The organism is Tamlana carrageenivorans, from assembly GCF_002893765.1.
Classification (GTDB): domain Bacteria; phylum Bacteroidota; class Bacteroidia; order Flavobacteriales; family Flavobacteriaceae; genus Pseudotamlana; species Pseudotamlana carrageenivorans.
In genome coordinates this window covers 1441787-2285000 of sequence record NZ_CP025938.1, presented here as the reverse complement: position 1 = coordinate 2285000, position 843214 = coordinate 1441787, and the positions used below count along the sequence as shown (strand labels likewise).

Annotated in this window: 703 protein-coding genes, 7 tRNA genes, 1 rRNA gene, 16 pseudogenes and 3 riboswitches (2 of these 730 cut by a window edge); of the genes and pseudogenes, 328 read left to right on the top strand and 399 right to left on the bottom strand. The window is 35.4% G+C overall.

Annotated features, from left to right (window positions below; all coding sequences use genetic code 11):
- The 5 genes from C1A40_RS10090 to C1A40_RS10065 form a co-directional block, all read right to left on the bottom strand.
- Positions 1 to 514 (bottom strand): 16S ribosomal RNA (locus C1A40_RS10090) (it extends 1009 nt beyond the left edge of the window).
- Positions 515 to 1504: 990 nt separating this feature from the next.
- On the bottom strand, positions 1505 to 2821 hold the full coding sequence (locus C1A40_RS10080; protein ID WP_102997191.1) for a TolC family protein: 1317 nt from the start codon (positions 2819 to 2821) through the stop codon (positions 1505 to 1507).
- A complete protein-coding gene (locus tag C1A40_RS10075) occupies positions 2811 to 6008 on the bottom strand; it encodes an efflux RND transporter permease subunit (protein ID WP_102995795.1) in 3198 nt (1065 codons plus the stop codon). Before C1A40_RS10075 ends, C1A40_RS10080 begins: the two co-directional genes overlap by 11 nt.
- Positions 6008 to 7141 carry an efflux RND transporter periplasmic adaptor subunit gene (locus tag C1A40_RS10070; RefSeq protein ID WP_102997190.1) on the bottom strand — a complete coding sequence of 378 codons (1134 nt, stop codon included), beginning with the start codon at positions 7139 to 7141 and terminating at the stop codon, positions 6008 to 6010. The genes C1A40_RS10075 and C1A40_RS10070 overlap by 1 nt, the downstream gene beginning before the upstream one ends.
- Positions 7142 to 7216: 75 nt before the next feature.
- Entirely contained in the window at positions 7217 to 9130 is a 1914-nt protein-coding gene (locus C1A40_RS10065) for an ABC-F family ATP-binding cassette domain-containing protein (RefSeq protein ID WP_102995794.1), read from the bottom strand.
- An 86-nt stretch (positions 9131 to 9216) separates the two neighbouring features.
- On the opposite strand from C1A40_RS10065, the gene C1A40_RS10060 reads away from it, so the two are divergent.
- Positions 9217 to 9603 carry a DUF983 domain-containing protein gene (locus C1A40_RS10060; RefSeq protein WP_102995793.1) on the top strand — a complete coding sequence of 129 codons (387 nt, stop codon included), beginning with the start codon at positions 9217 to 9219 and terminating at the stop codon, positions 9601 to 9603.
- A gap of 181 nt (positions 9604 to 9784) precedes the next feature.
- Here C1A40_RS10060 and C1A40_RS10055 read toward each other — a convergent pair whose 3' ends face one another.
- The 8 genes from C1A40_RS10055 to C1A40_RS10020 all read right to left on the bottom strand — a co-directional run bounded on the left by C1A40_RS10055 (position 9785) and on the right by C1A40_RS10020 (position 20483).
- Entirely contained in the window at positions 9785 to 10837 is a 1053-nt protein-coding gene (locus C1A40_RS10055) for an NAD(P)/FAD-dependent oxidoreductase (RefSeq protein WP_102995792.1), read from the bottom strand.
- 181 nt (positions 10838 to 11018) lie between these two features.
- The gene (porN, locus tag C1A40_RS10050; protein WP_102997189.1) at positions 11019 to 11909 is read right to left on the bottom strand and encodes a type IX secretion system ring subunit PorN/GldN; all 891 of its coding nucleotides are present in this window, start codon (positions 11907 to 11909) and stop codon (positions 11019 to 11021) included.
- 151 nt (positions 11910 to 12060) lie between these two features.
- Positions 12061 to 13623: a type IX secretion system motor protein PorM/GldM gene (gene porM, locus C1A40_RS10045; RefSeq protein WP_102995791.1), complete on the bottom strand. Its 1563-nt coding sequence runs from the start codon at positions 13621 to 13623 to the stop codon at positions 12061 to 12063.
- A 53-nt stretch (positions 13624 to 13676) separates the two neighbouring features.
- Positions 13677 to 14315 carry a type IX secretion system motor protein PorL/GldL gene (gene porL / locus C1A40_RS10040; RefSeq protein ID WP_102995790.1) on the bottom strand — a complete coding sequence of 213 codons (639 nt, stop codon included), beginning with the start codon at positions 14313 to 14315 and terminating at the stop codon, positions 13677 to 13679.
- A gap of 59 nt (positions 14316 to 14374) precedes the next feature.
- Positions 14375 to 15739 carry a T9SS ring complex lipoprotein PorK/GldK gene (gene porK / locus C1A40_RS10035; RefSeq protein WP_479685324.1) on the bottom strand — a complete coding sequence of 455 codons (1365 nt, stop codon included), beginning with the start codon at positions 15737 to 15739 and terminating at the stop codon, positions 14375 to 14377.
- Positions 15740 to 15903: 164 nt separating this feature from the next.
- A complete protein-coding gene (locus C1A40_RS10030) occupies positions 15904 to 17070 on the bottom strand; it encodes a formimidoylglutamase (RefSeq protein WP_102995788.1) in 1167 nt (388 codons plus the stop codon).
- 6 nt (positions 17071 to 17076) lie between these two features.
- Positions 17077 to 19584, bottom strand: a complete 2508-nt coding sequence (gene topA, locus C1A40_RS10025) for a type I DNA topoisomerase (RefSeq protein WP_102995787.1) — start codon at positions 19582 to 19584, stop codon at positions 17077 to 17079.
- 137 nt (positions 19585 to 19721) lie between these two features.
- Complete coding sequence (locus C1A40_RS10020) at positions 19722 to 20483, bottom strand: hypothetical protein (protein WP_102995786.1); 762 nt, start codon at positions 20481 to 20483, stop codon at positions 19722 to 19724.
- 186 nt (positions 20484 to 20669) lie between these two features.
- Between C1A40_RS10020 and miaB the strand changes: the two genes are divergently transcribed.
- The 8 genes from miaB (at position 20670) to C1A40_RS09980 (ending at position 28927) form a co-directional block, all read left to right on the top strand.
- Positions 20670 to 22109 carry a tRNA (N6-isopentenyl adenosine(37)-C2)-methylthiotransferase MiaB gene (gene miaB, locus C1A40_RS10015; protein WP_102995785.1) on the top strand — a complete coding sequence of 480 codons (1440 nt, stop codon included), beginning with the start codon at positions 20670 to 20672 and terminating at the stop codon, positions 22107 to 22109.
- Between the two features lie 115 nt (positions 22110 to 22224).
- A complete protein-coding gene (locus C1A40_RS10010) occupies positions 22225 to 23496 on the top strand; it encodes a sigma-54 interaction domain-containing protein (protein ID WP_102995784.1) in 1272 nt (423 codons plus the stop codon).
- A 43-nt stretch (positions 23497 to 23539) separates the two neighbouring features.
- On the top strand, positions 23540 to 24049 hold the full coding sequence (gene lptE, locus C1A40_RS10005; protein WP_102995783.1) for an LPS assembly lipoprotein LptE: 510 nt from the start codon (positions 23540 to 23542) through the stop codon (positions 24047 to 24049).
- A gap of 28 nt (positions 24050 to 24077) precedes the next feature.
- Positions 24078 to 25040 carry a hypothetical protein gene (locus C1A40_RS10000; protein ID WP_102995782.1) on the top strand — a complete coding sequence of 321 codons (963 nt, stop codon included), beginning with the start codon at positions 24078 to 24080 and terminating at the stop codon, positions 25038 to 25040.
- A gap of 2 nt (positions 25041 to 25042) precedes the next feature.
- Positions 25043 to 25393, top strand: coding sequence for a preprotein translocase subunit SecG (gene secG / locus C1A40_RS09995; RefSeq protein ID WP_102995781.1), 351 nt, complete (start codon positions 25043 to 25045; stop codon positions 25391 to 25393).
- 154 nt (positions 25394 to 25547) lie between these two features.
- A complete protein-coding gene (locus tag C1A40_RS09990) occupies positions 25548 to 25823 on the top strand; it encodes a co-chaperone GroES (protein ID WP_067144628.1) in 276 nt (91 codons plus the stop codon).
- A gap of 103 nt (positions 25824 to 25926) precedes the next feature.
- The gene (gene groL / locus C1A40_RS09985; protein WP_102995780.1) at positions 25927 to 27555 is read left to right on the top strand and encodes a chaperonin GroEL; all 1629 of its coding nucleotides are present in this window, start codon (positions 25927 to 25929) and stop codon (positions 27553 to 27555) included.
- 178 nt (positions 27556 to 27733) lie between these two features.
- Positions 27734 to 28927, top strand: a complete 1194-nt coding sequence (locus C1A40_RS09980; RefSeq protein ID WP_102994202.1) for an IS256 family transposase — start codon at positions 27734 to 27736, stop codon at positions 28925 to 28927.
- Between the two features lie 200 nt (positions 28928 to 29127).
- Here the strand turns inward: C1A40_RS09980 and C1A40_RS09975 are convergent, their stop codons facing one another.
- The 6 genes from C1A40_RS09975 to xrtF all read right to left on the bottom strand — a co-directional run bounded on the left by C1A40_RS09975 (position 29128) and on the right by xrtF (position 33880).
- Complete coding sequence (locus C1A40_RS09975) at positions 29128 to 29529, bottom strand: hypothetical protein (RefSeq protein WP_102995779.1); 402 nt, start codon at positions 29527 to 29529, stop codon at positions 29128 to 29130.
- A 160-nt stretch (positions 29530 to 29689) separates the two neighbouring features.
- A complete protein-coding gene (locus tag C1A40_RS09970) occupies positions 29690 to 30052 on the bottom strand; it encodes a heavy-metal-associated domain-containing protein (RefSeq protein ID WP_102995778.1) in 363 nt (120 codons plus the stop codon).
- Positions 30053 to 30081: 29 nt separating this feature from the next.
- Entirely contained in the window at positions 30082 to 32328 is a 2247-nt protein-coding gene (locus C1A40_RS09965) for a TonB-dependent receptor (RefSeq protein ID WP_102995777.1), read from the bottom strand.
- Between the two features lie 115 nt (positions 32329 to 32443).
- Positions 32444 to 32845, bottom strand: a complete 402-nt coding sequence (locus tag C1A40_RS09960) for an HYC_CC_PP family protein (protein WP_102995776.1) — start codon at positions 32843 to 32845, stop codon at positions 32444 to 32446.
- Positions 32846 to 32913: 68 nt separating this feature from the next.
- Entirely contained in the window at positions 32914 to 33342 is a 429-nt protein-coding gene (locus C1A40_RS09955) for an exosortase F system-associated membrane protein (protein WP_102995775.1), read from the bottom strand.
- The gene (xrtF, locus tag C1A40_RS09950) at positions 33329 to 33880 is read right to left on the bottom strand and encodes an exosortase family protein XrtF (RefSeq protein ID WP_102995774.1); all 552 of its coding nucleotides are present in this window, start codon (positions 33878 to 33880) and stop codon (positions 33329 to 33331) included. The genes C1A40_RS09955 and xrtF overlap by 14 nt, the downstream gene beginning before the upstream one ends.
- Before the next feature lie 136 nt (positions 33881 to 34016).
- Between xrtF and C1A40_RS09945 the strand changes: the two genes are divergently transcribed.
- The 8 genes from C1A40_RS09945 to def all read left to right on the top strand — a co-directional run bounded on the left by C1A40_RS09945 (position 34017) and on the right by def (position 42752).
- Positions 34017 to 34472 (top strand): GAF domain-containing protein, encoded by a 456-nt coding sequence (locus C1A40_RS09945; RefSeq protein WP_102995773.1) that lies wholly within the window; start codon positions 34017 to 34019, stop codon positions 34470 to 34472.
- A 219-nt stretch (positions 34473 to 34691) separates the two neighbouring features.
- Entirely contained in the window at positions 34692 to 36224 is a 1533-nt protein-coding gene (gene purH, locus C1A40_RS09940; protein ID WP_102995772.1) for a bifunctional phosphoribosylaminoimidazolecarboxamide formyltransferase/IMP cyclohydrolase, read from the top strand.
- Between the two features lie 191 nt (positions 36225 to 36415).
- Complete coding sequence (locus tag C1A40_RS09935; RefSeq protein WP_067144647.1) at positions 36416 to 37444, top strand: rod shape-determining protein; 1029 nt, start codon at positions 36416 to 36418, stop codon at positions 37442 to 37444.
- Positions 37445 to 37462: 18 nt separating this feature from the next.
- On the top strand, positions 37463 to 38287 hold the full coding sequence (gene mreC / locus C1A40_RS09930) for a rod shape-determining protein MreC (protein WP_102995771.1): 825 nt from the start codon (positions 37463 to 37465) through the stop codon (positions 38285 to 38287).
- Positions 38280 to 38786: a rod shape-determining protein MreD gene (locus tag C1A40_RS09925; protein ID WP_102995770.1), complete on the top strand. Its 507-nt coding sequence runs from the start codon at positions 38280 to 38282 to the stop codon at positions 38784 to 38786. The genes mreC and C1A40_RS09925 overlap by 8 nt, the downstream gene beginning before the upstream one ends.
- Positions 38783 to 40738: a penicillin-binding protein 2 gene (mrdA, locus tag C1A40_RS09920; RefSeq protein ID WP_102995769.1), complete on the top strand. Its 1956-nt coding sequence runs from the start codon at positions 38783 to 38785 to the stop codon at positions 40736 to 40738. The genes C1A40_RS09925 and mrdA overlap by 4 nt, the downstream gene beginning before the upstream one ends.
- Positions 40719 to 41996, top strand: coding sequence for a rod shape-determining protein RodA (rodA, locus tag C1A40_RS09915; RefSeq protein WP_102995768.1), 1278 nt, complete (start codon positions 40719 to 40721; stop codon positions 41994 to 41996). The genes mrdA and rodA overlap by 20 nt, the downstream gene beginning before the upstream one ends.
- 117 nt (positions 41997 to 42113) lie before the next feature.
- Positions 42114 to 42752, top strand: coding sequence for a peptide deformylase (def, locus tag C1A40_RS09910; protein WP_102995767.1), 639 nt, complete (start codon positions 42114 to 42116; stop codon positions 42750 to 42752).
- Here the strand turns inward: def and gldC are convergent.
- Positions 42749 to 43087 (bottom strand): gliding motility protein GldC, encoded by a 339-nt coding sequence (gene gldC, locus C1A40_RS09905; protein ID WP_067144659.1) that lies wholly within the window; start codon positions 43085 to 43087, stop codon positions 42749 to 42751. The two genes, def and gldC, sit on opposite strands and share 4 nt — an antisense overlap.
- On the bottom strand, positions 43087 to 44043 hold the full coding sequence (gene gldB, locus C1A40_RS09900) for a gliding motility lipoprotein GldB (RefSeq protein WP_102995766.1): 957 nt from the start codon (positions 44041 to 44043) through the stop codon (positions 43087 to 43089). Before gldB ends, gldC begins: the two co-directional genes overlap by 1 nt.
- A gap of 92 nt (positions 44044 to 44135) precedes the next feature.
- On the opposite strand from gldB, the gene nadE reads away from it, so the two are divergent.
- Entirely contained in the window at positions 44136 to 44921 is a 786-nt protein-coding gene (nadE, locus tag C1A40_RS09895) for an NAD(+) synthase (RefSeq protein ID WP_102995765.1), read from the top strand.
- A 106-nt stretch (positions 44922 to 45027) separates the two neighbouring features.
- On the top strand, positions 45028 to 45657 hold the full coding sequence (locus tag C1A40_RS09890) for a response regulator (RefSeq protein WP_102995764.1): 630 nt from the start codon (positions 45028 to 45030) through the stop codon (positions 45655 to 45657).
- Here C1A40_RS09890 and dnaG read toward each other — a convergent pair.
- Positions 45652 to 47610, bottom strand: a complete 1959-nt coding sequence (dnaG, locus tag C1A40_RS09885) for a DNA primase (RefSeq protein WP_102995763.1) — start codon at positions 47608 to 47610, stop codon at positions 45652 to 45654. The genes C1A40_RS09890 and dnaG overlap by 6 nt on opposite strands.
- A gap of 258 nt (positions 47611 to 47868) precedes the next feature.
- Between dnaG and C1A40_RS09880 the strand changes: the two genes are divergently transcribed.
- The 3 genes from C1A40_RS09880 to C1A40_RS09870 are packed head-to-tail and all read left to right on the top strand — an operon-like array spanning position 47869 to position 51210.
- Positions 47869 to 49311 carry a circularly permuted type 2 ATP-grasp protein gene (locus tag C1A40_RS09880; RefSeq protein WP_102995762.1) on the top strand — a complete coding sequence of 481 codons (1443 nt, stop codon included), beginning with the start codon at positions 47869 to 47871 and terminating at the stop codon, positions 49309 to 49311.
- A 14-nt stretch (positions 49312 to 49325) separates the two neighbouring features.
- The gene (locus C1A40_RS09875; RefSeq protein ID WP_102995761.1) at positions 49326 to 50252 is read left to right on the top strand and encodes an alpha-E domain-containing protein; all 927 of its coding nucleotides are present in this window, start codon (positions 49326 to 49328) and stop codon (positions 50250 to 50252) included.
- A gap of 4 nt (positions 50253 to 50256) precedes the next feature.
- The gene (locus C1A40_RS09870) at positions 50257 to 51210 is read left to right on the top strand and encodes a transglutaminase family protein (RefSeq protein WP_102995760.1); all 954 of its coding nucleotides are present in this window, start codon (positions 50257 to 50259) and stop codon (positions 51208 to 51210) included.
- A gap of 48 nt (positions 51211 to 51258) precedes the next feature.
- Here C1A40_RS09870 and C1A40_RS18650 read toward each other — a convergent pair whose 3' ends face one another.
- From C1A40_RS18650 to C1A40_RS09770, 21 genes and pseudogenes are all read right to left on the bottom strand, one after another.
- A complete protein-coding gene (locus C1A40_RS18650; protein ID WP_277871400.1) occupies positions 51259 to 51690 on the bottom strand; it encodes a DUF2254 family protein in 432 nt (143 codons plus the stop codon).
- Between the two features lie 53 nt (positions 51691 to 51743).
- A complete protein-coding gene (locus C1A40_RS18645) occupies positions 51744 to 52511 on the bottom strand; it encodes a DUF2254 family protein (RefSeq protein ID WP_277871374.1) in 768 nt (255 codons plus the stop codon).
- An 83-nt stretch (positions 52512 to 52594) separates the two neighbouring features.
- Positions 52595 to 53572 (bottom strand): polyprenyl synthetase family protein, encoded by a 978-nt coding sequence (locus tag C1A40_RS09860; RefSeq protein ID WP_102995759.1) that lies wholly within the window; start codon positions 53570 to 53572, stop codon positions 52595 to 52597.
- A 46-nt stretch (positions 53573 to 53618) separates the two neighbouring features.
- Positions 53619 to 54659 (bottom strand): dual-specificity RNA methyltransferase RlmN, encoded by a 1041-nt coding sequence (rlmN, locus tag C1A40_RS09855; protein ID WP_102995758.1) that lies wholly within the window; start codon positions 54657 to 54659, stop codon positions 53619 to 53621.
- Positions 54660 to 55273: 614 nt separating this feature from the next.
- Positions 55274 to 56323, bottom strand: coding sequence for a tRNA preQ1(34) S-adenosylmethionine ribosyltransferase-isomerase QueA (queA, locus tag C1A40_RS09850; RefSeq protein WP_102995757.1), 1050 nt, complete (start codon positions 56321 to 56323; stop codon positions 55274 to 55276).
- 80 nt (positions 56324 to 56403) lie between these two features.
- Positions 56404 to 57627, bottom strand: a complete 1224-nt coding sequence (gene aroA / locus C1A40_RS09845; RefSeq protein WP_102995756.1) for a 3-phosphoshikimate 1-carboxyvinyltransferase — start codon at positions 57625 to 57627, stop codon at positions 56404 to 56406.
- Between the two features lie 32 nt (positions 57628 to 57659).
- Complete coding sequence (locus C1A40_RS09840; protein WP_102995755.1) at positions 57660 to 57986, bottom strand: nucleotide pyrophosphohydrolase; 327 nt, start codon at positions 57984 to 57986, stop codon at positions 57660 to 57662.
- Positions 57986 to 59572 (bottom strand): transglutaminase, encoded by a 1587-nt coding sequence (locus C1A40_RS09835; protein ID WP_241910376.1) that lies wholly within the window; start codon positions 59570 to 59572, stop codon positions 57986 to 57988. Before C1A40_RS09835 ends, C1A40_RS09840 begins: the two co-directional genes overlap by 1 nt.
- Before the next feature lie 421 nt (positions 59573 to 59993).
- Entirely contained in the window at positions 59994 to 61694 is a 1701-nt protein-coding gene (locus tag C1A40_RS09830; RefSeq protein ID WP_102995753.1) for a DUF3857 domain-containing protein, read from the bottom strand.
- Between the two features lie 60 nt (positions 61695 to 61754).
- Positions 61755 to 62663: pseudogene (locus C1A40_RS09825) on the bottom strand (IS256 family transposase, variant Zn-binding type); the annotation flags it as partial.
- A 391-nt stretch (positions 62664 to 63054) separates the two neighbouring features.
- Entirely contained in the window at positions 63055 to 63594 is a 540-nt protein-coding gene (locus C1A40_RS09815) for a metal-dependent hydrolase (protein WP_102995751.1), read from the bottom strand.
- Positions 63594 to 64046 (bottom strand): D-aminoacyl-tRNA deacylase, encoded by a 453-nt coding sequence (gene dtd / locus C1A40_RS09810; RefSeq protein ID WP_102995750.1) that lies wholly within the window; start codon positions 64044 to 64046, stop codon positions 63594 to 63596. Before dtd ends, C1A40_RS09815 begins: the two co-directional genes overlap by 1 nt.
- Positions 64043 to 64993: a ribosome small subunit-dependent GTPase A gene (gene rsgA, locus C1A40_RS09805; RefSeq protein ID WP_102995749.1), complete on the bottom strand. Its 951-nt coding sequence runs from the start codon at positions 64991 to 64993 to the stop codon at positions 64043 to 64045. The genes dtd and rsgA overlap by 4 nt, the downstream gene beginning before the upstream one ends.
- Positions 64994 to 65262: 269 nt before the next feature.
- Positions 65263 to 68583, bottom strand: coding sequence for a proline dehydrogenase family protein (locus C1A40_RS09800; RefSeq protein ID WP_102995748.1), 3321 nt, complete (start codon positions 68581 to 68583; stop codon positions 65263 to 65265).
- Positions 68584 to 69072: 489 nt separating this feature from the next.
- On the bottom strand, positions 69073 to 69249 hold the full coding sequence (locus tag C1A40_RS18170) for a hypothetical protein (RefSeq protein ID WP_158651334.1): 177 nt from the start codon (positions 69247 to 69249) through the stop codon (positions 69073 to 69075).
- Between the two features lie 124 nt (positions 69250 to 69373).
- Positions 69374 to 70378 (bottom strand): IS30 family transposase, encoded by a 1005-nt coding sequence (locus C1A40_RS09795; protein WP_102994224.1) that lies wholly within the window; start codon positions 70376 to 70378, stop codon positions 69374 to 69376.
- A 13-nt stretch (positions 70379 to 70391) separates the two neighbouring features.
- Entirely contained in the window at positions 70392 to 70697 is a 306-nt protein-coding gene (locus C1A40_RS09790; RefSeq protein WP_102995747.1) for a hypothetical protein, read from the bottom strand.
- 254 nt (positions 70698 to 70951) lie between these two features.
- On the bottom strand, positions 70952 to 72034 hold the full coding sequence (locus C1A40_RS09785; RefSeq protein ID WP_102995746.1) for a bifunctional 3-deoxy-7-phosphoheptulonate synthase/chorismate mutase type II: 1083 nt from the start codon (positions 72032 to 72034) through the stop codon (positions 70952 to 70954).
- 10 nt (positions 72035 to 72044) lie between these two features.
- Positions 72045 to 72896 carry a prephenate dehydrogenase gene (locus C1A40_RS09780; protein ID WP_102995745.1) on the bottom strand — a complete coding sequence of 284 codons (852 nt, stop codon included), beginning with the start codon at positions 72894 to 72896 and terminating at the stop codon, positions 72045 to 72047.
- A gap of 2 nt (positions 72897 to 72898) precedes the next feature.
- Positions 72899 to 74044 (bottom strand): pyridoxal phosphate-dependent aminotransferase, encoded by a 1146-nt coding sequence (locus C1A40_RS09775; protein ID WP_102995744.1) that lies wholly within the window; start codon positions 74042 to 74044, stop codon positions 72899 to 72901.
- Positions 74041 to 74868, bottom strand: a complete 828-nt coding sequence (locus C1A40_RS09770) for a prephenate dehydratase (protein ID WP_102995743.1) — start codon at positions 74866 to 74868, stop codon at positions 74041 to 74043. The genes C1A40_RS09775 and C1A40_RS09770 overlap by 4 nt, the downstream gene beginning before the upstream one ends.
- Before the next feature lie 335 nt (positions 74869 to 75203).
- On the opposite strand from C1A40_RS09770, the gene gldA reads away from it, so the two are divergent.
- The 4 genes from gldA to C1A40_RS09750 all read left to right on the top strand — a co-directional run bounded on the left by gldA (position 75204) and on the right by C1A40_RS09750 (position 80646).
- Complete coding sequence (gene gldA / locus C1A40_RS09765) at positions 75204 to 76100, top strand: gliding motility-associated ABC transporter ATP-binding subunit GldA (protein ID WP_102995742.1); 897 nt, start codon at positions 75204 to 75206, stop codon at positions 76098 to 76100.
- Positions 76101 to 76251: 151 nt separating this feature from the next.
- Positions 76252 to 78342, top strand: a complete 2091-nt coding sequence (gene pta, locus C1A40_RS09760; RefSeq protein WP_102995741.1) for a phosphate acetyltransferase — start codon at positions 76252 to 76254, stop codon at positions 78340 to 78342.
- 2 nt (positions 78343 to 78344) lie between these two features.
- A complete protein-coding gene (locus C1A40_RS09755; RefSeq protein WP_102995740.1) occupies positions 78345 to 79532 on the top strand; it encodes an acetate/propionate family kinase in 1188 nt (395 codons plus the stop codon).
- Between the two features lie 517 nt (positions 79533 to 80049).
- Positions 80050 to 80646, top strand: coding sequence for a YceI family protein (locus C1A40_RS09750; protein WP_102995739.1), 597 nt, complete (start codon positions 80050 to 80052; stop codon positions 80644 to 80646).
- Positions 80647 to 80737: 91 nt separating this feature from the next.
- Here C1A40_RS09750 and C1A40_RS09745 read toward each other — a convergent pair whose 3' ends face one another.
- From C1A40_RS09745 to C1A40_RS09640, 22 genes are all read right to left on the bottom strand, one after another.
- The gene (locus C1A40_RS09745; RefSeq protein WP_102995738.1) at positions 80738 to 81484 is read right to left on the bottom strand and encodes a head GIN domain-containing protein; all 747 of its coding nucleotides are present in this window, start codon (positions 81482 to 81484) and stop codon (positions 80738 to 80740) included.
- Positions 81481 to 82578, bottom strand: a complete 1098-nt coding sequence (locus tag C1A40_RS09740; protein WP_102995737.1) for an acyloxyacyl hydrolase — start codon at positions 82576 to 82578, stop codon at positions 81481 to 81483. Before C1A40_RS09740 ends, C1A40_RS09745 begins: the two co-directional genes overlap by 4 nt.
- Positions 82579 to 82612: 34 nt before the next feature.
- A complete protein-coding gene (gene metF / locus C1A40_RS09735; RefSeq protein ID WP_102995736.1) occupies positions 82613 to 83569 on the bottom strand; it encodes a methylenetetrahydrofolate reductase [NAD(P)H] in 957 nt (318 codons plus the stop codon).
- 408 nt (positions 83570 to 83977) lie between these two features.
- On the bottom strand, positions 83978 to 86677 hold the full coding sequence (gene metH, locus C1A40_RS09730; protein WP_102995735.1) for a methionine synthase: 2700 nt from the start codon (positions 86675 to 86677) through the stop codon (positions 83978 to 83980).
- Complete coding sequence (locus tag C1A40_RS09725) at positions 86674 to 86985, bottom strand: four helix bundle protein (RefSeq protein WP_241910374.1); 312 nt, start codon at positions 86983 to 86985, stop codon at positions 86674 to 86676. The genes metH and C1A40_RS09725 overlap by 4 nt, the downstream gene beginning before the upstream one ends.
- A gap of 241 nt (positions 86986 to 87226) precedes the next feature.
- Positions 87227 to 88240, bottom strand: a complete 1014-nt coding sequence (locus C1A40_RS09720; protein WP_102995734.1) for a homocysteine S-methyltransferase family protein — start codon at positions 88238 to 88240, stop codon at positions 87227 to 87229.
- Positions 88241 to 88296: 56 nt separating this feature from the next.
- Positions 88297 to 88422, bottom strand: a riboswitch (SAM riboswitch).
- Between the two features lie 79 nt (positions 88423 to 88501).
- Positions 88502 to 89392 (bottom strand): cysteine synthase CysM, encoded by an 891-nt coding sequence (cysM, locus tag C1A40_RS09715; protein ID WP_102995733.1) that lies wholly within the window; start codon positions 89390 to 89392, stop codon positions 88502 to 88504.
- A complete protein-coding gene (gene epsC / locus C1A40_RS09710; protein WP_102995732.1) occupies positions 89382 to 90119 on the bottom strand; it encodes a serine O-acetyltransferase EpsC in 738 nt (245 codons plus the stop codon). The genes cysM and epsC overlap by 11 nt, the downstream gene beginning before the upstream one ends.
- 319 nt (positions 90120 to 90438) lie before the next feature.
- A complete protein-coding gene (locus C1A40_RS09705; protein WP_102995731.1) occupies positions 90439 to 91494 on the bottom strand; it encodes an NAD(P)/FAD-dependent oxidoreductase in 1056 nt (351 codons plus the stop codon).
- A 16-nt stretch (positions 91495 to 91510) separates the two neighbouring features.
- Positions 91511 to 92089, bottom strand: a complete 579-nt coding sequence (locus C1A40_RS09700; RefSeq protein WP_102995730.1) for a precorrin-2 dehydrogenase/sirohydrochlorin ferrochelatase family protein — start codon at positions 92087 to 92089, stop codon at positions 91511 to 91513.
- 3 nt (positions 92090 to 92092) lie between these two features.
- On the bottom strand, positions 92093 to 92854 hold the full coding sequence (cobA, locus tag C1A40_RS09695; protein ID WP_102995729.1) for a uroporphyrinogen-III C-methyltransferase: 762 nt from the start codon (positions 92852 to 92854) through the stop codon (positions 92093 to 92095).
- A 27-nt stretch (positions 92855 to 92881) separates the two neighbouring features.
- Positions 92882 to 94972 carry a HEPN domain-containing protein gene (locus C1A40_RS09690; RefSeq protein WP_102995728.1) on the bottom strand — a complete coding sequence of 697 codons (2091 nt, stop codon included), beginning with the start codon at positions 94970 to 94972 and terminating at the stop codon, positions 92882 to 92884.
- Between the two features lie 200 nt (positions 94973 to 95172).
- On the bottom strand, positions 95173 to 96420 hold the full coding sequence (locus C1A40_RS09685; RefSeq protein WP_102995727.1) for a sulfate adenylyltransferase subunit 1: 1248 nt from the start codon (positions 96418 to 96420) through the stop codon (positions 95173 to 95175).
- A 180-nt stretch (positions 96421 to 96600) separates the two neighbouring features.
- Positions 96601 to 97524, bottom strand: coding sequence for a sulfate adenylyltransferase subunit CysD (gene cysD, locus C1A40_RS09680; protein ID WP_277871399.1), 924 nt, complete (start codon positions 97522 to 97524; stop codon positions 96601 to 96603).
- Positions 97525 to 97528: 4 nt separating this feature from the next.
- Positions 97529 to 98149: a phosphoadenosine phosphosulfate reductase domain-containing protein gene (locus tag C1A40_RS09675; RefSeq protein WP_102995725.1), complete on the bottom strand. Its 621-nt coding sequence runs from the start codon at positions 98147 to 98149 to the stop codon at positions 97529 to 97531.
- A gap of 10 nt (positions 98150 to 98159) precedes the next feature.
- Positions 98160 to 98417: a DUF2061 domain-containing protein gene (locus tag C1A40_RS09670; protein ID WP_102995724.1), complete on the bottom strand. Its 258-nt coding sequence runs from the start codon at positions 98415 to 98417 to the stop codon at positions 98160 to 98162.
- A gap of 160 nt (positions 98418 to 98577) precedes the next feature.
- A complete protein-coding gene (locus C1A40_RS09665; RefSeq protein WP_102995723.1) occupies positions 98578 to 98997 on the bottom strand; it encodes an RrF2 family transcriptional regulator in 420 nt (139 codons plus the stop codon).
- Between the two features lie 119 nt (positions 98998 to 99116).
- On the bottom strand, positions 99117 to 100154 hold the full coding sequence (locus tag C1A40_RS09660) for a polysaccharide lyase family 7 protein (protein WP_241910373.1): 1038 nt from the start codon (positions 100152 to 100154) through the stop codon (positions 99117 to 99119).
- 110 nt (positions 100155 to 100264) lie between these two features.
- On the bottom strand, positions 100265 to 101059 hold the full coding sequence (locus tag C1A40_RS09655) for a PhzF family phenazine biosynthesis protein (protein WP_102995721.1): 795 nt from the start codon (positions 101057 to 101059) through the stop codon (positions 100265 to 100267).
- A 12-nt stretch (positions 101060 to 101071) separates the two neighbouring features.
- Complete coding sequence (locus C1A40_RS09650) at positions 101072 to 102241, bottom strand: trans-sulfuration enzyme family protein (RefSeq protein ID WP_102995720.1); 1170 nt, start codon at positions 102239 to 102241, stop codon at positions 101072 to 101074.
- A 229-nt stretch (positions 102242 to 102470) separates the two neighbouring features.
- Entirely contained in the window at positions 102471 to 105869 is a 3399-nt protein-coding gene (gene thrA, locus C1A40_RS09645; RefSeq protein ID WP_102995719.1) for a bifunctional aspartate kinase/homoserine dehydrogenase I, read from the bottom strand.
- A 57-nt stretch (positions 105870 to 105926) separates the two neighbouring features.
- Positions 105927 to 107201 (bottom strand): O-acetylhomoserine aminocarboxypropyltransferase/cysteine synthase family protein, encoded by a 1275-nt coding sequence (locus tag C1A40_RS09640; protein WP_102995718.1) that lies wholly within the window; start codon positions 107199 to 107201, stop codon positions 105927 to 105929.
- Between the two features lie 188 nt (positions 107202 to 107389).
- A riboswitch (SAM riboswitch) is annotated at positions 107390 to 107489 on the bottom strand.
- 168 nt (positions 107490 to 107657) lie between these two features.
- Here C1A40_RS09640 and C1A40_RS09635 point away from each other — a divergent pair.
- Positions 107658 to 108059 carry a hypothetical protein gene (locus C1A40_RS09635; protein ID WP_102995717.1) on the top strand — a complete coding sequence of 134 codons (402 nt, stop codon included), beginning with the start codon at positions 107658 to 107660 and terminating at the stop codon, positions 108057 to 108059.
- Positions 108060 to 108068: 9 nt separating this feature from the next.
- Here C1A40_RS09635 and C1A40_RS09630 read toward each other — a convergent pair whose 3' ends face one another.
- A complete protein-coding gene (locus C1A40_RS09630; RefSeq protein ID WP_102995716.1) occupies positions 108069 to 109625 on the bottom strand; it encodes a hypothetical protein in 1557 nt (518 codons plus the stop codon).
- A gap of 148 nt (positions 109626 to 109773) precedes the next feature.
- Here C1A40_RS09630 and C1A40_RS09625 point away from each other — a divergent pair, with 148 nt between their 5' ends.
- Together C1A40_RS09625 and leuB are read left to right on the top strand one after the other, a co-directional pair.
- Positions 109774 to 110949: a 2-isopropylmalate synthase gene (locus C1A40_RS09625; protein WP_084399362.1), complete on the top strand. Its 1176-nt coding sequence runs from the start codon at positions 109774 to 109776 to the stop codon at positions 110947 to 110949.
- A gap of 57 nt (positions 110950 to 111006) precedes the next feature.
- Positions 111007 to 112125, top strand: a complete 1119-nt coding sequence (gene leuB, locus C1A40_RS09620) for a 3-isopropylmalate dehydrogenase (protein WP_102995715.1) — start codon at positions 111007 to 111009, stop codon at positions 112123 to 112125.
- Positions 112126 to 112435: 310 nt separating this feature from the next.
- Here the strand turns inward: leuB and C1A40_RS09615 are convergent, their stop codons facing one another.
- The gene (locus C1A40_RS09615) at positions 112436 to 113605 is read right to left on the bottom strand and encodes an IS4 family transposase (RefSeq protein WP_102995714.1); all 1170 of its coding nucleotides are present in this window, start codon (positions 113603 to 113605) and stop codon (positions 112436 to 112438) included.
- Positions 113606 to 113799: 194 nt separating this feature from the next.
- Here C1A40_RS09615 and C1A40_RS09610 point away from each other — a divergent pair, with 194 nt between their 5' ends.
- Positions 113800 to 114999, top strand: coding sequence for an IS4 family transposase (locus C1A40_RS09610; protein WP_102995713.1), 1200 nt, complete (start codon positions 113800 to 113802; stop codon positions 114997 to 114999).
- Between the two features lie 179 nt (positions 115000 to 115178).
- Here the strand turns inward: C1A40_RS09610 and C1A40_RS09605 are convergent, their stop codons facing one another.
- The 20 genes from C1A40_RS09605 to ilvD all read right to left on the bottom strand — a co-directional run bounded on the left by C1A40_RS09605 (position 115179) and on the right by ilvD (position 138830).
- Positions 115179 to 115865, bottom strand: a complete 687-nt coding sequence (locus tag C1A40_RS09605; RefSeq protein WP_102995712.1) for a potassium channel family protein — start codon at positions 115863 to 115865, stop codon at positions 115179 to 115181.
- A 7-nt stretch (positions 115866 to 115872) separates the two neighbouring features.
- Complete coding sequence (locus C1A40_RS09600; RefSeq protein ID WP_102995711.1) at positions 115873 to 117621, bottom strand: TrkH family potassium uptake protein; 1749 nt, start codon at positions 117619 to 117621, stop codon at positions 115873 to 115875.
- A gap of 124 nt (positions 117622 to 117745) precedes the next feature.
- Entirely contained in the window at positions 117746 to 119020 is a 1275-nt protein-coding gene (gene argH, locus C1A40_RS09595) for an argininosuccinate lyase (RefSeq protein WP_102995710.1), read from the bottom strand.
- Positions 119021 to 119409: 389 nt separating this feature from the next.
- The gene (locus tag C1A40_RS09590) at positions 119410 to 120471 is read right to left on the bottom strand and encodes a M20 family metallo-hydrolase (protein WP_102995709.1); all 1062 of its coding nucleotides are present in this window, start codon (positions 120469 to 120471) and stop codon (positions 119410 to 119412) included.
- Positions 120468 to 121250 (bottom strand): acetylglutamate kinase, encoded by a 783-nt coding sequence (gene argB, locus C1A40_RS09585; RefSeq protein WP_102995708.1) that lies wholly within the window; start codon positions 121248 to 121250, stop codon positions 120468 to 120470. The genes C1A40_RS09590 and argB overlap by 4 nt, the downstream gene beginning before the upstream one ends.
- On the bottom strand, positions 121243 to 122181 hold the full coding sequence (locus C1A40_RS09580) for an N-acetylornithine carbamoyltransferase (RefSeq protein ID WP_102995707.1): 939 nt from the start codon (positions 122179 to 122181) through the stop codon (positions 121243 to 121245). The genes argB and C1A40_RS09580 overlap by 8 nt, the downstream gene beginning before the upstream one ends.
- A 4-nt stretch (positions 122182 to 122185) precedes the next feature.
- On the bottom strand, positions 122186 to 122950 hold the full coding sequence (gene proB, locus C1A40_RS09575) for a glutamate 5-kinase (RefSeq protein WP_102995706.1): 765 nt from the start codon (positions 122948 to 122950) through the stop codon (positions 122186 to 122188).
- Between the two features lie 89 nt (positions 122951 to 123039).
- On the bottom strand, positions 123040 to 124236 hold the full coding sequence (locus C1A40_RS09570) for a glutamate-5-semialdehyde dehydrogenase (RefSeq protein ID WP_102995705.1): 1197 nt from the start codon (positions 124234 to 124236) through the stop codon (positions 123040 to 123042).
- Positions 124237 to 124247: 11 nt separating this feature from the next.
- Positions 124248 to 125414: an aspartate aminotransferase family protein gene (locus C1A40_RS09565; RefSeq protein ID WP_102995704.1), complete on the bottom strand. Its 1167-nt coding sequence runs from the start codon at positions 125412 to 125414 to the stop codon at positions 124248 to 124250.
- A gap of 240 nt (positions 125415 to 125654) precedes the next feature.
- Entirely contained in the window at positions 125655 to 126632 is a 978-nt protein-coding gene (argC, locus tag C1A40_RS09560; RefSeq protein ID WP_102995703.1) for an N-acetyl-gamma-glutamyl-phosphate reductase, read from the bottom strand.
- On the bottom strand, positions 126632 to 127810 hold the full coding sequence (locus tag C1A40_RS09555) for an argininosuccinate synthase (RefSeq protein WP_102995702.1): 1179 nt from the start codon (positions 127808 to 127810) through the stop codon (positions 126632 to 126634). The genes argC and C1A40_RS09555 overlap by 1 nt, the downstream gene beginning before the upstream one ends.
- A gap of 31 nt (positions 127811 to 127841) precedes the next feature.
- Complete coding sequence (locus C1A40_RS09550) at positions 127842 to 128414, bottom strand: GNAT family N-acetyltransferase (RefSeq protein ID WP_158651333.1); 573 nt, start codon at positions 128412 to 128414, stop codon at positions 127842 to 127844.
- A gap of 1 nt (position 128415) precedes the next feature.
- A complete protein-coding gene (locus C1A40_RS09545; protein ID WP_102995700.1) occupies positions 128416 to 129063 on the bottom strand; it encodes a GNAT family N-acetyltransferase in 648 nt (215 codons plus the stop codon).
- Between the two features lie 475 nt (positions 129064 to 129538).
- Complete coding sequence (gene azu, locus C1A40_RS09540; protein ID WP_102995699.1) at positions 129539 to 130039, bottom strand: azurin; 501 nt, start codon at positions 130037 to 130039, stop codon at positions 129539 to 129541.
- Between the two features lie 144 nt (positions 130040 to 130183).
- Positions 130184 to 131776: an NADP-dependent glyceraldehyde-3-phosphate dehydrogenase gene (locus tag C1A40_RS09535; RefSeq protein ID WP_102995698.1), complete on the bottom strand. Its 1593-nt coding sequence runs from the start codon at positions 131774 to 131776 to the stop codon at positions 130184 to 130186.
- 165 nt (positions 131777 to 131941) lie between these two features.
- A complete protein-coding gene (ilvA, locus tag C1A40_RS09530; RefSeq protein WP_102995697.1) occupies positions 131942 to 133204 on the bottom strand; it encodes a threonine ammonia-lyase IlvA in 1263 nt (420 codons plus the stop codon).
- Positions 133205 to 133215: 11 nt separating this feature from the next.
- Positions 133216 to 134691 carry a ketol-acid reductoisomerase gene (gene ilvC / locus C1A40_RS09525; protein ID WP_102995696.1) on the bottom strand — a complete coding sequence of 492 codons (1476 nt, stop codon included), beginning with the start codon at positions 134689 to 134691 and terminating at the stop codon, positions 133216 to 133218.
- A gap of 17 nt (positions 134692 to 134708) precedes the next feature.
- Positions 134709 to 135242, bottom strand: coding sequence for an acetolactate synthase small subunit (gene ilvN, locus C1A40_RS09520; RefSeq protein WP_102995695.1), 534 nt, complete (start codon positions 135240 to 135242; stop codon positions 134709 to 134711).
- Positions 135243 to 135347: 105 nt separating this feature from the next.
- Complete coding sequence (gene ilvB, locus C1A40_RS09515) at positions 135348 to 137078, bottom strand: biosynthetic-type acetolactate synthase large subunit (protein ID WP_102997188.1); 1731 nt, start codon at positions 137076 to 137078, stop codon at positions 135348 to 135350.
- A gap of 69 nt (positions 137079 to 137147) precedes the next feature.
- Positions 137148 to 138830 (bottom strand): dihydroxy-acid dehydratase, encoded by a 1683-nt coding sequence (ilvD, locus tag C1A40_RS09510; RefSeq protein ID WP_102995694.1) that lies wholly within the window; start codon positions 138828 to 138830, stop codon positions 137148 to 137150.
- Between the two features lie 628 nt (positions 138831 to 139458).
- Here ilvD and metK point away from each other — a divergent pair.
- Entirely contained in the window at positions 139459 to 140712 is a 1254-nt protein-coding gene (gene metK, locus C1A40_RS09505) for a methionine adenosyltransferase (protein ID WP_068601536.1), read from the top strand.
- Positions 140713 to 140769: 57 nt separating this feature from the next.
- Here the strand turns inward: metK and C1A40_RS09500 are convergent, their stop codons facing one another.
- The 7 genes from C1A40_RS09500 to C1A40_RS09470 all read right to left on the bottom strand — a co-directional run bounded on the left by C1A40_RS09500 (position 140770) and on the right by C1A40_RS09470 (position 150098).
- Positions 140770 to 141372 carry a hypothetical protein gene (locus C1A40_RS09500; RefSeq protein WP_102995693.1) on the bottom strand — a complete coding sequence of 201 codons (603 nt, stop codon included), beginning with the start codon at positions 141370 to 141372 and terminating at the stop codon, positions 140770 to 140772.
- A complete protein-coding gene (locus C1A40_RS09495; RefSeq protein WP_158651332.1) occupies positions 141362 to 142192 on the bottom strand; it encodes a peptidoglycan-binding domain-containing protein in 831 nt (276 codons plus the stop codon). Before C1A40_RS09495 ends, C1A40_RS09500 begins: the two co-directional genes overlap by 11 nt.
- Before the next feature lie 203 nt (positions 142193 to 142395).
- Positions 142396 to 143088, bottom strand: coding sequence for a hypothetical protein (locus C1A40_RS09490; protein ID WP_102995691.1), 693 nt, complete (start codon positions 143086 to 143088; stop codon positions 142396 to 142398).
- Complete coding sequence (locus tag C1A40_RS09485; protein WP_102995690.1) at positions 143085 to 145976, bottom strand: M23 family metallopeptidase; 2892 nt, start codon at positions 145974 to 145976, stop codon at positions 143085 to 143087. Before C1A40_RS09485 ends, C1A40_RS09490 begins: the two co-directional genes overlap by 4 nt.
- An 8-nt stretch (positions 145977 to 145984) precedes the next feature.
- Entirely contained in the window at positions 145985 to 146455 is a 471-nt protein-coding gene (locus C1A40_RS09480) for a PAAR domain-containing protein (protein ID WP_102995689.1), read from the bottom strand.
- 100 nt (positions 146456 to 146555) lie between these two features.
- The gene (locus C1A40_RS09475) at positions 146556 to 149057 is read right to left on the bottom strand and encodes a DUF5686 and carboxypeptidase-like regulatory domain-containing protein (protein WP_102995688.1); all 2502 of its coding nucleotides are present in this window, start codon (positions 149055 to 149057) and stop codon (positions 146556 to 146558) included.
- Between the two features lie 63 nt (positions 149058 to 149120).
- The gene (locus C1A40_RS09470; protein ID WP_102995687.1) at positions 149121 to 150098 is read right to left on the bottom strand and encodes a pyruvate dehydrogenase complex E1 component subunit beta; all 978 of its coding nucleotides are present in this window, start codon (positions 150096 to 150098) and stop codon (positions 149121 to 149123) included.
- Between the two features lie 186 nt (positions 150099 to 150284).
- Here C1A40_RS09470 and C1A40_RS09465 point away from each other — a divergent pair, with 186 nt between their 5' ends.
- The 6 genes from C1A40_RS09465 (at position 150285) to C1A40_RS09440 (ending at position 157089) form a co-directional block, all read left to right on the top strand.
- Positions 150285 to 151454 carry an IS4 family transposase gene (locus C1A40_RS09465; protein ID WP_102995256.1) on the top strand — a complete coding sequence of 390 codons (1170 nt, stop codon included), beginning with the start codon at positions 150285 to 150287 and terminating at the stop codon, positions 151452 to 151454.
- A gap of 410 nt (positions 151455 to 151864) precedes the next feature.
- On the top strand, positions 151865 to 152611 hold the full coding sequence (locus C1A40_RS09460) for an electron transfer flavoprotein subunit beta/FixA family protein (RefSeq protein WP_102995686.1): 747 nt from the start codon (positions 151865 to 151867) through the stop codon (positions 152609 to 152611).
- A 154-nt stretch (positions 152612 to 152765) separates the two neighbouring features.
- Positions 152766 to 153725 carry an electron transfer flavoprotein subunit alpha/FixB family protein gene (locus C1A40_RS09455; RefSeq protein WP_102997187.1) on the top strand — a complete coding sequence of 320 codons (960 nt, stop codon included), beginning with the start codon at positions 152766 to 152768 and terminating at the stop codon, positions 153723 to 153725.
- 116 nt (positions 153726 to 153841) lie between these two features.
- On the top strand, positions 153842 to 154459 hold the full coding sequence (locus C1A40_RS09450) for a bifunctional nuclease family protein (RefSeq protein WP_102997186.1): 618 nt from the start codon (positions 153842 to 153844) through the stop codon (positions 154457 to 154459).
- Between the two features lie 16 nt (positions 154460 to 154475).
- Positions 154476 to 156002, top strand: coding sequence for a NupC/NupG family nucleoside CNT transporter (locus C1A40_RS09445; RefSeq protein ID WP_102995685.1), 1527 nt, complete (start codon positions 154476 to 154478; stop codon positions 156000 to 156002).
- A 262-nt stretch (positions 156003 to 156264) separates the two neighbouring features.
- A complete protein-coding gene (locus C1A40_RS09440; RefSeq protein WP_102995684.1) occupies positions 156265 to 157089 on the top strand; it encodes a thymidylate synthase in 825 nt (274 codons plus the stop codon).
- Positions 157090 to 157238: 149 nt separating this feature from the next.
- Here the strand turns inward: C1A40_RS09440 and C1A40_RS09435 are convergent, their stop codons facing one another.
- Positions 157239 to 157535, bottom strand: coding sequence for an isoamylase early set domain-containing protein (locus C1A40_RS09435; RefSeq protein ID WP_102995683.1), 297 nt, complete (start codon positions 157533 to 157535; stop codon positions 157239 to 157241).
- A gap of 302 nt (positions 157536 to 157837) precedes the next feature.
- On the opposite strand from C1A40_RS09435, the gene C1A40_RS09430 reads away from it, so the two are divergent.
- From C1A40_RS09430 to C1A40_RS09410, 5 genes are all read left to right on the top strand, one after another.
- On the top strand, positions 157838 to 158758 hold the full coding sequence (locus C1A40_RS09430; RefSeq protein ID WP_102995682.1) for a dihydrofolate reductase: 921 nt from the start codon (positions 157838 to 157840) through the stop codon (positions 158756 to 158758).
- A gap of 255 nt (positions 158759 to 159013) precedes the next feature.
- On the top strand, positions 159014 to 160570 hold the full coding sequence (locus C1A40_RS09425) for an NAD(P)/FAD-dependent oxidoreductase (protein WP_102995681.1): 1557 nt from the start codon (positions 159014 to 159016) through the stop codon (positions 160568 to 160570).
- Positions 160571 to 160882: 312 nt separating this feature from the next.
- Entirely contained in the window at positions 160883 to 161770 is an 888-nt protein-coding gene (fabD, locus tag C1A40_RS09420) for an ACP S-malonyltransferase (protein ID WP_102995680.1), read from the top strand.
- Between the two features lie 5 nt (positions 161771 to 161775).
- Positions 161776 to 162285, top strand: a complete 510-nt coding sequence (lspA, locus tag C1A40_RS09415) for a signal peptidase II (RefSeq protein ID WP_102995679.1) — start codon at positions 161776 to 161778, stop codon at positions 162283 to 162285.
- Positions 162286 to 162462: 177 nt separating this feature from the next.
- On the top strand, positions 162463 to 163728 hold the full coding sequence (locus C1A40_RS09410; RefSeq protein ID WP_102995678.1) for an NAD(P)/FAD-dependent oxidoreductase: 1266 nt from the start codon (positions 162463 to 162465) through the stop codon (positions 163726 to 163728).
- A gap of 69 nt (positions 163729 to 163797) precedes the next feature.
- Here C1A40_RS09410 and galE read toward each other — a convergent pair whose 3' ends face one another.
- Together galE and C1A40_RS09400 are read right to left on the bottom strand one after the other, a co-directional pair.
- On the bottom strand, positions 163798 to 164823 hold the full coding sequence (gene galE, locus C1A40_RS09405; protein WP_102995677.1) for a UDP-glucose 4-epimerase GalE: 1026 nt from the start codon (positions 164821 to 164823) through the stop codon (positions 163798 to 163800).
- A complete protein-coding gene (locus C1A40_RS09400; RefSeq protein ID WP_102995676.1) occupies positions 164816 to 165949 on the bottom strand; it encodes a DegT/DnrJ/EryC1/StrS family aminotransferase in 1134 nt (377 codons plus the stop codon). The genes galE and C1A40_RS09400 overlap by 8 nt, the downstream gene beginning before the upstream one ends.
- Before the next feature lie 230 nt (positions 165950 to 166179).
- Between C1A40_RS09400 and C1A40_RS09395 the strand changes: the two genes are divergently transcribed.
- Together C1A40_RS09395 and C1A40_RS09390 are read left to right on the top strand one after the other, a co-directional pair.
- Positions 166180 to 167418, top strand: a complete 1239-nt coding sequence (locus C1A40_RS09395) for a 3-deoxy-D-manno-octulosonic acid transferase (RefSeq protein ID WP_102995675.1) — start codon at positions 166180 to 166182, stop codon at positions 167416 to 167418.
- A gap of 75 nt (positions 167419 to 167493) precedes the next feature.
- The gene (locus C1A40_RS09390) at positions 167494 to 167817 is read left to right on the top strand and encodes a hypothetical protein (RefSeq protein ID WP_102997185.1); all 324 of its coding nucleotides are present in this window, start codon (positions 167494 to 167496) and stop codon (positions 167815 to 167817) included.
- A 458-nt stretch (positions 167818 to 168275) separates the two neighbouring features.
- Here C1A40_RS09390 and C1A40_RS09385 read toward each other — a convergent pair whose 3' ends face one another.
- The 3 genes from C1A40_RS09385 to C1A40_RS09375 all read right to left on the bottom strand — a co-directional run bounded on the left by C1A40_RS09385 (position 168276) and on the right by C1A40_RS09375 (position 170190).
- On the bottom strand, positions 168276 to 168605 hold the full coding sequence (locus C1A40_RS09385; protein ID WP_102995674.1) for a 2Fe-2S iron-sulfur cluster-binding protein: 330 nt from the start codon (positions 168603 to 168605) through the stop codon (positions 168276 to 168278).
- A 201-nt stretch (positions 168606 to 168806) separates the two neighbouring features.
- On the bottom strand, positions 168807 to 169049 hold the full coding sequence (locus C1A40_RS09380; protein WP_102997184.1) for a NifU family protein: 243 nt from the start codon (positions 169047 to 169049) through the stop codon (positions 168807 to 168809).
- Between the two features lie 4 nt (positions 169050 to 169053).
- Complete coding sequence (locus tag C1A40_RS09375) at positions 169054 to 170190, bottom strand: Mrp/NBP35 family ATP-binding protein (protein ID WP_102995673.1); 1137 nt, start codon at positions 170188 to 170190, stop codon at positions 169054 to 169056.
- Between the two features lie 429 nt (positions 170191 to 170619).
- On the opposite strand from C1A40_RS09375, the gene C1A40_RS09370 reads away from it, so the two are divergent.
- On the top strand, positions 170620 to 171009 hold the full coding sequence (locus tag C1A40_RS09370) for a hypothetical protein (protein WP_102995672.1): 390 nt from the start codon (positions 170620 to 170622) through the stop codon (positions 171007 to 171009).
- Here the strand turns inward: C1A40_RS09370 and C1A40_RS09365 are convergent.
- The 3 genes from C1A40_RS09365 to trmB are packed head-to-tail and all read right to left on the bottom strand — an operon-like array spanning position 171001 to position 172648.
- Positions 171001 to 171345, bottom strand: a complete 345-nt coding sequence (locus tag C1A40_RS09365; protein WP_102995671.1) for an MGMT family protein — start codon at positions 171343 to 171345, stop codon at positions 171001 to 171003. The genes C1A40_RS09370 and C1A40_RS09365 overlap by 9 nt on opposite strands.
- A complete protein-coding gene (locus tag C1A40_RS09360) occupies positions 171342 to 171971 on the bottom strand; it encodes a LysE family translocator (protein WP_102995670.1) in 630 nt (209 codons plus the stop codon). Before C1A40_RS09360 ends, C1A40_RS09365 begins: the two co-directional genes overlap by 4 nt.
- Before the next feature lie 2 nt (positions 171972 to 171973).
- Complete coding sequence (gene trmB, locus C1A40_RS09355) at positions 171974 to 172648, bottom strand: tRNA (guanosine(46)-N7)-methyltransferase TrmB (protein ID WP_102995669.1); 675 nt, start codon at positions 172646 to 172648, stop codon at positions 171974 to 171976.
- A gap of 283 nt (positions 172649 to 172931) precedes the next feature.
- Between trmB and C1A40_RS09350 the strand changes: the two genes are divergently transcribed.
- Complete coding sequence (locus C1A40_RS09350; RefSeq protein WP_102995668.1) at positions 172932 to 173978, top strand: glycosyltransferase; 1047 nt, start codon at positions 172932 to 172934, stop codon at positions 173976 to 173978.
- On the opposite strand, the gene C1A40_RS09345 is transcribed toward C1A40_RS09350, so the two are convergent.
- The 3 genes from C1A40_RS09345 to C1A40_RS09335 all read right to left on the bottom strand — a co-directional run bounded on the left by C1A40_RS09345 (position 173961) and on the right by C1A40_RS09335 (position 177051).
- A complete protein-coding gene (locus tag C1A40_RS09345) occupies positions 173961 to 175004 on the bottom strand; it encodes a sensor histidine kinase (protein ID WP_102995667.1) in 1044 nt (347 codons plus the stop codon). The genes C1A40_RS09350 and C1A40_RS09345 overlap by 18 nt on opposite strands.
- Positions 175004 to 175684: a response regulator transcription factor gene (locus tag C1A40_RS09340; RefSeq protein ID WP_102995666.1), complete on the bottom strand. Its 681-nt coding sequence runs from the start codon at positions 175682 to 175684 to the stop codon at positions 175004 to 175006. The genes C1A40_RS09345 and C1A40_RS09340 overlap by 1 nt, the downstream gene beginning before the upstream one ends.
- Positions 175685 to 175851: 167 nt before the next feature.
- Entirely contained in the window at positions 175852 to 177051 is a 1200-nt protein-coding gene (locus C1A40_RS09335; protein ID WP_102994434.1) for an IS4 family transposase, read from the bottom strand.
- A gap of 197 nt (positions 177052 to 177248) precedes the next feature.
- Here C1A40_RS09335 and C1A40_RS09330 point away from each other — a divergent pair, with 197 nt between their 5' ends.
- Positions 177249 to 177590 carry a T9SS type A sorting domain-containing protein gene (locus C1A40_RS09330; protein ID WP_102995665.1) on the top strand — a complete coding sequence of 114 codons (342 nt, stop codon included), beginning with the start codon at positions 177249 to 177251 and terminating at the stop codon, positions 177588 to 177590.
- Between the two features lie 115 nt (positions 177591 to 177705).
- On the top strand, positions 177706 to 178944 hold the full coding sequence (locus tag C1A40_RS09325; RefSeq protein ID WP_102995664.1) for a T9SS type A sorting domain-containing protein: 1239 nt from the start codon (positions 177706 to 177708) through the stop codon (positions 178942 to 178944).
- Between the two features lie 114 nt (positions 178945 to 179058).
- Here the strand turns inward: C1A40_RS09325 and C1A40_RS09320 are convergent, their stop codons facing one another.
- Entirely contained in the window at positions 179059 to 180228 is a 1170-nt protein-coding gene (locus tag C1A40_RS09320) for an IS4 family transposase (protein ID WP_102995663.1), read from the bottom strand.
- 165 nt (positions 180229 to 180393) lie between these two features.
- Between C1A40_RS09320 and C1A40_RS09315 the strand changes: the two genes are divergently transcribed.
- Entirely contained in the window at positions 180394 to 181371 is a 978-nt protein-coding gene (locus tag C1A40_RS09315; RefSeq protein WP_102995662.1) for a LuxE/PaaK family acyltransferase, read from the top strand.
- 188 nt (positions 181372 to 181559) lie between these two features.
- On the opposite strand, the gene tyrS is transcribed toward C1A40_RS09315, so the two are convergent.
- Positions 181560 to 182855 carry a tyrosine--tRNA ligase gene (gene tyrS, locus C1A40_RS09310; RefSeq protein WP_102995661.1) on the bottom strand — a complete coding sequence of 432 codons (1296 nt, stop codon included), beginning with the start codon at positions 182853 to 182855 and terminating at the stop codon, positions 181560 to 181562.
- 86 nt (positions 182856 to 182941) lie between these two features.
- Between tyrS and C1A40_RS09305 the strand changes: the two genes are divergently transcribed.
- Positions 182942 to 183868, top strand: coding sequence for an NAD-dependent epimerase/dehydratase family protein (locus C1A40_RS09305; protein ID WP_338418044.1), 927 nt, complete (start codon positions 182942 to 182944; stop codon positions 183866 to 183868).
- 75 nt (positions 183869 to 183943) lie between these two features.
- Here the strand turns inward: C1A40_RS09305 and C1A40_RS09300 are convergent, their stop codons facing one another.
- Genes C1A40_RS09300 through C1A40_RS09290 form a run of 3 tightly spaced genes read right to left on the bottom strand, consistent with a single transcriptional unit; the run spans position 183944 to position 186465 of the window.
- Positions 183944 to 184345 carry a DUF4296 domain-containing protein gene (locus tag C1A40_RS09300; protein WP_277871398.1) on the bottom strand — a complete coding sequence of 134 codons (402 nt, stop codon included), beginning with the start codon at positions 184343 to 184345 and terminating at the stop codon, positions 183944 to 183946.
- 44 nt (positions 184346 to 184389) lie between these two features.
- Positions 184390 to 185736 (bottom strand): dihydroorotase, encoded by a 1347-nt coding sequence (locus C1A40_RS09295; protein WP_102995659.1) that lies wholly within the window; start codon positions 185734 to 185736, stop codon positions 184390 to 184392.
- Between the two features lie 6 nt (positions 185737 to 185742).
- Positions 185743 to 186465 carry a polyprenol monophosphomannose synthase gene (locus C1A40_RS09290; protein WP_102995658.1) on the bottom strand — a complete coding sequence of 241 codons (723 nt, stop codon included), beginning with the start codon at positions 186463 to 186465 and terminating at the stop codon, positions 185743 to 185745.
- Positions 186466 to 186583: 118 nt separating this feature from the next.
- Between C1A40_RS09290 and C1A40_RS09285 the strand changes: the two genes are divergently transcribed.
- Both C1A40_RS09285 and C1A40_RS09280 read left to right on the top strand, forming a co-directional pair.
- Positions 186584 to 187231, top strand: a complete 648-nt coding sequence (locus C1A40_RS09285; RefSeq protein WP_102995657.1) for a DUF4271 domain-containing protein — start codon at positions 186584 to 186586, stop codon at positions 187229 to 187231.
- Between the two features lie 21 nt (positions 187232 to 187252).
- Positions 187253 to 188002 carry a uroporphyrinogen-III synthase gene (locus C1A40_RS09280; protein ID WP_102995656.1) on the top strand — a complete coding sequence of 250 codons (750 nt, stop codon included), beginning with the start codon at positions 187253 to 187255 and terminating at the stop codon, positions 188000 to 188002.
- Positions 188003 to 188080: 78 nt separating this feature from the next.
- On the opposite strand, the gene pckA is transcribed toward C1A40_RS09280, so the two are convergent.
- Together pckA and C1A40_RS09270 are read right to left on the bottom strand one after the other, a co-directional pair.
- Complete coding sequence (pckA, locus tag C1A40_RS09275) at positions 188081 to 189697, bottom strand: phosphoenolpyruvate carboxykinase (ATP) (RefSeq protein WP_102995655.1); 1617 nt, start codon at positions 189695 to 189697, stop codon at positions 188081 to 188083.
- 54 nt (positions 189698 to 189751) lie between these two features.
- Complete coding sequence (locus C1A40_RS09270; protein ID WP_102995654.1) at positions 189752 to 190153, bottom strand: DUF423 domain-containing protein; 402 nt, start codon at positions 190151 to 190153, stop codon at positions 189752 to 189754.
- A 107-nt stretch (positions 190154 to 190260) separates the two neighbouring features.
- Here C1A40_RS09270 and C1A40_RS09265 point away from each other — a divergent pair, with 107 nt between their 5' ends.
- Together C1A40_RS09265 and C1A40_RS09260 are read left to right on the top strand one after the other, a co-directional pair.
- Positions 190261 to 191601 (top strand): saccharopine dehydrogenase family protein, encoded by a 1341-nt coding sequence (locus tag C1A40_RS09265; RefSeq protein WP_102995653.1) that lies wholly within the window; start codon positions 190261 to 190263, stop codon positions 191599 to 191601.
- Positions 191602 to 191809: 208 nt separating this feature from the next.
- Complete coding sequence (locus C1A40_RS09260) at positions 191810 to 192280, top strand: Lrp/AsnC ligand binding domain-containing protein (RefSeq protein WP_067144832.1); 471 nt, start codon at positions 191810 to 191812, stop codon at positions 192278 to 192280.
- 54 nt (positions 192281 to 192334) lie between these two features.
- On the opposite strand, the gene C1A40_RS09255 is transcribed toward C1A40_RS09260, so the two are convergent.
- Positions 192335 to 193879 (bottom strand): glycine--tRNA ligase, encoded by a 1545-nt coding sequence (locus C1A40_RS09255; RefSeq protein ID WP_102995652.1) that lies wholly within the window; start codon positions 193877 to 193879, stop codon positions 192335 to 192337.
- Between the two features lie 120 nt (positions 193880 to 193999).
- Between C1A40_RS09255 and C1A40_RS09250 the strand changes: the two genes are divergently transcribed.
- Positions 194000 to 194677 (top strand): ComF family protein, encoded by a 678-nt coding sequence (locus C1A40_RS09250; protein WP_102995651.1) that lies wholly within the window; start codon positions 194000 to 194002, stop codon positions 194675 to 194677.
- Between the two features lie 57 nt (positions 194678 to 194734).
- Positions 194735 to 196336: an Ig-like domain-containing domain gene (locus C1A40_RS09245; protein ID WP_102995650.1), complete on the top strand. Its 1602-nt coding sequence runs from the start codon at positions 194735 to 194737 to the stop codon at positions 196334 to 196336.
- 75 nt (positions 196337 to 196411) lie between these two features.
- Here C1A40_RS09245 and C1A40_RS09240 read toward each other — a convergent pair whose 3' ends face one another.
- The 4 genes from C1A40_RS09240 to ald form a co-directional block, all read right to left on the bottom strand.
- Positions 196412 to 197191 carry an amidohydrolase gene (locus C1A40_RS09240; protein ID WP_102995649.1) on the bottom strand — a complete coding sequence of 260 codons (780 nt, stop codon included), beginning with the start codon at positions 197189 to 197191 and terminating at the stop codon, positions 196412 to 196414.
- A gap of 59 nt (positions 197192 to 197250) precedes the next feature.
- Positions 197251 to 199023: a MutS-related protein gene (locus C1A40_RS09235; RefSeq protein ID WP_102995648.1), complete on the bottom strand. Its 1773-nt coding sequence runs from the start codon at positions 199021 to 199023 to the stop codon at positions 197251 to 197253.
- A gap of 82 nt (positions 199024 to 199105) precedes the next feature.
- Entirely contained in the window at positions 199106 to 199801 is a 696-nt protein-coding gene (locus C1A40_RS09230) for a zinc metallopeptidase (RefSeq protein WP_102995647.1), read from the bottom strand.
- Positions 199802 to 199972: 171 nt separating this feature from the next.
- On the bottom strand, positions 199973 to 201067 hold the full coding sequence (gene ald / locus C1A40_RS09225; RefSeq protein WP_102995646.1) for an alanine dehydrogenase: 1095 nt from the start codon (positions 201065 to 201067) through the stop codon (positions 199973 to 199975).
- 267 nt (positions 201068 to 201334) lie between these two features.
- On the opposite strand from ald, the gene C1A40_RS09220 reads away from it, so the two are divergent.
- The gene (locus C1A40_RS09220) at positions 201335 to 202504 is read left to right on the top strand and encodes an IS4 family transposase (RefSeq protein ID WP_102995645.1); all 1170 of its coding nucleotides are present in this window, start codon (positions 201335 to 201337) and stop codon (positions 202502 to 202504) included.
- Between the two features lie 404 nt (positions 202505 to 202908).
- On the opposite strand, the gene leuS is transcribed toward C1A40_RS09220, so the two are convergent.
- Positions 202909 to 205770, bottom strand: coding sequence for a leucine--tRNA ligase (leuS, locus tag C1A40_RS09210; protein WP_102995643.1), 2862 nt, complete (start codon positions 205768 to 205770; stop codon positions 202909 to 202911).
- Between the two features lie 149 nt (positions 205771 to 205919).
- Between leuS and C1A40_RS09205 the strand changes: the two genes are divergently transcribed.
- The 3 genes from C1A40_RS09205 to C1A40_RS09195 all read left to right on the top strand — a co-directional run bounded on the left by C1A40_RS09205 (position 205920) and on the right by C1A40_RS09195 (position 208159).
- On the top strand, positions 205920 to 206837 hold the full coding sequence (locus tag C1A40_RS09205) for a DMT family transporter (RefSeq protein WP_102995642.1): 918 nt from the start codon (positions 205920 to 205922) through the stop codon (positions 206835 to 206837).
- 99 nt (positions 206838 to 206936) lie between these two features.
- Entirely contained in the window at positions 206937 to 207815 is an 879-nt protein-coding gene (locus C1A40_RS09200; RefSeq protein ID WP_102995641.1) for a cell division protein FtsX, read from the top strand.
- A gap of 89 nt (positions 207816 to 207904) precedes the next feature.
- Positions 207905 to 208159 (top strand): DUF3098 domain-containing protein, encoded by a 255-nt coding sequence (locus tag C1A40_RS09195; protein WP_102995640.1) that lies wholly within the window; start codon positions 207905 to 207907, stop codon positions 208157 to 208159.
- Between the two features lies 1 nt (position 208160).
- On the opposite strand, the gene C1A40_RS09190 is transcribed toward C1A40_RS09195, so the two are convergent.
- On the bottom strand, positions 208161 to 209285 hold the full coding sequence (locus C1A40_RS09190) for a glycerate kinase (RefSeq protein ID WP_102995639.1): 1125 nt from the start codon (positions 209283 to 209285) through the stop codon (positions 208161 to 208163).
- A 198-nt stretch (positions 209286 to 209483) separates the two neighbouring features.
- Between C1A40_RS09190 and uppP the strand changes: the two genes are divergently transcribed.
- The 3 genes and pseudogenes from uppP (at position 209484) to C1A40_RS09175 (ending at position 211741) form a co-directional block, all read left to right on the top strand.
- Entirely contained in the window at positions 209484 to 210281 is a 798-nt protein-coding gene (gene uppP, locus C1A40_RS09185) for an undecaprenyl-diphosphatase UppP (protein WP_102995638.1), read from the top strand.
- A pseudogene (gene truB / locus C1A40_RS09180) lies at positions 210281 to 210975 on the top strand (tRNA pseudouridine(55) synthase TruB). The gene uppP and the pseudogene truB overlap by 1 nt, the downstream one beginning before the upstream one ends.
- Before the next feature lie 49 nt (positions 210976 to 211024).
- On the top strand, positions 211025 to 211741 hold the full coding sequence (locus tag C1A40_RS09175) for a hypothetical protein (protein WP_158651330.1): 717 nt from the start codon (positions 211025 to 211027) through the stop codon (positions 211739 to 211741).
- Here the strand turns inward: C1A40_RS09175 and C1A40_RS09170 are convergent.
- On the bottom strand, positions 211719 to 212342 hold the full coding sequence (locus C1A40_RS09170) for a thioredoxin family protein (RefSeq protein WP_102995636.1): 624 nt from the start codon (positions 212340 to 212342) through the stop codon (positions 211719 to 211721). The two genes, C1A40_RS09175 and C1A40_RS09170, sit on opposite strands and share 23 nt — an antisense overlap.
- A 113-nt stretch (positions 212343 to 212455) precedes the next feature.
- Between C1A40_RS09170 and C1A40_RS09165 the strand changes: the two genes are divergently transcribed.
- A complete protein-coding gene (locus C1A40_RS09165) occupies positions 212456 to 213022 on the top strand; it encodes a DNA-3-methyladenine glycosylase I (RefSeq protein WP_102995635.1) in 567 nt (188 codons plus the stop codon).
- Here C1A40_RS09165 and C1A40_RS09160 read toward each other — a convergent pair.
- The 3 genes and pseudogenes from C1A40_RS09160 to C1A40_RS09150 all read right to left on the bottom strand — a co-directional run bounded on the left by C1A40_RS09160 (position 213019) and on the right by C1A40_RS09150 (position 215258).
- A pseudogene (locus C1A40_RS09160) lies at positions 213019 to 214003 on the bottom strand (2-hydroxyacid dehydrogenase). The gene C1A40_RS09165 and the pseudogene C1A40_RS09160 sit on opposite strands and share 4 nt — an antisense overlap.
- A 47-nt stretch (positions 214004 to 214050) precedes the next feature.
- Positions 214051 to 214680, bottom strand: coding sequence for a leucyl/phenylalanyl-tRNA--protein transferase (gene aat / locus C1A40_RS09155; protein ID WP_102995634.1), 630 nt, complete (start codon positions 214678 to 214680; stop codon positions 214051 to 214053).
- 200 nt (positions 214681 to 214880) lie between these two features.
- Positions 214881 to 215258: a DUF3127 domain-containing protein gene (locus tag C1A40_RS09150; RefSeq protein WP_067144851.1), complete on the bottom strand. Its 378-nt coding sequence runs from the start codon at positions 215256 to 215258 to the stop codon at positions 214881 to 214883.
- Between the two features lie 391 nt (positions 215259 to 215649).
- Between C1A40_RS09150 and C1A40_RS09145 the strand changes: the two genes are divergently transcribed.
- Together C1A40_RS09145 and C1A40_RS09140 are read left to right on the top strand one after the other, a co-directional pair.
- Entirely contained in the window at positions 215650 to 216801 is a 1152-nt protein-coding gene (locus C1A40_RS09145) for a sensor histidine kinase (RefSeq protein ID WP_102995633.1), read from the top strand.
- 2 nt (positions 216802 to 216803) lie between these two features.
- Positions 216804 to 217145 carry a hypothetical protein gene (locus tag C1A40_RS09140; RefSeq protein ID WP_102995632.1) on the top strand — a complete coding sequence of 114 codons (342 nt, stop codon included), beginning with the start codon at positions 216804 to 216806 and terminating at the stop codon, positions 217143 to 217145.
- Here the strand turns inward: C1A40_RS09140 and C1A40_RS09135 are convergent.
- From C1A40_RS09135 to C1A40_RS09125, 3 genes are all read right to left on the bottom strand, one after another.
- Complete coding sequence (locus C1A40_RS09135) at positions 217131 to 217529, bottom strand: HIT family protein (RefSeq protein ID WP_102995631.1); 399 nt, start codon at positions 217527 to 217529, stop codon at positions 217131 to 217133. The two genes, C1A40_RS09140 and C1A40_RS09135, sit on opposite strands and share 15 nt — an antisense overlap.
- 171 nt (positions 217530 to 217700) lie before the next feature.
- Positions 217701 to 218174 carry a transcription elongation factor GreA gene (gene greA, locus C1A40_RS09130; RefSeq protein ID WP_067145578.1) on the bottom strand — a complete coding sequence of 158 codons (474 nt, stop codon included), beginning with the start codon at positions 218172 to 218174 and terminating at the stop codon, positions 217701 to 217703.
- A gap of 225 nt (positions 218175 to 218399) precedes the next feature.
- The gene (locus tag C1A40_RS09125; RefSeq protein WP_102994235.1) at positions 218400 to 219569 is read right to left on the bottom strand and encodes an IS4 family transposase; all 1170 of its coding nucleotides are present in this window, start codon (positions 219567 to 219569) and stop codon (positions 218400 to 218402) included.
- Positions 219570 to 219764: 195 nt separating this feature from the next.
- Here C1A40_RS09125 and C1A40_RS09120 point away from each other — a divergent pair, with 195 nt between their 5' ends.
- A complete protein-coding gene (locus tag C1A40_RS09120; RefSeq protein ID WP_102995630.1) occupies positions 219765 to 220193 on the top strand; it encodes a hypothetical protein in 429 nt (142 codons plus the stop codon).
- A gap of 199 nt (positions 220194 to 220392) precedes the next feature.
- Here the strand turns inward: C1A40_RS09120 and C1A40_RS09115 are convergent, their stop codons facing one another.
- The 8 genes from C1A40_RS09115 to C1A40_RS09080 form a co-directional block, all read right to left on the bottom strand.
- Entirely contained in the window at positions 220393 to 222579 is a 2187-nt protein-coding gene (locus C1A40_RS09115; protein WP_102995629.1) for a TonB-dependent receptor, read from the bottom strand.
- 316 nt (positions 222580 to 222895) lie between these two features.
- Positions 222896 to 223303 (bottom strand): alternative ribosome rescue aminoacyl-tRNA hydrolase ArfB, encoded by a 408-nt coding sequence (gene arfB / locus C1A40_RS09110; protein WP_068601413.1) that lies wholly within the window; start codon positions 223301 to 223303, stop codon positions 222896 to 222898.
- Positions 223303 to 224853, bottom strand: a complete 1551-nt coding sequence (locus tag C1A40_RS09105; RefSeq protein WP_102995628.1) for a DUF4301 family protein — start codon at positions 224851 to 224853, stop codon at positions 223303 to 223305. Before C1A40_RS09105 ends, arfB begins: the two co-directional genes overlap by 1 nt.
- A 7-nt stretch (positions 224854 to 224860) precedes the next feature.
- Positions 224861 to 225421 (bottom strand): AAA family ATPase, encoded by a 561-nt coding sequence (locus C1A40_RS09100; RefSeq protein WP_102995627.1) that lies wholly within the window; start codon positions 225419 to 225421, stop codon positions 224861 to 224863.
- The gene (pnuC, locus tag C1A40_RS09095; protein ID WP_102995626.1) at positions 225382 to 226014 is read right to left on the bottom strand and encodes a nicotinamide riboside transporter PnuC; all 633 of its coding nucleotides are present in this window, start codon (positions 226012 to 226014) and stop codon (positions 225382 to 225384) included. The genes C1A40_RS09100 and pnuC overlap by 40 nt, the downstream gene beginning before the upstream one ends.
- Positions 225998 to 226258 (bottom strand): thiamine-binding protein, encoded by a 261-nt coding sequence (locus tag C1A40_RS09090; RefSeq protein WP_102995625.1) that lies wholly within the window; start codon positions 226256 to 226258, stop codon positions 225998 to 226000. The genes pnuC and C1A40_RS09090 overlap by 17 nt, the downstream gene beginning before the upstream one ends.
- Before the next feature lie 63 nt (positions 226259 to 226321).
- Positions 226322 to 227068: a phosphoglycerol geranylgeranyltransferase gene (locus C1A40_RS09085; RefSeq protein ID WP_102995624.1), complete on the bottom strand. Its 747-nt coding sequence runs from the start codon at positions 227066 to 227068 to the stop codon at positions 226322 to 226324.
- 91 nt (positions 227069 to 227159) lie between these two features.
- Positions 227160 to 227789, bottom strand: a complete 630-nt coding sequence (locus C1A40_RS09080) for a 4'-phosphopantetheinyl transferase family protein (RefSeq protein ID WP_102995623.1) — start codon at positions 227787 to 227789, stop codon at positions 227160 to 227162.
- 129 nt (positions 227790 to 227918) lie between these two features.
- On the opposite strand from C1A40_RS09080, the gene ahcY reads away from it, so the two are divergent.
- A complete protein-coding gene (ahcY, locus tag C1A40_RS09075; protein ID WP_102995622.1) occupies positions 227919 to 229235 on the top strand; it encodes an adenosylhomocysteinase in 1317 nt (438 codons plus the stop codon).
- 72 nt (positions 229236 to 229307) lie between these two features.
- Here the strand turns inward: ahcY and C1A40_RS09070 are convergent, their stop codons facing one another.
- Both C1A40_RS09070 and C1A40_RS09065 read right to left on the bottom strand, forming a co-directional pair.
- The gene (locus tag C1A40_RS09070) at positions 229308 to 230138 is read right to left on the bottom strand and encodes a type IV pili methyl-accepting chemotaxis transducer N-terminal domain-containing protein (RefSeq protein ID WP_102995621.1); all 831 of its coding nucleotides are present in this window, start codon (positions 230136 to 230138) and stop codon (positions 229308 to 229310) included.
- A gap of 298 nt (positions 230139 to 230436) precedes the next feature.
- Complete coding sequence (locus tag C1A40_RS09065; RefSeq protein WP_102995620.1) at positions 230437 to 230709, bottom strand: hypothetical protein; 273 nt, start codon at positions 230707 to 230709, stop codon at positions 230437 to 230439.
- A 96-nt stretch (positions 230710 to 230805) separates the two neighbouring features.
- On the opposite strand from C1A40_RS09065, the gene C1A40_RS09060 reads away from it, so the two are divergent.
- The 3 genes from C1A40_RS09060 to tamL all read left to right on the top strand — a co-directional run bounded on the left by C1A40_RS09060 (position 230806) and on the right by tamL (position 238690).
- A complete protein-coding gene (locus C1A40_RS09060; protein ID WP_102995619.1) occupies positions 230806 to 231285 on the top strand; it encodes a DUF1569 domain-containing protein in 480 nt (159 codons plus the stop codon).
- Between the two features lie 380 nt (positions 231286 to 231665).
- Positions 231666 to 236375: a translocation/assembly module TamB domain-containing protein gene (locus C1A40_RS09055; protein WP_102995618.1), complete on the top strand. Its 4710-nt coding sequence runs from the start codon at positions 231666 to 231668 to the stop codon at positions 236373 to 236375.
- Positions 236376 to 236446: 71 nt separating this feature from the next.
- Positions 236447 to 238690 carry a translocation and assembly module lipoprotein TamL gene (gene tamL, locus C1A40_RS09050; protein WP_241910518.1) on the top strand — a complete coding sequence of 748 codons (2244 nt, stop codon included), beginning with the start codon at positions 236447 to 236449 and terminating at the stop codon, positions 238688 to 238690.
- Positions 238691 to 238813: 123 nt separating this feature from the next.
- Here the strand turns inward: tamL and C1A40_RS09045 are convergent, their stop codons facing one another.
- The 5 genes from C1A40_RS09045 to rplU form a co-directional block, all read right to left on the bottom strand.
- The gene (locus C1A40_RS09045) at positions 238814 to 239821 is read right to left on the bottom strand and encodes a phytase (RefSeq protein ID WP_102995616.1); all 1008 of its coding nucleotides are present in this window, start codon (positions 239819 to 239821) and stop codon (positions 238814 to 238816) included.
- 155 nt (positions 239822 to 239976) lie between these two features.
- Positions 239977 to 242814, bottom strand: coding sequence for a TonB-dependent receptor (locus C1A40_RS09040; protein WP_102995615.1), 2838 nt, complete (start codon positions 242812 to 242814; stop codon positions 239977 to 239979).
- 154 nt (positions 242815 to 242968) lie between these two features.
- A complete protein-coding gene (locus tag C1A40_RS09035; RefSeq protein ID WP_102995614.1) occupies positions 242969 to 244537 on the bottom strand; it encodes a tetratricopeptide repeat protein in 1569 nt (522 codons plus the stop codon).
- A gap of 154 nt (positions 244538 to 244691) precedes the next feature.
- Positions 244692 to 244952, bottom strand: coding sequence for a 50S ribosomal protein L27 (gene rpmA / locus C1A40_RS09030; RefSeq protein ID WP_013869859.1), 261 nt, complete (start codon positions 244950 to 244952; stop codon positions 244692 to 244694).
- Positions 244953 to 244977: 25 nt separating this feature from the next.
- Positions 244978 to 245478, bottom strand: coding sequence for a 50S ribosomal protein L21 (rplU, locus tag C1A40_RS09025; protein ID WP_102995613.1), 501 nt, complete (start codon positions 245476 to 245478; stop codon positions 244978 to 244980).
- A gap of 310 nt (positions 245479 to 245788) precedes the next feature.
- Between rplU and C1A40_RS09020 the strand changes: the two genes are divergently transcribed.
- Positions 245789 to 246295: a heavy-metal-associated domain-containing protein gene (locus C1A40_RS09020; protein WP_102995612.1), complete on the top strand. Its 507-nt coding sequence runs from the start codon at positions 245789 to 245791 to the stop codon at positions 246293 to 246295.
- Between the two features lie 246 nt (positions 246296 to 246541).
- Here the strand turns inward: C1A40_RS09020 and gldD are convergent, their stop codons facing one another.
- The 3 genes from gldD to C1A40_RS09005 are packed head-to-tail and all read right to left on the bottom strand — an operon-like array spanning position 246542 to position 248931.
- The gene (gene gldD / locus C1A40_RS09015; RefSeq protein WP_102995611.1) at positions 246542 to 247123 is read right to left on the bottom strand and encodes a gliding motility lipoprotein GldD; all 582 of its coding nucleotides are present in this window, start codon (positions 247121 to 247123) and stop codon (positions 246542 to 246544) included.
- Positions 247124 to 248428 carry a gliding motility-associated protein GldE gene (locus C1A40_RS09010; RefSeq protein ID WP_102995610.1) on the bottom strand — a complete coding sequence of 435 codons (1305 nt, stop codon included), beginning with the start codon at positions 248426 to 248428 and terminating at the stop codon, positions 247124 to 247126.
- 50 nt (positions 248429 to 248478) lie between these two features.
- On the bottom strand, positions 248479 to 248931 hold the full coding sequence (locus tag C1A40_RS09005; RefSeq protein WP_102995609.1) for a single-stranded DNA-binding protein: 453 nt from the start codon (positions 248929 to 248931) through the stop codon (positions 248479 to 248481).
- Between the two features lie 270 nt (positions 248932 to 249201).
- Between C1A40_RS09005 and C1A40_RS09000 the strand changes: the two genes are divergently transcribed.
- The gene (locus tag C1A40_RS09000) at positions 249202 to 250326 is read left to right on the top strand and encodes a Fic family protein (RefSeq protein WP_102995608.1); all 1125 of its coding nucleotides are present in this window, start codon (positions 249202 to 249204) and stop codon (positions 250324 to 250326) included.
- Positions 250327 to 250346: 20 nt separating this feature from the next.
- Here the strand turns inward: C1A40_RS09000 and mutY are convergent, their stop codons facing one another.
- Entirely contained in the window at positions 250347 to 251387 is a 1041-nt protein-coding gene (gene mutY, locus C1A40_RS08995; protein ID WP_102995607.1) for an A/G-specific adenine glycosylase, read from the bottom strand.
- Between the two features lie 139 nt (positions 251388 to 251526).
- On the opposite strand from mutY, the gene C1A40_RS08990 reads away from it, so the two are divergent.
- Positions 251527 to 251817, top strand: coding sequence for an HU family DNA-binding protein (locus tag C1A40_RS08990; RefSeq protein ID WP_013869848.1), 291 nt, complete (start codon positions 251527 to 251529; stop codon positions 251815 to 251817).
- Positions 251818 to 252312: 495 nt separating this feature from the next.
- On the top strand, positions 252313 to 253860 hold the full coding sequence (locus C1A40_RS08985) for an Rne/Rng family ribonuclease (RefSeq protein ID WP_102995606.1): 1548 nt from the start codon (positions 252313 to 252315) through the stop codon (positions 253858 to 253860).
- A 291-nt stretch (positions 253861 to 254151) separates the two neighbouring features.
- Here the strand turns inward: C1A40_RS08985 and C1A40_RS08980 are convergent, their stop codons facing one another.
- Positions 254152 to 255447 carry a DUF445 domain-containing protein gene (locus tag C1A40_RS08980; RefSeq protein WP_102995605.1) on the bottom strand — a complete coding sequence of 432 codons (1296 nt, stop codon included), beginning with the start codon at positions 255445 to 255447 and terminating at the stop codon, positions 254152 to 254154.
- A 369-nt stretch (positions 255448 to 255816) separates the two neighbouring features.
- Between C1A40_RS08980 and C1A40_RS08975 the strand changes: the two genes are divergently transcribed.
- Positions 255817 to 256194, top strand: coding sequence for a hypothetical protein (locus tag C1A40_RS08975; protein ID WP_102995604.1), 378 nt, complete (start codon positions 255817 to 255819; stop codon positions 256192 to 256194).
- A 198-nt stretch (positions 256195 to 256392) separates the two neighbouring features.
- On the opposite strand, the gene C1A40_RS08970 is transcribed toward C1A40_RS08975, so the two are convergent.
- From C1A40_RS08970 to C1A40_RS08960, 3 genes are all read right to left on the bottom strand, one after another.
- The gene (locus C1A40_RS08970; protein WP_102995603.1) at positions 256393 to 257433 is read right to left on the bottom strand and encodes an aldo/keto reductase; all 1041 of its coding nucleotides are present in this window, start codon (positions 257431 to 257433) and stop codon (positions 256393 to 256395) included.
- A 248-nt stretch (positions 257434 to 257681) separates the two neighbouring features.
- A complete protein-coding gene (locus tag C1A40_RS08965; RefSeq protein WP_102995602.1) occupies positions 257682 to 258644 on the bottom strand; it encodes an OmpA/MotB family protein in 963 nt (320 codons plus the stop codon).
- A gap of 30 nt (positions 258645 to 258674) precedes the next feature.
- Complete coding sequence (locus C1A40_RS08960; RefSeq protein ID WP_102995601.1) at positions 258675 to 259436, bottom strand: exodeoxyribonuclease III; 762 nt, start codon at positions 259434 to 259436, stop codon at positions 258675 to 258677.
- 178 nt (positions 259437 to 259614) lie between these two features.
- On the opposite strand from C1A40_RS08960, the gene C1A40_RS08955 reads away from it, so the two are divergent.
- Positions 259615 to 263037: a hypothetical protein gene (locus C1A40_RS08955; protein WP_102995600.1), complete on the top strand. Its 3423-nt coding sequence runs from the start codon at positions 259615 to 259617 to the stop codon at positions 263035 to 263037.
- Between the two features lie 93 nt (positions 263038 to 263130).
- Here the strand turns inward: C1A40_RS08955 and C1A40_RS08950 are convergent, their stop codons facing one another.
- From C1A40_RS08950 to C1A40_RS08930, 5 genes are all read right to left on the bottom strand, one after another.
- Positions 263131 to 264036, bottom strand: coding sequence for a M28 family peptidase (locus C1A40_RS08950; RefSeq protein WP_241910517.1), 906 nt, complete (start codon positions 264034 to 264036; stop codon positions 263131 to 263133).
- A 103-nt stretch (positions 264037 to 264139) separates the two neighbouring features.
- Positions 264140 to 264883: a succinate dehydrogenase/fumarate reductase iron-sulfur subunit gene (locus C1A40_RS08945; protein ID WP_102995598.1), complete on the bottom strand. Its 744-nt coding sequence runs from the start codon at positions 264881 to 264883 to the stop codon at positions 264140 to 264142.
- Positions 264884 to 264899: 16 nt separating this feature from the next.
- Complete coding sequence (locus C1A40_RS08940; RefSeq protein WP_102995597.1) at positions 264900 to 266912, bottom strand: fumarate reductase/succinate dehydrogenase flavoprotein subunit; 2013 nt, start codon at positions 266910 to 266912, stop codon at positions 264900 to 264902.
- An 11-nt stretch (positions 266913 to 266923) separates the two neighbouring features.
- Positions 266924 to 267604, bottom strand: a complete 681-nt coding sequence (locus tag C1A40_RS08935) for a succinate dehydrogenase cytochrome b subunit (RefSeq protein ID WP_102995596.1) — start codon at positions 267602 to 267604, stop codon at positions 266924 to 266926.
- Between the two features lie 138 nt (positions 267605 to 267742).
- Positions 267743 to 269611: a zinc-dependent metalloprotease gene (locus C1A40_RS08930; protein ID WP_102995595.1), complete on the bottom strand. Its 1869-nt coding sequence runs from the start codon at positions 269609 to 269611 to the stop codon at positions 267743 to 267745.
- 112 nt (positions 269612 to 269723) lie between these two features.
- Here C1A40_RS08930 and C1A40_RS08925 point away from each other — a divergent pair, with 112 nt between their 5' ends.
- Entirely contained in the window at positions 269724 to 271016 is a 1293-nt protein-coding gene (locus C1A40_RS08925; RefSeq protein ID WP_102995594.1) for an aminopeptidase P family protein, read from the top strand.
- Between the two features lie 110 nt (positions 271017 to 271126).
- Here the strand turns inward: C1A40_RS08925 and C1A40_RS08920 are convergent, their stop codons facing one another.
- Positions 271127 to 272449 (bottom strand): aspartate kinase, encoded by a 1323-nt coding sequence (locus C1A40_RS08920; protein ID WP_102997183.1) that lies wholly within the window; start codon positions 272447 to 272449, stop codon positions 271127 to 271129.
- Between the two features lie 108 nt (positions 272450 to 272557).
- Here C1A40_RS08920 and C1A40_RS08915 point away from each other — a divergent pair, with 108 nt between their 5' ends.
- On the top strand, positions 272558 to 273214 hold the full coding sequence (locus C1A40_RS08915) for a hypothetical protein (RefSeq protein WP_102995593.1): 657 nt from the start codon (positions 272558 to 272560) through the stop codon (positions 273212 to 273214).
- A gap of 202 nt (positions 273215 to 273416) precedes the next feature.
- On the opposite strand, the gene C1A40_RS08910 is transcribed toward C1A40_RS08915, so the two are convergent.
- Positions 273417 to 275108 (bottom strand): FAD-dependent oxidoreductase, encoded by a 1692-nt coding sequence (locus C1A40_RS08910; RefSeq protein WP_102995592.1) that lies wholly within the window; start codon positions 275106 to 275108, stop codon positions 273417 to 273419.
- Positions 275109 to 275461: 353 nt separating this feature from the next.
- Between C1A40_RS08910 and C1A40_RS08905 the strand changes: the two genes are divergently transcribed.
- Both C1A40_RS08905 and C1A40_RS08900 read left to right on the top strand, forming a co-directional pair.
- Entirely contained in the window at positions 275462 to 276238 is a 777-nt protein-coding gene (locus C1A40_RS08905; RefSeq protein ID WP_102995591.1) for an alpha/beta fold hydrolase, read from the top strand.
- A 62-nt stretch (positions 276239 to 276300) separates the two neighbouring features.
- Positions 276301 to 276576, top strand: a complete 276-nt coding sequence (locus C1A40_RS08900) for a hypothetical protein (protein ID WP_102995590.1) — start codon at positions 276301 to 276303, stop codon at positions 276574 to 276576.
- Between the two features lie 29 nt (positions 276577 to 276605).
- On the opposite strand, the gene thiL is transcribed toward C1A40_RS08900, so the two are convergent.
- Positions 276606 to 277652, bottom strand: coding sequence for a thiamine-phosphate kinase (gene thiL / locus C1A40_RS08895; protein WP_102995589.1), 1047 nt, complete (start codon positions 277650 to 277652; stop codon positions 276606 to 276608).
- Positions 277653 to 277733: 81 nt separating this feature from the next.
- Here thiL and C1A40_RS08890 point away from each other — a divergent pair, with 81 nt between their 5' ends.
- The 15 genes and pseudogenes from C1A40_RS08890 to C1A40_RS08820 all read left to right on the top strand — a co-directional run bounded on the left by C1A40_RS08890 (position 277734) and on the right by C1A40_RS08820 (position 291178).
- Positions 277734 to 279089, top strand: a complete 1356-nt coding sequence (locus C1A40_RS08890) for a choice-of-anchor B family protein (RefSeq protein ID WP_422395603.1) — start codon at positions 277734 to 277736, stop codon at positions 279087 to 279089.
- An 8-nt stretch (positions 279090 to 279097) separates the two neighbouring features.
- Positions 279098 to 280438 carry a hypothetical protein gene (locus C1A40_RS08885; RefSeq protein ID WP_102995588.1) on the top strand — a complete coding sequence of 447 codons (1341 nt, stop codon included), beginning with the start codon at positions 279098 to 279100 and terminating at the stop codon, positions 280436 to 280438.
- A gap of 1 nt (position 280439) precedes the next feature.
- On the top strand, positions 280440 to 281210 hold the full coding sequence (locus C1A40_RS08880) for an MbnP family protein (RefSeq protein ID WP_102995587.1): 771 nt from the start codon (positions 280440 to 280442) through the stop codon (positions 281208 to 281210).
- A gap of 3 nt (positions 281211 to 281213) precedes the next feature.
- Complete coding sequence (locus tag C1A40_RS08875) at positions 281214 to 282278, top strand: cytochrome-c peroxidase (RefSeq protein ID WP_199287752.1); 1065 nt, start codon at positions 281214 to 281216, stop codon at positions 282276 to 282278.
- A 197-nt stretch (positions 282279 to 282475) separates the two neighbouring features.
- The gene (locus C1A40_RS08870) at positions 282476 to 282805 is read left to right on the top strand and encodes a HesB/IscA family protein (RefSeq protein WP_102995586.1); all 330 of its coding nucleotides are present in this window, start codon (positions 282476 to 282478) and stop codon (positions 282803 to 282805) included.
- A gap of 342 nt (positions 282806 to 283147) precedes the next feature.
- Entirely contained in the window at positions 283148 to 284596 is a 1449-nt protein-coding gene (sufB, locus tag C1A40_RS08865) for a Fe-S cluster assembly protein SufB (RefSeq protein ID WP_068601335.1), read from the top strand.
- A 37-nt stretch (positions 284597 to 284633) separates the two neighbouring features.
- Positions 284634 to 285020, top strand: coding sequence for a hypothetical protein (locus C1A40_RS08860; RefSeq protein WP_102995585.1), 387 nt, complete (start codon positions 284634 to 284636; stop codon positions 285018 to 285020).
- 4 nt (positions 285021 to 285024) lie between these two features.
- Positions 285025 to 285777, top strand: a complete 753-nt coding sequence (gene sufC / locus C1A40_RS08855) for a Fe-S cluster assembly ATPase SufC (RefSeq protein ID WP_067144904.1) — start codon at positions 285025 to 285027, stop codon at positions 285775 to 285777.
- 32 nt (positions 285778 to 285809) lie between these two features.
- Positions 285810 to 286157, top strand: a pseudogene (locus tag C1A40_RS08850) (four helix bundle protein).
- A gap of 102 nt (positions 286158 to 286259) precedes the next feature.
- Entirely contained in the window at positions 286260 to 287573 is a 1314-nt protein-coding gene (gene sufD / locus C1A40_RS08845; RefSeq protein WP_102995584.1) for a Fe-S cluster assembly protein SufD, read from the top strand.
- Positions 287574 to 287700: 127 nt separating this feature from the next.
- Positions 287701 to 288915, top strand: coding sequence for an aminotransferase class V-fold PLP-dependent enzyme (locus tag C1A40_RS08840; RefSeq protein WP_102995583.1), 1215 nt, complete (start codon positions 287701 to 287703; stop codon positions 288913 to 288915).
- A gap of 58 nt (positions 288916 to 288973) precedes the next feature.
- Positions 288974 to 289489, top strand: coding sequence for a hypothetical protein (locus C1A40_RS08835; protein ID WP_158651329.1), 516 nt, complete (start codon positions 288974 to 288976; stop codon positions 289487 to 289489).
- A 13-nt stretch (positions 289490 to 289502) separates the two neighbouring features.
- The gene (locus C1A40_RS08830) at positions 289503 to 289862 is read left to right on the top strand and encodes an ISAon1 family transposase N-terminal region protein (RefSeq protein WP_102994345.1); all 360 of its coding nucleotides are present in this window, start codon (positions 289503 to 289505) and stop codon (positions 289860 to 289862) included.
- Positions 289863 to 289881: 19 nt separating this feature from the next.
- Complete coding sequence (locus C1A40_RS08825) at positions 289882 to 290835, top strand: ISAon1 family transposase (RefSeq protein ID WP_102995422.1); 954 nt, start codon at positions 289882 to 289884, stop codon at positions 290833 to 290835.
- Between the two features lie 25 nt (positions 290836 to 290860).
- Positions 290861 to 291178 carry a transposase gene (locus C1A40_RS08820; protein ID WP_158651328.1) on the top strand — a complete coding sequence of 106 codons (318 nt, stop codon included), beginning with the start codon at positions 290861 to 290863 and terminating at the stop codon, positions 291176 to 291178.
- Positions 291179 to 291272: 94 nt separating this feature from the next.
- On the opposite strand, the gene C1A40_RS08815 is transcribed toward C1A40_RS08820, so the two are convergent.
- The 7 genes from C1A40_RS08815 to C1A40_RS08780 all read right to left on the bottom strand — a co-directional run bounded on the left by C1A40_RS08815 (position 291273) and on the right by C1A40_RS08780 (position 297652).
- Positions 291273 to 291347 (bottom strand) — tRNA-Val (locus C1A40_RS08815).
- 65 nt (positions 291348 to 291412) lie between these two features.
- The gene (locus C1A40_RS08810) at positions 291413 to 292630 is read right to left on the bottom strand and encodes a bifunctional folylpolyglutamate synthase/dihydrofolate synthase (protein WP_102995580.1); all 1218 of its coding nucleotides are present in this window, start codon (positions 292628 to 292630) and stop codon (positions 291413 to 291415) included.
- Between the two features lie 3 nt (positions 292631 to 292633).
- Positions 292634 to 293509 (bottom strand): energy transducer TonB, encoded by an 876-nt coding sequence (locus tag C1A40_RS08805; RefSeq protein WP_102995579.1) that lies wholly within the window; start codon positions 293507 to 293509, stop codon positions 292634 to 292636.
- A gap of 1 nt (position 293510) precedes the next feature.
- Positions 293511 to 293903, bottom strand: a complete 393-nt coding sequence (locus tag C1A40_RS08800) for an ExbD/TolR family protein (protein ID WP_102995578.1) — start codon at positions 293901 to 293903, stop codon at positions 293511 to 293513.
- Between the two features lies 1 nt (position 293904).
- Positions 293905 to 294606 carry a MotA/TolQ/ExbB proton channel family protein gene (locus tag C1A40_RS08795; RefSeq protein WP_199287751.1) on the bottom strand — a complete coding sequence of 234 codons (702 nt, stop codon included), beginning with the start codon at positions 294604 to 294606 and terminating at the stop codon, positions 293905 to 293907.
- A gap of 100 nt (positions 294607 to 294706) precedes the next feature.
- The gene (gene nhaD / locus C1A40_RS08790) at positions 294707 to 296101 is read right to left on the bottom strand and encodes a sodium:proton antiporter NhaD (protein WP_102995577.1); all 1395 of its coding nucleotides are present in this window, start codon (positions 296099 to 296101) and stop codon (positions 294707 to 294709) included.
- A gap of 486 nt (positions 296102 to 296587) precedes the next feature.
- On the bottom strand, positions 296588 to 297652 hold the full coding sequence (locus C1A40_RS08780) for an anhydro-N-acetylmuramic acid kinase (RefSeq protein WP_102995575.1): 1065 nt from the start codon (positions 297650 to 297652) through the stop codon (positions 296588 to 296590).
- A gap of 95 nt (positions 297653 to 297747) precedes the next feature.
- On the opposite strand from C1A40_RS08780, the gene C1A40_RS08775 reads away from it, so the two are divergent.
- The 7 genes from C1A40_RS08775 to C1A40_RS08745 all read left to right on the top strand — a co-directional run bounded on the left by C1A40_RS08775 (position 297748) and on the right by C1A40_RS08745 (position 305932).
- A complete protein-coding gene (locus C1A40_RS08775; protein WP_102995574.1) occupies positions 297748 to 298890 on the top strand; it encodes an acyl-CoA dehydrogenase family protein in 1143 nt (380 codons plus the stop codon).
- A 129-nt stretch (positions 298891 to 299019) separates the two neighbouring features.
- Positions 299020 to 299355: an arsenosugar biosynthesis-associated peroxidase-like protein gene (locus C1A40_RS08770; RefSeq protein ID WP_067147219.1), complete on the top strand. Its 336-nt coding sequence runs from the start codon at positions 299020 to 299022 to the stop codon at positions 299353 to 299355.
- A gap of 66 nt (positions 299356 to 299421) precedes the next feature.
- Positions 299422 to 300477, top strand: a complete 1056-nt coding sequence (gene arsS / locus C1A40_RS08765; RefSeq protein WP_102995573.1) for an arsenosugar biosynthesis radical SAM (seleno)protein ArsS — start codon at positions 299422 to 299424, stop codon at positions 300475 to 300477.
- Between the two features lie 41 nt (positions 300478 to 300518).
- Positions 300519 to 301016, top strand: coding sequence for a rhodanese-like domain-containing protein (locus tag C1A40_RS08760; protein WP_102995572.1), 498 nt, complete (start codon positions 300519 to 300521; stop codon positions 301014 to 301016).
- A complete protein-coding gene (locus C1A40_RS08755) occupies positions 301009 to 301617 on the top strand; it encodes a TIGR04282 family arsenosugar biosynthesis glycosyltransferase (RefSeq protein ID WP_158651327.1) in 609 nt (202 codons plus the stop codon). The genes C1A40_RS08760 and C1A40_RS08755 overlap by 8 nt, the downstream gene beginning before the upstream one ends.
- A 141-nt stretch (positions 301618 to 301758) precedes the next feature.
- On the top strand, positions 301759 to 304680 hold the full coding sequence (locus C1A40_RS08750) for a PEP/pyruvate-binding domain-containing protein (protein WP_241910516.1): 2922 nt from the start codon (positions 301759 to 301761) through the stop codon (positions 304678 to 304680).
- A gap of 4 nt (positions 304681 to 304684) precedes the next feature.
- Positions 304685 to 305932: a serine hydrolase gene (locus C1A40_RS08745; protein ID WP_102997178.1), complete on the top strand. Its 1248-nt coding sequence runs from the start codon at positions 304685 to 304687 to the stop codon at positions 305930 to 305932.
- Positions 305933 to 306055: 123 nt separating this feature from the next.
- Here the strand turns inward: C1A40_RS08745 and C1A40_RS08740 are convergent, their stop codons facing one another.
- Together C1A40_RS08740 and C1A40_RS08735 are read right to left on the bottom strand one after the other, a co-directional pair.
- Complete coding sequence (locus tag C1A40_RS08740) at positions 306056 to 308872, bottom strand: Npt1/Npt2 family nucleotide transporter (protein WP_102995570.1); 2817 nt, start codon at positions 308870 to 308872, stop codon at positions 306056 to 306058.
- 11 nt (positions 308873 to 308883) lie between these two features.
- Entirely contained in the window at positions 308884 to 309798 is a 915-nt protein-coding gene (locus tag C1A40_RS08735) for a serine hydrolase (RefSeq protein ID WP_102995569.1), read from the bottom strand.
- A 190-nt stretch (positions 309799 to 309988) separates the two neighbouring features.
- Here C1A40_RS08735 and C1A40_RS08730 point away from each other — a divergent pair, with 190 nt between their 5' ends.
- From C1A40_RS08730 to C1A40_RS08705, 6 genes are all read left to right on the top strand, one after another.
- Positions 309989 to 310801 (top strand): purine-nucleoside phosphorylase, encoded by an 813-nt coding sequence (locus C1A40_RS08730; protein ID WP_102995568.1) that lies wholly within the window; start codon positions 309989 to 309991, stop codon positions 310799 to 310801.
- Positions 310802 to 310933: 132 nt separating this feature from the next.
- Complete coding sequence (gene arsM / locus C1A40_RS08725; protein WP_102997177.1) at positions 310934 to 311902, top strand: arsenosugar biosynthesis arsenite methyltransferase ArsM; 969 nt, start codon at positions 310934 to 310936, stop codon at positions 311900 to 311902.
- 160 nt (positions 311903 to 312062) lie between these two features.
- Positions 312063 to 312965, top strand: a complete 903-nt coding sequence (locus tag C1A40_RS08720) for a sterol desaturase family protein (protein ID WP_102995567.1) — start codon at positions 312063 to 312065, stop codon at positions 312963 to 312965.
- A 4-nt stretch (positions 312966 to 312969) separates the two neighbouring features.
- On the top strand, positions 312970 to 313722 hold the full coding sequence (locus tag C1A40_RS08715; RefSeq protein WP_241910515.1) for a DUF547 domain-containing protein: 753 nt from the start codon (positions 312970 to 312972) through the stop codon (positions 313720 to 313722).
- Entirely contained in the window at positions 313715 to 314425 is a 711-nt protein-coding gene (locus C1A40_RS08710) for a TIGR04283 family arsenosugar biosynthesis glycosyltransferase (RefSeq protein WP_102995565.1), read from the top strand. The genes C1A40_RS08715 and C1A40_RS08710 overlap by 8 nt, the downstream gene beginning before the upstream one ends.
- Before the next feature lie 74 nt (positions 314426 to 314499).
- Positions 314500 to 316014 (top strand): carboxypeptidase-like regulatory domain-containing protein, encoded by a 1515-nt coding sequence (locus C1A40_RS08705; RefSeq protein WP_102995564.1) that lies wholly within the window; start codon positions 314500 to 314502, stop codon positions 316012 to 316014.
- A 2-nt stretch (positions 316015 to 316016) separates the two neighbouring features.
- Here C1A40_RS08705 and C1A40_RS08700 read toward each other — a convergent pair whose 3' ends face one another.
- Complete coding sequence (locus C1A40_RS08700; RefSeq protein WP_102995563.1) at positions 316017 to 316751, bottom strand: metallophosphoesterase family protein; 735 nt, start codon at positions 316749 to 316751, stop codon at positions 316017 to 316019.
- A 280-nt stretch (positions 316752 to 317031) separates the two neighbouring features.
- On the opposite strand from C1A40_RS08700, the gene C1A40_RS08695 reads away from it, so the two are divergent.
- The 4 genes from C1A40_RS08695 (at position 317032) to C1A40_RS08680 (ending at position 322596) form a co-directional block, all read left to right on the top strand.
- Positions 317032 to 318339: an NAD(P)/FAD-dependent oxidoreductase gene (locus C1A40_RS08695; protein ID WP_102995562.1), complete on the top strand. Its 1308-nt coding sequence runs from the start codon at positions 317032 to 317034 to the stop codon at positions 318337 to 318339.
- A 9-nt stretch (positions 318340 to 318348) separates the two neighbouring features.
- Positions 318349 to 319956, top strand: a complete 1608-nt coding sequence (locus C1A40_RS08690; protein WP_102995561.1) for a 4Fe-4S binding protein — start codon at positions 318349 to 318351, stop codon at positions 319954 to 319956.
- A 460-nt stretch (positions 319957 to 320416) separates the two neighbouring features.
- A complete protein-coding gene (locus C1A40_RS08685; protein ID WP_102995560.1) occupies positions 320417 to 321109 on the top strand; it encodes a glycosyltransferase family 2 protein in 693 nt (230 codons plus the stop codon).
- On the top strand, positions 321106 to 322596 hold the full coding sequence (locus C1A40_RS08680) for a cellulose synthase family protein (RefSeq protein ID WP_102995559.1): 1491 nt from the start codon (positions 321106 to 321108) through the stop codon (positions 322594 to 322596). The genes C1A40_RS08685 and C1A40_RS08680 overlap by 4 nt, the downstream gene beginning before the upstream one ends.
- Here the strand turns inward: C1A40_RS08680 and C1A40_RS08675 are convergent.
- Positions 322593 to 323141: a hypothetical protein gene (locus C1A40_RS08675; protein ID WP_158651326.1), complete on the bottom strand. Its 549-nt coding sequence runs from the start codon at positions 323139 to 323141 to the stop codon at positions 322593 to 322595. The two genes, C1A40_RS08680 and C1A40_RS08675, sit on opposite strands and share 4 nt — an antisense overlap.
- Positions 323142 to 323243: 102 nt before the next feature.
- On the opposite strand from C1A40_RS08675, the gene C1A40_RS08670 reads away from it, so the two are divergent.
- Positions 323244 to 324677, top strand: coding sequence for an MptA/MptB family glycosyltransferase (locus C1A40_RS08670; protein WP_102995557.1), 1434 nt, complete (start codon positions 323244 to 323246; stop codon positions 324675 to 324677).
- Between the two features lie 40 nt (positions 324678 to 324717).
- Here C1A40_RS08670 and C1A40_RS08665 read toward each other — a convergent pair whose 3' ends face one another.
- The 8 genes from C1A40_RS08665 to C1A40_RS08630 form a co-directional block, all read right to left on the bottom strand.
- Positions 324718 to 327312, bottom strand: a complete 2595-nt coding sequence (locus tag C1A40_RS08665) for a carbohydrate-binding protein (RefSeq protein WP_102995556.1) — start codon at positions 327310 to 327312, stop codon at positions 324718 to 324720.
- A 210-nt stretch (positions 327313 to 327522) separates the two neighbouring features.
- A complete protein-coding gene (locus tag C1A40_RS08660) occupies positions 327523 to 328302 on the bottom strand; it encodes an RMD1 family protein (protein ID WP_102995555.1) in 780 nt (259 codons plus the stop codon).
- Between the two features lie 20 nt (positions 328303 to 328322).
- A complete protein-coding gene (locus C1A40_RS08655) occupies positions 328323 to 328544 on the bottom strand; it encodes a hypothetical protein (RefSeq protein ID WP_067147184.1) in 222 nt (73 codons plus the stop codon).
- Positions 328545 to 328565: 21 nt separating this feature from the next.
- Entirely contained in the window at positions 328566 to 328886 is a 321-nt protein-coding gene (locus tag C1A40_RS08650) for a hypothetical protein (protein WP_067147183.1), read from the bottom strand.
- 42 nt (positions 328887 to 328928) lie between these two features.
- Complete coding sequence (locus C1A40_RS08645; protein WP_102995554.1) at positions 328929 to 330464, bottom strand: bifunctional GNAT family N-acetyltransferase/carbon-nitrogen hydrolase family protein; 1536 nt, start codon at positions 330462 to 330464, stop codon at positions 328929 to 328931.
- A gap of 3 nt (positions 330465 to 330467) precedes the next feature.
- Positions 330468 to 331442, bottom strand: a complete 975-nt coding sequence (locus tag C1A40_RS08640; protein WP_102997176.1) for a deoxyhypusine synthase family protein — start codon at positions 331440 to 331442, stop codon at positions 330468 to 330470.
- On the bottom strand, positions 331432 to 332370 hold the full coding sequence (gene speB / locus C1A40_RS08635; protein ID WP_102995553.1) for an agmatinase: 939 nt from the start codon (positions 332368 to 332370) through the stop codon (positions 331432 to 331434). The genes C1A40_RS08640 and speB overlap by 11 nt, the downstream gene beginning before the upstream one ends.
- The gene (locus C1A40_RS08630) at positions 332360 to 333757 is read right to left on the bottom strand and encodes an arginine decarboxylase (RefSeq protein ID WP_102995552.1); all 1398 of its coding nucleotides are present in this window, start codon (positions 333755 to 333757) and stop codon (positions 332360 to 332362) included. The genes speB and C1A40_RS08630 overlap by 11 nt, the downstream gene beginning before the upstream one ends.
- Before the next feature lie 1353 nt (positions 333758 to 335110).
- Between C1A40_RS08630 and istA (C1A40_RS18795) the strand changes: the two are divergent.
- The 4 genes and pseudogenes from istA (C1A40_RS18795) to C1A40_RS18785 all read left to right on the top strand — a co-directional run.
- A pseudogene (istA, locus tag C1A40_RS18795) lies at positions 335111 to 336817 on the top strand (IS21 family transposase); the annotation flags it as partial.
- Between the two features lie 21 nt (positions 336818 to 336838).
- Positions 336839 to 337417, top strand: a pseudogene (locus tag C1A40_RS18790) (Mu transposase domain-containing protein); the annotation flags it as partial.
- Between the two features lie 37 nt (positions 337418 to 337454).
- Positions 337455 to 338195 (top strand): IS21-like element helper ATPase IstB, encoded by a 741-nt coding sequence (istB, locus tag C1A40_RS08615; RefSeq protein WP_102994337.1) that lies wholly within the window; start codon positions 337455 to 337457, stop codon positions 338193 to 338195.
- 94 nt (positions 338196 to 338289) lie between these two features.
- Positions 338290 to 338580: pseudogene (locus C1A40_RS18785) on the top strand (IS1380 family transposase); the annotation flags it as partial.
- Positions 338581 to 338935: 355 nt separating this feature from the next.
- Here the strand turns inward: C1A40_RS18785 and C1A40_RS08610 are convergent.
- Positions 338936 to 340360, bottom strand: coding sequence for an SDR family oxidoreductase (locus C1A40_RS08610; RefSeq protein WP_102995550.1), 1425 nt, complete (start codon positions 340358 to 340360; stop codon positions 338936 to 338938).
- 258 nt (positions 340361 to 340618) lie between these two features.
- On the opposite strand from C1A40_RS08610, the gene C1A40_RS08605 reads away from it, so the two are divergent.
- Positions 340619 to 341818, top strand: coding sequence for an IS4 family transposase (locus C1A40_RS08605; protein WP_102994751.1), 1200 nt, complete (start codon positions 340619 to 340621; stop codon positions 341816 to 341818).
- Positions 341819 to 342297: 479 nt separating this feature from the next.
- Here the strand turns inward: C1A40_RS08605 and C1A40_RS08600 are convergent, their stop codons facing one another.
- The 11 genes from C1A40_RS08600 to C1A40_RS08545 all read right to left on the bottom strand — a co-directional run bounded on the left by C1A40_RS08600 (position 342298) and on the right by C1A40_RS08545 (position 351412).
- Positions 342298 to 343155 carry a pseudouridine synthase gene (locus tag C1A40_RS08600; RefSeq protein ID WP_102995549.1) on the bottom strand — a complete coding sequence of 286 codons (858 nt, stop codon included), beginning with the start codon at positions 343153 to 343155 and terminating at the stop codon, positions 342298 to 342300.
- A gap of 217 nt (positions 343156 to 343372) precedes the next feature.
- A complete protein-coding gene (locus C1A40_RS08595; protein WP_102995548.1) occupies positions 343373 to 343663 on the bottom strand; it encodes a sll1863 family stress response protein in 291 nt (96 codons plus the stop codon).
- 335 nt (positions 343664 to 343998) lie between these two features.
- Complete coding sequence (locus C1A40_RS08590; RefSeq protein ID WP_102995547.1) at positions 343999 to 344901, bottom strand: geranylgeranylglycerol-phosphate geranylgeranyltransferase; 903 nt, start codon at positions 344899 to 344901, stop codon at positions 343999 to 344001.
- Between the two features lie 50 nt (positions 344902 to 344951).
- Positions 344952 to 345881, bottom strand: coding sequence for a mevalonate kinase family protein (locus C1A40_RS08585; RefSeq protein WP_102995546.1), 930 nt, complete (start codon positions 345879 to 345881; stop codon positions 344952 to 344954).
- Between the two features lie 37 nt (positions 345882 to 345918).
- Positions 345919 to 346272: a four helix bundle protein gene (locus C1A40_RS08580; protein WP_102995545.1), complete on the bottom strand. Its 354-nt coding sequence runs from the start codon at positions 346270 to 346272 to the stop codon at positions 345919 to 345921.
- Between the two features lie 9 nt (positions 346273 to 346281).
- Positions 346282 to 347403, bottom strand: coding sequence for a diphosphomevalonate decarboxylase (locus tag C1A40_RS08575; RefSeq protein WP_102995544.1), 1122 nt, complete (start codon positions 347401 to 347403; stop codon positions 346282 to 346284).
- 62 nt (positions 347404 to 347465) lie between these two features.
- Complete coding sequence (locus C1A40_RS08570) at positions 347466 to 348002, bottom strand: DUF1697 domain-containing protein (protein WP_102995543.1); 537 nt, start codon at positions 348000 to 348002, stop codon at positions 347466 to 347468.
- 259 nt (positions 348003 to 348261) lie between these two features.
- Positions 348262 to 348507, bottom strand: a complete 246-nt coding sequence (locus tag C1A40_RS08560) for a hypothetical protein (RefSeq protein ID WP_102995541.1) — start codon at positions 348505 to 348507, stop codon at positions 348262 to 348264.
- Between the two features lie 138 nt (positions 348508 to 348645).
- Complete coding sequence (locus tag C1A40_RS08555; protein WP_102995540.1) at positions 348646 to 349863, bottom strand: BaiN/RdsA family NAD(P)/FAD-dependent oxidoreductase; 1218 nt, start codon at positions 349861 to 349863, stop codon at positions 348646 to 348648.
- Entirely contained in the window at positions 349860 to 350546 is a 687-nt protein-coding gene (locus tag C1A40_RS08550) for a glycerophosphodiester phosphodiesterase (protein WP_102995539.1), read from the bottom strand. Before C1A40_RS08550 ends, C1A40_RS08555 begins: the two co-directional genes overlap by 4 nt.
- A complete protein-coding gene (locus C1A40_RS08545) occupies positions 350543 to 351412 on the bottom strand; it encodes an acyl-CoA thioesterase (RefSeq protein WP_102995538.1) in 870 nt (289 codons plus the stop codon). Before C1A40_RS08545 ends, C1A40_RS08550 begins: the two co-directional genes overlap by 4 nt.
- A gap of 130 nt (positions 351413 to 351542) precedes the next feature.
- Between C1A40_RS08545 and C1A40_RS08540 the strand changes: the two genes are divergently transcribed.
- Complete coding sequence (locus C1A40_RS08540) at positions 351543 to 352343, top strand: hypothetical protein (protein WP_102995537.1); 801 nt, start codon at positions 351543 to 351545, stop codon at positions 352341 to 352343.
- Positions 352344 to 352476: 133 nt separating this feature from the next.
- Here the strand turns inward: C1A40_RS08540 and C1A40_RS08535 are convergent, their stop codons facing one another.
- The 5 genes from C1A40_RS08535 to msrB all read right to left on the bottom strand — a co-directional run bounded on the left by C1A40_RS08535 (position 352477) and on the right by msrB (position 359886).
- Positions 352477 to 356172: a metallophosphoesterase gene (locus C1A40_RS08535; protein WP_102995536.1), complete on the bottom strand. Its 3696-nt coding sequence runs from the start codon at positions 356170 to 356172 to the stop codon at positions 352477 to 352479.
- 58 nt (positions 356173 to 356230) lie between these two features.
- Positions 356231 to 357172, bottom strand: a complete 942-nt coding sequence (locus C1A40_RS08530; protein ID WP_338418087.1) for an aldo/keto reductase — start codon at positions 357170 to 357172, stop codon at positions 356231 to 356233.
- A 167-nt stretch (positions 357173 to 357339) separates the two neighbouring features.
- Positions 357340 to 358902 (bottom strand): protein adenylyltransferase SelO, encoded by a 1563-nt coding sequence (locus C1A40_RS08525; protein ID WP_102995534.1) that lies wholly within the window; start codon positions 358900 to 358902, stop codon positions 357340 to 357342.
- Entirely contained in the window at positions 358899 to 359435 is a 537-nt protein-coding gene (msrA, locus tag C1A40_RS08520) for a peptide-methionine (S)-S-oxide reductase MsrA (RefSeq protein WP_102995533.1), read from the bottom strand. Before msrA ends, C1A40_RS08525 begins: the two co-directional genes overlap by 4 nt.
- Positions 359428 to 359886, bottom strand: a complete 459-nt coding sequence (gene msrB / locus C1A40_RS08515; protein ID WP_102997175.1) for a peptide-methionine (R)-S-oxide reductase MsrB — start codon at positions 359884 to 359886, stop codon at positions 359428 to 359430. Before msrB ends, msrA begins: the two co-directional genes overlap by 8 nt.
- A gap of 202 nt (positions 359887 to 360088) precedes the next feature.
- On the opposite strand from msrB, the gene C1A40_RS08510 reads away from it, so the two are divergent.
- On the top strand, positions 360089 to 361285 hold the full coding sequence (locus tag C1A40_RS08510; RefSeq protein WP_102995532.1) for a Pycsar system effector family protein: 1197 nt from the start codon (positions 360089 to 360091) through the stop codon (positions 361283 to 361285).
- On the opposite strand, the gene C1A40_RS08505 is transcribed toward C1A40_RS08510, so the two are convergent.
- The 11 genes from C1A40_RS08505 to C1A40_RS08455 form a co-directional block, all read right to left on the bottom strand.
- On the bottom strand, positions 361282 to 363654 hold the full coding sequence (locus tag C1A40_RS08505; protein ID WP_102995531.1) for a GAF domain-containing protein: 2373 nt from the start codon (positions 363652 to 363654) through the stop codon (positions 361282 to 361284). The genes C1A40_RS08510 and C1A40_RS08505 overlap by 4 nt on opposite strands.
- A gap of 286 nt (positions 363655 to 363940) precedes the next feature.
- Entirely contained in the window at positions 363941 to 364594 is a 654-nt protein-coding gene (fsa, locus tag C1A40_RS08500) for a fructose-6-phosphate aldolase (RefSeq protein ID WP_102995530.1), read from the bottom strand.
- A 2-nt stretch (positions 364595 to 364596) separates the two neighbouring features.
- On the bottom strand, positions 364597 to 366642 hold the full coding sequence (locus C1A40_RS08495) for a transketolase family protein (protein WP_102995529.1): 2046 nt from the start codon (positions 366640 to 366642) through the stop codon (positions 364597 to 364599).
- 426 nt (positions 366643 to 367068) lie between these two features.
- Positions 367069 to 367839: a T9SS type A sorting domain-containing protein gene (locus C1A40_RS08490; protein ID WP_102995528.1), complete on the bottom strand. Its 771-nt coding sequence runs from the start codon at positions 367837 to 367839 to the stop codon at positions 367069 to 367071.
- Between the two features lie 19 nt (positions 367840 to 367858).
- Positions 367859 to 369766, bottom strand: a complete 1908-nt coding sequence (locus tag C1A40_RS08485; protein WP_102995527.1) for a sulfatase-like hydrolase/transferase — start codon at positions 369764 to 369766, stop codon at positions 367859 to 367861.
- Positions 369767 to 369935: 169 nt separating this feature from the next.
- Positions 369936 to 371432 carry a sulfatase-like hydrolase/transferase gene (locus C1A40_RS08480; RefSeq protein WP_102995526.1) on the bottom strand — a complete coding sequence of 499 codons (1497 nt, stop codon included), beginning with the start codon at positions 371430 to 371432 and terminating at the stop codon, positions 369936 to 369938.
- A gap of 145 nt (positions 371433 to 371577) precedes the next feature.
- Positions 371578 to 372906, bottom strand: coding sequence for a hypothetical protein (locus C1A40_RS08475; protein ID WP_102995525.1), 1329 nt, complete (start codon positions 372904 to 372906; stop codon positions 371578 to 371580).
- Positions 372907 to 372964: 58 nt separating this feature from the next.
- Positions 372965 to 374404 (bottom strand): carbon starvation CstA family protein, encoded by a 1440-nt coding sequence (locus tag C1A40_RS08470; protein ID WP_102995524.1) that lies wholly within the window; start codon positions 374402 to 374404, stop codon positions 372965 to 372967.
- Complete coding sequence (locus C1A40_RS08465) at positions 374401 to 375519, bottom strand: hypothetical protein (RefSeq protein WP_158651325.1); 1119 nt, start codon at positions 375517 to 375519, stop codon at positions 374401 to 374403. The genes C1A40_RS08470 and C1A40_RS08465 overlap by 4 nt, the downstream gene beginning before the upstream one ends.
- Positions 375520 to 375530: 11 nt before the next feature.
- Positions 375531 to 377453, bottom strand: a complete 1923-nt coding sequence (locus C1A40_RS08460; RefSeq protein ID WP_102995522.1) for an FAD-dependent oxidoreductase — start codon at positions 377451 to 377453, stop codon at positions 375531 to 375533.
- A 75-nt stretch (positions 377454 to 377528) separates the two neighbouring features.
- Positions 377529 to 379127, bottom strand: coding sequence for a sulfatase (locus tag C1A40_RS08455; protein WP_102995521.1), 1599 nt, complete (start codon positions 379125 to 379127; stop codon positions 377529 to 377531).
- 143 nt (positions 379128 to 379270) lie between these two features.
- On the opposite strand from C1A40_RS08455, the gene C1A40_RS08450 reads away from it, so the two are divergent.
- Positions 379271 to 380878: a helix-turn-helix transcriptional regulator gene (locus C1A40_RS08450; RefSeq protein ID WP_102995520.1), complete on the top strand. Its 1608-nt coding sequence runs from the start codon at positions 379271 to 379273 to the stop codon at positions 380876 to 380878.
- 58 nt (positions 380879 to 380936) lie between these two features.
- Here C1A40_RS08450 and C1A40_RS08445 read toward each other — a convergent pair whose 3' ends face one another.
- The 16 genes from C1A40_RS08445 to C1A40_RS08370 all read right to left on the bottom strand — a co-directional run bounded on the left by C1A40_RS08445 (position 380937) and on the right by C1A40_RS08370 (position 407330).
- Positions 380937 to 381878 carry a family 16 glycosylhydrolase gene (locus C1A40_RS08445; protein ID WP_102995519.1) on the bottom strand — a complete coding sequence of 314 codons (942 nt, stop codon included), beginning with the start codon at positions 381876 to 381878 and terminating at the stop codon, positions 380937 to 380939.
- 28 nt (positions 381879 to 381906) lie between these two features.
- Entirely contained in the window at positions 381907 to 384288 is a 2382-nt protein-coding gene (locus C1A40_RS08440) for an alpha-amylase family protein (protein WP_102995518.1), read from the bottom strand.
- Between the two features lie 129 nt (positions 384289 to 384417).
- On the bottom strand, positions 384418 to 385452 hold the full coding sequence (locus C1A40_RS08435) for an SMP-30/gluconolactonase/LRE family protein (protein WP_241910514.1): 1035 nt from the start codon (positions 385450 to 385452) through the stop codon (positions 384418 to 384420).
- A gap of 34 nt (positions 385453 to 385486) precedes the next feature.
- On the bottom strand, positions 385487 to 387343 hold the full coding sequence (locus C1A40_RS08430) for a CRTAC1 family protein (RefSeq protein ID WP_102995517.1): 1857 nt from the start codon (positions 387341 to 387343) through the stop codon (positions 385487 to 385489).
- A 3-nt stretch (positions 387344 to 387346) separates the two neighbouring features.
- Positions 387347 to 388990, bottom strand: a complete 1644-nt coding sequence (locus C1A40_RS08425) for a T9SS type A sorting domain-containing protein (RefSeq protein ID WP_102995516.1) — start codon at positions 388988 to 388990, stop codon at positions 387347 to 387349.
- A 12-nt stretch (positions 388991 to 389002) separates the two neighbouring features.
- Positions 389003 to 390691, bottom strand: coding sequence for a sulfatase (locus tag C1A40_RS08420; RefSeq protein WP_241910513.1), 1689 nt, complete (start codon positions 390689 to 390691; stop codon positions 389003 to 389005).
- A gap of 8 nt (positions 390692 to 390699) precedes the next feature.
- Positions 390700 to 391476, bottom strand: a complete 777-nt coding sequence (locus tag C1A40_RS08415; RefSeq protein ID WP_102995515.1) for an HpcH/HpaI aldolase family protein — start codon at positions 391474 to 391476, stop codon at positions 390700 to 390702.
- Positions 391477 to 391813: 337 nt separating this feature from the next.
- Positions 391814 to 393394 carry an MFS transporter gene (locus C1A40_RS08410; RefSeq protein WP_102995514.1) on the bottom strand — a complete coding sequence of 527 codons (1581 nt, stop codon included), beginning with the start codon at positions 393392 to 393394 and terminating at the stop codon, positions 391814 to 391816.
- 9 nt (positions 393395 to 393403) lie between these two features.
- Positions 393404 to 395269: a CRTAC1 family protein gene (locus C1A40_RS08405; protein ID WP_102995513.1), complete on the bottom strand. Its 1866-nt coding sequence runs from the start codon at positions 395267 to 395269 to the stop codon at positions 393404 to 393406.
- Between the two features lie 28 nt (positions 395270 to 395297).
- Positions 395298 to 397238, bottom strand: a complete 1941-nt coding sequence (locus C1A40_RS08400; protein ID WP_102995512.1) for a glycoside hydrolase family 127 protein — start codon at positions 397236 to 397238, stop codon at positions 395298 to 395300.
- Positions 397239 to 397277: 39 nt separating this feature from the next.
- The gene (locus tag C1A40_RS08395) at positions 397278 to 398699 is read right to left on the bottom strand and encodes a sulfatase-like hydrolase/transferase (protein ID WP_102995511.1); all 1422 of its coding nucleotides are present in this window, start codon (positions 398697 to 398699) and stop codon (positions 397278 to 397280) included.
- A 253-nt stretch (positions 398700 to 398952) separates the two neighbouring features.
- Complete coding sequence (locus C1A40_RS08390) at positions 398953 to 400668, bottom strand: RagB/SusD family nutrient uptake outer membrane protein (protein WP_102995510.1); 1716 nt, start codon at positions 400666 to 400668, stop codon at positions 398953 to 398955.
- A 17-nt stretch (positions 400669 to 400685) separates the two neighbouring features.
- A complete protein-coding gene (locus C1A40_RS08385; RefSeq protein ID WP_102995509.1) occupies positions 400686 to 403865 on the bottom strand; it encodes a SusC/RagA family TonB-linked outer membrane protein in 3180 nt (1059 codons plus the stop codon).
- A 681-nt stretch (positions 403866 to 404546) separates the two neighbouring features.
- Positions 404547 to 405404, bottom strand: coding sequence for an AraC family transcriptional regulator (locus C1A40_RS08380; RefSeq protein ID WP_102995508.1), 858 nt, complete (start codon positions 405402 to 405404; stop codon positions 404547 to 404549).
- A gap of 108 nt (positions 405405 to 405512) precedes the next feature.
- Positions 405513 to 406601, bottom strand: coding sequence for a sugar kinase (locus C1A40_RS08375; protein ID WP_102995507.1), 1089 nt, complete (start codon positions 406599 to 406601; stop codon positions 405513 to 405515).
- Between the two features lie 51 nt (positions 406602 to 406652).
- Entirely contained in the window at positions 406653 to 407330 is a 678-nt protein-coding gene (locus C1A40_RS08370; protein WP_199287750.1) for a bifunctional 4-hydroxy-2-oxoglutarate aldolase/2-dehydro-3-deoxy-phosphogluconate aldolase, read from the bottom strand.
- Positions 407331 to 407570: 240 nt separating this feature from the next.
- Here C1A40_RS08370 and C1A40_RS08365 point away from each other — a divergent pair, with 240 nt between their 5' ends.
- From C1A40_RS08365 to C1A40_RS08325, 9 genes are all read left to right on the top strand, one after another.
- On the top strand, positions 407571 to 408581 hold the full coding sequence (locus tag C1A40_RS08365; RefSeq protein WP_102995506.1) for a family 16 glycosylhydrolase: 1011 nt from the start codon (positions 407571 to 407573) through the stop codon (positions 408579 to 408581).
- Between the two features lie 30 nt (positions 408582 to 408611).
- Complete coding sequence (locus C1A40_RS08360) at positions 408612 to 408968, top strand: hypothetical protein (protein WP_102995505.1); 357 nt, start codon at positions 408612 to 408614, stop codon at positions 408966 to 408968.
- Between the two features lie 429 nt (positions 408969 to 409397).
- Positions 409398 to 412418, top strand: coding sequence for a SusC/RagA family TonB-linked outer membrane protein (locus C1A40_RS08355; RefSeq protein ID WP_241910512.1), 3021 nt, complete (start codon positions 409398 to 409400; stop codon positions 412416 to 412418).
- A gap of 4 nt (positions 412419 to 412422) precedes the next feature.
- Positions 412423 to 414213 (top strand): RagB/SusD family nutrient uptake outer membrane protein, encoded by a 1791-nt coding sequence (locus tag C1A40_RS08350; protein WP_102995504.1) that lies wholly within the window; start codon positions 412423 to 412425, stop codon positions 414211 to 414213.
- Between the two features lie 14 nt (positions 414214 to 414227).
- Complete coding sequence (locus C1A40_RS08345; protein ID WP_102995503.1) at positions 414228 to 415985, top strand: hypothetical protein; 1758 nt, start codon at positions 414228 to 414230, stop codon at positions 415983 to 415985.
- A 21-nt stretch (positions 415986 to 416006) separates the two neighbouring features.
- On the top strand, positions 416007 to 416435 hold the full coding sequence (locus C1A40_RS08340) for a hypothetical protein (protein ID WP_102995502.1): 429 nt from the start codon (positions 416007 to 416009) through the stop codon (positions 416433 to 416435).
- Between the two features lie 43 nt (positions 416436 to 416478).
- Complete coding sequence (locus tag C1A40_RS08335) at positions 416479 to 417606, top strand: mandelate racemase/muconate lactonizing enzyme family protein (RefSeq protein ID WP_102995501.1); 1128 nt, start codon at positions 416479 to 416481, stop codon at positions 417604 to 417606.
- Between the two features lie 20 nt (positions 417607 to 417626).
- Positions 417627 to 419081: an NAD-dependent succinate-semialdehyde dehydrogenase gene (locus C1A40_RS08330; protein WP_102995500.1), complete on the top strand. Its 1455-nt coding sequence runs from the start codon at positions 417627 to 417629 to the stop codon at positions 419079 to 419081.
- An 83-nt stretch (positions 419082 to 419164) separates the two neighbouring features.
- Positions 419165 to 420382, top strand: coding sequence for a T9SS type A sorting domain-containing protein (locus C1A40_RS08325; protein WP_102995499.1), 1218 nt, complete (start codon positions 419165 to 419167; stop codon positions 420380 to 420382).
- 371 nt (positions 420383 to 420753) lie between these two features.
- On the opposite strand, the gene C1A40_RS08320 is transcribed toward C1A40_RS08325, so the two are convergent.
- Positions 420754 to 421767, bottom strand: a complete 1014-nt coding sequence (locus C1A40_RS08320; protein WP_102995498.1) for a T9SS type A sorting domain-containing protein — start codon at positions 421765 to 421767, stop codon at positions 420754 to 420756.
- 329 nt (positions 421768 to 422096) lie between these two features.
- On the opposite strand from C1A40_RS08320, the gene C1A40_RS08315 reads away from it, so the two are divergent.
- On the top strand, positions 422097 to 422789 hold the full coding sequence (locus tag C1A40_RS08315) for a DUF2490 domain-containing protein (protein WP_158651324.1): 693 nt from the start codon (positions 422097 to 422099) through the stop codon (positions 422787 to 422789).
- A 108-nt stretch (positions 422790 to 422897) separates the two neighbouring features.
- Here C1A40_RS08315 and C1A40_RS08310 read toward each other — a convergent pair.
- Positions 422898 to 427511 (bottom strand): annotated as a pseudogene (locus tag C1A40_RS08310) (DNA repair ATPase); the annotation flags it as partial.
- Positions 427512 to 427606: 95 nt separating this feature from the next.
- On the opposite strand from C1A40_RS08310, the gene C1A40_RS08305 reads away from it, so the two are divergent.
- Positions 427607 to 428800 (top strand): IS256 family transposase, encoded by a 1194-nt coding sequence (locus C1A40_RS08305; RefSeq protein ID WP_102994202.1) that lies wholly within the window; start codon positions 427607 to 427609, stop codon positions 428798 to 428800.
- Positions 428801 to 428867: 67 nt separating this feature from the next.
- On the opposite strand, the pseudogene C1A40_RS08300 reads toward C1A40_RS08305, so the two are convergent.
- Both C1A40_RS08300 and C1A40_RS08295 read right to left on the bottom strand, forming a co-directional pair.
- Positions 428868 to 429137 (bottom strand): annotated as a pseudogene (locus tag C1A40_RS08300) (DNA repair ATPase); the annotation flags it as partial.
- Between the two features lie 192 nt (positions 429138 to 429329).
- A complete protein-coding gene (locus tag C1A40_RS08295; protein ID WP_241910510.1) occupies positions 429330 to 431327 on the bottom strand; it encodes a flotillin family protein in 1998 nt (665 codons plus the stop codon).
- A 126-nt stretch (positions 431328 to 431453) separates the two neighbouring features.
- On the opposite strand from C1A40_RS08295, the gene C1A40_RS18160 reads away from it, so the two are divergent.
- The 3 genes and pseudogenes from C1A40_RS18160 to C1A40_RS08285 form a co-directional block, all read left to right on the top strand.
- A complete protein-coding gene (locus tag C1A40_RS18160) occupies positions 431454 to 431597 on the top strand; it encodes a hypothetical protein (protein ID WP_158651323.1) in 144 nt (47 codons plus the stop codon).
- A 14-nt stretch (positions 431598 to 431611) separates the two neighbouring features.
- Positions 431612 to 432774, top strand: a protein-coding gene (locus C1A40_RS08290; protein WP_102995494.1) for an IS3 family transposase whose coding sequence is annotated in 2 segments (ribosomal slippage) — positions 431612 to 431849 and positions 431849 to 432774 — 1164 coding nt in all. Because the reading frame shifts where the segments join, the coding sequence is not laid out codon by codon here.
- 44 nt (positions 432775 to 432818) lie between these two features.
- Positions 432819 to 433910, top strand: a pseudogene (locus tag C1A40_RS08285) (IS4 family transposase); the annotation flags it as partial.
- A 145-nt stretch (positions 433911 to 434055) separates the two neighbouring features.
- On the opposite strand, the gene C1A40_RS08280 reads toward C1A40_RS08285, so the two are convergent.
- Positions 434056 to 434137 (bottom strand) — tRNA-Leu (locus C1A40_RS08280).
- Positions 434138 to 434239: 102 nt separating this feature from the next.
- On the opposite strand from C1A40_RS08280, the gene C1A40_RS08275 reads away from it, so the two are divergent.
- Positions 434240 to 435628, top strand: coding sequence for a dipeptidase (locus C1A40_RS08275; protein ID WP_102995492.1), 1389 nt, complete (start codon positions 434240 to 434242; stop codon positions 435626 to 435628).
- Between the two features lie 345 nt (positions 435629 to 435973).
- Here C1A40_RS08275 and C1A40_RS08270 read toward each other — a convergent pair whose 3' ends face one another.
- From C1A40_RS08270 to C1A40_RS08230, 8 genes are all read right to left on the bottom strand, one after another.
- Positions 435974 to 436252, bottom strand: coding sequence for a hypothetical protein (locus tag C1A40_RS08270; protein ID WP_102995491.1), 279 nt, complete (start codon positions 436250 to 436252; stop codon positions 435974 to 435976).
- A 675-nt stretch (positions 436253 to 436927) separates the two neighbouring features.
- A complete protein-coding gene (locus C1A40_RS08260; protein ID WP_102995490.1) occupies positions 436928 to 437506 on the bottom strand; it encodes a PhnA domain-containing protein in 579 nt (192 codons plus the stop codon).
- A 67-nt stretch (positions 437507 to 437573) separates the two neighbouring features.
- Positions 437574 to 438395, bottom strand: a complete 822-nt coding sequence (locus tag C1A40_RS08255; protein WP_158651322.1) for a hypothetical protein — start codon at positions 438393 to 438395, stop codon at positions 437574 to 437576.
- A gap of 118 nt (positions 438396 to 438513) precedes the next feature.
- Positions 438514 to 438882, bottom strand: a complete 369-nt coding sequence (locus C1A40_RS08250) for an MmcQ/YjbR family DNA-binding protein (RefSeq protein ID WP_102995488.1) — start codon at positions 438880 to 438882, stop codon at positions 438514 to 438516.
- 19 nt (positions 438883 to 438901) lie between these two features.
- The gene (locus tag C1A40_RS08245; RefSeq protein ID WP_102995487.1) at positions 438902 to 439651 is read right to left on the bottom strand and encodes a cyclase family protein; all 750 of its coding nucleotides are present in this window, start codon (positions 439649 to 439651) and stop codon (positions 438902 to 438904) included.
- Between the two features lie 12 nt (positions 439652 to 439663).
- Entirely contained in the window at positions 439664 to 440869 is a 1206-nt protein-coding gene (gene hemW / locus C1A40_RS08240) for a radical SAM family heme chaperone HemW (RefSeq protein ID WP_102995486.1), read from the bottom strand.
- A 21-nt stretch (positions 440870 to 440890) separates the two neighbouring features.
- A complete protein-coding gene (gene ruvC / locus C1A40_RS08235) occupies positions 440891 to 441475 on the bottom strand; it encodes a crossover junction endodeoxyribonuclease RuvC (RefSeq protein ID WP_102995485.1) in 585 nt (194 codons plus the stop codon).
- Positions 441475 to 442113, bottom strand: coding sequence for a cell envelope biogenesis protein OmpA (locus tag C1A40_RS08230; protein ID WP_102995484.1), 639 nt, complete (start codon positions 442111 to 442113; stop codon positions 441475 to 441477). Before C1A40_RS08230 ends, ruvC begins: the two co-directional genes overlap by 1 nt.
- 8 nt (positions 442114 to 442121) lie before the next feature.
- On the opposite strand from C1A40_RS08230, the gene C1A40_RS08225 reads away from it, so the two are divergent.
- Both C1A40_RS08225 and C1A40_RS08220 read left to right on the top strand, forming a co-directional pair.
- Positions 442122 to 443114, top strand: a complete 993-nt coding sequence (locus C1A40_RS08225) for a lysylphosphatidylglycerol synthase domain-containing protein (protein ID WP_102995483.1) — start codon at positions 442122 to 442124, stop codon at positions 443112 to 443114.
- Positions 443111 to 444235: a glycosyltransferase family 2 protein gene (locus C1A40_RS08220; RefSeq protein WP_102995482.1), complete on the top strand. Its 1125-nt coding sequence runs from the start codon at positions 443111 to 443113 to the stop codon at positions 444233 to 444235. The genes C1A40_RS08225 and C1A40_RS08220 overlap by 4 nt, the downstream gene beginning before the upstream one ends.
- 1 nt (position 444236) lies before the next feature.
- On the opposite strand, the gene C1A40_RS08215 is transcribed toward C1A40_RS08220, so the two are convergent.
- The 5 genes from C1A40_RS08215 to C1A40_RS18150 all read right to left on the bottom strand — a co-directional run bounded on the left by C1A40_RS08215 (position 444237) and on the right by C1A40_RS18150 (position 448410).
- Entirely contained in the window at positions 444237 to 444713 is a 477-nt protein-coding gene (locus C1A40_RS08215) for a hypothetical protein (protein WP_102995481.1), read from the bottom strand.
- Positions 444714 to 445251: 538 nt separating this feature from the next.
- A complete protein-coding gene (locus C1A40_RS08210; RefSeq protein ID WP_102995480.1) occupies positions 445252 to 445926 on the bottom strand; it encodes a response regulator in 675 nt (224 codons plus the stop codon).
- A 9-nt stretch (positions 445927 to 445935) separates the two neighbouring features.
- Positions 445936 to 447924: a tetratricopeptide repeat-containing sensor histidine kinase gene (locus tag C1A40_RS08205; RefSeq protein WP_102995479.1), complete on the bottom strand. Its 1989-nt coding sequence runs from the start codon at positions 447922 to 447924 to the stop codon at positions 445936 to 445938.
- Positions 447925 to 448066: 142 nt separating this feature from the next.
- Positions 448067 to 448237: a hypothetical protein gene (locus C1A40_RS18155; protein WP_158651321.1), complete on the bottom strand. Its 171-nt coding sequence runs from the start codon at positions 448235 to 448237 to the stop codon at positions 448067 to 448069.
- 26 nt (positions 448238 to 448263) lie between these two features.
- Positions 448264 to 448410 (bottom strand): hypothetical protein, encoded by a 147-nt coding sequence (locus tag C1A40_RS18150; RefSeq protein ID WP_158651320.1) that lies wholly within the window; start codon positions 448408 to 448410, stop codon positions 448264 to 448266.
- A gap of 102 nt (positions 448411 to 448512) precedes the next feature.
- On the opposite strand from C1A40_RS18150, the pseudogene C1A40_RS18780 reads away from it, so the two are divergent.
- Positions 448513 to 448785 (top strand): annotated as a pseudogene (locus C1A40_RS18780) (IS1/IS1595 family N-terminal zinc-binding domain-containing protein); the annotation flags it as partial.
- Positions 448718 to 449911: an IS256 family transposase gene (locus C1A40_RS08200; RefSeq protein WP_102994202.1), complete on the top strand. Its 1194-nt coding sequence runs from the start codon at positions 448718 to 448720 to the stop codon at positions 449909 to 449911. The pseudogene C1A40_RS18780 and the gene C1A40_RS08200, both read left to right, overlap by 68 nt.
- A gap of 347 nt (positions 449912 to 450258) precedes the next feature.
- Here C1A40_RS08200 and C1A40_RS08195 read toward each other — a convergent pair whose 3' ends face one another.
- Entirely contained in the window at positions 450259 to 451221 is a 963-nt protein-coding gene (locus C1A40_RS08195; RefSeq protein WP_422395607.1) for an IS30 family transposase, read from the bottom strand.
- A 285-nt stretch (positions 451222 to 451506) separates the two neighbouring features.
- Here C1A40_RS08195 and C1A40_RS18490 point away from each other — a divergent pair, with 285 nt between their 5' ends.
- From C1A40_RS18490 to C1A40_RS08180, 4 genes are read left to right on the top strand one after another with little or no spacing between them, the layout of a single operon-like run.
- Positions 451507 to 452172, top strand: a complete 666-nt coding sequence (locus tag C1A40_RS18490) for a helix-turn-helix domain-containing protein (RefSeq protein ID WP_241910488.1) — start codon at positions 451507 to 451509, stop codon at positions 452170 to 452172.
- A 58-nt stretch (positions 452173 to 452230) separates the two neighbouring features.
- Positions 452231 to 453061, top strand: coding sequence for a Mu transposase domain-containing protein (locus C1A40_RS18485; protein WP_241910487.1), 831 nt, complete (start codon positions 452231 to 452233; stop codon positions 453059 to 453061).
- 37 nt (positions 453062 to 453098) lie between these two features.
- Positions 453099 to 453839: an IS21-like element helper ATPase IstB gene (gene istB / locus C1A40_RS08185; protein WP_102994337.1), complete on the top strand. Its 741-nt coding sequence runs from the start codon at positions 453099 to 453101 to the stop codon at positions 453837 to 453839.
- Between the two features lie 33 nt (positions 453840 to 453872).
- Positions 453873 to 454499, top strand: coding sequence for an IS256 family transposase, variant Zn-binding type (locus C1A40_RS08180; protein WP_102995477.1), 627 nt, complete (start codon positions 453873 to 453875; stop codon positions 454497 to 454499).
- An 85-nt stretch (positions 454500 to 454584) separates the two neighbouring features.
- Here the strand turns inward: C1A40_RS08180 and C1A40_RS18145 are convergent, their stop codons facing one another.
- The 3 genes from C1A40_RS18145 to C1A40_RS08170 form a co-directional block, all read right to left on the bottom strand.
- Entirely contained in the window at positions 454585 to 454731 is a 147-nt protein-coding gene (locus C1A40_RS18145) for a hypothetical protein (RefSeq protein ID WP_158651319.1), read from the bottom strand.
- Positions 454732 to 455023: 292 nt separating this feature from the next.
- The gene (locus tag C1A40_RS08175) at positions 455024 to 456025 is read right to left on the bottom strand and encodes a LacI family DNA-binding transcriptional regulator (protein WP_102995476.1); all 1002 of its coding nucleotides are present in this window, start codon (positions 456023 to 456025) and stop codon (positions 455024 to 455026) included.
- A 101-nt stretch (positions 456026 to 456126) separates the two neighbouring features.
- Entirely contained in the window at positions 456127 to 456492 is a 366-nt protein-coding gene (locus C1A40_RS08170; RefSeq protein WP_102995475.1) for a PKD domain-containing protein, read from the bottom strand.
- A 220-nt stretch (positions 456493 to 456712) separates the two neighbouring features.
- Here C1A40_RS08170 and C1A40_RS08165 point away from each other — a divergent pair, with 220 nt between their 5' ends.
- Positions 456713 to 457570, top strand: a complete 858-nt coding sequence (locus tag C1A40_RS08165) for a BamA/TamA family outer membrane protein (RefSeq protein ID WP_102995474.1) — start codon at positions 456713 to 456715, stop codon at positions 457568 to 457570.
- A 2-nt stretch (positions 457571 to 457572) separates the two neighbouring features.
- On the opposite strand, the gene C1A40_RS08160 is transcribed toward C1A40_RS08165, so the two are convergent.
- Both C1A40_RS08160 and C1A40_RS18775 read right to left on the bottom strand, forming a co-directional pair.
- Entirely contained in the window at positions 457573 to 458493 is a 921-nt protein-coding gene (locus C1A40_RS08160) for an ISAon1 family transposase (RefSeq protein ID WP_277871404.1), read from the bottom strand.
- A 52-nt stretch (positions 458494 to 458545) separates the two neighbouring features.
- Positions 458546 to 458776: an ISAon1 family transposase N-terminal region protein gene (locus C1A40_RS18775; protein ID WP_422395606.1), complete on the bottom strand. Its 231-nt coding sequence runs from the start codon at positions 458774 to 458776 to the stop codon at positions 458546 to 458548.
- Between the two features lie 99 nt (positions 458777 to 458875).
- Here C1A40_RS18775 and C1A40_RS08150 point away from each other — a divergent pair, with 99 nt between their 5' ends.
- Together C1A40_RS08150 and C1A40_RS08145 are read left to right on the top strand one after the other, a co-directional pair.
- Entirely contained in the window at positions 458876 to 459226 is a 351-nt protein-coding gene (locus tag C1A40_RS08150) for an ISAon1 family transposase N-terminal region protein (protein ID WP_102995473.1), read from the top strand.
- Positions 459227 to 459257: 31 nt separating this feature from the next.
- The gene (locus tag C1A40_RS08145; RefSeq protein ID WP_479685330.1) at positions 459258 to 460202 is read left to right on the top strand and encodes an ISAon1 family transposase; all 945 of its coding nucleotides are present in this window, start codon (positions 459258 to 459260) and stop codon (positions 460200 to 460202) included.
- Between the two features lie 412 nt (positions 460203 to 460614).
- Here the strand turns inward: C1A40_RS08145 and C1A40_RS08140 are convergent.
- The 7 genes and pseudogenes from C1A40_RS08140 to C1A40_RS08110 form a co-directional block, all read right to left on the bottom strand.
- Positions 460615 to 460688: transfer RNA gene (locus C1A40_RS08140), tRNA-Asp, on the bottom strand.
- Between the two features lie 148 nt (positions 460689 to 460836).
- The gene (locus C1A40_RS08135) at positions 460837 to 461766 is read right to left on the bottom strand and encodes a DUF58 domain-containing protein (protein ID WP_102997170.1); all 930 of its coding nucleotides are present in this window, start codon (positions 461764 to 461766) and stop codon (positions 460837 to 460839) included.
- Positions 461767 to 461915: 149 nt separating this feature from the next.
- Positions 461916 to 462458: a ClpP family protease gene (locus C1A40_RS08130; protein WP_102995471.1), complete on the bottom strand. Its 543-nt coding sequence runs from the start codon at positions 462456 to 462458 to the stop codon at positions 461916 to 461918.
- Between the two features lie 89 nt (positions 462459 to 462547).
- Positions 462548 to 462865 carry a thioredoxin gene (trxA, locus tag C1A40_RS08125; protein ID WP_067147038.1) on the bottom strand — a complete coding sequence of 106 codons (318 nt, stop codon included), beginning with the start codon at positions 462863 to 462865 and terminating at the stop codon, positions 462548 to 462550.
- A gap of 1267 nt (positions 462866 to 464132) precedes the next feature.
- A complete protein-coding gene (locus C1A40_RS08120; RefSeq protein ID WP_102995470.1) occupies positions 464133 to 464702 on the bottom strand; it encodes a class I SAM-dependent methyltransferase in 570 nt (189 codons plus the stop codon).
- A gap of 157 nt (positions 464703 to 464859) precedes the next feature.
- Positions 464860 to 469245 carry a DNA polymerase III subunit alpha gene (dnaE, locus tag C1A40_RS08115; protein ID WP_102995469.1) on the bottom strand — a complete coding sequence of 1462 codons (4386 nt, stop codon included), beginning with the start codon at positions 469243 to 469245 and terminating at the stop codon, positions 464860 to 464862.
- A gap of 266 nt (positions 469246 to 469511) precedes the next feature.
- Positions 469512 to 469856: pseudogene (locus tag C1A40_RS08110) on the bottom strand (ferritin-like domain-containing protein); the annotation flags it as partial.
- A gap of 300 nt (positions 469857 to 470156) precedes the next feature.
- Between C1A40_RS08110 and C1A40_RS08105 the strand changes: the two are divergent.
- From C1A40_RS08105 to rimM, 3 genes are all read left to right on the top strand, one after another.
- A complete protein-coding gene (locus C1A40_RS08105) occupies positions 470157 to 471221 on the top strand; it encodes a lactonase family protein (RefSeq protein ID WP_102995468.1) in 1065 nt (354 codons plus the stop codon).
- A gap of 95 nt (positions 471222 to 471316) precedes the next feature.
- Positions 471317 to 471823: a 30S ribosomal protein S16 gene (locus tag C1A40_RS08100; protein ID WP_102995467.1), complete on the top strand. Its 507-nt coding sequence runs from the start codon at positions 471317 to 471319 to the stop codon at positions 471821 to 471823.
- Positions 471824 to 472113: 290 nt separating this feature from the next.
- Complete coding sequence (gene rimM, locus C1A40_RS08095) at positions 472114 to 472641, top strand: ribosome maturation factor RimM (RefSeq protein ID WP_102997169.1); 528 nt, start codon at positions 472114 to 472116, stop codon at positions 472639 to 472641.
- 161 nt (positions 472642 to 472802) lie between these two features.
- Here the strand turns inward: rimM and C1A40_RS08090 are convergent, their stop codons facing one another.
- Positions 472803 to 473258, bottom strand: coding sequence for a PA2169 family four-helix-bundle protein (locus tag C1A40_RS08090; protein ID WP_102995466.1), 456 nt, complete (start codon positions 473256 to 473258; stop codon positions 472803 to 472805).
- A gap of 346 nt (positions 473259 to 473604) precedes the next feature.
- Between C1A40_RS08090 and C1A40_RS08085 the strand changes: the two genes are divergently transcribed.
- The 4 genes and pseudogenes from C1A40_RS08085 (at position 473605) to C1A40_RS08070 (ending at position 480704) form a co-directional block, all read left to right on the top strand.
- Complete coding sequence (locus C1A40_RS08085) at positions 473605 to 474321, top strand: tRNA1(Val) (adenine(37)-N6)-methyltransferase (RefSeq protein ID WP_102995465.1); 717 nt, start codon at positions 473605 to 473607, stop codon at positions 474319 to 474321.
- A gap of 107 nt (positions 474322 to 474428) precedes the next feature.
- Positions 474429 to 475607: an acyl-CoA dehydrogenase family protein gene (locus tag C1A40_RS08080; RefSeq protein ID WP_102995464.1), complete on the top strand. Its 1179-nt coding sequence runs from the start codon at positions 474429 to 474431 to the stop codon at positions 475605 to 475607.
- Between the two features lie 191 nt (positions 475608 to 475798).
- Positions 475799 to 479254, top strand: coding sequence for a PPi-type phosphoenolpyruvate carboxykinase family protein (locus tag C1A40_RS08075; protein WP_102995463.1), 3456 nt, complete (start codon positions 475799 to 475801; stop codon positions 479252 to 479254).
- A 254-nt stretch (positions 479255 to 479508) separates the two neighbouring features.
- Positions 479509 to 480704 (top strand): annotated as a pseudogene (locus C1A40_RS08070) (IS256 family transposase).
- 86 nt (positions 480705 to 480790) lie between these two features.
- On the opposite strand, the gene C1A40_RS08065 reads toward C1A40_RS08070, so the two are convergent.
- Together C1A40_RS08065 and C1A40_RS08060 are read right to left on the bottom strand one after the other, a co-directional pair.
- Complete coding sequence (locus C1A40_RS08065) at positions 480791 to 482749, bottom strand: YgiQ family radical SAM protein (RefSeq protein ID WP_102995462.1); 1959 nt, start codon at positions 482747 to 482749, stop codon at positions 480791 to 480793.
- A 367-nt stretch (positions 482750 to 483116) separates the two neighbouring features.
- Positions 483117 to 484748: an ABC-F family ATP-binding cassette domain-containing protein gene (locus tag C1A40_RS08060; protein ID WP_102995461.1), complete on the bottom strand. Its 1632-nt coding sequence runs from the start codon at positions 484746 to 484748 to the stop codon at positions 483117 to 483119.
- A gap of 221 nt (positions 484749 to 484969) precedes the next feature.
- On the opposite strand from C1A40_RS08060, the gene rplM reads away from it, so the two are divergent.
- The 12 genes from rplM (at position 484970) to C1A40_RS08000 (ending at position 498408) form a co-directional block, all read left to right on the top strand.
- Positions 484970 to 485425, top strand: coding sequence for a 50S ribosomal protein L13 (gene rplM, locus C1A40_RS08055; RefSeq protein ID WP_067145100.1), 456 nt, complete (start codon positions 484970 to 484972; stop codon positions 485423 to 485425).
- Positions 485426 to 485812, top strand: a complete 387-nt coding sequence (gene rpsI, locus C1A40_RS08050) for a 30S ribosomal protein S9 (protein ID WP_067145102.1) — start codon at positions 485426 to 485428, stop codon at positions 485810 to 485812.
- Between the two features lie 240 nt (positions 485813 to 486052).
- Positions 486053 to 486823 (top strand): 30S ribosomal protein S2, encoded by a 771-nt coding sequence (gene rpsB, locus C1A40_RS08045; RefSeq protein WP_068601023.1) that lies wholly within the window; start codon positions 486053 to 486055, stop codon positions 486821 to 486823.
- Positions 486824 to 486908: 85 nt separating this feature from the next.
- On the top strand, positions 486909 to 487883 hold the full coding sequence (tsf, locus tag C1A40_RS08040; RefSeq protein WP_102995460.1) for a translation elongation factor Ts: 975 nt from the start codon (positions 486909 to 486911) through the stop codon (positions 487881 to 487883).
- 183 nt (positions 487884 to 488066) lie between these two features.
- Positions 488067 to 488774, top strand: coding sequence for a UMP kinase (gene pyrH / locus C1A40_RS08035; RefSeq protein WP_102995459.1), 708 nt, complete (start codon positions 488067 to 488069; stop codon positions 488772 to 488774).
- A 39-nt stretch (positions 488775 to 488813) separates the two neighbouring features.
- Positions 488814 to 489371 carry a ribosome recycling factor gene (gene frr, locus C1A40_RS08030; RefSeq protein ID WP_067145109.1) on the top strand — a complete coding sequence of 186 codons (558 nt, stop codon included), beginning with the start codon at positions 488814 to 488816 and terminating at the stop codon, positions 489369 to 489371.
- 81 nt (positions 489372 to 489452) lie between these two features.
- Positions 489453 to 490703: a DUF5686 family protein gene (locus C1A40_RS08025; protein ID WP_241910509.1), complete on the top strand. Its 1251-nt coding sequence runs from the start codon at positions 489453 to 489455 to the stop codon at positions 490701 to 490703.
- A 46-nt stretch (positions 490704 to 490749) separates the two neighbouring features.
- Positions 490750 to 493155, top strand: coding sequence for an efflux RND transporter permease subunit (locus tag C1A40_RS08020; protein ID WP_102995457.1), 2406 nt, complete (start codon positions 490750 to 490752; stop codon positions 493153 to 493155).
- Positions 493156 to 493283: 128 nt separating this feature from the next.
- Positions 493284 to 494717 (top strand): asparagine--tRNA ligase, encoded by a 1434-nt coding sequence (gene asnS, locus C1A40_RS08015; RefSeq protein ID WP_102997168.1) that lies wholly within the window; start codon positions 493284 to 493286, stop codon positions 494715 to 494717.
- Between the two features lie 252 nt (positions 494718 to 494969).
- Positions 494970 to 496169, top strand: coding sequence for an IS4 family transposase (locus C1A40_RS08010; RefSeq protein WP_102994434.1), 1200 nt, complete (start codon positions 494970 to 494972; stop codon positions 496167 to 496169).
- A gap of 173 nt (positions 496170 to 496342) precedes the next feature.
- Positions 496343 to 497803 carry an RNA polymerase factor sigma-54 gene (gene rpoN, locus C1A40_RS08005; protein ID WP_102995456.1) on the top strand — a complete coding sequence of 487 codons (1461 nt, stop codon included), beginning with the start codon at positions 496343 to 496345 and terminating at the stop codon, positions 497801 to 497803.
- The gene (locus tag C1A40_RS08000) at positions 497803 to 498408 is read left to right on the top strand and encodes a hypothetical protein (RefSeq protein WP_102995455.1); all 606 of its coding nucleotides are present in this window, start codon (positions 497803 to 497805) and stop codon (positions 498406 to 498408) included. The genes rpoN and C1A40_RS08000 overlap by 1 nt, the downstream gene beginning before the upstream one ends.
- Before the next feature lie 259 nt (positions 498409 to 498667).
- Here C1A40_RS08000 and C1A40_RS07995 read toward each other — a convergent pair whose 3' ends face one another.
- From C1A40_RS07995 to C1A40_RS07955, 9 genes are all read right to left on the bottom strand, one after another.
- A complete protein-coding gene (locus tag C1A40_RS07995; protein WP_158651318.1) occupies positions 498668 to 499111 on the bottom strand; it encodes a hypothetical protein in 444 nt (147 codons plus the stop codon).
- An 11-nt stretch (positions 499112 to 499122) separates the two neighbouring features.
- A complete protein-coding gene (locus C1A40_RS07990) occupies positions 499123 to 499815 on the bottom strand; it encodes a porin family protein (RefSeq protein ID WP_102995453.1) in 693 nt (230 codons plus the stop codon).
- Positions 499816 to 499917: 102 nt separating this feature from the next.
- Entirely contained in the window at positions 499918 to 500394 is a 477-nt protein-coding gene (locus tag C1A40_RS07985; protein WP_102995452.1) for an ExbD/TolR family protein, read from the bottom strand.
- A 22-nt stretch (positions 500395 to 500416) separates the two neighbouring features.
- Positions 500417 to 501004, bottom strand: coding sequence for an ExbD/TolR family protein (locus tag C1A40_RS07980; RefSeq protein ID WP_102997167.1), 588 nt, complete (start codon positions 501002 to 501004; stop codon positions 500417 to 500419).
- A 4-nt stretch (positions 501005 to 501008) separates the two neighbouring features.
- Positions 501009 to 501440, bottom strand: coding sequence for a hypothetical protein (locus C1A40_RS07975; RefSeq protein ID WP_102995451.1), 432 nt, complete (start codon positions 501438 to 501440; stop codon positions 501009 to 501011).
- Between the two features lie 27 nt (positions 501441 to 501467).
- A complete protein-coding gene (locus tag C1A40_RS07970; RefSeq protein WP_102995450.1) occupies positions 501468 to 502238 on the bottom strand; it encodes a MotA/TolQ/ExbB proton channel family protein in 771 nt (256 codons plus the stop codon).
- A gap of 75 nt (positions 502239 to 502313) precedes the next feature.
- Positions 502314 to 502401 (bottom strand) — tRNA-Ser (locus tag C1A40_RS07965).
- Between the two features lie 73 nt (positions 502402 to 502474).
- Entirely contained in the window at positions 502475 to 503506 is a 1032-nt protein-coding gene (locus C1A40_RS07960) for an asparaginase (protein ID WP_102995449.1), read from the bottom strand.
- 3 nt (positions 503507 to 503509) lie between these two features.
- The gene (locus C1A40_RS07955; protein ID WP_102997166.1) at positions 503510 to 504277 is read right to left on the bottom strand and encodes a TatD family hydrolase; all 768 of its coding nucleotides are present in this window, start codon (positions 504275 to 504277) and stop codon (positions 503510 to 503512) included.
- An 85-nt stretch (positions 504278 to 504362) separates the two neighbouring features.
- On the opposite strand from C1A40_RS07955, the gene C1A40_RS07950 reads away from it, so the two are divergent.
- Entirely contained in the window at positions 504363 to 504806 is a 444-nt protein-coding gene (locus C1A40_RS07950; protein WP_102995448.1) for a retropepsin-like aspartic protease, read from the top strand.
- Between the two features lie 10 nt (positions 504807 to 504816).
- Positions 504817 to 505461 carry a response regulator gene (locus C1A40_RS07945; protein ID WP_102995447.1) on the top strand — a complete coding sequence of 215 codons (645 nt, stop codon included), beginning with the start codon at positions 504817 to 504819 and terminating at the stop codon, positions 505459 to 505461.
- 549 nt (positions 505462 to 506010) lie between these two features.
- Here C1A40_RS07945 and odhB read toward each other — a convergent pair.
- Both odhB and C1A40_RS07935 read right to left on the bottom strand, forming a co-directional pair.
- Positions 506011 to 507219 carry a 2-oxoglutarate dehydrogenase complex dihydrolipoyllysine-residue succinyltransferase gene (gene odhB / locus C1A40_RS07940; RefSeq protein ID WP_102995446.1) on the bottom strand — a complete coding sequence of 403 codons (1209 nt, stop codon included), beginning with the start codon at positions 507217 to 507219 and terminating at the stop codon, positions 506011 to 506013.
- A 36-nt stretch (positions 507220 to 507255) separates the two neighbouring features.
- Positions 507256 to 510000 (bottom strand): 2-oxoglutarate dehydrogenase E1 component, encoded by a 2745-nt coding sequence (locus tag C1A40_RS07935; protein ID WP_102995445.1) that lies wholly within the window; start codon positions 509998 to 510000, stop codon positions 507256 to 507258.
- A 156-nt stretch (positions 510001 to 510156) separates the two neighbouring features.
- On the opposite strand from C1A40_RS07935, the gene C1A40_RS07930 reads away from it, so the two are divergent.
- Both C1A40_RS07930 and C1A40_RS07925 read left to right on the top strand, forming a co-directional pair.
- Complete coding sequence (locus C1A40_RS07930; protein WP_338418083.1) at positions 510157 to 510690, top strand: alpha-ketoglutarate decarboxylase; 534 nt, start codon at positions 510157 to 510159, stop codon at positions 510688 to 510690.
- A gap of 123 nt (positions 510691 to 510813) precedes the next feature.
- Entirely contained in the window at positions 510814 to 511314 is a 501-nt protein-coding gene (locus C1A40_RS07925) for a c-type cytochrome (RefSeq protein ID WP_102995443.1), read from the top strand.
- Positions 511315 to 511447: 133 nt separating this feature from the next.
- Here C1A40_RS07925 and C1A40_RS07920 read toward each other — a convergent pair whose 3' ends face one another.
- From C1A40_RS07920 to C1A40_RS07900, 5 genes are all read right to left on the bottom strand, one after another.
- Positions 511448 to 511741, bottom strand: coding sequence for a F0F1 ATP synthase subunit delta/epsilon (locus C1A40_RS07920; protein WP_102995442.1), 294 nt, complete (start codon positions 511739 to 511741; stop codon positions 511448 to 511450).
- A 97-nt stretch (positions 511742 to 511838) separates the two neighbouring features.
- The gene (gene atpD, locus C1A40_RS07915; RefSeq protein WP_102995441.1) at positions 511839 to 513347 is read right to left on the bottom strand and encodes a F0F1 ATP synthase subunit beta; all 1509 of its coding nucleotides are present in this window, start codon (positions 513345 to 513347) and stop codon (positions 511839 to 511841) included.
- Between the two features lie 301 nt (positions 513348 to 513648).
- A complete protein-coding gene (locus tag C1A40_RS07910) occupies positions 513649 to 514845 on the bottom strand; it encodes a hypothetical protein (protein WP_102995440.1) in 1197 nt (398 codons plus the stop codon).
- 324 nt (positions 514846 to 515169) lie between these two features.
- Entirely contained in the window at positions 515170 to 517926 is a 2757-nt protein-coding gene (locus C1A40_RS07905; protein WP_102997165.1) for a TonB-dependent receptor, read from the bottom strand.
- A gap of 307 nt (positions 517927 to 518233) precedes the next feature.
- Complete coding sequence (locus C1A40_RS07900) at positions 518234 to 518626, bottom strand: carboxypeptidase-like regulatory domain-containing protein (RefSeq protein ID WP_102995439.1); 393 nt, start codon at positions 518624 to 518626, stop codon at positions 518234 to 518236.
- Between the two features lie 189 nt (positions 518627 to 518815).
- Between C1A40_RS07900 and C1A40_RS07895 the strand changes: the two genes are divergently transcribed.
- Together C1A40_RS07895 and C1A40_RS07890 are read left to right on the top strand one after the other, a co-directional pair.
- Positions 518816 to 520156 (top strand): deoxyguanosinetriphosphate triphosphohydrolase, encoded by a 1341-nt coding sequence (locus tag C1A40_RS07895; RefSeq protein ID WP_102995438.1) that lies wholly within the window; start codon positions 518816 to 518818, stop codon positions 520154 to 520156.
- A gap of 85 nt (positions 520157 to 520241) precedes the next feature.
- A complete protein-coding gene (locus tag C1A40_RS07890) occupies positions 520242 to 521099 on the top strand; it encodes a cupin-like domain-containing protein (RefSeq protein WP_102995437.1) in 858 nt (285 codons plus the stop codon).
- A gap of 23 nt (positions 521100 to 521122) precedes the next feature.
- Here C1A40_RS07890 and C1A40_RS07885 read toward each other — a convergent pair whose 3' ends face one another.
- Positions 521123 to 521596, bottom strand: coding sequence for a regulatory protein RecX (locus C1A40_RS07885; protein ID WP_102995436.1), 474 nt, complete (start codon positions 521594 to 521596; stop codon positions 521123 to 521125).
- A gap of 94 nt (positions 521597 to 521690) precedes the next feature.
- On the opposite strand from C1A40_RS07885, the gene C1A40_RS07880 reads away from it, so the two are divergent.
- From C1A40_RS07880 to C1A40_RS07870, 3 genes are all read left to right on the top strand, one after another.
- Positions 521691 to 524132, top strand: a complete 2442-nt coding sequence (locus tag C1A40_RS07880; RefSeq protein ID WP_102995435.1) for a hypothetical protein — start codon at positions 521691 to 521693, stop codon at positions 524130 to 524132.
- 407 nt (positions 524133 to 524539) lie between these two features.
- On the top strand, positions 524540 to 525514 hold the full coding sequence (locus tag C1A40_RS07875; protein WP_158651317.1) for a hypothetical protein: 975 nt from the start codon (positions 524540 to 524542) through the stop codon (positions 525512 to 525514).
- A gap of 78 nt (positions 525515 to 525592) precedes the next feature.
- Positions 525593 to 526315, top strand: a complete 723-nt coding sequence (locus tag C1A40_RS07870) for a hypothetical protein (RefSeq protein WP_102995433.1) — start codon at positions 525593 to 525595, stop codon at positions 526313 to 526315.
- 28 nt (positions 526316 to 526343) lie between these two features.
- On the opposite strand, the gene recO is transcribed toward C1A40_RS07870, so the two are convergent.
- The 3 genes and pseudogenes from recO to gdhA form a co-directional block, all read right to left on the bottom strand.
- Positions 526344 to 527063 carry a DNA repair protein RecO gene (gene recO / locus C1A40_RS07865; RefSeq protein ID WP_102995432.1) on the bottom strand — a complete coding sequence of 240 codons (720 nt, stop codon included), beginning with the start codon at positions 527061 to 527063 and terminating at the stop codon, positions 526344 to 526346.
- Positions 527063 to 529371: pseudogene (porZ, locus tag C1A40_RS18830) on the bottom strand (type IX secretion system anionic LPS delivery protein PorZ). Before porZ ends, recO begins: the two are co-directional and overlap by 1 nt.
- Before the next feature lie 198 nt (positions 529372 to 529569).
- A complete protein-coding gene (gdhA, locus tag C1A40_RS07855; protein WP_102995431.1) occupies positions 529570 to 530913 on the bottom strand; it encodes an NADP-specific glutamate dehydrogenase in 1344 nt (447 codons plus the stop codon).
- A 195-nt stretch (positions 530914 to 531108) separates the two neighbouring features.
- Here gdhA and C1A40_RS07850 point away from each other — a divergent pair, with 195 nt between their 5' ends.
- On the top strand, positions 531109 to 531912 hold the full coding sequence (locus C1A40_RS07850) for a THC0290_0291 family protein (RefSeq protein ID WP_102995430.1): 804 nt from the start codon (positions 531109 to 531111) through the stop codon (positions 531910 to 531912).
- Positions 531913 to 532005: 93 nt separating this feature from the next.
- The gene (locus C1A40_RS07845) at positions 532006 to 532746 is read left to right on the top strand and encodes a DUF3298 and DUF4163 domain-containing protein (protein ID WP_102995429.1); all 741 of its coding nucleotides are present in this window, start codon (positions 532006 to 532008) and stop codon (positions 532744 to 532746) included.
- Here the strand turns inward: C1A40_RS07845 and C1A40_RS07840 are convergent.
- Positions 532735 to 533199: a DinB family protein gene (locus C1A40_RS07840; RefSeq protein WP_102995428.1), complete on the bottom strand. Its 465-nt coding sequence runs from the start codon at positions 533197 to 533199 to the stop codon at positions 532735 to 532737. The genes C1A40_RS07845 and C1A40_RS07840 overlap by 12 nt on opposite strands.
- 57 nt (positions 533200 to 533256) lie before the next feature.
- On the opposite strand from C1A40_RS07840, the gene C1A40_RS07835 reads away from it, so the two are divergent.
- The gene (locus C1A40_RS07835; protein ID WP_102995427.1) at positions 533257 to 533607 is read left to right on the top strand and encodes an arsenate reductase family protein; all 351 of its coding nucleotides are present in this window, start codon (positions 533257 to 533259) and stop codon (positions 533605 to 533607) included.
- 124 nt (positions 533608 to 533731) lie between these two features.
- Here the strand turns inward: C1A40_RS07835 and istB (C1A40_RS07830) are convergent, their stop codons facing one another.
- Both istB (C1A40_RS07830) and istA (C1A40_RS07825) read right to left on the bottom strand, forming a co-directional pair.
- Entirely contained in the window at positions 533732 to 534472 is a 741-nt protein-coding gene (gene istB, locus C1A40_RS07830; RefSeq protein ID WP_102995426.1) for an IS21-like element helper ATPase IstB, read from the bottom strand.
- A 37-nt stretch (positions 534473 to 534509) separates the two neighbouring features.
- Positions 534510 to 536063: an IS21 family transposase gene (istA, locus tag C1A40_RS07825; RefSeq protein ID WP_102995425.1), complete on the bottom strand. Its 1554-nt coding sequence runs from the start codon at positions 536061 to 536063 to the stop codon at positions 534510 to 534512.
- 356 nt (positions 536064 to 536419) lie between these two features.
- Here istA (C1A40_RS07825) and C1A40_RS07820 point away from each other — a divergent pair, with 356 nt between their 5' ends.
- The 4 genes from C1A40_RS07820 (at position 536420) to C1A40_RS07805 (ending at position 538546) form a co-directional block, all read left to right on the top strand.
- Positions 536420 to 536848 carry a PID-CTERM protein-sorting domain-containing protein gene (locus C1A40_RS07820; RefSeq protein ID WP_102995424.1) on the top strand — a complete coding sequence of 143 codons (429 nt, stop codon included), beginning with the start codon at positions 536420 to 536422 and terminating at the stop codon, positions 536846 to 536848.
- A 161-nt stretch (positions 536849 to 537009) separates the two neighbouring features.
- Positions 537010 to 537183 (top strand): transposase, encoded by a 174-nt coding sequence (locus C1A40_RS07815; protein ID WP_277871395.1) that lies wholly within the window; start codon positions 537010 to 537012, stop codon positions 537181 to 537183.
- Positions 537184 to 537213: 30 nt separating this feature from the next.
- Positions 537214 to 537573: an ISAon1 family transposase N-terminal region protein gene (locus C1A40_RS07810; protein WP_102994345.1), complete on the top strand. Its 360-nt coding sequence runs from the start codon at positions 537214 to 537216 to the stop codon at positions 537571 to 537573.
- A gap of 19 nt (positions 537574 to 537592) precedes the next feature.
- Positions 537593 to 538546 carry an ISAon1 family transposase gene (locus C1A40_RS07805; protein ID WP_102995422.1) on the top strand — a complete coding sequence of 318 codons (954 nt, stop codon included), beginning with the start codon at positions 537593 to 537595 and terminating at the stop codon, positions 538544 to 538546.
- A 161-nt stretch (positions 538547 to 538707) separates the two neighbouring features.
- Here the strand turns inward: C1A40_RS07805 and C1A40_RS07800 are convergent.
- Together C1A40_RS07800 and rseP are read right to left on the bottom strand one after the other, a co-directional pair.
- A tRNA-Asn gene (locus C1A40_RS07800) sits at positions 538708 to 538781 on the bottom strand.
- A 73-nt stretch (positions 538782 to 538854) separates the two neighbouring features.
- A complete protein-coding gene (gene rseP, locus C1A40_RS07795) occupies positions 538855 to 540198 on the bottom strand; it encodes an RIP metalloprotease RseP (RefSeq protein ID WP_102995421.1) in 1344 nt (447 codons plus the stop codon).
- 200 nt (positions 540199 to 540398) lie between these two features.
- Between rseP and C1A40_RS07790 the strand changes: the two genes are divergently transcribed.
- The 5 genes from C1A40_RS07790 to C1A40_RS07765 all read left to right on the top strand — a co-directional run bounded on the left by C1A40_RS07790 (position 540399) and on the right by C1A40_RS07765 (position 546616).
- Positions 540399 to 541064 (top strand): SCO family protein, encoded by a 666-nt coding sequence (locus tag C1A40_RS07790; RefSeq protein WP_102995420.1) that lies wholly within the window; start codon positions 540399 to 540401, stop codon positions 541062 to 541064.
- Between the two features lie 554 nt (positions 541065 to 541618).
- Positions 541619 to 541855, top strand: coding sequence for a FeoA family protein (locus tag C1A40_RS07780; protein WP_067145183.1), 237 nt, complete (start codon positions 541619 to 541621; stop codon positions 541853 to 541855).
- Positions 541848 to 543947 (top strand): ferrous iron transport protein B, encoded by a 2100-nt coding sequence (gene feoB / locus C1A40_RS07775; RefSeq protein WP_102995418.1) that lies wholly within the window; start codon positions 541848 to 541850, stop codon positions 543945 to 543947. Before C1A40_RS07780 ends, feoB begins: the two co-directional genes overlap by 8 nt.
- 20 nt (positions 543948 to 543967) lie before the next feature.
- Positions 543968 to 544105: a FeoB-associated Cys-rich membrane protein gene (locus C1A40_RS07770; protein WP_102995417.1), complete on the top strand. Its 138-nt coding sequence runs from the start codon at positions 543968 to 543970 to the stop codon at positions 544103 to 544105.
- Between the two features lie 267 nt (positions 544106 to 544372).
- Entirely contained in the window at positions 544373 to 546616 is a 2244-nt protein-coding gene (locus tag C1A40_RS07765; protein ID WP_102995416.1) for a TonB-dependent receptor, read from the top strand.
- A gap of 420 nt (positions 546617 to 547036) precedes the next feature.
- Here C1A40_RS07765 and C1A40_RS07755 read toward each other — a convergent pair whose 3' ends face one another.
- Positions 547037 to 547486: a DUF3157 family protein gene (locus C1A40_RS07755; RefSeq protein WP_102995414.1), complete on the bottom strand. Its 450-nt coding sequence runs from the start codon at positions 547484 to 547486 to the stop codon at positions 547037 to 547039.
- Between the two features lie 101 nt (positions 547487 to 547587).
- On the opposite strand from C1A40_RS07755, the gene C1A40_RS07750 reads away from it, so the two are divergent.
- The 6 genes from C1A40_RS07750 to bioB all read left to right on the top strand — a co-directional run bounded on the left by C1A40_RS07750 (position 547588) and on the right by bioB (position 554165).
- Positions 547588 to 548739: an aminotransferase class I/II-fold pyridoxal phosphate-dependent enzyme gene (locus C1A40_RS07750; RefSeq protein ID WP_102995413.1), complete on the top strand. Its 1152-nt coding sequence runs from the start codon at positions 547588 to 547590 to the stop codon at positions 548737 to 548739.
- Positions 548736 to 549149 carry a putative signal transducing protein gene (locus C1A40_RS07745; RefSeq protein ID WP_102995412.1) on the top strand — a complete coding sequence of 138 codons (414 nt, stop codon included), beginning with the start codon at positions 548736 to 548738 and terminating at the stop codon, positions 549147 to 549149. Before C1A40_RS07750 ends, C1A40_RS07745 begins: the two co-directional genes overlap by 4 nt.
- Positions 549150 to 549197: 48 nt before the next feature.
- Positions 549198 to 549818, top strand: coding sequence for a dethiobiotin synthase (bioD, locus tag C1A40_RS07740; protein WP_102997164.1), 621 nt, complete (start codon positions 549198 to 549200; stop codon positions 549816 to 549818).
- 152 nt (positions 549819 to 549970) lie between these two features.
- A complete protein-coding gene (bioA, locus tag C1A40_RS07735; RefSeq protein WP_102997163.1) occupies positions 549971 to 551236 on the top strand; it encodes an adenosylmethionine--8-amino-7-oxononanoate transaminase in 1266 nt (421 codons plus the stop codon).
- A 496-nt stretch (positions 551237 to 551732) separates the two neighbouring features.
- On the top strand, positions 551733 to 552935 hold the full coding sequence (locus tag C1A40_RS07730; RefSeq protein WP_102997162.1) for a beta-ketoacyl synthase N-terminal-like domain-containing protein: 1203 nt from the start codon (positions 551733 to 551735) through the stop codon (positions 552933 to 552935).
- Positions 552936 to 553064: 129 nt separating this feature from the next.
- The gene (bioB, locus tag C1A40_RS07725) at positions 553065 to 554165 is read left to right on the top strand and encodes a biotin synthase BioB (RefSeq protein WP_102995411.1); all 1101 of its coding nucleotides are present in this window, start codon (positions 553065 to 553067) and stop codon (positions 554163 to 554165) included.
- Between the two features lie 115 nt (positions 554166 to 554280).
- Here the strand turns inward: bioB and C1A40_RS07720 are convergent, their stop codons facing one another.
- Both C1A40_RS07720 and C1A40_RS07715 read right to left on the bottom strand, forming a co-directional pair.
- On the bottom strand, positions 554281 to 558159 hold the full coding sequence (locus tag C1A40_RS07720) for a discoidin domain-containing protein (RefSeq protein ID WP_102995410.1): 3879 nt from the start codon (positions 558157 to 558159) through the stop codon (positions 554281 to 554283).
- A 476-nt stretch (positions 558160 to 558635) separates the two neighbouring features.
- Positions 558636 to 562775 carry a LamG-like jellyroll fold domain-containing protein gene (locus C1A40_RS07715; protein WP_102995409.1) on the bottom strand — a complete coding sequence of 1380 codons (4140 nt, stop codon included), beginning with the start codon at positions 562773 to 562775 and terminating at the stop codon, positions 558636 to 558638.
- Between the two features lie 311 nt (positions 562776 to 563086).
- Between C1A40_RS07715 and C1A40_RS07710 the strand changes: the two genes are divergently transcribed.
- Entirely contained in the window at positions 563087 to 563563 is a 477-nt protein-coding gene (locus tag C1A40_RS07710; RefSeq protein WP_102995408.1) for a CAP domain-containing protein, read from the top strand.
- A gap of 159 nt (positions 563564 to 563722) precedes the next feature.
- Positions 563723 to 565276, top strand: a complete 1554-nt coding sequence (amaB, locus tag C1A40_RS07705) for an L-piperidine-6-carboxylate dehydrogenase (protein WP_102997161.1) — start codon at positions 563723 to 563725, stop codon at positions 565274 to 565276.
- Positions 565277 to 565460: 184 nt separating this feature from the next.
- On the opposite strand, the gene C1A40_RS07700 is transcribed toward amaB, so the two are convergent.
- Genes C1A40_RS07700 through C1A40_RS07685 form a run of 4 tightly spaced genes read right to left on the bottom strand, consistent with a single transcriptional unit; the run spans position 565461 to position 567353 of the window.
- The gene (locus C1A40_RS07700) at positions 565461 to 565760 is read right to left on the bottom strand and encodes an endonuclease/exonuclease/phosphatase family protein (RefSeq protein ID WP_158651316.1); all 300 of its coding nucleotides are present in this window, start codon (positions 565758 to 565760) and stop codon (positions 565461 to 565463) included.
- Positions 565718 to 566335, bottom strand: coding sequence for a hypothetical protein (locus C1A40_RS07695; RefSeq protein WP_102995406.1), 618 nt, complete (start codon positions 566333 to 566335; stop codon positions 565718 to 565720). The genes C1A40_RS07700 and C1A40_RS07695 overlap by 43 nt, the downstream gene beginning before the upstream one ends.
- Complete coding sequence (locus C1A40_RS07690) at positions 566332 to 566892, bottom strand: YciI family protein (RefSeq protein ID WP_102995405.1); 561 nt, start codon at positions 566890 to 566892, stop codon at positions 566332 to 566334. The genes C1A40_RS07695 and C1A40_RS07690 overlap by 4 nt, the downstream gene beginning before the upstream one ends.
- Positions 566880 to 567353 carry a CYTH domain-containing protein gene (locus tag C1A40_RS07685; protein ID WP_102995404.1) on the bottom strand — a complete coding sequence of 158 codons (474 nt, stop codon included), beginning with the start codon at positions 567351 to 567353 and terminating at the stop codon, positions 566880 to 566882. The genes C1A40_RS07690 and C1A40_RS07685 overlap by 13 nt, the downstream gene beginning before the upstream one ends.
- A gap of 95 nt (positions 567354 to 567448) precedes the next feature.
- Here C1A40_RS07685 and dinB point away from each other — a divergent pair, with 95 nt between their 5' ends.
- The 3 genes from dinB to C1A40_RS07670 all read left to right on the top strand — a co-directional run bounded on the left by dinB (position 567449) and on the right by C1A40_RS07670 (position 572594).
- Positions 567449 to 568546, top strand: a complete 1098-nt coding sequence (gene dinB, locus C1A40_RS07680) for a DNA polymerase IV (protein ID WP_102995403.1) — start codon at positions 567449 to 567451, stop codon at positions 568544 to 568546.
- A 260-nt stretch (positions 568547 to 568806) separates the two neighbouring features.
- Positions 568807 to 571221 carry a TonB-dependent receptor gene (locus C1A40_RS07675; protein WP_102995402.1) on the top strand — a complete coding sequence of 805 codons (2415 nt, stop codon included), beginning with the start codon at positions 568807 to 568809 and terminating at the stop codon, positions 571219 to 571221.
- Positions 571222 to 571232: 11 nt separating this feature from the next.
- Entirely contained in the window at positions 571233 to 572594 is a 1362-nt protein-coding gene (locus C1A40_RS07670; RefSeq protein ID WP_102995401.1) for a hypothetical protein, read from the top strand.
- 186 nt (positions 572595 to 572780) lie between these two features.
- Here the strand turns inward: C1A40_RS07670 and pyk are convergent, their stop codons facing one another.
- The 5 genes from pyk to C1A40_RS07645 all read right to left on the bottom strand — a co-directional run bounded on the left by pyk (position 572781) and on the right by C1A40_RS07645 (position 577171).
- Positions 572781 to 574223 carry a pyruvate kinase gene (gene pyk, locus C1A40_RS07665; protein ID WP_102995400.1) on the bottom strand — a complete coding sequence of 481 codons (1443 nt, stop codon included), beginning with the start codon at positions 574221 to 574223 and terminating at the stop codon, positions 572781 to 572783.
- Entirely contained in the window at positions 574223 to 574708 is a 486-nt protein-coding gene (locus C1A40_RS07660) for an IPExxxVDY family protein (protein ID WP_102997160.1), read from the bottom strand. The genes pyk and C1A40_RS07660 overlap by 1 nt, the downstream gene beginning before the upstream one ends.
- A gap of 118 nt (positions 574709 to 574826) precedes the next feature.
- Positions 574827 to 575567 (bottom strand): ribonuclease III, encoded by a 741-nt coding sequence (rnc, locus tag C1A40_RS07655; RefSeq protein WP_102995399.1) that lies wholly within the window; start codon positions 575565 to 575567, stop codon positions 574827 to 574829.
- Positions 575568 to 575664: 97 nt separating this feature from the next.
- On the bottom strand, positions 575665 to 576915 hold the full coding sequence (fabF, locus tag C1A40_RS07650) for a beta-ketoacyl-ACP synthase II (protein WP_102995398.1): 1251 nt from the start codon (positions 576913 to 576915) through the stop codon (positions 575665 to 575667).
- Positions 576916 to 576937: 22 nt separating this feature from the next.
- Positions 576938 to 577171 (bottom strand): acyl carrier protein, encoded by a 234-nt coding sequence (locus C1A40_RS07645; RefSeq protein ID WP_007647141.1) that lies wholly within the window; start codon positions 577169 to 577171, stop codon positions 576938 to 576940.
- A 275-nt stretch (positions 577172 to 577446) separates the two neighbouring features.
- On the opposite strand from C1A40_RS07645, the gene purN reads away from it, so the two are divergent.
- From purN to C1A40_RS07625, 4 genes are all read left to right on the top strand, one after another.
- Complete coding sequence (gene purN / locus C1A40_RS07640) at positions 577447 to 578013, top strand: phosphoribosylglycinamide formyltransferase (RefSeq protein ID WP_102995397.1); 567 nt, start codon at positions 577447 to 577449, stop codon at positions 578011 to 578013.
- A 160-nt stretch (positions 578014 to 578173) separates the two neighbouring features.
- Entirely contained in the window at positions 578174 to 578815 is a 642-nt protein-coding gene (locus tag C1A40_RS07635) for a ribonuclease H1 domain-containing protein (protein ID WP_102995396.1), read from the top strand.
- A gap of 143 nt (positions 578816 to 578958) precedes the next feature.
- Positions 578959 to 579885, top strand: a complete 927-nt coding sequence (locus tag C1A40_RS07630) for a PfkB family carbohydrate kinase (RefSeq protein WP_102995395.1) — start codon at positions 578959 to 578961, stop codon at positions 579883 to 579885.
- 114 nt (positions 579886 to 579999) lie between these two features.
- Entirely contained in the window at positions 580000 to 581898 is a 1899-nt protein-coding gene (locus C1A40_RS07625; protein ID WP_102995394.1) for an amidophosphoribosyltransferase, read from the top strand.
- A gap of 470 nt (positions 581899 to 582368) precedes the next feature.
- On the opposite strand, the gene C1A40_RS07620 is transcribed toward C1A40_RS07625, so the two are convergent.
- The 7 genes from C1A40_RS07620 to C1A40_RS07590 all read right to left on the bottom strand — a co-directional run bounded on the left by C1A40_RS07620 (position 582369) and on the right by C1A40_RS07590 (position 593201).
- The gene (locus C1A40_RS07620) at positions 582369 to 584408 is read right to left on the bottom strand and encodes a carbohydrate-binding protein (RefSeq protein WP_102995393.1); all 2040 of its coding nucleotides are present in this window, start codon (positions 584406 to 584408) and stop codon (positions 582369 to 582371) included.
- A gap of 215 nt (positions 584409 to 584623) precedes the next feature.
- Positions 584624 to 585508: a hypothetical protein gene (locus C1A40_RS07615; protein ID WP_102995392.1), complete on the bottom strand. Its 885-nt coding sequence runs from the start codon at positions 585506 to 585508 to the stop codon at positions 584624 to 584626.
- A 366-nt stretch (positions 585509 to 585874) separates the two neighbouring features.
- A complete protein-coding gene (locus tag C1A40_RS07610; protein WP_102995391.1) occupies positions 585875 to 586114 on the bottom strand; it encodes a PoNe immunity protein domain-containing protein in 240 nt (79 codons plus the stop codon).
- Between the two features lie 364 nt (positions 586115 to 586478).
- Entirely contained in the window at positions 586479 to 586934 is a 456-nt protein-coding gene (locus tag C1A40_RS07605) for a hypothetical protein (protein ID WP_102995390.1), read from the bottom strand.
- A 297-nt stretch (positions 586935 to 587231) separates the two neighbouring features.
- Positions 587232 to 589874 carry a hypothetical protein gene (locus C1A40_RS07600; RefSeq protein WP_102995389.1) on the bottom strand — a complete coding sequence of 881 codons (2643 nt, stop codon included), beginning with the start codon at positions 589872 to 589874 and terminating at the stop codon, positions 587232 to 587234.
- Between the two features lie 19 nt (positions 589875 to 589893).
- A complete protein-coding gene (locus tag C1A40_RS07595; protein ID WP_102995388.1) occupies positions 589894 to 591432 on the bottom strand; it encodes an SEL1-like repeat protein in 1539 nt (512 codons plus the stop codon).
- Positions 591433 to 591656: 224 nt separating this feature from the next.
- Positions 591657 to 593201, bottom strand: a complete 1545-nt coding sequence (locus C1A40_RS07590) for a transglutaminase domain-containing protein (protein ID WP_102995387.1) — start codon at positions 593199 to 593201, stop codon at positions 591657 to 591659.
- Positions 593202 to 593256: 55 nt separating this feature from the next.
- Here C1A40_RS07590 and C1A40_RS07585 point away from each other — a divergent pair, with 55 nt between their 5' ends.
- A complete protein-coding gene (locus tag C1A40_RS07585) occupies positions 593257 to 595041 on the top strand; it encodes an O-antigen ligase family protein (RefSeq protein WP_102995386.1) in 1785 nt (594 codons plus the stop codon).
- Between the two features lie 71 nt (positions 595042 to 595112).
- On the top strand, positions 595113 to 596471 hold the full coding sequence (locus C1A40_RS07580) for a hypothetical protein (protein WP_102995385.1): 1359 nt from the start codon (positions 595113 to 595115) through the stop codon (positions 596469 to 596471).
- Between the two features lie 554 nt (positions 596472 to 597025).
- On the opposite strand, the gene C1A40_RS07575 is transcribed toward C1A40_RS07580, so the two are convergent.
- Positions 597026 to 597634 carry a superoxide dismutase gene (locus C1A40_RS07575; protein ID WP_102995384.1) on the bottom strand — a complete coding sequence of 203 codons (609 nt, stop codon included), beginning with the start codon at positions 597632 to 597634 and terminating at the stop codon, positions 597026 to 597028.
- Between the two features lie 123 nt (positions 597635 to 597757).
- Between C1A40_RS07575 and C1A40_RS07570 the strand changes: the two genes are divergently transcribed.
- The 6 genes from C1A40_RS07570 (at position 597758) to C1A40_RS07545 (ending at position 608992) form a co-directional block, all read left to right on the top strand.
- Positions 597758 to 600895: a UvrD-helicase domain-containing protein gene (locus C1A40_RS07570; protein WP_102995383.1), complete on the top strand. Its 3138-nt coding sequence runs from the start codon at positions 597758 to 597760 to the stop codon at positions 600893 to 600895.
- Between the two features lie 21 nt (positions 600896 to 600916).
- Positions 600917 to 602110 (top strand): glycine C-acetyltransferase, encoded by a 1194-nt coding sequence (kbl, locus tag C1A40_RS07565; protein ID WP_102995382.1) that lies wholly within the window; start codon positions 600917 to 600919, stop codon positions 602108 to 602110.
- A 146-nt stretch (positions 602111 to 602256) separates the two neighbouring features.
- Positions 602257 to 603618 (top strand): OmpA family protein, encoded by a 1362-nt coding sequence (locus C1A40_RS07560; protein ID WP_102995381.1) that lies wholly within the window; start codon positions 602257 to 602259, stop codon positions 603616 to 603618.
- A 75-nt stretch (positions 603619 to 603693) separates the two neighbouring features.
- Positions 603694 to 606447: a PD-(D/E)XK nuclease family protein gene (locus tag C1A40_RS07555; protein ID WP_102995380.1), complete on the top strand. Its 2754-nt coding sequence runs from the start codon at positions 603694 to 603696 to the stop codon at positions 606445 to 606447.
- Between the two features lies 1 nt (position 606448).
- Positions 606449 to 607288 carry an alpha/beta hydrolase family protein gene (locus C1A40_RS07550; RefSeq protein WP_102995379.1) on the top strand — a complete coding sequence of 280 codons (840 nt, stop codon included), beginning with the start codon at positions 606449 to 606451 and terminating at the stop codon, positions 607286 to 607288.
- Positions 607289 to 607312: 24 nt separating this feature from the next.
- Positions 607313 to 608992, top strand: coding sequence for a glycerol-3-phosphate dehydrogenase/oxidase (locus C1A40_RS07545; protein ID WP_102995378.1), 1680 nt, complete (start codon positions 607313 to 607315; stop codon positions 608990 to 608992).
- 226 nt (positions 608993 to 609218) lie between these two features.
- On the opposite strand, the gene C1A40_RS07540 is transcribed toward C1A40_RS07545, so the two are convergent.
- Both C1A40_RS07540 and C1A40_RS07535 read right to left on the bottom strand, forming a co-directional pair.
- Positions 609219 to 609458 (bottom strand): hypothetical protein, encoded by a 240-nt coding sequence (locus tag C1A40_RS07540; RefSeq protein ID WP_102995377.1) that lies wholly within the window; start codon positions 609456 to 609458, stop codon positions 609219 to 609221.
- Positions 609459 to 609524: 66 nt separating this feature from the next.
- Positions 609525 to 609770 carry a hypothetical protein gene (locus C1A40_RS07535; RefSeq protein ID WP_102995376.1) on the bottom strand — a complete coding sequence of 82 codons (246 nt, stop codon included), beginning with the start codon at positions 609768 to 609770 and terminating at the stop codon, positions 609525 to 609527.
- Between the two features lie 136 nt (positions 609771 to 609906).
- Between C1A40_RS07535 and C1A40_RS07530 the strand changes: the two genes are divergently transcribed.
- Positions 609907 to 610779 carry a helix-turn-helix domain-containing protein gene (locus C1A40_RS07530; RefSeq protein ID WP_102995375.1) on the top strand — a complete coding sequence of 291 codons (873 nt, stop codon included), beginning with the start codon at positions 609907 to 609909 and terminating at the stop codon, positions 610777 to 610779.
- 12 nt (positions 610780 to 610791) lie between these two features.
- Here the strand turns inward: C1A40_RS07530 and C1A40_RS07525 are convergent, their stop codons facing one another.
- Positions 610792 to 611349, bottom strand: a complete 558-nt coding sequence (locus C1A40_RS07525) for a hypothetical protein (protein ID WP_102995374.1) — start codon at positions 611347 to 611349, stop codon at positions 610792 to 610794.
- Between the two features lie 8 nt (positions 611350 to 611357).
- Positions 611358 to 611780 (bottom strand): hypothetical protein, encoded by a 423-nt coding sequence (locus tag C1A40_RS07520; protein ID WP_102995373.1) that lies wholly within the window; start codon positions 611778 to 611780, stop codon positions 611358 to 611360.
- 241 nt (positions 611781 to 612021) lie between these two features.
- Here C1A40_RS07520 and C1A40_RS07515 point away from each other — a divergent pair, with 241 nt between their 5' ends.
- The 17 genes from C1A40_RS07515 to flxY all read left to right on the top strand — a co-directional run bounded on the left by C1A40_RS07515 (position 612022) and on the right by flxY (position 630344).
- On the top strand, positions 612022 to 612351 hold the full coding sequence (locus C1A40_RS07515) for a YtxH domain-containing protein (protein WP_102995372.1): 330 nt from the start codon (positions 612022 to 612024) through the stop codon (positions 612349 to 612351).
- A 6-nt stretch (positions 612352 to 612357) separates the two neighbouring features.
- Entirely contained in the window at positions 612358 to 612705 is a 348-nt protein-coding gene (locus C1A40_RS07510; RefSeq protein WP_102995371.1) for a hypothetical protein, read from the top strand.
- A gap of 1 nt (position 612706) precedes the next feature.
- Complete coding sequence (locus C1A40_RS07505; RefSeq protein ID WP_102995370.1) at positions 612707 to 612919, top strand: hypothetical protein; 213 nt, start codon at positions 612707 to 612709, stop codon at positions 612917 to 612919.
- Between the two features lie 217 nt (positions 612920 to 613136).
- On the top strand, positions 613137 to 613469 hold the full coding sequence (locus C1A40_RS07500; RefSeq protein ID WP_102995369.1) for an ArsR/SmtB family transcription factor: 333 nt from the start codon (positions 613137 to 613139) through the stop codon (positions 613467 to 613469).
- 48 nt (positions 613470 to 613517) lie between these two features.
- On the top strand, positions 613518 to 613991 hold the full coding sequence (locus C1A40_RS07495; RefSeq protein ID WP_102995368.1) for a DUF6428 family protein: 474 nt from the start codon (positions 613518 to 613520) through the stop codon (positions 613989 to 613991).
- Positions 613992 to 614030: 39 nt separating this feature from the next.
- Positions 614031 to 614648 (top strand): arsenate-mycothiol transferase ArsC, encoded by a 618-nt coding sequence (locus tag C1A40_RS07490; protein WP_102995367.1) that lies wholly within the window; start codon positions 614031 to 614033, stop codon positions 614646 to 614648.
- A gap of 1 nt (position 614649) precedes the next feature.
- Positions 614650 to 615681 carry an ACR3 family arsenite efflux transporter gene (gene arsB, locus C1A40_RS07485; protein ID WP_102995366.1) on the top strand — a complete coding sequence of 344 codons (1032 nt, stop codon included), beginning with the start codon at positions 614650 to 614652 and terminating at the stop codon, positions 615679 to 615681.
- 324 nt (positions 615682 to 616005) lie between these two features.
- Positions 616006 to 617541, top strand: coding sequence for a flexirubin biosynthesis tyrosine ammonia-lyase FlxA (gene flxA, locus C1A40_RS07480; RefSeq protein ID WP_102995365.1), 1536 nt, complete (start codon positions 616006 to 616008; stop codon positions 617539 to 617541).
- 17 nt (positions 617542 to 617558) lie between these two features.
- A complete protein-coding gene (flxB, locus tag C1A40_RS07475) occupies positions 617559 to 618293 on the top strand; it encodes a flexirubin biosynthesis SDR family reductase FlxB (protein WP_102995364.1) in 735 nt (244 codons plus the stop codon).
- A gap of 11 nt (positions 618294 to 618304) precedes the next feature.
- Positions 618305 to 619522, top strand: coding sequence for a beta-ketoacyl-[acyl-carrier-protein] synthase family protein (locus C1A40_RS07470; protein ID WP_102995363.1), 1218 nt, complete (start codon positions 618305 to 618307; stop codon positions 619520 to 619522).
- A gap of 7 nt (positions 619523 to 619529) precedes the next feature.
- Positions 619530 to 619772 carry an acyl carrier protein gene (locus C1A40_RS07465; protein WP_102995362.1) on the top strand — a complete coding sequence of 81 codons (243 nt, stop codon included), beginning with the start codon at positions 619530 to 619532 and terminating at the stop codon, positions 619770 to 619772.
- 314 nt (positions 619773 to 620086) lie between these two features.
- Positions 620087 to 621283 (top strand): DUF2062 domain-containing protein, encoded by a 1197-nt coding sequence (locus C1A40_RS07460; RefSeq protein ID WP_102995361.1) that lies wholly within the window; start codon positions 620087 to 620089, stop codon positions 621281 to 621283.
- A complete protein-coding gene (locus tag C1A40_RS07455; RefSeq protein ID WP_102995360.1) occupies positions 621276 to 624956 on the top strand; it encodes an MMPL family transporter in 3681 nt (1226 codons plus the stop codon). The genes C1A40_RS07460 and C1A40_RS07455 overlap by 8 nt, the downstream gene beginning before the upstream one ends.
- 2 nt (positions 624957 to 624958) lie before the next feature.
- Entirely contained in the window at positions 624959 to 626503 is a 1545-nt protein-coding gene (locus tag C1A40_RS07450; protein WP_102995359.1) for a phytoene desaturase family protein, read from the top strand.
- Between the two features lie 4 nt (positions 626504 to 626507).
- A complete protein-coding gene (locus tag C1A40_RS07445; RefSeq protein WP_102995358.1) occupies positions 626508 to 627383 on the top strand; it encodes a cupin-like domain-containing protein in 876 nt (291 codons plus the stop codon).
- 1 nt (position 627384) lies between these two features.
- Positions 627385 to 629058, top strand: coding sequence for a C45 family autoproteolytic acyltransferase/hydrolase (locus C1A40_RS07440; protein ID WP_102995357.1), 1674 nt, complete (start codon positions 627385 to 627387; stop codon positions 629056 to 629058).
- Complete coding sequence (flxY, locus tag C1A40_RS07435) at positions 629055 to 630344, top strand: flexirubin biosynthesis putative acyl-CoA ligase FlxY (protein ID WP_102995356.1); 1290 nt, start codon at positions 629055 to 629057, stop codon at positions 630342 to 630344. The genes C1A40_RS07440 and flxY overlap by 4 nt, the downstream gene beginning before the upstream one ends.
- A gap of 844 nt (positions 630345 to 631188) precedes the next feature.
- Here flxY and C1A40_RS07430 read toward each other — a convergent pair.
- Positions 631189 to 631262: transfer RNA gene (locus C1A40_RS07430), tRNA-Ala, on the bottom strand.
- A 259-nt stretch (positions 631263 to 631521) separates the two neighbouring features.
- Between C1A40_RS07430 and C1A40_RS07425 the strand changes: the two genes are divergently transcribed.
- From C1A40_RS07425 to C1A40_RS07390, 9 genes are all read left to right on the top strand, one after another.
- Positions 631522 to 632085: a TetR/AcrR family transcriptional regulator gene (locus tag C1A40_RS07425; protein ID WP_102995355.1), complete on the top strand. Its 564-nt coding sequence runs from the start codon at positions 631522 to 631524 to the stop codon at positions 632083 to 632085.
- A gap of 70 nt (positions 632086 to 632155) precedes the next feature.
- Positions 632156 to 632722 (top strand): carboxymuconolactone decarboxylase family protein, encoded by a 567-nt coding sequence (locus tag C1A40_RS07420; RefSeq protein ID WP_102995354.1) that lies wholly within the window; start codon positions 632156 to 632158, stop codon positions 632720 to 632722.
- Positions 632723 to 632856: 134 nt separating this feature from the next.
- The gene (locus C1A40_RS07415) at positions 632857 to 634149 is read left to right on the top strand and encodes a cellulase family glycosylhydrolase (protein ID WP_102995353.1); all 1293 of its coding nucleotides are present in this window, start codon (positions 632857 to 632859) and stop codon (positions 634147 to 634149) included.
- Between the two features lie 275 nt (positions 634150 to 634424).
- A complete protein-coding gene (locus C1A40_RS07410) occupies positions 634425 to 636278 on the top strand; it encodes a DUF4139 domain-containing protein (RefSeq protein ID WP_102997159.1) in 1854 nt (617 codons plus the stop codon).
- Positions 636279 to 636412: 134 nt separating this feature from the next.
- On the top strand, positions 636413 to 636973 hold the full coding sequence (locus tag C1A40_RS07405) for a hypothetical protein (protein ID WP_102995352.1): 561 nt from the start codon (positions 636413 to 636415) through the stop codon (positions 636971 to 636973).
- Between the two features lie 132 nt (positions 636974 to 637105).
- Positions 637106 to 637606: a DUF6646 family protein gene (locus tag C1A40_RS07400; RefSeq protein WP_102995351.1), complete on the top strand. Its 501-nt coding sequence runs from the start codon at positions 637106 to 637108 to the stop codon at positions 637604 to 637606.
- Between the two features lie 241 nt (positions 637607 to 637847).
- The gene (locus C1A40_RS07395) at positions 637848 to 639182 is read left to right on the top strand and encodes an MATE family efflux transporter (RefSeq protein WP_102995350.1); all 1335 of its coding nucleotides are present in this window, start codon (positions 637848 to 637850) and stop codon (positions 639180 to 639182) included.
- Between the two features lie 28 nt (positions 639183 to 639210).
- A complete protein-coding gene (locus C1A40_RS18290) occupies positions 639211 to 639375 on the top strand; it encodes a hypothetical protein (RefSeq protein WP_199287749.1) in 165 nt (54 codons plus the stop codon).
- A gap of 76 nt (positions 639376 to 639451) precedes the next feature.
- Positions 639452 to 640651 carry an IS4 family transposase gene (locus tag C1A40_RS07390; protein WP_102994434.1) on the top strand — a complete coding sequence of 400 codons (1200 nt, stop codon included), beginning with the start codon at positions 639452 to 639454 and terminating at the stop codon, positions 640649 to 640651.
- Between the two features lie 319 nt (positions 640652 to 640970).
- On the opposite strand, the gene C1A40_RS07385 is transcribed toward C1A40_RS07390, so the two are convergent.
- Complete coding sequence (locus C1A40_RS07385) at positions 640971 to 641873, bottom strand: IS1595 family transposase (protein WP_277871393.1); 903 nt, start codon at positions 641871 to 641873, stop codon at positions 640971 to 640973.
- Between the two features lie 302 nt (positions 641874 to 642175).
- Positions 642176 to 642817, bottom strand: coding sequence for a 2OG-Fe(II) oxygenase (locus tag C1A40_RS07380; RefSeq protein WP_102995349.1), 642 nt, complete (start codon positions 642815 to 642817; stop codon positions 642176 to 642178).
- Between the two features lie 274 nt (positions 642818 to 643091).
- Here C1A40_RS07380 and C1A40_RS07375 point away from each other — a divergent pair, with 274 nt between their 5' ends.
- The 5 genes from C1A40_RS07375 (at position 643092) to C1A40_RS07355 (ending at position 648371) form a co-directional block, all read left to right on the top strand.
- Entirely contained in the window at positions 643092 to 643547 is a 456-nt protein-coding gene (locus tag C1A40_RS07375; RefSeq protein ID WP_102995348.1) for a 6-pyruvoyl trahydropterin synthase family protein, read from the top strand.
- A 98-nt stretch (positions 643548 to 643645) separates the two neighbouring features.
- On the top strand, positions 643646 to 644371 hold the full coding sequence (locus C1A40_RS07370) for a hypothetical protein (protein WP_102995347.1): 726 nt from the start codon (positions 643646 to 643648) through the stop codon (positions 644369 to 644371).
- A gap of 394 nt (positions 644372 to 644765) precedes the next feature.
- Entirely contained in the window at positions 644766 to 646409 is a 1644-nt protein-coding gene (locus tag C1A40_RS07365) for an FAD-dependent oxidoreductase (protein ID WP_102995346.1), read from the top strand.
- Between the two features lie 232 nt (positions 646410 to 646641).
- The gene (locus C1A40_RS07360) at positions 646642 to 647715 is read left to right on the top strand and encodes an endonuclease/exonuclease/phosphatase family protein (RefSeq protein ID WP_102995345.1); all 1074 of its coding nucleotides are present in this window, start codon (positions 646642 to 646644) and stop codon (positions 647713 to 647715) included.
- 110 nt (positions 647716 to 647825) lie between these two features.
- A complete protein-coding gene (locus C1A40_RS07355; RefSeq protein WP_102995344.1) occupies positions 647826 to 648371 on the top strand; it encodes a dihydrofolate reductase family protein in 546 nt (181 codons plus the stop codon).
- 138 nt (positions 648372 to 648509) lie between these two features.
- Here C1A40_RS07355 and C1A40_RS07350 read toward each other — a convergent pair whose 3' ends face one another.
- On the bottom strand, positions 648510 to 648884 hold the full coding sequence (locus C1A40_RS07350; RefSeq protein ID WP_102995343.1) for a cupin domain-containing protein: 375 nt from the start codon (positions 648882 to 648884) through the stop codon (positions 648510 to 648512).
- A 304-nt stretch (positions 648885 to 649188) separates the two neighbouring features.
- On the opposite strand from C1A40_RS07350, the gene C1A40_RS07345 reads away from it, so the two are divergent.
- The 3 genes from C1A40_RS07345 (at position 649189) to C1A40_RS07335 (ending at position 650731) form a co-directional block, all read left to right on the top strand.
- Entirely contained in the window at positions 649189 to 649437 is a 249-nt protein-coding gene (locus tag C1A40_RS07345; protein ID WP_102995342.1) for a DUF6364 family protein, read from the top strand.
- The gene (locus C1A40_RS07340) at positions 649434 to 649859 is read left to right on the top strand and encodes a type II toxin-antitoxin system VapC family toxin (protein ID WP_102995341.1); all 426 of its coding nucleotides are present in this window, start codon (positions 649434 to 649436) and stop codon (positions 649857 to 649859) included. The genes C1A40_RS07345 and C1A40_RS07340 overlap by 4 nt, the downstream gene beginning before the upstream one ends.
- Before the next feature lie 119 nt (positions 649860 to 649978).
- Positions 649979 to 650731 carry a UDP-2,3-diacylglucosamine diphosphatase gene (locus C1A40_RS07335; protein ID WP_102995340.1) on the top strand — a complete coding sequence of 251 codons (753 nt, stop codon included), beginning with the start codon at positions 649979 to 649981 and terminating at the stop codon, positions 650729 to 650731.
- A gap of 18 nt (positions 650732 to 650749) precedes the next feature.
- On the opposite strand, the gene C1A40_RS07330 is transcribed toward C1A40_RS07335, so the two are convergent.
- The 3 genes from C1A40_RS07330 to C1A40_RS07320 form a co-directional block, all read right to left on the bottom strand.
- Positions 650750 to 652018, bottom strand: coding sequence for an MFS transporter (locus C1A40_RS07330; RefSeq protein ID WP_102995339.1), 1269 nt, complete (start codon positions 652016 to 652018; stop codon positions 650750 to 650752).
- Positions 652019 to 652190: 172 nt separating this feature from the next.
- Positions 652191 to 653882, bottom strand: a complete 1692-nt coding sequence (gene recJ, locus C1A40_RS07325) for a single-stranded-DNA-specific exonuclease RecJ (RefSeq protein ID WP_102995338.1) — start codon at positions 653880 to 653882, stop codon at positions 652191 to 652193.
- A gap of 155 nt (positions 653883 to 654037) precedes the next feature.
- Positions 654038 to 654460: an OsmC family protein gene (locus C1A40_RS07320; RefSeq protein WP_102995337.1), complete on the bottom strand. Its 423-nt coding sequence runs from the start codon at positions 654458 to 654460 to the stop codon at positions 654038 to 654040.
- Positions 654461 to 654710: 250 nt separating this feature from the next.
- On the opposite strand from C1A40_RS07320, the gene C1A40_RS07315 reads away from it, so the two are divergent.
- The gene (locus tag C1A40_RS07315) at positions 654711 to 655166 is read left to right on the top strand and encodes a hypothetical protein (RefSeq protein ID WP_102995336.1); all 456 of its coding nucleotides are present in this window, start codon (positions 654711 to 654713) and stop codon (positions 655164 to 655166) included.
- On the top strand, positions 655166 to 655363 hold the full coding sequence (locus C1A40_RS07310) for a helix-turn-helix transcriptional regulator (protein WP_067145390.1): 198 nt from the start codon (positions 655166 to 655168) through the stop codon (positions 655361 to 655363). Before C1A40_RS07315 ends, C1A40_RS07310 begins: the two co-directional genes overlap by 1 nt.
- On the opposite strand, the gene C1A40_RS07305 is transcribed toward C1A40_RS07310, so the two are convergent.
- The 4 genes from C1A40_RS07305 to C1A40_RS07290 form a co-directional block, all read right to left on the bottom strand.
- A complete protein-coding gene (locus tag C1A40_RS07305) occupies positions 655360 to 655929 on the bottom strand; it encodes a uracil-DNA glycosylase family protein (protein WP_102995335.1) in 570 nt (189 codons plus the stop codon). The two genes, C1A40_RS07310 and C1A40_RS07305, sit on opposite strands and share 4 nt — an antisense overlap.
- Before the next feature lie 299 nt (positions 655930 to 656228).
- Entirely contained in the window at positions 656229 to 656573 is a 345-nt protein-coding gene (locus tag C1A40_RS07300; RefSeq protein WP_102995334.1) for a HopJ type III effector protein, read from the bottom strand.
- Positions 656574 to 656607: 34 nt separating this feature from the next.
- The gene (rsmI, locus tag C1A40_RS07295; RefSeq protein ID WP_102995333.1) at positions 656608 to 657279 is read right to left on the bottom strand and encodes a 16S rRNA (cytidine(1402)-2'-O)-methyltransferase; all 672 of its coding nucleotides are present in this window, start codon (positions 657277 to 657279) and stop codon (positions 656608 to 656610) included.
- A 36-nt stretch (positions 657280 to 657315) separates the two neighbouring features.
- Positions 657316 to 658098, bottom strand: coding sequence for a hypothetical protein (locus tag C1A40_RS07290; RefSeq protein WP_102995332.1), 783 nt, complete (start codon positions 658096 to 658098; stop codon positions 657316 to 657318).
- A gap of 107 nt (positions 658099 to 658205) precedes the next feature.
- On the opposite strand from C1A40_RS07290, the gene C1A40_RS07285 reads away from it, so the two are divergent.
- The 4 genes from C1A40_RS07285 to C1A40_RS07270 all read left to right on the top strand — a co-directional run bounded on the left by C1A40_RS07285 (position 658206) and on the right by C1A40_RS07270 (position 661622).
- Positions 658206 to 658853, top strand: coding sequence for a thymidine kinase (locus C1A40_RS07285; protein ID WP_102995331.1), 648 nt, complete (start codon positions 658206 to 658208; stop codon positions 658851 to 658853).
- Positions 658846 to 659955 carry an alanine racemase gene (alr, locus tag C1A40_RS07280; protein WP_102995330.1) on the top strand — a complete coding sequence of 370 codons (1110 nt, stop codon included), beginning with the start codon at positions 658846 to 658848 and terminating at the stop codon, positions 659953 to 659955. Before C1A40_RS07285 ends, alr begins: the two co-directional genes overlap by 8 nt.
- A 129-nt stretch (positions 659956 to 660084) precedes the next feature.
- Positions 660085 to 660486 (top strand): large conductance mechanosensitive channel protein MscL, encoded by a 402-nt coding sequence (gene mscL, locus C1A40_RS07275; RefSeq protein ID WP_102995329.1) that lies wholly within the window; start codon positions 660085 to 660087, stop codon positions 660484 to 660486.
- 146 nt (positions 660487 to 660632) lie between these two features.
- Positions 660633 to 661622 (top strand): aspartate-semialdehyde dehydrogenase, encoded by a 990-nt coding sequence (locus C1A40_RS07270; protein ID WP_102995328.1) that lies wholly within the window; start codon positions 660633 to 660635, stop codon positions 661620 to 661622.
- A 338-nt stretch (positions 661623 to 661960) separates the two neighbouring features.
- On the opposite strand, the gene istB (C1A40_RS07265) is transcribed toward C1A40_RS07270, so the two are convergent.
- The 16 genes and pseudogenes from istB (C1A40_RS07265) to C1A40_RS07190 all read right to left on the bottom strand — a co-directional run.
- Positions 661961 to 662701, bottom strand: coding sequence for an IS21-like element helper ATPase IstB (gene istB / locus C1A40_RS07265; RefSeq protein ID WP_102995327.1), 741 nt, complete (start codon positions 662699 to 662701; stop codon positions 661961 to 661963).
- A 163-nt stretch (positions 662702 to 662864) separates the two neighbouring features.
- Positions 662865 to 664292 (bottom strand): IS21 family transposase, encoded by a 1428-nt coding sequence (gene istA / locus C1A40_RS07260; protein ID WP_241910505.1) that lies wholly within the window; start codon positions 664290 to 664292, stop codon positions 662865 to 662867.
- A gap of 554 nt (positions 664293 to 664846) precedes the next feature.
- Positions 664847 to 665629 carry an enoyl-CoA hydratase/isomerase family protein gene (locus tag C1A40_RS07255; protein WP_102995326.1) on the bottom strand — a complete coding sequence of 261 codons (783 nt, stop codon included), beginning with the start codon at positions 665627 to 665629 and terminating at the stop codon, positions 664847 to 664849.
- Between the two features lie 119 nt (positions 665630 to 665748).
- Positions 665749 to 667164 (bottom strand): sensor histidine kinase, encoded by a 1416-nt coding sequence (locus tag C1A40_RS07250; RefSeq protein ID WP_102995325.1) that lies wholly within the window; start codon positions 667162 to 667164, stop codon positions 665749 to 665751.
- A 144-nt stretch (positions 667165 to 667308) separates the two neighbouring features.
- Positions 667309 to 667857: a CopD family protein gene (locus C1A40_RS07245; RefSeq protein WP_102995324.1), complete on the bottom strand. Its 549-nt coding sequence runs from the start codon at positions 667855 to 667857 to the stop codon at positions 667309 to 667311.
- Positions 667858 to 667878: 21 nt separating this feature from the next.
- Complete coding sequence (locus C1A40_RS07240; RefSeq protein WP_102995323.1) at positions 667879 to 669231, bottom strand: MATE family efflux transporter; 1353 nt, start codon at positions 669229 to 669231, stop codon at positions 667879 to 667881.
- A 14-nt stretch (positions 669232 to 669245) separates the two neighbouring features.
- The gene (gene hemH / locus C1A40_RS07235) at positions 669246 to 670265 is read right to left on the bottom strand and encodes a ferrochelatase (protein WP_102995322.1); all 1020 of its coding nucleotides are present in this window, start codon (positions 670263 to 670265) and stop codon (positions 669246 to 669248) included.
- Positions 670266 to 670528: 263 nt separating this feature from the next.
- Positions 670529 to 671278 (bottom strand): hypothetical protein, encoded by a 750-nt coding sequence (locus tag C1A40_RS07230; protein WP_158651315.1) that lies wholly within the window; start codon positions 671276 to 671278, stop codon positions 670529 to 670531.
- A gap of 465 nt (positions 671279 to 671743) precedes the next feature.
- Positions 671744 to 672592, bottom strand: coding sequence for an IS982 family transposase (locus C1A40_RS07225; RefSeq protein WP_102995320.1), 849 nt, complete (start codon positions 672590 to 672592; stop codon positions 671744 to 671746).
- 26 nt (positions 672593 to 672618) lie between these two features.
- Positions 672619 to 673563 (bottom strand): ISAon1 family transposase, encoded by a 945-nt coding sequence (locus tag C1A40_RS07220; RefSeq protein WP_479685329.1) that lies wholly within the window; start codon positions 673561 to 673563, stop codon positions 672619 to 672621.
- Positions 673564 to 673594: 31 nt separating this feature from the next.
- Positions 673595 to 673945, bottom strand: coding sequence for an ISAon1 family transposase N-terminal region protein (locus C1A40_RS07215; protein WP_102995318.1), 351 nt, complete (start codon positions 673943 to 673945; stop codon positions 673595 to 673597).
- Positions 673946 to 674293: 348 nt separating this feature from the next.
- Positions 674294 to 675493, bottom strand: coding sequence for an IS4 family transposase (locus C1A40_RS07210; protein ID WP_102994434.1), 1200 nt, complete (start codon positions 675491 to 675493; stop codon positions 674294 to 674296).
- Positions 675494 to 675623: 130 nt separating this feature from the next.
- Positions 675624 to 677072 carry an outer membrane beta-barrel protein gene (locus tag C1A40_RS07205; protein WP_102995317.1) on the bottom strand — a complete coding sequence of 483 codons (1449 nt, stop codon included), beginning with the start codon at positions 677070 to 677072 and terminating at the stop codon, positions 675624 to 675626.
- Positions 677072 to 677614, bottom strand: a complete 543-nt coding sequence (locus C1A40_RS07200) for an RNA polymerase sigma factor (RefSeq protein ID WP_102995316.1) — start codon at positions 677612 to 677614, stop codon at positions 677072 to 677074. Before C1A40_RS07200 ends, C1A40_RS07205 begins: the two co-directional genes overlap by 1 nt.
- A 40-nt stretch (positions 677615 to 677654) precedes the next feature.
- Positions 677655 to 678068, bottom strand: a complete 414-nt coding sequence (locus tag C1A40_RS07195; protein WP_102995315.1) for a hypothetical protein — start codon at positions 678066 to 678068, stop codon at positions 677655 to 677657.
- A 110-nt stretch (positions 678069 to 678178) separates the two neighbouring features.
- Positions 678179 to 678538, bottom strand: a pseudogene (locus tag C1A40_RS07190) (recombinase RecA); the annotation flags it as partial.
- Between the two features lie 412 nt (positions 678539 to 678950).
- Here C1A40_RS07190 and C1A40_RS18140 point away from each other — a divergent pair.
- The 4 genes from C1A40_RS18140 to C1A40_RS07175 are packed head-to-tail and all read left to right on the top strand — an operon-like array spanning position 678951 to position 681391.
- Positions 678951 to 679088, top strand: coding sequence for a hypothetical protein (locus tag C1A40_RS18140; protein ID WP_158651314.1), 138 nt, complete (start codon positions 678951 to 678953; stop codon positions 679086 to 679088).
- Between the two features lie 41 nt (positions 679089 to 679129).
- The gene (locus C1A40_RS07185; protein ID WP_102995314.1) at positions 679130 to 679423 is read left to right on the top strand and encodes a hypothetical protein; all 294 of its coding nucleotides are present in this window, start codon (positions 679130 to 679132) and stop codon (positions 679421 to 679423) included.
- A 38-nt stretch (positions 679424 to 679461) separates the two neighbouring features.
- A complete protein-coding gene (locus C1A40_RS07180; protein WP_102995313.1) occupies positions 679462 to 680805 on the top strand; it encodes a hypothetical protein in 1344 nt (447 codons plus the stop codon).
- Positions 680806 to 680824: 19 nt separating this feature from the next.
- Positions 680825 to 681391 (top strand): hypothetical protein, encoded by a 567-nt coding sequence (locus C1A40_RS07175; protein ID WP_102995312.1) that lies wholly within the window; start codon positions 680825 to 680827, stop codon positions 681389 to 681391.
- 255 nt (positions 681392 to 681646) lie between these two features.
- On the opposite strand, the gene recA is transcribed toward C1A40_RS07175, so the two are convergent.
- Complete coding sequence (gene recA, locus C1A40_RS07170; protein ID WP_102997158.1) at positions 681647 to 682648, bottom strand: recombinase RecA; 1002 nt, start codon at positions 682646 to 682648, stop codon at positions 681647 to 681649.
- A gap of 343 nt (positions 682649 to 682991) precedes the next feature.
- On the opposite strand from recA, the gene trhO reads away from it, so the two are divergent.
- From trhO to C1A40_RS07115, 11 genes are all read left to right on the top strand, one after another.
- Complete coding sequence (gene trhO, locus C1A40_RS07165) at positions 682992 to 684056, top strand: oxygen-dependent tRNA uridine(34) hydroxylase TrhO (RefSeq protein ID WP_102995311.1); 1065 nt, start codon at positions 682992 to 682994, stop codon at positions 684054 to 684056.
- Positions 684057 to 684059: 3 nt separating this feature from the next.
- Positions 684060 to 685064, top strand: a complete 1005-nt coding sequence (locus C1A40_RS07160; protein WP_102995310.1) for a radical SAM protein — start codon at positions 684060 to 684062, stop codon at positions 685062 to 685064.
- Positions 685065 to 685085: 21 nt separating this feature from the next.
- On the top strand, positions 685086 to 686330 hold the full coding sequence (locus tag C1A40_RS07155; RefSeq protein ID WP_102995309.1) for a peptidase U32 family protein: 1245 nt from the start codon (positions 685086 to 685088) through the stop codon (positions 686328 to 686330).
- The gene (locus C1A40_RS07150) at positions 686330 to 686560 is read left to right on the top strand and encodes a ferredoxin (protein ID WP_102995308.1); all 231 of its coding nucleotides are present in this window, start codon (positions 686330 to 686332) and stop codon (positions 686558 to 686560) included. The genes C1A40_RS07155 and C1A40_RS07150 overlap by 1 nt, the downstream gene beginning before the upstream one ends.
- 215 nt (positions 686561 to 686775) lie before the next feature.
- The gene (locus C1A40_RS07145) at positions 686776 to 688161 is read left to right on the top strand and encodes a PSP1 domain-containing protein (RefSeq protein WP_102995307.1); all 1386 of its coding nucleotides are present in this window, start codon (positions 686776 to 686778) and stop codon (positions 688159 to 688161) included.
- Positions 688148 to 688645: a gliding motility lipoprotein GldH gene (locus C1A40_RS07140; protein ID WP_102995306.1), complete on the top strand. Its 498-nt coding sequence runs from the start codon at positions 688148 to 688150 to the stop codon at positions 688643 to 688645. Before C1A40_RS07145 ends, C1A40_RS07140 begins: the two co-directional genes overlap by 14 nt.
- Positions 688646 to 688702: 57 nt before the next feature.
- A complete protein-coding gene (locus C1A40_RS07135) occupies positions 688703 to 691042 on the top strand; it encodes a penicillin-binding protein 1A (RefSeq protein ID WP_102995305.1) in 2340 nt (779 codons plus the stop codon).
- 33 nt (positions 691043 to 691075) lie between these two features.
- Complete coding sequence (locus C1A40_RS07130) at positions 691076 to 691534, top strand: RNA methyltransferase (RefSeq protein WP_102995304.1); 459 nt, start codon at positions 691076 to 691078, stop codon at positions 691532 to 691534.
- A 244-nt stretch (positions 691535 to 691778) separates the two neighbouring features.
- Entirely contained in the window at positions 691779 to 692498 is a 720-nt protein-coding gene (locus C1A40_RS07125) for a CoA transferase subunit A (protein ID WP_102995303.1), read from the top strand.
- A 113-nt stretch (positions 692499 to 692611) separates the two neighbouring features.
- On the top strand, positions 692612 to 692965 hold the full coding sequence (locus C1A40_RS07120) for a four helix bundle protein (protein ID WP_102995302.1): 354 nt from the start codon (positions 692612 to 692614) through the stop codon (positions 692963 to 692965).
- 78 nt (positions 692966 to 693043) lie between these two features.
- A complete protein-coding gene (locus C1A40_RS07115; protein ID WP_102995301.1) occupies positions 693044 to 693697 on the top strand; it encodes a 3-oxoacid CoA-transferase subunit B in 654 nt (217 codons plus the stop codon).
- A gap of 299 nt (positions 693698 to 693996) precedes the next feature.
- Here C1A40_RS07115 and C1A40_RS07110 read toward each other — a convergent pair whose 3' ends face one another.
- From C1A40_RS07110 to C1A40_RS07090, 5 genes are all read right to left on the bottom strand, one after another.
- Entirely contained in the window at positions 693997 to 695676 is a 1680-nt protein-coding gene (locus C1A40_RS07110; protein ID WP_102995300.1) for an ABC transporter ATP-binding protein, read from the bottom strand.
- Complete coding sequence (locus C1A40_RS07105; RefSeq protein WP_102995299.1) at positions 695676 to 696389, bottom strand: 3'-5' exonuclease; 714 nt, start codon at positions 696387 to 696389, stop codon at positions 695676 to 695678. Before C1A40_RS07105 ends, C1A40_RS07110 begins: the two co-directional genes overlap by 1 nt.
- Positions 696382 to 697536: a serine hydrolase domain-containing protein gene (locus C1A40_RS07100; RefSeq protein WP_102995298.1), complete on the bottom strand. Its 1155-nt coding sequence runs from the start codon at positions 697534 to 697536 to the stop codon at positions 696382 to 696384. Before C1A40_RS07100 ends, C1A40_RS07105 begins: the two co-directional genes overlap by 8 nt.
- 73 nt (positions 697537 to 697609) lie before the next feature.
- Entirely contained in the window at positions 697610 to 698083 is a 474-nt protein-coding gene (locus C1A40_RS07095) for a methylated-DNA--[protein]-cysteine S-methyltransferase (RefSeq protein WP_102995297.1), read from the bottom strand.
- A complete protein-coding gene (locus tag C1A40_RS07090; RefSeq protein WP_102995296.1) occupies positions 698084 to 699172 on the bottom strand; it encodes a CNNM domain-containing protein in 1089 nt (362 codons plus the stop codon). It lies immediately after the preceding gene.
- A gap of 276 nt (positions 699173 to 699448) precedes the next feature.
- On the opposite strand from C1A40_RS07090, the gene C1A40_RS07085 reads away from it, so the two are divergent.
- The 4 genes from C1A40_RS07085 to C1A40_RS07070 are packed head-to-tail and all read left to right on the top strand — an operon-like array spanning position 699449 to position 704076.
- A complete protein-coding gene (locus C1A40_RS07085) occupies positions 699449 to 700762 on the top strand; it encodes a TolC family protein (protein ID WP_158651313.1) in 1314 nt (437 codons plus the stop codon).
- 4 nt (positions 700763 to 700766) lie between these two features.
- Positions 700767 to 701750 (top strand): HlyD family secretion protein, encoded by a 984-nt coding sequence (locus tag C1A40_RS07080; protein ID WP_102995294.1) that lies wholly within the window; start codon positions 700767 to 700769, stop codon positions 701748 to 701750.
- Positions 701747 to 702910: an ABC transporter permease gene (locus C1A40_RS07075; protein WP_102995293.1), complete on the top strand. Its 1164-nt coding sequence runs from the start codon at positions 701747 to 701749 to the stop codon at positions 702908 to 702910. Before C1A40_RS07080 ends, C1A40_RS07075 begins: the two co-directional genes overlap by 4 nt.
- Complete coding sequence (locus C1A40_RS07070) at positions 702907 to 704076, top strand: ABC transporter permease (RefSeq protein ID WP_102995292.1); 1170 nt, start codon at positions 702907 to 702909, stop codon at positions 704074 to 704076. The genes C1A40_RS07075 and C1A40_RS07070 overlap by 4 nt, the downstream gene beginning before the upstream one ends.
- A gap of 34 nt (positions 704077 to 704110) precedes the next feature.
- Here C1A40_RS07070 and hemB read toward each other — a convergent pair whose 3' ends face one another.
- The 8 genes from hemB to hemA all read right to left on the bottom strand — a co-directional run bounded on the left by hemB (position 704111) and on the right by hemA (position 712791).
- Positions 704111 to 705103: a porphobilinogen synthase gene (hemB, locus tag C1A40_RS07065; RefSeq protein ID WP_102995291.1), complete on the bottom strand. Its 993-nt coding sequence runs from the start codon at positions 705101 to 705103 to the stop codon at positions 704111 to 704113.
- A gap of 7 nt (positions 705104 to 705110) precedes the next feature.
- Positions 705111 to 705497 (bottom strand): YchJ family protein, encoded by a 387-nt coding sequence (locus C1A40_RS07060; protein WP_102995290.1) that lies wholly within the window; start codon positions 705495 to 705497, stop codon positions 705111 to 705113.
- Positions 705498 to 705547: 50 nt separating this feature from the next.
- A complete protein-coding gene (gene hemF, locus C1A40_RS07055) occupies positions 705548 to 706450 on the bottom strand; it encodes an oxygen-dependent coproporphyrinogen oxidase (protein WP_102995289.1) in 903 nt (300 codons plus the stop codon).
- 33 nt (positions 706451 to 706483) lie between these two features.
- Positions 706484 to 707833 (bottom strand): Na+/H+ antiporter NhaA, encoded by a 1350-nt coding sequence (gene nhaA, locus C1A40_RS07050; protein ID WP_102995288.1) that lies wholly within the window; start codon positions 707831 to 707833, stop codon positions 706484 to 706486.
- A 4-nt stretch (positions 707834 to 707837) separates the two neighbouring features.
- Positions 707838 to 708584: an EI24 domain-containing protein gene (locus tag C1A40_RS07045; RefSeq protein ID WP_102995287.1), complete on the bottom strand. Its 747-nt coding sequence runs from the start codon at positions 708582 to 708584 to the stop codon at positions 707838 to 707840.
- Between the two features lie 98 nt (positions 708585 to 708682).
- A complete protein-coding gene (hemE, locus tag C1A40_RS07040; RefSeq protein WP_102995286.1) occupies positions 708683 to 709708 on the bottom strand; it encodes a uroporphyrinogen decarboxylase in 1026 nt (341 codons plus the stop codon).
- A gap of 250 nt (positions 709709 to 709958) precedes the next feature.
- Complete coding sequence (gene hemC, locus C1A40_RS07035) at positions 709959 to 711536, bottom strand: hydroxymethylbilane synthase (RefSeq protein WP_102995285.1); 1578 nt, start codon at positions 711534 to 711536, stop codon at positions 709959 to 709961.
- Positions 711529 to 712791: a glutamyl-tRNA reductase gene (gene hemA, locus C1A40_RS07030; RefSeq protein ID WP_102995284.1), complete on the bottom strand. Its 1263-nt coding sequence runs from the start codon at positions 712789 to 712791 to the stop codon at positions 711529 to 711531. The genes hemC and hemA overlap by 8 nt, the downstream gene beginning before the upstream one ends.
- Before the next feature lie 190 nt (positions 712792 to 712981).
- Between hemA and C1A40_RS07025 the strand changes: the two genes are divergently transcribed.
- From C1A40_RS07025 to C1A40_RS07015, 4 genes are all read left to right on the top strand, one after another.
- Positions 712982 to 713881: a helix-turn-helix transcriptional regulator gene (locus C1A40_RS07025; RefSeq protein ID WP_102995283.1), complete on the top strand. Its 900-nt coding sequence runs from the start codon at positions 712982 to 712984 to the stop codon at positions 713879 to 713881.
- Between the two features lie 8 nt (positions 713882 to 713889).
- Positions 713890 to 714063: a hypothetical protein gene (locus C1A40_RS18135; RefSeq protein WP_158651312.1), complete on the top strand. Its 174-nt coding sequence runs from the start codon at positions 713890 to 713892 to the stop codon at positions 714061 to 714063.
- A gap of 137 nt (positions 714064 to 714200) precedes the next feature.
- Positions 714201 to 715172 carry a DUF4372 domain-containing protein gene (locus C1A40_RS07020; protein ID WP_102995282.1) on the top strand — a complete coding sequence of 324 codons (972 nt, stop codon included), beginning with the start codon at positions 714201 to 714203 and terminating at the stop codon, positions 715170 to 715172.
- A gap of 201 nt (positions 715173 to 715373) precedes the next feature.
- A complete protein-coding gene (locus C1A40_RS07015) occupies positions 715374 to 716252 on the top strand; it encodes an IS982 family transposase (protein WP_102995281.1) in 879 nt (292 codons plus the stop codon).
- Positions 716253 to 716567: 315 nt separating this feature from the next.
- Here the strand turns inward: C1A40_RS07015 and C1A40_RS07010 are convergent, their stop codons facing one another.
- Together C1A40_RS07010 and C1A40_RS07005 are read right to left on the bottom strand one after the other, a co-directional pair.
- A complete protein-coding gene (locus tag C1A40_RS07010) occupies positions 716568 to 717182 on the bottom strand; it encodes a hypothetical protein (RefSeq protein WP_102995280.1) in 615 nt (204 codons plus the stop codon).
- Between the two features lie 2 nt (positions 717183 to 717184).
- Positions 717185 to 717523: a PadR family transcriptional regulator gene (locus C1A40_RS07005; protein WP_102995279.1), complete on the bottom strand. Its 339-nt coding sequence runs from the start codon at positions 717521 to 717523 to the stop codon at positions 717185 to 717187.
- Between the two features lie 203 nt (positions 717524 to 717726).
- Here C1A40_RS07005 and C1A40_RS07000 point away from each other — a divergent pair, with 203 nt between their 5' ends.
- A complete protein-coding gene (locus tag C1A40_RS07000; protein ID WP_102995278.1) occupies positions 717727 to 718782 on the top strand; it encodes a ferredoxin--NADP reductase in 1056 nt (351 codons plus the stop codon).
- 49 nt (positions 718783 to 718831) lie between these two features.
- Here C1A40_RS07000 and C1A40_RS06995 read toward each other — a convergent pair whose 3' ends face one another.
- Both C1A40_RS06995 and C1A40_RS06990 read right to left on the bottom strand, forming a co-directional pair.
- Positions 718832 to 719812, bottom strand: a complete 981-nt coding sequence (locus C1A40_RS06995; RefSeq protein ID WP_338418082.1) for a glycosyltransferase family 9 protein — start codon at positions 719810 to 719812, stop codon at positions 718832 to 718834.
- A 173-nt stretch (positions 719813 to 719985) separates the two neighbouring features.
- Positions 719986 to 720591 (bottom strand): DUF4254 domain-containing protein, encoded by a 606-nt coding sequence (locus tag C1A40_RS06990; protein ID WP_102995276.1) that lies wholly within the window; start codon positions 720589 to 720591, stop codon positions 719986 to 719988.
- A gap of 71 nt (positions 720592 to 720662) precedes the next feature.
- On the opposite strand from C1A40_RS06990, the gene upp reads away from it, so the two are divergent.
- Positions 720663 to 721322: a uracil phosphoribosyltransferase gene (gene upp, locus C1A40_RS06985; RefSeq protein WP_102995275.1), complete on the top strand. Its 660-nt coding sequence runs from the start codon at positions 720663 to 720665 to the stop codon at positions 721320 to 721322.
- Here the strand turns inward: upp and C1A40_RS06980 are convergent.
- Entirely contained in the window at positions 721311 to 722237 is a 927-nt protein-coding gene (locus tag C1A40_RS06980; RefSeq protein WP_102995274.1) for a DUF6427 family protein, read from the bottom strand. The genes upp and C1A40_RS06980 overlap by 12 nt on opposite strands.
- A gap of 73 nt (positions 722238 to 722310) precedes the next feature.
- Between C1A40_RS06980 and C1A40_RS06975 the strand changes: the two genes are divergently transcribed.
- Positions 722311 to 722538 (top strand): DUF6341 family protein, encoded by a 228-nt coding sequence (locus C1A40_RS06975; RefSeq protein WP_067146676.1) that lies wholly within the window; start codon positions 722311 to 722313, stop codon positions 722536 to 722538.
- Positions 722539 to 722555: 17 nt separating this feature from the next.
- On the opposite strand, the gene purD is transcribed toward C1A40_RS06975, so the two are convergent.
- Complete coding sequence (gene purD / locus C1A40_RS06970) at positions 722556 to 723827, bottom strand: phosphoribosylamine--glycine ligase (protein ID WP_102995273.1); 1272 nt, start codon at positions 723825 to 723827, stop codon at positions 722556 to 722558.
- A gap of 179 nt (positions 723828 to 724006) precedes the next feature.
- Here purD and C1A40_RS06965 point away from each other — a divergent pair, with 179 nt between their 5' ends.
- Positions 724007 to 725314 carry a phenylacetate--CoA ligase family protein gene (locus tag C1A40_RS06965; protein ID WP_102995272.1) on the top strand — a complete coding sequence of 436 codons (1308 nt, stop codon included), beginning with the start codon at positions 724007 to 724009 and terminating at the stop codon, positions 725312 to 725314.
- Between the two features lie 59 nt (positions 725315 to 725373).
- On the opposite strand, the gene C1A40_RS06960 is transcribed toward C1A40_RS06965, so the two are convergent.
- From C1A40_RS06960 to C1A40_RS06885, 17 genes are all read right to left on the bottom strand, one after another.
- A complete protein-coding gene (locus tag C1A40_RS06960; RefSeq protein WP_102995271.1) occupies positions 725374 to 725787 on the bottom strand; it encodes a hypothetical protein in 414 nt (137 codons plus the stop codon).
- A gap of 17 nt (positions 725788 to 725804) precedes the next feature.
- Positions 725805 to 726581 (bottom strand): glycosyltransferase family 2 protein, encoded by a 777-nt coding sequence (locus C1A40_RS06955; protein WP_102995270.1) that lies wholly within the window; start codon positions 726579 to 726581, stop codon positions 725805 to 725807.
- An 18-nt stretch (positions 726582 to 726599) separates the two neighbouring features.
- Positions 726600 to 727952: an undecaprenyl-phosphate glucose phosphotransferase gene (locus tag C1A40_RS06950; RefSeq protein ID WP_102995269.1), complete on the bottom strand. Its 1353-nt coding sequence runs from the start codon at positions 727950 to 727952 to the stop codon at positions 726600 to 726602.
- Between the two features lie 261 nt (positions 727953 to 728213).
- Complete coding sequence (locus tag C1A40_RS06945) at positions 728214 to 729329, bottom strand: glycosyltransferase family 4 protein (RefSeq protein WP_102995268.1); 1116 nt, start codon at positions 729327 to 729329, stop codon at positions 728214 to 728216.
- Positions 729307 to 730458: an O-antigen polymerase gene (locus C1A40_RS06940; protein WP_158651311.1), complete on the bottom strand. Its 1152-nt coding sequence runs from the start codon at positions 730456 to 730458 to the stop codon at positions 729307 to 729309. The genes C1A40_RS06945 and C1A40_RS06940 overlap by 23 nt, the downstream gene beginning before the upstream one ends.
- Positions 730459 to 730561: 103 nt before the next feature.
- A complete protein-coding gene (locus tag C1A40_RS06935; RefSeq protein ID WP_102995266.1) occupies positions 730562 to 731893 on the bottom strand; it encodes an MATE family efflux transporter in 1332 nt (443 codons plus the stop codon).
- Positions 731856 to 733034 (bottom strand): O-antigen ligase family protein, encoded by a 1179-nt coding sequence (locus tag C1A40_RS06930; protein WP_206748206.1) that lies wholly within the window; start codon positions 733032 to 733034, stop codon positions 731856 to 731858. Before C1A40_RS06930 ends, C1A40_RS06935 begins: the two co-directional genes overlap by 38 nt.
- 61 nt (positions 733035 to 733095) lie before the next feature.
- Complete coding sequence (locus tag C1A40_RS06925) at positions 733096 to 733359, bottom strand: hypothetical protein (RefSeq protein WP_102995264.1); 264 nt, start codon at positions 733357 to 733359, stop codon at positions 733096 to 733098.
- A complete protein-coding gene (locus C1A40_RS06920) occupies positions 733343 to 734143 on the bottom strand; it encodes a hypothetical protein (RefSeq protein WP_102995263.1) in 801 nt (266 codons plus the stop codon). Before C1A40_RS06920 ends, C1A40_RS06925 begins: the two co-directional genes overlap by 17 nt.
- A complete protein-coding gene (locus C1A40_RS06915; RefSeq protein ID WP_102995262.1) occupies positions 734112 to 735305 on the bottom strand; it encodes an O-antigen ligase family protein in 1194 nt (397 codons plus the stop codon). The genes C1A40_RS06920 and C1A40_RS06915 overlap by 32 nt, the downstream gene beginning before the upstream one ends.
- A 10-nt stretch (positions 735306 to 735315) precedes the next feature.
- The gene (locus C1A40_RS06910; RefSeq protein WP_102995261.1) at positions 735316 to 736053 is read right to left on the bottom strand and encodes an acyltransferase; all 738 of its coding nucleotides are present in this window, start codon (positions 736051 to 736053) and stop codon (positions 735316 to 735318) included.
- 3 nt (positions 736054 to 736056) lie between these two features.
- On the bottom strand, positions 736057 to 737355 hold the full coding sequence (locus C1A40_RS06905; RefSeq protein WP_158651310.1) for a glycosyltransferase: 1299 nt from the start codon (positions 737353 to 737355) through the stop codon (positions 736057 to 736059).
- Position 737356: 1 nt separating this feature from the next.
- Complete coding sequence (pseI, locus tag C1A40_RS06900) at positions 737357 to 738379, bottom strand: pseudaminic acid synthase (RefSeq protein WP_102995259.1); 1023 nt, start codon at positions 738377 to 738379, stop codon at positions 737357 to 737359.
- On the bottom strand, positions 738372 to 739844 hold the full coding sequence (gene pseG / locus C1A40_RS06895) for a UDP-2,4-diacetamido-2,4,6-trideoxy-beta-L-altropyranose hydrolase (RefSeq protein ID WP_241910533.1): 1473 nt from the start codon (positions 739842 to 739844) through the stop codon (positions 738372 to 738374). The genes pseI and pseG overlap by 8 nt, the downstream gene beginning before the upstream one ends.
- A gap of 5 nt (positions 739845 to 739849) precedes the next feature.
- On the bottom strand, positions 739850 to 741163 hold the full coding sequence (locus C1A40_RS18285) for an aminotransferase class III-fold pyridoxal phosphate-dependent enzyme (RefSeq protein WP_199287748.1): 1314 nt from the start codon (positions 741161 to 741163) through the stop codon (positions 739850 to 739852).
- Positions 741164 to 741192: 29 nt separating this feature from the next.
- A complete protein-coding gene (locus C1A40_RS18280) occupies positions 741193 to 741960 on the bottom strand; it encodes a cytidylyltransferase domain-containing protein (RefSeq protein ID WP_199287747.1) in 768 nt (255 codons plus the stop codon).
- A gap of 1 nt (position 741961) precedes the next feature.
- On the bottom strand, positions 741962 to 742621 hold the full coding sequence (locus C1A40_RS06885) for an aldo/keto reductase (RefSeq protein ID WP_277871394.1): 660 nt from the start codon (positions 742619 to 742621) through the stop codon (positions 741962 to 741964).
- 100 nt (positions 742622 to 742721) lie between these two features.
- Here C1A40_RS06885 and C1A40_RS06880 point away from each other — a divergent pair, with 100 nt between their 5' ends.
- Positions 742722 to 743891 carry an IS4 family transposase gene (locus tag C1A40_RS06880; protein WP_102995256.1) on the top strand — a complete coding sequence of 390 codons (1170 nt, stop codon included), beginning with the start codon at positions 742722 to 742724 and terminating at the stop codon, positions 743889 to 743891.
- A 22-nt stretch (positions 743892 to 743913) separates the two neighbouring features.
- On the opposite strand, the gene C1A40_RS06875 is transcribed toward C1A40_RS06880, so the two are convergent.
- From C1A40_RS06875 to C1A40_RS06820, 12 genes are all read right to left on the bottom strand, one after another.
- Entirely contained in the window at positions 743914 to 744183 is a 270-nt protein-coding gene (locus tag C1A40_RS06875; protein WP_102995255.1) for an aldo/keto reductase, read from the bottom strand.
- Positions 744176 to 744700 (bottom strand): GNAT family N-acetyltransferase, encoded by a 525-nt coding sequence (locus tag C1A40_RS06870; protein ID WP_102995254.1) that lies wholly within the window; start codon positions 744698 to 744700, stop codon positions 744176 to 744178. The genes C1A40_RS06875 and C1A40_RS06870 overlap by 8 nt, the downstream gene beginning before the upstream one ends.
- Positions 744697 to 745845, bottom strand: coding sequence for a UDP-4-amino-4,6-dideoxy-N-acetyl-beta-L-altrosamine transaminase (gene pseC, locus C1A40_RS06865; RefSeq protein WP_102995253.1), 1149 nt, complete (start codon positions 745843 to 745845; stop codon positions 744697 to 744699). Before pseC ends, C1A40_RS06870 begins: the two co-directional genes overlap by 4 nt.
- On the bottom strand, positions 745845 to 746864 hold the full coding sequence (gene pseB, locus C1A40_RS06860; protein WP_102995252.1) for a UDP-N-acetylglucosamine 4,6-dehydratase (inverting): 1020 nt from the start codon (positions 746862 to 746864) through the stop codon (positions 745845 to 745847). The genes pseC and pseB overlap by 1 nt, the downstream gene beginning before the upstream one ends.
- Before the next feature lie 130 nt (positions 746865 to 746994).
- The gene (rfbD, locus tag C1A40_RS06855) at positions 746995 to 747840 is read right to left on the bottom strand and encodes a dTDP-4-dehydrorhamnose reductase (protein ID WP_102995251.1); all 846 of its coding nucleotides are present in this window, start codon (positions 747838 to 747840) and stop codon (positions 746995 to 746997) included.
- Positions 747840 to 748385, bottom strand: coding sequence for a dTDP-4-dehydrorhamnose 3,5-epimerase (gene rfbC / locus C1A40_RS06850; protein WP_102995250.1), 546 nt, complete (start codon positions 748383 to 748385; stop codon positions 747840 to 747842). Before rfbC ends, rfbD begins: the two co-directional genes overlap by 1 nt.
- Before the next feature lie 81 nt (positions 748386 to 748466).
- Entirely contained in the window at positions 748467 to 749333 is an 867-nt protein-coding gene (gene rfbA / locus C1A40_RS06845) for a glucose-1-phosphate thymidylyltransferase RfbA (RefSeq protein WP_102995249.1), read from the bottom strand.
- Between the two features lie 121 nt (positions 749334 to 749454).
- Positions 749455 to 750498 (bottom strand): dTDP-glucose 4,6-dehydratase, encoded by a 1044-nt coding sequence (rfbB, locus tag C1A40_RS06840; protein ID WP_102995248.1) that lies wholly within the window; start codon positions 750496 to 750498, stop codon positions 749455 to 749457.
- Between the two features lie 189 nt (positions 750499 to 750687).
- Positions 750688 to 751755 (bottom strand): hypothetical protein, encoded by a 1068-nt coding sequence (locus C1A40_RS06835; RefSeq protein ID WP_102995247.1) that lies wholly within the window; start codon positions 751753 to 751755, stop codon positions 750688 to 750690.
- A gap of 9 nt (positions 751756 to 751764) precedes the next feature.
- On the bottom strand, positions 751765 to 753453 hold the full coding sequence (locus C1A40_RS06830) for a DUF6909 family protein (RefSeq protein WP_102995246.1): 1689 nt from the start codon (positions 753451 to 753453) through the stop codon (positions 751765 to 751767).
- A gap of 45 nt (positions 753454 to 753498) precedes the next feature.
- Positions 753499 to 754986, bottom strand: a complete 1488-nt coding sequence (locus C1A40_RS06825; RefSeq protein ID WP_102995245.1) for a GH3 auxin-responsive promoter family protein — start codon at positions 754984 to 754986, stop codon at positions 753499 to 753501.
- Positions 754987 to 755856 (bottom strand): M23 family metallopeptidase, encoded by an 870-nt coding sequence (locus C1A40_RS06820; protein ID WP_102995244.1) that lies wholly within the window; start codon positions 755854 to 755856, stop codon positions 754987 to 754989.
- A 137-nt stretch (positions 755857 to 755993) separates the two neighbouring features.
- On the opposite strand from C1A40_RS06820, the gene tatA reads away from it, so the two are divergent.
- Positions 755994 to 756182: a twin-arginine translocase TatA/TatE family subunit gene (gene tatA, locus C1A40_RS06815; RefSeq protein WP_067146628.1), complete on the top strand. Its 189-nt coding sequence runs from the start codon at positions 755994 to 755996 to the stop codon at positions 756180 to 756182.
- A gap of 106 nt (positions 756183 to 756288) precedes the next feature.
- On the opposite strand, the gene C1A40_RS06810 is transcribed toward tatA, so the two are convergent.
- The 4 genes from C1A40_RS06810 to dusB form a co-directional block, all read right to left on the bottom strand.
- Positions 756289 to 757269, bottom strand: a complete 981-nt coding sequence (locus C1A40_RS06810; protein WP_102995243.1) for a DUF4837 family protein — start codon at positions 757267 to 757269, stop codon at positions 756289 to 756291.
- A gap of 23 nt (positions 757270 to 757292) precedes the next feature.
- A complete protein-coding gene (locus C1A40_RS06805; protein WP_102995242.1) occupies positions 757293 to 758882 on the bottom strand; it encodes a lytic transglycosylase domain-containing protein in 1590 nt (529 codons plus the stop codon).
- A gap of 80 nt (positions 758883 to 758962) precedes the next feature.
- A complete protein-coding gene (locus C1A40_RS06800; protein ID WP_102995241.1) occupies positions 758963 to 760150 on the bottom strand; it encodes a phosphoglycerate kinase in 1188 nt (395 codons plus the stop codon).
- Positions 760151 to 760562: 412 nt separating this feature from the next.
- Positions 760563 to 761558 (bottom strand): tRNA dihydrouridine synthase DusB, encoded by a 996-nt coding sequence (gene dusB, locus C1A40_RS06795; RefSeq protein WP_102995240.1) that lies wholly within the window; start codon positions 761556 to 761558, stop codon positions 760563 to 760565.
- A gap of 141 nt (positions 761559 to 761699) precedes the next feature.
- On the opposite strand from dusB, the gene C1A40_RS06790 reads away from it, so the two are divergent.
- The 3 genes from C1A40_RS06790 (at position 761700) to lepA (ending at position 766444) form a co-directional block, all read left to right on the top strand.
- Positions 761700 to 762236, top strand: coding sequence for a zinc metalloprotease (locus C1A40_RS06790; protein ID WP_102995239.1), 537 nt, complete (start codon positions 761700 to 761702; stop codon positions 762234 to 762236).
- Positions 762237 to 762430: 194 nt separating this feature from the next.
- Positions 762431 to 764506, top strand: a complete 2076-nt coding sequence (locus C1A40_RS06785; protein ID WP_102995238.1) for a GEVED domain-containing protein — start codon at positions 762431 to 762433, stop codon at positions 764504 to 764506.
- A gap of 141 nt (positions 764507 to 764647) precedes the next feature.
- Positions 764648 to 766444 carry a translation elongation factor 4 gene (gene lepA / locus C1A40_RS06780; RefSeq protein ID WP_102995237.1) on the top strand — a complete coding sequence of 599 codons (1797 nt, stop codon included), beginning with the start codon at positions 764648 to 764650 and terminating at the stop codon, positions 766442 to 766444.
- 111 nt (positions 766445 to 766555) lie between these two features.
- Here the strand turns inward: lepA and C1A40_RS06775 are convergent, their stop codons facing one another.
- Positions 766556 to 766804 carry a hypothetical protein gene (locus C1A40_RS06775; RefSeq protein WP_102995236.1) on the bottom strand — a complete coding sequence of 83 codons (249 nt, stop codon included), beginning with the start codon at positions 766802 to 766804 and terminating at the stop codon, positions 766556 to 766558.
- Positions 766805 to 767190: 386 nt separating this feature from the next.
- Between C1A40_RS06775 and C1A40_RS06770 the strand changes: the two genes are divergently transcribed.
- The 9 genes from C1A40_RS06770 to C1A40_RS06730 all read left to right on the top strand — a co-directional run bounded on the left by C1A40_RS06770 (position 767191) and on the right by C1A40_RS06730 (position 778499).
- Positions 767191 to 768606, top strand: a complete 1416-nt coding sequence (locus C1A40_RS06770) for a glycogen synthase (protein ID WP_102995235.1) — start codon at positions 767191 to 767193, stop codon at positions 768604 to 768606.
- 1 nt (position 768607) lies between these two features.
- A complete protein-coding gene (locus tag C1A40_RS06765; protein ID WP_102995234.1) occupies positions 768608 to 769873 on the top strand; it encodes a glucose-1-phosphate adenylyltransferase in 1266 nt (421 codons plus the stop codon).
- A 3-nt stretch (positions 769874 to 769876) separates the two neighbouring features.
- Positions 769877 to 771784, top strand: coding sequence for a 1,4-alpha-glucan branching protein GlgB (glgB, locus tag C1A40_RS06760; protein WP_102995233.1), 1908 nt, complete (start codon positions 769877 to 769879; stop codon positions 771782 to 771784).
- A 513-nt stretch (positions 771785 to 772297) separates the two neighbouring features.
- A complete protein-coding gene (locus C1A40_RS06755) occupies positions 772298 to 773197 on the top strand; it encodes a polysaccharide lyase family 7 protein (protein ID WP_102995232.1) in 900 nt (299 codons plus the stop codon).
- A 34-nt stretch (positions 773198 to 773231) separates the two neighbouring features.
- Positions 773232 to 773933, top strand: coding sequence for a Dph6-related ATP pyrophosphatase (locus C1A40_RS06750; protein WP_102995231.1), 702 nt, complete (start codon positions 773232 to 773234; stop codon positions 773931 to 773933).
- 25 nt (positions 773934 to 773958) lie between these two features.
- Positions 773959 to 774327, top strand: coding sequence for a DUF2200 domain-containing protein (locus C1A40_RS06745; protein WP_102995230.1), 369 nt, complete (start codon positions 773959 to 773961; stop codon positions 774325 to 774327).
- 95 nt (positions 774328 to 774422) lie between these two features.
- The gene (locus C1A40_RS06740; RefSeq protein WP_102995229.1) at positions 774423 to 774842 is read left to right on the top strand and encodes a DUF3995 domain-containing protein; all 420 of its coding nucleotides are present in this window, start codon (positions 774423 to 774425) and stop codon (positions 774840 to 774842) included.
- Positions 774843 to 774917: 75 nt separating this feature from the next.
- Positions 774918 to 775883 carry a tRNA dihydrouridine synthase gene (locus C1A40_RS06735; protein WP_102995228.1) on the top strand — a complete coding sequence of 322 codons (966 nt, stop codon included), beginning with the start codon at positions 774918 to 774920 and terminating at the stop codon, positions 775881 to 775883.
- A gap of 210 nt (positions 775884 to 776093) precedes the next feature.
- Positions 776094 to 778499, top strand: a complete 2406-nt coding sequence (locus tag C1A40_RS06730; protein ID WP_102995227.1) for a glycoside hydrolase family 31 protein — start codon at positions 776094 to 776096, stop codon at positions 778497 to 778499.
- A gap of 325 nt (positions 778500 to 778824) precedes the next feature.
- Here the strand turns inward: C1A40_RS06730 and C1A40_RS06725 are convergent, their stop codons facing one another.
- Positions 778825 to 780672 (bottom strand): cation:proton antiporter, encoded by a 1848-nt coding sequence (locus C1A40_RS06725; protein ID WP_102995226.1) that lies wholly within the window; start codon positions 780670 to 780672, stop codon positions 778825 to 778827.
- Between the two features lie 305 nt (positions 780673 to 780977).
- Between C1A40_RS06725 and C1A40_RS06720 the strand changes: the two genes are divergently transcribed.
- The 14 genes and pseudogenes from C1A40_RS06720 to C1A40_RS06650 all read left to right on the top strand — a co-directional run bounded on the left by C1A40_RS06720 (position 780978) and on the right by C1A40_RS06650 (position 796412).
- Complete coding sequence (locus C1A40_RS06720; RefSeq protein ID WP_102995225.1) at positions 780978 to 781841, top strand: MBL fold metallo-hydrolase; 864 nt, start codon at positions 780978 to 780980, stop codon at positions 781839 to 781841.
- 34 nt (positions 781842 to 781875) lie between these two features.
- Positions 781876 to 783486 (top strand): S8 family peptidase, encoded by a 1611-nt coding sequence (locus C1A40_RS06715; protein ID WP_102995224.1) that lies wholly within the window; start codon positions 781876 to 781878, stop codon positions 783484 to 783486.
- A gap of 183 nt (positions 783487 to 783669) precedes the next feature.
- A complete protein-coding gene (locus C1A40_RS06710; RefSeq protein ID WP_422395602.1) occupies positions 783670 to 785499 on the top strand; it encodes a M1 family metallopeptidase in 1830 nt (609 codons plus the stop codon).
- Positions 785500 to 785732: 233 nt separating this feature from the next.
- Positions 785733 to 785827: riboswitch (TPP riboswitch) on the top strand.
- Between the two features lie 112 nt (positions 785828 to 785939).
- Positions 785940 to 786143 carry a sulfur carrier protein ThiS gene (gene thiS, locus C1A40_RS06705; protein WP_102997157.1) on the top strand — a complete coding sequence of 68 codons (204 nt, stop codon included), beginning with the start codon at positions 785940 to 785942 and terminating at the stop codon, positions 786141 to 786143.
- A gap of 103 nt (positions 786144 to 786246) precedes the next feature.
- A complete protein-coding gene (gene thiC, locus C1A40_RS06700) occupies positions 786247 to 788106 on the top strand; it encodes a phosphomethylpyrimidine synthase ThiC (protein ID WP_102995222.1) in 1860 nt (619 codons plus the stop codon).
- An 87-nt stretch (positions 788107 to 788193) separates the two neighbouring features.
- Positions 788194 to 788796, top strand: a complete 603-nt coding sequence (locus C1A40_RS06695; RefSeq protein ID WP_102995221.1) for a thiamine phosphate synthase — start codon at positions 788194 to 788196, stop codon at positions 788794 to 788796.
- Positions 788797 to 789131: 335 nt separating this feature from the next.
- Positions 789132 to 789938 carry a hydroxymethylpyrimidine/phosphomethylpyrimidine kinase gene (locus C1A40_RS06685; RefSeq protein WP_102995219.1) on the top strand — a complete coding sequence of 269 codons (807 nt, stop codon included), beginning with the start codon at positions 789132 to 789134 and terminating at the stop codon, positions 789936 to 789938.
- 34 nt (positions 789939 to 789972) lie between these two features.
- Entirely contained in the window at positions 789973 to 790338 is a 366-nt protein-coding gene (locus tag C1A40_RS06680) for a four helix bundle protein (protein WP_102995218.1), read from the top strand.
- 73 nt (positions 790339 to 790411) lie between these two features.
- A complete protein-coding gene (gene thiE / locus C1A40_RS06675) occupies positions 790412 to 791068 on the top strand; it encodes a thiamine phosphate synthase (protein WP_102995217.1) in 657 nt (218 codons plus the stop codon).
- A gap of 46 nt (positions 791069 to 791114) precedes the next feature.
- Positions 791115 to 791885 (top strand): thiazole synthase, encoded by a 771-nt coding sequence (locus C1A40_RS06670; RefSeq protein ID WP_102995216.1) that lies wholly within the window; start codon positions 791115 to 791117, stop codon positions 791883 to 791885.
- Between the two features lie 111 nt (positions 791886 to 791996).
- Positions 791997 to 793121, top strand: coding sequence for a 2-iminoacetate synthase ThiH (gene thiH / locus C1A40_RS06665; protein WP_102995215.1), 1125 nt, complete (start codon positions 791997 to 791999; stop codon positions 793119 to 793121).
- Positions 793122 to 793369: 248 nt separating this feature from the next.
- Positions 793370 to 794277: pseudogene (locus C1A40_RS18770) on the top strand (IS256 family transposase, variant Zn-binding type); the annotation flags it as partial.
- A 114-nt stretch (positions 794278 to 794391) separates the two neighbouring features.
- Positions 794392 to 794769, top strand: a complete 378-nt coding sequence (gene rnpA, locus C1A40_RS06655) for a ribonuclease P protein component (protein WP_067151716.1) — start codon at positions 794392 to 794394, stop codon at positions 794767 to 794769.
- Positions 794770 to 794777: 8 nt separating this feature from the next.
- Complete coding sequence (locus C1A40_RS06650) at positions 794778 to 796412, top strand: S41 family peptidase (protein WP_102995214.1); 1635 nt, start codon at positions 794778 to 794780, stop codon at positions 796410 to 796412.
- Positions 796413 to 796652: 240 nt separating this feature from the next.
- Here the strand turns inward: C1A40_RS06650 and C1A40_RS06645 are convergent, their stop codons facing one another.
- A complete protein-coding gene (locus C1A40_RS06645; protein ID WP_102994439.1) occupies positions 796653 to 797531 on the bottom strand; it encodes an IS982 family transposase in 879 nt (292 codons plus the stop codon).
- Positions 797532 to 797654: 123 nt separating this feature from the next.
- Between C1A40_RS06645 and C1A40_RS06640 the strand changes: the two genes are divergently transcribed.
- The gene (locus C1A40_RS06640) at positions 797655 to 798515 is read left to right on the top strand and encodes an OmpA family protein (RefSeq protein WP_102995213.1); all 861 of its coding nucleotides are present in this window, start codon (positions 797655 to 797657) and stop codon (positions 798513 to 798515) included.
- A gap of 14 nt (positions 798516 to 798529) precedes the next feature.
- Here C1A40_RS06640 and C1A40_RS06635 read toward each other — a convergent pair whose 3' ends face one another.
- From C1A40_RS06635 to C1A40_RS06615, 5 genes are all read right to left on the bottom strand, one after another.
- Positions 798530 to 799411 carry a sugar phosphate isomerase/epimerase family protein gene (locus C1A40_RS06635; protein WP_158651308.1) on the bottom strand — a complete coding sequence of 294 codons (882 nt, stop codon included), beginning with the start codon at positions 799409 to 799411 and terminating at the stop codon, positions 798530 to 798532.
- Between the two features lie 29 nt (positions 799412 to 799440).
- A complete protein-coding gene (locus C1A40_RS06630; RefSeq protein ID WP_102995211.1) occupies positions 799441 to 801354 on the bottom strand; it encodes a S9 family peptidase in 1914 nt (637 codons plus the stop codon).
- 156 nt (positions 801355 to 801510) lie between these two features.
- Complete coding sequence (locus C1A40_RS06625) at positions 801511 to 801960, bottom strand: GNAT family N-acetyltransferase (protein WP_102995210.1); 450 nt, start codon at positions 801958 to 801960, stop codon at positions 801511 to 801513.
- 104 nt (positions 801961 to 802064) lie between these two features.
- Positions 802065 to 802982 (bottom strand): cation diffusion facilitator family transporter, encoded by a 918-nt coding sequence (locus tag C1A40_RS06620; protein ID WP_102995209.1) that lies wholly within the window; start codon positions 802980 to 802982, stop codon positions 802065 to 802067.
- Complete coding sequence (locus C1A40_RS06615; RefSeq protein ID WP_102995208.1) at positions 802983 to 803417, bottom strand: RpiB/LacA/LacB family sugar-phosphate isomerase; 435 nt, start codon at positions 803415 to 803417, stop codon at positions 802983 to 802985.
- A 1092-nt stretch (positions 803418 to 804509) separates the two neighbouring features.
- On the opposite strand from C1A40_RS06615, the gene rnr reads away from it, so the two are divergent.
- Complete coding sequence (rnr, locus tag C1A40_RS06610; protein WP_102995207.1) at positions 804510 to 806708, top strand: ribonuclease R; 2199 nt, start codon at positions 804510 to 804512, stop codon at positions 806706 to 806708.
- Between the two features lie 73 nt (positions 806709 to 806781).
- The gene (locus C1A40_RS06605) at positions 806782 to 807453 is read left to right on the top strand and encodes a head GIN domain-containing protein (RefSeq protein WP_102995206.1); all 672 of its coding nucleotides are present in this window, start codon (positions 806782 to 806784) and stop codon (positions 807451 to 807453) included.
- A 69-nt stretch (positions 807454 to 807522) separates the two neighbouring features.
- Here the strand turns inward: C1A40_RS06605 and C1A40_RS06600 are convergent, their stop codons facing one another.
- On the bottom strand, positions 807523 to 808719 hold the full coding sequence (locus tag C1A40_RS06600) for an IS256 family transposase (RefSeq protein WP_102995205.1): 1197 nt from the start codon (positions 808717 to 808719) through the stop codon (positions 807523 to 807525).
- Between the two features lie 240 nt (positions 808720 to 808959).
- Here C1A40_RS06600 and C1A40_RS06595 point away from each other — a divergent pair, with 240 nt between their 5' ends.
- The 7 genes from C1A40_RS06595 to C1A40_RS06565 all read left to right on the top strand — a co-directional run bounded on the left by C1A40_RS06595 (position 808960) and on the right by C1A40_RS06565 (position 823414).
- Positions 808960 to 811770 carry a helix-turn-helix and ligand-binding sensor domain-containing protein gene (locus C1A40_RS06595; RefSeq protein WP_102995204.1) on the top strand — a complete coding sequence of 937 codons (2811 nt, stop codon included), beginning with the start codon at positions 808960 to 808962 and terminating at the stop codon, positions 811768 to 811770.
- A 229-nt stretch (positions 811771 to 811999) separates the two neighbouring features.
- Entirely contained in the window at positions 812000 to 815014 is a 3015-nt protein-coding gene (locus C1A40_RS06590; protein WP_102995203.1) for a SusC/RagA family TonB-linked outer membrane protein, read from the top strand.
- Positions 815015 to 815026: 12 nt separating this feature from the next.
- The gene (locus C1A40_RS06585; protein ID WP_102995202.1) at positions 815027 to 816505 is read left to right on the top strand and encodes a RagB/SusD family nutrient uptake outer membrane protein; all 1479 of its coding nucleotides are present in this window, start codon (positions 815027 to 815029) and stop codon (positions 816503 to 816505) included.
- A gap of 17 nt (positions 816506 to 816522) precedes the next feature.
- Entirely contained in the window at positions 816523 to 818604 is a 2082-nt protein-coding gene (locus tag C1A40_RS06580; RefSeq protein WP_158651307.1) for a hypothetical protein, read from the top strand.
- Positions 818605 to 818615: 11 nt separating this feature from the next.
- Positions 818616 to 820271: a family 16 glycosylhydrolase gene (locus tag C1A40_RS06575; RefSeq protein ID WP_102995200.1), complete on the top strand. Its 1656-nt coding sequence runs from the start codon at positions 818616 to 818618 to the stop codon at positions 820269 to 820271.
- Positions 820272 to 820275: 4 nt separating this feature from the next.
- Positions 820276 to 822567: a beta-glucosidase BglX gene (gene bglX / locus C1A40_RS06570; RefSeq protein WP_102995199.1), complete on the top strand. Its 2292-nt coding sequence runs from the start codon at positions 820276 to 820278 to the stop codon at positions 822565 to 822567.
- A gap of 166 nt (positions 822568 to 822733) precedes the next feature.
- Positions 822734 to 823414 carry a LysE family translocator gene (locus C1A40_RS06565; RefSeq protein ID WP_102995198.1) on the top strand — a complete coding sequence of 227 codons (681 nt, stop codon included), beginning with the start codon at positions 822734 to 822736 and terminating at the stop codon, positions 823412 to 823414.
- A 272-nt stretch (positions 823415 to 823686) separates the two neighbouring features.
- On the opposite strand, the gene C1A40_RS06560 is transcribed toward C1A40_RS06565, so the two are convergent.
- The 3 genes from C1A40_RS06560 to C1A40_RS06550 form a co-directional block, all read right to left on the bottom strand.
- A tRNA-Cys gene (locus C1A40_RS06560) sits at positions 823687 to 823757 on the bottom strand.
- A 76-nt stretch (positions 823758 to 823833) separates the two neighbouring features.
- On the bottom strand, positions 823834 to 824196 hold the full coding sequence (gene folB / locus C1A40_RS06555; protein ID WP_102995197.1) for a dihydroneopterin aldolase: 363 nt from the start codon (positions 824194 to 824196) through the stop codon (positions 823834 to 823836).
- Positions 824197 to 824198: 2 nt separating this feature from the next.
- Entirely contained in the window at positions 824199 to 824405 is a 207-nt protein-coding gene (locus tag C1A40_RS06550) for a zinc ribbon domain-containing protein (protein WP_068605033.1), read from the bottom strand.
- A 141-nt stretch (positions 824406 to 824546) separates the two neighbouring features.
- Here C1A40_RS06550 and C1A40_RS06545 point away from each other — a divergent pair, with 141 nt between their 5' ends.
- The 3 genes from C1A40_RS06545 to C1A40_RS06535 all read left to right on the top strand — a co-directional run bounded on the left by C1A40_RS06545 (position 824547) and on the right by C1A40_RS06535 (position 828500).
- Entirely contained in the window at positions 824547 to 826541 is a 1995-nt protein-coding gene (locus C1A40_RS06545) for a glutamine--tRNA ligase/YqeY domain fusion protein (protein ID WP_102997156.1), read from the top strand.
- 273 nt (positions 826542 to 826814) lie between these two features.
- Positions 826815 to 827273, top strand: a complete 459-nt coding sequence (locus C1A40_RS06540; RefSeq protein ID WP_102995196.1) for a DUF1761 domain-containing protein — start codon at positions 826815 to 826817, stop codon at positions 827271 to 827273.
- A 72-nt stretch (positions 827274 to 827345) separates the two neighbouring features.
- Positions 827346 to 828500, top strand: coding sequence for a GNAT family N-acetyltransferase (locus C1A40_RS06535; protein ID WP_102995195.1), 1155 nt, complete (start codon positions 827346 to 827348; stop codon positions 828498 to 828500).
- Between the two features lie 435 nt (positions 828501 to 828935).
- On the opposite strand, the gene C1A40_RS06530 is transcribed toward C1A40_RS06535, so the two are convergent.
- Positions 828936 to 829859, bottom strand: a complete 924-nt coding sequence (locus C1A40_RS06530; protein WP_102995194.1) for an SPFH domain-containing protein — start codon at positions 829857 to 829859, stop codon at positions 828936 to 828938.
- A 72-nt stretch (positions 829860 to 829931) separates the two neighbouring features.
- Here C1A40_RS06530 and C1A40_RS06525 point away from each other — a divergent pair, with 72 nt between their 5' ends.
- The 3 genes from C1A40_RS06525 to C1A40_RS06515 all read left to right on the top strand — a co-directional run bounded on the left by C1A40_RS06525 (position 829932) and on the right by C1A40_RS06515 (position 831596).
- Positions 829932 to 830315: a hypothetical protein gene (locus tag C1A40_RS06525; protein ID WP_102995193.1), complete on the top strand. Its 384-nt coding sequence runs from the start codon at positions 829932 to 829934 to the stop codon at positions 830313 to 830315.
- Positions 830316 to 830377: 62 nt separating this feature from the next.
- A complete protein-coding gene (locus C1A40_RS06520; RefSeq protein WP_102994439.1) occupies positions 830378 to 831256 on the top strand; it encodes an IS982 family transposase in 879 nt (292 codons plus the stop codon).
- A 1-nt stretch (position 831257) separates the two neighbouring features.
- Positions 831258 to 831596, top strand: coding sequence for a hypothetical protein (locus tag C1A40_RS06515; RefSeq protein WP_158651306.1), 339 nt, complete (start codon positions 831258 to 831260; stop codon positions 831594 to 831596).
- A 68-nt stretch (positions 831597 to 831664) separates the two neighbouring features.
- On the opposite strand, the gene gltX is transcribed toward C1A40_RS06515, so the two are convergent.
- Positions 831665 to 833182, bottom strand: a complete 1518-nt coding sequence (gene gltX / locus C1A40_RS06510) for a glutamate--tRNA ligase (RefSeq protein ID WP_102995191.1) — start codon at positions 833180 to 833182, stop codon at positions 831665 to 831667.
- 151 nt (positions 833183 to 833333) lie between these two features.
- Here gltX and C1A40_RS06505 point away from each other — a divergent pair, with 151 nt between their 5' ends.
- From C1A40_RS06505 to C1A40_RS06485, 5 genes are all read left to right on the top strand, one after another.
- Positions 833334 to 836729 carry a DUF4175 family protein gene (locus C1A40_RS06505; protein ID WP_102995190.1) on the top strand — a complete coding sequence of 1132 codons (3396 nt, stop codon included), beginning with the start codon at positions 833334 to 833336 and terminating at the stop codon, positions 836727 to 836729.
- The gene (gene ybeY, locus C1A40_RS06500) at positions 836722 to 837132 is read left to right on the top strand and encodes an rRNA maturation RNase YbeY (RefSeq protein ID WP_102995189.1); all 411 of its coding nucleotides are present in this window, start codon (positions 836722 to 836724) and stop codon (positions 837130 to 837132) included. The genes C1A40_RS06505 and ybeY overlap by 8 nt, the downstream gene beginning before the upstream one ends.
- Before the next feature lie 78 nt (positions 837133 to 837210).
- The gene (gene mnmG, locus C1A40_RS06495; RefSeq protein ID WP_102997155.1) at positions 837211 to 839082 is read left to right on the top strand and encodes a tRNA uridine-5-carboxymethylaminomethyl(34) synthesis enzyme MnmG; all 1872 of its coding nucleotides are present in this window, start codon (positions 837211 to 837213) and stop codon (positions 839080 to 839082) included.
- Positions 839083 to 841187: 2105 nt separating this feature from the next.
- Positions 841188 to 842036 (top strand): class I SAM-dependent methyltransferase, encoded by an 849-nt coding sequence (locus C1A40_RS06490; protein ID WP_241910502.1) that lies wholly within the window; start codon positions 841188 to 841190, stop codon positions 842034 to 842036.
- Positions 842037 to 842272: 236 nt separating this feature from the next.
- Positions 842273 to 842785, top strand: a complete 513-nt coding sequence (locus C1A40_RS06485; RefSeq protein ID WP_102995187.1) for an OmpH/Skp family outer membrane protein — start codon at positions 842273 to 842275, stop codon at positions 842783 to 842785.
- Positions 842786 to 843008: 223 nt separating this feature from the next.
- Here the strand turns inward: C1A40_RS06485 and C1A40_RS06480 are convergent, their stop codons facing one another.
- A protein-coding gene (locus tag C1A40_RS06480; RefSeq protein ID WP_102995186.1) for an SDR family NAD(P)-dependent oxidoreductase crosses the window boundary here: on the bottom strand, positions 843009 to 843214 show its 3' end. 490 nt of this gene lie beyond the right edge of the window; the window shows 206 of its 696 coding nt (coding positions 491-696); its start codon lies off the right edge, out of view; the stop codon is at positions 843009 to 843011.

Here is an 843214-nt window from a genome sequence, read left to right as displayed (position 1 = left end):
CACGGAGTTAGCCGATCCTTATTCTTACAGTACCGTCAGAACGCTACACGTAGCGTGGTTTCTTCCTGTATAAAAGCAGTTTACAACCCATAGGGCAGTCATCCTGCACGCGGCATGGCTGGATCAGAGTTGCCTCCATTGTCCAATATTCCTCACTGCTGCCTCCCGTAGGAGTCTGGTCCGTGTCTCAGTACCAGTGTGGGGGATCCCCCTCTCAGGGCCCCTACCTATCGTTGCCTTGGTATGCCGTTACCACACCAACTAGCTAATAGGACGCATAGTCATCTTTTGCCGTAACCTTTAATCATAAATACCATGCAGTAATATGATACTATACTGTATTAATCCAAATTTCTCTGGGCTATCCAGTAGCAAAAGGTAGATTCTATACGCGTTACGCACCCGTGCGCCGGTCGTCATCAAAAAAGCAAGCTTTTCTATGTTACCCCTCGACTTGCATGTGTTAGGCCTGCCGCTAGCGTTCATCCTGAGCCAGGATCAAACTCTTCATCGTTAAATTTTTATGCGCTACCTATAAGGTAACAGCTTTAACAACTAATTAGAATCTCTAGTACTCAAAATGGTCTATTCTCTTTGTTGAATTAAATCGTTTCCAATTCAATTCTTACGCTGTCAATTCAATATGTTTATGAACTTGTTTCTCTTTTCTTTAGCTCGTTTCCTTGCTAAGCGGGTGCAAATGTAAAACCCTTTTTTTAAACTCACAATGTTTTTTTGATATTTTTTTTAAAGTTTTTTTCGCTTTAAATCTTAACAACCAAAACTGCTTTATGAACTCCTCACCTCCAACAGACCTGCTGTTTTTAGCGGCTGCAAACATACAACCTTTTATTAAACCCACAATGCTTTTTTTTTGATTATTTTTTAAAAGTTTTTTTAACCTTATTTTAATACCAAAACAACTCAATGAACTACCGCTTTATAAGACTGACGCCTTCGTTAGCGGGGTGCAAATATACAAACCTTTCCTTCTCCCAAACAAACTTTTTATCGCTTTTTTTTAAAGTTTTTTTGATGATGGAATTAACTCTCAGTAAACGTGTTATTTACATTGTAAACTTTTGACTATTGACTATTGACTATTGAAAATTGAAAATTGAAAATTGAAAATTATCAACCCAACAATTACCAACCAAATTCTACATTTAACTTTTAATATCTAAACTCTACCCTTATTTGCCCTTCGACAAGCTTAGGGTGACAACCGTTAGTAGGCTTCAGCTGGAAACCAAACTAAAAAAAACATGCACTCCCCTCATATTATAAATATGAAATACCAATGATGAAACTTAACGCGAATACTTCCGCCGAAAGGCTAATTAAGATCGTTATGCTTATTTTCTCCTAAAAAAGAAAGGTTATATAAAGATTAAGCATCCTTATATAACCTTATATTTTTGAATATCACTTTACCTAATATATAGGTTAATGACAAAGTTGCGCGCCTCTCCCCTCTAATGGCTGTTTAAGATACAGTGATTCTTTAAAATTCTACATTTAAAAGTTCACCACTAATTTGTAGCATTTCTAATTCGGCAATTTTAGCCAGGTACTTGGCTTTGTTTCTATTGAGTTCTGCATTTAACAAGTTGAGTTGCGCCTGACGAAACTCGATAGAATTAACTTGCCCGAGTTTGAATTTCTCTTGTGTTCGATCGAAGTTGTTTTGAGAGGTTCGAATGTTATCTTCTTCCAGTCTAAAAATATTTAAACGGTTGTGATAATTATCCCAGGCATTATTAAAGTCGCGTTCTAAAGTTACAAGTAACTGTTCCTTTTGAATTTTCTGAGCTTCTAAATTAATTTTGGCATTTTTAACACGGGTGATCGTACTACCGCCATCAAAGAGATCCCACCTTAGGTTAACGCCTCCCGAAAGTCCGTAGCTGGTAGAAGTTGACACGAAAGATGCCGCATTATTATCATTTTGATTCCATCCATAGCTTCCTACCAAGCCAACAGTTGGCAAGAAAGCCGATTTCTCGGAATTAATACCGAGCATACTAATGTCGATATTTTTATTGGCTTGTAATATACTAACGTTGTTTGCTATGGCTTTTTGTTTAAGCGCTTCCTTATCATAAATGGTATTAAAACCGATATTGGTATCGACATCAAATTCATTTGGAACGGTATTTCCTAAAACCAAGTTTAAGTCTCGTTTAAAATTTCTAAGTTGTTGCCTTGTATTTAAAAGTGTGATACTATCATTATTGATATCCACTTCGGCATTAAGGACATCTAATTTTGTGTTTTGACCGTACTCAAATTGATACTGCGATCTTTTTAATCGGTCTTTAGAAATCTCGAAGGTTTGAGAGATCGCATTATAGTTATCGGCAATCTCGGCTACATTATAATATATGGTAAACAATTGCATAACCGTATTTTCTATGGTTGCACGGGCTTGAAGTTCGGTTAGTGCTTTCGTTTCTTTTAAGCGTTTGTAATTATATGAACGGCCTAGGCCATCGAACAACACATAATTTAAATCTACAGAAGCATTATATCGTGAACTCTCGGCGCCTTTAAGTTCGGTAACCCTGCCATCTGAAAACTCGGCCTCTGTATTATCCTTATTAATGGTAGCACCAGCACTTCCTGTTAACGTAGGTAGATAGCCCGAATTTAATATATCGGCATTGTTTGTAGCTATTTCTACATCCTTACCAACCAATTTAATACCATAGTTATTTCCTAAGGCCAAGCTTACTGCTTTTTCCTGGGTAAGGACTTCTTGAGCTACTAGCGATGCGTGTGTAAATAATAAAATCGTAGCAACAAAGGTTTTAATGTGCATTTTCTTCATTTTGCTCTTTTATCGCGCGTTCAACTTCTTCTTTTGTAACTTTTTCACCTGTTACTAACCATTTGATATGTCTTTTAATATCGTTACTAAATGACAAAAACAAAGGGAGTACTAATAAGGTTAAAATGGTAGCGTATGCAATTCCGAAAGAAATAGAAATGGCCATTGGTTTTAAAAACTGGGCTTGCCTACTTTTTTCTAGCAACAATGGTGCTAATCCTGCTACGGTAGTTAATGAGGTTAAGAATATGGCTCTAAACCTTGATTTTCCAGCTTCGGAAAGGGCGTCATCAAAAGTCATCCCTTCTCTCAAATTACTATTAAACTTTCCTATTAATACCAGGCCGTCGTTTACCATAATACCAATTAAAGCAATGATACCCAAAAGGGAGAGTACATTTACTGGAAACCCAAGTAACCAATGTCCCCAACCTACCGCTGTTAAACTAAACGGCACTAATAGAATTAGTAAAATAGGTTGACTATAACTTCTAAAGGTAAAGGCTATGGTAATATAAATAAGTAACAATATGGGAACACCTGCTTTTGTTAATGAAGATGATAATTTATTAGCTTCCCTTTTTTGACCTTCGAATGAGGCTGAAATTGTAGGGTATTGCGATTGAATTTCAGGAATTATACGGGCTTTAATATCGTCTAAAATATCTGTCGAACTTGTACTCGGGTCTTTTAAATCGGCCGACACCTGAATTTCACGTTGTCCTGACAAGTGATTAATGGCAACATCACCACGTTCGATGGTATAGGTTGCTATATCTTTTAAAGTAACACGGCTACCTGATGGCGTGACAATGCGCATATCATCCAAATTATTTATAGATTCTCGGTTGGAACGATCGTAACGCACCCAAACGCGGATTTCATCTTGACCACGTTGAAAGCGTTGTGCTTGTACACCAAAAAAACCAGCACGCACTTGTTCCATAACGCTTCTTAAATTCAAATTTAATAAATAGGCACTTTCTTTTAGTTCTAAACGAATTTCTTTAATACCTGCAGGATCGTTATCTTCAACATCTTTTAATAAGGGGTTTTCCTGAAGGACTTTTTTCAAGGCTACTTTAGCACCTTTTAAGTCATTAATATTATTACTTAACAGTGACACCGAAACAGGACTACCACCAAAATTACCTCCTGAACCAAAAATTAAACGCTCGGTACCTATTACGGGCCCCACCAATTCCCGTAATCGGTTGGCGACCAAACTAGCACTAATGGCATCCGGACGCTCTTCACCAGGAAGCATGTTTAATTGCAAGGTAGCACTAGAGGAACTGTTTAGTTTTAATATGGTGTTTTCAAACAATTCTTTATCGGTACCTTTTAAATAGGTTTCGGTAAACTCTTTATTTACAATAAAAGCCTTTTGCTCAATCATAGAAATTATAGAATCTGTGATTTTCACATTGGTACCATTAGGCATATCGAGTTGCACACTTACACGATCGCTTGCAATGGAAGGAAATATAGTCATCCCGATAATTCCACCACCAATGGCGCCAAAGGTTAAAACTAATATGGCCACAAAAATTCCGAGTGATAACATCTTAAATTCTAAAACAAAATCAAAAACAGGACTATAAATCTTGTCTCTAAGGAAAGTCATAATCTTATCCCCTAGTTTATTGATACCTCTCATTTTAGCAAAAAACAATTTGATTTTTGAAGGGTTTTCTTCTTCAACAGGTTTCATTAAGGCTTTGGAATGCGCCAAGTGCGCCGGAAGAATAATGAGAGCTTCTACTAATGAAACTACTAAGGTTAGAATAACGATGACTGAAACTTCACTGAAAAATTCTCCGATTCTACTATCTAAAAAAAGAAATAACGAAAATGCTAAAAGCGTGGTAATAATGGCTGATACCACTGGAGGGATCACTTCCATAGTACCATCGATGGCTGCTTGAATAGGCGATTTTCCTTTTTCGTAATGCTGATAAATATTTTCGGCAATTACAATACCATCATCAACTAAAATTCCAATGACGATAATCATACCGAAAAGAGACAACACATTAATGGTGACATCAAACTGCCCTGCAAAAATAAACATCCCCAAGAAAGACACGGGTAATCCAAAAGCGACCCAAAAAGCCAGTCGGGTATTTAAAAACAAAGACAAAAACGTTAAAACCAATAGCATTCCTACAATAGCATTCTCGGTTAATAATTGCGTACGTTGTTTTAGGGTGATCGATCGGTCTTGAACAACATTAAGCCTCACGTTAATATGGCTTTGATTATACCCTTCTATATAAGCTTTAACTTTATCGGCTGAAGAAATTAAATCTTCTGAATTTGTACTTGTTACGGTAACATTTACTGCTAAATCTTCATTAAAAAATGTGGCGTTTGGCGTTTCCGAAAATCGATCGCGAATAATAGCGACATCTTTAAGTCTAACTGTTTTTCCGTCATTAGTAGCCTTAACCACAATATTGGATAACTCGTCACCATAATAGGCCCGGTTGTTTGCACGAATTAAATATTCTTCGGCATCTGTTTTAATATTCCCACCAGTAACCAGAATATTAGAGCCACTAATAGCCTGTGATACATCGGAAAAACTAATATTATAAGCCAATAAACTACTTTCGTTTACGGCTATTTCTATTTCTTCTTCTGGGTAACCGGTCACTTCAATTTGTGAAATGCCTGGTATGGCTCTTAAATCGTTTTCTACTTGCATCCCAATTTGCTTTAGCGTGGCAAGCGGCACATTTTTTCCGCTTAAAGCGAAAGAAATCGTTTCGCGAACCTCCTCGCGCTTGGCTACAATTAAAGGTTCCATTCCTGTTGGAAAGGACGGTACACGATCTACGGCATTTTTAACTTCCAAAAGCATGAAATCTATATTTTCACCCTTTTCAATTTCTACTGTAATGGTACCACTATTTTCCCTAGAAACCGAAGTTACACGATCGATACCTCGAAGACCTTTAAGGTTGTCTTCTATTTTTAAAACCACACCCTCTTCAATTTCTTGTGGAGAAGCCCCTGGATAAGCAATACTAATATTAATAATTTTAGAATCTACTAAAGGGAAAAAAGACGATTTAAGTGAAAACAAACCAATAACACCAAATACAAAAAACGCTAAAAGAAACACGTTAACAGCAACGTGATACTTAATAAAATAGGCTATTAATTTCCTCATTACTTAGCGTCTTTTTTAGATATTACTTCTTTAAATGGTTTTACTAGCATTCCTGCATATGCTCCTGGAACATTTTTTTCTAGTATCACGGTTCCGTCTGGAATATTTTTTAAAACAACACTGGTTTCCGAAAAATGAACAGGTTTTACGGGCATGGTATCTAAAATACTATCACGCACCACAAAAACTTGATCGTTTTCCAATAATAAGTTCCTATCAATTTCAATAGCATTTTCTTCCTCTTTAGCATTAATTTCTGCTTCTAAATACATGCCTTCTTTTAAGGTTTCATTTTCAACATCAATATAAGCGGTAATAGTTTGCGTGGTGGCATCGATACTTCCATTTACTCGAGAAACGAGCCCTTTATAGGTTTCGGTATCATCTAAACTATTTAAAATAACTGGCTCACCAACTTTTAACAAACTGGCATAATTTTCACTTAATGCCACTTCCATCTCATAAACCGACGGATCGATAAATTCTCCTAATTTTTGACCACTTCGAACTAAAGAGCCTTGTGTTACCAATGCTTGAGTAAGTACTCCCGTAAAAGGTGCAGAAATTCGATATTTTGCCAAGCGTTGTTCCAAATTTTTAACTTTGTAATAGCTAGAAACAATACCACGACCCGTGATGAAATAATTTTCCTTATCGGAGGACATTTTCGGCAATGCAGGCGTGCTTTTATTTATGTTATAGCCATTAAGATAGTTTTGCCACTTTTGATAAACTTCAGGGAAATCGAGTCGTAAATCGGGCATGATTGCAGACAAGCTGTTGTAAAGATTACTTTTTTCGGCCTGCACGCTAGCGTAATATTCATTAGCATCAATATGTATTAATGTTTGCCCTTTCGTATAGGTTTGGCCAGGCTTAAAAAGTTTATGCGAAGGTTTAAAAACGCCTTGTACTTCGGCATATAATTCTACGCGACGCTTGGCTACTAAACTTCCTGTTGCAGGAATAACAATTTTTATGGTGGTATTCTTTACTGTATCGGTAAATACCGTTTTAATAATCTTTTCCTTTACAGGCCTTGGCTTGTTTTTACTGGCAATCAATTTTTGAGCTCCGATGAAGGAAAAGATAATAAGCAAAACGCCTATTACAGAAAGTATAATTTTTCGCATGGTCAATATTTTAGCGGTGTAGTCGCCAAAATTACCCAATACTTTTCCTCAAAAAGTTAAAAAAACCTTAAATATCTATAACTCAAAAGCATCTATTTCCATGTGAATAGCTTCCCACTTCTCTACAAGCGCTTCCAAATCCGTTTTCTTTTTCTGGTAGTTATCAAAAAAATTAGGTTGCGATGTGGTTTCTTCGTAATTCACTTCAAGTTCGAGATCAATGGCTTTAATATCTCGTTCTAACTGATTGATTTTAGACTCTACATTACTCAGCTTATTATTTAAAGACTTGAGTTTCTTTTGATCTTCGTAAGAATGCTGTTTTTTCTCCTTTGGCACTTCTGTTTTAACCACGGTGCGCTTTTCAACTTCTCTTAAACTTTCTACTTGTCGCTGCTCTAGGTAAAAATCAATATCACCCAAATACTCCTTAAGTTTATGATCTTTAAACTCGTAAACCACATTTGTTAAGCCTTGCAAGAAATCACGATCGTGAGATACTAAAATTAAAGTCCCTTCAAAACGTTTTAAAGCATCCTTCAGTACATTTTTAGATTTAATATCCAGGTGGTTGGTAGGCTCATCCATAATCAAAACATTGAATGGTTGCAGCATTAATTTGGCTAAAGCTAAACGATTTCGCTCACCACCAGAAAGCACACGCACATACTTATCGGCTTCTTCACCACGAAATAAAAAGGATCCTAAAATATCACGTACCTTACTTCTATTGGTTTCATTAGCTGCATCAACCATGGTATCGTAAACGGTTTTATTTCCGTCTAGGTACTCGGCTTGATTTTGGGCGAAATATCCAATTTGAACATTATGCCCCAGCTTTAAATGTCCGTTATATTTCACATCACCAACCATAATTTTGGCTAGTGTTGACTTTCCTTGTCCGTTTTGACCAACAAAAGCAGTTTTACTATCGCGTTCAATCAATAAGTCAATATTCTTTAAAACCTGATTATCACCATAGCTTTTAGAAACACCTTCAGCCTCAACAACCACTTTCCCTGGCGTAATAGATACCGGGAAATTAAGCGTCATAACACTATTATCATCCTCATCAACTTCAATTCTATCAATTTTATCCAGCTTTTTAATTAAGGATTGTGCCATAGTGGCTTTAGAAGCTTTAGCACGAAACTTTTCAATTAACTTTTCAGTTTGCTCAATTTGCTTTTGCTGATTTTTCTGCGAAGCCAGTTGTTGGGTTCTCAGTTCTTCACGTAATACCAAAAATTGCGAATAAGGTTTTGGATAATCGTAAATACGTCCTAATGAAATTTCGATGGTTCGGTTTGTAACGTTATCTAAAAACATTTTATCGTGCGACACAATAGCCACGGCACCCGAATAATTTCTTAAAAACCCTTCCAACCAAATAATAGATTCAATATCGAGGTGGTTGGTAGGCTCATCCAGAAGTAATATATCGTTATTCTGAAGTAATAATTTCGCCAATTCAATACGCATACGCCATCCACCCGAAAAAGTATCGGTTAACTTATCGAAGTCTTCACGCTTAAAACCTAAACCTTGAAGTATTTTTTCGGTATCGCCTTGGTAGTTATAGCCTCCTAATATCTCATATTGGTGTTGAAGCTCATTGATATCGACCATTAATTGATGATAACCTTCACTTTCATAATCGGTACGCTCTGCCATTTCATTATTTACGGCAGCCATTTTAGCTTCAACTTCTTTAATCTCGGTAAAAGCCTCATAGGATTCTTCTAGAACAGTTCTACCTAAAATAAAATCGATGTCCTGCTTTAAAAATCCAATTTTAAGATCTTTATCGGCCGCAATTTGTCCGGTATTAGGCTCCATTTCTTTCGATAAGATTTTAAGCATTGTCGATTTACCGGCACCATTTTTCCCTATTAACCCTATACGATCACCATGACCCAGTTTGAATGTAATATCTTCAAACAGGTATTCCCCTTGAAATGAAATCGATAAATTATGAATGTTCATCATAGAAATGTAACTTTTATCACAAGTGTTATATGTTTAATATGCTATTTTTGTCTTGCGATTGAAGCCGCAAAAATACATTAAATTATATGTTTAAAAAAGGATCTAAATTATATAGTATTTTCACAGGAGCCTGTCCGAAATGTCATGAAGAATCTATGTTTAAAAACAAAAATCCTTACATCCTCTCGGAAGCCTTAGATATGCATGAAAAATGCTCGCATTGTCATACTAAATACAAAATCGAACCTTCTTTTTTCTACGGTTCCATGTATGTAAGCTACGCTGTAGGTATTGCTTTTGCTGTGGCCGCATTTGTTATCGCTTTTTTTGTATTTAACGCTGGAGTAAACGCTATTTTTATATCCATAGTCATCACGTTAATTGTATGTATGCCCATTATTTTAAGGCTTTCCCGAAACATATGGATTAATATTTTTATGCACTACGATAAAACGATTACCAAGGAAAATTAAGGTTTTGGCGTTACTACAAGGGTCGGGCTTTATTCACTGTTTTCTATATTAAATTAAAGAGCTCATGAATATAAATATTTCGGCAGTCGCTTTTTTTTTTGAGAAAAACAAAAAAAGAGCTTCAACAAATGCCTCAATCCCTAACGCAAGCATCGATTAACTTGTACCAACACCTTTTTATTTAAGTCATCAAACCCTGAAATCTTTTGATATCTATGTCGTCTTCTAAAGGCGTCTGATGTTCAATATAGTCATACAACTGCTTTGCTACATAAGGACCTATCATCACGCCTCGGGTGCCTAGTCCGTTTAAAACATAAAGATTTTTAAATTCAGGATGTTGTCCCACCAAAGGACGACGGTCTTTCACGGTAGGTCGAACCCCTGCAACTTGAATAACGACTTCAAACGGACAATCAATCAGTTTTTTTAATTTTGATAAAAGTTCTGTTCGAGCCTTATCTGACGTTTTATTTATTAAATCCTTCCACTCATAAGTGGCCCCTACAATGTATTGATCGTTATCTAATGGAATTAGGAAGACTCCAGCTTTTAGTACATAGTTAATTTTAAGTTCAGGTGCATGAATAATAAGCAACTCCCCTTTTGCAGGAACTAATGGTAAGTAATTAAAAAAGGGGTTTTGTTTAATACCAAAGCCTTCCGAGAAAACAATGTGTTTCGCTTGAATAGCCTTATACTGTATCGAATCAGGTTTATTTATGAGCAAATCATAGTCAAAACCTTCTTCAATAAACAAATCTCCCTCTTTTAACCTTTGTTGGTAAGTATCTACAAGCGTCTTAACATCGATTCGTCCGGTATCCAATACTTCACCAAAACCAAAAGGCGCATCAATAGCCGCATTTGAATTTTTAATGACTTTGGGAGAAAGCCATTTAGAAAGTAAAGGTTTATCACAGGCCGAGAACCAATTGTTTTGTTCTTCCAATGAAGCAAACTTACGGTACACAGGAATTTTATAATCCAATTTAACGACTAGTTTTTCTTCTAACTGCTGATAAAAAGGCAAAGCTAAGGCTAATTGTACATCGCTTTTCCAAACCGAGGTAAAGCGTTTTAAAACAACTGGATTGTATAATCCACCTGCAACTGCAGATGACTTTTGTGAGCCATTGTCTAACACAACGAAGCTTTTCCCTTGAGCACTTAACAACTCACAGAAACAAATGCCTGCAATACCAGTACCTACAACTATATAATCTACTTTCATACTTACAAAATTACGCATCTTAAAAAGATATATCTAATGAAGTAATAAGTTAAATTAAAACTGAAATAAAAACGAAAATCTCATACCAAAACCTGAGATTAACATATTACCTATAGACAGGGTAAAACAAAAAACGCCTACTTAAAAAAGTAGGCGTTTTTTATTATTAACTGAATTCAGATTAGTATGTCCACATATCTAACTCAAAATCTCTAATTTTATCTTTAATTCGTTGCGATTCTAACAATTGCATTAAAGCGTTATCGGAAACGTATTCTGAAATGGCTCTATCACCCTGTACATTTTCCTCTCTATAAATATAGCCATGGAAGCGGCGTGCATTTAAAACGTGATCGAATGAAAATGGTATAGAACTATTTTCATTGTTAAAGGATTTCGCTTCGTGCAAAACCTCTCTAGCATCTGGGAAGAAAATCCAAAATAATTCTACGAGATCAGGTTGATCTGTATCAATAAAGTTAACATCTGGAGCCACTGCAGCAATACCTAATAGGCGGTATTTCATTTCAGCTTGACGCTTATCAAAATACCATAATCCTTTTATATGATACTCTTTAATATCAGCAGCTGTAATGTCTCTTCTATTAATATACTCAGCCGATAATTCTTCACCTGCATTAATTTGCTCGATACCTAGCTCGGTCGTATCAACCATAGCTAAAGAAGCTTCAATATCTTTAAGTGTTCTTTTTGTTGTAAAATAAGAATCACTGTAAATATTTTCAATATCTCCATTTTGAATACTCTTCATAAGCACGTCGTACATCGAACGTCTATCATGACCGATATTATTCGTATCAATTGGGTAATACAAAGGAAAATTGGCGCGTTCATCAAGCACAATCTTTTCCCAAACCATTTTTGAAAATAAGATATCTCTATCATCAACATAGCCATATTCCAAAGGTTTATCGTTATCTACAGCTTTTTGTCTTTCTGTTCTAACACCAATTTCATCAGGGCTTTTTGCATTTAATATATTCGCCTGAGCAAATATATTAGAGGCTGTAAAAACAGCTACAAGGGTTAATAAAAAATTTCTTAATTTCATCTGCTTATATTTATTATTTCTAATGGTATTATAAAACATCCGTATGGTTTCAGTTGCAAGCAACATCGCTTTTACGGATGTTATATATTTTATATTTACCTTAAACACTTAAAGAATTAAACGTTAAGACTACTGTAATATTTTACGACTTTTAATTTGTAAGCTCAATAAATACTGGAGATACTTTCTTAAGTATCACACTTACTCCTGTAGCCTTAGCTTCAATGTCAAATATTTGAACACCAGATCCACGTTTAGCACGTGCTAAAGCTTGTTGTGCTCTACTATCCAACTTATTACCATTAACATTAATGGTTGGTTGTCCTGGCACTTTAAATTTAAATCCAATAACACGCAAAGGTAATTCGAAATCGAAATCGTCAAACTTAGCACCAATAGTGGAAATTTTCAAACTATTACGTTGCATTTTAATTGATCCATCTTCACCTCTAACTGTTCCTGTTGGTTTTGGTAAATCTTTAATTCTAAATTTAGCTTTGTCTCCAACTTTAGTTCCATCAGGCAACGTTCCTGTAACATTAATCGTTACTTCTCTACCTTTAATACGAGTCGCATCCATCACGTAAGAACTTCCAGATTTTCTAGATAGACCAGATGCACTAGCATTTACTTTATTATCTGGGATACCTGCGAATGAAATAGTCATAGGATTTTTAACACCTCTATAAACCACATTCATTTTATCGGCAGAAATAGTTGCTGCATTGGGTTTAGAAACTGTTGCAAAAGATGAATTAACAGGGACTTCAACCTCTTCACCATCTTGAGCGAAAATTAATTTACCTTCAATTTTATGTTCTCCTACATTACCTGTTCCAACTTTTAACTTGACTTTACCTTCTTCAATAACATATTGCTTTTCAGTAAGTGGTCTTCCATCCAAAGTTAATTCGACACGCGATGGTTTTGTTGAAGCATCTTTACGTCCTAAAACAATTTGTCCATCAAATTCTTCTCCATTAAAGTAAGCCGATTTAGTTGTTTCCATTAAGGTCGTATAGTTTGTCATAGACACTTCGCTAGATAAAGTACCTTGTAACATCGTAGATAAAACTTCAGACTCTGTAGTTTTAATATCTGCTTGAAGTTGTGTCATTTTAGTTAATGAAGCCACTAAAGGAAAGCCTTTATAATGGTATTCTAACCAGTTTACTTCTATACCGTCTCTGTTAGTCTCAGGATCGGTACTAAACTCGTCTTGCACATCTCTAATAACAGATTCCATACCTTTTTCATCTTTTAAAAGGTTTACTACACCATCTCTAAAAGTTGCAATTTGGCTTAAGAACTCTTGACCATCTGCTTTGATTTTATCGCCTTGAAAGAAGTTTTCATCAAGGTAATCGCCTTTATCCATAATCTCATAATCGGTAGGATTATCAATTTTAGCGGTCATTTTACCCTTTAATTCTTCTAAATAAGCATCGAAGTTTTTAGCTAAGGCATCAATTTTTACCGCTTTAGCCTTTAATGGCTCATATTTTTCTGGTTGATCTGTAGCTTTCTGCTCTAAATTTGCCATGAAACTGTTATTTTGAACAGTACTTGACACATTAGATTTTGTAAGCTTCTCATTCATTAATCCGAAGGCTGAAAGCACTTCTTTTGACATATTTAAAGCTAGCATTGCTATAAATATTAAATACATCAGATTAATCATTTTCTGTCTAGGTGATAAATTTCCTCCTGCCATGTTTATTAATTAGGTCTTAATTAGTTATTTAAATTTGAGATTAACTCCCCTAATTATTTACTCATTGCAGATAACATCCCACCATAAACTCCATTTAAAGAAGATAAGTTAGATGCTAATGCTTGCATTTGCTCTTTTAACTTAGCTGCATTTTCAATAGACTCTTGATTGATACTAGCTTGTTTGTTAACACTTTCTAATTGTACCTTGTATAAGCTATTTAAAGATTCCATTTGAGCAGCTGCTAATGACATCTCTTCTCCGTACTTTTTAGTGGCTTGAATAGAATCGACTGTTGGGCTGATGTTTTTAGCAGCACCTTCGAAATTCTTAATGCTATTACCTAGGCTAGCAATTAATTCGCCATCAATTTTAGCTTCTTTTAATAAGTCATCTAATTTTTTAGATAATAATCCCTGTGCGTCTTGTTTTGCTTCAGCTTTATCTGCTTTAGCTCCACCTGCTAATTCTGGGTATACTAAAGCCCAATCTAAATCTTCATCAACTGGTTCGAATGCTGATAATGCGAAAATAATTGCTTCAGTTACAAGACCAATTGTTAACATCACGTTACCAGTTAATGGTCCGATTTCGAAGTGAATAATTTTGAATAATGCTCCAACGATTACGATTGCGGCCCCTAATCCGTATGCCATATTCATAAATTTCTTGCTTGCTTTTGACTTTGCCATAATGTTCAGTTTTAAATTTTTAGTAGGTTAATTTTAATTATTTTAAAAAAATTGGAATATTACTTTTGACCGTTCGCTGTTACTTGTGTCCCCATATAATCTTGAACGGATCTAAAGCCTATATAACTTCTTGCTGAATCTGCGTATTCGTAATCTCTTGAACTTACTTGTAAGAAGTAAGCAACATCTTTCCAAGACCCCCCTCTAACGATTTTACGCTGGTTATTGGCATCGTTAACACTTGGGTTTATTGTAGATGTGTATTCGTAAGCAGAAGGATCGTAAGAGGCGTTTACCCATTCTGAAACGTTCCCTGCCATATTATATAAATTATAATCGTTAGGGTCGTAAGATTTAGCTTCAACAGTATATAAAGCTTGATCGGCTGCATAATCCCCTCTTACAGGTTTAAAGTTTGCCATAAAACACCCTCTATCAGATTTAGTATAAGGCCCACCCCAAGGATACGTTGCTGCTTGCAACCCACCTCTCGCAGCGTATTCCCACTCTGCTTCAGAAGGTAATCTGAATGTGTTTACAGGAGAAGATCCTGGTTTAGATTTTTGGTAAGAATTTTTCCAAAGTGTTCTCCACTCACAAAAAGCTTTGGCTTGTTTCCAAGTCACACCTACTACAGGATACTCACTAAAGGCATCATGCCAGAAGTAATCGTTATGCATTGGCTCGTTATACGAGTAAGCAAAATCTCTAATCCACACAGTGGTATCTGGATAAATCTCAATTTCTTCTTTCAAGATAACATCTTTACGCTTCACACCTCTATTTCTAGCGGCTTCTTGAATATCCATGTGGTTATATTGAAATTTAAATTTCGTTACATCCCAAGTACGTTGCCCATTAAAAGACTCTTCTAAAGGCAAGTACATCGTATCCATAACTTCGGTATAATACTCATCTGGATACTCTGCCGTATCGAAAATCAAATCAACATCTTTATTAATCTTTCTTCCTTCATAACCTGTTGGCCCTAATCCTGTATAGTTTTCAAACATATACTTTTCATAAACAGACATATTGGTTGTATCTACATCTTTAAATGCATACTCTCCAATACCTCCATCTTCAGGCGTTAAACCAACCTCATCAGCTAAAACAGCTAATTTCATTCTTAAAATTGAATCTCTTACCCAGTTTACAAACTGACGGTATTCGCTATTAGTAATTTCTGTTTCGTCCATATAAAAAGAACGTACAGTAACCGTTTTCGCAGGTGCATCATGTACGCCAGCCAGATCATCATCAGCCTTACCCATGATAAATGCGCCACCAGGAATAAGCTGCATCCCATAAGGCTTTTCTGGATGCCATTTTTTTCCTTTAACACCAACTAGCTCGCCCCTATCTTTAGAGCCACAACTGGCAAGAACAGCTAGCACTGTGGTTAATAATAATAACTTCTTCATATCCATAGTAAACTCGAGGTTAATTTATTTAGCTTTTCGATTCCGAGAGCGTAAACATATTTATATATTTTTTAAAAAACAACTATTTATCTAAAAAAATAACGTTTCATCGTGAAAAAATAACACTTCAACGGTAGTATGTCTGGTTAACGCATCTACGCTTGCTATACACAATTTTTCTGAAACGCTTTATACCAACGTTCGGGAATTATATTATTGCAAGCATCTTTATAATCTTGGTGCGTGCATGGTAATAACGTATGTCTCTTCAATTTATTATTAACCTCCGATAAAAAAGGTATTTCTATCCACCAACGACCAGTTTTATTGCTTTTATAGAAGACTAAGTCCTCCTCTTCGATAAGCGTTGTGAACTTTTGATAATTATTTTCATCCGAAAAATCATCATCTAACACTCTGTAATTCACACCTTCTATAAAATACCATAGCATTTGAGCTATGAGTAAGGAAGTCATATCATCATCTTTTGAAGGCTTATATTCATAAATCCCAAAAGAACTCACCTTATTGCTAATCCCTGCATAACGGGCAATGGCGCAGATTTCTTTGCCGTCCAATCCGTTTGGGGAATACCTTTGATTAAGCCCCAATTCGGACCCTTTAATGACGTTAAGATCGATACTCACGATATTGGCATCTCTTAAGGCGGGTTCTACCGAAGTTATATCATGCGATACCTCGCCAAGTCGGTAAGACTCAAAATATAGGCTATCCATAAGGTCCAATTCCTCCCGAGCATTAAAGTAAGTTTGATAACCAATGGTAGCGTAATTAAAAAGATTATAAGGTTCGTCGAGAATAATTTTACCTACAAAACTGTTGTTTTTTATAGGTTTTGTTGAATCTCCTAAGTTAAATTGCGCATCTACATTTACAATATTAACCATTGGGATTAAGTCGTCGTAAGCACGATAATTCGCATAGGTCAAATCCTGAGACCCTCCTAGAATAACAGGTATGATTTTCTTTTGCACCAAAACACTAATAGCCTCTTTTACAGCAAAATAAGTATCTTCTACCGTTTCTCCTTTATGAATATCACCCAAATCGGCAACGGTAGTATTCCAACTACCAGGAAACAAACTATAGAAGGCTTTACGAATTTCATTTAACTGAAATTCCTCGCCAATATAATTGATATCATTTCTATTTTCTAAAACACCAATAATGGCAATATTAACATCTTTTAGATCTGGAATCCCGAGTTGGGCAGAATGTATTTTAAGTTTTCTTCCTAGAGCTTGTGTTGATAATAATTCGCTATGAGCTAATACTAAATCTGAAACTGGAGAAAGGAAATTAAAATTCATCTAATACTATTTCTTTTTAGCAGCAGGCTTCTTCTTAGCTGCTGGTTTTCTTTTGGTTGTTTTTTTCTTTGGTGTGTTGGCTTCAATAATGCCTTGAGCTTCTTCTAAAGTCATGTCGGTAACATCAACCGTTTTAGGTAATTCTACTTTAATTTTACCTTTTAACACGTTATGTCTTCCCCATCGGGCCTTCTCTACACGAATACCTTCATCTTCCCAATTATGAATAACCTTATCGATTTCCTTTTGAATTTTCGTTTCAATTAATTCAACAATATCCTCATCTGATAGGTTATCCCAATCGTATTTTTTATTCACATTAATGAACATGTTGTTCCATTTAATAAATGGTCCGAAACGCCCTTTACCTTTTTGAACAGGTAAATCCTTATACATATAAATAGGCGCATCTGCTTTTTGTTTTTCTTTAATTAAAACAATAGCATCATCCAGTTCAACGCTTAAAGGGTCAACACCTTTAGGTAGCGATACAAACGCATCACCAAACTTCACATAAGGTCCGAAACGTCCATTATTCACCAACACCTCTTCACCTTGAAAATCCCCTAAAGTTTTAGGAAGCTGGAATAAATCCATAGCCTCTTCATAAGTGATTGTTGTTAATTGCTGATCTGGCCCTAAACTCGCGAATTGCGGTTTTTCTTCATCGTCAACCGTTCCAATTTGCACCATAGGTCCGAAACGTCCTAAACGCACGCTAACCTGCTTGCCTGTTTTTGGATCTTTACCCAAAATACGTTCACCAGATTCACGATCGGCATTCTCTTTCACATCTTCTACTACAGGATGAAAATCTTTATAGAAGTTTTTCATCATCTTGGTCCAGTCTTCATTCCCTTCAGCAATTTCATCAAAATCTGCTTCTACTTTTGCAGTAAAATTGTAATCTAAAATCGCATCAAAATGATTCACAAGAAAATCGGTAACAATCATACCGATATCGGTAGGCACTAATTTCCCTTTATCTGAACCTACTTTTTCAGTAAGGGTTTTATCTTTTACTTGTCCGTTACTTAGTGTAAGTTGCGTATAGTCACGTTCTACGCCATCTACGGTACCTTTTTCGATATAATTTCTATTTTGAATGGTAGAAATCGTAGGCGCATAAGTTGATGGACGACCAATACCAAGTTCTTCCAACTTCTTAACCAATGAAGCCTCTGTATATCGTGCTGGAGGACGTGTATAACGCTCGGTAGCTGTGATATAATTATTAAGTAGTGTTTCATTAACCCGTAAAGCAGGTAACATTCCTTCATGTTCTACATCTTCATCATCTGTTCCTTCTAAATATACTTTTAAGAAACCATCGAAGGTGATCACTTCGCCGTTAGCTGTGAATGTTTCTTTATGCGTTGACGCATTAATTTTCACATTAGTACGTTCCAATTCAGCCTCACTCATTTGCGATGCAATGGCACGTTTCCAAATTAAATCGTATAAACGAGCTTGATCTCTATCGATGTCTACCGAATGGGTTGCAAAACTCGTTGGACGAATCGCTTCGTGAGCCTCTTGCGCCCCTTTGGACTTTCCTTTATAATTTCTTGGCTTGCTATATTCTGCTCCGTAGGCATTTTTGATTTCAGCTTCGGCACCTTGACGGGCTTCATCTGATAAATTTACACTATCGGTTCTCATATAAGTAATTAAACCCGCTTCATACAGGCGCTGCGCCATAGTCATGGTTTTACTTACTGAAAAATACAGTTTACGAGAAGCTTCTTGTTGAAGTGTTGATGTTGTAAATGGTGCTGCTGGCGATTTTTTAGCAGGTTTCTTTTGAAGATCTGCAACTTTAAAATCGGCTGTAGCATTTTGTTCTAAAAACTTTTGAGCCTCTTCTTTGGTTGAAAAGTTTTTAGGAAGTTTTGCTTTAAAGGTTTGTCCGTCTTCATTTGAAAATTCGGCATCGATTCGATAAGAAGCCACGGGGGTAAAACCTTCAATTTCGCGTTCTTTTTCAACAATCAAACGCACAGAAACCGACTGTACACGCCCTGCTGACAGGCCTCCTTTAATTTTTCTCCAAAGTACCGGTGACAACTCATAACCTACAATACGATCTAGGACACGACGGGCTTGCTGGGCATCAACCAAATCGTAATCGATACCTCTAGGGTTTTCAATGGCTTTTTGAATAGCTGATTTAGTAATCTCATGAAAAACAATACGTTTTGTTTTTTCTTTATCTAATTTTAGCGTTCCGGCTAAATGCCATGCAATAGCCTCTCCTTCACGATCCTCATCACTTGCCAACCAAACCATTTCGGCCTTTTTCGCTAAGTCTTTCAGTTTTTTTACAACTGCTTTTTTATCTTTTGATACTTCGTATTTTGGTTTAAAGTCACCTTCAACATCAACGCCTAATTCCTTGGATGGTAAATCGGAAATGTGTCCGAAACTCGATTCAACTTTAAAATCTTTACCTAGAAATTTTTCAATGGTTTTTGCCTTTGCAGGTGACTCTACGATCACTAAATTCTTCGCCATACTTCACTTTTTGAGGCTACAAATGTATATGAAAAAAACGTTATCTGTAACATTTTGGTCATTATCTGTTAATTAATTAAATAAAAAACGGTCTTTTTTCAGATTTGAGAATTGTCAATTTTAAAAAACAAGGCCTATTAAAAAGTAGAACCAATTTCGTCAATCGGACTTTTTTCTTCAAAACCAACGACCTCTTTATATATAAACAGCACCGGTAAATAAGCTATGGCTATGGTAAATATAACCCCTATTCCACAACCTAAAATGCCTAGCATCCCCATTAACGCACCAACAAACATGGTTCCGAAGGAAATTAACCACTTTTTATTTCCCAATTTAAAACTCGCTTTCACAATTTCAATTTCGGTTAAATCGGGATTGAAAGCAAAAATAACAGCGATATACGACAAGGGTACGTATACATATATTAATGGTATCAAAAACAATAACTGAGCGATGGTAGAAATTGTTGTGTAAATCATCCCTAAAGTTAAAAGCTTGGAAAAGTACCCGTTTTTAAAAAAGTAAAAATAATCCACTTGATAAGGTTTTTCAAATAACTCGAAGCTACACATTCTATAAAAGGCGGCTAAAAATGCCATAGTTAAAGTGCTTAATAAAATATTTTGCGGCACACTATATAAAGTATTCTTTGAATATGAGTTTACAACCCCTTCAATATCAAATTCTCCATTTACAAAAATCTCACCTGCAGGCGCAAGCCCTATCAAACTAAATAAAACAGCAACTATAGCACCGCAGGCCATCATTAACAAAAAAAGTACAGCACCTTTTTGCCATATCTTTTTATATAAGGTAATGGTATTATCTATAATAATTCCAAAATCTAATGCTTTTGCGTTTTCAATTTTATTAAATAGGCGATCTAATGTATTCATACAATATTGATGGTTCTTATTAATTTCCCCTAAAATTAATTTTTTTTAGCACAAACTAAAGCAATACTCCTAATATATGTAAAAACGTTCTTAATTCTCTCCTAAAATAAAACTGTCACTTTGTCACAAATCATTAATATATTGTATCTTTGCGTGCTTATTGACCGTTAAAGGTTTCAGTAAATTATGGAAAAGATTATAGACGAAAACAAACAAGGAAACACCTTAGTTTTAGAGCAAAAAACCGAAAATAAACGCAAACTTTTTATTGAAAGTTATGGGTGCTCAATGAATTTTAGTGACAGTGAAATCGTAGCTTCAATTATGGCCGACCAAGGCTTTAATACCACTCAAAAATTGGAAGAAGCCGATTTAGTTTTAGTAAACACCTGCTCCATTAGAGACAAAGCCGAACAAACCGTTCGCAAACGCCTTGAAAAATACAATGCTGTAAAACGCGATCAAAATCCGAAAATGAAAGTTGGGGTTTTAGGCTGTATGGCCGAACGACTAAAAACCAAATTTCTTGAAGAAGAAAAAATTGTTGACTTAGTTGTTGGTCCAGATGCTTACAAAGATTTACCAAACTTACTTGCTGAAGTGGATGAAGGCCGCGACGCCATTAATGTGATTCTTTCCAAGGAAGAAACTTATGGTGATGTTTCTCCAGTACGACTTAACACCAACGGCGTAACTGCTTTTGTTTCTATAACCCGTGGTTGCGACAACATGTGTACTTTTTGTGTGGTACCTTTTACCCGTGGACGTGAACGCAGTAGAGATCCTCAAAGTATTCTCGAAGAAGTAAACGACTTATGGCAAAGAGGTTATAAAGAAATCACTTTATTAGGACAAAATGTAGACAGTTACCTATGGTATGGTGGCGGACTGAAAAAAGATTTCGTTAAGGCTACCGACATGCAAAAGGCTACGGCTGTTGACTTTGCAAAACTATTACAGATTTGTGCTAAAGCGCAACCTAAAATGCGTATTCGTTTTTCTACCTCTAACCCTCAAGATTTAACCCTAGATGTGGTTGAAACTATGGCGAAATACGATAATATTTGTAAACACATTCATTTACCAGTACAAAGCGGAAGCAACCGTATTTTAAAGGCCATGAACCGCCTGCATACCCGTGAAGAGTATTTTGAATTAATCGATAATATTCGCCGCATCATTCCCGAATGTGCCATTAGTCAAGATATGATTGTTGGATTCCCAACAGAAACCGAGGAAGACTTTAAAGACACCGTGTCTTTAATGGAATACGTAAAATACAACTTTGGTTATATGTTTACCTATTCGGAACGCCCTGGAACGATGGCCGGAAGAAACATGGAAGATGATGTGCCTGAAGAAACTAAAAAACGTAGACTACAGGATATTGTAGACTTACAACGTATTCATAGCGAAATTAGAACCAGAGAGCACTTAAATACTATTGTGGAAGTATTGATAGAAAAAGAATCTAAAAAATCACCCGATCAATGGTCTGGCAGAACGTCTCAAAATATTGTTTGTGTGTTCCCTAAAGCCGATTATAAAATTGGTGATTTTGTAAATGTTAAAGTCACCGATTGTACCAGTGCAACACTTATAGGAGAGGGAATAAGCCCCTCCTAACCTCCTCTAAGGGGAGGAATTCTTACTCAAATGAATAAATATAAGTATGACTCAAAATAGAAAGAATCAAAATATTCACTTTTTAAATTCCCCTTTTGGGGGCTAGGGGCTAATTATGGAATCAGTTCAAGCTATAAAACAACGATTTGGTATTATTGGAAATACGCCTGCTTTAAATCGCGCTATTGAAAAAGCTATTCAAGTAGCACCAACAGACATTTCGGTTTTAGTTACTGGAGAGAGTGGCGTTGGTAAAGAAAGTATTCCTAAAATAATACACCAATTATCACATAGAAAACATAACAAATACATTGCTGTTAACTGTGGCGCCATTCCTGAAGGCACTATTGACAGTGAACTATTTGGACATGAAAAAGGTGCTTTTACAGGTGCCACCCAAACCAGAGCCGGTTATTTTGAAGTTGCCGATGGTGGAACCATTTTTTTGGATGAAGTTGGCGAGCTGCCTCTAACCACACAAGTACGTTTATTACGTGTGTTAGAAAATGGCGAATTTCTAAAAGTGGGTTCGAGTAAAGTTCAAAAAACCAATGTGCGTATTGTAGCGGCAACCAATGTTAATATGTTTGAAGCTATCGAGAAAGAAAAATTTCGCGAGGATTTATATTATCGTTTAAGTACGGTAGATATCAACCTACCGCCATTACGCGAGCGCCAAGGTGATATTCATTTGTTATTCAGGAAATTTGCCAGCGATTTTGCTTTAAAATACAAAATGCCTACCGTAAAACTTAGTGACAATGCGATAACCATGCTTACAAAGTTCCGATGGGGCGGTAATATTCGTCAGCTGCGAAACATTGCCGAGCAACTTTCTGTTTTGGAGCAAAACCGTACGATCACTTCAGAGATTCTACGTAGTTATTTGCCAGATTCAGCATCAACCAACCTACCTGCAGTTATAAAAACATCAAAATCTGAAAGCGATTTCAGTAGTGAACGTGAAATTCTGTATAAAGTCCTTTTTGATATGAAAAGTGATTTGAACGATTTGAAAAAACTCACTATGGAATTGATGAAAAACGGAAACACTAAAGATGTTGAAAAAAACAACGAAAGTTTAATTCAGAAAATTTATGGTGATACCGATGATGAAGACACAGATTATGAAGAATCGATAGACACCAATACAGAATTGATCTCCATTCCAGAACATACGGTGGAGGAGGATTTACAACCAGTACAAGACAAATATCATTTTGCTGAAGAGATTGAGGAAGAAGAAACCTTATCGCTACATCAAAAAGAGCTAGAGCTTATTAAAAAATCTCTAGAACGTCACCAAGGAAAACGTAAATTAGCAGCTCAAGAATTAGGCATTAGCGAGCGTACATTGTACCGAAAAATCAAACAATACGATCTTTAAATTTACACCCATACCCCTATCAATAAAACCAAGAGTTCTTAGAATGAGAAAATACATTATCCCCTTCACCCTTATCCTTATTAGTTTCACTTTTATAGGTTGTGGCATCTACTCTTTTACAGGCGCTTCCATACCGGCTGGTGTAACTTCATATCAAGTAAATCGTTTTGAAAACACCTCATTACTTATAGAACCAGGATTAGAGCGTGACTTCAAATTAGCGCTAGAAGACTTAATTCAAAATCAAACCAATTTAAATTTAGTACCTTCAGGAGGTGATTTGGTATATGAAGGTGAAATTACCGAATACAGAATTTCTCCAACAACAGCCACTTCCGATCAAATAGCTGCTCAAAACCGATTAACTATAAGTGTAAGTTTGCGATATTACAATAAGAAAAAACCAGATGACGACTTAGAACAGCGTTTTTCATTTTTCTATGACTATCCAGGAACCGATCAACTTGTTGGTTCTTTAAAAACAACAGCCCACGAAGAAATATTTGAGCGTATCACGCAAGATATCTTTAACGCCACATTAGCCAAATGGTAATAGGCCAGGCTTAAAATTTAAACCACAAATGACACAAGCAGATTTTATACACATCCTTCAAAAGCCTCAAGAGTTGACTCATGAGCAAACCGATGGATTAAAATCTATTCTTGAAAAACACCCCTACTTTCAAGCAGCCAGAGCTATTTACCTTAAAGGCTTAAAAGATCAAAGTAGTTTACAATACAACCAAGAACTTAAAATTACAGCCGCTTATACAACGGATAGAAGTATTTTGTTTGATTTTATTACTTCGGAAGTATTCTTTCAAAATGAAATTTCGGAGACCATAAAAAGCAACAGTAATTATTTAGGTGACCTTAATGTTGAAGCTGAAGATCTTTCCATCAATAAAAAAGTATCGATCGACGATGGTTTAAATCAGCAAATTAATGATACAGATGGTGTTTTAGACCCGGCGCTCTTTGAACCCAAAGAACCAAGACCGTTAAAAGAAACCCCTATAATTTCGCCCCCTTCGGAAAAGGATCAAGAAAAACAACCAGACTCCAGACCCGACCAAAAATCAGCCGAAGCCATTTTAGAGTTAGGGAAACCTCTACCTTTTAATAAAAAAGAATCACATTCTTTTAACGAATGGCTACAACTTACCAGGTTTCAACCTATTGAAAGAGAACCAGAAAAAGAAAAGCTGGATACAAAAAGCGATGAGCATTTACCAAAACCGACGCCTACAACCGATTTAGACAAGGAGAAAAAATTCAAACTTATTGATAAATTCATTGCTGAAAACCCTAAAATCAGTCCGAAAAAACCATTAATGCAAAAGGGAAATTTAGCGCAAGCCCAAATGATACAACCCGAAGCTTTAATGACAGAGACTTTAGCACGTATTTATGTCGAGCAGAAAAACTTTAAAAAGGCAATTCAATCTTATAAAATTTTAAGTTTGAAATATCCAGAAAAAAGTAGTTTCTTTGCAAACCAAATTAAAGCAGTAGAGCAATTACAAGAACAAAATAATAAATAACAATGAGTACGTTTACAATATTTTTAGTCCTTATAGTGGTGGTAGCGTTTTTACTAATCGTAGTAATCATGGTTCAAAACCCTAAAGGTGGCGGATTATCATCATCTTTCGGTGGTGGTGGCACACAACAATTAGGTGGTGTAAAAAAGACCACAGACTTTTTAGACAAAAGTACATGGTACTTAGCCACTTTACTTTTAGTATTAATTTTAGCGTCTAATGTAGCTATTAACAGAGGACCTGGTACAGCCGAATCTAAAGCATTAGATACTGAAGCTGCTCCAGCACCTGTAGCTTTACCTGAAACACCAGCTGCAACTAATAACGCAGCTCCTGTTAAAGAAGCAGAATAAGTATTCATTGTACAACCTATACAAGACAAAAAATGCCAACTTAAACAGTTGGCATTTTTTATTTCTGCAAGTTTGTCAGTTATATGCTATTGGCATATTTTTCGTTACCATGGAGTCTAGTAATTTAAACTTAATAATTAAAACATAAATTAAAATGGGATTAAACATTAAACCTTTAGCAGATCGTGTTCTTATAGAACCTGCTGCAGCAGAAACTAAAACCGCTTCAGGAATTATCATTCCAGATAATGCAAAAGAAAAGCCTCAAAAAGGGACTGTAGTAGCCGCTGGACCAGGAACAAAAGACGAGCCCATTACTGTAAAAGTTGGGGACACCGTTTTATATGGTAAATATGCTGGTACAGAGCTAAAACTAGAAGGTTCTGATTATTTAATCATGCGTGAAAGCGATATTTTGGCAATCGTTTAAATAACTTTTTCCGTTCCCGTGAAGACGGGAACCTCATAAAACACACTAAATTTTAATAATTAGATTCCCTTCTACAAGGGAATAAAAAAAATTAAACATAATCATGGCAAAAAGTATAAAATTTGATATTGAAGCACGCGACGGTTTAAAACGTGGTGTCGATGCATTAGCAAACGCTGTAAAAGTAACTTTAGGTCCTAAAGGACGTAATGTCATTATTTCAAAAAGTTTTGGAGCACCTTCTGTAACCAAAGATGGTGTATCGGTAGCTAAAGAAATCGAATTAGAAGACGAGCACGAAAACATGGGTGCTCAAATGGTAAAAGAAGTCGCTTCAAAAACCAACGATTTAGCTGGCGACGGAACAACAACTGCTACCGTTTTAGCTCAAGCTATCGTAAAAGAAGGATTAAAAAATGTAGCTTCTGGTGCAAATCCTATGGATTTAAAACGTGGTATCGACAAAGCTGTTGAAGCCATTGTTAAAGATCTTGAAGCTCAAGCTCAAAAAGTAGGAAACTCTTCAGAAAAAATAAAACAAGTAGCTGCTATTTCAGCAAATAACGAGGATACAATTGGCGAATTAATTGCTACTGCTTTCTCAAAAGTTGGAAAAGAAGGTGTGATTACTGTTGAAGAAGCTAAAGGAATGGATACTTATGTAGACGTTGTTGAAGGAATGCAATTTGATAGAGGCTATTTATCACCTTACTTTGTAACCGATTCTGATAAAATGGTTGCCGATTTAGAAAATCCATACATTTTATTATTCGATAAGAAAATTTCTAACTTACAAGAGATTCTTCCAATTTTAGAGCCTGTTGCACAATCTGGTCGTCCTTTATTAATTATTGCTGAAGATGTAGACGGACAAGCCTTAGCTACTTTAGTGGTTAATAAATTACGTGGCGGTTTAAAAATTGCTGCTGTTAAAGCTCCTGGTTTTGGTGACAGACGTAAAGCTATGTTGGAAGACATCGCTATTTTAACTGGTGGAACTGTGATTTCTGAAGAACGCGGATTTACTTTAGAAAACGCAGATTTAAGCATGTTGGGTACTGCTGAAACCGTAACTGTAGACAAAGACAATACAACTATTGTAAACGGTTCAGGTGATGGTGAAACGATTAAGGCTCGTGTTAACCAAATTAAAGCTCAAATTGAAACAACAACTTCAGATTACGATAAAGAAAAACTTCAAGAGCGTTTAGCGAAATTAGCTGGCGGTGTTGCTGTACTTTATGTTGGTGCGGCTAGTGAAGTGGAAATGAAAGAGAAGAAAGACCGTGTTGATGATGCTTTACATGCTACTCGTGCTGCCGTTGAAGAAGGTATTGTTGCTGGTGGTGGTGTTGCTTTAGTAAGAGCAAAAACTGTTTTAGCTAAAATTACTACCGAAAACTTAGATGAAACTACAGGTATTCAAATTGTAAACAAAGCGATTGAAGCCCCATTAAGAACTATTGTTGAAAATGCTGGAGGCGAAGGTTCTGTAGTTATCAATAAAGTATTAGAAGGCGAAAAAGACTTTGGTTACGATGCCAAATCTGAATCTTACGTAAACATGCTTAAAGCAGGAATTATCGATCCTAAAAAAGTAACTCGTATTGCTTTAGAAAACGCTGCTTCTGTAGCTGGAATGATCTTAACTACAGAGTGTGCTTTAATCGACATTAAAGAAGACGCTCCGGCAATGCCTCCAATGGGAGGTGGTATGCCAGGAATGATGTAACGGCACTGCCTTAAATAGATTATACAAAAACGCTTCAATCCAGACAATATAGGGTTGAAGCGTTTTTTTATGTCAAAATTAAAAGGGACTGTAAACTATTTTGTGTTTTTGCTGTTAGTTAGTTTAAAAATGATTTTGAAATTCATAGGCAAAAAATTTACTTTTAAATTTTTATTTTATGAACTCAGACTTAGAAAAACAATTAGACGCCTTGATCGGCAAAATCAGCAACAAGGAGGACTTTGACCAGGTCAAGGAACAGTTGCTTAAACGTGGTATTGAATCACTTTTAAAAGCAGAAATGACTGCCCACTTAGGGTTTCAAAAAGGAGGTTCTGTAATTGAGAACAACCAGCGCAATGGTTTCTCAGAGAAAACTATCAAGACTCATAACGGCGAACAACGCATCAAAATCCCCAGAGATCGTCAAGCGAGCTTTGAGCCTGTTATTGTCCCCAAACATCAATCGATTAGTCAAGAATTAGAAGATTGTATTCAACTGCTTTACGCCAAAGGTATGAGCAATAGCGATATTATTGATTTTATTGAAAGTACCTATGGAGTGCAGTATTCCACATCACAGGTATCCATTATCACCAATCAATTATTGGAAGACATCAAACAATGGCAGAATAGACCTTTAGAAGACGTATATCCCATTGTCTGGATAGATGCTATTCATTATAAAATACGTCAAGAAGGCAAGGTAATATCTAAAGCCTGTATGATAGTTTTAGGGGTGAATACCGAAGGGCAACAAGATATTTTGAGCATGAGTATTGTGGAGACAGAAAAGGCAGCTGCTTGGATGTCCATTTTAGACGATCTGCGCTCTAGAGGCGTAAAAGATATCTTCTTTCTGTGTTCGGATAACCTCTCTGGATTAGATAAAGCTGTAGAAGCTATTTTTCCAGGTAGTATACGTCAAATATGTATCGTACATCAAATTAGAAACTCTTTAAAATATGTGAGCTATAAGGACCGTAAATCAATAATGGTCGATATTAAAGCTATTTATCAAGCCGATAATGAGAAATTCGCTTTAGAGGCTTTCGAAGTCTTTAAACAAAATTGGGAAGATAAATACCTCTCTGCCGTACAGTCTTGGGAAAACAATTGGGATAATTTGACCGCGTTTTTAAACTACCCAAAAGAGATTAGAAAACTTATATATACTACCAATATCATTGAGAGTTTTAATGCCAGTTTAAGAAAATATACACGCAACAAAAAAGTCTTTCCTCATGATGATGCAGCACTGAAATCCATATATTTAGCAGCTCAAAGCATCAGCAAAAAATGGAAGAAAACACGATTTAAATGGGGCCAAATTTACAATCAATTGTATATTTGTTTTCCAAACAGGTTATAATCTATATTATTTTAACCTATGAATTTTGAAATTATTTTTCAAAAACACAAAATTTTGGATAAACTCAATTAAAACGATATAAATGCTATAAGTTCAACTACATGAAAAGCGAACTTAACACCAAATAAATTTTTTAAGATATCGACCTTTAAAGTAATAGTACACTTATCCTTTTTGAAGAAAACCGCGATGTAAAAACACTATGGTCTTGAAGCATATTGCAACAGTTCTTGCTCGATTTGGGTTGGAAATTTTAAAACACCTTGATACCAAAAATTATAGTCGGTCATTTCATCTACACCAAACTCATGCCTCTTAACAGCCTTAAAAAGTTTTAATTCCTTTGTACGCAGCTTTTTTAGTTGCCTTAAATATTTTGATTCTGAAATTTGCTTCGTGGAAAATAAATGTTTCTGTTTTTTAAAAGTACGTTGAATACCTTCAAAACGAGATTTCAAGGCTTCAGTAGTTGATCCAGCTTGATTAATATGAACAAGTTCAGCAACACTTAAACCGCTCAAATTCAAGGCTGTGTTTTCCGCCGCAAGGCAAATACTAAAAAACATCAAAAAGGTTACTAAAGCTATTTTGTAATTTCTCATACTTCAAAAATAGCGAAAGTACGACAACATAACTTTATTTAGCTTTTGAAACACTACAAAACACTAAACAACAACTTGAAAGAATATTCATAGAAGTTTGTTTAAAAAAACCTCTAAGACATGACATCTTAGAGGTTTTATAATAACTTAAAAAGATGAACTAATCCGCATCTTCACGATGATCGTCTTTTACAGCTTCGTCTCGATATTTACAGCATGGATGAACACTAGCATAAGCCTCATCGGTTGCTTTTTGATCTTTTGTATCATGCCCTACCTCAAGTACACTCGCTTTTATAGTTTCTAAATTTGTTTTTCTTTCATCATAAATCAAGCTAAGTTCATGGGTTTTCACATCCCATACTGCAGATTTTACACCTTTGGTTTTAAAGCAGGCTTTTTCAATACGGGTTTTACACATTAAACAAACACCATCAACTTCTATGGTTGCTCTAGCATTTTTGTTTTGGGCAAAGGACAAGGCCCCTATTAGACATATGATAAGACATATTGTTTTTTTCATTTTTTATTGTTTTTAAATGGTTACTGTAATTATAATTTTAAACGGAAACCTGCATAATACAAGCTTCCAAATATAGGTCCGTACACAAAAGTAGTATCAAAATTCGCTCCAAATGGGTCGTTTGCTGCCATAACCGGATTTGACTGCCTTAGATTGGTTATATTTTCCCCTCCAAAATAAACCTCAAATTTCGGAGAAAAAACGCGAGTCACCTGAGCATTTAAGGTTGTTACAGTAGGCGTATATTCCGGTAATTGATACGCTACAGGATTGCTTACTGTAGAAGAAAAGCGCTGTTCACCTAACCAATTAAAAGTGGTATCGAACTTCCAATGTTTGCCATTTTCACTAAGTTGTGTTTCATAAGATAGATTGGCAAACAAACGATGTTTAGGCACTAAAGGTTTATCTAGCAGTCCAGACTTATACGCTGTTTTAACTTCATAATATTTATAAGCTAACCTCATATCGAATTGTTCAAAAGCATTATAATTCAATTCAGCTTGAAAACTATTCGCATAACTTTTACCTTCTAAGTTATAAAAAGTAACTTCTAACGGATTTTCATAATCTACAACCACCTGATTTGTAAAATCCGTTTTATAATAGTCTAAAGTAATATCGGCTTTTCTCCCAAATAAATTAAAACCTTGTAAATAAGACACGCCGTAATTCCAAGCAATTTCAGGATCTAATCCGTAAATATTACCAGTGGAGTTCAAAATATTAAAGGCACGAGATGTAGCAAACATATTTTGATTTTCAGCAAAAATATTAGCGCTTCGCTTACCTCGACCAAAAGACATACGGAAGGCCGACTTTTCCCATGGCGTATATTTAGCATGAAACCTAGGCGTAATAAAAGTGCCTAACAAATTATGATGATCGATACGCACACCAGCCGTTAAGTTGAGTTTTTCCAAATTATCATAATTATACTCAAAAAATGCGCCTATAGCGTATTCTGTTCTTTCATAATTATTATCCAGGTTTAGGGCATTTACAAACTCATCATAATGATCGTAAGCATAACTCAATCCCGTTTTAATTTTATGTCTAGAATCGCTAATTATGGAATTATAAATAGCAGTGGTATACAGGCTATTCTGTGTAATATTATAGGTATTTAAACCAAAATAAGATTCCTGTTCATGACTACTAAAGGCAGCTTGAACACCGATACTTTGATAAGGAATATTAGGGTTGACGTACCCAATTTTTCCGGAAACTTCATAACGACGTGTATCAATCTCACTTCCCCAAGCATTGGTTGTCAGTTTATCGGTATTAGGATCAAAATTTAATTGTCCCGTTTGTTTTTCATCATTTAAAAACTTTAAATTAATAAAACTAACCAGACCCTTTTCTGGATTGGTGTATTGCCAGCGATTCATCACATTAATCTGATTATACTTAGGCATGTCTAGAAAACCATCGTGATTTACATCATGTTCAGCTTGATGCGAATTACCGTGTAAATACAATCCTGTATCCCAGCGTTCACTAACTTTTTTGTTAATATGGGTATTTAACTCCGTGCGTAAACTAGAAGCGCCGTAACCATTTACGTATACACGATCGTCGGTCGCTGGCTTAACTAACTCTGCGTTTATCTGCCCTGCAATACTTTCATATCCGTTAACCACACTTCCTGCGCCTTTTGTTATTTGGATACTCTCTACCCAAGTTCCCGGAATAAAACTCAAACCAAAGGCTTGTGACGCACCACGAATGGAAGGTATATTTTCGGTTGCAATTAAAATATACGGACTTGTTAGTCCCAACATTTTTATTTGTCGCGTTCCTGTAAGAGCATCTGCAAAGTTCACATCTATTGATGGGTTAGTTTCAAAACTTTCGGCAAGATTACAGCAGGCCGCTTTTAGCAACTCATCGCTACTCACGGTAAAAGTATTGGTTGCTTTCAAATATGATTTTGCAGTGGCTTGCTTACGAGATGTCACAGTAACTTCCTCCAAATTATCAGTTGGTTTCAACCAATGCTTTATATGTTTTGCACTGCTTACGGTAATGGTATCGGTTTGAAAACCGATGAAACTAATAACAAGTTTTTTATAATCGAGTTGATAAGGAATTTTAAACCTCCCATCAATATCTGTTACGGCTCCAACTGTTGTATTGAGCCAATAGACATTGGCTCCTGCTAGAACAAGATTTTTATTTTCTTTATCTGCTTCTAATATGACGCCTTCAATTTGCTCTTGCGAAAAGAGCCAGGCTGGCATGAGTAAAAGCATAAATATAATAGCTTTCATATTTAAGGATATATAATTTTTAATTCAACTAATTTTCGTGGTTACAAACCACTTTCCACGCTTAACAATTAAAGTATGCGTGTTCTTTTTAGAACATTGGATAATGAATTATAAATCAAATGATGAAAACCTGATCTAACACCTGAATATCGGAAACTATAAGGGGTGGTGAATAATTGGCGTGCGGAACCTTTTGTTTTGGTAAACTTTCAAAACCAAATATAAGGCTATAGGTGAAGGCGTAAAGAAATTGTTGCTGCTCTAAATCTAAATCATCTATAGATGACATACTCAGTTCATCTTGCCCTACAACAACATCAACTTCATCTTTACAACAGTTTTTCTTCTGAAGTGTCTCTAAAGCTTCCATTTCGCATTTTTCAGCTTCAACAAAAACCCCAACATCTACTAACACATCACCGCAAAAATGTTTTTCAACAGTAAATGAAACCGTTGAAAACAATACGATTAAGGCTAACAAACTTGTAAACACTTTATGTAACATTAACTTTATCACGCTACAAAACTACAAAAATGACTAACTAATAAATGTTTTTTTAAAATGTTTAACATTCTAAAAGACTTTCATTTTATCATTTTTTGGTAGTAAAATGCTGGCAAAAGCAATATTAAAATGATGGGTTGAATTAAAAACCGTCGTACATTAAAAAACATGTAATAATCCTCTTGTCTAGGATGCACTACAAAATATAAATAGATTAACATAAGAACGATAAAAGCTAATACATAAATAACTGCAGAAAACTTAACGATGTTTTTGTCCGTAAATATCACAGCTATGATAGCTAACGAAATTATACTATTTAAAAAATACCTCAAGGAAGTAAAACCAACGAGTTTAGCCAATTCCCTGCGTGGGCTATCGATATATAAATAATCATTTTTAAAAAAAGACAAATACGGATCGTAAAACAGGATGCCTTCAAAATATCGAATTAATATTAGCAATAGAAATAGAACAGAAAGCAGTATCATTTTATTAATTCGCGACATTACTCTTCTTTAGATTAGAAAACATATTAACCCAAATTACCCAAAGTAAAAATACCATTCCATAAATAATTCCTGGAAAAATGATATTGTGCAAGACCTCTTCATACTTTGGATAATGAAACATCCCTATCCCCAAAATGGTGATACGAAATAAATTTACGATATAAATAAAAACGCTTCCCGTTAGCACATAAATAAGGGTTGGTTTTAGTCTTGTTGAAAATGCTATAATAAAAGAAGCAAATAATATAATAACACTAAAGGCATTACAACCTTCGACAATACGCGCTAAATACTGCCCATTTACAATAAGTTTTAAAGAGGGCTCATTAGGATGCTTAACTACCTCACTAGAAAAACCAAAAAACTCTAATAATTCTACACATTGTAATCCTACCAAATGGGTTAAATAATCAGGATAAAAAACGCTGCCATCGGAAAGCTTCAAATAAAAACTATAAATAACCGATAAGGTAATATATACCACTAAAAAGGTGATTATAAATCTAATAACCGCCTTGTTTTTTTTAAAAGAGATGACACTGATTTTTCTTCAATTTTTATATTTTCGACTCCTTTGTCACAGAATTTCCGATTAAGAAATGTATTAATCTTATCTTAATGAAAGATCAAATTACGTCTTTTTAAATACTTTTACCAAAACTTTTAAAATTATGATTTTTGAAGCATTAAAACCACAAGTCGAAGCCATTATTTCAAATAAGATAAAAACGGTTGATGAACGCTTATTCAGTATTTGTGAATTACTTAAAAAAAACATTGCCTATTACAATTGGGTAGGCTTTTATTTTAGTCACCCTTCAAAAGAAGAACTTCACCTGGGTCCTTATGTAGGCGAACCTACAGATCATACAATTATTCCCTTCGGAAAAGGTATTTGCGGGCAAGTCGCTTTAAGTAACAAGAACTTTGTTGTGCCCGATGTAAAAGCTCAAGACAATTACATTGCTTGTAGTATTACGGTAAAAGCTGAAATAGTTGTACCTATTTTTGTAAGTGGTAAAAATATAGGGCAAATTGATATCGACTCCAATACGGCCGATCCTTTTACAGAACTAGACGAGCAGTTTTTAGAATTTGTTTGTGAAAAAGTAGCAACTATACTATAGTAAATTAAAAACATAACATAGCCTAGTTGTTTTCAACTTAAAATTCAGAAATTCATCTCTAAAACATTAATCCTAATCGTCTTTTTTTAACAATTCAAGGCTAGTTTTTTAGAAGAAATAAGTACTTTTGCACTTATTTTAGAAACCCAGTGCAACACACTGATAAACAACGTAAAGTTATTTTTAATAACGGACAATTAAAAACATAACACATTAGGAATGAGCAACGAGAAAACAATTAAGTCGGCCTTAATTTCAGTATTCAGTAAAGATGGTTTAGAACCCATAGTTAAAGAACTTAACAAACAAGGTGTTACCATTTACTCTACAGGTGGTACAGAAAAATTTATAAACGATTTAGGTATTAACGTTGTTCCTGTTGAAGATGTTACCTCGTACCCTTCTATTCTTGGTGGACGTGTTAAAACATTACACCCGAAAGTTTTTGGTGGTATTTTAAATAGACAAAATCATGAAGGTGACGTTGCTGAATTAGCAGAATACGACATTCCACAAATTGATGTAGTTATTGTTGACTTATATCCTTTTGAAAAAACCGTAGCTTCGGGAGCAAGTAACCAAGATATTATTGAGAAAATTGATATTGGTGGTATTTCTTTAATTCGTGCTGCGGCAAAAAATTATGCTGATGTGATTTGTGTATCTTCAGTTAACGATTATGCTGAGTTTTTAGAAATTATTTCTGAAAACAACGGAAGCATTTCTGAAGAAGACAGAAAACGTTTTGCTGGAAAAGCCTTTAACGTATCTTCACATTATGATACGGCCATCTTCAATTATTTCAACCAGAATAATGAAGAAACCGTTTTAAAAATTAGTGATCAAAACGGCAAAATGCTTCGCTATGGAGAAAATCCTCACCAAAAAGGTTTTTTCTTTGGAAACTTTGATGAATTATTCACAAAACTTAACGGTAAAGAATTAAGCTACAACAACTTATTAGACGTTGATGCTGCTGTTAACTTAATGAATGAATTTAAAAATGATGCACCTACTTTTGCCATATTAAAACACAACAACGCCTGTGGATTAGCACAGCGTGACACTCTACATCAAGCATATGTAGACGCTTTAGCTGGCGATCCTGTTTCAGCTTTTGGAGGTGTTTTAATTTGTAATACAGAAATTGATTTAGCTACAGCAGAAGAGATTCATAAATTATTCTGTGAAGTGGTTATAGCACCTTCTTTTTCAGCGGAAGCTTTAGAATTACTTCAAGGTAAAAAGAATCGCATTCTATTAGTAATTCACGATATTGAATTACCACAAACCAATGTTAGAAGCTGCCTAAATGGTGTTTTAGTTCAAGACAGAAACAACGTTACAGATAAAGCTGATGATCTTACAAACGTAACTAATTTAGCACCAACGCAAGCTCAAATTGACGATTTGTTGTTTGCTTCAAAAATTTGTAAGCATACCAAATCGAACACGATTGTACTTGTAAAAAACAATCAATTATGCGCTAGCGGTACTGGACAAACAAGTCGTGTAGATGCCTTACAACAAGCCATTCATAAAGCAGAATCCTTTAACTTCGATTTAAATGGAGCGGCTATGGCAAGTGATGCATTTTTCCCTTTCCCTGACTGTGTAGAAATTGCTAAAAATGCTGGAGTCACATCGGTTATCCAACCAGGCGGATCTATAAAAGACCAATTAAGTATTGATTATTGCAACGCGAATGATGTGGCTATGGTTATGACAGGAACCCGTCATTTCAAACACTAAATAATAAATAAAAAATGATCTCATCGGTTTTTAAATGTATTTTCCTAGCATCTAAAAACCGATGAGTGTCGTATAAGATTCAGAACATATATTTTAATCATAAAATGAAGTCGGTAAAAGGTGTATATTTATATACTTTTATTACATTTACGGAATTCGATTTTAAACTACTTTTAAACTATTATTAGCACATGGGCTTTTTTGACTTCCTTACCGAGGAAATAGCGATGGACTTAGGTACCGCGAATACTCTTATTATACACAACGACAAAGTCGTAGTTGATGCGCCTTCCATAGTTGCTCGAGATAGGATTTCAGGAAAAATTATAGCTGTTGGACAAGAAGCCAGCTTAATGCAAGGTAAAACTCATGAGAACATTAAAACCATTCGCCCGTTAAAAGATGGTGTGATTGCCGATTTTGATGCTTCCGAGCAAATGATGAGTATGTTTATTAAAAATATTCCAGCGTTAAAAAAGAAGTTCTTTACCCCTGCCTTGCGATTGGTAATCTGTATTCCTTCTGGAATTACAGAGGTTGAAATGCGCGCCGTAAAAGAAAGTGCAGAGCGTGTTAACGGAAAAGAAGTTTACCTAATTCACGAACCTATGGCTGCGGCTATTGGCATTGGAGTAGACATCATGCAACCTAAAGGAAATATGGTGGTCGATATAGGTGGTGGTACTACCGAAATTGCTGTTATTGCTCTTGGTGGTATTGTTTGCGACAAATCGGTTAAAATTGCAGGTGATGTATTTACTAGTGATATCGTGTATTACATGCGTACACAACACAATTTATATGTTGGTGAACGTACTGCTGAAAAGATAAAAATTCAAATTGGTGCCGCTACTGAAGACTTAGAATTGCCCCCAGAGGATATGAGTGTTCAAGGACGAGATTTGCTAACGGGAAAACCGAAACAAGTATCTATTTCTTATAGAGAAATTGCGAAGGCTCTGGATAAGTCAATTTTAAGAATTGAGGATGCCGTGATGGAAACTTTATCTCAAACCCCTCCTGAATTGGCTGCAGATATTTACAATACAGGAATTTACTTAGCCGGTGGAGGCTCTATGCTTCGTGGTTTAGATAAACGTTTGTCTCAAAAAACAGATTTACCAGTGTATATTGCCGAAGATCCTTTACGAGCTGTTGTTAGAGGCACAGGAATTACACTTAAAAATTTACCTAAATTTAAAAGCGTATTGATAAAATAAGATTCTTTATAAAACACCATGCAACAAATTATTAATTTTATAATTCGGTTTAAAAACTTTTTACTGTTTTTGTTGCTGTTTTGTATCGCGCTTACCTTTACTATTTTATCTCATTCCTACCATACCAGTAAGTTTATTAATTCTGCTAATTATTTCACAGGTGGTTTTTACGAATCTTTTCATCATATTAATAGGTACTTAGATTTAAACACGCATAACGACTTATTAGCCGAGGAAAACAAAAACCTTCGTGACGCTTTATACAACAAGGTCCTTACAACTGATTCTACTTTTATAGACACCGCCTCATATGAACGTAATTATAAAGTCTATACCGCAGAAGTTATAAAAAACAGCTATTCCATATCCAATAACATCATTACTTTAAACAAAGGGTATTCTGATAGCATCCAACAAGATTTTGGGGTTATTTCCTCAAAAGGAATTATTGGAATCATAGAAAATACAAGTGCTAACTATGCTAGCGTGCTCTCTATTTTAAACACGACTAGTAGGATTAGTGCTCAATTAAAAAAAACCAATCACTTTGGCACTCTATTTTGGGAAGGCGATTCGCCTGCTTTCATTAAGCTAATTGATATTCCTAAAATAGCTCCAGTACAAGCTGGCGATACCATTATTACATCAGGCCGTTCATTCATATTTCCTAAAGGGGTTCCTATTGGAACCATAAGCCATTTTAATTTAGATCGTTCTGAAAACTACTATGAAATTAGCGTCAAGTTATTTAATGACATGACCAATCTTGAACACGTTTATATTATTGAAAGTTTAGGCGCTGAAGAAATCAAAAACCTTTTAAACGACAATGCCGATGAATAGTATATTATCTGTCCATACCGTTCGTTTTATCGTTCTGATTATTTTTCAAGTATTAGTGCTAAATCACATCAATTTTTTAGGATATATAAACCCTTACCTATACATCCTTTTCATTGCCTTATTTCCTATAAAAAACAACCGTTTAATTATTATTATACTCAGTTTTTTATTAGGACTGATTTTAGATATTTTTCTAGATTCAGGTGGTATTCATGCTGGAGCATCGGTTTTTATCGCATATGTAAGGCCGGTATTTTTGAAATTTGCATTCGGTAGTATGTATGAACATCAAGTTATTAAATTTAATACTGTAGAGTTTGGTTCCAAGCTAACTTATTTCTCACTACTTACTGTAACGCATCATTTTATTCTATTTTTATTAGAGGTTTTTAGTTTTTCAAAAATAATTTTTATACTAGAAAAAACGTTATACTCAAGTATATTTACTATTTTATTAGGCGTTTTAATGACCATTATTTTTAGTCGAAAAATTAAATGAGACAATTTTTATTATTTATAACCATAATTGTAGTTGCCCTAATATTTATTTCTAGACTTTTTTACCTTCAAATTTATACCGCAGGTTCTCACAGTCTTTTTGAAGATAATGCTATTAGGAAAGTTTACGACTACCCAAAACGAGGCTTTGTTTACGACCGAAACGGCCAACTCCTTGTTGCCAACCAACCATCTTACGATGTGATGGTCATTCCTCGTGAAGTAGAACCTCTAGACACTTTAGAGTTCTGTTCATTATTAAAAATAGATAAAGAGCGCTTTCTAAAACAATTTAACAAAGCCAAACATTATTCTCCTAGGCTGCCTTCTGTTTTTGTTTCACATTTATCCAAAGAAGATTATGCTGTATTACAAGAAAAGATGCGCAAATTCCATGGGTTTTATATTCAAAAACGATCTCTAAGAGATTATGAAACCAGTATAGGTGCAAATGTTTTAGGCGACATAGGCGAAGTAAACAATCGTATTATAGAGAAACAGCCTTACTACAAAATGGGCGATTTAATTGGGAAACAAGGTGTTGAAGCTTCTTACGAGAAAACCCTACGTGGTGTTAAAGGCATCAAATTCATTCAAAAAGATCGTTTCAATAGAGACATTGGCCCCTATAAAGACGGGCAATACGATACCATTCCTGAGCCCGGAAAAGATATCACTATTACCATTGATGCCGACCTGCAAGCCTATGGTGAAATCCTAATGAAAAACAAACGAGGAGGCGTTATTGCTATAGAGCCCTCAACTGGTGAAATTCTAGCTATGGTTGCAGCACCTACCTACGACCCCAATATATTAGTTGGAAGGGACCGCTCTAAAAATTTCACAAAACTCTATAACGACTCCATAGCCAAACCGCTTTTCAACAGAAGTTTGCAAGGTGTTTACTCTCCGGGTTCACCTTTTAAATTAATGAATGCTCTAATTTCTTTACAAGAAGGGGTAATGTCACCTCCAGATATCGTTACATGTTATCGAGGTTATCATTATGGAGGAAGCTTCATGAAATGCCACTGTGCTTATGGTACCAGGAATAATTTAATTTCAGGTATACAACACTCCTGTAATGCATATTTCGCTACGGTTTATCGTAAAATATTAGATAAAAACGGAAATGCTTCGAAAGGCATAGATGTTTGGGCCGAACATGCTAAAAGTTTTGGGCTAGGAGAATACTTAAATAACGATTTATTTGTTGGTCAAAAAGGAAGAATTCCGGACCGTGAATACTATAAATACGCCTATCCTAAATCATTTTATTCTTCATATACGGTTTCCAATGCTATCGGACAGGGTGAAGTTGCTACGACTCCTATACAATTGGCTAATATGGCCGCTGCCATTGCTAATCGCGGACACTTTTATACCCCACATATCATTAAAAAAATAGAAAACGAAACGTTACCTGATCAATTTACCGTGCCTAAACATACGACAATTGACAAGCAACATTTCGAGCCAGTAATTGAAGGCATGTTACAAGTATACAGAAGAGGTACGGCTGCTGCGTTACAAGTGAAGGACATTGATATTTGTGGTAAAACAGGTACTGTAGAAAATTTCACCAAAGTTGATGGCGTCAAAATGCAGCTCACCGATCATTCCATTTTTCTTGCTTTTGCACCAAAAGACGATCCGAAAATTGCTATAGCTGTGTTTGTTGAAAATGGTTATTGGGGAAGTCGATATGCTGGAAAAATTGCCAGTTTAATGATTGAAAAACATATTAAAGGCTACATCACAAGAACAGATTTAGAAACCTGGCTACTTAAACACAGCTTAGAAGCAGAGTATGCAAAACCATATTCGGGAAAACCTTTTGGAATAAACGGTCACTCTGCATTCCAGGTTGTTTCAGATGAGGAATACCACAAACTGAAGTCTAAAGTAGATGCACTAGATAATACGAAAAAGGATGGTAAGGGAGACAAATAGATATTTTAAATTCGATTGGATTACAATTTTATTATTTCTTTTATTAGCTGGTTTTGGGTGGCTAAATATACTATCTGCATCCCATGTAGGCAGCGAAGTAAATTATTTTGATTTCTCCCAACCTTACGGTAAGCAACTTGCTTTCATAGCCTTTACCCTTGTCATGATTGTTTTTATTTTAGCGATTGATGCCAAGTTCTATGAACGTTTTGCCAGCGTGATTTATATCATATCCATGCTCTCGTTGGTAGGCCTCTTTATTTTTGGAAAAAATGTAAACGGAGCTACCTCTTGGTATGGCATTGGAAGTTTTACCTTGCAACCTAGCGAATTTGCTAAAACAGCTACGGCCCTAGCTGTGGCTAAATACGTAAGTGACCTAAATACCAATATGGCGTTCTTTAAAGATCAGCTTAAAGTCTTGGCTATTATCGCAACGCCTGCAGTTTTAGTATTACTTCAAAATGACACAGGAAGTACTATTGTTTATGGCGCCTTCTTTTTTGTATTGTATCGCGAGGGTTTACCAAAATTTTATTTAAATATTGCTGTATCCCTCATTTTAATAACTGTTTTATCCCTGAAATTTGGAGCCGTTATCACATCGATCTTAGCTGTAATTGTCACCTTACTAATTTATTTTTTCAATAAAAAGAAATTTAGAATTTACCACATAATTTTAATTCTTATTGCTGCAATTACCATTTCATTTAGCATTAAAATATTTTACAACAATGTATTACAACCCCACCAAAAAGACAGAATAAGCTTATGGCTACGCCTTGAAAAAGATCCGCTAAAGCTTGAAAAAATGAAACATACCTTTGCATATAACCTTAACGAATCTGAAAAAGCTATCAGTTCTGGAGGCTTATCTGGCAAGGGCTTCATGCAAGGAACTCGAACTACAGGTAAGTTTGTCCCAGAGCAGCATACCGACTATATTTTTAGCACGGTTGGCGAAGAATGGGGTTTTATAGGGAGCAGCATGGTAGTGCTTACTTTTCTATTCTTATTATTAAGAATTCTTCATTTAGCTGAATTGCAAAAATCACAGTTTAGCAGAGTTTATGGTTATAGTGTAGCCGCCATTGTTTTTATTCATTTCATGATTAATATTGGTATGGTTATGGGCTTAATTCCAACCATAGGTATTCCTTTACCCATGTTTAGTTACGGAGGCTCCGGACTTTGGGCTTTTACCATTTTGATTTTTATTTTTGTGAAATTAGACTCTAACCGCATTAACGAGTGGTAAGTATTACGCATTAATAAGGCACTTCTTGACCGAAATGAGCATTATTAAATTGAGCCCGCAAGTCATTTATTTTAATTACATTACTGAAAAATCAATATTTAGTTAAATCCAAATTTGATGAAGTATTTATCTTTTTTACTACTAGCAGCGCTCCTTGCTGCGAGCTGTTCATCTTCACATTCTTTTACCGAAGAAGAAACAAAGCTCATTATGAACGCAGATAGCTTAACCCCTATGCGCGTATATAAAATTACCAATAAACAAGATTCTTTGCTTCTTCGAACCAAAAGTAAAGCGATAAAAGTAGATCCTACCAACCCTGTTATTAAACATTTTGTAAGCAGACTTTATGCTACCGTGCGCGATAGTATGTCTTTAGGAGTTGGTATTGCTGCACCACAAGTTGGCATTTTAAAACAAATTATTTGGGTCCAGCGCTTTGATAAGGAAAATATTCCTTTTGAAGTATATTTAAATCCCAAAATTACCCGTTACTCACAGAAAAAGCAGTCGGTAAAAGAAGGCTGTCTCTCCATTCCAAACCGTACTGACTTACTAAATTGTCGTTCTAAAAGTATAGACATTGAATACGACACTATGGAAAACGAGCACAAGAAAGAAACCGTTGAAAAATTTACAGCAGTTATTTTTCAGCATGAAATAGACCACCTCAGCGGCATACTCTATTTAGATCATCTAGAAAAAGAAATGCAAGACGCCAAAACCGCTTCTAAAAAAACAATCAATAAAGATTAATTTTTCTTCAGCTCCAGCTTTTCTGCAAAATAGTCGCAAAAATCCTTCATAGTCGCACTCATTTTTTCATCCTGCGTGGCGCGATAAAACGTATCACTCATCGACACTAAGGTTTGATGAAAAAACACTTTCATATCATCTACAGGCATATCTTTAGTCCACAAGTCGATACGTAGAGCTTCCTTAGCATTAGCATCCCAAACGGCAAGCATCATGGCTTTAGCTTCTTCATTAGTAATACCACCATCCTCAGCGGTCCAATGGAGTGTTTCCGGAATACGGTTTTCATCAAGTTCTACATTAAGTTCAATTCTAGATTTATGTGTATTAGCCATTATTTGTTTGGTTTAAACTTTGAATTATTAAAAATCTCTTCACTACTTTTTAGGAGCATGTCTTTAAAGGTCACCTCATTATTATCCATATAAGCTCTAACGATTTGCCAACCCATATATTGACCGATTTGTCCTGGGGAATCTGCATCAATTTCGGCAAGATAAAATTTAGAAAAAGGGGCAGGGTTTATAAAACGACTTGGAAGCTTAGAATCGGTACTAAATAAGAGTTCGCGTTCTACAAAATAACGCCAAATATAGGCTTCGTTAACTTGAGCCCAATCCAATTGCGCTTCCGTATAACCTATACGTTGGGCTTCGGTTTTAAATGGAAGAATAACATCTTTAAAGTAGAGCTGTTTTCCAGAATAAATCATTTCATCTAAAAATGATTTCCGTTTTGGCTGAAAGATAAACTTCTCGGAATACGCGTTAGCCATATCGACAACGATTTGCTTTTTATCCAGTTGCCCCCTTAAATACATGGGAATACTACCATAATATTTATGATCCCGCCCTAAATAAGCATCAAGAGCAATAACCGCAATGGTATCGGTAACGATGACACGGTTTCTATAATCCACATCATTTGTTACCGTAATCACGCGTGGCGTTTTAAATTCAGGGAAATAATATTTTAAATGATTAAATAGGGATTCGATTTCGAATTCTACAGAATCGAAATTAGAAAACGTGTGATGTACTTCACCAAACAATTCTATCTGCAAAGAATCTTCTTTCTTCTCTAACCAAAAGTCATCTGTATATTTATCTGAAAACAAAAACGGATATTCCTGCTTTAATTTTCCTAAGTTTTCGGGCGTAGTTTCTGCAAATAACCTATCAAAGCGCTCTACTTGTATATCTGTGTTTATTTTTGCTATGGTGTGCTCTAAAGCATTTTCAGTCTTACAAGAAACCACTGTTGCCATAATAAACACAACCAATAATTTCATTAAAAACTTAAAGGCCATAAATTTTTATTAATTAAGTGTTTGGGTTATTTTTGTTTGCAAAGGTACTATTCTTTGACTTAAATTCATTTAAAATGCAAACAGAAAAAGTAATTGATCACATCGTAAATTGGCTAAAAGATTATGCTACTAATGCTGGAGTAAAAGGTTTTGTAATAGGGATTTCAGGAGGCATTGACTCTGCAGTTACCTCGACCCTATGTGCCAAAACTGGACTTAATGTATTATGTATTGAAATGCCCATTCACCAAGCAGAGAGCCATGTGTCTAGAGCACAAGAACACATAGCACAGCTAAAAGATCGTTTTAACAATGTTAGCGATACCAGAACAGATTTAACACCTGTTTTTGAAGAATTTAAAACAGAAGTATTTTTTGATGGCGAACAGGCCACTATAGACATGGCTTTAGCCAATACGCGTGCTAGATTACGTATGACAACACTGTACTATTATGCAGGCCTTTACAATCTTTTGGTTGCCGGAACTGGAAATAAAGTAGAAGACTTTGGTGTAGGCTTTTACACTAAATATGGTGATGGCGGTGTAGATTTGAGTCCAATTGCCGATTTACTAAAATCACAAGTTTATGAACTCGGAAAAGCCTTAAATGTTCCTGAATCTATATTAAATGCCACACCAAGTGACGGATTATTTGGGGATGCAAGAAGTGATGAAGATCAAATTGGAGCGAGCTATCCCGAATTGGAATGGGCCATGCAAATGGACGCTGAAGGCAAGGTTTTTAGCGACTTTTCCGACAGAGAGCAAGAAGTGTTTAACATTTACAAACGTTTTAACAATGCTAACAAACACAAAATGATTCCTATACCAATCTGTGAAATACCTACAAATTTATAATAAGAATTGTAATTATTGTATAAAATCATTACTTTTGCAGTAAGCTTTATCTCTCAATGTAACTCGCTCTCTAATTTGTTACATAAAACGAAGCTCTCTTAAAATTATGATAAATTTATTAATAGCAGACAATCACCCAATTACGAGAAAGGGACTCGAAGTACTTTTCTCGGCATCTCCTAACATTAATATTGTTGGTAGTGTAGACGATGGCGATGCCATCTTAGAATTTGTAAAGAAGAACCCAGTAGACATTATTCTAACGGAAACCGATTTTCCAAAACTTAATGGATTAACGGTATTACGTTATTTGAAAAATGACTACCCGGACATTAAAACGATTATTTTTAGTGCTCAACCAGAAGAAGTTTATGCCATAAACGCCATAAAAGCTGGAGCATCAGGGTACTTAAACAAATCGGTTAATGTTATTACCATTAATGAAGCCATCTTAAAAGTTGCTGATGGCGGTATTTACTTAAGTAACGACCTCACACAGCAATTAGCATTTGGATCTCGAGTTAATAAAGGCGGGGCATTTTACAAAAAGCTTTCTACTAGAGAATCGGAAGTTTTAAAACTTCTTACAATAGGTAAGAAAAACAAAGAAATTTCGAAGGAACTAGATATTAACGAAAAAACAGTTAGTACTTATAAAGCACGTTTAATGCGTAAACTAAAAGTAACTAACTTGGTTGATTTAGTTAATCAAGCAAAACTGACTCAGCAGTTATAATACGCGGTTAAGTTTTCTTGACAACAACATTTTTAGACTCGAATAGTCTTTTACTTCTTCAAGTATATTTCTATTCGTGTCTATTTTATTTTTTAAGGTTTCCTGTTGGAAACCTTTTACTTTTTGATCAATTAAGAAACAACGCAAACTCAATATCGTTTCACTTACAATTTGAGCCACAGTAGCCTCCTTTTCTTTAGGAAAAATATCCATGCGATTCCAATTATCTAGCGTGTAACGCTCATCCTCCATTAGAATAGATGTGATTTCGTTAGCCATATCTTGATCTACAGAATTTACGAAAGATTTTAAATCGAATTCGACATCTTGATTTAACCTTTCAATAATCGTGTAGTAAATTAATTTAAACTGCGGATTACTAAATTCCATCTCATCATCTTGCAAATCCAAAAATATTTTTTCAAATACTTTAGCTTGTTGAATAACGGGTTCTAATTCCAATTCGCCACTCTCGGATTCCTTAAGAACTAAATCTTCAAAATCTTTAGTTTTATTACCATAAAGAAGCAACAGTTCAATTATTTTTCGCTCCAAAATGTACTGAACGTCAACTTTTTTCGGAGCCTCTTGGTTTTTTATTACTTCAAAAACCTGTTGATCCGGTTGTTCTCTTTTATTTACGTCTTGATGGTCCTTTTTATTAATCTGGGCTAAAGTTGAAAACAACACGGCTTCACTTATGTCCATGATTTTAGCGCATTCCTGAATGTAAATTTCCTTTTTTATACGATCGGGAATCTTAGAAATACTATTAACAATATCCCTAACGGTTTCTGCCTTTTTAATCGGATCATTTTTCGACTCCTCAAATAGCACTGAAGCCTTAAATTGAATAAAATCTTTCGCATTACTATTCAAATAATCCGATAGTTCTTCTAAGGTATTTTGCTTAGCAAAGCTGTCTGGATCTTCCCCTTCTGGAAACGTACAAACCCTAACATTCATTCCTTGCTCAAGAATTAAATCAATACCACGAAGCGAGGCACGCATCCCTGCGGCATCACCATCAAAAAGCACGGTGATATTTTTGGCTAACCTATTAATCAATCGAATTTGCTCGGAGGTTAATGCCGTACCCGAGGAAGACACCACATTATGAATTCCTGTTTGGTGAAACTGAATCACATCGGTATAACCTTCAACTAAATAGCAATTATCTTCTTTGGCGATACTTTGCTTAGCCAGATGAATACCGTATAACACCTTACTTTTATAGTAAATCTCACTCTCGGGAGAGTTCACATATTTGGCAGCCTTTTTGTCGGTAATTAAAATTCTACCTCCAAAACCTAAAACACGACCACTCATGCTTTTTATAGGAAACATAACGCGGCCTTTAAAACGGTCAAAACGCTTATCTTCCTTAACAATAGTGAGTCCGGTTTTAGCCAAATAATCGATGTTGTATCCCTTTTTTAAAGCTTCATCGGTAAAGGCCTGCCACTCATTTAATGAGTAACCCAGATCGAACTTATCTATAGTCTCTTCGGTAAATCCACGCTCTTTAAAATAACTAAGCCCTATAGATTTCCCTTGATCGGTTTTATGAAGAATATTTTTAAAGTAATGACTAGCAAACTCACTAACTAGATATAAACTTTCCTTCTCGTTTGCCTTTTCTTTCTGTTCATCAGACTGAACCGTTTCTTCAATTTCAATATTATACTTTTTTGCTAAGTACCTTAAAGCTTCAGGGTAGGTAAAATGCTCATGCTCCATTAAAAAAGACACGGCTGTTCCCCCTTTGCCAGTAGAAAAATCCTTCCAAATCTGCTTCACTGGCGAAACCATAAAACTAGGAGAACGCTCGTCGCTAAAAGGACTCAAGCCTTTATAATTACTCCCGGCTTTTTTTAATTGTACAAAATCGCCAATAACCTCCTCAACACGGGCGGTTTCAAAAATTTGATCTATAGAAGATGGTGATATCAAAATGTAGTTATAATATTATGACACAAAATTAAAGAATTCTATTCGTATAATTAACTTTAAACCAGCTTCATTCATAATACCCTTATATTACTAGAATTAGCCCTTACTAAATGAATAAATAACAAAATTACTATCCAAAATTCAGTTTTAACAATAAAATGTTTACCATTTTTTAAGAATTCATGATTAATTATTTGCTAACAATACAATTCGTTGAATTTAATTCAAATTTAACTATCTTTAAAAAAAGTGAAGCTAATGACCAATAAACAATTATTTTCTTCATACCAATTACTTCCTAACACTTGGGATGAAATGTACAGCGACAATAACAACATTCGTTCGCAGTACGAGATTATCAATGACTATTTACGAAATACGTCGACCAAAGTTTTATATAAAAAAGAAGAGCTTTCCAGACAGTTATTTATGAGTCAGGGTGTGACTTTTACCGTTTACAACAACAAAGAAGGCGTTGAAAAAATATTTCCTTTTGATATTGTGCCGAGGATCATTACCGCATCAGAGTGGGATCATATCGACAAAGGTATTAAGCAACGTTTAAAGGCCCTAAATTTATTTATTAAAGATATTTATCACGACCAGTTTATTATTAAAGATGGCATTATCCCTGCGGAATTGATATACTCCTGCCCCTATTTCCTTCGTGAAATGAAAGGTATTCATGTGCCTCATGACATTTATGTACATATTGCGGGGGTCGATTTAATTCGCAATAGTGATGGTGAGTTTTATGTTCTTGAAGATAATTTACGAACGCCTTCTGGTGTCAGTTATATGCTTGAAAACAGAGAAATTTCTAAACGTATCTTCCCTGGCATTTTACCTAAAAATAATATCAGGCCAGTATCAGACTATCCGAATTTATTATATCGAAAACTTAAGGAGCTATCCTACCAAAGTAATCCTAATGTTGTGCTTCTAACGCCTGGAATTTATAATTCGGCCTATTATGAGCATACCACTTTAGCTAGACTTATGGGTATAGAATTGGTTGAGGGCAGCGACTTGGTGGTTCAGGATCATGTGGTGTATATGAAAACGACCAGCGGACTGCAGCGGGTTGATGTGATTTACCGTCGTGTGGATGATGATTTTCTAGATCCCTTAGAGTTTAATGCATCGAGTGCTTTAGGTGTAGCTGGTATCATGGCAGCGTATAGAAAAGGCAATGTTAATATTGTAAATGCTCCAGGAACTGGGATAGCAGACGATAAGGCTATTTATATTTATGTGCCAGATATGATTCGATATTACTTAAATGAAGAACCTATTTTAAACAACATCAAAACATACCAACTTGCCAATCCTGAAGACTATAAATATGTAGTTGAGAATATAAAGAAAATGGTTTTAAAAAAGACTGATGGTAGCGGTGGTTACGGCATGCTCATGGGCCACGAAGCTTCAGATGAAGACATTGCCGATTATTTAGCTACGGTAAACAAAAAACCAGAAAACTTTATTGCTCAACCCATACTCAGTTTATCTACCGCACCGTGCTGCATCAATGGCGTTTTATCGCCAAGATGTATCGATTTAAGGCCCTTTGCTTTAACAGGCACCGATGGTATCGATATTACACCAGGTGGCTTAACTCGTGTAGCCCTAAAAGAGGGTTCGTTGGTGGTAAACAGCTCGCAAGGTGGCGGTAGTAAAGACACCTGGGTTATTCAATAATTAAAAAATAAAATATGCTTAGTAGAGTTGCAAATAATTTAATTTGGTTAGAACGTTATATGGAGCGCGGCCATGGCATATTGAGTTTGCTTAAAGTTAATTTTTATGCAAACCAAGATTCTCCAGAGCTTTTTCCATGGACACCCATTATAAAAAATTACACCGATTTAAATAACACTTTTTATACAGAGAATACCGTAGAGTGCCTAGATTTCATGGTTTTTAATGCAGAAAATCCTAATTCCATTTTAAATATTGTTACCCGAGCCAGAGAAAACGCCCGAGGTGTACAAGAACATATTTCTAGAGAATTATGGATTTGCTTAAATAACTACTACCTTTTTCTAACTAAAAAAAACCTGCGTAAAAAACTTATTAGCGGAGACCCTATAGAATTTATAGACAACCTACGAAATTTTCACTTGATGTTTTATGGTACTATGGATATCACTCAAGAGCGCGGGGCTCCCTATTATTTTTTAAATCTAGGCAAGTACTTAGAACGGATGATTTTAGTTTCCGATTTTACAGCGATTAAATTAACGGAAATATCCAAAACTACCGATAAACTAGAACAGAGTTTCTATTGGAAAAACTTACTACTCTCTATGGGAGGTTACCAGTTATATTTAAAAAAATATAAATCGGCCTTTAAAGAAGACCATATTATATCGATGGTTTTTCAAGAAAAGCTTTTTCCCAGATCGCTGTATTATTGCGTTAACAAATTAAACTTTAGCGTTGGAAAACTTATTGATGGTGGCCAATTAGGAAAAAACCACATCGAATTTTCTTTAGGAAAATTAGAAAGCACCATTAAATACACCACTATTGAAAGCATTAATAATCAAGGTCTTGATAATTTTATAACACAAATTAAAAAAGACATTCGAGATATTTCAATTAATATAAACACCATCTATTTTTCTGAAATTAATTAGACTTATGCCAACATTTTATATCAAACATCTTACGGAATATAATTATAGCGATTTGGTTTACGATGCCGCAAGTCAAATTATGCTAAACCCTATTCAAGACGAATACCAAAACATTCCTTCGCATACATTAAGCATAACCAATAATCCTAAAATTGAAACGCGTAAAGATTTTTACGGTAATACCGTGGCCACTTTTATGATTATCGAACCTCATAACCAACTCTCTATCATATCGGAAATTGAGGCCGTAACCTTCGAAAGAGCCTTACCAGATGACCAGGCGCCACTAAAGCAACAGTGGGATACTTATAAACAATTACAATACAGTCCATCTTTTATGGATTTTCTAAACCATAAACCTTTCGATGGTACAAGTGTAATTTCAAGTTTTATAAACGACGAAAAACTATTGAGCAGCTCCCCTTTTAAGGCTACTATGAGTCTGTGTGATTACGTTTACAACAACTTTAAGTACATACAAGGCATTACCAATGTGGAATCGAACCTAAATGATATTTGGGCCCTAAAAGCAGGAGTATGTCAAGATTTTTCAATATTATTAATTCAACTGGTGAAAATGCTAGGCATACCTGCGCGTTATGTTAGCGGTTATATTTGTCCGAATCAAGCCGGTTCTCGGGGTGAAGGTGCCACCCATGCCTGGGTAGAAGTCTATATTCCCTTTTACGGTTGGTTAGGTTTAGACCCAACAAATAATGTGATTGCTAATCAATATCATGTACGTTTGGCTGTGGGGAGAAATTTTAAAGATTGTACGCCCGTTAAAGGTGTTTATACCGGTCAAGCCGAAGAAGACCTATTCGTTAAGGTTGAAATTAATACTACCAAGAGTATGCTCAATCCAAACCTTTATCATCATAATGAAGGAGAACACGTAAAGAATCGAAACAGTTACAGACAAAGTCTTCAAAACATCCCAAACCAACAGCAACAATAAATAAAAATTGAGATGTGTTAACCTATAAGAACAACCCAGCTGAAAAATCTATTTTCTAAACAAAGATGCTTTTTCTAAAATTTCGAGGTCTTCTTCCATATCCATGGCGATTTGAGCTCTTGTAAAAGCATATTTAGAATGTTGCTTTGAGGCCGTTTTTATAGCGTCATGATTTATCTTTTCTAAAGCACAAAATGTCTTTTGTAGGCGTAGGATCACTTCCATAAATCCAGTACCATCTCTAGAAATTGGCTTAAAAGCATCATCAAAAAAGTTACTTATTTCTATTTGAGCAATTTCCAAACGATCGTATAACAGGTCATTTTCTGTGTTTTCAGGATTGTTCCATAAATAAAATAGCTTCTCATGACAACCAATAATTTGAATAGCGGTTCCCGGATCATTAATCCAAGTAGACAAGGCTCTACTTGCAATTTCTGTTAATGTTATGAGTCCGAATCGTGGATCTCCATCAAACAGCCTGGCATGGCCAATTTCTATGGTTTTATTTATTTCCTTTTCAACCTCCTGAGCTATTTCAGAGCCGCCGGTTGAACGTATATGTACGATCTAAAATTTTCATTTACAAATTTTCCGAGCAAGCAATTCAATCTAATTTTTAAATCTAAGGATTCTGCCAACTCCTGTAAAGTCTCCATGTTTATCTTTTGAACATAGCCCGTTTTATGTTCCAATATGGCTTGTCCACCTATAAATTTTACAGAAATAGGTAAGGCATTCCGTAGCGGATTTTTAATATACTTGGATAAGGATTTCACCGCCACTTCTTCAACTTGCAAAATAGTATGCTCTAACCTGCCCAATCTTGAAATACGGTCTACCCACCTTAAAAAAATGAGAATCACTGCGGTGAAAAATATCAAGGTAATCACAAACAGGATAAACTTTCCTGCTTTATTGTAATAGCCATTGCCTAAGGCCACAGTGGCTACAATACTGAATATAAAGGTTCCTATAAATGTTGAAAGCGCGTATTGGGACACATCATCGGTAATGATAATTTTAAACGAACGTGGTGTTGCCGTCCTTCCTGCTGCTGAATATGCCGACAGCATAGAACCTACAGCAAAAATGGCGATTACCAACATACTCCCTGATAATATATCCAAGAGATCTTCAATCGATTCTGTTTTAATTTCGGGAACCAAATCGTTAAGTGCCGTATCATCGGCTTGATACGCAAAAAGCGCTGCCGCGACCGATAATACACAGAAAACAAAAGGCCTAAACCATAAATGTTCTTGAATTCTATTAATTAAAATAACAAACTTTGTTTTCATAGCTTGATAAAAAATTGATGTGAAATGTCACAACGTACCAAGCATGAAGTTACGTTTTCTTTTAGTAAAACGATAATTTAATGTTACTTCTTCCTATCAATCACATAATTGACCATAAGCTCTAAGGAATCTTTATATTTTGAGCTTGGGTAGGTATTTAAAATCTGAAGTGCTTCAGCTTGGAATTGTTTCATTTTTTCAACAGCGTAATCTAAACCACCGTTATTTTTCACAAAAGCAATCACTTCTTTAACACGTTTTGTGTCTTTATTATGATTTTTAATGGAGTTGATCAACCATTTTTTATCTTCTTTAGAAGCTTGATTTAGTACATAAATCAAGGGTAGCGTCATTTTTTGCTCCTTAATATCGATACCTGTCGGTTTCCCAATTTTAGTATCGCCATAATCAAACAAGTCATCTTTAATTTGAAAGGCCATACCAATAAGCTCTCCAAATTTACGCATGGTTTCTACATGGGTAGATTCTGGTTTTACCGAAGCAGCTCCCAAACTGCAACAAGCAGCAATTAAAGTTGCGGTTTTCTGACGAATAATTTCGTAATAAATGTCTTCGGTAATATCTAGTTTTCTAGCCTTTTCAATTTGAAGCAGTTCACCTTCGCTCATCTCACGAACAGCAATAGAAATGATTTTAAGTAAATCAAAATCATTGTTATCGATGGATAACAACAGGCCTTTTGACAGTAAAAAGTCGCCAATTAAAACGGCAATTTTATTTTTCCAAAGGGCATTTACAGAGAAGAATCCGCGACGACGGTTACTATCGTCCACTACATCATCATGAACCAAAGTTGCGGTATGTATAAGCTCAATAACCGAAGCTCCGCGGTAGGTGCGCTCGTTAACCTCATCGATAGAGACCATTTTAGCCACTAGAAATACGAACATGGGTCGCATTTGCTTCCCTTTTCGATTTACAATATAAGTGGTAATGCGGTTAAGTAAAGCCACTTTACTAGACATTGATAACAGGAACTTTTGCTCGAAAAGATCCATTTCAAAGGCTATGGGCTGTTTAATTTGCTCTACTATTTTCAAACTCTGCGATTAAGAAGATTCAAATATAAGGATTGAAAATAATATTTTAAGATTTATTCGCTAATTGTCCGCATGCAGCGTCGATATCCTTACCACGACTGCGACGTACATTTACGACAATTCTGTTTTTCTCTAAGGTGGAAATATAATTTTCTAGAGCATCGTTACTAGCCTGCTGAAATTCGCCATCATCTATAGGATTGTACTCTATAATATTTACTTTACAAGGCACATATTTGCAAAACTTCACAAAGGCATCGATGTCTTTTTGAGTGTCATTAATCCCCCTCCAAACAACATATTCGTAACTTATTTTACGTTTTGTTTTGAGGTACCAATATTCTAAAGCTTCGCGCAAATCATTAAGCGGAAAGGTTTCATTAAAAGGCATGATGGCGGTTCTAACCTCATCAATGGCAGAATGCAGGGATACGGCTAAATTAAACTTCACGGCATCATCGGCCATTTTTTTAATCATTTTTGGCACGCCTGAAGTAGAAACCGTGATACGTTTTGGCGACATGCCTAAGCCTTCTTCCGAAGTGATTTTATCGATGGCTTTAATCACGTTATTATAATTCATGAGCGGCTCACCCATACCCATAAAAACGATATTACTTAAGGGACGGTTATGATACAAACGACTTTCGTTATCAATGGCCACAACCTGATCATAAATTTCATCAGGGTTAAGATTTCGCATGCGTTTTAAACGTGCGGTGGCACAGAATTTACAATCTAAACTGCAGCCCACTTGACTGGAAACACAAGCTGTTGTTCGGGTTGCGGTTGGAATTAAAACGGACTCTACAATTAAGCCATCATGAAGGCGAACGGCATTTTTAACCGTACCATCATTACTGCGTTGCATGGTGTCCACTTCGATATGATTTATAACGAAATTATCCTCAAGCATTTGTCGTGTTTCCTTTGAGATATTAGTCATATCATCAAAAGTATGTGCCGATTTTTGCCAAAGCCACTCGTAAACTTGATTGCCACGAAAAGCTTTATCGCCTTCTTTTACGAAGAATTCTCGAAGTTGCTCCTTAGTTAGTGCGCGTATGTCTTTTTTCCCTGTTGCCATAGTGCTGCAAAAATAGTGAAAATTAAAACCTACTTGATTGTATATAGATGGAAAGTATAAAAACACCTCCCTTAATCCCTCCTTGTTAGGAGGGAAACTGTTATGCTTGAGTTTCCCCTCTAAAAAGAGGGGACTAAGGGGTGTGTTTGCGAAAAGTTTATAGCAATGGAATTTAAACAACAATTAAACCTCTAAAAATCATCGACACGAATACAGAAAGAAATACCTAACTTAATTAAACGGTGTAAATACAATATCACTTATTCTTTAGATGAAAATCAAAAACACCTCCCTTAATCTCTCCTTGTTAGGAGGGAAACTGTTGCGCTTGAATTTCCCCTCTAGAAAGAGGGGACTAAGGAGTGTGTTTCTCGAAGATTCAAATGCATTTAAATTGAAGTTGTGTGTCGCATTAGGCCTGCCTGCCGATAGACAGGTATGCCACACAAAAAAGCGACTGCCGAAATATTTAAATTCATGAGCTCTTTAATTTAATATAGAAAACAGTGAATAAAGCCCGACGCTTAGGTAATGTCCAAATCATTAAAACAGAAATTAATAGGCACAAAAAAAGCCCCTTTAAAAAGAGGCTTTATGTTTTAAATATTTTGTTATTAGATGATTAACATCGCATCACCGTAACTATAGAATTTATATCCTTCTTTTACAGCTTCATCGTAAGCACGTTTCATAAAATCGTGACCTGCAAAAGCTGACACCATCATTAATAATGTCGATTTTGGCGTATGGAAGTTAGTAATCATACTGTTAGCGATACTAAAATCGTAAGGAGGGAAAATAAATTTGTTAGTCCAACCTTCAATCTCGTTTAATCTGCCATTTGAAGAAACAGCACTTTCGATAGCACGCATCGCGGTAGTACCAACGGCACAAACACGACGTTTTTCATCGATACCTTTATTTACGATACTTACGGCTTTCTCGTCAATTTTAAGCTCTTCGCTGTCCATTTTATGTTTAGATAAATCTTCAACCTCAACTGGGTTAAAAGTTCCTAAACCAACGTGTAAAGTCACTTCTGCAAAATTAACACCTTTAATTTCTAGACGCTTTAATAAGTGTTTTGAAAAGTGAAGTCCGGCAGTTGGAGCCGCTACAGCACCTTCGTTTTTAGCGAAAATGGTTTGGTAACGCTCCTCATCTTCTGGTTGTACTTCTCTTTTAATGTATTTTGGAAGTGGAGTTTCACCAAGTTCATTAAGTTTTAAACGGAATTCTCTATAAGATCCGTCGTAAAGGAAACGTAGGGTACGTCCTCTAGAAGTTGTATTATCGATAACCTCGGCTACTAACGTATCGTCGTCACCGAAATATAGTTTGTTTCCAATTCTAATTTTACGTGCTGGATCTACTAAAACATCCCAAAGGCGTTGTTCTTCGTTTAATTCTCTTAATAAGAAAACTTCAATTCTAGCGCCTGTTTTCTCTTTATTACCATATAACCTCGCTGGAAAAACCTTCGTGTTATTCAATATTAATACATCATCCTCGTTAAAATAATCAATTAAATCCTTAAACATTCTGTGCTCAATGGTTTGCTCTTTTCTATTTAAGACCATTAAGCGAGACTCATCTCTATTTTCAGCAGGGAATTCTGCTAATAATTCATCAGGTAAATTGAAACCGAAGTTTGATAATTTCATAGGTGTTCTGTGTTATTTAATATAAGAAAGTTGCAAATATACAATCTGCAGATAGGCGTTGTCAAGTAATTGGATGATTATTATTTAGTTATTTCGAATCCGAGTGTAGCTAAATCGTCCCAAAACGTAGGGTATGACTTTGAAACCACCATGGCATCTTCAATAATGATCGGTACTTTTAAAGCTAAAGGCGCAAAAGCCATCGCCATTCTATGGTCGTTGTACGTGGCTATAGAGACCAAACTTTTTGCTTCCGAAGCCCCCTTTAAATGTAAAGAATCATCAGTAATTCTAACTTCGCCTCCTAACTTTTCGATTTCGGTTTTTAAGGCCACCAAGCGATCAGTTTCTTTAATTTTTAAGGTATGCAAACCTGTTAAATAACAAGGCATCCCTAAAGCAAAGCAGGATACGGCAATGGTTTGGGCGATATCTGGTGCGTTTCTTAAATCTAAGTGCAAACGCCCATCGTCTTGGCCTTCTTTTTTTATGGTTAAAGCGTTACCGTTAAATGTTACCGAAACGCCAAAGCTTTTATAAATGTCGATTAATGCCGAATCACCTTGTAGTGAATTTTCTTTATATGATGAAATGGTCACTTCGGTACCAATGTCGCTTAATGCCACAATACTGAAATAGTAAGATGCAGAGGACCAATCGGATTCCACCGTTAAGGTTTTTGGTGTTAAAGCTTTTGTGTTTGGTTGCACTGAAATCACATTGCCTTCAAAAGAGGATTCTACCCCAATTTCATCTAATAAAGCTAAAGTCATTTTAATATATGGCACTGAAGTTATTTCACCTTCTAAGGTTAACTCAATACCATTCTCTAACTTAGACGCAATTAATAATAGCGCAGAAATATACTGGCTGCTTACATTAGCGTTTAAGGATACTTTATTTTTTAAAAGTTTTTTTCCTGTAATTTTTATTGGAGGGAAGCCTTCGTTTTGCTCATAACTAATTTCTGCTCCTAAACTTTGAAGGGCTTCCACTAGAATTTTAATCGGACGCTCTTTCATACGCTTTGAGCCCGTTAATATGGTTTCACGACCTTCTTGAATGGAGAAATAAGCCGTTAAAAAACGCATGGCTGTTCCGGCGTGATGAATATCTACTATTTCTTCAGAAGAACTTAATGCATTAGTCATTAAGTTACTATCATCTGAATTTGAAACATTTTCCAATTGAAACTCTGGATATAAAGCTTGGAGCAATAACAATCGGTTCGATTCACTTTTAGAACCTGTAATCTGGACAGAAGATTGTTTTGCTATTATAGATTTTTGAAGTGTAAAATGCATGCTTAGTAAGTTCGTTTAAAGAATTGGTAAATTTACTTTAATTTTTCGTTATTATGATGCCTATCGTGATCTCGTTTTCCTTTCTTATACATTCTGGCATCGAAAGCTTTTTGTAAATCGACTCCCGTTTGATTGGCCAAACATAAGACTACGAAAAGTACATCGGCTAATTCTTCACCCAAATCTTTATCTTTATCACTCTCTTTTTCACTCTGTTCGCCGTAACGTCTGGCAATAATACGGGCCACTTCACCAACTTCTTCGGTAAGCTGCGCCATATTGGTTAATTCATTAAAATATCGAACACCGTGTTCGTTAATCCATTCGTCTACTGCTTGTTGTGCGTTTTTAATATCCATTATATTTTACTTAAAACAATTTGCTCGCCTTGTTTCTCAACGAGCTGGCTAAAATACGCTTTTAATGCTTGATAATAGGCTGGCGTTATAACAGATTCACTAATATGAGACTCTACTGCTAATTGCAACTTATTCCCTTTTGAGGAGATATTATATTTAAATACCCCTAAGTTATCTGGCATTACAAAAGCACCTGGCTCAGGAACACTTTCAACCGCATAACCTTCAGGAATTCCAATAAATATTTTATAACTGGTTACTGATGGATAAACAAAGTCGACAGGATAGTCTCGTTTTTCCAGCTTAAAAGGATTTTCGGTATCTCGTAAAAAGAACATTGGAGAAAAATAGATTTTATCGCCAATAATATCTGCCTGACTTTCTTTCACAAATTTATAAGACTCGGTAACTGGCTTAGCTAAATCCAAATCGTTTTTTACTTGGTAATCGGAAATTTCCATTCCATTATACTTGTTCTCAAGTTTCTCCAAATAATCATCCAAATTAGTTCCAATATAGCCTTCTCTAAAACTAAGTGCTCTATGATTGGTTTTCATACTTCTATACCCTCCTTCTAAATTACCATCTTCATGGAGCTGGGCCATCATAAAAATATTGTTTTTAGATTTTTCTTTAGGGTACAAATCGATTAAGGTAGATCCGCCATGTTCGGAAATCATGCGCCCTTGCCAGTTTAATGCTTTTAGCGGCAATACATTTGGCACGGCAAATTTATTAGTGGCATCTAACAACATATCGCCTTCAGGAAAACGCACACAACTTATTACGTAATTATAACCTTCTCTTGTTGGAAAAAGTGGCACACCATGACTTCTAGTACTCACCAATACAGGATAAGCTCTAAGACCGGCATGACGCAACATTGAAGTTAGCATTAAGTTAATTTCTGCAACGTTACCAATTTGTTCCTTATACGCTTTTTTAACGCCTTTATCGGTGTAATATCCATGAAATTCATTCCATTTCATTCGAGACTTTACAAAATCAAAAATGAGGTAAGCCCTTTTTACTGGGTCGGAAATCGAACCAATTAATGCATCGATATCTTGTTCATAATAGCCTGTCTTATTTAATTCACTACCAAAACTCGAATTTTCATAAATATTTTTAACCACATCTTCCCATGTTGTTGAGTAATAGTCGATAGGTGAATGAGGATACTTCACATAAGACAACTCATATTTTACTGCCGATCGGTAGTTATTGATGTTATTTACATACGGCTCTTCTTTTAAAGCTGGAATATCTGTTAGCTCAAAAGAAGTTACGTTCTTCATATATTCTACCCTTTGAGTTTCAAACGACGACGTTCCTGAACTACGCCCAGATGCTCTTGTTATTGAATTAGAAGTTATATTGCCTCGTCGTTTATCAGTAGTCGGGCGAATGGGAAAATAACCTTTGGCATTACTTTTATATACAAAGTATTCTGGAGCTTCAAATTCTGCCTCTAATTTTTTAATAGGAATATCGGCTTGAAAAACGAACTCATCAATATTTGAAATATAAGGCGAATAAATATGGTATCGCAACTCAATAATACAGCCCTTTTTAATATTTGGCATGGTAAACTTTTGTTGCACCCAATGACTAGACATTTCGGTTTCGAATATATTATCTTTATCAAGCTTAACCTCCTCTACTTTATCATTTTCTAAATAGTAAGTATACGCTTTTAAATTGCTTAATTCTTCTTTTACACCCCCACTTTGATAAAGGTTTATTTGTTTTGTAGCATAATCAAAACCTTCTTGTTTATAAATTTTAATACGCTCATAAACTTCGGTAATTACTTTAAATCCGTTATCCTGAAAATATTGAAAATGTGTTTTTCTGTTTTTATATAAATAAGCTGCTACTGCAGAGGAATCTATAGGGTTAACGGTTTCTTCAAGTTCTTCTTTAGAAACTTTACCAAAGCGGTAATCTTGAGAAAACAGGGATACTGAAATAAAAAAGTTAATACGGTGGTTAGGATAATTCTCATTATAGATTGGTTTTAATTAGGGCAATTTTAGAGTTATCTAGTTTTGATACTTCTTTATAAAAATTTCTAAAAGCATTATAATCTTCCTTAGGATAAACGCCATCGTTCATTATTAGTTCACGTTTATAAATGAGCGTGGTTTCATTTAAAGCTTCCAGAGTCATTGTATAACTTCCAAATTTGTTTTTGATGGTTAAATCTTTCGGTTTAGACTCTACTTGATAGCCGCTAGGCAGTTTAATTTCCACCTCATCAACATCTTTAAAACCTCTACTAATTTTTACGGGCCATTTTCTATTTCTATACCTGTCTGGTATCTCAGTAAACCGATTAAATACATTTAAAGTTACAAGGATGCGATCACCTACCTTTCTGGCGTAACCGCCAGCACTAAAACGCACATCTTCAGTAAAGGATATATCCGTTTTATTGTTTTCGATGTGCATATTCTCAATAACTAGCCTATTGATATAGCCCCAGCGATGCTTATAGGCTTTATCCAGTTCGCGCGTGGTTTCAGTTTCTAAGCTATACTTATCATCATATTGAATCCCCCTAGAAACTATTTGGGCTTGTGCTTCAATAGCGCCATCTTCTAAGACTTTATAATCCCCCTTAATGTATTGTGAGTTTTCTTCGGTGCTGTATTTTTTTGTATGTTTAATAACACCGCCTTCGGGAGTCACTACCAGTACATCTCTATCGTCTGTAAAATCGCCAATAAAACCAAAAGGTAATTTTTGACTGGTACATTCTAACCAAATGTCACCTCCTTCATTAGGGATATTAAGAATGGCATGGTTACCCTGCATAGCAGCAAAGTCATTTTCGAAATTTCTTTTTGCAGCTCCTGCATAAACCACAGTATAATAGGAAGGAATCCCTGCGGCATCGAGAAGCGCCATAGTGTAATTTGTTAAACCTTTACAGTCCCCATAACCTAATGCATCAACTTCTGATGCATTGAAAGGTTTCCACCCTCCAATACCTACTTGAACACTGATATATCGGGTTTTGCTTTGGACATATTCGTATATTTTTTTTGCTTTGGCCAGGTTGTTTGGTTCCTCTTGAACCAGCTTAACGATCTCAGCCTTTTGACTCTCAGATAAATCATGCGTATCGGCTATTAAGTCATGATAAATCCATTTCCCAAAGTCATTCCAACTATTAACTTTTGTAAAAACCCCTTCTAAATTAAATTCTGATAAGGCAAATAAAACCTGTGGCGCTATTTCAAAGAATTCTGGCCCATAAGTTTCCGATTTAAAAGCTTTGATGTGGTTTGCTTCATATTGAAGCCCTCCTTCATGTTCTTGTTTTACGATATTGAAATCTTGAAAATTTATTTCCTTTAGTCTCAATGTCATTTCTGGAGAACAACTTATAGTGTAATTACTTTTTTCAACACTTACCAAATAGTCTGACACAGGCATGAATGATCTGATGAATGCCGTACTTTCATTAACGTATTCGTAATTATACTCAATGGTGTAAGGGTAATTTACTGGCGTATATTCAAAATACTTCACACGGGAATCGGAGTAAAGTGTACCACCTCCAACAGCACTAACATCGTTAAAGTCTCCTTCTTTTATCTTATCGATTTGATCTCCGAAAGCGTCAAATACCAAAATTTCAAGATCTTTAATTTTAGTGCTATTATCATAATATGCATAAGTTTGAGGCCTAATAGACAAAATGATTGGTCTTTTAACTCTTTAATTTTCATGTGGACAAAATGGTTGGTCTTTTAACGCCTATTCTTGTACGTCTATTTTTGCTTTTAAAAACTCATTAATAAATTTGATTTTTCTTTGTTTGGTTAATCCGTTATGATTTCTGAGTTTGTTTTTTAAATCAGAAAAATGCCCATCAATCATATTGGTTGTATTAGGAATATTTAAATCGTAATTATCATACCATGTAAATAACCATGTCATATTCGTATTAAGACTTCTATACGCACTCCTAAGTCGTTTATGGGTAAAATGACTCTTGCCTGTTTCATTATTAATAGTTCGCTCATTTAAAAAGCTTTCCCACTTAATAAACCACATATTTAATCCTCCTTCGAAAGATTCTTTATCTGTATTTTTGAGCATAGCTACATGCGTTTTTAATTCAATTGAAGCAAGCATTTTCGGGTTCTTAGTTATATATCTTCTTATTGCAGCAACTTGATGAAATTGACAGAGCTGGACAGGTATTCCTTTAAACGTACCAACCAAGCCTTTTCTACCATCACATACAATAGCAACAATCTCAAAACCTTTAGATTTTAGCTCATTAATCCCCTTTATATACAAAGCGTTAGTTTCTGATTTGACGTAATACCAAAGAAGATTCTCCTTGCTGTAAGCATCCTTAAAGAGCATTAATCCAAAGCTTCTCCCCCAATATGTTGTATCCATTAAGACAATAACTTTCTTAGGTGTTATCTCTACGTCCTTTACTTGATGAAGATCTAGTTTACGTTGTATAGTTCGCTTTGAACATCCATATTTCTGAGAAAGCTGTAAATAGGTCTGCTTTCCTCTGGTATATTCATCCCAAAGAGAGTCTACTTGAATTTCTTTTCCTCCAGTAAAAACACTTTTACAATTCAAACATTTATAACGCTGTTTTTCTAATCTAACACCATATTTATGGGTTAGTAAGCTATTACAAAATTTACATTTTTTTTATTCAAAGCCTTTGATTTGCTTCAAAGCTAATAAACATAAGCTCTTCGAAAGGATTTACCAACCATTTTGTCCATTACATCAAGTTTGAACATGTTTATCACCGCGTTTATTTAGAACGGTAATAACCTTCCGGCCTTTAATATGCATGTCATCGACCGCATTTATATCGACATCAATTTGGTGCAACCGAATGACGGCATTCGCATTTTCTTTCAGTTCGGCAGGGATGGTTAACGAAGTATACAGGCCCTCTTGCCCGAAAACCAATAACGTTGTGAATAGAACATAAATATTCACACAAAATTTTAAATTCATTCTTGGGTGTTAGTTATTATGTTGGTTTAACAGTAAATGGTTGGTTTACTGTCATATATTAGCGAAAAATAATACTATTTTTTAAGAGAGAGGTGTTTGATAATTTTCGCACGACTAATATAAGAAAACAGGGCATAAATACATATATAAATTCGCTAAATAGCACTTTTAATCCCCAATTAGTAAAAAAACGCTTTATTCCAATTGGTGACACGTTTATAGGTCTAAATGAAAAAAAATAACGTGAATTATTGAAGGGAATAAAAAAACCAACACCCTTTCCTCCTATGGTCATGGCATCTAACAAACCATGAGAAAGCGTGGCGAGAAAAATAACCAAAAACCAAATGAGTTTGTTTTTTCGACCTAAAGCGAACATTAAAATTAAGGCCCAAAACAAGGCAAACAAGATAGAATGCGAAAATCCGCGATGGCCTAATGCATGTTCATAAGGTATTCCAAAATGAAACGCCAACACATCTAAATCTGGCAGAATGGCTGAAATAATTGCACACAGCAATAACCATTTCAAATCTTTTTGACCTATGATTTTGGATAAGGTATACCCCATCATACCATGCCCAAAAACTGAAGCCATTATTCTTTGTTTTTTGAATCGATGATAATAGTAACAGGACCATCATTAACAAGAGCTACTTTCATATCGGCACCAAACTTACCCGTTTGAATAGTTTTTCCTAAATCGGAATGTAGTTGTTTTATAAAAGCTTCATATAGAGGAATGGCAACATCTGGCTTTGCTGCTTTAATATAGCTAGGGCGATTTCCTTTTTTGGTAGCCGCATGCAGTGTAAACTGACTCACCACAATAACATCTCCCCCAACATCCTTTAGAGAAGTGTTCATGACGCCTTGATCATCTTCGAAAATACGCAGATTCACGATTTTATTCGACAACCATGTGATATCGTCTAAAGTATCGTCATTCACGATACCCAATAAAACTAATACGCCTTGATTTATTGCCGCTACTTTTTCGTTTTCAATGGTAACACTGGCTTCAGTAACCCGTTGAATGACTATTTTCATACTTTATCCCAAATATCGGTTCTGTAATGCTCGTCTTCACCTTCAATAATTTGTAAATAACTACGGTATCGAGAATATTCAATATCGCCATCCTCTAAAGCTTGCTTTACGGCACAATGGGGTTCTTGAACATGCAAACAATTATTAAACTTACAATCCTGTTTGAGTTTAAAAATTTCAGGAAAATAATCGCCAACCTCTTCTTTATCCATATCTACAACACCAAAACCTTTAATACCTGGGGTATCAATAATTTTAGCACCAAAATCTAAATCGAACATTTCAGCAAAGGTTGTGGTATGCTGTCCTTGCATATGTTGGGTTGAAATGGCTTTGGTTTTAATATTCAATTCAGGCTCAATGGCATTCACTAGTGTAGATTTCCCAACACCGGAATGTCCGGAAAACATGCTCACTTTATCTTTCATGAGCGCCTTAACTTTATCGACATTCTTACCCGTTACAGCTGAAACACCGAGACACTCATAACCTATTTTTCTGTAGATATGAGCTAGGTAGCGAACTTCATCTAAAGTTTCTTGATCGTAAACATCAATTTTATTGAAAAGTAAAACCGTTTTAATAGAATAGGCTTCTGCAGTAACTAAAAACCGATCGATAAAACTACTTAGCGTTGGCGGATTGTTAATGGTAATCATTAAGAAAACCTGATCTAAATTAGCTGCAATAATGTGTGTTTGTTTAGATAGGTTTACCGACTTCCGAACAATATAATTACTTCTATCATGAATATTATAAATAACACCAGACTCCTGATTATTATCGGTTTCAATTTCAAAATCTACAATATCGCCAACAGCAATGGGATTGGTGCTTTTTATACCTTTGATACGAAACTTCCCTTTGATACGACATTCGTAAACATGCCCCAATTCGTTTTTAACTGTGTACCAGCTTCCTGTAGATTTATATACTTGTCCTGTCATTTATTAGCTCTATTACTGCAAATTAACAACTTTTAAGCAAAAGAAATAATAATATTCGTTGATGATTGCCCTTTAACTGTTGACCATGGACTGTTGACGGTTGACTATTGACCTTTGACAAATTGTATGTCACACCAAACTTTTAACTTATTTTACCTTTTTGTTGAACTGGAAACATGAGTCCTTGCCCCCTCGAGGGAGTTGGGGTGTTATTTTACAATTTTAAACACCCCTATAATCCCCTCAAGAGGATAATCACCCCTGTGCTTTTAATAAAACTTTGGTTTTTCTTCTGGGTTATATTCGACACCCATTAAGTTTCCGTAACGGTGGTAGTTATGTGAATAACTCTGTTCTATTAAATAATTTAACAACTCAATTCGCCCACTATTTCTAGGTTCATTTTGATAAACAGGAATCGCGTTTTGGTGACATCTAATTAAAAAGTGATCGGATAAAACACCTAAAGCTCTAACACAAGTAAAATCTTTTGGATGATGTTTTAAAGCGTTTCCACAGGTATCTTTAATTAAAGGAATATCTAAAAACTCGGCAATAAACTCAATTTTATCAATATGTTTTTGAGGCGTGTGTACATCATAAAGTAGTAAAATCTCTTTGTACTTGGTGTAACTACAAATATTAGATTGCCCACGAAGATTTACATAGTCGATTTTTTTACTAAACAGTTCGTCATACCATTTTTTATAATCGGCTTTCCAATCTTCTACTTTAGAATGGATGTTAGTAAACTGAAGCACATAATTTATACCACCAGCCTTCATTCCGAAGCCAAAACAAGATGCTTTAATACCTCCAAAAGGTTGTCTTTGTACGATAGCCCCTGTTGTAGATCGGTTTACATATTTGTTTCCTGCTTCAATATGTGCGTTCCAATACTCAATTTCATTATGATCTAAAGACTCTAAACCTGCTGTTAAACCATACTCTACACTATTAGCAATTTCAACAGCTTCTTTTAAGTCTTTAGCTTTTAACACAGAAAGTATAGGTCCAAACAACTCATTTTGAAACGGGTAATCATCGGTGGTTACATTCCAAATTACACCAGGAGTTAACATGTGATTGCCGTTTAATTTAGGTTTTACTAACCATTGATCATCCGGCGTGTTTCTAATAACATGCTTTAATTTCTCAGATAATTGAACCGCTAACGGTCCGATTTCTGTGGCATAATCCCAAGGGTTTCCAAAAGTTTTACTTTTAGTAGCATCCTTTAAAAGTGCTTTAAACTCCTTATCGTTAAACACATCTTCTGTTAAAATCAACAAGGAAGTAGCCGAACATTTTTGACCTGCATTACCAAAGGCAGATTGCACAATATTGATAGCGGCTTGTTCTTTATCGGCTAAGCTTGTAACAATGGTACTATTTTTACCTCCTGTTTCGGCATATAAATTTAACTGCGGATTTCTTTCTAAAAGGAAGTGTGCTGTTTCGGTACCACCTGTTAAAATTACGGCATCAAAGATATTTCCAGTCGTTAAAAAGTCATCAAGAATAGACTCTTCACAAGGTAAAAAGTATAACGCATCTTTAGGGATTCCAGCTTCCCATAAGCACTTACAAGTTAAATACGCACAAGCTGAAGCATTGGTTGATGGTTTTAAAATAACCTTTTTACCTGCTGCTAACGAAGCTAAAGCACCACCAATAGGAATGGCAATTGGGAAATTCCAAGGCGACAATACCAAGTTAATTCCAACATCTTCACTGGTAAATTCTTTAGCAATATCCAAGCTACTTTCAGCATAGAAATTAGCAAAATCTATGGCTTCAGAAACCTCAACATCGACCTCTTTAACGGTTTTACCGAGTTCGGCTACAGCCACACCAATTAAATCGGCTCTCTTTTTTTCTATTTCTACAGCTGCTTTCTTTAAAAGTTCTGCTCTTTTTTCAACGCTATAATTTTGCCATTCGGAAGTGGTATCAATAGCTTTTTGGTAATCTTCCTTAACAGACATTTCATAATCCCAAGGTGGCGTACCAGACCAGTTATTTACTTTTACAGTATATCGCTCATTATCATCCAAAACACCAACAACTGGAATGGTTTTTCCAATGATATTTTCTGGGGTTTCCCAGTCGGTTTTAATTTTTTGAGCCCACTCGATATTTTGTGGTAAATTCCAATCGGTATTAGGTACATTATGGAAACCTTCCATAATCTGAGGCACATCGTTATTTCTGTCCTGCTTTCTACTAGGCGTGGTATTTAAATTTTGCATTAAAGACAGTGAATGCAAAAATTCATCTTTTAATTCATGCCATTTCTCCGAGCCCACTTGCAAATCATAACCTTCTTTTAAAAAGTTTCCTGGTTGGGTTCCTTCATCCAGACGTCTAACCAAATAAGCAATCGCAGCATTATATTGATTCTCCTTTACTGTTGGTGTATACAATAAAAGGTGTACTTTTTCTGCTAACAGATTGTCAACCGTTTGATTCGCCATACCTTCTAGCATTTCAAAATCAACACAGTCTTCAAGCTGATTTTCTTTCACCAAATTTAAGGCGTAGGAGATATCGAAAATATTATGAGACGCCACCCCTACGTTTACAACACGAGCAGAATCGGTTGTTAACATTTCAGATAGAATCTTTTTATAGTTAGCATCGGTTTCAGGCTTTGTGCTATATGTTGCTAATGGCCAATCCTCAATAGAAGATTCGGTCATTTCCATTTCCATATTAGCACCTTTTACCAGTCTTACTTTTATTGAAGACCCACCATTATTCACACGTTTTTGAGCCCAAGTAAACAGTTTACGGTAATAGTGAATCATTTCAGGAATATATGCCTGAAGCACGATTCCTGCTCTAATATTCTTATATGCTGGTAAAGACAACGTTTTAATAAAAACATCAAACGTGATTTGTAAATCCTTATACTCTTCCATATCAAGATTTACAAATTTTTGGACACCCGTTTCTTTTTCTATGCGTAAGATTTCATCATAAAACATGGCTAATCTAATCGATAGTTTTTCAACGGTATCTTCATGAGCCAGTGATGAGATTTGAGAAAATATAGTAGAAACCTTAATAGAAATATAGTTAACATCCTTTCTATTAAGCAAAGCCAAATAGCCTAAAATTCTTTTTTGAGCATCGTCTTCTCCAATTAAAGCTTCTCCAATAAGATTAACATTTAAGGTAATATTTTGCTCTTTTCTTTTCTGAGCATGCTTTTTGAACTTTTTACTATTGATAAAAAACACGACATCACTAGAGGTTGCTTGAATTTTTTTAAGCATGATAGACACACTAAGCGAGGGTATCATTTTACCCACTACCGCAAAAGACTTTAGCATGGCGTTCTCTACAGGCGTAAACAACGACTCGTAATTCTTTTTGGTATTTAAAAGATAAATAACATGATCGGCAACCTTTTTGTAATTTTTAGAACGAAAGGCAACATCCATCATTTGGATTAAAAAATGTTTACTCTCGGGCTCATCAATAATTGTTTTAAGGCGATCTGCAAAAGGATTTTTTTTCGCTCCGCTTTGATTGCCTTGTAACTTTTCGGCGAGTTTTAGTGTGTTTTCTACCGCTTTATCCATAGATTTTCAATTTAAATAAAATGGCTCCCATAGCCAAATTGGGTGTATTAACTTTTAAATTTATAAGCAACTCGCTATCTTATACAACCGTAAAATATTAAAGTGATACTTATACTATGTAATCTGAATTTCAATTCGGCAAATTAAAGTCTTTTCAAGTGATTATATTTAGTGCTAAAAAAATATTAACATATTTTTAAATATTTTGGAAAAAAATTAAGCAATTATCGGTTATAGCTATTATTTTCAAACCATTATAAGCAATAAATATAAAAATCTATTAATTTAAAACAGATTGAATCCGGTAAGTTTTAAACCTTATAACGTTTAAAAAATCATGATTTAATCTAAAAAGGAGAAAAAGTATAATGCAGGTGATTTAAACCCAAAATAACATCCCTAAAAGTTGGACGCATATTAAGTTATTAAAATATATGGGAGTATCGCATAAACGCTTACCCTTAGACCAAAAATCTGGTAGCAAGCTCTTTAGAAACGTTTTCCAAGGCCAATACTTAGGCCCCAGGTTACATATTCTTGTTTATAATCAAAATTTAACGTTGGTAACAACAACCAAGACTCACCCAAATCGATTTTATATTCTGTTGCTAAACGCATTACAAATAAGTTCTTATTTTCTTCAAATTCTATAACTGGACCAGCCAAAACCCCCCAATGTTCTGAAAGCTAGTAACCAGCAAGCACACCAACTAAAAGGGCGCGATTTCGCTCTAGACCTTGCTGCATTCAAGGTTCTAACGCAACAAACGTTGCTTTTTTTTGTATGAGTCTAAGCTACAATTTTTAGTTCTTTTATCATAACTTCATTAGGGGTTTTAAATCCAATAATTTTACGAGGTCTATTGTTTAATTTTTCTTGAATTTCGATGAATGTATTTAAGTCAATTTTGTTAAAATCTGTTCCTTTTGGGAGGTACCTTCTGATGAGTCCGTTAGTGTTTTCATTGGTACCTCTTTCCCAAGAAGAATAGGGGTGTGCAAAGTAAATTTTCATACCTGTTTTCTTGGTAATTGTTTCGTGTCTTGCCATTTCAATTCCATTATCGTAGGTCATAGATTTTTTGAATATGGGATCTAGTTTGTTAAGTTCTTTAGAAAACATTTTAGCAATTTCCTTAGAGTTCCTGGCTTTTAGTTTGATAATTAATGTATATCTAGATTTGCGTTCTACGATAGTTCCAATAGCCGATTTTTGATCCTTCCCAATCATTAAATCTCCTTCCCAGTGTCCGATTTCATTTCTTAGGTTAATATGCTCGGGCCTTAGGTCTATACTGACTTGGTTTAATATTTTAGATCCTGTTCTGCGTCTTTTTTTAGAGGGTCTACGTCTTGTTTTTTTGCGTACGAGGAGTTTAATTAGTTTTTTATTTAAACTAGCTTGAGGCTTTGCATATATGTACCTATAAATTGATTCGTGAGAAATAGACATTATAGGATCATTTGGGAATTCTTCTTTTAGTCTTCCAGCAATTTGTTCAGGAGTCCATTGTGATAATAAGCCCCTATAGACATAAATTCGAAGTCTAGGGTACTTAGATATTTTATCAATATTTCTTTTGTTTAGGTAATCATCTTTGGCGCACCAATGAGCTAGTTCTGCTGAGTATTTATCTCTATCTGTTTGCACCCATTTATTAACTTCTCTTGTAACCGTAGATCGAGCTCTGTTAATGGTTATAGCGATGTATGATTTATTCTTTTTTTCAGTTAAAAGAGTCTCAATCTGTATTCTTTCTTTAAGGGTAAGTCTACCTGTTTTTTTTCGTACCATAATTACAAATCTATTAATTTAGATTTGTTGCGTTAAGTTCTTGAATACGGACTTCCCTGTTGAAATTCACCACATAATTGGCTAACTCTAAATCTAAAACAGCTCCTACAGCCCATTTTTCATTTAATTCTCGAAAATAATCTATACCAATGGTTGGCACAAAAACTTCCTTTTCGAATTCCCCCTCTTCAAAGGCACTAGGGATATGTGTGTAACCAAAAACAAAGTTTATTTGATTCCTTTTTTCTTCGCCTTCTTGAGCCGATGTTTGTAAAATGATGATTAATAAAAATAAAGTGGTAAGTATTGTTCTTTTCATAACTGAGGGATTAACGGATGAACATTATGACTAATTTAGCCATAATTGATGTAACATGAAACGTAAAAGAAAAAAAAATAAAACACACCAATAAAAAAAGGCTGTCTGAAAAGCCAGTAAAACTTGATTTATCAGGTTGAGCTTGTCGAAACCGATAAAGATTATCGGGTATAATTAAGAATATTTCGACAGGCTCAAAATGACATCAAGGATACTTTTCAGGCAGCCTATTTGTGATTAAAACGCTTAAAAGATTATCCGTTTAGAATTTTTTCTTGATGATTGATAGATTCTTGGTGAATGGCTTTAAACATTTTTAAAATAAACTCTTCACTTAAACCGTACTGCTGTCCTTCAAGAACCATTTTACCTAAAATTTCATTCCAACGTTTCGACTGAAGCACCGCTACGTTTTTGTCCTTTTTCAACTGTCCGATACCATCAGCAGCCTTCATACGTTTTCCTAACAATTCGATAATTTGGTTATCCACCACATCGATTTGGGCTCTTAAATTCTCTAAAGAAGTATTGTAATCTTCTTCGGCATTCGTTTCTTTTCTAATTTTCAAATCTCTCATAATTTGAACTAAGGTAGATGGCGTAACTTGCTGTGCCGCATCACTCCAAGCATTTTCTGGATCGTAGTGCGTTTCTATCATTAAGCCGTCGAAATTTAAATCTAAAGCCGATTGAGACACATCAAAAATCATATCTCTTTTTCCTGTAATATGCGACGGGTCGTTAATTAAAGGAATATCTGGGAATTTATTTTGAAATTCGATAGCCAATTGCCATTCTGGATTATTTCTATATTTTGTTTTTTCGTAAGTTGAGAACCCTCTATGGATGGCTCCAATATTTTTAACACCAGCTGAATAAATACGCTCAATACCACCTAACCATAAGGCTAAATCTGGGTTCACCGGATTTTTAATTAATACAGGCTTATCTGTACCTTTTAAAGCGTCGGCAATTTCTTGCATGATGAATGGGCTTACTGTAGAACGCGCACCAATCCATAACATATCAACATCGTGCTCTAAGGCTAATTTTACGTGTGCTGCATTAGCAACTTCCGTACAAATTTTCATTCCAGTTTCAGCCTTAACCTTTTGTAACCATTTTAAGCCTAAAGCCCCAACACCTTCAAACATTCCTGGACGTGTTCTTGGTTTCCAGATGCCCGCTCTAAAATACGTGACATCGGTATCTTTTAACTCATGTGCAATTTTTAATACTTGTTCTTCAGTTTCTGCACTACATGGTCCAGCAATTACCAAAGGATGATCTAAATTTAAATCATCTAACCATGCTCTCATTTCTTTGTTGTTTTCCATAATTTTAAGCTTAACTTATTCCTTTTAAAATCTCTTTAATATAATTGGTATTTTCCATCTCACTATAAATCGCATCAAAATCATCTTTTTTCATGAGCTCTTTAAATTGCGTGAGGTTATTAATATATTCTTCTAATGTTTCTATAACATTGGTTTTATTTTGTTTGAAGATTGGAGTCCACATTTCTGGCGAACTCTTTGCCAAACGCACTGTGGAGGCAAATCCACTGCCCGCCATATCAAAAATATCGCGTTCGTTTTTTTCTTTTTCTATCACGGTTTTCCCCAGCATAAACGAACTAATATGCGACAAATGCGACACATAGGCAATGTGTTTATCATGGGCTTCAGGATTCATATAACGAATACGCATCCCGATATCTGTAAACAGTTTTAAAGCTTTTTCTTGAAGCTTAAACGTTGTTTTTTCGACCTCACAAACGATATTGGTTTTACCCACAAACAAACCTTCTAAAGCAGCCGTTGGCCCAGAGTGTTCTGTACCAGCAATGGGGTGCATGGCTAAAAAGTTTCTACGTCTTGGGTGGTCTTCAACCGCCTTACAAATATCTACTTTTGTAGATCCGGCATCAACAACTAAAGTGTTGTCCGATATTTTATCCAAAACTGTTGGCAACAGCTTCACGGTGGCATCAACAGGGATTGAGATAATAACCAAATCGGCATTTTCTAAATCATCTAAAGTCGCTTTTTCATCAATAATATTAAGCTCTAATGCTTTCTCTAAAGTACCATCTTTTCTACTAATACCATGAACAATCGCCTCAGGATTATTCTTTTTTATATCAATAGCGAGACTTCCCCCTATTAAACCAACGCCTATAGCATATATGTTTTTCATAACTATTTTACTCTTGCTATGGTTTCTTTAATGGCTTCGCTTGTAGCACATAATGAAAACCTGATATATCCTTCACCTTGCGTACCGAAAACGGTTCCCGGTGTTATAAAAATATTTTTTTCTATTAAAATTTTATCGATAAACGCTTCCGACTTCACACCTTCTGGTAGTTTCGCCCAGATAAACAATCCCGAAGCATTTTTATCATAAGTACAATCTAATGCATCGGCTAATTCCCAAACCAATTTTCGGCGTTCTTCATATACTTTATTCAATTCAGAATACCAGCTATCAGCACAATGTAAGGCCTCGATAGCTCCTTTCTGAATTCCGAAAAACATCCCAGAATCCATATTACTCTTCACTTTTAATATGTGATTGATATGTTCTGCCGATCCCATAACCATACCTACACGCCATCCAGACATGTTAAAGGTTTTACTTAAGGAGTTAAGCTCTAAGCATACATCTTTTGCGCCTTCAACGGCTAACAAACTTTTAGGAGCATCGTTTAATATGAAACTATAGGGATTATCATTTATAATTAAAATATTGTGACGTTTTCCAAAAGCAACCAAATCTTCAAACACCGTTTCTGTTGGTTTTGCTCCTGTAGGCATGTGTGGATAATTTACCCACATAAGTTTCACTTTAGTCAAATCTGATTTTTCTAAAGCCTCAAAATCTGGCATCCAGTTATTCTCAGCATCCAGATTATAAAAAACGCCCTTAGCGCCTACCAAATTTGTAACCGATTGGTAAGTTGGATAGCCTGGATTTGGGATTAAAACGGCATCACCTTCATTTAAGAAAGCCATAGAAATATGCATAATACCTTCTTTACTACCCATTAACGGTAAAATTTCGGAGGCCGGATTTAACTCTACAGCAAATTGTGTTTTATAAAATGTTGCCATCGCTTCACGCAATTCTGGCAAACCTTGATAACTCTGATATTTATGCGCATTAGGGTGGGTAAAACTTTCAGAAATAGCTTCTAAAACTTTTGGTGGCGGAGGCAAATCTGGGCTCCCAATTCCTAAACTGATAATCGGTTTTCCACTAGCCGCTAGGGCTGCAACTTCCCTTAATTTTTTTGAAAAATAGTATTCTTCAACCGTTTGTAACCGCTTTGCTACTTCAATCATAACTTTGCATTTTTATATTCTCCTAACACTTTAAAAGCATCTCCCATAATATCAATAATGGCTTTAGCTTTCTTAAAATCTTCGTAACTCTCAAATGTAACATCTACGAAAAAGGCGTATTTCCAAGGGGTTTCAATAATAGGAAGGGATTGTATTTTGGTTAAATTCAACCTACAATCACTCATTACATTTAAAATCGTTGCGAGACTCCCGCGTTTATGGTTTGCTTCAAATTTCACTGAAGCTTTATTTATTTCATGTTCGGGCACTGCCGAATTCTTACGCGTTACAATAACAAAACGCGTTTCATTATTTTTAATCGTTTGAATACTCTCTGCTAGAATATCTAAATCAAAAATTTCTGCGGCTGCTACGCTGGCAATCGCTCCAATACCTTTAAGTTGATTTTCATGAATACGTTGTGCCACTTCGGCCGTATCCTTATCTTCAACCAACTTAATATGTGGATATTGCCTGAAAAACTTTTTACATTGTAATAAAGCCATAGGGTGCGAGTATACCTCTTTAATATCTTCAATGCGCTGCCCTTTTAAAGCCATTAAATTATGCTGAATATCTAAATAATGCTCTCCCACGATGTGTAAAGCATTTTTATCGATTAAGGCATAATTTGGAATTATAGAACCCGCAATCGAGTTCTCTAAGGCCATGACTCCAGCATCACTTTCTTTGGATAACAATGAATCGACCACCCTATCGAAGGTCATACACTCGATAGAATTTACTGGGTTTTCAAAAAATTGTTGAGTAACAATATGATGAAAAGATCCTTTTACACCTTGTATGGCAACTGTTTTAATCAATGTTCAAATTTTTATAAATTTCTAATAATTTAGAACTCGTTTTTGTAATCCTTAAACAAAAAAAAGTCTCGATTTTCATCGAGACTCATATCAATAATCTATATTTATAAATTATACATACAACGCCTCGTTTCTTTTGCTAAAAAAGAAATAGTTGTTAAAATATGTATAATATACTGTTGCTGTCATAATTACGACGCTAAAGTAATTATTATTTCGAGAAATCAAAACACAAAAAAATATTTTTTGCTTTGTAATTAAAAGTTTTAAAGATTTTACAGTAAATCTTCCTTTACATTATATATTCATTTATTTTTGAACAAATAAATTTAATTATGTCCATTGAAGTCCTCGGTGTTTCAAAACTTTACGGAAAACAAAAAGCGCTTAACAACATTTCATTTCGTGTTGGCAAGCCCGAAATCGTAGGTTTCTTAGGCCCTAACGGTGCTGGAAAATCTACTTTAATGAAAATATTAACCACATATATTGGTGCCAACGACGGACAAGCCATCGTAAATGGTTTTAATGTTAATCAAAACCCCAAAGCGGTACAACAAAGTGTAGGCTACCTCCCCGAACACAACCCTTTATACCTCGAGCAATACGTTAAAGAGTATCTTACTTTTAATGCGCAAGTTTACAAAGTAAGCAAACAACGCATTGAGGAGGTTATTGCGCTAACCGGTTTAACTCCAGAAGCTCATAAAAAAATAGGACAACTATCTAAAGGTTATCGCCAGCGTGTTGGTTTGGCCAATGCCTTATTACACGATCCTGACGTTTTAATATTAGATGAGCCTACCACGGGATTAGACCCCAACCAATTGATTGACATTAGAAATCTCATTAAATCTATTGGAGAAACTAAAACCGTTTTTCTTTCTACACACATCATGCAGGAAGTAGAAGCCATGTGCGATCGCGTTATCATTATTAATAAAGGTGAAATTGTAGCCGACAAAAAACTAAAAGATTTAAGAAACGAGGCCGAACAGGTGGTAATTGTAGAATTTGATTATCGTGTAGAAAACGCATTTCTATTAAAAATCCCTAAAGTAGAAAGCGTAAAAAACACTTACGATTTTGTATACGAAATCACCTTCAAAACCACCCAGGATATGCGATCTCATGTTTTTGATTTTGCTCATGATAATGAACTAAAAATTCTTCAGCTCAATCAAAAGAATGCTAGCCTTGAAACACTATTTTGGAATTTAACTTCAAAATAGGTATCTTCAAGAACGATTATGACAAATATCATCTTTATATAAACAACTACCTACTAATTTTGCTCGAGGAAATAATCCTTTAGCAATTTCAATTCATTCATTTAATTAAAAGTGACATAAATTAACTTGTTAAATTAGTAAACAAAACAAAATGAGTAAAGGAATTTATGTAGCAACCATTGAACCCAATAGCGGAAAATCTGTTGTTGTTTTAGGTTTAATGCGTATGCTACTTGGAAAAACAGCGAAAGTAGGATACTTCAGACCTATTATTGAAGATACTGAAGAAGGCGAAGTAGATAACCATATTAACACGGTGATGTCTTATTTCGAAATTGACATCAACTACAAAAAAACATACGCCTTTAAACGTAGTGAAGTCCTTGATTTATATAACAAAGGAAAATCGGGAGATGTTATTGATGAAGTTATTAAAAAATATAAATACTTAGAAGAACGCTTTGATTTCATTTTAGTTGAAGGTACCGATTTTTCGCATGAAAATTCAAGTTTAGAATTGGACATCAACACGCTTATTGCTAAAAACTTAAGCTTACCTGTTATTCTTGTATCCCGCGGTGATAAACCTGCTATTTCTGAAATTGCCGATAATGTACAGCTAGCCTACGACACCTTTAAACAAGAAGTCGAGGTGATATCTATTATGGCTAATAAGGTAGCTTCAAACTCTGTTAACGAGTTAAAAAAGCTATTAGATGAAAGAATTCCTGAAGGCACCGATGTTTCTGTTATTCCAAACATACCAAGTTTAGCCAACCCAACCATCAAGGAAATCATTAAACAAGTGGATGGCGAAGTGCTTCTTGGAAAAGACACCCTAAATAACCAAGTAGATACGGCTATTTTAGGAACTATGCAGTTACGCAACTTTTTAAGACACATAAAAGAAAACTGCTTAATTATCACTTCTGGTGATAGAGCCGACATCCTTTTAGGTGGTATGCAAGCGCATGTTTCCAAAAACTACCCTAAGGTGGCTGGTATAGTTCTTACTGGTGGTTTAATTCCAGAAGAGCCTATTTTAAAATTAGTAGAAGGTCTCTCTAGTGTGGTTCCAATTATTAGTGCTAAGGAAGGCACTTTTGCTACAACCAACAAAATAGGAAAGATTAAAACTAAAATATACGCCGATAATATTGAAAAAATTGAAACGGCTATTGCCTCTTTCGAAAAACACGTAGATACCGATAAATTGGCTAATGATTTAATCACCTTTAAATCTGGAATTTTCACACCAAGAATGTTCCAATATAACTTGCTTCAACGTGCCTTAAAAAACAAAAAACATATTGTTTTACCTGAAGGCTACGACGAGCGTGTATTAAGAGCTGCCGCACGATTAATTGATGCGCATGTGGTAGACTTAACTTTAATTGGTGAAAAAGACAAAATTCAAGAGATCATTACAAGACAAGATATCCCTTTAAATTTAGAGGATGTAAATGTGATTACTCCACAAGAATCTGAACATTTTGAAGATTACGCTATTACGTTTTATGAATTAAGAAAGCATAAAAATGTAAACCTTCAAATGGCCAAAGATACCATGTGTGATGTTTCGTACTACGCGACTATGATGATTTATAAGGGTCATGCAGATGGTATGGTTTCTGGAGCTGTACATACAACACAACATACTTTAAGACCTGCACTTCAGTTTATAAAAACTAAACCAGGAGTAAATATTGTTTCGTCAGTATTCTTTATGTGTTTAGAAGATCGTGTATCTATTTTTGGAGACTGTGCGATTAACCCGAATCCGAATGCAGAACAGTTAGCTGAAATCGCCATTTCTTCTGCTGAAACCGCTCAAAATTTCGGAGTAGAACCTAAAGTGGCTTTATTGTCTTATTCTTCTGGATCATCAGGAAAAGGTGAAGAGGTTGATAAAGTTAGAAAAGCTACAGAAATTGCCAAAGAAAAAGCGCCTCATATGAAAATTGAAGGCCCTATCCAGTATGATGCCGCCGTTGATATGCGTATTGGGAAAAGTAAATTACCAGATTCTGAAGTTGCTGGACAAGCAAGCGTGTTGGTTTTCCCAGATTTAAATACGGGTAACAACACCTATAAAGCCGTACAAAGAGAAACTGGTGCATTAGCTATAGGCCCCATGTTACAAGGTTTAAACAAACCGGTTAACGATTTAAGTAGAGGTTGTACTGCCGATGATATTTACAGTACAGTAATAATAACAGCTATTCAAGCTCAAGATCAATAAAAATGCAAGTATTAGTATTAAATTCGGGGAGTTCATCCCTAAAGTATCAATTAATTTCAATGCCAGAAGAAACCGTTTTATGCTCAGGAATTATTGAGCGTATCGGTTTAGATGATGCCATTTTTAAATATAAAACTGATAAAAATTCTGTAGATTTAGTGACTTCAATTCCTAATCACAAAGTAGGATTAGAATTAGTTGCTAAACAATTATTGGATGCCGAAACAGGTATTATTAAATCTACAGACGATATAGCCGTTGTAGGACATCGTGTGGTACACGGTGGAAAATATTTTAGTGACACCACTGAAATAACCGAAGAAGTTAAAGAGAAAATAAAAGCTTTAATTTCATTAGCACCTTTACACAACCCTGCAAACCTAGAAGGTATTATAGTCGCAGAAGCTATTTTTCCTAACGCTAAGCAAGTCGCTGTTTTCGATACAGCCTTCCATCAATCTATTCCTGAGAAAGCTTATTTATATGCCATTCCTAAAGCCTATTCAGACGAACACAACATTCGTTTATACGGATTTCATGGTACCAGTCATAAATATGTTTCAGAAAAAGCTACCGAATATTTAGGCGATAAGGCGTCAAACGTCATTACCATTCACTTGGGTAACGGTTGTAGCATGTCGGCTGTAAAAGACGGTAAATGTATCGATCACTCATTAGGCTTCTCTCCAGTAAATGGATTAATTATGGGAACGCGTTCTGGTGATATCGATCAATCCATCATCTTTTATTTAGCTAAAAAGCTAAATTATTCGTTAGACGAAATCAATACCCTTTTACAAAAGAAAAGTGGAATGCTTGGTCTAACTGGTTATAGCGATTTAAGAGATATTCAAGCTGAAGCTGAAAAAGGCAATAAAGACTGCCAGCTTGCTTTAGCCATGAACACCTACCGCATTAAAAAATACATTGGTAGCTATGCTGCCGTGTTAAACGGATTAGATGCGATTGTTTTCACGGCTGGAATTGGTGAAAACTCCGATGTAATTCGTGAAATGGTATGTGAAGATATGGACTTTTTCGGATTGGAATTAAACAAGGAAGAAAATGCAAAACGTTCTGGTGAGATTCGCGAGATTAACTTACCTACATCAAAAGCAAAAATTTTAGTGATTCCTACTAATGAAGAACTAGAAATCGCAAAACAATCGGTTGATTTATTCGAAAATTAATCGCCTCAAACTGATATTATATCATTTTGTAGCATAAATCAATCTTACATCATAAACCCGCAGCTAAAATTTTAGCTGCGGGTTTCTTTTTGGGTTTTAATACCAATCTTAAAATTACATCAGTTTTTGGTTGAAATTACTGTTAATGAAAATAGCCTAGTTATGGTTTCCTTTTATTATTCCTAAAGAAAAAGTAAAAAAGAGTTTTGGGCTACACCATAACGTTCTGCAAGTTGCATACGCGATAAACTTTTGCTGCTTGTTATCAATTCAAAAACAAAACAAAAGGCATTTTTTAAACCTAATTTAACTTTAGGAAAAAAGTATTTGTTATGAAAATAACTTAGCCTGTTAAAAATATAGGATTTTAGTTAAAAAAATTGCAATTATGTAATATTCAAAATTTAATTAAAAATTATCCATAATTTACGAATTCAACAATAAAAACATGACTTAAATCATAATTTAATAATGGTAAAGATTGGATATTTACATCATAATCTAAACACATTAACTCATGAATACGCAAAATATCTTAAAAAGACTAGTAAGCTTAATCGTTGTAGTAGGTTTCACTATGAATTACTCCCAAGCACAAATGTTAACGCTTGAAAATCAAAAATCACAACTTACAGTATTTGGAAGTTCTAATCTGCATGGTTGGAAAGTAGATGCTAAAACTACACATGGTTCTATCGGTTTTAATGATTTAGAATCTTGTGACATTACTCACTTATCAATTGCTGTATTAACCGAAAGTTTAAAGGGCGTAAAATCAGGAATCACTGAAACTGCAACTGAGACGCTCAAATCTGATCAATACAAATACATTTTATTTACCTTAAGCGAAGTGACTCATGTAACTGCTAAAGGTAATGGTCAATTTACTGTCCAGACTATTGGCGATTTAGTAATTGCAGGTACCAGCAAAACGATACCGTTAGATTTTAATGTGAACATAAAAAAAGGAAAGGTAACCCTTGTAGGCAACGCAAAATTAAAACTAACTAGTTTTAACCTAACACCACCAAAAGCATTGATGGGAACTATTAAGGCCAAAGATGACATTTTTTTAAGATTTGAAACTAACTTCTCTGAACCAACTATTTTATAAACCATAAAAACCTTTACTTCAGTTATTTGAATTAGTCTATGAAGTAAAGGTTTTTTTTATGTCTAAATTTACCGGCTGTCCTCACGATAACCTACTCAAAAATTAATCGGCCTTTATAAACTTCTTCAACCTCAACAACAGGAGGTCTATTAATAGAAATAACATCACCCGTACTTATAATCTTTCCTTTAAGTTCTTGGTACGGGTTTATTATAATGTCATTGGAGCTACGGCTATACACCCAAACCTTTTGAGCTTCTAATGCACGCCCTTCAAAACGAGAGGTTCCCGAATAAAACGACACACTCAAACTTTCTGTTTTACCCTTCACATAAGCATTAGAAAGGTTATTAAACACGAATTTCAAACTGTTATTATCAACCTCTAAATAAAATTCGCCATTGGTGTAGGTTTCTGGTGCGCTGTAATTCTCGGATACCAATGAGAGTTCTGGGTAAGTTAAAACACCATCAGATTTTATATCCCGCTGGGTACTACTTCTAATTTCTGTAATATGGGGAGCCGTCACATAAACAATTGTGGTATGATAGTCACGAATAAGGTTACAACTATTAGCATCGGTAAGGGTTAATTGGCCATTTTCAACAATAGCGCTTACGTCGGGCATTAAATTTTTCCCAGTTTCAATAAGGACTTTTTGAGGCGAACCTTCTTTAATGATAAGCTCAATGTCTTTGTTCACTAATATGGTTTCAAAAGAATCTACAGTCACCTCTTTTTGAATTACCGTTCCTCCTGTTTGAAAACAGTCGTTTGCAGATTCGCTATCACAAGCGAAAATTAATATACAGCTTATTATGTAGAACAGTTTTTTCATAATCTTACCCCCACTCCAAACTCAACAGCTTCCGCTTTAGCGCCATGTGATTTAATACTTACTTTTCCGAAAAATTTGTTTCCAAAATATTGCTTAATTCCTAACCTCATATATACGCGTCCTTCAAAATCGTAGGGATAATAAGCATAATAGCCCAGTTGTCCGATAACCGACATCTTATTTACAAATAATTCATGACCTATAAATACACCAACGCGCTTATAATCTTCGTCGCCAGAAACATTAACTTCAGGAAAAGCCACGCTGTAATATTCAATTAATTCTTTTAGAGCTTTGGTTATAAACACTTCGGTTCCTAATTGAAAAGCACTTTTTCTAGTAATGCGTTTATCTACAGCAAAGGAGAGGTTATAAAACGGAAATTGCCCACTGCCTACCACATCATTTTCAGAAACCCCACCACTAAAAGTCATGTTATAGCGTAAAGGTTCGGTAAATTTACCATCATTTTCATCCAAAGTATATTGGTATGACAAAGGCTCCTCATCAATATTATAGGTAAGACCAACATTAAGCAACATTGAGTTGGTACTGGTATTAGGCGATTTCACACTACCGTTGGAATAATGAATAATGGTTACACCCGCTTGCAGTCCAAAGCGATCAAAAAGACGTTCCTTTCTATAGTTAAGCATCACAAAAGTACTGCTTAACAATTTTGAACCAAAAGCCACATTTCTATAATTCTCGACTTTATCGTATGGATTTTCGGTATAAGCCACCCCTTGTCCAATTCGAAACATGAGATGCCGTTTTAAGAAATACACATAATAATGCGCATATAGAGCCGCTAAACTCCCCAGGTACTCATTTTTCATGTTTTGATAGGCGTAAGTGACCCCAAAATCTGGATAATTATAACGCTGTTCCCAGTCTTCAAAACCGAAAGTTTTCCGATTCCAACTTAACATATACCCTTCAGGATGCCCAGTAATTAAATGGGCTATATCCGGATTATGCTCGGCAATATTTCCGTAGAAATAATTTAAATCGATGGTAGATGTATGTTTTTTTTCTTGTGAAAATCCAACAGAAAAAATCAAGCAACACAAACAAGCACAAAAAAACTTCATTAACCGACTTCTAAAACGACAAATGTAAATGAATTTAAAACAATGCAGAGGCAATCGCCTTTATGTTGTCGCTCTTACCCATAGAATAATAGTGTAAAAATGGCACACCTGCATCTCTTAATTCTTTAGACTGCTGAATAGCGAATTCAATCCCTACTTCACGTACAGCCTTGTTGTCTTTACAGCCTTCAACAGCCTCAATTAATTCTTCTGGTAAGTCAATTTTAAAAACTTGAGGTAAAATTTGTAAATGACGTTTTACGGCAATAGGTTTAATCCCCGGAATAATAGGTACTGTAATACCAATGGTACGCGCCTTATCTAAAAACTCAAAGTACTTTTTATTATCAAAAAACATTTGGGTCACCACGTAATCCGCTCCCGCATCTACCTTAGCTTTTAAGCGTTTTAAATCGGTATTTAACGATGGTGATTCCATGTGTTTTTCAGGATAACCTGCTACACCCACACAAAAATCGTAATTGTGCTCTACCTTAATATCGTCATGTAAATACTGGCCTTTATTCAAATTTGAAATTTGCTGAACCAATTCGCTAGCATAGGCGTTTCCGCCCTCGGTTGGCACGAAATACGATTCGTCTTTTCTGGCATCACCACGTAAAGCCACCACATTATCAATGCCTAAATAATGGCAATCGACTAACACATATTCGGTTTCTTCTTTAGTAAATCCACCACAAAGCAAGTGCGGAATAGCATCCACCTTATATTTATGCATGATAGACGCACAAATACCAACGGTTCCCGGACGCATACGCGTGATGCGCTTGTCCAATAAACCATTCCCTCTATCGACATACACATATTCTTCTCTAGAAGTTGTGACGTCTATAAATGGCGGATTAAACTCCATTAACGGATCGATATTATTGTATAAATCTTGAATGTTTTTTCCTTTTTGAGGCGGAATAACTTCAAAAGAAAATAATGTTTTTCCGTTTGCTTTTTTAATGTGATCTGTTACTTTCATAAGAGGTCTCCCTTAATCCCTCCAAAGGAGGGAAACTGTTACGGGATATGTGTTATTATTTTATACTTTTTCTTTTCTTTCTTTCTAGTGTTCCTCCCTAAGCCTGCATTGCGCGCAGTCGAAATGGGGAAGTTAGGTGTTTTCTAAAATTTGGGCGTTACCACAAGGGTCGGGCTTTACGCTGCAATCCCTAACGCAAGCTGCACGTGTTAAAAGACCTTTCAGGTTTTTAAAACCTGAAAGGTCTAAAAAACTTATCTTATAACAAAACCATTACAATGGTCAACATCATAAGCCTCAACTAATCGCTCCAGAAGAGGGAAACTGTTACGGGATATATGTTATTATTTTATACTTTTTTCTTTTCACTCGAGTGTTCTTCCCCTTCGGGGAAGTTAGATGGGGCTTCTAATCTGCAATATTAGCGTGCAACCATTTTCTAGCTTTCTCCTTAGTAATACCTTTACGTTCGCAATAATCGGTGACTTGGTCGTCGGTAATTTTACCTAAACCAAAATATTTAGCTTCAGGATTTCCAAAATAGTAACCAGAAACAGCTGCTGCTGGCCACATGGCTAAACTTTCGGTAAGTGTCACGCCTATTATTTTTTCAACATCTAACAATTCCCAAATGGTTTCCTTCTCTAAATGATCTGGACATGCTGGGTAACCCGGCGCCGGACGAATACCTTTGTAACTTTCTTTAATTAAATCGTCGTTACTTAAATCTTCATTAGCGGCATAGCCCCAATGTTTCGTTCGTATTTGTTTGTGTAAATATTCTGCGAAAGCTTCCGCAAAACGATCGGCAATAGCTTGTGCCATAATACCATTATAATCGTCATCTTTTGCTCTATAACTATCGGCTAGTTCTTGCGCTCCAAAAATACCCACACAAAAAGCGCCCATGTAATCGGTTTTACCAGATTCTTTAGGTGCAATAAAATCGGCTAAAGCATGATTAGGAATCCCTTCTCGTTTCTTTAATTGCTGACGCAACGTTCTAAAAACAGCGATTTCCTCACCTTTTTTCTGAATAGAAATATCGTCATCATTTATGGAATTCGCTTCAAACAACCCAAAAACAGCTTTTGCTTTTAAAGATTGTTTGGCTATGATTTCTCGAATCATTACCTGAGCTTCGTTGTACATGATAGTCGCTTGCTCGCCAACTACCTCATCAGTCAAGATATCTGGATATTTTCCGTGTAAATCCCAGCTTCTAAAAAACGGACTCCAATCTATAAAAGGCACTAAGTCCTTTAAACTGATTTGTTTCAACATCTGAATCCCTAATTCGTTAGGTTTTACAATTTCAGAGGTTTCCCAATCAATTTTATATTTTCTTTTGCGGGCTTCTTCAATAGAAATATATGATTTTTCTTTACCACGCTTTAAAAACTTGGTTCTAAAATCATCATAATCGGCCTTCATTTTTGCCACGTATTCGTGCGATGTTTTCTTATTCAGTAAATCACCAACAACGGTTACGGCTCTCGATGCATCATTTACATGCACTACAGCATTGTTATACTGCGTATCAATTTTTACAGCCGTATGTGCTTTAGAAGTCGTTGCTCCACCAATAAGCAAAGGCAATTTGAAATTTTGACGCTGCATTTCCTTGGCTAGGTACACCATTTCATCAAGCGAAGGCGTAATTAATCCTGATAACCCGATAGCATCTACACGTTCGCTTATAGCTGTTTCTATAATTTTTTCAGGCGGCACCATAACCCCCATATCTACAATCTCGTAGTTATTACAAGCCAAAACAACACTCACGATATTTTTACCAATATCGTGTACATCACCTTTTACTGTGGCCATTAATATTTTACCAACAGGTTCTTGTTTGTCTGTTTTTTCAGCTTCAATAAACGGATTTAAATAAGCCACGGCTTTTTTCATCACTCGCGCCGATTTTACCACCTGAGGCAAGAACATTTTTCCTGCTCCAAATAAATCACCAACAACGTTCATCCCGATCATCAAATGACCTTCAATAACATCAATGGGTTTTTCGGCTTCTTGTCTGGCTTGTTCAATATCTTCAATAATAAAAGCATCAATACCTTTAACTAAGGCATGCGTGATTCTATCTTGTAATGGGTTTTCACGCCACGTTAAATCGACTCCTTTTTCTGTTTTTGATCCTTTTACGGTTTCAGCAAAATCCAATAAACGCTCGGTAGCATCGTCGCGACGGTCTAAAATCACATCTTCAACATGCTCTAATAAATCCTTAGGAATATCATCATAAACTTCCAAAAGTGCTGGGTTTACAATCCCCATATTCATACCAGCCTGAATGGCGTAGTATAAAAATACCGAGTGCATCGCCTCACGAACACCATCATTTCCTCTAAATGAAAACGATACGTTACTCACACCACCACTCACACTTACATTTGGTAAGTTTTCACGAACCCAACGCGTGGCTTCGATAAAATCGATTGCGTTTCTGCGGTGTTCTTCCATTCCTGTTGCTACAGGAAATATGTTTAAATCGAAAATAACATCTTCAGAAGGGAAGCCTACCTCATTAACTAAAATATCATACGAACGTTTTGAAATTTCAATACGACGTTCGTAATTATCGGCTTGACCAACCTCATCAAAAGCCATAACAATTACAGCGGCACCATAACGTTTTATTAATTTGGCTTCTTGAACGAATTTTTCTTTTCCTTCTTTTAATGAAATGGAATTAACCACACATTTTCCTTGCACCACTTGAAGTCCAGCTTCGATAATTTCCCATTTCGAACTATCGATCATGATCGGCACACGACAAATATCGGGCTCGGCAGCAATTAAATTCAAGAAACGAATCATGGCCTCTTTACCGTCAATTAATCCGTCGTCGAAATTAATATCAATAATTTGCGCACCTCCATCAACTTGATGACGTGCAATATCCAAAGCTTCATCGTACTTTTCTTCTTTAATTAAACGAAGAAATTTACGGGACCCCGCTACGTTAGTACGTTCTCCTACATTTATAAAATTGCTGTTTTCGTTCTGAACTAAAGGTTCTAGTCCTGAAAGCTTCATATATCGTTTTTGGTTTTTGGTTTTTGGTTTTTGGTTCGCTTCGTCAATCATAGTTTTTTGTAATAATTAATAAAACCGTTTAACAGCTTTTTACTTGAAATTACAGTTCCCAAGATATTTTTTAATTCTGCTTCTGAAATATATTCTAAATCAAAAGACAAATATAATTGTGTTTCTACTTCTTGCAATGAGCCTTTAGCTATATATAAAAAATGAATAGTCTCTTTATTTGATTGTCTTCCTATGCCCTCTGCAATATTTGAAGGCACAGATACAACAGATCTTCTTATTTGGTTTGTTAATCCATATAATTCTTCTTTTGGATATGATTTTGTTAACACATAAATTAACTTAACCAATTCTCTCGAATATTTTCAAACATCTAATTCAGTATATGAATTCATTTCTTATTTATTTCTTGAACTGATTTAAACTTTTCCATTTGTTAAAAAATCGTTCCATACGTAATAACGCAAAAACGATAAATCAGTTCATTATTCATTTTGATTAATACATTATTCGTTCTTATTACTTTTCAACCCAACAACCAAAAACCAACAACTAACAACCAAAAACCATCCTTGGTTCGTACTGCGCTGCTTAATGAGATACTGAAACAAGTTCAGCATGACGGCGTGGCTTATATTTAGCAGCCAACTTTGCAATAACGCTAATATGTTCTGGCGATGTTCCGCAACAGCCACCAATAATATTTATTAAATTTTTCTTGAGGTATTCTTCAATTTGCTCGCCCATTTCCTCTGGTGTTTCATCATATTCTCCAAAAGCATTTGGTAAACCTGCGTTAGGGTGTGCTGAAATAGCAAAATCGGTTTTATTAGCAATCGCTTCTAAATGCGGTTGTAATAAATTAGCACCTAAAGCACAATTAAATCCGACAGACAATAACGGAATATGTGATACTGAAATTAAAAAAGCTTCGGCCGTTTGCCCCGAAAGTGTTCGTCCAGAAGCATCGGTAATTGTACCACTTAACATGATAGGAATATCGATATGGCGTTCGTCCTTTACTTCTTCAATAGCAAATAAGGCTGCTTTGGCGTTTAAAGTATCAAAAACGGTTTCCACTAAAAGTAAGTCTGCACCACCATCCATTAAAGCTTCTACTTGTTGTTTGTACGCGATGCGTAATTCATCAAAAGTAACCGCTCTATAACCAGGATCGTTAACATCTGGCGACATACTTGCTGTACGGTTAGTTGGCCCTATAGAACCTGCTACAAAACGTGGTTTGTGTGGTTCTTTAGCGGTGAATTTATCGGCAACTTCCTTGGCAATTTTGGCTGACTCGTAGTTAAGCTCGTAAACCAAATCTTCCATTTGATAATCGGCCATAGCAATAGTGGTTCCCGAAAAGGTATTGGTTTCTACAATATCGGCACCTGCTTCAAAATATTTGGCGTGAATGGTTTTTATGGCTTCAGGCTGCGTGATAGAAAGCAAATCGTTATTACCCTGCAAAGGCGTTGGGTAATCTTTAAAGCGTTCGCCTCTAAAATCTTCTTCAGTAAATTTATACGCTTGTAACATGGTGCCCATGGCGCCATCTAAAACCAAGATGCGTTCTTTTAAAGCCTGTTTTATGTCTGACATTTGTTTGATATTATTTTAAATCTATAATATCATCAAGAAAAGTAAATAAATACTATTCGTTATCTGTCTGATTGATTCCTGAATAAACTCAGCACAAGCAGTAGAACGTAGCACCTTCTTTACCAGATAAAGGGTTGCCAAGGCTTCACTGGGTCTAATCCCTCTACCTTTCTTGATAACATTAAAACGTTAATGAACTGGCGAACAAAAGTACTAACTATATTCTTTTATTCACACTAATTTTATAAAAATTGCTGAATACTAATCGAATAGTGTTGAAGACAAATAACGATCGCCTCTGTCGCAAATAATAGCTACAATAATGCCTTCTTCTATTTGTTGAGCTATTTTTAGAGCACAAAACACCGAACCACCGCTGCTCATTCCCGCAAATATCCCTTCTTCCTTAGCTAAATTAATGGTTGTTTGTTTGGCATCTTCTTCCGAGACATCGACAATAACATCAACCTTTTTAGGGTCGAAAAATTTAGGCACATATTCGGGCGACCATTTTCTAATTCCTGGAATTCTAGCGCCATCGGCAGGCTGAGCGCCAACAATGGTAATATTTTTATTTTGCTCTTTTAAAAAAGTTGACACACCGGTTATGGTTCCGGTTGTTCCCATAGCTGAGACAAAATGTGTGATATTATGATTGGTAGCTTCCCAAATTTCTGGTCCTGTGGTTTGGTAGTGCGCTTTCCAATTGTCTGGATTTTCAAACTGATTTAAAAGCACATAGCCTTTTTCATCGCGAAGTTTAAAAGCCAGATCACGAGAGCCTTCTATACCAATATCGGCAGGCGTTAAAATAACCTTAGCACCATAAGCGCGCATGGTTTTAACACGCTCTTCGGTAGAGTTCTCTGGCATGATAAGCACCATATTTAAACCCAACAACCTAGCAATAAAAGCTAAAGCTATACCGGTATTTCCGCTTGTAGCTTCAACTAAAGTCCCTCCTTTTTTAACATCACCACGTTTTAACGCCTCATTAATCATGTTAAAAGCAGCACGGTCTTTAACACTGCCGCCAGGGTTATGCCCTTCTAATTTTAAAAACAAACGCACCCCTTTTTTTGAAATAAGGTGGGTTGCTTCTACTAATGGTGTTTTTCCTATTTGACCAATGATACTATTTTTATATTCCATTCTTCCTAGGTCTAATTTTTATTTCAGTTTGATAAGTTACCAACGAGTTTTTAGGAACTGATTCTGTAATCCAAACATTCGCACCAATGATACTATTTTCACCAATTACAATATCGCCCCCCAAAATGGTTGCATTTGCATAAATACAAACATTATCCTCGATAGTAGGATGCCTTTTTGTGGAAGCTAAACTTTTAGCTACAGAAATCCCTCCTAAGGTTACACCTTGATATATTTTAACATTTTCGCCAATAATAGATGTTTCACCAATAACAATACCTGTACCATGATCTATATAAAACGATTTACCAATGGTAGCTCCTGGATGAATATCTACGCCTGTAATGCCATGAATATATTCACTCATCATTCGAGGTAAAATATGCACTCCTAACTTATAAAGGGCATGACTTAATCTATAAACTGAAATGGCATAAAACCCAGGGTAAGCCAAATAAATTTCGGCTAATGAATGAGATGCAGGGTCATTACTTTCAAAAGCAATAGCATCTAAATCTAATTTTTTTCTAATTTCAGGAAGTTCTGCTTTAAACTGTTTCCAAATTTCCTTACCATTATCTATTTCTAATTTGGACAGAATTTTTAAAAATTTTCTCTTCAAGTAATCCTCATGAGCTTTTTCTTGCTCACAATCAAACAAAGAGTAAAACAGTCTTTTAGTAAATGTTTTTGCGGTGTCTTTAAGGCAAACGTTGTAACTTTTCATAAATGCTATAGACTTTATTCGTTAAATACCATTCCTCATTTAAAATGACCTAAAAAAAAGCGTCTTTTTACCTTAAAAGAGCTCATCATTTTGCTTTACAGTTATTTTAAACATGAATTCGTATTAATAATTTTAGATTATAAATGTAAAACTTATCCTTTTAAATCCTTGCTATGTTATGCCAATTCTCATATAATATAACCTTAAAATAAAATTGGCATTAAAAACTAAATCCTACAAAGTTTGCACAAACTTTGTAGGATTAGCATATTGATTTCTCAGCCTTTAAATTCAAGTCTAAAAGGTGTCATTGCCCTTATTAATTAATAGCTTGAACAACTGCTTTTGGAGCCTCTTTACGAGAACCATCAAAACCATTTACACCAGAGACTGTAGTATATTTTAAAACATTTTTCTTTCCTGGGTGTATTATTTTATAGGCTGCTTGGCACATGATAGTAGCTTCATGAAAACCACATAGTATTAATTTTAATTTACCAGGATAATAATTACCATCTCCAATAGCAAACAGTCCTGGAATGTTAGTTTGATAATCTAATGCATTATTAACTTTAATTGCATTTTTCTCAATCTCTAACCCCCAATTAGCAATTGGTCCTAATTTAGGTGAAAGTCCAAATAAAGGTATAAAATGATCTGTTTCTAATGTAAAAGGATCTTCGCCATTTTTAGTTATTTCAAGACCTGTAACTTTATCATCTCCTAAAATATCGGTTACCTCTGCAGGGGTAATAAGGTTAATTTTCCCGGCATCTTTTAACTCTTGTACTTTTTCAACAGAATCTAAATGGCCTCTAAATTCATTACGTCTATGAATAAGTGTCACACTTTTAGCGACATCAGCCAAATATATAGACCAGTCTAAAGCAGAATCTCCTCCACCAGCTATGACTACGTTTTTATCACGATACATCTCTGGTTCTTTAATCATATATTCAACACCCTTATCTTCAAACTTAGCCAAATTTTCAAGTTGTGGTTTTCGAGGTTCAAAACTACCCAAACCACTTGCTATAGCAACAACTGGCGCTTGGTGTTGTGTTCCTTTATTGGTAGTTACAATAAAAGTACCGTCTTCTTGTTTTTCAACCGTATCAGCACGTTCACCTAAAGTGAACCCTGGCTCAAACTGTTTCCCTTGCTCTAACAAATTCTTTGTTAAATCTCCGGCTAAAATTTCTGGGAAACCAGGAATATCATAAATCGGTTTTTTTGGATATAATTCTGAGCATTGCCCTCCTGGTTGAGGTAATGCATCTATTAAATGACATTTCAATTTTAATAATCCAGCTTCGAATACTGTAAATAGTCCTGTTGGCCCCGCGCCAATTATTATTATATCTGTTTTAATCATTGTATGGTACTTTTACTTATTTTTCAATTAATCCTTTAGTGAACTCGTTAAGTTTTTCAACCTTTTGTTCGAAATCACCTTTTATAGTTTTTCTATATTCATTTAAGTTCTTCACTAAATCATCTACATTTTCGGGGATGACATCTTCAAAAAACTGGCGTAAACGTTTTGCTGTTGTTGGCGACTTTCCATTGGTTGAAATCGCAACTTTCACATTTCCTTTAGTCACGATACCACCCATATAAAAATCGCAATAAGGCGGATTATCGGCTACGTTTACCAACAAGCTTTTTGCTCTACAGTGTTTATGAACTTTAATATTTACTTTAGGCTTATCGGTTGTTGCAACAACAATATGTTGACCTTTTAAATATTTTTTCTTGTACTTATCTTTAATTAAGGTAACATCACCTTTTTTCGCTAGGGCTATGGTTTCTTCGCGAAACATTTTAGACACCATTGTCACATGGGCATCGGGACTTGATTTTAACAGAAAAGTTAATTTCTCTTCGGCCACATAACCACCACCAACAATAAGAATATTTAAACTTTTAGCTTTTAAGAATATTGGATACAGGTTGTTTCTTTCTTCCATCACCTAGGCTTCTTTTGCTTCAGAATAAATACGACTTAAAACGGCGCGTTCCTTTACCACATCACCAATTACGATAATGGCTGGAGAAGAAAGCTCTTTTTGAGCAACAATGTCTTGAATGGTTTCTATAGTACCAATACCTACCTTTTCATCTTCTCGTGTACCATTTTGAATAATCGCAATGGCCGTATTTTGTTTGTTTTCAGCTGAAAAAATAGTTACAATTTCATCCAATTTACTCATCCCCATCAAAATCACAACCGTTGCAGTCGATTTAGCCGCTAAGGCCACATCGCTAGAAATTTGATGTTTTTTCGTGGTTCCAGTAATCACCCAAAAACTTTCTGATGCCCCGCGTTTTGTAAGCGGAATCCCTTGGTATGCTGGTGCTGCAACAGATGATGATATCCCAGGAACAACAAAGGTTTCTAACCCAAATTGTCTCACAAAATCAATCTCCTCGGCACCGCGACCAAAAATAAATGGATCACCACCTTTTAAGCGTACTACATGGCCTTTTTCTTTGGCTTTAGCAACAATTAATTCGTTAATTTGCTCTTGTTGAAACGCATAACACCCTTTGCGTTTCCCTACAAAAATAAGCTCTGCATCTTTGGAAGCATATTTTAATAAGGCTTCGTTTATAAGGGCATCGTATAAAATCACATCGGCAGCCTCAATAGCTTTTATGGCTTTTAATGTAATTAAATCTTCGTCACCTGGGCCAGCGCCTACAACAGTTAATATAGGTGTTTTTTTACTCATCTTTTTGGTTAGCAATACTGGTTGTTTTTAAATAGCAGCGGTATCTTTTTCTCTAAACGCTTTTACTTTTCCTAAAAAGTCTTTCGCATTTTCAATATACTTTGCCGCAAACTCTTGGGTTGGTGCAAATTTATTGATTTGATATATTAAATCGGCGAAAGAAACACCTAAATTAATTTTTCCGCTAGCCACAAACATTTCATCAAAATCTTTAATGATACCTGCATGGGTATTTGTTTTCGCATTATCGGCTAATAATAACGCTTTCGCGGAATTAACTAAAGACTGGTATGCATAATAAATAGCTCCTGAATACACTTTATTATCGAATGACTCTTGAGCATTATTAATTTTTTCTTCACTTTCTAAAAATAAAGTCGCAATTAAATCGATCACCACACCGGCACATTCTCCAACACCAATTTCTTTAACATATGTTTCGTGCGTTCCCCAATCGATAAAATCTTCTGGAGTTAAATTCGTTACATCTTGTAAATCATTTAACAAATCGTAGAAATAACGATCGCCTGTTTCCTTGTAATACTCAACAAACTTTTTACCATTGGCATTGGCTTCAAAATCGTTTAAGATTCTTCTTAACGCTTCAGGCCCTCTTTTACTTGGTACTTTCACCACTTTATCTGCAAAAGTAGCATGACCATCTCCTAAATTACCACCACCAAGTAATACTTGTAAAGCCGGGGCAACTAATTTATCTGGCGTACGAACCGACATTCCTTGGAAACCAATATTGGCCATATTATGTTGTCCACAAGCATTCATACATCCACTAATCTTGATAACCACATCGTCGTTTTTAAGATATTGTGGGTACTCTGCTTTAATAACGCGTTCTAATTCATCGGCAATTCCTGTACTACTTGCAATACCTAAATTACAAGTATCTGTTCCAGGACAAGCAGTAATATCAACCGCTTTATTATATCCCGCTTCTACGAATCCTAATTTTTCTAATTCGGTGTAGAAAAACGGTACTAAATCTTCCTTAACAAAAGGAATAACGATGTTTTGACGTAATGTTAAACGCACTTCACCAGCAGCATACTTATCAATTAAATCGGCTAATAATCGTGCTTTATCGGTATAAAAATCACCTAATAACACTTTAATTCCAATCGCTACATACCCTTCCTGCTTTTGCGGAATTAAGTTTGTAGATTTCCATAAATCGAAAGCCGCTTGGTCTTTTATGTCTACCTGAGGCACTTCAACCGAAACTGGTTTTGAAGATATATACGCATCGGCATCAATAGCTACCGATTTAAACTCAATCGCATTTTGTTCTTCATCAATTAATGCTCTAAAAGCCTCTAAACCGATATCTTTTACTAAGAATTTCATACGGGCTTTAGCACGACTTTTACGTTCACCATAACGATCGAAAACTCTTAAAATGCCTTCCATGATTGGAATGATTTTATCGGTTTCAACAAAATCATACAACACATCGGCATGACGTGGTTGTGACCCAAGTCCACCAGCTACCATAACTTTAAATCCGCGAACACCATCCTTCTCTTTAGCGATATACCCGATATCGTGTAGGTAAGACAGCCCAGTATCTTCGTCTGTAGACGAGAAAGACACTTTAAATTTACGTCCCATTTCTTGACAAATTGGGTTACGTAAAAAGAATTTAAAAATAGCTTCAGCATAAGGCGACACATCGAAAGGTTCGTTAACATCGATTCCAGCCGTTTCTGAAGCCGTAACGTTTCTTACCACGTTTCCACAAGCTTCACGAACCGTAACTTCATCTTTTTCTAATTCTGCCCAAAGCTCAGGAGTTCTATTTAAATCCACATAGTGAATTTGAATATCTTGACGGGTTGTGATGTGTAAACGACCACGAGAATATTCATCAGAAACCTCAGAAATTCTACGTAACTGATTACTTTTAAGTTTTCCGTAAGGAATCTTAATACGAATCATTTGTACGCCTTCTTGACGCTGACCGTAAACACCACGAGCCAAACGAAGACTTCTAAATTTTTCCTCATCAATTTTACCATTGTTGAAAAGCTCGATTTTTCTTGCTAATTCAATGATATCCTTCTCTACAATTGGGTTCTCTATTTCTGATCTAAATGTTTGCATACAAAAGCCCCTCCTAACCTCCCCATTTCAACTGCGCTCAAAGCAGGCTTAGGGAGGAATTCTTACTCGGGCGGAGTAAGAATATTGTTAATGGTTTTATTTTTCAAAACTTACAAAATATTTAAATTTTATAAGTCGTTTGGTCTGTTTGGTTTTAACTATCTAGCTAACCTCCCCTTTGGAAGCTAAGGGATTTTTATTTACTGAATAAACCCTGCTGCTACCGTATTGTTACTTTGTGGATCGATTAAAATAAAAGACCCATTTGTACGGTGGTTTTTAAATTGGTCGTAAAAAATTGGTTTATTTAACTTAAAAGTTACCGAAGCAATATCATTTACACCTAAAGAGGTAGCCCCTTCTTCAATCCCTGAATAATCTGGGTGAATTTTATGGTTAATCTTATCTACCTTAGCTAATACTTTATTAACACCGTGTTGTACAATGTACTTACCACCAGCTGTTAAATTCGTGGCATCCATCCAACAAACGTTTGCTGTAAATTGCTTTTCAATCGTTGGAAGATCGTCTGCTTTTACAATCATATCGCCACGGCTCACATTAATATCGTTCTCTAAAGTAATGGTTACCGAAGAACGTCTTGAAGCTGTTTCATACTTTTCGTCGTAGAAATAAATATCTTTAATCTTCGATTTCGTTTGTGATGGAAGCACCACAATATCATCTCCAACGCTTAAATTTCCACCATAAACTTTACCGGCATAGCCTCTAAAATCGTGAAATTCTTCAGTTTTAGGACGGATTACATACTGCACTGGGAAACGCGGTGTACCTACGTTAAAGATATCGGCTTTATCCAATTGCTCTAAATGCTCCAACAAAGCTTCACCTTTATACCAAGGCATTTTATCAGTTTTATTTACAACATTATCTCCTTTTAAAGCACTTACTGGAATGAACGTAATTTTTTGATCTTGATAATCACGTTTGCTCATTAATTCAGTGAAATCAGCTTTAATTTTATTATAAATTTCTTCAGAATAATCTACTAAATCCATCTTGTTTATCGCTACTACCACGTCTTTAATACGTAATAAGTTATTGATAAAAAAGTGACGGTTTGTTTGCTCGATCACCCCTTTTCTAGCATCAATTAAGATGATAGACGCTTGCGATGTTGAAGCACCAGTTACCATGTTACGCGTATATTCTACGTGACCCGGTGTATCGGCGATGATGTAACTTTTCTTTTTAGTTGAAAAATAGATATGTGCCACATCAATGGTAATACCTTGTTCTCTTTCTGCAACTAATCCATCGGTAGCTAAAGAAAAATCTAAGTAGTCGTATCCACGTTGCTTACTTGTTTTTTCGATAGCCTCTAATTTATCGGTAGTTAATGATTTTGTATCGTAAAGAATACGTCCGATTAACGTACTTTTCCCATCATCTACACTTCCTGCTGTTGCTATTTTTAATACTTCCATAAATGAAGCCCCTCCTAACCTCCCCTAGGGGAGGGATCCTTACTCGGGCGAAGTAAGAATATTGTTAATATTTTTCACTTAGTATCAATACTATAATATTGTATCTATATTAAGTTTTTAGTTTAGTCCTTTTTATCCGCAAACTTGCTAATCCCCCTTCGGGGGTTAGGGGGCTTTACTCTAGAAATACCCTTGTTGTTTACGTTTCTCCATAGCGGCTTCCGATCTTTTATCGTCGATACGAGCGCCACGTTCTGAAATTGAAGAATCTCTAATCTCCTCAACAACTTTGGTAATGGTAGACGCTTCCGATAAAACGGCTGCTGTACAACTCATATCACCTACGGTTCTAAAACGCACCATTTCTTCAATCACCTCTTCATGGTCATCTCTGTAAACTACTTCATCTTCAGCAGACCAAATCATACCGTCTCTTAAGAATACTTTACGTTTGTGAGCGAAATAGATTGAAGGAATTTCAATATTTTCCTTTTCGATATACGACCAAACATCTAGTTCTGTCCAATTTGAAATTGGGAATACACGAACATTTTGACCATGCTCGATATCACCATTTAACATATCGAATAACTCTGGACGTTGGTTTTTTTCGTCCCATTGTCCGAAATCATCACGAACAGAAAAAATACGTTCTTTAGCTCTTGCTTTTTCTTCATCACGACGTGCACCACCAATACAAGCATCAAACTTAAACTCTTCGATAGCATCTAATAAGGTTGTAGTTTGTAGTATGTTTCTACTTGCATATCTACCAGACTCTTCTTTTACTTTGCCTTCATCAATAGAATCTTGCACGTTTCTTACAATCAATTCTAAACCTAGCTCTTTACACAAACGGTCTCTAAATTCGATAGTTTCCGGGAAATTATGCCCTGTGTCGATATGCATTAAAGGAAATGGCACTTTTGCAGGATAAAAGGCTTTTACCGCCAATCTTACTAATGTAATAGAATCTTTTCCTCCTGAAAATAATAACACAGGCTTTTCAAACTGTGCTGCTACTTCTCTCATAATATATATCGCTTCGTTTTCTAGCGAGTTTATATTTGATGTGTCTTTTTTCATCGTATTCTGTTTATCAATTTTATTAAGCGTGTAAACCACACTCTCTATTTTCTAATGCTTTTGTGGGATCGAAATATTTAAACTCGTTTGGCAAGTTATTTTCTTTTAAATAAGCATCTAACTTTTCGTCAGACCAAAAGTAAAACGGACTCACTTTTAAAACGCCATCTTTACTCAGACTAAAAATACCAATACTATTTCTGAAGGCTGTTTGCCCTTGACGTAAATTAGTAAACCAAACTTTAGGCTTGTGTTCTGCCATCGCTCTTGCAAAAGGCTCTAACTTTACTTGCTCTGTAAATAAAGCGTGCTCTGGCTGGTCAACGGTTGGAATACCCATAACCACATCGCGGTGCGCCGATGTTTGTTTTGGCACATATAAAAACACATTTAAGTTTAAGTCTTTTATAACCTGCTCTGCATGCTTATAAGTTTGAGGTGTATTATAACCGGTATCACACCAAATTACTGGTACATCAGGTTTAACCTTACTCACGACATGTAAAATTGCAGCTTCGTATGGTCTAAAATTTGTTGTTACCACTGCCTCATTATTAAGCTCGTAAGCTTTAGCAATAATTTCAGCTGGTGTAGCATCTTTAAATGCGTGGTTTAATACCTCTATTTGCTCTTCTGTAAACATAATTCTTTTTTTATTTCCCCCATTTTATCGAGTTCCACACTCTTTCATGGAAAAAGTACAACACCATTTTTGTTACTAATTCGATAGACCCTATCGAAAACGCTAAAGTTAATTCACCGGTTACTATCCATGAAATTAAAATCGTATCTAAAGTACCGATAGTTCTCCAACTTAGTGATTTCACAACACTTCTTAGTGGTTTTTCACTTGCACTATCTTCTTTATACGTAGACTTTTCTTTATTTTTCAATAACATTTGCGCAATCATTTGTTGATGTATTACATTAACCCTATCGATTTACTAGGGATTACAAATGTACTATATTTTGTTACATAAAAAAATTTATTCCAATTTTTTAGCATATTGAAAAAAAATCCAACAATAGCCTAAAAATTAGTATGGAAAAGCAATAAATATTAGGAATATTTTAGTCTTTTGGGCGAGATAAATCTGCTAAAGTGGTATTTCTAAAAACATTAAGCGTGCTATCACGTACCTGAAGCATCAATTTATTTACGCTGCAGGTTTCTTCATCGACACAGTCGTCACACTTTTCGTAGTAGTTCAAGCTTACACAGGGCACCATAGCAATGGGTCCTTCAAGAACACGCATTACATCGGTCATTAAAACCTCTTCAGATGGCTGTCTTAAATAATAACCGCCATGCTTTCCTTTTTTAGAGCCTAAAATGCCCGATTTTCGGAGTGTTAATAGGATACTTTCTAAAAATTTCTGTGGAATATGCTCATTTTTAGCAATTTCGGCTACTTGCAATGGCACATCGCCTTCGCTTCGCGCTATAAAGGTAAGCGCTTTTAATCCGTATTTAGTTTTTTTAGATAGCATGATGCGAAGATAAAGATTTTAATAATCCTACAACTAAAAAAATGTAACACACAAAAAAACCGTTACATTTTGAGTTGGAACACAAAATATAACGGCTCTAATTTTATGACTATAGGATGTTATAACATGGTATGGGATTTTTCTAAAGCATAAAAAGTTGCTTGTACATAATCGTTATCTTCACCTGAATTATTCTGATTATAAACACCGGCTTTAAAATACATGTACTGTCCGCCCACATTAAATCCGCTATTTTTCATATCTACCGTTTTAGATACATCATCTTTACCTTCTCTAGAAATAGTTACTGTTAAAGCATCGCCTTCTACGTGAATTTTATAGCTAAATTTCTCATTTAAAGCAATACCATCAGAGGGGTTAGAAGCACTATTACTTCTAGATCCAATAAGTTCATGCCATTGTTCTGATCCATTTCCATCGGTAGGTTCGTGGGCAAAATATATAGAACCCAATTCGTTATTAGGTAATTTTCTATAATAAATACGAACAGGCTCATCGTCGTTAGCATGAATTTGACCAACAATTACGCGTCCAATATGGCTGTTTTTTCCTGTAGTGGTTACATGGTTTACTGCTAAAGTTGCGGTCATTTCTCCATCATAACCATAAGCCGCCTTAATATCTTCTTCAGGTGCTGTTCCAAAAACCCAGTTGTTTTTAGTAACTCCTTGTGTAGGAATTCCTGTGTTTGTACCTCGTAACATTTCACGAAGTTCTACACGGGTATACGACGTATTTGCAGACGTTTTAAAACCTTTATTCGGACATTTAAACACCATGCCGCCATCTTCGGCAGTGTAAAAGTACACACCATCTTTATAACCATTATTTAATGTTGCCACACTAATATTTAGTGCTGTACCATTTCCGTTATTTATTGGAACACTTAAATTCCAGGTCGATAAATCGAAATTTTCAGAAGGTGCAAGGTTCGGGTTTAGCTCGCCATTATCGTAATCCTCTTCTGGTTCCTTGTCTTCCTCTGGTTCTTTTTCATCCTCTGGGTCTGTATCCTCTTCTGGAGTTGTTGGCGTTTCTTCTTGTTCTACCTCATCTAAATCATCAGTATTACTACTACAATTAAAGGTTAAAAAAGAAACCAAAAGTAAGACAAAAAGGTAGGGTAATTTCTTCATAGCTAAGCGCATATATTATAAAATAAAACGGTGCAAAGATACAAATAACTGGTTGACCAATTTGTAAGACTTTTGTTAAAGTCTTTGTAAAGTTCTTATAAACGCACTATTTAAAATGACCAATCTATGAGCATTTCAGACATGATAACGCAGTCGCCTCGAAGCAATACCCTTTGATTATCAGTAATCTCATAATGAACCACTCCGCCTCGTTTCGAGGCTTGATAACCTACTAATGTAGATTTATTAAGTTTTCCAGCCCAAAAACTAGCCAAATAACAATGTGCTGAACCCGTTACAGGATCTTCATCTATACCTATCGCTGGCCCGAATACACGAGACACAAAATCGTGGTGTTCCTGTTTCGATTTTGCGGTTATCACAACTATTTTTTTATGATGCGAACGCAGCAAACTAAAATCTGGTTTGAAGTTTTTCACATGATCTTCATCGGCTAACTCTAAAACACACCAATCTTTATCAACGTTTATAGATAAGGGTTTTTCATTTAGAAATTTCTCAAGAATTACATCTGATTCCTGTAAAGGCTTCAACTGCCCTAACGGAAAATTCATTTGTAGCACAGTATCCTTCTTTTCAACCTTTAAAATCCCACTTTTAGTTTCAAACTCCAAAACTTTATTTGGCATCTGAAGTTTATCAAACAAGATTTTAGCCGTCGCCAATGTAGCATGACCGCATAAATCAACTTCATTTTTAGGTGTAAACCACCTTAATAAAAAAGTTTCCCCTTTAGGCACAACAAAAGCAGTTTCCGAAAGGTTCACTTCCTGAGCTATTTTGAGGTAATCCTTATTAGAAAGTGCCCGTTCCAATATACAAACCCCTGCAGGATTTCCGCAAAAAGGCGTATCAGTAAAAGCGTCAACTGTAAAAAGTCTCATGAATAATAAATCTTAGCCTAAAGCTTGTTTTAAATCGGCAATAATATCATCGACATGCTCTAATCCTGCCGAAATACGCACCGAACCATCGGTAATCCCAACAGCGGCTTTAACTTCTGGCTCTACTTTGGCATGTGTGGTACTTGCTGGATGTGTTACAATAGTTCTAGTATCCCCTAAATTAGCTGAAAGCGAACACATTTTTATATTATCGAAAAAGGCGCGGCCACCTGCTACCCCACCTTCTACTTCAAAGGCTACAATACTACCGCCTAAACGCATTTGTTTTTTAGCAATATCGTACTTAGGGTGTGATTTTAAAAACGGATATTTTACCCATTTCACTTTGGGGTGTGCTTCTAAAAACTCGGCAATTTTTAGTGCATTTTCACAATGCTTTTCGGTACGTACCGCTAAAGTCTCAAGAGATTTAGATAACACCCAAGCATTAAACGCACTCATCGCAGGCCCTGTAAGGCGTGAAAACAAGTAAATTTCTCTAATTAATTCCTTTGAACCCACCGTAATACCGCCGAGAACACGCCCTTGACCATCCATTAATTTAGTTGCCGAATGAATCACTAAATCGGCGCCATGTTTAATTGGATTTTGTAAATAAGGTGTAGCAAAACAGTTATCAATAACCAATAAAAGTCCGTGTTTTTTACAAATAGCACTAAGCAAATCTAAATCTAAAACATCCACTCCAGGGTTGGTTGGTGTTTCTGCATAGATAAATTTAGTATTCGGTTGAATCAAACTTTCAATGGTATCTACTTCATTAATATTAAAGTAGGAACATTCTATATTCCATTTTGGGAAATATTTGGTAAACAAACCGTGGGTAGCCCCAAAAACTGAGCTACAAGATACCACATGATCGCCAGCATCCAATAAGGTTGCAAACGTTGAAAATACCGCTGCCATACCACTAGCAAAGGCATAACCAGCCTCAGCCCCTTCCATTAAACAAACTTTTTCTACAAATTCGTTCACATTTGGGTTGCTATAACGGCTGTATAAATCACGTTGTTTCTCTTCAGCAAACGAAGCACGCATTTCTTCGGCATCATCAAACACAAAGCCTGAGGTTAAATACAAAGGCACTGAATGTTCAGAAAACTGTGTGGTTTCAGATTGGGTTCGTACTGCTAAAGTTTCAAATTTCTTGTTATTACTCATAGTTCGTTTTAATCATTTATTTTATGGCATTTCCCTATCGGGGCGGGCTATCCTCTAAATCTTTTTTCGTCTTTTTGGAGGCGAAAAAAGGCTCCCAAATGCGCTTATCTACAAAGTTAGTTTTTTATAACCCAGCTTACTGTTTATCTCGTAAACTCTTGATATTTTCTAAACCTTCTTTGGACCTATATTTTTTACACTTCTTGAGATTTCCGCCTTCGCGTGAATTTTAATTAATGTGTTTCGATAATCGTAAAATATCTCCAAACACGCCTCTTGCGGTTACTTCGGCTCCTGCTCCAGCACCTTGAATGACGATGGGTTGCTCGCCATAGGATTCTGTGAAAATTTCAAAAATCGCATCCGAGCCTTTTACGTGGCCCAAGGTACTGTCTTCTGGAATGGATACCAGTTTCACTTCCAGTTTCCCTTTGTCTTTGGATAAATCACCCGACAAATCACCCACATAACGCAGTACATAATCTGATTTCTGATTATCTTTTATTTCCTGATATTGGTCGTCTAAAACATCTAACTGCGTTAAAAACTCGGCAACAGAAATATTTTGATACGCCTCTGGAATAAGGTTTTGTACCGAAACATCTTCAAATTCATTTTGTAAATCTAACTCTCTGGCCAGGATAAGCAGTTTTCTAGCCACATCATTTCCAGAGAAATCTTCACGAGGATCAGGTTCTGTAAACCCTTTATCGATGGTTTCCTGAATAATCTCACTAAACGGCTTGTCTTCAACAGAAAAATTATTGAATAAATAACTCAATGTTCCAGAAAACACGCCACGAATTCTAGTGATATTTTCTCCCGATTCGTGTAATAATTTTATGGTATCGATAAGCGGAAGCCCTGCTCCTACAGTCGTTTCGTACAGATACTCCTTGTTATTTTCTTTCAACTGAACCCTTAAATCTTTGTAAAATTCATGAGATACCGTATTGGCCACTTTATTTGAAGACACCAAATCGAAACCAGCTTCAATAAGCGGTACGTAGTTTTGATAAAAGGTTGAACTTGCTGTATTATCAACAGCAATTAAGTTCTCTAAATGATGTTTTTTGGCAAAGGCAATGATATCGGCAATCGAGCTTTCGTTGGTCGTTGTTTTAATATCATCTTCCCAAGTTAGCCCAACACCATTTTTAGATAAAAGTTGTTTTTTAGAATTCGCAATGGCAAACATATTTAAATTGATGCCTTTGCGTTTTTCTATATCATCTTTAGATTTTAATATCTGATTAATTAGTGCACCACCAACACCGCCGTGGCCAAAAATAACAATGTTTATTTTTTTAGAAATGCCAAAAACTTCACCGTGAATCACATTAACGGCCTTATGCAGTTCATGCTTTTTAACCACCAAACTCACGTTTTTACCAGTTACCGTATTATTAAATAATAGCGGTGTAATTTGGTTTTTTATTAAGGCATTGAAAGGTTTATGAAATGAACTCAGCTCAATACCTACAATGGAAATCACCGAAACATCGTCCACCACATCAATTTTATTCACGTCTTGCGAATAGAAATCACCTTCAAACTCACGCTCTAACGCTATAACCGCCTGAGTGGCCTGATCGGAATTGATAATCAATCCGATACCGCGCTCCGAAGAGCCTTGAGACACAATACTTACACTAATACCGTAATTACTTAAGGCCTTAAAAATTCGCGCATCAACACCAATTTTACCAAGTAAACCACGGCCTTCAAAATTTAAAAGCGCTACATTATCTAAAACCGATAACGAAGTCACTTCTTTTGTGCTAGGTCTTGCGGTAATAAGCGTCCCTTCATCATCAGGATTGAATGTATTTAAAATACGAAGACTGATATTTTTTTCAACTAATGGAATAATGGTTTTAGCGTGTAACACCGATGTTCCGAAGTTAGCCAACTCATTAGCTTCACTAAAAGACAACTCTCTAATTTGTTGCGCATCGGCTACCATACTAGGGTCTGCGGTATAAATACCGTTAACGTGGGTATAATTTTGAAGCTCTTCGGCATCTAAATAATTGGCGATTAAGGCCGCTGTATAATTACTCCCATTTCGACCTAAAGTTGTGGTTTCATTCTTTAAGTTAGATGCGATAAATCCTGTAATAATATTCACGGCATCTTTATGCTTTTTAAAATAAGCCTGAGTGTTTTCTTTAGATAACTTTGCCAAAGGCTGGGCGTTTCCAAAAATGGCATCGGTTTTAATCAAATCACGAGAATCGGTAGCATTCGCTTTAATACCGCGCTCATTTAAAATGCTTGTTATAAGTTTTACCGACAGCAATTCACCTTGGGCTAGAATATTATCTTTGGTTTTACTACTGTAATCTCCTAATAAACTCACCCCTTCAAAAAGCTTGTCTAATACTGCAAATTCCTCAGAGAAATCTACGGTTTTAGCAGGCTCGGTTTGATAAGCTTTAAAAGCCTCTAAAGCGTCCTTATAAATTTCACCTTTTGCGGCTTTATTTAAAATCGCTTCCAAATCGTCGGTAGCCGAACCTCTTGCCGAAACCACCACACTAATACGATCACCGGCAGCTACTTTATTTTCTATAATGGAAAGCACGGTATTTAAACCTGTGCCGTTTGCTAAAGATTTGCCTCCAAATTTTAATACTTTCATTCTTTTTCTTTTAGAATTTGGCACAAAAATGCCTTCTATTATTTTTTCAAGTTGGTCGTACTCCATTAAAAACGCATCATGACCATGAACCGAATTAATTTCGTTATAGGTTACATTAGGATGCGTTAAAGCCAACTGTTTTTGAGTTTCTCTATTTTCTTCTGCGGTAAAAAACAAATCGGAATCCACACCTATAATATGGATATTCGCCTCAATATTTTCTAACACATTAAAATTTTCAGTTCTCCCTTTGGTAACATCAATGGTTTTAAGGAGCTGATTCATTAATTTATAAGCTGAAAGCTGAAAACGTTCTTGCAGCTTATCGCCATGATGCAACAGCCAACTTTCCACATTAAAAATCTCTAAATCATCATTTTTAGACCGCTGAAAACGCTCTTTAAACGATTCTGGCGTGCGGTAACATAACATGGCATGCATGCGCGCATCGTGAACAGGGTGCTTCGAATTTAACAAGAACTGCTCCTGAATCTGACAATTTGCGATAAGCCAATCTGTAGATTTCCAATCGGTTGCCACTACGACCAAATGCTCGGTTAAATCGGGTTTTAAAACAGCCATTTCCCAAGAAATTCCTCCACCTAACGACCCACCAACTACGGCAAATAGTTTTCCTGTTTTTAGTTTATCTAACCCAATAAGAAAGATGTTGGCAATATCTCTAGCCACAAAATCTTTGTAGTTATCAATAACAAAACCATCAAATCCGTTTCCAGGGATATTAAATGCCAAAACCGTATAAAGTTTGGTGTCTATCACTTTATCATCGCCTATTAAATCACTCCACCAGCCACCTTCACCGGCCACATGGCTATTCCCCGTAAGGGCATGATTAACCAAAATTATAGGCGCATCACCAATAGGTTTACCAAAAACTTGATAACTTAATTTGATTTCGGGATTAACAACCTGACTTTCGGTTACGAAATCCTTAATTACGATATGTTGCAAGGTCTGCTCCAATGGGTTTTGTTTTATTAAGTTTAATTTTCTCGCTTTCGCGGAATTACTTATTACTTTTTAGATGGTTTTAAAAGCCTCGGTTAAATCTGCTTTTAAATCTTCAATATCCTCAATACCAACCGATAATCTAATTAAATCTGCACCAACGCCTGCCGAAGCTTGTTCCTCCTCATTCAATTGCTGATGCGTTGTACTAGCTGGATGAATGATTAAAGATTTTGTGTCGCCAATATTAGCCAATAACGAGAACAATTTCGTATTATCTGCTATTTTTTTTGCAGCTTCAAATCCGCCTGTATGACCAAAAGTAACGATACCACTCTGGCCCTTAGGCAAATATTTATCTGCTAATTTTTTATACTTACTACTTTCTAATCCTGGGTAGTTCACCCATGCTACCTCATCCTGAGCTTCGAGCCATTTTGCTAAGGCTAAGGCATTTTCACTATGCTGTTTGATACGCACAGGCAGGGTTTCCAAACCTTGTATAATTTGAAAGGCGTTAAACGGACTTAAAGCACCGCCAAAATCTCTTAAACCTTCCAAAATTAATTTGAAGGTATAAGCCGCAGCTCCTAAGGTCTCATGATACTTTAAGCCGTGATATCCTGCTGAAGGCTCTGTAAACTCAGGGAATTTCCCATTAGCCCAGTCAAAAGTACCGGCATCTATTATCGCACCACCTAACGACGTCCCTTGTCCGCCAATATATTTAGTAAGCGAATGAATTACAATATTCGCGCCGTGCTTAATAGGATTTAGCAATGCTGGTGTGGCCACGGTATTGTCTACAATAAATGGCACGCCTGCCGCTTTAGAATGGGCTGCTATAGCTTCAAGATCTAAAACGTCTAATTTCGGATTCCCTAAAGATTCTACAAAAAAGGCACGGGTATTATCTTTTACAGCATCTTTAAAATTATCTGGTATTGAAGCATCTACAAAGGTCGTTGTAATACCTAATCTTGGCAAAGTTACGCTTAGTAAATTATAGGTTCCACCATATAAACTGCTAGAAGCTACAATATGATCGCCGGCTTTTAATAAGGTTAACAAACCTGTTGAAATAGCCGATGTTCCCGAAGCAAAAACCACAGCCCCAATACCACCTTCTACAGCCGCTAAACGGTCTTGCAAAATTTGATTGGTAGGGTTGTTTAATCGGGTGTAAATAAAACCTAATTCTTTTAATGAAAAAAGATTCGCCGCATGATCGGAATCTTTAAAAACATACGATGACGACTGGTAAATTGGAACTGCTCGTGTTCCGCCATTGGCTGCAAAATCATGCCCTGCATGTAAGGCGTCTGTTGCTAATTTTTGTGTACTCATTTTTCTAATATTTTTTAGTTAATAATAATCCCCAAAATGGCGAGGATGAAAATTTCAAAGGATTCAGAAAAGATAAGCATTCCTGAAAGTCTTTGAGAAACAAAAAAGCCAAAATGCACGTTTTTAAGCGTGCACCTAATAGAAAAATGTTATAAAGAATTTAGAAATTACAGGAAAGCAATTTCGTTTAGTTATCTATCCGTTAGGGTAGAATTTAGCACCTTCTTTACAGATAAAGGGTTGCTAAGGCTTCATTGGGTCTAATCCCTCTGCCTTTCTTGATAACATTTCAGTAAGTTTTTTTTGAACTTTGTGAATGCAAATATTCGTTCAGAAAAATTTAATATCCAAATTTTTCGGATGTTATTTTAGATTTTAAGAATTCATTATTAAAAAACATAGGCTTAAACGCAACCCTTTAGTAAAAAGCGCATCTTCTATAAAAATCCCAGGTCTATGAAACCCATTTTAAACATCACGATGTTATTATTTTTATTTATTACTATCTTAAGCTGTGATAAAAATGACGATTTCGACATCGCTTTTGAAAAAGAAACTCCTGCCCGTTGGGAGCTCATTGCGACCTATATAGAAGGTCAAGATACACAATACATGATCGAAACCGAGTATGGTATACACTACAACTTTTCAAACGATGGCACTTTTGCATCCAATCATAGCGAAGGCGGCAAATTTGGACACTTCTATATGGAAGCTAATCATTTAATTTTAAGCTACACTAACACCTGTAATTTAGAATACAGAAACAGTGAAACAAAACCATTAACATTAGCTAAAAACACGGTTATTTCAGTGGAAGGACAGCGTTATATCCATAAAAAAGCACAATCCTTTTAGCGCCCGGCGCTATAGGTTCGCATTTTGCTCCTTTAAATAAAACTTGTTTCGGATAATCTCTCCAATAGGTTTGTTTTCAATTTTAGATTCCAACCAAGAAATAATATCTAAATATAAAAAAGCACGACTTTGATAGGGGTCATTCTCAAACTCCTTTAGCTTTTTATGCAACTTAACAAACTCATTTTTAACTTCATGCGGATAAATATCGCCAAGACCACGTAAAAACTTAATAAACTCCTTTTGCACTTCATATAAATCTTCCATTTTAATCAAAAATTTATAGGTGCTTTTTATTAAAACATCAAGGTTATAATCCAAACCTGCCTCATAATGTGCTACTAAATTGAGTATTCGAGAAAAACATAGTAAATCTTCTCGCATTTGAAGTGATTTATTACTTATAATCTTATCTAAAAAGTAAATACATTTTCTGTTATCGCCTGCACCAAAATACATACTTGCCATTTTATAATAAAATACCATAATATGGTGCTCATCAATACGGTCATTAAACTTTTTTAAGCGCTCTAAAACCTCATCAATTAAAGGCAAGCCCTCATTAAAACTCCCTTCTAAAAAATGTAAATTGAACTTATTATTATACAAGAATAAAAATCCTAGGCCTTCCAAGTTATCATCAACAGGAAACCATTTTTCTTGAATGACATGTTCAAACCGAGCTAAGGACTCCTTAAACTTTTTATATTGCCTTAGGTAATAAAGTGATTCTAACAAATAGTTATTGCCTCTTAAGAAAAATACAGGATTCAAAAGAATCATATCTTTATTTTCATAAAATAATTCTACCCACTTTTTAGAATATTTATAACACGCTAAAAAATCATGAATTAAAAAACTATACCATAACCGCGCCTTGTAAAGCCATAACTTTTCTCTAAAACCTAATTCATTAATATCGAATTTTGGCAATCTGGCTTTAAAGTATTCGGTGATACGTGTGGTTTCACCTTTATTCTTAACATACCCTGTTTTTAAAAACTGACCATATAATTGAAGGGATAAATTAGATAGTTTACTCGCTAAAACATTTTGTCGGTTTAGTTCTTTAGCTTCAATAGACAATTGGTCGGCTCTGTTGTTAAGACTTCGGGTAATGTACTGCGATTCTATAATTTTTTCAAGATCTACAATTTCATAGGCCGCATTTTTTTCTTCATTAACCATAGCCAGATTTTTAGCCTTATCCAAAATCTTTAAACTTTGTTTATAAAGTCCTTTATGATAAAGAATTGTAGCAAAATCGAGTTGTTCACGAATTTGTATACGGATATCTTGATGTGACGGGTTTAATCGTAAACTAATTAAAATCTGCTTATATAAATGCGCTTTTAAATTAGAGAGTTGTTGTTTTTTTACGATGCCTTTTTTTAATATCGCCGCTTCATCATATACCGATAGCTTATCTAAAATATTAAATAACATTAAAAATTTAGAATCTTCATTTACCCCCAATCGACCAACATAAAGTTTAAACTGGCGTTTTTCGGATTTAGAAAGTGACTTAATTAAAACAAATAAATTATCTTTTTGATCTCTTGTCATAGTTATAAAAACAGATATAAAACCCTGTTTTACAGCATGTTAAATATTATATCAATGTGTTTAACATCGTAAAAAACAAATGTAGTATTCAATTTTTACAAAACCAAAATATACATTCGTAGAACAATACGAAAATATATTTTAATAAATGTCTGATAATAAAGTCCAAATTTTTGATACAACCCTTAGAGACGGTGAGCAGGTCCCAGGATGTAAACTTAACACTGAACAAAAATTAATTATAGCCGAGCAGCTTGATTATTTAGGCGTTGATATTATTGAAGCTGGTTTTCCTGTATCGAGTCCGGGTGATTTTAAATCGGTTGTAGAAATTTCTAAGATTGTAAAAAATGCTACAGTTTGCGGCTTAACACGCTCTGTAGAAAACGATATAAAAGTAGCTGGTGAAGCTTTAAAACTCGCTAAGAAAGGGCGTATCCATACAGGAATTGGAACTTCCGAATCACATATAAAATTTAAGTTTAACTCAACACAAGACGCGATTATAGAACGCGCTGTAAAAGCGGTTGCTTACGCTAAAACTTTTGTAGAAGATGTTGAGTTTTATGCCGAAGATGCTGGGAGAACCGATAACGCCTATTTAGCACGTATCTGCGAAGAAGTAATCAAAGCAGGTGCTACGGTTTTAAACATTCCCGATACAACAGGATACTGTTTACCAAGTGAGTACGGTGCTAAAATTAAATACCTTAAAGAAAATGTAAAAGGTATCGATAAAGCTATTTTATCATGCCACTGCCATAACGATTTAGGATTGGCTACAGCAAATTCTATTGAAGGCGTTATTAATGGTGCACGACAAATTGAATGTACTATTAATGGTATTGGCGAGCGTGCAGGAAACACGGCTTTAGAAGAAGTGGTGATGATCCTGAAACAACACCCTTACTTAAATCTTGATACGAACATAAAAACCGAAATGCTTTACGGTTTAAGTCAGTTAGTTTCAGATAGCATGGGTATTTATACGCAACCAAATAAAGCGATTGTAGGAGCAAACGCTTTTGCTCATAGTTCTGGAATACATCAAGATGGCGTGATTAAAAATCGTGAAACTTACGAGATTATCGATCCTAAAGATGTTGGTGTAACCGAATCGGCTATTGTTTTAACGGCACGTTCTGGAAGAGCAGCCTTGGCATACCGAGCAAAAAACATTGGATACGAATTAACCAAACTTCAGTTGGATGAAATCTATACGAGCTTTTTAGATTTCGCCGACAAGAAAAAAGAGGTTGATGATAATGACATCCACAAAATCATAGAAAGCAGTAGAATTTATAAAGAAATTATTTCTGCTTAACATGAAAATCTGTTTGTTTTCGCTTTCGCGGAAGGAGACAATTAAAAAGAGTACGATATGAAGTTAAATATTGGCGTATTACCAGGAGATGGCATAGGACCAGAAGTTACAGCTCAGGCCGTTAAGGTTTTGAAGGCTATCGCTATTGAATTTAACCACATATTTACTTTTGATAAAGCCTTAGTTGGAGCCGTAGCCATAGACAAAACCGGCTCGCCTCTACCTGATGAAACTATTGAAATTTGTAAAAAAGCAGATGCCATATTATTTGGAGCCATTGGCAACACCAAATACGATGATGATCCCGATGCTACAATACGCCCAGAACAAGGTCTTTTAGGGCTACGGAAAGCATTGGACTTACATACCAACATTAGACCTGTTATTGCTTACGAAGATTTACTCAATAAATCCTCGTTAAAAGTAAAAGCAATAAAAGACACCAACTTAGTTATTTATAGAGAACTAACCGGTGGCATCTATTTTGGAGAACAGAAACTCAGTGCCGATGGCAACATCGCATCAGACACCTGTGAATACCAACGTTTTGAAATTGAACGCATTGCTCATAAAGCATTTAAAGCCGCACAGTCACGAAAACGTAAATTAACTTTGGTAGACAAGGCTAATGTTTTAGAAAGTTCTAGACTATGGCGCCGTGTGGTGAAAGACATTGCCAAGCAATACCCCGATGTAAAACTAGATTACACGTATATCGATAATGCAGCCATGGATTTAATCATCAATCCCAGACAGTTTGATGTCATTTTAACCGAAAATATGTTTGGTGATATCCTTTCGGAAGAAGCCAGCGTTATTGTGGGATCTATTGGCTTATTGGCTTCTGCTTCTATTGGCGACAACCATGTGATGTTCGAGCCTATTCATGGTGCTTATACTAAAGCTGCCAACAAAGGTATTGCAAACCCTATAGCCTCCATCTTATCGGCAGCTATGTTGTTGGATCATTTTGGATTAGATGAAGAAGCAAATCGTGTGAGAGAGGGTGTAGACAAATCGTTAAAACTTCATATTACCACCCCAGATTTAAATAACAAATACGATCATATAAGCACAACAAAAGTTGGCGATTTTATAGAGGATTTCATTCATAATCCCGATGAAACCAATCTAAACTTTACTAATATCCATTTAGGACAATCCACTATTATTTAATTATTTTGAGTTAGTCAACAAGCAAATTAAACTAGAGAAAGTCCTTAAAAGCGCATTTAACCAATGCGCTTTTTAAATTTATTTTTTTGGGTAAACCAATCCATACCACCATCTTAGTCTACATCTAAAAAAGCTACGAATTACAACTTACTTCATGCTTTATTTGAACTAAACTAGTTCTTTAAATTGAACATTTTGCACCAAATACAATGGCGTAATTAATGTTAGAAAAACAATCCTGTCCTAAACATTTTTGATCTAATCAAAAGTCAACGATTTTACTGGTAATTAGCCATGTTTTTTATCTTTTTCAAAAAAGAACCCCTTGTGTATAATTTTGTTTGGGGGGAGGCTGCTCGTTAAAAGGGCTGTCAATCCATTTTTGCAAATCCACTTTGACAAAAAGGTTAAGTCTTATAAAAGCTACTAAATTGGACAAGTACCAATTATATTTTGCATTTGCTTTTAAGGCTTTTAGGATGAGTATAGTAATAAGAGCCGTCCATATTTGTATCATTACGGCATTTTCAGAAGTTCCTATAAACGATTTAGTATGTAGCTGTTGTTTGATGTCTCTAAAGAATATCTCAATATCCCATCTAGCTTTGTAGAGTTGGCTAATTGTGTTTGCTGTCCAAGACATTTGGTTGGTAATAAGTTCTATTTCCTGGTTATTTTTATCGTCCCATACAGCTATTCTACGTAGCTTCTTTGGGTATTTTGTTTTTGATTTAGCCCCTGTTAGCTCAATGATTTCATCTTTTAAAACATGATGATGTCTATTTTCTGGCAATTCTTTTTCTTTAATACTCTTAAATTGGATGTTTTCTTTGTGCCTAATTACAAAAAACACTTGGTTGCTGTCCCAAACGTTAAGTAACGAAAAATCATTATAAAATCGATCTGCGACAATAACCGAACGGCTAATCAAAGGAATATCGTAAGCTCCTTTATTATCTGCTGTTTTACCATCGCTAATATTTACATAGTGCGGTAAATTACCATCATAATCAAGCAAGGTGTGCATTTTTACAGCTCCTTTGTGGGTTTTGTATTTTGCCCAATCAAAGAGACTTAAACATAGACTTATCGTTGTAGAATCTAATAGAAATATCTTGGATTTAATTTTGAATTTAACACGTTTTAAGTGAGGGTGCTGTCCAAAACTTTTTAAAAGAACATAGTAGTAATCTCGATAAAGCGTCCAGTCTCGATGTTTGTTTTGATAGCTTATCGTTGATTTAGAAGGTGCTTTCTGTATGCCTAAATGATTAAGGTTTCCTGTGGCAGAGCGAAGTCCATTACTTATATCTCGGACGGATTGACTTTTTGCAAATTGACAAAACAACATGGAGACTAAATGTGTCCAACTATTAAATCCTTTTTGATGTTTATCTGTTCCCTTGGCTTTTACAAGTTTAGAAAAACTAGAACGGTCTAATTTGGAGATTATCTGAGAGAACAATGTTATATTTGTCATGGAGAAAGGTTGTTTTTTGTTGTGCAACTCAAAAATAATATTTTGAGATACAAAATCCCTTTCTCTTTTTAAGCGTTTTGGACGCTATTGTTAGAAAAAAATCATTAGTGTCCGATAAAAGATTTAAAAAGCGGGATTTCCAAGATAGGATTTCCCGCTTATTTTGTATCTTGAAGTTATCACACATCCAAGATATGAATAAAAGTAAAAACTTTAGCAGACACCCCATAATCAAACAGGTATTAAATTTCATTTTGCCCAAAGATGTTCATCGGACAGCCAAAAAGCACAACAGCGATCGCTATACCAAAAAGTTTACCACCTATGAGCATTTGGCCACTATGGTATTTACCGTGATCAGTGGCTGTAGCTCACTTCGTGAGGTTTCCAGTATTATGCTTGCCTGCGAGGGAAAGATCAACCATCTAGGACTCACGGACTTTCCAAAACGCAGTACCTTGTCAGATGCTAACAGGAGAAGAAGCTCTGAAGTATTTGCCGATATTTATCATTTACTCTACAAACGTTACCATCGCTTTTTATCGGACAGCAGACCCTTAGAACCTGCAGTGAAGAACCTTAAAATCGTTGATTCCTCGACCATCCCCCTATTTAGTGACATTCTTAAAGGTGTAGGAAGGAACCCGCTCAACGGCAAAAAGAAAGGAGGTATCAAGATGCATACTATGATAAACGCCATGGAAGACGTTCCTTGTCTGATTAAGTTTTCAAGCGCGGCCACGCACGACCACACCTTTTTAAAAGACCTGGAACTCAAGAAGGGCTCTTATGTGGTTTTTGACAAAGGGTATGTGGATTATGAGCAATACCAAAAATGGACACTGGAAGATGTTTACTTTGTGACTCGGCAAAAGGACAATGCTCGCTATACAAGCCTTGAAGAGTTTGATATCTCCAATAAAGTGGACGATGCTGTCCTAAAGGACGAAAAAATAGGGCTTACGGACAAAAACGGCAATGCTTTTTCCCTGAGGAGAATCGCTTTTTGGCACGAAAAGCACCAAAAAGTTTATGAGTTCATCACTAATAATTATGATCTTGATGCAGACAAAATAGCCGACATCTATAAAAATAGGTGGCAGATTGAGACGATGTTCAAGCGGCTTAAACAGAACTTTCCGCTAAAGTATTTTTTGGGAGACAATCAAAATGCCATCGAAATACAAATCTGGGTCAGTTTGATAATCCAGCTCATTATGCTTGTGATCCAAAGAAAAGCCCAAAGAAACTGGGCTTATTCCAATATGATGTCCGTCATACGATACCATTTGATGACATATATCGATTTGTTCAAATTCCTGAAAAACCCAGAAGCTAATTGGGAAGAGATTACAACCAAAAACATTGGGCAATTAAGCCTTTTTGACCCATAAGGAGGTTCTGTTTTCAAAATAAAGAGTGCGATCAATAAAAAAGGCCAACACCAAAGCTTTTTTAGCTAATTCTGTTTTTTATCGGACAACAATAGAAAAAAATACTTGTTGTTTAGTTTTTCTGTTCAAGGTTTGGAATTAGGGCTAAGCATTTAAAAATTCATCTTAGTTGTACAACATCAATACTCATTTAAAAACCTTTTAATGTCTTTATTCGATCCATAAATAACAAGAATACCATCTTTATATAGGATATCATCGGCACCAGCTACACCTTTAACCTTTGTAATATTTCTGGTTTTCCCAACGGTGCTTTTAATTTCTGTATTTGCAATAGTAGTTAAAACCAATAAGTTATATACTTTTCGAATATCGATCTCTCTAATGTTTTTTTGATCAAATTTTTCAGGAACATGAACTTCCATAATACTATAGTCATCATTTAATTCAAACGAATCGATAACACCCTTTAAAGACAACTTTTTTGCCCATCTTTCTGCCGATTCCTCTTCGGGATGCACAATATCGTTAACTCCAATGGCGTTGAGCACCTTTTCGTGCAAACCGTCAATGGCTCGGCTTATTAAGCGTTTTACTTTTAAGTTTTTTAGTAATGCAGTTGCCATAATATTGGCGCCCTTATCTTCGCCAATAGCTACAACCACTACATCGGTATCACTTAAAGGAAGTCCAGATACCGTAAACTCATCTGTGGCATCCAAACAAATGGTATGAGATAAATGTTCTTTCAGCAAATCAACCTTTTCCATTTTGCTATCAACACCAATAACTTCATTGCCTTGTGAGGTTAATTTCTTTCCTAAAGATGCGCCAAAATTTCCTAGACCTACAATAATATATTTCATGTCATTTTTAATTTATGGTGATTTCTTCGCTAGGATAGCGATAATTTTTATGCTTTATTTTTTTGAAAAGGGCTACCATAATAGATAGCATGCTAACCCTGCCAATAAACATAATAGCAATAAATACAAATTTACTTGCGGTACTTAAATCGGCGGTAATACCAAGACTTAAGCCTACGGTACTATATGCCGAAAAACATTCGAACGCAATATTTAGTAATCCCATTTCTGGGTTAAAAATACTAATACAAACAATGCCAGAACCTATAACAATTAGAGACAAAGCAATGGTAGCAAACGCTCTTTTTACTGAAATTTCGGCAATTTCTCTTCTATAAACTTCAATACGCTGTTTCCCTTTGGCTAAACTTAAAACATTAAGCGTGGCTATAGCAAAGGTACTGGTTTTAATACCACCACCGGTAGAAGTTGGAGATGCTCCAACCCACATAAGCAAAAGAGTAATAACTACGGTAGGAAATGACAAATCACTCATGTTAACCGAATTAAAACCAGCCGTTCGAGGAGTGGTAGCTCCAAAAAGTGCATTTACTAATTTTCCTGATAAATCGTGTTCGGCAAGCGTATTATCATATTCAAAAATCAAAAACAATATAAAACCTACTGCCGTTAGAGAGAACGTCGTCACTAAGGTAATTCTGCTATTAATGTTTAGAACCCAAGGCTTATACGTTCTATTTTTTGCATTGAAAAAGAAAATATTAATGCATTTATGTTTGATAAGTCTAATAATATTAACCACGATTGGAAACCCCAAACCACCTAAAACAAAAGTGACTACAATAATAAGTTGCAAGGCGTAGTTAAATCGGAAACCTGTTTCGTAAATGCTATTGGATAAGGTTGAAAAACCAGCATTACAAAAGGCTGAAATCGCGTGAAATATTGAAAAAAACACGCGGTTAGACAAACCACTAAACAAAGCTTTATCTAAGGAAAAGAAAATAAAAATAGCCGCTATCACTTCAACAATAGTTGTAATAACGATAATATTTTTTAGAGTACTAAATACATCACTAATTTTATCGGAATTTGTCATTTCTCCTAAGGTCAATTGGTTTTCGTAGGTACTTCCTCCTTTAAAAAAGTAACTGAAATAGCTTGCAAAAGTTAGGATACCTAAGCCTCCAATTTGTATCAAAAACATGATAATAGCTTGTCCGAAAAGGGTAAAATAAGTTCCTGTATCCACAACAACCAATCCTGTTACACAAACCGCGCTTGTTGATGTAAATAAGGCATCTATGAATGACAGACCTTGGTGTGTTGCCTTTGGCATCATTAATAGAAAGGAGCCTAGTAAAATAATGACTAAGAAGCTTAATATGAAAATTTGTGCTGGGTTAAGATAGGTTCGATGCAGATTTAGTTTTTGTTCTGAAAACTCCCTAATAAAAGACAGGATGACAGCCAAAACCACCCATATGGGATTTTCTAATATCAAATCGGTTTTAAATGCCTCACCATGAAAGAGGTACATATAAAAAACACACAGGCTAAAAACCACTGAAATCAAATCAAAAACAGCAACCCTACGTTTTAGCAACTGCTTATTTTCAAAATATCTAGCGAACGTTGCTCCTAAGCCTAAAGCAATAACTATGAAATAAAACGCATCAATGATTTGTTGCGTTAATACCGTTTTCGAAAAACCAAAATCAAAAATAAAGGCGAGCATTCCAAAAACGCTCGCCCAAAATGCAATGCTATATAGTTTTTTTAGATTGTAGTTCATTGCTCAAAAATAGTTTATTCTTTTTCTCTACTGCTCATTTTTTTTAAGCTGTATGCTTGTCTATCAAAACTAAGCCTACGACAATAAATAAACAATAAAAAAACCTATTTTCAACAATTACGATCTACCCAGGAAACTTATCGCGAATTTTATCTAAGCATAAATTATGAATACTTCCAACATGGGTGTGTTTTTTAGATGTGTCTGGCACATAGGTACCATCTTGCACTTGACCCCCAATTTTTTGATAGGCTTCTCTAAAAGTTTGTCCTTCTACTACTAAGGTATTAATGTTATCTACTGTAAATAAGTATTTGTATTTATCGTCGTTGATATCGATATCTTTCACAATAATTTGTTGAATCGAATAATTAAAAATATCCAAAATGTCTTTAATATCCTCAAAAGCCGCAATAATATTTTCTTTTAATAACTGAAAATCGCGGTGATAACCACTAGGCAAGTTGTTGGTTATTAATATCATTTCACTTTGCAAGGCTTGTATTTTATTACATTTCCCGCGGATTAACTCAAACACATCAGGATTCTTTTTATGCGGCATGATGCTACTTCCTGTAGTTAACTCGTCTGGAAAGGAAATAAACCCGAAATTCTGACTCATATACAAGCAGGTATCCATAGCAAAACGCGCCATAGTATTTGCCAAACTACCTAAAGCAGCAGCAATGGTGCGTTCGTTTTTACCTCGTCCCATTTGCGCGGCAACAACGTTGTATTTTAGAGTGGCAAAGTCCATTTCTTTAGTGGTAACCTCGCGATCGATAGGAAAAGAACTGCCGTAACCCGCTGCCGAACCTAGCGGATTTTGATCCACCGTTTTTATGGCGGCATCTAATAAAAACACATCATCAATCATTAATTCGGCATAGGCTGAAAACCATAACCCGAATGATGATGGCATAGCCACTTGTAAATGCGTATAGCCAGGAAGCACCTTATCTTTATAAGTCTCCGCCTGATTAATTAAGGTATCAAAAAGTGTTTTGGTTTTGGATTTTACAGCTTGCAACTCTTCTTTAAAATACAAATGAAGGGCCACTAAAACTTGATCGTTTCTAGAACGTGCCGTGTGGATTTTTTTACCGACATCACCTAAAGACTTCGTTAATTCAAATTCAATTTTAGAATGTACGTCTTCAAACTGTTCGTCGATAACAAAAGTTCCATCTTCAATTTGATTGGCTAAAACCTGAAGTCCAGAAAGCAATTTTCCCAATTCTTCTTCAGAAAGAATACCAATTTTTTGAAGCATTATGGCATGCGCACGCGATGCAATAACATCGTATTTTGAAATATGAATATCTATTTCTCGATCGTTTCCAATAGTAAATTGCTCTATTTTTTTATCTATTGATATGCCTTTATCCCAAAGTTTCATTTTTTTTGATTTGTGTATTTGTGTATTTGTTGAAGTGTTTAATCGTGAGTGAAAAACTTTAATTGAGATAGACCATCATATTTTCTCTCTACCACGTTACACCTAACTTTTAATCCTCCTTTAATCCGTTTTCAGTTTTAAAACCGATAATTAATTTTATATAACTTCGTTACCTCTTCGACAAGCTCAGAGTGACTGTACGCTTCTATTTGTGATTAGTTGCTCGTTGATTTATTTAATCATGATTTAGGTGTTTTTTCTGAAACGACAAGAAACCTACCTCTTTATCATTTACTCTTAATTCCTGACTCTTGATTCTTCCGTCTCCCGACTTCTGTCTCCCGTCCTACTTCGTAACCCTTTCACCTTGAAACTCTGCTATTCCTCACTTACATCACCCTCTCAAGTAATTCAACATATATTTTAACCCCTTCTTCTATTTCACTAATATAAATAAATTCATCAGCCGAATGAGATCTCGTACTATCTCCAGGGCCTAATTTTAAGGACGAACAGCTTAATACTGCTTGATCGGATAAAGTTGGCGACCCGTAAGTCGTTCTTCCCATTGCGATTCCTGCTTTTACCAAATCGTGATCCATAGGAATGCATGAAGAGTTCAAACGTAAACTACGTGGTATAATTCGTGTTACTGGCGCCTGACTTTGTAAAATCTCAGCAATCTCGGCATTAGAGTAAGCATCGTTCACACGCACATCAACAACCATATCCACATGACCAGGCACTACATTATGCTGTGCACCCGCATTAATTTGAGTTACCGTTAGTTTCACGTCTCCTAAAGCTTCAGAGCTCTTTTCAAACTTGTAATCTTTAAACCATTGCAGGGCTTCAATACTGTTATAAAGGGCATTATCATCATTTGGATGCGCGGCATGACTTGGTGTACCCTCAACCACGGCGTCAAAAACAACTAATCCTTTTTCAGCAACAGCTAAATTCATCAAAGTAGGTTCACCCACAATTGCCACATCCACTTTAGGAATGATAGGAAGCATACTGTTTAGTCCGTTTGGACCACTGCTTTCTTCTTCCGCGGAAGCGACAATAACCAAATTGTATTTTAAGTTTTCGTGATTATAAAAATACACAAAGGTGGCCATAAGCGACACCAAACAACCGCCGGCATCGTTACTTCCTAACCCATATAATTTTCCATCTTCAACAATGGCTTTAAACGGATCTTTGGTATACGCCGAATTGGGTTTTACCGTATCGTGATGTGAGTTTAGCAACAAGGTTGGCTTGCTCTCATCAAAGTGTTTGTTAAGCGCCCAAATGTTATTTTTAGTACGATTATAATCGATATTGTGATTTGTAAACCATGCTTCGATATGCCCTGCTGTCTGTTCTTCTTCGGAAGAAAAAGACTGGGTTTCGATGAGCTTTTTTAGTAAAGCAATGGCGTCTTGTGTTAACTGCTCTATCATAAAAATAAGGTGGTAAACTTTTGATTCTTGTTACTAATAATACTTGGATTTCCAATAAAAACCCTAGACACACCGGCTTCAATAGCGTGGTAACAGTTCTCTAATTTAGGAAGCATCCCATCATGAAAAACACCTTTATGCTTCAATATTTCGTAGGTACCAGAATCCATAAAATCGATAACCGAGTTATCATCATCAACTTCCATAAGTACACCGTTTTTATCAAAACAGTATACCAGTTCTACTCGATATAATTTTGATAGCCCAATCGCTAATTCTGAAGCAATAGTATCGGCATTGGTATTGAATAGTTGTCCGTTTTCATCATGCGTAATGGCACAAAAAACAGGTGTAAAATCAGCTTCAATAAGTTTATTAATGCTTATGTGATTTACTTTTTTAACATCACCAACAAAACCATAGTCTATCTCTTTTACCGGACGTTTTTTTGAAGCGATACTATTAATATCTGCGCCTGTTAAACCAATGGCATCGGTATCCAAACTTTGCAGCTGAGCCACAATATTTTTGTTTACTAATCCGCCATAAACCATAGTAATCACTTCTAAGGTTTCGGCATCGGTAATACGACGACCATTCACCATTTGAGATTCAATCCCTAACTTTGAAGCGATGTGTGTGGCACGTTTTCCGCCGCCATGCACTAAAACTTTCTTCCCTTCTAATTCTGAAAACTGCTCTAAAAAAGTCGCTAAAGCCTCTGGATTTTCTATAACATTCCCACCAATTTTTACTACTGATAATTTCTCTTTAGCCATTTTCTAATATTTTTTTAAGTACCAATTGTGCAGCGTAGGTTCTGTTATTAGCTTGCTGAATCACCAATGAGTTATCGCTATCTAAAACGGCATCTTCCACAATAAGATTACGTCTTACCGGTAAACAGTGCATAAATTTGGCATCACCTAATTTTTCTTTTGTGATGGTCCAATTGGGGTCTGTATTTAACACTTTGCCATAATCGTTGTAGGAACTCCAATTCTTAACATAAACGAAATCGGCATCCTTAAATGCTTCTTCCTGACTGTGAACAATAGGCGTATCTTTAGTGATCTCCGGACTTAAATTATAACCCTCTGGATTTGCAATCACAAAATCCACATCCATTTTTTGCATGGCTTGAACAAAACTATTTCCTACGGCATGCGGTAACGCTTTAATATGAGGCGCCCAACTTAAAACCACTTTAGGTTTATCTTTTTTGGTATGCTCTGAAATGGTTATCGCATCTGTTAAAGCTTGTAGTGGATGTCCTGTAGCACTTTCCATATTCACCACAGGTACCGAAGCGTGTTTTACGAAGGCTTTTAAAACCTGCTCGCTTTCATCTTTAACCTTATCGGTTAAGGTTGGAAAAGCTCTTACAGCAATAATATCACAATATTGCGACACCACGGCAGCGGCTTCTTTTATATGTTCTGCTGTGTTACCATTCATTACCGTACCATCTTCAAATTCGATTCCCCAAGCATCGCCAGAAACATTCATCACTATAGGATCCATACCTAAATTTAATGCCGCTTTTTGCGTACTTAAACGTGTACGCAAACTAGAGTTAAAAAACAATAAACCTAAGGTTTTGTGTTTACCGAGTTCAACATTTTTAAGGGGATTCTGCTTTAAAGCTTTAGCTTCTTCAATCCATGCCTTGATGTTATCAATATCGTTTATGGATGTGTAATTTTTCATATTACTATGCTTTTATTTTGGTAAATGCTACTTTGTTTTCCATCGCATTAATGATGAAATGATCTTCGAGTCCGTTTACAATCCAAGTTTCTATTTTTGTGTTTTTGGCTAATGCTGCTGCTTCTACTTTTGAAGCCATACCACCACTACCATGCGTAGATTTTGAGTTTACAACTTCGGCTTTTAAAGCATCGAAATCGACAACCTCTGAAATGGTTTCTGGAGTGTTATTTTCAAATGAAGCTTTGGTATATATGCCGTTGGTATTGGTTGCTATGATAAACAAATCGACGTCTAAAAGTGATGCCGTTAACGCGCCTAGTTTGTCGTTATCTCCAAATTTAATTTCGTCGGTAGCCACCGTATCATTTTCATTAATGATAGGAATGTAGTTGTTGTTAACCAAAACGTTTATAGTATTCACAATGTTTATTTTACTTTCCTGTTTCTCGAAATCGGAATAAGACAACAAACACTGGGAACTTAACAGACCATATTCCCTAAAAATTTCTTGATAAATACGAATTAAATGCGGTTGCCCAATAGATGCTAAAGCCTGTTTAACGAATAATTCTTCTCGCTGGCTTTCTAGTTTTACAAACTGTTTCGCCACAGCAATAGCCCCTGAACTTACAATTATAAATTCGTATCGGTCTTGAAGCTGCGCGATTTGACTGGCAATATCTTCAATTTTACCTCTAGAAATATTATCGGTTTCCTTGGTAAGCGTATTGGACCCTACTTTTAATAAAATGCGTTTTTTCTTCATTTATTTAAAACGCCACTTGTGATAATTTTAAAAATTGATCTTACCACAAGTGGACGCTTATTTTTTTTTGCTGGTATGCCCAGGCATACTTATCTTATTTGTCCGTTACCATGAACATACCACTTATTGGTTACTAAATGCTGTAAACCAATTGGGCCACGTTGGTGTAACTTATCGGTACTGATAGCCAACTCACCACCTAAACCTAACTGACTACCATCGGTAAATCGTGTTGAGACGTTGTGATATACGGCAGCCGTATCTACATTTTCCATAAAGGTTTTAGCAACAGCTTCATCGGTAGTGATGATTGATGCCGAGTGACCTCCTGAATATTTATTAATCATGGCGATGGTATCTTCAACTCCAGCAATTTCTCCTATAACGATTTTGTAATCTAGGAACTCTTCATACCAGATATCATCAGATTCAAACTGACTAATTTCATCGTATTTAGCCGTTTTTTCATCACCTAAAATTTCAACATCAAATGCCTTTAATTTAGAAATTAAGCGTTTCATGAAAGCCTCTTTTTCAGGAAGATTTTCATCAATTAAAACTTTATCTACGGCGTTACAAGCTGAAATTTTTGCTGTTTTTCCGTTAATAATCACATCCATAGCGATATCTAAATCGGCTTTAGGGTGTACATACACAAAATTGTTTCCTCTACCACTAATAATAACAGGGCAGTTGGCATGTTTTTTTACGAAAGCGATTAAACGTTCGCCACCTCTAGGCACCATTAAATCTACTTTTTGAGTTGGATTTTCCAAGAAAGCTTGGGTTTCCTCTCTGTTGAATTGTAAATACTCTACCCAATGGGTAGAAGCACCATTCGCTTTTAAAGCCTCGTGCCACAATTCAACAATTTTTAAGTTTGAACGTAAAGATTCCTTTCCGCCTTTTAGTAAAATTTTATTTCCAGATTTAAATGCGATTCCTGCAGCTTCAACTGTAACATCAGGACGAGATTCATATATGATTAGAACGGTTCCAAACGATGCTGTTTTATTGTAAACCTGCATGCCATTATCATGTTTAAAAGCAAAGCGTTCTACGCCAACGGGGTCGTCTTGTGAAGCTAAATGGGTTACCGACTTAATCATTTCATCGACCTTCGAATCGTCAACTTTTAAACGATCGTACATTGAAATATCATCGCCTTTATAAGCCTCTAAATCTTCTTTATTGATATTAATTATAGTTTCTCGTTCCTTTTCTAATAGCACGCCCATTTTAAGCAGTACTGCGTTTCTTGTTTCTATAGTTAATAAAGTGTTCATTTTTCTTTTTTTTAAATTTTTTGTGCCTGCAGTTCCTCTGCAGATTCCACCTCTGGTAACACTTCAATTAGGGCTTCAAAAAACATATTGATATGCTCTTTCCTAACGGTTAACGGAGGTAATATTCTTAATAATTTTTTGTTTGAAGCACCACCAGTAAAAATATGATTTTCATAAATTAAGCGTTTTCTTAAGTCGCCAACTTCAAAGTCAAATTCTAATCCGAGCATTAAACCTTTTCCTTTAATATTTTTTATCTGCGGAATGGTTTTAGCGATTTTTATAAAATACTCAGACATCACTTGCACATTATCTATCAGTTTTTGGTCTTCAATAACCTCTAAAACCGATAAACCAGCAGCACATGCCAAGTGATTACCGCCAAAAGTGGTACCTAACATACCAAATTTAGCTTCTATACTCGGGTGGATTAAAATTCCTCCCATAGGGAAACCGTTACCCATACCTTTTGCTATCGATATAATGTCTGGTGTAACATTATAATGCTGAAAAGCAAAAAACTTACCTGAACGTCCGTATCCCGATTGCACCTCATCGGCGATAAAAAACGTGTTGTTAGCTTTACAAAGTTTATCAACTTCATTGAAAAACTTAGCCGAGCCTTGATCCAGACCCCCAACGCCTTGAATAAACTCAACAATAACAGCACATACATCCCCTTTTTCTAATTCGGCTTTTACGCCAGCAATATCGTCTAATTCAAGAAAAGTCACTTCTTGTTGCGCATTAATTGGCGCAACGATACCCGGATTATCGGTCGCTGCAACCGCAGCCGATGTACGTCCGTGAAAACCATTTTTAAACGCCAGAACTCTAGAATTCCCTGTTTTAAATGACGCTAATTTTAGAGCATTTTCATTAGCTTCTGCTCCAGAATTACACAAAAACAACTCGTAATCTTTACAACCTGAAAGCGCTTCTAACTTATCGGCCAATTGAACCTGAAGCGGATTTTGGATGGCATTGGAATAAAATCCGAGTTCGGATACTTGACAAGAAATAGCCTCTACATATTTTGGGTGTGCGTGCCCTATTGAGATCACAGCATGCCCACCATAGAGGTCTAAATACTCTGTTCCATTCTTATCGTAAACATAAACACCTTTTCCTGAAACTGGTGTTACATCGTACAGCGGATAAACGTTAAATAATGGCATAATTACATATTTATTAGTTGGTTTGTTTTTTAAAAGACGTTTCTTTCTTTATTAGAAGTTATGCTAACCCCTATAATTTGTTTGGTTGTCGCGCAAAAGTAAGGATTTTAGAAGGTTTTTCTGTAATTAGACTGGCTTAAAACCAGCCTCAACTATTATAACAAAAAGCCTTTTCTTGTTGTTTAAGATTTTACTCCTAATCTTTTGCTTGTATTTCCCTAATCTGGGAAGTTTAGCGACTTAAAAATAAGTCGCCTTTAATCCTAATCCTGTGGTTTCTTCTAAACCAAACATTAAGTTCATATTCTCAACAGCTTGTCCCGAAGCTCCTTTTAACAGGTTATCGATAATGCTTGTTATTAAAAGCTTCCCTCCATGTTTATGCAAGTGAATTAAACATTTGTTTGTGTTTACCACTTGTTTTAAATGTAAAAAATCGTCGGCTACAAAAGTAAATTCAGCATCTTTATAAAAAGCTTGATACATGGCCTTCGCGTCTTCTACAGCACCTTCAAAATCGGTGTAAATCGTTGCAAAAATGCCTCGTGAAAAATTCCCGCGATTTGGCATAAAAAGGATATCTGAAGCAAAATCACCTTGCAACTGTTTAACCGATTGATTAATTTCTCCTAAATGCTGATGCGTAAAAGGTTTATAGTACGAGAAATTATTATCACGCCACGTGTAATGTGTGGTCGCAGACAATGAAGTCCCAGCGCCTGTTGCCCCTGTTACGGCATTAATATGTACATCGTTATTTAGCAAATTGGCTTCAGCTAAAGGTAAAAGCCCCAACTGGATGGCTGTTGCAAAACAACCAGGATTCGCTACATAGTTTGCTTTTTTAATAGCTTCTCTTTGTAATTCTGGCAAGCCATATACAAAGGTTTTTCCATTAAAAACTTTATCGGCCTCCAGTCTAAAATCGTTTCCTAAATCGATGATTTTAGTATCCTCAGAAAAAGTGTTAGCTTCTAAAAACTTCACCGAATTCCCATGGCCTAAGCATAAAAACAACACGTCTACATTTGGATTTACGGTATCTGTAAATTCAAAATCTAAAGACCCTACTAAATCTTGATGCACTTTACTTAATTGATTTCCTGCATTACTGGTGCTATACACAAAGTTCATTTCAGCTTCGGGGTGATGAATAAGTAATCTTATTAACTCGCCTGCTGTGTACCCTGCGCCACCTATAATTCCAACTTGGATCATTATTTTGAATTTACTTGTTGATAGATTTTATTCTGATTACCTAGAATTTTGATAAAGCCTTTAGCGTCATCAGCGGTCCACGCTTTGTTCTCCTCACCGTAGCTTCCAAATTTCGCACTCATCAAGTCATGGTCAGACTGAATACCATCTAGTGCAAAGTGGTAAGGTTTTAAAGCTACAAACACATCACCTGAAACTTTATCCTGACTGCTTTCCAGGAAAGCTTCAATATTTCGCATTACAGGGTCTAAATACTGCCCTTCATGCAAGTGCATTCCGTAGAAACTTGACAAATATTCTTTGTGTTGTAACTGCCATTTAGTTAGGGTATGCTTTTCTAACAAATGATGAGCTTTAATAGTAATAAGGGCTGCTGCGGCTTCAAAACCAACACGTCCTTTAATACCAACAATTGTATCGCCAACATGGATATCTCTACCAATGGCATAAGCCGAAGCTAAATTATTTAGCACTTCTATATTATTTTGAGGCGAATTTTCAATACCGTTTACCGCTACTAACTCGCCTTGTTTGAAGGTTAATTTTACTTTTTCTTCCTCGGTGTGTTTCAATTGAGACGGATAAGCTTCGTTAGGCAATGCCTTATCGGATGTTAAAGTTTCTGAACCTCCAACACTCGTTCCCCATAGCCCTTTGTTAACAGAGTATTTTGCTTTTTCCCAGTTCATATCGATACCATTTTCTTTCAAATAGTCGATTTCTTGTTGTCTGGTTAACTTCTCGTCTCTAATTGGGGTAATAATTTTGATATTTGGTGCCAAAGTTTGGAAAATCATATCAAAACGCACTTGATCGTTTCCAGCCCCTGTACTACCATGAGCAATATATTCGGCGTCAATACTTTTAGCGTATTCAATAATTTCAATCGCTTGAATGATACGCTCGGCACTTACCGATAAGGGGTATGAATTATTTTTTAATACATTCCCAAAAATAAGATACTTAACTACTTTTTCATAAAAAGTAGAAACGGCATCAATATTTTTATAAGTCGTAACACCCATTTTGTAGGCGTTACTCTCTATATGACTAATTTCTTCTTTAGTAAAACCACCTGTGTTTACACTTACGGCGTGCACATCATATTCCTTTGATAAACTTACTGCACAGTATGACGTATCCAATCCACCACTGTATGCTATTACTAATTTTTTCATCTTACACTATTTATATAACTAATTTTCTATTCTATTTTAACTGACCTATTTCTGAAGCAAAACAGGCATTTACATAATATCTATAATTCAATTCATCACGTAATTTCCCTAATTTCTCGAGCTCTTGCACGAGCTGGGCCGACATTTTAGACAAGGTCACGTGAGTCATACCAAGCAGCTCATTATACTGATGCACTTTAGGAGTTTGGGCGATAGAAATGAGAAAAGTTTCACTAAAAAACTCGGTCATTCTTGCCATTAACAATAAACCTAAATTGCAATTTCTATACGTACTATCCACCCATAATGAAGAGCGCTCGTATACAAAATGCTCTTTAACTTGATGTTCATGCACGAAGATGTGCCCAATTATCTCGTCATCTTTCTTCAAGATAAAACATCCGTTTTCGGCACGTTTTTTAAGCATTTCTACACTCACATAATACAATGTAGAAAGCGTTTTAGATCTTTCGGAAATAATCTCTAATGATTTGTTGGAAAGTTTATATACCAATTTGATTTCGATACCTTCCTTTTCGCAAAAGGCTTCAGCTTGTTCGATAAGCTGATCGATTTCAGTATCGATATCTAGTAATGTATTCATTTTAATCTGTGTCAATGTTAGTAGGCTCTGTTCCATCATTTTTTTCATGCTTTAAAAACAGAGCGCGTTTAATTCGTTTTAATCTTGCAAACACATTATTTTTTATAGGTTTTACGGCCTTATCTTTTAAATTAGGGTCGTACAACATACCTGTACACAAACACATTTTGCGGTTTGTTCGCGTTAAAACGTCATAATTTTTGCAAGTTTGACAACCATCCCAAAAGGTTTGGTCGTCGGTTAACTCGGAAAATACCACTGGTTTATAGCCTAAGTCGCTATTCATTTTCATAACTGCGGATCCGGTAGTGATACTAAAAATTTTGGCGTCAGGAAATTTTGTTCTAGAGTGTTCAAAAATCTTATGCTTGATGAGCTTAGCTAATCCGATGCCTCTATAATCGGGATGCACAATGAGACCAGAATTGGCCACAAACTTTCCGTGCCCCCACTTTTCGATATAACAAAACCCTGCAAATTTACCTTGATCTAAGGCTATAACAGCATTTCCATTTTCCATTTTAGTAGCAATATATTCTGGAGAACGTCTAGCAATCCCCGTACCCCTAATGGCGGCAGACGATGCAATGGTTTCGCAGATGATTTCTGCGTATTTCACATGAGACTTATCGGCTATTACAACCTTCATTTCCTAGTATATATTGTTTGTCATTTATTACTCTTTTTTGATAGCTGAACTGGACACACCTAGTTCAAAAAATAAAACCCACCCTTACGGGCGACGAAAAAAAGTACGGCGCACAGAATGGGTGTTAACTTCTACTAAATTAACCTTATTTTGAAATGCTATGAAATTATTTTTGGACACTATGAAAAAAATTAAAAACTACGTTTTGGGTTTGGGTTTATTCATCTAAAAAATTAGAAGCTGCGGCGAAAGCGCGCAGACCAACCGGGTGTAGAACAACGTAATGTATTTTTTAATGTTTCCATATCGTAAAATTAAAACATCTTTAAGACAATAACAGACTTTCCTAATTTTAATTTTAAAAAATTATTAATATCTCTAATTTTGAAGCCTCAAAATCTCAATCTTTCAATATTTTTCAAAAAACATTAAATGATTAATTATTGAAAGCCTCTAAAAACGCCAGAAAAGGGCTTTATTTTACTATAAATTTACCTTTCATGATCGCAAAATGCCCAGGAAAGCTACACAGAAAATCATAAATCCCTGATTCTGGGGCATTAAACTCAATGGTTGTAGATTCACCTCCACCAATGAGTTTGGTGTGCACAATCACATCATCACCATCGTTAGGAATAAATTCCGAATCGGTTGCAGTAGCAGCTTCGGTACCAAAATCGGTAAGATCCACGCCTTTTTTTAGTAAGACGAAATTATGCCCCATGACGGTTTTCGGCATTTTACCAGTATGAGTCAAAGTAAGTCTTACTTTTTCACCGGCATTAACCTCAATTTTATTTTTATTGAACTGCATGGCATCGCTTGCAGTAAGGTTAATAGTTGTTATAGTCTCACTTGAAGCCGCTTTCGTTTCGGTTTGCGACGGACTTTGATTCTGCTTTTTTTCTTTCTTTCCGCAAGCCATTAAGGTGACACAAAAAAGAAAGAACATTAAAATATGTTTTGCTGCTTTCATCTAAAATATTTTAAAAAGTTATTGCGATGCATTTTCTAAACGATTAAACCAAAGATAATCATATAATAAAAAAGCAGCATTCAATTTCAATTAAGATATGAATGCTGCTATTATTTAAATCAAGCTTTATACAAAAGCCTTTCTTTATAAAATATAGTCGGTACTAATAAAGTTCGACGTTTTTCTTTCGAGCAACTCTGTTAAAATGGCATTGTTATATTCGTTATCCTTAGAAGCCACAAAAGTTCTAATAGAGAACGAACGCAATGCATCATGTACACTTAATGTTCCTGAAGCCGAATCTTTTCGTCCTGTAAATGGGTAAACATCTGGTCCTCTTTGGCAAGAACTATTTAAGTTTACACGACATACTAAATTTACCAGGGTATCGATAAGTGGTGATAAGGTATTAATATTTTTACCAAATAAGCTCACTTGTTGTCCGTAATCCGACTCCGCCATATCATCTAAAGGCTCTTCAATATCAGAAAAAGAAATCACCGGAATTACGGGTCCGAATTGCTCTTCTTTATAAACACGCATCTCTTTAGACACCGGATATAACACCGCTGGAAAAATATAATTCTCGGAAGTTTCACCACCTTTTTTATTGATGATGCTTGCTCCTTTTTCTAGAGCGTCGTCAATAAGTTCTTGAATATATGCTGGCTTATCCGTTTCTGGAAGCGGCGTTAATTTCACACCTTCCTCCCAAGGATTTCCAAATTTAAGCTGATCAACTTTATAAGCAAATCGACGGTTAAATTCTTCAACAACCGATTCGTGAACATACAATACTTTTAATGCTGTACAACGTTGTCCGTTGAAAGATAAAGTACCGGCAATACACTCATCGACCGCTAAATCTAAATCGGCATCTGGTAATACAATCGCCGGATTTTTAGCTTCCAAACCTAAAACCATACGCAGTCTGTTTCCTTTCGGGTGCTGCGCTTGAAGGATGTTAGCCGATTTACTATTTCCAATTAAAGCCAACACATCGATAGCGCCAGATTTCATAATTGGTGCCGCTAAAACTCGTCCGCGACCATACACAATATTCACTACCCCTTCAGGGAAACTGCTTTGAAAAGCTTCCAATAAAGGCGAAATTAATAGAACACCGTATTTAGCAGGCTTGAAAATTACGGGGTTCCCCATAATTAAAGCCGGAATCAATAAGGCAAACGTTTCGTTAAGCGGATAATTATAAGGCCCCAAGCACAAAACCACACCTAGTGGACCACGACGGATATGCGCATAAACGCCAGAGTTTTTTTCAAATTTTGCAGAAGACCTGTCAATTTGTTTATAAGCTTCAATAGTATCATAAATGTACTCTACAGTTCTATCGAATTCTTTTTCAGAATCAGGCAAATTTTTCCCTATCTCCCACATTAAAAGTTTCACAACTTCTTCACGCTTGGTTTTCATTTGCTCTACGAAAGTTTCCATACAAGCAATTCTATCGGCAACTTTCATTGTTGGCCATAAGCCTTTTCCATGATCGTAGGCCGAGGTTGCAGAATCCAAAACCTCCATAGCCTCTTTTTCACCTAATTGCGGAATAGTCCCCAAAAGTGTTGGTTTATAATCTGAGGTTGATGAAATGGTAGAATATACCTCAGCAGTATCTCCTTCCCAACTTTTCAACTCTCCGTTTACCAAGTATGTGGTTTGATGTAAAAGTGATTTTATTTTATAAGCTTCAGGAATATCTTGAAAAGCTGTTTTCATAATATTTATGTTTATAGTAGTTGTTGTGGTTTGGCTGTGTGTTTATAATAAATATCACACTTGCATTTTACCCCAAAGTAAATGAAATTTACCTGAATTTAGGAGATTAACTGTTTATTATTTATTGGATTAAAACGAAAACGATTTCGTTCTAACCGGACTATTTTATACTAAAAACTCAAATAAATCAGGCTTATTGTTTAAATAGTCACCAAAAAAATTACGCTTTTTCATTCTTGAAATAAGTGGTTCTAAATCTTCTGAAGCTTTTAGCTGCACGCCTACTACCGCCGAACCATTTTCGCGATTGGTTTTTTTAGCGTATTGAAAGTAGGTGATATCATCGGTTTCACCCAGAATATCGACTACAAATTCTTTTAAAGCTCCTGCGCGCTGCGGAAAATTAACTATAAAATAGTGCTTCAAATTCGCGTATAACAAAGCACGTTCTTTAATTTCTGGTGTTCTGGTGATGTCGTTATTACTGCCACTAACCACACAAACCACGTTTTTACCTTTTATGTCATCAGCAAAAAAATCTAAAGCTGAAATACTTAAAGCACCTGCAGGCTCTACTACAATAGCATCTTTGTTATAGAGTTCTAATATGGTTTCACATACCTTACCTTCGGGTACGGCTATGGTATCATCGAGGTTTTCTTTACATATGGCAAAGTTTAAATCGCCAACACGTTTTACGGCAGCACCATCGATAAATTTTTCAATCTCGTCTAAGGCTGTGTTTTTATTATTTTTAATGGATACCGTCATGGAAGGTGCGCCTTCAGGCTCCACACCAATAATTTTAGTTTTTGGCGATAAAGCTTTAAAAACGGTAGACAACCCTGAAGCTAAACCACCGCCGCCAATAGGAATAAATACATAATCGATAGGGTTTTTAGCTTGCTCTATAATTTCCAGTCCCACAGTAGCCTGTCCTTCTATTACTTTTTCATCATCAAAAGGGTGAATAAAGGTTTTCTCCAACTGTTCACATTCTAGAAGCGCCGCTTTACTTGCATCGTCGTAAGTATCACCAATAAGTTTGATTTCAATAAAATCCTCACCAAACATTTCAACCTGTTCTACCTTCTGTTTCGGTGTTGGTGTAGGCATAAATATCGTGCCTTTTATCTTCAATAATTTACAAGATAGCGCGACCCCTTGCGCATGATTCCCTGCACTGGCACAAACCACGCCGCAAGCCGATTGCTTTGGCGTTAACGAACTAATTTTATTATAGGCCCCACGAATTTTATACGAACGCACTTGCTGAAGGTCTTCACGCTTCAAAAACACCTGCGCTTCAAACTGTTTAGAATACCTTAAGCTATGCCCTAAAGGCGTAACTGCCGATACGTTTTTAATCGTATCGGCAGCTACCTTTATATCACTTAACTTAGGAAAATATGTGTTTTCCTTGTTCATTAGGATACGTTTTAAACTATTGGCTTCATAGCCGTCATAGATGACCTTAAGAATTCTCCAACTTTTTCAACTGGGTGATTTCTTAATGCTTTATTAACAGCGATAAGTTTTGCGTTATCAACACCTTTACCATTATCTTTAGCATAAGCTTTACCAATTACATCGGTATTAACCGTTTTCATGAAATCGGTTAATAAAGGCTTACATGCGTGATCGAATAAGTAACATCCGTACTCGGCCGTATCAGAGATTACACGGTTCATTTCGTATAATTTCTTTCTAGCAATAGTATTTGCAATTAATGGCGTTTCGTGTAACGATTCGTAGTATGCAGAAGCATCGATAATTCCAGAGTCTACCATCGCTTCGAAAGCCAATTCAACACCAGCTCTTACCATAGCAACCATTAATACACCGTTATCGTAGTATTCTTGCTCTGTAATCTCAACATCTCCAGCAGGCGTTTTTTCAAATGCCGTTTCAGCAGTTGCAGCTCTCCATCCTAATAAATCTTTATCATCGTTAGCCCAATCTGCCATCATTCCAGCAGAAAAACGTCCCTCGATAATATCATCCATATGCTTTTGGAATAACGGACGCATAATATCTTTTAACTCTTCCGATAATTCAAAAGCTTTAATTTTTGCAGCGTTAGAAAGACGGTCCATCATGTTAGTAACACCACCGTATTTAAGACCTTCGGTAATGGTTTCCCATCCGTATTGAATTAATTTAGAAGCATAACCTGGCTCGATACCTTCTTCAACCATTTTATCGAAACAAAGGATAGAACCTGTTTGTAACAATCCACAAAGAATGGTTTGCTCACCCATTAAATCCGATTTCACCTCAGCAATGAAAGAAGATGCTAAAACACCAGCTCTATCACCACCAGTTGCAACAGCATAAGCCTTAGCTTGTGCCCATCCTTTTCCTTCTGGATCGTTTTCTTCGTGTACCGCTATTAAGGTTGGCACACCAAAACCTCTTTTATATTCTTCACGAACTTCCGAACCTGGCGACTTAGGCGCTACCATGATTACCGTAAGATCTTCACGAATTTGCATGCCTTCTTCAACAATATTGAAACCATGAGAATACGCTAAAGTAGCTCCTTTTTTCATTAAAGGCATAACCGCTTTAACTACATTAGTGTGTTGCTTATCTGGAGTAAGATTTAGTACTAAATCTGCTTTTGGAATAAGCTCTTCGTAAGTACCAACTTCAAAACCATTTTCTGTTGCATTAACAAAAGAAGCACGTTTTTCAGCAATAGCAGAATCACGTAAAGTATAAGAAATATCTAAACCTGAATCTCTCATGTTTAAACCTTGATTTAAACCTTGAGCTCCACAGCCTACGATAACAATTTTCTTTCCTTTTAAAGCGTCCACTCCATCAGCAAATTCTGAAGTGTCCATAAATCTACATTTCGATAATTGATTTAATTTATCTCTTAACGATAATGTGTTAAAATAATTTCCCATTTTTAATTTACTTGTTATTATTGATTATTGAATGCTGAAAGCAATTCAGTTATTTTCATTTCATCTTTAGTTACTGCAATACGTCCAGAACGTACAAATTGCATGATACCAAAAACATTTAAATCGCGACGTAAAGATTCTATTTCATTTCTTCTACCCGATTTTTCAAGTACAAAAAACTCTTTATTTACCGTTACAATACGCGTGTTACTTTCTTTAATGATGTTTTGGATTTGAGGCTCTTCGAAAAGCAATTCCGACTTAATTTTAAACATACAAGACTCGGTAAAAATCGTTTCCTCATCGGTATGATAATACGCCTTTATGGTTTCCACTTGCTTTTCAATTTGCTTCACTATTTTTTCAGCATTGGTCTTGGTCACATTAACCACAATCACAAAACGATTCACACCGTCTATTTCTGATTGCGAAGTGGTTAAACTTTCAATATTAATATGTCGGCGCTGAAAAATAGCTGAGATACGATTTAGCAATCCGATATTATTTTCGGTATACACAGAAATCGTAAATGTTTTTATGTCTTCACTCATGTTTTTTAGTTGGATATTAAAAAAAGATGATGCTTTTTATAGCGCTTCCGCGGAAGAACACACTGGCCAGTTTCATCTTTTTCTTCTGATTTACATGCTTTTTTATTAACTTAATCGTACATCTGAAACCGATGCTCCCGAAGGAATCATAGGAAACACATTATCTTCCTTTTCCACACAAACTTCTAAGAAATATGAGTTTTCTGAAGCAATCATCTCCTTAACAGCGGCTTCCATATCCTTACGGTTTGAAACGCGTTTTCCTTCTATTTGATAGCCTTTAGCAATCGTTACAAAGTCTGGATTAGTCATTTCGGTAGACGCATAACGTTTATCGAAAAACAACTGTTGCCATTGGCGAACCATACCTAAAAATTCATTGTTTAAAACCACGATTTTCACAGGTACTTTTTGCTGAAAAATAGTCCCTAATTCTTGGATATTCATTTGGAAACCACCATCACCAATAACAGCTACAACCTCTCGATCTGGAGCTGCCATTTTAGCACCAATAGCTGCCGGAAGCGCAAAGCCCATAGTTCCTAATCCGCCCGAAGTGATGTTACTTTTAGACATCTTAAAATCGGCATAACGACAAGCAATCATTTGATGCTGTCCCACATCGGTTACAATAGCAGCATGACCTTCAGTCTGTATATTAATTTGCTTAATAACCTCCCCCATGGTTAAGCCTTGTTTGGTAGGGTTTAGGTCTTTATTAATAACACTATCAAACTCCACTTGATATAAGTCTCTAAATTCCTGTAACCAAGCCTCATGAGAATTTTCATTTAAAGCATCAAACAACATGGCTAAACTCTCTTTAGAATTCCCTAGAACAGCTACATCAGATTGTACATTTTTATTAATCTCTGCTGGATCAATATCAAAATGAATCACTTTAGCTTGTTTTGCATAGGTGTTTAAATCGCCTGTAACACGATCGTCGAAACGCATTCCAATAGCGATAAGTACATCACACTCATTGGTTAATTTATTGGGCCCGTAGTTACCGTGCATACCAACCATACCAACGTTTAATGGGTGTGACGATTCTAGAGCCGAAGCCCCTAAAATAGTCCAAGCCGATGGAATTCCAGCTTTTTCAACAACCGCTTTAAGCTCCGCTTCAGCTTCACCTAAAATCACGCCTTGTCCCCAAACAATCATGGGTTTTTTCGCAGCATTAATTAATTCCGCGGCAGCGTTAACAGCATCCTGACTGGTTTTTGGAACAGGTAAATAACTTCTTACCCCTTTGCATTTTTCATATTTAAAGTCTAATTCTCCAAACTGCGCGTCTTTGGTAATATCGACTAAAACAGGCCCTGGTCTTCCGCTTTTAGCGATATAAAAGGCTTTAGCGATAGCTGCAGGAATGTCTTCTGCTTTTGTAACCTGACAGTTCCATTTTGTAACTGGCGTAGAAATCCCAACGATATCGGTTTCTTGAAAAGCATCACTACCAAGCAAATGCGACGCTACCTGACCAGTAATACATACCACAGGGGTCGAATCGATTTGTGCATCGGCAATTCCAGTAATTAAATTGGTGGCTCCAGGACCAGAGGTCGCTAGTGCGACACCAACGCGGCCAGAAATTCTTGCAAAACCTTGAGCAGCATGCGCTGCACCTTGTTCATGACGCGTTAAGACGTGATGAATTTGATCTTGAAATTTATACAATTCGTCGTAAACGGGCATAATAGCACCTCCAGGATATCCGTAAAGAATATCAACACCTTCGGCTATTAAAGACCTTACAACTGCTTCGCAACCTGTAATACGCTGTGTTTTTTCTGCCACTTCTTTTTTATTTAATGTTTGTGTTTCCATAGTTCCCATTTATTGAGAGTTCCCATTTATTGAGATTTCCGACTTCACGGAAATGAAAAAATCCATTACTTATGCATCTGTAACACAACCTTTTGAAGCCGATGCTACCGATTTTGCATATTTATATAAAATACCTTTTTTATGTTTTAATTCTGGCTGTACCCATGCTGCTTTTCGCTGTGCTAATTCTTCTTCAGAAATTAACACATTAATAGAGTTATCTTCAGCACTAATTCTAATAGTATCTCCAGTTTTAATAAGTCCGATAGCCCCACCAGTTTGCGCTTCAGGCGTAATATGCCCAACTACAAAACCGTGTGTTCCACCAGAAAAACGACCGTCGGTAATTAAAGCCACCGATTTCCCTAAACCAGCACCCATAATTAATGAGGTTGGCTTCAGCATTTCTGGCATTCCTGGACCACCTTTAGGTCCGACATAACGGATAACAACCACATCACCTTTAGCAACTTCACCGTTTGAAATACCTGTATTTGCCGCTTGCTCACCATCGTAAACCACTGCTTTACCTTCGAATAACAAGCCTTCATTTCCAGAAATTTTTGCAACCGCACCTTCTTCAGCTAAGTTTCCGTAAAGGATTTGTAAGTTTCCTGAAGATTTTAAAGCCTTGTCTTTAGGGAAAATCACATCTTGATCATCTTCAAAAGTTAATGGCTCTACATCTTTTAAGTTTTCAGCTAGCGTTTTTCCTGTTACGGTCATACAGTCGCCGTATAAATACCCGTTATCTAAAAGGTATTTCATAACTGCTGGCGTACCACCAATACCATGAACATCTTCCATTAAATATTTACCACTAGGTTTTAAATCGGCAATTAATGGCGTTCTATCACTTACACGTTGAAAATCTTCCAGTGTAAAATCGATATCTGCTGCATGAGCAATCGCTAAAAAGTGAAGTACCGCATTAGTAGATCCTCCAAGGGCGTTTACCAAAGCAATCGCATTCTCGATAGATTTTTTAGAAATGATATCTAAAGGTTTTAGGTCTAATTCTAAAAGATTTTTAATCGCGCGTGCTGTTCTTTCACTTTCCGATAATTTATTCGGATTTTCAGCAGGAATTGAAGAGTTATAAGGCAGTGCAAACCCCATACACTCAATCGCCGAAGCCATGGTGTTTGCTGTGTACATACCACCGCAAGCTCCAGCACCTGGAATGGCACTTTTTATAATTTCTCTATATTCTTCTTCGTCAATTTCTCCGGCTACTTTTTGTCCTAGAGCTTCAAAAGCAGAAACAATATTTAGTTTACGCCCTTTATATTTCCCTGAAGCAATCGTTCCACCATACATCATAATAGACGGACGGTTTAAACGTAGCATGGCGATAACAGCACCTGGCATGTTTTTATCACAGCCTACTACAGAAATTAACGCATCATAACTTTGTGCATTCATTACAGTTTCAATAGAATCGGCAATAATATCACGAGAAGCCAAAGAGTAATTCATCCCTGAGGTTCCCATAGAAATACCATCACTAACACCAATAGTATTAAACCCTAAACCTACTAGACCAGCTATATTACACTCTACTTTAACCTCATCTTTCAATCCGTTTAAGTGCATGTTACACGGGTTTCCATCATAGCCTGTACTAGCAATTCCAACTTGAGCTTTGCTCATATCCTCATCAGTTAATCCTACAGCATACAACATGGCTTGAGATGCTGGCTGCGATTGATCTTGCGTTAGTCTTCTACTATGTTTATTAAGTTCTTTCATATTTATTGCAAATAATTTTATGCTTTTTCTTAATTTATGTCACTATTCTAAGTTTTTAAGACTTTTTAATAAAAACTCTTTAAAATCCAAATTAAGATCCGAAAGTAATTTATTAAGTCCTCAATTCACTTAACCTTGATTTTTTCTAGTTAAATTCACAAACATAAAAAATAAACTAAACCACTGATTAACAAGGTTTTAAATTAATATTTTTATGATGTTCAAAAATGAAAAAAAGTGCATAAAAAAAGCCTTCCATTTTGGGAAGGCTTTTTAATTTATAGGTTTTAAATTATCGCATTCCCTAGCCTTGTGAAATAATCACAATAACTATAATAGAAATGACTTGTATAATTTGTTTTCTCATCTTGATGAAACAAATATTCGAAATTAATATATAACCACCAACATATTTTGTTTAAAAAATAAAAAAGCCCTGTTCATTTTCTTTTATTTTTTTACTTTTGCGGCACAAAACAACAGAGGAAAGATTTGACTGATTGCAACCTCTTTGTGTTAAACGGAATTTCATAAAATACATGAAACACCTTAACCCAAGAAAAAATGCTAAAGGCAGTGTAAACTTCCTTCGACGTTATCGTCAAATCTTACTATAATTTAAATTATTATGGCTTATTTATTCACTTCGGAAAGTGTTTCTGAAGGGCATCCAGACAAAGTAGCAGATCAAATTAGTGACGCTTTAATAGATAATTTTTTAGCTTTTGATACCGATTCAAAAGTAGCATGCGAAACCTTAGTGACAACAGGACAAGTAGTACTTGCCGGAGAGGTTAAATCGACCACTTATTTAGATGTTCAAAAAATTGCTCGTGATACGATTAATAAAATTGGATATACTAAAGGTGAATATATGTTCGACGGAAATTCATGTGGTGTATTATCAGCTATTCACGAACAATCGGAAGATATCAACCAAGGTGTAGATCGTGGTAGTAAAGAAGAACAAGGTGCTGGTGACCAGGGAATGATGTTTGGCTATGCGACTAATGAAACGGAGAACTTCATGCCGTTAGCTTTAGATTTATCGCATTTAATTTTAAGAGAATTAGCTGATTTAAGACGTGAGAATAACGAGATTACTTACTTAAGACCAGATTCTAAAAGTCAGGTAACCATTGAGTATGATGATGATAACATCCCACAACGTATTGAAGCCATAGTGGTGTCTACCCAGCATGATGATTTTGCTGATGACGAAACGATGTTAGCAAAAATTAGAAAAGATATCGTGGAGATATTAATCCCACGTGTGATTTCTAAACTTCCAGAAGCGATCCAAAAGTTATTTAATGACGATATTAAATACCACATTAACCCTACTGGAAAATTTGTAATTGGTGGTCCTCACGGTGATACCGGATTAACAGGTCGTAAAATTATTGTGGATACTTACGGCGGAAAAGGCGCTCATGGTGGTGGTGCTTTCTCTGGAAAAGACCCAAGTAAAGTTGATAGAAGTGCCGCTTATGCCACCAGACATATTGCCAAAAACTTAGTTGCTGCAGGTGTTGCCGATGAAGTTTTAGTGCAAGTAAGTTATGCCATTGGTGTTGTAGAACCTATGGGTATTTTTATTGACACTTATGGTACTTGTCCGTTTAACATGACCGATGGCGAAATCGCAGAAAAAGTAAGTCAGATTTTTGACATGCGCCCGTTTGCTATTGAAGAACGCTTAAAATTACGTGCGCCTATTTACAGTGAAACCGCTGCTTACGGTCACATGGGACGTAAAAATGAAACGGTAACTAAAACTTTTACACAGCCACAAGGTGATAGTGTAACCCTAGACGTAGAATTATTCACTTGGGAAAAACTAGACTATGTGGACCAAGTAAAAGCTGCTTTCGGATTGTAAATTCGAGTAGTTTTTAGATTGAAATATTTAAAAGCCCTGCAGTTATTGTGGGGCTTTTTATTTGGCTATAACAAATTCTCCATTTGTTGATACATTTAATTCTTTCAAAAAAACTTTTTCATCCCTGAATCCGTTATACACCTTTATGATATAATCCTTATTTATATCAAATGTAGTTATATCATTTTCATCTCCAATATGACCAATTTCTTGCATATCGTTTATTTCATAGGAATTTGCTGAAATAAGAAGATAGTAATTTGAATCACCTCTCGCTACGTTTACCAAAAACACATTAAATTTATAGACAGAAGGCAGAACGAAACACTCATATGATTCTCCTTCATAATCGCTTTTTTTCAGAAAATCTTCTAATTTATCAGTAATTCTGTAATAAGTATATGTTGTTTCGGGCGTATTGTTCTCATAATATAAATCAAACAAAAATGGTAATTCATGAATTTCAAACCTCGTTCCACTACTGAGCTTTACCCACTTTTCAAGAGATTTATCTTTTTTAGGAACAACAAATGGTTCTTCTTTTTCAATTACTTCTGGAGACTCAACTATTTTAGACTCATTTACGTTAACAGATTGTTTACACGATAATACTGTTGTTAAACAGATTAATAGATAAAATAATTTATTTTTATAATTCATTTAATGGTTTTCCTTTAATTAAACTTTGTTTCTTAACGAAAAATTTATCAGTCAAATATTTCTGTTCGTATTTTGTAACATCCATATGGATCCAACTATAGGATTGATCTTTCCCTAATCCAATGGGCTCTAGTCTAAAATTATTCTTTCTCCCTGCCCACCCTTCTACTGAATTTAAGTGATTTATATAAAATTTATCTCGTATCTCTTTTAATGGCACAAGATTAGATAGCTTTTTCGACCTTATTTTATTGCCGTTCTCATAATATTGTATATCTACTGCTTTCCCCATATGATTTGTTGATTTTCTTGGGATCGAGTTATTATGTGCCCAACATCTATAACCTGCAGAAGTGTTCGAATATGCATATTTTTTTTGTTCAGACAAATAAAATTTTAAGGCGCTTATGCTCCATAATAGACTTCTATGCATACCAGGGTGTTCATTTTTACCGCCCTTACCATAACCAGTACATCTATTATTCAATGAAACTTTTGAACTAGGTGTGTGACATAGACATTTATAAGTAATTATATTTTCTAACCATTTTTCCGAAAACTCATCAATAGCTATTATAGTTTCATTATCAACAATCCCAGTCGGCGCAATTTTCATATAATCTTTTTGAAATTGAATTACTGTTTTCTCTGTGCGTTCTGTAAAGTCTTCGTCGGGCACATTTCCACCAAAACCTGCCAATCGAATATTTATCTCTTGAAGTATTTTTCCTTTTTCTGAACCTTTATCTCCTTTTTTATAAACTTTCCCAACCATCATCTTCATCTGCTCCACAAAAGCAATCGGATGAAAATGATACACATTAGAGTCCTTAAGAAATTGTCGTTTTACACGTTGTTCTTCTAACTGTTCGAAATCGTTCGCTAGGTTTTGCTCTTCGGAAGTGAGGTCATCGGTAATTCTGAAACTAGGATTGTGCTTGCGATGAGCAACGATATATTGTTGTTTGCGTTCTTCTTTCGGACTATAAGTCTGCGCTATCGGGCAATTCTAATTCTTATATATTATTCCAACCTAAGAAAAGCTTTTTTCTCTATTTTATTCTCTTTTCCTATGAGCTTCATATAATTTATATAATTCCTATAACTTTCTCTTGATTTCACAACATCCTGAGATTGCCAATAATAGTCACCCAAATTAAGATACGGTATTGGGTTAGTCGGGTTTTTACTTATTATTAACTCAGCAACATATACCATTTCATCTTCCCAACAATCTTTATAAGGCTGCCATACTTCACTAATTTGGCCAACATTTAAACTATCAATATAAATTTTATCATTAATACTCCAGTATCCTTTATTTCTATTAATCAATTTAAAAACATAATTTTCATTAGCTTTTTGATGTCTTTCTCTTCCTTTAACTATTATTCTTTTATCACTAGAGACTACATCTTTTACAATCATAGTATATTCTTCTTGTCCGAAGTTTTCCCAAACGGAGTCCTTAAAAACTTTAATAGTATTTATTTCCGCATCACAATAATGATATAATATATCTAAAGAATCTGTTTTAGTTACTAAAAAGAAGGTTTTATTAAAGACTTCATTTTCTCGAACTCTAGACAATGTTAAATCTACTTTCTCTAAAGCATTATCTTTATCATCATAGACATTAATTTCTTTATTAGTCCTTCTATTTTCACATGAAAACAAGACTAACACGATCAAAATTAATAAACCTATTCGTTTCATATCTTATTTTTTCTTACTTGAGTTAATGTATATTTCTTATTTGACACTGGCTTATTACCAACCAATCTAAAATTATCCTGTAAGTAAAGTCTATTGTTCGGGTTTACACCTTTTATTTCTTTATTCTGAGCTAATGTTCCAACCTCAAAAAACCTATAATACAAACCATTTTCATCTGACTTTCTACCTGTTATAACTATAAAATGTTCGGTGGTGTTATCCTTGTTATATGTTTTATTAGCCTCTCTATCCACCCCAATTACAATAGGACGTCCTCCTTCTAATTCATGATCTAAATACTTTATAGCTTCTTCCGTATATTCTGTGTTTTTTAAAACCCCATCTGGCATTTGTACAACAGCTTGAATAACATTACTCCATTGATTCGTTCCGTTTTCATACCTCTTTTCTAATTTTACCCCTAATCCTCCTGAAGTAGCACCAAATCTACCAACAACAATAACACTAGTCCTATAACAGGCCTGACTAGGATTAACCGGATTATCAAATTGTGACATCCACTTATCTGGATCCGACAAATCAATATCTTCTTTCCCAACAATCACCTTCATTTGCTCCACAAAAGCAATTGGATGAAAATGATACACATTAGAGTCCTTAGGAAATTGTCGTTTTACAAGTTGTTCTTCTAACTGTTCGAAATCGTTCGCTAGGTTTTGCTCTTCGGAATTGAGCTCATCGGTAATTCTGAAACTGGGACTGTGCTTGCGATGAGCAACGATATATTGTTGTTTGCGTTCTTCTTTCGGGGTTAAATCACCTGTTTTTATCTCATCCCAGAAGCATAAACTTTCTATCTTATCTTTTAAGACCTCTATTTTTTGATCCCGCTGGGTTTCTAACTTTTGTTTGAGGTCGTTACCTTCGGTGTCGGTGCCTTCGGCTTCATTAATCCCTTTTTCAAAAAGAGCTTGGAGTTCCGTTTCGAACTTTTCGAGTTTCGCTCGCATGTTCCATTCACTTTCATGCTTACAAACAAGCTTAGATATTGCCTCTAAGTGGTCTTTATTTTGCATCACTTGTTGCAGCTCGAAATTAGACAACACCCGATCGCCATTAGTATCGGCTTGCTTCCAGATGTCTTCCACGAAGGCATGTGGACTACTTTTCTCTACAAACTCCCCAAACATGTAAAAATATTGGTCGCCGGTATTATCCAGGATCTTCCAGCCGAAATCTGACCAATTATAAGGGTTCTTTTCTGTTAGTTCACTTTTTTTAACCCAACCAGATTCCTGTTTTGTTTTAACATGCCACCACAACACGCCTTGGCTATCTTTAGCTTCTGCTGTTTTTCTTACTTTTGAGGTTTTTAGTACCTCAACTGTTTCAGAATGATCACTAGGCTTGTTTTCAAACACCATATTAATAGGTGTACTTAAATCTTTCCAGTTATTAATACCTCCTGTTAACTCCTCAGATTTTACCCAAAACTTTTTTCCTGAGTATTTCATGCCATAACCTATGGTTCTGTTGACATTGTCTGCTCCTGTTTTATTTATATAATAGACTTCAGCCTTTTTATCTGGCAAGACATGGTTTAATTTTAAATTGATTTCGTCAAAATCCGCCTCCTTAATAGTGTAAACATTGTTCCTTACTTTAACGCCATTGACATAGGTTTTCGTTTTTTTATTTTTATCATTCAATACTGCATAAGGCACAACGGTGGTTTCATCTTCAAATCCGATTTGCGTGTAATCCCCATCAGATTTAAAAATTTTGACTTTGGTATTTGCTTTTAAAAAATCGCAAGGCTTTCCCTGTTGCAGCTTTTTACCTTTGTTTACCTCAAAAGCGATTTTAGACTTATCTTTCGTATTATTTATAAAATCTTTTAAGTTTTCATCATCTGTAAATACTTCCAAATGCAGTGTTTTGTAGGACTTTCGAAAATCAGATTCATAAGCACCAAGAGCGCCAATAATTTGACCCGCTTTTATAGGAACATCAACATTTTCAACTTTATTGAAAACCACATCATCTTTTATTTTTTTTATGATTTTACTACAATCTTGAGCTAAAACGTATTGTTCGGTGCCTTTAATTTTATACCACGCTTTATTTTTTGTAGTTTCTATTTCAAGCTCCGTGTTTTTACATGCCATACTAAGATAACGCCCTTCAATAGCGTCAAACATCATGGTTCCCATATGATCATCTTCCCCAAAAACATTAACCTCATTAGCTTTATAATGATCTATTTTAACATACCCATCCACCTCTTCAGTTAAGTAACCTTTATATACACAGAATACTTTATTGTTATAAGAACAAAAAACATATGAAGGATTACCACACATCCAATGCTCTTCTGGAAGGCATATATCATACTCCATTTTCAGCTTAGTTCCTTTAGAAAAAAAATGGGTTTCTTTTTTCTGTTTTTCAAGAATTTCAGGGCTATACTCACGAACTTTCAATCCCATTTCCCTAGAATTCAATTTTGTTTTTACAACATACTTTGCATACAAATCGGGAATGTTTTCCCCTGCTTCACTCGCTTCCATTTCTATTTTAGGCTGTAAGTGCATATACAAGCTATAAAATCGGAGTTTTACTTTTTCGGGCGTTTCAAAATCATGTTGGATGAGAATAAAACCGTTGGAGTATTTAGCATCGGTGCTATACTTTTCTAGAGTATAATCTTCTGGTATACGGTAAGCTATGATACGACCATCGGCAATGGCTCTTACTTTAGTGCCTATACCTTCAAGATGAATCCCACCATGCCACGTGTTATGCACACCTAAGGGAAAAAATCCCGCTCGGTTGTAATGTCCGAAATAACGTTCTATAGTTTTGGACTTATCAGTTTCGGTAGCATCATTGGCATACTCAGGGAGAATAGGATAATCGACTTTCATGGGGTTTACTAAATACTAAAATCGACTTCAACTAAATAACCACGATTCCTAGAGGCTTCCTGATTTCGCTCTGCTATTTTAAGGCTTTCACCCTGACCAACAACGACTGATTTTAAGCGATCAATCGTGCTAATTTTAGGAAATGGGATTTTTTCGGCAGGCAAGACCTTTGATGGTTCCACCAGACTGCTTCCAATTAAAATATTAGCTTCTCCCATAACTACTATTCCGCCGTGAGCCGAAGAATCCCCCACGCAAGCCATAGGCTTACCATTTATCAAAACCGTTGGGTTCCCAGAAATAATAGTATCAGGACCACCTACACAAGTACATAAACTACCTAAAGTAGCTGCAGGTTTGCTATTAAACAATACATTAACCTCGCCTTTAATTACGGGTCCGCCCACATGAGGCGTCGTACCACTACACATGGGACACGTATGATGACTTCCTAAAGTTGCGGCTGGTTTTCCAGGCATGATTTATACATTTGATAGATTTGAATCGCTCAAATGTAATCAATTTTTATTTATTTGTAGGATTTTGCTTATCTTTTTAATGTAAGCAGTCTCATGAAGATTAAAAACTAAATCCAAACGCGCCAGTGATACCAAATTGTCGGGCATTCGGATTTTGAACCTCATCCAGATAATTGCCTCGGAAATTGAAGTCCAAACGGAATACTTTAAAAATATTTCCGATACCGAAACTGTATTCGTAATAAGGGATTTCAGATGGTGCTTGATACACCAGACCTGAAGCATTCAAGTCGATATTATCTTGAGAAATACTTCCTATTACTGTTCTAAATCCAGCGATGGCTCTTAAATTGAGTTTCTTAACCAAAGGAATTCTAGAAAATAGGCGGCCGTTAAAATTATGCTCTACATGCACCGAAGTATAAGCATCGGTTACAAATTCATAAAAATCAATTTGCGAGAAGGTGTTATAAATCGAGAAATAACTCTGATTCCCAGGAATTACACTTAACAGACCGAGTGGCACGGTTCCAAATGTTTTTCCCGCTTCAATGGTCGTGTAAAGTCTTCCAAAACCACCAATTTGCCAAGGTTGCACATAGCGAAACTGAAGTTTAGTATAGTCAAAATTATCATTATCCCTGCCTTTCACACCGCGAGTAAATAAAGCAAATATTTGCGCATAATCGTCGTTAGCAGCCAAACGTTCCACTCCAAACCCAGTCATTTTTCGTCCTGGAAAAAATGACATTAATAATTCGGTTTCATATTGTTTAATTTCAGAAGAAATACCTGTTGGAGAATTGGGATCGTAATAATCTAAACTAAAGGTATCTGAAGCCGACTCCAAGGTTCTGTAACTCCCACCCAATCTCACCGTGAAATTTTTTACAGGCTCAAATTCTAGGGCTAAAGTCGATAAATTGATATTAGTAAGTTTATCGTTAGTAGCGGTTGTAAAAAGACCAGATGAAGCAAAACTACGTCCTAGCACATCGGTAGAATTTGTTAAACTCGCCCCTATTTGTTCGATATCACGACGGTTACCTCCTGAAATAATCAAACGCGTTTTTTTGTCTAACAGCACTTTTCCTGAAATACCATACTTAAACTTATCATCTCGAAACCCATAAGCCATAAAACCTTCAATACGCCATAAATCGTTTCTACCAAAATACGTACGACCACCAACACGGGTTCTAATCCCTTCAACGTCATTGTATCCAAATGACGAAAATACAGGACCATAATCCAAAGGCAAGGTATTAAACTCATAATAGCCAGAAGCCAAAACAGTACCTGCGCTATACAGGTTTTTAAACTTTTTTACCGTTTTTAAAGTATCGAGCATTTTATAAACACCCTTTTCGTCTTTACTAAGCTGCTCCATGCGATTTTCATCCCAAAAGGCATCATCACGGTTATAGACATCTTTATCGTAGTAGTTTACTTCTTTCTCGTAAAATTTCTTGTCCTTTACAATATCGAACTCGTAATTATCCAAGAGCGTTGTTCGCTTTCCGTAGAGTCCGCGTGATTTCTCCTTTTTACTCGGCGCAAAATCCGACATCATATAATCACGTTTCACTAAGAATAACGAATCGTTAAGCACTTCAAACTCCTGTTCGATATAAATTTCTTTTACCCAATTTATATTAGCACTTTTTGAGGCTTGCAGGTTTATTTCCTTAATGGCATACGTGGTATCGGCTACCCAAAAATCACCTTTAAAAGTAAGTTCATTTTTCCGTCTGGGATAGTAAATAATATTATAACACCATTTATTATCAATATAAGCGCTATCGGCTAAAACGTAGTTATAGGTATTAATACCTGTTCTTGACAGCGGACTCACAAAGCTTTTATCGAAAAATTTCAGGTAATTATCATACACATTGATATCGGCATACAAATCCTTTACAAAATCGATAAGACTCTGGTTATCACTAAACCCCGAGTTTTTATTTCCTTGAAGTATTTCTTTGTATTTCTTTAATACATTATCGCCATAGACTTTAGAAACGGCCTCATTTACAAAAATGGGCAGGTAAGTTTTTCCGGTGACTTTAGAGGTGTCTACCTCTTCAAAAACAAACTCCATACCTTTAAACAATTTACTATTTATAAGCGCACTGTCTATGGTATTGATATCAAACTCGAGTTTTTCGTATTTGTTATATTGATACTGTTTGAATTGTTTTAAGCCGTTACTACGCTTATGCTCCCATATTTTACGCAGTAAATCTATAGCCGGATTATTTTTTTTTGGCTGCTTACCTGATACAATTAACACCTCGTTTAACTGAGAACGAGCCTCCACCAGTGTGAATTTTAAATCGTAGTTAATTCTTTTTTCTAGCGGTATTTTTAAGGTTTCATAACCGATAAATGACACGGTTACACCAGACCATGTTTCATCCGACTCTAAGTAAAAACGACCATCCTCATTGGTTATAGTACCCTGAGTTGTTCCACTAAAAATAACGTTTGCAAAAGCAATGGGGTCGTTATTTTCATCAAAAACATAACCACTAACTTTAGTTTGCGCGAATACCGCACAAAAACATGTAAAAAATAAAGCTAGAAAAAGTCTTATGGTCATAATAAAAAAAACTTCACCAACACAAAATGCTGATGAAGTTTATATTAAGGTAAAAAATACGTTTTATTTATACATCACCTTTTTTACCGCCTTAATTACCTCGTCTTTGTTAGGTAACCATTCTTCCAATAATACTGGAGAATACGGTGCAGGTGTATCTGCTGTGTTAATTTTAATAACAGGAGCATCAAGATAATCGAAAGCTTCAGATTGTACTAAGTATGTAATTTCAGTAGCTACACTTCCAAAAGGCCATGCTTCTTCTAAAACCACTAATCTGTTTGTTTTCTTTACAGATTCTACAATCGCTTTTCTATCCATTGGACGTACCGTACGTAAGTCGATAATTTCACAAGAAATACCTTCTTTCTCTAACTCGTCGGCAGCTTTGTAAGCTTCTTTAATGATTTTACCAAAAGATACGATGGTTACATCGGTACCTTCACGTTTAATATCGGCAACACCTAAAGGAATAATGTATTCCCCTTCTGGCACTTCACCTTTATCGCCGTACATTTGCTCACTTTCCATAAAAATAACCGGATCGTCATCGCGAATAGACGCTTTTAACAAGCCTTTGGCATCGTATGGATTAGATGGCACAACGACTTTTAAACCTGGGGTATTAGCAAACCAGTTCTCAAAAGCCTGAGAGTGTGTTGCTCCTAACTGACCAGCAGAAGCTGTAGGACCACGGAATACAATCGGACAATTGAACTGCCCACCAGACATTTGTCTGATTTTAGCCGCGTTATTTATAATTTGATCAATTCCAACTAATGAAAAGTTAAAGGTCATATACTCTACAATTGGCCTATTTCCAGTCATTGTAGATCCTATAGCAACACCAGCAAAACCTAGCTCTGCAATTGGTGTATCAATAACACGTTTAGCGCCAAACTCGTCTAACATGCCTTTTGATGCTTTATAAGCACCATTGTACTCTGCTACTTCTTCACCCATTAAGTAAACGCTCTCATCTCTGCGCATTTCTTCGCTCATTGCTTCGCAAATAGCTTCTCTAAATTGAATTGTCTTCATTAAAGTTTATTTTTATTCGAATAGCAAAAATAATAATTATTGACCATACTATACCATAAAAATCATGTGTAAAATTCAGGAAAAATAGTTTTTAGTCAATAGCGTCCAAAACGCTTAAAAAGAGAAAGGGATTTTGTATCTCAAAATATTATTTTTGAGTTGCACAACAAAAAATAACCTTTCTCCATGACAAATATAACATTGTTCTCTCAGATAATCTCCAAATTAGACCGTTCTAGTTTTTCTAAACTTGTAAAAGCCAAGGGAACAGATAAACATCAAAAAGGATTTAATAGTTGGACACATTTAGTCTCCATGTTGTTTTGTCAATTTGCAAAAAGTCAATCCGTCCGAGATATAAGTAATGGACTTCGCTCTGCCACAGGAAACCTTAATCATTTAGGCATACAGAAAGCACCTTCTAAATCAACGATAAGCTATCAAAACAAACATCGAGACTGGACGCTTTATCGAGATTACTACTATGTTCTTTTAAAAAGTTTTGGACAGCACCCTCACTTAAAACGTGTTAAATTCAAAATTAAATCCAAGATATTTCTATTAGATTCTACAACGATAAGTCTATGTTTAAGTCTCTTTGATTGGGCAAAATACAAAACCCACAAAGGAGCTGTAAAAATGCACACCTTGCTTGATTATGATGGTAATTTACCGCACTATGTAAATATTAGCGATGGTAAAACAGCAGATAATAAAGGAGCTTACGATATTCCTTTGATTAGCCGTTCGGTTATTGTCGCAGATCGATTTTATAATGATTTTTCGTTACTTAACGTTTGGGACAGCAACCAAGTGTTTTTTGTAATTAGGCACAAAGAAAACATCCAATTTAAGAGTATTAAAGAAAAAGAATTGCCAGAAAATAGACATCATCATGTTTTAAAAGATGAAATCATTGAGCTAACAGGGGCTAAATCAAAAACAAAATACCCAAAGAAGCTACGTAGAATAGCTGTATGGGACGATAAAAATAACCAGGAAATAGAACTTATTACCAACCAAATGTCTTGGACAGCAAACACAATTAGCCAACTCTACAAAGCTAGATGGGATATTGAGATATTCTTTAGAGACATCAAACAACAGCTACATATTAAATCGTTTATAGGAACTTCTGAAAATGCCGTAATGATACAAATATGGACGGCTCTTATTACTATACTCATCCTAAAAGCCTTAAAAGCAAATGCAAAATATAATTGGTACTTGTCCAATTTAGTAGCTTTTATAAGACTTAACCTTTTTGTCAAAGTGGATTTGCAAAAATGGATTGATAGCCCTTTTAACGAGCAGCCTCCCCCCAAACAAAATTATACACAAGGGGTTCTTTTTTGAAAAAGATAAAAAACATGGCTAATTACCAGTAAAATCGTTGACTTTTGATTAGATCAAAAATGTTTAGGACAGGATTGGTTTTTAGTAAAAAAACATAAATAACTCACTATAAATAGGAATATATGAATAAGCAAATGGCTTTTGTTTTAATTTAAGATTACACAATTGTAAAACTTGGCATTATTTGTTTTATATTTTTGTCAATTCACAAAGTTTAACGGTCTTATTTTAGCTTTTTACTAGAGTGCCATATCAAATAATCAGAATAAAATAATTAACTTCGTCTCCTGAATTTTTCAGAAGATTTTACTTAAAACTTCTTAAGTCCTTACCTTAAATCAAGATTTAATTAGATTATCTACAGGATTAAGGTATGACTTGGAGATCTAATCATTATAAATTTTATACAAATGAAAATATTAGTGTGTATAAGTCATGTTCCAGACACCACCTCGAAGATTAACTTTACCGACGACAACACGGCTTTTGATTCGACTGGCGTACAATTTGTAATTAATCCTAACGATGAATTTGGATTAACTCGAGCCATGTGGTTTAAAGAAAAACAAGGCGCTCAGGTTACCGTAGTAAATGTTGGTACTGCCGACACCGAACCAACTTTACGTAAAGCGTTGGCTATTGGTGCCGATGCAGCCATTCGTGTGAACACTCCTGCTACCGACGGTTTTTCAGTAGCCAAACAATTAGCTCATGTGGCTAAGGAAGGTGCTTACGATTTAATTATTGCCGGTAGAGAATCGATCGATTATAACGGTGGTATGGTTCCTGGAATGCTTGCCGGACTTATAGACGCTAATTTTGTTAACAATTGTATTGGTTTGGAAGTTGAAGGTACTTCAGCGAAAGCGATAAGAGAAATAGACGGTGGTAAAGAAACCGTTTCTACGGCATTACCTTTAGTTATTGGTAGCCAAAAAGGTTTAGTGGAAGAAAGCGATTTACGCATCCCGAACATGAGAGGTATTATGATGGCCAGAAAAAAGCCTTTAACTATAGTGGAACCCGTAAGCTCGGAGGCTGAAACTACCTCTGTAGCCTTCGAAAAACCAACACCAAAAGGCGCGGTTACTTTAGTTTCACCAGATAATTTAGACGAATTAGTAAACTTACTTCATAACGAAGCTAAGGTAATATAAGTCTCCCCTAACCCTTTTATGGAAGGGGAATTGATTACAGAGATGTTCGTTAAAATATCGAAATTATCTTGAAATCCTGAAATAAATTCAGGATGAAAAAACAAAATTAATTAATGAGATTTCCGCTTTCGCGGAAATGAAAAAAAGTATATTTATGTCCGTTTTAGTATATACAGAATCAGAACAAGGCACATTAAAAAAAGCCGCTTTCGAAGTGGCATCTTACGCTAAAGCCGTTGCCGATCAACTAGGAACAAGTGTTACCGCTATTGCTATTAACGCTAACGACACGGCCGAACTTGGCAAATATGGTGTAGACAAAGTACTTCAAGTTAACCAACCGGAACTCGATAAATTTACAGCAAAAACTTATGCCGCTATTATAAAACAGGCTGCAGAAAAAGAAGGCACTAAAGTGGTTGTCCTAAGCTCTAGCGCCGATAGCAAGTATTTAGCGCCGTTATTAGCGGTAGGCCTTTCGGCAGGTTACGCTTCCAATGTTATTGAAGTCCCTACCAACACCAATCCGTTTACTGTAAAACGTACGGCGTTTACCAATAAGGCTTTCGAATCCATTCAAATCAATACCGATGTTAAAATTTTAGGTGTTTCCAATAATGCCTTCGGATTGGTTGAAAATAGTGCTAGCGCTTCCGCGGAAGACTTCTCGCCAGAAATACCAAGTGCTGGTGTTACTGTAGAATCGGTAGACCGAGCTACAGACAAAGTTACCATTGCCGATGCTGAAATCGTTGTTTCTGGAGGAAGAGGATTAAAAGGTCCTGAAAACTGGGGTATGATTGAAGAATTAGCTGAAGTTTTAGGTGCTGCAACTGCTTGCTCGAAACCTGTTTCCGATTTAGGATGGCGCCCTCATGGCGAACACGTTGGACAAACTGGAAAACCTGTTGCTTCAAATTTATATATTGCTATTGGTATTTCTGGAGCTATTCAGCATTTAGCTGGTGTTAGCGCTTCTAAAACCAAAGTGGTGATTAATACCGATCCTGAAGCGCCTTTCTTTAAAGCTGCCGATTACGGTGTTGTAGGCGATGCCTTTGAAGTGGTTCCTGCCCTTATAGAAAAATTAAAAGCTTTTAAAGCTCAACAATAATTTATTTTTTATAAATTGTGTAGTCCTAAAGAACTGCTTAATTTAGCATTTTATACCAAATGGGTACGCTCGGCTGGTTAAGTTCTAAATTAAGCGGTTCTTTACGTTTTAAATATATGAGTTTAGTAAGATTAAATATAAAAGGAATTTCCTATAGCCAAACGCAAAATGGCGCGTACGCATTAATTTTAAATGAAGTTGACGGCGACCGCAAACTCCCTATCGTTATTGGTGCTTTTGAAGCCCAATCTATAGCCATTGCCTTAGAAAAAGAAATTAGCCCGCCAAGACCCTTAACACACGACTTGTTTAAAAATTTCGCCGACCGATTTGATGTAGTGGTTAAACAGGTGATTATACACAAACTTGTTGATGGTGTTTTCTATTCTAGCTTAATTTGTGAGCGCGACAAAATTGAAGAAATCATTGACGCCAGAACCAGCGATGCTATTGCTTTAGCCCTACGCTTTCAAGCGCCTATTTTTACTTATAAAAACATTCTTGATAAAGCAGGCATCTACTTAAAAGTAAATCCAAAAAAAGAAGATGAAAATCAAGAAGACAGCGTCATTTTAGATGAGCTTGTTGCTAATGAAATGGAACCTAATGAGCAACGTGACACCTATAAAGGTAAAACTCTAGAAGAACTTCAAAAATTATTAGAAGAAGCTGTTGCCACAGAAGATTATGAAAAAGCAGCTCATATTCGAGATGAAATTTCCAAACGCGAATAATCCTTATTTTTAGACTATGAAAAAGTTGTTTTTGGGTATTGCTACCATTTTTTTATTAACATCAACACTAGGGTATGCCCAAGAAACACAAAACAACATTGTTACTGAAGCCGTTCAACAAAGTATTGCTACAGATTCCACACAAACACTTATAGAGCATATCAATGAAGAAATTAGGCAAACGCATACTACTGAACCTGCAAAAGCCAGTATAAGCAACCCCATTCAACCAAGTCAAGGTTTTTCCATAAGCAGTTTATGGCGCGGTGTTTTAGGAATGATTTCACTTATTGCGCTTGCTTTTTTATTCAGCAGCAACCGCAAAGCCATCAATTGGAAAACCGTTGGTATTGGTTTATCCTTTCAATTGATAATAGCTATTGGCGTTTTAAAAGTTCCGTTTATTCAAAACATCTTTAAATATCTAGGAAAGGCCTTCAATAAAATATTAACCTTTACAGAAGCTGGCACCGAATTCTTATTCAAATCATTTATATCGGGCACCATTGAAAGTCCGCTTATAAATTTTGCGGTCACGATATTACCAACTATTATATTCTTTTCTGCCCTAACCTCGGTACTTTTCTACCTGGGTATCATACAAAAAGTAGTAAAAGCTATGGCTTGGTTACTCTCTAAACTATTGGGGATTTCGGGAGCTGAAAGCTTAAGTGTTGCCGGAAATATCTTTTTAGGACAAACCGAAGCGCCCTTAATGATAAAAGCCTACTTGGAAAAGATGAATAAATCGGAAATTCTTCTGGTTATGATAGGCGGAATGGCTACTGTTGCCGGTGGTGTACTTGCTGCTTACATTCAGTTTTTGGGTGGTGACGACATGCAATTGCGTGAATTTTTTGCCAAACACTTACTTGCAGCCTCCGTTATGGCTGCGCCAGGAGCCATTGTCATTTCTAAAATATTATACCCACAAACCGAAGCCATAGAAACCGATGTTATGGTTTCTAAACAGAAAATTGGCGACAACATTCTAGATTCTATCGCTATTGGAACTACCGAAGGGTTTAAACTTGCAGCCAATGTGGCGGCCATGCTTTTAGTATTTGTAGCCTTTATTGCCATGTTAAACTACGGCCTTTTAAAAATTGGTAGTATAGGAAATTTTAATTTGTGGGTTAGCGAAAACACACCTTACAATGCCTTGTCTCTTGAAGCGGTTTTAGGAACTGTTTTTGCCCCACTAATGTGGCTTATAGGTGTTGCCAAGGAAGACATTATGATGATGGGGCAACTGCTAGGTATTAAATTAGCAGCCAGTGAATTTGTAGGTTACATTCAGCTTAGTGAATTAAAAAACACAGCAAACGCGATCCATCTTAATTACGAAAAATCGGTGATTATGGCTACCTATATGCTTTGCGGTTTTGCAAATTTTGCTTCTATAGGCATACAAATTGGAGGCATAGGTTCCTTAGCTCCTGGGCAACGTAAAACCCTATCGCAATTTGGCATGAAAGCTTTAATTGGCGGCACAATCGCTTCTTTAATTTCGGCTACCATTGCAGGGATGATTATTGGGTAACAAATTATAGGGCTCATTTTAGGTTATACATGGTATAAGAATAGCATCCCAATTCCTTCAAATAAAACAGCTCCATTTAGCCCAATACAATTCTAGCTTCCTACCTACCAGCTACAGAGGTTAATAACTTTTAATATCTAAGTTTGTTAAAATCTACTTAGAATCTATCAATTTCCTTAAATTCGCCATTGCAGAATTTATTCATTCTTTTTTACGAAATTTTCACCTTTTAAGAGATTCCTGCCTGCGCAGTAATAGGCCTATGAAACAATATCACGATTTAGTTAAGCACGTTTTAGAACACGGAAACCTAAAAGAAGACCGTACAGGAACTGGAACGAAAAGTGTTTTTGGTTACCAAATGCGATTCGATTTAAGTGAGGGTTTCCCTATGGTTACCACCAAAAAACTACACTTAAAATCGATTGTTTATGAATTACTTTGGTTCTTAAAAGGCGATACCAACATCAATTATCTTACGGAAAACGGTGTTAGAATTTGGAATGAATGGGCCGATGAAAATGGCGATTTAGGCCCCGTTTACGGCCACCAATGGCGTAACTGGAACAGCGATGAAATAGACCAAATTAAGGAGGTTATTAGCAGCTTAAAAAACAATCCGGATAGCCGTCGCATGCTAGTTTCGGCGTGGAATCCTTCTGTTTTACCTGACACCTCAAAATCCTTTAGTGAAAATGTTGCTAATGGAAAAGCTGCACTTCCACCATGTCATGCTTTTTTTCAGTTTTATGTAGCTAACGGCAAGCTTTCTTGCCAACTCTACCAACGTAGTGCCGATATATTTTTAGGCGTGCCTTTTAACATTGCATCGTACGCCTTATTCACCATGATGATGGCACAAGTTTGCGGCTACCAAGCTGGAGAATTTATCCACACCTTTGGTGATGCCCATATTTACAACAATCATTTTGAACAGTTAAAACTACAATTATCCCGAGAGCCGAGACCACTTCCTACCATGAAAATAAATCCGGAAGTAAAAGATATTTTCGACTTTAAATTTGAAGACTTTACCTTAGAAAATTACGATCCACATCCTCATATTAAAGGTCAGGTGGCTGTATAATTTAAAATAACCTAAAAAGTCGTCATTCCTTAAATATATTTATCAGTTTGAGCCCGCCGAAACTCAAATTATACTTGGGTTCATCAAGATATTTCGACAGGCTCAACCTCACTCAGAATCTAACATTATGATAGTCAGAATTTTATATATTACAAGTTTAAAACGCTATTTTCTGCGCCTGCATAATCGTTCCATGCATAGGCATCAGCGTCTGTATCATTAACATAAACGCCATCTACTAGGTACTTAAACTCATACGTGTTTCCTGTATCTAAATCAACTGTTCCTTTAAAGGTGCCATTTTTAAGCTTTTTCAAGACTGCCTTTTTTTCATTCCAGTCGTTAAAAGTTCCTACAACCGAAACTTTTTTTGCCGCTTCAGCTTCAATTGCAAACGTTACCTTACATACGGGTTTTGTTTTTAAATATTGTTTTTTGATAGCCATAATTAAATTTTTTCTGTGTTGTTATAACAACTAATTTATGAAGATTTTAGCACAAATAATCATTTAGAAGACTCATAGTGAAAGAATTATCATTTTAATAATTTGGGTTCAAAAAAAATAATACTTACAAAATATTTTAATCATAAATTTATCGTATTACCAATAATCGCCGTAGCTTATATATTCATTTTCAACAACTTTTAAGCTTTTAAATTTTAAGTTATATCAGAAACAAGCATTCTCAATTATAGATTTTAAACTCCATAAAAAAGCATTAACTTTACCATAATTATTTTATACGTATGTTCGGCAAAAAAAAACCAACCCCACAAATAGACAAAGAGCAATTAGAACTTATTAAAAATGCTCAAAAACGTATTAAACAAAAAAAGAAGCTATATTTCCACTTTGTTTTATTCTTAATTGGTAGTGCCTTTTTAATACTTGCCAATACCGTTCTAGGTATGGGTACAGAATTAACAGAGATTTTGGGTGCCGAATGGTTTGTTTTTGCTATCCTTATTTGGTCATTTTTTTTTGTGTATCACGCCTTTAATGTGTACGTTACTCATAAATTTATGGGTAAAGACTGGGAACAAAAGCAATTAGCTAAACTGGTAGACAAGCAAAAAAAGCGTATTGAACAACTGCAGGCGGGACTACCTAAGGAAGAGGTCGTAAAGAAAACCTCAGAAATTAAAGCCGCTATAGCACCTACAAAAACGACTCCAAACCAAGAACTTACTATTATTGTCGCTGCCGCGGAAAACAACGCGATAGGAAAAGACAATAAATTAATTTGGCATTTAAGTGACGATTTAAAACGATTTAAAAGTTTAACTAGCGGACACCATATTATCATGGGACGTAAAACCTTTGAAAGCTTTCCGAAACCACTACCAAATCGTACACATGTTGTAATTAGCAGACAACAAGATTACACAGTACCGCAAGGCGTTATTGTTGTAAACAGTCTTCAAGAGGCTATTGATTTTTGTAAAAACGACCCACAACCATACATTATTGGCGGTGGCCAAATTTATGAACAAGCCTTAACGGTAGCCGATAAAATTGAATTGACTCGTGTACATAAAAGCTTTGAAGCCGATACCTTTTTTCCTGAAATTGATAAAAAGATATGGAAAGAAACCCAACTTAAGTTTCATCCTACCGATGATAAAAATGAATACGAATTTTCATTTATCACTTACGTTAGAAAATAATAACCTTAAACACTTTGGAAATAGATAAAACAGAAGCTTTATTGCAAAAATTTAATTATAGTTTCGAGAGAAAGCATTAAAAGTATATTAGTGGATTGGAACAAATTAATAATTTATCAGATTTACTCTTAAAACATTTAGATTTTAATTAAACATTCTAAAGCTATATAAAGCTTGCAAAATCATCAACTTGATTCTGCAAGCTTTTTTATTTGTGATTCTCAAAAGCAATACAATTTTCATTAATTTCGCAGTATGGTAAAAGAAATTCAACTTCGTATCACGTTAGCAGAGGAAGAGCGTAGCGATATTCTGGTGTTCAAATCGGCCATAAAGCTCGATATAGACAGAGAAGACATTACTGGCGTAAAGGTGTTACGCAAATCTATTGATGCTCGAAAACCAAAAATCATTTTTAATTATAAAGTGGCGGTATATATTCGCGAAGCTTTACCTAAAACCTCCGAATATCAGTTTGACTACAAAGATGTTTCAAAAGCCAAATCGGTTCATATTATTGGATTTGGTCCAGCAGGCATGTATGCTGCTTTACGTTGTATAGAGCTCGGCATGAAACCCATTGTATTAGAACGCGGTAAAAATGTACAAGACCGCCGAAGAGACTTAAGAGCTATAAATCAAGAGCACTTTGTAAATGAAGATTCCAATTATTGTTTTGGTGAAGGTGGAGCAGGAACTTACAGCGACGGTAAACTATACACCCGAAGTTTAAAACGTGGCGATGTGCGGCGTATTTTTGAAAACCTTGTGTATCACGGCGCCACCGATCAAATTTTAATCGATGCGCATCCGCATATTGGCACCAATAAATTACCTAAAGTGGTGAAAAACATTCGTGAAACCATTTTAAAATATGGTGGCGAAGTTCATTTTGAAACCCGAGTAACCGATTTCAAAATAAAAAATAATAGCATTTACGCCATTCAAATTCAAAACGGCGAAGAACTAGCCGTTGAAAAAGTCATCCTAGCCACCGGACATTCGGCACGAGATATTTTTTATTTACTTCATAAGAAAAACATTGCCTTAGAGGCAAAATCTTTTGCTATGGGTGTTCGTGTGGAGCATCCTCAGCATATTATAGATTCTATTCAATACCACTGTTCAGGTAAACGTAGTGAGTTACTTCCGGCGGCTTCATACGGTTTAGTGCAGCAAGTAAACAACCGAGGCGTATATTCATTTTGTATGTGTCCTGGCGGATTTATTGTTCCTGCAGCTACTGCCAATGGGGAGGTGGTTGTAAACGGCATGTCGCCTTCAAAACGAAATAATTTATATGCCAATTCGGGTATTGTTGTTGAAATTAATGTAGACACCGATTTACCTAAGTATGAAAAATTCGGCGTATTAAAAGGTCTAGAATACCAAAAAAACTTAGAGCGTTTGGCTTTTACCGCAGGCGGAAGAAGTCAGGTAGCCCCAGCACAACGTCTAACAGATTTTGTGGAAGGTAAATTTTCTAACCGTTTGAATGACTGCTCTTACCAACCTGGATTAAATTCGGCGCCGCTTCACTCCTTACTTCCAAAATTTATTGGAGGACGATTACGCAAAGGTTTTGAGGCCTTCGGACAAAAAATGAAAGGTTATTATACTGAAGAAGCCAATATTGTTGGCGTAGAATCCAGAACCTCATCGCCGGTTTCCATTCCTAGAACGGAGCATTTGGCACATCCTCAAATTACCAATTTATATCCATGTGGCGAAGGTGGTGGTTATGCTGGAGGCATTGTTTCAGCAGCCATGGATGGTGAACGCTGTGCTGAAGCTGCCATTGCTGCTTTCTAAATTCAAAATACTATGACAGGAAAAGAGAAACTGTTAGCCGGCGACACTCCCTCTAGAATTTAAAGATAGAAACAGCTGCAAGGAATACGCAATACATAATTATTGTCCATAATGTTTGGATGGGGAGCCCTGCTACTATTTGTTCGAGCGTCACCTTAGTTAATAATGTTGTCGTTGGCTCTGGATAGGTAAGAACAAAAAAGTTTTCCAAATGATATTGCGGTTGCAGGAAATCCTGCCAAAATTATTAAAAGCATATATAACGACTAAATTTATAATGCTTATTTTTGCAGCTCTAAAAAATTAAAAACAATGAATGCATATATTTTTCCTGGTCAAGGCGCACAGTTTACTGGAATGGGTTTAGATCTTTATGAAAACTCTGCCTTAGCACAAGAATTATTTGAAAAAGCCAATGATATTTTAGGTTTTAAAATTACAGACACCATGTTTGAAGGTTCTGCAGAAGACTTGAAGGAAACCAAAGTGACTCAGCCTGCTATCTTTTTACATTCAGTGATATTAGCCAAAACATTAGGAGATAGTTTTAAACCAGATATGGTTGCAGGACACTCTTTAGGAGAGTTTTCAGCATTAGTTGCCAATGGTGCTTTAACTTTTGAGGACGGATTGAAACTTGTATCTCAACGTGCTTTAGCCATGCAAAAAGCTTGTGAATTACAACCAAGTACTATGGCCGCTGTTTTAGGTTTAGAAGATAACCTGGTTGAAAATATTTGTAAACAAACCGAAGGTGTTGTGGTTGCAGCTAACTACAACTGTCCTGGTCAATTGGTGATTTCAGGGGAAATTGAAGCTATTAGCAAAGCTTGTGAAGCCTTAAAAGATGCTGGAGCAAGACGTGCTTTAGTATTACCTGTTGGTGGCGCTTTTCATTCACCACTTATGGAGCCTGCACGTGAAGAGCTTGCTGCAGCTATAGAAAACACGACTTTTAGCAAACCAAACTGCTCAATTTATCAAAATGTAACGGCCAATGCGGTAAGTGATGAAGCCGCTATAAAAGCAAACTTAATTTCTCAGTTAACAGCTCCAGTACGTTGGACGCAGTCTGTTGAGCAAATGATTGCAGATGGCGCCACTTTATTTACTGAAGTTGGTCCTGGGAAAGTTTTACAAGGTTTGGTTAAAAAGATTAATAGAGCCTCAGAAACTGTTTCGGCTACTTTTGAAAATTAATTTAGATGAAAATCACAAAACGTTCCATCTACATTTTTTTGGTTATTTTTCTAACCATTGCTGCCGATCAAATTTCAAAAGTGATTGTTAGAGCAACCATAGTTGGTAGAACCGATACCCAACCGGGCGAACGCATTCCTATTATTGGAGACTATTTCACTCTTATGAATGTGGAAAACACAGGCGCCTTTTTAGGCATGGGAAGCGATTTGAATCCAACCCTTCGTATCATTCTTTTGTTAATATTACCTATTGTTGTATTAGGTCTTGTATTAAGACACATTTTAAAAGACAAAACACTAGATAATTGGTCGCTTTTTGCATTTGCCAGTATTATTGGTGGTGGTATTGCCAATGTTTACGATAGAATTGTATATGGTTCAGTAACTGATTTTTTGTTTATAGACTTGGGTGGCGTTTTTAAAACAGGCATCTTTAATTTAGCTGACATGTCGGTGAGCGCTGGAATGATTATTTTACTTTTAATGAGTTTTAAAAAGCAGAAATCGGCTTAAAAATACAGCATATATAAAATTTAAAAACGGACTAAAATCAACTTTTTTTAGTCCGTTTTTGTATTTATAAAACACTAGAATCCATCAAAGTTTATCCACTCCTCACTTACATTTTCAAGAAAACACATGTATCTTTGTAACAACTAAACATTGTTACACAACTACCAAAATTGTTCTATGAAAAAAGAAAAAACCATTATCATTGTTGGTGGAGGCTTTGCTGGTTTACAACTGGTCGATCAACTAAAAAATCAAAGTCATTTTAAAGTCATTTTAGTCGATTTAAACAATTACAACTTCTTTCCTCCGCTTTTATACCAAGTTGCTGCAGGATTTATGGAGCCTTCGGCGATTAGTTACCCCTACCGAAAAATATTACGAAACAAAAACGTAGGCTTCCGAATGGGCGAACTGCAAGAGGTTATCCCTGAAGAAAACAAAATCATTTTAAGCAACGGTGAATTGCACTACGACATTTTAGTCATGTCTACAGGTGCTGAAACCAATTTTTTTGGCAATGAAAATATCGCCAAACTTAGCTTACCGATGAAAACCATTTCGGATGCTCTTGCCCTTCGAAATTTAATCTTTACACGACTCGAACGCGCAACACGTATTACCGATCCCAACAGAAGAAAAACCTTATTATCTTTTGTTATTGCGGGAGCGGGCCCTACAGGCGTAGAGCTTTCAGGGTTATTTTCTGAAATGCGTGCGCATATTTTAGCGAAGGACTACCCTGAATTAGACACCTCCGACTTAGGTGACATTTATTTAATTGATGGGCAAGATGCTGTATTGGCAGCTATGTCTAAAAAAACACAAGAATACACCTATGATAAATTAAAAGACTACGGCATCAATATTAAACTAAACACCTTTGTAAATGACTTTAAAGATGATGTCGTTTACCTTTCAGATGGCACAGAAATTCATTCTAGAAATTTAATTTGGGCCGCGGGAATTTCAGCAAGAACCTTTAAGGGTTTTAAAGAAGCATCTTATGGTCGTGGCAAACGCTTAAAAACAAACGGTCATAATTTAGTTGAAGGCTACAACAATATTTATGCGATTGGTGATGGTTCTATAGTTATGGATGACAAAAAATATCCCGATGGACATCCACAATTGGCACAAGTAGCCATTCAACAAGCGCTTAATTTAGGAAGAAATCTATTATCTAACGATTGGAAAGCCTTTAGTTACAACGACAAAGGATCGATGGCCATTATTGGCACCAACAAAGCAGTTACCGATGGCCCCAACCAAAAATTCTTTTTAAAAGGATTTATAGCATGGTGGGTTTGGATTTTTGTACACATCATGTCTTTAGTTAATTTTAGAAATAGAATGCGTGCCTTTTACGATTGGATGGGCTACTACATCAACAAAGACCAATCTTTTAGAATGATTATTCGTCCGAAGGAAAAGAGTCAGAAATAGTTATAAAAAAAGCATTAAAACTTCAACTTGAGGTTTTAATGCTTTTTTAATTTTAGTAAAAACAAAAACTTACTGTTCCGCTCTTACTTTTTGTTCCCACTTCCAAGCCGAACGCATCGCATCGTCTAGAGAAAGTTTTGTTTTCCAACCTAACTCATCGTTAGCTTTATTCGTATCGGCATAAGCAGAGATAATATCTCCTGCTCTTCTACCTACGATTTTATAATTTAATTTTTCACCAGAAACCTTTTCAAAAGACTTTACAACTTCTAAAACCGAACTTCCCGTTCCTGTTCCTAAGTTAAAGGTTTCATAGTTCGCTTTGTTTTTTCCTTCTAACAAACGTTTTAAGGCTACCACGTGTGCTTCAGCTAAATCTACTACGTGAATATAATCACGAATACAGGTACCGTCTGGCGTAGGGTAGTCATCACCAAAAACAGACAATTGCTCACGTAAACCAATGGCTGTTTGGGTAATAAATGGCACTAGATTTTGAGGTACTCCAATAGGAAGTTCTCCAATTGCTGCCGATTCATGAGCGCCAACGGGATTGAAATAGCGCAGTGCTATAGCTTTTAAGCTTGGCACCACATTACAGGTATCACTAATAATTTCTTCTCCTATTTGTTTGGTGTTTCCATAAGGGGATTCAGCCTGTTTTACAGGGGCGTTTTCTGTGATTGGCAATTCATCGGCTTGACCGTAAACCGTACAAGAAGAACTAAAAATAAAGGAGGCTTCAGGTAGTTTTTTCAACTCTTTTAAAATATAAACTAAGGTGCTTATATTGTTTTCATAATACAATAAAGGCTCTTGCACACTTTCGCCAACAGCTTTACTTGCTGCGAAATGTATCACACCTTTGATGTCGTTATGTTTAGCAAAAAAAGCTTCAACGCCAGCTTTTTCTTTTAAATCTAACTTTTCAAAAAGTGGTGTTTTACCTGTTATGGCTGTAATGCCGTCTAATACTTTTTCAGAAGAATTCGATAAATCATCAATAATTACGACTTCATATCCTTCATTCTGAAGTTCTACTACAGTATGCGAACCTATAAAGCCTAGGCCGCCTGTGACTAAAATTTTACTCATTTAAATAGCTTATTATAGTTGTTGTTATAAAATGTATTTGTTCGTCGTCCAATTCGGTGTGCATAGGTAATGAAATCACTTCCTTAACCAATTGATTAGTCACTTCAAAATCGGCTTCATGATAACGCTCATCTACATAGGCTTTTTGTCTATGCAGTGGAATTGGATAATACACACCACAAGGAATGTCATTTGCATTTAGGTGCTTTACTAAAGCATCGCGATCTACACCCTTTACTTGTAAGGTATATTGATGGAATACATGATTATCTAAATCGCCATAGCGATAAGGTGTAACGATATTTTCAACGTCCTTAAAAGCCGCATCATATTTATTAGCAGCTTCAATTCTACGATTATTATACTGATCTAAAAGTGGTAGTTTAGCATCTAAAACCGCGGCCTGAATACTGTCTAAGCGTGAATTAACCCCCACGACATCATGATGATAACGCTCATACATACCGTGGTTTACAATACCGCGAATGGTATGGGCTAAAGCATCATCGTTTGTAAAAATAGCACCACCATCACCGTAACATCCTAAATTTTTTGAAGGAAAAAAAGAAGTTGCACCAACATGTCCAATAGTGCCTGCTTTTACTTTTGTACCATCAGCATAGGTATAATTGGCGCCTATAGCTTGGGCGTTATCTTCAATTACAAATAAATTATGAGCTTTTGCTAGCTCCATTATCGCTTCCATATGGGCACATTGCCCAAAAAGATGCACTGGTACAATTGCCTTTGTTTTTGGCGTAATAGCGTTTTTAATCGCTTCTATATTAATATTGAAATCATCTGCATTCACATCAACTAAAACGGGAGTTAATTGCAGTAAGGCAATCACCTCAACCGTAGCGGCAAAGGTAAAATCGGCTGTAATCACCTCATCGCCTGGCTTTAACCCTAAGCCCATCATGGCAATTTGAAGGGCATCGGTACCATTGGCACAAGGAATAACGTGTTTTACACCTAAATAATTTTCTAAATTTTTCTGAAATTCGTGAACTTTAGGACCGTTTATAAAGGCGGTGTTTTCTATAACTTCTTGAATGGAAGGATTAACAATATCTTTAATCTCACTATATTGACCTTTAAGGTCTACCATTTGAATTTTTTTCATCTAAAAAAAGAGTTGAGCCCGCTAAATCATAAGATTAGCAAAGACTAATTTTAATGAAACTCAAACTGAGTTTACAGTACACAAATTTACAAAATGATTGGGTTTCTAGAGCCTTATAAAAAGAATAATATGGATGATGTCTAGTTAAATTCCAGTCATAAATTTTAACAAATTATGCTTTTAATTCTCATAATATTTTAAAGTCATGTATTTTAGCACAAAGAAAAATAGTGGATTTACTTTATAATTTAGGCACACAAATAACCAACGCCATACTACCCCTTAGCGGTATTTTTAGTGACAAACTAAAAAAGGGCGTTATAGGCAGAAAAAACACCTTTTCTGTATTAAAAGACGGATTAAATTCTAGCGACAAAACGCTTTGGTTTCATTGCGCTTCTTTGGGCGAGTATGAGCAAGGCCTGCCTGCTTTCCAGGCCTTACGCCAACACTATCCGACGCATAAAATTGTGCTGAGTTTTTTTTCGCCATCGGGCTATGAAATTCGAAAAAACAGTCCTATTGCCGATATTGTCGTTTACTTACCCATAGACACCAAAGCCCATGCTAAACGTTTTTTAAACCTGGTACATCCCGAGCTTACTATTTTTGTTAAGTACGATATTTGGCCCAATTACTTAAAAGAATTAAAAAAACGTGAGGGTAAAGCCGTTTTAATCTCGGCGGCTTTTCGAGAAAACCAACCCTATTTTAAATATTACGGTAAACCTTTAAGAGATGCCTTATTTGCTTTCGAGCATATTTTCACTCAAAACGAAGCCTCTCAAACCTTACTTCATTCTATAAACTATCGAAATACAACCATTACTGGCGACACTAGGTACGACAGGGTTTACAACCAATTAAGCATCGATAATACTTTAGATTTTATTGAAACTTTTAAAGATAATAAGTTGTGCATTGTTGCTGGTAGCACATGGCCAGAAGGCGAAGCAATGCTAATAAATTTCATCAATAACCATAGCGATAAAGACGTCAAGTTTATCATTGCGCCCCACAATATCAAATCTGATCAGATAAACCATATTCAAAAGCAAATTAAAGCGCCAACCGTACTTTATTCTAATAAACAAAGTAGTAATTTGGTTCAGGCCAAAGTTTTTATTGTAGACACCATTGGCATACTTACAAAAATATACAACTATGCCGATATCGCTTATGTAGGCGGTGGTCTAGGTCATACCGGATTACACAACACTTTAGAACCTGCTGTTTTTGGTATTCCCATTATTATAGGCAATCACTACGACAAATTTCCAGAAGCCAAAGCGCTCATAGAAAACGGAGGGATGTTCTCGGTTGCCACCCAAAATCAATTTGATACCATTTTAACAGATTTGATTGAAAACGAAAACAAACGACACGCTACTGGTATACAAAACGAAGTATTCATTAAAAAGAATAAAGGAGCAGTAATCCAAATCTTAAATTATTTGCGTATATTATAGCGTTTAACGCAACACTTTTTAGTTACTGTGTTAAATACATGTTTAAAACTAATTATTAACACAAACCCAAAAAAAATGAAAAGAATCATTTTAAGTACCGTTTTATGCGCATTTTTAACTCTGGGATTCACTTCTTGTAGAGATTCAAAAAAAGCAGATTCAGCTAAAGAAGCCATGAAAGAATCGGCCGATAAAGCAGGTGAAGCTATTGAAGACGCTGCTGATGCCACTGGAGAAGCTTTAGAAGATGCTGCACACGCCACCGAAAAAGCCGTCGACCACGCTGTAGACGCCACAGGAAAAGCCATAGACCATGCAGCTGATGCTACCGAAGATGCCATTAAAAAAACCTCGGATAAGGTAAAAAAAGAAGTAGATAAAATTGGTGACGACAACTAAAACGTCTCCCTGGTTTACCTTTTAAATTAACTGGATTAGATTATAAAAGCACAATTTCTTTTTATCTCGGTTTTTTATTTCTAAACGGGTGAAAAACAAGGGCCTCCTTTTTTGAGCTAAAAAAGTTATTAAACTTGGCCTAAGAAACAATCGATCTATTAAAACAAAATGAAAAATTATTAAAAATCTATTGTCAATATTTTTGTTCTGGCAAAATTCTTATACTCTGATGGGTAAAGTAGTTTCTAAATCTATAACCTTTTGAGGACACCAAAAAGAAGTAGAAACTGCGGTTGAAAAATTTGCGGATTCCCAAAAAAATAAATCCACAAATTAAAATCACCAGAAAATACCCGAAACATTTTAATTTGGATCTAAAAAAACCCGTAAAAACGGGGTTTTTTTAGGTCTAAATTTATTTTTTAAAAGGGTGTATAAAACCTTTAAATGGATTGCAATTAACTTTCTGGAGCCAATTCCACTTCTAGTCCTTCCATTTCTGGAGTCATTTGAATTTGACAACCTAAACGACTATTGTCTTTAACATCGAATGCCTCCGAAAGCATCGCTTCTTCATCATCACTCATTTCCGGTAAAACCGTATCACTCAGCACGTAACATTGACAAGAAGCGCACATCGCCATACCTCCACAAACTCCAATTGTTCCTTCTGGTGCTAGTTCATAGGATCTTACTACTTCCATAAGATTCATTGCCATATCAGTTGGCGCAACAATGTCATGAGTGACACCATCTCTATCTGTTATTTTGATATTAATATCTTCCATTACTTAATTTTTGTTCGGGTAAACGCAAGTCTTTTTTAATTTCGAATACAAATTTAATCGAAGCACCTTTATTATAATAAGTTTTATAAGGCTAATTAAAAAAAGTTTCTAAAAAATATTGAATTTATAAAATTCTATATTTTTTAGAAACCCTTTTACATTGAAACAATCATTTAACTGAAGCTTTTACAGCGCATTCAATTAGTTTTCAATATTAATAACCTGCTCTATTTGAGGCGCATATTTTTTTATGGTCATTTCCACACCAGATTTAAGTGTCATTTGATTCACACTACACCCAACACATGCTCCTTCTAAACGCACCTTTACTAAAGTATCATTTTCAATAGACAGCAATGAAATATCACCACCATCACTTTGTAAAAAAGGTCGAATTTCTTCAAGTGCTTTTTCAACATTTATTTTTAACTCTTCTGATGTCATATCCTTATTTTTTAACCACTGCACAACCAGCCATTGTTGTTATTTTAATAGCCTCTGTAGGCGGTAAATCATCGTTTCTACGAACAACTTCTTGAACCACTTGCTGTGTGATTTTTAGGAAGGCATCTTCTAGAGCTGTTCCTGTTTGAAGTGCAGCCGGGCGACCAACATCACCTGCTTCTCTAATACTTTGCACAAGAGGCAACTCACCTAAAAACGGTACTTTTAAATCTTCGGCCAAATGTTTTGCACCTTCTTTACCAAAAATATAATATTTGTTGTCTGGCAATTCTTCTGGTGTAAAATACGCCATATTTTCTATCAATCCTAAAACAGGCACATTGATACTATCTTGTTGAAACATAGCAACGCCCTTTTTAGCATCAGCCAAAGCCACATTTTGGGGTGTACTCACTATTACGGATCCCGTAATAGGCAAAGACTGCATGATGCTTAAGTGAATATCTCCTGTTCCCGGAGGAAGGTCTAATAATAAAAAATCAAGTTCTCCCCAATGGGCATCAAAAATCATCTGATTTAAAGCCTTGGCTGCCATGGGGCCTCTCCAAACTACTGCTTGGTTAGGTTGGGTAAAAAAGCCAATAGATAAGATCTTTACCTCATAACTTTCAATGGGTTTCATTTTCGATTTCCCATCAACATTTACTGCTAAAGGTTTGTCATTTACCACATCAAACATGATGGGCATCGATGGTCCATAAATATCAGCATCTAGAACACCAACTTTAAAGCCCATTTTTGCCAAAGACACCGCTAAATTGGCTGTAACCGTAGATTTCCCTACACCACCCTTTCCGGATGCCACTGCTATAATATTTTTGATTCCTGGTACTGGTTTACCTTTTATCACGTTGAGTTTCGGACTTTCAGGCGCTTCAACTTTTACATTGACTTTAATTTTAGCCTTCTCGTAAACCTTTTCATGAATGGTTTTTAAAATATCAACTTCAGTACGTTTTTTCGCCTGTAAACTTGGGTTCTTTATGGTAATTTCAACAATAACTTCATCTCCAAAAGTTACTACATTTTTAACAGCTCCACTTTCCACCATATTTTGTCCTTCTCCTGGAACTGTAATGCTTTCGAGTGCTGTTAAAATATCTTTCTTATTAAGCTTCATTTATTCAAATTAATTCTAGCTACAAAGATAATTAATAATGTACTACGACGAAACTTCTATCTTATAAGTTTTGTTTATAATTAACTTTAGCGCAAGGGCGTATAGCGCTATCTTTTCCAACCTTAAGAGCTATTATTATTAGGAAAGGCCTTATTAAAACAACAGTGTTATTATGTAACACTAGCTTTTTAATCAGTTATTTTTAAATTAAAATCATGAAAAATTAGTAGCTAGATAAGACCCATATTTTTATGTATACATAACAAATTTGTTTAAAGAATTTCGTATCTTAGTAAAGACCAGGCTAGTAAAAAAACGACTTTTCCAATATATACCAAATCGTATATTGATGTTTTTATTACTCATATAGGTTTACACAACCTAAGACACCTACATCATAACAGTTTAATATAACTAATTATGTTTAAGATGTTTAACTTCGAAAGCAAGGCCACCCGGGAAGATTGTAAATTCATAATTGACATTATAAAGAACTATTCGGAAGATCAATCAATCAAAAAATTAATTTCACCTATTTCTGATGAATACTATTTATTAGATGAAAAAAATCAAGTTTCAATCTGTATTGCCGATGACGAAATAATACTTGCAAATCACATTTACCTTTACAAAAAAGCTTTTAACTTAGCATTTACCAGCGACCTTAAAAAAATAATTAAGAAGCAAATGGAAAAAGAAATGCAGGATTTAAAGAAAACACTCTTTAAGAATGAAATTAATCTTTTAGATAAAATTCTGAATCTTTCTGCTCGTAAGAAAAAATCGCTTACTATAACGCCTAACTTAAAATCAAGCTAACTGATATGGAAATGCTTCAGATGGGTTCCAAAACACTTTCTCGAAATTCTGAATTTGGTTGTCTTTTACCACAACCCCTTCATTTTCGAGAAGCTGCTGCATTAAATGTGTACCTCCAAAGTGATGCTTGCCCGTTAATAAACCCTTACGGTTTACGACACGGTGCGCAGGCACGTCCTTATCATGCGCATTATTCATGGCGTAACCAACCATTCTTGCGCTTCGCGCAGCTCCCAAATAGGCTGCAATAGCGCCATAGCTCGTTACGCATCCGAAAGGAATTTGCCTGACTACTTCATATACACGTTCGAAAAAACTTAGAGTATCTGGTTTCATGACCCCTTTATAATCCCTATGATGGTTACTATAGACATGATTGCTGTGATACCTCCTATAAGACGATTCATGTTTTTTTGAGAGGTAAGCGCCTTACTTTTAATTTTATCAAAAAAGAAAATATACAAATACAGCGTTGCAAACGATCCCATTACAGCTCCAGCAACATACGAAATCACACTAATTTTTTCAAAAGTTATCCAGCCCAATGAAGCCAATGAAATGGTCATATAAGCTTGATAAGGTATAGGAAATACGTTTAACGCCGACATCAATACACCTTGAAAAAAACGACTGTGCTTGCTTCTTTTTTGCAGCTTGACCTCTTTGGGTTCTTTAGATTTTGCTATAAACAAAAAGTAAATGGTAATTAAAATAAAAATAACAACCGCAACCCGCCTTAGCACATCAACAACTTCGGGATGTATACTTAAATAACTAGCAAAAATGGAAGCGATATAGGTTTGACCTAAAACCACAATACAGGCACCAATGGAAAACATGATACCGCGAACATGTCCTTCCTTTAGGCTAATTTTTGCTGCGGTCATATTCAATAAGCCAGGAGGAATTACACCTAAAAATGCAAAGATAAAACCTAATAAAAATACAACTGTAATCTCCAAACTTATTTGATTTTAAACCTGATATAGGTTATCGCTTTGTTTTGCTCCAAATACTGAGATTCATAAAATGTCTGAATAGATGTAACTTCTTCTGGACTCCCCTCTTGTTTGTAAACATTATGATTTGCATAAAGCACTTCATGCCCAGCACCATGTAACAAACCAAGGGTGTAACCGTGCATAAATTCACTGTCTGTTTTGAGATTAACCACGCCTTCAGGTTTTAATATTTTCTTATAACGCTCCAGGAATGTTGCATTGGTCATACGATGCTTGGTACGCTTGTATTTTATTTGTGGGTCTGGGAAGGTAATCCAGATTTCATCGACTTCACCTTCGGCAAAAGCATGATCAATAAGCTCTATTTGAGTTCGTAAAAAAGCCACATTAGAAATCCCATCTTCTAGTGCTGTTTTTGCCCCACGCCAGAAGCGTGCCCCTTTGATATCAATTCCAATGAAATTTTTATCTGGGTATTTTTGAGCTAAAGCCACAGAATATTCTCCTTTTCCGCAACCTAACTCTAAAACCAAAGGGTTGTTATTTTTAAAAACTTCAGTACGCCAATGCCCCTTTAAATTGAATTGAGATTCCACAAGCTCATCTCTTGTAGGTTGAAATACATTTGAAAATGTTTCGTTTTCCTTAAATCTTCTAAGTTTATTTTTGCTTCCCAAGGTATGCTTACTATTTTTAATTATTTAATTTCACTGCTGTAATAACTTGCAAAAGTATGACAACGTTAAACTATTTTAAAACAATGAATTAACAATTAATTATTATTTGAAATAGATTTGGTAAAATTAAGGAAATATAAAAGAGTGATAATACACTTACCTTTGAAATTATAAAAATTTTCACAAGCTGCATTACGAAGTAAATATATAATTAAATTTAAGGTTCGGTGTTGCGAAGATGCAGCACTTTGCTTCATGCAAAATGAAATAATAACACCCAGCTATGAAAAAGCAAGTTTTGGTCGCTCCATTAAATTGGGGCCTAGGTCATGCCACCCGATGCATACCCATTATAAACGCTTTAATTGCCGATAATTTCATCCCCATTATAGCTAGCGATGGTGCTGCATTAGATTTGTTAAGAAAAGAGTTTCCGAATATATCGACTATCGAACTGCCTTCGTATAACGTGACTTATGCCAAAAACGGAAAACACTTTAAATTAAAACTAATTAAAGACTCTCCTAAGCTTCTAAAGGCTATAAAAAGGGAAAAAAAAGCAGTTGCTGAAATTCTAGACACACACGATATTGCTGGAATTATTTCAGATAACAGAATAGGGGTAAGAAACAAAAAAGTACCTTCTGTTTTTATAACACATCAATTATATGTTTTAAGCGGAAGCACCTCTTGGTTAAGTACTAAAATGCATCAAAAATTCATAAAGAAATTTGACAGATGCTGGGTACCCGATATTCCTGGAGAACCGAATTTAAGTGGTAAACTAGGTCATGTAAAAACATTCGATATCCCTACGGAATACATAGGGCCTTTAAGCCGATTTACAGCATCAAACGAGGTTATTAAAAATGATTTGATGGTTTTAATTTCGGGGCCAGAACCGCAACGTTCTTTTTTAGAAGAAAAGCTTTTACAAGAACTTAAAAGCTACACAGGAAAAATTGTTTTTGTAAAAGGCCAGATGGAAGCCCAACAAACCAAAGAAGTTATTGGAAACATCACCATTTATAATTTCATGACCTCAAAATTGCTTGAAAAAACCATCAATGAAAGCGCCTTAATCATTTCGCGTTCTGGGTATACCACCGTCATGGATTTAGCAAAACTTAACAAAAAGGCCTTTTTTATTCCAACCCCCGGACAATTTGAACAAGAGTATCTTGCAGAAAGGCTTTGGGAATTAAGTATGGTTCCTACATGTCATCAGGATGAATTTACCATAGATAAATTAGAAGAAATTGTAGCCTATGAAGGACTGAAAGCCTTTGATTTTACGCCAAATTATAAAGCCCTATTCAGCTTTTTCTAAAGTAAAGGAGAACTCACTACCAATACCTTCTTCACTTTCTACATAGATTTTCTCTTTATGCGCTTCTATAATGTGTTTTACAATAGACAAACCAAGACCTGACCCACCTTCTTTTCGTGACCCACTTTTATCTACGCGATAAAAACGTTCAAACAAACGTGGTAAATGCATTTTAGCTATACCTTCACCATTATCGGTTACCCGAATGATTATTTTATTTTTTATAAGGTTTTCTATACTTATTTCGGTGGTGCCTCTTTCACTTCCGTATTTAATCGAGTTCACAATTAAGTTTGCTAAAACTTGCTGCACACGTTCTTTGTCTGCACGAACAAAAACCGGGGTGATATATTTTCTATCAAAAGTTAAGGTAATGTCTTTTTTATTAGCCTTCATTTCCAGCATGTCAAAAACTTGCCTGATAAGCTCTACGATATTAAAAACCTCGTATTGCAACCTAAGGTCTCCCACTTCAAGCTTGGTAATCATATCCAGGTCTTTGATAATAAATCCAAGTCTTTCAATTCCTTTACTGGCGCGTTCTAGATATTTTTTTCGAATTTCCTTATCGTCTGCTGCACCATCTAACAAAGTTAAAATATAGCCTTGAACTGTAAATAAAGGCGTTTTTAATTCATGAGACACATTTCCTATAAACTCTTTTCGATACTCCTCTCTAACCCTTAAAGTTTCAATTTCTATCTTTTTATCCTTAGCATAACGATCGATATCCTCGGTAAGAGTTTGAATATTTGTTGTTATAGGTCCTTTAGATAGTTTGGCAGACTCGAGCAAGGTTAAATCGTCGTATATTTTCTTAATACGCTTATAGATAAACCGCTCAACATTAAACTGAATAATCACTAACGCAAATACAAACAAAATGATACTAAATAGAGCGAGCCAGTACCACCTAAAGACTTCGAGATAATACAAAAAAACACCCATTACGAGTGTTGTATAAAAGACTATCAACAACGATGTTCTTACCGCGAAACGATATGATTTTTTAAATTGTGAAGACATTAATCAACAAACTTATAACCCACGCCTTTAATAGTTTTAAAGCTATCATCTCCTAGTTTTTCACGAAGCTTTCTAATGTGAACATCAATGGTTCTACCACCCACGACTACTTCATTTCCCCAAACAGCATCTAAAATTTCATCTCTTTTAAATACTTTCCCTGGTTTAGAAGCTAATAATGAAAGTAATTCAAACTCTTTTCTAGGCAGAATGATTTCAACACCTTTAGAAGTAATTTTATATTCATCACGATTAATAATTAAATTACCAATTTTCATGGTATCGGCAACGTCTTCCTCTTTAAAGCGTCTTAAAAGCGCTTTCACCTTACTAACCAAAACTTTTGGCTTTATAGGCTTCGTAATATAGTCATCGGCTCCAGCATCAAAACCAGCTACTTGCGAATAATCCTCACCTCTAGCCGTTAAAAAGGTAACAATCGTATTTTTTAAGTCCGGATTTTTTCTAATGATTTCACAAGCTTCAATACCATCCATTTCGGGCATCATAACATCTAGTATAATAAGATGCGGCAATTCTTTTTTAGCCTTTTTAACCCCCTCATGTCCGTTTTCGGCCGTAATGACTTGGTAGCCTTCACTAGATAAATTATATCCAACAATTTCTAAAATATCTGGTTCATCATCAACCAGTAAAATTTTAATATCCTTTTTATTCATTACGGTATCTCTTGTTTGATTTAGTAAATATAAAACATATCCAATAATTTAATCTAAATAATTTAATTAATAATATTGTTGTCCGATAAAAAACAGAATTAGCTAAAAAAGCTTTGGTGTTGGCCTTTTTTATTGATCGCACTCTTTATTTTGAAAACAGAACCTCCTTATGGGTCAAAAAGGCTTAATTGCCCAATGTTTTTGGTTGTAATCTCTTCCCAATTAGCTTCTGGGTTTTTCAGGAATTTGAACAAATCGATATATGTCATCAAATGGTATCGTATGACGGACATCATATTGGAATAAGCCCAGTTTCTTTGGGCTTTTCTTTGGATCACAAGCATAATGAGCTGGATTATCAAACTGACCCAGATTTGTATTTCGATGGCATTTTGATTGTCTCCCAAAAAATACTTTAGCGGAAAGTTCTGTTTAAGCCGCTTGAACATCGTCTCAATCTGCCACCTATTTTTATAGATGTCGGCTATTTTGTCTGCATCAAGATCATAATTATTAGTGATGAACTCATAAACTTTTTGGTGCTTTTCGTGCCAAAAAGCGATTCTCCTCAGGGAAAAAGCATTGCCGTTTTTGTCCGTAAGCCCTATTTTTTCGTCCTTTAAGACAGCATCGTCCACTTTATTGGAGATATCAAACTCTTCAAGGCTTGTATAGCGAGCATTGTCCTTTTGCCGAGTCACAAAGTAAACATCTTCCAGTGTCCATTTTTGGTATTGCTCATAATCCACATACCCTTTGTCAAAAACCACATAAGAGCCCTTCTTGAGTTCCAGGTCTTTTAAAAAGGTGTGGTCGTGCGTGGCCGCGCTTGAAAACTTAATCAGACAAGGAACGTCTTCCATGGCGTTTATCATAGTATGCATCTTGATACCTCCTTTCTTTTTGCCGTTGAGCGGGTTCCTTCCTACACCTTTAAGAATGTCACTAAATAGGGGGATGGTCGAGGAATCAACGATTTTAAGGTTCTTCACTGCAGGTTCTAAGGGTCTGCTGTCCGATAAAAAGCGATGGTAACGTTTGTAGAGTAAATGATAAATATCGGCAAATACTTCAGAGCTTCTTCTCCTGTTAGCATCTGACAAGGTACTGCGTTTTGGAAAGTCCGTGAGTCCTAGATGGTTGATCTTTCCCTCGCAGGCAAGCATAATACTGGAAACCTCACGAAGTGAGCTACAGCCACTGATCACGGTAAATACCATAGTGGCCAAATGCTCATAGGTGGTAAACTTTTTGGTATAGCGATCGCTGTTGTGCTTTTTGGCTGTCCGATGAACATCTTTGGGCAAAATGAAATTTAATACCTGTTTGATTATGGGGTGTCCGCTAAAGTTTTTACTTTTATTCATATCTTGGATGTGTGATAACTTCAAGATACAAAATAAGCGGGAAATCCTATCTTGGAAATCCCGCTTTTTAAATCTTTTATCGGACACTAATGAATTAATAACACTAAGGTAACACATAGCTTACACCTTGTTAAACTTTTGGTAAACAAGACATATATTTGGCACTACTTTTGCAATAATTTAGTATATTTAAACGTATGAAAAAAGGCTACTTTTTCTTTTTTACCTGTATCATCTGTTTGTTTTTTGTGCAAAATACGAATGCACAAAAAGCAAGTACGCCTATTCATCATCAACAGTCTATTGAGGGTTTAAGCTTTTATCCTAATCCTGTTAAAAGCGAAACAGGCTATATCACTATTTCAAGTAAATTAAATAGCATTAAAAAAATAGACATTTATAATGTACTTGGCAAACAATTACTTACTTTAAAACTAAAAAGCAAAGAGTTAAATATTTCTAATCTTAAAAAAGGAGTTTATATCTTAAAAATTACCGAAAACAACGTGAGTGAGACTAGAAAGTTGATTGTTCTCTAGAATAGAGTCTGATTTTCATCTTGAATAACAATTGCTATACATCGATTTTTTGTTATGTTTTTTTGTTAAAACATATAATATCATTAGTTTTCGCAACTAATAAAAAACTTTTTTAATGAAAAAAATTACATTTTATCTTTTTACCCTATTATTAAGTTCCTTGTCTTTTGGGCAAACTATTACTCTTATTGATGCTCCTGCCAGTGGTTCTGATATTATTGCCGATCCAGAATATTCTGTAAGCCCTAGTATTGACTTTGAGGTTACCAATTTTAACATGCCTTCTGAAGGCTCATTAGAATGGAGCTTAAAAATAGACAGTAACGGTACTACCGTAGATTCAGGAAATACTACAAATTCTTCAGGAGAGATCATCTTACCTGCTCTTAATAACGGCACCAAATATGTTTTTACAGCAGAGTTGGTAGATTCAAATAGTAACTCTTTAAATCCAGTTGCTCTTTACTCTTTTAAAGTTACTTTTGCAGAATACATTGATGTTTTAAATTTAACTGAACTAATATCTAATAATACAAATCCTGATGTATATTATAGAGTTACTGGCGAGGTTATTGGTACTTACAGCATTGATATTCCAAATGTCGCTCAGTTTTTTTTCTTTCAAGATGACACTGCTGGTATTCGTGTATTTGACCCTGATTACTCTCAAGGAACGTTTTACACCAACGGAGATGCTATTAGCAACATTAGAGGAAGACTTATAACTAATGATGGAGGTGAAAAAGAATTTGTTCCATCTGACGTAGAATGGGGAGCTCCTACTTCTACAGGCAGCACGCCATCTATCCCTACTGTAACAATTACTGATATTACTGGTAATGTTCCAACTTATGAAAACAGATTGGTTAAAATCAACAATGTTACATTTGCCCCTGATTCATTTCAATTAGACGCCCAGCTTGACATAACTGACGCGTCAGGTACAATGAAATTTAGAAGCGCTTTCCCTACCGCTGATTATTTAGGTGACAACACACCTACTGGAGCACAAGATCTTACAGCCATTGTGATGAATTTAGACAACTCATTACCAACTGTTACAGCACGATATTCATTAGATTTTAGCCCTACTCTTAGCGCAAACAATTTTGATTTAAAAAACTCTTTTTCAATTTACCCAAACCCTACAGAATTAGGGTATGTAAATATTTCAAAGAAGAACGATTCAGATGTTAGTGTTAAAATCTATAATGCACTAGGTAAAAACGTTCTTGAACAAACACTACCTAGCTCACAATCTCAATTAAATGTATCAAGATTAAGTTCTGGAATTTACATTTTAAAGCTTACCCAAAATAACACTTCAACAATTAAAAGATTAGTTATTCAATAACCTTTTAATTAACCACTTTAAAAAATAGGTTAAACTCCAATCCTGTCCTAAATAAATTTTAGACAGGATAAATCCAACCATTTTACTAGTTTAATAGTTTATATTTTTGAATTTTCAAAAAAGAACCCCTTGTATGTGCTTATTGGGTGGTGGTTGTTCTTTTGCAAACGGATTATCTAGCCATTTATGTAAATTTACTTTCACAAAAAGATTTAATCTAATAAAGGCTACTAAATTAGATAAATACCAAGGATGCTTTGCTTGTGTTTTTAGCGCTTTTAAAATGAGAATGGTAATTAATGCCGTCCAGATCTGTATCATAACCGCATTTTGACTAGTTCCAATGAAAGACTTGATGTGTAATTGCTGTTTGATGTCTCTAAAAAATATTTCCACTTCCCATCTAGCCTTATAAAGCTCCGTAATAGTGTTTGCTGTCCAAGACTTCTGATTGGTAATAACCTCAATAGTTTGTCCATTTTTATCATCCCACAAGGCAACCCTGCGAAGTCTTTTGGGATATTTCTCTTTTGTCTTAGCGCCTGTTAATTCAATGATTTCATCTTTTAGAACGTGTTGATGCCTGTTTTCTGGCAATTCTAACTCTTTGACTGATTTAAATTGAATATTGTCTTTATGTCTGACTACAAAATTGACTCCGTTGCTGTCCCAAATCTTTAGTAAATCAAAATCGTTGTAAAACCGATCAGCAACAATAACACTTCCTTTTAAAAGCGGGATGTCGTAAGCCCCTTTATTATCCGCTGTTTTGCCATCTGTAATATTTACATAAGCTGGTAAATGACCATCATAATCAAGCAAGGTGTGCATTTTTACAGCTCCTTTTTTAGTCTTGTATTTTGCCCAATCAAACAAACTTAAACAAAGACTTATCACGGTTGCATCTAATAAAAATATTTTGGACTTTATTTTGAAATTAGTACGCTTCATTCCTGCTTGCTGTCCTAAACTCTCTAATAATACATAATAGTAGTCTCTGAAAAGCTCCCAGCTTCGATGTTTATTTTGGTAGCTTATAGTAGATTTTGAAGGCGCTGCTAACATGCCTAAATGATTCAGGTTTCCTATTGCTGAACGCAATCCGTTGCTGATATCTCTAACAGATTGACTGTTCGCAAATTGACAAAACAACATCGATACTAAGTGAGACCAACTGTCAAATCCTTTTTGATGTTTATCTGTGTTATGAAACCTGACTAATTTATTGAACCTTGACTTTTCTAATTTTGTGATTATTTGAGAAAACAGCGTTATATTTATCATCTGAGAAAGGTTTTTTTGTGGTGCACCACAAAGGTAACTTTGCGGAACAAAATTTCCTTTCTCTTTTTTAATCGTTTAGGACGCTATTGGTTAAACTCTATTTAAAAAGCATTGCTCTAGCAATGCTTTTTAAATTTATATACTTTTGCTTTTTTATACTATAAGGTGAAAACAGAAACTATTTTTAAAATAAAGAATGCATCAGATTTTGAAAAGACAGCTCTAGAAGTGTTTAAGCATCAATTTGACAACAACCGAGTTTACAGAGCTTTTTGCGATTTGTTATACATTCACCCTAGTGAAGTTACTAGCATAGAACAAATACCTTTTTTACCAATTCAGTTTTTTAAAACGCGTGACATTTTAAGTTCGCAATCTGCCATACAAACAACCTTTACCAGCTCTGGAACTACGGGCATTGCCACCAGCAAACACCATGTTACAGATCTTGACGTTTACAACAAAAGTTTTACTAAGGGTTTTGAATACTTTTATGGCCCTATTGAAGATTATGTTATTTTAGGACTTCTACCCTCCTATTTGGAGCGTCAGGGCTCGTCGTTAATATACATGGTCGATGCGATGATTAAAACCTCTAAACATCCTGAAAGCGGATTTTATTTGAATAATCTTGAAGAATTAAAAGAAGCCCTTATTAGACTAGATGCTGAAGGCAAAAAAGTTTTATTAATAGGCGTTTCATTTGCCTTGTTAGATTTGGTTGAAACCTATCAGTTTCAATTAAAAAACACCATAATTATGGAAACCGGAGGCATGAAAGGCAAACGTAAAGAACTAATTAGAGATGAACTTCATAACATCTTAAGAGCGGGTTTTGGTGTGAACAATATACACAGTGAATATGGCATGACCGAACTATTAAGTCAGGCGTACTCCAAAGGACAAGGTGTTTTTAACTGTCCGCCATGGATGAAAATACTAACACGAGATACCGAAGACGCCCTAAGCATTCAAAAACCAGGTAAAGCTGGCGGCATGAATATTATTGATTTAGCGAATATTAACTCATGCTCATTTATTGCCTCGCAAGATTTAGGTCGCGTTAACCCGAACGGTTCTTTTGAAGTTATTGGTCGTTTTGATAATTCAGACATTCGTGGTTGCAACCTTATGGTTTTATAAAAAAATTAAAACCAGTGAAAGGTTTGGTATGTACGTACGACTATAACAACAGCTAGAAAAAGAAAAATTACTATTTATTTTTAAAGTAGAACACCTGATTTTTAATAAAATCAGGTGTTCTTGTTTTATAATTGTTTTCACTAATATAGCTATAAAAAGAGGGTCTCCAACACTGCCCTTAAATTAAACTACACTACTTGTAACACAAAGTAATTCTTCTTACCGCGTTGTAAAAGCACGAACTGATCATTAATTAAATCTGCTGATGTAATTTTATAATCGTCCTTTACCTTTTCTTTATTTACAGAAATCGAGTTCTCTTTTAAGGCGCGTCTGGCCTCACCGTTTGACTTTAAAAACCCGCCTTTTTCGGCCAAAGCAGCAATAATATCCAAGCCCTTTTCAATCTCCTCTTGTGCAATTTTTGTTAAAGGCACGCCATCAAACACATCCAAAAAAGTTGCTTCGTTTAAAGCTTTTAAATCTTCACTGGTAGACTTTCCAAAAAGAATATTACTTGCTTTAATAGCATTGTCTAAATCTTCTTTAGAATGTACCAAAGTCGTAATTTCTTCAGCTAAACGTTTTTGTAATAACCTTAAATGTGGTGCTTGTTTATGTTCTTCAACAAGAGCTTCAACAGCTTCTTTATCTAAAAAAGTAAATATTTTAATATACTTCTCGGCATCTTCATCACTAGAATTCAACCAATATTGATAAAACTTGTAAGGCGACGTTCTTTTAGCATCAAGCCATACGTTACCACCTTCGGATTTTCCGAATTTAGAACCGTCTGACTTTGTAATTAACGGACATGTAATAGCATAACCTTTACCTCCAGAAATTCTTCGAATTAATTCTGTTCCTGTAGTTATGTTGCCCCATTGGTCGCTTCCGCCCATTTGAATGGTACAATTCTTATTTTTATACAAGTGAAGAAAATCGTAGCCTTGAACCAACTGATAGGTAAACTCGGTAAAACTCATACCTTCGGATGATTCTGAAGAAATTCTATTCTTTACAGAATCTTTAGCCATCATATAGTTTACAGTAATATGCTTACCAACGTCTCTAATAAATTCTAAGAACGAAAACTCTTTCATCCAATCATAATTATTCACCAACTCGGCTGCATTAGGCGCATCACTTTCAAAATCTAAAAAATGTGCTAATTGCCCTTTAATCGCTTCTTGGTTATGACGCAGTGTTTTTTCATCTAACAAATTACGCTCGTTAGACTTCCCGGAAGGATCGCCTATCATACCAGTGGCACCACCCACTAATGCAACAGGTTTATGTCCGCAACGCTGGTAATGTGCTAAAATCATGATTGGAACAAGGTTTCCTATGTGTAAAGAATCTGCCGTTGGATCAAATCCAATATAAGCACTCTTCATACCTTCCATTAAGTGGTCTTCTGCTCCTGGCATGACTGTATGTATCATACCTCTCCAAGTCAATTCTTCAACAAAATTCTTTATCATTTTAGCTTAAATTTAAAAACATCAGCAAAGATAAAAATACAAGTATAATAAGTCGGCAATTATGAATAATTCTTTAATTTAGTTGCATGATTTTAGTAACAGGAGGAACCGGTTTAGTTGGCGCACATTTACTCTTCAAACTTATTTCGGAAGGAGAAAAAGTTAGAGCCATATACAGAAGTGATAAAAGTTTAAAACACACTAAGAATGTATTTTCTTGTTATTCAAAATCTCCTGAAACCTTAATAAATTCCATTGAATGGGTTAAGGCCGATATTTTAGACATCCCTGCCTTAACGGAGGCTTTTAAAGGCATTACCCTGGTTTACCATTGCGCTGCTCTGGTCTCTTTCGAACCTGATAAATATCATCAATTACGAAAAACAAACATTGAAGGCACGGCTAATTTGGTTAATTTATCACTTAGTCATGCGGTTAAAAAGTTTTGCTTTGTAAGTTCTATTGCCACTTTAGGAAACACATTAAACCAATTACCCATAACCGAAGACCGCATTTGGAATCCTGAAGAAGACCATAATGATTACGCCATAACAAAATATGGGGCCGAAATGGAAGTTTGGCGTGGTACACAGGAAGGTTTGGATGCTATTATTGTAAATCCTAGTGTAATTTTAGGTCCTGGAATTTGGAAAAATGGAACAGGAAAACTATTTAAAAAGGCCTTTAAAGGCATTAAATACTACACAGCAGGAACCATTGCATTGGTCGACGTAGAAGATGTCGTTAACATCATGATAACACTTACAAACAGCACCATTAAAAATGAACGTTTTATTTTAGTAGCCGAAAACTGGCACTACAAAAAATTTATTACAGCCCTTAGTAATGCTGTGCAAGCTAAGCCTCCTAAAAAATTAGCCAGCAAAAGGCTTTTAAGTATTTTATGGCGTTTAGATTGGCTGAAACACCAACTTACAGGAAAAAAAGACAACTCACCAAGCATCTCTGTCAGGCTTTATACACTGAAAAAAATTACAGCAGTAAAAAAATAAAAACCGCCTTAAACTACAAGTATAAAGCGGTTGATGCAACTATCGTCGATATAGGAAAGCATTTTTTAAGCTAACTCAATCCATTATTGGTTTTATAAACTTTAAAGAATCTCTTTTAACACCTCGCTCTATTGGTTCATCTATCTCCTTTTGGGTTTGAGCTTTCCACTCTTCAGCTTGAAGGTCTTTTAATTGTTCATACAATCGATTTAAACTATCAATCGCTTTGTTATAAATAGCATCGTAAAGATCGATGTGAAAAGCATAATAGGCGTTACTATCAGCAAATTGCAGACTATCTATTTTATATTTTTGATACACATAAGTATTCACATCTAAATTGCTATCAATCAGGGTTCTTTTATTAGCAGAATTCGCAGAACTAAGCAATTTAGAATCGATTAATATGTTAATCATTTTATCCTGAGGAATTAGGTTTTCAGGCTTTTTGGGACCTTTAAACCTGTTGCAAGCCATAAAGCACAGCAACATACCCAAACATAAGATTATGCGTTTTAAAATCATCTTGTAAAAGTTAATCGCTTTGCGGCTTTTACATTTTTAAATTCGGCATTCTGATACACCAAGCTACCATTTAAAAAGGTGTGAGTTACCCGAGATTTAAAGGTGGCACCTTCAAAAGGCGACCAACCGCATTTATATAAAATATTTCCTTTATTAACTGTCCATGGTGCATTTAAATCGACTAAAACCAAGTCGGCAAAATAACCTTCTTTAATAAAACCACGTTTTTCAACTTGAAATAAAATAGCTGGGTTATGACACATTTTTTCAACCACTTTTTCTAAGGAAATTTTACCGCGGTGATACATTTCCAACATGGCGGGCAAAGCGTGTTGAACTAAAGGACCTCCAGAGGGGGCTTTCGTATAAACATTATCTTTTTCTTGTTTGGTATGCGGCGCATGATCGGTAGCTATTACATCAATTCTACCATCGAGTAGCGCTTTCCAAAGCTGTTCTCTATCGGAAGCTGTCTTCACTGCAGGATTCCACTTTATTAACGTCCCTTTTTTATCGTAATCTTCATCTGAAAACCATAAATGATGTATACAAACTTCTGCTGTTATTTTCTTATCCTTTAAAGGTATTTTATTGGTAAACAGACTTGTTTCCTTCCCTGTAGATAAGTGAAAAATATGCAAACGCGCACCTGTTTTCTTGGCCAGTTCAATGGCTTTTGAAGACGACAAATAGCAGGCCTCTTCACTTCTAATTAAATGATGATACTTCACAGGAATATCATCACCATATTGGTCGTGATAAGTCTTAAAATTAGCCTTAATAGTGCCTTCATCTTCACAATGCACTGAAATAAGCAAATCGGTATTTTTGAATATATTTTCTAAAACTTCAGGATTATCTACAAGCATATTTCCTGTGGAAGAGCCTAGAAATAATTTTAATCCAGCAACATTGGTTTTATCAACTTTTAAAATTTCATCCAAATTGTCGTTGGTTCCACCAAACATAAAAGAATAATTAGCCAAGGACGTTTCGGCAGCAATAGCAAACTTTTCTTCTAGTTTTTCAATAGTGGTGGTTTGCGGATTGGTATTTGGCATTTCAATAAAAGACGTGATACCCCCAGCAATTGCTGCTCTGGATTCGGTTGCAATAGTTGCTTTCTCGGTTAAACCAGGCTCTCTAAAATGCACTTGATCGTCTATAACCCCAGGTAAAATATATTTTCCTTCTGCATCAACAACATTAACATCGGGAGATTTAGCACTTATTGATTCGTCAATTTGCTTAATAAATTCACCTTCAATTAATATATCGCCGCTAAACACTTTACCTTCATTGATAATTTTAGCGTTTTTAATAAGTGTAGTTTTCTCTTTCATTGGTTTCTACTTTTTAAATAGACTTTTTATCTTCATTGAAATAACTCCAAAGATAGCTTCAGAGATTATGCTTGAACTTAGTTTGGATTCGCCACGTGTTCTATCTGTAAAAATAACGGGCACTTCAATAATTTTGAAACCTTTTAAATAGGCTTTAAATTTCATTTCAATTTGAAAGGCGTAACCAATAAATTTAATGGTTTTTAAATCGATGGCCTCTAAAACCTCTCGCTTATAACATACAAATCCAGCAGTGGTGTCCTGAATATTCATACCCGTAATAAACCGCACATATTTTGATGCTAAATACGACATTAGCACCCGTCCCATAGGCCAATTTACAACATTAACTCCAGTAACATATCGAGAACCTATTGACAAACCTGCACCTTCTTTATGACAAGCCTTATAGAGTTTGATGACATCTTCTGGGTTATGAGAAAAATCGGCGTCCATTTCGAAAATATATTTATAATCCCTCGCCAAGCACCAATTAAATCCGTGAATGTAAGCTGTTCCTAAACCAGATTTTTCTTTTCTAGTTTCTAAAAACAGTTTGCCTTCAAATTCCTTTTGAAGCTTTTTAACTTTTAGCCCTGTTAAATCTGGCGAATTATCATCAACAATGAGAATATGTAAATCCACCGGTTGTGCGAATACGGCTCCAATAATAGCTTCTACATTTTCAATCTCATTATACGTTGGAATAATAACAACTGTATCAGGCATATTTTTTAATTATCGCAATCCATTTTATTTTGACAAATGTACATGATTAAGGCATTATATTTTTTAAAAAATCCCTAATAATACGCTGAAAAACTAAAATTTATAATAATTTTATGCCATGCTTCGTAACATAATTTCAAACGAGATATTTACAATATTAATTATTGTTGGATTAGCCATCGTGGCTATGGCTAAATTATTGGCTCCAAAACGCTTTCATGATTTTATGTTGGTTATAGGCAACGCGCGTTATCTTAAAATACACGCTAGAGATCAAAAGTTTTTCGATATGTTTGATGCCTTGCTTTTTGGTAATTTAGCCATTTCTCTATCGTTATTTTGCTTTATTATTTATAGGCAAATCACAACAGTAAGCAGCATACCCATAAACGACATGCTAAAATTTATCATTTGTTTAGCTGTTTTCATTTTTATAAAAGTGTTAATAGAGCGTTTAATTGGGAGTATTTTTGAAATTGATAAACTTACCGATCATTATTTATTTCAAAAAATAACCTTTATAAATTACTTAGGCGTTTTATTACTACCTATAAATGCGATCTTATTGTACAGTTTCCAACCTACATGGCCTGTAATTTACGGTATCATTATATTGTTGTTAATTATTAACACCATTGGCTTAATTAGTTCATTTAAAACCTATCAAAATTTAATTAAATTAAACTTGTTTTATTTTATTTTGTATCTTTGCACTCTCGAAATCGCGCCATATATCATATTGTATAAGGCGTTTGTTTCTAATTAAAGACAATCGACCAGATCCCTTATGAAAGTAAAAACAATTTTGGTATCTCAACCGGAACCTAAAATAGAGAATTCTCCCTACTTTGATTTACAACAAAAACAACGTGTGAAAATTGATTTTAGACCTTTTATTCATGTTGAAGGCGTGTCTGCCAAAGAAATTAGACAACAAAAAATCGATTTAAAAAACTACACTGCTATTATTCTAACTAGTAGAAATGCTGTAGATCATTTTTTTAGAATCGCCGATGAGATGCGATTTAAAGTTCCGGATACTCTAAAATATTTTTGTCAGTCTGAAGCTGTTGCTTACTACTTACAAAAATATGTGGTATATAGAAAACGTAAAATTTATGTTGGAAAACGTAGTTTTTCTGAACTTTCTCCACTTATTAAAAAATATAAAGACGAAAAGTTTTTATTACCTAATACCGACAAAGTAAAACCTGAAGTTCCTAACACCTTAGACGCTTTGGGTGTAGACTGGAAACAAGCTACTTTTTACAAAACCGTAGTTAGTGATTTATCTGATTTAGCTAACGTGTCTTACGATGTTCTTGTGTTTTTTAGCCCTTCAGGAATCGAATCTTTATTTCAAAATTTCCCTGATTTCAAGCAAAACGACACACGTATTGCGGTATTTGGAAATACAACCATTAAGGCTGTTGAGGAAAAAGGTTTACGCGTAGATATTGCTGCGCCAACCCCTGAAACTCCTTCCATGACTATGGCTTTAGAAAAATATATTGAAAAAGCCAATAAAGGAAAATAATAACACACATTATAAATAACAGATAAAAAGGGGATGATTTAAAAAAATCATCCCCTTTTTAGTAAGCTATATTTTAATTTAAAAAGCATAACGTTGCGGCCCACCGCGTCTTATTTCTTCTGTACAGTAGTCCTCAAATTTTTTAAAATTCTCACGAAACGCATTCGTTAATTTAAAAGCCGTTGTATAATAAGCTTCATCGTCGTTCCATGTGGCTCTAGGACTTAACACATCGGTTGGGACACCTGGACAACTTCTAGGTTGCGCCACTCCAAAAACCGAATGAATATGATAATCGTCGTAGTTATACAGGCCTAAATCACCATTAAGCACAGCATTAATCATGGCGCGTGTATATTTTAATTTCATACGGGTTCCCACTCCATAAGGCCCACCAGTCCAACCCGTATTAACCAACCATACATTAACACCAGCATCGGTCATTTTATCACTTAGCATTTGGGCGTATTTAGCAGGATGTAAAGGCATAAATGGGGCACCAAAACAAGCTGAAAATGAAGGTACCGGCTCTACAACACCGGCTTCAGTCCCGGCTACTTTTGCCGTGTAACCAGAAATAAAATGATACGCCGCTTGACTTGGAGTTAATTTTGAAATGGGCGGAATTACCCCAAAGGCATCAGCCGTTAAAAAGAATATATTTTTAGGGTTTCTACCTATAGACGGCACTTGTATGTTTTCAATATGATGAATCGGGTAACTCACTCTGGTATTTTGAGTGATGGACGTATCGGCAAAATCGACTTTACCGCTGTCATCTAAAACAACATTTTCTAAAATGGCACCTTTTTTAATGGCATCAAAAATTTCAGGCTCCTGATCTCTAGACAAGTTAATGACTTTAGCATAGCACCCACCTTCAAAATTAAAAATGGTATTTTCTTTAGTCCAACCATGTTCATCATCACCTATTAAACTTCGATTCGGATCGGTTGAAAGTGTTGTTTTACCAGTACCAGACAAACCAAAAAACACAGCGGTATCGCCCGATTTACCAACATTTGCACTACAGTGCATAGGCATGGTTTCTTTAAAAACAGGTAAAATAAAATTCAAGGCAGAAAAAATACCTTTTTTAATCTCACCAGTATAACCTGTACCTCCTATTAAGGCTATTTTTTTAGTAAAATCTAAAATCGCAAAATTATGCTGCCTGGTTCCATCCACTTCAGGGTCGGCCATAAAGCCTGGAGCATTAACAATAATCCACTCCGGATTAAAATGATTCAACTCGGCTTCCGTTGGACGCAAAAACATATTATAAGCAAACTGGTTGCTCCAAGGATATTCATTAATGACACGAATATTCAACTTATAATTTTCATCCGCGCAAGCGTAGCTATCTCGCACATAAACTTCTTTATTCGATAAATAATCGACCACTTTATTATAGAGTTTATCAAACTTTTCAGGTTCAAAAGGAATATTTACTTTACCCCACCAAATGCGATCTTTAGTCACATCGTCCTTTACTATGAAGCGATCTTGAGGCGAACGCCCAGTAAACTCACCTGTTTTTATAGCCAATGCTCCAGAATCGGCCTCAACACCTTGTCCTTTTTCAATAGCTATCGCCTGTAGCGCTTCTGGAGATAATTGATAATTAATTTTAGTGTTTTTAATACCATATTGATCTAACGAAATAGTTTTTATAACCTGATTTTCACTTTCCATATCTGCCTTAAATTATTTATTCCGTAAAATTAATATATTTTATTTACATAAAATTTAATTATCACCAATTTTAGACTTGTTTTTTATCAAATTCACAACCGCAAAACCCCAAGCCAAAATTAACAACAAGCCCCCAATTGGTGTAACAAACCCTATAATTTTAAAATCAAATGATGTTAAGGTGTTTGTAGATAAACCATAAATTGATCCGGAGAAAAGAATCACCCCAACTAAAACCAACCAATAGACACTTTTTTTAGCTTTGAGGCTCACAAAATTTGTTCCTCCAACAATAAGCAATAAAAAGGCATGATACATTTGGTAACGCACACCAGTTTCAAAAGTTTGAATTGATGATTCTGCAATCAAAGTCTTTAATCCATGAGCGCCAAAAGCACCAAAAACAATACTGAGCATTCCTAAAACAGCTCCGGTAATTAACAGTCGTTTATTCATTTATCTCACAATATAGTTTATAATTATTTTTAATATTCATATTTTAGTAACAAACCGCTTCTATACAAATGGTCGCGTGTCACAAAATTACCTAAACATAAATTAATATGAGACAGATTTTAGTGATTGGCTCCGGAAAATCGACCTCTTACCTCTTAAAGTATTTATGTGACCATGCATTTTTGGAAAACTTATTCATTACAGTTGCCGATCTACATACTGAAAACGCCCAAAGTTTAATTAATAACAACACCCGAGCACAAGCTGTTAAACTTGATATTTTCGATGCCATTTCCCGATTTGATTTGATAAAAAAAGCCGATATCGTCATTTCCATGCTTCCTGCCCACCTTCATATTGAGATTGCTAAAGACTGCTTAAAAGCTAACAAACATATGGTTACTGCCTCTTATGTGAGTCCCGAAATGCAGGCCTTAGATTTAGATGTACGGGCTAAAAACCTTGTTTTTCTAAATGAAATTGGTGTCGATCCAGGTCTAGATCACATGAGCGCCATGCAGATACTTGATCGCCTACGAGAAAATGGAAGTGAAATATTTGCCTTTGAATCGTATGCAGGAGGTTTAATCGCACCTGAGAGCGACAACAACCCTTGGCGTTATAAGTTTACATGGAATCCCAGAAATGTCGTACTCGCAGGACAGTACGGAACTGCAAAATATTTAAAGGAAGGTAGCTATAAATACATACACTACAACCAACTTTTTAAGCGGGTACAACCTCTTAATATAAAACCTTACGGTGAATTTGAAGTATACGCCAATAGGGATTCGTTACAATATAAAGACCTATATAAGTTGGATCAGATTAAAACGCTTTTACGAGGCACTATTCGACGAAAGGGGTTTTGTGAAGCTTGGCACGTTTTTGTCACTCTAGGCATGACCGACAATAGCTACACCATGACAGGTAGCGAGTTTTTAAGTCATCGTGATTTCTTAAACGCTTTTCTGCCATACCACCCAAACAAATCGGTTGAATCAAAATTAAAGGACGTATTACTTATAGATAACCATCATCATATCTGGGAAAAACTAGATTGCCTAGATCTTTTTAGTAACAGCTGTTATTGCGGTATTACCAACGCAACTCCGGCACAAATGCTTGAAAAAATATTAACGAATTCTTGGTCTTTAGAAAAAACAGACAAAGACATGCTTGTTATGTATCACAAGATTGGTTATAAGAATAATAATAAAAAGCACGAATTGCATAGCCATTTAATTGTTACAGGAGAAGACAGCACCTACACAGCCATGGCAAAAACGGTAGGACTTCCCATTGCGATAGCCACTTGTGCCATTTTAAACAAAAAAATAACAAGTGCTGGCGTACAAATACCTACAGCAAAATCAATTTACACCCCGATACTGAAAGAACTACAAGATTTTAAGATCATTTTTAATGAAAATGAAAAATTTTATTAGGAATAATCTTGTTAAAAAAAACAATTTAACCAAAATTTAAAGCTTCCCTAATTTAGATTGATTTTTTTAACATTTTAAAATAAAAGTTAATACCTATTGTAAATCAATTAGTTAGACAACAACACACATTCCACTCTCACCGTTAGCCTTAAAAAAAAGTTTCAATTTAAAATCAAATGTTTACATTTATGCTTTAAACTATAACCAAATGAACACAAAACCAAAAACTATAGCCATTGATGGTATAGACAAAAAAATTCTGCGCGTATTGACGGAAGACGCCAGAACGCCTATACTTGAAATAGCCAGAAATGTAGGGATTTCTGGAGCAGCCATACATCAGCGATTAAAAAAACTTGAAAAATCAAAACTTTTATCTGGATCAAAATTTGTTATTAACCCTAAGGTATTGGGGTATTCCACTATGGCTTTCGTAGGGGTGTATCTGGATAAAGCAGCAAATACAGATGACGTAGTAAAAGCATTAAGGCGTTTTCCAGAAGTTTTGGAATGCCATTTTACTACTGGTAATTACAATTTATTTATCAAATTACTATCGATTGATAATGAGCATTTAATGCATCTCCTTAATAAAAACATTCAATCTATTGAAGGCGTTTTAAGAACAGAATCGCTCATATCTCTAGATCAACAAATAGACAGACAAATACTAGTATAAAAAAAAGAGGCCTTTTAAAAAGCCTCTTTTTTTTTGCATCTATTTTGTTATAGATTATTTCATTTTCATCAACCAAGAACGCATATCTACTGCCTCTTTAATGATGTTTCTTAAATCTGAAATTTTCACGCGTTCCTGCTCCATCGAATCTCTATGACGAATAGTAACCGATTGATCTTCTAAAGTATCATGATCTACGGTGATACAGAATGGCGTACCGTTGGCATCTTGTCTTCTATAACGTCTACCTACAGCATCCTTTTCATCATAAACCACATTGAAATCCCACTTTAAGTCTTCAATAATTTCTTTGGCAATCTCAGGTAAACCATCTTTTTTAACTAAAGGTAAAATCGCTGCTTTAACTGGTGCTAATACACTTGGTAATTTTAAAACCGTTCTTGTGGTGCCATTCTCTAATGCTTCTTCTTGTAAAGCGTTTGAGAATACTGCTAAAAACATACGGTCTAATCCAATAGAAGTTTCTAATACGTAAGGCACATAGCTTTTGTTTTCTTCCGGATCGAAATATTGTAATTTTTTACCAGAGAATTTTTCATGTTGCGATAAATCGAAGTCAGTTCTTGAGTGAATGCCTTCTAATTCTTTAAATCCGAATGGGAATTTAAATTCGATATCGGCAGCCGCATCAGCGTAATGAGCTAATTTCTCATGATCGTGGAAACGGTAATTATCTTCACCCATACCTAAAGACAGGTGCCATTTTAAACGTGTTTCTTTCCAGTGCTCATACCACTCTTTTTGAGTGCCAGGCTTAATAAAAAATTGCATTTCCATTTGTTCAAACTCACGCATTCTAAAAATAAACTGTCTTGCAACAATTTCATTTCTAAAGGCTTTTCCTGTTTGAGCAATTCCGAAAGGAATCTTCATACGTCCTGTTTTCTGAACATTTAGGAAGTTCACAAAAATACCTTGTGCCGTTTCTGGTCTTAAATATAGGTCCATAGCACTTTCCGCGGAAGCGCCAAGTTTTGTTCCAAACATTAAGTTAAACTGCTTAACGTCGGTCCAGTTTTTACTTCCGGATAACGGACAAGCAATTTCTAATTCTTCAATTAGGGCTTTTACATCGGCTAAATCTTCATTTTCAAGAGATTTGGCCATACGTGAAAGTGTGGTATTTATTTTTTCTTGGTATCCTAAAACACGAGGGTTCGTAGAAACAAACTCTTCTTTATTAAAAGCATCACCAAAACGCTTAGCTGCCTTGGTTACTTCTTTATCTATTTTAGCTTCTATTTTAGCACAATAGTCTTCAATTAAAACATCGGCTCTATAGCGTTTTTTCGAATCTTTATTATCAATTAAAGGATCGTTAAACGCATCAACGTGACCAGAGGCCTTCCAGGTGGTTGGGTGCATAAATATTGCAGCATCTAAACCTACAATATTGTCATGCATTTGCACCATGGCTTTCCACCAATAGTCGCGAATATTTTTCTTAAGCTCAACACCATTTTGAGCATAGTCGTAAACTGCACTTAGTCCGTCGTAGATCTCGCTACTTTGGAACACGTAACCATACTCTTTTGCGTGAGAGATTACTTTTTTAAATTGATCATCTTGATTTGCCATCCTGCAAAAATAAAAAACCGCAGTAAACTAATAGCCTGTTTAATAAAGATTTTTTGAAACAAAATAACCCTAAAAAGCGCCATTTTTTAACTATGTTTACGAGTAAGATTTTTCACATACATGTTTCAAGCTATAATCGACTTATTTTTCCCTAGAGTGTGCTGCGCCTGTTTAAAGGCTTTAAACGACCGTGTTGAAATGATTTGTCTAGATTGCCGTCACGATTTACCAGTAACCAATTTTCATTTCACCAACGACGAAAGCGTCAAGAAAGTACTGTATGGCAGAACGAAAATTGAACATGCTACCGCTCTTTTTAGGTTTGAAAAGAAAAGTAACGTACAACAACTCATTCATAATTTAAAATATAAAAACCAGGAAGAAATAGGTGCTTTTTTAGGAAACTGGTTGGGCGCCGAATTACAAGACATTAAAGACTATAAGGACATCGATTTGGTTATTCCGGTGCCACTTCACCGAAATAAATTAAAAACCCGTGGCTACAACCAGGTTGCTAAATTTGGGAAACAGATTGCTAAAGCCTTACATGCCGAATATAGAGATGATATTCTACTAAAAGTTACAACATCCAGATCGCAAGTACACAAAAAACGATTGGCGCGTTGGCAAAATAACACCGAACAATTTACCTTAACAAACCCAGATCCCATAACGGGAAAGCACATTTTAATAGTCGATGACCTTATAACTACGGGCGCGACCTTAGAATCCTGTGCATCGGTTTTAAATTTAGCAAATAATATAAAAATAAGTATCGCTACCATGGCTATAGCCTAACAGACTACCTAATATATCTTTAAAATTATGTAGGTTTGTAAAAATTTTGATTCTTTAATGAAAAAGACGCTTTTTAATTTTGCTCTAGTCCTTTTAATCACCTCTGTATGTATCAATTGTGCCAACCGAGGCACTCCTGGTGGCGGGCCTAAGGACGAATTACCACCGGTGATTATCAAATCTAATCCTGAAAATTATTCAACCAATTTTGAAGGCAATGAAATTGAAATTACTTTCGATGAGTATATCAAAATTAAGGACCTCCAAAAGCAATTAATTATTTCACCGCCCATGGAATACCAACCCGACATAAGTCCGTTGGGTGGTGCCAGTAAAAAGGTGGTTATCAAAATAAACGATACACTAGCCCCCAATACCACATACGCCTTCAACTTTGGCAATAGTATTACCGATAATAATGAAGGCAATCCGTACCCATACTACCGTTATGTTTTATCAACAGGCAGTTACATCGATTCTCTAAAAGTAACAGGAAGCATTGTTGATGCCATGAAGAAAAAACCTGAAACCTTTATTAATGTAGGGCTTTATGAAGTAGATTCCACATTTACCGACTCGATCATTTTTAAAGAAAAACCCAAATATATTACCAATACTTTAGATAGTGTTACCACTTTTGCCATTGAAAATGTGAAGCCTGGAAAATATTTATTGATAGCCTTAAACGATGGCAATGGCGATAATAAATTTCAGCAAAAGTCCGATCAAATTGCATTTCATAATAGTTTTATTAATGTACCTACCGATTCGACATACACCCTAAAACTGTTTAAGGAAGAGGCTACTTTTAACGCCACCAGACCAAAGCTCATTTCTGGAGAAAAAATTGTTTTTGGCTATGAAGGCGATTATAAAGGCATGAAAATAAAAATGCTATCCGAAACACCAGAGGATTTTAACTACCGCATCACAAAAGATCCAAAAACAGACTCATTAATGTACTGGTACACTCCAAGAATGAAAGTCGACTCCTTACTTTTTAAAGTCCAAAAAGATGATTTTGAAAAAGATTTCACAGTACGTATTAGTGAGCAAAAAAGAGATTCCTTAACAGTAGACATCCTTACAGGAAACAGCATAGGACTAAAAGAACCGTTGCAATTAACAGCAAACACACCATTTGTAAAATTTGATGCTTCAAAAATATCTTTAATGGATAAAGATTCAATAGCTATTTCGTTTGATACTAAATTTGACACACTAACCAATACTTACGATTTCAATTTCGATAAAACCGAAGATAACCTTTATAAGATGCAAATTCTCCCTGAAGCTTTTGTCGATATTTTCGATTACAAAAATGACACGCTGAATGTTGCGGTAAAAACCAAAAAAAGTTCCGATTATGGTTACGTACGCTTCACTTTAGCAAACGCAACATTTCCAATTATTATTCAGCTTACGGATAAAGACGGCAAATTAAAATACGAATCTTATGTTACCGAACAAAAACCTGTAGATTTCTTAGACCTTAATCCGGCTGTATATGCCATTAGGGTTATACACGATGCCAATGGCAACCAGAAATACGACACAGGAAGCTATTTAGAAAAACGCCAACCTGAGAAAATAAGTCATTTTAAAGATGTTGAAATTCGAGCCGACTGGGGGATTGAAGAAACGCTGGAATTTAAATAGCCGCGCGATTGAGTGTAAAACCACCAGTTGAAAACTGGCGGGAGCGCTAAATTGCGGTAGCAATGCATCACAAAACTAAAGTATAGTAAACCGATCCCGATCGTTTAAAAACTTGAACTTATTGCGGTAAGCTTCAATATGACGTTTTTCTAGAGTAACAGTCTCTACCGATACTTCATTTGGTCTTAGTTCGGAAATTAAATTCCCGAGAACATCATAAGCAGCAGAGTGTCCTGAATACACAGCATTGACCCCATCTACACCAACGCGATTCACACCTATACAATAACTCATGTTTTCTATGGCTCGAGCTTTTAACAAGGTATCCCAGGCTAAAATTCGTGGCTTTGGCCAATTGGCTACATAAATTAAAAGATCGTAATCATCGGTGTTACGTGCCCAAACCGGAAAACGTAAGTCGTAGCATATTAGCGGACAAATTTTCCAGCCTTTATAATCTACAATAATTTTTTTTGCGCCTGCTGTATAAGTTTTCTCTTCACCTACCAAAGTAAAAGTGTGTCGTTTATTGTAGTACGTGATTTTCCCAGAAGGCTCTACAAAAAGTAAGCGGTTGTAAAAGTTATCATCTTCGGAAATCACCAAACTCCCCGTAATCGCCGTGTTGTAAGTTAAAGCCATGTGCTTTAACCACGAAACAGTTTCGCTTTCCATGGTTTCGGCGACTTCAGCAGCATGCATTGTAAATCCTGTGGAGAACATTTCAGGTAAAATAACAAGATCTGTATCATTTGAAAGGCTTTCAAAATGCTTGCTAAACGCTACTCTATTTTGTTGCGGATTTTCCCAAACCAAATCGGTTTGCATCCAACTTACTTTAAATTGGTCTTGCATAATGGTAAAGATAAAAACTTCCTTTGGGAAATTTGCCTTCTATACAAAGTGAATTTCAGCTAAACGATTTCCATTTTCTTTAAGAGGAAAGACGCATTCATGTTTTTACAAACACCATGTTTTAGCGTATAGTCAAAATACAATTCATCATGGATAATCTCGGCATCAAAATAGTAGTTTTTAACCTCTTTAAGTTCCTTTTCCATCTCACACAAACTTAAATCGTGTGTTGCTATAATGCCTGTTGCGTTTGAAGCCACGAGTTTTTCAACAAATTTTTTCGAGCCAATGGCTTTATCGGTGCTGTTCGTGCCTTTTAAAATTTCATCGAGAATGATAAAATACGGTTCTTGTTGAATGGCATCGACTATGAATTTTAATCGTGTTAATTCTGAAAAGAAATATGAGCTTTCGTCTGCTAAAGAATCTGTGGTACGCATACTCGTAATGAGTTTTACAGGTGCATATTGACTCTTTTTGGCGCAAATTGGTAATCCTGCATTTGCCATAACAATGTGCAATGACACGGTTCGTAAAAAAGTACTTTTGCCTGCCATGTTTGCTCCAGTAACAATAAAGAATTCTTCGTTTTCTATGATGACATCGCTGTCTACGCGTTTAGCTTTATTCAATAACGGGTGCCCTAATCCTTCGGCTTTTATAACAGGTCCGTTTTTAACAATTTCTGGAAACACAAATTCAGCATGATTAAACGCATATGTACCAAAACTGTTATAAGCATCAAAAAAGGCAACCACCTCAAACCAATCGACTACTTTTTCACCGTATTGTGCCATCCACTGCTCTACCTTATAAGAGTTTTTAATATCGGTTAGAAATAAACCGTTGCCAAAAATAGCACCTATAAGGTTGTTTCGGTTATCTAAAGCATCCAATGATTTTGAAAAAGACCTGAAAATAGTCGAAGCTTTTTCATCTTCAAATTGAATCATTTTTTGTTTTTCTTCCAACAATACAGACGTAAAGGTTTCCTTTTCAATTAAATCCAATAAGGTCGCATACTGCCTAAACGTATCGCGAACCTTATCGCTGTTTGAAGCCAACACATTTACTTTTTTTAAGTAAATACTTGAAACCCCCAAGCCTACAAACATCCAGTAGCCAATTATTGCTTTATTGGTAATCGCATCAAAAAAAGTAAGCACGAGAATTAAAAGCGAGATCATTCCAAAAACAACCCCTACCCAATACATGGTTTTACTGAGAAACAATTGATGGTTTTTCAGCCAATCTAAAATAGATTTCGCTGGTGTTTCAACCTGAACCAAATTTGAAGTTGCCGAATAAAACTGTCGGAATTTAGCCTTTTCCGAAAGTTCTTTAATTGCTGCTTGTCGCCCTTCAATATTTGAGACATCATTCGCTTTTAAAGCCTCAGCAAGTGTTTTAGCCCCTTCCAGACTTGTGGTTCTATTCATAAATTGATAAAAAGAACCGCGACCAAATAAATCGATATCTAAGCTGTAAAAATGCTTGGGGTATTGAAACTGAAGTCCTTGATCCCGATCATGAAAATTGCCCGACGCGATTTTAATTTCATCTTCATTAATAGCAACCAATGCTTTATTAAACGCGCGGGTATGTTTTACATCGGTGTATCTAGACAGCAAATAGATGAATATGGCAATCCCTAAAACAGCAATAGCTATGCCTATTTTCCATTGTTCCATGAACATATAAACACCAAAACCAGTAAGAACAAAAACCAATAAACGTAGCAAACTAATGCTTGCCATTTGTTTAAAAAGGCGTTTAACCTCGGTTTGATAAATTTCTAAGTGTTTTTTATAATAATCTAAAGGCTGTTTCATGTGGTAACAAATTGGGCATAAAGTAACAAAAAAGCCCTGAAAATGTTCAGAGCTTTTAATGTATGTTTTGTATTTGTGTATTTTAATCTCTTCCTCCAAAAAGCTGAAGCGCCCAATAAAGCAAGTTTGCTAAGGCACCAATAGCAGCTACTAAATAGGTTCTAGCCGCCCATTTTAGAGAATCTTCGGCACCAGCATATTCTTCTGGAGCCAACATATGTCTGTTTTTTAACCAAGCTAAAGCACGGTTACTCGCATCGTATTCTACAGGTAAAGTGATAAAGCTAAACAAGGTTGCAAAGCCCATAAAAACCACACCTAAAACGGCAACCCACCAGCCTAATCCAACACCAGCGGCTCCACCTAGTACAAGTCCACCAATAATAAGCCACTGCGACATACCAGAAGTTACACTCACAATAGGCACTAAAGCCGAACGCATTTGTAACCAATTGTAGGCCTGAGCATGTTGCACCGCATGCCCACATTCGTGAGCAGCAACGGCCGCCGCAGCTGCATTTCGTTGATTGTATACGGACTCACTTAAATTAACCGTTTTATTTTTCGGGTTATAATGGTCTGTTAATCGTCCTGGTGTAGAAATAACTTCTACATCGTAAATACCATTGTCAGCAAGCATTTTTTGTGCTATTTCGGCACCACTCATACCGTTGCGTAAATGTATTTTAGAGTACTTTTCAAACTTACTTTTAAGCTTGTTACTCACCAACCAGCTTACTAAAGCAATGGCCCCAATAATTATATAATATCCTAACATGATTTCTTTTTTAAGTTTTAATTTCTATAGTAAATATAGCAAAAATAACGCCATAAAGATATTATGAAAATTTGTCAGACTTTTTCAGTTTAACTTAAGATTATAAACAAAAAAAACGTCTAGACTTTTAAAACAAGTACTAGACGTTTGATTTATTGAAATTTAAATAACTTAAGCCATTTCCATATCGAAAGCTTCAGCAATCTCTTTATAAACGATTTCTCCTTTAACAATATTTAATCCTTTTTCTAATGGCGCGTTATTCTCGCAAGCCTTTTCCCAACCTTCGTTCGCTAATTTAACTACGTAAGGTAACGTAACATTGGTTAAAGCCATTGTAGATGTGTAAGGTACAGCACCTGGCATATTTGCTACAGTATAGTGTACAACCTCATCTATAATATAAGTTGGGTCTTGGTGTGTTGTTGGTTTTGTTGTTTCAAAACAACCACCTTGATCTACAGCAACGTCAACCATTACGGTACCTGGCTGCATCTCTTTAAGCATATCTCTTGTAATTAATTTAGGTGCTTTGGCTCCTTTAATTAATACACCACCAACGATTAAATCGGCATCTTTAATATGTTTTCTAATATTATATTCACTAGAAAACTCACTAATAACATTATTTGGCATCGAATCACTTACATAACGTAGCGCTTTCATGTTTATATCCATGATTACCACGTGAGCTCCTAAACCAGCTGCCATTTTAGCCGCTTGATATCCTACAATACCAGCACCTAAAATAAGTACTTTTGCAGGAGGCACCCCAGGAACACCACCTAATAAAATACCACGACCTTTAATTGGTTTCTCTAAATATTTTGCACCTTGTTGAATAGACATTCTACCTGCTACTTCCGACATTGGGATTAACAATGGCAGGGTACCATCGGCATCTTCAACAGTTTCGTAAGCAATACAAATAGATTTGCTTTCAATCATGGCGTTTGTTAAAGCCTCGCTCGATGCAAAGTGAAAATAAGTAAATACTACTTGGTTTGGCTGAATTAATTTGTACTCTGGCTCGATAGGCTCTTTAACCTTAACGATCATTTCTGCAATAGCATAAATCTCTTCAATTGTATCAAGAATTTTAGCTCCAGTCTCTATATAATCTTCATCTAAAAAACCACTGTTAAAACCAGCATTTTTCTGAACGAAAACTTCATGATCTCTTTTAGTTAATTCAAACACCCCAGAAGGCGTCATACCCACTCTATTCTCGTTGTTTTTTATTTCAATAGGAACACCAATTTTCATAAGCGATTTATTTTAAAATTTTAATTTTTGATAACGGACGCAACAAAGCTAAATTAAATGATTTAAAAAAAGTTTTAAAACCCATTTTTTATTATATTTTCTATAACACTTTTAACTTTTTATTAAGAATTGCATAATATATATTAATTTACTAGGATTTTATTACACATTCCATATCAATAGCGTCCAAAACGCTTAAAAAGAGAAAGGGATTTTGTATCTCAAAATATTATTTTTGAGTTGCACAACAAAAAACAACCTTTCTCCATGACAAATATAACATTGTTCTCTCAGATAATCTCCAAATTAGACCGTTCTAGTTTTTCTAAACTTGTAAAAGCCAAGGGAACAGATAAACATCAAAAAGGATTTAATAGTTGGACACATTTAGTCTCCATGTTGTTTTGTCAATTTGCAAAAAGTCAATCCGTCCGAGATATAAGTAATGGACTTCGCTCTGCCACAGGAAACCTTAATCATTTAGGCATACAGAAAGCACCTTCTAAATCAACGATAAGCTATCAAAACAAACATCGATACTGGACGCTTTATCGAGATTACTACTATGTTCTTTTAAAAAGTTTTGGACAGCACCCTCACTTAAAACGTGTTAAATTCAAAATTAAATCCAAGATATTTCTATTAGATTCTACAACGATAAGTCTATGTTTAAGTCTCTTTGATTGGGCAAAATACAAAACCCACAAAGGAGCTGTAAAAATGCACACCTTGCTTGATTATGATGGTAATTTACCGCACTATGTAAATATTAGCGATGGTAAAACAGCAGATAATAAAGGAGCTTACGATATTCCTTTGATTAGCCGTTCGGTTATTGTCGCAGATCGATTTTATAATGATTTTTCGTTACTTAACGTTTGGGACAGCAACCAAGTGTTTTTTGTAATTAGGCACAAAGAAAACATCCAATTTAAGAGTATTAAAGAAAAAGAATTGCCAGAAAATAGACATCATCATGTTTTAAAAGATGAAATCATTGAGCTAACAGGGGCTAAATCAAAAACAAAATACCCAAAGAAGCTACGTAGAATAGCTGTATGGGACGATAAAAATAACCAGGAAATAGAACTTATTACCAACCAAATGTCTTGGACAGCAAACACAATTAGCCAACTCTACAAAGCTAGATGGGATATTGAGATATTCTTTAGAGACATCAAACAACAGCTACATATTAAATCGTTTATAGGAACTTCTGAAAATGCCGTAATGATACAAATATGGACGGCTCTTATTACTATACTCATCCTAAAAGCCTTAAAAGCAAATCCAAAATATAATTGGTACTTGTCCAATTTAGTAGCTTTTATAAGACTTAACCTTTTTGTCAAAGTGGATTTGCAAAAATGGATTGATAGCCCTTTTAACGAGCAGCTTCCCCCCAAACAAAATTATACACAAGGGGTTCTTTTTTGAAAAAGATAAAAAACATGGCTAATTACCAGTAAAATCGTTGACTTTTGATTAGATCAAAAATGTTTAGGACAGGATTGATTCCATATTTAAATTTCTTGAATGTTTTTTGGGCGCCTGCCTGCCGGCAAGCAGGTTACCACAAGGGTCAGGCTATTCGTTACAATCTTTTTTATTTGGTTATTGGTTGGTGGTTTTTGGTTTTTGGTTTTAGCTGTAAGCTCGAGCTGCTGTTTACTGATTATAAAAAAGGATTTCCACTGCTATCCTTAATGCAAGTAGCATGTCTATAAAACAACAAACCCGAAGCCATCGACTTCGGGTTTGTTAATTCAACAATATAATAAAGAAAAGCAAAGTCCAAACTTTCAACTTTTAACTTTTAACTTTTAATATCTAACTTAAATCTACCCTACAATATTCACAATCTTTCCAGGCACCACAATCACTTTTTTAGGTGTTCTACCTTGTAATTGTTCTTGTGTTTTTTCGTGAGCCATGACTGTTTTTTCGATATCCTCCTTACTCATATCCAAAGGCAATTCTAAAGTAAATCGCATTTTACCGTTAAATGAAATCGGGTAATTTTTAGCGCTTTCAACCAAATGACTAGCGTCAAATTCTGGGAAAGCAGCTGTTGAAATTGACGTTTCATGACCTAACTGACTCCATAATTCTTCAGCAATATGTGGTGCATAAGGCGAAATTAAAACCAATAAAGGTTCTAAAACAGCTTTGCTTGTACATTTTTGAGTACTCAATTCGTTTACCGCAATCATAAAAGTTGATACCGAGGTATTAAACGAAAAGTTCTCAATATCTTCTTGAACTTTCTTAATCGTTTTATGTAATGTTTTTAAAGCATCTTTAGTTGCAGGAGCGTCATTTACTTTTAAACCGTTATCATCGGCATATAATTTCCATAGTTTTTTCAGGAAGTTATGTACCCCAGTAATTCCAGCGGTATTCCATGGTTTGTATTGCTCTAATGGCCCAAGGAACATTTCGTAAAGTCTTAAACTATCGGCACCATATTCGGCAACAATATCATCTGGGTTTACGACGTTGTATTTCGATTTGGACATTTTTTCCACATCGCGACCTACTTTGTAAACACCATTTTCTAGAATGAATTCGGCATCTTTATAATCTTCACCAAACTCACTATCATTTTTTAAACCTTCAATATCCAATTCATCCGAAGCGTTTATATATTTTACTTTCACGTGAATAGGTTGTACATTTTTGTCTTTTGCTAATCCCGCTGAATAATAGGTGTTCGTTCCTTCTTCTCTATAAACAAAAGCACTTGTTCCTAAAATCATCCCTTGGTTAATCAGTTTTTTAGCAAACTCATCAACAGGAACCACGCCTTTATCGAACAGGAATTTTTGCCAGAAACGCGAATACAATAAGTGTCCGGTTGCATGCTCACTTCCACCAATGTACAAATCAACATCTTTCCAATAATTCAAGGCTTCTTGACTCGCAAATTCGTCAATATTCGTTGGATCCATGTAGCGGTTAAAGTACCAAGAGCTTCCTGCCCAACCTGGCATGGTGTTCAGTTCTAAGGCCCCACCTAGCCTCCCCGAAGGGGAGGAATTCTCAAACTCCTCTTTAGAAACTATTTTAGCCTCATCACCATATTGTAACCAATGCCATTTTAAAGCGTTACCCAATGGTGGCTCGCCAGTTTCTGTAGGCAAGTATTTTTCAACTTCAGGTAATTCTATAGGCAAAAACTTGGTGTCTATCATTTTTGGCATGCCATGCTCATCATAATACACAGGAAATGGCTCACCCCAATAACGCTGACGCGAAAATACAGCATCACGCAAACGGTAATTGGTTTTTCCTTCGCCTACCCCTAATTGTTCCAATTCGTAAATGGCGCGTTTGGTGGCTTTCTTATAGTTCATCCCGTTAAGGAAATCACTATTAGCAATTACTGTTTTATCCTTATCTGAAAAAGCTTCTTCAGAAATATCGACTCCTTCAAAAATATTAAGAATCGGAATATTAAAATGCTTCGCAAAATCGTAGTCACGTTGATCACCACAAGGCACCGACATAACAGCTCCTGTTCCATAACCCGCTAAAACGTAGTCACCAATCCAAACTGGAATCGGTTCTTTTGTAAAAGGGTGTTCCGCGTAAGCGCCAGTAAAAGCACCAGAAATGGTTTTTACATCGGCCATTCTATCACGCTCACTACGTTTAGCAGTCGCTAAAATATAGGCTTCCACTTCTTCCTTTTGTTCAGGTGTGGTTATTTGCGATACCAATTCATGCTCTGGCGCTAAAGTCATAAAACTTACTCCAAAAATAGTATCAGGACGTGTTGTGAATACAGATATGGTTGCTGGTTTTTGGTTATTGGTTGTTGGTAGCACGTTAAAAGTAACCGAAGCTCCAACCGATTTTCCAATCCAATTACGCTGACTCTCCTTTAAAGAATCGGTCCAATCAATTGTTTCTAAACCTTGTAGTAAACGCTCGGCATAAGCCGAAATTCGCATACTCCATTGGGTCATTTTTTTACGAATCACCGTATGTCCACCACGTTCGGATACGCCGTTTACAATCTCATCGTTAGCTAAAACAGTACCCAATGCTGGACACCAGTTCACTTCAGTTTCAGCCAAGTAGGTTAAACGATATTGTAATAATATTTTTTGTTGCTCTTCTGATGAAAAGTTCTGCCACGCTTCCGCGGAAAAAACCTCAACATCGGCATCACAAACAGCATTCACATTGGCATTTCCTTCCGAAGCAAACACTTTAACCAATTCTGAAATATCTTCAGCTTTATTTGAATCGTTATTGTACCACGAATTAAACAACTGAATAAAAATCCATTGTGTCCATTTATAGTAACTCGGATCGGAAGTTCTCACTTCACGCGACCAATCGAATGAAAAACCTATTTGATCTAACTGTCGGCGATACGTTTTTATATTTTCAGCGGTAGTAATAGCTGGGTGCTGCCCCGTTTGAATCGCATATTGCTCGGCAGGCAAACCAAAACTATCGTAACCTTGCGGATGTAACACGTTAAATCCTTGATGACGTTTGTAACGCGCATAAATATCGGAAGCGATGTAACCCAACGGATGCCCTACATGCAATCCGGCACCACTAGGATAAGGAAACATGTCCAAAACATAATACTTTGGTTTGTCACAATTATTTTCGGCTTTAAACGTTTGGTTTTCGGCCCAATATTTTTGCCATTTGGCATCGATTTCGTTGAAATTATACGTCATTATCATCCTTATTTTAAGAAGTTGCAAATTTACGTTTTAATTAGAAACAGGAGGTCTTAATGAATAAAAAATGACTTTGCTTAATCATTTAAATTAATAGAATTACTTTTGGCTCGCTATTTATTCACCTCCTAAAACCACAAATTTCTTTGATAAAAGCAAACATTATAAAAGCGCATCTTGCTTTATTTGGCGGCCATGTTATTTATGCGGCCAATCATTTTATTGCAAAAGGGATTATGCCCGAAAAGCTAGACCCAAGACCCTTTGTGTTGTTTCGTGTTTTAGGAGCTGGCATCCTATTTTGGTGTATAAAATTATTTATTAAGGAAAAGGTTGAGAAGAAAGACTTTTTCAGACTCATACTATGCGGACTTTTTGGTGCATCATGTAACCAACTATTTTTCTTTGAAGGGCTGAGTATTACATCGCCAATTGATACGTCCATAATCATGACGTCCTCGCCAACTGTTACATTTATTTTAAGTATGATTTTCTTAAAAGAAAAAACAACTACCAATAAAATAATAGGATTAAGTATTGGTGCTATAGGCGCCATTGGTTTGGTGTGGTACGGCCAGGTAGCCGAAGGCACTAGTAGTTTTTTAGGCAACCTTTTTATTTTTCTAAACGTTGTAAGTTTCTCACTTTACCAAGTGACTGTAAAACCCTTGATGAAGAAATATCATTTTATAACCATTATTAGTTGGGTGTTTTTATTCGGACTTTTATTCACAATACCTTTTGGTTTAAACGATGCTGTTTTTAATACCGATTACAGCCTATTTACCACAAACACCTTTCTGGTTATTGGCTATGTTATCCTGTTTACTACCTTTTTAACCTTTCTATTTAACATCTATGCCTTACGTCAAGTTTCGCCGTCGGTAGCTGGAAGTTACACCTACATACAACCAGCGGTTAGTTTTGCCATCGTATTGATGTTAGTTTATTTTTTTAATAACGATACTTACAGTGAGGACATCAATCTGGTAAAGGTCTTGTCATGTCTTTTTGTAATTATTGGTGTGTATTTAATTAGCAAAAAAACGAAGTCTTCAGCATAATTATTTATTGGTTTTACAACATTATTAATTTGTTTTGGTTTATATAAATACAGATTAATAATACTTTATTATTTTTACCGTGTTAATCCAAGAAAATTTATGAGTTCATCATTTGAAAAGCACCAAAAACGCAGACTTATTTCCTCTTATTTTTCAGTAGTTTTAAGTATTGCTCTGGTTTTATTTTTATTGGGATTATTAGGCTTGTTAATTCTAAATGCTAAAAAGGTTTCCGATCACTTTAAAGAGCAAGTTGTAGTTACCATTTATTTAAAAGACACTGCCAAAGAGGTTGAAACCAAACAGCTTGAAAAGAGTTTGGCCATGGCCGATTATGTAAAATCTACCGAATACGTTTCTAAAGAGCAGGCTGCCGAATTTATGAAAGCCGATAACGGCGAAGATTTCATGGATTTCGTGGGTTATAATCCATTACAAAACTCTATCGATGTACATTTAAAAGCCGATTTCGTTACATCAGAACATCTTGAAAAAATTTCTACCGAAGCCCTCAACAAAGACTTTGTTGAAGAGGTAACTTACGATAACGACTTAGTTAACTTGATGAACGACAACGTTAAAAAAATTAGCTTTTGGGTACTCATTATCAGTAGTATTTTTACTTTAATTGCGGTATTATTAATAAACAGCTCCATCCGATTGGCGGTTTACTCCAAGCGTTTCACGATTAAAACCATGCAAATGGTTGGCGCAACCAAACAATTTATAAGACGACCCTTTGTTTGGCAAAGCGTCAAACTCGGTATTATTGGTGCTATTTTAGCGCTTATTGGTATGGCCGTAGTACTTTACTATTTAGACAAAACCTTTATAGAACTCAACCTTTTAGGGCAGCCCGTTTTTGTAGCTTTGCTTTTTGCATTTATTTTTGGGCTAGGCATTATAATCACTTGGATTAGCACACATTTCGCAACGCAACGCTTCTTAAATTTAAGAACAGACCAGCTGTACTATTAATAGTGAGAGAATAATTTAGAATGAGATTAACAATAAAAATTAAATAAATCTGTTACTTTGCATAAAATTTATGCCTCAGCTTTTTAATTATGGGAGAACAAAAACGAAAAGAAGCTTCTAAACCACATTTCATCTTCGGAAAGAAAAACTATAAATTCATGTTTATAGGTTTAGCCGTTATTGCTTTAGGCTATATTTTAATGTCTGGTGGCGGAAGCGACGACCCGAATATCTTTAACCCTGAAATTTTTAGCTGGATACGTATTCGATTAGCACCAACTTTAGTGCTTATTGGGTTTGGCATTCAAATTTATGCCATTCTTTTAAATCCTGATAAGAAGTAAATTACAGGTGTTTTTTAGCAAATATCCGAGCCATTTCTACAAGATACGCTTTCCCATTTTCCATGGCGTCGTTTAAATTTTCCGAGTAGTTTAAAACGCTATCTGCGTAATCTATCCCGAAGTCTCTTAGTTTATTTTCGTTCAAATCGATGGCACCACATAATGCAGCGACTTTTATTTTTTTCGCTTTCGCGGAATCAAGCACGCCACGAATCGTCTTTCCAGACAAGGTTTGAACATCCAACTTCCCTTCACCCGTAATTAGCCAAATGGCACCTTGTATTTGATGATCAAAATCTACTAAATCTTTCACCAAAGTAATTCCAGGCTCCAAAATACCATTTAAAAATACTTTGGATGCGATGCCCATACCTCCTGCTGCACCACCTCCTTTTACAGATTGCACATCCATATTAAAATGATTTTCAAGAACTTTTGAAAAATCTTGCAAACCCTGCTCAAGCAATACCCTATCTTTTTTGTTTGCGCCTTTTTGTTTGGCATAAACCTGAACGGCACCGTTTTTTCCGTATAACAGATTTTCAACATCGCAGGCTATTTGAAACTTAACAGACTTTAATTTAGCATGAATATATGACGCATCAATCCTTTTTATTTTAGATAAATTGGCACCAATAGGTTTTACTTCTTTATCGTTTTCATCTAAAAACCGATAACCCAAAGCCGATGCCATACCAATACCACAATCGTTTGTAGCACTTCCGCCTATTCCTAAAATAATTTGTTCAGCACCTTGATTTAAAGCATCAACAATCAGTTCGCCGGCTCCTAAAGTGGTGGCATTTTTACAATCTAATTCTTCAAGTTTCAGTAGTTTTAAACCTGAAGCTTCAGCCATTTCAATAAAAGCTGTTTTAGATTTTTCAGCAAATAAATAAGAAGCAGAAATCCTTTCAAAAAAAGGATTATGAACCTGCACGGAAACAAATTCCCCTTTTAAATAAAAATTGATAATATCTATGGTGCCATCGCCACCATCGGCAAGTGGTAATGAAACAACCTTTAAATCTGGACGGATTTCTTTCAGACCAGCTTCAACAGCTTTACAGAATGCAAACCCTGAAACCGAATTTTTAAACTTATCTGGTGCTAAAACTATTTTCATTACTTAAAAACAAACAATATTAAGCACACACCCCTTAATCCCCTCTTACTAGAGGGGAAGCCGTTGAGCATGAGTTTCCCTCCTAAAAAGGAAGGACTAAGGGAGATGTAAACACTACCTACTGCATAGATTCTTAAATAAGCTTTTATTATTGAGGAACATCTGTTGAATATAGGAGTATTTTAATATTTTAGCGCCATGGAAATTATAGATGCAATTATTTTAGGTATCATTCAGGGACTTACTGAATTTTTACCCGTTTCTTCAAGTGGTCATTTGGAAATAGGAAAAGCTATTTTAGGCGAAGACCTAGAAGCCAGAACCAGCTTACTTTTTACAGTCGTATTACATTTTGCTACGGCTTTAAGTACTTTAGTAGTTTTTAGAAAAGACATTTTAGACCTTATAAAAGGGGCTTTAAAATTTAAATGGAACGAAGATTTACAATTTATTACCAAAATTGCCATTTCTATGATTCCTGCCGTTATTGTAGGCTTATTTTTTGAAGAACAACTAGAACAACTTTTTGGCGGTAACATCATGTTGGTTGGATTTATGCTTATTATTACGGCCATATTACTGTACTTTGCCGATAAAGCTAAAAACACCAATAAAAAAGTTTCTTTTAAAGATGCTTTTATTATAGGTGTTTCCCAAGCCATTGCGATGCTTCCAGGCATTTCTCGTTCGGGAGCAACCATTTCGACCTCTGTGTTGTTAGGTAATGATAAGACTAAAGCAGCTCGTTTTTCATTTTTAATGGTCGTTCCTTTAATATTTGGTAAAATTGCTAAGGACGTTTTAAGTGGAGATTTAGCTTATGATAGTAATAATTTTACTTCCCTATCTATAGGATTTATAGCGGCATTTGTCGCCGGACTTTTTGCCTGCACATGGATGATTGCCCTAGTTAAAAAAAGTAAACTTATATATTTCGCCATTTACTGCGCCATTGTTGGCCTTATTGCCGTAATATTTTCAATGTTAAATGCCTAATGAAAACCCTTGAAGATTATCAATCTGGCCAGGTTTTGCTCATCGACAAGCCTTTAAATTGGACCTCCTTTCAAGTGGTTAATAAGCTGCGTTGGGAAATTCGACAAGCCTTCAAAATAAAAAAGATAAAAGTAGGTCATGCTGGAACTTTAGACCCTTTAGCTACAGGTTTGTTAGTGCTTTGCACAGGAAAAATGACCAAGCAAATTGACACCTTCCAAGGGCAAATTAAAGAGTACACGGGCACCATTGTATTAGGGAGTACAACCCCTTCATTCGATCTAGAAACCGACATTGATAAAACCTATCCCACAACACACATCACAGAAGCATTAATTAAAGAAACCACCAAGCAATTTATAGGGGACATTCAACAATATCCTCCTATATTTTCAGCTTTAAAAAAGACGGAAAACGCTTGTATGAATTCGCCAGAGCTGGTGAGGATGTTGAGATAAAACCACGTACCGTTTCAGTTTCTGAATTTGAAATTACAAATATTGATGAATTTTATATATCTTTCAGAGTTATTTGTAGCAAAGGCACTTATATTCGTTCCTTAGCCAACGATTTTGGAAAAGCCCTAAACTCTGGTGCGCACCTATCTTCCCTCAGGCGTACTAAAATAGGTGATTTTAAGGTTGAAAATGCCACGAGCATTGAAGCCTTTATCGAATCACTAAAAACTAATTAATATAATTTTACGTATATTAAATAAACTTAAACCTTTAACAATCAAAGATTTGAATCTCACAAATCAACATAGAGCCCTACTTATTACCCTTCTAATTTCTGGAACGGTCATTCTTATGGTTTTTAATTTAAGCCTAAATAAAAAAAAGGAATTTGCATCAGAGAGTTACTATGAAATAGAACCCGAAAAGGAACCCACTTTAGAAGAATTAAAAGAAATCGAAGCCTTAGAAAATCAGAATCAAGCTAAAGCAGAAACTAATAACGCTTTTAATGAAACTGAAAAAGTAAAGCATTTTGCACAAGCCTTTAAGCCTATTGCACCACCTGAAGACTATCAACCTAAGTCTGAAGACCAAGGAGATGCATCGGAGACTAGTGAAAAAACAGATCTAAAACCTGACACAGATGCTTCTTTAAACCAGGAAGAACTGGCTAAATTTAGCAAGGTTAATGAATTGCTTAAAAAACAACGTGCGCAAAACAATTCACGTAGTAGCATTAGTTACTCTTTACCAAACCGAACAAAAATTCACATTCCCATTCCTATTTATCTTTGTGAGGTTGACGGGAAAATCATTGTTAATGTTGCTGTTAATGCCAATGGCGATGTTGTAGATTCGTATGTAAACACTTCATCTACTTCCAATAACGAATGTTTAATGGAACGCGCCTTAGAATATGCCAATCAATCGCGATTTAGCAAGGATCCCAATCAAAAAAGCCAACTGGGAACGATTACTTTTATGTTTGTTGGCAAACGGTAGTTTGTAACTTTCCAAGCATTTGGATGATATCATCGATAACATTTTCCCCTTTATTATCGTTATACCAATACTGTAAATCGGCCTTAAAAGCAGGAGTAAGTTTTCCATTTTTGGCTTTAAAGCGTTTCACGTAATTTGCAGCTTCACTCGGTCTTGGCCCATAGGTTTTAAGAACTTCTCCTGTGTGATTATCAATCACAATTAGTTTCGGAATAGAAGCACTTCCATTAGTTAAAAACAAATCCATAAGCTTCAGATTTTCATCGCGAATAACCACTTTAAAATCAATATTATCATTAAGTGAAGCCATTTTGTATAACACTGGTAGTACATGTGCTGCATCACCACACCAACTTTCGGTAATAACCAACCAGGTTACATTTTGCTGAAAGTCCTTCATGCAACGTTTAGCTTGTTCGGTAAGCTTTATCGTTTTATCCCAGCGCTTCATGCGTCTTTCATTCAACTTCGTAAAATCGGCCAATTCTTCCGATTTACTAACGCCAGTATTCGAATGCTCATCAACTAATTGTTTTACTAAAGCACGGTACGCTTCATAGGACATGCTACGCTCTAAACTTTCTTTTATAATGGATTTCATAGGCCTTATGTTTAAAATGGAAAATATTTTAACGAAACAAATTTAGCATCTTAACAAGATAATTTTGATGACATTTGTCATAATTCAAATTTAAAACCAACAGAATCAAACACATGAACACGAAAACCAAATGCTCTTGGTGTCAAGGTGATACATTATACGAAGCTTATCACGATAAGGAATGGGGTGTTCCTATTCATGATGATCAATTATTATTTGAGTTTTTAATTTTAGAGACTTTTCAAGCAGGATTAAGTTGGATTACTATTTTACGAAAACGGGAAAATTTCCGAAATGCTTTTGATGCTTTTGATTATAAAAAAATAGCCCATTACCAGCAAGATAAAATCGACGCTCTACTTTTAGACGCAGGTATTATCAGAAATCGGTTAAAAATAAAAGCGACCATAACCAATGCTCAAGCTTTTATAAAAATACAAGAGGAATTTGGAAGTTTTAACAGCTATATATGGGGTTTTGTAGATGGAAAACCTATAAAAAACCATTTTAAAACCATGGAAGAAGTTCCAGCCAACACCCCGCTTAGTGATACCATAAGTAAAGATTTAAAACAACGTGGCTTTAAGTTTGTGGGATCAACCGTGATTTATGCTCACATGCAAGCTACAGGTATGGTTAACGACCATATGGTAGATTGTTTTAGATACAAAGAAGTTTAAACCACTTCATTATTTAATTTCTCCCCGTTTATAAAGGCTTTAATATTTTCTAAGGTTGTGGTTGCAATTTCAAACATGGCTTCTTTTGTGAAAAACGCTTGATGAGATGTTATTAAAACATTTGGAAAGCTGTTTAGACGCAACAATAAGTCGTCATGAATGATGCTCTCCGACAAATCTTCATAAAATAAATTTTCTTCTTGCTCATAAACATCGATCCCCAAATACCCTATTTTATTCTGAGATAAACCATCAATAACATCTGCCGTCTCAATTAACGCACCTCTACTGGTATTAATAATCATGACACCCTTTTTCATCAGTCTTAAAGAATCTTTATTAATGATATGCTTAGTAGATTCGAGCAGGGGGCAATGCAATCACATCCGAATGTTTAAACAAATCGTCTAAAGCAACATATTTGACACCCTGTTCTATCAACTCTTCCGAGGGATACACATCATAAGCTATAATCTCACAGCCAAATCCGCTTAAAACCCTACAAAAAGTAGCACCAATTTTCCCTGTTCCAATAACGCCAATGGTTTTATTACTTAAGTTAAAACCAATGAGTTTATTAAGAGAAAAATTACCCTAACGTACTCTTTTATAGGTCTTATGGGTTTTACGATTAAGCGTTAAAATTAAAGCCAAAGTATGTTCGGCAATGGCCTCTGGAGAATAGGCTGGCACACGAACCACCTTAATTTGATGTTTTTTTGCTGCATCTAAATCTACATTATTAAATCCTGCACAACGCAAAGCGATTAATTTGACATTATTTAACGCTAAAACAGCCATGGTATTAGCATTTAATTTATCATTTACGAAACAGCAAATAGCATCAAAACCCTTGGTTAAATTGGCCGTATGACTGTTAAGTGGTGTTTCGAAGAACGTAAAATCGAAATTGTAATCGGCATTATATTTTTCAAAATATTCCTGATCGTATGGTTTTGAACTAAATAAGGCTATTTTCATATATTAAGCTTTATAATTTCAATGAAGATATTAATTTCTTTAAAAAATTAGCCTTCTAAATAATTTAAGAAGGAGGTTCTAGACATATTTTCTGCCCCTAAGCTTTCTAGATGCTTGGTATAAACCTGGCAATCAATCAATTTATAATGATGATTTTGAATCAAGGAAATGAATCCTACTTTACTGGCATTACTCACCTTAGAAAACATGCTTTCGCCACAAAATACGCCATTTCCTAAGTCGATGCCATAAAGCCCGCCCACCAGTTCATTATCTTTCCAAACTTCAACCGATTTAGCATAACCTAATTCGTGAAGCTTGGTATAAGCAGAAATCATACTTTGGGTAATCCAAGTATCGTCCTGACCTTCACGTTTTATTTTGGAGCAGGATTGCATCACCTCAACGAATGTCTTATTTTCGGTAACTTTAAAGCCACCATTCCTTAGCACTTGCCGCATGCTTTTGGAGACTTTTAACCGCTCTGGAAACAACACAAAACGGGGGTTTGGCGACCACCATAAAATAGGTTCACCCTGACTAAACCAAGGAAAAATACCACTGCGATAAGCCAATAACAAACGCTCAACCGATAAATCGCCACCAACTGCAAGTAAACCGTCGGCAAAAGCTTTACCAACATCTGGGAACCACAAGTCTTTAGAGAGGAAGTACATAATAAATTTCTAAAAAACAAAAGGCTGCCTAAAAAGTCGTTTAACGTGATACTTGTCAGGTGGAGCTTGTCGAAACCACAATAAATATGTGTATTTATGATATTTCGACAGGCTCAATATGACAAAGTTCTTAACTTTTTAGACAGCCTATTTGTGTTATATGATATTTACGCTTTCGCGGAAATGAATGTGTTTACATTTTAGAAAGGTAAATCGTCTGAATCATCTTCTTTTAAATCACCTGCAGGCTCAAAAGCATCAGCTGGTGGTACAGGAGGCATGTTTGCTCCTCCGGCTTCAGCTTGAAGCGCCTCGATTCTCCATCCTTGAATAGAGTTAAAGTATTTGGTTTCGCCTTGTGGATTTACCCACTCTCTACCACGTAAGTTAATACTAATTTTTACTTGTTGTCCAACTTGGTAATTATTTAATAAATCGGTTTTATCTTGAACAAACTCCACCATAATATGCTGTGGGTATTGCTCGTCGGTAGTGACTACAATTTCTCTTTTTCTAAACCCATTACTTCCGAATGATTGCGTCTCTCCAACCATTTTAATTCTTCCTTGAACTTCCATTTACTCGTATTTATATTTGATATTATTTCTTAAACTAAAAACATAAGACCATTGATCTACTATAATGTTGTAATATACCATGGTGTAAAAAGCTACATCCCGTAAGATACTAACTTATAGACACAAACGAAAAAATCCTGTAATTTATTGACGAAATGCCATTTTAGATTTACGTAGAATATTTACCCCAATATATTTGCACAAAACTAATTAAAAAAATCATGAAAAATGAATCTAGTTTTCAACAATAACGAAATGTTTCTTTATCATTTTTCACATATCAACTTACACCCCATCATGGTGGCGTGTCCCACAAAAAATCAATTTGCCTTTTATTTGCGCAATAATATCATCAGATTTACATTATATTACCGATCAAATTTTAGAATTAATGATTTTTGCCAAGTATAGCAATACATTTCGTTGGGCGATTATTATCGCATCTTTCGCCATTGTCTCTCTTATTTTATGGAAAACCTATGAGTTCTTTCAGCATTTTAAAGAGGAAGAGCGCATAAAAATGGAGATTTGGTCCTTTGCTCAAACCGATTTAATTAATTCGGACGACAATACCAACCTAGACCTCACACTTAAAGTCCTTAACAGCAACACCACAACTCCAGTTTTAGAAATTAACAGGGACGGCAGTATTGGCAGTTACCTCAATATTGACGACAAACGTTTTTCAGACCAAAAATATGTCAACCAATTAATTGCGACTTTTAAAAGTGAAAACACACCCATTGAGGTTATTTTTGAAAACGAATTAAACAGCACCATTTACTATGGAAATTCCCCATTAATTAACAAGCTCAAGTACTACCCTTTAGCCTTGTTACTTATTGTTTTTCTTTTCGGAGCTGTTATTTTCTTCTTTTATCGCAGTAATAAAAATGCCACCCAAAACAAATTGTGGTCGGGTATGGCAAAAGAAACAGCACACCAAATAGGCACACCACTATCCTCATTAATTGGATGGACCGAAATTTTAAAAACCGAAAATATCGATCCCGATTATATCATGGAGATGGAAAAGGACATCGAACGTTTAAAAACCATCACCGAGCGATTTAGTAAAATAGGCTCCCTGCCCACACTAGAACGATCGGATATCGTGGAAGAAACCATAAAATCGTATGACTACTTAAAAGCCAGATCGTCCGATCTTATAGAATTTGAAATTCGTGTGCCAAAAGAAAAAATTTTCATAAATTTAAACAAACAACTATACAGTTGGGTTATTGAAAATTTAGTAAAAAATGGTATTGATGCCATGAAAGGTCGCGGCAAGCTTATTATTGAAATTACGCAGCTTGAAAACCAGGTAAAAATCTGTGTTACCGATACTGGAAAAGGGCTCGCTAAAAAACATTTTTCAAAAATTTTCGAACCTGGTTACACCACGAAAAAACGTGGTTGGGGCCTAGGATTATCATTAACAAAGCGTATAATTGAAGATTTCCATGACGGAAAAATTAAAGTATTACAATCTGAAATTGGAAAAGGAACCACTTTTCAAATCAGTTTAAAAAACACCTTATAACTATGCCAGAAAAACTAATCGACATTAAAGAAGTGCCCCTAAATAACAATTGTCCCGAATGTTACAACACAAAGGGATTGCATTTACTTTTTAAGCAGAAAGTGGTAGAAACCGCCTTTTATAAAGCGATTACTTCTGAAATTCATCATGAATTAAACTGTAAAACTTGCGAAACCGCGATTTACCCAGAACAATGGACTGATGATATTGATCGCGTTGTAGATTATCAGAAAAAAGTATTTGTTCCTAAAACCCCATTCAGAAAAATAAAGCAAATGACTTGGGCTTTAATTGCAGGTGGGCTCTCTATAATTGGGATTGGTGTTTCGTTATTCCTTCTTTAATTGGGCATTAATGGCATGAGCCAATGCTTGAAACTCCTCTGTAGACATACTTACTTTTTTTATAAAACGCGCATCATCCATAGTTTGTAAAGGAATAAGGTGCACATGAACATGAGGAACTTCTAAACCAATCACACCAACACCAATGCGCTTACAAGGCACTGCTTTTTCTAAGGCCAAAGCAACCGTTCTAGAAAAGGCCATTAAACCCTTATAAGTGGCTTCATCTAAATCAAATAATTTATCAACTTCCTTTTTAGGAATACACAAGGTATGCCCTTTGGCATTCGGATTAACATCCAAGAAAGCTAAAAAGTCATCGGTTTCGGCAACCTTGTAACAAGGAATTTCGCCATTTACTATTTTAGTGAAAATTGATGCCATAATATGGTGGTTTAATTTGAGCGTTCATGTAAATATAAAAAGAAAATCCATTAGGTTAGCTAACCTAATGGAGTGTTTGTCAAGCTGAGCCTATCGAAGCCCTTGTTAACGATACGTAATCAAAATAATTCGACAGGCCTAAAATGACTTAAAATTTAACGCTTCAAAAATCTATCTTGAAATTTCAATAATATCGAATTTCATTACCCCGTTTGGCACTTGAATTTCGGCAACATCTCCAACAGATTTTCCTAATAAGCCTTTACCTATGGGTGAATTTACAGAAATTTTTCCTGAAGCTAAATTCGCTTCACCATCGGCAACTAAGGTATAGTTCATTTCCATACCATTGGTTTGGTTCTTAATTTTCACTTTAGAAAGCACTAACACTTTAGATGTATCCATTTGCGATTCATCAATAACACGTGCTCCTGCTAAAGCATCCTCTAACTTGGAAATTCGCATTTCTAACATGCCTTGTGCTTCCTTAGCTGCATCATATTCGGCATTTTCACTTAAATCTCCTTTATCTCTTGCTTCAGCTATCGCTTTTGATGCTTTTACACGCTCAACATCTTTAAGTTGCCTTAATTCATCTCTTAATTTTTTTAATCCCTCAGGTGTATAGTACGATGCTTTACTCATAACTTCATTATTTAACATTATAAAAGATGCTGAAATACTCCAACAAAACGGCGTCAAAGGATTCAGCAAACAAAAAAATCCCGTTTTCACGAGATTGTCCAACAAATATACAAAATATTTAAATCATTTATTTTTTAATATTTTAAAACAATCCTGTCCTAAATAAATTTTAGATAGGATAAATCCAACCATTTTACTAGTTTAATAGTTTATATTTTTGAATTTTCAAAAAAGAACCCCTTGTATGTGCTTATTGGGTGGTGGTTGTTCTTTTGCAAACGGATTATCTAGCCATTTATGTAAATTTACTTTCACAAAAAGATTTAATCTAATAAAGGCTACTAAATTAGATAAATACCAAGGATGCTTTGCTTGTGTTTTTAGCGCTTTTAAAATGAGAATGGTAATTAATGCCGTCCAGATCTGTATCATAACCGCATTTTGACTAGTTCCAATGAAAGACTTGATGTGTAATTGCTGTTTGATGTCTCTAAAAAATATTTCCACTTCCCATCTAGCCTTATAAAGCTCCGTAATAGTGTTTGCTGTCCAAGACTTCTGATTGGTAATAACCTCAATAGTTTGTCCATTTTTATCATCCCACAAGGCAACCCTGCGAAGTCTTTTGGGATATTTCTCTTTTGTCTTAGCGCCTGTTAATTCAATGATTTCATCTTTTAGAACGTGTTGATGCCTGTTTTCTGGCAATTCTAACTCTTTGACTGATTTAAATTGAATATTGTCTTTATGTCTGACTACAAAATTGACTCCGTTGCTGTCCCAAATCTTTAGTAAATCAAAATCGTTGTAAAACCGATCAGCAACAATAACACTTCCTTTTAAAAGCGGGATGTCGTAAGCCCCTTTATTATCCGCTGTTTTGCCATCTGTAATATTTACATAAGCTGGTAAATGACCATCATAATCAAGCAAGGTGTGCATTTTTACAGCTCCTTTTTTAGTCTTGTATTTTGCCCAATCAAACAAACTTAAACAAAGACTTATCACGGTTGCATCTAATAAAAATATTTTGGACTTTATTTTGAAATTAGTACGCTTCATTCCTGCTTGCTGTCCTAAACTCTCTAATAATACATAATAGTAGTCTCTGAAAAGCTCCCAGCTTCGATGTTTATTTTGGTAGCTTATAGTAGATTTTGAAGGCGCTGCTAACATGCCTAAATGATTCAGGTTTCCTGTTGCTGAACGCAATCCGTTGCTGATATCTCTAACAGATTGACTGTTCGCAAATTGACAAAACAACATCGATACTAAGTGAGACCAACTGTCAAATCCTTTTTGATGTTTATCTGTGTTATGAAACCTGACTAATTTATTGAACCTTGACTTTTCTAATTTTGTGATTATTTGAGAAAACAGCGTTATATTTATCATCTGAGAAAGGTTTTTTTGTGGTGCACCACAAAGGTAACTTTGCGGAACAAAATTTCCTTTCTCTTTTTTAATCGTTTAGGACGCTATTGATTTTAAAAGTACTTTCGTTATCTCTTACGTGTAACCAATAGGAAAGCAGAAATAAACGCCAGTGGATTTGCTTTTTATTGTTAAATTGCCATTTATTTTACAACGATGAAATCACTATATTTTATTCTTTTTCTTACTGTATTATTCGCTTGTAGCAGCGATAACAACAACGATAACAATTGTAATTACTTACTTAATATTAATGTGAATTACAGTATAGATTTATCCTTACCACAATACTCAACGCTAAACAGCCCAGGTAATTCCATATACATTCCTAATGTGGGAAACAGAGGGATTATTTTGGCCAATACCGGCGCCAATATTTTGGCTAGGGATGCCAGCGACCCGAACCATGCACCAAGCGAATGCTCGGCAATTATTCCTGATGGTCTTTTTGGCACATGTGGCTGTGGTGATGAAAACCGTTATAATTTTATAACTGGAGAAGCAGACAACAACGATGCCTTAACTTGTGCTTTAAAATTCTACCCAACGAACCGTAGTGGCAATATTCTTTATATTTCGAATTAACCTATTTAACATAAATTGCTAAAAAAAAGACCTTTCAGGTTTTTAAAACCTGAAAGGTCTGATAAACGGTTTTTAAATCATTAAACGTTGTAATTCTCTACACGGGTTTCGAGAAGCTCAACCTGACAAACACCACATGAAAAGACTTTTTAAATCGTTCGACACGAGTCTATAATTAACCACTTCAAAATCAAAAACACTAAAACTTCAAATTCACCCCTACTAAAAAGTTTGCTGTTGCCTGCGGATAATAACCTGCATAATAACCTGTGGTGGTTCCTGTAGGACTTGATAGATCGGTGTAATCGTAAGAACCAAAATAACCGTTAGACACATATTCACGGTTAAAAATATTATTCGCTAATCCAGAAATAATAATAGATCTAAAGATTTTCTTAGGTATGATTTCGTAAGTAACACTTAAATCGTTCACAAAATAATCAACTAATTTAGAATCGTCATTATCGGTATTCCCCATGTACTGTTCGCCAACATACTTACTTAAAAGCGATAATTGTAGGTGATCTATGGGTGAAAAATTTAACGCATTTCCAACCACAATATTGGGTGATAAAGAGATATTGGTTTCACCCAAATTCACCAATTCTCCATCAATAGACATGGTAAAATCTTTGTTTTTATTTTGACTTAAAGTCACGTTAGAATTCATGCTAAACCAGTTGTTAAACAAGATATTGGCATCAACTTCCAGACCTAAGCGATAACTTTTACCACTGGTGGCACGAATAGCGCTCCCTACATCGTCTAGTTCGCCGGTTAAAACCAACTGATTTCTATAAAACATGTAGTACATATTGGTATTTACCTGAAGCTTCTTACTGTTATAACGCCAACCTAATTCCAAATCGTAAAGCGTTTCGTTTTCGGTAACTCCTGCTTCAAAATCATCTCGATTAGGTTCGCGGTTAGCCACAGCAAAAGAGGTGTAGAAACTATTAAAATCGCAGTGTTTATAGGTTAAACCAACTTTAGGGTTAAAAAAACTGAAATTTGCATCGGTTACAAAAGGCGCGCCGTCGGAGTTAATCCCATCGGTTTTATAGTGCACAAAACGTTCTTGTAAATCCACAAACCCTGTAAACTTTTGTGCAAATTTAAAAGTAACTTTAGAGAATACACTATAATCAATTTTTTTAGCATCCCCTTCATAGTAACGATCTCTAATTTCGGCATCGGGAGCAAAGGCTCTAGCCCAAATCACTTCGCCAAAATGATCACCAGAGTAGGTGTTAAATGACATTCCTGAAATGACCTCAACAGCATTGTTTTTAAAAGTAACATTCGCATTTACCACATAAAAATCGTTGTCTAACCAACGTCTACGAATTAAATCTGTAACGGGATCGCCATCATCATTGGTATCGGTAGCCACTACAATACCATTGTATAAACCAATATCGGTAGTTTCAGCCTGATACTGTTCAAAATACCCTTTTCCTTTGGTGTAGTTTAATCCTAAGTTTGTAGACCAGTTATTATCAAAACGCTGGTTCCAGTGCAATTGGTAATGATCTTGCCAATAGGCATCAATTTCATTGTCGTAGGTATATGGATTTTGACGACGATCTTCCTCCAACTCATCGGCCGTTAAGCCATACCAAGCCTGATAAGTTCGCTCTTGATTCCCGAAAGTTAAGGCTTTAATTAAAGTATTATCATCTTTATAAACCCCTTGAAGGAAATAAGATTTCAAATCGGTAAAAGCACGATCCACATAACCATCAGAATCAATTTTTGAAAACCTTCCGGAGACCTCAAAATGATCGTTGATAAGTCCGGTACTCATCTTAACGGTGTGTTTTCTGGTATTGAAACTTCCGAAGCTATTGGCAATTTCCGCGGAAGCGATATCCGACACCTTATCGGTTAACAAGTTTAAACTCGCACCAAAAGCTCCCGACCCATTGGTAGAAGTTCCTACTCCACGTTGTAATTGTAAACTCTCGGTTGAAGAGGCAAAATCGCCTAAATTCACCCAAAAGGTACCCTGACTTTCTGGATCGTTATACGGAATCCCGTTAATAGTGACGTTAACACGAGTGGCATCGGTACCACGTACACGAATACCAGAATACCCTATACCGGCTCCGGCATCACTGGTGGTAACCACCGATGGCAAATAATTTAATAAGGTGGGAATATCTTGTCCGAGATTACGTTTTTCCAGTTGTTCTTTAGTCATATTGGAGTGTGTAATGGGCGCATCGGCGCTTACACGTACGGCTTTAACTAAAACTTCGTCAAGATTTTCGGTTACCGTAGAGTCTACCGGCTTATCATTTTCTTGAGCATAACTACTAAATGACAATAATAAAACAGCAAGAATGAAAAGCGGTTTTATTAATTTTTTCTGATTCGATTTCATACAAATTCTATTATGATGATCGAATAAAAAGAGGCTATTATTCTTTAAATTATTGGTTTGTTTATAGAATTAAATGGGACGTTTTAAAATCTTCATTAATTCAAATCCCTAAACAGCATGACCTGTTCCAGGTTCAATGGGTATGATCTCAGCCCTTTTGGAGTTAAAAATTAAAAGTTAATAATGAATAATTAATGGCCTTACAACAAACCTATTCAATAAAAACTCAAATCGTTCACTGGCATGGGCACCCCTTTATGAGAACGCTGCAAAATTACTAAGCAATTTGTAAATAGCTCACTTTAAACAAAGTTTTTTAATCCCAGTCAGGTTTTCGCCTATTCACCTTTTTATCAGACAGTTGCTTTTTACTTTTAAGACGTTTTTTTATGACTGATTTTGGAATTTTAGTAGGAATACGGCGTTTTCTTACTTTTAAGGCTTGTTCTAGCAAGTCTAAAAATCGAGAAATAGCCAGGGTTTTATTTTTATGCTGGCTCCTACTTTCATCACAGAATAGAATTAAAAGACCATCTTTTGTCAATCGGTTTTCTAGTTTTTTAAACAGGCGTTCTTTTTGAACATCAGAGAGTGCTAGTGAAGCATTCAAATCGAAACTCAATTCAATTTTTGAAGCCACTTTATTAACATGTTGTCCGCCACTACCCGAACTGCGAATGGCCTTAAAATTTAATTCCTTTATGATGTTTTCCTTATCAAACATTAGGATGCTTGATGTTCTGGCTTCAACAAATCATTCACCGTTTTTACCGGATTAAAGGTTTCAAGAGGTACTTCAACAAAAATAGAATTCCAATAGGCCATACTTCCGTTCCATAGCCCTGGTAACTCCAAAGCTTTTATATCGATGCCATTATGCGTTTTAGAGGTGATAAAAGCAGCTTCGGGATCAACAAAATCTTTAAGATTGAATTTATTCCCCTTATAATCTTTCACACCACAAACCAAATCGGTTGGATTAAAGTGTGTGGCTTTATAAACGATGCCTTGCTGTACGGTTTTACTAAAATCGATTTGCGCGAATTCTACAATTTGAAGTGAAACTTCGTCATTTTTATCTTTCACCCAAAATGGCCCACCCCCAGGTTCACCCTGGTTTTTAACCATACCACAAACACGAATAGGACGATTAAACTTATCTATTAAATAAGCCGTTTTTTCTTCAAAAGTATAGGTGTCAAAATCGACACTCACCGGTACATTTAATCGGTAACGTAAAAAGAGTACCATTAAGTTAAAATCGGCTTCTTCAGCAGTACCTTCTGTTAATTTTTGCAAATAAGCAAACACCTTTTCTTGTGCTTCTAATAAAACACCCGCTAATAGTTTTTTATAATTAGATACTTCACTATTTTTATCGGCAACAACAATATTATCAATGTTTTTAATGAAGATAATATCGTGATCTAAATCGTTTAAATTCTCTAATAAGGCACCGTGTCCTGCTGGCCTGAATAAAATAGAACCATCTTCATTTTTATAAACCTCATCTTTAGCTGTAAGTGCAACAGTTTCGGTAGCTTCCTTCTGAAAAGAAAATGAAATATTAAAAGTTACACCAGTTTCGGCTTCTAAATCCGATTTAATCGCTTTAAGGGTCTTATCGAAATATTCCTGATGTTTTTCTGAAACCGTAAAATGTAAATTTGCTTGGTTTTTTGAAGAGGCATACAAGGTCGCTTCAAACAAATGTTCTTGAAAAGCGGTGACTATTTTCCCATTATATTGATGAAACGGCAGTAACCCTTTTGGAAAAAAACTGTAATTTAAAGCATCTTCATCTAGCATCATTTTTACGAAATACAAGCAACGTTCACCTCGAGATAAATTATCAAAATTCGGATTAGTATCACGGACTTTGGTAAGTACTTCATCATAAAAAGGGAACTGTTTCAAATTAGAAATAAAGGTTTCCACTTGGCTATTTGCCTCCTTACCGATGTAAGACTCAATTGTTTCTTTGGAAGGATTGTACTTTTGTAAAAATTGAAATAAAAATTTAAACATTCTTGTAGCTGCACCCGAAGCTGGTACAAATTTTAAAATGCTTAAGTTTTCTTTCTTCGCTTCGTATAACTGTATTAATTTTTCGGTTTCAGAAGCATCATAGCGTTCTATTCCTTTTCCTATGGTAGCGGCTCCAATTAAAACAGAATGGGTCATACCATCTTCTAATCGAGCGACTTGAGCTTTAATTTGGTTTAGAGTAATGCCTTTGCTATAGATTTGTTGAATATCTCTATCTTCAAACATGAGGGTTTTATTTTAATAATTTATCAATATGTTTTACGGCGGTTTCAAGGCGTTGTTTTTTACTCCCTTTTAGTAAAACATAGGGTTTATTATGTTTAATTAGTTCGTTTTGAAAAGCTTCAAACATGGCTTCGCGTTGGTCTGGCTTATCCCTTAAATCGTCTGCTTCCCAAGGCGTATCAATATAGGTCAAAAAATACAAATCGTAAGTATTTTCCAAAGCATATTTTTCAAGTATGGGATCGCAAGATCCTAAATAGTAAACTTCAGAATACACTTTAGTTTCCAATAAATCGGTGTCGCAAATTAAAACCGTATTTGTTTTTTGAGCCAGTTCGTTTTCTAAGCGCATTTGGCCTTCGGCAATGGGTAGTAAATCTTGCGGCTCACAGGTTTTGCGCTCGTTATTCCATTTGTTTTGAAGATACTCACGGGCATACTCGGGCACCCAAACCGAATTGTAATATCGCGCAAGTTGTCTAGATAGCGTGGTTTTTCCTGTGGATTCGGGCCCAAACAACACCACTTTTATAACATTTGAGGGCTGTTGTTTAAACTTTTCTTCCATGCTTTATAACCATAAATGGCAATTATTGTAAAAATTAAATATTGAAAGGATGTAAACATTAATCCTTTGTAATAGTATAAGGGCACCGAAATGATATCACCAATAATCCAATACACCCAGTTTTCTAGTTTCTTTTTAGCCATAAGCCACATGCCTACAAAAAATATGGCTGTTGTTAAGGTGTCAATATAGGCCGTCCAAGAGTTAAATTTATCATTATATAGATAGATAAAAATCACAAAAACCATGGTTAATAAAAAAATAACCACACTCCAAAGATGCTCCTTTTTAGTTGTTTTAGTTACAGGAACTTCATTATCATTTTGGTCTTTTCGTGTCCAATAATACCATCCATAAATGCTCATTGTAAAATAATAGGCATTAATAAACATATCGCCTAAAAGTCCGTAAACATATAATATGTATACAAAAATAGCTGTACTGATAATGCCAGTTGGGTATACTAAAATATTTTCTTGCTTAGAATACCAAACACTCAGAAAGCCAAAAAAGACCCCAATGAGTTCCAAAACCACAAGGTGTGTTGGAGTGCCTTGATATTGCGAAAAAAACCAATCAAAAATGTGGTTCATAGTCGTGTCTATCCGATTTTACAATTTTCATAAAAAGTAATCCACGTTCAATCAATTCGAAAGCTTCTTTTATTTCGGAAGTAAGCAAGGCCATCACGGTATCATAATCGCCATACACTTGTGTACTTAACGGATTTTCAAGAACCGTTAAACCCGAATCACGCAATTTTTTAATAAAATGAATGATGGCTGGCTCGTAATTGTCCTGAATGGGTGTTAAGGTTAATTCAACGGATATTTTCATCTATTTAAATTTTTTCAAGAACCTCTGGTTCCGTTATTTAATCATTTCGGTGGGTAATGCCCATTATGGACTTTCATAATGTTTCTCTCTTTTTAATTCTTCAAAAAATGTGGTATGCTCTTCAAATGCGGTACCAATTACCACCAAATCGGCTCCAGCCTTGTAAGCTTCATCAAGCTGTTGTTTACTTCTTATACCACCACCAACGATGAGAGGAATATTTAAAGTTTTTTTGACTTCAGAAATCATAGTCCTCGTTAAAGCTGATTGAGCTCCACTACCCGCCTCTAAGTAAATGAGTTTCATGCCTAACAATTGTCCGGCGTAAGCGGTATCAGCAACCTCTTGGATGTTCGATCGACTTAAAGGCTTTTCGCCTGTAACCCGTTCTACAGCAGTCACTTTTCCACTTTCAATTAATAAATAGCCTGTTGGAACAACCTCCAAGGTGCTCCTTTGCAATTTTGAAACCGCTTTAATATGTTTTCCAATCAAATACTCTGGATTTCGCCCAGAAATAAGTGACAAGAATAAAATAGCATCGGCTTTATTGGTAATTTGTGTCACATCACCAGGAAATAAAACCACAGGTAATTGGGTGTATTTCTTTATTTCAAGGACTAATATTTCGGTCACAAAATCATCAACCGTACTACCTCCAACAAAAACATGCGTGGCTTGAGAGGTGTTTACTTTTTGCAGAAAAGAAGCAGCGTTTTCAACAGGAAATTTATCAGGATCTATTAAAACCGCTAATAGCTTTTTTTTCTCTAAAACCGATTTTAATATGTTTTGGTATATGTTATTCACCACAAATATTTCTCTAACGTTTAACGCCTTAATGTTTAACTATAAACTGTTAACTATTACCTATTAATTGTTAATTGTTAATTGTTCACTATTAACTATCAACAGCGTAAGCGCAGGTAAAACCTTCAAATTCTAAAAAATGAATATTATAAGGATGTTTTTTATCTCTATAATCAATCCATGCCTTCGTTTCTTCATCTTTCAACTCAAAAGGAATCACTAAAAAGTAGTCTTTAAAACTCAATCCTGGCGTTGCAAATAATTTATATAAAGACTCTTTAACGCACCAAATGGTGGTGAGTTTCCTAATATAATCGGGAGCATCCTTCTTTAAATAATCAAACTCATAATCTATAAACTTATGGGCGATCACTGGAATTTTTTCACGTTGTTTTTCAATATCGATACCCACAATGCTATCGGAGATAATCACCGCAGAAAAAATAAACGAATGGGTTATGGAAATCTGTTTACCATCTTTTAAATGAGGCTTTCCGTTTTCATCGTAAAACAAATCGAAATCATCATACCCCAATTCGGCCAGTAATTTACGGACACTAAGGAAACCGCGCTGGTGTAATGCACTCTTCATGCCCAAAACACGTTGTAAGGTTTCTGGTTTTAAAGCTACTGAATCTAATAAATCGTTGTAGGATTCTTCAATCTTCCAGATTTTAACAGTAGTTTGCGAATTTGGTGTTATGGTTTTATAAAGAGGCATTTAAAATCTAAAACTTATTGATTACCTTTGCAGCTCCTAAATATTTCAGGGCTTTATTGACAAGCGAATTTAAGTATTTTAAGTACTATTCACAATGAAGTTTAGGTTTTAACAAAAAGAAAAATTGATATGAGTACAAAAACAATTCCATACGTAGCAAATAAGGTAAAAGATATCACACTTGCCGAGTGGGGTAGAAAAGAAATAGAATTAGCCGAAGCTGAAATGCCAGGACTAATGAGTTTGAGAGAAGAGTACAAAGATTCTCAACCACTTAAAGGAGCTAGAATTGCTGGTTGTTTACACATGACCATTCAAACGGCGGTTTTAATTGAAACTTTACAAGCCTTAGGTGCCGAAGTAACATGGAGTTCTTGTAACATTTTTTCTACTCAAGATCAAGCTGCTGCTGCTATTGCTGCTGCTGGAACTGCGGTTTACGCTTGGAAAGACATGACCGAAGAAGAATTTGACTGGTGTATCGAGCAAACTTTATTTTTTGGTGAAGACAGAAAACCACTAAACATGATTCTTGATGATGGTGGCGATTTAACCAATATGGTTTTAGACAAATACCCAGAGTTAGCTGCTGGAATTAATGGCCTTTCTGAAGAAACAACAACAGGTGTTCATAGACTTTACGAGCGTGTAAAAAACGGCACTTTACCAATGCCAGCTATAAACGTAAATGATTCGGTAACAAAATCGAAATTCGATAACAAATACGGATGTAAAGAATCTGCTGTAGATGCCATTCGTCGTGCTACAGATATCATGCTTGCCGGTAAACGTGTAACCGTTTGTGGTTATGGCGATGTTGGTAAAGGAACTGCTGCCTCTTTTAAAGGCGCTGGAAGTATTGTAACAGTAACCGAAATCGACCCAATTTGTGCCCTTCAAGCAGCCATGGATGGTTTTGAAGTTAAAAAACTAGAAACTGTTATCGGTAATACCGATATTGTAATCACTACCACAGGTAATAAAGATATCGTTCAAGGCAGACACTTCGAAGCGCTAAAAGACAAAGCCATCGTTTGTAACATTGGACACTTCGATAATGAAATCGATATGGCTTGGTTAAACAAAAACTATGGTCATACCAAAAACACCATCAAACCTCAGGTTGACAAATACACCATCGACGGAAAAGATGTTATCATCCTTGCCGAAGGTCGTTTAGTAAACTTAGGTTGTGCTACAGGTCACCCAAGTTTTGTAATGAGTAACTCATTTACCAACCAAACGTTAGCACAAATCGAGCTTTGGACCAATGCTGATGCTTACGAAAACAAGGTTTACATGTTACCCAAAGCTTTAGACGAAAAGGTTGCGAAATTACACTTAGCTAAAATTGGTGTAGAATTAACCGAGTTACGTGAAGAGCAAGCCAGTTATATTGGTGTAACCGTAGATGGTCCTTACAAACCAGAACACTACAGATACTAAAAATACACTTTTGATAAAAACCAAACACCCTCATAAAACATTTTATGAGGGTGTTTAATTTTAAAATAAACGCTATTTCTTTTTACTAATTTGCTCAAATAACCCTGTTACTTTATTGAATCTTTTAGTTAATTCATTAGTAACATTATACACATCAATTAAATCAAAATCACCATTTAAAAACTGTCTTTTATTAGATTGATACGGCTCCCATAAAGCCATAATTAAACCTATTTCTTCTTCAATTTCTGTTGTATTAAAAGTACTTATTAATAAATCTCCTATTACATAAGAGAATTCATCAAACACCTTCCCTAAAACTTCTTTAAATTCTTCTTTGTTTTTAGGGAACTCATTAATAGCAGCAAAATACAAACACATCCTTTGTGATAACATTCTTTGTTTTCCAGATACATTAATCGTGTTAATCAATTCTTGATCATTATTCTCAAAAAACTTATTATTGTAATTAGAACTTCTTTCTATACTTAAAACAACTTGATGACAGTTTTTAAGCAATTCGGTGTTTAATGACATAATGCGTAAAGCATTAACCGTGTTTGCTTCTTGATTTATGAGCTTCTTAAAATCATCCCAAACATTATTCACTTGTTTTAAATAAAGTCTTGTTGATGAACTTTCACTGTTTTTTTTTAAAATTTCTAATTGTTTTTCAAAAATAAACTTACTAGCATTTAACTCTTTATTTATCATGTCGTTAGTAATACCCTGAGACTTTAATAAATAAGCCTTAGCCATTTTTTGAGACAGCATTCTTTGTTTTCCTGATATATTTATAGCTTTATTGTAGTCTATGTCTCCATAAGTTTGGCTTTGGCCCAGGGCTAAACTTATAAAAAATAGAAAAAAGATAACATTTAAAATTGTAGGTTTTTTGTTCATTTTGAGTGGTTTTAATGAGGTTAAACTTATATCAAACTAAGTAAATGTACGTAATAATATTACGTAATAAAAACCAGACATATCACACCATGCGAGAGAAGAACAAAAAAACCTAAAAAAACACCAACAGCAGTATTTACCTAGTATTTTTGAGGCATCAAAAATGTTAAATAGGTAAAATAGCCCCTTTTTTTTTCTAAATCATCAAAAATAAAAGATATACGTATTTTTTAAAAAAACTTAAAAAACAGGGATTCAACACAAAGAATGAGAAAAAACTAAGTATCGTAATAACTTTTTATTCATCTACCATATCTTCTTCAAAATACCACCATAAACTGGAATCGATAGAAGATTTCATTTTATCAATATCCACATGATCTTTTAAATAAATAGTAATGTTTTCACTTTCTCTATTTTGCCCATGACTCTCTCTTATTTCTGTCAGCTCAATATCACTAAAATGGTCTAAATGTTTTTTAATTCTAGGCACTAAAGTTTGATCGCTTAAAAATATTTTAATGGTAGGATGCGATGGCGAATTTCTAATTTCAGATCTAAAGGGAAGCATATTTTATTAGTTTTAAATGAAACAATAGTTTGAATATAGCCGGAATTGTCTTAAAGTTAAGGATTTAATTAATATCTTTTAGAAATATTTTAGAATATGACAAACAGATCTTTACAAAAACTTCAATCACTTTTATTAGAAATTGAATCAAACATCATTAATAAAAACATCAAAGATTCAAGCATTTCTAAAGCAACTGTAGGTTGGCAACTGGATCATAGTCTAAAAGTCTTTAATGTGGTTTGCGAAGTATTGGCAGAATCAAATCCTAGTGACTATAGCTCAAAATTAAATACTAAGCGATGGCTTATTTTCACACTAGGAACCTTCCCTAGGGGTCGAGCCAAAGCACCACAGAAAGTAGTTTCTAAAAATATAAACATTTCTGAAAAGGAACTGCACCAACGGTTAGAACGCGCAAAAACAGGATTAAACATTATAAAAACACTGGAACCACATGCGTTTTTTAAACATCACGTGTTTGGAAATTTATCTAAAAAACAGACGATGCGCTTTTTAGAAATACACACCAATCATCATTTAAAAATTGTACGAGAAATTTTATGCAGTCACTAGAGAAAATAATCTTAAAATACATTACTTTTAATATTTAAAGCATTAAAAACCTACCACTGAAAGAAGAAGCAGCAAACATAACAAAAAAAACGCCCACCCCTAAAACAAGGAAATACCGAGGCTTAAAACGTCTTGGCAGGGTTTTTATTGGTTTTGTTCTATTTTTTATCCTTCTGGTATTCCTTATTAGAACCCCTTGGGCGCAAAATTTTATTAAGGACAAAGCGATAAATTATGTTTCCTCTAAAACAAACACCAAAATTGATATTGAATCGCTGTTCCTAACTTTTGATGGTGATATAAAAATTACTGGATTATACTTAGAAGACACCCAGCAAGACACTTTAATTTATTCTAAATCTTTAGAAGCAAACATCGCCATGCTCCCTTTAATTACTGGTGAAAGTTTTGGTCTTGACGATTTATACTGGGAAGGCGTTCGGGCACATGTATGGAGAAAAGACACCATTCAAGGTTTTAATTTTAATTTTTTAATCGATGCGTTTGCTTCCCAAGACCCTAATGCAGTTACCGAAGTAGACACCAGCTCTACAAGCATCAAGCTGATTCTAAGGAATTTAGATTTAAAAGACTTCGAAATATCTTTCGACGATGAACTTATTGGCATTAATACCAAAGCAAAGTTTAACGAACTCTTTCTAGATTTAAAGAAAATAGACCTTGATAGGATGGTGTTTAACGCTCCCGAGGCCAAAATTTCTGAAGCTAAAATTGATGTCATTCAAAACGAATCTAAAATTATTGATAACGATACCACAAGTAGTGTTCTGCCTTCCTTTTTGGTTGAATCGTTTGTTTTAGAAGAGGTAAAAGTACATTACAAATCGAATACCTCTAATTTAGAATTAAATACCACGATTAACGATTTTTCTGCAGAATCGACCGATATTAACTTAGAAACTAATCGTATTTATTTAGATGAAATTGCTTTAAGGCATTCTAGAGTAAAACTCCAATTAAACGACGTTGCAAATAATTCTGAGCCTGCAGAAACAAATAATTCTGAAGCTTTTGAATGGCCTGATTTTGACATCAAAGTTAACCAGGCACATATAGAAAATAACGATATCGGTTATTTTGTAAATAACCATAAAGCTCAAAAGGGCGTTTTTAATGCCGATGCCTTAGACTTTAAAAACCTCAGCCTTATTACCAAAACCGCTTATATGAATAAAAGTGGTGTGGGTATTCACATTGAAAAAGGTCAATTTCAAGAAGGTTCGGGATTACACTTAAAACACTTGAGCACAGAAGTCATTTTTGGCAATACCAACTTGGCTCTTACAAATTTGGATATTGCTATTAATAATGATTTAGTTCTTGGTGATTTGAATATGGAATATTCAGAGATTAATAGCTTCATGAATACTCCTGAAAAATCGAAAATTGACCTTGTACTTTCAAAATTCCGGTTCGATTTTAATGATATTTTTCTTTTTCAACCCGATTTAAAAAGCAATGAATATTTACAAATATTAAGTAAAAAACGGCTGTCCGGCCACGCCAAAGCATCAGGATATGTTTCAGACATTCAAATCCCAAGTTTTAATGTGTCTTGGGGTGATTCTACCAAATTAGTATTGAAAGGTCAAATTAAAAATGCGACACAAACAGACTCTTTAAAATATAAGGTTCCTAATTACCGGTTTACCACAAATAAATCAGACATTGAACGCTTTGTAGCCCTTTCAGAATCTACGATAAGCATCCCTAATAACATGATCTTATCTGGTAAAATTTCTGGTTCATTGAATGCTCTAGCAACCGATAGCAAACTAGCATCAGAACAAGGATTTGCGAGTATCGAAGGGCAGCTTGAAAACCTTAACGACATTCATTTTAAAACCCATATTACGGTTGAAGAATACGAATTAAACAAACTTTTAAATATTGAAAAACTAGGAAATTTATCCCTTACAGTTGATGCAGAAGGCAGCGGAAAAACCATCAACAATTTAAATGGCAACTTAAAAGCCGTAGTGAATAATTTCAGCTATAATGAGTATCCCATTGAAAATTTGGAAATAGATGGTAACATTATAAATGGACAAGGTGACATTACATCCGCTTATAAAGACTCAAATATTGATATCGTCCTAGATGCTTTTGTTATTCTAGATTCTATAGTCCCAGAATTAAAAATGGACCTACATTTAGCTGGCGCAAACCTCCAAGCCCTCGGCTTAACAGATCAAAGTATTAAAACAGGGTTTACGCTAAGCGGAAATTTCAAAGGAGACTCTAAAAGTTTCGACGCTGGCGCCATGTTAAGTGATGGTGTTGTGGTTTATGACAGTCAAACCTATTTGTTAGGCGATTTGAAAGCCAACGCACATGTTCGGGAAGACACCACATCTGTTCAAATTGAAAACAAAATAATAAACCTTGATTTACAATCTAACGCCACGCCCCTTGTATTTAGCAAAGCCCTTAAACATCATGTGTTAAGCTATTTTTACAGACAAGACAGAAGTGCTACTTTCGACACGCTTCAAAACCCTGTAGAACTTAAATTACATGCCCAACTCTCGGAATCGCCCGTAATAAATAACGTGTTTTTAGTAAACTTAAAAAACCTTGATACGGTTAAAATAGACATTGCTTTCTCAGAAATTGACAGACAGTTAATGGCTATAGTAGACGCACCACATATAAACTACAGTAACAATACCATTGACAGTTTATCCCTATTTATTAACACCTATAAAGATGAGTTTCTTTTTAACTTAGGATTTAAGGAAATTAACGCAGGACCATTATTACTTCCTGAAACCTATATAACCGGCGTACAAAAGAATAACGAATTGCAGTTAGATTTTAATGCCTCTTATAAAGGCACCGAACTTACAGATGTTAGAGCTGTTGTAACAGGTGTTGAAAACGATATTAAATTTCATATTTTCCCTGAAGATTTAAAGCTAAACAAAGAAAATTGGAGCATCCCTGAAGACAATGCCGTCTTGTTTACAAAGGATAAAATCTCATTTAACAACTTTAAAATCACCAAAAACGAACAGTCGGTAGAAGTCACTGCCAAATTACCCAAAGTGCAAACAGACCATATCGCGGTTGAATATAAAAACTTTAAAATAAATGAAATTTTAGAATATTTCAACCCTGAAACTCCCTTGGCTGAAGGGGTTTTAAACGGTGACTTTATTGTTGAAGACCCACTTAATAAGCCCGGAATTATTGCCGACTTAGACATCTCACAACTTAACGTTAAAAATATAAATATGGGGCGCTTAAGTTTGCATGGAAAATCGGTTGGGGCTAATAACTATACCTTAGAAAGCACACTTTCTGGAGGCGAAATTGATTTAGACCTTAGCGGAACTTATAGAGCAGAAAGCAATAAAGCCAATTTAAGCTTAGACCTCAATCTTAACACCTTCAACATGCATGCCTTAGAAGGCTTTACCGATGGAGAAGTTTCAGAAACTGAAAGCTTTTTTAAAGGTCGTTTTAAAATTAGCGGTACTACTGAAAAGCCTAATTATGATGGAACCATAAATTTCAGCAATGCAAAATTTAAGATTGTTAAATTCAATACCGCTTTTGCTCTACTAGATGAAACTTTAAAAATTGATAACAAAGGTGTTTATTTTACTGATTTCACGGTTCAAGATGAAAATAATAACACCTTCGACATTGCTGGAAATATCGGCACAGAATCCTATATTAATCCGACTTTCGATTTAAGTCTGAGTGCCAAAAACTTTCAAGTTTTAAATGCTACAGAAGCGGATAACGACATGCTTTATGGCAAAGTTGTTTTTGATGCTGATGCAAAAATTACCGGTGATATGGAAATCCCTAAAGTAGACATGAAACTTACAGTAGATTCTGAAACAGATGTGACGTACGTTATGCCGTCATCATCGGTAGATATCGAATCTCGCGATGGGATAGTACGTTTCGTAAATAAAAATAATCCCGATGCGATATTAACACAAACCACCGAACAAACATCCACGTTTACTGGTTTTGAAATTTCAAGCTATTTAAAAGTTGGAAACAATGCCGCCTTTACCATTGTTATTGACGAGCAAACCAACGACAATTTTAAAGTATTTGGTCAAGGAGAATTTGATTTTACAATGAGGCCAAACGGACAAATGAATCTGTCTGGAATATACAACGTCTCTGGTGGGCATTACCAAATGAGTTTATATCATTTAGTAAACAAGCGTTTTGAACTGGCCCCGGAAAGCCGAGTAACATGGTCAGGCAACCCTTTTGATGCCGCCATGGATATTCGTGCCATTTACAAGGTGGAAACTTCGGCCGCTGGCCTTATGGCTTCTGCTTCTTCGGGGGCAGACATTTCCGACCAAGGCAGGTACCAACAAGTTTTACCATTTTATGTATACTTGAATATTGATGGCGAATTATCGGCCCCTGCTTTATCTTTCAATTTAGACATGCCTGAAGCTAACCAAGGTACTGCTAATGGCCAAATTTATGGGCGGGTACAACAAATTAACCAAGAACCCGATGCCCTTAACAAACAAGTTTTCTCCCTATTAGTACTAAACCGTTTCTATCCAGATTCTAACAGTGATGGTAGTGCAGGTGGCTTCAACACGATCGCTAGAGACAATTTAAACAGTGCGCTCTCCGATCAACTTAATGTGTTTTCTGACAAACTATTAGGAAACTCAGGATTCGATTTGGATTTTGGTTTAAACAGCTATACCGACTACCAAGGAGATTCGCCCGAAGATCGTACAAATTTAAATATAGCTGCCCAGAAAAAACTATTTCATGACCGTCTCATTGTTAAAGTTGGTAGTGAAGTTGCCATACAAGGTAGTACAGAAAGTAGAGAACCAACACCGCTTATTGGTAACGTGAGTTTAGAGTATATACTCACAAAGGATGGTCGTTACAAACTTCGTGGTTTCAGAAAGAATGAATATGAAAATGTGATAGACGGACAAACCATTGCAACTGGAATTGCCATTCTTTTCACACAAGAGTTTAATAAATTTAAAGAGCTTTGGGATTCTATGTTTAAAGCCACCAAAGATGAAGCAGAGGATGATGATTCCAAAACCGACAACTAAACAAAATCAAAAACAAACCAAATAGAGAACCTTTAAATATGTCGTGTAAAAACTTTTTAATCTTATGTGCTATGGTGCTCCTGTGTTATGCTTGTAGCATAACACAATACATCCCAGAAGATGAGCGCTTGTACACTGGTGCTACGCTAGAGGTAGAAAGTGATTCCACCATATCCGACAAATCTAAAGATGTTATAAAAACAAACCTTAATTCGGTGCTAAACCCAGAACCGAACAGTAATATTTTAGGCATGTATTTAGGTTTGTATTTTTACTATCAAAACCAGAAAGAACACCCAGGCTTTATAAACAGATGGCTTTATAAAAATTTTGGAGAAGAGCCCATATACCAAAGTGATGTTAATCCTATAGAAGTAGAGTCTCTATTAATAAACCGTTTGGACAACCGAGGATTCTTCTACAGTTCAGCATCATCAGAATTCATTGAAGATAAAAAAAAGGCTTCCGCAGCTTATCATGTTGAAGTTGCCCAACCTTATAAAATGGAAAGTTACGCTCTAGATAGTTTGCCACAACCCATTGGTTCCAATATTAAAGCACACCTCAATAAAACAGTTTTAAAAAAGGATATGTGTTTTGATTTACCCTTAATGCAATTAGAACGTAAGCGTATCGATCAATCCCTTAAACAAAGAGGGTATTATAACTTCAATGAAAGGTTTTTACTTTTTGAAGCTGACACAAATCAATACAAAAACAAGCGCTTTGATTTGTATTTAAAATTGAAAGAGGAAACACCAAAACAAGCCATTGTTCCTTATGAAATTTCTCGCATAAACATTTATCCGCACTATAATTTAGAAACCGATTCTTTAAATGTTCCTGCAGATACTTATAATGATAAAAATTACTATCAAGATGAATTGTATTTTAAACTGAAACATCTTGACCCTTTTATAACTCTTAAAAAGGGGCAGTTGTACAACGCTGAAACCTCTAAAAACACAGCAAGGCGCCTGTCTCAAATTGGAACCTACAAATTTGTTAATATCCAGTATAAAGAAATAGACTCCACACTAAGCGACAGCTTAGGTCATTTAGAAGCTAACATTTACTTATCCCCACTAAACAAAAGATCATTACAAGCCGAATTACAAGGGGTCACCAAATCCAATAACTTTACTGGGCCAGCCATTTCAATTTCATCGATAAACCGAAATTTATTTAAAGGTGGAGAAACCTTTAAACTGAGTGCTAAATTTGGTTACGAAGCGCAATTCACAAGAGGTAGTCAGGACAGCGAAAAATTAAGCAGTACGCATCTGGGAATAAGCGGAGAATTATTTTTTCCAAGAATTATTTTCCCCGTAAAAGTTGGCCCGCATTTTTTCAAGTACAACATTCCAAAAACCAAAACCTCGTTAAGCCTTGATTATTTAAACCGTAAAGAATATTATAGTTTATTTTCGGCAACAGCCTTATTTGGCTATACCTGGGATGCCAACAAACTGGTTACTTATGAATTAAATCCCATAACCGTTAGCTACACCAAACCATCGAAAATTAGTGACGCCTTTAAGCAAATTTTAGAAGACAATCCTTATATGCGAGATAGTTTTGAGCAGGAATTTATAAGTGGTCTCACCTTTTCCTTTACCTATAATGGCTTGTTAGAAACACGTAAACGCAATCAAATCTATTTTAACGCCAAATTGGATATTGCTGGAAACACTTTAAGTTTATTAAAAAAAGAACAAGCTGATGGGAGTCCGAATGAAATTTTTGGTTTAGAGTATGCGCAATACGCCAAGGCCGATATAGATTTTTACTATCACCATAAATTTAACAAAGATAATATTTTAGCCAGTCGTATATTTGCTGGTTACGGCATTGCCTATGGCAACTCCACACTATTACCTAATGTAAAACAATATTTTGCAGGTGGCCCTTATAGTGTTCGGGCCTTTAGAATACGCTCTTTAGGACCAGGAACTTTTGATGGTTCAACCGTTAGTGATACCTACTTTGATCAAACTGGTAACATTCGTTTAGAAGCCAATTTAGAATACCGTTTCCCTATCTATTCATTTCTTAAAGGGGCGGCCTTTGTGGATGCTGGAAATATTTGGAACTCGGAAGAAAACCCATCCTTACCAGGCGGTAAATTTTCGCGCTCTTTCATGCAGGAATTAGGTATGGGTGTTGGCCTTGGGGCCCGAGTTGATTTTCAAGGATTTGTAATTCGTGTCGATTTAGCAACGCCATTTCATAACCCAGCGCTTCCTGAAGGCGAACGCTATAATTTTGATACTCAAGAATCGGTTTTAAACTTCGCCATTGGTTATCCATTCTAATAGTCTTACTTCAAAAAAAGCCGAATAAAACGAAACGGTATTCCGTTGTTATTCGGCTAAACTCAACCACTAAATTGTGAAATTATGTGGTACAAAAACAAAACGTATTTAATCTGAGTTTTACTATTCTAATAGTTTCAATTTGGCTAAATCGTGAAAGAAAAAGTTTCTATCATCATTCATGGAAACAAATAATCCGTTTGGAAATTTACCTCCTAAAGCCACGGTAGTGACATCGCAACCATCGGTTTCAACAGTTCCTAAATTAAGTTCTTTAATAAAGGCGTTGGTTTCTAAGTCAAAAATATTAAAAGTATGCGCTTGCTGGTTTGACACAATAAGGAATCCTTTATTTTCGTATTGAGCAATGGCAATGCCTTCAATATCTTTCTTAAAGTGATCGCCACCAAAGCATGAAATTTCTTCATCACCTTTTGATGGTTCTGCGTAATATTTTCGAATACAATGCATTTCATCAGCATAATAAACGATGCCATTTTTATTATCGACGGCAATAGCTTCAATTTCCTTTTTACCGCTAAATTTTCCAAATTTTCTAACCAATTTAGCATGTACCCCTATACTATCGCTATACAGTTCGTATTGATGTAAATACCCTTCTAAAGGGCCATTTTTCCTACCTACAATTGCATATATTTTATTGGATACCTGCGATTTGTAAAGTGCAATTCCCATAGGTAAATCGCCTTCTGGTTCTTGTGCATTTTTAAAAACAGAAAATCCGCCACCATCTAAAGGAATCATCTCTGGAAGGGCGTACAAACGCATTTTTTTACGCTCTCTTTCGGTAAACGCTATAATGGCTGTTTCGGTAGAATCGTTGATTTTAAAACCGTATTCCAAATCCACATTGTTCGGTCGCTTTAACCCTCTTATGGTTTTATCTTCAATAATTTTTCCTTCTAAATCGAAAGCATAAATGGCGCCATCTGTATTTTTATCGGTACCAAAAACAATGCTTTTCGATGGGTCGTTGGGGTTAATCCAAATGGCCGGATCATCAGAATCGTGCAAGGTATGTTCTGTGATAACATCGGGTGCTATTTTCGGTAAATTGTTATGACATGAACTTGCTAAGGCTAGCAAGCCTACAAAAAATAATTTCTTCATTAATTTCTTTTAAAAGAGGCCGACTAAAAATCATCCTTGTTGTTATATTGAGCGGGTAGAAATATTTTAAAAACCCATTCTTAACTTAGGTTTCGACAAGCTCAACCAGATAAATCAAATCTAATTGACTTTTTAGTCAGCCTCCAATTTATATTTTATTTCTTTCTTTTAAATAAATCGTATTTAATACCACATGTGAAGCGTCTTCCATAAAATTCAGCTTGCATGGTTCTATCTTTATGACCTTGAAAATAACGTAATGGTTGATTGGTGATGTTATTTAAATCGGCATAAACACTTAAGTTATCGGTAATATTAAAACCAGCGTTAAAATCTAAGAAAAACTGTTGATCGTAGTATCTATCTTCAAAGGCATTCCCACCAATTTCATCAATATAAGCATCAGAGAAGTTTGCCGATAATCTGGCACTAAACGTTTTATCGCTATAACCTAAAGAACCATTAAATATGTTTGGTGCTGTGTTAGGTAAATCCAAATCCGAACGCTCCTCGCCATCTTCATTTTTTATCCCTTCAGCATCCGATGCTACGTGTGTGTAGTTAGCATAAACACTAAAGTTTTTAGCAAAACCTGGCAAGAAATCTAACTGACGTTGGAAAGAGAATTCCATACCAAAAACAGAAGCTTTATCGCCATTTAAAGGCTGATAGACATCGTACCCAGTGGTTCCATTTCCAAAGCTATCGTCTTCAGTTTCATATTGTGAAGTGTAAATAAATTTTTTGATGTTTTTATAGAAGGCTCCACCTGAGATGATACCAACACTTTTAAAGTAGTGCTCTGCCATAATATCGAAGTTCATAGACGTTGTTGGATCTAAGTCTGGATTTCCAATAAAAATTTCAGAATCACTGTGAACGATATCTACCGTAGGCACAATATCTACGTAGTTAGGTCTAGCCAATGTGTTGGTCCATGCAAAACGTAAAACCGTAGCTTCGGAAGCATTAAATTTAAAGTGTAAACCAGGCAGCACATTACTATATGAACTTTTTCGAGTTACTTCGCGAATAAAAGTATCTTCATCTTCAATTTCGTTACCCGTTGCCGTTAAGTTAGTGCTTTCTAGTCTTACCCCTAAAATAACGCTTAAATTTCTCGTTAATTTCTGATTAGCCATAAGATATGCTGCATATACATCTTCTTTAACATCGAAATTTTCACGCAAATACTCATCTGGAACCGGGTCACCTCCCATTAAGTTTAAGCTACCTAGCCAAGCTTTTGAAGCGTATGAACCCGCTTTATATTTACTTCCTACTAAATAGTTGCGATCTGTTAAATCCTGCGTAGGCACATCGGCAAGTGTAGGATATTGTGCTTCTAAATCAATTTCAAAAAAGTCGTTGTTTCTGTTTTTATTCTTAAAACGGCCACGACCTCCAAATTTAATAGTTCCTTCTCCTTGTCCGAATAAATCTAAAGGCCATTCAAAGTTTAAAAAGGTATTGATATCCTGTTCTTCGGTATATTGATTTTCTTCCGTAATTTCATCATATTCGAAAGCCGATAAATCATTAGCATCACTAGGTTTCGTAGCCGTAAATAGCGGGTATCTAGAATTAGAAATATCGTTATTAATGATATATTCAGACTGGAACACTGCATAACGCTCGTTTAAGCGTTCTTCTGAAGCCTTGGCGTAAGATCCCATCCAATCAACTTTTAATTTACCCACTAAATGGTTACCACCTAAATTGTAATTTTGCATACGTTGATCTTCTAAACGCGTGTTTTTGTTACGGTTATTATCAATACCACCTTTGGTTTCTCTTTTTACTTCAACCGGGAAACGTGTAGGTATGTTATTTGTAATATCAAAATCCCCTATTTCGATATCTTCAGCATCTAAAATCTCATGTTCTAAAACATAACGGTTTTCACGATCGTCTCTCCAATTGTATATGGTTTTTAAGTAGATACTATTATTGGCATCAAAATCGTAATCAAAGTTTGCTGAAAAACTCCTTCTTACACGTTGAACGATGTAGTTACGCTGCTCATACACATTTACATACGGATCGACATCAACTTCTTCAACATCGCTACCGTTGAAATATTCAAATTCATCCGACCATTCTGCTTCCACATCATGAGACCCAAAATCGTTATCGTTAATAGAAGCCGAAAGCATCCAACCAAATTTATCATTTTTACTACGATCCCCTAACAAAAAAGAACCGTTTAAAATTCTTTTTTCTGAAATAAAGTTAACACCAGATCCCGCAGTTGCAGATAACCTGAATCCTTCTGGCGATGTTCTGGTTACTAAGTTTACAGATCCCCCTAAGGCATCGGCATCCATATCTGGAGTTACGGCTTTACTTACTTCGATAAGTTGAATCATATCGGCTGGAATTAAATCCATTTGTACATTTCGGTTATCACCTTCGGCCGATGGTATACGACTTCCGTTTAAAGTTACCGAGTTTAATTGAGGCGCTAAACCGCGTACAATAATGTTTCTAGCCTCACCTTGATCGACTTGCATAGTTATGCCAGGAATACGTTTAACCGCATCACCAATATTTGAGTCTGGAAATTTACCAATTTGGTCGGTAGACACAATGTTAGTAATGTTAGCCTTGTTTTTCTGTGCGTTTAACGCTTTAGCCTGTCCACTATTGTATCCTGTAATTAAAACACCCTCTAGAGCTACCGATGTTGGTCTAATAACAATAACAAGCTCGGCTGTTTGTCCGGCCATAACATCAACCATGGTTTCGGCGGTTGTATAACCTATATAAGTTATTTTTAAGGCATGCTGGCCAGCAGGAACATCTATAATAGTAAATTTCCCATCTTCATCCGATAAATTCCCTTTGCTTAAAGATTCAATAATTACGTTACTATAAGGAACAGAAAGCCCATTCTCATCGATCACTTTTCCTTGAATATTTCCATTTTGAGCAAAACCCCAAAACGAAAAACACATTATGGTTAATAATAATGCATACTGTTTTTTCATCATGTTAGTATTTTTTGTTTCGAACAAAACTAGATGTCAAGGATGGTTTTAATCTAAAATCTGTATTAACAAAAGGTAACTTAGAGCCCCAAATAAGCGTTATTGCATAGCAACATTAACCTACCCTTAACATGGGATTAAACTTTATGAAACATGCTTAAAGACTCAGCAAATAGGCTTGCAAATCGACCTTCGAATCGATAGGAAGTTTTTTTCGAAGCCTATAACGCGCAATACGAACACTTTCGGCTGTGATATGAAGAATAGAAGCGATCTCTTTTGACGTTAAGTTTAAACGCAATAACATACAAAGTCGCAATTCTGAGGTCGACAAGGCCGTGTTAACTTCCGATTTTAAATTTTCAAAAAAGTTAGGATGAATTTTCCCAAAGTACCCCATAAGTTCGGCCCACTCATTACCACGAGTCAAATCGAAATCGATGTCTTTGGCTAAGCTTTCAATTTTTGATTTTACAAAATCGGGATTTCTATTTTTCAAATTGTTTAAGGTTTTTGAAACATGAGAAAGCATTTTGTTTTTATGAGCGATATGGAGACTGTAATTAGTTAAGGCAGATATTTTGGATTCGATTTCACGTTTTAGTGACGCTTCTTGGGCAATTTTAATATCCAAATCGGCTTGAAGAATTTGCTGCTTATATTTCGAGATGTTTTGTTCTTGTTTTTTGCGCTTCTTTAAATACACCAACCAAACTATAAAAACAATAAACATGGCACAACTAGCTATGACAATGGCAAATTGTCGTGTTTTATTAATTTGATTTTGCTTGTTAAGCAAACCAAGCTCGGCTTCCTTTTCTTTAACATGGTATAGCACTTCCATAGCACTCACCAAATCGACATTTCTTCGTTTAAAGGCTTTATCGTTTAAAACCTTTTGTTTGTTTAGACAATGATAAGCTTCTTTGTAATTCCCCATTTCGGCATAGGCACGAGCTAAATCTTTTAATCCGCTTTCTTCTTGTTCAATATTATGCGTGCGTCTAGCAAGATTTAAGGCTTGCTGAGTATATTGTAGTGATTTTTTAATATGACCTCGTTTTCTATTAACATCGCCAAGATTGTTTAAAATATTAATTTTTAGGTCTGAGGTTTCGTTAGACTCATAATCGTAGGCTTTTTTAAAATAGCTGTACGCTTTATCGAATTGCTCCAAATCTTCATAAATACTTCCAATATTTTCGTTGGTAATAGCTAGGCCAGTACTGTCTTTTAATGCTTGAAAAATTTCCAAACTGGTATATTGGTAAGACAAGGCCTCTTGGTAATTTTCTTGTTTTTCGGCGACGCCTCCTAATAAGGTACTAGCCGTAGCAAGTCCTTTTTGATAAAACATGTTTTTAGATAGGTTAACGCTTTCGTTGAGATATAAAATAGCATCGTCAAAGTTTTTTAATTTATGATGAATGGAAGCCATATTATTATTAACGTCAATATAGAAGGTATCCTTTTTTTTATAGAGTGCTTGTGCCTCTCTATAATTTTTTAAGGCCTCACTTTCTAAACCTAAATTTTTGTAGTAATTAGCCAAATGCACATGTTCTTGAGCCATTTTAACCGAATCTTCCAATTGTTCGGCACGATTAAGGGCGTTTTTAATACGGTTTATTTTTGTTTCATGAGCGAGGGCATTTTTGTTTTGGGCAGGTAACAACGACGTTGTGGCAAAAACACTAATATAAAGCAGGTTTTTAATTAAGTTCACGGTATTTTTCTGATTTACAAATGGATATAAAGTAAACCTCTAGACATTAACAAAACATCACTAAAAAACTATGTTTAGATTAAAAATACTGGTAAACACAAAAAGCCCTTTCTGAAAAACAGAAAGGGCTTTTTAATATTTTAAGAAAAATTTCTTAAGCCTCGAAAGGCTCGATAGAAACGTAAGATTTATTATCTTTTTTCTTTGTAAATTTCACAAGTCCATCAACTTTAGCGTGTAAAGTATGGTCTTTTCCTTGGTATACATTTTCACCTGGGTGATGTGTATTACCACGTTGTCTTATGATAATGTTTCCAGCAATAGCAGCTTGACCACCAAAAATTTTAACGCCTAGACGTTTCGATTCTGATTCTCTACCATTTTTCGAACTTCCGACTCCTTTTTTATGTGCCATTTTATTTCGATTTTAGATTTTAAAATTAACTTAAAGCAGCAATTAATTCGGCTTTCTTCATTGAAGATATTCCTTCAACACCTTTTTCTTTTGCTAAAGTTTTTAATTCAGCAACAGTTAATTTACTCAAATCTTGAGACTCTTCAACTTTTGGTGCTTCAGCCTTAGGCTCTGCTTTCTTTTCTGCTTTAGCTGGGGCAGCTTTTTTAGCTCCAGAAGCAGTAATACTTTCAATTACAATTTCTGTTAAAGATTGACGGTGACCGTTTTTCACACGGTATCCTTTACGTCTTTTCTTCTTAAAAACTATAACTTTATCACCTTTAAGGTGCTTTAAGACTTTGGCTCCTACTTGAGCTCCGTCTATAGCTGGGGCGCCTACAGTAACATTGTCACCTTCACCTACTAAAAGAACGTTATCGAAAGAAACTTCCTTACCTTCTTCAGTTTGTAAACGGTTAACAAAAACTTTTTGGTCTTTTTCAACTTTAAATTGTTGCCCTGCTATCTCTACAATTGCGTACATAGCGTAACGTTTTTATTTATTAATTTTGTTCAAAAATGAGTGCAAATATACTTCTAATTAATTAAACTACAAATGTTTTACTTATTAATGACGAATATTTTTCGCAGCTTTTTATATAAAACCACCAATCCCTAGATAAATACAGACTTAAAAACCAAGCAACTTACTGGTTAACTTACAATTAATCATGGTGTTTTTACAAAAATATCAACCTTTATTGCGCTGCATAGGTGACACAAATCCTAATTTATTTAACACAATAAAATAGGTTAATTTAGTAGCTTTGCTGAAACATTATTTTCGAGAACTTATGAAAACTTTAAAACACTTTTTAATACTTACTTTAATTGCAACTTTTACAATTAGTTGTAAAAACAAAAATGCTGAAGTTAAAACTGTTGAAGTTGAAACAGCTACAGAAACTACAAAGGCATTAGACCCTAACGCGACTTACGCTAAAGCAGAATTTACCATTGAAGGTATGACCTGCGCTATGGGCTGCGCTGCTCAAATTCAAAAGAAAATCACTAAAATGGACGGTGTAAAATCGGCTAAAGTAGATTTTGACAACAAATTAGCCATGGTTGAGTATGATGAGGCTAAGGTAACACCAGCATCATTAGAAGAAACGGTAGTAAACGTTTCAGACACTTATTCGGTTCATGACATGAAAACTGTTGACGATTTTTCAACAGCAAAGAAAGCTTGTGGAGCCGATTGTAAAGGCAACTGTTGCAAATCCGATAAGGAAAACCCGAAAAAAATAGCTTGTAAAGAAAATTGCGACAAAGCTTGTTGCACTAAAAAAGCTGCTTAAATAGATAAAACATCTATTTAAATTTATAAAAAAAGAGGCTGTTTGAAAAGTTATAACAAGCGTCATTCTGTGCTCGACACAGCATCTCATGATTTTGAAATTCAATGTTATGAGAATCTGAAATAAATTCAGATTGACGTGAAAAAGGCTTTTAAGACAGCCTCTTTCTATTTCCATAAAAAGTAAACATTCAGCACAGAAAGCTCAAAAGCCAATCTCAAAAGTAATCAGGAAACTTCGCCTTCTTTACTTCCACTTTACGGTTTCCATAATATGACGAATATCTTTTTCAATATAATGTGCGGCAGGTAAAATAGAATCGTAATTCGGTTTGGCATAAAAATACAGCGAACCAGTTAAAAAATGCTGTACACTATCGGTCACATAAAACTGCGCTGGCGAAGCCACATCGCCTTTTACTTCCGCGAAAGCGCCATAAACTTTACGCTTAAAATTCTCGTAAGGTCTTACTGGAATTTCATCGGCCTTAATGGTATGTTTTTGGGTGAAGTTTTGGGCATCTCTAAGGAAATCCTTTAAATTCTCTTCGCTATTCTCAATCGACTTGTAGGTTAAAAACACCGTCCCTTTTAACGATGGATATTCCAAATTAACACCATAACTCTCGGTTGGGGCTTCAACTTTTTGAAATTTTATTTTTGAGGCAAGTTCGTTAATTTCAAAAGTAACCGGCATATCGAAGGTGGATGTCTTATACACGGCCTCTGGATATTCTAATCGTAAAAATCCGTTAGGCTTAGGGACATGATCTTCTTCACAAGAAAAAAAGCAAAGTACCAGAACCAAAACGTATATTATTTTCTTCATTTATAGTATTGTAAATTTTACAAGCTTGATGCGTTTTTTATCGAGCGCTTCAATAGTAAAAACGTAATTTTCGAAATTTATTTTACTGTTTAATTTTGGAAAACTTCCAGAGATCTCTAAAACAAAGCCGGCTACTGTTTCGGCTTCACCTTTGTTTGATTCGAAAACCGTTTCGTCGTCCATTTTAATAATCTTATAAAAATCTTTTAAGGCTGTTTTGCCTTCAAAAACATAATTGTTTTCGTCCAATTTCGAATAAGTCAAATCTTCATCGTCAAACTCATCACTAATATCACCAACAATTTCTTCGATGATATCTTCTAATGAAATAAGTCCCGATGTGCCGCCATACTCATCAACCACAACCGCTAAATGCACTTTCTTTTCTTGGAATTCGGTCATTAAATCATCCAACTTTTTGTTTTCTGGCACAAAAAACGGATCGCGTAACAAACTCGTCCAATCAAATTGTTTTCTATCGATATAAGGCAATAAGTCTTTTACATACAAGATGCCTTCTATGGTATCGATATTATCGCGATACACGGGAATTCGCGAGTAGCCGTTAGCAATCACTTCGGGCATAATATCGGCATATTTCTGTTCGATGTTTAAAGCAAAAATATCAATTCTTGGGCGCATCACTTGCTTGGTATCGGTATTTCCAAACGACACAATGCCTTTTAAAATTTTATGTTCTTCTTTGGTGGTATCTTCCTCGCTGGTAAGCTCTAAAGCTTGGGAAAGTTGATCGACACTAATATTCGATTTTTGCCTACCTAATTTACTATGAATTGCTAAAGTAACACTACGCATTGGTAAACTTATTGGCGACAACAAAACATCTAACACCCTTAACGGATAAGCCATAAAAACAGCAAATTTGAGGTTGTTTCTACTGGCATAAATTTTTGGTAAAATCTCACCAAACAGTAAAATTAAAAAAGTAACGACAACAACTTCTACAAAAAACTTAAGTTTTGGACTCGCTATATGCTCGAATAAAATATCCCCCAAAAAGGCAAATAGAATAACAACGGCAATATTTATAAAATTATTAGCGACCAAAATGGTGGCCAATAGTTTTTTGGGACGCTCTAAAAGCTTGGCTATAATTTGTATGGCTCGGGATTTATTTTCAAAACCCTCTTCAATATCGGTTCTAGTTAATGAAAAAAGTGCGACTTCGGCACCAGAAATTAAGGCAGAACACACTAAGAGCACAAATAACAAAACAAAGCCAAGAACTACGGGAAGATCTACGGCAACAAAAAGTGCAATAAAACTGGCAGGATCAGGATCCAATGGCTATTGGTTTGGTTAAACTTAAATCTTGAAAAATCATGGTTTTCATATTAAAAAGGAAGATCATCATCGGCACCTTCATCCCTCGAGTTAGGCTCTAGACCTGTTGGCGCTTCTGTTTTTTGTGGGGTTGCTGGGCTTGCACTAGGCTGGTTTCCGCTTTCCCCTTTTGTGATTAAAAAGGTAAAATCGGTACAGTGAATTTCGGTAGAGTAACGCTCTAGACCCTTATCATCCATCCACTTCCTAGTTTTTAAGCGGCCTTCGATATATACCTTATCACCTTTACTCAAATACTTTTCGCAAATTTCGGCAGCTTTATTTCTAACCACAATATTATGCCACTCGGTATTGGTAATACGCTCGTTAGTTTGTTTATTGGTATAGGTTTCATGGGTAGCCAACGGAAATCGCCCAATACAATTACCACCTTCAAAGTAGTGCATTTTCACTTCATCACCCAAATGCCCAATTAGCATCACTTTATTTAACGTTCCAGACATAATTTATTATAAAATTAGAAAAGCAAAAATAACCCAAATGCCTCACATGATTTTAAAATTAATAAAAAAATATAGGTGTATTCGAGTTTTGATTCGAAAATAAGAAATTCTACAACAACAACCATATATATAAATTGAACAGCATTAAATAGATTACCCTCTTAATTAAGATTTGAAACACATACTTAATTTAAACCATTCCTTATTTAATATTTTATAAATATTCTTAACTAATACATATCTTTGTTTAAGTTTATACTTAAATAAATTATGAAAACATTCAAATCTGGCAACTATATAAACCAAGGAAATCACAGAAGCTTTCAGCCTACTAAAATAAATCAGCAGTGGACAATTGATGATATGGAAGTATTAACTCTTTTAAGTCAGGCAGACAGACAACTTGGTAGACTTGATATGTATTCAGAATACATTCCAAATATCGATTTATTTATCAGTATGCACGTATTAAAAGAAGCAACTCAATCAAGTAAAATTGAAGGAACAAAAACAAACATAGAAGATGCTTTATTAGATAAAGAGGACGTAATTGATGAAAAACGAGATGATTGGGAAGAAGTACAAAATTATATTGAAGCATTAAACTCTGCTATCAAAAGTTTAGAAAAATTGCCTTTTTCATCTAGATTAATTCGAGAGACTCATAAAATACTACTTCAAGGGGTTAGAGGAAAACATAAACTTCCAGGAGCATTTAGAACCAGTCAAAACTGGATTGGAGGAGCAAGCATAAATGATGCAACCTTTATACCTCCCATTCACACAAGCGTTAACGAATATATGAGTGATTTAGAGAACTTCGCCCATAATTCCGAATCATTTTTTCCTGATTTATTAAAGATTGCTTTAATTCATTATCAATTTGAAACAATTCATCCTTTTTTAGATGGTAATGGTAGGGTGGGTAGATTGATGATTACACTGTATTTAGTTGAAAAAGGAATATTAAAAAAACCTATCTTATACCTTTCTGATTTCTTCGAAAGAAACAGAATGTTATATTATGACAACCTAACAAAAGTTAGAGAGAAAAATGACCTAAGTCAATGGTTCAAATTTTTTCTAGTTGGAGTCATTGAAACTGCAAAAAGTGGTATTAATACTTTTGATAGCATTTTAAAACTTCAAAAAGAAGTTGAGCACAAATTACAAGCCTTAGGAAGCCGCTCACACAATGCTCAATTGATTTTAAACCATCTATATCAACGCCCAATTATAAATGCTCAAAAAGCTAAGGAATTAACTAGTTTATCATCGCCTTCTGTATATAAATTAATAGAAGAACTTGAAAAACTAGAAATTTTAACTGAAATAACTGGTGGAAAAAGAGGGAAAATTTACTTATTTAAGGATTACTCCAACCTATTTAAATAAGAGTATTGAAATTCCCTAGCTTAAAAACTAAACTCCTCTATAAAATTACCAATTAATATAGGAACCGCATAATCTCTAATACTATTAATAGGTATTGTTTGAGCATTTAGTTCCTTTATATTGATAATCCAAAATCTGGTGTATAAATGTTGATGCGATAATTTATGCACAATCGCATCCTTATTATATAGACTCCATGTATAATCTTGTCCTTTTAACAAGCTATGCGCACTTAAATGTTCTTGAAAAACAGTTTCACTAATATCGCTTGGCGTTTCAATTAAGGGAAACTGATACAGGTTTTGCCAAATGCCTTTGCCTTCGCGTTGCTCTAAAATGGTTTTACCATCGTCACTAATAAACACTAAAAAATTAAAATATTTTTTTTTCGCTTTCGCGGATTTAATTTTAACGGGCAATGCATCAACGCGATTTTCATTAAATGCCACACAGGTATCCTGAAAAACACAAGCTAAACAATCGGGATTTTTAGGCTTACATTGTATGGCCCCAAACTCCATAATGGCTTGGTTATATTCGGAAGGATTATTTCCATCTATCAACTCCTGAGCTAAAGCTTTAAACGCTTTACTTCCTTTTGAAGAATTTATAGGCGTATCGATACCAAAGTAGCGCGACAATACGCGGTAAACATTCCCATCGACTACAGCAGTAGACTCGTTGAAACAAAATGATGCTATGGCGCTGGCCGTATAATCACCTACCCCTTTTAATTTTAATAACTCCTTATAATTATTCGGAAATACACCTTGCAATTCATTCGCTACATATTTTGCTGAAGCATGTAAATTTCGAGCGCGAGAATAATACCCTAATCCTTGCCATAATTTTAAAACTTCGGCTTCGTTTGCTTCGGCCAAATGAAAAACTGAAGGAAAATGATTCACAAAAGCTTCATAAAATGGTAACCCCTGGTTCACTTGTGTTTGCTGTAAAATAATTTCAGACAACCATATATGATATGGATTTTTAGTTTTACGCCACGGCAAGTCACGCTTATTATTTGAATACCAGTAGGTTATGTTTTTTGAAAAATTCATGAATAATTTAAAATAAGGGCATAAAAATAAACGTTTATAATATTAAATTTAAGTGAATTAGGTTTGAAATATTGAATATTAAATCCTTATATTTGCATCCCTTTTAGAATTTATAGTAACCCATAATAAAATATTAAAAATGACGAAGGCTGATTTAGTAGCAAAAATTTCTGAGAAGTTAGGAATTGAAAAAGGTGATGTTCAAGCAACGGTTGAAACATTCATGGAAGAAGTAAAAACTTCTTTAGAAGCTGGTGACAATGTTTATTTAAGAGGTTTTGGAAGCTTTATAATCAAAACAAGAGCTGAAAAAACAGGAAGAAACATTTCAAAAAATACAACTATTAAAATACCTGCTCATAATATCCCTGCATTTAAGCCTGCAAAAGTTTTTGTTGAGGGCGTTAAAACAAATGTGGACGTAAAATAAAAATGCATTAGCTGAATTTGATTTCAGCATTAAAACGAATTATTAATCTTAAAAGACACTATTTATGCCAAGTGGTAAAAAACGTAAAAGACATAAGGTAGCGACACACAAACGTAAGAAACGTAGACGCGCTAACCGTCACAAGAAGAAAAAATAAATCAAAAAAGTAGTTAGATTAACTACTTTTTTTGATTTAAGAAACAAAGAGTTCTTTGAAATGAGTTTTAAGACTTTAAAAAAAGCCTATAAAACTCCACGGATTTTAAAAAATCCTGTGGTCTGGTGTGCAAACATCAGATAAAAATAATGTATAATCCATCTATACCATTTGGTTGGTGGTTATTGGTTTCTGGTTACTAGTTAATGGTTGCTGGTTTTTAGTTATTGGTTTGTAAAGTATCGTGCTTTTAACCTTAAACTTCTAATCTCAAACTATTAACTTTTAACTCTTAACTTTTAACTTCTAACCAGACTGTATGGATAAAAATTAACGCAATGGATAAAGAATTGATTATTCGATCTAGTTCCGACAATGTTGATTTTGCCTTATTAAAAGATGGAAAACTTATTGAATTACAAAAGGATGAAGATAGTAACGACTTTTCTGTTGGCGATGTGTTTATAGCCAAAATAAGGAAAGCTGTTCCTGGACTAAATGCTGCATTTGTTAATGTAGGTTATGAGAAAGATGCCTTTTTGCATTATCATGATTTAGGTCCAAAATTACCTTCTCTTTTAAAATTCACAAAACGTGTAAGCACAGGTAAACTAAAAGATTTTTCTTTAAAAAATTTCCCATTTGAGAAAGATATTGAGAAAGACGGCAAAATTGTCGACGCCTTAAAATCTAATCAGTCTCTATTAGTACAAATTGTAAAAGAACCTATCTCTACCAAAGGCCCTAGGATAAGCTCAGAGCTTTCTATTGCCGGTAGATATATTGTTTTAGTCCCTTTTTCCAACCGCATTTCTATTTCTCAAAAAATAGAAGACCGCGAAGAAAAAGACCGATTAAAACGCCTGGTTAAAAGCATTACGCCTCCAGGTTTTGGGGTTATTGTTCGTACTGTAGCACAAGGCAAAAAAGTAGCAGAACTAGATAAAGATTTACAAAATTTGCTTAGTCGTTGGACGGCAATGTGTAAAAAGCTACACAAAGCACATCATCCCAGTAAAGTATTAGGTGAAATGAATAAAGCCTCTTCTATTTTAAGAGACATATTCAACGATACCTTTACAAGTATTCATGTTGATGATGAAACGCTTTTTTATCAAATTAAAGATTATTTGCAAGAAATTGCACCAAAAAAAGAATCAATAGTGAAATTGTATCAGTCTAATGTTCCGATTTTCGAGAAATTTGGAATCGAAAGACAAATTAAAACTTCCTTTGGCAAAACCGTTTCTATGGCAAAAGGCGCCTACTTGGTGATAGAACACACCGAAGCCCTGCATGTTATAGATGTAAACAGCGGAAACCGTTCTAACAAAGCCAACAACCAGGAGGACACAGCACTAGAGGTTAATCTTATTGCGGCTACAGAAATGGCGCGCCAATTACGTTTACGTGATATGGGCGGTATTATCGTAGTCGATTTTATAGATATGACCAATGCCGAAAACAGGCAAAAACTTTTTAATCATCTTCGCGATGAAATGAAAGACGATAGAGCCAAACACAAAATATTACCTCCAAGTAAATTTGGATTGATACAAATTACAAGACAGCGTGTACGTCCAGAAATGAACATTAAAACACGAGAAGAAAATCCAGATGCCATTGTCAATGGTGCCGAAGTAGAAGCGCCAATAGGCATTGTACAAAAGATAAACTTCGATCTTGAAAAACTATTTAAAAAAGACTATAAAAAGGTGACCCTAAACACACATCCTTTCATAGCAGCCTTCTTAACAAAAGGCATTCCATCTGTACGTTCTAAATGGTTTTTAGAACATAAAAAATGGGTGAAAATATTACCAAGAGATGCTTACACATATTTAGAATACCACTTTTTCGATAAAGATGGTAATCAAATTAAATAACCTAAAACCTCATACTATTCATTTAGTTTGGGGTTTTTTGGTTATATATTCTTTCTGAAACACGTAACATCGCTCTTAAATAACTTGTTTTATTTCTATTTGGGCAATTGCTAGCACCGCGCTTGATGTTTATCCTGAGCGAAGTCGAAGGGCTATATCTTTTTTGTGCAACACATAGTTTGGAAAAAACATTAAGCCTCGTTTTTAGATCCAAGTAAGCGTTTAAACAAAGTTTTCAACAAGCACAAAAAAGGATGCCGCTTCAATCCCTATTGCAGGCTTCGATTCCATTTAAGCATGTAAGTCCAATACAAACAGATTAAAAATCATAATAAGCATACCAACAATACCTCCAACAATAGCACCGTTTAAACGAATATACTGAAGATCTTCGCCTACCTTACTTTCAATTTGTTTTACCAATTCCACATTAGATAGTTTTTGCAGACTTTCGTTTACCAATTCCCCTATTTTATGATGATGTGTTTCTATAAGTTGTAAAATGGTGGTTTTTAACCAAGCATCAGTCTGCTGTAATTTTGAAGTATCGTCGTGAAAAGATGTAAGCATATCATTCACCTTATCTTTAATAAGCATGGTGTATTCGTTGTCATTTTCAAATAAATGTGTTTTTATCATGCTTTTAACTCGGGTTAATGCTTGCAACACAATTCCCGAATCGATTAAACGTTCCAAAAATTGTTCTCCAAAGGCATTAACATCGGCCTGAGCTTTTTCATCACCAGAGCTCAAACGCTCTCCGTAGTTATAAAGCTGCTCATCCAAGGCTTTAATGATTTTATGCTCTCCCGGATTGCTTTGAATTTCTTCAATAAGCTTAACCAACTGTTCCTGTATGCCTTCGGCAATGCGTTGCGGTTTTATAGCGCCCAAAACTTTACCGGCCTCCACGAGAAACCCTTTAATAACGGTACCTTGTTTTTGTTTATTAACCAAGGTATGCACTTCTGCAACTAAAAACTCTAAAGTCGATGCCGAAGCTATTTTCTCCTTTAAAACTTCTAGAAACACATGTAGAACAGCATAATGATCTTTATGAGTTACCGTTTGTTTTAATAAGTTCCCTAAAGGCACGGCCACATTATTACCTTTTACAGCTGGCCTAATAACGCCTTCTAAAGTCTGCACAACATCCTCATGATCCAACTTCAAGACCAAGGCTTCTAACTCTGGTTTTAATGTTTTTCGTATCGATTCTTGATTTTCCTGAATAAGTAAATAATCTACAATGGGTTTTGCCATAGACACCCCAGCAATCTTATCGCGAATCATGTCTTTAGACAACCATTCATTATTCACCAAATCGACAATCCCTGCCGATAATTTCTCTCTACTTTTTACAATAATGTTCGTGTGCTTTTTAACAACCGGAATAGGAATCTCCTGAAACAAAGCACGGACTGCAAACCAATCGGCAACACCCCCAACCACAGCGGCCTCGAAACCTGCAAGTAAAATTTCTAACGTATATCCTTGGTAGATATTAAAGTATTTTAAAACCAAGCCTCCTACCATACAAATGACAGCAATGGCTAACGAACGGTTTCCTAATCTATTTTTTTTCATACATTTTTTAATCTGAGTCTATCTTAAAAGCTACTGATTTAATGTGCTTACAGTTCCTTTTCGTGGACTAGTTGTTATGCAGACGAAAAATGAGGAAGAATCTCCTTAACACGAAGATATCTCGTCGCTCGTTCCGCCCTTTGTCGAAATGACGAGAAACAATTCATTCCACCTATAAAAACAAAATCTACTTTTCGGACTCATGTAATTTTAATCTAAAATACAAAAAGCATCTTAAGAACACCACTCCCATAGAATAACAGTTAATCTACAAAATTTTTGTTAAAAACCTTAAAAGCCTGTTAAACTATAAACTTTTAGGGATTTTGGGTTCGTAGCTACACCAAACGTTTAACTAAAACATTTAAAATGAAAAAACTAATTAAAACATGTAGCTTAATTGCCATCGTAACATTAATTTTCACTTCTTGTAGTAAGGATGATAACCCTGCCGATAACATTTTATTTGCTGGTACTTACCGAGGTGAGATAGGATATAACAGTGAGAATACTACAGTAAGCACAGAAAACGGAAGTGTTTTTGTGACAAAAATCGACGATAAATATGATTTTGATTTTTCCAACGACGACATCCCGAGTATTCGAGGTATAGAGTTTGAAGAAGGTGAAGAAACCAATATTAATATAGGTGGTAGCGAAACCAGTTATATTAAAATTGACGAAAGCACTTTAAATATATTTTACAACGAAAATGGCGAAACCTGGACTGCAAATTGCACTAGGTAAATTATAAAATTTTCAAAGTAAAAGAGGCTGTCTTAAATTAGAATCTACGTCAATCTGAATTTTTTACAGATTCTCATAATTATTGTATTACCATGTTATGAGATTCTGTGTCAAGCACAGAATGACGTTTGTATCAACTATTAAGACAGCCCTTTTTTTTTAATCGAATAGCTACTAAAAATTCCTTTAATATAATTCCTAAACCGCAGGATTAGGAATTTCGGCATGTACGGCATTGATTTGCTCCATGATGTCATTGGATAATGTGACATGGATACTATCGATGTTTTCCTTTAACTGCGCCATAGTTGTTGCTCCAATAATATTACTCGTTACAAAGGGTTGCTGATTTACAAAAGCCAAACTCATTTGCGCTAAAGTCATATTATTTTCTTCGGCAATTTTTAAGTACTTTTTAGTAGCCTCGGTACATGATGTACTACTATATCGTGAAAACCTAGGAAAGAGATTTAATCTCGACTTATCGGTAGCCGTGCCTTTAATATATTTTCCTGACAACACACCAAAAGCCATCGGCGAATACGCTAACAGTCCCAGATCTTCCCGCATTGAAATTTCTGCCATATCGCCTTCAAAAGCGCGATTAATTAAGCAATAGGCATTTTGAATGGTACGCATTCTAGGTAAACTATGTGCCTTAGACTCTTCCAATAAACGCATAGCTCCCCAAGCTTTTTCGTTAGACATTCCAACATAACCAATTTTACCCGCACGAATTTGATCATCTAGTTTCGTTAGAACTTCATGAAAATTATCTTTCCAAAAATCGTCTGGATTATGCTTGTAATCTCTAGTACCAAAAGTGTTAGTATCGCGTTCTGGCCAATGGATTTGATAAAGATCGATATAATCGGTTTGTAAACGTTTTAGCTCTTTATCGACGGCCTCTTGGATGGAATTTCCGCTTAAGGCCGTGGTTCTAATGTGCGCAGAATAATCGCTTGAACGTCCAATAATTTTACTGGCTATAATAACCTGGTCGCGTTTTCCTGATTTTTTCAACCAATTCCCTATAATCGTGCTTGTGGCTCCCGAAGTTTTTGGAGTTGCTGGCACCGGGTACATTTCGGCGGTATCTAAAAAATTAACCCCTTCACTTAAGGCATAATCCAACTGTTTGAAGGCCTCGGTTTCGGTATTTTGATTTCCGAAAGTCATGGTGCCCAAACATATTTTACTAACTTTTATATTGGTTTTAGGCAGAATACTGTATTTCATACGGTGTGATTTTCTGATGTATTAAGGCGAAAATTTGCCCTTAAGTATCATTTTATTTAATTAATAAAGTTAAAAAAACCTTTCAGCTATCCATGTATCTGAAAGGTTTAAATATATGATCAACTTGCGTTAGCGATTGCAGTGGAAAGCCCACAGCGAGGTACGAGCGCGGACTTGCAACCTTTCGACTACGCTCAAGATAAACTATTGCGCGACCCTTGGGTAACGCCCAAATCACTAAACTACAATTAATGCTGCTCTTGTAACAATCTGGATAATTCGTCTAATTTAGGGGTTAAAATCACTTCTATACGACGGTTTGTAGCACGACCAGATGGTGAATCGTTAGAGGCAATTGGTGCAAATTCACCACGGCCTGCTGCCGTTAAATTTTCTGGATTAATCGCTTTGTTCTCTCTAAGGATATTCACAATAGAAGTCGCTCTTTTGGTAGATAAATCCCAGTTGGTAGTTAGGGGACCATTACCTGAATAAGGTACATTATCGGTGTGACCTTCGATTAACACGGCAATATCTGGATTCTGACCTAAAACAACACCAAGTTGTTGTACGGCACGACGGCCTTCGCTACCTACAGCCCAACTTCCGGAATTGAAAAGCAATTTGTTTTCCATAGACACGTAGACTTTCCCGTCTTTTTGTTCTACAGTTAACCCTTTACCTTCAAAATCGGTTAAAGCACTAGAAATAGCGTCTTTTAATGTATTCATAGCAGCATCTTTAGCAGCAATAACACTTTCTAATTCGGCCACACGATTGGAACGATCTTCTAGCTCTTTTTTAAGACGCTCAAGACGTGTAATTTCGGCAGATAAAGCTTGTTCTTTCGCCTCTAACTGCGCCAACAATTCACGGTTTTTCTCCGAATTTGAAGCGATGGCTCTGGAACTATTTTTCTCAAGTGCCGCATACGAATCCTTTAAAGCCTCTAGATTAGCCGCAGTAGCATCGTAATCGGCTTGCAGCTTATTGCGCTCGGCAAGGGTTTCGTCGTAAGCCTTTTTGGTTTGTTTAAAATCGTTTTCGGCCTGGGCTTTCGATTTTAATAAAGATTCGTAATCTTCATTTAACTTGCGGTTTTCTTTCTTTAACTCGGCGTATTTAGCTTCTAGATCCTTGTATATTTTAGGAGATACACAAGAGGCTAAAATAGCCATTGTAAAAATGGTAAAAACACTTTTTTTAATCATGTTCATTAGGTTCTATAATTAGTAATTTAGTTAACTTTCAAGTTCTAGTAAAATCGGACAATGGTCGCTGTGTACCGCTTCGGTTAGTATAACGGCTCTTTTAATTTTTTCTTGTATGGTTTTTGACACCATCGCGTAATCTAATCGCCAACCTTTGTTATTCGCTCTGGCATTGGCACGGTAGCTCCACCAGCTATATTGTTGTAATTCGGGATTCACAAAACGGAAAGAATCTACAAATCCACTGGCTATAAAATCGCCAATCCACTCACGCTCTACCGGTAAAAATCCAGACACCCCTTTCATTTTAGGGTTATGGATATCAATTTCTTCATGGCAAATATTATAATCACCACAAATAACAAGATTCGGGTGCTCTAATTTTAACTGATCGATATAAGCTTGAAACATACTCATGTACTCTAATTTATGCTCTAATCTGGCATCATTAGTGCCTGATGGCAAATACAAACTTATGATGGAAACGTCGTCGAAATCTACTCTTATATTACGACCTTCGAAATCCATAGATTCTATTCCTGTACCATATTCCACATGATTGGGCTCTTTTTTACACAAAATAGCCACGCCACTATACCCTTTTTTTTGAGCGCTAAACCAATAGTGATAATTATATCCTGCATCTTCAAATAGCGTTACATCCAACTGTTCTTTTAAGGCTTTAATTTCTTGTAAACAAATAACATCTGGATTGGCACTTGTTAACCATTCTATAAAACCTTTATTTAAAGCGGCTCTAACCCCATTTACATTGTATGATATAATTTTCATTCGATTCTTTTTACTATTAAAATGCCCCTAAAATTGTATGAAGCCGTTAGTTTTTCGACAAAATTGTACAGATTGCCGCTAAAATAAATAATACGTTACTTTTACGCTATTATTTTACGGCAGTTTTAACAAGTTACACTTTCAAAATAAATCTTGTTTTTTTTAGTTTAAGTATCCGATGAAATTTTTTACTTCTATACTATTTGTTTTTATAGGTTTTTGTGGGTTTGCACAAAATCTACCTAACAACTATAGATCTAAAAAAGTAGCTGTAAAAGACTCTATTTTTATAGAACCTGTTAGTATTAATTCTAGCGTGTTTTCTGTTAAAACTAAGGACAGTACCATAATTGATTCAAGCTACTATACGGTAGATTTCGCCAAGGCACTTTTAACCTTTAAAAAACCCGTAGACACCGATACTATTATTATCAATTATTTAAAGTTCCCTGACTTCCTTACCAAGACCTATAAAAATTTAGATGAAAATATTATTGTAAATAACAACAACGCTCAGCGAAATTTATATAAACTAAAACAGCCTAATAGCTCGAATCAATTTATTCCGTTTGATGGCTTATCGACTTCGGGAAGTATTTCGCGAGGTGTTACCGTTGGTAACAATCAAAATTCCGTACTAAATAGTGAGTTAGACCTTCAAATTATAGGGAAATTAAACGAAAAAGTATCTTTACGTGCCTCCATTCAGGATGCTAATATTCCGTTACAAGAAAGTGGTTATTCGCAACGTTTGGATGAATTTGATCAGGTTTTTATTGAAATGTTTAGCGACCGTTGGAACATACGTGCTGGTGATATTGACCTTGTGAATACCGACTCCTATTTTGCCAAATTCTCTAAGCGTGTGCAGGGATTAAACTTTAACATAAACCTAGGCCCCGAAGAGAAGGAAACTCATCTTTTTGCAGCTGGCGCTTTGGTTCGCGGACAATTTACACGCAGCCAATTTACCGCTCAAGAAAGCAATCAAGGTCCTTATAAATTACAAGGTCCAAATGGCGAATTGTTTGTATTAATCGTATCGGGTAGTGAAACCGTGTATGTCAATGGTGTGGCCTTAAAACGTGGTGAGAACGAAGATTATATTATCGATTATAACGCTGGTGAGATTATTTTTAATTCCACCTTTCCTATAACCTCCGAAATGCGTATTACCATCGACTACCAATTTAGTGAGCGCAACTATACCCGTTTTGTAGGTTATGGCGGTGGCCGCTACGAGAGTAAAAAATTTAGTTTAGGGGTTTCTATCTACTCTGAAAATGATGCTAAAAACCAACCCCTGCAGCAAAATCTCTCGGAAGACCAAGTGGACATTTTAGCACAGGCCGGAAATGATCGAACCAAAATGGTGGCCCCATCAGAGTCCCGGGCAGAATACAACCAAAACCGCATACTTTATAAAAAAGAACTTATTAACGGCGAAGAAGCTTTCGTGTTTTCAAACGATCCGGATGACGAATTGTACAACGTAACCTTCACTTTGGTAGGCCCAAACCAAGGTGCTTATGACCTAAGTAGCATTAATGCTATTAATAATATTTATGAATATGTTGGCGACGGACTAGGATTATACGCGCCCATAATACAACTTGTGGCGCCTAAAAAATTACAAATTGCTGTTGTAAATGGAGCTTATAACCCCACCGAAAAAACAAGCATACGTTTTGAAGGTTCCGGAAGTAAAAACGATCAGAATTTATTTTCGGATATCGATGATGATCAAAATGATGGTCTGGCCGGAAAAATAACCATCAATCAAGCCCTCGTAAAAAAAGAAAATCAATGGAATGTTAACCTATTTTTAGATCATGATTACGTAAGTGCCAATTATCGAAATATTGAAGGATTGTACAACCCAGAATTTAATCGTGATTGGAACTTAGATCCCACACCATTAAACGGGATAGGCTATAATTTAGGAAATCAAAACTTATTAAATACAGGTATTAAACTCTTTCAAAAGCAAAAGGGACTTATCGATTATACCTATGAACATCTTAATTTCGCTGACGGTTTTAACGGTAACAGGCACGTAGCGCATATTAATTTACAGCTAAACAAATTCAATATAAGCTCCTACTCTAGTTTTTTAAATGCCAATGCTCTAATAAACAATTCCACCTTTTCAAGGTCATATAACCGCATGACGTACAATATGAATAAAAGCTGGGTGGGCACAAAAATAGCTTTTGAAGACAACGTGCAAAAAAACAACCGCACTCAAGAACTCACGGCTTTAAGTCAGCGATTTAAATCCTACGATGCCTTTGTTGGGGTTGGCGATAGCACCAAAGTTTTTGTTGAAGTAGGTTATATAAACCGTACAAACGACAGTATTAGAAACAACACCCTTCAAAAGGTAAACACTTCCAATACGCTTTATCTGGATTCGAAACTCATTCAAAAGCAAAATACCAATTTAAGTTTGTATGCCAATTACCGTAGTTTGAAAGATGAAGATGATACTATTGATGACGAGCATTCTTTAAACTCGAGGTTGCAGTTTAGTCAGAAATTATTCAACAATATTATTTTCTTTAGCACCATTTTTGAAACCAATTCGGGTAGTTTACCGCTTCAGGATTTCACTTACGTGGAAGTTGAGCCTGGCCAAGGTTCATACACATGGATTGACTACAATGGCAATGGCATCCAAGAGCTCGAAGAGTTTGAATTGGCTCAATTTCAAGACCAAGGCACCTATATCCGCGTGTTATTACCCAATCGTGTCTATGTAAAAACACACCAAAACCGATGGAGTCTATCCCTAACCTTAAACCCTGCCCAATGGTCGGTTTCCAATCATAAAACCAAAAAATTTTTATCGCATTTTTATAACCAAACCAGCTATTTAACCGATAGTAAATTGCGACGCGAAGGCAGCCGATTTAACTTAAATCCTTTTGAAAATAGTGAAGATAACTTATTAGGCTTACAGCTTAACTTTAGAAATGTTTTCTTTTTTAATCGCGGTAAACAACATTACACGACCTCATATACCTATCTGGAAAACAGCACCCGAAATTTACTTTCGGTGGGCTTTATTGAAAATAGTTTAAGCAGCCATCAATTAAACTTCAATCATAAAATTGCCGAAAATTGGTTAGTTAACCTGTTATCGGCATTGAACACGAATGAAAGTGAAAGTGAAAATTTCACAAGTAAAAATTACAACTTAGACGAAACGGTTTTAAATCCGAAGTTATCTTACTTATTCAACACCAATTCCAGTTTCGATATTTATTACCAAAGCACTACAAAAACCAATACGATTGGCGACCAAGAAACCTTAAAACAACAAAAGTACGGGAGTTCGTTTTCCTTGGGAAACAGTGAGAAAAGCGCAATAAACGGTGAGTTTAATTTTATTTCAAATGCGTTTAACGGTGATTCTAATACTCCAGTAGCCTATCAGATTCTAGAAGGTTTACAACCTGGGAAAAACTTTACTTGGAGCTTATTGGCTCAAAGAAAACTGACTAAATTTTTGGATTTGAATTTGAGTTACCTCGGAAGAAAAACAGAAACTAGCCGAACCATTCATTCAGGATCGGTACAATTGAAGGCTTATTTCTAGACTCAAATCATGTCCTTAATAATTGGGAAGACTCACGCTTCAGAATTAGTACCCCATAAAATTGAAGGCAAAAAATTTGGCTGGAAAAAAGAACTAATAATAGAGCCTTAAATCATCAACTTTCTCAAAATAGTTGATCATAGTTTTAACCGCATTGATATAAAATTGAGGTTGAATTTTATCAAAAGTATCTGTGGGTTCGTGATAATCATCATGATCGTCTACTCCAAAATATAGAAAAGGAATATTTTCCAAAAAGAAACTCATATGATCTGAAGCATAGGTCCAATCCTCTCGGCCATCAAGACCGTCATGACCTGCTTCCAAAATGATACCGCATGCGAGTTTATTCTTTTTATAAATCCATTTTAAACGAGCATTGTGTGAAGTTCCAACCACAAATAAGGTATTGGTTTCGCTTCGACTCACCATATCCAGGTTTAAATTAAGTACTATTTTGGTGGACTGAGCTACACCACTCTTCATAAAGTATTTGGATCCCTGTAAATTTAATTCTTCAGCATCAAAGGCAGCAAAAATCACGGAGTGTTTAGGCGGGTATTTTTTAAAGTATTCTGCAAAACTTAAAAGTGCACAGACACCAGAAGCATTATCATCGGCACCATTATAAATTTCTCCGTTTTTAATTCCTTCGTGATCGTAATGCGCACTAATAACCATATAGGAATCGGGAAAATGGGTGCCTTTAATTTCACCAAGAATATTTGTTCCTTTATAGTGAACCTTTTCTTTGTAAAAACTAAATCTTTGTTCGTAATTTTTAGTAAAAGGTAAAACGCCTAAAGCATGAAATTGATTTACAATAAACTGCTTCGCTTTTATAGCACCTGCCGTTCCGGTACGCCGACCTTCAAAAGCATCAGAAGACAATGATTTTATGTGCTTGAGTAAGGTTGCTTCAGAAAAATAACTGGATTCACAATTTGATGTTTGAGCCTTTAGGTTTACAAAAAAGCATAAACCTATAAAGTATGACATAAGATATGCTCTAAACATGGCAATTTTTTTAGACTAAGGGATTATTTACAAAAAAGCCCATATCTAAAAACGATATGGGCTAAATTTCATTATTGAATGCGTCTTATTTAAGCGCTGCTTTCATAAGTTCTCTATTCATTCTTGCGATATTGTCTAATGAAATTCCTTTAGGACATTCCACCTCACATGCTCCAGTGTTGGTACAGTTACCAAAACCTTCAAGATCCATTTGTGCTACCATGTTTTTAACACGTTCGGCAGCTTCAACCTGACCTTGTGGTAATAATGCATATTGCGATACTTTAGCACCTACGAATAACATCGCAGAAGAGTTTTTACAAGTCGCCACACAAGCACCACAACCAATACAAGTTGCAGCATCCATAGCCTCATCGGCAGCGATTTTAGATATCGGTAATGAGTTAGCATCTTGCGTATTACCCGAAGTATTAACAGAAATATACCCTCCAGCGTGTTGAATACGCTCAAAAGCCATTCTATCAACAATTAAATCTTTAATTACAGGGAAAGCTGCAGCTCTCCAAGGCTCGATAGTAATGGTATCACCATCTTTAAACATTCTCATGTGTAACTGGCAAGTAGTAACTCCTCTATCAGGACCGTGTGCTTCACCGTTAATATATAAAGAACACATACCACATATTCCTTCACGACAATCATGATCGAAAGCTACTGGCTCTTCACCAGAGTTTACCAGTTGTTCGTTTAAAACATCCATCATTTCAAGGAAAGACATATGTTCTGAAATATCAGTTACTTTATAATCGACCATTTGACCCTTTGCATTTGAGTCTTTTTGTCTCCAAATTCTAAGTGTTAAATTCATATTCATAATGTCAATCTTATTTGTATGAACGTTGTTTCAGTTCAATGTCTTTAAATTCTAATTCTTCTTTGTGTAATACCGCATCTGCAGGCTCTCCTTTATACTCCCAAGCAGCAACGTAAGCATAATTCACATCGTCACGTTTTGCTTCTCCTTCTTGTTCGCCATCAAGCTCAACAGACTCTTCTCTAAAGTGACCACCACAAGATTCAGCTCTGTTTAAAGCATCTTTAGCAAATAACTCACCTAACTCAAGAAAATCTGCTACACGTCCAGCTTTTTCTAATTCAGGATTTAACTCATTCGCATTTCCTGGAACTTTAACTTCTTTCCAGAATTCTTCACGAATCGCTTTAATTTCAGCCATAGCTTCAGTCAAGCCTTGAGCATTTCTAGACATCCCTACTTTATCCCACATTACTTTTCCAAGTTTTTTGTGGAAGTAATCTACAGATTTTGTTCCCTTGTTGTTTATGAAGAAATCTATACGATCTTTCACTTCTTTCTCAACAGCATCAAATTCTGGAGTATCGGTTGGGATTTTTCCTGTTCGAATATCGTGAGATAAATAATCACCAATCGTATAAGGTAATACGAAATAACCATCGGCTAAACCTTGCATTAAAGCCGAAGCCCCAAGTCTGTTTGCACCGTGATCGGAGAAGTTAGCTTCACCAATACAGTATAAACCTTCAACCGTTGTCATTAAGTTATAATCTACCCAAACACCACCCATGGTATAGTGTGTTGCAGGATAAATCATCATTGGCGTTTTGTATGGATTTTGATCGACGATCTTCTCATACATTTGGAATAAGTTTCCATATTTAGCCTCTACTATTGCTTGTCCTAATTCGTAGATTTTCTCTGCAGAAGGATTTGCGATGTTATGAATTTTTGCCTGCTCTTTACCATAACGCTCAATGGCCGAAGCGAAATCTAAATAAACCGCTTCACCTGTAGCATTTACACCATAACCAGCATCACAACGCTCTTTAGCGGCTCTAGACGCTACATCACGTGGTACTAAGTTACCAAAGGCAGGGTAACGTCGTTCTAAGTAATAATCGCGATCTGCTTCGGCAATTTCAGTAGGTTTTAATTTCCCTTGCTGAATGGCTTTAGCGTCTTCTAATTTTGCAGGTACCCAAATACGACCATCGTTACGTAAAGACTCCGACATCAATGTTAATTTAGACTGGTAGTCTCCCGAACGTGGAATACAAGTTGGGTGAATTTGTGTATAACAAGGGTTTGCGAAATACGCCCCTTTTTTATGAATTTTCCATGCTGCAGTAGCATTAGAACCCATGGCATTTGTTGAAAGGAAATAAACGTTTCCGTAACCCCCTGTTGCAATAACAACAGCGTGTGCCGAGTGACGCTCAATTTCACCTGTAATTAAATTACGGGCGATAATTCCTCTAGCTTTTCCGTCTATTTTAACAACGTCAAGCATTTCATGACGGTTAAACATTTCAATTTTACCACGAGCAATTTGTCTGTTCATCGCAGAGTAAGCCCCTAACAATAATTGTTGTCCGGTTTGTCCTTTTGCGTAGAATGTTCTTGATACAAGCACCCCACCAAACGAACGGTTATCTAATAATCCACCATAATCACGTGCAAAAGGCACCCCTTGAGCCACACATTGGTCGATAATATTTCCTGAAACCTCAGCTAAACGATAAACGTTAGCCTCACGAGATCGGTAATCCCCTCCTTTTACAGTATCGTAAAACAATCTGTAATTAGAATCGCCATCACCTTGGTAATTTTTTGCTGCATTAATTCCCCCTTGTGCTGCAATGGAGTGCGCACGACGCGGTGAATCTTGGTAAGCAAATGCTTTTACATTATATCCTAATTCGGCTAATGTTGCAGATGCCGAACCTCCTGCTAAACCAGTTCCAACAACAATAATATCAATATTACGCTTGTTTGCAGGGTTTACTAAATTAATATGATTTTTATAATCTGTCCATTTATCTTTAAGTGGACCTTTTGGTATTTTTGAATCTAAAGCCATTCTATGTAAGATTAATGGTTAAATAAATGATGATAAAGCGCAATAAAAATAAATCCTAAAGGAATAATTATTGAATAGGCTTTACCTATAGTTTGTAAGGTCTTTTTTCTTCCTGCCGTACCTCCCATAGATTGGAAAGCCGAAGTAAATCCGTGTAATAAGTGTAATGCTAAAAACACAAAAGCTAAAACATAAGCACCTACGCGTACAGGGTTCACGAATTTGTGAACTAGTTCTTCATAATAACGATAGCCCTCTACACCAGCCATGGTGCCAGACCAATCGCCTTTGATAAACTTCGTATTAATTTCAGGAAACCAAAAATCAATAAAGTGTAAAATGATAAAAGCTAAAATAGCTACCCCGCTCCAAATCATGTTTCTGCTTACCCATGATGAGTTTGCAGCGCCATTATTTTTAGCATAAGGGACACCATTTGCTTTTTTGTTTTTTATTTCTAATATGAATCCCATGACGAAATGAAAAATCACACCAAAAAGTAAAACAGGTTGTAACGCAAATTGTATTAATGGGTTTGTCCCCATAAAGTGAGACACTTCATTAAAAAGTTCAGGACTGAAAACCGATAAAATATTAATAGCAAAATGCTGAAGTAAGAAAAACATAAGGAAGAATGCAGAAAGCGCCATGGCTACTTTTCTTCCTATCGAAGATTTAAAAAATCCGCTCATTAGTTAAGTTATTTTTAAGATTCTAGCAAAGGTAGGTTACAACCAAATTATAGACAAGTACATTTATCGGGTTTTCCTTATTTAGAATGATTTTAAGCTACTAAGTATTTATACTTAAAAAATACGTAGACACACTACTTAATCTAGTATGATTTTTTTAGTTAATGCCCCGTCTTTACCAGAAACCTTAACAAAATAAACGCCTTTTGACATGGAAGAAAGATCGATAACTTCTTTAGAAGAAGGTATAAAATCTATTTTTTCAAAAACTGTTCTACCACTCAAATCATAAACCCATAAACTTTCTACTCTAGCTGCATCTGCGCCATGCATGTAAAGTACGCCTTTGGTAGGATTAGGAAAAAACTTTAATCCCGCCTGGCTCACGTTGTTTGAGATAACCCCAAGTGTACAATTTGCGGGACTCACACCAATCATGGCCGTTTTACCTCCAAAACAATTTGAAAAAGGAAGACTGGCTTCGCTATCTGCCTGAATAGCATTTGCCGCCATGCGATTTTCATTAGAAAGACTACGTATTTGTTCTCCAAAGGATATCGAATAATGCATCACATCGTTAAACTGGTTAATTACATGCCCCAATTGATGCGCATGGCCAATTTCATGCAAAGCCACCCCTTGAAAATCAACTAAAAAACCGGGCGATCCACTGCCAAAGTACCAATCGGCTTCATTATCAAACACCATATCAATGGCCGTTGGAAACACCTCCGAAGTATTCAAAATATCATTTTTATTACCACAAAGTGTAAAAGAATAGGAGGTATTTCCCAAGGTACCTTCTGGCAACTCTTTACCATTATCAAAACGAATAATATTAACACCATCGGTAATATCTGCCTTATCCACAGAAGACACCCCGCCAATATTAAAATTAACACCAGTTTCACAACGCCAGGTCTCTAAAGCCGTAAGAAAATTGTCTTTCGCTCCAGGATGTTCTTTATCGGCATTAAAACTGGTTTCCAATTTAAACTCATAGCCACCACTCCCGTCGTTATTAACCAATCGGGTTGGAAAAGCATAATTTTTCGATGTGCCACCAATTTCAACACTAAAAACAACATTTAGCAAAGCATAAGTTATCGTTAAATCGGCTGCCGACTCAATCACATTAGCATTTGCATCGGTTACACGTATGGTTCCTGTACCTGCTTCAGCTGGAACTTCAACAATAATAGATGTGGGCGACCAGCCTACTATTTGAGTATCAAGCGCATCAATAAAAGCAGCATTCCCCATATCGTCTTCACCTCCTGTGTCGGCATCTCTAAAACTAACTTTACCTTGTGCGCTACCAAAATTGCCTGTAGCTCCGTTAGCGAGAGATATGGTTATCGTAGAACCCGTTCCTGCTGTTGTACTTGTAGGTGCAAAAGATATTCCTGTAGGAACCATTACCTGTTTAGATTGCACTAATTTTGAAGTTTCATCTGAAACACTAAACGGTTTAACCACGACATAATCTCTTTTAGCATAAGCCGAAAGCTCCTCATAAAAACCTTTCACTATACCAGACTTGGCGGTGAGGGCATTTGCAACCACATCTTTATACAAATTATATTTGTAAAACCCTTGAATACCACTGTAAACTCTAAAAAGAGAATCGTCACTCATACCAACCTTAGCACTTTTAACTAAAACAAAAACACCTAAATCTTTAGGCTTTAATTGTAAACTATGGGTTACCAACTGGCAATCGTAGCCCACGGTACCTCCTCGAGTTATCACATTAACCGTAGCGATAGACTCTCCCTTAAACACCTTATAAACTTCAATCGTGTTTTTTGTATAAATCTGATCATCATTTCCCCAAAACGATTTTTTAGAAATGACTCTACCTTCAACAATTAACTCCGACTGTTCAACTTGCTGTTCTAAGGCGATTTCTTTGAAATAAACCTGAGAAAAAACAAATGGCCCCGTCAGAAAAATTAAAAGCCAAGTGAAGTTTATTGCTGCAAAAGTATTTTTTTTAATCCCCATAATACCATGTATATAACTAAACACGAATGTGTTAACCTCAAAAATACTAAATTATACGGTATAATTTATTTAGAATCACTACTTTTATCCTCCTTTTAAATTTCCTATAAAAATGAAATACACACCTATTAATAGTAAGCTATTTGTAAAAAATCGTGAAAATTTTAAAGCAAAAATGCTTCCAAACAGTTTAGCTGTTTTCAACTCTAACGATATTTATCCAGTAAGTGCAGACAGTACACTACCTTTTGAACAGCATCGCGACATCTTTTTCTTAAGTGGTGTAGACCAAGAAGAAAGCATTTTAGTTCTTTTTCCGGACTGCCCAAAAGAGAAACACCGTGAGATTTTATTCCTAAAAGAAACCAACGAACATATTGCGATTTGGGAAGGCGAGAAATTAACCAAAGAAAAAGCCTTTGAAACCAGTGGTATAAAAACCGTTTATTGGTTACAAGACATGGAAAAAATCATGTTTGAAATCATGACGCAGTGCGACACGGTGTACATTAACACCAACGAGCATTACCGAGCTAATGTTGATGTTGAAACTCGTGAAGATCGCTACACCAAATGGTTAAAAGACAAATACCCTGCACACCGTGTAGCTAAAAGCAATCCTATTTTACAACGCTTACGATCGGTTAAAGACCCTATTGAAATCGATTTAATCCAACAAGCCTGTAACATTACCGAAAAAGGTTTTCGTCGTATTTTAAGTTTTGTAAAACCAGGCGTTTGGGAACATGAAATAGAAGCCGAATTTATGCACGAGTTTTTACGAAACCGTTCAAAAAAATTCGCATACACCCCTATTATCGCTTCTGGAAACAATGCTAATGTTTTGCATTATGTTGAAAACAACCAACAGTGTAAAGCTGGTGAGCTTATTTTAATGGATGTAGGCGCCGAATACGCTAATTATTCTAGCGACATGACACGCAGCGTTCCTGTGTCTGGAAAATTTTCTAGTCGTCAAAAAGATGTATACAACGCCGTTTTAAACGTAAAAAAACAAGCCGAAAGCATGCTTATCCCAGGAACCGACTGGGCACAATACCATGTTGAGGTTGGCAAATTAATGACGAGCGAATTACTCGGCCTTGGATTACTAGACAAAGCTGATGTACAAAATGAAAATCCAGAATGGCCTGCATATAAAAAATACTTTATGCACGGTACTTCACATCATATTGGATTAGACACGCATGATTACGGTATTTTAACTGAGCCTATGGAAACTAACATGGTATTTACGGTTGAACCAGGCATTTATATTCCTGAGGAAGGTTTTGGTATTCGACTTGAAGATGATTTAGTTATTCAGGAAACAGGAGCACCAATTAATCTTATGAAAAATATCCCTATTGAAGTTGAAGAAATAGAGGATATTATGAATGCTTAACTCCTTATAGATCCGTATTCAATACTTTTTTCATTGAATCGAACAAAAAGAAAGAGGTTGCTTGATAAACAAGACAGCCTCTTTTTGCATACAAATACTGAGATATATTTTTAAAGAGTGACTAATTCAAATAAATAATCGTTTAGTTTTTGCAGCGTGTTAATTTTATCCTTAGAATCAATTAACAAAGAAATATTGTTTTGACTTCCTCCATAGGAAATCATTCTAATTTTCACATCCTGTAAGATTTTAAATAATCTGAAGGTATCATCATGATTTACAACTTCATGTCCTACCAAGCAAACAATACTTTGGTTTTTATCCACTTCAATAGTTGCAATTTTATCCAATTCAACTAAAATAGCATCGAGATTAGAATCATCATCAATTGTTAGTGACACAGCAACTTCAGAAGTTGTAATCATATCAATAGATGTTTTATAAGTTTCAAAAATCTCAAAGACTTTCTTTAAAAACCCGTGCGCCTGTAACATTCTGGCCGACTTAATTTTTATAGCCGTAATACCATCTTTAGCAGCAATAGCTTTTATACCATCGCCCGTTGTGATGTTAGAAATTAAAGTACCATGAGCTGAAGGTTCCATGGTATTTTTTAAACGCACTGGAATATTATCAGCTCTAACAGGAGTTACCGTTTGAGGGTGCAATATTTTAGCACCAAAATACGCTAACTCGGCAGCTTCATCGAATGACAGGTTTGAAATTGGATGTGTATTTTCAACATGTCTTGGATCATTATTATGCATCCCGTCAATGTCAGTCCAAATTTGAACTTCATCTGCAATAAAAGCAGCACCAATAATGGTAGCCGTATAATCACTTCCACCACGTTGTAAGTTTGAAATTTCCCCTTCAGTATCTAGACAAATAAAACCTTGAGTAATATAAATTTCAGAGTCTTTAGTATTTTCAAAAACCGCTTTAAAATTTTCTTTAATGTAAGCGATGTCTGGCTCTTTGTTTTCATCAATACGCATAAAACTTAACGCAGGCAATAACGCCGAACTCACACCTTCTTGGTTCAAATACGCATTAAACATATAGGTTGAAAGCAATTCACCTTGAGCCACAATTTGATTGGCTAACCCTTCAGAATATGGTTTTGACGTACATTGGTCTAAAAAACTAAAAACCTCAGCAACATATATTTTCACCTCAGCATTCAATGCTTCATTCTGCAACAAATCATCGATAACCACTTTATAATTTATATGAAGCGCAGAAACTTTTGCTGCAGCATCTGCTACATTTCCTAATTTAATATCCTGCCCAATAGCTACCAATTGATTTGTAGTTCCAGACATAGCTGAAAGCACAACTACCTTTTTCTCACCATCGTTAATAATATTTTTAACGTTGGCCATATTTTCCACCGAACCTACCGATGTCCCTCCAAATTTTAATACTTTCATGGTCATTAATTTGACAGCGAAATTATAATTCATTTGCGTAACCACGATGTTTATTAAAAAAAAAGTTTATTTTTACACATATTGTTAAATAATTAACATAAAGTACTCATGAAAACGGTATCGAATTGTGTTGAAGACATTTTAATCACACAACCTTATTTAGAAGAAGCCTTATCCAGAAACATCATAAATTTTAGTGCGCTTGCCATAGAATTAGTAGAACCTATTAGCGACATGCTTAAAAAAGAAGTGAAACCTGGAGCCATTATGATGGCTCTGAGGCGTTATAATCCACCAGCCACCTTATCGAATTCGGTAAAGATGAAAAAAGCCATTCAAAACTTAGGTGATATCACGGTGCGCTCCAATTTAACGGATTTTACAGTTAAAAACTCCGACACCCTTATTGATAACCACACTAAAATTTTGGAACGCATTAAATCGGAGTCGAAACCCTTTTACACCTTCACCAGAGGTATTCATGAAAGCAATCTTATTATTTCGAGCAGTTTAAACGATTTTATTAAAGACAAACTGGAAAAAGAAACGCTACTTGCTGTCCAGGAAGGTCTTTCGGCTATAAGCATAAATTTACCTCAAGACAACTCTAAAATAGCTGGTTTATATTACCACTTTTTCAAACGTTTAGCTTGGGATGGTGTGGTGATGTACGAAGTTATTTCTACCACCAATGAATTTACCATTTTAGTAGAAGATGAGTATGTAGATAAAGCCTTTACTGCTATTAAACGCGTAAAATCATAGTCCCTTCAAGCAAACAAACTCATTTTCCATACAAGATATAATAAAAGAGACTGCCTGAAAAGCTCGTAAACCTTGATTTATCAGGTTGAACTTGTCGAATTCAAAATTGATTATTCATTGAATAGAAATATTTCGACAAACGCAATATGACATCAAGGATACTTTTCAGGCAGCCTTAACTTACTTGCTATTAATTTTCGCCTTAAACAGCGTGATTTTTTTTAGGAAATTCAATTTGGGTGCTATACATGTTCCAAATTTTAAATCCGCCAGCAACATTGGCAATATCTTGAATTCCATTATTTCTTAAAATAGATTCGGCTAAATAACCTCTAAGCCCTTTTTGACAAAAAATGATCACTTTTTTATTTCTGTTTTTCACAGCATGAACATGATTTCTTAAATCATCAAGAGGAATATTTATGGCACCAGGAATGGTTCCTTTTTCATGTTCATTAGCTGTTCTAACATCCAATAACATATAATCATCTTGAGCTGTAGCCTTCATAAAAGCATCTAAATCTTCAACCGAAATTTGCTCACTTTTCCCAAGACGCACATTTTCAGCTACAAAACCAGTAACCACAACAGGATCTTTAGCAGGCGAAAAAGGTGGCGCATAAGCTAAATCCAACTGAGACAAGTCGGCCATCTTTAGTTTTGCATAAATTGCCGTACTTATAACGTCAATACGTTTATCAACCCCAACTTCACCAAATAATTCTGCTCCTAAAATCTCATCTGTTTTAGGATCATAATAAATTTCGGATATCAAATCCTTCTGCCCTGGATAATATCCCGGTGTTGCACCAGCTACCGTTAAAACCGTTTTAAAAGCTCTACCCATGGTTTTTAAAACCGTAGGATTCAATCCTGTTCTTGCCAAAGTATAATCAAATACCTTGACGATAGCTGTTTTATATGCCCCATTAAAAACCCTGTGATTTCCAGAAACAGCATTAGCACCTGCAGCACGACCCGCTTTATTAGAATGTGTTCCCAAAGGGAAATAATCATCACTATCTGTTTGCAAATTTTTTAAAGATATATTATCTCCGGCCGCATAAACATCTTTAATAGAGGTTTCCATATGCGCATTCACTTTTAATGCACCGTTTTCAATAGACGCTGCACCTTCAGCAATTAATAAATCTGTATTTGGTTTAATACCTGTGCTTAAAATCACAAAATCTGTGGGTATACTTTGACCTTCTTTAGTAACGACCGACAAAATTTTACCGTCTTCATCAATATTAAACTTCGAAATTAACGTATTGGTTAACACTTCAACACCCTCTGATCTTAAAATCTGCTCGGCAAAATTTCCAAATTTTTGTTGCCACATGTTTAAAACATGAGAAGACCCTTCAATAAGTGTCACCTTTTTACCAGCTTCAATTAAATTTTCGGCAACTTCAACACCAATCAACCCGGCACCTACAACTGTAATATGCTTAGACTCCTCGGTTAACCCAAGCTTCATGATTTTATCAAAATCGGGCATGGACCTACAAGTAGACCAATTATTCGCCAATTTAATATTTTCAATAGGCGGTACAATCGATTTTGCACCCGTAGCAAAAATCAGTTTATCATACGTATAAACACCTTTACTAGAAAACACTTTTTTTGCAGCGGTGTCTATTTTAATTATTTCCTCATTTAATCGTACATCAATATTAAAACGGTTTTGTAACAAAGCAGGTTTTACAACCATTAACTTATCTCTACTTTCTATAACTCCCGAAAAAGCATACGGCATACCACAAGTCGCATAACTAATGTTTGCACCTTTTTCAAATAGAATAATTTCTGCTTGTTCGTTTTCTCTTCTTGCTTTTGCGGCTGCCGAAGGCCCTGCCGACAAACCACCAATCACGATTATTTTTTTCACCTTATGTATAATTTTGATGCAAATTTCGATAAATTCAATGGTTTTGTGTGTAACCTAGATTACAAAGCATTATTAACAGCTTTAAAAGTCAAGCATAATAAAACAAAGCCATCGAAAACAATGAAACGGTTCTAAACCATAAATTTCAATAAAACAGGCTCTCATAACTTTTTACATAGCTAAACCACTTCCTTGTAAGCACTATGATGCCACATCAATTTAAAGCATCAGAGACGCTTTTAGTTCCAAACCTTAAACCTAGCCGAGAACAGTGGTTAAATCTAAACACATGCCTTATCCAATAATTATTATTTACAACTTATATTTGACCAGTATATTTAAACCATACAACTATGACCATCCCTTTTAAAGGCACAAACATTTACTTTACCGATTCTGGTAAAGGGAGCGCTTTAGTTTTGCTTCATGGCTTTTTAGAAAGCACGGAAATATGGCACCAATTACAACCAGAATTGTCTAAAAAATTTAGAGTTATTTGCATCGATTTATTGGGACACGGCCAAACGGGCTGCATCGGTTATGTACATAGCATGGAACAAATGGCCGAAGCTGTTGAGGCTGTTCTTAAACATTTACGCATTAGGCGTTCTACCATGATTGGACATTCCATGGGCGGTTATGTAGCACTCGCTTTCGCGGAAAAAAAGCCAGATGATTTAAAAGGACTTTGCTTATTAAATTCGACTGCCAGTGCCGATAGCGCCGAAAAAAAAATAAATCGAGAGCGCACCATTGAAGTGGTTAAAAAAAACCACCACACCTTTATTAAAATAGCCATAACCAACTTATTCCGCCCCAAAAACCGAATTATTTTCAAGGAAAGTATAAAAACACTGATAGCTCATGCCAAAAAAACACCACTACAGGGTATTATAGCAGCACTAGAAGGCATGAAAATTAGAGACGACCGCGAAGCACTACTTCATTTTACACCTTTTAAAAAAATGATTATTGCTGGAAAAAAAGATCCGGTATTGGACTACAATACCATTGTAAAACAAGTAGAAGGAGCCCAAGTAAAACTTGTAACCTTTCCTGATGGCCATATGAGTTTTACAGAAAATGAAAGTGAATTACTACAAGCTATAATGCGTTTCATCGAAAAATAGCACCCTTTGTCGTTTTGTTTGGATTTCTTTTATACATTTAAAGCACCCCAAACCAAAAAACCATGAAAATAACGTCAAACAAACTAGCGTTAATTACTAAAATGTATTGCACTCTTTTTGGTCATGAATATCAGGTTTCTAAAAAAGTAACGTCTCATGTTAAAGAATACTGCTGCAAATATTGCAAAAAGGAATTAACCACAGATAGCAATGGAAATTTAACCGAGTTAACGCCAACTTTTAGAGAAATTAATGCCATTTTAGAACGCATCTATCAATCTAAAACAGAACGTTTAAAAGAAAAAGTCATTAATTCCTCGGCTTATCAACAAGTTTAAACAAGCAATGCTTTCCTCATAACACTTGTTTATTCATTAAAATTTTTCCAGCCTTGTGATTTTATCGGAATTCGAGTATCTGCCCTTGTTACTAGATGCAAGCCTTCTTTGGATTCCTTCATATAACCTATGACTGTTAAATTTGGATTGGCCTTAATTTTAGGGTAGTCTTCCTGAGCAATCGTGAACAACAACTCATAATCTTCGCCGCCATTTAACGCCACCGTCGTACTATCGATATTGAACTCCTCACAGGTAGAAATTACTTGAGGATCTAAAGGAATTTTTTCTTCATATAAATCGCAGCCTACATCACTTTGTTTACAAATGTGCATGATTTCTGAAGACAAACCATCACTAACATCGATCATAGCCGTTGGCTTAACGTCCAATTCTAACAATAATTTCGGAATATCTTTTCGAGCTTCAGGCTTTAACTGCCTCTCTATAATATAAGTATAGGGCTCTAAATCGGGCTGATTGTTAGGATTCACTTTATACACTTCCTTCTCTCTTTCAAGTACTTGCAAGCCCATATATGCCGCACCTAAATCACCCGAAACTACTAGCAAATCATTTGGCTTAGCGCCATTTCTATAAACTTCCTGTTCCGCTTCAACCTCACCAATAGCCGTCACAGAAATAAGCAATCCAGAAGTCGAAGAAGTAGTATCACCACCAATAACATCAACATTATAAATATTAGCCGCAGTTTCTATACCGTCATATAAGGCTTCCAAAGCCTCCAAAGGAAAACGGTTGGAAACCGCGATAGAGACCGTAATCTGAGTCGCTTTGGCATTCATCGCATAAATATCAGACAAATTTACAACGACCGACTTGTAACCTAAATGCTTCAATGGGGCATAACTTAAATCAAAATGCACCCCTTCTACCAATAAATCGGTGCTTATCACAACACGTTTATTATCAAAATTTAAAACAGCAGCATCATCACCTATGCCTTTTATTGTGGAAGTTTGCTTAATTTTGAAATTTTGAGTTAAATGCTCTATTAACCCAAATTCACCTAATGCACTTAATGGCGTCCGTTGTTGATTTTTATCTTCTATCATATTGCAAAAATAAGAAGCTATTTTTGTTTTTACTACCTTTATACTAAAACAAACCCTAATAAGTTAATTAATAAAAATATCTTGAAAATATTCTTAAAACACCTCAGCTTCGTTTTTACTCTCCTATTTCTCGTAACAGCATATTCCTGTAAAACAGAACCCATTGATGATTCGACAGAAATCACAGACAGTGATAGCGACGGCATTGAAGATGCAAACGACAACTGTCCGGAAACTGCAAATCCAGATCAAGAAGATAGCGACAACGATGGTATTGGTGATGTTTGCGACACCGATTATCCGTTTGAACCACAAGCTTATTGCGAGGATGGTTTTGCAAATATCTACCCCTGCAAGGACTACAATTTAATGGCTCATATCCCTATTGAAATACTCGCTGAAGTTGGCGCTTCGGGAACAGACTGTTGGGGATGGACCGACCCAACAACTCAAAAAGAATACGCCTTATTTTGCGCATCTAGTGGGGTTGCTTTTGTAGACATTAACATACCAAACGCTCCTATTTTACTTGGCAAACTCCCTACAGCAACCATTAATAGTTCATGGCGCGATGTAAAAGTTTATAACAACTATGCCTATATCTTGGCCGATAATGCTAACGATCATGGCATGCAAATTTTCGATCTTACCAGACTTAGAAATGTAAACAATCCTCCAGAAACATTTGCTGCCGATAGCCGTTACACAGGTTTTGGTAGCGCTCACAATATGGTTATTAACAAAGATTCTGGTTTTGCCTATGCCGTTGGCACAACGAGATCGGGTATTTATGCTGGAGGACCACTATTCATAAACATTCAAGATCCTATTAACCCTTCCGATGCTGGCGGTTTTCCTGGCTATGCACATGATGCTCAAGTGGTAACCTATAATGGTCCTGATACGCGGTATACTAATAGAGAAATCCTTATTGGTAGTAATGAAAATGAAGTCGTTATTGTTGATGTTACAAACAAATCTAACCCAACAAAAATATCATCCATAACTTACAATAACGTGGGCTACACCCATCAAGGTTGGTTTACTGAAGATATGACTTATTTTATTCTAGGAGATGAATTGGATGAGGTTAACATTGGTAACCAAACCAGAACCATTATTTTCAATTTCACCAACTTGGAAGCCCCTAAATACCACATGGACTACTTAGGCCCAACAGCGGCTATAGACCACAATGGTTATGTTAAAGAAAATGTTTATTACCAAGCAAGCTATACAGCTGGTTTTCGTGAAATCAACATTTCTAATATTGAAAGCAAAACCATTTCGGAAACTGGCTATTTCGATACTTATCCAGAAAACGACAATACCAGTTTTAACGGGGCTTGGAGTGTATATCCATTTTTTCCTAGTGGTAATATTATTGTAAGCGACATTAACCGCGGCTTGTTTGTGATAAGAAAAAAAGACCTGTAATTTAACCTATGCGTTATTTAAAACTTTTCATTGCTCTAGTTTGCTTCTACGCATCAAGCTGCTCTAATAACCACGACTCGCAAGAAAAGCCAGACTACAATCCTGGAGATATTGACTTTGTAAAAACTTTTGGCGGCACCTTAAATGACAGTGGAAAATCTATCATTAAAACCAACGATGGCGGCTATGCCGTTTTTGGGCATACCCAAAGCAACGATCTCGATATTACCAATAAGCCCGACGATTCGTTTGACTATTGGCTTCTAAAATTTAATCAAAATGATGTGCTAGAGTGGCAAAAATCATACGGCGGCAGCCTTGATGACAGAGGTACAAGCTGCATTCTAACATCAGATGGCGGCTATGCTATTTTTGGTTATAGTCAAAGTAGCGATCGCGATGTCTCGGAAAATAACAGCGCTACAAATTTCTGGATGACAAAACTTAATACAGCTGGCGATATCCTTTGGGAAAAATCTTACGGCTTTGCAGGTTCCGATAACGGCAGAAAAGTGATTCAAACAGCAGATGACGGCTACCTCCTTATTGGTGACCTAGACGTTACAGCTTCAGGCGGTGAAGGCATTAGCAAATTTGCTTTTTCAAAATTACATGCAGGAGGCGATTATTGGGCGATAAAACTAAATCCCTTAGGAGAAAAACAATGGAGTCATTATTATGGCGGTACATTTACCGATACGCCTTACGATGTGATTCAAACCGAAGATCTTGGCTATCTTATTATAGGATCCTCCGACAGTGATGATGTAGACATAACCAACAACAAAGGGTCTTACGATTTTTGGGTGGTAAAAATAAACGCCACTGGTACTTTAGTTTGGGAAAAATCTTTTGGAGGCTCTGGTATCGATGAAGCCTTTGCTATTACAGCAACTCACGATGGTGATTATATGATTGTAGGGGATACTAGAAGTGACGATTTAGACGTTACTTATAATCATGGTGCGGCCGATTTATGGGTAATTAAAATATCGCCAGACGGCACACTCATTTGGGAAAAAACTTATGGCGGAACAAGTTTCGATTCGGGTCGATCAATTTCTAAAACGCAAGACCAAGGCTTTCTTATTTCAGGAAACTCAAGAAGTATAGATGGCGATGTATCGGAAAACAAAGGCCAAAATGATGCATGGATTATAAAAATCGATGCTTCAGGAAACTTGATTTGGGAAAAAACTATTGGAGGAAGCGCTATTGATTTAGCTTTTGATGCCATCATACTTAATAACAATAACATTATCGCTGTTGGAGAATCGAACAGTTCCAACGAAGACATCCCTTCAAACAAAGGGTTTTCAGATTTACTACTTTTCAAGCTAAAACAATAACATGAATAAAACACTTGCTACAACTTGCCTCTTATGTATGATCCTGTGCTCATGCCACAAAGATTTGGACGATGACGTTTTTCCGACTTCAGTCACATTCAATTTTAACCATTCATGGGACGACACACATGTAACAGCTTCCGATTTTAACAGCTTAGAATTCACCAATGCACATGGTGAACTGCTTAGTATTTCAAAATTACGCTACCTCATTTCTAGGATTACTTTTGAAAAACCAAATGGCGAATATTTTACTTTTGACGACTATTTCCTTGTCGATCTCTCTCAAGAAAACACTCTATCACTCACCCCAAATAACACCATACCACCAGGAGAATACAGCCATGTATATTTCACTTTTGGTTTTAATAATGAAGACAATTACATGAATTACACCGATTTGAATTCGGCATCATGGAACGTTCCAGAAATGCTTGGTGGCGGCTATCATTTTATGCAACTAGAAGGCAAGTTTATAGATGCAACCAACACTGAAACTGGCTATGCGTATCACTACATAAGAGCGGTGAACAACACCCAATCGCCATTGGTTTTTGAAGACACCTTTTTTACTGTTGATATAGGAGCTATTAACCTGATTCAGAGCACAAATTTTAACATTAATATGAATATTTCCGAATGGTTTAAAAACCCAAACACCTGGGATTTAAACCAACTAAACAATAGGCTAATGCCTAACTTTGACGCTCAAATTATGATGTATCAAAACCGTCAAAACGTATTCAGTTTAGAATCTGTAAATCCGATTTAAACTTTGAAAAAATGGCCCACATACCTTTTTACCCTTATCATTTTCATAAGCACAGCTTGCTCTAAAGAAAATGAAGCCAGCTATACCCCTACTCCTAGTCCTTTAAACATTCCACCTTTATTTGAATCGCTTATTTTATCACCTGTCATACCACCAAACAATCCCCAAACGGTAGAAGGCATTGCACTTGGTAAAAAGCTTTTTTTCGATCCTATTTTATCGGTAGACAATAGTTTAGCCTGTGCCAATTGCCATGCGCCAACACTGGCATTTTCAGATGCAGAGCGCTTCAGCTCGGGTGTTAACGCAACTTTAGGTGACAGAAATGCTATGCCTCTTTTTAATTTAGCCTGGAATTACGACGAGCTTTTTTTCTGGGATGGCAAAACGTTTAGCTTAGAACACCAAGCATTTGCTCCTGTTACAGATCCCTTGGAGATGCAAAACACCTGGCAAACCGTTGAACAGCATTTGCAGCAACACGACGAATACCCAGAGCTGTTTGAGAAAGCCTTTGGAACTTCAAAAATTGATTCGGTCTTGGTTACAAAAGCCATAGCCCAATTTGAACGCAGCCTAATTTCTGCGAATTCAAAATTTGACAAATATTTGCTTGGTGAAGCCCAATTAACCCCAGAAGAACGCAACGGTTTTGATGTTTTTATGGATGAAAACCGAGGCGATTGCTTTCATTGCCACGGCAGCGACAAAAATCCGTTATGGACAGACAATGCTTTCCACAACAACGGCTTAGATGAAAAATTTACAGATTTAGGATTAGGCGCCATAACTGGGGATCCTGCCGATAATAGCAAATTTAAAACCCCTTCTCTTAGAAACCTAGCATTCACAGCGCCCTATATGCACGACGGACGCTTCCTTACTCTGGAAGACGTTATTAACCACTATAGCGAAGGCTTAAAACATTCAGCGACCATAGACCCCCTCATGAAAAAAGTAGCCAATGGCGGTGTAAATTTATCGGATAAAGACAAAGCCGATTTAAAAAAATTTCTACTTTCCTTATCTGATTATGAATTTGTTAATAATTCGGCTCTTAACGAATAATAATAAAAATTTATAAAACTATAAACTAATATAATGTTAGGTTATATGGTAATGCATGACTTATATTGTATATTTGCAATCTGTCTTTAGAATCTATCTAAACAAAAGCGAAATTAGTTTTTTAACTAACTGATTTTAAAGAAAATAAGATCGCATTTATAACTCAACTGGTTATATAATAAAATCGAAAAATAATTATGATAAAAGTTTCTGAAACTGCTAAAAAGAAAGTGATTGAGCTTATGACCGAAGATGGTTATAATCCCTCAACAGATTATGTGCGTGTTGGTGTAAAAAGCGGTGGTTGTTCTGGTTTGTCCTACGATTTAAAATTTGACAAAGAACAACAGGACGACGATAAAGTTTTTGAAGACAATGACATTAAAATTATTGTTGATAAAAAAAGCTTTTTATATTTAATTGGCACCACCTTAGAATATTCGGGTGGATTAAACGGAACAGGATTTGTTTTTAACAACCCTAACGCTAACCGTACTTGTGGTTGTGGCGAATCTTTTTCACTGTAATTTTAAAATTAAGCATTAATAACACCTCTTTTTCTAAAGATTTTAGAAGAAGAGATCAAATAAAAAGACCAAACATTTCAATTTCTTCCAAAACAACCGAAGGCGTTGAAAAGAAACAACAAAAACGTTCATTCATATTATAGTGCATCAAAACACTAACTGGAGAATTTCGTTCACCATGCTAATTAAGTTTTGATTTAAGCTATATCACAATTGAACAATTTGAAAAATTAAAGTTAAAAGTAAACGAAGTTTCAAAACTGTTAAGTGGGTTAATAAAATACCTAAACTAAACTTTATAACTTTAAACTTTAAACTTTACAAACTATATTACAAAGATATATGAGCAAGTATACCGAGGATGATTTACGCGAGGAGCTAAAAACCAAAGAATACGAATACGGATTTTATACAGATATTGAGTCTGATACGTTTCCTAATGGGTTAAACGAAGATATTGTACGCGCTATTTCTAAAAAGAAAGAGGAGCCACAATGGATGACCGATTGGAGACTTGAAGCTTTTAGAGTTTGGAAAGAAATGACAGAGCCAGAATGGGCAAACGTACATTATACAAAACCAGATTTTCAAGGGATTTCATATTATTCTGCCCCAAACAGCAAGCCTAAGTACGATAGCATTGATGAAGTAGATCCAGAATTATTAGCGACTTTCGAAAAGCTAGGTATTTCTCTTGATGAGCAAAAGAAATTAGCAGGTGTAGCCATGGATGTGGTTGTCGATTCTGTTTCTGTTGCTACAACATTCAAGAAAACTTTAGGCGAAAAGGGTATTATTTTTATGAGTATTTCTGAGGCTATTAAAGAGCATCCAGAATTAGTGAAAAAATATTTAGGGACTGTAGTGCCTCAAAAAGATAATTTCTATGCCGCTTTAAACTCGGCCGTATTTAGTGATGGTTCATTCTGTTACATTCCAAAAGGCGTAAAATGTCCTATGGAATTATCAACATATTTCAGAATTAACCAAGCAGGTACCGGACAATTTGAGCGTACGCTGGTTATTGCTGATGAAGGAAGTTACGTAAGTTACCTAGAAGGTTGTACCGCTCCAAGTAGAGATGAAAATCAATTACACGCCGCCGTTGTGGAGCTTATTGCTTTAGACGATGCAGAAATTAAATACTCCACCGTACAAAACTGGTTCCCAGGAAATGCCGAAGGTAAAGGTGGTGTTTACAACTTCGTAACCAAACGTGGTTTATGTGAGAAAAACGCAAAAATTTCATGGACACAAGTAGAAACAGGGTCGGCTGTAACGTGGAAATACCCATCTTGTATTTTAAAAGGTGATAACTCGGTAGGTGAATTTTATTCTATTGCCGTAACCAACAATTACCAACAAGCCGATACAGGAACTAAAATGATTCATTTGGGAAAAAACACCAAATCAACCATTATTTCCAAAGGAATTTCGGCAGGAAAATCACAAAACAGTTACCGTGGATTAGTGCAAATTAATTCTAGAGCAGAAAACGCCCGTAACTTTTCACAATGTGATAGTTTACTTATGGGTAACGAATGTGGTGCACACACGTTCCCATATATAGAAGCTAAAAATAAAACGGCTAAAATCGAACACGAAGCTACAACAAGTAAAATTGGTGAAGATCAAATTTTCTACTGTAACCAACGTGGTATCGATACCGAAAAGGCCATTGCTTTAATTGTAAACGGATTTAGTAAAGAGGTTTTAAATAAACTTCCAATGGAATTCGCTGTTGAAGCACAAAAATTATTAGAAATTAGTTTAGAAGGTAGTGTTGGATAAAAATTCTGGTGAAACCAGGAATCTATAGCGATTTATAATGAAAAAATTTTTATTTATCACATTAATTCTTACAGCTTTTTTTAGCTGTAAAACCGAATCGAAATCAGAAAACACCGTTTTTAACAACGACGAACTCACAACAATAAAAGGTGAATTTGTGTATTTTGACGGCGTCGGAGTTATCCAAACAAACCACCAAATTTATGGCGTATTAGGCTCGAAAAAATTAGAGGAACTCAATAGCCAAGCAGATAAAATCAAAACAGAACCAACCGATATGGTTTTAGTGGAGATTAAAGGAAAAGTTACAGATCAAAAAGACGACGTTATACTTTGGGAAAATAAGGTTGACATAGTAGAAATACTTAAAGTAGCCCCTAACCCAAAAGAAAATAACGAAGTTGTAAAAATAGGAAACGAATAGAAGTATGTTAAAAATTGAGAATTTACACGCACGTGTTGAGGATAAAAACATTTTAAAAGGTATTAACCTTGAAGTAAAACCAGGTGAAGTTCATGCCATTATGGGACCAAACGGTTCAGGAAAAAGTACACTTTCTTCTGTTATCGCAGGTAAAGAAGAGTATGAAGTTACCGAAGGTAAAATCTATTTTGAAGGTGAAGACATTGAAGAATTAGCTGCTGAAGAACGCGCACATAAAGGTGTGTTTTTATCGTTTCAGTACCCAGTTGAAATCCCTGGTGTATCGGTAACAAACTTTATCAAAACGGCTATTAACGAATCTAGAAAAGCAAAAGGTTTAGAGGAAATGCCTGCTAAAGACATGCTTAAGCTTATTCGCGAAAAGTCTGAAATGTTAGAAATCGATCGTAAATTTTTATCACGTTCGTTAAATGAAGGTTTTTCTGGTGGTGAGAAAAAACGTAATGAGATTTTTCAAATGGCGATGTTAGAACCTAAATTGGCTATTCTTGATGAAACCGATTCTGGACTAGATATCGATGCCCTTCGTATCGTTGCAAACGGTGTAAACAAATTAAAGAGTAAAGACAATGCTGTAGTTGTTATTACACACTACCAACGTTTACTTGATTATATCGTTCCAGATTTCGTACACGTTTTACACAACGGAAAAATTGTAAAATCTGGTGGTAAAGAATTAGCTCACGAGCTAGAAGCCAAAGGTTACGATTGGATTAAAGAAGAAGCCTCTTTATAGTTTTTCTGTTTAAGGTTTAATGTTTCAAGTTCATGGCAACGATAACTAAATTTGAAGATTTAGAAACATGGAAAGAAGCTAGGCGTCTTTTTAATCAAATAAAAGACATTGCTAACGAAACAGATTTAAAAAGAGATTAGCGATTAAAAGACCAAATAAAAGCGTCATCCGGATCCGTAATGGATAATATCGGTGAAGGCTTTGAAAGAGATGGAAATTTAGAATTTCGTCAATTTCTTTCAATAGCAAAAGGCTCTGCTGGAGAAACAAGGTCACAATTATATAGGGTTTTTGATTCAGAATATATTTCAGAAGAAAAACTTAGAACATTAGTTTCAGAATATGAACAATTAAGCAAGCGTTTATCTGCTTTTATTTAATATCTGAACAAAAAAGATTTTAAAGGAAACAAGTTTAAGTAATTAGGTTCGAGTAATCAACTTGAAACTTTTTAAACCTTAAACTTGAAACGATTTATAACAATGGATTTAAAAGACAAATTAGTATCATCATTTTTAGCATTTGAAAACAAGGTCGATGTAGACACTTTCGTTCATAATGTGAGATCTGAAGCTATAAAAATATTTGAAGAAAAAGGCTTTCCTACGAAAAAGGAAGAAGCTTGGAAATATACCTCTTTAAATAAATTATTAAAAGAAGATTATAGTGTTTTCCCTAAGCAAGAAAATGCGTTGGATTATAAAGATGTTAAAAAATATTTCATCCACGAAATCGACACATATCATGTGGTTTTCATCGATGGAAAATATTCTTCACATTTATCGAACACCACACATGATGGTATCGATGTGTGCTTAATGTCTTCTGCTTTAACAAATCCTAAATACCGTTTAATTATTGAAAACCATTTCAATAAAGCGGCCACTACCGATAGTTTACCATCGTTAAACACGGCATTTTCACAAGAAGGTGTTTATGTACACATTCCTAAAAATAAAATTGCCGATAAACCGATTCAGTTTATCAATTTTTCAACAGGAAACGAATCGGCAACCTTACTTCAACCTCGTAACTTAATTGTTGCTGAAGAGAATGCGCATGTTCAAATTATCGAGCGTCACCAAAGTTTAACAGAAAACCCTGTTTTAACTAATAGTGTAACCGAAATTTTCACCAAAAAACGTGCTATTGTCGATTATTACAAAATTCAAAATGATGGCGAAAATGCCTCATTAATTGATAATACCTTCATTAAGCAACAACGTGAAAGTATTGCTTCGGTACATACATTCTCATTTGGCGGAAAATTAATTAGAAATAATCTTAATTTCTTCCAAGAAGGAGAACGTATCGATTCTATATTAAAAGGCGTAACTATTCTTAGCGACAAACAACATGTCGATCACAATACTTTGGTACACCATATCGAACCTAATTGTGAGAGTCATCAAGATTACAAAGGTATTTTTGGTGATAGCTCTACAGGGGTTTTCAACGGAAAAATTATTGTAGAAAAAGAAGCCCAAAAAACCAACGCTTTCCAAGCGAACAACAATATTTTAGTAAGCGATAAAGCATCTATAAACACCAAACCACAATTGGAGATTTTTGCCGACGACGTAAAATGTTCTCACGGTTGTACCATTGGTCAGTTAGACGAAAGTGCCATGTTTTACATGCAATCGCGTGGTATTCCTAAAAAAGAAGCTAAGGCACTTTTAATGTATGCCTTTAGTAATAACGTGTTAAGTTCGGTTAAAATCCCTGAAATTAAACAACGTATCAATAAAATTATAGCTAACAAATTAGGGGTTAGCATCGGTTTCGACCTTTAAATTCTCTTAATTAAATTATTTTTTGAGCTCCTTCCCGCTTTCGGTAAAAGCACCAAAAGCGGGATCTAAGGACTTTCTGAGAGGAGCTTCAATAAACGCCTGAATCGGGGCCCAGACCAAACAAGCCATGATAAACGTAGAAGACATAAGAAAAGATTTTCCCATTCTTTCTCGCAAAGTAAATGGCAAACCTTTAGTATATTTTGATAATGCAGCAACATCACAAACCCCAAAACAGGTTATTGATGTTATTGTAGACTACTATTCAAATTACAACGCCAATATTCACCGCGGCGTTCATACTTTAAGTCAGGAGGCCACCGATTTATACGAGCAAGCCCGTTATAAAATACAAGCGCATTTTAATGCTAAGTTTTCACATGAAATTATTTTCACTTCGGGAACAACTCACGGTATCAATTTAGTCGCAAACGGATTTTCATCACTTTTAAAAAAAGGTGATGATATTATTGTGTCGGCCTTAGAGCACCACTCTAATATTGTGCCTTGGCAAATGCTTTGTGAGCGTACGGGTGCCGAGTTGAAAGTCATTCCTATGAATGACGATGGCGAATTGGTGATGAGTGCATTTGACAAGCTCCTTTCTACAAATACGAAACTCGTTTTTACAAATCACGTTTCAAACGCATTAGGAACCGTAAATCCGATTGAATACATTATTGAAAAAGCCCATGAAGTTGGAGCAGCCGTTCTTATTGACGGTGCACAATCTGCGCCACATATTAAACCTGATGTTCAAAAATTAGACGTCGATTTTTACGTGGTTTCTGCCCATAAAATGTGTGGTCCTACAGGCATTGGCGCTTTATATGGTAAAGAAGATTGGCTAAAAAAACTACCGCCATATCAAGGTGGTGGTGAAATGATTGCCGAAGTTACTTTTGAAAAAACAACCTACGCCGAATTGCCACATAAATTTGAAGCTGGCACACCAAACATCGCTGGAGGTATTGTTTTTGGTGCTGCTATCGACTATATGAATAACATTGGTTTCGAGTCCATTGCTACTTACGAAAATGAGCTTTTGGAATATGCCACTAAAAAGCTTTTAGAAATAGAAGGCTTAAAAATTTATGGTACCTCAAAACATAAAACTTCAGTGATTTCATTCAACTTAGAGGGCATTCACCCTTATGATGTAGGTACTATTTTAGACAAGCTGGGTATTGCTGTTAGAACAGGACACCACTGTGCACAGCCAATCATGGATTACTACAAAATTCCAGGAACGGTCAGAGCATCATTGGCTTTTTATAACACGAAGACTGAAATTGATCTTTTAGTAGAAGGCGTTAAAAAAGCAAAAATGATGTTGGCGTAAAACGCTTTTCAATTTCTTTTTGTAAGTTTAACCATAATTCACAATTAAGAACTTGATTATGAAACTCGTAAGCATTCTTATTTTCGCCTTAATTTCATTAAAAACCTGTAATTCAAACACTGCAAAAGCTGAAAATCAAGACCGTATATCTAAAGAACAGCAAGCAACTTCCGAAGACTTAATTACTTTTGAATATCTCGCTACCAGTAGAAATTCATACTATAAAATAAGAGTCATTAAAAATCTGGTTGTAGTGACCAAAAAACAAGGTAAACCAGGAGCGCCCGAAACACTCGACGCTTCAGAGTGGAACCATTTATTAGAAATTTTAGAAGCCATTCAAATAGAAAAAATTCCAGATTTAAAAGCACCTAGCAAGAATTACGCTTTTGACGGAGCAGCCAAAACAACCTTAAAAATCAGCGTTAACGAACATACTTACCAAACTCAAGCTTTCGATCATGGCAATCCGCCAGAAGCCCTTAAAGCACTAATAGCAAAACTGTTGGTTATTGCTGGCTATGAGGGATCAAGCACAAAAGTTGGGGAGTATTTAAAAAAAGAAGATCTTTGAATAAAAATTTTTAATGTCATCAGATTCATTATTAGCCATAGCCAATTTATTACTTCCAGAAATACTTATGAAGTATTTTGATTTGGACAAGCACGAAATTAAAGGAGAAGCACTACATTTTTATTTTACAGAACTAAACACGATTCCCGAAGAATTTAATGGAACTAAACTTCATTCCAAAGGCTTCTTTTCTGAGGCTACCGTTCAAGACTTCCCTATACGAGGTAAAAATGTTTACCTTCATATAAAACGCCGCAGATGGCTGAATAAGCAAACCAATGAAGTGGTTCATAGAGATTGGAATTTAGTAGCACAGGGAACACGGATGACCGCCGAGTTTGCTGATTTTTTAAAAGAAATTAGTCCATACTAAAGCTACGGATTGCCACACCATTGGATTTTTCTACGGTGTTAACGGCAAGAAACTGCAACGCCAGTACAAAGATCACTTAAGTGATTTTAAATCTTGGGATCAAAAAGCCCATGCAAAAGATTGGCTATTGTACCCTGAGAATCTAGGAAGCTACCTATCGCTTGACGAAACCGCTTTTTGCAATGGCGAACTCTACACCATCTTAACCAATAAAGATGCCAAAGGAAAGAAAGGCTCTATAGTAGCTATAGTTAAAGGAACTAAAGCTGAAACAGTGATAAAAATACTTCATGAAATTCCTTTAAAACAAAGAAATAAAGTTAAAGAAGTGACTCTGGATATGGCAGGAAACATGGGACTCATTGTTAAAAAATCATTCCCCAATGCCTGCTTAGTTATAGACCGTTTTCATGTGCAGAAATTAGCATTGGACGCTTTGCAAGAAATAAGAATAAAACACAGGTGGGAAGCCATCGATTTTGAAAATGATGCCATAGAAGACGCTAGAAGTAAATCTTTAAAATACACACCTGAAATACTTCCAAACGGAGATACATTAAAACAACTACTGGCAAGAGGAAGATATTTACTCTATAAGCCAAGCAATAAGTGGACTGAAAACCAAGCTAAAAGATCAGTGATACTATTTAAACACTATCCTGATATAGAAAAAGCATACAAACTATGCCAGAACTTATCTTGGATTTTTAACAATACTCAGGATAAAACTTCCGCACTAACACGATTAGCTAAATGGGATGAAAAAGTTAGACAAGCAGCCTTTAAAAGCTTTAATACTATATCCAGAACCATGTCTGTTCACTATCAAAACATTCTAAACTATTTTGATAATAGAAGTACCAACGCTTCAGCAGAAGCTTTCAATGCTAAAATTAAGGCTTTTAGAGCACAGTTCAGAGGCGTAAGAAACGTAAAATTCTTCCTCTATAGATTAACTACTATTTTTGCTTAATTCTAAAATCCCCCAACTTTTGCTCTTGATCCTGATAAAGGAAGCTTATGACTTGTCAAACCAGCTAAGAGTAATTTATAATACTTGTACAGACAAAAATATAGCAATGACTAAATTGGCACTTTGGTACAATCAAATTGAAAATAGTGGCTTTAAAAGCTTTAGAGTTGTTATGAACACAATCTCCCTAAATTACAGGGGAATATTAAACTATTTTGACAACAGAAGTACCAATGCGGCCGCTGAATCTTTTAATGCAAAGATCAAAGCCTTTAGACAACAACTTAGAGGTGTGAGAAATAAGGAATTCTTCCTCTTTAGATTAGCACAAATTTATGCCTAGTCCCCAACTTTTAGGACTGATCCCATATTTTGAAATAGCGACAGTAATAAAATCAAAAAAGCTTGATGAAAAATCATCAAGCTTTTTAATTCTGTGGGCGCGAAGGGATTCGAACCCCTGACCCCTTGGGTGTAAACCAAGTGCTCTGAACCAACTGAGCTACGCGCCCTATCACTTAGGAGCTGCAAATATACACTACTTTTTCACTTTGCAAAAACTTTTTTAAAAAAATTTTCAAATTATTTCTGCTACCACAAAAGTACTCCCTCCAACATAAATAAAATCGTTAGAATTAGCTTGATTTAAAGCAGAATTATAAGCCTCATTTACAGAATTATAAGCATCTCCCTCTAGTCCATAAGCGTAAAAAGCAGCTTTTAAGTCAGTCGCAGCTAAACCACGAGGAATATTTGGTTTGCAAAAATAATAAGTGGCATTTTTAGGTAATAAATCGACAATTGACGTCAAATCTTTATCATTAACCACTCCAAAAACAATATGCAAGTGCTCAAATTCTTCTTTTGAAAGCTGATTCATGACTTCTATTAGACCATCTTTGTTATGACCGGTATCACAAATAACCTTGGGATTAGCATTTAAAATTTGCCATCTACCTAAAAGTCCGGTATTTTTCACCACATGTGACAAGCCCTCTTTTAATTGTGTTTCGGAAATCAAAAAACCTTGTTCCCGAAGTTCTTTTACTGCTAGCATGGCCGTTTTAATATTTTTTATTTGATAACTTCCTATCAAATCGGAAGCATAAACTGCTTCAACCTCTTGATCGGCAAAAACAATTTTAGCATGACGTTCTTTAGCTAAACCTTCAAAAACAGGCGCTGTCTCTATTTGAGTTTCACCAATCACAACAGGCACCCCTTCTTTAATGATACCGCCTTTTTCAAAAGCAATAGCTTCTAAAGTATCTCCTAAAAACTGGGTGTGATCTAATCCTATATTGGTAATAACCGACAGTTCAGGAGTAATAATATTAGTAGAATCTAGTCGTCCACCCATACCTACTTCAATAACAGCGATATCAATCTTTTCTTCTGAAAAATATTGAAAAGCCATACCCACAGTCATTTCAAAAAATGACAAGGTATGAGACTTAAAAAAAGCTTTATGTTTCGCAATAAAATCGATCACAAAGTTCTCAGAAACAGGAAGACCGTTAATTTTAATACGCTCTCTAAAATCCTTTAAATGTGGTGATGTATACAAACCTACTTTATAACCTGCCTCTTGCAATATTGAAGCAAGCATGTGGCTTGTTGACCCCTTACCATTGGTTCCAGCCACATGAATTGATTTGAACGTATTATGAGGGAAATTTAAATGCTGGTCAAGCAGCACTGTATTGGTTAAGTCTTTTCTAAAAGCCGAACCACCTTGTTTTTGATACATGGGGAGTTGAGAAAACATCCACTCAAGCGTATCGTTATAGCTCATGTATTATTCAGAAATTTTAAAGTTTACACTTACAAAGCCAACCTGACGCACAGGTGCTTTAGGATCGGCTGGCCACTTATGAGAAAGGGCTATTTTTTTAGCTGGTTCTAATAAACATGGCGCTGTATTAGTAGTTCCCTTAACACCCGGTGTAGCCAAAACCACATTACCCGCTTGATTTACTTCAATTTTTACAATGACCAAGCCCGATTCATTACAGTCTTGCTTCATTCTTGTGAAGGAAGCCTTACCTCTACCGTTTAAGCCGTAACCTACGCCGCCACTTCCGAAACCTTGTCCGCCAAAATAACTAGAAGCATAAGGATTTCCATCCAATTGGCCTTTATCACCAGATTTACTATCATTACCTTCTCCGCCTGTTTCTGAGCCATCAGACTTTTTTACACCACCTATTAGGGCGTCTAACTTTTTCCTTTTTTCGTCTTGTTCGCGCTTTTCTTTAGCCCTTTTCTCTGCTTCAACCTTCGCTTTAGCTTCTGCTTTAGCTTTAGCATCAGCGATCGCTTTTGCCTTAGCTTCAGCTTCCTTTTGCTTTTTTATGGCTATTTCTTCCGAGTTGTCTGCTGTTAAAACCTCCTCTTTGGTTTCTGTAGGCTGTGCTGGTTCTGGTTCGGCTTCTTCAGGAACATCAGGTTGTCGAGGTTCTTCAACCACTCTAGGTTCGGATTTTACAGGTTTTAATGGTTGTACATCACCCTTACCGAAATCTGAATTACCAAAGTTTACAGCCACACCATATTCCTCTGGAGGATCCATATATTTAGTACCAACCACAAATAAAAGAAGCAAAATTATGATACTAATTAACGCCGTTAATTTTGCTGAATTCCGTTCGTGCTTGGTTCTTAAGTATTTCATGTTATTTAGGCTTAACAGCTAAAATGACTTTAAATTTATTTCTATTGGCTATATCCATAACCTTTACAACATTTTCAACGGGCACCGATTTTTCTGCTCGTAAAATAATGGTTGGTTTTTCTGCAGAAGATAAAGCTGCAAGCAGCTCATTTTCTAATACACTTTCGCCAACACGTTTTTGATCGATGTAATACGTTAAATCTTTTTTAATGCTTACCGCTACAGATTTTTTATTTTCAGTTTTTCCACTAGCCTTAGGCAATAATATATCAATAGCATTGGTGGTTACTAAAGTAGAAGCAATCATAAAAAAGATAAGTAGTAAAAATACAATATCCGTCATAGACGACATATTGAATTCTGGCGTTACTTTATTTCTTCCTCTAAGATTCATATTAAGTTGGCTCGTTTAAGTGATCTAAAAACTCTAAAGAATGGGCTTCCATTTGATACACCACCTTATCGGTTTTCACCACCAAGTGATTATAAGCCATATAGGCGACAATACCAACAATTAGACCTGCCACAGTAGTGGTCATGGCCGTATATAAACCACTAGCTAAAACATCCATTTGAATACTTCCTCCTGCGTTTGCCAATTCGAAAATCGCCAAAATCATCCCTACTACCGTACCAAGAAAACCAATCATTGGTGCAGCTCCAGAAATGGTGGCTAGCACACTAACGTTTTTTTCTAGTCCGTAAATTTCTAAACGTCCTGCATTTTCTATTGCCGTATTAATATCGGCCAGAGGCTTACCAATTCTCGAGATCCCTTTTCCGATTAATCGAGACACTGGCGAGTTAACTTGACTACATAATTGTTGGGCCGATTCAATTTTACCATGACTCACATGGTCTTTAATTTGATTCATAAAATTAGCATCTATAGTCGATGCCGCTTTTATAGCAAAAATACGTTCGAAATAAATGTAAATAGCAGCTACCAGCAATAAGAACAAAATGGCAATAATTACCTGTCCCGCTACGCCTCCGCTAGCAATTAATTCAATAATTGAAAGTGTTTTTTCTACCGATTCTCCCTCTGGAATCGCATCAACACCACCTGGTGTTTCTTGTAATAAAATATTCAGCATATACTTGGGGTTTAATGCAACATTATAACGCTGCTTTTTTTGTTAAAGTATAAATCTAAATGAGACTCATCCTTTTTAAATTTTTTTATTGTTTTATAGATTAGAATAAGGTTCTGGTTACCATAAACACTGCAGATCCCACTAAGAAACCGATTAGGGCTAACCATGACATCTTTTTTAAATACCAAAAGAAATCAATTTTCTCCATTCCCATAGCAACAACGCCTGCTGCCGAACCAATAACTAACATACTACCACCGGTTCCTGCTGCAAATGCAATAAAGTGCCAAAGTTCGTTATCGGTAGCTTCATGAAACATCCCTAAACTTGCTGCTACTAATGGTACGTTATCAATAACCGCCGATCCTGCACCTAGCAAAAGAACCACTAAATCTGAAACGCCCTCACCATCATGAATTTCGGTACCAATCATAGGCATTATTTCTTGTAATCCACCGGCAAAACCAAATAAAATCCCGAGCGACTCTAACGCTGCTACGGCCATTAAAATACCCAAGAAGAATAAGATACTTGGCAACTCTATTTTTGATAACGAATGGTGCACCGGACTATGGTGTGCCTCCGATTCACTTTCGGCATGATCTATATCGGTAATACTAAACTTAGACTTACTATATATTTCTGCAAAAACCGCTACTATGGCTAATGACAACATCATTCCAACATAAGGAGGCAAATGCGTTACCGTTTTAAAAATTGGCACAAAAACAATAGCTCCTAATCCTAAATATAGCATGATACTACTTAATCTTGAAGGTTTTGGATCTACCCCTTCATCCGATTGCAGCTCTCCTTTAAACACAGGTAAAAAAGAAGCAATAAACGTAGGCACAGCCATACACATTAACGATGGCACGAATAAATAACCTACTAAATGCCCTGTAGTCACTTTGTTTCCTATCCATAGCATGGTTGTTGTCACATCACCAATTGGAGACCATGCTCCACCAGCATTAGCGGCAATAATAATTAAACCAGCATAATACAAACGTACCTCTTTATCTTTAACAATTTTTTGAAGGATAGAAATCAGTACAATAGTTGCTGTAAGGTTATCAATAATCGCAGATAAAATAAAAGCTAAGATTGAAAATATCCATAATATTTTAGTCTTTTTCTTGGTGGTTATAAACCCTTTAATTGTGGAGAAACCATCAAAATAATCGATAATTTCAACAATGGTCATAGCTCCTAAAAGAAATACTAAAATTTCGGCTGTTTTACCCAAATGATGCAATAAGGTTTCCTCCATAAGATGTTTTTTCTCCTCTAGAGGAAAACTACTAAAAGCATCTATTAAAGTATGTGTAGAAGAATCAAACCAGTTAGGAAACAAATCTAAACCTAAAGCAACCAATGCCCAACAAATAGCCATCATGACCAAAGCCGGGATTAATTTATCAATCTTTATACTATGTTCCATTGTAATGGCTAAATAACCCAATACAAATACTAAAATAATTGCTGCTTCCATAAATTCTGTTTGTTAGTTTGTTGCGTGCTATTGTAATACGGCAGCACGTATTTCCGCTTTTTTAATCTTGTTTGTTTTTAAATGGTTCGTTATAAATCAATAAAAAAGGCTGCAATGGTTATTTGCATGTTCTTCCTTAAACACACATACACATGAGCCGTTTTTAAATTTAAAAAGGTAATATATAACCTGCGCTATTAATCATGGTTCTAGAAAATAGCTTCGTTTTTTAACAAGGTTTTTCAAAGAAAACTCAAAAACAACGCGATGTTATTTTTAAATTTTAAGCTTGCACCCGTTTTAGCATTACCCTTCCTCATCAATAATCTTATGCTCCAACCTACATACCTACTCATTTTCAACGCATTAACAATGCCGCAGTTTAAACTGAGTCTAAATAAAAGCTGGTAAACCTTAGATTTCATAAAATCATCAACCGAACAAATATAAAAAACAAAACACTTTGACTTTACTTTTTTAGAATTTTTAGGGAAGAAAAATTTTTCCAGAACTATGATTTTTAGACGAACCTGTTACACTTTGTAAACAATTCACTTCATTTCTTAGCTTTAGAACACCAAGAAAACCAAAAATAAGCGCCTCTTTAAAATCAATAACCTCTTTGGAAGGAACAATCAGTTCACTATCTACGTAATACTCAATTCTATGCAACAGAAAATTATGATAAGCACCGCCACCAGTAACTAAAACCGAAGCGTCGTTTAAAGCTTTAAGCTCTGTAGCTACCTGAATAGCGATATGCTCAACAAAGGTTCTTAGAGTATTTTTAACATTTAACTGATAAGCATCAATAAGCGGGAAAACAACGTCTTTAACCCACTCAAATCCTAAAGACTTAGGAAATGACTTTTTATAAAAATCTAACTCACCTAAATCGTCAAGTAATTGGACGTCAACCTCTCCTTCTGATGCGATTTTCCCGCCATCGTCATACGCTAAACCAAGGGGCTTAACATAATAATTCAGTACGATATTCATAGGACAAATATCGTAGGCGATTCGCTTATCATGTATTACCGTAGAAATATTGGCAAAGCCTCCTAAATTGAGACAAAAATCATATTCTGGAAATAAAAGTTGATCACCGATAGGTACTAAGGGCGCTCCTTGTCCGCCTAGTTCCACATCCTGAACTCTAAAATCACACACCACTTTTTCATTAAGTATTTTAGCCATTTCGGGCAGATTCCCTATTTGGAAGGTCAACTTTTTTGAAGGCTGATGTAATGCTGTATGCCCATGCGAACAAACCGCGTCAATATCTTGGATATTATGTTTTTGAATGAAGCTTTTAATAACATCAGCAAGATATTTGGTATAGGCGACATCAAGGTTATCCAAGGCTTTTTTTGAAAGCGACACCAATTCGGTCAACTGGGTTTTCCATGCCTCGGTATAAGCCATAGTTTCGGCATTAATAATTTGAAATTGCCATGTCTTATCTAATTTAAATTGCAGCTCAACCAGATCTATTCCGTCTAGTGAAGTTCCAGACATCACGCCAATAATATGGTATTGTTTCTTTAACATATGGTGGTAAAAATAGCAAAGCAAATTAAATAATTTATACTAAAAAGCTATATTTGATAAAAAAAACAACTAAATAACCTAAATAATTACGAATTATGAATTTTACACTCTCAGAAGAACACCTCATGATTCGCGATGCCGCTCGCGATTTTGCTCAAAACGAATTACTCCCTGGCGTAATTGAAAGAGACAATAACCAACATTTTCCAGATGCATTGGTCAAAAAAATGGGGGAACTTGGTTTTCTAGGCATTATGGTGAACCCAAAGTATGGTGGAAGCGGTATGGATGCCATTTCCTACGTGCTTATTATGGAAGAACTCTCTAAAATAGACGCATCAGCATCCGTAATTGTTTCGGTTAACAATTCTTTAGTATGCTATGGTATTGAATGTTATGGCACAGAAGCACAAAAACAGAAATACTTAACCAAACTGGCTACAGGTGAATTTATTGGTGCATTTTGTTTAAGCGAACCCGAAGCTGGAAGTGATGCCACCTCACAAAAAACTACGGCTATAGACAAGGGCGATCATTACCTGCTTAACGGAACAAAAAACTGGATTACAAGCGGTGGACGTGCCGATGTATATTTAGTCATAGCACAATCTGATAAAGAAAAGAGCTCCCATGGCATCAATGTTTTTATTGTTGAAAAAGGCGCTGAAGGATTTCACGTTGGTCCTAAAGAAGATAAGCTAGGTATCCGCGGAAGCGACACACACACCCTACAGTTTAATGATGTTAAAGTTCCGAAAGAAAACCGAATTGGCCCGAATGGCTCGGGATTTCGCTTTGCGATGAAAACACTCTCGGGAGGACGTATAGGCATTGCAGCTCAAGCCCTTGGTATTGCTGCTGGCGCTTATGAACTCGCACTAAAGTATTCGAAAGAACGCAAAACTTTTGGTGTTGAAATTTGCAATCATCAAGCCATCGCCTTTAAGCTTGCTGATATGGCTACCGAAATTGAAGCCGCCAGAAACCTCGTTATGAAAGCTGCCTGGGAAAAAGATCAGGGTATGAATTACGATTTTTCGAGTGCCATGGCCAAGCTTTACGCCTCAAAAGTAGCTATGACGCAAACCGTAGAAGCTGTCCAAATTCACGGCGGTAATGGTTTTGTTAAAGAATACCATGTGGAACGCCTAATGCGTGATGCAAAAATCACTCAGATTTACGAAGGCACTTCAGAAATTCAAAAAATCATCATTTCAAGAAGTATAACACGAGATTAGCACATACTTCAACTATTAAGTAATAAATCCGTTGCCACTATTTTCAAAATATTACAGCGGATTTTGTTATGTTAAAAGTAACTTATCGACTTAAAATTATAGATTTACCCCAAGACATAATAAAATATCATGCAGAAATCATATTACGACCCAGCCGATTTAAAAAAATTTGGTAAAATAAGTGAATGGAATGAAACATTAGGTGAAAAATTTTTCGATTACTACGGAAAAGTTTTTGAAGAAGGCGCGCTTACCGCACGTGAAAAAGCTTTAATCGCTTTAGCCGTTTCTCACACCGAACAATGCCCCTACTGCATCGATGCATACACCAAGGATAGCTTACAGCGCGGCATTACTAAAGAAGAAATGATGGAAGCCGTTCATGTAGGCGCTGCTATTAAAAGCGGAGCGACTTTAGTCCATGGGGTTCAAATGATGAACAAGGTGAATAAATTGGAAATGTAATTTGATTAGCAAACTACTTTTATTTCAATGCCTTTTTATAACCGACGCTAAAAATTAAACACATCAATGCCTATACAGTCTTTAAACAAAAGAGAAAGCGCTTTAAAGCAAAGTGAAGCACAGCTTAAGATTCTGTCTAACGGAATTTTCCAAAATGGTGAACTACCTACCTTTAAGGCTAAAATTTCGGAAACACAACAATATCCTCTAAAAGCAAAAAAACTAGAAATTCTACAAATTAATTTAGGCTATATGTGCAACCAAGTTTGCGCACATTGCCATGTTGATGCGGGTCCAGACCGCAAGGAAATCATGACCCGCGACACCATGCAACAGTGTTTGGATGTTATAAAAAAAACGGGGGCTCATACTTTAGATCTTACTGGTGGCGCTCCAGAAATGAATCCGAATTTTAGATGGTTTGTAGAAGAAGCTACCAAAGCAGGCATCCAAGATTTTATTGTGCGTTCCAACCTAACCATTATTCGTGCCAATAAAAAATACCACGACCTGCCTCTATTTTTTAAAAAACATAAGGTACACGTGGTAAGTTCGATGCCGCACTGGACACGAGGAAAAACAGACAAACAACGCGGTGATGGGGTTTTTGATAAATCCATTCAGGCCTTAAAAGACCTCAACGCTATAGGTTATGGTATACCTAACAGTGAACTAAAATTAGATTTGGTTTACAATCCATCAGGCGCGTTTTTACCAGGTGATCAAGCGTCGTTGGAAAAAGATTTCAAAAAGGCTTTAAAAGAAGATTTTAACATCGAATTTCATCACCTATTTGCCATTACAAATCTTCCTATTTCAAGGTTTTTAGATTACCTAGTTGCTTCTGAAAACTATGAAGATTACATGTACGCCTTAGTAGAAGCCTATAACCCATTAGCCGTTAAAAGCGTTATGTGTACCAACACAATTTCTGTTAGTTGGGACGGGGTTTTATATGATTGCGATTTTAACCAAATGCTGGAGCTTCCAGTGAATAGCCCTGTGAAGCATATTTCCGACTATAATGAAAACTTGTTAGAAGGGAGACATATTACGATTTCCCAACATTGTTATGGTTGTACAGCTGGAGCAGGAAGCAGTTGCCAAGGTGTGGTTACTTAAATTTCTGTGGAAAAAGCAACTAAAACACAAGTCTCATACACATGAAATTACCCATCATTTTTTTCGTAGGTTTTTTTAGCTGCTTACCTCTTTATGGTCAAAAAACCCTAGAAAAACTTTTAGAGAAATACCATCAAAACACCATCCCGTATTTATATGTTGATTCGCTTGCCAAGCATTACAATAAGTTTGTGCTTTTAGATTCCAGAACACCAAAAGAGTACCAAGTTAGCCACCTTGAAAACGCTATATTTATTGGCTATCATTCTTTTAGTCTAGATTCTGTGATACAAAAAATCCCAGACAAAGACACAGAATTAGTAGTATATTGCTCTTTAGGAATGCGTTCGGAAAAAATAGCCAACAAGCTTAAACAGGCCGGATACATTCATGTCAATAATCTTTACGGCGGTATTTTTCAGTGGAAAAACAACAACTTGCCAGTATATAATAACCAAAATAAAAAAACCGATAGCATTCATGCGTTTTCAAAATCATGGAGCAAATGGTTAAAAAATGGCATTAAAGTTTATGAATAAAGCACTCGTTATTGTTTTTGTTAAAAATGTAAAACCAGGAAAAGTTAAAACACGATTAGCCAAAACTATCGGAAATGAGAAGGCTGCTAAGATTTACCAAGCTTTACTAACAATTACAGAAAAGGCCACTAAAAATATTATGGCCGATGTATCAATACAGTATTCTGAAACTATAGATAACAGTCTTTGGAAAGACGCCCACAAAACCACGCAACAGGGCAAAGACTTAGGCGATCGTATGAAAAATGCTTTCGAAAATGCCTTCAAACAGGGTTACCAACCTGTGGTTTTAATTGGTTCGGATTTGCCAAGTTTAACAAAAGAGCACCTTAACAACGCTATAGAAAAACTCAAAAAAACTGAAGTTGTTTTCGGACCCGCTCAAGATGGCGGGTATTACCTTATTGGTTTGAGTCAAATGCATAATAGCATCTTCGAAAACAAACCTTGGAGTCAAACCCAGCTACTTGAAGTAACTTTAGAAGAGCTAACACAAAAATGTATACCGTTCTCAAAACTAGAAACTTTAAACGATATTGACACTTTCGAGGACTTAAAACCGCATCAGCACCTTTTAAAGCTGCTTTATTCAGAAAAGTAAAACAGTAAAGCTCACTTATTAAAACAAAAACTTAGGCTAATTCGCAAATAGTGATATGTTTACATGTATTCTGTGCTGTAAAATTTATATCTTTATTTAATTATAAATTAATTTAACTAACATAAACTCCCTTATTCGTATATGAAATTACCAACCTTCCAGAAGTTAACAACCAAACTCATGGTATTGGGTTGTCTTGGACTTAGTTCGCTTGTAACTGCTCAGGACTTACCAATTGAAAAAATTAAATCTCAAATTGAAGCTTACAAAAAAGATGTTAGAGGGCCATACCACCGCATAAAATGGTATTGCGACGATGGCACGATGCGCGAACCTAAAGATCCTTGTCCAGATAATATTGGAGGTATTCAACATGCCAGCCTTAAAACTGAAGTTGAAAAACTAGGCAACGATCATCATATATATTTTTCCAATATTCTTGCTCAAAATGAAAACGAAGCCTTTTGGGATGAAGCACACAACAATAGCCGATTAAAGCAATACCAACTTGTAAAATTTTTGCAGAATGCAGATGACGGTTGGATTTACAGACGCGGACAATTTTATCGCGGGGCTATGCAATCGGAAGACGAACAGAATTGGGGCTTGGAGTTTTACGAATGGTTATTAAAAAGCAACCAACGCACCAAAGGACATTTCTTATTATTAAAGCAGTCTTTAACAGATATTCCGCATTCAGGAGACACCAATTTGGCTCAAAAAATGCGTAGCGAATCAAAAGTTCTAGGTAACGAGGTACCTTCGTTTATGAAGCTTAGAATTAAAATTCATGGGAATCCAGAAAAAAGAGATATCGCTTCAGTAAAAGACTATGTATCTAAACACAGTTCGACACTTTCTGCAAACCAAAAAAAGGAGTTCAATACGTTGATAAACACCATGGAGGATTACTACAAACCTCTTGATATCAAGGACATTAAAAACCTAACAAATAAACTTTCTTCAACACATAAATCTAAAATTACGGAGTTATTGAATGCTTACAGCGAAAACGCTTCTGCTAAAGATCAAATTTCTGCATTAGGCTCTGTATTGATGTATATTAGAAAACACTTTGATGCATTAAGTTCAGCCAAAGACAAACTTTATGCCTTAGATATTTCTAATAAAATTGAAAAAACAGTTTTCCAAACTTCACAAGAATGGCAACCAAGCCACCTAAGTGACATGCTTGAAAAAATAGATTACTTAAGCTACATCGCCGCTGCAACTGGACTTATTGAACCTTGGGAATACGACAAAGCCAATCACAATTTAACGTTATACAAAGACAAAAACCACTTAACCATCGCCGAGTTAAATGATGTTTTAGGAACCTCTAGAAGTATTGTAGAATGGAGTGCTGGTATGGTAAAAGCTGTTTATAGTGAAACTGTTGAAACTTACTCGCAGTTTGAGCCTAAAGCTTATGGTTTTATTGATGATAGAATTCGTTCTTCTATAGCCTTAGATTTAGGAAATAGCGTGGCTATTTTAGGTAAATATATCTCTGAAAAATCATCCATTAAAAATGAAGTGATTGGTGTTTCTAAACCTGCTACCATTAGAGGATTAAACCCTGGTTATGCTTATGGTGAATTGGTAGTGGTAGAAGGATCTATTGAAAACATCGACTTTTCTAAAGATAAAATTTATGTATTTAACAGACCGCCTTCAGGCTTAAAACCTGTAGCTGGTATCATGACAGTTTCTGAAGGCAACTTGGTTTCACACGTACAGTTACTTGCAAGAAACCTAGGGGTTCCTAATGCAGCACTTTCGCAGGGTAACCTAGATGATTTAGCTAAATACAATGGTAAAAAAGTATTCTATGCTGTTTCTACAAAAGGGAATGTGCTTTTAAAAACGGAAAAACAAATGACTTCCGAAGAAAAAGCCCTTTTCAGTAAAGTGGAGCGCAGCACTAATAAAATTACAGTTCCTGTAAATCGCATTCAACTAGATCAAACCGATATTTTAAATATGCGCGAGGTGGATGCTTCCGATTCAGGAAAACTTTGCGGACCAAAAGCAGCTAATTTATCACAATTAAAACACATGTTTCCTGATCACGTTGTTGAAGGTTTTGTAATTCCTTTTGGAATTTTCAGAAAACATCTTGACAACCCTATGAAGGGACAAAATATGACCTATTGGGAATATTTAAAACAAACGTATCAAGAATGTGAAAACATGAAAAAGGCTAATAAAACTGAAAATGAAGTGGAAGCTTATCAGTTTAGTCGCCTAAGTGTTTTAAGAACAGCTATTATTAACATGGATTTAAACCGTGATTTTATTGCCCAGTTACGTGAGCATTTCAAAAAAGCCTTCAACAAGCCTATTGGAGAAACTCCTGTTTTTTTACGAAGTGACACCAACATGGAAGACTTAAAAGAGTTTACCGGTGCTGGACTCAACTTAACCTTATTTAATGTCCTTTCTGAAAAGAACATTATTGATGGCATTAAACAAGTTTGGGCATCACCATATATGGAAAGAAGCTTAAAATGGCGTCAAAAATATTTACTTAACCCAGAATATGTTTTCCCTTCAATTCTTGTTATCCCAGGTGTAAACGTAGATTATTCTGGCGTAGTAGTAACAACTGGAATTAATGCTGGTGGTAAAGATGATTTAACCATAGCCTTTAGTAAAGGTGCTGGTGGTGCTGTAGATGGGCAATCGGCAGAAACAAGAATGGTTGCCAGTCATTCGAACCAATTATTATCCCCTTCAAGGGAACCAAGTTTTTTAAGCTTACCAAAAACAGGCGGTACCAAACGTGAATACACCACATTTGAAGCGCCTATCTTATCTGAGAAAAACATGCAGTCTGTAAGAGACATGGTGGCTCAGGTTCGTGAAAAAATGCCTGAACAAACTGGCTCGGACTATAGAGGTCCGTACGATATGGAAATGGGATTCAAAGATGATAAACTTTGGTTATTTCAAATACGACCATTTGTTGAGAATAAAAAAGCATCTAGTTCTGAATACCTAAAATCAATTACACCAAAAATTGATTACAAACAACACATTGATCTCAATTCAAAAATTTAACACCATGCAAAAACTTTTATTTTTAGGCCTTGGCGTATCTCTTGGTTTTTTAAGCCTAATTTACCCAATTGACGGTTACGAATCGACAGGAATAGCCCGATTACTCTATGTGCAAAAAGCCGTAAACAGTGAAAAAGGCTATAGCCGAATTCCTAAAGGAGCGCTTTTAAAACTTGAAGATATTAAACTCAATTTGGTATCCTGTAACGGCGAGTCTGCAGAAGATATGCTTGTTGAAGATAAGGCGTTTTCGAATGAAATAAAAAAAGTGATTCCTCACGGTAATTACTCCCTTACCGCTTTAGACATGACAGATCCGAGCAATCTTAAATACGCCGCATACAACGAGAACCGTGGCTATCAGCCAGGAAGTGTGGGCAAACTTGTTGTTTTAAATGCATTCTTTTCAGAATTAAAAAAATTATATCCAGACTCATGGGATAAAAGAACCGCTTTGATGCGTGATAAACGTGTGGCTTCGGGAATTTTTGGAACTGGAGACCACCATACCATTCCGGTTTATGATATTGAAAAAGACCATCAGGTAAAACGTAAAGTAGTTGCTAGTGATGTATTTTCATTATACGAATGGCTAGATCACATGGTTTCTGTAAGTAATAACGGCGCGGCTACGGTAGTTTTTAGAGAGGTAATGCTTATGAATCATTTTGGAAAAGACTACCCCAAACTTACCGATGAAGAAGCTTTAAACTACTTTAAAGAAAACCGTCATGACACACTCACAAACCGCGCTCACCGTGTAATAAACCAACCTTTAAGAGACATTGGGATCTCTGAAAACGAATGGCGATTAGGAGGTATGTTTACACACGCATCGGCAAAATATGTAGGCCGCAAAGACGGCAGCAGTGCTACACCTAAAGGACTAATGAAATTTTTAGTCCTATTAGAACAAGGTAACATCCACGACAAGGAAAGTAGTTTAGAAATGAAACGCCTTATTTACCTTACCGATAGACGTATTAGATATGCGCAATCACCAAGATTAAAGGATGCCGCTGTTTATTTTAAATCCGGAAGTTTTTATAAATGTGATCGTGTAAAAAACCCAAGTTGTGGCGACTACCAAGGGAATGTTTTTAACTATATGAATTCTGTAATTATAGTAGAACATCCTAATGGCAAAAAGTATATGGTTTGTTTAATGACCAATGTTTTAAATAAAAATTCGGCTTGGGAACACCTTAATTTAGCTAATAAAATTGACGAGATTATAAACCCTGAGGTTTAATCTCGCCATAGCCTGTTTTACAAGATTAGTAGAGATTGCAAACTAAAACCTTCGATGCTCATACTAACAGAAAAATATAATAAAAAACCAAGTTATCAGCCTTGAGTTATAACTTAAGTTAGATTAAGACTTATTGGCTTCTAAAATCTGCAACGCCTTAGAACAAATAACGTCATCTTTATGATGGGTTAATTGTTTTAAGGCGTTTTTAAATGGCTTAATATCATCTAGATGAACCACCAAATTTAACACCGCCTTTTTCACGTCAATGGTACCATCCTTTAATAGCTTATTGATACAGTTTGTAGCACTTCCTAGGGCTTCTGTTACCTCAGCAAGAGCATTGATTTCTTGTTCTTGTATAAAATGATACTCTATTATGGGCATTAAATCAGACTTCAAACCAATGCTTAGTAAGTTGTCTAAAAATTCAATAGAATTCACTTTAACACTTTCCGATTCATCTCTTAAACCGAAATAAGCGATTTCCATATCGTCTTCACTTAGTACTAAAGCTAGCACTTCGAAAACCACATTCATACTACAGTCTAATTCCAGACGTAATAAGCCAATTAGCTGTTCTAGACTAATTTCTAATTCGGCATTATTAGGATCTGACACTAAAGTAGACTCCTGAAGTATATTTACAATAGCCAAATGTTCTAGGTAATACCCACACTCACTAAGTACCGTTTGAGTAACACGCTCTTTATCTATTTTAATACCCCCCTCTTTAAAATGCAAATCAACCATAGTTTTAGCTGCTTCATGTCTAATAAATGGATCACTAGAAAGCGCTAATCGCATTAAAACTTTTAAAGAGTCTTGTGTTCTAATAGAAGCAATAGCTTTAGGAAAATGCTTTCTTATATTAATATCGAAAGAATTATATACATCGTGTTCTATTATATATTTAGGCACATCATTTCCAAAGTTTTTTAATGCGGTAACTACAGCCGGCCTAATGGCATCAATTTTCAATAAATCTAAAAGAGTTCCTATAAAAGGTTTATACAGTGATACCCCAGCTCCCTTAACAGCATGCTTCAACAAATAATAGTTATCCGACTTTAAATAGTCAGTAATAAAATCAAAAAACTTGGGGTTACGAGCATAACCTAAGGTGACTAAAAATCCGGCAATTTCTTCTTGACTATGTTCTATATCAGGATTTTTAATGGCGATAATTCGTTTATCAATACGTTCAAACAAATTATAATTTTTAACCAATTTCTTATTGTCAATCGCTAATTCCGCCAAACATAATAAAGCAGCATCTGCTATATATGGTTTCTTATGATCCAAATATTTCTTGAACAGCTTATCTTCATCAATATGGTTATGCAACAAAAGGTATTCCACGGCTTCATAAACCACCTCGGCATCATCGTTAGTTTCAATAAGTTGAGCTACTTTATCCGCGGCAGCGCCATGTTTAAAGAAATAAATTTCTTTTATAGCTGCAGCTTTCACTTCATTGGAAGGATGATCTAGGAGCTTCACGATATGAGGCTTATGCACATCGACAATGGTATCGCCTAGGCTTTCTAACAAGGAAATGATTTCTTGATCGGTACCTTTATTTAGGATTTTTATAACCGACGCATGAAGCGATTTTTTAGTGCTTCGCAAACCATCTATGTCATGACTCCCTATGGCGCTTAAAATATTCTTTTTGAAGGTATCGAAATAAGCTCCTTTTAGTTGATAGATCAAAATGATCCAAACAAACAAAAAGAATAAAATAATGACAGTGATGTAATGCGAATGCAAATCTAATTTCTTTACAATAAAAATAAGTAAGCAACCTGCTATACCCGTAGCGATACTATCAACCACCACATCAATAAACGATTTTGCTTGTTTTTTGTCTTCATAAGGAATTGGCATAATAGAAAGCTCGACAGCAGCCTTATTAATAGACTGTTTAAAACTACCATCCATACCTTTTAGTAGGATAAGTACCCATAATTCAGGAAAGATCAAGAATAACAAACAACCTGCTGCTATCCCCAAGGGTAGTAACAACAAATTAGAGGTAACCCCTAGCCACGCTAAAAGTCGGTTGGTTAAAAACAGTTGAATAACCAAAGACAACACATTAAACGTAGAGAACCAAAAGCCGAAAAACGACGCTAACTCATCAGGGTCTGATATTTTTATTTGAGCAAAATCACTAAACTGATAATCGACCAATTTAGCCATGATTACCGATACACCAACTGTTAAAGCCAAATAGGTTAAATGTTTTGAGCTTGAAATAAGTTTTAATGCAGAATGGTGTTTTTTTGGTGTCGGTTTTTGAGTTTTACCTGTTTCTGTATCGGTAGTATTATGCAATCTATGGTTCCATACCCACATGATGATAGGAATACAAAACAACAACAATATGGAAGCTAACAGAATGACATAAATACTCCCAAAAGTTTGAGATAAAATGGTTGTTAAATACCCACCAACAATACCACCAATAATAGCTCCTGCTCCAATTAAACCAAACAAGCGTTTAGCCTCCCTAGCGTTATATATCATGTTGGCGATAATCCAAAATTGAGAGGTTACCACCACACCAAAAATAGCCACACTCAAATAATATGCATATAGAATAAAATCGTTACTTAAATTATTATATAAGATATAGGCTAGTAAAAAAAAGCATAAACTAAAACTGACTAAAGAGACTATGGCGATTTTTTTTATGCTAAAAAACTGTAAAGATTTATCATAAAAAAAGGCCGTTATAACCGCGGTAAAGGCCACTAAAAGATAGGCTTTAGGTAATTCTTCGGCACCTAAACGGGATAAAAATAAGGCATTTATTGTAGGCTTAACCAAAAGCAGCACTGTAATCACTAGAAAGATATACAGCTGCATGAACATGGATATCTTAAATTCACCTTCTCGAATATGAAAGGTTTTCTGAAACAGTCTTTTTACCATGTTATGCTAGTTTATTTTGAACAATTTAAGGTTTTCGAATTTTTTAAAACTTTTTCTACAGGCTTAACTAAATTTCTAACAATTTTTTCCCCTCTAGGATCTTCTATTAAAGCCACTAAAATATACCTTCTTTCAGGCCCCCATACGAGCACTGAATCGGAATGATAATTTTTCCATGATCCCGATTTACGATATAGTTTAGCATTAGGTGCAATATCTCTAAGGGTATACACAAATTTATGCCCCAACTCTGGATCTTTTAATATTTCTAACATTTCGGCAGAACGCTCAAAGCTTATAAGTTTACCAAAAACCAGGTGGTAATAAAAATTTGCTGCTTGATAAGAAGTCGCTGCATGACTTAGCCCTTTAATAGGATCTGGATAGCGCTTTCCTGCTGCTGCATACCGTTTTCCTACCCATAATCCGCCTCCTGTCCCTGGATCATATAAAGAGTTTCCCGCTTTACGTAATACCGCTTCAATCTTTTTATAACCTACCAAATCGATCATTCTGGTTGATGCAGCGTTATTAGACTTGGCAATCATAAGTTTTAAATCTTTACGGATTTCTGGAGTGTCTTTAACCTCTCCTTTATCGATAGCGTCAATAACCGCATATAAAACAGCAATTTTAGGCAAACTGGCGGCATACATCATGTTATTTCCATTAACTCCAGCATATTTTATGTCATGTTGACTTAAATCGACCACAGCAATAGACATTTTCTTATTGGCTATAAGTGATTTCCATTTACTATTTTTGGATAACTCTGCTTTTAAATTCTTCTCAAGAGCCTTACATTTGTTGGTGTTTAATTCTGTAACTTCAGCTTTATGGATGGGTAGGGTGTTTTGCGACCATGCTATCGTAACAACCGCGAAAAACAGGATAGATAAAACAAATTTAGATTTTAAAGTTTTCATACCAATAGGTATTTAATTAAACTATTAGCGCATCATACAATTTTTGTATCTGCACCCGTTACTAACAAATATAAAACAAAATACACCTCGAAAGGCTTTTTCGCAGTCACAAAACAAGTAGATTTAAGTTTTTCTTGAATCACAAAAGCATGAAATCGCAAAACCAAGAAACAATTAAAAAGATTATTTTATGATTAATCAAATAGAAAAAACAACCGAATATTTAATAGAAAAAGGCTTTGACAAACCAGAAATTGGCATTATTCTGGGCACAGGATTAGGCCAATTGATTAATGAAATTGACATTATTAAAGAAATAAGTTATAACCACATACCCTATTTCCCAACTGCAACGGTAGAGTTTCACAAAGGAAAATTAATTTTCGGAATGCTCGAAGGCAAAAAAGTGGTGGTTATGCAAGGACGTTTTCATTTGTATGAAGGCTATACTTTACAAGACGTAACCTATCCGGTTCGTATTATGGAAAAACTAGGCATTCATACCCTTTTAGTATCAAATGCTGCTGGAGCGATAAACTTAAACTTCAAAAAGGGAGACATTATGCTTATTGAAGACCACATCAATTTACAAGGCAGTTCACCTCTTGCTTTTAATGGGGTAGAAAAAATGGGCGAACGTTTTGTTGATATGAGCGCTCCTTATAATGCAGAAATAAACACCAAATTTAAAAATATCGCTAAGGCTCACAACATTAATCTACACCAAGGTGTTTATTCGAGTGTTGTTGGTCCGCAATTAGAAACGCGCGCCGAATACCGTATGCTAAAAATTATTGGTGCCGATGCCGTTGGAATGAGTACGGTTCCAGAAATAATTGTTGCCAATCATTTAAAATTAAAAGTAGCTGCCGTGTCAGTTTTAACCGATGAATGCGACCCAGACCACTTAGAACCTGTAAATATTGAAGACATTATTGCCATGGCACATAAAGCCGAACCAGATATGATCACCCTATTTAAGGAGCTAATAAAGAGTCTTTAGGATCTCGTTGAGTGTTGACCTTTGACTGTTGAGTGTTGAGTGTTGACCTTTGACTATTGACCTCTGACTGTTGATTATTGACTATTGATTATTAACAAGTTCAAACCAACAACTAAAAACAACAACGAAAAAATGAGTTATTTAGAAACCACCCACAACGTCTACAAAGAAGCCGCATTAACTCCAGATGTTGGTTTATGCTGTACTACAAACCCTATTTGGGAATTACCAGGATTAAAAATCCCTAAAATCATGCAGGAGATGAATTATGGTTGTGGTTCTACTGTGCATGCTCGCGATTTAACCAACAACCCAAAAATGCTTTATGTTGGTGTTGGAGGCGGTATGGAACTATTACAATTTGCCTATTTTAATCGTCAGAAAAACGGCGTTATTGGTATTGATGTTGTCGATGAAATGCTTGAAGCATCTAGAAAAAACTTTAAAGAAGCTGAAGCGCAAAATCCTTGGTTTAAAAGTGAATTTGTAGACCTTAAAAAAGGGGACGCCATGAATCTTCCGGTAGAAGATAACAGCATAGACGTTGCCGCACAAAACTGTTTGTTTAATATTTTTAAAGCTGAAGATTTAAAGCAAGCCATTGCCGAAATGTACCGCGTTTTAAAACCACATGGACGTTTGGTTATGAGTGATCCTACTTGTGAACAACCTATGAATGAAGCGTTAAGAAACGATGAAAGGTTACGAGCGTTATGCTTAAGCGGAAGTTTACCTATTGCTGAATATGTAAAAGCATTAACAGATGCTGGCTTTGGCACCATTGAAATTCGCGCTAGAAAACCTTACCGAATTCTCGATCCTAAAAATTATCCGACTAACGAATTAATTTATATCGAATCCATTGAAGTAGCCGCTATAAAAGACCCTATGCCAGAAGATGGACCATGTGTTTTTACGGGTAAAGCCGCTATTTACTATGGTGAATCCGATTATTTTGATGATAAAAAAGGTCATGTTTTACTTAAAAATCAGCCTTTAGCCATTTGCGATAAAACGGCTGCCGCTCTAGAAAGTTTAAACAGAGATGATATTTTTATTAGTCCGTCGACTTTTCATTATGATGGTGGCGGGTGTTGCTAATTCCTGCGAAAGCAGGAATCTCATAAATTGAAATGAAAAACACCATCGGAAGTACTAGGCAAACTATTTTTAAAAGCGTTTTTTGAATTAAAACAAGGTTTACTAAGTTTTTACAACCTCAACAACAATCAAAAATATCCCCGACCACGCGGGAACTGGGATGGAAAAATACATTAACATCATAAAAAAAGCCTATTCAGGATACTGGAATTACCTTAAACACGAGGTGCAATTCCCGCCTCATTGGGATAATTATTTTTATGGTTTAATCATCATTTCATTAATCGTTTGGGGTTTGGAAATGCTGTTTCCTTGGCGTAAAAATCAATCGATTTTCAGGAAAGATTTTTGGTTGGATACGTTTTATATGTTCTTCAATTTTTTTCTATTAAATCTTATTATTTTAATAGCCTTATCCAATACGGCAGCCGAACTATTTAACGATCTTTTGGGCACTTTGGGACTTTCCCTCTCCAGTTTTCAAATTTTCGATGTTAACCAATTACCAACCTGGTTAGGCTTATTAATATTCTTTCTGGTTTCCGATTTTATTCAATGGAATACCCATCGCCTACTACACCGCGTCCCATGGCTATGGAATTTTCATAAAGTACATCATTCGGTGAAAGAAATGGGCTTTGCGGCACATTTACGCTACCACTGGATGGAGCCCATTGTATATAAATCGTTGCTTTATATTCCATTGGCTCTTATAGGGAACTACAGCTCCAAAGATGTTGCTTTTGTATATTTTTTCAGTATTGTTATTGGACACTTAAATCACGCCAATCTGGGCTGGGATTATGGTGTTTTAAAATACATTTTGAACAACCCTAAAATGCACATTTGGCATCATGCGAAATCCTTACCAAAACATTTAAAATATGGTATGAACTACGGCCTCACCTTAAGCATTTGGGACTATCTTTTTAAAACGAAGTACTTACCACATAGTGGAAAAGACATTGAACTGGGTTTTGAAGGTGATGAAAATTTCCCAAAAAACTTCATCAATCAGGAGCTTTACATAAGCGATGCTTCAGCACAAAAAACAAAAAAATAAGCGTATGAAATGGTTCATTTTTTGGATTTGTTTAGTATCGACAATGGCTTGTTTTTCTTTACAAACCCCAGATATAACTTCCAAAACAAACACGGTTTCAACCGAAAATCGAAAGTATTTTAATCATCGTTTATGGCATGATTTACTTCAAAAACATGTATCAAACCAAGGTAAGGTGAATTATAAAGGCTTTATAAAGGATGAAAAAAAATTACAAGATTACATCAACCAGCTTGGTAAAAATACACCTCAGTCGGAATGGAGTCGCGAAGAAAAACTAGCCTACTGGATAAACGCTTACAATGCTTTGACCATAGATCTTATTATTAGAAACTACCCTATTGAAAGCATTAAAGACATTAAACATCCGTGGAAACAAAAACTATGGACGCTTGGTGGAGATACTTACAACCTTCATGATATTGAACATAAAATCTTAATAAAAATGGACGAGCCACGCATACATTTCGCGATTGTGTGTGCCGCAGTATCGTGTCCGAAACTACAAAATAGCGCTTTTATAGCTTCCAAATTAAAGCTTCAGCTAAATCAAGCGGCTACAGATTTCCTAAATGATTCAACAAAGAATAGCATTTCAGAAAACGACTTAGAACTTTCAAAAATATTCCAGTGGTTTACAAACGATTTCAAGCAAAACGGCACGTTAATCGATTTTATAAACCAATATACAACTGTACCCATTTCCGCGAAAGCGAAAATTCAATATAAAAGCTATATTTGGAAACTCAATGAGTAAACAAATTTCGATTATAATTCCGGCTTTAAATGAAGCGCCTTTTATCCAGAAGCTACTAAAACTGCTTTTAGATAACGCTTCCGCGGAAAACATTGCTGAAATTATAGTGGTTGATGGTGGCAGTACCGATGAAACTCCTAAGTTAGTTTCGGCATTAACTCATAAAAAAATACGCTTACTAAACTCTGAAAAAGGCCGTGCCAAGCAGATGAATTATGGAGCCAAACAGGCCACGGGCGATATTCTTTACTTCCTTCACGCCGATTCTTTTCCGCCTAAAAACTTCGACGAACTTATTATTAATGAAGTAGAAAAAGGCCATGCCGCAGGTTGTTTTAGAATGAAATTTGACAGCAACCATTGGTGGTTACAATTAGCAGGTTGGCTCACCCAATTTAACTGGCGCGCTTGTCGTGGTGGCGACCAAAGTCAGTTTATTACCAAATCCCTTTTTGATGAGATTGGTGGCTATGATGAAAATTATATCATTTACGAAGACAATATCTTGATTAATGAACTCTTTGCTCGAAAGCAGTTTGTAGTGATTAATAAACCCTTAAAAACATCGGCCCGTTGCTATAATAAACACGGTGTTTGGAAACTTCAATATTTATATTGGTCCATTTATGTAAAAAAGTGGTTTGGCGCTTCTGCCCAAGATTTACACAACTATTATAAAAAACATGTAAATATTAAAATATAATAAATTTCCTTAATAAAAAATTAAATGTTACAAAGGTGTGTGTTATTCGTTATACATTTATAAAAACGAACTTCATGAAACACCTTTATATTTTAATTTTTATAACCCCTTTTTTTCTGCAAGCCCAAGAAGCCATACAAGCTAAAATATTAGATTCGGTTTCAAAAAAACCCATTCCATACGCCACGATTTCTGTAAACGAAAAAGCGGGTGTTATTAGTAATGAAAACGGCGATTTTTTACTGTATTTAACTAAAAAACCATCAAAAACCGATTCCTTAAAAATCAGGTCTCTTGGTTATGAAACGAAACAGTATTTGATTGAAGATTTTCAAGATACCATCATTCTATTAAGTGAAAAATCCATCGAACTCGAAGAAGTATTGGTGTCTAATAAAAATTACTCTGCCGAGGAAATCATTGAAAAAATAAACGAAAACTTAGAAAGTAATTACAACCACAACCCTATTAAAAGCAGACTTTTTTATCGAGCTTCTAACTTTAATCATATTTTAAAAAACGACGTCGAGATTAAAAAATCAAGCATTCCCGAACTCAACCAACAATTTGTAGACAGCGTATTATCAGACTTACCTAAAAATGCCGATGATTACACCGAAATCTTAGCCGATATTTATGGTAAATCGGGGATTAAAAGCGAGCAGAAATTAGACATTATTAAAGCCTCCCATTTATACGACAAAAGCAATGAGGTTACTTTTGAGGCTTACGAAGAAAAGTTTAATAACATTTTAAAAAAACATATAAAACGCGATTCTTACTTTAAAATAAAATATGGCTTTTTTGGAACTAAGAGTGATATGGACACAACCTTTTTTGATACCATTGACAACGACCAAGTCGCCAAAACAGATGCCTTGCTAGAAGCAGAAAAGAAAAAAGAAAAAGAGCGTAAAGAATACTTTTTAAAATATAGAAAATCTGCCATATCCAACTTACAGCGCGAAAGCTTTATTTTTGAAGACAGCGATTTTAACTTTCTTAGCAAATCCAACCGTTACGAATTTAAACTAGAAGATTACAGCTTTTTAAACGACAATTTCGTTTATAAAATACGTTTTAATCCCAAACGCAGCGAAGATTACAAAGGTGTTATTTATGTAAACGTTGACGATTTTGCCATTGTACGCTTAGATTATGAAAATGTAAAACCTTTGAAAAAATTTAATTTACTAGGCATTTCATACAGGCATTACCTTAAAAAAGGCACCATTATTTACGCCAAAAACAACGAAGGCACTTACGATTTAAAATACGCCGATAGCGAAGATGGCTCCACATTCGAGATCGAGCGTCCGTTAAAAATCATTGAAAAAAATAAAAACACAAAAGGCAGAAGAAAGCAAAATGAATTGTCTACCGATGTGCATTTTGAGGTCTCAAATATCGAAAAAAGTGAGTTAATTATTTTTGATAACGATGCACTCACAACTGCAGATTTTGATGCCTTTACCGAAAAACCTAAAGTAAAACCGGTGTACTTACCTGCTTACGACCCTGAGTTCTGGAAAGGTTATAATGTTATTGAACCTAACCAAGCCATTAAGGATTTTAAGAGTATAGAGTAAGTCTAACTCTTGTTTCTTCCCGGTTCGTCTGGATATAAATCGGGTAAGTTATCACTTTGATAAAACGCCTTAGTATCGATATTTAAAGCCGTTACTTTACCTTTAAAAGCGGCCCCTGTATCAATATTCCAAACATTCAGTACATTCATAGGAACATCAACACCGAAATTTGTAGTAGGCGTGTGACCGATATAAATCTCTTTGTAAAGTTTTAATCGTTTAGGAAAAATGGAATCGTCTTCAGGAATATCGGTCTTCATGGTAAGTGCCATTTCCCAAAGGGTACGATCTAGGTAAAAGTATTCTGGATTAATTTCGGCTTCTACACCTTTAACAGAGGTAAATCCAGCATGAAGAAACAAGCGGTTTTCATCATCTAAATGATACAAAGGCATGTTTTCAAAAAAGTTTAAGTGAATCTGTTTCTCTTCATCTGAAAACCCTTCGTAGCTTTCCATGGTTTCTTTACCACCGTGCATGTACCAAACCGGATTCACCTCTCCAGAACGCAACCAGGCTTCAGTCCAAACATCATGATTTCCTTTTATACATACACATGTTACTTTTTCGGAAAGTTCGACTAAAAGCTGAATAACTTGAGCGGCTTCACTCCAACCATCAACATAATCGCCAACAAAAATAAGTTTATCTTCATCTTTAACCTCAACTTTATTTAACACCTGGGTTAAGGCTCTTAATCCGCCGTGAATATCTCCAATAGCAATGGTACGCTTCATGTTTATCTGTTTTCAGCAAAACTAACAGTTTCTTTTTAAAATATTAAATGCAAAGGTCAAGGAAATATTATAATTCCCGTCCTAAGTAAAAAGCATAACGCTTCATTTTTTTCACTGATGAAGAAACGAACCAAAAAAATGTGGTTTATCAATTTAAACCAGTTCTAAATTGAAGTCCACTTTTAAGTTATTACCTTTATCTACGACCCATAAATCAACTTTAGCATACTAGAGTAGGCTTTAAAAGTTTCAAAACACAAAAAACAAGCATTTTTTATCCATGGAAGAACATGTTGTAATTATAGGAAATGGCATAGCAGGCGTTACGGCGGCTAGGCATATTCGTAAATTTTCTAATAAGAAGATTACCATCATTTCTTCGGAAACCGAGTATTTTTTCTCCAGAACCGCATTAATGTACATTTATATGGGCCACATGACTTTTAAGCATACACAGCCCTATGAAAATTGGTTTTGGGAGAAAAACCGCATAGCATTAAAAAAGGCTTTTGTTGAAAAGGTTGAAAGCGACACAAAAACGCTGTATTTTGAAAATGGCGAAACTCTAAATTACGACAAACTCATTATAGCCACCGGAAGCAAGCCCAATAAATTTGGTTGGCCAGGACAAGACCTGGAAGGCGTTATGGGACTGTACCACAAACAAGATTTAGACCTTTTAGAAAAATATGCTCCCGATAATCAATCCTGTAAAAGGGCCGTTATTGTTGGAGGCGGTTTAATAGGCATTGAGCTTGCCGAAATGCTAAATTCGCGAAACATCCCGGTTACTTTTTTAGTGCGAGAACAAAGTTTCTGGAACGGTATTTTACCACAGGGCGAAAGTGACATGATTAATCGTCACATTAAAAATCACCATATCGATTTACGGCTTGGCACAAACTTAAAGGAAATTGTTTCTGATGAAAATGGCCAGGTTAAATCGGTCATTATTGAAGAAACGGGCGAAGAAATCCCTTGTAACGTCGTTGGACTTACCGCTGGTGTTTCACCGAATATCAATTTTGTTAAAGATTCTGATATTGAAACCAACAAAGGCATTAAAGTGAATCGTTTTTTAGAAACCAATATTCCTGATATTTATGCTATTGGCGATTGTGCCGAACAAATAGAACCTGTAGGCCAACGCCCTCCAGTTGAAGCGGTTTGGTACACAGGGCGTATGATGGGTGAAGCTTTAGCCCAAACCATTTGCGGTAATCGTATGGCTTACAATCCCGGACATTGGTTTAACTCAGCCAAATTTCTAGATATTGAATATCAAACTTATGGTTGGGTTCATGGTAAAAAAGGCAAACCAGATTACGAAAAGCATTTCCACTGGAAACATGACGATGACACCAAATGCATCACGGTAGCTTATCATGAAAATACCAATCAATTTTTAGGCATCAATACTTTTGGTATTCGTATGCGACACGAAACCTTTGACAAATGGCTCACCGAAAAGCGAGATGTTCATTTTGTTATTAATCACTTAGCTGAAGCCAATTTCGACCCCGAATTTTATAAAACCTACGAAGGTGACATTCTTTCAGCTTATAACCAGACCTTGCAAACAGTATAAAATCCCTACATGAACGACAAACAACACCATAGCATTTCGTTAACACCTTCTGAAACGTTCAGCCTTTCTACAAAGGAAAAAATCGCCGTATTTATAGGCGTTGTTGGACTGTTCATTTTAGCACTAGCGCTTTTTAATACCGATTTTCCTTATAAAACGTTGGGTTTAAGTCTGTCGTTGGGTTTAATCACTGCAGGCACCCTACTTTTTTCACACAGTTTATACACCACCAAATTAGAAGGTATAAAAAATGATCGTGTTTGGTTTAAATCTTTAACCTCTCGTGGTGTAACTGCTTGGATTTTAGGCATCGTGTTAACCGGATTTTATTTGGTGTTGTATTTTTTTCCGCAGTATTTAGGACAAGGAAGTTCGGGAGAAGCTAATACCGGACTCATAGCCCTTTTCGATCCTTTAAGCTTTCTGTTAAGCGGTCGACCAGCGAGTCAATGGTTTGTTTATGGCACCCTTTACACACTCGCTATTTTAATATTCGGATATAAGTTTATTTTAAAATACCGTCATAATCGGTATCAACAACTGCGTACGGTTTCTGTGATGTTTTTTCAGTTGGGCTTCGCCTTTTTAATTCCTGAATTTATGGCCCGATTAAACGAAAGCCCAGAATACAACTTACCTTACTATGATATAAAAAGTATGTGGCCGCTTAACTATTATTTATTTGACCGCTGGTCGGTAAACGGCTTTATAAATTCAGGAAACCTTGGGCTAGCACTTTTAATTTTTGGTATACTTTCCATATTTATCATTTCGCCTTTTCTTACTTATAAATATGGAAAACGTTGGTACTGCTCATGGGTTTGTGGTTGCGGCGGATTAGCAGAAACTGCTGGAGATCCCTTCAGACAATTAAGCAGTAAAAAATTATCGGCTTGGAAATTGGAACGCTGGTTAATTCATGTTGTTTTAGTTTTTTCTGTAATTATGACAACAGCTGTTATTTACAGTTATTTAGGTCATGACTCCACAAAATATTGGCTAACCAAATCTACGTTCCTATTAGGAGTTGGCGGCTTATTAACCCTTGTATTTGCCCTAACTTTGATTTTTAAGCGCCATGAATTGGGTAAAGACGCTAATTATGGAGCATTAGGCTTCTTTGTTATTATCGCTGCGCTGTTTATCATGCATTACACAGGTACGAGTGAACGTCTGTTCTTTGTAAAATCTAGCGTCCTACGCTCTGCCTACGGCTTGTATATTGGATCTATTTTTTCGGGGGTCATTGGTACGGGCTTCTACCCTATTCTAGGAAACCGTGTTTGGTGCCGATTTGGTTGCCCGATGGCGGCTGTATTAGGATTTCAGCAACGGATGTTCTCAAAATTTAGAATTACCACCAATGGCGGACAATGTATATCCTGCGGAAATTGCTCCACCTATTGTGAGATGGGTATTGATGTACGTGCCTATGCCCAAAAAGGCGAAAACATTGTACGTTCAAGTTGTGTGGGCTGCGGTATTTGCGCTGCTGTTTGTCCGAGAGGTGTTTTAAAACTTGAAAACGACAGCATGAAGGAACGTATCAATTCTAATGATGTTTTACTCGGGAATGATGTGGATTTGATGGATTATGTGAATAGTAAGTCATTCTAGTTGGTTGTTATACTCGTGATTTTTGCAACACAACTATTATTACACGGAAACACACTGAGATACACAAAGACACACAGAGGAGTTACTCCTTAAATATCTCTGTGAAATCTCTGCGAAAACTCTGTGATTCTCTGTATTAAACCTATTATTACACGAAGTTGCTCGGAGATACACAGGGACACACAGAGAAGCTTCTTCTTAAATATCTCTGTGAAAACTCTATGAATCTCTGTTTTAAAACTATTATTACACGGAGAAACACAGAGACTCACAAAGGCACACTGAGTAATGCCTCCCTAAATTACCCTGTGAATCTCTAAAAAAAACCGCTATAAACCTATGCACCACGTAAAAAATCCTACACAAAAATCAACTAGAATTTAGGAATTTAACAAATAATTAAATTAAAAAATTACCTTTGCGGCAAACTTAACCCAAAACCCAAATCACAACCCTGCAAATGACTCATATTAAAGTCATTATTCCTGCGTACAATGAAGCTGACTCTATCGGCCTTGTTGTGAATGCTATTCCATCTTTAGTTGATGAAATTATTGTGGTAAGCAATAACTCTACAGATAATACTGAAATTAATGCAAAAAAGGCTGGAGCCACGGTATTAACAGAATCCAACAAAGGTTATGGATATGCCTGTTTAAAGGGCATGCAGTACATTGCAGAACAGCCTAGCAAACCAGATATTATAGTTTTTTTAGATGGCGACTACAGTGATTTCCCCGAAGAATTAGTTAAAATTGTAGCACCAATTATTAATGACAATATTGATTTTGTTATTGGTGCACGCGATAAAAAGCTTAGAGAAAAAGGCGCTATGACCACACCTCAAATTTTTGGAAACTGGCTAGCCACATCACTAATGCGCTTATTTTTCAATGCCAAATTCACCGACTTAGGTCCGTTTAGAGCTATTAAGTACGATAAACTACTGGCGCTCAACATGGAAGACAAAACCTATGGCTGGACGGTAGAAATGCAACTTAAAGCATTGAAGTACGATTTTTCATATACAGAAGTCCCTCTAAATTACAGAAATAGAATTGGCGTTTCAAAGGTGTCTGGTACGATAAAAGGTGCTATATTTGCAGGCGCAAAAATTCTTGGTTGGATTTTTAAATACAGTATAAAAAAATGATTTTAGAAACCTCAATAATAGTTATTTATAGCATTTCGTTACTGCTTATTTTCATGTATGCATTAGCTCAGCTAAATTTACTTTTTAATTATTTATCATCTAAGAAAAAAGAAGACACCTCGCCTTTACTTGATTTATCAAATCCAGATGAAGTGCCTTTCATTACCATACAACTACCGGTTTACAACGAAATGTATGTGATGGAGCGCTTACTTGACAATATTGTGGAACTTGAATACCCTAAAAATAAACTTGAAATTCAGGTTTTAGACGATTCTACCGACGAAACCGTAATTAGCACCAGAAAGCAAATTGAGAGGCTTCATGCCACGGGTATTGACATCACTCACATTACGCGAACCGACAGAAAAGGATTTAAAGCTGGAGCCCTAAAAGAAGGCTTAGAAATAGCTAAGGGTGAGATTATTGCCATTTTTGATTCTGATTTCCTTCCTAAAAAAGACTGGTTAAAACGTACCGTGCCTTACTTTAAAGATGAAGCCATAGGTGTTGTACAAACGCGATGGGGACACATCAATAGAAATTACTCCATTTTAACTAAAATACAAGCCTTTGCTTTAGACGCCCATTTTACTCTAGAACAAGTAGGACGAAATAGTAAAGGACATTTTATCAACTTTAACGGTACCGCTGGATTATGGCGTAAAACCTGTATTATTGATGCTGGAAACTGGGAAGGTGATACGCTTACCGAAGATTTAGATTTAAGTTACCGTGCACAGTTAAAACACTGGAAATTTAAATATTTAGAAGACGTTGAAACGCCTGCAGAATTGCCTATAGTGATTAGTGCAGCACGTTCGCAGCAGTTTAGATGGAATAAAGGTGGCGCTGAAAACTTTAGAAAAATGTTAGGTCGCGTTATTAAAAACTCTGAAATTTCGGCTAAAACTAAAGTACATGGCTTACTACATTTACTTAATAGCACCATGTTTTTAAACGTGCTTATTGTTGGGATTTTAAGTATTCCTATGCTATACATTAAAAACGAATATGCCCACTTAAGACCTTACTTTTATGTGATGAGTTTCTTTGTGATGAGTACCATCATCTTTTTTATATGCTATTGGTTTATGTATAAAAACACTTATGGCAGTGGCTTTAAGAACTTTATACGCTATATTGGTATGTTTTTCGTCTTTTTCTCAATAGCTATGGGCTTTTCATTACATAACTCCATTGCCGTTTTAGAAGGGCATATTGGAAAAAAATCGGAATTTGTACGTACCCCTAAATTCAACATAAGTAAGTATAAGGATAGTTGGAAAAGCAATAAGTATCTTGCCAAAAATCTTTCTATAAACGTGATTTTTGAAGGTTTATTAATGCTTTATTTCGCTTTTGGCATGTACAGTGCGTTTGTGGTAGGTAATCAAGGCGGTGATTTCGGATTATTCCCTTTCCACACGATGCTTTTTGTAGGTTTTGGCTATGTCTTCTTTAAATCTTTACGATCTAAAGTTTAGTGGGTGGTTGATTTTGTCAACTTGTTAGCTTTTACCTCTTTATCATATACATCAAAAAATGTACGATTATGATAATTACCAGATTTAATCAACCGGTGGAAATAAGGAATAAGCTTTTCTTGATACAGGGTATCTTTCAACAAATCGTTACCTTTTTCATCAAAAGCCATAAACGAGGCATACAACGTTTCTATAGTTTCTTCTCCTAATGCAGCGATGGTATAGCGCGTGGCATCATCTTCAAAAAGCTTTAAATCCTTCCAAAGCAACAAATCTCCTCTTTCATAATCATAAAAAATCATTTGATCCCACTTCCCAAACTTATCAAACATCACTTTTTGACTATAAAAAGCCGTGTGGTGAACGCGATAAAAACGAACCTCAGTATAGGATAAGGTGTCACCATTTTTTAGATACTCGAACTTATCTATTTTTATACTTTTTCTAGTTTTGCTTATTCCCTTTTCATTACCATGTTCTGAAGACTTACATGACCACATACTAACCACAACTACTAAAAAAAGAATAACTTTTAACAACCTCATATTTATCATAATTACGTTTCCCTTGTGAAGGTAATTAACTAACTTTAATCTACCAAAGTCCGTTTAACAGGAAAACCATCCAATTAAGCATATATTTATCACATGCCTTTAACGACGAACATTTTTAAAACCTACAAAATACCGATACTTTTAACTGTAACTACATTGATATTTTACTGGGCTTTTGCTTATCGTCTCATACGTACCGATTACATCAAACTCATTTCGCTTTATACTGCACTTTTCTTTCTGTTTTATAAGCTGATGCAGATACTGAGGCATAACGAAAATGCCTTAACCTATTTGGCCTTCGGATGTAGAGCCGTTTTTATTTTGGCACTCCCTAATTTATCACAAGATTTCTATCGTTTTATTTGGGATGGCCGATTGATTTTAGAAGGCTACAATCCGTATCTTAATACGGTAGATTTTTTTATGAAGCAGGCCGAATTCCCCATTACTGAAGCTTTAGAGCTTCGCAAAGGCATGGGCGAATTGAATGCTAGCCATTTTTCGAATTACCCACCTTTAAACCAACTGTGCTTTGCCATAGCAGCACTTTTTTCAAGCAAAAGTATTTTAGGTTCTGTTGTGGTGTTACGCCTCATTATTATTGCTGCAGATTTAGGAACCCTTTACTTCGGAAAAAAAATATTACTTAAATTACAAAAACCCACCTATCTTATATTTTGGTATGTATTAAATCCGTTTATCATCATCGAACTTACTGGAAATTTACACTTTGAAGGGGTAATGATTTTCTTTTTAATTTGGAGTTTATACTTGCTATTAAATCAAAAATGGATGTGTGCCGCAGTGGTGTTTTCATTATCCATTTCAGTGAAATTAATGCCACTACTTTTTCTGCCTTTATTTTTTCAATGGTTTTTAAAAGGTAATTTTGAAAAGAAACACCATACTCTAGAATCTTCCAATAACCCAGAAAACCAGAGAACTTCAAGAAGTAAAAACATAGTAAAACTGCTGTGTTTTTATAGTATAATAGGTCTATGTACCATTTTATTATTCCTGCCTTTTTATAATAGTCAATTTATCAGTAATTACGCGACTACCGTGGCACTGTGGTTTCAAAAATTTGAATTCAACGCCAGTTTATATTATATCGCTAGAACGATCGGCTACACGTGCCGAGGTTATAATGAAATTGCTTTTATAGGAAAAGCTATAGCGATACTTGTTTTTGCAGTTGTTATGGGCATGGCTTTGTTCAGAAAAAACAAAACTTCAGTGCAACTTATTACTGCCATGCTTTTTGCGCTTTCCTTTTATTATTTCACAGCCACTACTGTGCACCCTTGGTATGTCGCCACATTACTTATACTCTCGGTTTTCACAAAATACAAATTCCCTTTGGTATGGAGTTTTGTTATTATTTTAAGCTATTTGGCTTATGTAAACGTAAATCAATCTGACAAATCGGAGAACTTATGGGTTATTTCCTTAGAATACCTTGTAGTGTACAGTGTTTTTATTTGGGAAGTTTTCCTGAAGACAAACAAAAAGCCCGCCATATGATGGGCGAGCTTTCTTCTTAACTAATAAAATAATTATAAGTCTATCGACTTATGACAATACGTTTTGTAATAACTTCCTCTTCGGCTGTAGTAACCTGTAAAAGGTATAAGCCATTGGCAAGCTCACGAACATCCAAAGCCCCGTTATAGCCCTTTTGCTGTAAAACTACAGCGCCGGTAATATTATAAACTTGTATTTTTTGGATGGTTTCACTGGTTGAAATATTCAAGACATCGGAAGCTGGATTTGGATAAAACACAAACTGATTCGACTTTTCGGTAGATGCACTTCGTTTCGAATCTTCATTTTGTTTTGATGTCGCTCCAGAACTTAAAATGATTTTATCTAAATTCCATTGCCAAGCATTACTACCACTAGCCACAATTTTCAACGTATGTGTTCCTGGCTGTAAACTTACGGTTGAAGCAGCATTTAATGTTTGATAATCATCCCAAGCACCATTATTAGAAACCGCATTGGTAGCCACCAAAGTATTATTCACATAAACAGAAATCTGCGCTTGATTAACGGGTGTTGATATCAAATACTGAATGTTATATACTCCCGAATTTTGTACAAAAAAACTATAAACCGCTTCATCATTTGAATTCACATAGTTAATGCCGACACTAGATTGGTTAACTCCGTAAGGCACAAAGCCATCATTATAAGTTCCTGTCGTGCTCATAAAGTTTTCAGCTTCAATAATGATATTACTTGGTGTTGTACCTCCAGATACCGATTTGGTTAGAGTTATTTTATCTAAATTCCACTGCCAGGCATTGGAACCACTAGCTACAATTTTTATGGTATGATCTCCCGCACTCAAATACACTTGATGTCCTGAATTTAAGTTTTGATAGGCATCCCACTGACCGTTATTTACAACATTGGTCGCACCAACGAGCACATTGTCGGCATAAAAACTAATAGCAGCATTAGCCACTGGAGTTGAAATCGCATAAGATATCTCATAGTTTCCAGCTTCAGACACTTGAATATTATATGTAGCACTGTCATTGCTATTCACATAATTAATTTTTGTTGTTCCGGCATTCACCCCATAAGGCACGAATCCATCATTATAAGTCCCTGTAGTACTTGCGAAATTTTCAGCTTCAATAACAATCGTATCCTCGTTACCCGAATTTGAATTATCTGTAACGGTAACACTACTCGTATCAGTGTAACCGCCATCAGTAGTGGTTGCTGTGATTACAGCATTTCCAATGGAAACGGCTGTTACCACACCACTTTGAGTGACTGTAGCTACCGCCGTATTACTAGAAGAAAAAGTCATCGTTTTAATGGTTGCTGTACTAGGAATAACAGCTCCAGTTAAGTTGGCTGTAGCACCTTGTTCGATACTTAAAGTAGCAGGACTCAAAGTTACTCCAGTCACAGCGACATCAGCGTTTCCAGAATTCACAGGTTTATAAACACGAACCCAATCAACTTTCATGGTATTTTTAGTCGGATCGTTCAAATCACTTGCAGAAGGTGTAGAACCCGCCAACCAACTTTGTGATTCCATATTGATGATAATATCCATCTCTTTGGTAAAACCCCTAGCTTCAACGGTTACACCGTTTCCATCAAGGTCTTGATCATCGCCACCTTGAAACCAAGCAGGATCAATCACATTATACCCATTAGATGCATTTGAAGCCTCTTGAAGTTTTTCAAAACTATAGGCTACGGTTGTGGCATACACGGTTACATCTGTGTAACCAGCACCATTATTTGTAGGCAAATTATAACCGTTAACATTCCAATTCATAGAATTAAAGTAGGTGTATTGCCATGTACCATTGTAATTGGTAGCAATAGCATTGTAGTACATCACCCTTACCAACTCACCATCTATGTAATATTCAAAATGCTTAGGCCCTATCCAATTTACGCCCATACGCATATAACGACGATCTCCATTGTTCCAGCACCAATCGCCCCATCCATAACTAGTATTTACACGACTATCTGGATACCACGAGTTCGTGTCCCTTGGTTGATAATCGGTAAAAGGACTTCGTACAAAAGAGTGATGACTAATATGCGTGAGGTGTTTATAGCCGTTTACGCCTCCGTAGTTTTCAATAATATCTATTTCCTCGGTATCATCAGGGCTAAGTAACCAAAAGCATGAAGCCAATGAAATATTAGCTACACTAATAGCCGATTCTACATAAACAGGATATTTCACCTTAGTTGTAGATGTCACGCAGCCAGAAGCTACCCCGTAACTTCCACCTTTACTGTTCTCTGCCGTATACCCCACATTTATAACCAAATCACTACCATCAACAGTAACATTTTGGTTTTTCCAATAGGTATAGCCAGGCCCATCCCAAGCATTATGGTAAAAATTATACCATTTGTTACCTGAACCGAAATTAGACCATGAAGCGGAATTAAAATTGTAATTAAAGTCGTCGGATACCTGATCTTGTAGTTCCCAAACTTTCCCATTACCGGCGTTAGCTGGAATGGGAATCCCAGCCCAATCTTGAGCATGAATACCCCAAGTACCAAGTAGAACCGTTAGCATCCAAATAAGTTTGCTGTTTCTTTTTTTTACATGATTGCTACCCTTTTTACGGACAGCAAAATCATGTACAGTTGCTGTTTTAATCATAATTAATTCAATTTTAGTTGTTTAAACGTTGGTTTTGTTGCCAATTTATAAGTTTTGTTAATTAAAATTTTACGGTTTTACAGCATGTTCAGTTTATGTACAGTTTATTTAGATCAAAACTATCAATTAAGAAAAACCGTATAGTTGTTTACTTCACTGAACAATAGAAAAGTAGCATTCTTGATAAAGACTTCTTACACTGAGATCGTTTTAGGTGAGGATTTTTGTAATAAACAAATCAATCACTTCAATAACAATTAGAATGATGATAATCCATTCCAAACGGCTGCTTTCGTTGTGATCCATGATGTCTTTAAACAGCTCTAAGTTTTCTTTTATAATTTCAATACGATCGTGTATGATACGATAACGGTCCTTTAAGTCGAAAACGCGCTTTAGACCTAAGTCTAATTTGTTAAGCTGTGCATTTTCCCAAGTAATTTCGGGCGCATCGAAAATGTATAAATTCTCAGAGATTTTGTTTTTGATGTTTAAGATCTTGCCAATAAAACGCTTCAGTTGATTTCCTGAAATATTTAGCTTTCCATTTTTTTCAAGAAATAAAGTATGCTGATTGGTTTCAATGATGAGTTCTTCCGTTATTTCCGAATAACGGCTTAAAGCCACCGACTGCGACGTATTAAGCAGCACCAAGCGAATCATTTCCTCGTCCAGTTCTGGTAAAATAACATGATCGAACTGTACTTTTAAAGTATCAGGTTCAACGCGTATTTTGAGAGATTCTGAAAGCTTTTCAGAAAAATAGTGATCGCAAAATTTACGGATATTGTTTAAGGCATCATCAATTTCAGTGGTGGTAAGGTTAAAAAAACTTACCATGCCAGATTGAAAAATATAGATGAATTTGTGGTTAGAACTTTTAAAATAAAGTTCATCGCTATCTTGAAACAGGAGCTGCCACGGCAACTCCTGCTTACAGTTTTTTATATGGATAGCACGAGCTACTTGATAAGCAACTACAGAGTACATGCTGTATTAATTAAAGACTTTTAAAGCGGCTTTAAACTTTCGATACGATAAAAAATATCGTCGCCATCTTCATCTTCAACGAAAGTGATTTTAAAGTCTTTATCGATAAGACTTTTATCGTTTTTTAAGTCGAATTGTTTTAAAACGCGAGGGTGAACATCTTCAAAAGCAAGTTCCTCGCCATTTTCAAACCAAAAATTATAGTAACCGTTTTTGTAAGATTTAAAAGCGGCAATTCTCATAGCACTAAATGTTGTTAATTGTTATTCATTTTCGTCGTCATCACCTTCGATTTCTGGCTCTTGTACGGCTTCAGGATCGTTATTATCGAAATCTTCATAGTCATCTTCATCATAATTCTCCATAGTAATCGCAAGTTTAGTACTTACTTTCACCAAGTATTTGGTATCATGAGTCGTCACTTCCACAGCTTCGATAATTTCGTTGTGCTGATTTCTAAAAGATATAATCTGATCATCGTCATAGCCATCAGGGTAGCGTTCTACCAATAAGGATAGTATCTCTGGTGTTAACTTTTTAAAATCAACAATGACACGTTTTAAATTATCATTTCTATTTTTCATTCTTATAAAGTAAAATGTTGTTTGTAAACAGGTTTAAATATACTATTTATGACTTTTAATTCGAATAACATCGTAAAAATCTTTTCGTCTATCTTTTAAATTTTTTACAGCACCAAAAGAATGTAGTTCTCTCAATAAACTTAAGTCGACATCGGCAACCAAAATCATTTCAGTATTTGTGGTGGCTTCAGCCTTTATTCCGTTACTCGGAAACGAAAAATCGCAAGGTGTAAATACGGCCGACTGTGCATATTGAATGTCCATATTATTCACATTAGGCAAGTTACCAACACTCCCAGAAATGGCTACATAACATTCGTTCTCAACAGCGCGCGCTTGTGCACATAAACGTACACGAGAATAACCGTTTTGGGTATCGGTTAAAAAAGGAATGAATAGAATATCCATACCTTCATCGGCCAATAAGCGCGACAACTCTGGAAACTCCGAATCGTAACAAATTAGGATGCCAATTTTTCCACAATCGGTTTCAAAAGTTTGCAATTTATTTCCGCATTGCATCCCCCAAACTTTAGCTTCATCGGGCGTCACATGAATTTTCTCATAACGCTCCAAACTACCATCTCTTCTACATAAATAACCTACGTTATATAGCTTATCATTAACCACTTCGGGCATAGACCCAGAAATGATATTGATATTGTACGAAATAGAAAGCTGTTTCAGTTTATTAACGATAGTTTCAGTGAACTTTGCAAGCTCTCGAATAGCATCTGGTTCATGCATGTGGTTGAACTCCGCCATTAAAGGAGCATTGAAAAACTCTGGAAACACTGCAAAATCGGCACGATATGCAGCAACACTATCGATGAAATATTCTGCCTGCTCCATTAAATCGTCCAGGCCTTTATACGGACGCATTTGCCACTGAATTAAACCCAAACGCACCACCGTTTTTACGGTACTCGCCTTCTTGCTCGGTTTTTCATAATAGATGTTATCCCACTCCATTAAAACCGCATACTCGTTGGATGCCGTATCACCTTCTAAATAATTTTTTAAAACACGAATGGGGTGAAAATCGTTAGAAATCTGAAAATTTAAAACAGGATCATGAATTTCTTTGCGCTTTACTTTCTCAATATATTGCTTTGGCGTGAGCGCCTTATGTTTATAGTAATTAGGCATACGCCCGCCAAACACAATACTCTTTAAGTTTAAATTCTCGCAAACTTCCTTTCGGTAATCGTAAAGACGACGCCCTAGACGCAACCCGCGGTATTGTGGTTTTATAAACACATCAATACCATAAAGCACATCGCCATCGGCATTGTGATTTTTAAACGATTCGCCACTAATTATATCTTGATAGGTGTGCTCATCCTCAATAGAATCGTAATCTACGATAAGGGATAAGGCGCAACCTGCTATATCGCCATCCACTTTTATAACCACCTGTCCCTCTGGGAACATGGTGGTTAAAGCTTTAATATGTTTCTTTTTCCAATACGAGGTAAGTACCCCAGCATACGACTCTAAAGTCGCCGCTTTTAGTTCTTTAAAATCATCGACCGTAAGGTACTTAAGCTCTATATTTTCAATGCTGTTCGTATCCATGTCTTACTGCCCTAATAAATAAGCGAAAATAAGTGGCGCTACGATGGTAGCATCACTCTCGATAATGAATTTTGGCGTATCGATATCCAATTTCCCCCAAGTGATTTTTTCGTTAGGCACGGCTCCAGAATACGACCCGTAACTTGTAGTAGAATCACTAATTTGGCAAAAATAGCTCCAGAAAGGTGTATCGGTACGTTCCATATCTTGGTATAACATAGGTACGACACAAATAGGAAAATCACCAGCAATACCTCCTCCAATTTGGAAGAAACCAATACCATTTTCAGAATTATCAGTGTACCAATCGGCTAAAAAGGTCATATATTCAATACCCGATTTCATGGTGCTTGCTTTAAGCTCGCCTTTTAACACATAGCTCGCAAAAATATTCCCCATAGTACTATCTTCCCAACCCGGACAAACGATAGGTAGGTTTTTTTCCGCGGCAGCGTACATCCAAGAATCTTTTAAATCAATCTCGTAATACTGTTCTAAAACGCCAGACAATAGCATTTTATACATGTATTCATGTGGTAAATAGCGTTCGCCTTTAGCTTCAGCTTCTTTCCAAATATCAACGATATGCGCTTGTAAACGACGAAACGCTTCCTCTTCTGGAATACAAGTATCAGTCACACGGTTTAGGCCTTTTTCCAATAAATCCCACTCCTCCTGTGGCGTTAAATCGCGGTAGTTAGGCACACGCTTATAGTGTGAGTGCGCTACCAAATTCATGATATCTTCCTCAAGATTGGCACCAGTACAAGAAATAATTTGCACTTTATCCTGACGAATCATTTCGGCAAAACTTTTACCTAACTCAGCAGTACTCATAGCACCAGCTAAAGACACTAACATTTTAGCTCCAGACTCTAATTGTGCCTCGTAGCCCTTAGCAGCGTCAACTAAAGCAGCTGCATTAAAGTGTAAATAATGTTTTTCTATAAATTGTGAAATTGGTCCTTTAGTACTCATCGTTATCGCTGAATTTTGAAACGTTATTTTTTTGTTTTGAATTATCGAAGGCATTATCATACTCATCATCAACACCTTCGTCCATAAATTTATAGCTTAGCATTTTATAATACAATTTTGCAGCTAAGAAATCTGATGATTTTTCTTTTTTGTTTGGGCATAGTTCCACAATATCGAAACCTACCACATTCTTTTCGGCGAAAACCTGTTTTAAGAAATCTAAAGCTTCGTACCATAATAATCCGCCTGGCTCTGGAGTTCCTGTGCTTGGCATGATCGATGGGTCGAAAGCATCTAAATCGAAAGTAATAAACACATTATCGGTCATTTGATCGATTGCCGAATCCATCCAAGTATCATCTATGGCCATTTCATGAGCGAAATAGGTTTTCTCTTCGTCCATCACGGTTTTCTCCATGATATCCATTGAACGAATGCCCACCTGAATTAAGTTGGTTGTTTGACTGGCTTCGTACACCGCACAAGCATGGTTACAAGTTGTTCCTTCATATTCCTTACGCAAATCGGCATGCGCATCAATATGCAGCACCGTTAAACTTGGGTACATGTCGTTAAAAGCACGTATAGTTCCTATAGAAATCGAGTGTTCACCACCAAAAATGGTAACGAATTTATTCTTTTTAATATATTTTTTAGTGGCTTTATGCACAGCATCTACCATGGCTTCTGGCGACTCGTTTTCGGTAACAGGATCGGCCAAAAACACACCTTGTTGGTATACTTCTGTTCCTGTTTCGATATCGTAAAGCTCCATGTTTTCAGAAGCATCTAAAAAAGCTTTTGGCCCTTTATCAGCCCCTTTTTGCCAAGTACTGGTACCGTCGTAAGGCACAGGAATTAAAACGATTTTTGCATTTTCTAATTTCCCAAATTCTTCTGGAATTCCAGCGTAGGTTTTATTGCTCATAACCTAAAATTTTAAGTAAGTCTTCACTTTTTTGTTGTTCACTAAATAATTTTGTTGTGATGTTTCCATCGGCATCTCTATCGATTAAAACATGTTTTGGCGATGGTATCAAGCAATGCTGCAATCCTCCAAAACCTCCAATGGTTTCTTGGTAAGCGCCGGTATTAAAAAACCCAATATACAACGGTTTATCTTTGTTATATTTTGGCATATAAATCGCGTTCATATGCTGCTCACTGTTGTAATAATCGTCGCTATCACAAGTTAAACCTCCTAACAACACACGCTCGTAAGTATCTTGCCAACGGTTTACCGCTAGCATAATAAAACGCTTATTTATAGCCCATGTATCTGGCAACGTTGTGATAAATGATGAGTTAATCATATTCCACTTTTCACGATCGTTTTGTTGTTTTTGGTACAACACTTCGTAAATAGCACCGCCACTTTCACCAACGGTAAAACTTCCAAATTCGGTGAATATATTAGGTACCTCAACCTCTTCTTCTTCACAAGTAAGTTTAATCTGATTGATAATTTCATCAACCATATATTCGTAATCAAAATCGAAAGCTAACGAGTTTTTTATAGGGAAACCACCTCCAATATTTAAGCTATCCAACGACGGACAAATCTTTTTCAAGCTGGTATAAACCTTCAAACACTTTAAAAGTTCGTTCCAGTAGTAAGCCGTATCGCGAATACCGGTATTAATAAAAAAGTGTAACATTTTAAGTTCAACCTTTTTATTGCTGGCGATCTGATTTTTATAGAAAGGTACAATATTCTTATAACCAATCCCTAACCTTGAGGTATAGAACTCAAATTTTGGTTCCTCCTCTGAAGCGATGCGAATCCCAACATTAAATTTCCCATTTATTTCTTGAGAAAGTAAATCGATTTCCTCGTAATTATCAATAATCGGAATCGCATTTTTATGGCCGTTATTAATCAATCGCGCGATGTTAGTCACATATTGAGCCCTTTTAAAACCGTTACTAATAACAAAGGTGTCGTCGGTAATTTTACCTTCGGCCTTTAGGCTTTCAACAATATCAATATCAAAAGCCGAAGAGGTTTCAATATGAATATCATTTTTTAAAGCCGTATCTAAAACGTGTTTAAAATGTGAGCTTTTTGTACAATAGCAGTAATTGTATTTCCCTTTATAATTGTGCTTTTCAATCGCTTCAGCAAACCACTTTTTCGCCTTGTTTATATTATTAGAAATTTGTGGTAAGTAAGTGAATTTTAATGGCGCACCATACGCTTTAGTAAGGGCCATTAAATCGATATCATGAAAATGCAACTGTCCTTTATCAACCTTAAATTCTTCTTGTGGAAAATCGTAAGTCTGATTTATTAAATCAATATATTTTGTATTCAATTTATTTATTTTTAAAAAGTTAAAGATGTAATCTGTAGATTAACTACACGTTAATTTAATAAAAAACAAACAATATCAAATTTGAATTTCCTTTTCGGTAGTAGGCACAAAGCCGTATTCATGCTGAATCGCATATATGGGAGATACGGAAGTTAGCTTTAAAATTCGGTCGCTTAATCTGTAAGCTGCTTTTGAATACGACTTCCTAATTTTCAAAAGCCCGAACATAGAAACATTGTTCAATTTGTTCAGCTAAATAGAGTGCAAATGAAAAACAAAAAATGCAATTACAAACTTTTTTTAAGTTTTTTTTTGAAAATTTTAATCTCCCTCTATTTCAAAGCTTTATTTTGGGGGTTACCCAAGGGTCGGGCTATCCGTTACAATCTTTTTTTCAAGGCTTTAGGGTATCAATTTCAGTTTATTGAAATCCGTAATTTTATTTGCATTTCCCTTTCATTAATCAGCAAAAAAAGGATTTCCACTGCTATCCCTAACCCGGAGATTGGTTTTTGGTTTTTGGTTTTTGGTTTTTGGTTTTTGGTTTTTGGTTTTTGGTTTTTGGTTTTTGGTTTTTGGTTTTTGGTTTTTGGTTTTTCTATAAGACCCTTCAGGTTTCAGAAACCTGAAGGGTCTGAATCCTTTTATTTACAATCTCGAAAATCAACAAAACTTTCAACACTACGGTGTTCGAGCGAAGTCGAGAACCATTAACCTTTAAATAGAACCTCCTTCTCGACGCCGCTCGAAGACCATAAAATTTAAAGCCAATCAAAACAGCATAAAGCAAACTCCGTGTGACTCTGCGCCTCTTTGCGAATCTCTACGTTACAACAACTTACAATGAAAAAGATTCTTCAGTCCTTCCTGCCTTTGAATAATAGCAAAAAAAACTGTTCAACCTTCGCAAAGACTGAACAGTTTTAAACTAACCAAACATTTTATATGAAAAACGAACCACTGTTTTACATTAACAAGACAAAGTTCCGTAAAAGGCAGGATGTGATTTATGACAAATATCATACACCCTTGTTATTCCTGTTAAAAATGCGTTAAAGCCTATCAAATAAATCTCAAAATACGTCAAACCGCACCACAAGGTGTTCGAGCGAAGTCGAGAACCGTTATACTCACGATAGCGCCGACTTATAGTCCGTGCCCCTAACAACAAGTAAGAAAGATTCCATTAAAGATATAGGGCTTTTTCTATTTTACTAGGATAAACATAAGGAAGTAAGGTATTTTCAGTTGAATTTAATAGTTCTATAACCCGTTGTGCATTATGATTTAAAAGAAAAAAGTTGTTCATCTTACTGAAAATCAGTAAATTGATTTAACTACAAATCATTAATAATGAACAACTTGAGTGCAAATTACGAAAGAATATTGGAAGTATTAAGAAAAATATCGAAAGAACAACTTTTAAGTTATCAAAGACGACAACCAAAGCTTAGTGATTTAGAACTTATCAGTTTGAGTCTTACTGCCGAATTTATGGGAATAGATAGTGAAAATGACCTTTTTAGAAAACTTCCAGATTCCCTATTATCAAAAATAGAGAGAAGTGTCTACAATAGAAGAAGACGAAAACTAGTTAATAAGCTCAATAGTATCAGGTTAAGCTTAGCTTCCCATTTTAATGAATTTGAAGATTATTTTGTAGTAGATAGTATGCCTTTAGAAGTTTGTAAATTATCACGCAGTTCTCGTTCAAAGATTTGTAAAGAAAACACTTATGCATTTCCAGATAAAGGTTATTGTGCAGCTCAAAGTTCTAATTATTACGGTTATAAACTGCACGCTGTTTGTTCTGTAAATGGTGTCTTTCAAAGTATCGATTTGAGTCCAGCATCTGTACACGATATTAATTATCTTAAAGATATTAAGATGCAAATAAGCGATTGTACATTAATTGGTGATAAAGGCTATTTATCAACAGAAATACAGCTTAACTTGTTTGAAACCTGTAATATAACGCTAAATACACCTATGAGAAGCAATCAAAAAAATTACAAAGTACAACCTTATGTATTTAGAAAAAAGAGGAAAAGGATAGAAACATTATTTTCACAACTTTGTGACTACCTTATTGCTCTAAAAAGCGATATGGCCAACACACTTGATCCAATGGACCTAAAACAAATTATCAACTTAAAACAAGATGGTTATAGTAACCGTCAAATTGGAGCCACACTTGGCATTTCCCGCAACACTATAAATAGCTATATACACCTATTTAAAGGTAGTGGTTATAGTTTTAAGGAGTTATTAAAGCTAGACAACCATACCCTAGAAAAGCTCTTTACATCTCATACAACCATAAATAACAAACGCTATGATGAATTGATGCTTTATTTTGAAAGTATTAATAAGGCTCGGAACCACCCAGGATTTACTTTTTTGTACCACTACACAGAATATAGTCAAAAGGTTAAAGACCCTTATAGTTACACTCAATTCATGGAGCATTACCATCGTAAATATGCCAAGATCAAGGGATCTATGAAACTTGAACACGAGGCAGGGAAAGAGATGTTCGTGGACTTTGCTGGAAAAAAACTTCAGATAGTAGACAAAATCACAGGCGAGATACTTCCAGTAGAGGTCTTTGTTGCCATGCTCCCTAACAGTCAGTATACCTATGTTGAGGCTTGTATGAGCCAAAAGCGTGAAGATTTTATAAGTTGTTGCGAAAACGCCCTTCATTTCTACGGGGGAGTACCCAAGGCCATCGTATCAGACAATCTAAAATCAGCCGTTACCAGATCTAGTAGATACGAAGCTCAGGTTAACCGTAGTTTTAAAGACTTTGCCCGCCATTACAACTGCGTGGTCAATCCAACGCGTAGTTACTCCCCTCAAGATAAAGCGCTGGTGGAAAACGCGGTGCATCTAGCTTATCAACGGATTTATTATCCCCTTCGGGAAATGACCTTTTTTTCTTTAGCAGATCTAAACAAAGAGATAAAACTTCTGCTAGAGTGCTACAACAACCTATTATTCCAACGCAAAGAAGCTAGTCGTCTGGAGCTCTTCCAAAGCGTCGAACGAGAGTATCTAAAACCCTTAAGCAGTACACGCTACGAGATAAAAGAATATAGAAGAGCTAAGGTTCAGAAAATAGGCTATATCTATTTTTCACCAGATAAGACTTACTACAGCGTTCCATATCGTTACATTGGCAAGGAAACCACGCTACACTATACCAAAGGCATGGTAGAGGTGTATTATAATCAACAGCGCATAGCTATACACCAACGTAGCGGTTCCAAAGGCGCATACATAACCAACAAGGATCACCTTAGTAGTTCTCATAAACAATACAGCCAGTGGAGTCCGCAATACTTTAAGAACAAGGCAGCTGTCCATGGTAGTTATGTTGCAGCATGTGTCGAGCGGATTATTGCTGCGTTGGATTATCCTGAAACAGGGTATAAAAGAGCTATGGGCGTTATACAACTCCATAAGTCTTATGGCTCCCAAAGGTTAGATAATGCTTGCAAAAGAGCCATACAGGCTGATGCTGTAAGCTACAACAGGATAACCAACATACTGAAGAATAATCTAGATCAAAGCTCCTTATTCCTACAAGAAGAAACAGACCGAGGTTCTCATATCCCCAAGCATGCGAACATCCGTGGGGCATCCAATTATAAGTAAAAACAACACGAAAAAATCACTTAAATTTTATACATATATGAATACAAATCACACCATCGAAAAACTCAGAAAAATGAGATTAACAGCTATGGCTGAACTCCATCACAACCACCTTAGTGATAACCGAATAGAGGGTCTTACGCCAGATCAATATCTAGCATTGCTTACCGATCACCAATGGGAAGACCTTCAGAATAGAAAGATAAAAAGGCTTACAACGCAAGCAGCCTTTAAGCAGGGAGCTACACTTACAGATATTAATTACCTGCACAACAGAAGCTTGGACAGAAATATGTTCGAGCGTTTGGCTACTCTAGATTTTGTACAAAAAAAGGAAAACTTGATTATCACAGGATCCTCTGGAGTGGGTAAAAGTTATATAGCTCAGGCATTGGGACATCAAGCTTGTATGATGAATAAAAGAACCCTATACACAAATACTGCTAGACTGATGAAACGATTAAAACTAAGTAAAGTAGATGGCACTTACCTTAAAGAACTTGCAAAACTATTAAAAGTAGATCTGCTTATCCTTGATGATTTTGGTTTACAGAGCTTCGACAATCAGGACAGAGAGGCGCTTATGGACATAATCGATGAAAGACATGATAAAAAAGCAACGATTGTAGCTTCACAAATACCTGTATCCGCTTGGTACGATATTATCGGCGAAAGCACTATCGCTGATGCGATACTAGATCGTATTGTAAATTCATCGCATAGGATAAACCTTACTGGAGAATCCTTGAGAAAAGGTAAGTTGAAAGAACAGTATTAATTAAATTTAACTATTATTGTATGATCTCTTAAAGTGGCACGGTTTGACCGAAATACGTGGCATGGTCACTCCGAAATAGCCAGATTTTTATAATCAACGTGGAGCGATTGAAAAAGAATTTGATATTCTCAAGAATGACTTTGGATGGAACAACTTGCCGTTTTCAAAATTAGAGCAAAATACAGTTTTTCTGTTATTTACTGCTATGTGCAGGAATCTGTATCAGTATATTATAGAACGGTTTTCCAAACGATTTAAGGGATTAAAGGCAAACTATAGAATTAAAAAATTCATCTTTAGATTTATATCCATTCCTGCCAAATGGATAAAAACGGCTAGACAATATAAGTTAAGGGTGTATGGAATTATTCACTTTAAAACTTAACCAAAAAAAGTGTCAAACCCCAACAGTTTAATGTAAAAAAAATTAAACCCCAACAAAGTTGGGGCTGTCCTATATACAGTAGCTTCCTTGTGTAAGCAAGCAGTTCAAACACAAACACAAGAACCTTAAAAACTTCAAACATTTAACACCTGAAAAAATGAGAAATACTACTAAAAATCATTACAGCTAAGCAAAATACTACAACCTACGGATTTAAGGTACAAGTCCGCGCTATCGGAATATCTTGAGCATCATAATTTACCCAGTAATAATAATGATGATTTTACACTAAAGTAATTGCGTGCTGCTAACTTTAGAACGGTTAAAAAATTATGGCACTTTAGTCCATAGTGGTTTATTTTGATGTTTTAGTTAGGTTATTTATCATGCCTTTGAAAATAAATCCGTGAAAGGGAAGTACGGCATACCAATATAATCGTCCTATTAATCCAATAGGCCTGAAGGTGGCTGTTTGAATTAATTTATTGTTCGTGAGTCGAAATTCCAACCAAGCTTCACCGGGTAATTTCATTTCAGCATAGAGCAATAGTCGTCCTTCTTCCTTGTTAGCGTAAAGTACCCTCCAAAAATCTAATGCATCTCCTGCGCTTAAATCCTTTTTTGAAGTACGACCACGTCTTAATCCAACCCCACCCACTAATCTGTCAATAAAGCCTCTAAAACGCCATAACCAGTTGCCATAATACCACCCATTTTCTCCACCAATACTCCAAATGCGCTCAATACAATCTTTTCTATTGGAAACATTTTTTTCTCGAACATCTTTAAAACACCCAAAAGTTGGAACATGGATAAACTCTGATATATTTAAATTGAAATCACTACTTATAAAGGCATCTTTCCAGCTTGAAACAACCTCATTCCTTTCAATTTTACTAAAAGCTCTTTCTAAAGACTCCTGGTAAGTTATTGGCTCTATTTTCAATATTTTGTTAATCTCATCATTTCGGCAAATGACCTCTATTTTCATACTATTTACTAGAGCTATAGCAAGATTATAGGAAGTTGATGTTACGAAAAACAACCAATAGGAAGAAAGTTTAGGTGTCATAACTGGAACAGTAAAAATATACCGTTTTAGATTTCTTAATTGTCCAAATATTAGTAGCATCGCTTTATAAGATAAAATATCGGATCCACCAATATCAAAATTTCTATTATATGTCTTTGGGTTAAATATTGTTAAGGAGAGTATTTTTATAACATCCGAAATTGCAATGGGCTGACATTTGGTGTTTAACCATTTCGGGGTAATCATAACAGGAAGTTTTTCTACTAAATCTCTCATTATTTCGAAAGATGCGCTTCCTGAACCGATAATAATTCCAGCTCTTAGTGTTGTAAAATTGTATTTCCCTTTACCAATTTCTATTTCAACATTTTTCCTAGAAGCCAGATGCTTAGATAACTCAGATTCGTTAATAATACCACTTAAATAAACAACATGTTGTGCTTTAGTTAGGTTAATAGCATTTCTAAAATTGATAGCAGATTCCTTTTCAAGTTTTTGATAATCTGAAGAGGTAGACATAGAGTGGATTAAATAAAAAGCACCGTCAATGTCCTTTGGAATATTTTTTAATGACGATTTGTCTAGAAAGTCTATTTGAACAACATTTATCCTTGACTTTAAAGATGGTGGTATTTCAAACCTTTGGATGTCTCTAACGCAGCAAATGACTTCATGACCACAATTTACCAAAACAGGTAGAAGTCGTTTTCCAATATATCCAGATGCACCTGTTAAAAGTATTTTCATGTGTTTATGTCTAAGCCAAAATGGTGATTACAGGTTAATATTAGTCCCGATACTAAAGAAATTATGCCATTAGTTAATGTGCTGTATTACGTATTTTAAAACCTAAAGATAAATATACTCTTATTATTTATACAAAATAATTCTGGAAGTTATAACTGTTTTGAATCATTAGTGTCCGATAAAAGATTTAAAAAGCGGGATTTCCAAGATAGGATTTCCCGCTTATTTTGTATCTTGAAGTTATCACACATCCAAGATATGAATAAAAGTAAAAACTTTAGCGGACAACCCATAATCAAACAGGTATTAAATTTCATTTTGCCCAAAGATGTTCATCGGACAGCCAAAAAGCACAACAGCGATCGCTATACCAAAAAGTTTACCACCTATGAGCATTTGGCCACTATGGTATTTACCGTGATCAGTGGCTGTAGCTCACTTCGTGAGGTTTCCAGTATTATGCTTGCCTGCGAGGGAAAGATCAACCATCTAGGACTCACGGACTTTCCAAAACGCAGTACCTTGTCAGATGCTAACAGGAGAAGAAGCTCTGAAGTATTTGCCGATATTTATCATTTACTCTACAAACGTTACCATCGCTTTTTATCGGACAGCAGACCCTTAGAACCTGCAGTGAAGAACCTTAAAATCGTTGATTCCTCGACCATACCCCTATTTAGCGACATTCTTAAAGGTGTAGGAAGGAACCCGCTCAACGGCAAAAAGAAAGGAGGTATCAAGATGCATACTATGATAAACGCCATGGAAGACGTTCCTTGTCTGATTAAGTTTTCAAGCGCGGCCACGCACGACCACACCTTTTTAAAAGACCTGGAACTCAAGAAGGGCTCTTATGTGGTTTTTGACAAAGGGTATGTGGATTATGAGCAATACCAAAAATGGACACTGGAAGATGTTTACTTTGTGACTCGGCAAAAGGACAATGCTCGCTATACAAGCCTTGAAGAGTTTGATATCTCCAATAAAGTGGACGATGCTGTCTTAAAGGACGAAAAAATAGGGCTTACGGACAAAAACGGCAATGCTTTTTCCCTGAGGAGAATCGCTTTTTGGCACGAAAAGCACCAAAAAGTTTATGAGTTCATCACTAATAATTATGATCTTGATGCAGACAAAATAGCCGACATCTATAAAAATAGGTGGCAGATTGAGACGATGTTCAAGCGGCTTAAACAGAACTTTCCGCTAAAGTATTTTTTGGGAGACAATCAAAATGCCATCGAAATACAAATCTGGGTCAGTTTGATAATCCAGCTCATTATGCTTGTGATCCAAAGAAAAACCCAAAGAAACTGGGCTTATTCCAATATGATGTCCGTCATACGATACCATTTGATGACATATATCGATTTGTTCAAATTCCTGAAAAACCCAGAAGCTAATTGGGAAGAGATTACAACCAAAAACATTGGGCAATTAAGCCTTTTTGACCCATAAGGAGGTTCTGTTTTCAAAATAAAGAGTGCGATCAATAAAAAAGGCCAACACCAAAGCTTTTTTAGCTAATTCTGTTTTTTATCGGACAACAATAGTTTTGAATTAATTATGAAAAATGTATCTAAATGTTTGAGTAACCTCTAAAAAAATGTATTCTAGTTATTTTAAATATAATTTATTCCATTTACCTCTGAAATACAAGTACTTAAAGGATATCACTACAAAAATATCTGACTGCAAAATGATCGTTTATTTTTAGTATCTAAATCGCATACGTATTTATTTAATTGACATATAAGCAATTGTTTAGCATCGATAAAAACATACTACCTTACTTATATTTTTTCAACTAATCACAAAATAAATTTGATGCGACCCTGAAATAAATTCAGGGTGACGGAACAGAAGCGTGTAAAACAAAAAAAGCACGCTAAACAATAAAGTTAAGCGTGCTGATTACAAAATTTATATCTTAAATACTAAAGCATTTTAAGCGTATTAAGCTCCTGCTCCGTTAAGTGTTTCCAGCTACCACGAGGGATATCTTTTTTAGTAAGATGCCCGATAGCAACACAGTCTAAATTTATAATATCGTATTTGAAATAATCAAAAATAGTACGGATAATGGTGTTTCCTGTATTTTTAATTTTTAATCCTATTTCCTTTTTTGAAGCGCCGTCGATATAACTAATCTCTTCAACTTCAATTAATTTTCCTTCCGATTTAAAACCAGCTTGAATCTTTTTTAAATCTTCTAACTTTAAGTTTTTATCCAATTCGATATGAAACAAACGCGCCACACCATTTTTAGAATTGGTGAATTTTGCAGCAACATCATCATCATTGGTAAATAACAATAAGCCTTTAGAGTTTCGTCCTAAGCGCCCAATCGGTTTTATTCTTGAACTGGTTGCATTGGCTACTAAATCCATAACCGTTCTTCCTTTACCTTCGCTGGTCGTGGTGGCAAATCCTTTTGGTTTATTAAGTAAAACGTATGCTTTTTTCTCTGGGTTAATTCTTGCACCGTCGTAGCGTACCTCATCGCCAGACTTCACTTTATAGCCCATTTCTGTAATAACTTTTCCGTTTACAGAAACTAAACCTGTGGCAATATGCACATCAGCCTCACGTCGTGAGCACATTCCCGAATTGGCTACATATTTATTTAATCGAATTTCACCTGAGTTCCCTGTAGGCTTAGACGTTGTGTTTTTAGGTGCCACATTGGCTTTTTTTATAGGAGCATTTCCTCTTGCATAACTTGTGGAACGTTGGTTTCCACTACCACGTCCCGATGGCTTTCCTTTTCCTTTACTTCCTTGATGTCTGTTCATGACTAATTATTTTATGCAAAGATATACTTAAAATTATGACTTCTTAATTTAGAAAGCTGTTTTGTGCATTAATAAGCTGTATTACTAATACAGTTTTTGTACTAAAAATAAAATCTGCGATTATCAGCACAATCAGAGTGGAATAGACATTAAATAAAATCTCACACATTTGGATAATTATCGCAGAAACAAATCAAATATTCTGAAATCGTTTTTTCTATTTTTTTTTGAACATTGAAAATAAGTTTGAAAAACCTTCTTTAAAGGACTCTGACGCTGCAGAAAAAGATTTTTTTACATCCTCCCACTCGTCTTCTGTAGCATCTTCTAATTTGTTGTACTCTGCTTCAAGTTTATCTTTTTTAATTTTTAAAACAGCCAACTCTTCTTCATATTTTTTACTAATATCATCTTTTAGCTTATCACTTTTTCTTTCTATTTCATCGATTTTTGAAACAACCTCATCAATGCTCTCTTTTGCTTTTGCTTTAAATTCCTGTTTATTCATTTTGCTAAATTATATGTATGACGCCTACTCTTTTATGGATTTTTGGCTTTCTCCATAGATTTAAAAAATTAATGACTACATAACATATTTGAAAGCTAAACGGATTTGGAACAGCAAACCAATCAATAAAAAACAACTACAACCCTAATATTAAACGATTTACAACCTAAAGATATAATTATTCTTATTGCCTTGGGTAAATTAATTGTATTTTTTTGAAGATATAGAGTTACAATTAACTAAAGCAGCGTGCCTCTTATATAATTGATACGCCATATAAACATCAAAAAACACAAAAGCTTAAATACCTCAGATATACATGATTTTAATATGTTTTAAATCCTATTTAAAATCACATTAACATCAATAAGTAAAATACTAAAAACTCCTGCAAGAATGATAAATTTTAAAATGTTATGAAGAATTAAGTAATGAATTTTAGTCTTCGATTTCCATAGCAATACTAAAAACATACCCAATAAAAACATACTGAGGTAGAAGAAAACATCCATATGCCCAACCTCGTATTTAAATAATAATAAATAAGCAGGAACTAGCGTTAAACACGCTAAAACGGTAAGCATCACTTTAGTAATGCGCTCGCCGTATGCCACTGGAATAGTCACATAATTTTGAGCAATATCACCTTTAATATTTTCCAGATCTTTAGTTAACTCGTGCATGAAAATCATTAAAAACAAGAAAATGGCATGTACAAAAATGACCGTTTCATAGTTTTTATAATACATAAAAATGGCAAAAAACGGCGTGATCATAAGTATGGCCGAAGTCAAATTCCCAATAAACGGCATTTTTTTCAACTTATGGGAATACAGCCAAATGGCAAAAATGTAAATGGAAAAGAACACAACCGCTCGAAACGAAACATAACTCGCCATAATGACGGCCAAAAAATTAAACACAAAATAAAAGGAAAGCTTAGTATTCTGACTCACTAATTTATCCAAACGCGATTTAATTGGTCGGTTGATTAAATCTTTCTCGGAATCGTAAAAATTATTAATGATATAGCCCCCAGCAATAGTTGCCGACGATGCCAAAACCAACATGAGCAAATTAAGGTCGGAAACGACTTCTTTTAATGGCTTGTCATGAGCTAAAATATAAATAGACGTTAAATACTGTGCTATGATAACGATTAAAATATTATAACCGCGCACTACAGAAAACATACTAAAAAACTTAAGTAGAATGTGCTTCTGTTTTCTGCTTAACATGGGAGAAGTATTTTATTGAAAACACCTAAAGTTAGGAATAACTCTAAGATTTAAAAATTATAAACCACCTCCAATTTATAATCACTAAGCGATTTTTTAGCTTTTTCGATATCCTCTGTAAAACCAAGAATATAGCCACCACCGCCAGAGCCACATAGTTTTAAATAGTAGTCGTTGGTATTGATTCCTTTTTCCCATAGTTCATGAAACTGCTGTGGAATCATCGGTTTAAAATGACTTAAAACAATTTTAGATAACTGCTTCGTATTTTTAAACAAGGATTTCACGTTACCCTTAAGAAAATCTTCTACGCAGGCATCGGTATGTTTTATAAATTGGGTTTTAAGCATATTACGGAAACCTTCTTGTTTCATGTTTTCCATAAACAAACTCACCATAGGAGCTGTTTCTCCAATAATACCACTATCGATTAAAAATACAGCGCCTTTACCTTCACTTTGCTGTGCTGGTATGCCTGTAGCTTCAATATTATCTTTAGAGTTTATTAAAATAGGAATGCTTAAATAGCTATTTAAAGGATCTAGTCCAGAAGATTTTCCGTGGAAAAACGATTCCATTTCCGAAAAAATAGCTTTTAGTTTTAATAGCTTTTCTCTGGTTAGATTTTCAAGAACGGTTATTTTATCAAAAGCATACTGATTGTAAACAGCAGCCACTAAAGCACCGCTACTTCCTACACCATATCCTTGAGGAATAGAAGAATCGAAATACATGCCCGAATCTACATCTTCCTTCAACAACGCATAATCAAAACGCACCAATTCAGAATCTATATTCTGAATATATTCAGCAAAGCGCTTTAAACTCGCATTCGATTTTATAGCAGCCTCCGAAGGGTTTTCAGACTTCTTTAAAGCACCGTTATAAAAATTGTAAGGAATAGATAAGCCTTTAGAATCTTTGATGATTCCGTATTCGCCGAAAAGTAGAATTTTAGAATAAAATAAAGGTCCTTTCATCTTTTTCAATTAACAATTGATAGTTAATAATTAATAATTACTTAAGTTTTGACGTTTTAATAATACTTGTCAACAACTTCAATATCTCTTTAACATCAAATTCGAGGCTAAGATACTCAGAATTATTTAAATAGCCTGTTTCCTTAAGTAAATCCAGCCAATATTCCGTTTCATTTGCCTCTTTTAATGAAATCGAGAGTTTATGAATAAAATCCGCTTTACTCTCAGCATGTTCCGCTTCCCTAACGTTAGAACCAATTGAGGTACCCGAACGAAGTAATTGCTTTGATAACACAAATTCTTTATGTTCTGTTATTAAGAACCTATACAGGTTAACAATTCTTACTGCAAAATTAAAACTTTTAGTTTTAATAACATTATCCCTCTTCATTGTTAATTTTCAATTGTTATTTATCAATTGACAGGCTCCGAACCCCACTGCGTCATGAATAAACTGTCTATTTTGACAGTAGTCGGCCAGTTCTGTTTCAATAAACGTTCTTACTGTTTCAGCTTCATTTTGTGGATACAACACATGTACGTTTGCACCAGCGTCTAATGTAAAACAAACTTTAGAGCCTGTTTCTGCGCGAAACGACCATATTTTATTGATAATTTCCAACGTATTAGGCTTCATCAGGATAAAATACGGCATACTGGTCATCATCATAGCATGCAGCGTTAAGGCTTCACTTTCTACCAAAGCGATAAACGCATCCAAATCACCCGATTTTAAAATTTCGGTAATCGTTTTTAAGTTTTTATCGGCTTGCTTAAAACGTTCTTGTGCGAAAGGGTGTCCGTGCATCAAATTATGTCCAACGGTGCTACTCACCACTTTTTCACCTTTATCCACCAACAAAATGGTGTCTTGGTAATTTTTAAACGCCTTATGGACTTGATGTGGAAATTTCACACCAAACAAATCGGAACTCCCTTCAATAGACTCATGTTGTCCCCAAACCACCAAATCTCCTTCTAGACTTCTACAAGCAGACCCAGAACCCAAACGGGCTAAAAATGAGGCTTTTTGAATGAAATAAGTTTCCGCTTGAGATTCCTCGACTGCCCTCGGAATGACAGAACCACCCGTTAATGCCTCTTCAACACTCATTAAACACAAGGCCAGAGCACTCATTCCTGAAGCTGATGATGCAATTCCCGAGCTATGCGGAAAAGTATTTGACGTTTCAATTTTAAAATGATAGGCTTTTAAAAATGGCAAATACACCTCAACACGATTAAAAAAAGTTTCTATTTTAGATTTAAAACTCTCTTTTTTTTCACCATCTAAATACACATCAAATGAAAAGGCATCCTTATCGGCTTTTTTTGAAAAACTTAAAGTTGTCGTCGTTTTACAGTTATTTAAAGTAAAACTGATAGACGGATTTTCAGGAATCTGATTTTTCTTTTTACCCCAATATTTTACTAATGCGATATTACTTGGCGACGACCATGTAAATGCGCCTTTTTCGATAGCGTTTGTGTATGGTTTAGGTATAAAATTATTTTCTGTCATGTTATAATGTTCAGTAAAACGGATTTTGCTTGGCAAAAGTAAGGAAATATCTGGTGGACTTTTTAATTAGCTTCAGACAAAGCTAAAAGCTTAACCAACGTTTTATAATTTCTGGCGGTGGCTCTTATTTTTAGTTTACGTTCAAAGAAATTGTTACTACATTTTGCCTTACCGTAACCTATGGCACTATAGAAATAAATACATTCTGGAGTGATTATAAATTCTTCATTTGGAAAGCTTAATCCTGAAACAACTTCAATGGCTTCCTGTTTTGGCGACTCAAATAAAAATGTAAAGTAACTGTTTTTCTTTTTTTCTTCGGAAAAAGGACACCCATCAAAAATACTTTGAAGGTCTTCATGAGTTTTTACTACAACAGGCACGTCAAAATCAAAATGTGATTTAATTGCTTGATGGATTTTTAATTCTAATTTTTGAAGATTGTCTTCGGAAGATTGAAACAATACATTCCCACTTTGAATATAGGTTTGAACGTTTTCTAACCCACTACCAGAAAACAACTCACGAAGTTCAGCCATGGGAATTTTCTTTTGTCCGCTTACATTAATCCCTCTTAAAAGGGCGATATAGGTTTTCATTTAAAAATCTTGTTTTTGGTTGAGAAAGCTCAATATTCGCACTTCATCATGAACCACTACATAGTGAAATGAATAATTGAATTTTTCAAACAGATGAATTCTTATGTTTTTGTAGCGAACTTGTCTTGTTAAAGGATGCTTTTCTAAAAATGTTATTTGCTCACTCAACTCCTTCAAAAACGAGTCTTCAATGTTTTTCGTTTTAAAATAACAAACAGCCAAATCAATTTCCCTAAAAGCTTCTGGACTTATAATTAATTTATAAACCATACTTCTTCTTAACAGCATCCATTGATATGAAATCTATTTCATTCTTCTCCATTTTATCTAACATATCTTCCATCATCGCCTTATAAGCTTCGGAAGGCTCGCTAAAACGCACAGCTTGCTCCTCTAAAGTATATTCAATATAATTTTTTAAGGAGCGCTTTTCGAGTTTGGCTTGCTTTTCTAGAATTTCAATAGCTTTATCGTCTAATTCAATAAGTTTTTTTGTCTTTCCCATGATATAGATTTTATATACTAAATATATATAAAATATATTAAAAACAACGTAAATTTTATGTTTTTATTAAACCACACACCCCTTAATCCCCACTTGCTAGAGGGGAAACTGTTATAAAAAATTTAGTTCTATGATTGTTTAAACGGACTTCGCTATATCTCGTGCAGCAATGAAAGCACCGGTCCAAGCATTTTGGAAATTAAATCCGCCAGTAATGGCATCAATATTTAAAACTTCGCCAGCAAAATAAAGATTTTCAACATACTTACTCTCAAAAGTTTTAAAATTTACTTCTTTTAGGTTTACCCCTCCAGCGGTAACAAACTCCTCTTTAAACGTACTTTTCCCATCCACGTTAAACACAGCAGAAGTTAGTTGTTTTACTAAGGTCTCTAATTGCATTTTATTTAAATCGGCCCAGCGTGTAGTCTCTGACATTTCTGAAGCTAAAACCAATTTATGCCATAATCGCTTAGGCAAATCAAACTGTGTAGATTTAAATACCGTTTTTTTAGGCATGGTTTGCTTTAGGTCTTTTAAAACACCTAAAGCGGCTTCAAAAGATTGTCGTATAAAATTAATTTCTATTTGAAATTTATAGTCGCGTTTTGCTAATTCTAATGCTCCGAAGGCCGACAATTTTAAAATAGAAGGCGCACTCATACCCCAATGTGTAATAAGTAACGGCCCTTCACTCCAAAGGTTGGCTCCTAAAACTTTCACCTCTACATTTAAAGCCACAACGCCAGGAATATCTTGGATGCGATCATCCTTAATATTAAAAGTAAATAAGGAAGGTACGGGTTCTGAAACACTATGACCAAGGTCTTCTAAAAGTTTCCATATTTTCGGATTACTTCCTGTAGCCACCAATATTTTATTTGAAGTAAAGCGGTTATCGGAAGTTTGAATAACAAAAGCATCACCTTCTTTTTCTATCGATTTTACAGGTTGATTATACAAGATATCAACCCCATGCTTTTGGGCTTCACTTAAAAAACAATCGATAATGGTTTGTGACGAATTTGAAACCGGAAACATGCGACCATCATCCTCTATTTTTAACTCCACACCACGCTCTTCAAACCAAGCGATGGTATCACCCGTCATAAACTGATGAAAAGGTCCAAGGAGTTCTTTCTCCCCGCGAGGATAATTTTTAACCAATTCTGAAGGCATAAATTCGGCGTGGGTAACATTGCAGCGTCCGCCGCCAGAAACCTTAACTTTAGCTAAGCCTTCTTTTGCTCGTTCTAAAATAGCGACCTGCAATTCAGGATTGTTTTCCGCAATATTAATGGCAGCGAAAAAGCCTGCTGCTCCACCACCAATAATTATAACGTCTTTTTTGATCATATTCTATCTGGATAATCAGAAATAATCCCGCTAACACCATATTCAATCATACGTTCAATAGGTTTTAGGTTATTTACAGTATAGGCAATAACCTTGAAATCCTGACGCAATTCTTCCACATTTTCGGGAGTTAGCATGGTGTAATTAGGATGAATAGATGTGGCGTTTATCTGCTTCGCAAAGTTAACAGCTTCTTCCAAATTGGTATTAGTAAGTACGCCAAGAGGTATGCTTTTATTTATTTGATAAACCTCATCTAACAAATCAAATTGAAAACTAGACACAATAATATTGCTATAATCCCAACCTTTTTTATCAACAAAAAATGTGATAAGACGGCAGGCTTCTTTTGCTGTATCTTGACCTTTTAGTTCAATATTCAACAAACATTTGTTATCAATTAAAGCAAGCACCTGCGATAAGGTTGCGATTTGATAGCGCCCTTTAACTTTAATTTTCTTTAGATTGTTTAGGGTATGTTTAGAAATTTCGCCGGAACCATCGGTAACGCGATTTAAGGTGAAATCGTGAAAAACTACCAATTCACCAGAAGCGCAGCGATGCACATCAATTTCGATGCCATCAACTTTTAAGTCTAAGGCTTTTTTAATAGACTCTAGTGTGTTTTCGGCAAGGTGACCTTTGGCGCCACGATGCCCTATTTTTAATACTTTGTTTGTCATTTTTTTTCAATTGGACGCATTAAACCTTCTTGTGCTACCGAGGCTATTAATTTACCATCACGCGTAAAAATATTACCTCTTGCAAAGCCTCTAGCACTTGCAGAGCTGGGAGATTCTATTGAAAATAACATCCAATCGTTAAAATCAAAATCTCTAAAATACCACATCGAATGGTCTAAACTAGCCGTTTGTGTATTGCCCCAATGCGCTTTACTGGCATGCGGATTAAGAGCAGATACTAAAATATTATAATCTGAAATATACGTTAAAATTTGCTGTTTTGTGGCTAAATCTAAATTTTTAGCATCACCTTTTAATTTAAACCAAACATCAATAAACGGAGGCAAATCTTTTCTATCTGAAGGATTTACGATTTCTGTAGGTTTAAATTCTATGGGGCGATCCACTTCAAAAAAGGCTTTCAACCCTTTGGGTAAAGAATCACCAAATAGGTTTAAGATATCGGTCCAACTCAACAAAGCCTCAGGCTGTTTTAAACCCGACTTCATTTTAATTTGATGGCTATAGCCAGACTCATGAATGTGAAAAGATGCCGCTAAAATAAATATCGTATTTTCATTTTGATGTGCCGTAACCCGACGTACCGAAAAACTACCACCATCTCTAACCACAGCAACATTATACGTAATAGGATAATTTAGATTCCCTGCCTCTAAAAAATAAGCATGCATGGAATGTAAGCTTCTTTGATTTGACACCGTTCTACTCGCGGCATTAATAGCTTGAGCTAAAACTTGACCACCAAAAACGATCGGGCTCCCAATGGTTTCACTAATGCCATTAAACACATAATCATTAACCTTTTCTAAAACCAAAAGGTGCAATAAATCATCAACAGTAGTCATGGCCAATTCTTCTTTTACGCCGTAAATCTATTAAATTATGGGCGGCTAGTTGCATCTTTTGTTAACAGATTCCCGAAATTTAGTTTTTAAATGCGTTTCAATACGGTTATCTTGCTTAAAACTACAAAAAATGCTGCTACCATATCACAAAGCATTCATCATTTTTATGCTTTTAATTTCCTGTAAAACAACACCATTGATTACAATAACCAAAATACCAGCCTCCTTAGAAGAAGCTTCAGCTATTGAAAAGATTAAAAACTCTAATATTTTATGGACTATCGAAGATGCCGGCAATAATAATCATATTTACGGCTTCAATTTAAAAGGCGAACTCATCAAAGACATTAAAATTACAAATAGTAAGAATACAGACTGGGAAGATTTAACTTCCGATGATTTAGGTAATCTGTACATTGGCGATTTTGGAAATAACAGTAAAAAACGTGACAACTACAGCATTTATAAAGTTTCACGTTTTGATGACGATGAAACTTCTGCCAAAAAAATAGACTTTAAACTACCAAAAAAAATGAAGGCTCAAGATTTCGAGGCTTTCTTTCTTCTGAACAATGACTTCTATATTTTTAGTAAATCTAACAAAGAAACCTTAGTTTTTAAAACACCTAATAACATTGGTAAACATACAGCTCAATTGATTTCAAAATTTAAATTTGATAAAAACATAAAAAAAATCACTTCAGCAGCCATAAGTCATGACAAAAAAACCATCGTTCTTCTAAATCACGACAGATTGCTGAAAATTACCAATTTTAATGAAGATCATTTTTTTGAGGGCGATTTAGAAGTTTTAAAATTTAAGCACCATTCACAAAAAGAAGGTGTTTGTTTTAAAGATCATGCATCTGTTTTCATTACTGATGAGCGCGATAAAAAAGAAGGAGGCCACCTCTATGAATTTCATTTATAACCAAGATTTAATCCCCAGAAGCACTTTTATCTTTGGAATTTACAGTCGAAACCTAGGACTTCGCCATATAAAAACCTTTCATTAATTAAGATTTACATACCGCGTATATAGGCCGAATCAACACGAAAAACATCTATAAATCCATACCTAAGCCAAAGGAAAAACGCATACCGTCTTGACTATGAAAAAGTGCCATATTTAATGTAAACAGATCTACACCATTTATAAAAACGCCACCGCCTACCGAAGTGTTCCAACGATTTGCATTATAAGCTGAATCCAACACCAAGCGATCATCTACCCAAACACGACCATAATCAAAACCACCATAAACCCCTAGATACAAAGGCAATAAACTTGTTTTAACTTTCTGGAAGTTAAATCGTAAATCACTGGTTTGATAAAAGGCACTTTTACCTGTAAAACGTTCATTTCGATAACCTCTTAAGCCATTATTAGCACCAATATTTGCAGCCTGGTAAAACTCAAATCCGTCGCCAAAATTAAGATGGCCTTTAAATTTTGTAGCTAATACCAATTTACCATGATCTACCAATTTATAATCGAAGGCCAAAGTAGGAATGATATAAGCGAAATCCTTGCGGTTTCCCATATTGTTTTTATAACCCGTCTCTAAAGCAAATAACATCCCTAAAGTCGGGAAAGCTTTATTGTCTTGATTTTCAAACTCATATTTAGCATAAACACCTAAAAACTCGTTTGTAAAACTCACATTATCACCAATAAATGCTTCGTTAATAAAACGACCTGCAGTTTCTTCAACCTCAATATTTTCATAGGCTGCTCCAAATTGAAAATGCGCTCCCAGTTGTCCTCGCCAAATTAAAGAAGGCGCAAAACTTAAGGTTTCTAGTTTTACGCGGTTGTAATTCATATTCACATGCGTACCGTCGTGATTATCGGCTTCAAAATTTGGTGTATTGTTCCCATAACCAAAAAAATTAATGGTGTAATTCGGACTGGTAAACAAAGCTTCCAAACCCAAATTAAAATCACCAATAACATGAGTCAATTCGACTTTATAAGCTAAATCAAAACCATGCGTTGCGAAATAATAAGACGCCGAAACACGGTGTTTTGACGTGAAGGGATTACGCTCAAACCCGTAGTTAGTCCACGTATTTTTAAAACCAAGCCTAAAGCCATCATCGGGATTAAGCCCCAAAGCTGGTAACAGTTGATTGGTATTATTTTTCAGTTTCTTATAATCGTATAAATTAACCTCATAATCGTCGGCAAGTGTCTTCTTGCCTTTACGGGTTAAAAACTGATTGTTTTTACTTTTCTGATCGTAAATTTTAAGTTTTCTAGCATTGGAAACAGCATAAACATCATTATTTTGACCGCCAATTAAACGCAGTTTTATAGCTTGTTTTCCATCTCCTGTAACCTCAAAATGATCGTTGTCATCCAGTCCAAAAACCCAAATTTCTTTAGTTGCTTTCCTGTGGTATGTATGTTGATGCACAACATCGGCTTTTTCACCATTTTTAATTCTATATACCGTCACTTTCGTTTCCCCTTTTGGTAAACGAATAATTTCAAACCAATCATCCTTATGTGTTCCTTTAACGACAGCGAATTTCCTTATATGGTTGAAATAAGCATCAGAAATTTGCTGAAGATGCTCACGACGTCCTTTCAATTTCCGTTTGATATCAGCAATACTTTGTTGATTCACTTCTGGTGGAACATGTGAGAAAGCAGCATCTATTACAGCATCGGTAATATGCTTTTGAATAAACTGAACCTGGACATCCCATACCTTTTTATCGGATTGATTAATTAGCGCCATATCTAAAGCGTAAGGCGCTGCGTTAAACCATTTTGGTTTTTTCAGGGTTTCCGAATAGCTTTTCATACCGCGAACCGAAGGCTCTAAAACGGTTAGCAAGTTGAGTAAAAAACCATCGGCCATAACAGAAAAAGCCTGATCGCGATCTCGAGGCACAGGTCGGTAAACCACCTTACCTGCTTCTTTAAATGCTGCCCAGCGCCATTGATCTTCATGCCGATCCCAATCGCCAATAAGCATATCAAATAAACGGGCTTTAATGTAAGCTGCTTCATCGACAATATACTTTTCATCGGCGGTTAGGTTTTTCAACAAATCGTCGGTACTCACCATGGTATTTGAAAAGCCAAAACTTGCTTGATTGCCATGACCAGAATCGGTGCGTTCTTCAATCATATATAGTGCATCGCCAAACTCATCATTATAAGCCCCAATAGCTTTTTGTTTAGGCACGTAATAAAGTACTGGATTGGTATGATAAACATGAATAGCATCAGCCAGATCGCCAACAACAAAGGGCGCGTAGGGGTGCGATCCTGTAAAAACATCCAGCATTAAGCCTTCGGTATAAGTTTCAGCAAATTGGCCTTCAATATACTGTTCTTTAAAAGCAACGGCTTGCATGTATTGCTCGGCATTTTTTCGAAGCGCCCGCATCACGTACTCCCGACCATTTTTATCTACTAATCGCAGTGATTTTGATTGATGCCCTCCTCCCTTTCTTACAGGAGTTAACCCCCCAAAAAGCGTGTCTAAATTTACGGTAGGTGCTAAAACAGGCGTACTAAAATCTTCGCGATAGCGAACTCCAAAAAGCCATTTATGGAAACTACTTTTTTCGGTTTCGGAACGGCTATAAATGGACGCTTTTTTTTCCTTCGGAAAGTTTTCTACTAAATCATTAAAGTTATTTTCAAGGTCTTTTGGCAAGACTTCCGATTGAAAAACCACTCGATTATTAGAATAAAAACGCACATAGGAAGCGCCATCATTAAAAACATCTAGTCGGGCGTAACCCGGAGCTCCGTATGAAAATTGTCCGCCACCCACCAGTCGTGTCGGATTCGTTTTTGATCCTGCGCCACTAATAATTTGCGGCAGATTATCTTGAATAAGATACTGCAAGTTATGATCATGCCCCGAAACAAAAATGGCTTTTTCGTTTTCTTGAGACAGTGTTACTAAACGTTTTTTAAGCTCCAAATAGCATTTATTTTGATCATCGACGCTAACCACACCACCCGTTTTACGAATCACATTTTTTAAAGTTCCCAAAACAGGAACGGGCGTCATATGACTTTTAAAACCATATTGGCCGCCATGAGAGCCATTGGTAAACATGGGATGATGAATGGCTACAATAGTGGTTTTTCCTCGTGCCTTTTTAATTTCGCTTTCAAATTCATCAAAAAATTTATCTCTGGTTTTTATATCGCAAGCATCGTTTATTGTTGGGTGCTTATCCCAATTGGTTAAATACCATTCGGAATCTATAACAATTAGAACCGTATGATCCGAAATTTTCACACGTTCAATGGGGCATCCTTTCTCTGGGAGAAAGGTGTTTTTCCCCAGTCGATCTTCAATATATTTCTCCTGACGTTTTAGACCTTTTAATCCGTCGTTATACCAATCATGATTTCCAGGTATAAACAAAGTTTGGCCTTTAAAGTTTGTTACAGCATCGATTTGCATATCCAGCTGATGTTCCGCGAAAGCGCGCCCTTTATCCTTTTTATTGGGCATGCCTTTAGGATAAATATTATCGCCCAAAAAAATAGCTGTACTATTTTTTGAGGCCTGCGCTAAGTCCTTTTTAAAAGCTTTAAGAGTTTCGGTAGCGGTTCCTATTGGCGAATTACCGGCATCTCCAATTAAGTAAAAGGAATGCACAATGGTTTTATCGGGAAACTTAGAAACTATTGCTTTCGTTTTATACTGAGGTTTATAAGTGGCACAGGCACTAGCAAAAAAGAGCGTGACAACGACAAAAAAAAGTTTCAAAACCTTCATAAACACTATTATATACTACATTTTTTTATTGAAACAATAAAACTAAACGGGCTAACTTTTAATTCCAATCCAAATCACTGCGCTCTTTCCAATAAAAACTGGACGCAACATTTAAGGTTTTAAGAGCTTTTACATCGTTTATATCCAATTTAAAAGTATTAGCTTTTAAATTTTCTTTCAATTGAGTTACATTCGACGCGCCACTAAGCACGTAATCGGGCTGTAAACAATCCATAACAAAACGCAAAGCAATGGCATCGACTCCCACCTGGTATTTCACCGCTAAACCCTTTAAAAGGGAATAAGCCGCTTTATATGTCGGGAAATTTTCACTTTCAAAAACGCGTCCGTTAGCCAAGGCCTCTTTAATAATAACCGTTTTTCCACTTTCAAGAACCCTGCGTAATATTTCGAAAGTCGATTGCTCGAAAACATTATAAGACACTTGAAAACTATCAAATAAAGCATTGCCATGACTTTCAATTTTTAATGCTTCGGAAATGACCTCTTTTTGATTTTCACCACTGGTTGTGATACCAATGTATAATCCGGTTTCCTTTTTAATTTGAGCTAGGGTTTCTAATACGCCATGGTTTTCTAGAATACCGCTATCAAAAGTTGCCGAATGCACCTGATAATATTTTAGTCTGGGCAGCATGGCTTTTGAAACTTCCCACTGCTCTAATAATTTACCTAAGGAATGCTCCTTTATTTCATGTTTACCAGGATACCCTAATTGCCAATTGGCCACATAGGTATAGCCCCATTTGGTGCCTAGAATAACATCTTCATGATTGGTTAAGGTATTCCATTCTTGTAAAAAGGCCTCCCCTTTTCCATAAGACGGCGCGGTATCAAAATAACGCACTCCTAACCTGTAAGCTTCATGTAACACCGAAAATGTTGTACTTTTAAAGGCTGCTTCAGATTTATCGATATCGTGTTCGGCACGAATATTAATGTATTCGGGCCTACCTAATGCCGCTAAGCCTAATCCTATTTCTGTAAGTGATGTTTTGATGACTTTTATTTTTATTTTAACAAATTATCTATTTCGCTAAAATACGTCATGCTGAACTTGTTTCAGCATCACATAATGATAATCCCTGATGATGATGCTCCCCTGAAACAAGTATAGGGTGACGCACGTATTTAATTAATTATATTCTACGAACTACAAGACAACATGGAACAGCCTACTTTAATGCGTGCCCATTCTGGCCGTTTAGCAAACCATTTTTCGTATTCGGGTTGCTCGGCATAAGGCTGTTTTAAGAGCTGAAATAATTCGTCAATTAATTTATAATCGCCTTTATCGGCATCATCAATAGCTAATTGTGCCATATAGTTTCTTAACACGTATTTCGGATTCACGCCATTCATGTTTTCTTTCCTTTCGGAAGAAGAAATCGTCTCCAATTTTAAACGTTCGGCATAATTTTCAAACCACTGTTCCCAACGGTTTTTAATGGCTTCGGAAATGGTATCGGGCGTATAAAAAGCTTCTGAAATCACGTTGAAACCTTCATCAGCTTTTTCAGCATTAAAATTGGCTAACAATCGGAAGAAAATCGTCATATCGGTTTCCGTGAGGTGCAGCACATCTTCTAAATCTTGAATTAGCGCAAGATCGGAATCAACTTCTTCTAACAATCCTAATTTTGAGCGCATCATCTTTAAGGATTCGGCTTCAAAATGGGTTTGATAGGTGTTTAATATCGCTTCTAGAGTTGGAACATCTTCAATTAACGGATAAAGCGCATTCGCAAGTTGCAACAAATTCCAAAGTCCCATGTTAGGCTGATTACCAAAACGGTAGCGTTTATGCTGTCTATCGGTGGTATTAGGGGTCCATCCAAAATCGAATCCCTCTAACCAACCGTAAGGCCCGTAATCTATAGTTAACCCGAGAATAGACATGTTATCGGTATTCATTACACCATGTACAAAACCAACCCGTTGCCAGTGAATTATCATGTCAAGCGTACGCTGAGTCACTTCATTAAAAAATGCCAAATAGGTGTCTTTCGACGGATTTCCTAAATGCGAAAAATGATATTTTATGGTGTAATCGACTAAAGTTTTAAGCGTTTTATGATCTTGTCTTGCGGCGAATATTTGATAGTTTCCAAAGCGTAAAAAAGATTCGGCGGCGCGACAAACAATAGCGCCTTTTTCATATTCGGGATTGCCGTTATACAAAACATCACGTAATACTTGGTCGCCAGATAAGGCCAACGACAAAGCGCGTGTTGTTGGCACTCCCAAATGAAACATGGCTTCGCTACATAAATACTCCCGAATGGACGAACGTAAAACGGCCAAACCATCGGCGGTTCTTGAATAAGGTGTTTCGCCCGATCCCTTTAATTGAAGTGCCCTGTTTTTATTGTTATGCGTGACTTCGCATAAATTTATAGCACGACCATCGCCCAATTGCCCAGCCCAATTCCCGAACTGATAGCCACCATAACACATGGCATAAGGCGTTGTATTTGGTAAAACTTCATTTCCAGTAAACACCTTTAAAAAAGCTTCTGATTTACTATCTTCTTCTGAAAGCCCAAGGTTGGCAAGCATTTCGGGAGACACATGAAGCATTTCTGGCTGCGCTGTTTTTTTAGGCGTTACATAGGAAAAACAGGATTTTTCCACCTGTCTTCTTCTGTTTTCCAGAACAGGATCGGCAGGTAATTCTTTGGTGAATTTATCGTTTATATTCAGTTTCATGCTTTTAATTTATCCGAATGTAATTGTCGGAGTTTCATCAGTTTTGGTGTGATTACAAAACTACAATAACCTTGTGTTGGGTGGGTACGGTAATAATTTTGATGTTCAGCTTCAGCTTCATAAAAAACATCTAGAGGTGAAATTTCAGTCACAATAGGCTTTTCATAATAGCTACTTATTTCATCGATCACATTTTTTGCGATTTGCTCTTGTTTATCATCGTGAAAATAAATCACCGATCGGTATTGTGTTCCGCGATCGGCACCTTGTTGATTTAAAGTGGTAGGATCATGCGTGGTCATAAAAATGATTAAAAGGTCTTGATATGAAATCACATCAGCATCAAAAGTAATTTGAATCACTTCGGCATGCCCTGTTAATCCGGAGCAAATTTCACGATAGGTAGGATGCCCTGGCACGGTTCCTCCAGAATATCCCGACACCACTTTTTCTACCCCTTTTACTTCCTGAAAAACGGCTTCGGTACACCAAAAACAGCCGCCACCAACGGTGGCAATTTGCAAATTACTCATGAGCTTTCTCTTTTTCTAAAACCATAGATGCCGAATTGATGCAATACCGCAATCCGCTAGGTTCTGGCCCATCAGGAAAAACATGTCCTAAGTGTGCATCGCAAGAATTACACATCACCTCCACGCGTACCATACCATAAGTGGTGTCTTTTTCGTATTTAATGGCATTTTCCTTTATAGGCTGTGTAAAACTTGGCCAACCGGTTCCTGAACTAAATTTTATAGTAGAATCGAACAAGGAGGCATCGCAACACACGCAGTTATATTTACCCTCTTCATATGTGGTGCATAAATCTCCACTGTGGGCATGCTCTGTACCTTTCATTCTGGTAATTCTGAATTGCTCTGGAGTTAATTCTTCCTTCCATGCATCCTCACTTTTCTCTACGCGTTTATCGGGAGTTGGGTTTCCGTTCACGGCGTAACTAATCACATCTTTCCAAGTTAACATATGGTAATTCTTTCTTTGATTTAATTTTAATTTTCTAGTTGTTTCCAACTTTAAGATAGTCGAAACACCGAGTAAAAACTTACGCTTTCATGGCCTTGCTACATTAATCATGCGACGATTATACCCTAAAATTACGGGATTCGATAATCACAAAAATTATTGTTGTAAAGTTTAGTATTTTTACTAAATAATAAGAACATTTATGGAAAAACTTATTGCTGAAGCAGAACAGTTTGCATCAACTTTATTGAATGAAAAATTAGATTGTAAATTTCTGTATCATAATTTAACACATACCCAACGGGTCGTTGAAAAAGCAAACCTTTTAGCGGAGCAATGTGGTTTATCTGAACATGAAAAAAATTTACTGGTATTGGCCGCTTGGTTTCACGATACCGGATACACTAAAAATATTAAGAAGCACGAAGAAGAAAGTGTGCTTATAGCCAAATCTTTTTTTAAGCACCACGCTTTAAAGGATGCCGACCAGGAAACTGTTTTCCAACTCATTCTCGCTACAAGAGCAGGTTACGAACCTAAAACCATATCAGAAAAAATAATTAGAGATGCCGATTGCTCTCATATAGGCAGCAAAACCTACTTTGAAGTTTCAGAATTACTCAAAAAAGAATGGGAACTTACGTGTAACAAAAAACTTTCGGAATCAGCATGGCTAGAGGAAAATATTCAATTTTTAGCCATTCAGCATCGTTTTTATACCTCGGAAGCCAATGCGCTTTGGCAGAAACGAAAAGGCAAAAACATTTCGGAACTCCTCAAGGCCCAAAAAAAAATAAGTTCTGAAAACAGAAAATTAAAACATAAAACAGAAACCTTAAACCTAAAAAAACACCGAGTAGATTTACCTGAACGCGGTATCGAGACCATGTTTAGAGTGACTTTAAAAAACCATATTGAACTTAGTAATATTGCCGATACCAAAGCCAACATTTTATTATCGGTAAATGCGATTATTGTGTCGTTAGTGATTTCCAATCTGGTTTCAAAATTAGACAAACCATCCAACGACTACCTCATTTGGCCAACAGCCATTTTTGTGATATTCACGGTTATTTCCATTATCCTATCTATTATGGCAACACGGCCTAATGTAACCAGTGGAAAATTCACAAAAGAAGACGTTAAGAACAAAAAAGTCAACCTTTTATTCTTCGGAAATTTCCATAAAATGAGTTTGAAAGATTTTGAATGGGCTATGGGCGAAATGATGCAAGACCGCGAATACCTGTATTCATCCATGAAAAAAGACCTTTATTTTCTTGGTTTGGTTTTAGATAAAAAATACAAAATACTACGTTTAACCTATGCTGTATTTATGATTGGCATTATTATAAGTGTCCTAACTTTTGCCTTTGCCCTTCATGGTGCCAACGCTTAAAGCTTGATGGTTTTCATTAAATCCTCATAAGTATAAACCGATTTCAAATCTTCGCCTTTATGGTAAAGCACGGCAACACGAATAGCTTTAAGTCCGGTTACAGCTTGTAAATCTTCAAGATCTACAATTTCAACGTTACTATCTAAATAATTTTTGGACTGCAAGAACTTAATATAACGCAGATATTCTACTTCATCTTGTTTTTGCGAATACACAATGCTAATTTTCCCTTTTTGTGTTAAGCGCTCGTTTGTACCTTTTATAAAAGCTTTATCGACGCGTTTTTTCACAATTTCGTATCGTGCATTGTAAGTACCATCGACATCAAATTGTTTTTCGTCCATTTTAAAACTGATGGACAAAGGTTGATTAAACACTAAAATTAAAGAAGCCACATCGAGCTGAACTGGAAAATCATTTTTCATATCGTAGTAAGCATTTTCCATTTCGCACATGACTTGCAATTGCCACAATCGTAAATTGTATAGATAAATTGGATTGAAGCTGTCTGCTTTCGTAATCGACTCGCCAATATACATGTTATGCTCCACACCATCGGTTTTATAACGCTCGAAAAAATGAGGGTACATAGCTTGGGCTTCTATTTGCTTTTCATCTAAATGCAAAGCCATTTCCCGATTGATATGCGCTATGGTTTCATCATAGTTTTTGCGGTGTCGATACAACGACCTTGTTCGATCATCAATACTCTCGAAATAAGCATCAATTTGAGGTTTAAGTACATTGTCCTTTTTTACATAGGCAAAAACAGGCTCGATATCTTGTTTAAAAAAATCGGCTATTTGCTGTTCACTATCCACTTGAAAATGATTTTTTAAATCGGATAAAAAGGCATCAATCTGATACATAAACTGCTCGTAAATAGGCAGACTATTTAAGGCATTGGCCTGCTTAAAAATTGCTTTTGAAGCTTGTAATTGCAAGGTTAAATCTAGTTTGGTAGCTTCATTTCTTGCTTCGGAAGAACCTTTTATATCGATTTGACCATATAGCGGGTAGACATTTTCGAAGGCAATTCTTTTAAAAACAGGCTCTAAACCAGAGGCCTCAGCTTTAATATAATTTTTAGCTTCTTGCTCAAAACGCCATTTCACACTAGGGTGAATGGAGGTGCATTCTTTTTGAATAATGGCTTCAATTAAATTCTCCTCCTCTCTTTTAGAGCGTTCTACCGACGCTAAAATATGCGGTGTTACTACCGCCAATTTATTAGCATTAATACTATTAAGCACATAGGGTTTTGAAGACACTATTTCTAGAATACCTAGCAACTCATCATCGTTTGCAATGGGTACCAAAATGGCGCTTTTAACACCTTGAGCATGTAAACTTTGAATTTCGGGAGAACAATGACCAGCCGTTTCCACCATGGCGTCTACATTGGATACAGACAAGTATTTATGTTCATTCACTAATCGGTTATAAGACCATTCACACAAAGCTTCACAGCATTTTTCACTTTGTGTTTGTCCTAAAATATAACTGCTAATTTCTTCTCCATAAAAGCGATAAAACATCCCTTCTTCATTATCGTACAGCGACACACCAACTTTAATATCATCGACACCCAACAAGGACTTGAATGTGCCAAAAAAATGGTTTATTGCTTCTGTATCTTTATGCTTATCTTCAGAAAGCAGACGAGATTTTATATTGGATATAGATTGATCTTCGGTGACGTCGAAAATATTAGAAATCACAAAGCCTTTAAAAATATAAGAATTAGGCGGAAATTTTTCTTTCCAGAGGGCAATATTCTCAAAGTTATCTAGGAGTTCGTGATAATCGGCCTCGGTTATTTTTGGAGCTGATGCCTTAGGTAGAATTTCACAGAAATCGGCATTATATAAAATTTTATAATGACGCATAACACCATTAGCATCGGGTATTTTGTAATAAAAAGGTATTTTATACCCCACTTGATAGCCATAACAGTAGCTCAAAATGATGGTACAAGCAATAACATACATGTCATCTTTAGGGGCCTCCTCAATTTGAAGCTCAAAATCTTCACCAGCAGCTTTAATAATGTTTTGAAACCGTTCTGAAGGATTAAAAACCAGATCGTGAAATGGCACTGTTCCCGATTTTATTTCGTTTTTTGTGAGTAAGGGATTAAAAGTATCTTGAAGTAAAACTTGTATAGCGTCTTTACGAGATTCCAGAAGATTGACATCACTAAAACCATCACGAAGTTCGGGATATTTTTGAGCTACATTTAAAATGCTCTTGGCCTTTTCGGCTGTAAGCTGGTTATCGCTTTTAGACAAATCTTCATACTGTTCTAAAAGTTTTTTGAAACTAATTTTAAGTTCCAAAGGTGAATCTATATTGTGATTAATGTCCATAATTTACTGCTTCTTAGCTACCAAATTTACAAAATATGTTATGCATTGTTTAGCCATATTTGTTACACAACATCAAATGGAACAGTATTCCTATTTATACTTAAACGTATCTTTTCTTTTTAAGCCTGAACCGCTTTTAAAAAGTTCCCAACACTATTAGGTATCTATTATAAGACGATGGCTATGCAAAAACATTACACAAATAAACGAGGAAACAAAAAAGCTTCTCTAATTCAAGAACATATCCTGAACAGAGAAGCTTTTAAAAATTTATACGTTTAAGGAATTAGTTCCCTTTTTTGTAATCTTCTAGGAATTTCGCTAAACCGATATCGGTTAAAGGATGTTTTAATAAGCCTTTAATAGACGATAATGGTCCTGTCATCACATCAGATCCTAATTTTGCACAATCAATAAGGTGCATGGTGTGACGTACTGAAGCTGCTAAAATTTGAGTTTCGAAACCGTAGTTATCGTAAATCTGTCTGATTTCTGCAATAAGGTTTAAACCATCTGTAGAAATATCATCTAATCTTCCAATGAAAGGCGACACATAAGTAGCACCTGCTTTTGCAGCCAATAAAGCTTGACCAGCAGAGAATACTAAAGTGACGTTCGTTCTAATGCCTTTATCTGAAAAATATTTACAAGCTTTAATACCATCGGCAATTAAAGGAAGTTTTACCACGATTTGTGGGTGTAAAGCAGCAAGGGCTTCACCTTCTTTTACCATACCTTCAAAATCGGTTGAAATAACCTCGGCACTTACATCACCATCAACAATATCACAGATTTTTGTATAGTGTGCTAAAATATTTTCAGCACCTGTAATACCTTCTTTCGCCATTAAAGACGGGTTTGTTGTTACCCCATCTAAAACACCTAAAGCCTGTGCTTCAGCGATATCATCAAGGTTTGCTGTATCAATAAAAAATTTCATAATTATGCAGTTTTGTATGCTGTTTTTAAATATTCTAATACTTCGTTGCTTACATTTTCACCTGTAAATCCGAATTTCTCATCCAATACACCTGCAGGAGCAGAGTAACCGAAATGATCGACTCCAAACACTTTTCCGTTAGCACCAACAAGACCTTCTAAGTTCACCGGTAAACCAGCTGTTAAACCAAATAATGGTTTGTCCTGTGGGATCACGCTGTTTTGGTATGCTTTAGATTGTAATCTGAAAACGCCTTCAGAAATTACAGAAGCGATATTTACTTTTAAGCCTTTTTCAGCTTCTAAAATTTCAGCAGCAGCTAATAAAGTAGAAACTTCAGATCCGTTTGCGATAAGCACCACATCTGGGTTTTCAACTTCTTTCACTAAATATCCACCTTTTTCGGCAGCTAAAGCCTCTTGATATCTTGATTCTCCTTGAGGAGCAACATCTTTAATACCTTGTCTAGAAAGGATTAAACCTGTAGGCGTGTTTTTATTTTCTAGCGCCATTTTCCAAGCCACGTTTGTTTCTGCTGAATCGGCAGGACGTAAGGCTAAGAAACTTGGGTTTCCGCTATGATTTTTTAATTTTTCAAGTAAACGAATTTGCGCTTCTTGCTCGATTGGTTGGTGTGTTGGACCATCCTCTCCTACTCTAAAGGCATCGTGTGTCCATACATATTTAACACCCAATTCTTGAATACCACTTAAACGAATGGCTGGTTTCATATAATCTGAAAACACGAAGAACGTTGCAACAACTGGAATGATACCACCGTGTAAAGCTAATCCGTTTGCTATACAAGCCATAGTTAACTCGGCAACACCAGCTTGTAAAAAGGCTCCTGAAAAATCACCTTTTTTCATCGCGTGAGTTTTCTTTAAGAAACCATCGGTTTTATCTGAATTTGATAAATCGGCAGAAGACACAATCATGTTTTCTACGTTTTCCGCAAGGTATCCTAAAACAGCAGAAGACGCTGCTCTAGTGGCTAAACCTTCTTTTTGAGGAATATTAAAATCTAATTCTGGTAATTCTCCAGAGAAGAAGAAGTCTAATTTTTCTGCTAATGCAGGATTAGCTTCTCTCCACGTATTAATTTCGGCTTTCTTTTCAGCAGCTTGAGCTGTTTTTTCAGCTATGATATTTTTATAGAAATCGGCTACTTCAGGATAAATCTCAAATGGATTATTCACATCTGCACCTAAATTCTCTAATGTTTTTTCGTAATCGGCACCAGTAGCTCCAATGGGCTGACCGTGTAATTCGCAATAACCTTCAAACATGCTACCATCGGCAGTTACACAACCTTTACCCATAATGGTTTTACCAATAATTAAGGTTGGTTTTTCAGTTTCAGCATTAGCATCTTTTAAAGCTTTTCTAATTTCGTCGTGGTTATGCCCATCGATAGTAACAACTTTCCATCCCCAAGACTCGTATTTCATAGCCGTATCTTCGGTAGTTACCTCATCGGTAGATGTTGACAACTGGATATCGTTAGAATCGAAAAACATGATAAAGTTACTTAACCCTAAGTGTCCAGCAATACGTCCTGCTCCTTGAGAAACTTCTTCTTGAATACCACCATCAGAAATAAATCCATAAACTTTATGGTTCATCCAATCGCCAAATTTAGCTTGTAAAAACTTCGCACCAATAGCAGCTCCCACACCCATCGTGTGTCCTTGCCCTAATGGTCCAGAGGTGTTTTCAATACCACGTTTTACATCAACTTCTGGGTGACCAGGTGTGATAGAACCCCATTGTCTGAAATTAGCAACATCATCTTTAGCATAGTTTCCTAAAAGGTAATACTGTGCATACATTAAAGTAGACAAGTGACCAGCATCCATAAAGAAACGGTCTCTAAAAGGCCACTCCATATCTGTAGGGTCATAATTAAAAAATTCTGAGTATAAAATGTGCATAAAATCTGCACCACCCATAGGGCCACCTGGGTGACCTGATTTCGCTTTTTCTACCATAGCAACAGCTAATGCTCTAATATTATCTGCTGCTTGCTGATCATTTTGTTTGTTCATTTTTTAATTATAGTTTGTGTATTATAATCTTAGCTTAAAGATTTTCATTAGAAATAAACGCATACTAACACTAAATCCAATCCCATAAAATTCAACCTAACACCTTAATATGCCCTAAAAACCAAGTATTAAACATGGATTCTTATTTCCTTATAATAGGGTACTTTAATTGATTTTTTTGCAAATATATAACCTTTAATGGGTTGAGTTAAAAAAAACCATAGAATTTAATTAAAATTAACGAAAGCGTTTTCGATGAATTTTAAGAATGTTAAATCAATGATTAGAATTCATGATAACCATGGGACTATCCCTATAAAAACCGAACTTAAATTTCATAAAAAAGGTTCAACTATAAAAGTCGAACCTTTTCTCCGCTTATACATTTTAAAATAAAATGCTTCCCACAAGTTTAATAATGCAAACTTATTTTTTTACAAAACGCTTTACAACCACCTGTTTATTATCGGTATATACCTTAGCCATATAAATACCTTTATTTAATTGAGAAACACTAAATGCAGCACCTCCTTTAACACTATAGACTTGTTGCCCTATAAGATTGTATATATCTACTTTTGAAATAGATTCTGCGCCAGTTGATTTAATATTTAAAATATTTTCAGCAGGATTTGGATAAAGCGAAATAGTATTTGCATCCTTTACTTGATTGTTTAAACTTAGAGAAGGGTTTTCATGAAATGTAATCTCATCGATATAGATTGCACCATTTAAAGCAGTATTCCCTTCTCTAAATTGATATACCAAGGTATAACTTGCCCCATCGGTATCAAAGGAATCTAGAGTACTAGCATCCAGAGTTAAGGTTTGCCAATCGGTAGAATTGGCCATGATGTTATTTACACTACCTACCCAAGGCGCACCAGTGTCATTTTTCAACCTAATTTGTGTAGCATTAGAATTATTTTGAAAAACTATGGTGATGAATTTATTGGTTTGAGCATCGATGGTCAGTGTACTTTCTAAGGAAGGTTGCCCATTATTCATGTGTTCCCATTCAATAACACCTCTAGATTCAACAACTTTTTGTGATACGACAGCACCTCCTGATCTCCCTGTAAAACCTTCAGTATCGTTATCGGTTTCAAAAGTAAAAGACTGGGCTTCCACCTGGCAAGTCCATACAGTAAAAATAAAAAGAAGCAGACAAGACTTAGTTATTATATTTTTTTTCATAATAAAATGGTTTAGTTGGTTATAGTTTCATGAGCTTTTCAATAGCTGTTTCGCCATCGGCTTTAACGCGTATTAAATACATACCTGCTTCTAAATTAGAAACATTAACTCTAGGCGAATTGGTTTGGGTCCCTTTAACCTTTTTAACTATTTTTCCAGACATGGATAATACCTCAATCTCCAAATTATTAATCGGCTTATTAAAATTCAGGTTGAAAAAATCGGATGTTGGATTAGGAAAAATACTTAACTGCGATTCTAAAATCTCTTTTACCCCCAAGGTTAAATCCGAGCTCTCAAACAGCTTGTCGTAGGCAGGCAAAGTACCATCGTCCCATAAAAAACTGTGTGTATGTCCACTACCATTGCCATCATTATCATACCAAGCTGGTTTAACAGCTTTAAAATCTGCAACAATAGCCACCGACTTATCTAGCATATCCTGAATAATCTGTTCGGCATTAGGCTCCGAATCTCTAAGATTGTTAGTTTCTCCTGGATCATTAATAATATCGTATAAACGCCACGAACCATTCCCTCCGGTTTTAACAATTTTCCATTTATCGTAAACAATACCTCCATTATGAAAACCATTTTGAGGTCTCATTACTATTAATGGCTCATCAGGTCTAGAGTCTTCACCAGCTATAAGCTTATCCATAAAATCTACACCATCAAGAGTTTTTGCACTTGGCACGGCACCTCCTGCTAAATTCACTAAAGTTGGATAAAGATCCAAGGAACTAATTTGGTGTTCATAAGTGGCATGAGCACTAATTTGATTTGGCCAATGCACAAACATGGGCACTTTATGCCCGCCTTCATTCACACTGCCTTTTAATGCCGCAAGCGGATAGTTAACAGCGCCTTTACTATAGGTATAACCGCCATTATCACTTAAAAAGATGATTACAGTATTATTATACACCGACATATCTTTTTTAAGCTCGGCAATTAAGCGTCCGATATTGTCATCCATATTAGTAACCATAGTAGCATACACGACGCGGTCTTGCACAAACTCTTCGATAACAGCTGGTCTATCTGCTTCAGGATGTTTGGTGACTTGATTAGCCGTTGTCATGTAATCGCTATTTCGAATTAAATCTTCAAAATTCGGATTATTAGCTTTAAAAGCAGCTATTTCATCAGAAGGCGCTTCTAAAGGTGTATGCGGTGCATTATAAGCTAAGTACATAAAAAAGGGATCTTGGCCACCTGCATTTGTACTAATATATTTTATAGCATCATCGGTGAGAATATCGGTCAAATAATCTTCGTCTGGAGCATTACTAAATTCATTTCTATCAATGTAATCTCTATTGCGCCATAAAGGATCTTGGTATTCATTGGTAACAGCAACACCATTACCAACTCTTGTGTAATAAGAATCTTCGTAACCTTCTTCAAAATATCCTTTTCCTCCGCCTAGCATGCCGAAAAAGTAATCGAAACCTCTATCCAAGGGCTGGTGTGCGCCTTCAACAAAACCTAAATGCCATTTACCAAAAGCTGCTGTTGTATATCCTGTATCTTGTAATAATTCAGGAAAAAAAGTTTCACTGGTAGGCAACCCTAAAGGCGTTGTAGTATCGTTAGGCAGGTTATATTGTGCACCCAAACGATGCGGCATAACGCCCGACATAATAGCTGCTCGACTTGGCCCACAAAAAGGATGAGCTACGTGTGCGTTTGTAAGCACCAACCCTTGATCGGCTAGGGCGTCGATATGTGGTGTTGGAATGACTCCTAAATCTGCAGGAAAATTTGAATCGCGGTTAAAGCCAACATCGGCATAACCCAAATCGTCGGCTAGAATAACTATAATATTGGGCCGACTTCCTTTTGTAGTTTGTGCCCATATGCTATTGAGGCAAAGTGCAAAAACTAGAAAACAAAGATTTTTTCTAAGAGTAAAATTTATCATAAATAGATCAGGTTTAGTTTAGTGATGTCAAAACTAACCGAATCCAAAATGACTTACTTTGACTCTTTTACCTCATCATTATTATATTTTACCCATTATCAACAAAAAAACAGCTTCAAGTTATACTTGCAGCTGCTCTTAAATAAATATAAAAAAAATGATTGAGGATTTACTCTTTAATAGTAAAGGTATTTGGGAACTGCGCCATATGCTTATCGCTCCAAACTTGCTCTAACGCTTCTGGGTCAAACCACAAAGGTTCGGTATGGGTGTCGCTCCATTTTTCGGCTTCGTTGACCATGTTTTGTAATTGTTCTGGGTACTGCTGACTTAAATCGTTATTCTCGCCCATATCCTTATCGATATTATACAATTTCCATGGCCCTCTATAGGCTTTAGTCGCTTTCCATTGGTTTTGACGCACACCTACATCAGAAAACCCAGAACGGTGGCGCATGGCAAAAATCATATCACCTTGACGTGAATTGGTTCCTGAAACTACATCGTCCCAAATATTCTTCCCGTCCAATTGTTTATCTGTTGCTATATTAGCTTGCGCCAAAGCAGAGAAAGTAGGATAAAAATCTAAGGCCGATACTGGGTAATCGTAGCTTTTACCAGCAGGCACATAATTTGGCCAATGGAAAAACATAGGCACTCGAAATCCGCCTTCAAAGGTATCGCCTTTTCTACCTTTTAAGGGTGCATTATTGGCTCCTTTGTCTGGGCGCCCGCCATTATCACTTAAAAATACTATTAAAGTATTTTCGTATTCATTTGTTTCTTTTAAGGCTTTTACTAATTGCCCCACACCTCTATCTACGGCATATACCATACCAGCATATGTGCGGCGGTTTTTATCTTTAATTTTAGGAAACATCGCCATATCTTCCTCTTTTGCTTCTAACGGTGTGTGTGGGGCATTGTAAGCCAGGTAAAGGAAAAAAGGCTCCTCTTTCTTTGAAGCTTCTTTCACAAATCGAACAGCATCATCAGACAGCTCATCAGTTAAATATTTGGTTTCCTTAACCTCTTCGCGCTGACGTTGTAAAGGCAATAAATAATCAAAAACATGAGTGCTCCCCGATTCTTTTTGACGTTTATAAGCCGCTTGATATTGTTCTGGAAAGTAATTATGTCCGCCTCCTAAAAAGCCATAAAAGTAATCGAAACCTCGATCTTGAGGTTCATATCCCTTCACCGCCCCTAGGTGCCATTTTCCTATAGCGCCCGTGTAGTAACCAGAATTTTGAAGCTCTTTACTTAAAAAGGTTTCACTTTTAGGAATTCCTGTTTTTAGGTGCTCATGACTGTTAGCAGGAAGATTGAACTGTGACCCAAATTTATGCGGATATCTTCCAGTTAACAATCCCGCTCGACTTGGTCCACAAAACGGATGCGCCACATAGGCTGAAGAAAAGGTTGTTCCCGAATGTGCTAATTGGTCAATTTCTGGCGTTAATAAATCTTTAGAACCATTAAAGCCAACATCGGCATAGCCCATATCGTCGGTTATAACCAAAATAATATTTGGTTTCTGACTTACCTTTTTTAAGGATTCTTGCGTTTGCTTTTTTACAGATTGCCCTTTTGTTCCGTTACATGAAACAGATAGTATAGCTAAAAGCAAAATCGTTAATAAACTTGTTTTTTTTCGATTAATCATATCATCCTAATGAGTTTGACAATAGTTTGGTTTCAAAATTAACTAAACCTTCTGAATTCGATTTACCATGAATTACCTAGAATACATTCAAAATTATCTTAAAACACTAAAATTAGAGTGCCTTTATTTCTATTTAAAACCACTTTTAAATTTGCTTTTGTAAGGGATTGGTCGTATTTCTTTCTTTAGGTTTTATAAATACTGGAACTTCTATGGCCGAACAATTTTCAAAATCATTTTCTGTACTACTAACAATAATACCATCTTTTCTTATTTCTGAAGAAAAACCAGTGTGCTTAATATCGTGTAGAACAATTTTATAAGTTCCAACAGGATTATTAAAAGACTCATATTGATCTACGGCTAAATTATATACAGCTGCTAAAGAAGGCGCTTTAAAGGATTCTTCATCTGGATTTTTAGTTACACTGATCTGTTTTCGCAAAGCACAAGGAATAAATTTTAAGCGCATGGGTCTAACCTGTGCTTCATTTCCATAAGTCGCCGAAACATGAGCTATTACCGAATCTTCTGAAAACGTTCCGGGTTCATATCCCGGAGCAAGCTGCTCTTTTTTAGGTGATAAAAAACCAAACCCAATAGCTACTGCAGCCTCACAACTTATACCGTTAACGTCTCTAATATCCACCATCCCTTGCTGAATCGTATGTGGGGAAAGCATGACCGCATGTGCTCCGTTTTTACAAGAAATCTGTCTTCCATAAATATGGTCGATCACAATGGTTTTATCGGTGAGATAGCGATCTGCTAAACCCTTGTAGCCTGACTCTAATCTTAGAGTGACACCGCCTGTTCCCGATAAATTTCGAAACAATATATTTTGAGCCACCTGAACTTGAACCACACCATAGCCATAATGCGCTTGTTCCACCACTATGTTTTCAATAATCCCAAAAGTTGGAAATGAGGCAGGCTCTCCACCAACCGCCTCTGTGGTGATGGCGTTAAACTTGGTATAATTATCTAATACTTTAAAGTCTGATATTTTAAAATTTTTGGTATTTCCAAGTTGAAACGCTCTTATTTTACCGTTAGGCTTGTAATTTGAAAAGTCGAAAGTGAATGCCGTTCCATCTAAACTTTGTATACTCCAGTTGGTTACTTCTTGAAAATTATTGACATATCCCGCTCTAAATAACGCGTTTGTTGCTGTTGATTTAAAAACCACCCCGGAAGCCACTTTAATATGTACATTAGATTTTAAATGAATTTGATCTAGCACATAAACGCCTGGTTCAATGATTAAAACCCCGCCTCCCGAATTTGAAAGCCCATCGATACAACCTTGAAGCATTTTGGTATTCCCATGGCTTGGAAAATGCATGGTATTAGCCGCTACCTCATCAGGATTAAAAAAATAAAGATCTTCCGGAAGCCTCCTTTGTAACGGTTGGGCAAAACTGTGGTATGATAACACCGTAAAGAAAATGAAAAGTAGCATTTTTCTATTCATAAATAACAATACTTAGAACACCTATTATACTTCGCAAAAAGCACCAGCTACAAGACTACTAACCCTTTATGTCTTGGACCTTAACTTCTGCATTCGACTTATAAAACACATACCAAAGACTTAAAAGCAGGGCTACCAAAATACCAATAACATAAGATTGTTGATATCCTAAGTCCAATCCTTCGCGAGCCACTAAAATATAAGTCACTACAACTGCAGTCATAAATGCTGCCGGGATAAGAACAAACCAAGTTCGTTTGCCTTGCTGTTTCACATAAACAGCAATAGTCCACAAAATAACCGTAGCCAACACCTGGTTAGACCACCCAAAGTAACGCCAGATCACGCTAAAATCTGCCCTAGTTAAAGCTAAGGCTATCAAAAATATGGGAAGCGTTACTAACAAGCGTTTTATCAATTTCGATTGGTTAATATTAAAAGCATCAGCTATGGTAAGCCTAGCACTTCTAAAGGCGGTATCACCAGAAGTTATTGGCGCTGCAATAACTCCAAACACTGCCAAAACGCCACCAATTTTCCCTAGCGTTGTGTTACAAATGGTATTAACCACCCAAGCTGCGTTGTGGCCTTCCTGGGCCATAGTTACACCCAGCTCTTTAACGCCTCCAAAAAACGCCATAGCTATAGCCGCCCAAATTAAAGCAACAATACCTTCGGTTACCATGGCTCCTATAAAGATCTTTTTTCCATGAGATTCGTTTGAAATACAACGCGCCATTAAAGGCGACTGGGTAGCATGAAATCCAGATATCGCGCCACAAGCTATGGTTACAAACAACATGGGGAAAATTGGGTAATCAATGGGATTGTCATGCATATTCACCAAATTAGCTACCGATAATTCTGGAATGGTATAATTCTGAAAAAGTAAAGCACCAAGCAAACCCAACGCCATAACTAAAAGCGATAATCCAAAAATGGGATAAATTTTCCCAATTAACTTATCGATAGGAATCATGGTAGCCAAAACATAATACAGAAAAATACATGCTGAAAGTATAGACACATCCACACCTGTTATCCCTTGTAAAATAGTGGCTGGCCCTTTAACAAACACCACACCAACTAATATTAATAGAATCACAGCAAAAACACGCATAAACTGCTTAACAGCTTCACCTAAATATTTCCCAACAATTTCTGTAATGCTCATTCCACCATGCCTTATGGAGAGCATACCCGAATAATAATCGTGCACACAACCTGCAAAAACAGTTCCTAATACAATCCATAAAAAGGCTACTGGCCCCCATAAAGCTCCAGCTATTGCACCAAAAATCGGCCCCAAACCAGCGATGTTCAAAAATTGAATTAAGAATATTTTACCCAATTTAAGAGGCACAAAATCAACCCCATCTTGTTTATAAATAGCGGGGGTTGGTTTCGATTTATCCATACCAAATTGACGTTCTAAAAAAGAACCATACACCAAGTAACCTGTAACTAACAAGGCCACACACAACAGAAAACTTATCATAATTTATTCGCGTATTTTAAACGGAATGCTTGCACTTCATCTCTTAAAGCTTTATTTAGATTTAGTTGCGTATTTAAATACCAATACACACGCCTAGCTATTAAAAAATCTGTTTCTAGAAATGGCTTTAAAGCTTCATTCACAGCTTCCGAATTTACATTATTTTCTTCTATCAACTGTAAAAAAATAGATATTTCCTGAAATGACACTGTTTGTGAAAGCGCTTCACTTAAACGTTCTAAATATAGACTATTCAAATGATGACTTGTATTTTTAAATGATTGTAGCACAGCAATTCTCTGAGATTTATCACCCAATACAAACAATTCGTACAATGCCGATTGGAATACCTGCTTAGGGCCATTTTCAAAAAAGTCAAGTGTCGGATTACTATCCTTTTTATACATCAAAGACTTACTAATAATTAGATTAACAAGAGAAGTTTCATAATGTTGTCTGCGCGCCAATTCTTTTAAAGCTACTTCAAAATAAGGGCGACTTTCTTCATTTAAAAACTGTAGAAGCTGCTTATAACTAGCCGTTTTTCCTGTTATATCCTTTATTATTGGAATAAGACCTCCATTTACCCAATGCCATAATGTATAACAGGTTAATGCTGCTCCAGGCACCGTATCTTTTTCATCCAATTTTAAAGCCGTCGCACCCGAAACCGCATCAACATCATCTTGACCAGGCACAACAACAGTAAGCACTTCGCTAAGTAGTACCTCCTTGAAAGGGGATTGCTTATCTGATAAAATGCGATGTAATTTTGTATAATCTTCAGGAGCAAAAACATCAGCTTCATACTTCTCTAAAGTTTGACCTTTTTCAATGTCATATTTCTGATAGTTGCCCACAGCATCCCAATAAATGGTTACTGGAATAACCTTACAGACTTGCTCTAAACAAATCACCGAAACGACATCCATTTTATAACCTATTGTAGTACGATTTTTGCCTAAGATTTGAATTAAAGTGGCTTGAACTGGAGCCTTTTCTCCTGGGTGATTTACAGTTATTTGATGAGATACTTCTTCATAATCTATAAAATAACTGACTGCAGACTTAAAAAAGACGACAAAACCGCAAACAAGCAGTATTATATTTTTCAAATTAAATAGCTTTATGAATAACAACGTACCTCAAAAAGTTTGATGTTTTTAGCACCGTAAGTCTCTTTTAAATGTAGTCTAACGGCGGTAACTTTTATAGGCTCAAATTTAAATTTTATCAATCGGGTTCTATTGGTCTCCACACGTCCTAAATCCTTCCATTGCCCCTGAATACGTACTTGAACACTTAATGATTTTAGCATTTCTTTAGGCACATGGTTTCCGTACAATTCGTCATTCCTACTGTCCTTACGCATCATGATATTGCGCTTTACATTGGTATCGCATTTTAATTCTACTACTGAAATTTCAACTGGGTTTTCCCATTCCAATTGAACACTCGCGTCCAGCCCTTTTGATTGCCAATGATTGATCTTCCCATCTATATCTCTTGACATTCCGTTAAGCAAATTTTTGACATCACCAGACCTGGTGCTTGAAGCAAATATTAAGCTGGCTTTTTTAGCCAAATCGTTGGCATCGTTGGCTGGCCTATTCGGGATAAACGCATCGTCGCGCAAGAGCTGCTCTTGCAGTGCGTTTATATAGTTTTTAGCCACTTCTCTTGGTAAAACATTATTTTTATTACAAATAGTAGCTGCTGTTCCTACGGCCTGCCCCATTAAAGCGCAGGTGGCCATAATTCGTGAAGACGACAGTGCGATGTGAGTCTGACTAACATTTCTACCAGCAAACATTAAATTTTCAATATTTTTAGAGTATAAGCTTCGAAACGGAAATTCGTAAATCTTCTTAAAATGGTAATGAAAATAACTTGGCGGCTCCGCGATGTTTTCAATCCCACCTGGATTATGTTCATCTAAAGACCAACCTCCAAAAGCCACGGCATCATGAAAGTGTTTATGCTCGGTCATGTCTCTTTCTGAAACAATATAATCGCCCATAAAACGACGCGATTCTCTTCGTGCTGGTAACGACCCCACCCAACTAAGCGCTAAATTTTCAGAATCAGGAAAATTCCCTGAGTTTTTAATATAATCCCAAACTCCATGTAAATACCCCATGAGCTTATGCCTGTTTATTTCGGCATCAGCAATAATATCACCTTCACTTCCTATTTCTATCCACCAAATCCCATCTTTATACCATTTAAAATGACGACGTGGATGCGCCCCTTCATGGGTATATTTTATGGCATAAGATGGTGGTGTGTATGCCATGGGGCGCCCCATATCTTTAGCTTCCATGATTAAGGTAACTCCCATTTGCCATCCATCGGGTTCGTCGGGGGCATAACTTTCATTAAACTCGGCTTTACCTTCTCTACCTGTTCGGTATTCGGCACCAGCCGAAGCTCCTAATAATCCATCACCAGAGCAATCGATAAATATAGGAGCATGAATGGTGTACATCGTTTCGGTAGTCGACTGCCAGCATTTGGCTGCTTTAATTTTATTACCGTCCATTATGGCTTCAACCGCTTGAGTGTTTACCATAAGTGTTAAATTAGGTTCTCTAACTACAAAGTCATACATCACATGATCAAAAACGGGGTAAGACTCCTGTTCATTTTCAAATCGATTATGAATTAATAATTCTTCAATAATCCCTGTTTCACGTTCGGCTTTTCCGTTAATATCATTAACCCCGTTAAGATGTACACGCATTTCACTGGAAGCGTTTCCGCCTAAAACAGGACGATCTTGAATTAATACGGTTTTAGAACCGTTTCTAGCGGATGCTACTGCAGCACAAATACCTGCAGCGCCACCTCCAACAACGGCAACATCATAAGAAACTGTTTGCTTACGGTTCGGCATCCCTTTTTTTCCAGACCCTAAATGATACCATTGGTCGTTTGCCCTTTCATCTACCATATCCTTTGTGGAGATACACGAGCTTGCTATAATAGGTATAACCCCTACCCCTACAGCTGCAGTTGTTCCTTTTTTAAAAAAATCTCTTCGTTTCATAAATCTTTATTTTCACGTAGTGTGTTTAGTTTAGTTCATTAGATTGCCTCCCTTATCGAATTGTTCTTTAAGCTGCTAGACGATATGCGGTTGTTGTTGTTGTTGTGCTATATTGTTGGTTTCATTAGGATCGACAGCGTGATCATAAAGCTCTACAAAAACAGGTTCCCGTTTAGGATGTTGACGATCTTTCCACAAAATGAGACGATATTGCTGGGTTCGCATAGCATAGCCCATGAGATGATTTTCAAATAAATCTCTGTTCCATTTTTCTTTTTCTTGATTCTTGATTTTTTCTTCCACTTCTTTCAGTAAGGGACCAAAATAGGTTTCGCGCATGGCTGGCCGAATGGGATAAGCACCCCATTCCCGTAGTACTGGTAAAGGAAACTGACTTAAGGCAGCAGCCTTCCAATTTTGATTGGGTTCCTCTAACAACGGTTTAAAACTGGCACCTTCTATATGTTTTGGAATGGCTAACCCAGCTAAGTCACAAAGCGTAGGGTACATATCAACCAACTCAACCAAAGCTTCGGTTTGCTTCCCTCGATGTTTTTTTGACATGTTGGGTGTCCAAATTATTAAAGGAACCCTAGTGGCAATTTCATAATTTGTAGCTTTCCCCCAAATGCCCATTTCACCAAGATGCCAACCATGATCACTCCAAACGATAATAATGGTATTTTCCCGCACTTCCGCCTCCTCTAACGCAGCAATCATTTTACCTATTTGAGCATCAACATAGCTCACACAGGCTAGGTAAGCGTGTTTTAATGTAACGGCCAATGTACCTTCAATTTTTCCTTGTTTCGGAATATTATCTCTAACACGAAGCTCGAAAGAAGGATGTAAACCAACCTGCGCAGCATTCGCAGGTGCCGAATTTTGAGTCGTGCTTTTAATATCCTTCGGTTTATACATATCCCAATACTTCTTAGGAGCCACCCAGTTGAGATGTGGCTTGTTAAACCCTAAACCCAAAAAGAACGGTTTATCTGGATTTTTAGCTAGCATATCCTTCATGGTTACAATAGCCAAATCGGTATTATACCCATCGTGGTAGGTGTGATCTGGAACATCGGCACACTCAAAGGCATTCCCCATTGCTAAACCATACTTTGCAACATCACCATACTTTTCAAACATGGCTTTTCTGGTCGCACCTCTATTCTTGATATTTTTCTCTAAAGCAAAACCAACGGGTGCTTTGTACCCTCTAGCTTCTAAACTATCAACCGAAGGTTTTCTACTCCATGACTTTTCATCGTATAAATCGCCATGATGGAAAATTTTACCTGTATATACTGCTTCGTAACCCTGATTTTTAAAATGCTGCGGAAGGGTAATCACATCAGGGTTTGCTTCTCTAAATTTTATATAATTATGAAAAACACCGCTTGTTTCTGGCCTAACACCTGTTAACAAACTTGCACGACTAAGACCACAAATGGCTTGCTGACAATAAGCCTTGTTAAACTGAAGTCCTTGACTCGCCAATTTATCTAGATTGGGGCTTACTGCAATGGCAGAACCATAAGTACCCAATTCTGGTCGTAAATCATCAATACCTATAAATAAAATGTTTGGTTTTTTAGAAATATGTAGTGATCTATCATCCTTATTCTGACAATTAAATAAGAGCATTAATATCAAAAAAGAGAGCAGCTGTTTCATTGGTTATCGATTCAATTGGTTTGATAAACATACAACCTAATAACACATTTCACCCAAATTTAGGACTTACAAAAACTTAACATGACTAAATTTTACTAAATTTATAACTTAACAAAACAACCACCCAAACCAACAACAAACCATTGTATAACAACTACTTAAATAAAAAACCAAGAAAAACAACCACCTTAATCGTTATCATTATAATGCTTACAACAGCATTACACGCACAACAGTTTAAAAGTTATTATGATTTCGATATCATTTCGAAAAACACAGCTCTAGATTCCATTTCGGTAATTTTAAATAAGACCAAAAAAGCATCTCAAACCGATAACAACAAAAATTTACTCGTTAGATGCTTAATTACGGAAAGTGCATATAGTCGATTTACTCTCCAATACAATGACGCTTTTAAAAGAGCTGGCGAGGCCTTATTTCTTTCAGAAGAAACAAAAAACACAGATCTTATTGCTAAATCACATGAAGAATTAGGCGTTTTAAGCTATATGTTTAAGCAAGATGACGATGCTGGATTTCACTTTAAAAAAGCACATTCCTTTTATAAAGCCGCCCTGAAAGATCAAAAAAGTGATTCACTTGATCTTTTGAAATCGCATTACAATTTAACCATGTATTACCAGCGTACTTTTAATGCAGAATTATTGAAAAAACACATTGACAGCTGTACCATACTTTCAAAAAAACTTCATTGTTATAAGACGTATCAAATATATTTAGATGAAAAAAAAGCCAGTATTGCTGAATGGCAGCAAAATTATCATACAGCCATAGGACTGCTTCAAAATTCGGAAGCCAAAATAAAGGCCTTAAAACCTGAAGCCTTTAAAATTCATGAAAATTTTTTAACCATTTTGTACGCCCGAATGGCCAGTACCTATAGAAAAGAAAACAAAGTAGAATTAGCCAAACAATATTTTGAAAAGGCTTTAAATTCGCCTGACTATTTTAACGAGGTGACCTTTTATAGAGCATTTATCAATACGCAGTACGCCGATTTATTGTTTAGCGAAGGCCATATTGAAAAGGCTTATGAAAAACTCAAGCAAGCCAGTTTAATTAACCACCAGTATTTAAACCCAAGAAATGATAACAATGCTGGATTTTTAACCGTTAGAAATCAATATCAAGAACAAATTAATGCTAAAAACAAACAGATTAGCACTCAAAAAATACAGTTAGCGAAAAGCACGCAGGAAGCCTTGCAAACGAGAATTTTATTATTTGTTGTCATTTTTATTACCATTATCATTGGTTTAATTATTCGATCTCGTATTAGACTTATAAAACATCAAAAAGTAGAAAAAAGTTCTCAAGAATTGATAGACATTAAAAACAAAGAACTTACTACTAACACCCTACAACTTATAGAAAAAGATGCCATAATTAAAAAGCTAAGCACCTATCTTAAAAACAAGGACAACGATCCTAGCGCAAAAGCTTTAATCAAATCCATTGAAAACCAATCGGAAAGTTTATGGGATGCTTTTAACAAGCGTTTTACCGCCCAAAACATAGGATTTTATGAACGTTTACAAGAAAAGGTTCCCAATTTAAGTGCGGCCGATTTAAAGGTTTGCGCCTTAATAAAATTAAATTTTACAGGAAAAGAAATGGCTTATCTGCTTGGCATCTCGTTAGGCAGTGTTCATGTTGCACGCCATAGATTACGAAAAAAAATGAAGTTAGATCGGGATAAAAACCTCACTAACTTCATTAATTCTATTTGATTGGACATTCTTATTTAAAAGTCATCCCTTTTAATAATTCTTCAACAATATAAAACAGCTATCGCTTCTTCCAAACCCGAATATAATCCACATACATACTTGTAGGCATGCCTGCTAATTGTTTTTTAGCCTCTTCACCCTCTAAAGGATTAACGGCGCGATTGGCATTATTAGAAAACTTCACAAAAGGACGTCGCAAGCCTAATGACGCTGTGACATTCATAGGTCTATACCAATCAGTATTGGGTTTTCTAGCAATTTCTTTCCCATCTACATACCAAATAATTTCCTTTTCGTTAACCTCACAACCGTAAACATGGTAGTTTTTACTAGGGTCGTCAGGCATTCTAAATTTATTAAGCTGTGTTTCTGGGTGTTTTTTAGGGCGATACCAAACACCTTTTCCTTTTTCCATCTTTACAAGATGCAAGTTATGATCGGAGTCTTGGATATCATCTTGATGCCCATTATGCCAATCGAACTGCTGCAATTCAACCACATCGATTTCACAGTAAATTGTTTTTCCATTTTTAACCGATCTATCAAAATCGCTATACAACCAAAATGACGGACACACCCCGAAACCATTTTTAGGACCAGGAACGTCTATTACTGCTCCTTTAATTCTGGCCTCTACATAACCTGTAACCATGGTTTCTTTAGATTTTAAAATCCCCGATTTAAAATAGGTTTCCCCATCGGCTTGGTTATTATCGTTATGCCTCATGGTTAGTTCGGCAACACCATTGGCAAGTTTCACATTTTGCTCATTGTTCCACTTCCAGCCTGTAGTATTGGGTAACTTGTCGGTTTTGTACCATTTTTTCCAATCGATTTCATCTGTATTAAACTCATCAGACAAATCATTAACAAGCTCCCAATTGGCCGATGTTCCAACCACCGACATGGGTTGCACACCCTCGTTTTGAGAAACTAACTTCGTTTTGCAACCTAGGGTTAGTAACCCTAAAATAGCGATACTATAATGTATTTTTTTCAAAAGAACAGCTTTTTAAATGACAACAATTTTACTTCACTTCTAATAATAACACCTCTTCTGAAGGTAAATTAAATTCAGATTCCATGGTGTTTTGGGTCATTAAATCCTTAACAAAAATAGCTGCTCCAGATTTTAAAGACAACTTAATTTTAGCACTATCATGCCCAACGTTTAACAAGTTAACTAGGTACGATCCGTCCTTTTGCTTTACAACACGTGAAATGGTGGTTTTAAAATCTTGTCCGTTATCCGATTCTACAATAACTTCCGGCATAGCATCGGCTACTTCAGCAAGTGCTTTCTCCTTAATGGCAGCTACATTTTCGGTCTCTAAAACGATAAGTTGCCCGTTTCCTGCTTGTAATTTCTCTTGTCTTTTTTTACCGTATTCGTTCATCGACAAACTCGTTTCAGAATCTAAAATTACTTTTCCGCCCTGGTTTAAGTACTGCTGTAAAGCAGCAAACTCGGCATCGGTTACATATTTCGTTTGATAAACCACTACCGTATTCCAAAGGTCATTATCTTGTTTTTTGATGATATTTTTAGTTACAAAACCTAACGACAAACCTTCAAAAAACAAAGATTCGTAAAGTTTACCCGTTTGCGTCATGTAGTTCGGCGTGTTTATTGCCGATGTCTCGGAATAGAACAAACGTAACGGACGTGGTTGTTCTCTTAGCGCGATAATTTCTTCTGAAAAGGCATTAAGGTCGTACATCACCTGCGTGACTTCGTTCGTTACATGCGGTTGCTGATTGTTAGACCCAGCAAAAGCACCACCTAAACCTGGATCGAAAAAATCCAATTCCCCTTCCAATCGATCTTCTGGCGATCCATCGGGATCACGCGCCCAGAACCATCCCATATTGGCATCCATACCCATTAAGGTTGCTAACCAATACACATTACGCACGTAACTTGTTCGTGTATCTAATTCGCGCCATTGCCCTGAAGACAAAAAGTGCGACTCGGAATTCACATTAATTTTGTCGGGACCAACCGATTCTAAAAAATCATGTAAAATGGCCATCCCATCCCATTTGTAAGCGTAGTTTTTATGCCAATCGGAATTGATATGCGAACGAATACTTGGACCTCCTAAGGCCTTAGCATCATGACCTATCATGGTGGTTAACTCGGTAAGCGCTTCAAAATCCATCCCGTGCGAACGTGAATCTTCGTAAAACGTACATGGAAAAAGTTTGATATGGGTATCGGCATCTGGATTAACCGCATGTAATTCATCTTGCATAAATTTAAACCAAGACGTACTACGATGCATGTTGTAACGGTTCCAATCAAACCAGATAGGCTTTCCTTGTAATGTCTTAGCTATTGGAATTTCAATATCAACGGCATCAAAATTTTTAAAGCGCGTTTCCCAGTTTTCATTTAACGCTTTAATGTTATTATTGTATTTGGTTTTTAACCAATCTCTAAAGTTATTTAGCGTGTATGTAGAAATGCCATTCATTTCTTTATATTGATACGTCCAATGTCCTTTTTCGGAATACCAGTGTGGTTCGTTGGCAAAAATATAGCCCAATTCGGTAACTTTTTTACCCTTAGTAAGTTCGCCAGTACGACGAATTATTTTCCCCCAAGTATCTCGTGCTAATGGATTGTCAATATCAAAACCAGTAAACAACGATCTTCCTTTTCTAATTTCAGGCTCTCTTTTTTCTATCCATTCTGGAATCCCCATAGACCAGTAGATTAAAAATCCAATATTGGTATCTGGAATACCGGTTAGCTCTTTCATAAGTTCTTCATCGAAAGTACCGTCTTCTTTCAGTAAAAAGGAATTAATAGCGCGATCGTGATCTACAGGATACAAATTTTCTCCACCGTGATAAAGCGCACCAAGGTGATCGTTATACACATCGGTATTGGTTAATGGCTGCCCTACCGTTTTCGAAAAATAATCGTAAGGAAACGATGGCTTCCCGTTGCTTACAAACATATTTTCGCCAGCTTTTGCATTGTGCCAATCTACTTTATGAACAGGACGACGCTTCATGTCACCTTTAAGCTCTTTGTTTAAATCGGCTATACTTTTATCTAAAATTTGAATAACCTTTTCGCGCTCAAAATCGGGTAATTCTTCCGCTAGTTTCGCTTTATCATCGGCATAATAGCGCTCATAACCAAACAAACGCTCTACCGCTTCCTTGTTGTTTTCGTCCCAATTGGCAAATTTCAAAAATTCTTTAGCAAACCAAACCGTGGTTTCTTCACGAGCCACATCAATAGAATTGGCTTTTGCTTTTTCCATAAGCTCCTCTAAAGTTTCAATTTTAGATAAAGCCTCTTGTTCTAACGTTTTTTCCGACTCGCAAGCGAAAAAATTAAAAACTAAACATAAGCCAATAGTTAGTTTTAAGAGTGAAGATTTTAAAATACCCATGATTGTAAATTTGTGTATTAAAACTAGTTTTTAAGGTGGTTAAAATTTAGTTTTAGATTAATTATTTTAGTTTATATGATTGAATAGTTTATACTGCATAACTTTTTAATTCCCTATTAGAATAAAACATTACTCCTTTAAATCTATAGATGACAAGGTATAAGGTTTACCGTGCTTGGAATTTAACATCCCTTTTGCCACCATTAAATCGAAATTAGAAATAATAAGTTTTCCGTTGTAAACAATAAGGTCTGCTGGTTGATCTAAACCGCCATCTGCCCCATCGTTATCCGGGTACTGCGCTAATAGTTCTACTTGTTTATTGGTATCAATTTTAAATATTTGATTTTGTGCAAAACCAGCAACATATAAATTTCCTTTAGCGTCGATATTAATGCCATCTGGAGCTGAATTTAGAGGAAGTTTTGCGTAAACCGATTCCTTTTGCACTTGGCCTTCGTCATTTAAAACAAGCTTATAAATGGTAGCATCACCAAGGTTTCCAACAAACAAATCGTCTTGTTTATTAAACACTAAACCATCTAACCCCACTTGGCGGTCTTTGTTTTGTGTTTCGGAAGTGTAAATTAAATTAACATCCGATTTATCGTTATTCACCTGAATATTTCGGTCGCTAATTTTAAAACGGTAAACACCTCCAACAACCTTATCTTTTTTGAGCTTTGGCAAAGCCGTTTGGGTAACATAAACATACCCCTTATGGTATCGAATCCCGTTTATTGAATTGAAACCTTGAGCAACAACTTCGGTCGAGTTGAGTTTATTTTCTTTAAAAGTTAATTTTAATAAGCGTCCTTTATTGGTTTGGTTGTCGCAAACATAAAGCGCTCCATCATCATCGTAGGCAATCCCCATAGGTCTAGACATGCCCGAAGCGTCTAAAACAGGAGCTTCTACGAGTTTTTCAACTTGTCCGTTTTTAGTAATTCGCATTAAAACACCTGGTTTTTTTCTATCGGCATAGTTTGGACAAGACAGTGTTAAACTACCGTCTGGAGCGATATCTAACGCATCTGGCGTCGGACAACTATCGGGTAAATTAGCAAATAGTTTTGCGGTTAATAAACTTTTATCTTGAGCTCGCACATGTATAGCTAATACGCTAACAAGCAAGAAACAAAGTGTGGTTTTAAGTGTTTTCAATATGATTTAGTTTTAGTCGCCTTATTTCTAAGGATTATTTAGCTTCGTATGTTTTATTAAACTCTTTAATGTTCAGTTCTAAAGACTCGCCATTATTCCATGTTACAAAAGCCTTGTCTATTTTTCTTTTAGTTCCCAAACCAACATGTAAATAGGCATTATAACTCTGTGAATAGGAAGAGGAGGTTGCACCTACCACGCGTCGGTACATCAATCCTTCAGATTCTATGGTTAATACCGCCCCAATAGGCGAAACTTTATGGATTGGTGAATCACCAACATGCACCGTAATATAATTATTAGCACGGTTTAAGTTGTTTGTAAATAAATGCCACTTACCACGCTCATTGGCGTAAATAATATCGACATCGCCATCTTTATCATAATCAAAAACTTCGGCGCAAATACCAGTACTTCCGAGCTCCTTTCTAATAATACCATGATTTTGGGCTAATGAAAAGCCTTTACCTTTTTGATTTAAAAACAAAAACTGCTCGATCTGTGAGGCCGAGTGTCCATAACGCACCATGAATATGTCTTGCCAGCCATCATTATCGAAATCGGCCACAGTAACTCCTGCAGTTTGCTCTGTAACATCGATACCATACTTTTCGGAAACATCTACAAATTTTTCGTTTCTGTTTTCTAACAATTTTGCGGGTAAGGCCTGCATTTTCAAGAGTTCTGGCTGCTCCATAACATTATGAATCACTCCGGTTGTTGGAGCATTAGTAAAGCCAGCTATTCGCCAATACCCGTCACCTAAATAACCAATATACAAACCTTTTTGTGAGGTATCCTCGGGCCAACCTTGAGCTTCATTAGCTGTAATATTTAAGTCATGTCCGCCATGAACATCAGATTCTCTCTGGAACAAGGTCTTATTCTTTCCAAAAAACACATCAAAATGCGGATAGGCCATTTGCAAATTTTCTAACCTAAAATCCCCTTTAATTTTAAGGCTATCATGCAAAAATGTTTTTCTTCTATTTAAGAAATAGAAAGTTTTTTGGGTTTTATCGTAATCAGTTTCCGAGTCAAAAGGATGCTTGGCACGGGTTAAAATTAAATCGAAATCACCATCATTATCAAAATCAATTTCAGCCATACTACTTACCAAATTAGTATGCTCCAAGTTTCCTAAAACATCCTTGGTAACGTCCTTATAAGCATAATCTTTTTCACCTTGAACAGCAATCACTTTAGCGCCACCATAAAACAGAAAATCTTTAATATTATCTTTATTAAAATCGGTTATTAGGGTACGCATATTAAACCTGTCGGCCGATGGTAATAGTTCTAAAAACGAAAAACCATGAGCGTCATCTTTTTTATACAAAAAGTGAGCACGATCACTGGTGTTATTTTTAGGAAAGGCGGTTAACACTAAGTCAAGATCGCCATTATTATTAGTATCTACCAATTTTACGGCACGCCCACGACTGGCTTCAAAATGTGTAAATTCCTTTTCTTTTGAAACGCTACGGTCTTTACTTATAGAATAGCCCTTAAGCTTTCGCGGATTTTTCCCATCGCCACCACCAGGCTGAACAAAAACATCGATTAAACCGTCCTTGTCATAATCACCAACAGCAATACCGTGCGTATCCCCAAATACAAAAGGTTTTCCTTGTGAAAAAACACCCTTATTATTCCAAAAAACTTCCACACGCCGAGAATGTTCTGTTAAGAGTAAATCTAGGAATCCATCTTGATCTAAATCGGCCACAACCGCATTATCAAACTTTCGGCGAGACCGGTTTTCTAAAGGAATCACTTCAGGATTTTCCGAAAAGGTTAAAGGCATATCCGGTTCTGAAATGTCTAAAAAACATGCCATGAGCAACACCAATACGGAACAATTTCGAATTATGCCTTTACTTTTAATCATCACTTATTTAATAATTACTTTTGAAGAAGCAGATTGATTTTCAGATTCAATTTGAAAAATATACATACCAGAAGCCAAGTCTAAGTTTTCAATTTTGGTTGTTCTTGATTCCTTATTGAAACTTTTTACCCAATGACCAGAAGCATCATATACTTTTACCATGCCGTTTAAGGGTGAGTTTAAGTACAATACATCGCTGGTTGGGTTTGGATACACCGAAAACTTCATAGCCTTAGGTTGTTCTGTACTTAAGGTTTTAGAGAACTCCATATCGTCGATATAAAACAAAGCCTGAGATCCTGTAACGCTTTGCGAACGCAACTGTAATCTTATTCTATCGCCATCAACAATACTTGGGTCGGAAGCTGCACTTCGGTTAAAGCTTTGAGAAACCTCAACCCATTGCCCTTTTTGAGCGCCAGAGACATCAACATCTATGATTGTCCATGGTTTTTCTAAAATCAATCTAATATCACTAATGGTGGTGCTTGGGTCTATCCAAATTTTAAATTTCACTTCATTACTACCAGCTGGCAAGTTTAAAGAACCATTAGGCGTAAAGCTGGTGTAATTACCTGTAAAAGTTCCAAAATGTTGAAAACGCATGCTAAAATCGCCGGTAGCTGGTTTTTCATTTTTTATACGCCATTTTGCTGCAGTACCATTCCACCAAGGCTGACTTCTTCCCTGAAAATAAAAAGGGCCTTCAAAACCTAGAGCATTAAAATCTGGTGGTGTAATGTTTTTTTGCCAGATTCTAACATAGTCTATTTTATACTCGGCAGGTGTTGCTAAATCAGGCTGTGATGGTAAACCATACCAAGAAAACACTTCATTATCAAACCAGATTTCTTGAGGTGCATCATGGCGCCATTGGTCTTTGGACTCTAATTCTTGTCTTGTGACGTGTCGTAAAAGCTGACCATCTAAATAGGTTTTCACATAATCTTTATCCCATTCAAAACCATACACATGATAATCGGCCGCTAACTGCACACCAGTATCGTCTTCTACTTTCCAATTTTGGTGGTTAGAAGGAATATCTGGATCCCAGTTTATTAGATTGGTACGAATTTTTCTAGTTAAACTAGCAGGCCTGTTCGTTGGATTGCCTATAGGAAGTTTTCCGAAATTTTCTATCATATCGATTTCAGAATGGTATCCTGTAGTCCAAAAGGCTGAAACTACTGGAGCATCGGCAATTTTGGCTCTAATTTCCATATAACCATACTTAAAAAAAGTTTCGCTCATCACACAAGCTTGAGTAATCGGTTTGCTGTTATCGGCACTAGTTGTAGAACCTCCATACCATGTACCATCATGAATTTCATTGGCAAAGTTATAACTAGGCTCCCACTGGCTGGTAAGGATTAATTCACCGCCTTCTACTCTAACATTATGTGGCGCGTATTGTCCTGGTGCTCTACCTTTCCATTTGTTACGGTAATCGCTATTTTCGCCTAAAACCCACCATTTAGACTTATCTAATTGCGTGGCATTAAACTCATCGCTAATCGTGGTATTTAAAATCCAGCCTTCTGAATTTGTAGGATCGGTGGTTGGGTTTTGTGCTAATAAGTTATTTATTGATAAGCTCAATACGAATAAACAAATAGCATGCTGTTTAAGTTTGTTAGTTTTTTTCATTTTATTTTAGTTTTACTGCTTGTAATTACCTTTCCAACCTTTATTAAATTGTTCTAAAAGTTGTTTTACTAATTCTGGGTTTTCACTCGCAATATTTTTAGTTTCATTGGGATCGGTTCTATGGTCAAACAACTCATAAAAAAGCGGTTCGCTATCTTTTTTGGTATAATCTTTCCACACAATAAATCTATAGTCGTTGGTACGCATGGCATAGCCCATGAGCTTATTTTCGAAAAGATCTCTATTCCAGTCATCACCTACTTGACTTTTAATTTTGTCCTCTACTTCTTCTATTAGCGGACCAAAATAGGTTTCTCGCATCCCTTGCGACAATGGGTTTGCTGCCCATTCGCGTAAGGCCGGCGTTGGAAACTGACTAAAAGCAGCTGGTTTCCAAGCTTGGTCTGGGTCGCTTAATAAAGGCATAAAACTTTTTCCTTCCAAATGTTCTGGTTGGTCTAAGCCCGCCAATTCACATAAAGTAGGATACATATCCACCAGCTCTACTAAAGCATTGGACTTTACCCCGCGGTTTTCTTTAAGCATATCTGGCGTCCAAATCATTAATGGTACTCTAGTAGCTATTTCGTAGTTAGTAGCTTTTCCCCAGATACCCATTTCACCTAAGTGCCAACCGTGGTCGCTCCATAGCACAATGATGGTGTTATCACGTACGCCCATCTCATCTAGAGCGTCAATCATTTTTCCTATTTGCGCATCCACATAACTGATACAAGCCAAATAAGCATGCTTCAAGGTTCGGGCTAATTCATCGTCTATGTCACCTTTTTTAGGAATCCCATATCGGGCTCTTAACTCGAATGAAGGATGCAATCCCATAGTCGCACCATTCTCTGGTGCATTTGGTTGATTGGTTAACTGGATGTCTTCTGGATTGTAAAGGTCCCAATATTTCGTAGGTGCTAACCAATCTAGGTGTGGCTTTTTCATCCCTAAACCTAAAAAGAATGGTTTGTCCGGGTTTTTCTCTAGCATATCCTTTAAGGTCGCTATAGCCAATTCGGTATTATAACCATCTTCGTAAAAGTGATCTGGCACATCGGCATTTTCGTAGGCAGGCCCTTTTCCTAAACCATTTCTCGGCGCATTTGGCCCGTATTTAGCAATGACTTCGGCCTGGTTTTTTCGAAACATTTCTTGACTTTCTTTCTTTGCAAAACCACCAGGCGTGTTGCTTTTTTCGATGGTCATTTTATCGTAAGCCGGTTTTCTGCTCCAAGACAAGTCTAAATCAGCAAAACCTGTTTTATGGTAAATTTTACCAGTATAAGTGGTTTCGTAACCATTATTTTTAAAATGCTGCGGCAGAGTAATAATATCGGGATTCGCATCGCGGAAATAAGTAAAGTTCTCAATAACCCCTATCGATTCTGGTCTTGCCCCTGTCATTATACTTGCTCGCGAAGGGCTACAAATAGCCTCCTGACAGTAGGCACGATTAAACACCAAACCCTGACTAGCTAATTTATCCATGTTTGGCGTTACGGCAATACTAGAGCCGTATGCGCCAATTTCAGGACGCAAATCATCAATGGCAACAAATAAAATGTTTGGCTTTTGTTGTGTTTTTTCAGTGTCACCAACCTTGTTTTCGTTTTGCTTACATCCAAGGATGGCAAAAAATCCGAAGCTTAATAAGGCTGTTTTAAAAGACGCTTTTTTAATTAGTATCATTTTCATTTTTAGAATTATGAAGATTTTAAAAATGTGTTTTCAGCATAGGTATTTACCTCATCTACAATCGATTTACAAGCATCATAATAAATACCTACATCAACGGCATAAGAAATATATTGTACGCCTAAATCCATCCATTGTTTAGCACTACTAGCGCTTTCCACAAAAGTACCTACAACCACCCCTTGAGCGTTGGCTTTTTCAACAATTTCCTTCATTTTTGAGATTACCGATGGATGATTTACCTGCCCTGGAACGCCACATGACTGTGACATATCGTAAGGTCCTATAAAAATAACATCAACCCCATCAACTTTTAAAATCTCATCTATATTATTAAAAGCGGTATTCCCTTCAATATGAATTATAACCCCAGTATTTTTATTTGCAGAAGAAAAATAATCTTCTTTAGGCATGGCAGCATAATCGGCTGCTCTCACGTACCTACAAACACCACGAGCCCCTTCCGGGTAGAATTTGGCTGCTTTTACAACGCGTTTTGCATCTTCGGCATTTTCAATTTGAGGCACTTGCACGTAGGCTGCACCAATATCTAAAGCCTTCGAAATCATATTCTCATTAATTTCTGGAACACGAACAACAGGCACAATATTTTTGGCTTGCGCGGCTCTTATATGACCTTGAATAGTTTGAAAATTGTTAGGACCATGCTCTAAATCGATGATTACAAAATCGAATCCTGCGAATGCCGATATTTCAACCAAAGCTGGATCGCTAATCTTCATAAACGGCCCCAGCACATGATTTTTACTGTCTAATAACCCCATTTCTTTTTTAAAACTATTTGATTAGAATGTTTCATTAAGATAGCTCCAAACCAAAGGATTAAAGTCGCCACTTAATTTAGAGTAAATTTACTAGAAGTTGATTTAAAAGAATGTTTAGGAATTACCTAACACCTACTAAAAATTACCTTGATTTTAACAGGTATAAAATGATGAAAGGAAGAAGAAATTACACTGGTGATATAAGCTGATATTGTTTGCCGAACCCCAAAAACATCACCAAAGTTTTGGGGTATTTCGACAAACCGAATAAAAAATAGAAATGAATTTATAATAAGCCTTAGTTATCAGTTTATAACCAAGACATTGAAAAAGGGCGCTAGCCCATTAAACCAGATTTTTTCTCTAGTTTTTCATGAATTTGTTCTATGGTTAAGTTTTTAGTTTCTGGTAGGAATTTAGCTAAAATTAAAAGACCAATAATCACGATACCGCCGTAAAACATAAAGATGGTACTTGCCCCCATATTGGCCAATTGCCAAGGAAAGAACAATTGCGTTAAGGCACTTACCGTACTTGAAAGTAAGGCGAAAAACGGAATAGCCATTCCTCTTAAGTGAATAGGAAATATTTCGGATAACAACACCCACATTATCGGGCCTACCGAAAAGTGAAAAGCGGCTATAAAACTTAAAATACCAATTAAAATTAAGGTCGCATTTAGCACTGCTGATTTTTGAATAAAAACACTAGAATTGTCTCTTGCAGAAGTTTCTCCTATAAGGTCTTTTACGGCTTCTTTAAATTCGATATCGGTAGCATATTCTTTACCTACAAGTACCGATAACTTATCAATATTAGGAATATCATGCATCTCTTCTATCGCTTTCTCGGTTAATTGATATTTCGCCGTTCCGAAGCCATAAGAACAAAGACCTAAACTTAAAACCACCCAAATCAATCCAGAAATCATCATAGGGCGTCGTCCTAATTTATCGATTAAAACTAAAGATAAAACAGTAAATACAATACTAACCAATCCAATCCAAATCGCTTGCTGAAACGCTGCCTCCTCACCTAAACCTAGCTGTTCCATTACGGTAGGGGCATAAGTTAATACAGCATTAATTCCTGTAGATTGTTGAACGATTGATAAGGTTAAAGCGATAATAGCCACCACCTTCATTTTTTTACTAAATACTTCTTTTAACTGATGCATCACAGAACGGTCGGAACTACTATCCTCCACGCTGTGTTGCATATCGGTTAAATGACCTGCGATTTCATGCTCAGGAATCACTTTGCTTAAAGAAACTTTAGCTTCATCAAATTTCCCTTTATACACCAACCATGCTGGACTACGAGGCACCAAAAACAAGAGCCCAAACCAGATCAAGGCTGGAACAATTTCGATACCCAACATCCAACGCCAAGTATAGCGGTCTAACCCTAAATCGACCACCCACTGGGCATCAGAATTGGTTTTCTGTAAAATCCAATAGTTTATAAAATAAGCAGCTGTAAGTCCGATTACAATATTAATCTGCGTCATAGAAACCAATTCACCTCTATATTCAGCTGGAGCTAGCTCACCAATATACATCGCGGCTAAAGTAATGGAGCTGAATGCTAATCCTCCTAAAAAACGAAAAGCAAAGAGCACCGTAAATGAAGGTGCCAAAGCAGAACCTATTGCCGAAATTAAATACATGGCTGCAATAATTTTCAAGGTTGATTTACGACCATATTTATTACTGGACCAAGCGGCAAGAGGCAAAGCTACCAAAACACCAACTCCAGGTCCAAAACCTAAGGCTCCGACTTGCCATTCATTTAAATTAAATTCGGCAGTTATAAATTTAAAAGCCCCTGAAATTAATGCGGCATCTAAACCAAAAACGAAACCTCCTATGGCAACAATTGTAGCGTATAAAAACGCATTTTTCTTAAATGAACTCATATCTTTATTTTATTTTTTCCCTACGGAAACTACGCCATTGAGCGTTTTTATTTTTTTCTCGATAACCTCTCCATTGGTATAAGAAACTTTAATTCTTACAGCTTTTGTACAATCTCCTAATCCAAAATGAACCAGATTACTAAAACTTAATGAATACGCCGCACTTGTAGAACCAATAACCGTTGACCGTGTATTACCACAAGACGATAGCGTTACTTTAGCTCCCAAAGCCGTACAATTCCCGGAATTGGAATGCCCAACAGAAACATTTATAAAGTTTGAGTTTTTGCTTTTTGGAAACTGATTTTTAAACAAATGCCACAAACCTCTTTCGTTACCAACAACCACATCCATTCTACCATCTTGATTGTAATCTAGAGTTTCTATCGCCATACCTATGGCACCAAGTTCTTTTGAAATGATGCTGTGATTTTCGAACAGATTAAACTCTGATTTCCCGGTATTCAAATAAACTATGGCTTTATTTTCGTGAATAAGATCACCACGAGGTATGACCACCAAATCTTTAAAACCATTATTATCGACATCGGCAACCGAAGCTGCTACGGTATGCTCCTTTTTATCTAGCCTATACTTTTTGGTAACATCGGTAAATTTACCTCCGGTGTTTTTTAACAGCACATCACTTAATCCTTCTGAATGTTCGTATTTTGGGTAATGAGATACGCTTTGCACCACCCCGGTTGCTGGTGCCCATAAATACCCTGCTATACGCCAACTTTCATTTCCTGTATACCCGATGTACCAGCCTGTATTCTCTTTGAAATTGGGATGATCTGGAAAACCTAGCGCATCGCTATTCACTAAAGTGATATTTTTGCCCGAATGCGTTTCGCTTTCAAAAGTGTAGCTATACGCCGATTCTCCAATAAAATAAGTAGCGTTATTAGGCCATTGTGATTGAAAGTTCGTGAGCTTTAAAACATCGCCAGCTTCTAAATTAGAAAAATCAAATTCACCTCGTTTGGTATAAAAGCCCCAGGTTTTGGTTTCGGCATCAAAAAAAGTTTCTCCTTTTTCAAAGTCTAAACCTCTAGTAAAATACAAATCAAATCTACCATCGTTATCGACATCGATTTCAGAAATGCTGGTCACATTTTCTAAAGAAAAAGGAAAAATAGTTTCGGTAACCTCTTTATAATCTAGCCCTTTTATGCCTTGAAAGGCCCTCACTTTCCCATGACCATACATGACAATATCGAAAATACCATCTTGATTAAAATCGGTAAGCAATACCTTTTGACCATCACCGTGACTTGAAGGCAGGGTGTTTTTTAAAACCAATTGGGCCTGCCCGTTATTTTCGTAAACATAATTTTCGCTTTCCCCTTGTTTATTTGAATCTGGAAAAGCAAAGTTTAGTAAATCTAAATCGCCATCATTATCAGCATCAACAAATTTTACAGTGCGCCCACGCATTAAAGCTAAGGGTTCGTTAAAATCTGGCAAGGGAATAAACTCGCGGTTTTTACTCACTCTATACATTTTAGAGTTTCGAGCATTGCTTCCAGAGCCTCCACCTCTTGAGATGATCATTTCAAGGTTACCATCAGCATCAAAATCGCCAACAGACACACCATGCAAATCACCTATTAACACATCAAAAGGTTTAGCAAATTTTCCGTTATTATTCCAAAGCACCTGCACACCATAGCCATGATCGTTAATAATCAAATCGATGAAACCATCTTGATCGAGATCGGCCACTACGGGGGCATCCCATTTTCTCAGGTTTTTTTCTGTTCTAGGAAAGGCTTTAAACACTTCAACAAACGTATTGGCTGAAGAATCTTGAGCACTAAGAACAGAAGAAAAACCCAAAAAAAACGCGAATAAAAATAAATTAAACTTCATAAATGTTTTGAAAATTCACATTAGATCATTAGCTCCAAACTACCGGCATGAAAACTGTCATTTCAGCTTGCCCTCTATTACTCCAAGCGAAATATGGAACAAATTGAGTTTGATGCGTTTCTAAATTAGGCTTATCAATACTGCGATACATGCCTTGCTTATTATCTTTTCTTAGTAAAAATTCACCCTCTACTACGGTAACACCGCCTAAAAAGTCTGGTTTATGCACCGCTTTTAGTTTAGAATTACCATTGAAATACACTTCAAGAACGCTTGTATCCAGAGGTAAATCTGGAGATTCGATACAGTAAACTATTGGACCACGTTTTATTGCTACTTGATTTCTTACTTCTTCAATTCTAGGGTGTCCTTCCATTAACTTAATTCCCATTGGAAGTTTAAGCGTAATCACATCGCCTTTCTTCCATTCACGAGATAAGGTTTCGAAAGTTCCTGAAACTGGCTTAGTTTTAATTTTTTCTCCATTAACCGACAAGCTTGCTTTTTCAGCCCATCCTGGAATACGCATTTTGATATCGAAAGCCTCATTTTTACATTCATCGATGGTAATGGTAATTTTACCATCCCATGGATATTCTGTTTGTTGACTTAATTTTATGGTCGAACCATCGGCTAATTGCGTGTTTAACGTATTACTTCCGTAAAGGTTCACAGACACCCCATTATCGGTTACACTGTAGCTCCATCCCGATACTTTAGCGATGGTACGCACTAAATTTGGCGGACAACAGAAGCAATCTAAATACGGTTGTCTGTCTGGCGTCTCAGTAACATCGGCATGAGCATCATAATTTCTAGAATTATTAACCATACGAAGTGGGTTCGCATAGAAGTATTCTTTACCTCCAACACTAATTCCAGACAATCCACTGTTATAAAGCACCAACTCGATAATATCGGCATATTTAGCTTCACCGTGAATATTTAACATTCGATAACTAAACATGGCATTACATAGGTTTGCACAAGTTTCGTTATAGGCCGTCATATTAGGCATCATATAAGCATCGATAAACCCTTCTTCTATCATATCTAAATTGGTAGAAGCTCCATAATGTGCTTGTCCAACAGCACCTGTAACGTACATTTTTTTGTCGGTAATATTTAACCAAAGGCGATCTAAAGCTTCAATTAAGGCTGTTTCACCGGTTTCGGCATACACATCGGCAGCACCCGCGTAGTAATACAAAGCTAGAACGGCATGACCTACGGCTTCTTCAGAAATACGTAAAGGTGTACGTTCTTGCACCATATCCCCAATTGGATAACCTACTGTAGTCGAGTCGTGCTTAATTTCATATTTCCCTCTATTATTTATAAACTTTTCGGCAAGATTTAAATAGCGCTCATCTTGGGTAACACGGTATAACTCAACGAGACCCATGATTTGCGTTTGGTTAAATCCGAAGCGACCATAATGCTTAGTATCCGGCATAAAAATGGTGTACATTAAATCGGCGTGGTTTATAGCAAGGTCTATGAAATTTCTTTGTCCTGTAACTTTATAATGAGTACATGCACTTATAAAAAGGTGCCCACTGTTGTACATTTCGTGGTACTTTCTGTTTTCGTATCGATCGGCATCATCACGTAATTGAATTTGGGTTTGTAAATACCCATCGTCTTCCTGTGCTCTAGAAAGCAGGTCGATATAATCGTCTAATTCTTTTAAAAGACTTTCATTTTTGGTGTAAGCATACACATAAGTTTTGGCTTCCATAAACTTATAGAAATCCCCATCATGCCAGAACATCCCTTTGTGTTCGCCTTCTTTTTCTCCTGCTGCAATTTTAAAATTATTTAAAGCATGCCCGATATCTCCACATAAAACATCTCCCATATAAGGCACCATAACCTCTTCACATAGTTTAAATTTATCTGCCCAAAAACCGTTTGTCCAGTTACAATCCCCTATGTTTATTTGCTTTAATTTTTGATTTGTTCCCATTATATTATATTGTCTATATACTTTATATTAAAAATTATTTTACCCCTTAATAGGTTTAGAAAACATTTCTATCTGTACTTTTTCTGGAGTACGGTAGCGGTCCATGCGATCGTTATCGTATTTTTCAAACTCCTGCTTTAACATCCACATAGGGCGCTCGAGTGTTAGTTCCCATTCGTATAATTTCTTATACATGTCTTTGACACGACTTGGATATTTAGAAGCTAAATTGTTTAATTCGGAGGTATCCTCTGGCACAAAATACAGTTCGGCAGGACGATCGGCGAAACGAATTAATTTCCAGTCGCCTTCTCTAAAAGCAGCTCTGGTTTCTTTTTTCCAGAATAAAGTTTCGTGAGGTCTTTCATCATTTTTACCTTGTACAAAAGGAATAAGATTAACACCATCAACATCTTTTAAATCGGCTACATTACCACCTCCTGCAGCATAAAATGTAGGTAGTAAATCCATAGTACTTACCGGAAAATTATAGGTACTGTTTTTCTTTAGTACTTTAGGCCAACTGATTAGGTAAGGCACCCGAATTCCACCTTCCAAATGATTCGATTTGGTACCACTTAAAGGTAAATTTATAGAAGCATTTTTATCGGTAGGGCCGCCATTATCGTTAGAGAACACCACAATAGTATTTTCATCTAGACCCAGTTCTTTTAATTTATCCATAATATTTCCACAAGCACGATCGAGCGCTAGGGTCATAGCAGCAACCTCTTGTCTTTTCCCTTTTAAGTTTGGAAATTTAGCTAAATCTTCTGGCGTTGCTTCCATGGGTGTATGCACGGCATTAAATGCTAGGTAGATAAAAAATGGTTTATCTTGATGTCTTTCAATGAAATTGATAGCTCTATCGGCCAGCACATCTGTTACATAACCGTCTGGCTCTTCGAAGTGTCCGAAATCGCGCTCCATTTTATTGTCGTCGTGAATGCCTTTAAAATCTTTATACGGGAAGTAGCTTCTTGCGCCACCTCGAAATCCGTAAAACTCATCGAAGCCTCTTTTTAACGGATGAAAACGATCGGCATCACCTAAGTGCCACTTGCCATACATAGCATTAGTATAGCCTAGTTTTTTCAAATAATCGGCCATGGTTACCTGATCTAAAGGCAAGCCCATATCGTCGCCTAAAAACTTAGAGTTTTCACTCATATAACCAGGCACATTAATTTCTCCGTAACCAAAACGCTGTTGATATTTCCCTGTTATTAAACCAGCTCTAGAGGGGCCACAAGTGGCATCGGTAACATATCCTTGCTGGAAACGCACTCCAGATTTGGCTAGCTTATCTAAATTTGGGGTAATCATCACTTTACTACCATGAAAGCCAAAATCGGCATAACCGGCATCATCGGCAAAAAGCAAAATAATATTAGGCTGTTTTTGAGCACTAACAACCTGAAAGAAACAAGTTAAAAATAAGGTATAAAATAAAGATTTCATATAGTGTTAGTTTTAGTATGACTCGGAAAAAGACACCCAAACATACCGTTGGTGATTCCTATAAATATAGTTTATACAAAACAATCATAAAACCCCTATTAATTATTAATGAAATTTACCCCTTGCTAATCGCATTTTACCACATTGTTACAGCCAAAAAAAATACCGAGAACAAAAGTTCTCGGCATCTCCCAATTAAACAAATTAATAATTAAACGTAAATTATTATTTACGGTTTAAATAAAGCATGGTATTAAAGATATCCATCATTCTGCAATAACGAAGGTGCTTTTTCTACTTCGGTTGCAGGAATAGGTAAATAATATTGTTTGTCCTCCCAAGGTCTGTTTACTACCGTATATTCGGTATTTACTAAACTTCCATCGGTCTGTTTTGTCCATTGTAAACCTTTTACTTCAAAACCTAATTTATCTTCTTCCATCCATCGTCTTTCATCATAAAAATTATGTCCTTCAAAAGCCAACTCGATGCGTCTTTCTCTTTTTATTGCCTCTAAAAGATCTGTACCACTCGCAGTAACGGCAGGCAATAAGGCCCTAGTTACAATTTTATTCAGAAATACTTTAGCTTCAGCCTCGTTACCTAAGTGATACTGCGCTTCTGCATAATTCAAGTATATTTCTGCTAAACGGTATAAAATAAAAGGACGGCTTGGAGACACATCGGTTAAACCAACACTCTCATCTTGAAACTTTCTCAAGTTATAACCTGTTTTTGATGAGTGTAAAACATTCCCTAAACCTTCAGGTGAATCTAAACCATGCGGATATACATTGACATCTTCAGAGAGGAAGTATTCCACTTCACGCCCTCTAAACGTGGCTCCGTTAAAGTTTAAATTAGCGTAATAACGCATTTCACGATTAGCATTTGGGTTACTCGGGTCATAGCTTCCAGAAGTCGTTGCAGAGCCATCGTCCATATTGTATAATAAGGCATGATTATGCGTTGGTGACGACAAAGCCCAACCACCGTAGCCACTAGGTGCTTGCGTTTGATTAGGTAGCGAATTCACATCGGTACCAAAATCGTAATATGCAGCACTAAAAGGTCGAGCAAAAAGCAGGTCTTGATTAGGCGATAAAAACAAATCTTGATATTCTTTTTCGTTACTCACCGCAATTAGATCTCGAGCACCAACCAAATCGATAATAGCTTTAGCCGCATCGGCTGCATCTTGCCATTTTGTAGCTTTAGAATAAGTATAGAACTCCTTATTGGTCGCTTGAGGTGCTAAAGCTGGATCATGCAAGTCACTTGCAGCATACAAGAGCGTTCTAGATTTCACTGCTAGGGCCGACAATTTTGTAGCACGCCCAAACTCGTTTGCTGGTCTAGTTTCAGGTAAAACGGCTGCCGCTTCATCTAAATCACGTACAATAAAGGCAACACACTCCTCGTATGAATTTCTTACCAATTGAAAATTATCATCAAGCCCTAAAGCATATTCCATAATAGGCACACCGCCATACAATTTGATAAGTTTACTGTAAAGATTAGCACGTAAAAACTGCATTTCGGCTTTTAACACACGTACTTCATCAGGACTGTCTTGCATAGCCTTACTGTTGTCAACACGATCTAAAAATTCATTAATAGAACGCACGTAACTCCAATAGTTACGCCATTTATCACTAAGAACCCCTATGTTTGCTGGATTCCAACCTGCCCTAAGTCTAAATAAGTCTAAATCGTTAAAATTAAACTTGGCTTCCATAGAGGCGTTTTCAATATTAAAACGTCTAGACCACCATTGAAACTTGTTAATTCCCCAGCTTTCTGTACTGTTGTATGCCGAATACACTAAGCGTTCTACTTGAGCGGGATCACTGTAGATTAGATCTTCTGCAAATGCATCTGACGCTTCCACATCAAGAGCATCTTCGCAACTTGTAAAAGCTAAAAAGGCCGCAGATACAAGTGTAAATATGATTTTTATATTTTTCATTTTGATTATTATTTTTATTAGAAACTAAAGTTTACACCAAACGTAAAAGATTTTAAAGAAGGATAAGTCGCTCCTCTAAAGTTGTTATAACCTGTAGATTCTGGATCTAAGCCCATGTCGTAGATATCTGAAAACATTGTAAACAGGTTGAATCCACGCACAAATAATTTCATATCACCAATTTTAATTTTATCCTTTCCTAGCGTATACCCGAGCTCTATTTCTTTAAGTCTTAAAAAAGAAGCATCTTTAAGCCAGAAATCGGCACCTTCAAAATTCTCTACGTCATCAGATTGGTTTCCACTATAAGGATCGCCTTGCCCAAATGCTCTAGGGTACTGGGCATCTCTGTTATCTGGTGTCCATCTTTCATTAAAAAGATAATCGGGATTTGCACCATTTTGATCAAAAAACACTAAGATCTCTGCTTCAGCTTGTCCTTGAAACAAGAAATTGAAGTTGACATTTTTATACTGTATACCTCCATGAATACCATACTGTATTTCTGGAACATTAGATGTAAAGGTTCTAATTCTATCGGCGGAACTAATTACGCCATCCTCATTGGTATCTACATACACAGGCTCTCCTTCAACAGTACCTGGTAATTTCGCAGCTGTATTATTTACATGATCTTGATCACGGAAAATCCCATTAGTTGGATAAACCACATAAGAATTCATGGGGTTACCTTCTCTTTTTAGTCCATCTGGAGTATCTTCAGCTTCTGCTAAATACACCACTTCATTTCTGGCTTGCGTAAAATTAAAACCAAGATTATAATCTACAGCACCAATTTGATCTCGCCATTGCATTTCAATTTCATAACCGAAATTATTAACCTTTCCTATGTTTTCATCTGGCAGTATCAATCCAGCAGCATCAGGAATAGCGGCATCTCTAGTAACTAATATACCTTCACGTTTTTGATGGAAGTAATTAAAATCTCCCGAAAGTTTACTATTGAATAAAGAAAAACTTAAACCTACGTTTTTCATATAGGCGGTTTCCCAAGTTACGTCTGGGTTAGGTACGTTAGCACTAGTATACCCATTATAACTTACACCGGTTTCTCCAAAAACATAATAATTGGGTTGTGCCGCATTAACAGGCCCTCCATAGTTGTAGCGTGTTAAATATTGAAATGGCGCAATACGATCGTTACCCATTTTAGCCCATGATCCACGTATTTTTAAAGCGTTAATCCAATTAACATTTTGCAAAAAACCTTCTTCATTAAGCGCCCATGACACAGCAACCCCTGGAAATGTACCAAAACGCTTGTTTGGACTGAAATTACTAGAACCATCATGACGTAAGGTAAAATCAATAAAATACTTCTTTTTAAAATCGTAAGAAAACGAACCAAAGTAACTCACTGTAGCAGCTTCTTGTGAAGTTCCATAAGACTGTTGCCCTTCGTCACTCCCTGCAAATAGTTCGGAGTGATCTGAAGTAGGAAACCCTCTTCTTTCTGCCCAAAAATTACGTGATTGGGAAGTTATTTGCTCGTACCCAACAAAACCACTAACCGAATGTGCATCATTAAAGGTGTTTGAATATCTAATGGTCGAGTTTAATAAAAGTTCATCAAACTTCCAGAACGACTCTTGTAAAATACGTTGGTTTCCACGTTGCGAAAATCCAGTAGATGGCACATAAGTATCGGTACCTTCTTGGTAGGTATAAACGGTCCATGGCGTGTACCAAGATTTCTCATCGTTATTCATACGACGAACACCGGCATAACCATTAACGCTCAACCCTGTTATTAAATCATCTAAATCCCAGTTAAAAGAAAAACGACCTCGTAAATCATTATCTGTTCTGCGTACAAAACCAGATTCGTTACTAGACATTACTAATGGGTTACCCCCATTCTCACCTCCCCATCCTGGAAGTCCATTAGGATAAACACCTACTTCTGTTGGTAAGTTGGTATAAATATGCTTATAAATATATCCAGCATCCACACCTGGTTCATTGGTTTTACCAAATCTTCCGGTTAAATCTACGCCAACTTTAAAGTTATCGGAAAGATTAATATCTATATTAGAACGTACTTGATTTTGTTTAAAATCTAAATCACCAGAAGCGAACATACCTTCACGTTGCAAGTTATCACCACTTACAAAATACTTCACATTTTCGCTACCACCGGAAATAGAAACCGATGTTCTCATTTCGGGTGCAGAATCGGCAAAAGTGAGGTCATACCAATCGGTACTAGGGTAGTTTATAGGATCGTTACCCGCAGCGTATTTATTAATATCATCTTGAGTATATGGTAAAGGTGTACCATTTCTATCAGCTACTTCGTTTCTGTAAATAGCGAATTGCTCGGAGGTCATTAATCTAGGTTGAGAAGACAATTGAGCCACACTATATGCTGTTGAAAAGTTAACTTTTGGCTTACCTATTTTACCTCTTTTGGTCGTTACTAAAATAACCCCATTCGCGGCACGAGCACCATATATAGCTGCTGCACCATCTTTTAATATACTTAATGACTCAATGTCTTGAGGTGCTAATTGCGAAAATGACCCTTGTCCAGCCACGATACCATCAATTAAAATTAACGGCGCATTATTTCCTAATGTTGCTTGACCACGAATTAACATGGTTATATCATCGTTAGAACCAGGATAACCACCTCTGTCGGAAACGATTAAACCAGACACTTTTCCTGATAGTGATTTTGCCACATCTCTATTTGTGGTATTCTCCACCTCACCAGAGTTTAAGGTACTTACCGACCCTGTTAATTCCCCACGTTTTCTTGTGGTATACCCTACGACTACGACTTCATCTAATCCAGACACATCAGACTCTAGAACGACATTTAAATTTTTTGTTTCCTCTGTGATTTTAATTTCTTTAGTTATGTATCCTAAATACGAAAACACTAAAGTTTCTCCAGAACTAGCTTCAATGGTAAAACCACCATCAAAATCGGTTACAGCACCTCTTGTGGTATTTTTCACAAGTATTGTAACCCCTAGGAGCACCCCATCGGCATCCGACACTTTACCAGTTACCGTATGTGTTTGTTGTAAAGACGCTAGCGTTGTGGTTGTATTGCTAGCAAACATCTTGCTTGGCACAGCAAATATGCATAGTAGCAATAAATTCCAAGTCCAAAATTTCCTGAACACAGAAAACTCTGTAAACTCAATATTTACTTGTTTTATTTTCATGATTCTTTTAAATTTAGTTTAAGTTGTTTTTGTTATCCTATAAAAAGGATATGTTGTTTTAGTTAATATAATTGGTTTGTGGTTTTTACTCCATTGGCATAGCTATTAATAGTTAGAATTAGAATGATTTAAAAGAGTGATTTCCTACTGTCATTTTTATATAATGCAGTTAAAAAAAAGGCAACTCCATGTTTATATATTTAAGTGTAGAAATATGGAATATGGTGTTAAATTGAGTTCAATAACCAGCAGCCTTTTTTATGTCCTTTACAAAGGAATGAAGTTAATTTCTTGTTAAATCTCAATAAATTACCTCACACTAACTCTATTTTATCTTCTTTTTAAGAAAACATATACAGACTCCTTAAAACACTAAATCACAAGGTGATTCCTCGACACATTAAAAAGACTCAAAACGGACTCGAGCACCGTATAATACTGAAAAACAAATCACTAAACCCCCACACAACCCTACTAATCACACGAATGTTTGTAGCTTAAAGCTGAAAAATCTAAAAAAGTATTTATTGGAATTTTTGTTTTAGTATATAGAACCAAAGACAGAGGAAGAAGCATTTGGCTGAAAATTTGAATTCACCAAATGAATAATTGAGTCTCTTCTACATACAAGGTCGCTGTAGAGTTTCAAAATTATAATTTTACATTCAAGCGGTTTTCGCGTTATATTTCGTCACGAAATGCTTTAGGCGTAACACCCATAATTTGTTTAAACTGCTTATTGAAATTAGTAATGGAATTATATCCTACGGCATAGCACACCGAGGAAACCGAAGTATCTTCTTGAACCAATAATCTAGAAGCATTTCTTATACGCACTTCGTTTAAAAATTGGGTAAAAGACTTGTTGGTAGTTTTCTTAAAAAATCGGCAAAATGAATTGGTCGTCATACAGGCCACATCAGCCACGTCATTCAAACCAATATTCGTTGCATATTTATCAGAAATAAAACGAAGTACATTATCTATACGTTCTGAACTTTCGGTAGTAGATTGTCGCATATCAGAAGAGGACAAAATCGTAATATCCTTAGTTCGCGACAGTTTTTGTAATATGGACAGTAATTGAATGTGTTGTTCAACAGGCGTTAAACTGGGTAAATTAACGAGCTCATCATGAAGTTTTTCACTCACCGATTTACCAAAACAGATTCCGAATTTAGATTCACCCAGCATTTTATTAATCTCGTTAAACTCTGGAATTTGAAAAAACTCTGGTCCTAAAAAATCCTTTTTAAACTTGGTAATAATGGTTTCAACATGTTCTTCACTACCTTCTTCATAATACGAAGCATCATTACGCCATAGGTGTGGCAAATAAGCGCCTACTAAAACCAAATCGCCAGGATAAAAAGGAGAAACGCTGTCGCCAACAAAGCGAAGGCCGTTACTTTTAGTGATGTAGATTAATTCAAATTCGGGGTGATAATGCCAAGCTATATCAAAGCATGGAATGTCTCTTCTAGAAACATTCAATTTCTTTGATAAGGTTTCATTCGATTTTTTTAAAACTAGTTTCATTAATTCAAAGATAATTATTTTTAAAAAATCACAACAATAGGCATAGTAAAAAGTTAATATAACAATTAAAACCCCGAATTTCACTTAACCACTAAATAATTAACAATATTACCGCACAACTCTACCCGAGGCCGACCCGCCCATTAAGGCTTCTACTTCCGCACGAGTTGAGTAATTAAAATCTCCCTTTATGGAGTGTTTTAAACACGATGCCGCCACAGCATATTTTACCGCTATTGATGGTTCACTAAGGGCTGGTGTTGTTAAAGCAAATATTAATCCGCCAGCAAAAGAATCGCCACCACCAACACGGTCTACTATATTTTTAATTTGGAATGATTTATAATCGCCCTGCTCATCTAAAGGAGCAAAAAATGGCTTATCCAATTTCGCATCATAAAGCATGGCTCCCCAATTGTTATGACTTGCCGATAAACTTTCGCGCAGTGTAATAGCCACTTTACTCACATTAGGAAATTGCTGTACCACTTGACGGGCTACATCAGGATAGCGCTCGATATCCAATTCGCCAGAATGTACATTTGTCTCACCAGCTTGAATTCCTAAAACATCATGACAATCTTCTTCATTTCCTATCACCACATCAATAAATGGCAAAATGGTTCGCATGGTTTCTTGAGCCAGCTCTTTTGAAGATTTATTAGAATCCCATTTCCATAATTTTCCTCTAAAATTTAAATCGATAGAAACCATGGCTCCAGCCTCTTTAGCTTTTTGAGCCGCTACCAAAGTAGCTTCAGCAGAGGTTTTAGAAAGTGCTGGTGTAATACCACTTAAATGCAACCATTGCGCATCTTTAAAAATAGCCGTCCAATCATATTGATCTGGTGTAGTAATCGCTACCGCAGAATCGGCACGATCATAAATCACGTTACTTGGACGTTGATTCGCTCCTGTTTCTAAAAAATACAAACCAAGTCGTCCTTCATCGGTTCGTAATACGTATTGCGTATCAACACCCACACTACGTACAGCATCTAAAGTAGCTTCAGCCAAGGCATGTTTTGGCAAAGCCGTAACATAGCGCGCTTCACCACCAAAATTACAAATGGAAGCTGCCACACTAGCTTCAGCACCAGCATAGGTTACTTCTAAATTTCGAGTTTGACGTAAACGTAAATTTGCTGGAGCAGCAAGACGCCCCATAATTTCTCCAAATGTTACTACCTTTTTCATCTTCTTAAATATATTTTTGTGAATTTAGAGTCTTATTCTAAATTCGTTTTATTAACGTTTTGATTTTATTTTAGCTATTAAATCGGTGATTTCTTGGGCGTTTTTTGTAATAGTACCCCAATCTTCCGACTGTATTAAAGGTCGCTTTGCGACCCATGAACCTCCAATGGCTGTTATTAAATCGGATTCCAAATAACTGCCTGCATTTTCGATATTGCAGCCACCAAGTGGGATGAATTTTAAACCTAAATATTGATAAGGCGCCACCATATTTTTTAAATGCTCCATACCTCCTGAGGTTTCGGCTGGGAAGTATTTAATAACACGACAGCCTTGTTCTATGGCAAATTCAATATCGGTTGGTGTCATAATTCCAGGCGCAAATGACAATCCTAATTTCTTAGCTTCGGCAATTACAGCAGGGTTGCAACCAGGCGCTACAGCAAAATCGGCTCCAGCCTCAACAACAGCCTTTACTTGTTCAACAGTTAGTACCGTACCAAAACCTAAAGTTATTTCTGGTACTTCTTTTTTAATAACCTTAGCTGCTTCAATAGCTGCCGGAGTTCGTAATGTTAATTCTATTGCACTAACGCCACCCTTTAATAAGGCTTTTGCCACGGGCACAGCGTGTTTGACTTCATCAATGATTAAAACCGCAATGATACCAGAGTCATCTATTTTTTTAATGATTTCTGGTGCCATAGCACTTTGAGGTATTGGTTCCATAAATTTCTTTGTTAATTAATTGCATCCACAGTTCGACTTTTAATTCAAACCGCATCCAATTCACAAAGCAACAGGAAGGCGCGCTTTTAATCTTACCTTTATTTACCCATTAATTGCAGTTTTTTACCTTATCACGCATAGCATGGTAATTTTTATTTATTAGTTGGTAATTCTTATGAATACATCACTTCATTTTTCCTTTTATTTTGCACTTACCAAGCGAACTTGAACTCTAAAAAAATGAAAACATACACGTTTTACACCACTATAATACTTTTAGCATGCTTGACTATAGCATGTAACGGGCAAAAATCTGCTCATCAAACTCAAAAAACGAAAGCGCAGGTAGTGCCTTTTTCAGACCCAAAAAACCGTGGTGACTGGAGGTTAAGCACGGAGGTGAGTGATGAGTTTGACACCCAAGAAATCGATGAAGAAAAATGGTATATCGTAGGTAAATTTGAAAATGGGAAACCTGTTTACAAACACCCCGACAAACCCAACAAAAAAGTATGGAAAGGGCGCGCTCCTTCACAGTTTTCAGGAAGAAACTACCGTCTAGAAAACGGCAAACTCATATTAGAAGCACGCTGGGAACCCGATTTCCCTTTTAGTGAAGATATAGTTACTCCTGTTTTTGGAGAAGCCTTGCCCTATGAAAACATCACAACACCTTGTATTATAGGTCGAAAAGACTTTAAATACGGTTATATCGAAATTAAAAGCAAAGCAGCCAACGCTCCAGTTTCTAGCGCATTTTGGGCTACAGGCAACAACCTTGAATTCGACTTTTACGAAACTTACGGAGGCACCATTAACCCCAACAAAAAACACCTAGACAACCAACTTTGGTGGTCCATTAGAGATTGGAAAAATTTAAGAGGAAAGCCTACTTATACCGAAAAAAAAGACGTTGGATTTAGAATTGCAGATGACTGGCATATTTGGGGCATCGAATGGAGCGAAAAAGGTGTAAAATACTTTATTGACGGCAAACTTTTCTCTGAAGTAACCGCAGAAGAAGTTACCGCTTGGGCCAAAGAAAATCGTACCGAAAAACCACTCCCAGAAGACTATAATGGCTATGTAGCCACAAAACCGATAAACCTATGGTTAGACATGGAAATTTTCCCTTGGCATGATATTCCAAAAACGAAAGCTCAACTTGAAGCCCATAGTCCTGAAAACAAAAAAGATGACGGCGTTATAGACTTCGAGGTTGAATACGTTAGAGTCTGGCAAAAAAAATAAATACAGAATAATCCCTAAAATTAAATGATCATGAAAAAACTACTTTTAACCCTAACTTTTGCAGTCTTTTGTATATCAAGCTATGCACAAGAAAATTACCAAGACCGGTTAACCAACTACTTTATTAGAGCAGCTACTCAGGAGTTTGATTTAAATAAGAGGCAACAACGAAAAATTGCTAATGCCAGAACCGAAATGGCAGAAACTTATATGGAAACAGCACAGCGGCAAAAGAAGTTTTTAATTACCGAAGACGGAAAAAATGAGCGTAACCTGGCGGCAAACAAGAAATACTATGATGCTTTATCTGATATTATTGATCGGCCTTTTAGTGAAATTCAACCTTTTTTAAACCGTATGCGCATAGAATTAAAAAATGTAAAATAAAACGATCTTTATAATCGTACTTTTCTTAAAGGCGCTTCATGGTTCGAATATTAATTTCGGCTATGAGGCGCTTTTTTAATCATTTTGTCATTTCCATAGCAATTATAATCTTACTTTTTCAAACCTCCTAAGTCATAATTCTCAATTCATTTAATAAGAATAATTAGTATCTTAAAAGTCGTCTTTTAGACTTCTTATCATGAAAACGTTAACAAACAGTTAAAGGAGGTAATATTGGCTAAGTTAAGGGTAAATATTACCGATTTACATAGGCACTATTCCAATAATTTTGACTCTACGAATATTAATACTGATTTTTTGTAAAGGTATGACCCAAAATATTCATAAATATTTGCCAATTAAAATTAAACAAATGAACTTAAAAAAACAACAGGATTTAAAACATCATGGAATAAGTGCTTGCTTATTTTGTTTTTTATTTCGCATAGCATACTCTATGCCCAAAACCAAAAAATTACAGTTAGCGGAACTGTTACTGAAGAAGACGGCATACCGCTTCCTGGAGTTAGCATTCTCGTTAAAGGAACCACCCGTGGATCTGTAACTGATTTTGATGGAAGATATGCGCTTGACGCTTCTAAAGGAGAAACCCTTGTATTTACCTACATCGGATTTCAAGAACATTCGGCAGTCATCAAGAACGCCACTATTGATGTTGAAATGAAAGAAAGTCTAGTCGATTTAGATGAAGTGGTCGTTATTGGATACGGTGCTGTCAAAAAGAAAGAAGTTACGGGTGCCGTAGCCACTGTAGATTCTGAAGAGATTGAAAGTATTTTAACCCCCGATTTAGGAACAGCATTACAAGGTCAAGTGGCTGGTGTTAACATCGTATCCTCATCGGAACCTGGAGCAGATTCTGAAATCTTAATTAGAGGTATTACTTCCCTATCTGGAGATAACACCCCGCTATTTGTTGTGGATGGTATCATTCAAGATGGCGACCCAAGAATACCACCAAGTGATATTGAGAGTCTTACCGTTTTAAAGGATGCTGCTTCTACTGCAATATACGGGGTTCGTGGTGCAACAGGAGTTATCTTAATAACTACCAAACAAGGTAAACCAGGAACTCTAGAGGTAAGCCTAAACGGTAGTTACGCCGTACAACACCGTAGTGCCGCTGTACCTCTAATGAATTCTGTAGAGCAAACTTATTTTGACGTGGTACAAAGTAGAAATGTAAACGGAAGTTTTGATGACCAGGTAAGTTTACAAGTTTTACAACAAACTAATCAGTTTCAAAACGAAACCAACTTAAACGATTTAATATTCAACAACAATGTTCCCACTCAAAACTACAACATCAATATTGCAGGTGGAACCGAAGATATAACCTACAATGTTGCTTTAGGGCTATTTGATCAAGAAGGTTTACAAATTAACTCGGGATTTAACCGTTTTAATGTAAGAGCAAACACGGTTTACGAAAAAAACAAACTACGTATACAGACCAGTTTAGCCATGAATAAAGAGCAACGCGAAATTCCTCAGCAAATGCTTTTATCGCAGTCTATTGTTTACAGACCAACTCAAAATGGTATTAACTTAGATAGTTTTGATGATTTATCGCAAGGTGGTGACGATGTAAACCGATTAGGATGGGTTATTGAAAGTTTAAGAACTACGAATGTTTTAAAAACCAACCGTTCTAATGCCAGCCTTAACTTAAGCTATAAACTTTTTGATGGCTTAACCTTAACCAGTAATTTAGGACTTACCAGCATAAATGAATACGGTAAAATTATTAGTCCGTACCAAGAGATTTATAACAACCAAACACCGCCTCGTTTACAAAGTCAACCAGAAGATAGTTACATTGAAAACCGAGCACGAACCACAACAAATATCCTTACTGAGTTTGGTGCAACTTATGAAAAAACGATTGCAGACGATCACAACGTAACCTTTACCCTTTTTGGAACCGGTGAGAAAAACCAAAGCGAAGCCTTTACTGGCAGACGAAACGGTGCTACCAATCCTGAAGGTGAGGTTATAAATTCTGCTACAGGAACTCAAAGTGCCACTTCTGGATTCGATTACACGACTACACGTATTGGTATTATGGGTAGAGTGCAGTACAATTACAAAGGAAAATACATTTTAAGCTCTAGTATACGTCGTGATGGATCATCAAAATTCCCTGGCTTTAACCACTGGGGTACCTTCCCTTCTATAGCCCTTGCCTGGAACGTATCGGATGAAGAGTTCTGGAATAAAAACGTTGTTAACAACCTAAGACTTAGAGCCAGTCAAGGAACCGTAGGTGTCGATAGAATTCCAGACTACCAATTCGCTGCAGGTATTGTTCAAGACGTGAATTACGCGGCTGCCAACGGATCGTTAAAATTAGGTGCTACACAGCAAGATTTTGTTAACCGTGTATTACAATGGGAGTCTACTGTACAGAGAAACGTTGGTATAGATATGGGCTTCTTACAAAACAAAATCACCCTATCTGCCGAATATTATCACGCTGATAAAACCGATATGCTTTTCCCAGTTTTTATACCGCCATCAGCTGGAGGGGGAAATAATGCTAGTGTTATCCTTAACGTAGGAAACATGACCAATAGTGGTGCCGAACTAGCCATTGGATACCGTGGAAAAATTGGAAAAGTTAACTTTAGAATGAATGGTACTTTTGCCACCAACCAAAATGAAATCACTAAAATTAATGGAGGTACAGACTTCTTATTAACAAACGATTTTGGACTTGTAGGGCGAGCACCTCAGCAATCTCGTGTAACAGCGTTAGCAGTAGGTCATGAAGTAGCGTCTTTCTTTTTATGGAGAACCGATGGTATTATTGATACCGAAGAGAAACTAGCCGAATACCAAAAAATTGACAACAATGCTCGTATGGGAGACACTAGGTTTATCGATCAAAATGGCGATGGCGTGCTAGATGTTAACGACCGTGTTTATAGCGGTAGCGGAATGCCAGATTACGAAATAGGATACACATTTAACGCAAACTGGAAGAGCTTCGATTTTTCTATGAACTGGTATGCAGCACTAGGACAAGAAATCATGAATGGATTTGATGCTTGGGCTTATGGATTTGGACGTCATAAGGATTTAATCTACCAGTGGTCTGAAAATAACCCGAACTCTCCTATTCCAGCTTACCGTGACGATATGAGAAGACACCAAAACTACCTAGGATATAGCGATTTATGGCTAGAAGACGGATCATACTTAAGATTAAGACAAGTTTCTTTAGGATACAGTATTCCTAAAAAAACAGTAGAGCGATGGGGCTTTAATAGATTACGTTTTTACGTAAGATCACAAAACCCATTAACGATTACGAAATACTCTGGTTATAACCCAGAAGTAGGTGGAGGTATTGCTGCAAGAGGTCTAGACAAAAACACAGGACCAATTTCTTCGTCGTACATGTTCGGTATCAACTTCAACTTTTAATTAAATGAGAAATTTATTTGTTATGAAACAACGAATTCTAAAATATATAACCCTTACACTACTAGTCGCTTTTATGGCGTCTTGTGAAAACAATGAGTTCTTAGAAGAAAAGAATCCAAATGTAGTGTCTACAGATAGCTTTTGGAGAAACCTATCGGAAACAGACAAAGGCCTAAATGCCGTTTATCAAACACTTCACAACCCTGGAGTTATCATAAAGTTTGAAGAAATATTACGTTCGGATATGGGTTACCCAGGATACGGAAGACCTAATCCAGATAATACCGAAGAGTTTTATTTACACCTTTACAATGGGAGTACAGATGCTATTTTACAAAAATGGCAAACCAATTACACAGGTATTTTTAGAGCCAATCAAGTTATTGAAGCCCTAGAAAACATTAAAGAAACGATAAGTGATGAAGCCGAATGGACATCGCAAATGGCACAAGCTCGTTTCTTTAGAGGTTTGTTTCACTTTTACTTGTATACGTCTTTTAATCAAGGTAGCATAATCATCCGCGATCGCGTTCCTGAAACTAACGACGATTTTAGCAAGCCTTTATCTTCACCTTCAGAAGTTATTGAATTTATCCGTGAAGATTTAGAATTTGCCTATGCCAACTTATACAAAAAAGGTGCTTATCCTGATAACGATTTAAGTAGAGTGACATCGGGAGCCGCTGCAACCATTTTAGGAACCAGTTATCTATACGAACTAGATTACAATATGGCCATGCCTTATTTTGACGATGTAATTAATAACCATGGTTACAGCCTTGAGTACGACATGTCTAAATTATTTACTACTGCTGGTGAGTTTAACGACGAATCCATTTTCGAAATTAACTTTGCTGCCGAGCAAGTACGTATCGATTTAACCCCTTGGACTGGTGAATCTGGCACCAACTGGTTAAATGTTCGTACGTCTCAAACACAATCGGCCACAGGACCAGCATGGATTGCCTCTGCTTACAAAGAAGAACCAATGGACCCATTAGACAGTCGTAATTATTATAACGATCCGGTATCAGGAAGTTTAACCTTGCGCCATGTGCCACTACGTGCATCGGCCATGATTGCTTTGGTTGACGATAACGAAACTACTTACTATTTAGACGGCACAACAAGTGAATACCAGCGTTTTCATGGAACCGCTTGGGGATTTGCTTGGTGGAAGAAATACCAAAACCACGATATTGTTTCTGTAGAGAGTGAGTTGCCAGGCGGACAACAATTCTCATCTAAAAACATCACACTAAATCGCCTTGCCGATGTCATGCTTATGCAAGCCGAATGTAAAATTAAAACAGGCGATGTTAATGGCGCAATAAACTTAATGAATGATATTAGAAAAAGATGGGGTCTGGTGCTTCTAGGTCTATCTAATGGTGACATTGCTCATACTTATGACGAGCAAGTTTATACCGAGCAATCTTTAATGCAACATCTTATGCGTGTTGAAAAACCACTTGAAATGGCTGTTGAAGGCCATTGTATTAGAACTTTAGATTTCCGCAGATGGAAAAAATCGGAAAATTACGGCTTTAAAGAACGTTTGGAAGAATTAGCAAGCGAAGAGTACTATGGTGTTAATTTCACCTATTACAACTATACAAAAGAACAAAACGAAACCCGCTTCAACTACCCTTCTATTGAAAGCCAGAAACCAACTGGGGCACACATTACAGTAGACTACGAATATGATATCCCTAGTTTAAACTATAACGAAGAAAGACACGGATATTTCCCTATTCCTTTTGCCGAAGTTAATGCCAATCCAAACCTTAACTAAAAAACAAAAAACTCATGAAAAACATAAATAAATATATACTTTTTTTCAGCTTATTACTTGTTTTAGGATGTGAAGAGGAATATGCCGACTTTACAGCTCCAGACGACTTAACAGATGTGTCTTGGATAGTAGGCTTAGATCAAAATAGACCGAGCAGAGAAGCTCAATTTAAAATTAATGCCAATACGCATGTGCCTTTTATGAATCTAGCTCAGGGCGCTACAAGAAGTGAATGGATTATTGAAGAGGGTAACTATTTTTTAGAAACAGGCTTTAAAACCAGTGATACTTTAGACAACTTTATTGATGAAGACCTCGGCACTTCCATGGATCATAAAAAAGCGTTTATTTTATTCAAAAATAGTGGCACAAACACTGTAAGACTGATCAACAAATTTAAAGAGCCAACAACACCAACTGTGTCTGGAAATGACTCTTTAGTAGTGAAAATTGACACCTATGAAGAAAATGGTGAATATGTTGTTGACACCAAATTTATTTTTGATGTCTATGCCGAAATATTACCAGCCTTTTCCGTGTTGCAAAACGGTAATGAAATCATTAATGTTTCTGAAGATGATATTATTGATATTAACGACCAAAGCACTTGGCCTATAGTTGAGGTAGAAGCCGCCTCCTCTTTAACCTTTAAAGACAATACGACTACTGGCCGACCTAATAGAGCGGAGTGGAAAAGTGCTCAAGGCGTGCCAAATCAAATTATTACAGATGCTCAAACCGAAACTGAAATTAAATTCTATAAATTAGGAACTTATAATGCAGGAACATTGAGATCTTTTAGATTTGCTTCAACCGACAATCCAGTTCCAAGTTATTCAGCACAAAAAATTATTCCTTTAAAAGTTAAGGTAGTTCAATCTACACAACCTTTTGTTTATGATGGTGCACTTTCCGAAGCAGCAAATCAAACCATTTCATTCAGGGTAACAGGTGAGGTCCTACCATTTACTGGGCAAGAAAGCAATTTCACCGTGCATGTTAACAATCCTACTTCTGGATTTAATCAAGATATCCCTGTTCAAACCGCTAAAGTTCGTGCGAGTGATGCGACTTTTATTGAATTAAGTTTAGCAGCTCCAATTTACAATTCCGATGAAGTTACTGTTTCTTATTCTGGATCCACTATTGAATCAGCCGACAATAGAATTTTAGAACCATTCGGACCAGAACTGGTACAAATGCATTTTGGAAACAACGTTTTACCAGCAAACTCTTGGGCGAGTTTTGAACTTACCGGAGGAAATGCCGATAATGCTTTTGCATCATCAAAATACTGGATTCCACCAGGACAAGGCAATGGGCAATATGGCGATTTAATTTACGAGCGTGTGACCACGAAATCTTATACAGGAAGCGCTAGTATGCGTTACCAAATTCCAGATGTCTCAATACCATTAGTTAACTTATTTGGTTTTGGTTTAGCCGATAACCCAAATGGTCTTGATGCCGGAACTTACCAAGTATCTTATTGGGTATTCATTGAACCAGGAACCACTATTAATACGTTTAGAACCGAATTTGGAAACCCTATTTATGGCTACTTATACTTCGATATTTCTACTGCACCAAGAGGGGAATGGGTTAAAGTAACGGCCGATGCTCCGCTTGTTATAGCCAACAAAATAACATCATCCGAAGCTAATCGACGCACCACTTTACGCATCCTAGATGTAGATAACCCAGGCGTAACTGGACCACAAGAGATCTATTTCGATGAGCTTTCTTTAGTCGTAATTGAAAACAGACCTTAATAATTTGAAATACAAAAAACAATGAAAAAATTGAAATATATAATTGGCCTTTTGGCATGTGTTATCATGTTTGTAGCCTGTGATGAAGAATCTAATTTTAAAGATTTTGATGCTGAGAAAACACCAGTTTTCAGCCTAACAGAAATCAGCAATAACGGTCCGTTTAAAATAAACATATATCAAGATAAACCTTTAATTATTGAATATATAACACCAGTAAACGCTTCCAATTTTGTTACTAAAAATTATAGTGATAGCTCAAACGATACAACCTTTGAAATTACTGTAACTAAAATAGTTGAACTTCTAGATGAGGACGGTGAATACATAGGGGAAGAAGAAATTACTTATTTGGTTAACGCCGATAAAACAACGGGACAAGGCACCTTAACAGAAAATGGAACAACCGTTTATGATGTTATGGTAACAGACACCGAAGTTTACAACTAATTCCTTTAAATCAAAGGCTAACCAAGCATTAAAAAACAAAATTATGACAATAGAAAAAATAGAAACGTTTATTTTAAAAGATACCTTATCCAAGAGTTTTTTCTTTTCACAATGGGAATATGCCGAACGTTGCATTTGCGTTGTAAAGGTTACAGCTTCAAACGGACAGTACGGATGGGGTGAGGGTTATGGCCCTGCAACCGTGTTAGCCTCTGGTATTAAATTATTAGAACCTCATGTTATTGGTAAAAATCCTTTAGAGAATGAAGTGATCTGGAATCACATGTACCGCAAAACTTTAGATTTTGCCAGACGTGGTATTTTAGTCGCTTCTATGAGCGCCATAGATATTGCTATTTGGGATTTAAAAGGTAAAATATTAAACCTTCCCATTTCAACCTTATTGGGTGGAGCACATCGTAACAAAATACAACCTTATGCTACAGGACTGTATTTTACAGACCATGATAATCCTGCTAGAGATTTTGAGGAAGAAGCGAAACTTTACATTTCTCAAGGTTTTAAAGCCATGAAAATGAAAGTAGGTTTAGGCATTAAGCAAGATGTTGAAAACGTAAGAAAAATGCGTGAGTACATCGGACCAGATATTAAACTAATGGTCGATTCCAACCACGCATACACTCTAAGGGAAGCTACCGAGCTAGCTCGAAAAATAGAACAGTACGATATTGGTTGGTTTGAAGAACCTATATCTCCAGAGTTCTATTCGCAGTATAACGAATTGAGACAAAAAACGACCATTCCTATATCGGGAGGCGAGTGTGAATACCTACGATTTGGCTTCCAACAACTCATTGAAAACAAATCGGTAGACATCATCCAACCAGATATTTGTGCTAGTGGCGGACTTACAGAAGCCAAGCGTATTGGTGCCTTGGCTAGTGCTAACGGTGTGGATATTATTCCACATACATGGGGAACTTCCATAGGTATTCATGTGGCGCTACATTTTATTTCCAATATCGAATCGGTACCAGGACGTATGTATCAACCCAATTTCTTAATTGAATACGACCAAACCGAAAACGGATTACGTGAAAAACTCACTTACCCAGCTATTGAAATGAAAGATGGCTATATTGAAGTCCCTAACCGACCTGGCCTTGGTATTGATGTGGATGAGGCTGTTTTAAAAGAATTTTCTATATAATTGATATAAAAAAATTGAAAATGAAAACGCAAAATTTCGGATATAAAAAATTATACATTGGCGGCGAATTGCTAGATGCTGTTAGTAAAGAACGTGACGATGTTATTTGTCCGGCTACAGGAGAAGTTATCGCTCAAGTAGCTCGAGCTGGAAAAGAAGACGCTTTAAAAGCACTGAAAACAGCCCAAAAAGGATTTAAATATTGGTCTAAACTTTCACTTGCCGAACGTACTAAATGGATGCATAAACTGCGCTTAGCCATTTTAGATAAAGCAGATGAATTAAGAACCGCCATGGTTCATGAAATGGGTAAAACCTTTGCCGGCTCGCAAGAGGATATTGACCGACTTACCGAAGCTTTAGAATGGTATCCTGCTGCGATGCAAAATTTACGCGAAGAGCAAATACCAGATTACGATAACACCCATGCTCATAAAATGATTTCGAAACCTGCAGGAGTAGCTGTGGCCTATTTAGCCTGGAATTTTCCACTTTTAAATGTGGGTTATAAAATCGGTCCTGCTTTAGCTGCTGGTTGTTCATTAATTATTAAACCTTCTGCCCTTTCACCTCTATCGGCATACATGGTAGGTGAAATCATGCATAGCATCAATTTCCCTGCTGGCGTCGTTAATATTTTATCTGGTCCAAGCAGCGAGGTTGCAACAACAATGACTACCAGTCATATCCCTGCTGTTTTAACCATGATTGGATCAACAAACACAGGTTTACGCGTAATTGCAGACAGTACAACATCAATCAAAAAATTTGGTATGGAATTAGGAGGTAATGCCCCTTTTATCGTTTTTGAGGATGCTGATTTTGACAAAGCTGTAGATCTGGCTATCGGACTTAAATTTGGCAATACCGGACAAATTTGTGTCGCTGCAAACCGCATTTTTGTACATAAAAACATTTACGATGCATTTATTGAAGCTTATGTGAAAAAGGCTTCTAAAATCCAAATAGGTTTCGGCATTAAAGAAAACCCTGAAGTATTTATGGGTCCTGTAGTAAGTCGTAAAGACCGCGATAGAATGTTCGACCTCATTGACGATGCGGTTAGCAAAGGAGCTAAATTACAATACGGAGGAAAAATACCAGAAAACCTTCCTGAAGGTGGGAACTGGATTGAGCCTACTGTCATTTCGGATATTAAAACAAATATGGATCTGTTCAGAAAAGAAACCTTTGGCCCGGTTGCTGGTATCATGCCTTTTGAAACCGACGATGAAGTGTTGGAACTGGCGAATGATACCGAATTCGGATTGGCTTCGTACATTTTCACCAACAACCATAAACGCATTGAACGCTTTACCGAAGAATTAGAGTTTGGTGAAATTCATATTAACGGTGTAAAATACGCGATTTATTTACCACACGGTGGATATAAAAATAGCGGTATAGGTCACGACTGTTCGCATTTAGCTCTAGAAGATTACTTAGTAAAAAAACGTATTACAACTACTATTTAACTACCTAATTAAAACCATAATAAAACCAATAGCACCTAAAAAGTTATTGGTTTTATTTTTTTAATCCCCATTCGAAAAAAACAATGAAAACAACTCATTACATTTTTATCACCCTTGCACTCACAAGCCTAAGTTTATTTAGTCAAAACCCTGTAAACTCATTTAACCCAAGCGACACATGGACTTTACTCCCCGAGTACACCGACGAATTTAATGCTACCACTATCAACTGGACAAAGTGGAGTAAAACAAACAACCTACCCAATGTAGCCGCTTGGAAATGGAATAACGACACTAATGTCAACCCTACCACCTTTCAAGGCGAACAAGCAGCATCAATTACGGCACGTCAAAATACTGGAAACACACCTGTTGATGGCACCTACTTTAATACGGGCTGTTTACAAAACACCAACGTATTACCTACCGGATTTGTAGGCTATGTAGAAGCCCGTATTTGGGGCGCAGATCTAGAAGCACCTCTAGCTTCAGGAATTGATAAAAGACGTGGCGTATGCCCTGCTTTTTGGCTATACAGTGAGTTTTATGACGATAAACCCGTAGGTGAGGTCATCTATACAGAAATTGATGTGGTCGAGTTGCAACAGTTTGACTATTACAACGGGGTACAAGATTTAATTTATGATGCAGAATCGAATTTACACTTAGCAACTAAAGTGGCTACTGGAAATGGTAGAAATTTTATACGTCCGAAACAAAATCCAGATGCGCAGCTTAACAAATATGAACTTCCGGGCAGGTTCGACCCTGCTAAAGGATGGCATACCTATGGCTGTGAAATAACACCAGATAAAATTCATTTTTATATCGATGGTATTAAGGTTGGAAAATCCTTAGATAATACTCACTGGAGCAAAAACCCATTACAAGTTATCGTTTCACTAGGTATGCGTGTTCCGTTTGTTACTTTTAGCGGAAATGCCTTTGTCCCAGTAAACCCCGAAGTAGATGACAGAGCAAGCAAGAATCTACCAGCAATGCCTGTTAGCATGTATTTGGATTATTTAAGGGTGTGGTCGAAGGATAATGCGTTAAGTGTTTCAGATTCAAAACAAAGCAAACTAAAAGCTTTTCCTAATCCAACTGAAGATTATTTATATTTAAAAGACACACAGAACGCTGAGATTACTATTTTCAATTCATTGGGACAAAGCGTCTTTCAAAAACAATTAGAAAACCATACTAATCCAATAGATGTTCGCCATTTATTACCTGGCATATATTTCATTAAAACCAATCATAACAATCAAATTAAAACCGGAAAGTTTATTAAAAAATAATTGAAAATAGTTTCATTGACTTTTGACTGTTGACCTTTAACTCTAATATTTACTATCCTATATTTACTATTTAATATTGATTATTGATTATTGATTGTTGACTGTTGGCATTCAAAAACCATGATTGTTTAATCCCAAGACCTCAGCTTCAAACTACTTGATATTTTCTATCTAATATTTACTATTGATTATTGACTGTTGGCACCTAGTATCTTTGAAGCTCTGAAACTCTGTTACTTTGCCGCTTTGCTACTTTGTTACTTCAAAACTTGAAACTTGAAACTTGAAAAATCAAAAAGGCCGTTTAATATGAAATTAAACGGCCTTTAATCTTAAAAAACTTTAACTACTAAATAAACTAACTATTATTTTTAATTTTTTATAAATTTCTTAGTTACTACACCGCTTTCAGATGTTAACTTAATCACATATACTGAAGGACTTAACGAAGACACATCAATACTATTAGAAACATTATTTAAGGATAATACTTGTTTTCCTAATAAGCTATAAACCGATACGTTTTGAAGAGGCTCTAGTGTATCAATATACAACGCATTAGCAACAGGGTTTGGATACATTTTAAAAGCAAAAGCTTCGTTTCTATCACCTGTAGAAAGCACCACATCATTTCTCGTGATTGTTATTCTGTTTTGTAACAAGGTATTAATATTAGTTCCTCCAGCTTCATAAAAACCAAGTGACCAGTTAAAATAATAGGCACCAGAACCTACAAGAGCACTGTACACATCGGCTTGAATTCCTGTTACCTCTTCTACAATAGAAGTTTCACCACTACCTAAGTTTTGTAGTCTAACTTTTTTGGTCGTGCTAGCTGCATCTGCTCCTATCGTGTACTCTTGAATAATATCATAAGCACTTTTATCAGCTTGACTAATCGATAATGCGTTAGCAAACGATCCTACAGTATTCGATAATTCTACAGTACCTCCATTAGCTATTAATGTTTTGATTATAACACCATCACGGGTTTGTCCTAAAACAGAAGCTTGTGTAGGGTTTGCTGAAACCGTAAGTCCAACTAAAGCCATATCCTTGTCTGACCCACTAAAGCTTTGGTTGTTATACCCTAACATCATTACAGAATTAACAGTAATCACATCACCTACATTACCAGTGATAGGCGCACTTAATACGCTATAAGCAAAGTTTGCTTGCGTATAAATCTGGGAATTTGCTCCACTTGAAATCCAAGTACTAGCGTTGTTAAAATGACCAGCTGCCCAATCGACATGCAAATCCAAATCTTGAGCTTCTATGGCACTATAACTTGGATCGGTAAAATCTTCAGAATAAATGGTCGTTTGAGCTTGAATTACTAGACAAGCTAAAAATGATAAAATACTTAGGTAATTTTTTTTCATAATACTAAAGTTTAGTTGTTATTAATTTAGATATTCCAAATCTAACCTCTTAAAGCAAAGACCAATAACTGTATTTTACCTTAAAATAACACGGAGTTACCTTATGCCCGAAGTCGGTTTAAACCTCCAACTATCACTAAATTAATTCCGTCCGTATTAGTGCCTTACACCCAATAACGGCTTACTTTTTGTAAAAAAATGCTTTTATTTGTAACACAACCATAACCTTATCACTATAATGCATGCGCTGTTTTAGCCCTGTTCATAAAAACACTACCAGGTCGATATTTATTTGTTGCTTATATAGCCTTATTTTTTGCTGGAACTTCATGGGCTATACCCAAGACAAACCTCTTGAAGACGACAACGCGTTTACACAACAATTGTGGTTTACTTTAAATCCTAATTGGAAGCTAAAAGATAGTGTTTCGCTTAAAGCAGATATTGGTTACCGCACCATAAACTCAAATACCTGGGACCGATACATTGCAAGAGCTGGCTATGAAAAACAGATTAGCCCATTTGTTTTCAAGAATTTAAAACGTACTGAAGCTTATATTGGCGGACTAGGTTTATTTTACTTCAATAATAAAACGGGAAATAATTCACTGGAAATTAGACCTTTTCAGGGATATCGTGTTGCTTTTCCTTTAACCAAACGCATCCATCTTACTAACTATTTTCGTTTAGAAGAACGCTTTTTAATTACCAAACAAGACCGCAGTAATCATTTTGGGTTACGTTTTCGCTACCAAATTATGACAAATATTGGGTTACAAGGCTTTTTATTCCAAGAAGAACGCGGATTTTATTTCCCTGTGGGTATAGAATTCTTTTTTAATGTAGTAGAACTTTCGCAGTTTAGCGATGTGATTCGTATTACCCCTGGAGCGGGTTACCAATTTGACAAAACGTTTAAAATTCAAGGTATGCTAGCCTACCATTACACCGAACAGAATATTGGCGGACTGTATAGAACGAATGATATTATTTTCAGAATTAAAGTGGTAAAGACTTTTTAATGAGTATTACCTGAACTGCGAGTAAAAACGAGGCAGAATAAACAAACAAAAAAGCCAACTACAAAATAGTCGGCTTTTCTTTTATTAGTGCGGGCGGGGAGATACGTCCTATTTTTGCAATCCGCTTTGAAGTACCTCCTTTATCCCTTCCAGGTTTTCTGAAAATTGCATCATTTGTGAAAGCAGCTGCGCCATGTCGTTTTTATCACCAAAACCTTTAAGCTTATTATTTTTTTGAAACGTTTCTTTTATAGCAGCCCAACGTTTTTGTTCTACATCTGTTAACTGTGCTACGAGCTCCTTGAACTTTAATAAATTCGCTTCCGCGGAAGAAGTAAGCGTTTGAGATTCGCTTTCATAATGTGTTAGCACTAGGGTTTTTAATTCCTCATTATTCATAACAGGCGACACTTTAGAAACCATTTTATTCATATCACGATACGAACCTTGAAGTTTAAATGAAGGCTCTGTTCTATATTCATCCTCCATGGCAGCACTTTTAATGTAATTCGCATTAACCTGTAGAACCGTGTCTCTAATTTGAATGATTTTTTCTAAAACAGAAACATATTCCTGAACCTCCTGATTGGTATAATTACCTGTTAATTGCGCTTCTTGATTACCGTTCTCTATACGATCAAGTAATTGATACACATCATCAAAATTCTTGCTACTTAATTGATGCATTATAGGATTAGAAGTCAATGAGTTTTCAATAAGACTCAACTTAAATAAATGCGCCGTATCACCAATAATATCCCCGAGGTTATAAATATCGGCTCTATTCGCTAACATATCAGGGATTCTAAATTTTTCACCACTTTCTGTATAAGGGTTCCCTGCCATGATGACACAGAATTTTTTTCCTCGAAGATCATAGGTTCTGGATTTCCCGTTGTAAACCCCTTCTATTTTTCGAGTCCCATCAGATAAGGATATAAATTTCTGTAAAAACTCAGGATTACAATGCTGAATATCATCAAGATACAACATCACATTATTCCCCATTTCAAAGGCTAAGTTTAATTTCTTTAGCTCTTCACGAGTTGCAGAATTCGTGGCCGCCGACGGGTCAACCGATGTCACCTCGTGCCCTATAGCAGGACCGTTAATCTTCATAAAAACAAGACCAAGCCTATTTGCTATATACTCCATAAGGGTTGTTTTACCATACCCGGGCGGAGAAATAAGCAGTAATAAACCCATTCTGTCTGTTCTTTTCTGGTCACCTAAAGCCCCCAACTGTTTCGTCAAATTATCACCAAAAAGCGGAAAATAAACCTGATCTATCAACTTATTCCTTACAAAGGAACTCAGAATACCCGGTTTAAATTCTTCCAATTTTAAATCTTCTTTCAACTGCACGGTCACTTCATGCTTGGCCTTTCTAAAAGCATTGTAAGCAGGAACTTTTTCTTCAAAATAATTGGAGTGCGCAGCTATAAAATCGTGATAATTAAACTGAAAAACCCCATTTTGAATAGTCTCATGTTCGCCTGCTAAACCTTCAATGGTTTCCGAAGGAGATACAAATTTTGCATTCAAGACAGCTTCATCTTCAAACAGAATGAGGCAAACTACTTCGTTAACATATTTTAGCTTCAAACCAATCGCTTCATCTTGCTGACTGCTTAAAAAGGCTTTAACCCACTGCCTAATTAAAGCCACTTTTGCTTCGTTAGACTCCAATTTGTCTATGCTTGTTCTAAATTTAAGATCGGCCTTTTCTTCTTTTAATTTATTAAGAAAGGCTTCCTTTATTTGAATGGCAATACCACTCTTTTGAAAACTATGGCCGTTTTGAAGTTCCTCAAAAAGGTATTTTGCCGCTTCCGCGGAAAGTGACGCATCGTAAATACCCAAAGTCTCTCCCATATTAAAGATACTCTTTTGAAGCTTTTTTAATATGAATTCGTACTCTTGGGTTGCTGGAAAAAACTGAATCACTTCTCCTGAAGCTTTTATAGTTTCATCAAGGTATTTCTGGTTTTCCTTATCTGTGAAATACCAAAAATATTGTGCACAAGATCTAATTTCGGGATGAAATCTTAAAAGACCCAATGCTTTATGTTTTTGAACTAGTGTAGACAAAATCTTTACCGCATCTAAATCATGAACACCTTTCACATAACCTTCCGAGTAATCTTTACTACTTACTTCTTGAACGATGTTTAAAAGATTTTCTTCGGTTCTTTCTATAACTAAGGCATTATTATTTTGAAAAACTTTATACGCCAAATAAGCCCCTCGATAGATGTATTTATTTTCAGAAATATAATCTTGATCCCAGAATTCTTCGGACTTTAAAAGGGTTTCATTTTCTATTTTTTGATAAAAATCGGTTCCTGTTAAGTGGTACTTCAATCCGCCATCGGCAAAAAGTATGGTTAAATCTAATTCCTGATTATTAACACCAAACTTATGCTTCCCTAAACGTATAACATTATCGCCATCTTCATACAGTTCCTTTTTATCTTTAAGTTTTCGCAGAGCATCTTCACGAGCAGATTTTAATAAAGACAAAATTTCCTCTGCTTTACCGCTATCATCCATGTCTTGAAGCTGCTGGGCGATATCTCTGGTTTTATTCACCAAAATATCGGAAGCGAAATAGCCATTAATATCTGCAACTTCCGAAAACGATTCGGCCTTTTTACGAATCCCTTTTAAAATACGCTCTGCTGAAGTTTGCAAAACAAAAGTCCGTTTATTACGCTTTTCAACCAGACTATTTTTACGGGCCTGAAAGGCATTATAAACCTCTTCTCTTTTCTCGATAATCAGGTTAATAAAGGTGTCGAAATCGGCGTACTTGCCTTCCAACCCCTCCAACTGAATAGTAATTCTTGTTTGAAAATCATCACATTTCTCAGGCACATCGACAATATCAAGGTAATTGATAATACTCTGATCAATAAGCTTTAGCTGCGCAGCAAAACTGGCTTGAGCTTCTTCACTCCCGAGAGATTTCCTCTTATTTTTAATTTCAGCTTTTAACTGATTTATGGTTGAAAATATTAATGAGATGTTATTAATAATGCCGGTAGAATGTGAGGTGTCTTCAATTTCTAAATTCGACACAATGTCGATAAGCAGTTCGAGGTCTTTAGAAATTACATTTACCTTCTCCTCTAAATTTTTAGCATCTACCACCTTTTTAATGGAGGCTAAAGCTTTTTCATTCAGTTTAACCTCATCTTCATAAGGTTTTAAAGCTTTATCATCTAAAAGGAAGGTAGCGCAACGCTCTGAAATTCGTGAGGTTTGCTCGGCTATTTGCGTTTCTAGTGCATCTATATAATTTTCATCAACATAACGCACCTCCTTTAAACTTATAGATTCCCCTCTTAAACCCCTTAACTGCGTAAGGAAACTAACAAAGTCATTTACACTTCTAAACCCCGTACTTTTAATTTTATTAAATAAAAGCTCGGCCTTTTCACCAAGCGCTGCAGTTTGTTGTTCGGCATTTTTCTTTAACTGCAAGACTTTTTGAAACTCATCAATAGCGGCATTTGCAGCTTGATTAATTTCTTTTAAGGGCTCGTTTAATTGCTGGGTTTCTGCTTCTTTTAACCAATAGTAAGCATCGAGAATATCCTTTGATTGTTTAGCCAAATCAATATACAAGCCCTCGTAATCGTCTGCTTTATTTAGAAGATTTACAAGACCATTTACTTCGGCCATCGCCTTTACAATATCTTTATTCCCAATTTTATAAAGCAAGTTATCTTCATGCGCAGAGGGCATAAAATCGCTTTTCATGTAAGGCGTTTGCCAAATTTGAATAACATGATGTTTAGTTTGTTCATTTTCATTTCTGAAATAACATAACTCGCCATCTTCTAAAATGGTAAATCCATTACAAATTATGGGTGTTTTAATCTCTTGCGAAATCACGTTGTAACTCATTAAATTATAGAGTCCGTTTTCTGCAGAATAAAACACATAGAGATAATCTTCACCATTTGGGGATGCTACCTTTTCTTGAAATTTCACATGGGAAATACTGTTATCGAAAATATGGTACTCGCCCGTTTGAAGGTAATATCCCGTAGGGAAAATGATGCCATGATCGTCTGGAAGTAAAACACAAGCATCCTTGATACTTTCAATTTTCTGAACTTCTTTCAGTTTATGGTTATAAACAAAATACCTCGAACTTTCTTGAAATGGCTTTACATCTAAAACAATGAGGTTGCCTAAATTTGCATAGCGATACTGCGCATCATCTAAGGTTTGGTCTCTATATTTTACTTCTTCAGAATAAATCCCTTTACCATCTTCGGTATTATCTTCAACTTTAATAGTTAAATCGCCTCCAATAGTTTCTACAAATACTCGGTCTAAGATTGAAACATGGGCATGCACACCGTGCCTATGCATATCTCGCGAAACGTCCTGCCAATTAAACTCATGCTGAGATGGCAATTTATACTCATGTTCACTTCGATTATCGATATACTGAAGGCTGCCATCTTTTATTAACCATTTAAAGGTTTTAATATCTGTAACGCTATCACTTAACTGAAAAACCATAAAGAGGTAATTCCCTATGATGGCGAACTTTGAAAAAATAGTATTGCGGTAGTATTTAAAGAGATTTTCGAAATCTAATTTAAAAACCTCATCTTCAAGAAGCTCTAAAGAAACAGCTTCGAAACTATTTTCTTTAAATTGATAAATGCTCAACACATCATTTAAAGCAATATCTGTTCGTAAGGGGACTGTAAACTATTTTGTGTTTTTGCTGTTAGTTAGTTTAAAAATGATTTTGAAATTCATAGGCAAAAAATTTACTTTTAAATTTTTATTTTATGAACTCAGACTTAGAAAAACAATTAGACGCCTTGATCGGCAAAATCAGCAACAAGGAGGACTTTGACCAGGTCAAGGAACAGTTGCTTAAACGTGGTATTGAATCACTTTTAAAAGCAGAAATGACTGCCCACTTAGGGTTTCAAAAAGGAGGTTCTGTAATTGAGAACAACCAGCGCAATGGTTTCTCAGAGAAAACTATCAAGACTCATAACGGCGAACAACGCATCAAAATCCCCAGAGATCGTCAAGCGAGCTTTGAGCCTGTTATTGTCCCCAAACATCAATCGATTAGTCAAGAATTAGAAGATTGTATTCAACTGCTTTACGCCAAAGGTATGAGCAATAGCGATATTATTGATTTTATTGAAAGTACCTATGGAGTGCAGTATTCCACATCACAGGTATCCATTATCACCAATCAATTATTGGAAGACATCAAACAATGGCAGAATAGACCTTTAGAAGACGTATATCCCATTGTCTGGATAGATGCTATTCATTATAAAATACGTCAAGAAGGCAAGGTAATATCTAAAGCCTGTATGATAGTTTTAGGGGTGAATACCGAAGGGCAACAAGATATTTTGAGCATGAGTATTGTGGAGACAGAAAAGGCAGCTGCTTGGATGTCCATTTTAGACGATCTGCGCTCTAGAGGCGTAAAAGATATCTTCTTTCTGTGTTCGGATAACCTCTCTGGATTAGATAAAGCTGTAGAAGCTATTTTTCCAGGTAGTATACGTCAAATATGTATCGTACATCAAATTAGAAACTCTTTAAAATATGTGAGCTATAAGGACCGTAAATCAATAATGGTCGATATTAAAGCTATTTATCAAGCCGATAATGAGAAATTCGCTTTAGAGGCTTTCGAAGTCTTTAAACAAAATTGGGAAGATAAATACCTCTCTGCCGTACAGTCTTGGGAAAACAATTGGGATAATTTGACCGCGTTTTTAAACTACCCAAAAGAGATTAGAAAACTTATATATACTACCAATATCATTGAGAGTTTTAATGCCAGTTTAAGAAAATATACACGCAACAAAAAAGTCTTCCCTCATGATGATGCAGCACTGAAATCCATATATTTAGCAGCTCAAAGCATCAGCAAAAAATGGAAGAAAACACGATTTAAATGGGGCCAAATTTACAATCAATTGTATATTTGTTTTCCAAACAGGTTATAATCTATATTATTTTAACCTATGAATTTTGAAATTATTTTTCAAAAACACAAAATTTTGGATAAACTCTTCGTAAGCCAAAGTGCACATTATAACCAAACAAACAAGTGTTTCCAAGAGACACAATATCTCTAGCAATACAGTTATTTTCTGTATTAATACGATCGTTGGTGATTAGTTTTGTTTCTAGAGATCCAAAAACAACCTTTCTACCTTCGTTAAGTTTTTTAAGACGTTGCTGTAATTCTGTTTTTTGCTTTTGAAGTCGATTTTGAATAACCTCGTAAGTTCCAACATCAAGTTTTTGAGCGTGCGCTTCCTTTATAGGGTCCTTTGTCATTGTATCCTGTCCTGAACTTTAAATTATAATTAGTTTGAGCGTTTTAAATTTTAAAAATGGAGGCAAGCTGAAAAGTATTTAGCTGTCATATGGAGCCTATCGAAATAGTTTTACTGATTAACAATCAATATCGGTTTCGACAAGCTCACCTGACAATTCAAATATTATCGACTTTTCAGAAAGCCTCTACTTTTATTTTATCAACTTTGGAATGGTACTATCAGAAATCCCCAAACCTTTAGCCAGGTTTAAGAGGTTTCCAAGCATGGTATGCTCCTCCTGGTCGTTAGATTTCATTTTCAAATCTGCAATTAAACTAGCTACGCTAATATTCTTAAGATCTTCGGTGGAAACATTATATTTCAAAGCAAAATCCTTCACTTTTTCTAAGAGATTTCCCTTTACGTCATCACTCCCTAGAATAGCCGTTTTAACCTCTTGAATGTTATTAGAGTTTTGAACTAAGCGATCAAATCCTTTTCCTCTGGTAATCTGTCCAACAATTTGATCGAAGAACATGGTTTCACCACCAACAATATCAATTTTAGCAGCTTTTAAGGCATCCCCTATCACTTGAGCTTGTGCATCGGCAATCTCCTTTTGAATATTAATATTAGCTAAATCAATTTGAAGGTCTTTATTAAGACGTAATTTAAACTCTTCGTGATCTTTACCTACACCATCAAGTTTTTTCATTGCTGCTGCTTTTTCTTCAATTCCAGAAGCATCGGCAATGGCTTTTTCTTTAATCACATCGGCTTCCGCAATACCTTCTTTACGTTTTGCTTCAGCTTTGGCTTCAATACCAGCAGCTTCGGCTTTCGCTTTTTTCTCAATAATGGTTGCTTCAACTAAGCCTTGACGCTCATTAGCATCTGCTTTTGCATGCATCACCTGAGCTTCAGACATTCCAACAGTAGCTTCCTCCTTAGCTTGAGCTTCGGCTAATATTTTACGCGCTTCAGCTTGTTTCTGGCTAGCTTCTTTATGCGCCAGTGCCTCAATATTAATCTCTTCAGCCTTTTGTTTAGCCGCTTCTTTTTGAGCTTCGGCTGCTATGGTTGTTCTAATTAAATCTTCTTGAGCAAGTCCTTCAGCAGTTGTAATTTTAACTTGCTTATCTCTATCTGCTGTTTTAAACGCTTGAATATCTTTCATGTTTTCTTGCTCTTCAACAACACCTTTTTCAAGCATCACACGATCTCTAATAACATCTTGAATATTCTTTTTCTCAACTTCAACTACTTTCTCTTTTTCAATTTGCGCCAGGGTGACAACACGCTCACGTTCTGTGGCCTCTAATAACCTGTCTTTTTCAACTCTTTCGGTTTCTACAGCTTCAGTACGCTCTTTATTTTTAAGCGCTACAATGACTTGACGTTGCATATTTTCTTCAGCAACTTTAACCTTTTCTTCAGTAGCAATTCGAGCACTTTCAGATTTTAAACGTTCTTCTTCATTAACTTTTAACGTTTCAGCATCTTCTCTAGCTTTAATATTTGCAATCTCACGTTTTTGCTTCTCTTCTTTTTCAGCTAATTGTTTATCTAGCTCTAAAATGGCTTCTCTAGCTTCAACATCCTGCTTTCTGATTGTTTTTTCTTCATCGCGTTTAATCAGGTTCGCTTTCATGTTTTGAACTGCAGTAAGCTCGGTGATTTTCTTAATACCTTCAGCATCTAAAATATTATCAGCCTTTAATTCTTTTACAGAAGTTTGCTCTAAAAAGTCGATGGCACAGTCTTCTAAAGTATAACCGTTAAGATCGGTTCCGATAATATTTACAATTTCATCACGAAACTCTCTTCGAGCTTCATAGAGCTCGATAAAGTCGAATTTCTTACCTACCGTTTTTAAGGCTTCAGAAAACTTAGCCTCAAAAAGATCTTCTAATGTTGCTATTTTTGAAGCACGATCCACCCCTATAGTTTGCGCTACTTTTTTGATGTATTCAATATCATTATTAACACGAACAAAAAAGGCCACTTTGATATCTGCACGCATGTTGTCTTTACAAATAAGACCTTCATGAGCCAGTCTTTCAATTTGGATTTTCTTAACCGAAATATCCATAATTTCTGTTTTATGAAAAACAGGAACGGTATACAAACCTTTGTCGGTCGCTACTTTTGTTCCACCAAACCCTGTTCTAATGAGCGCTTGTCCTTGCGGTATTTTTTTGTAAAACATCGCGATTATCGCGAAATAAACGATGATTAGGAATCATTAGTGTCCGATAAAAGATTTTAAAAGCGGGATTTCCAAGATAGGATTTCCCGCTTATTTTGTATCTTGAAGTTATCACACATCCAAGATATGAATAAAAGTAAAAACTTTAGCGGACAACCCATAATCAAACAGGTATTAAATTTCATTTTGCCCAAAGATGTTCATCGGACAGCCAAAAAGCACAACAGTGAAGTGTCTACCTTTGTTGTGACGGTTTTATATAGAGTATAAACTATATTTGAATTATGGGAAAAAAATATGACAATGAGTTTAAATCGATGATATTAGATTTATCCAAATCTGGTATACCAACAAAACAACTGAGTGAAGAATATGGAGTTCATACAAGTGTTATTAATAGATGGAAACAAGAGTATGATTTAAAAGGAGGAGATTTTTCTAAAAATGAACCTAAATCCAAAGAACATCAAGAACTTATAGCATTAAAAAAGGAATTAAGAGATGTTAAAATGGAACGTGACATCTTAAAAAAGGCGGTGAGCATCTTTTCCAAGAGCGACTGATAAGGTATAACTTCATTTTATCAAACAAAAATACTTATCCTGTCGAAAAGATGTGCAAATGCATGAAGGTTAGTAAAAATGCTTATTACCATTGGCTTAAAACCAAAGACACCTTAAAGGTTAATTCCTCTAAATCATTTTTAAAAGACAGAATCGAAGCTATATTTGACAATAGTAAACAGATTTATGGTAGCTATCGAATTCAAAAACAACTTGAACGAGAAAAGCTTTTTTATTCCCGTTCATATGTGGGGTTACTTATGAAAGAAATGGGACTAAGAAGTGTATTGAATAAGAAATTTGTGGTAACTACGGATTCAAATCATTCTCTAAAAACAGCTAAAAATGAATTAGACAGGGATTTTACCAGTTTTTCTTTAGGCTACAAATTAGTCTCTGACATTACGTATATAAGAGTTAATCAACAATGGAACTATTTAACCACGATAATGGATTTGGCTGATAGAAAAATAATAGGCTGGTCTTTAAGTGAAGATATGACTACTGAGAATACGGTTTTAAAGGCCTGGGTTGATGCTAGAAGAAACAGAGTGATAAACCAGCAGTGTATTTTTCATTCCGACAGGGGTGTGCAATATGCATCCAACAGAATCACAAATATGTTCTTTTTTAATCAAAAAGTGATACAAAGCATGAGTAGAAAGGGAAATTGCTGGGATAATGCTGTAGCTGAAAGTTTTTTTAAAACCATTAAATATGAGTGGATTAACAGATTTAAGTATACGTCTTATAATCAATTATACAAATCTATTGATCAATATTTAAACTGGTATAACACTCAAAGATTACATTCTAGTTTAGGATACATGACGCCTCTTGAAAAAGAATTACAATTAAAAGGATTTATTAACAAAGCTGCTTAGTATAAAATAGTACCAAATTTATTAGGTAGTCCAACAGCGATCGCTATACCAAAAAGTTTACCACCTATGAGCATTTGGCCACTATGGTATTTACCGTGATCAGTGGCTGTAGCTCACTTCGTGAGGTTTCCAGTATTATGCTTGCCTGCGAGGGAAAGATCAACCATCTAGGACTCACGGACTTTCCAAAACGCAGTACCTTGTCAGATGCTAACAGGAGAAGAAGCTCTGAAGTATTTGCCGATATTTATCATTTACTCTACAAACGTTACCATCGCTTTTTATCGGACAGCAGACCCTTAGAACCTGCAGTGAAGAACCTTAAAATCGTTGATTCCTCGACCATCCCCCTATTTAGTGACATTCTTAAAGGTGTAGGAAGGAACCCGCTCAACGGCAAAAAGAAAGGAGGTATCAAGATGCATACTATGATAAACGCCATGGAAGACGTTTCTTGTCTGATTAAGTTTTCAAGCGCGGCCACGCACGACCACACCTTTTTAAAAGACCTGGAACTCAAGAAGGGCTCTTATGTGGTTTTTGACAAAGGGTATGTGGATTATGAGCAATACCAAAAATGGACACTGGAAGATGTTTACTTTGTGACTCGGCAAAAGGACAATGCTCGCTATACAAGCCTTGAAGAGTTTGATATCTCCAATAAAGTGGACGATGCTGTCTTAAAGGACGAAAAAATAGGGCTTACGGACAAAAACGGCAATGCTTTTTCCCTGAGGAGAATCGCTTTTTGGCACGAAAAGCACCAAAAAGTTTATGAGTTCATCACTAATAATTATGATCTTGATGCAGACAAAATAGCCGACATCTATAAAAATAGGTGGCAGATTGAGACGATGTTTAAGCGGCTTAAACAGAACTTTCCGCTAAAGTATTTTTTGGGAGACAATCAAAATGCCATCGAAATACAAATCTGGGTCAGTTTGATAATCCAGCTCATTATGCTTGTGATCCAAAGAAAAGCCCAAAGAAACTGGGCTTATTCCAATATGATGTCCGTCATACGATACCATTTGATGACATATATCGATTTGTTCAAATTCCTGAAAAACCCAGAAGCTAATTGGGAAGAGATTACAACCAAAAACATTGGGCAATTAAGCCTTTTTGACCCATAAGGAGGTTCTGTTTTCAAAATAAAGAGTGCGATCAATAAAAAAGGCCAACACCAACGCTTTTTTAGCTAATTCTGTTTTTTATCGGACAACAATAATTTTAAACAAAAAAGCCGACTTAAAAAAGTCGGCTTTTTCCTTTAAATCGTGCGGGCGGGGAGACTCGAACTCCCACACCTCGCGGCACTAGATCCTAAGTCTAGCGTGTCTACCAATTCCACCACGCCCGCTAAAGGACTGCAAATATAAACAAGATTTTTAAATTGCAAACTTTATAACACCAAAAAAAGTTTCTTTTTTATACTTTTGATACAATCTTAAGAAAAAATAGCATGAAAGATATTCAAAAATACATCCAAGAAAACAAAGAACGCTTTTTAAACGAACTGGTTGAACTCCTCAAAATCCCGTCTATTAGCGCCGATTCTGCTTATAAAACCGATGTTTTAAAAACCGCTGAAGCCGTTAAACTCCGTTTAGAACAAGCCGGTTGCGATTTTGTTGAAATTAATGAAACCCCAGGCAATCCTATCGTTTATGGTGAAAAGATAATAGATAAAAATCTACCCACGGTTTTGGTTTACGGACATTACGATGTGCAACCACCAAACCCTATCAATTTATGGGATTCCCCACCATTTGAACCCGTAATCAAGACCACCGATAAGCATCCCGATGGTGCCATTTTCGCCAGAGGTGCCTGCGATGATAAAGGCCAGATGTACATGCATGTTAAGGCTATGGAATTTATGACCAACACAAACCAGCTACCCTGCAATGTGAAATTTATGATTGAAGGTGAAGAAGAAGTTGGTAGCGTTAACCTTGGGGACTTTGTTAAAAACAACCACGATAAGCTTAAAAACGACGTTATTTTAATATCCGACACAGGCATGATTGCTAACGACGTGCCATCAATAACCACAGGATTACGTGGTTTAAGCTATGTAGAAGTGGAAGTTACGGGTCCTAATCGCGATTTACATTCCGGATTGTATGGCGGTGCCGTAGCCAACCCCATAAACGTGTTAACCAAAATGATTGCACAACTTCACGAAGAAAACAATCACATCACCATTCCAGGTTTTTACGATCGTGTGGAAGAACTATCTAAAGAAGAACGTGCCGAAATGGCCAAAGCGCCATTTAACTTAGAAAACTATAAAAAAGCCTTAGATATTGATACTGTTTATGGCGAAGCAGGATACACTACCAACGAAAGAAACTCCATTAGACCAACTTTAGATGTTAATGGTATCTGGGGAGGTTATACAGGCGAAGGTGCAAAAACCGTTATCGCCAGCAAAGCCTATGCAAAAATCTCGATGCGTCTGGTGCCAAATCAAGACTGGAAGGAAATCACGAATTTATTTCAAACACATTTTGAGGCCATCGCTCCCGAAGGCGTAAAAGTTAAAGTAAACCCGCATCATGGCGGACAAGGTTACGTCACGCCTATCGATAGTATTGGTTACCAAGCCGCATCCAACGCCTATCGCGATGCCTTTGGAAAAACGCCAATACCGCAACGTAGTGGTGGCAGCATCCCAATTGTTTCCCTTTTCGAACAAGAATTAAAAAGTAAAACCATTTTAATGGGCTTTGGTTTAGACAGCGATGCCATCCACTCACCAAACGAGCATTTCGGTATTTGGAACTACCTAAAAGGCATAGAAACCATCCCTTTATTCTATAAATATTTCACCGAACTTTCAAAATAAACTTATTTTTTTGATCTAAATTCGGTTATGGTGTTACGCCCTTTAGCTTTTTAAGGAAGCGAAAGGGCGTCGCGCTATCTGCTACAAGTTTTGGCTCGATGCACGCCTCGCCAAAAGCTTTCCACGCCTATCGCTAACACAGTCAACTTGAAACGTTTTTACTAGATTTAAGCAGAATAAAACATAAAAAAGCTGTATAAAAATAAGCCTCTTTGTTATTTTGAGCTTATCGAATAATCTTAAAAACAATCCTTAACTCGGATTTCGACAAACTTAAACTAATAAAAAAACTATAACTTTTTATACAGCCTCTTCTAAATTTATAAAACGAAAATGAAGAACGCTCTAGGCAGCAATTTCTGTTTTAAAATGGTCGTAAAGCTCTTTACAACCATAACCAATAATTGAAAACTGCTTGTTTTTCATTAAAGACTCGGTATGAAGTTTAGACAAAGCCTCTACGCCATATTTATCCATACTCTCAACGTCCTTAATACTAATAGTAAGACTATCAAAATTATTAAAAATATTATCAAACTCGTTGATAAAAATGCCTACAGTACTTTTGTTTAAGTGGCCTTTAACTTTGTAAAAGTTATTACAGCTGGTAATTTCTAAATCCATACTAAATGTTTTAAATGGTTAAACTAAAAAAATAAGGAGTCCATAATAGGGTTGTCCCATAAAAGTAAGAAACCAATATCATTTGTATACTATTTTATCGACCAATAGATTTTAAGATCAGTTAAAACACTTCTAGGTGCATATTTTATCGACAAAAGACATATCAATTTCTATATTTCATTACTTTTACTAGAACTTTTAAGTTCTAGTTTAAACCTACAAATTTAAGTTCATGAAAAAATTCGCCCTATGTTTTTGTTTACTATGCACCTTGAGTAGCTTGGCACAGTCGCAAGAGGCATCAGACCAAAAAGCCATTCAAAAAGTTTAAAAAAAACAAAGGCTAGCCTGGTCAAACAACGATATTGAATCCTACATGGAAGGTTACTGGAAAAGCGACTCTTTAAAGTTTACGGTGTTCATGGTGTTACAAAAGGCTGGGAAAACACTCTAGAGCTCTATCTAAAGGCATATCCTACCAAAGAGCACACCGGGAAATTAAATTTCAAAATAAATGACATCACTAAAATTAGCAACGACGCGTATTATGTTTTAGGAGAGTATCACATAAAACGAGATGTTGGAAATGCCGATGGTATTTTTATGCTGGTTTTCAAAAAAATTAATGGCGCATGGAAAATTATTGCCGACACTTCAACTTAAAAGGTTCTTGCCCTACAATTTCTTTACAAAATCGGTAATAATCACAATTTGTTGCGCGCCTACTTTACCTTCAATGTATTTATCATTGTCGCGATCTAAACGAATATTTCTAACCGCAGTACCCTGTTTTGCTACCAAGCTAGAGCCTTTCACTTTCAAATCTTTAACAAGCACTACAGCATCACCGTTACTCAAAACTACACCATTAACATCACGGTGAATAATTTTGTTAGCCTCATCTTCATGCTCGCCAGTAGCGCGTGCTAGTGCTAAAGCGTCATCATCCAAATACATCATATCAACCAAGTCTTTTGGCCAACCCTCATGACGTAAACGCTGTAACATACGCCAAGCCATGATTTGTACGGCCACATGCTCGCTCCACATACTATCGTTTAAACAACGCCAGTGATTAGGATTCATTTCTTCCCTTTCTTCAATTTGATCCAAACAGGTTTTACACACCAAAATGTCATTATCCACATTTTCATTTAATGATGGAGGAATGGTGTATTGCGATAAATCTTTAGCAGATGAACATAATTCGCAAGTGTTGTTGCTTCGGTCTTTTAAGGTCTGTAAAACGCTCATATATGAAATTTATCTTGCAAAAATACAGCTAAATAAAACCTTCCGCAAGCTTGAAAACAAAAACAAACTATTTAGAAAGTCCTGACACAAAGGTGTAAACGTCATCTCGATAAACATTTGTAAAATATTTATTCATCATATGTTCACGCTTTTTACGTAAGTGATCTGTTGGCCATGCCTTTTTCTCCAAATCTGGAACACTTTCAAAAAGTTTTTGCAAGTCTGAAATAGACGATAAAAAATAGGCGTTTTTCAATTCACTACCATGGGCGCCCCAAGCATGTCTGTAGGTGAAATACCCCTTAACTATAGCATTATCTTTGATTAATTTTTCAAAATCTTCCTTAATTATGTTTTCTACCTCTTCTTTTTTTCCATCTTCTGGGAAATTGAGATGCTTCGTACGCACATAGCACACCATGTCTTTAGACCAGTCTTGAACTGGCTTCATTATTGGAAGTACAGAATAAATCTCATCGGCATGATCATGCGTATAAAACGATCGCTGCTTTCTCTTAAAATCTTTAAGCGCTTTTTCGTTAGGCCAGGCTATTTTTTCTAGTTCTGCATTGCGCTCTACAGCTCTTTCAATCGCCGCCCAAGAACCGTATACTCTTACTAAAACAAGCTCTCCACTACTTCCCGATAATTGTGGCTTATAAAAGGACGACCCCAGTATATACTCATTTTTTTTAATGACTTTCTCTAAATACTCTTTTTCTATAGCTTTCCATTCGGCTAAATCTAAATGTTCTAAATTTTGATTCCAACTCAAGGTAGTTGTTGTCATAAACTTCGGTGCTTGGCCAGACTGAGCACAGATGGTTTCGGCATAAAAAAACATGAACAGAAGTGTCATGCATGTGAGGGTGTGTTTAATAGTTTTCATAATCTAGCAAAAAATTAAAGTTAATAATTAGGCTTTAAGATTTTGGGGCAAGGATTACGCTACTAATATAATATACTGAGAGACAAGTTGTTAAAAATACAAAAAAGTATTCACATTATCATATGTTTTTTAAATTCTCTTGCATTTTTTTTGGCATACCTTTTACAACCATGTTGTATGAATGATCGATTAAAGTTTTTATAAAATCGGATTGTAAGGCACCTTCATTCAGGTAAAGGGTATTCCAATGCTTTTTATTCATGTGGTAACCCGCCCGAATACAACTATGAGATGCCCGTAACTCTAAAGCGTATTCGGGATCGGCCTTTAAGTTGATTGCCGGCTCGCCTTGTTCCCATTTTTTTAAAGAAATTAAGGCATACATCTTGCCTAAAACTTTAAAAACCAAAGTATGCTCATCAAACGGAAAATCTTCAGAAACCCCATTTTTACTTAAACAATAATCTCGAATTTGTTCAATATCCATGCTTTAAATTCTATAAAATTCAACCTATAACTTCATATAAAATAGGCTTACTAGGGGCTGCATCATTCTCAAAAGGTGCAATTTGGAGATTTAAAAAATATTCGCCGTCTTTAACCTTATTAGGTACATAAATAAACTCTGTAATACTAGCATCAAGGCGTAACTTTCCGCTGGTATTCCAAAACGCATTATGCGCTAAAAGCATACATTCATCCTTTTCTTTATCGACACTTGGCAAATCTACCAACAGGTGTTTTATACCCTTTTCTCTTAAATAAATAGCCGCATCTTCTAACAAATAGGGCGGATTGGTATGAGAATAATGCATGGACAACTTGTCTAATGTATTAGGAATCGTACGAATCACTACAGCGTCACGCTTCTTATTTCCTAAGGCAAATTTAATCTGCTTTTCAGAAATAACCGAGTCTCCATTTAAACGCTCTGGCGCTACGGTAATGACTTCTGCTAAAAAGAAAAATTCCTTTAAGTGTTCATTTATAGAGTGTACTTTTTCGGTAATATGCCCTGCACATTCGGTATGTGTACCATGAGCATGCGGATTAAAACTAACATTATTAAAATTTATACAAGCGCCATTTTTTACCGCTATTTTCCACTCACCATCCTCAACAGGCTCTATTCTAGGAGCATCGACATACCATGCCCGAACATTTTTTTCGGAAGCACGAAGCGGTATAGAAATATCTATAGGCTTTTTTAAATTAATTTGAAGTTTTCGTGAATTATATTGGATTGTAGCGTTCATATCCAAATATAATCAAATCATAAATAGTTCTGAAGCAATTCCGTCAATTAAAAATTTACCGTTCTGTGTTGCTACAAGGCTTTTAATGACTTGACCATTTTCATCAATACCTTCTGAAATAGCCAGCAAATCATCTTTTAAAAATGACGCTGCATGTTTTCGTAAATATTGAAGAAACGGCTCCCCAAATTCATCTTCAATTTGCGACAACGATACCCCCCAAACCGTTCTTAAGCCCGTCATAACACATTCATTAAAGCGATCGATTTCAGATAGCGTTTCTGTTGTTTTTGGTAATTTACCTATGGCGATACTTTGTATGTATTTATTATTATTGGCAATATTCCAACTGCGTTCATTCCCCTGAAAGGAGTGCGCCGACGGCCCTATTCCTAAATAAGCTTTGCCTTGCCAATAACTCGTATTGTGCTTAGAAAAGTAATCGGGTTTCCCAAAATTTGAAATTTCATAATGTACAAATCCTGCTTCTTTAGTACGCCTAACCAAATGATTAAAATGTTGCAAAGCTAAATCCTCATCGATAGGTGGAAACACGCCTTTTTTCACAAAACTATCCAAGACAGTTTTAGGTTCAACCGTAAGGGCATAACTAGAAATATGCGGCACTCCAAATTCCAAAGCTTGTGCTATATTAGCCTCCCATTTTTCCACGCTCATATTCGGAATACCATATATTAAATCGATGGTTATATTATCAAAATAAGCAGTCGCTTCTTCTAAACACGCCCTAGCCTCTTGGGCATTATGAGCCCGATTCATGCTTTTTAAATCATCTTCAAAAAAAGACTGAATACCTATACTCAAACGGTTTACAGACGACTGAGACAATGCTTTAATTTTTAATGCCGATAAATCATCTGGATTGGCCTCCAGAGTAATTTCTGGGTCATCACAAACGGTATAGTGTTTATAAACGGCATCTAATAACATTTGGATTTCCTGTTGAGACAATAAACTAGGTGTACCTCCTCCAAAATATATGGTTTCAATAATTAGATTTTCAAAATCCGCTTTACGCATTTCTAATTCAATAATTAAAGATTGTAATAGTTCATCTTTCTTTTTTAAAGACGTAGAAAAATGAAAATCGCAATAGTAACAAGCCTGTTTACAAAAGGGAATATGAATGTATATGGCAGCACCTTTATAGCGCTTCAAATGGGATAGACCCTGTGCTGTTTGAGCATAGTTATTCATACCATATCAATTTATTAAAGGTTACTTTTTAGAACGAAGATTAATAACTGTAGTCCCTTTTGAAGACGGTGTACTATTCTGCTTCACGAAAGCTGCCCACCCAGAATAACTTTTATCTACATTAACACGTCCAGAATTATAAAAATGACAAACAGCCGCAGCCAAACCATCAGTAGCATCCAAGTTTTTAGGCAAGGTTTTTAAGCCTAAATTACTTTGAAGCATTTTAGCAACCTGTTCTTTACTAGCATTTCCATTTCCCGTAATGGCCATTTTTATTTTTTTAGGCAAGTACTCGGTAATTGGAATTTCACGACTTAAACCAGCAGCCATAGCCACGCCTTGAGCCCTACCTAGCTTTAACATACTTTGTACATTTTTACCAAAAAAAGGCGCTTCAATAGCTATTTCGTCGGGATTGTGTGTGTCAATAAGTTCAATGGTGCGTTCAAAAATAAGTTTTAACTTGATATAATGATCGTCGTATTTTTTCAAATCCAACTCATTCATCTGCAAAAAGTGCATCTTTTTACCAACCACTTTTATAAGGCCGAAACCCATAATGGTGGTTCCAGGGTCAATCCCTAAAATTATTCTTTCCTGCATTAATCATTACAAAAGTAACAACCGCTTAGCGAAATAGACGCCCCAATTGTTACGGTTAATATATCTCCGTTAAAAGTACCATAACCATCAGACACCTGATTATAGTCCTTTCCGAAGCCAAAGATATAAGAACCATCCAAATAAATGGACAAAACGTCGTTAATAGCGTAATGAAATTCTATGCCTCCCATGGCATTAAGGTAGTTCAGTTTTTTTTCACCATAAATATCCAATGGTCTAATCATAGAATATCCAGGGCCTGCATGCAAAAAAGTTGCCATGCGTTGGGAAAATCTCATAATATCAGAGGCGTCGTAAACCCATTGTAAATTTAAACGCGTATAATTTATTTTAAAGGCTGGACTCTGGTTTTTGTTTGAAAACCGGTTATACCCAAAGTCTAATTTAGCGCCAAAATCTTCACTAAACATATATTGTAACCCTAAGTTAATGGTTGGAAAATTAATTGGCTTCGCTTCAAAATTACTCACAAAACCATTTGACATGGGCGTATTAATTCCCGTTGCAAATTGCAATTTAAATGTACTCGTATCGCCTTGTGCTTGTGATAAATTACAACACAACAATAAGAAACCTACCACCCATGAACTCTTAATTTTATTAAAATAAGCAATCATTTCGTAATATTGATTTAATTTGTACCATCATAGCACATACACTTTCATACCGCAGCAAACAGTATCTTTTTAGGCTTATTAAAATAAGCATAGTCCTTGCTGCGCTTTACTTTATCTATCAGAAAATTATACACAATAATACGTTACATTTTTCTGACTTCTACAATATTTTGTCTGAAAATAATGCTTTTTCGGTCAAAACACTAAGTTTTCTGTTAATTTTGACCCTTATTAACTGGTTATTGGAGCTTTTTAAGTGGCAATGGCTACTTCGTCCATTTAAAAAAATTTCTTTATATCAAGCCTGCGAACAATGCTTAGGGTCGCTCACCGCTTCTTTAATAACCCCTAACCGCATTGGTGAATATGGCGCCAAAGCCATGTACTACCAAGCCGCCTTTAGAAAGCATGTTGTAGTACTAAATCTTATTAATAATATTTTACAATTAACGGTAACAACAATTGTTGGATTTATAGGTTTATTGTGGTTTACACAAAGCCATAAAACACTTTTAAACACATATTACCTAGTCATTTACATCACTACTCTAGCACTTATTACTGGTTTAATTGGCTTGTTTGTTTTTAAGGGTAATTTTAAATTCATGCAGTTGTCTACTAAAAAATTGAGTCGCTTTTTAAGACGACTTCCTAAAAAAACACTTTATTACGGATTAGGATTATCCTTTTTACGATACGCTGTTTTTTCCTTTCAATTTTATTTTTTACTACAAATTTTCCAAATTGAACTGCCTTATTTTGAAGCGCTCTCCATAATTGCCTCCATGTACTTTATAACCTCAATAATTCCTTCTATAACACTTTTTGACGGCTTGATAAAAGGCAGCATTTCGGTATATTTATTTGCATTTGTTGGCGCTCACGAGCTTATCATTTTATCAATTACCATGGTGATGTGGTTGCTTAATTTTATGCTTCCAAGCCTAATAGGCTGTTACTACGTACTCAACTTTAAGTATAAAAACACGATAAACTCATGATGTTTTTATACACAGCCATTCTCATCCTTTATGTTATCCTAATTGGTAGTTTAGCGTACGGTTGCAGTCAGATTAAAATTTTTAATGGTACAATAAAAAAACCGGCAACCAAGTTTTCTGTAGTGATTCCTTTCCGTAATGAAGCTAAAAACCTGCCTCAATTATTAGCATCGATTTTCAATCTTAACTACCCTAAAACCTTATTTGAAGTCATTTTAGTTGACGATGCCTCGGAAGACGACTCCGTTAAGCTGATACATAATTTAACTAAAGACCAGCGCATTGATCTAAAAATAATACCCAATGAAAGAAACTCAAATTCCCCAAAAAAGGATGCGATAACTTCTGCTATCAGTAAGTCAAATCACGACTGGATAATTACCACCGATGCCGATTGTATTTTGCCAGAATTTTGGTTAGACAGCTTTGATGCTTTTATTCAAAAAACCGGTGCTTATTGCATTGCTGGCCCTGTAACTTACCATGTGAAAAGTTCATTTTTAAACCGTTTTCAATGTCTTGATATTTTGAGTTTACAAGGTGCTACGATTGGAGGGTTTGGCCTAAAGACGCCTTTTTTGTGTAATGGTGCTAATTTTGCTTATAAAAAATCATTATTCACAGAAGTTTCTGGCTTTGAAGGCAACACGAATATTGCTAGTGGCGACGATTTGTTTTTGTTAGAAAAAGCCCTTGATAAGCAAGCAAATCGGGTTAACTATTTGAAATGCCAAACGGCCATTATTAAAACAAATGCCCAAGAAAACTGGAAGCAACTCATTTCACAACGGGTGCGTTGGGCTGCAAAAACCACAGCCTATAAAAATGGTTTTGGAAAACTTACTGGTGTTCTTGTATTCGCTACAAACCTACTCCTCGTTATTGGACTAATACTTAGTTTGTTTGGTCTATTTTCATTTAAAAACCTCAGCATAACCTTTGTACTAAAGTGCGGGACCGACTTTTACCTGCTCTATAAAACGGCTCGTTTTTTTAAACAGACTTCTATTTTAAAAAATTTCGTGGTAAGCGCCTTCCTTTATCCTTTTTTTAATGTTTACGTGGCATTTATGGCCTTATTTTCAAACTACAACTGGAAAGGCAGAACTTTTAAGCGCTAGGCTAATTAACACGTATTATTAAAGGCAGCTTAAATTCTGTAGTGACTTGCTGACCACGTTTAATGGCTGGAAAAATTCTAGGCAAACCGGTTAGACTCTGATTTAGTAAATCATCAATATTTGGGATTTCATCGATGGTTAAGCTATCAACACTGGCATTAATTAAAGATAAATCACCTGTTTTAGACACTTGAAATTCCAATAAAATGGTATCATTAATATCTCGAGAAACCACAATCCCTTCATCTTGCAAAAAATTGGTGATATGATGGGTTAACGTGTTTTGAAAACATGTTTGTCGCGCAGCTTTACTTGCCGATTCATCACAAACTGTAAAATTAGGGTATTCATCAACATCATTCCAATTAAAAGTCTTCAACTCTTCATTTAAAATGGCTTCTGAAGATGTTTTTTTTACTTTAAAATACTCGCAAGACGAAAGCATTAAAACCAATAAAAAAACAATAGCGTGTTTCATGGATTACAACTGAAACCGAAAAGTACAATATTTTTAGATTTTATGTTGACAAAAAGGGAAAAACCTAATACACTGAGCCTTGTGATATAGAAATACGGACTTAAAAAACGGTAGAGATACAAAGTTTCAAAGCAACAACGTCATCAAGCAAAAAAAGGTGTCATAGAATAGGCACCTAAAGTTGCGGAGACGCAAAACATCATGACCTTAATTAAAACTAAGGTTTTAAAACTTCACAATTTCTTTAAAAGAAGCGTAATCTATAAAAAAGGAAACTTTTAAAAAAGAAGAACCCTGTGGGTCTCTCACCTCCACAGGGTTATGTAAATTGCTATTATCAACTAAAAAATTGAGGGATTAATTAATTTTTGAATTGTTGATACCACAAAGATATATAACATGATTCTTTTCTAACTGCGGAAAACCCGCATCAAACTTACGGAAACAGATCAAGTAGTTGATTTTCAGCTTTTTAACATGTTAAAAATAAACAAATAATGTCTAAAAAAGTAATAATTTTTATTTTTAACGGTACTTTTTATACAAATCCTTTTTTACGTGCTTGATTTAGAAGGGTCTCATCCTGTCCATCTTCAACTTCAAAAAGATCACGAAGTTGCTTTTTGCGCTTTTCTATAGCACTTAAAGAAATATCTAAATGCGCGGCTAAATTTTTAGTTTTAACACCTTGTGAAAGTAAGTGGAGTATTTTTCGATTCTTATCGTCAATCACAATATCACTGCTAATGGTTCTGCGTATTAATTGATTTACTGTAGCACTATAAAAAGGCACATTATCCATAACCGTTTGAAAAGCGTTGGCTAATTCGTTAGATGTTAAATCACTTTTAATTAACAAGCCTTCCGGATTTATCGTTTTAATAATGTTATGAATTCTAAACGACTCATTAAACATAGTTAAAATGATTATTTTGGATTGGGGCAATACCTTTCTAGCAAATTCGGCTAAATCTTCGCCAGAATTCATACTTCCATCAGTTGACGCTGGCAAACTGATATCTACGAATAACACATCAAAGGACCTGTCTGTTTTTACAGCCTTGTTTATGGCCCTAAGCGCTTCATCGCAGTTATGAGCGATTTCAATTTCTAGTTCTTGATTGTCGCGTTTGGTATACAGCAACGTGTTTTGATACCCCTCAATAATCATGGGGTGATCATCAATCATAAGTATTTTAATAGTTTCAGTCATATTTAAGGGTTAAGATATGGGGACATCTATATTTACCGTGGTTCCTCCTTCTATTTTTTTAGAAATTATGTCTATTTTTCCTTGTATTTCCTTTATTCTTGAGGTCATGTTTTTAAGGCCAATGCCAGATTTTGTTCTGCTCACATCAAATCCAACACCGTCATCAATAATACTTAAACAAACGGCATTATTTTCCAATTTAAAAACAAGATTCACTTTACTTGCATTAGCATGTTTATAAATATTGTGGAGCGCCTCTTGAATAATTCTATAAAAATGAATTTTTATTTTATTTGAAACCTCATCCCAATCGATAGTAGACTGCCATTCTAATTTATATTCAAGTCCGTAAGCTACAGTTTGGGTCTCCACTAAGGTTTTAATAATACCTCTAAAACCAGAACCCGAAACAAAATCGGCATTTAACTCATGTGAGACTTTTCTAATGTCTTCTTCTATCATTTTAAGCTCAGCAATATACTGGCTTCTTGTTTTCATGGCCTCGGGACTCGTATTGGTATTTAAGCTATCCAAACTTAAACGAGCACCAAAAAGTTTCCCTAGCACACCATCATGTAACTCTTCCGAAATACGTTTCTTTTCTAAAGCTCGAGCATCCTCAACAACTTCATTTTGAGCAAGTAAAAGATTATAAATTTCTTCGTTGGTTTGTTGTTGTTGTTGAATAAACTCTAACTTCTTATTTTTATTGCGCTGTGTAAATATGATGTATAATAAAATAGAAGCCACAATAACTACAATTGAAATAACTAACAACCACATGCGCTCGCGTGCTATTCTAATATTCTCCTCTTCTATCTCATTAGTTTCAAACTTAATTCTAGTAAACTTATTTCTAATAGCCCGTTCACTTTTCTGAAGGCTATCATTAAGTCGCACATAATTTCTTAAATGGTTGGCAGCAACCTCGCCTTCCTCAATTTTTGAAAGTAATAATAATGATTTCAAGAGGGCGTCATTATAATATTTTTCTGCAATACGCTTGGCTTCATAACCATAATATTTAGCGGAATCCTTCAATCCCAAATCATTAGAATATTCGGCTAAATGTTGAAAAATGATTATAGAATTATAACCATCTATACCGGCAGCTTTGCTTGCTTTCAAGGCTTTATGATATAAACCTGGCAAGGCGTCTCTATCATTCGACAAATATAAAGTGTGTGCATAGTTGTCGAGGACGATGGCGTAAAATTCGGGTGATTCATTTTCTAAAGTTTCATCTTCAAGAACTTCCCCTAAAGTCTTTAATGCTAACTCATATTGTCCGGCATTTTTTAATACGTTTCCTAAGTTGTTTTTTGAAAAATCTATAGCCGCCTTATTATTTCCTTTTAACCTTAACTTGAGTTCTATAGACTTATTTTGATATTCAATAGATTTATCATATTGCTCTAAACCATTAAAAACCACCCCTAAATTATTATAGAAAAATGCCTTTTTTTGAATAACCTCTTTTGTCGGTTTTTTTATTTTGTTTAAAAGCATGATGCCTTCAATTGACGTCAGTTCACTACCTGTATAATCCTTGGCACCACGTTGAAGCAAAGCGATATCTAATAATACTGCAGCCGTATTATAATGATCATTTAATTGTTTAAACAATTTCTCCGCGCGATGGTTATAAAAATGTGCACTATCGACCTGTTTATCAAAATAATAATAGCCTAAGTTTTTATTTATTTGAGCTATGGTAGTCGTATCTTTAAACTTTTCTGCTAGTTGTAAGTTTTCATGACTCAATTTTAGAAAGGAACCACTATGTCCCATTTCCTTATCTAATTCTAAAAGTTTTTGGTTACACTGCAACAATAGGGAATAGCTATTCATATCAAACGCTAAATCCTTAGCTTTTAAAACAAGTTCCTTTTTTTCCTCTAAATTATGCTCTGGATTACTCGACTCACTTAAATAATAGAGTACCCTGTCAAACTTTTCTTTACTATAATTCTGAGTAAAAGAAAGATTAACACACAAGACTATCGAGAATAAAAAGAAAATAAAGCGTTTCAAAAGTATCAGGGGGTAAACACCTTCAAATGTATCTATAATTTTTCAATTTATCTAAAACCGATGATCAAACCTATATAAAAAGCCATCTAAATTTACAAATACCTAATTAGCGCTCAACTACATTTCCGCCTGTGATTAACGTCGTTGTTGGTTCATCAGTAAGCATGTCATCTTCTTGTAGGTCTTGCTCTGTACACGAAGCAAAAATTGTTATAAAGACTGCAATTAATAAGGTAATTTTAAGAATTTTCATTTTTACGTTTTTATTAATTGTCATTAGATATTATATTTGTAATCTTTTTTTTAACGCTCAACTACATTTCCACCTGTAATTAAGGTCGTTGTTAGTTCCTCGACGAGTTTGTCGTCTTCATGCAAATCTTCTTTAGTACATGAAGTAAACAAAGTAATAATGGCTGCTACTAATAAGGTGATTTTAAGAATTTTCATTTTTGATGTAATGGACAAAATGGTTGGTAAATCCTTTCGAAGAGCTTATGTTTATTAGCTTTGAAGCAAATCAAAGGCTTTGAATAAAAAAAATGTAAATTTTGTAATAGCTTACTAACCCATAAATATGGTGTTAGATTAGAAAAACAGCGTTATAAATGTTTGAATTGTAAAAGTGTTTTTACTGGAGGAAAAGAAATTCAAGTAGACTCTGGGACTGTAAACTATTTTGTGTTTTTGCTGTTAGTTAGTTTAAAAATGATTTTGAAATTCATAGGCAAAAAATTTACTTTTAAATTTTTATTTTATGAACTCAGACTTAGAAAAACAATTAGACGCCTTGATCGGCAAAATCAGCAACAAGGAGGACTTTGACCAGGTCAAGGAACAGTTGCTTAAACGTGGTATTGAATCACTTTTAAAAGCAGAAATGACTGCCCACTTAGGGTTTCAAAAAGGAGGTTCTGTAATTGAGAACAACCAGCGCAATGGTTTCTCAGAGAAAACTATCAAGACTCATAACGGCGAACAACGCATCAAAATCCCCAGAGATCGTCAAGCGAGCTTTGAGCCTGTTATTGTCCCCAAACATCAATCGATTAGTCAAGAATTAGAAGATTGTATTCAACTGCTTTACGCCAAAGGTATGAGCAATAGCGATATTATTGATTTTATTGAAAGTACCTATGGAGTGCAGTATTCCACATCACAGGTATCCATTATCACCAATCAATTATTGGAAGACATCAAACAATGGCAGAATAGACCTTTAGAAGACGTATATCCCATTGTCTGGATAGATGCTATTCATTATAAAATACGTCAAGAAGGCAAGGTAATATCTAAAGCCTGTATGATAGTTTTAGGGGTGAATACCGAAGGGCAACAAGATATTTTGAGCATGAGTATTGTGGAGACAGAAAAGGCAGCTGCTTGGATGTCCATTTTAGACGATCTGCGCTCTAGAGGCGTAAAAGATATCTTCTTTCTGTGTTCGGATAACCTCTCTGGATTAGATAAAGCTGTAGAAGCTATTTTTCCAGGTAGTATACGTCAAATATGTATCGTACATCAAATTAGAAACTCTTTAAAATATGTGAGCTATAAGGACCGTAAATCAATAATGGTCGATATTAAAGCTATTTATCAAGCCGATAATGAGAAATTCGCTTTAGAGGCTTTCGAAGTCTTTAAACAAAATTGGGAAGATAAATACCTCTCTGCCGTACAGTCTTGGGAAAACAATTGGGATAATTTGACCGCGTTTTTAAACTACCCAAAAGAGATTAGAAAACTTATATATACTACCAATATCATTGAGAGTTTTAATGCCAGTTTAAGAAAATATACACGCAACAAAAAAGTCTTCCCTCATGATGATGCAGCACTGAAATCCATATATTTAGCAGCTCAAAGCATCAGCAAAAAATGGAAGAAAACACGATTTAAATGGGGCCAAATTTACAATCAATTGTATATTTGTTTTCCAAACAGGTTATAATCTATATTATTTTAACCTATGAATTTTGAAATTATTTTTCAAAAACACAAAATTTTGGATAAACTCTAGACTCTCTTTGGGATGAATATACCAGAGGAAAGCAGACCTATTTACAGCTTTCTCAGAAATATGGATGTTCAAAGCGAATTATACAACGTAAACTAGATCTTCATCAAGTAAAGGACGTAGAGATAACACCTAAGAAAGTTATTGTCTTAATGGATACAACATATTGGGGGAGAAGCTTTGGATTAATGCTCTTTAAGGATGCTTACAGCAAGGAGAATCTTCTTTGGTGCTGCATTCAAGGTTCTAACGCAACAAACGTTGCTTTTTTTTGTATGAGTCTAAGCTACAATTTTTAGTTCTTTTATCATAACTTCATTAGGGGTTTTAAATCCAATAATTTTACGAGGTCTATTGTTTAATTTTTCTTGAATTTCGATGAATGTATTTAAGTCAATTTTGTTAAAATCTGTTCCTTTTGGGAGGTACCTTCTGATGAGTCCGTTAGTGTTTTCATTGGTACCTCTTTCCCAAGAAGAATAGGGGTGTGCAAAGTAAATTTTCATACCTGTTTTCTTGGTAATTGTTTCGTGTCTTGCCATTTCAATTCCATTATCGTAGGTCATAGATTTTTTGAATATGGGATCTAGTTTGTTAAGTTCTTTAGAAAACATTTTAGCAATTTCCTTAGAGTTCCTGGCTTTTAGTTTGATAATTAATGTATATCTAGATTTGCGTTCTACGATAGTTCCAATAGCCGATTTTTGATCCTTCCCAATCATTAAATCTCCTTTCCAGTGTCCGATTTCATTTCTTAGGTTAATATGCTCGGGCCTTAGGTCTATACTGACTTGGTTTAATATTTTAGATCCTGTTCTGCGTCTTTTTTTAGAGGGTCTACGTCTTGTTTTTTTGCGTACGAGGAGTTTAATTAGTTTTTTATTTAAACTAGCTTGAGGCTTTGCATATATGTACCTATAAATTGATTCGTGAGAAATAGACATTATAGGATCATTTGGGAATTCTTCTTTTAGTCTTCCAGCAATTTGTTCAGGAGTCCATTGTGATAATAAGCCCCTATAGACATAAATTCGAAGTCTAGGGTACTTAGATATTTTATCAATATTTCTTTTGTTTAGGTAATCATCTTTGGCGCACCAATGAGCTAGTTCTGCTGAGTATTTATCTCTATCTGTTTGCACCCATTTATTAACTTCTCTTGTAACCGTAGATCGAGCTCTGTTAATGGTTATAGCGATGTATGATTTATTCTTTTTTTCAGTTAAAAGAGTCTCAATCTGTATTCTTTATTCTTTCTTTAAGGGTAAGTCTACCTGTTTTTTTCGTACCATAATTACAAATCTATTAATTTAGATTTGTTGCGTTAAGTTCTTGAATACGGAGGTATTGGCTAACACGGTTCGATTTGTGCCAGTGATTTCGGAGTTACTGTGCCGTTGATTTCGGTTTAAATTGTGCCACACGGAAATTGAGTTAGCTAAAAACGGTTTGATTTGTGCCAATGTTTCCGTTTCGATTTGTGCCACTTTAAGAGATCAAGTAATTACCTTATTGCTCTAAAAAGCGATATGGCCAACACACTTGATCCAAAGGACCTAAAACAAATTATCAACTTAAAACAAGATGGTTATAGTAACCGTCAAATTGGAGCCACACTTGGCATTTGCCGCAACACTATAAATAGCTATATACACCTATTTAAAGGTAGTGGTTATAGTTTTAAGGAGTTATTAAAGCTAGACAACCACACCCTAGAAAAGCTCTTTACATCTCATACAACCATAAATAACAAACGCTATGATGAATTGATGCTTTATTTTGAAAGTATTAATAAGGCTCGGAACCACCCAGGATTTACTTTTTTGTACCACTACACAGAATATAGTCAAAAGGTTAAAGACCCTTATAGTTACACTCAATTCATGGAGCATTACCATCGTAAATATGCCAAGATCAAGGGATCTATGAAACTTGAACACGAGGCAGGGAAAGAGATGTTCGTGGACTTTGCTGGAAAAAAACTTCAGATAGTAGACAAAATCACAGGCGAGATACTTCCAGTAGAGGTCTTTGTTGCCATGCTCCCTAACAGTCAGTATACCTATGTTGAGGCTTGTATGAGCCAAAAGCGTGAAGATTTTATAAGTTGTTGCGAAAACGCCCTTCATTTCTACGGGGGGAGTACCCAAGGCCATCGTATCAGACAATCTAAAATCAGTCGTTACCAGATCTAGTAGATACGAAGCTCAGGTTAACCGTAGTTTTAAAGACTTTGCCCGCCATTACAACTGCGTGGTCAATCCAACGCGTAGTTACTCCCCTCAAGATAAAGCGCTGGTGGAAAACGCGGTGCATCTAGCTTATCAACGGATTTATTATCCCCTTCGGGAAATGACCTTTTTTTCTTTAGCAGATCTAAACAAAGAGATAAAACTTCTACTAGAGCGCTACAACAACCTATTATTCCAACGCAAAGAAGCTAGTCGTCTGGAGCTCTTCCAAAGCGTCGAACGAGAGTATCTAAAACCCTTAAGCAGTACACGCTACGAGATAAAAGAATATAGAAGAGCTAAGGTTCAGAAAATAGGCTATATCTATTTTTCACCAGATAAGACTTACTACAGCGTTCCATATCGTTACATTGGCAAGGAAACCACGCTACACTATACCAAAGGCATGGTAGAGGTGTATTATAATCAACAGCGCATAGCTATACACCAACGTAGCGGTTCCAAAGGCGCATACATAACCAACAAGGATCACCTTAGTAGTTCTCATAAACAATACAGCCAGTGGAGTCCGCAATACTTTAAGAACAAGGCAGTTGTCCATGGTAGTTATGTTGCAGCATGTGTCGAGCGGATTATTGCTGCGTTGGATTATCCTGAAACAGGGTATAAAAGAGCTATGGGCGTTATACAACTCCATAAGTCTTATGGCTCCCAAAGGTTAGATAATGCTTGCAAAAGAGCCATACAGGCTGATGCTGTAAGCTACAACAGGATAACCAACATACTGAAGAATAATCTAGATCAAAGCTCCTTATTCCTACAAGAAGAAACAGACCGAGGTTCTCATATCCCCAAGCATGCGAACATCCGTGGGGCATCCAATTATAAGTAAAAACAACACGAAAAAATCACTTAAATTTTATACATATATGAATACAAATCACACCATCGAAAAACTCAGAAAAATGAGATTAACAGCTATGGCTGAACTCCATCACAACCACCTTAGTGATAACCGAATAGAGGGTCTTACGCCAGATCAATATCTAGCATTGCTTACCGATCACCAATGGGAAGACCTTCAGAATAGAAAGATAAAAAGGCTTACAACGCAAGCAGCCTTTAAGCAGGGAGCTACACTTACAGATATTAATTACCTGCACAACAGAAGCTTGGACAGAAATATGTTCGAGCGTTTGGCTACTCTAGATTTTGTACAAAAAAAGGAAAACTTGATTATCACAGGATCCTCTGGAGTGGGTAAAAGTTATATAGCTCAGGCATTGGGACATCAAGCTTGTATGATGAATAAAAGAACCCTATACACAAATACTGCTAGACTGATGAAACGATTAAAACTAAGTAAAGTAGATGGCACTTACCTTAAAGAACTTGCAAAACTATTAAAAGTAGATCTGCTTATCCTTGATGATTTTGGTTTACAGAGCTTCGACAATCAGGACAGAGAGGCGCTTATGGACATAATCGATGAAAGACATGATAAAAAAGCAACGATTGTAGCTTCACAAATACCTGTATCCGCTTGGTACGATATTATCGGCGAAAGCACTATCGCTGATGCGATACTAGATCGTATTGTAAATTCATCGCATAGGATAAACCTTACTGGAGAATCCTTGAGAAAAGGTAAGTTGAAAGAACAGTATTAATTAAATTTAACTATTATTGTATGATCTCTTAAAGTGGCACGGTTTGACCGAAATACGTGGCATGGTCACTCCGAAATAGCCAGGTATTACGTCAAATCAGAAACTAACGCTTTGTATATAAAGGGGATTAATGAGCTAAAATCTAAAGGTTTTGAGATTGTTGCTATTGTATGTGATGGTAGAAAAGGCTTGGTTGGTACGTTTAAAGGAATACCTGTCCAGCTCTGTCAATTTCATCAAGTTGCTGCAATAAGAAGATATATAACTAAGAACCCGAAAATGCTTGCTTCAATTGAATTAAAAACGCATGTAGCTATGCTCAAAAATACAGATAAAGAATCTTTCGAAGGAGGATTAAATATGTGGTTTATTAAGTGGGAAAGCTTTTTAAATGAGCGAACTATTAATAATGAAACAGGCAAGAGTCATTTTACCCATAAACGACTTAGGAGTGCGTATAGAAGTCTTAATACGAATATGACATGGTTATTTACATGGTATGATAATTACGATTTAAATATTCCTAATACAACCAATATGATTGATGGGCATTTTTCTGATTTAAAAAACAAACTCAGAAATCATAACGGATTAACCAAACAAAGAAAAATCAAATTTATTAATGAGTTTTTAAAAGCAAAAATAGACGTACAAGAATAGGCGTTAAAAGACCAACCATTTTGTCTATTAGGCCTCATTTTTACGTTTTTTTAATTGTTATTTGATTTGAGAAATTTATTTTTTATTAGCGTTCAACTACATTTCCGCTTGTGATTAATGTCGTTGAAGTTTCGTCTATCAACATATCATCTTCATGTAAATCTTCTTTAGTACAAGAAGTGAATAAAGTGATAAAGACTGCTACTAATAAGGTGATTTTAAGAATTTTCATTTTTTTGAGTTTTTCAGGTTAAATATTATTTTAAAAAATTGATGTATTTTGAATTTTAGACCGTAAAAATCAACTAAACAAAACATATGAAATCGCACTTAAATGCACGACCATTAGCGTATGGATATTGAGAGAAAAATGGCCAGAAATAGCCATGAATGATTTTTTACAGGAAATAAAGAAGCAATTTTTTAACCATTCAGCATTCTAATATAATTACAAATATTTAAAATTATAAAGCCCCCCTAAAAAAGGAACCTATAATCGCTGAAATACCCGAAATTTTAACAAACTAAAGTGTAGATTTATTTTTTATGAGGCTCGTTTTCACTATTTTAGTGCGAAAATTCTCATCCCTTGGCGTTTGTTGAAGCCTGGTTATTAGAAGTTCTGCTGCCTTAGATCCGATAATTTTAGCATGCTGACGAATGGTCGTTAATCTGGGTAAGGTATGATAAGAATCGGACTTACTAGCAAAACCAATTACAGAGATATCCTTTGGTACTTTTAAACCAAAATTCACAGCCATATTTAAGCCAATTATTCCCGAAGAACTATCGGCAGCAATAATACCATCTAGCTGACCATTTTTCTTGAAAAAACTCTTAATCTTTTTCTGCTGATCATCTTTTTTCTTAAGTTTTAAAACCAGTGCCTCCATACCGGCTTCTAAAATCGCTTTATTATAACCGCGTTCTCGAAGTTTCCCAACACTTAAATCGTTGATGTTACTAATAAAACCTATAGTTTTCCGGTTTTCGGCTAATAAGGTTTTTGTAGCATTATAGGTGGATTCAAAATCATCTACAATCACTTTATCGCACATCACATCGTGAGCAACGCGATCAAACATGACCACAGGTAACCCCTGACTAATGGTTCTTTTGAAATGCTCAACCTCACCTTTAATTTGCGTTTCTTCGGCCATGGACAAGATAAATCCATCAACACTTCCGCTGGCCAGTAATTGTAAGCTTTCCTTTTCCTGAGCTAAAGATTCATTAGAAATACAAGTAATGATATTATAACCGTGTTTAGTCGCCTCTCGTTCGATTCCGAAAAGAACTTTAGCCAAAAAATGATTCAGAATATTAGGAATTATAACACCAATAGTTTTGGTTTTATTCTGTTTTAAACTTAAAGCAACCTTGTTGGGTTTATAGTTATATAATTCGGCGAGTTCTTTAACACGTTTTACGGTTTCGCCACCTATCTCGGTGCTATTATTTAGGGCTTTTGAAACTGTAGAAATCGATACATTTAGCTCTTTAGCCAATTGTTTTAATGTCACCATAAATGATTATAAAATTGTATAACTCATGCAATGTACAAAATTACTCATTGCTACTCATGATTTATTTTTTTAGAAAAATTCACATGTACTAAAAACCTGAACTACTCTACATTAATATTCCTATCTACACTTGGAGAACAAAAGGCATCTCCGTTTCTAACAGTAGGTTTTACCACCACCTTATACGATCCTGCATCAGAATAAGTATGCGTCGCCCTAGTTCCTGAAATTTTCAGAGTAGTACCATCTCCAAAATTCCATGTGACCTCTTCATCTAAATTATGTTCACCAGTATACAACAAGATAAAAGACACTTCCTTTGAGTTTTTGGGTGATATCACATGATTTACATTGAAATTTACGGGTTCAAAAAGGCAATCAATAGCATTTTCAGCATCATCAGATCCGCATGAGTTAAAACCCATAAAAAGACCTAAAATAAATAAAACATGATATACTTTTTTCATTCAAATACACTTTAAAAATTCAACATAGGAAAAGCTTTCCTTTTAAACATAAGATAAAAAATAACAATAGCACATTTTCACCAAAACCTCAAAAAAATAATATTTGTATGCCAAAAGAACAGCACATTGCTTTATTAAGCATTTCTATTAATAAAAAATAAACCTACCTTCGCCAAAGCTATATAAATACCCCTTACTACTTGGTCAATTTAAAATGCTTATGAAAAGGCATATTTTTCTATCACTGCTCATTTGTTCGATCTCTATTATCGCACAGCATGACTCCACAATTCATAGAAAGAAAACGGATAGCACTAAACACGAGTCAAAGTTTGACCAATTCAATAAAAAAGCTGAAGCCTTTTTTAAGAAATTCCCTGTACCTATTTATTCTCATCTTCCAGAAGCTGGTAATATTTATGGATTAACCAAATTTAACATTTTACAACTATCCCAAAAGGATACGATTTCGAAACCTTCCAAACTATCAGAATTGTTCACCTTATCCTCTAGGGGTCAAATTAACGCTTCCATTTCCACAGAACTTATCTTTAAAGAAAACAATCGTGTTGTAGAGGCCTACATAAATTATAAAAAACAGCCCGATTATATTTTTGGAATTGGTAATAACGTTAAAAGAGAGGATGTAGAAGAAATCCAACTGGAAAGCATCAAGTTTTTTTCTACCTACATGTTTCGTTTCAACAAATACTTCTACGTTGGGGTACCTATTAATTTTTCTAGTTATTTTAATATTGAAACCGAACCAGATAGTTTTTTAATCCGAGACAAAGTTACAGGCTTAGACGGAGGTATTGCCTTAGGTACAGGATTAGCTTTTTCTTATGATAGCCGCGACAACAGGTACAACCCGCAACAAGGGACCTATGTAATGACTTACATTTTAACCAACCCAAAATTTTTAGGAAGTACCTACCAATTTTCTAAATATGAAATTGATGCCAGAAAATATTTTAATCCGTGGCTAAACCACATCATAGCCATTCAAGCCACTACGAGCAACACCCCTGGCAACACGCCTTTTTACGGATCAAGAGCAAAAGTTGGGGGATTTTAGAATTAAGCAAAAATAGTAGTTAATCTATAGAGGAAGAATTTTACGTTTCTCACGCCTCTGAACTGTGCTCTAAAAGCCTTAATTTTAGCATTGAAAGCTTCTGCTGAAGCGTTGGTACTTCTATTATCAAAATAGTTTAGAATGTTTTGATAGTGAACAGACATGGTTCTGGATATAGTATTAAAGCTTTTAAAGGCTGCTTGTCTAACTTTTTCATCCCATTTAGCTAATCGTGTTAATGCGGAAGTTTTATCCTGAGTATTGTTAAAAATCCAAGATAAGTTCTGGCATAGTTTGTATGCTTTTTCTATATCAGGATAGTGTTTAAATAGTATCACTGATCTTTTAGCTTGGTTTTCAGTCCACTTATTGCTTGGCTTATAGAGTAAATATCTTCCTCTTGCCAGTAGTTGTTTTAATGTATCTCCGTTTGGAAGTATTTCAGGTGTGTATTTTAAAGATTTACTTCTAGCGTCTTCTATGGCATCATTTTCAAAATCGATGGCTTCCCACCTGTGTTTTATTCTTATTTCTTGCAAAGCGTCCAATGCTAATTTCTGCACATGAAAACGGTCTATAACTAAGCAGGCATTGGGGAATGATTTTTTAACAATGAGTCCCATGTTTCCTGCCATATCCAGAGTCACTTCTTTAACTTTATTTCTTTGTTTTAAAGGAATTTCATGAAGTATTTTTATCACTGTTTCAGCTTTAGTTCCTTTAACTATAGCTACTATAGAGCCTTTCTTTCCTTTGGCATCTTTATTGGTTAAGATGGTGTAGAGTTCGCCATTGCAAAAAGCGGTTTCGTCAAGCGATAGGTAGCTTCCTAGATTCTCAGGGTACAATAGCCAATCTTTTGCATGGGCTTTTTGATCCCAAGATTTAAAATCACTTAAGTGATCTTTGTACTGGCGTTGCAGTTTCTTGCCGTTAACACCGTAGAAAAATCCAATGGTGTGGCAATCCGTAGCTTTAGTATGGACTAATTTCTTTTAAAAAATCAGCAAACTCGGCGGTCATCCGTGTTCCCTGTGCTACTAAATTCCAATCTCTATGAACCACTTCATTGGTTTGCTTATTCAGCCATCTGCGGCGTTTTATATGAAGGTAAACATTTTTACCTCGTATAGGGAAGTCTTGAACGGTAGCCTCAGAAAAGAAGCCTTTGGAATGAAGTTTAGTTCCATTAAATTCTTCGGGAATCGTGTTTAGTTCTGTAAAATAAAAATGTAGTGCTTCTCCGGATCAAGAGCAAAAGTTGGGGAGTAAAAATAATTTTATCTTTGGAAAAAATTAAATTCCGTGGAAATTTCTAAAGATTTATTATCCTTATTACTACCTGATTTTCTGGTAGCTCATTTTAGTTTTAAAAGTAGTTCTTCAACAGAAGATAAACTTCGGTTGTATTTCGAAGAGAAGAACATTGTCCCAAATAGTTTTAAAACACGTAAAGTAGAATCTAAAGGTTTTCATAAAGAAATAATTATCGAGGATTTTCCACTTAGAGGGAAACTAGTTTATCTGCATTTAAAGCGCCGCAGATGGCGTGATGTAGACACAAAAGAAACCCTGCAAAGAGACTGGAATAATGTAGAAAAAGGCACTCGTATGACCACCGAGTTTGCCGCTTTTTTAAAAGAAATTAATCGATAATAACAATACTAGCACGCAAACTATAGCTAATTTGTATGGTTTAGATGGTAAAAAGCTACAGCGCCAATATCGAGATTATTTAAGTGAATTTAAAGATTGGGAATACCTTGAGCGATCCTCCAAATGGTTAGTCTACCCTCAAAATATTGGCAAACGATTATCTATAGATGAAATAGCACTTTCACAAGGAGAGTTATACACCGTAGTAACCAATAAAAAAGCCAAAGGTAGAGCAGGTTCTATTGTAGCTATTATTTCAGGAACTAAGGCCGAAGAGGTTATTAAATATCTTAAAAAGATACCTGAAGGCAAGCGGAGGTTGGTAGAAGAAATAACCTTAGATATGGCCGGTAGCATGAAACTAATTGCAAAGAAGAGCTTCCCAAGAGCCGTGCAAGTCATTGATCGCTTTCATGTACAACAACTAGCTTCTGATGCTGTACAAGACATTAGAGTAAAATACCGCTGGCAAGCTCTAGAACTAGAAAATGAGGCTATCAAGACAGCTAAAAATAATAACTACCAGTATCTAGCAGAAGTATTTAGTAACGGGGATACGCGCAAACAACTGCTAGCACGAAGTAGGTATCTTCTATTCAAAAGTCCTGACAAATGGACTAGTTCCCAAAAGGAAAGGGCAGGAATTTTATTCATGCAATACCCTATGATAAAGGAAGCTTATGACTTGTCAAACCAGCTAAGAGTAATTTATAATACTTGTACAGACAAAAATATAGCAATGACTAAATTGGCACTTTGGTACAATCAAATTGAAAATAGTGGCTTTAAAAGCTTTAGAGTTGTTATGAACACAATCTCCCTAAATTACAGGGGAATATTAAACTATTTTGACAACAGAAGTACCAATGCGGCCGCTGAATCTTTTAATGCAAAGATCAAAGCCTTTAGACAACAACTTAGAGGTGTGAGAAATAAGGAATTCTTCCTCTTTAGATTAGCACAAATTTATGCCTAGTCCCCAACTTTTAGGACTGATCCGCTTCTCCTTTAATTTCGTGCTTGTCCAAATCAAAATACTTCATAAGTATTTCTGGAAGTAATAAATTGGCTATGGCTAATAATGAATCTGATGACATTAAAAATTTTTATTCAAAGATCTTCTTTTTTTAAATACTCCCCAACTTTTGTGCTTGATCCCTTTTTACGAGCTTTCTAGGATCAAGCACAAACCGCCCTAAAACAAAAAAGCATCCCCATTTTCTAGATCCTGATAGTCATCAGGACTTAAGGAAAAAAGGAAAGCTTTCCATTGGAATACCAAAATAACTTTGGTAAACTACATCACGCTTATAGCGTGAACAACACAACCTCATTATAATTGCCAAAAAAAGCCCTAATTTCTCAGAGCTTTCTTTTTGCAATTTTAGCGGTCTGGACGGGACTCGAACCCGCGACCTTCGCCGTGACAGGGCGACATTCTAACCAACTGAACTACCAGACCGTTGCTTTATTGCGAGTGCAAAGATACACGCCTTTTTAAATTTCACAAACGTTTTTTGAGTTTTTTTTATAAAAATTTTCATTTATTTTAATAGCCCCTGAAAATCAACTATTTAATAAATATATTTTATTTAATAAAAAAAGCCCTTTTAAGTGAATTTTTGACGCTCGATTAAATACGTTGTTAGTATCTGATTAAAATCGGCGTTAATATCGGCCTCCACATACTTTATTTTATACTGTCCGCATTTCAAACGTAAGTTAGTAAAATACTTTTTTACGGTATCCCGATAACTTTCCTTAACGGCATCGGCATATAAGTTAATATATTCCCCCGTTTCAACATCTACAAACCGTTTTGGTGTATTGCTAAAATTAAATTCCAACTCCTTCTTTTTATCCATAACATGAAATAACACCACTTCATGCTTGTTATATTTTAAATGACGTAAGGCTTCAAACATTTTAGAATCATCTTCCGAAGCTTGAAACATATCCGTAAACAAAAAAATCATGGAGCGTTTATGGATTTTCTCTGCGATTTCATGCAAATACTTATAGGTATCCGTTTGTTTCTTTTCCGAATTGGAAATAGCCACCTCACTCAAAGCACTTAATAACATTTGATGGTGTCGCTCACTCCCCTTTTCTGGTGCGTAATAATCGTACTGATCGCTATACACACTCAATCCTACAGCATCACGTTGCTTCTTTAATATGTGCATCAGCGCAGCAGCTGCTAACACCGAAAATCCTATTTTATTCAAATGATCTATGCAGAAAGTCTGCCTTTTAGGATAATGCATCGAACTGCTATTATCTATAATCATATGGCAACGCAAGTTGGTTTCATCGTCGTAGCGCTTCGTGTATAGTTTTTCGGTTTTTGCAAACAACTTCCAATCGATATGACGGGTACTTTCGCCTTGATTGTAAATTTTATGTTCGGCAAATTCTGCCGAAAAGCCATGAAACGGACTCTTATGCATACCCGCAATAAAGCCCTCGACCACTTGTTTTGCAAGAAGTTCGAGGTTTTTAAAACCTTCCGCTTTGTTAAGTTCGTTTTGTAGCATAATGAAAGAGCCCCACCTAGCCTCCCCGAAGGGGAGGAACACTCAAATGGGAATCGGTGTATTAAATTTTAGTTCTATAATTTAATCTGATATTCTCAATATTTTATTAGGAATGAGTAAAAGTTCCCCTTTTGGGGTTAGGGGGCCTGACTTTACTTCACCCCATCAACGATGCCATAAGCCACCGATTCTTCGGCACTCATCCAGTGGTCGCGATTAAAGTCTTTCATGACTTTCTCGTAATCTTGACCACAATTGTCTGCTAAAATTTTAGCACTTAACTCCTTAGTGATAATAATTTCTTTAGCCGTAATTTCAATATCACTGGCCTGACCACGAGCACCTCCACTAGGCTGATGAATCATCACACGAGCATGAGGCTGAATAAAACGTTTCCCTTTTGCTCCTGCCGATAAAATAATAGAACCCATCGACGCAGCAAACCCCGTACATATGGTAGACACCTCACTATTTAACGCCTTAATGCAATCGTAAATAGCGAAACCCGAAGTCACATAACCACCAGGACTGTTAATATACAGCTCAATATCTTCAGTTCCTAAACTATCTAAATACATCAATCGATCAATCACATGTTTTGCCGATTTATCATCAACTTGTCCCCATAAAAACACTTTACGTTGTTCTATAAATTTGCTATCAATAGCATCTTGTACTTTTATTTTATCGCTCATTTTGATTTTAATTTTGTTCTAAAAATAAAAAAAGGTTTACCATTACGGCAAACCTTTTCTCTTTTCTTTTATTAATATAGACTTATAAACTATAGAAGCGCGTCGATAGCTTCAGTATATGCCGTTTTAGGCGCTACACCAACTTGTCTTCCAACAACTTCTCCGTTTTGAAAAACTAATACTGTTGGAATATTACGAACACCATATTTGGCTGCAAATTCCTGGTTAGCATCTACATCTAGCTTTCCTACAACAGCTTTACCGTCGTATTCTTCACTAATTTGCTCGATAATTGGTCCTACCATTCTACAAGGTCCACACCATGCAGCCCAAAAATCAACTAAAACTGGTTTATCACTTTTTAAAACCGTTTCTTCAAACGTCGCATCTGTAATCTCTAATGCCATAATATTTATATTTTATCTATTTTACTTCAATGTTAAAGCACAAAATTAGTCAAAAAAAACTCGAAAGCTTACAATCTTACAATTTGTTTTCCCTATAGCGTTATCAATTCCTACTATCTATAAGATTTTGGGCGCATAAACCAGGCTATCCGCTGTATCTTTTTTGTTTAAAAACCGTATCCTTTTTAGAGGAAGCACTAACAATCAAACACCAGACTCATTTAAAAACGAGCTCTTTAAATACAAAAAAGGATGCCGCTGCTATCCTTTGCGCGGCGTTTCGTTTCAGTTAATTCGATGCGTCGTTAGAACCAAAAAAACTTCTCGACTCCGCTCGAAGACCGTGTATAAACGCCCATAAAACTGGTGTTCGAGCGGAGTCGAGAACCTTCCCTACTAACAAAATAATTTACGAAAATCAGTGCAATCTGTGTCAAAAAAACACCGCTACCGCCAGTTTGCAAACTGGTGGTTTTTACCCAATAATTTATACGTCACAAAAGACATTAAAATAAACTGACCTTGTAATACATCTAACCCATAAACCATTCCAAAAGACTCAAAAATATAATAGCCTAGGAATGTTTTGGACTTTATAATTTCTATTCACCATAAAAAGGCAGTAAAAAACCATAGCTATATAAAACCTTGGTTTTGATTTTTATTATGGCCACCAGTTGCAAACTGGCGGGAGCGGGCGCATAAACCAGGCTATCCGCTGTATCTTTTTTGTTTAAAAACCGTTCCTTTTTAGAGGAAGCACTAACAATCAAACACCAGACTCATTTAAAAACGAGCTCTTTAAATACAAAAAAGGATGCCGCTGCTATCCTTTGCGCGGCGTTTCGTTTCAGTTAATTCGATGCGTCATTAGAACCAAGAAAACTTCTCGACTCCGCTCGAAGACCGTGTATAAACGCCCATAAAACTGGTGTTCGAGCGGAGTCGAGAACCTTCCCTACTAACAAAATAATTTACGAAAATCAGTGCAATCTGTGTCAAAAAAACACCGCTACCGCCAGTTTGCAAACTGGTGGTTTTTACCCAATAATTTATACGTCACAAAAGACATTAAAATAAACTGACCTTGTAATACATCTAACCCATAAACCATTCCAAAAGACTCAAAAATATAATAGCCTAGGAATGTTTTGGACTTTATAATTTCTATTCACCATAAAAAGGCAGTAAAAAACCATAGCTATATAAAACCTTGGTTTTGATTTTTATTATGGCCACCAGTTGCAAACTGGCGGGAGCGGGGTCGTTATTTTTTCTTTCCAATTAATAATAATGAATCTCCGTCTTCAAACTCATTATATTCTTCAAGCAGCAAAATTTCAAAATAGTTCTCAAACAAAATTCTTAAGCTTTCATCTGTTTGGTAATTAACAAGTAATCCTTTGAATAATTCATCTCCTTCACCTTTCCAAAATGAATGGCAAATTATTCCATTAGAATTCAATAAATCAACTTGTCTTAGAATAGATTTCTTTAATTCTTCGTCTATTAAATGTTGTAGGACTTTATTTGAATATATTCCATCAAATTTCTTATCCGTTCTTAGTGTTACAGCATCTAAATTTAAAAATTCGTCTTTTACGTTAAGGCTAATTAATCGATTCAGAAATTCCGTTGAATAATCGGAACCAACAACTCTATAATCTTTCTTCAATATTTGAAAATCAGTTCCAGGTCCAGAACCAATCTCAAGCAACAATGAATTTGATGGCAAGTAATCATTTAACTTCTCAATCAGTTGCCTACCATCAACATCTTTAGCTAATTTGATATATTCTTCAACGGATTCTTTAGTCTTGTAATAATTGTCATTCATGTTTTAAAATTCTAAATATCTAGTTCTTGCAATGCACCACAACTAAGTTATATCAAACATATTAAAACCACATCATCAACACAACTTAGTAAGCAATAATTCAACTACGAAATATCTTTTTCATATTCATGATATGAGATTCCTGCCTCCGCAGGAATTAGTTTAATTTAAACCTTATAAATCGAGATTCCAGTTCGGAAATCAACTCCTGACTCACTCTTACTTTTTGCATTCTACTAGGCATGGATATTTTCACCTTTTCTTTAGTATCGTAAACATCAAAATTAAGCGATTGATTTCCTGGGTGCATTTGAATTAGCTCCTTTAAATCCATCACCTTTTTATCGTCAAGATCATTAATATCCACCTGAATAGAAAGCTTCTTAGCGTAATTCTCCATGACATCATGAAGCAACTGAAAGCTGTTAAACTGCAACCTCGGATCGCCTTTCTTCCCTGTGTCTTTATTCACCCAACCTTCACGAATAAAAGCCTTTACAAACACAAAATTATTAGGCATAAAAAAGTGTCTGAACTTTAAATACTCCTCGCCAAAAATTCTAAACTCAAAACTATCGTAGTAATCTTCAATAGTAAATAAAGCCCATCCTTTACCTTGCTTGCTCACACGATGCTGCACATCGGTTACCACACCACCAAAAACCAACTCGCGGTTTACATATTTTTCTAAATCGTTAAACATACCTACCTGCGCGTTACAGAAGGTTTTCATTTCGGTTTTAAAATCATCTAAAGGATGGCCAGAAATATAAACCCCTACCACTTCACGCTCCTTACTTAGCTTCTCCATGGTACCCCACGACTCGCAAGGCGGCACTTCGGGTTCGGCTATTTGTACCTCACTAGCTTCGCCAAACAGACTTACTTGTGCCGAGTTTTCATTTTCTTTATGCTTTTGAGCGTATTTAATGGCTTTTTCTAAAAAAGTAATACCATCGCCATCATCATGAAAAAACTGTGCGCGATGGGTATCGGCCAAACTATCAAAGCCGCCAGCTAACGCTAGGTTTTCAAAAGCTTTTTTATTGGCAGCTCTTAAATCTATACGTTTTGCTAAATCGAATATGGATTTATATGGCCCATCTTTACGATTATCAACAATAGTCATCACGGCACCATGACCAACACCTTTAATGGCTCCCATTCCAAAACGAACGGCCCCATCTTTATTTACCGAAAACTTATAGTAACTCTCATTCACATCGGGCCCTAGTACATCAAGCTTCATACGCTTACATTCGTCCATGAAAAACGTGACCTGCTTAATGTCATTCATATTATTAGAAAGCACGGCCGCCATATATTCGGCAGGATAATGCGCTTTACAATAAGCGGTTTGGTAAGCAATCCATGCATAACAAGTGGAGTGCGATTTATTGAAGGCATAACTCGCAAAGGCTTCCCAGTCTTTCCAAACTTTCTCTAAAATTTTAGCATCATGACCGTTGGCGCTTGCTTGCTCGATAAACTTAGGCTTCATTTTATCAAGTACCGCAATTTGCTTTTTACCCATCGCCTTACGCAGTACATCGGCCTCACCCTTTGTAAATCCTGCAAGACTTTGAGACAGAAGCATTACCTGCTCTTGATATACTGTAATACCATAAGTTTCCTTGAGGTACTCTTCCATGGCTGGTAAATCGTACTCAATCTCTTCATCGCCATGCTTTCTTCTAACGAAACTCGGAATATATTCCATAGGCCCCGGACGATACAAGGCATTCATGGCAATTAAATCTTCAAAAACCGTAGGTTTTAAATCGCGAAGGTGTTTTTGCATACCAGGGGATTCGTACTGGAACACCCCAACTGTTTCACCACGTTGGAACAATTCGTAGGTTTTCTCATCATCTAAAGGAAAACTATCGGGATCGAGCTCAATACCATGCTTGGCTTTTACAATTTTAACCGTATCCTTAATAAGGGTTAAGGTTTTCAGTCCCAAGAAATCCATTTTTAGCAGTCCCGCATCTTCCACCACCGAGTTATCAAACTGGGTGACATACAAATCGGAATCCTTAGCTAGAGACACAGGAACGAACTTGGTAATATCGTCTGGTGTGATAATCACCCCACAGGCATGTATACCCGTATTTCTAACCGAACCTTCAAGAGTTCGGGCTAGATTTAAAGTTTCAGCTTGTAAATCGCTTCCGTCGGCAATATTTAAAAGCTCATTTACTTTTTCTAATTCTTCAGCTCTAAATTTAGACGCCAATGCTTTTTCATCTAAACCAAATATTTTATTCAGCTTAGACATATTCGGAATCAACTTGGCAATTCTATCGGCATCAAAAAGCGGTAAATCCAGTACACGTGCCGTATCTCGAATAGACGATTTTGCAGCCATGGTACCGTAAGTGATAATTTGTGCCACCTGATTGGAGCCGTATTTATCAATGACATAATCCATTACACGGCTTCGACCTTCATCATCGAAATCAATATCGATATCGGGCATGCTCACACGATCCGGATTTAAGAAACGCTCAAAAAGCAAATCGTACTTCATGGGGTCAATATTGGTAATCCACAAGCAGTAGGCTACCACCGACCCTGCTGCCGAACCACGTCCTGGCCCCACCGAAACATCCATATTTCTGGCCTCGCGAATAAAATCTTCAACAATTAAGAAATACCCCGGATACCCGGTATTTTCAATAACGCTTAACTCGAAATCGAGACGTTCAATAACTTCCTCCGAAAGGGGTTCGCCGTAACGTTTCTTAGCGCCTTCATAAGTTAAATGTCGTAAAAAAGCATTTTCACCACGCTTACCACCATCAACTAAATCTTCCTCATGCTTAAATTCCTCGGGAATGTCAAAAGCTGGTAATAAAACATCACGTGCTAATTGGTATGCCTCAACCTTATCTGCAACCTCCTGTACATTAGAAATCGCTTCAGGAACATCCTTAAAAAGCTGTTTCATTTCTTCGGAAGACTTAAAATAGTATTCCTGATTTGGCAATCCGAATCGGTATCCGCGTCCGCGACCAATTGGTGTGGCCTGCTTTTCACCATCTTTTACACAAAGTAAAATATCGTGCGCATTAGCATCTTTTTTATCTTGGTAATACGTGTTGTTTGAAGCTACTAATTTGATATCGTGTTTACGCGCCAATTCTATAAGCACGGGATTAACACGATTTTCATCCTCTTGATTGTGGCGCATGATTTCGACGTACAAATCGTCGCCAAACTCTTCTTTCCACCACAAAAGTGCTTCTTCTGCCTGGTTTTCACCTACATTAAGCACTTTACTTGGCACCTCACCATATAAGTTTCCGGTGAGCACCATGACATCTTCTTTATATTGCTGAATTAATTTTTTATCAATTCTAGGCAAATAATAAAAGCCATCTACAAAGGCATGCGATGATAATTTGGCTAGGTTATGATAGCCATTTTTATTTTTAGCGAGTAAGACAATTTGATACCCATTGTCTTTTCGTTTTTTATCTAAATGATTTTCACAAACAAAAAATTCACAACCAATAATGGGTTTAATTTCTTTGGCTGTAACGGTTGCTCCCGTAGCTTCGGCTTCTTTAATTTTGGCTTGAACACCACTATTGTGTCGGTTTACCGCATTCACAAAGTGAAAAGCCCCCATCATATTAGCATGATCGGTTAAAGCCACGGCAGGCATGTTGTATTTTGCTGCTGCCGAAACAATATCGGCCACACCCATGGTTGATTGTAATACCGAAAACTGTGAGTGATTATGCAGATGCACAAAATCGACATCGGCTAATTCAGAAATATTTTGTTTGATTTCTTCGGAAGACACATCAACGTTTTGCGCCTTTTTGATGCGTTCCTGGATTTTAGCACTCTCCCGTTTAAGGTTAATATGCTTTAATCCGATAAGCTGGATTGGCTCTGGATTGGCCTTTTTATAATTCTCGAAATAATCGGGCTGAACGTCTAGCGCCTCCTTTGTGTATTCTTCTAAACGAATAAGCTCTAAAAAACAGCGGGTTGTGGCTTCCACATCGGCAGTCGCGTTATGCGCTTCAGCAAAGGGTTCGTTAAAAAGAAACTCATGTAATTCGGTAAGGGTTGGAAGTTTAAATTTCCCATAACGTCCACCGGGGATTTTACAAAGTTCGGCCGTATGCTCGGTACAAGTATCTAAAACAGGGAGTTCTTGCAAGTTATTTTCAACAGCCTCACGCACAAATTCGGCGCCCATAATATTTAAATCGAACTTCACATTTTGTCCGACTACAAATTTTGTTTTTGCTAGGGCCTCATTAAATTTCTCTAAAACCTCAGCTAAAGATACGCCTTGCTCTTCGGCCAATTCGGTAGAAATACCGTGAATTTTCTCGGCATCATAAGGAATATTAAAACCATCGGGTTTCACCAAGTAATCCTGACTCTCAATACAGCGTCCCATCTCGTCATGCAACTGCCATGCGATTTGAATACACCTTGGCCAATTATCTACATCGGTTATGGGTGCGTCCCAGCGTTTAGGCAATCCTGTGGTTTCTGTATCGAAAATTAAGTACATTTTTGAAGTTTAAGCGTTTGTAAATAAGGTGATTAGAAAAATAAATCTTAGCTCATAAAAATACGTAGAATTTACAGTTTTAAAAACCGATTATCTAAAAGTTGTAAACAAAAAAAAGAGGCTGCCTTAAAAGTCGATTTCAAGTCAATCTGAATGTGTTTCAGATTCTCATAATCATTTGAATGTCATGAGACACTGTTTTAAACACAGCATAACGATTTTTTAACTTTTAAGGCAGCCCAAAATTAGCCACTAATTAATCTGTATTAAGAGATTAATTCTTCGTGAACTTTTTCTGAATTTATTGCCGCTTGAATGGCTCGACGCTGATTATTCAGCATCACATCAATACTTGGTGGCAGGTTTCTATCTTTAAGAATATCATCGTAGGCTTTTAAACTTTCTTCTTCGCCACGAATGGCTTCTTCTAAAACCACTTCAGCATCATCCGACGCTAACATGGTTTTTAATATGGCCCAATTTCGGTGCATGGCAGCTTTAAAGCTGCCGCCGTCCTCAGGGATTTGACCGTATCTTAAAATCTCAATTCTTAAAGCTTTAGCAAAGTCGCCACGTTCGATGGCTCTTCTTTTAAAAAACATTTTAAGCTTAGGATTATCAACGGTTTATGCCGCATTGAGATAACCTTTCTCGGCATCAAAATTCTTGATTAATAATTCGTTTAATTTATTTGAAATTTCTTCAGTATACTTCATAATAACGCTTACATTTTAAATTCCAATAACTTCTTTTAGGATGTTGATTGTTTCACATCACCTCTTTCAACATAACTTAAAACCTCAGCAAACACAAGGATTTAACAGACTTTACCAAAGATTTAAGAGCCCTTAACAAAATAGCCTTTAGCATTAAGATAAATTATCATAATTTAGACCATTAAAATTTAACACATGCAGTACAGACACCTTATATTATTGGTTTTAGCCGTTTTTACAACAAAAATGCACGCTCAAAACATCCCGCTTTACGTGGGTACTTACACCAACGAAGATGCCGAGGGTATTTATCAACTTCAATTTAACACCGAAACAGGCACGTTAAGCAAGCAAACTTTAGCTATAAAAATTGACAACCCTTCATTTTTAGAATACAGCCCAAACAGAAAATATTTATACTCGACCAATGCCACTAATAGCGGATTTGTTTCATCATATGTCGTTAACGACGATGGTTCGCTAACCATGCTTACCAGAATGCGTAGTCATGGCGAACTGCCTTGCCATATTGCTTTAAACAAAGCAGGAACTAAGGCCGCCGTTTCAAATTACAGAGGAGGCACCCTTGCTGTTTTCCCAATAAATGAGGACGGCACTTTAAGTGATGCTTCTCAGGTTTTCGATCATAATTCAGAAAAAACAAAATCACACGCACATTCTGCACATTTTGTTAATGACGACTTGTTTGTCGCCGATTTAGGTACCAATTCTGTTTTTCAATACGAATTAAAAAAAGGCGAGTACAAACTAGACACTGATGCTATTGTGAAGGTTAAAGGCAATCCAGGTCCTAGACATTTTACCACGACCCAAGATGGTGAGTTTATTTATGTGATTAACGAAATAGAAAGCAGCGTTACGTCGATAAAAAGATCGAACAATAAATTTAAAGAAATTGATTTCGATTCAACTTTATCAGAAGATTTTAAAGGAGAAAATGCTTCGGCCGACATCCATTTATCTAAAGATGAGCAATTTTTATATGCTTCCAATCGCGGCGAAAATACCATAGCGGTTTTTAAGCGTCATCCTAAAAAAGGTACTCTTGAAAAAATACAGAACGCATCAGTTCATGGCGATTGGCCACGAAACTTTGCTATAGATCCAACAGGTAAATTCCTAATCGTAGCCAATCGCAGAAGCAACAACTTGGTAGTTTTTAAAATTGACCCTAACACAGGAGAACTCAGTTTCTTACAGGACCATAAAACACCAACGCCGGTATGTTTACTTTTTTAATTTAGGCAACAACAAACCGCTGAAAATTAAAAAAATATAGTATCTTTGCGCCCTCATTAATAATCGAGGTCGAGAACCTCAAATAATTAATTATTATGCCTGTAAAAATTAGATTACAAAGACACGGTAAAAAAGGAAAACCTTTTTACTGGATCGTAGCAGCAGATGCTCGCGCGAAAAGAGATGGTAAATACTTAGAGAAATTAGGTATCTACAATCCAAACACAAACCCTGCAACAGTTGATTTAAACGTTGACGGTGCTGTAAAATGGCTACAAAATGGTGCACAACCAACCGATACAGCTAAAAACCTTTTGTCAGAAAAAGGTGCTTTATTAAAAAACCACCTTGTTGGTGGGGTTAGAAAAGGCGCTTTAACTGAAGAGCAAGCTGAGGCTAAATTCACAGCTTGGTTAGAAGAAAAAGCTGGTAAAGTTCAAGCTAAAGTTGAAGGTTTATCTGAAGCACAAGCTAAAGCAAAAGCTGAAGCATTAGCTGCTGAGAAAGCTGTTAACGAAGCAAGAATTGCTGCCGCTGCTCCTGTAGTAGAAGAGGCTGCTGAAGAAGCTCCTGCTGCTGAAGCATCAAACGAAGAAGAATAAAAATATTATTTTTTTATACTTTTAAACTCCGGTAGAAATATCGGAGTTTTTTGTTTAATAATAACTCTAAAAGTTATTATTAACATTCCCGCAAAGGCGGGAATCTCAATATTATTAGACTTTGTTTAATTTTTAAGATGCTCCGAATGCAAATCGGAATCTCATAATTAAAACACAGCTACAGAATACACAAGTAAATAGATATCCGCGAAGGCGGGAATCTATTATACTCTAGAATTATTTTTGAAGAGATTTCCGCTTTTGCGGAAATGAAAAAAAGAGCACTTAAAATGAAAAAAGAAGATTGTTTCTATTTAGGTAAAATTGTAAAGAAGTACAGTTTTAAAGGGGAAGTATTAGCAAAATTAGACACCGACGAACCTGAAGTTTACGAAAATTTAGATGCTATTTTTTTAGATTTAAGAAATAACCTCATCCCTTTTTTTATTGAAAGCTCACAATTGCACAAATCGGAACTCCTAAGAATTAAATTCGAAGAAGTTGATACAGAAGCCGATGCTGATGCGATTATGAAAACTGACTTATACCTACCTTTAAATTTACTTCCTAAATTAGAGGGCAACAAATTCTATTTCCACGAAGTCATTGGATTTACCATTGAAGATGTAAACTTTGGAAAAGTAGGTACTATTAAAGCTATTAACGACTCGACAGCCCAAGCCCTTTTTGAAATTGATCGCGACGGTTTAGAAATTCTAATTCCTATGAACGATGAATTTATTGTAAAAGTTGACCGCAATAATAAAACCATTATAGTTGAAACCCCAGATGGCCTTATTGACTTATATTTAGAATAACCTAAGTTTAATTAAACTTATTAACGAGTTATTTCGAAAAAAAAGCTATTTTAAAAGTCTTACTTACATCTACCTGCTAACCAGGAAAACATCATTTAACTTTTAAAACAGCCCTAATTTATAGTTTTAAACTCTGCTTGACTGTACCATTCACTTAGCGTTTATGCATAAGCAATGAGATCGTGTCTTTCAATACTATCTTTAGCATCTTGAATCCTATCGCGCTGCTTAATTAATAGCTTACAAATAGAAAGAGGTAAACCTAACATGCGTAATAACTCGTTATATCGGTTAATAGTTAAACCTTGCATATCCCGAACTTCGCTCATTAAGCTTTCTTCGCTTTTGTTAAACATTACAAAGTTTCTAATATTCATCCAAAACTTATATAATTCGCTGTGCATACGCCCCTTATTATCATAAGAACCACCCAGACTAATTATTTTGGATTTTAAATCCTTAGTAAACTCATGCCTTTGCATCGCCTTGTCGCTAAAAAATTTTTTTAAATCCTCATCCGATACCTTATCAACAAGTTCCATATAAATTTTTTCAACTTCAGCATTCATAATTAAAAGGCTGTTTAAGCTGTTAATATATTTTTCATTTTTTTTCATAGCAATCTTCTTTTAAGTACTAGTCACCAACTATTCTTTAAGAGAAAGAGAGAGAGAGAATTAAGTTGATAGTACAAAAATAGATATGCTAAGTCTTGTTAAATTATATTTAACACAGTTTAGCAAATTTTAATACATTTTAACAGGTGTAATAATACAAAACCCACAAAATCAAGAACATAACGCTTTAAAAACGACTTCATTATAAAAAAAAGTTATATTCTTAAAGGGCATCATTACCCCGCCTTAGTTGGGTTACTATAAACCACTAAATTTTTATAGTTTTAAAAAATTACATACCATTAGATTATCATTATTCCTTAGTTTTACCAAAGAATTACAAAGCATGTCTAAAAAGCCTTTTTTATTTAAACAGTTTAAAGTACAGCAAGATCAATGCGCCATGAAAATTGGCACCGATGCCGTGCTTTTGGGCGCATGGGCGTCATTAGAAAAACATCCCTTTTCCATTTTAGATATTGGCTCTGGAACAGGTGTTTTAGCTTTAATGTTAGCGCAAAGGTCTGCCGCCGAAATTATTGACGCCTTAGAGATTGACGATAAGACCTATGAGCAATGTGTAGACAATTTTGAACAATCCCATTGGGGTGATCGCTTATTTTGCTACCATGCTTCTTTAGAAGAGTTTGTAGATGAAATTGAGGACCAATACGACCTCATTGTTTGCAACCCGCCATTTTATAGTGAAGATTACAAAACCAATAATATATCTCGCGATTTAGCCCGTTTTCAAGAGGCTCTGCCTTTTGATCACTTAGTACAGAGCGTTTCAAAATTATTATCAGATACAGGGGTATTTACGGTTGTTATTCCTTATAAAGAAGAAGCCCGATTTATCGCATTAGCTTCAGAAGTCAACCTTTTCCTTAACCGAAGTCTTCATGTAAAAGGGAGCCCCACTTCGGAGGTTAAACGTTGCCTTTTAGAGTTTTCCTTCCGCGAAAGCGACATAAAAAACGAAACGCTTATCATTGAAAATCAGCGACATGACTACACTGAAGATTACATAAACTTAACAAAAGATTTCTATTTAAAAATGTAAAATAATAGATAAGATTGATTAAATTTGAGAGGAAAATGTACAGAAAAAGCAAAAACAAGCCGCTTTTTCTACAATTTTAAAGCGAATCTCAAATTAAATTCATCTTTATGCGTCCAGACTTATTTCAAGCTCCAGATTATTACCAGCTTGACGAGCTCCTTACAGATGAACATAAATTGGTTCGCGAGGCTGCCCGAAAATGGGTAAAACGCGAAATATCACCTATTATTGAAGATTACGCTCAAAAGGCTGAATTCCCAAAACAACTTATAAAAGGCTTATCTGACATTGGTGCGTTTGGCCCCTACATTCCGCTGGAATATGGCGGTGCTGGATTGGATCAAATTTCTTACGGACTTATCATGCAAGAAATTGAGCGGGGTGATTCGGGAATTAGAAGTACCGCTTCGGTACAATCTTCATTGGTGATGTATCCCATTTGGAAATATGGCAATGAAAATCAGCGTAAAAAATACTTACCCAAACTAGCAAGTGGTGAATGGATGGGCTGTTTCGGATTAACAGAACCAGATCACGGCAGTAACCCCAGTGGCATAATCACTAATTTTAAAGATCAAGGCGATCACTATTTGCTAAACGGAGCCAAAATGTGGATTAGCAATGCGCCTTTTGCCCAAATTGCCATAGTCTGGGCAAAAGATGAGACAGACCGTGTTCATGGCCTTATTGTAGAACGAGGCATGGCAGGTTTTACAACGCCCGAAACACACAATAAATGGTCATTACGAGCCTCGGCTACAGGCGAATTGATATTCGACAACGTAAAAGTTCCTAAAGAAAATATATTACCCAATAAATCGGGCTTAGGTGCTCCGCTAGGTTGTTTAGACTCGGCCAGATATGGCATCGCTTGGGGTGCTATTGGTGCGGCCATGGATTGCTACGACACCGCTTTAAGATACAGCAAAGAGCGTACACAGTTTGGCAAACCTATAGGACAGTTTCAGTTACAACAAAAAAAACTTGCCGAAATGATAACAGAAATTACTAAGGCCCAACTGCTAACTTGGCGATTAGGCGTTTTAAAAAATGAAGGAAAAGCCACATCGGCTCAAATATCTATGGCCAAAAGAAACAATGTGGATATGGCGATCAATATCGCTAGAGAGGCACGACAAATTTTAGGTGGTATGGGCATCACTGGTGAATATTCTATTATGAGACACGCCATGAATTTGGAAAGTGTGATTACCTATGAAGGTACTCACGACATACATTTATTAATTACTGGATTTGATATTACAGGCTTAAATGCTTTTAAATAAACACTACTACTGCGAACTTCTTACTTATAAATTACGTCTACTTAAATTAATTTTAAACTCAAACGTTTTCGATGAAATATTTAAAGAAAATTATTTAGAATACTGACTTTTGACAGGTTTTATAAACCTATTACCTCCTAACTTTGTTAGGGAATAAGAGAATATTATACACAAAGTAACTTTTAGACATCATGCAAGAAGAATCAAGAAAAGACATTATCCAATTTACAAACTTACAGTTAGCTTCCTTATGGTTGCCAACTTTTAAAGACAAACCGGATAGTGCAGTCAAATTTTGCAATCCGAAATTTGAAGAATTAACAAGTGGAATCATAAAGAATGTACAAGCTAAGTCTAGACTTTTAGCAACACATCATTCACCTGCAGATTCTCGTATTCAAAATTTTTTAAACGACTATTTAAAAGATACAAAAACTGGTAAATCCTATACCTTACCTAACAACACCCTTATTTTATCTAGAAAAGGTCAAGCTAGAGAAGTGAGTTTACCACCGGATGGCGATTCATTTGAAAGTAACATGGTTACTTCAAAAAGGATAAAACAAGGAATTTTAAACAACCCTTTACACGATAAAAGAACAACAAAAGGAACATTTCATATTGTGGAAGGCCCACTTCCGGTGCCTTTAGATAAAAAAGAAGTTCCAAGAGAAGTTTTTGCACACTTTTTACATGCTGCATTTAACCCTTCAGACGAGTTAAAAAACTTACCTTTTACGTCTAGTCAGCCTGAAGATGAGCAAGCCAAAACTTTAGTATCTATGATGCTCAGACCGGTGGTTTGCCCAGAGGTTAAAGGTGTGATTTCAGAAAAATCTTTAGAAGTGCGTTTCTTTGCTCCAGGAAGCCTTGTGAGTAATTTAGATTTTGTGGAGTCTATTTTTGGTAATGCTGGTGATCCGCACTTAGCTTTAAATGATGCTGCTTTAGACCCTGAACATTGGACAGGTCATACTGGCTGTATTATTTTAGCACCACAGTTGTTAAAACTTAAAAAGAAAGATTTAGGACTTCCTCATTTTGATGAGGCTACAGAACGTCAAAAAAATGACGGTATGTGCTGGAAAAATGAAGATGAACTTTACAACGATGGTGGCGCCTTCAAAATTACCTGTAGAGACGATCGAGGTGTGGTAGTAACCATCATCGCAGATAACTACTACGGTTATTCTAAAAAAGAAATTAAAACACAAATAAGCTACTCGGCAAACTTATATGGTTTGGTTGAAGAGGAGCATGCTGGTGGCGCTATTGCCTTTGCTAGACGTGTTATGGGAAGTACTTTAGATGGTAAAGATTATACCGAATTCCATCATAATAAACATAGTTTTGAAGATGTTAAAACCTTATTAGGCGACCGCATCGAGGTACAACCAGAAAATTATGCCATTGATAAAAAATATCCGAATATTATTTACATTCCAGAACATGCTTATGTAAACACAAACACCAATAGCATTACTTGGGAGCATAACGGTAAAGAACAAAAACTAATCCTTTCGCCGCGTAAAACTTATGTGCATCCAACTGGAAATAAATTTAGATTAGAAAAACATCCATCGGTAGATTTATGGCGTATAGTAGACACTTTTGCAGAAGGTATATTCTGCCATAAACCTTGTACGGTTTCTGGTGGTGGAAAATCGGAGATTTCAAAATCCATGCAAAATGCCATTACCTATAGCACTTTTAATATTCAAGATATTGAAGAAGATTTCAAAAAGGCAGACGAAATCATTGAGTTTGATTACACCACACGTTGGAAGGTAAAAGACCCTAACAGACCGAAGTCTAGATCTTTTTTAAGTGAGGAAAGAACTTTGAGCTCTGCTGTGAAACTTTTAACACCTTCGGATGAAAATTCGGATGAATACAACCAAATGTTGGAAGAAATTCCAGTTCATATTAGATCGTTGGTATTGTTTGTAAAACGATTATACAGACAAGCACGTGGGGTTTTAAACTGGAAAGACTATATGTCGGTTGAAATTATTAACGGTGAAAACGGTACTGGACTATTACACAATAACACCCCTGTAGTTGGTAGTTATGTGCGTATAGGATTTAATCAAAAAGGAAACTGGATGCTTAACAAATTAAGATCTGACTTTTCTCCTTGTGAAAAAATTCAAACTGAAGATGACATCACGGCATCAATCACCTTACCAAGAGAGCAGATTAATAACCTAAACCCTGAGTTTACAAACAAGAGTTTAAAAGTGGTTACAAACTGTGAGGCACACCTTTTCCAACGTCCTGATGAAGCCGTTGTTAGAGGATATGATAAAAATGCAGAGCTAGACATTGTTAGTGATGGTCGTTTTTTAACCAATTATGAATTATTAACAAAACAAGATGCTATCGATATTTATAATGACACCATCCATTTTGATAAATACACACAGCCGGTAAAAGATTTCATTACTGAAATTGTAAACAGTCCTAAAGACGAAGCGTATTTCGTATTACCATCACACACGAGAATTGTAAACGGTGAACCTACGAAAAACCCAAGATATTTAGAGCCTAATGTAAACGTGAGCGAAACAGAAGCGACTTATTTAGCTGAAATTGGCGTGCGTTTAGTTAGAAAAATAAAATCTGAAGACCCGGTTATTAATGTAGTAAACGCTGTTTTACCTGGTAGACGAAACAACCCTGCTGATAAAAAGGCTGGAATACGCGCGTTAGCGGTGTACAACCCAATTCATTACCAAGAAACTCCAGAATTATTTATGGACTTTATTTGTAGCTTAACAGGTAAATCGCCTTCAACTACGGGTGCAGGATCTGAAGGCGCTTTAACAAAGGGGCCGTTTAATATGTTAACACCAACAACAGATTTAAACAATGCCTTACTATCGCATATTTTAACCGAATCTGATGCCTTTAGTACTGCTGCAGGTTACGTTGGTGGAAACAATCAAGTAGACCATGATATTAGTTTACTTATTCCTGAAATTTGGGCACGATTGGAACCATCTGACCGTGATCCTAAAAAATTAATTGAAACAGGATGTTTAGAAAAAATCGATGATTTTGAATACAACGGTGAAACGATTCCTGCAAGCCGTTTAGGGTATAGAATTACAAAACAATTTTCGCACCTATGCTTAAATAGACTATTCGATGAGCCTACTGCTGTTTTTAATGAAAAAATGTTAAAACCAGAATTACAAGGCATGGAGGATTATGTAGACGGTATTAAAAATATTGTTGAAGCTCAAGAAAAAGTAGCTTTAAGATATTTTGAAGACGGAAGTATTGATGCTGCTATTCCACCATTAAAAGTACTACTTCATATGATGGCTTACGGAAATTTCGAAGGCAAAAGCATGGACGACCCTGAATTAAGAAAATTATTTGATAGAGACTATGTTTTAAATAGCGATTGGTATAAAGAAAGACTGAAATTAAAACAACAAAAGGACATTCAGTTTTACGCTAATCAAATAGCTTATTTAGAAGCCTTCACAACAAATCCTAACAACAAGAACATCGCTACTGAAATGCATATAGAGGAGCGTTTAGAAGAGGTTAAGAAGCATTACAATGAGGTAAGTTCTGAAAGCTATTTAAACAGTTTGGTAGGCACCATTGGAGCCGATCCATTGTGTAGAAAATAAATTTAAACACTTATTGAACCATTAAAGCCACCGAAACTTCGGTGGCTTTTTGTTTTCTATAATAGGCGAATCATGGACGCATTTTTAGACTAACACTAAAAAACACTCTTTATTTTTAAATTGAAATACAAAATAGCCTTATAAAATCGCCAAACGTTTATAATTATGGCAGTATCTCATAAAGTGTGTAAACAAAAAATATCGAGGGTTGCAACCCTCGATATTTTTTGTTTAATTTTAAAATTTACACACTTATGAAGAAAGAAGATTTTCTAAACGACGATTTTTTAAAACAGTTCAAAACAGGAGACGAACTAACCTCCTTTCTAAAATCCATCCAAAAGCGAGGTATTGAAAAGATGCTAGAAGGAGAACTTGACGCTCATTTAGACTATGAGAAACATCAGCAATCCAATAATAGCAATACCCGTAACGGCTATGGATCTAAAAGGATAAAAACAGCTTTAGGAGAGACTAATATTAAAGTTCCCAGAGACCGAGAAGCTTCTTTTAACCCTATGCTGGTTCCTAAACGCACAAACATGGTTGACGGCATAGAAAACGTCATTATCAGCCTTTATGCCAAGGGTATGAGTAATTCTGATATTGAAAGCAAATCCGAGAAGTTTACGATTTTGATGTATCTACATCTACCATATCACGTATCACAGATAAAGTTACCAATGATATTATTGCTTGGCAAAACAGACCCCTGGAGCCCGTATATTTAATTACTTGGATGGATGGTATTGTATTTAAGGTTCGGGAGAACTCTAAAGTCATTAACAAAACCATGTACATCGCCGTAGGACTCCGTAGAGATGGTAAAAAGGAAGTCTTAGGACTTTGGCTGGGTAAGAATGAATCGGCAGCCTTTTGGATGAGTGTACTAACCGATATGAAAGCCAGAGGCGTTCAGGATTTGCTTATCACGGCCACAGATAATCTTAACGGTTTCACCGACACCATTAAAAATGTTTTTCCTGAATCTAAAACCCAAATTTGCGTGGCACATCAGATTCGTAACGCTTGTCGCTATGTTGTTTGGAAAGACAAGAAGGAATTTACAAAAGACATGAAAAATATCTATGATGCACCCACCAAAAACGCAGCAAAAGCTGCTTTAGAGGACTTTGCTCAGAAATGGGAACACAAGTACTCTTATGCTATTAAAAGCTGGAGAGACAACTGGGATGAGCTTACTGCTTTTTATGAATTTCCTGTTGAAATTAGAAAAATCATTTACACTACCAACCTTATTGAAAACCTTAATGGAAAAATCAGAAAGTACACTAAAAACAAGCTCTCATTCCCAACAGATGAGGCTGTTATGAAGTCCACTTTTTTAGCCCTTAGAGAGGCTACCAAAAAATGGTCGATGCCTATTAGGAACTGGGGCATTATTTTAAACCAGTTTTTAACTATATTTGAAAAAAGGGTTCAACTTTAAAAAAGCTAAACCCTCGATTTATAACTTACACACTTTTCGGGATAGTGTCTAATGCTTTGAAATTTGTGACAATTCTCAAATAAAAACTACCTACGCTTCTTATTCTTCTTCCCCTGAAACTTCACCTTATTCTTGCGTTTATTAAAAGGCACAGCATCATCAAAAGTGTGTTTAGCATCGCCTTTAGGTTTGTTTTTACGCCATTTTTCGTTCTTTTCTGGAAGTAGCACTTTTAGTAAATCCTGACGCCCTAGTTTGTTTAAGGTCTTTCTAATCCAGGCTTTATTTTCGTCTTTATACCAAAAGAAAAAACGGTGCTGTTCCTCTTTTTCTTTAGCGGTAATAGGCGTTTTTACTTTTTTAAGCGTGTATGGATGGTAACCACTATAATAAATTACGGTAGCCACCGTCATAGGTGTTGGCGTAAAACCTTGCACTTGCTCCAATTGGAAGCCCATATCTTTGGTTTCGGCAGCGAGGTTAGCCATATCTTCAGCCTCACAAGCTGGGTGATTCGAAATAAAATACGGAATCAACTGCAGCTTCAGCTTATGCTTTACATTTATTTTATCGAAGCGCTCCTTAAACTTATGGAAGTAACTAAACGAAGGCTTACGCATCAGTTTTAAAACAGGATCACTGGTATGTTCTGGTGCTACCTTTAAACGTCCAGAAATATGCTTAGTCATCACCTCTTCGGTGTAATCGTCTAATTCCTTCGGGTCGGCATTTTTATTAAATTCCGGCACCAACATATCATGACGAATACCACTACCAATAAAGGATTTTTTAATTTTCGGGTGACTATCAACCGCCTGGTATAACTTAGTTAACGGCTTGTGAGACGTATCTAAATTACTGCAAATTACAGGCGAAATACAGGAAGGCGCCACACACTTATCACAAATGGACTGCACTTTCCCCTTCATTTTATACATGTTGGCACTTGGGCCACCAATATCAGACAAATAGCCTTTAAAATCGGGCATATTCGCTACTTTATCCACCTCACGAAGCACCGACTCCTGACTCCTAGAAGCAATAAACTTCCCTTGGTGTGCCGAAATGGTACAGAAACTACAGCCTCCAAAACACCCACGGTGAATATTTATCGAGAACTTAATCATTTCAAAGGCAGGAATAGGTCCGCGCTTATTGTATTTCGGGTGCGGTAAACGCGTGTAGGGCAACTCGAACGAGGCATCAATCTCGTCTTCGGTCATGGTGGGGTACGGCGGATTAATCATCAAGGTTTTATCACCTATCTTCTGAAAAATACGACGTGCCGCTAATTTATTACTCTCCTGCTCTATCGTTTTAAAGTTAGAAGCATAGGCTTTTTTATCCTTTAAGCAGGTTTCGTGCGACTGGATTTCAACATCTTCCCAGTTACTGTTTTTCGGAATTTTATCAGCACCATCAACCAACAAAGCTGTTTGCTTCACCGTATTAATACTACTAAAAGGCACCCCTTTTTGCATTAAACGCACCACCTCTCGTAAAGGCTGCTCGCCCATACCGTAAACCAACATATCGGCTTTCGAGGTTTCTAAAATAGAAGGCAATAGCTTATCGCTCCAATAATCGTAGTGAGTAACACGTCGTAAAGACGCTTCAATCCCACCAATTAAAATAGGAACATCGGGAAATTTATCTTTTAATATTTTCGAATACACCGAAGTGGCGTAATCGGGTCTAAAACCAATATCACCATTTGGCGTGTATGCATCTTTATCACGTCGCTTTTTATTCGCGTTATAATTGCTAATCATCGGGTCCATACAGCCCCCGGTAATCGCAAAAAATAATTTTGGCGTTCCTAGCTTTTCAAAATCCTGAAGGTTATCATTCACATTAGGCTGCGGAACAATCGCTACACGCAATCCGTAACTTTCCAGAATACGTCCAATAACGGCAGGCCCGAACGATGGGTGATCCACGTAGGCATCGCCACTAAATAATATCACGTCTAGGGCATCCCAGCCGCGTATTTTCACCTCTTTGTTTGTGGTAGGTAACCAATCTGAAAGTTGTAACTCTTGCATAGCGCTGCAAATTTAGTCAAAAAAAGACTCTTAAATGTAAAATGTAAATAATTTGGGCGTTACCCGAGGGTCGGGCTTTCCACTATATCTTTTTTGTTCACAAACATTTAGATCATTAATCATGTGTTTTCTAAACTTCATATTTACGTTCTAAATCAACTTTAGGACACACAAAAAAGGATGCCGTTTCAATCCCTAACGCGGAAGTTTCGTCTTTGATTGGTGGTTCTGTTTTGATTTTGATAATACAGCCCCCCCTATAATCCCTCTAGGTGCTAACTACATGACGTCATTCTGAACTCCTACAGGCAGGCAGAAGTTCAGGGTGACGGCAACTAAACGATTAAACAAATAAACACATCAACATTTATAAATCTATCGCTTTCAAACTCTCAATACGGTTTCTAACTAAGAAATCGTCAATCGTTTCAAAATGCTCGATAACACGTTGGTCTTTAAATTCGAATACTTTTTTAGATAAGCCTTGAAGAAAATCTCTATCGTGCGAAACCAAAACCAAAGTACCATCAAAATCTAATAAGGCTTCTTTTAAAACATCCTTCGATTTTAAATCTAAGTGGTTAGTAGGCTCATCGAGAATCAGCAAGTTTACGGGCTCTAATAATAATTTCACCATGGCTAATCTGGTTTTTTCACCACCAGAAAGCACGCCAACTTTTTTATCGATAACATCGCCTTTAAACATAAAGCGTCCTAAAATGTTTTTAATTTGCTTTCGCACATCGCCTTGAGCGACTTCATCAACGGTTTGAAATACGGTAAGTTCTTCATCTAACAAGGCGGCTTGGTTTTGTGCAAAGTAGCCCACCTGTACATTATGACCTAGTGCACAGGTACCTTCAACCTCAATTTCACCTAAAATAGCTTTAATCATGGTCGATTTCCCTTCACCATTACGACCTACGAAACACACTTTTTCACCTCTTGCAATAGACATGCTGGCATTCTTAAACACCACATGATGGCCGTATGATTTCGACACCTCTTTTACTGTAATAGGATAGTCACCTGAACGCTGGGTTTTAGGGAAACGTAATTTTAAGGCCGAAGTATCGATATCGTCTACTTCAATAATCTCTAACTTTTCAAGCATACGCTCGCGCGAATTCACCTGATTGGTTTTAGAATACGTTCCTTTAAAGCGTTCGATAAAGGCCATATTATCGGCAATAAATTTTTGCTGCTCTTCGTAAGCTTTTATTTGATGCGCTCTACGCTCTTCCCGCAATTGTAAATAATGGGAGTAATTGGCTTTGTAATCGTAAATACGCCCCATAGTCACTTCAATAGTTCTATTGGTAATATTATCAATAAAGGTTTTATCGTGTGAAATCACCACGACGGCATTAGCTTTATTCAGTAAAAAATCTTCCAACCAAATAACCGACTCTATATCTATATGATTGGTTGGCTCATCTAAAAGGATTAAATCGGGCTTTTGTAGTAATATTTTAGCCAGCTCGATACGCATACGCCATCCGCCACTAAATTCGTTGGTTAATCTTGTAAAATCTTCTTGCTTAAATCCAAGTCCTTTTAATGCCTTTTCAACTTCAGCATCGTAATTCACATCTTCTAAGGCATAATATTTCTCGCCAAGATCGGAAACCCGTTCTATGATTTTCATATATTCATCCGATTCATAATCCGTACGTGTTTCTAGTTGCTTATTTAAAGCTTCCATTTCCTGACGCATTTCGAACACGTGACTAAAGGCTTTAGAAGCTTCATCGAAAACGGTGGTATTATCTTCCGTTAATAAATGTTGTGGCAAATAGGCAATTACAGCATCCTTAGGAAAACGCACGTTGCCTCTTGTCGGGCTTTGTTCTCCTGCAATAATTTTCATCATGGTAGATTTTCCTGCACCATTCTTCCCCATTAATGCAATTTTATCGTTGGCATTTATGGTAAATGACACGTCACTGAACAAGGCATGTCCGCTAAACTCTACGGCTAAATTATCTACTGAAATCATATACAAAAATTTAAAGCTGCAAAACTAATAAAAGCATGGTCTTGAAAAACAAATATTTAACTAAAAATGATTTTCAATTTAAAAGGCTTATAATGAATTCAAAATCAGTTAATAAGTACAATTAAAAATAAGTGAGCTCACTATTTGGTAATCAAATATATAATCGTAAATTTGCAAACTCTTTTTAAGAGAGGAATGTTTAATAATTAAAAATAATTAGTGTGGACACATTAAGCTACAAAACGATTTCAGCAAACAAAGCTACTGCAGATAAGCAGTGGGTAGTTGTTGATGCTGAAGGTCAAGCGCTTGGACGTTTAGCTTCTAAAGTTGCAAAACTTTTAAGAGGTAAACACAAGCCTAACTTCACACCTCACGTGGATTGCGGAGATAATGTAATCATTATCAATGCTGAAAAAATCACGTTATCTGGTAACAAATGGAACGACAAAACGTACATTCGTCACACAGGATACCCAGGTGGTCAAAGAAGTTTAACTGCTACAGAATTGTACGGAAAAGATCCTGCAAGAGTAGTAGAGAAATCAGTTAAAGGAATGTTACCTAAAAACAAATTAGGTGCAAATTTATTCCGTAATCTAACAGTTGTTGTTGGTTCAGAACATGCTCATGCAGCACAAAAGCCAAAAACAATTAACTTAAACGAATTCAAGTAAATGGAAGTAATTCACAAAATCGGCCGTAGAAAGACGGCTGTTGCTCGTGCTTATGTTTCTGCGGGAAGCGGTAACATTACGATTAACAAAAAAGACTTAACTAACTACTTTACTACAGCTACATTACAGTACAAAGTAAAGCAGCCTTTAGTTTTGACTAACAATGACAGCAACTTTGATATTACAGTAAATGTATATGGAGGTGGTATTACTGGACAAGCAGAAGCTGTTCGTTTAGCAATTTCTCGCGCTATGTGTGAGGTTGATGCTGAGAACAGATTAACACTTAAGCCAGAAGGTTTATTAACTAGAGATCCAAGAATGGTAGAGCGTAAGAAATTCGGTCAGAAGAAAGCGCGTAAGAAATTCCAATTCTCGAAACGTTAATATACTCATGCTGAACTTGGTTCAGCATCTTTTGAACATGTTTCAACACCTTTATAGGTTTACATCCATATTCAAAATAAACACTCTGGAATTTTTCAGAGTATCAATTTAATTTAAAAAGATTCTGAATCGAATTCAGAATTGAAAGTTTAGCATCTAAATGAAGCCAAAGGCCGAAGCTTAACAGCCGAAAACCGAACGGAACATTGCTAATTTAAAAGAACGTAAACTATTACAAAAATGGCAGTAGAAGTAAAAGAATTACTTGAAGCAGGTGTACATTTCGGACACCTTACACGTAAGTGGGATCCAAACATGGCGCCTTACGTATACATGGAGCGTAACGGCATCCACATTATTAACCTATACAAAACAGCGGCTAAAATTGAAGAAGCTGGTGCAGCACTTGCTAAAATTGCAGCATCTGGTCGTAAAATTTTATTCGTTGCAACAAAAAAGCAAGCTAAAGATATCGTAGCTGAAAAAGCTGGAGACATTAACATGCCTTACATCACTGAAAGATGGCCAGGTGGTATGTTAACTAACTTCGTAACTATTAGAAAAGCTGTTAAGAAAATGGCTTCTATCGATAGAATGAAGAAAGACGGTACTTTCATGACTTTATCTAAAAAAGAGCGTTTACAAGTTGATCGTTTAAGAGCTAAGTTAGAGAAAAACTTAGGTTCTATTACCGATATGACGCGTTTACCAGGTGCTTTATTTGTTGTTGATATTAAGCGTGAGCATATCGCGATTAAAGAAGCTCAAAAATTAAACATTCCAATTTTTGCAATGGTTGATACCAACTCTGACCCACGTCAAGTTGATTATGTAATTCCTGCAAATGATGACGCTTCTAAATCGATAGATAAAATTTTATCTCACGTATCATCTGCAATCGCAGGAGGTTTAGCAGAACGCAAAGCAGAGAAAGATGCTTCAGCTAAGGACGATGCGCCTAAAGCTAAAGCAGCACCTAAAGCTAAAGCAACTGCTGAAGAAGAAGAATAAATAACATTTACACAACACAAATAAGTCGTTTAGTTCTTTTCTTTACAGAAAATGTATTGAACGACTTTTTTAAATTATAATCACTATGAGTACTACAGTAAAAGTAACAGCGGCTGAAGTTAACAAATTAAGACAAGCAACTGGTGCAGGAATGATGGACTGCAAAAAAGCTTTAGTTGAAGCTGAAGGTAACTTTGATAAAGCAATCGAAGTTTTACGTAAAAAAGGACAAAAAGTAGCAGAAAAAAGAGCCGACAGAGATTCTTCTGAAGGTGCTGCTGTAGCTAAAATTAATGCAGACCAAACTGCTGGTGTTGCTATTGTTTTAGGTTGTGAAACTGATTTTGTTGGTAAAAACGAAAACTTTTTAGCGTTAGCAAACCAATTAGCTGATATCGCTTTAAATACAACTTCTAAAGAAGCATTTTTAGCTGCCGATTTTGGTGGTATGACTGTTGCAGAAAAATTAGTTGAGCAAACTGGTGTTATTGGTGAAAAACTAGACATCACTTCTTTTGAAAAATTAGAAGCTGCTTATGTTGGTACTTACGTACATATTAACAAAATTGCTGCTTTAGTAGGTTTAACTGCAAAAGTTGATAACGCTGAAACTTTAGTTAAAGATGTAGCGATGCAAGTAGCTTCTATGGGAGCAACTTCATTATCTTACAAAGATTTTGATCCTGCTTATGTAGCTTCTGAAACTGAAGCTAGAATCGCCGTTATCGAAAAAGATAATATCGAATTAGGTCGTTTAGGAAAAACGCTTAAAAACGTACCTCAGTACATCTCTATGCAACAATTAACTCCTGAAGTTCTTGCTGCTGCTGAAGAAGCTGCAAAAGCTGAGTTAGCTGCTGAAGGGAAACCAGAGAAAATTTGGGGTAACATCTTACCAGGTAAAATGCAACGTTTTATCTCTGATAACACCACTTTAGATCAAGAGCAGTGTTTATTAGATCAAAAATTCATTAAAGATGAAAAGAAAACTGTAGCTGAATATGTTTCTTCTTACGGTGAAGTTGCCATCTCTGGATTTAAACGTGCTTCTGTAGGATAATAAATTTCCGCGAAAGCCAGAATATCTATACATACACAAACCACCACTCTAAAGTTTAGAGTGGTGGTTTTTTTATAACTAAATTCTAAATTCATATAAATTCAAAAAAATAAAAATTTTATGTAATTTTGCTAAACTTTAATTTCCGCGAAAGCGAGAACCTTTAACAGATTAATCCATTCCATGAAATACAAAAGAATACTCCTAAAACTCTCAGGTGAAGCCTTAATGGGAAATCGCCAATACGGCATCGACCCAGATCGTTTAGCAGAATATGCTCAAGATATTAAAACCATTACCGACAAAGGTGTGGAAGTTGCCATTGTAATTGGTGGTGGCAATATATTTAGAGGTGTTGCTGGAGCAAGTAAAGGTATGGATCGTGTACAAGGGGACCATATGGGCATGTTAGCCACAGTTATTAATGGCTTGGCTTTACAAGGGGCTTTAGAAGATGTAGACATTCCTACACGATTACAATCGGCTATAAAAATTAACGAGGTTGCCGAACCGTTTATTCGTAGAAAAGCCATTCGTCACCTTGAAAAGGGACGCGTTGTTATTTTTGGAGGTGGTACAGGGAATCCTTATTTTACAACCGATTCTGCAGCCGTTTTAAGAGCTATTGAAATTGAAGCGGATGTTATTTTAAAAGGAACACGTGTAGATGGTATTTACAATGCAGATCCTGAAAAAGATAAAACAGCCGTTAAATTTAACAGCATCACTTTTGATGATGTGTTACGTAAAGGCCTTAAAGTTATGGATACAACAGCCTTTACCTTAAGCCAAGAAAACGAATTACCAATTATTGTTTTTGATATGAATACCACAGGCAACTTACTTAAAGTTGTTTCTGGCGAAAATATTGGAACCGTTGTTAACATATAAGACTTACTTTTTTTGATTTAATACAAGAATTTTAAAATCATGGACGAAGACATTAAATTTATATTAGACAGTACTAAAGAGGCAATGGAAAATGCCATTACTCATTTAGAAAAACAATTTGTAAACATTAGAGCTGGTAAAGCGAGTCCTGCCATGTTAGGTAGTGTGATGGTCGATTACTACGGTTCGCAAACACCTTTAAGCCAAGTAGCCAACGTAAATACACCAGACGGAAGAACCATTACAGTACAGCCATGGGAAAAAAACATGTTGCAAGAAATTGAGCGTGGTATTGCTTATTCTAATCTTGGTTTTAATCCTATGAATAATGGCGAAACCATCATTATAAACGTACCACCATTAACGGAAGAGCGTCGTAAAGATTTAGCTAAACAAGCCAAAGCTGAAGCCGAAGATGCTAAAGTAAGTATTAGATCGGCGCGTAAAGAAGCCAATAACGATCTTAAGAAAAACGACGACATTTCGGAAGATTTAAAAAAGAATGCCGAAATAGATGTACAACAATTAACTGATAAATACGTTAAAAAAGTTGACGAGGTCTTCGAGAATAAAGAAAAAGAAATCATGACCGTATAATATAAAAAAGCGACAGTATTGTCGCCTTTTTTAAATCCTTATTTTCAGTCGGCCCTAATGCTAAAAAAATGTACGTTTTTAATGTTGCTTCTATTTGGCTCTACCTTTGTGGAAGCGCAATCATTTACCGAGCAACCACAAAAAACTTCAAAAGACACATTAAAAAAGCATCTGCTCTTAAAAAGTATTGGCACGGGCTATTTTCCTACCAAATATTTCAATTTTGATTTAAGATACCTCATAAAATTTAATCAATATGAAGGGATTAGAACAGGAGTTGGAGGTGTTACAAATAAGGATTTTTCCGATAAATACCGTTTAAACAGTTATGTAGTCTACGGTTTTAAAGACCACCGCTTTAAATACAGCCTTGGCGGCGGCATGCGCTTAATTAAGGAATCAAACACCTGGTTAAACCTAAGCTATACCGACGACCTACAGGAAACAGGGAGTACAAAGTACATTACCGACGATCGTGTCTTTCAGTTTTTCGAACCCCGATTACTCAACATCGATTTGTTTCATAAACACATCACGACATCCCTAACTTTAGAACATCAAATATCCGATCACCTCTTAAGTAAGGTGGATTTTGCAGTTAGTAACATCGATCCCACTTACGATTACGCTTACGAATTAGACAATCAAACTTATAACAGCTTTCATTTAAGCACGACCATTGTTGGATTTCAGTGGAGCCCCTTTAGTAAATTTAAGGCAATGCCTTTAGGAACACAAGAAGTAAAATCGGGCTTTCCAAAATTTTCATTCCAGTACACCAAAAGTTTTCATGATGTTTTTAAAGGCGATTTTAATTTTACAAAATTAGATTTTAGAACCATTTTTGAGTTGGGTCATAAAAAAAGCCATATGGCACAAGTCATTCTCGTTTCAGGCATGGCTATTGGCGATACACCCCTAACCCATTTATACCACGCTTACCCCAACAATATTAGAAAGGAACAGATTCTGCAACGCTTTTCAGTTGCTGGTTTAAATAGTTTTGAAACCATGTATTTCAATGAATTCTTTTCAGATAAATTTTTCACATGTCAATTAAAATACTTCATCAAACCTTTTCGGGTTACAGAACGTTATAGACCTCAAGTTGTATTAATAACCCGTTATGCATTGGGCGATATGGACAACATTGACCGGCATCAAAACGTTACTTTTGACACTTTAAATTACGGCTATACCGAATCTGGTTTTGAAATCAACAAACTACTTTACGGCTTTGGTTTAAGTTTTACTTACCGCTATGGCGCCTATTACCTCCCTACATTTAGCGACAACATTGCTTTTAAATTCACATTTAACGTCTCATTTTAAGGTATTATGCTCCTTTTTTCTACCTTTGCCCTCTTTAAAATAAAGCATGCTTAAACTATTTACCGAAGACTTTTGGGACGCAGTCGCTAGACTCATTTTACGAAATAAAATCATAATACTCATTTGTATTATCACAGCGACTTTCCTTTTAAGCTTGAATTGGAAAAACATGCGCTTCACCAATACCGAGGCCAATTTACTCCCAGACGATCATGAAGTAAATTTAGCATACAACAAATTCTTAGAAACTTTTGGTGAGGAAGGCAACCTTATCATTCTCGGAGTTAAAGATCCTAGTCTCTTTACGGTTGAAAAGTTAAATGCTTGGAACAAACTAACCACCTCATTTAAATCGGCGCCAGAAGTTGAATCGGTGCTATCTATTAAAGATCTTCAAAAACTTGTAAAAGATAGCGAACACGAAAAATTCAAACTAGAGCCTTTCATTAAAGATTCGGTAAGCTCTATTGCTGAAATTGAAAAGCTGCAATCCGATTTATTTGAAAAATATCCTTTTTACGATGGTTTTTTATTCAACAAGGAAACCAAAACCATTAGGTCGGCCATTTATTTAAGAAAGGACATTGTAAACACAGCTGTCCGTAAAAATTATATTCTCAACGATTTTATTCCTAAGGTAAAGGCTTTCGAAGAAGCTTATAATTTAAAGGTTCATGCTTCAGGAATGCCCTATATTAGAACGCTTAATGCGCAAAATATTATTGACGAAATCGGACTCTTTCTTTTAGCAGCCTTATTAGTTACCTCGCTTATATTTTTCTTCTTCTTTAGATCATTTAGAGCCACGCTTATTTCTATAGTTGTAGTTTGTATTGGCGTAATGTGGACCTTTGGTATTTTGGGTTTCCTGGAATATGAGATAACGGTTTTAACCGCCTTAATTCCGCCGCTTATTATTGTTATTGGAATACCTAACTGTATCTTCCTAATAAACAAATATCAGCATGAAGTTAATCTGCATGGTAACAAAGTAAAATCATTACAACGCGTTATTACAAAAGTTGGTAATGCGACGTTAATGACCAATGTGACTACCGCTTCTGGATTTGCCACTTTTATACTCACCGAAAGTAAGCTTTTAAAAGAATTTGGTATCGTAGCATCCCTAAGTATTCTGGCTATTTTTATGCTATGTTTACTTATCATCCCTATTATTTACACGTTTTTACCATTTCCTAAAGACCGCCATTTAGAACACCTTAATAGACGCTGGATTGGTGGGTTTGTAAATTGGATGGAACGCATGGTAAAACACCGCCGTATTACCATATATATCACCTCTCTTGTTTTACTTATTGCCAGTATTATTGGTGTTTACCAAATTAAAATATCAGGTAGTCTTATTGAAGACATGCCTCAAAAATCTGGGTTTGTTAAAGACATTCGTTTCTTTGAACAAGAATTTAATGGTATTATGCCTGTTGAAATCATGATTGACACCAAACGAAAAAAGGGTGTCATGAAACGGTCTACCATAAAACGCATTAACGAGTTAGAAGAACTTATTAATGACATTCCAGAATTATCGAAACCTGTTTCGGTCGTCGGTTTAGTAAAATATTCGAAACAAGCTTACTATAACGGAAATCCTAAATACTATCAATTACCTACAGCTCAAGAAAATAGTTTCATACTTTCTTACGCTAAAAATTCGACATCAAATTCGGATATCGATTTATTAAAAAACTTCGTTGATTCTACTGGTCGATATGCACGTATCACCACTTTCATGAAGGATATTGGTACCGATAAGATGGAACGTATCGAGGAAAACCTACAAACTAAAATTGATAAAACCTTTCCTAAGGAGCGTTACGATGTGACCATGACCGGAAAAGCACTGGTTTTCCAGAAAGGGACCAAATATTTGGTTAAAAACTTAGTCATTTCTCTATCACTCGCCATTGTTTTAATCGCCTTATTTATGGCTTTTATGTTCCGCTCAGGAAAGATGATTATTATCTCTTTAATTCCCAACCTACTTCCCCTGGTTATTACCGCTGGATTAATGGGCTATTTGGGGGTGCCGTTAAAACCATCAACCATTTTAGTGTTTAGTATTGCCTTCGGCATATCGGTAGATGATACCATTCACTTTTTAGCAAAATACCGTCAAGAGTTACAAGCCAATAAATGGAAAATAAAAGTATCGGTTTACGGGGCCTTACGCGAAACTGGCGTGAGCATGTTCTATACCTCTATCGTACTTTTCTTTGGGTTCTCTGTCTTTACCATTTCTAGTTTTGGAGGTACCGTAGCTTTAGGCGCCTTAGTTTCGGCAACTTTACTGTTTGCCATGTTAGCCAACCTACTGCTTTTACCGTCATTATTACTGTCTTTAGAACGTAATATTGCAAACAAAAAAGAGTTTAAAAAACCGGCTATCGACGTCATTCCAAAAGAGGATAACGATAAAAACACAACGAATTAATAATACTCACCGATTACAATTTAACACCTTTTAGAGCATATAATTAAAAATTCAGTATCTATTTTTAGATTTATTATTTCAATTTTAATGATATAATGCTTTATATTTACAGTTCAAAACTTAAACCTATGCAACCGAAAACCATTTCAGAATTATTATCACAGAATACAGTAATCCCAGAAGTGGAAATTAAAGGATGGGTAAGGACTTTTAGAGCAAACCGTTTTATTGCTTTAAATGATGGTTCTACCATAAATAATATACAATGTGTAGTAGATTTCGAAAAGTTTGATGAAGCTACTCTAAAACGTGTCACTACAGGTGCTGCCGTGCATATAAAGGGTGAACTAGTAGAAAGTCAGGGAAAAGGGCAAAGTGTAGAAATTCAGGTGGCAAACCTTGAAATTCTAGGTGATTCTGATCCTGAAACTTACCCTATTCAACCTAAAAAACACTCTTTCGAATTTTTAAGAGAAAATGCCCATTTACGAACCAGAACCAATACTTTTAGTGCCGTAATGCGTTTAAGATCGTCGCTTTCATTTGCCATTCATAAATATTTTAATGAAAATGGGTTTTACTATATGCATTCACCTATTATTACTGGAAGTGATGCTGAAGGCGCTGGTGAAATGTTTAAAGTATCAAGTTTAGACCCTAAAAATCCGCCGCTAACCGAAGAGGGTAAAGTAGATTACACTAAAGATTTCTTCGGAAAGGAAACCAATTTAACGGTTTCAGGGCAATTAGAAGCTGAAACCTATGCGATGTCTTTAGGTAAAGTTTACACCTTTGGCCCTACGTTTAGAGCTGAAAATTCAAATACATCACGCCATTTGGCTGAGTTTTGGATGATTGAACCTGAAGTTGCCTTTATGGATTTAGCTGGTAATATGGATTTGGCCGAAGAATTTATGAAATCGGTTATCAAATACATCTTAGAACACAATCGTGAAGATTTGGAGTTTTTGGATAAACGCTTACAAGATGAGGACAAAAAGAAACCCCAGGCTGAGCGTAGCGACATGACTTTAATTGAAAAATTAAACTTTGTAACCGACAACCATTTTAAACGCGTAAGTTATACCGAAGCTATTGATATTCTTCGCAATTGTAAACCCAATAAGAAAAAGAAATTTAAATACCTTATTAACGAATGGGGTACCGATTTACAAAGTGAGCACGAACGCTACCTTGTAGAGAAACACTTTAAATGTCCGGTAATTTTATTTGACTATCCAGCAAACATAAAAGCTTTTTACATGCGTTTAAACGACGATGGTAAAACGGTTAGAGCCATGGACATTCTATTCCCTGGAATTGGCGAGATTGTTGGTGGTGCGCAACGTGAAGAGCGTTTAGACATTTTAAAAGAAAAAATGGCGGCTATAAATATACCGGAAGAAGAACTGTGGTGGTATTTGGATTTACGTAAATTTGGAACGGCTGTGCATTCAGGCTTTGGACTGGGCTTCGAACGTTTAGTTATGTTTGCCACAGGTATGAGTAATATTAGAGATGTTATTCCTTTTCCTAGAACGCCTCAAAACGCGGAGTTTTAAAAATTTTCTGGTTCAAAAAACTAGAAGTATCTCATTAAAACATACCCATCATATAACTTAGAGCATTAATATGCTAAGTAGCCTAAACATCCCATGCTAGCAAAAAAGCTGTAAGTCATGGGATTTATGCTTCTCTTTGGAAATAGCTTTAATTCTAATACATTAGTGTCCGATAAAAGATTTAAAAAGCGGGATTTCCAAGATAGGATTTCCCGCTTATTTTGTATCTTGAAGTTATCACACATCCAAGATATGAATAAAAGTAAAAACTTTAGCGGACACCCCATAATCAAACAGGTATTAAATTTCATTTTGCCCAAAGATGTTCATCGGACAGCCAAAAAGCACAACAGCGATCGCTATACCAAAAAGTTTACCACCTATGAGCATTTGGCCACTATGGTATTTACCGTGATCAGTGGCTGTAGCTCACTTCGTGAGGTTTCCAGTATTATGCTTGCCTGCGAGGGAAAGATCAACCATCTAGGACTCACGGACTTTCCAAAACGCAGTACCTTGTCAGATGCTAACAGGAGAAGAAGCTCTGAAGTATTTGCCGATATTTATCATTTACTCTACAAACGTTACCATCGCTTTTTATCGGACAGCAGACCCTTAGAACCTGCAGTGAAGAACCTTAAAATCGTTGATTCCTCGACCATACCCCTATTTAGCGACATTCTTAAAGGTGTAGGAAGGAACCCGCTCAACGGCAAAAAGAAAGGAGGTATCAAGATGCATACTATGATAAACGCCATGGAAGACGTTCCTTGTCTGATTAAGTTTTCAAGCGCGGCCACCCACGACCACACCTTTTTAAAAGACCTGGAACTCAAGAAGGGCTCTTATGTGGTTTTTGACAAAGGGTATGTGGATTATGAGCAATACCAAAAATGGACACTGGAAGATGTTTACTTTGTGACTCGGCAAAAGGACAATGCTCGCTATACAAGCCTTGAAGAGTTTGATATCTCCAATAAAGTGGACGATGCTGTCTTAAAGGACGAAAAAATAGGGCTTACGGACAAAAACGGCAATGCTTTTTCCCTGAGGAGAATCGCTTTTTGGCACGAAAAGCACCAAAAAGTTTATGAGTTCATCACTAATAATTATGATCTTGATGCAGACAAAATAGCCGACATCTATAAAAATAGGTGGCAGATTGAGACGATGTTCAAGCGGCTTAAACAGAACTTTCCGCTAAAGTATTTTTTGGGAGACAATCAAAATGCCATCGAAATACAAATCTGGGTCAGTTTGATAATCCAGCTCATTATGCTTGTGATCCAAAGAAAAGCCCAAAGAAACTGGGCTTATTCCAATATGATGTCCGTCATACGATACCATTTGATGACATATATCGATTTGTTCAAATTCCTGAAAAACCCAGAAGCTAATTGGGAAGAGATTACAACCAAAAACATTGGGCAATTAAGCCTTTTTGACCCATAAGGAGGTTCTGTTTTCAAAATAAAGAGTGCGATCAATAAAAAAGGCCAACACCAAAGCTTTTTTAGCTAATTCTGTTTTTTATCGGACAACAATAATTCTAATAGAAGAAAGCATACGATCTATTCCACTTATTAAGCGATTTTAATTATTTTTGATTAATGTAATTTCAAATCATGCTTAAACAACATTTACAATTTAAATTATCTCAAAAACTGTCGCCGCAGCAAATTCAATTAATGAAATTGATACAACTGCCTACGCAAGCTTTTGAACAGCGTTTAAAGCAAGAGTTAGAAGAAAACCCTGCCTTAGAGGGTGGTAAAGAAGAAGCCTTAAACGACCTAGACTCCGAATTTGATAATTCATCTGAAGAATATAACGACAACGAATCCATCAATACCGATGATATTAATGTTGACGAATATTTAAGTGACGACGAGATCCCAGAATACCGAACGCAAGCCAACAATTACAGCAGCGACGACGAAGAAAAAACCATGCCTTATGCTGCTGGAACATCGTTTACCCAATATTTAATTAATCAGTTAAACACATATAGATTATCGGATGAAGAGCGTGATATCGCTGAATTTTTAGTGGGTAGTGTCGATGAAAGTGGATACATCCGGCGTGAAATAAGTGATATTATGGACGATTTGGCCTTCACTCAAAATGTTTACACCAGTGAAGAAGCCATATTAAAAGTGCTTAAAATTGTACACCAATTAGACCCTGCTGGTGTTGGCGCACGCAATTTACAAGAGTGTTTAAGCATACAATTACACCGAAAAAATAAAACGGAAGATACCGATTTGGCTATTGCCATTATTGATAATGCTTTTGATCAATTTACTAAGAAGCATTACAAAAAATTGATTCAAAAATTTAATATTACCGAAGAACAACTTAAAGGTGCGATCACTGAAATTGAGCATTTAAATCCGAAACCCGGCGGATCTTACGCAGGGAATAATCGAATTGTAGAGCACGTCGTTCCAGATTTTGCGATTAAAATTGTAGATGGTGAATTAGAATTGTCTCTTAACGGAAGAAACGCTCCCGAACTTCATGTCTCTAGAGAATATAACAACATGCTTAAGGGTTATAAAGACTCTAAAGAGAAGTCTAAATCGCAAAAAGATGCGGTAATGTTCATCAAGCAAAAATTAGATGCCGCAAAATGGTTTATTGAAGCCATTAAACAGCGTCAACAAACCCTTTTTGTAACCATGAGTGCCATCATGAATTATCAAAAAGATTACTTTCTAACAGGAGATGAACGCAACCTGAAACCTATGATCCTAAAAGATATTGCTGACGAAATTTCTATGGATGTCTCGACCGTATCACGGGTTGCCAACAGTAAATATGTCGATACCCCTTATGGCACCAAACTCATCAAAGAATTCTTTTCGGAATCGATGAAAAATGATCAAGGTGAAGATGTTTCAACGCGAGAAATCAAAAAAATTCTTGAAACAGTTATTGAAGATGAAAACAAGAAAAAACCATTAACCGACGAAACCCTAGCGTCAATCCTTAAGGACAAAGGATACCCAATCGCGAGAAGAACCGTGGCAAAATACAGAGAACAATTAGACATTCCTGTAGCGCGCTTACGTAAAAAAATATAATGGATAAACTAATAAAGAGTATTTCGTATATTTTTCATCCGCTATTAATGCCCATCGCAGGTGTAGCGTTTTATTTTGCTAAGTCACCACGGTTTATTCCTTTTGATATCATTTCAGCGAAATTAATTTCCTTATTTATTTTAACTGTTATCCTGCCTATTTTACTGTATTTATTACTAAAGATTACAGGGCGTGTCAACAGTATTCGTTTAGAAACAGCCAGGCAAAGGGTGTTGCCTTTAATGCTAAATTGTATCATTTTACTTTTGGTGATAAAAAGAATTACAACCCCCAATCAATCCATTGAGATTTACTTTTTCTTTGTAGGCATTCTCATTTCAAATATGGCCTGTCTGTGCTTAGCCATGTTTGGCTTTAAGGCTAGTATTCATATGATTGGAGTAACGGGCTTGGCCATGTACTTCGTAGCACTTAGTATACATTACAGCATTAATATAAACGGCACTTTAGCTTTAATGGCACTAATAATAGGCGCTGTAGCCACTTCCAGGCTACACTATAAAGCCCACAATGCTATAGAACTCGTTATAGGCGCTTTTATAGGCTTTATTCCTCAATTGATACTTGTACCCTATTGGCTGTAAAAAATTGAAATATTATTTATCTAAAGAGCAATAATCAAGTGTTTAGTTGTGTGTGTGAGCAATCAATCTAGAAAATAACATTTGTTTAGAAAATTACGCATGAATATCGGTAAGTAAGCTCAAACAAACCATAAATTACATACCCTTTTGTAGTATATTTTTATTCCAATATTACTTTTATTTCCTTTGAGATAAAAGGTTTGTACTTTCCTCCATAAACTGTTCTACATTTTCCTTTTATTAAAATATTTGGATTTTTCTATATAAAGAATTTTTCTATTTTGTTCTTTATGTTCAACTCAGGAATTTCAAATACAATTTCGTTTATCGATTCAGATATAGTTCCCAAAAATATTTTTCCAAATGGTTTTTCCTTTGAAATGGTAAATTCGTCAATATATTCGCTGTCTTCTCCGAATGTAGGTGGACCTTCAATGAATCGTGTATTTAATTCCTCTCGGGATTTAAATTCTTCTACATTTCGTTCAAATGAAATCTCAATATTATTTAAGTCTTTATAAAATCGAATAGTTTTTTCTACCTCGATTGGGTAAACTTTAATGATCAATTCAAAATTGTCAGTAGACTGATACGTTTCCTTATCAAACTCCAAGTATAGCATTGTGTTTTCAAAAGCATTTCTTGAGCAACTAAACGCTAAAATCGAAAACAGGAAAATTGTTAAGGTGTTCTTGATTCTCAAAATATGCTATATTACAGAATATAAAATATAAGCCCCATTTTAATGATACTCATATCTATGGCATTTCCATCTAGTTTTGCTGAATCACTAAATAAGGGATTAAGCAGATAATTTACATGTAAATTCCATGTGTTATAGCCCACACTTAAGGTTAAGCCATATTGAAAATTATTAAATTGGGAATTATTTGTATACCGAAAACTTCCTAAATCTCCTTGATAATTGGAAATATTACTAATAGCATAGCCAAATTTTACACCTGTATAAATCCTCCAAAAGGCAGATTCGGTAGATGTCGAGGTCCGCCAACGATATTCTATAGGCAATTCGATGAGGTGAAAGGTGAATTTATTTATAGTAAAGGAACTACCATCATTGATAACCTCATATATAAAACCCCCGCTATTATCCTCGCTCACTAATAAATTGTGGTTATAGGAATCGGTTGCATAGCCTAGTCCAACTCCAAAAGCTTTATTTCTTGCTTTATTAATGGGCATATCTTTAATAAACCCCAAACTCAAACTCCATGAAAAACCATTTTGAGATAATGCTTCTGGTCGCTTACCAATAAGATTATAGGTTATTCCAACATAAAAATGGTCCTCTTTATAAAGCGAATCCACTTTTACTGAAGTGATTTCTTGCGCCATACAAGGGCATAAACTGTAAAGAAGACATAATGTAAAGAACAAGTACTTCATTAAATCAGAATAGGTTTAAAATTAAAACATTAAAGGTATTAAAAAATAAAAGGCGTTTTGATTTTTTCAAAACGCCTTTTATTATAAAATTAAGAATGTAAATTAATCTCTTCCAAACACACTACCTTTTTTGGTTGTGTAGTTTATTTTAAGGGCATTAACCTTACGTAGTTCTTGTTTAATATCACTAATTAATCCCATATTGGCACCTTTATCTACTTTTAAAGCAGTGGTTAAAAAAGGAATTAATTCTTCTCTTTTAGAAGCTCGCTCTGCAGCGATAAAAGCTGCAATTTCTTTAACATCGGCAAACTTATCATTCAACTGAATTTTAGCTTCTGTACCGTATTGCTTATAATTTGTACTTGGTTTTCCTGCATAGATATACATTACCAAGTCTTTTTTATCTAGCTTTTCTACTTGATCTGCAAAAGGTAAATTATTCTCAATCATTAAAGTGTTTTGCCTCATTACAGTGGCCACCATAAAGAAGAATAATAACATAAATACAATATCAGGTAAAGCTGCCGTGTTTACTGCAGGTACGCCTCCGTCTTTTTTCTTTTTAAATTTAGACATATAGTTTAAACGTTATTTTAATCTATTGAACTTCTGAAAGTTTTTGAGGATAATCAAGCTTAATTTGGTCAATTTGTTCCTTTAACTTTTCTTTATTCCCAGGCCAGTTAACATCATTATAGTTGGCTTCCATTTCTTTAAATGATTTCCCGTATAATGATTGCGCCCTTGCATCTCTTAATTCGTTATATGCCGCTACCAATTCATTTTGTACAGCAATATAAGTTTTATAAGAGGTCTCACGTTCATTCTTAAGCGAAATAATAGCTTTATCGGGATTATCCGATGAGGCTAGATCCTTTTTTCCTGAACAATAATCACATGTTCTATCCCCGCCATTATCTAAAAACTCCTTAGCAGCTTGTCTTAAATCTTTAAGCTCCATAAGTTCATCTTCAACAAGCAATTGGTCTTTACCATTTAATAAAACAGTGAAGATATTTTTTTGCTTGATAACAACATCGACATCAGATTCTTCCATTGGAGGAAGTTTACGGTTAATACCTGAATCTGTTTCAATAGTTGTTGTTACTAAGAAAAATATTAATAGTAAGAACGCGATATCGGCCATAGAGCCTGCATTTACTTCTGGTGATGCTCTTTTCGCCATAATTTTATTTATTAAATAATTTTTTCGCTCCACCGTAAAGCATTGATCCAATAGCTAAAGCTGCAAGGATGTAAAATGCATACAATCCAGCTCCAACATTTTTAGATGTTGCTTCAGTGATATCTAAACCTTTATCTGTAAAAGGTTTTAAGTTTAAATCTGTTCCAGAAGATATTCCGTAAGAAATCGCAATAATTAGTGCAAAAACACCAACAGTCATGATTGTCTTTTTAATATTTCCAGCAAACAGACCTTTAATTACAAACAATAATACAAGTAACAATACGATACCTAATACGATGTAGGCAATATACAGCATGTTTCCACTCATACTTAAAGCAGTCTCATCATCACCTGCCATAATCATTAGTGCGAAAATGGCACCAATAATAGCAAGAGCGAAAGCCACTATTTTTAATACTTTATGTAAACCCATAATTTTAGTCTTTTAAATTTGTTACTCTTACTTTTTGTGTCTGATTAATAGATCCATTAACGTAATAGAAGCATCTTCCATGTTGTTAACGATACTATCAATCTTAGCAATAATGTAATTGTAAAAAATTTGAAGTATAATCGCTACTACAAGACCAAATACTGTTGTTAAAAGTGCTACTTTAATACCACCAGCTACAAGAGAAGGTTGCATGTCACCAGCAGCTTCAATTTTATCAAAGGCTTGAATCATACCAATTACCGTACCCATGAAACCAAGCATTGGTGCAAGTGCGATAAATAAAGATATCCATGATACGTTCTTTTCTAATTGTCCCATTTGTACACCACCGTAAGCTACAACAGCTTTTTCAACAGCATCAAGACCTTCATCAGTTCTATCTAAACCTTGGTAATAGATTGATGCCACAGGTCCTTTTGTGTTTCTACAAACCTCTTTAGCAGCTTCAACACCACCTGATGCTAAGGCGTCTTCAACATCTTGAGTTAATTTTTTAGTATTGGTAGTAGAAAGGTTTAAAAAGATAATTCTCTCAATAGCAATTGCTAAACCTAGAATTAAACATAATAAAACGATCCCCATAAATCCAGGACCTCCTTCAATAAATCTCTTTTTTAATTCTTGGTGAAACCCTAAAGTTTCAGCCGGTGCAGCGTCATCTTGAGTAATCGTTGTTGCTACTGCTGTCGCAGTAGTCGTACTTGCAATAGTCGTTGCATTAGCAGTTCCAAATACCATCATTCCTGTTATGGCAAGGATAGAAAATAATCTTTTCATGTTCTAGATCTTAATTTTATTAGTTAAAGGGTTAAAGATAAAAAAAAAAAGCAATTAAACTGCAAAAAATAACAGCAGAGAGAAAGGGATTCGAACCCTCGATACCCTTTTGGGGTATACACACTTTCCAGGCGTGCGCCTTCGACCACTCGGCCACCTCTCTATTTATGTGCTTAATTTTTCAGGGGATGAAATAACAAAAAATTCTTTGAACCCTAAAATTTTGAAAGTTAATTTTAAGACAATTCTCCACGCAAAGAGGTTTCGTACATGGTTTTGAAGCGATTAGGTGAAATGCTCTGCCCTAGTAAAAACATTAATTTTCCAAGAGCAGCCTCGGTCGTGATGTCTTTTCCTGAGATAACGCCTATGTTTTTTAAAGCACTACTCGTTTCGTAATGCCCCATCATGACGCTTCCTCCTACACATTGTGTAATATTAATGATATAAATACCTCTGGAAATATTTTCTTTTAAAAGATTCAAAAACCAAGTTTCGGTGGAACAATTTCCTGCACCATAAGATTCAATAATTACAGCCTTCAAATTTGGTGTATTAAATATGCTCTGTAAAACGGCTTTGGTAATACCAGGATATACCTTTATTAAAGCTATATTATTGTCTAATTTTTTATGAACCTTCAGCTTTTTATCCGCATGAGGTTTAAACAAGTATTTGTGGTTTACTTTAAGATGCACCCCAGATTCTGCCAAATCGTGGTAATTAAAAGATGAGAAGGCTTGAAAATCTTCGGCATTTAATTTCGTTGTTCTGTTAGCTCGATATAATTTGTATTCAAAATACAAACAAACTTCCTGAATAGTAGGTTTGCCATTAGTTTGCAATGAGGCCACTTGTATGGAGGTGATCAAATTTTCTTTAGCGTCGGTTCTTAAATCCCCTATAGGCAATTGAGAACCTGTAAAGATGACTGGTTTATCCAAATTTTCTAACATAAAACTTAATGCCGAAGCCGAATAACTCATGGTATCACTACCATGAAGCACCACGAAACCATCAAAATCGACATATTGATCTTCTATAAGATCTGCTATTTGAATCCAAGAATCGATATCCATATTACTAGAATCAATAGGCTCATCAAAAGAAACCGTATCGATATCACAATCCAAAAGTTGTAATTCTGGAATATGATCGAGTAAGGTTTTAAAATCGAATGCCTTCAATGCCCCGGTCTTAAAATCTTTAACCATCCCAATGGTTCCTCCTGTATAAATGAGTAATATGTTGGCTTTCGAACTTTTCATAACTTATATATTAAAGATGTCTATTGAATTCTTTGTGGTTATTTCTGCAATTTCAGTTATGGATTTATTATAAATCACAGACAACTTCTCTAACACCTTTAATATATATAAACTTTCGTTACGTTTTCCGCGATAAGGCACAGGAGCTAAATATGGCGCATCGGTTTCTAAAACAATATGCTGAAGATCAATTTCATGGAGAAACTGATCAATTTTACCATTTTTAAAGGTAACCACGCCCCCTATGCCAAGTTTCATATTATAAGAAATGGCTTGATAGGCTTGCTTTAAATTTCCAGTAAAGCAATGAAATATGCCAAATAAATCATCGGACTTCTCGCTTTCAAGAACTTCAAAAATCTCATCAAAGGCTTCACGGCAATGAATTACTATGGGTAATTTATATTTTTTCGCTAAGCGGATTTGATAAATAAAAGCTTCTTTCTGTATGTCTAATGTTGATTTATCCCAATACAAGTCGATACCTATTTCACCAATAGCATAAAAGGAGCGTTTTTCAAGCATTTCCTCTACATGTTGAAGTTCGGTCATGTAATCTTCCTTAACATGTGTAGGATGCAAACCCATCATTAAAAAGATATGTTCAGGAAAACGGGTTTCTAAATCCAACATCCCTTGAGTATATGTGGAATCTATGGCTGGAATGAAAAACCTAGAAACCCCTTGATCTATGGCTCGGGTAATCATCTCATCACGATCTTCATCAAAAGCTTCACTATATAAATGGGTGTGTGTGTCTGTAATAATCAAATGCAAAATTTTAAATTAAACGATAAGGTCTTGGAGGCAAAAATAATCGTTTTTACATGATTATATTTGTATAAAACATGATGTTATGGAAACGCTACAACAATTTCTTACTGATAAAGGTTATTCGAAGATAAAACTACACCTTACCAAAACAAATCATTTTGAAATTAAGGCAGCCATAAATGGAAAAAAGGGGCTTTTTATTTTAGACACGGGGGCCTCGAATTCTTGTGTTGGTTTTGAAGCCATTAAACCCTTTAAATTAAACGCTGAAGATTCCTTAATAAAAGCAGCTGGTGCAGGTGCCACCGATATGGAAACCAAACTCTCAAAAAAGAATAAAATAAAAATAGGAAAATGGACGAGCAATAAAATTGTTTTAGTTTTATTCAACCTCAATCATGTTAATGCTGCTTTAATTAACCACAATTCTAAACCTGTAGATGGCATCATTGGGGCAGATATATTAAAAAAAGGGAAAGCAGTTATAGACTACGAAAAGAAATACTTATATTTAAAACTGAGTTAATAGCCAAATAATGAAAAGTTCTATTGTAATTGCGGACGACCATCCACTTATATTACGGGGCTTACTAGATTTTTTAACCACTGAGGGTTATCCAATTTTAGGAAGTTCTAGTGATGGACAAACGGCATACAACCAAATTTTAAAATACAAGCCTGATGTTGCCATATTAGATATTAATATGCCCATTATGTCGGGGCTAGAAGTTGCCGAACTCTGTCTTAAAAACGCCTTACCTACAAAAGTGGTTCTGCTTACTTTGCATATTAATGAAAAATACTTTAATCAAGCCCTTGAATTTAAGGTACAGGGTTATATTCTAAAAGAATTGGCTTTAGACCAAATTGAAGAATGCATTAAACTGATTACAGCAGGTAAAACTTACTTTAGCAAAGAAATTGATGCTTATTTAGATCCCGATCATATAGACAACCAGCCTACTGAAGCCATGAAACAGTTAACCAAATCGGAATTAAAAATAGTAAAACTCATTTCCAAGCATAAATCAAGTCAGGAAATCGCCGAACACCTATCTATTTCTGTTAGAACGGTTGAAAAACACAGAAGCAATATTGTAAAAAAATTAGATATTAATAACAAACCAACATCTCTGGCTATTTGGGCTTTAATAAATAAAAGGCTACTCTTTAAATTTTAATATTTCAGTTTATAAACTTTTTTCCTTCATTTAGTATGGAGCAGACTGCGTTTTATAAGGTACTACTTCTAATCGGCATGGGATGCCCTCAATTTCACAAATAAAACAATTTAAGGCCATTAGGCTTCCTCCATGAAAACATATGGAATCTTTAAACAAAAACCTTGCAAACTATCATTTCTGTCGGTTTTTTCTTAAAAAAATATAATAAACAACTTAAAATTACGTAGCACTGCGTATTTTTTAAAACGATAGAAGAAACTATCTTCGTATTGCTATTAATTCTTTTGAGAGAGAATTTTTTTTAACACTCTGCACTGGCAACAGTGCAGGGTAATAAAAAGGACATCCTCTTAAAACTTAAAACAATACTCTCATGGAAAATAACACCTTCAACAGGTACTGTACGATAGGTCTAGTACTCCTTGTTGTTTTTATACTCAGTATCAACATTTACGTGTTTTTTATTTAATGCTATTATCAACTAAACCATATAAAAAGGGCGCTGAAGTAAATTCAGCGCCCTTTTTATCTTAAATGATATTTATTTTATAACTCTAAAGCTTTTTTAATATCGTTATCCATAAGGATTTCAGTAGGATTTTCTAATGCTTCTTTTACGGCAACAAGGAAACCAACACTTTCTTTTCCATCAATAATTCTATGATCGTAAGATAAAGCTACGTACATGATTGGTCTAATTTCAACTTTACCATCAATAGCCACTGGACGCTCAACAATATTGTGCATTCCTAAAATCCCTGATTGAGGCGGATTGATAATAGGTGTCGATAACATACTTCCAAACACACCTCCATTGGTAATGGTAAAAGTACCACCTGTCATTTCATCAACAGTAATTTGTCCGTCTCTTGCGCGTAACGCTAAACGTTTTACTTCGGCTTCAACACCTCTAAAACTTAAGTTTTCAGCATTTCTAATAACAGGAACCATTAAACCTTTAGGTCCCGATACGGCAATACTAATGTCACAAAAATCGAAAGAAAGCATTTCTTTACCACTAATCATAGAGTTTACTGCAGGGTACATTTTTAAAGCTCTCACAACAGCCAATGTAAAGAAACTCATAAAGCCCAAACCAACACCATGCTTTGATTTAAAGCTTTCTTTATACTCTGAACGTAAGGCAAAAATTGGCGACATATCAACTTCATTGAAAGTTGTTAACATAGCCGTTGTATTTTTTGCTTCCACTAAACGCTCTGCTACTTTTCGTCTTAGCATCGACATTTTACTCGTCGTGCTTGTTCTTGATCCTCCAGTTGGTGTTCCCATAGAAGGTACGGCATTAATAGCATCGTCTTTAGTAACACGACCATCTTTACCTGATCCAGAAACAGCAGATGCTTCAATACCTTTTTCAGCTAATATTTTCTTAGCCGCAGGGCTTGCGCTTCCTGTGGCATAAGTTTTAGCTTCAGGAGTGGCTTTTGAAGCTTCGGCAGCAGGTGCTTCTTCTTTCTTTTCTTCCTTTGCAGGAGCGTCACCTTCAGGTTTTTCAGCACTAGTATCGATTAAACAAACCACGGCGCCTACTTCTACAGCATCACCTTCTTCCGCTTTAAGCGTAATTATTCCGCTTACTTCAGCAGGTAATTCAAGGGTTGCTTTATCACTATCCACTTCAGCAATAGCTTGATCTTTTTCTACGTAATCGCCATCTTCAACAAGCCATGTTGCTATTTCAACTTCTGTAATAGATTCCCCTGGTGAAGGGACTTTCATTTCTAAAATCATTTTTTATAATTTTAATGGTATCTTAATTTCTTTAATCTAATTTTTTATATCAAATACAGCATTAATAACTTGTTGCTGCCTTCTTTTATCTCTTGTACTAGAGCCTGGTGCAGGCACAGAGTTATATGGTCGCGAACAAACTTCAAGTTTCACGAGTTCCATACGTTGTGCGATATGCATCCAAGCACCCATGTTTTTAGGTTCTTCTTGTGCCCAAATATATTTCTCAACATGAGGGTAACGTTTTATAACCGCATCTATTTTATCGGTATGTAATGGGAATAATTGTTCTATTCTAACTAAAGCCACATCTTCGGTACCTAATGCTTCGCGCTGCGCTAATAAATCGTAGTAAAATTTCCCTGTACAGAACACTAATTTTTTAACCTGCTCTGGGTTGATTGTATCATCAATAACTTCTTGGAATGCTCCCGATGCCAATTCACTAATAGAAGATACTGCTTTTGGGTGACGCAATAAACTCTTAGGTGTGAATACAATTAGCGGTTTTCTGAAATCGCGTTTCATTTGACGACGCAACAAGTGGAAAAAGTTAGCTGGCGTTGTACAATCGGCAACAATCATATTATCATTTCCACATAACTGGAGGTAACGCTCCATTCTTGCAGATGAATGCTCAGACCCTTGTCCTTCGTAGCCATGAGGTAATAATACCACAATACCATTTTGTGATTTCCATTTATCTTCTGCAGCCGATAAGTACTGATCGAAAATAATTTGAGCACCGTTACTAAAATCTCCAAACTGCGCTTCCCAAATGGTTAATGTATTGGGGTTTGCCATGGCGTAACCATAATCGAAACCTAATACACCGTATTCTGACAAGAAGGAATTGTAAATATACATTTCCCCTTTATTAGCTGGGTTTGTGTTTAATAAATTGATACGCTCTTCAGAAATTTCATCACGTAAAATCGCGTGTCTATGACTAAATGTTCCACGTTCTACATCCTGACCAGAGATACGCACATTGAAACCTTCTTCTAACAAACTTCCGTAAGCTAGTGTTTCGGCCATACCCCAATCTAAAGTATCGGTTTCAAAAACCATTTTTGCTCTTCCGTCAAGTATACGTTCTGCTTTACGCAAAAACTTCACACCTTCGGGAACTGTAGACACTACTTTTGAAATACTTTCTAAGCTATCTTTAGCATAAGATGTATCGATAGGCTCTAACATCGCATCAACACCTCGACGCACAAATCCTTTCCAACGTTCCATCATGAACTCGCGAACTTTAGATGAATCGTCTTCTTTAGATTCTGCATAAGCTGTTTCAAGTGTTTCTTTAAACTCGGCTACAATTTGTGCAGAATAATCTTTATCGATTGTTTGTTCAGCAACTAACTTATCAGAATAAATTTTGAAAGGGTTAGCATGCTTAGCAATATTTTTATACAATTTAGGTTGCGTAAACCTTGGTTCATCCCCTTCATTATGCCCATATTTTCTATACCCTAATAAATCGATATAGACATCTTTTTTGTAGCGCATTCTATACTCCAATGCTAACTCAACGGCATGTACTACAGCTTCGGCATCATCGGCATTAACGTGCAGCACTGGCGATAAGGTAACTTTAGCTACATCTGTACAATAAGTACTTGAACGAGCATCCAAATAATTGGTTGTAAATCCAATTTGGTTATTTACAACAATATGTATCGTTCCTCCAGTTTTATAGCCGTTTAGCTGACTCATTTGGGCAACTTCATACACGACACCTTGACCTGCTACTGCAGCATCACCATGAACAATAATTGGGATGATTTTAGAATCGTCGCCATCATAATCATTATCGATTTTCGCTCTAGTAATACCTTCGGCAACTGGGGCAACGGTTTCTAGATGTGATGGATTAGGAACTAAATTCATTTTGATAGTCTTACCGTTTTGGTATGTTTTATCCAGAGTTAAGCCTAAGTGATATTTAACATCCCCATCGATATATTCATCTTCGAAATCTTTACCATCAAACTCACTAAAAAGTTCGTTCATTGGTTTTCTAAAAATATTAACTAGTGTACTAAGGCGACCACGGTGTGCCATTCCTAAAACACATTCTTTTACATCGTATTTTTTAGACGCGTAAAAAAGCACATTACTAATAGCCGGGATTAAAGATTCGCCACCTTCTAGTGAAAAACGTTTTTGACCAACATATTTGGTTTGTAAAAAGTTTTCAAAAGTTACGGCTTGATTTAATTTAGAAAGAATATACTTTTTAGTGTCTGCCGAAAAGGTTGGATGGTTGTCATTTTTATTTAATTGATCTTGCCACCACTTGATAACCTCCGGATTTCTAAGATACATATACTCTACACCTATAGAGCTACAATAAATACGATCAAGGTGTTTTACAATTTCTCTTAAGGTTTTAGGTCCAACACCTAGAACTTCACCGGCATTAAATAGGGTATCTAAATCGTTTTCGGAAAGATCGAAATTACTTAAATCTAAAGTGGGGCTATAGGTTCTTCTGTCTCGAACGGGATTGGTTCTAGTAAATAGATGCCCACGCATTCTGTACCCATCGATTAGTCTTAATACATTAAATTCTTTCTGAACATGTTCAGGTATTTGTGTTGAAACACCCTCAATAATCTCACCATCCAACCCATAGTTTTCGGTACCAAAGTCATAACCTTGAAAAAAGGCTCTCCAACTAGGTTCCACACTATCTGGGTTTTCTAAATATTGATTATATAGGTCAGAAAAATACGCCGTGTGTGCGGCGTTTAAAAAAGAATATTTATCCATTGTTAGTTAAAGTCTCCTGTAGTTTTTTTCAAAAAATATTTATCAAAAATACAACTTTTAGTAAAATTAGATGATTCTTTGCCTATATTTATAGCAGTTGATCTCCATTTAACGAATATGATCAAAATATTGTTAAATTTTTAATATATTATTATTTTGACAAAGACTTTATTTCATATTACTAAAAAAGCAAGCTTATTATGCGTTGTTTTTTCTTTCTGCTTTATCCATATCCAAGCACAACAAACTAAGGGCGATTTCTGGAATCAAGTTCGCTTTGGTGGCAACCTTGCTTTAAGTTTTGGAAATGAATTTTTTAGTGGAACCATCGCACCCAGTGCCATTTACCAATTTGATGAGCGCTTTGCTTTGGGGCTGGGGCTTAACGCCACATTTAACAGTCAGAAAGATTTCTATAAGTCTACTATTTTAGGAGGTAGCCTTATTGGTTTATACAATGTGATTCCTGCCATACAGCTTTCGGCTGAATTCGAACAGCTTCATGTTGATCGTAATTACGATTCTAGAACGATTTACAGAGATGAAAATTACTGGATTTCAGCACTATACCTGGGTGCTGGTTATCGTACAGGGAATTTTGCTTTTGGGGTGCGTTATGATGTTTTGTATGATGACAATAAAAGCATTTATTACAGCCCTTGGTCACCATTTTTCAGGGTGTATTTCTAATACGATAGCACCAAAAATACACGGCCATGACTAGAAAAAGCTCTTAAAAGGAAGCAGTAATTATGACAATTATCATGATTTATATTACGTAACACCATTAGCTTTGTAAAGTTAATTCCAACTATGAAAACAACTTTAAAAATTGTATTTCCTATACTACTTACCGTCCTAATAAGTTGTGGGGATCATTCGGAGAAAAAGAAACCGGGTTTTACCTACGAAACCAAAACACCACCACAATCTAATACTTCTACTGAAACGGAAACTGTTCCACCCTCAAAAATTATAGATTTAACGAATAAAGGAATTGGCCCTATATCTAGTGTGACTTTAGATGATAAAATCGATACTAACCTAGCAAAACAAGGTAAGGCTCTATTTAAAAGCACTTGTTCGGCCTGCCATAGACCAGACAAAAAGTTTATTGGCCCGACACCCAAAGACATTTTAAAACGACGCACTCCAGAATGGGTAATGAATATGATACTAAACCCAAATAACATGGTTAAAGACGATCCTTTAGCTAAAGCATTGTTACTGGAATACCATGGCTCGCCAATGCCGATACAAATTAATTCAAAAGAAGAAGCTAGAGCTCTTTTAGAGTACTTTAGAACCCTTTAAAACCACTTTACCAACAACTACTATTTAAACTCGGCAAAAGCCATACATCCACCACATATGTCTTTTGCCAAAACAAAAAAACGCGAAGCATAAGCCTCGCGTTTTTTATTTATATGTTTTGTTGAAATTAAATTTAATCGGCTAAAATAATAGCTTTATTATCTTTCATTTCAAGGGTACCAGATTTAATATTAATTAATAATACTTTGGTATCAACCATATGAGGTTCAACTTCTGGATGTAATTTATCGTAATCTAAATGGCTATTCGTATGCACACGTATTTTAACCGTTCCCGCAGCCAATAGCGATACTATAGGCGCGTGATTTTCTAACATTTGAAATTCACCATCAACACCTGGCACAATCACAGATTCCACTTCTGAACTAAAAAAGGTTGCTTCAGGCGATACAATTTCTAAATACATAATTTTAGTTATTTGTTATTGGTTATTGGCTATTAGTTTCTAGTAACTGGTTTACTTTTATTATCCTGAAACTAAAAACTAGTAACTGCAAAACCTATTAGGCTTCAGCAAGCATTTTATCTCCAGCCTCAATAGCTTCTTCGATAGTTCCTTTAAGGTTAAACGCTGCTTCTGGTAAGTGATCTAATTCACCATCCATAATCATGTTAAATCCTTTAATAGTTTCTTTGATATCTACTAACACCCCTGGAATCCCTGTAAACTGCTCAGCTACGTGGAAAGGTTGAGATAAGAAACGTTGTACACGTCTTGCTCTACCTACGGCTAATTTATCTTCTTCAGATAACTCTTCCATACCAAGGATGGCAATAATATCTTGCAATTCTTTATAACGTTGTAATAACTCTTTTACGCGTTGTGCACAAGCATAATGCTCTTTACCTAAAATATCGGCCGTTAAAATTCTTGAAGTAGAATCTAAAGGATCTACCGCAGGATAAATACCAAGCTCGGCAATTTTACGAGATAATACGGTTGTAGCATCTAAGTGAGCAAACGTTGTTGCCGGTGCAGGATCCGTTAAATCATCGGCAGGTACGTAAACCGCTTGTACCGATGTAATAGAACCTCTTTTAGTTGATGTAATACGCTCTTGCATGGCACCCATTTCTGTAGCTAAAGTTGGTTGGTAACCTACCGCAGAAGGCATACGACCAAGTAATGCAGACACCTCTGAACCCGCTTGTGTAAAACGGAAGATATTATCTACGAAAAATAATACATCTTTCCCTTGACCTTCACCAGCACCATCACGGAAATACTCAGCAATAGTTAAACCAGATAATGCTACACGAGCACGAGCTCCAGGAGGCTCATTCATTTGTCCGAATACGAAAGTCGCTTTCGATTCTTTCATTTTAGACTTATCTACTTTAGACAAATCCCATCCACCATCTTCCATAGAATGCATAAAATCATCACCATAACGGATAATTCCAGATTCTAACATCTCTCTTAAAAGGTCATTTCCTTCACGTGTTCTTTCACCTACTCCAGCGAATACTGAAAGTCCACCGTGACCTTTTGCAATATTATTAATCAACTCCTGAATCAATACTGTTTTACCTACACCAGCACCACCAAATAAACCAATTTTACCACCTTTTGCATAAGGCTCGATAAGGTCGATGACTTTAATACCAGTAAATAAAACTTCTGTAGAGGTTGATAAATCTTCAAATTTTGGTGCAGAACGGTGAATTGGCAAACCAGCTTCTCCAGCTTTAGGTAAATCTCCAAGACCGTCAATAGCATCACCAATTACATTAAATAAACGTCCGTAAACATCATCACCAATTGGCATTTGAATAGGCGCACCTGTTGCAGTAACTTCTGTACCTCTACTTAAACCATCAGAGGAATCCATTGCGATAGTACGAACGGTATCTTCTCCAATATGAGATTGTACTTCTAATACTAATATAGAACCATCGGCTCTCTTAATTTCTAATGAATCGTAAATTTTTGGAAGTTCTGATTCCGAAGCAAATTTAACATCGATAACCGGACCTACTATTTGAGCAACTTTACCTGTAACTTTAGACATTACTTATTTATTTAATTTTATGCGACTTAGTTTAGTGAAAACACTTTTTGTTTTCGCGCAGCAAAGATATATTTTTTAATTTAAAAAGAAAGTTGTCTTATAGCTTTTTTGAATTGAAAAAAAACAATTTGATTTAAAAGTATTTTTTCTTTATGAAAATTGATTGTTTAGTGAAAATAACATAATAGAAACCCTTGTAAAAACATGTTGTTTAGATAACATCACTAAATAAAAAGCGGCTGAATTTTAAGGTTTGTAACTTAAAATTCAGCCGCTAGTGATCATAAAAACATTTATAAACCTATTGTTTTGTAACCACAAAACTTTGATTAGCCCATTCGAAAGCGGTTAAATCGGCTCCTACTCCAGCTTTAGCTTCAACAGTATTATTTGATGGTACAGTTATTCCGTCGGTAATTACGGTTACATCGCCGTTAATTTCACCTCCAACTTTATCTTGTCCAACAGTACCTTGCGCAAAAGCCTTTGTAAGTGTTACAGTACCATTACCTTTATCATCTTTTGTATCGATTCTGTCTTCAAAAGCTGCCGAACCATACGCTGCAAAAAGAATATTATTGATAGTAGCCACCGTACCTCTTCTAATTTCTGCTCCAGCCTTAAGTTTCACATCTGGATTAAGATTTAAAATAGTTACATTATTTAATGTTGGCATTGAAATAGGTAACGCTGTAGCATCTGAATCATTACTATCTCCTTCAAGACCTCTTGGGTCGTTACTAGCAGCATTAAATCCTTCGTTACGAACTCCAAATGCGTTTGTAATTGTTCCTGAATACCCTTCAGTCCAGTCGAACATATCGTCTCCAATGTTTGCACAAAATACATTTGTAACGTTTACGGTACCTCCAAAAAACTCGACACCATCATCATTTCCATCGCTTACAACAATATTATTTACAATAGTTTTGTTACCAACACCGAAGAAAGAAATACCGTTAAATTCCTGCTCGCCATTAATTTTAGCACCTGTATATTCAGCGATTACATAACTTAACTCACCTGAATCATCATCAGTAACAGTACCTCCATAAAGTAAACCAGCCACTTCAGACTGCACATCGGTCCCTTTATTAGAAGGTGCTTTTCCAGCTATCACAATACCTCCCCAATCTCCTGCCTTTGGCGAACTAGCATCCGAGGTGAAAATTATTGGATCAACAGCAGTTCCTTTAGCAATTATTTTAGCGCCTCTTTCAACAGCTAAAAACACATCGGTTCTTCCGCTTCTTGCTCTAATAATAGTTCCTGGCTCAATAGTCAATGTAGCTCCTTCTTTTACAGTTACCGATCCTGTTATGGTATATGCTACACTAGCCAATAATTTACTATCTTCAGTAATGTCTCCTTTTAACTCATTACCTATAATACCTCCCCCTGTTTCAGGAGCTTCGATGTTTCTGTTATCATCGTCTGATGAACAAGAGAAGATTGAAATTACACATGCAATTACTAATAATGTTTTTAAAGTTTTCATTTGATTTTTTAATTATTATTTTAATGCAAAGCAAAGGCATAATATTAAATACAATCTTACCGATGTATTAGTAAAATGTTAAGGATTTTTGTCAATGTTAAGTCTACGTTTATTAAAGAAAAACATATTTGTTGGAAATTATTTTTATGCTGAGAAAACACTTAAATGGATTAAATTTTTTTTTGAATTTTTTACTATAAAAAAAGCCTCCAAAAATGAAAAACATTTTGAAGGCATTAGTCTATAATTGTTATTTACTTTTTAGCAATTTTTATGAACCAGATCATGATTCAGGAAAGTGAAGCGGGCTTTTATTCCCTAGCATTAAAAATTCAAAACTAACCCTGTAGTTACCGTAACACCATTTTTATAAGTATTCATGATTGGCTTACCAGCAACATCTCTATATCTATCAAAACTTGGATTTAATAAGTTTTTAGCATTAAACTTAAAACTAATTTGTTGGTTAAATTGGTGTTTGAAAACAAAATCTAAAATAGGAACCGCTTTTTCAATAATATTTTCCTGAAAGTTTGTCCCAATACTAAACACTTTATCACTTTGGTAGTTAAAAACTAAAGTTGAAATGGTTTCTTTATCGTTATTAGTAAATCTATAAGACACATCGGCATTTACTGTAAAAGGCGAAGCACCTTCTAACTGCGAGCTATCGCCAGTATAATTAAAAAGCGTATTACTTTTATCAAAGCTTAGGATAGTTTTCATAACAGTAGCATTAGTTCCAAAAGTTAAAGCTTGCGATTTATCAGCGTCAATCTCTTTGCTTAAAACATCTACTTTAGCTTCAATTTCTGCACCATATATGGTAGCATTACCCGAATTGTCGAAAGTAAAATCTCTTTCAATAGCCGATGTTCGTTCTAAACGGTTAATTGAGTTTTCAATCAATTTCCCGAATAAACCAACAGCAATTAATTCACTTTTCTTAGGGAATAATTCAAATTTTATTTCGGCATTATAGTTATCTGAAGGGATTAAAGCAGGATTCCCAGTTTCTTGATAATTAATACCCTCATAAGTAAAAGGAGCAATTTCTTTAAACTGCGGATAGGTATAACTTATACTTCCTGAAGCCCTTAAATTAATTTTGTCGTTAAGCTCATATTTTAAATTTAAAGCTGGCAAAACATAGTTTTTGTTTAAGTCAATATCACCTATACTTGGGTAACCTGCAACACTAATGTTAACATCCCAATCAACATTCATTTGAACACTTTCTGCCCGTAAACCAATATTTGTAGTGAATTTGTCATTAAATTTATAAACTAGGTCGGCAAAAGCAGCATGCGTTGTTTTATTACCATTATACAATTGCGGAAGAAAAGTTTCATCATCATTATTATTTCTACCTCTTGAAGTTTCAACACCAAAAATACCATTATCCAGATTGCCTTGGTTAAAAGTAGCATCTAAATTATTTATATCAACAATAGTACCTGTTGGGTTTGCAAAGTTATGATCGTAATAAATACCATCAAACTTCCTGTTTGTTAACCTGCCATTGTAGCCTATAGTTACTTTTCCTTTATTTTCTAAACGTTCTCCTAAATATTTTATAGCTTCTAAATTTCCTGCAATATCATCTTCAAATAAGTTACCATAAAATCGACTATTATCTCTTACTGCATTTTGAGAAATGAAAGTTCTATTAGAATCGTTATCTATAATAAAAGTGTTTTTTCTTCTATCTGGCTCGTCATTATAAATTGCATTGTAACTTAAAGCAGCATTTACATCAACAGATTCGCCAAATTTATTGGTTGATAATATTTGGTTTACAAAAAGTCTGTTTTGAACTTCGGTTTGCAACATTAAATTTAGTAAACGGTTATCGTCATCCTCTCTACCTATATCAGGAGTGGTCCCCACAAAATCTTCAATTTCCTGAGTGTTTGAATGCACAAATAAATGATTGTAGCTTATTTTATGATTGTTATTTATTTTATAAACTACATTCCCCATTAACATGGTAGAAGCATTGTAATTATAAGTTTTAGTATCAAACTCTGAACCAACATTACCCAAATTAACAATGTTTGCTGAGCGTCCTTCTTGATATGCGTAAGCGTTACTAAAAGACCCTACTAAAAAGACACCTAAACTACTTTCATTTGAAAACTTAACCGTATTTCCGTAGTTAAATGACAATCCAAAATTTGGGCTAGCCGTGGTTTGATTTGGCGAAAAACTATTTTGAAAATTATATACCGTAAGATCATTTATACCGGTTTTAGTATTTTTAACTATACCCAACCAATTTGATCCGTCCATTTGTTTAAAATCTTCAAATGTGGTTTGCGAATTTACGGCTGAAGACACTTCGAATTTAAAAAAGGATTTTCCAGACATTTCTTTACTTACAATATCTACACTTGCTCCTGCAACATCGGAAGATGACGTTGAAGAAAAAGATTTAGCTATTCCTACATTCTCAATAACACCAGTACTAAACAATGATAAATCGATGTTTTTATTTCTAGGATCATTTGAAGGCAGCGGCAAACCGTTTAAAGTAGTATTGTTATAGCGGTCACCCAAACCTCTAACATAAATTTTACTAGAACCTTCCTTTTTGTTAACACCCGTTACCTTTAAAGTTGCGGCACCAGCATCGGAAACGGCTTTTTTAGATAATTCTTGAGCCCCAATAGCTTGCTTTATGGTAACGGCTTTCTTTTGTTCCAATAACAAAGCCGTTTCACTTTCTCTTTTAGTAGTGGTTGTTACGATCACCTCATCTAATGTAGCGGCACTCGCACTCATTACTATATTAACCTCTTCGGTTTTTCCTGTTGTAACCGTTACAGTTACTTCTTGAGTTTCGTAACCTACAAAACTAAATATTAAGGTATAGGTTCCTGATTCAATGTTATCAAAGTAATAAAGTCCATCAAAATCGGAAGTCGTTCCTTTTGTCGTCCCTTTTATTAAAACATTAGCAAATGCTAAAGGCTCGTTATTATATTCTTTATCGGTTAACATGCCTTTTATAGAACCCATATTTTGGGCATAAGCAGAAGCCGATATAAAAATCGTAAATAATACTAATAATTTTTTCATAGTTTTTGTCATAATTTCACGCTGCAAAGAAACCATGGGTTTGTAATGCTAGTGTTATGACATGATTAAAGAACAGTAACATAAGTGTTATGATAAGGTTATCGGAAGTTAAAAACCAAGTAAAAACACATTACATTAAATTAACATGAAAAACAAAACCACTTCATTATCAAGAAATTAAGACACCTCTACTTTATAAAAAGAAACTAATTATATTAACCAAAAAAGCTGCTTTCATTTTACTGATAAGCAGCTTTTTAAATTTTATAAAGCAAAAGTATACGACCCAGCCTTATATAATATAATTTTATTTATTACTTACAATGGCCGAATCATTACTAGCCGAAGAAGCACTAGCAAAAACCGAAGCCAAATCATCCAAAGACACCGTGCTAGCACCTAAATGCAATTTCAAAACTTCGTCGTTTGAAGGTAAAACTTCAACTTTAACTTCTTTAGTTTCGTAACCTACAAAACTATAAACTAAAGTATAAGCTCCTGGTTTTACATCCTCGAATTTAAAAAATCCGGCTTCATTAGATAAAGCTTCAACACCCGTTTCTTTTACCATAACTTTAGCATACAGTAAAGGAGCATGACCTTCTTCTAAATCCAATAAATTCCCACTAATCGAACCGGTATTTTGAGCAAAACCAAAAACTGAAAAGCCAAATACGAGTATATATAATAATTGTTTCATTGTTCTATCGCTATTATGTTGCAAAGTAACTACAGAACTGGAAGTTATGTGTTACCAAAAGATTAATCGTTTGTGATTATTATGTTACGGCAATGTTAAGCCGTCTTGTGATTATAATTTTGAAGTGCCTACCAAAGCCCATTTTTTTAATGAAAATAAGTATCTTGCCAGCACTTTTAATAGACAGCAATGAACTGGGAACAACTACTATCCTTAAAGCGCTTTGGCGACACCAATAAAAGAATACGTAAAGAACAAGATGAAAACCGTATTGGTTTTGAAGTGGATTACGATCGTATTATATTCTCATCAGAATTTAGAAGTCTGCAAGACAAAACACAGGTTATCCCGCTTTCTAACACCGATTTTGTTCATACACGACTTACTCATAGTTTGGAGGTTAGTGTGGTTGGACGCTCTTTAGGCCGTAGTGTAGGCCATAAACTCCTAGAAAAGCATCCGCATTTAAAAAACATTCATGGTTACCATGCTAATGATTTTGGCGCCATTGTTGCCGCGGCCGCCTTAGCACACGACATTGGCAATCCGCCATTCGGGCATTCGGGTGAAAAAGCCATTGGTGAGTTTTTTATTAACGGTTCTGGAAAAGTTTACAAAGACCAACTCACCCCTAAAGAATATCAAGATTTATGCGATTTTGAAGGCAATGCCAACGGATTTAAAATTCTAACCGAAACCAGAGCAGGGCGACCAGGAGGCATCCGTTTAAGTTATGCCACACTTGGTGCCTTTACAAAATACCCTAAAGAATCGCTACCAAAGAAGCCCACCCCACACATTGCCGATAAAAAGTATGGTGTTTTTCAATCGGAAAAAGAAAACTTTGAAGATGTCGCCCAGGAACTCGGCCTAATAAAACGCAGTCATGATAACATGAGCTACGCCAGGCACCCGCTTACCTATTTAGTTGAAGCCGCCGATGATATTTGCTATACCATTATCGATTTTGAAGACGGCATCAACTTAGGCTTAATTCAAGAAGAATACGCTTTAGAGTATTTATCAAAAATCATTCGAAAGAACATCATACCCGAAAATTATTACGCTCTAGAAACTCAAAAAGACCGTATTGGGTATTTACGTGCCTTAGCCATAGGATCGCTAATTAATGAAGCTGTTGATATTTTTATGGCCAACGAAGAAGCCATTTTAGAAGGCACTTTTAACTGTGCTTTATTAGACAAAAGTGCTTATGACGCCCAAATTAAAGATGTTATAAAAATAAGTGTCGAGAATGTGTATCAATCTACCGAAGTTATCGATAAGGAAATCATAGGGTATGGTGTTATAAACACCCTTTTAGAAACTTACACCACGGCAGTTAACAATAGTTTTAACAATACCACATCTAACTACGACAAGCTCATCTTAAAAAGCTTACCAGACACCATTAAAACGGATACCGAAAATTTATACACACGCTTGTTAAGTGTTTGCCATTACATATCGCTATTGTCTGACAGTAAAGCCATTTTAGATTATAAAAAAATTAAGGGACTTGGGGTTTAAAAGACTAAAGAACAGATAAATGTAAAATTATGTAGTATTTTTATTTAGTTTTTATTAACTTTAAATTCACTAAATCTATTCCAGTTTGTCTTTAAACTTACAAGATATTCCACGTGTAAAAACCATTACTAAGTCAGATTTTTTACAGCACTATTTTAAGCCACAAAAACCTGTGGTGATAGAACGGTTTATTGAGGATTGGCCCGCATATACAAAATGGAATTTAGATTATATTAAAAGCCTTGGAGGAGATATAACAGTACCACTTTACGATGACCGCCCCGTAGATTACAAAGATGGTTTTAACGAACCTCATGCTACAATGAAGCTTAATGATTATATCGATTTACTAAAACAACACCCTACCAAATACCGCATTTTTTTATGGAATGCCCTTAAGGAAATCCCAAGTTTACAAAAGGATTTTACCTTTCCAGATTTTGGATTACGCCTTATGAAAAGCATCCCGATGTTATTTTTTGGCGGCCAAAATTCATACACCTTTATGCATTACGACATCGATTTAGCCAATATTTTTCATTTTCATTTTGAAGGCAAAAAACAAATCATACTGTTCGATCAAGAGCAAAATCCATTTTTATATAAAATACCGCATTCTTTAATTACCAGAGAAGATATCGATTTGAACAATCCCGATTTTAAAAAATGGCCGTTACTTAAAAAAGCTAAAGGTTACAAAACCGAGCTTAATCATGGCGAAATATTGTATATACCAGAAGGTTTTTGGCATTATATGCATTACATAACGCCCGGTTTTTCTATGAGTTTAAGGGCTATTGCAAGAAATCCAAAAAACTTTACAAAGGCTCTGTACAACATTTTAATAATGCGTAATTACGACAATTTAATGCGTAAAATAAAGGGACAAAAATGGATTGATTGGAAAAATAAACAAGCCATAATTAGAGCCGGAAAAGGGTAATAACCGCTTATGCATTTAAACCCTTATGGAATCAATTCGTATGCTTTCTCATAAACCAAATGTGATTCCCAACCCCGATACAAAAAATAATCAATAAATTTCTTACGTTTTTTGTAAGTATTTACTTCTTTTATTACATTCGCACGGTTTTCTGCTAATTCGGAAAACAAAGTCAGATAATCATGATCGTCAATTTCAGCTAAAGCTTGATTAATATTAAATTTTGATATGTCTCTTTGTTTTAATTCCGCTGTTAAACGACGACGCCCCCAATGTTTGATATTGAATTTACCACGAACGAAGGCTTTTGCAAAGCGTTCTTCATTTAAAAAATTATGATCTAAAAGATGCACAATAATCACATCAATAGCCTCGGGAATCATGAACATGGCTTCCAGTTTTTTGCGAACTTCCTTATGACAACGCTCTTGATACGCACAAAAATGCTCAAGTTTTTTAGTGGCCTCCTGAACCGTATGTGTTTTTTTTGATTCCATAAGGCATCAAATGTAACAAGGATAAACAAACAATTGAAAAAAAATTATTAAAACCCGTTTTAGTTTCTCTCACAAAGACACAAAAAAACACCCCTTGAAAACACCAACCTTACTGCAACTCTGCCTATTTATAACCACTTTAGGCTTTTCACAAACTAATTTAACCGAAGGCGATATCGCTATAACAGGTTTTAATTCTGAAGACCCCGATCAATTTTCATTTGTTATATTAACCGATATTACCAATGGTACCAGCATAAATTTTACCGATAAAGGCTGGGTTTCTGCTGGAGGATTTCCTTTAAATAGCGATGGCAAACCTAAAACCGAAGGCATAGTTATATGGACCGCAACCAGCGATTTGCCTTGTGGCACAGAAATTATTGTTTCTGAAACAGCAACCGACTCTGGAATTTATACAGCTACAGTAGGCGAGGCTAAAGAAGAACCTAGTGATTTAGGTTTTGCTCTAGCTTCTAATAACAGCGACCAAATAATTGCCTTTCAAGGTACAAATGTGGCACCTACCATGTTATTCGCCATACATTTTGGAAGCGATACTGGGTGGACCGATGCTAAAGACAGCAGCAACACTAACGACCCGAACAACAGCGAGGTTCCTGCCGGACTAACCGATGGCGTGAATGCCGTTTACCTAGGTAATTTAAATAATGCTTACTACAACTGCAGTGCTAATCAAGATCAAACTTTAATCTTAGAATCTGTTGTAAATCCATTAAACTGGGTAGGTAAAAAAACCGTTCCCCAAACTTTAGGAGGTTGTACTTATACTTGCTCTTCAGCACGAAGTTGTATCGGGGCGACCACCACTTGGGATGGTTTTACCTGGGATAATGGCCTTCCTAAATTAACTAATAAGGCTATCATTTCAGGAAATTACAGCACAAGTGTAGCGTCGTTTAAATGCTGTAATTTAACCGTAAACTCGGGAATCACTTTAACTGTTGAAAACAACACCTATATAGAAGTTGAAAACGATGTTATAATAAACGGTAATTTAACTGTTGAAAATCGGGGGAATTTTGTTCAAAATGATCAACTAGGAATTTTCATTGTCAACCCACCTGGAACAGCCATTCTCAATAAGGAAAGCGCTGTTAAGTCAAAATGGTACCATTACACCTACTGGAGTTCGCCGGTAGAAGAAACCTCTATTGACCAGGTTTTTGCCAATGTAGATGACGACCGAAGGTTTTACTTTGAAGCCTATAATTTTATTGATAACAATGGTGATGATACTGATGACAACGGCGACGACTGGCAACTTGCAAAAGGCAGCGACATCATGCTTCCTGGTACTGGGTATGCCTGCACATCTAGTCGCAGTAACACATTTCCAGCCACCGATAAAATCAGTTTCAAAGGATCGTTCAACACAGGTGATGTGACTACAGCCATAGCCGTAAATCCTCAAAATTCAGGTTATGCCTGGAACTTAATTGGCAACCCTTACCCTTCTGCTATCGATTTTGTAGCCTTTCAGCAAGCCAATGCTACCGTTATTGATGGTGCTGCCTATTTTTGGTCGCAGGCTACAGAGCACCATGAGTCACACGTTGGCAATCAGCAATCCAATTTTCATCAAAACGATTATGCCACGTATACCATCGGTTCGGGTGGCGCAGCAGGAGCAAGCAAAAAAACGCCAGGCAAATACATATCAACGGGACAAAGTTTTTTTGTACCAGGTCTAAAAAACGGCACCGTAAAATTTACCAATGCCATGCGTATGGCAGATAACACAAGTAACTCCCACTTTTTTAAAACCGGAAACCACTCCAAAGCTCCCGAGGTTACTGCTAATAAATTATGGCTAAACCTCACATCAGACACAGGAATTTTTAGTCAGATTTTAGTAGCCTATGCCGATGGGGCAACCAACAAAAATGATGGCCTTGCCTATGATGCAAAAAGACTGATAAATGAGAATTACACGGCCATTTTATATTCTACAATAGCCCAAGACATGAATAAGTACGTCGTTCAAGGTAAACATGTAAAAAGTATAAATGAAGATGAAATTATAAAATTAGGCTTTAGCACTAACCTTGAAGCTTCTATGAATTATGAACTTACCATCGATCATGTTGAAGGCGATTTCCTTACTTCCCATACCGTATACCTCGTAGATCATTTACTTAATATTTCCCACAAATTAAAAGAACCTAACAGTTTAAACGGCGCTGCATACACTTTCACATCAGAAATTGGCGAATTTAACAACCGTTTCGAAGTCGTTTTTAAAAATCACTCCCTAACCGTAAATAAAAACACTGCCAATCACAATTTTGTTAAAATTACAGCATTAGAAAACAACCACATTCAATTTAATATTTCTAAAAAACTCAAAATTAAAACCATAACTATTTACGATATTTACGGCCGAACACTCTACCAACTGCAAGGAAAACACAATATCGAAACCTACCATTTACCTCAAATAAGCCCTGTTTTTATTGCCAAAGTAGCACTTTCAAACCATACAACAATTACCAAAAAAGTGATAAAAAACTAAATAGACCATCTACCTTTCTGGTATTAAAATTCATTTATTACATTTTTCAAGTAAAAAGTAAGATTTTAAGCCTCCATCTTCACATACCTGTGTTGGGCAACTTTTCCTGCAGCAACCCCTCAATGTCGTAGCTTGCTCGTAAATTACCGAAAACCAAGATTCCTTTTCGATTAACGGGGTATTAAAACCGTTAAACGCACAAACCCATACTTTGTTGATTATCACATTTATGGCCTATTAAAAGGCACCTCAAATACTCTGCAATATAAATAACCTACAAACAACCAGTTATTTACATGATTAACAATACAAGTGATTGTTTTTGTATCATATTTTAAGTAATAAACCTTTTCTTTTTTTAGAGATGCTTAAAACTCTAAAAAACAAAAGATCAATATACCTACCCTATGAAAACAATATTTAGCCCAATATTTATTCTATTTCTAGCCGTACATCATTGCTTTTCCCAAGAAAAACTGCACGGTATTAATTTTGATAATGGTTCAACCTATACAAACTTGCAATGGGACAGTGGCAACGGCACGCTACAACCCTTTACAGCACAAGGTGATAATTCCAGCGAACATATAGCCAATGTAACCAATAGAGGACCTAGTAGTTCACGAATGGATTATAATTGCAATGAGTCTCAATACGTTGTAGTTGCAAAAACAACAGATTTGTCTCCTTCAATTGGTGAAGGCAGTGCAAGTAATATTCCAAAATTAATAATGAATATAGGACCTCTCGCCATAGAACCAAGTGAATATTCAAGTTTCGAATTCAGAGTATCTCTAGCAATAAAAGATAATGGCGTTGGACGAGGGCACTATGATTGGTTTGATACCGGCAAAGATGAATGGAAAAATGATTATGTTCAATTTGATTATGAAGAAGACTCAAATACAGGTATTTGGAACCCACTTATTTGGGTGTATGGTAGAGATGTAGGCAAGCAAAATACGCGCGCCTCCATTGTGGAAAACTTCATCACTACACCTATACAAGGAGCTGGTAAAAATTTTATATCTAAAGATTTTGAACAATATACAGCCACAATAACTATTGACCCAAGCACCACCTCAATTACTTTACGCACAGAATTTCATTTAAACGCTGGTAGTGAAGATATTGCTATAGACCAAATAGAAATATGGGGTACCCCTAATAGCCAAAATGTAATTACTACGGCTTGGGATGGCACGTCTTGGACTCCACATGCTCCCAAAAAAGACGACTTCGTACTTATAAATGCTGATTATAATACAGCTAATGCTAATTCCGGTAGCTTTGAAGCCAATGGATTAAAATTGGCTACTGGTGCTAAATTAACCATTAGCGATAATACCTATGTTAGTATTGTAAATGAAGTTGATGCTTGAGATAGTACAATCGAAATTGAACCTTATGGAAGCTTTATACAACAAAGCGAAAGCAGCTCCCTGTTATAAAGTACGCCGTTGAAAGTAAAAAACACAACAGCAACCTACAATAAAATTTGGCTCAATTTAACCAACAACTTTGGTGGTTTTAATCAAATTTTAATTGGTTACGTACCGGGTGCCACCAACAACGACGATGGTCTGGCATACGATATTAATAAGTATCCTAAAGGCTTAACCAGCATTTATTCTCTTATACCTTCGGAAGGTTCTAAAAAATACAGTGTACAAGGAAAAAAAATAAACCGTTTATCTAAAACTGAAGTCATCCCCTTAGGCTTTATATGCGCTGATGCCTCCTTAGACTACCAGATTGCCTTAGACCATTTTGAAGGTGATTTTTTAAACAGCAACTCCATTTATTTAAAAGATCATTTAGAAAATAAAATACACGACTTAAAATCTGGGGCATATACCTTTAATGCTACTCAAGGCGCATTTAACGACCGGTTTCAAGTAATTTTCGAAGACAGTAGGTTATCGGTAATCGATAATGAATTAGACTTAAACGCCTTACAAATAATAAGTTTAGAAAATAACCAGGTGCAGTTTAATACCGCAACAAACCAGACCATAAAAACCATTAAAATTTTTGATCTCGTTGGCATACAACTTTATCATCTAGAAGGTGATAGCAACTCTGAAATCTATGACCTCCCAAGATTAAGTGTCGTTTTTATTGCGAAAGTGGCACTTTCTAACGGAAACATAATCACTAAAAAAGGGATAAAAAATAATTAGCACTTTAAACATAAACCTCTTTATTGTTTTAACTAAAAACCTGATTAAAAACCTGTAATGATTTAGGAGGTCTAAAGCTTCCTAAATGCAGTTCAAAATAAAGCAGCATCATACTTAAAAATGACTGCCTTTGTTTCGCATTTATTTTAATACTGGGTAAAGTATCGAAGGAAGCATTCAATAGTTGTTTTAATAGTATGACATTTGATCCCGATATATTGTTCTTATAAACCGGTTTTAATTCAAATTTACCTTCATTTAAATTAAAATTCGGAAAATCTATATCGGTGGTATCGGGGTAAAACCCCAAGTATTTTGTTAGATTTAAAAGAAACAATAGGTGAAAATTAGCATATTCCGACTGGCCATCTAACCACATTAGGGTGTTTTCTAAATAACTATAAAGGACTTCATCTTGTTCTTCTTCATGCAAAGTATGGGATAAGACCTCGGATAGAAACAAAACAATAGCACTTTTTAAAACATGCGTATGTAAGCTGGTATAAATAGCCTTAAGTTTGGTATCTTTTATGGCTTGTAATGAACGCTTCTCTTTGTAATCTACTACAATTTGTATTTGAGATAGCGGCTGAAAATAAGCGGCTTTATTTTGAGTTTTTTTACTTTTTAAAACCCCTCTTAATAAAAAGCTAATCACGCCTTTTTGCTGTGTAAAACATTTTACGATTAGATCGTGATCTCTATACTTGAGCTTAGACAACACGATAGCAGGAGTAGTGAATAACATTAGCGTACAACCATGAGTTTAATAACTTTGGTTTCAAAGGTATCTAAATCGGCCAACATCACGAGGTATACGCCTGAAGCTACGTTATTATTCGCAAGGTTTTTTCCGTTCCAATATGCTGTTCCACCATCAATTTCTAAATTAGAACCACTGTAACGCTGATTGGTTTTCGATTGTGCTTCGGCAACCAAATTACCTTCAATATCGGTGATTTTAATATTCACATTTTCAGAAATATCTTTAATTTTTACCTTTTTTTCAAAAATATCAAATTCTGGTCGCACTGGATTTGGGTATGCAAAAGCCTTTTCTAAATTTTCAATGGGATTGGATCCTCCCGACAAAAAGGAGACCAAGCCTTTATCGGTGGCGATATAAACAATCCCTTTGTCACCATCAATAGACACATCTAACACCGTATTTGAGGGCAAAGGCGAATTGGTTTTTGTGAAATGAAAAATGGTATTTTGTCCATCTGGCGAAAAATAAAACAACCCAGCATCGGAAGTCGCAATCCATTTATTATTGGACCCATCAACTTCTATATCTGTAATGTTTTGTTCAAACAACAACTCTTTAGCAACACCATCTTCTTCTATAATAACTTCATCGACACTTACATTGTCACTAAAAAAATTAGACGTGTTATATAGCACCCGTAAACCTCTAGAGGTCCCAATCCACATTTGATTTCTTTGGTCTAAAGCTAAGGCCGTGGCAGCTACAGAAGGCATATTTTGTTCGGCAGTATACAAACTATTTATAAGCGGCCTATTTCCATTTTCTTGAAAACCAATCAAACCAAATCGATAACTAGCTACCCATTTAACACCATCGGGACCGATAACCAAATCGGCATAACCTAAGTTTCCTCCCGACAAACCATCGCCAATAATACTCGTAAAATCGTAAGATTCCCACTGGTTATTACTAGGATTAAAAGATTTAAGCGGACGATCTACCCGGCTCGTCAACGTCCATAGCAGGCCATCGCTATCAAATTCTGAAGGTCCTACTCTAATATCCACATAATTGGGATTATTTGATAAAATTAAAGATTCCAAACCACTATTGGATTCATTTAATAAAATAGTTGGCAAGTCATCCTCAACAACCAACAAACCACTAAAAAAGAACTGATAAAAGCCTGATTACTATTTGAAGGGTTAAGAGTAATCACATTTAAACATTTCGCTTCGAACACCTCGCTATAAGGGGTGTTAATCCATTTATCATACTTCAAATGACTAAAACCGCGATTGTTTAAAGGATAGGGATTGTAAAACAAAGTGTACTCGCCAAAGCTCACCCACACCCCATCGGTACTAGCTTCAACTGAAAAAGGAATGTTTAATAAAGGACCATCGGGATGCACTTCTTCAAAAAGTGTTGGATTATTAATAGGCGTTTTTAGAATACCAAAATTTTCGGTACCAATATAAATAAAATCAGCATCTAAAATTCCTGCTGAATACTTGGTAGTAAATTCTGGAACTGCGCCTATTTGAACCATTTCATTAAAATTAGAATCGTAAACAAACACCTGACTTTGAGTCGTTACAACAAGGTGATCTTCAACCGATTCCAGGTCTACCGGCACATGATTGTAAGCAGCAACTTCGCTCACAGAGGTGTTATTATTAACCTGATACAGCTTTCTATTGGTATTAACAGCGTATAAGTTATTGGCATGGGTTTCTGTAGCCAGCCAACTCCCAGTTGCTATAGTGCTCCAATTTTGATAATCGATCAAATTAGAGCTCGACATAACGGCGCTTTTTAAACCGTAATTATCTAAACAAGCTGCGTAAATATAATTGCCATATACTGTTGTTTCGGTGACCGGAATTTGCGAACCATTGGGACCTATAAAATAACTATCTCCAAATTCCAAACGGTCCATATCGAATACCGAAATTCCGTAATTTGTAGCCACATAAAGTATATTTTCAATCGCGTTAAAATGATTGATTCGCTTTTGTGTTGGTGGAATGGTTGCTTTATCTACAATATCAACAATGCTTAACACTTTAGAACCATCATCAAAAACGATTTCTATCAAGCCTGTTTGATAACCTACAATTAACAAATCGTAATCTTCACTATAGTATAACGATGAAATGATTTCACCAGACAAACCGTTTACCGTAGTAATCTCTTCTAACACACCTGTTGTTTGATCACTAACGAAAACAGCATTATCTGAAGCCGCAAAAATTTTATTTTGCCCACGCGTTACGGCAGTAATCTTGTTATATGAAAAATGCCCTTCCCAGGATTCTGAAAAATCTTGAGAAAATTGTAACAAGGGTAATAAAAAACAAATAATTAAAAGGCCTTTTTTCAATATGCTGAATTTTTGAATTTCAAATATATTTATAACTAACGAGTTTTACTTTAAAAAAATATACATATCCTCTATAATCTTAAATTTAGAGTTACAAGTCATTATAAAAACAAAAAAGCCCCCTAAAACAGGGAGCTTTTCAATACATTTGATTGTAACTTAAACAATACCTTGAGCTAACATGGCATCGGCAACCTTTACGAAGCCAGCAATGTTGGCCCCTCTAACATAATCAACATAACCATCTTCATCTGTACCGTACTCGATACAAGATTTATGAATATTGCCCATAATATCTTTTAATTTATTATCCACTTCATCACGAGTCCATTTAAAACGAAGCGAATTTTGTGTCATTTCCAAACCTGATGTAGCTACACCTCCTGCATTAGAAGCTTTGCCTGGGGCAAATAAAATTTTAGCTTTATGGAAGGCTTCTATCGCACCTTTAGTTGAAGGCATATTAGCACCTTCTACAACACAAATACAGCCATTTTCAAGTAATGTTTCTGCATCATTTTCATGAAGTTCATTTTGAGTCGCACATGGTAAAGCAATATCGCATTTTATTTCCCAAGGCGTTTTTCCTGCCACAAATTTGGCATCAGGATAAGTCTCTAGGTATGCTTTAATTCGAGCTCTTTTAACATTTTTAAGCTCCATTACATGTGCTAATTTTTCAGCATCAATACCATCGGCATCATAGATATACCCAGAAGAATCAGACAAAGTAAGCACTTTTCCTCCTAGCTGAATCACTTTTTCGGCAGCGTATTGAGCAACATTTCCTGATCCAGAAATAACACAAGACTTTCCTGAAATATCCCAACCTTTAGTTTCTAACATTTTTTGTGCAAAGTACACGGTACCATACCCAGTGGCTTCAGGTCTTATTAGAGATCCGCCCCAAGACAAACCTTTTCCTGTAAGTACCCCTGTAAAGCCATTACTAATTTTTTTATACATACCAAATAAGTACCCAACTTCTCTTGCTCCTACACCAATATCACCTGCAGGTACATCGGTGTTATGACCAATATGTCTAAACAACTCACTCATAAAAGCATGACAAAATCTCATAATTTCACTATCACTTTTACCTTTAGGATCAAAATCACTTCCTCCTTTTCCACCACCCATTGGAAGCGTTGTTAAACTATTTTTAAAAACCTGCTCGAAGGCTAAAAATTTTAAAATACTTAAATTAACAGATGGATGAAAACGCAATCCACCCTTATAAGGCCCTATAGCAGAGTTCATTTGTATACGATATCCTCTATTCACTTGAATTTCCCCATTATCATCTACCCAACACACTCTAAACATGATAACACGCTCTGGTTCGACCATGCGAAGCAAAATGTTTTTACCATAGTATATATCATTTTCAACAATATAAGGAATAACCGTTTCAGCTACTTCTTCTACAGCCTGAAGAAACTCTGGCTCATGGCCATTTCTTTCTTTTACTAAATCTAAAAAAGCATCAATCTTACTTTTCATAGCGCAATAAATAGTTTAAATTATTATATAATTAGTATTTTAAAACAAATATACATTATCTTCAAAAAAATATCACTTTTATTTTAAATTCTTCAACCGTTATTTTTTCGAAATTTAGAAAATTTATAATATTTGTTTTCAGTATGTGTTTTTATATATTTGTTATATAAATAACCTGACTAAAAACAAGCTTTTATGATAAAACCAAAAAATGTAACAATTGTTTTTTGTTTTTTTGCTTTGATACAATCCCTTTGTGCACAGTCAGGTTTTTCACATGAATTAGGACTTGTTGCAGGTTTCGTAGAGATGCGTTCAGACTTTGGAGAGAGTGAAAATTCTTCAAATAACTTCACAAATTCAGGATTTGGTATTGGACTTGTTCATTATATGAATTTCACCTTAAATGCAGACTGTAATTGCTATACAGCTGATAATTATTTTAATGACCACTTTAAACTGCGTAGCGAGATTTCTTACAACAGAACTCATCTAGAACACCATGGAAAATGGGTTGATCCTTCATTAACAAGTCCTGAAGCGGATCAACTTCGTACACATACTGGTTTAGCTAAAAATTATAATATTGGAACACAACTCGAGTACTACCCTTTAAGCATTAGAGATTTTCAAGCTTATGCTTATAGATTCACTCCATTTGTAAATCTAGGAATTCAGTACACCTATCATACTCCTGAAGTAAAAACAACTTACAACAACCCCGACCCTAATGCTATTGGGGATGTTACCGACCCAAGCAACTTCTACTCCGGATGGGCTCCAGGATCTGTAGATGCTTCACCTGGAAGCAGCTGGGCTGTCGTTAGTAATGTTGGTGTTAGATATAAACTGTCTCGAGTTTCAGATTTAATGCTAGACTTTAGATGGCAATTTTTTATGGATGACAAGGTTGATGGTTTAGATCACAACTTACCGTCTAACAAGAATAACGATAGTTTAATTTGGCTAAGTTTAGGGTATATATTTTACCTCAACTAGATAATATTCTTGAATTACACCCCTCCTCTCATTTTCTTCTCTACGCATTCTCAAAAACTCAAACATTGAGGTATAATAAGTAAATTGACATTTATGAAAAAATCCCTTACACAAACGATATCTAATTTCAAACACCTATTCATTTACTTAGCAATACTGTTATACTTATCTTGTGATAAAGAATTTAATATTAGCTTTTCTGAAGTACACATCTCACCAAAAAACAACAGCATCGTTGAAATAAACATCCCAAGAGCTTCTGGCAAAGCGTCTGCAGCTTATCTCATTAATCAAAGCATACAGCAAAACGTAATTTCCTCTATTCAAATAGGAACTATAGATAACCAAAACACTCAAACAAAATCTATTAACGAAAGTGTAACAAATTTTGTAAACGAATATGAAGCTTTAAAAAGAGATTTTCCTGAAAGTCCCCAAATTTGGGAGGCTCAAATTGATGGCGAGGTACTATATCAATCGAAAACGATTATCAGTATAGCCATTACCTCCTATACCAATACAGGTGGCGCCCATGGAAATTTAAAAATTACCTTCCTAAATTTTAATGCTGAAAACGGCCAATTAATAGCCAACAAAACACTTTTTAGCGATATAGACGCGGTAAAAAAAATTGCTGAACCCTATTACAAAAAAACAATTGAGGACAAAAGCATACTATTAAATCAAGACCAATTTATCCTACCTTCAAATATGGCTTATACAGAAGACGGTCTTGTTTTTTTATACAACACATTTGAAATCGCTGCCTATTCTGAAGGCATTATCGAATTTAAAGTACCTTACAACGAAATTGAGTCTTATTTACTTTTTTAAAGCTTTCATTAAAGCCAATATATAACCATAATGAATACCTTCATGTATCACGGCGAATTGCAAGGCATCCTCTATTCGGCTGAGCGTATTCCCAGTTGTTGATACTGTATACTCGGTATAGGTTTTAAAAACACCTTGGCTATAATCTTTCTGCGTCTTTTCTATACTAGAATTCAATATGTCTTTTATCTCATGAAGCTCATCCAGACTTATAGCGCCTTCAGGCTTAGTACCTTTTCTATACCTATTGATAAGATGTGTTGGTATGGTAGCTTCTAATCCCGAAAGTTTGTAACATAACAATTGCTGTGTCACTATACTATGAGCGATATTCCAAATAATATTATTGTTAAACCCTTCAGGGATTTTATTTACTTCGTTCAAGGAACATGTTTCTATAATACCTTTAAATATATTCCTAGTATTCATTAAAACTTCAAATGTAAAATCCATTTTAATTTATTTTTCTATAAATATACTTTTAATTTGTTTTACCAAAAATCTTAATTTATGAAAAAAGTATATTATCTAAAGACTTGTAGTACCTGTTCACGCATATTAAAAGAGCTAAACTTATCTTCTGAATTCGTTCTGCAAGACATAAAAACCGAACCCTTAACTGTTGATCAATTAGACCAAATGAAAACGCTTTCTGGAAGTTACGAAGCTTTATTTAGTAAAAGAGCAAAGCTTTACAAAGAAATGGATTTAAAAAACCAAAATCTAACAGAACGCGACTTGAAATACTACCTTTTAGAACATTATACTTTTTTAAGCCGTCCTGTAATTATTATTGATGATTCTATTTTTATTGGAAATTCAAAGAAAACAATAGCAGAAATAAAGTCCTTACCACTTTAAAAACAACCGTTTGTCTGGTTTTTATTTAAAATTAACAAAAAATGGCTATTTCGGAGTGACCATGCCACGTATTTCGGTCAAACCGTGCCACTTTAAGAGATCATACAATAATAGTTAAATTTAATTAATACTGTTCTTTCAACTTACCTTTTCTCAAGGATTCTCCAGTAAGGTTTATCCTATGCGATGAATTTACAATACGATCTAGTATCGCATCAGCGATAGTGCTTTCGCCGATAATATCGTACCAAGCGGATACAGGTATTTGTGAAGCTACAATCGTTGCTTTTTTATCATGTCTTTCATCGATTATGTCCATAAGCGCCTCTCTGTTCTGATTGTCGAAGCTCTGTAAACCAAAATCATCAAGGATAAGCAGATCTACTTTTAATAGTTTTGCAAGTTCTTTAAGGTAAGTGCCATCTACTTTACTTAGTTTTAATCGTTTCATCAGTCTAGCAGTATTTGTGTATAGGGTTCTTTTATTCATCATACAAGCTTGATGTCCCAATGCCTGAGCTATATAACTTTTACCCACTCCAGAGGATCCTGTGATAATCAAGTTTTCCTTTTTTTGTACAAAATCTAGAGTAGCCAAACGCTCGAACATATTTCTGTCCAAGCTTCTGTTGTGCAGGTAATTAATATCTGTAAGTGTAGCTCCCTGCTTAAAGGCTGCTTGCGTTGTAAGCCTTTTTATCTTTCTATTCTGAAGGTCTTCCCATTGGTGATCGGTAAGCAATGCTAGATATTGATCTGGCGTAAGACACTCTATTCGGTTATCACTAAGGTGGTTGTGATGGAGTTCAGCCATAGCTGTTAATCTCATTTTTCTGAGTTTTTCGATGGTGTGATTTGTATTCATATATGTATAAAATTTAAGTGATTTTTTCGTGTTGTTTTTACTTATAATTGGATGCCCCACGGATGTTCGCATGCTTGGGGATATGAGAACCTCGGTCTGTTTCTTCTTGTAGGAATAAGGAGCTTTGATCTAGATTATTCTTCAGTATGTTGGTTATCCTGTTGTAGCTTACAGCATCAGCCTGTATGGCTCTTTTGCAAGCATTATCTAACCTTTGGGAGCCATAAGACTTATGGAGTTGTATAACGCCCATAGCTCTTTTATACCCTGTTTCAGGATAATCCAACGCAGCAATAATCCGCTCGACACATGCTGCAACATAACTACCATGGACAGCTGCCTTGTTCTTAAAGTATTGCGGACTCCACTGGCTGTATTGTTTATGAGAACTACTAAGGTGATCCTTGTTGGTTATGTATGCGCCTTTGGAACCGCTACGTTGGTGTATAGCTATGCGCTGTTGATTATAATACACCTCTACCATGCCTTTGGTATAGTGTAGCGTGGTTTCCTTGCCAATGTAACGATATGGAACGCTGTAGTAAGTCTTATCTGGTGAAAAATAGATATAGCCTATTTTCTGAACCTTAGCTCTTCTATATTCTTTTATCTCGTAGCGTGTACTGCTTAAGGGTTTTAGATACTCTCGTTCGACGCTTTGGAAGAGCTCCAGACGACTAGCTTCTTTGCGTTGGAATAATAGGTTGTTGTAGCACTCTAGCAGAAGTTTTATCTCTTTGTTTAGATCTGCTAAAGAAAAAAAGGTCATTTCCCGAAGGGGATAATAAATCCGTTGATAAGCTAGATGCACCGCGTTTTCCACCAGCGCTTTATCTTGAGGGGAGTAACTACGCGTTGGATTGACCACGCAGTTGTAATGGCGGGCAAAGTCTTTAAAACTACGGTTAACCTGAGCTTCGTATCTACTAGATCTGGTAACGGCTGATTTTAGATTGTCTGATACGATGGCCTTGGGTACTCCCCCGTAGAAATGAAGGGCGTTTTCGCAACAACTTATAAAATCTTCACGCTTTTGGCTCATACAAGCCTCAACATAGGTATACTGACTGTTAGGGAGCATGGCAACAAAGACCTCTACTGGAAGTATCTCGCCTGTGATTTTGTCTACTATCTGAAGTTTTTTTCCAGCAAAGTCCACGAACATCTCTTTCCCTGCCTCGTGTTCAAGTTTCATAGACCCCTTGATCTTGGCATATTTACGATGGTAATGCTCCATGAATTGAGTGTAACTATAAGGGTCTTTAACCTTTTGACTATATTCTGTGTAGTGGTACAAAAAAGTAAATCCTGGGTGGTTCCGAGCCTTATTAATACTTTCAAAATAAAACATCAATTCATCATAGCGTTTGTTATTTATGGTTGTATGAGATGTAAAGAGCTTTTCTAGGGTGTGGTTGTCTAGCTTTAATAACTCCTTAAAACTATAACCACTACCTTTAAATAGGTGTATATAGCTATTTATAGTGTTGCGGCAAATGCCAAGTGTGGCTCCAATTTGACGGTTACTATAACCATCTTGTTTTAAGTTGATAATTTGTTTTAGGTCCATTGGATCAAGTGTGTTGGCCATATCGCTTTTTAGAGCAATAAGGTAATTACTTGATCTCTTAAAGTGGCACAAATCGAAACGGAAACATTGGCACAAATCAAACCGTTTTTAGCTAACTCAATTTCCGTGTGGCACAATTTAAACCGAAATCAACGGCACAGTAACTCCGAAATCACTGGCACAAATCGAACCGTGTTAGCCAAAAACATTGCAATCGCCTAATTATTAATTGTTTACGTTCATCGATAAAATTAACATAAGATTGTGTTTCAAAGTAAAAAAAGCACGATATATCGAAAAATGGAGTCGAAAAAGTTTCTGAATTAAATTCCTGGTTACTTTTATGTACACTATTATAAATATTAAACATTAACAAGATGAAAAACAAAAAAAAATCAGTTTTTGGGCTCATTAATGTGTTTGCGATAGTGCTTGTTTTTTTCATTTCATCAAAAACACATGCCTCAACAACAGTGAGTTCATCCTTTTCGGAAGCTGATTTAAGTGTGTTAAGTTTAAAAATATATACCATACTATTAACTACTGTAGTTGGAGATAGAAACAACGATTTATGGAGCAAAAGACAACCTCAAGACTCTGAAAAAAGCAATAGGTTTGACAAGCGAAGAAAACCAAAAAACGAAGACAATGACAAAAAAGGACGTAAAAACAGAAGAAACCCGCATGATTGCGACCCAGATTCTACACCTAGTGTCCCTATAGATGGCGGCTTAAGCCTTTTGGCTTTAGGTGCAATAGCTCTTGGCATTAAAAAAATACATAAAGAAAAAAATAACAAAATTTAACGCTATAAATATTTAAATTCCATTACCAAAAAGACTTTACTAGATAAAGTCTTTTTGGTTTATATGATTTAAGGAATCCTATATACCCTACTCATATATTATTTGGTTTTTGCTCTGTAATGTTTATCACCCCATGTAAGTAACTACTCAGCTTTAATACTATATCCAGAACTATGTCTATTCACTATCAGAACATTCTAAACTATTTTGACAACAGAAGTACCAACGCTTCAGCAGAAGCTTTCAATGCTAAAATTAAGGCTTTTAGAACACAGTTCAGAGGCGTGAGAAACGTAAAATTCTTGGATCAAGCACAAAAGTTGGGGAGTATTTAAAAAAAGAAGATCTTTGAATAAAAATTTTTAATGTCATCAGATTCATTATTAGCCATAGCCAATTTATTACTTCCAGAAATACTTATGAAGTATTTTGATTTGGACAAGCACGAAATTAAAGGAGAAGCACTACATTTTTATTTTACAGAACTAAACACGATTCCCGAAGAATTTAATGGAACTAAACTTCATTCCAAAGGCTTCTTTTCTGAGGCTACCGTTCAAGACTTCCCTATACGAGGTAAAAATGTTTACCTTCATATAAAACGCCGCAGATGGCTGAATAAGCAAACCAATGAAGTGGTTCATAGAGATTGGAATTTAGTAGCACAGGGAACACGGATGACCGCCGAGTTTGCTGATTTTTTAAAAGAAATTAGTCCATACTAAAGCTACGGATTGCCACACCATTGGATTTTTCTACGGTGTTAACGGCAAGAAACTGCAACGCCAGTACAAAGATCACTTAAGTGATTTTAAATCTTGGGATCAAAAAGCCCATGCAAAAGATTGGCTATTGTACCCTGAGAATCTAGGAAGCTACCTATCGCTTGACGAAACCGCTTTTTGCAATGGCGAACTCTACACCATCTTAACCAATAAAGATGCCAAAGGAAAGAAAGGCTCTATAGTAGCTATAGTTAAAGGAACTAAAGCTGAAACAGTGATAAAAATACTTCATGAAATTCCTTTAAAACAAAGAAATAAAGTTAAAGAAGTGACTCTGGATATGGCAGGAAACATGGGACTCATTGTTAAAAAATCATTCCCCAATGCCTGCTTAGTTATAGACCGTTTTCATGTGCAGAAATTAGCATTGGACGCTTTGCAAGAAATAAGAATAAAACACAGGTGGGAAGCCATCGATTTTGAAAATGATGCCATAGAAGACGCTAGAAGTAAATCTTTAAAATACACACCTGAAATACTTCCAAACGGAGATACATTAAAACAACTACTGGCAAGAGGAAGATATTTACTCTATAAGCCAAGCAATAAGTGGACTGAAAACCAAGCTAAAAGATCAGTGATACTATTTAAACACTATCCTGATATAGAAAAAGCATACAAACTATGCCAGAACTTATCTTGGATTTTTAACAATACTCAGGATAAAACTTCCGCACTAACACGATTAGCTAAATGGGATGAAAAAGTTAGACAAGCAGCCTTTAAAAGCTTTAATACTATATCCAGAACCATGTCTGTTCACTATCAAAACATTCTAAACTATTTTGATAATAGAAGTACCAACGCTTCAGCAGAAGCTTTCAATGCTAAAATTAAGGCTTTTAGAGCACAGTTCAGAGGCGTAAGAAACGTAAAATTCTTCCTCTATAGATTAACTACTATTTTTGCTTAATTCTAAAATCCCCCAACTTTTGCTCTTGATCCCAAATTTATGCCTAGTCCCCAACTTTTAGGACTGATCCTTGATCCCTCACTTCGGCTTCGCTCAACACAAACTTCTCGCCCAATTTAATCCACAAAAAAACCCAATACTTTCGTATCGGGTTTTTGTTGCTCCTTCTCTTGGGCTCGAACCAAGGACCCTCTGATTAACAGTCAGATGCTCTAACCAACTGAGCTAAGAAGGAGTGTTGCTGTTTTGCTTAGCGAGTGCAAATATAAAAGCTTTTTTAGTATCTGCAAACATTTTTTAAAAAAATTTTATTCAAATAATGCTTTATAAATATCATTACCGTTTGCAAAAAGCACTAAAGCAATTAAAAGGAAGAATCCAACCATCTGTGCATACTCCATAAATTTATCGCCAGGCTTTCTTCCAGAGATCATTTCATATAGTAAAAACATTACATGTCCGCCGTCTAAAGCAGGAATCGGTAATAAATTTAAAACACCAAGCATAATAGATAAAAAGGCCGTAATGCTCCAAAAGTACTCCCAACTCCAAGTGCTAGGAAATATATCGTAAATAGCCTTAAATCCACCTACACCTTTATAAGCACCTGTACTAGGTGAAAAAATAGCTCCTAACTGATCCCAGTAAGATACTACTTTATCCTTTGCTTTTGTAACACCAACTGGAATAGACTCGAAGAAACCATAATCTTTAACATCAAACTTATAATATCCTAAAGCCTCTAAAGTTTTTGGTGTACTAGCACCTAAAACCACGCCAAGCTTTCCTTCGGAGCTCACTTTAAGTTGTAAAGAAATTTCTTGATCCTTGCGTTTTATAGTTGCTGTAATACCTTGCCCCTTCAATGTTTCTAATGACGCCATAACTTGATCGGCATATTTTGTTGGTTGATTATTCATACCTACAATGATATCGCCTTTTTTTAAGCCGCTCGAATAATTTGCAGAGCTATCAGATACTTGCACCACCACAAAAGGTTGTCTTAAACTAATAAAACCTTTTTCCTTAGCATCCATTAACTGAGATAAAAAGTCTACAGGCATGGTTACCGTAGAAGGTGTACCATCGCGCTCTATTTCAACCTCATGACTAAAAAGCACCTTTTCTGAGATGTCTGAGAATTTTTCAATTTTTTCACCATCAACCGCAATAATCTTGTCTCCAGTATGCAGTCCAGCCTTATTAGCCACAGAGCTTTGTACTAGAAGTCCGTCATTAATATTTTCAACAGGTAAAAAGGTATCTCCATAAAAAAAGCTAATACCTATATAAATTACAATGGCTAATAAAAAATTAACCGTAACCCCACCAAGCATAATAATTAAGCGCTGCCAAGCTGGTTTCGAACGAAATTCCCAAGGTTGTGGTTCTTTAGCCATTTGCTCGGTATCCATACTCTCGTCAATCATTCCCGATATTTTCACATATCCGCCTAAAGGCAACCATCCAATCCCATAAACCGTATCCCCTATTTTCTTTTTGAATAGTGAAAACTTCACATCAAAAAACAAATAAAATTTTTCAACACGAGTTTTAAACAGCTTTGCAGGAATAAAATGTCCCAATTCGTGCAAAATAATGAGCAACGAAAGGCTTAGTAAAAACTGAGAAATCTTTATAACAAAATCCATATAATAGTCTAACATTTTTTATAATCGTGCAAAAGTAAGGTTTTAAACCAACTTTGGGAAAACAAATAAACAAAGCCATACGATTTAACACCATTTTATATGTAAACCATACCAAGCTAAGGCATTTCTTATCTATTATATTTTTAGACACAAGAGAATCATCGTATTTTTGCAGGCATCTAATTTTCATAACAATCTTTATGTTATCATTTTTTAAGGATTACAAAATATTCGCCATTGTTTTCACGATTGTTTCCATTATTATTGTTTCAATCATATACAATACTTTAAACGTATACCAACCGCTGCCTATATACCAACCTACCATGGTACAACCTGAATTGGTTGATAGTACGCTACATTACAAAAAGAAATACCACAAGATTGCCGATTTTAGTCTAACGAATCAAAACGGTAAAACGATTACCCAGGAAGACTACAAAGACAAAATTTATGTTGCCGATTTCTTCTTCACAACATGCCCTACTATTTGTCCGATTATGACCAAAAACATGGCTAGCATTCAAAAAGACATATTAAATGATGATGAAGTTATGCTCCTTTCACATTCGGTTACTCCAGAAATCGATACCGTTGTGCAATTAAAAAGATATGCCATTAAAAAAGGCGTAAACGACAAGAAATGGAATTTAGTTACAGGCGATAAAAAACAGATTTACGAATTGGCCAGAAAAAGTTATTTGGCCGTAAAAGAAGACGGCGATGGTGGCCCTTTTGACATGATTCACACCGAAAACTTTATGCTAATCGATAAAAAGCGTCAAATTAGAGGGTTTTATGATGGCACCAGCCCTGAAGAAATTGAGCGACTACTTGATGATATTACAATTTTAAAACAAGAATAACTTTAGTTTAAAGCAAAAAAAAGGCGCTTCATGTGAAGCGCCTTTTTTTAATCTTATTTTATTTATTTGTAACGTCTTTTGGCATTCCAAACTAAAGAGCTTGTATTGCTAAAGGTTTTAGTTACTGTTCCTATTTTCGTTTCTGCTGCTACTTTTGTAATATTTGTAATTGTTGTCATATTTTATTTTTTACTGGTGCAAAATTACGACGCTTATATACGTAAGAAAACAACAGGCTTGGTGTGTTTGTATGTTAAATTAACATTAAGTTTTCCTACAGTACTTTTAATCGATGAATATGATATTTTTAACGACAACACACTGTATAACCGACTATTCACTGCTTTTTAGTCTCTTTTTTTTTAGGATAACGTCACTGCGTTAGGGATTGCAGTGGAAAGCCCACAGCGCTTTTTTTTAGCGCGAGGACTTGTAACGTAAAGCCCGACCTTTAGGTAACGCCAAAAAAAATAATTACATATTATAAACTCATTACCTTTTAGGTTTTAAAGTTTTAAAGTATTTTTGCTTCTTTAAAATCAATCTAAATTGCATTGCAAGATACTTTAGCACAATTAGAACACGGTGAAAGTGCCATCATTACCGATGTGTCTTCCGTTCATATTCCTCTAAAACTTTTAGAAATGGGCTGCCTACCTGGTAACACCGTACAGTTAGTACAGCTAGCGCCTTTTCACGACCCTATGTATTTAAACATAAATGGATCGCATCTTGCTATTAGAAAAGAAACTGCAACCCACATATTAATTGAAAAGGTAAGGCATGAGTAAACAGATTAATGTAGCTCTAATAGGTAATCCGAATACAGGAAAAACCTCAGTTTTTAATGCCTTAACAGGATTAAACCAAAAGGTTGGAAACTACCCAGGCATTACGGTTGAAAAAAAAGAAGGTGTTTGCAAGCTACCACGAGGCCTTAAAGCGCATATTATTGATTTACCTGGAACTTACAGTTTAAACGCTTCGTCACTTGATGAAAGTGTGGTTATTGAATTGCTGTTAAACCAGAACGACAAAGATTTTCCAGACATTGCTGTGGTTGTTACCGATGTAGAAAATTTAAAACGTAATCTTTTAATTTTCACACAAATAAAAGATCTTAAAATCCCAACCCTATTGGTTATAAACATGGCCGATAGAATGAGTTATAAAGGGATTTCTTTAGATATTGACTATTTAGAAACACAACTACAAACAAAAATTGCCCTGACGAGTACAAGAAAAAAAATGGGCATTGACACCCTAAAGGACCTTATTGCCAATTACAAAGAGGTGCCTTCTGAGCCCTGTTTAGATATTGCTCAAATTGATGTTAACTATTTCGAAAACCTACGCAAAGCTTTTCCGAATCAGTTATTATACAAACTTTGGCTCGTTATTACTCAAGATGTAAACTTCGGAAAAACTGACCGCAAAGAGTTTGATGCTGTTGCAGATTTTAAAACGAAAAGTGAAGGCGACTTAAAACGACTTCAGCAAAAAGAAACCATTAAGCGTTATCAATTTATAAACAACGTTCTTAAAAAAGGACAAACTATAGATGCTACACAAGCAAAAGATTTACGTTCTAAACTAGATCGTGTTTTAACACACAAAATATGGGGTTACGTGATTTTCTTTGTCATATTAATGGCTTTATTTCAATCTATTTATGACTGGGCTACTGTGCCTATGGATATGATTGATTCGGCTTTTGCTTTTTTAAGTGAATGGACAAAAGACCATCTACCTTCGGGTGCCTTTACAAATTTACTTTCTGAAGGCATTATTCCTGGCTTAGGCGGTATCGTTATATTTATTCCACAAATAGCCTTTCTATTTCTCTTTTTAGCCATTTTAGAAGAAAGCGGCTATATGAGTCGTGTCGTATTTTTAATGGATCGTATTATGCGTCGTTTTGGACTAAGCGGAAAAAGTGTGGTGCCTTTAATATCTGGAACCGCTTGCGCCATTCCAGCCGTTATGGCCACAAGAAATATTGAAAGCTGGAAAGAACGCCTTATCACTATTTTAGTAACACCTTTTACAACCTGCTCGGCCCGATTACCGGTTTACCTCATTATAATCGCTTTGGTCATTCCAGACGGCAGCTTTCTAGGCTTTAGTTATCAAGCACTTACCTTAATGCTATTGTATTTGTTAGGTTTTGGAACAGCTGTACTATCGGCATACATTTTAAATAAAATCCTGAAAATAAAAAGCAAATCGTTTTTTGTGATTGAAATGCCTAATTACAAACTCCCCCTACTTAAAAATGTTTTTTATACAGTGGTTGAAAAAACCAAAGCCTTTATTTTTGGTGCTGGTAAAATCATTTTAGCTATTTCTATTGCCCTATGGTTTTTAGCATCATATGGCCCAGGTGAAAATTTTAATAGTGCTGAAAACATCATCACAGAAAAATATGCTTCAGATAATTTAGAAGAAGAAGATTTAGAACACAAAATAGCCCAATACAAATTAGAACACTCTTATATTGGTATTGCGGGTCGTGCTATCGAGCCTGCCATAAGACCTTTAGGTTACGATTGGAAAATTGGTATTGCGATTATTAGCTCCTTTGCTGCCCGTGAAGTTTTTGTGGGTACCTTAGCCACTATTTACAGCGTAGGTAGCGATGACGAGGAAACTATTAAAAATAGAATGGCTGGTGAAGTGAATCCTATTTTAGGCGGCCCTTTATTTACTTTTGCTTCAGGTATTTCACTACTGCTTTTCTATGCTTTCGCCATGCAATGTATGAGTACTTTAGCCATTGTAAAACGAGAAACAAACTCCTGGAAATGGCCCGTTTTACAACTAGTAATTATGTCTATTTTTGCTTATGTTGTGGCCTTAATAGCCTTTCAATTATTGAAATAATAAATTCTAACTAAAAACACATGAACGCCTTCATTCAAAACATATTGGTTATTGCAGCGCTTATTTTGGCTGTGGTGTTTTTAGTTAGAAAATACATCTGGAAAAAGAAAAAACCTAAAAAAGGCTGTGGTGGTAACGATGACTGCGGTTGCCATTAAGGCTATGAGTATTAAGAGATATTTCGACAAGCTTAATATGACAAGTAATAAATTATAAAGGCTTCACAAACAATTTATTTTTTTAATCATACCCATTCCCGAGAAGTATCTCAGCATGGCTTCTGTATAACACTCTAAACACTTTTTAATTTTAACCTTCCATAAGTTTGGAGCATATCAACCCTACTTCAAACATATTATCTATTTTCTTACTTTTATTTTTAGTCTTATCTAAAAATATATTTATATTTGTTCAAATTAAATTTAATGAAATATCTAATAATATTTTTTTGTATAACTTCAATAACTGTAAATGGTCAAGATATTACGGGACACGTGGCATTTGAAAACTTACCACTTGCCTATGCAAACGTTTATTTAAAAGGCACACGACAAGGCACAACAACCAATGAAGACGGCAGTTATAACCTTAAAAACATAAAACCAGGAAGCTATACCATCATTATCTCTTATACCGGATTTAAATCTGAATCAAAAGACATAAGTATCGCTAATGAAGATGTTGTGATAAATTTTAATCTAGAAACATCTGCAGATCTGGACGAAGTGGTTGTTACAGGAACTTTAAAAGCCGTTTCTAGATTGGACAGCCCTGTTCCTGTTGAAGTGTACAGCCCTGCCTTTCTGAAGAAAAATCCAACGCCTAATATTTTCGAATCGCTACAAAATGTGAATGGTGTACGGCCACAAATTAATTGTAGTGTTTGTAACACCGGAGATATTCACATCAACGGACTCGAAGGTCCATACACCTTAGTTTTAATAGACGGTATGCCCATTGTAAGCGGTTTGTCTACCGTTTATGGTTTGTCGGGTATACCAAATTCACTTATTGAACAGGTAGAAATCGTAAAAGGCCCAGCCTCCTCTCTTTATGGAAGTGAAGCGGTAGGTGGTTTAATTAACATTATCACTAAACGCCCCGAAAATGCCCCCTTATTTTTTGCGGATAGTTTTGTTTCAGGCTGGGGAGAGTGGAATTTAGACGTCGGTTTTAAAGCAAAAATTGGCAGTAAAACCGATGTGCTTTTAGGGGTGAATTATTTTAACTACAATAATCCTATTGATAACAACAATGATAATTTTACCGATTTAGCACTTCAAAATAGAATATCGGTTTTTCAAAAGTGGAATTTTGAGCGTAAAAAAAATAGAGTTTTTTCACTTGCAGGGCGATTCTTTTATGAAGACCGTTGGGGTGGTGAAATGCAATGGAATCCATCTTATCGTGGTGGCGATGAGGTTTATGGAGAGAGCATTTATACCTCGCGTTACGAATTACTAGGAACCTACCAACTTCCTGTTGCCGAGAAAATGATGCTGCAATTTTCGTATACCGATCATGATCAAAATTCCGTTTACGGCAATACGCCTTATCTGGCTAAACAACGTATTGGTTTTACACAGCTTATTTGGGATAAACCTTTAAAAGGTCATGATTTATTATTCGGACTTGCAGCGCGGTATAATTATTATAATGATAGTACTCCAGCAACTACTACTGCCGATGAAATAGTCATTCCGTCACTTTTCGTTCAAGATGAAATGATACTTCACAGAAAACACAGTTTGTTATTAGGTGCTCGTTATGATTACGATAAACGCCATGGCTCAATTTTTACACCGCGATTGGCTTATCGATTTAAACCTTCGGACCAGGCTATTATCCGACTCAATGCTGGTACGGGTTTTCGCGTTGTTAACCTATTTACGGAAGAGCACGCAGCACTTACGGGATCGAGAGATGTTGTTATTACTGAAAATTTGAACCCAGAACAATCCGTAAATTTCAACCTAAATTATTTACAACAATTTTACAGCAAAAAAGGTATGTTGTTCACCTTAGATGCCTCTGCCTGGTACACCCATTTTTCTAATTTAATTGCTCCCGACTACGAGACTAATCCCAATCAAATTATTTACTCTAATTTGGAAGGAAAAGCAGAAAGCAAAGGTGTTAGCGTTAATTTAGACGCCAATTTAGCAAGCGGTATTAAAGTCCTTTTAGGGGCGACCCTGCAAGATGTTACCACCACCCACAACAACGTCACACAGCGCCAAATATTAACCGAAAACTTTACAGGAACTTGGGGTATTTCATATAAAAATTACAAATACCAAACTACTATAGATTACACAGGAAATATTTATGGCCCCATGCGTTTGCCTCTCCTAGGGGATTTAGATCCTAGGTTACCCGAATCACCTGTTTGGAGCATTCAAAACATTCAATTCACATTTGACGGTTTAAAAAACTTTGAAATTTATGGTGGAGTTAAAAACTTATTGAATTGGACGCCTAACAAAGGCAACCCGTTTATTATAGCTCGAGCTCATGACCCTTTCGATAAAGATGTAGCATATGACAATAACGGCGACGTGCTTGTAACTCCAGACAACCCGTATGGTTTAACTTTCGATCCCACTTACATTTACGCACCAAACCAAGGGAGGCGCTTATTTTTAGGTTTACGGTATGTTTTAAATTAAGAGCTTTGGCCTCTATCGTTATTTTAACCTAATATTTATTTTCAAACGGGACTATTTCAAAACCTAAACAGCTTAATATTTGCTCACCCCTTTTTTAGTCAAAACTTGACCGTTATAAAGTTTTATTTTGGCAATAAAGACAGTACTTAAATTAGGAAGTTCAAAGGTTTCAGAACAACTACCCCCTTCAAGCTCATATAGAGGCTGCCCAAGCAAATTAAAAATAGACACAGTTTCAATTTTTAAATCTTTCGGAACGATAAAATGCACAACATTTTGATCTAATATAGCAAACTTAAGTACCTATAAACTCTGCATTAACATTGGTTATAAATCTGCCGCTATTTTCAAAAGTTACCTCTTAAATTTTTGTTTGTGAGAAACTAAAAAACAAGTTAAATCACTTAAAATAAACATAATCTAAAAAAACTTTCCGGTTTCAATAATAGAATTACCAACACGTTTATATTTCACCTTAGTACCCTTAGCACAAAACATGTAAACAGCTTTAGATTTCTGTTCTTTAACCCATAACAGGATAACTTCACTCGCTTGGCACTCGTAATCACTAGCAACCTTTTCTTTAACATGATCAATAGTCGCTCTACCTTTTTTAAGCTGATTTTGTATTTTAGAATTTAATTTAGGTTCTTCGAAGTCGGCTGCAATCTGACAACCCTCGGTGTTTTCCGTCTTAGCCACTGCAGCTTCAATAGCGTTTTGTTCTGGAGCTTTGGCATCAATATATTCCCAGGTAAAATCCGCTTTAAGTAATACACGTCGGCCGTCTTCTGTTTTCACAATATGGTTATTTTGAGCAAATCCCATAAATGATATGGTAAATAGAAAAATAAAGATGGAAGTTTTCATAAATTAAATGTGATAGGTTATCAAAAATACAGAAATTATGTGAAAAGAAATCAAGTCTTATAATTTATGAGAATGCTTAAATTAAGAAGTATATTTACGGCATGTTTCCTGAAAAATTACATCAAAAACTAGAAAACCGCAATGCTGAAAATGCATTGAGGCAGCTTGGTGCGGATAATCCATACGTTGATTTTTCATCAAATGATTATTTAGGCTTTTCAAAAAATGAAACTATTTTTAATGAAAGTCATGCGTTTTTAAAAGCTCAAAATCTGCTTCAAAATGGAGCCACTGGTTCACGATTGCTTTCAGGAAATCATAAATTATATCCCTTAGTAGAAAAGCAATTGGCCAACTTTCATAACAGTGAATCGGCCTTAATTTATAACTCGGGTTACGATGCTAATATTGGTTTTTTTGCCAGTGTACCGCAACGTGGCGATATCATTTTATATGACACCTATATTCATGCCTCCATCCGCGATGGTATACTTATGAGCAACGCTAAAGCCTATAAGTTTAAGCATAACGATTTAAGCGATTTAGAAACACTGTTATTTCGCTTTACTGAAGGAGCTTATAAAAGTAAGCAACATATTTATGTCACTACCGAATCTGTTTTTTCTATGGATGGCGATTCACCAGATTTAGAAAAACTATCGCAAATATGTAAAAAGCACGAGGCCTATTTAGTGCTTGATGAAGCACACGGCCTTGGCATTTTTGGAAAACATGGCGGCGGACTCATACAACACCTAGGCATGGAAAATGCCGTGTTTGCCAGAATTGTAACCTACGGAAAAGCCTTAGGATGCCACGGTGCAGCAATTCTGGCTAGCGACCTTTTAAAACAGTATTTGGTTAATTTTTCTCGGAGTTTAATTTACACCACGGCACTCCCGCCTCACAGTTTGGCTACCATTCATGCCAGTTATACAGCACTAGAGCAAACTCAAACACGCCAGAAACTAAAAGAAAACATCCAGTTTTTTAAGTCCGAAATCATTAAAAACCAGCTTCAAAAGTTGTTTATAGAAAGTGATTCGGCCATACACTGCTGTATCATTTCAGGAAACGACCGGGTAAAACACATAGCCAAACATATTCAGAATTCAGGATATGATGTCAAACCCATCTTGTCTCCAACCGTTTCAAAAGGACAAGAGCGCTTACGATTTTGTTTACACGCCTATAACACCGAAGCTCAAATTTCTGAAGTTTTAAAATTACTAGCACTCTTGATAACCTCATGAGCAATCGTTTTAAAACCATAGCGCGATTTCAGTACTCTACCGAAGCCCAAATTGTAAAAGGGCGTTTGGAAGCCGAAGGCATACAGGTTTTTTTATCCGATAATTTAACCATCGATACCGATCCACTAGTGAGCAACGCCATTGGCGGTGTGAAACTAAAAGTGCTATCTAAACAGGCCCTAAAGGCACAACATATTTTAGAATCTATAAGTAGATATTCGATAGACGACGAAGGCCAAACCATCGTTTGTCCAAATTGCGAAAGCCAAAAAGTTGCCCTCTTTTCAACAATTAAGGATGCTAAATCATTATTCTGGTTTATTTTTGGGGTTTTATTTACATCGCTTCCATTTTATATGAAACATAAATATAGATGCGAATCGTGCCAAACGGAGTTTAATATCAAATAAACAATACGTTGCACGGGCGTATGAATGCGATACAGAAAAACATGCAGCATGACGAAAAAAACAAACACCTATTTCATAACAGGCATTTCTACCGAAGTTGGTAAAACCGTGGCCTCGGCCATTGTAACAGAAGCTTTGGAAGCCGATTACTGGAAACCCATTCAGGCTGGAGAATTAGACCATTGCGATACCAAAAAAGTGCGAAACCTAATCTCTAACACAAATACAAAATTTCATCCTAACGCCTATGCATTAAACACGCCTATGAGTCCGCACGCTTCCGCGGAAATTGATGGCGTTAAAATCGATTTAAAACAGATAAAACCTCCAAAAACTAACAATCATTTGGTTATTGAAGGTGCTGGTGGTTTGTTAGTTCCTTTGAATGATGAAAAGACGATTTTAGATATTATCAAACCAAATTATAAGGTTATTGTGGTGTCTAGACACTATTTAGGAAGCATCAATCACACGCTTCTAACCGTAAAATTATTACAGGAAAAAGGATTTGAAGTCTCTCTAATTTTCAGTGGAAACGAACATAAAACCTCAGAAGACATCATTAAAAAAATGACAAAAGCTCGCGTTATTGGAAGGGTTGATGAAGAACCGTATTTTGATAAAAATGTGATTCGGGAATATGCTGAGAAGTTCAAAGTTAACTTGTAACGTCTTTGGATCATCATCGTAACGTCACCCTGAACTCCTGCCTGCCGGCAGGCATGGCGTTTCAGGGTCGCATTAAAATATGAATACCACTATAAATACCTTATTAAATAATGAGATGCTGAAACAAGTTCAGCATGACGACAATGAAGCTTATGACACTAAAACAACGCGACAAAAAACATCTCTGGCACCCGCTTACCCAACATAAATTACACCCCGAATCTATTGCCATTATAAAAGCAAAGGGCTGTATACTAACCGACGAAAATGGTAACGAATATATCGATGCTATCGCCTCGTGGTACACCTGTATGTACGGACACTGCAACGATTACATAACCAGTCGGGTTTCAGAACAAATGAAACAGTTAGATCAAGTGGTTTTTAGCGGATTTACACACGAACCTGCCGTGAAACTATCAGAAGCTTTAATCAACATACTTCCCGATAATCAGCAAAAAATATTTTTTAGCGATAACGGCTCCACTTCGGTTGAAATTGGTATTAAAATGGCCCTACAATATCATTTTAATAATGGCGAAAAACGCAATACTCTAATTGCTTTCGAGGATGGATTTCACGGCGATACCTTTGGCGCCATGAGCGTTTCTGGACTCTCGGTTTATAACGGTCCGTTTGAAGAATTTTTCCTCGATGTGAAACGTATTCCCGTTCCAAATGGTGAAAATTTAGAGGCTATTTTAGCACAATTAGAAAAAATCTCTAAAGACCATAAAGTCGCAGGGTTTGTTTACGAACCTTTGGTTCAAGGTGCAGCAGCCATGAAAATGCACGATGTTAATGACTTAAACGCTATTTTGCAATTTTGTAAAAGCAACCACATTATAACTGTTGCCGACGAGGTGATGACGGGGTTTGGTAAAACCGGTAAACATTTCGCTTCCCTACATATGGAAACTAAACCAGACGTAATGTGTTTAAGCAAGGCGCTTACTGGCGGATTACTTCCTATGGCATTAACTACCTGTTCACAAGATATTTACGATGCTTTTTATAGCGACGATATCGGGAAAGGTCTTTTTCACGGACATACCTATTCGGCAAATCCACTAGCTTGTACAGCTGCTTTGGCGAGCATAGAATTGCTACAAACCGAAGCCATTCAAAGCAATATACAGCGCATTATAACCTCACATCAAACTTTTGGCGAACACATTAAAAAGCATCCTAAAGTAAAAGGTATCAGACAATCGGGGGTTATTTTTGCCTTAGATTTAGATGTAGAAATGCAACGCTACGGAAATCTGCGTGATAAACTGTTCAAGTTTTTCATGGATCACGGCGTGTTTTTACGACCGCTAGGGAACACCATTTACATTCAAGCGCCTTATGTAGTTACGGAAACTCAGTTAGAAAAAATCTATCAGGTTATTGAAGAGGCTTTGGATATTGTTTAATGAATTAGAGAAATTAGTGTCAAAGCCAACTTTTACTTTATCTCAAAGTTGTTTTCTCTCTGTGTGTCTCTGTGAAAACTCTGCGCATCTCGGCGTAAGAATTGCTGTTTTTATTTCTCAAAGATTCACGGAGCTACACTAAGAGTCACAGAGGCGTCGCGTTAATATGTTTTTTGAAAATTAAAAAGGATGCGATTTCAATAAAAATGTTAACAATGAGTAATCCCTAACGCATAAATAGTACTTTTGTGAACTAACGTAAAACTGAATTTTGATCTAAAAAATTAACAAGCGATTTGCCTGAAGTGAACTTTAGAGATTGTCCCCTTGAGGGGTGTTCAAAAGTGTTTTTAAACTCCAATGTACATACCAACTTCAACAAACGCTACTTGACAACTTTCAATGATGTTAACTTTTTAGATTCACATCACCATATTATGAGATGCTGAAACACCTTGCTTGCCCGCAGGCAGGAGTTCAGCATGACGAGATATTTATGCAACAACCCATTTCCATAACCGCCATATCATCTATTTCTTCCTTAGGAAAAACACCCGACGAAGTATGGCAAAGTTATTTAAACAACAACCATTGTTTAACTTCAAAATCTGTTTTGGATCAAGAGCTACCAGTCGCTCAAATTCCGGATCATGCTAAAGGCGATATTGAGACTTTAAAGCAATCCGATCAAAAATACAAGTCTTTAGATCATTCTGTTTTATATGCCATTTACGCTTCTAGAGCTGCTGTAAAACAAGCCAAATGGCATGCTAGCGATAATTTTGGAATCAATTTAGGTTCTTCCCGAGGAGCAACCGAACTTTTTGAAACCTATTACGACTCCTTTTTACAATCCAACAAGGCTGAAACATTGAGTTCACCAACCACAACCTTAGGCAATATCGCATCTTGGGTGGCTCATGATTTACAAACTGGAGGCCCAGAAATAAGTCACTCCATAACCTGTTCTACAGCTTTGCATGCCTTGTTAAACGGTATTGCTTGGATTAATTCGGGCATGTGTAATAAATTTTTGGTTGGAGGAAGTGAAGCGCCATTAACGCCATTTACCCTAGCGCAAATGCAGGCACTAAAAATATATTCGCAAGTTAAAATTCAAAACGATGGTCACGCTGAACTTGTCGAAGCGCACGAAGCAACATTCCCATGTCGCGCCTTAGATCTCGAAAAAACCAAAAACACCATGGTGTTAGGTGAAGGTGCATCGGTAGCTTGCTTAGAAGCCGGCATTCAGGAGGATGCCTTGGCGATTATTAGTGGCTATGGCTATGCAACCGAAATTTTAAAACATAACATTTCTATTTCTAGTGATGCCCAGTGTTTCCAGAAATCGATGAAAATGGCTCTTGGCGATTTAAATCCCGATGAGGTCGATGTAATTGTCATGCATGCACCAGGGACTATAAAAGGCGATTTATCGGAAGTAAAAGCCATCGAAAAAGTGTTCCCTAACCCTCCAGCACTTACCACCAACAAATGGAAAATTGGGCATACTTTTGGCGCTTCAGGGGCTTTAAATATCGAATTAGCTGTTTTGATGCTTCAAAAACAGCAATTTATAAGTGTCCCTTTTTTAAAGCATCAAAAAGAACCAAAAAGAATTAAAAATATCTTAGTAAACGCTGTTGGTTTTGGTGGTAACGCGGTTTCTATTTTAGTATCAAAAGCTAACAAATAAGTTGCTTTCCTTTTTGGAAGGCCTAGAGCTATAGGTTTCGTAGGTAATACCGTTAGCATTTTAATAAGCAAAAGCTAAATCCATTCCTATATTATTACTATTTTTGCCCAAAATTAAGTATTGGCTATTATGAGTGAGATGAGACACAATTGGACCAAAGAAGAAATTTTAGATATCTATAACAAACCTTTTATGGATTTGCTTTATGAAGCAGCAACCATTCACCGTTTGCATCATGACCCCAATACCGTTCAGGTGTCCACCTTACTATCTATAAAAACAGGAGGATGTTCAGAAGATTGCGGATACTGTCCACAATCGGCCAGATACCACACCGATGTTGAAGGGAACGATTTAATGTCTATTAATCAAGTTAAAGCGCAGGCTTTACGTGCCAAGTCAGGCGGAAGCTCACGCGTTTGTATGGGCGCGGCATGGCGAAATGTAAAAGATGGTGAAGAGTTCGATCAGGTTTTAGAAATGGTAAGAACCATAAATAAACTAGATATGGAAGTGTGCTGTACCCTTGGTATGGTGACTGAAAATCAAGCAAAGCGTTTAGCCGAGGCTGGTTTATACGCTTACAATCATAATTTAGATTCATCGGAAGAATATTATAAAGAAGTGATTTCAACCCGTGGTTATCAAGATCGTTTAGATACTATTGATAATGTTCGTAAAACCAATGTTACGGTTTGTAGCGGTGGTATTATAGGCATGGGCGAAAATATTGAAGATCGTGCTGGCATGTTAGTCGCGCTTTCTACTTTAAATCCGCAACCAGAATCGACACCAATAAATGCTTTAGTAGCTGTTGAAGGAACCCCTTTGGAAGATCAAGAGCCAGTTTCTATTTGGGATATGGTACGTATGATAGCAACCACAAGAATTGTGATGCCAGAAACTCAAGTGCGTTTAAGTGCAGGACGCACACAAATGACTAGAGAAGGTCAGGCCATGTGTTTCTTTGCTGGAGCAAATTCTATTTTTGCAGGTGATAAGCTATTAACTACTCCAAATCCAGATGTGAATGAAGACATGAAAATGTTTGAATTGTTAGGATTAAAACCCCAAAAACCATTCACTAAAAAAGTACAACCAGAAACGGTTGAAGCTAAAGATTCTAAAATTGAAGCTTTAGGTGAAAAACCAAAATGGACACGCCCTGAGCATAAAATTGAACGTAACGAAGCAGCTAAAGCTTTGAAAAAAGAAGCATCGCAAGATTAAGTATGGCTTAGCATAAAAAAGATAAAACCCGAGTTTGATCGCAATCAAATTCGGGTTTTTGTTTTTTAGGCTACCCTTAAAGGCTAGGTTTATTTACCTAAACAATTACATCTAATTACTTTGAAACCACTACTTTTCGAAAGACCTCGGTGTTCGAAGTTTGTATTGAAACCACATAAACACCTTCAGATACATTGGTAGACCTACTTATTTGCTTATCGGAAGATTGAATCTCTTGTTCAAAAACCACTTGCCCCAGCATATTTACAACTTTTAAGCCTTCAATATTCAAGCTTTTAGGGTTGTTAATAATAATGCTCGAACTGTGCTTATTATAAAAGAGGCCTATACTTTTAAAGTTATTATGAACAACATCTAAGACATTTTCATTATTTGAAAACGCTATGGCAAAACGGTCTTCAATTAATCCGCCATTAACAATCACCAAGAAGGGTCCCGATTTTAAATCGTGATAGGTATCGTAATCTTTTAAATAGACCTTATAATTTTGCGCATCATGCTCTAAGCTATCAATTTTAACTTCTATTAAGCCTCCCGATTGGGTTTTAACGGTTAATGGTAAAATGGTTTTTGTGGTAATGGTATCTACCCCTTGAATAAAATATTCCGCTTGATCGACGCGCCAAAACATATCTTCCAGATTATCTTCGTTTACTGGCGCATCGTAACCCCAATCGTAGTGAAGTGATGCCTTTTTATCTACGGTTGTTAATAACTGGCGTTTATAGCCCTTTGGCGACTGGTAGCCAAGCCTAATTTTAGGTCTAGCATCAGTAGTTTTGCCAGCTGTTGTTTTCGATGCCTTAGTTGTTGTTTCTTTAATAAAAATGGAATTGTCTGCTGGCGTATTTTCACGTTCGAAAACACGCTGGCCGTTATTAAAAACAATATCGGTACTCGATTGACTAGCATCAGCTTTAACAAAAAAGCCTTGTGCTACAGGAATAAATTGTGTTGGTAATTTAGTACCTTTTGTATTTACAGCAGTAGGTAAATCGGGATGTCCATTAGCGACAGCTCCAACAGACCCAGACAGGTTATACATGGCATAGCCACCTTCATACTCTTTTAAGTAATGAGAAAAACCACCATAATGGTCCCAAAAATAAAGGGTTCCTTCAATAGAACCTTGGTTATCGGTTAAAAATTGATTGGCATCTAATGCCGATGGATATGGGTTACCCACCAAATACTCATTACCAGGATTTAAGGTAAGGGTAAAATCGCCATTGTTAGGCATCCCTTTTAAGGTATAGTTTTGCTCTACAGTTAAGTCTTTATTTGTCGTGGTCCCTTTCATGGTAAACCCTTGTCCAGCAAACAGCTCGCCCGAACTTTTTACACGTTTCCAGGCATAATAGTTATCGGCTAAAGCATTCTCAAATTTATGTAACCAAAACTCTGAAATGGTAACAGGACTTTGAGAGCCATCATAGCCACCTGTAAAAGTCACTTTAGTCGAACCATCGAATAAGATACCGCCAACAGTATATTTACCACCACCATTATTAACAGGCGAACTCCAATAATTATAAGTATATAAATTTTGTACGCCCTGCTGGTCGCGTTCTATTTCTCCGGTTCCTGTGCCTAGGGTACTTTCTGTAGTTTGCAACAATTGAGATTCCCCTTGTAAATCGATTAAACCAGTATCGCCAATATCTAAATACCAGGAATTTTCTAGCTTGCTATCGTTGTTAATTTCAAATTGTGCTCCCGTATCCAATATTAACCCCAAGTTGGTGATGTCAAGTCCATCATTATTAATATTATTTTTTACATGCACAATAGATGTTGCACTTTCTGGATTATCTTTTATACTCCAAACATCGCCGTGCAACCAGGTGTTGGTGTCACTCCAGTTGCCATCGTTTGCGGTTTCATAAGGTAGTGGTGCGGTTTGAGCCACGGTACGCAATGTGGTTCCATCGTTATGTATAGCAGCAATAACATTTTCGTTAGTATCTAAAAGAATATCGTTTTGAAATTTATCAAACTTGTAATAGCCTAGTAAAGATGTTGCTAAATTGGGGCTTATTTGTACAGGTATTGTTTTTCCAAAATTTGGATTGACATCATCTAATTCTTGACATACCATTTTTTGAATATCTTGTGCTGATAGATCTTTTCCGAAAACTCGCACTTCATCCATTTCTCCATGAAAAAAATTGGAATTATTTATAGGGTTTCTACCCATGTTTAAATTGGTAGTAGAAAGCCCTAAATTCCCAGAGGCACTAGAGTTAAAAGCTACCCTTTCGCCATCTATATACAACTCCATGTCACTACCATATCTCGCGGCAACATGCGTCCATATACCAGGCGTTATCGTGCTACTACTCGTTAAAGTCGCACCGTTTGCTGTAGCCACAAGGTGGCCCGAACCATTTATTTCTAAATAAAAATTAGATTCCCCCATAATAAATTGACTACCAGAAGCCGATGGGTCTAGTTTTATCCAGCCCATTAAAGTAACTTCAGGCAAGCCACTAAGTAGCGAAGGCGCATCAATATAATCATCAGTACCGTCAAATTTCATTCCTAAGTCGTCAAATTTTTCTTCACCAAATATTTCTAGTTCAGATAAACTCAAAAAACAACCACCACTGGGATTATAGGTCCCTGTATTGAGTATATCAATTTTTACGTATCTAGCATCTATTGCAGTGAAGCTATCTTCAATAGGGAAAGGACCGCTGTAATTACTGTTGTTTTCTCTGTCAATAACTTCTGTGTAGTTCATGTTGTCGCTAGATACGGATATGCTGTACCCGTAATCTCTATCTTTGTATGGTTGTAGGGCAGCTCGATTTATCGTGTAAATTTTACCCAAATCGAAAATTGCATATTGCCTACCGGGACAGGTTGTTACCTTCGAATTTCCGTAAACCCAGCGATCAAATGTATTGTCTTGAGTGGCTCCATTCACTAATTTATCAGCAGTACTTTGTCGATCAATTAAGTTGGGATTTGATTGTTCTAAAACGGTTTTACCTAATATAACATTATAAGCATCCAACTGTTGGTAAAAAGGGATACCGAAAATGAGAAATTCATTTACAGAAACTTCGCCCCCAGTATAACTATACGCTCCTGTGATGTTTAATCTCACATACCTCGCAATTGCTAAATTATAGGAGTCTGTTATAGCCAAAAGGGATTCTGTATTGCTGTTTCTATTAATTACAGTATTGTACGTGATACCATCTACAGAGGTTTCAATAGTATATTGATAATCTCTCGCTTTGTATGGTATTAATGTGGAATTAGTTAGTAAATGCACCGATCCTAAATCGACAGTGGCAGATTGGGAATAACCCGTGGTTGTAGAAGTCCATCTATGCTCATTGTCATCGGGATTTACATCTACACTTTGATCTATAAGATTATCTATTTCTCCTCCATAAGGTGTTGAAATACTAACAGCAGGATTATTATCACTATTAGCTACATTAGATAAATTATTTGGTGAGGTGCTAGCTTCAAAAATTCGAAATTCTGTTAAGCTTACCCAATCACCCAATTTATAATTATCTGCTCCAGAAACGGTAATTTTAACATATTGCGCCGTTGTATTCGCTGGGAAAGCACCAGTTATATTATTTGTTTTAGTATTGGCACTTTTATCTATGACATCTATAAATGTTCCAGTTGCACTATCAAACACAGAAACTATAAATTGATACGAGCGGTCATTATACGTTAACACCTCAATACTTCCTAAGTGGTAAGGAGCACCCAAGTCAACAGTAGCAAAATTACCCCAACCGTCGGCTGCCCATCGCGTGGTAGCATTTCCATCAATTAAATTCGCTGGAAAAGCATTACTAGAGCTATGATAATCTGATGCAGTAACCGTAGCACCGTTGGAACTTAAAGCAATATTAGTTTGCCCAGTTACAAACAAACTAGTTAGTGTAAACAATAAAAAAAAGTATACGCTTTTACAGGTGTGTAAATTAAATAAGGCCATGAGAGTTGGGTAGTTTATGGTGGCGTTTGGTTTAATTTGCTGAATTCACAAACATTATCAGCAGTCATTTCAACTGACAAACCAAACTGGTTTACCAGATCAAAAGTAAATAATTAATTAAAACAGGCAAAAAGAGGGATGTTTTTTCGATGAAAATCACTGACTTACAGTAATTCCCATATATATTTTACGAAATCAGCAAGAAAAGCACTACTTTTTTAGATTAATTTTTGACTACCTAAACCTTCTCATATGACTATTTTCTCATATGACTATTTAAGGATTTAAATTGCAGGCATACGCTAATTTGATGCTTGGGTACGATGATCTTTGTTTGATGAATTTGATGACTACCATTCTTGAGAATTCATAGCATACAAAAATACCTCTACAATCTGGTATTAATAGATTGTAGAGGTATTTTAGAAGAGGCGATATAGAGTTCGCTTTAAAAATTAAACATCATAAAAATGACTTTACTCCGAAATCACTATTTTTTTAGAAACTTCCATCTCACCTGTAACTAAAGCGCACACATACACCCCTGACGCTAAGCTAGTAGGTAAACTTATTTTTGTGTCGGATGAATGTACAGGATATTCTAAAACCACCTGACCAAGCATATTAACAACTTTTAAGCCTTCAATATTCATGCTTTTAGGATTGCTAATACTGATGCTCGAACTGTGCTTATTGTAAGACAGGCTTAAACTGTTGAGGTCTTTTTCAGTACGTTCTAAAGTATTTTCACCATTAGCAAAGGCCAATGCAAAACGGTCGTTAATTAGACCGCTATCAACATTAACAAAAAACGACCCTGCTTTTAAATCGTGATAGGTATCGTAATCCTTTAAATACAAGGGCACATCATCAGGTAGGTTTTCTAAAGTAACTATACTAATTTCAATCAAGCCTCCAGATTTGGTTTTTACAGTTAAAGGTAGAACCGTTTGTTCGGTTATAGCGTCAATCCCTTGAATGACATAATCGGCATTTTCAACCTCCCAATACATATCTTCGATATTGGTTTCATTTATTAGTCCGTCGTAACCCCAATCAACTCCCATGGTAGCATGATCATCAACAGTTGTTAATAATTGACGTACATAGCCTTTTGGTGATTTGTAGTGGATTCTAATTTTTGGACGGCGGTCTATATATTTTGAGTCCTCTTGTTTTGCTGTTTTAGTGCGCGCATTTTTAACGAAAATAGACGAACCAGTGCCTTCGGTTACAAAAATTCTTTGATCGTTTTGGAAGACTATATCAGCTTCGGCTGCCGTAGCTGCCTTTACAAAGAAACCTTGACCTACAGGAATATAGCGATATGGTGTTTTTTTAGGAGATTCTGAATGACTTGGGTCGTTTGAGGCTGAAGTACCAATCATTGCTGGCGTACCTCCAGAATAATTATACACGGCATAACCACCTTCATAATCCTTGGAATAATGCGAATTCCCGCCATAATGCTCCCAAAAGTATAATGTACCATTTAAAACGTCCTTATTTTTGTCCAAAAACTCATGCGCATCCATAGCCGAAGGATATGGATTCCCAACCAGATACTCATTACCAGGATTAATTTTTAATGTGATATCTCCATTATTAGGAACTCCTTTAAACGTATAGTTCTGTTCGCTATTTCCCCCTTTTGTTCCAGGTCCTTTCATGGTATAACCTTCACCAACACGCATCTCTCCTCCACTTTTCACATGTTGCCATAAGGCATAGGAATCGCTCTTATTATTGGCATATTTCCAAATCCAATATTCGGCAATAGAGATTGATGTACCGGTATTTACACCATCGTAACCGCCAATAAAACTTATCGTTTTGGGGGTATCTTCATCCGAACCATCCATTAACACACTAGCAACGGTGTAACTTTCATTACCATCAACCGCGCTATTAGGATTTGAGCTATGTACAGGTGATGACCAGTAATTGTAATTATGTTTATTAGCTTCGCCTTGCTGATCGATTTCTAAAACCCCTTGGGCACCAGCAACCAAATCACTATCTTTTGTTTGAATTAATTGAGATTCACCTTGTAAATCAATAGTACCATTCAATTCTAAATACCAGGTATTATCCAACTCCGAGTCTTTTAAAACATCAAGTCTTGCCTTTTCATCTACAATCAAACCTAATGTTGTGTGCGAAAAACTTGTTGTAACTTCATGAGCTATTTTAACGATTACCCATTCGTTATTATGCGCTTCATCATGAATATCCCAAACATCGCCATGTAACCAGGTTTTTTTGCTACCCCAATCGCCATTTGCCTGAGTTACAAAAGGGAGTGGTGCGGTTTGTGGAAGTATATTTGAGATACCGTCATTATACATGGTAGCATCGGTATTTCCGGTTTTGTCTACAACAGCATCACCAATGTAGTTATCCATTTTGTAATAACGTAGTAAAGAACTATTAAGAGAACTTTTTATTTCTCTATCTATAATTTTACCTTTATTGAAATTGGTATCATCTAACTCTTGATACATCATTTTTTGAATGTCTAATGCTGTTAAAACCTCATTAAAAATTCGTACTTCATCAATTTCTCCTTTAAAATAAAGATCGTTTCCATCTGGATTTTTTCCAATGGTAAAATTATTTGCGCTTGTGCTAAGGGGTTTACCTACGACTTTTGAGTCTACCAAATGATTACCATTAATATACATGTTTGCCAAGCCTGTTGCTGTATTGTAAGTTACTGCAACATGAATCCAAACACCTTGTTGTAAAGAAGTGGTTGAGCTTCCAACTGATGTTCCATTGATGTTAGCCGTAATATTAGTGCTATTTAATTGAATGTTAAAGTTATCTTGGCCAATAACAAATTGCTGTGTAGAGCCATCCGATTCTGGTTTTATCCAGCACATTAAAGTAATTTCTGATAAATCATCTAAAACATTTGGTGTTTCTACATAATCATCTACACCATCAAAGTTTAAGGCATATGACCCGTTAATTATTACTGCTGAATCCTTTACTTCTGCTTCAATTATAAACGTATATGGATTATTATCTGGATCATCACTAGCTACGCTAATAGTAGCTTGTTTAAGTCCTAATGAACTTGGACTGAACGTTACTTCGAAAGTTGTAGAGGAATTTCCCCTGTTTAAAACAGTTTTTTTAGTGGGTTGTTGGGTTATTGTAAAATCGCTTGATGACGCTATGAAGCTTACCGGATTTGCTGGTAATTTTATGTTGCCTGTACTAGGATTCGTGTTTATAATCGTAAACGTTTTTGTAATACTTGCTGAGCCAGGATCAACTTCTCCAAAATAAGTATTGTTATTACTATTTGTTATAGTTGATCCATTTGTAATAAGATTATTATTTCCTCTAATTTCTAGTTTAGAAGCTATGTTTACGAAGTAGTCTTCGAATTCTTGGAGATCGTAAGTGATCCCACAAGGGTCTTGTTGAAACCAGTTTTTTTCAACACCAACTCTCATAACTGTGGTTCCAACTGATGCATTATTAGGTATTGTAAACGTAATATATTCGTTATTTGTACCTCTAATAAATTCACTGTCGCTAAAAATGCCATCTTTATTATAGTCAATAAATAGCCCTAGGTTTAACGGTCCTCCCGCTACTGTAATGTATACGGTTATTTCACTTCCTGCTATTAGGTCAACAGAAGGCGTGTTTAAATAATTACCATATCCACCATCGTCTCCGGAATTATTATTAATACTAGTAGAATTTGCCCCATCAAGTTTTACATTTGTAATATAAGCACTGCCATTGGTATGAGATACAGGTACACAAGCTCCTGTGTTTATGATGATGTTTACAGTTGCAGTATCACAGTTACCATTGCTGTCACAAATTGAATAAGTAAAGTAATCTGTTCCAACGTAACCTGGGTTTGGCACGTATTCAAATGTTCCATCAATATCTAGTTCGGTAATCGAACCGTGTGATGGGGTCGTCGCGATAGAAAAATCGTCACCATCTCCAAGGTGATTGCTAATCATATCATTTGCTCCAACATTTATTTGATTGCTAACTCCGCTCGAATCTTTCCCAACAATTAATTCATCCTCAAATGCCTCTGGAATACTTGGTAATGCAAAATTTAGCGTATAATCTTCTATCTCTGTTATTTTGCCTTCAAAATTACATGCATCAACATCGTACTGTGGGTCACACGTACGGCAATAGAAGGAAACAACGCGTAATACAGCCGTGTCTTGTAGTTGTTTTGTTATTAGAATAGTTCCTGATTGATTTAAGTTAGGTTTGAACTCCTCAGAATTATAGGCTTCAATAAAATTACCATCGCCGTAGTCTATCCATAATACCGTTTTTACACCATCACCCCAGCTACCATTTGTGTTTGTAATAGAAAAAGTACAGCTTCCTCCTGCGGTAACATTAACAGATTTTGCATTATAATTTGTATATCCTTGTCCAATAGCACTCTTGTTATTTATTGTAGAACCAGCAACACCTGTTATCGTGAAGTTTGTAATTCCAACTTGGCTATTCGTTCCTACATTACTAGGCTTACATTGCCCATTTAATGAAAACTGATTAACCAAAAAAAATAGAGCTACAAAAAGCGCTCTATCAAACTGAGAGTAGAATTTTGCCATAAGATTTGAGAGACTGAGAGATTATTATACTAATAAATTTTAGTTTAAAAATTTGAATATTAAATAACAAGCGGCAAATTTAGACTTATAAAAACATTGCTTCCTGATTTTCTGACAATTTTCGATAAACAACAGGTTTTTTTCTAAAATTAGTCGATAAAACGGTACAAAAGACTGACTTGCTTTTGTATTTCTAAACTTACACCTATTGTTTATGTAGGATTATATTTACACAAATAAATAAAATCCGTAAAGATTTTTGTCAATTCAACCCATTAAAATGTATATTTGAACAGCCCAAACCTATAATTATGAAAACCACCTACCTTAAACCATGGTCGCTCATGATCATGTTTACTTTATTTTTTAGTGTATTATCTTGTTCTTCAAGCGATGATGACACTAATCAAGAAGACTCTAGTATTAACAGTCAAATTCTAAACTTATTAAACGACCATAGATCGAACCTAGACTTACCCTCCTTGGCTTTTAATGATTATGCAACCACTTTAGCCGAAGAACACAGTTTATACATGGCTACCCAAGACAAAATGAGTTACGACAACTACCAAGAACGTGCCAGTTTATTGATTAAAGCCGAAAACCCTACTAAGATGGGTGAAAGCGTAGCGTCAAAATACAAAACAGCCAATAATGTCGTTGAAGCCATGTTAAATAATCTCGATCACAAAAACAATATTGAAGCCGATTTCACCCATATAGGCATAGGCGTAAGTAAAAGCGAAAGCGGTATTAATTACTTCAGTTTTATTTTTCTGAGGAAGTAAAAAATATTTTTTTCAAACATTAAAACCGATAGGCTGTCTTTTTTTTAGACGGTCTTTTTTTTGTTAAAGTTCTGTTTAGGAAAAGACGACATCCTTAAAAACCCACTTTTAAATATTACTTTAGTAAAAATGGCTAAAAAGCCCTTAATATATTTAAAAATGAGTGATACAAACACCGATTTCGGTATCAATAAAGCCCTTGAAGTTTTAAGCATAAAACCTGTGAATTTGGGTACATCTACAGGTTCAAACCAGTTTTCGAATGGAAAATCCATCGAGAGCATTTCTCCTATTGATGGCCAACTAATCGCTAAAGTAACCAGCACAACAAAAGCCGATTACGAAAAGGTAATGGAAAGCGCTACCCAAGCCTTTTGGCATTGGCGAAAAGTACCAGCACCGCAACGTGGCGATATGGTAAGGCAATTTTCAAATAAATTAAGGGAGAAAAAAGAAGCCCTAGGCAAATTGGTTTCCTATGAAATGGGTAAAAGTTACCAAGAAGGTTTAGGAGAAGTTCAGGAAATGATCGATATCTGCGACTTTGCGGTTGGGCTTTCGCGCCAGTTACACGGCCTGACCATGCATAGCGAACGCCCAGGACACCGCATGTATGAACAGTACCACCCTCTTGGTGTGGTTGGTATTATTTCTGCTTTTAATTTTCCTGTAGCCGTTTGGGCTTGGAACACGGCTTTAGCCTGGGTATGTGGTGATGTTTGTGTTTGGAAACCTTCGGAAAAAACACCACTTTGCGGCATAGCTTGTCAAAACATCATAGCCGAAATATTAGCTGAAAACCAGTTACCTGAAGGCATTTCTAACCTGATTATTGGTGATGCTAAAGTGGGTGAATTTATGACTAAAGACTCTCGAATTCCTTTAATTTCGGCCACCGGATCGACAAAAATGGGTAAAACCGTTGCTCAAGAAGTGGCTGCCCGTTTAGGAAAAAGCTTGTTAGAACTTGGTGGTAATAATGCCATTATTGTAACACCCGATGCCGATATAAAAATGACAGTTATTGGAGCCGTTTTTGGTGCTGTAGGTACTGCAGGACAGCGCTGCACCTCAACAAGACGCTTAATAATTCATGAAAGCATTTACGAAAAAGTGGTCACAGCCATTACTAAAGCTTACCAACAATTACGCATTGGAAATCCTTTAGATGAAAGCAACAATGTAGGACCTATAATAGATACCGATGCCGTAAAAATGTACAATAAGGCTCTAAAGCAAGTCGTAAAAGAAGGCGGAAACGTACTTGTTGAAGGAGGTACCCTTAAAGGCTCTGGATATGAAAGTGGTTGTTATGTGAAGCCTGCTATTGTTGCCGTAGAACCCCATTTTAACATGGTGAAACAAGAAACTTTTGCGCCTATTTTATATGTGATGACATACGAAGGTACCGTTGAAAATGCCATTAACATACAAAATGATGTGGAACAAGGATTAAGCTCGGCGATTATGACTAATAATTTACGTGAGGCCGAACGTTTTCTTTCGGTGGAAGGCTCCGATTGTGGTATTGCTAATGTTAACATTGGGACTTCGGGCGCTGAAATTGGTGGTGCCTTTGGTGGTGAAAAAGAAACTGGTGGCGGTCGTGAATCGGGATCGGATGCTTGGAAAGTTTATATGCGCCGACAAACCAACACCATTAATTATACTACCGAATTGCCATTGGCTCAAGGTATAAAATTTGATTTATAAGAGATCGCAATAAAATAGTGTCATCCAAAGGGAGGTAAGACTAAAGGATCTCCTTCATAATACTCAATATATTGCTGTACTGTCAAATTGAGCTTGTCGAAATTTCTTCATACACTAATCGTTAACAAGGGTTTCGACAGGCTCAGCATGACAAATCAAAATTAAGAAAGCCTTCAGCTGTGAATTAACGCTTAATGACTGTTTTTATCATTTCATGATCCGATTCTAAAGAATTTAATTTTTTAGAATCTAAAATCTCTAAATCTTTAGACACCCAAATATGATCTAGAGACAATAAAGGCAAACCCCATGACCATGTTTCTCGAAAACCATTGCCCTTAGAGGAAAACCAGTGATTGAAATGCCTTTTTATTTCCTTAAAGTACAGGGATTCGTAAGGCAAATTGAAATCACCTAAAACCATAGTTTGTTCTCCAAAGCTTATATGCTCATCAACATAATCCAGTTCCCAATATCGGGGCACATCCTTACTACCTGTAACATCGACGGAAAAAAATGAATGCCTGAAGTTTCAAAATGGACTACAGAAGTATTGTACTTTGAAATATTATCGGAAACAATAGTCATGGGATGCTTTGAAAAAACAGAAAGTTCCCGTTTAGATTTGTAAAAATGATACTGCGGGTACAAAGCTTGTAAGCGCGTAAAATCGGAATCACTAGCCTCCGCAAGTACCATAACATCAGGAAAACCACCATATTGTTCAACCGCATCTTCAAAGTGATGTTCTCGAGAGGTATTCCAAAAAACAACTTCTAAATCTTTTTCTACAATAGGTTCGGGTAAGGTAAACCTAAAGCTTCCGGCAAGCCAAATCAGCAGTAAAATTCCAGCCACTATAAAGTTAAATTTTCGCCTTTTACCAAGAAATATGGACAAACCAACAACAATACCTATAATAACAGGTAAGGGAAAAGGATAAAATATCAACGACCACTCGTAAGTACGATCCTTAATTATAAAATGCAGTATGAGTAGCGCTAAAATAATAGCGATATTTAAAATAAAATAAAGGCCTTTAATAAATTTAAATATCATCTTAAATGATGGCCTTTTGCTGCCCACCAAGGATGGATTTCAACTTTTAAACGATTTGCCTGAACCATAGGGTCGTCATTAGCTAAGCGTTCGGCCATTTTTTTTGTAGGTACATTATAAATGGTAATTCCTCTTATATCACTATCGTCACCAAAAGGGCCAGAGATATCGGCATGACCTTCGTCGTACATTTTACCTAAGTATTCTAAATGTTGTTGTTGAAGCTCGGCGGCTTCTTCTTCGTTCTGGCCACGAATAGCTCCCGACTTTAAAAAAGCAATGAAATATTGCTGCATTAAAATGGTATCCTGTGTTTTCTCATCTATATAATCGAAAGTTTTATAACCTTTGGCGTGTAAGGCCTCTTTTATTTGTTTTTGCGTTTTCTTATTGGCTTCAGTCTTTACAAAAGCATCATACAAAGAATCCTTTACTTTCATAACAGCCAATTCTTCGGGCGTTGGCTCTATAACTTCTGGTTTTTTAACATCATCTTTACAAGCGATAATGAATAACATAATTAAAAAAACTGAGGCTATTTTTTTTATGATTTCCATAGTTTAAATGGGTTTTTACTTAATTGTGAATTATAATATTTAACATCTCCTGTAACTTCTTCGGCTAACCATTCGGGTTTTATAAAAGTTTCAGATTCTGTGGTCAATTCCACTTCGGCAAGGACCAAACCTGTATTGTCACCAAAAAACTCATCAACTTCAAAAACATGTTTACCGACTTGTACTTCATAGCGTACTTTATCAATAATAGCTTCTTCACATAGATTTAAAAGGGCTTCAGCTTCATCTAATGAAATCTGTTTTTCCCACTCAAATCGTGATAAACCCGATTTAGAAGAGGCGCCTTTAACCGTGATATAGCCTTCATCACCTTTTATTCGAATTCTAACCGCCCGATCTTTATGGGAATTTAAATACCCTTGACAAATACGGGTTTGCTTAAAAGCTTCTTTTTTAAAAGTTTCAGAATGCACTAAAAACTTACGTTCAATCTCTATCATATGTCTCGGGACCAATTTACCTTGGGGTCTCTAAATTATTTTAAAATCTGAATAAACAAAGATTACACCTTCATAGGAATTCATAAATTTACAGTATGTTATCCGATTTACCAATAAGAAAAATAATTCATGTCGATATGGACGCCTTTTACGCCTCGGTAGCCCAATTGGATAACCCAGAATTAAAAGGCAAAGCCATAGCTGTAGGCGGTTGCGAAACACGAGGCGTTATTAGTGCCGCCAGTTACGAAGCTCGAAAATTTGGCGTTAAAAGCGCCATGTCTGGTAACTTAGCCATAAAACTTTGTCCGGAACTCATCTTTGTAAAAACCAATTTTGAACGCTATAAAGAAATCTCCAAAAGGATAAGAAAAATTTTCTTGGACTACACCGATTTGGTGGAGCCGCTATCCCTTGATGAAGCTTACTTAGACGTTACGAAAAACAAAAAAGGGAATCCGAGTGCCTCCTTAATTGCTCAAGAAATTAGAGAACGCATTTTTAATGAAGTGGGCTTAACGGCTTCTGCTGGTATCTCAATAAATAAGTTTATTGCTAAAGTTGCTAGTGATTATAATAAGCCTAACGGACAAAAAACAGTGAACCCCGAAGAGGTGCTTTCCTTTTTAGAACATTTAGATATTAGAAAATTTTACGGTGTGGGGAAGGTCACTGCCGAAAAAATGTACCAAAAAGGCATTTTTACAGGATTGGATTTAAAAAGCAAGTCCTTAGATTTTTTAGAAACTCATTTTGGAAAATCTGGACGCTATTATTACCACGTGGTTCGTGGTATTCATACTAGTGAGGTTAAACCGAACCGCATTCGAAAAAGCTTGGCGGCAGAACGTACTTTCAGTGAAAACTTGTCTTCTGAAGTCTTTATGCTTGAAAAATTAAACCATATCGCCGAAGAAGTTTCCAAACGCCTTTCTAAATCGAAGGTCGCTGGAAAAACAATAACCTTAAAAATAAAATACAGCGATTTCAGCTTGCAAACCCGAAGTAAAACACTTCCCTATTATATAAATGATAAAGACCTTATTTTTAAAACCGCCCAAGACCTGTTATACCAAGAGCAATTAAATAATTCGGTTCGGCTTTTAGGAATCTCTTTATCAAACCTTAACACAGAAACAAAAAAAACACCCGAAAAAGAAAGCGTAAGTGTGCAGTTAAAATTTGGATTTTAATACTTTTTCATACCCTACGGCTATATCTGCTGTTTTTAAACGTCTTTTCACATGATATCACCCGAAAAACGACAAGTTATTAATCGTTACAAATTCATTGTTTATAATTAATCTAAATTAATATTAAATATTTAGTTTTTTAGAAGCTTCCAAATTATCAGTTTGTTCGTTTTTCATGAATTTTTTAAAAATATATCAAATCTCATAACGCTATTTGTAATTAGTCTAAATAAGTATAATTTTGACAAAAAAATTAACAAATGCCTTTTAGCAAATCATTTTTAACCCTCCTATTCGTACTTATTAGTTACTTAAACTTTAGCCAAAATGGTCATTTATATGGTGAAATTACCTTTAATAATAACGAACCTGTTTTAGGCGCTCAGGTGACTTTAATAGGAAACTCCGTAAGAAGAATAACATCTTCTGGTGTTAACGGTGAATTTGTTTTTAAAAATCTGCCCTATGGCAAATACACCATTAAAACACATTCTTTAGAGGCGAAACCACATACTTTAGAAACCGAAATAAGCTCCATAGAACACGCTGTAAAATACGAACTTGAAATAACAGCATTTCAAGATTTAGATGAGGTTTATTTACGAAGCAAAACACAAAAAGAAAGGATTGAAGACGAAGGTTTTGCTGTTAATGTAATAGAAACCAAAGAGGTTAGTCAAAGAAATATTCAAACTAATGAATTATTAAACACGGCAGTTGGAGTAAAAATTCGTCAGAATGGCGGTCTAGGATCTCATGTGGAGTATAGTTTAAACGGTCTATCAGGAAGTGCTGTACGTATTTTTATTGATGGCATTCCTATTTCTGTTTACGGTTCATCCTTTAACTTAAACAGCATTCCACCTGCTATGATTAAAAGAATAGAAGTATACAAAGGTGTTGTTCCTGGCTATTTAGCCGATGATGCTTTGGGAGGTGCCATTAATGTGGTGCTACATCAAGGCACTAAATCTAATTTTAATACGGCCGTTTCCTTTGGTTCCTTTAACACCATACAAGCCAATTTTAATGGTTTATACCGCTTTGAAAAATCAGGCTTCACTGTAAAAGCCTCTGGATTTAATAATTACTCCGACAATAATTATAAAGTTTGGGGTCGTAGCGTTGTTGATAAAGGTTTAGGCGGTGTGCAAACTCCTATTGTTGCGAGGCGATTTAACGATGCGTACCGTTCGACCGGTGGCATGCTTGAAGTAGGATACACGAATGTAAGTTGGGCCGATCAATTTTTTATAGGAATCACCGGATCCGATGATTATAAAGAAGTTCAGCATGGTGCATTTATGACCACAACTCCTTACAAAGACCGCTTTTTGGAATCGGATGCCCTTTTAGCGAATGTGAGATACCTGAAAAAAGACCTCTTTACCAAAGGATTGGATGTTAACCTTACCGGTTTATACGGGAATCGAAACCGCATTGTAAATGACACCGTAGCGAAAGCTTACAGTTGGACCGGTAAAAGAGCCATTGACTATAAAGGTGATGTTTACGAGTACGCGTGGGGTTCGCAACAAGAAGGCGGTCCAACATTAGCGACTATAAATAGAAATGTAGCCTCCATAAGAACAGGCGTGTCCTACGCCATTAACAGACAACATAAATTCATATTTAATCATTTCTACAACCGTATAGATCGTGAAGACAGTGATGAACTCAAGTCCCTTTTAGAAAACACCTTCGTAGGTACAAGGGATCTACATAAAAACATATTCTCATTTACCTATGAATTACAGGCTTTCGATAACAAATTAAAAGCCAATATTTTCGGTAAATACTATCAACAAAAAACCATTAACATTGACCCCTACGTTGATAGTACTACAAAACAAGTTGAGGAGGAAATAACTAAGGCCAATACTAAAGACCATGGTTATGGTTTTGCCATGTCTTACGCCATCCTTCCAACAATTAGTCTTTTAACCTCCGCAGAAAAAGCGATTCGATTACCAAATGAAACTGAAATTTTTGGTAACGATGGCGATAACGTCATAGCCAACCCAAGTATTAAACCTGAACAAAGTAACAACTTCAATTTAGGCTTTAGGTTTGGCGCTTTCAGACTGAAAAAACACGAGTTTACAATTTCTACTAACTTATTTACTAGGAACATTACAGATCGCATAGGACTACCTATTGAAACATCTATGAATGTTAATAGCGAAACCATTCTATACGAAAACCAAGGTAGTGGTACTTCTAAAGGTTTTGAAGCACAATTAGATTATAGTTTTAACAACAACTTGAGATGTAATTTTAATGTCTCAAAATTTGAGCTAAAAATAATAAATGGTGGTGTAGAAATAGACGTTCCCAATACACCCTTCAGCACGATGAATGCTAGCTTAAATTATGGGTTTAACAATCTATTCCAAAATAAGTCCCGATTAAACCTATTTTATACGGCCTATTTCACCGGAGAATTCTCATATATCGTCCCTCAGGGTAGTAATACCGTTGGCGACGACTTTTTTAAAGTGCCAGAACAACTAGCTCAAGATTTTGGAATTAACTACGCCTTTCCAAACAATAAGGTTGTCGTGAGTTTCGACATCAAAAATATTTTCGACAAACCCGTTTACGACAACTTGTCTATCCAAAAACCTGGACGCGCATTTTACCTAAAACTTAATTATTTTATAAATAAATTCTAAATTCAAATACCATGAAAAATCGATTTTTAAACATAAAGACGCTCAGTCTGGCATGTACAGCATTATTATTTACAATGAGCTGTAGTGACGATTCTGATACCCCTATTATAGAAGAAGAAAAAGAAGAATCAAGCAGATGGATTACCATTGCTGCCGCAAGAATGGGTGAAAATCCAGGTGATGGAAATGGTGGAACTTTAATTTACTCTATTAGTAGTGACAACGCTAAAGACCCAGGCTTTTCAATTCAACCTTTCGACAATGGTTTTATTGTACCTTCAAACCGAACAGCACGATTACAAGCTTCTGAAGATGGCAACACCATTTTTAACATTAGCTATGCCGGCGATACTGGTGGAAATTATACTAAATACACCGTAAAAGGCGGACAAAACTTCGAACAAATTGGCGCTGGTATTAGTATTGCAGAATACGTAGGTACGGCACCAAGATGGATAAAATTATTTGACGGCGATCAAACAGGTGCTGCCGTGTATGTAAGTACCGAACATGAAATCGACGACAATGGAACTGTAAACGATGCTACCGATGATATATACAGGCGTACCAATGCAACCATTGGTGTTGTAACTTTAGACTTAGTAAATTCTTCTATAAAAAACTTTCAAGAACATAATATTGCTTTAAGCCCAGAATTAGAAGCGCAAGGTTACTATATAGGTAGAATAGACATGCCTACTTTAAACGCTGCGGGTGATAAATTATACATTGGCGCGAGTGTAAGAAAGGTTGATCCTGCTACAACAGAAAGAGAAAGTGATTTCGAAAGACTAGGCTCGCAAACTATTGTTTTAGATTACCCTTCTTTATTAAACCCAACCGTAATTTCTTCTGGAATAGGACATGGCGATACTAACGGATACCGTAGTATTAATGCTTTTGAATACAATGGTAGTGTATATCAAGCCAATCAAAATGATCCTGAAGGTTCTCATATTTTAAAAATTGGTAGCAACAACCAATATGACGATTCTTATGTATTTAATTTAGATGATGCCCTTGGCGTTCAAGACGCGTATATCCTAGCTTGGCGCCCTGCTGCCAATGGTAAAGGTGTTTTGGCTTACCGTCACGCGGGTTCTGCTGAAGGTGTAGCTGGTGCACAAGGTTTTTTTGCTTTGGTTGATTTAGAAGCAAAAACGGCAACTAAAATTGATGCCATTCCTTATGAAGCCGATTTCTACTTATTCCAATACCAAAGTTATGCTGTAGATGGCCATGACATTTACTTAACGCAAGCTCCTGTTGGAAAGAATGGAAACATTTATGTGGTTGATACCGAAACTGGAGATGTAACCAAAGGTGCCGAATTAGTCAATGTAGCAGGAAGCCACTATATTGGGGCTTGGTAAGCATAAATTTTTAAAATTTAAACCATGAGGCTGCTAGAAAAAGCAGCCTTATTTTTTTATTAAAAACTTAGGTTTTAATCATTACGAAAAATAATTAATATTAGAAATGAAAAGCTAATTTACAAAAAAAGGGCTGTCTGAAAGTTGTTTTCAGACAGCCCTTTTATAAGCTTAAATAGGTGTAAATTAGGCTTTACAGCTCTTAATTTCGGTAACACGCAAGGTGTTCACCATACCTTTTTCTTGAATTGGCATCGCTGCTAAACTAATAAGCATATCTCCAGCCTCTAAATACCCTTTTTCGCAAGCCATAGCATTAACGTCTTCGATGGTTTCATCGGTACTTACAAATTTATCGTAGTAAAATGCACGAACCCCCCAAAGTAAACTTAAACGTGTTAAAATACGCTTATTTGAAGTAAACACTAAAATATGACATGATGGACGCCAAGCCGAAATTTGGAAGGCGGTATAGCCACTATTTGTTAGTGTAGAAATTGCTTTGGCACTAATTTCGTTGGCCATATTTGCTGCGTGATAACAAATAGCTTTTGTGATATAACGATTTGTACGAATATGTGGTGGCAATTGAGGCACTTGAATTAAACCTGAATTTTCAACACTTTTTAAAATATCCGACATTTGCTTAATAACCTGTACAGGATATTGACCTACCGATGTTTCTCCAGAAAGCATTACGGCATCTGCACCATCCATTACCGAGTTCGCCACATCGTTAACCTCTGCACGAGTTGGGGTTAAACTAGAAATCATGGTTTCCATCATTTGCGTCGCAATAATTACCGGAATTCTGGCTTTTTTCGCTCGCAACACCAATTGTTTTTGAATAAGTGGCACTTCTTGAGCTGGAATTTCAACACCAAGATCTCCACGAGCCACCATTAAACCATCACAATGTGCAACAATTTTATCGATGTTTTCAATCGCTTCTGGTTTTTCAATTTTAGCTATAATAGGAATTTTATGCTCGGTATGCTCGGCAATTAAATCACTTAACTGCATTAAGTCTTCAGCATGACGTACAAAGGATAAAGCAATCCAATCAACATTTAAACTGATTGCGAAAATAGCATCTTCAATATCCTTTTTGGTTAATGCAGGCTGAGATATGTTCGTGTTAGGAAGGTTTACACCTTTTTTAGATTTTAAGGGACCTCCTTGAATGACTTTGGCCTTAACTTCAGATTCATTATCGGTTGAAACCACTTCAAAAATAAGTTTACCATCATCTAAAAGGATACGCTCCCCAGGTTTCGCATCTTGTGGAAACCTTTTGTAAGTCATATACACACGCTCTTTAGTACCTTCAAAACGTTCGCCTGTAGCAAAAATGATTTCATCACCTGCATTTACTACAACCTCTTCTTTCATAACGCCTACACGAAGTTTGGGTCCTTGCAAATCGGCTAGGATTGCAGCAGTAAACCCGTATTCTTCATTCAACTCACGAATCATTTTAACACGTTCTGCAACGTCGTTATAATCGGCATGAGAAAAATTGATTCTAAATACGTTTGCTCCTTCTTCGAGCATACGCTTTAAAACTTCTTTGGAACTTGTAGCAGGACCTAGAGTTGCTACTATTTTAGTTTTCTTTGTTGTCGCCATTAGTTAAAAATTAAATTGTCTTTAGATTTCAACATGCTAGAATCAATACTGTAAGCTGTTGCAATTTGAGGTATTTTTAAAAGCCTGTCTAAAATATACTTCGTTTTGTTAGTGCTTATTTCACTATCAATTTTTAATAGGAAATTTACAGTTTTATACTCTGGCAATAGGTGAAATGTTTTTATTATTTTTTCTTGAGAGTCGAATAACGAATCAAATTTTCGCGTTTGGAACTCTTCTTTTTTACAAATATTAGAGACTAAACTCCAGTTTATTAATTGTTTTTGATCTTCCCATTCAAAGATGGAGAATGTAGCTTGACTGTGACTCAAATCTAAATCTGTTTTTCTTCTTTTGAGCGCAATCCCTAAAACACGGTTTATAAGATAAGCTAAGCGGTAATCTTCTAAATTGCAGTGTATACCAACTAAGGTAAAAAGAGCTTCATCAAAAGCATGATCTAAAACAAATTTTTGAACAGCCATAACTTTCATTCAAACTTCACAAAGATAATATTATATCATAGCGAAATGAAACTATTGGTAGTTTGTTAACAATAATTCCTACTAAAACGTTGTAGTTCGTTTAAATAAAAATGAATGGTTATATCATTTTAGACATGGTACTCTGGAAGGCAAAAAAGGCCCGTTTTGAGGCTTTTTCTTCTGCTTTTTTCTTAGAAGTCGCTCGGGCTTTAGCTACGACTTTGTCGTCTATAGAAAGTTTTACTGAAAAATGCCGTATTTCGTCATTTCCAGTATCATCATAAACATGATAATTAAAGGTTTTCTTCTCCTTTTGGCACCACTCAATTAATAAGCTTTTATAGCTTATCACCTTACCCTCTAGAGTTTCAATATCGACGTGAGGAATTATAAGCCGCTTGGTTATAAATTTTTCACAATATTTATAGCCCCGATCTAAGAAAATAGCTCCAATTAAGGCTTCGAATAAATTCCCATGAATATTGTCGCCAAACTGTCCCGGAGGAATTTTACTCTCTACTAAGTCAATAAGATTAAGTTGTTTCCCTAATTCATTTAAATGTTCCCTACTTACAATTTTAGAGCGCATTTTAGTAAGATAACCTTCGTCGCCACCTGGTACTTCAAGATATAAATGAGATGCAATAACAGAACTTAACATCGCGTCACCAAGAAACTCTAAACGCTCATAATTAAAAGGGTTTCCTTTACTATCTTTTATATTCATAGAACGGTGTGTAAAGGCCCGCCTGTAGTACTTAATTTCCTTAGGTTTAGATTCTAAGATTTTAGTTAATTGCATAAAAAAATTCCCGTTGCGTTTAAAACGGGAATTTAATATGTTGCGAATGTTTTTCATCTGAGATCGAATATACTATTTAATTATCAGATGTAATAAACCATGTTTCATTTTACTGTAAAAATTAATTTATCGTTATGGTTTATAGCATTCGGGTTTAATCTATTTTTTTAAATAACACACAAGCGTTATGACCGCCAAATCCAAAGGTATTACTCATAGCCACTTTAACGTCGCGTTTTTGAGCCTTATTTAAGGTTAAATTTAATTCAGGATCAATTTTTTCATCTACAGTCGTATGGTTAATGGTTGGTGGTACAATACCATTTTCCATGGCCAAAATAACCGATATCGCTTCAATAGCTCCAGCAGCACCTAATAAGTGTCCTGTCATTGATTTTGTTGAATTGATATTTATAGATTTTGCATGATCACCAAAAACCTCTGAAATGGCTTTAAGCTCGGCAACGTCACCTAATGGCGTTGACGTACCGTGTGTATTAATATGGTCTACATCTTCAGGTTTTAAACCTGCATTTTGCAAACAATTTTTCATTACTGCTATAACACCAATACCATCTGGGTGCGGAGCTGTCATATGATGCGCATCAGAAGATAAACCTCCTCCAATAAACTCGGCATATATTTTAGCGCCTCTTGCTTTAGCGTGCTCATATTCTTCTAGAATAAGTGCTCCTGCTCCCTCCCCTAAAACAAAGCCATCTCTAGTGGCATCGAATGGACGAGAAGCCGTTTCCGGAGTTTCGTTTCTAGTTGATAAGGCATGCATGGCATTAAATCCACCCATTCCCGCAATAGTTACTGCCGCTTCACTACCTCCTGTAACCACTACATCTGTATGACCTAAACGTATTGAGTTTAAGGCATCAAACATGGCGTTAGCAGAAGAAGCACAAGCAGAAACCGTTGTGTAATTAGGCCCCATAAAACCATGTTTTATAGAGATGTTTCCTGGTGCAATATCAGCAATCATTTTAGGAATAAAGAACGGGTTAAATCTTGGTGTTCCATCTCCAGAGGCAAAGTTTAAAACCTCGTTCTGAAAAGTTTCTAATCCACCTATTCCTGCACCCCATATCACACCAACACGTAATTTATCAACTTCATCAAGATTCAATTTAGCATCTTCAATGGCTTCGTCTGCAGCTACCATAGCATACTGGGCAAACTTATCCATTTTTCGAGCCTCTTTTCTATCAATAAAATCGGTTACGTTAAAGTTCTTTAATTCGCAGGCAAATTTTGTTTTGAACTTTTCGGTATCATAATACGTTATAGGCGCAGCCCCACTTTTCCCGCCAAGTAAGCCTTCCCAATATTCATCTTTGGTATTGCCTATTGGTGTTAAAGCTCCTAATCCTGTGACTACAACTCGCTTTAATTCCATAAAGTATTTTGCTTGTTTTTACTTATTTTGCTGCTTCTATGTAAGAAATAGCTTGACCAACTGTTGCGATATTTTCAGCTTGATCATCTGGTATTTGAATATCGAATTCTTTTTCGAACTCCATAATTAATTCTACAGTATCTAAAGAGTCTGCTCCTAAATCATTTGTGAAGCTAGCTTCAGTAACAACTTCGTTCTCATCTACTCCTAATTTGTCTACGATAATCGCTTTTACTCTTGATGCAATGTCTGACATAACTTTTAATTTTAAATTTTTAATTTAGGCTGCAAAAATAAAAAACTTTATTTTTAAAACACGTCTTTAGTTTAAAAATGTGTCTGTAATTTACTAAAATTACTTTTAAGTATTTATATAATCGCTTCTAATTGTTAATAATTATTCTTTTTTTTGCCGGTACAAATATAAGTCTATAAGTCTGTATTAAAACGCAACTTATGAGGATTTTAACAAGAATTCTCCTTAATTGGCGTTAAAATCTTTTACAACCTTTAAAAAAACGCATAAAATAAATGAAACGCATTGTGATATTTGCCTCAGGAAGCGGCTCTAATGCCGAAAATTTAATTCGTTTTTTCGAAAATAGCGAAACGGCAACGGTCGTGCAGGTGCTCACAAACAATCCTCAAGCGAAAGTATTGGATCGGGCAAAAAAACTTAACGTTAGTGCTTTATCCTTTAACAGCATAGCCATCTCAAAAACGGAAGACGTCCTTAATATTCTAAAAGCCTCTAAGCCAGATTTAATAGTGCTTGCAGGATATCTTTGGAAATTCCCCGATAATATATTGAATGCCTTTCCTAATAAAGTCATTAATGTACATCCTGCTTTACTCCCTAATTATGGCGGAAAAGGCATGTATGGTATGCATGTTCACAATGCGGTGGTTGCCAACAAAGAAACACAAACAGGCATCACCATACACTATGTGAATGAACATTACGATGAAGGCGCCATTATTTTCCAAGCTACTTGTGAAGTTGATCCAACCGACACAGCCGATGATGTTGCTGCAAAAATTCATACCTTAGAAATGGAGCACTTTCCTAAGGTGGTAGAAGAACTACTCCATGCGTAATTATTATTAAAATTCAACCTGCAGAACATTTGTATATTTACAACATTATATAAGATGTTCTCAGCTAACTACCTTTAGCATACTTTATTAATCGGTGAAAATCTGTGTCTAGAACACAACTTAAATTTATGAGATTCCCTCCTTTAAGGGAATAACAAAAATGTCGAAATCTAAAAAGAAATACTATACCATTTGGAAAGGTCACAAAACTGGGGTTTTTGACTCTTGGAACACTTGTAAATCTTTAATTAAAGATTATCCTAGTGCCCAATACAAATCTTTTCCAACTTTGGATGCTGCCAAAAAAGCTCTGGATGGTAGTTATTTCGACCACGTTGGAAAAAACAAATCTTTTGAAAGCGCCTTAAGTCCCGAACAACTTAAAAAAATAGGAAAACCCAATTACCATTCTATTGCCGTTGATGCAGCCTCTAGCGGAAACCCAGGTGTTATGGAATACCGCGGGGTCGACACAAAAACAAAAAAACAACTTTTTATTCAAGGCCCTTTTGAAGAAGGCACCAATAATATAGGAGAATTTTTAGCCCTAGTGCACGGTTTGGCCTTATTGAAAAAAAATAACAGCGACCGTATTATGTACACCGATTCTAAAATTGCGATGAGCTGGGTAAAGAAGAAAACCTGCAATACCAAATTAAAACGCAATGCCAAAAACAAGGCGGTTTTTGATTTGGTTGATCGCGCTTTAGACTGGTTAAAAAATAATACGTACCAAACCACCATCGTAAAATGGGAAACCAAAGCTTGGGGAGAAATTCCTGCTGATTTTGGAAGAAAATAAACCCAACAACCTCATCATCAGCACCAAACAACATATTAATCTTTAACCATTAAAGTATCATACTTCAATCAATTTGAAATAAATATAATCGCCCTAATCTGTAAAAAGGCTTATATTTGCACAAAAATTATCCATTCTCTTTTATGAGTAAATTAGTAATAGTTGGCACAGTAGCTTTTGACGCTATTGAAACGCCTTTCGGAAAAACTGATAAAATTCTTGGGGGCGCTGCAACTTTTATCGGTCTTGCGGCTTCTTATTTTAATGTCGACACTGCTGCTGTTTCTGTAGTAGGAGGCGATTTTCCGCAGGAATATTTAGACTTATTATCCAATAAAAACATTGATATTTCAGGAATTGAAATCGTTAAAGATGGTAAAACATTCTTTTGGAGCGGACGCTACCACAACGATATGAATTCTCGAGATACCTTAATTACAGAACTAAATACCTTGGCAGATTTCAAACCTGTGGTTCCTGAAAACTACAAAGATGCCGAAGTGGTAATGTTAGGAAATCTACATCCTCTCGTCCAAACTAGTGTTTTAGATCAAATGGAGACCAAGCCCAAATTAGCCATTTTAGATACCATGAATTTCTGGATGGATTGCGCTTTAGACGATCTATTAAATGTGATTAAGCGTGTGGATGTGATTACGATAAACGATGAAGAAGCTAGACAGCTAACAGGAGAATACTCGCTGTTAGTGGCAGCCGAAAAAATTCAAACCATGGGACCTAAATACGTGGTGATAAAAAAAGGAGAACACGGTGCCTTATTATTTCATAAAGACCAAGCGTTCTATGCTCCTGCATTACCTTTAAAAGCCGTATTTGACCCAACAGGTGCTGGCGATACTTTTGCCGGTGGCTTTGCTGGTTTCCTTGCTAAAAGCAACGATTTTTCTTATGAAAACATGAAAAACGCTGTGATCTTTGGGTCTACTTTAGCCTCTTTTTGTGTGGAAAAATTTGGTACAGAACGCACCCAAAATTTATCAAATCAAGAAGTACATCAACGCTTATTACAGTTTAAAGATTTAACCCAGTTTGATATAGAATTAGCATAACACAACGCGCTCGAAAAAGAGTGCGTTTTTAATTATAAACCTTTTAGAATTCAGCAAAAAATAAAAATTCAACACCTCGTTACGAATTTTTAAATAAGCGAAAACAAGAATATTATGAGTGATGCCTTAAAACACGAATGTGGAATAGCTGTTATACGCCTATTAAAACCTTTAGAATATTATAAAGAAAAGTATGGCAGTGCATTTTATGGGGTAAATAAGATGTATTTAATGATGGAAAAACAGCACAATCGCGGTCAAGATGGTGCTGGATTAGCCAGTATTAAATTAGATACAAAACCAGGAGAACGCTACATTAGTAGAGTCCGTTCGATCGCCCAACAGCCTATTCAAGATATTTTTGCTCAAATTAACGATCGTGTTAATAAAGAATTTAAAGAGCATCCAGAATATATGGATGATGTAGCTGCACAAAAAAAGAACATCCCTTACATTGGCGAAGTATTACTAGGTCACGTTCGTTATGGTACCTTCGGAAAAAATAGTGTAGAAAGCGTACACCCTTTTTTAAGACAAAACAACTGGATGCACCGTAATTTGATTATGGCTGGCAACTTTAATATGACGAATGTTAAGGAGTTATTCGGAAATCTTATCGAATTGGGGCAACATCCAAAGGAATATACCGATACCATTACCATTATGGAAAAAATTGGTCATTTCTTAGATGATGAAGTGAGCAAGGTTTACAGAGATTTAAAAAAGGAAGGTTACAATAAACAACAAGCGTCTCCGCTCATTGCCGAGCGTTTAAAAGTAGCTAAAATATTAAAACGTGCTGCTAAAAACTGGGATGGAGGATATGCTATGGCTGGACTTATTGGTCACGGTGATGCCTTCGTATTAAGAGACCCTGCAGGTATTCGTCCAGCATATTATTATAAGGATGATGAAGTGGTTGTAGTCGCTTCTGAACGCCCTGTAATTCAAACTGTTTTTAATGTTGAATTTGATAAAGTAAAAGAATTAGACCCAGGACAAGCTATTATTGTTAAAAAATCTGGCGAAGTTCGATTTAAAAAAATCTTAGAACCTTTAGAAAGAAAATCTTGTTCTTTTGAGCGTATTTACTTTTCAAGAGGTAGTGATGCCGAAATTTATCAAGAGCGTAAAAAGCTAGGAAAATTATTAATGCCAAAAGTGCTTGAAGCAATAGATAATGACACCAAAAACACGGTGTTCTCATACATTCCTAATACAGCCGAAACGTCGTTTTTTGGTATGATTGAAATGGCTGAAGCCTACATTAACGAGAAAAAAACGGAAGCCATATTGAATGGTCAACGTTCCTTATCGGCTGCCAAAGTAACCGAAATTTTATCGGAGCGTGCCCGAGTGGAGAAAATTGCAATTAAAGATGTAAAACTAAGAACCTTTATTACCGAAGATAGTAGTAGAGATGATTTGGTAGCGCATGTTTACGATGTGACTTATGGCGTTATAAAACCTAATGATAATTTAGTAATTATAGACGATAGTATTGTAAGAGGGACGACTTTAAAGAAAAGTATCCTTAAAATGCTTGATCGTTTAAACCCGAAGAAAATCATCGTGGTATCGTCGGCACCTCAAATTCGTTACCCAGATTGCTACGGTATTGACATGGCACGTCTTGAAGATTTAATTGCTTTTAGAGCCGCTTTAGAGCTTCTTAAAGACCAAGGTAAATATGATATTGTTAAGGAAGTGTACGAAAAATGTATTACGCAAACGGAACTTGCCGATAAATACGTCCAAAATTTTGTAAAAGAAATTTACGATCCGTTTACGGATGAGCAGATTTCAGATAAAATCTCAGAATTATTAAGTGACGAAAGTGTAAAAGCTGAAGTTAAAATTATTTTCCAACCAGTAGAAAACCTACATAAAGCATGTCCAGAACACCTAGGTGATTGGTACTTTACAGGGAATTACCCTACCGTTGGAGGTAACAGAGTGGTTAACAGAGCTTTTATTAACTTTTTTGAAGGTAATCGCGAACGTGCATATTAATAAAAATGATATGAATTTTTTGTAGTAATTAACTTACTCTAATACATTTCATCGCACTTTAAAACATTTAATCTTATAAATCTGCCGTTTATCTAATAAATACTCTAGTTAAAGGAATTACCTATAACTTGGTAATACCATAACATAAGTAGGTTAAGTTCATGGTAGATTTGGGGCAAAAAAGGTGAACATTTGTTCACCTTTTTTATTTCGTATTTTTTTACAATACAAACCCTACAATTCTTTATTTCAGAAGGTTACACCCTCCTATTTTTATTAAAAATATCTTTTAAGCCAATATTTAAGTAGTTCAGCTAATAAATTTTAGCAGTTCGTATTCCTGCTTTATATTTGGGGCACCATAACATAAGTAGGTTAAGTTCATGGTAGATTTGGGGCAAAAAGGTGAACATTAGGTTGTTCACCTTTTTCAATTTATATACTTCGATAAATTTTACCCTTTTAATAGCCTATGCCTTTATAAACATCAAAGACTGCTTAGCCTTTTTATATTCCAGCATCAACACGTATTGTCCTTCTTCAAAATTTGTAATTTCAACCGATTTTTTTGGACCTACTATGCCCTGTGATACATGTCTTCCTAAAAGATCATAAATCTTATAATTTACCGATTGTTTAAGATTACCGATATACAAAAATGATTTTGAAGGATTTGGATACACGTATAAGTCATCTAAAACATCACTGCCCTGCGGATAAACGCCTAATGCCGATTGTTTCTCTAAGTAAAACTTATCCATATTCCATTGCCAATCGTTGCTTCCATTTGCTAAAATGCGAATCACATAAACACCAGATTCAATATGAATAAGCGATTGATGCTTTAAAAGCTCGTAATTCGACCAACTACCATTATTAGGCACGGTCGTATTAGCAACAATTTGTCCATCTATTTGCATTTGCACAGCAGCATTATCTGAAGGCGTACTTATAAGATACGTGAGTTCATACATACCAGTTTCAGGAATATATACTGTAAACTCCATCCAATCTTGGCGGTTAACGTGATCAACCCCTGTGGCGTTGGCATGCACACCATCATAACCATTTGGTGCATATCCCACTTCATTTTTAGTAGCTTCAAAATCTTCGGCTTCTATAATAATGGCATCACTTGAGGGTTCGTTGACTTCCTGTACCAAATCAAAACGTTTTAAATGCATCCAACCGCCTTGCACCTGATCCCAATTAAGTTGATGTGCCAATCCCCAAGTAACCCCAGCTGAAGGTGTTGTGCCTTCCGTGTTTGAACGAAAAATACCTAATGCATCAGGTACATGTGTTGCTGTACCCTTCATTTCAAAATTTACCCCATCGGTAGAGAACTGTACCGAGCCTCTTTCGGGACCATCCAATTTTTGAATGATAGCAATACCATTATTATATTGCCAAACACTTACTTCATGCCCCGAAGTTGTTATAGGATTGTATTCCGATTTAATATACGGTCCCGTTGGTTGATCGGCAATAGCAACGCCCCAACGAATTTCGCGCTCTCCACAATAGCGTTCCTCGCCCATACGCTCGCCTTTATAGTATAGGTAAAATTTATTATTATAAAACATGAGGCAAGGATCATGCACCTTATGACTATCAAAATCGCCTTTCTCAATCACATCAAGACGACTTGTAGAATTTGTTGCCCAAATACCATTATCGGTGGCTCTTAAAATAGGCGACTCTAGTTTCGTCCATGGACCATTAGGCGAATCGGCTACCGCCATAGCTACGGTATTCTTTACCCGCTCGATATAGGGATGCTGAACCGCCTGATATATTAAATAGAATTTATTTTCATGCTCAAAGATTTCTGGTGTAAACACAGAGCGATCGTCGAAACGACCGGAAGCTCCCCGAGCCACAGCAACACCCTGTTCATCCCAATTATAACCATCTACAGAGGTAGCGAAATAAATATCACAATAATCCCAAGGAAACACATTATCGTTAACATCGTTGGTACCAAAATAGGTTGAGGTTTCCGATAATTTATAAGTGTACCACACATAATACAAGCCATTATGCTGAATAACCGCACTAGGATCACGACGGGTATAAGTGGCATCGGGAGCAAAATCGCCTGTTAAATTCGTTTCGGTAAAGGTGACATTCCAATTGACATCATCTGGGATATTTGGATTATTATATGCGGTGCAACTCGATAAATAATTCTCCCAACGCGACGTTGCCGTGCTTTTTATTTTAACTCTTAGCTGAATATCGATATTAGTGGTTGGCGTAAGACTTCTTAAATCTTCAAAAACATAGCCTGCTTTGTTAATTTGAAGAGTTCTAGGCGAATTATCGGTTACCGAGAATGAAAACTGTCCGTTGCCTGTTGTTGTAATTTGTTGGTTAGTTTCAACCAAAGTCACTAAGGCGCCTTCAATAAAAGCACCTGTAGATTTATCGGTAATGGTCCCTGAATAGTTTTGTGCCGTGAGTTGAAATGTACAGCAAAGTATAAGTAGGTAATTAAAAAGTTTCATACGATTTGGTTTTAAACAGTAAAACTATATTAAAACCTTAATTACTCCCTGATTTCACACTCGACATGAACTGTACATTTTCCTCTAAACTCAAAAACACCCCATGGTTATGCTAGATTGAAATTTGTATTATACCAATTCTTGTTAAAATTTTAAAATTAGTCGCCCAGCATGATCCAAAGTGGTCTCAAAACTATTATGAGCTACGGAACAGCTTATATTTTTGAAAACATTTCTTTCGGAATCAATTTTTCCAACACTAACTTATACTCCCTTTCCAAGACCAAAAATTTCCAATCACTCTTGCCTTTTTTGGATACTGCATATGCATCGGTAACGCTTTTTATTTCGTAGAAGCCCCTCTTTTTAATGTATTTGACGTTCTTGGAGCCAAAAGTCTTTTCGAGAGCCAATGTAATCAGGTTTTCAGCCAACTTCATTTCGTCACTTCCCGGTTCAATCTCCGCAACGACTGTCGGCTTCATAGTCATTACGGTCATATAGCGCATCGACGCATAATATTTCCCCTTGACCTTACGGGGCTCGTCAATGTTGAGGATACGGAACTTTTTAAAATCAATTTCTGCTTCTGGCGCATCAAACGATTCTTCCATGATCTTGACCACATGTGAGCGGGGGAAAATATCAAAAAACTCCGGTAGCAGATACTCCATCGAAGCTTCAAAATCTTTAGCTGCGATATGGTCTGTGTATTTTTTGAACTCTTTTTTAATGCTCTCATACTCCTGTGGCGCAGTGACCTGAATCTTTACCGGTGCAGCTCTAAATGCTTTTCCCTTAAAATAATACACTGGCGATTCAATAACATAGGTGCCGCTGTCATAGGCCTCCATCCTACAACTTGAGGCCTTGGTCATTTTGCCGCTACTGTAGGTGATGCTTTCCGTTTTGTTCTTGATCTTAAAATCACTGAGATCTACCTGCTGGATGGAGTCATAGACCACATCATGGTGCCATGAGAACTTTATGTTGATCACCTCACCAAGCTCGTAGTTTTTCTTGTCGGTGACCAAGGTCCTTTCCTGTGCAAAGGAACTTAACCCTAGTAGGAGCAATACTAGTTGTAAAGTGGTTTTCATTGTTGTTTTTTATGCTTTTCTATAAAAAACCGAAACGGTTAAACTTCGGCTTTATATTCATAATTTAAAAATATTTTTTAAACAAAACTGTTTAAAGATTCCCATATTTCTTTTAGCTCAGCATCTTTATTTCCACTCTCTGTCGCTTTATTGTAAGCCATCTCATACCTTAATTCATAAATTAAATTCATGAGCTCCTTACAGCTATCTCTAAACCGTGCTTAGTATTGGCAAACTTACTTAAAAAACCTTTTATAGCTTAATGTAATGCTTTCTCATGCTAGGTACTAGTTACAAACTAGCACTTGCACTGCTGTTTGATTGACATACAATACACAGTGGAGGGGCTATTTATTATGGCGAGCTTTAAAACCCAAATCTACCAAGCAAACCTTTCCTTTTAGGCGCTTCTTTTAGTTTATGTACTAAATCTTTTGGATAATACTGATTGTCGATAAAACTACTATCATCTAAATTCATAATTTTCACAACTGCTGCAGCTTCAAAACTCCAGTAACCACAATAAATATTCCATTTGCTTTTATGACTATCGTACAAGTTCATATGTTTATGATAAAAGTCCTTTTCTAAAAATTGTTTTATCAATTTCGATGTGTAAGCTCACCCATATTAGAACTGCTTAATTTTCTAAAACTTGTTTAAAATTACTGTTTTTAATATATGATTATGACTCAATTACGCTAAATTCTGAATGCGCCTAGTCAGCACCAATAATTTCGGAGATCCAGGCTCATCAGTTGTAATATTTTTTGTCTCAACCATCGCAGTCAAATAGCTCGTGTTATCAATTGATTTCAATTCCAAATCAGCCGATAATATTTCATATTCATTGTTTGGGATTTTTGAATGATCCTTATAAAGTCGGGGTAACACTAGTTTGAAATCTTCAAAATATAGGCTATTATTAAAAACCTCTGCTTTTACACTATAATTATTTCTAGTTTTAAGATTATACTTTTGCCAAATGCTCTTTCAAGGCTAATTTATAGTCTTCATATAAGCTAAAAATTTCCTTGAGTATTATTTCCAATTCTTCTTCTGATGTATACTTTGGTAAATTATAAGTATCCCTATCAAAATTAGAATCTAAATCTTCACATAAAAAATCTAATCGACCATCAGGCGTACACCAATTCTTGTCATATTTTGTATCTATCATTGTTTCAACTAAACCATTTTTTAATGTAAGTTGAAAACCATACGTAGTATCATCGATTTTTTCTTCTATTCTATAAAAAGTTTCCCCTTTATAGTACTTAGCTTTATAACCAAGTTTTTTTATCAGATTAGAATATAGCTCATGATTATTACCACTCATGCTATTCTCATAATCGTTATGATTTTTACAAATTGACTCGTATTTATTTACAAAATCAATCTTTTCAAATACAGGTTTTGTATTCATATTATTCTACTAAATATTTTATTTTGACTCCATATTGATTTGCCAAGTTTTTGAATGTTGTACTTGCTTCATAGAACGCTTTGTTGGAAGCAGGAATTTCTAAGAAATTTACAAAATCAATCTTTTCAAATACAGGTTTTGTATTCATATTATTCTACTAAATATTTTATTTTGACTCCATATTGATTTGCCAAGTTTTTGAATGTTGTACTTGCTTCATAGAACGCTTTGTTGGAAGCAGGAATTTCTAAGAAATTTACAAAATCAATCTTTTCAAATACAGGTTTTGTATTCATATTATTCTACTAAATATTTTATTTTGACTCCATATTGATTTGCCAAGTTTTTGAATGTTGTACTTGCTTCATAGAACGCTTTGTTGGAAGCAGGAATTTCTAAGAAATAATCTCCTGACAAAGTTTGTCCATCGATAGCACCTGAACCAGACTTATATTTATTTGACCTAATAGTTATACCTTTTTTATATTTTGTCGTTAGCTCTTTAAGATAATTCTCAAAAGTGGAAGCCTTAATATTTTTTAAGTCAGTCGCTTTACGAGAGACTATTTCTTTTCCTGGTATATAACTATCTAGACGCTTACCATTACCTAAATGTATTTCATTATAACGATATTTTGTGGCAGCCTTTTTGTTAAAATCATTTCCACGTTTAAATAAAGCTTTAACTTCATCCCAAGACAGTGGACTACCTTTTTTAGCTGTTGCTACTGCAATCTCCTCAACCGAGTCCTCTACAATCTCTGGTAAAAAGTCTCCTCTCTCAATAGCATCATCTAAATTAGTCTTAACACCGCTAGAAAGAAAATTGGAAAGTTTATTGTTAACGGCATCTGCCACCGTTCTACTTAAATCTACCAAATAATCCTTAACAACTCCATCCCCGCTAGCAATAACATAATCCCCCTTCTTAAGTATAAGCCGTCCCGCATGATCCAAAGTGGTCTCAAAACCATTACTAGCTGCTTTGGCAGCCGCTTTTCCTGCTGTACCAAGAGCGTCTATAACTTTCGTTATCTTACGGATAACTTTAACGCTTTTTAGGGTGCCTTTTATGGCACTTCCACCTACAGCGGAGGTAATTATTCCAGCAATGGCAAAACTTAATCCTAATTTGTCTACCTCGTCACCGCTCAGACTACGGACTAATTCTATAACATCGCTAAAGGGAAGAAAACCAATTAGTATCTCAATGAGAAATGGTTCTGCAATAGTCAAATAGTCCCCATATGTCATTCCTTGACTAGCAATATCCTCTACTTCTGGCACTTCGGTAATAACCTTCGTTTCAATAGTATCCTCTGTAATAATCCTTAACCCTTCTTGATCGGTAACATTCGCTATATTAAAATCTGCGCTGGCACTTTGATCAATAGTACTTACAATGTTATCGGCAATAGCAGAATGACTTTCATAATTAAGTTTTGCATTTCCTGCTGCATCAAAATAAACTTCTGCAACCAAAGCATTGGTTTCACCTCCCAATTGTTTTACAAGTACGGCAAAATTATTCTTATAATCAATATGTGTTTGGATACTTGCCATTAAAGGAGGTTTCTGGTTTCTTAAACTCATCATATCGGAAATAAGAGAGCTACAGCTCGTAGAAGTGTCTGTCTCACATTCCGATTGTTCAATACGTTCCATTTCACTTTCAATGGCAGTTATGTAAATAGATTTTTCAGCATCTGTAAATGGAATTTGCCTCATTATCTGATTAAAGATGTCTTGCCTGAAATCTGGATGGCTCTCCAAAAACGCCCTTTTTTCATCATCGTCACTTTCACCAAGAATATCCAATATTATATGAGTAGAATTTCCACTTACTTCCCTAGCTAACATTTCGTCAAGCAATAGAATATATGTGTTAATATCCGCGGTAGAAAGCGGTAAATCAAACTTTATAAGATCATAAAGAGTCCGAGTAAATCCAGCGTCACCCCTTAAAATAGCTTTTCTAGAGTTGTTTATAGTAGTTCCATCATTAAGATTTAATAAATCGGCTATTTCATTACTCTTAGCATAAATTTCACCTATTTCGGCAGTATCAAAAATATCTTGATCTATAACAACTTCTTTAAGTCGGTAACCTTCAAAACGGGTATTATCTCTTACAAACAAATACTCTAAACGATAATACCTATAAGGGTCTTGAGGAAAAGATTCGATAGGACCAGTTACAATAAATTCTGTATTTCCTGCGCTTATATGACTCACAGGATTTACTTCTGGAATATTAATTATATCAATACCTTCATCTGTTCTATTAAAATTCACACCATTAAAGGTTTCTTGGCTATCACTATTATTAATATAAGTGATAGAATTAAACCTTATTAAACCGTTCCCTGCAACTTCTCCTTCACTAAACGTTATAACGATGCCACTATCCGACACTTCGGTTGTTTGAAATTTTCCATTAACCTCAATAACATTAACAGGATTAATTAAAACTATTCCACGACCGCCATTTATTCTTTCTGTTAAATCTATTGAAACGGGTACGCCATTTGGATTTATAGTGACCGATTCATGAGGGAAAACGCTACTTTTTGAATTCACCTCCACTACACTTCCGTCAGGATAATGAAGCTGATAATTTATTGGTGACCACCCATTCTGAGCGGCTAGTGTATTATATGCTGCTGCAGAACCAAATATACTATCGTCTCCAACATTACCTGAATGATGTTGTTCGAAGAACCCTACACTAACAGCCATGTCATGTAACTGGTGACTCGTTGGTCTCCCATTTGCTGCCGCAAATGTATCATATTGTTGGACATTATCGAAGCTATGCCATTCAATTCCGTGCTGATTAGCCCAACCTTCGGAGTACTCATCGTGTGCAAATCCAAATTGAAAAACAAGAATGCATACCAGCAATAAGGATAACTTTTTAAATAATTTATTTATATACATGAAATTAGTCTTAAATTGATTAAATCTTTGCAATTATCTTAGTGTGTTCCTTTCCGTTGGTAATTACTCTTACGGCATAGTACCCCTTCTTTAGTGCACTGCCATCATAATGGTATACTTTTTTTCCCTTGCCTTGATACTCGTTATCAATCACTGTTTCACTAAAGCTAAGGTCCAAACTATAAATTTGTATAGTTGTTACTACTTCAGTTTCTAGCTCATAATGTATTAGAAGGTCATTTTCAAATGGATTAGGGTATAAAGAAATAAAGTTTTTATCTTGATCTTTTAAAAGTTGTTCCAAAATATCCTCAGATATTTCTTCCCCATTTTCTGTGAATATTTTATCACTAGTCAGCACTAATAATTTCGGGGATCCAGGCTCATCAGTTGTAATATTTTTTGTTTCAACCAACGCAGTCAAATAGCTCATGTTATCAATTGATTTCAATTCCAAATCAGCCGATAATATTTCATATTCATAGTTTGGGATTTTCGGATGGTCCTTATAAAGTCGAGGTAACACTAGTTTAAAATCTTCAAAATAAAGGCTATTATCAAAAATCTCTACTTTCCCCTTATTTATTATCGTATCAATTGAAGCTTCATAAATTAATCTTCCTGAACCATTTTGTTTACTAATGGTAAAATTCGCAGAAAAACTTCTCATGATTTTGCCGCCAGCGTAGTCTAAATCTAGAAATTGTCCAACCCACTCACCTTCTAGATTATCAAGCGACAAATCAGTAATTTTTACTTCATGCTCCAAACTATATTCATCCGCATTAAGTATCTCTTCTACAGAGTCCATTTTTTCTTCTTCATGCACGACATTTGTTGGAGTTAGCAATCCATCTGATTCATCAGCCATTAATTCCTCTAAATGTTCTAATAATGTTGGACTGTTAAGATTACCTTTGTTGGATGACAGAATTTCTAATGTTTTTTGTTTATCGATACTTACACCATGTCCAAAATAATAACAGATAGCCAACCAATGTTTGGCCATGGGATAATCTGTTCTTTCAAACCATTTAATAGCCTCCTCATAGCTTTGTTGGATATTTCCTAACCCTTTAAAATAACAGTACCCTATGTTGTAAGCTGATTTTTGATCACCTAAGACGTAAGCCTCTTCATATAATTCTAAGGCCCTTTCGTAATTTAAATCGCAAGCAACTCCTTTTCTATACAAATCCCCTAAGTATGACATAGCAGGCACATGCCCTAATTCAACAGCCTCATTCAAATACTTAAAGGCCAAATTATTGTTATTGAATATTTTATATATATTTTTCAAGTTTTCTTTTTCCGAAAGCCTATAATTGTAATCACTTACGTAGTATAAATAACCTAATTGAAATATAGCTTCGACGCATCCTTTTTCTGCTAATCGAATTAATTCATTATGTCCATTTTCTACATCTTGAAGTACAAGTTCAGAACCATAAATATGTTCTAAGGTGATATAAGTATCCATTTTACACAAGCCTGTAAATTGTTGGGCACCTAAATATCCAGAAACGTGGATAAAAAAAATAAGGTAAATATGTTTCATACTGTAAATTTATTAAGATTTTTCATACATCAAAAATAACAGCTTTTTCCATTAATTTTTAGGATCAAATAAATTGAAAAACAAAACACCGAAGTCAAACAACTATATCTACCTGGTTTTAAGCACAATAACTAATACATCAAAACCGATTTGTTTAGTTAATGTCAAGTTGTTTTTTGAAAATTCTTCTTAAAGCAGACAAAAATTATGTCGAAATAAACGGTTTAATACCAGAGAATCTTATTTGAATTAGGTTCTATTGTAAAAATTCTCTCAAAACCATCCTGAACATCTGGTGTTATTCTAAATAGTGCATTTCTAGGAAGTTTATCAAAATACAATCCATTATTTTCACATTTTTTTCGTCCGATAAATTTCCAATCACCATTCCAATAATACAGGTTGTAAAATTTTTCATTTTCTAATTCAATAGAATTAAAATCCTTATAACCAAAATCTTCTTCATTAAATCTTGATATTTTAGCACTAAAAAGACTATTTAAACTTGGCTTAAGGATTCTTGGGAGACCATTTGTTTGTAATAAAATAGGGTACTCTTCGAGATCTAAAGTTTGATTCGATTTTCCCGAGACCATTGAAGGTTTGACATAACCAGGAAGATATACGATGTTACGTCCCATATTCTCAAAAACAGCTTTAGAATTCTTATCTAATTCGGACCACCATAATGGTTTCCATTCCCCTTGATTGAATACTGTAATATAACCAACTCTAACAGCTGGATTTTGTTGGAACACATACGTGATAGACGAGGTCGCAACATATTCATTAGTAACGTCTATAACATTTGCAAGTTTCAATTTGTTTGTAGGAATATAATCAATTGGAATAAGTGCCGGTAAACTGTTTTTTTGAGCAGAAAAAGTTTGTCTTAAGACCTTACCCATTCTCTTGCTTGTGGCATTATAAATATAGGGTAGATCACTATTTCCATTAAACGGTATGAAATTGCAATCTCTATCCAAAACTGAATTCCAGTAATGTGAATTTGATGAGGCTGCATAATATGGTGTATAATCATAGGTTATCCCCAAGCCAATAGATCTCCCAATTAACAGAACCATGTTTGCAAGATCAGTACAATTACCCTGCCCTCTGAAACGAATCTGATCGACGCTAAGCATCGGTTGAGGGTATCTTCTTTTATCAACAAATTGAATATGCGCTAAGGATTTAATTAGCTCAGTACATACATCTACAGGGTCTGCACTATTAGATGCAGTGTAAAATATCCCTTTATAAAAACTAGAATATTTTTGCTTTAAATCCTTTTCCAATGGCTCTAAAGAATTTCTATACGGGAGGACATATTCACAAAAATTCTCAAAAGTATAATTTTTGTACCACGGACTCTCCTGCCAAGTTGTAAATGAATGCTCTATGTTTTTTATTAAAAAGTTTGCATCGATTTGCTCAATGTCTCTAACATATTCTAAACTTCTAATTGCACCTTTACTGGAGAATGAATTAAAGGCAGCAACTGCTGTTTCAAATGATTCGTACTGAAATTCGTTTAATTGAATAATTTTATTGCTTCGATCCTTCCATATGGGCAATACAGAGCCTTGATTTAGCATTCCTTGAAGTAAAAACTGCGCTGCCATTTTCTTTTTAGGCTCAAATTCAAAATGATTCAATACTTTTTGACTTAACACTTCAAAATTTTGAATACTTTGTAAGTTACCCTGGGAGAAACCAACCCTACCTATTATTATTAAGAAACAACAGATCAAAATAAGTTTTTGCATATTTTAGCTTTTTTTAAAGAAATAAATTAATGTTTATAGTCGTAAATATATAAGAATGCATTTAAAATTAGATAGCGTTAACTCTTCAATTAAGGTAGCTTTTACCTTTCTTTTCACATTGTTCATTTTATATCCAGTTATAAATTTGTTTATAGACTTTAATGAAAGAGAGTTTTTTATATTTACAGTTGGCGCTTGGGGTTGTTTAAATTTTGTTTACTTCAAACAAAACATTGGTGTTTTAACTAAAACAGATAAATTGTTGTTGTGTTTAGCCATATATTTTGTCACACATTACACTATACTTGGAAACTCTTCAGTGTTTGAAATTTTATTTTGGTGGCGACTAAGTTTTATATTATTATTTTTCATTTTTAGAGGCTTATCATATAAAAACTCTAATACTTTAAAAAACGGATTGATACTAATTGTTATTTTAAGGTTTGTTGTGGAACTAACAATTGGAACTCTTCAATATTTCAATATTATAGACGCTTCTATAAGTACTCATTTCCCTGTTTCAGGAACTTTCACTACACCTAATCATTTGGCACTGTGCCTAGGTTTAGGACTAGTTACATTAATTATCTTACGTACCTTTTTTAAAAAGAATACATTGGTTAATGTATTGATATGGCTGACTTTTATAGCGGGAGCGATATTATTCTTTCTTTCCAAATCTAGGAGTGCTTACTTAGCTCTTATTGCTGTAGTATCAATACTGTTTATTTATAAAACAAACAGTGTTCTCAAGTTTAAATTATTATCTAAACATTTGCGTATAGGACTATTCATCACGTTAGGCTTTTTAGTAAGTATAACGTGTTACTTTTTATATAACTTAAAAAAAGATTCTGCTGATGGCCGTTTGTTTAGTGCAAAAATAACCTTAACTGAAATAATTAAAAAACCTATCTTCGGTTATGGCTCCTTTACATTTGAAGAAGGTTATAATAGTGCAAAATCTATATATTTCACCAAACAAAAAAGAGGCTGGTCAGAAATTAAAATTGCTGATCATATAAGTCATGCAATGAATGATTATATTGAAGTGATCTATGAGATTGGCGTTCTAGGTTTAACTCTATCGATTCTTATTTTTTGGAGCATTTTTCGATTTTTTGATTACAAAAATGACTTCCAGCTATACGCTATTCTCATATTTATTTATCTTTCTATTGCTGCTTTATTTACAACCCTATTAGTTAATTCCTTTTTTGTATTGTCTTTAATAGCATGTATGTTCTTATACGAAAATAAAGTTTTAGATATCACGAACGACAAAAAACTAAAATCTGCCAAATTAAAAAATTTGTTCGTAGCAAGTTCTTTTGTTTTGTTAACACTAGGAGCAATGAAAATTTATGCTTTTCACTGGGAGAAAAAACACCGCGATAAGGAAAAATACAGCGAGACAAATTCTAATGACTGGAAATTTTGGACAGCCATAATGGCTCACAATGGATATCATGAGTTAACATGTGGGATAATATTGCATAAAAACTTTAATAATAAAAATGAAGCTATGAATATTATGGAAAAAGGAGTTATGAAGAACAAGAAACCAAATAACATAAGAATATTAGCGCTTTACTATGGACATAACGGAAAGCTTAATAGAGCAGAGAAACTATTAAAATTTAATATAGGTAATGAACCTTTTTTGTTTGAACCCCGACAAGATTTAGCTATAGTTTATCAAAAATTGGGAAAGAAAAAAGAATATGTTGCCTTATTAAACGAAATAATAGAACTACCAGAAAAGGTACCTTCTATCAAGACAAAAAAAATAAAGAAAGATGCAAAACATAGACTTAATGTTTTTTTAAAAAACAATTAGAAATATATTTTGAAATTAAAAATATTGTAAGTTTATTCGCTTAATTAATGTGTCAAAAATCTTAAAACAAATTGAAGACAAAAACTATTTTAGTAGCTTTTTCCCTAGCGATAGGTACAACTATATATTCACAAACCAGCTCGCAAGAATATACAAATCTTGAATTAAATTCTTTAATTGCTCCATTTAATTTTTCTAGTAAACAAATTGAAGAACTTGAAAAACAAATTTATTCCATAGAAAAAGAAAAAGATAAATTGAAAACAACACCTTTTATAGATTCTAATGTTAAACAAGCGAAGCTAAACTATATTATTTCCAAAGGGCAAATGAAGTATTTTAAACAAATTAAGTCATTTAACCCTGAAAGTCCAGTCTACCTAAATAATGATATACGGCAGAGGCAAATCATCGAATCTAGCAAAATCTATGATATAAAAAGTGCAACGATAAGTGGAATTATCGAACTATTTGTTGAAAGAGAATTTAAATTGAATGAATTTAATTATACAAGACTTAATTCAATGGCATATGCGAATGATGATATAGATTTTCATGAACACACCTATAATACTAGGTCAATAAACGAAGATTTCTCAAAAAAAATTGCTGAACTTCTTTCAATAGAAGATTATAAGAATCTCTTCCGTCAATCTCTGGAGCCAATCATCAAACGGACTTCGGAAAAACGATTACAAACAATTAAAAAAAATTACAATATTAATGAAGATAGGCATTTAGAAAAATTAAAAAAAATTACAGATCAATATGCAGAAGATAAAATTATTGTCCAGCATTACTATACATATGATCATGAAAAATTACATGTTGCTAGAGTTAACTTAATGTTTGAAGAATCTAACACTATTATGGAAGCTCTCACTGGATTCAATATAAAATCTACCAACCTTATTGACCTATCGTCCGATTCCAGAGTAACCTTTTTTGTGAAACGATGTAAAGAAGCTGGGATTCCAGAAGATAATATAAAAAAATTAGTTTATGCCATAAAGGAGCGTGAAAAGAAGATTAATAAGTATTATGAAGATTTAGCAATTTGGCAAAGCAAATATCTTATTTATTATTTTCATAGTGCAGGCACTCCTGAAATGTATAACAAAGAACTCAAAGCACAGGTCTCTAACATAATGACAATTGACCAATTTGAAAAAATGTTCTTACATCAATTTCAAGGAAGAATTGATAGGGAAAGTGATTTACGCATCGCAAAATTAAATCTAACTTACAGAAAATTATCAAAATCGAAATTAAAAATTTTAGGTGATATGATAAAGGATCAAGTTAAACAGGAAAGGATCTTATATGAATATTATAGTTATGACCATGAAAATGCAATGCAAAAGGTTAGAGCCTCAAAGTATAAGTTTGACAAAAAATACAAAAAAACATTGGAAGAAATAATGAGATGATTTCTATTCCAATTTGGATTTATGGATCCAACTAATGAAAAGTTTAATATATATTTATTGAATTCTACAAATTGTCTAAAATCAATATTTTCTAATTCATTTTGCTCACAATATAATTGTGGTCTACTTAAAACAAATAATCACAAGTAGGGATACTAAGATGATTCTATAAATAACTTAACTTTTTTTGCCATGAGTAAACTGATGGACTTCGGTAGAGCTACTTAAAATTTCTTTAGGAAATAGGTCTTTCATAATAAACTGTTTTGCAACAATTCATCATCAAATAATCCCGAAAAAGTAAAAAAATGAGAGAGTAATTAATAGCAAATGCAATTATCTTCGCTTCAAATGAAAAAAAAAAAAAACAAGCAAGCAAAGTTTTTTCCCACTTTTATGAAAGAAAAATTGTTAATGAAAAAATAGTATTAAACCATTTAATTATTTTCATTAAAACAACCTTTCAACAAGAAAACCTTTAACTTGAAGCAAAACAAAAAAAACGCCTCGGTTTAAGCCAAGGCGTTTTCAAAATTTTTATAACAAAGTTATGCTTATTTCGCTGCTGCGTAACGTTTTTCAACTTCGTTCCAGTTTACTACATTAAAAAATGCAGAAATGTAATCTGGACGACGGTTTTGATAGTTTAAGTAGTAAGCATGCTCCCATACATCAAGACCTAAAATAGGTGTTCCACCACATCCAATTCCTGACATTAATGGATTGTCTTGATTTGCAGTAGAGCAAATTTCAACTTTTCCTCCTTTATGTACACATAACCATGCCCATCCTGATCCAAAACGTGTTGCTGCAGCCTTAGAGAAAGCTTCAACAAATGCTTCTTTTGATCCGTAAGCAGCTTCAATAGCATCTTTTAAATCTCCTGATAAACGACCTTTATCTTCTGGGCTAATAACATCCCAAAATAAAGAGTGGTTATAAAAACCACCACCATTATTTCTAACAGCACCATTACTCATATCTAAATTCGTAAGAATATCTTCTATAGATTTTCCTTCTAAATCAGTTCCTTCAATAGCAGCATTTAAGTTATTTGTGTAACCTTGGTGATGCTTAGAGTGGTGAATCTCCATTGTTTTTGCGTCAATGTGTGGTTCTAAAGCATCGTATGCATATCCTAATTTCGGTAATTCGAAAGCCATAATTTTAGTTTTTAATTAATAATATTTGATTTGTCCAAATTTACACATAAAAGCGGGCAATTAAAAATAATTAATTGTTATCAAATCATCGATAGTTTTTATCTTGTATGCAAATTTCCTTTTATGCAATCCACAGCACCCTTTACCATTTACAATGCTTCGGCTGGAAGCGGTAAAACATACACACTGGTTAAAGCCTACTTAAAAATTCTATTTGGTTCGCATTCAAAAGATCAATTTAAGCGCATTTTAGCCATAACCTTTACCAATAAAGCGGTTGCCGAAATGAAGGATCGCATTATTGAAACCCTAAAAAACTTTGCGCAACCTTCTATATTAACCGCTAACGACAGTATGTTTAATGACATTTGTGAGGTTTTAGAGATGACTCCGGAAGCGCTACATAAAAAATCGGAAAACCTATTAAACTACATCATACATAATTATGCAGCTTTTGATATTTCGACCATCGATGGGTTTACACACAGACTCATTAGGACTTTTGCCCACGATTTAAAATTACCTTTAAATTTTGAAGTGGAACTCGACCAAGAGTCCTTGCTTTTTGAGGCCGTAGACAGTTTAATTACCAAAGCAGGAACCGATACCGAACTTACCAAAACACTTATTGATTTTGCTTTAGAAAAGGCCGATGATGATAAAAGTTGGGACCTCTCCTATGATTTTAACAAAATAGCCAAACTGCTTACCAACGAAAATGACATTCCTTTCATTGAAACCTTAAAAGACAAAAGTTTACAAGATTTTAAAAACTTAAAAGTTCAGCTGAAACAGGAAATCGCAAGTTCAGAAAGCAAGATTCAAACTAAAGCACAACATGTATTAGACATCATTAAGGATAAAGGTTTAGAACATTCAAATTTTTCTCGAAAAACACTTCCAAATCATTTTTTAAAAGCATTAAACTTAGACTTCCTAAGACTATACGACAATAAACTAGGAGAAAACATAAGCGAGAGAAAAGGCATATACACCAAATCTTTAAACGCTGACTTAGCTAACACTATTGATAGCCTCTTGCCGGAAATTGAAGAATCTTATAAAAGTATTAAAGAAGAAGTCTATCATCTTAAATTTTTAAAGAACTTTTATAAAAACATCACGCCTTTATCCGTTTTAAATGCGATTAACAATGAACTTATCACTTTAAAAGAAGCGCAAAATAAAATGCTGATCTCCGAATTTAATGCCATTATTAGTACCGAGATTAAAGCACAACCTACACCTTTTATATATGAGCGTATTGGCGAAAAGTTTAAACATTATTTTATTGATGAATTTCAAGACACCTCGGTATTGCAGTGGGAAAATCTCATTCCTTTATTAGAAAACGCTCTTTCCGCTCAAGGCGGAAGTACTATGCTTGTAGGTGATGCCAAACAAGCTATTTATCGTTGGCGCGGAGGAAAAGCCGAACAATTTATAGGACTGTTTAACGAGGTTAATCCGTTTCACATTCAAAAAGATGTTGCAAACCTACCTGCTAACTACAGGAGTTTTAAAGAAGTCGTTCAATTTAACAACGGGTTGTTTCAGTTTTTAGCCAATCAGGTATTTCATCATGAGGCCTATCAAAATCTATATAATGACGCGTCACAACAAATCACTAAAGATGAAAATGGTTATGTGGAACTTTCATTTTTAGACATCAATAAAGAAGACGACAGAAACGACATATTTCCAGAAATCACCTTAGAAAAAATTAAAAACAGTCTGGAAAACGGTTTTCAACTGAAAGACATTTGTGTTCTGGTAAGAAAAAAGAAAGAAGGTGTGGCTGTGGCCAATTATTTAAGTCAGCATAACATCCCAATCATTTCATCGGAAACCTTATTGATAAACAATGCTCCTGAAGTTAGTTTCATAACCCATTTATTAACGCTACTGCTTCAGCCAAAAAATAACGAAATAAAAATCAAGGTCTTGCATTTTCTAACCGAACATTTTCAAATTGAAAACAAGCACGACTATTTCATCAACCACATTCATCTTTCTATAGAGGAACTCTTTGAGAGTTTTAGAGAATTTAATATAACTATTTCAAGCTCCGAACTGCTACAACTTCCGCTATACGACATGGCTGAAACGATTGTTAGAACCTTCGAACTTGTTAAAAACTCTAATGCTTACATTCAATTTTTCTTAGATATCATTCATGATTTTGCTCAGAAGAAAGGATCAGATATTTCTGGTTTCCTTGAATTTTTCAATAAGAAGAAAGACAATCTAAGTATTATTTCTCCTAAAGGACAAGATGCTGTACAGATCATGACCATTCATAAATCTAAAGGCCTAGAATTTCCAGTGGTTATTTTCCCTTATGCCGATTTAGATATGGCTCGAGATGTCGATCCTAAGGAATGGTTTAAAATAGATGAAAACCAATACCAAGGCTTATCGTATACCCTTTTGAATTACACTAAAGATTTTGAATTTTTTGGCGATGAAGGCTTAAACATTTTTAACCGCCATGAATCGGAACAAGCTTTAGACAACATAAATTTACTTTACGTAGCGCTTACCCGAGCAGTAGAGCAACTTTATATCATTTCAACCAAAGACATATCGGCTAAAGGGGAAGCGAATTCCAAAAAGTATTCCGGACTTTTAATACTATACCTACAGCATTTAGGGTTATGGCATGATGCTCAAGAGTTATACGCTTTTGGTTCCCCAAATAAAACATCAAAAGCTAAGACAGCACAACAAGAAACCGAATTTCAGCAGGCTTTTATTTCAACCGCTAAAGAAACACACAACATTAAGGTGGTAACCAAATCTGGACTCTTATGGGATACGAACCAGGAAACAGCCATAGAAAAAGGAAATCTTATTCATGATATCATGGCTGGCATTGAAACAAAAAAAGACATCGATCCTGTTTTTAATCAGTATCTAAAATCCGCCATCATCAATCCCAAACAAGCCGATACGCTCAAAAAGTTGGTTACACAAATTGTGCAGCATCCGGAGTTAATAAAATACTACAACAACTCCCATAATACCATATATAATGAACGCGATATTATTACAAAAACAGGCATGGTGTACCGTCCAGATCGCGTGGTAATCGATAGTGAAAATAACGCTACCATTATTGATTATAAAACGGGTCTGGCAGACAAAGAACACGCCCAACAATTACAGTTATATCAAGATGTTTTAGAAGAGATGTCATTTACCGTTAAAAAGAAGATTCTTATATACACAAATAATGACATTACCGTAAAAGTTGTTTAATTTTGCATAAAATTCAAAAAAATGTACGGAAAACTGAAAAATCATCTTCTTGAGAAAATTCAAGATATTAAAGATAACGGACTTTATAAGGAGGAACGCATTATTACTTCGGCGCAAGGTGCTAAAATAACATTAAATACAGGCGAAACGGTTTTAAACTTTTGTGCTAATAACTATTTAGGCCTCTCATCCCATCCCGAAGTTATTCAAGCGGCCAAAGATACTATGGACACTCATGGTTTTGGTATGAGTTCGGTACGCTTTATTTGCGGAACACAAGATATTCATAAAGAACTGGAACAAAAAATTGCCGATTTTTACCATACTGAAGACACCATATTATATGCCGCAGCCTTTGATGCTAACGGTGGTGTATTTGAGCCATTACTAGGTGCTGAAGATGCCATAATTTCAGATTCTTTAAACCACGCATCCATTATTGATGGGGTACGGTTATGTAAAGCCGCGAGATATCGATATCAAAATAACGACATGGCCGATTTAGAAGCACAACTTATTGCTGCGAACTCTAAAGGCGCACGTTTTAAAATTATTGTTACAGATGGTGTATTTTCTATGGACGGCCTCGTAGCGCCCTTAGATAAAATCTGTGATTTAGCCGATAAATATGAGGCTTTAGTAATGATAGACGAATGCCACGCCGCAGGTTTTATAGGAGAAACTGGTCGTGGTACTTTAGAAGAAAAAAAGGTATTAGACCGCATTGACATCATAACCGGAACTTTAGGAAAAGCTTTAGGTGGCGCCATGGGCGGCTATACCACAGGCAAAAAAGAAATTATTGATTTGCTTCGTCAACTATCTAGACCCTATTTATTTTCAAATTCCCTAGCCCCAGCTATTGTAGGCGCATCGATAAAAGTATTTGACATGCTTGCTAACAATACCGAACTAAGAGACACCCTAGAATGGAATACCAATTACTTTAAAAAAGGCATGAAGGAAGCAGGATTTGATATTATCGATGGTGATTCTGCCATAGTTCCAGTAATGCTTTACGATGCTAAATTAGCTCAAAACATGTCAAAAGCACTTTTAAAAGAAGGCATTTATGTTATTGGATTCTTTTTTCCAGTGGTTCCAAAAGAAAAAGCAAGAATTCGTGTACAACTCTCAGCAGCACATAATAAGGCCCACTTAGATAAGGCAATTAGCGCTTTTTCTAAGGTTGGAAAGGCTTTAAACGTTATTTAAACTCAGTCTGAAATAAGCTTTAAGCCCGTGTAAACTTAGGTTAGCGTTACTAATATCTGCAATATTTTTATATATTTGTCTTTGTTAATAGGAATTAACCACTTACTTTTGTTTACAATTAACACTTAAAATTTAAACTTTTGAATATGAAAAATCTTAGCAGATTATTGTTCGCTATGTTGCTTGTACTTGTTTGTAGCAACGTAAATGCGCAAGACAAAAACAATCCATGGCAGATTTCCATTGGAGCAAACGCAGTAGACTTTTACCCAGTTGGAGAAGACCAACCACGAGGTGAATGGTTTGATGAATTCTTCAATGCAACTGACCACTGGAACATATTGCCTTCTTTATCAACTATTTCTGTATCGAAATATGTAGGTAGTGGACTTACTTTTGGTGTTGCTGGTTCTTTAAACAAAATTTCCAAATTTGGAGATGACGAAGATGGTATGTACAGCGATGCATCTTACTACGGTATTGATGGTACAATTAAATACAACTTTTTACAAGGAACTACAATCGATCCATTTATTGGTGTTGGTGGTGGTTACACTTGGGTTGATGAAATCGGAGCTGGTACTGTAAACGGAACTGTTGGTACAAACGTTTGGTTTACTGAAAACATCGGTTTAACACTTCAAATGGCTTACAAGCATTCTTTCGAAGATTACTTATACTCTCACTTCCAACACACTGCTGGTATTTCTATCAGATTTGGTGGTGCTGATACTGACGGTGATGGTATATATGACAAAGATGACGCTTGTCCACATGAGCCAGGTTTAAAAGAATTTGACGGATGTCCTGATACTGACGGTGACGGAATCCAAGATAGCAAAGACGACTGTCCTAACGAAGCTGGTTTAGCTGAGTTTAACGGATGTCCTGATACTGACGGTGACGGAATCTCTGATAAAGATGATGCTTGTCCTACTGTTGCAGGTATTGCTGCATTAAACGGTTGTCCAGATGCTGACGGTGACGGTGTTGCTGATGGTGATGATAAATGTCCTAACGAGGCAGGTCCAGCTGCAAACAGTGGATGTCCTTGGCCAGATACTGATGGTGACGGTGTATTAGATAAAGATGATAAATGTCCAGATACTCCTGGTACTGTTGCTAACAACGGATGTCCAGAATTATCTGAAGCTGTTCAAAAATCTTTAAATGCTTACGCTAAAACGATCTTATTTGATACTGGTAAAGCAACAATTAAGTCTCACTCTGCAGAAGTATTACAAAACATTATCGATATCTTAAAAGAGTACCCTCACGCTAAGTTTACAGTTGAAGGTCACACTGATAGTGTAGGTTCTGCTGCTTCTAACCTTAAGTTATCTGATGCAAGAGCACTTTCTGTAAAAGAATACTTAACAGGTCACGGTGTTGAAGAATTCAGATTATCTGCTAAAGGATATGGAGAAACTAAACCTATCGATACTAACAAAACTAGTGCTGGTAGAAGAAACAACAGACGTGTTGAAATTAACTTAGTAAAAGAATAAGACCCTTTTAAAAAGTTATAAAATAGATAAAGAAAAACGCTTCGGGAATCCGAAGCGTTTTTTTATTTTTATAACATGACAACATTTATACTTGATGTATTACAAGATTTAAAAAAGAAACAAATAAACTTCACTGAAGTAACCTTTGTATTACCCAGTAAACGCGCTGGTGTATTTTTAAAAAATCAACTTCCAAGGGTTCTAGACCACACCTTATTTGCTCCTAAAATAATAAGTATTGAAGAATTTGTAGAAGCGATTGCAGGACTAGAAAGCACTTCTAACACCGAACTACTTTTTGAGTTTTACAACAGCTACCTTCAAATTTCAAAAGGAGATGAGATAGACAGTTTCGAAGTATTCTCCAAATGGGCTCAAATCCTCCTACAAGATTTTAATGAAATAGATCGTTATCTCATTCCGCAAGAACACATCTTTAAATATCTTGCCGCCATTGAAGATTTAAAACATTGGTCCCTTGAAGAACCAAAAACAGAATTTGTTAAAAACTATTTAGCATTCTGGAACAAACTATTCGACTATTACAAACACTTTACACAACACCTTATTGAACAAGGCATAGCCTATCAAGGTCTGATATATCGAGAAGCGGCAAAGCATATAAAAACATATATTCAAGATCATGAGGATAACCAATATATATTTCTTGGTTTTAACGCTTTAAACTCGGCCGAAGAAATTATTATTCAAGAAATACTGCAACATGATCTCGGAGAAATTTATTGGGATATCGACAAAGTATTTTTTGAAAACCCCTTACATGATGCCGGCTTATTCACTAGGCAGCACAAAAAAAAATGGAATATATTTAATTCCCAACCCTTTGAATGGATTACAAATAACTATTCAAAACAAAAAGAAATCACCGTATTAGGTATTCCAAAAAACATAGGCCAGGCGAAATATATAGGCACCATACTTCAAGAATTACACCAAGAAGATGCCACATTAGAAAATACAGCTGTTATTTTAGGCGATGAAAATTTACTCATACCTGTATTAAATTCTATTCCTGATACTATTGAAAACTTAAACATTACCATGGGATTTCCACTAAAGTCCATCCCGTTGGCCTCATTTTTTGATGCCCTTTTTAATATTCATAAAACCCCATCAAAATCATTTTACTATAAGGACATCATAAAACTTATTTCGCATCAATTTATACGTCCTCTTTTTCTTGTAGAAGACATCGATTATGCTTCATTAGTCATAGAAACCATAGATAGCAATAATATGGTTTATTTATCGGTAAAACGCTTAAAACAATTAGCACCACCATGCGCATCGGTTATTGATTTACTTTTTACAAACTGGCAAATTTCTATCGATCAGGCTTTAAGTAATTGTTCGAATTTAATTCTTGCCATCAAGGAGCATTTGGATAAAAACAGCAAATCGGATATACTCTCCTTAGAATACCTGTTTCGATTTAACGCGCTTTTTAACGACTTAACACAATTAAATAATACACATGAGCACATAAAAGACATTTCAACCTTATACAGTGTCTATAATGAGTTACTGAACTCTGAATCCTTAGACTTTCAAGGCGAACCTTTACAAGGTCTTCAAGTTATGGGTATGTTAGAATCTCGAGTATTAGATTTTGAAACGGTTATTATTTCTTCTGTAAATGAAGGGGTTTTACCTTCTGGAAAAAGCAACAATTCCTTTATTCCGTACGATGTAAAACTTGAAAATAAACTTCCTACCTATAAAGAAAAAGATGCTGTTTATACCTATCATTTTTACCGCTTACTCCAACGTGCTAAACGTGTATTTATTCTGTATAATACCGAAGCAGATGCGCTTACCGGCGGTGAGAAGAGCAGATTTATTACCCAATTAGAACTAGAAGGCATTCATAATATTAAGCATCAAATTATAGCGCCTCAAGTACCTATATTGGAACAAAAATTAACCGTCGTAAAAAAGAACGCTGCACTAAATCGCGCTATCGCTAAATTGGCAAGTGGAGGTTTTTCGCCATCCTCTTTAACCAATTACATACGAAATCCCATTGATTTCTATTATCAAAACATACTCAAAATACGCGATCATAACGATGTCGAGGAAACTGTTGCTGCAAATACACTTGGAACCGTTGTGCACAACACCTTAGAAGATCTATACAAACCATTAATAAATAGCTTTATCGACATTGAGATGATTAAAAGCTTAAAATCTAAAATTGAAGAGCGCGTTATACACCATTTTAAAACCGAATATAAAGAAGGGGACATAACCAAAGGAAAGAACCTCATTATTTCTGAAATCGCTAAACGTTACGTTTCTAATTTTTTAGATTTAGAAATTAAAAGTTTAAAAGCAGGGAATCAAATCAAAATAATTGCTATTGAAGCCCAAAACGATATCCTTATAAACCTTCCCGAGTTAGACTTTCCAGTACGCTTACGCGGAATTGTAGATCGTGTTGACGCATATAACGGTGTAATTAGAATCATTGATTACAAAACAGGGAAAGTAGACCAAAATCAAGTAGAAATCACCAATTGGGAGGACATCACTACAGATTATAAAAAATACAGTAAAAGTTTTCAAATACTCGCTTATGCCTATATGATGCAACAAAAAGGCCTAGTGAAATTTCCGATCGAAGCGGGTATCATTTCATTTAAAAATATGGGTGCAGGCTTTTTAAAATTTTCAAAAAAGGAAGCCGGAAGTCGATCAAAAAATGCCTTAATTACAGAAGATACTTTAATCGCCTTCGAAAAAGAACTAAAACATATCATTTTAGAAATATGCGATTCCCAAATCGATTTCACCGAAAAAGAAGTATAATATGATCATCAAAAAAAATAATGGTATCCCTGGGAAACATAACAAACCAATACTAACCGATATCTTTTTTAAAGGTAATAAAAAACCTAAACCTGTACTCATATTTTGTCATGGTTACAAAGGTTTTAAAGACTGGGGAGCTTGGAATTTAATGGCAAAAGCTTTTGCTGAATTAAATTACTTTTTTATAAAATTCAATTTTGCCTTTAATGGCGGAACCCGAGAAAACCCTATAGATTTTCCCGATCTAGAAGCCTTTGGAAATAACAACTACAGTAAAGAGTTAGATGATTTGGAAACCATTATAGATTGGGTAACCGAAAACCAAAGCTATAAAGATGAACTAGATCCCACAAACATCACGCTTTTAGGACATAGCAGAGCTGGTGGCATTGTGATTATAAAAGCCTATGAAGACCAGCGTGTAAAACAAGTAATAAGTCTAGCAGGGGTTAGCGATTATGCCAACCGATACCCCATTTCTGGTGATGCTGAGCTGTGGAAAAAAGATGGGGTAAAATATGTAGTAAACGGTAGAACAAAACAACAAATGCCACATTTTTATCAGTTTTATGAAGATTTTATCAAGCACAAAGAACGTCTTAATATTAAACGAGCCGTTTCAAAGCTCAAACAACCTTTACTAATTATTCATGGCGATAAGGATACCAGCGTATTAATCGAAGAAGCACAAAACCTGCATAAATGGAACAGCAAAAGCACTTTTAAAATCATTGAAGGTGCCAATCATGTTTTTGGGGCCTCACATCCGTGGAAACATGATATATTAACAGAACATCTAAAAAAGGTTATCCATTGGGTTAATAACTTTGCTAGATGATCTTTTTTTTATACCCTACCCTATATGTCTAAAGCACCCACTAATTTTTCAATATATAAAAGAGAAGACACCCTCGAAAAGCTAAAAACAAGCACTTTCGATTTGGCTATTATTGGCGGTGGTGTTACAGGGGCTGGCATTGCCTTAGATGCAGCTTCCCGAGGACTGCATGTATGCTTAATTGAAAAAGGTGATTTTGCGTCGGGCACCAGTAATAAATCCACGAAACTCATACATGGAGGACTGCGCTACCTAAAACAATTTGAAGTAGGCTTGGTTAGGGAATCTGGGTCCGAACGAGCCATTGTACATAGGCTTGCGCCACATTTAGTCATTCCCGAAAAAATGTTGCTACCTTTAACTAAGAAAGGTACTTATGGTCCTTTAATGACCTCTATTGGGTTAAAAGTATATGATTTTTTGGCAGATGTACCTGAAGCTGACGGAAGAATCATGTTAAACAAGCAAGAAACCTTAGAAAAAGAACCCCTACTTAACCCTAATGCCACAACAGGTGGTGGTTTTTACGCGGAATACCGTACCGATGATGCCAGACTTACTATCGAAATATTAAAAACAGCAGCCGCATTTGGAGCTACCATTATAAATTACTGCGAACTCACAACTTTCAATTATCATACAAATTCAAAAATAAACGGTTTAAATTGTGAAGATCATCTTGGGGAAAAATCCTTAAAAATTAAGGCTAAACATTACATCTCGGCAACGGGTCCATGGGCAGATGTGATACGCCGTACAGACCATTCTATAAATCATAAACATCTCCATTTAACAAAAGGCGTTCATATTGTATTTCCGCATCATAAACTACCTATAAAACAGGCGCTTTACTTTGATGTGAAGGACGGACGTATGATTTTTGCTATTCCTAGAGGTCGTGCCACTTATGTTGGCACCACCGATACCAATTATACAGGGCATAAAAATCGTGTTGTGAGTACCAAAAAAGATTTACACTACCTACTAGAAGCTATACATGAGACCTTTCCAGACATACATTTAACCGAAAATGATGTGGAATCCAGTTGGGCAGGATTACGTCCTTTAATTCATGAAAAAGATAAAGGACCTTCGGAATTATCAAGAAAGGACGAAATTTTTGAATCACCAACAGGATTAATTACTATAGCAGGAGGTAAACTTACAGGCTATAGGAAAATGGCCCAACGTGTTTTGGATGTTGTTTTAAACCGGATGTCTTCAGAAAAAAAATGCAAATTAAAAAACTCTCTAACCGAAAAAATACCATTAGTAAACCCACCTTTTGACACCATTAATGACATTACAAAATTTCAAAAGGAACTCGCTTTAAAGCTGAATAAATTAGGAATTCCAAATGATTATCATGCTTGGTATCTTTGTACCAATTATGGCAGGAAGGCCTTAGACATCGTAAACAAAATAAAAGATTTTGAAAACCAATCACCATTAGAAGGCCTCATTAGAGCAGAGCTTTGGTTTAGTATAAACTATGAAATGACCAGTGGTTTAACAGACTTTTTTGTGAGACGTACGGGACGTTTATTTTTTGACATCGCTAGTATTAGCCAATATCGCGAGGTTATTTTGGCAGATTTTATAAGATATTTTAACTGGAAAACACCACGCATTGCCAAGGAAAATAAAATATTAGATAGGGCGCTTCAGGATGCCATAACATTTTACGATAACGAAGTGCTATAGCCTTACGATTTTAATAAAAAAAAGAGGGCAACAAAATAAATCTTGCTACCCTCCCAAACTTAAAAATCAAACTTTAAATTGCTATTAATCCAGTTCAAATTTTTAATTCATTAATTAACCACTAAACTTAAAATACTTTTGTAAATCTTAGCATTTCTGCTTCTATTACACTACAAATTTACGACCGATGCATCTCACTTTATGCGACACACGGTGTCTTAAAAACTTACATATTTACAAATAGTGCTCTTACCATAGTTTCTTCTTCTAAAGATAAAGCTTCACCCTTCAAATGAATTAAAAGCTCTAAAGTTCTTTCTAAGGGTAAATCTGAAATATGTTCAGATTTATAATCAATTTGAAGTAATAAATGTTTTAAAATCGAAGCAGTTTGTATTTGCTCCAAATTGGAATTTTCGTTGCCATCTATAGCAATTTCAATTTCTTTTAATTTATTTAAAAGCATGTTATAATTATTATCTAGTATATTGGGAACAGTGTACTTGCATTTTTCATTTCGTATATCAACACATTAAACTTCCAAACTTTTAGGAACATAAACCAAAGCATATTCTCCATCTTCTCTGAAATTAATTAACCATTGTACCAACAAATTTTCTGCTTTTTCTTGAGTCACCATAAATAAATTAGCTACAGCGGGAGCCATACCGTACATGTCTGCTTTTCGAAACTTGGAAAGCATTTGTAAATAGATGAAAACACGACGCTCGAAGGAAGTAATCGGCCTATAACTTTCATTTTCTGTACGTTGATGCATGATATATTAGTTAATAAAAACCCATCAGGGTTTCGGTTACATTTTGCAAATTTAATTGGGCTTACCCATAAATATGGCGACATAAAATGTCATGAGGCTATTTTTAGTTATATTTATTGTTCATTTTAACACATTGATGAAAAGATATTATTCCATAGGCGAGCTATTTAAAGATTATCGCGAATTTAATGGCCTTTCGCAAATCGATTTCGCTGCAAGTATCAAGGTGGATTTACGAACCATACAGCGCTGGGAAAAAAATTTAACCTTAGTAAAATCTGAAAAAGAAGAAGATATTGTTTTAGCAACGCTAATGCCCTATCAACTCATTCATAATCTTAATGCTGCCGTTCCTATTCCTACATTCTATAATTTTAAAACCAGAAAATATTCCCTTTCAGAGCAAAATAGCGAACTTCCTAATTTATCATGGTACAAAGATCAACTCGATCTTACAACCCAAAACATAAGAACCATTGACTATGATTTAGACATCAAGCACATTAATTATTACATAGACTCTCTGCATAAAGACGACAGTTATGTAAATGATGAATTAATTCGAGAAGCGGTTAAGTTACTCCCCGAACTAAACTTTGTTTTTACAGGAAGAACGGGGTATTATGCCGGACATTGTATCGTTTTACCCATTAAAGAGACGACCTATTTAAAACTTAGAAATAGAGAAATAACCAATAAAAACCTTCGAGCAACCGATTTAATTAATCCCAATTACTTGGAACGCCCCATTTATTACAGGTACGAAATAACTGGAGATTGCAATGAAACCATTTTTTATATCATGGCCGAATTTTTTAGATATTTCAAAAAACTAAATAAAAAATATTTACTGTGTGGTTATACCGAACGGGACGATAATTACCATTTAAACTTAGAAATTGGATTAAAAAATGTGTGGGAAGATAAAGCATTACAAGAAACCTTAGGGTTGGACTACCCCCCACGATTTATTGAAGGTGATTTTGATCATTTTCTATTTGATGATTAAAGCTGGGGCTCCTCACTCGAAGGCACATAACATATCACTTTCAGGATATATTTTTTGAATCCAAAACAAATCATCAAAAGTTTGCAAAAATAAGATGAGATGTCTAAAATCTTTAGCATCAACAAAAATATTGTAGCCCAATAAACGCTCATCAACCACAAGTAAATGTTCAGGATTATGGGCATAGCTGTAATAACTCATTAAAAACTCAAAACAATCATTACCTGCTATTTTTTCGTTTCTTACAACCCATTTTTTACTTTTATAACTATCATTTTTAATCTTTTCATAATCCAGCAATTCATTTCGGGCATATGGCTCATTTTTATGATAAAACGAAAACTCCAAAAGCTTGTGGTATAAGGTTAAAAAAAGAAAAGCATCAGCTTTAGTAGCACACGAGCAAGATCCCGTATATTTATAACAGCATTCCGAATTCGAGCAATCCCAGTTGTACTTTAAATCTGTAAATTCAGTTTCAAATTGTAACAGCCATTGCTGGATGGCACTAAAAGTATAAAGTCCATTATTTTGTAAATCTTGAAATATTGATAAGGCTTTAATTTTCATAAAAGGTATTAATGAATAGCTTGGCTAACATGAATATTCAACGCCTTATCACAAATAATATTATACTGCTCAATTTGCTTGTTAGTAGGAGAAACATGAATATCGTAAAGCATTGTATGTAAAGCGATTTCAAACCATTTTTTTTGTTCATGACTCATATTTGCTAAAACGCCATAGGCTTCTATATCGGCTTTTGAAGCATATTTATGAACATAAGCCTTCTTGATATCAAATCCTAGAGCATTAAACTGATCATGTATGTAATTGTACATCCTCAAATTTAAAGCAAACTCATCGGCCGTGACTACTAAAAAAAAGACATGAACCATGGCCTCTAATTGTTCGGTATTTAATGTTTTACTGAAAGCTTTAAGATTCGGATTTTCATAAAATCCTATTTCTTTTTTCTTGTTACCTAATAAATTATTCACGTGCTATATATTTTATTTTCACACAAAGATAGATGGAAAGACAAAAGCAATAAACGACATCTGGTGTCGGCCATAAATGCATTATCCAGATATACATTTACATAACGTAAACAAGTAGCTTCAAAATGTAACATTTAAAGTTGTAAGGCGTGCTTTACTTTAGTCTTTAAATTCTTTCAAGTGATTAAATCATTTTGTATATTGTATACTTGTATTGCATTAATTATTAAAAACATATATTATGAATGATCATGGTAACACATTTTTAGGACTTCTAGCAGGAACAGCAATTGGTGCGGTTTTAGGAATTTTATTTGCTCCAGACAAAGGGGAAAATACAAGACAACGTATTAGTGACGAAGCTGATACTGCTAAACATAAATTAACTAATTTAGCTCACGATTTAAAAGAGCAAGCCTTGAGTACGGCATCTGTAAAAAAACAGAGTTTAGACGAGCATGTTGAGGCCATTGTATCTGATGTTAGCTATAAAGCAGAAGATATCATATCAACACTTGAGAAAAAATTAAAAGATCTTAAAGAGAAAAACAAAAATTTACAAAAATCATAAATACATATGAGTTTAAACGACTCCTTAACCAACACTAATAAAAAAGCAAAACAAGTTAGTGAGAAGTTTTTTCATACCTCTTACGAGTACTATAAACTCAAAATATTTCAACAATTAACAACCTCCTTTGGTATCGTTTTTAAAACCATATTTATTGGTAGTTTGTTAGTTATTGGCTTAACGTTTTTAGCCATTGCTTTGGCTTTTCTTATTGGTAAATCTTTAGGAAACTACACGCAAGGTTTTTTAATTGTAGGTGGGGGTTTTGTTATATTGTCTATAATTGCATTTATGTTAAGAAAACATATGAGCAATTTTATAGTCAGCAAACTTTCTGAAAAGTTTTTTAATTAGTATGAAGTCATATAAAAACACAAAAAGCATTGAACGCGATTTAAAAATTTTAGATTTAGAACGTAAAATCGCCTTAGAAGAATTAAAAATGCTGAAGTACGAATATACTGAAAGCTTGAATCCTGTTAATTGGATTCCTGAAAAACTCAGATGGTTAGCAACTAGATATTCTACAAATCTTATTATTAACAAGATTTTTGGATCTAAAAAGTAGAAAAAAAATCATTATAGCATGATACAAAAAGCTGTTATTGAATATAATCAATAGCAGCTTTTTTTGTTTTTCGAATGAATGGCGAAGCATTCCATGGGCCGCTATCCAATTAACCCATAATATCAACATCATAAATCAAGCTCGCCTAAAAAATAAACAAAAAATAATTCGGTTTTCATTTATTTATCGTAATATTGCAATATACAAATATATAACTATGGGATTAGCCAAAACAGAAATGTTTACCGACTTACAAAATGAAATTTCCTTAATTTCAAAAGCCTTTAGTCACCCTGCTCGAGTAACTATTTTACAACACTTGTTTAAAATAGACAGCTGTGTTTGCGGCGATTTGGTTAACGAAATAGGCTTAGCACAACCTACAATCTCGCAACATTTAAAAGAGTTAAAACAACTGGGATTAATAAAAGGAACGGTTGAAGGTACAAGTGTTTGCTATTGTATAAACCATGAAAAATGGGCACAAATGAAAACTGTGATGTCCGAATTTCTAGATCAAGACCTCCCTACAAAACAAGATTGTTGTTAAAAAATTTATACTCATTAATCGTATTATTCCAATAAAAAAAGAATTATTATGACACTATCGGAAGTAAAAAATAAACTAAACACCCTAGATAAAATAGCTTTTGAGTTACCAAATGGTGAATTGGTACCTAGTCATTTTCACGTTACCGAAGTTGGAAAAATAACCAAACACTTTATTGACTGCGGCGGCACGGTACGCCAAGAAGAAGTAGCCAATTTTCAATTGTGGAGTACCAACGATTACGACCACAGATTACATCCTGAGAAATTACTACATATCATAGAACTATCAGAAAAAGTCTTAGAGCTTGATGATTTGGAAATCGAAGTCGAATACCAAGGCAACACTATTGGAAAATACGGCTTGGAATTTAACGGCAAGCACTTTCTTCTAGTTACAAAACAAACCGATTGCCTTGCTAAAGACAACTGTGGTATACCTCAAGAAAAGCCAAAAATGAAACTTTCAGAAATTCAAACCCCTTCGGCTTCAAGCTGCACACCTAATAGTGGCTGTTGCTAATACCTCTTAAAAATTTTAAAGCACAAATAGAACAAAAAAATGAGCCTTTTTAAAAATATTGAAACCACCATTTCAACCTTAAATATTGATAGTATTTCTAAGGAACGTAAAGAAACCCTACAACCCTTAATCGATTTTATTCAAGCCAAAGTAGATGCTAAACAAGACATACGCATCAACTTTATTTGCACCCATAATTCCCGACGCAGTCATTTGTCGCAAGTATGGGCACAAACCTTAGCTTATCATTTTAATATTGAAAAAGTGTTTTGCTATTCTGGAGGAACCGAAGCTACAGCCCTTTTTCCCGTGGTGGCCGACACTTTAAAAAACACCGGATTTGAGATAGAAACCCTATCGGAAAATAACAATCCCGTATACAGTATAAAATACACCAAAAACGCCCATCCCATTATTGGATTTTCCAAAAAATTAGATGCCCCGTTTAACCCAACTTCAGCGTTTGCAGCCATTATGACCTGCTCCCAAGCCGACGGTGGTTGCCCATTTATAGCTGGAGCTGAAAAACGAATTCCAATTACCTTCCAAGACCCCAAAGCCTTTGATGGCACACCGCAACAAGCCGAAAAATATAATGAAAGAAGCATACAAATAGCTACCGAATTATACTATGTCTACTCACAAATAAACGCATAAAATGGCCGCAAATAAAAAATTAAGCTTTTTAGACTCCTACCTTACCCTTTGGATTTTTATAGCCATGGCTATTGGCGTAGGTATCGGATTTTTTGTACCGTCGTTTCCTCAAATTATCGATTCATTTAGCGTTGGAACCACTAATATTCCAATAGCTATCGGACTGATATTAATGATGTATCCCCCATTAGCCAAAGTGAATTATGCCTTACTGCCCAAGGTTTTTAAAAACACTAAAATCTTATCCATCTCACTCCTTTTAAACTGGATCGTGGGTCCCATACTGATGTTTATTCTAGCCATTACCTTTTTAAGGGATTATCCAGAATACATGGTAGGCTTAATTTTAATAGGTTTAGCACGCTGCATTGCAATGGTTTTGGTTTGGAATGACCTCGCCGATGGTAATGCAGAATATGGTGCCGGCCTGGTAGCCTTAAACAGTATATTTCAGGTTTTCGCTTACAGCTTTTACACCTGGATATTTATAACCATATTACCGCCTTATTTTGGTTTTGAAGGTGCTATAGTGGATATTTCCATAGCTACTATAGCCGAAAGCGTCGCGATTTACCTTGGTATTCCGTTTTTATTAGGGATATTAAGCAGACTTATCCTTGTGAAATTAAAGGGTGAGCATTCGTATAATACCAAATTCATTCCTGCCATTTCACCTTTAACACTGATTGCTTTACTCTTTACAATCATAGTGATGTTCTCGCTTAAAGGCGAATTGATTGTTGAAATTCCAATGGATGTCCTTATCATCGCCGTACCATTACTTATTTATTTTGCCCTCATGTTTATTATTGGATTTTTCGTTACAAAAGCCATGGGCGCCGAATATGACAAAACAGCTGCAGTGGCTTTTACGGCTGCCGGGAATAATTTTGAACTTGCCATAGCCGTAGCTATAGCTGTTTTCGGATTAAACTCTGGTCAAGCTTTTACCGGTGTTATTGGGCCCTTGGTTGAAGTACCTGCCCTTATATTACTCGTGCGTGTATCATTTTGGTTACGTAAGAAATATTAGGGGAAAACCTTACGGAAAGCCTAATGCAAACATTATTTTACCATAAAAAACAGATGTAAAAACAACAAACATTGCCTATAATTTCCTTTGAAAATTTTAGAATTTAAACGGCTGAAATGAAGTCTACTTGAAACGCCAATTTTCTATTATTCTGAAGTGAAATTGTAGGCATTTTTGTAAAAAAACCAAAATAACCGCCTACAACATTACAATCTACAAACATCTTCTTATAAAAAAATCATTTATTATTCTAAATTTGCACACCAAAATAACTACTTTACAAGCCGTTATTAAAACTCTTATTTACACACCAAAACGATATAGATGGTAAAACTGGAAGGAACTCTTAGGATTGAAGAATTTTATAAAATTATTTTTGAAAACAACCCTTTAGAAATTGATCCTAGCGTATATCAAACCATAGAAAATAGTTTTAATTTTTTAAAAGATTTTTCTCAAAATAAAACCATCTATGGCGTTAATACGGGCTTTGGTCCTATGGCTCAGTATAAAATAAACGATGAAGACCGCATTAAACTCCAATACAATTTAATTAGAAGTCACGCCTCTGGAACTGGAAAAGTTATCGCTCCGCAATATGTAAAAGCAGCCATGCTAGCCCGATTAAACACCCTGTCTTTAGGGCATTCTGGGGTTCATAAATCGGTTATTGAGTTAATGACAGAGCTTATAAACAGAAACATAACACCATTAATTTACGAACATGGTGGCGTAGGTGCCAGTGGCGATTTAGTTCAGTTAGCCCATTTAGCGCTTGTTTTAATTGGTGAAGGCGAAGTTATTTATAAAGGCGAATTCCGTTCGACAAAAGAGGTTTTCGAAATTGAAAACTTAAAGCCTATTTCTGTGGTATTGCGTGAAGGCTTAGCTTTAATGAATGGGACTTCGGTCATGACAGGTATTGGCATTGTAAACACCATTAATACCCGACGTTTACTAAACTGGGGGATTTTATGTGCTTCAGCCATTAATGAAATCATGCAGGCCTACGACGATCATTTATCTTTAGAACTCAATCAAAGTAAAAAACATAAAGGCCAACGTGACATTGCCAAGCGCATGCGGGAGCATTTAGAAGATAGTCAACTTACTAGAAAACGCGAGGAATTCCTGTACAACAAAAATCCAGATGTTAGGGTTTTTGAAGAAAAAGTACAAGAATATTACTCCATTCGTTGCGTTCCTCAAATTTTAGGTCCTGTTCTAGACACCCTAAATGACGTGGAGCGTATATTAATGGAAGAGGTCAACTCAGCCAACGACAACCCTATTGTAAGCGTTGAAAAACAACACGTGTATCATGGAGGTAATTTTCACGGCGACTATGTTTCTTTAGAAATGGACAAACTAAAATTAGTGGTAACCAAAATGAGCATGCTAGCCGAGCGTCAACTTAACTATTTATTAAACCCCAACCTTAACAATACCCTTCCCGCATTTGTTAATTTAGGGACTTTAGGACTTAATTTTGGAATGCAGGGTGTTCAATTTACAGCAACCTCAACAACAGCAGAAAACCAAATGCTTTCCAACCCAATGTATGTGCATAGCATCCCTAACAACAATGACAATCAAGATGTTGTAAGCATGGGCACCAATGCGGCACTGATTACCAAAAAGGTTGTAGAAAATGCTTATGAAGTCATGGCCATAGAATTAATAACTATTGTACAGGCTATAGAATATTTAGGTTTTCAGGATAAAATTTCATCAAAAACTAAAAAAGCTTACGATGCTATTAGAAAATTAGTCCCTGTGTTTAAGGAAGATGTCATTATGTATCCCTATGTGAATGACGTTAAAGCCTTTCTTATGAATCATGAAAACAATATAGTATAATTAAGCGCCAAATAGTTATGACAAAATATGCATTAGTAACCGGAGGATCGCGAGGTATTGGCAAAGCCATTTGCACACAATTGGCTAAAGACTCTGATTACCACATCATTATAAACTACAACAGCAATAAAGAAGCTGCTTTAGATACTTTAAAAGCCGTTGAAGAAGCTGGCGGACAGGGAGAATTACTTCCTTTTAACGTTTCAAACCTAGAAGAGGTCGCACAAGCTCTAGACACCTGGCAGGAAGCACACAAAGATGATATTATTGAAGTGATTGTGAATAACGCTGGAATAACAAAAGACGGCTTATTTATGTGGATGAAACCTGAAGACTGGAACGCTGTTATAAACACCAGTCTCAACGGATTTTTTAATGTGACCAACCATCTCATTCAAAAGTTACTAATTAACAAATATGGCCGTATTATTAATTTAGTTTCTGTTTCTGGACTAAAAGGAACACCTGGTCAAACCAACTATTCGGCTGCAAAGGGGGCTGTAATTTCGGCAACAAAAGCCCTAGCTCAAGAAATTGCCAAAAGAAATATTACAGTAAATGCAGTAGCTCCTGGCTTTATTAAAACCGATATGACGGGAGACTTGAATGAAAAAGAACTAAAAAAATTAGTACCAGCAAACCGTTTTGGTAACCCCGAGGAAGTTGCCCATCTGGTATCATTTCTAGCTTCCAAGAAAGCTTCTTATATCACAGGAGAGGTTATCAATATTAATGGGGGTATTTACTCCTAAATAAGCCAAAAATGAGAAGAGTTGTAATTACAGGCATGGGCATTTATTCATGCATTGGCAAAAACTTACAAGAAGTTAAACAGTCCTTGTATAACGGAACTTCGGGAATTATTTTTGATGAAAAAAGAAAACCATTCGGATTTCGATCTTGCTTAACTGGCATGGTAGATGTTCCGAATTTAAAAAAACAACTTAGCCGAAGACAACGCATCAGTTTAGGTGAAGAGGGTGCCTATGCCTATGTGGCAACCACAGAAGCTCTAGAAAATGCAAAAATTACGCAAGACTATTTAAACACCCATGAAGTTGGTATTCTATACGGTAATGATAGCACGGCAAAATCTGTTGTAGAATCTACAGATATTATTAGAGAAAAAAAAGACACAACTTTGGTTGGTTCTGGAGCCATTTTTAAAGGCATGAACTCCTCTGTTACCATGAATTTGGCAACCATCTTTAAATTAACAGGCATTAATTTTACGGTAAGTGCTGCTTGCGCCAGTGGTTCGCATGCCATTGGTATGGCCTATCAGCTTATAAAAAGCGGACTTCAGGACTGTATTATTTGTGGTGGGGCTCAAGAAATAAACGAACTCGCCATGGGAAGTTTTGATGGTTTAGGTGTTTTTTCTGTACAAACAGACACGCCAGCAAAAGCCTCGAGACCTTTCGACAAAAACCGTGATGGCTTAGTGCCAAGTGGTGGTGGTGCCACTTTAATTGTAGAGAGTTACGAATCGGCAGTAAAACGTGGAGCGCCTATTTTGGCAGAAATTGTTGGTTATGGTTTTTCATCAAACGGCGACCACATTTCAAGTCCAAATGTAGAAGGCCCATCACGCGCCATGAAAAAAGCCATTAAACAGGCTAATATCGCTACAAACCAAATTGACTATGTTAATGCCCACGCCACATCTACCCTTATTGGCGATAGCAATGAAGCCAAAGCCTTATTTGAAGTTTTTGGAGAACATGGCCCCCTTGTAAGTTCTACAAAATCGATGACCGGACATGAATGTTGGATGGCAGGAGCCAGTGAAGTAATTTACTCGATGCTTATGATGCAAAATTCTTTTATTGCCCCTAATATTAATTTGGAAAATCCCGATGAAGATGCGAGCAAATTAAATTTAGTAAGCAAAACAATAGATAAAAAAATTGATGTATTTTTGTCCAATTCTTTTGGATTTGGGGGGACAAATTCAGCATTAATCATAAAAAAATTATAAAATACAGATGGAAAAAGAAGTTATTATTGAAAAAATAAACGACTTTCTTATTGATGAGTTTGAAGTAGAATCGGAGGACATCACGCCTTCAGCAAATTTAAAAGAAACCCTAGAACTAGATAGTTTAGATTTTGTTGATTTAGTAGTAGCCATTGAATCTAATTTTGGTGTAAAACTAGTAGGTGATGATTTTATAAATGTAACAACACTGCAAGATTTCTACAATCTTATTGAAAATAAACTAAAGTAAATACTTTAAACCATAATACTATTAAGCATCTATTCACTCAATAGATGCTTTTTTTATGGGATCCTATCCTTCAAATCATCAATCCATATTTAGGCATACCAAAAGCGATTTAAAATGATAGGTTTCTAGTACATTTGCATTTAATGCTAAAACCATTATATCAAAGATTCAACGGGGTTAGATACACTCCAGGAGCACATCATTTTTATGACGATGTACTCGAATTATAAGGCATATTTTATGTTATATAGGCTATAATATTATATTTGTAAAAAACACCTATTTGATTGGCATCAATCAAATGCCAACCATTAATGAAAGAGACTGTAGTACAAACGAAGCCAAACCAATTGCCTTGTTGCGTAATTATACCTACCTATAACAACCAAAACACGTTGCAAAAGGTTATTGACGGGGTTTTAAAACACTCCAACCATATCATTATTGTAAATGATGGCGCTACCGATAACACGGCTGAGATTATTAAACAGTACCCGAATTTAAATCAAATTCATTTTCCAGAAAACAAAGGCAAAGGTCAGGCGTTAAGAGCTGGGTTCCAAGAAGCCTTACGCTTAGGTTACGAGTACGCGATAACCATTGATTCGGACGGGCAACATTTCCCAGAGGACATTCCCGTTTTTTTAGAAACTTTAAAACAAAGTAACAACAAAAACCTGTTGTTAATTGGCTCCCGTAACATGAACCAAGAAGGTGTTCCCAAGAAAAGCAGTTTCGGAAATAAATTTTCAAATTTTTGGTATAAGTTAGAAACGGGAATTGAGTTACAAGACACCCAATCGGGCTTCCGCCTATATCCTATTGGTCATTTGAAAAATTTGAGATTCTACACCTCAAAATTTGAATTTGAAATTGAAATTATTGTAAGAGCTGCTTGGAAAGGCACCGCGGTAAAAAACATTCCTATTAACATTTTATATGATGAAGCAGAGCGCGTGTCACATTTTCGGCCTTTTAAAGATTTTACACGCATTAGCATCTTAAACACATGGTTTGTGATACTCACCTTTTTATATATCAAACCCAGGGATTTCTTCAGAAAACTAAAAAAAAAAGGAATTAAACGCTATGTGATTGAAGACTTTATTAGTCAGAACGACTCGCCTAAAAAAAAGGCCTTATCACTAACTTTAGGTGTGTTTATTGGTCTAACACCTTTGTGGGGTTTACATTCGGTTTTGGTGATTTTTTTATCGGTAGTTTTCAAACTGAATAAGGCCATTGCTTTTACCTTTTCTAATATAAGTATACCACCTTTCATCCCTTTTATTGTGTTTGTGAGTTTTGTATTAGGAAATTTTATTTTAGGCCAAGAAGAAACCTTTAATATTAATGACATGAACCGAAATCTTGAAGTCCTAAAACACCTCAAAACATACATTATAGGGAGTTTCAGTTTAGCTACCATAGCAGCTATTATTGTTGGACCGTTAAGTTATTTGCTTTTTTCTGGGCTTCAAAAGAAAAAAGAATCGGTAGTTAATGCATAAGCTATTTTACAACATATACGCCTATATACACGCTAGAAAAGCGTGGGGTTTCGGGCTATTACTCCTTTTATTTTCAACTTTAATCTTCACCGCTTCAAAAATTGAATTTGAAGAAGACATAAGTAAACTCATTCCAACCACCGAAGCTAATTCCGATTTACACAAGGTTTTAGGCCAAGTAAATTTTACCGATAAAATTATCGTTCACATTAGCAAAACGCCTGAAGCTTCGGTAGATGAACTTACCCAATATGCCTCCCAATTTATAGATAGTGTTACAAAAAATTCGGAACCCTATATTAAAAACATTCAAGGCCGGTTTGACAATACCGACATGCAAAATACCATCGATTTTGTTTACAACAACCTGCCCTTGTTTTTAGACGAGAATGACTACACGCTTTTAGCACAAAAAATAAATGAAGACAGCATTAAGGCTACTACTATTCAAAACTATAAAACCTTAATTTCACCTTCAGGTTTTATGGCTAAGGATTTAATTTTGAAGGACCCCTTAGGTCTTTCCCTAACCGCCTTAAAAAAGTTACAGGATTTAAGCTTTGGCGGCGATTTCACCTTACAAAATGGCTTTTTAGTAAGTGAAGATCAATCACATATTCTATTATTTATCACTCCGGTTTTAGACGCCAACGAAACCTCAAAAAACACCTTGTTTGCCGAAAATTTATATCAAACCAATAGCCAATTAAATGAGACTTTTAAGGGCCAAGTACAGTGCGAGTATTTTGGAGGCCTTTTAATCGCGGTTGCCAATGCCAACCAAATAAAAAAAGACATCAAGTTAACCATAGGTATCTCCTTAACAGTATTGCTGCTTATTTTCATCATATTTTACAGAAAACTGAGTGTGCCTATCATTTTATTTGTGCCCACTATTTTTGGAGGTTTACTAGCCATTGGGTTGCTGTTTCTCATCCGTGAAAAAATTTCGGCTATTTCCTTAGGTATTGGCTCTGTACTTTTAGGCGTGACGTTAGATTATTCGTTGCATATACTAACACACCTTAGAAACAAAAACGATGTAAAAAACCTATATACAGAGATTACCAAACCCATTTTAATGAGCAGCTTAACCACGGCCTTAGCCTTTTTATGTCTGCTTTTTATCAACTCTCAAGCCCTACAAGATTTAGGCATTTTTGCTGCCATTAGTGTTTTGGGATCGTCGGTTTTTGCTTTATTATTTATTCCGAATGTCTATCGCAAAACTGCCACCAAGACGCATAGAAATACCTTGTTAGATAAAATTGCTTCCTATAACCTGCACCAAAAAAAGTGGGCCGTAATCACTGTAATTTTACTGTGTATAGCAAGCCTTTTTGCCTACAATACGGTGAAATTCAACAACGACCTTACCCAACTTAATTATCAGCCTGAGCATTTAAAAGCTTCAGAAGCCCGTTTAGACACCCTCATTAACAGCAGTTCTAAATCGCTGTATATTGCCGCTTATGGCACTTCCGAAGAAAACACTTTACAAGTTAATGAAGCCGTTTTAAACGAACTAGAGGATTTAAAAAACAGTAAGGCCCTCATCAACTATAGCTCGTTAAGCACCTTAGTCCATTCGGAAAAACAACAACAAAAACAAATGGCCCGCTGGAATGCCTTTTGGGATGAACAAACCATTAACATCACCAAAAATAATTTTATTGAAAGCGGAAACGCCTTAGGATTTAAACCTTCAACCTTTCAAGCCTTCTATAATCTATTAGAAAAAGATTTCAAACCCCTAAAAAGCACGGATTATAAAGTTTTAAAATCGTTTTCTGTAGATGATTATTTAACCACAGAAAACCATTTCACGACCATTACAACTTTGGTAAAAGTAAAAAATGAGGCTCCTATTTTAAACCGCTTTAAAAACCAAGAGCATGTAGTTATCATAGACAGAAAGCAAATGAATGAAAACCTTCTGGGCCATCTTAAAAGTGATTTTAATAAGCTTATTGGTTATTCCCTTATCGTGATTTTAATCATTTTATTGGTGTCATACAGAAGCTTTTCACTAACCTTAGTCACCGCCTTCCCTATTTGCCTAACCTGGTTATTAACCATTGGCATTATGGGCTTTTTTTATATTGAATTTAACATTTTCAATATCATCATTTCAACCTTTATTTTTGGTTTAGGCATAGACTACTGCATCTTTATAACCAATGGCTTGCTTCAAGAGTGTCGTACTGGCGTAAAGGCGTTGCCAACACATAAAACCTCTATTTTACTATCGGTAATTACGACTATTTTAGGTGTTGGTGTTTTAATATGCGCCAAACACCCTGCTCTACACTCCATATCATTGGTTTGTTTAATAGGCATTTTATCTGCCATGCTTGTAGCGTTTACCATTCAACCAATTTTATTTAAACTGTTTATTGGCAGCCCCAATAAACGACCTGTTTCTCTAAAGGTATTAGTACACTCCATTCTATCGTTTACCTACTTTGGTTTGGGAGGTTTTCTGCTCTCACTTTTTAGTGTGGCCTTCATAAAAATAATCCCTTTGCCAAAAAATACCAAGATGAACTGGTTTCATAAATGCATTTCAAAATTTATGAAATCTGTATTAGACTCCTACCCATTTATCATTAAAAGCATTAGTAATGAACCGGAAGAGGATTTTAAAAAGCAAGGCATTATCATCGCGAATCACAGTTCTTTTTTAGACATTTTGGCTATTGGTATGTTACACCCTAAAATTATATTTTTGGTAAACGATTGGGTTTATAACTCGCCCATTTTCGGGAAAGCTGTACAATTGGCTGGGTTTTACCCCGTATCGAATGGTATAAACAAGGGGCTCGAGCATTTAAAAGAAAAAGTAGATCAAGGTTACACCCTAATGGCTTTTCCTGAAGGAACACGCTCTACAACTCATAAAATTAAACGCTTTCATAAAGGCGCTTTTTACCTTGCCCAGCAATTCAATTTGGATATTATTCCGGTGCTTATTCACGGTAATTCGGAAATTATACCTAAAGGCGAATCGGTTATAAGAGAAGGCCATCTTAATATTAAAATATTAGATCGCATCACACCAAACAACAAGGCCTTTGGAGACAACTATTCGCAACACGCCAAACAAATAGGCGCCTATTTTAGAAAGGAATTCCATAGATTTAGAAAGGAAAAAGAAGGCCCAACCTACTTTCATAAAATGCTTTTAGACGATTATCGCTATAAAGGACAGGCGCTTTATAAAAAAGTGCGCTTAGATATAAAGACACACCAAAACGATTACTACCAGATTTTAAATCACGTTGAACTTAAAACCTCAATTGCACATATTACTAACGATGCCGGGCAATTAAGCCTCCTATTAGCATTACATTCGACAGACCGAAAGATCTTTTCTTATATTGAAAATTCAAAAAATAGGGGTACTATTCAAAACACTTATATCACCAAAACACGTCAAATAACCTGTACAAATAGCGTCGAAGCCTTAGGGGCATTTCAGGCAAAAGTTTTAATTTTAAATTCCAGGCAAATAACTCATGAAAATATGCTGAAACCTTTTCTTAATAATCTCAATCAGATTATTCTATTGAATAGCAGTAGGCAACTGGAGACACCCAATTTAATTAGTTTAGGATTTCAATTGAGCTATCAAAATGAAAACATTAAAGTTTTAACTAAAACAGCCATTTAAGAATGAAATCACATTACGATGTTGTTATTATAGGAAGTGGATTAGGCGGATTGGTCTCGGCCAATATTTTAGCTAAAGAAGGCTATACTGTTTGCGTTTTAGAGAAAAACAACCAATACGGAGGCAATTTACAAACCTTTGTTAGAGACAAAACCATTTTCGATACTGGCGTACATTATATTGGTGGTTTAAGCGCTGGACAAAACTTATATCAGTATTTTAATTATCTCGGTATTATGGATGAATTAAAGCTGAAGAAGTTAGATGAAGATGCTTTTGATGTGGTCACTTTTGGCAACGATAGCACCGAATACAAACATGCTCAAGGCTATGAAAGATTCATGAAACAACTGGTCTCTCAGTTTCCTGATGAAGAAAAAGCCATGAATACCTATTGTGATAAACTGAAAGAGTTTTGCGGAAAATTTCCTTTATACCGATTAAAACACGGAAAACCTTATTATAAAAATTCTGATATTTTTAGCTTAAAAGCCAAAGACTATATCGACTCCTTAACAACCAATGAAACCTTACGTGCCGTACTAGCAGGCACAAACTTTTTATACGCTGGAGACCCAGACCGCACACCTTTTTATGTGCATGCCTTAACGGTAAACTCGTATATAGAAAGCGCTTACAGATGTATAAATGGGGGCAGCCAAATCTCTAAACTTTTAATTAGAAGGCTTAAAGAAAATCATGGCGAAGCTTACAACCACCAAGAAGTTGTAAAATTTGGTTATGAAGACAAAAAAATCACCTCGGTGTTTACCAAAAAAGGGGATGAAATTAAAGGAGATATATTCATTTCTAACATCGAACCTAAATTAACCCTTCAGCTGGTTGGAGAAGATAAATTTAAAAAAGTTTACACTAAAAGAATTAAAAACATTGAAAGTACTATTGCTGGTTTTAGCCTATATATCGTTTTAAAACCAAATTCTTTTAAATATCAAAATCGGAATTACTACCATTTTAAAAACCGAGAAAAGGTTTGGACCAGTCAGGATTACACGAACAATAGTTGGCCCAATGGGTATATGGTTTCGATGGGTGTAAGTAAAAAAACAGTCGAATACAGCGATAGCCTCACGGTTTTAACGTACATGCGTTACGAAGAAGTTAAACCTTGGGAAAACACCGTTAATACCGTAGTTAACAAAAACAAAAGAGGTCAAACCTACGAAGAATTTAAAGCAGAAAAAGCAGAAATCCTCATAAAGGAATTAGAGAAGAAGTTTCCAAATATTAGAGATTGTATAGAAAAGATCTACACCTCTACCCCACTATCTTATCGTGATTATATTGGTTCTAATAAGGGTTCGATGTATGGCTATGTAAAAGATGCCAACAGCCCACTAAAATCCTTTGTATCGCCACGAACTAAAATACAAAACCTTTTATTTACTGGTCAAAGTTTAAATATGCATGGCATATTAGGCGTTACCATTGGTGCTGTGCTAACATGCTCTGAAATTGTTGGTATGGAACCCTTATTAAATAAAATACATGAAGCAAATAAAATTGATGACAACCCCTTAATTTAAAGGCATGGGAACATTTAAAACAACCCCTATTACCAGAGTTAAAAATATTAGTAAAGCAGATTTTATTAAATACTATTACAAACCACAACGCCCTGTATTAATTGAAAACCTGACTGCCGATTGGCCTGCTTTTGAGAAATGGAGTTTAGACTACATCCAAGATCGCGCAGGAGACCAAGTAGTCCCTTTATACAACAACAAACCCGCTAAAGGCAAACAAAGCGTTTATGCACCAGTAAAGGAAATTAAACTAAAAGAATACATCGAAATATTAAAAACAGAACCTACCGATTTACGTATCTTCTTTTATAATATTTTAGACAGTATGCCCGAACTGCTTAAAGATTTTAAATACCCCGACATCGGATTAAAATTCTTTAAACGGTTGCCTGCTCTATTTTTTGGTGGTGGCAAATCAAAAGTTTTTATGCATTACGATATTGATTTACCAGACAGCATGCACTTTCATTTTCATGGCAATAAGAGTGTCACTCTTTTTTCACAAGAACAATCTAAATACCTGTATCAAGTACCCTTTTCCATTCATAATATTGATAAAATTGATATGGACAATCCCGATTTTACAAGCTATCCAGCATTACAATACGCCGAAGGTATTCAAGCCGATATGAAACACGGCGATGCCCTTTATATGCCAAGTGGTTATTGGCACTACATCAAATACCTCGATGGCGGCTTTTCAATGACATTAAGAGCCTTACCAAAACGTCCAAAAAAGTTTGCAACCATGCTTTATAACGTGTTTATAATGCGTCATTTCGATAATATGATGCGTCATTTTTACGGACAAAAATGGTTGGACTACAAAGAGAAACTCAGTATCAAAAAGGCCGAAAAAACCTTAAAAAAACAAGGGTAACATGAATAAAAAAATAGGGTTACTACATAACGTTTTGAGTTTGGCTTGCATCATGTTGGTTTTACCTTCCTGTGGTGTTTCCAGCTCGTTGCAGGATGTGCCCTATGTTAGCGATTATAACGATTCAATCCCTAAACGCATCCAAAAAAATGATTCTTCATTTGTTTTGGGAAACAACAGGTTAAACAAAAACAAACAAGGTTTATGGGAGTTGTATGTAGAAGGCGACCCCTACGAAAGAGGGTTAATAACAGGAAGCCTAACCAGAGAATTGTTTCAAAATCAAGAACGCTATTTCCTTTCTAAAATAGAAGACTTAGTTCCTTCCGAAACCAATCAAAAATTCTTGCAACGTTTTGTGGCTTGGTACAACCGTAAAATGTATTTACATATTGATAATGAATACAAATCTGAAATTTACGGCCTATCAAAATACGCCTTAAACGCGGGTACAGTTTTCACCTCACCCTATTTAAGATGCCTTTATTTTCATGGTGCTCACGATATTGGACACGCCCTACAAGACCTCGCCTTGGTTGGTTGTTCCTCTTTTGCCGTTTGGAACGACAAAACCAAGGACGGCAGCCTTATTATAGGTAGAAACTTCGATTTTTATGCAGGCGACGACTTTGCCAAAGACAAAATTATCGCCTTCACAAACCCCAAAACAGGTTATAAATTCATGTCCATTTCATGGGGTGGTATGATAGGTGTCGTTTCAGGCATGAACGAGCACGGCCTTACCGTAACCATAAACGCCGGAAAATCGAAAGTACCACTAATCGCTAAAACCCCAATTTCTATAGTAAACCGAGAGATATTGCAGTACGCCACCAACATAGAAGAGGCCATTGCCATAGCTAAAAAACGAGAGGTTTTTGTTTCAGAATCTATTTTCGTGGGTAGCGCAGCAGACAATAAAGCGATTATTATTGAGGTTTCTCCCGATAATTTTGGGGTTTTTGAAGCCACTAACAGCAATCAAATTATTTGTTCTAACCATTTTCAAAGTGACGCTTACGCGGAAGACAAAATAAACCAAAAACACATGGTTGAAAGTCATTCGCTGTACCGCTACCAACGTATGGAGCAACTTTTAAATGCTGAAGACAAATTAACTCCACAAAAAGCGGTGGCCATTTTAAGAAACAAAGAAGGCCTTAACGGAAAATCTATAGGTTATGGAAACGAAAAAGCGCTTAATCAGCTGCTTGCCCATCATGCTGTGGTATTTAAACCCAAAGAAAGACTAGTTTGGGTATCGTCTAACCCCTATCAGTTGGGTGAATTTGTCGCTTATAATTTAAACGATGTATTTAAACATCCTGAAAAACAAGGCTATGCAAGTGCTCGCTTAAACATTGAAAAAGATCCGTTTCAATATACCGAAGCTTATAAAAATTACGAACGCTACAGAGTCCTAAAAGCACAGGTTTTAAAAGCCCTTAATACAAATGAAACATTAAATTTCTCGGTGCTTCATAACTTACAATCGGCTAACCCAAACTTTTGGGAGGCGCATTATCTTACAGGACTTTATTATTTTAAAAACGATTTTGATATGGCCGCCTTAAAAGCCTTCAAAAAAGCTAAAACCAAGGAAGTGACAACCGTTACCGATCTTGAAAATATAAATAGCTATATTAAAAAATTAAACAGAAAACTAGGTTTATGATTCCAGAAATAGAAAAAGCTTCAAGCGCAACCATCAAAGCATACCAAGAGGCTGAATTAAAAAAACTGCTTCAATATTTAAATACACATTCAAGCTATTATAAACGTCTGTTTAAATCAGAAAACATAAACCTGAACAGCATCAATACGCTGGAAGATTTGACTCGAATCCCAACTACAACGAAAGAAGATCTTCAGCGTTATAACGACGATTTTATTTGCGTCCCTAGACATGATATTATCGATTATGTGACAACCTCGGGTACCCTTGGCGAACCTGTTACCTTTGCTTTAACCGATAACGACCTCAAACGCTTGGCGCATAACGAAGCCATTTCTTTTGCTTGTGCAGGCGTAAAAAAAGCTGATGTTATTCAACTCATGACCACCATAGACCGCCGCTTTATGGCTGGACTGGCTTATTTTTTAGGCGCTCGCGAACTGGGGGCAGGCATTATTCGTGTGGGCAATGGAATTCCAGAACTGCAATGGGATTCTATTAAAAAGTTTAAACCCACCTACATCATTGCCGTACCGTCCTTCTTACTAAAACTCATCGAATATGCCGAGCAGCATCACATCGATTTGAATAACTCTGGTGTAAAAGGAGCCATTTGCATAGGCGAGTCGCTTCGAGAGCAAGACTTTTCATTAAATATTTTATCCAAGAAAATAAAAGACAAATGGGATATTGATTTATTTTCCACTTACGCTTCTACAGAAATGAATACCGCTTTTACCGAATGTGAAGCACAACAAGGAGGCCACCATCATCCAGAATTAATCATTATCGAAATTCTAGACGAAAACAATGCGCCAGTTAAAGCTGGTGAACCTGGAGAACTTACCATTAGTACTTTAGGCGTAGAAGGCATGCCTTTACTGCGTTTTAAAACAGGTGATATTGTAACGGCACATACCGAAGCTTGCTCCTGCGGAAGAAACACCACAAGACTAGGTCCTGTGATAGGCAGAAAAAAACAAATGATAAAATATAAGGGCACCACACTGTATCCGCCAGCCATGCACAATATTTTAAACGATTTTAATGCCATTGATTCTTATGTTATTGAAATTTCACATAACAACATAGGTACCGATGAAATCCTGCTTAAAATCGCGACTAACAACGCTACAGAAGAATTTTTACAAAAAATAAAAGACCATTTTAGAGCCAAACTACGCGTGCTTCCTAAAATTGAATTTTGTGATAAAAAAGAACTTCAGAAACTGCAATTCCCTAAAATGAGCAGAAAACCTGTTTTGGTGATTGATAGGCGGGAGTAGGTGAAGTCAATTAATGACTCTAAGCAAAAATATATTGATGATTAATTCAAAACAAAAATTTACATGTAATAAAAAATTTATTATAATTTATATCTTTGCATTAAATTTTATAACAACATAAAGCCCTAAATGTATTTCTTTAGGGCTGTTAAGGATTTAAGTCTAGCGATTCAATTCTTTAAATAATTTCGTTAACGCTTTTACCAAAATAGTTAACACTAAAAAAAAATCAATAATTCATTTAGCATGTATTCTTGATTTAAGGAGTTAATATTACTCTCACAAAACTCGAAGATCCTACCCTTCGAGTTTTTTTGTGCAAGCTACCGACTATCAGTGGTGTAAATTTAACCAAAATGTATATAAACCCTAAAGTAAGTTTTCAACAAACAAACCCTAAACACCTAAAAATCAAAACATAAAATACTTATCAACAAGCAAAAATTAATAACTAATTCGAGAAAATCAATTGATAGTCTTTAAAAAACGGCATTACCTCATAAATTACTTAAGATTTTAAATACCTCGAGACACCAAAATCAAAAATTGCAATTGAAAATCGCTTATAAATTCCCTTCGGATAAAATCTTGTTATTATCATCTTGCTAGAAAAATAGCGTTTAATTAAACATTACATTTTTTTTTAATAAAAAGAAAAAGGTTACATACAAATAAGTGGTCTTTACAAAACGTTTTTGGAATTACATGTAAAAAAATAAATTGCAATTATATAATATCACCCTTACGTAAATGAATAAAATAAAGCTGGCAAATTGCTACAAATTCATAGCCTTATGAAAACAAAAAAAGCTTCCAATGCCTTGGAAGCTTTATCTTTCTATAGTGGAGAATACCGGAGTCGAACCGGTGACCTTTTGGCTGCCAGCCAAACGCTCTAGCCAGCTGAGCTAATCCCCCAATATATTTGTTATTTAAAATAACGCTGTAAAAGTATACAATTATCTGTAATCTGCTAATTTTTTTTATAAAAAGATATGGCATTCATACGATGCAAAACAATTGGCTTTATACCTTTTACAATCCATAAAAAACAAATCTATTCCGCTATACCCATCAGCCTAAAACTTTAAAATAAAGTTGCACAAACCAAACAAAAAGTTAAATATTTTTTTATTTCTAAACGATTGTTTAGTTTTGTCTTGTATTTAAAAAAGTAATGGCCAGACAAAAAGCATATAGAGAGGAGGAGGTAATCGAAAAAGCCATGAATTTATTTTGGCGAAACGGTTATGAAACCACCTCTATGCAAATGCTTGAAAAGGAAATGGGCATTAATAAGTTTTCCATTTATGCTAGTTTTGGAAATAAAAACGGCGTGTTTTTAGAGAGTTTAAAATGCTACAAGCAAAAGTTAAACACCTTAATTAATACATTAAAGCAATCGAAAAATGGGGTTCTAGGCATCAAACAATATTTTTATGACTTTATTGAATTTGCTAAAGAAAACGAATTCGGCAAAGGTTGTTTGGTAACCAATACCGCCAACGAATTACGAGATGGTGCCAACGATGCAATAAAAAACGTCCTATCAACCTTTACAGGTGAAGTCAAACAAGTTTTTGCGGATGTTTTAAAACAAGATGCCTCAAATAACGAAGCAACCATCGAGCAACAAGCCGATTTTTTAATTATAGCGATGTTCGGACTCGCCTCTGCCACGAAAGTTTTTACCCCAACACAACTGGAAAACTACATAGAACACACCTTTAAAAGGTTGTAATATTTTTTTAACCTATTTCTAAACGACTGGTTAGAAATAAAACAATAATAAAATTTTAAAAATTAAGATTATGAGCACAAAAGAAAAAAGTACCACCTTAACAAATCACAGTATTGAAACAGCTCCAGAAGGTAGCAAAGCTTTACTTCAGAAATCATTAGATGCCTACGGATTTATTCCAAATTTACACGGGGTTTTAGCAGGAGCTCCAGGTTTATTAGAAGGCTACCAAATACTTCACGAACTATTTACAAAATCTTCATTTGATAAGGACGAGCTTACCGTGGTATGGCAAACGATTAATGTAGAACAGGGTTGTCACTACTGTGTGCCAGCACATACAGGTATCGCTAAACAAATGAAAGTGGACGATGCCATTACTGAAGCATTAAGAAACCAAACAGCATTACCTAGCGAAAAACTTCAAGCGCTACACAACATGACTCTTTTGGTAACCAAAAACAGAGGTAAAGTATCAAAAGACGCCATTAAAACCTTTTACGAAGCAGGTTATAATGAAAGACATTTATTAGAAATCATTTTAGGTTTATCTCAAAAGGTAATAAGTAACTACACCAACAGTATTGCCGAAACACCTGTTGATGAACCCTTCCAACCATTTGCTTGGGAGAAATAAATCATACAAATGATTTAGTCATTTAATAGATTCAAACACCAGAACAAAAGCCCAACACCCTTAAAAGTGTTGGGCTTTTAATTTTTTATAATCCGTACTAAGACTCTAAAAATGTAATACTATATTTACACAACATGAACCCATTGAAACAAACCCCTATCATGAACCTAAAACAAAAATCCCTATTTCTAATAATCATAACGTTGTGCAGTATCACCGCTTTTTCCCAAACCCCGTTTGGCATTAATCTAGCTGGAGCCGATTTTGGTTCCAATATGCCAGGGACCTATAATATCGATTACACCTACCCAACCGAAAGCGAACTGGATTATTACAAAACCAAGGGTTTAAAACTCGTTCGATTGCCCTTTAAATGGGAACGTATTCAGCACCCACTAAACGGTAATTTAAATACGGAAGAGTTATCACATATTCAAACGTTTTTACAAGCCGCAGCAGCAAGAGACATGCAAGTCATTCTCGATTTACATAATTATTGCCGCTACAAATTAAATGGGAGTGAGCAAATTATTGGCTCCAACAACCTAAGTATTGCACACGTAAAAGATCTGTGGACCAAACTTGCCACTGCTTTAAAGGACAGTCCCAATATATATGGTTATGGGATTATGAACGAACCCCATGATTTATTAAACAGCACACCGTGGTTTGACATTGCCCAAGAAATTATTAATGGCATTCGCTCTACCGATACTAAGACTACGATAATTGTTGGTGGAGATAGTTGGAGTTCGGCAGAACGCTGGATGACTTATAGCGATAACCTTAAAAACCTATCTGATCCCTCCAATAAGCTAATTTACGAAGCACACGTTTATTTCGACAAGGATGCTTCAGGAACATACCCTAATAATTACGATGCCGATGGCGCCTATCCCAATATCGGCATAGACCGCGTTACACCTTTTGTAAACTGGTTACAGGCTAATAATTTAAAAGGTTTTATTGGTGAATATGGTATTCCTGTAAACGATAGTCGATGGCTTACCGTGCTTGATAATTTTTTAAGCTACCTCAACCAAAATTGCATTAATGGTACCTATTGGGCTGGCGGACCTTGGTGGGGAAACTATATCCTATCTGTAGAACCCGAAGCCAATACCGACAAACCACAAATGGCCATTTTAGAAAAGTACTTAACCACAAACAACTCCTGCCCTACTTTAGGCTTGAATTCACTAAAAGATAAATATAAAAACCTGAAGCTATACCCGAATCCGTTCGAAAACCATGTATTTATTACAGGCTTGAATGAAGGCGACCTCATTAATATTTATAACATTCAATGTCAATTAATCACATCTCAAAGATTAGAAAATTCAGTAATAACGGATTTAGGACATTTAGCTACTGGAGTCTATTTGGTAAAACACGATGATGAATTTATTGGAAAAATCATTAAATAAATGGCATCCTTAAAAAACATATATTTTCCTTATACTCCTATCAATATACCCTTATGGGCATGCTTTCTTCCAACATAAAAATAGAAATAACTACAGATCGTAATTTCATTTTCAGACAACCATTTAGCAATAAAATAAGTATAATCACTATATGCTTTTGTATTATATAGAAGGTAGTATTATATTCACCAACTGAACATCTTTATGTATTCTTAAGAAGAATGGCATGTGGATGCCGTGTTAAACAGCTCAATGAAACCCAACCATTAATCACCATGAAAAGCATTATTACAATCGTGCTATGCCTAGTCTTTAGCCTATCATTTTCCCAAGAAATTCCCGAAAAAAAAGTAAATTCAGAAATAGAAGATGTTACCGTTTTCATTAGCGGAGCTCAAATCACGAGAAAAAAATCTGTAGATTTAAATTTTGGAACGACCTTGATTAAATTCATTAACCTGTCACCATTTATAAATTCCAAAAGTGTACAGGTAAAAGCCTATGGCGATGTAACGGTACTATCTGTTAACCATCAACAAAATTTTATAGACAAATTAGAGAAGCCAAAAAAATTAATTGAATTAGAAGCTCAGCTTGACAAAACGCAAAGTCTTTTAACCTTAGAAGAAACACACCTAGAAATTCTAAAAGAAGAACTTAACTTTCTTCAAGAAAACAGACAAATAGGAGGAAAAAACGAAGAGCTAAGTGTTTCCAATCTTAAAGAGGCTTCCAGCTTCTACAGCTCTAAACTCACGGCTTTAAAGCTTAAAGAAATTGATCGGCTTAAAACCATTTCTCAACTTAAAGAAAAAGAGCTTGAGTTCAAAAATGAAATCAATAACATAACAAGCGAAAAAGCGTATGCCAATGGTGAAATTTTAGTAAAAGTTAAGAGTAAAAATAGCCTAAAAGCAAAATTTGAAATGACCTATGTAGTAAGTAATGCTGGCTGGTTACCAACTTACGATATTAGAGCAAAAAACATTAACGAACCCATAGAACTTGTTTACAAAGCTAATGTTAAACAAGACACAAAAATAGATTGGAAAAATGTAAAACTACGTTTATCATCAGCCAATCCAAACTTATCGGGTGTTGCACCAGAATTAAAAACCTATTACCTTAATTACAATACGGCTCCCCCAACATACAACCGTGCCATAAACCAAGTTTCTGGTCAAGTACTTGATGAGGGCAATCTCCCAATACCTGGAGTTAATGTCATTATAAAAGGCACTACTATAGGCACTACTACAGATTTCGATGGCAATTACGCGATTACAGTCCCAGAAACATCAACACAATTAGAGTTCACATATCTTGGTTACGAGAATAAAATTATAAACATTACGGATGCCATTCATAATGTTAGGCTCGTAGAATCTTTAGAAGCCTTAGACGAAGTTGTAGTCATTGGATATGGCTCTAGGAATAGAAAATCTGCCTCACGAAGTGTTAAAGAAAAACCTAAAAGAAAACCAGCCAATAATGCGATTCCAGTTGTTCAAAAGGAAAACCAAACTACCGTAAATTTTGAAATTGACTTACCATATTCTATTCTTTCCGATAACAAAAGTTATTCGGTTGATATGGCAACCTATAATCTTCCTGCAGACTATCAATATTACAGTGTTCCTAAAATAGAAAATGAAGCATTTTTAATTGCTAGCATTAAAAATTGGGAACAATATAACTTATTGGAAGGTGAAGCAAACATATTTTTTGAAGGCACTTACGTGGGAAAAACACTGTTGGATGTAAGATTCGCTTCAGATACTTTGCAAATTTCATTAGGTCGCGATAAAAATGTTGTTATTAACCGAGAGAAAATCTCCGATTATTCATCTAAAAAACTCATTGGTAGTAAAAAAGAAGAAAATAGAGATTGGAGAATTACGGTAAAAAACAACAAATCACAAACCATAAACATACTCGTTATGGATCAAATTCCGGTTTCCAATAATGATGAAATAAAAGTTGAAGCTTTCGAATTATCAAACGGCAAACAAGATATAAACACTGGAGAAATTCGATGGGAATTTAAGATAGAACCTAGCACAAGTAAAAAAATAGATCTGAAATACACTGTAAAATATCCTAAAAACAAAAGATTACTTATAGAATAATCCGCTTCAAGCGGTACTTCGGTTTATTTTAAACACCATTAAATTAAAAACCAATTATTACTTTTTACCAAACATCCTAAAAAATTATTATGAAAAGCTTCGCTTGTATTTTATTACTCTGCCTTACAAATCTCATGTCATCGCAAGAAGACTACAAAATAGAAATAAACGGTAAAGAATTTGAAGTCGGACTGGATAAAGATTATGAATTTAACATCAATAATGAAAGTTATAAAATCAAGATAAAACAAAAGGATACCTTATTGTATATTGATGACGCTTTCAGTTTCAAATTTCTTAAAGATCACAAAGTTGCTAAAACTTCAATTGATCAAGGCATAGAACAACTCATGTTAATGACAGCTGAAGGTTCTGGGTTTATTATTCAAAAATACACCAGTATTAATCCAACCATGCTAAACGAACTTATGCTAAGTGAAGTCACTAAAGAAAGTATTAATTATGGTTATACCATGGAAAGACAAGAGTATGAAAGAACGTTAGCTTCTGGAGAAAAAATTAAAGTCATTAAAGCAATTTTAACATACAACGATGAAATTAATATTTACGAATTAGCTTCTACAGGTAAAAAAGATTCCGGAATATTAATATTAACCATGTTAATGGAGGATTTAGAAAATTCAGTAGGAAAAAGTCTTATAAATTTAACTTGGAACACTTTGGATATTAAATAACCTACATTATCAAAAACTATTCATCATAAATAATAAAAAACAGCGCTATTTTTAAATGGATTCCCATCCATCACCCATAATATTATTAATATCTTTGCCTCTGTTTTTTTTAAACCTAAAACATATTAATTGATGAAAAACATATTAGTTATTGCAGCCCTTTTAACAGTGTCATTTGTAAATGCTCAAGCGTTTTCTGGACAAGGTGATCAAAAATTTCAAGTAGGTGCTAACCTTCAATCTCACGCTACCGGCATTAATGTTAGTTATGATTATGGTCTGGGTGAAAACATCTCTATTGGTTTAAGTTCTAGTTATGCCTTAGGTATTTCTGATGAATTAGAAATTGTAGACGACCCAGCTTTTAAAGATCGTTTTGATGTGAAAGCTCGTTTTAATGCCAATATTGGTAACGTTATAAATATCGATGACAATTTCGATTTGTACCCTGGACTTCATTTAAGTTTAAAAAACTTTGGTGGCCACGTTGGGGCTCGTTATTTCTTTACCTCTGGTTTCGGGATTTTTACAGAAGCACAGTTCCCAATTGCCAAGTACAATAACGACTTGACGCCTGCTGAAGAGCTTAACAATCAGTTTTCAATGAATATTGGTGTGAGCTTCAATATTTAACATTTAACCATATCATTTAAAAAGCCTTTTACTCAACTAAAAGGCTTTTTTTATACTATAAAACTCATTTTAACTTGATATAAAAAACAGTTATACCAATTATGAATTAAAGGGAGACCTAGATAATTTGGAATATGAGTTTAATAGAAACAAATTATAGGATTCATTTTTAGGTTATAATTGGTATTACAACAAGAATAGTAAATTTGCAATCCCCCAATTAAGTTTTTCACGTCGCTACATGCAAACCACCATAAGCCTAAAACACATCAATAAACTGGCTATACCCGCTTTAATTGCCGGGGTTTCCGAGCCTATATTATCTTTAACAGATGCTGCTATTGTAGGCAACGTGCCGCAAAATGCTACCGAATCACTTGCTGCCGTTGGTATTGTAACCACGTTTATTTCCATGCTTATTTGGGTGTTAGGACAAACACGAAGTGCCATTTCATCTATTGTATCGCAATATGTGGGCGCCAATAAAGTCGAACAGATTAAAAACCTACCCGCCCAGGCTATATTTATAATTACTTCGTTAAGTATCTTAATTATTTTAAGTACTTACCCTTTAGCTCCGCAAATATTTAAACTCTATAACGCCACCAATCTGATTCTCGATTACACCGTAGCCTATTATAAAATTCGCGTTTTAGGCTTTCCCTTTACCCTTTTTACCATAGCTATTTTTGGCGTTTTTCGTGGATTGCAAAACACCTACTACCCCATGGTTATCGCTATTATTGGTGCCGTTTCAAATATCATTCTAGATGTGGTTTTTGTTTATGGCATTTCAGGTTATATACCACCTATGCATATCGAAGGCGCTGCATACGCCAGTGTGATAGCACAAATTTTAATGGCAGGACTTTCCGCTTATTTCATTCTTAAAAAAACCGATATTCCATTACGACCAACCTTTCCGTTTAATCCAGAAATTAAACGCTTTATATTCATGATTCTTAATCTATTTATAAGAACCATAGCGCTTAATGTTACTTTATATTTTGCCAGCGCTAAAGCCACCAGTTACGGGGCGGAGTATATGGCTGCTTATACTATTGCTATAAACTTATGGTTTCTGGGGGCTTTTATTGTAGATGGTTATGCCAGTGCTGGAAATATCTTATCTGGAAAGTTATTTGGCGCCAAAGCTTACGACACGCTACTTCATTTAAGCAATAAACTTATTAAATACGGACTGGTAGTGGGTATTATTCTGGGTTTAACAGGCGCGCTATTCTACTACCCAATCGGACGTATTTTCACCAAAGAACCCGAAGTTCTAGAAGCTTTTTATCAAGTTTTTTGGATCGTATTAGCCATGCAACCCCTTTGTACTTTAGCTTTTATTTTTGATGGTATTTTTAAAGGCCTTGGCAAAATGAAATACCTTAGAAACGTATTACTTTTTTCGACCTTTATTGTTTTTGTGCCTATAGTATTTTGGCTCGATGCCTTAAACTACAAGCTTCACGGCATTTTTATAGCCCTTACCTTTTGGGTTATAGCCAGAGGTGTTCCGCTCATCATAAAATTTAGAAAAACCTTTATCCCTCTAGCACAAAAGCCCTAATTTTGCAGCAAATTCAAGAAAGCCCCCTATGAATCTATTCATAAACCTGCTTCAAGAGGTTAACATAGAAGAGAAAATAAAAACCGCCCCAAACAACGCCTACGAAATCGGTGTGTTTATTGGTTCCATGCTCCCTTTTACCGCTCTTGTTGCCATGGCTTATTTAATATATTATTTCATTAGTGTCCGATAAAAGATTTAAAAAGCGGGATTTCCAAGATAGGATTTCCCGCTTATTTTGTATCTTGAAGTTATCACACATCCAAGATATGAATAAAAGTAAAAACTTTAGCGGACACCCCATAATCAAACAGGTATTAAATTTCATTTTGCCCAAAGATGTTCATCGGACAGCCAAAAAGCACAACAGCGATCGCTATACCAAAAAGTTTACCACCTATGAGCATTTGGCCACTATGGTATTTACCGTGATCAGTGGCTGTAGCTCACTTCGTGAGGTTTCCAGTATTATGCTTGCCTGCGAGGGAAAGATCAACCATCTAGGACTCACGGACTTTCCAAAACGCAGTACCTTGTCAGATGCTAACAGGAGAAGAAGCTCTGAAGTATTTGCCGATATTTATCATTTACTCTACAAACGTTACCATCGCTTTTTATCGGACAGCAGACCCTTAGAACCTGCAGTGAAGAACCTTAAAATCGTTGATTCCTCGACCATCCCCCTATTTAGCGACATTCTTAAAGGTGTAGGAAGGAACCCGCTCAACGGCAAAAAGAAAGGAGGTATCAAGATGCATACTATGATAAACGCCATGGAAGACGTTCCTTGTCTGATTAAGTTTTCAAGCGCGGCCACACACGACCACACCTTTTTAAAAGACCTGGAACTCAAGAAGGGCTCTTATGTGGTTTTTGACAAAGGGTATGTGGATTATGAGCAATACCAAAAATGGACACTGGAAGATGTTTACTTTGTGACTCGGCAAAAGGACAATGCTCGCTATACAAGCCTTGAAGAGTTTGATATCTCCAATAAAGTGGACGATGCTGTCCTAAAGGACGAAAAAATAGGGCTTACGGACAAAAACGGCAATGCTTTTTCCCTGAGGAGAATCGCTTTTTGGCACGAAAAGCACCAAAAAGTTTATGAGTTCATCACTAATAATTATGATCTTGATGCAGACAAAATAGCCGACATCTATAAAAATAGGTGGCAGATTGAGACGATGTTCAAGCGGCTTAAACAGAACTTTCCGCTAAAGTATTTTTTGGGAGACAATCAAAATGCCATCGAAATACAAATCTGGGTCAGTTTGATAATCCAGCTCATTATGCTTGTGATCCAAAGAAAAGCCCAAAGAAACTGGGCTTATTCCAATATGATGTCCGTCATACGATACCATTTGATGACATATATCGATTTGTTCAAATTCCTGAAAAACCCAGAAGCTAATTGGGAAGAGATTACAACCAAAAACATTGGGCAATTAAGCCTTTTTGACCCATAAGGAGGTTCTGTTTTCAAAATAAAGAGTGCGATCAATAAAAAAGGCCAACACCAAAGCTTTTTTAGCTAATTCTGTTTTTTATCGGACAACAATAATATTATTTCAACAAAAAAAAAGAATCAATAGTTATGGATATCATGTCATTTTTAAGCGGAAACGGATTGTTTCTCGTTCTTGCTCTAGTATTAATCGTTGTTTACATTGTAAATCGTAAGCGCAGACCGTAATCGCCCTCAAGAACTTCATCGGTCATCCAGAAGGATGTACGACTGAAGGAGCTGCAAATCGTAACACCCCCTACCCCCTCAAGGGCGATTTCCTAGGTAACGGCAATTCTTGGTTCTTGTTGAATAATTCTAGTTATTAGAAGACTAAATAAATCCTCTTCTCTATTATTGAACTTGAAGGCGATTTCATCTAAATAGCTCTGTAAATGTTCAGGGCTTACTCGGTGATACTGACCCACAATAGCCCTTTTGATTGTTGTCCAGAAAGAATCCAATCTAGAAGTATTATATTTTCCTAATGACATTATGTTTTTTGAATGATTGAGCTTAACATGTTTTGCATGTGTCTTATGAAGCATTCTATAAGCTCCAAAACCATCTGTAACTACCTCGCTTGCTGTATCAATGTGCTTGTTTAGCAATGGTCTAATGGTTTTTGCATCAGCCTTATCAATCACTATAACTTTCACTAACCCTTCCCGCTGCATCATCCCAAGAACGGGCTTTTTGTGTTCCATTCCTCCAGGATAAATACCGAGTTCCTTTTTATAAGACTTACGCATATTAGTCATGCTTCCTCCAACATAGCTCTCATCTACCTCGACAATACCCTTTAATAGATCATCTGAATCAGAATACATAGCTTCTCGTATGCGTTTTTGCATATACCATGCTGTATTTTTGTTAACATTAATATCACGAGCAAGTTGTAGTGAAGAAATCCTTTTTTTAGCATTAACAATTAAAAATATTGCTGCAAACCATTTGGGTAATGGTAATTTTGAAGCGTGCATTATAGTGTCTACCGTAACGCTAAAAGAACTATTACAGTCCCTGCACAAATGTCTATTTGAATTTTTTCGATTATGAATATGCATGCTTCCACAATGAGTGCAAACAGGCCCATTAGGCCAACGAATAGACTCAAGGTGCTCTATACACGCTTTCTGAGTACCAAAACGTGAGACGATTGAAAGTATTGATTCTTGTTCCATTTCTCTAAGATATATATTTTTTGCCATATTCTAGGAAATCGCCCCCTCAAGGGGGAAATGACGCACGTTTTCAGCTCAACTGTAAACCTACAATTGAAAAACACACCTTCAATTTACCAATTTAGCTTATCAGGTAGGATTATCCCCTAGAGGACTACCGAAATGAAAACATCGTTTTCGTTGAAGGTACCTGGTGAAGCCAATAGGGGTGTTTATTCATCGAAGATAATAGCCGACCAATAGGGGTGTTCAACACCATCACAGAAAACCCATTGAACTAATAAAATTGGTGTTTAATCCATTTACCGCGTCTTCAGCCAACCCGTAATACTCAAGCGCTCTTGTTTAACGGGGCGCACTTCGTGCTCGATAATTTGGCTCTCAAAAACCACAATGCGTCCGGGAAACGGATAAATGACTTTTTCAACTTCTTCGCCATTTTCATTAAGGTATAGCACCAATTCACCACCATTTTCAGGCAACCAACCATCTTCATTTAAATAGCAAACAAAAGATAATTTTCGTCGGTCGTCATTTTGAAACGTATCTATATGGCGCTTGTAAAAGGTGTTTATGGGGTAAATCGCATAATGGAATTCCTTGTGAAGAATCCCCAAAAAGCAGGTTCGGTTTAAATAAGTCACCAAATCGTTAATTTTATTAAAAAAGAAAGCCTCTTTGGCGGTGGCTTTAGATTCGTCCATCCATAAAATTAAATCGCCTCGAATAGATTTTACAATCGTTTCATTAACGCGATTACCAATGGCAGCTTTTTTAAAGGTATCCTCTTCATGTCTTTCAATAAGTGCTTCTCTTAACTCTTCAACTTCTTCAGCAGAAAAGAAATTTTCAATCACACTAAACTGTTGCTTACCCAAATCAGAAATAATCTGTTCGTAAGTGGAATTTTCAACAAAATCAATAGCCTCAAATAAGTGACTCATATATTTCAAATAAAAAGCCTATCCTTATGAAGAACTTATTTATACTTTTTCCATTTGCTAAAAAATTGTCCTTTTTCACCCATTTTTCACCTTTTTTTCCTTCCGTAGCACAGCTATGGAACTCAAAAAAACTTTCAAATGATCAAAAAATGTCTAATTTTCGCTTTAACGCAAAAAGTTCAAATCAGTTCGTAGATAAAAGCGCGCAAATGTAAACTAAAAAACGATTCGTAAAACAAAATGAATATCTTTGTACAACCAACACGAAAAGAACATGGGAAATAACATTCGCATCACCAAACAATTCTCTTTTGAAACCGGGCATGCCCTTTATGGCTACGACGGAAAATGCAAAAACGTTCATGGCCACAGTTACAAGCTATCGGTAACCGTTATAGGGAAACCCATTGCCGATAAAAGCAACGTAAAATACGGTATGGTTATCGATTTTGGAGACCTCAAAAAGATTGTTAAAGAAGAGGTTGTCGATGTGTTCGATCACGCCACCGTATTCAATAAAAACACCCCCCATGTCGAGTTGGCTAAAGAACTTCAAGAACGCGACCACAATGTATTACTAGTTGATTATCAACCCACCAGTGAAATGATGGTTTTGGACTTTGCCAGTAAAATTGCCAAACGCCTTCCGGAGCATATTAAACTACATTCGCTAAAACTTCAGGAAACCGATAGTTCGTTTGCCGAATGGTATGCCTACGATAATATTTAAGTCTTCTATTTAATCCCTACGCGCAAAAAGAATCATGTATTAAAACGGCGCTTGAAGTAATTTGATTAAATTCACTCCACTTAAAACCATATCGAATTATGAAAAAAATTATGGCACTTACCATAATCGCATTTAGTTTTTTAATAAGCTGTAAGGACCTCAAGAATAATAATCTAGACGAAGAAAAAGTCACTCCTAAAGCGGTTACTAAAACAGAGACTTCAAAATCCAAAAACACGCATGAAATTGTGGTTATAGATAAAATAGCTTCTGGAGGATATGTGTACCTAAAAGTAAAAGAAAACAACAATGACTACTGGATGTCTATTCCCAATAGAGATGTAAAAATAGGCGCGACTTATTATTATAATGGCGGCATGGAAATGAAGAATTTTGAAAGTAAAACACTAAACCGAATTTTCGAAAGTGTTATTTTTTCTGAAGGTATTCGTGAAGATAGTAACGCTTCTATAACTGCTAATAAAAGACAAATAAAAAAAGGTAAAACAAGCGTAAAAAATATTGAAAAGGCACCCAATGGCATAAGCATTGCAGAACTTTTTGACAACCCTAAAGCCTATGCTAACAAAGAAGTAATTATTAAAGGGCAGGTTGTAAAAGTAAACAACGGCATTATGCAGGTTAACTTTGTACACTTACAAGATGGCACAACAGGAAATGGTAAATTTGATTTAACTGTAACCACAAACGAGATCTTCCAAATACATGACATTGCCACCATAAAAGGAACTGTTATTTTAAATAAAGATTTTGGAGCAGGCTATGTGTACGATGTTATTATAGAAAAAGCGGTGCGCTTATAAACCTTTTATATTTTTGCACAAGATTCTTACCATCAAAATCCGATTAACCCGTAAAACAAAGGGATCGAAATTTTGAGAATATTTTAAGAACAAAATTTTTACCGATAATCGTGATGGTTTTAAAACGAATTCTAAAAAGGAATAATTGAAATTCCGAAAATTAGAGATTATACGCATTCAATCGGCTATAAATAGTCATTTTATAATTTTTCAGAAAACTAACCCATTCACCTCCTATTCTGAAAAAAGAGGCTTCTAAAATGTTTAGCCTCAAATCTATCTTTCATAAAAAGTTTTAAACACCAAAAAAAACCACTAAATTAGTAACGCAGAAGGCATTACATTTTACGCACCTTCATGCTAATTTATACTGCTAACCCTCTAATTCGTATTAATGAAATCACTTTTAACTGTATGCCTCGTTCTTTCCTGCATCATCCTTAAAGCACAAACAGCAAATTCTCACAAAGCCGATATTGTTATTTATGGCGGCACATCTTCAGCCATAGTAGCGGCAGTAAAAGCCAAACAGTTAGGCCACTCGGTATTAGTGGTCTCTCCTGCTAAACACTTAGGCGGTGTTTCATCCTCTGGATTAGGCTTCACAGACAGTGGTAATAGTAAACTTATAGGTGGCCTTTCAAAAACTTTTTATCAAAAAGTGTACGATTACTATCAAAATAGTAAGGCCTGGAACTGGCAAAGTAAAGAAGCCTTTCACGGTAAAGGCCAAGGTACTTCTGCTATAGATCAAGAATCTAAAACCATGTGGGTTTTCGAACCTCATGTGGCCGAACACGTTTTTGATACCTGGGTAACAGATAATGATATTAATGTACTTAAAGATGAATGGCTAGACCGCAATAAACCTATTAAAAAAAATGGAACAGCCATCCAATCTTTCTATACGCTAAGCGGAAAAAAAATTGAAGGCCAAATTTTTATCGATGCCACTTACGAAGGCGACCTAATGGCAGCTGCAGGCGTTTCTTATCATGTTGGTCGCGAAGCAAATTCGGTATATAACGAAACCTACAACGGCATTCAAAAAGGGGTTTACCAACATCATCATAATTTTAAAAAATTAAAAATATCTCCTTATATCATTCCTAAACAACCAGAATCAGGTCTTGTTGCTAAAGTTTCTAATCAAGCTCCAGGTAAAAATGGCGATGGTGATCATCGTGTTGAAGCTTACTGTTTTAGACTCTGCTTAACTAAAGAACCTAAAAATAAAATTCCCATTACAAAACCAGAAGGCTATAACCCTAAAGATTATGAACTTTTAGGACGTGTTTATAAAAAACACTGGAAAGAAACCTTTAAAAAGTTTGATGCCATACCCAACTTAAAAACAGATGTAAACAATCATGGGCCTTTTAGTATGGATAATATTGGGATGAACTATGCCTACCCAGAAGCTTCTTACGAAGAAAGAAAAGCCATTATTGAAGAACACCGTCGTTACCAGGAAGGCTTATTATATTTTACAACTACAGATGCTCGTGTTCCTAAAAAAATAAGAGAAGAAATGCAAAAATGGGGCTATGCTAAAGATGAATTCACCGATAATGGTGGTTTTCCACACCAACTATATGTTCGAGAAGCCCGTCGCATGATTGGAGATTATGTGATGACCGAACACAATGTTATGGGGCAAAAAGACACCAACGCATCTATTGGAATAGGCTCTTACCACCTCGACTCCCACAACACCCAACGTTATGTAACTTCCAAAGGACATGTTGAAAATGAAGGTGATGTTGGTGTAAAACCGCCACATCCTTACAAAATAGACAAAGGCACCATTTTGCCTAAAGCATCAGAATGCTCCAATCTAATTGTTCCTGTATGTGTTAGTAGCTCTCATATTGCTTATGGCAGTATTAGAATGGAACCTGTTTTTATGATTCTTGGCGAATCTGCTTCTGAAATTGCTAGCCTTGCTTTAAAACACCAAATAAATGTGCAAGATGTAGATTATACAGAGCTAAAACCATTACTTCTAAAATCTGGTCAAATATTGGAAAACAAATAATAAAGCATAAGCGTATTCTTAGTATTTAGTGCCCATTATTTCAGTTCTTATTAGGATAAAAAACATAACACCAGAAATAAGCTTTGTTATTAAATTAGCGAAGCTTAAATGTTTTGTATGTCCCTTTTGATAACGGTTTTTTAGGCAACAGACTTTCACACTAAATTTAGATACCGTCAACACTTGTGCTTTATAATTTTTATATTTGGAAAGTACATTATAAACGTTTCAAATGGGCACTTTTTTTATAGGCTTTTCAGTATTACTCATTGTTTTAAGTCTGCTGCCATTTTTTAATAATCAGCATTGGCTGTTTCGCGTTCCCGAATTCATCAAAATACAACTGCTCGTACTACAGGTTATCGCCGTAATCGGACTCTGTTTTTTTACGGATAAAAACGCCTGGTTCTGGGTTGTTTTAGCCATCCTAAGTTTATTAATTATTTATCACAGTACCATTTTAATACGCTACACAAGTATTTACAAAAAACACCATGGATTACCAAAAGATGATGCCAATAGCCTAAAAGTCATTTCGGCAAATATTTACCAATTCAACACCGATTTCGAACGTTTTAAAAACCTCATCCGTAAAGAAAACCCCGATATTTTTATTACCATAGAAAGCAATAGTGACTGGGAAATGGCCATGCGAGACATGGAAAAAACATATCCGCACACACAAAAAATAACCTTAGAAAACACTTACGGCATGCATATGTATGCCAAAATTCCTTTTGATAAAGCACAAACGCACTTTTTTGTTGCCGACGACATCCCGAGTATCGAAGCGCATTTTAAAACGCCCAATGGCGCTTCTTTCGTCCTATTTTCGGTACACCCACCACCACCAAGCCCTACCGAAGAATACACATCCAAGGAGCGTGATGGCGATTTGTTGTGTATAGCAAAACGCACCAAATCCCTAGAAAAACCAACTCTAGTTATTGGCGATTTTAACACGGTAACATGGTCTAAAATATCCCGTTTATTTCGTAAAAACAGTGGTTTAATGGATGGCAGAACCGGTCGCGGTATTTTAGCGACCTACCACACCAAATATTGGTTTTTTAGAGCCCCGTTAGATTTGGTGTATCACAGCACAGATCTTGTGCTTAGGGACCTCAGCCTATTAGAACACATAGGCTCCGATCACTTTCCTATTTGCTGCATTTTTAGCGTCAATGCCACATCCACCACCCCAAAAAACACCGAAGAACCCCTAACTCAAGAAGAAAAAGTTGAAACAGAAATATTAATTAAAGAAGGGAAAGAAGAAACGAGCGAGAATCGAGCAGGTTGTTAGCTTTTGATTAAAAACCCCGTGTAATTTCTAGTGGGTTATCATAAAAGGGTTTATTTTAGAGGTATTATCAAAATAAGTTTTAAATCATTTAAAACAAACACCCTCCAATAATGATCACAAAGAATAGTGTATTTATAGCAACAAGTTTAGACGGTTATATTGCCGACAAAAATGGCCGAATTGATTGGCTAAATTCCATTCCAAACCCTGATAACGACGATATGGGTTATATGGCATATAGCAATACGATAGATGCGCTTGTTATGGGCAGGAAGACCTTCGAAACTGTACGCGGCTTTGATGTCGATTGGCCGTATGATAAACCCGTTTTTGTGTTAAGTAATACATTAAAAGAAATACCCGAATCTCATAAAGACAAAGCCTTTTTAGTTAAAGGAACACCAATAGAAATTTTAGACCAAATTCATAAAAAAGGATTTAATAAATTATATGTAGATGGCGGCACCACAATTCGAAGTTTTTTGCAAGCAGATTTAATTGATGAAATGATACTTACCACTATTCCGGTTTTATTAGGAGGTGGCGCGTCATTGTTTACCGAGCTACCAAACCTATTAAATTTTGAACTGATCGGAACAAAAACCTATCTGAACCAATTAACACAGAATCATTATAAACGGAAAAAAACAAAATAACCATACCTGCACAAACACCACTGTTTTTCAAGAATCCTGCAAACAAAAACTCTTATTAAAAAGTAAAAAAAATCTCAGATTCCTGGTGAATCTGAGATTTTTAACCTTAACCGCTTAAAAACGATTTATTTACTATATTTAGTCCTTATCTCCAAAATAAGATGGACCTTCACCTGTTAAGAAATCTTCTCTTACTGGGCTAAAAGTATCAATTAACTGACCTTCTTCTAAACATACAGCACTGTGTAATAAGTTAGGCTCGATGTATACACCGTCTCCAGCTTCAACAATTTGCTTTACACCATCAATTTCAAATTCGAATTTACCTGAAACAACATAAGTAGCTTGTGTGTGAAAATGTTGGTGAGGTGCTCCTAAAGCGCCTTTTTCAAATTTCACGCTTACCATCATAATTTGGTTATCATAACCTAAAAATTTTCTTGATACGCCGCCACCAAGCTCTTCCCATTCCATATCCTTTGTAATGACGTACTTTTCACTAAATCTTTTCATTGTTTTAATATTTTATAATAGTTTATAAATAATTCCGATAATCAGAAAAATAAGTTTAGTTGATTGTTTTTCTGTGAGTTAAAAACCCCATATTTTAAGTCATAAAACCTATCTTCCATATACGAAATCAACTGGTTAACCAGTTGACTAGTTACAAAAGTAACACTTTAAAAACAACTATCCAATCGCATTAAAAACTATATGATTTTTTTAAGAGGTTTATAGTTAAGTATGACACCAAATTATCAAAAAAAAAATAATACGGATAATTTTACTATATTTGTACGTATTAAAACATGGTGTTATGGATACAAAATTAACATTGAAGCTTAATCAAGATATTATCGAAAAAGCGAAAACCTATGCTTCTAGCAAAAAGATGAGTTTGTCTAGAATAGTCGAGGCATATTTACAAGTTTTAACTTCCGAAACTGAAGACACAAATTTTGAAATTTCACCTTTTGTAAAAAGTATCGCAACAGGCACAGAAATACCAGCCGATGTGGACTATAAAAAAGAATATTCTGATTTTTTAATTGAGAAATATAAATGAGCAAAAGAATATTTATAGACACCAACATCATGTTGGACTTTTTAGGAGAACGAAAGCCTTTCTATGAACCCATTGCAAAAATTGCAACACTTGCCGAAAAAGAAAAACTAACCATGGTTGTTTCGCCTATTTCATTTGCAACGGTAAACTATTTTATCTCAAAATTTGAAAATGAAAAAATAGCAAGAGAGAATCTTAGAAAGTTTAAAATAATTTGTGAAATATGTTCACTTGATGAACAAACCATTGAGAAAGCACTTAACGCTTCCATTAAAGATTTTGAAGATGCTTTACAATATTTTAGTGCAACAGAATCGGAATGTGACATCATTATAACCAGAAATGGTAAAGACTTTAAAAAGTCCTTATTACCTGTGATGACTGCCGATGAATATCTTAAATCTTTAAATAAATTGATTTAAAAATAACTTCACATTGCTCAACCATAGGTATTTTCTATGCTTACCACTACTTCATAAAAAAATAATCAAATTCTTTTAAGGTCATTTCAAACAAGAATTGGTATTACTATATTTACAGCATGCAAATCCCTGAAGGAAAAAAAATATACTTTGCGTCCGACAACCATTTGGGCGCCCCAACCGCTGAAGCGTCACGTCCGCGTGAAAAGAAATTCGTAGCTTGGCTAGACACCATTAAACAGGATGCAGCGGCCATTTTTCTATTGGGCGATATGTTCGATTTCTGGATCGAATTTAAAACCGTAGTCCCAAAAGGCTTTACCAGAACCTTAGGGAAATTGGCCGAAATTAGCGACTCGGGGATTCCTATTTACTATTTTGTTGGGAATCATGACCTGTGGATGAATGGGTATTTTGAAGAAGAATTGAATATTCCTGTATACCATAAACCTAAAGAGTTCACCTTCAACAACAAAACCTTTTTTATAGGCCATGGCGATGGTTTAGGCCCTGGCGACAAAGGCTATAAACGCATGAAAAAAGTGTTTACCAATCCCTTTTGCCAATGGCTCTTCCGCTGGTTACATCCCGATTTAGGAGTTCGTTTGGCACAACACCTTTCAGTAAAAAACAAACTGATTTCTGGTGACGATGATGCTAAGTTTTTAGGTGAAGATAACGAATGGTTGGTGCAATACTGTAAACGCAAATTAGAAGATAAACACCGTGACTTTTTTGTGTTTGGCCACAGACATTTACCACTTAACATCGATTTAAATGAAAACTCCAAATACATTAATTTAGGCGACTGGATTCAATATTATACCTATGGTGTTTTTGATGGAGAAACCATGGCATTGAAGGAGTATTAACCACTTAAAAACACTCTTTTAAACTGCCGTTTCGTGTGCTTCTAAATCCTTGGTTAAATCCAGCTTTCTAAACGTTGGTGATACAATCGCTGTGGTAATAACCGTGATTAAAGTCATGGTGCCTCCAAAAACAACCGCAGTAGCTGCGCCCATAAGTTTAGCTGTTACACCACTTTCAAAAGCCCCAAGCTCGTTAGAAGAACCTACAAACATCGAATTTACCGACGACACGCGACCACGCATATGATCGGGCGTTTTTATTTGTAAGATGGTTTGTCTAATAACCATAGAAACGCCATCGGTAATCCCACTAAAAAACAAGGCTAATAACGAAATCCAAAACACCGAGGACAATCCGAAAACCACAATACTCAATCCGAAACCAAAAATAGCGACCAGTAACTTCATCCCCGCGTTTTTACTAATGGGAATATACGCGGTAACCAGCATGGTAATAAAAGCTCCAACTGCCGGTGCGGCTCTTAGCACTCCAAAACCTTCACTACCAACTTTTAAAATATCTTGAGCAAAAACAGGTAAAAGCGCAATGGCTCCACCAAATAAAACAGCTACCATATCTAAAGTCATCGCTCCTAAAATGGCTTTGGTTTTAAACACAAAACGCACGCCTTCTTTTAAACTCTCCACAACGGGTTCCCCGATTTTCGGATTTAAAACCGGTTTTTTTTCTATAAAAAGTAGAATAAAAAAGGATAACATGATTAATCCGAAAACGATACATAAGGCCCAATGTACGCCCATCCAACCAATAGCAAAACCACCAAAGGCAGGCCCTAATACCGCAGCCATTTGCCATGTTGAACTGTTCCAAGTGGCCGCATTCGGATATATTTTTTTAGGCACAATTAAGGCGACTAACGAGAAAATGGTGGGTCCGAAAAACGAGCGTAAAAAGCCTCCAAAAAACACCAAGGCATATATAGCATATAAAATGGTTTTGTTTTCCCAGCCAGCAACAACCACATCCCAGGTGAGTAAAAAAAGCCCTAAACTTATTAATGAAAAAGCTGCAATACAAAGCGCCAAAAGGTTTCGTTTTTCTTTCTGGTCTACAATATGCCCAGCAAAAAGCGCCATAGTAAACGCCGGAATAATTTCCATAAGCCCGATAACACCAAGTGATAACGGATCTTTAGTTAAGCTATAAACCTCCCACTCAATAACAATAAATTGCATGGTCCATCCAAACACTAAAGCGAAACGCACCAATAAAAAAATATTGAATTCTTTGATTCGGAGTGCTGCGTAGGGGTCTTTTTTAGGCATATTACACTTATTTTAAGGTGAGTTAGATTAGCTATATTTCGTAATGGCAGTGTCATTCTGACGAAGTATGAGGAAGAATCTTCACGCTAAAAGATTTCTCGTCAGTCGTTCCTCCTTCTGTCGAAATGACAAATCCCTAAAAACCGTTTTTTTATAACTATAATAATTCAATTTATTTAACATCCCGCAATTTCAACTGTAACGAAACATTCCCCTGCCACTCATTTTCATCAATAGAATAAATGGCCGAAAATGGTTTCCCGTCGGTTGTTAAGGCTAATTTTTCACCCAAGCCAAAACCAATACACACCATTTGCGATGGTGATGGCGGTTGTTTTACTGTCAATCGTAAATGGGTTTCATCGGCACCAACACATTTTCCGTAGCCTGTGTCTACAAGATTTTCAGTCATAAATACGGGCGACATATTACTGGGTCCGTAAGGCGCGAACTGCTTTAAAATGCGGTAAAATTTTGGAGTAATCTGTTCCAAATCGATTTGCGCATCAATTTGAATTTCTGGTGTTAAAAGGTTTCTGTCGATGGTTTTAGAAACCTCAGCTTCAAAAGCCAGTTTAAAAGCCTCATAATTTTCTTCAGCTAAAGTTAATCCTGCAGCATATTTATGGCCTCCAAACTGCTCGATGTGTTCTTGGCAAGCTTCCAAGGCATTGTAAACATCAAATCCTTTAACCGATCGTGCCGATGCCGCTAATTTGTCGCCACTTTTGGTAAACACTAACGTAGGTCGGTAATAGGTTTCGGTTAATCGCGAAGCCACGATACCAATAACCCCTTTATGCCAACTTTCGTGATACACAACGGTCGTTAGTCGGTCTTGCTCGTTGTGATCCTCGATTTGCTGCAGCGCTTCTTGGGTAATTTGCTTATCGGTTTCTCGGCGGTCTAAATTGTAATTATTAATGTCTTCAGCGTAAGCTTCGGCTGCTTTTTCATCGGTTTCCATTAACAAAGTCACGGCATAATTACCGTGTTTCATTCGGCCAGCGGCATTAATTCTAGGCGCTACAATAAAGACCACATCCGTTATGGTAAACTCCGTTTTATGAACCTGTTTTAAAATGGCTTGGATACCTGGTCTGGGGGTGGTATTTACCACCTGCAAACCAAAATAGGCAAGGGCTCGGTTTTCCCCGTCAATAGGGACAATATCGGCTCCTATAGCCGTGGCAACAAGGTCTAAATACTCGGTTAAATCTTCTGCTGTTTTTCCTTCCTTAGACGCTAAAGCTTGAATGAGTTTAAAGCCCACACCGCAACCACATAATTCCTTATACGGATAGTTACAATCTTGGCGTTTCGGATCTAAGACGGCGACAGCATCTGGAATTTCATCACCTGGCCTGTGGTGATCGCAAATAATGAAATCGACACCTAATGTTTTGGCATGCGCCACCTTTTCTATGGCTTTTATACCACAGTCTAAAGCAATAATTAAAGTGAAATCGTTTTCATGCGCAAATTCTATCCCTTTATAAGACACGCCATAACCTTCGTCGTAGCGATCGGGGATATAGGTATAAACCTGTTCGTGTTTGGTTTTTAAGTACGACGCCATTAAGGCTACCGAGGTGGTACCATCGACATCATAATCGCCATAAACCAATATATTCTCATTATTTTCAAAGGCCTTTTCAATACGAGCCACAGCCTTATCCATGTCTTTCATTAGAAACGGATCATGAAGATCTTTGAAACTCGGACGAAAAAATTGTTTGGCCTGATCGTAGGTTTCAATCCCACGTTGCACCAATAAACTGGCCAAAACAGGATCGATTTTAAGGGTATTTGCTAAGGATTTAACCTTTTCTGAGGGTGGAATTGGCTTTAAGGTCCAACGCATATTTTGGTTTGAAAATTACAAGTTAACAGGTATTAAGTTTTCATTCAATCTTATGGTACCATCTGAAGAATGTTAGTCCTCCACATCATCATCAATTGAAAATGACGCAAACTTTCTTGTCTTCAGAAAAAGGTACACAGCGTATGAGTTAAACCTTATTTTTTATGAAAATGCGTTTGTACATCAAGTTCGGCGAATTGGCGAAACATTTCCATAACACCACAATATTTTTCAATAGATAAATCGACCGCTTTTTGCAATTTTTTTTCATTGAGTTCGGCGCCATAAAAATGAAATGCCATAGTGACTTTATCATAAATTTTTGGATGCTCGTCGGTAAGATTAGCGTCGATATCTATTTTAAAATCGTCCACCTGTAATTTCATTTTTTTAATGAGTGAAGCCACATCCAGGCCCGAACATCCAGCTAAACCAGAAAGCATCAGGGCTTTTGGTCTGTAACCTTCGCCTTTACCGCCATTCTCTTCGCCTGCATCAATAAATAAATTATGTCCGGAAGGGTTGGTGCTTTCAAATCGCATCTCCCCTAACCATTTGGTAGAAACCTGTACTGCCATTGTTTACGTGATTTAATTAGTTTGAAGTTCAAAAATACTATTTAATAAACAAAACTTACCTCCCTTACAAGAAACAATCTCTTATTTTCTTAATGTGTTTTTATTAAGGTTGAAAATTGCAATAACTCTTAATTTACTTAACCAATCTCCTATATCGAATACCTTAAAATTATAGAGCTACAAACATAAAAGTAATTTATTTTTGATATAATGTAAAGTATTATATACATTTGTATAAAAATAATAGAATATGAATATACAAATATTACCAAATTGGTGTAAAAAAGTAGGTGTTCTCGTTTTTCTAATATTTGCAATTCCAAGTGCCGTTGAAGGATTTATTGATGGCGTTAATGACAGCATAAACTGCCGGATAGAAGCGACCAAAACCTATAAGGATATCGAACCCGGTATTACCAAACCTGAAGTATTTACAAAGTATTTCGACCAAAACACCATTCACCTATTTGATGTCTTAAATATTATAGGATTACTTATTTATATGCTATCCAAAGAAAAAATTGAAGATGATTATATTAGCATGTTACGATTAGAATCTTACCAGCTTACTATCGTGATATTTTTAGTATTTTCAATTATGATATATGCGTTTTTTAAAGACTTAAAACTATCTATAGATTATTTTATATCTGGTTTTATGATGTTATTCTTAATTATATTTTTCATTAAAAAAAGGAATTATTAATGAAAAACCTGATTAAAGTAGAAAGAGCAAGACACGATTTAACGCAAGCCGATCTAGCAGAAAAACTAGGTGTTTCCAGACAAACTATTCATGCTATTGAAAACAATAAATTTAATCCTTCGGTAACTTTAGCTATTAAAATGGCGCGTTTTTTTAAGGTGACTGTAGAGTATTTATTTGATATTGAAGAGGCTTAGATTAACTTCTTTATACGAGCTTGAAGTGTTGGTAACACCTCTACTTCAAACCATTTGTTTTTTATAAGCCAAAACCGATTTCGTGGCGATGGATGTGGTAGAGGTAAAAATCTAGGCAAATAGTCATTATAATTTTTAACGGTTTCGGTGAGGGTTTTCTTTGCCAATTTGCCGAGGTAATACTTTTGAGCATAGGCTCCAATTAACAAGATGAGCTCTACCTGTTTCAGTTCATCAAAAAGCAATTCATGCCATTCTGGAGCGCATTCCTTCCGCGGCGGTAAATCACCCGACTTGCCCTTTCCGGGATAACAAAAACCCATGGGGATGATGGCAAATTTAGTGGCATCGTAGAAATCTTCAACCGATACATTGAGCCACTTTCGTAATTGATTACCACTAGGGTCATCCCAAGGAATTCCCGAAGCATGTACTTTGGTTCCTGGGGCCTGTCCTATAATCACGATTTTAGCATCTGGGTGCGCAGATACAACGGGTCGCGGCCCAAGAGGTAAATGGGCGTCGCAAATCCGACATTGTTTTATGTTTTGGAGGAGTTGTTCCACTCGATTGCTATTAGCTTCTTACCCTTAGAGTCACGATTGCGGGACGTGAATAAGTTCCATGTTATTTTTTACACTGAGATACACGAAGTTTCACAGAGCTTCACAAAGTAACAAACGTATTATAAAATTAAATAGTTCTGACACAAATTTCACGGATTTGCACAAATTGCTTTCGATCAAAATTACTCGTGATAAAGGACTCCGCGAGCCTCTGTGTGCCTATGTGAATCTCTGAGTAATAATAACAATGACAATTCGAATTATTTACGAATAATTCTCATCAATGAAGTACAAATATTCTATTTAGCAACTAAAGCAACACCATCAAAAACTAACCCTTCAAAACCGGTTTTCATAAAGTTTCTAATGTTTTGGTGCCCTGTTCCATTAGGGTCTTCAAGAACATCTTCAAAGTAAAACTGACTAAAACAAGCTAAAGTTTCTTCTTTTGTAAAGCCTTGTTTTAGAGCAAAAGCAAACAGTTTGCAAGATCCTGAATTTTCGCCTTCAGCGTTTTTTAAAGCACCATTTATAAAAGCAGTTGGTGTAAACTCATAAAGCTCTTCAATTACACTCATAGTTTCGGCAAATACTATAGACTTTGGATTATTTTGTAATTTTTCTTTAAATGTTTCTATGTTCATTTTGTAATTCTTTATTTATATCGTCTAGCTGATTTTATTTTTTCCCATCCACCACAATAACAATTTCGCCTTTTGGTGGTTTGTTGGTATAATGTTCTAAAACTTCTTTGGCTGTTCCTCTAACGGTTTCTTCAAACATTTTGGTTAACTCTCTTGAAACCGAAACGATACGATCTTCTCCAAAATATTCACAAAAATGCGTGAGCGTTTTAACTAACTTATGGGGACTCTCGTAAAAAATCATGGTTCTAGGCTCTTCTGCTAAAAGTAATAAGCGCGTTTGACGCCCTTTTTTAACCGGCAAAAAACCCTCGAAAACAAACTTATCATTGGGCAAACCAGAGTTTACTAAAGCCGGCACAAAGGCTGTTGCTCCGGGTAAACACTCTACAGCAATACCGTTTTCAATACAAGCTCTTGATAATAAAAATCCAGGATCTGAAATGGCAGGTGTACCCGCATCACTAATTAAAGCAACCGTAGTACCGGCTTTTAATTTTTGAATGATATTTTCAACCGTTTTATGCTCATTATGCATGTGATGAGACTGCATGTGGGTTGAAATTTCAAAATGTTTTAGGAGTTTTCCCGAAGTACGCGTGTCTTCAGCTAAAATTAAATCGACAGCTTTTAAAACCTCAACAGCTCTAAAAGTCATATCTTTTAAATTCCCAATGGGTGTAGGTACTAGGTAAAGTTTACTCATACGCAAAGGTAGAAATTGTAACTTTTAAAAGTAAACTTAATTAAACTTAGCTTCGATAATTTCTATAAATCGGGCTTCAAATTCTTCTTTACCCTCCCAGTTGTTGTAGTCCGGCTTTACCATATTCTGAATAAAATTTATGGCATTATCCCAAGAGTCTATCGTATTTAATTGCGAAATTACACGATCGTAATCTTCATGTTTACCGTCAAACAAATGTTTTATAAAACCAATTTTTTCGTTTAAACCAATTTTAAACCCACCAACCTTTAATCGGTCATTCAAAGATTTTTTTCCATGAGACATTCCGTTTGAAGCTTTAGAAACAGGTTCAAAAACAGGCATGTCTTTAAAATCGGCTGTCAGATCGTCGAAATCATCTTTTCTCACTGGTGGCTCAACAGGTTTCACAGATTCTATGGGCTGAACAGGTTCTACTGGGGCAGATCTCTCAAAAACAGGCTCCACAGGATCGGGCGTTTCAGGCATATGCTGTAACATATCTTTTATTTTTGCCATGGCTGGCTCGGTAATTTCATCGCGATTGGCATCATCAAAATTAACGTATATTTTGTCTTCTACCTCTATATTATCGCTTACCTTATTATTAAAAGCCGTATCTAACATTCCAAAAAACGAAGAATCGCTACCAATTTTTGGCAATTCACCATCAAAGTTTTCCTCAGCAAATTTTAGTACCGTTAGCGCTTCGTATAAAGCTCCAGCTTCGGCTTGTAATTTTATCACATCCTCTTTCCCTTTTAGTTTAAGAATTCTATGTGCAATACTAACAAGATCCGATTCTAACTTCTTCTTCATTGTTTATAAATTTTTAATTATTAGCCTGTGGGCTTTTGATTTTTAATAAATTTGCGCCACCTTTATGCAAACGAATATTTCCTTTGTTTTAGTGTTAAAATTACAAAATGTTTCTCGAAAATACAGTAAATCATAAAGAACAATTTGGGTGGATTGAAGTGATCTGCGGTTCTATGTTTTCCGGAAAGACCGAAGAACTTATACGCCGATTAAAACGCGCTCAAATTGCCAGACAAAAAGTAGAAATATTCAAACCTACTCTGGATGTTCGTTATGATGAGGATAAAGTCGTTTCTCATGACGCCAACGAAATTCGATCTACTTCTGTTCCTGCTGCTGCCAACATTCCTATTTTAGCCGACGGTTGTGATGTGGTGGGTATAGACGAAGCTCAATTTTTTGATGATGAAATTGTACACATTTGCAATGACCTCGCCAACAAAGGCATACGGGTTATTGTAGCTGGTTTGGACATGGATTTTAAAGGCAATCCTTTTGGGCCCATGCCACATTTAATGGCCACTGCCGAATACGTCACTAAAGTGCATGCTGTTTGTACAAAAACTGGCAATTTAGCACAGTACAGTTACCGAAAAAACAGAAATGACAGCTTGGTTTTATTAGGTGAAGTTAATGAATATGAGCCTTTAAGTCGTGCAGCATACTACAAAGCCATGATGCGTGATAAAGTAAGAAATATGAAGGTGAATGATGCCGAAGAATTAAACAACAAAAAAAACCAAGACGATGCCTAAAGCACAAGAGACTGTGCTCGAAATTAACCTAAAAGCACTCCAACAAAATTTTGATTATTTAAAATCAAAATTGACATCTAATACCAAATTTCTAGCCGTTGTAAAGGCCTATGCCTACGGAAATGACTCTTGTGAAATTGCCCTTTTCCTAGAAAAATTAAACGTTGACTATTTTGTTGTAGCATACATTGAAGAAGGCGTAGCCCTCCGACAAGCTGGGGTAAAAACACCAATTTTAATACTACATCCGCAAATTGTAAATTTTGATATTTTAGTTGAAAACCATTTAGAACCGAGTTTGTACAACGAAAAAATATTAAAAGAATTTATTGCAGCACTTTCTGAAAAAAATATTGAAAAATATCCCGTTCACCTTAAGTTTAATACGGGTTTAAACCGTTTAGGGTTTTGGCATACTGATGTTAAAATGATTGCTGAAACCATAAGCCAAACCAAAACTTTAGAAGTGGTTTCTATACTTTCTCATTTGGCAGCCAGTGAAGATTTAAACGAAAAAACCTTCACCCTAAACCAAATTGAAGATTTTAATAACATCGCTGAAAATTTCACTCAAGAAACCGGCCTAAAACCTTTAAAACATATTTGCAATACGTCGGGGATTTTAAACTATCCCGAAGCGCATTTCGATATGGTTCGCTCTGGAATCGGATTGTATGGCTTTGGAAATTCCGATAAGGAAAATCCTAATTTTAGACCCATTGGCACTTTAAAAACGGTTATTTCTCAAATTCATAATATTATTGAGGGCGAATCCATAGGCTACAATCGCGGCTTCAAAGCTACCGAAACTTTAAGATCGGCCACCCTTCCTATTGGTCACGCCGATGGCATTGGCAGACAATATGGTCACGGTAAAGGATTTGTAACCATACATGGCCAAAAAGCACCCATAATTGGAAATGTTTGTATGGACATGATTATGGTAGACGTCACCCATATTGATTGTCACGAAGGCGATGAAGTGATTGTTTTTGGAGAATCGCCCACTGCAGAAAATCTTGCCGAAACAGCTAACACCATTTCCTACGAGTTAATTACACACATCTCGCAACGGGTTATGCGTATTTTTACCAACCATTAAACCAATTAGTTACATTCTTTTTACTATTTTTAGAACTGAACTGATTCAAACTTTTTACGTTTAAGCGAATATTATTTTTTAGCAAATGAAAAAAGCCTAAACCAGTTCGCCTAACCAAAATTTAAAAATATGCTAAAAGAATTCAAAGAATTTGCCATGAAAGGCAATTTGGTCGACATTGCTGTTGGTTTCGTAATGGGTGCCGCCTTTAAAGAAGTAGTCACCTCGTTTACAGGAGGCATTGTTTCTCCTTTAATAGGATTAATTTTTCAATCGGATTTCAAAGACCTCAAATACGTAATTACAGAAGGTGTTACAAATGCTGAAGGCGTTGTAGAAGGCGAAGTTTCTGTACTTTGGGGTGCATTTTTAACTCATGTTATTGACTTCATTATCGTGGCTTTCGTCATGTTTCTAATTGTTAAGGCCGTTAATAAAATGAAGAAAAAAGAAGCGCCTGCTCCAGAGCCTCCAAAAGGACCTACTCAAGAAGAATTACTAATCGAAATTAGAGACTTGTTAAAAAAATAAATATCTGTTAAATAAATAACACTGTGTTATTTCTTGTTAAAAAGCCCTTGTTTTCAGAAAATGAGGGCTTTTTTTAGATTTATAAATAGAATTAATACTTAGTTTTGCCTTTCAGAAATTTAATATAAATAGAAAATTTATTTATTATGAAAGTTGCAGTAGTTGGTGCCACTGGTATGGTAGGCGAAGTGATGTTAAAAGTTCTTGCAGAACGTAATTTCCCAGTAACAGAATTAATTCCTGTTGCCTCAGAACGTTCGGTAGGTAAAACAATAAGCTACAAAGGAAACGATTATAAAGTTGTTGGATTAGAAACCGCCGTTTCAATGCGTCCAGATATTGCCTTGTTTTCGGCAGGAGGCGACACGTCTTTAGAATGGGCTCCTAAATTTGCTGAAGCAGGAACCACAGTAGTTGATAATTCTTCTGCTTGGCGTATGGATCCTACTAAAAAATTGGTAGTACCAGAAATTAATGCAAGTGAATTAACAAAAGAAGATAAAATTATTGCTAATCCAAATTGCTCTACCATTCAGTTGGTAATGGCCCTAGCACCTTTACATAAAGCCTATAACATGAAACGTGTTGTAATATCCACTTACCAATCGGTATCTGGAACTGGTGTAAAAGCGGTTAAACAATTAGAAAACGAAATTGCAGGTATCGATGGTGAAATGGCATACCCTTACCCTATCGGAAGAAACGCCTTACCACACTGTGATGTTTTCTTAGAAAATGGGTACACCAAAGAGGAAATGAAATTAGCTAAAGAACCTCAAAAAATATTGAGTGATAACAGTTTTGCTGTTTCGGCAACAGCCGTAAGAATACCAACAGCAGGCGGCCATTCAGAATCTGTTAACGTACAATTCGAAAAGGATTTTGATTTAGCTGAAGTTCGTAAACTGTTAAGTGAAACGCCAGGTGTTGTGGTTCAAGATAATACCAGTACAAACACCTACCCAATGCCAATTTACGCGCATGATAAAGATGAGGTTTTTGTTGGTCGTATTAGACGTGACGAATCGCAAGAAAACACCCTAAATATGTGGATTGTAGCCGATAACCTTAGAAAAGGTGCGGCGACTAACACCATTCAGATTGCTGAATACTTAATTAAAAACGGATTGGTTTAATACCAATAACTTTATACTTTTAAAAAACTCCTGCAACATCTGTAGGAGTTTTTTTGTATCGAATAATTACATCGTTTTTTTCACAAACATTTTCATGAAAAAAACGTAAATTTCAAGTACGCGAATTCACTGCAATTTTAACTTTTCCTTAAGCCTTTTTGCTAGTTATAACTCCTTGATTCTTTTAAGTTTTCCATATTTTTGACAACTTAAAAAAAGCAGAAAATTATGTATAAATTCGCATGTTCCGCCTTATTGGCTATTTCGGAGTGACCATGCCACGTATTTCGGTCAAACCGTGCCACTTTAAGAGATCATACAATAATAGTTAAATTTAATTAATACTGTTCTTTCAACTTACCTTTTCTCAAGGATTCTCCAGTAAGGTTTATCCTATGCGATGAATTTACAATACGATCTAGTATCGCATCAGCGATAGTGCTTTCGCCGATAATATCGTACCAAGCGGATACAGGTATTTGTGAAGCTACAATCGTTGCTTTTTTATCATGTCTTTCATCGATTATGTCCATAAGCGCCTCTCTGTTCTGATTGTCGAAGCTCTGTAAACCAAAATCATCAAGGATAAGCAGATCTACTTTTAATAGTTTTGCAAGTTCTTTAAGGTAAGTGCCATCTACTTTACTTAGTTTTAATCGTTTCATCAGTCTAGCAGTATTTGTGTATAGGGTTCTTTTATTCATCATACAAGCTTGATGTCCCAATGCCTGAGCTATATAACTTTTACCCACTCCAGAGGATCCTGTGATAATCAAGTTTTCCTTTTTTTGTACAAAATCTAGAGTAGCCAAACGCTCGAACATATTTCTGTCCAAGCTTCTGTTGTGCAGGTAATTAATATCTGTAAGTGTAGCTCCCTGCTTAAAGGCTGCTTGCGTTGTAAGCCTTTTTATCTTTCTATTCTGAAGGTCTTCCCATTGGTGATCGGTAAGCAATGCTAGATATTGATCTGGCGTAAGACACTCTATTCGGTTATCACTAAGGTGGTTGTGATGGAGTTCAGCTATAGCTGTTAATCTCATTTTTCTGAGTTTTTCGATGGTGTGATTTGTATTCATATATGTATAAAATTTAAGTGATTTTTTCGTGTTGTTTTTACTTATAATTGGATGCCCCACGGATGTTCGCATGCTTGGGGATATGAGAACCTCGGTCTGTTTCTTCTTGTAGGAATAAGGAGCTTTGATCTAGATTATTCTTCAGTATGTTGGTTATCCTGTTCTAGCTTACAGCATCAGCCTGTATGGCTCTTTTGCAAGCATTATCTAACCTTTGGGAGCCATAAGACTTATGGAGTTGTATAACGCCCATAGCTCTTTTATACCCTGTTTCAGGATAATCCAACGCAGCAATAATCCGCTCGACACATGCTGCAACATAACTACCATGGACAGCTGCCTTGTTCTTAAAGTATTGCGGACTCCACTGGCTGTATTGTTTATGAGAACTACTAAGGTGATCCTTGTTGGTTATGTATGCGCCTTTGGAACCGCTACGTTGGTGTATAGCTATGCGCTGTTGATTATAATACACCTCTACCATGCCTTTGGTATAGTGTAGCGTGGTTTCCTTGCCAATGTAACGATATGGAACGCTGTAGTAAGTCTTATCTGGTGAAAAATAGATATAGCCTATTTTCTGAACCTTAGCTCTTCTATATTCTTTTATCTCGTAGCGTGTACTGCTTAAGGGTTTTAGATACTCTCGTTCGACGCTTTGGAAGAGCTCCAGACGACTAGCTTCTTTGCGTTGGAATAATAGGTTGTTGTAGCACTCTAGCAGAAGTTTTATCTCTTTGTTTAGATCTGCTAAAGAAAAAAAGGTCATTTCCCGAAGGGGATAATAAATCCGTTGATAAGCTAGATGCACCGCGTTTTCCACCAGCGCTTTATCTTGAGGGGAGTAACTACGCGTTGGATTGACCACGCAGTTGTAATGGCGGGCAAAGTCTTTAAAACTACGGTTAACCTGAGCTTCGTATCTACTAGATCTGGTAACGGCTGATTTTAGATTGTCTGATACGATGGCCTTGGGTACTCCCCCGTAGAAATGAAGGGCGTTTTCGCAACAACTTATAAAATCTTCACGCTTTTGGCTCATACAAGCCTCAACATAGGTATACTGACTGTTAGGGAGCATGGCAACAAAGACCTCTACTGGAAGTATCTCGCCTGTGATTTTGTCTACTATCTGAAGTTTTTTTCCAGCAAAGTCCACGAATATCTCTTTCCCTGCCTCGTGTTCAAGTTTCATAGATCCCTTGATCTTGGCATATTTACGATGGTAATGCTCCATGAATTGAGTGTAACTATAAGGGTCTTTAACCTTTTGACTATATTCTGTGTAGTGGTACAAAAAAGTAAATCCTGGGTGGTTCCGAGCCTTATTAATACTTTCAAAATAAAACATCAATTCATCATAGCGTTTGTTATTTATGGTTGTATGAGATGTAAAGAGCTTTTCTAGGGTGTGGTTGTCTAGCTTTAATAACTCCTTAAAACTATAACCACTACCTTTAAATAGGTGTATATAGCTATTTATAGTGTTGCGGGAAATGCCAAGTGTGGCTCCAATTTGACGGTTACTATAACCATCTTGTTTTAAGTTGATAATTTGTTTTAGGTCCTTTGGATCAAGTGTGTTGGCCATATCGCTTTTTAGAGCAATAAGGTAATTACTTGATCTCTTAAAGTGGCACAAATCGAAACGGAAACATTGGCACAAATCAAACCGTTTTTAGCTAAATCAATTTCCGTGTGGCACAATTTAAACCGAAATCAACGGCACAGTAACTCCGAAATCACTGGCACAAATCGAACCGTGTTAGCCAGAACCCCTTAAAATCCATATTTATGCGGTAGGTAGTGGCTACGAAGGCCTTTTATTTTCGGAAACCATAGAAAACACAAAAAATATTCAACGTATTTATCGATTAGAGGGTTTAGAAAAAGGCAGTCATAAAATTGTATTCCAAACCGAAGGTCGAGAATTTATTAAACACATTTAAAACATGTAAGAACCACTTATTACTTACTAAGAGGCTGTTTGAAAAGTCAATAATAATTGATTTGTCAGGCTGAATTTGCCGAAACCAACACTGTTTATCAGTTAGTTAAAAATATTTCAACAAGCTAATCTAACAAAAAGTATACTTTTCAAACAGTCTCTTTTTTTGTTTAACACCTAGGCATTGGTTTAAACATTTATTTACCAGGAAAATTAGTTTTGCGCTTTTCTAGAAAAGCCTTAGTACCTTCTTTAAAATCGGCGGTTCCAAAGCAATCACCAAAACCTTGTATTTCTACCTGAAAACCATTAACGCCAGATTTAAAATTAGCATTGACAGCCTCGATAGCCGTACTTATAGCCACACTAGAATTTCCTGTTATTTTATGAGCTATCTTTTCTATAAAAGTCAATAAATCTTCTTGAGGTACAACATGATTTACAAGACCATAATTTAAGGCCTGAGCAGCATCAATCATTCCCGCGGTCATGATCATTTCTAGGGCACGACCTTTGCCAATTAATTGGGGTAAGCGCTGTGTACCTCCATAGCCAGGAATAAGTCCTAGAGAGGTTTCAGGAAGTCCCAGTTTCGCATTATTACTAGCCACTCGAAAATGACAAGCCATAGCGAGTTCCAATCCACCTCCCAAAGCAAAACCATTTACAGCAGCGATTACCGGGGTAGATAAATTTTCAATAAAATCAAACAATTCGGCATGACCTTTCGCAGCCAGTTCTTTACCTTCTAACGCCGTAAAATTTGCAAACTCACTTATATCGGCACCCGCAACAAAGGCCTTTTCACCACTTCCTGTTATAATAATTACTTTAGTTTGTTTATCAGCATCGGCCGTTTTTATCGCTTCGTGCAATTCGGAAATGGTTTCTTTGTTTAGGGCATTTAATTTATTCGGACGATTAATAACTATTGTACTAATCGCAACCGATTTATTTAATATGATGGTTTTGTAACTCATAACGTTGTTTTTAATAAGAGATGTAAAATTAGCACAATTGCTAATTTATTTAAGACTTAAATTTACGACTTTTTTAGGTTTAAAGGTTTCGTGCCTCTAAATTCCTTAACATAAACACGCTAATTAGCTTTTGGAAAAGTCACTTTAAAAATGGTGCCTTTACCTTTTTCTGAAACAAATGAGATGGTCCCATTATAAGTTTCCACTATATTTTTAACCATGGCTAACCCCAATCCCATACCACTTGTTTTAGTTGTGAATTTTGGTTCGAAGACCATGTCTTTACTTGCTTCTGAAATCCCCACACCATTATCTGAGATCGAAATCTCCACGTTATTATTCACCTCTGAAACATTTACAAGGATTTTTGGCTCATTATTTTCAGACATGGCCTGGATGGCATTTTTAACTAAATTCGTGACCACACGTATTAATTGGGTACGATCTAATTTCGCAATAATGTGATCACGATCTGAAGCGAAAACAATATAGTTTTCATTAAAAATATCCAAAGCCAATTTTACAATTTCAACCACATTTAAGTTTTCATTCTGTTGGGCTGGCATCTTTGCAAAATTTGAAAATGCCGCGGCAATAGAACTCATCGTGTCAATTTGTTGAATTAGAGTTTTGGTATATTCATCGACTTTTAAATAGATATTATCATCTTCAGGATTAAACTTTCTTTGAAAATCTTGTACCGTCAAACGCATGGGTGTTAACGGATTTTTAATTTCATGAGCGACCTGTTTAGCCATTTCACGCCAAGCTTGTTCACGTTCACTTTTAGCCAATTGAATGGCACTTTCTTCAAGTTCATCAATCATACTATTATAGGAGTTTACAAGCGTTGTAATTTCTTCGCTGGTATCATCTATAACAATTTTCTCATTCAACCTTTCTAAACGTGTGGCGTTAATTTTATCGCTAATAGTTTTTAAAGATTTTGTTATGAATTTAGATAGTAAAAACGCCAATCCAATAGCCATAAAAAGCACAAAAGAAAAAGCATAAGCCATTCTGGTTAGGAAAGCTTCGAGTTCTTTGGTTAAAAAATCATCGTTTTCTAAATAGGGTAAATTTAGAATCGCTAAAGCCTTGGATTTTTGATCGGTTAGGTAGGTGTAAGAAGACAAAAAGGTTTCGCCATTTTCCTTATGTTTATCTACATACCGATGTACGGCGGTATTGGAGATGGCATTTAAAACCTCGGTTTTGATGCATTTATCTGCGACATTATTTCTAAAACCGGCTTTAGAAGAAATAAGCAAAGAACCATCTAAATCGTATAAATTAATTTGAAGTTTATGAATATCGGCTATATTATAAATTTCTTCCTTAAAAATAATAGGAATATTCTCTGTTTTAACCTCCCAGGTATTGTTTCTTCCGTTAAGCACACGCTTTAAATGCGTACTAATACTATGCTCTTTAGCGTATAAACGGTCGTTGTGGTAATCTTCACTCTGTTGTTTATATTGTTTGATAGCTACCACTGAAATAAGCACAGAGCCCAGCAGCACAAGCAGAATCATGGCTAGAAAAATTCGGGTACGAAGGGATGGTCTTTTAAATTTAAACGGCACGTCAATTTATATTGAATGATTTAAATATAGCAATAATTAAACCAAAGCGTTTTTTAGTCTACTAAAAGTCTCGAAGGTTATTATCTTAAGGTTTTAAGCATTAGGATTCTTTTCACGAATACGTTTATAAACCTTAAAGCCAATCATAACAAGAATACCTAGCACAATGATTCCAATAAGTCCCCAAATCCAATTAATAGCATTTTTTAATACCACTAAAAATACTACGGCAAATAGAATAAAAGTAGCACCTTCATTCCACATGCGCATAAAGTTTGATGTTTTTTTTACCAGGTCCAATTGCAGCTGCTTATAGTACTGATGCGTTTTAAAATGATACACAAAAAGCAATAGTACAAAGGCTAACTTAACCTGCATCCATGGTTGCTCTAGCCAATACGGTTGTAAAACAAGTAACCAAATTGCAAAAACAGTAGCTAATATCGCCGAAGGCCAAGTAATAATGTACCAAAGGCGTTTAGCCATAAGTTTTAGCTGTTTGCCCAGAATTTCTTTATCTGGAGACGGTTTATGAAAAGCCTCTATTTGATACACAAATAATCGTGGGATATAAAACAGACCCGCAAACCAAGTGATAACGAAAATAAGGTGAAAGGATTTTATATAATTGTAATATTCCATGATAAAATATGATAAGTAGATTTATGATGTGATCGGATTTAAAGTTTTTACAATTTCCCTATTTAAAAAATAAGCAGTAACAATTGTTGCTAATACATCGGCTATGGGAAAAGAAATCCAAACCCCTAATTCACCATAAAATTTTGGCAAAATAAAAATAAGCGGAATAAAGAAAAATCCCTGCCGCGTTAAGGTTAATAACAACGCAGGCCGAGCCTTTCCTATAGCTTGAAAATAAGCTGCGCCAATAAGCTGCAGTGCAATTATAGGTGTTGCAGCAAATACCCAACGTATAGCTGTGGGTGTTTCTTTAATAACCTCGGCATCACTAGTAAACATTTTAGTGATACCATCTGGAAAAGTCGTTAATACTATAAACACCAAAGTCGCTAAAAGCGATGCATATTTTATAGCGATATAAATGGTTTTTTTTACGCGATCGTATTGTTGTGCCCCATAGTTAAAGCCTGCAATAGGTAAAAACCCTTGAGTAACCCCTAAAACTGGGAACATAGCAAACATGAGCATGCGCCCAACAATGGCATAGGAGGTTACCGAATTTACACCTCCCAATTCATATAAAATATTATTCATAAACAAATAAGTAACACTTACAACGGCTTGCCTGGCTAAGGTTACAAATCCTAAAGTTCCAATTTCCTTTACGGTATTATAGTGCAAACCAAAATGCGAAAACTTTAATTTTAATTCGGAATGTTTAGATAAAAAGAACCAAAGAATAAATGCGAAACAAAAGCCGTAAGAAAGGGTAGTAGCCCAAGCAGCACCCTCCATTCCAAGGTCTAATAAATATATAAATATATAATCTAAAAGCAAGTTACTCACCGATGGAATCATCATGGCATACATACCAAACTTTGGTTTTCCTTCAGCCCTAATAACATTATTTCCCATCATGCTTAAAGCCAGAATAGGAACACCGTAAAGTACAATACGATAATAAATTTTTGCTGGCTCAAAAATAGCACCTTTACCTCCAAAGGCCGGTATAATCTCATCTTGATAAAGTAAGCCTATAAAAACAAAGGAACAACACAATAATAAGGTTAAAGTAATTTGATTACCAAAAGTTTTAAGGGCTTTTTTATGGTTTGAAGCGCCTAGTGCTCGAGAGATTATAGACGCTCCCCCTATACCAATCGCCATTCCCAAAGCACCAATAAAGAAAGACACTGGAAGCACGACATTTATCGCTGCAATGGCCGTTACACCAATCCAATGACCCACAAAAATGGTATCCACTAATATATTTAAAGACATCACCAAAATTCCTATGGCCGCTGGAACCGCTTGTCTTATTAAAAGCTTTCCAATAGGCTGAGACCCTAAATCTTGAGATGATATTTTCGCCATAATTTAACTTATGCTTATGAAGTCACCCATGTGTTGATCCAATGAGACAATAAATCTACAAAAGGTTTATCGTCGTTCAAACAAGGGATGGTTGTAAATTCTTTTCCTCCCATTTCATGAAAAATTTCTTGACCCTCCATGGCAATTTCTTCAAGCGTTTCTAAACAATCACTAACAAACGCAGGCGTAACTATGGCCATATTTTTAATACCATTTTTCCCTAAACGCTCAATAGTTCTATCGGTATACGGTAACAACCAAGGATCGAAACCTAAACGCGATTGAAAGGAGGTTGAAAATGTACCTGCTTGCAAATTAAGTTTTTCGGCAACTAAACGAGTAACCTCAAGGCATTGGTGTCGGTAGCAAAACTCATGCGCTTTACTTGGGGTAGCACAACAACTCCCATCCATTTTACAATGTGATTTGGTGACATCACTTTTTCGAATATGACGCTCTGGAACACCGTGATACGAAAACAATAAATGATCGATTTGCTTTCCTTCCAAGTGTTTTTTTACAGAATTGGATAAGACTTCAATATAATCAGGTTTGTTGTAAAATGCTGGAACAGATTCTATTTTTAAATGAGGAAAAGATGCCTGACGAAGTTCTTCAGCTAAAACCGTAATGGTTTCGGTGGTGGCCATGGCAAACTGGGGGTATAATGGAAAAAGCAAAACTTCCTCAACACCTTGATCTACTAACTTTTGCAATCCTTTTTTAATAGTCATACTCCCATAACGCATGGCTAATGCTACAGGGACATCTACCTGTTTCTGAATGCCTTTTTGAAGCCTTTCAGAAATTACGATTAAGGGCGATCCTTCATCCCACCATATTTTTTTATAGGCTGCTGCCGATGCTTTAGGACGTGTTTTTAAAATAATTCCTTTTACTAGAGCTGTTCTAGCCAAATAAGGGATATCTATAACCCGCTCGTCCATTAAAAACTCACCTAAATATTTTTTTACATCTTGAGGCTCTGGACTATCTGGAGAACCTAAATTTACAAGTAATACGCCTTTTTTCATCCATTTATTTAATTACTACAAAAGTACAATAGTTAATTTTAATAGCACTAAAAATTTAGCAAAGGACAAAGACAAACAAAAAAAGAGGCTGTTCGAAAAGTTTACTTGATATCATATTGAACGTGTCGAAATATTTTAACCGATTAACAATTATTATCGGTTTCGACAAACTCAACCTGACCAATCAAATGATATAGACTTTTCAGACAGCCTCTTGAATAATATTCTAGATTATCAGATATAAACTGATAGCGTATGGCTTATTAATAATCGCTCACAGACGATTTATTATATACCCATTTAGGTAAAGAAGCACTATCAAAATTTGGTTTACCTTGAGTATTTACACTTTCAACACAAACCGAATTCACTAAGTTTTTTACATTTAAAACTTCAAAAACTTTATCGTGTTGGGCTTTAGTAAATGTTCCTAATACATAATCGATATCTACAGATTTGTAAACACCATCTTCTAATAAATAGGCAAACATGGTTTTTACGCTAGGCTCATAGAACTCGGTATTTTTATCGTAATCTTCCTCTTTAAGGATGTAGTTTTTTCCAGCAACTAGAAGATATTCTTTCTCAGATTTCAAATGCTTAACACTTACAGTACCTCTAAACAACAAATGGTAATCGTCGTGATATAAACCAGGCTTACCCTTAGTACTATTCTTATTAACTTCATAAAAAGATTCGAATGGTGCACGTCCTTCCTTATTAATACGAGCCGTAGGGATGTACTTAAGATATTCATCTTTAGTCGCAAAATGAGAAGGCAAATTCTCGGCACAATAACCATTATACCAAACTGGAGTAAAATCTTTATTTAGTAAATTATGGTTACCTTTTTGAAAAATTATAGGATGCTCATAAACCCTCGGATTATAAAATTTATAATTACCTATTTGAAACAAATCACAGTTTTTTGAAACTTTTGTTTCCGATCCGTTTGTTTTACATGATACAATCACACAAAAGATTAATAGTGTTTTTAGTAAAGTTCTCATCATAATTTGGGTATTTCTGCAAGTTTATCATGCTGCTCACGATTAAACTTACTTGGTTAGTATAATTTAGTTGATAAAATGTTTCACTTTGTACCAATTAACTTATTAAAAGCTGTCTTATATTTTTTATGTTTTCTGATTCAATTAAAATAAAATGCCACATAGCACAAGTGCTGTATATCTTTTATTAAAATTGAGAGAGATGAAAACGAATTACAAAACGTATTCCAGCCTAATTGGTTTTTACTTAGCGCATGAGGGAGTGAATGATTTTATAAAGGAACATTAATTTCACATGAAATTTAGGTGTCATCTTTAACATTCATTAACTAAGTACTCTAACAATTTGTACTACACCAATATAGACAAAAACTGATACAAGTAGGATTATCCTTTAAAAAAATCGATGAACGGTATTTTTTAGAAGGCTTTTTCCTACAAAAATAACATGTAAACCCGTTGTGCATTTTAAATAATGCTAATTTTAATATTATTAATGTTTCTCCCAAAAATAAACTTATTGATATACTGAATAGTTGTTAAAGCAGTTATCTTAGCTACGATTCTTGTTTTAAAACCTTCAAAAGTTTTAGCATAATTGCGTCTTATCATAAATTGGTCACAAAGTTGTGAAAATAATGTTTCTATCCTTTTCCTCTTTTTTCTAAATACATAAGGCTGTACTTTGTAATTTTTTTGATTGCTTCTCATAGGTGTATTTAGCGTTATATTACAGGTTTCAAACAAGTTAAGCTGTATTTCTGCTGATAAATAGCCTTTATCACCAATTAATGTACAATCGCTTATTTGCATCTTAATATCTTTAAGATAATTAATATCGTGTACAGATGCTGGACTCAAATCGATACTTTGAAAGACACCATTTACAGAACAAACAGCGTGCAGTTTATAACCGTAATAATTAGAACTTTGAGCTGCACAATAACCTTTATCTGGAAATGCATAAGTGTTTTCTTTACAAATCTTTGAACGAGAACTGCGTGATAATTTACAAACTTCTAAAGGCATACTATCTACTACAAAATAATCTTCAAATTCATTAAAATGGGAAGCTAAGCTTAACCTGATACTGTTGAGCTTATTAACTAGTTTTCGTCTTCTTCTATTGTAGACACTTCTCTCTATTTTTGATAATAGGGAATCTGGAAGTTTTCTAAAAAGGTCATTTTCACTATCTATTCCCATAAATTCGGCAGTAAGACTCAAGCTGATAAGTTCTAAATCACTAAGCTTTGGTTGTCGTCTTTGATAACTTAAAAGTTGTTCTTTCGATATTTTTCTTAATACTTCCAATATTCTGGATCAGTCCTAAAAGTTGGGGACTAGGCATAAATTTGTGCTAATCTAAAGAGGAAGAATTCCTTATTTCTCACACCTCTAAGTTGTTGTCTAAAGGCTTTGATCTTTGCATTAAAAGATTCAGCGGCCGCATTGGTAATTCTGTTGTCAAAATAGTTTAATATTCCCCTGTAATTTAGGGAGATTGTGTTCATAACAACTCTAAAGCTTTTAAAGCCACTATTTTCAATTTGATTGTACCAAAGTGCCAATTTAGTCATTGCTATATTTTTGTCTGTACAAGTATTATAAATTACTCTTAGCTGGTTTGACAAGTCATAAGCTTCCTTTATCATAGGGTATTGCATGAATAAAATTCCTGCCCTTTCCTTTTGGGAACTAGTCCATTTGTCAGGACTTTTGAATAGAAGATACCTACTTCGTGCTAGCAGTTGTTTGCGCGTATCCCCGTTACTAAATACTTCTGCTCGATACTGGTAGTTATTATTTTTAGCTGTCTTGATAGCCTCATTTTCTAGTTCTAGAGCTTGCCAGCGGTATTTTACTCTAATGTCTTGTACAGCATCAGAAGCTAGTTGTTGTACATGAAAGCGATCAATGACTTGCACGGCTCTTGGGAAGCTCTTCTTTGCAATTAGTTTCATGCTACCGGCCATATCTAAGGTTATTTCTTCTACCAACCTCCGCTTGCCTTCAGGTATCTTTTTAAGATATTTAATAACCTCTTCAGACTTAGTTCCTGAAATAATAGCTACAATAGAACCTGCTCTACCTTTGGCTTTTTTATTGGTTACTACGGTGTATAACTCTCCTTGTGAAAGTGCTATTTCATCTATAGATAATCGTTTGCCAATATTTTGAGGGTAGACTAACCATTTGGTGGATTGCTCAAGGTATTCCCAATCTTTAAATTCACTTAAATAATCTCGATATTGGCGCTGTAGCTTTTTACCATCTAAACCATACAAATTAGCTATAGTTTGCGTGCTAGTATTGTTATTATCGATTAATTTCTTTTAAAAAAGCGGCAAACTCGGTGGTCATACGAGTGCCTTTTGCTACATTATTCCAGTCTCTTTGCAGGGTTTCTTTTGTGTCTACATCACGCCATCTGCGGCGCTTTAAATGCAGATAAACTAGTTTCCCTCTAAGTGGAAAATCCTCGATAATTATTTCTTTATGAAAACCTTTAGATTCTACTTTACGTGTTTTAAAACTATTTGGGACAATGTTCTTCTCTTCGAAATACAACCGAAGTTTATCTTCTGTTGAAGAACTACTTTTAAAACTAAAATGAGCTACCAGAAAATCAGGTAGTAATAAGGATAATAAATCTTTAGAAATTTCCACGGAATTTAATTTTTTCCAAAGATAAAATTATTTTTACTCCCCAACTTTTGTGCTTGATCCAATATTCTTTCGTAATTTGCACTCAAGTTGTTCATTATTAATGATTTGTGGTTAAATCAATTTACTGATTTTCAGTAAGATGAACAACTTTTTTCTTTTAAATCATAATGCACAACGGGTGTTATAAAGTTTATTTCTTGTGATTGCTCACGTAAAAATACAATTTGAAATCAATTCTAAAGATGTTTTTTAATTATTGTTGTCCGATAAAAAACAGAATTAGCTAAAAAAGCTTTGGTGTTGGCCTTTTTTATTGATCGCACTCTTTATTTTGAAAACAGAACCTCCTTATGGGTCAAAAAGGCTTAATTGCCCAATGTTTTTGGTTGTAATCTCTTCCCAATTAGCTTCTGGGTTTTTCAGGAATTTGAACAAATCGATATATGTCATCAAATGGTATCGTATGACGGACATCATATTGGAATAAGCCCAGTTTCTTTGGGCTTTTCTTTGGATCACAAGCATAATGAGCTGGATTATCAAACTGACCCAGATTTGTATTTCGATGGCATTTTGATTGTCTCCCAAAAAATACTTTAGCGGAAAGTTCTGTTTAAGCCGCTTGAACATCGTCTCAATCTGCCACCTATTTTTATAGATGTCGGCTATTTTGTCTGCATCAAGATCATAATTATTAGTGATGAACTCATAAACTTTTTGGTGCTTTTCGTGCCAAAAAGCGATTCTCCTCAGGGAAAAAGCGTTGCCGTTTTTGTCCGTAAGCCCTATTTTTTCGTCCTTTAGGACAGCATCGTCCACTTTATTGGAGATATCAAACTCTTCAAGGCTTGTATAGCGAGCATTGTCCTTTTGCCGAGTCACAAAGTAAACATCTTCCAGTGTCCATTTTTGGTATTGCTCATAATCCACATACCCTTTGTCAAAAACCACATAAGAGCCCTTCTTGAGTTCCAGGTCTTTTAAAAAGGTGTGGTCGTGCGTGGCCGCGCTTGAAAACTTAATCAGACAAGGAACGTCTTCCATGGCGTTTATCATAGTATGCATCTTGATACCTCCTTTCTTTTTGCCGTTGAGCGGGTTCCTTCCTACACCTTTAAGAATGTCGCTAAATAGGGGGATGGTCGAGGAATCAACGATTTTAAGGTTCTTCACTGCAGGTTCTAAGGGTCTGCTGTCCGATAAAAAGCGATGGTAACGTTTGTAGAGTAAATGATAAATATCGGCAAATACTTCAGAGCTTCTTCTCCTGTTAGCATCTGACAAGGTACTGCGTTTTGGAAAGTCCGTGAGTCCTAGATGGTTGATCTTTCCCTCGCAGGCAAGCATAATACTGGAAACCTCACGAAGTGAGCTACAGCCACTGATCACGGTAAATACCATAGTGGCCAAATGCTCATAGGTGGTAAACTTTTTGGTATAGCGATCGCTGTTGTGCTTTTTGGCTGTCCGATGAACATCTTTGGGCAAAATGAAATTTAATACCTGTTTGATTATGGGGTGTCCGCTAAAGTTTTTACTTTTATTCATATCTTGGATGTGTGATAACTTCAAGATACAAAATAAGCGGGAAATCCTATCTTGGAAATCCCGCTTTTTAAATCTTTTATCGGACACTAATGATTTTTAATATATAACAGTGCTATAGCTTAATACCATTCTAAAACTTAAATGAAAACCCTGTATAAACGCCAATAAAGAATGGTGTAAAATTCCCAGAAGTGTTATCAAACGTATTGAATTGGTATTTGAACATCGGTTCTAAATTTAAGTCAAACTTCTTCGAAAACTTGTAATTTAAACCCAGACCCACGTTGGCACTATAACTCGTGTTATTAATATTATTGGCTTCGCCTAAAAAAGTATTCGAACCATTTTCGCCTTCAGAATAAATGCCATTGTCACTTAAAAATAAGGAGCTAAAACCACCAATAACATGAACTCCAAAACGGTTTTGAGATAGGGCATATTGAATTTCTAAAGGAATTTCTATATAATCGAATGTTTGATGAATGGAAACATTGGTAGTCGATATTGTTTGTGGGAAACTTTGGTTGTTTTCGGCACTGGCAACCGATAGATTTGGCGTTGAACTTTTTACATTTTGTAAAGCACTCACGCCCGAGCCTCTAGATTCGTAAACCACAACGTTATTAGTGTTATAGCCTAAATTGACTTTATTAATTCCAGAACGAATTTTAATGCGGTTATTTACAGCATAACTTGTAGAAATACCATAACTCATGTTTACATCGCCCGTTTTTTGGTTATTGTTAAACTGTTGGTCTATAGACGAGCCTTCACCTAAACTGTTAAAATAAACCGGCGCCACATTTGGCGTAACACTCCATTTGCTTTCAGGTTTGGCATGAGCTATTTCCCCCTTGCTTTCAGCCATGGCTTCCTCAATGGTAAGGGTGTTTTTCTTATTAGCTTTGTTGTTAACTTCTGCAATGGCCTGATTGTTTTTAGACACATGAGCTATATGTTTTCTAGCCGCTTCTTTGTTAATTAAAATAGGCTCGCTGTGTTTGTCTTGTTTTTCAGCAGATGATGCTATAGCCGATTTAGTACTAGGGCTATCCGAAGGCGTTTTTTCAATAGGTTGTACTTCGGAAGGCGTCGTGTTTTTCGATTTGTTACTTGCGAAACTTGTTGTCGTTTTTACAATATACTTGTTTTGTTTTTCTGAATTTTTTGAAGCTACTGAAGTTGCGGTGTTTTCATTGGTGTTTGAAGTCTGTTCAGAAGTTTCTGTACGGTCGTTTTCAGAATTTGAATGTACTACCGAAGGTGCTTGTTCATGGGTGTTATTTATAGTGTTTTTTAATACTTCTGAAGCATTTTCAATCAGGTCATCGTTGGTGTCTACCACTTGAATGGTTGCGCTGTTGTTGTCTTGTAATAAAAAGCTGCCAATGCCAACAAAAAGTAATAGTAAGGCAGCCACACCAGCATAGCGCCACCAAATAGGAATGATGCGACGTTTTGTTTCTTCTTCGGTATTCAGTTTAGCCGCTATGTTTTTCCAAACGGCTTCGCTAGGAGTCGCTTCAAAATCTTTAAAGTGCTCTTGGAATAACCGGTCTATATGTTTCTTCTCAGCCATTATAATGAATGTAAATGTTCTGTGTTATGATAATCTTCAATCGTCGACTTTAAAATCATCCTAGCTCTGGCTAGGTTTGATTTTGAGGTGCCCACGTTTATATTCAACATGTCTGCTATTTCTTTATGTGAATAGCCATCTAAAACGTAAAGGTTAAAAACCAGACGGTATCGATCGGGTAATTCTTGAATAATTTGTAATAGATAATCGATGGAAACTGCGTCCTCATCAATCTCTACCTCAACATCTTCTATAGCGCTTTCGTTTACAAGTTCAAACACTTTTTCGGTACGGTAGCGTTGTAAAACGGTATTTACAGTAATACGTTTTAACCAACCTTCAAACGAGCCTTTATTTTTGTACTGTTCTATTTTATTAAAAATGGTTAAAAAGGCATCTTGCAGATTATCTTCCGCTTCTGCACGATTTCTCGAATACTTCAAGCTTATGGCGAATAACTTGTTGGAATACAACTTGTATAATTCGCCTTGGGCTATGGTATTTTTAGCTTTACATTTTTCTATGAGCAATTCTAAACTCAAATGGAACAGGTTTTTAAAAGTTCTTAAAGTTACTAAATAGTTATGGTGTTTCTACTACAGGAACCTCAATGACTAGATATTGGTCTTCACCGTCATCATCTTTTCCTTGCCAAAATTTAAAAACATACGAACCATTTCCAGTTACTACAAAATTGAAAGTATTACCTACCAAAATGTCTTCAGTCGACTCACAATTATTTGAGTCTATAACTAAATTGCTTGGTGCTACGGTACGTTCGTTATTGTGCTTTTTGTAATAGAAATTGTAAAAACTATAACATGAAGTAGGTTGGTAATAGAATACTTCTATCGGATAGGTTTTTCCCATTTCAAATTCGTCTGGAATATTTACGCTTTCTACGGGTAATAATTCAGAATGGTATGAGGTACCTTCATCTACACTACATGACGTAAATAAGGCTATGGTTAAAAAAAGTGCTATTAATCTTTTCATGACATAAATAAATTAGGGGGTATTATACATAGTTTCTATGTAGATACATTTATGCCAGGAAGGTTGCGTTAATAGCAAAAAAAAATCCCGAATTAACGGGATTTTAAATTTTATTTTTCTGAAATGATTTGTCGCACTTTAGCTTCGAGTTCATCCATGAGTTCGGGATTGTCTTTAATTAATGCTTTTACAGCATCACGACCTTGCCCCAATTTAGTTTCTTCGTAGCTAAACCAAGACCCACTCTTTTTAACGATTTCATGCTCTACAGCTAAATCTAAAATTTCACCAACTTTAGAAACACCTTCGCCGTACATAATATCAAATTCGGCCGTTTTAAATGGTGGTGCCACTTTATTTTTAACCACTTTTACACGGGTTTTATTACCTGCAATATCGCCGTTAGTTTCTTTAATTTGTGTAGAACGTCTAATATCTAAACGTACAGATGCGTAGAATTTTAAGGCATTACGCAGCAGCAAAATAATAAGCTTAATATCGCTTTTTAGAATACTAAATCGTCTAGAACATTTTTGCTTTAGGCGATTTTTTGTTTTATTTTAAGTTAAAGATTTTCTAGTTAAGAGGTTTTTTTTTGAAAAAACCTAAATGGTTTTATCATTTTTATTTTGTTTATGATTTTTCTTTCATAAACACAAGGAAAAATCTTGTCACGTTGTTTTTTTTTTATTTGCCACGAAAACAATTTTAGTGCTATTATTGATTTTCTCTCTCTCTTAATTTTTGGGGTTATTTGACGGTGATTTGTTGTGTGCAATTTAAACCAACTAAGACTGATAAATTGAATAAAATGAATTATTCTGTAGAGCTTTGAGTGGAATTAAAACTGTTCAGAGAATTTTTTAACCTAAAAAAAATGAAATGCCAGAAAAATTAGAAAAATTTCAGTTTGAAGAACTGGAACAACGGTTTGAAATGGGATGGGGTCCCAAAAAAGTGCATGCCAAAGGAACAATTGACGGAAAACCTGTTGAAGTAAAATCGCTAAAGAAGAAATAGCACAGTAATTTGTATAAATAAAATCGAAAAAGACTAACCATATGAAAGTTTATAAATATCAAATTTTAGTAATTTTAGTAATTATCTTAGCATCTTGTCAAAAGGAAGATTTTGATTTAGAAGAATCTAAGAACAGTATTCCATCATCGTCAAAAATTGAAGCAAATGTTCAAAACGGTAGATTTGTTTTCTCATCTAGAGAATCTTTTAAATCTAGTATAGAACAATTAAAACAGAAAACGGTTGAAGAAATTGGAAATAATTTTGAACATCATTACGAAGGGGGGGGTTTCGGTCGCATAAACCTATTGTTAATCCTAAAAATGAATTACTGAAAGTAAAACTTTCAAAGGAAATTATTCAAAAGGTAGAAATGGGAGAAACTACTTCACTTTACAAGAAAGAGAAAGGCAAAAACAACGGTGTAGAAGAAGAAGATTTTATATCAGACCCTTTATTAGGGGCTTTATTAAATGAAAAGGATGAAATTATAGTGAATGACACTATTTATAAATTTTCAAGAAGAAAAGGAATATTTTTTTCTCATGTAAAGGATTCAGCTTCATTATTTAAAGCCTATGATAAAATGATGAAAAAGGATAATAAAAATTCTTCACTTTTAAAAGCAGCTCCAGTTGAATTGGAATATCAATATTGTCAAGAAAGAAGTGTTAATGGGGGTGTTAGACGTATTTCTGATGAAGCTTTTGTGTATGTTGCTCCTGCTGAACTTGATGCATGTGAGTCAAATAATTTATATGTAAAACCAGTAACTACTCCGACAACGCCACAACTTTCAGATGAAGAAAAACTATATAATTTAGTTAATAATATGACTGCATGCGATGAAAGCACGCCTTTTATGCAAAATATATTAGGAAGAACATTTGTTTGTAGAAATTATTTTGATAACAGACGTCGTATCAAAACAGAGTTTTGGAGTCAGGATTATTTCTTTTATCAATCTGTTGGGGTTCAGGCTAAAACACAAACTAAAACACTGGGGGTATGGTGGGCTTCTGAATCAGATGAATTAGTGTTAGGAATCAATCGTATTTTATTACGGTATAATTTACCTCAACCCGAAATAAATTCTTATTCGCATCCAAATTTATTTCCTCCTAATTCATATCAAAGTCCAATTTATATGTGGGATGGGAGGTTTAAAGTTGATGTTTCAACATCAACTGGTGGCACATATTTCGTGGATACTAAACTGAATCTTCCTGATGGGGCACTACCTTTTTTTAAATTCGGAGAAAAAGAAATTTTAAATATTTATATTCCACGTCTTAATCAAATATCAGGGTTAGAAAATGGAGTGTCACTAAGTTCAAAAGATATTATTAATAATAGGACTATAAAACAACTGTATAAAATGGGAATCGATTTTTTAAATTCACCCAATGTTGCAAATAGCGGTGGTGCGAAAAAAGAATTTTCTGTAATATATCAGTATGATTATAACCGAATAGAAGTTATTTATTTTGGGGAAGTATATAGAAAATCTAATTCAAACTATATTAAAAAAACACTTTATAATAGTGGTATTAATTTTGAGATTTCGGCTGCGTGGGGAGATGTGAGTGGGTGGAGTTATAATCTTAAGCCTGTAACAAAATATTTTAGAAATTATACTTATTTTGATTTGGATTTTTACGCTGTTGCAAGACGTGGGAGCACTTGGAAAGGTAGTAGAATAGTCGTTAAAGAATAAATAACAAATAAATTTATATATGAAAAAGATAATTGCAATTACAATAGTATCTCTATTTTATATCAACAGTTATTCGCAAAAAAAATGGTATTCAAGTGCTGCAATAGAATTTTCTGTGCCAAGTAAAATAGAATATCATTACAATTTTAATAATAGTTCTACAGTTATTAATTTGGACTCCAAAACAGCTCTTGGAGCACAATACTCCATAAACTACTTGGTTTTTAATAAACTAAGTGTTGGGGCTTTAACAGGTATACAAAACCAATTTGGTGCAGATTTTTTTGCGTTCCGTATAGGAGGAAATTTAAAGTATTATTTTGTTGATGATGATAATGTTTATGCATACTTGCGTTATGCAAGAAACTTTACTGTAGATAAAGATAAATTTAAAAATGGAGATAATTTAAGGGGTGGAATAGGGTTTCCTTTTTTAAAGACAGATGATTTTAATTTAAACCTTAATGTGTTTTATGATATAAATTATTTCAATCTTGAAGACGCAGAACCTTTAATATTTGGAAATGAAAGGTCTAAAAATATTTTCTTTAGGTCTTTTGGTATAAGCGTAGGTATAAAATTTTAGGATCGTTTGAGACACTAGAAAGGCGTCTTAAACGGTTTATAATAACTAAAAAGCATTCTTTAATCGGAATGCTTTTTTTATCGCTATGCATATTACAAAAGATTTCAAGGGATTGTGAGAACTGAAGGTTAAACTTTTGTTAGTTAACCAGTTTCAGTAAATATTCCTCTTAGGTCCAGATATTCAGATCTCAATTCGCGTATAAGTAGTTCCGTAAATAGCAAAAAAAATCCCGAATTAACGGGATTTTAATTTTTATGATCCTGAAACGATTTGTCGAACTTTAGCTTCAAGTTCTTCCATGAGTTCTGGATTGTCTTTAATTAAAGCTTTTACAGCATCACGACCTTGACCCAATTTGGTTTCTTCGTAGCTAAACCAAGAACCACTCTTTTTAACGATTTCATGTTCTACAGCTAAATCTAGAATTTCGCCAACTTTAGAAACACCTTCACCGTACATGATATCAAATTCGGCCGTTTTAAATGGTGGTGCCACTTTATTTTTAACTACTTTTACACGGGTTTTATTACCTGCAATATCGCCGTTTGTTTCTTTAATTTGTGTAGAACGTCTAATATCTAAACGTACAGATGCGTAGAATTTTAAGGCATTACCACCCGTTGTGGTTTCAGGATTTCCAAACATCACACCAATTTTTTCACGTAATTGGTTAATAAAGATTACGGTACACTTGGTTTTGCTAATAGAGGCTGTAAGCTTTCTTAATGCTTGAGACATTAAACGAGCGTGAAGTCCCATTTTAGAGTCACCCATTTCACCTTCAATTTCACTTTTTGGTGTTAATGCGGCAACCGAATCGATAACCACAATATCAATAGCACCCGAACGAATTAAGTTATCGGCAATTTCTAAAGCTTGCTCACCATTATCTGGTTGAGAAATAATTAAATTGTCAATATCAACGCCTAATTTTTCAGCATAAAAACGATCAAAAGCATGCTCGGCATCAATAAATGCTGCTATACCACCGGCTTTTTGAGCTTCCGCAATAGCGTGCAACGTTAAAGTGGTTTTACCCGACGATTCCGGACCGTAAATTTCAATAACTCTACCGCGAGGATATCCGCCAACGCCTAAAGCAATATCTAAACCTAAGGATCCTGAAGGAATGGCTTCTACATCTACAATGGCAGAATCGCTCATTTTCATTACGGTTCCCTTTCCGTAGGCTTTATCTAGTTTATCTAATGTAAGTTTTAGTGCTTTTAATTTCGCTTCTTTTTCGCTGCTCATCTCTCTGTTTTTTACTAAAAATTGAAGGGCTAAAATACTATAAGTTTTATCATAACACAATAATAGTTTTCAACATAAATTCATGAAAAATAGAACCTTGTTCTTTAGAAAATTAAATAAATAGTGAGGTGGTACGCAACCTTTTTAACGGAGTTGTATCTTGTTTTTAAATAGGTAATTTATTTTACTCGTTTTAAAACTCATAGAAGTTTGACTAATTCAAAATTAAGCACTTAGACGTATGTTTAGGTGCTTTTTTTGTCTAATAAATGGCAGGGCACTTATAAAATTGTACCTTTGCAACTTTTAAAAATAGTCTTTAATCTTAAAAAATTAGTATAGCATGCAACTGTACAATAAATTAAGTGCCAAAGAAAGAGCCGAATTAATCGAAAAAGCCGGAAAGGATCGATTAACACTTTCTTTTTATCAATATGCCAAAATTGAGAATCCTCAAGCATTAAGAGATCACCTTTTTATCACTTGGGATCAATTGGATGTTTTAGGACGTATTTATGTCGCTACCGAAGGCATTAACGGCCAATTATCCTTACCTGCCGATCGTTTTAACGAATTCAAATCACATCTAGATACCATCGATTTCTTAAAAGATATTCGATTGAATATCGCTGTAGAGCAGGATAATATGTCTTTTTTAAAGCTGAAAGTTAAAGTGCGTAACAAAATTGTTGCCGATGGTTTAAATGATGATACTTTTGATGTAACCAACAAAGGAGTGCATGTGGCTGCCGATAAGTTTAATGCTCTTATTGAAGATGAAAACACTGTTTTGGTAGATATGCGTAACCATTACGAGAGTGAAATTGGTCATTTTAAAAATGCTATTACGCCCGATGTCGATACTTTTAGAGAGTCTTTAGATATTATTGAAGACGACTTAAAAGACCATAAAGAGGATAAAAACCTGGTAATGTACTGTACTGGTGGTATTCGATGCGAAAAAGCGAGTGCTTACTTTAAACATAAAGGTTTTAAAAACGTATTTCAGTTAGAAGGGGGTATAATAGAGTATACCCGTCAAATTAAAGAATCCGGACTTGAAAATAAGTTTATAGGCAAGAATTTTGTTTTCGACGAGCGTCGTGCCGAAAAAATTAGCGACGATGTTATTGCCTGCTGCCATCAATGTGGTGCGCCTGCCGATATTCATACCAACTGCGCTAACGATGCCTGTCATTTACTTTTCATACAATGCGATGCTTGTAAAGAAGAAATGAATAACTGCTGTTCTAACCAGTGTAAAGAAATTCATGCCTTACCGTTTGAAGAGCAAAAAGCCCTTCGAAAAGGACAAGCCAACAGTAACGACATTTTCAAAAAAGGTCGTGCCGAGCATTTACCTTTTAAAAAAGACTTAAGAAACATTTTTGAGACATTAAAAAAATAATTCATGGATGTATATAGATTATTAAAACTTAATAGGAAAATTAAAAGTTATCGCATTAAGTTTTTGGCACTTTGGGTACTTCATGTATTTAATAAGCGTTATTTAGCTGTCAATCTTGATCCTGTTTTGGCATGTAATTTACGTTGTAAAATGTGTTATTTCACAGACAAGGAATATGTTAAAAAACCAAAGGGTCAATTTAAACAGGAAGAGCTAGAGCAAGTCGCTAAAGTTATATTTAAAAGAGCCCTAAAACTTCAAATAGGCTGTGGAACAGAGCCTACTTTATATAAAAATTTACCTGAATTGGTTAGATTAGGTAAAAAGTATCACGTGCCCTACATTAGTTTAACAACAAATGCAAACCTACTAAACAGCGAAAGCATAGAAGCGTTGTTAAAAGCAGGACTAAATGAGTTTACTATCTCATTGCATGGGGTGACAAAAGAGAGTTATGAGAATTTTATGCAAAAGGGGAATTATGAAAAGTTTCATGAAGTTTTTAGGTCATTTCAGCAATTAAAAAAGCGTTTTGACTTTAAAGTAAGAATTAACTATACTTTTAATAAGGATAATTTTTATGAATTAAAAGAGTTGTTTAATTATTTCGATGGAAAAAGTTTTGATATTCTTCAAATAAGGCCTATTCGAAAAATTGGAGAAACCGAATACAACGACTTTAATTTAGATAGTGTTAGAAATGATTATCCTATTGTTATAAAAAGGATAAAACAATCATGTTTAGAAAATAATATAACATTGTTAGCTTCGGATGAAATTCCGAAAGTTGAAAATGTAAATAGTTCAAGTTTTATTTACGACTATACTTTTTGCTATGTTTCCCCAACAAGCTTTTGGAAAGACGATTTTAATTGGAAAGAAGAGTCTTTTAATAGTTATGCCAAAAAAATAGGCTGGGGAAAACAACTTTTCTCGAACATATTTAGGTCAAAAAGTGAATTAAGGTCGCGATCAAACCGTTTGAATTATGAAATTGAACTGAATTAAAGTTTTTTAAGTTAAGAAATCATGCAAAAAATTGAATTAATGGCGCCTGCAGGGAACTTTGAATCTCTACAGGCTGCTTTAGATAATGGTGCCGATTCTGTTTATTTTGGAGTTGAACAGTTAAACATGCGGGCTAGAGCAACGGTAAATTTCACTTTAGATGATTTAGATGAAATCGTAAAACGTTGTGAAGCTAAAAACGTAAGAAGCTATTTAACGCTTAATACCATCATTTATGATCACGATTTATCCATCGTAAAAACCTTAGTGAACAAAGCCAAAGAAGCGAATATTACTGCCGTTATTGCTATGGATCAAGCCGTTATTTCCATGGCTAGAGAAGCTGGCATGGAAGTGCACATTTCTACACAAATTAACGTGACAAACATCGAAACTGTAAAGTTTTATGCCATGTTTGCCGATACCATGGTGTTGAGTCGTGAATTGAGCTTACGTCAGGTTAAAAAAATTACAGAGCAAATAGAAAAAGATCAAATTAAAGGGCCTTCGGGAAACTTAGTTGAAATTGAAATATTTGGTCATGGTGCACTTTGTATGGCGGTTTCAGGAAAGTGTTATTTGAGTTTGCATTCCGATAATTCCTCGGCTAACCGTGGAGCTTGTAAGCAAAATTGCAGAAAGAAATACACGGTTATCGATCAAGAAACTGGTTTTGAAATGGAGTTGGATAACGAATACATCATGTCGCCTAAAGACTTGTGTACTATCGATTTTTTAAATGAAGTTGCCGATGCAGGTGTAAAGGTTTTAAAAATTGAAGGGCGTGGTCGTGCTCCTGAATACGTTGCTAAAGTGATTAAATGTTACCGTGAAGCCATTGATAGTATTGAAAATGGTACCTATAGCAAAGAAGAAGTTATAGAATGGATGAAAACTTTAGAAACGGTTTACAATCGCGGATTTTGGAGCGGGTATTACTTGGGTCAGAAACTAGGCGAGTGGAGTAAAGGTTCTGGGTCGCATGCTACACAAAAGAAAGTATATATTGGTAAAGGAACCCATTACTTTCCAAAAGCTCAGGTTGGCGAATTTAAAATTGAGGCTTATAACTTAAATGTGGGGGATACCATTTTAATTACTGGCCCTTCTACAGGCGCACAAGAAATGCAAGTAGAAAATATGTTTGTTAACGACCAAAAGTTAAGCGAAGGTAAAAAAGGCGATATGGTAACTCTAAAATTACCTTTTAGAATCCGTCAATCCGATAAATTATACAAAATTGTCGAAAATAAAGTCGAAGCCTAATGGTTGTAGTTACCCTTCAGCGTAAAAAGTGCATTGGTTGTAATTATTGTGTCGAATTGGCCCCCAATCAGTTTCAAATGTCTAAAAAAGATGGCAAAACCGTTTTGCTTCATGGGCAGGATAAAAAGGGCTTTTTTACCTTAAAATCTAACGATGAATTAATTTTTGATGCTTGCGATAATGCCGCCAAAGCATGTCCAGTAAAAATTATATCGGTTAAGCAAGTTTAGCGTGTAAAAGTTGTGTGATTAAGGGGTTGAGCACTATAATCTCATCTTCTTTTTTTAAGTCTTTAGAATAATCATATCTTTACGTCGTAAATGTTCTTGAAACTTGGTTTTAAAAACGTAAAGAAAATGTGTGCTTCACGCGAAAGCGGAAAACAAAAAAAGTATAAATCTTCATTCGTAATAAGTTAATTATTAGCGAATTCAATATATAATATATGGCTTGCGCAAGTTGCTCAACAAAAGACGGCTCTACTAAGGGCTGCAAGAATAATGGTACTTGTGGTACAGATAGTTGTAATAAACTAACGGTATTCGATTGGCTGTCAAACATGTCCCTACCCGGCGGGGAAGCCCCATTTAGCTGGGTTGAGGTACGCTATAAAAACGGCAGAAAAGAATATTATAACAATACAGAAAACTTAACTTTAAGCATTGGCGATGTTGTGGCTACACAAGCTAAAGCTGGTCACGATATTGGTATGGTTACCCTTACGGGGGAATTGGTGCGCGTTCAAATGAAGCGTAAAAATATACCGGTAAATGTTGAAGAAGGTCTTAAAATTTACCGAAAAGCAAGTCAGAAAGATATTGATATCTGGCAAACCGCTCGCGAGCGTGAAGAAGCCATGAAGGTTAAAGCACGACAGTTTGCGATCGATTTGAAGCTTCAAATGAAAATTTCAGACATCGAATTTCAAGGTGATGCCAGTAAAGCAACTTTCTATTATACGGCTGAAGATCGTGTCGATTTTCGTGAACTCATTAAGGTTTTTGCACGAGAATTTAGAACACGTATCGAAATGAAACAAGTTGGTTTTCGTCAAGAAGCCGCTAGACTTGGTGGTATAGGCTCTTGTGGTCGCGAATTATGTTGCTCTACCTGGCTAACCGATTTTCGTTCGGTGAGTACTTCAGCAGCGCGTTACCAACAATTGTCCTTAAACCCGCAAAAGTTGGCTGGGCAATGTGGTAAACTTAAATGTTGTTTAAACTACGAGTTAGATACTTATCTTGATGCTTTAAAAAGTTTTCCAAAATCGGATGTTAAATTATATACCGAAAAAGGAACCGCTGTTTGTCAGAAAACCGATATTTTTAAAGGCCATATGTGGTTTGCTTACGAAGGCGAATGGATGAATTGGCATAAGATAACCACCGAGCAGGCCAACGAAATCATTGAAATAAATAAGAAAAAAGAAAAAATTACAAGTCTTGAGGAATACGCTTTAGATTTGGTTGAAGATACTAAAACAGAATTTGAAAACGTTGTAGGCCAAGATAGTTTAACACGTTTTGATAATCCGAAACCGCATAAAAAACGTAGAAATAACAGACGTAAAAAAGGTCCAGCTCAAGGTCAAAAAAATACTGGAGGTGATAATAAAGCAACATCAAGAAAAAATACACCGCCGGCAACTAAAAATACAGAACCTAAAAAGCCAAAACCGAAACCAAGGCAGCGACCAAACCAATCGAATAAACCAAAGGTTGAGGGGGAAGTAAAAAAGCAAAATCCTAATCAAAATAGGAAAAGAAACCAAAGAAGAAAACCTGGTAATAACCAGAATAAATCTCAAAACACTAAAAATGCTGAAAAATAGAGTCTTATTACTTTTAGTATGTGTTTTTTTTAGTCTTTCATCCTGCGATTCAAAATATTATTTTGATGTGTATAAATCGGTGCCTAAAAAATGGCATAAAGATTCGGTTGTTAGTTTTAAAATCGATCCGCCAGATTCCATAAATCCCTATAATTTATTTATAAACCTTAGAAATACCAGTGCTTATAAATACAATAATTTATTTCTAATTGTCGAAATGGTTTTTCCGCACGGAAAAACGGTTAAAGATACCCTAGAATACAAAATGGCCGAACCTAGTGGTAAATTTTTAGGCACAGGATTTGGCGATATTAAGGAGAATAAATTATGGTACAAAGAACAAGTTGTTTTTAATGAGTCTGGGAAGTATAAGGTTAATATTCAGCAAGCTATGCGTGAAAATGGAAAGGTAAATGGTGTTGAAGAATTGGAGGGGATTACCGATGTTGGATTTAGTATAGAACAAAAGAAAATTAAAAAATAGAGGCATCTGCTGCTTTGCTTAAGCGAAGTGGTTTCAGGATGTAGTAATAAATAGTACATGGCAAAGGCAAAAAAAGAAACGAACAACGTTCAAAATTTTTCAAAGTACATCCGTTGGATGTGGATTTTGTTTTTAGCAGGATTACTCGCTGTAGTCTTCCTTTTTTTATTAGCATCATGGGGTGCCTTTGGCGCCATGCCCGATCATACGGTTTTAGAAAATCCGAAAACCAATTTAGCTACCGAAATTATCTCTTCAGATGGTAAAACATTAGGTAAATTCTATTTTAATGATAATAGAACACCGGTGAGTTACGACGAGTTACCGCAGCACCTTGTAAATGCCTTAATAGCGACCGAAGATGCCCGTTTTCACGAGCATTCTGGCGTTGATGCTCGAGGGACCCTTAGAGCCGTTATTAAGCCTGGAAGTGGTGGGGCAAGTACCATTTCACAACAGTTAGCCAAGCAATTATTTCATGGTGAAGGATCTAAGAATGTTATTGAAAGGGTGCTTCAAAAAATTAAAGAATGGATTATTGCCATTCGTTTAGAGCGTCAATACACCAAAGAAGAAATTATCGCGCAGTATTTTAATATTTATGATTTTGGGAATAATGCCGATGGGATTCGTAGTGCTTCAAGAATTTATTTCAATAAAGAGCCAAAAGAATTGGATGTTAAAGAATCGGCTATGTTGGTCGGGATGTTTAAAAATTCCTCACTGTATAACCCAAGACCCGAGCGTAACCCTATAGGTGTAAAAAACCGTAGAAATGTGGTTTTATCTCAAATGTATAAGTATGATTTCATTTCTGAAAAGGAAAAGGATTCGCTTCAAAAAACAGAGCTTGATTTACGTTATTCTCCAGAGTCGCACCGCGAAGGGATCGCCACATATTTTAGAGGTTACCTCGATGGATTTATGAAGGATTGGATTAAAAACAACCCAAAGCCTGATGGTAGTAAGTGGAATTTATATAACGACGGACTAAAAATTTATACCACGATCGACTCGCGCATGCAAACCTATGCCGAAGATGCTGTGCAACAACACATGCCAAGATTACAGGCCGAATTTTTTCACCAAAATACGCCAGATCGAAACCCAACGGCACCGTTTTTAGATTTAACTCCCGAAGAGGAGCAAGCCTTAATGCGGCGTTCGATGCGTCAATCGGAACGTTGGAGACACATGAAATACGATTTGAAAAAATCCAACGAAGAGATTGAAGCCTCTTTTAAGAAACCTATTAAAATGACCGTTTTTAAATGGGTTGATGGGAAACCTTCAGAGGTAGATACCCTTATGAAGCCTATGGATTCTATGCGTTATTACAAATCGTTTTTAAGAACGGGTATGATGTCTATGGATCCTAAAACAGGACATGTTAAAGCATGGGTCGGCGGTATGAACTACAGGCATTTCCAATACGATATGGTAAAGCAAGGTAGACGACAAACAGGTTCTACATTTAAGCCTTTTGTTTATGCTACAGCTATTGACCAATTGCATTTTTCGCCATGTGATGAATTTCCAGATACCCCGTTTTGTATTGAAGCAGGTAAATTTGGAAACCCAGAGGAGTGGTGTCCTAAAAATTCAGGCAATGAATACGGTGGTAAGCGTACTTTAAAAGACGCTTTGGCTAATTCTGTGAATACCGTTACGGCGCGATTAATCGATAAAGTAGGACCGCAAACCGTGGTCGATTTGGTTAAAAAACTAGGCGTGGAGGCCGATATTCCTGCAGTGCCTTCCATTGCCTTGGGTACTACAGATATTAGTGTTTACGACATGGTTGGGGCATATGCGACTTTTGCCAACCAAGGGGTGTACACTAAGCCTGTAATGGTATTGAATATTGAAGATAAAAACGGAACTGTTTTATACCAGTTTAAACCAGAAACTCACGATGTGTTAAATGCCGAAACCGCTTATGTAACCGTAAAACTTATGGAAGGGGTAACACAGTTTGGTTCGGGAGGACGATTACGCGGAAAAGGTCGTGATGCCTATAGAGCCGATTATAGAGAAATCGTAACCGGGTATCCTTACGAGTTTACAAATCCGATTGCAGGAAAAACAGGAACCACTCAAAACCAAAGTGATGGCTGGTTTATGGGAATGGTACCTAATTTAGTTACCGGTGTATGGGTTGGTGCCGAAGATCGTGCGGCGCATTTTAAAACCATTACCTACGGCCAAGGTGCCGCAATGGCGCTACCTATTTGGGGTATCTATATGAAAAGTTGTTATGCCGATACAGAACTAGATGTGTCTAAAGAAGATTTCGTTGCGCCAGAAAACTTGTCGATTAATGTAGATTGTTCAACCGTTTCTGAAGATCAAAATAATGACGATGAAGTTGATCGCTTAGACGAACTCGAGTTTTAAAAGGCATACTGAATACGTTTAGAAGCTGAAAGCATGAACGATAATTTCGTAAATGAATTTTTTGGTATAGGTATCTTTAACGGAAAGACTCCCGAAAACCTTGGTGTTTTATGGCGTTCTGCACAAAATTTGGGCGCTAGTTTCATCTTCACCATTGGAAACCGCTATGCTAAACAGGCCTGCGATACCCACAATGCGGTTAAATCCATGCCTTATTATCATTATGAAAACTTCGATGATTTTTTTAATAATCTACCCAAAGGTACCCGAATTGTTGGTGTCGAGCTAGACGATTCGGCTCAGGACTTAGAAACCTTTCATCACCCCAGACGCTGTGTGTATTTATTGGGAGCTGAAGATCATGGGTTAAGTAAAGAAGCTATCGAGAAATCACATCTCTTGGTCAAGTTTAAATCTAAATTAAGCCTGAATGTTTCTGTGGCTGGTAGTATCGTTATGTATGATAGAGGTATCGATAAGCCAAGAAGTTAATTTTTCGCGAATTCAAATATTTGTGGCTGTTTTAAAAGTCGATTTCACGTCAATCTGAATTTATTTTCAGATTCTTATAATCCTTAAATTTCAATGGCATGAGATGCTGTGTCAAGCTCAGGATGATGGTTGTTTTTGGTTTTTGGACACTCCCTACTTGTTTATACATCCTTAATTCTTAACAGTTACTTCCTTCTTCATTTCATTGAAATATTCGTAAATTTATAAGCATAAATATGACGAAATGATAAATAAAACGGTTTCTAGTGTCGAAGAAGCTTTGAAAGGGCTTTCTAGTGGTAATACACTCATGTTGGGTGGTTTCGGTCTCTGTGGTATTCCTGAAAATGCTATCGCACGCTTAGTGCAGCTTGGTGTGACCAATTTAACCTGCATTTCTAACAATGCTGGTGTCGATGATTTCGGATTGGGTTTATTGCTCCAAAAGAAACAAATTAAGAAGATGATATCTTCCTACGTTGGTGAGAACGATGAGTTTGAGCGACAAATGCTTTCGGGTGAATTGGAAGTCGATTTAATCCCTCAAGGCACTTTAGCCGAACGTTGTAGAGCGGCACAGGCAGGAATCCCTGCTTTTTACACCCCAGCAGGCTATGGCACCGAAGTCGCCGAAGGAAAAGAAATCAGGGAATTTGATGGTAAAATGTATGTGTTAGAGCATGCTTTTATGGCCGATTTTAGCTTGGTTAAAGCGTGGAAAGGTGATGCTGCTGGAAACTTAATCTTTAAAGGAACCGCCAGAAATTTTAACCCCATAATGTGTGGCGCCGCAAAAATTACAGTCGCTGAGGTTGAAGAATTACTGCCTCTTGGAACCTTAGACCCCAATCAAATTCATGTCCCAGGCATTTTTGTACAACGTATTTTTCAAGGAACAAACTACGAGAAAAGGATTGAACAGAGGACGGTAAGGGAGAGGCGATTAGAAATTTTAATGAATTGATTTGAAGATTTTTCAATTTGAAAATGTGGCAAGAAAGATTGAATTTAAAAGTTTTAGTTGAAAGAAACTAGATTTAGAAAAGAGATGTTTTTAAAAGATGATTTAATTTATAAATGAGGAACGATAGTGATAATTTAATAGTAAGATTAAGCTTTGATTTAGCCCTTGATGTTGTTTCTTTTTCCGAAATGATAAGAGAACAAAGAAAGTTTGAAATGGCTTCTCAAATTTTTAGATGCGGAACTTCTATTGGAGCTAATATTAGAGAAGCACAAAATGCAGAAAGTAAAAGAGATTTTATTCATAAGTTTAAAATTTCGGCTAAGGAAGCGGATGAACTTGAATATTGGTTGAAACTATGTCAGGCATCAGAGCATTATCCAGACCCAACTGAAAAATTATTAAAAAATTTAAAATCTGTTATTTTAATTATATCAAAAATCATTTCATCAAGTAAAAAATCTTAATTAATCTTCAAGTTTTCAAATCGAACATAAAGTTTAATTAACCAATTTTCAAATTAACACATTTTCAAATCAAATAAGATGTTAGACAAAACAGGTATAGCAAAACGCATTGCGCAAGAAGTTCAAGATGGTTACTATGTGAACTTAGGCATAGGGATACCGACTTTGGTGGCCAATTATGTTCGAGATGATATTCAAGTGGAATTTCAAAGTGAAAATGGTGTGCTAGGCATGGGGCCATTTCCTTTTGAAGGTGAAGAGGATGCCGATATTATTAACGCCGGGAAACAAACCATTACGACCTTGCCTGGTGCTAGTTTTTTCGATTCGGCATTAAGCTTTTCAATGATTCGAGGGCAACATGTCGATTTAACCATTTTAGGAGCTATGGAAGTTGCCCAAAATGGCGATATCGCCAATTGGAAAATTCCAGGGCGTATGGTTAAGGGTATGGGTGGTGCTATGGATTTAGTATCGAGTGCCGAAAACATCATCGTAGCCATGATGCATACGAATAAGCATGGCGATTCCAAATTATTAAAGCAATGTTCGTTGCCACTCACGGGTGTAGGCTGTGTAAAAAAGATAGTGACTAACCTAGCAGTCCTTGAAGTGACCGAACAAGGTTTTAAATTATTAGAACGCGCGCCAGGGGTGTCTGTCGATCAGATTATAGAAGCTACAGAAGGCAAATTAATAGTTGTAGGAAATATTCCAGAAATGAATATTTAGAGTTGTAAAATCCTACTTAATATAAGGGTGAAAATTACAAGGTTGTTAAAAAAATATGCGTTTTATCGATTTTATATGTTTTTAATCGTATAAATGGAATATATTATAGATATTAGTCTGAGTCAAAAAATGAAAATCTATAAATGATTTTCCCCAAAACTATCATAAATTTCAACCTTATGAACACTGCAACCAACCTACATGAAGTACCTACTAACCAAAGCAAATTTAGAGAATCTGTAAAAGATACTTATGAGTTTGTAAGAAGCTTATGTTATTTAACAAAAAAGATATTCATGTTATAATCCTTTTGGAATAGCATGAATAAGCTTTTTTGTATATGCTTTCTCAGGGTTTTTATAGATGATGTCTGCATCGTTTAACTCTTCAATTTGACCTTGGTTCATAACCAATAATTGATCTGACATGTATTTCACAACTGCTAAGTCATGTGAGATGAAAATATAGGTAAAATTGAAGTCTTTTTTAAGTGAATTAAGTAAGTTTAAAACCTGAGCTTGAACAGAAATGTCTAAGGCCGAAACTGATTCGTCACAAACAATGAGTTTCGGTTGAAGGGCAATGGTTCTTGCAATACCAATACGCTGGCGCTGACCCCCCGAAAACTCATGAGGGTACCGGTTGAAATAAACCTCCGACAGTCCAACTTTTTCCAATATATCAATCACTTTTTCCTTGCGTTCGGCATCCGAACTATAAAGTTTATGCACTTTCATAGGCTCCATTATGGCTTCTCCAACAGGGATTCTCGGATTTAAAGAAGAATACGGATCTTGAAAAATGATTTGAATATCTTTTCTGAGTTTTCTAGTTTCAGACTTTGACAGTTTTGTGATATCAATGCCTTTATAAATTATTTTTCCTGCAGTAGCTTTATCTAATTGAAGTATGGCATTTCCAAGAGTTGATTTTCCACAACCCGATTCGCCAACCAATCCTAAAGTTTCCCCTTCATATAGTTTGAAACTGACGTCATTTACCGCCTTAAAACGTTCTGGTTTGGAAAAAAATCCAGATTTAGAAAGGTATTCTTTCTCCACATTTATCACCTCCAATAATGGTGGTTTGCTGTAAATTTTTTCGTGATTTTTTTTGCGATCCTCTGGTGTAATGATGGTCTTGGAGATCTTGTCTTCTAAAAAGTCTTTGATGGTGGGTAATACCTCCAAGCGTACATCTAAAGCAGGTCTGGAATTAATTAAAGCTTTGGTGTAATTGTGCTCAGGGTTTTTAAAAATACGGGCTACCAAACCTTGTTCAACGATGTTGCCTTTATACATCACTAAAACACGATCGGCAATTTCTGAAATTAAGGCCAAATCATGGGTGATAAAAATGATGCTCATTTTTGTTTGAGCCTGCAGTTCTTTCAGTAAAATAATGATGTCTTTTTGCACCGTAACATCTAAAGCCGTAGTAGGCTCGTCGGCAATTAAAACATCGGGTTTACAGGCAATGGCCATGGCAATCATAACGCGTTGCTTTTGACCACCAGAAATCTCATGCGGATAGGCTTTAAAAACACGATCAGGATCTGGCAGTTTAACCATGTTAAAAAGGGCTAAAGTTTCTTCCTTGGCTAATTTTTTTGAAACATGAGTATGTTCTAATAAGATTTCTAAAACCTGGTTTCCACAGGTCATAGACGGATTTAAGGAACTCATAGGTTCTTGAAAAATCATGGCAATTTTGTTGCCTCGAATGTTTTCAAATGATGAGGACGATAATTCAATTAAATCACGGTCTTCAAAGAGGATAGAGCCAGAATTTATTTTAGCGATCTTTTTCGGTAGTAAACCTAAAATAGCTAAAGAGGACACCGATTTACCGGAGCCCGATTCGCCTACAATGCCCAATACTTCATTAGTATGCAGTTTATAGGAAATGTTATGAACCACTTCGTTGTCGCCAAATGAAACGCTTAAATTCCGTACTTCTAAAATCTCGTTATCTTTCATTAAATATGAATAATGTCATCATCAGTTAAAATCTCATCACCCCGTAATCGCAAAAATATTTGAGCTACCGCAATGGTGTCTTTTTCACAATAGGTTACAATACGATCAATTTCATGTTCTTTATAATACACCCGATAAACTTCACTGCCATCAATATCATCTTTTGGTGATGGGATGCCTAACACATGAGTGAGTAATTTTAAAGAGGTGTAACTTTTAAAATCGCCAAATTTCCAAAGTTCTAAGGTGTCTAAATGCGGCACTTCCCATGGTTTCTTACCAAATAAATTGAGTTTATGAGGTAATTCGATGTTATGGATAATCATGCGTCGAGCAATATACGGAAAGTCAAATTCTTTGGCATTATGACCACAAAGTAAATGCTTGGGTTCGTTGTAATGGGTGTTTAGTAAATTTTTAAAGTCTTTGAGTATTTTAACTTCATCACCAAAAAAAGAGGTGGTTCTAAATTTTCTTATGTCATTTTGAAAGTTAAAATAGCCTACCGAAATACAAACAATTTTACCAAATTCGGCCCATATACCAGCACGATCGTAAAACTCTTCGGCGGTATAATCGTCCTTTCTTTGGTATTTAGATTTGTCTTCCCAAAGGATTTGTTTGGTGTCGTTCAGTTCTGAAAAATGTTCCGTTTCAGGAACGGTTTCAATATCGAGAAACAAGATGTTCTCCAGATTAATCTTTCTAATCATGCTTCAACATTTTGTAAGCCTCATCAATATACGTTGAAATGTCTTCCGTGAAAACGGCATCGGTATGGCCATAATCTTCCGATTTTCTAAATCCTAAACGAACAATAATCACATTATCTTCGGGTTGTACGATAACATATTGCCCCAAATGCCCACGCATCATAAAAAAGTCTTTGTTATTTTGCTGTTTAAGCCACCAGCCATAACCGTATTCTGGAGAAGCTTTAAAACGAGGTGTTACCGATTTCACCACATAGGCAGAATCTAAAAGCTGTTGGCCTTCCCATTTACCGTAGTCTTTATAAAGTTTTCCGAAGCGTGCAAAATCACGTGCGTTACTAGAAATACAACAAAAGGCTTTAGCTAGTCGGTTTTCGCTATCATCTACCTGCCATAAGGCATCGTCGGTAGCGCCCATGGGTTGCCAAAAGGATTCAGAAAGATAATTGGAAAGCGTTTTTTTAGTCGCTTTTTGAATCACCATACCTAGCAATTCGGTATTTCCGCTTAAATATTTGAAAGCCTTTCCAGGCGCTTCAATCACTTTTTGATTTAAAATGGTTTCGGCGACATTATCGTCATAATTGGCTCTGGCGGTTACCGAAAACGGACTCGTATAATGCTCAACCCAATCTAATCCTGAAGACATCGATGCCAAATCGCCAACCGTAATGTTGCTATTAGCGTATTGCGGATAGTACTCACTTATGGGTTGGTCTAAGCTAGGAATATAGCCGTCCATAATAGCTTTGCCCAGTAATGCGCAGGTAATACTTTTAGCCATAGAAAAGGAGTTGGTTTTGGACGTTTTACCAAAGTCTTCGCGGTAATCTTCAAACCAGATGCTGTCGTTTTTTATAATAAGAAATGCTACGGTACCCCAATCTTTATTAGCTTTCGCTAATTTGTCGGTGGGTTTCACCGTATTGTAGTTTTTGTGAATGGGCCAAGGCAGACTATTGCTTGGCTTTTTAATGGTATCGTTATCAAAGTAAGGATAGTCATCAATAAAAGCGGTTTTATGTCCAGTTAAGTACACAATTCTGGCCCCTCTTAAAATATAGTCATAATCGAAAATGTAAAGTAATGCAATAATGGCTACAACAAGAATCGCAAGCCACTTAATAACTTGTTTAATGAATTTCATATAAAAAACTTTTAGTTGAAATAAATATAGGAAATATTTTAAGTTTTAGTGCCTATAACCGCTTTGAAAGCTTTTAAAACAAAGTTTGTTGCTTGTTAGAGCTTTCGTGATTGAGTAACCATTGTTTGCGATGTAAGCCGCCTGCATAACCAGTTAAACTACCATCACTACCAATGACGCGATGGCAAGGCACGATAATCCATAGTGGGTTTTTAGCATTAGCATGTGCTACGGCCCGAATGGCTTTTGGCTGCCCCATTTGCTTGGATAACTCTAAATAAGACAAGCTTTTTCCAAAGGGAATTTGTTCCAAATATTTCCAGACTTTCTTTTGAAAATCGGTGCCTTCGGGGTTTAATGTTAGCTGGAATTCTTGGCGCTCTCCGTTAAAATAAGCTTTAAGTTGCATCGCACAGTCTTGTAATACAAGAGGGATGATTTCGGTTCTTATGGCTTCGGAATTGCTTATGCTAACCGAATTAATGCCTTTTTCATCACCACAAATACGTGCATACCCTAGTGGCGTCTGGATGATGCAGCTTTCCATCTACTCTAAAGGCTTCGTTTTGTCTTCAAAAATACCGAGTTTTTTGGCGCGTACTTCCCAGCTTTTTCTGGCTAAAAGTTGGAGGTCTGATACGTTGTCACTTTCATCCATAATTTCTAGACCTAATAAGGTTTCAATAACATCCTCCATGGTCACTAGACCGCTTACAGTACCGTATTCATCGACTACCAGAGCCATGTGGTTTCGACTCGCGATAAGTTGTTCAAACAAATCGGGGATGGGTAGGTTTCTATTTACAATTATAATGTTGCGTTTTAGTTCGGAAAGTGTTTTGCTACCGTTTCCTAAAGCCATTTCTTTAAAAATTTCATCTTTAAGCACCAACCCTTTAATGTCGTCGGGTTGGTCTACAAAAACAGGAATACGTGAAAAGCGTAAATTGATATTTTGTTTGAAAAATTCTTCTACGGTGGTGTTTTCATCAACGGTTTTCATAACGGTTCTGGGCGTCATGATGTCTTTCGCGAAGACCTCTTTAAAAGTTAGTAGGTTTTTTATGACTTTACTCTCATTTTCTTGAAAAACACCTTCTTCATGAGCTAAATCGGTCATGTCTATAAAACTTTGGCGGGTTAAAACGCTACCATGACCTTTACCGCCTATAAGTCTGGTGGTAAGTTGTAGTAACCATAAAATACCTGTCCATTTTAATGGAAAAATTAAAATCGTTAGGGTTTTAGAAGTGAAATTAGCCAGTTGCTTCCAATAGGTAGCACCAATGGTTTTAGGAATAATTTCTGAAGCTACTAGAATTAAAAAAGTCATTATAGCCGATATTACACCAACGGTATTAATACCAAAAAGTTCAATTTTAAATGGTAATTTTTCGGCTTGTATACCCACCATCATGGCTCCTAAAGTATGTGCAATGGTGTTAAGAGTTAAAATGGCTATAAGCGGTTTATCGACATCTTTTTTAAGGGACTCTAAAGTGAGTGCGTATTCTTTTTGTTCACGCTTTTTAAGGTTGATAAAAGTAGGCGTGACGCTTAGTAAAACGGCTTCTAGTATGGAACATAAAAAAGAGAAAAAGATGGAGATGGTTGCCCAAAAAATTAATGTGCTCATTAACATGTGTTTTGTTAAAAGCTAAATTACAAAATCAAATTAGATTAAAATAAGCTTTTAAAAAAGATCGCATAGTAACGCGGTTGATTAAATGAACAAAAACTATTAACTTAGTCAAATGAGCTCTTTATTCACTGGAAGACATTTTGATGTGAATTTTAAACTTTAAAAAAGCATTCCGTTACAACATTCATGTTAAAAATTATGAAAGGATCTTTCCTATTTTCTTTGTGTTTATTTTGTGTACAACTACAGGCTCAAGCAAATTTGAGTGAAATGGAGCTGAAGTTAATTTCATTAAGTTTAGAGAAGAGCTACGTCTTAAAAGAAGTAGGATACGATTTATCAATTGATAGTATTACACATAAAGGAATTCGTCAAAATTTTATACCAACACTAGAGTTTGATGCTTCTTATGGTTATGGCTCAACACGAATTACTGCAGATGTTCCAACCATTCAACTTCCCATTACTGGGCTTAATTTATTTGAAGGCGATACCCAATTTAATGCTAAAGGAAATATTCTTAACGCAAATCTTACGGCAAAAGCCTTGTTGTTTTCAGGGCTTCAAGTTAGTTATGGGTCAAAAGCATCCAGCGAAAAAATAAAAGCGAAAAACTTTATGCTTTTTAAAGAACGTGCCGATATCATTAAAGATGTTATCGATACTTTTGATAAGATTGAGTTGCTTAACCAATCTAAGCATGTTTTAGAAGCAGGAATATTAAGGCTTAGTAAAGAAAAAGAACGGGTGCAAAAGGCGATTAACAATGGACTAGCAACACCTTATGATCGAGGTAAAATTACCGCAGCAGAACTTAATTTAGCTTCTGAAAAAACTGAATTATACGGAAATCTGAACCTCTTGTATTTAAAATTATCCATGCTTACAGGCGTTGAAATTTCTAAATTGGAAGCACAAAAATTTGAGTTAAAACCTTGGCTTGTTAAATCAAATAAAAATACGTTTGTAGATCGTCCAGAGGTTAAAGCTTTAGATGCCTCCATTAATGCTTACGATTATAAATTAAAAATGAATAGAAATTTGTTTTTACCCAAAGTACAAGCCCTAGCATCTTTATCATATACCAATTTATTTAATGCCGAATTCGATACACCATATACCCTTCCTACACTAAGTGATCCTGTGAATTTAGAGTTGAATAAATTAGAATTGTTTCCTGCTTATTTTGTTGGATTGGGTATGAAATGGGACATTTTTACTGGACTAAAACATGATAATGAGATTCAAAAAACACGTATACAAAAAAGCATTTCTGAAAACAAAAAGGCAGATGCTATTGAGAAATTAGAGCTGTTTAATAAGAAAGTTCTAGTGGGTTTTGAAGTTAAAAATCAACAAATCTTATATAAAGAACAGGAGATGCAAGTGGCATTGAATACTTTAAATTTAGCCATCAAAAGCTATAAAATAGGCCTAATTTCCATTTCAGACCGATTAAAGGCTGAGACCGATTATCAAGATGTTGTGTTTGAATATTACAAGCTTATTGCCGAGCAACGTATGGTGGCGTTAGAGTTATTAATATCAACAGGTAGTTTACAATTACAGAATTTGAACCCATAGAAACATGAAAAATAAAAAACAAATCTTCATATTGATAATTCCTATAGTGGTAATACTTGTTGGTGTTATCGCATTATATATTTTAAAACCCGATAAAGAATCGAACCGTGTTTTTGTGGGTTTATTTGAAACGGTTGAAATTAAAGTTGCTTCAGAAATCCCTGGCCGAATAGAATCCATTTACGTAAGCTTAGGTGAGCAGGTTGAAAAAGGTCAGTTATTGGCAACTATTGAAAGTGATATTTTGGATGCCAAAATTCAGCAAGCCGAAGGTATGTTTAATGCCGCACAGTCGATAAGCGAAAAGGCTAATTCTGGCGCTAGAAGTCAAGAAGTATTGGCCGCAAAAAACAGTTATAAAATGGCTTTAAGTCAGTATAATTATGCTGAAAAATCTTATAATCGTTTAAAAAATCTGGTAGCAGATAGCCTAGTTTCTCAACAACAAATGGATGAAGTCACCTTTAAGCGCGATGCCGCATTTGATCAAATGAATGCCGCAAAGTCTATTTATGACATGGCGACAGAAGGAGCAAGATTAGAAGATAAGAAAGCGGCTAAAGGACAAATGAATGCGGCGGGAGGTAAGGTTAATGAAGCAAAGGCGTATTATAAAGAATTAGAAATTTACGCGCCGGTTTCAGGTGAGATATCATCAAAATTGGCTGAAGAAAGCGAAGTTATGCCAGCAGGTTACCCCATATTTACCGTTCAAAAGCTTGAAACTATTTATGCGGTAATTCATATTAGAGAAGACTTCCTAAATGATTTTAAAATGGGTGCAGAAATTTCAGGTAAGTTACCCGCTTTTAATAATGATTCTTACAAATTTAAGGTGACTTATATTGCGCCCATGGCCGATTTTGCCGATTGGATTCCAACTGCCGATAAAGGCCGATTGGATATGAAAACATTCGAAATTCATTTAAAACCTATTGATAAAATTGAAAATCTACGCCCTGGAATGAGTGTTAATATTAAACTTTGAAATATTCTATAATAAACATAATTGTTAGAGAGTTTTTAATATTAAAAAAAAGACCAGCTGCCTGGGTTTTAATATTGGTAATTCCTACGGTTATATTTTTCTATTTAGGGTATATCTATAAAGAAGGTGGTATTGAAACCGTTAATATTGCGGTGTTAGATTTAGATCAATCTGCTTTAAGTAGAAAAGTGATTTCAAATGTTGAAGCGGCACCGAAATTAAAAATTATTAAGTTTTTAAATTCCAATGATAAGCTAGAAGATGTTTTTATCAAATATCCTGAGGTCAAAGGATTTTACGTGATTCCCGAGCATTTTGAAAAACAAATATTTAGAGGCGAACAGACTAAGCTTTTGGTTTACTCCAATGCATCAAATATTGTTTTTGGAAATTTAATTTATAAGGAAGCCGCAAGTTTTATAAATACAATGTCTGCCGGAATTAATTATAATGCTTTTAAAACACAAGGAATCCCAAACAAAAAAGCACTAAAAATGATTATGCCTGTAAAGGTTCATGTTAAACCATTATACAACCCTTATTATAACTATTTGTTTTATTTGATTCCGGGATTAACTACGGTATTACTTCAAATGTTGGTGTTTTTATTGGCTGCCCGTTCTATAAATTCTGAATATACGAATAACACATATAGTGAGCTTTTAAACCTGGCTAATGGTAAGCTTTTTAATATTATTTTCGGCAAATTATTAGCTTATACCATCGTAGGATTTATGGTTGGTGTTTTTATTTTTTCAACTGTACATCCGCTTTTAGGAATCCCAATAAGTCCAAGTACTCTGGCTTTTTTGCCTGTTGTTTTATTATTTGTTATGGTCAATGCCATGTTAGGGATGATGGTTTCAGCCATTTTTAAAAATGAAGCCATAGCTATGGATGTTTCGTTTGTATATAATTCACCTGCCTTTGTTTTTAGCGGTTTTACGTTTCCAATTATGGCCATGCCTGCATTTAATATGTGGTATGCACAACTTATACCATATACCCATTTTTTAAGCGCTTTTATAAAAGGAGTAGAAATGAGTACACCTTTTGTTTTTTTAACACAGCAAGTTATTTATTTGCTTTTGTTTTTAGCTGTGGGCTATATAGTTACAACCACCATATTGTTAGTACGACATAAAAAGAGTATGGTATGAAAAATTGGTTTTCTATTTTAAAAAATGAGCTTGCGCTTATATTTGAGGACAAAAGTATTTTACTAACATGTTTAGTAGCTCCCTTGCTTTATGCCTTTTTTATAGGCTCTATATATTCTGAAAAAGAGGTAAATGAAATTCCTATTGCAGTTGTAGATTACGACCATTCTAATCTATCCAGAAAGGTTTCACAGCTTATTAATTCATCTGAAAAAGTAAACATAAACGGTCATTTTTCAAGTTTGGAAGAGGCCATGTTCTATTTTAATAATTTAGAGGTGCAAGGGATTGTTGTTATCCCTAAGGGTTTTCAGAATAAAACCATGAATTTAGATGGTTCTCATGTTGAATTGATTTTAAATAACACCAAGTTTTTAACGTCAAATGAAATAAATAAAGCAGTACAGCAGGTTGTTTTAACAGTCGCTGGAGGCGTGCGAATGAGTTATTATGTTAGCAATAAAATACCTTTAGATATTGCGAAACAAAAAGCACAACCGATAATGCCGGTAATTAAATCAATACATAATGCAACCAATAATTATGGTGATTATTTATTGCCAATTTTATTGATTTTAATTTTACAACAAACCCTAATTATTGGTTTTGGGCAAAGTGTTGTTCATGAATTTAACCACGGCATGTTACAAGATATTGAGAGCTATTCTTTTTATGATTTTATGTGTGTTTTATCAGCGAAAGGCACTTATTATATCATGCTTTATGTGGTTTACTTTTTCATTTTTTACAAATTGATATTTTCGCATTTCTTTTTGGCTTTCAACGGATCTATCTGCTTTCACTTGATGTTAAGTGGTTTGTTTATTACAATCGTTTTATTATACACCATTTTGTTGGCAAGTTTTTTTAAAACTACCATTGGTTGGACTGAAATATTAGCATTTTCCACCTATCCCTTATTTTTAATTTCGGGCTATTCTTGGCCTATAGAGTCTATGCCTGAACCTCTTCAGGTAGTTACGAATTTGTTACCTTCAACACCTTTTTTTAAAATTTTTAATGCGTTGTCTAATGAAGGTGCACATCTAGTAGATGTTTCTAAAGAAGTCATGCACCTACTTATTTTATTAGCGCTTGGATATATGATGTTGTTTGTCCGATTTAAATTTTTAAAACGAAGAAAGCCTAAAGTAATAACTGGTTAGGTTTAGTTGAAAAATTAAAACAGCGGTATGAATTTTAGCCGTTTAAAATTTTAACCACATCTTTGGCAAAATATGAAGCGATAATATCGGCGCCAGCACGTTTAAAAGCGGTGGTAGTTTCCATCATAACTTGATCGTGGTCTAACCAGCCTTTTTCGGCAGCAGCTTTTATCATGGCATATTCACCTGAAACTTGATACACAGCTACGGGAACATCCACTTCGTTTTTAATATCTCTTAAAATATCTAAATAAGAAAGTCCTGGTTTTACCATGACGATATCGGCGCCTTCATCAATATCCATTTCGGTTTCACGAAGGGCTTCAAAACGGTTACCGTAATCCATTTGATAAGTTTTTTTATCTTTTGGAATATCAACTAAATCTACAGGAGCAGAATCTAGAGCATCACGAAAAGGACCATAAAAAGCTGAGGCATATTTTGCCGAGTAGCTCATAATCCCAGTGTTTATGAAACCCTCATCTTCCAAAGCTTCACGAATGCTTAAAATACGACCATCCATCATATCGCTTGGCGCTACAAAATCGGCACCAGCTGTAGCGTGAGAAATGCTCATTTCAGCTAAAAACTCGGCAGTATCGTCGTTTATAATTTGTCCGTTTTCAATAATACCATCATGCCCGTAAATTGAGTATGGGTCTAGAGCGACATCGGTCATAACCAACATATCAGGGCAGGCATTTTTAACGGTTTTAATGGCGCGTTGCATCAAACCATTTGGGTTTAAGGCTTCAGTACCCTTATTGTCTTTTAAATTATCGGGTACTTTTACAAAAAGCAACACCGATTTTAAACCTAGTTGCCAAAGCGCTTTAACTTCAGCTTCTAATAAATCTAAACTATAACGGAAGTAATTAGGCATCGATGGAATTTCATCTTTAACCCCTTTGCCTTCCACCACAAAAAGCGGCACTAAAAAATCGTTTGGCGTGAGTATGGTTTCTCTAACAAGCGAACGAATGGCTTCATTGGTTCTTAAACGTCTATTTCTTTTTAAAGGGAACATAGTTTTTTTATTTACTGAGTCCTAAATACATCCAAAGGTTGTTTTCTTTTACAAATGCCGATTTTTCATGAATACAGTCTACTTGACCATTTTCATAAAAATAGGCATTAAAAGTAACGGTGCCTTCAGAATCTTTTTCTAGGCCTTTTGTGGTTTCTAATACGTCTAATTTAATCCATTGTACCGATTTTGCCCAATTTACAATGGCTTTCTTTTCTTTAGGTTGCCTTGTTTTACTCTGGTGACTAGCCATTAAATAATCGCCATCGGCCAAAACAAAGGCACTATATCTAGAGCGCATAAGCTGTTCGGCAGTTTTAGCATGAGCTATGTTTTGATGAATTATTTCACAGCAGTCTTTATAGGTTTTTAGACTTCCACAGTAACACAACATAAGGGGTATTATTTAATATTTTGTTGAGATAAAGGTTTGTTCTCTTTTTTTTAATTCCAATCTATAGGGTTTTGTAAAACCGCTATTAATCTTTCTTCTTCACTACCAGGTTCTGGGTGGTGGTCATATACCCATTGCACATGCGGTGGTAAACTCATTAAAATACTTTCTATGCGTCCGTTTGTTTTTAAACCGAAAAGGGTGCCTTTGTCGTGTACCAAATTAAATTCAACATAGCGGCCGCGGCGAATTTCTTGCCAATTGCGCTGATCCTGGGTATAGGGAAGGTCTTTTCTGCGTTCAATAATAGGAACATAAGCCTCTAGGAAACTATCGCCAACCTCGGTAACAAAGTTGTACCAATCCTCCATAGACATTTCATCATTGGCTTTGCAATAATCGAAAAATAAACCACCAATACCCCGCCCCTCATTGCGGTGAGTGTTATAAAAGTATTCGTCGCAACGCTTTTTATAGGTTGGGTAAAACTCTGGGTTGTGTTTATCGCAGGCTGTTTTACAGGTTTGATGAAAATGCTTAGCATCTTCATCAAACAGGTAATAGGGTGTTAAATCTTGTCCGCCACCAAACCAGCTATCAATAATATTTCCCGATTTATCATACATTTCAAAATAACGCCAATTGGCATGCACGGTGGGCGCCATAGGGTTTTTTGGGTGAAGTACTAAACTCAATCCGCAGGCAAAAAAATCAACATCCCCTACTTTAAAATAGGTTTGCATAGATTTAGGTAATTTACCGTGTACGCCCGAGATGTTTACACCGCCTTTTTCAAAAACATGTCCATTTTCAATCACTCGGGTTCTTCCGCCGCCGCCTTCGGGGCGTTCCCATAAATCTTCTTGAAACTTGGCTTGGCCATCAACAGACTCTAATTTAGAGGTTATTTGGTCTTGTAAATTTTGAATGTATTGATAAAATTTATCCTTCATCTATAAATATATCTTCTTGTTTTATGTCAAGTACTAAGGTGTTAACACCTCAGGATCTTGATTTTGAGTTGCTTTCGAGGCCTGACTTTTAAGTAGAAAATAACCAATAATTCCTGAAATGGAAGAACCTATTAAAATCCCAATTTTTGCCGAGTCTATATATTTTGGTTGATCAGCAAATGCTAAACTAGCAATAAATACTGCCATAGTAAAGCCGATACCCGCTAAAAACGACACCCCAATAATTTGGGATTTGGAAATATCGGTAGGGATGCTAACAACCTTTAATTTATTTGCCAATAGTACAAATACCGAAACCCCAATACTTTTGCCTAAAAGCAAGCATAGTGCAATAGTAATAACTAACGGCATATCTAAGCCTTGACTACTACTTAATATAACTCCCGAATTGGCCAGTGCAAATATAGGAATGATAAAGTAAGCTACCCAATCATGTAAATGATGTTCTAAATGCTGAAGTGGAGATTGGTATTTGTTTGTCCAAGCTTGTAGTTCGTCTATTTCTTCAATTTGTTCGGCAGACAGAATAGGGGCTTTTAATTCTGAAGAGGTTTTAATTTTTGTAGTGATTTCTTCTAATCTTGATAGGAATTGAGAAGTATCTACTTTTTGTCTAATGGGTACAGAAAACGCTAATAAGATACCTGCAAGGGTAGGATGAACGCCAGATTTTAGAAATAAAATCCAAATTGCAATTCCAAAAATGATCATTAAAAATTTAGAATAATACCCCTTATTAGATAAGAAATATAAAATAGCAAGAAGTCCTAGTGCAGCTCCTAAAAACAGCATTTTTATGGTGCCACTATAGAATAAAGCAATTACAATAACAGCACCTAAATCGTCTACAATAGCGAAAGCCGTTAAAAATATTTTTAAACTAATAGGTACTTTATCGCCTAAAACTTTTAAAATGGCTAATGAGAAGGCGATATCGGTAGCCATAGGAATTCCCCAACCGTGTATGGTCGCATCGGCATGACCACTAAAATATTGGTTTATAAAAAGGAAAAATAGTACGGGTATAATCATCCCTCCCACGGCTCCAACAAGTGGAAAAGCCAATTTTTTAGCGGAGTTAAGTGCTCCAATTAAAAATTCTCTTTTAATTTCTAAACCAATAAGGAAAAAGAACACAGCCATAAACCCATCGTTTATCCAATGAAGTAAGGATAAATTAAGTTCGAAACGGTCCGATTTGTATCCTAAATGGTAATGCTGTAATGCTGTATACCCCTCTGCAAATGGCGAATTTGCCCAGATAAGGGCTGCAATGGCAGCAAATAGGAGTAGAATACCACTAAAACTCTCAATTTTGATGAATTTTTGAAATGGGGATAAAAAGCTATTTTTTGTTTCCATATGTCTATTGTATTAATTTCTGATTTAGAACTTTAACGGTTTGGGTTGTAGCGGCGGTTACCGAAAGCGGTAATACTAAAATGACGCCTATAATCGGTATGAAAAGGCAAAGCATAAAAACGATGCCGTTTCCTATAGCCAATCCGCGATTTTCATGTACAAATTTGATGCTGTTTTTATAGTTAAAATGGCGTTCTAACGTGTAATCCATACTCCCGAATCCTGCATAATAGGATTGTAAAAAAAACAATAATATGGTCGAGAAAATATTCACAATGGGAATGAATTTCAATACTAAGATAGGTATTGAAAATATTAATTCTCGGGTTAAATTACGCATGTTAATGTGTATACCACGCCACAGTTGTTGTGCGAACGTGTTGTTTGTGAAATTTTGGTTTGGGTTATTGGTTAAATACACCTCAATTTTTTCGGAAACTGGACTCATAAAGGGCGCCGATAAGGCCATGACAATATGTTTAAAAAGAATAATGCCAATAGCAATTATAATTAACAGACCTAAGATGGTGCCTAGGGTTGTAAACGCAGTTTTACCCCAGTCCCAAATCCATAAATCTGAAACATAAGCACCTAAATTATCCGATAGGTTGTAAGCTATAAAACTAATGCCACATGCTGTAATACAACTAATAAACATAGGTATAATAAAGTATTTCCAGAGCTTTAGTTTGGATATTAAACTAAAAGCTCCAATGTATGCCTTAATACTGTTTAGTATATTTTTTAGCATGTATAATGCGGTTTGTTTTTACTTCTATTTTTAGGTTAAACGTTTAAGCAGGTTAAGCTGCTTTAAATATAAGTGTTATTTAGTTTGAAAAAAGTGGTTTAACGATACTCTTTTACAGCATCAATAAATGCTTTTGCGTGGTCTAAAGGTATATGTGGTAGAATACCATGACCCAGATTTACAATATATTTGTCTTTACCAAAGGCATCAATCATTTGGTGAACCATTTTTTTAATTTCAGCAGGTGGAGATAACAAGCGTACAGGATCAAAATTACCTTGTAAAGTGATGTTTCCTCCTGTTAAGTAGCGTGCATTTTGCGGCGAACAGGTCCAATCTACTCCTAAAGCCGATGCGTTACTTTTAGCCATTTCTCCAAGGGCAAACCAGCACCCTTTTCCAAAAGCAATTACTGGAGCATCGTCTTTTAAAGCTTCAATAATTTGATTGATGTATTGCCAAGAAAACTCCTGATAATCGGTTGGCGATAGCATTCCTCCCCATGAATCAAACACCTGAACCGCATTTACACCTGCAACTACTTTTTCTTTTAAATAAGCAATAGTTGTGTCGGTTATTTTCTGCAATAACTGATGCGCAGCAACGGGGTTTGTAAAACAAAATTCCTTGGCTTTATCAAAGTTTTTACTGCCTTGACCTTGTACACAGTAGCATAAAATCGTCCAAGGTGATCCAGCAAAACCAATAAGTGGAATCTCGTTATTTAATAATTCTTTAGTAGCCTTAATGCCTTCGAAAACATAGTTTAATGCCTCTTTAACATCAGGCACTATCACGTTGTCTACATCTTTTGGAGTACGTATGGGATTAGGTAAATAAGGGCCAAAATTAGGTTTCATTTGTACCTCAATGTTCATAGCTTGAGGAATTACCAAAATATCACTAAACAAAATAGCGGCATCCATGCCGTATCGTCTAATAGGCTGTACCGTAATTTCACTAGCTAGTTCTGGAGTTTGACAACGCGTGAAGAAATCATATTTCTCTCGAATGGCCATGAATTCTGGTAAATATCTTCCAGCTTGACGCATCATCCAAACCGGTGGACGTTCAACAGTTTCTCCTTTTAATGCTCTTAAAAATAAATCGTTTTTAATACTCATTTTCTTGTTCCGCAACAGCGGTAATCTTTTTGTCTGAAACTAAAAAGCGAGTAAAACTAATTGATAAATGATTGCTCAAAAATGATTTTTATCATTGTTTCTTACTTTATTGAGCGCTTATGTGCCGTCTATCTTTATGTTTAGCTTTTTGTGGCTTCTTGGTTTCTGTTTGTTATAAAATGTACATCTGTATAATAATACTGATGTGGTTAGTTTGGGTTCTTTAAGTTAGGACTACGGTATTTAAATGTTAGGCTTTGTAGTGGTCATTTACCAAAGCAATCACGCTTTCTACACTTGGTAATTTTGCTGCACGAACATCTTTATAATGTTTTCTAGCCGCTTTGACTGTGGTGTCACCAATACAGAATGCGATGACCTCCTGTTTGTTGTGCTTTACAAAACTATCAACACACGATGGGCTATAAAACATAGCGCTCTCCACGGTATCAGCTACTTTAAAGCCATCAAATTTAGTTTGATATGCTTCAACTTCGGTTATCTTAATGTTATTTTCTCCTAATATATTAGGAAGAACATCGAGTCTTAAGTTACTGCAAAAATAGGTGACTTCGGTACCATCCATATATTCAACTAAATAGTCGGCTAGTTTTTTAGCGTTGTTTTCGGTATGGGTTACTTTTCCGATTTTATTTTCGATTAGACGTTTGGTACGACGGCCTACACAGTAGATGTTTTTAAATTGTAATTCTGCTGCCGAATAATTTGTTGTTAGCGATTCTACAGCATTTTTACTGGTAATAATAACGTTTTCAATTTCGTTTTTTAAAAACCTCGGATGGATGCGATTAAGGCTAATTTTTATAAAATCGAACCCCTCGGCTACCGCTTGCTCATTAAATAGCAATCGTTGGTCTTCGGTAAAGGATTTTGTGGAAAACACATTGGTTTTTTTAGATGTTTTAATTTTGTCCATCAGGCGTTTTCCACCACGTTCGATAACAAAATCGGCACAATATTGGGCCATATCCTTATGTTCACCTAACTTTTTAACACGGGTAACATCGATACGTTTCGTACCATCTTCACTTAATAAAACCCCTTTAAAATGAATTTCTTCATCTTTAATATAGGCTAATGCCCCGATGGGAGCCGTACAGCCGCCTTCTAATTTGTTTAAAAATTCGCGTTCAATAGTGGTGCAAATTTCTGTTTCTTCGTGATTTAATGCGGCACAGGCTGTTTTAGAATAGTCGTCATTTTCTAAGGCCGTAATCATAATGGCACCTTGTGCAGGAGCAGGAATCATCCAATCTAAATTAAACGATTCTTCGGGCCTAATACCAATGCGGCCTATTCCTGCGGCGGCAAAAATGGCAGCATTCCAATCTTCATTATTTTGAAGTTTTTCGAGGCGCGAGTTTACATTACCACGTAAATCTACAACCGTATGGGTTGGGAAACGGTTTAGCCATTGGGCACGACGCCTTAAACTTCCTGTGGCAATAACCGCTTTTTTAGATCCTAAAAACTCTTCGTTGTTTTTAAAAACTAAAGTATCGTTTACATTACCACGTTTTAAAACGGCAGCTTGAATAATGCCTTTTGGTAACCTAGTGGGCACATCTTTTAAGGAATGCACCGCAATATCTATGTCGCCGTTAAGCATCGCGATATCTAGAGTTTTGGTAAATATACCGGTAATTCCCATTTCGTAAAGCGGTTTGTCCAAAACAATATCACCAGTAGATTTTACAGGAATAATATCGGTTTTATGACCTAAAGCTTCAAGTTGAATTTTAACAATATTGGCTTGCCATAATGCTAATTCACTATCGCGGGTACCTATTCTAATTATTTTAGACATTTTTTGCAGAGGGTTCTAACTGAAACACTTTTTTAATAAGTTCTAAACTGTCGTTTGTAGAAATAGCATCATCTTTTAAATGATGCGCAAAGTGATTTGTTATTTTTTGAATGATGTTATTGCTGATTAATTCGGCTTGTTCTTCATTAAAATCAGCATTTTTTTTACGTTGCGTATCTAATTCTGCAGCAGCAAAATCGGATAACTTATGTTTTAAAGCCTTGATGGTAGGTGCGAATTTACGGGTTTCTAACCAGCTATCAAATTCGGCTTTAATTTCTTCAATAATGGCTTCCGCCGAAGGGATATGTGCTTTTCGGGCTTCTAGGGTCTGATCGGTAATTTGCGATAAGTGATCTAAATGCACTAAAGACACATGGTCTAACTCCTCAACATTAGAGTCGACATTTTTAGGAATGGATAGGTCTAATATTAAAAGAGGTTTTTTCGATTGGATAATATGTTTATCAATCGTAGGACGTTGCGCGCCAGTAGCCACGATTAATACATCGGTGCCATTTATCTCCTCCTGTAAATTAGCATAATCTTTAACTATTAAATTAAATTTCCCTGCAATTTGTTCGGCACGGGTTTTAGTACGGTTTATTAAAGTGATATGCTCATTTTTAGTGTGTTTTACTAAATTTTCGCAGGTGTTTCTGCCAATTTTCCCCGTTCCGAATAACAAGATGTTTTTATCTGAAACGTTTTCAATAGTGTTTAAAATGTATTGTACCGAAGCAAAAGATACCGATGTTGCACCCGAAGAGATGTCGGTTTCCGTTTTTATACGCTTACTCGCTTGTATAACAGCATTTACTAAACGCTCGGTGTAATTATTCAATAAACCGTGTTTTCTAGAAAGTTTTGTGCTTATTTTTAACTGACTAATAATTTCAAAATCACCTAAAATCTGACTATCTAATCCAGAACCTACACGAAACATATGTGAAATAGCTTCGCTATTTTTATAAACGTAAGCTACATTTTGAAATTCTTCAAGTGTTCCTCTGGTATTGTCGCAAAGGAGTTGAATAAGTTTAAAGGGGTGTTCTGCAAAACCGTAAATTTCGGTACGGTTGCAGGTAGAAGTTACGATAAGGCTTTCAATACCTTTGGCTTTAGCCTGGGTAAGTAAGGTATTTTTCGCATCGTCGTCTAAGCTAAAGCGTCCTCTTATTTCGGCATCGGCTTTTTTGTAGCTTAAGCCTATGGCATAAAAGTATGAACTTCGTGTACTATTTTGGTTATGCATGTATGGTAGCTGAAAATATGAAGCAAAAATATGTAGCTGGGTTTGTAAAAAATAACGCTTAAAGAACTATTAGTATCGATTGTGGTTTTTTAGCGACGTTTTTTAAGATTATTCAAGAAATATGCTATTTTAGTAGTAAAATAGGCGCATTAGAACCTGTTAATTTAGAACGAATCTAAATAAAACAACTATGAATCACGATTTAAACAACGGTAAAAGTGTCGCGATAAGTACTTTTAATGAAACGGAGGTAGAAGATGGGGTTATCGTACTTACTTTTAAAAATGAGGCTAACGAAGTGCAATCGGCTGTAAAAGATATAGATAGTGATTATATTCAGTTTCATTTTTCTGTGAAAGGCTCAAGTCAGTTTTTATTTAATGAAGGCCGTTATAAAATTAATATTCTAGAAGAAAATTCGCTACTGCTCTATAATCCGCAGCGCGATTTGCCTATACATTTAGAAATTAATCCGCACTCATGGATGGTTTCTATTTTAATTTCTATTAAAAAATTTCATGGCTTCTTTTCTCATGAAGCCGATTATATAACTTTTTTAAGCGAAGACAATCGCGATAAAAAATATTATAAAGATGGGGTTATTAGTCCTTCTATGGCTATTGTGCTTAACCAACTTATCAATTATAATTTAAATCAATCTATAAAAGCGCTTTATTTTAAAGGTAAGGCTTACGAGTTGTTAAGTTTATATTTTAATAGGAGTGAAGATGCCGATGTGGAACAGTGTCCGTTTTTAGTTGATGAGACTAACGTGATTAAAATTCGTAAAGCCAAAGATATTATTGTTGCGCGTATGGCAGAACCTCCAAGTTTACAAGAGCTTGCCGATGAAATTGGTTTAAGTTTGAAAAAGTTAAAAGAAGGATTTAAGCAAATTTATGGCGATTCTGTTTTTAGTTTTCTTTTCGATTATAAAATGGAAGTGGCTAGAAAATTATTGGAATCGGGCGAAAATAATGTGAATGAAGTAGGTTTAAAAGTAGGGTATAGTACATCTAGTCATTTCATTTCTGCTTTTAAAAAGAAATATGGTACAACACCAAAAAAATATATAATGTCTTTAAATTAAATTTAAATGTGAGGCCTATGAAATATTTAACACCAGAAATCGCAGCATTTTATGAGCGAGAGTCTAGAAAATCTTTGGTACAATCTAATACCTCTTGTGGCATCTTTCAAACTTGTGAGTATGACTCAAAACATCAGGAAGCTTATCAACAATACTTAGAGCGTCAACTTCGTAAAGATTAGGGCCTCTAAAAAATCATTTTCTTCATTCATACAAAATTAATATTTCATTAGTGTCCGATAAAAGATTTAAAAAGCGGGATTTCCAAGATAGGATTTCCCGCTTATTTTGTATCTTGAAGTTATCACACATCCAAGATATGAATAAAAGTAAAAACTTTAGCGGACACCCCATAATCAAACAGGTATTAAATTTCATTTTGCCCAAAGATGTTCATCGGACAGCCAAAAAGCACAACAGCGATCGCTATACCAAAAAGTTTACCACCTATGAGCATTTGGCCACTATGGTATTTACCGTGATCAGTGGCTGTAGCTCACTTCGTGAGGTTTCCAGTATTATGCTTGCCTGCGAGGGAAAGATCAACCATCTAGGACTCACGGACTTTCCAAAACGCAGTACCTTGTCAGATGCTAACAGGAGAAGAAGCTCTGAAGTATTTGCCGATATTTATCATTTACTCTACAAACGTTACCATCGCTTTTTATCGGACAGCAGACCCTTAGAACCTGCAGTGAAGAACCTTAAAATCGTTGATTCCTCGACCATACCCCTATTTAGCGACATTCTTAAAGGTGTAGGAAGGAACCCGCTCAACGGCAAAAAGAAAGGAGGTATCAAGATGCATACTATGATAAACGCCATGGAAGACGTTCCTTGTCTGATTAAGTTTTCAAGCGCGGCCACGCACGGCAACGCTTTTTCCCTGAGGAGAATCGCTTTTTGGCACGAAAAGCACCAAAAAGTTTATGAGTTCATCACCAATAATTATGATCTTGACGCAGACAAAATAGCCGACATCTATAAAAATAGGTGGCAGATTGAGACGATGTTCAAGCGGCTTAAACAGAACTTTCCGCTAAAGTATTTTTTGGGAGACAATCAAAATGCCATCGAAATACAAATCTGGGTCAGTTTGATAATCCAGCTCATTATGCTTGTGATCCAAAGAAAAGCCCAAAGAAACTGGGCTTATTCCAATATGATGTCCGTCATACGATACCATTTGATGACATATATCGATTTGTTCAAATTCCTGAAAAACCCAGAAGCTAATTGGGAAGAGATTACAACCAAAAACATTGGGCAATTAAGCCTTTTTGACCCATAAGGAGGTTCTGTTTTCAAAATAAAGAGTGCGATCAATAAAAAAGGCCAACACCAAAGCTTTTTTAGCTAATTCTGTTTTTTATCGGACAACAATATTAATAATTAAAGACTTACATGACCCGTTGTGCATTATGATTTAAAAGAAAAAAGTTGTTCATCTTACTGAAAATCAGTAAATTGATTTAACCACAAATCATTAATAATGAACAACTTGAGTGCAAATTACGAAAGAATATTGGAAGTATTAAGAAAAATATCGAAAGAACAACTTTTAAGTTATCAAAGACGACAACCAAAGCTTAGTGATTTAGAACTTATCAGCTTGAGTCTTACTGCCGAATTTATGGGAATAGATAGTGAAAATGACCTTTTTAGAAAACTTCCAGATTCCCTATTATCAAAAATAGAGAGAAGTGTCTACAATAGAAGAAGACGAAAACTAGTTAATAAGCTCAACAGTATCAGGTTAAGCTTAGCTTCCCATTTTAATGAATTTGAAGATTATTTTGTAGTAGATAGTATGCCTTTAGAAGTTTGTAAATTATCACGCAGTTCTCGTTCAAAGATTTGTAAAGAAAACACTTATGCATTTCCAGATAAAGGTTATTGTGCAGCTCAAAGTTCTAATTATTACGGTTATAAACTGCACGCTGTTTGTTCTGTAAATGGTGTCTTTCAAAGTATCGATTTGAGTCCAGCATCTGTACACGATATTAATTATCTTAAAGATATTAAGATGCAAATAAGCGATTGTACATTAATTGGTGATAAAGGCTATTTATCAGCAGAAATACAGCTTAACTTGTTTGAAACCTGTAATATAACGCTAAATACACCTATGAGAAGCAATCAAAAAAATTACAAAGTACAGCCTTATATATTTAGAAAAAAGAGGAAAAGGATAGAAACATTATTTTCACAACTTTGTGACCAATTTATGATAAGACGCAATTATGCTAAAACTTTTGAAGGTTTTAAAACAAGAATCGTAGCTAAGATAACTGCTTTAACAACTATTCAGTATATCAATAAGTTTATTTTTGGGAGAAACATTAATAATATTAAAATTAGCATTATTTAAAATGCACAACGGGTTATAGGTATTTAAATTCTACAAAAGTTATAATTTTTAAAACAAATTATTGGTTTCAAACCAATTTATTTCAATACAAATAAAGCTTTTATTTTTTCGATTAAATCTTAAAAAACCACAAAGGGGAAATTTCTAATTTTCATAAGTTATGGATAGCCCAAAAAGCATTTTATAATTTGTATCTCACTATTTCGTATAGTGTTTTTTTATATTATTTAACCGTTTCGTATTAAACATGACACCTACAAACAAATCGTTTCTGAACAAAACTTTAAAAGCTATTTATAATGGAAATAAAAACCATTAATTAAACTGTTTTATAATTTTTTGGTGCTTCTTTAAAAACACAATAGAACAATAAAGAAGTATGGAAATAATAAATAAAAGCCATAATGAAGTATACAAACCTCGAAAGATAAAAATTGTACTTACAGGGTAAGTAATAACACTCAATAGTTGAGTTTTAGCAATAAAACTATAAACTGTCTTTTTTCTAGACTTTCTAATTTTATTGAACATAATAATTGAAACAATAGAAAATAAAAGTATAATTCCGAAAAACACACAAGTTAAGAATGTGGATATTTCTACTTCATTATTTATAACAGGCAGAAATAAGCATGCTAGTGTGCAAATTATGAAATACTTCAAATATATTTTTTTTGCTTTATCAATAACGAGTTTAGGTGCAGAGAACGTTAATCCAAACAGTAAACTACTGCTATTACTAAAATAAGAATTCCATTTTTTAGTAACCTGGAGAAAAGCATATTCGAAGTCAACTCCAAGACTATTCATTTCTTCTTCTATTTGCAGTATTAAATGATCCAAAATTTCAAATCTCAAATCAACATAAACCATCCCTTTTACATCAAGGAATTTTTCAATCTGCCTAATTTCATCTGTCGTTAATTTCATAATTATCCCATTCTAAATTTAGGGTTTACCAAAGCTCTCATTGTTGCGATATATTGTTCTAACTCACTAAGTTTATTAGCTGTTTCTTTTGTACCCGACTCCGTAAGTTTATAATATTTACGCATTCTATTATCAACTTTTAAAACCTCAACATCCAAATAACCTTCGGATTCTAATTTATGTAACGACGGATAAAGTGCACCCTCAGTAATTTTAAGTTCTCCATTTGTAAGCTCTTTTACCTTTTGAGTAATCTCATAACCATACATTCTATCATTCTCGTTTAGAAGCTTCAAAATTATAGTGGTTAAACTTCCTTTATATAAATTAGATTTTTTCATAACAATTCAAATATACATAATTTCCTTATACATAATTAAATTAGGTATAAGAAAATAAAACATTTTAACGAAAAAATATCCTAAATACCTACTTATAGAAAACACCACAAACCAAAAATTAACCATTTTACTACGCGTTAATTTTCTTAAAAAAACATCTTAAATTTTAAAGGCTTCACTATTTTTGCTAAAAATTAATTTACATGTCATCATTCCATAAACTTTCAGTAAAAAATATAACAAGAGAAACTTCAAAAGCCATAAGTATTTCTTTTAATATCCCTGAAAACCTTAAAGAAATTTTTCAATTTAAAGCGGGACAATACATCACTTTAAAAACTGAAATTGATGGCAATGAAGTACGTCGTGACTACTCGTTGTGTGTATCGCCTAAAAGTGGCGAAATAAAAGTAGCTATTAAAGAAGTTCAAGACGGCACGTTTTCGGCTTATGCGAATTCAACTTTAAAAGTTGGAGATACTTTAGACGTAGCACCTCCAAAAGGTCGTTTTGTTTTTGAACCTAATGACTCTAAAACTAAGAACATCGCAGCTTTTGCTGCAGGAAGTGGTATCACACCTATTTTAAGCATTATAAAATGTGCTTTAGAAGAGGAAGTTCAAAGCAAAGTTATTCTGGTTTACGGCAACAAAACGCCTAAAGACACTATGTTTTTAAACGAACTTTTAGAGCTACAACATACTTATAAAGATCGTTTTTCTATTCAATTTGTTTTCAGTCAACAAGACGAAGAAGATGCCATTTTCGGTCGTATAGAAAAAAGCACGGTGAACTATGTGATGAAAAATGAGCACAAACACATCGATGTCGATGCGTATTACCTATGTGGTCCAGAAGCCATGATTCACACGGTAAAAGACGTATTAACCGAGCATAATACAGAAGCTTCTCGTATCCATTACGAGCTTTTTAAAGCAGCTAAACCCGTTGAAGTTAAAACTGAAGACGTTGCTAATGGTACTTCAAAAATTTCGGTTACGGTTGATGATGAAACAACCACCTTCGAGATGTCTCAAAAACAAACCATTTTAGAAGCGGCTTTAGATGAAGATTTAGACGCACCATACTCTTGTCAAGGCGGAATTTGTAGCAGCTGTTTAGCACGTATTACGGAAGGTGAAGCTACTATGAGGCAAAACAATATTTTAACAGAAAGTGAAGTTGCTGAAGGCTTAATTTTAACCTGCCAAGCGCATCCTACAACAGCGACTATTGCCGTTGATTTTGATGATGTTTAGGTTGGGGTTCTGAAGTGAGGAAGTTATGTGAAGTTAAGGAGTTAAGGAGTTAAGAAAGTAAACTTTTTAATTTTGCTACTACGGTTTCTGGAGAAATACTGCCTGCGGCATGCTCATAGCCTTCTGGATATTTATTACCATATACTGAGGTTGGCACTTTCGGAAATTGTGTTCTATCGGCACACAACGCGTTTTCTTCTGGCTGATTAAAAGGTGCAAAGCCTGCATATGGATGTGTAACCCCCCAGACAGTAACTACCTTTATCCCCAACATGGCAGCTAAGTGCGCATTGCCAGAATCCATAGAAAGCATGACATCGAGATTAGAAATGATATCTAACTCCTCGTCAAAGGTCAATTTGCCCGCAAGATTTATCGTATTTTCAAAATGATTTAAGGCTTCGCGATCTGCTTGGCCTCCAAATAAAATAACTTTATAATGCGGTGTTAATTGCTGCACAACCGTTTTCATTAAATCTAAAGGATATACCTTACTTTGGTGTGCAGCAAAAGGGGCTATACCAATCCATTTTTTAGAATCATGACCTAGCAGTTTTAATAACCTATTATTTAAAACGACCCGCTCCGGAAAGATCGGATTTGATAAATCGATAGGAAAACCAAATTTCTGAAAAACATCTGCATAGCGCTGATATGTTGTTTTTAAAGGTTCAAATTTTTCACCTGAAATCAATAAATGCTTTTCCTTGCGACCTTTATCAAGCGCCACAAAACGTTTACATTTTAAAAACTGTTTTAAAATTTTACTTCTTAAAACATGGTGTAAATCTGCAACCGCATAGAACCCAAATTCATTAAGTTCTTTTGCCAATTTCAAGAGTCCGAGTACGCCTTTATGAGCTCCTTTAACATCGGCCGTATAGACCTTTACCCGTGGAATGTCTCTAAAAAAAGATTTAAAAAAGCCTCGTGTTAAAACCGTTATTTCTACCTCAGGATATTGCTTAACAACTGCACGTAACACAGGTACAGACATAGCAACGTCTCCCATAGCAGAGAGACGTATCACTAATATATGTTTTGAATTTGGCATCTCAACTTTAAGGATGAGAAGGCAGTCTAAAAAGTGTTAAAATTCGTCATTCTGAATTTATTTCAGAATCTCATCTTACTGAAAATCAATCATTATGAGAACCTGAATCAAGTTCAGGTTGACGGAAAACTTAATTTTTAAACAGCCTCTTATTTCTGAGAACGAAGTACTGGGTTTAACTCGTCGTCATTATACATTTTCATTTGCTTATAAACTTTCATGTACTTATCACCGTTAGCGATATCATTTAAAAGCGTATCGATAGCGGTAGACAAATCTACGCGTTGCTCAAGTAAAATGTCTAATTTTTTCTGACAAGCTGCTTTGTGCTCAGGAGAAGCGTCTTCACGAGTTGCTTCTTCATGCATATGGTATACTTTTAAAGCCAAAATTGATAATCTATCAACTCCCCAAGCAGGACTTTCGGTATTAATAGTGGCATCATCTTTAACTTTTACCTCTTTATATTTTTCTAAAAAATAGCTATCGATATACTCTACCATATCGGTTCTATCTTGATTTGAAGCATCAATTTGACGCTTCAAAGTTAAAGCGGCTACTGGATCAATTTGCGGATCACGAATAATATCTTCGTAATGCCATTGCACCGTATCAATCCAACATTTTCTATATAATAAATGCTCTAATAAATCACTTTCTGGATAGGCATTTTCAAAAGGCTGATCAACCGTATTTATTACGTGATACTTCTCTATAACTTCTTGAAAAATAGCATTTGCTTTATCTGTAAACATAGTCTCAATTTTTAAAATGCAAAGATACTTATAATTCACTAACTTTACTAAAGAATACCTAATTTGAAGCCATGGAAATTCACAATTTATCAAAGCAAAACTCCATATTAAATAGCTTCCTTTCGGAACTAAGAGATGTAAACATTCAAAGGGATGCCATGCGCTTTAGGAGAAACATTGAACGCGTAGGGGAAATCTTAGCGTATGAAATGAGCAAGAGTTTAAATTATCGTTCAGAAAACACACAAACACCTCTTGGCACAAGCTCAGCTAAGCTACCCCAAAACGAGATTGTTTTATGTTCTATTTTAAGAGCTGGCATACCACTTCACAATGGTTTACTAAACTATTTTGATCGTGCTGAAAATGCTTTCATTTCCGCATACCGACAACATAAAGAAAACCCTGAAACTTTTGAAATTGTGGTAGAGTATTTGGCTTGTCCGAGTTTAGAAAACAAAACACTTATTCTGGCCGATCCTATGTTAGCCACAGGCCAATCAATGGTCGCTACTTTTGAAGCCCTAAAAGCTTTTGGAACCCCAAAAGATATTCATCTTATAAGTGTTATTGGCGCAAAACCAGGTGTGAATTTTGTAAAAAAACATTTTGGGAAACACACTAAATTATGGATTGGAACCATAGATGACAAGCTTAATGAAAAAGGTTATATCATTCCTGGATTAGGCGATGCCGGCGATCTAGCTTTTGGCGAGAAACTACAACATTAACAAAATAAATGGCACCAGAATAAGTATGGCTAAAAACAATTCTTGAAACCATTTTTCTTCAATGGTTTCAATGTAACTGGCCAAAATTATAGCCAAAGGCGAGAAGGCAAATAAAAACTCACTACCGTTCTTATTTGGGGTCACAATGACGATTAAAAATCCGATAACCGCAGCAAGAACAATAACTTTAAAGGACACTCTAAAAACTTTTTTCTTCTTTTTTATATTATTTAAATAGAAGAAAGCCGACCAAATTCCAAAAGAAACTAATAAGGTTATGGCTACTAAATAGGTTATGGTATTATACGGACTAAAGTCATAACTCACTACCGCTGCAGTCCTATTAAAAACTTGAAAGTAGTCGTCGTAGAGCACAATTGAAGTTGCCGAACCTATTAAAAATACAGCTAAAACCCCTAAAAAAGGAATAATCCAATGCCTGAGGTTATTATCGATATACAAGGCTAAAGACAGCAGTATTAAAGCAAAAAATAGAATAGACCAGAAATAAAACAAGGTAGCCATGGCAATCCAAAAAGCCGCATCAAACAGTTTCTTTTTAACCTCCTTTTGCGATCGCAAACTGATGATGCGTCGTAAACTCAATAACACAAAAAAGTTAGCATAAATAACGTTCGCATACTCTGTTGTTGGGGTTAGAAACAGCAAAAACAAACTAAAAAGCAAGATTTCGAAGTGATTACTTTCGGTTAAACTGTTTTTTATAACAATAAAATTTAAGAGTAAAATGGATGCGAAAATGGTTAACAACATCCCAACTTGTTTTAGGATAAACAAGTAATCCAAATTTTCAAACTGTATATTTAATCGAGGTATCGCAAACGCTAGAAGCGTTATAAAAAATACAATAATGAAATTTATTGGTCTAGATTTATTAAAAAAGCTTGTTAACATTAACTGTTTTTGTATTTTTGCTTCGTAAATATACTAACTATATAGGGCTTAACACCCCATAAACAAACTCAATATGAAAGATTTCTTTTACGCGATACAAGATTTATTTGTAAACGTTCTTTTAAAACCTTTAGATGCGATTAGAGCTTTAGAGCTTGAAAACTGGTTTTTAGCCAACCTTGTTTCTTGGATCTTTATTATCATTGGTTTTGTTGCCATGGTATACTGGATGATCCAATTAAAAGGTTTCAACGATAACAACGAAGAAGATAAAAGCATCTCTTCACACTCATATTTATAAAAAAATTTGGTTTCGATTTATAAATCGAAACCAATATCTTTACGATAATTCATCTTATCAAAATGTAGTTTTTCTATATTTTGGTAAGATTTTTTTATGGCCTCTTGGTACGTATCTCCGTATGATGTAATCGCCATCACTCGTCCTCCAGAGGTTACAATTTTTCCGTCTTTAATCACAGCACCGGCATGAAATGGGATAGAATCTTCAATCGCATCAACACCAGTTATTTCTTTACCTTTCTCGTAAGCTTCAGGATACCCTCCAGATACTAACATGATGGTTGTCGCAGCACGATCGTCGATTTCAAGGTTGATTTTATCCAATGTTCCTTCTGCCATAGCTTGAAGGACATCTACAAAATCATTTTTCAATCTTGGCAACACCACTTCAGTTTCAGGATCACCCATACGTACATTGTACTCAATCACCTTAGGATCGTCACCTACTTTAATCAATCCGATAAACACAAAACCTACATAAGGTAAATTATCTTTTTTGAAGCCACTAATTGTTGGCTTCACGATACGCTCTTCAATTTTATTTAAAAACTCATCGGTTGCAAAAGGTACTGGAGAAACAGCTCCCATACCACCTGTGTTTAAGCCGGTATCACCCTCACCAATACGTTTGTAATCTTTGGCCGTTGGTAATATTTTATAGTTTTCACCATCGGTTAAAACAAAACAACTTAATTCGATACCATCTAAAAACTCTTCTATAACCACTTTAGTACTTGCAGCTCCAAATTTCGCATCAACCAACATGCTTTTTAGTTCCGCTTTAGCTTTATCTAAATCATTAAGTATTACCACACCTTTTCCTGCTGCTAACCCGTCTGCTTTTAAAACATAAGGTGCTTTTAAAGTTTCTAAAAAAGCATAGCCTTTTTCAACAGTTTCGGCTATAAAACTTTCGTAGGCTGCAGTTGGAATGTTATGACGGTATAAAAACTCCTTTGCGAATTCTTTACTTCCTTCTAACTCGGCAGCTACTTTTTGCGGACCAATAACAGATACGTGTTTTATGGCATCATCATTTAAGAAAAAATCATGAACACCTTGTACTAAAGGATCCTCAGGACCAACAACCACCATATCGATGTTGTGCTCTAAAACCAAAGCTTTTATAGCAGGAAAATCGGTTACACCAATATTCACATTGGTTGCTATATTTGCAGTTCCTGAATTTCCAGGTGCTACAAAAAGATTTTCACATTTCGGACTTTGAGCAATTTTCCAAGCAAAAGTATGTTCTCTTCCACCCGAACCAAGAATTAAGATATTCATTGTATTGATTTTTAGATTCTCTTTAATTTGATATGTATAAGAATAGCTTCATTATACCATTGCAAAAATAAGGGCTTTTTAGAATTAGCAACGCTAGGGGCTGCTTTTTTTCTTAATTTTTACGCTAAACTCCAAAAAAATATCAATTATATTTGGTTTTGTTTTTTCGCTTTACGCATATGAATTTATTTAAATTTTCTTTACAACTCAAGGGCTTTCCTTTAGAAAGCGCCATGCGTGAGCTTAAAACCATTCAGGAAAAGAGCACTTCGGATTATAAGGGTTATATTGAAAGCAAAAAACAAGACATTGTAAACTACCACCTGAAGCACAATCCTTTTTATAAGGCATTAGCTAAAACGGGTAGTATCTTCATTTGGAATGATCTTCCGGTGATGACTAAAAAGGATTTACAATGTCCTTTAGGTGACCGATTATCGACTGGATTTTCTAAAAAAAATATTTACATCAATAAAACCTCGGGATCGTCGGGAACGCCATTTGTATTCGCCAAGGATAAATTTTGTCATGCCCTAAACTGGGCCAATTTTATAGATCGCTACAATTGGTTTAACCTGGATTTACACCATTCTAAACAGGCCCGTTTTTACGGGATTCCTTTAGACAAAAAAGGATATTATAAAGAACGTCTAAAAGACAAACTTAGCAACCGGTTTCGATTTTCTGTTTTTGATTTGAGTGATCATCAGTTCGAAAAGAATCTTAAAATCTTTCAATCTACCCAGTTTGACTATATTAATGGATACACAAGTGCCATTGTACAGTTTGCTAAATTTCTTCAAAAGAAAAACATCATTTTAAAAAATGCTTGCCCCTCGCTTAAAGCTTGTATTGTAACTTCGGAAATGCTTTTTGAATCGGATAAAACGCTATTAGAAAGCCAATTTGGAGTGCCAATCATCAATGAGTATGGCGCGGCGGAATTGGGCCTTATTGCTTTTCAAAACAAAAACCACAATTGGGTTGTTAATCACGAAGATTTATACATAGAAATTTTAGACGATGATGATAACATACTACCATACGGACAAGTTGGACGTGTTGTAATAACGGCACTCTACAACAAAGCACATCCATTTATTCGTTATGATTTAGGCGATTTAGGAGCTTTATCTGAACGCAGTACACCAGGAAACCTTATTTTAAAAAGCTTAAATGGCAGAACTAGTGATTTAGTGAAACTCCCTAGTGGAAAAACCGCTGCAGGTCTCACCTTTTACTATGTGACTAAAACCATAATTGAAGATGGCAGCGCGGTAAAGGAATTTGTTATTGAGCAACTTAAATTAGACACTTTTAAAATCATTTATGTTAGTGATCAACTTTTGGCTGAATCGAAAAAGCAAGCTGTTATAAAAGCGATTTCAAAGTATTTAGAACCTCATCTCACGATTATTTTTGAACAAACCCAACGCTTAGACCGTTCGAACCGCGGCAAACTGAAACAGTTTACGTCGTATTTATAGTTTTGAAATGATTTGTGTTTTTCTTAAATAAATTATGAACAAAAATAATTTATAATAAACTACAACCTTTGCTGTAAAGCCGTTTTTATATGCATTCTTTTCATTGAAAAGGTATTCGAGTTTTCATTCAAAAAATCAATGATTATTATGCCTTTTTCAGCAATTTTAGTTTTTTCAAACTTAAGATCTACATCAGACGATTCAATTTTTAAAATGATTTCATGAATTAATTCTGCTATTTTCTCGATATGAGACTCGTGAAGATTCGATATGTTTTTGATTACATCAGAAGCACTCATTTCAGTAATGTCTTCTAAGGACAGGTCAAACTGACTTTTTAAAGCATTGTTTACTTCATCTATACCACCTTTAGCGCTATTTGGATTTAACCCACTAATTTTCTCTACCAAACCACTTAACATTAAAGTCAGTCTCTGAATTTCACGCTTTATTAAGTCCTTTTCAACTTCCATATATCAATTTATATACATTAATTTCTGATAACTTTAGTCTGCTTCGATTTCACCAAAAAATGTTCTTTTAAAAATATCAGCATACAGTAAAGTGACTTCATTTTAGAAAAACCTAAGCCTTTGTGATACACCAAATAATTATGTTTTATTAATTCAACTTTATTTGAAGAAATACCATTTTTTCTAACACGATAAGAGGCCAAGGCCTCCGAAATACCCAATGCTGGTTTTCCAGACTGTTTAATCGCAGCAAGCCACAGTAACCAATCTTGGCGCTTTCTTAAATCTGGCGAGGTCATTTTGCCGAAACTATTGGCGTTGTACACCCCTGTTAGATTCCCAATGTAATTGCTTTTTAAAAGCTTTTGGTACGATAGCGTTTTCAAGGCCACGACCATTTTATGCATTGGCGATCCGCTTTCATCCATTAAATCGTAACTAGAGAAAGACACATCACAGTTATGGGTTTCCATGAATTGAATTTGAACTTTCAATTTATTAGGTTTCCATATATCATCGGCATCTAAAAACGCGATATAATCGCCATTAGCGTAATCAATTCCTTTATTTCTGGAAACAGCCGCTCCAGAATTTTCAGAATTTATTAATAGTTTGATGTTGGAATGTTTTTCTAAAAAGGGTTGAACAACCTTTAGCGTATCGTCTTGAGAATTATCGTCAATTAATATCAGCTCCCAGTTTTTATACTTCTGATTAATAACACTGTTTATCGTTTCTGAAATAAAAGCTTCAGAATTAAACATGGGTGTTATAATAGAAACCAGCGCTTCCATAGCTATATTAAACCACTATTAGTAGGCTTTTTCTTCACCTCGAACAGCATTTAAAAAGGTTTGTATGGCAATTTTGATATCGAGTAATAAGGACCAATTCTCTACATAGAAGATATCGTACTTCACACGATTGATAATATCTTTATCGGTTTCTACCTCACCTCTAAATCCGCTTGTTTGAGCTAAACCTGTAATGCCTGGTTTTACAAAGTGACGTACCATAAACTTATCGATACGTTGCGCATACATGTTTGTATGACTTACCATATGAGGTCTTGGCCCCACAACCGACATTTCACCGAAAAGCACATTAAAAAACTGTGGCAGCTCGTCGATACTTGTTTTACGAATAACAGCACCAACCTTGGTAACTCGCATATCTCCTTTGGTGGCTTGATGTAAATGAGCCTTTTCATTAGGCCGCATCGATCTGAATTTGTAACAATCAAACTCCTGGTAATTAAATCCGTTTCTAGATTGCTTAAAAAATATAGGGCCTTTAGATTCAATGCGGATTAAAATGGCAAGAATAGGCGTCAACCAAGACAAAACCCCTATAATAATAAAAGTAGAAAATAAAATGTCAAACAAGCGCTTTATAAACTTATTTACAGGCTCTTGCAAAGGAATATCCCTGATAGACAAAATAGGAATGTAGTCGTAATACTCATACTTAAGGCGTTTGGAGTATATATCCTTATTATCGGGGATAAACTTTAATTCTCTTAAATTATTATCGGCGAAATCAATTAAATTGTTTATCTGTTTGTTTGATAATTCGGCGACCGAAAAATAAATCTCATCAACGCTATTTTCTATGATATAATCGTAGCATTTTTTTAATGAAAATGATTTATCATTAACATCAAATTTCGCTTTAAAATTATAGCCGTAATCGGTTCGACTTTTAAACGTTTTTATGAGTTGCCTTGTTTTATCGGTATTTCCAATGACAATCACATTTCTAAAATTACCTCCTAAAACCGTACGGTATTTTTTGAGTAAATAAGTTGAAAATAATTTAAAAAGAGAAATGGAAACAAATACAGCAAGCAAATAAGCTCCTAAAGTCAGTCGACTTATATTGGGCTGTTTAAAAAACCCTATAAAAGCGTAAAGCACAATAGCAAAAATGATAATTTGTCTAAATAATAAAGGAATAATTTGAATTAATCTAGTTTGGCGTTGTATCTCATAAAAATGGTTTTTTATAGCAATAATTAACCACAACAATGAAATATACAAGCAGAATACATAAGCATTAGTTAAATTAATATCAAAATAAAAAACCGCTATGTTTATGATTACTAAATCTATAAAACCGAAGAGTGGCTTTATTAATCCAGAATATCTACTTTTTTTGTAATCCACTTAATTTATATGGTTTTAAAAGTTTTGATAAGCATAACATTATATATTATACCTTAATCGCAAATTTAAGAGAATAATTGAATATCGAAGACTTATTTTAGAGATATAACGAAATGAAGAATGAAGCTTTAAATTAACATTTCCATCCGTTTTAAGATAGTTTCGGTTACAGCGTCAAGGAGTACCATCTAGAAAATTAAATTATCTCACTGATAGAGACAAAAATCTAATTACAGTCAAGAAACTGAAAACACTTTAATTTCAGAATCCTTTAAAATCCTTGTATTTAGCAAGTACAAACGTTTTAATTTCTTCCTCAAACCTTTCCTTAGAAAACCTTTTTGCATGTGCTCTAATATCGTAATAATTAAATGACAGTGTCTCAAAATCCTTTAAAGCCTTAATAATACTTTCTTCTTCTTGCTCATAAAAAAAGACCCCTGTCTTTTTATTTATTACAGTTTCTAAAACACCTCCTTTTCCAAAGGCAATTACTGGAGTTCCGCATGCTTGAGCTTCAACTGGGATAATACCAAAGTCCTCTTCAGCAGCAAAAACAAATGCTTTGGCATTTTCCAAATAGGTTTTTAATACTTCACTTTTAATAAATCCTAAAAGTTCAATGTTGGGCTTGGCTATTTTTTTAATTTTATTAAATTCAGGACCGTCACCAGAAACAATTAGCTTTTTATCTGGCATCTTATTGAAGGCTCTTACAATTAATTCAATTTTTTTATAGGGTACCATGCGTGATGCTGTAAAATAGTAATCTTCCTTTTTATCAACTAATTTAAAATTATTAACGTCTACAGGTGGATAAATGACAACACTTTCTCTGTTGTAAATTTTCTTTATGCGTTTGGCTATATATTTTGAATTAGCAATAAAGTAATCTACCCTATTTGAAGAAACAACATCCCAAGTTCTCATTTTATGCAATACATATTTTGCATAAATACCTTTTAAACCCTTTAAATTTGACTCTTTTAAATATTGATGATACAAATCCCAAGCATAACGCATAGGAGAATGACAATAACAGATATGCAATTGATTTTGATTGGTTAATACGCCCTTTGCAATTGAGGCTGATGAGCTTAAAACCAAGTCGTATTCTTTTAAATCAAATTGTTCTACCGCATAAGGAAACCATTGTAAAAATTTTCTGTGATTTGATTTAGCCGTTGGTAAATTTTGTATAAAGGAGGTTTTAACACTTATATTGTTACCTATAAAAATATCATTCCTATCCTTTTTATTTAAAAAATCAATAAGAGCATAATGTTCAAAATCACCCCAAATCGTATTAAACGACTTAAGCACTTTTTCTGCCCCTCCATTAATGTAATACCAATCATGAATTAGCGCTTTTCTCATGGCTTATGAACAGTGATACTTTTAAAATTAGAAAAAAAACAAGAAACCCAATGATAGGATAAACACCAGATCCTCTTATATAATTAAACATTAGCAAAAATACATTAATTATTAAGATATAAACTAATAGAGGACGCCAAACAATACTGATTATCGCTTTTTGAAAAATATACTTTTGAAAGATCCCGAATAAAAACATTAATAATATTGAAAACCAACCAAAATCAAGGAAAAGACCACCAAAAAAGGTAATATAAACAAAGTTTCTAGGGGATGTATTTATCGTGGGGGTTTTTAAAATTTTTGTAAAAACATTAAACGTATAACCTCCATGAGCCAAGGGTATTGGAGCCGATTTGATAATATTATTAAATTCAAAAAACCCATGTGTTAAATACTGTCCAACATGCAGAGTGGTTAAGGCAACTCTTTTATTGATCTCCGGTGTTTTATCATCTAAGATATAATCTTTAACATTTTGGTTTGGTTTTAAAAAATCGTTATAACGAGCATTTAAAATTTCCTCATAAATATTTGTACTATTACTAGCCTCTCGATCAAATAAAATAATGTTTGCTATACTAAATAGAACAACAATACTAAATAATCCGAATAAAACTTTTTTTAGATTAAGTTTCAATCTTGTAAAAATAACTATAGATATTATTATTATAATTACAATATCAAAAAAAGGCTTTCTAGTACCTCTTAAAAGGGCTTCTAGCAAAGGAAAAAGTAATAATATATAACTTGCGAAAGTTACGGGTTTGTTTTTTAGACTTAAACTAATACAAATTATAATTGGAAAAAAATAAAGTGATTTCAAAACCGAAGCGACTGCAAAAAAAACATATTTAAAATCCCATATTCTAAAACTTAGTTCCCTATTAGCCCTGTAATTATTCCCTAACGACATTTCTCGAATTAGTAACAAGTCAATATATCTTAAAATATAACAAACCAATACTATTTTGATTATTAATTTAACGATCTGAATAGACCTTTCTTCTTTAAGTATTGTTAGTTCCTTTTTAGTATTTATAAAATTAAAACTAATGAAACCAAGTACTAAACTTCCAACGTTGAATACAATAAATAAAATAGTTTTTAAGCTTATAGCTTCTTCCATATTTACAGGTAAAATTATAAACGTGGTCCACCAAATAACTAAACCTACAAGTAAGCTTAGATAAAACAATTGATTTGTTTTTAAATACAACATCGTTTAAACTTTAAATGATAAAAATAAACACACAAATAGAAACAGCATAAATCGCTAAGAGTGAAACTATAGACTTTTTAAATTTTATTTTTTTCTGATATAAACTAAAATATTGAATTAAACATGCCATAGTAATTACAGTAAAATGAACGAGTACAAGCGTTTGTAAATGCATTATATCACGCAAGAAATATAAGACTACTACCGAAAGGATAATTAGAATTAAAAATTTAATATTATTTTTTGATGCTAACTTTTCTCTATCAATAATACTAGAATTTAAGGCACTAGCTATCCACATGACCATTTGAGCAGATAATAAAAAGTAAGTGCCTTGGTTTAAAACAAAAGTTTCATTAAAATAGTTTGAAAAATATTTTACCACAAAAGGTGAAACAAAAAAAATAAAGACAGATAGGGTATATATTAAAACAAAAAACATACAATAATACTTATCCAAAATATTAGGATTGAGTGTATAAATTTTTTTAAAGAAGGTGATATTTATAATTTGATAAATCATGACTACCACTGCAGCAAGTCTGAAATAAAACGCATAAATACCTACGGTATTAAAATCAAAAAAAAACTCAACTAATATCCTCCCCGAAGTTGTAATTAAGAATATTAAAAATGTAGAAATTAATAAGTGTATACTAAATTTCAAAATAGCTTTATACTTGTTAAAGTCAATTAGCGCCCTATATTTTATAAAGGTATAAATTGCATAAACTGCATAAACTAATGCATAAAACAATATAAAATAACTTATAACATTAATATTTATTTTAACAAAACCCGAAAATGATAAAACAAATAGTAACAGTAATACGAGATATATTCCAGAATCTAGAATCACTGCCCATAAAGATTTTTCATGTGACTTTAACTGTGTTGAATAAAACACCTGATTAGCAATTATGAAAGAAACATTAAATGCTAAATAAAAATTAATATTAAGCTGAAAGCAGAAAAATAAAATTTGATTAATGATTAACGGTACTAATAAAATTATACTATGTAGCTTGAATGAGGTTTGTATATCTAATCGCTTTTCTTTAAGCAAAAAATAGGGATATGCTCCAGGAACCCCCAAATTAATTACGGTATTTACGACCATACCTAAACCAGCAAGGGCATATTCTAACACGCCAAAATCTTTACTAGACAACACATCAGCCAACAATAAAGGAACAAGATAAACGGTTGCTTTTGTGAATGAAAATACTACTCCAAATATGGCTTGCTTTTTTATAAAGTCCTTATTACTTTCATAGAATTTTTGCATAAAACTTTGTTTGCTTTTAATTCTTAATCCTATTATTGCTCCTTTGCTTTTCATACGCTAGAAACAAAGGTAAAATAAAAGAAAAAATAAGTACCCCATGTTGGCGATACAAATAAGACTCAACCATACTACCTAAGAAAAACAATAATATAACATAAGTAAAATATGGACTGGTTAAAGAAAGCTCTTTAAAAAAGTATAAAAAGAACAAAAGAAAACAAACCCCTCCTAAAATCCCAGTTTTGCAAAACTCTGATAAAAATTGATTGTGATTATTAAACTTCTGCTTTAATCCGGTTTTAAAATTTATCCTTGTATAAGTCTCTAACAATTTATCTTTAAAGTCCCCTGTACCCACTCCAAAAGGAAAATTTTCTTTAATTATTTCAATCGAACTCATATTTAAAATTACCCTTTGCTCCAAGGTATTATTCGCAAAAGTCACACTATGTTTTGTTTTTATGATCTCATAATTGAAGTCTGTTGTTTTTAATAAAATGGATATCTTTTCATTTATTTTTGGCGTTAAAAAAGCCCCAAATCCAATTAAACCACATGTAAGTATTAGTATAACTATTTTAAAGTAAATGGGTTTGCCTTTAAATGCAGTAAGTGTTTTAATAAAAATTAATAGTGATAAAAAAACTAAAATAGTAATGTTTCCTAGTAGAAGTGCAAAAAACAGTAAAACACTTCCCAACAATAAACAAATAGGCAAATTAGTCTTTTTTAGTTCTATATCATGGATAATTTTTAGAATTGGAATAACTAAAATGAACGAAATATAAAATTGACTTATACCTAGCCTATCATTTAAATAATAAAGTACAAAATTATTATATTGACGTTGATCAATATAAATGTGAATAAACAAGAAAACCAATAGCTGAATAACAACCCAAATAACTAAAACCTTTAATAGAAAATCAAATAGTTTTATATCTATTTTTTCTACACTAACCACTAAAGGTAAAAATAATATAGGAACCATTACAGACAACCTTTGCACACCAAACTCTACATTTCTAGTATAAAGCATTCCTATGCACTGAATTAAAAAGAAAACAAAATATAATACAACTAATTTATTTCGTTTTGCTTTATAAAATTTCTGTTGAATAGCACTTTTTTTATCGCAAAAAAAGAATAATAATAATAAAAAAACGCTAATAGCATTTACAGCAAAAGATATCATGAACGTATAAAACACAACACCCAACAACACGGTATAAATACTATTTCTGTGCCTAAAAAACTTAATTACCATCTGTAGTTTCTAACCTTTTAACCAAAACATTTGTTAGTACATTATCTAAAACCATAGGGTCTTTATAGGGTGTATCAAAAATAAGTTTATTTATAAAAGTGGGATGGTTAGCCTTTCCTTCATCAAGCTTTAAGGGAATGCCGTGAGGTGAGTTTTTGGTAATAATGGTAACCTCTTCAAAAACACAATCATTACATCTGTTAATCCATAGGCCTGAGAGTTCTCTTTCTTCTCCTTTAGTTGAGTCTTGCATACCCTGTCATAAACTGCGTGGTACCTTGACCATAACTATTTATGGTGATTTTTTTAAAAACATTATTGCTCCCTGTAATATAGGCTCCGTGCCTGTCTGAAGATTCAATGTAAACCTCATCTATAGTAATGTTTTTTGGATTTTCCCTTAATCCATCCAGAGCTAATGCCGCATGGTTATTCTGGTAATACTTAGTTCCCGACCCTAAATCTTCTACCCTTAAATACTTTATATGCAAACTTTCTGTCCCTTTATATATATGGCAGCCCCTGCTTCTTAATTTGGATAAATGTTTTACGGTATCTGTCCTTATAATTATGGAATCCGCCTTTATATTATGGCTATTATAGGTATCAAACCTATCATAGAGTATTAGTGTACCTTTAAAATTGATGTTGGAAGATTTTGCACCCTTATCATTTGTAATATGAACTAAGTTAAATTCAGCTTGATTAAAATAACAAGAAATATTTTTTCTAGAATCTAAAATTAAATTTAGGCCGTAGTAACCTTTCGGAAAATTAAGCGTTATGTTATGAGCTTCAGCAAAATCTAATATTGAAGTTAATAATGACTTACCTGTTCTGGGGTTGATTCTATTATTAATTGAATCTGGAAAAACACCATATCGTCTTGAATCCCCTACTTCATATTTATCATTAACCAAAATATCTATTTCCTTTATTTTATTGCTAGAATTGGTTTCTGACACATAAGCGTTGTTTTGTGCTCCAACAAATAAAATAAAAAGGCTAAGACAAAGTGTTTGTATAATTTTTTTCATCCCTAATTATTTTAAAATCTATTAAATAAAAATATATTATCAACCAATAAAATAAGCTAGCTAAAGCTCCTAGATGAAAAGTTTGTATCATCATACAGATAAAAATTAAGCCAACAAACATGTAATGCCCTGTTTTAAATCTTAAACTTAAATAAGTTATATATACAGGTGGAAGAAAATAAAATAAAAATCCAAAAAGACCATTATCTAATAAAAGCATTAGCCATCCATTTTCGGCACTATTTCCTATTACACTTCTAAAATAACCGCTATTACCAAACAACAAATGAACAAGGTTATAATCAAAATACATGCTAATGCCTTCGGTCCAATAATAGAATCGTCCTTGGTTAGATGGGTCACTAAAATCTAACGCGCCCTTTAACCGTTCCAATGATGCACCCGTAACAAAATAATTAAGAGCAAATACACATCCCATTAAAATAAAAAATACAATTATTAATCCCTTTTTACTTAAAAAAAATTTGATAATATTATATTTTTCTGTTAAACTAAATATTAAAGCTAAAGCACAAACAATCATGGCTAGCCTACCGTTTGATAACATTGCTAAAACAATTGAAAGCACAAGTATTTTTAAATTTTTTCTATATAACAACGCCAAACCTATTGCAAATTGAGCAAGAGCCAATGGACCTTCAAAAAGTGCTTTAGCCCTAAAAAGTCCCCAATTACCTCCGTAAAAGGTAGGATCAAGAGCTTTTATTCCCCATTGAGTATCTCTATAAACCGCAAAAACATATGTTTTTGTAAAAAACTCATATATAGCCAAAACCAAAATAATTAAGACTAAACCTAGTAGTGCCTTTTTTAAAAATTTCACACCACAACTTAAAACTATAGTCGTTGTTATTAGGGTAAAATAAACATTAATCTCACCTAAGGATAGCCAAAAAAAGACTGAAATAAAAGCGATTGAAAGGCCCAAAAGAACGTAAACAAAAAAGGGTTTAGAAATATCTAATTTAGGATAAAGTAATATTTTTATAAAAAAAACACCTAAACCTATTAACAATACTATATTTCTAAAACCTGTAAACCCAACTAACCCTTCAACTAAATATGAAAAGTTTAATGCAATTAAGATTAGTACAATTGAAAATTTACCAAAAAAATTAGAAATAGATTTTACGTCTATCATTATTTTTAATTTATCTATTTTTGGTATAAACAGGTTCTACAAGATTTTTGATTTCAACTTTTTTAAGCTTTGTGGTCACTTTTTCCATATCTGCATCTAAATATCTTAGAGCTTGCCCCACATACATGCCTTTCTCTTTTAAATCTTTTGAAATGACACTTCCAGCACCTATATGTATAGCATTTGCAACCTTAACCCCTGGATTAAAAATAGATCCTGAGCCAATGTAAACATTATCTCCTATCTGGATTTGACCATCAATTCTAACCCTTCCCGAACCTGTATCTGCATGATAATAGCCATGAGTCCATATTTGGGAACGGATTCCTGCCAAAATTGAAAAATCTCCAAAAATTACTGATTGAGTTAGATCAAGGTGGTGCCCTGTTGTTATTTTAGTTAATTCTCCTAATTTTAAAACTGACTCTCCATAAGTGACTCCTAGCTCTCCTCGTGTTATATAATTCTTATTCCCTATTGCCGCACTTTTTTTCAGCACAAGTTCAAAAGGGCCTTTCAGAATATTTAAATAACCTATTTTAGCTTCACGTTCAAGCATTAAAGACTTGTTTAACAAGAGATTGAAATGACCTATCTTTACATTATCTCCAAAATATATTTGGTCTGCTTTTATAAATGAAAAACCAATTTTAACTTTTTTACCTACTTTATACCCAAAAGCCCTTAGCAACCAAACACCAAGGAATGAGGGCAAAAAAAACACTAATAAACTTAAAACTAATTTCAATTTTTATTTATTTAAAATGTGATTAAATGCTAAAATTACATTATTAATATTCTCCTTTGAAACTGAATAATCACTATAATAAGGATCTGAAATTACTCCTGTATAACTAGTTGCATTTAACAAATTTAAAAAATCAACTTTTTCATCCTTGGATAGTGTAGGGAAAGTATCGGTTTTAATTTTAGAAATTGATTCTTGTAAATCGCTAAAACTTTTTAGAAATAAACAATTTTTGGCTTTATTAAAAAAAACATCCACCAAGGTAAAAACAGGCTTATTTGAAAATATACATTCTAAAGCTATAGTGCCGTTTACTGTTATAAACAAATCTGAACTATTAAAAATTGCATCCATAGAAACACTGTGATGGAGCATTTTTACATTTTTAGTTTCATTAATAAACTTTAATAATTCTATTGAAAGCTCATATTTTGATTTTGGGTTAGGTTTTACGTACAGCAACTGATTGCCTTCTAAATTAGCTGACAATTTTTTTATTGTTTCTAATTGATCTCTCTTTGGTCTTCCCCAAACATCTATATTCGCTTCTGGTTGCAAATGCATAGGGTACACAACAGAAAATTTATTTTTGTCTAATTCAAATACGGAATGTTTATCCCAATTCTCTATATTATTTTTCTTCTGCTTCTCTATTCTATATTTTACAATTGGATTGGGTGTATTAAACCTTTCACCCATAGCATAGCCTTTGAGTATTTTAATTTTGTCTTTTAATATTTTTATTTTTTTAAAGCTTGTCTTCTTCATGTAATCTGGTTTCGAAGACCTACTCATTATTTTTTCAATAATAGATAAGGCGTCCTGCTTTAAAATTTTTTTGTGCTCTCCTAAGTAAGGAAAGACGGTATCATACAAATAAAAAGAGAAGCGTCCTGCAGGGTATCTGCACGAAGTGGGGTGTAGAAATAATATTTCCTTATCTCTACATATTTTTATCGTTAACAATTCATGGAAAGCAGTGCTTTCTCCAAAAACATAATTTGGCTTAATCTCTTCTACTATTTGTTCTATTTCGTGATAATAGTAATAAAAGTAAGAAAGTTCTTTTTTTTTAAAGTAATTTATTTGCCTATCCGAATTTATTATGTCAGCTATATCAACATTATTTTTTTTTTGGTAAAACTTAGGGGGAAATTTAATTGTTTTAATATCCCCTGTTTTAGGTAAAAAATTGGGGTTTTGTACTATCCAAAAAATTTCATGACCTAATTTTTCTAATTGGCAGGCTACTAAATCAAAAAAAAATGTCTTATATCTATTTTCAATAAATAGTATTTTCATTTTATAAGCTTTCAATAATGTTAAGTGAAAGTGGCTCCCCTCTTTCTGTATCTGCAATGAATTTTTTTCCTAAAATCTCATTATAATATTTTGGATGCAAACCATAGCCGGGCCTTACAGACCTAATATTTTCTTGGGTTATAACATCTCCTTTTTTTACATCTTGGGTAACAAAAAGTGAACGAGAAAACTCTCGGCTTCTTATTTTTTTTGGAGTCATGTCATAATCTACTTTTCCTATAAGACTTTCAGTTAATCGAACAGCATCTACCATTTGTTTAAATTCGTTCTCATCTAATGAAAAATGTGCATCAGCTCCTCCAATTTTTTTATCTAAAATAAAATGCTTTTCTATGACAGTAGCTCCCAAGGCTACGGCTACCATTGGTGCCTCAATGCCCATAGTATGGTCAGACAGTCCAGATCTTACTCCAAAACGTTTTGAAATATCTGGGATAGTTAGCAAATTTGCATCTTCGGGCGCTGCAGGATAGGCCGATGTACATTTTAAAATGGTTATATTATTATTCCCAACAGCTTTACAAGCCCCAATAGCTAACTCTATATCTTCTACTGTTGCAATTCCTGTTGAAATAATCATAGGTTTTTGCTTAGACGCTATATATTGAATTAATGGAATATCTGTAATTTCAAAAGAAGCCACTTTATAAATTGGGGTATTCAGTTCCTCTAAAAAATCAACAGCTGTGTTATCAAATGGTGATGAAAAACAAACCAATCCTACTTCTTTGGCTACATCATAAAGCGGTTTGTGCCATTCCCATGGCAACGACGCATTTTTGTATAAATCGTATAGGTATTGGCCGTCCCATGCAGTTCCCTGACTTATTTTAAAGTAATCGGTTTTTACATCTAGGGTAATGGTATCAGCAGTATAAGTTTGGAGTTTTATCGCGTCTGCCCCAGCTCTTTTTGCAGCTCTAACCGTTTCTTTCGCAATATCTAAACTCCCTCCATGGTTGGCAGAAAGTTCTGCTATTATAAAACATGTATCTTTAACCATCTTCTTTTTCTAATTTATATACAAAACTAACACATCCACTTATTATTTCATCCTTAAAATAGGTATATCTTGCACTTTCAAATGCTTTGACAGATGCTTTGTTATCTTTTTTGATATATGCTAAAATAGGCACACTGTAAATTTCGAAATATTTTTTTGCGGAGGCTTTTAAAAATTCTCCTGCTAGTTTTTGTCCTCTATAAGATTTTGACACTAAAATACCAACTGTCGCATAGCTATCGTCAATTTCAAATCTTACAATACCTGCTGGCTCATTGTTTATTAATGCTATTAAAAACAAGGTGTTCTCGTCTCTAATTTTCTTGTGAAACCATTTTTTATGGTTTTCCAATTTTATAGGTTCAGAATTATAAGAATTTTTTCTTACTAAGACATCATTGGACCAATTAAACACTTGTAAAACATCTTCTTCTATTGCTTTTCTAAAAGAAATAGTTAGTCCATTTATTAATCCTAAAAGTCTAACCTTACTATTTCCATCAAATAAGCTTTTTTGATGATCTATATAGGTCTGGATTGAATTACTTTCTATAATTAATTTTACTTTTTGTTCAAATTCATTAACTGAATAGTTTCTAAAATCTTTACCTTCAAAAATGGTTCTTTTTTCAGACAAACCCTTATAAATGTATTTTTGATTTCCCACATAATACCCACTTAAAATAGGCATTTTAACACAAGACAGCTCATACAATATGGTGCTTGCTGGTGCAATAGCAAAATTACATTGTTGCATCACTTTAATCAATTGTTCCTCTGATAGGTTTTTATATGTTTTTAATTTATCAGAATGCTTTGCTTCTAGAGCAAAAATATCTTCATGTTTATAAGCACCTCCTAAAACGACATGGGTAGTTTTAAAATTTGAAATTTGCAACAGACCTTTAACGGCTTTTATGGTTAAATTATATGGATCTGCACCACCAAAACATACAAAAGCCGTATCAATTGTTGTGATCGTTTTATTCTTTGTCGCTTCGTCTAAAAATAAAGGTCTTAACAAAGCATATTGAGTACCTAGTGCTAACTTAGTATAAGGTTCTTTTGTATAATGCTTTTCTCGAATATATGGAGAATGATTCACAACCAAATCTGCATACATGTGATCTTTTACTAAATCATCAACATAAACCAAACGGTAGCCTTTTGCTTTTATTTCTTTTTGATATGATGTTGTAAACTGGTAACCATCGGCAATAATGATATGCGTTTCTGGAAATAAGTTAGCGGCTATCCACTCTGGCTCCTCCTCAACACCTATAGCTTTTGGAATAATTACAGTAGGATATGCTTTAGGAATAACATCGTTTGTTGATGATTCATGCGTTAAAAACACAAACTCATATGAATCTTTAACAATTTCAACCAGACTGAATAACCTATACAAATGTCCTAATCCATTTGTGGAATTTCCATCAGCCCTAAAAATTATTTTTTTTGCCATCACTTTTAATTCAATCGCTTGAATCCTGAATGACATACGGGACCCTCTAATAAATCATGGATATTTTTATTTCCTACTTCACATTCGGAAATAGTTTTATAAACACCATCCAAAGCATCGAAATACTCTTCTATATTCTTGTCTTTATGCGCTGTACAAGCGTAAAAGTTAGTACTTGCCAAAAAGCCTTTTTTAAGCATTTCTTGGGTTACAAATGTTTTGTATTCATTAGCACTGTCGCTGTTAAAAGCATAAGTGCTTAATGCTGGTATTCCAGCAACAGAAATGGATAGATTATGTGTTTTGGCCAGTGATTTCCATTGATTTTGCATTTTTTTGCCTTGCTCGGTAATAATTTCCCAAGATTTCATATTCTCCATAACTTCAAGGGTTTTTAATGCTGCCGTTGGCCCAATACGTTCTGTCCAAAAGGTACTGCTTATAAATGAAGTTTGAGCCGCTTCCATTACTGATTTCTTTCCTACCACAGCGGTTAGAGCATACCCATTTCCAATTGTTTTGCCATACATGGCAACATCAGGTTCTACTCCGTATTTTTGGTATATACCTCCATAAGTTTCCCTAAAACCAGATGTGCATTCATCAAAAATCAATACGATATTTCGATCGGTGGCCAAATCTCTAACTTTTTTTAAAAAATTATCTTCGGGTCCAAAATTTCTAACTACTTCCATTTTAATAACACCAATATCATTATTATCAATGATAGACAACAATTCTTGATAATTATTATAACGGAAAGGATATACAGTATCCTTTAAGTTTTTAGGTACACCTTGTGGGTTTAACCCTGGTAAAAGGTGCCCAGAAAGATCATCGCCGTCATTGTGGTTTACAGACAAGTACCAATCGTGCCACCCATGATAGCCGCAAATAGCCACTTTATCTTTTCCAGATGCCGCTCTTGCAATTCTTATAGCAATAGAATTAGCTTCGCCACCACTTCGGGCAAATCTAACCATATCTGCCCAAGGGTTAATTTCGACCAATTTCTCGGCTAGAGCAACCTCTTCCGGACAGCTTAACGTACTCATATTGCCATTTTTAACAGTTTGTAAAACAGCATTATCTACCTCATCATTACCATAACCAAGTGTATTGGTACCAATCCCCATAATACACATATCAGTATATTCCTTACCATCAAGATCCCAAACCTTACATCCTTTTGCTTTCGAAAAATAGGATGGCCAGTTTTCTGGTAAAAACATCTCTGGACGTTTAGATAATAACATGGTTCCTCCTGGAATTAATGTTTTTGCTTTTTTATATAGCCGCTGTCCTGTTCCTTTATTCATGGTTTTAAAAAATAATTCTGAATTCAAAGTTACTGGTTATTTTTATCTTGATTAACAGATTTTTGATAACCTTCGTTTCTAACAATTGTACTATTAAGTGTTTTAATTTTCGGATTATTTAAATAATAATCTGCGTATGTTTTCCAATCTTGGTCAAAGCCTAGCTCATTTACAATATGTTTAATCACTTCAAGGTCTTGAAATTCATCAACCGTTAAACGAACATGGCTGTAATTATCTCTTAAACCATGGTTTTCAGATTTAAACACTTCACCTCCTTTATAGCTTGAATTATTCCTAATATATGGCGTTACATGTTCTCTGTCTGAAATTAAACTCGCTTCATTCCATGCCTTCTCTAAAGCCCAAAACTTAAACACTTCTATATCTTGCCCATCAGGATAACGCTCCTCAATAATATTTGCGTAATAATCTAAGTTTTTAGTTTTGGCTTGACTAATGACTTCATCTAAAAGTTTTGGGTCGATAAGCGGGCAATCTGATGTAAGTCTTACAACAAAGTCAGGCTTAATATCCTTTACTGTTTGATAAAACCTATCCAATACATCATTTTCACTTCCTCTATAAAAGTTTACTCCCAAGTTATTGGCAAGATCTTCAATGACATCATCAACCTTTTTATTTGTTGTAGCAATAAAAATAGAATCTACTTCTTCGGCTTGCTTTATTCGATCTATATGAATTTGCAAAAGTGTTTTCTCTTTAACCTTTAGTAAAACCTTGTTTGGCAATCGTGTAGAACCTGATCTTGCTTGAGTAACAACTACAACCTTCATTTTAATTCCAATTTGACGGGTTTAATAACTCTATTTCGCTTATATCGAAGCTGTCTATAATATCATGGGGTACCTTTTGCTTCTTTAAAGTAATATTAATATTATTCATTAATTGTTCCGATGTTTCAACACCAATAAGTACGTGTTCAATGTACTCTTTTTGCAGCACATACTGTAATGCCAACGTCTCAATAGTTAAATTATATCTTCCTTTAATCACATCTAGTTTTTCAAGATATGGTTTTAATGATTTTAGCTTTTCTGGTAATAATTTACTTTGCATAAAAAATAAGCCTTGTAAAAATACTGACCGAGTATGTACTTCTATATTCTTTGATTTTGCATACTCTAAAAGTTCTTTTCGTTTAGATGCATTGTCAAAAAGATTAAATGGTATTTGTATAAAATCAAAATCAGAATAGTTTATCAAAATATCTTCAATTTCCTCATTAGTATAAAGCGAAATCCCTGCTTTATTTATAATCTTCTTATCCCTAGCTTTAAGTAATTCAGGGTAAAGCACTTCTTGTTCTTTAAAACTGTGGTAGTTATGAAACATATAACCATAAAGATGGTCTACATTTAATGTTTTACAATTAGTTTTAATATGATTTAGAAACTGATTTTTAGAAACAAATGTATTGGCCGCTAGTTTCGTAATAATTTCAAATCAATAGCGTCCAAAACGCTTAAAAAGAGAAAGGGATTTTGTATCTCAAAATATTATTTTTGAGTTGCACAACAAAAAATAACCTTTCTCCATGACAAATATAACATTGTTCTCTCAGATAATCTCCAAATTAGACCGTTCTAGTTTTTCTAAACTTGTAAAAGCCAAGGGAACAGATAAACATCAAAAAGGATTTAATAGTTGGACACATTTAGTCTCCATGTTGTTTTGTCAATTTGCAAAAAGTCAATCCGTCCGAGATATAAGTAATGGACTTCGCTCTGCCACAGGAAACCTTAATCATTTAGGCATACAGAAAGCACCTTCTAAATCAACGATAAGCTATCAAAACAAACATCGAGACTGGACGCTTTATCGAGATTACTACTATGTTCTTTTAAAAAGTTTTGGACAGCACCCTCACTTAAAACGTGTTAAATTCAAAATTAAATCCAAGATATTTCTATTAGATTCTACAACGATAAGTCTATGTTTAAGTCTCTTTGATTGGGCAAAATACAAAACCCACAAAGGAGCTGTAAAAATGCACACCTTGCTTGATTATGATGGTAATTTACCGCACTATGTAAATATTAGCGATGGTAAAACAGCAGATAATAAAGGAGCTTACGATATTCCTTTGATTAGCCGTTCGGTTATTGTCGCAGATCGATTTTATAATGATTTTTCGTTACTTAACGTTTGGGACAGCAACCAAGTGTTTTTTGTAATTAGGCACAAAGAAAACATCCAATTTAAGAGTATTAAAGAAAAAGAATTGCCAGAAAATAGACATCATCATGTTTTAAAAGATGAAATCATTGAGCTAACAGGGGCTAAATCAAAAACAAAATACCCAAAGAAGCTACGTAGAATAGCTGTATGGGACGATAAAAATAACCAGGAAATAGAACTTATTACCAACCAAATGTCTTGGACAGCAAACACAATTAGCCAACTCTACAAAGCTAGATGGGATATTGAGATATTCTTTAGAGACATCAAACAACAGCTACATATTAAATCGTTTATAGGAACTTCTGAAAATGCCGTAATGATACAAATATGGACGGCTCTTATTACTATACTCATCCTAAAAGCCTTAAAAGCAAATGCAAAATATAATTGGTACTTGTCCAATTTAGTAGCTTTTATAAGACTTAACCTTTTTGTCAAAGTGGATTTGCAAAAATGGATTGATAGCCCTTTTAACGAGCAGCCTCCCCCCAAACAAAATTATACACAAGGGGTTCTTTTTTGAAAAAGATAAAAAACATGGCTAATTACCAGTAAAATCGTTGACTTTTGATTAGATCAAAAATGTTTAGGACAGGATTGATTTCAAATGACTTATTTGAATTATTTTTTAAGAACTCACCTATAATTTCATGAGAATTCCCATAGCCTTCAGCTGTATCTAGTATTTGTATACCATTATCAAAAGCTGTATTTAAAATACCAAATGCTTTGTCTAATGAGGGCTGTCCTATCTGATTGTTAATACCATAGTTCAACCCTAATTGAACTGTTCCTAAAACAAGTTTACTATTCATTCTTTTTCACCATTCTAACAGAGTTACATAATTCACCCCCATATACTCCGCTGCTTTTTACAACTTTTTCTAGCTTAAAGCCCAATTTTCCATACAATTTAATGGCCGATAAATTATTCTCAACAACTCCCAAGGTTATTTGGCATAGCTTTAATTCGGTAAGACAATAGTTTAAAACAAGCTTCGAAGCATCTAAAGCATAACCTTTGCCCCATTCTGTTTTATCTCCCATCATAATACCATACTCTCCTGATTTTTTATTTTTATCAATAGGGTCTATTTTTATATTTCCAATATGTTTATCAGAATGCTTCAAATGTATTGCCCAAAATAAAATATCCTTATCCTCCTGCTCCTTTAAGTAATTAGCTAAATCATCAATAGTATAATTGCCTCCTGTTTCTAAATATCTATAAACATCTATATCATTCATCCAATTAACATATGTCATTGATAAATGAAGTAAAGAAAGTGGCTTTAAAATTAATCTTTCGGATTCTAAAACTACTGCCCTCATGACGAAAAAAGCAATACTTTTTGTATAACAAAGTCAACCTCTTCATCTGTCAAACTAGGATACATAGGCAAACTTATACATTTAGAGTAATAGTGCTCTGATTGACTTAAATCGGCATCACCATAGCCTATTGTTTTATAATATGGTAAAGTATGTACGGGAATATAATGGATTTGAGCATAGATATTTTGAGTTCTTAAAAAGTCGTACAAACCTTTTCTATCATCAACCTCTATGATAAATAAATGGTGGGCATTGTATGCGCCTTCTGGCACATATTGAAACTTTATTTTCCCCCTAAAAGCTTCTTTATAGGCATTTGCTATCTCATTTCTTCTGGTAACACCTGAATTATTTTTGGCCAGTTGTGAAATACCTAATGCCGATTGAATATCGGTCAATCTGTAATTGAATCCCAATTCTTGCATTTCATAATACCAACCACCATGATTTTCTGCCATGTCATCTTTAGTAATACCATGCGTTCTTAATAAAGCAAGTTTTTTATAAAGGCTTTCTGAGTTTGTGGTTATCATTCCACCTTCACCGCAAGCTATGTGCTTTACAGGATGAAATGAAAATATGCCTATATCGGCATAATTACCATTACCACACATTTGTTTTTCACCTTTTGAATCTGTAAAATAACCTCCAGGTGCATGGCATGCATCTTCAATAATCCATAAATCGTGTTTATCAGCTAAAGCTCTAAAAGCTTCCATATCCACAGGAAGTCCGGCAAAATCCACAGGTATAATACCTTTAAAAAATCCTTTGGGTTTACTTTCAATTAGTTTTCTGGTGCTTTCTAAACTTAAGAGGTAGGAATTGGGATCTATATCAGCAAACCATACTTCACCGTTTACGTATTTTACACAATTCGCAGACGCAGCAAAAGTTATTGGCGTTGTAATAACGCGCTCACCTGTTTTCAATCCTAATGCTAAAACAGCTAAATGTAAACCCGCTGTTGCATTACTAACAGCTACAGCATATTTAGCACCTACATAATTAGCAAAATCATCTTCAAATTCCTTTATTTTTGGTCCTTGAGTTAAAAAATCAGCTTTTAATGTATTAACAACTACATCAATATCATCTTGATTAATAGATTGCCTTCCATATGGTATCACTTTATTCCTCATTACACTTCAAAAGTAGCATCAACATGCTCAGTAATTAACGACCTTAAACTTTCAATAGTTTCCCATTCTTCATTTTCACCAGAGTTATAACTAAACCCTAATGGTACTTTTCTAGCATTGAAAGTACTTATAAACTCATCTATTTTCCAGGAATGTGTAGCAGGAATTATAGTATAATATTTACCCAAATCATAAGTGTAAAATGAATCAGAGGGTGTTATCATCTCTTCATGAACCTTTTCGCCTGGTCTTATCCCTACAACAGGTTTGTCACAATCTGGACCAATAGCTTCAGCTACATCTAAAATCCTATATGATGGAATTTTAGGCACAAACAATTCACCTCCCCATGCATGCTCTAAGGCGTGCATAACCATATCAACCCCTCCTTGAAGTGAAATATTAAATCGTGTCATATTAGGATCAGTAATTGGCAAAGTATTGGATTCTTTCTTTTTATTAATAAAGAAAGGAATCACTGAACCATTTGACCCCATAACATTACCATAACGTACTACTGAAAAACGGATAGGATTATCTCCTTTGATATTATTTGCAGCAATAAATAATTTATCTGAAGTTAATTTTGTAGCACCATATAAATTAATAGGTGCACAAGCTTTATCTGTAGATAATGCAACTACACGCTCGACTTTTGTATCTAAACAAGCATCAACAATATTTTGTGCACCTCCAATATTAGTTTTAATACATTCTTCCGGATTATATTCTGCAATAGGGACATGTTTCATTGCTGCCGCATGAATTACATAATTAACACTTTTAAAAGCGCGCACTAATCTTTCCTTATCTCTAACATCACCTATAAAAAACCTTATTTGAGGATATTTTTCTATAGGATATTCTTGAGCCATTTGAAATTGCTTCTGCTCATCCCTTGAAAATATAATCAACCTTCTTACTTCTGGGTATTTTATTAAAATATGTTTTGTTAATGCTTTACCCAAAGATCCAGTACCCCCGGTAATTAATATAGACTTTCCTGTTAAATCGAACATTTAAATATTTTTTACAAACAATTCACAAAAATAACACAATTCTGTGTTCAAACAAGATTAATAACAGCTATTACTTAACAACAACCATATTTTAACAAATCAAGGTTTTTAGTTAATTCAAAACACCTAATTATATTAGAATCTTTAACAAGCTATCTTTCCAATTTGGAACTTCTAGATTTAGCAGCCTTATTAACTTTCTTTTTTCAAGAGCACTATACTCAGGGCGCTTTGCAGGCGTTGGATAAGACTTAGTAGGAATGGCATTCAATCTTATATCCAAATTAGAATATTCAAAAATAGCCTTAGCAAAATCATACCAAGACACCTCCCCTTCGTTACTATAATGATACAACCCAAATGCAGAACTTTTTGAGCTAATTATTTCAAGTAAAACACCGGCCAAATCACCTGCATAAGTTGGGGTGCCTTTTTGATCGGAAACGACCGAAATTTCATCTCGTGTTTCGGCCAATCGCAACATGGTTTTCATGAAATTATTACCATGCTTGGAGTACAACCACGAGGTTCTAATGATAAAATGTTCTTTTAATAACTTTTGAATTTCAACTTCACCTTGCAGTTTTGAAGCTCCGTATACACTAATTGGGTTTGGAGTATCATCTTCGGTATAGGGCGTTGTTTTTTGGCCATCAAATACAAAATCGGTTGAAACATGCAATAATACCACTTGGTTTTCTTGACAAACTAGAGCTAAGTTTTTCGCACCTTCAGCATTCACTTTAAAAGCTTTTTCTATTTCTGTTTCTGCTTTATCAACAGCTGTGTATGCAGCACAATTGATACAGTAATCAAGGCAATAATTGTCCTGAAAAAATGATTTTAATTGCTCCAAATCACAGATATCTAAAGAAGTCGAATCGGTGTATATAAAATTTAACTCTTTATACCGATCTTCCAAATCTTTGATACAACTTGCTAATTGGCCATTAGAGCCGGTGACTAAAATATTCATTATAAAATCACATTTTCAAAGTTAGGAAGGACTTGATCCTTTTCTGAAATAATAAATTCAGAAGCCTCTAATTGCCAATCAATATTTAAAGTCTTATCGTTATAAATAATACCGCCTTCTGAAGCTTTATTATAAAAATTATCACATTTATAAGCAAATAAGGCCGTTTCACTTAAAACTACAAAACCATGGGCAAAGCCTCTAGGAACAAAGAGTTGTTTTTTGTTTTCTGATGATAACACCACTGTGTAATGCGCTCCATAAGTTTGAGATCCCTTTCTTAAATCCACAACAACATCTAAAACCGCTCCTAGAATAACGCGAACTAATTTTGCCTGGGCATGCTCACCTCGCTGAAAATGCAACCCTCTTAAAACCCCTCTGGTAGAAAAAGACTCATTATCTTGAATAAAATCAACCTCAAGCCCTGTTAATTGATTGAAGGTTTTTTGATTATAACTTTCTAAAAAATAGCCGCGTTCATCTCCAAAAACGGTAGGTTCTATTAAAAAACAGCCTTTTAATTTCGTTTCTTTTACAATCATTCGTTGTATTCGTATTCTCTATTAATTTTAATTTATACAAACCCGATAACAATACTTTGTAATAGTTGTATTGATAGGGCTTTATTTCTTTTTTAGTAGACCCAATAAGTTTTTACCGTAGCCACTTTTAAGCAAAGGCTCTGCTAAATCTATAAATTGTTTTTCGTTAATATATCCCATTTCAAAAGCTGCAGCTTCAATTGCGCCTATTTTTAACCCTTGTCGTTCTTCGATAACCTCAACAAACTGTGAGGCTTGCATAAGCGATTGAAAGGTTCCAGTATCCAACCAAGCAGTACCGCGATCTAAAATACTTACACTAAGCTTTCCTTGTTCAAGATAAACTCTATTAACATCTGTGATTTCTAACTCGCCGCGATGGCTCGGCTTTATATTTTTAGCAATGTCTACAACCGAATTATCATAAAAATAAATCCCTGGTACAGCATAATTTGACTTAGGCTGTTCAGGCTTTTCCTCTATTGAAATGGCTTGTCCCGCTTCGTCAAATTCAACAACACCATAACGTTCGGGGTCATGAACTCGATACGCATAGATAATACCTCCTTCGGGATTATTATTGGCTTGCAAAAGTTTTGCTAAACCTGTCCCATAAAAAATATTATCCCCTAATATTAAAGCCACTTTGTCGTTACCAATAAAATCTGCACCAATTATAAAAGCTTCGGCTAAACCATTAGGCTCTTCTTGTACAGCATACTCGAAACTACAACCATACTTTTTTCCATCCCCCAATAAATCTTTAAACAACGGTAGATCTTTAGGTGTGGATATGATTAAAACCTCATGAATACCCGCGTACATTAAAGTAGAAAGCGGGTAATATATCATGGGCTTATCGTAAATTGGCATAAGTTGCTTACTTACCGATAAAGTTAAAGGATGTAATCGTGTTCCCGAGCCGCCTGCTAATATGATTCCTTTCATTTTGTTTATTATTGTGATGTTATGGTGATATAGGCTTTTAAACTTCTAATATCTAATATTTAACTTTTACCTTTTATTGCCCTTCGACAAACTCAGGCTGACACATCTCCCTTAATTACTCCTAATTATATTGTTTTTCGTAATATTCTAAATACGAACCGCTAGTAACATTTTTTAACCAAGTTTCGTTAGACAAATACCAGTCTATCGTTTTTTCTAAACCTTCTTCAAAAGTGACTGATGGTTTCCAACCTAGTTCCTTATTAATTTTAGAAGCATCAATAGCGTAACGTAAATCATGTCCTGGTCTATCTTTAACGTAGGTAATTAACCTTTCTGATGTTCCCACTTTTCTTCCTAATTTTTCATCCATTTGTGCACATAAAAGTTTCACTAAATCGATGTTTTTCCATTCATTAAATCCGCCAACATTATAAGTCTCTGCATTTTTCCCTTGGTGAAAAACCAAATCGATAGCTTTAGCATGATCCTTAACATACAACCAATCTCTTGTGTAGTTACCATCACCATAAACAGGCAACGCTTTATTTTGAATGATGTTATTTATAAATAATGGAATGAGTTTTTCTGGGAACTGAAACTGACCGTAGTTATTAGAACAGTTAGAAATCACATACGGTAAATTATAAGTTTCACCATAAGCCCGAACAAAATGATCTGAACTGGCTTTTGAAGCCGAATACGGCGAATTTGGGTCATAGGATGTCTTTTCGGTAAATAAGCCCGTTTCCCCTAAGGTTCCATAAACCTCATCGGTACTTACATGATAAAAACGTTTGTCTTCAAAGTTGGATTTCCATAGTTCTTTACAGGCATTTAAAAGCACCATAGTTCCAATAACGTTTGTTTTCACAAAGGCTAAAGGATCGGTAATCGAACGATCGACATGCGATTCTGCTGCTAAATGAATCACAGCATCAAACTCTTTTGAATTAAAAAGGTTGTTTATAAAAGGTTCATCAGTGATATCTCCTTTAACAAAGGTGTAGTTTGATTTTCCCTCTATATCTTTTAAATTCTCAAGGTTCCCTGCATAAGTAAGAGCATCCAAATTAAAGATGTGATATTCAGGATAATTTTTAACAAAAAGCCTCACCACATGAGAACCAATAAAACCTGCACCTCCAGTAATTAATATATTCATAACTTAATATTTCTAATTCATTTTTTGATGTAATTAGGTCCTTTACAAACGGTGTTAGCTTCATAAAAGTCTAAAAGACATTTAAAACATGAATACAAAGACACAAAATTTAATCTAAATCATAAAAAAAACCTCAGATTAATGAATTAACCTGAGATTTAAAAATCATTTATAATTAATTATAAAAACTTATTTTTTACTTTCAGCCTCAAGAAACTTCCCTAAACCTAAAAATGCAAAAAACGCAAATGTTAATCCAAATAAAACTAGAGGGTACACAAATTTCTTTTTATCGGTCCATTTTCTAATATCATAACCAGTTTGAGGGAATCCAGAAATAATATTAAGAACACCAAACTCTTCAGCTTTTCTTAAATTAACTTCACGTCTTAACTCTTCCAGATGTAAACGTTTTTCAATCACCTTGGATTCGTCCACTAACAAACCATTTGAATCACTATCTCCTGCCATATAAAGGTTGGTTCCCGACCCCTGAACAGGCTCCTTACGCGATTCGTTTATTCTAATTTTTAAATATTCATTAGCTAAGGAGTCTGTTTTTTGAATTTGACTTAGCAACGCCGCTTCCTCCATTTCTAAATTCCTTTTGTTTGCTAAAACCAAATTTTCCAAATATGGATTATCAATAAGTTTTTGTTTTACTCCCGGTTCTATCGTTTTAAATATGGATTTATCGGTTGCCCTTACCCCTATTTGATGAATCGGATAGTTTGTAGCCGTTAAAGACTTCACATAACGATCGTATGTCATTTCTGTTCTTGATAAAGAATCTAATTTAGTATAAAAGCCTGAATACATTTCGGCAACCTGGTTCTCATCTATTGAAGGACTAATAAAAAAACCTTTTAACTTTGCTGCTTGAGAAGGCTCTATATTCAGTATAGATGCTAAACGCAAAGAATCCTGATCTGAGGTGAGTTGATCTAGCTGCTTAACATTTTCATAAACTTGTCGCGCCGAATTAAAATTAGTTTCAACATACATGTTAGCACCATAAGATTTAACTGTTTTAGAATCTAGATAGTAACCAATACAAAACCCAATAATTATAGCTAAAGCGTACCAAATTTTACATATATAAAAATGCGCCAGTAATGCTATAACCAACTTATATATGCCTATAAAAATACTTGCAATAAACTTAAAAAATCGTTCGAAACCTTTCCCGATAACCTTAAATAATTGCCCTAAATCAACCTCTTCAGATTGCTGTGGCTTCTGCTCTTCGTTACTCATAATAATTTTTTAATTAAGTATTTGTTCTAATATGGTTTTTGTTATTAAATATGTTGGTTTCACTCCAGAAGCTCCTAAACCTCCAGAAGCTAAAGTTGCCCCTGTTTCTAAGGGATTATCACTAGCGTAATAAGCATATCTTACTTTTACATTTTCGGCAATATTTCCTCTAACTTTTGACGCCGCCTGTATTGCTTTTTGATAATGTGCCCCTTCCATTTCTAGTCCTATAACACGCCAGGTAGAATTAAAAAAGAATTTTAAAATATCCTTATTTTGAAGTGATGTACCTAATACTGTAATCATAGAACCTTCGTAAACCGAAATACCTTGCCCTGCTAAATCTTCCTTTTTAAGTTCATTTTTAAACGGGTAATTATCGGCAGTACCTTCAAAAATGTGTGCAGACGGAATCATGATATCCCCTTTACCTCCTTCTAAAATTCCAGCTTTACCCATAATAGATACAGAATCTACATTTAAATGAATTTCAGATTCTTTTGCTTTATACGGCTTGAGTAACTCATCTATAGTTTCATAGGCTTGCTCACCGAAGGCATAATCCATAACAAGAATAATAGGTTGCTCATCTTTTAAAATGGATTCAGAAGCTTTAACACCTAACTTTGAAGCATCAAATTTAGCCGTATCAAAAAGCTGAACATCAATATTAGCCCCCGAGGTATCCTTGATATAAATCATGCCATTTTGCAAAGCTTCTTTGGAAATTTTATGTCTTGAAGTTTCGTTTTCTGGCTGACTTAAAGATTCGTATACTTCGAAAATATCTTTTTTAGAATTCTGTAATTTTAAAGCTTCTTTAGCAAAAAACGAATTCATCACGCTATGCATATTAGCGCTAATAATATGAATAGGACGGTTTAACAAACCTACTTTAAAAAGCGTTTCTTTTATGGTATCAGCCCATATTTCGCCATGAATATGATGACCAATACGTTCTCTTAAAACCGGACTAAAGGTTATGGTTCTTTTATCGTGATTGGTAAGCTCCTCAATAGCTAATTTTCCCAACCAATATACAATATGCAAAAAGCGTTCGGGCTGAGATGGCATCGCATAAGCGCTATAAATCGTGTTTATTTCATTAAAAGTACGCCCTAAAATATTCGCAGCATGCGTAATCGCTACTTCGCGCTGCTCCCGAGACAGCTTCTTTTTAGAAAGCACTGCTGTTTCTAGTTTCACCCAATCCCTTGTAGTAGCACCGTCTTCATCAATTAAAACACGTCGACCAATTTTATGAGATTCAATAAATATAAATGTAAGATGGGTTAATATATCGTAGATTTCCGATCGACCTCTAGTAATCTCAATGTTGATCTGCTCATCGTCAATGCGGTAACAATTACGACGACGCTTTTTAGGAACTATGGATTCAAAATGTGAATTTGAATAACCTTCATCACTAGTTAGATTTATAAAGGTACACTCTTCAATGCCTTGAGGTAGGCGATCAATAACATATAACAGACCTTCCAGTTCGGCCTTTTCGTCACCAACCGACCCATAAATCTCGGGTCTTAAAAGCAACAAAGCCTCCCTTAAGGTCTCTCCAGAAATTCCCATAGGCTTATAAAACCCACGATTAAACAGGTGACGCATCGTAATATACATGCGCTCAATCGCATTAGAACTCTCTTGCGCCCTTGTTCTTGTATGAAGTTTTTTTCCTGCCATAAAATCGGTTAAATGCGCGTCAAAGATAACATTATTGCTTGAATCTTAATCTTGAAAACCTTGAACAATTTTTCTATCGTTTGACAACCTTGGAATTTTATTTTGACCACCCAATTTTCCTTGCGACTTCATATAGGCTTGAAAACCGCCCTTCTTAACTTTTGTGATTTTTAATGGTTGTAACACTTTGCCCTCAATCAAGTCAAAGTAATACGTATTTTGTTTTTGCAGAGATTCATCTATTTTTTTCGCTAAAGCGGAAAGATCTTCAGGTTCATTTTCAAACTCAACAAACCATTCATGGTAAGGCAATCCTGTTTCTGGTGTAATTTCGGGAGCTACGGTAAACTCGGAAACCCGAACATCGGTACCAGCAGTGGCTTCTTGCATGGCCTGTTCTACTTCTTTACCAATAACATGCTCGCCAAAAGCTGAAATAAAATGCTTAATACGCCCTGAAACAATAACACGATACGGTTTTGTTGAGGTAAACTGAATGGTATCACCAATATTATACCCCCACAAACCGGCGTTAGTCGAAATAATCATTACATAATTAACGCCTATTTCTACGTCTTTAATAGTGAGACGCTTTGGATTTTCATTAAAAAACTCATCGGCTTTTATAAATTCGTAAAAAATCCCAGAATTTAGTAAGAGTAACATGCCCTTTTCATGCTGCTTGTCTTGGTAAGCAAAAAAACCTTCACTGGCTGGATATAATTCTATGCTATCTACTTTGCGCCCTATAAGATTTTCAAACTTTGCTCGATAAGGCTCATAGTTAACTCCTCCGAAAATAAAAAGGTTGAAATTTTTAAAAATATCCCCTATTTGTTTTCCTGTTTTTTGCTGAAGTTTTTCAAAATACATTTGAACCCATGATGGTATGCCTGAAATAATCGTCATATTTTCATGAAGCGTCTCATCTACGATAACATCGACTTTAGTTTCCCAATCATCAATACAATTCGTTTCCCACGACGGCAAACGGTTTTTTTGAAGATATTTAGGAACATAATGCGCTACAATGCCCGACAACCGTCCTAATTTCACTCCATTTTGTTCTTTAAGTTCAGGGCTTCCTTGTAAAAAAATCATTTTACCATCTACAAACTTGGTTTTCCCTGTTTCATGAATATACATCAAAATAGCATTTCTTGCTGCTTCTACATGATTGGGCATACTTTCCTTGGTTAACGGAATGTATTTAGCCCCTGAAGTTGTTCCAGAGGTTTTGGCAAAATACAGTGGTTTGCCTTTCCAAAGCACATCCGATTCTCCTGCCACCACGCGGTCTACATAGAACTTTAATGCCTCATAATCCCTAATAGGGACACGTTTTACAAAATCGGCATGACTGTTAATACTAATAAAATCATGATCGCGACCAAAAGCGGTACTTGTAGCCTTGGCGATAAGATCCTGAAACACCATTTCTTGTGTTTTCACAGGGTTGTTAGCCCATTTTTGAACTTTATTGTATATAATTTTTGCAAAGGGTTTTGCTAAAGCAGATTTTATTGACATCATTTATTTAAAATCGATAAAGTTTGTGGGATTAATGGGGTATCCATCGTTCCAAAGTTCAAAATGCAAATGTGGTCCTGTTGATAATTCTCCAGTATTTCCTGCGGTAGCGATAACTTCACCTGCTTTTACTAAATCGCCCTGCACTTTAGTTAAAGCCGAACAATGTTTATAAATAGATATTAAGTCGTGACTATGTTCTAAAATCAACACATAACCTGTACTAGCCGTCCATTCTGAAAAAATAACAACGCCATCGGCAGTGGCTTTTATTGGTGTATCCTTCGCCACAGTAATATCTACAGCATAATGCTTGTCTTTTGTATTATACGATGCACTTATCGCTCCACTAACAGGCGGAAACAATACAAAGTTGGTTGACGATGTTGCCGATTCGAACAAATTGTATTTATCTTCTTTATCTACTTTCTGACGCAAAATAGAATCCTCGGCAATCGGATTTAAATCCACCTCACTAGCTTCAATTTTAACAGCATTAATTATAGAGTCTCTATTAAAATCGACCTGACTCACATCGCCTGTTAATACTTTTTTTATAGAACTATAGTAGCGATCATTCATAAGAATGACCTGTTGTAAAGAATCGGTTTTATAACTAAGTTCGGTGGCTTTCTTTTTCAATGCTGTAGAAGAATACCCTGGAATATATTCGCGCAATGGCGTTAGTGCGATAATAAGATAGGTTACCGAAATAAAAAACACCGCAACAAGTGACCCCATAACAAATACGTTTAAACGCGTCAATTTGAAAGACAAACGCTCTTCAAAAGTATTTTCATTAAGAATCACTAACCGGTATTTATCCAGTAGTTTTCTTATTCTTCTTTTTTGTTTCTTTTTTGTTTCAGCCATGCGCAGCAAAAATAAATAGAATTTATGAGATAGTACGGTTGTTACAGTCCAAGAAAAGACATATAAATGCTAAAGTTATCCTTAAAACGATATTATTAAACATTAATTATTAACTTTGTTTTTTAAATTTACAAGCTATGAACTTACATATGTTACCATTAGCCATCGGACCTTGGCAAATAGCCTTAATTGTGGTGGTTGTTTTACTTTTATTTGGAGGTAAAAAAATTCCTGAATTGATGCGTGGTTTAGGTAGTGGCATCAAAGAATTTAAAGATGCTAGCAAAGAAGAAGAAGAAGACCCTAAAATCGAGAAAAAAGACTAAAAAAACTCTTCAAAAAAACACAAAAAGACCAGTACAACACATGTACTGGTCTTTTTGTATTAAGGGGTTTTCATCAATGAAATTTCATTAAAAAAGCCCTTATCATTTATTCAATTTTAACCGAACGGATAATTGATTCCAATTCTAACATGTAGTTTCTTTTCTCAACTGAAGGCGCAAAAGAAAAACCTTCAATAACCACCCAACGGTTGTTTTTGCTGTCTTCAATAGCATAATTGATAAACGGTCCGCCCATAAAAGCATTTTTAACATCCCAAATACCTCGAGTTTCTAATGCTGGTTTGTTATTTATAGGCGTCTCTACTATAAATGGAGCATAGGCGTCTTCTGTAACCATATAAGACCCTTCTAAAGGCCCTTGAATGTATGCTTTTCCAATGGAATCTCTAATTTTAATAATTTGTTTTACCACACTATCGTTCCTTTTAATGGCATCAAAAGGCAACTCATAAATCATTAAATTATTTGTTCCTGTGGTAATATCTTTTCTAAACCAGAAAAAGTTATCGGTTTCGGTAGCCTTTCTATAAATTGAAGCAAATTGTATACTTAAGCCTAACTTTTCCTTTATAGACTTAAAAGTATGTGGCGATTTTTTCATTTGACGTTGACGCTCGGCTAATTCTTCTTGTCTAAAAGTGTTTATAATTTGAGATTCATTTTTAGTGAGCTCTTCTATAATTTCCTCTCTAGTCGTTCCAGAAACAACAATCACTTTTTGTGGCTTAGCGTATACATTGCTTAAAACCTCAAAACCTTGCTCCTTATTAGGTTTAATGATTAAAACCGTTCTGTTTTTTGTGGCAAAACCGGAAAAAACAGATGGTGGAATCTGGCTAATACTAAACATAGGTTCGTCTTGTGGTAGGCCATAAATAGGTTTTGTTAATACCGATCGAATGGCATCACCCACGCGACCATCCCAATAATCATTTTCGGTAACTACCGATACGTTATTAATGGCTCCTGAAGCATCAGGAAGAAATTCATCATCAGCCTTTTTTTCAGTTTTCCCACAAGAACTAAGTAACAATAGAACGATTACTGAACACATCATGTTTCTCATAATACAAGTATCTTTTTTTTAAATTATCCTTTTGAAATTTTTAATTTCATCCCAGGTTTTAATTTAGTCCCACTAATACCGTTCCAATCTATAATATTTTGCACAGAAACTCCTGAAAATTTTTGAGAAATACTCCAAAGCGAGTCTCCTTGTTTTACAGTATAGGTTGATACTGGACCAGATAAACGCTTTGTTGTAGCGGCTTTATTTGTACTTGCTGTAGCACTCTTGGTGCTCGTATGTGGTCTTTTAGGATATATGGTTAAACGTTGTCCGATATCAATATTGTTACTTCTTAAACCGTTCCAGCGCTTTAAGTCACTTATTCGAACACCATATTTTCTAGAAATTTTACCAAGATAATCGCCAGATTTTACACGATAAGTAATTTTATCACTGGCCTTTGAAAATTGAGGCAGTGGCTTTTCGCGTTTATTAAATTCAGCTTTTGCATAAGCATATATCTCATCTTCATTATTTACAAAATCACCTATCACATCAAGTGGTAAACGCAATACATAATCTTCTTCTTTTAAATACGGAATAATATCTAATTTATAAGATGGGTTTAAAAACTGAAGCTCTTCAATAGATGTTCCTGTAACTTCAGAAACCTGATCGAGTGTAATCATATGCTTCACTTTTACGGTATCGGTTTGAAAATAAGCAATTTCGGGCTTGACCTGTTTAAACCCATGTTCTTGAGCATATTCAAAAATATACATATTCGCTAAAAAGGCCGGCAAGTATCCAGCAGTTTCTCTTGGTAAATTATGACGAATATTCCAATAATTTTGATACCCTCCCGAACGACGTATAGCTTTGGTAACATTACCAGGCCCCGAATTATAGGCCGCTAAAGCCAGATCCCAATCACCAAATATCTTATAAAGTTTAGACAAATATTTGGCTGCTGCCTCGGTAGACATAATGGGGTCGCTACGCTCATCAACATAACTACTTACATTTAAGCCATACATTTTACCTGTAGTAAACATAAATTGCCATAATCCTGTTGCTCCTACTCTAGATTTCGCCCTAGGTTTTAATGCCGATTCTACAACGGCTAAATATTTTATCTCTAATGGGATATCGTGTTTGTCTAACTCAGCCTCAAACATTGGAAAATAAAAAGCACTTAAATTGATAAGTCTTTGTAATGTTTTGGGCCTGTTTTTTAAATAAGATTTAATTACACTTTCTAAAGCTGGGTTATATTCTACATTAAAAGGTGTTCTTGCATTAAGCGCCTTTAAACGAGCTTTAAGTGTATCGGTAGGCAATTCTGTATAAATTACAGGCTCATAATCGAGCTCTGCAATCGATTTAGAAATCGTGTCGTACAGATTATTATTAAACAACTCATCATGCCATTTCGCATCAAATTGTGCGGCCAATTCGTGATCTTTTAAGTTTTTTATAGAAAAACTATCTACAGCAACCCTTTTTGCAACGGCCTGCCTGCTATCCAATAAAGTGTCTTTAACAACAGTACTCCTAACTTTAGAGCTGTCTTTTATAATATGATTTTGAAGAGAAATTGAATCTGGCACTTGAGAAAAACCTGTGCCTATATTTAGAAAAACTAAAAGTGTAAAAAAACGAAATGCCATATAATCTATATCAATACTTATTGAACGATAATATGGCAAAATTCGTGTATTTTACGCTAAACTAAAAACTTAAGCGCTATTTATTCTAAAATGGCAGCAATTCCTGGTAAGGTTTTACCCTCTAAACTCTCAAGCATGGCTCCACCACCTGTACTTACATAACTTACTTTATCTTCAAATCCGAATTGCTTTACAGCAGCTACCGAATCGCCTCCACCTACAAGTGAAAAAGCTCCGTTTTTAGTCGCTTCTGCAATCGAATTTCCTAACTCTATAGTACCATTTGCAAAAGATTCCATTTCGAAAACCCCTAACGGACCGTTCCATAAAATGGTTTTAGACTCCTGAACTACTTTATCAAAAGCTGCGATAGATTTTGGTCCGGCATCTACACCTTCCCAACCATCAGGAATGGCATAAATATCAACAATTTGTTTATTAGCATCATTACTAAAAGCATCGGCTGCTACAGTATCAACAGGAATATGAACTTGTACGTTTTTAGCTTTAGCTTGTTCTAAAATCTCCAAAGCCAAAGGCATTTTATCATCTTCACAAATAGAGTTTCCTATTTTTCCGCCTTGAGCTTTAACAAAAGTAAAGGCCATTCCCCCACCAATGATAAGGTGATCTACTTTGTCTAAAATATTTTCGATAATGGTAATTTTAGAAGACACTTTAGCACCACCAAGAATCGCTAACACTGGTTTTTCTCCAGTTTGCATAACTTTTTGAATACTTTCAATTTCTTGTGCTAATAAGCTTCCGAAACATTTTTTACCTTCAAAAAACTGTGCGACAATGGTTGTTGAAGCATGCGCTCTATGTGCTGTACCAAAGGCATCATTCACATAAATATCACCTAATTTTGATAATTTTTCGGCGAAAGCCTTATCTCCTGCAGTTTCTTCTTTATAAAAACGTAAGTTCTCTAATAATAAAACTTGACCTGGTTCTAGGCTATTAGCTGCTGCTTCAGCCTCATCACCAATACAATCGGCAATAAACTTTAATTCTACACCTAAAACTTCCTCAACCTTTCCAACAATATGTTTTAATGAAAACTCATCCTGAAATCCTTTTGGACGCCCTAAGTGCGACATTAAAATACAACTCCCTCCATCTTCTAAAATTTTGATTATGGTTGGTTTTGCAGATACAATTCTAGTGGCATCTGTAACCTCAAATTGCTCATTTAATGGCACATTAAAATCTACTCGAATTAAGGCTTTTTTATTTTTGAAATCAAAATCGTTTAACGTTTTCATAGCTCTTTATATTAACTTTTAAAAATTTGTCCTACAAATGTAACTAATTAAAGAGTGTTAAAAAATGAGTTTTTTCACGAAAACGTTTGAATTTTTAAGAATTTAACATCTTTGCAGAAATAATGCTTTAAGCTGAATGCTATATGCCTTATGCGTACAGCCTATAGCGTATAGCTAAGACATGTCAGCCGGAGCGTGTCGAAGGCCATTTTAAGTTAGAAGTAAAAAATTAAATAGTAGAAGTAAAAATTTTGTTATCTTTATTGTTTGGACTATTGACTATTGACTATTGACTATTGACTATTGACTATTGACTATTGACTATTGACTATTGACTATTGACTATTGACTATTGACTATTGACTATTGACTATGGACTATGGACTATTGCATAAAGCCTAAAGCAAACACCTTACTCTGTAAACTGGTACCCTGCAAACTTCCCTAAAACCTCATCGAAGGCAGCAAAAACATCTTCGGAATGGTCTGAAGTTACCATTTTCATTCGATAATCTTTAAAATGCGGAATACCTTTAAAATAATTGGTATAATGTCTTCGAGTTTCAAAAACACCTAAAGTTTCTCCTTTCCAATCGATAGCCATTTGTAAATGTCGGCGTGCAGCTTCCACACGTGCTTCTAAAGAAATTGGGGCTAAATGCTCGCCGGTTTCAAAAAAGTGTTTCACTTGCTTGAAAAACCATGGATTTCCAATACTAGCACGCCCAATCATACAACCATCTAAACCAAATTCATCGCGCATAAGCATCGCTTTTTCTGGAGAATCCACATCACCATTTCCAAAAACTGGAATATGCATTCGTGGGTTGTTTTTCACCTCCCTAATAGGTTTCCAATCGGCTTCACCTTTATACATCTGGGCTCGCGTGCGCCCATGAATGGAAATAGCTTTACAGCCTACATCCTGTAAACGCTCGGCAACCTCCACAATTCTTATCGAGTCATGATCCCAACCTAAGCGGGTTTTTACGGTAATAGGAATATTGGTGCGTTTTACCATTTCGGCGGTAAGTTGCTCCATAAGACACACATCTTTTAAAATACCTGCACCCGCACCTTTACTTACTACTTTTTTTACGGGACAACCAAAATTAATATCTATGATATCGGGTTTAGATTCGGCTACAATATCTATGGTTTGTAACATGCTATCCAAATTAGCTCCGAAAATCTGGATCCCCACAGGGCGCTCTTTCTCATAAATATCTAGCTTCATAACGCTTTTAGCCGCATTACGAATTAAGCCTTCGCTAGAAACAAATTCGGTATATACCAAATCGGCCCCCTGTTCTTTACACAAAGCTCGAAAAGGTGGGTCGCTAACATCTTCCATAGGTGCTAAAAGCAATGGAAAATCTGGAAGTTCTATGTTGTCTATTTTTACCAAATTGAAATAATTGGGCGCAAAAATACGTCTTTTTAGTTAAATATGAGGTGTTTAGTATGCATGAAATTGCTAAAAATCTAATCTTAGGATATTGAAATTCATTCTAGATTTATTATCTTACAATACATTAATCCGCTCATTATGAAAAAATTACTACTCCTCTTCTCCCTCCTTTTTTTATCAATTTACGGTTTCTCACAAAATAAATGTGGTGTCGATGCGGCATTTACAGAAAATCAAAAAAAAGAATTTTTTAAAATACATTCTAAATCTGCACAACTTAAAAGTGCAGCTGTAAACCCAAGTCCGAGTAATATTCAAAGCATTCCTTTGTCTGTTTATTTTGTTAGAAATACGGATGGCAGTTTTTCTGAAAACAAATCTATTGATCCGTTTTACAAATCGATTATAGAAACCAATCGTATTTTAAGCCAAATAGGCATCCAATTTTATATTGAAAATTTCACCTATTTAGATAATAGTGCCTGGTTAAAACCTAACCGTGGAGACGCCAACCACACGGCACTTTTAGCCAACAAAACAGCAAATACAGTTAATGTTTGGATAAATGATGGATGGGCAAATTTTCCTGGTAATTCTGGTTTTGGTGGGGTTTCTGGCGTAGAACTCTATGATATTACAGAAGCCACCGTGCCTCATGAATTTGGGCATTTTTAACCTTAGCTCACACTTTTGATACCAGTGCAGGTGTCGAGCTTGTTGATGGAAGTAACTGTAGCACGGCGGGAGATAAAATTTGCGATACGGCTGCAGACCCTGGAGCAGACCATATAACTATTACCGATTGTGTAAACGCAAGTAATACCAAAGACCCTAATAACCAATTGTATAATCCACCCGTAACAAACATTATGTCTTACTACGGCGGGTTTTGTGGTTTTGAGTTCACTCCTGGCCAATATAGCGCCATGGTTGCTGGTTTCGAGCAGTGGCATACAGGATATATAGGAAATGGCCAAACAACCAATACGCCTACAGCCATGAAAATTACTAACATGGATGGTTACGATGAACTTTCATGGACCAACGGCGCCAACCAAACAGGGACTTTAATTGAATATTCTTCTGATGGCGGAACATCCTGGAATGTGATGCTTGGAACTTTAGCTTCAGAAAACAAAATTATTCTTTCTAATGTTTTAGCAAGCACAAACTATAAATTAAGAGCAAGACACCTAAACAGTAAAACGTATTCTACCATTTTAGATTATACGCCGGCCGCAAATCATCCTGAAAAACCATTAGTGGTAAACAGAGATTTAGACTTTTTACCTGGCATTGGTGAGTTTACTGTGGCAAATACTTCGATTAACAATACATCGAACACTAACAACACATTTTCTATAACAACATATCCAACTACTCCCGAATTTTTTACTGGAGGCACCTATAACGCGACCTTAAAAATTATGACAAATACTTCTGGGTCGGGAGGCAACGCTTTTTTTCTTATTTATTTAGATGAAAATGGCGATGGAGACTTTGACGACCCCGGTGAATTAAAATTTCAAAACCCCGACAACCAATTAAAATTTACGGTTAACACATCTTTTACAGTTAGTACCAATGCTACCGAAGGGTTTACGAGGTTAAGAGTAAGGAGTACTTATCAAAGTTCGACCGCAAGTCCAACCTTTTATTATAACTTTAGTGAAACTGAAGATTACGTGGTTAAACTTGTTAAGGAACAACCTCCTGCACTGGCTGATACTTATAATAGCACGACAAGTCAAGTTGAATTAACATGGACAGACCCTGCAAATACAAGTAAATTTGATATTGAACGCAGCACAGATGGTGTTACTTTTACAAAAATTGCAAGTACTACCGATGGCACTGTAAAAAACTATAACGACACAACTGTACCTCCAAATACACAGGTAGAATATCGTGTAAAAAAGGAAGCTGGCACAACTTATAGTAACGTAGTTTCAATTAATACACCAAACACCAGCACCAACTACTGCCCTCCCATGAGCACACTAGGATGTGAAAACAACTACGGCATCACTAAATTAAGCATCCCGGCTATTGGTTTTGAAAACGATAGCAGTGGCAATTGCGGAATTACCTCTGCAGGATATTCAGACTATTATAGCACAAAAACCATGAATTTAACGCCTGGCAGCACTTATACCATAAATAGAGAAAATACGGGTTATGGACCACAAGGGTATTTCGCTGTTTTTTTAGACAGCAATCAAGACGGCACTTTTAACTATACCGTCGCAAACCAAAGTTCGGCATCCATTCAAATCACCATCCCAGCCGATGCTACGAATGGTGAAACCAGAATAAGATTTAGATCGTATTTTAATCCAATAACCGATGCTTGTGCCGATGCTAATTTTGGCGAAACCGAAGATTATAAAGTTATTATTTCTGGAGGAAAAGAATCGCCTGTTATTAATGCAATGGCCAACAATGCCACCGACACTTCATTAGATTTAAGTTGGGATATTCCTTCTGGAGCTAGTCCGACAGGATTTCAAATAAACAGTTCAACCGACGGCACAACCTTTGCACCGTTAACAAGTCTTGGAGCTTCAATAAGAAGTTATAAAGCATCTGGATTAACAATAAATACGAAATATTACTTTCAAATTATTGCCACGGGCTCACAAAACTCCGATCCCAAACTGGTTTGGGGTACCACCACAGGTGCGCTTGAGGTTGAAGATATCATGGCTCAATCGGTTAAAATCTATCCGAATCCCTCCACCAAGGGAAAAATTCATATAAAAACGACCAAAGCATTAAATTCAATAAAAATTCTAGATTTAAGAGGCGCTTTAATTAAAGAGATTAAAAATCTAAAATTAAATACCCAAAACGAATATATTATTGAAAATTTAAGCAAAGGTTTCAACATCTTATTATTAAATGCGGAAGGCCAAAACATCGTAAAAAAGGTAATTATAAATTAAATTCCTAGGCCTTTTTTAGAAGGATTCTATTTATTCTGAAAAAGGCTTAAACAGACTTCCTGACTAAGCTGTTAAAAACAATAGATATAAACCGATAAAACGTCTATATTTGCAAATTAAATCTAAGTATTAGATTCTTTTATGAAGCACATTAGAAATTTTTGCATTATTGCACATATAGATCACGGTAAGAGCACCTTAGCCGATCGATTATTAGATCATACAGGTTCGGTAACCGCCAGAGAAAAACAAGACCAATTGTTAGACAATATGGACTTGGAACGCGAGCGTGGTATTACCATTAAGTCGCATGCCATCCAAATGGATTATGAATATCAAGGTGAAAAATACGTTTTGAACCTAATTGATACACCGGGTCACGTCGATTTCTCTTATGAAGTTTCTCGATCTATTGCTGCCTGTGAAGGCGCTTTACTTATTGTAGATGCCGCTCAAAGCATACAAGCACAAACCATTTCTAATCTGTATTTAGCTTTAGAAAATGATTTGGAAATTATTCCAGTACTTAATAAAGTTGATTTACCCAGTGCAAACCCAGAAGAAGTAACCGATGATATCGTAGATTTATTAGGCTGCGATCCAGAAGAAGTGATACATGCTAGTGGTAAAACAGGTTTTGGAGTTGACGATATTTTAGCTGCCATTATAGAACGTATTCCGGCGCCAAAAGGTGACCCTAATGCGCCTCTACAGGCCTTAATTTTCGACTCGGTTTACAATACGTTTAGAGGTATTGAAACCTATTTCAGAGTTTTTAATGGTGAAATTAAAAAAGGACAAAAAATTAAATTCGTTGCTACCAACAAAGAATATTTTGCCGATGAAGTTGGTACTTTAAAACTAACTCAAGTAGCCAAACAAAGTGTAAAAGCGGGTGATGTTGGTTATCTAATTACAGGTATTAAAACAGCTAAAGAAGTAAAAGTTGGTGATACCATTACCGATTTCGCCAAACCAACTACCAATATTGTTGAAGGTTTCGAGGATGTAAAACCAATGGTTTTCGCTGGAATTTACCCTGTTGATACCGAAGATTACGAAGAGCTTCGTAACTCTATGGAAAAACTGCAGTTAAACGATGCGTCGTTAGTATTTGCTCCAGAAAGTTCGGCGGCTTTAGGTTTTGGTTTCCGTTGTGGTTTCTTAGGCATGCTACACATGGAAATTATTCAAGAACGTTTAGAACGTGAGTTTGATATGACGGTAATCACTACGGTTCCCAACGTATCTTACCACGCGTTTACAAACAAAAATCCAGATGAAGCTTTTGTAGTAAACAACCCTTCCGATTTACCAGATCCTTCAACCGTTAACCGAGTAGAAGAACCTTATATTAAAGCAACCATAATTACCAAAGCCGATTTTGTAGGTAATGTGATGTCGCTTTGTATTGAAAAACGTGGTAACATTATAAATCAGACCTATTTAACACCAGAGCGTGTTGAATTAATTTTTGAAATGCCTCTTGCAGAAATTGTATTCGATTTTTACGATAGACTCAAAACGGTATCTAAAGGCTACGCGTCATTCGACTATTCACCAATTGGTATGAAAGTTTCAAAATTAGTGCGTTTAGACATCTTATTAAACGCCCAACCTGTTGATGCGCTTTCAGCATTAATTCACGCCGATAATGCACAAACCATCGGACGAAAAATGTGTGAAAAATTAAGAGAATTAATTCCGCGTCAGCAATTTGATATTCCTATACAAGCTGCTATTGGTGCTAAAATTATTTCTCGTGAAACCATAAAAGCCTTACGAAAAGATGTAACAGCTAAATGTTACGGTGGCGATATTTCGCGTAAACGTAAATTACTTGAAAAGCAGAAAAAAGGTAAAAAACGTATGCGCCAAGTTGGTAATGTTGAAATTCCACAACAAGCATTTATGGCTGTTCTTAAATTGAACGACTAAATTCCTGCCTTCGCAGGAATTCAATAAAAACCATTTATCATTTTAGTCTAAACTAACTTGATAAATGGTTTTTTAATTTAAATGTTTTTTCTTCAACAAAAAGTTAAACCCCTAATTACAGCTAGTCACTTTTTCTAAAGAATCAACATAAGCATCATAATCTACCATTACTTCAACACCCTCTACAATAGTGTTACCGCTTTTACTTTTGCAAACCATTAAAGCGGGCATCGTTTCACCTTGAAATTCATAGGCGTCACAAGAAGTACAACTTCCTCGAGTTTTTTCGCCCTCATCAGACGAGCAAGCCAATACAGTAATTGATGAGATTACGGTACCAACAAGAATAATTGTTTTCATAAATATTCGTTTTTTGATTAATGAATATCGAATGTATTATGATATTTTTGAAAGAAAATACATTTTAACATGTAAGCACAAAACTTTAACAAGTAGGAATAAAATTACGTTAAACTTTTGTAAGACAACAAAAAAACTGTTAAACAGATTATTACAATCTCCAAGAACGCGTCATAATAAAAATAGCGATCGAGATTATTTTAGAAAAATACTAAAAGCGAAATATCTCAAAAATTCATACGGATTTTACTACATTTTATTAGTGTAACATTTATATTCTTCTAATAATGCAATTTTTATCACAAATTTGAAAATAGCTCATTTTATACATGAATATTTTTGTAAGTTTATAAGCGAACCCAAATACCCATGATAATTATTCATAAATGACTATTATTCATATAAGTGCCGAATGTTATCCTATAGCTAAAGTTGGAGGTTTGGCAGATGTTGTTGGTGCATTACCTAAATACCAAAACGGATCTAACATAAGATCTCAGGTTGTTATGCCTTTTTACGACAATGCCTTCACAAGAGAAAATTCTTTTGCACCCGTATATAATTCTAGCGTAGCATTAGGAGACACCACCTACCCTGTAAACATTTTAGTTTTAGACGAAAAACCACTAGATTTTGATGTGTTTTTTATCGATATCCCTGAGCTTTTGTTTAAAGACTATGTGTATGCTTCATCGGATACCGAACGCTTTTTGGCTTTTCAAATCGCAACTTTAGATTGGTTACTTACATGGGATACTTATCCAGACATTATTCATTGTCATGACCACCATACAGGACTAATTCCTTTTATGCTGCAAGAAAGTTATAAGTATCAATCATTTAGAAAAACACCTAATCTATTAACCATACATAATGCCCAATACCAAGGTTGGTTTTCACATAACAAAGTGAATTTAATTCCTCCTTTTAATTTCGACCATGTTGGTTTGTTAGATTGGGGGGGCAACATTAACCCTTTGGCAGCCGCTATAAAATGTGCTTGGGGAGTAACTACGGTTTCACCAAGCTATATGGAAGAGCTCAAACAACAAGCAAACGGTTTAGAGCACTTATTAAGTAGCGAACATGAAAAATGTGTTGGAATTTTAAATGGTATTGATAACCACGAATGGAATCCCGAAACCGATACATTCCTTATAAAAAACTATAGTGTTAAAACCGTAACTACTGGTGCTAAAGCCAATAAAAAGTACCTCTGTGAACGTTTTAATCTAAACCCTAAAAAACCACTTTTTGCCTTTATTGGGCGCTTGGTTTATGAAAAGGGGTCCGATCTATTTCCAGAAGTTTTTAAACAGGCTTTAGAACATTATGACATATCCATTTTGCTTTTAGGCTCGGGAGATCCTGAAACTCAAAATCAGCTTGAAGCTTTAAAACCACCGTTTGAAGGTCGTTTTAATGCCCATATTGGATACGACGAACGATTATCGCACATCTTTTATGCTGGAGCCGATTTTTTACTTATGCCTTCTAGAGTCGAGCCTTGTGGCCTAAATCAAATGTATGCCTTACGTTATGGCACCATTCCCATAGTACGACGTATTGGCGGACTAAAAGATACCGTTACCGACATTAGTGCGGAAGGTGGCTTTGGGATTTGTCACAACAACACCAGTGTTCCTGATATTATTACAGCAATAGAAAGAGCATTGATTCTATATAAAAACCAAAAAGAATACAAAACCATACAAACTAAAATCATGGAAATAGACCACTCTTGGGATGTTTCAGCTCGTGATTACATAAACTTATATAATTCTCTAATAAAACTAAATTAATATGATTAACAACAAGGTTTTATCCATTATCCTAGGTGGTGGACAAGGTTCTAGATTATATCCCTTAACACATCAAAGATCGAAACCCGCAGTACCGATAGCTGGGAAATACAGATTGGTAGATATCCCCATTTCTAACTGTATAAATGCCGATATTAAACGTATGTTCGTATTAACCCAATTTAATTCGGCTTCACTTAACCGTCATATTAAAGACACCTATCATTTTAGTTTTTTTAGTAGTGCTTTTGTAGATGTATTAGCCGCAGAGCAAACCCCAACCAATAAAGGCTGGTTTCAAGGTACTGCCGATGCCGTAAGACAAAGCATGCACCACTTTTTAAGACACGATTTTGAATATGCTTTAATTCTATCTGGCGATCAACTCTATCAAATGGATTATGCTGAAATGATTGCAGCTCATGAAAAAAGTGGGGCAGAAATCTCGATTGCAACCATACCTGTTGATGATAAAGATGCTCCAGGTTTTGGTATCCTTAAATCTAATGAAGATAGTATTATTACCTCATTTATTGAAAAACCAGACCCTAGTTTATTACCCGAATGGACATCGGATGTAAGTGAGGAAATGAAACAACAAGGCCGACACTACTTGGCGTCGATGGGAATTTACATTTTTAATAGAGATTTATTAGTAAAACTCATGGCCGACGAATCGACCATAGATTTCGGTAAAGAAATTATTCCTCAATCTATTGAAAAACATAAAACCTTAAGCTACCAATATGAAGGGTATTGGACAGATATTGGAAACATAGATTCGTTTTTTGAAGCCAATCTTGGATTAACAGACGATATTCCAAAATTCGATTTATACGATAAAACCAAACGTATATACACCCACGCCAGAATGCTTCCAACAACCAAAGTTGCAGGAACAACCTTAGATAAGGCCGTATTGGCAGAAGGCTGTATTATTGGAGCTGCAAAAATTGAACGCTCTGTTATTGGAATACGTTCCAGAATAGGAACCGAAACCACCATTATAAAAACCTATATGATGGGTAGCGATTATTATGAAACCCTTCAAGAAATTGAAGAAAACAAAATAGAAATTTTAATGGGTATAGGCGATCGCTGTTTTATAAAAAATGCGATTCTCGACAAAAACTGCCGTATTGGGGATGATGTAAGAATAAATGGTGGATCACATCTAGAAGATACAGAAACCGATACTTATGTGATTAAAGATGGCATTGTAGTAATCAAAATTGGCGCAACGATTCCTCATGGATTTGTAATATAATATATGGCACAAACGACAGTTTACAGTCTGTTTACAGACTTCGATATTAACCTCTTCAAAACAGGGAAACATTATAGATTATACGAAAAATTTGGCTCACATATAGTGACTGTCGATGGTATAGAAGGCACTTATTTTGCCGTTTGGGCACCAAGCGCTAAAAAGGTTTCGGTAATTGGCGATTTTAATTACTGGAAAGCAAACGAACATGAGCTTAATGTGCGTTGGGATTCTAGCGGTATTTGGGAGGGCTTCATCCCTTTTGTTGGTAAAGGCAACTTATATAAATACAAAATTGAAAGTCATAATAACGGTATCGTTACCGAAAAAGCCGATCCCTATGCTAGACGCTGTGAGCATCCGCCAAAAACCGCTTCAGTTGTTTGGGAAGACACCTATAAATGGAAGGATAAAACCTGGCTGAAAAACCGTAAAAAACACAATGCTATTGATGCACCTTTTTCAGTATATGAAGTCCATCTAGGCTCGTGGAAAAAAAATATCGAAGAGGACAGATCGCTATCTTATTATGAACTTGCAGACGATTTAGTAAACTACGTTAAAGACATGAATTTCACGCACGTGGAACTCATGCCAATCATGGAGTTTCCCTACGACCCATCGTGGGGCTACCAAATAACAGGTTACTTTGCTCCTACTTCGCGTTTTGGCTATCCCGAAGAGTTTAAATACCTTGTCGATAAACTGCACCAAAACGACATCGGTATTATTCTAGACTGGGTACCATCCCACTTTCCTGAAGACCCGCATGGACTAGGCTTTTTTGATGGCTCTAATTTATACGAACACCCCGATCCTAAAAAAGGCTATCACCAAGATTGGAAAAGTTTGATTTTTAATTACGAACGCAATGAAGTCCGTTCCTTTTTAATTAGTAACGCTGTATTTTGGTTAGACCAATACCACGCCGATGGCTTACGTGTTGATGCTGTGGCCTCTATGCTATTTTTAGATTATTCTAGAGAAGATGGCCAATGGGAACCCAATATGTACGGTGGAAGAGAAAACCTTGCAGTAATCAGTTTTTTAAAGGAATTAAACGAAGAAATATATGCTTCCTTCCCCGATGTGCAAACCATAGCCGAAGAATCTACAGCATTCCCTATGGTTTCTAAACCGACCTCTATAGGCGGTTTAGGTTTTGGTATGAAATGGATGATGGGTTGGATGCACGACACCCTAGAATATTTCCAAAAAGATCCTATTTATAGAAAATACCATCAAAACGACATTACTTTCAGTTTGGCTTATGCCTTTACCGAAAATTTTATGCTACCACTATCTCATGATGAGGTCGTTTATGGTAAAAACTCCATACTAGGTAGAATGCCAGGAGACGAATGGCAACGTTTTGCCAACTTGCGTTTATTATACGGCTATATGTTTACCCATCCAGGAACCAAACTTTTATTTATGGGTGGCGAGATTGGACAATACAACGAATGGAATTTCCAAGGAAGCGTGGAATGGAACTTGTTGGATTTTAACCCACACCAAAACACTCAAAACTATGTTAAAGCTTTAAACAAACTTTACAAAACCACACCTGCTTTATACGAAAATGGTTTTAGTCATGAAGGTTTTGAATGGATTAGTTACGATGACCACGAGAATTCGGTAATCTCATATATTAGAAAGGGTTATAAAGAAAAAGATCAAGTGGTCGTGGTTTGTAATATGACACCAAACCTTATGGAGAATTACAAAATTGGTGTTAACCAAAAAGGTAGGTTATCTGAAATTTTTAATAGCGATGACGAGTCCTTTGGCGGTAGTGGCGTAAAAAACAATAAATCAATTAGTATTAAAAAAACAGCATGGAATGGTAAAGCTTTTTCTGCTGATATCATCCTACCACCATTAGGGATAGTAGTTTTTAAAATTGGATAGATTTTCGATTTAGAATTTAGCCTCTTCTTTATTTTTAAGATGAGCCAATAATACTAAGGAAATTCAAAACGAAAGGCTCGTTTTCTTACTAAATAAACATATCACTTTTCATAAGATTCCTCTAGAATCCTATGAAAAGTGTATACTTCAACTGGAATTTAACGTCTAGGCTTCTAAAATTAACATTTCATTATATCTGGATTCTTACGGTTTTCAAGTTCTTTATTCCAATAAAAATTAACTTATGAAAACTAACATGGTTTCGGCGCTACTACTGGGGGATTATTGGTAGCTTGCGACGGAAAAACAACAAAAAAACAACTACAGAAAACCAAGAAATTATTGTAAAAACGGAACCAGTGACGAAAGAAGACCATTCTCTGAAATCAAAACTGGACGCCAAAAAAGCTAATTTTGAATTGAAGGCAGACGACACAAAAAAAAGAATCTACAACTAACTTTTAAAGCTACCCAAATAGAAAGTTAGCATACCACAAAAAAGCATTTTAATTTATGAAGACAAAAGCATTTTTAAAACACACATTCAGCATATTATTAACCGTTGTTTTTATGATGTCTTGTAGCGCCAATAACGACACTGATTCTACAGTTACTGAAGAAAAAGAAGAAGAAGCCACACCTGAAGAAGTTGATCCTCCGGTAGAAGAACCTACAAATATTGCATGGAAAAACTGGTACCTCTCGGTGCCTATAAACCGTGGAGATGGTAGCGCCACTTCCATTCAGCCGGATGCGATTATTAATAACGACTTAACATCCAGTGAATCGCAGTATTTTTATAAGAATGATGATGGCAGCTACACGTTGTATACTAAATTCACAGGCTTTACAACATCCGGACTTTCGCCTTTAGGAGGAAAATACTGCCGTACCGAGCTTCGCGAATACTGGCGCGGAAACCAAGACACCAAAGACAATTGGTCGATGGCTACCGGAATCCATATTTTAGAATCTACCATGCATGTTGATTTTGTTGAAGGTAATGGTAGAACTATTGTGGCTCAAATTCATGGGAAATCTTCAGAAGGTATTCCTGGCGACCCTGCAACCGTAAAAATTAGATGGAACAATGGTATGATTCAAATTGATTACTACACAAAACCTGAAAACGACGATCCATGGACTAGTAAATATGATGCTAAATTGGATTTCGGCCGTGTAGATAACGAGAAATTCACATTCAAAATTAAAATTGAAAACGGTAAAATGTACTGTGCGTTAGTTTGTGATGCGAAAGACTTAAATATCGATTACCAAGAAATTTATGACTATGTTGGTAATGGCTATATCCATGAAAATTACTTTAAAACTGGGAACTATTTTGGATGGCATGACGATTATGAAAAAGCAGCTCAAGTAGTACTTCATGAAGTGGTAACCAAACATGAATAATACATTCAGAAGGAAATAGACAACAAAAAGCAACATGACTCATAAAAAAAAAGCGGTTTTTAATTGGAGTGGCGGAAAAGATTCTGCCTTAGCCCTTCAGAAAGTACTTAAAAATCAAGAATTTGAAATCGTTGCTTTATTAACATTACTGAATGAAGACACTTTAAAATCAGCCGTACATAGTATTCCTTTAGAAATTTTATCACGACAAGCTAAAAGTATTGGCATTCCGCTGCATACCGTTTCATTTGCTAGAAATTTGAATAACTACAGCGAAAAAATGACCGAAATAGCACAGCATTTCAAAACCCTTGGTGTCACTCATTTTATATTTGGTGACCTAGAAATATCGGATGCTAAAAATATAAGAGAGCAATTATTTAATCCTTTAGGAATTGAAATTATAGAACCCCTTTGGCATAAAACCTCAACCGAAGTGATTTCGGAATATTTACAGTCGGGAATAAAATCAAAAATTGTGGTTACTCAAGCCGATCAATTAGATAAAAGTTTTGTAGGCCAAGAATTAACCGAAAAATTAATATTGAATTTACCCCAAAACGTCGATCCCTGTGGTGAAAAAGGTGAATTTCATTCATTAGCTTATGATGGCGATTTGTTTAAACAGCCCATTCTTTTTAAATTAGGAGAAACAATTAAAATATCACATGATATTAATTTAGCCAACGGAGAAACCAAAACTTTCAATTATTGGCAAGCTGAAATTAGCGTTTAACCTATTGGCATAAAACACTGCAGTTATGATTACAACTCCAGAACATGACCAGCGTATAGCTAAAATGTTTTTTGCCTCGGTATACCCGCACTACCTAACCAAAATAGAAAAGAAAGGCAGAACGCTGGACGAACTCCATCAGGTTATGCAGTGGTTAACAGGTTTCACACCTAAAAAAATTGAAGCACTCATTGAAGAAAACGTCACTCTTGAGCAGTTTTTTAAACAAGCAACATTAAACCAAAACGCCCACCTTATTAAAGGTGTCATCTGTGGGTACCGCATTGAAGACATCACAACACCATTAACACAGCAAGTGAGGTACTTAGATAAATTGGTAGATGAATTAGCCAAAGGTCGAAAAATGGAAAAAATTTTACGCTCTGAAAAATAAAACATACGAACTATTACGTGTTTATATGTCGTAAAATTCTTATTTTAATTCATGTTTAAACGAAGTCGTTTTAAAGCAACGAAAAAAATAAAAACATGATTATCCCTCTATTTCTAAGCGCTATTTTCCTAATCTTAGCACTCATTCATTTTAACTGGATTTTTGGTGGAACCTTTGGGTTAAATGCATCTTTACCTACCAATTTGGAAGGTAAACGGGTGTTAAACCCAAAACCTCTAGAAACGGTCATAGTAGGTCTAGACTTGTCCTTTTTTAGTCTTTTTTATATTTTACAATCTGGACTCATAACTTTTACGCTTCCTCATTGGGTGATATCGGTAGGTGGGTGGCTTATTCCTAGTATTTTCCTTCTTAGAGCTATTGGAGAGTTTAAATATGTTGGCTTTTTTAAACGTATAAAACACACGGCCTTCGGAAAAATGGATACCAAATTATTTTCCCCATTATGCCTAGTAATAGCCATTATGGGCTTCCTTGTACAACTTTATATTTAAAGTGTTTCCGGAAAACTGAGGCAGAACAAAAAAGCATGAATCATTTATCATATCTTTGTCTCATTTTGCAAAAACATGACTTCCACGCTACTTTCATCACCTTTACAGGGGTTTACCGATTTCAGGTTTCGTAATGCCTTTAACCATTATTTTGGTGGTATCGATACTTTTTATGCACCGTATATTCGTCTTAACGGTAAGCTAAAAATAAAGCAGTCCTATCAAAATGATTTATTACCCGAAAACAACAGTACATTAGAAGTAATTCCGCAAGTAATAACAAACGATCCCGACGAGTTTGTGTATGTTGCTAAATATGTTCAAAGTCTGGGCTACAATGAACTTAACTGGAATTTAGGTTGCCCATACCCCATGGTAACCAAATCTGGAATGGGTTCTGGATTAATTTGTAATCCGCAAAGAATTAATGAAGTGCTTCAAAAAGCGCATCAGGAAACGGGTATTTTAGTATCCATGAAAATGCGCATGGGTTATGAAAACGCAAATGAAATTTTAGAAAGCTTCCCTATTTTAGATCAATATCCCCTTAAAAATGTAGCCATTCATGCCAGAATTGGAAAACAGCTTTATAAAGGCGCTGTAGATCTAGATAGTTTTGAAAAGTGTATCGCTGGCACCAAACACAAACTCTATTATAACGGAGACATCACTAGCGTGTCTTCATATAAAAAAATCGCCAATCGTTTTCCACAAATCGATCATTTTATGATAGGCCGTGGGTTAATAGCCGATCCCTTTCTTCCGAGTATGATTAAAAAGAATACCACTACATATCCAGAAAACCGCTGGTCTATTTTCTCAGAATTTCACGATACCATCTATCAAGCATACGATGCTTACTTATCTGGACCAACGCCTATAAAAATGAAAATGCTTGGTTTTTGGGAATACTTTGCGCAATCTACTTCCAACCCACAAAAAGTCTATAAAGCCATAAAAAAAGCTTCAAATCCTGTAAAATACAAACAAGCGGTAAGTCAGATTATAAATTCAGAAATGAAAATTAAGTCGTCTATTTAAATTTATATGAAGACTCGGTAATCCATGTTGGTCCTTAAAACACCTAATGAAGTAAATTTCTTTCATTTTCATTTCCTTTTAAGAATTCAGAAATTAAGACACTCATTATTTGCTCATTACGTAACATTTCTATTTGTTTTTTAATGATAACAGATATGAATCCGTAGTTAATTTTATTAAATTCGTTTACTAAATCTAATACCATCATTTATGATTTTAAATACCGAATTAGAATATAAAGGGAATTTATTCCCTTCTCAAATAGTTAAATACGAAAAGAACTTAAATGTACTTTCATTTACCACGAAAAACGGCGTTATTTTACAAGTTACTGTTCGCAGAGATAGTATTTTAAGATTTCGATTTACAACCACAGGTATTTTTGAAAACGACTTTTCATATGCTATTACCAAATATGCAAGTCGTGGCTACAACCACCTTGAAGTTACCGAAGATGATGATCACTATATCATAACCACCTCTAAACTTATTTGTAATATCTCAAAACAAGATTTACGAACATCCATTTACGATGCCGTTGATAAGTCTTTAATTTGTGAAGACGAATTAGGTTTCCATTGGGAAGAGAGTTACGAATTTGGTGGTGATGTGGTTAAAATGTCTAAAACAGCCCAACCTGGCGAAAGTTACTACGGACTAGGTGATAAACCTGTAGATAACAACTTAAAAGGCAAACGTTTTGAAAACTGGGTAACCGATTCGTATGCTTACGGTCGGGATACCGATCCTATTTATAAAACCATTCCATTTTATACAGCATTACACAACAAAAAATCGTACGGTATATTTTTCGATAATACCTTTAGATCGTATTTCGACTTTTGTCACGAACGTAGAAATATTACCAGTTTTTGGGCACATGGCGGCGAAATGAACTACTATTTCATTTATGGTCCAGACATGGGCGATGTGGTAGTTAATTATACCGATTTAACAGGTAAGCCTCATGCCATGCCTGCACTATGGGCACTAGGATACCACCAATGTAAATGGAGTTATTATCCAGAATCTAACGTTAAGGAAATCACGTCTAAATTTAGAGAGTTAAAAATTCCTTGTGATGCTATTTATTTAGACATCGATTATATGGAAGGTTTTAGATGTTTCACCTGGAGCGAGCAACATTTCCCCGATCCAAAACGCATGGTGAAGGAATTGGCCGATGATGGCTTTAAAACCATAGTGATTATCGACCCAGGCATTAAAATTGACATGGATTATTCGGTATTTAAAGAAGGTCTAGAAAAAGATTACTTCTGTAAACGCGCCGATGGCCCTTATATGAAAGGAAAAGTATGGCCTGGAGAGTGTTACTTCCCAGATTTCACAAACCCAGAAGTAAGAGAGTGGTGGGCCGATTTATTTAAAGAACTTATTGAAGAGATTGGTGTAAAAGGCGTTTGGAACGATATGAACGAACCTGCTGTAATGGATGTACCAGGAAAAACTTTCCCTAACGATGTACGCCATGATTACGACGGTAACCAATGCAGCCACAGAAAGGCGCATAACGTTTACGGTATGCAAATGGCACGCGCGACTTACCAAGGTTTAAAAAAATTCTCTTATCCGAAGCGTCCTTTTGTGATTACGAGAGCGGCGTATTCTGGAACACAACGTTATACCTCGAGTTGGACTGGCGATAATGTGGCGACTTGGGATCACCTTAACATTGCCAATTTACAAGCACAACGCATGTGTATGTCTGGGTTCTCATTCATAGGATCGGATATTGGTGGTTTTGCCGAGCAGCCTAATGGCGAACTCTATGCCCGTTGGATTCAATTAGGGATATTCCATCCGTTTTGTAGAACCCACTCTTCTGGCGATCATGGCGATCAAGAACCTTGGGCTTTTGGAGATACGATTACCAATGTGGTTAGGAAATTTATCGAATTGAGATACCAACTCCTACCCTATTTATACACCGCTTTTTGGCGCTACGCCGAAGAAGGTGTGCCCATCTTAAAATCATTAGTATTATACGATCAAAAGGATCCGCAAACCCATTACAGAAACGATGAGTTTATTTTTGGAGAGAAAATTTTAGCCTGTCCCGTTACGGGTCCGAACCAGAAGGGAAGACGCATGTATATTCCACTGGGTAAATGGTATAACTTCTGGACCGATGAATTGGTGAGTGGCGGACAAGAAATTTGGGTAGATGCCGATTTAGATAGTATGCCTATTTTTGTAAAAGAAGGTGCCATTATCCCGAAATATCCGATACAACAATATGTAGGCGAAAAAACAATTGAAGAATTAACCTTAGATGTGTATTATAAAGTAGGCAACGAAATTTCAGAGGTTTATGAAGATGCTACAGATGGTTACGATTATATAAAAGGACGTTATAGCTTAAGAAGCTTTAAGTTTCAAGGGAAAGAAAAGGAAATTATTATTCAACAACATAAGTCTGGTAAATTCATTACCACCTATAAAACGTTTAGAATACACTTCCACGGACTACCTTTTGAAATTAAGGAAATAGAAATCGATAATGTGATCATTCCTTTTGAAGAACTTCGTTTTAAAGGAGGAACAAGCTTAAAGCTTACCAAAGAATTTTCTGAACTTCATATTATTGGTGCTTAACACTAACTATTAAATTTTAAAAAACCTCAGTTTTTATAAGCTGAGGTTTTTTTATAAATGAAATTTAGACGTTTCAATACGAACTAAATACGTTGAATGGTCTTGTTTCCGATTAGTGGCAAGTTTAAGCCCCCATCTTAACTATTAAAAGCCACATATAAAATCTATTAAGATTTTGTAAAGCAAGCTCGAACTAGCCATTAATTATTTATCTTATTGACAAATCGTTAAATTTTTTATTTGAAGGCTTAAATTTAGTTTTGCTCCTAACGCATTAAAAATCTGCATTACAGTTTCAAAAAGTCACATAGTCCGGCAGAAACATTTATGATGTAGTAGACACTTTTTCAACATCAAAAGGCTTACCTAAATACACCAATTGATAGCCTTTTCCAATGGTTTCAACATCTAAATTATAGGAAGATATAATATGTAATTCACCTTCGTTATCCTTAATAAACAAAGGAATCATATCTTTATCTTTATTGGTTATCTTAATTAAATTTTGGTAATATTCCTTATCCTCTAATTCTATTTCATTTATAGAAGGGTGTCTGCGAGATAAAGCATATAAGGAACTATAATCATCTTTATGAGAGAATAGGCCTTCCTTAGGATTTTCACTCTCATCAAGCATCTCTAATGGGGTTACAAGCCTAAAAGCGCCATTTTCTCCAAAATCATTACTAAACTTACTGATAGCATATTTATTAATATCAGAATTTCCTGTCAAAGCCATTAAGTAACCCACATCATTCAATTCAATATTATCGATTAAGGTATCAGAATAAATATTAGAAGTTAGCGCTTCCAAACCGAGTTCTTTAGCCTTTTCGATATTTTTTTCATTACTATCAACAAGCACAACATGCCTACCGTTTTCGTATAAATAATGTCCTAGAAGTCGCGATACTTTTGAGGCGCCTATGATTAAAATACCATCAGATTTTTTAAGAAATACACCAACCAATTTTGCGAATAAACGGGCGGTAGTCGCGTTAAGCAAAACAGTTCCTAGTACAACAGTAAATACCAAAGGGGTAATATATTCGGCACCTTCAATGCCTTCTTTTATCAGCTTATTACCAAAAAGCGAGGCAATACCGGCAGCAACAATTCCGCGAGGCCCCACCCAACTAATAAATAATCGTTCGTTAATGGTTAAGGTAGAATTCATCGTACTTAAAAACACCGCTAACGGACGTATTACAAAAACAATGGACAAGAATAATACTAATGTTTTCCAGTTGTAAAGCAACATTAAATCCTGATAATTAATATTAGCCGCCAGTAAAATAAATAAGATAGAAATCAATAAAACACTTAAAGATTCTTTAAAATACAACAATTCTTTAAGGTTTTTTAGCCTGCCGTTTCCTAAAACCATGCCCATAACCACCACGGCTAATAACCCCGATTCGTGAGCAAATAATTCCGATTCTACAAACACCAATAATACGGTTGAAAGGGATACTACATTAAGTAAATAATGCGGAATAAGTTTTTTATTAATAACAAAGGCTAGTGCATGAGCAAAAGTAAATCCGAAGGTGGTACCAAATAAAATAATTTTTCCAAATTCAATTAATGCCATTTTAGTAAAGCCCACATGGCCTTCAACACTAATAAATTCAAAAACCAAAACGGCAACTAAAGCACCTATGGGATCAATTAAAATGCCCTCCCATTTTAAAACAGCAGACACATCTTTTTTAAGTGGAATATTCCTTAAAATAGGTGTGATTACCGTGGGACCCGTAACAATGATAAGTCCTGCAAAAAGGAACGACAACTCCCAGCTTAAACCAAAAACTTCATGGGCTAAAATACCAGAGCCTATAAAGGTAATAGTGGCTCCTACGGTGATAAGCTTTGTAATAACAGGGCCTACGTTTTTTATCTCGGCGCGTTTAAGTGTTAAACCACCTTCAAAAAGAATGATACTAATAGCTAACGATACAAAATAATAGAGGCCATCTCCAGGGAAAAACCCTTTTTTACCATTCCAAACAGGTTCAATCCATTTGGAACCATCAGAGGTAATAAACTCTGCAGCAATGGGACCAACCAACAACCCTATTAGAATTAAAGGTAAAATGGCAGGAATTTTGAATTTCCAAGCTACCCATTGAGCCAATATGCCTAAAATTATAATTCCAGCGAGTTCTAACATACTTTAAAAATAGATATAAAAACCACTAATTTAAATAAAACAGATGATTTATAGTTTTTTAAACAACGAACTTTCCAAATTATCATCAGATACCGAAACCCTTGAAAGTAAAGTCTTTTGAAAGCATATCTGCTAAAAGAGTCTATTTAATAAAAAACAAAACCAATTTATATGAATATCCTAATATTTTAGTTTTTTTCTTAGAAAAAGATATTTATCATCACCCATTTTTAATGCAAGTTATTTCTTAATAAATTCTTAACATTTAAGAACTTTGTTAATAGATTTGTTAGTTTTGTTATCTTATGACCTTATATCCAATAAACACAGGCAATTTTAAACTTGATGGAGGCGCCATGTTTGGCGTAGTTCCAAAATCCATTTGGCAACGTACCAATCCTTCTGATGCCAATAATATGATCGATTTATCGGCGCGATGTTTACTTATTGAAGATGGCGATCGCTTAATTTTAATCGATAATGGTATGGGAAATAAACAATCGGATAAGTTTTTTGGTTATTACTACATGTGGGGCGATTTTAATTTAGATAGCTCCTTAAAACAATACGGTTTTCATCGCGACGATATTACCGATGTTTTTCTAACACATTTACACTTCGACCATTGTGGAGGTAGTATTCAATGGAATAAAGATAAAACAGGCTATGAACCAGCCTTTAAAAATGCCCACTTTTGGACGAATGAAGATCATTGGCAATGGGCAACACAACCCAATCGCCGCGAAAAAGCTTCTTTCTTAAAAGAAAACATCCTACCTATGGAAGAAAGCGGACAACTAAAATTTACCGCCGTTCCGGAAAACGATCTCCTTAAAAATTCAGCCCTAGGCTTCGATATCTTTTTTGCAAATGGGCACACCGATAAACAAATGATTCCTATGATAAGGTATCAAGATAAAACCATTGCATTTATGGCCGATCTATTACCTACCGTTGGACATATACCGCTACCCTATGTTATGGGCTACGACACCAGACCTTTACTCACCATGAATGAGAAAGAAAAGTTTCTAAACATGGCTGCCGATAAAAACCTATATCTGTTTTTAGAACACGATGCTCATAACGAAATTATTACCGTACAACACACCGAAAAAGGGGTGCGATTAAAAGACACCTTTACCACAAGACAAATATTTAACAATTAATATAATAACACATTTAATAATAAAAAAGGTAACTATGAAAACCATTAAAACAATAGCAACTTCAGCCTTTGCAGCTGTATTACTTTCTGGCTGTGGCGGGTCAAGTATTGTTTCTACTCCCGTTGAAAATATAGATTCTTCACCTTTAAAAGTTTCAGAACTCACGGAAGCCGAAGCTCATAATTGGGGACATCTAGATCTTGTTAAAGATACCATCCCTGGAATGAGCGTAGATCGCGCTTACACCGAATTAATTAAAAACAAAAAAGGGAAAAAAGTTATTGTTGCCGTTATTGATTCTGGAATTGATATCGATCATGAAGATTTAAACGAAAATCTTTGGACCAATGAAGATGAAATTCCTGGAAATGGCATCGACGATGATAAAAATGGATATGTTGATGATATTCACGGTTGGAATTTCTTAGGTAAAGGTTATGATGAGCAGTTAGAGTTTGTAAGAATTCTAGTAAAAGGTGATAAAAACGACCCTGATTATGCAAGAGCTGAAGCTGAATATGATAAAGAATATGAAACTTGGGTAAACAGAAAAAAACAATATGACCAATTTTACCAAGTTATCACCAATACTAATAACACTTTAAAAGCACATTTTGGAAAAGATGACTATACTAAAGAAGAGGTTAAAAACTTAGTTACCGACGACGAGACTTTATTACAAGCTAAACAAATGGCTATGGGGATGTATGGAAACGGATTGGAGTCTATACATGTCGCTGAAAAAGAAATAAAAAATGCTATTGAAAGCATTAATGAAAGACTAAATTACAATTTAAATAAAGATTTTAAAGGTCGCGTAAATGGTGATGATCCGGAAGATTTTTCTACAAAATATTACGGCGATGCTAATGTAAAACCTGTAAAAAAATCTGAAAGCCACGGTACACATGTTGCCGGAATTATTGCTGCCGTTCGTAATAACGGAAAAGGCGCTAATGGTGTGGCTAACAATGTGGAAATAATGAGTGTAAGGGTGGTACCTAATGGTGATGAATATGATAAAGATGTCGCTTTATCCATTCGTTATGCCGTAGATAACGATGCTAAAGTTATTAACGGAAGTTTTGGAAAAAGCTTTTCACCACATGCCGATATCGTGCGAGAAGCCATTGCTTACGCTGCTAAAAACGATGTGATTTTTGTACATGCTGCCGGAAATGACAGTAAGGATGTTGACACAGAACCTAACTTCCCAGATGATAATGTAAATGGCAAAGAAATTTCAGATACTTACATTAGAGTTGGTGCTTTAGCCCCTTCATACGGGTCTAAAATGGTTGCTGGTTTCTCAAACTATGGAAAACAAAACGTGGATGTATTTGCGCCAGGTGCTAGCATATACTCTACAACTCCAGAAAACGAATACGATACTAAAGGAGGAACTTCTATGGCTGCTCCTGCAGTGGCTGGTGTAGCCGCTTTAGTGCGCTCTTACTACCCAAATCTTTCAGCTGCTGAAGTAAAACAAGTGATTTTAGATTCTGGTTTAGCCATCAACAGAAAAGTCATTGTTGGAGGTAATACGGCCGATGTTAGACCTTTTGCAGATTTAAGTAAATCTGGTAAAATGGTTAATGCTTATAATGCTTTAATTATGGCTGCTAAATTATCTGCTGCTAAGTAATTATTGTAGTACAACTAAATAAATAGTAATCATGCCTGTTGAACATAATCGAATGCTGTTCTTATTTAAATAACACGTCGATTATAGTCAACAGGCATTTTTATTGATATTAATCAAATTAATCTTTTTATTCTAATCCTAATGAATCGCTTCCTTCTCACTGTTTTTTGCTTAGCATGCTTCATGGCATGTAAATCTCCACAGCAAACGGCAGCCGTACAACCCGCTAAAACGGATTCAAAACAATCGCCTTTAAAACCATCAAAAATAAATAGTCCACGATTAACCTCATATTGGCAACAACATGTCGATTACACCATGGATATTGATATGGATGTAAACACCTATCAATACAAAGGAACTCAAAAACTGGTCTATACCAACAATTCACCCGACGTTTTAAACAAGGTATTTTACCATATATACCCTAACGCTTTTCAGCCAGGTAGTGAAATGGATGTTCGTTCACAAAACATCCCCGATCCCGATGGAAGAGTTAAAGATCGTATTGGTAAATTAAAACCCAATGAAATTGGTTATATAAAAGTAAATTCATTAAAACAAAACGGTATTACTATACAACATGAAACCGTTGGTACTGTTTTAGAAGTTCAACTGGCCAAACCTATTCAACCTGGGGAAAGCGTCACTTTCGATATGGTTTTTGATGCTCAAGTTCCAGTTCAAATTCGTCGTTCTGGCCGAAATAATAAGGAAGGTGTAGCCTTATCCATGACCCAATGGTATCCTAAATTAGCGGAATACGATTATGAAGGTTGGCACGCCGATCCCTACATAGGACGTGAATTCTATGGTGTTTGGGGTGATTTTGACGTGACGCTTCATATTGATAAAAATTATGTTGTTGGCGGCACCGGTTATTTACAAAACCCAAACGAAGTGGGTTATGGTTACGAAACAGGGTCTGTTAAACGCCCAAATACCGATAAATTAACTTGGCATTTTAAAGCGCCAAATGTACACGATTTTACTTGGGCAGCCGATCCAGAATACAAGCATGACACTATGCAAGTTCCTAACGGACCACTACTCCACTTTTTGTATAAAAGTACCATGCCAAAAGATAAATTAGATAACTGGAAAAAGCTTCAACCAAAAGCCGTGGAGCTCATGCAGTTTTATAGTGAACATATTGGAAAATATCCTTACGATCAATACTCTATCATTCAAGGTGGCGATGGTGGTATGGAATACGCCATGTCTACACTCATTCTTGGAGAAGGAAATTTTGAAGGTTTATTTGGTGTTACGGCACATGAAATGGCACACTCTTGGTTTCAGTTTTTATTAGCCACTAATGAATTAACCAACTATTGGATGGACGAAGGGTTCACCCAGTATTTTGGGAAATTGGCCGAAGATCATATTAATAATATTTCATTCCAAAAATCAACCAAACAAACCTACGATGTTTATAATTATTATGTTAAATCTGGAACCGAGCAACCATTAACAACTCAGGCCGACCGTTTTCACCTAAACCGTTCTTCTTCCATTTCAGCGTATTATAAAGGATATATCTTTTTAAACCAATTGGCTTATATCATCGGACAAGAAAATTTAGAAACCACCATAAAAGAATACTTTAATAATTGGGCCTTTAAACACCCTAATCGTGTAGATTTTATTCGTATTGCTGAAAAAGTTTCAGGCTTAGAATTGGAATGGTATCTCACCGATTGGACAGGTACTACCAACACTATAGATTACGGTGTTAAATCTGTGGAAGGCAACACGTTCACTTTAGAACGTATCGGTTTAATGCCTATGCCTATAGATGTGAGCGTAACTTATACCGACGGAACCACTCAAGATTTTTACATTCCATTACAAATGATGCGTGGTGAAAAGCCAACCACAGCAACCATTTTAAATGATTGGGCTTGGGCCTATCCAACTTACAGTTTTAAAACACCTAAAACCTTAAAAAGTGTTACCATCGACCCCAAACAAATGATGGCCGATATTAATCGAGAAAATAACGAAAACTAATCATTTAGTAAATCATTTTGAAAAGCCCTTTTTGTTAATTCAAGAGGGCTTTTTATTTTTACAAACTGGTGATATCTCTGCATATCTCTGCATATCTCTGCATATCTCTGTGTACCTCTGAGTGTCTCTGTGAAACACTCAAAAACACTGTGAAATAATTCTTATAACAAACGCAACCGAAAAAGAAACAACCCTTCCTATTAAACCCTATAAAATTTTTAATACATTTGTAGTGTAAACTTTAGGGGTGTTCGTTAAATCGAACTGAGAAAAACCCTTTGAACCTGATGCGGTTAGTACCGCCGAAGGGAAAAGTTGAAAAGCACATGGCAATATGTGTTTACAAACCTTTTCATTTTAGTGCCAGCATGCGCACTTTCTTTTCAAAGCCCATTTTTCTCGACCCTTCAAAATTTACAGCATATTTAAATATTCTGTTTATGATTAAAATACGGGTTAACGAGAAAATTTTGGAGGTTGCTAAAGACTTCAATATTCTTCAATTACTAGAAAAATTAAACACGTCCCAAAATGGTATCGCGGTTGCTATAAACAGCGCCATCATTTCACGTGATTCTTGGGCTTCACAAAATTTTTCCGAAAACGATAATATTCTCATTATACAAGCTACACAAGGCGGGTAAAAGCCCCTTAATCCCAAAACGGGAAAATTAAACGCTTTAAAATCTTATTAAAAATAACCACTCTTTATTTGCCCTTCGGGCTTAGGAGGAAAACAAAATAACAATGAAAAACAAAGACACAGCTCCAAAAGAAGGTCAAATTACCAGAAAGCCTTTTCCAAATTCGAAAAAGATTTACGTATCAGGAAAAATTCATCCGCAAATTAAAGTAGCGATGCGTGAAATTTCTTTAAGCGATACCACCGATTCGATGACCAAAAAGAAAACGGCTAACGAACCGGTAACGGTTTACGATACTTCTGGTCCATACACCGATCCGAATAAAGAAATTAACGTTCATAACGGTATCGAACGTATTAGAGAACAGTGGATTTTAGACCGTGGCGATGTGGAAGAATTAGATACTTTTACTTCTAAATATTGTAACGAGCGTTTAAACGACAAAAGTTTAGACCACATGCGTTTTGATTTAAAACACAAACCAAAACGTGCAAAAAAAGGTAAAAATGTCACGCAGTTACACTATGCTAAACAAGGCATCATCACGCCAGAAATGGAATATATCGCCATTCGTGAAAATCAGCGTATCGATGAAATGACCGAAATAAGAAAGCAGCACAAAGGAGAACACTTTGGTGCCGCTATTCCAGAAAAAATTACTCCTGAATTTGTACGTTCGGAAGTTGCTAGAGGCCGTGCCGTTATTCCTTCAAACATCAATCACCCAGAAGCCGAACCTATGATTTTAGGTCGTAACTTCTTAGTGAAAATAAACGCTAATATTGGAAACTCTGCTACCACCTCATCTATTGAAGAAGAGGTAGAAAAAGCCGTTTGGGCTTGCCGTTGGGGTGCCGATAATATCATGGATTTATCAACCGGACAAAACATTCATGAAACCCGTGAGTGGATAATCCGTAACTCACCAGTTCCAGTAGGTACCGTGCCTATTTACCAAGCATTAGAGAAAGTAAATGGCGTTGCCGAAGATTTAACTTGGGAAATTTTTCGTGATACTTTAATAGAACAGGCCGAGCAAGGGGTCGATTATTTCACCATCCACGCAGGGGTATTGTTACGTTATGTACCAATGACAGCCAATCGTGTAACTGGTATCGTTTCTCGTGGTGGTTCCATCATGGCTAAATGGTGTTTAGCGCATCATAAAGAAAGTTTCTTATACACGCATTTCGAAGAGATTTGCGAAATTTTGAAATCTTACGATGTTGCCTTTTCTTTAGGCGATGGTTTACGTCCAGGATCGATTGCCGATGCGAATGATGAAGCCCAATTTGCCGAATTAGAAACGCTTGGTGAACTTACCCAAATTGCACGTAAGCACGAAGTGCAGTGTTTTATTGAAGGACCAGGTCACGTACCAATGCACATGATTAAGGAAAACATGGAAAAGCAAATTGAAGTTTGCGACGAAGCGCCTTTTTACACCTTAGGCCCTTTAACGACCGATATTGCTCCAGGTTACGATCACATCACTTCCGGTATTGGAGCTGCAATGATTGGTTGGTTTGGTTGCGCGATGTTATGTTATGTAACGCCAAAAGAACACCTAGGTTTACCAAATAAAGAAGACGTTCGTGTTGGTGTAGTCACTTATAAATTAGCGGCACACGCTGCCGATTTAGCCAAAGGACATCCAGGGGCACAACACCGTGATAATGCTTTAAGTATGGCACGTTTTGAGTTCCGCTGGGAAGACCAGTTTAACTTAGGTTTAGACCCTGAGCGTGCTTTAGAATATCACGATGAAACACTGCCTGCCGATGGCGCTAAAGTGGCGCATTTCTGTTCGATGTGCGGACCAAAATTCTGTTCCATGAAAATTTCACAAGAGGTGCGCGATTTCGCTGCCGAAAATGATATTGTCGATAACGAAGTGATCCAAAAAGGCATGGAAGAGAAGTCTCAAGAATTTAAAGAAAAAGGTTCAGAGGTTTATCTTTAATCAATATTCAATTTACAATGTGCAATGAACAATTACATCCAGTTATTAAAATTGCACATTGTCAATTGTTAATTATCAATTGACAAAATGATAGTCGTTATAGCTCCAGAAAATGATATTCCAAACGAAATTGAAATGCTACATCAGCTATTTCAAGCGGGTTTACAATATTATCATTTAAGAAAACCGAGTAAAACTTACGAGCAATACGTGAACTACTTAAATCAGATTGATAAAAAATATCACAATAGGGTAGTCGTGCATCATTTTCATGAGTTGGTAAATGCATTTGAACTGAAGGGGATTCATTTTCAGGAACAAAAAAGAAGGGATCATATCGATAATCCAGGGCAGTACTTTAAAAATTTAAATATGTTTGGAAAAACAATTAGTGCTTCCTTTCATGAACCTGAAGAACTAGAAAATTGTTATTTCGAATTCGATTATCATTTATTAAGTCCTGTATTTTCATCCATATCAAAACCAGGATATGAAGGTCGAAAATTTGATGTCAATCACATCGATAAAACCATTGTAGGAATGGGTGGTGTAACTGCAAAAAACTTAAGCGAATTTGAACAATTAGGTTTTAAAGGCGTAGGTGTTTTAGGAGGTATTTGGCAAAGCGAAAACCCTGTTGAAAGTTTTAAAAACCTATATCAATTAAAACACTCTAATGGTAATCAGTAATTTGGAAAATAAAGAAAATTAATAAGTAGGAATTTTATGTTAAAAAAATCCCGTATTTTCGCTGACTTTATACAAAAGATTACAGAAAAATTATTTTCTAGATGGTGTGTATGTATGAATCACCAACGCGTTATTAACAATTCATTAATCTTAAATGATAAAATAAAATATCTGAAATTCAATAACTTAAAACGATTAACATATGCACTAAAACTTACAAAAAACAAAGGATACAACTCTCCCCAAAATCTTATAAATGCTACTAAAACAAGTATATTTATACCCCTAAAGTATCCTAAGTTGCTATTATCAACATAACTAAACTAATTTATAGTATGAATAAAAATTACACCACATCTACTACAAATGGTACCTCGTTATTTGATAATTGTATATTAAGTATTGCAGGTCACGACCCTTCTGGAGGGGCAGGAATGACTTCAGACATCAAAACTTTTGAAGCCCATGGCTTCTATGGCTTATCAACTTGCAGCGCCATCACCATTCAAAATGACATTGATTTTAAACAATGTATTTGGACGAACCCAAAGGTTATTTTAAATCAAATTGAAACCCTTTTCGAACGTTTTAATATTTCAGTTGTAAAAATTGGAATTATTGAAAATTGGCAAACTTTATCCCTAATTTTAGATAAACTACATCTGTTAAACCCCAAAATTAAAGTGGTTTTAGACCCAGTAATTAAGGCAAGTTCGGGGTTCGATTTCCATTTTAAAGAAAGTCAAGAACTCCTCGAAAAAATTTGGAAACAATGTTATATTATTACTCCAAATTACGATGAAATTAAAGCGCTTTATCCTGAATTTACTGTTAAACAAACCATTAAGCACATCTCAAATTACACTAAAATCTACTTAAAAGGGGGGCACCGCCAAAATAAAAAAGGATGGGATGAATTGTATTACGACACGATCGAGGCCATTGAAATTTTTCCTATTTACAAAACGATTTACGAAAAACATGGTAGCGGTTGTGTTTTATCATCGAGTTTAGCTTGTAATATCGCTGCTGGTTTTCCAATAAAAGACGCTGCTATAAATGCTAAAATATACATAGAAACCTATTTACGCAGCAATGAAAGCCTTTTAGGAACACACAAAATGAATGTCGCGGTGGTTTAGCTGCATGAAATATAGAAATTTTAAGTAGTTGAGTATGGAATTAACAAAAAGTTTTGAAGCATTAAAAGTTTGGCAAGCCGGTCATCAATTCGTACTGGAGGTTTATAAAATGAGTAAACAATTTCCAAGAGAAGAAATTTACGGATTAACCTCTCAATTTCGAAGAGCAGCGGTTTCAATAACCGCCAATATTGCCGAAGGATATAAACGTAAAAGTCCGAAAGAGAAACTAAGATTTTATAATTTTTCGCAAGCCTCACTAGAAGAATGCAGATACTTTTTAATACTTTCCAAAGACTTAGGTTATGTAGAAAACAACGATAAACAAGTAAAATTAATACAAGAAGTGAGTAAAATGTTAAACGCCTATTGCCGAAGCATTATCAAGTCCATGAATTAACTTAACTACTTAAACTTCTTAACTACTTAACTTCTAAAACTACTTAACTACTTAACTTCTATAAAAACAAAAAATGATTCCAAAACTACACTACATATCGCAAGGAAGTTCACCTAAAACACATCTGGAAAACATCCAACAGGCTTGTCAATCGGGAGCAGAACTGGTTCAATTGCGTTTAAAAAATTATTCAGAAAAGAAAATTTTAAAAGCTGCAGAAGAAGCGCGTGACATTACATCCCATTTTCAAACCCGGCTAATAATTAACGACCATTATAAAATAGCTAAAACGGTAAAAGCTGATGGGGTCCATTTAGGAAAATCGGATGCTGATCCAGAAACTGTTAGAAAAACGTTGTATTCATGGCAAATTATTGGAGGTACAGCAAATACGCTTGACGATTGCGAGAGTTTAATCAACAAAAAAGTAGATTATATAGGGTTAGGCCCTTTTAGATTCACCGAAACTAAAGAAAATTTGAGTCCGATTTTAGGGCTTTCGGGTTACCAAAATATTATAGAAAGTCTAAAATCAGAAACACCCATAATTGCTATAGGAGGTATAACTATTAACGATATCTCTGAACTATTAAAAACAGGAGTTTACGGTATCGCAGCCTCAGGAGAAATAACAAACGCATTTAATACTATTGAAAGAATAAAAAAGCTGTTAAGACATAAAAACGACGTTGTAGAACAAGTCTGGAAGCCTACCCCCTCAACTTCATAACTTCATAACTCCATAACTACAGAACTTCCAAACTCCTAAAAAAAAAATGAAAGACACCCTAAAAATAGCCGATAAAACCTTCACCTCACGATTGTTTACTGGCACTGGAAAATTTAGTAATACGCGTTTAATGCGCGAAAGTATTTTAGCTTCAGAAAGTGAACTGGTAACCGTGGCTTTAAAACGCGTTGACATGGATAACGAGTCGGATGATATGCTGGTGCATTTAAAAGAAAACCACATCAACTTACTACCAAATACATCTGGAGTTAGAACGGCCAAAGAAGCTGTTTTTGCCGCACAATTAGCTCGAGAAGCTTTAAAAACCAATTGGGTAAAATTAGAAATTCATCCTGACCCAAAATATTTATTACCCGATCCTATAGAAACCTTAAAAGCTGCTGAAGAGTTAGTGAAATTAGGTTTTGTAGTCATGCCATACATTCATGCCGATCCAGTGTTATGCAAGCGTTTAGAAGAAGTAGGTGTACAATGTGTGATGCCTTTAGGCGCTCCAATTGGCAGTAATAAAGGTTTAAAAACAAACGATTTTTTAGAAATCATCATTGAGCAAAGCAATGTTCCTGTTATTGTAGACGCTGGTATTGGCGCCCCATCGCATGCGGCATTCGCTATGGAATTAGGAGCAGATGCCGTTTTAGTGAATACTGCCATCGCCGTTTCTCAAAACCCTGTAGCTATGGGTAAAGCCTTTAAAATGGCTGTAGAAGCTGGTAGAATGGCTTATAATGCAAAATTAGCACCCGTTAAAAAACACGCCGAAGCTAGTAGCCCATTAACATCATTTTTAAATTAAAAAAGTAACTCCTCAACTTCTTAACTCCTCAACTCCTTAACTCCTCAACTTCTTAACTCCTCAACTCCTCAACTTCTTAACTCCTCAACTCCTTAACTCTCAAACAAAAACATGAAAAACACCTTCCGAGACACTTTTGATCTATACGACTGGGACACCTTAGAACATGACATATATGGGTTTTCTGAAGCTGATGTGAAAAACGTATTGGCAAAAGATAAAATAACTTTAGACGATTTTAAAGTACTTATTTCGCCAGCCGCTACACCGTTTTTAGAGCAAATGGCTCAACGTAGCCATGAGCTCACTAAAAAGCGATTTGGGAATACCATTCAGATGTATATCCCTATGTATTTATCCAATGAATGCCAAAATATATGTACCTACTGCGGATTTAGTATGACCAATAAAATTCCACGTAAAACCTTAAGTGATGCCGAAATTTTAAAAGAAGTGGCTCACATAAAAAGTTTAGGTTACGATCATATTTTATTGGTTACCGGTGAAGCTAATAGAACCGTTGGAGTCTCCTATTTGAAACACGCCATTGCCTTAGTTAGAAACCATTTTTCAAACATCAGTATTGAAGTGCAGCCATTGGATCAAGAGGAATACGAAACGCTCATTACTGAAGGCTTATATGCTGTTTTGGTATATCAAGAAACCTATCACGAAGCGACTTACAAAATACATCATCCGAAAGGAAAAAAATCAAATTTTAATTACCGTTTAGACACCCCCGATCGCTTAGGCAAAGCAGGTATACACAAAATTGGTTTGGGCGCTTTATTCGGATTAGAAGATTGGCGTGTTGATAGTTTTTATACGGCATTGCATTTAAAATACCTTCAAAAAACGTATTGGAAAACAAAATATTCAATTTCATTTCCACGATTACGTCCGCATCAAGGTGAAGTACAACCCAAAGTTGAAATGACCGATAAAGATTTAGTGCAACTCATTTGTGCATATCGTTTGTTGGATGAAGATGTCGAATTATCAATGTCTACACGCGAAAGTGAAACCTTTAGAAATCACATCATCAAATTAGGAATTACATCTATAAGTGCTGAATCTAAAACCAACCCCGGTGGTTACGCTGTAGAACCTCAATCTTTGGAGCAATTTGAAATTTCCGATGAACGTTCAACTGATGCTATTAAAGAAATGATTCAATCGCAGGGTTACGAAGTGGTTTGGAAAGATTGGGATAGAAGTTATGTGAATTCATTTTAAAGGGTTACAAAAATTGATTCACGAGTCAAGCATTCAACTAACTAATTAGTAAGCGTGATTATGACTTATAAAATTACAGACCTTTCAGGTTTTGAAAACCTGAAAGGTTTAATTTTTTTGAACTGTACTCCATAAATACACCTAAATTTTGATGTAATGGACAAAATGGTTGGTAAATCCTTTCGAAGAGCTTATGTTTATTAGCTTTGAAGCAAATCAAAGGCTTTGAATAAAAAAAATGTAAATTTTGTAATAGCTTACTAACCCATAAATATGGTGTTAGATTAGAAAAACAGCGTTATAAATGTTTGAATTGTAAAAGTGTTTTTACTGGAGGAAAAGAAATTCAAGTAGACTCTCTTTGGGATGAATATACCAGAGGAAAGCAGACCTATTTACAGCTTTCTCAGAAATATGGATGTTCAAAGCGAACTATACAACGTAAACTAGATCTTCATCAAGTAAAGGACGTAGAGATAACACCTAAGAAAGTTATTGTCTTAATGGATACAACATATTGGGGGAGAAGCTTTGGATTAATGCTCTTTAAGGATGCTTACAGCAAGGAGAATCTTCTTTGGTATTACGTCAAATCAGAAACTAACGCTTTGTATATAAAGGGGATTAATGAGCTAAAATCTAAAGGTTTTGAGATTGTTGCTATTGTATGTGATGGTAGAAAAGGCTTGGTTGGTACGTTTAAAGGAATACCGTCCAGCTCTGTCAATTTCATCAAGTTGCTGCAATAAGAAGATATATAACTAAGAACCCGAAAATGCTTGCTTCAATTGAATTAAAAACGCATGTAGCTATGCTCAAAAATACAGATAAAGAATCTTTCGAAGGAGGATTAAATATGTGGTTTATTAAGTGGGAAAGCTTTTTAAATGAGCGAACTATTAATAATGAAACAGGCAAGAGTCATTTTACCCATAAACGACTTAGGAGTGCGTATAGAAGTCTTAATACGAATATGACATGGTTATTTACATGGTATGATAATTACGATTTAAATATTCCTAATACAACCAATATGATTGATGGGCATTTTTCTGATTTAAAAAACAAACTCAGAAATCATAACGGATTAACCAAACAAAGAAAAATCAAATTTATTAATGAGTTTTTAAAAGCAAAAATAGACGTACAAGAATAGGTGTTAAAAGACCAACCATTTTGTCTATTAGGCCTAAATTTTTAATTACCTAACCTAGATAATTAAAAACCTACTTTTTTATTTCATTACCTTTGAAGCTTTAAAACACACCCATTGAGCTTCACGTTTAGTAAAAAAGAAAAACTTAAAAGCAAAAAACGCATCGAGCAATTATTTGCTGAAGGAAAGTCGGTTTCGGCCTATCCCTTACGCTTGGTATTTATGCCATGCCAATTCGAAGAAAACACCTTGGCACAGACTGGTATATCGGTAAGCAAACGTCATTTTAAATTGGCTGTAGATAGAAATCGTATAAAACGTTTGATGAGAGAAGCTTATCGCCTTAACAAAGCCACTTATTTTAACAATTTAAGTCAGCCCTATGCGTTTATGATTTTGTACATTGGTAAAGACAAACCAAAATTTGATTATATAGAAAAACGCATGCAGCTTCTATTTGAAAAATTTAGAAGTCATATTTCTGAAAAATAATAGTTTACATGAAAAAAATCTTTAGTAAAAAAGTTATAATTCCAGTTGTAGTTGGTGTTGTATTTTTAACGACATCGGCCTTTAAAAATGATTTTTTTGAAATAGCGAAACAAATAGAAATTTTCACCACTTTATTCAAAGAACTCAACATGAATTATGTGGATGAAACCAATCCTGGAGCGCTTATGGACACGGCTATTAAAAGCATGTTAGCCGATTTAGATCCGTACACGAACTTTATGAACGAACAGGATGTTGAAGCTGCTAGAATTAATAATACCGGCGATTATACAGGTATTGGTGCACGTATAAAAACGCTAAAAGATAAACTTCTAGTTATCGAACCTTATAAAGATTATCCAGCAGATAAAGCTGGCTTAAAACCAGGTGATGAAATCATTAAAATAGGAAATACGGTAGTTGCTAATTACGAAGATCATGCTGGCGATTTATTAAAAGGAACCTCAGATTCATCGGTTGAAGTGACCTATTTACGCCAAGGAAAATCACATACGACCACTATAAAACGTGCCGAGGTAGATATCAAGGCGGTTCCGCATTTTTCAATGGTAAACGATAAAACAGGCTACATTGTTTTAAGCCGCTTTAATAACAAAGCTTACACAGAAACCAATTATGCTTTACGCGATTTAAAAGCTCAAGGGGCTAAAAAAATCATTTTAGATTTACGAGGAAACCCTGGCGGATTACTTAATGAGGCTATTAAAATTGTAAATCTATTTGTGCCAAAAGGGCAATTAGTTGTTACCACAAAATCGAAAGTAAAAAAGTATAACAGAACCTATATTACTCAAAATCAACCTATAGATACCGAAATTCCATTAGTGGTTTTAATCGATGGTGCCAGTGCCTCTGCAAGTGAAATTGTATCGGGCGCGTTGCAAGATTTAGATCGTGCCGTTATTGTAGGCTCTAGAAGTTTTGGTAAAGGTTTGGTTCAACGTCCTAAACAACTCACTTACGGCACTCAAGTTAAAATTACCATTTCAAGATATTACACCCCATCGGGCCGTTGTATTCAGTCTTTAGACTATTGGAATAGAAACGAAAAAGGGGAGGCGGTACGTGTTAAAAAAGAAAACTATCACCAGTTTAAAACTAAAAACGGAAGAAAAGTTTTTGATGGCGGCGGGGTATTACCAGATGTAGCTTTAGATGCGGCAAAAAATCCAACCATTACCAAAGCCATTCAAGAAAGCGATTTCATCTTTAACTACGCGGTTAATTATTATTACAATCATGATATCAAGCATATTAATAGTTTCAGCTTAACGGACAAAGATTTTTCAGATTTCAAAAATTACTTGAAAACCAACAATTTTTCATTTGAAACTGAAACAGAAAAAGACCTAAAAAAAGCTTTTGAAACCGCTAAAAAAGAAGCTTTAAACGACAATATTGAAAAAGAGTACAATACGCTAATAAATCATTTAAACGCTTCTAAAAACACGGTTATAGACGAAAATAAAGCCTATTTACTAGAATTATTAATCGAAGATATTGTGAAATGCTACGTGTATCGTGAAGGTTTATATGATTATTATAAAATTCATGATACTGAAATTAAAAAAGCTACTAAAATATTAAGTAATTCTACAACTTACCAAAGTTATTTAAGGTAGTTGAGAACTTTAAGCTGTAGACTCTAAGCTATCATATGCATTACGCTTTAGAGCAACCTCACAACATACTCTGTAACTTTGTAACGCTCTTTATAATATTATTAGCTATAACCCTGATGCATATAGCCTAAAGCATATTCCATACAGCCAATTATCATCATTTCTTCCCGTTCATCTATAAAAAATTCAGATGCCCTAGCTTCTTGCTATTTATAAATTAAAAATAACCCGTTGTGCATTTTAAATAATGCTAATTTTAATATTATTAATGTTTCTCCCAAAAATAAACTTATTGATATACTGAATAGTTGTTAAAGCAGTTATCTTAGCTACGATTCTTGTTTTAAAACCTTCAAAAGTTTTAGCATAATTGCGTCTTATCATAAATTGGTCACAAAGTTGTGAAAATAATGTTTCTATCCTTTTCCTCTTTTTTCTAAATACATAAGGCTGTACTTTGTAATTTTTTTGATTGCTTCTCATAGGTGTATTTAGCGTTATATTACAGGTTTCAAACAAGTTAAGCTGTATTTCTGTTGATAAATAGCCTTTATCACCAATTAATGTACAATCGCTTATTTGCATCTTAATATCTTTAAGATAATTAATATCGTGTACAGATGCTGGACTCAAATCGATACTTTGAAAGACACCATTTACAGAACAAACAGCGTGCAGTTTATAACCGTAATAATTAGAACTTTGAGCTGCACAATAACCTTTATCTGGAAATGCATAAGTGTTTTCTTTACAAATCTTTGAACGAGAACTGCGTGATAATTTACAAACTTCTAAAGGCATACTATCTACTACAAAATAATCTTCAAATTCATTAAAATGGGAAGCTAAGCTTAACCTGATACTGTTGAGCTTATTAACTAGTTTTCGTCTTCTTCTATTGTAGACACTTCTCTCTATTTTTGATAATAGGGAATCTGGAAGTTTTCTAAAAAGGTCATTTTCACTATCTATTCCCATAAATTCGGCAGTAAGACTCAAACTGATAAGTTCTAAATCACTAAGCTTTGGTTGTCGTCTTTGATAACTTAAAAGTTGTTCTTTCGATATTTTTCTTAATACTTCCAATATTCTTTCGTAATTTGCACTCAAGTTGTTCATTATTAATGATTTGTAGTTAAATCAATTTACTGATTTTCAGTAAGATGAACAACTTTTTTCTTTTAAATCATAATGCACAACGGGTTAAAAATATTATATTTATATCGCTTATGACTTCCTACTATGATTAAATTATTGGTATCCTTATTAATAACACTCCAGTGTATCTGTGCTTTTTCGCAACAAGCACTGACACATGAAGTGTATTTTGAGACCGATAAATACGATGTTCCTAGTACTGAAGAAAACCGCTTACTTCTCTTCATTTCCACCTTAAATGATATCCAAATAGAATCCATTTCTATATTCGGATTTTGCGACGATCGCGGCGCCGATAATTATAATTTAATCCTTTCTCAACAACGTGCTGATGCCATAAAAAGCATATTTTCAAACAATAAAATAAGCGAAAGCTTAATTACTAATGTGGATGGCAAAGGAAAAATTTTACTCAGAATTGTAAAAGAAGAAGATATTTTAAAAATTCGAGGCTTAAACCGAAAAGTTGAAATTATCGTGGAACCTAAACTTCCAGAGCCAGAAACTATTGAAGAGGTTAAAATTTTAAATGAGGAAAAAGAAAAAACCATCATTGAAAAGATTAAAGAAGGTAAAAAAGGTGATAAAATAGTTTTTAGCACCATTCACTTTAAAACTGGTGAAGTTACTATTAACGCCGAATCTCAGCGTAATCTTGAAGAGATAGCCGATGCGCTTGTAGCCCGTAAAGACATTTATTTCACCATTCAAGGCCATGTATGTTGCACACAAAACACCCGTGATGCCGTAGATATAAAAACGAAAAAACGCAACCTTTCTGAAGCCCGTGCCGAATTTGTTTATAACTACTTTGCTAAAAAAGGGGTGAGTAAAAAACGTATGAGACACCTAGGCATGCGCAGAAAATTTCCATTAGGCGGTGATCCTAAATTTGACAGACGCGTTGAAATTGTTATCACTTATGTGGATGATCAAGTAAAATAATACTTTTAGAAAGCTTATTTAATATCATCAATTAATCGTTGATTTATTCGCTCTACGCCCGCCATATTTCTTTGTAAAACAACTTCTACATCTTCGGTTTTAATATGACCTAAAATACCCCAAGGTCCATAATACCCTTCATCTAACAGCGTTTTAATCATGTCGTACTCATAATCACCTTCACCTATGGTTAATATTTTAGGACCATCTTTTCGTAATCCATTTAAATTAACATAAGTTAAATAAGGCTTTATTTTTTTTAAGATCCTTGGATAATCATCTAAATAATCGTGAGCATGATGAAAATTATACACCATCTTTAAATCATATTCTGGTAATTTTTTAATGATGTCGACTTGATTATCAGGATTTCCAAACCAGCCATGATGGTTGTATAATGCGATACCACATCCTACTTGATCAGCTTTTTCCTTTACAAATTTGATATATGAGATGGCACGGTTTAAAGCTTCTTCTTGCGATAAATTTTCAAAATAATTATCACTAAAACTCAACCATATTTCTGGTTTATTATCAATTAATTTGAGCTTATTAAATAACTGTTCATTTAAAGCACTTAATTTTCCGATGCTATCTCTTTTGGCATTTAACCACAAAAAAATGGATACAATTTCTAAATTATTGGCTTTAGCAAGAGCAAATTCTTCTTCAATATAGGATAAATGATTTTCTTTCCAATTGTAACCATATTTAGAAAACCCCATAGTTTTTAACATGGCAATACGTGCCTTAGGTTGGCGTTCTAGAGAATCGAACGACACGATACACCAAGGTGATATGTCTTCAATACGAATCTGCTTTGTATTCTTAAAACAAGCAAAGTTTAGAGCCAGTAAAATTAGTACCAGCTTAATTTTTAATTTTTTAAAAATCATTAATCTAAACATTTACCGCTATTATACTTTTATTTTAAAGCAGTATCGGTTGATTCTGGCTCATTTTTTAAATAAGTATCTAAAAACTTCAGAATTCGACTGTATGCTTCCATTTGATTTTCCTTTTTTCTAAAACCATGACCTTCATCTTCAAATAAAACATAATCTACAGGCACATTGTTTTTACGCACTGCTTCAACAATTTCATCCGATTCAATTTGTAACACCCTAGGGTCTTGTGAACCTTGTAAAACAATTAAAGGCTTAGTTACTTTATCGGCATGAAATAATGGTGAAATACGTTTTAAACGTACCGAATCGGCGGTAAAAGGATCACCTAACTCTAAGTATAACGAGGTTCTATAAGCTTCCCAATAAGGTGGAATACTCTTTAAAGTACGCATCCAATTGGTAACTCCAAATAAATTAACACCAACTTTAAATTCTTCGGGTGTAGAGGTTAATGCGGCCATAGTCATAAAACCACCGTACGATCCTCCTAATATTCCTATTTTATTGCCGTCTATTTCAGATTGCTTAGCTAACCAATTTTTGCCTTCAATACAATCTTTTAAATCTTTTTCGCCATGGTTTTTATCATCCATTTTATAAAAGGTTTTTCCATAACCACTACTTCCGCGGTTATTAACGGCTAGAATCGCATAACCATGATTGACTAAATATTGAATTAAGGCAGAAAATTGTTGTCGACTTTGCCCACCAGGTCCACCATGCACCCAAACCATTGCTGGGACTTGATTATCCTTAGAGGCATGATGTGGCGCATAGTAAATGGCCGGAATTTCGGTACCATCAAAAGACTTGTAACGTATCACTTTAGCGGTCACCAAATCGTCAATATTTATAGCATCGTTTAATACGTTTGTTAATTTATGCTGTTCTTTAGTCTCTAAATTATAGGTGTATAAATCGGAAGGTTTGTTTGTGCCGCCAACATACATACACATCCATTTTTCATCCTTACTAAAACGGATATTTGTAATACTACTGTCTTTAAAATCTGGTAAATTAATAGGTTTCATGGTTTTGGAATCTAAAACCTCAACAGCATTTCTGCCATCTTCGTTAACATAAACAACCATGTAAGAGCCTTTTGAAGTAAAACTAATTCCTGAGATATCCCAAGCTTTCTCCATGACTTTTTTCTTTTCTTTGGACTGTAAATCATATGCCATGAGATATGAAAATTCGCCACCATCATCGGTTGTATAATAAAACGTTGAATTATCTTCTGAAAAATCTTGAGCCATATTAGCACTCAAATGGTCGTTGATTTTATTAATTTCCTTTGTTTTAACATTGTAAATAAATAAATCGTAATCGTTGGTATTTATGGATTTTGATAGAGCTATAAAATTTTCATCGTTAGATATGCCACTAAACTCCATACCATCGTTATTTTGATAAATCATGGTGGTAGTATAATCATCAATCGCTAATTTATAAACATCAAAATAGTTTGGATCTCTTTTATTAGATCCAAAGTAAAAATATTTTTCATCTCCCGACCAGCCATAAAAACTAGATTTAGCATTTTCACCAGGAGTTAAATCCTGAACGGATCCATCCAATTGCTTAACATAAAGATGTGTTATTTCATTACCATTTCCATCGGTAGAAAATAATATTCTGTTGTCGTTTGGAAAATATGAGGTACTAAAAATTGAAGTACTATCAGAACTTGTAATAGGCGTTATCTCGCCACCGCTTGCCGGAATGCTGTACACATTAAAAATACCCGACAGGTTACTTGAAACCAGTACATTATTATTATCTGCAGAAAAACTCCCACCGTAAACGGACTCATTATCCATAAATTGTTTGATAGAATAATGCGTGACGTTTTTTTGAACGTCCTTTGTTTCTTTGATACAAGAAAAAAAAAGCATTAATGTGGCTAGACCTAAAATTTTAGATATCATATTAACAGATTTTTGTAATTACTTATTTTTTAAAACTTAAATAAAATTTACAGTATTTAATCACAACTTACTGATTATTAAATTTTTATAAAAAAAATAAAAAAATTATCCATAAATTCAGACTTGAAATAGGTTATCCATTAAGGTATACAACCTTTAAAGCTTATAAAACATCGCGATATGCGGAATACCATCTTCCAAATAAGTTTCGCCTACGGCTTTAAAACCAAGATTGGAATAAAATGCTTTTAAATAATATTGTGCCGAAATTTTTATAACGCTTTCGCGGAAATGTGTTTTAATAGCATCTATAGAAAATTCCATAATATGATAACCATATTGGTGGCGTCGTTCATTTTTAGCTACTACCACACGACCAATACTAGATTCATCAAAGTAAATACCTGGTTTAAAAATACGTGTATAAGCCACTAATTTGTCTTCCTTAAACCCTAATACATGCCATGCTTTTTGGTCTTTACCATCAATATCTTGATATACACAGTCTTGTTCTACCACAAAAACTTCGCTCCTTAATTGCAGTACATCATAGAGTTCTTGTGTCGTTAAAGCTTCAAAAGATTTTAGTTTGATATCTAAGGTCATGGGGTTAAAATATATGAAAGCGTTTCTTATTTATTTGATTTAAGAAAAATTAAATAGAATGATACCTACTGCCTTTTATTATGAGATTCCTGCCTACGCAGTAATTAGTCTTGAACGATCACATCTTTAGCATCATCTTTACTGTATTCAGGCTGAATGTTTACATGATTGATATCGTACTTTTTAAAAACCAAATCTTCAATATCGTGTAAAATGGCATCAAATTCTGATAGGGTGATATTTTCACTAAAATCGATATGAGCTTCCAGATGCACTTCATCTTCATTCAATTGCCAAACATGAACGTGGTGCACGTTTTTAATACTGTTAAAAGCATTAATTTCTGCCACAATTTTTTCAATAGGTACCGACGATGGTGTAAAAAGCATTAAAACCTTGGTAGAATTAATTAGCAAATCAAAACCCATCCAAATTAAGTAAATAGCAATAGCGAAAGTAAGCACACTATCCACCCAAAAAAGCTGATAATATTTCATGAGTAATCCACCAACCAACACGGCCACACTAGCCATCATATCGGTTAAAAGATGGATGTAGGCACTTTTCATGTTCATATTGCTTTTAGAATCCTTTTTAAGTAAAAGCACACTAAAACCATTGCCTATAATAGCTATTAAGGATAACCAAATAACCAAATTAGATTCAATAATTTCAGGTTTATGGAAACGTTTAATGGCTTCAATTATTAATAAAATAGCCACAATAATTAAAGTGGCGGCATTAATAAAAGCAGCTAATATTTCGGCACGTTTATATCCAAAGGTTTTTTGAAATGATGCTTTTTTCTTGGTTAATTTATTAGCGACATAACTAATAATTAACGAAATTACATCACTAAAATTATGTAAGGCATCACTAAGTAATGCTAGACTTCCAGAAAGGATTCCACCAATAACTTGAGCAACCGTTATAACAATATTTAAAAGTATGGATATAACCAGATTCCGACCTTTAAGATCGGGATGATCATGAGTATGATGATGCCCATGATGATGACTCATTTAGCAAGAAACAGGAATTTTATCTATTCTAGTTTGGTGACGTCCGCCTTCAAATTCGGTATTTAAAAACACATCTACCATTTCTAAAGCTTGTGGAATGGCAGTAAATCTAGCTGGAATACATAAAATATTAGCGTTATTATGACTTCTTATTAAATGTACAATTTCCTTATTCCAGCATAAACCAGCACGAATTTTTTGATGTTTGTTTGCTGCCATAGCCACACCATTAGCGCTACCACAAATAAGAATACCATAAGTAGAGGTCTTGTTAACAACATCGGTGGCCACTGGATGTACAAAATCGGCGTAATCAACGCTGTCATGTGCATCGGTTCCATGGTTATTTACAGTATAACCTTTAGCTTCAAGAAGTTCCTTAATAGCAAATTTATATTCTGTTCCTGCGTGATCGTTACCTATAGAAATTGTCATGATTTAAATTCTAATTATTTTAAGTAGCAAAGTTACTAAATATATCATTGTTTTCTTGTTAAGATTGTAGACTGCTTTGATAAAGGCATCAAGATTCTTGACTTTCTCATATAGGACTTAAAATTGTCTATTAAAAAAATTAGTTTCATAAGATCATTCAAAATAAATGATAGTATCAAATGATAGTATCATAAAATGAAATCACCTTTCAAATTATCTATTCGTTTTTTATTTGATAAATTTGGTACCGAATCCCACTACAAATCATACAAGCGACTGGTATTTTTATACAAAAAATAATCTTCAAAAAGACTTTTTACAAACACTTTTCATTCTAAAAAATACAAGTAATTCATAATCAAATGAATGGAATATATTTATTCCAAAATCACCGCTATCCTTTATGAATGTTGATTACTTTAAATATTACTTTTAACAACTTGTTAATAACTGTTGATTACTTTCTAAAAGAAAAATATTGAATATCCATTTATTTTTCCAATCAAAAACCGGAACTAAAAAAACAAATATTTAACTCACTTTTTTTTTTAATGTTATGAGCCTAAAAATTGATCACTATAAACATAAAATGAAAAAAACTTATGAGTAAAAAGTGGTTAAATGGAGTTGTTAACAACTGTGTATATAAAATCTAAAATCATTCAAAATAAAGCTTTTACAAAAAATTCTATTGTTAAGAACCTATTAACAAACTGTAAATTTAAAGCCATCAAAATAAAACTCAAAAAAGTTATACCACTTATTAACACCCTATAATAACCACCATTGTTTTTTTAAATTTTTAAAAGAAAAATAATAATATATAGATATATGTGGATAACTATAAAATGGAGTGATTTCTAAAAATAAATATATAGTCTATTCATTTTTTTAAGCTTAAGTTAAACTAATAACTAAGCTAAATTCAGGTTCAAATTACTTAATATATTGTGAATTAATGTTTACAAAACATCGCTTTAAAATATAAACCGTAGCTTTGTAGAAAATAAATAGCATATCTTCTCCCAAAACCATGCTATGTAATAACACAATTTCTAGTATCTTAGAAATTGTAAACGATCACAGAATTTAATGACTAGAAAAAGAAAAGGAAAATCCAAAAATAAAGGCATTTCCAACCTATCAAATACCATATTAAGTATTTTAAAAAAAGAACGTAACCAAACGTTTAACTACAAACAAATAGCAGCCAAACTTGGTGTAAACGATGCGAGTAGTCGTAATCAAATCATAAAAAAATTACGGGATTTACAAGGCAAACAAGAGATTGAAGAAGTAGATCGCGGTAAGTTTAAGGCCATTATTAATGCCGAATACCATACCGGCATTCTTGATTTGGCCTCTAAAGGTAACGGCTATGTTATTTGCGAGGATTTTGAAGATGATGTATTTATTGCTTCTAATAATATTAACAAAGCTCTACATAACGACGAAGTTGAATTTTACGTCTATAAACGTAGAAAGCACGGCAAGCTTGAAGGCGAAATTACCAATATTATAAAACGTGCTAAATCGGAGTATGTTGGTGTGATTCAACTGCATGATAATTATGCCTTTGTTGTAGCCGATAGCAATAAAATGTACAAAGATATTTTTGTACCTATCAATAAAACCTTTAAAGCTGAAGATGGCGATAAAGTTTTAGTCAAACTAGAAGATTGGCCAGAAAAAGCCGATTCTCCTAACGGAAAAGTGGTTCAAGTTTTAGGAAAACCAGGCGATCATAACACCGAAATACATGCGATTTTGGCAGAGTATGGTTTACCTCACGAATTTCCTTATGAAGTGGAACAGTTTGCCAATCAGTTAGATACTTCCATTACAGCTGAAGAAATAGCTAAACGTCGCGACATGCGTAAAGATTTAACCTTTACCATAGACCCGAAAGATGCTAAAGATTTTGATGATGCTTTATCTTTTGAAGTGTTAGACAATGGTTTATACGAAATAGGAATTCATATTGCCGATGTGTCGCATTATTTAGAAGAAGGCACTGTTCTAGATGACGAAGCTTACGAGCGCGCTACCTCTGTTTATTTAGTGGATCGTGTGGTGCCTATGTTACCTGAAGTCCTTTCTAATAAAGCTTGTTCTTTACGTCCGCATGAAGAAAAATACACTTTTTCTGCAGTGTTTCAAATGAATGATAAAGCCGAGATTAAAAACCAATGGTTTGGAAGAACGGTAACCTATAGTGATGCCCGTTTTGCTTATGAAGAGGCCCAAGCGATTATAGAATCTAAATCGAATACCATTCCTGCTGAAGTATCTTTAACAGGAAAAACCTATGACACCGATCAAAAAATCGCCGATGCCATTTTAAAAATGGATGCACTGGCTAAAATTATGCGTGGTAAGCGTATGCGTTCTGGTGCCCTTTCTTTTGATAAGGTTGAAGTAAAATTCAATTTGGATGAAGAGGCAAATCCTATTGGTGTATTTTTTAAAACCAGCCAAGATGCTAATAAACTTATTGAAGAGTTTATGCTTTTAGCGAATCGAAAAGTATCAGAATTTATAGGGAAACAAGATCCTAAAAAAACCTTTGTATATCGTGTTCATGACGAACCAGACGATAGTAAATTAGCTAATTTACAAGGTATTGTATCTAAATTTGGTTACAAACTTAATTTTAAAGACCGTAAAACTACAGCAGCTTCCTTAAACCATTTATTAACAGAAGTGCATGGCAAAAAGGAGCAAAATTTAGTAGATACCCTCACGATAAGAAGTATGAGTAAAGCCGAATATACAACACATAATATTGGGCATTACGGATTGGCTTTCGACTATTACAGCCATTTTACTTCACCTATTCGTCGTTACCCCGATGTAATGGCGCATCGTTTATTGCAACATTATTTAGATGGCGGAAAATCGGCTAACGAAGATGTGTACGAAGAAAAATGTCAGCATTCCAGTAATATGGAAAACCTGGCTACTAAAGCCGAACGTGATTCTATAAAATACATGCAAATTAAATTCATGCAAGATCATAAAGATGAGGCTTTCGTGGGTGTTATTTCTGGAGTTACCGATTGGGGCATATACGTCGAAATTATCTCAAATAAATGTGAAGGAATGGTGAGTGTTCGCGATATGACCGACGATCACTACGCCTTCGATCAAGATCAATATGCTATGGTTGGTCGAAATTCGGGCGTTACCTATCAACTAGGTGATGAAGTGGTTGTTAAAGTTAAGAACACCGATTTAGTTAAAAAACATTTAGATTTTAACTTATTAGGGAAACCTGAAACCGCGATTTAAAATTATCACAAAGTGAATTCATCATGGAACAATTATTGATAATTTTGCTCGAAATAACTAAAACAAACAAACTATGAAACGCATATTTTTCATTTTTACTTTAATTTCATCAACAGTATTTGCTCAAGAAAAGGTCGAAAAATCGGTTGGTGAATTTACCGAACTTAAGATTTACGACTTAATTCAACTAGATTTAGTACAGGCTTCCGAAAATAAAATTGTCATCACAGGCGAAAATACCAATAATGTGATTGTCAATAATAAAAATGGTAAGCTTAAAATAAAAATGAATCTTGAAAAAATATTTAATGGTAATAGTACCAAAGTGACTTTATATTATAAACATATTGATATTATCGATGTTAATGAAGGTGCTCAAGTAACTTCTAACGACGTTATAAAACAATTTGAAATTGATTTAAGAGCTCAAGAGGGTGGAACTATATCTGTACCGGTAGAAGTAAAGCACACCTTAGTTAAAGCGGTTACAGGCGGTGTTATTACGGTTAAAGGAGACTCGAAAGATCAAAAAATAGATATCAATACTGGTGGAATTTTTAAAGGAGAAGAACTCATCACTGAAGATACCGATGTGTCGATTAAAGCGGCTGGCGAAGCTCATGTGAATGCTACCGAAGAAGTGAATGCAAAAATTCGCGCTGGTGGTAATGTTTATATTTATGGGAAGCCTCAAGTAATTAACGAAAACACAGCTTTAGGCGGTACGGTAAAGCGTATGAATTAAAAGCGTATTTATATTATTAAGACACTATCCCGAAAAGTGTGTAAGTTATAAATCGAGGGTTTAGCTTTTTTAAAGTTGAACCCTTTTTTCAAATATAGTTAAAAACTGGTTTAAAATAATGCCCCAGTTCCTAATAGGCATCGACCATTTTTTGGTAGCCTCTCTAAGGGCTAAAAAAGTGGACTTCATAACAGCCTCATCTGTTGGGAATGAGAGCTTGTTTTTAGTGTACTTTCTGATTTTTCCATTAAGGTTTTCAATAAGGTTGGTAGTGTAAATGATTTTTCTAATTTCAACAGGAAATTCATAAAAAGCAGTAAGCTCATCCCAGTTGTCTCTCCAGCTTTTAATAGCATAAGAGTACTTGTGTTCCCATTTCTGAGCAAAGTCCTCTAGAGCAGCTTTTGCTGCGTTTTTGGTGGGTGCATCATAGATATTCTTCATGTCTTTTGCAAATTCCTTCTTGTCTTTCCAAACAACATAGCGACAAGCGTTACGAATCTGATGTGCCACGCAAATTTGGGTTTTAGATTCAGGAAAAACATTTTTAATGGTGTCGGTGAAACCGTTAAGATTATCTGTGGCCGTGATAAGCAAATCCTGAACGCCTCTGGCTTTCATATCGGTTAGTACACTCATCCAAAAGGCTGCCGATTCATTCTTACCCAGCCAAAGTCCTAAGACTTCCTTTTTACCATCTCTACGGAGTCCTACGGCGATGTACATGGTTTTGTTAATGACTTTAGAGTTCTCCCGAACCTTAAATACAATACCATCCATCCAAGTAATTAAATATACGGGCTCCAGGGGTCTGTTTTGCCAAGCAATAATATCATTGGTAACTTTATCTGTGATACGTGATATGGTAGATGTAGATACATCAAAATCGTAAACTTCTCGGATTTGCTCTTCAATATCAGAATTACTCATACCCTTGGCATAAAGGCTGATAATGACGTTTTCTATGCCGTCAACCATGTTTGTGCGTTTAGGAACCAGCATAGGGTTAAAAGAAGCTTCTCGGTCTCTGGGAACTTTAATATTAGTCTCTCCTAAAGCTGTTTTTATCCTTTTAGATCCATAGCCGTTACGGGTATTGCTATTATTGGATTGCTGATGTTTCTCATAGTCTAAATGAGCGTCAAGTTCTCCTTCTAGCATCTTTTCAATACCTCGCTTTTGGATGGATTTTAGAAAGGAGGTTAGTTCGTCTCCTGTTTTGAACTGTTTTAAAAAATCGTCGTTTAGAAAATCTTCTTTCTTCATAAGTGTGTAAATTTTAAAATTAAACAAAAAATATCGAGGGTTGCAACCCTCGATATTTTTTGTTTACACACTTTATGAGATACTGCCATTATTAAAAGGCTGAATGAAAATCAATTAAACTTGATTTTTATTCAGCCTTTTTCTTTTTATATACATAACCTTAAACCATACAAAATGTTTCAAGGTTTTTACAAACACTTATTTTTAGTACATTGGCGATACAACTAACTACCTTTTATTTTGAGACTATTATACTTTGTTTTATTGTTATGCTTTCATGCTTCAACTACATTATTAGCACAAGAGCGTTCTCCTATTCAAATTTTTTCTCCTAAAGATTACGGTGCCGAAAGTCAGAATTGGGCCATTTCACAATCCAGCGAAAAGTATATTTATGTAGCTAATAACAAAGGTTTATTAGAATATAATGGTGCAGAATGGGCATTATATTTATCGCCTAATAAAACTATTTTAAGGTCTGTAAATGTTATAGACTCACTTATATATACGGGAAGTTATCGCGATTTCGGTTATTGGAAACGCAATAATTTAGGGAAGTTAGAATATGCCTCTTTATCCGATGAATTAAATTTAACTTTTTTTGAAGATGAAGAAATCTGGAACATTATTAATGTAAATGATTTTATATTGTTTCAGTCTCTAAAACGAATTTATATCTATAACAAAAAGCTAGGTAATTATGCGATTATCAATTCTGATTCGACCATCTACAAAATGTTTAAGGTGAATGAAAGTATTTATTTTCAAAGTGTAAAGGATGGTGTATATGAAATTGTTAATGGCAGTTCTAAATTGGTTTCAAAAGATGCTGTAGTTCAAGAAAATCTATTGGTAAACATCTTCAACCATCAAGGAAAATTATTATTTCAAACGGAAGATTATGGTTTTTTCATCTTGAATGAAAATAAACTAGAAAGTTGGGATATTTCTGCTAATGATAAAATTTATAACAATAGAATTTATAGTAGTATCCAGCTAAAAGACAATAGTTTTATATTAGGAAGCATTTCCAATGGCATATTTCATATAGATGCCAACGGAAATTTATTATCGCAAATCGACCAAAGTCATGGATTAGGTAATAATACCGTGCTTTCTGTTTTTGAAGATGTAGAAAACAATATTTGGCTTGGTTTAGAAAATGGTGTGAACTGCATTAATATTAAATCACCATATAAAATTTTTAATGATGATAACGGAAATATTGGCGCCGTTAATGCTTCTATTCTGTATGATGATTTTTTGTATTTAGGTACCAATCAAGGTTTATTTTATAAAAAGTATGGGACTAACAACGACTTTAAAAAAGTTGAAGGTACACAAGGCGCTACCTGGTGTTTAACTGAAATAAATAACACATTATTTTGCGGACATAATTCTGGAACCTTTGTTATTAAAAATAATAAAGCCCGTAAAGTAGCCGATGTTATAGGAACCTGGAGTATAAAACCTATTGAAGGGGCTAATAATTTATTATTGCAAGGAAACTATACCGGTTTATATGTTTTAGAACATGTAAATGGGATTTGGCAACTTAGAAATAAAATTGAAGGTTTTGATGCTTCCACAAGGTATTTTGAGTTTTTTAACGATCATGAAATTTTTGTAAGTCATGAATATAAAGGGGTTTTTAAAATTGACGTGGATAAAGCTTTAACTAAAACCCTTCATATCACAGAAGAAACAACTATTAATAAGGGTTTAAAAACCAGCCTTATTAAATACAAAGACAAAATACTTTATTCCGAAAAGAAAGGTGTTTTTGCCTACCAACCTTCAATACAAAAGTTTGTTAAGGATACGATTTTAAGTGCTTTATTTAAGGAACAAGAATTTACTTCGGGGAAATTGGTTAATGATACAAAGACTAATAAATTATGGGCTTTTTCAGAGTATGGTTTAAACTATTTAACCCCCGGAAAGTTAAGTAATACACCTACCATAAATAAAATTTCCTTACCTGCTTTTGTTAGAAACGATGTTTCTGGTTATGAAAACATTTCCTATTTAAAGGATCATAAATATTTATATGGCACTTCGCATGGTTATATTGTTATAGACACGCATTTGTTTCAAGACAAGCCTTATCAAATTAATATCAACACAATTTCTAATAGTACTTATGATGATGGCTATACCACTCTTCTTCATAACAAACATGAGTTTGGTAAATTTAAAAACAACGAAAACAATATTAAATTCAGTTATAATATTCCGGAATACAAGCGGTATTTGGTAGCAGAATATCAATATAAATTAGATGGTATTTACGATAAATGGAGTACATGGTCTACCAATTCTAGTGTTTTATTCGAGAATTTACCTTATGGTAATTATAAGTTTAGTGTTAGAGCTAGATTAGGTAATCATTTAAGTGAAAATACGGCGTCTTACAGTTTTAATATAGAAAGACCATGGTATTTATCTAATATAGCAATAATATGTTACTTTTTATTAGTCCTTATTTTTTCATTGTTTATGCATATGCTTTACACGCGTTATTATAAAAAACAGCGTTTAAAAATATTGCTTGCTAAAGAACGCGAACTCGAATTAAAAGAGTTAGAAAACAAGCAACAACTTATGCGTTTTAATAATGATAATTTAAGACAGGATATTGAAAATAAAAACAGAGAATTAAGCATTTCTACCATGAGCTTAATTAAAAAGAATGAGTTTCTTAATAGTCTAAAAAATGATCTTCAAAAGATTACAGATGTGAAAAACATCAAGCAAGTTATTAAGGTTATTGATAGAAATTTAAATAATGCAGACGATTGGAATGTTTTTCAAGAAGCCTTCAATAATGCGGATAAAGACTTCCTAAAAAAGATAAAAGCATTGCATCTGCAGCTTACTTCAAATGATTTACGTTTATGTGCTTATTTGCGTTTAAATTTATCCTCAAAAGAGATTGCGCCACTTTTAAATATTTCACCAAGAAGTGTAGAAGTTAAGCGCTATCGATTAAGAAAAAAAATGGATTTGCCGCATGAATCTAGCTTAACAGATTACATTTTGGAAATTTAAGTCCACAACATTCGGCATTTTCACCTATACAACACCACAACATTTCTACTTTTTAAGGTTTATTCATCATTTTCCCATTTATAAGAATTTGATATTAAACCTTTCTATTTGTTAACGTTTTCATAAAAACACGGGGTCTTTTTTATCATGTATATTTTTTGTTTGGGCATAAAATTCCAGGTCTCAGCTATATACTACTAATTTTATATCAGACTAAAACTAAATATTTATGAAACACATGCTATTAAAAATTCTAGCTCTATGCTTTGTGGTTTATTCAGGCGCACAAAATATAAACGTGAGCGGAATTGTACAGGATCAATCAGGGTTACCCATTCCAGGAGCAAACATTATTGTAAAAAACACCACCCAGGGGGAAATCACAAATTTCGATGGAGGCTTTACATTAACCGATGTTAAACCTGGTGCCACCATTGTGGTGAGTTTTGTTGGATACATTACTAAGGAAGTAGTTATTAAAGATAACTCTAATTTAATTATTCAATTAATAGAAGATATTGCACAACTTAATGAAGTTGTTGTTATTGGTTATGGTGCCCAAAAGAAGCAAGATCTTACAGGCGCCGTTTCTGTTGTTAATGCTAAAACTATTGAAGATTTAAACCCTATTGATGCCGCACAAGCCTTACAGGGTACCTCTGCAGGGGTTTCGGTATCGACACCTTCAGGTTCTCCAGGAGGCGGATTTAACATTTTAATTCGTGGTGTAAGTTCTAATATCGATAATGGTCCATTAGTGATTATTGATGGTTATAAAGGGGATTTAAACACCATTAATCCTAACGATATTGAAACATTTTCCGTATTAAAAGATGCACAAGCGGCTATTTATGGTATTGAAGGTGCTAATGGTGTAGTATTAGTGACTACAAAGGGAGGTAAGCGTAATACTGCTGCAAAATTTAACTATAACGGTTATACTGGGATGCAGCAAACCACACGCCAATTACCTTTTATGAACGCTACAGAATATGCCATAACTCTAAACGAAAGTTATGCAGCTGACGGTAAGGCTTTACCATTTCCAGATATTAGTGGATTAGGTAAAGGTATAGACTGGCAAGACGAACTTTTTGAAACAGCTCCAATAACCAATCATAACGTATCTATTTCTGGTGGTGGTGCGAAAAGTACCTACTATTTTGGAGGTTCTATTTTAGAACAAGATGGTATTATTGCTAGCGATAAATCTAATTTTCAACGGGCTAACGTTAAAACTAAATTAAGTTTTGATATTACCGAGAAATTAAAATTTACAACCTCTGCCAATTATTTTAATTCTAACCGAAATAGAATAGGCGAGAATGCTTTAGGCGTACCCTTATTTAATGCCTTAAACTATTCGCCAACTTATAGTCTAGGTCAAGAAGATGTTTCTGGATTTTTAGGTAACGAAGTGGTTAATCCTTTGTCGCAATTAGCGAATACTTACGATGAATTAAACGGGAATTCTATTGAAGGAACTTTTCAAATCGATTATAGTATTCTTGATAATTTAACCATCACTTCTCGTATTGGTATCAAGTCTTATAATGAAAAGGGAAAAAGCTTTTCGCCCATTGTTAATTATGGGGCTGGTAAAGTATTTAATACCGATAGAAGTAGTGTTTACCAATATCGAACTACCGATAACTCGTATACTTGGGAAACCTTTGCTACTTACAATCCTGTATTTGGTAAAAACCACAACACCACTTTTACTTTAGGAACCAGTGCATTAAGAAATTGGGGCGATCATTTAAATGCTACAGGCTTTGATGTTCCTAACAACTCTTGGGAATTTGCCGATATTTCTTTAGCGAATGGTTTAAGTGAAGCAAAATCTACAGGCTCTTATATTTACGATAGCCGTTTGGCATCTTTCTTCGGAAGATTGCAGTATGATTATAAAGGGAAGTATTTACTTTCTGCCATGATTCGACGCGATGGTTCTTCCGATTTTTCTCCTGATAATAGAATTGATTATTTCTCATCGGTTACTGCAGGTTGGAAAATTTCAGATGAAGCTTTCTTAGAAGATTCCAATGTGATAAACTTTCTAAAATTAAGAGGGAGTTACGGAACTTTAGGAAACAATGTTGGAAGCGATTTATACCGTGCCGGACTAAGTGGTGAGGCAACTTATGTTTTTAATAATGCCTTAGTTACAGGTACTGCCAACGGTAGAATTCCTAACCCAGATGCTAAATGGGAAGTTGCTGAAAAATTCGATGTCGGTTTAGATCTTAATTTATTTAATAATAAAATTGAAATCACCACGGATTATTTTATTGAAGATAGAAACGATTTATTAATTGAAGGTTTCCCGGTTTCAGGTATTTTGGGTGCAGGGGCACCAGGTGCCGGATTACCTACGGTTAATGCTGGAACAACAAGAAACAAAGGGGTTGAATTGTTTATCAATTACAAAGAAACAATCTCTGAAAATACCTCCTTTTCAATAGCCTATAATGTTACCAAAATTAATGGTGAAGTAACGGCTATTAACGGCGGAGTAATTCCAGAAGCTGGTAATTTTAGTGTGGGACAACCTGCTATTGCTAGAATGGAAGTAGGTCAGCCTTTAGGTTATTTATACGGACTTAAAACAGACGGGATTTTTCAAAATCAAGCCGAAATTGATGCGGCTCCATCACAATCAAGTTTAGGTGCTGTATCCGCTCCTGGCGATTTTAAATATGTAGATGTTAATGGTGATAACGAAATTACAATTGATGATAGAACCTATTTAGGCAAACCACAACCAGATTATATCATGGGCTTAAATTTAAGTTTTAACTATAGAAACTTAGATTTTGGTGCCTATATGTATGGCGAATTAGGTAAAGAAACCGTGCGTAACTACGAGCGTGATGAGCCAAATGTAAATAGGTTGAATATGTATTTAAACCGATGGACAGGAGAAGGCTCTACAAACAGTATGCCTAGAAATACTATTGGTGCAACTACCAACAAAGTGTTTTCAGATTTTTATGTTGAAGATTCTTCATTCTTAAGAATTCAAAACATCCAATTGGGGTATTCTTTATCTCAACCTGTGGTAGATAAGTTGGGTGTTAGTAAATTCAGACTTTACTTTTCAGTAAACAATGCCTTCACTTTTACAAAGTATATGGGTTACGATCCGGCTGCTACAAATAACGCTGCAATTGGTGGTGGTATAGACTATGGTTTTTACCCTATTTCAAGACAGTTTATTGTTGGCTTAAACCTATCCATTTAAATTATTAGCACTATGAAAAAATATATAAATAAAACAATACAAAGCCTATTAACATTAAGCATCCTTTTAGGAGCAACCGCTTGTGGAGATGCGTATTTAGAAGATGTGGATAGGTATAATATAGATTCTGAAAGTTATTTTAATTCAGAAGAGGATTATTACAACGCTTTAGTTGGCGCTTACGATTTGTTGCAGTCATCTTACGTGAATGTGATGCTAGGTGAAATTGCTTCCGATAATACCCTTGCTGGTGGCGGCAGTGCTGTAGATGTTCCTGGTTTTCAGCAGATAGATGATATGATTCACACCCCTGTAAACAGTAATCTAAGAGATATCTGGACTTGGATGTATGCTGGTGTTAATCGTGTAAATTTTATTTTAGAATTTCAAGATAAAACCGATTTCCCTGGTCGAGAAATTATAATTGGTGAAGCCTATTTTTTACGCGCTTACTATTATTTCGAGTTGGTAAAATGGTTTGGTCCGGTGCCACTTAAACAAACACGTTATGAACTTGGTGATGAAACAACCATTCCTAGATCGCCAGTTGCCGATGTGTATAAGTTAATTCAAGACGATTTAAAATACGCAGTAGAGCATTTAGAATATACAGCGCCCGAAGTTGGTCGTGTTACCAAAGGTGCGGCTTTAGCTTTATTAGGGAAAGCGTATTTGTACCAAAAACAATATGCCGAAGCAGCTTTAGTTCTTGATAGAGTTATAAATGAAGGTCCTTATGATTTGGTTGCTGATTACGATTCTATTTTTGAAAATGATGGTGAAAACGGTATCGAATCTGTTTTTGAAGTACAATATACCGATGCTGAAGGTGCTGGTTTTGAATGTTTACAATGTAGTGAAGGTAATGTTGCCGTTGGTTTTAATAGTATTAGAACGTATGATGGGCCTTTATTCGATTCTGGTTTTAGTTTCAATGTGCCTACACAAGAAGCTGTTGATGCTTTTGAAGATGGCGATTTACGTAAAGATGTAGCCATATTAGATATTGAAAACTGGGCAGCTACAACTGGTGCTACATACGGTACAGGATACGAGCATACAGGGTTTTTTAATAGAAAATACTTAGCGCGTAAAGGCGATTTAAACACGGGCGATCAAAACTTAACAAACCCTAATAACTACAGATCAATTCGTTTTGCAGATGTGTTGTTAATGGCTGCCGAAGCTTATAATAGTGGTGGTATAGACGATACCAAAGCGCAAACTTATTTAAACCGTGTGCGCGAAAGAGCTTTTGGCGATTCGGCCCATAATGTAACTTCTACAGGTGCAGCACTTACTGATGCTATTGCACATGAAAGACGTGTGGAACTTGTTGGTGAAGGACATCGTTTTTTCGATTTGGTTAGAACAGGAAAAGCAGCCCAAGAAATTGATGGTTTTACTGCTGGTAAGAATGAGGTTTTCCCTATTCCTATTGAAGAAATTCAATTTTCAAACGGAAACTGGGAACAAAACCCTAACTATTAATTCTAAATAAATATACTATGAAAATCACTAAATATATATTACAAATTTTTCTGCTTACATGTCTGGTTATGGGATGTACCGAAGATGAAAATTTAGATTACGTAAACGACATTAAAGCGCCAAAAAATGTTGCTGCTGCTGTAAGTGTAACTCAAGATAATACGGGGCTTGTAACTATTGCGCCTTTAGGTGAAGGTGTGGTTAGCTTTTTAGTTGATTATGGCGATGGATCGGAAGTTTCAGATCCTATAACTCCAGGGAAAACGACACAACATGCTTATTCCGAAGGTACTTACGATGCTGTTATTACAGCCATAGGTTTAAATGGTTTGGAAACAAAAGCGACTCAAAATATCACGGTTTCCTTTAAAGCACCAGAAAACTTAATGGTGACTATTGAAAATGATCCTGCTATTTCAAAGCTAGTTAATGTAATGGCTATGGCAGATTATGCCCTTTCTTATGAAGTATATTTCGGCGAAGTTGGAAATGATACCCCAGTTGCTGGAAATATTGGCGAACCGGTTTCTTACCAATATCAAAATGCAGGACTTTATACCATTAGAATTGTGGCTATGAGTGCCGCTATTGAAACCTTGGAATATACGGAAGAATTTGAGGTTACAGCTATTTTACAACCCCTAGATCCAGCTCCTAAACCAACAAAGGCTGCTACCGATGTAATTTCTGTTTTTAGCGATAAATATGCCAATCCAGATCCGATTGATTATTATCCAAATTGGGGACAAACAACAACTTATGCACAAATTCAAGTTGCTGGAGATAATATCATTCAATATGGTGAATTAACGTATCAAGGTATCGATTTTAATACCGTACCAATTGATGCTTCCACTATGGAATTTATCCACGTTAATGTATGGTCTGCTGAAGATTATACTATTAATATTTCACCGATTAGCGGTGGTCCTAATGAAGCGGCTTACCCCATGGTACTTACTGCAAATCAATGGAACTCGGTAGATATTCCGGTTTCACATTTTACAGATTTAAATCCTGCGGTAGATTTTAGTAACATCATCCAATTTAAATTCGATGGCGTGCCTTCTGGAGAAGGAACTATTTTTGTAGATAACCTTTATTTTTATAAAGAGTCTTCACCAGTTCAAACAGGAATTGTGGGTAACTGGAAATTGGCTTCTGTAGCTGGCGCTTTAGGTGTTGGTCCTAGCGTTGGCGATATTAGCTATTGGAATTGCGATGCAGATTGTGTTGTCCTTAGAGATTGTTATTATGATGATATTTACACCTTTGGTGCCGATGGGTCTTTTACTAACGATTTAGGTGCGCAAACTTGGACTGAAGCTTGGCAAGGCGGAGGCGATTCTTGTGGTACGCCAATTGCCCCTCATGATGGATCTAACCCAGCAACTTATGTGTATAATGAAACGGATAATACCGTAGTTCTTAATGGTGTAGGTGCTTATATAGGTTTATCTAAAGCGTACAACGGCGGAGAGCTTACAAACCCTGCCGATGCACCAACTTCTATTATTTACAATGTCACTTTTCAAGATCCTAATACCATGGCTGTTAATATTGATGTTGGTGGTGGTGTATTTTGGCAATTTATTTTGGTTAGAGATGGTCAAGTAAGTTCTCCGCTTACAGGAACTTGGCAAATGGCTCAAGAAGCTGGTGCTCTGGGCGTTGGTCCTAGTGTTGGCGATATTAGTTATTGGAACTGCGATGCCGACTGTGTAACCCTTAGAGATTGTTACTATGATGACACCTATATTTTTGGTTCCGATGGATCTTTTACAAACGATTTAGGTACTCAAACCTGGACCGAAGCTTGGCAAGGTGGAAGCGATTCTTGTGGCACGCCTGTTGCTCCTCATGACGGATCGAACGCTGCAACCTATACTTACGATGGTAGCGCAGGAACCGTCACCCTTAATGGTATTGGTGCTTTTATCGGATTAGCCAAACCTTACAATGGTGGCGAACTTGCAAGTCCTAGCGAGGCGCCAGAAGCCATAACCTACAATGTTTCATTTATCGATAATAACACGATTTCTGTAAATATTGATATTGGTAGTGGTGTTTTTTGGCAATATAAATTAGTAAGAATATAAAAAGAAATAAAATGAAAAACTTAAAATATTATATAGGAATTTTTGTTTCCCTGATGACTTTTGCTACCAGTTGTCAGGACGATGATGCTTCATTAGGAGCTATTATAGCACCAACCAACCTAAGTGTTTCTGCTGAAGTTGTTGGTCAAGATGCCGATAACCCCGATGGTGATGGTACCGGATTTGTGGATATTTCCGCGAAAGCGAACAACTTTATTAGCTATAAATTCGATTTTGGAGATGGCACAAGCGAAGTGGTACCTTCAGGAACAACCAGACACCGTTTTACAAAAGTAGGGGTAAACACTTATACGGTTATTGTTAACGCCATAGGTACAGGTGGGGTTTCTTCTAGTACGTCTATTGAGGTGACGGTGCGTAGTGATTTTGACGATCCAGAAGCCAAACAATTTTTAACAGGCGGTAGTAGTAGAACGTGGTATTTAGCGGCTTCAGAACCTGCACATTTAGGCTTAGGGCCTGCTAATGCTACTATTGATGGCGAAGGTTATTGGTACCCAAAATGGTATGCCGCACAACCTTTTGAGAAGTGTGCTGAAGAGATTAGTGCTTGTTTTTGTGATGATGAATTAACCTTCACGTTAGAAGCTAATGGGCAATTAACCTATGAATTAAATAATAATGGTTCTACATTTTTTAATGGTGGTAACCAAGCTATTGTTGGTGGCGATGGTAGTGAAGATGCTTGTTTTGATTTTGATACTTCTGGAACGAGTTTAGTGTCTTTAGCGCCTTCATCAAACGATTGGAGTACAGTACCAGATCCAGATTTTACGGCTAGAGGAACGGCTATGAGTTTTTCTGATGATGCATTTATGAGTTATTATTTAGGTACTTCCGATTACGAAATTATTTCAGTATCAGATACAGAATTATATGTGAGAACGCTAGATATTAATGATTCGGCTATAGCATGGTATTTAAAATTTCAAACCAGTCCTGCGGAAGATGCTTTCGAATCGGTTTTTAACACCCTGGTTTGGTCTGATGAATTTGATACCGATGGTGCTCCCGATGCTACTAAATGGACCTACGATTTAGGTGCTGGTGGTTGGGGAAACCAAGAGTTGCAAACCTATACAGATACTCGTGAGAATTCATATATCTCTGATGGAACCCTTAAAATTGTAGCAAAAGCAAACGGTAATGGGTACACTTCATCACGATTAAAATCGGAAAACTTAGAAGAGTTTACCTATGGTCGCGTTGAGGTTAGAGCTAAATTACCAGGATCGGAAGGTACATGGCCTGCCATTTGGATGTTGGGAGCTAATTTCGATACTGCCGGTTGGCCAGCTTGTGGCGAAATTGATATTATGGAACAAACAGGCTGGGATAAAGCTAAAACTTCAGGGGCTTTACATCTTCCTGGAAACTCTGCAGGCGAAGCAGTAACAAATAGTACGGCTAATTTAACCGCTACTTCAGAGTTTCATAACTATACGGTGGAATGGACTGCCAATGTTATTAAACTACTTGTTGATGATACTGTATTTCTGTCTTTTCCTAATACAGCAGATACCCCATTTAATAAAGACTTTTTTATGATTTTAAACGTGGCTATGGGCGGGACTTTAGGCGGCTCGGTAGATCCAAATTTTGTTGAAGATATCATGGAAGTTGAATATGTAAGAGTCTATCAATAACATTATGAGAAACTATTTTTATACTACTATTTTCAGTGTCGTACTTGTATTAATTTCATGCGGTAAAGCAAATGAAAAAGATGCGATGGCGACCACTGAAAGTGGTTCAAATACGATAAACAAAAAAGTTGACAGCCTGCTTGCTATCATGACGATAGAAGAAAAAGTAGGCCAAATGAACCAATATAACGGGTTCTGGAATGTTACAGGACCTACACCTTCTGAAGGTGGTGCGGCTAAAAAATACGAACATTTAAAAAAGGGCTATGTGGGTTCTATGCTTAATGTAAGAGGGGTTGAAGAGGTTCGTGCCGTACAGAAAATAGCAGTTGAAGAAACCCGTTTGGGTATTCCTTTAATCATTGGTTTTGATGTGATTCATGGTTATGAAACTTTAAGTCCGATTCCTTTGGCTGAAGCTGCCAGTTGGGATTTAGACGCTATAAAAAAATCAGCAGCTATAGCAGCTAAAGAATCTGCTGCTGCAGGAATAAACTGGACTTTCGCGCCAATGGTTGATATCTCTAGAGATGCCCGTTGGGGACGTGTTATGGAAGGTGCTGGTGAAGATCCTTATTTAGGCTCTAAAATTGCTGTGGCACGCGTACAAGGGTTTCAGGGCGACGATTTAGCTTCTCCTAATACCATTGCAGCCTGTGCGAAGCATTTTGCTGGTTATGGGTTTGCAGAATCTGGCAGAGATTACAATACGGTCGATGTTGGTACATCAACTTTAAATAACATAATTTTTCCACCCTTTAAAGCTGCTGCCGAAGCTGGCGTTAAAACTTTTATGAATGCTTTTAACGAACTTAATGGCGTACCAGCAACAGGAAATGCTTATTTACAACGTGATATTTTAAAAAGCAAATGGAACTATGATGGTTTTGTAGTATCAGACTGGGGCTCATTAAACGAAATGATTGCCCACGGCTTTGCAGCTAACAAAAAAGAAGTTGCAGAATTAGCCGTAAAAGCAGGCTCTGATATGGATATGGAATCTTATGCTTATGTGGAAGAATTGGCCAATTTAGTTAAAGAAGGCAAAGTGGACGAAGCTCTTATTAATGATGCGGTAAAGCGTATTTTAAGGGTAAAGTACGAGTTAGGTCTTTTTGATGATCCTTATAAATATTGTGATGAAAGTCGCGAAAAAGCGGTTATTGGTTCTAAAGAAAATAATGATGCAGTTCTAGATGTTGCTAAAAAATCTATCGTACTTCTTAAAAATGAAGGGAACGTATTACCATTAAAAAAAGAGGGTCAGAATATTGCTTTAATTGGAGCTTTGGCAAACGATAAAACCAGTCCATTAGGTAGTTGGCGTATTGCTGCCAAAGACAGTACAGCTGTTTCTGTTTTAGAAGGAATTCAAAATTATAAAGGCAATACCATTTCGTATGCTAAAGGTGCCGATGTAACTATTGGAAAAGGTGAATTTGCTATCGAATTAAATATAAATACCACCGATAAAAGTGGTTTTTCAAAAGCTATTGCAACAGCAAAAAATGCAGATGTTGTGGTTATGGTTTTAGGTGAACATGGTTTTCAATCAGGGGAGGGTAGAAGCCGTTCGGAATTAGGTTTACCAGGAGTTCAGCAAGAATTATTAGAAGCCGTTTATAAGGTGAATAAAAACATCGTTTTAGTATTAAATAACGGCAGACCTTTAACCATAAACTGGGCCGATGCACATGTGCCTGCCATTCTAGAAGCCTGGCAATTAGGTACACAAAGTGGGCATGCTATTGCACAAGTTTTGTATGGCGATTATAATCCAAGCGGAAAATTGCCAATGACATTCCCTAAAAGTGTTGGACAAGTGCCTATTTATTACAATTACAAGAATACAGGACGTCCAAAACTACCTGCTCCAGATGAGGTATTTTGGTCGCATTATACCGATCAAAGCAATGCGCCTTTGTATCCTTTTGGTTACGGTTTAAGCTATACCTCTTTTGCTTACTCTAATCTAAATGTTCAAGTTGTTTCTAAAAATGAAGTGCAAGTTTCGGTAGATCTAAAAAACACAGGAAAAGTAACTGGAAAAGAAGTGGTGCAATTATACATTAGAGATTTGTTTGCAAGCGTAACGCGCCCTGTAAAAGAGCTTAAAGGATTCGAAATGGTTGAATTAGATGCCGGAGCATCCAAAACCATTCATTTTGTTTTAACCGAAAAAGAACTCGGGTTTTATGATAATGAAGGTCATTTTATTATTGAACCAGGCAAGTTTAATGTGTTTGTTGGCGGAAGTTCCAATACCAATCTAGAAGCCAATTTCGATTTAGAATAACCTTAAATGATTTAGTTAATAGTTTTTTTTAGAATTTTGTTTGTTTTAAAAGTGTGGCCTAAGTGTCACACTTTTTTTTGTCATCTCCAGTGGCATGCATTCAATGTTTATGTAAACTCGTTGTTTTAAAAATATTTCTTTACTTTGTGTAAAGCTTTCCATATAGATGTTTGATGATATTTTAACTGCCATTCCCTTCGGAATCATTTTAGCCTTTACCATTGGTCCTGTTTTTTTTGTGTTACTTGAAACCAGTGCTACAAAGGGGTTTAGAGCGGCAATAATTTTCGATTTAGGCGTTATTCTAGCCGATATTATCTTCATTTTAATTGCTTTTTACAGCACCAATAACCTAAGAGGTAAAATAGGAAACGACCCCAGTTTCTTGATTTTTGGAGGCGTTTTACTTATTGTTTATGGTATTATTTCCTTTATAAAAACCTCAAAATCATTTAGAACCATTGTTAAAGAGTATTATAAAGTTGAAATTAATAAAGCCTATGGCAAACTTTTTATCAAAGGATTTTTACTTAATTTCATCAATATTGGGGTGCTTTTAGGCTGGCTTGGTTTTATTGTTTTAGGCGATTCTTTAACGTCTTCAGAACATGGTGGAGCCATTTTTATTACCTCTATGGTGGCTTCTTACTTTATTACCGATTTAATTAAAATTCTTATCGCAAAACGCTTAAAAGCTAAACTTACTCCACGACTTATTTTTAAAACTAAAAAGGTGATTGCTATAGTCATTCTTGCTTTTGGCATTCTGTTATTATTGCAAGGCATATTTCCCAAGGCTTACGAGAAAAATAAAGAAAAGTTAGAGCATCAAATATATCACGATTAACCTTGATGTTGTTATAGCTTATTATTGTAAAAATTTTGTATTTCAAACTATTGATTGGAACTATAAGTTTTATGTTTTATAAGTGATTATGTGTGAAACTGTTGTATTCATATGGTTCTTTTGTCTGTGTAAATGAGGTAATCCCACAGATCACAAAGTACTTTTAATGGTTAATATAGCACCTTTTAATGCTTAATCAGGTTCAATATAACATCCTAAAAACTTTAAAAAAAGCATAAAAAAAAGCTTCCAGAAAACTGAAAGCTTTTTTGAGGCGTCGAGCGGATTCGAACCGCTGTACAAGGTTTTGCAGACCTCTGCCTAGCCACTCGGCCACGACGCCATTTATATGTAAAATTTCAGGGTTTCTGAAATCTGCTGCAAATGTATAAAAAAATGTGACTTTTTTTTATATAAAATTACTTTTTACGCTTTTTGCGCATTTTTATAGTCACTTTCTCGACATCACCACCAATGGGAGGGTTTAATTTACTTACCCAAACGGTCGCTTTTTTAACTAAAGCATCTTCTTTAAAAATACGATTCAATATGCGTTTTGCAACCGTTTCTAAAAGTTGAGAAGGTATGTTCATTTCCTCTTTAATAACCCGATTTAAGAATACATAATCTACAGTATCACTTAGTTTATCAGACTTTGCCGATTTTTGTAAATCAGCTTCAACTTTTAAATTCACCGAATAATCACTACCAATTTTGGTTTCTTCTTTTAAACAACCATGGTGGGCAAAAATTCTAATGTTTTCAACGGTTATAATTCCCATATTTATGTAAATAGATCGAATACGTTACTTAACGCACTCGTTTTAGTTTTATAAAATTCTGTATAAGTGCAACGTTTACAGGTTACCGATGTAAATTTTTGATTCTGTACATCAAATATTTTAGATAATGTACCACCCGTGGCGCGCATTTGTCCGATGCTATAGGTTTTGTTTTGGCATTTCGGACAGGTATAATCTAAATTTTTCATAAAAATATTTCTTTTAGTATAACGTCGTTAGATGCTTTAATATACTGAAATAATTTTTATTACGCTTGATAATATATAATGGGCAAAAATAACTTGATTTTCCGTAATTTTGACCCTTATTTAGTTGAAAAAAATCAGAAAATGTCTGAAGAAAGAAAATCTCTCAATTTTATTGAGCAAATTATAGAAGAAGATCTAGCTAACGGGATGTCTAAAGATGACTTACGTTTTAGATTTCCTCCAGAACCAAATGGTTATTTACATATTGGTCACACCAAAGCCATCGGTATTAGTTTTGGTTTAGGTGAAAAATATAAGGCCCCTGTTAATTTAAGATTCGATGATACTAATCCGGCTAAAGAAGAGCAGGAGTATGTTGATGCGATTAAGAAAGATGTCGCTTGGTTGGGTTATACTTGGGATAAGGAGTTGTTTTCTTCCGATTATTTTCAACAACTTTACGATTGGGCCGTACAGTTAATTAAAGAGGGTAAAGCTTATGTAGATTCGCAGTCTAGTGAAGCTATGGCCGAGCAAAAAGGGACGCCTACACAACCTGGTGTTGATGGGCCGTTTAGAAATAGAACGGTACAAGAAAATCTCGACCTTTTTGAACGCATGAAAAATGGTGAATTCGATGAAGGTGAACATATTTTACGTGCTAAAATTGACATGCAGCACCCTAATATGCTGATGCGTGATCCTATTATTTACCGTGTTTTAAAGAAGCATCATCACAGAACAGCCAACGATTGGTGTGTCTATCCGATGTACGACTGGACCCATGGTGAGAGTGATTATTTAGAGCAAATTTCACATTCTTTATGTTCCTTGGAATTTAAACCACATAGAGAACTTTACGATTGGTTTTTAGACCAAGTTGTAGAAGAGGATAAGCTTAGACCAAAACAACGCGAATTCGCACGTTTAAATTTAAGTTATACGATTATGAGTAAGCGAAAGCTGCTTAAATTGGTTGAAGATGGTATTGTTAATGGATGGGATGATCCAAGAATGCCTACCATTTCTGGTTTACGTCGTCGTGGATATACGCCTGCAGCCATTAGAAAATTTGTAGAAACGGTTGGTGTGGCTAAACGTGAAAACGTGATTGATGTATCGCTTTTAGAATTTTGTATTCGTGAAGATTTAAATAAAACAGCACCACGTGTTATGGCTGTTTTAGATCCTGTAAAACTGGTTATTACTAACTATCCAGAAGATAAAGTAGAGTGGTTAGAGGCTGAAAATAATCAGGAAGATGAAAGCGCCGGATTTAGAAAGGTGCCTTTTTCTCGTGAATTATATATTGAAAAAGAAGATTTTAAAGAAGAAGCTGGTAACAAGTTTTTCCGTTTAAAATTAGGAGGTGAAGTCCGTTTAAAAAATGCTTACATCATTAAAGCGGAATCGGTTGTTAAAGATGACAATGGTGAAGTAACTGAAGTTCATTGTACCTATTCTGAAGACACCACCAAACGTGTTAAAGGTACTTTGCATTGGGTGTCTATTCCGCATGCGATTAAAGCCGAAGTTAGTGAGTACGATCGCTTGTTTAACGATGAAGCTCCAGATAGTCATCAAGACAAGGACTTTATGGAATTTATCAATCCGAATTCTTTAAAAATTATCAATGCCTTTGTAGAACCTAGTTTACAAGAAGCTAAAATTGGCGACCGTTTTCAGTTTCAACGTTTAGGTTATTTTAATGTTGATGATGATAGCACTTCAGAAAAGTTAGTCTTTAATAAAACAGTTGGTTTACGCGATTCATGGGCTAAAGCGCAACCAAAACCACAAAATAAACCTGCTCAAAATAATACGCAAAATAGACCCGAACGTAAGGCTATAGATGTGATTCAGCAATTGGGTAAAAAATACACCAATTTGCCTGAAGCTAAGCAAGAAAAGGTTAAAACTGAAATATTAAAATTAGCTGAAAAAGTGAGTTATGAAGAGTTACAGCCTTTGTTTAATACCGCTGCTAAAAAGGTAGGAACGCGTATTGCTGTTGCTTTAACTTTAGGCGTTTTATTAAAAAATGGTCAAGCTAAAAATGATGACATTAATGCTTTTATAGCTAAAGCGACCGAAGATAAAAATGACATATTAGTGGCTATAGCCAAAGCGATTTAGTAGATAAAAAAAATGGTGTTTATTAAAAACGCGATTTTAATTTTATAGAAGCTGCTTAAAAAGTTATAACAAGCGTCATGCTGTGCTCGGCACCGTATCACATCACATTATGAATCAATAATTGTGAGAATCTGAAAATAAATTCAGATTGACGTAAAACCAACTTTTTAAGCAGCTTTTTTATTTTATGGACTTATAAACAGGTATTTTAATTATATTTAGAATTCTAACCACTAAACATTAAATAATGGAATCGAATTTTATCTTCTAGCGATGCTTGTAGCTGCTATTTCGGCATTGGTTATCGGATTTATTTGGTATCATCCTAAAGTATTTGGAACTGCTTGGATGCGCTCGGCTGGCTTAACTGAAGCCGATTTGAAAGGCGGTAATATGGCTAAGATCTTTATTTTAGCACTCTTTTTTGCTTTTTTATTATCAACGGCACTTCCTGGTATTGTTATTCATCAAGTTGGCGCTTTAAGCTTGGTTGGTGGTGATCCTTCTAACGCTTTACCTTCCTATGCCGCATTTCTTTCAGATTATGGAAATGCCTTTAGAACCTTTAAACACGGTGCCTTGCATGGTACTTTAACAGGAATATTTATTGCCTTACCCATTTTAGGTACTAATGCACTTTTTGAAAGAAAGGGCGCAAAATATATCTTTATAAATAGTGGCTATTGGATTGTCACTTTAGCCATTATGGGTGGCATTATTTGTGCTTGGTAATCCTATTATTTTTGTAAAGTTTTAACTAAAATAAAGACTGAGAATTGTAATTTTCAGTCTTTTTTATTTCTATTGAAAACCTATAAAATTTACGATGCTTCTGAAGTGCTTCCACAATCATGGGATGATTTAGTGGGACATGACATTTTTCTACAAAAAAAGTATTTAAAAGCCTTAGAAACGGGTATTCCCAATAATATTCAGTTGTATTATGTTGGTGTTTTTATAGACGATCAATTGGTTGGGATAAGTATCGTTCAGCATGTAAAATTATATCTTAAAGACATGTTTCGGAAAACTCAAGTTTCTTGTGTTAAAGAGTTTTTTCAACGGCAAATTTCAAAAGTTTTAAAAGGCAATGTGTTAGTTGTTGGTAATCTTACGCACACAGGTCAGCACGGTATGTTCTACGATAAAAACACTATTTCCTTTGGTGTATACACGAGTTTAGTATTTAATGCGTTAAAAACGCTTAAAACACGTATTAAAGAAAACGATGGTAAAACGGTGCGCTTAGTTATTCTTAAAGATTTTTTTAAAGATGATTTGCTATATAACCAATCTCAGGTTTATCAAAGCGAAGGCTTACATCAAGTGGCCGTACAGCCTAATATGATTATGAACGTGCGGCCCAATTGGGAAAATTTTGGAGACTATACTTCAGAACTAACCAAGAAATATAGAGACCGTTATAAACGCGCTAAAAAAAAGTTTGGAAAAATTATTAGCAAAGAACTGGATTTAGAGCTTGTTAAAATTCATCATGAAACGCTTCATAAATTATATTTGAATGTCTCCAATAACGCCAAGTTTAATTCTTTTGTATTACCCGAAAATCATTTTTTAAGCTTAAAACAACAATTGGGAACCGATTTTAAAGTATATGGTTACTTTTTGGATGGTACTTTAGTTGGTTTTTACACCCTTATTTTAAACGGTCAGCAATTAGAAACATACTTTTTGGGTTATGATAAAGCCCATCAATTTACCAATCAGCTTTATTTAAATATGCTGTATGATATGCTGCAGTTTGGTATAGAAAACAAGTTTAAAAACATTGTTTATGCGCGCACGGCCATGGCCATTAAGAGTTCTGTAGGGGCTAAAGCGATACCTATGGAAATGTATATGAAGCACACTAATAAGTTCTGGAATTGGATTTTAAAGCCGGTTTTTAAACTCATGAATCCCAAGCAAGAGTGGGAGGAAAGACACCCTTTTAAGTAGGGTTGTTTATTTGTTGATGCGTTTAATGGTGTAATTACTAGTTTGTTTTCTGTTTATTTTTTGTCATTCCGACGCTAGGAGGAATCTTAGTTTAAATTATTAAGATTGTTGGTTTGTTTAAGCGTTTAATGGTGTAGATGTTTTTTGAATATCCGCTGTTGATAGTAAAGTTACACGTCACCCTGAATTTATTTCAGGGTCACATTATAAAATATAGATTTCATACGTAATGAGATGCCGAAACAAGTTCGGCATGACGGAAAACAAACAATTGTAACTTGTTTAAACTAAAATTCAAAAAGAACAAATTAGTTTCTAATTCAATACAATTATAATCTTTAATAAAAAAGCCTTACGTTGTTAAAACATAAGGCTTTTTTTAGAATTTAGTAAACAGTTGGGTTTTGTCAAATAAACAAATCAACTAAGAACAAATTAATCTTCTTTCTTCTTTTTATTCTCCTTCATCATTTCACCTATTTGGTTACTTGCAGTAAAACTAGCTACCATATCGTTTAGCATGTTACTACCAGCTTGTGGTGCATTGGGTAATAAAATTAGGTTACTATTAGTTTCTTCTCCTAAAGATTGTAGGGTATCGTAGTGCTGTGTTACAACAATTAATGCCGAAGCTTCTTGACTGTTAATACCCACACGATTTAAAACTTCAACCGATTCCTCTAAACCACGTGCAATTTCACGACGTTGATCGGCAATACCTTGTCCTTGTAAACGTTTACTTTCGGCTTCAGCTTTTGCTTTTTCAACAATTAAAATACGTTGTGCATCACCTTCATATTGCGCTGCTGTTTTTTCTCTGTCGGCAGCATTAATACGGTTCATGGCTGCTTTTACTTGTGGATCTGGATCTATATCGGTAACTAAGGTTTTAATGATATCAAAACCATAATCTAGCATGGCATCATTTAATTCGGCTTTTACTGCTAATGCGATATCATCTTTTTTAACAAAAACATCATCTAATTTCATTTTAGGAACTTCAGCACGAACCACATCAAAGACGTATGAAGTTATTTGCTCATGCGGATAATCGAGTTTATAAAAGGCATCATATACTTTTTCTTTTATCACTTTGTATTGTACAGAAACTTTAAGTCTAACAAATACATCATCCAAAGTTTTGGTTTCAATGATAACATCTAATTGTTGAATTTTTAAACTTAAACGTCCGGAAACACGATCTACTAACGGTATTTTTAGTTGTAATCCAGATTGGCGTATGCTTTGAAATTTACCGAAACGTTCAATAATGGCTGCTGATTGTTGTTTAACCGTAAATAGGCCTGTTATAATGATAATGAGACCTAAAAAAATAATGGGAAATAAAATGAAAGACATAATTTTTAGATTATTATTTGTGAGAATTAATTTATAAAATTTAACCTAAATTTGAAGGTTAAAGTTTTATGTATGAAATATAAGTCATTTTTATTATTAGTCTTCTGTATATCACTTTTTGTTACAAAAAGTTTTTCTCAAAAAGGTTATTATAAGATTTCTAATGGTATTGGTATATCGGGTGGTTTAACCCAATTTAATATTATAACCGATAATTTTTCAACACAGGCATCAAAAGGTTTTACCGGAGGTTTACGTGTGTCTGTAGATATGCCTCCAAAAAGGTATAATTTAAGTTATGGTATGCAGTTTTCTGAAAATGTGATTGAAATTTTGGGACGCCCCAGTTTATTGAGTAGCGAAACAGAACAAATTCGATACAAGCTATTAATGGCGCAATTGGATTTCGCTTTACATGTTAAATTATTTAAAAACCCGTTGTGCATTATGATTTAAAAGAAAAAAGTTGTTCATCTTACTGAAAATCAGTAAATTGATTTAACTACAAATCATTAATAATGAACAACTTGAGTGCAAATTACGAAAGAATATTGGAAGTATTAAGAAAAATATCGAAAGAACAACTTTTAAGTTATCAAAGACGACAACCAAAGCTTAGTGATTTAGAACTTATCAGTTTGAGTCTTACTGCCGAATTTATGGGAATAGATAGTGAAAATGACCTTTTTAGAAAACTTCCAGATTCCCTATTATCAAAAATAGAGAGAAGTGTCTACAATAGAAGAAGACGAAAACTAGTTAATAAGCTCAACAGTATCAGGTTAAGCTTAGCTTCCCATTTTAATGAATTTGAAGATTATTTTGTAGTAGATAGTATGCCCTTAGAAGTTTGTAAATTATCACGCAGTTCTCGTTCAAAGATTTGTAAAGAAAACACTTATGCATTTCCAGATAAAGGTTATTGTGCAGCTCAAAGTTCTAATTATTACGGTTATAAACTGCACGCTGTTTGTTCTGTAAATGGTGTCTTTCAAAGTATCGATTTGAGTCCAGCATCTGTACACGATATTAATTATCTTAAAGATATTAAGATGCAAATAAGCGATTGTACATTAATTGGTGATAAAGGCTATTTATCAACAGAAATACAACTTAACTTGTTTGAAACCTGTAATATAACGCTAAATACACCTATGAGAAGCAATCAAAAAAATTACAAAGTACAGCCTTATGTATTTAGAAAAAAGAGGAAAAGGATAGAAACATTATTTTCACAACTTTGTGACCAATTTATGATAAGACGCAATTATGCTAAAACTTTTGAAGGTTTTAAAACAAGAATCGTAGCTAAGATAACTGCTTTAACAACTATTCAGTATATCAATAAGTTTATTTTTGGGAGAAACATTAATAATATTAAAATTAGCATTATTTAAAATGCACAACGGGTTTAAAAACTATTTAACCCTTGATTTGGGTCCTATGCTGCAGTATAATGGCGATTTGGAATTTAAAGACAAGCGCCAAAAAGATTATTATATTAACCAGTATACCGCTTTATCTGCACAAGATATTACGAAGCTTTCCAAATTTAATGTTAATGGTGTTGTAGGTGCTTCGGTTGGTATTCGAATGTTTATGATTAAAGCCCAATACATTCATGGTTTTACAAATATTTTAAATGCCCTTAATGATGAAAATTTAGATTTAGGAGGTGGATCTAAATTTAAAGGACATCAAGAAATGTATACTTTAAGCGCTATTTTTACTTTTTAAAATGAAAACAGGTGAAGCATTTCATTAGAATTGCTTCACCTGTTATATGTTATAATCTTTTTATGTAATTAAAGCGTACTTATCACGTTTTCAATACGTTTGATACTTTCATTTTTGCCAATCATATACATGATATCAAAAACATCTGGACCTTGTAAAGCGCCAACTAAAGCCAAACGTAAAGGCATCATCACTTTTCCGAAACCAATCTCGTTGCTTGTAATCCATCCTTTTATAGTTGTTTGAATGTTTTCAACCGTAAAATCTTCAATACCATTCACGATAGTACTGATTTCAGATAAAATAGCTTTGGTATCTTCTTTAAACGCTTTTTTCGAGGCTTTTTCATCGTATGATGTTGGTGCCGTGAAAAAATAATGGGTTAAATCCCAAAAATCTGATACAAATGTGGCACGCTCTTTAACCAAACCAATGGCCATACCGATGTATTGACTATCGATATCGGCATTTAATTTAGCGTCAACAATAGGTTTAAAAGCTTCCGCTAATACTTCGTCGTATTGCTCTTGCATGTAATGGTGGTTAAACCATTTTGTTTTATCAGGATCGAAACGAGCTCCTGCTTTGTTTACCCGTTTTAAATCGAAATCATTTATAAGCTGATCAAGACTAAAAATCTCTTGTTCCGTACCTGGGTTCCACCCTAAAAAGGCTAGGAAGTTTACCATGGCTTCAGGGAAATAACCATCTTCTTTATAACCTCTAGAAATTTCGTTTGTTTTTGGATCTTTCCATTCTAAAGGAAATACAGGAAAGCCTAATTTATCGCCATCGCGTTTGCTTAATTTTCCTTTACCAGTAGGTTTTAAAATTAAAGGTAAATGCGCAAATTCTGGAGCTTCCCATCCGAAGGCTTTATATAATTGATAGTGTAAGGCTAAAGAAGGTAACCATTCTTCACCACGAATCACATGAGTAATTTCCATTAAATGGTCGTCTACAATATTCGCCAAATGATAGGTTGGCATGCCATCACTTTTAAACAATACTTTATCATCTAAAATATTGGTATCGATTTTAATATCACCACGAATAATATCTTTAAGATGTAAAGTTTCATCTTGAGGTGATTTAAAACGAACCACATAATCTTCACCAGCATCAATTTTAGCCTGTGTTTCTTCCGCGCTAAGCGATAAAGAGTTACTCAATTTTAAGCGGTTGTGCCAATTATAAATAAAAGTTTTTCCTTTAGCTTCATGATCTTTTCTGTGGAAATCTAATGTTTCAGCCGTATCAAAAGCATAATAGGCATTACCCGATGCGATTAATTCATCGGCGTATTGTTTGTATAAATCTTTACGTTCACTTTGGCGGTAAGGACCAAAGGCGCCTTCTTTACCAACACCTTCATCAATTGGCATTCCGCACCATTTTAGGGCATCAATAATGTATTGTTCAGCACCTTCAACATAGCGGTTCTGATCGGTGTCTTCAATACGTAGAATAAAATCTCCACCATGTTTCTTGGCAAATAAATAATTGAATAAGGCGGTTCTTACGCCTCCAATATGTAAAGGTCCTGTCGGGCTAGGTGCAAAACGCACACGAACTTTTTTGGTCATGATATAATGTTTCTGTTGAAAATAGCCTCTTAAACAAGGCGTCAAGAAGCGCTGCAAAGATACAATTAACAGCTTATTTAGAACCTCGTAAAAAATAAAATTGTAGTTTAGTAAGTTAAAAGATTATCAACAATTAGGTTTGGAGGGGTGCATGAATCATTTTAAAATTATACAAGAAAAGTTAGAGGTATTTATTAGGCGATTTTATTTTAATGAATTGCTTAAAGGTGCCCTGTTATTTTTTACAATAGGCTTGCTGTATTTTCTTCTAACCCTTTTCATAGAATCTGTTTTATGGTTAAACCCTACATCTAGAACCGTGCTGTTTTGGTTGTTCGTGATTGTTGAATTAGGCTTGCTTATTAAATTTTTAGTCTTGCCATTAGCTAAATTATTTAAACTCCAAAAGGGTATTGATTACGAATTTGCTTCTAAAATTATTGGTAAACATTTTCCTGAGGTTAACGATAAACTGCTAAACGTTTTACAATTGCATCAGAATAAATTGCAATCGGAATTGCTCTTGGCGAGTATTGAACAAAAATCGTTGGAGCTTCAACCCGTGCCTTTTAAATTAGCCGTTAATTTTAAATCGACGACAAAGTATTTAAAATATGCTGCCATTCCTGTGCTTATTATTTTATTAGTGTTTTTGTCTGGACATATAAATGGATTTAGCGCGAGTTATAAACGGGTGGTCGATTATAAAACGGCGTATGAGCCACCAGCGCCTTTCAAATTTTTTGTAATAAATAATGATTTAAATGCTGTAGAGAACAAGGATTTTACTGTACGTGTGGAAACTGTTGGTGAAGTGGTTCCAGAATCTGTTCAAATTTTTTATAATGATGAGGTTTATTTTTTAGAGAAAAAGGGGATAGGTACTTTTGAATATGTGTTTTCTCAACCTAAAGAAACAATTGATTTCCGTTTGTCTGCAAACGATGTGTATTCTAAAAACTATCAGATAAATGTAATTCCAACGCCGTCTTTAGTGAGTTTTAATATGATTTTAGATTATCCAAACTATACTAAAAAAGCTAATGAAACCTTGAAAAGCACCGGTAATGCTTCGGTTCCTGAAGGCACGAAAATTACTTGGCAAGTTCAAACTAAGTCGACTAACGAAGTACAGTTTGTATCTAATGACACCAGTCTCTTTGTTTCAGATGGTGCTAACGCCTTTAAGTTTTCTAAGCAGGCGTTTAATCCTTTTAATTACGGATTAAGTACGAGTAATAGCAATCTCAAAAATTATGAAAATTTAGATTTTTCTATTAGGGTTATTAAAGATGAGCACCCTGAAGTGCGTATTAAAGTTGAAAAGGATACGGTCGATTTACAAACCCTTTATTTTTATGGTCAGGTAAGTGACGATTATGGCTTTTCTAAATTACAAATGGTTTATTACCCTTCTCATGATGAAGAAGCTAAACAGATTGTGGTCTTACCATTTTCTAATTCTAATGTTTCTGAATTTGTTACTGCTTTCCCTAATAATTTGAATATTGAAGCAGGAATTTCTTATGATTTATATTTTCAAGTTATTGATAATGACGTAGTTAATAAATTTAAATCGGTTAAAAGTCAGATTTTTAGCTATAGAAAGCGTACTACTGAAGAAGCTATTGAGAAAAACTTAAATGAACAACAAGATGCCATTCAAGATTTGAATAAATCTCTAAATAAATTTGATACGCAGCAAAAGTCCTTGGAGCAATTAACCAAGACCCAACTCGAAAAAAAGGTTTTAAATTTTAATGATAAAAAGAAGTTAGAATCTTTTCTGAAATATCAAAAGCAGCAGGATGACATGATGAAACAATTCAATAAAAAGCTTCATGATAATTTAGAAGAGTTTCAAAAAGACAATGAGGAGAAGGACAAATTTAAAGAAGATTTAAAACAGCGTTTAAAGGACAATGAGGAACGATTAAAAAAGGATGAAAAATTATTGGAGGAGTTAGAACGTCTTCAAGAGAAAATTAATAAAGAAGAACTGATTAATAAACTTGAGGAGCTCGCTAAAGAAAACAAAAATAAGAAACGCAGCTTGGAGCAAATGTTGGAGTTAACCAAACGCTTTTATGTTGAAAAGAAATTGGAGAAGTTGCAAGAAGATTTATTAAATCTTGCTGAAGAACAAGAAGTATTATCTAACAAACCTAAATCTGAAAATCAATCTGAAAAACAAGATGGCTTAAATAAAAGTTTTGAAGACTATAAAAAGGAGATTGAAGATTTAGAGAAAGAAAGTAAAGTTCTAAAAAAACCTATTGAAATTCCGCGGGATAAACTCGATGAAAATGAAGTGCAGTCCGAACAAAATAAAGCGCTTGATGAGCTTCAAAAATTAGAGGAAGATAAAGAGGCTAAACCTGAAGAACAAAATAAAAATTTAAACGATGCTCAAAAGAGCCAGAAGAAGGCTGCCGAAAAAATGAAGCAGATGAGCGCTCAAATGAAATCTGCTATGCAAATGGGTGGAGCGGAATCCATGCAAGAGGATGCCGAAATGTTGCGACAGGTACTAGACAACTTAGTACTTTTTTCTTTCGAGCAAGAGGCCTTGATGAATCAATTTAAAAGTATTCAGGATGATCATAACAAGTTTGCAAATTACCTTAAAAAACAAAATGATTTACGGGTTTATTTCGAGCATGTAGATGATAGTCTTTTTGCTTTATCATTGCGACAGCCAAAATTATCCGAACAAGTTAATAAGGAAATCTCAGAGGTTTATTATAACATAGATAAGGCGTTGGAGTTGTTTGCGGAAAATCACGTTTATCAGGGTGTTTCTAATCAACAATTTACTATTACGGCTACCAATAACCTTTCCCATTTTTTAAGTGACGTTTTGGATAATATGGAAGAAAGCTTGAGCATGTCTGCCGGGCAAGGTGGGCAAGGTGAGATGCAACTTCCTGATATTATTATGGGTCAGGAAGAATTAAACAAGATGATGGAGGAAGGCTTGTCTAAAAGTGAAAAAGGAAAGCCTAAAGAAGGGAATGGACAGCAGGAAGGGGAAGATCAGGAGGGTTCTAAAGAAAGTGATAAAAAGGGACAAAATGGTAAAGCTGGCGAAGAAGGTGATGGTAAAGCGGGTTCAGGACAAGGTGAAAGCGACGCGCAAGATGCTTTATTATTTGAAATTTATAAACAGCAACAGGCCTTACGTGATGCTTTAAAAGCAAAGTTATCACAGGAAGGTAAATCTGGAACGGGAGCTGCTTTGGTGCGTCAGATGGAACGAATCGAAATGGATTTGTTGAATGAAGGTTTTACGGAACGTACGCTTCAACGTATGATGAATTTGAAACATCAGTTAATGCGTTTGGAAAATGCAACTCTAGAACAGGGTGAAGATGATAAACGAGAATCTGAAACACCTAATAATGATTTTAATGGGGTTTCTACGGATCAATTACCGAAGGCAAAACAATATTTTAAAACTACCGAAATTTTAAACCGACAAGCTTTACCTTTGCAGCAAATTTACAAAGAACGTGTAAAGCTATATTTTAAGGAAGATCATGATTAATTTTAATTACGAAACTGAATTTGAACTTGCCTCGGAGGGCACTATTTCTAAATGGATAAAGGATGCCATAGCTTTGGAAAACCATAAGCTTGAAGAGATAAATTATATTTTCTGTACCGATGATTATTTGTACGATTTAAATGTGGAGTTTTTAAATCATGATACTCTTACCGATATCATAAGTTTTGATTATTCCATAGGTAAAATTATTCAAGGTGATATTTATATTTCGGTTGATCGTGTGCGTGATAATGCGTTAGAATATAATGTTGATTTTGACGAGGAAATGTGTCGAGTTATCATACATGGTATTTTACATTATTGTGGCTATAAAGATAAAACGGATGATGAAGCAAAATTGATGCGTGAGAAAGAAAATTTCTATTTATCTCGCTTGAAGTAGGATTCCGTATTTCATTGTATATTTGCAAACTAAAAATTTTAGTGTTCCACGTGGAACACTGTATTGAAACCAGATTTTATGTTTAATGAAGTTTATGATGTTATCGTTGTAGGTGCTGGGCACGCAGGAAGTGAAGCGGCGGCCGCAGCGGCTAACATGGGTAGTAAAACCTTGTTAGTTACCATGAACCTGCAAAACATCGCTCAGATGTCTTGTAATCCCGCTATGGGAGGAATTGCTAAGGGGCAAATTGTTCGTGAGATTGATGCTTTAGGTGGTTACAGCGGTATTGTGTCTGATACATCGGCTATTCAATTTAAGATGCTTAATAAATCTAAAGGACCTGCGATGTGGAGTCCGAGGGTTCAAAGTGACCGTATGCGATTTGCTGAAGATTGGCGTATGCTTTTAGAGGGTACTCCTAATTTAGATTTTTATCAAGAAATGGTTGCTGGTTTGTTAATTGAAAACGGACGTGTATCCGGAGTAAAAACTTCGCTAGGTGTTTCTATAAAGGCCAAATCTGTGGTACTTACTAATGGAACTTTTCTAAATGGTTTAATTCATATTGGTGATAAAAATTTTGGTGGAGGTAGAGCAGGGGAAAAAGCTGCAACCGGTATTACCGAACAACTGGTAGAATTAGGTTTCGAATCTGGTAGAATGAAAACTGGAACACCTCCAAGAGTTGACGGACGAAGTTTAGATTATTCTAAAATGACCGAACAACCTGGTGATGATAATCCTGAAAAATTTTCATTTTTAGACATAACGAAACCTCTTGTAGAACAGCGTTCTTGTTACATGACTTATACTAGCGAACAAGTTCATGATTTGTTACGTGAGGGGTTTGATCGTTCGCCTATGTTTAACGGTCGAATTAAAAGTTTGGGTCCACGTTATTGTCCGTCTATCGAAGATAAAATAAATCGTTTTGCAGATAAGGACAGGCATCAATTATTTATCGAACCTGAAGGCTGGCATACCTGTGAAGTTTATGTGAATGGTTTTTCTACATCGCTTCCAGAAGATGTTCAGTTTAAGGCTTTACGTTCGGTAGTAGGTTTTGAGAATGTGAAATTCTTCAGACCAGGATATGCTATTGAATATGATTATTTTCCACCTACACAGCTTAAACATACTTTGGAAACTAAGTTGGTTGAAGGGTTGTATTTTGCTGGACAAATTAATGGTACTACTGGTTATGAAGAGGCTGCTTCTCAAGGCTTAATGGCTGGTATTAATGCCAGCTTAAAAGTTCAAGAACGGGAGGCTTTTACTTTAAAAAGAGATGAAGCTTATATAGGAGTTTTAATAGATGATTTAATTACGAAGGGTACAGAAGAGCCTTATCGTATGTTTACTTCAAGGGCTGAATATCGTACTTTATTGCGTCAGGATAATGCGGATTTTAGATTAACACCAAAAGGTTTTGAGCTTGGTTTAGCTTCTGAAAAACGTTTAAAACGGATGGAGGAGAAGCATGAGGCAGCCGAAAAGTTTGTTGACTTCTTTGAAAAAACAAGTGTTAAGCCGGAGGTGATTAATCCTATTTTAGAAAGTAAATCCTCGTCGCCTGTAAAGCAATCCGGGAAGTTGTTTAAGGTTTTTGCACGACCAAATATCGAAATGGATGATCTCAGAAAAGTAGATAGTGTTGAGGTTTATATTCAAGAAAACAACTTAGATCGTGAGATTATTGAGCAGGCAGAGATACAAGTGAAGTATGCAGGATATATTGCTAAAGAAAAGAATAATGCCGATAAATTAAGTCGTTTAGAGTATGTTAAAATACCAGCTAATTTTGACTATTCTCAAATCAAATCCATGAGTTTTGAGGCTCGTGAAAAGCTTAAAAAAATACAACCTACAACCGTTTCTCAGGCTTCCAGAATTAGTGGTGTATCTCCAAATGACATCTCTGTATTGCTTGTTTATATGGGTAGATAATCCTTAAAAAAAGCATTTCTTTTTGAAACGTTCCACGTGGAACATGTGTTTTTTAATGATATTTTTTATGTCACACTGAGTTTGTAGAAGTGTTTTTTAATGAAAATTTGACGCAAAAATAGGTATTTGATAAGCTCAGACTGACACGAGATTTAGTTGAAAATGTATCAATTTCACCTAGAAACTTTATTAAAAAAGTAGCCTTTATTAATTCCTTTTTGAAGTTCAAGATGTTTTTTAGGTCTGTTTTTAGTCTGTGTTTCCATTTAAAAAGCAATTAAAATTTTCATTTTTTGCGATAAATAGGGTTTTGTTTATTCATGGTTTTTATGTTACACTAAGCTTGTCGAAGTGCTTTTTTAGTAAAACTTTGATGCAAAAATAGGTCTTCGACAAGCTCAGACTGACACGAAATTTAATTGAAATCGTATCAGTTTCACCTGAAAATTTCATCAAAAAAACAGCCTTTATTTATTTCTTTTTTGAAGTTCAAGATGTTTTTAAGTCTGTATTTCTATTTAAAATGCAATCAAGATTTTCACTTTTTGTGATAAATTGACCTTAGTTTAATCATAGTTTTTGTGTCACACTAAGCATGTCGAAGTATTTTTTGTTTAAACTTTGATGCAAAAATAGGTCTTCGACAAGCTCAGACTGACACGAGATTTAGTTGAAAATGTATCAATTTTACCTAGAAACTTTATTGAAAAAGTAGCCTTTATTAATTCCTTTTTGAAGTTCAATATGTTTTTTAGGTCTGTTTTTAGTCTGTGTTTCCATTTAAAAAGCAATTAAAATTTTCATTTTTTGCGGTAAATAGGGTTTTGTTTATTCATGGTTTTTATGTTACACTAAGCTTGTCGAAGTGCTTTTTTAGTAAAACTTTGATGCAAAAATAGGTATTCGATAAGCTCAGACTGACACGAGATTTAGTTGAAAATGTATCAATTTCACCTGAAAATTTCATCAAAAAAACAGCCTTTATTTATTTCTTTTTTGAAGTTCAAGATGTTTTTAAGTCTGTATTTCTATTTAAAATGCAATCAAGATTTTCACTTTTTGTGATAAATTGACCTTAGTTTAATCATAGTTTTTCTGTCACACTAAGCATGTCGAAGTATTTTTTGTTTAAACTTTGATGCAAAAATAGGTCTTCGATAAGCTTAGATTGACACGAGATTTAGTTGAAAACGTATCAGGTTCATCTAGAAATTTCATCAAAAAAACAGCCTTTATTTATTTCTTTGTTAAAGTTCAGGATGTTTTTTAGGTCTGAATTTCCATTTAAAATGCAATCAAGATTTTCACTTTTTGTGATAAATTGACCTTAGTTTAATCATAGTTTTTGTGTCACACTAAGCATGTCGAAGTATTTTTTGTTTAAACTTTGATGCAAAAATAGGTCTTCGACAAGCTCAGACTGACACGAGATTTAGTTGAAAATGTATCAATTTTACCTAGAAACTTTATTGAAAAAGTAGCCTTTATTAATTCCTTTTTGAAGTTCAATATGTTTTTTAGGTCTGTTTTTAGTCTGTGTTTCCATTTAAAAAGCAATTAAAATTTTCATTTTTTGCGGTAAATAGGGTTTTGTTTATTCATGGTTTTTATGTTACACTAAGCTTGTCGAAGTGCTTTTTTAGTAAAACTTTGATGCAAAAATAGGTATTCGATAAGCTCAGACTGACACGAGATTTAGTTGAAAACGTATCAGTTTCATCTAGAAATTTCATCAAAATAACAACCTTTATTTATTTCTTTTTTGAAGTTCAAGATGTTTTTAAGTCTGTATTTCCATTTAAAACGCAATCAAGATTTCCCCTTTTTGTGATAAATGGACCTTGGTTTAATCCTAGTTTTTGTGTCACACTGAGCTTGTCTAAATGTTTTTTTTAGTGAATCTTTAATGCAAAAACAGGTCTCCAACAGGTTCAGACTGACAATAGATTTATATGAATTAGGCTGATCCTGCTTTATTGTAAGCGGTTTCGAATCGTTTTGATGTTTTTTTTAAACTTTTCTTTTTTATCTTTCTGTTTATACATTACATTTAGTACGTTTATTAGCTAAATAATACTGTTATTTACACTTAATTATTTCAAATTGTGACAGACGACAACGCCTTAAAAGTTATTGACCATTCCGTTTCAGGAGAAGAGTTTACACTGATTAAAAATTCGGAATTTGGGTTTTTAGAAACCACGCCCAAGCCAGACCCAGATAAATTGCCACATTATTACGAGAGTAAAGACTATATTTCTCATACGGATTCTAGAAGGAATTTGGTTGAAATATTATATCATATGGTGCGTGGAAAGGCTCTTAAGAGTAAAGTTAAACTTATTAATGAGTATGCCACAGATGGTAAAATATTGTTAGATATAGGCTGTGGAACTGGGGATTTTTTAAAAGTAGCGAAACAAAATGGTTGGTATGGTTATGGTATAGAACCAAATGCTCATGCTCGCGAGATTGCAAATAAAAAAACCAACCACGGGGTTTTTGATACCGATGAGCTTCTTAAATTTAAACAACACCGATTTGATGTTATAACCCTCTGGCATGTTTTAGAGCATTTACCAGATTTAGAAAATCAAATAGAAATCTATAAAAAACTACTAAAACCTACTGGAACTTTAATTATTGCTGTTCCTAATCATAAAAGTTACGATGCGATTTATTATCAAGAATTTTGGGCTGCTTATGATGCACCTAGACATCTTTGGCATTTTTGTAAAACTTCAATGTCGGCATTATTAACAAAACATAATTTAAAAGTTGTAGATGTCCTTCCTATGAAATTTGATGCCTATTATGTGAGCTTGCTTTCAGAAAAATATAAAAAAGCAAGTTTCAAACTAATTCGTGCTTTTATGACGGGATTTAAATCAAATTTGAAAGCAAAACGATCAAAAGAAGCCTCTTCATTAATTTTTGTGGTTAAAAACGAATAAAAACTTGTATAAATTATATTTAAAGGCGTTTGAAGGCTTCTTCTGTGCAAACACTAAGGCGTTTTCAAAAAAGCTCTTAAAACGCTTTATTTAAAGTTATTTTCGATAGTTTTTTGTTATTTAATGTTTGGTTTTTATAGTTTTTGGTTATATGTTAAAATCATTTCAAATCATGATTTGATTCTACTTTACTTTCCTACATTTGTTCGAATATAAAAACATACAACTTAAAAAGAATGAAAAACATATTTTACCTCGTTTTACTTGCTCTAGTTTTAACATCTTGTAATCAACAAAAAATCGGTTACATTGATAATGGCATTGTTATAAACGATTTTCAAGAAAAGATCGATATTGAAACGAAGTTTCAAATTAAGGATCAAGCTTTTCAAAAGCGAGCAGATAGTATCGGAAAAGCATTTCAAGCTGAAGTAAAAGAAGCTCAATCTGTAGCAAGAAAAACACCTCAGAAAGCTCAGGAAATTATGGGTGGATTACAGCAAAAACAGCAAAGACTTCAACAGCAAATGCAAATTGAGCAGCAAGCCATTACCCAAGAGTTTCAAGCACAAATTGATTCTGTAATTGTTAAGGTAAAAGATTTTGTTAAGGATTACGGAAAGAAAAATGGTTATACTTTTGTTTTAGGAACTAGTGATGCAGCGGCTTCAGTACTTTATGGTGCAGAAGAAAATGATTTAACCCAAACCATTTTAGAAGCTTTAAACGCCGAATACAAAAAAGAATAATCTTTTATAAAATTATTTATTAGAGGCTTTCTGAAAAGTTAATTTTAGGTCAATCTGACTGTCTTTCAGATTCTTATAACTATTGAATTTCAATATTATGAGACGCTGTGTCGAGTACAGAAGGACGATTGTATTAACGTTTTCAGGAAGCTTTTTTGGTACGATATATGTTTATTAAAGTATGACTAAATGGGGTTTTTTGCCATTTAGCTTTTGGTACATACTATTGTTTTATTTTTGAATCTCCACCATCAACGTGAAAAATTTGGCCAGTGATCCATGATGATTTTGGAGTAATTAGGAATAATGCGGCTTCAGCAACATCATTTGCTTTTCCTATGCGCTTTAACGGATTTCTTTGCGCTTGTAAATTCAACTTTTCTGGGGTGTTAAGAAACCTACTGGCAAGGGCTGTATTTGTTATTGAAG

Coding starts and splice junctions, on each gene's coding strand:
- C1A40_RS08760 (WP_102995572.1), top strand. CDS start 300,519: ATGAAATTACCCATCATTTTTTTCGTAGGTTTTTTTAGCTGCTTACCT.
- aat (WP_102995634.1), bottom strand. CDS start 214,680: ATGTACTTCCTCTCTAAAGACTTGTGGTTCCCAGATGTTGGTAAAGCT.
- C1A40_RS07205 (WP_102995317.1), bottom strand. CDS start 677,072: ATGGCTGAGAAGAAACATATAGACCGGTTATTCCAAGAGCACTTTAAA.
- C1A40_RS07645 (WP_007647141.1), bottom strand. CDS start 577,171: ATGTCAGACATTGCATCAAGAGTAAAAGCGATTATCGTAGACAAATTA.
- C1A40_RS08755 (WP_158651327.1), top strand. CDS start 301,009: ATGAATAAAGCACTCGTTATTGTTTTTGTTAAAAATGTAAAACCAGGA.
- C1A40_RS06755 (WP_102995232.1), top strand. CDS start 772,298: ATGAAGACAAAAGCATTTTTAAAACACACATTCAGCATATTATTAACC.
- C1A40_RS07095 (WP_102995297.1), bottom strand. CDS start 698,083: ATGGAAAGCTGCATCATCCAGACGCCACTAGGGTATGCACGTATTTGT.
- C1A40_RS07495 (WP_102995368.1), top strand. CDS start 613,518: ATGACACTATCGGAAGTAAAAAATAAACTAAACACCCTAGATAAAATA.
- C1A40_RS09380 (WP_102997184.1), bottom strand. CDS start 169,049: ATGACATCAGAAGAGTTAAAAATAAATGTTGAAAAAGCACTTGAAGAA.
- C1A40_RS07710 (WP_102995408.1), top strand. CDS start 563,087: ATGAAAACCACCTACCTTAAACCATGGTCGCTCATGATCATGTTTACT.
- hemA (WP_102995284.1), bottom strand. CDS start 712,791: ATGCATAACCAAAATAGTACACGAAGTTCATACTTTTATGCCATAGGC.
- C1A40_RS09565 (WP_102995704.1), bottom strand. CDS start 125,414: ATGCCATTATTTAACGTTTATCCGCTGTACGATGTAACACCAGTTTCA.
- C1A40_RS08405 (WP_102995513.1), bottom strand. CDS start 395,269: ATGAAGTTTAATTTATTTTTATTCGCGTTTTTTTTGGGTTTTTCTTCT.
- C1A40_RS08130 (WP_102995471.1), bottom strand. CDS start 462,458: ATGAGCGATAAAATAAAAGTACAAGATGCTATTGATAGCAAATTTATA.
- C1A40_RS07535 (WP_102995376.1), bottom strand. CDS start 609,770: ATGCATCAACGTACAGAAAATGAAAGTTATAGGCCGATTACTTCCTTC.
- C1A40_RS07450 (WP_102995359.1), top strand. CDS start 624,959: ATGAAATCACATTACGATGTTGTTATTATAGGAAGTGGATTAGGCGGA.
- C1A40_RS09600 (WP_102995711.1), bottom strand. CDS start 117,621: ATGAACTACAATCTAAAAAAACTATATAGCATTGCATTTTGGGCGAGC.
- C1A40_RS06765 (WP_102995234.1), top strand. CDS start 768,608: ATGATTAACAACAAGGTTTTATCCATTATCCTAGGTGGTGGACAAGGT.
- C1A40_RS08835 (WP_158651329.1), top strand. CDS start 288,974: ATGAAACTCGTAAGCATTCTTATTTTCGCCTTAATTTCATTAAAAACC.
- C1A40_RS08315 (WP_158651324.1), top strand. CDS start 422,097: ATGGGCTATACCCAAGACAAACCTCTTGAAGACGACAACGCGTTTACA.
- C1A40_RS09250 (WP_102995651.1), top strand. CDS start 194,000: ATGTTTCAAGCTATAATCGACTTATTTTTCCCTAGAGTGTGCTGCGCC.
- C1A40_RS09640 (WP_102995718.1), bottom strand. CDS start 107,201: ATGAGTACACAAAAATTAGCAACAGACGCCTTACATGCAGGGCATGAT.
- C1A40_RS08215 (WP_102995481.1), bottom strand. CDS start 444,713: ATGAAACACGCTATTGTTTTTTTATTGGTTTTAATGCTTTCGTCTTGC.
- pckA (WP_102995655.1), bottom strand. CDS start 189,697: ATGGAAAGTGAAAATCAGGTTATAAAAACTATTTCGTTAGATCAATAT.
- C1A40_RS09325 (WP_102995664.1), top strand. CDS start 177,706: ATGAAAAAAATTACATTTTATCTTTTTACCCTATTATTAAGTTCCTTG.
- nhaD (WP_102995577.1), bottom strand. CDS start 296,101: ATGGAAGCAGCAATTATTTTAGTATTTGTATTGGGTTATTTAGCCATT.
- C1A40_RS08795 (WP_199287751.1), bottom strand. CDS start 294,606: ATGCTGAATATTTTATTACAAGAAACACCAGGTGGTGTTGATGCGATT.
- C1A40_RS07975 (WP_102995451.1), bottom strand. CDS start 501,440: ATGGGTTTACATAAAGTATTAAAAATAGTGGCTTTCGCTCTTGCTATT.
- C1A40_RS07850 (WP_102995430.1), top strand. CDS start 531,109: ATGATAAAACCAAAAAATGTAACAATTGTTTTTTGTTTTTTTGCTTTG.
- C1A40_RS08650 (WP_067147183.1), bottom strand. CDS start 328,886: ATGAAAAATAGAAATGATAATTTAAAACGTGTCATTGTTGATTTTAAA.
- C1A40_RS07155 (WP_102995309.1), top strand. CDS start 685,086: ATGCAAAAAATTGAATTAATGGCGCCTGCAGGGAACTTTGAATCTCTA.
- argB (WP_102995708.1), bottom strand. CDS start 121,250: ATGGCTAAAGAGAAATTATCAGTAGTAAAAATTGGTGGGAATGTTATA.
- C1A40_RS09965 (WP_102995777.1), bottom strand. CDS start 32,328: ATGAAAGCTATTATATTTATGCTTTTACTCATGCCAGCCTGGCTCTTT.
- C1A40_RS07175 (WP_102995312.1), top strand. CDS start 680,825: ATGAAAAAGATAATTGCAATTACAATAGTATCTCTATTTTATATCAAC.
- C1A40_RS06965 (WP_102995272.1), top strand. CDS start 724,007: ATGAATTTATTTAAATTTTCTTTACAACTCAAGGGCTTTCCTTTAGAA.
- C1A40_RS18150 (WP_158651320.1), bottom strand. CDS start 448,410: ATGAAAATTCTTAAAATCACCTTATTAGTAGCAGCCATTATTACTTTG.
- C1A40_RS08555 (WP_102995540.1), bottom strand. CDS start 349,863: ATGATCAAAAAAGACGTTATAATTATTGGTGGTGGAGCAGCAGGCTTT.
- C1A40_RS06550 (WP_068605033.1), bottom strand. CDS start 824,405: ATGAAAAATTTAGATTATACCTGTCCGAAATGCCAAAACAAAACCTAT.
- C1A40_RS08485 (WP_102995527.1), bottom strand. CDS start 369,766: ATGATAAATTTTACTCTTAGAAAAAATCTTTGTTTTCTAGTTTTTGCA.
- C1A40_RS08645 (WP_102995554.1), bottom strand. CDS start 330,464: ATGGATACGAACAGCATTGAAAATATAGAGCTTAAGTACCTTACGGTC.
- C1A40_RS06745 (WP_102995230.1), top strand. CDS start 773,959: ATGATTACAACTCCAGAACATGACCAGCGTATAGCTAAAATGTTTTTT.
- C1A40_RS06810 (WP_102995243.1), bottom strand. CDS start 757,269: ATGAGAAACATGATGTGTTCAGTAATCGTTCTATTGTTACTTAGTTCT.
- C1A40_RS06820 (WP_102995244.1), bottom strand. CDS start 755,856: ATGGCTGAAACAAAAAAGAAACAAAAAAGAAGAATAAGAAAACTACTG.
- C1A40_RS07000 (WP_102995278.1), top strand. CDS start 717,727: ATGTCATCATTCCATAAACTTTCAGTAAAAAATATAACAAGAGAAACT.
- C1A40_RS07715 (WP_102995409.1), bottom strand. CDS start 562,775: ATGGCAAAATTCTACTCTCAGTTTGATAGAGCGCTTTTTGTAGCTCTA.
- C1A40_RS08200 (WP_102994202.1), top strand. CDS start 448,718: ATGAACTCAGACTTAGAAAAACAATTAGACGCCTTGATCGGCAAAATC.
- C1A40_RS09610 (WP_102995713.1), top strand. CDS start 113,800: ATGAATAAAAGTAAAAACTTTAGCAGACACCCCATAATCAAACAGGTA.
- C1A40_RS08920 (WP_102997183.1), bottom strand. CDS start 272,449: ATGAAAGTATTAAAATTTGGAGGGACATCGGTAGGTTCGGTGGAAAAT.
- C1A40_RS08410 (WP_102995514.1), bottom strand. CDS start 393,394: ATGAGTTCATTTAAGAAAAATGCGTTTTTATACGCTACAATTGTTGCC.
- C1A40_RS07130 (WP_102995304.1), top strand. CDS start 691,076: ATGAACGATAATTTCGTAAATGAATTTTTTGGTATAGGTATCTTTAAC.
- def (WP_102995767.1), top strand. CDS start 42,114: ATGAAGTATTTATCTTTTTTACTACTAGCAGCGCTCCTTGCTGCGAGC.
- C1A40_RS08460 (WP_102995522.1), bottom strand. CDS start 377,453: ATGAAACGAAGAGATTTTTTTAAAAAAGGAACAACTGCAGCTGTAGGG.
- rsgA (WP_102995749.1), bottom strand. CDS start 64,993: ATGACAGGACAAGTATATAAATCTACAGGAAGCTGGTACACAGTTAAA.
- C1A40_RS08370 (WP_199287750.1), bottom strand. CDS start 407,330: ATGGAACCAATACCTCAAAGTGCTATGGCACCAGAAATCATTAAAAAA.
- C1A40_RS18645 (WP_277871374.1), bottom strand. CDS start 52,511: ATGAAAACAAAGTTTGTTATTTTAATTAATAGAATTCAAGAACATTTA.
- C1A40_RS08245 (WP_102995487.1), bottom strand. CDS start 439,651: ATGAACGCTACAATCCAATATAATTCACGAAAACTTCAAATTAATTTA.
- C1A40_RS06980 (WP_102995274.1), bottom strand. CDS start 722,237: ATGTTAACAAGCTTTTTTAATAAATCTAGACCAATAAATTTCATTATT.
- C1A40_RS08065 (WP_102995462.1), bottom strand. CDS start 482,749: ATGCAAGAGTTACAACTTTCAGATTGGTTACCTACCACAAACAAAGAG.
- fsa (WP_102995530.1), bottom strand. CDS start 364,594: ATGAAATTTTTTATTGATACAGCAAACCTTGATGATATCGCTGAAGCA.
- C1A40_RS07090 (WP_102995296.1), bottom strand. CDS start 699,172: ATGAGCACATTAATTTTTTGGGCAACCATCTCCATCTTTTTCTCTTTT.
- C1A40_RS08805 (WP_102995579.1), bottom strand. CDS start 293,509: ATGAAATACTTAAGAACCAAGCACGAACGGAATTCAGCAAAATTAACG.
- C1A40_RS07670 (WP_102995401.1), top strand. CDS start 571,233: ATGAAAAATCGATTTTTAAACATAAAGACGCTCAGTCTGGCATGTACA.
- arsS (WP_102995573.1), top strand. CDS start 299,422: ATGCCTATACAGTCTTTAAACAAAAGAGAAAGCGCTTTAAAGCAAAGT.
- tyrS (WP_102995661.1), bottom strand. CDS start 182,855: ATGATAAAGAATTTTGTTGAAGAATTGACTTGGAGAGGTATGATACAT.
- C1A40_RS07875 (WP_158651317.1), top strand. CDS start 524,540: ATGAAAACAATATTTAGCCCAATATTTATTCTATTTCTAGCCGTACAT.
- C1A40_RS09335 (WP_102994434.1), bottom strand. CDS start 177,051: ATGAATAAAAGTAAAAACTTTAGCGGACACCCCATAATCAAACAGGTA.
- C1A40_RS08880 (WP_102995587.1), top strand. CDS start 280,440: ATGAATAAAACACTTGCTACAACTTGCCTCTTATGTATGATCCTGTGC.
- hemC (WP_102995285.1), bottom strand. CDS start 711,536: ATGTCTAAAATAATTAGAATAGGTACCCGCGATAGTGAATTAGCATTA.
- C1A40_RS08940 (WP_102995597.1), bottom strand. CDS start 266,912: ATGGCTTTAGATTCAAAAATACCAAAAGGTCCACTTAAAGATAAATGG.
- C1A40_RS06680 (WP_102995218.1), top strand. CDS start 789,973: ATGGAATTAACAAAAAGTTTTGAAGCATTAAAAGTTTGGCAAGCCGGT.
- C1A40_RS07145 (WP_102995307.1), top strand. CDS start 686,776: ATGGCTTGCGCAAGTTGCTCAACAAAAGACGGCTCTACTAAGGGCTGC.
- C1A40_RS09295 (WP_102995659.1), bottom strand. CDS start 185,736: ATGAAAGAGAAAACTACACTTATTAAAAACGCTAAAATTATCAATGAA.
- C1A40_RS09000 (WP_102995608.1), top strand. CDS start 249,202: ATGAAAACATTCAAATCTGGCAACTATATAAACCAAGGAAATCACAGA.
- C1A40_RS09700 (WP_102995730.1), bottom strand. CDS start 92,089: ATGGAAGAAAGAAACAACCTGTATCCAATATTCTTAAAAGCTAAAAGT.
- C1A40_RS09485 (WP_102995690.1), bottom strand. CDS start 145,976: ATGAAAGTCGATTATCCTATTCTCCCTGAGTATGCCAATGATGCTACC.
- dnaE (WP_102995469.1), bottom strand. CDS start 469,245: ATGTACTTAATTTTCGATACAGAAACCACAGGATTGCCTAAACGCTGG.
- C1A40_RS08675 (WP_158651326.1), bottom strand. CDS start 323,141: ATGAGGTTGTTAAAAGTTATTCTTTTTTTAGTAGTTGTGGTTAGTATG.
- C1A40_RS07385 (WP_277871393.1), bottom strand. CDS start 641,873: ATGGAACAAGAATCAATACTTTCAATCGTCTCACGTTTTGGTACTCAG.
- C1A40_RS08780 (WP_102995575.1), bottom strand. CDS start 297,652: ATGTTAAAGAAACAATACCATATTATTGGCGTGATGTCTGGAACTTCA.
- C1A40_RS07685 (WP_102995404.1), bottom strand. CDS start 567,353: ATGATAGAGATTGAACGTAAGTTTTTAGTGCATTCTGAAACTTTTAAA.
- C1A40_RS09870 (WP_102995760.1), top strand. CDS start 50,257: ATGCCAACATTTTATATCAAACATCTTACGGAATATAATTATAGCGAT.
- C1A40_RS09925 (WP_102995770.1), top strand. CDS start 38,280: ATGAATAGTATATTATCTGTCCATACCGTTCGTTTTATCGTTCTGATT.
- glgB (WP_102995233.1), top strand. CDS start 769,877: ATGGCACAAACGACAGTTTACAGTCTGTTTACAGACTTCGATATTAAC.
- pseG (WP_241910533.1), bottom strand. CDS start 739,844: ATGGCAAAAAAAATAATTTTTAGGGCTGATGGAAATTCCACAAATGGA.
- C1A40_RS08710 (WP_102995565.1), top strand. CDS start 313,715: ATGAGTAAACAAATTTCGATTATAATTCCGGCTTTAAATGAAGCGCCT.
- hemE (WP_102995286.1), bottom strand. CDS start 709,708: ATGAGTATTAAAAACGATTTATTTTTAAGAGCATTAAAAGGAGAAACT.
- mnmG (WP_102997155.1), top strand. CDS start 837,211: ATGTTTAATGAAGTTTATGATGTTATCGTTGTAGGTGCTGGGCACGCA.
- C1A40_RS07585 (WP_102995386.1), top strand. CDS start 593,257: ATGCATTTAAAATTAGATAGCGTTAACTCTTCAATTAAGGTAGCTTTT.
- C1A40_RS09365 (WP_102995671.1), bottom strand. CDS start 171,345: ATGAAACCAGATACTCTAAGTTTTTTCGAACGTGTATATGAAGTAGTC.
- C1A40_RS08660 (WP_102995555.1), bottom strand. CDS start 328,302: ATGTACTCTGTAGTTGCTTATCAAGTAGCTCGTGCTATCCATATAAAA.
- C1A40_RS07845 (WP_102995429.1), top strand. CDS start 532,006: ATGAAAAAATCCCTTACACAAACGATATCTAATTTCAAACACCTATTC.
- C1A40_RS07160 (WP_102995310.1), top strand. CDS start 684,060: ATGGATGTATATAGATTATTAAAACTTAATAGGAAAATTAAAAGTTAT.
- ilvA (WP_102995697.1), bottom strand. CDS start 133,204: ATGAACAAGGAAAACACATATTTTCCTAAGTTAAGTGATATAAAGGTA.
- C1A40_RS09775 (WP_102995744.1), bottom strand. CDS start 74,044: ATGATTGAAGTAGCAAAGCGGTTACAAACGGTTGAAGAATACTATTTT.
- purN (WP_102995397.1), top strand. CDS start 577,447: ATGAAACGCATTGTGATATTTGCCTCAGGAAGCGGCTCTAATGCCGAA.
- gldC (WP_067144659.1), bottom strand. CDS start 43,087: ATGGCTAATACACATAAATCTAGAATTGAACTTAATGTAGAACTTGAT.
- C1A40_RS07985 (WP_102995452.1), bottom strand. CDS start 500,394: ATGTCTAAATTTAAAAAGAAAAAAGACGGAGGCGTACCTGCAGTAAAC.
- C1A40_RS08595 (WP_102995548.1), bottom strand. CDS start 343,663: ATGAATAAACAGGAATTTAAAGCAAAAGCAAAAGAGAGCATTGATGAG.
- C1A40_RS09890 (WP_102995764.1), top strand. CDS start 45,028: ATGATAAATTTATTAATAGCAGACAATCACCCAATTACGAGAAAGGGA.
- C1A40_RS07250 (WP_102995325.1), bottom strand. CDS start 667,164: ATGATTCTGCTTGTGCTGCTGGGCTCTGTGCTTATTTCAGTGGTAGCT.
- C1A40_RS09090 (WP_102995625.1), bottom strand. CDS start 226,258: ATGAAAATATCCGTTGAATTAACCTTAACACCCATTCAGGACAATTAC.
- C1A40_RS10070 (WP_102997190.1), bottom strand. CDS start 7,141: ATGCGAAAAATTATACTTTCTGTAATAGGCGTTTTGCTTATTATCTTT.
- C1A40_RS08560 (WP_102995541.1), bottom strand. CDS start 348,507: ATGGGAAAGACAAAAAAACTTATTGAATTAGACGATAAAGCTATTGAA.
- C1A40_RS07240 (WP_102995323.1), bottom strand. CDS start 669,231: ATGGCGAAAATATCATCTCAAGATTTAGGGTCTCAGCCTATTGGAAAG.
- C1A40_RS07015 (WP_102995281.1), top strand. CDS start 715,374: ATGAACAACTTGAGTGCAAATTACGAAAGAATATTGGAAGTATTAAGA.
- C1A40_RS07570 (WP_102995383.1), top strand. CDS start 597,758: ATGCAATCCACAGCACCCTTTACCATTTACAATGCTTCGGCTGGAAGC.
- C1A40_RS07905 (WP_102997165.1), bottom strand. CDS start 517,926: ATGAAAAAATTATTAGTATTATTTACGATTTTTATATCGGCTTCTGCT.
- C1A40_RS08570 (WP_102995543.1), bottom strand. CDS start 348,002: ATGAAAACCTATATCGCCCTTTTAAGAGGGATTAATGTAAGCGGACAA.
- porK (WP_479685324.1), bottom strand. CDS start 15,739: ATGAAGAAGTTATTATTATTAACCACAGTGCTAGCTGTTCTTGCCAGT.
- C1A40_RS07925 (WP_102995443.1), top strand. CDS start 510,814: ATGAAAACAACTTTAAAAATTGTATTTCCTATACTACTTACCGTCCTA.
- C1A40_RS07960 (WP_102995449.1), bottom strand. CDS start 503,506: ATGAAAAGTTCGAAAGCCAACATATTACTCATTTATACAGGAGGAACC.
- C1A40_RS09800 (WP_102995748.1), bottom strand. CDS start 68,583: ATGGATAAAGCGGTAGAAAACACACTAAAACTCGCCGAAAAGTTACAA.
- C1A40_RS09460 (WP_102995686.1), top strand. CDS start 151,865: ATGAAAATATTAGTGTGTATAAGTCATGTTCCAGACACCACCTCGAAG.
- C1A40_RS08425 (WP_102995516.1), bottom strand. CDS start 388,990: ATGAAAAAAACTAACAAACTTAAACAGCATGCTATTTGTTTATTCGTA.
- C1A40_RS09285 (WP_102995657.1), top strand. CDS start 186,584: ATGCTTCGTAACATAATTTCAAACGAGATATTTACAATATTAATTATT.
- C1A40_RS06740 (WP_102995229.1), top strand. CDS start 774,423: ATGATTATCCCTCTATTTCTAAGCGCTATTTTCCTAATCTTAGCACTC.
- C1A40_RS08955 (WP_102995600.1), top strand. CDS start 259,615: ATGAAATTTTTTACTTCTATACTATTTGTTTTTATAGGTTTTTGTGGG.
- C1A40_RS06635 (WP_158651308.1), bottom strand. CDS start 799,411: ATGATTTTTAAAAAATTAAAAATTAAGCTGGTACTAATTTTACTGGCT.
- C1A40_RS07530 (WP_102995375.1), top strand. CDS start 609,907: ATGAAAAGATATTATTCCATAGGCGAGCTATTTAAAGATTATCGCGAA.
- C1A40_RS08915 (WP_102995593.1), top strand. CDS start 272,558: ATGAAAACGGTATCGAATTGTGTTGAAGACATTTTAATCACACAACCT.
- arsB (WP_102995366.1), top strand. CDS start 614,650: ATGGCCGCAAATAAAAAATTAAGCTTTTTAGACTCCTACCTTACCCTT.
- C1A40_RS09815 (WP_102995751.1), bottom strand. CDS start 63,594: ATGGCTTCAGTTTTTGGGCATGGTATGATGGGGTATACCTTATCCAAA.
- C1A40_RS07820 (WP_102995424.1), top strand. CDS start 536,420: ATGAAAAACAAAAAAAAATCAGTTTTTGGGCTCATTAATGTGTTTGCG.
- thiC (WP_102995222.1), top strand. CDS start 786,247: ATGAAAAACAAAGACACAGCTCCAAAAGAAGGTCAAATTACCAGAAAG.
- bioA (WP_102997163.1), top strand. CDS start 549,971: ATGACACTAAAACAACGCGACAAAAAACATCTCTGGCACCCGCTTACC.
- C1A40_RS08705 (WP_102995564.1), top strand. CDS start 314,500: ATGAAACACCTTTATATTTTAATTTTTATAACCCCTTTTTTTCTGCAA.
- ilvC (WP_102995696.1), bottom strand. CDS start 134,691: ATGGGAAATTATTTTAACACATTATCGTTAAGAGATAAATTAAATCAA.
- C1A40_RS18145 (WP_158651319.1), bottom strand. CDS start 454,731: ATGAAAATTCTTAAAATCACCTTATTAGTAGCAGTCTTTATCACTTTA.
- C1A40_RS09445 (WP_102995685.1), top strand. CDS start 154,476: ATGAAAAAGTTGTTTTTGGGTATTGCTACCATTTTTTTATTAACATCA.
- proB (WP_102995706.1), bottom strand. CDS start 122,950: ATGAAGAAAAAACGCATTTTATTAAAAGTAGGGTCCAATACGCTTACC.
- C1A40_RS06770 (WP_102995235.1), top strand. CDS start 767,191: ATGACTATTATTCATATAAGTGCCGAATGTTATCCTATAGCTAAAGTT.
- speB (WP_102995553.1), bottom strand. CDS start 332,370: ATGAGCAATAAAACCTACGCTGGAATTCCAGAAGAATTTGGGAAATTA.
- C1A40_RS07380 (WP_102995349.1), bottom strand. CDS start 642,817: ATGAGTCACTTATTTGAGGCTATTGATTTTGTTGAAAATTCCACTTAC.
- C1A40_RS09535 (WP_102995698.1), bottom strand. CDS start 131,776: ATGAAAACAGCTTTTCAAGATATTCCTGAAGCTTATAAAATAAAATCA.
- C1A40_RS07355 (WP_102995344.1), top strand. CDS start 647,826: ATGATCACAAAGAATAGTGTATTTATAGCAACAAGTTTAGACGGTTAT.
- C1A40_RS09370 (WP_102995672.1), top strand. CDS start 170,620: ATGTTTAACTTCGAAAGCAAGGCCACCCGGGAAGATTGTAAATTCATA.
- C1A40_RS06715 (WP_102995224.1), top strand. CDS start 781,876: ATGAAAACCATTAAAACAATAGCAACTTCAGCCTTTGCAGCTGTATTA.
- C1A40_RS07950 (WP_102995448.1), top strand. CDS start 504,363: ATGGAAACGCTACAACAATTTCTTACTGATAAAGGTTATTCGAAGATA.
- C1A40_RS09875 (WP_102995761.1), top strand. CDS start 49,326: ATGCTTAGTAGAGTTGCAAATAATTTAATTTGGTTAGAACGTTATATG.
- C1A40_RS07770 (WP_102995417.1), top strand. CDS start 543,968: ATGAACGCCTTCATTCAAAACATATTGGTTATTGCAGCGCTTATTTTG.
- C1A40_RS07440 (WP_102995357.1), top strand. CDS start 627,385: ATGAATAAAAAAATAGGGTTACTACATAACGTTTTGAGTTTGGCTTGC.
- C1A40_RS09005 (WP_102995609.1), bottom strand. CDS start 248,931: ATGTCTGGAACGTTAAATAAAGTGATGCTAATTGGGCATTTGGGTGAT.
- ilvN (WP_102995695.1), bottom strand. CDS start 135,242: ATGAGTGAAGACATAAAAACATTTACGATTTCTGTGTATACCGAAAAT.
- C1A40_RS09195 (WP_102995640.1), top strand. CDS start 207,905: ATGGGAGAACAAAAACGAAAAGAAGCTTCTAAACCACATTTCATCTTC.
- C1A40_RS18290 (WP_199287749.1), top strand. CDS start 639,211: ATGAATCTATTCATAAACCTGCTTCAAGAGGTTAACATAGAAGAGAAA.
- C1A40_RS07675 (WP_102995402.1), top strand. CDS start 568,807: ATGCCTTTTAGCAAATCATTTTTAACCCTCCTATTCGTACTTATTAGT.
- C1A40_RS06720 (WP_102995225.1), top strand. CDS start 780,978: ATGACCTTATATCCAATAAACACAGGCAATTTTAAACTTGATGGAGGC.
- C1A40_RS08750 (WP_241910516.1), top strand. CDS start 301,759: ATGAAATTACCAACCTTCCAGAAGTTAACAACCAAACTCATGGTATTG.
- C1A40_RS09625 (WP_084399362.1), top strand. CDS start 109,774: ATGTCTGATAATAAAGTCCAAATTTTTGATACAACCCTTAGAGACGGT.
- trxA (WP_067147038.1), bottom strand. CDS start 462,865: ATGGCATTAGAGATTACAGATGCGACGTTTGAAGAAACGGTTTTAAAA.
- C1A40_RS08695 (WP_102995562.1), top strand. CDS start 317,032: ATGGAAGAACATGTTGTAATTATAGGAAATGGCATAGCAGGCGTTACG.
- C1A40_RS18160 (WP_158651323.1), top strand. CDS start 431,454: ATGAATAAAAGTAAAAACTTTAGCGGACAACCCATAATCAAACAGGTA.
- C1A40_RS06725 (WP_102995226.1), bottom strand. CDS start 780,672: ATGTTAGAACTCGCTGGAATTATAATTTTAGGCATATTGGCTCAATGG.
- porL (WP_102995790.1), bottom strand. CDS start 14,315: ATGGCAAAGTCAAAAGCAAGCAAGAAATTTATGAATATGGCATACGGA.
- C1A40_RS09080 (WP_102995623.1), bottom strand. CDS start 227,789: ATGCCTCTTTATAAAACCATAACACCAAATTCGCAAACTACTGTTAAA.
- C1A40_RS07745 (WP_102995412.1), top strand. CDS start 548,736: ATGAGCAATCGTTTTAAAACCATAGCGCGATTTCAGTACTCTACCGAA.
- C1A40_RS09670 (WP_102995724.1), bottom strand. CDS start 98,417: ATGATTGCGCAAATGTTATTGAAAAATAAAGAAAAGTCTACGTATAAA.
- gldD (WP_102995611.1), bottom strand. CDS start 247,123: ATGAAGAAAATAATATACGTTTTGGTTCTGGTACTTTGCTTTTTTTCT.
- rnr (WP_102995207.1), top strand. CDS start 804,510: ATGACTAGAAAAAGAAAAGGAAAATCCAAAAATAAAGGCATTTCCAAC.
- C1A40_RS07980 (WP_102997167.1), bottom strand. CDS start 501,004: ATGGCGAAAAGAGCATCACCAGAAGTAAATGCAGGCTCTATGGCCGAT.
- C1A40_RS09935 (WP_067144647.1), top strand. CDS start 36,416: ATGGGCTTTTTTGACTTCCTTACCGAGGAAATAGCGATGGACTTAGGT.
- C1A40_RS06915 (WP_102995262.1), bottom strand. CDS start 735,305: ATGATAGACGTAAAATCTATTTCTAATTTTTTTGGTAAATTTTCAATT.
- C1A40_RS09665 (WP_102995723.1), bottom strand. CDS start 98,997: ATGCTATCTAAAAAAACTAAATACGGATTAAAAGCGCTTACCTTTATA.
- C1A40_RS07620 (WP_102995393.1), bottom strand. CDS start 584,408: ATGAAACTTTTTAATTACCTACTTATACTTTGCTGTACATTTCAACTC.
- C1A40_RS06825 (WP_102995245.1), bottom strand. CDS start 754,986: ATGATGTCAATAAAATCTGCTTTAGCAAAACCCTTTGCAAAAATTATA.
- greA (WP_067145578.1), bottom strand. CDS start 218,174: ATGAGTAAAGCATCGTACTATACACCTGAGGGATTAAAAAAATTAAGA.
- C1A40_RS09690 (WP_102995728.1), bottom strand. CDS start 94,972: ATGCAAACATTTAGATCAGAAATAGAGAACCCAATTGTAGAGAAGGAT.
- rseP (WP_102995421.1), bottom strand. CDS start 540,198: ATGGATTTTGTTATAAAGATTTCTCAGTTTTTACTAAGCCTTTCGTTG.
- C1A40_RS07560 (WP_102995381.1), top strand. CDS start 602,257: ATGAAAAATCTTAGCAGATTATTGTTCGCTATGTTGCTTGTACTTGTT.
- C1A40_RS09660 (WP_241910373.1), bottom strand. CDS start 100,154: ATGAAGAAATTACCCTACCTTTTTGTCTTACTTTTGGTTTCTTTTTTA.
- C1A40_RS06645 (WP_102994439.1), bottom strand. CDS start 797,531: ATGAACAACTTGAGTGCAAATTACGAAAGAATATTGGAAGTATTAAGA.
- C1A40_RS09400 (WP_102995676.1), bottom strand. CDS start 165,949: ATGAAAAAAATTCAAATGGTAGACCTTAAAGGTCAATATAGTGAGATT.
- C1A40_RS08360 (WP_102995505.1), top strand. CDS start 408,612: ATGAAAAAACTACTTTTAACCCTAACTTTTGCAGTCTTTTGTATATCA.
- msrA (WP_102995533.1), bottom strand. CDS start 359,435: ATGAGTAATTTGCAAATTGCCACCGTTGGTGGCGGCTGTTTTTGGTGT.
- C1A40_RS07350 (WP_102995343.1), bottom strand. CDS start 648,884: ATGAAAAGATTTAGTGAAAAGTACGTCATTACAAAGGATATGGAATGG.
- C1A40_RS07010 (WP_102995280.1), bottom strand. CDS start 717,182: ATGAAATTAACGACAGATGAAATTAGGCAGATTGAAAAATTCCTTGAT.
- C1A40_RS09605 (WP_102995712.1), bottom strand. CDS start 115,865: ATGAAATATATTATTGTAGGTCTAGGAAATTTTGGCGCATCTTTAGGA.
- C1A40_RS08925 (WP_102995594.1), top strand. CDS start 269,724: ATGAAATACACACCTATTAATAGTAAGCTATTTGTAAAAAATCGTGAA.
- C1A40_RS09240 (WP_102995649.1), bottom strand. CDS start 197,191: ATGCAAGACCAATTTAAAGTAAGTTGGATGCAAACCGATTTGGTTTGG.
- C1A40_RS08545 (WP_102995538.1), bottom strand. CDS start 351,412: ATGACTACTGTTGATGATTTATTGCACCTTTTGGTTTTAGAAAAGGTT.
- mrdA (WP_102995769.1), top strand. CDS start 38,783: ATGAGACAATTTTTATTATTTATAACCATAATTGTAGTTGCCCTAATA.
- C1A40_RS08605 (WP_102994751.1), top strand. CDS start 340,619: ATGAATAAAAGTAAAAACTTTAGCGGACAACCCATAATCAAACAGGTA.
- C1A40_RS09290 (WP_102995658.1), bottom strand. CDS start 186,465: ATGCCTGATACAGTTGTTATTATTCCAACGTATAATGAGATTGAAAAT.
- upp (WP_102995275.1), top strand. CDS start 720,663: ATGGAAATTCACAATTTATCAAAGCAAAACTCCATATTAAATAGCTTC.
- C1A40_RS07185 (WP_102995314.1), top strand. CDS start 679,130: ATGAAAGTTTATAAATATCAAATTTTAGTAATTTTAGTAATTATCTTA.
- C1A40_RS08860 (WP_102995585.1), top strand. CDS start 284,634: ATGAAAAAATTTTTATTTATCACATTAATTCTTACAGCTTTTTTTAGC.
- C1A40_RS07525 (WP_102995374.1), bottom strand. CDS start 611,349: ATGAAAATTAAAGCCTTATCAATATTTCAAGATTTACAAAATAATGGA.
- C1A40_RS09260 (WP_067144832.1), top strand. CDS start 191,810: ATGAACACAAAACCAAAAACTATAGCCATTGATGGTATAGACAAAAAA.
- C1A40_RS07330 (WP_102995339.1), bottom strand. CDS start 652,018: ATGCCTAAAAAAGACCCCTACGCAGCACTCCGAATCAAAGAATTCAAT.
- C1A40_RS07470 (WP_102995363.1), top strand. CDS start 618,305: ATGAGAAGAGTTGTAATTACAGGCATGGGCATTTATTCATGCATTGGC.
- C1A40_RS06775 (WP_102995236.1), bottom strand. CDS start 766,804: ATGAAAACAATTATTCTTGTTGGTACCGTAATCTCATCAATTACTGTA.
- C1A40_RS08640 (WP_102997176.1), bottom strand. CDS start 331,442: ATGAGTACTAAAGGACCAATTTCACAATTTATAGAAAAACATTATTTA.
- C1A40_RS08320 (WP_102995498.1), bottom strand. CDS start 421,767: ATGAAAAAAAATTACCTAAGTATTTTATCATTTTTAGCTTGTCTAGTA.
- C1A40_RS09450 (WP_102997186.1), top strand. CDS start 153,842: ATGAGTTTAGTAAGATTAAATATAAAAGGAATTTCCTATAGCCAAACG.
- C1A40_RS08700 (WP_102995563.1), bottom strand. CDS start 316,751: ATGAAGCGTACCATTGCTATTGGAGATATTCACGGCGGATTAAGAGCC.
- C1A40_RS09570 (WP_102995705.1), bottom strand. CDS start 124,236: ATGAACACTTTATTAACTATAGAAACAAGAAACGCAGTACTGCTTAAA.
- azu (WP_102995699.1), bottom strand. CDS start 130,039: ATGAAAGCAGCAAAACATATTTTAATGTTCTTTCTTTTTTGTGTCACC.
- C1A40_RS08430 (WP_102995517.1), bottom strand. CDS start 387,343: ATGATTAAAAGTAAAGGCATAATTCGAAATTGTTCCGTATTGGTGTTG.
- dinB (WP_102995403.1), top strand. CDS start 567,449: ATGTTATCCGATTTACCAATAAGAAAAATAATTCATGTCGATATGGAC.
- C1A40_RS09115 (WP_102995629.1), bottom strand. CDS start 222,579: ATGAAATCGAATCAGAAAAAATTAATAAAACCGCTTTTCATTCTTGCT.
- C1A40_RS18280 (WP_199287747.1), bottom strand. CDS start 741,960: ATGAAGGTTGTAGTTGTTACTCAAGCAAGATCAGGTTCTACACGATTG.
- C1A40_RS09440 (WP_102995684.1), top strand. CDS start 156,265: ATGAAACAATATCACGATTTAGTTAAGCACGTTTTAGAACACGGAAAC.
- lepA (WP_102995237.1), top strand. CDS start 764,648: ATGAAGCACATTAGAAATTTTTGCATTATTGCACATATAGATCACGGT.
- C1A40_RS08455 (WP_102995521.1), bottom strand. CDS start 379,127: ATGAAACAGCTGCTCTCTTTTTTGATATTAATGCTCTTATTTAATTGT.
- C1A40_RS09685 (WP_102995727.1), bottom strand. CDS start 96,420: ATGGAAGTATTAAAAATAGCAACAGCAGGAAGTGTAGATGATGGGAAA.
- metF (WP_102995736.1), bottom strand. CDS start 83,569: ATGAAAGTAACAGATCACATTAAAAAAGCAAACGGAAAAACATTATTT.
- ald (WP_102995646.1), bottom strand. CDS start 201,067: ATGAAAATTGGTGTTCCTATTGAAATAAAAAACAACGAGAATAGAGTG.
- C1A40_RS09835 (WP_241910376.1), bottom strand. CDS start 59,572: ATGCCAAATATTAAAAAGGGCTGTATTATTGAGTTGCGATACCATATT.
- C1A40_RS06975 (WP_067146676.1), top strand. CDS start 722,311: ATGAAAGATTTCTTTTACGCGATACAAGATTTATTTGTAAACGTTCTT.
- istB (WP_102994337.1), top strand. CDS start 453,099: ATGAATACAAATCACACCATCGAAAAACTCAGAAAAATGAGATTAACA.
- C1A40_RS06790 (WP_102995239.1), top strand. CDS start 761,700: ATGAAAAAATTACTACTCCTCTTCTCCCTCCTTTTTTTATCAATTTAC.
- C1A40_RS09170 (WP_102995636.1), bottom strand. CDS start 212,342: ATGAAATCCATTATAAAAGAAAGTTTAGAGCGTAGCATGTCCTATGAA.
- sufB (WP_068601335.1), top strand. CDS start 283,148: ATGAGCAAGTATACCGAGGATGATTTACGCGAGGAGCTAAAAACCAAA.
- C1A40_RS07690 (WP_102995405.1), bottom strand. CDS start 566,892: ATGGAAATCATAAAAAAAATAGCCTCAGTTTTTTTAATTATGTTATTC.
- C1A40_RS07255 (WP_102995326.1), bottom strand. CDS start 665,629: ATGAGTTACAAAACCATCATATTAAATAAATCGGTTGCGATTAGTACA.
- C1A40_RS08690 (WP_102995561.1), top strand. CDS start 318,349: ATGAACGACAAACAACACCATAGCATTTCGTTAACACCTTCTGAAACG.
- C1A40_RS10030 (WP_102995788.1), bottom strand. CDS start 17,070: ATGAATTTTAATTTCCTTTCTCCAGTTTCAGATTTAGTATTAGCTCAT.
- C1A40_RS09795 (WP_102994224.1), bottom strand. CDS start 70,378: ATGGTACGAAAAAAAACAGGTAGACTTACCCTTAAAGAAAGAATACAG.
- gldA (WP_102995742.1), top strand. CDS start 75,204: ATGTCCATTGAAGTCCTCGGTGTTTCAAAACTTTACGGAAAACAAAAA.
- C1A40_RS09100 (WP_102995627.1), bottom strand. CDS start 225,421: ATGGAAGAAAAGTTTAAACAACAGCCCTCAAATGTTATAAAAGTGGTG.
- C1A40_RS09980 (WP_102994202.1), top strand. CDS start 27,734: ATGAACTCAGACTTAGAAAAACAATTAGACGCCTTGATCGGCAAAATC.
- C1A40_RS09145 (WP_102995633.1), top strand. CDS start 215,650: ATGATTTTTGCCAAGTATAGCAATACATTTCGTTGGGCGATTATTATC.
- C1A40_RS08480 (WP_102995526.1), bottom strand. CDS start 371,432: ATGATTAATCGAAAAAAAACAAGTTTATTAACGATTTTGCTTTTAGCT.
- C1A40_RS09745 (WP_102995738.1), bottom strand. CDS start 81,484: ATGAAAAAACTGTTCTACATAATAAGCTGTATATTAATTTTCGCTTGT.
- C1A40_RS06925 (WP_102995264.1), bottom strand. CDS start 733,359: ATGCAAGACTCAACTAAAGGAGAAGAAAGAGAACTCTCAGGCCTATGG.
- C1A40_RS09200 (WP_102995641.1), top strand. CDS start 206,937: ATGAGTTCATCATTTGAAAAGCACCAAAAACGCAGACTTATTTCCTCT.
- C1A40_RS08305 (WP_102994202.1), top strand. CDS start 427,607: ATGAACTCAGACTTAGAAAAACAATTAGACGCCTTGATCGGCAAAATC.
- rpsI (WP_067145102.1), top strand. CDS start 485,426: ATGGAAGTAATTCACAAAATCGGCCGTAGAAAGACGGCTGTTGCTCGT.
- C1A40_RS09135 (WP_102995631.1), bottom strand. CDS start 217,529: ATGGCATCAATTTTCACTAAAATAGTAAATGGCGAAATTCCTTGTTAC.
- C1A40_RS06955 (WP_102995270.1), bottom strand. CDS start 726,581: ATGGAAGCGCTGGTTTCTATTATAACACCCATGTTTAATTCTGAAGCT.
- C1A40_RS09430 (WP_102995682.1), top strand. CDS start 157,838: ATGTTCGGCAAAAAAAAACCAACCCCACAAATAGACAAAGAGCAATTA.
- C1A40_RS06530 (WP_102995194.1), bottom strand. CDS start 829,859: ATGTCTTTCATTTTATTTCCCATTATTTTTTTAGGTCTCATTATCATT.
- C1A40_RS09705 (WP_102995731.1), bottom strand. CDS start 91,494: ATGATTAAAACAGATATAATAATAATTGGCGCGGGGCCAACAGGACTA.
- C1A40_RS09350 (WP_102995668.1), top strand. CDS start 172,932: ATGAAAAAGCAAGTTTTGGTCGCTCCATTAAATTGGGGCCTAGGTCAT.
- C1A40_RS09480 (WP_102995689.1), bottom strand. CDS start 146,455: ATGCCTGGAAAACCAGCCGCAACTTTAGGAAGTCATCATACGTGTCCC.
- groL (WP_102995780.1), top strand. CDS start 25,927: ATGGCAAAAAGTATAAAATTTGATATTGAAGCACGCGACGGTTTAAAA.
- C1A40_RS07150 (WP_102995308.1), top strand. CDS start 686,330: ATGGTTGTAGTTACCCTTCAGCGTAAAAAGTGCATTGGTTGTAATTAT.
- C1A40_RS08505 (WP_102995531.1), bottom strand. CDS start 363,654: ATGGACATTAATCACAATATAGATTCACCTTTGGAACTTAAAATTAGT.
- pyk (WP_102995400.1), bottom strand. CDS start 574,223: ATGGCGACAACAAAGAAAACTAAAATAGTAGCAACTCTAGGTCCTGCT.
- C1A40_RS08960 (WP_102995601.1), bottom strand. CDS start 259,436: ATGAAAATTATATCATACAATGTAAATGGGGTTAGAGCCGCTTTAAAT.
- gdhA (WP_102995431.1), bottom strand. CDS start 530,913: ATGAAAAGTAAGATTGATGCTTTTTTAGATTTAGTAAAAGAAAGAAAT.
- C1A40_RS09020 (WP_102995612.1), top strand. CDS start 245,789: ATGAAAACTTTAAAACACTTTTTAATACTTACTTTAATTGCAACTTTT.
- C1A40_RS07550 (WP_102995379.1), top strand. CDS start 606,449: ATGATCATCAAAAAAAATAATGGTATCCCTGGGAAACATAACAAACCA.
- C1A40_RS09555 (WP_102995702.1), bottom strand. CDS start 127,810: ATGAAAAAATTAGTAATAGCATACAGTGGTGGATTGGATACGTCATAC.
- C1A40_RS07895 (WP_102995438.1), top strand. CDS start 518,816: ATGAACTGGGAACAACTACTATCCTTAAAGCGCTTTGGCGACACCAAT.
- tatA (WP_067146628.1), top strand. CDS start 755,994: ATGAACTTACATATGTTACCATTAGCCATCGGACCTTGGCAAATAGCC.
- C1A40_RS08745 (WP_102997178.1), top strand. CDS start 304,685: ATGCAAAAACTTTTATTTTTAGGCCTTGGCGTATCTCTTGGTTTTTTA.
- C1A40_RS07100 (WP_102995298.1), bottom strand. CDS start 697,536: ATGAAATTCATTAAACAAGTTATTAAGTGGCTTGCGATTCTTGTTGTA.
- C1A40_RS08885 (WP_102995588.1), top strand. CDS start 279,098: ATGCGTTATTTAAAACTTTTCATTGCTCTAGTTTGCTTCTACGCATCA.
- C1A40_RS08175 (WP_102995476.1), bottom strand. CDS start 456,025: ATGGTGACATTAAAACAATTGGCTAAAGAGCTAAATGTATCGATTTCT.
- C1A40_RS06750 (WP_102995231.1), top strand. CDS start 773,232: ATGACTCATAAAAAAAAAGCGGTTTTTAATTGGAGTGGCGGAAAAGAT.
- C1A40_RS06800 (WP_102995241.1), bottom strand. CDS start 760,150: ATGAAAACGTTAAACGATTTTGATTTCAAAAATAAAAAAGCCTTAATT.
- C1A40_RS09045 (WP_102995616.1), bottom strand. CDS start 239,821: ATGAAGAAATTATTTTTTGTAGGCTTGCTAGCCTTAGCAAGTTCATGT.
- C1A40_RS07625 (WP_102995394.1), top strand. CDS start 580,000: ATGAGTGATGCCTTAAAACACGAATGTGGAATAGCTGTTATACGCCTA.
- C1A40_RS06880 (WP_102995256.1), top strand. CDS start 742,722: ATGACAAATATAACATTGTTCTCTCAGATAATCTCCAAATTAGACCGT.
- C1A40_RS08905 (WP_102995591.1), top strand. CDS start 275,462: ATGACCATCCCTTTTAAAGGCACAAACATTTACTTTACCGATTCTGGT.
- C1A40_RS07660 (WP_102997160.1), bottom strand. CDS start 574,708: ATGGCTGTTCAAAAATTTGTTTTAGATCATGCTTTTGATGAAGCTCTT.
- C1A40_RS09060 (WP_102995619.1), top strand. CDS start 230,806: ATGACAAACAGATCTTTACAAAAACTTCAATCACTTTTATTAGAAATT.
- C1A40_RS08090 (WP_102995466.1), bottom strand. CDS start 473,258: ATGAAAAAAAATGAAAAATATATTAACAGCTTAAACAGCCTTTTAATT.
- C1A40_RS07750 (WP_102995413.1), top strand. CDS start 547,588: ATGTTTCCTGAAAAATTACATCAAAAACTAGAAAACCGCAATGCTGAA.
- C1A40_RS06640 (WP_102995213.1), top strand. CDS start 797,655: ATGATTAAATTATTGGTATCCTTATTAATAACACTCCAGTGTATCTGT.
- C1A40_RS08340 (WP_102995502.1), top strand. CDS start 416,007: ATGAAAAAATTGAAATATATAATTGGCCTTTTGGCATGTGTTATCATG.
- C1A40_RS07085 (WP_158651313.1), top strand. CDS start 699,449: ATGGAGCTGAAGTTAATTTCATTAAGTTTAGAGAAGAGCTACGTCTTA.
- metH (WP_102995735.1), bottom strand. CDS start 86,677: ATGATTGACGAAGCGAACCAAAAACCAAAAACCAAAAACCAAAAACGA.
- C1A40_RS09165 (WP_102995635.1), top strand. CDS start 212,456: ATGAACACGAAAACCAAATGCTCTTGGTGTCAAGGTGATACATTATAC.
- C1A40_RS06960 (WP_102995271.1), bottom strand. CDS start 725,787: ATGGAAGTTGAAAAGGACTTAATAAAGCGTGAAATTCAGAGACTGACT.
- rpoN (WP_102995456.1), top strand. CDS start 496,343: ATGCTTAAACAACATTTACAATTTAAATTATCTCAAAAACTGTCGCCG.
- C1A40_RS08830 (WP_102994345.1), top strand. CDS start 289,503: ATGTCATCAGATTCATTATTAGCCATAGCCAATTTATTACTTCCAGAA.
- C1A40_RS06945 (WP_102995268.1), bottom strand. CDS start 729,329: ATGAGAAAAGCGCTAATTCATGATTGGTATTACATTAATGGAGGGGCA.
- C1A40_RS08375 (WP_102995507.1), bottom strand. CDS start 406,601: ATGAAAAAGGTAGTAACATTTGGAGAAATTATGGGGCGTCTTGCTGCT.
- atpD (WP_102995441.1), bottom strand. CDS start 513,347: ATGTCTAAAGTTACAGGTAAAGTTGCTCAAATAGTAGGTCCGGTTATC.
- C1A40_RS08670 (WP_102995557.1), top strand. CDS start 323,244: ATGCCTTTAACGACGAACATTTTTAAAACCTACAAAATACCGATACTT.
- C1A40_RS08840 (WP_102995583.1), top strand. CDS start 287,701: ATGATAAACGTAGAAGACATAAGAAAAGATTTTCCCATTCTTTCTCGC.
- C1A40_RS09750 (WP_102995739.1), top strand. CDS start 80,050: ATGAATACGCAAAATATCTTAAAAAGACTAGTAAGCTTAATCGTTGTA.
- C1A40_RS08535 (WP_102995536.1), bottom strand. CDS start 356,172: ATGAAGGTTTTGAAACTTTTTTTTGTCGTTGTCACGCTCTTTTTTGCT.
- C1A40_RS08380 (WP_102995508.1), bottom strand. CDS start 405,404: ATGAAACTAGTTTTAAAAAAATCGAATGAAACCTTATCAAAGAAATTG.
- C1A40_RS09470 (WP_102995687.1), bottom strand. CDS start 150,098: ATGAAGACAATTCAATTTAGAGAAGCTATTTGCGAAGCAATGAGCGAA.
- C1A40_RS08985 (WP_102995606.1), top strand. CDS start 252,313: ATGGATAAAGAATTGATTATTCGATCTAGTTCCGACAATGTTGATTTT.
- C1A40_RS06485 (WP_102995187.1), top strand. CDS start 842,273: ATGAAAAACATATTTTACCTCGTTTTACTTGCTCTAGTTTTAACATCT.
- C1A40_RS08810 (WP_102995580.1), bottom strand. CDS start 292,630: ATGAGCTATAACGATACGCTTGAGTGGATGTTTTCTCAACTCCCCATG.
- C1A40_RS09990 (WP_067144628.1), top strand. CDS start 25,548: ATGGGATTAAACATTAAACCTTTAGCAGATCGTGTTCTTATAGAACCT.
- C1A40_RS09390 (WP_102997185.1), top strand. CDS start 167,494: ATGAAAAGAATCATTTTAAGTACCGTTTTATGCGCATTTTTAACTCTG.
- sufC (WP_067144904.1), top strand. CDS start 285,025: ATGTTAAAAATTGAGAATTTACACGCACGTGTTGAGGATAAAAACATT.
- C1A40_RS09975 (WP_102995779.1), bottom strand. CDS start 29,529: ATGAGAAATTACAAAATAGCTTTAGTAACCTTTTTGATGTTTTTTAGT.
- C1A40_RS08105 (WP_102995468.1), top strand. CDS start 470,157: ATGCAGTACAGACACCTTATATTATTGGTTTTAGCCGTTTTTACAACA.
- C1A40_RS08345 (WP_102995503.1), top strand. CDS start 414,228: ATGAAAAACATAAATAAATATATACTTTTTTTCAGCTTATTACTTGTT.
- C1A40_RS08655 (WP_067147184.1), bottom strand. CDS start 328,544: ATGAGAATTGCCGCTTTTAAATCTTACAAAAACGGTTACTATAATTTT.
- C1A40_RS09740 (WP_102995737.1), bottom strand. CDS start 82,578: ATGAAGTTTTTTTGTGCTTGTTTGTGTTGCTTGATTTTTTCTGTTGGA.
- C1A40_RS07270 (WP_102995328.1), top strand. CDS start 660,633: ATGAAAGTTGCAGTAGTTGGTGCCACTGGTATGGTAGGCGAAGTGATG.
- metK (WP_068601536.1), top strand. CDS start 139,459: ATGGCTTATTTATTCACTTCGGAAAGTGTTTCTGAAGGGCATCCAGAC.
- C1A40_RS08170 (WP_102995475.1), bottom strand. CDS start 456,492: ATGAAAAAAGTATATCATGTTTTATTTATTTTAGGTCTTTTTATGGGT.
- C1A40_RS07790 (WP_102995420.1), top strand. CDS start 540,399: ATGTTATCATTTTTTAAGGATTACAAAATATTCGCCATTGTTTTCACG.
- C1A40_RS07755 (WP_102995414.1), bottom strand. CDS start 547,486: ATGAAAACTTCCATCTTTATTTTTCTATTTACCATATCATTTATGGGA.
- C1A40_RS07575 (WP_102995384.1), bottom strand. CDS start 597,634: ATGGCTTTCGAATTACCGAAATTAGGATATGCATACGATGCTTTAGAA.
- trhO (WP_102995311.1), top strand. CDS start 682,992: ATGCAACTGTACAATAAATTAAGTGCCAAAGAAAGAGCCGAATTAATC.
- C1A40_RS18155 (WP_158651321.1), bottom strand. CDS start 448,237: ATGACAATTAATAAAAACGTAAAAATGAAAATTCTTAAAATTACCTTA.
- C1A40_RS07210 (WP_102994434.1), bottom strand. CDS start 675,493: ATGAATAAAAGTAAAAACTTTAGCGGACACCCCATAATCAAACAGGTA.
- C1A40_RS09785 (WP_102995746.1), bottom strand. CDS start 72,034: ATGGAAAACAACAAAGAAATGAGAGCATGGTTAGATGATTTAAATTTA.
- C1A40_RS06575 (WP_102995200.1), top strand. CDS start 818,616: ATGAAAAACTTAAAATATTATATAGGAATTTTTGTTTCCCTGATGACT.
- feoB (WP_102995418.1), top strand. CDS start 541,848: ATGAGTAAACAGATTAATGTAGCTCTAATAGGTAATCCGAATACAGGA.
- C1A40_RS07060 (WP_102995290.1), bottom strand. CDS start 705,497: ATGTTGTGTTACTGTGGAAGTCTAAAAACCTATAAAGACTGCTGTGAA.
- C1A40_RS08085 (WP_102995465.1), top strand. CDS start 473,605: ATGTCTAAAAAGCCTTTTTTATTTAAACAGTTTAAAGTACAGCAAGAT.
- C1A40_RS09190 (WP_102995639.1), bottom strand. CDS start 209,285: ATGAAAATAGTTTTAGCACCAGATAAGTTTAAAAATTCGGTTTCAGGG.
- C1A40_RS07195 (WP_102995315.1), bottom strand. CDS start 678,068: ATGAAAAGATTAATAGCACTTTTTTTAACCATAGCCTTATTTACGTCA.
- C1A40_RS06830 (WP_102995246.1), bottom strand. CDS start 753,453: ATGGCAGGAAAAAAACTTCATACAAGAACAAGGGCGCAAGAGAGTTCT.
- C1A40_RS09305 (WP_338418044.1), top strand. CDS start 182,942: ATGATTTTAGTAACAGGAGGAACCGGTTTAGTTGGCGCACATTTACTC.
- thiE (WP_102995217.1), top strand. CDS start 790,412: ATGATTCCAAAACTACACTACATATCGCAAGGAAGTTCACCTAAAACA.
- galE (WP_102995677.1), bottom strand. CDS start 164,823: ATGAGTAAAATTTTAGTCACAGGCGGCCTAGGCTTTATAGGTTCGCAT.
- amaB (WP_102997161.1), top strand. CDS start 563,723: ATGAGTGATACAAACACCGATTTCGGTATCAATAAAGCCCTTGAAGTT.
- pseC (WP_102995253.1), bottom strand. CDS start 745,845: ATGAGGAATAAAGTGATACCATATGGAAGGCAATCTATTAATCAAGAT.
- sufD (WP_102995584.1), top strand. CDS start 286,260: ATGGATTTAAAAGACAAATTAGTATCATCATTTTTAGCATTTGAAAAC.
- recO (WP_102995432.1), bottom strand. CDS start 527,063: ATGTTATTCACTACTCCTGCTATCGTGTTGTCTAAGCTCAAGTATAGA.
- C1A40_RS06905 (WP_158651310.1), bottom strand. CDS start 737,355: ATGAAAATACTATTTATTGAAAATAGATATAAGACATTTTTTTTTGAT.
- C1A40_RS08025 (WP_241910509.1), top strand. CDS start 489,453: ATGTTGCTTCTATTTGGCTCTACCTTTGTGGAAGCGCAATCATTTACC.
- C1A40_RS06920 (WP_102995263.1), bottom strand. CDS start 734,143: ATGAAAAAAATTATACAAACACTTTGTCTTAGCCTTTTTATTTTATTT.
- topA (WP_102995787.1), bottom strand. CDS start 19,584: ATGGCGAAGAATTTAGTGATCGTAGAGTCACCTGCAAAGGCAAAAACC.
- C1A40_RS09140 (WP_102995632.1), top strand. CDS start 216,804: ATGCCAGAAAAACTAATCGACATTAAAGAAGTGCCCCTAAATAACAAT.
- dtd (WP_102995750.1), bottom strand. CDS start 64,046: ATGAAAATAGTCATTCAACGGGTTACTGAAGCCAGTGTTACCATTGAA.
- C1A40_RS09475 (WP_102995688.1), bottom strand. CDS start 149,057: ATGACCATAAGACTTTTTCTAGCTTTATTTTTTACATGTTTTTGTGCG.
- C1A40_RS18140 (WP_158651314.1), top strand. CDS start 678,951: ATGCCAGAAAAATTAGAAAAATTTCAGTTTGAAGAACTGGAACAACGG.
- thiS (WP_102997157.1), top strand. CDS start 785,940: ATGATTAAAATACGGGTTAACGAGAAAATTTTGGAGGTTGCTAAAGAC.
- C1A40_RS06630 (WP_102995211.1), bottom strand. CDS start 801,354: ATGATATCTAAAATTTTAGGTCTAGCCACATTAATGCTTTTTTTTTCT.
- C1A40_RS18285 (WP_199287748.1), bottom strand. CDS start 741,163: ATGAATAAAGGAACAGGACAGCGGCTATATAAAAAAGCAAAAACATTA.
- C1A40_RS07400 (WP_102995351.1), top strand. CDS start 637,106: ATGAAAAACATATTAGTTATTGCAGCCCTTTTAACAGTGTCATTTGTA.
- C1A40_RS07835 (WP_102995427.1), top strand. CDS start 533,257: ATGAAAAAAGTATATTATCTAAAGACTTGTAGTACCTGTTCACGCATA.
- C1A40_RS09630 (WP_102995716.1), bottom strand. CDS start 109,625: ATGACAAGAGATCAAAAAGATAATTTATTTGTTTTAATTAAGTCACTT.
- C1A40_RS09280 (WP_102995656.1), top strand. CDS start 187,253: ATGAAAGTAAAAACAATTTTGGTATCTCAACCGGAACCTAAAATAGAG.
- odhB (WP_102995446.1), bottom strand. CDS start 507,219: ATGATTTTAGAAATGAAAGTCCCTTCACCAGGGGAATCTATTACAGAA.
- nadE (WP_102995765.1), top strand. CDS start 44,136: ATGCAAACAGAAAAAGTAATTGATCACATCGTAAATTGGCTAAAAGAT.
- C1A40_RS09500 (WP_102995693.1), bottom strand. CDS start 141,372: ATGAATTATAAAAATAAATTATTTTATCTATTAATCTGTTTAACAACA.
- C1A40_RS08775 (WP_102995574.1), top strand. CDS start 297,748: ATGAATTTTACACTCTCAGAAGAACACCTCATGATTCGCGATGCCGCT.
- C1A40_RS09455 (WP_102997187.1), top strand. CDS start 152,766: ATGTCCGTTTTAGTATATACAGAATCAGAACAAGGCACATTAAAAAAA.
- C1A40_RS07510 (WP_102995371.1), top strand. CDS start 612,358: ATGAGTTTAAACGACTCCTTAACCAACACTAATAAAAAAGCAAAACAA.
- alr (WP_102995330.1), top strand. CDS start 658,846: ATGCCTAAAGCACAAGAGACTGTGCTCGAAATTAACCTAAAAGCACTC.
- C1A40_RS08510 (WP_102995532.1), top strand. CDS start 360,089: ATGGAAAAACTTATTGCTGAAGCAGAACAGTTTGCATCAACTTTATTG.
- pyrH (WP_102995459.1), top strand. CDS start 488,067: ATGAAATACAAAAGAATACTCCTAAAACTCTCAGGTGAAGCCTTAATG.
- istB (WP_102995327.1), bottom strand. CDS start 662,701: ATGAATACAAATCACACCATCGAAAAACTCAGAAAAATGAGATTAACA.
- flxA (WP_102995365.1), top strand. CDS start 616,006: ATGGTAAAACTGGAAGGAACTCTTAGGATTGAAGAATTTTATAAAATT.
- C1A40_RS07840 (WP_102995428.1), bottom strand. CDS start 533,199: ATGGATTTTACATTTGAAGTTTTAATGAATACTAGGAATATATTTAAA.
- C1A40_RS08490 (WP_102995528.1), bottom strand. CDS start 367,839: ATGAAAAAAAATATAATAACTAAGTCTTGTCTGCTTCTTTTTATTTTT.
- C1A40_RS08230 (WP_102995484.1), bottom strand. CDS start 442,113: ATGATTGCTTATTTTAATAAAATTAAGAGTTCATGGGTGGTAGGTTTC.
- mreC (WP_102995771.1), top strand. CDS start 37,463: ATGCAACAAATTATTAATTTTATAATTCGGTTTAAAAACTTTTTACTG.
- C1A40_RS07695 (WP_102995406.1), bottom strand. CDS start 566,335: ATGATATTTAAATTTATTAAAGGCCTTTATTTTATTTTAAATATCGCT.
- C1A40_RS07340 (WP_102995341.1), top strand. CDS start 649,434: ATGAGCAAAAGAATATTTATAGACACCAACATCATGTTGGACTTTTTA.
- C1A40_RS07420 (WP_102995354.1), top strand. CDS start 632,156: ATGAGCACAAAAGAAAAAAGTACCACCTTAACAAATCACAGTATTGAA.
- C1A40_RS07395 (WP_102995350.1), top strand. CDS start 637,848: ATGCAAACCACCATAAGCCTAAAACACATCAATAAACTGGCTATACCC.
- C1A40_RS07600 (WP_102995389.1), bottom strand. CDS start 589,874: ATGTATATAAATAAATTATTTAAAAAGTTATCCTTATTGCTGGTATGC.
- C1A40_RS07595 (WP_102995388.1), bottom strand. CDS start 591,432: ATGAAACATATTTACCTTATTTTTTTTATCCACGTTTCTGGATATTTA.
- C1A40_RS08400 (WP_102995512.1), bottom strand. CDS start 397,238: ATGGGAACAAATCAAAAATTAAAGCAAATAAACATAGGGGATTGTAAC.
- C1A40_RS08590 (WP_102995547.1), bottom strand. CDS start 344,901: ATGTTAAGCAGAAAACAGAAGCACATTCTACTTAAGTTTTTTAGTATG.
- C1A40_RS07885 (WP_102995436.1), bottom strand. CDS start 521,596: ATGGAATCAAAAAAAACACATACGGTTCAGGAGGCCACTAAAAAACTT.
- C1A40_RS07505 (WP_102995370.1), top strand. CDS start 612,707: ATGAAGTCATATAAAAACACAAAAAGCATTGAACGCGATTTAAAAATT.
- rpmA (WP_013869859.1), bottom strand. CDS start 244,952: ATGGCACATAAAAAAGGAGTCGGAAGTTCGAAAAATGGTAGAGAATCA.
- C1A40_RS09340 (WP_102995666.1), bottom strand. CDS start 175,684: ATGAATAAAAAGGATATTAAAATTTTACTGGTTGATGATGAACCAGAT.
- msrB (WP_102997175.1), bottom strand. CDS start 359,886: ATGTTAACTTGGAAAGATGTGATTAGTTACGCCGTGAACGGAAACCCA.
- bioB (WP_102995411.1), top strand. CDS start 553,065: ATGAGTGAGATGAGACACAATTGGACCAAAGAAGAAATTTTAGATATC.
- C1A40_RS06565 (WP_102995198.1), top strand. CDS start 822,734: ATGTTTGATGATATTTTAACTGCCATTCCCTTCGGAATCATTTTAGCC.
- leuB (WP_102995715.1), top strand. CDS start 111,007: ATGAAGTTAAATATTGGCGTATTACCAGGAGATGGCATAGGACCAGAA.
- C1A40_RS08165 (WP_102995474.1), top strand. CDS start 456,713: ATGAAAAGGCATATTTTTCTATCACTGCTCATTTGTTCGATCTCTATT.
- tamL (WP_241910518.1), top strand. CDS start 236,447: ATGGTGCTCCTGTGTTATGCTTGTAGCATAACACAATACATCCCAGAA.
- C1A40_RS09410 (WP_102995678.1), top strand. CDS start 162,463: ATGAAAAAAGAAAAAACCATTATCATTGTTGGTGGAGGCTTTGCTGGT.
- C1A40_RS08275 (WP_102995492.1), top strand. CDS start 434,240: ATGAAAGATATTCAAAAATACATCCAAGAAAACAAAGAACGCTTTTTA.
- C1A40_RS07455 (WP_102995360.1), top strand. CDS start 621,276: ATGCATAAGCTATTTTACAACATATACGCCTATATACACGCTAGAAAA.
- C1A40_RS07335 (WP_102995340.1), top strand. CDS start 649,979: ATGCAAATCCCTGAAGGAAAAAAAATATACTTTGCGTCCGACAACCAT.
- C1A40_RS08385 (WP_102995509.1), bottom strand. CDS start 403,865: ATGAAAATAAAACAAGTAAATATTGAGTTTACAGAGTTTTCTGTGTTC.
- C1A40_RS07910 (WP_102995440.1), bottom strand. CDS start 514,845: ATGAAAACTTTAAAAACATTATTAGTAATTGCATGTGTAATTTCAATC.
- rimM (WP_102997169.1), top strand. CDS start 472,114: ATGAAAAAAGAAGATTGTTTCTATTTAGGTAAAATTGTAAAGAAGTAC.
- C1A40_RS07765 (WP_102995416.1), top strand. CDS start 544,373: ATGAAATATCTAATAATATTTTTTTGTATAACTTCAATAACTGTAAAT.
- C1A40_RS08575 (WP_102995544.1), bottom strand. CDS start 347,403: ATGACAGAAAATAATTTTATACCTAAACCATACACAAACGCTATCGAA.
- C1A40_RS08975 (WP_102995604.1), top strand. CDS start 255,817: ATGAAAAAACTAATTAAAACATGTAGCTTAATTGCCATCGTAACATTA.
- C1A40_RS08970 (WP_102995603.1), bottom strand. CDS start 257,433: ATGAAATACAGTATTCTGCCTAAAACCAATATAAAAGTTAGTAAAATA.
- C1A40_RS06650 (WP_102995214.1), top strand. CDS start 794,778: ATGAAAAAAATCTTTAGTAAAAAAGTTATAATTCCAGTTGTAGTTGGT.
- C1A40_RS09055 (WP_102995618.1), top strand. CDS start 231,666: ATGCTCCCTTTAATTACTGGTGAAAGTTTTGGTCTTGACGATTTATAC.
- C1A40_RS08720 (WP_102995567.1), top strand. CDS start 312,063: ATGGAAAAATACATTAACATCATAAAAAAAGCCTATTCAGGATACTGG.
- C1A40_RS07630 (WP_102995395.1), top strand. CDS start 578,959: ATGAGTAAATTAGTAATAGTTGGCACAGTAGCTTTTGACGCTATTGAA.
- pseB (WP_102995252.1), bottom strand. CDS start 746,864: ATGTTCGATTTAACAGGAAAGTCTATATTAATTACCGGGGGTACTGGA.
- C1A40_RS08900 (WP_102995590.1), top strand. CDS start 276,301: ATGAAAATAACGTCAAACAAACTAGCGTTAATTACTAAAATGTATTGC.
- C1A40_RS07070 (WP_102995292.1), top strand. CDS start 702,907: ATGAAAAATTGGTTTTCTATTTTAAAAAATGAGCTTGCGCTTATATTT.
- C1A40_RS07405 (WP_102995352.1), top strand. CDS start 636,413: ATGTCATCGCAAGAAGACTACAAAATAGAAATAAACGGTAAAGAATTT.
- C1A40_RS08075 (WP_102995463.1), top strand. CDS start 475,799: ATGCAAGAAGAATCAAGAAAAGACATTATCCAATTTACAAACTTACAG.
- C1A40_RS07300 (WP_102995334.1), bottom strand. CDS start 656,573: ATGAACATAGAAACATTTAAAGAAAAATTACAAAATAATCCAAAGTCT.
- C1A40_RS09780 (WP_102995745.1), bottom strand. CDS start 72,896: ATGAAAAACATATATGCTATAGGCGTTGGTTTAATAGGGGGAAGTCTC.
- C1A40_RS09220 (WP_102995645.1), top strand. CDS start 201,335: ATGACAAATATAACATTGTTCTCTCAGATAATCTCCAAATTAGACCGT.
- C1A40_RS09120 (WP_102995630.1), top strand. CDS start 219,765: ATGAAATCACTATATTTTATTCTTTTTCTTACTGTATTATTCGCTTGT.
- rpsB (WP_068601023.1), top strand. CDS start 486,053: ATGGCAGTAGAAGTAAAAGAATTACTTGAAGCAGGTGTACATTTCGGA.
- C1A40_RS08540 (WP_102995537.1), top strand. CDS start 351,543: ATGCTGCTACCATATCACAAAGCATTCATCATTTTTATGCTTTTAATT.
- C1A40_RS06685 (WP_102995219.1), top strand. CDS start 789,132: ATGAATAAAAATTACACCACATCTACTACAAATGGTACCTCGTTATTT.
- C1A40_RS06600 (WP_102995205.1), bottom strand. CDS start 808,719: ATGAAGAAAGAAGATTTTCTAAACGACGATTTTTTAAAACAGTTCAAA.
- C1A40_RS07135 (WP_102995305.1), top strand. CDS start 688,703: ATGGCAAAGGCAAAAAAAGAAACGAACAACGTTCAAAATTTTTCAAAG.
- rplU (WP_102995613.1), bottom strand. CDS start 245,478: ATGTACGCAATTGTAGAGATAGCAGGGCAACAATTTAAAGTTGAAAAA.
- C1A40_RS08990 (WP_013869848.1), top strand. CDS start 251,527: ATGACGAAGGCTGATTTAGTAGCAAAAATTTCTGAGAAGTTAGGAATT.
- C1A40_RS07465 (WP_102995362.1), top strand. CDS start 619,530: ATGGAAAAAGAAGTTATTATTGAAAAAATAAACGACTTTCTTATTGAT.
- C1A40_RS07310 (WP_067145390.1), top strand. CDS start 655,166: ATGAAAAACCTGATTAAAGTAGAAAGAGCAAGACACGATTTAACGCAA.
- C1A40_RS07445 (WP_102995358.1), top strand. CDS start 626,508: ATGGGAACATTTAAAACAACCCCTATTACCAGAGTTAAAAATATTAGT.
- C1A40_RS08080 (WP_102995464.1), top strand. CDS start 474,429: ATGCGTCCAGACTTATTTCAAGCTCCAGATTATTACCAGCTTGACGAG.
- C1A40_RS07360 (WP_102995345.1), top strand. CDS start 646,642: ATGGGCACTTTTTTTATAGGCTTTTCAGTATTACTCATTGTTTTAAGT.
- C1A40_RS07230 (WP_158651315.1), bottom strand. CDS start 671,278: ATGATGAGAACTTTACTAAAAACACTATTAATCTTTTGTGTGATTGTA.
- C1A40_RS06605 (WP_102995206.1), top strand. CDS start 806,782: ATGAAACGCATATTTTTCATTTTTACTTTAATTTCATCAACAGTATTT.
- bglX (WP_102995199.1), top strand. CDS start 820,276: ATGAGAAACTATTTTTATACTACTATTTTCAGTGTCGTACTTGTATTA.
- C1A40_RS07080 (WP_102995294.1), top strand. CDS start 700,767: ATGAAAAATAAAAAACAAATCTTCATATTGATAATTCCTATAGTGGTA.
- C1A40_RS09550 (WP_158651333.1), bottom strand. CDS start 128,414: ATGAATACATTACTAGATATCGATACTGAAATCGATCAGCTTATCGAA.
- C1A40_RS07045 (WP_102995287.1), bottom strand. CDS start 708,584: ATGCTAAAAAATATACTAAACAGTATTAAGGCATACATTGGAGCTTTT.
- C1A40_RS09245 (WP_102995650.1), top strand. CDS start 194,735: ATGAAAAAGACGCTTTTTAATTTTGCTCTAGTCCTTTTAATCACCTCT.
- C1A40_RS07920 (WP_102995442.1), bottom strand. CDS start 511,741: ATGTATTTAGAAATTGTATCGCCTGAAGCAACCTTTTTTAGTTCAGAA.
- fabD (WP_102995680.1), top strand. CDS start 160,883: ATGAATGCATATATTTTTCCTGGTCAAGGCGCACAGTTTACTGGAATG.
- lspA (WP_102995679.1), top strand. CDS start 161,776: ATGAAAATCACAAAACGTTCCATCTACATTTTTTTGGTTATTTTTCTA.
- C1A40_RS07730 (WP_102997162.1), top strand. CDS start 551,733: ATGCAACAACCCATTTCCATAACCGCCATATCATCTATTTCTTCCTTA.
- C1A40_RS07540 (WP_102995377.1), bottom strand. CDS start 609,458: ATGCTTTTAAATAAATTAAAAGAAATTGAAATTGCTATAGATGGCAAC.
- C1A40_RS07970 (WP_102995450.1), bottom strand. CDS start 502,238: ATGAAAAGATTATTTTCTATCCTTGCCATAACAGGAATGATGGTATTT.
- C1A40_RS07945 (WP_102995447.1), top strand. CDS start 504,817: ATGAAAAGTTCTATTGTAATTGCGGACGACCATCCACTTATATTACGG.
- C1A40_RS10000 (WP_102995782.1), top strand. CDS start 24,078: ATGACACAAGCAGATTTTATACACATCCTTCAAAAGCCTCAAGAGTTG.
- istB (WP_102995426.1), bottom strand. CDS start 534,472: ATGAATACAAATCACACCATCGAAAAACTCAGAAAAATGAGATTAACA.
- C1A40_RS09755 (WP_102995740.1), top strand. CDS start 78,345: ATGCAAGTATTAGTATTAAATTCGGGGAGTTCATCCCTAAAGTATCAA.
- C1A40_RS06525 (WP_102995193.1), top strand. CDS start 829,932: ATGAAATATAAGTCATTTTTATTATTAGTCTTCTGTATATCACTTTTT.
- C1A40_RS18490 (WP_241910488.1), top strand. CDS start 451,507: ATGGCCAACACACTTGATCCAAAGGACCTAAAACAAATTATCAACTTA.
- C1A40_RS10080 (WP_102997191.1), bottom strand. CDS start 2,821: ATGCACATTAAAACCTTTGTTGCTACGATTTTATTATTTACACACGCA.
- istB (WP_102994337.1), top strand. CDS start 337,455: ATGAATACAAATCACACCATCGAAAAACTCAGAAAAATGAGATTAACA.
- cobA (WP_102995729.1), bottom strand. CDS start 92,854: ATGAGTAAAAAAACACCTATATTAACTGTTGTAGGCGCTGGCCCAGGT.
- rodA (WP_102995768.1), top strand. CDS start 40,719: ATGGTAAGGGAGACAAATAGATATTTTAAATTCGATTGGATTACAATT.
- C1A40_RS08120 (WP_102995470.1), bottom strand. CDS start 464,702: ATGAATGACAATTATTACAAGACTAAAGAATCCGTTGAAGAATATATC.
- tsf (WP_102995460.1), top strand. CDS start 486,909: ATGAGTACTACAGTAAAAGTAACAGCGGCTGAAGTTAACAAATTAAGA.
- C1A40_RS08950 (WP_241910517.1), bottom strand. CDS start 264,036: ATGTCATACTTTATAGGTTTATGCTTTTTTGTAAACCTAAAGGCTCAA.
- fabF (WP_102995398.1), bottom strand. CDS start 576,915: ATGGAATTAAAGCGAGTTGTAGTCACAGGATTAGGAGCTTTAACACCA.
- C1A40_RS08965 (WP_102995602.1), bottom strand. CDS start 258,644: ATGATTAAAAAAAGTGTTTTTACCATTTTTACAATGGCTATTTTAGCC.
- C1A40_RS07410 (WP_102997159.1), top strand. CDS start 634,425: ATGAAAAGCATTATTACAATCGTGCTATGCCTAGTCTTTAGCCTATCA.
- C1A40_RS07615 (WP_102995392.1), bottom strand. CDS start 585,508: ATGAAAACCACTTTACAACTAGTATTGCTCCTACTAGGGTTAAGTTCC.
- C1A40_RS07120 (WP_102995302.1), top strand. CDS start 692,612: ATGAGGAACGATAGTGATAATTTAATAGTAAGATTAAGCTTTGATTTA.
- recA (WP_102997158.1), bottom strand. CDS start 682,648: ATGAGCAGCGAAAAAGAAGCGAAATTAAAAGCACTAAAACTTACATTA.
- C1A40_RS09150 (WP_067144851.1), bottom strand. CDS start 215,258: ATGGAAGTTCAAGGAAGAATTAAAATGGTTGGAGAGACGCAATCATTC.
- C1A40_RS07720 (WP_102995410.1), bottom strand. CDS start 558,159: ATGGCCTTATTTAATTTACACACCTGTAAAAGCGTATACTTTTTTTTA.
- lptE (WP_102995783.1), top strand. CDS start 23,540: ATGAGAAAATACATTATCCCCTTCACCCTTATCCTTATTAGTTTCACT.
- C1A40_RS08585 (WP_102995546.1), bottom strand. CDS start 345,881: ATGAAAGGACCTTTATTTTATTCTAAAATTCTACTTTTCGGCGAATAC.
- pnuC (WP_102995626.1), bottom strand. CDS start 226,014: ATGAACCACATTTTTGATTGGTTTTTTTCGCAATATCAAGGCACTCCA.
- C1A40_RS08730 (WP_102995568.1), top strand. CDS start 309,989: ATGATTAATCAAATAGAAAAAACAACCGAATATTTAATAGAAAAAGGC.
- C1A40_RS07115 (WP_102995301.1), top strand. CDS start 693,044: ATGTTAGACAAAACAGGTATAGCAAAACGCATTGCGCAAGAAGTTCAA.
- C1A40_RS08935 (WP_102995596.1), bottom strand. CDS start 267,604: ATGAGCGGATTTTTTAAATCTTCGATAGGAAGAAAAGTAGCCATGGCG.
- C1A40_RS06545 (WP_102997156.1), top strand. CDS start 824,547: ATGTCTGAAGAAAGAAAATCTCTCAATTTTATTGAGCAAATTATAGAA.
- epsC (WP_102995732.1), bottom strand. CDS start 90,119: ATGAAAAGTTACAACGTTTGCCTTAAAGACACCGCAAAAACATTTACT.
- C1A40_RS09270 (WP_102995654.1), bottom strand. CDS start 190,153: ATGAATAAACGACTGTTAATTACCGGAGCTGTTTTAGGAATGCTCAGT.
- C1A40_RS08945 (WP_102995598.1), bottom strand. CDS start 264,883: ATGAATTTAACACTTAGAATTTGGAGACAAAAAGACTCAAATGCAAAG.
- nhaA (WP_102995288.1), bottom strand. CDS start 707,833: ATGGAAACAAAAAATAGCTTTTTATCCCCATTTCAAAAATTCATCAAA.
- C1A40_RS09265 (WP_102995653.1), top strand. CDS start 190,261: ATGAGACAGATTTTAGTGATTGGCTCCGGAAAATCGACCTCTTACCTC.
- C1A40_RS07285 (WP_102995331.1), top strand. CDS start 658,206: ATGTTTCTCGAAAATACAGTAAATCATAAAGAACAATTTGGGTGGATT.
- C1A40_RS09255 (WP_102995652.1), bottom strand. CDS start 193,879: ATGGCAAATCAAGATGATCAATTTAAAAAAGTAATCTCTCACGCAAAA.
- C1A40_RS06520 (WP_102994439.1), top strand. CDS start 830,378: ATGAACAACTTGAGTGCAAATTACGAAAGAATATTGGAAGTATTAAGA.
- rfbC (WP_102995250.1), bottom strand. CDS start 748,385: ATGATTGTAAAAGAAACGAAATTAAAAGGCTGTTTTTTAATAGAACCT.
- C1A40_RS09235 (WP_102995648.1), bottom strand. CDS start 199,023: ATGAAACAGCCTTTAGATTATTATAAAAAACACTTAGAAATTTATCAA.
- arfB (WP_068601413.1), bottom strand. CDS start 223,303: ATGTTTGATAAGGAAAACATCATAAAGGAATTAAATTTTAAGGCCATT.
- ilvD (WP_102995694.1), bottom strand. CDS start 138,830: ATGAAAGAACTTAATAAACATAGTAGAAGACTAACGCAAGATCAATCG.
- C1A40_RS06625 (WP_102995210.1), bottom strand. CDS start 801,960: ATGACCTTAGATATCAAACTAAAATCTTTTGAAGCTTTAACGACACAA.
- C1A40_RS07590 (WP_102995387.1), bottom strand. CDS start 593,201: ATGCAAAAACTTATTTTGATCTGTTGTTTCTTAATAATAATAGGTAGG.
- rlmN (WP_102995758.1), bottom strand. CDS start 54,659: ATGGCAACAGGGAAAAAAGACATACGCGCACTAACTAAGGAGCAACTT.
- C1A40_RS06785 (WP_102995238.1), top strand. CDS start 762,431: ATGTCTTACTACGGCGGGTTTTGTGGTTTTGAGTTCACTCCTGGCCAA.
- C1A40_RS08495 (WP_102995529.1), bottom strand. CDS start 366,642: ATGAACAAACAAAATGATCAGCAAGCAGCAGATAATATTAGAGCATTA.
- purD (WP_102995273.1), bottom strand. CDS start 723,827: ATGAATATCTTAATTCTTGGTTCGGGTGGAAGAGAACATACTTTTGCT.
- C1A40_RS10020 (WP_102995786.1), bottom strand. CDS start 20,483: ATGAATACATTAGATCGCCTATTTAATAAAATTGAAAACGCAAAAGCA.
- C1A40_RS08580 (WP_102995545.1), bottom strand. CDS start 346,272: ATGAAGAGGGATAATGTTATTAAAACTAAAAGTTTTAATTTTGCAGTA.
- C1A40_RS06580 (WP_158651307.1), top strand. CDS start 816,523: ATGAAAATCACTAAATATATATTACAAATTTTTCTGCTTACATGTCTG.
- C1A40_RS10065 (WP_102995794.1), bottom strand. CDS start 9,130: ATGATGAACATTCATAATTTATCGATTTCATTTCAAGGGGAATACCTG.
- C1A40_RS06670 (WP_102995216.1), top strand. CDS start 791,115: ATGAAAGACACCCTAAAAATAGCCGATAAAACCTTCACCTCACGATTG.
- purH (WP_102995772.1), top strand. CDS start 34,692: ATGAGCAACGAGAAAACAATTAAGTCGGCCTTAATTTCAGTATTCAGT.
- bioD (WP_102997164.1), top strand. CDS start 549,198: ATGACGAAAAAAACAAACACCTATTTCATAACAGGCATTTCTACCGAA.
- C1A40_RS09655 (WP_102995721.1), bottom strand. CDS start 101,059: ATGAGACTTTTTACAGTTGACGCTTTTACTGATACGCCTTTTTGCGGA.
- C1A40_RS08525 (WP_102995534.1), bottom strand. CDS start 358,902: ATGAAACTGAATATAAACGATAAATTCACCAAAGAATTACCTGCCGAT.
- C1A40_RS08610 (WP_102995550.1), bottom strand. CDS start 340,360: ATGAAAATACTTTTAACAGGTGCATCTGGATATATTGGAAAACGACTT.
- C1A40_RS09330 (WP_102995665.1), top strand. CDS start 177,249: ATGAAAAAAGGCTACTTTTTCTTTTTTACCTGTATCATCTGTTTGTTT.
- gldB (WP_102995766.1), bottom strand. CDS start 44,043: ATGAAATTATTGGTTGTGTTTATTATGGCAACAGTGGTTTCTTGTAAG.
- C1A40_RS09720 (WP_102995734.1), bottom strand. CDS start 88,240: ATGTCAGACATAAAACAGGCTTTAAAAGAACGCATCTTGGTTTTAGAT.
- C1A40_RS06990 (WP_102995276.1), bottom strand. CDS start 720,591: ATGTTTACAGATAAAGCAAATGCTATTTTTCAAGAAGTTATAGAGAAG.
- C1A40_RS07290 (WP_102995332.1), bottom strand. CDS start 658,098: ATGAAGAAGAAGTTAGAATCGGATCTTGTTAGTATTGCACATAGAATT.
- C1A40_RS08060 (WP_102995461.1), bottom strand. CDS start 484,748: ATGATTTCAGTAGATAATTTAGCCGTAGAGTTTAGCGGACATGCCTTG.
- C1A40_RS07180 (WP_102995313.1), top strand. CDS start 679,462: ATGGGAGAAACTACTTCACTTTACAAGAAAGAGAAAGGCAAAAACAAC.
- C1A40_RS08270 (WP_102995491.1), bottom strand. CDS start 436,252: ATGGATTTAGAAATTACCAGCTGTAATAACTTTTACAAAGTTAAAGGC.
- C1A40_RS06870 (WP_102995254.1), bottom strand. CDS start 744,700: ATGAGGGCAGTAGTTTTAGAATCCGAAAGATTAATTTTAAAGCCACTT.
- thiH (WP_102995215.1), top strand. CDS start 791,997: ATGAAAAACACCTTCCGAGACACTTTTGATCTATACGACTGGGACACC.
- hemB (WP_102995291.1), bottom strand. CDS start 705,103: ATGTTCCCTTTAAAAAGAAATAGACGTTTAAGAACCAATGAAGCCATT.
- C1A40_RS08680 (WP_102995559.1), top strand. CDS start 321,106: ATGATTTTAGAAACCTCAATAATAGTTATTTATAGCATTTCGTTACTG.
- mutY (WP_102995607.1), bottom strand. CDS start 251,387: ATGAATTTTTCAAAAAACATAACCTACTGGTATTCAAATAATAAGCGT.
- pta (WP_102995741.1), top strand. CDS start 76,252: ATGAGTAAAGGAATTTATGTAGCAACCATTGAACCCAATAGCGGAAAA.
- C1A40_RS09385 (WP_102995674.1), bottom strand. CDS start 168,605: ATGGAAGATATTAATATCAAAATAACAGATAGAGATGGTGTCACTCAT.
- flxB (WP_102995364.1), top strand. CDS start 617,559: ATGACAAAATATGCATTAGTAACCGGAGGATCGCGAGGTATTGGCAAA.
- C1A40_RS08390 (WP_102995510.1), bottom strand. CDS start 400,668: ATGAAAAATATAAAAATCATATTTACACTTGTATCTGCGGCCTTTTTA.
- mscL (WP_102995329.1), top strand. CDS start 660,085: ATGCTAAAAGAATTCAAAGAATTTGCCATGAAAGGCAATTTGGTCGAC.
- C1A40_RS07140 (WP_102995306.1), top strand. CDS start 688,148: ATGCTGAAAAATAGAGTCTTATTACTTTTAGTATGTGTTTTTTTTAGT.
- C1A40_RS09650 (WP_102995720.1), bottom strand. CDS start 102,241: ATGAGTAATAACAAGAAATTTGAAACTTTAGCAGTACGAACCCAATCT.
- C1A40_RS09880 (WP_102995762.1), top strand. CDS start 47,869: ATGACCAATAAACAATTATTTTCTTCATACCAATTACTTCCTAACACT.
- C1A40_RS07555 (WP_102995380.1), top strand. CDS start 603,694: ATGACAACATTTATACTTGATGTATTACAAGATTTAAAAAAGAAACAA.
- C1A40_RS09065 (WP_102995620.1), bottom strand. CDS start 230,709: ATGCTTCCCTTTAGATCTGAAATTAGAAATTCGCCATCGCATCCTACC.
- C1A40_RS06620 (WP_102995209.1), bottom strand. CDS start 802,982: ATGAGTCATCATCATGGGCATCATCATACTCATGATCATCCCGATCTT.
- C1A40_RS08800 (WP_102995578.1), bottom strand. CDS start 293,903: ATGAATCTTAGAGGAAGAAATAAAGTAACGCCAGAATTCAATATGTCG.
- ruvC (WP_102995485.1), bottom strand. CDS start 441,475: ATGCAGGAAAGAATAATTTTAGGGATTGACCCTGGAACCACCATTATG.
- C1A40_RS09375 (WP_102995673.1), bottom strand. CDS start 170,190: ATGAAGCTTAATAAGAAAGATATTTTAACAGCACTCGAAAGCATTACA.
- C1A40_RS09230 (WP_102995647.1), bottom strand. CDS start 199,801: ATGTTAGGATATTATATAATTATTGGGGCCATTGCTTTAGTAAGCTGG.
- C1A40_RS09790 (WP_102995747.1), bottom strand. CDS start 70,697: ATGAAAAGAACAATACTTACCACTTTATTTTTATTAATCATCATTTTA.
- C1A40_RS07025 (WP_102995283.1), top strand. CDS start 712,982: ATGAATCACGATTTAAACAACGGTAAAAGTGTCGCGATAAGTACTTTT.
- ilvB (WP_102997188.1), bottom strand. CDS start 137,078: ATGGAAACACAAACATTAAATAAAAAAGAAGTGGCAGAAAAAACACAG.
- C1A40_RS07245 (WP_102995324.1), bottom strand. CDS start 667,857: ATGGAATATTACAATTATATAAAATCCTTTCACCTTATTTTCGTTATC.
- C1A40_RS09675 (WP_102995725.1), bottom strand. CDS start 98,149: ATGTTTACAGAAGAGCAAATAGAGGTATTAAACCACGCATTTAAAGAT.
- C1A40_RS07425 (WP_102995355.1), top strand. CDS start 631,522: ATGGCCAGACAAAAAGCATATAGAGAGGAGGAGGTAATCGAAAAAGCC.
- C1A40_RS09125 (WP_102994235.1), bottom strand. CDS start 219,569: ATGATAAATATAACGCTGTTTTCTCAAATAATCACAAAATTAGAAAAG.
- C1A40_RS07345 (WP_102995342.1), top strand. CDS start 649,189: ATGGATACAAAATTAACATTGAAGCTTAATCAAGATATTATCGAAAAA.
- thiL (WP_102995589.1), bottom strand. CDS start 277,652: ATGATAGAAGATAAAAATCAACAACGGACGCCATTAAGTGCATTAGGT.
- C1A40_RS08295 (WP_241910510.1), bottom strand. CDS start 431,327: ATGTTTTACAAAAAAATACCGCAAGGACAAGCGCTCATTAGAACAGGG.
- C1A40_RS09040 (WP_102995615.1), bottom strand. CDS start 242,814: ATGATGAAAAAACAGTATGCATTATTATTAACCATAATGTGTTTTTCG.
- C1A40_RS06805 (WP_102995242.1), bottom strand. CDS start 758,882: ATGGCATTTCGTTTTTTTACACTTTTAGTTTTTCTAAATATAGGCACA.
- C1A40_RS08440 (WP_102995518.1), bottom strand. CDS start 384,288: ATGGGTATTTTAAAATCTTCACTCTTAAAACTAACTATTGGCTTATGT.
- C1A40_RS08220 (WP_102995482.1), top strand. CDS start 443,111: ATGATGTTTTTATACACAGCCATTCTCATCCTTTATGTTATCCTAATT.
- C1A40_RS09580 (WP_102995707.1), bottom strand. CDS start 122,181: ATGAAAAATTACACATCCATAAACGATATTGATAACATCAAGGCATGG.
- C1A40_RS07365 (WP_102995346.1), top strand. CDS start 644,766: ATGAAATCACTTTTAACTGTATGCCTCGTTCTTTCCTGCATCATCCTT.
- C1A40_RS08365 (WP_102995506.1), top strand. CDS start 407,571: ATGAAAACATACACGTTTTACACCACTATAATACTTTTAGCATGCTTG.
- C1A40_RS08550 (WP_102995539.1), bottom strand. CDS start 350,546: ATGACAAACAAAGTATTAAAAATAGGGCATCGTGGCGCCAAAGGTCAC.
- C1A40_RS06935 (WP_102995266.1), bottom strand. CDS start 731,893: ATGAAAAGCAAAGGAGCAATAATAGGATTAAGAATTAAAAGCAAACAA.
- C1A40_RS09840 (WP_102995755.1), bottom strand. CDS start 57,986: ATGGATATTAAAAACGCACAACAAGCAGTAGACGAATGGATTAACGAA.
- C1A40_RS06730 (WP_102995227.1), top strand. CDS start 776,094: ATGATTTTAAATACCGAATTAGAATATAAAGGGAATTTATTCCCTTCT.
- porN (WP_102997189.1), bottom strand. CDS start 11,909: ATGAAATTAAGAAATTTTTTATTAACCCTTGTAGCTGTTTTTACAGCC.
- C1A40_RS08600 (WP_102995549.1), bottom strand. CDS start 343,155: ATGAACAGACATCAAGGAAGTAAAGGAAAAGGAAAGCCATCGGGACGT.
- C1A40_RS08870 (WP_102995586.1), top strand. CDS start 282,476: ATGATAAAAGTTTCTGAAACTGCTAAAAAGAAAGTGATTGAGCTTATG.
- C1A40_RS09945 (WP_102995773.1), top strand. CDS start 34,017: ATGATTTTTGAAGCATTAAAACCACAAGTCGAAGCCATTATTTCAAAT.
- C1A40_RS09615 (WP_102995714.1), bottom strand. CDS start 113,605: ATGACAAATATAACATTGTTCTCTCAGATAATCTCCAAATTAGACCGT.
- C1A40_RS07545 (WP_102995378.1), top strand. CDS start 607,313: ATGTCTAAAGCACCCACTAATTTTTCAATATATAAAAGAGAAGACACC.
- C1A40_RS07490 (WP_102995367.1), top strand. CDS start 614,031: ATGAGCCTTTTTAAAAATATTGAAACCACCATTTCAACCTTAAATATT.
- miaB (WP_102995785.1), top strand. CDS start 20,670: ATGGAAAAGATTATAGACGAAAACAAACAAGGAAACACCTTAGTTTTA.
- C1A40_RS07390 (WP_102994434.1), top strand. CDS start 639,452: ATGAATAAAAGTAAAAACTTTAGCGGACACCCCATAATCAAACAGGTA.
- C1A40_RS09345 (WP_102995667.1), bottom strand. CDS start 175,004: ATGTCTTCACAATTTAAAAAATCATATCGTTTCGCGGTAAGAACATCG.
- leuS (WP_102995643.1), bottom strand. CDS start 205,770: ATGACGTATAATTTCAACGAAATCGATGCCAAATGGCAAAAATATTGG.
- C1A40_RS09590 (WP_102995709.1), bottom strand. CDS start 120,471: ATGATAGAGCAGTTAACACAAGACGCCATTGCTTTACTAAAAAAGCTC.
- rsmI (WP_102995333.1), bottom strand. CDS start 657,279: ATGAGTAAACTTTACCTAGTACCTACACCCATTGGGAATTTAAAAGAT.
- C1A40_RS08000 (WP_102995455.1), top strand. CDS start 497,803: ATGGATAAACTAATAAAGAGTATTTCGTATATTTTTCATCCGCTATTA.
- C1A40_RS10055 (WP_102995792.1), bottom strand. CDS start 10,837: ATGAAAGTAGATTATATAGTTGTAGGTACTGGTATTGCAGGCATTTGT.
- C1A40_RS10060 (WP_102995793.1), top strand. CDS start 9,217: ATGTTTAAAAAAGGATCTAAATTATATAGTATTTTCACAGGAGCCTGT.
- C1A40_RS09465 (WP_102995256.1), top strand. CDS start 150,285: ATGACAAATATAACATTGTTCTCTCAGATAATCTCCAAATTAGACCGT.
- aroA (WP_102995756.1), bottom strand. CDS start 57,627: ATGCATTTTACACTTCAAAAATCTATAATAGCAAAACAATCTTCTGTC.
- C1A40_RS08350 (WP_102995504.1), top strand. CDS start 412,423: ATGAGAAATTTATTTGTTATGAAACAACGAATTCTAAAATATATAACC.
- C1A40_RS08770 (WP_067147219.1), top strand. CDS start 299,020: ATGCAGAAATCATATTACGACCCAGCCGATTTAAAAAAATTTGGTAAA.
- C1A40_RS06735 (WP_102995228.1), top strand. CDS start 774,918: ATGACTTCCACGCTACTTTCATCACCTTTACAGGGGTTTACCGATTTC.
- rfbD (WP_102995251.1), bottom strand. CDS start 747,840: ATGAATATTTTAGTCACCGGCTCTAATGGCCAATTAGCAAGTTGTATC.
- C1A40_RS07020 (WP_102995282.1), top strand. CDS start 714,201: ATGAATAAAAGTAAAAACTTTAGCGGACACCCCATAATCAAACAGGTA.
- C1A40_RS08665 (WP_102995556.1), bottom strand. CDS start 327,312: ATGATTAAAACAGCAACTGTACATGATTTTGCTGTCCGTAAAAAGGGT.
- ahcY (WP_102995622.1), top strand. CDS start 227,919: ATGAGTACAAAAACAATTCCATACGTAGCAAATAAGGTAAAAGATATC.
- C1A40_RS09320 (WP_102995663.1), bottom strand. CDS start 180,228: ATGATAAATATAACGCTGTTTTCTCAAATAATCACAAAATTAGAAAAG.
- argC (WP_102995703.1), bottom strand. CDS start 126,632: ATGATCCAAGTTGGAATTATAGGTGGCGCAGGGTACACAGCAGGCGAG.
- C1A40_RS06710 (WP_422395602.1), top strand. CDS start 783,670: ATGGCATGTAAATCTCCACAGCAAACGGCAGCCGTACAACCCGCTAAA.
- C1A40_RS06835 (WP_102995247.1), bottom strand. CDS start 751,755: ATGAGTAACGAAGAGCAGAAGCCACAGCAATCTGAAGAGGTTGATTTA.
- C1A40_RS08420 (WP_241910513.1), bottom strand. CDS start 390,691: ATGAAAATGATACTAATTAAAAAAGCGTCTTTTAAAACAGCCTTATTA.
- C1A40_RS06540 (WP_102995196.1), top strand. CDS start 826,815: ATGCTTGTAGCTGCTATTTCGGCATTGGTTATCGGATTTATTTGGTAT.
- hemW (WP_102995486.1), bottom strand. CDS start 440,869: ATGAATAACTATGCTCAAACAGCACAGGGTCTATCCCATTTGAAGCGC.
- C1A40_RS08010 (WP_102994434.1), top strand. CDS start 494,970: ATGAATAAAAGTAAAAACTTTAGCGGACACCCCATAATCAAACAGGTA.
- hemF (WP_102995289.1), bottom strand. CDS start 706,450: ATGAAGGATAAATTTTATCAATACATTCAAAATTTACAAGACCAAATA.
- C1A40_RS08470 (WP_102995524.1), bottom strand. CDS start 374,404: ATGATAAGTTTTCTGTTGTGTGTGGCCTTGTTAGTTACAGGTTACTTG.
- C1A40_RS08210 (WP_102995480.1), bottom strand. CDS start 445,926: ATGACTGAAACTATTAAAATACTTATGATTGATGATCACCCCATGATT.
- C1A40_RS08260 (WP_102995490.1), bottom strand. CDS start 437,506: ATGAGCGTTTTACAGACCTTAAAAGACCGAAGCAACAACACTTGCGAA.
- secG (WP_102995781.1), top strand. CDS start 25,043: ATGAGTACGTTTACAATATTTTTAGTCCTTATAGTGGTGGTAGCGTTT.
- rnc (WP_102995399.1), bottom strand. CDS start 575,567: ATGAAAAACATTCGCAACATATTAAATTCCCGTTTTAAACGCAACGGG.
- C1A40_RS08250 (WP_102995488.1), bottom strand. CDS start 438,882: ATGGATATTGAACAAATTCGAGATTATTGTTTAAGTAAAAATGGGGTT.
- C1A40_RS09425 (WP_102995681.1), top strand. CDS start 159,014: ATGGTAAAAGAAATTCAACTTCGTATCACGTTAGCAGAGGAAGAGCGT.
- gltX (WP_102995191.1), bottom strand. CDS start 833,182: ATGACCAAAAAAGTTCGTGTGCGTTTTGCACCTAGCCCGACAGGACCT.
- C1A40_RS06590 (WP_102995203.1), top strand. CDS start 812,000: ATGAAACACATGCTATTAAAAATTCTAGCTCTATGCTTTGTGGTTTAT.
- C1A40_RS07375 (WP_102995348.1), top strand. CDS start 643,092: ATGGGAAATAACATTCGCATCACCAAACAATTCTCTTTTGAAACCGGG.
- arsM (WP_102997177.1), top strand. CDS start 310,934: ATGAGTTATTTAGAAACCACCCACAACGTCTACAAAGAAGCCGCATTA.
- C1A40_RS06615 (WP_102995208.1), bottom strand. CDS start 803,417: ATGACAATTTCTATAGGTAACGATCACGCAGGAACAGAATATAAATTT.
- C1A40_RS07900 (WP_102995439.1), bottom strand. CDS start 518,626: ATGAAACAATTATTATATATACTCGTATTTGGCTTTTCAGTTTTTGGT.
- C1A40_RS06875 (WP_102995255.1), bottom strand. CDS start 744,183: ATGAATAGTAAACTTGTTTTAGGAACAGTTCAATTAGGGTTGAACTAT.
- C1A40_RS08325 (WP_102995499.1), top strand. CDS start 419,165: ATGAAAACAACTCATTACATTTTTATCACCCTTGCACTCACAAGCCTA.
- C1A40_RS09435 (WP_102995683.1), bottom strand. CDS start 157,535: ATGGCTATCAAAAAACAATATTTAAAAACAAAACCCGTATGTAAGGTA.
- C1A40_RS06515 (WP_158651306.1), top strand. CDS start 831,258: ATGCACAACGGGTTTAAAAACTATTTAACCCTTGATTTGGGTCCTATG.
- ybeY (WP_102995189.1), top strand. CDS start 836,722: ATGATTAATTTTAATTACGAAACTGAATTTGAACTTGCCTCGGAGGGC.
- cysM (WP_102995733.1), bottom strand. CDS start 89,392: ATGGAATATAAAAATAGTATCATTGGTCAAATAGGAAAAACACCATTA.
- C1A40_RS09105 (WP_102995628.1), bottom strand. CDS start 224,853: ATGTTTGAAGATAGAGATATTCAACAAATCTATAGCAAAGGCATTACT.
- C1A40_RS10010 (WP_102995784.1), top strand. CDS start 22,225: ATGGAATCAGTTCAAGCTATAAAACAACGATTTGGTATTATTGGAAAT.
- C1A40_RS08475 (WP_102995525.1), bottom strand. CDS start 372,906: ATGAATAGAAAAATGCTACTTTTCATTTTCTTTACGGTGTTATCATAC.
- C1A40_RS07990 (WP_102995453.1), bottom strand. CDS start 499,815: ATGAAGTACTTGTTCTTTACATTATGTCTTCTTTACAGTTTATGCCCT.
- C1A40_RS08415 (WP_102995515.1), bottom strand. CDS start 391,476: ATGGGGTTATTAGACAGTAAAAATCATGTGCTGGGGCCGTTTATGAAG.
- C1A40_RS09955 (WP_102995775.1), bottom strand. CDS start 33,342: ATGTCGCGAATTAATAAAATGATACTGCTTTCTGTTCTATTTCTATTG.
- folB (WP_102995197.1), bottom strand. CDS start 824,196: ATGGGAATTATAACCGTTGAAAACATTAGAATTTTTGCCCACCATGGT.
- rfbB (WP_102995248.1), bottom strand. CDS start 750,498: ATGAATATATTAATTACTGGAGGTGCAGGTTTTATTGGTTCTCATGTG.
- pseI (WP_102995259.1), bottom strand. CDS start 738,379: ATGGTTAAAGATACATGTTTTATAATAGCAGAACTTTCTGCCAACCAT.
- C1A40_RS08335 (WP_102995501.1), top strand. CDS start 416,479: ATGACAATAGAAAAAATAGAAACGTTTATTTTAAAAGATACCTTATCC.
- C1A40_RS08930 (WP_102995595.1), bottom strand. CDS start 269,611: ATGGGGATTAAAAAAAATACTTTTGCAGCAATAAACTTCACTTGGCTT.
- C1A40_RS09970 (WP_102995778.1), bottom strand. CDS start 30,052: ATGAAAAAAACAATATGTCTTATCATATGTCTAATAGGGGCCTTGTCC.
- C1A40_RS07935 (WP_102995445.1), bottom strand. CDS start 510,000: ATGGATAAATATTCTTTTTTAAACGCCGCACACACGGCGTATTTTTCT.
- C1A40_RS08685 (WP_102995560.1), top strand. CDS start 320,417: ATGACTCATATTAAAGTCATTATTCCTGCGTACAATGAAGCTGACTCT.
- porM (WP_102995791.1), bottom strand. CDS start 13,623: ATGGCAGGAGGAAATTTATCACCTAGACAGAAAATGATTAATCTGATG.
- C1A40_RS07005 (WP_102995279.1), bottom strand. CDS start 717,523: ATGAAAAAATCTAATTTATATAAAGGAAGTTTAACCACTATAATTTTG.
- C1A40_RS08395 (WP_102995511.1), bottom strand. CDS start 398,699: ATGAAATCTTTATTTTATACCTTATTTTTAACTTGTTTCTTTCAGGTT.
- C1A40_RS10075 (WP_102995795.1), bottom strand. CDS start 6,008: ATGAGGAAATTAATAGCCTATTTTATTAAGTATCACGTTGCTGTTAAC.
- C1A40_RS06940 (WP_158651311.1), bottom strand. CDS start 730,458: ATGGAAGAAGCTATAAGCTTAAAAACTATTTTATTTATTGTATTCAAC.
- C1A40_RS09635 (WP_102995717.1), top strand. CDS start 107,658: ATGAAACCCATTTTAAACATCACGATGTTATTATTTTTATTTATTACT.
- kbl (WP_102995382.1), top strand. CDS start 600,917: ATGTACGGAAAACTGAAAAATCATCTTCTTGAGAAAATTCAAGATATT.
- C1A40_RS09545 (WP_102995700.1), bottom strand. CDS start 129,063: ATGAAGGTTGTAATAGCCGATAAGTCTCATGTGAAATACGCAGAAATC.
- queA (WP_102995757.1), bottom strand. CDS start 56,323: ATGAAATTATCAAACTTCGGTTTCAATTTACCTGATGAATTATTAGCA.
- C1A40_RS07635 (WP_102995396.1), top strand. CDS start 578,174: ATGTCGAAATCTAAAAAGAAATACTATACCATTTGGAAAGGTCACAAA.
- C1A40_RS09490 (WP_102995691.1), bottom strand. CDS start 143,088: ATGAAACGAATAGGTTTATTAATTTTGATCGTGTTAGTCTTGTTTTCA.
- C1A40_RS08330 (WP_102995500.1), top strand. CDS start 417,627: ATGAAAACGCAAAATTTCGGATATAAAAAATTATACATTGGCGGCGAA.
- C1A40_RS08740 (WP_102995570.1), bottom strand. CDS start 308,872: ATGGTAAAAAGACTGTTTCAGAAAACCTTTCATATTCGAGAAGGTGAA.
- C1A40_RS08100 (WP_102995467.1), top strand. CDS start 471,317: ATGCCTGTAAAAATTAGATTACAAAGACACGGTAAAAAAGGAAAACCT.
- C1A40_RS07320 (WP_102995337.1), bottom strand. CDS start 654,460: ATGGCAGTACAGGTTTCTACCAAATGGTTAGGGGAGATGCGATTTGAA.
- C1A40_RS08020 (WP_102995457.1), top strand. CDS start 490,750: ATGCTTAAACTATTTACCGAAGACTTTTGGGACGCAGTCGCTAGACTC.
- istA (WP_241910505.1), bottom strand. CDS start 664,292: ATGGCCAACACACTTGATCCAAAGGACCTAAAACAAATTATCAACTTA.
- C1A40_RS07415 (WP_102995353.1), top strand. CDS start 632,857: ATGAACCCATTGAAACAAACCCCTATCATGAACCTAAAACAAAAATCC.
- hemH (WP_102995322.1), bottom strand. CDS start 670,265: ATGAAAAAAGGCGTATTACTTGTAAATTTAGGTTCTCCAGATAGTCCA.
- rfbA (WP_102995249.1), bottom strand. CDS start 749,333: ATGAAAGGAATCATATTAGCAGGCGGCTCGGGAACACGATTACATCCT.
- C1A40_RS06585 (WP_102995202.1), top strand. CDS start 815,027: ATGAAAAAATATATAAATAAAACAATACAAAGCCTATTAACATTAAGC.
- C1A40_RS08980 (WP_102995605.1), bottom strand. CDS start 255,447: ATGAAAAAAAATAGATTAGGAAACCGTTCGTTAGCCATTGCTGTCATT.
- C1A40_RS07500 (WP_102995369.1), top strand. CDS start 613,137: ATGGGATTAGCCAAAACAGAAATGTTTACCGACTTACAAAATGAAATT.
- uppP (WP_102995638.1), top strand. CDS start 209,484: ATGGAAATTATAGATGCAATTATTTTAGGTATCATTCAGGGACTTACT.
- C1A40_RS07110 (WP_102995300.1), bottom strand. CDS start 695,676: ATGAAAGATAACGAGATTTTAGAAGTACGGAATTTAAGCGTTTCATTT.
- C1A40_RS07370 (WP_102995347.1), top strand. CDS start 643,646: ATGAAAAAAATTATGGCACTTACCATAATCGCATTTAGTTTTTTAATA.
- C1A40_RS07810 (WP_102994345.1), top strand. CDS start 537,214: ATGTCATCAGATTCATTATTAGCCATAGCCAATTTATTACTTCCAGAA.
- C1A40_RS07105 (WP_102995299.1), bottom strand. CDS start 696,389: ATGATTAGAAAGATTAATCTGGAGAACATCTTGTTTCTCGATATTGAA.
- C1A40_RS09300 (WP_277871398.1), bottom strand. CDS start 184,345: ATGGCTTGCAACAGGTTTAAAGGTCCCAAAAAGCCTGAAAACCTAATT.
- C1A40_RS08255 (WP_158651322.1), bottom strand. CDS start 438,395: ATGAAAACTATTAAACACACCCTCACATGCATGACACTTCTGTTCATG.
- argH (WP_102995710.1), bottom strand. CDS start 119,020: ATGAAACTTTGGGATAAAGGCATATCAATAGATAAAAAAATAGAGCAA.
- C1A40_RS08715 (WP_241910515.1), top strand. CDS start 312,970: ATGAAATGGTTCATTTTTTGGATTTGTTTAGTATCGACAATGGCTTGT.
- C1A40_RS07125 (WP_102995303.1), top strand. CDS start 691,779: ATGATAAATAAAACGGTTTCTAGTGTCGAAGAAGCTTTGAAAGGGCTT.
- C1A40_RS06695 (WP_102995221.1), top strand. CDS start 788,194: ATGATAGTCGTTATAGCTCCAGAAAATGATATTCCAAACGAAATTGAA.
- C1A40_RS06505 (WP_102995190.1), top strand. CDS start 833,334: ATGAATCATTTTAAAATTATACAAGAAAAGTTAGAGGTATTTATTAGG.
- istA (WP_102995425.1), bottom strand. CDS start 536,063: ATGGCCAACACACTTGATCCAATGGACCTAAAACAAATTATCAACTTA.
- C1A40_RS07515 (WP_102995372.1), top strand. CDS start 612,022: ATGAATGATCATGGTAACACATTTTTAGGACTTCTAGCAGGAACAGCA.
- recJ (WP_102995338.1), bottom strand. CDS start 653,882: ATGCGTTGGACCTTAAAGCCAATTCCACCCTCAGAAAAGGTTAAATCC.
- asnS (WP_102997168.1), top strand. CDS start 493,284: ATGCAACCGAAAACCATTTCAGAATTATTATCACAGAATACAGTAATC.
- C1A40_RS08735 (WP_102995569.1), bottom strand. CDS start 309,798: ATGAAAACTTTAAAATCTAAATTTGTTTTATCTATCCTGTTTTTCGCG.
- flxY (WP_102995356.1), top strand. CDS start 629,055: ATGATTCCAGAAATAGAAAAAGCTTCAAGCGCAACCATCAAAGCATAC.
- C1A40_RS07460 (WP_102995361.1), top strand. CDS start 620,087: ATGAAAGAGACTGTAGTACAAACGAAGCCAAACCAATTGCCTTGTTGC.
- C1A40_RS07315 (WP_102995336.1), top strand. CDS start 654,711: ATGAATATACAAATATTACCAAATTGGTGTAAAAAAGTAGGTGTTCTC.
- C1A40_RS06930 (WP_206748206.1), bottom strand. CDS start 733,034: ATGATATCTTTTGCTGTAAATGCTATTAGCGTTTTTTTATTATTATTA.
- frr (WP_067145109.1), top strand. CDS start 488,814: ATGGACGAAGACATTAAATTTATATTAGACAGTACTAAAGAGGCAATG.
- C1A40_RS09070 (WP_102995621.1), bottom strand. CDS start 230,138: ATGAACAAAAAACCTACAATTTTAAATGTTATCTTTTTTCTATTTTTT.
- C1A40_RS07605 (WP_102995390.1), bottom strand. CDS start 586,934: ATGAATACAAAACCTGTATTTGAAAAGATTGATTTTGTAAATAAATAC.